This window comes from Myxococcota bacterium (assembly GCA_041389495.1).
Lineage (GTDB): Bacteria > Myxococcota_A > UBA9160 > UBA9160 > UBA4427 > JAWKRT01.
Genome location: JAWKRT010000001.1, coordinates 284,870 through 1,197,904, shown reverse-complemented (window position 1 = coordinate 1,197,904; position 913,035 = coordinate 284,870). Strand labels below are relative to the sequence as shown.

802 protein-coding genes, 8 tRNA genes and 8 pseudogenes (2 of these 818 only partly in view) are annotated in these 913,035 nt (G+C 74.2%); 351 read left to right on the top strand and 467 right to left on the bottom strand.

The window, feature by feature from the left end:
- Positions 1 to 1,248: the 5' portion of an amidohydrolase family protein gene (locus R3E88_05315; protein ID MEZ4215877.1), read on the bottom strand. Its footprint begins 72 nt before the window's first position; only the first 1,248 of its 1,320 coding nucleotides appear in the window; it begins with the start codon at positions 1,246 to 1,248; its stop codon lies off the left edge, out of view.
- 152 nt (positions 1,249 to 1,400) lie between these two features.
- Here R3E88_05315 and R3E88_05310 point away from each other — a divergent pair, with 152 nt between their 5' ends.
- A complete protein-coding gene (locus R3E88_05310) occupies positions 1,401 to 2,363 on the top strand; it encodes an LLM class flavin-dependent oxidoreductase (GenBank protein ID MEZ4215876.1) in 963 nt (320 codons plus the stop codon).
- Here the strand turns inward: R3E88_05310 and R3E88_05305 are convergent.
- Positions 2,360 to 3,139: a hypothetical protein gene (locus R3E88_05305; protein ID MEZ4215875.1), complete on the bottom strand. Its 780-nt coding sequence runs from the start codon at positions 3,137 to 3,139 to the stop codon at positions 2,360 to 2,362. The two genes, R3E88_05310 and R3E88_05305, sit on opposite strands and share 4 nt — an antisense overlap.
- Before the next feature lie 227 nt (positions 3,140 to 3,366).
- Between R3E88_05305 and R3E88_05300 the strand changes: the two genes are divergently transcribed.
- Positions 3,367 to 4,161: a hypothetical protein gene (locus tag R3E88_05300; protein ID MEZ4215874.1), complete on the top strand. Its 795-nt coding sequence runs from the start codon at positions 3,367 to 3,369 to the stop codon at positions 4,159 to 4,161.
- On the opposite strand, the gene R3E88_05295 is transcribed toward R3E88_05300, so the two are convergent.
- The 5 genes from R3E88_05295 to R3E88_05275 all read right to left on the bottom strand — a co-directional run bounded on the left by R3E88_05295 (position 4,158) and on the right by R3E88_05275 (position 9,212).
- The gene (locus tag R3E88_05295; GenBank protein MEZ4215873.1) at positions 4,158 to 4,826 is read right to left on the bottom strand and encodes a hypothetical protein; all 669 of its coding nucleotides are present in this window, start codon (positions 4,824 to 4,826) and stop codon (positions 4,158 to 4,160) included. The two genes, R3E88_05300 and R3E88_05295, sit on opposite strands and share 4 nt — an antisense overlap.
- Positions 4,827 to 4,933: 107 nt before the next feature.
- Positions 4,934 to 5,701 (bottom strand): TIGR03435 family protein, encoded by a 768-nt coding sequence (locus R3E88_05290; GenBank protein MEZ4215872.1) that lies wholly within the window; start codon positions 5,699 to 5,701, stop codon positions 4,934 to 4,936.
- Between the two features lie 135 nt (positions 5,702 to 5,836).
- Entirely contained in the window at positions 5,837 to 8,095 is a 2,259-nt protein-coding gene (locus tag R3E88_05285; protein ID MEZ4215871.1) for a sulfatase-like hydrolase/transferase, read from the bottom strand.
- A gap of 134 nt (positions 8,096 to 8,229) precedes the next feature.
- Positions 8,230 to 8,886 carry a hypothetical protein gene (locus R3E88_05280; protein MEZ4215870.1) on the bottom strand — a complete coding sequence of 219 codons (657 nt, stop codon included), beginning with the start codon at positions 8,884 to 8,886 and terminating at the stop codon, positions 8,230 to 8,232.
- A gap of 62 nt (positions 8,887 to 8,948) precedes the next feature.
- Positions 8,949 to 9,212, bottom strand: a complete 264-nt coding sequence (locus R3E88_05275) for a glutathione S-transferase N-terminal domain-containing protein (GenBank protein ID MEZ4215869.1) — start codon at positions 9,210 to 9,212, stop codon at positions 8,949 to 8,951.
- Between the two features lie 278 nt (positions 9,213 to 9,490).
- Between R3E88_05275 and R3E88_05270 the strand changes: the two genes are divergently transcribed.
- Both R3E88_05270 and R3E88_05265 read left to right on the top strand, forming a co-directional pair.
- On the top strand, positions 9,491 to 9,718 hold the full coding sequence (locus R3E88_05270) for a hypothetical protein (GenBank protein ID MEZ4215868.1): 228 nt from the start codon (positions 9,491 to 9,493) through the stop codon (positions 9,716 to 9,718).
- Positions 9,719 to 9,838: 120 nt separating this feature from the next.
- Complete coding sequence (locus R3E88_05265) at positions 9,839 to 12,538, top strand: CehA/McbA family metallohydrolase (protein ID MEZ4215867.1); 2,700 nt, start codon at positions 9,839 to 9,841, stop codon at positions 12,536 to 12,538.
- 18 nt (positions 12,539 to 12,556) lie between these two features.
- On the opposite strand, the gene R3E88_05260 is transcribed toward R3E88_05265, so the two are convergent.
- Positions 12,557 to 13,702: an acyl-CoA dehydrogenase family protein gene (locus R3E88_05260; GenBank protein ID MEZ4215866.1), complete on the bottom strand. Its 1,146-nt coding sequence runs from the start codon at positions 13,700 to 13,702 to the stop codon at positions 12,557 to 12,559.
- Between the two features lie 171 nt (positions 13,703 to 13,873).
- On the opposite strand from R3E88_05260, the gene R3E88_05255 reads away from it, so the two are divergent.
- A complete protein-coding gene (locus R3E88_05255) occupies positions 13,874 to 14,956 on the top strand; it encodes a phospholipase D-like domain-containing protein (GenBank protein MEZ4215865.1) in 1,083 nt (360 codons plus the stop codon).
- Here the strand turns inward: R3E88_05255 and neuC are convergent.
- The 3 genes from neuC to R3E88_05240 all read right to left on the bottom strand — a co-directional run bounded on the left by neuC (position 14,950) and on the right by R3E88_05240 (position 18,033).
- Positions 14,950 to 16,107 carry a UDP-N-acetylglucosamine 2-epimerase gene (gene neuC / locus R3E88_05250; GenBank protein ID MEZ4215864.1) on the bottom strand — a complete coding sequence of 386 codons (1,158 nt, stop codon included), beginning with the start codon at positions 16,105 to 16,107 and terminating at the stop codon, positions 14,950 to 14,952. The two genes, R3E88_05255 and neuC, sit on opposite strands and share 7 nt — an antisense overlap.
- A 5-nt stretch (positions 16,108 to 16,112) precedes the next feature.
- Entirely contained in the window at positions 16,113 to 17,198 is a 1,086-nt protein-coding gene (locus R3E88_05245; GenBank protein ID MEZ4215863.1) for an N-acetylneuraminate synthase family protein, read from the bottom strand.
- 100 nt (positions 17,199 to 17,298) lie between these two features.
- Positions 17,299 to 18,033: a hypothetical protein gene (locus tag R3E88_05240; GenBank protein MEZ4215862.1), complete on the bottom strand. Its 735-nt coding sequence runs from the start codon at positions 18,031 to 18,033 to the stop codon at positions 17,299 to 17,301.
- 190 nt (positions 18,034 to 18,223) lie between these two features.
- Between R3E88_05240 and kdsA the strand changes: the two genes are divergently transcribed.
- On the top strand, positions 18,224 to 19,042 hold the full coding sequence (gene kdsA / locus R3E88_05235) for a 3-deoxy-8-phosphooctulonate synthase (protein ID MEZ4215861.1): 819 nt from the start codon (positions 18,224 to 18,226) through the stop codon (positions 19,040 to 19,042).
- On the opposite strand, the gene R3E88_05230 is transcribed toward kdsA, so the two are convergent.
- Positions 19,039 to 20,250, bottom strand: coding sequence for a membrane dipeptidase (locus R3E88_05230; GenBank protein MEZ4215860.1), 1,212 nt, complete (start codon positions 20,248 to 20,250; stop codon positions 19,039 to 19,041). The genes kdsA and R3E88_05230 overlap by 4 nt on opposite strands.
- Before the next feature lie 39 nt (positions 20,251 to 20,289).
- Positions 20,290 to 22,557: an LptF/LptG family permease gene (locus R3E88_05225; protein ID MEZ4215859.1), complete on the bottom strand. Its 2,268-nt coding sequence runs from the start codon at positions 22,555 to 22,557 to the stop codon at positions 20,290 to 20,292.
- A 272-nt stretch (positions 22,558 to 22,829) separates the two neighbouring features.
- Between R3E88_05225 and R3E88_05220 the strand changes: the two genes are divergently transcribed.
- Entirely contained in the window at positions 22,830 to 23,618 is a 789-nt protein-coding gene (locus tag R3E88_05220) for a phosphocholine cytidylyltransferase family protein (protein ID MEZ4215858.1), read from the top strand.
- Here the strand turns inward: R3E88_05220 and R3E88_05215 are convergent.
- Positions 23,615 to 24,895 carry a CDP-alcohol phosphatidyltransferase family protein gene (locus R3E88_05215; GenBank protein ID MEZ4215857.1) on the bottom strand — a complete coding sequence of 427 codons (1,281 nt, stop codon included), beginning with the start codon at positions 24,893 to 24,895 and terminating at the stop codon, positions 23,615 to 23,617. The two genes, R3E88_05220 and R3E88_05215, sit on opposite strands and share 4 nt — an antisense overlap.
- 125 nt (positions 24,896 to 25,020) lie before the next feature.
- On the opposite strand from R3E88_05215, the gene R3E88_05210 reads away from it, so the two are divergent.
- A complete protein-coding gene (locus R3E88_05210) occupies positions 25,021 to 25,857 on the top strand; it encodes an NTP transferase domain-containing protein (protein ID MEZ4215856.1) in 837 nt (278 codons plus the stop codon).
- Here the strand turns inward: R3E88_05210 and R3E88_05205 are convergent.
- Positions 25,854 to 26,798, bottom strand: a complete 945-nt coding sequence (locus R3E88_05205; GenBank protein MEZ4215855.1) for a metallophosphoesterase — start codon at positions 26,796 to 26,798, stop codon at positions 25,854 to 25,856. The two genes, R3E88_05210 and R3E88_05205, sit on opposite strands and share 4 nt — an antisense overlap.
- 85 nt (positions 26,799 to 26,883) lie before the next feature.
- On the opposite strand from R3E88_05205, the gene R3E88_05200 reads away from it, so the two are divergent.
- From R3E88_05200 to R3E88_05185, 4 genes are all read left to right on the top strand, one after another.
- Positions 26,884 to 28,116: a CDP-alcohol phosphatidyltransferase family protein gene (locus R3E88_05200; GenBank protein MEZ4215854.1), complete on the top strand. Its 1,233-nt coding sequence runs from the start codon at positions 26,884 to 26,886 to the stop codon at positions 28,114 to 28,116.
- Between the two features lie 32 nt (positions 28,117 to 28,148).
- Positions 28,149 to 29,252, top strand: a complete 1,104-nt coding sequence (locus R3E88_05195) for a hypothetical protein (GenBank protein MEZ4215853.1) — start codon at positions 28,149 to 28,151, stop codon at positions 29,250 to 29,252.
- Positions 29,253 to 29,353: 101 nt separating this feature from the next.
- Positions 29,354 to 30,307, top strand: a complete 954-nt coding sequence (locus R3E88_05190) for a diacylglycerol kinase family protein (GenBank protein MEZ4215852.1) — start codon at positions 29,354 to 29,356, stop codon at positions 30,305 to 30,307.
- A gap of 13 nt (positions 30,308 to 30,320) precedes the next feature.
- On the top strand, positions 30,321 to 31,319 hold the full coding sequence (locus R3E88_05185) for a hypothetical protein (GenBank protein MEZ4215851.1): 999 nt from the start codon (positions 30,321 to 30,323) through the stop codon (positions 31,317 to 31,319).
- Between the two features lie 14 nt (positions 31,320 to 31,333).
- On the opposite strand, the gene R3E88_05180 is transcribed toward R3E88_05185, so the two are convergent.
- Both R3E88_05180 and R3E88_05175 read right to left on the bottom strand, forming a co-directional pair.
- Entirely contained in the window at positions 31,334 to 32,383 is a 1,050-nt protein-coding gene (locus R3E88_05180; protein ID MEZ4215850.1) for a fatty acid desaturase, read from the bottom strand.
- A 180-nt stretch (positions 32,384 to 32,563) separates the two neighbouring features.
- Positions 32,564 to 33,685, bottom strand: a complete 1,122-nt coding sequence (locus R3E88_05175) for a DUF2332 family protein (GenBank protein ID MEZ4215849.1) — start codon at positions 33,683 to 33,685, stop codon at positions 32,564 to 32,566.
- Positions 33,686 to 33,744: 59 nt separating this feature from the next.
- Between R3E88_05175 and R3E88_05170 the strand changes: the two genes are divergently transcribed.
- Positions 33,745 to 34,554: an SDR family oxidoreductase gene (locus tag R3E88_05170; GenBank protein MEZ4215848.1), complete on the top strand. Its 810-nt coding sequence runs from the start codon at positions 33,745 to 33,747 to the stop codon at positions 34,552 to 34,554.
- 21 nt (positions 34,555 to 34,575) lie between these two features.
- Positions 34,576 to 35,355 carry a methyltransferase domain-containing protein gene (locus R3E88_05165; protein ID MEZ4215847.1) on the top strand — a complete coding sequence of 260 codons (780 nt, stop codon included), beginning with the start codon at positions 34,576 to 34,578 and terminating at the stop codon, positions 35,353 to 35,355.
- A 34-nt stretch (positions 35,356 to 35,389) separates the two neighbouring features.
- Here R3E88_05165 and R3E88_05160 read toward each other — a convergent pair whose 3' ends face one another.
- Positions 35,390 to 36,499, bottom strand: coding sequence for a hypothetical protein (locus R3E88_05160; protein MEZ4215846.1), 1,110 nt, complete (start codon positions 36,497 to 36,499; stop codon positions 35,390 to 35,392).
- A gap of 113 nt (positions 36,500 to 36,612) precedes the next feature.
- Here R3E88_05160 and R3E88_05155 point away from each other — a divergent pair, with 113 nt between their 5' ends.
- The 4 genes from R3E88_05155 (at position 36,613) to R3E88_05140 (ending at position 40,187) form a co-directional block, all read left to right on the top strand.
- Positions 36,613 to 37,599: an alpha/beta fold hydrolase gene (locus R3E88_05155; protein ID MEZ4215845.1), complete on the top strand. Its 987-nt coding sequence runs from the start codon at positions 36,613 to 36,615 to the stop codon at positions 37,597 to 37,599.
- 74 nt (positions 37,600 to 37,673) lie between these two features.
- Entirely contained in the window at positions 37,674 to 38,126 is a 453-nt protein-coding gene (locus tag R3E88_05150; GenBank protein ID MEZ4215844.1) for a hypothetical protein, read from the top strand.
- Position 38,127: 1 nt separating this feature from the next.
- Positions 38,128 to 38,778 carry a DJ-1/PfpI family protein gene (locus tag R3E88_05145; GenBank protein MEZ4215843.1) on the top strand — a complete coding sequence of 217 codons (651 nt, stop codon included), beginning with the start codon at positions 38,128 to 38,130 and terminating at the stop codon, positions 38,776 to 38,778.
- Complete coding sequence (locus R3E88_05140; GenBank protein MEZ4215842.1) at positions 38,775 to 40,187, top strand: MFS transporter; 1,413 nt, start codon at positions 38,775 to 38,777, stop codon at positions 40,185 to 40,187. Before R3E88_05145 ends, R3E88_05140 begins: the two co-directional genes overlap by 4 nt.
- Here R3E88_05140 and R3E88_05135 read toward each other — a convergent pair.
- Positions 40,184 to 41,779: a hypothetical protein gene (locus R3E88_05135; protein ID MEZ4215841.1), complete on the bottom strand. Its 1,596-nt coding sequence runs from the start codon at positions 41,777 to 41,779 to the stop codon at positions 40,184 to 40,186. The genes R3E88_05140 and R3E88_05135 overlap by 4 nt on opposite strands.
- Before the next feature lie 227 nt (positions 41,780 to 42,006).
- Here R3E88_05135 and R3E88_05130 point away from each other — a divergent pair, with 227 nt between their 5' ends.
- A complete protein-coding gene (locus R3E88_05130) occupies positions 42,007 to 44,400 on the top strand; it encodes a glycerol-3-phosphate 1-O-acyltransferase (protein ID MEZ4215840.1) in 2,394 nt (797 codons plus the stop codon).
- Between the two features lie 18 nt (positions 44,401 to 44,418).
- On the opposite strand, the gene R3E88_05125 is transcribed toward R3E88_05130, so the two are convergent.
- Entirely contained in the window at positions 44,419 to 45,756 is a 1,338-nt protein-coding gene (locus R3E88_05125) for a sodium-dependent transporter (GenBank protein ID MEZ4215839.1), read from the bottom strand.
- 120 nt (positions 45,757 to 45,876) lie between these two features.
- On the bottom strand, positions 45,877 to 46,503 hold the full coding sequence (locus R3E88_05120; GenBank protein ID MEZ4215838.1) for a hypothetical protein: 627 nt from the start codon (positions 46,501 to 46,503) through the stop codon (positions 45,877 to 45,879).
- A 281-nt stretch (positions 46,504 to 46,784) separates the two neighbouring features.
- Here R3E88_05120 and R3E88_05115 point away from each other — a divergent pair, with 281 nt between their 5' ends.
- The 3 genes from R3E88_05115 to R3E88_05105 all read left to right on the top strand — a co-directional run bounded on the left by R3E88_05115 (position 46,785) and on the right by R3E88_05105 (position 51,420).
- Positions 46,785 to 47,063 carry a hypothetical protein gene (locus tag R3E88_05115; protein MEZ4215837.1) on the top strand — a complete coding sequence of 93 codons (279 nt, stop codon included), beginning with the start codon at positions 46,785 to 46,787 and terminating at the stop codon, positions 47,061 to 47,063.
- Between the two features lie 38 nt (positions 47,064 to 47,101).
- On the top strand, positions 47,102 to 50,101 hold the full coding sequence (locus R3E88_05110; protein ID MEZ4215836.1) for a M1 family aminopeptidase: 3,000 nt from the start codon (positions 47,102 to 47,104) through the stop codon (positions 50,099 to 50,101).
- A 92-nt stretch (positions 50,102 to 50,193) separates the two neighbouring features.
- A complete protein-coding gene (locus tag R3E88_05105) occupies positions 50,194 to 51,420 on the top strand; it encodes a PA0069 family radical SAM protein (GenBank protein ID MEZ4215835.1) in 1,227 nt (408 codons plus the stop codon).
- 7 nt (positions 51,421 to 51,427) lie between these two features.
- On the opposite strand, the gene R3E88_05100 is transcribed toward R3E88_05105, so the two are convergent.
- The 3 genes from R3E88_05100 to R3E88_05090 form a co-directional block, all read right to left on the bottom strand.
- Positions 51,428 to 52,510, bottom strand: coding sequence for an acyl-CoA dehydrogenase family protein (locus R3E88_05100; protein MEZ4215834.1), 1,083 nt, complete (start codon positions 52,508 to 52,510; stop codon positions 51,428 to 51,430).
- A complete protein-coding gene (locus tag R3E88_05095; GenBank protein ID MEZ4215833.1) occupies positions 52,507 to 53,718 on the bottom strand; it encodes an acyl-CoA dehydrogenase family protein in 1,212 nt (403 codons plus the stop codon). The genes R3E88_05100 and R3E88_05095 overlap by 4 nt, the downstream gene beginning before the upstream one ends.
- A gap of 61 nt (positions 53,719 to 53,779) precedes the next feature.
- On the bottom strand, positions 53,780 to 55,303 hold the full coding sequence (locus tag R3E88_05090) for an AMP-binding protein (protein ID MEZ4215832.1): 1,524 nt from the start codon (positions 55,301 to 55,303) through the stop codon (positions 53,780 to 53,782).
- Between the two features lie 217 nt (positions 55,304 to 55,520).
- On the opposite strand from R3E88_05090, the gene R3E88_05085 reads away from it, so the two are divergent.
- Complete coding sequence (locus tag R3E88_05085; protein MEZ4215831.1) at positions 55,521 to 56,843, top strand: Glu/Leu/Phe/Val dehydrogenase dimerization domain-containing protein; 1,323 nt, start codon at positions 55,521 to 55,523, stop codon at positions 56,841 to 56,843.
- Here the strand turns inward: R3E88_05085 and R3E88_05080 are convergent, their stop codons facing one another.
- A complete protein-coding gene (locus R3E88_05080; GenBank protein MEZ4215830.1) occupies positions 56,844 to 59,708 on the bottom strand; it encodes a 2-oxoglutarate dehydrogenase E1 component in 2,865 nt (954 codons plus the stop codon).
- Positions 59,709 to 59,848: 140 nt separating this feature from the next.
- On the opposite strand from R3E88_05080, the gene R3E88_05075 reads away from it, so the two are divergent.
- A complete protein-coding gene (locus R3E88_05075; GenBank protein MEZ4215829.1) occupies positions 59,849 to 60,496 on the top strand; it encodes a DNA-3-methyladenine glycosylase in 648 nt (215 codons plus the stop codon).
- Here R3E88_05075 and R3E88_05070 read toward each other — a convergent pair.
- Both R3E88_05070 and R3E88_05065 read right to left on the bottom strand, forming a co-directional pair.
- Complete coding sequence (locus tag R3E88_05070; GenBank protein ID MEZ4215828.1) at positions 60,493 to 60,834, bottom strand: cupin domain-containing protein; 342 nt, start codon at positions 60,832 to 60,834, stop codon at positions 60,493 to 60,495. The two genes, R3E88_05075 and R3E88_05070, sit on opposite strands and share 4 nt — an antisense overlap.
- Before the next feature lie 59 nt (positions 60,835 to 60,893).
- Positions 60,894 to 61,793: an alpha/beta hydrolase gene (locus R3E88_05065; GenBank protein ID MEZ4215827.1), complete on the bottom strand. Its 900-nt coding sequence runs from the start codon at positions 61,791 to 61,793 to the stop codon at positions 60,894 to 60,896.
- Positions 61,794 to 61,861: 68 nt separating this feature from the next.
- Between R3E88_05065 and R3E88_05060 the strand changes: the two genes are divergently transcribed.
- From R3E88_05060 to R3E88_05050, 3 genes are read left to right on the top strand one after another with little or no spacing between them, the layout of a single operon-like run.
- Positions 61,862 to 62,515, top strand: coding sequence for a CoA pyrophosphatase (locus R3E88_05060; GenBank protein MEZ4215826.1), 654 nt, complete (start codon positions 61,862 to 61,864; stop codon positions 62,513 to 62,515).
- A gap of 22 nt (positions 62,516 to 62,537) precedes the next feature.
- Positions 62,538 to 63,554 (top strand): DNA-formamidopyrimidine glycosylase family protein, encoded by a 1,017-nt coding sequence (locus tag R3E88_05055; GenBank protein ID MEZ4215825.1) that lies wholly within the window; start codon positions 62,538 to 62,540, stop codon positions 63,552 to 63,554.
- Positions 63,551 to 64,999: an MATE family efflux transporter gene (locus R3E88_05050; GenBank protein MEZ4215824.1), complete on the top strand. Its 1,449-nt coding sequence runs from the start codon at positions 63,551 to 63,553 to the stop codon at positions 64,997 to 64,999. Before R3E88_05055 ends, R3E88_05050 begins: the two co-directional genes overlap by 4 nt.
- On the opposite strand, the gene R3E88_05045 is transcribed toward R3E88_05050, so the two are convergent.
- Positions 64,996 to 65,580 (bottom strand): MOSC domain-containing protein, encoded by a 585-nt coding sequence (locus tag R3E88_05045; protein ID MEZ4215823.1) that lies wholly within the window; start codon positions 65,578 to 65,580, stop codon positions 64,996 to 64,998. The genes R3E88_05050 and R3E88_05045 overlap by 4 nt on opposite strands.
- A 24-nt stretch (positions 65,581 to 65,604) precedes the next feature.
- Positions 65,605 to 66,480 (bottom strand): prohibitin family protein, encoded by an 876-nt coding sequence (locus R3E88_05040; protein MEZ4215822.1) that lies wholly within the window; start codon positions 66,478 to 66,480, stop codon positions 65,605 to 65,607.
- A gap of 194 nt (positions 66,481 to 66,674) precedes the next feature.
- On the opposite strand from R3E88_05040, the gene R3E88_05035 reads away from it, so the two are divergent.
- The gene (locus tag R3E88_05035) at positions 66,675 to 67,499 is read left to right on the top strand and encodes an HAD family hydrolase (protein MEZ4215821.1); all 825 of its coding nucleotides are present in this window, start codon (positions 66,675 to 66,677) and stop codon (positions 67,497 to 67,499) included.
- Here R3E88_05035 and R3E88_05030 read toward each other — a convergent pair.
- Positions 67,496 to 68,650 (bottom strand): CaiB/BaiF CoA-transferase family protein, encoded by a 1,155-nt coding sequence (locus R3E88_05030; protein MEZ4215820.1) that lies wholly within the window; start codon positions 68,648 to 68,650, stop codon positions 67,496 to 67,498. The genes R3E88_05035 and R3E88_05030 overlap by 4 nt on opposite strands.
- Positions 68,651 to 68,771: 121 nt before the next feature.
- Between R3E88_05030 and R3E88_05025 the strand changes: the two genes are divergently transcribed.
- Positions 68,772 to 69,743, top strand: a complete 972-nt coding sequence (locus tag R3E88_05025; GenBank protein MEZ4215819.1) for a 2-dehydropantoate 2-reductase — start codon at positions 68,772 to 68,774, stop codon at positions 69,741 to 69,743.
- A 36-nt stretch (positions 69,744 to 69,779) separates the two neighbouring features.
- Here the strand turns inward: R3E88_05025 and R3E88_05020 are convergent, their stop codons facing one another.
- On the bottom strand, positions 69,780 to 70,562 hold the full coding sequence (locus tag R3E88_05020; protein MEZ4215818.1) for an enoyl-CoA hydratase: 783 nt from the start codon (positions 70,560 to 70,562) through the stop codon (positions 69,780 to 69,782).
- A gap of 75 nt (positions 70,563 to 70,637) precedes the next feature.
- On the opposite strand from R3E88_05020, the gene R3E88_05015 reads away from it, so the two are divergent.
- Entirely contained in the window at positions 70,638 to 71,846 is a 1,209-nt protein-coding gene (locus R3E88_05015; GenBank protein MEZ4215817.1) for a hypothetical protein, read from the top strand.
- Positions 71,847 to 71,901: 55 nt separating this feature from the next.
- Here R3E88_05015 and pabB read toward each other — a convergent pair whose 3' ends face one another.
- The gene (gene pabB / locus R3E88_05010) at positions 71,902 to 73,419 is read right to left on the bottom strand and encodes an aminodeoxychorismate synthase component I (protein ID MEZ4215816.1); all 1,518 of its coding nucleotides are present in this window, start codon (positions 73,417 to 73,419) and stop codon (positions 71,902 to 71,904) included.
- 91 nt (positions 73,420 to 73,510) lie between these two features.
- Between pabB and R3E88_05005 the strand changes: the two genes are divergently transcribed.
- On the top strand, positions 73,511 to 74,371 hold the full coding sequence (locus tag R3E88_05005) for a hypothetical protein (protein MEZ4215815.1): 861 nt from the start codon (positions 73,511 to 73,513) through the stop codon (positions 74,369 to 74,371).
- Here the strand turns inward: R3E88_05005 and R3E88_05000 are convergent.
- From R3E88_05000 to R3E88_04980, 5 genes are all read right to left on the bottom strand, one after another.
- A complete protein-coding gene (locus R3E88_05000) occupies positions 74,331 to 74,681 on the bottom strand; it encodes a BolA family protein (GenBank protein MEZ4215814.1) in 351 nt (116 codons plus the stop codon). The two genes, R3E88_05005 and R3E88_05000, sit on opposite strands and share 41 nt — an antisense overlap.
- An 8-nt stretch (positions 74,682 to 74,689) precedes the next feature.
- The gene (locus R3E88_04995; protein MEZ4215813.1) at positions 74,690 to 75,841 is read right to left on the bottom strand and encodes an acyl-CoA dehydrogenase family protein; all 1,152 of its coding nucleotides are present in this window, start codon (positions 75,839 to 75,841) and stop codon (positions 74,690 to 74,692) included.
- 57 nt (positions 75,842 to 75,898) lie between these two features.
- Positions 75,899 to 77,035: an acyl-CoA dehydrogenase family protein gene (locus R3E88_04990; protein ID MEZ4215812.1), complete on the bottom strand. Its 1,137-nt coding sequence runs from the start codon at positions 77,033 to 77,035 to the stop codon at positions 75,899 to 75,901.
- 227 nt (positions 77,036 to 77,262) lie between these two features.
- Positions 77,263 to 77,703: an Hsp20/alpha crystallin family protein gene (locus R3E88_04985; GenBank protein ID MEZ4215811.1), complete on the bottom strand. Its 441-nt coding sequence runs from the start codon at positions 77,701 to 77,703 to the stop codon at positions 77,263 to 77,265.
- Between the two features lie 160 nt (positions 77,704 to 77,863).
- On the bottom strand, positions 77,864 to 79,072 hold the full coding sequence (locus R3E88_04980) for a cytochrome P450 (protein MEZ4215810.1): 1,209 nt from the start codon (positions 79,070 to 79,072) through the stop codon (positions 77,864 to 77,866).
- 62 nt (positions 79,073 to 79,134) lie between these two features.
- Here R3E88_04980 and R3E88_04975 point away from each other — a divergent pair, with 62 nt between their 5' ends.
- Both R3E88_04975 and R3E88_04970 read left to right on the top strand, forming a co-directional pair.
- Positions 79,135 to 80,703 (top strand): acyl-CoA synthetase, encoded by a 1,569-nt coding sequence (locus R3E88_04975; protein ID MEZ4215809.1) that lies wholly within the window; start codon positions 79,135 to 79,137, stop codon positions 80,701 to 80,703.
- Positions 80,700 to 81,038 (top strand): hypothetical protein, encoded by a 339-nt coding sequence (locus R3E88_04970; protein MEZ4215808.1) that lies wholly within the window; start codon positions 80,700 to 80,702, stop codon positions 81,036 to 81,038. The genes R3E88_04975 and R3E88_04970 overlap by 4 nt, the downstream gene beginning before the upstream one ends.
- Positions 81,039 to 81,057: 19 nt before the next feature.
- Here the strand turns inward: R3E88_04970 and R3E88_04965 are convergent, their stop codons facing one another.
- The 8 genes from R3E88_04965 to R3E88_04930 all read right to left on the bottom strand — a co-directional run bounded on the left by R3E88_04965 (position 81,058) and on the right by R3E88_04930 (position 90,540).
- Positions 81,058 to 82,227 carry a CoA transferase gene (locus R3E88_04965; protein ID MEZ4215807.1) on the bottom strand — a complete coding sequence of 390 codons (1,170 nt, stop codon included), beginning with the start codon at positions 82,225 to 82,227 and terminating at the stop codon, positions 81,058 to 81,060.
- Between the two features lie 20 nt (positions 82,228 to 82,247).
- Positions 82,248 to 82,610, bottom strand: coding sequence for a fumarate reductase subunit FrdD (gene frdD, locus R3E88_04960; protein MEZ4215806.1), 363 nt, complete (start codon positions 82,608 to 82,610; stop codon positions 82,248 to 82,250).
- Complete coding sequence (locus tag R3E88_04955; protein ID MEZ4215805.1) at positions 82,610 to 83,056, bottom strand: hypothetical protein; 447 nt, start codon at positions 83,054 to 83,056, stop codon at positions 82,610 to 82,612. Before R3E88_04955 ends, frdD begins: the two co-directional genes overlap by 1 nt.
- Complete coding sequence (gene sdhB / locus R3E88_04950; GenBank protein MEZ4215804.1) at positions 83,056 to 83,835, bottom strand: succinate dehydrogenase iron-sulfur subunit; 780 nt, start codon at positions 83,833 to 83,835, stop codon at positions 83,056 to 83,058. Before sdhB ends, R3E88_04955 begins: the two co-directional genes overlap by 1 nt.
- Positions 83,835 to 85,553 carry an FAD-binding protein gene (locus tag R3E88_04945; GenBank protein ID MEZ4215803.1) on the bottom strand — a complete coding sequence of 573 codons (1,719 nt, stop codon included), beginning with the start codon at positions 85,551 to 85,553 and terminating at the stop codon, positions 83,835 to 83,837. Before R3E88_04945 ends, sdhB begins: the two co-directional genes overlap by 1 nt.
- A 226-nt stretch (positions 85,554 to 85,779) precedes the next feature.
- Entirely contained in the window at positions 85,780 to 88,326 is a 2,547-nt protein-coding gene (locus R3E88_04940; GenBank protein MEZ4215802.1) for a hypothetical protein, read from the bottom strand.
- A gap of 218 nt (positions 88,327 to 88,544) precedes the next feature.
- Complete coding sequence (locus R3E88_04935; GenBank protein MEZ4215801.1) at positions 88,545 to 89,630, bottom strand: agmatine deiminase family protein; 1,086 nt, start codon at positions 89,628 to 89,630, stop codon at positions 88,545 to 88,547.
- A complete protein-coding gene (locus tag R3E88_04930; protein ID MEZ4215800.1) occupies positions 89,620 to 90,540 on the bottom strand; it encodes a carbon-nitrogen hydrolase in 921 nt (306 codons plus the stop codon). The genes R3E88_04935 and R3E88_04930 overlap by 11 nt, the downstream gene beginning before the upstream one ends.
- Before the next feature lie 128 nt (positions 90,541 to 90,668).
- Here R3E88_04930 and R3E88_04925 point away from each other — a divergent pair, with 128 nt between their 5' ends.
- The 4 genes from R3E88_04925 to leuS all read left to right on the top strand — a co-directional run bounded on the left by R3E88_04925 (position 90,669) and on the right by leuS (position 98,376).
- Positions 90,669 to 91,406 (top strand): NYN domain-containing protein, encoded by a 738-nt coding sequence (locus R3E88_04925; protein ID MEZ4215799.1) that lies wholly within the window; start codon positions 90,669 to 90,671, stop codon positions 91,404 to 91,406.
- 257 nt (positions 91,407 to 91,663) lie between these two features.
- Positions 91,664 to 94,732 carry an MMPL family transporter gene (locus R3E88_04920; protein MEZ4215798.1) on the top strand — a complete coding sequence of 1,023 codons (3,069 nt, stop codon included), beginning with the start codon at positions 91,664 to 91,666 and terminating at the stop codon, positions 94,730 to 94,732.
- A gap of 32 nt (positions 94,733 to 94,764) precedes the next feature.
- Positions 94,765 to 95,610 carry a pyruvate, water dikinase regulatory protein gene (locus R3E88_04915; GenBank protein ID MEZ4215797.1) on the top strand — a complete coding sequence of 282 codons (846 nt, stop codon included), beginning with the start codon at positions 94,765 to 94,767 and terminating at the stop codon, positions 95,608 to 95,610.
- Between the two features lie 108 nt (positions 95,611 to 95,718).
- Complete coding sequence (leuS, locus tag R3E88_04910) at positions 95,719 to 98,376, top strand: leucine--tRNA ligase (GenBank protein MEZ4215796.1); 2,658 nt, start codon at positions 95,719 to 95,721, stop codon at positions 98,374 to 98,376.
- Positions 98,377 to 98,397: 21 nt separating this feature from the next.
- Here the strand turns inward: leuS and can are convergent, their stop codons facing one another.
- The 10 genes from can to R3E88_04860 form a co-directional block, all read right to left on the bottom strand.
- Positions 98,398 to 99,036 (bottom strand): carbonate dehydratase, encoded by a 639-nt coding sequence (gene can, locus R3E88_04905; protein MEZ4215795.1) that lies wholly within the window; start codon positions 99,034 to 99,036, stop codon positions 98,398 to 98,400.
- A 7-nt stretch (positions 99,037 to 99,043) separates the two neighbouring features.
- Positions 99,044 to 99,316: a hypothetical protein gene (locus R3E88_04900; GenBank protein ID MEZ4215794.1), complete on the bottom strand. Its 273-nt coding sequence runs from the start codon at positions 99,314 to 99,316 to the stop codon at positions 99,044 to 99,046.
- A gap of 32 nt (positions 99,317 to 99,348) precedes the next feature.
- The gene (locus R3E88_04895; GenBank protein ID MEZ4215793.1) at positions 99,349 to 99,918 is read right to left on the bottom strand and encodes a cytochrome c oxidase subunit 3; all 570 of its coding nucleotides are present in this window, start codon (positions 99,916 to 99,918) and stop codon (positions 99,349 to 99,351) included.
- Between the two features lie 45 nt (positions 99,919 to 99,963).
- Positions 99,964 to 100,362, bottom strand: coding sequence for a cytochrome C oxidase subunit IV family protein (locus R3E88_04890; GenBank protein MEZ4215792.1), 399 nt, complete (start codon positions 100,360 to 100,362; stop codon positions 99,964 to 99,966).
- 10 nt (positions 100,363 to 100,372) lie between these two features.
- The gene (locus R3E88_04885; protein MEZ4215791.1) at positions 100,373 to 100,948 is read right to left on the bottom strand and encodes a cytochrome c oxidase subunit 3; all 576 of its coding nucleotides are present in this window, start codon (positions 100,946 to 100,948) and stop codon (positions 100,373 to 100,375) included.
- Between the two features lie 21 nt (positions 100,949 to 100,969).
- Positions 100,970 to 102,694: a cbb3-type cytochrome c oxidase subunit I gene (locus R3E88_04880; GenBank protein MEZ4215790.1), complete on the bottom strand. Its 1,725-nt coding sequence runs from the start codon at positions 102,692 to 102,694 to the stop codon at positions 100,970 to 100,972.
- Between the two features lie 28 nt (positions 102,695 to 102,722).
- A complete protein-coding gene (locus R3E88_04875; protein MEZ4215789.1) occupies positions 102,723 to 103,415 on the bottom strand; it encodes a cytochrome C oxidase subunit II in 693 nt (230 codons plus the stop codon).
- Positions 103,416 to 103,582: 167 nt separating this feature from the next.
- Positions 103,583 to 104,236, bottom strand: coding sequence for a c-type cytochrome (locus R3E88_04870; GenBank protein MEZ4215788.1), 654 nt, complete (start codon positions 104,234 to 104,236; stop codon positions 103,583 to 103,585).
- 442 nt (positions 104,237 to 104,678) lie between these two features.
- Positions 104,679 to 105,119: a DUF420 domain-containing protein gene (locus R3E88_04865; GenBank protein ID MEZ4215787.1), complete on the bottom strand. Its 441-nt coding sequence runs from the start codon at positions 105,117 to 105,119 to the stop codon at positions 104,679 to 104,681.
- A gap of 13 nt (positions 105,120 to 105,132) precedes the next feature.
- Positions 105,133 to 106,026 (bottom strand): heme o synthase, encoded by an 894-nt coding sequence (locus tag R3E88_04860; GenBank protein ID MEZ4215786.1) that lies wholly within the window; start codon positions 106,024 to 106,026, stop codon positions 105,133 to 105,135.
- 519 nt (positions 106,027 to 106,545) lie between these two features.
- Between R3E88_04860 and R3E88_04855 the strand changes: the two genes are divergently transcribed.
- The 6 genes from R3E88_04855 (at position 106,546) to R3E88_04830 (ending at position 112,360) form a co-directional block, all read left to right on the top strand.
- Entirely contained in the window at positions 106,546 to 107,277 is a 732-nt protein-coding gene (locus tag R3E88_04855; GenBank protein ID MEZ4215785.1) for a hypothetical protein, read from the top strand.
- Between the two features lie 406 nt (positions 107,278 to 107,683).
- Positions 107,684 to 108,415, top strand: a complete 732-nt coding sequence (locus tag R3E88_04850; GenBank protein MEZ4215784.1) for a hypothetical protein — start codon at positions 107,684 to 107,686, stop codon at positions 108,413 to 108,415.
- A gap of 424 nt (positions 108,416 to 108,839) precedes the next feature.
- Positions 108,840 to 109,571, top strand: coding sequence for a hypothetical protein (locus R3E88_04845; GenBank protein ID MEZ4215783.1), 732 nt, complete (start codon positions 108,840 to 108,842; stop codon positions 109,569 to 109,571).
- A gap of 177 nt (positions 109,572 to 109,748) precedes the next feature.
- Positions 109,749 to 110,642, top strand: coding sequence for an EamA family transporter (locus tag R3E88_04840; protein ID MEZ4215782.1), 894 nt, complete (start codon positions 109,749 to 109,751; stop codon positions 110,640 to 110,642).
- Complete coding sequence (locus R3E88_04835) at positions 110,639 to 111,298, top strand: DUF374 domain-containing protein (protein ID MEZ4215781.1); 660 nt, start codon at positions 110,639 to 110,641, stop codon at positions 111,296 to 111,298. Before R3E88_04840 ends, R3E88_04835 begins: the two co-directional genes overlap by 4 nt.
- Before the next feature lie 339 nt (positions 111,299 to 111,637).
- Positions 111,638 to 112,360, top strand: a complete 723-nt coding sequence (locus R3E88_04830) for a hypothetical protein (GenBank protein ID MEZ4215780.1) — start codon at positions 111,638 to 111,640, stop codon at positions 112,358 to 112,360.
- Between the two features lie 150 nt (positions 112,361 to 112,510).
- On the opposite strand, the gene R3E88_04825 is transcribed toward R3E88_04830, so the two are convergent.
- The 3 genes from R3E88_04825 to R3E88_04815 form a co-directional block, all read right to left on the bottom strand.
- Positions 112,511 to 115,966 carry a HEAT repeat domain-containing protein gene (locus R3E88_04825; protein ID MEZ4215779.1) on the bottom strand — a complete coding sequence of 1,152 codons (3,456 nt, stop codon included), beginning with the start codon at positions 115,964 to 115,966 and terminating at the stop codon, positions 112,511 to 112,513.
- Between the two features lie 62 nt (positions 115,967 to 116,028).
- Positions 116,029 to 118,398 carry a phosphoenolpyruvate--protein phosphotransferase gene (gene ptsP, locus R3E88_04820; GenBank protein MEZ4215778.1) on the bottom strand — a complete coding sequence of 790 codons (2,370 nt, stop codon included), beginning with the start codon at positions 118,396 to 118,398 and terminating at the stop codon, positions 116,029 to 116,031.
- Positions 118,399 to 118,689: 291 nt separating this feature from the next.
- A complete protein-coding gene (locus R3E88_04815; protein MEZ4215777.1) occupies positions 118,690 to 118,974 on the bottom strand; it encodes a helix-turn-helix domain-containing protein in 285 nt (94 codons plus the stop codon).
- A 363-nt stretch (positions 118,975 to 119,337) separates the two neighbouring features.
- On the opposite strand from R3E88_04815, the gene R3E88_04810 reads away from it, so the two are divergent.
- Positions 119,338 to 122,112, top strand: a complete 2,775-nt coding sequence (locus R3E88_04810) for an AsmA-like C-terminal region-containing protein (protein ID MEZ4215776.1) — start codon at positions 119,338 to 119,340, stop codon at positions 122,110 to 122,112.
- Complete coding sequence (gene rfaE2 / locus R3E88_04805) at positions 122,109 to 122,618, top strand: D-glycero-beta-D-manno-heptose 1-phosphate adenylyltransferase (protein MEZ4215775.1); 510 nt, start codon at positions 122,109 to 122,111, stop codon at positions 122,616 to 122,618. Before R3E88_04810 ends, rfaE2 begins: the two co-directional genes overlap by 4 nt.
- 67 nt (positions 122,619 to 122,685) lie before the next feature.
- On the opposite strand, the gene R3E88_04800 is transcribed toward rfaE2, so the two are convergent.
- Both R3E88_04800 and R3E88_04795 read right to left on the bottom strand, forming a co-directional pair.
- A complete protein-coding gene (locus R3E88_04800; GenBank protein ID MEZ4215774.1) occupies positions 122,686 to 123,339 on the bottom strand; it encodes a molybdenum cofactor guanylyltransferase in 654 nt (217 codons plus the stop codon).
- On the bottom strand, positions 123,336 to 124,592 hold the full coding sequence (locus tag R3E88_04795; GenBank protein MEZ4215773.1) for a molybdopterin molybdotransferase MoeA: 1,257 nt from the start codon (positions 124,590 to 124,592) through the stop codon (positions 123,336 to 123,338). Before R3E88_04795 ends, R3E88_04800 begins: the two co-directional genes overlap by 4 nt.
- Positions 124,593 to 124,719: 127 nt before the next feature.
- Between R3E88_04795 and R3E88_04790 the strand changes: the two genes are divergently transcribed.
- Genes R3E88_04790 through R3E88_04770 form a run of 5 tightly spaced genes read left to right on the top strand, consistent with a single transcriptional unit; the run spans position 124,720 to position 131,253 of the window.
- Positions 124,720 to 125,889, top strand: coding sequence for an ATP-binding protein (locus R3E88_04790; protein ID MEZ4215772.1), 1,170 nt, complete (start codon positions 124,720 to 124,722; stop codon positions 125,887 to 125,889).
- Positions 125,889 to 127,328 carry a sigma-54 dependent transcriptional regulator gene (locus tag R3E88_04785; protein ID MEZ4215771.1) on the top strand — a complete coding sequence of 480 codons (1,440 nt, stop codon included), beginning with the start codon at positions 125,889 to 125,891 and terminating at the stop codon, positions 127,326 to 127,328. The genes R3E88_04790 and R3E88_04785 overlap by 1 nt, the downstream gene beginning before the upstream one ends.
- Before the next feature lie 9 nt (positions 127,329 to 127,337).
- Positions 127,338 to 128,045 (top strand): thiamine phosphate synthase, encoded by a 708-nt coding sequence (gene thiE / locus R3E88_04780; GenBank protein MEZ4215770.1) that lies wholly within the window; start codon positions 127,338 to 127,340, stop codon positions 128,043 to 128,045.
- Positions 128,042 to 129,274 carry a nucleoside transporter C-terminal domain-containing protein gene (locus R3E88_04775; GenBank protein MEZ4215769.1) on the top strand — a complete coding sequence of 411 codons (1,233 nt, stop codon included), beginning with the start codon at positions 128,042 to 128,044 and terminating at the stop codon, positions 129,272 to 129,274. Before thiE ends, R3E88_04775 begins: the two co-directional genes overlap by 4 nt.
- A gap of 20 nt (positions 129,275 to 129,294) precedes the next feature.
- A complete protein-coding gene (locus R3E88_04770; protein MEZ4215768.1) occupies positions 129,295 to 131,253 on the top strand; it encodes an acetoacetate--CoA ligase in 1,959 nt (652 codons plus the stop codon).
- Here R3E88_04770 and lspA read toward each other — a convergent pair.
- Positions 131,250 to 131,825, bottom strand: coding sequence for a signal peptidase II (gene lspA / locus R3E88_04765; protein MEZ4215767.1), 576 nt, complete (start codon positions 131,823 to 131,825; stop codon positions 131,250 to 131,252). The two genes, R3E88_04770 and lspA, sit on opposite strands and share 4 nt — an antisense overlap.
- A gap of 102 nt (positions 131,826 to 131,927) precedes the next feature.
- Here lspA and R3E88_04760 point away from each other — a divergent pair, with 102 nt between their 5' ends.
- Positions 131,928 to 132,896, top strand: coding sequence for a hypothetical protein (locus R3E88_04760; GenBank protein ID MEZ4215766.1), 969 nt, complete (start codon positions 131,928 to 131,930; stop codon positions 132,894 to 132,896).
- Complete coding sequence (locus R3E88_04755) at positions 132,893 to 133,924, top strand: fatty acid desaturase family protein (protein MEZ4215765.1); 1,032 nt, start codon at positions 132,893 to 132,895, stop codon at positions 133,922 to 133,924. Before R3E88_04760 ends, R3E88_04755 begins: the two co-directional genes overlap by 4 nt.
- On the opposite strand, the gene R3E88_04750 is transcribed toward R3E88_04755, so the two are convergent.
- Both R3E88_04750 and R3E88_04745 read right to left on the bottom strand, forming a co-directional pair.
- Positions 133,870 to 134,202 carry a lipid-A-disaccharide synthase N-terminal domain-containing protein gene (locus tag R3E88_04750; protein MEZ4215764.1) on the bottom strand — a complete coding sequence of 111 codons (333 nt, stop codon included), beginning with the start codon at positions 134,200 to 134,202 and terminating at the stop codon, positions 133,870 to 133,872. The two genes, R3E88_04755 and R3E88_04750, sit on opposite strands and share 55 nt — an antisense overlap.
- Positions 134,203 to 134,252: 50 nt before the next feature.
- Positions 134,253 to 135,287, bottom strand: coding sequence for a hypothetical protein (locus R3E88_04745; GenBank protein MEZ4215763.1), 1,035 nt, complete (start codon positions 135,285 to 135,287; stop codon positions 134,253 to 134,255).
- Positions 135,288 to 135,445: 158 nt separating this feature from the next.
- Here R3E88_04745 and R3E88_04740 point away from each other — a divergent pair, with 158 nt between their 5' ends.
- Positions 135,446 to 136,564, top strand: coding sequence for an Mrp/NBP35 family ATP-binding protein (locus R3E88_04740; GenBank protein ID MEZ4215762.1), 1,119 nt, complete (start codon positions 135,446 to 135,448; stop codon positions 136,562 to 136,564).
- A gap of 27 nt (positions 136,565 to 136,591) precedes the next feature.
- On the opposite strand, the gene R3E88_04735 is transcribed toward R3E88_04740, so the two are convergent.
- Positions 136,592 to 137,410 (bottom strand): hypothetical protein, encoded by an 819-nt coding sequence (locus R3E88_04735; protein MEZ4215761.1) that lies wholly within the window; start codon positions 137,408 to 137,410, stop codon positions 136,592 to 136,594.
- Positions 137,411 to 137,506: 96 nt separating this feature from the next.
- Between R3E88_04735 and thiD the strand changes: the two genes are divergently transcribed.
- Together thiD and R3E88_04725 are read left to right on the top strand one after the other, a co-directional pair.
- Positions 137,507 to 138,316, top strand: a complete 810-nt coding sequence (gene thiD, locus R3E88_04730; GenBank protein ID MEZ4215760.1) for a bifunctional hydroxymethylpyrimidine kinase/phosphomethylpyrimidine kinase — start codon at positions 137,507 to 137,509, stop codon at positions 138,314 to 138,316.
- A gap of 861 nt (positions 138,317 to 139,177) precedes the next feature.
- Positions 139,178 to 140,194: a hypothetical protein gene (locus R3E88_04725; GenBank protein ID MEZ4215759.1), complete on the top strand. Its 1,017-nt coding sequence runs from the start codon at positions 139,178 to 139,180 to the stop codon at positions 140,192 to 140,194.
- 22 nt (positions 140,195 to 140,216) lie between these two features.
- Here the strand turns inward: R3E88_04725 and R3E88_04720 are convergent, their stop codons facing one another.
- The gene (locus tag R3E88_04720; GenBank protein ID MEZ4215758.1) at positions 140,217 to 141,113 is read right to left on the bottom strand and encodes a cytochrome c; all 897 of its coding nucleotides are present in this window, start codon (positions 141,111 to 141,113) and stop codon (positions 140,217 to 140,219) included.
- Between the two features lie 200 nt (positions 141,114 to 141,313).
- Between R3E88_04720 and R3E88_04715 the strand changes: the two genes are divergently transcribed.
- A complete protein-coding gene (locus tag R3E88_04715; protein MEZ4215757.1) occupies positions 141,314 to 142,087 on the top strand; it encodes a GDSL-type esterase/lipase family protein in 774 nt (257 codons plus the stop codon).
- Here R3E88_04715 and R3E88_04710 read toward each other — a convergent pair.
- Positions 142,084 to 142,800 (bottom strand): hypothetical protein, encoded by a 717-nt coding sequence (locus tag R3E88_04710; GenBank protein ID MEZ4215756.1) that lies wholly within the window; start codon positions 142,798 to 142,800, stop codon positions 142,084 to 142,086. The genes R3E88_04715 and R3E88_04710 overlap by 4 nt on opposite strands.
- A 220-nt stretch (positions 142,801 to 143,020) precedes the next feature.
- On the opposite strand from R3E88_04710, the gene R3E88_04705 reads away from it, so the two are divergent.
- A complete protein-coding gene (locus R3E88_04705) occupies positions 143,021 to 143,422 on the top strand; it encodes a nuclear transport factor 2 family protein (GenBank protein MEZ4215755.1) in 402 nt (133 codons plus the stop codon).
- A 25-nt stretch (positions 143,423 to 143,447) separates the two neighbouring features.
- Here R3E88_04705 and R3E88_04700 read toward each other — a convergent pair whose 3' ends face one another.
- The 19 genes and pseudogenes from R3E88_04700 to R3E88_04610 all read right to left on the bottom strand — a co-directional run bounded on the left by R3E88_04700 (position 143,448) and on the right by R3E88_04610 (position 160,002).
- The gene (locus R3E88_04700) at positions 143,448 to 145,019 is read right to left on the bottom strand and encodes a Mur ligase family protein (protein MEZ4215754.1); all 1,572 of its coding nucleotides are present in this window, start codon (positions 145,017 to 145,019) and stop codon (positions 143,448 to 143,450) included.
- Positions 145,009 to 146,172, bottom strand: a complete 1,164-nt coding sequence (locus tag R3E88_04695) for a serine hydrolase domain-containing protein (GenBank protein MEZ4215753.1) — start codon at positions 146,170 to 146,172, stop codon at positions 145,009 to 145,011. Before R3E88_04695 ends, R3E88_04700 begins: the two co-directional genes overlap by 11 nt.
- Positions 146,173 to 146,203: 31 nt before the next feature.
- Positions 146,204 to 147,121 (bottom strand): LD-carboxypeptidase, encoded by a 918-nt coding sequence (locus tag R3E88_04690; protein ID MEZ4215752.1) that lies wholly within the window; start codon positions 147,119 to 147,121, stop codon positions 146,204 to 146,206.
- 26 nt (positions 147,122 to 147,147) lie between these two features.
- Complete coding sequence (dnaB, locus tag R3E88_04685) at positions 147,148 to 148,662, bottom strand: replicative DNA helicase (protein MEZ4215751.1); 1,515 nt, start codon at positions 148,660 to 148,662, stop codon at positions 147,148 to 147,150.
- Positions 148,663 to 148,991: 329 nt separating this feature from the next.
- Positions 148,992 to 149,525 carry a 50S ribosomal protein L9 gene (gene rplI / locus R3E88_04680; protein MEZ4215750.1) on the bottom strand — a complete coding sequence of 178 codons (534 nt, stop codon included), beginning with the start codon at positions 149,523 to 149,525 and terminating at the stop codon, positions 148,992 to 148,994.
- A gap of 11 nt (positions 149,526 to 149,536) precedes the next feature.
- Positions 149,537 to 149,974 (bottom strand): annotated as a pseudogene (rpsR, locus tag R3E88_04675) (30S ribosomal protein S18).
- A gap of 194 nt (positions 149,975 to 150,168) precedes the next feature.
- Positions 150,169 to 150,651, bottom strand: a complete 483-nt coding sequence (gene rpsF / locus R3E88_04670; protein ID MEZ4215749.1) for a 30S ribosomal protein S6 — start codon at positions 150,649 to 150,651, stop codon at positions 150,169 to 150,171.
- 258 nt (positions 150,652 to 150,909) lie between these two features.
- Positions 150,910 to 151,479, bottom strand: coding sequence for a pyridoxal 5'-phosphate synthase glutaminase subunit PdxT (gene pdxT / locus R3E88_04665; protein ID MEZ4215748.1), 570 nt, complete (start codon positions 151,477 to 151,479; stop codon positions 150,910 to 150,912).
- Between the two features lie 45 nt (positions 151,480 to 151,524).
- Positions 151,525 to 152,439 (bottom strand): pyridoxal 5'-phosphate synthase lyase subunit PdxS, encoded by a 915-nt coding sequence (gene pdxS, locus R3E88_04660; protein MEZ4215747.1) that lies wholly within the window; start codon positions 152,437 to 152,439, stop codon positions 151,525 to 151,527.
- A gap of 28 nt (positions 152,440 to 152,467) precedes the next feature.
- Positions 152,468 to 154,048 (bottom strand): PLP-dependent aminotransferase family protein, encoded by a 1,581-nt coding sequence (locus R3E88_04655; protein MEZ4215746.1) that lies wholly within the window; start codon positions 154,046 to 154,048, stop codon positions 152,468 to 152,470.
- Between the two features lie 79 nt (positions 154,049 to 154,127).
- On the bottom strand, positions 154,128 to 155,387 hold the full coding sequence (locus R3E88_04650) for a Na+/H+ antiporter NhaA (protein MEZ4215745.1): 1,260 nt from the start codon (positions 155,385 to 155,387) through the stop codon (positions 154,128 to 154,130).
- Between the two features lie 16 nt (positions 155,388 to 155,403).
- On the bottom strand, positions 155,404 to 156,051 hold the full coding sequence (gene pth / locus R3E88_04645; protein ID MEZ4215744.1) for an aminoacyl-tRNA hydrolase: 648 nt from the start codon (positions 156,049 to 156,051) through the stop codon (positions 155,404 to 155,406).
- 47 nt (positions 156,052 to 156,098) lie between these two features.
- On the bottom strand, positions 156,099 to 156,716 hold the full coding sequence (locus R3E88_04640; GenBank protein ID MEZ4215743.1) for a 50S ribosomal protein L25: 618 nt from the start codon (positions 156,714 to 156,716) through the stop codon (positions 156,099 to 156,101).
- Between the two features lie 31 nt (positions 156,717 to 156,747).
- A complete protein-coding gene (locus tag R3E88_04635; protein MEZ4215742.1) occupies positions 156,748 to 157,683 on the bottom strand; it encodes a ribose-phosphate pyrophosphokinase in 936 nt (311 codons plus the stop codon).
- 93 nt (positions 157,684 to 157,776) lie between these two features.
- A tRNA-Gln gene (locus R3E88_04630) sits at positions 157,777 to 157,851 on the bottom strand.
- Between the two features lie 23 nt (positions 157,852 to 157,874).
- Entirely contained in the window at positions 157,875 to 158,837 is a 963-nt protein-coding gene (locus R3E88_04625; protein ID MEZ4215741.1) for a 4-(cytidine 5'-diphospho)-2-C-methyl-D-erythritol kinase, read from the bottom strand.
- A gap of 5 nt (positions 158,838 to 158,842) precedes the next feature.
- A complete protein-coding gene (locus tag R3E88_04620; protein MEZ4215740.1) occupies positions 158,843 to 159,145 on the bottom strand; it encodes a DUF1844 domain-containing protein in 303 nt (100 codons plus the stop codon).
- A gap of 9 nt (positions 159,146 to 159,154) precedes the next feature.
- Entirely contained in the window at positions 159,155 to 159,823 is a 669-nt protein-coding gene (locus R3E88_04615; GenBank protein MEZ4215739.1) for a CDP-alcohol phosphatidyltransferase family protein, read from the bottom strand.
- The gene (locus R3E88_04610) at positions 159,820 to 160,002 is read right to left on the bottom strand and encodes a hypothetical protein (protein ID MEZ4215738.1); all 183 of its coding nucleotides are present in this window, start codon (positions 160,000 to 160,002) and stop codon (positions 159,820 to 159,822) included. The genes R3E88_04615 and R3E88_04610 overlap by 4 nt, the downstream gene beginning before the upstream one ends.
- Positions 160,003 to 160,209: 207 nt before the next feature.
- Between R3E88_04610 and R3E88_04605 the strand changes: the two genes are divergently transcribed.
- The 4 genes from R3E88_04605 (at position 160,210) to R3E88_04590 (ending at position 162,789) form a co-directional block, all read left to right on the top strand.
- Positions 160,210 to 161,016 (top strand): outer membrane protein assembly factor BamD, encoded by an 807-nt coding sequence (locus R3E88_04605; protein ID MEZ4215737.1) that lies wholly within the window; start codon positions 160,210 to 160,212, stop codon positions 161,014 to 161,016.
- A gap of 61 nt (positions 161,017 to 161,077) precedes the next feature.
- Positions 161,078 to 161,821, top strand: a complete 744-nt coding sequence (locus R3E88_04600; protein ID MEZ4215736.1) for a tetratricopeptide repeat protein — start codon at positions 161,078 to 161,080, stop codon at positions 161,819 to 161,821.
- Positions 161,822 to 161,854: 33 nt separating this feature from the next.
- The gene (locus tag R3E88_04595) at positions 161,855 to 162,385 is read left to right on the top strand and encodes a CvpA family protein (GenBank protein ID MEZ4215735.1); all 531 of its coding nucleotides are present in this window, start codon (positions 161,855 to 161,857) and stop codon (positions 162,383 to 162,385) included.
- 59 nt (positions 162,386 to 162,444) lie between these two features.
- Positions 162,445 to 162,789, top strand: coding sequence for a hypothetical protein (locus R3E88_04590; protein MEZ4215734.1), 345 nt, complete (start codon positions 162,445 to 162,447; stop codon positions 162,787 to 162,789).
- A gap of 19 nt (positions 162,790 to 162,808) precedes the next feature.
- Here R3E88_04590 and R3E88_04585 read toward each other — a convergent pair whose 3' ends face one another.
- The 4 genes and pseudogenes from R3E88_04585 to R3E88_04570 form a co-directional block, all read right to left on the bottom strand.
- Positions 162,809 to 163,582, bottom strand: coding sequence for a flavodoxin-dependent (E)-4-hydroxy-3-methylbut-2-enyl-diphosphate synthase (locus tag R3E88_04585; protein MEZ4215733.1), 774 nt, complete (start codon positions 163,580 to 163,582; stop codon positions 162,809 to 162,811).
- A gap of 389 nt (positions 163,583 to 163,971) precedes the next feature.
- A pseudogene (gene ispG, locus R3E88_04580) lies at positions 163,972 to 164,793 on the bottom strand ((E)-4-hydroxy-3-methylbut-2-enyl-diphosphate synthase).
- A 49-nt stretch (positions 164,794 to 164,842) separates the two neighbouring features.
- Complete coding sequence (alaS, locus tag R3E88_04575) at positions 164,843 to 167,482, bottom strand: alanine--tRNA ligase (GenBank protein ID MEZ4215732.1); 2,640 nt, start codon at positions 167,480 to 167,482, stop codon at positions 164,843 to 164,845.
- Positions 167,483 to 167,742: 260 nt separating this feature from the next.
- Positions 167,743 to 168,945 carry a type IV pilus twitching motility protein PilT gene (locus R3E88_04570; protein MEZ4215731.1) on the bottom strand — a complete coding sequence of 401 codons (1,203 nt, stop codon included), beginning with the start codon at positions 168,943 to 168,945 and terminating at the stop codon, positions 167,743 to 167,745.
- A gap of 335 nt (positions 168,946 to 169,280) precedes the next feature.
- Here R3E88_04570 and R3E88_04565 point away from each other — a divergent pair, with 335 nt between their 5' ends.
- Both R3E88_04565 and R3E88_04560 read left to right on the top strand, forming a co-directional pair.
- Positions 169,281 to 169,499, top strand: coding sequence for a hypothetical protein (locus R3E88_04565; protein MEZ4215730.1), 219 nt, complete (start codon positions 169,281 to 169,283; stop codon positions 169,497 to 169,499).
- A 35-nt stretch (positions 169,500 to 169,534) separates the two neighbouring features.
- Positions 169,535 to 170,119: a hypothetical protein gene (locus R3E88_04560; GenBank protein ID MEZ4215729.1), complete on the top strand. Its 585-nt coding sequence runs from the start codon at positions 169,535 to 169,537 to the stop codon at positions 170,117 to 170,119.
- A gap of 6 nt (positions 170,120 to 170,125) precedes the next feature.
- Here the strand turns inward: R3E88_04560 and R3E88_04555 are convergent, their stop codons facing one another.
- The 6 genes from R3E88_04555 to R3E88_04530 all read right to left on the bottom strand — a co-directional run bounded on the left by R3E88_04555 (position 170,126) and on the right by R3E88_04530 (position 175,410).
- On the bottom strand, positions 170,126 to 170,608 hold the full coding sequence (locus R3E88_04555; GenBank protein MEZ4215728.1) for an SRPBCC family protein: 483 nt from the start codon (positions 170,606 to 170,608) through the stop codon (positions 170,126 to 170,128).
- Positions 170,609 to 170,722: 114 nt separating this feature from the next.
- A complete protein-coding gene (locus tag R3E88_04550) occupies positions 170,723 to 171,601 on the bottom strand; it encodes an LLM class F420-dependent oxidoreductase (GenBank protein MEZ4215727.1) in 879 nt (292 codons plus the stop codon).
- A gap of 113 nt (positions 171,602 to 171,714) precedes the next feature.
- On the bottom strand, positions 171,715 to 172,812 hold the full coding sequence (recA, locus tag R3E88_04545) for a recombinase RecA (protein MEZ4215726.1): 1,098 nt from the start codon (positions 172,810 to 172,812) through the stop codon (positions 171,715 to 171,717).
- A gap of 99 nt (positions 172,813 to 172,911) precedes the next feature.
- Positions 172,912 to 173,514 (bottom strand): RNA 2',3'-cyclic phosphodiesterase, encoded by a 603-nt coding sequence (gene thpR, locus R3E88_04540; protein MEZ4215725.1) that lies wholly within the window; start codon positions 173,512 to 173,514, stop codon positions 172,912 to 172,914.
- Positions 173,507 to 174,841, bottom strand: a complete 1,335-nt coding sequence (locus R3E88_04535) for a competence/damage-inducible protein A (protein MEZ4215724.1) — start codon at positions 174,839 to 174,841, stop codon at positions 173,507 to 173,509. Before R3E88_04535 ends, thpR begins: the two co-directional genes overlap by 8 nt.
- On the bottom strand, positions 174,838 to 175,410 hold the full coding sequence (locus tag R3E88_04530) for a phosphatidylglycerophosphatase A (protein ID MEZ4215723.1): 573 nt from the start codon (positions 175,408 to 175,410) through the stop codon (positions 174,838 to 174,840). Before R3E88_04530 ends, R3E88_04535 begins: the two co-directional genes overlap by 4 nt.
- Positions 175,411 to 175,967: 557 nt before the next feature.
- Between R3E88_04530 and R3E88_04525 the strand changes: the two genes are divergently transcribed.
- From R3E88_04525 to R3E88_04510, 4 genes are all read left to right on the top strand, one after another.
- A complete protein-coding gene (locus R3E88_04525) occupies positions 175,968 to 177,581 on the top strand; it encodes a HEAT repeat domain-containing protein (protein ID MEZ4215722.1) in 1,614 nt (537 codons plus the stop codon).
- A gap of 117 nt (positions 177,582 to 177,698) precedes the next feature.
- Positions 177,699 to 178,148, top strand: a complete 450-nt coding sequence (gene ruvX, locus R3E88_04520; GenBank protein MEZ4215721.1) for a Holliday junction resolvase RuvX — start codon at positions 177,699 to 177,701, stop codon at positions 178,146 to 178,148.
- Between the two features lie 29 nt (positions 178,149 to 178,177).
- On the top strand, positions 178,178 to 179,170 hold the full coding sequence (gene mltG / locus R3E88_04515) for an endolytic transglycosylase MltG (GenBank protein ID MEZ4215720.1): 993 nt from the start codon (positions 178,178 to 178,180) through the stop codon (positions 179,168 to 179,170).
- Positions 179,167 to 179,772, top strand: coding sequence for an SCP2 sterol-binding domain-containing protein (locus R3E88_04510; protein MEZ4215719.1), 606 nt, complete (start codon positions 179,167 to 179,169; stop codon positions 179,770 to 179,772). Before mltG ends, R3E88_04510 begins: the two co-directional genes overlap by 4 nt.
- A gap of 22 nt (positions 179,773 to 179,794) precedes the next feature.
- Here the strand turns inward: R3E88_04510 and R3E88_04505 are convergent, their stop codons facing one another.
- Positions 179,795 to 183,262, bottom strand: coding sequence for a pyruvate carboxylase (locus R3E88_04505; protein ID MEZ4215718.1), 3,468 nt, complete (start codon positions 183,260 to 183,262; stop codon positions 179,795 to 179,797).
- Positions 183,263 to 183,564: 302 nt separating this feature from the next.
- On the opposite strand from R3E88_04505, the gene R3E88_04500 reads away from it, so the two are divergent.
- On the top strand, positions 183,565 to 184,512 hold the full coding sequence (locus R3E88_04500; GenBank protein MEZ4215717.1) for a Rieske 2Fe-2S domain-containing protein: 948 nt from the start codon (positions 183,565 to 183,567) through the stop codon (positions 184,510 to 184,512).
- A gap of 47 nt (positions 184,513 to 184,559) precedes the next feature.
- On the opposite strand, the gene R3E88_04495 is transcribed toward R3E88_04500, so the two are convergent.
- The 11 genes from R3E88_04495 to R3E88_04445 all read right to left on the bottom strand — a co-directional run bounded on the left by R3E88_04495 (position 184,560) and on the right by R3E88_04445 (position 198,349).
- Positions 184,560 to 185,597, bottom strand: a complete 1,038-nt coding sequence (locus tag R3E88_04495) for a rod shape-determining protein (protein ID MEZ4215716.1) — start codon at positions 185,595 to 185,597, stop codon at positions 184,560 to 184,562.
- Between the two features lie 174 nt (positions 185,598 to 185,771).
- The gene (locus R3E88_04490; GenBank protein ID MEZ4215715.1) at positions 185,772 to 186,242 is read right to left on the bottom strand and encodes a hypothetical protein; all 471 of its coding nucleotides are present in this window, start codon (positions 186,240 to 186,242) and stop codon (positions 185,772 to 185,774) included.
- 76 nt (positions 186,243 to 186,318) lie between these two features.
- On the bottom strand, positions 186,319 to 187,509 hold the full coding sequence (locus tag R3E88_04485) for a hypothetical protein (protein MEZ4215714.1): 1,191 nt from the start codon (positions 187,507 to 187,509) through the stop codon (positions 186,319 to 186,321).
- A 156-nt stretch (positions 187,510 to 187,665) separates the two neighbouring features.
- On the bottom strand, positions 187,666 to 189,072 hold the full coding sequence (locus tag R3E88_04480; GenBank protein ID MEZ4215713.1) for a proteasome accessory factor PafA2 family protein: 1,407 nt from the start codon (positions 189,070 to 189,072) through the stop codon (positions 187,666 to 187,668).
- Positions 189,073 to 189,119: 47 nt separating this feature from the next.
- Positions 189,120 to 189,818 (bottom strand): proteasome subunit alpha, encoded by a 699-nt coding sequence (prcA, locus tag R3E88_04475; GenBank protein MEZ4215712.1) that lies wholly within the window; start codon positions 189,816 to 189,818, stop codon positions 189,120 to 189,122.
- Positions 189,818 to 190,603 carry a proteasome subunit beta gene (prcB, locus tag R3E88_04470; protein MEZ4215711.1) on the bottom strand — a complete coding sequence of 262 codons (786 nt, stop codon included), beginning with the start codon at positions 190,601 to 190,603 and terminating at the stop codon, positions 189,818 to 189,820. Before prcB ends, prcA begins: the two co-directional genes overlap by 1 nt.
- 113 nt (positions 190,604 to 190,716) lie before the next feature.
- Entirely contained in the window at positions 190,717 to 190,932 is a 216-nt protein-coding gene (locus R3E88_04465) for a ubiquitin-like protein Pup (protein MEZ4215710.1), read from the bottom strand.
- Between the two features lie 95 nt (positions 190,933 to 191,027).
- The gene (dop, locus tag R3E88_04460; protein ID MEZ4215709.1) at positions 191,028 to 192,512 is read right to left on the bottom strand and encodes a depupylase/deamidase Dop; all 1,485 of its coding nucleotides are present in this window, start codon (positions 192,510 to 192,512) and stop codon (positions 191,028 to 191,030) included.
- Positions 192,513 to 192,629: 117 nt separating this feature from the next.
- Positions 192,630 to 194,471: a proteasome ATPase gene (gene arc, locus R3E88_04455; GenBank protein ID MEZ4215708.1), complete on the bottom strand. Its 1,842-nt coding sequence runs from the start codon at positions 194,469 to 194,471 to the stop codon at positions 192,630 to 192,632.
- Between the two features lie 616 nt (positions 194,472 to 195,087).
- Positions 195,088 to 195,657, bottom strand: coding sequence for an outer membrane lipoprotein carrier protein LolA (locus R3E88_04450; GenBank protein ID MEZ4215707.1), 570 nt, complete (start codon positions 195,655 to 195,657; stop codon positions 195,088 to 195,090).
- A gap of 196 nt (positions 195,658 to 195,853) precedes the next feature.
- Positions 195,854 to 198,349, bottom strand: a complete 2,496-nt coding sequence (locus R3E88_04445; protein MEZ4215706.1) for a DNA translocase FtsK 4TM domain-containing protein — start codon at positions 198,347 to 198,349, stop codon at positions 195,854 to 195,856.
- 254 nt (positions 198,350 to 198,603) lie between these two features.
- Here R3E88_04445 and R3E88_04440 point away from each other — a divergent pair, with 254 nt between their 5' ends.
- A complete protein-coding gene (locus tag R3E88_04440; GenBank protein ID MEZ4215705.1) occupies positions 198,604 to 199,026 on the top strand; it encodes a single-stranded DNA-binding protein in 423 nt (140 codons plus the stop codon).
- A 69-nt stretch (positions 199,027 to 199,095) separates the two neighbouring features.
- Here the strand turns inward: R3E88_04440 and R3E88_04435 are convergent, their stop codons facing one another.
- The 8 genes from R3E88_04435 to R3E88_04400 all read right to left on the bottom strand — a co-directional run bounded on the left by R3E88_04435 (position 199,096) and on the right by R3E88_04400 (position 205,706).
- Positions 199,096 to 199,467 (bottom strand): TIGR02266 family protein, encoded by a 372-nt coding sequence (locus R3E88_04435; GenBank protein ID MEZ4215704.1) that lies wholly within the window; start codon positions 199,465 to 199,467, stop codon positions 199,096 to 199,098.
- Between the two features lie 116 nt (positions 199,468 to 199,583).
- Positions 199,584 to 200,261, bottom strand: coding sequence for a DNA repair protein RadC (gene radC / locus R3E88_04430; protein ID MEZ4215703.1), 678 nt, complete (start codon positions 200,259 to 200,261; stop codon positions 199,584 to 199,586).
- A gap of 253 nt (positions 200,262 to 200,514) precedes the next feature.
- Positions 200,515 to 201,789 (bottom strand): hypothetical protein, encoded by a 1,275-nt coding sequence (locus tag R3E88_04425; GenBank protein ID MEZ4215702.1) that lies wholly within the window; start codon positions 201,787 to 201,789, stop codon positions 200,515 to 200,517.
- A 66-nt stretch (positions 201,790 to 201,855) separates the two neighbouring features.
- Positions 201,856 to 202,461: a hypothetical protein gene (locus tag R3E88_04420; GenBank protein MEZ4215701.1), complete on the bottom strand. Its 606-nt coding sequence runs from the start codon at positions 202,459 to 202,461 to the stop codon at positions 201,856 to 201,858.
- A 299-nt stretch (positions 202,462 to 202,760) separates the two neighbouring features.
- Entirely contained in the window at positions 202,761 to 203,390 is a 630-nt protein-coding gene (locus R3E88_04415) for a sigma-70 family RNA polymerase sigma factor (protein MEZ4215700.1), read from the bottom strand.
- A 295-nt stretch (positions 203,391 to 203,685) separates the two neighbouring features.
- Positions 203,686 to 204,183, bottom strand: coding sequence for a cyclic pyranopterin monophosphate synthase MoaC (gene moaC / locus R3E88_04410; protein ID MEZ4215699.1), 498 nt, complete (start codon positions 204,181 to 204,183; stop codon positions 203,686 to 203,688).
- Positions 204,180 to 205,064: an alpha/beta hydrolase gene (locus tag R3E88_04405; protein MEZ4215698.1), complete on the bottom strand. Its 885-nt coding sequence runs from the start codon at positions 205,062 to 205,064 to the stop codon at positions 204,180 to 204,182. Before R3E88_04405 ends, moaC begins: the two co-directional genes overlap by 4 nt.
- Positions 205,065 to 205,082: 18 nt before the next feature.
- Positions 205,083 to 205,706: a transglycosylase SLT domain-containing protein gene (locus R3E88_04400; protein MEZ4215697.1), complete on the bottom strand. Its 624-nt coding sequence runs from the start codon at positions 205,704 to 205,706 to the stop codon at positions 205,083 to 205,085.
- A gap of 640 nt (positions 205,707 to 206,346) precedes the next feature.
- On the opposite strand from R3E88_04400, the gene R3E88_04395 reads away from it, so the two are divergent.
- Both R3E88_04395 and R3E88_04390 read left to right on the top strand, forming a co-directional pair.
- Complete coding sequence (locus R3E88_04395) at positions 206,347 to 207,810, top strand: ATP-binding protein (protein ID MEZ4215696.1); 1,464 nt, start codon at positions 206,347 to 206,349, stop codon at positions 207,808 to 207,810.
- Positions 207,811 to 207,862: 52 nt separating this feature from the next.
- Positions 207,863 to 208,618, top strand: a complete 756-nt coding sequence (locus R3E88_04390) for a prolipoprotein diacylglyceryl transferase (protein MEZ4215695.1) — start codon at positions 207,863 to 207,865, stop codon at positions 208,616 to 208,618.
- Here R3E88_04390 and R3E88_04385 read toward each other — a convergent pair.
- Both R3E88_04385 and R3E88_04380 read right to left on the bottom strand, forming a co-directional pair.
- Positions 208,615 to 209,589 carry a hypothetical protein gene (locus R3E88_04385; protein ID MEZ4215694.1) on the bottom strand — a complete coding sequence of 325 codons (975 nt, stop codon included), beginning with the start codon at positions 209,587 to 209,589 and terminating at the stop codon, positions 208,615 to 208,617. The two genes, R3E88_04390 and R3E88_04385, sit on opposite strands and share 4 nt — an antisense overlap.
- A 59-nt stretch (positions 209,590 to 209,648) precedes the next feature.
- Positions 209,649 to 209,945 carry a YfhL family 4Fe-4S dicluster ferredoxin gene (locus R3E88_04380; GenBank protein ID MEZ4215693.1) on the bottom strand — a complete coding sequence of 99 codons (297 nt, stop codon included), beginning with the start codon at positions 209,943 to 209,945 and terminating at the stop codon, positions 209,649 to 209,651.
- 284 nt (positions 209,946 to 210,229) lie between these two features.
- Here R3E88_04380 and R3E88_04375 point away from each other — a divergent pair, with 284 nt between their 5' ends.
- The 3 genes from R3E88_04375 to R3E88_04365 all read left to right on the top strand — a co-directional run bounded on the left by R3E88_04375 (position 210,230) and on the right by R3E88_04365 (position 215,329).
- The gene (locus R3E88_04375; GenBank protein ID MEZ4215692.1) at positions 210,230 to 211,930 is read left to right on the top strand and encodes an electron transfer flavoprotein-ubiquinone oxidoreductase; all 1,701 of its coding nucleotides are present in this window, start codon (positions 210,230 to 210,232) and stop codon (positions 211,928 to 211,930) included.
- A 113-nt stretch (positions 211,931 to 212,043) separates the two neighbouring features.
- Entirely contained in the window at positions 212,044 to 213,018 is a 975-nt protein-coding gene (locus R3E88_04370; GenBank protein MEZ4215691.1) for an aldo/keto reductase, read from the top strand.
- Between the two features lie 64 nt (positions 213,019 to 213,082).
- Positions 213,083 to 215,329, top strand: coding sequence for a DUF3604 domain-containing protein (locus R3E88_04365; GenBank protein ID MEZ4215690.1), 2,247 nt, complete (start codon positions 213,083 to 213,085; stop codon positions 215,327 to 215,329).
- A 16-nt stretch (positions 215,330 to 215,345) separates the two neighbouring features.
- Here the strand turns inward: R3E88_04365 and R3E88_04360 are convergent, their stop codons facing one another.
- The 4 genes from R3E88_04360 to npdG form a co-directional block, all read right to left on the bottom strand.
- Positions 215,346 to 216,191: an inositol monophosphatase family protein gene (locus tag R3E88_04360; GenBank protein MEZ4215689.1), complete on the bottom strand. Its 846-nt coding sequence runs from the start codon at positions 216,189 to 216,191 to the stop codon at positions 215,346 to 215,348.
- Positions 216,170 to 217,159 (bottom strand): signal peptide peptidase SppA, encoded by a 990-nt coding sequence (gene sppA / locus R3E88_04355; GenBank protein MEZ4215688.1) that lies wholly within the window; start codon positions 217,157 to 217,159, stop codon positions 216,170 to 216,172. The genes R3E88_04360 and sppA overlap by 22 nt, the downstream gene beginning before the upstream one ends.
- 131 nt (positions 217,160 to 217,290) lie before the next feature.
- A complete protein-coding gene (locus R3E88_04350) occupies positions 217,291 to 220,119 on the bottom strand; it encodes a vitamin B12-dependent ribonucleotide reductase (GenBank protein MEZ4215687.1) in 2,829 nt (942 codons plus the stop codon).
- A 651-nt stretch (positions 220,120 to 220,770) separates the two neighbouring features.
- A complete protein-coding gene (gene npdG / locus R3E88_04345; protein MEZ4215686.1) occupies positions 220,771 to 221,448 on the bottom strand; it encodes an NADPH-dependent F420 reductase in 678 nt (225 codons plus the stop codon).
- A 91-nt stretch (positions 221,449 to 221,539) separates the two neighbouring features.
- Between npdG and R3E88_04340 the strand changes: the two genes are divergently transcribed.
- The gene (locus R3E88_04340; GenBank protein MEZ4215685.1) at positions 221,540 to 221,869 is read left to right on the top strand and encodes a DUF971 domain-containing protein; all 330 of its coding nucleotides are present in this window, start codon (positions 221,540 to 221,542) and stop codon (positions 221,867 to 221,869) included.
- Positions 221,870 to 221,895: 26 nt separating this feature from the next.
- Here R3E88_04340 and R3E88_04335 read toward each other — a convergent pair whose 3' ends face one another.
- Together R3E88_04335 and R3E88_04330 are read right to left on the bottom strand one after the other, a co-directional pair.
- A complete protein-coding gene (locus R3E88_04335) occupies positions 221,896 to 222,693 on the bottom strand; it encodes an alpha/beta fold hydrolase (GenBank protein MEZ4215684.1) in 798 nt (265 codons plus the stop codon).
- Positions 222,694 to 222,721: 28 nt separating this feature from the next.
- The gene (locus R3E88_04330) at positions 222,722 to 223,594 is read right to left on the bottom strand and encodes a hypothetical protein (protein ID MEZ4215683.1); all 873 of its coding nucleotides are present in this window, start codon (positions 223,592 to 223,594) and stop codon (positions 222,722 to 222,724) included.
- Between the two features lie 250 nt (positions 223,595 to 223,844).
- Here R3E88_04330 and R3E88_04325 point away from each other — a divergent pair, with 250 nt between their 5' ends.
- The 6 genes from R3E88_04325 (at position 223,845) to R3E88_04300 (ending at position 232,092) form a co-directional block, all read left to right on the top strand.
- Positions 223,845 to 224,612 (top strand): inositol monophosphatase family protein, encoded by a 768-nt coding sequence (locus tag R3E88_04325; protein MEZ4215682.1) that lies wholly within the window; start codon positions 223,845 to 223,847, stop codon positions 224,610 to 224,612.
- A gap of 56 nt (positions 224,613 to 224,668) precedes the next feature.
- Positions 224,669 to 227,158: a DUF87 domain-containing protein gene (locus R3E88_04320; GenBank protein ID MEZ4215681.1), complete on the top strand. Its 2,490-nt coding sequence runs from the start codon at positions 224,669 to 224,671 to the stop codon at positions 227,156 to 227,158.
- Positions 227,155 to 227,688: a DUF3465 domain-containing protein gene (locus R3E88_04315; GenBank protein MEZ4215680.1), complete on the top strand. Its 534-nt coding sequence runs from the start codon at positions 227,155 to 227,157 to the stop codon at positions 227,686 to 227,688. The genes R3E88_04320 and R3E88_04315 overlap by 4 nt, the downstream gene beginning before the upstream one ends.
- A gap of 160 nt (positions 227,689 to 227,848) precedes the next feature.
- Entirely contained in the window at positions 227,849 to 228,259 is a 411-nt protein-coding gene (locus R3E88_04310) for a DUF4332 domain-containing protein (protein MEZ4215679.1), read from the top strand.
- A gap of 230 nt (positions 228,260 to 228,489) precedes the next feature.
- Positions 228,490 to 230,136 (top strand): acyl-CoA dehydrogenase family protein, encoded by a 1,647-nt coding sequence (locus R3E88_04305; protein ID MEZ4215678.1) that lies wholly within the window; start codon positions 228,490 to 228,492, stop codon positions 230,134 to 230,136.
- Between the two features lie 84 nt (positions 230,137 to 230,220).
- On the top strand, positions 230,221 to 232,092 hold the full coding sequence (locus tag R3E88_04300) for an ATP-binding protein (GenBank protein ID MEZ4215677.1): 1,872 nt from the start codon (positions 230,221 to 230,223) through the stop codon (positions 232,090 to 232,092).
- Here R3E88_04300 and R3E88_04295 read toward each other — a convergent pair.
- The 3 genes from R3E88_04295 to R3E88_04285 form a co-directional block, all read right to left on the bottom strand.
- Positions 232,089 to 232,946, bottom strand: coding sequence for a hypothetical protein (locus tag R3E88_04295; GenBank protein MEZ4215676.1), 858 nt, complete (start codon positions 232,944 to 232,946; stop codon positions 232,089 to 232,091). The genes R3E88_04300 and R3E88_04295 overlap by 4 nt on opposite strands.
- 4 nt (positions 232,947 to 232,950) lie before the next feature.
- A complete protein-coding gene (locus R3E88_04290) occupies positions 232,951 to 233,400 on the bottom strand; it encodes a BON domain-containing protein (protein MEZ4215675.1) in 450 nt (149 codons plus the stop codon).
- 115 nt (positions 233,401 to 233,515) lie between these two features.
- Positions 233,516 to 233,962 carry a hypothetical protein gene (locus tag R3E88_04285; protein MEZ4215674.1) on the bottom strand — a complete coding sequence of 149 codons (447 nt, stop codon included), beginning with the start codon at positions 233,960 to 233,962 and terminating at the stop codon, positions 233,516 to 233,518.
- A gap of 335 nt (positions 233,963 to 234,297) precedes the next feature.
- Here R3E88_04285 and R3E88_04280 point away from each other — a divergent pair, with 335 nt between their 5' ends.
- Positions 234,298 to 235,125, top strand: a complete 828-nt coding sequence (locus tag R3E88_04280) for a mechanosensitive ion channel (GenBank protein MEZ4215673.1) — start codon at positions 234,298 to 234,300, stop codon at positions 235,123 to 235,125.
- A gap of 40 nt (positions 235,126 to 235,165) precedes the next feature.
- Here R3E88_04280 and mscL read toward each other — a convergent pair whose 3' ends face one another.
- Positions 235,166 to 235,567, bottom strand: coding sequence for a large-conductance mechanosensitive channel protein MscL (gene mscL / locus R3E88_04275; protein MEZ4215672.1), 402 nt, complete (start codon positions 235,565 to 235,567; stop codon positions 235,166 to 235,168).
- A gap of 180 nt (positions 235,568 to 235,747) precedes the next feature.
- Here mscL and R3E88_04270 point away from each other — a divergent pair, with 180 nt between their 5' ends.
- Positions 235,748 to 236,200 (top strand): hypothetical protein, encoded by a 453-nt coding sequence (locus R3E88_04270; protein MEZ4215671.1) that lies wholly within the window; start codon positions 235,748 to 235,750, stop codon positions 236,198 to 236,200.
- On the opposite strand, the gene R3E88_04265 is transcribed toward R3E88_04270, so the two are convergent.
- Entirely contained in the window at positions 236,149 to 237,483 is a 1,335-nt protein-coding gene (locus R3E88_04265; protein ID MEZ4215670.1) for a M18 family aminopeptidase, read from the bottom strand. The two genes, R3E88_04270 and R3E88_04265, sit on opposite strands and share 52 nt — an antisense overlap.
- Positions 237,484 to 237,514: 31 nt before the next feature.
- Here R3E88_04265 and surE (R3E88_04260) point away from each other — a divergent pair, with 31 nt between their 5' ends.
- Complete coding sequence (surE, locus tag R3E88_04260; protein MEZ4215669.1) at positions 237,515 to 238,339, top strand: 5'/3'-nucleotidase SurE; 825 nt, start codon at positions 237,515 to 237,517, stop codon at positions 238,337 to 238,339.
- Here surE (R3E88_04260) and R3E88_04255 read toward each other — a convergent pair.
- Both R3E88_04255 and R3E88_04250 read right to left on the bottom strand, forming a co-directional pair.
- Positions 238,336 to 239,079 carry a PEP-CTERM sorting domain-containing protein gene (locus tag R3E88_04255; protein MEZ4215668.1) on the bottom strand — a complete coding sequence of 248 codons (744 nt, stop codon included), beginning with the start codon at positions 239,077 to 239,079 and terminating at the stop codon, positions 238,336 to 238,338. The two genes, surE (R3E88_04260) and R3E88_04255, sit on opposite strands and share 4 nt — an antisense overlap.
- Before the next feature lie 180 nt (positions 239,080 to 239,259).
- Positions 239,260 to 239,571 (bottom strand): hypothetical protein, encoded by a 312-nt coding sequence (locus tag R3E88_04250; GenBank protein ID MEZ4215667.1) that lies wholly within the window; start codon positions 239,569 to 239,571, stop codon positions 239,260 to 239,262.
- A gap of 323 nt (positions 239,572 to 239,894) precedes the next feature.
- Between R3E88_04250 and R3E88_04245 the strand changes: the two genes are divergently transcribed.
- Positions 239,895 to 240,263, top strand: a complete 369-nt coding sequence (locus tag R3E88_04245; GenBank protein MEZ4215666.1) for a hypothetical protein — start codon at positions 239,895 to 239,897, stop codon at positions 240,261 to 240,263.
- Here the strand turns inward: R3E88_04245 and R3E88_04240 are convergent.
- Complete coding sequence (locus R3E88_04240; protein ID MEZ4215665.1) at positions 240,250 to 240,858, bottom strand: NUDIX hydrolase; 609 nt, start codon at positions 240,856 to 240,858, stop codon at positions 240,250 to 240,252. The genes R3E88_04245 and R3E88_04240 overlap by 14 nt on opposite strands.
- Before the next feature lie 59 nt (positions 240,859 to 240,917).
- Between R3E88_04240 and R3E88_04235 the strand changes: the two genes are divergently transcribed.
- Positions 240,918 to 243,899 carry a hypothetical protein gene (locus R3E88_04235; GenBank protein ID MEZ4215664.1) on the top strand — a complete coding sequence of 994 codons (2,982 nt, stop codon included), beginning with the start codon at positions 240,918 to 240,920 and terminating at the stop codon, positions 243,897 to 243,899.
- Positions 243,900 to 243,930: 31 nt separating this feature from the next.
- On the opposite strand, the gene R3E88_04230 is transcribed toward R3E88_04235, so the two are convergent.
- Together R3E88_04230 and gor are read right to left on the bottom strand one after the other, a co-directional pair.
- Positions 243,931 to 245,385, bottom strand: coding sequence for a BamA/TamA family outer membrane protein (locus R3E88_04230; protein MEZ4215663.1), 1,455 nt, complete (start codon positions 245,383 to 245,385; stop codon positions 243,931 to 243,933).
- Between the two features lie 58 nt (positions 245,386 to 245,443).
- Complete coding sequence (gene gor / locus R3E88_04225) at positions 245,444 to 246,805, bottom strand: glutathione-disulfide reductase (GenBank protein ID MEZ4215662.1); 1,362 nt, start codon at positions 246,803 to 246,805, stop codon at positions 245,444 to 245,446.
- A gap of 35 nt (positions 246,806 to 246,840) precedes the next feature.
- Between gor and R3E88_04220 the strand changes: the two genes are divergently transcribed.
- Positions 246,841 to 247,740, top strand: coding sequence for a GTP-binding protein (locus R3E88_04220; GenBank protein MEZ4215661.1), 900 nt, complete (start codon positions 246,841 to 246,843; stop codon positions 247,738 to 247,740).
- Positions 247,741 to 247,777: 37 nt separating this feature from the next.
- Here the strand turns inward: R3E88_04220 and R3E88_04215 are convergent, their stop codons facing one another.
- Positions 247,778 to 248,422 (bottom strand): HAD family phosphatase, encoded by a 645-nt coding sequence (locus tag R3E88_04215; protein MEZ4215660.1) that lies wholly within the window; start codon positions 248,420 to 248,422, stop codon positions 247,778 to 247,780.
- Between the two features lie 3 nt (positions 248,423 to 248,425).
- Positions 248,426 to 249,106, bottom strand: a complete 681-nt coding sequence (gene nth, locus R3E88_04210; GenBank protein ID MEZ4215659.1) for an endonuclease III — start codon at positions 249,104 to 249,106, stop codon at positions 248,426 to 248,428.
- A gap of 45 nt (positions 249,107 to 249,151) precedes the next feature.
- Here nth and R3E88_04205 point away from each other — a divergent pair, with 45 nt between their 5' ends.
- From R3E88_04205 to tesB, 4 genes are all read left to right on the top strand, one after another.
- Positions 249,152 to 251,800, top strand: coding sequence for a DUF3516 domain-containing protein (locus tag R3E88_04205; GenBank protein ID MEZ4215658.1), 2,649 nt, complete (start codon positions 249,152 to 249,154; stop codon positions 251,798 to 251,800).
- 64 nt (positions 251,801 to 251,864) lie between these two features.
- Positions 251,865 to 252,008 (top strand): hypothetical protein, encoded by a 144-nt coding sequence (locus R3E88_04200; GenBank protein ID MEZ4215657.1) that lies wholly within the window; start codon positions 251,865 to 251,867, stop codon positions 252,006 to 252,008.
- Between the two features lie 99 nt (positions 252,009 to 252,107).
- A complete protein-coding gene (locus R3E88_04195) occupies positions 252,108 to 253,154 on the top strand; it encodes an aspartate-semialdehyde dehydrogenase (GenBank protein ID MEZ4215656.1) in 1,047 nt (348 codons plus the stop codon).
- A gap of 60 nt (positions 253,155 to 253,214) precedes the next feature.
- Positions 253,215 to 254,102, top strand: coding sequence for an acyl-CoA thioesterase II (gene tesB / locus R3E88_04190; GenBank protein MEZ4215655.1), 888 nt, complete (start codon positions 253,215 to 253,217; stop codon positions 254,100 to 254,102).
- Positions 254,103 to 254,117: 15 nt separating this feature from the next.
- Here the strand turns inward: tesB and R3E88_04185 are convergent, their stop codons facing one another.
- Entirely contained in the window at positions 254,118 to 255,098 is a 981-nt protein-coding gene (locus R3E88_04185) for a glycosyltransferase (protein ID MEZ4215654.1), read from the bottom strand.
- A 152-nt stretch (positions 255,099 to 255,250) separates the two neighbouring features.
- Between R3E88_04185 and R3E88_04180 the strand changes: the two genes are divergently transcribed.
- The 11 genes from R3E88_04180 to R3E88_04130 all read left to right on the top strand — a co-directional run bounded on the left by R3E88_04180 (position 255,251) and on the right by R3E88_04130 (position 271,001).
- Positions 255,251 to 256,909: an exosortase/archaeosortase family protein gene (locus tag R3E88_04180; GenBank protein MEZ4215653.1), complete on the top strand. Its 1,659-nt coding sequence runs from the start codon at positions 255,251 to 255,253 to the stop codon at positions 256,907 to 256,909.
- 41 nt (positions 256,910 to 256,950) lie between these two features.
- A complete protein-coding gene (locus R3E88_04175) occupies positions 256,951 to 257,745 on the top strand; it encodes an ABC transporter permease (GenBank protein ID MEZ4215652.1) in 795 nt (264 codons plus the stop codon).
- A gap of 6 nt (positions 257,746 to 257,751) precedes the next feature.
- Entirely contained in the window at positions 257,752 to 259,113 is a 1,362-nt protein-coding gene (locus R3E88_04170; GenBank protein ID MEZ4215651.1) for an ABC transporter ATP-binding protein, read from the top strand.
- Complete coding sequence (locus tag R3E88_04165) at positions 259,110 to 261,041, top strand: methyltransferase domain-containing protein (protein ID MEZ4215650.1); 1,932 nt, start codon at positions 259,110 to 259,112, stop codon at positions 261,039 to 261,041. Before R3E88_04170 ends, R3E88_04165 begins: the two co-directional genes overlap by 4 nt.
- Positions 261,042 to 261,131: 90 nt before the next feature.
- On the top strand, positions 261,132 to 262,931 hold the full coding sequence (locus R3E88_04160) for a glycosyltransferase (protein MEZ4215649.1): 1,800 nt from the start codon (positions 261,132 to 261,134) through the stop codon (positions 262,929 to 262,931).
- Positions 262,918 to 263,856 carry a glycosyltransferase gene (locus R3E88_04155; GenBank protein MEZ4215648.1) on the top strand — a complete coding sequence of 313 codons (939 nt, stop codon included), beginning with the start codon at positions 262,918 to 262,920 and terminating at the stop codon, positions 263,854 to 263,856. The genes R3E88_04160 and R3E88_04155 overlap by 14 nt, the downstream gene beginning before the upstream one ends.
- Entirely contained in the window at positions 263,853 to 265,199 is a 1,347-nt protein-coding gene (locus R3E88_04150; GenBank protein ID MEZ4215647.1) for a glycosyltransferase, read from the top strand. The genes R3E88_04155 and R3E88_04150 overlap by 4 nt, the downstream gene beginning before the upstream one ends.
- Positions 265,189 to 267,087 carry a sulfatase gene (locus R3E88_04145; protein MEZ4215646.1) on the top strand — a complete coding sequence of 633 codons (1,899 nt, stop codon included), beginning with the start codon at positions 265,189 to 265,191 and terminating at the stop codon, positions 267,085 to 267,087. The genes R3E88_04150 and R3E88_04145 overlap by 11 nt, the downstream gene beginning before the upstream one ends.
- Before the next feature lie 198 nt (positions 267,088 to 267,285).
- Positions 267,286 to 268,131 carry a hypothetical protein gene (locus tag R3E88_04140; GenBank protein ID MEZ4215645.1) on the top strand — a complete coding sequence of 282 codons (846 nt, stop codon included), beginning with the start codon at positions 267,286 to 267,288 and terminating at the stop codon, positions 268,129 to 268,131.
- A gap of 120 nt (positions 268,132 to 268,251) precedes the next feature.
- Entirely contained in the window at positions 268,252 to 269,565 is a 1,314-nt protein-coding gene (locus R3E88_04135) for a hypothetical protein (protein MEZ4215644.1), read from the top strand.
- The gene (locus R3E88_04130) at positions 269,562 to 271,001 is read left to right on the top strand and encodes a sulfatase (GenBank protein ID MEZ4215643.1); all 1,440 of its coding nucleotides are present in this window, start codon (positions 269,562 to 269,564) and stop codon (positions 270,999 to 271,001) included. Before R3E88_04135 ends, R3E88_04130 begins: the two co-directional genes overlap by 4 nt.
- On the opposite strand, the gene R3E88_04125 is transcribed toward R3E88_04130, so the two are convergent.
- The gene (locus R3E88_04125) at positions 270,989 to 272,593 is read right to left on the bottom strand and encodes a hypothetical protein (GenBank protein ID MEZ4215642.1); all 1,605 of its coding nucleotides are present in this window, start codon (positions 272,591 to 272,593) and stop codon (positions 270,989 to 270,991) included. The genes R3E88_04130 and R3E88_04125 overlap by 13 nt on opposite strands.
- Before the next feature lie 162 nt (positions 272,594 to 272,755).
- Here R3E88_04125 and R3E88_04120 point away from each other — a divergent pair, with 162 nt between their 5' ends.
- The 3 genes from R3E88_04120 to R3E88_04110 all read left to right on the top strand — a co-directional run bounded on the left by R3E88_04120 (position 272,756) and on the right by R3E88_04110 (position 275,913).
- Entirely contained in the window at positions 272,756 to 273,877 is a 1,122-nt protein-coding gene (locus R3E88_04120) for a methyltransferase domain-containing protein (protein ID MEZ4215641.1), read from the top strand.
- Positions 273,878 to 274,266: 389 nt separating this feature from the next.
- A complete protein-coding gene (locus tag R3E88_04115; protein MEZ4215640.1) occupies positions 274,267 to 275,532 on the top strand; it encodes an ammonium transporter in 1,266 nt (421 codons plus the stop codon).
- A 33-nt stretch (positions 275,533 to 275,565) separates the two neighbouring features.
- Entirely contained in the window at positions 275,566 to 275,913 is a 348-nt protein-coding gene (locus R3E88_04110; protein MEZ4215639.1) for a P-II family nitrogen regulator, read from the top strand.
- A gap of 139 nt (positions 275,914 to 276,052) precedes the next feature.
- On the opposite strand, the gene R3E88_04105 is transcribed toward R3E88_04110, so the two are convergent.
- Entirely contained in the window at positions 276,053 to 277,063 is a 1,011-nt protein-coding gene (locus R3E88_04105) for an NADPH:quinone oxidoreductase family protein (protein ID MEZ4215638.1), read from the bottom strand.
- 77 nt (positions 277,064 to 277,140) lie between these two features.
- Between R3E88_04105 and R3E88_04100 the strand changes: the two genes are divergently transcribed.
- From R3E88_04100 to R3E88_04090, 3 genes are all read left to right on the top strand, one after another.
- The gene (locus tag R3E88_04100) at positions 277,141 to 278,337 is read left to right on the top strand and encodes a M20 family metallopeptidase (protein ID MEZ4215637.1); all 1,197 of its coding nucleotides are present in this window, start codon (positions 277,141 to 277,143) and stop codon (positions 278,335 to 278,337) included.
- Between the two features lie 21 nt (positions 278,338 to 278,358).
- Complete coding sequence (locus R3E88_04095) at positions 278,359 to 279,387, top strand: 2-dehydropantoate 2-reductase N-terminal domain-containing protein (protein ID MEZ4215636.1); 1,029 nt, start codon at positions 278,359 to 278,361, stop codon at positions 279,385 to 279,387.
- Between the two features lie 152 nt (positions 279,388 to 279,539).
- A complete protein-coding gene (locus R3E88_04090) occupies positions 279,540 to 280,418 on the top strand; it encodes a response regulator (GenBank protein MEZ4215635.1) in 879 nt (292 codons plus the stop codon).
- On the opposite strand, the gene R3E88_04085 is transcribed toward R3E88_04090, so the two are convergent.
- Genes R3E88_04085 through R3E88_04075 form a run of 3 tightly spaced genes read right to left on the bottom strand, consistent with a single transcriptional unit; the run spans position 280,415 to position 282,666 of the window.
- Entirely contained in the window at positions 280,415 to 281,083 is a 669-nt protein-coding gene (locus tag R3E88_04085; protein MEZ4215634.1) for a helix-turn-helix domain-containing protein, read from the bottom strand. The genes R3E88_04090 and R3E88_04085 overlap by 4 nt on opposite strands.
- Complete coding sequence (locus R3E88_04080; GenBank protein ID MEZ4215633.1) at positions 281,080 to 281,886, bottom strand: hypothetical protein; 807 nt, start codon at positions 281,884 to 281,886, stop codon at positions 281,080 to 281,082. Before R3E88_04080 ends, R3E88_04085 begins: the two co-directional genes overlap by 4 nt.
- 60 nt (positions 281,887 to 281,946) lie before the next feature.
- Positions 281,947 to 282,666, bottom strand: coding sequence for a GNAT family N-acetyltransferase (locus tag R3E88_04075; protein ID MEZ4215632.1), 720 nt, complete (start codon positions 282,664 to 282,666; stop codon positions 281,947 to 281,949).
- 77 nt (positions 282,667 to 282,743) lie between these two features.
- Between R3E88_04075 and R3E88_04070 the strand changes: the two genes are divergently transcribed.
- From R3E88_04070 to R3E88_04060, 3 genes are all read left to right on the top strand, one after another.
- On the top strand, positions 282,744 to 284,267 hold the full coding sequence (locus R3E88_04070; protein ID MEZ4215631.1) for a cyclic nucleotide-binding domain-containing protein: 1,524 nt from the start codon (positions 282,744 to 282,746) through the stop codon (positions 284,265 to 284,267).
- 23 nt (positions 284,268 to 284,290) lie between these two features.
- On the top strand, positions 284,291 to 285,940 hold the full coding sequence (locus R3E88_04065; GenBank protein ID MEZ4215630.1) for an adenylate/guanylate cyclase domain-containing protein: 1,650 nt from the start codon (positions 284,291 to 284,293) through the stop codon (positions 285,938 to 285,940).
- Positions 285,941 to 286,020: 80 nt separating this feature from the next.
- The gene (locus tag R3E88_04060) at positions 286,021 to 287,214 is read left to right on the top strand and encodes an aspartate aminotransferase family protein (GenBank protein ID MEZ4215629.1); all 1,194 of its coding nucleotides are present in this window, start codon (positions 286,021 to 286,023) and stop codon (positions 287,212 to 287,214) included.
- Positions 287,215 to 287,314: 100 nt separating this feature from the next.
- Here the strand turns inward: R3E88_04060 and R3E88_04055 are convergent, their stop codons facing one another.
- The 3 genes from R3E88_04055 to R3E88_04045 form a co-directional block, all read right to left on the bottom strand.
- Positions 287,315 to 288,091 (bottom strand): enoyl-CoA hydratase-related protein, encoded by a 777-nt coding sequence (locus R3E88_04055; GenBank protein MEZ4215628.1) that lies wholly within the window; start codon positions 288,089 to 288,091, stop codon positions 287,315 to 287,317.
- 28 nt (positions 288,092 to 288,119) lie between these two features.
- A complete protein-coding gene (locus R3E88_04050) occupies positions 288,120 to 289,181 on the bottom strand; it encodes a 3-deoxy-7-phosphoheptulonate synthase (GenBank protein ID MEZ4215627.1) in 1,062 nt (353 codons plus the stop codon).
- A gap of 136 nt (positions 289,182 to 289,317) precedes the next feature.
- Entirely contained in the window at positions 289,318 to 289,560 is a 243-nt protein-coding gene (locus R3E88_04045; protein MEZ4215626.1) for a hypothetical protein, read from the bottom strand.
- A 203-nt stretch (positions 289,561 to 289,763) separates the two neighbouring features.
- Between R3E88_04045 and R3E88_04040 the strand changes: the two genes are divergently transcribed.
- On the top strand, positions 289,764 to 290,636 hold the full coding sequence (locus R3E88_04040) for a transglutaminase-like domain-containing protein (GenBank protein MEZ4215625.1): 873 nt from the start codon (positions 289,764 to 289,766) through the stop codon (positions 290,634 to 290,636).
- A gap of 241 nt (positions 290,637 to 290,877) precedes the next feature.
- Here R3E88_04040 and R3E88_04035 read toward each other — a convergent pair whose 3' ends face one another.
- Together R3E88_04035 and R3E88_04030 are read right to left on the bottom strand one after the other, a co-directional pair.
- On the bottom strand, positions 290,878 to 292,842 hold the full coding sequence (locus tag R3E88_04035; GenBank protein MEZ4215624.1) for a hypothetical protein: 1,965 nt from the start codon (positions 292,840 to 292,842) through the stop codon (positions 290,878 to 290,880).
- A 70-nt stretch (positions 292,843 to 292,912) separates the two neighbouring features.
- A tRNA-Arg gene (locus R3E88_04030) sits at positions 292,913 to 292,989 on the bottom strand.
- A gap of 121 nt (positions 292,990 to 293,110) precedes the next feature.
- Here R3E88_04030 and R3E88_04025 point away from each other — a divergent pair.
- Both R3E88_04025 and R3E88_04020 read left to right on the top strand, forming a co-directional pair.
- A tRNA-His gene (locus tag R3E88_04025) sits at positions 293,111 to 293,187 on the top strand.
- A 250-nt stretch (positions 293,188 to 293,437) separates the two neighbouring features.
- Entirely contained in the window at positions 293,438 to 293,686 is a 249-nt protein-coding gene (locus R3E88_04020; protein MEZ4215623.1) for a helix-turn-helix transcriptional regulator, read from the top strand.
- Here the strand turns inward: R3E88_04020 and R3E88_04015 are convergent.
- Genes R3E88_04015 through R3E88_04000 form a run of 4 tightly spaced genes read right to left on the bottom strand, consistent with a single transcriptional unit; the run spans position 293,683 to position 297,762 of the window.
- Positions 293,683 to 295,014: a C69 family dipeptidase gene (locus tag R3E88_04015; protein MEZ4215622.1), complete on the bottom strand. Its 1,332-nt coding sequence runs from the start codon at positions 295,012 to 295,014 to the stop codon at positions 293,683 to 293,685. The two genes, R3E88_04020 and R3E88_04015, sit on opposite strands and share 4 nt — an antisense overlap.
- Entirely contained in the window at positions 295,014 to 295,457 is a 444-nt protein-coding gene (locus tag R3E88_04010; protein MEZ4215621.1) for a VOC family protein, read from the bottom strand. Before R3E88_04010 ends, R3E88_04015 begins: the two co-directional genes overlap by 1 nt.
- A 54-nt stretch (positions 295,458 to 295,511) precedes the next feature.
- Positions 295,512 to 296,378 carry an LLM class F420-dependent oxidoreductase gene (locus tag R3E88_04005; GenBank protein MEZ4215620.1) on the bottom strand — a complete coding sequence of 289 codons (867 nt, stop codon included), beginning with the start codon at positions 296,376 to 296,378 and terminating at the stop codon, positions 295,512 to 295,514.
- A 34-nt stretch (positions 296,379 to 296,412) separates the two neighbouring features.
- Entirely contained in the window at positions 296,413 to 297,762 is a 1,350-nt protein-coding gene (locus tag R3E88_04000) for a hypothetical protein (protein MEZ4215619.1), read from the bottom strand.
- Between the two features lie 102 nt (positions 297,763 to 297,864).
- On the opposite strand from R3E88_04000, the gene R3E88_03995 reads away from it, so the two are divergent.
- From R3E88_03995 to R3E88_03985, 3 genes are all read left to right on the top strand, one after another.
- Positions 297,865 to 299,082 (top strand): cytochrome P450, encoded by a 1,218-nt coding sequence (locus R3E88_03995; protein ID MEZ4215618.1) that lies wholly within the window; start codon positions 297,865 to 297,867, stop codon positions 299,080 to 299,082.
- A 56-nt stretch (positions 299,083 to 299,138) separates the two neighbouring features.
- Positions 299,139 to 299,215, top strand: a tRNA-Arg gene (locus R3E88_03990).
- Positions 299,216 to 299,559: 344 nt separating this feature from the next.
- A complete protein-coding gene (locus R3E88_03985; protein ID MEZ4215617.1) occupies positions 299,560 to 299,898 on the top strand; it encodes a hypothetical protein in 339 nt (112 codons plus the stop codon).
- Here the strand turns inward: R3E88_03985 and R3E88_03980 are convergent.
- Positions 299,859 to 300,527 (bottom strand): TetR/AcrR family transcriptional regulator, encoded by a 669-nt coding sequence (locus R3E88_03980; GenBank protein MEZ4215616.1) that lies wholly within the window; start codon positions 300,525 to 300,527, stop codon positions 299,859 to 299,861. The two genes, R3E88_03985 and R3E88_03980, sit on opposite strands and share 40 nt — an antisense overlap.
- Before the next feature lie 134 nt (positions 300,528 to 300,661).
- A complete protein-coding gene (locus R3E88_03975) occupies positions 300,662 to 301,441 on the bottom strand; it encodes an SDR family oxidoreductase (GenBank protein MEZ4215615.1) in 780 nt (259 codons plus the stop codon).
- A gap of 349 nt (positions 301,442 to 301,790) precedes the next feature.
- Between R3E88_03975 and R3E88_03970 the strand changes: the two genes are divergently transcribed.
- Positions 301,791 to 303,050 (top strand): sulfotransferase, encoded by a 1,260-nt coding sequence (locus R3E88_03970; protein ID MEZ4215614.1) that lies wholly within the window; start codon positions 301,791 to 301,793, stop codon positions 303,048 to 303,050.
- Between the two features lie 25 nt (positions 303,051 to 303,075).
- Here R3E88_03970 and R3E88_03965 read toward each other — a convergent pair whose 3' ends face one another.
- The 7 genes from R3E88_03965 to R3E88_03935 all read right to left on the bottom strand — a co-directional run bounded on the left by R3E88_03965 (position 303,076) and on the right by R3E88_03935 (position 314,732).
- Positions 303,076 to 304,305: a DUF1295 domain-containing protein gene (locus tag R3E88_03965; GenBank protein MEZ4215613.1), complete on the bottom strand. Its 1,230-nt coding sequence runs from the start codon at positions 304,303 to 304,305 to the stop codon at positions 303,076 to 303,078.
- Between the two features lie 30 nt (positions 304,306 to 304,335).
- Positions 304,336 to 306,561, bottom strand: a complete 2,226-nt coding sequence (locus tag R3E88_03960; protein ID MEZ4215612.1) for a molybdopterin-dependent oxidoreductase — start codon at positions 306,559 to 306,561, stop codon at positions 304,336 to 304,338.
- 208 nt (positions 306,562 to 306,769) lie between these two features.
- Positions 306,770 to 309,919 (bottom strand): efflux RND transporter permease subunit, encoded by a 3,150-nt coding sequence (locus tag R3E88_03955; GenBank protein MEZ4215611.1) that lies wholly within the window; start codon positions 309,917 to 309,919, stop codon positions 306,770 to 306,772.
- Positions 309,920 to 309,938: 19 nt separating this feature from the next.
- Positions 309,939 to 310,823: a hypothetical protein gene (locus tag R3E88_03950; GenBank protein MEZ4215610.1), complete on the bottom strand. Its 885-nt coding sequence runs from the start codon at positions 310,821 to 310,823 to the stop codon at positions 309,939 to 309,941.
- 122 nt (positions 310,824 to 310,945) lie between these two features.
- Complete coding sequence (locus R3E88_03945; protein MEZ4215609.1) at positions 310,946 to 312,259, bottom strand: TolC family protein; 1,314 nt, start codon at positions 312,257 to 312,259, stop codon at positions 310,946 to 310,948.
- Between the two features lie 320 nt (positions 312,260 to 312,579).
- Positions 312,580 to 312,792 (bottom strand): hypothetical protein, encoded by a 213-nt coding sequence (locus R3E88_03940; GenBank protein MEZ4215608.1) that lies wholly within the window; start codon positions 312,790 to 312,792, stop codon positions 312,580 to 312,582.
- Between the two features lie 293 nt (positions 312,793 to 313,085).
- Positions 313,086 to 314,732 (bottom strand): NAD(P)/FAD-dependent oxidoreductase, encoded by a 1,647-nt coding sequence (locus R3E88_03935; protein MEZ4215607.1) that lies wholly within the window; start codon positions 314,730 to 314,732, stop codon positions 313,086 to 313,088.
- A 257-nt stretch (positions 314,733 to 314,989) separates the two neighbouring features.
- On the opposite strand from R3E88_03935, the gene R3E88_03930 reads away from it, so the two are divergent.
- A complete protein-coding gene (locus R3E88_03930) occupies positions 314,990 to 316,081 on the top strand; it encodes a hypothetical protein (GenBank protein MEZ4215606.1) in 1,092 nt (363 codons plus the stop codon).
- Between the two features lie 21 nt (positions 316,082 to 316,102).
- Here R3E88_03930 and R3E88_03925 read toward each other — a convergent pair whose 3' ends face one another.
- From R3E88_03925 to R3E88_03915, 3 genes are read right to left on the bottom strand one after another with little or no spacing between them, the layout of a single operon-like run.
- On the bottom strand, positions 316,103 to 316,564 hold the full coding sequence (locus tag R3E88_03925) for a nuclear transport factor 2 family protein (GenBank protein MEZ4215605.1): 462 nt from the start codon (positions 316,562 to 316,564) through the stop codon (positions 316,103 to 316,105).
- Positions 316,565 to 316,587: 23 nt separating this feature from the next.
- Positions 316,588 to 317,616 carry a zinc-binding dehydrogenase gene (locus R3E88_03920; protein MEZ4215604.1) on the bottom strand — a complete coding sequence of 343 codons (1,029 nt, stop codon included), beginning with the start codon at positions 317,614 to 317,616 and terminating at the stop codon, positions 316,588 to 316,590.
- 37 nt (positions 317,617 to 317,653) lie between these two features.
- The gene (locus R3E88_03915) at positions 317,654 to 318,649 is read right to left on the bottom strand and encodes a Rieske 2Fe-2S domain-containing protein (GenBank protein MEZ4215603.1); all 996 of its coding nucleotides are present in this window, start codon (positions 318,647 to 318,649) and stop codon (positions 317,654 to 317,656) included.
- 106 nt (positions 318,650 to 318,755) lie between these two features.
- On the opposite strand from R3E88_03915, the gene R3E88_03910 reads away from it, so the two are divergent.
- Both R3E88_03910 and R3E88_03905 read left to right on the top strand, forming a co-directional pair.
- Positions 318,756 to 320,177, top strand: a complete 1,422-nt coding sequence (locus R3E88_03910) for a phosphotransferase (GenBank protein MEZ4215602.1) — start codon at positions 318,756 to 318,758, stop codon at positions 320,175 to 320,177.
- Between the two features lie 25 nt (positions 320,178 to 320,202).
- The gene (locus R3E88_03905) at positions 320,203 to 322,146 is read left to right on the top strand and encodes an NAD(P)-binding domain-containing protein (protein MEZ4215601.1); all 1,944 of its coding nucleotides are present in this window, start codon (positions 320,203 to 320,205) and stop codon (positions 322,144 to 322,146) included.
- Between the two features lie 34 nt (positions 322,147 to 322,180).
- Here R3E88_03905 and R3E88_03900 read toward each other — a convergent pair whose 3' ends face one another.
- Positions 322,181 to 322,777 (bottom strand): hypothetical protein, encoded by a 597-nt coding sequence (locus tag R3E88_03900; GenBank protein ID MEZ4215600.1) that lies wholly within the window; start codon positions 322,775 to 322,777, stop codon positions 322,181 to 322,183.
- A gap of 267 nt (positions 322,778 to 323,044) precedes the next feature.
- On the opposite strand from R3E88_03900, the gene R3E88_03895 reads away from it, so the two are divergent.
- Genes R3E88_03895 through R3E88_03880 form a run of 4 tightly spaced genes read left to right on the top strand, consistent with a single transcriptional unit; the run spans position 323,045 to position 325,098 of the window.
- On the top strand, positions 323,045 to 323,419 hold the full coding sequence (locus R3E88_03895; GenBank protein MEZ4215599.1) for a hypothetical protein: 375 nt from the start codon (positions 323,045 to 323,047) through the stop codon (positions 323,417 to 323,419).
- 37 nt (positions 323,420 to 323,456) lie between these two features.
- Positions 323,457 to 324,065, top strand: coding sequence for a hypothetical protein (locus R3E88_03890; protein MEZ4215598.1), 609 nt, complete (start codon positions 323,457 to 323,459; stop codon positions 324,063 to 324,065).
- Between the two features lie 8 nt (positions 324,066 to 324,073).
- Positions 324,074 to 324,529 (top strand): hypothetical protein, encoded by a 456-nt coding sequence (locus R3E88_03885; protein ID MEZ4215597.1) that lies wholly within the window; start codon positions 324,074 to 324,076, stop codon positions 324,527 to 324,529.
- Between the two features lie 14 nt (positions 324,530 to 324,543).
- Positions 324,544 to 325,098, top strand: a complete 555-nt coding sequence (locus R3E88_03880; protein ID MEZ4215596.1) for a hypothetical protein — start codon at positions 324,544 to 324,546, stop codon at positions 325,096 to 325,098.
- Positions 325,099 to 325,108: 10 nt separating this feature from the next.
- Here the strand turns inward: R3E88_03880 and R3E88_03875 are convergent, their stop codons facing one another.
- Positions 325,109 to 325,957, bottom strand: coding sequence for an NAD(P)-dependent oxidoreductase (locus R3E88_03875; protein MEZ4215595.1), 849 nt, complete (start codon positions 325,955 to 325,957; stop codon positions 325,109 to 325,111).
- Between the two features lie 368 nt (positions 325,958 to 326,325).
- On the opposite strand from R3E88_03875, the gene R3E88_03870 reads away from it, so the two are divergent.
- The 10 genes from R3E88_03870 (at position 326,326) to R3E88_03825 (ending at position 336,417) form a co-directional block, all read left to right on the top strand.
- Complete coding sequence (locus R3E88_03870; GenBank protein MEZ4215594.1) at positions 326,326 to 327,219, top strand: SMP-30/gluconolactonase/LRE family protein; 894 nt, start codon at positions 326,326 to 326,328, stop codon at positions 327,217 to 327,219.
- Positions 327,220 to 327,253: 34 nt separating this feature from the next.
- Entirely contained in the window at positions 327,254 to 328,069 is an 816-nt protein-coding gene (locus tag R3E88_03865; GenBank protein ID MEZ4215593.1) for a coniferyl-alcohol dehydrogenase, read from the top strand.
- Between the two features lie 31 nt (positions 328,070 to 328,100).
- On the top strand, positions 328,101 to 329,036 hold the full coding sequence (locus tag R3E88_03860) for an NAD(P)-dependent oxidoreductase (protein ID MEZ4215592.1): 936 nt from the start codon (positions 328,101 to 328,103) through the stop codon (positions 329,034 to 329,036).
- Between the two features lie 180 nt (positions 329,037 to 329,216).
- On the top strand, positions 329,217 to 330,263 hold the full coding sequence (locus R3E88_03855; protein MEZ4215591.1) for a phosphotransferase: 1,047 nt from the start codon (positions 329,217 to 329,219) through the stop codon (positions 330,261 to 330,263).
- 56 nt (positions 330,264 to 330,319) lie between these two features.
- Entirely contained in the window at positions 330,320 to 330,739 is a 420-nt protein-coding gene (locus R3E88_03850) for a nuclear transport factor 2 family protein (protein ID MEZ4215590.1), read from the top strand.
- Between the two features lie 9 nt (positions 330,740 to 330,748).
- A complete protein-coding gene (locus R3E88_03845) occupies positions 330,749 to 331,636 on the top strand; it encodes a TauD/TfdA family dioxygenase (GenBank protein ID MEZ4215589.1) in 888 nt (295 codons plus the stop codon).
- Entirely contained in the window at positions 331,633 to 332,676 is a 1,044-nt protein-coding gene (locus R3E88_03840; protein MEZ4215588.1) for a dihydrodipicolinate reductase, read from the top strand. Before R3E88_03845 ends, R3E88_03840 begins: the two co-directional genes overlap by 4 nt.
- A 96-nt stretch (positions 332,677 to 332,772) precedes the next feature.
- Positions 332,773 to 333,582 (top strand): hypothetical protein, encoded by an 810-nt coding sequence (locus R3E88_03835; GenBank protein ID MEZ4215587.1) that lies wholly within the window; start codon positions 332,773 to 332,775, stop codon positions 333,580 to 333,582.
- Positions 333,583 to 333,625: 43 nt separating this feature from the next.
- Positions 333,626 to 334,987 (top strand): hypothetical protein, encoded by a 1,362-nt coding sequence (locus R3E88_03830; protein ID MEZ4215586.1) that lies wholly within the window; start codon positions 333,626 to 333,628, stop codon positions 334,985 to 334,987.
- A complete protein-coding gene (locus R3E88_03825; GenBank protein MEZ4215585.1) occupies positions 334,984 to 336,417 on the top strand; it encodes a carotenoid oxygenase family protein in 1,434 nt (477 codons plus the stop codon). The genes R3E88_03830 and R3E88_03825 overlap by 4 nt, the downstream gene beginning before the upstream one ends.
- A 27-nt stretch (positions 336,418 to 336,444) precedes the next feature.
- Here R3E88_03825 and R3E88_03820 read toward each other — a convergent pair whose 3' ends face one another.
- On the bottom strand, positions 336,445 to 338,172 hold the full coding sequence (locus R3E88_03820) for a hypothetical protein (protein MEZ4215584.1): 1,728 nt from the start codon (positions 338,170 to 338,172) through the stop codon (positions 336,445 to 336,447).
- Positions 338,162 to 338,926 (bottom strand): hypothetical protein, encoded by a 765-nt coding sequence (locus R3E88_03815; GenBank protein ID MEZ4215583.1) that lies wholly within the window; start codon positions 338,924 to 338,926, stop codon positions 338,162 to 338,164. Before R3E88_03815 ends, R3E88_03820 begins: the two co-directional genes overlap by 11 nt.
- Before the next feature lie 171 nt (positions 338,927 to 339,097).
- Between R3E88_03815 and R3E88_03810 the strand changes: the two genes are divergently transcribed.
- On the top strand, positions 339,098 to 340,558 hold the full coding sequence (locus R3E88_03810) for an NAD(P)/FAD-dependent oxidoreductase (protein MEZ4215582.1): 1,461 nt from the start codon (positions 339,098 to 339,100) through the stop codon (positions 340,556 to 340,558).
- Between the two features lie 15 nt (positions 340,559 to 340,573).
- On the opposite strand, the gene R3E88_03805 is transcribed toward R3E88_03810, so the two are convergent.
- Positions 340,574 to 341,212: a hypothetical protein gene (locus tag R3E88_03805; GenBank protein MEZ4215581.1), complete on the bottom strand. Its 639-nt coding sequence runs from the start codon at positions 341,210 to 341,212 to the stop codon at positions 340,574 to 340,576.
- Between the two features lie 125 nt (positions 341,213 to 341,337).
- Here R3E88_03805 and R3E88_03800 point away from each other — a divergent pair, with 125 nt between their 5' ends.
- The 6 genes and pseudogenes from R3E88_03800 (at position 341,338) to R3E88_03775 (ending at position 348,723) form a co-directional block, all read left to right on the top strand.
- Complete coding sequence (locus tag R3E88_03800; protein MEZ4215580.1) at positions 341,338 to 342,477, top strand: exonuclease SbcCD subunit D; 1,140 nt, start codon at positions 341,338 to 341,340, stop codon at positions 342,475 to 342,477.
- Between the two features lie 3 nt (positions 342,478 to 342,480).
- A pseudogene (locus R3E88_03795) lies at positions 342,481 to 343,185 on the top strand (SMC family ATPase).
- Between the two features lie 317 nt (positions 343,186 to 343,502).
- The gene (locus tag R3E88_03790) at positions 343,503 to 345,563 is read left to right on the top strand and encodes an SbcC/MukB-like Walker B domain-containing protein (GenBank protein MEZ4215579.1); all 2,061 of its coding nucleotides are present in this window, start codon (positions 343,503 to 343,505) and stop codon (positions 345,561 to 345,563) included.
- Positions 345,564 to 345,833: 270 nt separating this feature from the next.
- Entirely contained in the window at positions 345,834 to 347,015 is a 1,182-nt protein-coding gene (locus tag R3E88_03785; protein MEZ4215578.1) for a cytochrome P450, read from the top strand.
- Positions 347,012 to 347,449, top strand: coding sequence for a globin (locus R3E88_03780; protein MEZ4215577.1), 438 nt, complete (start codon positions 347,012 to 347,014; stop codon positions 347,447 to 347,449). The genes R3E88_03785 and R3E88_03780 overlap by 4 nt, the downstream gene beginning before the upstream one ends.
- A gap of 248 nt (positions 347,450 to 347,697) precedes the next feature.
- Positions 347,698 to 348,723 carry a right-handed parallel beta-helix repeat-containing protein gene (locus tag R3E88_03775; GenBank protein ID MEZ4215576.1) on the top strand — a complete coding sequence of 342 codons (1,026 nt, stop codon included), beginning with the start codon at positions 347,698 to 347,700 and terminating at the stop codon, positions 348,721 to 348,723.
- Between the two features lie 23 nt (positions 348,724 to 348,746).
- Here the strand turns inward: R3E88_03775 and R3E88_03770 are convergent, their stop codons facing one another.
- The gene (locus tag R3E88_03770) at positions 348,747 to 349,154 is read right to left on the bottom strand and encodes a type II toxin-antitoxin system VapC family toxin (protein ID MEZ4215575.1); all 408 of its coding nucleotides are present in this window, start codon (positions 349,152 to 349,154) and stop codon (positions 348,747 to 348,749) included.
- 11 nt (positions 349,155 to 349,165) lie between these two features.
- The gene (locus tag R3E88_03765) at positions 349,166 to 349,447 is read right to left on the bottom strand and encodes a type II toxin-antitoxin system Phd/YefM family antitoxin (protein MEZ4215574.1); all 282 of its coding nucleotides are present in this window, start codon (positions 349,445 to 349,447) and stop codon (positions 349,166 to 349,168) included.
- 881 nt (positions 349,448 to 350,328) lie between these two features.
- On the opposite strand from R3E88_03765, the gene R3E88_03760 reads away from it, so the two are divergent.
- From R3E88_03760 to R3E88_03745, 4 genes are read left to right on the top strand one after another with little or no spacing between them, the layout of a single operon-like run.
- On the top strand, positions 350,329 to 351,573 hold the full coding sequence (locus R3E88_03760) for a response regulator (GenBank protein MEZ4215573.1): 1,245 nt from the start codon (positions 350,329 to 350,331) through the stop codon (positions 351,571 to 351,573).
- 5 nt (positions 351,574 to 351,578) lie between these two features.
- Entirely contained in the window at positions 351,579 to 353,861 is a 2,283-nt protein-coding gene (locus R3E88_03755; protein ID MEZ4215572.1) for an efflux RND transporter permease subunit, read from the top strand.
- Positions 353,848 to 356,208 (top strand): ATP-binding protein, encoded by a 2,361-nt coding sequence (locus R3E88_03750; protein MEZ4215571.1) that lies wholly within the window; start codon positions 353,848 to 353,850, stop codon positions 356,206 to 356,208. Before R3E88_03755 ends, R3E88_03750 begins: the two co-directional genes overlap by 14 nt.
- Positions 356,209 to 356,228: 20 nt before the next feature.
- Positions 356,229 to 357,098 carry an outer membrane lipoprotein-sorting protein gene (locus R3E88_03745; GenBank protein ID MEZ4215570.1) on the top strand — a complete coding sequence of 290 codons (870 nt, stop codon included), beginning with the start codon at positions 356,229 to 356,231 and terminating at the stop codon, positions 357,096 to 357,098.
- Positions 357,099 to 357,102: 4 nt separating this feature from the next.
- Here the strand turns inward: R3E88_03745 and R3E88_03740 are convergent, their stop codons facing one another.
- The 7 genes from R3E88_03740 to R3E88_03710 all read right to left on the bottom strand — a co-directional run bounded on the left by R3E88_03740 (position 357,103) and on the right by R3E88_03710 (position 363,436).
- Complete coding sequence (locus R3E88_03740) at positions 357,103 to 357,489, bottom strand: hypothetical protein (GenBank protein MEZ4215569.1); 387 nt, start codon at positions 357,487 to 357,489, stop codon at positions 357,103 to 357,105.
- Between the two features lie 125 nt (positions 357,490 to 357,614).
- Positions 357,615 to 358,400, bottom strand: a complete 786-nt coding sequence (bioD, locus tag R3E88_03735; protein ID MEZ4215568.1) for a dethiobiotin synthase — start codon at positions 358,398 to 358,400, stop codon at positions 357,615 to 357,617.
- Positions 358,401 to 358,410: 10 nt separating this feature from the next.
- Complete coding sequence (gene bioA / locus R3E88_03730) at positions 358,411 to 359,805, bottom strand: adenosylmethionine--8-amino-7-oxononanoate transaminase (protein ID MEZ4215567.1); 1,395 nt, start codon at positions 359,803 to 359,805, stop codon at positions 358,411 to 358,413.
- Positions 359,802 to 361,013 (bottom strand): 8-amino-7-oxononanoate synthase, encoded by a 1,212-nt coding sequence (gene bioF, locus R3E88_03725; protein ID MEZ4215566.1) that lies wholly within the window; start codon positions 361,011 to 361,013, stop codon positions 359,802 to 359,804. The genes bioA and bioF overlap by 4 nt, the downstream gene beginning before the upstream one ends.
- A 72-nt stretch (positions 361,014 to 361,085) precedes the next feature.
- Positions 361,086 to 361,808: an EthD domain-containing protein gene (locus R3E88_03720; GenBank protein ID MEZ4215565.1), complete on the bottom strand. Its 723-nt coding sequence runs from the start codon at positions 361,806 to 361,808 to the stop codon at positions 361,086 to 361,088.
- 14 nt (positions 361,809 to 361,822) lie between these two features.
- Entirely contained in the window at positions 361,823 to 362,620 is a 798-nt protein-coding gene (locus R3E88_03715; protein MEZ4215564.1) for a crotonase/enoyl-CoA hydratase family protein, read from the bottom strand.
- Between the two features lie 18 nt (positions 362,621 to 362,638).
- Positions 362,639 to 363,436 (bottom strand): SDR family oxidoreductase, encoded by a 798-nt coding sequence (locus R3E88_03710; GenBank protein ID MEZ4215563.1) that lies wholly within the window; start codon positions 363,434 to 363,436, stop codon positions 362,639 to 362,641.
- A gap of 154 nt (positions 363,437 to 363,590) precedes the next feature.
- Between R3E88_03710 and R3E88_03705 the strand changes: the two genes are divergently transcribed.
- On the top strand, positions 363,591 to 364,673 hold the full coding sequence (locus R3E88_03705) for a phosphotransferase family protein (GenBank protein ID MEZ4215562.1): 1,083 nt from the start codon (positions 363,591 to 363,593) through the stop codon (positions 364,671 to 364,673).
- Positions 364,674 to 364,691: 18 nt separating this feature from the next.
- On the opposite strand, the gene R3E88_03700 is transcribed toward R3E88_03705, so the two are convergent.
- Genes R3E88_03700 through R3E88_03685 form a run of 4 tightly spaced genes read right to left on the bottom strand, consistent with a single transcriptional unit; the run spans position 364,692 to position 367,535 of the window.
- Positions 364,692 to 365,768, bottom strand: a complete 1,077-nt coding sequence (locus R3E88_03700; protein ID MEZ4215561.1) for a TauD/TfdA family dioxygenase — start codon at positions 365,766 to 365,768, stop codon at positions 364,692 to 364,694.
- Positions 365,769 to 365,819: 51 nt separating this feature from the next.
- Positions 365,820 to 366,296 (bottom strand): hypothetical protein, encoded by a 477-nt coding sequence (locus R3E88_03695; GenBank protein MEZ4215560.1) that lies wholly within the window; start codon positions 366,294 to 366,296, stop codon positions 365,820 to 365,822.
- Between the two features lie 43 nt (positions 366,297 to 366,339).
- Positions 366,340 to 366,702 carry a response regulator gene (locus R3E88_03690; protein ID MEZ4215559.1) on the bottom strand — a complete coding sequence of 121 codons (363 nt, stop codon included), beginning with the start codon at positions 366,700 to 366,702 and terminating at the stop codon, positions 366,340 to 366,342.
- A complete protein-coding gene (locus R3E88_03685) occupies positions 366,699 to 367,535 on the bottom strand; it encodes a chemotaxis protein CheW (GenBank protein ID MEZ4215558.1) in 837 nt (278 codons plus the stop codon). Before R3E88_03685 ends, R3E88_03690 begins: the two co-directional genes overlap by 4 nt.
- Before the next feature lie 271 nt (positions 367,536 to 367,806).
- Between R3E88_03685 and R3E88_03680 the strand changes: the two genes are divergently transcribed.
- The 10 genes from R3E88_03680 to R3E88_03635 are packed head-to-tail and all read left to right on the top strand — an operon-like array spanning position 367,807 to position 377,715.
- Positions 367,807 to 369,999 (top strand): chemotaxis protein CheA, encoded by a 2,193-nt coding sequence (locus tag R3E88_03680; protein MEZ4215557.1) that lies wholly within the window; start codon positions 367,807 to 367,809, stop codon positions 369,997 to 369,999.
- 25 nt (positions 370,000 to 370,024) lie between these two features.
- The gene (locus tag R3E88_03675; GenBank protein ID MEZ4215556.1) at positions 370,025 to 370,558 is read left to right on the top strand and encodes a chemotaxis protein CheW; all 534 of its coding nucleotides are present in this window, start codon (positions 370,025 to 370,027) and stop codon (positions 370,556 to 370,558) included.
- Positions 370,555 to 372,189 (top strand): methyl-accepting chemotaxis protein, encoded by a 1,635-nt coding sequence (locus R3E88_03670; protein ID MEZ4215555.1) that lies wholly within the window; start codon positions 370,555 to 370,557, stop codon positions 372,187 to 372,189. The genes R3E88_03675 and R3E88_03670 overlap by 4 nt, the downstream gene beginning before the upstream one ends.
- 45 nt (positions 372,190 to 372,234) lie before the next feature.
- Positions 372,235 to 373,557: a methyl-accepting chemotaxis protein gene (locus tag R3E88_03665; GenBank protein MEZ4215554.1), complete on the top strand. Its 1,323-nt coding sequence runs from the start codon at positions 372,235 to 372,237 to the stop codon at positions 373,555 to 373,557.
- Positions 373,538 to 374,437: a CheR family methyltransferase gene (locus R3E88_03660; protein ID MEZ4215553.1), complete on the top strand. Its 900-nt coding sequence runs from the start codon at positions 373,538 to 373,540 to the stop codon at positions 374,435 to 374,437. Before R3E88_03665 ends, R3E88_03660 begins: the two co-directional genes overlap by 20 nt.
- A 12-nt stretch (positions 374,438 to 374,449) precedes the next feature.
- Complete coding sequence (locus tag R3E88_03655) at positions 374,450 to 375,496, top strand: chemotaxis response regulator protein-glutamate methylesterase (protein MEZ4215552.1); 1,047 nt, start codon at positions 374,450 to 374,452, stop codon at positions 375,494 to 375,496.
- Positions 375,493 to 375,981: a chemotaxis protein CheD gene (locus R3E88_03650; GenBank protein MEZ4215551.1), complete on the top strand. Its 489-nt coding sequence runs from the start codon at positions 375,493 to 375,495 to the stop codon at positions 375,979 to 375,981. Before R3E88_03655 ends, R3E88_03650 begins: the two co-directional genes overlap by 4 nt.
- Positions 375,969 to 376,388, top strand: coding sequence for a response regulator (locus tag R3E88_03645; protein ID MEZ4215550.1), 420 nt, complete (start codon positions 375,969 to 375,971; stop codon positions 376,386 to 376,388). The genes R3E88_03650 and R3E88_03645 overlap by 13 nt, the downstream gene beginning before the upstream one ends.
- Positions 376,385 to 376,855 (top strand): chemotaxis protein CheX, encoded by a 471-nt coding sequence (locus R3E88_03640; GenBank protein ID MEZ4215549.1) that lies wholly within the window; start codon positions 376,385 to 376,387, stop codon positions 376,853 to 376,855. The genes R3E88_03645 and R3E88_03640 overlap by 4 nt, the downstream gene beginning before the upstream one ends.
- Positions 376,852 to 377,715, top strand: coding sequence for an HDOD domain-containing protein (locus R3E88_03635; GenBank protein ID MEZ4215548.1), 864 nt, complete (start codon positions 376,852 to 376,854; stop codon positions 377,713 to 377,715). The genes R3E88_03640 and R3E88_03635 overlap by 4 nt, the downstream gene beginning before the upstream one ends.
- A gap of 16 nt (positions 377,716 to 377,731) precedes the next feature.
- On the opposite strand, the gene R3E88_03630 is transcribed toward R3E88_03635, so the two are convergent.
- The gene (locus R3E88_03630; protein ID MEZ4215547.1) at positions 377,732 to 379,285 is read right to left on the bottom strand and encodes an acyl-CoA synthetase; all 1,554 of its coding nucleotides are present in this window, start codon (positions 379,283 to 379,285) and stop codon (positions 377,732 to 377,734) included.
- 152 nt (positions 379,286 to 379,437) lie between these two features.
- Here R3E88_03630 and R3E88_03625 point away from each other — a divergent pair, with 152 nt between their 5' ends.
- The 4 genes from R3E88_03625 to R3E88_03610 all read left to right on the top strand — a co-directional run bounded on the left by R3E88_03625 (position 379,438) and on the right by R3E88_03610 (position 384,931).
- Positions 379,438 to 381,036 carry a glycosyltransferase family 39 protein gene (locus tag R3E88_03625; GenBank protein MEZ4215546.1) on the top strand — a complete coding sequence of 533 codons (1,599 nt, stop codon included), beginning with the start codon at positions 379,438 to 379,440 and terminating at the stop codon, positions 381,034 to 381,036.
- A 250-nt stretch (positions 381,037 to 381,286) separates the two neighbouring features.
- The gene (locus R3E88_03620) at positions 381,287 to 382,936 is read left to right on the top strand and encodes a GspE/PulE family protein (GenBank protein MEZ4215545.1); all 1,650 of its coding nucleotides are present in this window, start codon (positions 381,287 to 381,289) and stop codon (positions 382,934 to 382,936) included.
- Positions 382,936 to 384,132 carry a type II secretion system F family protein gene (locus tag R3E88_03615; protein ID MEZ4215544.1) on the top strand — a complete coding sequence of 399 codons (1,197 nt, stop codon included), beginning with the start codon at positions 382,936 to 382,938 and terminating at the stop codon, positions 384,130 to 384,132. Before R3E88_03620 ends, R3E88_03615 begins: the two co-directional genes overlap by 1 nt.
- Positions 384,125 to 384,931, top strand: a complete 807-nt coding sequence (locus R3E88_03610; protein MEZ4215543.1) for a prepilin-type N-terminal cleavage/methylation domain-containing protein — start codon at positions 384,125 to 384,127, stop codon at positions 384,929 to 384,931. The genes R3E88_03615 and R3E88_03610 overlap by 8 nt, the downstream gene beginning before the upstream one ends.
- 716 nt (positions 384,932 to 385,647) lie before the next feature.
- On the opposite strand, the gene R3E88_03605 is transcribed toward R3E88_03610, so the two are convergent.
- Positions 385,648 to 386,034, bottom strand: a complete 387-nt coding sequence (locus R3E88_03605; protein MEZ4215542.1) for a hypothetical protein — start codon at positions 386,032 to 386,034, stop codon at positions 385,648 to 385,650.
- Here R3E88_03605 and R3E88_03600 point away from each other — a divergent pair.
- From R3E88_03600 to R3E88_03575, 6 genes are read left to right on the top strand one after another with little or no spacing between them, the layout of a single operon-like run.
- Positions 386,033 to 386,701 (top strand): hypothetical protein, encoded by a 669-nt coding sequence (locus tag R3E88_03600; protein ID MEZ4215541.1) that lies wholly within the window; start codon positions 386,033 to 386,035, stop codon positions 386,699 to 386,701. The two genes, R3E88_03605 and R3E88_03600, sit on opposite strands and share 2 nt — an antisense overlap.
- Entirely contained in the window at positions 386,694 to 387,350 is a 657-nt protein-coding gene (locus tag R3E88_03595; protein MEZ4215540.1) for a hypothetical protein, read from the top strand. Before R3E88_03600 ends, R3E88_03595 begins: the two co-directional genes overlap by 8 nt.
- Complete coding sequence (locus R3E88_03590) at positions 387,350 to 387,940, top strand: hypothetical protein (protein MEZ4215539.1); 591 nt, start codon at positions 387,350 to 387,352, stop codon at positions 387,938 to 387,940. The genes R3E88_03595 and R3E88_03590 overlap by 1 nt, the downstream gene beginning before the upstream one ends.
- Positions 387,937 to 389,700, top strand: coding sequence for a secretin and TonB N-terminal domain-containing protein (locus R3E88_03585; protein ID MEZ4215538.1), 1,764 nt, complete (start codon positions 387,937 to 387,939; stop codon positions 389,698 to 389,700). The genes R3E88_03590 and R3E88_03585 overlap by 4 nt, the downstream gene beginning before the upstream one ends.
- Positions 389,697 to 390,572: a tetratricopeptide repeat protein gene (locus R3E88_03580; GenBank protein ID MEZ4215537.1), complete on the top strand. Its 876-nt coding sequence runs from the start codon at positions 389,697 to 389,699 to the stop codon at positions 390,570 to 390,572. The genes R3E88_03585 and R3E88_03580 overlap by 4 nt, the downstream gene beginning before the upstream one ends.
- Positions 390,569 to 391,276: a type II secretion system protein GspG gene (locus R3E88_03575; protein MEZ4215536.1), complete on the top strand. Its 708-nt coding sequence runs from the start codon at positions 390,569 to 390,571 to the stop codon at positions 391,274 to 391,276. The genes R3E88_03580 and R3E88_03575 overlap by 4 nt, the downstream gene beginning before the upstream one ends.
- Before the next feature lie 123 nt (positions 391,277 to 391,399).
- On the opposite strand, the gene R3E88_03570 is transcribed toward R3E88_03575, so the two are convergent.
- The 3 genes from R3E88_03570 to R3E88_03560 all read right to left on the bottom strand — a co-directional run bounded on the left by R3E88_03570 (position 391,400) and on the right by R3E88_03560 (position 393,433).
- Entirely contained in the window at positions 391,400 to 392,095 is a 696-nt protein-coding gene (locus R3E88_03570; GenBank protein ID MEZ4215535.1) for a PaaI family thioesterase, read from the bottom strand.
- The gene (locus R3E88_03565; GenBank protein MEZ4215534.1) at positions 392,092 to 393,150 is read right to left on the bottom strand and encodes an alcohol dehydrogenase catalytic domain-containing protein; all 1,059 of its coding nucleotides are present in this window, start codon (positions 393,148 to 393,150) and stop codon (positions 392,092 to 392,094) included. Before R3E88_03565 ends, R3E88_03570 begins: the two co-directional genes overlap by 4 nt.
- Positions 393,151 to 393,223: 73 nt before the next feature.
- Positions 393,224 to 393,433, bottom strand: a complete 210-nt coding sequence (locus R3E88_03560; protein ID MEZ4215533.1) for a cold-shock protein — start codon at positions 393,431 to 393,433, stop codon at positions 393,224 to 393,226.
- Positions 393,434 to 393,691: 258 nt separating this feature from the next.
- Between R3E88_03560 and R3E88_03555 the strand changes: the two genes are divergently transcribed.
- Positions 393,692 to 394,471, top strand: a complete 780-nt coding sequence (locus R3E88_03555; protein ID MEZ4215532.1) for a hypothetical protein — start codon at positions 393,692 to 393,694, stop codon at positions 394,469 to 394,471.
- Here R3E88_03555 and R3E88_03550 read toward each other — a convergent pair.
- Together R3E88_03550 and R3E88_03545 are read right to left on the bottom strand one after the other, a co-directional pair.
- Positions 394,441 to 397,731, bottom strand: coding sequence for a creatininase family protein (locus tag R3E88_03550; protein MEZ4215531.1), 3,291 nt, complete (start codon positions 397,729 to 397,731; stop codon positions 394,441 to 394,443). The genes R3E88_03555 and R3E88_03550 overlap by 31 nt on opposite strands.
- A 7-nt stretch (positions 397,732 to 397,738) precedes the next feature.
- Positions 397,739 to 398,503 (bottom strand): NYN domain-containing protein, encoded by a 765-nt coding sequence (locus R3E88_03545; protein ID MEZ4215530.1) that lies wholly within the window; start codon positions 398,501 to 398,503, stop codon positions 397,739 to 397,741.
- A 254-nt stretch (positions 398,504 to 398,757) separates the two neighbouring features.
- Here R3E88_03545 and R3E88_03540 point away from each other — a divergent pair, with 254 nt between their 5' ends.
- Complete coding sequence (locus R3E88_03540) at positions 398,758 to 400,083, top strand: ammonium transporter (protein ID MEZ4215529.1); 1,326 nt, start codon at positions 398,758 to 398,760, stop codon at positions 400,081 to 400,083.
- A 23-nt stretch (positions 400,084 to 400,106) separates the two neighbouring features.
- Here R3E88_03540 and R3E88_03535 read toward each other — a convergent pair whose 3' ends face one another.
- Positions 400,107 to 400,562 carry a GatB/YqeY domain-containing protein gene (locus tag R3E88_03535; protein MEZ4215528.1) on the bottom strand — a complete coding sequence of 152 codons (456 nt, stop codon included), beginning with the start codon at positions 400,560 to 400,562 and terminating at the stop codon, positions 400,107 to 400,109.
- A gap of 91 nt (positions 400,563 to 400,653) precedes the next feature.
- Between R3E88_03535 and R3E88_03530 the strand changes: the two genes are divergently transcribed.
- On the top strand, positions 400,654 to 401,349 hold the full coding sequence (locus R3E88_03530) for a spermidine synthase (protein ID MEZ4215527.1): 696 nt from the start codon (positions 400,654 to 400,656) through the stop codon (positions 401,347 to 401,349).
- 68 nt (positions 401,350 to 401,417) lie between these two features.
- Here R3E88_03530 and R3E88_03525 read toward each other — a convergent pair whose 3' ends face one another.
- Both R3E88_03525 and R3E88_03520 read right to left on the bottom strand, forming a co-directional pair.
- Positions 401,418 to 401,702, bottom strand: coding sequence for a hypothetical protein (locus R3E88_03525; protein ID MEZ4215526.1), 285 nt, complete (start codon positions 401,700 to 401,702; stop codon positions 401,418 to 401,420).
- 311 nt (positions 401,703 to 402,013) lie between these two features.
- Entirely contained in the window at positions 402,014 to 402,781 is a 768-nt protein-coding gene (locus tag R3E88_03520; GenBank protein ID MEZ4215525.1) for an SDR family oxidoreductase, read from the bottom strand.
- A 201-nt stretch (positions 402,782 to 402,982) separates the two neighbouring features.
- On the opposite strand from R3E88_03520, the gene R3E88_03515 reads away from it, so the two are divergent.
- Positions 402,983 to 404,131, top strand: coding sequence for an aldo/keto reductase (locus R3E88_03515; protein ID MEZ4215524.1), 1,149 nt, complete (start codon positions 402,983 to 402,985; stop codon positions 404,129 to 404,131).
- Positions 404,132 to 404,211: 80 nt separating this feature from the next.
- Positions 404,212 to 405,279 carry an L-histidine N(alpha)-methyltransferase gene (egtD, locus tag R3E88_03510; GenBank protein ID MEZ4215523.1) on the top strand — a complete coding sequence of 356 codons (1,068 nt, stop codon included), beginning with the start codon at positions 404,212 to 404,214 and terminating at the stop codon, positions 405,277 to 405,279.
- A gap of 229 nt (positions 405,280 to 405,508) precedes the next feature.
- On the opposite strand, the gene R3E88_03505 is transcribed toward egtD, so the two are convergent.
- The 4 genes from R3E88_03505 to polA all read right to left on the bottom strand — a co-directional run bounded on the left by R3E88_03505 (position 405,509) and on the right by polA (position 410,199).
- The gene (locus R3E88_03505) at positions 405,509 to 406,021 is read right to left on the bottom strand and encodes a hypothetical protein (protein MEZ4215522.1); all 513 of its coding nucleotides are present in this window, start codon (positions 406,019 to 406,021) and stop codon (positions 405,509 to 405,511) included.
- Positions 406,022 to 406,047: 26 nt separating this feature from the next.
- A complete protein-coding gene (locus R3E88_03500) occupies positions 406,048 to 406,602 on the bottom strand; it encodes a hypothetical protein (protein ID MEZ4215521.1) in 555 nt (184 codons plus the stop codon).
- Positions 406,599 to 407,297, bottom strand: coding sequence for a sigma-70 family RNA polymerase sigma factor (locus R3E88_03495; GenBank protein ID MEZ4215520.1), 699 nt, complete (start codon positions 407,295 to 407,297; stop codon positions 406,599 to 406,601). Before R3E88_03495 ends, R3E88_03500 begins: the two co-directional genes overlap by 4 nt.
- Before the next feature lie 178 nt (positions 407,298 to 407,475).
- Positions 407,476 to 410,199 (bottom strand): DNA polymerase I, encoded by a 2,724-nt coding sequence (polA, locus tag R3E88_03490; protein MEZ4215519.1) that lies wholly within the window; start codon positions 410,197 to 410,199, stop codon positions 407,476 to 407,478.
- Between the two features lie 204 nt (positions 410,200 to 410,403).
- Here polA and R3E88_03485 point away from each other — a divergent pair, with 204 nt between their 5' ends.
- Entirely contained in the window at positions 410,404 to 410,730 is a 327-nt protein-coding gene (locus tag R3E88_03485; GenBank protein MEZ4215518.1) for a hypothetical protein, read from the top strand.
- On the opposite strand, the gene acpP is transcribed toward R3E88_03485, so the two are convergent.
- The 9 genes from acpP to R3E88_03440 all read right to left on the bottom strand — a co-directional run bounded on the left by acpP (position 410,727) and on the right by R3E88_03440 (position 417,602).
- Positions 410,727 to 410,978, bottom strand: coding sequence for an acyl carrier protein (gene acpP, locus R3E88_03480; GenBank protein ID MEZ4215517.1), 252 nt, complete (start codon positions 410,976 to 410,978; stop codon positions 410,727 to 410,729). The genes R3E88_03485 and acpP overlap by 4 nt on opposite strands.
- A gap of 92 nt (positions 410,979 to 411,070) precedes the next feature.
- Positions 411,071 to 411,730: a TetR/AcrR family transcriptional regulator gene (locus R3E88_03475; GenBank protein MEZ4215516.1), complete on the bottom strand. Its 660-nt coding sequence runs from the start codon at positions 411,728 to 411,730 to the stop codon at positions 411,071 to 411,073.
- On the bottom strand, positions 411,727 to 412,293 hold the full coding sequence (locus R3E88_03470) for a gamma carbonic anhydrase family protein (GenBank protein MEZ4215515.1): 567 nt from the start codon (positions 412,291 to 412,293) through the stop codon (positions 411,727 to 411,729). Before R3E88_03470 ends, R3E88_03475 begins: the two co-directional genes overlap by 4 nt.
- A gap of 6 nt (positions 412,294 to 412,299) precedes the next feature.
- Positions 412,300 to 413,253: a cysteine synthase A gene (gene cysK / locus R3E88_03465; GenBank protein ID MEZ4215514.1), complete on the bottom strand. Its 954-nt coding sequence runs from the start codon at positions 413,251 to 413,253 to the stop codon at positions 412,300 to 412,302.
- 79 nt (positions 413,254 to 413,332) lie between these two features.
- The gene (locus R3E88_03460) at positions 413,333 to 414,361 is read right to left on the bottom strand and encodes a tRNA pseudouridine(13) synthase TruD (GenBank protein ID MEZ4215513.1); all 1,029 of its coding nucleotides are present in this window, start codon (positions 414,359 to 414,361) and stop codon (positions 413,333 to 413,335) included.
- A complete protein-coding gene (locus R3E88_03455; protein MEZ4215512.1) occupies positions 414,358 to 415,161 on the bottom strand; it encodes a ribonuclease HII in 804 nt (267 codons plus the stop codon). Before R3E88_03455 ends, R3E88_03460 begins: the two co-directional genes overlap by 4 nt.
- The gene (gene lpxD / locus R3E88_03450; GenBank protein MEZ4215511.1) at positions 415,158 to 416,270 is read right to left on the bottom strand and encodes a UDP-3-O-(3-hydroxymyristoyl)glucosamine N-acyltransferase; all 1,113 of its coding nucleotides are present in this window, start codon (positions 416,268 to 416,270) and stop codon (positions 415,158 to 415,160) included. The genes R3E88_03455 and lpxD overlap by 4 nt, the downstream gene beginning before the upstream one ends.
- Positions 416,271 to 416,272: 2 nt before the next feature.
- Positions 416,273 to 417,094 carry a universal stress protein gene (locus tag R3E88_03445; protein MEZ4215510.1) on the bottom strand — a complete coding sequence of 274 codons (822 nt, stop codon included), beginning with the start codon at positions 417,092 to 417,094 and terminating at the stop codon, positions 416,273 to 416,275.
- Positions 417,095 to 417,176: 82 nt separating this feature from the next.
- Positions 417,177 to 417,602 carry a CBS domain-containing protein gene (locus tag R3E88_03440; protein ID MEZ4215509.1) on the bottom strand — a complete coding sequence of 142 codons (426 nt, stop codon included), beginning with the start codon at positions 417,600 to 417,602 and terminating at the stop codon, positions 417,177 to 417,179.
- Positions 417,603 to 417,632: 30 nt separating this feature from the next.
- Here R3E88_03440 and R3E88_03435 point away from each other — a divergent pair, with 30 nt between their 5' ends.
- Together R3E88_03435 and R3E88_03430 are read left to right on the top strand one after the other, a co-directional pair.
- Positions 417,633 to 418,070: a hypothetical protein gene (locus tag R3E88_03435; protein ID MEZ4215508.1), complete on the top strand. Its 438-nt coding sequence runs from the start codon at positions 417,633 to 417,635 to the stop codon at positions 418,068 to 418,070.
- Positions 418,067 to 419,074 (top strand): LLM class flavin-dependent oxidoreductase, encoded by a 1,008-nt coding sequence (locus tag R3E88_03430; GenBank protein MEZ4215507.1) that lies wholly within the window; start codon positions 418,067 to 418,069, stop codon positions 419,072 to 419,074. The genes R3E88_03435 and R3E88_03430 overlap by 4 nt, the downstream gene beginning before the upstream one ends.
- Before the next feature lie 32 nt (positions 419,075 to 419,106).
- On the opposite strand, the gene R3E88_03425 is transcribed toward R3E88_03430, so the two are convergent.
- The 5 genes from R3E88_03425 to R3E88_03405 are packed head-to-tail and all read right to left on the bottom strand — an operon-like array spanning position 419,107 to position 423,045.
- The gene (locus R3E88_03425; protein MEZ4215506.1) at positions 419,107 to 419,574 is read right to left on the bottom strand and encodes a RidA family protein; all 468 of its coding nucleotides are present in this window, start codon (positions 419,572 to 419,574) and stop codon (positions 419,107 to 419,109) included.
- Positions 419,568 to 420,326 carry an SDR family oxidoreductase gene (locus R3E88_03420; GenBank protein MEZ4215505.1) on the bottom strand — a complete coding sequence of 253 codons (759 nt, stop codon included), beginning with the start codon at positions 420,324 to 420,326 and terminating at the stop codon, positions 419,568 to 419,570. The genes R3E88_03425 and R3E88_03420 overlap by 7 nt, the downstream gene beginning before the upstream one ends.
- A gap of 48 nt (positions 420,327 to 420,374) precedes the next feature.
- Positions 420,375 to 421,655 (bottom strand): MaoC family dehydratase N-terminal domain-containing protein, encoded by a 1,281-nt coding sequence (locus R3E88_03415; GenBank protein ID MEZ4215504.1) that lies wholly within the window; start codon positions 421,653 to 421,655, stop codon positions 420,375 to 420,377.
- A 39-nt stretch (positions 421,656 to 421,694) separates the two neighbouring features.
- A complete protein-coding gene (locus R3E88_03410) occupies positions 421,695 to 422,243 on the bottom strand; it encodes a hypothetical protein (GenBank protein ID MEZ4215503.1) in 549 nt (182 codons plus the stop codon).
- A gap of 10 nt (positions 422,244 to 422,253) precedes the next feature.
- Positions 422,254 to 423,045, bottom strand: coding sequence for a glucose 1-dehydrogenase (locus R3E88_03405; protein MEZ4215502.1), 792 nt, complete (start codon positions 423,043 to 423,045; stop codon positions 422,254 to 422,256).
- Positions 423,046 to 423,941: 896 nt separating this feature from the next.
- Here R3E88_03405 and R3E88_03400 point away from each other — a divergent pair.
- Together R3E88_03400 and R3E88_03395 are read left to right on the top strand one after the other, a co-directional pair.
- Positions 423,942 to 424,244, top strand: coding sequence for a hypothetical protein (locus tag R3E88_03400; GenBank protein ID MEZ4215501.1), 303 nt, complete (start codon positions 423,942 to 423,944; stop codon positions 424,242 to 424,244).
- Between the two features lie 33 nt (positions 424,245 to 424,277).
- Complete coding sequence (locus R3E88_03395) at positions 424,278 to 424,700, top strand: hypothetical protein (protein MEZ4215500.1); 423 nt, start codon at positions 424,278 to 424,280, stop codon at positions 424,698 to 424,700.
- A gap of 481 nt (positions 424,701 to 425,181) precedes the next feature.
- Here the strand turns inward: R3E88_03395 and R3E88_03390 are convergent, their stop codons facing one another.
- The 14 genes from R3E88_03390 to R3E88_03325 form a co-directional block, all read right to left on the bottom strand.
- Positions 425,182 to 425,724, bottom strand: a complete 543-nt coding sequence (locus R3E88_03390) for a SelL-related redox protein (protein ID MEZ4215499.1) — start codon at positions 425,722 to 425,724, stop codon at positions 425,182 to 425,184.
- A complete protein-coding gene (locus R3E88_03385) occupies positions 425,721 to 427,109 on the bottom strand; it encodes an SDR family NAD(P)-dependent oxidoreductase (GenBank protein ID MEZ4215498.1) in 1,389 nt (462 codons plus the stop codon). Before R3E88_03385 ends, R3E88_03390 begins: the two co-directional genes overlap by 4 nt.
- A gap of 27 nt (positions 427,110 to 427,136) precedes the next feature.
- Entirely contained in the window at positions 427,137 to 427,259 is a 123-nt protein-coding gene (locus R3E88_03380; protein MEZ4215497.1) for a hypothetical protein, read from the bottom strand.
- On the bottom strand, positions 427,259 to 427,810 hold the full coding sequence (locus R3E88_03375; protein MEZ4215496.1) for an SRPBCC family protein: 552 nt from the start codon (positions 427,808 to 427,810) through the stop codon (positions 427,259 to 427,261). The genes R3E88_03380 and R3E88_03375 overlap by 1 nt, the downstream gene beginning before the upstream one ends.
- 125 nt (positions 427,811 to 427,935) lie before the next feature.
- Entirely contained in the window at positions 427,936 to 429,249 is a 1,314-nt protein-coding gene (locus tag R3E88_03370) for an AarF/ABC1/UbiB kinase family protein (protein ID MEZ4215495.1), read from the bottom strand.
- Between the two features lie 117 nt (positions 429,250 to 429,366).
- On the bottom strand, positions 429,367 to 429,891 hold the full coding sequence (locus tag R3E88_03365) for a peroxiredoxin (GenBank protein MEZ4215494.1): 525 nt from the start codon (positions 429,889 to 429,891) through the stop codon (positions 429,367 to 429,369).
- Positions 429,892 to 429,966: 75 nt separating this feature from the next.
- Complete coding sequence (locus R3E88_03360) at positions 429,967 to 430,161, bottom strand: DUF4177 domain-containing protein (protein ID MEZ4215493.1); 195 nt, start codon at positions 430,159 to 430,161, stop codon at positions 429,967 to 429,969.
- Positions 430,162 to 430,177: 16 nt separating this feature from the next.
- Positions 430,178 to 431,149 (bottom strand): porphobilinogen synthase, encoded by a 972-nt coding sequence (hemB, locus tag R3E88_03355; protein MEZ4215492.1) that lies wholly within the window; start codon positions 431,147 to 431,149, stop codon positions 430,178 to 430,180.
- A complete protein-coding gene (gene cobA / locus R3E88_03350) occupies positions 431,146 to 432,810 on the bottom strand; it encodes a uroporphyrinogen-III C-methyltransferase (GenBank protein MEZ4215491.1) in 1,665 nt (554 codons plus the stop codon). Before cobA ends, hemB begins: the two co-directional genes overlap by 4 nt.
- Positions 432,807 to 433,760: a hydroxymethylbilane synthase gene (gene hemC / locus R3E88_03345; protein MEZ4215490.1), complete on the bottom strand. Its 954-nt coding sequence runs from the start codon at positions 433,758 to 433,760 to the stop codon at positions 432,807 to 432,809. The genes cobA and hemC overlap by 4 nt, the downstream gene beginning before the upstream one ends.
- Entirely contained in the window at positions 433,757 to 435,145 is a 1,389-nt protein-coding gene (gene hemA / locus R3E88_03340) for a glutamyl-tRNA reductase (protein ID MEZ4215489.1), read from the bottom strand. The genes hemC and hemA overlap by 4 nt, the downstream gene beginning before the upstream one ends.
- Positions 435,142 to 435,933 carry a cytochrome c biogenesis protein CcsA gene (ccsA, locus tag R3E88_03335; GenBank protein MEZ4215488.1) on the bottom strand — a complete coding sequence of 264 codons (792 nt, stop codon included), beginning with the start codon at positions 435,931 to 435,933 and terminating at the stop codon, positions 435,142 to 435,144. Before ccsA ends, hemA begins: the two co-directional genes overlap by 4 nt.
- Positions 435,934 to 436,016: 83 nt before the next feature.
- Entirely contained in the window at positions 436,017 to 436,574 is a 558-nt protein-coding gene (locus R3E88_03330) for a macro domain-containing protein (GenBank protein MEZ4215487.1), read from the bottom strand.
- Positions 436,575 to 436,587: 13 nt separating this feature from the next.
- On the bottom strand, positions 436,588 to 437,604 hold the full coding sequence (locus R3E88_03325) for a hypothetical protein (GenBank protein MEZ4215486.1): 1,017 nt from the start codon (positions 437,602 to 437,604) through the stop codon (positions 436,588 to 436,590).
- Between the two features lie 197 nt (positions 437,605 to 437,801).
- On the opposite strand from R3E88_03325, the gene trxA reads away from it, so the two are divergent.
- Positions 437,802 to 438,125 (top strand): thioredoxin, encoded by a 324-nt coding sequence (gene trxA / locus R3E88_03320; GenBank protein MEZ4215485.1) that lies wholly within the window; start codon positions 437,802 to 437,804, stop codon positions 438,123 to 438,125.
- A gap of 9 nt (positions 438,126 to 438,134) precedes the next feature.
- Here the strand turns inward: trxA and thiO are convergent, their stop codons facing one another.
- The 8 genes from thiO to R3E88_03280 form a co-directional block, all read right to left on the bottom strand.
- Positions 438,135 to 439,373 carry a glycine oxidase ThiO gene (gene thiO / locus R3E88_03315; GenBank protein ID MEZ4215484.1) on the bottom strand — a complete coding sequence of 413 codons (1,239 nt, stop codon included), beginning with the start codon at positions 439,371 to 439,373 and terminating at the stop codon, positions 438,135 to 438,137.
- The gene (locus R3E88_03310) at positions 439,363 to 440,298 is read right to left on the bottom strand and encodes an SCO family protein (GenBank protein MEZ4215483.1); all 936 of its coding nucleotides are present in this window, start codon (positions 440,296 to 440,298) and stop codon (positions 439,363 to 439,365) included. Before R3E88_03310 ends, thiO begins: the two co-directional genes overlap by 11 nt.
- Entirely contained in the window at positions 440,295 to 441,431 is a 1,137-nt protein-coding gene (locus R3E88_03305; protein MEZ4215482.1) for a hypothetical protein, read from the bottom strand. The genes R3E88_03310 and R3E88_03305 overlap by 4 nt, the downstream gene beginning before the upstream one ends.
- A gap of 43 nt (positions 441,432 to 441,474) precedes the next feature.
- On the bottom strand, positions 441,475 to 442,314 hold the full coding sequence (locus R3E88_03300) for a hypothetical protein (protein ID MEZ4215481.1): 840 nt from the start codon (positions 442,312 to 442,314) through the stop codon (positions 441,475 to 441,477).
- A 31-nt stretch (positions 442,315 to 442,345) separates the two neighbouring features.
- Positions 442,346 to 443,362 (bottom strand): aldo/keto reductase, encoded by a 1,017-nt coding sequence (locus R3E88_03295; protein MEZ4215480.1) that lies wholly within the window; start codon positions 443,360 to 443,362, stop codon positions 442,346 to 442,348.
- 122 nt (positions 443,363 to 443,484) lie between these two features.
- A complete protein-coding gene (locus tag R3E88_03290; GenBank protein MEZ4215479.1) occupies positions 443,485 to 443,880 on the bottom strand; it encodes a hypothetical protein in 396 nt (131 codons plus the stop codon).
- A gap of 203 nt (positions 443,881 to 444,083) precedes the next feature.
- Positions 444,084 to 445,640: a GMC family oxidoreductase gene (locus tag R3E88_03285; protein ID MEZ4215478.1), complete on the bottom strand. Its 1,557-nt coding sequence runs from the start codon at positions 445,638 to 445,640 to the stop codon at positions 444,084 to 444,086.
- Positions 445,637 to 446,287 carry a hypothetical protein gene (locus R3E88_03280; GenBank protein MEZ4215477.1) on the bottom strand — a complete coding sequence of 217 codons (651 nt, stop codon included), beginning with the start codon at positions 446,285 to 446,287 and terminating at the stop codon, positions 445,637 to 445,639. Before R3E88_03280 ends, R3E88_03285 begins: the two co-directional genes overlap by 4 nt.
- A 124-nt stretch (positions 446,288 to 446,411) precedes the next feature.
- Here R3E88_03280 and R3E88_03275 point away from each other — a divergent pair, with 124 nt between their 5' ends.
- On the top strand, positions 446,412 to 447,182 hold the full coding sequence (locus R3E88_03275) for an SDR family NAD(P)-dependent oxidoreductase (GenBank protein ID MEZ4215476.1): 771 nt from the start codon (positions 446,412 to 446,414) through the stop codon (positions 447,180 to 447,182).
- Between the two features lie 32 nt (positions 447,183 to 447,214).
- A complete protein-coding gene (locus R3E88_03270; protein MEZ4215475.1) occupies positions 447,215 to 447,922 on the top strand; it encodes a 16S rRNA (uracil(1498)-N(3))-methyltransferase in 708 nt (235 codons plus the stop codon).
- A gap of 25 nt (positions 447,923 to 447,947) precedes the next feature.
- On the opposite strand, the gene R3E88_03265 is transcribed toward R3E88_03270, so the two are convergent.
- On the bottom strand, positions 447,948 to 450,440 hold the full coding sequence (locus R3E88_03265; protein ID MEZ4215474.1) for a rhomboid family intramembrane serine protease: 2,493 nt from the start codon (positions 450,438 to 450,440) through the stop codon (positions 447,948 to 447,950).
- 216 nt (positions 450,441 to 450,656) lie between these two features.
- Between R3E88_03265 and R3E88_03260 the strand changes: the two genes are divergently transcribed.
- The gene (locus tag R3E88_03260) at positions 450,657 to 452,816 is read left to right on the top strand and encodes a CehA/McbA family metallohydrolase (protein MEZ4215473.1); all 2,160 of its coding nucleotides are present in this window, start codon (positions 450,657 to 450,659) and stop codon (positions 452,814 to 452,816) included.
- Between the two features lie 106 nt (positions 452,817 to 452,922).
- Positions 452,923 to 454,050, top strand: a complete 1,128-nt coding sequence (locus R3E88_03255; protein MEZ4215472.1) for a DUF1214 domain-containing protein — start codon at positions 452,923 to 452,925, stop codon at positions 454,048 to 454,050.
- Between the two features lie 34 nt (positions 454,051 to 454,084).
- Here the strand turns inward: R3E88_03255 and R3E88_03250 are convergent, their stop codons facing one another.
- The 3 genes from R3E88_03250 to R3E88_03240 form a co-directional block, all read right to left on the bottom strand.
- Positions 454,085 to 454,573: a hypothetical protein gene (locus R3E88_03250; GenBank protein MEZ4215471.1), complete on the bottom strand. Its 489-nt coding sequence runs from the start codon at positions 454,571 to 454,573 to the stop codon at positions 454,085 to 454,087.
- A gap of 7 nt (positions 454,574 to 454,580) precedes the next feature.
- Positions 454,581 to 455,006, bottom strand: a complete 426-nt coding sequence (locus R3E88_03245; protein MEZ4215470.1) for a nuclear transport factor 2 family protein — start codon at positions 455,004 to 455,006, stop codon at positions 454,581 to 454,583.
- Between the two features lie 151 nt (positions 455,007 to 455,157).
- Entirely contained in the window at positions 455,158 to 456,372 is a 1,215-nt protein-coding gene (locus tag R3E88_03240; GenBank protein MEZ4215469.1) for an LLM class flavin-dependent oxidoreductase, read from the bottom strand.
- A gap of 44 nt (positions 456,373 to 456,416) precedes the next feature.
- Between R3E88_03240 and R3E88_03235 the strand changes: the two genes are divergently transcribed.
- Complete coding sequence (locus R3E88_03235; protein MEZ4215468.1) at positions 456,417 to 457,463, top strand: glycosyltransferase; 1,047 nt, start codon at positions 456,417 to 456,419, stop codon at positions 457,461 to 457,463.
- 79 nt (positions 457,464 to 457,542) lie between these two features.
- A complete protein-coding gene (locus tag R3E88_03230) occupies positions 457,543 to 457,986 on the top strand; it encodes a nuclear transport factor 2 family protein (GenBank protein ID MEZ4215467.1) in 444 nt (147 codons plus the stop codon).
- A 30-nt stretch (positions 457,987 to 458,016) separates the two neighbouring features.
- Here the strand turns inward: R3E88_03230 and asnS are convergent, their stop codons facing one another.
- From asnS to R3E88_03205, 5 genes are all read right to left on the bottom strand, one after another.
- Positions 458,017 to 459,426 carry an asparagine--tRNA ligase gene (gene asnS / locus R3E88_03225; GenBank protein MEZ4215466.1) on the bottom strand — a complete coding sequence of 470 codons (1,410 nt, stop codon included), beginning with the start codon at positions 459,424 to 459,426 and terminating at the stop codon, positions 458,017 to 458,019.
- Between the two features lie 128 nt (positions 459,427 to 459,554).
- Entirely contained in the window at positions 459,555 to 461,234 is a 1,680-nt protein-coding gene (locus tag R3E88_03220; protein MEZ4215465.1) for a DUF4215 domain-containing protein, read from the bottom strand.
- Positions 461,231 to 461,845, bottom strand: a complete 615-nt coding sequence (locus tag R3E88_03215) for a hypothetical protein (GenBank protein MEZ4215464.1) — start codon at positions 461,843 to 461,845, stop codon at positions 461,231 to 461,233. Before R3E88_03215 ends, R3E88_03220 begins: the two co-directional genes overlap by 4 nt.
- 339 nt (positions 461,846 to 462,184) lie before the next feature.
- Positions 462,185 to 465,976, bottom strand: a complete 3,792-nt coding sequence (locus R3E88_03210) for a UvrD-helicase domain-containing protein (protein ID MEZ4215463.1) — start codon at positions 465,974 to 465,976, stop codon at positions 462,185 to 462,187.
- The gene (locus R3E88_03205; GenBank protein MEZ4215462.1) at positions 465,973 to 469,425 is read right to left on the bottom strand and encodes a PD-(D/E)XK nuclease family protein; all 3,453 of its coding nucleotides are present in this window, start codon (positions 469,423 to 469,425) and stop codon (positions 465,973 to 465,975) included. Before R3E88_03205 ends, R3E88_03210 begins: the two co-directional genes overlap by 4 nt.
- A 288-nt stretch (positions 469,426 to 469,713) precedes the next feature.
- Between R3E88_03205 and R3E88_03200 the strand changes: the two genes are divergently transcribed.
- Together R3E88_03200 and bfr are read left to right on the top strand one after the other, a co-directional pair.
- Entirely contained in the window at positions 469,714 to 469,935 is a 222-nt protein-coding gene (locus R3E88_03200) for a (2Fe-2S)-binding protein (protein MEZ4215461.1), read from the top strand.
- Between the two features lie 133 nt (positions 469,936 to 470,068).
- Entirely contained in the window at positions 470,069 to 470,539 is a 471-nt protein-coding gene (gene bfr, locus R3E88_03195; protein ID MEZ4215460.1) for a bacterioferritin, read from the top strand.
- Between the two features lie 9 nt (positions 470,540 to 470,548).
- Here the strand turns inward: bfr and R3E88_03190 are convergent, their stop codons facing one another.
- From R3E88_03190 to R3E88_03180, 3 genes are read right to left on the bottom strand one after another with little or no spacing between them, the layout of a single operon-like run.
- Entirely contained in the window at positions 470,549 to 471,325 is a 777-nt protein-coding gene (locus tag R3E88_03190; GenBank protein MEZ4215459.1) for an SDR family NAD(P)-dependent oxidoreductase, read from the bottom strand.
- Positions 471,322 to 471,891 (bottom strand): nuclear transport factor 2 family protein, encoded by a 570-nt coding sequence (locus R3E88_03185; protein MEZ4215458.1) that lies wholly within the window; start codon positions 471,889 to 471,891, stop codon positions 471,322 to 471,324. The genes R3E88_03190 and R3E88_03185 overlap by 4 nt, the downstream gene beginning before the upstream one ends.
- The gene (locus tag R3E88_03180; protein MEZ4215457.1) at positions 471,888 to 472,823 is read right to left on the bottom strand and encodes a dihydrodipicolinate synthase family protein; all 936 of its coding nucleotides are present in this window, start codon (positions 472,821 to 472,823) and stop codon (positions 471,888 to 471,890) included. The genes R3E88_03185 and R3E88_03180 overlap by 4 nt, the downstream gene beginning before the upstream one ends.
- Positions 472,824 to 472,967: 144 nt before the next feature.
- Here R3E88_03180 and R3E88_03175 point away from each other — a divergent pair, with 144 nt between their 5' ends.
- The 5 genes from R3E88_03175 (at position 472,968) to R3E88_03155 (ending at position 482,497) form a co-directional block, all read left to right on the top strand.
- Positions 472,968 to 474,629 (top strand): AMP-binding protein, encoded by a 1,662-nt coding sequence (locus R3E88_03175; GenBank protein MEZ4215456.1) that lies wholly within the window; start codon positions 472,968 to 472,970, stop codon positions 474,627 to 474,629.
- A complete protein-coding gene (locus R3E88_03170; protein ID MEZ4215455.1) occupies positions 474,626 to 475,444 on the top strand; it encodes an enoyl-CoA hydratase/isomerase family protein in 819 nt (272 codons plus the stop codon). The genes R3E88_03175 and R3E88_03170 overlap by 4 nt, the downstream gene beginning before the upstream one ends.
- A 31-nt stretch (positions 475,445 to 475,475) precedes the next feature.
- A complete protein-coding gene (locus R3E88_03165) occupies positions 475,476 to 475,943 on the top strand; it encodes an OB-fold domain-containing protein (protein ID MEZ4215454.1) in 468 nt (155 codons plus the stop codon).
- The gene (locus tag R3E88_03160; protein MEZ4215453.1) at positions 475,936 to 477,102 is read left to right on the top strand and encodes a hypothetical protein; all 1,167 of its coding nucleotides are present in this window, start codon (positions 475,936 to 475,938) and stop codon (positions 477,100 to 477,102) included. The genes R3E88_03165 and R3E88_03160 overlap by 8 nt, the downstream gene beginning before the upstream one ends.
- A gap of 145 nt (positions 477,103 to 477,247) precedes the next feature.
- A complete protein-coding gene (locus tag R3E88_03155; protein ID MEZ4215452.1) occupies positions 477,248 to 482,497 on the top strand; it encodes a hypothetical protein in 5,250 nt (1,749 codons plus the stop codon).
- Positions 482,498 to 482,514: 17 nt separating this feature from the next.
- On the opposite strand, the gene R3E88_03150 is transcribed toward R3E88_03155, so the two are convergent.
- Positions 482,515 to 483,327 (bottom strand): SDR family oxidoreductase, encoded by an 813-nt coding sequence (locus R3E88_03150; GenBank protein ID MEZ4215451.1) that lies wholly within the window; start codon positions 483,325 to 483,327, stop codon positions 482,515 to 482,517.
- Positions 483,328 to 483,466: 139 nt separating this feature from the next.
- Here R3E88_03150 and R3E88_03145 point away from each other — a divergent pair, with 139 nt between their 5' ends.
- Positions 483,467 to 485,467, top strand: a complete 2,001-nt coding sequence (locus tag R3E88_03145) for a DUF3604 domain-containing protein (GenBank protein ID MEZ4215450.1) — start codon at positions 483,467 to 483,469, stop codon at positions 485,465 to 485,467.
- 13 nt (positions 485,468 to 485,480) lie between these two features.
- On the opposite strand, the gene R3E88_03140 is transcribed toward R3E88_03145, so the two are convergent.
- Complete coding sequence (locus tag R3E88_03140) at positions 485,481 to 486,707, bottom strand: cytochrome P450 (protein MEZ4215449.1); 1,227 nt, start codon at positions 486,705 to 486,707, stop codon at positions 485,481 to 485,483.
- Positions 486,708 to 486,789: 82 nt separating this feature from the next.
- Here R3E88_03140 and R3E88_03135 point away from each other — a divergent pair, with 82 nt between their 5' ends.
- Positions 486,790 to 487,245: a gamma-glutamylcyclotransferase family protein gene (locus tag R3E88_03135; GenBank protein ID MEZ4215448.1), complete on the top strand. Its 456-nt coding sequence runs from the start codon at positions 486,790 to 486,792 to the stop codon at positions 487,243 to 487,245.
- Here R3E88_03135 and R3E88_03130 read toward each other — a convergent pair.
- From R3E88_03130 to R3E88_03120, 3 genes are all read right to left on the bottom strand, one after another.
- A complete protein-coding gene (locus R3E88_03130) occupies positions 487,242 to 488,399 on the bottom strand; it encodes a pyridoxal phosphate-dependent aminotransferase (GenBank protein ID MEZ4215447.1) in 1,158 nt (385 codons plus the stop codon). The genes R3E88_03135 and R3E88_03130 overlap by 4 nt on opposite strands.
- 4 nt (positions 488,400 to 488,403) lie before the next feature.
- On the bottom strand, positions 488,404 to 489,255 hold the full coding sequence (locus R3E88_03125; protein ID MEZ4215446.1) for an NAD-dependent epimerase/dehydratase family protein: 852 nt from the start codon (positions 489,253 to 489,255) through the stop codon (positions 488,404 to 488,406).
- A gap of 154 nt (positions 489,256 to 489,409) precedes the next feature.
- A complete protein-coding gene (locus R3E88_03120; GenBank protein ID MEZ4215445.1) occupies positions 489,410 to 490,318 on the bottom strand; it encodes a GGDEF domain-containing protein in 909 nt (302 codons plus the stop codon).
- Positions 490,319 to 490,452: 134 nt separating this feature from the next.
- On the opposite strand from R3E88_03120, the gene R3E88_03115 reads away from it, so the two are divergent.
- Positions 490,453 to 491,208 (top strand): gamma-glutamyl-gamma-aminobutyrate hydrolase family protein, encoded by a 756-nt coding sequence (locus R3E88_03115; protein MEZ4215444.1) that lies wholly within the window; start codon positions 490,453 to 490,455, stop codon positions 491,206 to 491,208.
- Positions 491,209 to 491,217: 9 nt separating this feature from the next.
- Positions 491,218 to 492,009: a lysophospholipid acyltransferase family protein gene (locus R3E88_03110; protein ID MEZ4215443.1), complete on the top strand. Its 792-nt coding sequence runs from the start codon at positions 491,218 to 491,220 to the stop codon at positions 492,007 to 492,009.
- Here R3E88_03110 and menE read toward each other — a convergent pair.
- The 10 genes from menE to R3E88_03060 are packed head-to-tail and all read right to left on the bottom strand — an operon-like array spanning position 492,006 to position 503,374.
- Positions 492,006 to 493,583 (bottom strand): o-succinylbenzoate--CoA ligase, encoded by a 1,578-nt coding sequence (gene menE, locus R3E88_03105; protein ID MEZ4215442.1) that lies wholly within the window; start codon positions 493,581 to 493,583, stop codon positions 492,006 to 492,008. The genes R3E88_03110 and menE overlap by 4 nt on opposite strands.
- On the bottom strand, positions 493,580 to 494,806 hold the full coding sequence (locus R3E88_03100) for a mandelate racemase/muconate lactonizing enzyme family protein (GenBank protein MEZ4215441.1): 1,227 nt from the start codon (positions 494,804 to 494,806) through the stop codon (positions 493,580 to 493,582). Before R3E88_03100 ends, menE begins: the two co-directional genes overlap by 4 nt.
- Complete coding sequence (locus tag R3E88_03095; protein ID MEZ4215440.1) at positions 494,803 to 495,714, bottom strand: 1,4-dihydroxy-2-naphthoate polyprenyltransferase; 912 nt, start codon at positions 495,712 to 495,714, stop codon at positions 494,803 to 494,805. The genes R3E88_03100 and R3E88_03095 overlap by 4 nt, the downstream gene beginning before the upstream one ends.
- A complete protein-coding gene (menH, locus tag R3E88_03090) occupies positions 495,711 to 496,631 on the bottom strand; it encodes a 2-succinyl-6-hydroxy-2,4-cyclohexadiene-1-carboxylate synthase (GenBank protein ID MEZ4215439.1) in 921 nt (306 codons plus the stop codon). The genes R3E88_03095 and menH overlap by 4 nt, the downstream gene beginning before the upstream one ends.
- Positions 496,628 to 498,526: a 2-succinyl-5-enolpyruvyl-6-hydroxy-3-cyclohexene-1-carboxylic-acid synthase gene (menD, locus tag R3E88_03085; protein ID MEZ4215438.1), complete on the bottom strand. Its 1,899-nt coding sequence runs from the start codon at positions 498,524 to 498,526 to the stop codon at positions 496,628 to 496,630. The genes menH and menD overlap by 4 nt, the downstream gene beginning before the upstream one ends.
- A gap of 2 nt (positions 498,527 to 498,528) precedes the next feature.
- Positions 498,529 to 500,091, bottom strand: a complete 1,563-nt coding sequence (locus R3E88_03080) for an isochorismate synthase (GenBank protein ID MEZ4215437.1) — start codon at positions 500,089 to 500,091, stop codon at positions 498,529 to 498,531.
- Positions 500,088 to 500,834, bottom strand: coding sequence for a ubiquinone/menaquinone biosynthesis methyltransferase (locus R3E88_03075; protein MEZ4215436.1), 747 nt, complete (start codon positions 500,832 to 500,834; stop codon positions 500,088 to 500,090). The genes R3E88_03080 and R3E88_03075 overlap by 4 nt, the downstream gene beginning before the upstream one ends.
- Complete coding sequence (locus R3E88_03070) at positions 500,822 to 501,661, bottom strand: MerR family transcriptional regulator (protein MEZ4215435.1); 840 nt, start codon at positions 501,659 to 501,661, stop codon at positions 500,822 to 500,824. Before R3E88_03070 ends, R3E88_03075 begins: the two co-directional genes overlap by 13 nt.
- 49 nt (positions 501,662 to 501,710) lie before the next feature.
- Entirely contained in the window at positions 501,711 to 502,448 is a 738-nt protein-coding gene (locus tag R3E88_03065) for a glutamine amidotransferase (protein MEZ4215434.1), read from the bottom strand.
- Positions 502,445 to 503,374, bottom strand: a complete 930-nt coding sequence (locus tag R3E88_03060) for an RNA methyltransferase (protein ID MEZ4215433.1) — start codon at positions 503,372 to 503,374, stop codon at positions 502,445 to 502,447. The genes R3E88_03065 and R3E88_03060 overlap by 4 nt, the downstream gene beginning before the upstream one ends.
- Before the next feature lie 17 nt (positions 503,375 to 503,391).
- Between R3E88_03060 and R3E88_03055 the strand changes: the two genes are divergently transcribed.
- A complete protein-coding gene (locus R3E88_03055) occupies positions 503,392 to 504,525 on the top strand; it encodes an FAD-dependent oxidoreductase (protein MEZ4215432.1) in 1,134 nt (377 codons plus the stop codon).
- Between the two features lie 20 nt (positions 504,526 to 504,545).
- On the opposite strand, the gene R3E88_03050 is transcribed toward R3E88_03055, so the two are convergent.
- Positions 504,546 to 506,165, bottom strand: a complete 1,620-nt coding sequence (locus R3E88_03050; GenBank protein MEZ4215431.1) for a fumarate hydratase — start codon at positions 506,163 to 506,165, stop codon at positions 504,546 to 504,548.
- A 79-nt stretch (positions 506,166 to 506,244) separates the two neighbouring features.
- Positions 506,245 to 507,255, bottom strand: a complete 1,011-nt coding sequence (fbp, locus tag R3E88_03045) for a class 1 fructose-bisphosphatase (protein ID MEZ4215430.1) — start codon at positions 507,253 to 507,255, stop codon at positions 506,245 to 506,247.
- Positions 507,256 to 507,639: 384 nt separating this feature from the next.
- On the opposite strand from fbp, the gene R3E88_03040 reads away from it, so the two are divergent.
- Positions 507,640 to 509,775, top strand: a complete 2,136-nt coding sequence (locus tag R3E88_03040; protein ID MEZ4215429.1) for a S41 family peptidase — start codon at positions 507,640 to 507,642, stop codon at positions 509,773 to 509,775.
- 3 nt (positions 509,776 to 509,778) lie between these two features.
- The gene (locus R3E88_03035) at positions 509,779 to 510,039 is read left to right on the top strand and encodes a hypothetical protein (protein MEZ4215428.1); all 261 of its coding nucleotides are present in this window, start codon (positions 509,779 to 509,781) and stop codon (positions 510,037 to 510,039) included.
- A gap of 28 nt (positions 510,040 to 510,067) precedes the next feature.
- Here R3E88_03035 and R3E88_03030 read toward each other — a convergent pair whose 3' ends face one another.
- The 3 genes from R3E88_03030 to R3E88_03020 all read right to left on the bottom strand — a co-directional run bounded on the left by R3E88_03030 (position 510,068) and on the right by R3E88_03020 (position 515,446).
- Positions 510,068 to 511,516, bottom strand: coding sequence for a hypothetical protein (locus tag R3E88_03030; protein ID MEZ4215427.1), 1,449 nt, complete (start codon positions 511,514 to 511,516; stop codon positions 510,068 to 510,070).
- 172 nt (positions 511,517 to 511,688) lie between these two features.
- The gene (locus R3E88_03025) at positions 511,689 to 514,958 is read right to left on the bottom strand and encodes a DUF2791 family P-loop domain-containing protein (GenBank protein MEZ4215426.1); all 3,270 of its coding nucleotides are present in this window, start codon (positions 514,956 to 514,958) and stop codon (positions 511,689 to 511,691) included.
- A 77-nt stretch (positions 514,959 to 515,035) separates the two neighbouring features.
- The gene (locus tag R3E88_03020; protein ID MEZ4215425.1) at positions 515,036 to 515,446 is read right to left on the bottom strand and encodes a hypothetical protein; all 411 of its coding nucleotides are present in this window, start codon (positions 515,444 to 515,446) and stop codon (positions 515,036 to 515,038) included.
- A gap of 137 nt (positions 515,447 to 515,583) precedes the next feature.
- Here R3E88_03020 and R3E88_03015 point away from each other — a divergent pair, with 137 nt between their 5' ends.
- The 5 genes from R3E88_03015 (at position 515,584) to R3E88_02995 (ending at position 519,635) form a co-directional block, all read left to right on the top strand.
- On the top strand, positions 515,584 to 516,516 hold the full coding sequence (locus R3E88_03015; protein ID MEZ4215424.1) for an HDOD domain-containing protein: 933 nt from the start codon (positions 515,584 to 515,586) through the stop codon (positions 516,514 to 516,516).
- A 108-nt stretch (positions 516,517 to 516,624) separates the two neighbouring features.
- Entirely contained in the window at positions 516,625 to 517,554 is a 930-nt protein-coding gene (gene grxD, locus R3E88_03010; GenBank protein MEZ4215423.1) for a Grx4 family monothiol glutaredoxin, read from the top strand.
- 10 nt (positions 517,555 to 517,564) lie between these two features.
- On the top strand, positions 517,565 to 517,834 hold the full coding sequence (locus tag R3E88_03005; GenBank protein MEZ4215422.1) for a BolA family protein: 270 nt from the start codon (positions 517,565 to 517,567) through the stop codon (positions 517,832 to 517,834).
- Positions 517,831 to 518,247 (top strand): rhodanese-like domain-containing protein, encoded by a 417-nt coding sequence (locus R3E88_03000; protein MEZ4215421.1) that lies wholly within the window; start codon positions 517,831 to 517,833, stop codon positions 518,245 to 518,247. Before R3E88_03005 ends, R3E88_03000 begins: the two co-directional genes overlap by 4 nt.
- Positions 518,248 to 518,285: 38 nt before the next feature.
- Positions 518,286 to 519,635, top strand: coding sequence for an aldo/keto reductase (locus tag R3E88_02995; GenBank protein MEZ4215420.1), 1,350 nt, complete (start codon positions 518,286 to 518,288; stop codon positions 519,633 to 519,635).
- Here the strand turns inward: R3E88_02995 and R3E88_02990 are convergent.
- The 6 genes from R3E88_02990 to R3E88_02965 all read right to left on the bottom strand — a co-directional run bounded on the left by R3E88_02990 (position 519,632) and on the right by R3E88_02965 (position 527,265).
- Entirely contained in the window at positions 519,632 to 521,200 is a 1,569-nt protein-coding gene (locus R3E88_02990) for a GMC oxidoreductase (GenBank protein ID MEZ4215419.1), read from the bottom strand. The two genes, R3E88_02995 and R3E88_02990, sit on opposite strands and share 4 nt — an antisense overlap.
- A gap of 10 nt (positions 521,201 to 521,210) precedes the next feature.
- Complete coding sequence (locus R3E88_02985) at positions 521,211 to 521,624, bottom strand: hypothetical protein (protein MEZ4215418.1); 414 nt, start codon at positions 521,622 to 521,624, stop codon at positions 521,211 to 521,213.
- A 104-nt stretch (positions 521,625 to 521,728) separates the two neighbouring features.
- Positions 521,729 to 523,768: a DNA topoisomerase IV subunit A gene (locus R3E88_02980; GenBank protein MEZ4215417.1), complete on the bottom strand. Its 2,040-nt coding sequence runs from the start codon at positions 523,766 to 523,768 to the stop codon at positions 521,729 to 521,731.
- Positions 523,769 to 523,777: 9 nt separating this feature from the next.
- On the bottom strand, positions 523,778 to 525,601 hold the full coding sequence (locus R3E88_02975; GenBank protein MEZ4215416.1) for an ATP-binding protein: 1,824 nt from the start codon (positions 525,599 to 525,601) through the stop codon (positions 523,778 to 523,780).
- A 48-nt stretch (positions 525,602 to 525,649) separates the two neighbouring features.
- Positions 525,650 to 526,501: a PfkB family carbohydrate kinase gene (locus R3E88_02970; protein MEZ4215415.1), complete on the bottom strand. Its 852-nt coding sequence runs from the start codon at positions 526,499 to 526,501 to the stop codon at positions 525,650 to 525,652.
- Between the two features lie 74 nt (positions 526,502 to 526,575).
- The gene (locus R3E88_02965) at positions 526,576 to 527,265 is read right to left on the bottom strand and encodes a hypothetical protein (protein ID MEZ4215414.1); all 690 of its coding nucleotides are present in this window, start codon (positions 527,263 to 527,265) and stop codon (positions 526,576 to 526,578) included.
- 81 nt (positions 527,266 to 527,346) lie between these two features.
- Here R3E88_02965 and dusB point away from each other — a divergent pair, with 81 nt between their 5' ends.
- Positions 527,347 to 528,528, top strand: a complete 1,182-nt coding sequence (gene dusB / locus R3E88_02960) for a tRNA dihydrouridine synthase DusB (protein MEZ4215413.1) — start codon at positions 527,347 to 527,349, stop codon at positions 528,526 to 528,528.
- A 24-nt stretch (positions 528,529 to 528,552) separates the two neighbouring features.
- On the opposite strand, the gene R3E88_02955 is transcribed toward dusB, so the two are convergent.
- Both R3E88_02955 and R3E88_02950 read right to left on the bottom strand, forming a co-directional pair.
- Positions 528,553 to 530,277, bottom strand: a complete 1,725-nt coding sequence (locus tag R3E88_02955; GenBank protein ID MEZ4215412.1) for an acyl-CoA dehydrogenase family protein — start codon at positions 530,275 to 530,277, stop codon at positions 528,553 to 528,555.
- 137 nt (positions 530,278 to 530,414) lie between these two features.
- Positions 530,415 to 531,296, bottom strand: a complete 882-nt coding sequence (locus R3E88_02950; GenBank protein ID MEZ4215411.1) for an AEC family transporter — start codon at positions 531,294 to 531,296, stop codon at positions 530,415 to 530,417.
- Positions 531,297 to 531,371: 75 nt separating this feature from the next.
- Here R3E88_02950 and R3E88_02945 point away from each other — a divergent pair, with 75 nt between their 5' ends.
- Both R3E88_02945 and R3E88_02940 read left to right on the top strand, forming a co-directional pair.
- Positions 531,372 to 533,066 (top strand): gamma-glutamyltransferase family protein, encoded by a 1,695-nt coding sequence (locus R3E88_02945; protein MEZ4215410.1) that lies wholly within the window; start codon positions 531,372 to 531,374, stop codon positions 533,064 to 533,066.
- Between the two features lie 76 nt (positions 533,067 to 533,142).
- Positions 533,143 to 533,925, top strand: a complete 783-nt coding sequence (locus tag R3E88_02940; GenBank protein ID MEZ4215409.1) for an alpha/beta fold hydrolase — start codon at positions 533,143 to 533,145, stop codon at positions 533,923 to 533,925.
- Positions 533,926 to 533,950: 25 nt separating this feature from the next.
- Here R3E88_02940 and R3E88_02935 read toward each other — a convergent pair whose 3' ends face one another.
- Genes R3E88_02935 through R3E88_02915 form a run of 5 tightly spaced genes read right to left on the bottom strand, consistent with a single transcriptional unit; the run spans position 533,951 to position 537,442 of the window.
- A complete protein-coding gene (locus tag R3E88_02935; GenBank protein ID MEZ4215408.1) occupies positions 533,951 to 534,556 on the bottom strand; it encodes an ABC transporter substrate-binding protein in 606 nt (201 codons plus the stop codon).
- A gap of 3 nt (positions 534,557 to 534,559) precedes the next feature.
- A complete protein-coding gene (locus tag R3E88_02930) occupies positions 534,560 to 535,351 on the bottom strand; it encodes a VacJ family lipoprotein (GenBank protein ID MEZ4215407.1) in 792 nt (263 codons plus the stop codon).
- Positions 535,348 to 535,806: an outer membrane lipid asymmetry maintenance protein MlaD gene (gene mlaD / locus R3E88_02925; GenBank protein ID MEZ4215406.1), complete on the bottom strand. Its 459-nt coding sequence runs from the start codon at positions 535,804 to 535,806 to the stop codon at positions 535,348 to 535,350. Before mlaD ends, R3E88_02930 begins: the two co-directional genes overlap by 4 nt.
- Positions 535,807 to 535,857: 51 nt before the next feature.
- Complete coding sequence (locus tag R3E88_02920; GenBank protein ID MEZ4215405.1) at positions 535,858 to 536,640, bottom strand: MlaE family lipid ABC transporter permease subunit; 783 nt, start codon at positions 536,638 to 536,640, stop codon at positions 535,858 to 535,860.
- A gap of 1 nt (position 536,641) precedes the next feature.
- Positions 536,642 to 537,442 carry an ATP-binding cassette domain-containing protein gene (locus R3E88_02915; GenBank protein MEZ4215404.1) on the bottom strand — a complete coding sequence of 267 codons (801 nt, stop codon included), beginning with the start codon at positions 537,440 to 537,442 and terminating at the stop codon, positions 536,642 to 536,644.
- A 284-nt stretch (positions 537,443 to 537,726) separates the two neighbouring features.
- Between R3E88_02915 and metH the strand changes: the two genes are divergently transcribed.
- Both metH and R3E88_02905 read left to right on the top strand, forming a co-directional pair.
- Positions 537,727 to 541,407 (top strand): methionine synthase, encoded by a 3,681-nt coding sequence (gene metH / locus R3E88_02910; GenBank protein MEZ4215403.1) that lies wholly within the window; start codon positions 537,727 to 537,729, stop codon positions 541,405 to 541,407.
- Between the two features lie 167 nt (positions 541,408 to 541,574).
- Positions 541,575 to 542,744, top strand: a complete 1,170-nt coding sequence (locus R3E88_02905; protein MEZ4215402.1) for a hypothetical protein — start codon at positions 541,575 to 541,577, stop codon at positions 542,742 to 542,744.
- On the opposite strand, the gene R3E88_02900 is transcribed toward R3E88_02905, so the two are convergent.
- The 3 genes from R3E88_02900 to R3E88_02890 all read right to left on the bottom strand — a co-directional run bounded on the left by R3E88_02900 (position 542,713) and on the right by R3E88_02890 (position 545,055).
- Positions 542,713 to 543,366 carry a histidine phosphatase family protein gene (locus R3E88_02900; GenBank protein ID MEZ4215401.1) on the bottom strand — a complete coding sequence of 218 codons (654 nt, stop codon included), beginning with the start codon at positions 543,364 to 543,366 and terminating at the stop codon, positions 542,713 to 542,715. The two genes, R3E88_02905 and R3E88_02900, sit on opposite strands and share 32 nt — an antisense overlap.
- A gap of 10 nt (positions 543,367 to 543,376) precedes the next feature.
- Entirely contained in the window at positions 543,377 to 544,063 is a 687-nt protein-coding gene (locus R3E88_02895) for a hypothetical protein (GenBank protein MEZ4215400.1), read from the bottom strand.
- Between the two features lie 341 nt (positions 544,064 to 544,404).
- Positions 544,405 to 545,055, bottom strand: a complete 651-nt coding sequence (locus R3E88_02890; GenBank protein ID MEZ4215399.1) for a hypothetical protein — start codon at positions 545,053 to 545,055, stop codon at positions 544,405 to 544,407.
- A gap of 158 nt (positions 545,056 to 545,213) precedes the next feature.
- On the opposite strand from R3E88_02890, the gene surE (R3E88_02885) reads away from it, so the two are divergent.
- The 11 genes from surE (R3E88_02885) (at position 545,214) to R3E88_02835 (ending at position 557,254) form a co-directional block, all read left to right on the top strand.
- Complete coding sequence (gene surE / locus R3E88_02885) at positions 545,214 to 545,924, top strand: 5'/3'-nucleotidase SurE (protein MEZ4215398.1); 711 nt, start codon at positions 545,214 to 545,216, stop codon at positions 545,922 to 545,924.
- A 95-nt stretch (positions 545,925 to 546,019) separates the two neighbouring features.
- Positions 546,020 to 546,190 carry a hypothetical protein gene (locus tag R3E88_02880; GenBank protein MEZ4215397.1) on the top strand — a complete coding sequence of 57 codons (171 nt, stop codon included), beginning with the start codon at positions 546,020 to 546,022 and terminating at the stop codon, positions 546,188 to 546,190.
- Positions 546,191 to 546,320: 130 nt separating this feature from the next.
- The gene (locus R3E88_02875; GenBank protein ID MEZ4215396.1) at positions 546,321 to 546,689 is read left to right on the top strand and encodes a hypothetical protein; all 369 of its coding nucleotides are present in this window, start codon (positions 546,321 to 546,323) and stop codon (positions 546,687 to 546,689) included.
- Positions 546,690 to 546,787: 98 nt separating this feature from the next.
- Complete coding sequence (locus R3E88_02870) at positions 546,788 to 547,735, top strand: class I SAM-dependent methyltransferase (GenBank protein ID MEZ4215395.1); 948 nt, start codon at positions 546,788 to 546,790, stop codon at positions 547,733 to 547,735.
- 129 nt (positions 547,736 to 547,864) lie between these two features.
- Entirely contained in the window at positions 547,865 to 548,971 is a 1,107-nt protein-coding gene (locus R3E88_02865; GenBank protein MEZ4215394.1) for an acyl-CoA dehydrogenase family protein, read from the top strand.
- Between the two features lie 76 nt (positions 548,972 to 549,047).
- Positions 549,048 to 550,286 carry an acyl-CoA dehydrogenase family protein gene (locus tag R3E88_02860; protein MEZ4215393.1) on the top strand — a complete coding sequence of 413 codons (1,239 nt, stop codon included), beginning with the start codon at positions 549,048 to 549,050 and terminating at the stop codon, positions 550,284 to 550,286.
- A gap of 181 nt (positions 550,287 to 550,467) precedes the next feature.
- A complete protein-coding gene (locus tag R3E88_02855) occupies positions 550,468 to 551,196 on the top strand; it encodes a PilZ domain-containing protein (GenBank protein MEZ4215392.1) in 729 nt (242 codons plus the stop codon).
- A 134-nt stretch (positions 551,197 to 551,330) separates the two neighbouring features.
- Complete coding sequence (locus R3E88_02850) at positions 551,331 to 553,175, top strand: carboxylesterase family protein (protein MEZ4215391.1); 1,845 nt, start codon at positions 551,331 to 551,333, stop codon at positions 553,173 to 553,175.
- A gap of 125 nt (positions 553,176 to 553,300) precedes the next feature.
- Positions 553,301 to 555,028 (top strand): glycerol-3-phosphate dehydrogenase/oxidase, encoded by a 1,728-nt coding sequence (locus tag R3E88_02845; GenBank protein ID MEZ4215390.1) that lies wholly within the window; start codon positions 553,301 to 553,303, stop codon positions 555,026 to 555,028.
- 104 nt (positions 555,029 to 555,132) lie between these two features.
- Positions 555,133 to 556,920 (top strand): hypothetical protein, encoded by a 1,788-nt coding sequence (locus R3E88_02840; GenBank protein ID MEZ4215389.1) that lies wholly within the window; start codon positions 555,133 to 555,135, stop codon positions 556,918 to 556,920.
- Positions 556,921 to 556,972: 52 nt separating this feature from the next.
- Positions 556,973 to 557,254 (top strand): YciI family protein, encoded by a 282-nt coding sequence (locus tag R3E88_02835; protein ID MEZ4215388.1) that lies wholly within the window; start codon positions 556,973 to 556,975, stop codon positions 557,252 to 557,254.
- 28 nt (positions 557,255 to 557,282) lie between these two features.
- Here R3E88_02835 and R3E88_02830 read toward each other — a convergent pair whose 3' ends face one another.
- Genes R3E88_02830 through R3E88_02820 form a run of 3 tightly spaced genes read right to left on the bottom strand, consistent with a single transcriptional unit; the run spans position 557,283 to position 560,537 of the window.
- Positions 557,283 to 558,269: a nitronate monooxygenase gene (locus tag R3E88_02830; protein MEZ4215387.1), complete on the bottom strand. Its 987-nt coding sequence runs from the start codon at positions 558,267 to 558,269 to the stop codon at positions 557,283 to 557,285.
- Positions 558,270 to 558,294: 25 nt separating this feature from the next.
- Positions 558,295 to 560,046: a metallophosphoesterase gene (locus tag R3E88_02825; GenBank protein MEZ4215386.1), complete on the bottom strand. Its 1,752-nt coding sequence runs from the start codon at positions 560,044 to 560,046 to the stop codon at positions 558,295 to 558,297.
- Positions 560,043 to 560,537 (bottom strand): hypothetical protein, encoded by a 495-nt coding sequence (locus R3E88_02820; GenBank protein MEZ4215385.1) that lies wholly within the window; start codon positions 560,535 to 560,537, stop codon positions 560,043 to 560,045. Before R3E88_02820 ends, R3E88_02825 begins: the two co-directional genes overlap by 4 nt.
- A gap of 138 nt (positions 560,538 to 560,675) precedes the next feature.
- On the opposite strand from R3E88_02820, the gene R3E88_02815 reads away from it, so the two are divergent.
- Positions 560,676 to 563,051 carry a DNA polymerase II gene (locus tag R3E88_02815; GenBank protein MEZ4215384.1) on the top strand — a complete coding sequence of 792 codons (2,376 nt, stop codon included), beginning with the start codon at positions 560,676 to 560,678 and terminating at the stop codon, positions 563,049 to 563,051.
- Between the two features lie 25 nt (positions 563,052 to 563,076).
- On the opposite strand, the gene R3E88_02810 is transcribed toward R3E88_02815, so the two are convergent.
- Positions 563,077 to 564,090: an acyl-CoA dehydrogenase gene (locus tag R3E88_02810; GenBank protein MEZ4215383.1), complete on the bottom strand. Its 1,014-nt coding sequence runs from the start codon at positions 564,088 to 564,090 to the stop codon at positions 563,077 to 563,079.
- 4 nt (positions 564,091 to 564,094) lie between these two features.
- Positions 564,095 to 565,252, bottom strand: coding sequence for an acyl-CoA dehydrogenase family protein (locus R3E88_02805; GenBank protein ID MEZ4215382.1), 1,158 nt, complete (start codon positions 565,250 to 565,252; stop codon positions 564,095 to 564,097).
- Between the two features lie 460 nt (positions 565,253 to 565,712).
- Between R3E88_02805 and R3E88_02800 the strand changes: the two genes are divergently transcribed.
- Positions 565,713 to 567,038, top strand: coding sequence for a dihydrolipoamide acetyltransferase family protein (locus R3E88_02800; protein MEZ4215381.1), 1,326 nt, complete (start codon positions 565,713 to 565,715; stop codon positions 567,036 to 567,038).
- Positions 567,039 to 567,053: 15 nt separating this feature from the next.
- On the opposite strand, the gene R3E88_02795 is transcribed toward R3E88_02800, so the two are convergent.
- From R3E88_02795 to R3E88_02780, 4 genes are read right to left on the bottom strand one after another with little or no spacing between them, the layout of a single operon-like run.
- Positions 567,054 to 568,157 (bottom strand): FAD:protein FMN transferase, encoded by a 1,104-nt coding sequence (locus R3E88_02795; GenBank protein ID MEZ4215380.1) that lies wholly within the window; start codon positions 568,155 to 568,157, stop codon positions 567,054 to 567,056.
- Complete coding sequence (locus R3E88_02790) at positions 568,154 to 568,717, bottom strand: hypothetical protein (GenBank protein MEZ4215379.1); 564 nt, start codon at positions 568,715 to 568,717, stop codon at positions 568,154 to 568,156. Before R3E88_02790 ends, R3E88_02795 begins: the two co-directional genes overlap by 4 nt.
- 3 nt (positions 568,718 to 568,720) lie before the next feature.
- Positions 568,721 to 569,350, bottom strand: a complete 630-nt coding sequence (locus tag R3E88_02785) for an FMN-binding protein (protein MEZ4215378.1) — start codon at positions 569,348 to 569,350, stop codon at positions 568,721 to 568,723.
- A gap of 7 nt (positions 569,351 to 569,357) precedes the next feature.
- Positions 569,358 to 570,731: a hypothetical protein gene (locus tag R3E88_02780; GenBank protein ID MEZ4215377.1), complete on the bottom strand. Its 1,374-nt coding sequence runs from the start codon at positions 570,729 to 570,731 to the stop codon at positions 569,358 to 569,360.
- 248 nt (positions 570,732 to 570,979) lie between these two features.
- Here R3E88_02780 and R3E88_02775 point away from each other — a divergent pair, with 248 nt between their 5' ends.
- Together R3E88_02775 and R3E88_02770 are read left to right on the top strand one after the other, a co-directional pair.
- Entirely contained in the window at positions 570,980 to 571,642 is a 663-nt protein-coding gene (locus R3E88_02775; GenBank protein ID MEZ4215376.1) for a hypothetical protein, read from the top strand.
- Positions 571,639 to 573,321, top strand: a complete 1,683-nt coding sequence (locus tag R3E88_02770; GenBank protein MEZ4215375.1) for a hypothetical protein — start codon at positions 571,639 to 571,641, stop codon at positions 573,319 to 573,321. The genes R3E88_02775 and R3E88_02770 overlap by 4 nt, the downstream gene beginning before the upstream one ends.
- 78 nt (positions 573,322 to 573,399) lie before the next feature.
- Here R3E88_02770 and selD read toward each other — a convergent pair whose 3' ends face one another.
- Positions 573,400 to 574,446, bottom strand: a complete 1,047-nt coding sequence (selD, locus tag R3E88_02765; GenBank protein MEZ4215374.1) for a selenide, water dikinase SelD — start codon at positions 574,444 to 574,446, stop codon at positions 573,400 to 573,402.
- A gap of 118 nt (positions 574,447 to 574,564) precedes the next feature.
- Between selD and R3E88_02760 the strand changes: the two genes are divergently transcribed.
- Positions 574,565 to 575,452, top strand: a complete 888-nt coding sequence (locus tag R3E88_02760) for a tetratricopeptide repeat protein (protein ID MEZ4215373.1) — start codon at positions 574,565 to 574,567, stop codon at positions 575,450 to 575,452.
- A 386-nt stretch (positions 575,453 to 575,838) separates the two neighbouring features.
- A complete protein-coding gene (locus tag R3E88_02755; protein MEZ4215372.1) occupies positions 575,839 to 577,173 on the top strand; it encodes a HupE/UreJ family protein in 1,335 nt (444 codons plus the stop codon).
- On the opposite strand, the gene R3E88_02750 is transcribed toward R3E88_02755, so the two are convergent.
- Positions 577,170 to 578,576 (bottom strand): Nramp family divalent metal transporter, encoded by a 1,407-nt coding sequence (locus R3E88_02750; GenBank protein ID MEZ4215371.1) that lies wholly within the window; start codon positions 578,574 to 578,576, stop codon positions 577,170 to 577,172. The genes R3E88_02755 and R3E88_02750 overlap by 4 nt on opposite strands.
- 122 nt (positions 578,577 to 578,698) lie before the next feature.
- Between R3E88_02750 and R3E88_02745 the strand changes: the two genes are divergently transcribed.
- On the top strand, positions 578,699 to 579,667 hold the full coding sequence (locus R3E88_02745) for an alpha/beta hydrolase (protein MEZ4215370.1): 969 nt from the start codon (positions 578,699 to 578,701) through the stop codon (positions 579,665 to 579,667).
- Positions 579,668 to 579,689: 22 nt separating this feature from the next.
- Here R3E88_02745 and R3E88_02740 read toward each other — a convergent pair whose 3' ends face one another.
- Positions 579,690 to 580,820, bottom strand: coding sequence for a M14 family metallopeptidase (locus tag R3E88_02740; GenBank protein ID MEZ4215369.1), 1,131 nt, complete (start codon positions 580,818 to 580,820; stop codon positions 579,690 to 579,692).
- A 165-nt stretch (positions 580,821 to 580,985) separates the two neighbouring features.
- Between R3E88_02740 and arfB the strand changes: the two genes are divergently transcribed.
- Entirely contained in the window at positions 580,986 to 581,447 is a 462-nt protein-coding gene (arfB, locus tag R3E88_02735; GenBank protein MEZ4215368.1) for an alternative ribosome rescue aminoacyl-tRNA hydrolase ArfB, read from the top strand.
- A gap of 30 nt (positions 581,448 to 581,477) precedes the next feature.
- Here the strand turns inward: arfB and R3E88_02730 are convergent, their stop codons facing one another.
- Entirely contained in the window at positions 581,478 to 581,885 is a 408-nt protein-coding gene (locus tag R3E88_02730) for an OsmC family protein (GenBank protein ID MEZ4215367.1), read from the bottom strand.
- Positions 581,886 to 581,906: 21 nt separating this feature from the next.
- Positions 581,907 to 582,551 (bottom strand): DUF1415 domain-containing protein, encoded by a 645-nt coding sequence (locus R3E88_02725; GenBank protein ID MEZ4215366.1) that lies wholly within the window; start codon positions 582,549 to 582,551, stop codon positions 581,907 to 581,909.
- Between the two features lie 152 nt (positions 582,552 to 582,703).
- Here R3E88_02725 and R3E88_02720 point away from each other — a divergent pair, with 152 nt between their 5' ends.
- The 3 genes from R3E88_02720 (at position 582,704) to R3E88_02710 (ending at position 586,905) form a co-directional block, all read left to right on the top strand.
- On the top strand, positions 582,704 to 584,131 hold the full coding sequence (locus tag R3E88_02720) for an amidase (GenBank protein MEZ4215365.1): 1,428 nt from the start codon (positions 582,704 to 582,706) through the stop codon (positions 584,129 to 584,131).
- A complete protein-coding gene (locus R3E88_02715) occupies positions 584,125 to 585,525 on the top strand; it encodes a fumarylacetoacetate hydrolase family protein (protein MEZ4215364.1) in 1,401 nt (466 codons plus the stop codon). The genes R3E88_02720 and R3E88_02715 overlap by 7 nt, the downstream gene beginning before the upstream one ends.
- A gap of 183 nt (positions 585,526 to 585,708) precedes the next feature.
- Positions 585,709 to 586,905 carry a thiolase family protein gene (locus tag R3E88_02710; GenBank protein ID MEZ4215363.1) on the top strand — a complete coding sequence of 399 codons (1,197 nt, stop codon included), beginning with the start codon at positions 585,709 to 585,711 and terminating at the stop codon, positions 586,903 to 586,905.
- Between the two features lie 105 nt (positions 586,906 to 587,010).
- Here the strand turns inward: R3E88_02710 and apaG are convergent, their stop codons facing one another.
- The 4 genes from apaG to R3E88_02690 form a co-directional block, all read right to left on the bottom strand.
- Positions 587,011 to 587,400: a Co2+/Mg2+ efflux protein ApaG gene (gene apaG / locus R3E88_02705; GenBank protein ID MEZ4215362.1), complete on the bottom strand. Its 390-nt coding sequence runs from the start codon at positions 587,398 to 587,400 to the stop codon at positions 587,011 to 587,013.
- Between the two features lie 60 nt (positions 587,401 to 587,460).
- Positions 587,461 to 588,288, bottom strand: a complete 828-nt coding sequence (locus tag R3E88_02700; GenBank protein ID MEZ4215361.1) for a thioesterase family protein — start codon at positions 588,286 to 588,288, stop codon at positions 587,461 to 587,463.
- 26 nt (positions 588,289 to 588,314) lie between these two features.
- Positions 588,315 to 588,800: a glutathione peroxidase gene (locus tag R3E88_02695; GenBank protein ID MEZ4215360.1), complete on the bottom strand. Its 486-nt coding sequence runs from the start codon at positions 588,798 to 588,800 to the stop codon at positions 588,315 to 588,317.
- Between the two features lie 87 nt (positions 588,801 to 588,887).
- Positions 588,888 to 589,595: a fatty acid desaturase CarF family protein gene (locus R3E88_02690; GenBank protein MEZ4215359.1), complete on the bottom strand. Its 708-nt coding sequence runs from the start codon at positions 589,593 to 589,595 to the stop codon at positions 588,888 to 588,890.
- 128 nt (positions 589,596 to 589,723) lie between these two features.
- Between R3E88_02690 and R3E88_02685 the strand changes: the two genes are divergently transcribed.
- The 5 genes from R3E88_02685 (at position 589,724) to R3E88_02665 (ending at position 595,028) form a co-directional block, all read left to right on the top strand.
- A complete protein-coding gene (locus R3E88_02685; protein ID MEZ4215358.1) occupies positions 589,724 to 591,229 on the top strand; it encodes a sulfatase-like hydrolase/transferase in 1,506 nt (501 codons plus the stop codon).
- 200 nt (positions 591,230 to 591,429) lie between these two features.
- Entirely contained in the window at positions 591,430 to 592,614 is a 1,185-nt protein-coding gene (locus tag R3E88_02680; GenBank protein ID MEZ4215357.1) for an acyl-CoA dehydrogenase family protein, read from the top strand.
- A 14-nt stretch (positions 592,615 to 592,628) separates the two neighbouring features.
- The gene (locus R3E88_02675; protein ID MEZ4215356.1) at positions 592,629 to 593,792 is read left to right on the top strand and encodes an acyl-CoA dehydrogenase; all 1,164 of its coding nucleotides are present in this window, start codon (positions 592,629 to 592,631) and stop codon (positions 593,790 to 593,792) included.
- 35 nt (positions 593,793 to 593,827) lie between these two features.
- On the top strand, positions 593,828 to 594,307 hold the full coding sequence (locus R3E88_02670) for a MaoC family dehydratase (GenBank protein MEZ4215355.1): 480 nt from the start codon (positions 593,828 to 593,830) through the stop codon (positions 594,305 to 594,307).
- Positions 594,308 to 594,341: 34 nt separating this feature from the next.
- Entirely contained in the window at positions 594,342 to 595,028 is a 687-nt protein-coding gene (locus R3E88_02665; protein MEZ4215354.1) for a crotonase/enoyl-CoA hydratase family protein, read from the top strand.
- A gap of 19 nt (positions 595,029 to 595,047) precedes the next feature.
- Here R3E88_02665 and R3E88_02660 read toward each other — a convergent pair whose 3' ends face one another.
- Entirely contained in the window at positions 595,048 to 595,935 is an 888-nt protein-coding gene (locus R3E88_02660; GenBank protein ID MEZ4215353.1) for an SDR family NAD(P)-dependent oxidoreductase, read from the bottom strand.
- 157 nt (positions 595,936 to 596,092) lie between these two features.
- Positions 596,093 to 597,382 carry an MFS transporter gene (locus tag R3E88_02655; GenBank protein ID MEZ4215352.1) on the bottom strand — a complete coding sequence of 430 codons (1,290 nt, stop codon included), beginning with the start codon at positions 597,380 to 597,382 and terminating at the stop codon, positions 596,093 to 596,095.
- A gap of 184 nt (positions 597,383 to 597,566) precedes the next feature.
- Here R3E88_02655 and R3E88_02650 point away from each other — a divergent pair, with 184 nt between their 5' ends.
- A complete protein-coding gene (locus R3E88_02650) occupies positions 597,567 to 598,655 on the top strand; it encodes an MBL fold metallo-hydrolase (protein ID MEZ4215351.1) in 1,089 nt (362 codons plus the stop codon).
- Between the two features lie 23 nt (positions 598,656 to 598,678).
- On the opposite strand, the gene R3E88_02645 is transcribed toward R3E88_02650, so the two are convergent.
- Genes R3E88_02645 through R3E88_02630 form a run of 4 tightly spaced genes read right to left on the bottom strand, consistent with a single transcriptional unit; the run spans position 598,679 to position 603,965 of the window.
- Positions 598,679 to 599,098 (bottom strand): nitroreductase/quinone reductase family protein, encoded by a 420-nt coding sequence (locus R3E88_02645; protein ID MEZ4215350.1) that lies wholly within the window; start codon positions 599,096 to 599,098, stop codon positions 598,679 to 598,681.
- Positions 599,086 to 600,480, bottom strand: a complete 1,395-nt coding sequence (locus R3E88_02640) for a DUF1302 family protein (protein MEZ4215349.1) — start codon at positions 600,478 to 600,480, stop codon at positions 599,086 to 599,088. The genes R3E88_02645 and R3E88_02640 overlap by 13 nt, the downstream gene beginning before the upstream one ends.
- A 7-nt stretch (positions 600,481 to 600,487) precedes the next feature.
- The gene (locus R3E88_02635; GenBank protein ID MEZ4215348.1) at positions 600,488 to 601,321 is read right to left on the bottom strand and encodes an outer membrane lipoprotein-sorting protein; all 834 of its coding nucleotides are present in this window, start codon (positions 601,319 to 601,321) and stop codon (positions 600,488 to 600,490) included.
- 46 nt (positions 601,322 to 601,367) lie between these two features.
- Positions 601,368 to 603,965 (bottom strand): MMPL family transporter, encoded by a 2,598-nt coding sequence (locus tag R3E88_02630; GenBank protein MEZ4215347.1) that lies wholly within the window; start codon positions 603,963 to 603,965, stop codon positions 601,368 to 601,370.
- 212 nt (positions 603,966 to 604,177) lie between these two features.
- On the opposite strand from R3E88_02630, the gene R3E88_02625 reads away from it, so the two are divergent.
- Positions 604,178 to 605,392 (top strand): amidohydrolase family protein, encoded by a 1,215-nt coding sequence (locus R3E88_02625; protein ID MEZ4215346.1) that lies wholly within the window; start codon positions 604,178 to 604,180, stop codon positions 605,390 to 605,392.
- On the opposite strand, the gene R3E88_02620 is transcribed toward R3E88_02625, so the two are convergent.
- The gene (locus R3E88_02620) at positions 605,389 to 605,931 is read right to left on the bottom strand and encodes a 6-carboxytetrahydropterin synthase (GenBank protein ID MEZ4215345.1); all 543 of its coding nucleotides are present in this window, start codon (positions 605,929 to 605,931) and stop codon (positions 605,389 to 605,391) included. The genes R3E88_02625 and R3E88_02620 overlap by 4 nt on opposite strands.
- Before the next feature lie 133 nt (positions 605,932 to 606,064).
- On the opposite strand from R3E88_02620, the gene R3E88_02615 reads away from it, so the two are divergent.
- The 3 genes from R3E88_02615 to R3E88_02605 all read left to right on the top strand — a co-directional run bounded on the left by R3E88_02615 (position 606,065) and on the right by R3E88_02605 (position 608,860).
- Entirely contained in the window at positions 606,065 to 606,928 is an 864-nt protein-coding gene (locus R3E88_02615) for a dihydropteroate synthase (GenBank protein MEZ4215344.1), read from the top strand.
- The gene (locus tag R3E88_02610; GenBank protein MEZ4215343.1) at positions 606,925 to 607,659 is read left to right on the top strand and encodes an SDR family oxidoreductase; all 735 of its coding nucleotides are present in this window, start codon (positions 606,925 to 606,927) and stop codon (positions 607,657 to 607,659) included. The genes R3E88_02615 and R3E88_02610 overlap by 4 nt, the downstream gene beginning before the upstream one ends.
- 64 nt (positions 607,660 to 607,723) lie before the next feature.
- The gene (locus R3E88_02605; GenBank protein MEZ4215342.1) at positions 607,724 to 608,860 is read left to right on the top strand and encodes an alpha/beta fold hydrolase; all 1,137 of its coding nucleotides are present in this window, start codon (positions 607,724 to 607,726) and stop codon (positions 608,858 to 608,860) included.
- Positions 608,861 to 608,890: 30 nt separating this feature from the next.
- Here the strand turns inward: R3E88_02605 and R3E88_02600 are convergent, their stop codons facing one another.
- The gene (locus R3E88_02600; GenBank protein MEZ4215341.1) at positions 608,891 to 609,541 is read right to left on the bottom strand and encodes a hypothetical protein; all 651 of its coding nucleotides are present in this window, start codon (positions 609,539 to 609,541) and stop codon (positions 608,891 to 608,893) included.
- A 109-nt stretch (positions 609,542 to 609,650) separates the two neighbouring features.
- A complete protein-coding gene (locus R3E88_02595) occupies positions 609,651 to 611,060 on the bottom strand; it encodes a lysophospholipid acyltransferase family protein (GenBank protein ID MEZ4215340.1) in 1,410 nt (469 codons plus the stop codon).
- Between the two features lie 106 nt (positions 611,061 to 611,166).
- Between R3E88_02595 and R3E88_02590 the strand changes: the two genes are divergently transcribed.
- Positions 611,167 to 611,628 (top strand): VOC family protein, encoded by a 462-nt coding sequence (locus R3E88_02590; protein MEZ4215339.1) that lies wholly within the window; start codon positions 611,167 to 611,169, stop codon positions 611,626 to 611,628.
- 212 nt (positions 611,629 to 611,840) lie between these two features.
- Positions 611,841 to 612,368 (top strand): CBS domain-containing protein, encoded by a 528-nt coding sequence (locus R3E88_02585; GenBank protein ID MEZ4215338.1) that lies wholly within the window; start codon positions 611,841 to 611,843, stop codon positions 612,366 to 612,368.
- Positions 612,369 to 612,438: 70 nt separating this feature from the next.
- On the opposite strand, the gene R3E88_02580 is transcribed toward R3E88_02585, so the two are convergent.
- The 11 genes from R3E88_02580 to R3E88_02530 form a co-directional block, all read right to left on the bottom strand.
- Positions 612,439 to 612,618, bottom strand: coding sequence for a DUF539 domain-containing protein (locus tag R3E88_02580; GenBank protein MEZ4215337.1), 180 nt, complete (start codon positions 612,616 to 612,618; stop codon positions 612,439 to 612,441).
- Positions 612,615 to 613,787, bottom strand: a complete 1,173-nt coding sequence (locus tag R3E88_02575; GenBank protein MEZ4215336.1) for an FAD:protein FMN transferase — start codon at positions 613,785 to 613,787, stop codon at positions 612,615 to 612,617. Before R3E88_02575 ends, R3E88_02580 begins: the two co-directional genes overlap by 4 nt.
- A 16-nt stretch (positions 613,788 to 613,803) precedes the next feature.
- Positions 613,804 to 615,027 carry an NADH:ubiquinone reductase (Na(+)-transporting) subunit F gene (gene nqrF / locus R3E88_02570; GenBank protein MEZ4215335.1) on the bottom strand — a complete coding sequence of 408 codons (1,224 nt, stop codon included), beginning with the start codon at positions 615,025 to 615,027 and terminating at the stop codon, positions 613,804 to 613,806.
- Complete coding sequence (gene nqrE / locus R3E88_02565; protein ID MEZ4215334.1) at positions 615,027 to 615,638, bottom strand: NADH:ubiquinone reductase (Na(+)-transporting) subunit E; 612 nt, start codon at positions 615,636 to 615,638, stop codon at positions 615,027 to 615,029. The genes nqrF and nqrE overlap by 1 nt, the downstream gene beginning before the upstream one ends.
- Complete coding sequence (locus R3E88_02560; protein ID MEZ4215333.1) at positions 615,592 to 616,266, bottom strand: NADH:ubiquinone reductase (Na(+)-transporting) subunit D; 675 nt, start codon at positions 616,264 to 616,266, stop codon at positions 615,592 to 615,594. The genes nqrE and R3E88_02560 overlap by 47 nt, the downstream gene beginning before the upstream one ends.
- Entirely contained in the window at positions 616,266 to 617,057 is a 792-nt protein-coding gene (locus R3E88_02555; GenBank protein MEZ4215332.1) for a Na(+)-translocating NADH-quinone reductase subunit C, read from the bottom strand. The genes R3E88_02560 and R3E88_02555 overlap by 1 nt, the downstream gene beginning before the upstream one ends.
- The gene (locus tag R3E88_02550; GenBank protein MEZ4215331.1) at positions 617,047 to 618,264 is read right to left on the bottom strand and encodes an NADH:ubiquinone reductase (Na(+)-transporting) subunit B; all 1,218 of its coding nucleotides are present in this window, start codon (positions 618,262 to 618,264) and stop codon (positions 617,047 to 617,049) included. The genes R3E88_02555 and R3E88_02550 overlap by 11 nt, the downstream gene beginning before the upstream one ends.
- Positions 618,265 to 618,271: 7 nt before the next feature.
- The gene (locus R3E88_02545) at positions 618,272 to 619,645 is read right to left on the bottom strand and encodes a Na(+)-translocating NADH-quinone reductase subunit A (GenBank protein MEZ4215330.1); all 1,374 of its coding nucleotides are present in this window, start codon (positions 619,643 to 619,645) and stop codon (positions 618,272 to 618,274) included.
- A gap of 349 nt (positions 619,646 to 619,994) precedes the next feature.
- Positions 619,995 to 622,262 carry a molybdopterin-dependent oxidoreductase gene (locus tag R3E88_02540; GenBank protein MEZ4215329.1) on the bottom strand — a complete coding sequence of 756 codons (2,268 nt, stop codon included), beginning with the start codon at positions 622,260 to 622,262 and terminating at the stop codon, positions 619,995 to 619,997.
- A gap of 32 nt (positions 622,263 to 622,294) precedes the next feature.
- Positions 622,295 to 622,951: a sulfotransferase gene (locus tag R3E88_02535; GenBank protein MEZ4215328.1), complete on the bottom strand. Its 657-nt coding sequence runs from the start codon at positions 622,949 to 622,951 to the stop codon at positions 622,295 to 622,297.
- Positions 622,948 to 623,808 (bottom strand): SAM-dependent methyltransferase, encoded by an 861-nt coding sequence (locus tag R3E88_02530; GenBank protein ID MEZ4215327.1) that lies wholly within the window; start codon positions 623,806 to 623,808, stop codon positions 622,948 to 622,950. The genes R3E88_02535 and R3E88_02530 overlap by 4 nt, the downstream gene beginning before the upstream one ends.
- Positions 623,809 to 623,854: 46 nt before the next feature.
- On the opposite strand from R3E88_02530, the gene R3E88_02525 reads away from it, so the two are divergent.
- Entirely contained in the window at positions 623,855 to 625,522 is a 1,668-nt protein-coding gene (locus R3E88_02525; GenBank protein ID MEZ4215326.1) for a hypothetical protein, read from the top strand.
- A gap of 22 nt (positions 625,523 to 625,544) precedes the next feature.
- On the opposite strand, the gene R3E88_02520 is transcribed toward R3E88_02525, so the two are convergent.
- Both R3E88_02520 and R3E88_02515 read right to left on the bottom strand, forming a co-directional pair.
- Positions 625,545 to 627,704, bottom strand: coding sequence for a molybdopterin-dependent oxidoreductase (locus R3E88_02520; GenBank protein ID MEZ4215325.1), 2,160 nt, complete (start codon positions 627,702 to 627,704; stop codon positions 625,545 to 625,547).
- A 1-nt stretch (position 627,705) separates the two neighbouring features.
- Positions 627,706 to 628,329 (bottom strand): peroxiredoxin, encoded by a 624-nt coding sequence (locus R3E88_02515; protein ID MEZ4215324.1) that lies wholly within the window; start codon positions 628,327 to 628,329, stop codon positions 627,706 to 627,708.
- 80 nt (positions 628,330 to 628,409) lie between these two features.
- Here R3E88_02515 and R3E88_02510 point away from each other — a divergent pair, with 80 nt between their 5' ends.
- From R3E88_02510 to R3E88_02495, 4 genes are read left to right on the top strand one after another with little or no spacing between them, the layout of a single operon-like run.
- On the top strand, positions 628,410 to 630,344 hold the full coding sequence (locus tag R3E88_02510) for a DUF3604 domain-containing protein (protein MEZ4215323.1): 1,935 nt from the start codon (positions 628,410 to 628,412) through the stop codon (positions 630,342 to 630,344).
- Positions 630,341 to 631,813 carry an NAD(P)/FAD-dependent oxidoreductase gene (locus R3E88_02505; GenBank protein ID MEZ4215322.1) on the top strand — a complete coding sequence of 491 codons (1,473 nt, stop codon included), beginning with the start codon at positions 630,341 to 630,343 and terminating at the stop codon, positions 631,811 to 631,813. Before R3E88_02510 ends, R3E88_02505 begins: the two co-directional genes overlap by 4 nt.
- 12 nt (positions 631,814 to 631,825) lie before the next feature.
- Positions 631,826 to 632,863, top strand: a complete 1,038-nt coding sequence (locus R3E88_02500) for an NAD(P)H-dependent glycerol-3-phosphate dehydrogenase (GenBank protein MEZ4215321.1) — start codon at positions 631,826 to 631,828, stop codon at positions 632,861 to 632,863.
- Positions 632,864 to 632,865: 2 nt separating this feature from the next.
- Positions 632,866 to 633,516 (top strand): DUF6629 family protein, encoded by a 651-nt coding sequence (locus tag R3E88_02495; protein ID MEZ4215320.1) that lies wholly within the window; start codon positions 632,866 to 632,868, stop codon positions 633,514 to 633,516.
- On the opposite strand, the gene R3E88_02490 is transcribed toward R3E88_02495, so the two are convergent.
- The 3 genes from R3E88_02490 to R3E88_02480 form a co-directional block, all read right to left on the bottom strand.
- Positions 633,517 to 635,556 (bottom strand): FAD-dependent oxidoreductase, encoded by a 2,040-nt coding sequence (locus R3E88_02490; protein MEZ4215319.1) that lies wholly within the window; start codon positions 635,554 to 635,556, stop codon positions 633,517 to 633,519.
- Positions 635,553 to 635,990, bottom strand: coding sequence for a nuclear transport factor 2 family protein (locus R3E88_02485; protein MEZ4215318.1), 438 nt, complete (start codon positions 635,988 to 635,990; stop codon positions 635,553 to 635,555). Before R3E88_02485 ends, R3E88_02490 begins: the two co-directional genes overlap by 4 nt.
- Positions 635,991 to 636,059: 69 nt before the next feature.
- Positions 636,060 to 636,791: a hypothetical protein gene (locus R3E88_02480; GenBank protein ID MEZ4215317.1), complete on the bottom strand. Its 732-nt coding sequence runs from the start codon at positions 636,789 to 636,791 to the stop codon at positions 636,060 to 636,062.
- Positions 636,792 to 637,053: 262 nt separating this feature from the next.
- On the opposite strand from R3E88_02480, the gene R3E88_02475 reads away from it, so the two are divergent.
- Both R3E88_02475 and R3E88_02470 read left to right on the top strand, forming a co-directional pair.
- The gene (locus R3E88_02475) at positions 637,054 to 638,541 is read left to right on the top strand and encodes an aldo/keto reductase (protein ID MEZ4215316.1); all 1,488 of its coding nucleotides are present in this window, start codon (positions 637,054 to 637,056) and stop codon (positions 638,539 to 638,541) included.
- A 25-nt stretch (positions 638,542 to 638,566) separates the two neighbouring features.
- Complete coding sequence (locus R3E88_02470) at positions 638,567 to 640,180, top strand: GMC family oxidoreductase (GenBank protein MEZ4215315.1); 1,614 nt, start codon at positions 638,567 to 638,569, stop codon at positions 640,178 to 640,180.
- On the opposite strand, the gene R3E88_02465 is transcribed toward R3E88_02470, so the two are convergent.
- The 7 genes from R3E88_02465 to R3E88_02435 form a co-directional block, all read right to left on the bottom strand.
- Positions 640,177 to 641,436: an MFS transporter gene (locus R3E88_02465; protein MEZ4215314.1), complete on the bottom strand. Its 1,260-nt coding sequence runs from the start codon at positions 641,434 to 641,436 to the stop codon at positions 640,177 to 640,179. The genes R3E88_02470 and R3E88_02465 overlap by 4 nt on opposite strands.
- Before the next feature lie 33 nt (positions 641,437 to 641,469).
- Positions 641,470 to 642,837, bottom strand: coding sequence for an MBL fold metallo-hydrolase (locus tag R3E88_02460; GenBank protein ID MEZ4215313.1), 1,368 nt, complete (start codon positions 642,835 to 642,837; stop codon positions 641,470 to 641,472).
- On the bottom strand, positions 642,837 to 643,586 hold the full coding sequence (locus R3E88_02455; protein MEZ4215312.1) for an SDR family oxidoreductase: 750 nt from the start codon (positions 643,584 to 643,586) through the stop codon (positions 642,837 to 642,839). Before R3E88_02455 ends, R3E88_02460 begins: the two co-directional genes overlap by 1 nt.
- 5 nt (positions 643,587 to 643,591) lie before the next feature.
- Positions 643,592 to 644,851 (bottom strand): sulfotransferase, encoded by a 1,260-nt coding sequence (locus tag R3E88_02450; protein ID MEZ4215311.1) that lies wholly within the window; start codon positions 644,849 to 644,851, stop codon positions 643,592 to 643,594.
- A 15-nt stretch (positions 644,852 to 644,866) separates the two neighbouring features.
- Positions 644,867 to 645,367, bottom strand: a complete 501-nt coding sequence (locus tag R3E88_02445) for a VOC family protein (GenBank protein MEZ4215310.1) — start codon at positions 645,365 to 645,367, stop codon at positions 644,867 to 644,869.
- Between the two features lie 42 nt (positions 645,368 to 645,409).
- Positions 645,410 to 646,705 (bottom strand): alkyl sulfatase dimerization domain-containing protein, encoded by a 1,296-nt coding sequence (locus R3E88_02440; GenBank protein ID MEZ4215309.1) that lies wholly within the window; start codon positions 646,703 to 646,705, stop codon positions 645,410 to 645,412.
- Positions 646,706 to 646,833: 128 nt separating this feature from the next.
- On the bottom strand, positions 646,834 to 648,519 hold the full coding sequence (locus tag R3E88_02435; GenBank protein ID MEZ4215308.1) for an AMP-binding protein: 1,686 nt from the start codon (positions 648,517 to 648,519) through the stop codon (positions 646,834 to 646,836).
- A 111-nt stretch (positions 648,520 to 648,630) separates the two neighbouring features.
- Between R3E88_02435 and R3E88_02430 the strand changes: the two genes are divergently transcribed.
- The gene (locus R3E88_02430) at positions 648,631 to 649,566 is read left to right on the top strand and encodes an aldo/keto reductase (GenBank protein MEZ4215307.1); all 936 of its coding nucleotides are present in this window, start codon (positions 648,631 to 648,633) and stop codon (positions 649,564 to 649,566) included.
- Positions 649,567 to 649,608: 42 nt separating this feature from the next.
- Here R3E88_02430 and R3E88_02425 read toward each other — a convergent pair whose 3' ends face one another.
- The 5 genes from R3E88_02425 to R3E88_02405 are packed head-to-tail and all read right to left on the bottom strand — an operon-like array spanning position 649,609 to position 655,867.
- The gene (locus R3E88_02425; protein ID MEZ4215306.1) at positions 649,609 to 650,688 is read right to left on the bottom strand and encodes a phosphotransferase family protein; all 1,080 of its coding nucleotides are present in this window, start codon (positions 650,686 to 650,688) and stop codon (positions 649,609 to 649,611) included.
- Between the two features lie 35 nt (positions 650,689 to 650,723).
- The gene (locus R3E88_02420) at positions 650,724 to 651,407 is read right to left on the bottom strand and encodes an EthD domain-containing protein (GenBank protein ID MEZ4215305.1); all 684 of its coding nucleotides are present in this window, start codon (positions 651,405 to 651,407) and stop codon (positions 650,724 to 650,726) included.
- 2 nt (positions 651,408 to 651,409) lie between these two features.
- Positions 651,410 to 652,678 (bottom strand): DUF1214 domain-containing protein, encoded by a 1,269-nt coding sequence (locus R3E88_02415; protein MEZ4215304.1) that lies wholly within the window; start codon positions 652,676 to 652,678, stop codon positions 651,410 to 651,412.
- Positions 652,679 to 652,731: 53 nt separating this feature from the next.
- The gene (locus R3E88_02410) at positions 652,732 to 654,069 is read right to left on the bottom strand and encodes an MFS transporter (GenBank protein MEZ4215303.1); all 1,338 of its coding nucleotides are present in this window, start codon (positions 654,067 to 654,069) and stop codon (positions 652,732 to 652,734) included.
- Positions 654,062 to 655,867 (bottom strand): tetratricopeptide repeat protein, encoded by a 1,806-nt coding sequence (locus R3E88_02405; protein ID MEZ4215302.1) that lies wholly within the window; start codon positions 655,865 to 655,867, stop codon positions 654,062 to 654,064. Before R3E88_02405 ends, R3E88_02410 begins: the two co-directional genes overlap by 8 nt.
- A 207-nt stretch (positions 655,868 to 656,074) precedes the next feature.
- Between R3E88_02405 and R3E88_02400 the strand changes: the two genes are divergently transcribed.
- From R3E88_02400 to R3E88_02385, 4 genes are read left to right on the top strand one after another with little or no spacing between them, the layout of a single operon-like run.
- The gene (locus R3E88_02400; protein ID MEZ4215301.1) at positions 656,075 to 657,478 is read left to right on the top strand and encodes an MFS transporter; all 1,404 of its coding nucleotides are present in this window, start codon (positions 656,075 to 656,077) and stop codon (positions 657,476 to 657,478) included.
- A 50-nt stretch (positions 657,479 to 657,528) separates the two neighbouring features.
- Positions 657,529 to 658,260: a hypothetical protein gene (locus R3E88_02395; GenBank protein MEZ4215300.1), complete on the top strand. Its 732-nt coding sequence runs from the start codon at positions 657,529 to 657,531 to the stop codon at positions 658,258 to 658,260.
- 18 nt (positions 658,261 to 658,278) lie between these two features.
- Positions 658,279 to 659,577, top strand: coding sequence for an MFS transporter (locus R3E88_02390; GenBank protein ID MEZ4215299.1), 1,299 nt, complete (start codon positions 658,279 to 658,281; stop codon positions 659,575 to 659,577).
- Positions 659,578 to 659,634: 57 nt separating this feature from the next.
- Complete coding sequence (locus tag R3E88_02385) at positions 659,635 to 660,786, top strand: homoserine O-acetyltransferase (GenBank protein MEZ4215298.1); 1,152 nt, start codon at positions 659,635 to 659,637, stop codon at positions 660,784 to 660,786.
- 23 nt (positions 660,787 to 660,809) lie between these two features.
- On the opposite strand, the gene R3E88_02380 is transcribed toward R3E88_02385, so the two are convergent.
- Together R3E88_02380 and R3E88_02375 are read right to left on the bottom strand one after the other, a co-directional pair.
- Positions 660,810 to 661,499 carry a potassium channel family protein gene (locus R3E88_02380; protein MEZ4215297.1) on the bottom strand — a complete coding sequence of 230 codons (690 nt, stop codon included), beginning with the start codon at positions 661,497 to 661,499 and terminating at the stop codon, positions 660,810 to 660,812.
- 7 nt (positions 661,500 to 661,506) lie between these two features.
- Positions 661,507 to 662,754 carry a cytochrome P450 gene (locus R3E88_02375; protein MEZ4215296.1) on the bottom strand — a complete coding sequence of 416 codons (1,248 nt, stop codon included), beginning with the start codon at positions 662,752 to 662,754 and terminating at the stop codon, positions 661,507 to 661,509.
- A gap of 34 nt (positions 662,755 to 662,788) precedes the next feature.
- On the opposite strand from R3E88_02375, the gene R3E88_02370 reads away from it, so the two are divergent.
- The gene (locus R3E88_02370) at positions 662,789 to 665,263 is read left to right on the top strand and encodes a multiheme c-type cytochrome (GenBank protein ID MEZ4215295.1); all 2,475 of its coding nucleotides are present in this window, start codon (positions 662,789 to 662,791) and stop codon (positions 665,261 to 665,263) included.
- A gap of 94 nt (positions 665,264 to 665,357) precedes the next feature.
- On the opposite strand, the gene R3E88_02365 is transcribed toward R3E88_02370, so the two are convergent.
- The 18 genes from R3E88_02365 to R3E88_02280 all read right to left on the bottom strand — a co-directional run bounded on the left by R3E88_02365 (position 665,358) and on the right by R3E88_02280 (position 687,487).
- On the bottom strand, positions 665,358 to 666,584 hold the full coding sequence (locus R3E88_02365; GenBank protein MEZ4215294.1) for a CoA transferase: 1,227 nt from the start codon (positions 666,582 to 666,584) through the stop codon (positions 665,358 to 665,360).
- Positions 666,585 to 666,673: 89 nt separating this feature from the next.
- Positions 666,674 to 668,716 carry a methyl-accepting chemotaxis protein gene (locus R3E88_02360; GenBank protein ID MEZ4215293.1) on the bottom strand — a complete coding sequence of 681 codons (2,043 nt, stop codon included), beginning with the start codon at positions 668,714 to 668,716 and terminating at the stop codon, positions 666,674 to 666,676.
- Positions 668,717 to 668,730: 14 nt separating this feature from the next.
- Entirely contained in the window at positions 668,731 to 669,240 is a 510-nt protein-coding gene (locus R3E88_02355; GenBank protein ID MEZ4215292.1) for a YfiR family protein, read from the bottom strand.
- Positions 669,241 to 669,509: 269 nt separating this feature from the next.
- The gene (locus R3E88_02350) at positions 669,510 to 670,673 is read right to left on the bottom strand and encodes a glycosyltransferase family 1 protein (GenBank protein ID MEZ4215291.1); all 1,164 of its coding nucleotides are present in this window, start codon (positions 670,671 to 670,673) and stop codon (positions 669,510 to 669,512) included.
- A gap of 163 nt (positions 670,674 to 670,836) precedes the next feature.
- Positions 670,837 to 672,285, bottom strand: a complete 1,449-nt coding sequence (locus tag R3E88_02345; protein ID MEZ4215290.1) for a histidine phosphatase family protein — start codon at positions 672,283 to 672,285, stop codon at positions 670,837 to 670,839.
- 100 nt (positions 672,286 to 672,385) lie between these two features.
- Complete coding sequence (gene ppk1, locus R3E88_02340) at positions 672,386 to 674,491, bottom strand: polyphosphate kinase 1 (GenBank protein ID MEZ4215289.1); 2,106 nt, start codon at positions 674,489 to 674,491, stop codon at positions 672,386 to 672,388.
- Positions 674,492 to 674,707: 216 nt separating this feature from the next.
- Positions 674,708 to 675,259, bottom strand: a complete 552-nt coding sequence (locus R3E88_02335; protein ID MEZ4215288.1) for a histidine phosphatase family protein — start codon at positions 675,257 to 675,259, stop codon at positions 674,708 to 674,710.
- Positions 675,260 to 675,268: 9 nt separating this feature from the next.
- Positions 675,269 to 676,807: a parallel beta-helix domain-containing protein gene (locus R3E88_02330; GenBank protein MEZ4215287.1), complete on the bottom strand. Its 1,539-nt coding sequence runs from the start codon at positions 676,805 to 676,807 to the stop codon at positions 675,269 to 675,271.
- Positions 676,804 to 677,982: a cytochrome c peroxidase gene (locus R3E88_02325; protein MEZ4215286.1), complete on the bottom strand. Its 1,179-nt coding sequence runs from the start codon at positions 677,980 to 677,982 to the stop codon at positions 676,804 to 676,806. The genes R3E88_02330 and R3E88_02325 overlap by 4 nt, the downstream gene beginning before the upstream one ends.
- A 48-nt stretch (positions 677,983 to 678,030) precedes the next feature.
- The gene (gene asnB, locus R3E88_02320) at positions 678,031 to 680,040 is read right to left on the bottom strand and encodes an asparagine synthase (glutamine-hydrolyzing) (protein ID MEZ4215285.1); all 2,010 of its coding nucleotides are present in this window, start codon (positions 680,038 to 680,040) and stop codon (positions 678,031 to 678,033) included.
- Between the two features lie 10 nt (positions 680,041 to 680,050).
- A complete protein-coding gene (locus R3E88_02315; GenBank protein ID MEZ4215284.1) occupies positions 680,051 to 681,070 on the bottom strand; it encodes an aspartate carbamoyltransferase in 1,020 nt (339 codons plus the stop codon).
- A gap of 32 nt (positions 681,071 to 681,102) precedes the next feature.
- A complete protein-coding gene (locus R3E88_02310) occupies positions 681,103 to 681,225 on the bottom strand; it encodes a hypothetical protein (GenBank protein ID MEZ4215283.1) in 123 nt (40 codons plus the stop codon).
- Positions 681,222 to 682,664, bottom strand: coding sequence for a sodium:solute symporter family protein (locus tag R3E88_02305; GenBank protein ID MEZ4215282.1), 1,443 nt, complete (start codon positions 682,662 to 682,664; stop codon positions 681,222 to 681,224). The genes R3E88_02310 and R3E88_02305 overlap by 4 nt, the downstream gene beginning before the upstream one ends.
- Positions 682,657 to 683,436 carry an isochorismatase family cysteine hydrolase gene (locus R3E88_02300; GenBank protein MEZ4215281.1) on the bottom strand — a complete coding sequence of 260 codons (780 nt, stop codon included), beginning with the start codon at positions 683,434 to 683,436 and terminating at the stop codon, positions 682,657 to 682,659. Before R3E88_02300 ends, R3E88_02305 begins: the two co-directional genes overlap by 8 nt.
- Positions 683,433 to 684,671, bottom strand: a complete 1,239-nt coding sequence (locus tag R3E88_02295) for a Zn-dependent hydrolase (GenBank protein ID MEZ4215280.1) — start codon at positions 684,669 to 684,671, stop codon at positions 683,433 to 683,435. The genes R3E88_02300 and R3E88_02295 overlap by 4 nt, the downstream gene beginning before the upstream one ends.
- Positions 684,664 to 685,062, bottom strand: coding sequence for a hypothetical protein (locus tag R3E88_02290; GenBank protein MEZ4215279.1), 399 nt, complete (start codon positions 685,060 to 685,062; stop codon positions 684,664 to 684,666). The genes R3E88_02295 and R3E88_02290 overlap by 8 nt, the downstream gene beginning before the upstream one ends.
- A gap of 204 nt (positions 685,063 to 685,266) precedes the next feature.
- Positions 685,267 to 686,196: a hypothetical protein gene (locus R3E88_02285; GenBank protein MEZ4215278.1), complete on the bottom strand. Its 930-nt coding sequence runs from the start codon at positions 686,194 to 686,196 to the stop codon at positions 685,267 to 685,269.
- A gap of 109 nt (positions 686,197 to 686,305) precedes the next feature.
- The gene (locus tag R3E88_02280; GenBank protein ID MEZ4215277.1) at positions 686,306 to 687,487 is read right to left on the bottom strand and encodes an amidohydrolase family protein; all 1,182 of its coding nucleotides are present in this window, start codon (positions 687,485 to 687,487) and stop codon (positions 686,306 to 686,308) included.
- Between the two features lie 214 nt (positions 687,488 to 687,701).
- On the opposite strand from R3E88_02280, the gene R3E88_02275 reads away from it, so the two are divergent.
- Positions 687,702 to 688,307 carry a TetR/AcrR family transcriptional regulator gene (locus R3E88_02275; GenBank protein ID MEZ4215276.1) on the top strand — a complete coding sequence of 202 codons (606 nt, stop codon included), beginning with the start codon at positions 687,702 to 687,704 and terminating at the stop codon, positions 688,305 to 688,307.
- Entirely contained in the window at positions 688,304 to 688,972 is a 669-nt protein-coding gene (locus tag R3E88_02270) for an inorganic diphosphatase (protein ID MEZ4215275.1), read from the top strand. The genes R3E88_02275 and R3E88_02270 overlap by 4 nt, the downstream gene beginning before the upstream one ends.
- Before the next feature lie 42 nt (positions 688,973 to 689,014).
- Here R3E88_02270 and R3E88_02265 read toward each other — a convergent pair whose 3' ends face one another.
- From R3E88_02265 to R3E88_02255, 3 genes are all read right to left on the bottom strand, one after another.
- Positions 689,015 to 690,706, bottom strand: a complete 1,692-nt coding sequence (locus R3E88_02265; GenBank protein ID MEZ4215274.1) for a class I adenylate-forming enzyme family protein — start codon at positions 690,704 to 690,706, stop codon at positions 689,015 to 689,017.
- Between the two features lie 135 nt (positions 690,707 to 690,841).
- A complete protein-coding gene (locus R3E88_02260; GenBank protein MEZ4215273.1) occupies positions 690,842 to 691,606 on the bottom strand; it encodes an SDR family oxidoreductase in 765 nt (254 codons plus the stop codon).
- Positions 691,607 to 691,649: 43 nt separating this feature from the next.
- Positions 691,650 to 692,117: a nuclear transport factor 2 family protein gene (locus tag R3E88_02255; GenBank protein ID MEZ4215272.1), complete on the bottom strand. Its 468-nt coding sequence runs from the start codon at positions 692,115 to 692,117 to the stop codon at positions 691,650 to 691,652.
- Positions 692,118 to 692,321: 204 nt separating this feature from the next.
- Here R3E88_02255 and R3E88_02250 point away from each other — a divergent pair, with 204 nt between their 5' ends.
- Complete coding sequence (locus R3E88_02250) at positions 692,322 to 693,293, top strand: oxidoreductase (protein ID MEZ4215271.1); 972 nt, start codon at positions 692,322 to 692,324, stop codon at positions 693,291 to 693,293.
- A gap of 54 nt (positions 693,294 to 693,347) precedes the next feature.
- Here R3E88_02250 and R3E88_02245 read toward each other — a convergent pair whose 3' ends face one another.
- Genes R3E88_02245 through R3E88_02235 form a run of 3 tightly spaced genes read right to left on the bottom strand, consistent with a single transcriptional unit; the run spans position 693,348 to position 697,643 of the window.
- Positions 693,348 to 694,835, bottom strand: a complete 1,488-nt coding sequence (locus tag R3E88_02245) for a sulfatase (protein ID MEZ4215270.1) — start codon at positions 694,833 to 694,835, stop codon at positions 693,348 to 693,350.
- Positions 694,836 to 694,894: 59 nt separating this feature from the next.
- On the bottom strand, positions 694,895 to 696,559 hold the full coding sequence (locus R3E88_02240) for a hypothetical protein (protein MEZ4215269.1): 1,665 nt from the start codon (positions 696,557 to 696,559) through the stop codon (positions 694,895 to 694,897).
- 40 nt (positions 696,560 to 696,599) lie between these two features.
- Entirely contained in the window at positions 696,600 to 697,643 is a 1,044-nt protein-coding gene (locus tag R3E88_02235; protein ID MEZ4215268.1) for an NAD(P)-dependent oxidoreductase, read from the bottom strand.
- Positions 697,644 to 697,989: 346 nt separating this feature from the next.
- Between R3E88_02235 and R3E88_02230 the strand changes: the two genes are divergently transcribed.
- Genes R3E88_02230 through R3E88_02210 form a run of 5 tightly spaced genes read left to right on the top strand, consistent with a single transcriptional unit; the run spans position 697,990 to position 704,641 of the window.
- Positions 697,990 to 699,381: a sulfatase gene (locus R3E88_02230; GenBank protein MEZ4215267.1), complete on the top strand. Its 1,392-nt coding sequence runs from the start codon at positions 697,990 to 697,992 to the stop codon at positions 699,379 to 699,381.
- A 5-nt stretch (positions 699,382 to 699,386) separates the two neighbouring features.
- Positions 699,387 to 701,723 carry a hypothetical protein gene (locus R3E88_02225; GenBank protein ID MEZ4215266.1) on the top strand — a complete coding sequence of 779 codons (2,337 nt, stop codon included), beginning with the start codon at positions 699,387 to 699,389 and terminating at the stop codon, positions 701,721 to 701,723.
- Between the two features lie 41 nt (positions 701,724 to 701,764).
- A complete protein-coding gene (locus tag R3E88_02220; GenBank protein MEZ4215265.1) occupies positions 701,765 to 702,607 on the top strand; it encodes a class I SAM-dependent methyltransferase in 843 nt (280 codons plus the stop codon).
- 1 nt (position 702,608) lies between these two features.
- Complete coding sequence (locus R3E88_02215) at positions 702,609 to 703,631, top strand: thiamine pyrophosphate-dependent dehydrogenase E1 component subunit alpha (GenBank protein ID MEZ4215264.1); 1,023 nt, start codon at positions 702,609 to 702,611, stop codon at positions 703,629 to 703,631.
- Positions 703,628 to 704,641 (top strand): transketolase C-terminal domain-containing protein, encoded by a 1,014-nt coding sequence (locus tag R3E88_02210; GenBank protein MEZ4215263.1) that lies wholly within the window; start codon positions 703,628 to 703,630, stop codon positions 704,639 to 704,641. The genes R3E88_02215 and R3E88_02210 overlap by 4 nt, the downstream gene beginning before the upstream one ends.
- Here the strand turns inward: R3E88_02210 and R3E88_02205 are convergent.
- Together R3E88_02205 and R3E88_02200 are read right to left on the bottom strand one after the other, a co-directional pair.
- Entirely contained in the window at positions 704,638 to 705,063 is a 426-nt protein-coding gene (locus R3E88_02205) for a hypothetical protein (GenBank protein MEZ4215262.1), read from the bottom strand. The genes R3E88_02210 and R3E88_02205 overlap by 4 nt on opposite strands.
- Positions 705,064 to 705,131: 68 nt before the next feature.
- Positions 705,132 to 705,776, bottom strand: a complete 645-nt coding sequence (locus R3E88_02200) for a hypothetical protein (protein MEZ4215261.1) — start codon at positions 705,774 to 705,776, stop codon at positions 705,132 to 705,134.
- Positions 705,777 to 705,858: 82 nt separating this feature from the next.
- Here R3E88_02200 and R3E88_02195 point away from each other — a divergent pair, with 82 nt between their 5' ends.
- Positions 705,859 to 706,722 (top strand): class I SAM-dependent methyltransferase, encoded by an 864-nt coding sequence (locus R3E88_02195; GenBank protein ID MEZ4215260.1) that lies wholly within the window; start codon positions 705,859 to 705,861, stop codon positions 706,720 to 706,722.
- On the opposite strand, the gene R3E88_02190 is transcribed toward R3E88_02195, so the two are convergent.
- The 3 genes from R3E88_02190 to R3E88_02180 form a co-directional block, all read right to left on the bottom strand.
- Positions 706,688 to 707,740 (bottom strand): radical SAM protein, encoded by a 1,053-nt coding sequence (locus tag R3E88_02190; protein ID MEZ4215259.1) that lies wholly within the window; start codon positions 707,738 to 707,740, stop codon positions 706,688 to 706,690. The genes R3E88_02195 and R3E88_02190 overlap by 35 nt on opposite strands.
- Positions 707,737 to 709,017, bottom strand: a complete 1,281-nt coding sequence (locus tag R3E88_02185; GenBank protein MEZ4215258.1) for a glycosyltransferase family 9 protein — start codon at positions 709,015 to 709,017, stop codon at positions 707,737 to 707,739. Before R3E88_02185 ends, R3E88_02190 begins: the two co-directional genes overlap by 4 nt.
- Before the next feature lie 359 nt (positions 709,018 to 709,376).
- A complete protein-coding gene (locus tag R3E88_02180) occupies positions 709,377 to 711,809 on the bottom strand; it encodes a hypothetical protein (GenBank protein MEZ4215257.1) in 2,433 nt (810 codons plus the stop codon).
- A 113-nt stretch (positions 711,810 to 711,922) separates the two neighbouring features.
- On the opposite strand from R3E88_02180, the gene R3E88_02175 reads away from it, so the two are divergent.
- A complete protein-coding gene (locus tag R3E88_02175; GenBank protein MEZ4215256.1) occupies positions 711,923 to 713,959 on the top strand; it encodes a metallophosphoesterase in 2,037 nt (678 codons plus the stop codon).
- Between the two features lie 34 nt (positions 713,960 to 713,993).
- Here R3E88_02175 and R3E88_02170 read toward each other — a convergent pair whose 3' ends face one another.
- Genes R3E88_02170 through R3E88_02155 form a run of 4 tightly spaced genes read right to left on the bottom strand, consistent with a single transcriptional unit; the run spans position 713,994 to position 718,544 of the window.
- The gene (locus R3E88_02170) at positions 713,994 to 714,419 is read right to left on the bottom strand and encodes an OB-fold domain-containing protein (GenBank protein ID MEZ4215255.1); all 426 of its coding nucleotides are present in this window, start codon (positions 714,417 to 714,419) and stop codon (positions 713,994 to 713,996) included.
- A complete protein-coding gene (locus R3E88_02165; protein MEZ4215254.1) occupies positions 714,419 to 715,621 on the bottom strand; it encodes a thiolase family protein in 1,203 nt (400 codons plus the stop codon). Before R3E88_02165 ends, R3E88_02170 begins: the two co-directional genes overlap by 1 nt.
- A 42-nt stretch (positions 715,622 to 715,663) precedes the next feature.
- Complete coding sequence (locus tag R3E88_02160) at positions 715,664 to 716,482, bottom strand: SDR family oxidoreductase (GenBank protein ID MEZ4215253.1); 819 nt, start codon at positions 716,480 to 716,482, stop codon at positions 715,664 to 715,666.
- 28 nt (positions 716,483 to 716,510) lie between these two features.
- Positions 716,511 to 718,544 (bottom strand): DUF3604 domain-containing protein, encoded by a 2,034-nt coding sequence (locus R3E88_02155; GenBank protein ID MEZ4215252.1) that lies wholly within the window; start codon positions 718,542 to 718,544, stop codon positions 716,511 to 716,513.
- Between the two features lie 158 nt (positions 718,545 to 718,702).
- Here R3E88_02155 and R3E88_02150 point away from each other — a divergent pair, with 158 nt between their 5' ends.
- The gene (locus R3E88_02150) at positions 718,703 to 719,521 is read left to right on the top strand and encodes a tyrosine-protein phosphatase (protein MEZ4215251.1); all 819 of its coding nucleotides are present in this window, start codon (positions 718,703 to 718,705) and stop codon (positions 719,519 to 719,521) included.
- 30 nt (positions 719,522 to 719,551) lie between these two features.
- Here the strand turns inward: R3E88_02150 and R3E88_02145 are convergent, their stop codons facing one another.
- Positions 719,552 to 720,433, bottom strand: a complete 882-nt coding sequence (locus R3E88_02145) for a TIGR03619 family F420-dependent LLM class oxidoreductase (GenBank protein MEZ4215250.1) — start codon at positions 720,431 to 720,433, stop codon at positions 719,552 to 719,554.
- 50 nt (positions 720,434 to 720,483) lie between these two features.
- Entirely contained in the window at positions 720,484 to 720,888 is a 405-nt protein-coding gene (locus R3E88_02140; GenBank protein ID MEZ4215249.1) for a VOC family protein, read from the bottom strand.
- A gap of 66 nt (positions 720,889 to 720,954) precedes the next feature.
- On the opposite strand from R3E88_02140, the gene R3E88_02135 reads away from it, so the two are divergent.
- A complete protein-coding gene (locus R3E88_02135; GenBank protein ID MEZ4215248.1) occupies positions 720,955 to 721,746 on the top strand; it encodes an enoyl-CoA hydratase/isomerase family protein in 792 nt (263 codons plus the stop codon).
- Here the strand turns inward: R3E88_02135 and R3E88_02130 are convergent.
- A complete protein-coding gene (locus tag R3E88_02130; GenBank protein MEZ4215247.1) occupies positions 721,743 to 722,963 on the bottom strand; it encodes an acyl-CoA dehydrogenase family protein in 1,221 nt (406 codons plus the stop codon). The two genes, R3E88_02135 and R3E88_02130, sit on opposite strands and share 4 nt — an antisense overlap.
- 141 nt (positions 722,964 to 723,104) lie before the next feature.
- On the opposite strand from R3E88_02130, the gene R3E88_02125 reads away from it, so the two are divergent.
- The 3 genes from R3E88_02125 to R3E88_02115 are packed head-to-tail and all read left to right on the top strand — an operon-like array spanning position 723,105 to position 728,144.
- On the top strand, positions 723,105 to 723,761 hold the full coding sequence (locus R3E88_02125) for a TetR/AcrR family transcriptional regulator (protein ID MEZ4215246.1): 657 nt from the start codon (positions 723,105 to 723,107) through the stop codon (positions 723,759 to 723,761).
- Positions 723,758 to 724,972, top strand: coding sequence for an efflux RND transporter periplasmic adaptor subunit (locus R3E88_02120; protein ID MEZ4215245.1), 1,215 nt, complete (start codon positions 723,758 to 723,760; stop codon positions 724,970 to 724,972). The genes R3E88_02125 and R3E88_02120 overlap by 4 nt, the downstream gene beginning before the upstream one ends.
- A 10-nt stretch (positions 724,973 to 724,982) precedes the next feature.
- Complete coding sequence (locus tag R3E88_02115) at positions 724,983 to 728,144, top strand: efflux RND transporter permease subunit (GenBank protein MEZ4215244.1); 3,162 nt, start codon at positions 724,983 to 724,985, stop codon at positions 728,142 to 728,144.
- Here R3E88_02115 and R3E88_02110 read toward each other — a convergent pair.
- Together R3E88_02110 and R3E88_02105 are read right to left on the bottom strand one after the other, a co-directional pair.
- The gene (locus R3E88_02110) at positions 728,141 to 729,166 is read right to left on the bottom strand and encodes an NADP-dependent oxidoreductase (GenBank protein MEZ4215243.1); all 1,026 of its coding nucleotides are present in this window, start codon (positions 729,164 to 729,166) and stop codon (positions 728,141 to 728,143) included. The genes R3E88_02115 and R3E88_02110 overlap by 4 nt on opposite strands.
- On the bottom strand, positions 729,163 to 730,182 hold the full coding sequence (locus R3E88_02105) for a TIGR03617 family F420-dependent LLM class oxidoreductase (protein ID MEZ4215242.1): 1,020 nt from the start codon (positions 730,180 to 730,182) through the stop codon (positions 729,163 to 729,165). The genes R3E88_02110 and R3E88_02105 overlap by 4 nt, the downstream gene beginning before the upstream one ends.
- A 408-nt stretch (positions 730,183 to 730,590) precedes the next feature.
- Between R3E88_02105 and R3E88_02100 the strand changes: the two genes are divergently transcribed.
- From R3E88_02100 to R3E88_02085, 4 genes are read left to right on the top strand one after another with little or no spacing between them, the layout of a single operon-like run.
- Entirely contained in the window at positions 730,591 to 732,054 is a 1,464-nt protein-coding gene (locus R3E88_02100) for an FAD-dependent oxidoreductase (protein MEZ4215241.1), read from the top strand.
- A gap of 12 nt (positions 732,055 to 732,066) precedes the next feature.
- Entirely contained in the window at positions 732,067 to 733,245 is a 1,179-nt protein-coding gene (locus R3E88_02095) for a cytochrome P450 (GenBank protein MEZ4215240.1), read from the top strand.
- Between the two features lie 17 nt (positions 733,246 to 733,262).
- A complete protein-coding gene (locus R3E88_02090; GenBank protein ID MEZ4215239.1) occupies positions 733,263 to 734,396 on the top strand; it encodes a VanZ family protein in 1,134 nt (377 codons plus the stop codon).
- Between the two features lie 39 nt (positions 734,397 to 734,435).
- On the top strand, positions 734,436 to 735,638 hold the full coding sequence (locus R3E88_02085; protein MEZ4215238.1) for a cytochrome P450: 1,203 nt from the start codon (positions 734,436 to 734,438) through the stop codon (positions 735,636 to 735,638).
- Here the strand turns inward: R3E88_02085 and R3E88_02080 are convergent.
- Positions 735,599 to 736,714, bottom strand: coding sequence for an inositol monophosphatase (locus R3E88_02080; protein MEZ4215237.1), 1,116 nt, complete (start codon positions 736,712 to 736,714; stop codon positions 735,599 to 735,601). The two genes, R3E88_02085 and R3E88_02080, sit on opposite strands and share 40 nt — an antisense overlap.
- Before the next feature lie 224 nt (positions 736,715 to 736,938).
- Between R3E88_02080 and R3E88_02075 the strand changes: the two genes are divergently transcribed.
- The 4 genes from R3E88_02075 (at position 736,939) to R3E88_02060 (ending at position 743,399) form a co-directional block, all read left to right on the top strand.
- Positions 736,939 to 739,692: a tetratricopeptide repeat protein gene (locus tag R3E88_02075; GenBank protein MEZ4215236.1), complete on the top strand. Its 2,754-nt coding sequence runs from the start codon at positions 736,939 to 736,941 to the stop codon at positions 739,690 to 739,692.
- 150 nt (positions 739,693 to 739,842) lie between these two features.
- The gene (locus R3E88_02070) at positions 739,843 to 740,298 is read left to right on the top strand and encodes a MaoC family dehydratase (protein ID MEZ4215235.1); all 456 of its coding nucleotides are present in this window, start codon (positions 739,843 to 739,845) and stop codon (positions 740,296 to 740,298) included.
- Positions 740,299 to 740,310: 12 nt separating this feature from the next.
- Positions 740,311 to 741,219 carry a lysophospholipid acyltransferase family protein gene (locus R3E88_02065; protein MEZ4215234.1) on the top strand — a complete coding sequence of 303 codons (909 nt, stop codon included), beginning with the start codon at positions 740,311 to 740,313 and terminating at the stop codon, positions 741,217 to 741,219.
- A complete protein-coding gene (locus R3E88_02060) occupies positions 741,216 to 743,399 on the top strand; it encodes an STT3 domain-containing protein (protein ID MEZ4215233.1) in 2,184 nt (727 codons plus the stop codon). The genes R3E88_02065 and R3E88_02060 overlap by 4 nt, the downstream gene beginning before the upstream one ends.
- Positions 743,400 to 743,458: 59 nt before the next feature.
- Here the strand turns inward: R3E88_02060 and R3E88_02055 are convergent, their stop codons facing one another.
- Positions 743,459 to 744,115 (bottom strand): helix-turn-helix domain-containing protein, encoded by a 657-nt coding sequence (locus R3E88_02055; GenBank protein ID MEZ4215232.1) that lies wholly within the window; start codon positions 744,113 to 744,115, stop codon positions 743,459 to 743,461.
- Between the two features lie 153 nt (positions 744,116 to 744,268).
- On the opposite strand from R3E88_02055, the gene R3E88_02050 reads away from it, so the two are divergent.
- Complete coding sequence (locus R3E88_02050) at positions 744,269 to 745,096, top strand: acyl-CoA thioesterase II (GenBank protein ID MEZ4215231.1); 828 nt, start codon at positions 744,269 to 744,271, stop codon at positions 745,094 to 745,096.
- An 85-nt stretch (positions 745,097 to 745,181) separates the two neighbouring features.
- On the opposite strand, the gene valS is transcribed toward R3E88_02050, so the two are convergent.
- Positions 745,182 to 747,845, bottom strand: a complete 2,664-nt coding sequence (valS, locus tag R3E88_02045) for a valine--tRNA ligase (protein ID MEZ4215230.1) — start codon at positions 747,843 to 747,845, stop codon at positions 745,182 to 745,184.
- Between the two features lie 301 nt (positions 747,846 to 748,146).
- On the opposite strand from valS, the gene rpsN reads away from it, so the two are divergent.
- Positions 748,147 to 748,452, top strand: coding sequence for a 30S ribosomal protein S14 (gene rpsN, locus R3E88_02040; protein ID MEZ4215229.1), 306 nt, complete (start codon positions 748,147 to 748,149; stop codon positions 748,450 to 748,452).
- 4 nt (positions 748,453 to 748,456) lie between these two features.
- The gene (locus tag R3E88_02035; GenBank protein ID MEZ4215228.1) at positions 748,457 to 748,705 is read left to right on the top strand and encodes a type B 50S ribosomal protein L31; all 249 of its coding nucleotides are present in this window, start codon (positions 748,457 to 748,459) and stop codon (positions 748,703 to 748,705) included.
- 89 nt (positions 748,706 to 748,794) lie between these two features.
- On the opposite strand, the gene rpmB is transcribed toward R3E88_02035, so the two are convergent.
- On the bottom strand, positions 748,795 to 749,112 hold the full coding sequence (gene rpmB / locus R3E88_02030) for a 50S ribosomal protein L28 (GenBank protein MEZ4215227.1): 318 nt from the start codon (positions 749,110 to 749,112) through the stop codon (positions 748,795 to 748,797).
- 294 nt (positions 749,113 to 749,406) lie between these two features.
- Between rpmB and R3E88_02025 the strand changes: the two genes are divergently transcribed.
- From R3E88_02025 to R3E88_02010, 4 genes are all read left to right on the top strand, one after another.
- The gene (locus R3E88_02025) at positions 749,407 to 750,762 is read left to right on the top strand and encodes a DUF2157 domain-containing protein (protein ID MEZ4215226.1); all 1,356 of its coding nucleotides are present in this window, start codon (positions 749,407 to 749,409) and stop codon (positions 750,760 to 750,762) included.
- Positions 750,759 to 751,304, top strand: a complete 546-nt coding sequence (locus R3E88_02020; protein ID MEZ4215225.1) for a GDYXXLXY domain-containing protein — start codon at positions 750,759 to 750,761, stop codon at positions 751,302 to 751,304. The genes R3E88_02025 and R3E88_02020 overlap by 4 nt, the downstream gene beginning before the upstream one ends.
- 90 nt (positions 751,305 to 751,394) lie before the next feature.
- On the top strand, positions 751,395 to 752,615 hold the full coding sequence (locus tag R3E88_02015) for a radical SAM protein (protein MEZ4215224.1): 1,221 nt from the start codon (positions 751,395 to 751,397) through the stop codon (positions 752,613 to 752,615).
- A complete protein-coding gene (locus tag R3E88_02010; protein ID MEZ4215223.1) occupies positions 752,612 to 753,580 on the top strand; it encodes a glycosyltransferase in 969 nt (322 codons plus the stop codon). Before R3E88_02015 ends, R3E88_02010 begins: the two co-directional genes overlap by 4 nt.
- Here the strand turns inward: R3E88_02010 and R3E88_02005 are convergent.
- The 9 genes from R3E88_02005 to R3E88_01965 all read right to left on the bottom strand — a co-directional run bounded on the left by R3E88_02005 (position 753,577) and on the right by R3E88_01965 (position 763,295).
- Complete coding sequence (locus tag R3E88_02005; GenBank protein ID MEZ4215222.1) at positions 753,577 to 755,724, bottom strand: radical SAM protein; 2,148 nt, start codon at positions 755,722 to 755,724, stop codon at positions 753,577 to 753,579. The two genes, R3E88_02010 and R3E88_02005, sit on opposite strands and share 4 nt — an antisense overlap.
- On the bottom strand, positions 755,622 to 756,674 hold the full coding sequence (locus R3E88_02000) for a hypothetical protein (GenBank protein ID MEZ4215221.1): 1,053 nt from the start codon (positions 756,672 to 756,674) through the stop codon (positions 755,622 to 755,624). Before R3E88_02000 ends, R3E88_02005 begins: the two co-directional genes overlap by 103 nt.
- A complete protein-coding gene (locus R3E88_01995) occupies positions 756,671 to 757,519 on the bottom strand; it encodes a class I SAM-dependent methyltransferase (protein ID MEZ4215220.1) in 849 nt (282 codons plus the stop codon). Before R3E88_01995 ends, R3E88_02000 begins: the two co-directional genes overlap by 4 nt.
- A gap of 123 nt (positions 757,520 to 757,642) precedes the next feature.
- Positions 757,643 to 758,029 (bottom strand): hypothetical protein, encoded by a 387-nt coding sequence (locus tag R3E88_01990; GenBank protein MEZ4215219.1) that lies wholly within the window; start codon positions 758,027 to 758,029, stop codon positions 757,643 to 757,645.
- The gene (locus tag R3E88_01985; protein MEZ4215218.1) at positions 758,026 to 758,688 is read right to left on the bottom strand and encodes a histidine phosphatase family protein; all 663 of its coding nucleotides are present in this window, start codon (positions 758,686 to 758,688) and stop codon (positions 758,026 to 758,028) included. The genes R3E88_01990 and R3E88_01985 overlap by 4 nt, the downstream gene beginning before the upstream one ends.
- A gap of 138 nt (positions 758,689 to 758,826) precedes the next feature.
- Complete coding sequence (locus R3E88_01980) at positions 758,827 to 759,579, bottom strand: PspA/IM30 family protein (protein ID MEZ4215217.1); 753 nt, start codon at positions 759,577 to 759,579, stop codon at positions 758,827 to 758,829.
- A gap of 22 nt (positions 759,580 to 759,601) precedes the next feature.
- Positions 759,602 to 761,014, bottom strand: coding sequence for a sigma-54 dependent transcriptional regulator (locus R3E88_01975; GenBank protein ID MEZ4215216.1), 1,413 nt, complete (start codon positions 761,012 to 761,014; stop codon positions 759,602 to 759,604).
- A complete protein-coding gene (locus tag R3E88_01970) occupies positions 761,011 to 762,195 on the bottom strand; it encodes a HAMP domain-containing sensor histidine kinase (GenBank protein ID MEZ4215215.1) in 1,185 nt (394 codons plus the stop codon). Before R3E88_01970 ends, R3E88_01975 begins: the two co-directional genes overlap by 4 nt.
- A complete protein-coding gene (locus R3E88_01965; protein ID MEZ4215214.1) occupies positions 762,195 to 763,295 on the bottom strand; it encodes a HAMP domain-containing sensor histidine kinase in 1,101 nt (366 codons plus the stop codon). Before R3E88_01965 ends, R3E88_01970 begins: the two co-directional genes overlap by 1 nt.
- A 445-nt stretch (positions 763,296 to 763,740) precedes the next feature.
- Here R3E88_01965 and R3E88_01960 point away from each other — a divergent pair, with 445 nt between their 5' ends.
- Together R3E88_01960 and R3E88_01955 are read left to right on the top strand one after the other, a co-directional pair.
- Positions 763,741 to 764,958: an FAD-dependent oxidoreductase gene (locus R3E88_01960; GenBank protein ID MEZ4215213.1), complete on the top strand. Its 1,218-nt coding sequence runs from the start codon at positions 763,741 to 763,743 to the stop codon at positions 764,956 to 764,958.
- A 13-nt stretch (positions 764,959 to 764,971) separates the two neighbouring features.
- On the top strand, positions 764,972 to 765,262 hold the full coding sequence (locus tag R3E88_01955) for an antibiotic biosynthesis monooxygenase (GenBank protein ID MEZ4215212.1): 291 nt from the start codon (positions 764,972 to 764,974) through the stop codon (positions 765,260 to 765,262).
- A 52-nt stretch (positions 765,263 to 765,314) separates the two neighbouring features.
- Here the strand turns inward: R3E88_01955 and R3E88_01950 are convergent, their stop codons facing one another.
- Together R3E88_01950 and R3E88_01945 are read right to left on the bottom strand one after the other, a co-directional pair.
- Positions 765,315 to 766,169 carry an MOSC N-terminal beta barrel domain-containing protein gene (locus R3E88_01950; protein ID MEZ4215211.1) on the bottom strand — a complete coding sequence of 285 codons (855 nt, stop codon included), beginning with the start codon at positions 766,167 to 766,169 and terminating at the stop codon, positions 765,315 to 765,317.
- Between the two features lie 94 nt (positions 766,170 to 766,263).
- The gene (locus R3E88_01945; protein MEZ4215210.1) at positions 766,264 to 766,953 is read right to left on the bottom strand and encodes an OmpA family protein; all 690 of its coding nucleotides are present in this window, start codon (positions 766,951 to 766,953) and stop codon (positions 766,264 to 766,266) included.
- A gap of 285 nt (positions 766,954 to 767,238) precedes the next feature.
- Here R3E88_01945 and R3E88_01940 point away from each other — a divergent pair, with 285 nt between their 5' ends.
- Positions 767,239 to 767,889 carry a DUF4126 domain-containing protein gene (locus tag R3E88_01940; GenBank protein ID MEZ4215209.1) on the top strand — a complete coding sequence of 217 codons (651 nt, stop codon included), beginning with the start codon at positions 767,239 to 767,241 and terminating at the stop codon, positions 767,887 to 767,889.
- On the opposite strand, the gene R3E88_01935 is transcribed toward R3E88_01940, so the two are convergent.
- From R3E88_01935 to R3E88_01925, 3 genes are read right to left on the bottom strand one after another with little or no spacing between them, the layout of a single operon-like run.
- A complete protein-coding gene (locus tag R3E88_01935) occupies positions 767,886 to 769,532 on the bottom strand; it encodes a hypothetical protein (GenBank protein MEZ4215208.1) in 1,647 nt (548 codons plus the stop codon). The genes R3E88_01940 and R3E88_01935 overlap by 4 nt on opposite strands.
- Positions 769,529 to 772,069 (bottom strand): hypothetical protein, encoded by a 2,541-nt coding sequence (locus R3E88_01930; protein ID MEZ4215207.1) that lies wholly within the window; start codon positions 772,067 to 772,069, stop codon positions 769,529 to 769,531. Before R3E88_01930 ends, R3E88_01935 begins: the two co-directional genes overlap by 4 nt.
- On the bottom strand, positions 772,066 to 773,583 hold the full coding sequence (locus tag R3E88_01925; protein MEZ4215206.1) for a tetratricopeptide repeat protein: 1,518 nt from the start codon (positions 773,581 to 773,583) through the stop codon (positions 772,066 to 772,068). Before R3E88_01925 ends, R3E88_01930 begins: the two co-directional genes overlap by 4 nt.
- A 139-nt stretch (positions 773,584 to 773,722) precedes the next feature.
- Between R3E88_01925 and R3E88_01920 the strand changes: the two genes are divergently transcribed.
- Entirely contained in the window at positions 773,723 to 774,433 is a 711-nt protein-coding gene (locus R3E88_01920) for a hypothetical protein (protein MEZ4215205.1), read from the top strand.
- A gap of 328 nt (positions 774,434 to 774,761) precedes the next feature.
- Positions 774,762 to 775,793, top strand: coding sequence for a hypothetical protein (locus R3E88_01915; protein ID MEZ4215204.1), 1,032 nt, complete (start codon positions 774,762 to 774,764; stop codon positions 775,791 to 775,793).
- A gap of 103 nt (positions 775,794 to 775,896) precedes the next feature.
- Here the strand turns inward: R3E88_01915 and R3E88_01910 are convergent, their stop codons facing one another.
- Positions 775,897 to 776,508, bottom strand: a complete 612-nt coding sequence (locus R3E88_01910) for a TetR/AcrR family transcriptional regulator (GenBank protein MEZ4215203.1) — start codon at positions 776,506 to 776,508, stop codon at positions 775,897 to 775,899.
- 91 nt (positions 776,509 to 776,599) lie between these two features.
- Between R3E88_01910 and R3E88_01905 the strand changes: the two genes are divergently transcribed.
- From R3E88_01905 to R3E88_01890, 4 genes are all read left to right on the top strand, one after another.
- Complete coding sequence (locus tag R3E88_01905) at positions 776,600 to 777,394, top strand: SDR family NAD(P)-dependent oxidoreductase (GenBank protein MEZ4215202.1); 795 nt, start codon at positions 776,600 to 776,602, stop codon at positions 777,392 to 777,394.
- 19 nt (positions 777,395 to 777,413) lie between these two features.
- The gene (locus R3E88_01900; GenBank protein MEZ4215201.1) at positions 777,414 to 778,448 is read left to right on the top strand and encodes a zinc-binding dehydrogenase; all 1,035 of its coding nucleotides are present in this window, start codon (positions 777,414 to 777,416) and stop codon (positions 778,446 to 778,448) included.
- A 34-nt stretch (positions 778,449 to 778,482) separates the two neighbouring features.
- A complete protein-coding gene (locus R3E88_01895; GenBank protein MEZ4215200.1) occupies positions 778,483 to 779,124 on the top strand; it encodes a hypothetical protein in 642 nt (213 codons plus the stop codon).
- A gap of 355 nt (positions 779,125 to 779,479) precedes the next feature.
- The gene (locus tag R3E88_01890; protein MEZ4215199.1) at positions 779,480 to 780,685 is read left to right on the top strand and encodes a beta-propeller fold lactonase family protein; all 1,206 of its coding nucleotides are present in this window, start codon (positions 779,480 to 779,482) and stop codon (positions 780,683 to 780,685) included.
- A gap of 93 nt (positions 780,686 to 780,778) precedes the next feature.
- Here the strand turns inward: R3E88_01890 and R3E88_01885 are convergent.
- From R3E88_01885 to R3E88_01875, 3 genes and pseudogenes are all read right to left on the bottom strand, one after another.
- Positions 780,779 to 780,855: transfer RNA gene (locus R3E88_01885), tRNA-Arg, on the bottom strand.
- A 145-nt stretch (positions 780,856 to 781,000) separates the two neighbouring features.
- A complete protein-coding gene (locus R3E88_01880; protein ID MEZ4215198.1) occupies positions 781,001 to 782,053 on the bottom strand; it encodes a TIGR03857 family LLM class F420-dependent oxidoreductase in 1,053 nt (350 codons plus the stop codon).
- Between the two features lie 101 nt (positions 782,054 to 782,154).
- A pseudogene (locus R3E88_01875) lies at positions 782,155 to 783,427 on the bottom strand (citrate synthase).
- 241 nt (positions 783,428 to 783,668) lie between these two features.
- Here R3E88_01875 and R3E88_01870 point away from each other — a divergent pair.
- Together R3E88_01870 and R3E88_01865 are read left to right on the top strand one after the other, a co-directional pair.
- A pseudogene (locus R3E88_01870) lies at positions 783,669 to 784,049 on the top strand (citrate/2-methylcitrate synthase).
- A 100-nt stretch (positions 784,050 to 784,149) separates the two neighbouring features.
- The gene (locus tag R3E88_01865; protein ID MEZ4215197.1) at positions 784,150 to 784,806 is read left to right on the top strand and encodes a citrate/2-methylcitrate synthase; all 657 of its coding nucleotides are present in this window, start codon (positions 784,150 to 784,152) and stop codon (positions 784,804 to 784,806) included.
- Positions 784,807 to 784,912: 106 nt separating this feature from the next.
- Here the strand turns inward: R3E88_01865 and R3E88_01860 are convergent, their stop codons facing one another.
- Complete coding sequence (locus tag R3E88_01860; GenBank protein MEZ4215196.1) at positions 784,913 to 785,653, bottom strand: hypothetical protein; 741 nt, start codon at positions 785,651 to 785,653, stop codon at positions 784,913 to 784,915.
- 457 nt (positions 785,654 to 786,110) lie between these two features.
- On the opposite strand from R3E88_01860, the gene R3E88_01855 reads away from it, so the two are divergent.
- The 5 genes from R3E88_01855 to R3E88_01835 all read left to right on the top strand — a co-directional run bounded on the left by R3E88_01855 (position 786,111) and on the right by R3E88_01835 (position 791,332).
- Positions 786,111 to 786,623, top strand: a complete 513-nt coding sequence (locus R3E88_01855; GenBank protein ID MEZ4215195.1) for a TetR/AcrR family transcriptional regulator — start codon at positions 786,111 to 786,113, stop codon at positions 786,621 to 786,623.
- Positions 786,624 to 786,687: 64 nt separating this feature from the next.
- Positions 786,688 to 787,569, top strand: coding sequence for a DUF3604 domain-containing protein (locus R3E88_01850; GenBank protein MEZ4215194.1), 882 nt, complete (start codon positions 786,688 to 786,690; stop codon positions 787,567 to 787,569).
- On the top strand, positions 787,569 to 788,438 hold the full coding sequence (locus tag R3E88_01845) for a DUF3604 domain-containing protein (protein MEZ4215193.1): 870 nt from the start codon (positions 787,569 to 787,571) through the stop codon (positions 788,436 to 788,438). The genes R3E88_01850 and R3E88_01845 overlap by 1 nt, the downstream gene beginning before the upstream one ends.
- A gap of 163 nt (positions 788,439 to 788,601) precedes the next feature.
- Entirely contained in the window at positions 788,602 to 789,660 is a 1,059-nt protein-coding gene (locus R3E88_01840) for a hypothetical protein (protein MEZ4215192.1), read from the top strand.
- A gap of 43 nt (positions 789,661 to 789,703) precedes the next feature.
- A complete protein-coding gene (locus tag R3E88_01835) occupies positions 789,704 to 791,332 on the top strand; it encodes a histidine kinase N-terminal 7TM domain-containing protein (GenBank protein MEZ4215191.1) in 1,629 nt (542 codons plus the stop codon).
- Positions 791,333 to 791,357: 25 nt separating this feature from the next.
- Here R3E88_01835 and R3E88_01830 read toward each other — a convergent pair whose 3' ends face one another.
- The 3 genes and pseudogenes from R3E88_01830 to R3E88_01820 form a co-directional block, all read right to left on the bottom strand.
- On the bottom strand, positions 791,358 to 792,065 hold the full coding sequence (locus tag R3E88_01830) for an SIMPL domain-containing protein (protein MEZ4215190.1): 708 nt from the start codon (positions 792,063 to 792,065) through the stop codon (positions 791,358 to 791,360).
- Positions 792,066 to 792,178: 113 nt separating this feature from the next.
- Positions 792,179 to 792,423: pseudogene (locus tag R3E88_01825) on the bottom strand (hypothetical protein).
- Positions 792,424 to 792,526: 103 nt separating this feature from the next.
- Complete coding sequence (locus tag R3E88_01820; protein ID MEZ4215189.1) at positions 792,527 to 792,973, bottom strand: SRPBCC family protein; 447 nt, start codon at positions 792,971 to 792,973, stop codon at positions 792,527 to 792,529.
- A 229-nt stretch (positions 792,974 to 793,202) separates the two neighbouring features.
- Between R3E88_01820 and R3E88_01815 the strand changes: the two genes are divergently transcribed.
- Positions 793,203 to 794,654, top strand: a complete 1,452-nt coding sequence (locus tag R3E88_01815) for an FAD-dependent oxidoreductase (GenBank protein ID MEZ4215188.1) — start codon at positions 793,203 to 793,205, stop codon at positions 794,652 to 794,654.
- Positions 794,655 to 794,675: 21 nt separating this feature from the next.
- Here the strand turns inward: R3E88_01815 and R3E88_01810 are convergent, their stop codons facing one another.
- Genes R3E88_01810 through R3E88_01795 form a run of 4 tightly spaced genes read right to left on the bottom strand, consistent with a single transcriptional unit; the run spans position 794,676 to position 799,023 of the window.
- The gene (locus R3E88_01810) at positions 794,676 to 795,821 is read right to left on the bottom strand and encodes a cytochrome P450 (protein MEZ4215187.1); all 1,146 of its coding nucleotides are present in this window, start codon (positions 795,819 to 795,821) and stop codon (positions 794,676 to 794,678) included.
- A 36-nt stretch (positions 795,822 to 795,857) separates the two neighbouring features.
- Positions 795,858 to 797,018, bottom strand: coding sequence for a thiolase domain-containing protein (locus R3E88_01805; protein MEZ4215186.1), 1,161 nt, complete (start codon positions 797,016 to 797,018; stop codon positions 795,858 to 795,860).
- Positions 797,015 to 798,040, bottom strand: coding sequence for a lipid-transfer protein (locus R3E88_01800; protein ID MEZ4215185.1), 1,026 nt, complete (start codon positions 798,038 to 798,040; stop codon positions 797,015 to 797,017). The genes R3E88_01805 and R3E88_01800 overlap by 4 nt, the downstream gene beginning before the upstream one ends.
- Positions 798,040 to 799,023 carry an OB-fold domain-containing protein gene (locus tag R3E88_01795; protein MEZ4215184.1) on the bottom strand — a complete coding sequence of 328 codons (984 nt, stop codon included), beginning with the start codon at positions 799,021 to 799,023 and terminating at the stop codon, positions 798,040 to 798,042. The genes R3E88_01800 and R3E88_01795 overlap by 1 nt, the downstream gene beginning before the upstream one ends.
- Positions 799,024 to 799,184: 161 nt before the next feature.
- Between R3E88_01795 and R3E88_01790 the strand changes: the two genes are divergently transcribed.
- On the top strand, positions 799,185 to 800,375 hold the full coding sequence (locus R3E88_01790; GenBank protein ID MEZ4215183.1) for a CoA transferase: 1,191 nt from the start codon (positions 799,185 to 799,187) through the stop codon (positions 800,373 to 800,375).
- Between the two features lie 37 nt (positions 800,376 to 800,412).
- Here R3E88_01790 and R3E88_01785 read toward each other — a convergent pair whose 3' ends face one another.
- Positions 800,413 to 800,787, bottom strand: a complete 375-nt coding sequence (locus tag R3E88_01785) for a hypothetical protein (GenBank protein ID MEZ4215182.1) — start codon at positions 800,785 to 800,787, stop codon at positions 800,413 to 800,415.
- A 334-nt stretch (positions 800,788 to 801,121) separates the two neighbouring features.
- On the opposite strand from R3E88_01785, the gene R3E88_01780 reads away from it, so the two are divergent.
- The 3 genes from R3E88_01780 to R3E88_01770 all read left to right on the top strand — a co-directional run bounded on the left by R3E88_01780 (position 801,122) and on the right by R3E88_01770 (position 803,361).
- Positions 801,122 to 801,853: a M48 family metalloprotease gene (locus tag R3E88_01780; GenBank protein MEZ4215181.1), complete on the top strand. Its 732-nt coding sequence runs from the start codon at positions 801,122 to 801,124 to the stop codon at positions 801,851 to 801,853.
- The gene (locus R3E88_01775) at positions 801,850 to 802,761 is read left to right on the top strand and encodes a haloalkane dehalogenase (GenBank protein ID MEZ4215180.1); all 912 of its coding nucleotides are present in this window, start codon (positions 801,850 to 801,852) and stop codon (positions 802,759 to 802,761) included. Before R3E88_01780 ends, R3E88_01775 begins: the two co-directional genes overlap by 4 nt.
- A 174-nt stretch (positions 802,762 to 802,935) precedes the next feature.
- Positions 802,936 to 803,361, top strand: coding sequence for a hypothetical protein (locus tag R3E88_01770; GenBank protein ID MEZ4215179.1), 426 nt, complete (start codon positions 802,936 to 802,938; stop codon positions 803,359 to 803,361).
- A 4-nt stretch (positions 803,362 to 803,365) separates the two neighbouring features.
- On the opposite strand, the gene R3E88_01765 is transcribed toward R3E88_01770, so the two are convergent.
- Together R3E88_01765 and R3E88_01760 are read right to left on the bottom strand one after the other, a co-directional pair.
- The gene (locus R3E88_01765) at positions 803,366 to 804,805 is read right to left on the bottom strand and encodes a serine hydrolase (GenBank protein MEZ4215178.1); all 1,440 of its coding nucleotides are present in this window, start codon (positions 804,803 to 804,805) and stop codon (positions 803,366 to 803,368) included.
- A 217-nt stretch (positions 804,806 to 805,022) separates the two neighbouring features.
- A complete protein-coding gene (locus tag R3E88_01760) occupies positions 805,023 to 806,339 on the bottom strand; it encodes a serine hydrolase domain-containing protein (GenBank protein ID MEZ4215177.1) in 1,317 nt (438 codons plus the stop codon).
- A gap of 489 nt (positions 806,340 to 806,828) precedes the next feature.
- Here R3E88_01760 and R3E88_01755 point away from each other — a divergent pair, with 489 nt between their 5' ends.
- Together R3E88_01755 and R3E88_01750 are read left to right on the top strand one after the other, a co-directional pair.
- Positions 806,829 to 807,038 carry an AbrB/MazE/SpoVT family DNA-binding domain-containing protein gene (locus R3E88_01755; protein ID MEZ4215176.1) on the top strand — a complete coding sequence of 70 codons (210 nt, stop codon included), beginning with the start codon at positions 806,829 to 806,831 and terminating at the stop codon, positions 807,036 to 807,038.
- A complete protein-coding gene (locus tag R3E88_01750) occupies positions 807,035 to 807,403 on the top strand; it encodes a type II toxin-antitoxin system VapC family toxin (GenBank protein MEZ4215175.1) in 369 nt (122 codons plus the stop codon). The genes R3E88_01755 and R3E88_01750 overlap by 4 nt, the downstream gene beginning before the upstream one ends.
- Before the next feature lie 317 nt (positions 807,404 to 807,720).
- On the opposite strand, the gene R3E88_01745 is transcribed toward R3E88_01750, so the two are convergent.
- The 3 genes from R3E88_01745 to R3E88_01735 all read right to left on the bottom strand — a co-directional run bounded on the left by R3E88_01745 (position 807,721) and on the right by R3E88_01735 (position 808,519).
- Positions 807,721 to 807,810 (bottom strand) — tRNA-Ser (locus R3E88_01745).
- A 97-nt stretch (positions 807,811 to 807,907) separates the two neighbouring features.
- Positions 807,908 to 807,999: transfer RNA gene (locus R3E88_01740), tRNA-Ser, on the bottom strand.
- 430 nt (positions 808,000 to 808,429) lie between these two features.
- Positions 808,430 to 808,519 (bottom strand) — tRNA-Ser (locus R3E88_01735).
- Between the two features lie 208 nt (positions 808,520 to 808,727).
- On the opposite strand from R3E88_01735, the gene katG reads away from it, so the two are divergent.
- Positions 808,728 to 810,956, top strand: a complete 2,229-nt coding sequence (katG, locus tag R3E88_01730) for a catalase/peroxidase HPI (GenBank protein MEZ4215174.1) — start codon at positions 808,728 to 808,730, stop codon at positions 810,954 to 810,956.
- A 21-nt stretch (positions 810,957 to 810,977) separates the two neighbouring features.
- On the opposite strand, the gene R3E88_01725 is transcribed toward katG, so the two are convergent.
- From R3E88_01725 to R3E88_01700, 6 genes are all read right to left on the bottom strand, one after another.
- Entirely contained in the window at positions 810,978 to 812,099 is a 1,122-nt protein-coding gene (locus R3E88_01725) for a hypothetical protein (protein ID MEZ4215173.1), read from the bottom strand.
- Between the two features lie 36 nt (positions 812,100 to 812,135).
- The gene (locus tag R3E88_01720; protein ID MEZ4215172.1) at positions 812,136 to 813,158 is read right to left on the bottom strand and encodes a hypothetical protein; all 1,023 of its coding nucleotides are present in this window, start codon (positions 813,156 to 813,158) and stop codon (positions 812,136 to 812,138) included.
- Between the two features lie 95 nt (positions 813,159 to 813,253).
- Entirely contained in the window at positions 813,254 to 815,011 is a 1,758-nt protein-coding gene (locus R3E88_01715) for a VWA domain-containing protein (protein MEZ4215171.1), read from the bottom strand.
- Positions 815,012 to 815,151: 140 nt separating this feature from the next.
- Positions 815,152 to 815,973 carry a CbbQ/NirQ/NorQ/GpvN family protein gene (locus tag R3E88_01710; GenBank protein ID MEZ4215170.1) on the bottom strand — a complete coding sequence of 274 codons (822 nt, stop codon included), beginning with the start codon at positions 815,971 to 815,973 and terminating at the stop codon, positions 815,152 to 815,154.
- Positions 815,948 to 817,282, bottom strand: a complete 1,335-nt coding sequence (locus R3E88_01705; protein ID MEZ4215169.1) for a cbb3-type cytochrome c oxidase subunit I — start codon at positions 817,280 to 817,282, stop codon at positions 815,948 to 815,950. Before R3E88_01705 ends, R3E88_01710 begins: the two co-directional genes overlap by 26 nt.
- 9 nt (positions 817,283 to 817,291) lie before the next feature.
- Positions 817,292 to 817,981 (bottom strand): c-type cytochrome, encoded by a 690-nt coding sequence (locus R3E88_01700; GenBank protein MEZ4215168.1) that lies wholly within the window; start codon positions 817,979 to 817,981, stop codon positions 817,292 to 817,294.
- A 135-nt stretch (positions 817,982 to 818,116) separates the two neighbouring features.
- Between R3E88_01700 and R3E88_01695 the strand changes: the two genes are divergently transcribed.
- The 6 genes from R3E88_01695 to R3E88_01670 all read left to right on the top strand — a co-directional run bounded on the left by R3E88_01695 (position 818,117) and on the right by R3E88_01670 (position 823,558).
- On the top strand, positions 818,117 to 818,599 hold the full coding sequence (locus tag R3E88_01695) for an Rrf2 family transcriptional regulator (protein ID MEZ4215167.1): 483 nt from the start codon (positions 818,117 to 818,119) through the stop codon (positions 818,597 to 818,599).
- Between the two features lie 76 nt (positions 818,600 to 818,675).
- On the top strand, positions 818,676 to 819,452 hold the full coding sequence (gene modA, locus R3E88_01690; GenBank protein ID MEZ4215166.1) for a molybdate ABC transporter substrate-binding protein: 777 nt from the start codon (positions 818,676 to 818,678) through the stop codon (positions 819,450 to 819,452).
- Positions 819,452 to 820,132 (top strand): molybdate ABC transporter permease subunit, encoded by a 681-nt coding sequence (modB, locus tag R3E88_01685; protein ID MEZ4215165.1) that lies wholly within the window; start codon positions 819,452 to 819,454, stop codon positions 820,130 to 820,132. The genes modA and modB overlap by 1 nt, the downstream gene beginning before the upstream one ends.
- Positions 820,132 to 821,229: an ATP-binding cassette domain-containing protein gene (locus R3E88_01680; GenBank protein MEZ4215164.1), complete on the top strand. Its 1,098-nt coding sequence runs from the start codon at positions 820,132 to 820,134 to the stop codon at positions 821,227 to 821,229. The genes modB and R3E88_01680 overlap by 1 nt, the downstream gene beginning before the upstream one ends.
- A 64-nt stretch (positions 821,230 to 821,293) precedes the next feature.
- Positions 821,294 to 822,418 carry a nitronate monooxygenase family protein gene (locus tag R3E88_01675; GenBank protein ID MEZ4215163.1) on the top strand — a complete coding sequence of 375 codons (1,125 nt, stop codon included), beginning with the start codon at positions 821,294 to 821,296 and terminating at the stop codon, positions 822,416 to 822,418.
- Between the two features lie 213 nt (positions 822,419 to 822,631).
- Positions 822,632 to 823,558, top strand: coding sequence for a class I SAM-dependent methyltransferase (locus R3E88_01670; GenBank protein ID MEZ4215162.1), 927 nt, complete (start codon positions 822,632 to 822,634; stop codon positions 823,556 to 823,558).
- Between the two features lie 39 nt (positions 823,559 to 823,597).
- On the opposite strand, the gene R3E88_01665 is transcribed toward R3E88_01670, so the two are convergent.
- On the bottom strand, positions 823,598 to 824,038 hold the full coding sequence (locus R3E88_01665) for an ester cyclase (GenBank protein ID MEZ4215161.1): 441 nt from the start codon (positions 824,036 to 824,038) through the stop codon (positions 823,598 to 823,600).
- Positions 824,039 to 824,150: 112 nt separating this feature from the next.
- On the opposite strand from R3E88_01665, the gene R3E88_01660 reads away from it, so the two are divergent.
- The gene (locus R3E88_01660) at positions 824,151 to 826,301 is read left to right on the top strand and encodes an FAD-dependent oxidoreductase (protein MEZ4215160.1); all 2,151 of its coding nucleotides are present in this window, start codon (positions 824,151 to 824,153) and stop codon (positions 826,299 to 826,301) included.
- A 14-nt stretch (positions 826,302 to 826,315) separates the two neighbouring features.
- Positions 826,316 to 827,143 carry an alpha/beta hydrolase gene (locus R3E88_01655; protein ID MEZ4215159.1) on the top strand — a complete coding sequence of 276 codons (828 nt, stop codon included), beginning with the start codon at positions 826,316 to 826,318 and terminating at the stop codon, positions 827,141 to 827,143.
- Positions 827,144 to 827,189: 46 nt separating this feature from the next.
- Here R3E88_01655 and R3E88_01650 read toward each other — a convergent pair whose 3' ends face one another.
- Genes R3E88_01650 through R3E88_01640 form a run of 3 tightly spaced genes read right to left on the bottom strand, consistent with a single transcriptional unit; the run spans position 827,190 to position 828,283 of the window.
- Complete coding sequence (locus R3E88_01650; GenBank protein MEZ4215158.1) at positions 827,190 to 827,531, bottom strand: hypothetical protein; 342 nt, start codon at positions 827,529 to 827,531, stop codon at positions 827,190 to 827,192.
- Positions 827,532 to 827,567: 36 nt separating this feature from the next.
- Positions 827,568 to 827,825 (bottom strand): hypothetical protein, encoded by a 258-nt coding sequence (locus tag R3E88_01645; protein ID MEZ4215157.1) that lies wholly within the window; start codon positions 827,823 to 827,825, stop codon positions 827,568 to 827,570.
- A 2-nt stretch (positions 827,826 to 827,827) separates the two neighbouring features.
- On the bottom strand, positions 827,828 to 828,283 hold the full coding sequence (locus R3E88_01640) for a hypothetical protein (protein ID MEZ4215156.1): 456 nt from the start codon (positions 828,281 to 828,283) through the stop codon (positions 827,828 to 827,830).
- A 127-nt stretch (positions 828,284 to 828,410) separates the two neighbouring features.
- On the opposite strand from R3E88_01640, the gene R3E88_01635 reads away from it, so the two are divergent.
- Together R3E88_01635 and R3E88_01630 are read left to right on the top strand one after the other, a co-directional pair.
- Positions 828,411 to 830,201, top strand: coding sequence for a long-chain-acyl-CoA synthetase (locus R3E88_01635; protein MEZ4215155.1), 1,791 nt, complete (start codon positions 828,411 to 828,413; stop codon positions 830,199 to 830,201).
- Between the two features lie 16 nt (positions 830,202 to 830,217).
- Positions 830,218 to 831,225 carry a glutathione S-transferase family protein gene (locus R3E88_01630; GenBank protein MEZ4215154.1) on the top strand — a complete coding sequence of 336 codons (1,008 nt, stop codon included), beginning with the start codon at positions 830,218 to 830,220 and terminating at the stop codon, positions 831,223 to 831,225.
- Positions 831,226 to 831,271: 46 nt separating this feature from the next.
- Here R3E88_01630 and R3E88_01625 read toward each other — a convergent pair.
- The 3 genes and pseudogenes from R3E88_01625 to R3E88_01615 form a co-directional block, all read right to left on the bottom strand.
- Positions 831,272 to 831,616: pseudogene (locus R3E88_01625) on the bottom strand (redoxin domain-containing protein).
- Between the two features lie 12 nt (positions 831,617 to 831,628).
- A complete protein-coding gene (locus R3E88_01620; protein MEZ4215153.1) occupies positions 831,629 to 832,030 on the bottom strand; it encodes a hypothetical protein in 402 nt (133 codons plus the stop codon).
- Between the two features lie 59 nt (positions 832,031 to 832,089).
- A complete protein-coding gene (locus R3E88_01615) occupies positions 832,090 to 833,421 on the bottom strand; it encodes a DsbA family protein (protein ID MEZ4215152.1) in 1,332 nt (443 codons plus the stop codon).
- Positions 833,422 to 833,523: 102 nt separating this feature from the next.
- Between R3E88_01615 and R3E88_01610 the strand changes: the two genes are divergently transcribed.
- Both R3E88_01610 and R3E88_01605 read left to right on the top strand, forming a co-directional pair.
- On the top strand, positions 833,524 to 835,197 hold the full coding sequence (locus tag R3E88_01610; GenBank protein ID MEZ4215151.1) for a thiamine pyrophosphate-binding protein: 1,674 nt from the start codon (positions 833,524 to 833,526) through the stop codon (positions 835,195 to 835,197).
- A gap of 38 nt (positions 835,198 to 835,235) precedes the next feature.
- Positions 835,236 to 836,441, top strand: a complete 1,206-nt coding sequence (locus R3E88_01605) for a CoA transferase (GenBank protein ID MEZ4215150.1) — start codon at positions 835,236 to 835,238, stop codon at positions 836,439 to 836,441.
- 26 nt (positions 836,442 to 836,467) lie between these two features.
- Here R3E88_01605 and R3E88_01600 read toward each other — a convergent pair whose 3' ends face one another.
- The 3 genes from R3E88_01600 to R3E88_01590 are packed head-to-tail and all read right to left on the bottom strand — an operon-like array spanning position 836,468 to position 840,754.
- Positions 836,468 to 837,754: a metallophosphoesterase gene (locus R3E88_01600; GenBank protein ID MEZ4215149.1), complete on the bottom strand. Its 1,287-nt coding sequence runs from the start codon at positions 837,752 to 837,754 to the stop codon at positions 836,468 to 836,470.
- Between the two features lie 37 nt (positions 837,755 to 837,791).
- Positions 837,792 to 839,372 carry a VCBS repeat-containing protein gene (locus R3E88_01595; GenBank protein ID MEZ4215148.1) on the bottom strand — a complete coding sequence of 527 codons (1,581 nt, stop codon included), beginning with the start codon at positions 839,370 to 839,372 and terminating at the stop codon, positions 837,792 to 837,794.
- A 20-nt stretch (positions 839,373 to 839,392) separates the two neighbouring features.
- Complete coding sequence (locus tag R3E88_01590; GenBank protein MEZ4215147.1) at positions 839,393 to 840,754, bottom strand: transmembrane 220 family protein; 1,362 nt, start codon at positions 840,752 to 840,754, stop codon at positions 839,393 to 839,395.
- 197 nt (positions 840,755 to 840,951) lie between these two features.
- On the opposite strand from R3E88_01590, the gene R3E88_01585 reads away from it, so the two are divergent.
- Entirely contained in the window at positions 840,952 to 841,506 is a 555-nt protein-coding gene (locus R3E88_01585; protein ID MEZ4215146.1) for a MarR family transcriptional regulator, read from the top strand.
- Between the two features lie 24 nt (positions 841,507 to 841,530).
- On the opposite strand, the gene R3E88_01580 is transcribed toward R3E88_01585, so the two are convergent.
- From R3E88_01580 to R3E88_01550, 7 genes are all read right to left on the bottom strand, one after another.
- Positions 841,531 to 842,385 (bottom strand): MaoC/PaaZ C-terminal domain-containing protein, encoded by an 855-nt coding sequence (locus R3E88_01580; GenBank protein MEZ4215145.1) that lies wholly within the window; start codon positions 842,383 to 842,385, stop codon positions 841,531 to 841,533.
- A gap of 98 nt (positions 842,386 to 842,483) precedes the next feature.
- Entirely contained in the window at positions 842,484 to 842,903 is a 420-nt protein-coding gene (locus R3E88_01575) for an HIT family protein (protein ID MEZ4215144.1), read from the bottom strand.
- Positions 842,904 to 842,967: 64 nt separating this feature from the next.
- Entirely contained in the window at positions 842,968 to 843,807 is an 840-nt protein-coding gene (locus R3E88_01570) for a TIGR03619 family F420-dependent LLM class oxidoreductase (protein ID MEZ4215143.1), read from the bottom strand.
- Positions 843,804 to 844,271, bottom strand: a complete 468-nt coding sequence (locus R3E88_01565) for a PaaI family thioesterase (GenBank protein ID MEZ4215142.1) — start codon at positions 844,269 to 844,271, stop codon at positions 843,804 to 843,806. The genes R3E88_01570 and R3E88_01565 overlap by 4 nt, the downstream gene beginning before the upstream one ends.
- A complete protein-coding gene (locus tag R3E88_01560) occupies positions 844,268 to 844,912 on the bottom strand; it encodes an HAD family phosphatase (protein MEZ4215141.1) in 645 nt (214 codons plus the stop codon). The genes R3E88_01565 and R3E88_01560 overlap by 4 nt, the downstream gene beginning before the upstream one ends.
- 65 nt (positions 844,913 to 844,977) lie before the next feature.
- Positions 844,978 to 848,124 carry an efflux RND transporter permease subunit gene (locus R3E88_01555; GenBank protein MEZ4215140.1) on the bottom strand — a complete coding sequence of 1,049 codons (3,147 nt, stop codon included), beginning with the start codon at positions 848,122 to 848,124 and terminating at the stop codon, positions 844,978 to 844,980.
- A complete protein-coding gene (locus R3E88_01550; GenBank protein MEZ4215139.1) occupies positions 848,121 to 849,275 on the bottom strand; it encodes an efflux RND transporter periplasmic adaptor subunit in 1,155 nt (384 codons plus the stop codon). The genes R3E88_01555 and R3E88_01550 overlap by 4 nt, the downstream gene beginning before the upstream one ends.
- Positions 849,276 to 849,569: 294 nt before the next feature.
- Here R3E88_01550 and R3E88_01545 point away from each other — a divergent pair, with 294 nt between their 5' ends.
- Positions 849,570 to 850,250, top strand: coding sequence for a TetR/AcrR family transcriptional regulator (locus tag R3E88_01545; GenBank protein MEZ4215138.1), 681 nt, complete (start codon positions 849,570 to 849,572; stop codon positions 850,248 to 850,250).
- On the opposite strand, the gene R3E88_01540 is transcribed toward R3E88_01545, so the two are convergent.
- Positions 850,251 to 851,093: an SDR family NAD(P)-dependent oxidoreductase gene (locus R3E88_01540; protein MEZ4215137.1), complete on the bottom strand. Its 843-nt coding sequence runs from the start codon at positions 851,091 to 851,093 to the stop codon at positions 850,251 to 850,253.
- Positions 851,094 to 851,144: 51 nt separating this feature from the next.
- Positions 851,145 to 851,951, bottom strand: a complete 807-nt coding sequence (locus tag R3E88_01535) for an enoyl-CoA hydratase-related protein (GenBank protein MEZ4215136.1) — start codon at positions 851,949 to 851,951, stop codon at positions 851,145 to 851,147.
- Between the two features lie 74 nt (positions 851,952 to 852,025).
- On the opposite strand from R3E88_01535, the gene R3E88_01530 reads away from it, so the two are divergent.
- The 5 genes from R3E88_01530 to R3E88_01510 all read left to right on the top strand — a co-directional run bounded on the left by R3E88_01530 (position 852,026) and on the right by R3E88_01510 (position 857,850).
- A complete protein-coding gene (locus tag R3E88_01530; GenBank protein MEZ4215135.1) occupies positions 852,026 to 853,516 on the top strand; it encodes an AMP-binding protein in 1,491 nt (496 codons plus the stop codon).
- Positions 853,517 to 853,588: 72 nt separating this feature from the next.
- A complete protein-coding gene (locus tag R3E88_01525) occupies positions 853,589 to 854,245 on the top strand; it encodes a nitroreductase family protein (protein ID MEZ4215134.1) in 657 nt (218 codons plus the stop codon).
- Positions 854,246 to 854,314: 69 nt separating this feature from the next.
- Positions 854,315 to 855,622 carry an MFS transporter gene (locus R3E88_01520; protein ID MEZ4215133.1) on the top strand — a complete coding sequence of 436 codons (1,308 nt, stop codon included), beginning with the start codon at positions 854,315 to 854,317 and terminating at the stop codon, positions 855,620 to 855,622.
- Between the two features lie 139 nt (positions 855,623 to 855,761).
- Entirely contained in the window at positions 855,762 to 857,144 is a 1,383-nt protein-coding gene (locus tag R3E88_01515; GenBank protein MEZ4215132.1) for a potassium transporter TrkG, read from the top strand.
- Between the two features lie 28 nt (positions 857,145 to 857,172).
- Positions 857,173 to 857,850: a TrkA family potassium uptake protein gene (locus R3E88_01510; GenBank protein MEZ4215131.1), complete on the top strand. Its 678-nt coding sequence runs from the start codon at positions 857,173 to 857,175 to the stop codon at positions 857,848 to 857,850.
- A gap of 37 nt (positions 857,851 to 857,887) precedes the next feature.
- On the opposite strand, the gene R3E88_01505 is transcribed toward R3E88_01510, so the two are convergent.
- Genes R3E88_01505 through R3E88_01490 form a run of 4 tightly spaced genes read right to left on the bottom strand, consistent with a single transcriptional unit; the run spans position 857,888 to position 860,504 of the window.
- Entirely contained in the window at positions 857,888 to 858,505 is a 618-nt protein-coding gene (locus R3E88_01505) for a glutathione S-transferase family protein (protein MEZ4215130.1), read from the bottom strand.
- A gap of 11 nt (positions 858,506 to 858,516) precedes the next feature.
- Positions 858,517 to 859,374, bottom strand: a complete 858-nt coding sequence (locus R3E88_01500; GenBank protein MEZ4215129.1) for an LLM class F420-dependent oxidoreductase — start codon at positions 859,372 to 859,374, stop codon at positions 858,517 to 858,519.
- A complete protein-coding gene (locus tag R3E88_01495; GenBank protein MEZ4215128.1) occupies positions 859,371 to 860,057 on the bottom strand; it encodes an enoyl-CoA hydratase/isomerase family protein in 687 nt (228 codons plus the stop codon). Before R3E88_01495 ends, R3E88_01500 begins: the two co-directional genes overlap by 4 nt.
- Before the next feature lie 3 nt (positions 860,058 to 860,060).
- Complete coding sequence (locus R3E88_01490) at positions 860,061 to 860,504, bottom strand: nuclear transport factor 2 family protein (GenBank protein MEZ4215127.1); 444 nt, start codon at positions 860,502 to 860,504, stop codon at positions 860,061 to 860,063.
- Between the two features lie 90 nt (positions 860,505 to 860,594).
- Between R3E88_01490 and R3E88_01485 the strand changes: the two genes are divergently transcribed.
- Positions 860,595 to 861,716, top strand: a complete 1,122-nt coding sequence (locus tag R3E88_01485) for an alcohol dehydrogenase catalytic domain-containing protein (GenBank protein MEZ4215126.1) — start codon at positions 860,595 to 860,597, stop codon at positions 861,714 to 861,716.
- A 77-nt stretch (positions 861,717 to 861,793) separates the two neighbouring features.
- Positions 861,794 to 862,621, top strand: coding sequence for an enoyl-CoA hydratase/isomerase family protein (locus R3E88_01480; protein ID MEZ4215125.1), 828 nt, complete (start codon positions 861,794 to 861,796; stop codon positions 862,619 to 862,621).
- On the opposite strand, the gene R3E88_01475 is transcribed toward R3E88_01480, so the two are convergent.
- A complete protein-coding gene (locus R3E88_01475; protein MEZ4215124.1) occupies positions 862,618 to 863,145 on the bottom strand; it encodes a nuclear transport factor 2 family protein in 528 nt (175 codons plus the stop codon). The genes R3E88_01480 and R3E88_01475 overlap by 4 nt on opposite strands.
- A 60-nt stretch (positions 863,146 to 863,205) precedes the next feature.
- Here R3E88_01475 and R3E88_01470 point away from each other — a divergent pair, with 60 nt between their 5' ends.
- The 3 genes from R3E88_01470 to selB all read left to right on the top strand — a co-directional run bounded on the left by R3E88_01470 (position 863,206) and on the right by selB (position 866,848).
- A complete protein-coding gene (locus R3E88_01470; GenBank protein ID MEZ4215123.1) occupies positions 863,206 to 863,559 on the top strand; it encodes a hypothetical protein in 354 nt (117 codons plus the stop codon).
- 69 nt (positions 863,560 to 863,628) lie between these two features.
- Entirely contained in the window at positions 863,629 to 864,906 is a 1,278-nt protein-coding gene (serS, locus tag R3E88_01465; GenBank protein MEZ4215122.1) for a serine--tRNA ligase, read from the top strand.
- Positions 864,887 to 866,848, top strand: coding sequence for a selenocysteine-specific translation elongation factor (selB, locus tag R3E88_01460; protein MEZ4215121.1), 1,962 nt, complete (start codon positions 864,887 to 864,889; stop codon positions 866,846 to 866,848). The genes serS and selB overlap by 20 nt, the downstream gene beginning before the upstream one ends.
- 24 nt (positions 866,849 to 866,872) lie before the next feature.
- On the opposite strand, the gene R3E88_01455 is transcribed toward selB, so the two are convergent.
- From R3E88_01455 to R3E88_01410, 10 genes are read right to left on the bottom strand one after another with little or no spacing between them, the layout of a single operon-like run.
- Entirely contained in the window at positions 866,873 to 868,396 is a 1,524-nt protein-coding gene (locus tag R3E88_01455) for an NADH-quinone oxidoreductase subunit N (protein MEZ4215120.1), read from the bottom strand.
- 2 nt (positions 868,397 to 868,398) lie between these two features.
- A complete protein-coding gene (locus tag R3E88_01450) occupies positions 868,399 to 870,018 on the bottom strand; it encodes an NADH-quinone oxidoreductase subunit M (GenBank protein ID MEZ4215119.1) in 1,620 nt (539 codons plus the stop codon).
- A 15-nt stretch (positions 870,019 to 870,033) separates the two neighbouring features.
- Positions 870,034 to 872,073: an NADH-quinone oxidoreductase subunit L gene (nuoL, locus tag R3E88_01445; GenBank protein ID MEZ4215118.1), complete on the bottom strand. Its 2,040-nt coding sequence runs from the start codon at positions 872,071 to 872,073 to the stop codon at positions 870,034 to 870,036.
- The gene (gene nuoK, locus R3E88_01440; GenBank protein ID MEZ4215117.1) at positions 872,070 to 872,390 is read right to left on the bottom strand and encodes an NADH-quinone oxidoreductase subunit NuoK; all 321 of its coding nucleotides are present in this window, start codon (positions 872,388 to 872,390) and stop codon (positions 872,070 to 872,072) included. The genes nuoL and nuoK overlap by 4 nt, the downstream gene beginning before the upstream one ends.
- A gap of 2 nt (positions 872,391 to 872,392) precedes the next feature.
- Positions 872,393 to 872,920: an NADH-quinone oxidoreductase subunit J gene (locus tag R3E88_01435; GenBank protein ID MEZ4215116.1), complete on the bottom strand. Its 528-nt coding sequence runs from the start codon at positions 872,918 to 872,920 to the stop codon at positions 872,393 to 872,395.
- Positions 872,921 to 872,923: 3 nt separating this feature from the next.
- On the bottom strand, positions 872,924 to 874,033 hold the full coding sequence (nuoH, locus tag R3E88_01430; GenBank protein MEZ4215115.1) for an NADH-quinone oxidoreductase subunit NuoH: 1,110 nt from the start codon (positions 874,031 to 874,033) through the stop codon (positions 872,924 to 872,926).
- Complete coding sequence (locus R3E88_01425; GenBank protein ID MEZ4215114.1) at positions 874,030 to 875,637, bottom strand: 2Fe-2S iron-sulfur cluster-binding protein; 1,608 nt, start codon at positions 875,635 to 875,637, stop codon at positions 874,030 to 874,032. Before R3E88_01425 ends, nuoH begins: the two co-directional genes overlap by 4 nt.
- The gene (nuoF, locus tag R3E88_01420; protein ID MEZ4215113.1) at positions 875,634 to 876,929 is read right to left on the bottom strand and encodes an NADH-quinone oxidoreductase subunit NuoF; all 1,296 of its coding nucleotides are present in this window, start codon (positions 876,927 to 876,929) and stop codon (positions 875,634 to 875,636) included. The genes R3E88_01425 and nuoF overlap by 4 nt, the downstream gene beginning before the upstream one ends.
- 5 nt (positions 876,930 to 876,934) lie before the next feature.
- A complete protein-coding gene (locus R3E88_01415) occupies positions 876,935 to 877,402 on the bottom strand; it encodes an NAD(P)H-dependent oxidoreductase subunit E (protein MEZ4215112.1) in 468 nt (155 codons plus the stop codon).
- Complete coding sequence (locus R3E88_01410) at positions 877,396 to 877,749, bottom strand: NADH-quinone oxidoreductase subunit A (GenBank protein ID MEZ4215111.1); 354 nt, start codon at positions 877,747 to 877,749, stop codon at positions 877,396 to 877,398. The genes R3E88_01415 and R3E88_01410 overlap by 7 nt, the downstream gene beginning before the upstream one ends.
- Positions 877,750 to 878,005: 256 nt before the next feature.
- Between R3E88_01410 and R3E88_01405 the strand changes: the two genes are divergently transcribed.
- The 6 genes from R3E88_01405 (at position 878,006) to R3E88_01380 (ending at position 886,267) form a co-directional block, all read left to right on the top strand.
- A complete protein-coding gene (locus R3E88_01405) occupies positions 878,006 to 879,067 on the top strand; it encodes an NAD(P)H-dependent glycerol-3-phosphate dehydrogenase (protein MEZ4215110.1) in 1,062 nt (353 codons plus the stop codon).
- A 90-nt stretch (positions 879,068 to 879,157) separates the two neighbouring features.
- Complete coding sequence (locus R3E88_01400) at positions 879,158 to 879,466, top strand: FeoA family protein (protein MEZ4215109.1); 309 nt, start codon at positions 879,158 to 879,160, stop codon at positions 879,464 to 879,466.
- Positions 879,463 to 881,379 carry a ferrous iron transporter B gene (locus tag R3E88_01395; GenBank protein MEZ4215108.1) on the top strand — a complete coding sequence of 639 codons (1,917 nt, stop codon included), beginning with the start codon at positions 879,463 to 879,465 and terminating at the stop codon, positions 881,377 to 881,379. Before R3E88_01400 ends, R3E88_01395 begins: the two co-directional genes overlap by 4 nt.
- A gap of 21 nt (positions 881,380 to 881,400) precedes the next feature.
- Positions 881,401 to 882,258: a hypothetical protein gene (locus tag R3E88_01390; protein MEZ4215107.1), complete on the top strand. Its 858-nt coding sequence runs from the start codon at positions 881,401 to 881,403 to the stop codon at positions 882,256 to 882,258.
- A 215-nt stretch (positions 882,259 to 882,473) separates the two neighbouring features.
- Entirely contained in the window at positions 882,474 to 885,596 is a 3,123-nt protein-coding gene (locus R3E88_01385) for a sulfatase-like hydrolase/transferase (GenBank protein MEZ4215106.1), read from the top strand.
- 38 nt (positions 885,597 to 885,634) lie between these two features.
- Entirely contained in the window at positions 885,635 to 886,267 is a 633-nt protein-coding gene (locus R3E88_01380) for an isochorismatase family protein (protein ID MEZ4215105.1), read from the top strand.
- A 15-nt stretch (positions 886,268 to 886,282) separates the two neighbouring features.
- Here the strand turns inward: R3E88_01380 and R3E88_01375 are convergent, their stop codons facing one another.
- The 4 genes and pseudogenes from R3E88_01375 to R3E88_01360 all read right to left on the bottom strand — a co-directional run bounded on the left by R3E88_01375 (position 886,283) and on the right by R3E88_01360 (position 888,166).
- Entirely contained in the window at positions 886,283 to 886,639 is a 357-nt protein-coding gene (locus R3E88_01375) for a DUF4345 family protein (protein ID MEZ4215104.1), read from the bottom strand.
- A 6-nt stretch (positions 886,640 to 886,645) separates the two neighbouring features.
- Positions 886,646 to 887,050, bottom strand: coding sequence for a peptide-methionine (R)-S-oxide reductase MsrB (gene msrB / locus R3E88_01370; GenBank protein ID MEZ4215103.1), 405 nt, complete (start codon positions 887,048 to 887,050; stop codon positions 886,646 to 886,648).
- A 123-nt stretch (positions 887,051 to 887,173) separates the two neighbouring features.
- A pseudogene (locus R3E88_01365) lies at positions 887,174 to 887,755 on the bottom strand (HAD family phosphatase).
- Positions 887,756 to 887,758: 3 nt separating this feature from the next.
- Positions 887,759 to 888,166 (bottom strand): hypothetical protein, encoded by a 408-nt coding sequence (locus R3E88_01360; GenBank protein MEZ4215102.1) that lies wholly within the window; start codon positions 888,164 to 888,166, stop codon positions 887,759 to 887,761.
- Between the two features lie 96 nt (positions 888,167 to 888,262).
- Between R3E88_01360 and R3E88_01355 the strand changes: the two genes are divergently transcribed.
- Together R3E88_01355 and R3E88_01350 are read left to right on the top strand one after the other, a co-directional pair.
- Complete coding sequence (locus R3E88_01355; GenBank protein MEZ4215101.1) at positions 888,263 to 888,634, top strand: hypothetical protein; 372 nt, start codon at positions 888,263 to 888,265, stop codon at positions 888,632 to 888,634.
- Positions 888,631 to 889,137, top strand: coding sequence for an N-acetyltransferase family protein (locus tag R3E88_01350; protein MEZ4215100.1), 507 nt, complete (start codon positions 888,631 to 888,633; stop codon positions 889,135 to 889,137). Before R3E88_01355 ends, R3E88_01350 begins: the two co-directional genes overlap by 4 nt.
- Here R3E88_01350 and R3E88_01345 read toward each other — a convergent pair.
- The 5 genes from R3E88_01345 to R3E88_01325 all read right to left on the bottom strand — a co-directional run bounded on the left by R3E88_01345 (position 889,134) and on the right by R3E88_01325 (position 892,913).
- Positions 889,134 to 889,685 carry a GNAT family N-acetyltransferase gene (locus R3E88_01345; GenBank protein MEZ4215099.1) on the bottom strand — a complete coding sequence of 184 codons (552 nt, stop codon included), beginning with the start codon at positions 889,683 to 889,685 and terminating at the stop codon, positions 889,134 to 889,136. The two genes, R3E88_01350 and R3E88_01345, sit on opposite strands and share 4 nt — an antisense overlap.
- A 20-nt stretch (positions 889,686 to 889,705) precedes the next feature.
- Positions 889,706 to 890,509 carry an SDR family oxidoreductase gene (locus R3E88_01340; protein ID MEZ4215098.1) on the bottom strand — a complete coding sequence of 268 codons (804 nt, stop codon included), beginning with the start codon at positions 890,507 to 890,509 and terminating at the stop codon, positions 889,706 to 889,708.
- A gap of 49 nt (positions 890,510 to 890,558) precedes the next feature.
- Positions 890,559 to 891,533 (bottom strand): quinone oxidoreductase, encoded by a 975-nt coding sequence (locus tag R3E88_01335; protein MEZ4215097.1) that lies wholly within the window; start codon positions 891,531 to 891,533, stop codon positions 890,559 to 890,561.
- Positions 891,534 to 891,609: 76 nt separating this feature from the next.
- Positions 891,610 to 892,284, bottom strand: a complete 675-nt coding sequence (gene aat, locus R3E88_01330) for a leucyl/phenylalanyl-tRNA--protein transferase (protein MEZ4215096.1) — start codon at positions 892,282 to 892,284, stop codon at positions 891,610 to 891,612.
- Positions 892,285 to 892,325: 41 nt separating this feature from the next.
- Positions 892,326 to 892,913: a TIGR00730 family Rossman fold protein gene (locus tag R3E88_01325; protein MEZ4215095.1), complete on the bottom strand. Its 588-nt coding sequence runs from the start codon at positions 892,911 to 892,913 to the stop codon at positions 892,326 to 892,328.
- A 291-nt stretch (positions 892,914 to 893,204) separates the two neighbouring features.
- Here R3E88_01325 and R3E88_01320 point away from each other — a divergent pair, with 291 nt between their 5' ends.
- The 3 genes from R3E88_01320 (at position 893,205) to R3E88_01310 (ending at position 897,263) form a co-directional block, all read left to right on the top strand.
- A complete protein-coding gene (locus R3E88_01320; GenBank protein MEZ4215094.1) occupies positions 893,205 to 894,416 on the top strand; it encodes an aminotransferase class I/II-fold pyridoxal phosphate-dependent enzyme in 1,212 nt (403 codons plus the stop codon).
- Positions 894,417 to 894,429: 13 nt separating this feature from the next.
- A complete protein-coding gene (locus tag R3E88_01315) occupies positions 894,430 to 896,736 on the top strand; it encodes an ATP-dependent RecD-like DNA helicase (protein MEZ4215093.1) in 2,307 nt (768 codons plus the stop codon).
- A gap of 62 nt (positions 896,737 to 896,798) precedes the next feature.
- Positions 896,799 to 897,263, top strand: coding sequence for a DUF411 domain-containing protein (locus tag R3E88_01310; GenBank protein ID MEZ4215092.1), 465 nt, complete (start codon positions 896,799 to 896,801; stop codon positions 897,261 to 897,263).
- A gap of 22 nt (positions 897,264 to 897,285) precedes the next feature.
- Here R3E88_01310 and R3E88_01305 read toward each other — a convergent pair whose 3' ends face one another.
- The 5 genes from R3E88_01305 to gshB all read right to left on the bottom strand — a co-directional run bounded on the left by R3E88_01305 (position 897,286) and on the right by gshB (position 901,726).
- Entirely contained in the window at positions 897,286 to 897,708 is a 423-nt protein-coding gene (locus tag R3E88_01305) for a hypothetical protein (protein ID MEZ4215091.1), read from the bottom strand.
- Positions 897,709 to 897,788: 80 nt separating this feature from the next.
- On the bottom strand, positions 897,789 to 898,322 hold the full coding sequence (locus tag R3E88_01300) for a methylated-DNA--[protein]-cysteine S-methyltransferase (GenBank protein MEZ4215090.1): 534 nt from the start codon (positions 898,320 to 898,322) through the stop codon (positions 897,789 to 897,791).
- Positions 898,323 to 898,333: 11 nt separating this feature from the next.
- Positions 898,334 to 899,836, bottom strand: coding sequence for a sigma-54 dependent transcriptional regulator (locus R3E88_01295; GenBank protein ID MEZ4215089.1), 1,503 nt, complete (start codon positions 899,834 to 899,836; stop codon positions 898,334 to 898,336).
- A 163-nt stretch (positions 899,837 to 899,999) separates the two neighbouring features.
- Positions 900,000 to 900,350: a hypothetical protein gene (locus R3E88_01290; protein MEZ4215088.1), complete on the bottom strand. Its 351-nt coding sequence runs from the start codon at positions 900,348 to 900,350 to the stop codon at positions 900,000 to 900,002.
- Between the two features lie 404 nt (positions 900,351 to 900,754).
- Positions 900,755 to 901,726 carry a glutathione synthase gene (gene gshB, locus R3E88_01285; protein ID MEZ4215087.1) on the bottom strand — a complete coding sequence of 324 codons (972 nt, stop codon included), beginning with the start codon at positions 901,724 to 901,726 and terminating at the stop codon, positions 900,755 to 900,757.
- Positions 901,727 to 901,904: 178 nt separating this feature from the next.
- Here gshB and R3E88_01280 point away from each other — a divergent pair, with 178 nt between their 5' ends.
- Together R3E88_01280 and R3E88_01275 are read left to right on the top strand one after the other, a co-directional pair.
- A complete protein-coding gene (locus R3E88_01280; protein ID MEZ4215086.1) occupies positions 901,905 to 904,475 on the top strand; it encodes a PBP1A family penicillin-binding protein in 2,571 nt (856 codons plus the stop codon).
- Between the two features lie 118 nt (positions 904,476 to 904,593).
- Positions 904,594 to 905,061 carry a hypothetical protein gene (locus R3E88_01275; GenBank protein ID MEZ4215085.1) on the top strand — a complete coding sequence of 156 codons (468 nt, stop codon included), beginning with the start codon at positions 904,594 to 904,596 and terminating at the stop codon, positions 905,059 to 905,061.
- A gap of 15 nt (positions 905,062 to 905,076) precedes the next feature.
- On the opposite strand, the gene R3E88_01270 is transcribed toward R3E88_01275, so the two are convergent.
- Positions 905,077 to 905,706 carry an alpha/beta fold hydrolase gene (locus tag R3E88_01270; protein ID MEZ4215084.1) on the bottom strand — a complete coding sequence of 210 codons (630 nt, stop codon included), beginning with the start codon at positions 905,704 to 905,706 and terminating at the stop codon, positions 905,077 to 905,079.
- A gap of 42 nt (positions 905,707 to 905,748) precedes the next feature.
- Between R3E88_01270 and R3E88_01265 the strand changes: the two genes are divergently transcribed.
- The 5 genes from R3E88_01265 (at position 905,749) to R3E88_01245 (ending at position 910,478) form a co-directional block, all read left to right on the top strand.
- Positions 905,749 to 906,423 (top strand): class I SAM-dependent methyltransferase, encoded by a 675-nt coding sequence (locus tag R3E88_01265; GenBank protein ID MEZ4215083.1) that lies wholly within the window; start codon positions 905,749 to 905,751, stop codon positions 906,421 to 906,423.
- Between the two features lie 11 nt (positions 906,424 to 906,434).
- Positions 906,435 to 906,968 (top strand): NUDIX hydrolase, encoded by a 534-nt coding sequence (locus R3E88_01260; GenBank protein ID MEZ4215082.1) that lies wholly within the window; start codon positions 906,435 to 906,437, stop codon positions 906,966 to 906,968.
- A gap of 273 nt (positions 906,969 to 907,241) precedes the next feature.
- Positions 907,242 to 908,021: a rhomboid family intramembrane serine protease gene (locus tag R3E88_01255; GenBank protein MEZ4215081.1), complete on the top strand. Its 780-nt coding sequence runs from the start codon at positions 907,242 to 907,244 to the stop codon at positions 908,019 to 908,021.
- A 30-nt stretch (positions 908,022 to 908,051) separates the two neighbouring features.
- Positions 908,052 to 908,927 carry a DUF4097 family beta strand repeat-containing protein gene (locus R3E88_01250; GenBank protein ID MEZ4215080.1) on the top strand — a complete coding sequence of 292 codons (876 nt, stop codon included), beginning with the start codon at positions 908,052 to 908,054 and terminating at the stop codon, positions 908,925 to 908,927.
- A gap of 81 nt (positions 908,928 to 909,008) precedes the next feature.
- On the top strand, positions 909,009 to 910,478 hold the full coding sequence (locus R3E88_01245; GenBank protein ID MEZ4215079.1) for a hypothetical protein: 1,470 nt from the start codon (positions 909,009 to 909,011) through the stop codon (positions 910,476 to 910,478).
- Here R3E88_01245 and R3E88_01240 read toward each other — a convergent pair.
- The 3 genes from R3E88_01240 to R3E88_01230 all read right to left on the bottom strand — a co-directional run.
- Complete coding sequence (locus R3E88_01240) at positions 910,450 to 911,262, bottom strand: SDR family oxidoreductase (GenBank protein MEZ4215078.1); 813 nt, start codon at positions 911,260 to 911,262, stop codon at positions 910,450 to 910,452. The two genes, R3E88_01245 and R3E88_01240, sit on opposite strands and share 29 nt — an antisense overlap.
- Before the next feature lie 59 nt (positions 911,263 to 911,321).
- A complete protein-coding gene (locus tag R3E88_01235; protein ID MEZ4215077.1) occupies positions 911,322 to 911,723 on the bottom strand; it encodes a hypothetical protein in 402 nt (133 codons plus the stop codon).
- Between the two features lie 563 nt (positions 911,724 to 912,286).
- A protein-coding gene (locus R3E88_01230; GenBank protein ID MEZ4215076.1) for an AAA family ATPase crosses the window boundary here: on the bottom strand, positions 912,287 to 913,035 show its 3' portion. 427 nt of this gene lie beyond the right edge of the window; the window shows 749 of its 1,176 coding nt (coding positions 428-1,176); its start codon lies beyond the right edge, outside the window; the stop codon is at positions 912,287 to 912,289.

Below are 913,035 nucleotides of genomic sequence, written 5' to 3'. Positions count from 1 at the left end.
CCGCGACTCGAGGCACTGGATGTCGGCGACGGGGTCGCCGTCGACGACGACGAGGTCGGCGAGCCGCCCGACCTCGATCGTTCCGAGCTCGTCCGCGCGGCCCATCGCCTCGGCGCCCGCACGCGTCGCCCAGCGCAGCGCGTCGAGCGGCGCGATGCCGCACTCCTTCACGTAGTAGGTCAGCTCGACGCCGTACTCGCCGTGGAAGAGATAGCCGGTTCCGTAGTCGTCGCCCGTCACGATGCGGACGCCCGCCGCGTTCGCGGGCGCGAGCATGGCCGAGATGTTCGCGACGTCCTCGCGCATCTGGTCCATCACCTCGAGGAAGATCGGGGGGACCGGATCGGGCAGGAAGGGCGCCATCATCCCCGCGTCGAAGACCTGCAGCGTCCGCACGCAGTACATCAGGCTCGGGACGATCGTCAGGTCGCGCTCGGCGATGGCGTCGATGCACTCGGTGTCGAGCTGGTCGACGTGGTCGAGCAGGTCGACGCCGGCGCGCACGCAGGCGAGGATGCCCGCCTTCGACACGGTGTGCGCGCGCACGCGCTTGCCGCGCGCGTGCGCGGCGCGGACGATCGCGTCGAGCTCGTCCTCGTCGAGCGACAGCTCGTCGTCGCACACGGACGCGGCGTGGCCCTTCGTGACCGACACCTTGACGACGTCGGCGCCCTTGCGGATCTCGTCGCGCACGAGGCCCTGGAAGCCGACCGGGCCGTCGGCGGTGCGGATGACGCCGAGGTTCCCGAGGTCCATGTGCCAGTTCACCATCGAGCCGGTCGGCACGTCGCCCGTCGCGCACAGCTCGCTGCTGCCGGCGAGCATGCGCGGGCCGGGCTGCAGCCCGTCCTCGATCGCCTGCTTGAGCGACGCGTCGATCGAGTAGGCCGTGCTCGACCCGATCACGGAGGTGACGCCGCACTCGAGGGCCGTGCGCGCGTTCTTGCCGGCGACGAGGGCGAGGTAGGCGGGCGGGAGGTGGAGCCCGGTCGCGGGCGCCGCGATGGGCGTCACGCCCTCGAACACCGAGTGGAAGTGGCAGGAGAACATCCCGGGCATGAGCGTCCGGCCGGCGAGGTCGACGACGCGGTCGCCCGGCCGCGCGCGCACGCCGGCGTCGGGCTCGACGGCGGCGATGCGCTCGCCCTCGACGACGACGGCCATCGCGTCGCGCGGAGCGGCGAGCCCGTCGAGGAGCCGCGCATTGCGGAGCACGAGGCGTTGCGGGGAGCGCGGGAGCTCGGACATCGACGGCGACTCCGGGAGTGGGGTGCGCGGTGCGCGGCGTGTGAGCGGGCGGCGAGTCTACCGCATCGCCTCGCGCGCTCCTGCTAGGCTGCGCGCCCGCGCACGAGCGCGCGCCGCTGCGGCGCGCCGCTCCCGAGCGCCTCGGAGGTGTCGTGAAGCTCTCCTGCGGACTGGCTCCGAACGTCGACGTCGTCGCCCACGCGAAGCTCGCCGAATCGCTCGGCTACGAACGCGTGTGGGTCTTCGATTCGCCCGCCCTGTACGGCGACCTGTGGATCGCGCTCGCGCGCGTCGCCGAGCACACCCGGCGCATCGGGCTCGGCACGGGCGTGCTCGTGCCGCACACGCGGCATCCGCTCGTCACGGCGAGCGCGATCGCGACGATCGAGGCGCTCTCGCCGGGCCGCCTCGCGCTCGCCGTCGGCACGGGCTTCACGGCGCGCATGACGATGGGCCAGCGCCCGCTCGCGTGGAGCTACGTCGAGCGCTACGTGCGCGCGCTCCGCGCGCTGCTGCGCGGAGAGACCGCCGAGTGGGACGGCGAGCTCGTGCAGATGCTGCACGCCGCCGGGCAGGCGCCGCCCCGCCCGATCGACGTTCCGATCCTCATCGGTGCGAACGGCCCGAAGGGCCTCGCGATCGCGCGCGAGATCGGCGACGGCGTGATGGCGGCGGGCGCGCCGCAGCCGGGCTTCGCATGGAGCGCGCTGCTGCAGATGGGCACCGTGCTCGAGGCGGGCGAGACGCTGCACTCCGCGCGCGTCGTCGACGCGATCGGGCCCGCCATCGCCGCCATGTACCACGGCGCATACGAAGCGGGCGGCGCGGGCGTCGACCAGCTTCCGGGCGGCAAGGGCTGGCGCGAGGAGATCGAGGCGTTCCCCGAGGCCGAGCGCCACCTGCGCATCCACGAGGGGCACGTCACCGACCTCACCGAGCGCGACCGGCGACACCTCTCGCCCGACCTCGGCGCGGCCTTCCTCGTCGGCGAGGCGCGCCAGGTGCGCGAGCGTCTCGACGGGCTCGCGGCCGCGGGCGCGACCGAGCTCATGTACGTGCCGATCGGCGACGTCGAGCGCGAGCTGCGCGCGATGGCGGGCGCGGCCGCCGCCTAACGAGGCTCGGGCGCGTCGGCGTCGGGCGCGTCGGCCGCCTCGTCCTCCGCCGCGCGGATCGCGTCGCGCAGCGCGAGTGCGGGCGGCGCGGAGTCGCCCGCCTCGATCGCCCACGCGATCGCGTCCGCGGCCGCCGCGCGCTCGCCCGCGACGAGGTGGAGGCCGGCCTCGAGGAAGTGCACCTCGGCCTCGTCGACGGGCTCGCCGGCGTCCGTCGGGTGCACGCGCCGGGCGAGATCCGAGAGCCGCGCGCGCAGCGCGCCGTCGACGGGCGCGCGAGAGAAGACGCTCGCATCGGCGAGCGCGGCGTGCCGCATCGCCCACACGGCGCGTGCGAGGTCTCCGAGCGCGGCCGACGCGACCGCATAGCCGAGCTGGGCCTGCGCATCGTCGGCGTCCCGCCGCGCCTGCTTCGCGAACACCGCGAGCGCGCGCTTCGCGTCGCCCGCGGCGAGGAGCGCCCAACCGCGCTCGGTCGCCGACGGTCGCTCGCTCGCCCCCCACCACGGTGCGGGCCGACGCGCGGGAGGGCCGTCGTACCAGTACGGGTCGTACCAGAACGGGTCGTACCAGAACGGGTCGTACCAGGGGCCATAGGGATAGGGCGAGCGATACGGGCCCCAATAGGGATAGGGCGCCGGACGGGGATGCGGGCGCGGCCTCGGGCGCTCGACGCGCGGTCGTTCGACGCGCGCGCGGTCGCGCGCCGACGCGGCCGACGGAACGAGTGCCGCGATCGAGAGCGCGGCGACGAGCCACGCGAGCGCCCTCTGCACGCGGGCTCCCGCTCGCGCGCCCGGTCGTCGAGAGAGCGTGCGCATCGGACGCCTCCTGCCCTCCCCCACCCGGACTTCGAGTGTAGGGCGTGGGCGCAGCGCGAGAAGCTCGGCGAATATCCAATGGGAGGTGGCGTCGCAGCGCGCCACGCGAGCCGGTCGGTGTGGATGCGCCGCCCGGCTCGTTCGTGCGAGGAGCCCTCGCACGCCCTAGGAGGAGGCCCGTCATGCAACGCCGATCGCCCTCGAACGTTCCGCCTTCCGCGCGCGCGCCGCGCCCCACCACCTCGCTCCAGTCCGTCGCCACCGCCCTCACCGCCCTCGCCGTCGTCCTCGCCCCGCTCGCGGCGAGCGCGCACGATCCGAGCCCGCGCGAAGACCGCCGCGCGCCGCGCGAGCGCGACTACCGCGTTCCCGGCGACGAGCGCTATCGAGGATGGGAGGATCCGTACGCGCACGAGCGCGAGTGGTCGACACACCTCGGCCTCGGCGGCGGCTTCTTCGCTCCGTGGCAGGGCGACGCGAAGCACCAGGAGCAGCTCGAGGTGATGGCGGTGTCGCCGAGCGGGCACTTCCGCATCGGGGGCGAGTTCGTCTTCCGCGAGTTCGAGACGCGCATGTTCGACGTCGACGACGTGGACGTCGACGCCTACCAGCTCAACCTCGTGATGCACTGGGTGTTCATCCCGGGCCACTTCACGCCCTACGTCGGCGGCGGCCTCGGTCTGCACGCGAACGACGTCAGCAAGGTCGACATCGAGCGCGGCAACCCGGCGCTCGACGTGCGCGACGACCTCGGCCTCGGCTACGGCATCTTCGGCGTGCTCGGCCTCGAGCTCCCGATCGACGAGCACCTCGCGATCTTCGCGGAGGGCCGACTCGCCCTCTCCTACCAGGTGACGGGCATCGACGAAGACGACTCCGACACGTACACCGACTACTACAACGACGGTGTCGACGACGTGGACGCGGAGGACACGGGCGGCGCGAGCGCCGTGTTCGGGCTGCGCTTCACGTTCTAGGGAGCGGCGCGGCCGGCGAGCCGGCGGCGCTCGTCGCGCTCGACCAGCGCGCGCAGCTGGTCGGGCTCGAGCCACATGCTCGTCGCGAACGGCCCTTCCGGGTGGTCGAGCAGCCAGACGTGCAGCATCTCGGGGCTGCGATTCCGCGGCTCGCCGCGCGCGCAGCCGCCATCGGCCTCCGCGGTCGCGACCGAGAGCATCCCGCGCAGCAGGCAGTTCGGCGTCGACCACACGTGGTAGTGCCAGACGGTGAGCGGCCCCGCGAACTGCGCGCCGCGTCCGTCGGGATGCGCGACGTAGAACATCATGCCCGCGAGCTTCTGTCCGCTCGGGGTCCCGTAGTACATCAGGAACTCCGGCCGGTCGGGGTCGAGCACGGCATCGTCGAACACGTTCTGCTCGTTGTAGTAGTGGCGGCGGTCGCCGTGCATGAGGTGGAACCCGTCGGCGAGACCGCGCTCGAACTCGTACCAGCCGTGTCGCTCGGCGGCCTCCGCCGCGCGCGCGACGAACTCGGCGGCCGCGGCGCGCTGCGCGTCCGTCGGCGGACGCCCCGCGAACGCGCTCAGCTCCCAGATCACCATGTGCGGATGGTGCTGCGGCTCGCTCGGCACCTCGGCCTCCGGGATCCAGCGCGAGCCGACCGGCAGGAAGCTGCGCGCCATCCGCGGCGGCGCGTCGGACGGCGGCGCGCTCGCGTCGCACGCGGCCGCCGCGATCGCGCCGCACGCGAGCGCGACGGAAGCCAGACGGGCGTGCGCACGCGCGCGCGTCACCGCGCCGCCCGCGCCGTCCAGCGCGGAAGCGTGCGCCGCGCGCGCACGAGCTCGAAGCCCGCGTCCGCGAGCGCGGCGCGCAGCCCGCGCGCGCCCGTCGACGGATCCCACTCGAGGTCGAGGTCGTAGCGCGCGTCGAGCCCGGTCTCGTCGACCACCGGCAGCGGCGACATCGGCGCGAGGAAGGCGACGAGCTCGGAGATCGGCGCGGCGCGCACGCGGAACGCGCCCGCGCGCGCGACGCGATCGCTCGCCGCCGCGGCGTCGCGCGCCTCGACGGGCGTCGGCACGAGGCCGCGCGCGCGCAGCCGGAGCGCGAGCACCGGACCCGTCCGCTTCCCGTGCCGCACCTCGACGCCGAGCCGCCGCTCGAGCGCCGCGCGGATCATCGCCTCCGCGGTCGCCGTCCTCGCGTCGTCCGGGCGCGCGCACACGTCGAACACGCCCGGCTCGAGCGCGGCAGCGACGTCGAGCTCGTCGGAAGCGAGGCCCCAGGCGATGGCGAGATGCTCGTCGAGCGTCAGGCCGAGCCGCGCGAGCGTGCCGGTGCGCGCTTCCGCGCGGACGAGCCCGCGCGCCGCCGACGTCGCCGACGTCGAGCCGCCGATGCGTTCGATCCGCACCTCGCCCCGGGCGAGCGCGGCCGCCGCGTCGCGAGCGCAGACGCCCCCTTCCCGGGCGTCCGAGGACCCGCAGGCAGCGGCGGCGAAGAAGCTCGCGAAGGCGAGGGCGCGGACGCCCACGAGCGATCTCCGCTCCGCCATGACGGCTGCGGAGTCTACGCCCGGGCCGCGGGCTCCGAGAAGCGGGAAGGCGCGACGTTCGCGCGCGGTGCTAGGCGGGACGCGCCGAGCGCGGGTCTCGCGCCGCTTCCACGAGTGCGCCCGGGGGGCGGACGGTCACGCTCCGCCGCCCGCCCGCACCTTCTCGTGCCGCTCGAAGGCCGCCCGGTGGGCGCGGTAGGGCGCGACCATCGCGTCGGGCGAGTCGCGCTGCGAGAGCAGCTCGAGCGCGCGATCGACGTGCTTGATCGCGCGCTGGAAGTTCCCGACTTCGGCGAACGCGCACGCGAGCGTGTCGAGGAAGTCGGGCCGCTCGAACTCCGCGTCGCGCACGACGGCGCGCGCGACGTCGAGCGCGCGCGTGCCGTCGCGCACCGCGTCGTCCGGCGCGGTCGCGAGCAGGTACGCGAGGTCGTTGCGCAGGTTGATCTCGCCGTCGCACGCCTCGACGCCGCGCTCGAGCAGCTCGAGCTGCTCGCGGTAGCGCGCGCGCGCGTTCAGGTGGTTCGCGAGCACCACGCGCGCCGGTGCGTGGCACGGGTCGAGCTCGAGCGCGGTCCGCAGCGCACGCTCGCCCTCCTCCTCGCGACCGAGCTCGATCAACGCCTCCCCGCGCGACACGTGGAAGCCCGGGTTCTGGTCGTCGATCGCGATCGCGCGGTCGAGGATCGGCAGCGAGCGCTCGGCCTTGTCGTCGCCTTCGATCGACGACAGCACCGCGCGCACGATCGGCAGGCTCTGCGGATTGCGATCGAGCAGCTTCATTCCCGCCGCGAACGCCTTGTCGTACTGCTTCGACTTGATGTCGCCCCACACGAGCGAGTAGGTGAGCATGTCGTCGATGCGCGCCGCCGGGTCGGGATCGTGCAGCTGGAGCAGGTCGGCCATCTCCTCGAACGTGCGCGGCGCGCCCTCCCCCACGTACCCGAGCGCGTTCAGCTGCGCGAGCGTCTCGTCGTCGAGCGTCACGCGGTTGTCGTCGCGCGCGACGTGCTCCCGCTCGACGAAGGCCTCGAGGCTCGCGCGCATCTCCGCGACGCGGCCTTCGTCCTCGGACGCGAGGTTCACCGTCTCGCCGGGGTCGGCCTCGACGTCGAAGAGCTCGGGCTCGAGCTTGTGGACGTACTTCCACCTCCCCTGTCGCAGGAAGCGCAGCGCGTTCGACCCGAACATCGAGAGCGGCTCGAACGACTCGCCGTACACGTCGAGCACGCGCGCCGCGCTCTCGCCGCGCAGCAGCGGCGCGAGCGAGACGCCCTGCGCGCCCGCGAGCGGCGGCAGCCCTGCGAGATCGAGCACGGTCGGCGCGATGTCGGCGGTGCGCACCGGCGACGCGATGCGCACGCCGGCGGGCACGCGCCCGGGCGCGACCACGAGGAGCGGCACGTGCATCGTCGCGTCGTAGACGAAGTACGAGTGCGTGAGCTCGCGGTGCTCGCCGAGCGACTCGCCGTGATCGGCCGTGATGACGACGAGCGTGCGTTCGAGCAGCCCGAGCTGGCGCAGCTCGGTGAGCACGCGGCCGACCTGGTAGTCGGTGTAGTGCACCTCGGAGTAGTACGGCGCATCCGAGAACCGCTCGTTGAACGGCGCAGGCGGCGCGTAGAACGCGTGCGGATCGAAGTAGTGGAGCCAGAGGAAGAACGGCTCCTCCGTGTGGCGCCGCAGGAATTCGAGCCCGCGACGCGTGATGTCGCTGCCCTCGCGCTCGACGAGCTCGTAGCCGCGCGGGTCGCCGCCGCCCTCCGCCACGTACACGCGCTTGCGCCGCGAGTCGAACGAGTCGAGGTCGCGGAAGTGCGCGAAGCCCTGGTCGATCTTCGTGCGCCGCCCGATCACGGGCGCCGCGATCTCGGCCGCCGTGACGTAGCCGTGCCGCGCGAACACCTCCGCCAGCGTCTCGTTGTCCTCGGACAGCACGTAGCCCGCATTGGCGCGCGCGCCGTGCGCGAACGGGAGCCGCCCGGTCAGGATCGTCGAGTGCGACGGCAGCGTGCTCGGCTGCGAGGCATAGGCGCGATCGAAGATCGCGCCGCGCTCCGCGAAGCGGTCGAGGTTGGGCGTCGTCGGCCGCTCCTGCCCGTAGAGCCCGAGCGCGTCGGCGCGCGTCGTGTCCATCGTGATCAGGAGGACGTCGAGCGGCTTGTCGGCGGCGGACGGCGCGGAGGCCTGCGAAGCCGCGGGCGCGACGGACGGCGCGACGGCCTCGTCGGGCGCGCCGCAGGCGATCGCGACCAGGCCCGCGCACACGGCCGCGAGCGCGACGCGCGCCGGCGCGGGAGCGCGCCGGCTGCGATGCGCGTCCGTGCGCGCGCGCGTGCACGCGCCCCGCGCGCGGTCGCCGCGCACCGCCTCGATCGATCCCGCCCCCGGCACCGCTGCTCCCGCGACCCTCGCCGCTCGTGCGCGCGCGAGACGACGGCGCGCGACCCGGCGCGCGAGTGTATCAGCCGCGCGGCGGTGCGCGGCCGCGCCGCGCCCCGTGCGCGTGCTCCTCGAGGCCCGCGGCGTCACGGCGCGCGCAGCGGGCGCGCGATGCCGAGCAGCGGGCAGAGCCCGTCGCTCGCGACGAGCGCGAGCACGTCCGGCCCCTCGTGGCGGTACTCGAGCGACGCGACGCCCTGCGCGAGCACGCGGTCGCAGCGCTCGCTGCGCGCGAACGCGGCCACGGTGTCCGCACCGCCGACCCAGCCGAGCTCGCCGGCGAGCCCGAAGCGGCCGCGCGCGAGCGACACGTCGTCGTCGCGATACACGACGCGGAACGTCGCGCGCGAGCGCGGCACGGGCTCGCGGCTCCCGCGCGGACGGCGGTCGCGCCACGTCTCGAGCGAGAGCACGCCGACGATCTCACAGCGCGCATCGCCGGCGTCGAGCCGCCCGAGCAGACCGTCGTGCACGTACCGCACGTCCGCCCCCGGCTCGAGCACCGCCGCACACGCGTCGGCGCCCGCCGGCGGCGCGCCCAGCGGCGGCGCCCCCACCGGCAGGAAGAAGCGCAGCGACGCCCCGCCCGTCTCGACCGCGACGTCGCGGTAGTCGCCGCGCACGCCGAGCAGCTCGACGCGCGCGGGCGTCGACGTCGACGGGAGACGCGCCTCGAGGATCGCCTCGTCCGCCGCGCACGCGGAAGCGAGCACGGCTGCGAGGGCGAACGCGGTCGTGCACATCGACCTGCGCGCCCGCGCGACGCGGCGCGCGCGGGCCCGAGCGGTCGCGCGCGCTCGCGCCGTCACGCGGCGAACCGTTCCTTCAGATAGGCGACGATGTCGCGGGACTCGTGCATCCAGCGCACGCCGCCGTCCGGCAGCGCGATGCGCAGGCACGGCACCGTCTGCCGACCGGTCGCCTCGACGAGCTCGCGCATGCGCTCGGGCTCGCCGAGCACGTCGCGCAGCTCGAGCTCGAGGTCGAGCTCGCGCGCCGCACTGCGCACGAAGCGGCAGTACGGGCACGAGTCGAAGTGATAGAGCGAGAGGTCTGCGGGCTTCGTCATCGAGCGCTCGTCTCCGCCTTGGTCGCCGCGCCGGCGCGGCAGGATCGCGCACCGCCACGGGGTGGTCGAGCGCCCGGCCCGCGCACCGCGGCGCCGCCGGACCGGCGCGGGCGCGACGGCCGGAGCGACGAGCGTCGGCGAGCCGACGCGCCGCGACGGCGCACCGACGCATTCGCGCCTGCGCGGAGCGCGACGCCGCGCCTCGCAGCCGCCGGCCCGTGGCACGCGGCGTGCACTCGTCCCGGGGCGCGCGGCGCACTCGCCGCGGGGAGGTGCCGGTGGCCGCTGCGACCCCGATCGAGATCGATCCGCTCGAGTCCGTCGAGACGACGCTCGTCGAGCTCGTGCTCGCCGCCTGCGAGTGGAGCGAGGACCAGGGCGAGATCGCCGACCTCGTCGACTGGCTGGTCGCGGAACGCGCGGTACGGCTCGTCCCCGAGCGCAGCGGCGCGAACGACGCGTTCCGCGGGCGCGAGCCGGAGATCGTCGTCGCCGTCCGCGGCTAGCCCTCGCGCGGCGCGCTCGCGGCGCGCCCTCGCGCGGCGCCGTCGCGGCTCGGCGCGCGCCGCCCGATTCCGGCGCGCGTCGCGCCCTTCGCCGCCGCGTTCGCAGGTATGCTGCGCGCGATGATCCCGCGCCCCTCCGCCCTGCTCCCGATCGCCATCGCCGCCGCCCTCGCCTCGTCCGCCGCATCCGCCGGCGCGGCGGACGCGCCCGTCGCCTTCGCGGAGCGCATCGGCGACGCGACGCCCGCGGCGCGCATCGCGCGCGGCCCCGACGCGGTCGGCGGCCTCGACGACTGGGCGCTCGGCAACGGCACGCTGTGCGCCGTCGTCGCCGACCCGGGCCACGAGGGCTACCTGCTCGCGACCGGCGGCTCGCTCGTCGACCTCGGCTTCTGCGGACGCGCCGACGACCAGTGGGCCAACTTCGAGCAGCTCGCGAACCTCTCGCGGACGGGGACGCTGCGCTTCGGCACCGTGCGCGCGGAGGCCGACGGCGCGAGCGCGCGCGTGGTCGTCGAGGGCGAGCGCGACGGCGTCGCGGTCGAGACGACGTACGAGGTCGACGTCGCGCGGCCGCGCGTGCTGCGCGTGCGCACGCGCGCCGAGCGGCGCGGCGACGGCGCGCGCCTGTTCGCGCTCGGCGACGTGACGGTGCACAACGACGGCACGCTGCGGCCGTTCACGCTCGCGCGGCGCGGCCCGTCCGAGGGCTTCGCGCACGCGGGCATCGGCAAGGCGAGCATCGGCGAGCTGATCGACGCCGTGACGCCGATCGAGAGCGTGACGCTCGTCGGGCCGAGCGCCGACGACGCGAGCGGCGCCGCGATCGCGCCCATCAGCTACACGCTGCGCGTGACGGGCGCGAAGCTCGTCGCCGCCGACGGGAGCGAGCGCGAGCTCCCGACGATCGGCCTGTCGACCGAGACCGTGACCATGCTCGCGACGTTCGCGCGGCCCTACTGGGTCGGGCGCCGCGACGCCGTCGGGCTGATCCAGCTCGCGCAGTCGCTGTTCATGGACGTCGAGGCCGGCGAGGCGGTCGTGTTCGAGCGCGAGATCGAGATCGAGCCGCGCATCGACGGACGCGCCGCGACCGACGCGCTCTACGCCGAGGGCGTGCTCGTCGAGGGACGCGTCGACACGCCCGCCGCGCGCGTGCACGCGTTCGACGCCGACGGGTCGGCGCTCGCCTTCGCGGCGCCCGACGCGAACGGCCGCTTCGCGCTGCGCCTCCCGCGCGCGCCCGCGCGGCTGCGCGTGCTCGCCCCGGGCGGTCGCGCGGCGGAGCGCGAGGTCGACCTCTCGCAGGGCGAGCGCGTCGAGCTCGGCGACGTCTCGCCGCCGCCGGCGGCGTGGGTGGCACTCCCGGCCGACGTCGCCCCCGCGCGGCTCGTCTTCCTCGGCGTCGGCGACACCCCCGACCCCGTCTTCGGCGACGACCTCACCGGCTTCCGCATCGGCGGCGCGCCGTTCCCTTCCTTCCTCGGCTCGAACGACGTGGTGCTCGGCGGCTTCGGCACCGACCCCGCGCGCGTCGCCGTCCGGCCCGGTCGCTATGCCGTGCTCGCGACGCGCGGCCCCGAGTTCTCCGTCGCGACGGCGTCGCTCGAGGCCGTCGCGGGCGAGACGGTGACGCTCGCGATCGAGGCGCCGCAGCGCGCGGTCGCGTCGCCCGGCTGGATCGCGGCCGACCTCCACGTCCACGCCGCGCCGAGCGACGACTCGACCGTGCCGATGGCGACGCGGCTCGCGACGTTCGTCGCCGAGGGCGGCGAGGTGATCGTCTCGACCGACCACGACCACGTGAGCGACTACGCGCCGCTCGTCGCGCGCTTCGGGCTGCGCGACCGCGTGCGCAGCATCGTGGGTCTCGAGGTGACGGGCGTCGTGCGCACCGAGGTGGTGCCGGCGAGCGTCGGCCACCACAACGTGTTCCCGCTGCCGCTGCGCCCGGCGCTCCACCGCGCCGGCGCACTGCGGAGCGAGGACCAGCGCCTGCGCGACATCGTCGCGCAGGCGCGCGCGCTGCCGGGCGAGCGGCTCGTGCAGGTCAACCACCCGCGCTCGCTCGTCGACGTCGACGCGGCCTCGGACGGCGGCGCCTTCCTCGAGCACCTGTCGGTCGGGCGCGCCTTCGACCCGCAGCAGCCGATCGACGCCGCGCAGAACGCCTCGCTGGTCGAGCGCGACGCGACGACCGGGCTGCGCGACGTCGACTTCGACGCGATCGAGCTGCTCAACGGGCCGTCGATGGACCGCTACCGCGCGATCCGCGCGGACTGGCACTCGCTGCTGCGCCAGGGCTTCCGCCGCACCGCGACCGCGAACAGCGACACCCACTCGCGCCACGTCGTCGCGGCCGTCCCGCGCACGTACGTGCGCATGGCGGACGACGACCCGGCCCGGTTCGACGAGGGCGCGTTCATCGCGAGCGCGCGCGGCGGCGCGGCCTTCGGCTCGACGGGCCCGCTGCTCGACGTCCGCATCGGCGACGCGGGTCCGGGCGACACGGCGACGCTCGCCGCGGGCGGAGACGCGACGCTTCGGATCGCGGTGCGCGCCGCCGAGTGGGTGCCCGTGTCGCAGCTGCGCGTCTACGTGGACGGCGCCCTCGCGACGGCGCGCCCGATCGAGGGGCCGCTCGAGACGGACGTCGTGCTCCCGATCGCGCGGGACGCCTTCGTGACGGTCGAGGTCGAGGGCGCCGCGGACGCGACCTACGCGGCGCTCCTGCCCGGCTTCACGCCGTTCGCCTTCACGAACCCGATCTTCGTCGACGCGGACGGCGACGGCGTCTGGACGCCGCCCGGGCTCGACTAGCGAGCGCGCGGGGCGCGCTCACCCGAGCCCGAGACCGCGCGCGATGATCACCTTCATGATCTCGTTCGTGCCCGCGTAGATGGACTGCACCGCGGCGTCCGCGTAGTCGCCCGAGATCGGGTACTCGCGCATGAAGCCATAGCCCCCGAAGAGCTGCAGGCACTCGGCGGCGACGCGCTTCTGCAGGTCGCTCGCCCACCACTTCGCCATGCTCGCCTCGGCGACGAGCGACTCGCCGCGCGCGTGCGCGGCGACCACGCGATCGACGAACGCCTGGCCGACCTCGATCTGCGTCGCGAGGTCGGCGAGCGTGAACTGCGTGTTCTGGAAGCTCCCGATCGGCTTCCCGAACGCGGTGCGCTCCTTCACGTAGGCGAGCGTGTCGTCGAACGACCGGCGGCACGACGCGATCGACGAGACGGCGATCGTGAGCCGCTCCTGCTGCAGCTTGTTCATCAGCATGCCGAAGCCCGCGCCCTCGGCGCCGAGCCGCTGGCGCTCGTGCACGCGACAGCCCTCGAAGAAGAGCTCGCTCGTGTCCTGGCCGGGAAGGCCGAGCTTGTCGAGCTTCTGGCCGCGCCGGAACCCCTCCGTCGCCGCCTCGACGAGGAAGAGCGAGAGCCCCTTGTGCCCGGGCACGCCCTCGTCCGTCTTCGCGACCACGACGAACAGGTCCGCGATCTGGCCGTTCGAGATGAACGTCTTCGAGCCGTCGATCACGTAGTGGTCGCCGTCGCGGCGCGCGCGCGTCTTCACGTTCTGGAGGTCGGAGCCCGTGCCGGGCTCGGTCATGCAGATGCCGAGCAGGACGTCGCCCGAGATCGCGCCCGGCAGGTAGCGCTCCTTCTGCTCGTCGCTGCCGTACTCGGTGATGTAGGGCATGCACACGTCGGCGTGGAGCGAGACCATGATCGCGTGCGCGCGCAGGTAGGCGAGCTCCTCCATCACGATCGCCGAGTAGAGGAAGTCCGCCCCCGCGCCGCCGTACTGCTCGGGCGCGTTCGGGCCGAGGAAGCCCTCCTCGCCGAGGCGCTTCCAGGTCGCGCGGTCGCTGCGCCCCGCGGCGTTCCAGCCGGCGATCTTCGGCTCGATCTCGTCGCGCGCGAAGCGGCGGAACTGCTCGCGGAAGAGCTCGTGCTCCTCGCCGAAGAGGTCGCGGTGCATGGGGCCTCCGGGTGCGGGGCCGCCGCGAGCGGTGCGCGGCGGACGCGTGTGCGGGTGCGGCGCCGGGCGGACCGGCGCGCCGAGTGTGTCCCGGGCGGCGCGGAGCGTAAAGGCCGCGCGTCGCCGCGCGCGCCGTTCGGCGGAGGCCGCCGATCGGCTACACCACGGGCGATGGCGAACGAGGCGCGCGACGAGCCGAGCCCGACCGCGAGCCGCGTGCACTTCGGCGGGCCGGGCTCCGCCGACTTCGCGCTGCGCGACCTGCTCGCCGCGCGCATCGCCGACGCCCCGCCCGGCAGCGCGATCGACGTCGTGACCTACTACCTCCGCGACCGCAGGCTCGCGCGCGACCTCGCGGCCGCGCGCGCGCGCGGCGTCGACGTGCGCGTCACGCTCGAGGCGCGACCTCGCCGCGCGGACGCGAACGCGGCCGTCGCCGCGCTGCTCGCGGCGCCCGAAGGCGACGGCGGCATCGGCGCGCGGTTCCGCGCGCTCGCGCACGCGCCGCTCGTCCCGGGCACGCGATTGCGCGCGCGCCTGCACGCGAAGCTCTACGTGTTCTCGCGGCCCGACGCGGCCTTCCTCGGCTCGTTCAACCCGTCGGGCGACGCGCCGGAGCTCGCGCCCGACGTGGTCGCCGAGATCGGCGACCACGACCGCGGCTACAACGCGCTCGTCGAGCTGCGCGACCCGGCACTCGTCGCCGCGCTGCGCGACCACGCGCGCGGGGTCGCGGCCGGCGCGCACGGGCGGCTCGAGCGGTGCGCGCGCGCGCAGCGCGCGCGCGTCGCGTCGGGCGACACCGAGCTCGCGTTCTGGCCGCGCGCCGCGCGCCACCCGCTGCTCGCGCTGCTGCGCGCGCTCGGGCGAGGCGACGCGGCGCGCGTCGTCGCCTCGCACGTGAGCGGGCGCCACGGGCCGGGCGCGCTCGCGCGCGCGGCCCGGCGCGGCGCGCGCGTCGAGCTGCTCTCGCACGCGAACGAGCGGCGCTTCCCGCGCGCCACGGAGGCCGCGCTGCGCGCGGCCGGCGTCGCCGTCGCGCGCGTCGGCAGCGAGGTCGCCCGGCCGATGCACGACAAGTTCGCGCTCGTCGATCGCGCGGGCGAGCGCTGCGTCGCGTTCGGGAGCTTCAACCTGAACGCGCAGTCGATCTGGCTCAACCACGAGGTCGGCGCGGTGTCGCGCGAGCGCGGGCTCGTGCTCGCGTTCGAGGGCCGCTGGCGCGCGCTGCGCGCCGCGGCGGGCCTTCAGTAGGCGAGCCGCTTCTCGACGGAGAGCGGCACGTCGACGAGCAGGTCGGCGATGCGCCGCCCCGCGTCGCCGTCGCCGTAGAGCGCGTCCTTCGGCGCCGGGCCGCGCGCGAGCTGCGCGGCGATGGCGTCGCCGATCTCCTTGCGGTCGTAGCCGACGTCGATCACGTTGGCGCCGCGCTCGCGCCCCTGCTGCCGGCTCCCGACGTTGACGGCGGGCACGCCGAGATAGGCGCACTCGCGGATCGCGACGCTCGAGTTGCCGACGATGCAGCGGCTCTGCGCGAGCAGCTGCAGGAACTCCTCGGGCGGCAGGTTCTTGAAGAAGTGGATGGGCAGCTCGGGCCGCTTCTCGCGGAAGTTGCGGATGCCCTTCGAGGTGCCGTCCGACCCTGCGTCGACGTTCGGCCAGAACCACAGCGCGGGCACGCCCGCCTCCGCCACCGCGTGCAGCGTCTCGAGGATGTGCGACTTCGCCTCGCGGTACTCCGTCGTCACCGGGTGCTGGAGCACGACGACGAAGCCGTCCGCGAGGTCGAGCTGCGGCCCCACGCCGCCGTAGTCGGTGAACAGCTTCGCGAGATCGAGCGGGCCGTCCGCGACGGCGCGCTTCGCGACGTCGATCGACGGACAGCCCGTCACGTACACGCGCTCGGGCCGCTCGCCCATGCGGATGACGCGCTCGGCCGCCTTCTCGGTGGCGACGAAGTGGACGTCGGCGAGCTTCGTGACCGCGTGGCGCACCTTCTCGTCGATCGAGCCCGTGATCTCGCCGCCCTGCACGTGCACGAGCGGGATGTTCATGTAGGCGGCGGCGACGGCGGTCGCCATCGTCTCGAAGCGGTCCGCGACGCTGATGACGAGGTCGGGCGCGAGGTTGTCGAAGACCGTCGCGAGCTCGGCGAGCCCGAGGCCCGTCGACTTCGCGGACGTCACGAGGTTCTCGCCCTCGAGGATCATGTAGACCTGACGCGCGACCTCGAAGCCTTCCTTCTTGATCACGGAGATCGCGTTGCCGTAGCGGTCGAGCAGCGCGGAGGCGGCGACGACGAGCTGCAGCTCGAGCCCGGGGTGGGCGCGCACGGCCTCGAGCACGGAGCGGATGCGCGAGTAGCTCGGTCGCGCGGTCACGACGACGCACACCTTGCGCGGCATTCGGCTCATCCCTCCAGGTCGTCCCACGCGATCAGCGCGTCGCGCGCGACGTCGCGGCGCACCCGGCGCCCGACCAGCTTCGGCAGCTCGTTCGCGGGAATGCCGCTCCCGGGCTTCTTCGACCCGAGGTGCTCCGCCGCGAGCACCGTACCGGCCGCGAGGTCGCGGGCGGCGACGACGCTCTTCATGAAGATGCCGCGCAGCGACGTCACCGACTCGGGGAGCCGGGCCTTGTCGAGCGGGTGGCGACGCATCGCCTCGACGAAGCGGATGCCCTCGACCAGCTGCCGCAGCTCGGCGGTGGTCACCGAGGCGACGACGTCGGGCCCGAACATCTCGCGCGACAGCGTGACGTGCACCTCGACGAGCTCGCAGCCGACCTGCGCGGCGGCGATGCTCGGATAGATCGTCGCCGAGTGGTCGGAGAGCCCGACCGCGCATCCGTAGCGCGCGCGGAACTCGGGGAGCAGGTTCAGGCCGACGAGCTCGGGCGGGCACGGGTAGATCGACGTGCACTGCATCACCGCGAGCGGCACGCCCGCGGCCTGCACGCGCGCGACGGCCGCGTCGATCTCCTCGGGCGGGCTCATTCCGGTCGACAGCACGACGGGCTGCCCCGTCGCCGTCATCGCGTCGAGCAGCGCGAAGTTGTTGATCTCGCCGGACGCCACCTTCCAGCCGGCGACGCCGACGCGGACGAGCAGCTCGAGCGCCTCCATCGAGAAGGGCGAGCTCAGGAACAGGAGGCCTCGCTCGTCGGCGTGCGCGCGCAGCTCGCGCCACACGCTCTCGCTCCACTCCATGCGCCGCCAGTAGTCGAGCCGCGTCGCGTCCTGGCTGCTGAACGCCTTGCGCCACGGCTCGGCGGGCGTGCTCTCGGCGCTCGCGATGTGCGTCTGGAACTTGATCGCGTCGGCGCCCGCGTTCGCGGCCGCGTCGACGAAGGCGTGCGCCATGCCCGCGCTGCCGTCGTGCGTCTGGCTCACTTCGGCGATCACGGTGCACGCGCGCTCGCCCGGCCGCGGCGACGCGACCGGCGCGTGCAGCCACGTGGGCACGGGCGCTTCGGACGTGGACGGGACGGCGCTCATCGACCGCGGGACTCCGTCGCGAGGCGCGCGCTCCGCCGTGCGCGTGCGGGCCTCGCCCCGATCGGAAGGGATCGCGCGAACGTAGCGAAGCGGCCGGCGCTCACGAGGCGCCGCCCTCGCCGGCGCGCCGCGCGCGCTCCCAGAGGAGGTTGCAGAGCTCGAGATCGAACGGCTCGTCGATGCTCACGACCGTCCCCGCCACCGGGACGCCCGCCGCGCGCAGCGCGACGGTCTGCCCGAGCTCGACGACCGTCTCGCGCGTGGCCGCATAACAGACGCCGTTCCGGTACCAGGTCGCCGGGATCTCCTGGCGGTTCGCGATGCCGCGGCCGGCGGGCAGGTAGAAGCCGAGCTCGCCGTCCGGCCCGAGCGTCATCGCGCGCTCGGGGCGCAGGTGCGCGGGGATCTCGCTGACGCTCGCCGCGCTCCCGAAGCCGCCCTCGACCATCGCCGCGAGCGTGCGCTCGACGTCGCGCGGGTCGCGCAGGGGCGTCGTCGGCTGGAGCCAGAGGCCGACGTCGAAGGTGCGACCGAAGTGCGCCTCGCTCGCGAGCCACGCGTGGCGCCAGGCGTCGGCCGCCGACGCCGTGTCGCTCGCGAGCTCGGGCGGGCGCCGGAACGGGGCGGCGAGCCCGCCGCGCTCGCCCTCGGCCGCCATCGCGTCGTCGTCCGTGCTGATCGCGCTCGCGTCGATCCACGGCAGCGCGGCGATCGTCGCCGCCGCGTGCGCGATGAGCGAGCGGTCGCCGACGACCGCGAGGTTCTTGCGCGGGATGCCCTTGCTGCCGCCGCGCGCGGGCACGATCGCGAGCACCGACCTTCCGCGATACGCCACGCGCTCCTCCTCCCCGCGCCCCGGACGCGGGCGGCGGCGGAGCGTACCAGCGCCGACGCCCGGCGCTCGATCGACGCGGCCCCATGGGGCCGACGCGCGGCGGCGCGCGCGATCGCGGCGCGGGCCGTAGTCAGCACGCGGGCCTCGCGCTACTCACTGTCCGGCGCATCGGCACGGGGGGAGGTCGCGCTTGCTCCACATCGGCCCGGTTCGGATCGGCGGCGGCGCGCCGCTCGCCCTGATCGCGGGGCTCAACGTGCTGGAGTCGAGTCGCGACGCGATCGAGTTCGCGCTCGCGCTGCAGGCGCTGGCCGAGCGCCGCGCCATCCCGCTCGTCTTCAAGGCGTCCTGGGACAAGGCGAACCGCACGAGCCACGCCTCCTACCGCGGGCCGGGGCTCGACGAGGGCATCGAGATCCTGCGCGACGTGAAGCGCGCGACCGACCTCCCGCTCCTCACCGACGTCCACGAGCCGCACCAGGCCAAGCCGCTCGCCGCGGTCGTCGACTGCCTCCAGATCCCGGCCTTCCTCTGCCGCCAGACCGACCTGATCAAGGCGTGCGCGGCGACCGACCTGCCCCTCAACGTGAAGAAGGGGCAGTTCCTCGGGCCGCGCGACGTGCCCTACATCGTCGAGAAGATCCGGGCGTGGGGCCGCGGCGGCGTGATGCTGACCGAGCGAGGCACCTCGTTCGGGTACGACGACCTCGTCGTCGACATGCGCGCGCTCGCGCAGATGCGCGAGCACGCCCCGGTGTGCTTCGACGCGACGCACGCCGCGCAGCTCCCGAACGCGGGAACGGGCGTGTCGGGCGGCGACCGGCGCTTCGTGCCGCCGCTCGCGCGCGCGGCCGTCGCGGCGGGCGTCGACGCGGTCTTCCTCGAGGCGCATCCCGACCCGACGGCCGCGCCGTGCGACGGCCCGTGCCAGCTCGACCTGTCGGCGCTCGACGTGCTGCTCGGCCAGCTGCTCGCGATCGACGCGGCGCTGCGCGAGGGCCGCGCCTAGCTTCGCCCGGGCTCGCCGGCGGGCGCGCCCGGAGTCGCCTGCGGCAGCGCCGCGCGCAGCACGCGCTGCGCGTTGCGACCCATGACGCCGCGCACCTCCGCCTCCGAGAACCCCGCGCGCAGGAGCGCGTCCGTCACGTACACGAGCTCGCCCGGGCCGACGACGACGCTCGTCGCGCCGTCCCAGTCCGACCCGAGCGCCACGTGCTCGACGCCGACGACGTCGGCCGCGTGCCGGATCGCACGTGCGATGCCGTCGGGCGACGGGTCGCACACCGCGCCCTCGAAGAAGCCGATGCCGACGAGCCCGCCCGTCGCGGCGATCGCGCGCAGGTGCGCGTCCGACAGGTTGCGCGGCCCCGCGCACGTCGCCTGCACGCCCGTGTGCGACACGATCACGGGCGACTTCGCGCGCGCGAGCACGTCGTCGATGGTGGCCGGCGACGCGTGCGCGAGATCGATCACGAAGCCGATCTCCTGCATGCGGTCGACGACGCGCACGCCGAACGGCGTGAGCCCGCCCTTCTCCTCGCCGTGCGCGGAGCCCGCGACCTCGTTGTCGAAGAAGTGCGTGGGCGCGAGCATGCGATAGCCGTGGTCCCACAGCTCCTCGAGCGTCTCGAGCCGGCCCTCGAGCATGTGCAGGCCCTCGGCCGAGAGCATCACGCCCATCCCGCGCGCGCCCTTGCGGCGCGCGTAGAAGGCGGCGTCGACGTCCATGCCCGTGCGCACGGGCGTGACCGCGCCGACGCTGCGGGGCCCGAGGGCCTGGAAGCGCCTTCCGATGTAGAGCGCGCGCTCGCGCAGGCTCCACCACGTCGCGGGCGGCCAGCGCTGCACGATCGCGAGAGCGGTGATCATGTCGAACGCGTCCGCCGAGTTGCTCTCGAAGTTGAGGCCGCTCGGCGTCTTCGTGACGGCGCCGAGCACCTGCAGCGCGACGCGCGCATCGACGAGGCGCGGCACGTCGGTGTGGCCGCGGCTCGAGCGCACGAGCGGGTCGCGCCCCCACAGCAGCAGGTCGTCGTGGAGGTCGGCGATCCACAGCCGCTCGTGCAGCGCGCGCGCGGCCTCGGACGGCTCGGGCAGGTCGACCTCGAGCTTCTGGTTGAGGCCCGCCTCGATGCGCTCGGGGGCCACGACGAGGACGGTGGCGACGACGCCGGCGAGGACGACGACCAGCGCGGTGAGGGGAGCGAAGCGACGCATGCGGACCTCCGCGGCGGGCGCGCGGTGCGCCGCGCGCGTTCAGAACGACTGGCCGAAGCCGCGCAGCCGCAGCCCGAGCGCGAGCAGCAGCCCGCCGAGAGCCGCCGTCGCGAGCCATCCCGCGGCGGCGGGCGGCAGCGCGCCACCGTATCCCAGGCTCGTGCCGACGCCCGTGAGCAGCATGTAGGCGACGAAGGCCGCGACGCTGGCGACGAGCGTCGTCGTCGAGCTCGGGAACGGCGGGCCGGCGACGGCGAAGAGCAGCGCGAGCGCCGGCAGCAGGATGCACGCGAGCGGCGCGGCGAGCTTCGCGTGCAGGTCGGTGCGCAGCGCGCTCGCGTCGCGCCCGCCCTGCTCGAGCTCCGCGATGCGGCGGCGCAGCTCGCCGACGGGGTAGTGCATGGTGTCGACGTCCGAGCCGGCGTCCTCGCCGAGCTGCACGAAGGGCGTGGCGCCGCGGCGCTCGAGGCCGCCGTCGGTCACCTCGACGCGCGTCGCGTTCACGAGCCGCCAGACGCCGCCGCCGATGTGCTCCGCCTCGTCCGCGTCGATGCGCGCGCGCGGCGCGAAGCCGTCGCCGACCTCGTAGATCACGACGTCGCTCGCGTGCCCGATGTCGGCGTCGAGCTCGCCGAGCTCGTAGATCGCGGTGCCGACGCGGTACCAGACGGCGCTGCGCACGCCGCCGAGGTCCTTGATCTCGGTGGTCTTCAGGTAGTCGGCGAGCGCGTTCGTGCGGGGCACGACCTCGTTGTTGAGCACGAAGAAGAGCGGCGCGACGAGCACGCACAGCACGAGCACGGGACGCAGCGCGCGCGGCGCGGGGATGCCGCACGCGCGCATGCCCATGAGCTCGCCCTGCGCGGCGACGAGGCTCACGGTGAGCGCGGTCGCGACGAGCAGCGCCATCGGGACGACGCGCGACGCGAGCAGCGGCACGCGGGCGAGGTAGAAGCGCGCGATCTCGCCCGCGGTCGCGCCGTACCGGAAGAGCCACTGCAGGCGGTCGAGCACGTCGACGAGCAGGTAGGCGACGAGCAGCACGCCGAAGCACATCGCCGCCACCTGCACGAAGCGCGACGCGACGTAGCGCGCGAGCGCGAACCGCTTCGTGCGCAGCTCGCCGCGCGCCTCCGCACGCCGCACGCTGCGCTTCACGCGCTGCGTCGGACGGTCGGCGTCGCGCCCGAACGCGCTCTTGCCCGCGAGCCGCGCGAACATCGCGAGGCCGAGGGCGGCCATCACGAGGTTCGGGAGCCACGCTCCGAGCGCGATGCCGACGAGCCCGCGCTGGATCAGGCCGTCGCCGAGCTGCACGAGGCCGTAGTAGACGACCGTCGCGACGAGGCCGACGACGCCGCCGCCCGAGCGCGAGAACTGCGCGCGGCTCATGAAGAGCGGCATCACGAGGAAGCCGAACACGAGCGTCGCGAGCGGCAGCGCGAAGCGGCGGTGGATCTGGATCGCCGCCTGCTGCGCCATGTACGCGTCGTCGTGGCCCTCCATCGCGGCCATCGAGCCGAGCTCGCGCAGCGTGAGGCTCGCGAGCCGGTCCTCGCGGTCGCGCTGCAGCGGGAGGTCGGTCTCGGGCAGGAGCGTCGTCATCGTCTCGAACTCGAGCTTGCGCGGGGACGTGCGCGGATCGAGCAGGACGGTCGCGTTCTCGAGCGTGATGCGGACGCCGCCGCCCGGCTCGGGGTCGAGCGCGGCGCGCTGCGCGAAGACCGTCTCGCCGACGTCGGGCATCCAGAGCAGCACGCTCTCGAGCCGGTCGCCGCGCGGGTTCGCGACCTGCGCCTCGAGCTTCCAGTCGCCGAAGCGGTTCACGACGCCCGCCCGCACCTCGGCGCCCGGGTTCTCGAGCGAGATGCGCTCGAGCGACGCGTCGAGCGAGCGGCTCGCCCACGGCCCGAGCGCGAGCGACACGACGAGCCCGGCGCCCGTGAGCGCGGCCGCGAAGAGCGTCACCGGGAGCACGAGCGAGCGCGCCGAGACACCGCACGCCTCGAGCACGAGCAGCTCGAGGTCGGCACCGAGCCGCCCGAGAGCGACGAGCGCGCCCACCATCGTCGCGAACGGCAGCGTCGTCCCGATCAGCGGAACGGTCTGATAGAACGCCATCATCGCGACGACGCCGGCGCCGAAGCCGCGGTTGACGACCAGCTCCGTGTACCCGAGCAGGTCCTTCGTCAGGATCACGAGCGTGAGGCCGAGCAGCGCGAACAGCGTCGGGACCGCCATCTCGCGCAGCAGGTACCGGTAGAGCGTTCCCCGAGGGCGGCGGGGAGTCGTCTCGGTCACGCGCATCGACCGGGGCTTCCTCGGCGGGCCGCGACGGCCCGGGGCGTGGTGCAGAAATCACCCGAAGGGAGGGCGGATTGCTTGTCGGCCCGGGGCCATGGAGTACAGTCCGGCCCGCCTCCCCCCGTACCGTTCCGAATCGAGCATCCTAGGCTCGCACGCGCGGCCTCGGCAACGCCAAGGCCGGATGCGACGCGGGCGACGACGAACGGCGCGGAAGCGAGCGGGCCGGCGAGCACCACCCCGGGTGGCGCCCCGGGCGGCGGAATCGGAGTTCCATGAAGGCGATCATCCTGAGCGCGGGCCAGGGCCGGCGGCTGCTTCCCCTGACGGAGAGCCGCCCGAAGTGCCTGCTGCCCGTGCGCGGCTCCCAGCCGGTCCTCGAGGTCCAGCTGCGGGCCCTCGCGGCATGCGGCGTCGAGGAGGCGGTCGTGATGGTCGGCTTCGGCGCCGACCAGGTCGAGGCGTTCCTCGCCGGGACCCCGATCCCCGGCATCCGCGTCCGCACCTTCTACAACCCGTTCTTCGCGCAGAGCGACAACCTGGTCACCGTCTGGCTCGCGCGCCCCGAGATGGCCGACGAGTTCCTGATCCTGAACGGCGACACGCTGTTCGAGCCGGCCGTGCTCGAGAAGCTGCTCGCGTCGCCGCCCGCGCCGCTCACCGTCACGATCAACGAGAAGGCGCGCTACGACGACGACGACATGAAGGTGAAGCTCGCGGGCGGGCGGCGCCTGCAGGCGGTCGGCAAGAAGCTCACCGGCCCGATCGACGGCGAGTCGATCGGGCTCATGCGCTTCCAGGGCGAGGGCGGCGAGCGCTTCCGCGAAGCCCTCGACGCGGCCGTGCGCCGCAGCGCCGGCATGTCGGCCTGGTACCTGTCGGTCGTCGACGCGCTCGCGCCGTCGATGCGCATCGAGACCGCCTCGATCACGGGCTCGTGGTGGGGCGAGGTCGACTCGCCCGAGGATCTCACCGTCGTGCGCGAGGGGCTCGAGCGGCTCGACAAGCAGCGCCCCGCGCGCGCGCACGCGTCGCCGCGCGAGGAGCGCATCGGCCGCGCCTAACGCGCGCCGCCCCGGCTCCAGAACCGCACCAGTCTGTCGACGTGGAACGCGAGGCAGGCCGCCTGCCACGCGACGATCGCGTAGAAGCACGCACGCGCGGCCGCGAACGTCGCGTCGCCTCGCACGGCGTCGGCGGCGAGCGCGAGCGTGAAGAACGGCAGGTTCACGTTGCGTCGCGAGATGAACGTGCGCATGCGCTCGTCGAAGGGCGTGTAGCCGTGGATCGACTTGCCGTGCCGCGCCTTGAACACGCCGGCGACGATGCGATCGACGACGTAGAGCCCGAGCATCCACAGCGAGGCGCGCCACGCGAGCGGCGCCTGGCTCGCCTGCGCGAGCGCGTGGCCCCAGGCGAGGTACCAGATCGGCGGGTGCACGATGTCGAGCCCGTGGTCCATCACCTCGCCGAGCTTCGACGACGTGAACGTGACGCGCGCGAGCTTCCCGTCGACCGAGTCGAGCACGCTCATCAGGTACGCGAGCGCGAGGCCCGCGACCCACTCGCCGCGCGCGAAGTACGGAACGGCCGCGAACGTGGCCAGGATGTCGACCAGCGTGACCCAGTTCGGGTGCACGCGGAGCCGCGCGAGCGGCCGCACGAGCAGCCACACGAACGGCGGGTACACGTAGCGGGTCATGAAGTCGGTCGAGCCCTTGTAGTTCGACCAGAAGAGGAAGCGCTCGACGCGGCGGCGCTCGCCCTCGTCGCGCACCGGAACGACGTAGGGGGCGAGGTCGCGGCGCAGCATCGCGATGTAGCCGCGGAACTCGTCCTCGCGGAGCACGGCGGCGTCGCCGCTCGCGACGAGCGCGTCGAGCGCCGCGTCGATGCTCTCCCCGCGCAGCCCCACGCCCGGCTGGAGCAGCGCGAGCCGGCGGCGATCGGCGCCTTCGCCGGCGGCGAACACGCGCGAGCCGGAACCCTCCGCGAGCTGCGCGAGGATGCGCGCGTCGGCGACGGCGTCGCCGGGGGCGACGAGCACGGGCGCGCCCGTCCCGTCGGCGAGCAGCGCGGCGAGCTGCGCGACGGCCGCGGCGCTCGCGTCCTCGCTCTCGCCGGGAGTCGCGATCGAGATGCGGACGCGCGCGCGGAGGCTCGCCGGCAGCGCGAGGCCGGCGTCGTCGTGCGCGACCGCGACGACGACGGTGTCGACGTCGAGGCCCGCCTCGAGGGCGCCGAGTGCGTGGCGCTCCGCGAGCGGCATCCCGAAGACGCGTACGGCGCCCGCGCCCGCCGCGCGCGAGGACGCACCCGTCGCATCGATGAACAGCCGCACGCGCCCCCCCGCCCCGGCCGACGCGCGAGCGGCCGCCGGCGTCGACGCGGGCGGGCGAGCATAGGCGAGATCGCAGACGGTCGCGTCGTGCGCGCGCGGCGGGCGACTGCGGTACCACTCGGCGCGTGACACCCGCCGCCGATCCGCAGCCGTACGACGCCATCGTGCTCGCCGGCCGCCGCGCGGGCGAGGATCCGTTCGCCGAGAGTCACGGCGCCGCGCACCGCGCACTCGTGCCCGTCGCGGGCGAGCCGATGCTCGAGCGCGTGCTGCGCACGCTGCGCGCGCACCCGCGCATCGGCGCGATCCGCGTCAGCATCGACCGGCCCGAGCTCGTCGCCGCGGGCGACGCCGCGATCCTGCGCGCCGCGTCGTCGCCGAGCGAGAGCGTGCTGCAGGCGCTCGATGCGCGCGCGCGCGCGACGGCGCCGCGGCCCGTCCTGCTGACGACCGCGGACCACGCGCTGCTCGACGCCGACATCCTCGACGCGTTCCTCGCCGGGGCGGACGCGGCGGGCGCGGACGTGGCGGTCGGCGTCGTCCGCGAGGCGACGATCCGCGCGCGCTTCCCCGACACGCGGCGCACGTACCTGCGCTTCCGCGACGGCGGCGTCTCGGGCGCGAACCTCTTCGCGTTGCGCACGCCCGCGGCGCGGCGTGCCGTCGAGTTCTGGCGCCGCGTCGAGCGCGACCGCAAGCAGCCGTGGAAGCTCGCGCGCGCCTTCGGGCTCGGAACGCTCGCGCTGTTCGCGCTGCGCGTGCTCTCGCTCGAGGCCGCCTTCGCGCGCGCGTCGCGCGCGATCGGCGCCGAGGCCGCGCCCGTCGTGCTGCCGTTCGCCGACGCGGCGGTCGACGTCGACACGCCGGCCGACCTCGCGCTCGTCGAGCGCGTGATCGGCGAGCGCGGGCGCGCGGGCGCGCGCGTCGACGCCGCCGCGCCGCCCTCGCGCGCGCCTCGTTAGGCGCGGAGAGGCACGGGTACCGGCGCGGGGACGGACGCGAACGCGTGCTCGCGCTCGGGTGCCATGCAGCGGCGCGCGCGATCCCAGCCGCGGACCTCGACGCGAATCCGCACCTGCGCGCCGTCGCGCTCGATCCGGTAGAGGTGGTACTGCGCGCGCGCGGCGTCCTTCACGCCGACGTCGGACGCGGAGCGGGTGCCGCCGACGGCGATGGGCGCCCCGCGTCCCGGGATCTCGCCCAGCCACGTGCGATGGCGGTGACCGTGCACGACGAGCTCGGCACCCGCGCGCGCGAGCACGTGCTGGAGCGCGCGCCAGTCGCGCAGGCGTCGACGCCACGACACGCCCTCGTCGGTCGGCGGATGGTGCAATGCGACGACGCGCACGAGCCCGCGCTCGCCGAGCGCGCGCAGGCGCGCCTCGAGCCGCGCGAGCTGGCCCGCGCCGACTTCGCCGCTCGCGAGGAGCCACGCCGTCGGCCGCGCCGTGCACACGCCCACGATCGCGACGCCGTCGCGCACGCGCAGCGTCGGATACTCGCTCGCGCGCGGCGCGCGCGCGTCCGCCGCCGCCCCGTCCCCGCACAGATACGGCGCCCACGCGTCGACACCGACGTCGGAGGGAACGCGCACGTACGCGTCGTGGTTGCCGGGCACGACCGTGACCCACGTGGGGTCGCCGAGCTCGCGCAGCTGCGCGGCGGCCTCCGCGAACTCCTGGGGAAGACCGACGTTCGTGAGGTCGCCGGTGACGACGACGTGGTCGGGCGCGCACGCGCGCACGTCGTCGAACACGGCGCGGAGCACCTCGGGGCGGTGACGCTTGCGCCGCTTGCGAAGCCACGACTGCCACCCGAAGAAGCGCTTGTTCGCGAGTGCCGCGAGCGGTGCGCCCTCGAGCGTCGTCGCGTGCCAGTCGGAGATGTGCGCCAGGGTGAACACGTCGCGTCGTTCGCTCGCGCGCGAGCCTATCTCAGCCCCAGCGCGTGTGATAGGTTCCGCGCCGCCCTCCCCCGCACGAGCTCCGATGACACCCGACGAGTCCCACGCGCGGCCCCGACCGCGAGAGACGTCGCCCGCGAGCGGCGGGAGCGCGAGCGGTCTGCTCGCCGTGCTCGTCGACGCCGACGCCGCGCGCGCGCGCGCGTTCGGCCTCACGGCGAGCGAGCGGCTCGAGCGCGGACTCGCTCGCGCCGGCGTCGTGCACGTCGCGCGCGATCGCGACGGCGTCGTCCCCTCGCCTAGCGACGACCGCGTGCTGCTCGTCCGCGCGGACACGTTCTACGACGAGCGGCTCCTGCACGCGCTCGCCGCGGCGCCGGCCGGCACGCTGCTCGCGGGCGACGACGGGCGCCCGCTCGCCGTCGTCGCCGGGCCCGACCGCGCCGCCGCCGCGCGCGACGCGCTCGCCGGTGGCGCGCGCGCGGGCTTCGCGACGCTCGCCCCGGGCGATCTCGTTCCCGCCTACGACGAACGACTCCGCAAGCACCAGCCGCCCTTCGCGCTGCCCGCCGTCGACTCGAACGTGCGCGGCGTCGAGAACGAGATCTTCGCGGCGTCCTACAAGGGCGTCACCGATCTCGTCACGAAGTGGGTCTGGCCCGTGCCCGCGCGCGCCGCGGTGCGGGCATGCGTGCGACGCGGCATCACCCCCAACACCGTGACGGCGGTGAGCTACGCGCTCGCCATCGCCGTGATCGCGCTGTGGGCGGGCGGCGGACGCGGCTTCGCGCCCGGCCTCGCGCTCGCGTGGATCATGACGTTCCTCGACACCGTCGACGGCAAGCTCGCGCGCTGCACGCTCACGTCGTCGCGCTTCGGGCACGTGCTCGATCACGGGCTCGACCTCGTCCACCCCCCGCTGTGGTGGGCCGCGTGGGCGTGGGGGCTCGCGCAGGGCGAGCCCGGCTTCGGAGCGCAGCTCGCGACCGTGTGGATCGTCGTCGGTGGCTACGTCGTCGGCCGTCTCCTCGAAGGCGTCTTCCTGCTGCTCTTCGAGATGGAGATGTTCACGTGGCGGCCGTTCGACGGGTGGTTCCGGCAGGTGATCGCACGGCGCAACCCGAACCTGCTGCTGCTCTCCGCCGGGCTCGCTTTCGCGTCACCGCAAGCGGGCCTCCGCGCGATCGCGCTGTGGACGCTCGGGAGCATCGCCATCCAGCTCGTCCGCATCGCGCAGGCGCTCGCGCTGCGCGCGCGGGGCACGCGGATCCGTCCGTGGTACGAAGAGGGCGCGAGCGTCGCGACGGCGGCGCGCTGAATCGGGTGCGCGTGCGCCCGTCGGAGGCCGCCATGCCCGCGCCCCGCGAGACCACAGGCCGGCGATCGCGCCGGCGCGCCGCCGCGCCCACCCGCCTGCTCGCACTGCTCCTGACCGCACTCCCCGCGTTCGCGAACGGCGACCCGAGCGGCGCCGACGCGCTTCCGCAGCCCGACCCCGCCGTGCGCCGCGGCGGCGACCAGGCGAGCGACGAGTACCAGCTCATCGCGAGCTTCGACGACGGCGGCCTGCTGCTCGCGCGCATCCTCGTGACGAACGCGGGCCCGGGCGAGCGCAACGCCGTCGCGTCCGGGCTCTGGGTCGACCGCGACGAGCGCGTGCACGCGTTCGACAACGTGCGCAGGAGCGACGAGTGGGAGCTCTCCGCCGATCGCCGCCGGCTCGACATCGGGACGACGCATCTCGACCTCTCGCGCGACTACGCGCGCTATCGCATCGACAAGAGCCGCATCCGCGTCGATCTGCAGCTCCCGCTCGAGGCGCGCGCCGCACTGCCGGCCGACTTCGAGCCGCCCGGCGCGCAGAGCGAGCTGCTCGCGACGCTGGTTCCGATCGTGGGGACGATCCAGCTGCGCGAGTGGGCGACGCCGCGCACGGTCGCGGGAACGGCGAGCCTGCTCCACGCGTGGTCGCCGGACGCGGCGTTCGGCGGCGCGCGGCGCGTGTCGGCCGTCGGCGTCGACCGCGACGGCCGCGCTTCCGCGCTCGTGCTCCAGTGGCAGCGCCCCGGCGGGGAAGGCCGCGCCTGGATGGCCATCGCGCGCGAGGACGACGCCCCCACTGCGTACGCGAACCTCGAAGCGACGGCGGAGGGCGCGCTCTCGGGCGCCTCCACGCGCGGCTATCCCGTCCCCGCCGTGCTCGCGCTGCGCGGGCCCGACGTCGAAGGCTCGGTGAAGGCGTCTTCACCGCTCTTCGAGCAGGACTTCCTGAAGGCTTTTCCCCAACCCCTCCGCACCGTCATGTCGATGGCGCTCGACGTCCGCCCCTACCGGGTGTGGGCGAGATCGGTGATCGACGTTACGCTGCGCGCCAGCTCTGGAGGGGGCCCCCACCGGTTCCAGGGTGAGGGATCCACGGCTACCTCGTTCTCCGACACCTTTTCCGGCCGCTGACCCGGGAACCAACGCCGCGCACCACGCCTTCGGCGTCCGCGCATCGCGCTCGTTTCCGCATCCGTCCGCGCCGCTGGTCACAGCAGGGTCGAGCTTTGGCTTTGCGTATCGGCTTGCTCAACAACCTCCGCGCGGGTCGCAGCGACAAGCAGGTCTGGCGCCTCCTCCAGCTGATCCGCAACTACCCGGAGGTCGTGCACGTCGAGACCGACCACGCGAGCGCCGTGCCCGAGGCCCTCTCCGACCTCTCGCGCCAGGAAGTCGACCTGCTCGTCGTCAACGGCGGCGACGGCACCCTCGCCCACGCGCTGACCGAGATCCTCGAGCACGGCGTCTTCGACGGCCGCGTCCCGATGATCGCCGTGCTGCGCGGCGGCCGGACCAACACCACGGCGCTCGACATCGGCGCCCACCGCGACCCGGTCCGCAGCCTCGAGACGGTGATCCAGGCCGCCCGCCAGGGTCGGCTCGAGGAGCGCATCCGGCGCCGCGACGTCCTGCGCGTCGAGTCCGACGGCGAGGTGCGCTGCGGAATGTTCTTCGGCGGCGGCGTCATCTACCGCGGGATCGAGCTCGTGCACTCGTCGTTCCCGCAGGGCCGGGCGCGCGGCGTCTTCGGCTCGACGACGGTGATCGGCGCGCTCGTCGGCAAGCTCCTGCTCGGCGGCACGGACGGCATGGTCGCGCCCGACAAGGCGCAGGTGCACCTCGACGGCGAGCTGATCGCCCCGGGCGAGTTCACGCTCTTCATGGCGTCGACGCTGCCGCAGCTCTTCGCGCGGCTGCGCCCCTTCTGGGGCGAGGGCCCGGGCGGCGTGCGCTTCACGGGCCTCGCGAGCGATGCCCGCCACCGCGCGCGCACGGTGCCCGGACTGCTCTTCGGGCACCCGAACGTCCACGCGACCGAGGACAACGGCTATCTGAGCCGCAACTGCAAGCGCGCCGAGCTGCGCTTCGACTGCGGCTTCACGATCGACGGCGAGCAGTGCGCTCCGCGTGTCGGCCGCACGCTCTCGATCACCGCCGAGAACAACGTCCGCTTCGTCCGGGCCTAGGAACGCGCGCTCCGTGGCCGGCGCGCGCGACGCGCTCGTCGAGCTCGTCCGCCCGGAGCTCGCGCGGCCCGCGCCTCCCGCGGCCGCGGCGCTCGCACGCGCGATCGTCGAGCGTCACGGCGCGTGCGTCGCCGCCGTCCTCTTCTACGGCTCGTGCCTCCGCAAGGCGACGCACGAGGGCGTCCTCGACTTCTACGTCGTCGTCGACGACTACCGCTCGACCTACGGCGCGGGCTGGCTCGCGTTCGCGAACGCGTGCCTGCCGCCGAACGTGTTCTACCTCGAGACGCGCGCCGCCCTCGCGCCCGGCGAGGAGCCCGTCGACGTGCGCTGCAAGTACGCGGTCCTCTCGGCGGCGGCATTCGAGCGGCTCGCGGGCGAGCGAGCGCTCCATCCCTACATCTGGGCGCGCTTCGCGCAGCCGGCGCTGATCGCCTGGGCGCGCGACGCGCGCGCGCGCGAGCGCGCGACGGCGGCCGTCGCCGAAGCGGTGCGGACGTTCGCGCTGCGTATGGCGCCGCTCATGCCGGCGGCCGCGGGCAGCCCGCGCCTGCAGCGCTTCTCGCTCGCCGCGTTCTGGCAGCAGGCCTTCGCGCGCACGTACTCGACCGAGTTCCGCAGCGAGTCGCCCGAGACGATCCGCTCGCACTGGGAGGCCGCGCCGGAGCGCTACGAGCGCGCCGCGCACGCCGCGCTCGCGTCGCTCGCCGAGGACGGGCGCATCGCGCGCTTCACGGCGTTCGCGGGGGCGGTCGAGGTGGAGAGCCGGCCCGCGGCGCGCCGCGCGGCGCGGCTCCGCTGGCAGGCGATGCGCCCCGTCTGCAAAGCGCTCGCCGCGCTGCGACTGCTGAAGACGGCGACGACGTTCGGGGACTGGCTGCCCTACGCGCTCTGGAAGGTGGAGCGCCACTCGGGCGTGCGCACCGAGCTCACGGAGCGCCAGCGGCGCCACCCGCTGCTGTTCGGATGGCCCGTGATCTTCCGGCTGCTCGGACGCCGCGCGCTGCGCTGAGGGCGCGGCGCTCGCTAGGCCGGCGCCTTCGACCAGAGGTGCTTCACGGCCGCGAGCACGCCCTCGGCCTCGGTCCGGTGGTAGGGCGCCTCCTGCGGCAGCTCGCGAACGAGCTTTCGGTGGAGCGTGCCGAGCGCGTGGTAGGGAACCGCGGGCAGGAAGTGGTGCAGCGCGTGGTAGCGGAGCCCGACGGGCGCGACGAGCGCCGTCAGGATCGGGAGCCCGCGCAGATTGATCGAGTCGAGCACCTGATCGACCGTCCCGCACTGGCTGCCGTCGCGCTCGTAGCGATGCGCGGCGAGCGTGCGGACCTGGTTGATGAGCAGGATGCCGCCCGTCATGCACACCCACGTCGCCCAGAACGGAAGACCGATCCAGCCCATCGCCCACGCGCCGACGGCGAGCCAGAACACGACGCCGAGCGCCGTCTCCTGGCGCACCCAGCGCCGCGCGGCCGAGCCCTTCGGCATCGGGCGGCGGTACTGCGGGTTGATGCCGAGCGTCGACAGCCGCTCGACGACGAGCCGGCGGAGCGGCGGGAACAGGTAGGAGAGCGGCGCGAGCACGCCCCAGCGCAGCGGCAGGACGAGCGGCACGAACGCGACGCTCACGACGAAGCGCACGATGCGCCAGCGGCTGTAGCTCGCGATGAACGCGTACTCGGGGTCGTCGACGGTTCCGAACGCCGTTCGCTTGTGGTGGTCGTTGTGCGAGCCCACGTACATCAGGCTCGGCACCTGGAGCGGCGCACCGACGAGCGCGTGCCACGCGACCTCGAAGCCCGGGAGCGCATCGGGAGCGAGGTGTGTGAGCTCGTGGATGAACAGGACGGAGCGCAGATGCGCGAAGATCGCGATGCCGAGGCAGAGGCCCCAGGCCGCCGAGCCGAGCGGCTGGGCGAGCGCCTCCGCGAAGGCCGCCCACCCGACCGCCGCCGAGGCGAGCATGTCGGTCCAGTAGATCCAGGGTCGGGGACGGAACGCGTTCCCGTAGCGCCGACGGATGTCGGCCGCATCGAAACCCTGCGTCGACGAATGCGCCGACGTCTCGACGACGCCCTGCATCAGGTTCCAAGCCCTCTCTTCACGAGACCGTCGCTGTCGGATTGGCCGCCGGGCTCCACCATCATCCGCTCCGGCGGCCGCGAACCATAACGGACGGCCGCACCATCGACTACTGGCGGAAAAACCTTTTGGGGGCGATCGCCTACGCTCCGGATTGCTGCATCCCGGCGGGCGCGCGCCTCAGCCCTCGTCCTCGACCTCGCCGATCATCGGCCGCAGCCCGCGCGCCTTCCAGTCGACCCAGCGCCCGTGCGGGTGGGCCTCGGCGAGCAGCTCGTCGCGCCGCCCGGCGGCATCCCAGCTGCGCAGCCGCAGGCGGAACACGAGCTCCTCCTGCTCGAGCCGCAGCCACGCGAGCGGCATGGCCATGCGCGCCTCGCGTCCCGCGGCGTCGAGCATCGCCTCGAGCTCGGCGCGATCCGCGGCGGACAGGTACTGCTGGAACACGGAGTGGAACACGACGGTCGCGCGGCCGGGCCGCCGGTCCGCGAGCCGGTCGGCGAGCCAGTCGAGCGCATCGTCGCGGTCGATCGCGACCGGGTGTGCGCGCGCAACGTCGATGGCCGCGCGCAGACGATCGAAGCGATCGCGATCGTCCGGCCACACGTACGAGCACAGGCGCACGGCCTGCTCCGGGTCTGCGACGTCGATGGGCGCGAGGTCGCAACCCGCGCGCTCGGCGATCTCGAAGTCCCGCGCGGCGGGTGTCAGGAAGTCGCCCACCCAGCGCGGGTGCACGAAGACGGGCGAGCGCGCGTCGCCCCACTCGAAGATCCCGAGCCGGTAGCGATAGCGGTCGAAGCGCAGGTTGAGGCCGGCGCTCGCCCCGAGCTCGAGCAGCTGCAGCGGGAGGTTCGCGCGCTTCCAGACCGTCAGGAAGCCGCCGAACAGCGCGCCCGACCGCGCCACCTCGTTGGTCTGCGGATCGACCGCGAGCTGGGGGCGAAGCCGCGCCGACTTCTCCGCGACGAGCGCGAGCATGCAGTCGCCCGCGGCGTCCGCATCGCGCGAGCCGGGTGCGGCGTCGAAGCGGCCCCCGACGCTCGCACAGTAGGCCGCGAGGTCGTGCGCCTCGTCGGTCAGGACGAGCCGGTGCAGCCCCGCGAGCAGCCGCAGCGGCAGTGCGGCGCGCAGCGGATCGTCGACGACGTCGCCCAGGAGCGCGGCGACCGGGCCGCCGTCGCGGATGTCCTCGCGCGCGCGATCGAGCAGCGCGGCGGCGAGCGGCGCGCCGAGGCCGCGGCACGCCTGCGCCTGGAAGTGGAAGGCTTCGAGGAGGGCTCCGGTGCGTGCCGCGGCCACGGCGTCGGTGTAGCGCGCGCGCGTGGTAGCGTCGCGCGCGAGCCGCGCGCGGAGGGGACATGCAGGCAGCGGAGAACGTCCTCGTCACGGGGGCCTCGTCGGGCATCGGCGCGGAGACGGCGCGCTTCCTCGCGCGGCGCGGCCTCCGCGTCTTCGGCACGAGCCGCCGCGAGCGCGCGCCGTCGCCCGACGCCGACGGCGTCGAGTGGCTCGCGCTCGACGTGACGGACGACGCGTCGGTTTCCCGCGCCGTCGCCGCGATGCGCGCCGCGACGGGCGCGATCGACGCGGTCGTCTGCAACGCCGGCATGAGCATCTTCGGGAGCGTCGAGGAGACCGACGTCGACGCCGCGCGCCGCCAGCTCGACACGAACTACTTCGGCGTGCTGCGCGTCCTGCGCGCCGTCCTGCCCGCGATGCGCGAGCGCGGCCGCGGGCGCGTCGTGCTCGTCGGCTCGCTCGCCGGGCGCGCGCCGATCCCGTTCCAGTCGCACTACTCGTCGAGCAAGGCCGCGATCGACGCGCTCGCGCTCGCGCTGCGCAACGAGGTCGGGCCGCTCGGCATCGGCGTCACGCTCGTCGAGCCGGGCGACATCGCGACGCCCTTCAACGACGCGATGGACTGGGGCGACCCATCCTCCTCCGTGTACGGCGCGCGCATCCGCGCCTGCGAGGAGCACATCCGCACGAGCCTGCCGAAGGCGCCGCCGCCGATCGTCGTCGCGCGCGCGATCCACCGCGCGCTCGTCGCGCGGCGCCCGCGCGTCCGCCACGCGGTCGGCGACGCGTCGTGGCTCGTGCCGATCGGACGACGGCTGCTCCCCGACGGCATCAGCGTCGAGCTCATCCGGCGCACGTTCGGCGTCTAGGTCGGCGGTCCGGGAGGCGGCATGCGCTCGAGCTTCTGGGACGCCATGCACGAGGACTTCGAGGACGAGGTCTTCGACCCGGTCGGCAGCGACGTGCGCGGCGCATTCCGGCGCGCGCTCCGCGCCCATGCGGGACGCGCGCGCCTCGCGTGCGACTACGGCTGCGGCACGGGGCGCCAGCTGCCGCGGCTCGCGCGGCGCTTCGAGCGCGTCGTCGGGCTCGACTTCGCGCCGAAGCTGCTCGCCGTCGCGCGCGAGCGCGCGAAGCGCCTGCCGAACGTCGAGCTGCGGCGCGCCGACCTGCGGCGGCCCGTCGCCGGGCTGCGCGGCGTCGAGCTCGGCATCTGCGTGAACGCGTGGATCATGCCCTCGCACGAGGATCGCGCGCGCATGCTCCGCCACGTGCGCGCGACGCTCGCGCCGCGCGCGCCGCTCCTGCTCGTCGTCCCGTCGCTCGAAGCGGCGCTGTGGGTGAACGAGCGGCTCGTCGCCTGGAACCGCCGCTCCGGGCTGCGCGGCGCCGCCCTGCTGCGGGAGGGCATCGCGCCGACGGCCGCCGCCGCGCGCGACCTGCTGCACGGCGTGATCGACCTCGACGGCTCCCGCACGAAGCACTTCCTGCGCGGCGAGGCGCTCGGCGCGCTCGACGACGCGGGCTTCGACGTCGTCGAGGAGGCGCGCGTCGAGTATCCGTGGAGCGCGTACTTCGAGCTGCCGGGCGGGCGGGCGCCGCGCCTGCTGCGCGACCCCCTCCCCTGGGACTGGCTGTTCGTCGCGCGCCGCCGCGCGCGGCGACGCTAGGCGAGCCCGCGCGCGGCGCGCGGCGCCGACGCCCTCACTTCGCGACGCTGTCGGGGCGGTCGAAGCCGTACGGGCGGTAGATTCCCGCGATCAGGTTCTCGTGCATGCCGTAGCCGACGTCGCCGTCGCTCGCGTCGAAGCGCGAGAGCGTCTCGTTCAGGCCGAACGTCCGGGCGCGCGCCTGCGGCGTCGACGCGTCGTACTCGAAGCCCTGGACGACGAGCGGGCCCTGGTACATCCCGTGCGCCCAGTCGGGCTGCGGCATGTAGCCGCTTCCCATGCCGAGGTTCACGGTGCGCAGCGGCGTCGTCTTCACGGTGAGCGGCGAGTGCGCGAAGCCGATGGTCGCGCCGGCGACCTCGCGCGTGCCTGGGTGATAGGTCATGCGGTGCGTCGGCGAGCCGAGCAGCTCGTGCGGCGCGTCGATGCCGAAGTTCGGGACCTTCACGGCCTCCTCGAGCGTGCGCTCTCCGTCCGGTCCCTCCTCGATGTAGACCTTGAGCAGGTAGTCGTCGAACTGCATGGGCAGCCAGTTGTGGAAGAAGCCCGCCGCGCGGGGCTCGTTCGCGCGGATGCCGGGCGCCTCGGGCTCGCCGACCGGACGCACGCCCCACGAGCGATCGCGCGCGCCCTTCCAGCGGTCGGGCTGCACGTCGTAGGTGCGGCCCGCCACCGTGAGCGTCCCGCCGTAGCCGCCCACCTGTGCGAAGCGCGTCGTCTCGTACGTCGTGCGCACGAACGACTTCTTCACGGTCTTCGGCTCGAGCAGCGCTTCGTGCACGCCGTCGAAGACGACGTCGAACGCGACGCCCCACTCGTTCTCCTCGCAGACGAGCCGCAGCCGGCGCAGCCCCTCGAGCACCTCGAACCGGAACGGCCCGACCGAGGTGTCCATGCGATCGCTGCCGAGCTCGCGCGACGCGCGCACCGTGTACTGCCGGTCGCCGTGCGAGACGCACACGAAGGCGTCGGTGACCCCGAGGTTCGGGTACTGCCCGAGCCCGGTCACGAGGAACAGCTCGTCGCTCGACGCGTGGAGGTTGAAGTAGTAGCGGTCGTAGAAGTTGCGATCGCTCGTGAAGACGTGATCGACGGGGTCGGTGGTCTGGTGCACGAGGTAGTCGTCGAGCGGTCCGAGCGGCATCGTTCCTCCTGGGCTCGCGCGGCGGCGCGGCCGCGTGCAGCGGGCGATCCTACGCGCGCGGGCGCGGCGACGGGAGCCTTTACCCGCCTGCGCGCCGCGGGCATGATCGCGCGATGCGCCGCATCTCCGTCGCGCTCGCCGTGCTCGCCGTGCTCGCGGCCGCCGGCGTCGTCGCCGTCCTCTGGGCCGCCGAGCACGCGCTCTACCCCGAGTGGTACGTGCACAGCACGCCCGAGGAGGGCCTCGTCGACGCGAGCGACCGCGCGGAGTGGTGGGGCACGGGCCTGCACGACCCGCGCATCGACTACGGCATCCCGTTCGAGGACGTCGAGTTCGCCGGGCCGGGCGGCTCGACGCTGCGCGGGTGGTGGGTGCCGGGGAGGCCGCTCGCGCGCATCGGCGTCGTCACCGTCCACGGCGCGGGCGGCGACCGCCGCGACTTCCTCCGCCACCTTCCCCTCCTGCGCGGCGCCGGCTATCCGGTCCTGATGTTCGACTGCCGCGAGCACGGCACGAGCGACGGCGCCGCGCGCGGCGTGTCGTTCGGCGTGCGCGAGCACGAGGACGTGTCGGCCGCCGTTCGCCACGCGAAGGAGGTGCGCGGCCTCGAGCGCGTGGTCGTGATCGGGACGTCGCAGGGCGCGGCGAGCGCGCTGCTCGCGGCGGCGAGCGACCCGGCGATCGACGGCGTCGTCGCGATCAACGCGTTCACCGACATCCCGGCGATGGTCGAGTCGGGCGGTCGCACCTACGGCATGACGGGGCCGCTCGGCCGCGCGTTCCTGCGCGCCGTCGGGCACGCCGTCGTCTGGCGGCTCGGCGCGAGCGCGCTGCCGACACCGCTCGAGGCGGTGCAGCGGATCGCGCCGCGCCCGCTGCTGCTCGCGCACGGCACCGACGACGCGCTGATCGACGTCGCGCACACGCGCGCGCTCGCCGCCGCCGCCCCCGGCGCCGAGCTCTGGATCCTCGACGGCGCGACGCACTCCGCGCTCGTCGACCGCGACCCCGCGGAGTGGTCGCGCCGCGTGCTCGGCTTCATCGCGCGCAACGTCGGGCGGCCGCTCGTCGAGAGCGAGGCGCTCTCGGACGCGGGCTGACCGGCGGGCGCCCGGCCCTTCTCAGCGCGGCGCCCCGTGTGACAGACTCCGCGCGCGCTCGAGGGAGGACGCCGATGCTTCGCTTCAACCACATGGAGCTGACCGTGCCGAAGGGCGCGCTCGACGCCTCGCGCGACGAGATCAAGCGCTTCTACGGCGAGGTGTTCGGGTTCGAGTCGCTCGACGTCCCGATCCTCAAGCAGACGGGCCTGCTGCTGCGCACCGACCCCGACACGAGCCAGTTCCTCCTCGTGACCGAGCAGCGCCAGCACCTGCAATGCCCGGGCTTCGACCACCTGGGCTTCCTCTACGAGACGCGCGCCGAGGTCGACGCGCTGCTCGAGGAGTGCAGGAAGCGCCGCGAGCGCGACCCGCGCGTCGAGATCAAGGAGTACGACGACCTCGTCACCGGCGGGACGACCGTGCGCGCCTTCTACGTGCGCTTCCTGCTCCCCATCTGGTTCGACGTGCAGTGCATCGAGCACGACGCCGGGAGCGAGCCCGCGCGGCGCTGGCGGCTCGCCTAGCGTGGCCACCGACCCGCTCGATCCGACGATCGGGATCGTCGTGTTCCCGAACGCCGAGGAGCTCGACTTCGTCGGGCCCTGGGAGGCGTTCTCCATGGCGAAGCGCGCCCACCGCGGCGGCGCCGAGAGCCCGGACCCCGCCGCGCCCGCTCCCGACCTCGGCGTCCACCTCGTCGCGCAGACGCGCGACGTCGTGCGCTGCGCGAAGGGCCTCCGCGTGGTGCCGGACTGCGCGTTCGAGGACGCGCCGCCGCTCGACGTCGTGCTCGTGCCGGGCGGCATCGGCACGCGCCGCGAGGTCGGGAACGAGGCGCTGCTCGCGTGGCTGCGCGAGGTCGCACCGCGCTGCACGTGGGTGACGAGCGTCTGCACGGGCTCGCTCGTGCTCGCGGGCGCGGGCCTCGCGCGCGGACGCCGCGTCACGACGCACTGGGCGTTCGTGCCGACGCTGCGCGAACGCTATCCGGACACGACGGTGCTCGACGGCGTGCGCTACGTGCGCGACGGCAACCTGGTGACGGCGGCCGGCGTCTCGGCCGGCATCGACATGGCGCTCTGGGTGGTCGGGCAGATCTGGGGCGTCGCGCACGCGCGCCTCGCGCAGCGCATGATGGAGTACGACCCGGCGCCGCCCTACACGGCCGACGTGTGAGCGAGGCCGCCTCCGAGATCGCGCCGACCGGGGCGCCGCCCGCGCCGGCGCCCCACCTCGGCCCGCTGCGCAAGCTCGTGTTCGGCCTGGGCGACCACACCGTCAACCTGTCGCTGTCCGCGCTCTCGCTCCTGTTCTTCTACTTCCTCACCGACGTCGCCGGGCTGCGGCCGGCGCTCGCGTCCGCGGTCGTCTGGGGCGCGCGCATCGTCGATGCGATCACCGACCCGCTGGTCGGACGCTATTCGGACTCGCGGACGTGGCGCAGCGGCCGGCGGCGGCCCTTCTTCCTGATCGGGATGCTGCCGTTCGCCGTCTGCTTCGCCCTCGTCTGGCGCACGCCCTTCGCGTCGCAGGGCGCGATGTTCGCGTACTACCTCGCCGTCTACGTCGCGCTCTCGCTCGCGACGACGATCCTCTCGGTGCCCTACCTCGCGCTGCTGCCCGAGATGGCGCGCGACTACGACGAGCGCACGTCGCTGAACGCGTTCCGCGCGGGCTGCGCGGTGGTGGGGACGATCTTCGCGATGGGCATGCGCGTGCTCGCCGACGCCTGGGGCAGCGACGCGGACGCCTACGCCGCGGCGGGCGCCCTCTTCGGCGTCTGGCTGCTCCTGCCCTGGCTCGCCGTCCACCGCGTGAGCTTCGAGAGGCCGGGCGCGCCGCGCCGCGTGTCGCCGCCGCTGCGCGAGGGGCTCCGCCAGCTGCGCTCGCACCGCAACTTCGTGCGGCTGTGCGCATTGTTCATCGCGGCGCGGATCGCGGTCGACCTCGCCGGCGCGTCGCTCGCCTACTACACGGCGTCGTGGCTGCGCGAGGAGCAGATGACGTTCGCGTTCTACATCCTGACGCTGCTCGTCTCGTCGATCGCGGCGCTCCCGCTGTGGCTTCGCTTCGCGACGCGCTTCGACAAGCACCGGCTGTTCGCGTTCGGCGCGGGCTGGTGGGCGCTGCTGCTCGTCCCGATGTTCCTGTTCGTCGGGCCCGGGACGCCGCGCGCGGCGGTCTACGCGCTGATCGCGCTGATCGGCATCGGCTACTGCGCGGCCGACCTCATGCCGTGGGCGATGATCGGCGAGGTCATCGACGAGGACGAGCTCGCGACCGGGCAGCGCCGCGAGGGCGTGTACAACGGCGTGTTCACGTTCCTGCGCAAGATCGGCGGCGCGACCGGCGTGCTGCTGATGGGCCTCGCCTTCGAGCTGACGGGCTACGTCGCGCGGCAGCCCGAGCAGCCCGAGAGCGCGCTGCTCGCGATCCGCGTCGCGGCGACGCTCGCTCCCGCGTTCTTCCTCGCCGTCGCGATCGCGATCGCGTCGCGCTACGCGCTCTCGCGCGAGGCGCACGCGCAGGTGCGCGCGGCGCTCGACGGCGCCGCGCGGAGCGCGTCGCCCGACGCCGGACGCTAGGCGTCCGCGACCCGCCGCGGCGCCGCAGCCCCCGCGCCGCTCGCCGCGGGGGCGAGCCGCGCGGCGAGCACGCCGCGCACGAGCCGCTCGACCTCCGGATCGAGCCGGAACGTGACGTGCCCGCCCTGGTACCAGCATCGCGCGGGCGGGTCCCAGTGCGCGATCAGGTCGCGCTGGTGCTCGGGCGGAACGATGCGATCGCCCGTCCCCGCGAAGACGGCGCGCCCCTCGCGCGGCACCCTGGGATCGAGCGCGAGCGGCGCGACCGGGGCGAGCAGCGACGCGATCTCCTCGCGCGGCAGGCCGGCCTTCTCGTACGCGCGCATGAGCCACGGCGGCCCGTGCGTCCACAGGATGCGCGAGAAGTCGGCGACCGGGATGCCCGCGATCGCGCACGCGAGCCCCTCCTCGACGGAGGCGAGCAGCGCGCAGTTGTAGCCGCCGAGCGAGAGGCCGAGCACGCCGATCCGCTCGCCGCCCTGCGCGCGGATCCACGACACGATGCGGCGGAGGTCCCAGATCGCCTGGCACTCGGCGTGGAAGAACGCGACCGGGTCGCCGTCGAGGTAGCCGTCGCCCGAGAAGCGCCCGATGCGCCGCGGCCCGTGCAGGGGCAGCACGGGGATCGCGAGGTTGAGCCCCATGCGGTCGACGTAGAGGCGCGGGTCGAACAGGCGCAGGTCGATCGGCGCGAGCCCCATGCGATAGCCGTTGATCGCGACGAGCCACGGCGCGGACGGGTCGCTGCGCACGACGTAGGCGTGTGCGGTGCGGTTCGCCGTGTGCGACAGCCAGCGCTCGCGCCCGGGCTCGCCGACCTGCGGCTCCCACTCGCTCTCGAACGCGAGGTGCTCGAAGTCGCGCCCGGCCGCGCGCGCGGGTGCGAGCCGAGGCGCGTCGAGCGGCGGCGGCGTCCGGTGCACGGCGAGCGGGTTCTCGCGCGAGCCGAGCGCCGCGTGCCGCTCGCGCAGCGCGAGCGTCTCGCGGACGATCTGCTCGAGGCGCGCGCCGGTCGGGAAGTCGAGCCGCAGGTGGAAGCTCGCGAGCAGCGCCTCGTCCATCGCCACCTTCGAGGCGAGCCGAAGCGAATCCTCGCGCTCGGGAACACCCGGCGTCGGCGACGTCCAGGCGAGCGACGCACGCCCCGACGCGAGCCAGCCCACCACGGCGAGCGCGACGAGACCGAGCGACGTCGCGAAGCCGAACGCGACGGCGCCGAGCGCGGCGACCGCGAGGCCGGCCAGCGACGCGAGCGCGCCGAACGAGACGATGCGCAGGTCGCCCGGGTAGAGCAGCACGCCGATCCCGGCGCCGAGCGTGACGCAGCCGACGCCGCCCGCCGCGAGCCCGCGCACGACGCCGCCGTCGCTCGCGAACGCGAGCCACGCGAGGCCCGCCGCGACCAGCGCCCAGCCCTCGACCGACGCCAGCCCGACGCCGCGGAGCCCGCGCGGGTGCAGCGGGGCGACGTCCGCGGCGCGCTTCGCACCGGGGGCCCGGGTGGCCGCTCGCGCGCCGTTCGCGCCCTCCGCCTCACCGGCCCGCCGCGCGACGCGCGCCCCGTCCGCGGCCCCAGCGCTCCTCGCGTCCATCGCGTCTCCCACGCGCACCTCCGTCGCTAGGCGACCGGCGTCGCAGGGTCGGCGCCGCTTCGGTAGACGACGACGAACAGGTCGGCGGTGGCCGTGTCCGCGACGAGCTCCTTCGCGCCGGTGAGCACCGTCGCGTCGCCGTCGCGCGCGCCCGTAGCGCGGGCGGCCGCGGCGGCGCGCGCCGCGCCGGTCGCCTGCGCGCGCGCGCGGAGGAGTAGGATGGGAGCATGGCCCGCGCCGACGCGCCGCTCTACCTCCTCGACGCGTCGAGTCGCTTCGAGCAGCGCCTGCTCGAGCGCTTCGTGCGCGAGCACGAGGACGCGGCCGCGCGCGACGACGAGCTCGTCCCGATCCCCCCGTCGCGGCGGCGCCGGCGGCGCGTCGCGCTCGGCGCGCTCGAGGTGGCGATCGCCGCGGACGGCGACCCGGAGCTCGTGCCGCTGCGCGTCGTGTGGAAGGCGCCGCTGCGCGACGGCGAGCGGAGTGCACGCCTCTCCGACCTGCTCCGGCTCGGCGACCCGCGCGACCCCGGCGCGCTGCGCCAGCGCGCCATCGCGCGGCGCGCGCCGGACCGCTGCCACGTCGTGCGCGCGGAGCCCGCGCGCCTCTCCGCGCTGCGCGCGCGCTGGAGCGCGGCCGGCGGCATCGAGACGGCGGGGCTCGCGGAGTACGTCGCGCGACAGGCGATGCTCGCGCTCGAGCGCGCCGAACGGCGCGTGCGCGGCACGCGCTACAAGGTGCCGCGCTTCGTGCGCGACGAGATCCTCCGGCGGCCCGCGTTCCGCGCGACCGTCGCGCGCCTCGCCGGCGACGTCGGACGCGCGCCCGCGCGCGCGCAGCGCGATGCCGCGCGCATGCTGCGCGAGATCGCCGCCTCGCACAGCCCGTTCGTGATCGACCTCGTCGCGCACGCGATCCGCGGGCTCTACACGCGCGGCTACGGGAAGCTGCGATACGACCGCGAGCAGATGGCGGGCATCGCGCGCATCGCCGCCCAGCACCCGGTCGTGTTCCTGCCTTCGCACAAGTCGAACCTCGACCACCTCGTGCTGCAGTCCGCGCTCCACGAGAACGGGCTCCCGCCGAACCACACGGCCGGCGGCATCAACATGAACTTCTTCCCGGTCGGGCCGCTCGTGCGCCGCAGCGGCGTGTTCTTCATCCGCCGCACGTTCAAGGACGACGCGCTCTACAAGCAGGTGCTGCGGAGCTACGTCGAGTACCTGGTCGAGAAGCGCTTCCCGCTCGAGTGGTACATCGAGGGCGGCCGCTCGCGGTCGGGCAAGCTGCTGCCGCCGCGCCTCGGGATGCTCGCCTACGTCGTCGACGCGTGGCGGCGCGGCTGCGCGGACGACGTCGTGCTCGTGCCGGTCTCGATCGCCTACGACCAGATCGTCGACGTCGGCGCGTACAGCCACGAGCAGCGCGGCGGGGCGAAGCGCGCCGAGGGCTTCGGCTGGTTCGTCGGCGTGCTGCGCTCGCTCGGCGGCGCGTACGGCGACATCCACATCCGCTTCGGCGAAGCCGTGTCGCTGCGCGATTCGCTCGGCCGCCGCCCGGAGACTGCGGGCACGCCGGCCTCCGCCGACGCCGCGCACGACGCGCGCGGGCCCGACCTCGAGCTCGACGACGAGCACGACCCCGGGCTCGCGCTGCACAAGCTCGCATTCGAGGTGTCGGTCGCGATCAACCGGGCGACGCCCTTCACCCCGACGTCGCTCGTGTCGCTCGCCCTGCTCGGCGTCGGCGACCGCGCGCTCGGCGTCGCCGAGACGCGCGAGGCCGTGCGGAACGTCGTCGGCTACGTGCGCGAGCGGAAGCTCCCCGTCGCGTTCGACCTCGACGCCTTCGACACCGACGAGGGCGTGTGCGCGGCGCTCGACGCGCTCGTCGGAACGGGCGTGCTGACGCGCTTCGACGCGGGCGACGAGCCCGTCTACTCGATCGGCGAGGACCAGGAGCTCACCGCCGCCTACTATCGCAACTCGGTGGTGCACTACTTCACGACGGGCGCGATCGCCGAGCTCGCCGTGCTCGCGGCCGCCGAGGCCGACCCCGACCGCGCGCTCGACGCCTTCTGGAGCGAGGCCATGCGCCTGCGCGACCTGCTCAAGTTCGAGTTCTTCTTCCCGGACAAGGCGCGCTTCCGCGCCGAGCTGCGCGCCGAGCTCGATCACCAGGAGCCCGCCTGGGAAGCGCGCATCGCCGCCGGCGGCGAGAGCGCGCAGCGGCTCGTGCAGTCGTTCCGGCCGTTCATGGCGCACCGCGCGCTGCGGCCCTTCCTCGAGAGCTACCAGGTGGTCGCCGACCGCCTGGCACGCCAGGAGCCCACGGCTCCCGTCGACGCGGCGAAGCTCGTCGACGAGTGCCTCGGCCTCGGACGGCAGTACCGCCTGCAGCGGCGCATCCACAGCGCCGACTCGATCTCGAAGGTGTTGTTCCAGAGCGCGCTCGAGCTCGCGCGCAACCGCGGGCTCGTCGCGCCGGCGCCCGATGCGACCGGCGCGGACGCGCTCGCCGAGCGACGGCGCGAGCTCGCGGCCGAGATCCGGCGCGCGCTGCGGCGGGTGGAGACGATCGCCGCGCTCGGCGCGGCGCGCCGCGCGGGCTGGCTGCGCTAGGCGCGGCGCGCGCGGGCGCTAGAAGAGCGCGACGACCTTCGCGACCGTGTCGTCGATCGACACCGCGAGCACGGTCAGCAGCACGACCGGCACGACGAAGCGCAGGAGCGGCATCCACGCCCACGTCCAGCGCCCGCCCCGCGAGCCCGAGAGCGCCTCGGCGCGCGCGTCGCGCATCGCGTAGCCGCAGAAGAGCGACAGGCCGAGGCCGCCCCCGACGAGGAACAGGTTGTTCGCGACCGTGTCCATCGCGTCGAGCACGTCGATGCGCCACGCGGCGAGGCCGCCGAGAGCGGTGATCAGCGCGCCCGCGACGACGGCCGCGCGGGGGCGCGAAGCGCCGAGCCCGTCCATCGCCGCCGCGACGACGACCTCGAGCAGCGAGATCGCCGACGTCAGCGCGCCGACGATCAGCGCGACGAAGAACGCGAAGCCGACGACGCGGCCGGCCGCGCCCATCTCGGCGAACGCCTTCGGCAGCGCGATGAAGAGCGCGCCCACCGTGCCGGTGTCCTGCCCCATCACGTCGCCCTGCAGCCCGAGCGCGAAGATCAGCGGGAAGACCATGAAGCCCGCGAGGAAGGCGACACCGAAGTCCGCGGACGCGATCATGAGCGACTCGCTCGGCAGGTCGTGGTCGCGCCCGAGGTAGCTCGCGAAGGTGAGCATCGCGCCCATTCCGAGGCTCAGGCTGAAGAACGCCTGCCCCGCCGCCGCGGCGACGACGTCCCAGTCGAGCACGTTCGCGAAGTCGACGTTCAGGTAGTAGGCGTAGCCGGCCGAGGCGCCGTCGAGCGTGGCGGCGTAGATCGCGATGCCGGCGACGATCGCGAAGAGCGCGGGCATCATCACCTCGGCCGCGCGCTCGATGCCCGCCTTCACGCCTCCGCTCACGACGAGCGTCGTCGCGGCCATGAAGGCGACGTGGAACCCGAAGGCGGGCCAGCCCTGGCTGATGCGCTCGAAGTAGGCGCCCGGCGCGTCGGGGAGCGCGCCGACGAGCGCGAGGCCCGCATAGCGGACCGTCCAGCCGGCGATCACGCCGTAGTAGGCGAGGATGACGAAGCCCGACGCGACGAACAGCGCGCCGAGCGGACGCCACGCCGGGCCGCCGTAGTGCGCGAGCGCCGCGATCGGGCTCCGCTGCGAGCCGCGCCCGATGGCGAGCTCGGCGAGCATCACGGGGACGCCGACGGCGGCGGTGAAGAGCAGGTACAGCACCACGAAGGCCGCCCCGCCCTTCTCCGCGGTGAGGTACGAGAACCGCCACATGTTGCCGAGGCCGACGGCCGAGCCGATCGCCGCGAGCACGAAGCCCGTGCGACTCGTCCACTGCTCCCGCGGTGCGTTGGCCATCGATTCCCCCCAGCCGATCGATGATCGAGCACGTGCGCGCGTTCGAGGCGCGAATGCGGCGGCGGAAGGTATCGCGCTCGCCGCGGCCGCGCGCGATCGCGAAGGCGGAAGCGGACGCGCCTAGCGCGAGAGGGCGCGCGCGAGCTCGGGCCCGAGCTCCTTCGCGCGCGCCTCGCGACGCGCGCGCTCGTCCGCGTCGGGCCCGAGCGCGAGCTCGGCGGCGCGCGCCGCGCGCCAGCGGTCGAGCACGGCGATGGCCTCGTCGGCCGCGCGCGCGGGCAGCGAGTCGAGCAGCGCGAGCACGATGTGACCGCGCACGAGCTCGTCGGAGGAGCTCGGGTTGGCGGCGTAGTGACTGGCGAAGAAGGCGGCGGCCGCGGCGTTCGGAACGAAGCGCCCGTCGGGCGCGACGCGCAGCGTCGACGCCGCGAGCGGCGGCGGCACGTCCGCCGGCGCCGAGACCGCGCGCGAAGGCGCGTCGATCGCGGGCGCCCCGGAAATCGCGCGCGCATCGGCGAGCGCGGCCTCGACCTCGGGCGTCGCGCCACCGGCCGGAGGCGTCGCGGGCGCCGCGAGCCCGGGGCGCGCGTCGCTCGATCCACCGCTCTCGGACGCCGGCACGCCGACCTCCTCGAGCGGGAGCACCTCCCACTCGGCGGGCGCCTCGACCAGCTCGCTCGCCGCGAGCACGGCGCCGATCGCGACGGCGACGCCGATTCCCCACCACATCTTCGCTCGCTCGCTCATCCCGTCGCTCCGGTCCGGCGTCGATCGCGCGCCCGTCGCGCGCTCCCCGCGCGCGCAGCTCGCGCCGCGACACCATCCTACGCGCTCGCTCGCGCCGCCGGACCGCCGCGACGCGCGAAATCGCACGCGCGCGCAGCGCGCGTCCCTTGCTCGCGGCGCGCACCCGGGCCACGCTCGCGCGCGCGGCGCGCGTGGGCCGATCGCCGGCCGCGTGTGAATGCCTGCGGAGGGCGCGCGCGGCGAGCGTCCTCGCGCGCCGGCGCGGACGGGAGAGGAGGCGCGTGTCGGTCCGAGGCGAGTTCCAGCGCGTGCTCGGCGACTGCCTCGCGCTGCTCGACGCGGCGCCCTCCTCGGGCACGTGGCGCGCGGCGCTCGCGCGCGCGGGAGAGCGGGTCGCCGAGGGCGCGTCGCCGCGCTCGCTCGTGGCCGCGGCCGAGGAGGTGCTCGCGCTCGGCGACGCCGCACCGCCGCACGCGTTCGCGACGGAGGCCGACTCGCGCGCCTTCGCCGAGCGGCTCGAGCACCTGCGCGCGATCTGCCGGGTGGTCGTCGGACGCTAGTCGCACCGCGATGGCGGCGCGAGCGAGGAGGAAGGGCCGTGACCGCGAAGCGAACCAAGGATGGACGGCGCCGCCCCACGGCGCCCGCCGGCGCGCGCCGGCGCGCCGGTGCGACGCGACGTGCGAACGGCGCGGGCGCGGCGAAGGAGCGCAGCGCGCGCGCGGACGGCGACGCCGGGCCGCGGCGCGGCGCGAGCGCATCGCGCAAGAAGGCGCCCAAGCGAAAGGCCGCGGGCAAGGCCGGCGCGAAGTCGCGATCGAAGCGCGCCGCGCGCGCGACGACGGGCGCATCGCGCAAGAAGGCGCCCAAGCGAAAGGCCGCGGGCGGCGCGCGCACGAGCCGCGCGAGCCGCGCGAAGCGCGCGGCGACGCCCGGTGGCGGCGGCGGCAGCAAGGGGGCTCGCCGGCCCGCGCGCGCGACGCGCCCGCGCAGCGGCGGCGCGGCGACGCGCACGAAGCCGTTCCGGCTCTCGCCCGACGTCGTTCCCGTCGAAGTCGACCTCCATCTCGAGCTCGACCCCTCGCGCAGCGATCGCTACCGCGGCGAGGTCGCGATCGAGGTCGACGTCGCGCGCGCACGCCGCCGCATCGAGCTCCACGCCGTCGACCTCCGCGTCGCGCGCGCGCGCGTCGTCGCGGGAGAGCGCGCGCTGCGCGCGCGCGTCGTCGCGCATCCCGAGCGGCAGGCGATCGCACTCGAGCTCCCGGCGACGCTGCCGCGCGGCCGCGCCCGCATCGAGCTCGCGTTCCAGGGACGCCTGCGACGCGACCTCTCGGGGCTCTACGGGGCGACCGCGGGCGAGCGCCGCTATGCGTTCACGCAGCTCGAGCCGGCGGACGCGCGCAAGCTCGCACCGTGCTTCGACGAGCCGGCGATGAAGGCGCGCTGGCAGATCGCGGTGTCCACGGGCGTCGGCAACGCCGTCGTCTCGAACGCGCCCGTCGAGCACGTCGAGCTCCCGGGCGACGGCACGAAGACGGTGCGCTTCGCGCGCACGCCGAGGCTCTCGTCGTACCTCGTCGCGCTCGCGGTCGGCGAGCTCGCGTGCTCGCGCGCGGAGCGCGCCGGCGACACCGAGATCCGCGTCTGGCACCTGCCCGGCAAGGAGGCGCTCGTCGACTTCGGGCTCGAGGCCGCGCGCGAGACGCTCGTGCGACTCGAGCGCTACTTCGACCTCCCCTATCCCTACGCGAAGCTCGACCTCGTCGCCGTGCCGGACTTCGAGTTCGGCGCGATGGAGAACGCGGGCGCGGTGTTCTTCCGCGAGACGCTGCTGCTGCTCGATCCGAAGACCGCGACGCTCGCCGAGAAGAAGCGCGCGGCGGAGGTCATCTGCCACGAGCTCGCGCACATGTGGTACGGCGATCTCGTCACGATGGCGTGGTGGGACGACCTGTGGCTGAACGAGGCGTTCGCGACCTGGATGGCGTTCCAGATCGTCGACGAGTGGCAGCCCGCGTGGCGCATGTGGCACGACTTCTTCCACCACCGCGCGGGCGCGCTCGACCTCGACGCCCTCGCGAACACGCACCCGATCTACGCGCCCGTCCGGACGCCGGAAGAGGCGAACGAGAACTTCGACCTCATCACCTACGAGAAGGGCGCGTCGGTCGTGCGCATGCTCGAGCGCTACCTCGGCCCGGCGACGTTCCGCGAAGGCGTGCGCACCTACATCCGGCGCCACGCCGAGGGCAACGCGGTCGCGGCCGATCTGTGGCGCGCGCTCGGCGAGGCCGCGGGCGAGCCCGTCGAGCCGATCGCGCGCGCGTGGATCGAGCAGAGCGGCTACCCGGTCGTGCGCGTGCGCCGCGCGCCGCGCCGCGAGGAGACGGCGCTCGAGCTGCGCCAGGAGCGCTTCTTCGAGGCCCGCCCGCGCGGCGCGCGCGCCGGCGCCGAGACGCGCGCGGTGCGCTGGCCCGTGCCGTGGGTGGGACGCGTCGGGACGGACGCGGGCGCCGTCGAGGTGCGCCACCTGCTCGCGAAGCGCAGCGACGTCGTGGCGCTCCCGGCCGGCGCGACGGGCTTCGTGTACGGCAACGCCGACGAGGGCGGCTTCTTCCGCCCGCTGCACGGCGAGGGCGAGCTCGACGCGCTCGTCGACGCCCTTCCCGCGCTGTCGCCCGCGGAGCGCATGGGGCTCGTCGACCACCAGTGGGCGCTCACGCGCGCGGGCGAGGCCCGCATCGACTCGCTGCTCGACATCGTCAACGCGCTCGGCGCCGAGACGGACCCCGACGTGCTGACGGCGGCGAAGCGACCGCTCGCGTCGCTCGCGACGCGGCTCGCTCCGGACGTGTCGCGCGAGTGCGAGCGGCGGCTGCGCGCGTGGGTCGAGGTCGCGTTCGGCGCGCAGGTCGACGAGCTCGGCTTCGACGCCGGCGCCGACGAGGACGACGCGACGCGCGTGCGCCGCGGCGCGATCGTCGAGCTCGTCGGGCAGATCGGCCAGGCCACGCGCGTCGTCGACGAGGCGTCCGAGCGCTGCCGGCGCTACCTCGCCGATCGCGCCTCCCTCGAGCCGAACCTCGCCGACCCGGTCGTCTCGATCGCGGCCGCGCACGGCGACGCCTGGCTCTACGACGCGCTCGAACGCGCGATGCGCGAGGCGCGCACGCCGCAGGAGCAGCGGCGCTTCCTGTTCGCGCTGTGCGACTTCGAGAGCGCGGAGCTCGTCGAGCGCACGCTCGCACTCGCGCTGACCGACGCCGTGCCCTCGCAGGACGTCGCGTTCGTGATCGTGCGCCTGCTCGGGAACCGCGCCGCGCGCGAGCGCACGTGGGACTTCGCGCGCGCGCGCTGGTCGCGACTGCGCGAGCGGATGGGCGCGCTGCTCGCGTCGCGCGTGCTGCAGGCGACGCCGCTGCTCGGGACGCGCGCGCACCGCCTCGAGGTGGCGCGCTTCTTCCGCGCGAACCCCGTGCCGTCGGGCGCGCGCACGCTCCGGCAGGCGCTCGAGCGCTTCGAGTCGTACGAGGCGCTGCTCGCGCGCGAGGGCCCGCGGCTCGAGGGCTACCTGCGCGACCCGGCGGAGGCCTGAGGGCGCGGCACTCCGCCCGGGCGAGGCCTGGCGCCCGCGCATATTCGCCCTACTTTCGCCCTCGCGCGTCCCGCGCGCGAGGGCCCGTCGCCATGCCGCCTCCCCCTTCCGCACCGCCCGCCGCGCCCCCGGCGGCGTCGCCGTCGCCGGACGGCGCGGCGCGCGTCCGCGCCGGAAGCCCGGCCGCCGCTCCGGGGCTCGCCCCGCGCGGCGCCGAGGCGGCCGCGCCGCGCGGCCGCGGCGCCGCCTCGAACCCGGCCGGCCGCTTCGAGCGCCTCGCCTACGAGGCCGACCCGGACGCCCTCGACGACGCGCTGCGCGCGGCCGAGGCGGACGGCGAGGCGGCGCCTCCCGCGCCGCGCACCCTCTACCTGCGCGACCCGTCGCGCACGATCGTCGCCACGAACCAGAGTCCGGACGTCGGCTTCGACGCGAGCGTGAACCCCTACCGCGGCTGCGAGCACGGCTGCGCCTATTGCTATGCGCGGCCGACGCACGAGTACCTGGGCTTCTCGGCGGGGCTCGACTTCGAGACGCGCATCCTCGTGAAGGAGGAGGCGCCCGCGCTGCTGCGCCGCGAGCTCGAGCGCAAGGCGTGGCGCCCGCGCGTCGTCGCGATGAGCGGCGTGACGGACGCCTACCAGCCGATCGAGCGGCGGCTGCGCCTCACGCGCCGCTGCCTCGAGGTGCTCGCCGAGTTCCGCAACCCCGTCGGCATCGTCACGAAGAGCGCGCTCGTCGCGCGCGACGCCGACGTGCTCGGCGCGCTCGCGCGCGTCGGGGCCGCGCGCGTCGACGTGTCCATCACGACGCTCGACGCCGCGCTCGCGCGCTCGCTCGAGCCGCGCGCCTCGCACCCCGCCCGGCGGCTCGGCGCGATCGAGGCGCTCGCGCGCGCGGGCGTCCCCGTCGGCGTGATGGTCGCGCCCGTGATCCCCGGGCTCAACGACGCGGAGATCCCGCGCATCCTGCGGGCGGCGAAGGACGCGGGTGCGAGCAGCGCGGGGTCGATCGTGCTGCGGCTCCCGCACGGCGTGAAGGAGCTCTTCGCCGAGTGGCTCGAGCGCTGCGTGCCCGAGCGGCGCGCGCGCGTGCTCGCGCGCATCCGCGACGTGCGCGGCGGCGCGCTCTCGGACCCGCGCTTCGGCACGCGCATGCGCGGCGAGGGCCTGTACGCCGAGCAGATCCGCGCGCTCTTCGAGCTCCACCGGCGCCGCGCCGGGCTCGACGCGCCGCCGCCCGCGCTCTCGGCCGCGCACTTCCGCCGGCCGGCCGACCGCCAGCTCTCGCTCGGCCTCGGGCCGGGCGGCGGTCGTTAGGCGGCGCTCAGCCCTCGCCGCTCCAGCCCGCGAGCGCCGCCGCGCGGGCGCGGTGCACCTCGGGCGTGCCGAGGAACGCGCGGTCGAACATCGCGCGCTTGAACCAGACCTGGACCTCGCACTCCCACGTGAAGCCGTAGCCGCCGTGCACCTCGACGGCCTCGCGCGCGACGTGCTGGAAGCGGTCGGTGACGTGCGCCTTCGCGAGCGCGGCGGCGCGCGGCGCCTGGTCGGGAATGCGGTCGAGCGCGTGCGCGGCGTACCAGTAGAGCGCGCGCGACGGCTCGACCTCGAGCGCCATGTCCGCGAGCTGGTGCTTCACGGCCTGGAAGTGCCCGATCGGCACGCCGAACTGCTCGCGCGTCTTCGCGTACGCGACCGACGCCTCGACGAGCCGCGTGGCGCCGCCGAACGCGTCGGCGGCGAGCAGCACGAGGCCGAGGTCGCGCACGGCGGGTGCGGCGGCCGCGCCGCCGGGGAGCGGCTCGCAGGCGGCACCGTCGAGCTCGAGCGCGTCGAGGAGCCGTGTGCGGTCGACGGTCGCCTCGGGCGTCGCGCGCAGGCCGCCGCCCGGCGTGGCGAGCGCGAGGCCGCCGCCGGCCGTGCCGACGACCACGACGTCGGCGCTCGCCGCGTAGGGCACGTGGAGCTTGCGCCCGTGCAGCGCCGCGCCGGGCGCGAGCGCCCAGTCCTCGGGCTGCCAGCCCGCGGGCTCGGCGAGCGCGACCGTGCCGAGCGCATCGCCGCTCGCGAGGCGCGGCAGCCACGCGCGCCGCTGCGCGTCGCTGCCCGCGAGCTCGATCGCGCGCGCCGCGAGGGCGTGGCCGAGGAACGGCCCGGGAGCCGCGCCGTGGCCGAGCACCTCGGCGACGACGGCGAGGTCGAGCGCGCCGAGGCCCGCGCCGCCGTGCTCCTCGCCGACGTGGAGGCCCGCCAGGCCGAGCTCGACCATCCCCTTCCACAGCGCGGGGTCGAAGGGCGCGTCCGCGTCGTAGATCGCGCGCAGCCGCGCGACCGGGCACTCGGCCTCGAGGAAGCCGCGCACCGACTCCTGCACCAGCTCCTGCTCGTCGCTGAGCTCGAACCTCATCGCGCCCCTCCCGCGCGCGCGGCGCTGCGATCGGCCGCGGCGTCGCGCGGCAGGCCGAGCCCGCGCTCGGCGATGACGTTGCGCTGGATGTTCGCGGCGCCGCCCGCGATCGCGATCCCGAGCGAGTACATGTACTGCGCGATCCACGCGCCGCGGTCGGCGGGCGGGCGCTGGCCGACGCGCTCACCGGCGACGAGCAGCCCGTCGTCGCCGAGCAGGTCGAGCGCCGCGCGCGCGAGCATGTCGCCGATGTTCGTCGAGTGGAGCTTGTTCATCATCTGCACGATGCCCGCGCTGCGGCCGTGCGCGTCGGCGGAGAGCTGGCGGTAGCCCGTCCACTGGTGCGCGAGCACGTAGCCCTCGATCTCGGCGAGCCGCTGCTGCACGGTCGGGTCGCCGAGGCGCCCGACGTCGCGCGCGAGCCGCACGAGCGCGTCGAACTGCATGCGCGTCAGCGCCGCGTTCCCGATCGAGTTGCGCTCGTGCTTGAGGGTCGTGCGCGACACCGTCCAGCCCTCGCCGCGCCGACCGACGATCCAGTGTGCGGGCGTGCGCGCGCCGTCGAGGAACACCTCGTTGAAGTCGGCCGCGCCCGTCATCATGCGCAGCGGCCGCACCTCGATGCCCGGCTGCCGCATGTCGAGGAGCAGGTAGGAGATGCCGGCGTGCTTGCCGGCGTCCGGCTCGGTGCGCACGAGCGCGAACATGTAGTCGGCGAGGTGCGCGCCGCTCGTCCAGATCTTCTGACCGTGGATCACCCACTCGTCGCCGACGAGCTCGCCGCGCGTCTCGAGCGACGCGAGGTCGCTCCCGGCGTTCGGCTCGCTGTAGCCCTGGCACCAGAGCACCTCGCCGACGAGCGTCGCCTCGACCCACTTCTCCTTCATCCACTCCTCGCCGCGCTCGAGCAGCGTGGGCACGAGCATCATCGTGCCGATGCCCGCCTGCTCCATCGGCGCGTGCGCGCGCGTGAACTCCTCGCGGATCACCTGTGCGGCGAGCGGGTCGAACGGCTGCTCGGAGCCGCCGTAGGCGCGCGGGATGTTGCGCGCGAGGAAGCCCTGCGCGATCGCCTCGCGCCGGAACGCGATGGCCTGCGCCTTCGCGTCGCCCCCCGCCGCGTCCGGCGGAGGCGGCCAGCTCGCGGCGAGGAACTCGCGCACGCGCTCGCGCAGCGCTTCGTACTCGGGTCCGAACTCGAGGTCCATCGGCAGCTCCCGGTGCGGGCGTCGCCTTCGCGCGGCGACGCCGGTGGAAGGGGACGTCGCGCTAGCGCGCGCGCGCCGCGCGCACCTCGTCGCGCACGACGCGGCGGTAGATCTTGCCGTTCTCGAGGCGCGGCAGCGCCGCGCGGAAGACGATCTCGCGCGGGCACTTGAACGCGGCGAGCTCGGCGCGGCAGAGCGCGGCGAGCTCGTCCGCGAGCGCCGCGCTCGCGACGTGGCCGTCCGCGAGCTCGACGACGCCGACGACGCGCTCGCCGCCCGCGTCGTCGGGCACGCCGACGGTCGCGGCGTCGCGCACGGCCGGGTGCGTGACGAGCACGGCGTCGACCTCGGCCGGATACACGTTCATGCCGCCCGCCTCGACGACGTCGGCGCTGCGCTCGCGCACGTAGAGGTAGCCGCCGGCGTCGAGCACGCCGACGTCGCCGAGCGTGAAGAGATCGCCCGCGTAGGCGGCGCGCGTCATCGGCTCGTCGCCGTGGTAGGCGAAGCGGCCGCCCTCGGGCGCGCGCAGGAAGATCACGCCCTCCTGCCCGGGCGGCAGCGACTTGCCCTCGCCGTCGCGGATCTCGACGTCGCCGGGCGCGGGGCGGCCGACCGTGCCCGGCCGCGCGAGCCACTCCTCGCTCGTCGCCAGGCAGCCGAAGCCCTCGGCCGCGGCGTAGTACTCGCACAGCACGGGGCCCAGCCACTCGATCATGCGCCGCTTGATGCTCGGCGGGCACGGCGCCGCGCCGTGCAGCACGACGCGCAGCGACGACACGTCGCGGCACGCGCGCTCCTCGTCGGGCAGCTCGAGCAGGCGCCGGAACATCACCGGCACCATGTGCGTGTGCGTGACGCGATAGGCGTCGACGAGCCGCAGCGCGCGCTCGGCGTCGAAGCCGTCCATCAGCACGACGGGCACGCCGCAGCCGAGCGGCATGGCGAGCGAGAACACGAGCGGCGCGGTGTGGTGGAGCGGGCCGGTGCAGAGGTGGACGTCGCCGCGCGCGCCGTAGCCGAAGCGGCGCATCGCATCGGCGAGCGCGGGCTGCCGCAGCGCGCCGGCCGGAGGGCGGAAGACGCCCTTCGGCCGGCCCGTCGTGCCCGACGTGTACGGCATCTGCGAGCCGAGCACGGGATCGTCGAGGTCGTCGCCGCTCTCGGCATCGACGGCGTCGTCGAACGCCTCGAAGCCGTGCACGGGGTCGCCGATGCCGATGCGCACGTCGATGCGCGCGAGGCCGCGCGCGGCGCCGGCGGCCGCGTCGGCGAAGCGCCCGTCCGCGAGCAGCGCCCTCGCGCCGCAGTCCTCGACGACGTAGCGGATCTCGCCGGTGCGAAGGCCGGTGTGGATGGGCACGAGCCGCATGCCCGCGCGCAGCGTCGCGAGGAACGCGACGACGAACTCCGGGCGGTTCGCGCAGAGGAGCGCGACGCCGTCGCCCTCGCCGAGCCCGCGCGCGCGGAGCGCGCGGGCGAGCTGGTTCGCGCGCGCGTTCAGCAGGTCGAAGCTGCGGTCGCCGTGCGACGACGCGAGCGCGAGCCGGTCGGGATGCTCGCGCGCCGACACGGCGAGGCCCATGCCGCACAACGCGGCCTGCGCCGCCGAGAGGGCGGTCCGCCTGCGTGCGGGCGCCGCGCCGCGCCCCGTGACCGGAGAAGCCGAGCGCACCGCCGCATTGTACGCCCGCGCGCGATCGCCATGGGGCGCGGCTCGCGAGGTTCAGCGCTGCGGTGTTTCGGCCGAGGACCGCGCCGCGCGGCGCGCGTCTGCCGGCCGCGCGGAGCCCGAGGACGCGATGCCCCGCCTTCGCCTCGACGACCGGCCCGACGCCGTCGCGCGCGCGCTCCGCGCGCGCGGCGTCGAGCGCGCGTGGATCGCGTGGGACGGGGAGTCGCGCTCCGCCCGCGCGTCGCTCCCGGAGCTCGACGGCGCCGCCGGCGCGCTCGCGCGCCGCGAGCGCGACTACCGTCGCCACGAGGCGATCTTCCTCGCTCCGGCCGCCACGAGCGACGCGCTCTTCGGCGCCTTCGTGCACTCGTGCGCGCGCGGGCAGGCGCAGGGCGGCCTGCGCCACCTCGCCTACGCGAGCTTCGGATGCTTCCTGCGCGACGGGCTCCGGCTCTCGCTCGGCATGGCGCGCAAGTGCGCGCTGGCCGGCTTGTGGTGGGGCGGCGGCAAGGGCGTGATCGCGCGCGCGCCCGATGCACCCGAACCCGGGCGCGACGAGCGCCGCGCGCTCTACCGCGAGTACGCGCGCTTCGTGACCGGGCTTCGCGGCTGCTACGTGACGGCCGAGGACGCCGGCACGACGCCGCTCGACATGGCCGAGGTCGCGCGGCACACGCGCTTCGCCACGTGCATCCCGCCCGAGGTCGGCGGCTCGGGCAATCCGTCGGCGATGACCGCGCTCGGCGTCGTCGAGGCGATCGAGGCCGCGCTCGACGCGACGGGCGACGCGACGGGCGACGCGCCGCTGCGCGGCCGCGCGATCGCGATGCAGGGCGCGGGCCAGGTCGGCGCCGCGATGCTCGAGCGCCTGTTCGAGAAGGACGTGGCGCGGGTGGTGGTCGCCGAGACGTCGGCCGAGCGCTGCTGCGCGCTGCGCGACTTCTTCGCGGGCCGCCCGCTCGAGGTGCGCTGCGTGCCGCCGGGCGACGAGGCGATCCTCGCCGAGCCGTGCGACGTGCTCGTGCCGAACGCGCTCGGTGGCGTGCTGCACGCCAAGACGATCCCGCAGGTGCGCGCGCGCATCGTGTGCGGCGCGGCCAACAACCCGCTCGAGGACGACGTCGCGGACGCCGAGGCGCTGCACGCGCGCGGCATCGTGTGGGTGCCGGACTTCGTGGCGAACCGGATGGGGATCGTCGCGTGCTGCGACGAGCAGGCGGGCTCGCTCCCGCGCGACCCGGCCGTGCTCGCGCACCTCGACCGCGGCAACGCGGACTCGATCTACCGCACCGTGCGGCGCATCCTCGAGCGCGCCGCGCGCGCGGACGTGTCGCCCGTCCACGCCGCGCACGCGCTCGCCGACGAGCGCATCCTCGAGCCGCACCCGATCCACGGGGATCGCGCGCGCCGCATCGTCGCCTCGCTGCTCGCCGAGCGCGGCCCGCGCTAGCTACTCGATCGCGGCGAACGCGTCCTCGAGCAGGCGAGCCTGCTCCTGCTTGTGGATGCGCATCGAGCCCGTGGCCGGGCTCGCGGCCTCGTCGCGGCCCGCATACGCGAACGCGCGCCCCTCGCAGGCCTCGCGCAGCCGCGGCCGCACGAACGTCCACGGCCCCATGTTGCGCGGCTCCTCCTGCACCCACATCACGCGCTCGGCGTTCTTGAAGGTGCGGAGCATCTCGGCGACGCGACCCGACGGCCACGGGTACAGCTGCTCGACGCGGCAGATCGCGACGCGGTGCGCGTTCTCGCCGAGGCGTCGCTCGCGCTCGGCGATCAGGTCGTAGTAGACCTTGCCGCTGCAGAAGATCAGGCGTTCGACCTCGGCCGCGTGCCGCGCCGCCATCGCGTCGCCGATCAGCGGCTGGAAGCTGCCGTGCGTGAGCGCCTCGACGGGCGACGTCGCGTGCGGCGCGCGCAGCAGGCTCTTGGGCGTGAAGACGACGAGCGGCGCGCGGTAGCTTCGCTTCATCTGGCGCCGCAGCAGGTGGAAGTACTGCGCGGGCGTCGTGCAGTTCGCCACCTGCATGCAGTCCTCGGCGCAGATCTGCAGGAAGCGCTCGATGCGCGCACTCGAGTGCTCGGGCCCCTGGCCCTCGTAGCCGTGCGGGAGCAGCATCACGAGCCCGCTCATGCGCTGCCACTTCACGTGCGCCGACGAGATGAACTGGTCGATGATCACCTGCGCGCCGTTCACGAAGTCGCCGAACTGCGCCTCCCACAGCACGAGCGTGTACGGGTCCGCGAGGCTGTAGCCGTACTCGAAGCCGAGGACGGCCGCCTCGGAGAGGTGCGAGTCGTAGACCTCGAAGCGGGCCTGGTAGTCGGCGAGGTTCGCGAGCGCGCAGAACTCCTCGTCGGTGTTCTGGTCGACCACGACGGCGTGGCGGTGCGAGAAGGTGCCGCGCGCGCTGTCCTGGCCGGAGAGGCGCACGGGCGTGCCCTCGAGCACGAGCGTTCCGTAGGCGAGCAGCTCGCCCATCGCCCAGTCGAGCGGCTGGTTGTCGGAGACCGACTTGCGGCGCTTCTCGAGCAGCGTGCGCAGCTTCGGGTGCACCTCGAAGCCCTGCGGCACGCTGCCGAGCCCCTCGGCGACCTGCGAGAGCAGCTCGAGCGACGCGGACGTGTCGGGGTGCTCCTGCGGTCGGACGCGATCGAAGCCCGTCCAGGGCCCGCGCGGCTCGTACGGCTCGTCGGGCCCGGGCGGCCGCGACTGGATCACCTGCAGCGCCTCCTGCAGCTGCTCGCCGAGCACGTCCTCGATGCCCTGCGCCTCCTCCGCCGTGATCACGCCCGCCTCGACGAGCGCGTCGGAGTAGAGCTTGCGCACGGACGCGCGCGCGCGGATGCGCTTGTAGAGCCCGGGGCTCGTGAAGCTCGGCTCGTCGCCCTCGTTGTGGCCGTGGCGGCGGTAGCAGATGACGTCGATCACGACGTCCTGCCGGAAGCGCTGGCGGTAGGCGAGCGCGAGCTTCACGCAGTAGACGACCGACTCGGGCTCGTCGCCGTTCACGTGGAAGACGGGCACCTGGATCATCTTCGCGACGTCGCTGCAGTAGAGCGTCGAGCGCGCCTCGGCGGGCGTCGTCGTGAAGCCGATCTGGTTGTTCACGATCACGTGGATCGTGCCGCCCGTCGAGTAGCCGCGCAGGTTCGCGAGGTTGAGCGTCTCGGCGACGATGCCCTGGCCCGCGAAGGCCGCGTCGCCGTGGATCACGACCGGGATGATGCTCTCGCCGGTGAGGTCGCCCGTGCGCACCTGCTTCGCGCGGCAGCGTCCCTCGACGACCGGGTCGACGACCTCGAGGTGCGACGGGTTCGAGGTGAGCGTCAGGTGCACGTTGTCGCCCGAGCGCGTCGTGCGGTCGTTCGAGAAGCCCTTGTGGTACTTCACGTCGCCGGACCCGAAGGGCGAGTCGAGCAGCGGGCTGTCCTCGAACTCGCCGAAGATCGCGGCGTACGACTTGCCGAGGATGTTCGCGAGCACGTTGAGGCGCCCGCGGTGCGCCATGCCGAACACGATCTCGCCGATGCCGTGCGACGGCGCGTCCTCGACGATGGTGTCGAGCAGCGGGATCAGCGACTCCGCGCCCTCGAGCGAGAAGCGCTTCTGCCCCAGGAACTTCGTGTGGAGGAAGCGCTCGAAGAGCTCGGCGGCCGACAGCCGCTCGAGCACGTGCTTGCGCTCCTCGGGCGAGAGCGACGGCCGGTTCTGGCACGCCTCCATCCGCTCGCGCAGCCACTGCCGCGGGCCCGGGTCCTGGACGTGCGTGAACTCGACGGCGACCGGCCCGCAGTACGTCGCCTTCAAGCGCTCGATGATCTCGGCGAGCGTCTGGATCGGCGGCCCGGGCACCTCGTCCGCGACCTCGTACGGGTGCGCGAGGTCCTCGGTGCCGAACCCGTAGTGCGCGGGATCGAGCTCCGGGAAGTACTCGTCGACGTCCTCGACCGGGTTGTTCTGCGCGATGCGGTGGCCGCGCGCTCGATAGGCGTGGATCAGGCGGAGCACGCGCGCGTGCTTGCCGCCGAGCTTCGTCGGCGCGTCGGCGGAGGGAGCGGCGGCGGGCGCCGCAGCCGCGGCCGGCCTCGCCGCCGACGGCGCGGCGGGCGCCGCGCCCCGTGCGGCCGGCACCGCGCCCCGCGCGGCGGGCGGCGCGCCGTCGCCGAAGACGCGCGCCCAGGCCGGATCGACCGAGCGCGGGTCGACCTGGTAGCGCTCGAAGATCTCGTCGAGATAGGCGGCGTTGAGACCGAAGTCCGCGTAGCGAGACGCGCCTTCGCCGTCGGCGTCCTTCGCGGGCGGCTCGGGCAAGGCTTTCGCATCGCGAGTCATGCGCGCTGCTCCTCGGATCCTGCGACGATGTGAGTCCGCGGTGAGGCGGGACGATACCGCGTCATCGGATCGCACCCAGCACCACTCAACCGCGGCGGCGCACTGCTAGCGTCGCCCCCGTGAAGACCGGAGGTCGGCTCGATCGCGCCTTCTTCGCGCGGCCCTGCCTCGAGGTGGCCCGCGATCTCCCAGGGAAGCTCCTCCTCCACAGGCTGCCAGACGGCACGGTGGTCGGCGGCCGTCTCGTCGAGGTCGAGGCGTATCTCGGCGACGGGAGCGACCCTGCGGCGCACTCGCACCCGGGCCCCACGGCGCGCAACCGCACGATGTTCGGCCCGCCCGGGCGGCTCTACGCCTACCGCAGCTACGGCATCCACGTCTGCGTGAACGTCGTGTGCGAGCCCGCGGGCCGCGGCGCGGCCGTGCTGCTGCGCGCGCTCGAGCCGCTCGCCGGCCTCGACGCGATGCGCGCACTGCGCGGCCTGCCGCGCGATGCCGGCGCGCGCGCGCTCGCGCGCGGGCCGGGGCGGCTCGCACAGGCGCTCGGCCTCGAGCTCGCGCACGACGGCGCGAGCCTGCTGCGCGGCGCGCTCGGCCTCTACCGCGACGCGCGCGAAGCGAGCGGAGCGACGGTCCGCGTCGCCGCGGGGCCGCGCGTCGGCATCACGAAGGCCGCCGCGCTGCCGTACCGCTTCTGGGACGACGGCAGCCCGTGGGTGAGCGCGTTCCGGCCGGGGCGCTCGCGCCGCCGCGGCGAAGCGCGCTAGGCGGGCCCCGGCGCGAGGATGGCGAGGACGACGAGCCGCCCCGCCCCCGTGTTCCGGATGCCGTGCGGCACGCCGGCCGGCGCGACCAGCAGGGTGCCGGCGTCCATCGCGACCTCGCGCGACTCGAGCAGGAAGAGGCCCCTCCCCTCGAGCACCTGGTAGACCTTGTCCATCCCCTCGTGGGCGTGGAGCGCGTGCTCCTGGCCGGGCTCGAAGGCGTTCAGCCCGACGAGGAGACGCGGCGACGCGAAGAGCGTCGCCTTCCCCATCTTGTCGGGCGCGAAGACCGCGTGCGCCTCGGGCCGCACGGGAACGGGGTGCGCGAGATCGCTCGCCATCGTCGGACCTCCTTCCGCCGCCGCGCCGCGCACCGTCGGTGTCGCGAACGCGCGCGCGGCTAGCCGGGCGGTGCGCCGGCGAACGCGAGGATCGCGTCCGCCACGCGCTCGGGCTGCTCCATCGGAACCAGGTGCCCGCCCTCGATGTCGCCGAGCTCGCCGCGCGGCAGCGTCGCGACGAGCTCCTCGTACGCGGCGCGCGTGAAGTCGCCGCGCGTCGCGCGCAGCACGCGCAGCGGCAGGTCGGCGCGCGCCGCGACGGCGAGCGGGTCGAAGTCGACGCTCCCCGCGAAGATCGCGCCCTCGACGCGCCCCTCGCACTTGAGCCGCACCTCGCCCGACGCGTCGGCGCGCAGGGCCTGCTCGACGTAGAGCCGCAGCGCGCGCGGCGTGAAGTCGGCGAAGAGCGGCTTGTCGGCGAAGAAGCCGAGCGCCTCGTCGGCGCTCGGCCAGGCGTGGCGGCGCTTGCGCGCGCGCTCCGCCATCGGGTTCTCGGCGGCCGCCGCGCGCTGCGCGCGCGTGAGGCGCGGAAGGATCACCGGGTCGATCAGGATCGCCCGCGCGTAGAGACCGGCCTCCGCAGACGCCGCCGTCATCGTGAGCGTGCCGCCGAACGAGTGACCGACGCCGAGCGCGATGCGCGGCGCGCCGGCGAGGTCGCGGACGGCGCGCGCCACGGCGCCGAGATCGCGCGCCATCGCCGCCCACGCGTACGCGCCCTCGCGCGCGGGCGCGCTCGAGTCGCCGTGCCCGCGCGCGTCGACCGCGAACACGCGGAAGTGGCGCGCGAGCCGTTCGGCCACGGGCGCCCACATCGCCGCACAGAAGCCGTTCGCGTGGTGGAGGAGCGCCGGCGGCCCGTCGCCCGGCCACTCGATCGCCGCGATCTCGACGTCGGGCTCGGCGCCGCGGAAGCGGTGGCGGCGGATCGAGGCTTCGTCGAGCGCGGGCGGCGTCATGCGGCCGCATGCGTAGCGCATCCGGCTTCGCGCGGGCGACGGCCCGGCGCGCCGACTATCGTCGCCCGATGCTCGACACCGCATCGCCGCCCGGCGCGCCGGCGCGGCTCGACGACGCGCTCCGCGCCGCGCTCGCGCGCAACCTCGCGCGCTTCGAGCCGCGCGCCGCCGCGCGCCCGCGGCGGCTGCGGAGCGCCGCCGTCTCCGTCGTCGTCACCGACGACGACGCGGGGCGGCCGTGCTTCCTGATCACGCGGCGGCCGACGAAGCTCCGCCGCCACGCGGGCCAGTGGGCGCTGCCGGGCGGGCGCCTCGACGACGGCGAGAGCATCGTCGAGGCGGCGCTGCGCGAGCTCGAGGAGGAGCTCGGCCTCGCGCTCGCGCCCGACCGCGTGCTCGGCGCGCTCGACGTCTACGAGACGCGCTCGGGCTTCGCGATCACGCCGCTCGTCGTGTGGGGAGGGCCGGGCTGCCGCCTCACGCCCGACCCGCAGGAGGTGGCGGAGGTGCACCGCGTCGCGCTCGCCGAGCTCGAGAAGCCCGAGGTGCCGCGGCTCGAGCGCATTCCGGAGAGCGAGCGCCCGGTGATCGTGCTGCCGATCTTCGGGCGCGAGATCAACGCGCCCACCGCCGCCGTGCTCTACCAGTTCGTCGAGGTCGCCGTGCGCGGCAAGTCGACGCGCGTCGCGCACTACGAGCAGCCCGTCTTCGCGTGGAAGTGACGCGCGCGGAGGAGCGCGCACGATGCCCGAGCTCCCCGACCTCACCGTGTATCTCGAGGCGCTCGAGCGCGTCGCGGGCGGCGCCGTGCTCGAGCGAGCCGAGCTCACGAGCGCGTCGCTGCTGCGCACGGTCGACCCGCCGCTCGCCGCCGCCGAAGGGCGCCGCGTCGTCGACCTGCGGCGCGTCGGGAAGCGCATCGCGATCGGGCTGCGCGGCGACGGCGCCGCGGCCGACGCGCCGGGCGACGACGACCTCTACCTCGTCTTCCACCTGATGGTCGCGGGGCGCCTGCGCTGGCGGCCCGACGGCGCGCGCGCGCCGCGCGGGCGCGCGCCGCGCTCCGTGCACGCGCGGCTGCGCTTCGGGCCGGCGCCGTCGGGCGCGAGCGCGGGCGGCACGCTCGTCCTGACCGAGGCCGGCACGCGCAAGCGCGCGACGCTCCACGTCGTGCGCGGGCGCGCGGCGCTCGCCGCGCACGACCCGGGCGGGCTCGAGCCGCTCGCCACCCCGCTCGACGCGTTCGCCGCGCGCCTGCGCTCGGAGAGCCACACGCTCAAGCGCGCGCTCACCGACCCGCACCTGTTCGCCGGCATCGGCAACGCGTACTCCGACGAGATCCTCCACCGCGCGCAGCTCTCGCCCGTCGCGCTCACGGGCTCGCTCGACGACGACGCCGTCGCGCGCCTGCACGCGGCCGTCGGCGCGACGCTCGTCGCCTGGACGGAGCGGCTGCGCGCGCGCGCGGGCGATGCCTTCCCCGAGGAGGTCACGGCCTTCCGCGCGGAGATGGCCGCGCACGGGCGCTACGGCCAGCCCTGTCCGCGCTGCGGCGCGCCCATCCAGCGCATCGTGCACGCGAGCAACGAGACGAACTACTGCGCGCCGTGCCAGACGGGCGGCAGGCTGCTCGCCGATCGGGCACTCTCCCGGCTCCTCAAGCGCGACTGGCCCCGCAGCCTCGAAGAGCTCGAGCGACGCCGCGCCGACCAGGCAGCACCGGCGCCCGCGCCGCGCCGCCGCCGCGGGAGCGACGCGTGAGCGAGCCCGACCCGTCCGAAGCGCCCGGTCCGCCGATCGCCGCGAGCGCGGCCGCGGCGGCGGGCGCACCCGGCCTGCGCGCGCAGTTCCGCCACCGCGACCACACGCGCGGAAGCCTCTGGACGTCGCTCTTCGTGCTCGCCGTGCCGCTGCTCGCGACGAGCCTGTCGACGGTCGTGTACCAGCTCGTCGACCTGAAGTTCATCGCGTCGATCGGCGAGCAGGCCGTCAGCGCCGTCGTCGTGACGAACCAGTCGTTCCGGCAGATCGTGATGATCCTGCTGATGGGCGCGAGCTTCGGCGCGCAGGGGATGATCTCGCGCCTCGTCGGCGAGGGCCGCATCGCGGACGCCGAGCACGTGGCCGGCCAGGTCGCGACCGCCGGCGCCGCCATCGCGCTGCTCGTCGCGCTCGCCGGGCTCGCCTTCGGCCGCGAGATGCTGTCGGTGATGAACGTGTCCCCGGCGGTCGCCGAGCTCGCCCTCCCCTACCTGCGGATCACCTTCACGCTCGGCTTCGGCTGGATCTTCGTCACGCTCCTCGGCGCGGTGCTGAACGGCGCGGGCGACGCGACGACGCCCATGATCGTGATGATCGTGCAGACGAGCGTGTCGCTCGTGACCGAGTACCTGCTCGTGTACGGGATGCTGTGGCTGCCCGCGCTGCGCATCGAGAGCATCGCGATCGGCCAGGCCATCGGGCAGGGGCTCGGCGTCGCGATCTCGTTCGCCGTGCTCTTCCGCGGCGCGAGCCGCGTGCACGTGCGCCTGCGCCATCTCGCCCCCGACCCGGTGGTGATGCGCGCGTTCTTCGCGCAGGCCTGGGCGCCCGCGCTCCAGATGTTCGGGACGTTCGCGGTGAACTTCTACTTCCTGCGGCTCGCCGGGAGCTTCGGCGACAAGGCGCAGACCGCGTACTCGATCGGGCTGCGCATCGCGATGGCCGGGCCCATGCTCGCGTTCCCGCTGGCCGGCGCGTGCGCGACGCTCGTCGGCCAGAACCTCGGCGCCGGCAGCGTGCGGCGCGCGTGGAAGTCGCTCTGGGTCGGGCTCGCCGCGCACGCGACGCTGCTCGTCTCGGTCGGCGTCGCGCTGCTGGTGTTCCGCGTGCCGTTCGTCTCCCTCTTCACGGACGACCCCGAGGTGCTCGCGCTCGGGAGCGAGCTGCTCGTCTACCAGGGCTTCGCCTTCGTGGGCTGGGCCTTCTACTTCGTCTTCTTCCGCGCGCTCCAGGGCGCGGGCGACGTCGTCGTCCCGATGGTGATGGCGACGGGCAACGCGCTCTTCGTCACGCTGCCGGTCGGGTGGTATCTCGCGACGCAGGCCGGCTGGGGCCCGAGCGGGCTCTTCGCGGCGACGCTCGCGGGCGCCGTCACCGTCACCGCCGCGACGAGCGTCTACGTGCTGTCCGGCCGCTGGACGCGGCCGTTCCGCACGGCTCGTTAGGCCGGCCGCTCGACGACCACGACCGGCGCGCCCACCTCGACCGCGCCCTCCTCGACGACGCGCCAGTACACGCCGCGCAGGTTGCGCGGGCGCGTGGGCCCCGCCTGCACGAAGCGCAGCGCGTCCGCGCCGAAGCGCTGGCGGAACTTCGCGCACCCGTCGTGCGGCTTCGGCGTCATCTCGACGAGCGCGTCGCCGACGCGCAGCCGCGTGCCGAAGGGCAGGTTCTCGGCCGAGAGGTCGAGATCGACGTAGAGGTTGTCGCCGAAGTGCGGGAGCGGCTGGCCGTTCGCGACGAGCGCGGCGACGCCGTGGTGGATGACGGCGAGCTGCGCCTGCGGGTCGCGCGGCGGACGACGCGCCCAGCCGTCGCCGGGCACTCCCTCGCCCGGCGTGAGGCGCGTGCGGGCGGGCGTCTCGCGCACGCCGTCGGGGCGGCGGAACGCGACGAGGCGCAGCACGCCCGCGTCGCGCGGCGACGCGGGCAGCGCCGCGAGGCCGGACTCGAGCGCGTCGAGCGGGAGGTGACGCGCCGGGTCGCCCTCCGGCCCGAACGCCTCCTTGCGCAGCTCGGTCGTCATCGCACCCGGCCTCCGCGGTGCCGCCTAGCGAGCATCGCCCATGTGCATGAGCGGGAGCGGGTTCGCGCTCTTGCCGTCCATCCAGTAGATCTTCGCCGCCGGGTCCTTCGACATCTCCTTCAGCGCCTCGAGCGCCTGGAGCTGCACGTAGGCCGGGTTGGCCGCCGAGGCCTTGTTGATCTCGCGGATCTCGTAGGCGCGCGCGTCCGCCAGGATGCGCCGCTTCGCGGCCTCCTCCTCCGCGGCGCGCCGCTCGGCCTCGGCGAGCGCGACCTTCTGCATCTGCTCGGTGCGGAAGCGCTCGAGCTCGGCCTTCTGGCGCTCGACGGCCTGCTCGCGCTCCTTCTTCTGCTCGATCGCCTGCGCGAGCACGGCCGGCAGCGCGATGTCGCGCACGAGCACGTCCTGGATCTCGAAGCCCTTCGGCGCGAGGCGCTCGCGCAGCGCCGCGAGCAGGCCCGTCTCGATCTTCTCGCGCGTGACGTCGAGGAAGAAGTCCTCGGCCTTCGTGATCGTCGCGCCCTGCTCGCGCACCATCGACCGCAGCGTCGGGATGAGGTGCACGTTCAGCATCTGCGTCTCGCTGCCCGTCGTGCGCACGATGTCGGGCGCCATCGCGCCGACGAAGCGGTACTGCACGCTCACGTCGATCTTGGTCTGCAGCTGGTCGCGCGTCGGGACGAGCGCCTCCTCCTTGTGCGTGCGCTGCCGGACGTCGAAGACGTGCCAGCGGAAGAGCGGGTTCACGACGTGGAAGCCCTCCTGGTAGGCCTCGTCCTGCACCTTGCCGAACAGCTCCGCGACGCCGACGTGGCCCGGCGGGATGAGCCGGAAGAAGCGGCCGCCGAAGACGAGCAGGGCCAGGCCGATCGCGAGCGGGATGCCCCAGCGCGGGTTCATCGGAATCCTCCTCGGTCCGGACGGTGCACGCGCCGCGGCGACGGCGGGCTCGCGTACCGGAGTTCGCACGCGGGCTCGCGCGCAGGTTCGCACGCGCGCGCTCGCGCGCGTTCGCGGCAGGGTGCGCGAGCCGCGCGCGCGCTGCCACCTCGCCGCGGGCAGCCGGCCGCGCGCTGTGACATCGTTCGCCGCCCATGGCCATCCGGCTCGTCGCCCTCGACCTCGACGGCACCGCGCTCGACTCGCGCGCCGAGCTGCGCCCGTCGGTCGTCGCCGCCGTCGCGCGCGCGCACGAGCGCGGCGTGCGCGTCGTCGCGTGCACGGGGCGCCGCTACCGCACGGCGCTCCCCGCCATCCGCGCGCTCGGGCTCGAGGGGCCGGCCGTCGTGCAGAACGGCGTCGTCGTCCGCGACGCCGCGACGGGCGCGACGCTCGCGCGCCAGGCGCTCCCGCACGCGCTCTACGACCGCGTGCTCGTCGCCTATCGCCGCGTCGGCTCGCCGCTCGTCTACGTGGACGACCCCGCGACCGACTTCTACTACGAGCCGATCGAGCGCGCGCACGCGTTCCAGGCCGACTACCTGCGCGACCACGGCGCCGCGGGCCGCGTGGTCGACGACCTCGCACAGCGGCCGGACGTGCCGGTCGTGATGATGAGCTGCATGGCCGACGGCGAAGCGCTCGGGCGCGTCCACGCCGAGCTGCGCAGCGAGTTCGGCGGCGCGGCGCGCACGCACCAGATCCGCAACAAGAACTACCGCGGTGACATCCTCGAGGTCGTCTCGCCCGACGCGGGCAAGTGGGCGGGCGTGCGCTGGGTGTGCGCGCACTGGGGCGTCGACCCGTCCGAGGTGCTCGCGATCGGCGACGACGCGAACGACGCCGAGATGATCGAGCACGCCGGGATCGGCGTCGCGATGGCGAACGCCGTCGACGCCGCGAAGCGCGTCGCGGACTTCGTCGTCGAGGACAACGACGCCGACGGCGCGGCGATCGCGATCGACCGCTTCGCTCGCTAGGCGATCGCCTTCGCCGCGCGCAGCTTCGCGATCTCGTCGGCGCCGAAGCCCCAGTCGGCGAGCGCCCGGTCGGTGTGCTGGCCCGGGTGCGCGGGCGGCGCAGGCACGGCGGGCCGCGTGCGATCGAAGCGCGGCGCGGGCGCCGGCTGCAGGAAGCCGGCCACCTCCACGAACGTCGAGCGCTCGCGGTTGTGCGGGTGGCGCGGCGCCTCGTCCATCGACAGCACGGGCGCGAAGCACACGTCCGACCCCTCCATGAGCGCGCACCACTCGTCGCGCGTCCGCGTGCGGAAGATCGCGGCGAGCCGCTCCTTCATCGCCGGCCACTCGTCGCGCGCCATCTGGCGCGGCAGCTCCCGTCCGGCGAGGCCGACCTTGTCGAGCAGCTCGGCGTAGAACTGCGGCTCGATCGAGCCGATCGACACGTACTTCCCGTCGCTCGTCTCGTAGACGTCGTAGAAGTGCGCGCCCGTGTCGAGCATGTTGGTGCCGCGCTCGTCCTTCCACACGCCCATCGCGCGCATGCCGTGGAAGAAGCCCATGAGCAGCGCGGCGCCGTCGACCATGGCCGCGTCGACGACCTGCCCGCGCCCGGACGTCCTCGCCTCGAGCAGCGCGCACACGACGCCGTAGGCGAGCAGCATGCCACCGCCGCCGAAGTCGCCGACGAGGTTGAGCGGCGGCACGGGCGGCCCGCCCGCGCGGCCGATCGGGTCGAGCGCGCCCGCGAGCGCGATGTAGTTGATGTCGTGGCCCGCGGCGTGCGCCATCGGACCGTCCTGGCCCCAGCCCGTCATGCGCCCGTAGACGAGGCGCGGGTTGCGCGCGAGACACGCGTCGGGCCCGACGCCGAGCCGCTCCATCACGCCCGGCCGGAAGCCCTCGATCAGCGCGTCCGCGCCCTCGACGAGCCGCAGCAGCGCGGCGACGCCGTCGGGGTGCTTGAGGTCGAGCGCGACGCTGCGGCGCCCGCGCGCGAGCACGTCCTTCGACGCGCCGGCCGGCGGAGCGGCGGGAACGGCCTGCGCGCGATCGACGCGCAGCACCTCGGCGCCCATGTCGGAGAGCATCATCGCCGCGAACGGGCCGGGCCCGATGCCCGCGATCTCGAGGATTCGGATTCCGGAGAGCGGTCCACGGGGCTCGGCCACGGCGGCGGTTCCTTTCGCTTCTCTGCGCGCGCGTTTCTGCGCTACGGACGGGGGCGGCGACGGCGGCGGGGCGCGCATCATACCCGAGCGCGCGCAGCGCGCAGACGCAGGAAGGAGGAGCGTGCGCATCGCGATCGTCGGCGCCGGCGCCGTGGGCCTCGGAATCGGGAGCGGCCTGCTCGCCGCGGGCCACACCGTGCGCTTCGCGACGCGCACGCCCGAGGCCGCCGACGCGCTGCTCCGCGACGGCGTCGAGCGCAGCGGGCTGTTCGGCGACGTGCGCATCGCGCCTTCGCGCCTCGAAGCCGGCGTCGGCGCCGACGCGCTGCGCGGCCGCGCGTTCGAATGGATGCTCGTCGCGACGAAGACGCCCGACGCACCCGCCTGCGCCGAGGCGCTCGCGCGCGCGTGGCACGACATCGGCGGCGCGAAGCGCGTCGTGCTCGCCTACAACGGCTGGGGTGCGGCCGAGCCGTTCGAGCGCGCACTCGGCGCGCGCGGCGCCGCGCTCTACGCCGCGCGGGTGATCACGGGGTTCCAGCGCCGCTCGGCGACGCGCGTCGAGGTGACGGCGCACGCGGCGCCCGTGCTCGTCGGCCCGCTCGGCGACGCGCCGCCCGCGCCCGCCGCCGACTTCTGCGAGGCCGTCGCGAGCGGCGGCATCCCGTGCGAGCCGTGCGACGACGTCGAGCGCGAGCTGTGGGCGAAGCTCCTGTACAACTGCGCGCTGAATCCGCTCGGCGCGCTGATCGGCGTGCCCTACGGCGCGCTGGGCGCGGACGCGCGCACGCGCGCCATCCTCGAGGCCGTCGTCGCCGAGATCTTCGCGCTGCTCGACGCGCGCGGCACGCGGCTCGCGTGGCCCGGCGCGCGCGCCTACCTCGAGCACTTCTTCCGCGATCTCCTCCCGCCGACGGCCGCGCACGAGTCGTCGATGCTGCAGGACCTCCGCGCGGGCCGGCGCACCGAGATCGACGCGCTGTGCGGCGCGGTGGTGCGACTCGCCGGCGAGCTCGGCCTCGACGCGCCCGTGAACCGCGCGCTCTGGCAGCTCGTCCGCGCGCGCGAGGAGCGCCGTGCGCGCATGCACTGACGCGAGACGGAGCGCGCGGGAAGCGGACGCGGGCGCCTAGCGTCCCTCGAAGCGCGGCGGGCGCTTCGCGAGGAAGGCGCGCACGCCCTCGGCGTAGTCGGCGCTCGCGAAGCAGCGCGCGATCGCAGCGTCGACGGCCGCGAGGTCGCGCTCGGCGGGCGGTCGGGCGATCTCGACGAATGCGGTCTTCGCAGCGCGCAGCGTGAGCGGTGCGTTGCGCGCGATCGCCTCGGCGGTCTCGCGCACGCGCGTCTCGAGCTCGGCCTTCGGGAGCACCGCGTTCACGAGGCCGATGCGCAGCGCCTCCCGGGCGTCGTAGCGGCGCGCCGTGAAGAAGAGCTCGCGCGCCGCCGCGGTGCCGACCGTGCGCACGAGCGTCTCGAGCCCGCTCGTCGCATAGCCGAGGCCGAGCCGGCCGGCGGGAATCGCGAAGCGCGCGTCGTCGGCCGCGTACCGCACGTCGGCGGTGAGCGCGAGCGCGCAGCCGCCGCCGATGCAGAAGCCGTGCACCATCGCGAGCACGGGCTTGCGGATGCGCGACAGCGCCTCGAAGGCGGCGCCGTTCTGGCGGTCGTACTCCGCGGCGCGCGCGCCGGTGCGGCGCTCGTCGAACTCCGAGATGTCCGCGCCCGACACGAACGCGTCCTCGCCCGCGCCGCGCATGACGACGACGCGCACGCCGTCGTCCGCGTCGAGCTCGCGGGCGAGCGCGGGGATCGCGCGCCACATCCCGGCGGTGATCGCGTTGCGCCGCGCGACGTGGTCGAAGACCAGCCACGCGAGCTCGCCCTCCCGCTCGATGACGACGCGTCCGGACATGGGCGCGCCAACGTAGCGCGCGATGCGCGCTCCGCCGTGGACGGCGCGCGATGCCCACCCCTATGCTCCCGCGCCATGCCCCGCCCGAAGCCCCGTGTCCGCGATGCGCGCGCGCTCGCGCCCTGCGCCGTCGCCCTCGTGCTGGTGCTCGCCCAGGCCGCCGCGGCGTCGGCCGCCGACCCGCCCGTCGCGCCGACGACCGACGACGTGCCGGCGGAGGCCGTGCTCGCCGACCTGCCGATGCTCGCGACGCCGGGCTCGCCGCGCATCCACTTCGACCTCGCCGCGCCCGGCGACCGCCCGCTGCCCGTGCTGCTCGACACCGGGCTCGTCGCGACGATCGCGCCCGACGCCGTGCTCGCGAAGGTCGGCGCGAAGCCGCTCCCCGACCCCGGCCGCGCCTTCGAGCGGCCGACGGCGCTCGGCCGGCCGCTCGCGATCTTCCGACTGTTCCAGCGCGACCGCGCGCTCGAGCGCTCCCAATGGGTGCGCTTCGGCGGGATGTTCCTGCGCGATGCGATCCTCGAGCTCGACTTCCAGCGTCGCCGCGTGCGCTTCCTCGACCCCGCGAAGTTCGCGATCCCCGAACGCGACGGCGGGCCCGGGCGCGCCGTGCTCCCGATCTTCGACCTCGCGGCGCGGCCGCGCGTCGAGATCCAGGTGAACGGCCACCCGGTCTGGGTCGCGATCGACACCACGGTGACGGTGCCGCTGTGGCTCGGTACGCGCGACACCGCGAAGGCGGCGGTCGATCCGCGCGCGCTCCCCGTGATCGCGGGCGGCGAGGGCCGCGGCTCGCGCCTGCGCTTCTACCCGACGGACACCGTGAAGCTCGGGCCGTTCGACCTCGGCCTCGTTCCCGCGATCGTCGGCGGCGCGGGACAGGTGGACGAGCACGGCGCGAGCGGCCCCGCACTCGGGCTCGACGTGCTGTCGCAGTTCAAGGTGCGGCTCGACCTGAGCGGGCACCGCCTGTGGCTCGAGCGCGTGCGCACCGAGCCCGTGGGGCTCGGCGGCCTCCCGTTCGCGCACACGCAGGCGGCGGGAGCGCTGCTCGGCCCGGTCGACGACACGTGGCGCGTGCTCGGCGTGTGGGCCGACTCGCCGGCCGCGCGCTCGGGCTTCGAGGTCGGCGACGTGATCGACCCGGGCGTCGTCGGCATGACCGACGCGGCGCGCATCCTCGACGCGATCCGCACGCGCCAGCCGATCGAGGTCCGGCGCACGACCGACGCGGGCGAAGAGCTCGTGCGCGTTCCCGCGACGCCGCCCGCCGACGACTAGCGTCCGCGCTCGCGCGGACGGCGCGACGCCTCCCCGCGCGCTAGCCCTCCGCGCGCTAGCCCTCCGCGCTCGCGAGCGCGTCGAGCAGGGCGCTCGCCTTGTCGAGGCTCTCCGCGTACTCGCCCTCGGCGCTCGAGTCCGCGACCACGCCTCCGCCGACGTGCAGGTGCGCGCGCCCGTCGCGGAGGAGGATCGTGCGGATCACGACGCTCGTGTCGATGCCGCCGCGGGCGTCGAAGTAGCCGAGCGCACCGGCGTAGAAGGTGCGGCGCACGGGCTCGACGCGGTCGATCCAGCGCATCGCGGCGATCTTCGGCGCGCCGGTCATCGAGCCCGGCGGGAAGCTCGCGCGCACGAGGTCGATCGCGTCGCAGCCGTCGCGCAGCTCGCCCTCCACCGTCGACACCATCTGCCAGACGCTCGCGTAGCCCTCGATCGCCATCAGCGACGGAACGCGCACGCTCCCGGTGCGGCACGCGCGCCCGAGATCGTTGCGGACGAGGTCGACGATCATGAGGTTCTCGGCGCGGTCCTTCGCGGAGTGCGCGAGCGCGTGGGCGAGGCCGGCGTCGGCGCGCGCCGCGTCGCCGCGCGGCCGCGTTCCCTTGATGGGCCGGCTCTGCACGCGGCCGTGCGCGTCGACGCGCAGGAACCGCTCGGGCGAGCTCGAGAGCACGGCGACCTCCGGCAGCTCGATGCAGGCGGCGAACGGCGCCGGGTTGCGCCGGCGCAGCGCGCGGTAGAGCTGGAAGGGGTCGCCGTCGAACGGGACGTCGATGCGCTGTGTGAGGTTCGCCTGGTAGACGTTGCCGGCGTCGATCTGCTCGAGCAGCAGCTCGACCGCCTTCGCATAGCTCGCGGGCTCGGTGCGCAGGACGGCGCGCTCGGGCACGGCCGTGCGGCCGCGCGACCGCGCGCGCTCCTCCGACATCTGCGCCTCGTAGCGCAGGCCGCGCACGCGCGCGGCGAGCGCCTCGGTCGCGCGCTCCGCCGCGCGCCGCGCGGTCTCGCGCGACGGCCCGACCCCGAGCCCGACGGCGAACGCGCGCTGGCTCTCGTGGTCGAAGACGACGACGCGGTCGACGCGCAGGGCGACGAGGTCGTCGAGCCCGAGCTCGTCGCGCGCGGCGAGCGCGACGGGCTCGGTGAACGAGCCGAGCTCGTAGCCGAGGCACGCGACGGCGCCGCCGACGAACGGGACGTGCTCGACGAGCGCAGGCACCTCGACCGGAGGCGGCGGGAGGATCGCGCGGAGCGCGTCGAGCGGATCGGCCACGCGCGTCGCGCGCGAAGGCGACGCGGCGCCGCCCGCGCGGGGCCGCTCGATGCGCGCGACGCCGTCGCGCACGCGCAGCACGAGCTCGGGCGACGCGCCGACGAACGAGAAGCGGCCGACGTCGGCGCGCGCGAGCGCGCTCTCGAGCAGCCAGGGGAAGGGATCGCCGCGGAAGCGCTCGTACGCGGCGCACGGGCTGCACGGCTCGTCGAGCTCGCGCGCCGCGACGACGGCGACGTTCGTCGCGCCGATGGGCGCGCCGAAGCGAGCGGGGAGTGCGGAGAGGGGGGGAGTCATCGGGCTCGTTCTCGCGTCGCACGCGCGGGCGCTGTGCGCGCGCGCGACGGTAGCACCGCGCGCGCGAGGGCGACGCGGTACTCTCGCGCGCGTGAAACGCATCTGCTTCTTCCACGCGGGCTGTCCGGACGGCTTCGGCGCGGCCTGGGCCGTGCGGCGCTTCTGGGGCGACGACGCCGAGTACCGCCCGCGCTCGCACGACGACGCGTTCACGCGCGCCGATCTCGACGCCGTCGACGGCGCGCGGATCGCCTTCGTCGACATCGCGCCGCGCCCGCGCGACGTGCTCGCGCTCGCCGAGGTGGCCGCCGAGCTCGTCGTCCTCGACCACCACGTGAGCTCGCGCGACCGCTTCGAGGCCGACCTCTCGCTGCGCAACGCCGTCGAGGCCCACGGGCACACGATCCTCTTCGATCTCGACCACTCGGGCGCCGCGCTCGCGTGGATGCACTTCGCGGACGGCGAGCCCCTGCCCGAGCTGCTCGGCTACGTCGAGGACCAGGACCTCTGGGCGTGGAAGCTCCCGCGCTCCGAGGAGGTGAACGCGGCGATCGACTCCTACCCGCTGCGTTTCGACGTCTGGGACGAGCTCGCGCGCCGCGACCCGTTCGAGCTCGCGCGCGAGGGCGAGCCCCTCGTGCGCGCGAAGCGCACGGAGGTCGCGCGCGCCGTGCGCGCGACGACGACGCTCGTGATCGAGGGACGGCGCGTCGAGGCCGTGAACGCGAGCGTCCACCGCAGCGCGATCGGGCACGAGCTCGCGAAGCGCGCGGCCTTCGGCGAGCCGTGGGGCTGCGTCTACCGCGTGAACGGCGACCGCGTCACGGCGACGCTGTACTCGATCGGCGACGTCGACGTCGCACGCGTCGCGGCCGCGCTCGGCGGCGGCGGCCACCGCAACGCCGCCGGGTTCACGACGACGCTGACGGCGTGGAGCGCGATGCTGCTGTAGGCGCTCGCTCCGCTCCGCCTTCGCTCTCGCGCCAGGCTTCCGGTGTCAGCGTGCGCATCGCGAGCGCGTGGATCGCGCCGCCCATCTCGTCCGCCAGCGCCTCGTAGACGAGCTGCTGCGCGCGCACGCGCGTGAGGCCGGCGAATCGCCCGGACACGATCGTCGCGCGGAAGTGGCCGCCGCCCGACGCGGCGCCGGCGTGGCCCGCGTGCAGGTGGCTCTCGTCGAGCACCTCGACGTGCGTCGCCGCGAGGCGCTCGCGCAGCTTCGCCTCGATGCGCGCGCGCCGCTCCTCACCGGCGACGCCCATCGCGCGCGTCAGTCCTTCGGGAGGCCGAGCAGGCGCTCGGCGATGATGTTGCGCTGGATGTTGGGCGTGCCGCCGCCGATCACGACCTCGGGCCACGAGAGCGCCATCGTCTGCCAGCGCCCGCGCTCGGGCGCCGCCGCGCCGGCGAGCGCGCCCGCGCCGCCCTCGATCTCGAGCGCGAGCTCGCCGAGCTCGACTTCGAGGCTCGCGCGGTGGAGCTTGTTGATCGACGTCTCGGCGCCGAGCGGCTCGCCGCGCAGCTGCTTCGTGAGCGCGCGCATGCCGTTCAGGCGCATCGCCTCGATGCGCACCTCCGCGCGCACGAGGCGGCGGCGGATCGCCGCGTCCTCGATCGCCGGGCGGCCGTTGCGCAGGCACTCGCGCGCGAGGCCGCGCAGCCGCTCGAGGTCGTGCATCAGGCCGTGGAACTCGGCGATGCCCGAGCGCTCGTTCGCGAGCGCGGTCACCGTCACCTGCCAGCCCTGGCCCTCGTCGCCGAGCCGGTTCGCGACGGGCACGCGGACGCCGTCGAAGAAGACCTCCGCGAACATCTCGCCGCCGGCCATGTTCCGGATCGGACGCACCTCGATGCCGGGCGTGTCCATCTCGACGAGCAGGCACGTGATGCCCTCGTGCTTGTGCGCCGCCGGGTCGGTGCGGACGAGCAGGATCATCCACTTCGCCCACATCGCGATGGACGTCCAGATCTTCTGGCCGTCGACGACGTACTCGTCGCCGTCGCGCACGCACCGGCACTGCAGCGAAGCGAGGTCGCTGCCCGAGCCGGGCTCGGAGTAGCCCGTGCACCACTGGTACCGGCTGTCGAGGATGTCGGGGACGAAGCGCGCCTTCTGCTCGGGCGTGCCGTAGGCGATGATCGACGGCCCGACCCACGCGAGGCCCATGAAGCACGAGCCGAGCGACGGCGCGCGGCGCTTCGCCATCTCGTCCTTCAGGATCACCTGCTGCATCAGCGAGCCGCCGCCGCCGCCGACCTCCTTCGGCCACGAGAAGCCGACCCAGCCCTTCGCGCGCACCTTCGCGTCCCACTCCTGCTTGAACGCCGGCCCGCGCTCGCTCGCGGGCGGAAGGTTCGCGTCGAGGAACGCGCACACCTCCTGGCGGAAGGCCTCGTCCTCGGGGCTCAGATCGAAGTCCATGGGGTCTCCTGCGGCGGAGCGCGCGTCGACGCGCGAGCGGGGACGCGCGCTCGCCGCTCAGGCGCCGGGCGCGAGCGAGCGGGCGGCGAGGCGCTCGTAGTGGTGGTCGGCGTCGCCGAACGCCGGGCGCGCCCACTTCGAGCGCTTGAGATAGAGCTGGATGTCGTACTCCCACGTGAAGCCGACGGCGCCGTGGAGCTGCACGCCGTCGATGCCGATGCGCGGGAAGGCCTCGCTCGCGTAGGCCTTCGCGCGCGAGACGGCGGCGGACGCGTCGTCGGTGCCGCGATCGAGCGCCCACGCCGCGTAGTAGACGAGCGACTTGATCGACTCGGTGTCGACGTGCGCGTCGGCGAGCGGGTGCTTCACGGCCTGGAAGCGGCCGATCGGCGAGCCGAACTGCACGCGCTCGCGCGCGAAGCGCGTCGTGATCGCGACCGCCCCCTCGGCGGCGCCGACGATCTCGGCGCTCGTGAGCAGCGCGCCGACGTCGAGCAGCTCCTGGAAGAGCGCGCCGCCCTCGCCCTCCGCGCCGAGGCGCGCGTCGGCCTCGATGCGCACGCCGTCGAGCACGAGGCGCCCGATGCGCTTCGTCGCGTCGATCGTCGGGAGGTCCTCGACCGCGAGGCCGCGCGTGCCTCGCTCGACGACCGCGAGCGAGAGCGCGTCGGGTGCGGCGCCGCTTCGGTAGACGACGACGAACAGGTCGGCGGTGGCCGTGTCCGCGACGAGCTCCTTCGCGCCGGAGAGCACCGTCGCTTCGCCGTCGCGCGCGCCCGCGAGTGCGACGCCGTCGGGCGCGTGGCGGTCGCCCGCCTCGAGGTACGCGAGCGTCCCGATCGTCGTGCCGGCGGCGAGGCCCGGGAGCCAGCGCGCCTTCTGGGCCTCGCTGCCCGCGCGCGCGATCGCGCGCGCGGCGACGACGGTCGAGACGATCGGCGACGGGAAGAGCGTCCGCCCCGTCTCCTCGAGGAGCACGATCAAGGTCAGGAGATCGAGACCCATGCCGCCGTGGGCCTCGGGCATCGTGAGGCCGACCCAGCCGAGCTCGGCCATGCGACCCCAGAGCGCGGGATCGAGCGCGCGCGGCGTCTCGGCGAGCGTGCGGACGTGCTCGAGCGGGGCGTTCTGGTCGAGGAACTTGCGCACCTCGGCGCGGAGCAGCTCCTGCTCGTCGCTGAACCCGAAATCCATGGAGGCCTCGGCCCGGTGGTGTCGTGGCGGGCGGCCGAGCAGCATAGGCGAAACGGCCCGGGCTGGGGAGCGCGAGGCGACGCTAGGCGCGCAGCGCCGCGCGCGACGATGCGGCGGGCTCGCCCACCCCTGGCCGAGCCCGCCGGTCGCGCGCCCCGCAGGAGCGGGAGCGCATTCCAGGCCTCTCTCTCGCGCGCGCTGCGCGCGCCCTGCTCGTTCGCCGCGCGCTACGCGCGCTCGATGGGGATCGTCCGCACCGCGGGACGCGGCTCCTCGAGCTTGGGGATCACGATCGTGAGGACGCCGTTCTTCGCGCTCGCGCGCACGTTCGACTCGTCGATCGGGACGCCGAAGCGCAGCCTGCGCTCGAAGCGGCCCCAGGACGTCTCGACGCGCCGGTAGCGCGCGCCGTCGGTCTCGGGCGCCTCGAAGTGGCTCTTCTTCTCGCCGCGCAGCGTCAGGACGCCGTCCTCGACCTCGACCGCGACGTCCTCCTCGGCGACGCCGGGGAGCTCGGCCGTCACGCGGAACGCGCCCTCTTCCTCGACGGCGTCGATCCGCGGCACGAACGCGCTCGCAGCCACGTCGCTCGCCGGCGGGAAGGCGCGCTCGAGGAGCGGGCCGAAGCCGGTGAACGGGTCGCGCAGGATCAGGTTTCCGAGTGCCATGTCGTCTTCCTCCGCTCGCTGTGCCGCGCTCGTGCGCGGCGTGCGGCGGGCCGCGCCCGCCGGAGTCGGGAGGCTCCTCCCGACGGGCGCGATCTCTGGACACGGCGTCGGGCGCCGTCAACCGCCGGCGCCGACAAAAAATCGCGGCGCGCCCGGGCGGCTAGCCGCGCTCGGGCGTGAACTCGATCGGCACGGCGCCGAAGCCGCGCGTGAAGACGCTCGGCACGTAGGCCGGCGCGGCGCCTTGGGCGAGCTCGAAATCGGGGATGCGCCGCAGCAGCTCCTCGAACATCACGCGGATCTCGAGCCGCGCGACGCTCGCCCCGAGGCAGAAGTGCGTCCCGAACCCGAAGGCGAGGTGCTGGTTCGGGCGGCGCTCGACGTCGAAGACGTCCGGGTCGGAGAAGTGGCGCGGGTCGCGGTTCGCGGCGCCGTAGAGGAGCAGGAGCTCGGCGCCCGCTTCGAGCGACTGGCCGTGCAGCTCGTGCGCCTCGGCGACCGTGCGCCGCATGTTGTTGACGGGGGTGACGAAGCGGATGAACTCCTCGACGGCGACCGCCATGCCGGACGGATCCGCGACGAGCTTCGCGCGCTGCTCGGGATGGCGCGCGAGGTTCACGACGGTCGCGCCGATGACGGCGCGCGTCGTCTCGGCGCCGCCGTTCAGCACGAGCAGCGCCTCGGAGACGATGTCGGCGTCGGTCATGCGCTTGCCGCCCACCTCGGCGTGCGCCCACGCGGAGATCAGGTCGTCGCGCGGATCGGCGCGGCGCTTCGGCACGAGCTCGAGCACCGCGGCCGTGAACTCCTCGAGTGCCTGCTGCGCGCCCTCGACGCCGAAGAAGTCCATCTCGCCCGTCTCGGGGTCGTGCTGGCCGCCGGCGAGCATCGTCACCTCGGCCCAGCGCTTCGAGCTCGACCAGTTCGCGTCGGGGAAGCCGAGCCAGTCGTTGATCACCATCGCCGGCAGCGGCGCCGCGAGGTCGGCGACGACCTCGGCGCGGCCCTCGCGCGCGACGCGATCGATCAGGCCCGTCACCCGCTTGCGCACCGCGCCCTCGTGGCGCCGCACCGCGCGCGGCGTGAAGCGGCTCGACACGACGCGCCGCATGTCGTTGTGCTGCGGATCGTCGCGGTTGATCATCGAGTAGTCGCCCGGGATGCGCGGGCGCGAGCCCTGGGCCGAGCTGTAGCGCGCGGGGTCCTTCTCGATCGCGATCACGTCCTCGAAGCGCGAGACGCCGAAGACGCGGCCCTTCTCGTCCCAGTGGACGGGGGAGTGGTCGCGCAGCCATGCGTAGGCCGGGAACGGATCGCCGCCGTAGAAGGCGGGGGACAGGAGACGGATCGTCGAGGGATCGAACGGCATCGCCGCATTGTACGATGGCGCGCCGCGCCGCGGGGGCGCGCGAGCGACGGAGGAGCCCAGGCATGAGCGACGCACCGAGCCTCTACCCGGGAGCGTGGGCGGCGCGCACGCCCGACAAGCCCGCGATCGTGATGGCCGAGACGGGCGCGACGCTCACGTACGGCGAGCTCGACGACGCGGCGAATCGCCTCTCGAGCCTGCTCGCCGACGCCGGCCTCGCGCCCGGCGACCACGCGGCGCTCTGCATGGAGAACCGCCTCGAGTACCTCGCCGTCGTCTGGGGCATGCACTACGCGGGCCTCGACTACACGGCCATCAGCTCGCGGCTCACCGCGGAAGAGCTCGCATACATCCTCGAGGACAGCGGCAGCCGCGCGTTCGTCGCGAGCCCGTACAAGGCGGACGCCGTCGCGCGCGCCGGCGACGCGGTCGCGCGCATGGCGCTGCGCCTGTCGGTCGGCGGCGGGCTGCCCGGCTTCGAACGCTACGAGGCCGCGATCGCGGCGGCGCCCGCATCGCCGCTGCCCGAACGCGTCGAAGGGCAACCCATGCTCTACTCGTCGGGCACGACGGGGCGGCCCAAGGGCGTGAAGCTCCGCGCCGGCGGCAAGCCGCTCGGCACGGGCGAGGCGCTCACCGCGCTCATCGCGGGCCTGTTCGGCGCGAACGCCGACTCCGTCTACCTCTCGCCCGCTCCGCTCTACCACTCCGCCCCGCTGCGCTACTGCACGCAGTTCCTGCGGCTCGGCGCGACCGTCGTCGTGATGGAGCGCTTCGACGCCGAGGGCGCGCTCGCCGCGATCGAGCGCTTCCGCGTCACGCACAGCCAGTGGGTGCCGACGATGTTCGTCCGCATGCTGAAGCTGCCCGAGGAGACGCGCGCGCGGTACGACGTCTCGAGCCTGCGCTTCGCCGTGCACGCGTCCGCGCCCTGCCCCGTCGCCGTGAAGCGCCAGATGATGGAGTGGTGGGGGCCCGTGATCCACGAGTACTACGCCGGCACGGAGGGCAACGGCTTCGTCTACTGCTCGCCGTCGGACTGGCTCGCGCACGAGGGCAGCGTCGGCAAGGCGCTCACCGCGCCCGTGCACATCGTCGACGACGACGGCCACGAGGTGCCGGTCGGCGAGGAGGGAACCGTGTACTTCGAAGGGCCCGCCGACGGCCGCGGCTTCGAGTACCACAACGACCCGGAGAAGACGGCGTCGAGCTTCCTGCCCAACGGCTGGAGCACGCTCGGCGACGTCGGCCGCCTCGACGCCGACGGCTTCCTGTACCTCACCGACCGCAAGGCCAACATGATCATCAGCGGCGGCGTGAACATCTACCCGCAGGAGACGGAGAACGTGCTCACGCTGCACCCCAAGGTGCACGACGTCGCCGTCTTCGGCGTCCCGAACGAGGACTTCGGCGAGGAGGTGAAGGCCGTCGTCCAGCCCATCGACATGCGCGACGCCGGGCCCGCGCTCGAGCGCGAGCTCATCGCCTACTGTCGCGAGCACCTCGCCGACGTGAAGTGCCCGCGCAGCGTCGACTTCCGCGACGAGCTCCCGCGCCACCCGACCGGCAAGCTCTACAAGCGCCTGCTCAAGGACGAGTACTGGAAGGGCCACGCGACGCGGATCCTGTGACGGAGTCCGCTCGCAACGCGAGCCTGAGCAAGGAAGAGGTCGCGTCGCACATCGATCGGGTCGAGGCCGACATCATGCGCCTGTCGCCTTTCGCACGCCTTCTCGACCAGGAAGCGGGCGAGTTCACGCTAGGCGACGTGAAGAAATGGGGATACCACGCGCGCTTCGAGCTGCCTTCGTTCCGCGGGGTCGACGAGCCGATCGAATCGCACCTGTATCTCTTCCCGGTCGGCCAGTGGTTCGTGAAGTTCCGCGTCTCGTTCCCGGCGCGCGATGCGGAGCTCGCACGCCCGGAGCTCGGCCCGCTGCTCGCGACGTCGTGGTGGCGTCACTGACTCGCGGCCGCGCTGACGCTCAGACGACCCCGCGCTCGCGCAGGCCGCGGAGCGCTTCCGCATCGAGGCCGAGCTCGGCGTAGACGTCGTCGCCGTCGCAGCCGAGCTCCGGCGCGAGCGCGCGCGCTCGCGGCGCGGCATCGGTGAAGCGCAGCGGGCTCGCGGTGAACAGGATCTCGCCGAGCGTCGGGTGCGGGTGGCGCTCGATCATGCCGCGCGCGACGAGCTGCGGGTCGCGCACGAGCTCCTCGGGGCGCTCGACGCGCGCGACGGGCACGTCGGCGCCGTCCGGCCCGAGCGCCTGCAGCACCTCGTCGACCGTGCGCTCCGCCACCCACGCGCGGAAGACCGCGTGCAGCTCCTCGCGGTGGCGTGCGCGCGCGTCGTGGCGGCGGAAGCGCTCGTCGCTCGCGAGCTCGGGGCGGCCGATGCCCGCGCACAGCGCGCGGAACAGGCGGTTGCTCGCGGTCGCGATCACGATCCAGCCGTCGCGCGCCTCGAACGCGCCGTACGGCGTCGCGAACGGGTGGTCGTTGCCGAGGCGCTCGGTCGCGGCGCCGATGCCGGCGGCGAGCGTCGGCATCGAGTCGGTGAGCGCGAAGATCGCGTCCTGGTTCGAGAGGTCGAGCACGCGCGCGCGTCCGGTGCGCTCGCGGTCGACGAGCGCCGCCGCGATGCCGAGCGCGAGGAAGAGCGCGCCGACGTAGTCGCCGAGCGCGCCGCCGCCGCGCGTCGGCGGCCCGTCCGGCCAGCCCGTCATCGCCATGAGCCCGCCCGTCGCCTGCGCGACGACGTCGTAGGACGCGCGGCCGGCGTACGGCCCCGTCTGCCCGAAGCCCGAGAGCGAGGCGACGATGCAGCGCGGGCTGCGCGCCTGGATCGCGGCGGGGCCGAGGCCGCGGCGCTCCATCCAGCCGGCGCGGAAGTTCTCGACCACGACGTCCGCGCGCTCGGCGAGCCGCAGGAAGAGCTCGCGCCCCTCCTCCGTCCGCACGTCGAGCGTGATGGAGCGCTTGCCGCGGTTCGTGTTCTGGAACGAGAGCGACGTCTCGCCGGGCGGCGCGGGGCCGGCGCGGTAGTCGTCGCCCGTGCGCGGGTGCTCGACCTTCACGACGTCGGCGCCGAGGTCGGCGAGCAGCGCCGTCGCGTACGGCCCCGCGACGACGCGCGTCAGGTCGAGGACGCGGATGCCGTCGAGCAGGCGCGCGGCTACAGCCGCACCACCGCGAGCACGGCCGCCACCGAGCCCGCCGTCGCGACGAGGTAGGCGAGCGAGCCGATCAGCCCGTCCTGCTCCGCGTGCCCGCGATCGATGAAGAAGTGGCGCACGTGGTGGGCGCCCTTCCAGAGCGGGAGCGCGAGGATGCCGACGAGCACGATGCGTCCGACGGGATGCGACGCCATCGCGTGCGCGTGCTCCCAGCCGAGCGGCGCGACCACGCCGAGCGGCGCGAGGATGCCGACGACCAGCAGCCAGCCCGTCAGCAGCATCGACCCGATCATGATGCCCTGGCCGAACAGGAACCAGATCAGCGGCTCGAGCTTGAGGAGCGGGTGATTCGAGTGGCTCATCAGAAGACCTTTCCCGCCAGGACGGCCGAGAGCACGACCGTGATTCCGATCCACGCCGCGTAGAGCCCGGCGTGCAGCACCGCGCGCGGCGGCGGCTTCGCCGGCCCGATCCGCGCGGGCTGCGCCTTCGGGAACAGCGCGAAGAAGCGAACGAGCACGTAGACGACCGACACGAGGCAGACGACGTGCAGCGCGATCATCGCGGGGTGCGCGAGCAGCGCCTGCATGTCGGCCCACGCCTGCGGCCCCGAGCCGAGCGCCCACACCACCTCGATCGCGACGGCGCTCGCGACGAGGTAGACCCAGCCCGTCATGCCGAAGCGCGCGTAGGCCTTCATGCGCGGGCTCGTCGGCCACGAGGACGGCGTCATCGGCGGCGCCGTCCGCGTCTTGCCCGGCCGCTTCGGCGACATCGCGCCCGCGTGCGACGGATTCGTCGACGGCATCACTTCGCCCCCCCGCGCGGCACGACGAAGCCCGTCGCCCAGTCGATCACGGCGTTGAACTTGGCCTGGTTGACGGCGGCCGCCGGGTCGACGCCCTTCGGGCACACCTCGCTGCACTCGTTCGCGTACGAGCACGAGAACACGGTGCCCGGCCCGCGGAACACCTCGTTGCGCTCGTGCTGCCCGCCGTCGCGCGTGTCCATGTTGTAGCGGTGGCCGAGCGCGATGGCGGCCGGCCCGAGGAAGTCGGGCTCGTTCGCGACCACCGGGCACGCCGCATAACACAGCATGCAGTTGATGCACATGCTGAACTGCTTGAACGCCATGAGCTCCTCGGTGCTCTGGCGGTACGTGCCTTCCTTCATCGTGGACGCGGCCTTCATGGCGGCCTCGTCCTTCGCCGCGACGATCCACGGCTTCACGGCCTTGAACTTGTCCATGAAGCCTTCGAGCTCGACGACGAGATCCTTCACGATGGGGAAGTTCGCGAGCGGCTCGATCTCGACGGTGTCGCCGTAGTGGTCGAGCGACGTCTTGCACGTGAGCTTGGGCTCGCCGTTCACCATCATCCCGCAGCTGCCGCACACGGCCATGCGACACGACCAGCGGTGCGAGATCGACGGGTCGACCTCGTCCTTGATGAAGTTGATGGCGTCGAGGACCTTCCAGTCCGACTGGCAGGGGATCTCGTACTCCTGCGTCTTCGGCACCTGGTCGACGTCCGGGTCGAAGCGCGTGATGACGAACTTCCGCTTCCGTGTCTGCGCACCGTCGGCCATCAGTACTTCCGCTCCTCGGGCTCCCACTTGCCCAGCGTGACGGCCTTCCTGTCGAGGCGCGGCCCGGCCGGATCGAAGTAGCAGAGCGTGTGGTAGAGGTAGTTCACGTCGTCGCGCGTCGGGAAGTCGCTGCACGTGTGCGCGCCGCGCGACTCCTTGCGGTGCGCGGCCGAGACGGCCACCGCCTCGGCGACGTCGACCATGTTGACGAGCTCGAGCGCCGCGATCAGCTCGGTGTTGAACACGCGCGACGTGTCCTCGAGCTTGAGGTCGGAGACGCGACCGCGCAGCTGCGCGACGGCGCGCACCGTGGCCTGCATCGACTCCTGGTTGCGGTAGACGCCGCAGCCCTCCTCCATCGCCTTGTTGAGCTCGCGGCGCACCTGCGAGATGCGCTCGCCGCCCTTCTGCCGGCCGCGCAGGTTGGCGATGCGGTTCGCCTCCTCGTCGCCCTGCGCGCGCAGGCTCGCCTCGTTCGCCGCCGGCGCGCCGCGCAGGTAGCGGACGGCCTCGACGCCGGCGCGCGCGCCGAACACGAGGCACTCCGTCAGCGAGTTCGACCCGAGCCGGTTCGCGCCGTTGAGCGAGCCGCACGCCGCCTCGCCCGCCGCGTACAGACCCGGCATCGACGTGCCCGCCGTGATGTCGGTGTCGATGCCGCCCATCATGTAGTGGACGACGGGGCGGATCGGGATCGGCTGCTTCACCGGGTCGACGCCGACGTACGTGCGCGAGAGCTCGAGCACGAACGGCAGGCGCGTCGACAGCTTCTCCTCGCCGAGGTGCGTGAGGTCGAGGTTCACGTACTGGCCGTACGGGCCGTCGAGGCCGCGCCCGGCCTGGATCTCCTGCACGATCGCGCGCGAGATCATGTCGCGCGGGCCGAGCTCGGCCTTGGTGCCGACGCCGTAGTCGTACTCGACGAGGAAGCGCTCGCCCTTGCTGTTCTTGAGGTGCCCGCCCTCGCCGCGCGTGGCCTCCGTGATGAGGATGCCCGTGCCCGGCAGGCCCGTCGGGTGGTACTGGACGAACTCCATGTCCTTGAGCGCGACGCCGGCGCGATAGGCGAGCGCCATGCCGTCGCCCGTCTTGATCATGCCGTTCGTCGTGAACGGGAAGATCTTCCCGCCGCCGCCGGTCGTCACGATCACCGCGCGCCCGAGGATGACCTTCACGTCGCCCGTGCGGATGTCGAGCGCCACGACGCCCTGCGCGGCGCCGTTCTCGACCAGGAGCTTCGTGACGAAGTGCTCGTCGTAGCGGACGACCGAGTCGTACTTCATCGAGGTCTGGAACAGCGTGTGCAGCATGTGGAAGCCGATCTTGTCGGCCGCATACCACGTGCGCTTCGTCGTCATGCCGCCGAAGGCGCGCGTGGCGACGGTTCCGTCCTCGTTGCGGCTGAACGGGCAGCCCCACCGCTCGAGCTGCGAGAGCTCCTTCGGCGCCTGCTCGACGAAATACTGGATGACGTCCTGATCACCGAGGAAGTCCGACCCCTTCACGGTGTCGTAGCCGTGCATCTCGAGGCTGTCGTCGTCGCGGGCCACCGCCGCGCTGCCGCCCTCGGCCGAGACCGTGTGGCTGCGCATCGGATAGACCTTGGAGACGACGGCGCACGAGAGGCTCGGGTCGGCCTCTGCAACGGCAATGGCGGCGCGAAGTCCCGCGCCGCCACCGCCGACGATGATCACGTCGTGCCGAAACACCTCGACCACGGCGTTCTCGCACCTCCTGGGGATTCGGGAAAGCTACCGGGGGATTCGCGGCGGACAGGTTATAACGCTTCCGCGTGCGCGATCCCAGATCCGGACGGCGCGGAACGTACTCCGCGCGCACCCGGACGCCGCTCCGCGCGGCGCAACGATGCGTTGCGCGCCCCGGGCATCGGCCCGGTCGCCAACCGGTGTTCGCCCGACCCGTGCGCGGCGCCGCGTCGCGCCGCTACGGCGCGAGCGGATCGCACGGCGCCGCGAGCCCGCCGGGCAGCTCGAGCGGCTCGGCCGCGTCGCACGCGCCGTTGCAGAAGTTCTCGATCCGCCCGTTCGGCTCGAGGAAGGCGAGCACCTGCTCGAGCGAGGCGGGGATCGTGAAGCGCGTGCCGTGCGGGTCGCAGCGGTTGTCGTCGACGGGCGCCGGGCGGTTCACGACCGGCGGGACGAACACCTCGGTCGGCGTGCCGAGCGCGTACGCGCCGGTGTCGTAGAGCACGTGGCCCGAGAGCGCGGGCCCGCCCACGCGGTCGGGCACGAGCGGCAGCCCGCTCGCGTCGCTGCCGGCGAGGTTCTCGAGCCCGATCGTCGCGGCCGCGATCTGCGCGCCGAGCGGCGTCACCTGCTGGTCGTACTTCGCGACCGACATCAGCACGTTCTTCGGGCCCGAGCCCGGGAAGCGCGGCAGCGTCTTCCCGCTCAGGTGGTGCAGGTACCCGGCGGACTCGCCCTTCACCCACAGCTCGTGCAGCAGCCCGAGCCCGGCGAGCTGCCGCATCGGGTCGGGCTCGATCACCTCGAGCACGGTCTGGAACGCCTTGAACGGCTTCGCGCGCTGGAGCAGCAGCGAGAAGTTCGCGCCCGGCACGTCGACGATCGAGCGCTCGATGTCCGGATACAGCGACGTGAACATGAGGCCCATGATCCCGCCGAGGCTCGCGCCGAGATAGTTGACCTCGCCGGCCGCGAGCAGCCCCTGCCCGGCCGGCACCGCGCCACCGGCCGGCGCCTGGAAGGCCGGGTGCGCGTTCAGCGCGCCGTTCTCGAGCAGCCGCGCGAGGACGATCGTCGCCGTCTGGCCCTGGCGCAGACGGTCGGGCAGCGCCTCGAAGCGATCGAAGTCGACGAAGATCTGCCCGATGAAGCTGCGCGAGAACGCGATCAGCGCGGCGAGATCGGACGGCGAGAGGTTCGAGAAGTCGATGCCGGACGGGATCGGCGCGATGTCGAGGCTCGACAGCCCGCTCCAGTGCGTGCCCGCCGCCGCGATGTCGAAGCGCCGCCCGGGCGACACGAGCCCGCGCTGCTGGAGATCGGCGACGTAGGGCGCGAGGTCGAACACGAGCGACGACGCGTCGCTCGGCCCGTCGCCGAAGAGCCCGTGCCCGAAGACGAGCGGGCGCACCGGGCCCGTGAGGATCGCGTCGCACGGGATGGACATCCCGAAGCGCGCCTCGTAGGCGCCCGTCTGCAGCACGTTCCCCGCCGCGTCGTGCGCGAGCACGCCCACCGTGTTGCGCGCGCCGACCGGGTCGGCCGGCGGCGGCACGGGCGCGCTCGGGTCCGTCGTCAGGAAGTTCGGAACGAGGATGCGGCCGAGCACGGCGCGCCACGGAACGCCGGGCGCGCACTGCGCGGGCGGCGTGAGATCGAACGGCGTCGCCTGCGTGACGATCGCGGACGGCGGCTGCGCGTCGGCCCACGCGATCGCCGCGTCGCGCATCGCGAGCATCTCGCCCGTCAGCCCCTCGTCGCTCTGCGTGACGAAGTCGAACGCGAGCACGAGCTCGTCCGGATCGACGCCGTGGTCCTCGAGCCGGTGCAGCACGTTCTGGATCTGCGCGCGGCGCGCCTCGACGGCCGGGATCTGCGTCGGCCGCCCGTCGCGCAGCGCGGCGAACACGGGCTCGGCCTCGATCGGCTGGCCGCTCGCGTCGACCGCGTGGCGCACGCCGACGAGGTAGCGGCGCCCGGGCAGCAGGCTCGTCGCGGGGCGCAGGATGGTCGCCGTGCGGCCGGGCGTGCCGCGGTCGTCGTTCTCGACGAAGTGCGCGATGCGCTCGCCGGTCTCGGCGTCGACGATCACCGTCGGGTGGCCGGGCGCGAGCGAGCCGAGGTCGAACGTGCGCGTCGCGGGGTCGAGCACGGCGGCGCCCGAGGCCGCGGGATCGAAGCCGGCCGGGAAGTGCACGAGGATCTGCACCATCGGGCTGAAGCCGTCGTTGCGCAGATAGGGCGTCGGGTCGAGCGGCGCGCGCGCGCCCGTCGTGAAGCCGAAGATGTCGCCGACGACGAGGTCGGGCATCGCCTCGGCGGGCAGGTCGACGCGCCAGTCGGTCGGGCTCGTCGGGTCGAAGCGCAGGAAGCGGCTCGACGGGAACGGGTAGAGGCACTCCGCGTCGTTCAGCACCTCGCAGTGGTCGGGGTCGTGGAGCGCGAGGCCCTCGAAGTGCGCGGCGAGCGACGGCGCGCCCGGGTCGGGCGCGAGCGCGACGACGAGCGTGCGCGGGCCGCCGAGCGCGCCGGTGAGCTGCCCCGTCACGACGTCGCCCGTGCGCGCGAGGCCGGACGGCGCGACGGGCACGCCGTCGAGCGCGAAGCGCAGCTCGCTCGTCGCGACGTCGCCCGGCACGCGCACGCGCACGTCGACGACGTCGGCGCGCGTGAGCGCCCCATCCCTGGGCTCGAGGATCTGGAAGGCCGCGCCGCCGCACGGGCCGGAGCCGCCGAGCAGGGCGAGGGAGAGCAGGACGAGCGCGAGCGTGCGTGCAGCAGCCATGGCGGGCTCCGATCTGCGGGCCCGGACGGGCCCGGCGGGCGAGACGACGCGGCGACCCTAACACCGGTGTGCGCGCGCGAGCACACGGATCTGCGGCGCGCCGACCGGGGCCGCGGCTGGGGCCGCTCGCGCGGCTCCTGCTTGCGGGGCGGACCGCTAGCGCGGCTCCTGCCTTCGGGGCGGACCGCTAGCGCGGCTCCTGCCTTCGGGGCGGACCGCTAGCGCGGCTCCTGTTGCGAGAGGCAGTGCACGGCGCCGAGGCCGACGACGAGGTCGTTCGCCGGGATGCCGACGACGTCGCGGCCCGGCAGGCACTCGCGGAGGACCGCGAGCGCGCGCGCGTCGCTCGCGCCGCCGAAGACGGGCACGAGCGCCACGCCGTTCGCGAGCAGGAAGTTCGCGTGGCTCGCCGGCAGCCGCTCGCCGTCGAGCCGGAGCGGCGCGGGCATCGGCAGCTCGACGACGTCGATCGGCTTGTCGTCGGCGGTGCGCATCGACGCGAGGCGGCGCAGGTTCTCCGCGAGCGGCGCGTGGTTCGGGTCGGAGACATCCGGCTCGACGGTGGCGACGACGGTGTGCGGGCCGACGAAGCGCGCGATGTCGTCGACGTGCCCGTCCGTGTCGTCGCCGACGATGCCGTCGCCGAGCCAGAGCACGCGCTCGGCACCCAGGCAGTCGCCGAGCAGGGCCTCGACGCTCTCGCGCGTGCGCGGCCCGCCGCGCACCGGCCCGCGGTTCGCGTGCAGCAGGCAGGCCTCGGTCGTCAGCACGGTGCCGGCGCCGTTGCCGTCGACGGAGCCGCCCTCGAGCACGGCGTCGATCGTCGCGCACTCGACGCCCGCGGCGCGCGCGACGCGACGCGCGAGCGCGTCGTCGCGATCGAAGGGCGGATACTTGCCGCCCCATGCGTTGAAGCCGAAGTCGAGCGCGAGTCGCGCCGGGCGCCCCCCCGCCGACGCGGCGTCGCGCGCGCACAGGAAGATGGGGCCGCAGTCGCGGATCCAGCTGTCGTCGGTCGGCGCCGCGACGAACTCGATGCCGCGGTCGGCGTCGACGCCCGCGGCGCGCAGCGCGCCACGCGCGCGCTCCTCGCGCGCGGCGCCGTCGACGACGATGCGCACGCGCTCGCGTCCCGAGAGCGCCTCGACCATCGCGACATAGGCGCGCTCGACGCGCTCGAGCCGCCCTTCGCCGGGCCAGGTGGTGCGCGCGTGCGGCCACGTGAGCCACGTGGCGACGTGCTCCTCCCATTCTGCGGGCCAGCGGTATCCGCTTCGCGCGGGCCGCGCTTCGTCAGTCGTCACGGAAGCGCTTCGCGAGATCGGCGTAGACGTCGATGCGGCGGTCGCGCAGGAAGGGCCAGTCGCGGCGCGTCCGCTCGACGAGCGCGAGGTCGCACTCGACGACGAGCACGGCCTCCTCGTCGGCCGGCGCCTTCGCGATCACGCGGCCGAACGGATCGGCGACGAACGACTGCCCCCAGAAGCGGATGCCGGCGTCGCTGCCGGGCAGGCGCTCCTCGCCAGTGCGGTTCACCGCGACGACGAACACGCCGTTCGCGATCGCGTGCGAGCGCTGCATGGTCTCCCACGCCGCGTGCTGCGCCGTGTCGACCTCGCCGCCGACGTCGTGCTGCCAGCCGATCGCCGTCGGGTAGAAGAGGATCTGCGCGCCGCCGAGCGCCGCGAGCCGCGCGCCTTCCGGGTACCACTGGTCCCAGCACACGAGCGTCGCGACCGGCGCGCCCGCGAGCCGCTCGACGGGAATGCCGAGGTCGCCGGGCGCGAAGTAGAACTTCTCGTAGTAGAGCGGGTCGTCGGGGATGTGGAGCTTGCGGTAGCGCGCGCGCACCGCGCCCGTCTCGTCGAGCAGCGCGGCCGTGTTGTGGTAGAGGCCGGGCGCGCGCCGCTCGAAGAGCGACGCCACGATGGCGACGCCGTGCTCGGCGGCCGCCTTGCCGAGCGCCTCGGTGCTCGGGCCCGGGACGGGCTCGGCCCAGTCGAAGCGGTCGGGGTCCTCGTCCTGACAGGGATAGGGATTGCGGAAGAGCTCCTGCAGGCAGACGAGCTTCGCGCCGCGGCGCGCGGCGTCGGCGATGCCGTCGAGCGCCTTCGCGAGGTTCGCGTCCGCGTCGTCGACGCAGCGCATCTGGACGAGACCGACGCGGACGACCGGGGAGCGCGGGGTCGCGCGCTGCGCAGTGGGGGACGCCATGCGGCCCTCTGTAGGTCACGCCACGGGGCGGGGCAACGGCGCCGGCGCGGCGCGCGAGACGTGTGACCGGACCTGTCACGCGGCATCGCCATGCTGCCGCCCGTCGTCGCACGAGCAGGAGACTCCCCATGCAGCGCCTCTCCCCGGCACCCCACCGGCCCCGCGTCCTCGTCTCCGCGCTGGTCGAGCTCGGCGAGGCGGCGGGCGTCGTGCTCGCCGTCGTCGCGTTCGGGCTCGGCCTCGCTCTGTGGCTCGGGCCGGCCCGCCTCTCGGGCGCTGCGTATCCTGCTCCTGCGATGACGCCTTCCGACTCCTCGTCCGGCTCCCTGCCCCCGTCCCTGTCCGCCGGCGCTCCGTCCCCCGCGGAGCCGGCCGTCGAAGAGTGGCTCGTCGACGGCTTCAACCTGCTCCACGCCGTGCTCCTGGGCGGCGAGGAGCGGTCGAGCTGGTGGACGGCCGCGGCGCGCGAGCGCGTGCTCGTCGCCGTGGAGGAGGCGACCCGGGCCGAGCCGTGCGCCGCCGCCGACGTCACCCCCGGCGGCGCGCGGGCGCCCGACGGCGCCGTCCGCGAGGGCGGCGCGTCGGACGGGCCGCCCTCGGCGGCCTCGGTCTGGGTCGTGTTCGACGGCAGTCGGTCGCCGGCGGCGGCGCCTTCTACACCCGGTACGGAGAGCGTCGCGGCCGGCGGCCGGCTGCAGAGCGTGTTCGCGCCGTCGGCCGACGACTGGCTCGTGCGGCGCGTGAAGCAGGCGCGCGACCCGGCGCGCGTCGTCGTCGTCACCGCCGATCGCAAGCTGGCGAACCGCGCGCGCCATCACGGCGCGCGCGTGCTCTCGCCGCGCGAGTTCCTCGCGCGGAAGGCCTAGTCCGCGCAGGGACTGGGCGTCAGGGCTCGCAAAAAGCGCTGCAAAGTCGGGCGATTCCAGCGGCTTTCCGCTTGACCGTGCTTCGCGCTTCCCACTAGGGTGCCGCTCTCGGCCGGCGCCCGTTGTCTGGCCCACAGGACCGACTCTCACTCCCCGACCTCCCGAGCGCGACGCGAGCAATGTCGGCTCGCTCGCGGCCCGGCCGGTCGGGTCGTCGCGTCGCCCCGTCGCCGGGAGCGACGCCGAACGAGGAAGCGATGGCCGAAGCCCCTCTCACGCACGCGCGCGACTCCTGGACGCTCCGAATGGCGCGCGTGATCGTGCGCCACCGCGGGATCGTCGCGACGCTGCTGCTGCTCTCCACCGGCTTCTTCGCATACCCGATCGCGAACGCGATCCTGGCGGCGATGGGCTCACCGCTGCCGGGCCCGCAGATCCGCATCGACACCGAAGCGCGCGCGCAGTGGCCCGACCACCCGTACATCCACGCGCAGGACAAGTTCTCGGGAATCTTCGGCGGCAGCTCGGCGGTGTTCATCGCGCTCACGGTCGACGAGGGCACGATCTTCACGCCGGAGACGATCGCGAAGATCAAGCGCATCACCGATCGGCTCGACGGCGAGGGCTACGACAGCAAGAGCGACGAGCGCGACGAGCTGCGCGAGCAGCTCGAGGAGGCGAACCCGGACATCGAGCCGAAGGAGCTGCTCAAGGAGCTCGATCGCCGCTTCCCGCAGTACCCCGTCAACCACTACCAGGTGCAGTCGCTCACGCACCACACGACGCGCGTCGTCCAGATCGAGGCCGACGGCGACATCAAGAGCGAGACGCTGATCCAGAAGCTCCCCGAGACCCAGGAGGAGGCGGACGAGATCGGCGAGGTGGTGCGGCAGAACCCGCCGTTCATCTACGGGCGCCTCGTCTCGCACGACGAGAAGGGCGCGCTGATGATGGCCGGCTTCGTCACCGACCGGCTCAACACGCGCGAGACGTTCTCGGCCGTCTTCGATCACGTGCAGAAGATCAAGGCGGACGAGGAGGACGCGAACCACCACGTCTACGTCAGCGGCGTCCCCATCCTGACGGGGTGGATCTTCATCCACGCCTACGAGATCGGGCTCTTCGTCGTCCTGACGATCTCGGCGATCTTCCTCCTGCTCTGGCTCTACTTCCGCCGCTGGCACGGCGTGCTGATCCCGGCCGTCGCGGCCCTCGCCACCGTGATCTGGGGGCTCGGCTTCACGGGCTGGGTCGGCATCACGTTCGACCCGCTGATCCTCGTGATCCCGACGATCATCACGGCGCGCGCGATCTCGCACACGGTGCAGATGGCCGAGCGCTTCTTCGAAGACTACGAGACGATGCTGCCGCAGATCGGCGACCCGGATCGCGCGAAGGTCGAGGTCGCGACGGTCGCGATGGGCGAGCTGATCGTGCCGGGCACGCTCGGCATCATCACCGACGTCGCCGGCCTGCTGATGATCCTCGTGACGTCGATTCCGCAGATGCGCGACCTGGGCATCTTCGGCGCATTCTGGGTGGCCTCGATCATCATCACGGTCGAGGTCCTGCACCCGGTCCTGATCTGCTTCCTGCCGGCGCCGACCGAGCACGAGCACTTCCTGCCCGGCTTCATGGTCCGCTTCACGCGGTTCGTCGGCTACATCACGACGCACCCGACGTACAAGTGGGTGATCGCGGGCATCACCGTCTTCCTGTTCGTGTCGTCGACCTACATCGCGCTCTTCTACTCGAAGATCGGCGAGGCGAGCCCGGGCACGCCGCTGCTCTTCCCCGACCACGAGTGGAACCGCGCGACGGCCGAGATCGCGGACCGCTTCGGCGGCATCGACACGATCGTCGTGTACGCGGACGGCGACAAGAAGGACGCGAGCGGCGACGCGCAGCCGATCCTGCGCATGGAGCAGTTCGAGCGCTGGATGCGCCGCTACACGGACGTCGGCGGCACGCTCTCGCTCGTGCCCATCCTCCAGTCGCTCTGGCAGCAGAACCACTACGGCGACCCGAAGTGGGCCTTCGTGCCGAACGACCAGGCCACCGTGCGCCAGCAGATCTTCCAGCTGCGCCAGAACAGCGCGCCCGGCTTCCTGCGGCCCTACCTCACCGACGACAGCCGGCACTCGAACATCGCCTTCTTCTACGAGGACCACAAAGGCGACACGATCGTGAAGGCGACGCGCGCGGCGGAGGAGTTCATCCGCCGCAATCCGATCGGCGAGGTGATCGTGCGCCTCGACAAGGACAAGGCCGCGAAGGACGCGTCGTTCACCGACTACGACAAGATGGCCGACTGGCTCTACTACATGCTCGGCCCCGTCCTCCCCTCGCCGCGCAACCACACGCTGAACGTGCGCATCCGCAACGACGACGGCACCTACGCCGACCAGCAGATCCACTCGGTCACGAAGGAGGAGGACCTCCCCGACTGGATCGAGGACTTCCAGGTCGCCGCGCAGGAGGACTTCGTCGACACGCGCGACTCGCTCGAGGAGGACGAGGTCTTCACGTGGCCCGAGAGCCTCGAGGACTGGGAGCTCGGCGACGTCGACGCGTGGTGGGAGAGCGAGGAGCACGGCATCCGCGCCGTCGCGCTGAACGTCGACCAGCTGATCGTGCACGACACGAAGGCGGTCGACAGCGTGCCCCGCTACCAGCCCACGAACTCGTGGACGCGCGGCGTCCAGTTCGTGATGGCAGGCGGCATCATGGGCATCCTGGCGGCGATCAACGACGAGGTGGAGCGCTCGCACGTCGCGAACATCGCGCTGATCCTGCTCGTGATCTTCGTGCTGCACTCCGTCACGTACCAGTCCGTGTCGAGCGGCTCGATCATCCTGCTGCAGATCTCGACCGCGACGATGCTCTCGCTCGCCTACATGGCGGTCGCGGGGCTCGGCCTCAACATCAACACGCTGCCCGTGCAGTCCGTCGGCGTCGGCATCGGCGTCGACTACGCGATCTACATCGTCGACCGCATACGCCAGGAGGTCGTCGACACGGAGGACATCGACGAAGCCGTCCGTCGCGCCGTGCGCACGACGGGCATGGCCGTGTCGTTCACCGCCACGACGATCGTGGGCGGGATCGTGCTCTGGACGTTCTCGCACCTGCGCTTCCAGGCCGACATGGCGTGGCTGCTCACCATCCTGATGGTGATCAACATGCTGGGCGCCATCACGGTCGTGCCGGCGTTCTACTCGATCCTGCGGCCGAAGGTCGCGACGGCGCTGCTGACCGACGAGCAGCGCGCGGCGCTGGCGCTCCAGCGCGAGGCCGAGCGCCGCAAGGGCCTGCTCGACGACTGACGCGGAGCGCGCGGGAGCGAGGACGCGAGGCGATGGCCGCGCAGCACGAGGGCAAGCCGGGCGTGCCGATGGGCGAGATCTTCGTCGTGTCGGACGGCACCGGCGAGACGGGCGCCGCGGCCGTGCGCGCCGTCATGCTGCAGTTCACGAACCCGTGGCGGCTGCGCATCTTCGGCGGCGTGCGGCACCCTTCCGAGGTGCGCCGCGTGATGGCGCAGGCGGCCGAGCTCGACGCGCTCGTCGTCTTCAGCCTCGTCGAGAAGCGCGAGGCCGCCGAGCTGCTTCGGGAGGCCGAGCGCCACGGGCTCGCGACGGTCGACCTGCTCGGCCCGTTGATCGCGCGCGCCGCCGCGCACCTGAAGGCCGAGCCGCGCCACGAGCCGGGCCTCCTGCACGGCTTCAGCGACGACTACTTCCAGCGCATCGAGGCCGTCGAGTTCGCCGTCCGCCACGACGACGGCGCCAACCTGAAGACGCTGTACGAGGCCGACATCGTGCTGGTCGGCGTCTCGCGCACGTCGAAGACGCCGCTCACGATGTACCTGGCGCAGCGCGGCTACCGGACGGGGAACGTGCCGATCGTCGCCGGCCTCGACCTGCCGCGCGAGCTCGAGGAGCTCGACCGCCGCAAGGTCTTCGCGCTCGACATCGACGCGTCGACGCTGCTGCAGGTGCGGCAGGCGCGGCTCAAGTCGCTGCGCACGTCGCCGCACTCGCGCTACACGGACACCGCCGCCGTGACGCAGGAGATCGACCGCGCGCGGCGGCTCTTCCGCCAGCACGGCTGGACCGTGATCGACGTGAGCGGACGCGCCGTCGAGGAGAACGCGGCGAAGATCATCGAGCTGCTGCAGGTCGACGACGCGCGCGGCGCCTAGCGCCGCCCGCGCCGAGCGGCGATCCCCCGCCCTGCCCCGCGCGCGACCGCGCGCACGCGCCGTCCGTCGTGTTGACGCTCCCGCACGCCCCCGCCACTCTCCCGCGCCATGGCGTACGACCCGAAGCGCATCGAGCCCCGCTGGCAGGCGTACTGGCTCGAGAACGAGACCTTCCGCGCCGAGCTCGACCCGGCGCGGCCCAAGTTCTACGTGCTCGACATGTTCCCGTATCCGTCGGGCGACGGGCTGCACGTCGGCCATCCCGAGGGCTACACGGCGACCGACATCGTCGCCCGCTACAAGCGCATGCGCGGCTTCAACGTGCTGCACCCGATGGGCTGGGACGCGTTCGGCCTGCCGGCCGAGCAGTACGCCATCCAGACGGGCACGCACCCGCGCGAGACGACGCGGCGCAACGTCGACAACTTCCGGCGGCAGATCCGCTCGCTCGGCTTCAGCTACGACTGGTCGCGCGAGCTCGACACGACCGACCCCGCCTACTATCGCTGGACGCAGTGGATCTTCCAGCGCCTCTACGAGCGCGGCCTCGCCTACGAGGCCGAGGTGCCCGTGAACTGGTGCCCGGCGCTCGGCACGGTGCTCGCGAACGAGGAGGTGATCGACGGCAAGAGCGAGCGCGGCGGCCACCCCGTCGAGCGCGTCCCGATGCGCCAGTGGATGCTGCGCATCACCGCCTACGCCGACCGCCTGCTCGAGGACCTCGAGGAGCTCGACTGGCCCGAGCCCATCAAGAAGATGCAGCGCGACTGGATCGGCCGCAGCGAGGGCGCGCACGTGCGCTTCGCCGTCGACGGCCACGCATCGCTCGCGATCGAGGTCTTCACGACGCGGCCCGACACGCTCCACGGCGCCACCTACATGGTGCTCGCTCCGGAGCACCCGCTCGTCGACACGATCACCGCCGACGCGCAGCGCGCGGCGGTGCGCGCCTACGTCGAGGCGGCCGGGCGCAAGAGCGAGCGCGTGCGCATGGCGGACGCGAAGGAGAAGACGGGCGTCGCGACCGGCGCGTTCGCGACCAACCCGGTGAACGGCGAGCGCATCCCGATCTGGGTCGCCGACTACGTGCTCGCGAGCTACGGGACGGGCGCCATCATGGCGGTGCCCGCGCACGACGAGCGCGACTTCGCGTTCGCGCGCGCGTTCGGGCTCCCGGTTCGCAAGGTCGTCGACGCGGTCTCGAAGAGCGGCGCGGCCCGCGGCGACGTCGAGCTGCCGTTCACCGGCGAGGGCGTCGCCGTCGACTCGGGATCGATCTCGGGGCTGCCGACCGCCGAGGCGAAGACGCGCATCGTGGCCGAGCTCGAGCGCGCGGGCGCGGGCCGCGGCGCCGTCACGTACAAGCTGCGCGACTGGCTCTTCAGCCGGCAGCGCTACTGGGGCGAGCCGTTCCCGCTCGTGCACCGCGCCGACGGCACGGTCGAGCTCGTGCCCGAGCACGAGCTGCCGCTCGAGCTCCCCGACCTCGACGACTTCCGCCCGAGCGGGCGCAACGACACGCCGCTCGAGCGCGCGCACGACTGGATCGAGCTCACGGACCCGAGGACGGGCGAGACGATCCGGCGCGATCGCAACACGATGCCGCAGTGGGCGGGGAGCTGCTGGTACTACCTGCGCTTCTGCGACCCGCACAACGCGAGCGCGCCGATCTCGGCGGAGGCCGAGCGCTACTGGATGCCCGTAGACCTCTACGTCGGCGGCGCCGAGCACGCCGTGCTGCACCTCCTCTACGCGCGCTTCTGGCACAAGGTGCTGTTCGACCTCGGCGTCGTGCACACGCGCGAGCCGTTCCAGAAGCTCGTCAACCAGGGGATGATCCTCGGCTACAGCTACCGCTACTTCGACGACGACGTGGCCGACGAGGGCCGGCGCGACGCGCGCGTCTACGCGCACGGGCAGGTGCGCGCGGACGGCGAGGGCTTCGTCGCCGTCGACGACGGCCGCCCGGTGAAGGCGCGCTGGGTGCCGCTGCGCGACGTGCGGCGCCTGCCCGACGGCACGCCCGTCCACCCGACGATCGAGGGCCTCGTGCTCGAGGAGGTCGTCGAGAAGATGTCGAAGAGCCGCGGCAACGTCGTCAATCCGGACGACGTGATCGCGCAGTACGGCGCCGACGCGATGCGCCTCTACGAGATGTTCATCGGCCCGCTCGACAAGGACGCCCCGTGGTCGACCGACGGCATCCAGGGCGTGCGCCGCTTCCTCGACCGCGCGTGGAAGCTCGTGCTCGACGACGACGACCGCGCGCGTCCGCTCGCCGACGGCCCGGGCACCGAAGCCCAGCAGCGGCTCGTCGCGCAGACGGTCCACGGCGTCACCGAGGACCTCGAGGCGATGCGCTTCAACACCGCGATCTCGAAGCTCATGGTGCTCGTGCGCGACGTCGCGAAGGAGGGCGACGACGCGCCGCTCCCGCACGCGGCCGCCGAGACGCTCGCGCTCCTGCTCTCGCCGCTCGCGCCGCACGTCGCCGAGGAGATGTGGCGCGCGCTCGGCCACGCCGAGTCGATCGCCTACGCGCCGTGGCCCGCCGCGGAGGCGCGCTGGCTCGCGGCCGACACGGTGCGCATCGTCGTGCAGGTGAACGGGAAGAAGCGCGCCGACCTCGACGTCGCGGCCGACGCCGACGAGGCCGCGGTGCGCGAGGCCGCGCTCGCACTCGACGCGGTGCGCAAGCACCTCGGCGACCGCGCGCCGAAGAAGGTCGTGGTGGTGCCGGGCCGGCTCGTGAACGTGGTCGGATAGCGCGCGGGGCGAGCCGGGCGCTCAGCCCATCCTGTAGATCGCGGCCAGCTGCTCGAGCCCGCTCACGCTCGCGCCGAGGTCCTTGAGCAGCCCGTTCTCGAGGCCGTACACGCAGCCGTGCACCGTGAGCGCCTGCCCGCGCGCCCACGCGTCCTGCACGATCGTCGTCGCACACACGTTCTCGACCTGCGCGCGCACGTTCAGCTCGCACATGCGGCGCTCGCGCGCGTCGGCGTCGAGCCCCGCCGCCTCGAGCTCGTCGCGGTGGCGCTCGTACACGTCCTTGATGTTGCGCAGCCAGTTGTCGATCAGGCCGAGCGGACGCGTGCCGAGCGCCGCGCGCACGCCGCCGCAGCCGTAGTGGCCGCAGACGATCACGTCGGAGACGCGCAGCACCTCGACCGCGAACTGCAGGACGGCCAGGCAGTTGAAGTCGGTGTGGACGACGAGGTTCGCGACGTTGCGGTGCACGAACATCTCGCCCGGGTCGAGGCCGCAGATCTCCGTCGCGGGAACGCGGCTGTCCGCGCACCCGATCCACAGGAAGCGCGGGCTCTGCTGGTGCGAGAGGCGGTCGAAGAAGCCGGGGTCGGCTTCGCTCTTCGCGCGCGCCCACTGGCGGTTGTTGTCGAAGAGCGCGCGGAGTCGTTCGTCGGGCACGCGCGACCTAGCCCGCGACCGGCGACGAGCGCGGCGCGACGGCGGGCACCTGCTGGGCGGCGCCGCTCGGCGGCGGGTTCGCGAGCGCGAGATAGCGGCGGCGCAGGTACCAGAAGATCCCGCCCATCAGGCCGAGCGGCAGGAACGTGAGGAAGGCCGTCGTCGCGATGAACTCGAAGCGGTTGTCGGTGGTGCCCCCGCTGCAGACGGCGCACGCGGCGGCCGCGCGCGGCAGCGCGGCCGCGAGGACGGGAGCGAGCCAGGTGATGCCGATGCGCATGGAGGCCTCCGCGATCCTTCGCTCCAGCGACCCTAGAGGTAGACGAGCCCGTACAGCACGGGCCACACGCCGACCACGAAGTACCAGAAGATCTGGACCGGGGCGAGCTGCGTCCACGCGAGAGTGCCCTGGAGCAGGCGCGAGAACGCCCAGCCGAGGCCCGCGATCGCGCCGAGCGCGTGCAGCGCGTGCGCGCCGACGATCAGGTAGAAGAAGCTCCCGTGCGGGCTCGACGTGAGCGTGAGCCCCTGCGCGATCAGCTCGACCCACTCGAAGCCCTGGAAGATCACGAAGAAGGCGCCGAGGCCGAGCGCCGTCGCCATCGGGACGCGCGCCCGCTCGGGCGACTCGCGGAAGCTGCGCCCTGCGAGGTAGAGCGCGAGCCCGCTCGCGAGCAGCGCGGCCGTGTTGAACGCGGTCTCCTCGATGGGAAGACGCGGCTGGCCGGGCGGCGGCCACGCCTTCGCGGCGCCCTTCACGATCGCGAAGGCGCTGATCATCCCCGCGAAGACCATCGCCTCGGTCACGACGAAGATGAGCATGCCCATCACGCCGTGCGGGACGAGCTGATAGCGGACCGGGAGCGGCTGGACCTTGGCCACCGGACGACCTCGCGGGGGGCGCGACGAGGCGAGAGAGCGCCGCGACTAGTGGTGCGCGGGCGCGGCCTCTTCGCCGTGCCCGCCGGCCGCCTCGTGGTGCGAGACGGGCTCGGGCGTGTGGTAGTCGACCTTCGTCCAGTTGCGACCCTCGAACTTCATGACGTCGGGCGACGAGCCCGCGAAGAACAGCAGCATGAACACGACGCAGGTCGTGAGCATGTAGGCCATGATCCGCTTCTCGACGTTCAGGTGCATGAAGTTCTTGATCACGAGCCAGGCCTTGATGATCGCGATGCCGAAGGCCGTGAAGAGCGTGATCGCCCGGATGCCCGTCAGGTAGCCGATCTCGGGGCCGGCGACGCTGACGAGCAGGAGGACGACGAGGATCGCCCAGATCTTGACGTAGTTGGTCTCGTGCGCGGCGTGCTCGCCGTGGTCCGACATGGGGCCTCCGTCACTTCGCGATGTAGATGAGCGGGAAGAGGAAGATCCAGACGATGTCGACGAAGTGCCAGTAGATCCCGATCAGCTCGACGCGATGGAGATCCTGGCCCTTCCGCGCACTCGCCGCGACGAACAGCATGATGATGCAGCCCGCGATCACGTGGAGCGCGTGCAGCCCGCACGCCGTGTAGTAGAAGCTCCAGAAGGTGTTCGTGAGCAGCGTGAACCCGTGCGAGATCTCCGTCGTCCACTCGAAGGCCTTGATGCCCGCGAACGTCGCGCCGCCGAGGCACGTGAAGAGCAGCATGTTGGCCGCCTTCGGCCCGTTGCCCTCCTCGGCCGCCTTGTGGCCGAGCACCGCCGTGAGGCTCGACGTGAGCAGCACGAAGGTGTTGATCGCGCCGATCGTCGTGTTCGTGTTCGCCGAGTGCGCCGCCCACTCGTCGTTGGCGAGCCGGTGCATCAGGTAGGAGAGGATCAGCCCCCCGAAGATCACGATCTCGGAGCCGATCACCCACCAGACGGCCAGGCGCCCGGTGGGAATGCCAGTGACGCTGCGCGTCGTCGCGATGGGTCGAACGGACATGGTCGTCGGGTTCCCGTCTCGTTAGTTCGGAACGTTCTGCGGCCAGTAGTCCTCGCCCGTCGCCTTCAGGCGATCGGGGTGCGAGTACTCGTACGGCCCGCGGTACACGGTGGGCATCTCGGCGAAGTTGCCGTGCGGCGGCGGCGACGGAGCCACCCACTCGAGCGTGTTCGCCTTCCACGGGTTGTTGCCCGCCTTCTTCCCGTTCCGGAGGCTCGAGAAGAAGTTGTAGATGAAGATGAACTGGGACACGAGCATCACCCAGAGCGCCACCGTCGCGATCACGCGCAGCATCTGGAGCTCGTCCGTCGCGAGCTCGGGGAAGTGCTCGTAGTTGTAGATGCGGCGGTGCTGGCCGGCGAGGCCGAGCACGAAGAGCGGCAGGAAGATCAGGTTGAACGGGATGATCGTCAGCCAGAAGTGCAGCTTGCCGAGCGTGTCGTTCAGCATCCTGCCGAACATCTTCGGGTACCAGTAGGTGACGCCCGAGTACACGCCGATGATCGCGATCGGGAAGAACGTGTAGTGGAAGTGGGCGAGCACGAAGTAGGTGTCGTGGAAGTAGATGTCCGAGCCCGAGGCGCCGAGGAAGATGCCCGTCACGCCGCCGATCAGGAACTCGCCGATGAAGGAGAGCGCCCAGAGCATCGGCGTGGTGAGCGTGATCGACCCCTTGTAGAGCGTCGCGATGTAGACGAAGCACATCTCCGCGATCGGCACCGAGATGAGCAGCGTCGTGATCGTGAAGACGTTGGCCATGCGCGGGTCGATGCCGGCCACGAACTGGTGGTGGGCCCAGACCGCGAACGACAGCACGCCCGTGCCGAACGCCGTGTAGAGGACGGTGCGGTACGCGAACAGCTTCTTGCGCGAGAACACCGTGATGATCTCGGCCGCGATGCCGATCGCGGGCAGCAGCACGACGTACACCTCGGGGTGCCCGAAGAACCAGAAGAGGTGCTGCCAGAGGATCGGGTCGCCGCCGCGGGTCGGGTCGAAGAAGGCGGTGCCGAGCGTCTGGTCGAACGCGAGCATCACGGCGCCGGCGATCAGCGGGCCGACGGACGCCATGAACAGGATGCTCGCGACGACGATGAACCACACGACGATCGGGATGTCGTAGAGCCGCATGCCCGGCGCCCGCGAGTTCATCGCGGTGGTCACGAAGTTGATGCCGCCGAGCAGGAAGGCGACGAACTCGAGGCCGACGGCGACGACCCAGAGCGTCGAGCCCATCGGCGTGAGGTTGTACTGGTAGGTGGACGAGAGCGGCGGGTAGGCCGTCCACGCACCGCCGAAGCCGCCGCCCTCCACGAAGAACGACGCCAGCAGCACGATCGCCGACAGGAGGAAGATCTGGTAGCTGAGGCGATTCAGCTTCGGGAACACCATGTCGTCGCAGCCGCACATCAGCGGGATCAGGAAGTTCCCGAACGCCGCGATCAGCACCGGCATGGCGACCCAGAAGATCATGATCGTGCCGTGGTTCGTGACGAGGGCGTTGTACTCGCCGGGCGACACGAGCCCCCAGAAGAGCACTTCCTGCCCGGGGAACGCGAGCTGCGTGCGGAACACGTAGGCGAAGTACCCGCCGATCATCGCCATGAACATGCCCGTGAACATGTACTGCATGCCGATCATCTTGTGGTCGAGCGGGAAGACGTACTTCTCCCAGAACGACATCTCGTGGTGATGGTCGCCGTGGGCGTCGTGTCCGTGCGCCGGCGTGTGGATCGTCTCGGCCATGGGGCTCCTCCTCGGTACCGCGCTTCGCCTAACGCAGGTCCGCGGCCGCGAGGCTGGTGGTGGTGTTCTGCTGCATCCAGGCGGCGTGCTGCTCGGGCGTCTCGAGGAACACCTTCGCGCCCATGATGCCGTGACCGATGCCGCAGATCTCGGCGCACTGGATGTCGTGCTCGCCGGTGATGATCGGCTTGAACCAGCCCGTGATCGTGCGCCCCGGCACCGCGTCCTGCTTCAGGCGGAACACCGGCACCGAGAAGCTGTGCAGCACGTCGCGCGACTCGAGCTGGTAGTGGTAGAGGACGTCCTTCTGCAGGTGCAGCTCGTCGACCGTCGTGATGTCGTCGTCCGTGTCGAGCTGGCCGTCCGGGCCGGGGTGCTGGAAGGTCCACGCCCACTGCTGGCCGATCACGCGGACCGTCTGCTCCGCCGGCGGGAGATCCTGCTTCACGCGGTACCAGGCCTGCACCGCGAAGACGAGGATGAGCACGTCGCACGCGAGCACGCCCCAGTGCGCCCAGCCGATGTACTTCTTCGGGAACTCCTCCTCGCCCGTCACGTAGCCGGCGTGCACGCCCGGCTTCGCTCGCTGCGTGAAGATCAGCCAGAAGAAGACCACCTGCGCGACCGTGAACCAGAAGCCGACGAGCAGCGTGACCAGGTTGATCACGCCGTCGATCTGGCCCGCGTAGGTGGAGCCCTGCGGAAGGAACATCTCGACCATGTGCGCCTCAGAGGATGAAGATGAAGACGACGGCGACGAACGAGAGCACGCCGCCCATGGTGATCAGGAAGGCTCGGTAGGCGAGATCGTCCGGGTCCCTCTCGGGTCCTGCCACGGTGGTCTCCTCGTTCGATGGCGGACGCGCTCGGGCGCCCGCGGCTGGAATGCTAGTTCGCGCCGAGCGTGCGGATGTACGCGACGACGTCCTTGACCTTCTTCGCGTCCGTGAGCGTCATCGCCATCGGCCGCATCAGCGCGCCGGTCGGATCCTTCGCGGCGTTGCCGCCGCGGATGCCGGCCTGGAACTTCTCGATCGACTGCACCAGGTACCAGTCGTTCAGCCCGACGAGGGGCGGCGCGTTCAGCGCCGGGTTGCCCCCGCCCGCCGGCCCGTGGCACGCGATGCACGGCGTGTAGAGCGACTTGCCGACCTCGGCGTCGCCGTCGACGGTGTGCGCGGGCGACGCCTTCGGCAGGCTCGCGACGTACGCGGCGACATCCTGCACGCGGCTCTTCACGACACCGTCGCGGTTCATCAGCGATCGCGACATCGGCCGCATGCGCAGGCCCTCGTGGTCGTCGGGATGCGCGCCGCGCCCGCCGCTCTGGAACTTGCCGAGCTGCCCCTCGACGTACCACTGCGGCAGGCCGGCGATCGCCGGGCCCTTCCCGACCGCGCGTCCCTGCCCGTCCGCTCCGTGGCACGGCACGCACGTGGCGAAGATCTCCGCTCCGTTCGCGGCGTCGCCGCCTTCGGCGACCGCGTGCGGCGCCGCGGCGAACGCGACGGCGACGATGGCGATGAGAGTGAGGTGCTTCATGATGCTTGGCGGCTTCCCGTCAGGTGGACCGTCGGATCGAGACGGGCCGATTGGCGATAGCGAGACCGACCGCAGGTCGGGGTGAATCCGTCGTGTACGAGCCGTCGTTCGAGAGCCGTCGCGCACGCGTGCGCGCGGGCGGCGCGTCCCTCTGCTCCGCGCCCGACCGCTGCCCGCGCATCCCCCCGCGCGCGGAGCGGGAGCATCGCGCTTCGAGCGCGCCCGGAAAAGCGAAAAGTGAACCGCGACCGGAGCGTCGCGCCTGCAGTTGCCGCGACGACTCGCCGCGGTGTGCCGAGCGCGCGGTGGGTTAGCCCACGGGTATGGGGCGGGCAAGGCCACATTGCGTTGCAGCGCGTCTCCCGCGCGCCGTCCGACGCGCGCGCGGCGCGCGCTCGGGCGTTCGCCCGAGCCGCCCGCGCGACCTCCGCCGCGCGCGCGCTCACTGCGGGTTCAGGTGGTAGAGCAGCACGTAGATCGCGACGCCCGTGATCGAGACGTAGAGCCACACGGGCCACGCGATGCGCGCGAGCCGGCGATGTCGCTCGCGCTCGTCGCGGAGGCCGAGCCGGATCAGCGCGATCGCGAACACGGGCACGCTCGTCGCGAGCGCGACGTGGCTCGCGAGCAGCGCCAGGTAGGCCGTCTTCGCGAGGCCGGTCGCGTGGAAGGTCGTGTTCTCGAAGTCGCGCGACCACTTGTGCGCGACGTAGAGCGCCAGGAAGACGCTCGAGACCGCGAACGCGGCGATCATCACGCGGCGGTGCGCGCGCTCGCGGCCCGCCCGCGCGAGCGCGCGTCCGTACACGAGCAGCCCGCACGCGATCGCGTTGAGCGACGCGTTGACGGCGGGAAGGGCGGCGAGCGCGTCGGGCGGGCTCACGGGCGCGGCTCGGCTAGCGCAGCGCGGGAGAGAGGCCGGCCGCGAGCTCCGCGATCATCGCCGCGAAGAGCGCGAACAGATAGCCGAGCGACGCGAAGAAGAGCCCGCGCGCGGCCTCGGGCGTGCGCTCCCGCAGCACGCGCACCGCGTGCGCGACGAACCACGCGTTCGCGGCCACGGCGACGGCGAGATAGAGCCCGCCCGAAAGGCCGAGCACAACCGGCGCGAGCGTCACGGGGACGAGCGCGAGCGTGTACCAGAAGATCCGCCAGCGCGTCGCTTCGTCGCCGATCACGTTCGGAAGCACGGGGAAGCCCGCGCTCGCGTACTCCTCCTTGCGGAAGAGCGCGATCGCCCACACGTGCGGCGGCTGCCAGAAGAACACGATCGCGAACAGCACGAGGCCGGGAGCGCCCACGGTCCCGTGCACCGCGGCGTCGGCGATCAGAGGTGCGGCCGCGCCGGCGGCGCCGCCGATCACCGCGTTCCACGCCGAGCGCGGCTTGAGCCAGATCGTGTAGACGAAGACGTAGAAGAGGATCGTGGCGACGCCGAGCCCGGCCGCCATCGGGCCGCCCTGCGCGTAGAGGACGGCGGTGGACAGCACCGTCAGCGCGAGCCCGAAGGCGAGCGCGGCGCGAGGCGCGAGCCGACCGGACGGGAGCGGCCGATCCTTCGTGCGCTCCATGTGCTTGTCGAGATCGCGCTCGATGTAGGCGTTGAACGTGTTCGCGGCTGCGGCCGCCATCGCGATGCCGCCGAGCACGACGAGCATCGTCGAGAACGACGGCCACTCGCCCGCCGCCATCGCGAGCGCCGGGATGCCGGTGACCAGCACGAGCGGGAGGAGCCGCGGCTTCGTCAGCTCCGCATAGGTGCGAACGGTCCGACCGATCGCGGTCGCCATGGCGAGCCCCCGGCGCCCTGGGATCGTGGGGAGCGCCGACCGTCGAGTGGATGGGAATCGGGAGAGCGTGGCGCGCCCCGCCCCGTGCGCCCCGCCCCGTGCGCGGCGCCCGTGCGCGGCGGCGCTCGTGCACGACGACGACGCGGCGCGGCGCTGGAGTACCACACGGCCGGCGCGGCGACCACCGCGCCGCCCGCCGCGAACGGTTGCGCGCGGTCGCACGAGCACCGGCAACGCGCCGGCAGCGCTCGGCTCACCTCGCACCATCGGGTGGAGCGGAACGCACCACCCGGGACGCCGACGCACTGCGGCATCGCGCTCAGCGGCCCCGCGCAGAGGCATGGGCTTTGCACCACTTTGGGGAGCAGCGCCAGAGCCGAAGCCGCCGGGTCACCCGCTCGAACGAGGCCGAGGCGCTGCCCCGCGACGCGAACACCCGGCCTCACCGTGGGGCCGGAGCGCGCGCGGAGGCAACCGAGAGACTCGAACCAGTCCAGAGCAAGACCAGGAGAGAACGGAATGCGCTTCTCGCACGCCATCCTCGCGCTCGCGGCCGCCGCGATCGCCGCGCCGGCCTCGGCCGTCGTGAAGACCTACGACTCGACCCCGCCGCACGGCGTCGCGGGCGACGAGCTCCAGTACTCGACGACGCTCTGCCCGCCCATCCAGTCGAGCGCGGGCCTCATGCAGGGCGACTACCAGCTCAACGACAACGGCGGCGGCACGGTGACCATCACCGACTTCAACATGCGCCGCATCGTGAACACCAACTTCGGCCCCGACGCGATCACCGTCGTCTTCGGGCCCGGCGCCTACGTGTTCGTCACCTCCGACGCCACGCGCCGCCCGACGCTCGGCACCACGCACCCCGGCAGCACGGCGCCCGGCGGCTCGGTCGACTGGGGCGTGCTCGCAGGCTGGAGCAACAGCGGCCAGGCCTTCTGCATCTCGAGCCCGCAGACGATCTGCACCGCGGGCGCGCAGACGCCGCACGGCATCACGACGCCGTCGCCCGACGTGAACTCGCCGACGTACGACCTCGGCACCTGGGCGTTCGACGCGGAGGGCGACTTCCAGGCCGCCTCGCCGTACATCAACCAGACGAACAACGGCGGCACGTCGAACCGCCAGTTCCTCATCCGCGGCACGTTCGTCGGCGGTGGCGTCCCCGCCCTGCCGCTGATCGGCGCGGGCGCGCTCGCGATCGGCCTGCTCGTCGCGGGCTCGCGCACGGTGCTCCGCAAGAAGTAGCCGCGCGCGAAGAGCGCGAGACGCGCGGCGCCCGCGAGGGTGCACGCGGCTCGCGCGGCCTCTCCGAAGGGCCGCTGGCAACCGCCAGCGGCCCTTCTTCCTTCACACCCCTGGAGCGCGGAAGGGGCCGCGGCGATGCGCAGCCGCCGGGCGCGCCGCCCGACGACGTCGACCGCGTCGCCGCTCCGTCCCGCGCCACTCGACCGGCGCGAATCGCGCCAGCGCGTCCGCGCACGCGGGCTCGTGCACGTCCACGCGCGTCGTACGCGAGGGCATGCGCCTTGCTTTGCCCCGGCTTCGTCCATCCCACGACCGCTGGGTCCCGCAGGGATGGCCGAGGAACCCGGCACGCACCGCCGCCGATCGCGCGGGGGCAGCGGCCGAACGGCACAAGGAGCTGCTCGAAATGCGAATCTCGAAGTGGATTCTCGCGCTCGCGGCCGCCGCGATCGCCGCGCCGGCCTCCGCCGTGGTGAAGACCTACGACGCCACGCCGCCGCACGGAACGCCCGGCGACGAGCTCCAGTACTCGACGACGCTCTGCCCGCCCATCCAGTCGAGCGCGGGCCTCATGCAGGGCGACTACCAGCTCAACGACAACGGCGGCGGCACGGTGACCATCACCGACTTCAACATGCGCCGCATCGTGAACACCAACTTCGGCCCCGACGCGATCACCGTCGTCTTCGGGCCCGGCGCCTACGTGTTCGTCACCTCCGACGCCACGCGCCGCCCGACGCTCGGCACCACCCACCCCGGCAGCACGGCGCCCGGCGGCTCGATCGACTGGGGCATCCTGTCGGGCTGGAGCAACAGCGGTCAGGCCTTCTGCATCTCGAGCCCGCTCACGATCTGCACCGCGGGATCGCAGGTGCCGCACGGCATGACGACACCCTCGCCCGACGTGAACTCGCCGACGTACGACCTCGGCACCTGGGCGTTCGACGCGGAGGGCGACTTCCAGGCCGCCTCGCCGTACATCAACCAGACGAACAACGGCGGCACGTCGAACCGCCAGTTCCTCATCCGCGGCGCGTTCGTCGGCGGTGGCGTCCCCGCCCTGCCGCTGATCGGCGCGGGCGCGCTCGCGATCGGCCTGCTCGTCGCGGGCTCGCGCACGGTGCTCCGCAAGAAGTAGCCGCGCGCGAAGAGCGCGAGACGCGCGGCGCCCGCGAGGGTGCACGCGGCTCGCGCGGCCTCTCCGAAGGGCCGCTGGCATCCGCCAGCGGCCCTTCCTGCTTTCGGGCCACTCGGCGACCGGGACATGCCGTCTCTTGGCCCATATTGCGCCAAGTTCGTGGCGCGAAACGCGCCGGAGTGGGCGGCGACGCGCCGCGGCGTGGGCCTACGCGCTGCGTCATCACGGCATGTGAGTTGCAGTCGGCGCGCGCCGCCGCGGCGTAGCGCGCACGACCAGCACGCTGGTCACCGCCGCGGAGTCGCGCTCACGTGTCGGGCTGCCCCGCACCGCGGAAGTCTCCTGCGACGCGGGCAGCCGGATCATCGACCAGACCGCTCGGCGTGCAGGACGCACGACCGGGCCCAGGAGGGAGACCCCCGAAATGCGTTCCTCGATTGCTGTTCTCGCGCTCGCCATCGCGGCGATCGCCGCGCCGGCCTCGGCCGTCGTGAAGACCTACAACTCGACCCCGCCGAACGGCACCGCCGGTGACGAGCTCCAGTACTCCGTCGCGCTGTGCCCGCCGATCCAGTCGAGTGCCGGGCTCATCCAGGGCGACTACAAGATCGACGACAACGGCGGCGGCACCGTCACGCTGAACGACTTCAACCTGCGCCGCATCGTGAACACGAACTTCGGACCGGTCGCCCTCGTCCCGATCTTCGGGCCCGGCTCCTACGTGTTCACGACCTCGGACTCCACGCGTCACGTCACCCTCGGCACCACCCATACGGGCAGCACGGCGCCCGGCGGCTCGGTCGACTGGGGCATCCTGGCGGGCTGGACCGTCAGCGGTCAGGCCTTCTGCATCTCGAGCCCGCAGACGATCTGCACGCAGGGAACGCAGGTGCCGCACGGTCAGACGCAGCCGTCGCCCGACGTGAACTCGCCGACGTACGACCTCGGCACCTGGGCGTTCGACGCGGAGGGCGACTTCCAGGCCGCCTCGCCGTACATCAACCAGACGAACAACGGCGGCACGTCGAACCGCCAGTTCCTCCTGCGCGGCGCGTTCGTCGGCGGCGGTGTTCCCGCCCTTCCGCTCCTCGGCGCGGGCGCGCTCGCGATCGGACTGCTCGTCGCGGGCTCGCGCACGGTGCTCCGCAAGAAGTAGCCGCGCGCGCAGAGCGCGAGACGCGCGGCGCACGAGTGCGCACGCGGCTCGCGCGGCCTCTCCGAAGGGCCGCTGGCAGGAGCCAGCGGCCCTTCTTCGTCGCGGGCTCCCACCGCGCGGCAGGGGTCGGCGGCGCCGCGCCGCGTGTCGCGCGCGAGGGCGGGGTACCGTCGGGCCGTGACGCCGACCGAGCTCGCGCTCGTCCTCGCCTCCGCCGCCCTGCACGCCTTCTGGAGCGCGTGGATCAAGGGGAGCCGCGACCCCGTCCTGTTCAACTTCCTGCAGGCCGCGCCGGGCGCGTTGCTCGCGATCGCGCTGCTCGCCGCATCGCCGCAGCTGCGCACCGCCGACGCGACGTTCTGGGCGTGGGTCGGCGCGGCGAGCGTCTGCCACGCCGCGTACCTCTACTGGATGGCGCGCGCGCTCGCGGTCGCCGACCTCTCGCTCGTCTACCCGATCGCGCGCTCGACGCCGGCCTTCCTGCCGTTCGCGGCGGGCCCGCTGCTCGGCGAGCGGCTGAGCGCGGCCGGCGCCGTCGGCATCGCGGTCGTCGTCGCCGGCATGTGGTGCGTGCAGACGCGCGGCCGCGTCGATCCGCGCGCGTGGATCGCGCCGGGCGCCGGACTCGCGCTGCTCACCCTCGCCGCCACGGTCGGCTACGGCGTGACGGACAAGGCCGCGATGGCGCGGCTCGATGGCGTCGCGTGGACGTCGCCCGTGCCGCGCTCGGTCGCGTACTTCGCGCTGACGTCGCTCGGCGGTGCGCTCGGTCTCGTGCCCGCCGTCGCGCGCGCGCCGCGCGCGGCCGCGCTGCGCGCGGCGCTGTCGCCCTCGTCGCCCGAGCTGCGCAACGCGCTCCGCGCGTTCGCGTTCTCGCTCGTCGGCTACTCGCTCGTGCTCGAGGCGCTGCGCAGCGCGCCGGCGAGCTACGTCGTCGCCGTGCGCCAGTCGAGCGTGCTGTTCGCGGTCGCGCTCGGCGTCGCGTGGCTGCGCGAGCGCCCGGGCAGCGCGCGCATCGCGGGCGCGGTGATCATCTGCGCGGGCGTCGCGCTCGTGGCGATCGCGGGATGAGCGACGAAGCGGCGCGCGCAGACCGCCGCCGTCGGCCGCTCGTCGAACGCGCCGCCGCGCGCATCGTCGCCGCACTGCTGCGCGCGCTCGGCGCGACGTGGCGCGTCGCGGTCCGGAGCGACGTCCCCATCGACGCGATCGGACGCGGCGCGGGCGCGCTCGTCGGCGCGCTGTGGCACGAGAGCTGGCCGATCGCCGCGCACCACTTCCGCGACCGCGGCATCGCGATGGCGGTGAGCCGCAGCCGCGACGGCGACCGCGTCGCGCTCGTCCTCGCCCGCCTCGGCTACGGCGAGCCCGTGCGCGGCTCGAGCTCGCGCGGAGCCGCGGTGATGCTCCGCGAGCTCGTCGCGCGGGTGCGCGCGGGGGCGGCCGTCGCCGTGCTGGCGGACGGGCCGCGCGGCCCCGCTCGCAGCGCGCGTCCGGGCGCGGCCCGTGCCGCGGCACTCGCGCGCGCGCCGTTCGTCGTCGTCGGCTGCGCGGCGCGGCCGGCACTTCGCCTTCCAACGTGGGACGCGCTGTGCCTTCCCCTGCCGTTCGCGCGAATCGCGATCGACGTCGCCGCCGCACACCCGGGCGACGAGCGCGAGCTCGGCGACGCCCTCGAGGCCGCGCGCGCGCGCGCGGAGGAAGTCGTTAGGCGGCGACGACGCTAGGCCGGCTGCCGATCCCACCCCCTGCAGGTGCATGACGCAGCGCGTCGGTCGCGCACAGGCTCGAGGAGCCGGCGGGTACACCGCACGCTCGCTAGGCGGCCGGGTTCGTTCGCGGTGGCGCAGCTTGCGCCAGCGAGGCGGCGCACGCCGCTCCGCCGCCCGCTCGCGCGCGGCGAGACGCGCCCCCCGCCGCCACCCGCGAGGCCCTGGCGGCCGCCTCGCGATCGGGGCGTGCGGGCACACCGGTTGCATTGCGTGCGGCGAGGCCGTCGCGTCCGCCAGGCCGCCGCGCAGGGCGGCGCGTGCATCGGGGACGGCCCCATCACCGAGGAGAAGATCATGAAGCTTGGCCACTGGCTCGTTGCCGCTGCTGCCGCGGCCCTCGCTCTCCCCGCTTCGGCCGTCGTGAAGGTGTACGACTCCACGCCTCCGCACGGCACGCCGGGCGACGAGTTCCAGTTCTCGACCACGCTGTGCCCGCCCATCAGCGTGACGCCCGGCGCGCAGCAGGGCAGCTATCGCCTGAACGACACCGGCGGCGGCACGGTGACGGTCGTCGAGATCGACATGCAGCGGGTGACGCGGGTCGACTTCGACGCGACGGCCACGTTCGGGCCCGGCGCCTACGTCTTCGTCGACGCGGTGAGCTTCATCTCGGCGTCGCCCGGACAGACGGCGCCCGGTAGCACCGCGCCCACCGGAACGGTCGACTGGGGCATCCTCGGCGGCTGGGCCAACACGGGCGTCGGCTTCTGCGTCGCGAGCCCGCAGACGATCTGCACGGCCGGCGCGCAGCTCCCGCACGGTGCGACGACGCGGCTCTCGCCGATCACGTCGCCGACCTTCGACCTCGGCACCTGGACCTTCGACGCGGGCGGCGACTTCCAGGCCGCCTCGAACTACGTCTGGGGCACGTTCAACGGCGGCCTGAGCAACCGGCAGTCGCTGCTGCGCGGCGCCTTCGTCGGCGGCTCGGTGCCGGCGCTCCCGCTCGTCGGCGTGGGTGCACTCGCGCTCGGTCTGCTCGCCGCCGGCGCGCGCGCGGGCCTGCGCAAGAAGTAGTCGCGCCCGGTCGTCGCACGCGGCGGGTGCGCACCACCCGCCTTCGCGCGACGCGATCTTCGAGGGCCGCTCGGCGCGAGCCGGGCGGCCCTCTCTCGTTGGATGCGTCGCGCGCGCGGAGAGCGCCGACGCCGCGCTCCGCGCGAAGCCTCACAGGCCCGCGACGTACTCGATCACGTCCCGCAGGTCGGAGAGCGAGAGGCCGAGGCCCATCGGCGGCATGCCGCTCGCGGTCGCGCCCATCGATGCGATCTCGGCGCGCGGAATCGTGCGCGCGTCGCCACCGCGCTCGACGACGATCGCGTCGGCCTCCTCGCGCACGAGCGTCGCGGCGAACGACTCGCCGTTCTCGAGCACGAGCGCGACCGTTCCGTAGCCGGGCACGACTTCGGCCGCGGGCGCGACGAGCGACTCGAGGACGTAGGCGCGCCCGCGCCGTCGCACGACGCCGGCGAGCGGCGGACCGGCGCGGCCTCCGTGGCCGCCGCCGCGCGGGCCGTGGCAGCGCATGCAGTCGCCCGCGCCCTCGAAGACGCGCTGGCCGCGCACGGCGTCGCCGCCCTCGAGCGCGAGCGCGCGCGCCGCCACGGGATCGTCGCTCGCGAGCGCGCGCTCGGCGGCCGCGACCTCGGCTTCGAGCGCGGCGCCGCGCGCGCGGCCGGCAGTGAGCGCGTCGAGTCCGAGCGCGGGCTCGAGCGCTCCCGCCGCGAGCCGCGCGAGCGCGTCGCGCAGGAGCGCATCGGCGCGCGGGCTGCCGACGGCGGCGAGCGTCGCGTATCCGCGCTGGCGCTCCGCGCGCGTCGCGCGCTCGCCGAGCGCCGCGACCGCGTCGACCGCCGCATCCGGATCGATGCGCGCGAGCGCCTCCAGCGCGTCCGCGCGCAGCATCGCGTGCCGCGAGCGGCGTGCGGACGCGATCGCGTCGGCGAGCAGCGGCGATTCGCGGTCGGCCAGCACGCGAAGGCTCGCGCGCTTCACGTCCTCCGACTCGAACCAGCCGCGCACGCGCGCGAGCAGGTCGTCGTCGGGAAGCGGCACGCGGCCCGCCGCGAGCGCGACCTCGAACGCGCGCGCCTCGAGATCCGTGCCGACGAGCGCGGGCACCGCGAGGTCGAGCGCGGCGTACACGCTCTCGGGCGGACGCGCGCCGAGCTCGCGGTAGAGCCCGAGGACGGGGTCGCGCGGTCCGGGACTCGTGAACTCCCCGAGCAGGTCGAGAGCGAGCGCACGCATCGCGCGCGGGTGCGCGGCGTCGGCCGCGAACTTCGCGAGCGCGAGCGCGTCCTCGGCGCGGCCGAGCGCGAGGTTGGCGGCGAGCACGCGCCGCTGCAGGGCGTACGTCGACGGGCCGTCGCCGTCCTCGTCGAGCGCGAAAGGCCGCGTCGCGAGCGCGGCGAGCGCCGGCATCGCCGCAGCGACGCGCAGGTCGTAGATCGCGCGCGCGGCCTCGACGACGACGAGCGGCTCGGCGTCGTCGAGGAAGCGAGCGAGGCGCGCGTCCTCGGCGCGGCGGAGCACGAGCAGCACGGCCATGCGCACCGCCGCCGAGGCGTCCGTCGCGTGGCGGGCGACCGCGTCGACGTCGCCGATGCGCGCGAGCGCGTGGACGGCGGCGTGGCGCAGGACGACGTCGCGATCGTCGTTGCGGCGGACGAGCTCGACGAGCGGCTCGACGGCGCGCGCGAGGCCGAGCCGGCCGAGCGAATCCGCCGCGAAGCGCTGCGCGCGCGGGTGGCCGTCGTCCGCAAGGGCCGCGACGAGCTCGTCGCCGAGCCCGATGGCGCCGGCGTCGCCCGCGACGCGCAGCGCCTGCGCGCGCACTTCGGCCGGTGCGTCGCGCGTCCACGCGAGGTCGTCGAGCGCGCCCAATGACGCGGAGGCGGCGGCGCCGGGCGCCGCGTCCGCGGAGGTGCCGGGCGCTGCGTCCGCCGCGGCGCCGAGCGCCGCGGGCGCAGCGGTCGCGCGAGCGTCGCGCGCGCGGCGTGCGCCGATCTCGCCGAGCCCCCAGAGCGCGTGGACGCGCGCGAGCAGCGGCGCCGTCGCGTCGCGCGCGACGGCGCCGAGCCGCTCCACCGCGCCACGCGCGGCGAGCGCGCGCTGCGCGCCGCTGCGAGCGCGCCGGTCGGCGTGCCCGAGCAGCGCGACGAGCTCGTCGTCGCCGCGGTGCGCGAAGCCCGCGCGCAGGAGCGCCGCGAGCTCCGCGACGCGCGGGTCGGCGACGTGCTCGGGGCGCGCATAACGAAGCAGACGGCTCGTCCCGCCCCCGAGCTGGTCGAACTCGGTCGCATAGATCCATCCATCGGGGCCGAAGACGATGTCGGTCGCGAGCACCGAGGGAATCGCCGTCGCCGACGACGCCAGCCGGAAGCCCGCGCCGTCGGGCTCGACCTCGTACGCGCGCACGCCGCTGCGCGGCGCGGCGTACTGGTAGTCGCAGATCAGGACGTGGCCGCGGAGTCGATCCGGGAGGCCGCCGAGCCCCGGGTCGATCGCGACGCCCGACGGGCCGCGCCCGACGTAGCCGATCGGCGGCAGGATCCACGCCGGCTGTCCGGCGTGCCGCGTCTCCCAGAGGCGCTCGGCCTCCCACGGACCGTGGAAGTAGTCGCCCGCCATCGTCTGCACGGGCATCGACCAGCCGGAGTCACCGCCCTCGACGACGTGCACGAGCCGCGCCTCGTCGACGCCGTCGCCGTTGTTGTCGCCGGTGAAGAGCTCGCCGAGGTCGTCGAACACGAGGTCCTGCGGGTTGCGCAGGCCGGTCGCGAACACCTCGAGGTCGCTGCCGTCGGGGAGGATGCGGAACACGGCGCCGCGGCTCACGACGATCGGAGGTCGCAGGTGGCGCCCTTCGCGCGTCGCGACGTCGTAGCCGCGGTCGCCGACGCTGAAGTAGATGCGCCCGTCGGGGCCCCACGCGAGCCCGTGCAGGTCGTGCCCCGCGAGCGACGTCGTCACGCCGAAGCCGTGCGCGACGACCTCGCTCTCCTCGAGCTCGCCGTCGCCGTCGGCGTCGACGAGGCGGAAGAGATCGGGAATCGCCGTGTACCAGAGCGCATCGCCGTCGACGAGCACCGACGAGCCGATGCCCGACACGACGTCGCGCACGGCGAAGACCTCGCGCTGCTCGTCGAGGCTGCCGTCGCCGTCCGTGTCGCGCAGGCGCACGACCGCGTCGGCATCGGACGTGTACCAGGAGAGCGGATCGCCGCCCTGGCTCGCCCACTTCTCGATGTAGGCGCGGCGATCGTCGACGGTGCGCGCCGCAAGATCGTCGAGGAGCCAGTAGGGCTTCGAGCGGTTGTCGCTCACGCCGCGCGCCTCGGGGCCGCCGAGCCGGTTCGAGACCGCGACGAAGACGTCGCCGTCCGGCGCGACGTCGAGGCCCACGGCCGTCGTCGTCCCGAGCTCGCGCAGGACCTCGACCTCGAAGCCCTCCGGCGCGCCGGGCGCATTCGGGAGCAGCTTCGCCTGCACGACCATCGCCGCGATGTAGACCTCGGCGAGCACGCGATCGCCGGGGGACATCGCCATGCCGCGCGTCAGGCATCCCGACGCGCACGCGAGCAGGACGAACGCGACGAGCTGGAGGACGAGACGACGCATGCGGGGCTCCCGGTGTCGGTGGGAGCGCGCACGCTACCCGAGCCCGCGCGCCGAGGGGCGCGCTATCGCGTGCGATCGACCGCCGCGCGCAGCCACTCGCCGATGTCGGGGTGCTCGAGCAAGCCCGCCTCGCGGAGCCGGGCGGCCGCGATGGCGTGGACGTCCTCGGCCCGCTCGGCGTGCAGGGCGCGGCGGGCGTCGGCGTCGACGGCGCCCGCGTCGAGCGCGCGCGCGATCTCCTTCACGAGCGGGACCGCGCTCGGCGTGCCCGAGAGCTCCGAGATGCCGAGGCCGATGAGGAGCGGCACCGCGAGCGGGTTCGTCGCCATCTCGCCGCAGACCGAGACGGGGATGCCCGCGCGCGTGGCCTCGCGCAGGCTCGCGTCGATCAGCGACAGCACGGCCGGATGGAGCGGGTCGTAGAGGTGCGCGACGCGCTCGTTGCCGCGGTCGACCGCGAGCGTGTACTGCGTCAGGTCGTTCGTCCCGATGCTGAAGAAGTCGCACTCCTTTGCGAGGACGTTCGCGATCAGCGCGGCGGCGGGCACCTCGATCATCACGCCGACGGGCAGGCGTTCGTCGAACGGCTCGCCCGCACGCCGCAGCTCGGCCTTCGCCTCGTCGAGGAGCGCGCGCGCCTCGCGGAGCTCTTCGATGCCGCTGATCATGGGGAGCAGGAGCTTCACGTTGCCCGACACGCTCGCGCGCAGCACGGCGCGCAGCTGCTCGCGGAAGACGTCCGGCTTGCGCAGCGTGAGCCGGATCGAGCGACAGCCGAGCTGCGGGTTCTCCTCGCCCTCGAGCCCGATGTTCGGGAGCCCCTTGTCGCCGCCGAGGTCGAGCGTGCGGATCGTGACGGGCCGCGGCGCGAGCGCGCTGCAGACGCGCGAGTAGAGCTGCTGCTGCTCCTCCTCGCTCGGGAAGCCGCGGTGCGCGAGCGCGAGCAGCTCGGTGCGGAAGAGCCCGATGCCCTCGGCGCCGTGCTGCTCGATCAGCCGCAGGTCGTTCAGCAGCCCGAGGTTCGCGGTCAACCGGATGCGGCGCCCGTCGAGCGTCTCGGCCGGACGCTCGCGCAGCGCGTCGAGGTGCTCGACGGCGACGGCATAACGTCGCTGCGCGGTCCGGTACTCGGCGAGCAGCCCGGACTCCGGGCTGAGGAAGAGGCGGCCCGAACCGCCGTCCACGATCGCCGTCTCGCCCTCGACCGCCGACACGAGCACGCCCGAGACGCCCGTGACCGCCGGGATCTCGAGCGTGCGCGCGAAGATCGCCCCGTGCGACGTCGCACCGCCGTGCTCGGAGACGAGCGCGCCGATCTTGTCGACCTCGAGCCGCGCGAAGAGGCCCGGCAGCACCTGCGACACGACGACGATCGCGCCCGGCTGGAGCACCGGCGTCTCGTGCCGCACGCCGAGCAGCGCGGCCATCACGCGCTGGCCCACTTCCGCGACGTCCGCGCCGCGCTCGCGGAAGTACGGATCCTCGATGCGCTCGAACGTCTTCCGATAGGCGTCGAGAACACCGCGGAGCGCCTCGAGCGCGCTGCCGTACTGCTCGACGCCCTGCTCGAGCGCGCGCACGAAGCCCGCGTCCTCGAGGATCTGGATCTGCGTGTTGAAGACCGCGGCGAACTCGGGGCCGAACCGCTCGCCCGTGAGCTCGCGCGCGTCGTCGAGCTCGCGCCGCGCCTCGGCGTGCGCGCGCATCAGATCGGCGCGCTCCTCGATCGCGTCGGGCTTCGGGTGGTAGTCGAAGTGCGCGAGGTCGATGTCGTCGAGCCGGTGGATCGCGCCGATCGCGACGCCGCGCGCCGTCGGGATGCCCTCGAGTGCGTGGAAGCGGCCGGGAACGCGCCGGCGCCTGCCCTCGCTGATGGGGACACCGGACTGCGCGATCTCCGCGACGATGCGCGCGCGCTCCTCCTCGCTGCTCGCGACCATCGAGAGGAGCTGCGCATTGATGACGACGGGGCCGAGCAGCTGCGCGCACGTCTGCAGGAGGGAGATGTCCTCGGGCGGGAACGCGCGCGGCTCGACCGTCTGGATCGCGAGCACGCCGATCGTCGTGTCGCGCACGCGCAGCGGCGTCGCGAGCAGCGACTCGTAGCGGTCCTCGCGCGTCTCGGGGAAGTACCGGAAGCCCGGGTCCTCGCGCGCGTGCTCGACCGCGATCGCCTCTCCCGACTTCGCGGCGGCACCGACCAGCCCCTCGCCGAAGCGGAGCTTCACCGTGCCGACCGCACTCGGGTCGAGCCCGATCGTGGCGCGCAGCGTGAGCGTCTTCAGGTCGGAGTCGGTGAGGTAGACGGAGCAGACGTCCGCGTCGAGCCGCTTCGCCACGAGGTCGGTGACGTTGCGCAGCGTCTCCTGGAGGTCGTGCGAGCGGGCGACGACCTCGGCGACGTCGGAGAGGAGCGAGACGCGGTCGAGAATGGGACGCCCTCCCCGCTTGCGTGCAGCCCGCGGCGTGCAGCCCGCCGCGTGCGGGCTGCGCCGAGACCGGCGGCGGCTGGCCCGCGCGCGACCTCGTCAGCCGGAGCGGCGGGGACGGGAGCGCCCGTGCGGAGCGCGGAGCGAGGCAGGTGTGGAGGAGTGCGCTCCCTCGGACGTTCCGCGCGCTGCGGCGCCGGGGAGCGCGTCGGGCCTCACCCGACCTGCACGAGCAATCGCCCTTCCGTTCGGCTGGCGGCTGATCGTAGCAGGAGGGGTGGGGGGCCCTAGTGGCTAGTGGCTGAAGGGGCGATCCAGCTCCGCGTGCATCGGCAAGGGACGATTGCTCGGGAACACGAGCTCCTTGTCCTCGAAGCGGAGGCCGAGAGCGAGAAGGATCTTCCGCTTGGTGTCCATGCGGCAGTTCATTCCCTTCTCGACGCTGTGGATCGTTCGCAGTGCCACCTTCGCCTTGCGAGCGAGCTGGGCCTGGGTCATGAGCTTGTTCTCGCGAAACTCGCGCACGCGGTTCTTCACGAAGCGAGGCTCGCTGCTGGCCTGGTTGCTCATCGAGTCCATTCGGTCCTACTCCCCGGCTGCGAAGATGCTCCGGGAATCGCTCCCGGAGGCCGTTCCATACACGCGGGGGGACTTCGGGCCACCCATGGGCTTTCTTGAGAAAAAATGGGCTGTTGCAGGCTTTTGCGGAGTGCCGTTTGCGCTTCCTCCTCGGGTGCGGTGCGCGCTCGCGACGCGTGCGAGCGACGCGCCCGTGCCGCTGCGAAGGCGAGCTTGGGTTCGCGGAAGTGGAACTAGGGTTCGCGCGCCGGCAACTCCGCTCGTGCCGGAACGACGCGGGCGCGCGGCGCGCAGGAGGCGAGCGCGCGGTTGCTAGCCTCGCCGGGCCGAAGCGGGCCGGCCCGGAAGGCGCGGGGGGATCGAATGCGACTGCGGCGATCGGCGCTGCGCGCGGCCGTCACCCTCGGCCTGTTCCTGCTCGCACTCGCCGCCGGGTTCGTGGTCTCGAGCCAGGTCGGGCAGCGCTGGATGCGCGAGGAGGCCGAGCTCGAGCTGTCGAAGCTCCTGGCCGGCGACGTCTCGATCGACCGCATCGCGCTCCGAATCCGCCGCGGCATCGAGATCCACGCGGCCGGCGTCCGCGTCGACTACCCCGCGCCGGGTACCGACGCGCTCCTCGCGACCCGCGTCGAGATCCGCCTCGACACCCCGAGCCTCCTGCTCGGCCGCTTCCGCTGCGCCGCGCTCGACGTCGACGGCCTCGTCCTCGCGCTCCGACGCAGCCGCGAGGGCGCCTGGTCGCCGCCCTACTTCCCGCCGCAGGCCGAGCTCGACGCCGAGCGCGCGGCCGACCCCGATGGCCTCGAGCACGAGATCGGATGGATGCGCGTGCTCGTCGAAGCGACGCACTTCCTGCTGCGCGAGCAGCAGATCGCCGACCGCATCGCGCTCCGCAACGCGACGGTCACCTTCCTCGACGAGCGGCCTCGCGCGGGCGTGCGAACGCGCGTGGCGCATCGCATGGAGCACCTCCGCGGCACGCTCGACCGGACGTGGCTCGGGCGCTCCGTCGACGTGCAGCTCACCGGCCGGTACGTGGGCGGCGAGGGCCGTCCGGCCGCCGTCGAGGTGAGCGCGCGCGCACGCGACGACGAGGAGCTCCGCCTCTCGCTGGCGGTGACCGGACTCGACCTCGCGCACGTCGCGCCCTACCTCGTCGCGCCGGGCGACGGGGCCGCGCTCGCGGGCCGGATCACGGGCGTGCTCGCCATCGCGACGCCCGAGCTCGATCGGGCGCACTTCGAGCTCGACGCCTCGATCGACGACGTCGACGGTCGCCTCCCGCTCGGCGACACGAGCCTGCGCCTCGCGTCGCCGACCGCGGTGCTCCAGGCGCAGCTCGACCTCGAGCCCGGCCGCCTTCGCATCGCGCAGCTCGAGATCTCGGACCCGGCCATCGAGTTCGCCGCGCAGGCGACCTTCGCGCGCCCGCTTCGCACCGGCTCGCGAACCACCGTGCGCGCGACGATCGGCGGCATCGCACTCGACCAGCTGCAGCGCGTCGCGGCCGGGCTGCCGGACGAGGACGCCGTCACGTTCCGGCGCCTCGTCGATCGCATCGAGCACGGGCGCATCGGCACCGTCGGCCTGCGCGGCGGCGAGACGCTCGCGACGTGGCTCGAGCTGGCGGCGGGGGAACGCGGATCGCTCCCCGACGGCGTCCGTCTGACCGCGTCGATCGAGGACGTGACGATCGGGACGAGCCCGACCGACCGCCTGAGCGAAGTCTCGGCCGACCTCTCGTGGAACGGCGAGCTGCTCGAGATGCGCGGCCTGCGCGGCCGCTACAACGGCGAGGCCATGCCGCGCATCGACCTCGCCGTCGACGGCATCGGCGCGCTGCTCGCCGCCGCGCCCGCCGACGAGCAGCTCACGCGGCGCGCGCGTCCTCTGCCCGGCCTCGGCACGCTGTGGGACGTCGTGCGCGGCGACGAGCCGCCCGACCCCGAGCGCCCGCCCTCTCCCATCCGCGTCACTCTCGCCGAGCTGCAGCACCCCGCGCTGCGCTGGCCGCTGCGCGACGCCGTGATCGAGATCGATCCCGGGCCGCGCGACCTGCACGTCGCCATCACGCGCGGCAGCTGGGCGGGAACGCCCGTGCGCGGCGAGGCCATCCTCGCGCGCGACCCCGAGCCCGAGCTGCGCATCGAGCTCGTGGTGCGCGACGACGGCGGGGACGCGCGGGCCGCGCCGCGAGCGAGCCCCGCTGCGATCGCGCGCGACGCCGACGACACGACGTGGGCATCGGGCACCTTCGCGACGACCGCCGTGCACACCGGGCCGCTCGTCTTCGACACGCTCGAGGGCCGCTTCGCGCTCCGCGGCCAGGACCTCGCACTCGACGGCGTCGCTGCCGCCCTGGCCGGCGGCGGCGAGCTGCGCGGACACGGCCTCTTCTCGCTCGCGGACGCAGATGCGGTCGACGCGCAGGCGCGCGTCGAGGCCACGGGCGCCGAGGCCGACCGCGTCGCGCAGACCTTCGGCATCCGGTCGGGCTTCGCGACGGGAACGGCCGACGTCACCGCCGATCTCGCCGGCGTCCTCCGTCGCGACGCGCCGCTGCTCGACGACCTCGTCGGTACGGTCGACATCCACGCGCGCGACGGCTCGGTCCACCAGAGCGTCCCGCTGCTCGCGTCGCTCGCGCACGCCATCGAAGGATGGAGTCCGTTCAAGGCGAACGAAGCGCTCCGCTACGAGCGCATCGCCGCGACGATCGATCTCGATCGCGGTCTCGTCTCGACCGACCGCTTCGCGCTCGAGGGCCCGCTGCGCGTGCTCGCGTCCGGCGCGATCGACGCGCGCGCGGAGGACTCGCCCATCGACGCGACGGTCGGCATCTTCCTGCTGCGCCAGGCGGACCGGCTGCTCGGCGACATCCCGCTCGTCAACCTGCTGGTGCCCGGGTCGGATCGCGGCCTGATCGGCGCCTACTTCGAGGTCAGCGGCCCGGTGGGAGAGCCGAACGTGCGCGCGATGCCGATCAAGTCGCTGGCCGACGGGATGCCGCTCCCCGAGGTGCTCCGCCAGCCGTTCGATGCGCTGCGCGGCCTCTTCACCGGCGGCGCGCGCGCGGCCGATCGCGCCCGCGAGGCGGTGCGCTCGCCGAAGCGCGCCGCCGAAGGGGACGCGTCGTGAGTCGCGCATCGGGACGCGACGCGCGCGCGCGTCGGAAGGTCCTGCCCCTCGCCGCGGCGCAGCGCGCCGTGCGGGCCGCGCAGCGCCGCGGCGAGCGCGTCGTCTTCACGAACGGCTGCTTCGACTGGCTCCACGTCGGACACGTGCGCAGCCTCGAGCAGGCGCGCTCGCTCGGCGACCGGCTCGTCGTCGCCGTGAACTCCGATGCGAGCGTGCGGCGGCTCAAGGGCCCGACGCGCCCGCGCGTTCCGGCGCGCCAGCGCGCCGAGGTGCTCGCCGCGCTCGCGTGCGTCGACTGGGTGGTCGTGTTCGGCGCGGACACGCCCCTGCGCACGATTCGCGCGCTGCGCCCCGACGTGCTCGCGAAGGGCGGCGACTGGACGCTCGACGCGATCGTCGGGCGCGAGGACGTCGAGGGCTGGGGAGGACGCGTCGTGCGACTGCGCGAGGTGAAGGGCGTGCGGACGACCACGCTGCTCGGCGAGCGCCCGCCGGCGCGACGTTAGTTCGCGCGATCTCCTGGGGCGGCCGCGACCACCGCGGTTCGCACTCCCGCGTCGGGTATCGCGAGCCTCACCCGTCGCTGCGGCGCGGCGCGACGCCGCGCGCCTCGAGCGCGGCGAGATCTCCGGCGGTGTTGACGTTCGCGAGCGCGACGCCGTCCGGGTCGACGGCGGCGAGGTCCGCGCCCTCGAGATAGTGCGCGTCGATCGCGCCGAGCAGCGCGGTGAGCCGGTACTCGCCGCGCGCGAGCAGCTCGCGGGCGGCGGGGAGTACCGCGTCCCGCGCCCACGCGCCGCACAGCGGCTCGGGCCGCCCGAGCGCGTCGCGCACGACGACGGCATCGCACGGCGGCCAGGCCGCGAGCGCGAGCACGAGCTCGACGCGCATGCGCGGGAGGTCGGTCGCGAGCACGACGACGCGCTCGGCGCGAGCGGCCTCGAGCGCGCCGACGATCCCGCGCAGCGCCGAGCGCGCGTCGCCCGGCGCCTCCGGGTCGGGGACGCGACGGCCGGGGGCGTCGTCGGGCGGGTCGCCTCCGACCAGCACGACCTCCTCGAACAGGTCGTCGAGCAGGCGCGCGAGGCGCGTCGCCATCGCGATGCCGCCCACCTCGGCCCGCGCCTTGTCGCGCCCGAAGCGGCGCGACGCACCGCCGACGAGCACCGCGCCCGCGACGTTCGCGATGCGACCGTCCCCGCGCGCGCCGGATGCGTCGCCCGTCACAGCCCCGACGTCTCGCTCGCGAGCAGCGCGTCGTCGAGCAGCTGCACGTCGGCGTGGTCGCCCGCGCGGAGCGAGCTCGCATCGGCCGGGAACACGAGCAGGCCCTGCGCGCGCGCGAGCGCGCTCAGCACGCCCGAGCTCTGGCTGCCGCTGCTCGTCGCGACCCACTCGTCGCCGTCGCGCCCGACGCGCACGCGCACGAAGTGCAGGCGACCCGGCTTCTTCTCGAGGTCGTGGTCGAGCCGCGCGCGAATCGTCGCTCGGAAGAGCGCGCGGTGGCCCGTCATGCGGCGCAGCGCCGGCCGCACGAACTGCTCGAACGTGACGCTCGCGGAGACGGGGTTGCCGGGGAGCCCGAAGACGAGCGGGCCCCGTTCGCCGGCGAAGCTGCCGAACGCGAGCGGAAAGCCGGGCTTCATCCGCACGCCCCAGAAGTGGAGCGTGCAGCCGAGCCGCTCGAGCACGGGCCGCACGTAGTCGTGGTCGCCGACCGAGACGCCGGCCGACGTCACGATCACGTCCGCGCGCAGGCCGGCGCGCAGCAGGCGCTCGAGCGCCTCGGGCGTGTCGGGGGCGATGCCCAGATAGACGGGGTCCGCACCGGCCTCGAGGCAGTGCGCGGCGAGCGTGTAGGAGTTGGAGGAGACGATGCGTCCGCCCGACGGGTCCTCGTCGGGCTCGACCAGCTCGTCGCCGCCGGACAGGATCGCGACGCGCGGGCGCTGGTGGACGGCGACGATCGTGCGGCCGAGCGACGCGAGCAGGCCGAGCTCGGCGGCGCGCACGACGTGACCGGCCTCGAGCACGACGTCGCCCGCGCGCACGTCCTCCCCCGCGTCGCGCACGTGGTCGCGCGCCTCCGCGGCGATCCGCACGCGAACGCGCCCGCCCGCGGCCTCCGTGTCCTCCTGGCGGACGACGGTGTCCGCGCCGGGCGGGAGCGGCGCGCCCGTGAAGATCCGGGCCGCCTCGCCCGGCGCGATCGCGCGCGGTGCACCGTGTCCGGCCGCGACCTCGAACGCGACGGGGAGCGCGACGGGTCGCTCGGCCGACGCCCCCGCGACGTCCGCCGCGCGCAGCGCGTAGCCGTCCATGGCCGAGCAGTCCGCCGGCGGCAGCGTGCGGGTGGAGACGACCGGCTCCGCGAGGACGCGGCCCAGGGCGTCGCGCGCGGCGACGCGCTCGGCATCGAGAACGGGCGTTCGGCGCAGGATCTCGAGCTGGGCGTCGGGAACGAGGAGGCTCTCGCGCATCGCGGCGTACGGTACCCGACGACCCGAGCCCCGCCGCCGCGCCTGCGCGACGGAATCGAACCGGTGCGGACGGCGGCGGCCGGCGGTAGCGTGCTCAAAAAACAGGCAAGGAAGCCACGCCGCCGAGATGGATCCCCGCGACCTCCACAACGTGCTCGACGCCGTCCTCGACGGGCTGATCGTGGTCGACGCCGGCGGGCGGATCGCGCACGTCAACTCCGAGGCGTGCCGCATCCTCGAGTCGTCGCCCGAGAAGATCCGCGGCACGCCGCTCGCCGATCACTTCGGCCCCGCCCATCCCGTGCTCGGCCTCGAACGTCGCGTGCGCGAGGAGCGGCGCGGCCGCGTGCTCGACGACGTCCGCATCGAGCGCCGCTTCGATCGCGCGCTCGAGGTCGACGTCGCGATCTCGCCGATCGAGCTCGGCGTGCGCGACGCGCGGGCGACGCGCCCGGCCGACCCGTACGAGGACGAGGAGGAGATCGACGAGCCCGGCGACGGCGTCGTGATCGAGCTGCGCGACCACACGCTGCGCAGCTCGTTGCGCGAGAAGGAGAAGCAGCGCGACGAGCTCCAGCGCTACGGGCACATCGCCGCCGGCATCGCGCACGAGGTCAAGAACCCGCTCGGCGGAATCCGCGGTGCGGCCGAGCTGCTCGGCATGTGGAGCGAGAGCCCGCGCGCGAAGGACACCTCCGCGCTGATCGTGCGCGAAGTCGACCGCATCACCGCGCTCGTCGACGAGCTGATGGTGTTCGCGCGCGGCGACGCGCTCGAGCTCTCGCGCATCAACATCCACCGCATCCTCGACGCCGTGATCGAGCTCGAGGCGATGGACGCGCTCGCGAGCGGCATCTCGTTCGAGCGCGAGTACGACCCGTCCATTCCCGACGTGCTCGCCGACCCGTCGCGGCTCACGCAGGTGTTCCTCAACCTCGTGCGCAACGCGGTGCAGGCGCTCGAGGGGCGCAGCGACGGCCGCGTCGTGGTCGCCACGCGCATCGCGCTCGACGATCGCCTCACGAACCGCGCCGGCCGCCAGGTGCCGACGGTCGTGATCGAGGTGCGCGACGACGGGCCGGGCATCGACGAGGACACGCTCGCGCGGCTGACGACGCCGTTCTTCACCACGCGCACGAAGGGCACGGGCCTCGGCCTCCCGATGGCGCGCCACTGGGTCGCCCGCCACGACGGCGACCTCCGCGTCACGAGCGAGGTGGGAAGGGGCACGCGCGCGCGCGTGGCGCTCCCGCTCGGCGGGCCGCAGCGAAACGTCGAAGCGAAGGGGAGAGGCTGATGGACCGACAGCGCGCGCGAATCCTGGTCGCGGACGACGAGGAATCGATCCGCTTCGTGCTGCGCGAAGCGCTCGAGTCGCAGGGGCATCGGGTGAGCGAGGTCGCCGACGGCGCCGCCGCGCTGCGCGCCCTCGACGAGGGCGACTTCGACCTCGCCTTCCTCGACATCCGCATGCCCGAGGCGACGGGCCTCGAAGTGCTCGAACGCGCGAAGACGGCGTCGAGCGAGACGGCGGTCGTCATCATCACCGCGCAGTCGACGTTCGAGAACGCGGTCGAGGCGATGAAGCTCGGCGCGCTCGACTACCTGACGAAGCCGTTCAGTCTGGCGGAGGTGCAGGCGCTCACCGACAAGGCGCTGCGCACGCGCGCGCTCGAGCTCGAGGTGCGCGCGCTGCGGCGCGAGGTCGGGCGCGCGGTGTCGCCGGGCGGCGACCGGCTCGTCGGCCGCAGCCCTGCCCTGCTCGAGGCGTTCAAGACGGTGGGCCGCGTCGCCGCCCGCAACGTGCCCGTGCTGATCACCGGCGAGAGCGGGACCGGCAAGGAGCTGATCGCGCGCGCCATCCACGTCGCGAGCCCGCGCGCGCAGGAGCCGTTCGTCGCGGTGAACGCGGCGGCCATCCCGAAGGAGCTGCTCGAGAGCGAGCTGTTCGGGCACGAGCGCGGCGCGTTCACCGGTGCGGTGCAGGCGCGCCCCGGCCGCTTCCGCGAGGCCGCGGGCGGCACGCTCTTCCTCGACGAGATCGGCGACATGACGCTCGACCTGCAGGCGAAGCTGCTGCGCGTCCTGCAGAACGGCGAGGTCACCGCCGTCGGCGGGCAGAAGAGCGAGATCGTCGACGTGCGCATCATCGCGGCGACGAACCGCCAGCTCGACGTCGCCGTGCGCGAGGGGCGGTTCCGCGAGGATCTGCTCTATCGCCTGCGCGTCGTGCCGATCGAGCTGCCTCCGCTGCGCGAGCGGCGCGAGGACGTGCGCGCGCTCGCCGAGCACTTCGTCGCCCGCTACGCGCAGGACCTCGCCGGCGGCGCGCGCGGCCTCGCCGACGGCGCGATCGAGGCGCTCGAACGCTATTCGTGGCCCGGCAACGTGCGCGAGCTCGAGAACGCGATCCGCCGGGCACTCGTGCTCGCACCCGGCAGCGTACTGACGGGCGAGGACTTCGCGTTCCTCGTCGAGGACCCCGCGCAGACGTCGCCCGAGGCGAGCCTCGCAGCGCTCGTGGCGCGCGAGACGCGCGCCGCGCTGTCGGAGCGGGCCGACGAGATCTACCGCACCGTGATCGAGCGCGTCGAACGCCCCATGATCGAAGCCGTGCTCGAGCACACCGGCGGCAACCAGCTGCAGGCGGCGAGCCTGCTCGGCATCAACCGCAACACGCTGCGCAAGAAGATCTCCGAGCTCGACGTCGCGATCCCGCGGCGCGACCGGGCCTGAGCGCATCGCGTGCGCGATGCCGCCGCGTTCGCCGGCCTCCACGTGCTCGCCGACGACGACGCGCGCTGGCCGCTCGACCCCGTGGCACAGGCGCGCGCCGCGTGCGCGGGCGGCGCGCGCGTCGTGCAGCTGCGCGCGAAGCGCGCGACGGACGCGACGGCGCTCGCGTGGGCGCGCGAGATCCGCGCCCTCGCGCGCGCGCGCGGTGTCGCGTTCGTCGTGAACGACCGCGTCGATCTCGCGCTCCTCGCGGACGCCGACGGCGTGCACCTCGGCCAGGACGACGTCCCGCCCGGCGCGCTGCCCGGCGACGTGCGCGCGCGCCTCGCGATCGGGCGCTCGACGCACTCGCCCGCGCAGGCGCGCGCGGCGCGGGCCGAGGGCGTCGACTACGTCGCATTCGGCCCGCTGTTCGACACTTCGACCAAGGACACGGGCTACGCCGCGCGCGGTCTCGACGCGCTGCGCGAGATCGCGCGGCTCGCCGCGCCGCTCCCGGTCGTCGCGATCGGCGGCATCGGCGCCGGCAACGCGGCGAGCTCGCGCGCCGCCGGCGCCGCGGGCATCGCCGTCCTGTCGGCCGTCGCCGCGGCGCGCGACGCGGAGGCCGGCGCGCGCGCGGCCGGCGCGCTCGTGCGCGCGTTCGAGAGCGATGCGACCGCCGGAGCGAGCCCCGACGCGCGCTCCGCGCCGGCGCGCGGAAGGGAGACTCCGTGAGCGAACTCGGGCTGCGCGCCGTCTCGGGCGCGGGGTTCTTCGCGATGATCGGCATCGCGTGGCTGCTCTCGAGCGACCGGCGCCGGTTTCCGTGGCGCACCGTCGCGAGCGGCGTCGCGCTGCAGGGCGCACTCGGCGCGCTGCTGCTGCTCACGCCGTGGGGCTCGGCGATGTTCGTCGGCATCAACGCGGGCGTCGCTCGCTTCCTCGCCTACACGAACGCCGGCGTCGCGATGGTCTTCGGCCCGCTCGCGGAGGTCGGCTTCTCCTTCCTCGCGAACGTCCTCCCCATCCTCATCTTCATGGGCGCGGTGTTCTCCGTGCTCTACCACCTCGGCATCGTGCAGCGCGTCGTCGACGCGCTCGCGGCGGTGCTCTCGCGCACGATGGATCTGTCGGGCGCGGAGAGCCTCTCGGCCGTCGCCAACGTGTTCATCGGGATGGCCGAGTCGGCGCTCGTCGTTCGTCCGTACCTCGACGCGATGACGCGCTCCGAGCTCTTCTCGCTGATGACGGTCGGGATGGGGACGATCGCGGGATCGGTGCTGCTCGCCTACGTCGGCATCCTCGGCGGCGGCGACTTCGCCGGGCATCTCGTCACCGCGAGCCTGCTGAGCGCGCCCGCCGGGCTCGTGATCGCGAAGGTGATGGAGCCCGAGACCGGAACGCCCGCGACGTCGGCCGGCGCGCACAGCACCGTCGAGCGCGAAGCGGTGAACACGATCGACGCGGCGGCGACGGGCGCGATCAACGGCATGCGCCTCGCCGCGTACGTCGGCGCCATGCTGATCGCCTTTCGCGCGGGCATCGAGCTCGCGAACGACCTGCTCGGCACCGCGGGCGGCTGGGTCGGCGTCGAGGGGCTCCGCCTCGAGCTCCTGCTCGGCTTCGCGATGGCGCCCTTCGCGCTCCTGATGGGCGTCGAGCCGGGCGACGCGATCGCCGTCGGCGGCCTGCTCGGCGTGAAGACGGTGCTCAACGAGTTCCTCGCCTATCAAGGCCTCGGCGAGGCGATCGCCGCGGGCTCGCTGTCGCCGCGCTCGATCCGCATCGCGAGCTACGCGCTCTGCGGCTTCGCGAACTTCGGCTCGCTCGCGATCCTGCTCGGCGGCATCGGCGGGATGGCGCCGCAGCGGCGCGGCGACGTCGCGGCGCTCGGCATGCGCTCGATCGTCGGCGGCTCGCTGACGACGTTCATGACGGCCTGCGTGGCGGGGGCGCTCACGTGAGCGGCGCGGGAGGCGCGCCGATGTGGGCGCCTTCGCGCGACGCCGTCGCGCGCGCGCAGCTCGAGGCCTTCCGCGCCCGCGCCGAGCGCGCGAGCGGCGAGCGCCTCCCCGACTACGCCGCGCTGCACGCGTGGTCGGTGCGCGACCGCGGTGCCTTCTGGGAGCTCGTCTGGGAGCTCGCCGACGTCGTCGGCGAGCGCGGCGACGGGCCCGCCCTCGTCGACGACGGCGCGATGCGCGACGCGCGCTTCTTCCCCGCCGCGCGGCTCAACTTCGCCGAGAACCTGCTGCGCGGCGACGGCGACGCGACTGCGCTCCGCTTCCGCGGCGAGGACGGCGGCGCGCGCGCGATCTCGCGCGGCGCGCTGCGGCGCGAGGTGGCCGCGCTCGCGGGCGCGATGCGCGCGGCCGGCATCGGGGCGGGCGATCGCGTCGCGGCGCTCCTGCCGAACGTGCCCGAGACGGTCACCGCGATGCTCGCGACCGCGAGCCTCGGCGCCGTGTTCAGCTCGTGCTCGCCCGACTTCGGCGACGCGGGCGTGCTCGACCGCTTCGGCCAGGTCGCGCCGCGCTGGCTCTTCTGCGCGGACGGCTACCGCTATGCGGGCAAGACGTTCGACGGGCTCGCACGCCTGCCCGCGCTCCTGCGCGCACTGCCGTCCGTCGAGCGCACGATCGTCGTTCCCTGCCTCGGCGACCCGTCGGACGCCGCGCTGCGCGCGATCCCCGGTGCGCAGCGCTTTGCGGACGCGCTGGCGAGCGGCGCGGCCGAGGCCGGCGACGCGCCGCGGTACGAACGACTCCCGTTCGATCACCCGCTCTACGTGATGTTCTCGTCGGGCACGACGGGCGAGCCCAAGTGCATCGTCCACCGCGCCGGCGGCGCGCTGCTGCAGCACGTGAAGGAGCACCGCCTCCACTGCGACCTGCGCCCGGGCGAGCGCATCTTCTACTTCACGACGTGCGGCTGGATGATGTGGAACTGGCTGGTCGGCGCGCTCGCGTCCGGCGCGGAGGTCGCGCTGTACGACGGGTCGCCGATGCACCCCGGCCCCGAGGTGCTGTTCGAGCTCGCCGAGCGCGAGCGCATCGACGTGCTCGGCCTCTCCGCGAAGTTCGTCGACGCGTGCGCGAAGTGGAAGCTCGCCGCATCCGAGCGCTTCGACCTCTCGCACGTGCGCATGCTGCTGACGACGGGCTCGCCGCTCGCGCCGGAGGGGTTCGACTACCTGCACGCGCACGTCGCCCCGCACGCACACGTCGCGCCGATCTCCGGCGGGACGGACCTGCTCGGCTGCTTCCTCGCGGGCGACCCCACGGCGCCCGTCCACCGCGGCGAGATGCAGGTCGCCGCGCTCGGCATGGCCGTCGACGTGCTGCGCGCCGACGGGAGCGCGGCCCCGGTCGGAGAGCCCGGCGAGCTCGTGTGCACGCGCGCATTCCCGTCGCAGCCGCTCGGCTTCCTCGGCGACGACGACGGCGCGCGCTACGCGGCGGCCTACTTCGAGCGGTTCCCCGGCATCTGGCACCACGGCGACTTCACCGAGCGCACGCCGAACGGCGGCTTCGTGATCCACGGGCGCTCCGACGCCGTGCTGAACCCCGGCGGCGTGCGGATCGGGACGGCCGAGATCTACCGGCCGGTCGAGCGGCTCGACGAGGTCGTCGAGGCCGTGGCGATCGGCCAGCCGTGGCGCGGCGACGTGCGCGTCGTGCTGTTCGTGGTGCTGCGGCCGGGGCTCGCGCTCGACGACGCGCTGCGCGCGCGCATCCGCGCCGAGATCCGCGCGTCGGCGAGCCCGCGCCACGTGCCCGCCGTCGTCCTGCAGGTGCGCGACATCCCGCGCACGCGCAGCGGGAAGATCAGCGAGCTCGCCGTGCGCGACGTGGTCGCGGGCCGCGGCGTCGCGAACCGCGAGGCGCTCGCGAACCCCGAGGCGCTCGACCAGTTCGCCGACCGCCCCGAGCTGGCTCGTTAGTCGACCGCGTCGCTCGCGCCCTCGTCGCCGCGCGCGCGGCCCTCGAGGAACGTCTCGAGCAGCAACAGCACGACGCCCACGACGATCGCGGAGTCGGCGACGTTGAACGTCGGCCACGTGTAGTCGGCCGTCAGGTGCACGTCGATGAAGTCGACGACCTCTCCGTGGCGGAGCCGATCGAGCAGGTTGCCGAGGGCGCCGCCGAGGACGCTGCCGAGCGCGAGCGCCGAGAAGCGCGCCTCGGCGGGCAGCCGCGCGAAGAAGCCGAGCAGCAGCGCGATCGCGAGGCCCGCCATCCCGACGAAGAAGAGCGGGCGCACCCATTCGAGGTCGGGCGGGAGCTGGGCGAGGAAGCTGAACGCGCCGCCCGGGTTGCGGACGTGCGTGAGGTCGAGGAGGCCGTCGACCAGGCGCAGCCGCTCGCCGTAGGCGAAGCGCTCGATCACGGCCTGCTTGGTCGCCTGGTCCGCGGCGAGCACGACGGCGAAGGCCGCGAGGAAGACCTTCCACTTCGGGGCCACGAGGGCGGCCGGCGCGGCGCCGGCCGGAGCGGGGGTCGAGGCGTCGGACATCGGCGGCAGCCTACCACGCGAACGCGGGCCGCCCCACGGGGCACGGCCGCGGACATTACCCACCCACGGCGAATCTCGCATCGGCATGTAATATCCGGCCCGATGACCGACGCCGTCGCACCGCCGCGCGTGCCCACGCCCCGCAGCCTCGTGCTCGACCTGCTGTCGACGCTGCGGCGCGGCTCGATGCCGGTGCGCGCGCTCGTCGACGCCGCCGCGCTCTTCGGCATCGCCGAGAACAGCCTGCGCGTGAGCCTCGCGCGCCTGCATCGCGCGGGGCTGGTCGTGCGCGACGGCCGAGGTCGCTATGCACTCGGGCCCGCCGCGAGCGACGTGAACCGCCAGGTGACGAGCTGGCGGCGGCGGCCCGCGCGGCGGCGCGCGTGGGCGCGCGCGGCGAACGGCGCGCCGCGCTGGGTCGGCGTCTTCGGCGCCGCGGCCGACGCGACGGCAACGCCCCGCGCGGCGCGCAGCGAGCGCGCGCTCGAGCTGCTCGGCTTCCGCAGCCTCGCGCCCGGCCTCGCCGTGCGCCCCGACAACCTCGCGGGCAGCGTCGCCGCGCTCCGCGACGAGCTCGCCGCGCTCGGCCTCGCGCCGGGCGCGATCGTCGCGACGCTCGGCGAGCTCGACGCGGCGACCGCCGCGCGCGCGTGCGCGCTCTGGAGCGCCGAGGCACTCGCCGCGAGCGCGGACGCGCTGTGCGCCGACCTCGCCGCGAGCCGCGCGCGGCTCGCCCGGCTCGCGCCGCGCGACGCGATGGTCGAGAGCTTCGCGCTCGGCGGCCGCGCGATCCGCCGCATCGTGCTCGACCCGCTGCTCCCCGCCGAGCTGGTCGACGAGCGACCGCTCAGCGCGCTCGTCGATGCCGCGCGCGACTACGACGCGGCGGGACGCGCGTGCTGGGCGGCCTTCCTCGCCGAGCACGGCGTCGCGCACCGGGCCGCCCCCGCCGACGTGCGCGTCGGCGACGCGGCCGCGGCGCTCGCGCGGAACACACCCTCGCACGCGGTCCGCGCGGGCCGCGCCGCCGCGAACGCCGAGCCTTCGACCGCAGGAGGAGCCCCGTCATGAACGCCGCCGACACCGCGTCGCCCGCCCCCGCCCCGCTCGCGAACGGGCCCGCCGCCGCGCACTCCGCGCCGTCCGGGCCCGCGCCCGCGGCGCGCCACCGCTGGCACGACGCGCTCGCGCGCGACGAGATCCGCGCACTCGTCGAGATGGACGACGCGCGCAGCTGGCGCACGCTCGCGGTGAACTGGGGCCTCGTGTTCGGCGCGATGGCGGTCGTCGCCGCGTGGCCGAACCCGCTTACGGTGGTCGCCGCGCTGTGCGTGATCGGGACGCGCCAGCTCGGGCTCGCCGTCGTGATGCACGAGGCCGCGCACCGCTCCTTCCTCTCGGACAAGCGCTGGAACGACGCCGTCGCGAGCTGGCTCGCCTGCTACCCGGTGTGGAGCGACCTCCACGCCTACCGCCGCTACCACATGCGCCACCACGCGCGGAACTGGACGGAGGACGACCCCGACATCGGGCTCGCGACGCCCTTCCCGATCACGCGCGCGAGCTTCCGGCGCAAGGTCGTGCGCGACCTGACGGGCCGCACCGGCGCGAAGTTCGTGCGCTTCGCCGCGCGGCGCGATCTCGGCACCGAGGGAGGCCTCGCGGCGCGCCTGCGCCGCGGGCTCGGCAACGAGCGCTTCCGCGGCATGCTGATCGCGAACGCGACGCTCCTCGGCCTGCTCGCGCTCGCCGGGCACGCGTGGCTCTACCTGCTGTGGGTGGGCGCCTATCTGACGACGAACACGCTCGTGACGCGCATCCGCGCGATCGCCGAGCACGCGATGCCGATCGACCCGGCGAACCCGCTGCAGAACACGCGCACCACGATCGCGCGCTGGTGGGAGCGGCTGCTGATCGCGCCGAACTTCGTGAACTACCACCTCGAGCACCATCTGCTCATGACCGTGCCGCACTACAACCTGCCGCGCATGCACGCGCTGCTCGCGTCGCGAGGCGTGCTCGACGACGCGCTGGTCGCGCGCGGCTACCTCTCGGTGCTGCGGGAGGCGACGTCGCGCGCGCCGGGCGCGGCCGCCTGACGCCGGGCGCGCCGCCGCAGGGCCACGTTGCGCAGGTACACGAACGAGTTCGGCAGGTAGGCGAGCGTGAAGACGGGGTCGCGCAGGTGCGCCGCGTAGACGAGCAGCACCAGCGAGCCCGCGATGCTCAGGTACCAGAACGCCATCGGCACGACGCTCTCGCCCGCGCGCTCCGAGGCGATCCACTGCACGAGGAAGCGCGCGCCGAAGGCCGCGTTGCCGACCAGGCCGAGCGCGAGCCACGCGCCCGACGGGTTGCCGTCCAGCCACTCCGCCACGTCCGCCCTCCCCTCCTCGCCGTGCCGCGCGAGCGCGGTCGCGCGGCGCTTCAGCCCTGCAGGTGCGCCGCGGCGTCGGCGGCGGCGAGCCGCAGCTCGCGCGCCGGCGCGATCGCGTCCTCGCGCAGGCACGCCTCGGCGAGCTTGATCGCGTGCTCGCCGAGCGAGCACGCCGCGCGATAGCGGATCTCGTCCACGTCGTCCGCCATCGCGACGGCCTCGGCCGACGGCGGCGGCCCGCCCTCGGCGCGCGCGGCGCTCACGGCGTGGAGCGCCATCGCGGCTTGATAGGCGAAGGTGCCGAGCGCGCGCCGCGTCGCGGCGTCGACCCACGGCGCGACGAGCCTCACCGCGCTCGGCGCGGTGACCGCGTGCGCGTAGGCGATGCGGGCCTCGGGGTTCGCGAGATAGAGGCGCGCCCCCGCGCGACAGAGCGCGGACAGGAAGGCGTCGCTCCCGGCATCGCGCAGGTCGGCGCTCGCGAGCGCGCGCGCGAAGGGCGCGTGCGCGTCGAGCGCGCGGACGGCATCGGTGAAGGCGCCGCCCGCGCGCGCGGCGGGCGGCACGGGCTCGAGGGTGAGCAGCGCGTCGATCGGGTCGCGCTCGGGGCGCGCCCCCGGCTCGCCGGGCAGCGTCTGGTAGCTCCCCGCCCAGTAGCCGAGCCCGAACGCGACCTCGCGCACGCGCACCGACGTCTCCCCGCGGCCGATCGCGCGCGCCGCGTGCGCGACGCGCAGCAGTCCGTGCGCGGCCCCCGCGAACAGGCCGGGCGCGAGCGCGGCGACCTCGCGCGCGAGCACCGCGCGCACGCCGTCGCGCGCGATCTCCGCCTCGTACGTCGCCACCCAGTCCGCGAAGCGGCTCGCGTCGCCGCGCGCGGCCGCGCGCTCGGCGGGCGCGATCGCGCGCCCCGGCGAGAACGGCGGAAGGCGCGGCGCGTAGAGGTCGACCCAGCCGGTGAGGAGCGCGGGATGGCCGAGCGCGACGAGCGCCTCCGCCGCCATCGGCCCGTGGTTCGCGAAGCCGCCGCCGTACTCGAGGCCGCCCATCTGGAAGCGCTCGAGCACCTCGTCGAGATCCGTCATCGCTCGCGTCTCCGTGGTCCAGGCTTCGCGGGGGCGCGTCGCCCGCGCCGCGCGCGCGAGCGTAGCCACTGCCCGCGCGCGCGGCGTCGCGGTGCCGTCGCCGAGAGCGCGCGAGCGCGGCTGCTAGACTGCCGCCCCCGCGCTTCCCAGGAGACCCCATGTCCGTCACCGAGAGCCAGGTGCTCGACGCGCTCCGCCCCATCGTCGACCCCGACTTCCAGCGCAGCATCGTCGACCTCGGGTTCGTGAAGGACGTCCGCATCGAGGCGGGCGCGGGCGGCGCGCGCGTCGCGTTCGCGATCGAGCTCACGACGCCCGCGTGCCCCGTGAAGGCCGAGTTCGAGCGCGCGGCGAAGGAGCGCGTCGAGGCGCTGCCGGGCGTCGCCGAGGCCGCCGTGACGATGACGGCGCAGACGCGGCGCGCCGCGCCCGCGAGCCCCACTGCCGAGGCGCTCCCGGGCGTGCGCAACACGATCGCCGTCGCGTCGGGCAAGGGCGGCGTCGGCAAGAGCACGACCGCGATCAACCTCGCCATCGCGCTGCGCGAGACGGGCGCGACGGTCGGCGTGCTCGACGCGGACGTGTACGGCCCCTCGCTCCCGCTGCTCACCGGCGCGCGCGGCCGGCCGACGGCCGTCGACAAGCGCATCTACCCGCTCGAGGCGCACGGCCTGAAGCTCATGTCGATGGGCTTCTTCCTGACGGACGACTCGCCCGTCATCTGGCGCGGCCCGATGGTGCACGGACTCGTGCGCCAGTTCCTCACCGACGTCGAGTGGGGCGAGCTCGACTACCTCGTCGTCGACTGCCCGCCCGGCACGGGCGACGCCGCGCTCACGCTGACGCAGCAGGCGCCGCTCTCGGGCGCCGTGATCGTGACGACCGCGAACGACCTGTCGCTGATCGACGCGCGCAAGGGCCTCGCGATGTTCCAGAAGGTGAACGTGCCGGTGCTCGGCATCGTCGAGAACATGTCGTACTTCACGCCGCCCGAGCCCGAGCTCGCGGATCGCAGGTACTACATCTTCGGCCAGGGCGGCGGCGCGCGGATCGCGCGGGAGCTCGGCGTCGACTTCCTCGGCGAGGTGCCGATCGACCCGCGCGTCGTCGAGACGGGCGACCGCGGCCGGCCGATCGTGCTCGACGCGCCCGACTCGCCCGCCGCGCAGGCGTTCCGCGAGCTCGCCGGCACGGTCGCGCGCAAGCTCGCGGTGCTGGCGGAGACGACGCCCGCGCTCGCCGACCCGAACATCGTCTGGGTGACGAACCAGAGCTGATCCGCGCGCGGGCGCGCGCAGTGCGCCTCAGTCCGAGCCGCCCGCGTCGCCCTCGGGCTCGCCGTGGAGCAGGTAGCCGTAGAACGGCGGCGCCGGTCCGAGCGGCTTCGTCGCCGACGTGCGCACGTAGTCCTCGTAGCCGATGCGCTCGACGTCGATGCCCGAGGGCGGCTCGAAGAAGCGGTCGTCGATCGGCACGCCGCGCAGCCAGTTCACGTAGTCCTTCTGGTCCGTCGAGGCCGTCGCGTGGCGGAAGCGCGCGACGCGCACGGGAAGCTTGCGGTCCGGCGTCACCCACACCTCGACGCGCCCCGACTCGTTGGTGAGCCGGTAGCGCTCGACGGGCTGGCCGCCGAGCGCCTCGGTGCCGACGAGCTCGCCGCCGGCGCGCACGAGCGCGTGGAAGTCGTCGGCGAACGGGCGGTCGCGACGCGCGTCGCCGGCGCGCGCGAGCGCGCTGCGCTCGATCGCGAGCCCGACGCCGCGCGTCGGGTCGAGCGTGTAGTAGGTGGCGCCGTTCACGATCGTGACGATGCGACGCCCGGCGAGCACGGTCTCCGCGCGCAGCTTGTCGCCCTTCGACCAGTAGTGCGTGACGAGGAAGGCGTGATCGCCGCGCGCGACCTCCTGCGCATACCACGTCTCGTCGGCGGGCGCCGAGGCCGCCGACTCCGCGAATGCCGCGCGCGCTCCGGGCAGCGCGCCCGCCGTCGCGCTCGCGAGCGCGGCGAGCACCGCCGCCGCGAGCCGCCGCACGCGCGCGCGCGCACGCCCGGGCGGTCGCGCGCACGCCGCACATGCCGCACATGCCTCGGGAAGCCAGCTCGCCGCGCCCTCGGGTTCCACCTGGCCTCCTCGGCTGCGCGCGCGTCGAGCCCGTCGCCCCATCGGGCCCGTCGGATCGGATGCACGGAGCGGGGGCCGATCTTACCATCGGCGCCGATGTCCGATCCGGCCGTCACGTCTCCCACCGCGCTCTCGATCGCGGGCTCGGACCCGACCGGCGGCGCGGGACTGCAGGCCGATCTCCAGGTCTTCCGCGCGCACGGCGTGCACGGCGCGGGCGTCGTCACCGCGATCACGATCCAGGACACGCAGCGCGTGCACCGCTCGCTGCCCGCGTTCCCGAACGTCGTGCTCGAGCAGCTGCGCGTGCTGCTGCGCGACGTCGCCCCGGCCGCGGTGAAGATCGGAATGCTCGCGACCGACGACGTCGCGCGCAGCGTGCTGCTCGGACTCGACGCGCTCGCGCCCGGCACCCCCATCGTGCTCGACCCGGTGCTCGCGGCGAGCGACGGCACGGCGCTGCTCGAGCGCCGCGCATGGGCGACCTTGTGCGAGATCGCGCAGCGCGCGGCGCTCGTCACGCCGAACGTCGCGGAGGCCGGCGCGCTCACGGGGCGCGACGCGTCGACGCGCGCGGGCGCCGAGGAGGCGGCGCGCGTCTTCGCGCTCGAGCTCGGGGCGCGCGCGGTGCTCGTGAAGGGAGGCCATCGCGACGGCGCGCCCGACGACCTGCTCGCGGTCCGCGGCGACGACGGCACGGTCGCACTCGAGTGGCTCCCCGGCGAGCGCATCGACGCGGGCCCCGTCCACGGAACGGGCTGCGCGCTGTCGTCGGCCGTCGCCGCGCGCCTCGCGCGCGGCGAGCCGCTGCGCGACGCGGTCGCGGGAGCGCGCGCGTTCGTCGCGCGCGCGATCGCGGCCGCACGCCCGATCGGACGCGGCGCGCGCGTGCTGGGCCTCGGGTGACCGGAACGCGCGAGGCCGGGCCCGCGTCGCAGCCCGGCGCCGGCGGCCGCAGCGACGGCGACGCGGACGCGTCGAGCGCGCCCCGCGCCGAGTACGCGGCGCGCCTCGGCGCGCGGACGCGCAGCGCCGAGGCACTCGCGCGCCGCTGCCGCTGGCTCTCGCACGCGCGGCTCGCGACGTTCGGTGCCGGCGCGCTCGGCGCGTGGCTCGCGTTCGGGCCGCGCACGCTCGCGCCCGCGGTCGCACTCGCGCCGCTCGTCGCATTCGCCGCGCTCGTCGTCGCGCACGACCGCGCGCTGCGCGCGCGCGACGCGGCGAGCCGCGCGGCCGCGCACTATGCGCGCGGACTCGCGCGCATCGACGACCGCTGGGCGGGCACGGGGAGCGCGGGCGACGCCGTCCGCCCGCGCGACTCGCTCTTCGCCGACGACCTCGACCTGTTCGGCGAGGGCTCGCTCTTCGAGCTCCTGTGCGCGGCGCGCACTCCGCTCGGCGAGGCGACGCTCGCGCGCTGGCTGTGCGCGCCCGCGCGACCGGACGAGGTCGTCGCGCGACAGGGCGCCGTCGCGGCGCTCCGCGACGCCGTCGACCTGCGCGAGCGGCTCGCGCGCGTAGGCGACGAAGTGGGGCCGCGGCTCGACGCGGGCGGCCTCGTCGCGTGGGCCGAGCGCGCGGCGCCCGTGCCCGTCCCCGCCCTGCGCGCCGCGCTCGCCGGGCTCGCGGCGCTCGGCGTCGCCGCGCTCGTCGCCTGGCCGCTCGGCGCGGGCCCGCTGCCGCTCGTCGGCGTCGCCGCGCTCGAGGCCGCGGCCGCGCTCGTCGCGCGCGCGCGCGCGGCGCGCCGTCGCCGGGCTCGACGGCGCCGTGCGCTCGCTCGACCTGCTCGAGCGCGTCGTCGCACTGCTCGAACGCGAGCCCGCGTTCGCGGCGAGCCCGGACGCGCGGCTGCGCGCGCTCCACCGCGCGCTCGCGAGCGACGCGCACTCGGCCGCGCGCGAGATCGCGCGGCTGCGCCGCTGGGTCGCGCTGCGCGACGCGATGCGCAACCAGCTCTTCGCGCCGATCGGCGCGCTCCTGCTGTGGGGGCCGCAGATCGCGCTCGCGATCGCGGCGTGGCGCGCGCGCTGCGGCGGACGCGTGCGCGCGTGGCTCGACGCGACGGGCGAGCTCGAGGCGCTGCTCTCGCTCGCGACCTACGCCTACGAGCACCCGCGCGACCCGTTCCCGCGCTTCGCGTCCGAGAGCGAAGCGCCGCTCTTCGACGCGCGCGACCTCGGCCACCCGCTGCTCGCCGCCGCGCACTGCGTCCGCAACGACGTGCGGCTCTCGCGCGACGAGCCGATCGCCGTCGTGAGCGGCTCGAACATGTCCGGCAAGAGCACGCTGCTGCGCGCCGTCGGCGTCGCGGCGGCGATGGCGCAGGCGGGCGCGCCGGTGCGCGCCGGCGCGCTCGCGCTCACGCCGCTCTCGCTCGCCGCCTCGCTGCGGGTGGTCGACTCGCTGCAGTCCGGGACGTCGCACTTCTACGCGGAGCTCGAACGCCTGCGCCGGATCGTCGACGTCGCGCGAAGCCCCGACGCCGCCCCCGCGCTGTTCCTGATCGACGAGGCCCTGCACGGCACCAACTCGCACGACCGCGCGATCGGCGCGCGCGCGATCGTCGCGACGCTGCTCGAGAGCGGCGCGATCGGGTTCGTGACGACGCACGACCTCGCGCTCGCCGCGATCGCGGACGAGCTCGCGCCGCGCGTGCGCAACGTCCACTTCGAGGACCGGCTCGAGGACGGGCGGCTCGTGTTCGACTACCGGCTGCGGCCGGGCGTCGTCGCGCGCAGCAACGCGCTCGACCTCATGCGCGCCGTCGGTCTCGAGGTTCGCTAGGCGCGCACGCGCGCGACGCGGCTCACTCGCCGCCCGCGTCCGGAGCGGCGCGCCCCGCGCCGCCCGGGTCGTGCTTGCGCGCGCTCATCGCCCGGAAGTACGCGACGAGCGCGTCGAGGTCCGCGTCCGTGAGCCCCGGGTGCGCGGGCATCGCCGAGTAGCGGAACGTGCGCGGATCGCGGATGAAGGCGCGGATCTGCGCGACGGGCCGGTACTCGACGATGCTCCGCGGCACGTTGAGGTCGGGGCCGACCGCGCCGCCCTCGCCGTTGATCGCGTGGCAGGCGATGCACTGGCTGCGGAAGAGGGAGAAGCCGCGCTGCGCGGGCGAGCCCGGCGGCTCGCCCGTCGGCACGGTGTGCGGATGGCGGCGCGCGAACGGCACCTCGTCGATCGTGACGAGCTGGAACGGCCATGGATGGCGGTGCGGGTCGTTCTGCTCGGCGCCGGTCCACACGAGGTAGAAGGGCGCCGGGTCGAGCTCGCGCCGCGTGATGGGCGCGAAGCGCAGCGCGGGCGGGTCGGCGTCGAGCGCGGCGCGCGGCGTGAGCGACGCGTCCGCGAACGCGAGCCACGCGCCCGGCTCGGCGAGCTGCGCGCCCGCGACGGGGCGGGCGTAGCCGTCGAGGGCGCGCAGCGAGAAGTCCTCGCGCGCGGACGACGCGAGCGGGGCGCCGAAGCCCGCCTCGAAGACGCACGGGAACGGGAGCGCGAAGAACGACATCGCGCGGTGGTAGTAGGGGTCGTCGACGTCGACGCGCTCGGTCGGGCACGCGGCGCGCAGTGCGGCGAGCGGAAGCGCCCGCACGAGCGCACCGTCGCGCTCGAAGCGCAGGACGGCGGACGGCGACGACGGATCTGCCCCCGCCGCGTGTAGGATGCGCGGCGACGCGATCGCGAGGAGCGCGAGCGCGAGCACTGGAGTCGCCCGCCGGCGCCGGTGCGGGGGCGGCGGACGGGACGCGCGAGCGGAGTCGCGGGGAATCACGGCGCGCCAGCGTAGCAACGCGCGCCGCCGCCGCGGCGACCTCGCGCGCGCCCGCGCGCGTCGCGGCGGCGGCGGCGGCGGCGGCGGGCGCGACCGCGACGACGCGAAGACGCGAAGACGGGAGGCCACGGATGGCGACGAGCTCCGGAGTGCACGCGCGCCGCTGGCCGCGGCGGCTCGCGATCGCGGCCGGCGTCGCGATCGCGCTCGCCGCGGCCGGTGCCGTCGCCGTGCGCGTCTTCTTCGCGCGCGCGGCCGAGGCGTCGTTCTGGGAGGACGAGATCGAGGCCTTCGAGGCGGCCGACCGCGCGTCGATGCCCGCGCCCGGGGCCGTGCTCTTCGTCGGCAGCTCGAGCATCCGCATGTGGGACACGCTCGAGCGCGACATGGCGCCCGTGCGCGTGCTCAACCGCGGCTTCGGCGGCGCGCACATGGACCACGTCGTCGCGTTCGCGCCGCGCATCGTCGCGCCCTATGCCCCCTCCGCGATCGTCGTGTACGCCGGCGACAACGACATCGGCGCGGGCGCCTCGGCGGACCGCGTGGTCGCCGACTTCGAGCGCCTCGTCGCCTTCGTGCGCGACGGCGGGAGCCGCGCGCCGATCGCGTTCGTCGCGATCAAGCCGTCGCGCCTGCGCTGGGAGCTGTGGCCGCGGATGCGCGCCGCGAACGAGCGCATCGCGGCGCTCGCGGCGGCCGACCCCTCGCTCTCCTACGTCGACATCGCGACGCCGATGCTCGCGCTGCGCGCGCCGGGCGAGGAGGACGGCCCGCCGCCGGGGACGCTCTTCCGGTTCGACGGCCTCCACCTCTCGGCGGCGGGCTATGCGGTGTGGACGCGCGTCGTCCGCGACGCGCTCGACGCGATGCTCGGCGACGCGCTTCCGAAGGTCGAGGCTCGTTAGTCCCAGGCGTGCTCGTCGCCGAAGGCGACGAAGCGCGCGCGCAGGGCGAGCGCGCGCGCGGCGCGGTCGTCCGCCCCCGCGCGCAGGAGCGGTACGCCGCCCGCGGCGAGCACGGCGCGCGCCCAGCCCGCGAGGACGGCTGCGCCGAGCCCGCGCCCGCGGAACGGCTCGGCAGTCGCGACGCGCGCCTGCGCGGGCTCGCGCGCGCTCCGCGACGCACAGCGGCACACCGCGACGAGCGCGCCGTCGACGAAGGCGCCGACGGGCGCGCGCTCCGGCGCGCAGTGCGCCGCCTCGTCGCCGAGGCCACCGTGTGCGCGCGCCGCGTCGCCGGGCGCGAGCGGCCGGACGTCCGCCGCGACGGACGGCGCGCCTAGCATCGAGGCGTCGGCACCCGCGAAGGCGATTCCCGCGGCGCGGACGGCGACCGGTGCCGCGTCGGCGAGCGCGCGCCGCAGGAACTCGGCGCGCTCGAGCGGCGCGTCCGCGCGCCAGGGGCCCTCGCGACCCGCGAGCGCGGAGAGACGACGCACGAGCGCCGGCGGGAGGTCGCAGCGCATGCGCCAGACGGTGCCGAGCGCGGTGCGCACGACGTGGAGGCGCGGGGCGGCGCCCTCTGCCGGCGGGGCGAGGGCCGCGATGCGCCCGCGCGCGTCGAGCTCGTAGAGCGAGGCGAAGTGGAGCGCGGCGAGCGCGAGCGGGCTCCGATCCATCGCGCTCCTCCGCTCGCGCCGCGCGCTCCGCCCCGCGCCGCGCGCTCCGCCCGTCGTCGAGCCGCGCTCCGGCGACGCCGGCGCGCGTCCGCCATCCGGAGCGCGGCGCGCGGCGTCGCACCCGCGCCCGGCCGCGCCTCCCTAGCATCCTTTTCGCTCCCCGGCCTCGCACGGGTTCGGGCATGATGCGCGCGGCCGCGGCAGGGGAGCGACGGGAGCCATGTCCGAGACGACGAACGCCAACGAGGAGCTCGCGCGCCGCGCCTGGAGCGCGGTGTCGCGCGGCGACACCGAGACGCTCGCGCAGATCCTCGCCCCCGACGTGGTGTGGCACGCGACGGGCGCCAACCCGTGGCGCGGCGACCACGAGGGCGTCGACGAGGTGGTCGGCTACCTCGTCCGCATCGGCGAGATGACGGCGAGCTTCGACGCGACGCTCGTCGACGTGCTCGCGAGCGGCGAACGCGTCGCGATCGTGTTCCGCGCGAAGCTCGAGCGCGGCTCGCGCCGCATCGACGTCGGGTACCTGCTGCTCGCGCGCGTCGCGAACGGTCGCGCGGCCGAGGTGTGGACGGTGCCGCTCGACCCGGCCGCGCTCGTCGACTTCTGGATGGACGCGTGAGCGCGGGGCCGCCCGCGCGCCGCGCTCACTCGCCGAAGTCGCGCCGCCGCGCGTAGGCCTCGCTCGAGATCGCGTTCAGGCGCGCGAGCGCGCGCTCCTCGCGCAGCATGAGCTCGCGATAGCCGCCCGGGTCGGGGCCGCCGAGCGCGGCGAACAGCTTGTCGAAGATGCCGTCGAAGCTGCCGTTGCTCATCACCAGCACGACGTCGCCGGCCTGCGCCTCGCGCGCCAGGAACTCGACGATCTCCTCCACCGTCGAGAACGCGATCGCCTCCCGACCCTTCGAGTGGATGCGCTGGACGAGGATGTCGGCCGAGAAGAACTCCTCGACGCGGCCGGTCGCGCTGTAGATCGGGTCGCCCGTGTCGACGCGCTTCACGACGGTGCAGTCGGCGGGGCCGAACGCCTGGCCGTAGGCGTCCTGGAAGAGCGCGCGGCGGCTCGTGTTCGTGCGCGGCTCGAAGACGGCGAAGAGCTTGCGCGCGCGGAAGCGCTCGCGCGCGGCCGCGACCGACACCGTCACCGCCGTCGGGTGGTGCGCGAAGTCGTCGACCACGACGACGCCGCGCGCGACGCCGCGCACCTCCATGCGCCGCTTCACGCCCTGGTACTTCGCCATCGCGGCCGACGCCTCGAGCATCGGGAGCCCGAGCACGTCGGCGATCGCGAGCGCGGCGACGGCGTTCTCGGCGTTGAAGTGGCCCGCCGCGCGGATGCCGACGCCGAAGGCGTGGAGGCCGTCCTCGCGCGGGAGCGTCAGCTGGAAGCCCGTGCCGTGCGGCCCGACCGTCACCGACGTGCCGCGGTACTCGGCCTGCGACGGCGCGCCGTCGCGATCGACGCCGTACGAGACGACGCGGCACGGCGCGTCGCGCACGACGTCGGCGACGCCCTCCTGGTCGGTCGCGGCGAAGACGATGCCGTCGGCCGGCATGCGCGCGACGAGCGTGCGGAACGCCTCCTTCACGTGGTCGAGGTCGCGGTAGATGTCGGCGTGGTCGAACTCGACGGACGTGATCACGAGCAGGTCGGGCTCGTAGTGGAGGAACTTCGGCGTCTTGTCGAAGAACGCGGTGTCGTACTCGTCGCCCTCGACGACGAAGTCCTCGCCCCCGCCGTCGCGGAAGCTGTCGCCGAACTCGACCGGGATTCCGCCGATCAGGAACGACGGGTCGCGCCCGAGATGATGGAGCATCGACGCGATCATCGTCGTCGTCGTCGTCTTGCCGTGGGTCCCGGCGACGACGATGCGCCGCTTGTCGCGCATCGCGAGCGCGAAGAGCGCATCGGGGAAGGACATGTAGGGGAGGCCGGCGCGGATCGTCGCCTTCGCCTCCGGGTTGTCCTTGCGCACGGCGTTGCCGATCACGACGAGGTCCGGGTCGCGGCTCGTGACGTGACGGGCCGCGAAGCCCTCGTCGACCTCGATGCCCCACTCCTCGAGCTTCGTGCTCATGGGCGGATAGAGCTTCTTGTCCGAGCCCGTGACCGCGAGGCCGCGCCGCTTGCACAGACCGGCGAGCGCGCCCATCCCGGTGCCGCCGATCGCGACGAAGTGGATGCGCTGCGGGCCGCGCGCGCTCGGGCTATCCGGCAAGGAAGGCTTCCATCACCGCGTCGTGGATCTCGGCGCGGAGCGTGAACTTGCTGCGCTTCTCGACGAGGTGGTGGCGGTTCGTGAGCAGGACGACGATCGCCTCCTGCTCGAGGTCGATCCACAGCGACGTGCCGGTGAAGCCGAGGTGGCCGATCGAGCGCGGGCCGAAGTGCGCGCCCGACGACGACGCGCCGGCGGTCGGCGTGTCCCAGCCGAGCGCCCAGTCCGAGCCCTCCGGAATGCCCTGCCGCTCGGAGAACGCGAGCACCTGCTCGCGCGGGAGCACCTCGCTGCGGCCGTGCCACACGTCGAGCCACGCCTGTGCGAAGGTCATCAGGTCGTCGGCGGTCGAGAAGAGCCCGGCGTGGCCGGCCACGCCTCCCATCGCCGAGGCGTTCGGGTCGTGCACCTCGCCCCACAGGATGCGGTCGCGCCACGGGCAGTTCTCGGTCGCCGCATGGCGTCGGCGCTCGGCGTCGGGCACCTCGATCGGCGCGCCGTCCTCGGGGAGCGGCACGAAGAACGTGTTCGCGAGCCCGAGCGGGCCGAAGATGCGCTCGCGGCAGAACGCGTCGAGGCGCTGCCCGCTCGCCGCCTCGACCGCTGCGCCGAGCACGATGAAGTCGAGGTCGCCGTACACGGCGGCCTCGCCGGTCGCGTGCACGAGGTTCGAGCGCAGCACGCGGTCGACGATCCACTCGCGGCCGGCCGGCGTCTGCACGAGCCGATCGAAGCTCTTCTTCTCGCGCGCGCGGAGCTCCTCGTGGAAGGGGCGCCAGGGGCGCAGGCCGGCCGAGTGCGTGAGCAGGTGGCGGAACGTCACCGCCTCCTTGTCCGCCTGCGCGAACACCGGCAGCACGCTCGCGACCGGATCGTCGATGCCGAGCTTCCCGTCGTGCGCGAGCAGCGCGATGGCCGTCGCCGTCGCGACGGGCTTCGTCAGCGACGCGACGTCGAAGACCGTCTCGCGCCGCATCGCGATGCGCTCCGGCCGCACGACCGCGAAGCCGCGCTCCGAGACGTGCTCGAGCAGCTCGCCGTCGCGGTGCATGCGCGCGTAGACCACCGCGCCGGGCATCTCCGCCGCATCGATCGCCTTGTCGAGCAGGCGGTCGACCTTGGCGAGCTTGCGCTTGATGACGCTCCACTTCATCGCGGCGCGTCCGTCGTGCCGATCGAGCTCGTCATGATCTCCGGCTCACCCCCGATTCGAGCTGCGCGAGTGTGCCGCGCTCGGGGTCGAGCGCGGCGCGCGCGCCGAGCGTCCACGCGCGGTTGTCCTCGACGTGACCGAACGGAAGCCCGGTGACGAGCGGCAGGCCGAGCGCCTCGGCGCACTCGGCGACGATGCGTTCGACCGTCCAGTCGGGATGGCGCGCGTCGTCGCAGCCTACCATCGCGCCCAGCGCGATGCCCTCGCACGCCGCGAGCTTCCCGGCGACGCGCAGCGACTGCAGCATGCGGTCGATGCGGAACGGCGCCTCGTTCACGTCCTCGAGCAGCAGGATGGCGCCGCGCGTGTCGACCTCCCACGGCGTCCCGAGGCTCGCCGCGACGAGCGTGAGCGAGCCGCCGGTGAGGCGCCCCTCGACGCGCGCGCCGCGCACGCCGCGGCCCTGCATCGGCGCGGGCACCTCGCCCTCGAGCAGCGCGAACGCGCGCGCGAGCGCGTCGCGCTGGGCGTCGCCCGCGCGCTCGAGCATGGGCCCGTGCACGCCCGTGAGGCCCGCCGCGCGACGCTGCCAGAGCAGCAGCGTCGTGACGTCGCTGTAGCCGACGAGCGGCTTGCGCGCGGCGCGCACGAGCGCCGCGTCGAGGCGATCCGCGTAGCGGTGGCAGCCGTAGCCGCCGCGCGCGCACAGCACGGCCGCGATGCCCGGGTCGCTCCACAGGTCGGCGAGCTCGCGCGCGCGGCGCGCGTCGTCGCCCGCGAAGTAGCCGCAGGCGGCGGTCGGGTCGCCGCGCCGCACGGGCTCGTAGCCGAGCTCGCGCACGAGCTGCTCACCGGCCTCGAGCGCGTCGCGGTCGACGCGCGCCGCCGGCGCGGCGATGCCGATGCGCGCGCCGCGCGCGACGGCGCGCGCTCGGACGAGCCTCGGCACCTAGCGATGCGCTCCCGTCGCGCGCACTAGAACGGCTCGTCCGCGTCGCCGGCGCCGCCGTAGCCCGCGTCCATGCCGCCGAACGTGCTGTGGCCGTAGGGCTCGTCGAAGTCGTCCTGCTCCCAGTCGGTGAAGCGCGCGAAACGCCCCTCGAACTTGAGCGGCACGGTGCCGACGGGGCCGTTGCGCTGCTTGGCGATGATGAGCTCCGCCTTGTCGGGATACTCCGTCGCCTTGTTGTAGACGACGTCGCGATAGATGAAGCCGATCACGTCGGCGTCCTGCTCGATCGCGCCCGACTCGCGCAGGTCCGACAGCATCGGGCGCTTGTCCTCCGCGCCGCGCGACTCGGGGCCGCGGTTGAGCTGCGAGAGCGCGATGACCGGGATGTTCAGCTCCTTCGCGAGCCCCTTCAGGCCGCGGCTGATCTGGCTGATCTCCTGCTCGCGGCTGTCGATGCGCCCGTCGCCGTGCGCGAGCTGCAGGTAGTCGACGATCACGAGGTCGAGCCCCTGCTGTGCGTGCAGCCGACGGCACTTCGCGCGCATCTCGAGCACGGTCGGCCCGGCCGTCTCGTCGATCCACAGCCCCGCGCGCGACAGGTTGCCCGCCGCCTCCACGAGCCGCTTGTGCGCGTCGACCGAGATCATGCCCTTGTGGAAGAGCGAGAAGTCGATCTGGGCCTCGGACGAGAGCAGCCGCATGACGAGCGAGCGCGTCGTCATCTCGAGCGAGAAGACGGCGACGTGCTTGTCGTGCAGGAGCGCCGCGTTGCGCGCGATGTTGAGCGTGAGCGCCGTCTTGCCCATCGAGGGGCGCGCCGCGACGATCACGAGGTCGCCGGGCTGCAGGCCGCCCGTCATCTTGTCGAGCTCGCGGAAGCCGGTGGGGCAGCCGGTCAGGTCGCCGCCCCGCGTCATCAGCATCTCGATGTGGTTGAACGCGTCGTCGAGCTTCTCGTCGAGCGGCGCGAGCGAGCTCTTCGCGTGCGTCTGCGACAGCTCGAAGATGCGGCTCTCCGCGACGTCGAGCAGCTGGCTCGAAGGCTCCGTCGCGTCGAAGCCCGCCGCGACGATCTCGCTCGCCACGTGGATGAGGCGCCGCTTGACCGCGCAGTCGCGCACGATCGCCGCGTAGTGCCCGGCGTTCGCCGGCGTCGCCTCGAAGTCGCTGATCTCGGCGAGGACGGCGGCGCCGCCCACCGCCTCGAGCTGCGCCTCGGCGCGCAGGTGGTCGGCGAGCACGACGATGTCGACCGGCTGGCTGCGATCGCGCAGCGTGATCATCGCGCGGTACAGCACCTGGTGGGCCGGGTGGTAGAAGTCGTCGGGCGAGAGCTGGTCGAAGACCTGATGGAAGACGTCCGGATCGATCATGATCGCGGACAGCACGGCCTTCTCGGCCTCGACGTCGCTCGGCGGGACGCGACCCGCGACGTCGCCCGCCGCGCCCGCGCGCTCGCCGCGCCGGCGTCGGTCCCCGGCGCCGTCGCGCGCGAAGGGCGCACCGCCGCGGCCGATCACGTCGCCGGTGAGCGACATCCCCCTCCCCTCCTGCAGCGCTCCGGCGGGGCCCACGTCGAGCTCCGGCGGGCTCGCGCCGCGCTCCGGACTCCGAGCCGACGCCGCCCCGAGCGACGCCGCCCCTCGCGCAGCGCGACCGCGCGGCGAGGAGGCTCGCGAAGCATCAGAGCCGCGATGGCGACGCGACGACCGACGACGAACGCAGCCGCGCGAGTATACCCGCGAAGCGACGCGGAGCGTCGGTGCGATCGCGTCGACGGCGCGCGCGATGCGCGAAGCAGCGAGGCCCGGGTGTCGCGTGCGACGCCCGGGCCCCTTCGATCCGGAAAACGGCGTTCGCGCGCCGGCTAGTACTCGTCCATCGAGCCGAAGCCGATCGGCTCGGGCTCCTCGGCGAGCAGTGCGTCCGCGTCGGCGTCCGCGTCGGGCGCGGCCGCCGCCGTGACCTGGATCTTCACGTCGACGACGAGCTCCTTCTGCAGCCGGATCTTGATCGCGTGCTCGCCGACGGACTTGATCGGCTCGCTCTGGATCTTGCGCCGGTCGAGCTCGATGCCCTGCTCGGCGATGCGCGCCGCGATCATCGCCGGCGTGATCGACCCGAAGAGCTTGCCGGCGTCGCCCGCGTGCGCCTCGAACGAGAGGTCCATCGCGCGGATCTTCGTGGCCGCCGCCTTCAGGTCCTTCAGCAGCGCGGCCTGGCGCTCGGCGATGATGCGCCGGTGGTGCTCGATCTCGTTCACGCGCGCCGCCGTCGCCGGCAGCGCGATGCCCTGCGGAATGAGGTAGTTGCGCGCGTAGCCGGGCTTCACCTCGACGACGTCGCCCGCGTCGCCGAGCTTCGGCATGTCCTCGCGCAGGATCACCTTCACCTTGCCCACGGCACGCCCTCCTAGATGTGGCTCGTCGAGTAGGGGAGCAGCGCGACGTGCCGTGCGCGCTTGACCGCGAGCGACAGCGGACGCTGGTGCTTCGCGCAGTTGCCCGAGATGCGCCGCGGGATGAGCTTGCCCGTCTCCGTGAGGAAGAGGCGCAGCGTCTTCGGCTCCTTGTAGTCGATGGCCAGCTTCTTGTCCGCGCAGAAGCGGCAGACCTTCCGGCGCTGGAACATCTTCTTCTTCTGCTTGCGCGCCTTCTTGCGGGCCTTCGCGCGCAGGCGCGCCTTCACGGTCTGCGGGGGGCGCGGCCGGTCGTCGCGGCGGCCGCGGAAGCCGCCGCCGTCGCGGTCGCCGCCGCGGAAGCCACCGCCGCCACCGCCGAAGCCGCCCTCGCGGTCGCCGCCGCGGAATCCGCCACCGCCGCCGCCGAAGCCGCCCTCGCGATCGCCGCCGCGGTAGCCGCCCCCACCACCGCCGAAGCCGCCTTCGCGGTCGCCGCCGCGGTCACCGCCGCGGTAGCCGCCGCCGTCGCGGTCGCCGCGCGGCGGACCGTCGCCGCCGGGGCGCGGCTTGCGGAGGTCACCCGTCGGAGGGATGCCGGGAACCGTGGTCTTCGGCCCGTCGCCCGAGTTCGATTCGCTCATGCTCACTCCTCCTCGTCGCCGCGCGCGTCGTCGTCGTCGTCCGCGTCGCCCGAGTCGTCGTCGTCCTCGCGCGCGCGGTCCTGCTCGGCGCGCTTGCGCGCCTCCTCCGCCTCGCGCTCCGCGCGCTCGGCCGCGCGCTTCTCCTGCTCCTGCTCCTCGATCGCGGCGCGCGCCTTCCGCGCCTCGATGTCGGTGACCTCCTCCTCCACGAGCACCGTGAGGAAGCGCAGCACCGACTCTTCGAAACGCAGCGCGCGCTCGAGCGGCGGGATCACCTGGCCGTCGTCGAGGAAGCGCAGGATGCGGTAGTGGCCCTTGTGGAAGTTCTCGATCTCGTAGGCGAGCTTGCGCTTGCCCCAGTCCTCGCAGAGCAGGCGCACGGAGCCCGCCTTCTCGAGCTCGGCGTCGAGCCGGGCGAGGATGGCCGCCGATCCCTCGTCGGAGATCTCCGGCTGCACGACGAACATGGTCTCGTATTCCCGCACAATGCCTCCTCGTGGACGGACCCTCGGGTCCGAGCCCTCGCCGTCCGGCCCGATGTGGGCCCCCCTGCCGCGGCGGGTGCGAGCGGCAGGCGCGCGAGGACTGAGTGAGCGTCGATGGAGCCCGCGGCCCCGGGCGCGCGCGGGCGGCTGTGAGGGCGGGGGTGTAGCGCGGGGGCGGCGACGCGCGCAAGCGGGCCCGTCGTCGTCGGCCCCGCCGCGCGGCCGGGCCGACGACGACGGGCCCGCGCGGCGTCGCGCCTAGGCCCCCGCCGCCTCCACGACGAGCGCGTGCACGCGCGCGTCGTCGGTGAGCTCGGGGTGGAAGGTCGCGGCGAGGATGCCGCCTTCGCGCACGAGGACGGGCGCGCCGTCGACGCGGACGAGCGTCTCGACGGCCGGGCCGAGCTGCTCGAGGCGCGGGGCGCGGATGAACACGCAGCGCAGCCCGGGGAGCGCGCCGCCGGGGTCGGCGGGCGCGGCGAACGAGTCGACCTGGGTGCCGTAGGCGTTGCGCACGGCGGTGGCGTCGAGGAGGCCGAGCGTCGGCACGGGGTGGTTGCGCACCCCGCGCGCGAGCAGGATCGCGCCCGCGCACGTGCCGAGCACGGGACGGCCGCTGCGCGCGAAGGCGCGCAGCGGCTCGGCGAGCGCGAGGCGCGCGATGCCCTTCGAGATCGTCGTCGACTCGCCGCCCGGCAGCACGAGGCCGTCGAGCGCGTCGAGCTCGCGCGCGTGGAGCACGCGCACGGGCTCGGCGCCGCAGCGCGCGAGCGCGGCCGCGTGCGCCTCGACGTCGCCCTGGATCGCGAGGATGCCGACGCGCTTCACGTCCCGCCCTGCCCGCTCGACCCCGTTCCGCTCCCGCCCCGCGCGCTACCAGCCGCGGTTCGCGAGGCGCTCGTGCTCGGCGAGCGTCTCCATCTCGATGCCTTCCATCGCGCGACCGAGCCCGCGGCTCGCCTCGAGCACCTCGCGCGGGTCGTCCCAGTGCGTGCACGCGTGCACGATCGCCTTCGCGCGCGCGGCGGGGTCGGCGCTCTTGAAGATGCCCGAGCCGACGAACACGGCCTCGGCACCGAGCACGCGGCAGAGCGCGGCGTCGGCGGGCGTCGCGACGCCGCCGGCGGCGAAGTTCGGCACCGGCAGCCGGCCGTGCGCGTGCACGTAGCGCACGAGGTCGTACGGCGCGCCGAGCTCCTTCGCCTTCGTCATCAGCTCCTCGGGCCGCAGCGCCTGCACGGCGCGCATGTCGCCGTTGACCGTGCGCAGGTGGCGCACGGCCTCGACGATGTTGCCGCTCCCGGCCTCGCCCTTCGTGCGCATCATCGCGGCGCCCTCGCCGATGCGGCGCAGCGCTTCGCCGAGGTTGCGGCAGCCGCACACGAACGGGCTCTTGAAGGCGTGCTTGTCGATGTGGTGCTGGTCGTCGGCCGGCGTCAGCACCTCGCTCTCGTCGATGAAGTCGACGCCGAGCGCCTCGAGCAGCTGCGCCTCGACGATGTGCCCGATGCGCACCTTCGCCATCACCGGGATCGACACCGTCTTCTGGATCTCGGCGATCATCTCGACCGCGCTCATGCGCGCGACGCCGCCGTCGCGCCGGATGTCGGCCGGCACGCGCTCGAGCGCCATCACCGCGCACGCGCCCGCCTCCTCGGCGATCTTCGCCTGGTCGGCGGTCGTCACGTCCATGATCACGCCGTTCTTGAGCATCTCGGCCAGGCCGACCTTGAGCTCGAAGGCCTCGGCCCCGGTGCGTCCGGCGCCGTTCGCGCTTCCGTTCGTCATCTCGCTTCCTCCGTGGGGATGGGGTTCGTCACAGCTGTACGGCCGCCGACTGGCGGGCCGCGCGATCCTCGCCCTGGTGCGCGCGCACGACGCGCGCGAGCGCCGCGATGCCGCGTTCGATCGCCGCGGGGCCGGCCTGCGCGACGGTGAGGCGCAGCCCGCCCGACGGCGGGCGCCCGGGCGCGAACTCGGAGCCCGGCGCGAACAGCACGCCCTCGCGCGCCGCGTCGGCGAGCAGGTCGCGCGCGTCGATCGCGTGCGGCTCGCGCGGCAGGTCGACCCAGAGCTGGTAGCCGCCGGACGGTCGCGTCCACGTCGTGCCCTCGGGCATGTGGCGCTCGAGGGCGGCGAGCATCGCGTCGCGCCGCGCGCGCAGCTCGCGGCGCAGCTTCGCGAGGTGGCGATCGTAGGCGCCGCTCTCGAGCAGGCGCGCGAGCGCGGCCTGGAGCGGCAGCGAGTCCGACAGGTCGGTCGCGTGCTTGAGCGCGACGAGCGCGTCGACGACGCGCCCGCGCGCGGCGATCGCGCCGGCGCGCACGCCCGGGAAGAGCGACTTCGAGAACGACAGGAGCTGCACGACGAGCCCCGCGTCGTCGACCGCGGCGAGCGACGGCACGGGCCCGCCTTCGTAGCGGAGGTCCATCTCGAACGCGTCCTCGATGACGGGCTTGCCGTGGCGCGCGGCGATCCCGACGAGCGCGCGGCGGTGCGCGAGATCCGTCGACGTGCCGAGCGGGTTGTGGAACGTGGGGATCGTGTAGAACGCGCGCACGTCGGGCCGGGCGAGCGCGCGGTCGAGCGCGTCGAGGTCGGGCGCGGCACCCGTCCCCTCGCGCTGCATGGGCACGGGCTCCGCGCGCACGCCGAGCGCGACCAGCGTCGCGAGCACGTTCGCGTACGTGGGCACTTCGACCGCGACCGCATCGCCCGCACTCGCGAACACGCGCAGCGCGAGCGCGATGCCCTGCGACGCGCCGTGGCAGAGCACGACGTCGTCGGCACGCGCGTCGGGTGCGCCGGCGGCGGCGAGCCTGCGCGCGATGGCCTCGCGCAGCCCGACGTGTCCCTGTGCGCCGCCGTAGAGCAGCAGCTCCGGCCCCGTCTCGCCGAGCACCTCGTGGAGCGCGCGCCGGAAGGCGGCCGCCGGGTAGAGCGCGGGGTCGGGAACGAGCTTGTGGAGCGCGACGATCTCGCGCGGCGCAGTGCCGCTCTCGACGCGGCGCGACGGCTCCGCATCCGGCGCGCCGCCGAGCGCGACGCTCGGGAAGCGCGGGCGGCCGGCGTCGAACGCGAGCAGCTCCTCGGTGGTCGGCGCGAACGCGAGCGACGCGGCGGGCGCCGTCGGCGCCGCGCGCACGCCGAGCGAGGGCGCGACGAACGTGCCGCGCCCGACGCCGCTCTCGACGAGCCCCTGGGCGCGCAGCGTCTCGTAGGCCTGCGAGACCGTGTCGCGGTGGACGCCGAGCTCGTCCGCGAGTGCGCGGATCGGCGCGAGACGGTCGCCCGGTGCGAGCTCGCCCGCCTCGATGCGCGCGCGGATCGAGGCCGCGATCCGCCGGTAGGCGGGCGGCACGGCGCGTCCGGATCTTTCGGCGGAGGGCTCGGCCATCGCCGGACGGTATGTCCGGCTCGGTCACCGGTCAATGCGCGAATTGTCCGGTTCGTTCACATCAATGAAGACCGGACGATCAGGAGTCGGGCGTGCGCCCTCCCATGCCGAGCGCGCGGCCGAGCGCGACCGCGACGAGCCCGACCACGCCCGAGAAGAGCGCGCCCATCTTCGCCTGGCCCTGGAGCACCGGGTCGCGGAAGGCCGCGGTGGCCACGAAGAGCGCGACGGTCAGGCCGAGCGCCGCGATGAAGCCCGCCATGTAGAGGTCGCGGCGCGCCATCCCGGTCGGGAGCGGGAAGCCGAGCCACGCCGCGATCGAGCCGAACAGCGAGATGCCGACCAGCTTGCCCACCACGAGCGCACCGAGCACGAGCCACGTCATCGGCCCGATGTCGGCGAACGCGACGCCCGCGTTCGCGAAGGCGAAGAAGAAGAGGCCGAGGTCGACGGGCAGCTTGAACGCGTGCTCGAACTCCTCGAGCGTCGAGCGCCGCATGCGGAGGTCGGTCGCGAGCGGCTCGCCCATGCGCGCGATCTCGTCGTCGGCGCGGAAGAGCCCCGTGTCGCGCCGCGGCGCCGGCATGAACGGCACGACGAAGCAGAGCGCGAGTGCGGGATGGAGGTGCGCGAGCAGGAGCCCGCTCCACGCGATCGGCCCCGCGAGCGCGACGTAGGGCAGCCACGCGCGCACGCCCGCGCGCCGCAGGCCGAACGCGACGGCCATCGCCGCGAGCACGAGCCCGAGGAACGCGGGGTTCGTCGGCTCCGCGGGGTTCCCGTAGAAGACGGCGATGATCACGAGCCCGATCGCGTCGTCCGCGATCGCGAGCAGCAGCAGGAAGTCGATCGCCGGGTGGCCGCGACCGAACACGAACCGCGCGCACAGCCACGCGAGCGCGATGTCGGTGGCGGTCGGGATGCCCCAGCCGCGCGAGAGCAGCGGCCAGTCGGGGCTCGGGCCGAAGACGTCGAGGGCGTGACACGCCGAGAGGCCGGCGAAGAACACGGCGATCGGCCCGAGCACGCCGCCGAGCGTCGAGAACAGCGGGTTCATGGCCTTGCGCGGCGGGTTCAGGCTGCCGCCGGGAAGCACCGACTCCGTGATCTCCTTCGCGGCGATGCCGAAGAAGAACACCATGAAGATCTCGTTCGCGACGAAGTGCAGGTCGAGCGCGTGGCCGAAGACCGCGAGCGGCCCCCACGGCGCGTGGAGCAGGTGCTCGTAGGTCTCGTGCGCGAGGTTGGCCGCCGCGAGCGCGACGACGACGCCGGCGAGCAGCGGGATCGAGAACTCGAGCAGGAACGTGACGAACGCGCCGCGGGACGACTCACTCACGTACCGAACCGTCCTTTCAGCCCTCGCGCTCGCCGCCGCGCGCGTCCGCCGACGCCCGCGCGTCGCCGCGTCCGTCGGGCGCCGGCTCGGCCGTCGGCGCGCGATTGACGCGCTCCATCGCGCGCTCGATGCCGTCGCTCCATACCGCGTGCACCGCGTCGGCCGCGCGCTCGACCGCCGACCCGAACGCGGCGCGCTCGGCGTCGTCGAAGCGCGACAACACCCATTCGACCACATCTCCGCCGGCTCGTGGGCGGCCAATTCCGAAGCGCAGCCGCGGGAACGCCGTCGTGCCGAGCGCGTCGGCGATGCTCTCCATTCCGCGGTGGCCGCCGCAGCCGCCGGCGGCGCGAAGCCGCAGACGACCGAGCCCGAGGTCGAGGTCGTCGAACACGACGAGCAGGTCGCGCGCGGGGTCGAGACGCAACGCCTCGACCGCGGCGCGGACGCTCTCGCCCGAACGGTTCATGAAGGTCTGGGGAAGCAGCAGGAGGGCTTCGTCGTCGCCGACGCGGAGCGCCGCCGACCGTGCACGGAGCGGCCCATCGTCGCGCCACGCGGCACCCGCGCGCGCCGCGACGGCGCGCACGACCTCGAAGCCCGCGTTGTGGCGCGTTCCCTCGTAGCGCGGGCCGGGGTTGCCGAGTCCGACCAGGAGCTGCATGGCGGTGCGCGTCGCGTCGGCGGGCGGCGAGCGCCCGCGCCCCGTCGTTAGTCGCCGGCCGGCTTCGCCGCCTCTTCGGTCGGGGCGGCCTCGACCGCGGGCGCGGCCTCCTCGGCCTTCGCCGCGATCACGGAGACGACCGCGAGCTCGCCGTGCGTCATGAGCTCGACGCCCTCGGGCAGCGCGATGTCGGAGACGTGCAGCGCGTCGCCGAGCTGCATGTTCGCGATGTCGACGTCGATGCGCTCCGGGATCGCGCGCGGGAGGCACTCGATCTCGATCTCGCGCAGCGAGTGGTCGACGATTCCGCCGTCCATGCTGACGCCCACCGGCGTGCCGACGAGGTGCAGCGCGACGGACACCACGATCGTCTCGTTCGCGTCGATCTCGAACAGGTCGGCGTGAAGGAGGTCGCCGCGCACGGGGTCGCGCTGCAGCTCCTTCACCAGCACCGTGCGCTTGCCGACGCCGGGGCCCGCGAGGTCGAAGAGCGCGTTGTGGCCCTCGCTCGCGAGCAGCTTCTCGAGCGCGCGGGGCTCGAGCGCGAGCGCCAGGGGCTGCTTGCCCTGGCCGTACATCACGGCGGGAATGCGGCCCTGCGCGCGCAGCTTGCGGGCGACGCCCTTGCCCCGGCTCTCGCGGACCTCGACGCTCAACTGACTCACGACCTTCTCCTCGCCCGCGCGACGCGCGGACCTAGACGAACAGCGAGCTCACGCTCTCTTCGTTGTTGATGCGGCGAATCGCTTCGCCGAGCTGACGCGCGACCGTGACGACGTGGATCTTCGAGGACTCGACGTCGGGGCGCAGCGGAATCGTGTCGGTCGTGATCAGCAGCTCGAGCGGCGACTCGTTGATGCGCTTGATCGCGGGGCCCGAGAGGACGGGGTGCGTGATCGCCGCGGAGACCGAGGCAGCGCCCTCCTCCTTCAGGCAGCGCGCCGCCTCCGTGAGCGTGCCCGCGGTGTCGACCATGTCGTCGACGATCACGCACGTGCGGCCCGCGACGTCGCCGATGATGTGCATCACCTCGGACACGTTCGCGCGCTCGCGCCGCTTGTCGATGATCGCGAGCGTCGCGTCGAGGCGCTTCGCGAAGGCGCGCGCGCGCTCGACGCCGCCGGCGTCGGGCGAGATGATCGTGAGGTCGCCGCGCACCTTCTCGCGGATGGCCTGCAGCAGCACGGGCGTCGCGTAGAGGTTGTCGACGGGGATGTCGAAGAAGCCCTGGATCTGACCCGCGTGCAGGTCGAGGCAGAGTGCGCGGTCGCAGCCGGACGTCGTGATCAGGTTGGCGACGAGCTTCGCGGTGATCGGCGCGCGCGGGCGCGCCTTGCGATCCTGGCGCGCGTACCCGTAGTACGGGATGACGGCCGTGATGCGGCGCGCCGAGGCGCGGCGCAGCGCGTCCGTCATCACGAGCAGCTCCATGAGGTGGGTGTTCGCGGGCGCGCACGTCGGCTGGATCACGAACACGTCGCGCCCGCGCACGTTCTCGAGGACGTCGACCGAGCACTCGCCGTCGCTGAACGTCCCGACCTCGGCCTTGCCGAGCTGGATGCCGAGATAGGCGGCGATGTCCTGCGCGAGCTTCGGGTTCGCGTTGCCGGTGAACAGCGTGATGTTCTGCATTCGCTCGCCTCGCGTGCTTGTCTCGCTCGTCCTGCGCTCGTCGCCCCGCGCCCGCCGCGCGCCGCGTCGGTGTCACGCGTTCGCGGATCGAGGTGGTTGGGGCGGCAGGACTCGAACCTGCAAGTGGCGGCTCCAAAGGCCGCTGCCTTACCATTTGGCGACGCCCCATCTCCGACCTTCTCGAGGACGGGCTACGCCGACGCAAGCGTGATCACCGCGCGCGCCCACACCGGCGGCGGGAACGTGCCGCGAGCGACGGCAGCCTCGGCGCGGCCGCGACTCTCGAACACACCGAACACGGTCGCACCGCTCCCCGACATCCCGACGGCGAGCGCCCCGAGCGACTCGAGCTGCTCGAGCAGGCGCGCGATGGAGGGACAGAGCGAGGCGGCCGGAGCGAGGAGATCGTTGACGAGCACGGCCCGCACGCGGGCCCGGTCGTCGTCGCTTCCGACGAACTCGCCCCCGACGAACAGCCGCGAGAGCGTCTCGGCTGCGATCTCCGGCCCGTGAGCCGGCGGCATCGTAGGCCGGGGGCCCGGGGGCGTCAACGCGGCCGCGCGCTCGTCCCATGCCGCGTAGACGTCCGCAGTAGAAAGGGAAATCCCGGGATTCGCGAGCGCGAGCGGAAGCCCGCCGAGCCCGCGCGCCGGGTCGATCCGCTCGCCGATGCCGCGCACGCGCGCGGGCTGCGGGCGGAGGAAGAACGGGACGTCGGCGCCGAGCGAGAGGGCGATGTCGGGCAGCGCCGCGGGCGCGACGGCCCCGGGCACGAGCCGGTCGAGCGCGCGCAGCACGGCGGCCGCGTCGCTCGACCCACCGCCGAGGCCCGCGCCCGAAGGAACGCGCTTCTCGAGGTCGATCGCGAGCTCGGCCCGCATGCCCGCCGCGCGCAGGAAGGCGTGCGCGGCGCGCGCGGCGAGGTTGCTCGCATCGGCGGGCAGCGCGTCGGCGCCGAGGCCGCGCACCGCCAGCGCGATGCGCGAGCCGCTCGCGTCGCCGGGCGCGCAGGTGCCGAGCTCGACGCGCACGCGATCGCCGAGGTCGAGCGGCGCGAACAGCGAGTCGAGCGTGTGGTAGCCGTCCGGGCGGCGGCCGGTGATGCGCAGGCCCAGGTTCACCTTGGCGGGCGCGACGAGCTCGAGCACGGGCACGGGCGTCAGCCGTCGGTCGGGCCCGGCCCGGTGCCGCCGCGCGCCCCTTCGACCTCCACGACGCGCAGACGCAGCTCGTAGAGCAGGCTGTCGATCAGCTTCGACTCGTCGGCGTCGAGGTTGCCGCGCGTCTTCGCGCGCAGCATCTCGAGCGTGTCGATCGTGTGGCGGGCAAGCAGGACGTTGGGCTCGGCCGCCTCGCCCGATTCGGGGTCGGGCACGATGCCGAGCTGCACCATGGCGGTCGCCGCGAGGGAGAGCGCGAAGTTCGAGAAGTCGACGTCGGGGAGCTTCGTCCGGTCGGTCACGCGCTGCCCTCACGACCTCGCCGGCGCCGACGCGCCGCCCGACCGGGCTTCGCGCTGCGGGCCGTCCGGAGAGGCACCGCGCCGCGTCGCGTCGAGGTCACCGAGCGCACGGTAGGCCACCGCGAATCGCTGGGCGACGGTGACGACGCCGCCCGCGGCGAGCAGCCAGAGCACGGGCGCGAGCACGTCGAAGAGCGCGCCCGCCGCGAGCAGCCCGATGCGCTCGCCGCGCTCGAGCAGCCCGCCCTCGAGCACCGGGATGCGCGTCTCGGCGCGCGCCTTCGCGTACGAGGTGAGCACCGCCGTCGCGAGCGCGACGGCCGCCACCGCGGCCGTCGCGCGGTCGCCCTCGCCCGCGTACCACGCGAGCACGCCGCACAGCAGCACGACGTCGACCAGCCGGTCGAGCGTCGCGTCGAGGAACGAGCCGAACTCCGTCGACACGCCGTAGTGGCGCGCGACCACGCCGTCGACGAGGTCGAAGAAGCCGCTCGCGAGGATCAGCGCGCCGCCGAGCCGGAGCTGCCCGGCTGCGAGCATCAGCGCCGCCGCGACCGCGACGACCGCACCGGTGCACGTGAGGAGGTTGGGATCGATCGGGCGCGAGCGTCGGAAGAGGAACGGGAAGAGCCGGTGGATCCAGGCGTCGAGCCGCGCACCGAAGCTCGCCTTGATCACGCGTCGCCGCGCTCCTCGCCCTGCGCGCCCGGCGGCGCGACGTCCGCGACGACCTCGAGCTTCTCCGCCGTGTCGGGCAGCGCGGCGAGGTACGCGTCGCGCTCCTCGTCGCTCACCCAGCCGCGCCGGCGCGCCATGCGGGAGTCGAACTTGAGGTTGGAGATCGAGTCGTTGTCCATGGAGCCACTCCTGCTCGCGCCGCGACGGCGCGTTCGACCTCGCGAGCTCGCGGGCCGCACCCGACCGCCGCCCGCCCCGCGCGGGCGCGTCGTCGCGCTCGGTCTCGTCGATGGATCCGCCCGGCTCGGGCGGTCGGACGAAACCCTAGCAAATCGACATGGTTGCAAGAGAGGGCTAGGTTCCGCGCACCCCCGAGGTATCCCGACTTGCGAACTCGCCGAGCCCGTCGCCGCGCCGAGGCCGTCCGGATCGTCGCGCTCGTGGCCCTCCTCGTCACCCTCGCCGCGTGCCAGACGACGAGCGAGCCCGACTTCGACGACCTCCCGTCGGCCGAGGAGCTGTACGAGCGCGGCACCGAGAAGCTCGCGGGCACGCGCATCCTCTGGCTGATCCCGCGCGTCGACACGACCGGCGCGATCGAGGACTTCCAGTCGATCATCGACAACTATCCGTACAGCGAGTACGCGGTGCGCGCGGAGCTCAAGATCGCGGACGCGTACTTCGAGGACGACCGCTTCGAAGAGGCGCTCTCCTACTACCGCGACTTCGCCGACCTCCACCCGCAGCACCCGAAGGTTCCGTACACGATCCTGCGCGCCGCGCAGTGCCACTACGAGCAGCGCGCGACGATCGACCGGGACCAGACGGCGGCGCGCGAGGCGATGACCTATCTCGAGCGCCTCATGCGCGACTACCCCTACGCGCCCGAGACGCGCGAGGGCGAGATCGTCCTGCTCGATCTGCGGGGCCGCCTCGCGCGCAGCGTGCTCGCGACCGGCGACTTCTACATGCAGCGCGGCGAGCACCAGGCCGCCGCGGAGCGCTACCGCAGCCTGCTCGACGAGTATCCGGGGCTCGGCCACGACGCCGAGGCGCTCTACAAGCTCGCCGTCTGCTACGACCGCATGAAGCTGCACGACGAGGCGCTCCGGCTCTATCACGTCATCGTCGAGAACTACCGCGACAGCGCACTCGCGCGCGCCGCCCAGGAGCGGATCTCGGCGTCGAACTGACCGGGCGCGCCGCGAGCGCGTCCGCAGCGAAGAACGGTGGCTCCGACCGGGGGGGGGGAACATGAGCCAGTACCACGTTCGCATGACGTCGGAGGAGCGCGCGGCCTACGCGCTCGGCCGGCAGAGCTTCGAGAACGGCGACGACGAGACGGCGCTGCGCGCGTTCGAGACGCTGCTCCTCACGCGCGAAGGCTTCGCGGACGTGCACTACATGATGGGGCTGCTGCACGACCGTCGCGGCGACCTCGAGGCCGCGGCCGACGACCTGCGCGCCGCCGTGCGCATCAACCCCTCCTACGCCGAGGCGCTGCTCGCCCTCGCCACGGTGCACGAGCGGCGCGGCAACTACGACCAGGCGCGCGAGTACGCGGAGCGCGCAGCCCTCGTCGCGCGCGGTGCGGGCGGGAGCCTCGACGCGACGACGCGCGGCAAGCTCGCCAACCTCCAGGCCGCCGTCGGCGACGCCTACGCCGAGGTCGGCGAGCACCGCGAGGCGATCGACGCCTACCGCAAGGCGCTCGACCGCTGCCCCGATTTCCACGACATCCGCTTCCGGCTCGCGATCGCGCTGCGCGAGGCCGGGCTGCCGAGCAAGGCGGTGCTCGAGCTGCAGCGCGTGCTGCGCGGCAACGACCGCTATCTCGAAGCCTACGTCCAGCTCGGCCTCACGTACTACACGCTCGGCCGGCCGCAGGAGGCCGTCGAGCAGTGGGCGTACGTGCTGCAGGAGGATCCGGGCCACGAGGAGGCGCGCATGTACGTGCGCCTCGTGCAGAAGAACTCGCGCGCTCGCCAGTCGGCCTGACGCGCGCCGCGACATCGCATCACGGGGGGTGCCATGAAGGTTCCGATGCTCGACCTGGTCGTGGGCGCCGTGATGGCGCTCGCGATCGTGCGCGGCTTCTTCGTCGGGATGATCCGCGAGGGGTTCTCGGTGGCGGCGATCGGCGCCGTCGTGCTCGGCATGCTGTACGGCGCGCAGCCCGCGGGCCTGTGGCTCGAGCAGGCGACGGCCGGCGAGGTCGGCGGCCAGCCCGCGAAGTGGATCGGCGGTCTCGCGTGCGGCATCGCCGCCGGCATCGCGATCGGCGCGCTCGGCCGCTACCTGCGGCGCGGCGCGCGCATCGTCGGCCTCGGGATGGCGGACCGCGTCGGAGGCAGCGCGATCGGCGCCGCCGAGGGCGCGCTCATCGGCACGCTGCTGATCGTCGGCGCGACGCGCGCGTTCGGCCCCCAGCATCCGCAGGTCGCGAACGCCTACAGCGTCGCCGTGATGGACGAGCTGCAGTTCGCGATCGAGACCGGAACGATGCCGCAGCTGCCCGGCCTGCCGAACGTCGCGAGCGCGCCGGCCGAGCCTCGTCGTTAGGCGACGATCGGAGCGCGCGCGCCCGCGGGCGGCGCGCGGCTCCGGGGATGGAGCGCACGATGACCTTCGTCCTCAACGTCGCCGTCTCGGCCACCGTGATCGCGTTCGCCGCGTGGCTCGCGGGCCGCGCGCCCACGCTCGCCGGCTTCATCGTCGCGCTCCCGCTGTCGACGATGATCGTCGTCCCGATGTCCTACCTGCAGCACGGCGACGCGGCCGCGAGCGCGACGCTCGCGCGCAGCATCTTCGCGGCGATCCCGGTGAGCCTGTGCTTCTTCGTGCCGTTCCTCGTCTCGGAGCGGCTCGGCCTCGGCTTCTGGACGACCTACGCGCTCGGCGCCGCGGCGATCGCGGGCGGATTCTTCGCGCACCGCGCGCTCGTGCAGTGGTGGCTCGGCGCCTGAGCGGCGCGCGGTGCGCGCGTCAGCGCGCGCCGCTGCCGAGGCGCTCGTCGATCACGGCGAGCAGCCGGTCGGGCGCCTCGTCCTGCGGGACGTTGCGCACGACGAGCTCCTGACCGACGTAGAGGTTCACGCGGCCGGGGCCCGAGCCGACGTAGCCGAAGTCGGCGTCCGCCATCTCGCCCGGCCCGTTCACGATGCACCCCATCACCGCGATCTTCACGCCGCGCAGGTGCGACGTCTTCGCCTTCACGCGCGCCGTCGTCTCCTCGAGGTCGAAGAGCGTGCGTCCGCACGACGGGCACGAGATGTACTCGGTGCGCGTCGTCCGCAGCCGCGCGCCCTGGAGGATGCGATAGGCGGCGTCGACCGCGCGCGCGACGTCGCGCACGTCGACCATCGCGACGACGTCGCCGATGCCGTCGCACAGCGGCGCGCCCAGGTCGATCGCGGCGCGCAGCGCGGCGGCATCGCCGCCCTGCGGCGGTGCGTGCGAGGCGCGCAGCGCGATGGGCACCTGCGCGGCGCCGCGCTCGGCGAGCCGCGCGGCCACGACGCGCGCGGCGTGCGTCGCCGCGTCGCTCCGCGCGCCGAAGACGACGTCCGCGACGCCGGCCTCGCGCGAGGCCTCGAGGGCCGCGTCGACGAGCGCGGGGAGCGCGTCCGGCTCCCGTCGAGCTGCCAGTGGAGGACGGCGCCGAGGCGGGCCGCCGCCGCCGCCGCCGCGGGCATCGCGTCGCGCGCGCTCGCGTCGAAGACGATGCGCGAGGGTCGCTCGCCGAGGCCGTCGAGCCACGCGGCGTCGCCGACGCGGAGCGCGACCGGCAGCTCGGCGCCGAGCTCGGCGAGCGACGCGCGCAGCGCCGGGAGCGCTTCGGCCTGCTCGCGCGAAGAGGCCCGCGCGACGAGCCCCTCGAGCGCGAGGTCGCCGAGCGCCGCGCGCGCGGTCGCGACGATCGCGGCCGCCTCGCGCGGGCGCGCGAGCGCGCCGTCGAGCTCGACCTCGACGCGCACGGGCTCCTCGCCGCCGATGCGCAGACCGCCCGCGTCGAGCGCCTTCGTCGCGCGCCGCTCGTGCGCGTACGGGTCGCGGCAGTAGTCGCCCGAGACCGCGACCGAGCGCGGTGCGCGGGCGGCCGCCCGCTCCCAGCGCTCCATCGCGTCGCGCGCGCGCGCGCGCGCGACGGGGATCTCCTTCACGGGGTGCTCGGTCAGCGACACGCGCAGCGTGTCGCCGATGCCGTCCTCGAGCAGCGCGCCGATGCCGATCGCGCTCTTCGTGCGCCCGTCCTCGCCGTCGCCGGCCTCGGTGACGCCGACGTGGAACGGGTAGCTCGGCCCGCCCTCCGCGCGCTCGGCGAGCCGCGCCGCGAGCAGGCGGTAGGCCTGGATCGCGACCTGCGCGTTGCTCGCCTTCATGCTGAAGACGACGTCGCGGTACGCCTCCTCCTCGCACACGTCGAGGAACTCGAGCGCGCTCTCGACCATGCCGCGCGGCGTGTCGCCGTAGCGGTTCAGGATGCGATCGGAGAGCGAGCCGTGGTTGGTGCCGATCCGCATCGCGACTCCGCGCTCGCGACAGAGGCGCACGAGCGGGCGGAAGCGCTCGGCCACGCGCGCGAGCTCGTCCTCGTACTGCGCATCGCTGTACTCGCGCACCTCGAAGCGCTTGCGATCGGCGTAGTTGCCCGGATTGATCCGGACCTTCTCGACGATCTCGGCGGCGACGAGCGCCGCGTTCGGCGTGAAGTGGATGTCCGCGACGAGCGGCACGTCGCAGCCGCGCTCGCGCAGCGCCGCCTTGATGGGAGCGAGACACTCGGCGTCGGTGATGCTCGGCGCGGTGATGCGGACGATCTCGCACCCGGCGGCGGCGAGCGCCTGCGTCTGCGCGACGGTGGCCTCGACGTCCTTCGTGTCGGTCGTCGTCATCGACTGGATGCGGAGGGGCTCGTCGCCGCCGATGCCGACGGCGCCCACGCGCACCACGCGCGTCGGCCGGCGCACGACCGAGAACCGGTTCGCGACGTAGTCGGAGCGCGCGCTCACGCGGGCCTCAACGGGCGCCGACGCGCTCGCGGATCGCGTCGAGCGCGGCCTCGATCTTCGACGGATCCTTGCCGCCGGCCTGCGCGAAGTCGGGCCGGCCGCCGCCGCCGCCGCCCACGATCTTCGCGGCCTCGCGCACGAGGTCGCCGGCCTTGTGGCGGCTCGTCCAGTCCTTCGTCACGCCGACCGCGACGAGCGCCTTGCCGCCCGACTCGGACGCGATGCACACGACGCCGCTCCCGATGCGCGCGCGCAGGTCGTCGATCATCTCCGAGAGCGCCTTGCCCTCGAGGCCGTCGACGCGCGCGGCCACGAGCCTTCCGCCGTCGAGCTCGACCGCGCCCGCGAGCAGCTCGACCGCCGCCTCGCCGCGCTGCGCGCCCGCGAGCTGGTCGAGCTTGCGCTGCGCCTCCTTGCGGTCGTCGAGCATGCGCTCGATGCGCTCGGGCAGCTCGCCGGGCGCGATCTTGAGCAGCGCGGCGGCGCGCTCGAGCGTGGCCTCGCGCTCGCGGATCCATGCGAGCGCGCCCATGCCGGTGACGGCCTCGATGCGGCGCACGCCGGCCGCGATGCCACTCTCGCTCGTGATCCGCAGCAGCCCGATCTCTCCCGTCGCGTTCGCGTGCGTGCCGCCGCAGAGCTCGGTCGACACGTCGCCGAAGCCCACGACGCGCACCTCGTCGCCGTACTTCTCGTCGAAGATCGCGATCGCGCCCGCGGCCACGGCGTCCGCGTACGGCATCTCGCGCGTCGTGCGCACCTGGTTGCGCTCGACCCATTCGTTCACGTGGTCCTCGATCGCGACGAGCTCGTCGCGCGTGAGCGGCGCGTCGTGCGTGAAGTCGAAGCGCAGCCGCTCGGACGACACGAGCGAGCCCTTCTGCATGGCCTGCGGGCCGAGCACCTTGCGCAGCGCGGCGTGCAGCAGGTGCGTGCCGCTGTGGTTGCGCACCGTCGCCTGACGCGTCGCCGCATCGACGCGCAACGAGACGGCCTCGCCCTCGCGCAGCTCGCCCGCCGCGACGCGCCCCGCGTGCACGAAGAGCCCGTCGACGGGCTTCTGCACGTCGTCGACCTCGACGCGCGCGCCGCTCGCAGTCTCGATCGTGCCGCGGTCGCCGACCTGGCCGCCGCTCTCCGCATAGAAGGGCGTGACGGGGACGACGACCTCGACGCGGTCGCCCTCGCGCACGGCGTCGACGACCGATCCGTCGCGCAGCAGCGCGGCGACGCTCGATTCGGCGGCGAGGCCGTCGTAGCCCACGAACTCGGTCTGCACGTCGGCCGCGATGCGCGAGTAGACCTCCTCGACCGCCGCGTCGCCGCTGCCCTTCCAGGCCGCGCGCGCGCGCGTGCGCTGCTCGTGCATGGCGGCGTCGTAGCCCGCCTGGTCGACGGTCATGCCGTGGCCGACGAGGATGTCCTGCGTGAGGTCGGTCGGGAACCCGAACGTGTCGTAGAGCTTGAACACGACGTCGCCGGGGAGCACGCGCGCCCCCTTCGCCGCGAGGTTGGCGACCTCGTCCTCGAGCAGCGCGAGCCCCTTCGAGAGCGTCTCGAGGAAGCGCTCCTCGTCGCGGCGGATGCGATCGCGGATGTAGGCGCGGCGCTCGGCGAGCTCGGGGTACGCGACCGACATCTCGTCGATCACCGCGTCGGCGACGTCGTGCACGATCGGGCGCTCGACACCGAGCAGCTTCGCGTGGCGCGCGGCGCGGCGCAGGATGCGCCGCAGCACGTAGCCGCGGCCCTCGTTGCTCGGCAGCACGCCGTCGCCGATCAGGAAGGTCAGCGCTCGCGCATGGTCGGCGATGACCCGCAGCGAGACGTCGTGCTCGGGGTCGGTCCCGAGCGCCACGCCCGACGCGTCCTGCGCGCGCGCGAGGATGCCCGTGAAGAGATCCGTGTCGTAGTTCGTGGGAACGCGCTGCAGCACCTGGGCGAGGCGCTCGAGCCCGGCGCCCGTGTCGATCGACGGCTTCGGGAGTGGCTTCTGCTCGCCGCTCGCGCTGCGGTCGAACTGCATGAACACGAGGTTCCAGATCTCGAGGAAGCGGCCCGAGTCGTCGGACGGGTCGCCCGCGAGCGGCTCGCCGCGCACGGCGCCGAAGTCGAAGTGGATCTCGGAGCACGGGCCGCACGGCCCGGTGTCGCCCATCGACCAGAAGTTCTCGTCCTCGCCGAGCCGGAAGATGCGCGGCTCGGGGACGCCGATTCGGTCGCGCCAGATCGCGAACGCGTCGTCGTCCTCGCGGAACACGGAGACGACCATGTGCTCCGCCGGAATGCCGATGCGCTGCGTCAGCAGCTCCCACGCGAACTCGATCGCCTGCTCCTTGAAGTAGTCGCCGAAGGAGAAGTTCCCGAGCATCTCGAAGAACGTGTGGTGGCGCGGCGTGCGACCGACGTTCTCGAGGTCGTTGTGCTTGCCGGACACGCGCATGCACTTCTGCGACGACGTCGCGCGCGTATAGGGCCGCGTCTCCTCGCCGAGGAAGAGCCGCTTGAACGGCACCATCCCGGCGTTGACGAACATGAGCGTCGGGTCGGAGTCGGGAACGAGCGAGGCGCTCGGCACGCGCCGGTGGCCCTTGCTCTCGAAGTAGGAGAGGAACTCCTCGCGGATCTCGCGCGCCGCGAGCGGCATGACCGACCTCCTGCTCTCGAAACTTCCGTTCGTCCGGCTCGCGGGCTCGCTCCCGGCTCGGCCGTCCCGCGCTCGCCGCGCGCGTCGACGCGGGCGCCCGGCGCGCCCGTTCCGGCGTGCGCGCGCAGGCGTGCGCGTGCGTCCGGGAGACCGGCGGTGGCGCGAGTCGGCGGAACATAGCGGAGGGCCGCGCACGCGCGCGGTGCGGGGAGCGGGCGGGTGGGGACGGGAGGGGAGCGCGGCGCCCGCGCCGCGCGCGATCAGAAGCGGTCGATGCTGAAGTCGTCCTCGGCGCCGCCGGACGGCGCGTCGGCGGCGGCCGGCTCGGGCTTGTCCTCCTGCCCGCCGCGGCCCTGCGAGTCGCCGAAGTCGTCCCACTGCGAGTCGGACGTCGACGCGATGCCGCGGAAGCGCAGGGCGAAGTCGTCCGGGTTCGAGACGTGCTTCAGCGCCTCCTCGTACGTGATCAGCCCGCTCTTCACGTGCGACATCAGCGACTGGTCGAACGTCTGCATGCCGTAGTTCGTGAAGCCCTTGGCGATCGCCTCCGGGATCTCCTTGGTGCGGTCCTTGTCGCCGATGCACTCGCGGATGCGCGCGTTCACGCGCATCACCTCGAGCGCCGGCACGCGCCCCTTGCCGTCGGAGCGCGGCACGAGGCGCTGCGAGATGACGGCGCGCAGCACCGAGGCGAGCTGCAGGCGCACCTGCTTGTGCTGGTAGGGCGGGAACGCGGAGACGATGCGGTTGATCGTCTCCGTCGCGTCGAGCGTGTGCAGCGTGCTGAGCACCAGGTGGCCGGTCTCGGCCGCCGTGAGCGCCGTCTCGATCGTCTCGAAGTCGCGCATCTCGCCCACCAGGATGACGTCCGGGTCCTGGCGCAGTGCTGCGCGCAGCGCGTTCGCGAACGTGTGCGTGTCGACGCCGATCTCGCGCTGGTTCACGATCGAACGACGGTCGCGGATGAGGAACTCGATCGGGTCCTCGACCGTCATGATGTGCGCGGTGCGCTGCGAGTTGATGTACTCGAGCATCGCCGCGAGCGTCGTCGACTTGCCGGAGCCCGTGGTGCCGGTGACGAGGATGAGGCCGCGGTGCTCCTCGGCGATCGTCTCGACGACCTTCGGGAGGTGGAGCTGCTCGATCGTCTTGACGCCGAAGGGAATGACGCGGAACACGATGCCGATCGTGCCGCGCTGCTGGAAGACGTTGACGCGGAAGCGCCCGAGGCCGGGGATGCCGTGCGCGAGGTCGACCTCGCGGTACTCGTCGAAGCGCTGCTTCTGGACCGGGTTCATGATCGAGAACGCCATCTGGGCGATCTGATCGGGCATCAGGCGCTCGCCGTTCTTGAGCGGGACGAGCGCGCCGTCGACCCGGAACATCGGCGGCAGGCCGGACTTGATGTGGATGTCCGAGGCCCCGCCCTTCAGCGCGATCTTCAGAATCTCGTTGAGTTCCATCGGCATGGCGAGCGCGGTCTCCCGGCGAGCGGCCCGAAGCGGGCCCGCGGGCCCCGCGCACGCGCGGAGCCCGCACCGCTTCGGCCGCCTGGGGGAGAGCCTTGAGGGAGGCGACCGCTCGCGCGCGTCCGGAACCGCGACCTGCCGACTCCCGAGTCCGCGGCGGTCGACCCCGCGCGGGTCGATCCGGCCGCCGCGCGGCCGGTCGAGTCGGCCGTCCGCGGGCGCGGCGACCCGCGCCGGCCGCCGAACGCACCGCGAATTTCGAGGGTTCGCCCGGTCGCGCGCCGGCCCGCCGAGGCCGATGGAAGCCCGCCATCGAGCGGAGGGATCCCATGTCCGACGCAATCGCGCCCGCCGGCGCCCGGTGCCCGTTCATCGCGCGGTGCCCGATGTTCCCGCTCTTCGAGAGCCAGCACGTCCTGCGCATCTACCAGATCCAGTTCTGTGAATCGAAGTTCGAGCGCTGCATGCGCCATCAGAAGGCGTCTCGCGGCGTGATGCCTCCGGCAAACCTCCTTCCGGACGGCCAGACGCTCACGTCGCGCGACTGAAGCCCGGCCGGAGCCGACGAGGGATCGTCTCGACCATGCAACCGGCGACGCACACTCCCGCTCTGAAGGGCCTCGCCGTCCGCCCGGCGTTCGACCGCGTCTGCGAGATGCGCAAGCGCGGGGCGATCGACGACGGCGAGCTCGCGTCGCGCCTGGGCCCGAGGCACGTGGGACTCGTGGACAGCGGCGTCGAAGCCGGGCTCTGGTACCCGATCGAGCTGCAGGACCGCCTCCTCCGCATCGTCAGCGAGGTGGACGGGGGCGGCGACGACCACTACCTCGTCGCGTTCGGGCGCGAGACGGCGCGCGCCGTCACGCACTCGGCCGCGATGCAGTGGCTCATCGAGGGCGCGCGCGCGCTCGGACCGCGCGCCGGACGCGCGCTCGTCCGCATGGCTCGCGTCGGCTTCAACTTCGGCACCTACACCTTCGAGGGCGACACGATGGACCAGTTCGTCGTGCGCTGTACCGAGGTCGATCCGATGCCGACGTCGATCGGCCTCAACATCCAGGGCTTCATCGAGCAGGTGGCCTCGGACTGGCGGAGGCGCAACCTCGCCTGCGTCTTCGAGCGGCCGCATCGCGGCGAGATCCTGTTCCGAGTGAAGCCGCGCCTGTAGCCCCGCTCACGACGACGTCGAGCGCGGCGGCTGTGCCTTCGCGAGGCGGTCGGCGACCCGCCCGTCGATCGCGTCGAGCATGTCGACGAAGCCGCGCACGAGCGCGCGGCGAAGCAGGGGCGCGACGAGCCGCCCGACGACCGGCACCGCGAGCTCCGAGGCCCACGTCGCGAGCGTCCCGCCATCGGCCGCCGGCTCGAGGCGGATCTCGCCGAAGCGGTGCCGCAGCGGCAGGGAGCACTCGCGGACGAGATAGCCGAGCCGCTTCGGCGGCTCGAAGGCGACGATCTCCTCCACGAAGCGCAGGCCGTGCACGCGCAGCTCGCGCAGCGCGCCCACACCGTTGCGCTCGGGCGACCCCGGACGCACGAGCCGCGCGGACGATACGCCGGGCAGGCCCGCCAGCCCCTCGTGGTCGGTCAGCCCGGCGAACACGTCCTCGGGGCGCGCTCGGACGGAGTGCGCGGCAGTCGCGAGCATCCAGTTCATCCGTTCCTCCTCGCGCTCCGATCCACCCCGCGCTCCGAGGCCGCGGACTCGCGCGCGGCGGCAGGCCGGGACGCGCGTGCAGGCGCGCTTCGGGCGGCCGCGGCGCGCCCGCGCCTAGCGAAGCAGCTCGGTCGCGCCGTCCTCGAGGAACGCGATCGCCGCGTCCTCCTGCGCCGAGCCCGGTGCCGGCGCGGCGATCATGTCCTCGAAGCCGCGGAGCAGCACGATGCGGGCGACGCCCAGATCCTCGTAGCGCCGCCACGCGTCGCGACTCGGCACACCGGGCGGTGGCGTCACGGTGATCTCGAGCGGCCCGAGCCCGCGCGGCCGCTCCACCTCCTTCGCCGCGTCGGCGAGGCCGCGGAGCGCGGCCTCCGTCGCCTCGACGCTCTGGTAGAAGCCGTACCAGCCGTTCGCATGCGCGACGGCGCGCCGGTAGGCGGCCTGCGACATCCCGCCGACGAGGATCGGCGGATGCGGGCGCTGCACGGGCTGCGGATGCGACTGGATCCCGCGGAAGCGCGTGAACGCGCCGTCGAACTCCGGACGCGGCTGCGTCCACAGCGCGCGGATGGCCTCGATGTGCTCGCTCGTCCGCGGCCCGCGCTCGGCGAAGGGAACGCCGATGGCCTCGAACTCGCGCTCGACGTAGCCGACGCCCACGCCGAACAGCAGCCGCCCGCCCGACAGCACGTCGAGCGTGGCCAGCTCCTTCGCGAGGATCACGGGATTGCGCTGCGGCAGGATCACGATGCCCGTGCCGAGCCGAAGCCGCGTCGTGTGCGCTGCCGCCCACGTCAGCGCGATGGCCTGGTCGAGACAGCGCGCCGCGGGAGGGAGCGGGGAAGGCGGCGCCTGCGGATCCATCAGGACCACGTGCTCGCCCGTGAAGACGGACTCGTAGCCCGCTTCCTCCGCCGCGCGCGCGACCCGTGCGACCGCCTCGGGGCTCGAATGGAGCCCCTGGTTCACGCCGAAGTAGCCGAGGTGCATCGGGCTCCCTCTCCCGTCGGCGCGCGGGGCGCGCGAACGGCGACGCGAAGAAGCGCCCCGGTGCGCGCGCTTCGGCGGCGCGCGCACCGGGAGCCGTCTCCGGAAGGCCGATCCTACTCCTCGGCGTCCACCACCGCGCTCGCCGCGGAATCGTCGGCGAGCACGGCCGGCGCGGGCCGCTTCAGGCCCTTCGCCGCGAACACCTGGTCGGCGATCGCCTCGAGCGCATCCGGGTTGTCCTTGATGAAGCGGCGCGCGTTCTCGCGCCCCTGCCCGATCCGTTCGTTCGCGTAGGAGTACCAGGCTCCGCTCTTCTCGACGATGCCCTCCTCGACCGCGAGATCGAGCAGGTCGCCCTCCATCGAGATGCCCTCGTTGTAGAGGATGTCGAACTCGGCCTGCCGGAACGGCGGCGCCACCTTGTTCTTCACGACCTTCACGCGCGTGCGGTTGCCGATGACGTTGTCGCCGTCCTTGATCGCGGCGATGCGGCGCACGTCGATGCGCACGGACGAGTAGAACTTGAGCGCGTTGCCGCCCGTGGTCGTCTCGGGGTTGCCGAACATCACGCCGATCTTCATGCGGATCTGGTTGATGAAGATGATCGTCGAGCCCGTCTTCGAGACCGTTCCGGTGAGCTTGCGCAGCGCCTGGCTCATGAGCCGCGCGTGCAGGCCGACGTGCGAGTCGCCCATCTCGCCCTCGATCTCCGCGCGCGGCACGAGCGCCGCGACCGAGTCGACGACCACGAGGTCGATCGCGCCGGAGCGCAGCAGCACGTCGGCGATCTCGAGGGCCTGCTCGCCGGTGTCGGGCTGCGACACGAGCAGCTCGTCGACGTTCACGCCGAGCCGCCGCGCGTAGTTGACGTCGAGCGCGTGCTCGGCGTCGATGAACGCGGCCACTCCGCCGCGCCGCTGCACCTGCGCCACCGCGTGCAGCGTCAGCGTCGTCTTGCCGCTCGACTCGGGCCCGTAGATCTCGATCACGCGGCCGCGCGGATAGCCGCCGATGCCGAGCGCGATGTCGAGGCTCGGCGACCCCGACGAGAACGACTTCACGTCCCGGTCCACCGAATCGTCGCCCATCGCGACGATCGCGCCCTTCCCGAACTGCTTCTCGATCGTCGAGACCGCGAGCTCGACCGCCTTCTTGCGATCGGTCTCCTTGCCGCGGCTGTCGAGCTTCTCGGTCGTCTTCGGCTTGGCCATGCTCGTCTCCATCCTTTCTGTTCGCCGTCCTTCGGACGGGCTGCCGTCGCGCGGACGGCGTCCTGCGAGCGCCCCCCGCCCGATGGGCGGGAGCGCGCTTCAGGGGTGACCTCCTTCGCCGAGCGCGACGCGCTCGAGCGGCGTGTAACGGGCGCCGTCGGGGCGCAGATCGCTCTCGAAGAGCACGACGTCGCGCACCCACTGGCGCGCGCGACCGGCCGCGGCGACGCCCTCGGCGTCGCGCTCGCGGAAGCCCGCACCTCGGCTGCGCGCGAGCGTCACGTGCGCGCGGAACGGGCGCGCCTCGCCCGCGAGCCCGCCCTCGACCGCCGCGCGATCGAGCGCCATCGCCATCGTCTCGAGGGGCTCGTGCGGCGCGACGTCGAGCGCGAGGACGCGCGGGCGGCGCGGCGGAAACGTGATGGCTCGACCGAGGCGGATTTCGAACGGAGCGATCGCCGCGACGGCCTCGCGCGCGCGCGCCGCGAGCTCGCCGACCTGCGGCAGAGCCAGGTCGCCGAGGAAGCGCAGCGTGACGTGCCACCCTTCCTCGTTCGCGAATCGCGCCTCGACCGCGCGCGGCGTGTGCCGCCGCGCGGCGCGGACGCGCTCGCGCAGCCGCTCCGCGACCTCGCGCGCCTCCGCGCGCAGCGGCTCTTCGAGGCCCACGGCGAAGAAGGCGCGCACGCTCGCCTCAGCCATCGCGCCGCTCCTTTGCGGCGGCCGACGGCGCGCTCGCCCCGCCCGCGCGGCGCATCAGCGTCGGACCGACGAGGTCGGCCCCGAGCAGCGAGCGCCGCACCCAGTCGAGTGCGGTGTGCGTCGTGAGCTGGCGGTGGCGCGCGCGGTCGAGCGGGAAGACGAACCGGTCGCAGTGCGTGCCGCGCTCGCTCGCGAGCGCGATGTAGACGAGGCCGACGGGCTTCTCCTCCGTCCCGCCGTCGGGCCCCGAGATGCCCGTCGTGGCCAGTGCGAGATCGGCGCCGAAGCGCGCGCGCGCGCCCTCCGCCATTGCGCGCGCGACCGGCTCGGACACGGCACCGTGCTCCGCGAGCACGCCCGCATCGACGCCGAGCAACGCCACCTTCGCGTCGTTCGCGTAGGCGACGACGCCGCCGCGGAAGCAGGCCGAGCTGCCCGGGACGTCGGTCAGCTTCGCGGCGATCGAGCCCCCCGTGCAGCTCTCGGCCGTCGCGAGTGTCAGCCCGCGCTCGCGCAGCGCGCGGACGACGACGACCTCGAGCGTGTCGTCGCCCTCTCCGTAGACGACCGCACCGAGCCGCTCGCGGACCGCCGCGCACAGATGCGCGAGCTTCTCCTCGGCCTCGGCGACCGTCGCGGCGCGCGCGAGGGGCCGCAGATAGTTGTCCGGGAACGCCGTGCGGAAGCCGAGCGCGACGTCGCTCTCGTTCGCGATGTCCGCGAGCTCGGCGTCGAGGGACGACTCGCCGATGCCGAACGTGCGAAGCAGCGCCGCCCGCACGACGATCGACGGCCCGCCCGCGACGGCGCTGCGGCGCGCCGCGATCCGCGGCAGCACCTGCTCGTCCATCATGCGGTGGAGCTCGCGCGGAACGCCCGGCATGCAGAAGACGAGCGCGCCCTCGGCCGCGACCATGAAGCCCGGCGCGGTGCCGATCGGGTTCGCCAGCACGTCGGCGCCGCGCGGGAACCAGGCCTGCTTCTCGTTGTTGCGCGCCATCTCGCGGCCGACGTTCGCGAAGAAGGCGCGGATCGCCTCGAGCGACGCGTCGTCGCGCACGAGATCGAGGCCGAGCGTCTCCGCGAGCACCTCGGTGGTGAGATCGTCCCGCGTCGGCCCGAGGCCGCCCGACACGAGCACGACGTCCGCCCGCCCGATCGCGCGCCGGAACGCGTCGCGCATGTCGTCGCGGTCGTCGCGAACCGAGCTGTGGAAGTGCGTCTGGATGTCGAGCGCGAGCAGGCGATCCGACAGGAACGACTTGTTCGAGTCGACGATCTCGCCGCGCAGGAGCTCGTCGCCGATCGTGAGCACCTCGGCCTTCACTGCAGCCCCCCGCCCGCGACCACACCCCCCGCCGGCACGGCGAACACGAGCTCGAGTGCGAGCCCCGTCGCCGCCACGGCGAGTGCTGCGAGCGCGCCGGCCACGATGTCGTCCGCCATCACCCCGAGACCTCCCGCGAAGCGCCGCTCGGCCCAGCGCACGGGGCCGGGCTTGGCGATATCGAACACCCGGAACGCGACGAATGCGGTCACGAGCCCGACCGGCCAACGCCCATCCACCCACGCGAGCGGTGCCAGGACGAGCGGCGTCAGGGCCACGAGCTGTCCGGCGACCTCGTCGACGACGATGCGACCGTCGTCCGCGCGGCCGAAGGCGCGCTCGCTCGCGCCCGCCGCCCAGACGCCGGCGATGCCGATCGCCGCGCTCAGCGCGAGGTGGGCGGTGAGCCCGAGCCGGGCCGTCGCGGCGAAGAGGACGACGGCGACGGCCGAGCCGGCCGTGCCGGGCGCGAGCGGCGCGAAGCCGACGCCCGCAACCGTCGCGATCCACACGGCGGGCGACGTCGCGAGCGCGGACCCGCCCCGCCCTTCCGCGACCTCCGTTCCCATCTCGGCTTCGAGGATGGGCCGATCCTGCCCCAAGCGGACACTTCCGGCGCGCGCCGCCTGCGTCTCGGGATCGTCGTGACCGGTTTCCGTGCGAATCGACTGGGCTCCCCGGAGACGTCCACGCGGCTACCCGCGAAGGGCCGCGCCGGCGGCAACGGCATGCGCGGCGATGCCGGGCCGCACACGCGAAGCACCCCAGCCCTGAAGTGCGCTGGGGAGGTGCGAACTGCGCGCTGGAGGAATGCGCTCTCTGCTGCGGGGACCCACGCCGTCGGGGGAGGCGACGCGATGCGCGGAGGCTATGGCACGCCTCACGGGGCGGCAATGCGCAGGCGAAGAAAAAACGAAGAAAACGCGCGCCGGCGTTCGGGTCGCCCTCGCTCTCGGAGCTCGCGCCCCGAGACCGGCGCCCGGCCGCATCGATGCGCGGCTCGCGCGCAAGTACCCGTCAAGAGTGCGCAGCTGGCGGTCGAAGAGCCGGGCGCACGCGGCTTCGCGCGCCCGGGGCACACGGCCCCCGGCGCGCTCCTCACACGCACCTCGCGCGGGGAATCCAGATGGGATCGAGCGACTCCCCCGCGCACGCAGCGGGCCTGACGAGCTGCCTGCTCGAGCTCGGGCGACTCGTGCGCGCCGTCGGCTTCTACGCGCCGGACGATCCGGCGCGCACGCAGCTGCTCGAGCGCACGCACGCGGCGTGGGCCGGCGAGCTCGCGAGGACGGGCGCGCTCGGCATCTGCGTCGAGCCCGACGGCTTCCGCGTCGACGGCATCGAGGGCGTGCTCGACGCGCCGCCCGTCGCGAAGCTCGCCGACGCGATGCGCCGGCACGGCATCGCCGGCCTCTTCCTCAACCCCGAGCTCGCGATCGACGCCGTCGAAGGCCTCGCGGTCGTGCTCGCGCGCGAGGTCTCGAACACGTCGGACGCCGTCGGGCTCGACGCCGCGCACGCGTTCGAGGCGTGGAACGGCATGGGCATCACGGTGCTGCCGGACCTCGGCCAGGAAGCGACGGCGCCGATGCTGGACCTCGCCGCGGCACACCCGCCTCACGGCCCCACCGCCGAGGCGGCGCCCGCGCGCGCGGCCGAGCCGCCGAAGCGCATCGACGACGACCCGATCAACGCCCCCGGCGATCCGGCGGCGGACGCGCTCGTCGCGGTGCTGCGCCTGCTCGCCCGCGCCGCCGACCTCGACGCCTACTCCGATCACGCCGCCAACGCGATCCGACTCGCGAGCGAGCTGTGCGCGGCGTCGCGCGAGCTCGAGGCGTACCGCGCGGCGCTCGTGCTCGCTCGCCACGCGACGGGCGGCGCACAGGCCGACGGCGAGGAGATCCGCGCGACGGCGCAGTCCGCGCTGCGCGAGCTCTGCGACGGCCCGCTCCTCGGCTTCATCATCGAGCGCTCCTGCAGCGACGCGCCCGCGATCGGCGTGCGCGCCGCGCAGGTGCTGCTGCAGGTCGGCGAGGCCGCCGTGCCGCCGATCCTCCAGCGCCTGCGCAACGCGCGCGACCCGAACCGCCTCGCGCAGCTCTCCGCGGTCGTGATCGCGCTCGGCGAGCGCTCCGTGTCGCCCCTCGTCGACGAGATCGCGCGCGCGCGCGGCGCCGCCGCGCGCATCGCCGTGCAGCTCGCCGGCGAGCTCCAGAACCCGAAGCTCGTGCCGAGCCTCGTCGTGTGCCTGCACGAGGGCGACCCGGCGCTCCGCAAGGACGCCGCGAAGGCGCTCGTCACGATCGGGAGCGCATCGCACCAGGCCTTCGTCGACGCGATGACGAGCCGCGACGCCGAGGTCGCGCGGCTCTCCGCGCACTGCCTCGGGCTGCTCGGACACCGCCGTGCCGTGCGACCGCTCGTCGATGCGCTCGAGCGGTGGGTGAAGCGCAAGGAGGACTCGCTCGCGCGCGAGGCGATCCGCGCGCTCGCCGACATCGCCGACCCCCGCGCGGTGCCGGCGCTCGCGGCCGTCGCCACGCCCGGCCCCTGGCACAAGCGCGGGCCGCGCATCGAGACCAAGCTCGCCGCGGTGAGCGCGCTCGAGTCGATCGAAGGCGCGGCTGCGGAGCGTGCGCTGCGCGAGCTTCGCGCCGCGCGCGATCCCAAGGTCGCGGAGCGCGCGGGCCAGGTGCTCGCCCGCCGCAGCCCCGTCGACTCGGCGTCCCCGAGCTAGCCGCCGAAGGCGTCGCGCCGCCGTGCCCGCGCTCGCCGATGCGGCGCATCCCGCCGCCGCGCCCCTCGCCGCGGCCGCGTGCTCGACCGCGTCGCCCGGCCGCTACCCTGCCCCGCCATGCGCGTCCTCGGCATCGACCTCGGCATCCGCCGCATCGGGCTCGCGCTCTCCGACCCCGACGCCACGTTCGCCCAGCCCCACGGTGTGCTCGAGCGCCGCGGCGACGCTCGTGACCTGGCCGCCATCGGCGAGCTCGTGCGCGAGCACGGCGTCGCGCACATCGTCGTCGGGCTCCCGATCCACATGACCGGCCGCCGCGGCCCCGAGGCCAAGGAGGCAGAGCGGTTCGCGGCGGCGCTCGCGAGCGCGACGGCGCTGCCCGTCGACCTCGTCGACGAGCGCTGGACGACGGTCGAGGCCGAGCGCTCGCTCCGCGAGATGGGCCAGGTCGGCAAGAAGGGTCGGCGGCGACGCCAACACGTCGACGCCGTCGCGGCTTCACTGCTGCTGCGCACCTTCCTGGACCGCCTGCGGATCGAGGCCGAGCGCGGGGGCGCGACCCGATGAGCGAGGGTGCGATGCGCCGGCGATGGCCGATGGCGATCGGTGCGGTCGCCGCGCTCGCCGCGGCCGCGGCGCTCGCGGCGGCGATCGCCGCGGCGCGCCGGCTCGAGCCCGTCGATCCGAGCGGCGAGCCGCGCGCCTTCGAGGTCGCGACCGGCGCGACGCTGTCGCAGATCGCAGCCGCGCTCGAGCGCGAGGGCCTCGTGCGCGACGCGCGCGCGTTCGTCGCGCTCGCGCAGTGGCGGGAGCTCGACGGACGGCTCCGCGCCGGCGAGTTCGACGTCTCGCCCGCGTGGAGCGCAGGCGAGGTGCTGGCGCAGCTCACGAGCGGCCGCGTCCGCACCCATCCCGTGTCGATTCCGGAGGGGCTGCGCATCGCCGACGTCGCCGCGCGCGTCGAGGGGGCGGGCCTCGCGAGCGCAGCGGACTTCGAGCGCGCCGCGCGCGACCCGGCGCTCGCGCGCGAGCTCGGCATCGAGGCGGACGACCTCGAGGGCTACCTGTTCCCCGAGACGTACCGCTTCCCGCGCGGCGTCGCGGCCGCGGACGTCGCGCGCGCCCTCGTCGCGCAGTTCTTCCGCGTCTGGGCCGAGATCGCGCCGCGCGCACAGGGGCTCGCCCTGTCGCGCCACGAAATCGTGACGCTCGCCTCGATCGTCGAGAAGGAGACGGGCGCGGCCGACGAGCGACCGCTGATCGCATCGGTCTTCCTGAACCGGCTGAAGCGGGGCATGCGACTCGAGACGGACCCGACCGTGATCTTCGGCATCCCCGACTTCGACGGGAACCTCCGGCGCGTGCACCTCGAGGACGCGGGCAACCCGTACAACACGTACCGGATCTCCGGGCTGCCGCCGGGGCCGATCGCGAGCCCGGGGCGCGCCGCGCTCGAAGCGGTCGTCGCGCCGGCCGATTCGCGTTTCCTCTACTTCGTCGCGCGCGGCGACGGAACGCACGAGTTCTCCGCTCGTTATGCGGACCACGCGCGGGCCGTCGACCGGTATCAGCGGAGGCGGAGGCGGTGAGCGGCGACGCGCGCGCCTTCTACACGGAGCGGCTCCCCGCGCAGGTCGATCGCGCGCTCGACGACGCGCGCGCGCACGGCGACGCGCCGGGGTCGCTGTGGGCGCGTCTGCGCGAGGTCGACGCGGCGATCGAGGCGCGCGTCGGCGACGAGCGGTACTTCCTCGCGATCGAGGCGGGGCGCATGCGCGCGACCGCCGCGCCCGCGGCGCCGCCCTTCCTCACGATCGTGCACGAGGGGAACAGCTTCGGCGCCCTCGAGCGCGCGGCGGGCGATTCGGCGCTCGGCTTCCTGGGCGCGGTCGCGGGGCTCGGCCGGGAGCTGCGGCTCACGAAGCGTCGCGTCGACGAGCTGCGGCGGGTCGAGGGCTGCGTCGGGCTCACGGTGCGCGGCGAGGGCGGGTTCGCGCTGCGCACCCACTTCGGGAGCGGTGCGCCGCCGGACGAAGCGCACTGCCGCATCGCACTCGACGCCGACGTCTTCGCCGCCCTGCGCGCCGGCGAGACGGATGCCGAGAGCGCCTTCCTCGCCGGGCGCGTCGACATCGAGGGCGACGTCCAGAAGGCGATGCAGCTCGCGGTCGCGATCCTCGCGGACGACTGACGCGCTCGAACGCGGGCGCGTCTCAGCTCTTCGCCGCGCCCGCTTCCGTCGCGTCGCCCGCCGGCTCGAGCAGCGCGAGCAGGTCGCCCGCCTCGACGCGCTCACCGGCCGGCACGACGATCTCGGCGAGCTTCGCGTCGATGGTTCCGAAGACGTTCGTCTCCATCTTCATCGCCTCGATCACGCACAGGCGCTCGCCGGCCGCGACGCGGTCACCGACCTCGTGCGAGTAGGAAGCGACGAGACCCGTGAGCGGCGCCGCGACGTGACGCGGGTCGTCGGGGTCGGCCTTGCGGTGCTCCTGCACGGTGCTCGCGAGGCTCGCGCTGCGGACGCTGACGCGCTGCGGCTGACCATCGAGCTCGAAGAAGAGCGGGATGCGCCCTTCCTCGTTGGGCTCGCCGATCCCGATCAGGCGGATCACGCTCACCTTGCCCGGCTCGAGCTGGACGTGCACCTCCTCGCCCGCCTCGAGGCCGAAGAAGAAGGCGCGCGTCGGCAGCGCCGACACGTCGCCCTCGTTCGATCGCGCCTTCGCGAAGTCGCGGAAGACGCGCGGGTAGAGCACGTACGAGAGCACGTCGGAAGCGGACGGGTCGCGCCCGAGCAGCTCGCCCGCCTCGCGCGCCGCGACGTCCCAGTCGATGTCGGGGAGGTCGGCGCCCGGCCGACCCGTGATCGGAGCGCGCCCCTTGAGCACGAGCTGCTGCAGGCGCTCCGGGAATCCGTACGCGGGCTGGCCGATGCGGCCCTCGAAGAACCCGATCACGCTCTCGGGGAACGAGATGTCGCTCCCGCGCTCGAGCACCGCCTCGGGCTCGAGATCGTTCGACAGCATGTACAGCGCGAGATCGCCGACGACCTTCGACGACGGCGTCACCTTCACGATGTCGCCGAACATGTCGTTGACGCGCGCGTACATGCGCGTCACCTCGCGCCAGCGGTCGCCGAGACCGAGCGCGACCGCCTGCGCGCGCAGGTTCGTGTACTGGCCGCCGGGGATCTCGTGCTCGTACACCTCGGCGCTGCCCGTGCGCGGCGCGCGATCGAACGCGGCGTAGAGCTCGCGCGTCGCCTCCCAGTACGCGTCGAACGCGAGCAGATCGTGGAGCGGGAGGCCGGTGCGACGCTCGTCGTTCGCCTCCATCATCGCCACGACGCTCTGCAGGTTGGGCTGCGACGTCGAGCCCGAGAGCGGACCGAACGCGCAGTCGACCGCATCGACGCCCGCCTCGGCGGCCTGCAGATAGGCCGCCGCCTGCACGCCCGCCGTGTCGTGCGAGTGGAGATGGATGGGGACGCCGACCTCGTCCTTCAGCGCCCGCACGAGCCGCCCTGCCGCGTAGGGCTTGAGCAGCCCCGCCATGTCCTTGATCGCGATCACGTGCGCGCCGCGGTCGACGAGATCCTTCGCGAGCTTCACGTAGTAGTCGAGCGCATAGCGCTCGCGCGAAGGGTCGAGGATGTCGCCCGTGTAGCAGATCGCCGCCTCGGCGATCTTCCCGCTCTCGCGCACGGCGTCGATCGCGACCTGCATCTGCTCGGTCCAGTTGAGGGAGTCGAAGATCCGGAAGAGGTCGATGCCGCGCGCCGCCGCCTCGCGGACGAACCGGCGGACCACGGCGTCGGGATAGGTCGTGTAGCCGACCGCGTTCGCGCCGCGCAGCAGCATCTGGAACAGGATGTTGGGGATGGCCTCGCGCAGCCGGTCGAGCCGTTCCCACGGATCCTCGTCGAGGAAGCGCATCGCGACGTCGAACGTGGCGCCACCCCACATCTCGAGCGAGAAGAGCCCGGAGGCCGAGCGCGCGAGCGCCGGCGCCACGGCGAGCATGTCGTGCGTGCGCATGCGCGTCGCGAGGAGCGACTGGTGCGCATCGCGGAACGTGGTGTCCGTGACGAGCAGCCGCCGTTCGGCCGCCATCCACGCGACGAAGCCCTCCGCGCCGCGCTCTTCGAGGATCTGGCGCGTTCCCGGAGGCGGCGGGACGCTCGCGTCCCAGCCGGGCACGAACGGCTCGTGCGAGCGCGACGGGCGGGCTCGCCGATCGACGCCGGGGCGCCCGTTCACGGTGACGTCGGCGAGGTAGCGGACGAGCTCGTCGCCGCCGTCGCCGCGCTCGCGGGTCGCGAGCAGCTCGGGCGTCTCGTCGATGAAGTGCGTCGTGCACTCGCCTGCCAGGAAGCTCGGGTGGCGCAGCAGGTTCTCGAGGAACTGGACGTTCGTCTCGACGCCGCGCACGCGGAACTCCGAGAGCGCGCGCCGCGCGCGGCGCGCCACGTCCTCGAGGTTGCGACCGCGCGTCGTCAGCTTGACGAGCAGCGAGTCGTAGTACGGGGTGATCAGCGCGCCGGTGAACGCGGATCCCGCGTCGAGACGAACGCCGGGGCCGCCGGGCGAGCGATAGCCGGAGATGCGGCCGAAGTCGGGCGTGAAGCGGTTCTGCGGGTTCTCGGTCGTGATCCGGCACTGGATCGCGACGCCGCGCGTCGCGATCTCGTCCTGGCGGATGCCGAGCTCCTCGAGCGTCGCGCCCTCCGCGATGCGGATCTGCGACGCGACGAGATCGATGCCCGTCACCTCCTCGGTGACGGTGTGCTCGACCTGGATGCGCGGGTTCATCTCGATGAAGAAGAACTCGTCGCCCTCGAGCAGGAACTCGACGGTGCCGGCGTTGCGGTAGCCGACGCTGCGCGCGAAGGCGACCGCGCTCTCGCACAGCGCGCGACGGACGTCCGGGTCGAGATGGGGCGCGGGAGCGAGCTCGAGCACCTTCTGGTGGCGGCGCTGGATCGAGCAGTCGCGCTCCCAGAGATGGACGACGTCGCCGTGCTCGTCCGCGAGGATCTGCACCTCGATGTGCTTCGGGCGCTCGAGCAGGCGCTCGAGGAAGACGGCGTCGTTTCCGAAGGCGCTCCCCGCTTCGCTGCGCGCCGACCCGAAGGCCACCTCGAGGTCGCGCGGGGTGCGCGCGATGCGCAGGCCGCGGCCGCCGCCGCCGCCCGCGGCCTTGACCATCAGCGGGTAGCCGATCGCCTCGGCCTGCGCGCGCGCCTCCTCGAGCGTCGCGACCGGCGGGCTTCCCGGGATCAGCGGCAGCCCTGCGCGCTCGGCCGCCTCGCGCGCGCGCACCTTGTCGCCCAGCTGCTCGAGCAGCTCGGGCGTCGGGCCGACGAACCGCAGCCCGGCGCGCCGCACGGCGGCCGCGAAGGTCGCGTTCTCGGACAGGAAGCCGTACCCGGGGTGGACGGCGTCGGCGCGCGCCTCGCGCGCCACGCCCAGGATGCGCCCGACGTCGAGGTACGCGCGCACGGGCTCGCCCGCGTCGCCGAGCGGGTAGGCCTCGTCGGCCTTGAAGCGGTGCAGCGAGTAGCGGTCCTCGTGGGAGTGGATGGCGATCGAGCGGATGCCGAGATCGGCACACGCGCGATGGATGCGGATCGCGATCTCTCCGCGGTTGGCGATCAGCAACCGTTCGATCGGGGCCAAGGTACGGACTCCCAGGTTGTACGTGCGCCGGGACGTAGCACGTCGACGGGGGCGGCGTCGAGCCGGGGCATGCAGGGGCGCGCCGCCCGTACCGCCGGACGCGCCGTACGCTCGCGCCTCGCCATCCGGCGCCACCTCCGAGATGTTAGGTGCGAATGCCTCCGCCGCGACGCGACGCGACGTTGACCGCGGGCGTCGCGCGCTCCTAGCATCTCGCGCGAACCTCGTCCCACTGCGAGACGGGGCGTCCCGACGTCGCGCGCGTCTCGCCGCGCGCGGCCCATCCACCCGGAGGCCACACCATGACCGCGTCCGCGTCGACGCACTCCTCGCGATTCCCCTACCCGATTCCGTTCGGCTGGTTCGGCATCGCGCGCATCGACGAGCTGCCCTCGGAGCCGGTCACGCGGCTCGCGTACTTCGGGCGGGAGCTCGTGCTGTGGCGCGACGGCGACGACGTCCGGCTCGTCGACGCGCGCTGTCCACATCTCGGCGCGCACCTCGGCGTGGGAGGAACCGTGCGCGACGGCCAGCTCGTGTGTCCGTTCCACGGCTGGTCGTTCGGGCCCGACGGCGCGAACACCTGCGTTCCCTACGCAGACCGGCCCCACCCGAACGCGAGGCTGCGCGTCTACCCGACGGTCGTGCGCAATCGGCTGCTGCTCGCCTGGTATCACCCCGACCCGGCGGTCGCGCCGACGTTCGACGTGCCGGATGCACTCGGAGACGACGCCGTCGAATGCGGCAGGCTCGACTTCACGGTCGCGACCGCGTGGCAGGAGATCGCGGAGAACTCGGTCGACATGGCGCACTTCAAGTTCGTGCACGGACTCGAGCGCATCGGGCAGGTCGGCGAGCTCACGCTCGACGGCCCGTTCCGGAAGGTGGCGAGCCGCCAGCAGTACAACTCGGCGCGCGGGCCGATCGACGGAGCACTCGAGTCGAACAGCTTCGGGCCCGGCGTCGGAATCACGCACTTCGATCTCGTGAGCCGCGTGACCCAGGTGTCGGCGATGACGGCGATCGACGCGGACCACGTCCACGCGCGCTTCACGTTCTACCACGCAGGGGACGAGCTCTCCGCCAAGGTCGGGAAGAGCTTCGCCGAGGAGGTGCGGCGCCAGTTCCAGCAGGACATCCCGATCTGGGAGTCGAAGTTCGCGATGCCGCGCCCGGCGCTCGCGCCGAGCGAGCAGCCGATCGCGACGTTCCGCAAGTGGGCGTCGCAGTTCTACGTCGCGGAGAGCTGAGCGTTCGGCGGGCGGCGGGAGGTCGAGCGGCCGCGACCGGATCGCAGCTACTGGATCGCGACCTCGCGGAGCAGCGTGAGGTCGTCGAGCGCCTGCCCGGCGCCGTGGACGACGGCGGTGTACGGATCCTCGCTGCGGAGGATCGGGAGCTTCGTCTCCTGGCGCAGCACGTGGTCGAGGTCGCGGAGCAGCGAGCCGCCTCCGACGAGCATGATCCCGCGGTCGACGATGTCGGCCGCGAGCTCGGGCGGCGTGCGCTCGAGCGTCAGGTGCACGGTCTCGACGATGGCGTGGATCGGCTCGACGAGCGCCTCGCGGATCTCGTCGCTGGTCGTCACGACGACCTTCGGGATCCCTGCGACGAGGTCGCGGCCCTTGAGCTCCATCGTCGCGGTCTTCGTGTGCGCGGCCGCGGTGCCGATCGTCATCTTGACCTCTTCCGCGGTGCGCTCGCCGATCAGCATGTTGTACTTGCGCTTGACGTAGTTGATGATCGCCTCGTCCATCTTGTCGCCGCCGGTCCGGATGGAGCGCGACGTCACGATGCCCGAGAGCGAGATGACGGCGACGTCCGTCGTACCGCCGCCGATGTCCACGACCATGTTGCCCGTCGGCGCGGTCACGTCGAGTCCGGCGCCGATCGCCGCCGCCATCGGCTCCTCGATGAGGAACACTTCGCGCGCGCCCGCGGACAGTGCGCTCTCGCGCACGGCGCGCTTCTCGACGCTCGTGATGCACGGCGGGACGCAGATCACGATCCGGGGACGGACGAGCTTCGCGCGGTTGTGCGCGCGCTGGATGAAGTAGCGGAGCATCGCCTCGGTGATCTCGAAGTCCGCGATCACGCCGTCCTTGATCGGGCGGATCGCCTGGATCGAGCCCGGCGTGCGACCGAGCATCTCCTTCGCGGCGTGGCCGACCGCGAGGACCTTCTGACCGCGACCGTTCCGGTCCTCGGTCACCGCCACCACCGAAGGCTCCGAGCAGATGAGACCCTGACCCTTGCCGTACACGAGCGTGTTCGCGGTACCGAGGTCGATGGCCAGGTCGTGCGAGAACCAGCCGGCGATGGCGTCGAGCAGCATCGATGTATGTCCCCTGCAGTGGAGCCCGCCGCGCACGCGGTCGCGCGCGCCCTCCGCGGGACGGGCCTTGGGCCCGTATCGGAAGCTGCCTGCAGGGGTTGAGCGCAATGTCGCGCGCGCGAAGGGGATGTCCGCATCCCGAGGCGCGATGCGGACGGGCGGCGCGCGGAGGCGCTAGTCGGCGTCGGGCGGCGCGTCGGTGGCGACTTCCGGGGCGCTCGGCGCGCCCCGGGAGCCCGACCCGGAATCGGTGCTCGTGTCGGCGGCATCGGCGAGCGGAGCCGGCGCCGCGTCCAGCAGGGCCTCGAGCGCCGCGAGCGTGCTCGCGACCTGGCGGACGCCGCCGCGAACGCGAGCGTCGTGCGCCTCCCAGGCCCCGATGTGCTCCTGCGCGGCCGCGAGCTCGCGGTCGCGAGCGGCGAGCGTCGCCTCGAGCGCGTTCGAGCGCTCGAGCTGCGTCAGCCAGAGCCATGCGAAGACGAGCGCCGCAGCGAGCGCGAGCCAGGCGAGACGCGACGACCGGGGCCGCTCGCGCTCTCCCTCGGAGGGGGTCGGCGCCCGTGCCGCCGGTTCGGCGTTCGCACCGACCAGGCGGAGGTCGGCGCGCGCGGCGGTCGCGTCGGGCGGAGTCGTCGTCGGGGGCATGGGACACCTCGTTCGGCGAGCGTGCCGCCGCGCCGCACGTGGCGCCGCGACCGGGCTCGATGCGTGGGCGAAGCGGCTACTCGGTCGCAGCGCGCGCCGTCGTTCGCGCGAGCTCGCGCCGGTAGTCGGCCTCCTCCTTCTCGACCTTCGCGATCAGCGCCCAGACGGCATCGACGCGGGTCTCGTCGACCGGGTCGTCGGCGTCGCGCAGCTCCTTGGCCGCCGCAGGCTCGACGTCCTCCTTCTCGCCGTCGTCCAGGATGCGCACGCGCTTCTCCGTGATCGTGTCGACGAGCACGCCCGTCGACAGCGCGTAGTTCACGAGGTGGTGCGGAGTGCGCGCCTGCTGGGTCGCTGCGCGCGTCGCGATGAAGGTCTTCATCGCGAGCTCGAAGTCCTTGCGAGCCTTCTTGCGCTTCGCGACGACCTCTTCCTCGCTCCCCTCGTCCGAGACCTTCGGCTCGGCGGGAACGGGCGGGTCGGGCAGGTACACGGCCACGAGCGCCGAGAGCCCCATCGTCGGTGTCGACGCGATGCGCTCATCGCCGTCGGGCAGGTTCAGATCGCTCGCGGCATCGAACCGCCCGAGCTGTCGGAGGTCGCCGCCCAGCTGCTGGTGGCAGGTGTTCGGGAAGAGCTCGAGGCACGAGCGGAGCTCCTGCTCGATGGCCTGCGCCCGGGCGATGACCGCACCGAAGGCGACGGACGACTCGACGCCCACCCGCGCGTCCTCGTCGAGCACGCCGACGACCTCGCCGTCGCGCTCCTCGAATCGCACACCGTGGTAGGCGAGGGCACGGCGCGCCGCGCGGATCTCCTCGAGTGCCGCCCGAGCCGCGGCGGTGCGAGCCCCCGCGTCGGTCGTCGCGCGAACGGCCGCGTGGAGCCGTGCGACCGCGTCGTTCGCCGCTTCGAGTCGTCCCCGCACGACCTCGGGCGTCGCCGCGAAGTCCGCGTCGGAGAAGAGAGGCCGGGGCGGCTCGGGGCCCTCGACGAGGGGCGGGATCTCGACCGCGATCTCCTCCTCCTCGGTCGCCTCTGCAGCGCTCTCGCCGCCCGCGGCCGCGGTGTCGATCACCGCCGTTGCAGCGTCCGCGGCAGGCGTCTCGTTGGACGACGCCCCGTCCGGCGCCGAGTCGGCGTCGGCGGCGGCCGCGGTGGCCTCCGACGCCCGACCAGCATCGACGTCGGTCTGGGCGCCGCCGTGGAGTGCGGCGGCGAGCGCAACGGTGAGAGCGGAGCCGAGAACGAGCGAGCGCGTTCGCATGAGGGGGCCTCGAGCCGGGTGGTTCCGGAGCGCGCACACCCTACCCGAAGTCGGCGGACCGCGTGAATGGGGTCGTCGCCAGGCACTGGCTCGCGTCAGCGACGCGATTGCAGCGCAGACGAACCGACGCCGCGGTTCGCCGGCGCGCGGTTCGCCCTACGACTGGATGACGAGCTTGCTGAGCGACGTCTTGCGCAGGTTCGTCTTCTGGATCGTGCGCACGAGCTCGGCGACCTTCTCGGTATCCGTCTCGAACGGGTTGTTGCAGATCACGCGGACGTTCAGGAGGTTGCCGAGCCGGATGTTCGACCAGTCGAGGTCGTACTGGATCGAGTTCTGGCGCGCGAGCTTGATGAACTCGCCGCGCATCTTCGCGCGCGTGTCCGGCGGCGGCTCGGTCTTCGCCTTGATGATCTCGTCGTCGCTGAAGCAGCGATCGACCGCGCCGCGGCGCTCGAGGAGATAGTAGAGCCCGCGGTTGAGCCGGATGTCGTGGTACTGCAGGTCGAGCATGAACACGCGCGGGTCGCTCCACGACGCGCCGTGCTTGTCGATCCAGTTCTGGATCAGCTTGCGCTTGATCACCCAGTCGATCTTGCGGTCGAGCTTGTCGGGATCGCTGTCGAGCCCGTCGAGCGTCTCCTGCCACATCGCGACTGCGAGCTTGTGCTCGTCGCTGGTCGGATACTGCTCGACGTACTTCTGCGCGAGCTCGCAGTACTCGCGCTGGATCTCGATCGGCGAGTATTCGCGGCCGTTGTCGAGCCGCAGGCGACGCTTGCACGTGACGTCGTACGTGATGTCCTTGATGGCCTTCACCGGGTTGCGGAGGGTGAAGTCCTTGTTGATGTAGTTGTCCTCGATCATCTGCAGCACGACCGAGCACGCTCCCACCTTCAGGAAGTTCGTGTACTCGCTCATGTTGCTGTCGCCGACGATCACGTGCAGGCGGCGGTAGCGCTCGCGGTCCGCGTGGGGCTCGTCGCGCGTGTTGATGATCGAGCGATCGTTCGTCGTGGTGCCCGAGATCTTCTGGTAGATGTGCTGCGCGCGCTGGCTCACGCAGTAGTGCACGCCGTCCTGCGTCTGGAAGACCTTGCCGGCGCCGGTGTAGATCTGCCGCGTGACGAGGAACGGAATCAGCTGCTCGGCGAGGTAGTAGAAGTCGACGTCGCGGTCGACGAGGTAGTTCTCGTGGCAGCCGTAGCTGTTCCCGACGAAGTCCGTGTTGTTCTTGAAGATCGAGAGCTTCCCGGGGATGCGCTCCTCGCGGATCTTCTCGTCGGCGTAGGCCTGGAGATCCTCGAGGATCCGCTCGCCGGCCTTGTCGTAGATGATGAGCTGGCGCGGCGAGATGCACTCGGGCGTGGCGTACTCGGGGTGGCAACCCGTGTCCTGGTAGAAGCGCGCGCCGTTCTCGAGGAAGACGTTGAGGAAGTGCTCGGTGGTGATCAGCTTCTCGAACAGGAACCGGATCGCCTTCTCGACGGGGAGCGTCTTGCGCCCTTCCGGCGTGAAGATGATTCCGTACTCGGTCTCGAGGCCGTAGATCCGTTTCTGCACCGGCTCACTCGTGTTCGAACCGCGAGGCGCTGCGTCCCCCGCCCCGGCTAGGCTTCCAACATACCTCGGACTTCATCGGTGGACAGGCGACGGAACTTGCGGTTCGGCAGCCCCGTGTCCAACACGCAGACCTCGAGCTTCGACTCCGACAGCCCAGCGGTTCCGGCCGACCCGCGTTCGAGCGACTTGCGACCGAGCTGCACGGCGCCCCCAAGGGAGAGCCCGGGCCGGTAGTCGGTCCGGAGCACGCTCTCGACGTCCTCGACGTTGCCTCCGATGACGCACCACCCCGTGTGGTCACTGATGAAGCCGTCGTACATCACCTTGTAGATCGAGCTCTCCTCGTGACCCGCGAGGCGAGGGTCCCCGACCTCCGCGATGATGATCTCGACCTCGAGCGGCTTGAGGTCGCGCGTGAAGGCTTCGCCCATCACCTGCGAGTAGGCATTCGCGAGCCCGCGCCCGCGCACGTCGTCGCGCGAGTAGGCGTAGCCCTTCGTATCCGCGAAGCGGACGCCGACCTTCCGGAGCTGATCGAATTCGCTGAACTTGCCGACGCCGGCGAAAGCGATGCGGTCGTAGATCTCGCCGATCTTGTTGAGCCCCGTCGCGTTCTCGGCGATCAGGAGCAGGCCGCCGTCGTACTCGACCGCCACGATGGACTTGCCGCGCGCGATTCCCTTGCGAGCGTACTCGGCCTTGTCGGCCATGACCTGCTCGGGAGAGACGTAGAACGGCATCGACATCAGCGCGCACCTCCGGACCGCGCCGCGAGGAGCTCGCGGAACACGCGGTCGAGCTCGGCCTCGGGAACGGTCTCGATCCCCGCCCGGGTTGCGATCTTGACGATCGAGTAGATCCCGCGCTGGAGGTCGATGCCGCCCGTGGCGCGATCCTCGTCGGCGGCGTCCGAGAGCGCTGTCACCGCGACGCGGACCGCGTCGTCGCGCCCGAGCGACGGTGTCCAGTTGTGCTTGAGTGAGTCGCGCGCGAAGAGACCGCCGGACCCCGTGGCCTCGAAGTCCATCTCCTCGTAGCGGCCTCCCGTGATGTCGAACTTCCACAGACGTCCCGTGCGCCGCCGCACGTCGTAGCCCGCGAAGAGCGGCACGACGACGAGCCCCTGCATGGCCGCGGGCAGGTTCTGCCGGATCATGGTCGAGAGGCGGTTCGCCTTGCCGTCGAGCTCGAGCGCCTCGCCCTCGATCTTCTCGTAGTGCTCGAGCTCGACGCCGAGCAGGCGCGCCATCTCGATGCACGGCCCCGCAGCGCCCGAAATCGCGACGAGCGAGTGCTGGTCGGTCTCGAAGACCTTCTGCACGTCGCGCGACGCGACGCGGTGCCCCTCGGTCGCGAGCCGGTCGCCGGCCACGAGCACGCCGTCGGCGAACTTGAACGCCAGCACCGTCGTGCCGTGCGGCACTTCGATCCGGCCCTCGCCCGGCGCGGAGAACCTCGGCAGCAGCTGCGGATGGTCGATCTGCAGGAGCTCCGCGAAGCTCGAGCCCTGATAGTTGCCCTTGAAGAGCACCCTTCCCCCCCGGTGTGGACGCCCCGCGCATGGTTCCGCGCGGCGCCCGGTGCCCGGCCCGCCATGCGGGCCGTGATCTCGCGCTCGTCGAAGTGCGGCGTCCGTTCCGCTCGCTACTGGCCGCCGCGCTGGACGTAGTTCTTCACGAACTCCTCCGCGTTCTCCTCGAGCACGTTGTCGATCTCGTCGAGGAGCTCGTCCATCTCTTCCTTGAGCTCTTCGCCCTTCTTGGCGAGCTTCTTCGCGCCTTCCCCGCTCTTGGCGTCGGACGAACCCTCACCACCCCCACCGGACTTCTGCTTCTGCGTCGAGTCGGCCGCGCCGTAGATCGGCAGACCCGCAGCCGCATCACGGCCGCCCTGCTCTCGGATGATCCGCATGTCGTTCCTCCTTCGGGCCGGGTCCGTCGCCGAGCGTTCCCGGCTCAGGCCCGCAGGTTCCGGACGAGCTCGCCCGCGTTGGCCGAGCCGTCGAGAAGATCCTCCACGAGCCGCCGCGTTCCCTTGAGCGGCTCGGCCATCATGACGCGCTTGATCGGCTCGTCGTCGACGCCGAACGAGATCGAGTCCCAGTTCACGCCGAAGACCTCGCCCGGGTAGCGGCGCAGGCACTCGCCGCGGAAGTAGGCGCGGGTGTCCTCGGGCGGCTTCCGGATCGCTTCGGTGATCTCCTCGTCGGTGCAGATGCGCTCGACGCGCCCCTGTCGCTCGAGCATCGCGTACAGCCCCTTGTCCGGACGGGTGTCGTGATACTGGAGGTCGAGCATGCGCACCTGGGGATCCTCCCAGTCGTAGCCCTTGCGCGACATGTAGCTCTCGATCAGCTGCTTCTTGACGACCCAGTCGATCTGCGAGGAGAGCTCCATCGGGTCGCGGGCCAGTGCGTCGACGACGCGCTGCCACTTCTCGAGCACGTCCTGCGTGACCTCGTCGACGTCGTGGGTCGCCGCGTAGGCGAGCGCCATCTCGACGTACTCGGCCTGGATCTGCACGGCGGTCAGCCTTCGTCCGCTCTCGAGCGGAACCGCGAGCCGGCAGGTCGCGTCGTGCGAGATCTCCTTGATGGCACGAACGGGGTCGCGCAGCGCGAGGCTCTTCGTGAGCGCACCGTCCTCGATCATCGACAGGATCAGCGCCGTGACGCCGTTGCGCAGGTAGATCGTGTACTCGCTCATGTTCGAGTCGCCCACGATCACGTGCAGCCGCCGGTACTTCTCGCGGTCGGCGTGGGGCTCGTCGCGCGTGTTGATGATGGGTCGCTTCACCATCGTGTCGAGCGCGACCTCGGTCTCGAAGAAGTCCGCGCGCTGACTGAGCTGGTAGTCGCACGGCTGCCCGCGGTTCTCGCTGCCCACCTTGCCGGCGCCCGTGAAGACCTGACGCGTCACGAAGAACGGCATCAGGTGCTCGACGATCTGCTTGAAGGACGTGCGACGGTCCATCAGGTAGTTCTCGTGCGAACCGTACGAGTTGCCCTTGCGATCGCTGTTGTTCTTGTGGAGGAGCATCGTCGCGCCGGCCGGAAGCATCGAGGTCGCCTCGCGGCGCGAGATCTCGACGATGCGCTCGCCCGCCTTCTCGTGGACGACGAGGTCGCGGGCGTTGGTCACCTCGGGGCACGAGTACTCGGGATGCGCGTGGTCGACGTAGTAGCGCGCGCCGTTGATCAGCGTCTTGTTGCGCGCGATGTTCTCCTGCTGGTTGGGCGTGTACTTCTCGCCGTCGACCTGGAAACCGCGCGCGTCGGCGAGCGGGTTCTCCTGGTCGTAGTCCCACAGGATCTCGCCGGCCGGGTCCTCGCGGTACGCGTTCACGAGCAGGACGCAGCTCGAGATGGGGTCGAAGTCGGGATCGTTCTTGACGATGATCCCGTACTCGATCTCCGTTCCCATCACCTTCGGAATGGCCATGAGGCCTCCCCGTGAGCTGCGGCCACCGGCTGGACGGCCCGAACGGCGCGCGGCGCGCGAGCGTAGCGCGCCGCCGCGGCCCCCTTCGTCGAGGAGGCTGCGACGGCGCGCTCGCGGCTAGAGGTACTGCCCCTGTCCGGGGACGTCCTCGATCGTCTGCTCGCGTCGGCTGATGCCCGTCATCAGCGTGCGCACGTTGATGATGCGCTCGCCCTTGCGACCGGAGATCCGCGCCCAGTCGTCGGGGTTCGTGGTGTTCGGGAGATCCTCGTTCTCCTTGAACTCCTCGCGGACGGACTCGATCAGGTCCTCGGCGCGGATCCCGCGCTCCTGCGTGTCGATCTGGCGCTTCACGGCCTTGCGCTTCGCGCGCGCGACGATGTTCTCGATCATCGCGCCGCTCGCGAAGTCCTTGAAGTAGAAGATCTCGCGTTCGCCCTTCGCGTAGGTGACCTCGAGGAACTTGTTCTCGTCTCCGGTCGAGTACATGTTCTCGATCACGTCGGCGATGATCGCCTCGCACGCCTTCTCGGCGCTGCCGTACTTCTCGATCACGTTCGTATGGAGGGGCAGGTTCGCGGTCAGGTACTTCGAGAAGATCTCGCCCGCCGCCTTCGCGTCCGGGCGGTGCACCTTCACCTTGAGGTCGAGGCGGCCCGGCCGCAGCACGGCGGGGTCGATGAGATCCTGGCGGTTCGACGCACCGACCACGATCACGTTCTCGAGGGCCTCGACGCCGTCGATCTCCGACAGGAACTGCGCGACGACCGTGGCCTCCATGTCCGAGCTGATGCCCGAGCCGCGCATGCGGAAGAGCGAATCCATCTCGTCGAAGAAGATCACGACGGGGACGTCCTCGCTCGCCTTCTCGCGCGCCTTCTTGAAGACCTCGCGGATCTTGTGCTCCGTCTCTCCGACGTACTTGTTCAGGAGCTCCGGCCCCTTCACGTTGAGGAAGTAGGCGGGCGTCGCCTTGCCCGTCTTCTCCTCGATCCGCTTGCTGAGCGCGTTCGCGACGGCCTTGGCGATGAGCGTCTTGCCGCAGCCGGGCGGGCCGTAGAGCAGGATGCCCTTCGGCGGCTTGAGCTCGTGCTCGGCGAAGACCTCCGAGTACAGGTACGGCAGCTCGACCGAGTCGCGCAGGATCTGGATCTGCTCGCCGAGGCCGCCGATCTGCTCGTAGGTCACATTCGGGACCTCCTCGAGCACGACCTCCTCGACCGCGGACTTCGGCATCCGCTCGAACGCGTACTGGGTGCGGGGGTCGACGAGCAGGTTGTCGCCGACCTTGATGCGCTCGCGCCGGAGCGGCTCCGCCAGCGTCACGACGCGCTCGTCGTCCGTGTGCCCCAGCACGACGACGCGGTTCTCCGACACGACGTCGACGACCGCACAGATCTCGCCGCGCTGCGTGTAGCCGGCGGGCTCGATGACGTTGAACGCCTCGTTCAGGACGACGAGCTGCCCTTCCTCGAGGACGAACGGGTCGATGTTCGGGTGCACGTTGACGCGCATCGCGCGGCCCTCCGAGAGGATCTCCGCCGTGCCGTCCTTGTTCGCGCGCGTGAAGACGCCGTACGTGTTCGGCGGCGCGCAGAGCTTGTCGACCTCCTCCTTGAGGAGCTCGATCTGCTGCTTCGCCTCCTGCAGCATCGCGACGAGCTTCTCGTTCTGCCGCTCGGCGTGCTCGTGCCGCTCGCGCACCGTGTCGTAGCGGCGGCGGAGGGTCTCGAAGTCGGCGAGGAGTCGATCGAGGCGGTGGCGGAACTCGGTCGAATCGCTGCCGAAGAAGCGGATCGCGTCCTGGAGCTGCTCGACGTCGTCGGTCGGCGCTGCGCTCGGGGATTCGGGTTCGATCTCGGGATCGCCGGGACGCGGGGCCGACGGCGAGATCCGTCGGATCACGTCCCGGAACACGTTTCCACCGCGGCCCGAACCCGACTCGTTGTCCCTGCTCATCGTGCCTCTCCCCCCAACAAGCATTCCGGAATCATCACCGGAGTGCTCTGCGCGCCGCTGAGCTGCAAAGCTCGTGCCTTGTTCGACCAAGCGATGCCGAGCTGCGTTCCCGGCCAGCGTCCGCGGGGGTGAAATCGCTTTCGCGGCAGGGGGTTCGCAGAGCCGTGGGGGCGCGGTCGGAGAGCGATGGAGAGCCACACGCCCCCTCGCGCGGCTCGAAGCGCCGGAGACGTCGCAGTCGCGAGCGAGAGGAAGCCGAGACGAGCGATCGAAAGCCTCCAACGCCTTGGAATTCAAGCAGTTTGGTGGCAGCGGAGCGTAGCTGGCGAAGGGGGCCTGTCAACCGAGCCGCGACGGCGGGCACCTCGATAAATCGTTGTTTTGTCAGAGGATTCCGCGAGCGAGGCGCGAGCCGCGCCGCCGTGGTCGCCGCCCTGACGCCACGAGTCAGGGCTACGACGCTCGACTCCGCCCGCCCGGAAGCCCACGTCGCCGTCCCGGGCCACCGCGAAGCGGCAGCCGCGACCGCAATTTGGCACTTCGACACGCGATCTGAGATGCCGCCGCGCGAGCCGCCGCACGCGTCATCGCGAGCCGCATCGCAGCCGCCTCGGGCTCAGCTCCCGGTGAGATCGAACACCTTCGCGTCCTCGGGCGGGGAGAAGTCGAAGGTGGAGGCCGGCGGTGACGCGTTGATGCGGACGTCGCGGAACCGGACCGTCGTGACGTTCCCGAAGAGGTCGACCACGCGCGTCTCGCGAACCTCTCCCGTCGAGCGCGCGACCACGAGGCCGAGACGCTCGTAGCCCGCATCCGTGCGCGGGTGGAGGTCGAGCTCGGCGAGCTCCGCCGTACACCGCAGGGCATCGACGCGGAATTCGTCGTCGAGGCTCCCCTCTCCGAGCAGGAACGAGAGCGCGGCGCCGGTGAGGTACCCCGAGGCGACCGCGAAGTGCTGTGCCTCGCGCGTCTGCGGATCGTAGATCCACAGCGTCGACCCGTCGCTGACGACGAGGTTCGGACGCGGTGACTCGTACTCCCAGCGCATCCTCCCCGGCTTCGCGACGACGACGCGCCCGGTCGACGTGCTCTCGCCTGCTGCGGCCCCGGTACCGAGCGCCACCGACTGCGTCGACTGCGCGAAGCGCGCGTCGATGTCGCGGACGGATTCGTAGAACGACTGCACGCGCGCCGCGGTCTGGCGCGCGCACTCCTCGAGCGGCTGCGGCGCCGGCGGGCGGGCTTCGTCTCCGTTCGCGTGCGACGCGGTCGCGAACGCCGCCGCGAACGCGAGGCTCGCGATCGAGGCGACGCGTCGAGAGCGGGTGGCACTGTCTCGGGGTCCGGCGGACACGGCGCGCAGCGACGGCGCCCCGCGGAGGCTATTCATAGTCGCCGTCGTCGGGCTTCCGCACGAACACCTCGCGGGGCTTCGTGCCGACCTGCGGGCCGATCATGCCCTGCGCCTCCATCTCCTCGACGATGCGCGCCGCGCGGTTGTAGCCGATCTTGAGCCGCCGCTGGACGTAGGAGATCGACGCGTTCCGCGTCTCCGCCACGATCGCGACGGCCTGGTCGAACATCTCGTCGACCTCGTCGCCGTCGCGCGCCTCGGCGGCCGCCGCTTCTTCCCCGGCCTGGACCAGCGAATCGTCGAACTCGGGCCGCCCCTGGTCGCGCAGGAACGCGACGAGCTCGCCGACCTCCTTCTCGTCCACGAAGGGGCCGTGCAGGCGCTGCACGCGCGACGAGTTCGGAGCGAGGTACAGCATGTCGCCCATGCCGAGCAGGTTCTCGGCGCCGTTCTGGTCGAGGATCGTGCGCGAATCGATGCGCGACGAGACCTGGAACGAGACACGCGACGGGAAGTTCGCCTTGATCACACCCGTGAGGACGTCGACGCTCGGACGCTGCGTCGCGAGCACGAGGTGGATGCCGGAAGCGCGCGCCATCTGCGCCAGGCGCTGGAGCGACTCCTCGACCTCCTTCGCCGCGAGCACCATGAGGTCGGCGAGCTCGTCGATGACGACGACGATGTAGGGGAGCAACTGCCACTCGACGAGCTCCCCCTCCGTCTCCTCCGCCTTCGCCTTCAGCCGGAAGTGCGTCTCGCCCTCGGCGAGCGCGTCGCGCGCGCGCTCGTTGAACTGGGCGATGTTGCGCACCTGCACGGCGCTCATCATCTGGTAGCGCTCCTCCATCTTCCGGACGACGCCGCGGAGCGCGGCCGCAGCGCGCTTCGGATTCGTCACGACGTCGGCGATGAGGTGCGGAATGCCTTCGTAGACCGAGAGCTCGAGCAGCTTCGGGTCGATCAGCAGCAGCTTGAGCTCGTCGGGACGCGCGCGACAGAGCAGCGAGCACAGGAACGAGTTGAGGAAGACGCTCTTGCCCGTGCCGGTCGCACCCGCGACGAGCAGGTGGGGCATCTTCGCGAGATCGGCGGATACGCACGTCCCGAAGATGTCCTTGCCCATGGCCACTTCGAGCCGGGACGGGCTCTTCCGGAACCCGTCCGCCTCGAGCAGCGTGCGCAGGTAGACCGTCTCGCGCTCCGGGTTCGGCACCTCGATGCCCACCACGCTCTTCCCCGGAAGCGGCGCGATGATCCGGATCGACAGCGCGCGCAGCGCCATCGCGAGGTCGTCGGTGAGGTTGACGATCCGGTTGACCTTGATGCCCGACGCGGGCTCGTACTCGTACATCGTGATCACGGGGCCGGGATGCACGCGCACCACGCGCCCCTGCACGCCGAAGTCGGCGAGCTTCTTCTCGAGGATGCGCGAGTTCATGAGCAACGAGTCGCGATCGAACCCGTTCGTGCCCTCGGGCGGCGCCTGGAAGATCGCGGTGTCGGGGAGCTGGAACGGTCCGGCTGGTCCCCCGTCGTCGAAGTCGAACGCCTCCTGCGACGGCTGGCGCTTGCGGGCGCTCTCCGCCAGGTGGTCGACGATGTCGGGCTCGCTTCCCGCTCTGCGCCGCGACGGCCGCTCCTGCTCCACGCCCGCGGCGGCGTCCGGAGCCTCGAGGGTCGCGGCCGGCGGCAGCTCCGCCGCGGGCTTCGCGCCCGCTTCCTCGGAGGCACGAGCGGCGTCCTCCGCCTCCGCGCGGCGGCGGGCCGCCGCTGCGCGACGCTGGCGCGCGCGCTGCTCGCGCCACACCTGGAACGCGGCCACGCCCTCGCGCAGGCCCGCGCGCGCACGCGCGACGAGCTCGACCGCGGCGGCGGCGAGCGCACGAACGCCGTCGGCGAGCCGCTCGACGAGCGCAGATGCGACGCCCGCGACCGCCGCAACGGCGACGCCGATCGCCCGGAGCGCCGCCGCACTCGACACCCCCGTCGCGCAGAGGAGCCCGACGGAGAGCAGCGCGACGTTGACGAGCGCCGCACCCCAGATGCTCAGGAGGAGCGACTGGAGCCGGAAGAGGCGATCGCCGAGCAGGCCGCCGACGACGGCCGCCGGCGCCTCCCACGTCGGGAAGAGCGCGGTCAGCGTCGGGCCCGCGCACGCCATTCCCACGGCGAGTGCGCCGGCTCCGAGCCAGAAGCGGGAGGCGACGCCGGGGACGCCCATCCCGAGAATGAGCCGCGCCCCGAGCACGGCGATCGCACCGACCGCCGCAACCGAGCCGAGGCCGATCCCGCGAATCAGGACACCCGCGAGCGTCGCTCCGACGGCGCCCGCGCGATTTGCGACGCGCACGAGTTCGAGGACGGGGTCGGCGGGCGAGTACGTCGCGAGCGCGAGCGCACCGATCGCGGCGACGAGCAGCAGCACGAGCCCGGCGACTTCGCTTCCGAGGCGAGATACGAACGTCGGTTGATCGCTCGACCGCGACGCGCGGGAGCGCTTCGAGCGCGCAGCGGCCTTAGCCATGCGCGGCCTGCCTGCGGTCGCAGGGTGCGAGAGCTCGCTGGTTCATGAGTCCCTCACCCCCCGGAAAGGAACCGCGCGAGAGTACCGGCGGCGTCGAGGGCGGGCAAACGCGGCCGGTGCGAGCGGCGTCGGACATCGGTGCGCATGGCGATCGGCGGCGCCGCCGGGTTCGCACCGGTATGCTGGCGCGCACCCTCCGGGCCGCGCTCTCACGCACGCCCCGACCACCCCACCTCCGACGGAGATCCCCCACCATGGCAGGCGTCAACAAGGTCATCCTGATCGGCAATCTCGGTCGCGACCCCGAGCTGCGGTACACGCAGAGCGGTCAGGCGGTCGCGAACTTCTCGATCGCGACGAGCGAGAACTGGAACGACAAGAGCTCGGGCGAGCGCGTCGAGCGCACCGAGTGGCATCGGATCGTCGCGTGGGGTCGCACCGCGGAGCTCGCGGCGCAGTACCTGTCGAAGGGTCGGACGGTCTACGTCGAGGGGCGCCTGCAGACGCGCGAGTACGAGGACCGCGACGGCGTGAAGCGACGCGTCACCGAGGTGGTCGCGAGCAACATCACGTTCCTCGGTGGTCGCGGTGGCGAAGGCGCGGCAGGCGGCGGAGGCGGCAGTGCGCCGGAGTCGGGTGGCGGCAGCGGCCCGCCCGACGACGACATCCCGTTCTAACCGGTTCGTGTCGGCTCGGGTCGGCGCGCGAGTCGGTCGCGCCCGCGCTTCGGTGCGGGCGCGCGTTCGCTAGCGGGTCTGCCTGAGGGCGCGGATCATCTCGTTGATCTGCGCGCGTGCGTTCGGCGGCAGCTCCTCGAACTCGACGGCCATGCCCATCGGCTCGCCGGTCGCACCGTCGTTGCTGCGGACGACGATCCCCGACGTCTTCACCGGATCGGCGGCGCCGGGGAGGTGGAACTGGAGCGTCACGGCGGTGCCGAGCGGCTGCGGATCATCGGTCTCGATGAAGACGCCGCCCTCGTTGATGTCGCGCGTGAACTCGGAGAAGAGATCGTCGACCGTCGAATACTCGACGCGCACGACGAGATCGGTGCGATCCCACCGACGACGCTCTTCGGAGAAGGTCTGTCCCGCAGTCTCGACGCTCACTCGGGCCATGGGCGGCCTCCGATCGTTCCCGGCCTCCGGACGCGACCGCCCCTATCGGCGGTCGCTCGCCCTCCCCTTTAGCCGGAATCCGCAGCGCGCGTGCACACAGCGAGCAGGTCCCGCCGTCAGACGTCGCCGCCGAGCTCCCCGGCCTGCTGGAAGCTGAAGTAGCCGCGCTCGGCGACCACGACGTGGTCGACGACGCGCACACCGAGAAGCTCGCCCGCTTCGGCGAGACGGCTCGTGACGCGGCGGTCCTCGGCGGAGGGCGTCGGATCGCCGCTCGGGTGGTTGTGCACGAGCACGACGGCCGCCGCCGCGCGCGCGAGCGCGGGACGGAACACCTCGCGAGGATGGACGAGGCTCGCGGTCAGCGTCCCGACCGAGACGGTCGCGTCGCCGAGCACGCGGTGGCGCCCGTCGAGGAGCAGCACGAGGAAGCGCTCGCGCGCCGCATCGCGCAGCCGCGGCGCGAAGTGCAGGTGCACGTCCTCCGGCCCTCGCAGCACGTGGCCGGCCTGGACGGGACGCGAGGCGACCCGACGGCCGAGCTCGATCGCCGCGGACAGCGAGCCCGCCGTCGCGGGGCCGAGCCCATCGAGGCGCGCGAGCGCGGCCGCGCTCGCGCGCGCGAGGCCGTCCACCCCGTCCACCGCGCGCAGTACCTCCTGCGCGATCGAGAGCGCATCCCGCCCACGCGCGCCGCTGCGGAGCACGAGCGCGACGAGCTCCGCATTCGACAGCGAGCGCGCGCCGAGCGAGTGCATCCGCTCGCGCGGGCGGTCCGGCTCGCTCGGTGCCACCGGCGGTCGCGTTCGTCGGCTGTCGATGGTTCGAAGAGCGCGCTCTGCGCTGAGTTCGCGCAGCGCAGCGAGGCGGGCCGCGTGGTCGTCGGACACGAGGATCTCGGAGGACCGGGGGCGCGCATCGTAGCGACCGCATCGCGCGGGCGCGATCGCCATCGACGCCGCGCGCGCATGCACGGCCGGGATCCACACGCGATGCGCGCCGGCGCGTGCTCCGCGGCCGTTCCGGGACGTCCGCCGTGTCGAAGTCTCAGCGCGTCGCTGCGCAGGTCCGCTCGTCCGCCTCGGCGCGCGCGAGGCGCGCCTCGAAATCGTCGCGAGCGAGCTCGGGCGCGACGAGCCCGTGGAGCGCCGCATGCGCGTGCTCGCCGTCGACGAGCACCGCGAACGTGCGCAGCAGTGCGAGGAGCCCGCGCGCACGGCTCGCTTGGCTCAGCGCCACGTCGAGCTCGAGATCGATGGCCGGGCGATAGGTCGTGCCGTCGACGAACTCGACCACGCCGTCGGGCGACAGCTCGCCGAGCCGCCGCATCGCACCCCGCACGTAGCGATCGGTGAAGTCGCCGTGCGGAGCGAGGGAACGCGCGAGCGAGGCCTCGTCGAGCGCATCGCGGAGTGCAGCGTCGAACACGAGCGCACAGCCCGCGACATCGCCCTGCGCAGCCCGCTCGAGGGCGCCGATCGCAGCGCGCACGGAGGCGGCGCCGCGATCCGCCGGGACGAGATCGATCGAGTACGTGTGCCGTTCGCGCACCGGGTCGAACGCGCTGCGCGAGCGCAGCTCGACGCGCTCGGCGACGCCGTCGCGCAGTGCGACCCGCACCGCGAGGTCCTCGCCGACCTGCCGCGCGACGATCCCGGCGACGAGGCCGTCCTCGACGCCCTCGAGCGCCGCGCCTACGCCGTCGCTCATCGCCGTCTCCGCGAGGAAGAGCGTGAACCCCTCGTCCTCGCGCTGCACGCGCACCGACGCGAGCTCCGTCGTCACGAGCTCGAGCGACGCCCGACCCGCGAGGTAGCGATGCGCGATGGCATCGAGCCGGTTCGGCAGCGGCTCGAACGAGAGGAGGAGACCCTTCTCCCCAGTGTGGATCGGCAGGGTCGTCTCGACCTGCCGGAATCCGGGAAGGAAGGCGCGCACCCGGAGCGCGTCGCGATCGAGCGAGGCGATGCGGGAGGGCAGCACGAGCGTCACGGGTGTCTCCGCGCGCTCGTAGCGACGCTGGAAGTTGGCCCGGATGTAGAAGAGCTCGAGCCGCGCGCCCGGGGGCGAGGACTCGATCACGAAGTCGCGGGTGTCGTACCAGTATCCGAGCCCGCCGACGAACGGGGCGAGCAGCGGTGCGAACACATTGCGGAGCGTGAACCTCGCCGGCTCCTCGAGCTGGAAGTCGAGTCGGTCGGGTTCGAACTCGTCGGCGTCCGCGAGCGCCCGTCCCGCCATGGCGCCGAGCGACAGGACGAGCGCGACGACGACGCGCGAAGCCTCGGGAAGCGAGCGGGTCGTCGACGGACGTCGCGGCACGGCTCCGAGGTTATCGACCGGGCGCAGCGGGCCAAGCCCCGCTCGCGAGCCCGCGCCGACTCGTCGTCAACGGGAGGTCGCGATCTGCTCCGCCACCACCTGCGCCTCCGCGGCCAACGAGCGGGCGAACGCCACGGATGCCGACGTGCCGCCGTTGCGGAGTGCGCGAACCACTTCCTCGGCCGTTCCCTGCTCGACGGCGCGCTGCGCCAGCGCGCGCACCCAGTGTTCGCGCTCCGCGAGCGAGAGCGAAGCCTGACGACTCGCGAACTCCGCCGGCTTCTGCCGGACGACGACGAGCCACTCGTCGACGGTGCGGGGCGCTCCCGCGAACGAATCGCTGAGCGCATGCCCCGGCCGCGGACGAGCGACGACGCGCACGCGCGGCGCCCCGGCGGACGCGCCATCCGTCGACACCGTGGTCACCTCGAAGACCGCGGGCGGCCGGGTCTCGGTCAGCGGAGAGCTGCTGCCGCGGAAGGCGCTGGGCTCGCGCCCGCGCGCCGCCTGGCCTCCGAATGCCTCCGTCGCCAGCACCTGCGCCTCGCGCGGGATCACCGGAAGCTGCGCGGCCGCAGTGCGCTCGGCCGCTGGCGCGACGCCCGCCACGGAGAACGGAGTCGACGCCTGGAACTTGCCGGTCGACAGCGCCATGGCGAACGCGATCACCATGGCACCGGCGGGAATCGCGACGCCCGGCGCGAAGAGCTCCGACGCGAACTCCCGGAAGCGCTCTACGAGGCTCGGCGTCGCCTCGCCGAGACGGATGCGCCGCATCACGTCCGCGACGAGCTGCGGCGGCGGCTCGACATCGGGGAGCGACCGCAGGAGATGGATCGTCGTCCGCAGCTCGTCGAGCTCCGCGGTGCAGGAATCGCACCCGTCGAGGTGCGCGTCGACGAGCGCACGCCGATCGAGCGAGAGATCGCCCTCGAGGTATTCCGGAAGCCTGGATCGAACATCGGCGTGATTCACGAATCGGCTCCTCGCGAAGTTCCCGGAAGCAGCCCACTCAGGCGCTCGCGCAGCGCCTGCCGGGCACGATGGATGCGCGACTTCACGGTGCCTTCCGCGATGTCGAGGATCTCGGCGATCTCGCCGTAGGCGAGGCCCTCGATGTCGTAGAGGACGACCGGAAGTCGCAGGGAAGGAGAGAGCTCGTCGAGCGCGTCGCGGACGTGCTGCGTGAGCTCGTTGCCGAGCGCGCTGTCCTCGGGATCGCGCGGGGAGCTCGGAAGATCGTCGCCCGCAGCCTGCCGCGTCGCGAGCTTGTCGATACGCGCGCGCGCGCGGCCGAGCGTCCGACGCCGGTTCAGCGCCGCGTTCGCGGCGACGCGGTAGACGAAGGTCGAGAAGCGGGCCTCGCTGCGGAAGCGCTTGCCGTGGCGATAGAGGCTGAGGAAGCAGTCCTGTGCGACGTCCTCGGCCTCCTCGCGGCTGCCCATCATTCGATAGAGGAGGCGATACACGCGGGCCTGGTGGCGGCGGACGAGCTGCTCGAACGCCCCCTCGTCGCCCGCCTTCCACGCCTCGACGAGCTCGAGGTCCGGATCCTCGATCTCGTCCGGCGCGCGCGTGCGAGAGAAGACCCGATCCGTCACGAGCGGGCCTTGCTCCACCATCTCGTAGCCCATGGAAGTCCGCCTTCGGGGCAACGGACCCCGGGCGGTGACGGGCGGTTCCGCCGGCTCCGTCTTTTCGTTCGAGTCCGGGTCCGACACCGCGAGCTGCTCCCTATCGCCGTGCGCAGCGGCCTTGCGCGGCGTCGTCTCCACCTTTCCCGATGCCGGGGAAGGTGGCTCGGCGCTCACGCGCGCGCTGCGGAGCGATCACAAACAGTATGGGGACCGCGACGCGTCGTGCGAAGCGCGAACGAAAGACGGCGACACGCGACGGCTACGCCTCCTCGGATTCGCCGACGCGCACCCAGTCGCCGCTCTTGCCGCCCGTCTTGCGCACCAGCCGCACGCGCCCGACCTCCATCCCGCGATCGACGGCCTTGCACATGTCGTACACCGTGAGCGCCGCGGCCGACACCGCGACGAGCGCCTCCATCTCGATCCCCGTCCGCCAGGTGGCACTCGCGCGGGCCTCGATCCGCAGTCGCCCGCCGGCCGAGTCGGGGGTGAGCACGACCTCGACGGCATCGAGCGGGAGGGGGTGGGCCAGCGGGATCCACTCGTGCGTGCGCTTCGCCGCCTGGATGCCCGCGATCCGCGCGGTCGCCAGCACGTCGCCCTTCGCGATCGCCCCTTCGGCGATGCGTTCGAGCGTCGCGCGTTCCATGCGCACCTCGCCGCGGGCCACGCACTCGCGGCGCGTCATCGGCTTGTCGCCGATGTCGACCATGCGAGCGCGCCCCTGCGCGTCGAGGTGCGTCAAGCGATCGCTCACGCCCGCCCCTCCTCGCCGTCGCCCGCCGCGAACGCGACCACGTCCTCCCAGACCGCGACCCGCTCGGGCTCGTTGAAGATCTCGTGGCGCAGACCAGCGTACGCCTCGAAGGCGCTGCGCGGTGTCGCGACGTCGCGGAGGAAGCGCTCGGTCCCTCGCGCGGGGCAGATCGGATCGTCGGCACCGTGGAGGCCGAGCAGCGGGACGCGGACCCGCGACCCCTCGCACGCGGTCTCGATCTGCGCTCGGAGCATGGCGGCGGCGAGGCCCGCCGTCATCCGGGTGCACACGAGCGGGTCGGCCTCGTAGCGCCGGACGACCTCGGGGTCGCGCGACAGGCCGGCCACGGGGAGCCCCGATTCCATCGCGAGCCGCGGTGCGACGACCGCGAGCGCGCGGGCGAGCCACTGCTTCGTGCGGGAGAAGCCGGGGGACACCGCGAGGGCGGCACCCGAGATCACGGCGCAGGCGACGTCCGGACCGCGCCGCGCGAGTGCGCGCGCCACCACGAGCCCACCCATGCTATGTCCGACGAGGATGCGTGCAGCCTCCTCGCGTTCGCCGGCGAGCAGGGCGAGGAACGTCATGAGGTCGTCGACGTAGGCATCGAAGCCGCGTGCGCGTGGCACGAAGTTGCGATGCCCCTCGGACAGGCCGTGGCCGCGGTGGTCGTAGGCGTCGACGGCGAAGCCGCGATCGACGAGCCATGCGGCCATCTCGTCGTACCGACCGCTGTGCTCGCCGAAGCCGTGCACGAGCACGACGCGTCCGCGAGCAGCTCGCTCGCCGGCGGCGCGCCACGACCGGCTCACGAGACGAAGGCCGTCGGAGGCGCGGAACGAGGATTCGCGGCGAACGACCTCGGTGGACAGAGGGGTCATGCGCGCGCGACCTCGCCGTCAGGACGGGCGCGCGCGAAGGAAGGATTCCCGGGCCTCTCGCACCTTCTCGAGATAGGCGAGGTTCCGGATGTTCGAGCCCCAGAAGTAGGCCGAGATGCCGCGCTCCTCACCGAGCCGCTCGATGTTGTCCGAGAGGATCCAGCACCCCGCCTCGATGTTGCTCTCGATCGTCGTCGGGTTCCCGGCGAGACCGAGCGGGTCCATCATGTGCGGCATCACCTGCATGAGACCGATCGCGCCCTTGGGGCTGTGCGCCCAGGGGCGAACGCTGCTCTCGACCACGACGACGGCGGTCACGAGCGCCGGGTCGAGCGAGTACTGGCGGCTGTAGCGGTCGATCGCGCGCGCGATGCGCGCGCGCGTCGTCTCGTCGAGCGACGGGTTCCAGCGGTCGAGGACCTCGCGAATTCCCGTCGCGTCGAGGCCCTTCGGCGGTGCGGGGGTGGCGGCGAGGTCGACGACGGCCGCGCGCTCGGAAGCGCCGACCTCGGCGGCGCGGAAGTCGGCGCCGTCGAGGACGAGGAAGGCACACAGTCCGGAGAGCAGGAGGGTCCGCGCGCGTCGCACGGGACGCGCGCCGGGGGAGGCAGAACGAGCGGGCATCGCATCGGCTCCGCGCATGTCGTCCGCTCCTTTCCGCCTTCGGCTCGCGAGTCGACGTCCGGGGCGACCATCGAGCCCCGCTTCGCTTTCCGGACTCCGAGCCCCGTTGCCGAGCCCGCGTTCGCTCCAACTGGCGCCGAACCTCGACGCCCGCGCGGATCGCGCCCGACTCTCCCGGCCGACGGATGGCTCGCGCGCTCGATCGCGCGTGTGGAGTGCGGGTCGGCGGCGGACAGCACGCGCACGGCTCGACGCCGTGCGATCGCCACCATCGACGTTGGGGGGCTAGCAGCCTCGAGCCGATCTCACCCCCTAGGGACGCACTCCGAGGCCTGCCGTCTGGCGGCGCACTATAGGCGACCCACTGGCCGGCTTCCATCGAGAGCGGTCGACCGCCCTCTCGGTGACCTGGATCACTCCGCGCGTGCGCCGCTCTTCTGCAGTGTGCGCGCAGCGGCGACGCTCGCGTGTGCATTCGTCGACGTGACTCCGCTCGCGCGCACGCGCCTGTCGTTCGCGAGGAGGATGCAGGCGGGCTGCGAGTGGAACTGCGTTTGACCCGAATTCCGGCCCGCTGATAGATTGGACCCGCTCGCTCGAGGTCCTGACTCTGCATCCGGAGTTCCACCTAGCTGCCGAGGCCGTTCGTTCCGACCCCATGACCGCGACTCCCGTCAGCCCCTCGTCTCCGACCGACACCGGCGCCCTCGTCGGGCCGCCTCGAGTCCGCGAGATCGTCGAGAGCCTGTCCCGCCTCCACGACCTGGTGGTCGTGTGCGACGGCGAGGATCGGATCGCATGGTGGAGCGATCGGCTCGGCGTCGTCGCGAGCGACGCCGCGGATCTCGTCGGAGCGCGCTTCGCCGACGTCGTGCGCGGCGCCGCCGACCTGACCGACCTCCGGACACAGGTCGCGTCGCCGCTCGGAGTCGGTGCCGGCCGGATCGAGCTCGAGGGCTCGGACGGCGACGCGCTCGAGGTGAGCGCGTTCCGTCTCGCGACCGACCGCGACCTCACCGTGCTCGTCGGGCGGACGACCGAGGAGGCCCGGCGCGCCGCCGCCTGCCTTCGCGGCAATGCCGCCTACCTGGCGGCCGTGCTCGACTGCGCACCCGACGCGGTGATCGCGACCGATCGCGGCGGCTTCGTGAGCTATGCGAACCCCGCCGCAGCCGCGCTCTTCCACACGCGCGCCGACGCGCTCGAAGGACACCCGCTCGCGAGCTGCCTGCCGTGCACCGCCGGGCTCGCCGCAGTGCTCGACGGCGTGCGCGGCGAGGCGGTGACCGGGCAGGATCTCGAGATCGTCGACGCGTCGGGCCGGCGCTACGTCTCCGTCTCGACGAGCGAGCTGCGGCTGCCGTCGGGAGAAGTCGCCGGCAACGTCGTGTTCGTTCGCGACGTGAGCAAGCGACGCCTCGCCGAGATCCGCCTCGCGGAAAAGGCCGAGGAGCTCGAGCAGTACGTGTCGCACGTCTCGCACGACCTGCGGTCGCCCCTCTCCTCCCTGCTCGGCTTCGCGAGCCTGCTTCGGCGCGAGCCGCTCGGTGCGCGCGGCGAGTCGTTCCTCGACCGCATCGAGCAGAGCGGGCGGACGATGGAGACGCTGATCACCGATCTCCTCGAGCTCTCGCGCATCGGAAGCTCGAACGAGCCCGCGGAGTGGGTGGCCCCGCTGCCGATCCTCGAGCAGATCGCGGCCGAGTGGAAGTCGCGCTTCGAGGAGCGCGGGATCGAGCTCGACCTGCCCGGCGACGCGCCGCTCGTCTTCTGCCATCGCACGCGCCTCTATCAGCTGTTCTCGAACCTGCTGGGCAACGCGATCGCGCACATGGGCACGCGCGACGGCGCGCGCGTCTGCGTCGCGATCGACGAGGAGCCGCACGCACATCACCTTCGCGTCGTCGACAACGGGCGCGGCATCGCGCGCGAGCACCACGAGCGCATCTTCGACGTCTTCGCGACGCTAGGCCGACGCGCGGACGGCGCGAAGTCGACGGGCATCGGGCTCGCGATCGTGCGAAGGATCGCCATCGCGCATGGGGGCCGCGCGTGGGTGGAGAGCGAGCCCGGGTGCGGGAGCGCATTCCACGTGACGATCGCGCGACCTGCTCGAAGCTAGGGCACGTCGCCCCTCGGGCCGGCTGCTACGCTGCCGCGCCGGGGGGCTCCGGATGTACCCGATCCTGTTCCACGTGCCGTACTTCGGCATCCCGATCACCACCTTCGGCGTGATGATGGTGCTCGGCTTCCTCGCCGCGTACTGGCTCACCGCGCGGCGCATGAGCGAGCTCGGTCTCGACACGGAGCTCGCCTCGAGCCTGCTCCTGTGGTGCATGGTCGGCGGCGTCGTCGGATCGAAGCTCTACTACGCGGTCGACACGGTGATCCGCGGCGAGAACGCGAGCGTGCTCGCGGCGTTCTTCTCGCGCGGCGGCATGACGTGGTACGGCGGCTTCTTCGGCGGCCTCGCCTGCGGCATCGTCGGCTGTCGCGTGAACGGACTGCGCGTCCTCACCTTCGCGAACGCCGTCGCGCCGGGGCTCGCCGTGGGGCAGGCGCTCGGACGCGTCGGCTGCTTCCTCGTCGGCGACGACTACGGACGCCCGACCGACGTCGCGTGGGGGCTCGCCTTCCCGGAAGGCTCGCCCCCCGTCGACGTGCCCGTACATCCGACGATGCTCTACGAGGTCGCCTGGCTCGTGCCGATCGCCTGGCTGCTCTGGCGTCGACGCGATGCCAGCCCGCTGCTGATCGGCGAGTACCTGATGGCGAACGGCGCGGGCCGCGCGGTGATCGAGCACTGGCGCGTGAACGAGCGCGTCGCCCTCGGCCTGTCCGAAGCACAGTGGATCGGCGTCGCACTCGTCGTCGTCGGGGCCGCGGGATGGGCGCTCGCACGCGCCGGGAAGGTGAGCGAAGCGGCCTAGGCGACGCGCGGCATTCCGCCGGCCGCGGTCTGCGGCAGCAGCGGAGCGACCCGCTCGGCGAGCGCGACGGCGCGCGCGACGACCGTGTCGTCTCCATCCTTCACCAGGTTCCCGATGCGCGAGAGCGCCGAGTGGGCCAGCAGCGCATAGCCCGCTTCGCTGGGCTCGGGCGCGGCGTCCACCCATTCGCCGAGCCGGTCGACGGTGCACGCGTAGTCCCCGACGAGGAAGGCCCGCATCCCGTCGGCGTAGTGTGCGAGGCGGTCGAGGACCTCGCTCGCGCCCGACTTCGCACGCGCCGCCTCGATCGCGCGGAGCGCGTGTCGGAAGTGCGCGCTCTCGATGTAGGAGACGGCCGCGGCGATCCACCCGTCGCGCGCGGCGCCGAACATCGACGTGAGCAGCGCGTCGACGCCGCCCGCGAAGATGGCGTCGACGCGCGGGGCCTGCTCGATCAGGTAGCGGGCGACGAGCCCGTCGCGGCGCCCGCGCAGGAGCACGACGAGCTGCTCGCCGGCGAGCGCGAGCAGCGCCTCGGTCTCGTGCAGCGCCTCGCCCATTCTCTCTTCTGCGGCGTGCTGGATCTTCTCGAACTCGCGGAAGAGCTCGCGGTCCTCGTCGGCGCCATCCGCGCCTGCCTCGCGCAGTGCGCGGACCTTCGGCGCGTAGACGACCTGCTGGTAGAAGTTCTCGCGGAACTTCATCGCCTCGTGGAACAGCGAGCCGACCGCGAGGTCGAAGAGCGCCTCGCGCCGGACGGGCGCGTCGGTCGGGTCGATGTCGCGGAAGAGCGCGTGGCAGCGCTCCTTGAGCCGGAAGAGCGGGCTGTCGGGGCCGTCGTCGCAGAGCTCGCGGACGGAGTCGAAGTCGAGATCGCCGGCGCGAAAGCGGGCGAACAACACCGTCAGTCGCTCGTGCACCTCGAGGTACTCGCGAAGCGTATCGACGAGGACGGACCGGGCCACGTGCATGGCGGTGGGCTCCCCTGTGTGCGCGACCTCTCGCGCGATGGCCGACGCCCGCGGCCGGCTCAGCGGCGGAAGCGGGAGGTCGCCGGCGAGAGCACGAGCTCGTGCGCCCGCGCCGGGTGGAGCTTGCGCGCGCGCTCGAGCAACACCGCCTCCGATTCCTCGCGCTCGCCGTCGGGGATGCAGCAGTCGACGGGACACACCGCCGCGCACTGCTCGACGGCGTGGAAGCCCACGCACTCCGTGCAGCGCGCCGGGTCGATGGCGTGCCCGAGCGACGCCTCGGAGATCGCTCCGTTCGGGCACTCGGGCAGGCAGAGCCCGCAATCGATGCACTGCTCGGTGATCCGCGTCGCCACTGCTCGCCACTCCCCGCGCATCCGCTCCGACGCGGGGTCGGGGCGACCGGCGAGCCACCGACGGCCGCGCAGCGTAGCGCGACGCGACCGAGCGCTCGCCCGGAATCGCCCGACCGCTTCGGCAGCGGACGACGCGGCCTGAGCCGCGGGACCCACCCCCGGGGCCGAAACGAGCCGGGCTCGAATTCGTTGTTCCCGCGGAACCCTTCTCTTACCCTCGGGCGCGCCGTGACCCCCGCCCGGCTCCTCGCGCGCGGGCACGGACCCAAGTCGAGGAGATTCCGATGAGCGAAGTCGAACGCGAGAGCATGGAGGTCGACGTCCTGTACGTCGGCGCCGGCCCGGCCAACCTGGCCTCCGCCTACCACCTGATGAAGCAGGTCGAGGCGTACAACGAGGCGGCCGCGGCAGCGGGCAAGGACCCGATCGAGCCCCCCACCGTGCTCGTGATCGAGAAGGCCGCGACGGTCGGCGACCACCAGCTCTCGGGCGCCGTCATCAACCCGCGCGCCATCCGCGAGCTGATCCCGGACTTCGAGGAGCAGGGCTTCCCGACCGAGTACGTCTGCACGCACGACTACTTCTACATGTTCACGCGGAGCTTCACGGTGAAGGCGCCGAGCTTCGCGACGCCGCCGATGTTCAAGAAGAAGGGCTACCACATCGCGTCGCTCAGCAACGTCGTGAAGTGGATGGCCGAGAAGTGCGAGGCCGCGGGCGTCGAGATCTACCCCGGCTTCGCGGCCGCCGAGCTGCTCACCGAGGGCAACCGCGTGCTCGGCATCCGCACCGGTGACATGGGCGTCGATGCCGACGGCAAGCCGAAGCCGACGTACCAGCCCGGCATGGACATCTTCGCCAAGGTGACCGTGCTCGGAGAGGGCGTGCGCGGGAGCCTCACGAAGAAGCTGATCGACGACTTCGAGCTGCAGGGCCTCAACCCGCAGACGTACGAGACGGGCATCAAGGAGATCTGGCGCGTCAAGCCGGAGAAGCACCAGCCCGGCCGCGTCATCCACGGCTCGCTCTTCCCCGACTTCTTCGGGCAGATCAACGGCATGTGGCTCTACGACATGAAGGACGACCTCGTGTCGTTCGGGTTCGTGACGCCGCTCGACGCCGAGGACCCGCACAACGACCCGCACCGCAAGGCGCAGGAGTTCAAGCAGACGCCCTTCATGCGCGACCTGCTCGAGGGCGCCGAGCTCGTGCGCTACGGCGCGAAGACGATCCCGACGGGCGCGCTCTACGCACAGCCCAAGCTCTACGTCGACGGCGCGATGCTCGTCGGCGACGGGGCTTCGATGTGCAACATCATGAAGCTCGCCGGCGTCCACATGGCGATGAAGTCGGGCATGCTGGCCGCGGAGACGATCGTCGACGCGCTCGCGGCGGACGACTTCTCCGCGAACACGCTCGGCGGCTACACCGAGCGCTACCGCGCGAGCTGGGCCTACGAGGAGCACCTGCAGGGCCGCAACTTCACGGGCAGCAACGAGATCCACCCGCTGTTCGGCATGTTCGTGAACATCCCGCTCATGATCGTGACCGGCGGCCGCGGTCTCATCGACCCGATCCGGACGCACGCGAGCCACAAGAAGATGAAGAAGCTCTCGGAGCTGGCGCCCAGCCAGCGAAACCCGAAGCCCTTCGTCCCGGACGGCGTGCTGACGTTCAGCAAGGAGCACCTCGTCGGCTTCAGCGGAACGGCGCACGAGGCCGACCAGCCGTCGCACCTCGTCGTGCCCGACCGCGAGCTCTGCGCGACGAAGTGCGCGGAGGAGTACGGCAACCCCTGTCAGAACTTCTGCCCCGCCGCCGTCTACGAGATGGTCGACGACACGGCGAACCCGGGCCGCAAGAAGCTCTTCATCCACCACGAGAACTGCGTCCACTGCAAGACGTGCGACATCGCCGACCCGTACGAGGCGATCACGTGGACGACGCCGCAGGGCGGCGAGGGGCCGGACTACACGCTGATGTAGCCGGCGCGCCGCACGCCGGCCGGCGAGATCGTGCAGGAACGGGGGAGCGCGAAGGCGCTCCCCCGTTCCGTCTGGCCCGCCGCCGCGGGCCGCGGGGAGGCAGGAGGCGACCAATGCAACGGCGACGACTTGGCGCGAGCGGCCCCGAGGTCTCGGCGATCGGCTACGGCGCGATGAGCCTGTCGGGCACCTACGGCGCATCGGACGACGCCGAGTCGCTCGACGCCCTGCACGCGGTCGTCGACTCCGGAATCGACCTGATCGACACCGCCGAGGCCTACGGCGGCGGCCACAACGAGCGCCTCGTCGGGCGGTTCCTCGCGGAGACGAGCGCGCGCGTCTTCGTCTCGACGAAGTTCGGCATCTACTTCGACGGCGGCGCGCCGCGCGTCGACTGCAGCCCGACGAATGCGCGGCGCGCGGTCGAGGGCAGTCTCGAGCGGCTCGGCGTCGAGTGCATCGACCTCTACTACGCGCACCGCGTCGACGCGAACGTCCCGATCGAGGAGACGGTCGGTGCGCTCGCGGAGCTCGTGCACGCGGGCAAGATCGCGCACGTCGGCCTCTCCGCGTGCAAGCCCGACACGCTACGGCGCGCGGCCGCCGTGCACCCGATCACCGCCGTCCAGTCCGAGTACTCGCTCTGGACGCGCGATCCCGAGCGCGGCGTGCTCGCCGCGTGCGACGAGGTCGGCGCCGGCTTCGTGCCCTACAGCCCGCTCGGCCGCGGCTTCCTCGCCGACCAGACGCCCGACGCCGACGCGCTCGACGGCTTCCGCCGCCACGTCCCGCGGCTCGCCGGCGCGAACCTCGACCACAACATGGCCATCGCGCGCGAGATCCAGAAGATCGCGACGGAGCTCGGCCTCACGACGAGCCAGCTCGCGCTCGCGTGGTGCACGGCGCGCGGCGAGCACGTCGTGCCCATCTTCGGGACGCGGCGGCGTGCGCGCGTGATCGAGAATGCGCTCGCCGGCGACGTCGTGCTCGACGCGGCGACGCTCGAACGGCTCGACGCAGTGAGCCCTCCCGGAGCGACCCGGGGGAGCGCCCTGCCCGAGTTCATGGCGTCGCTGGCGGAACGCTAGTCGGCGAACGAACGCCGATGCGACGCGCGGTGCGACCGCGGCGCATCGAGTCTGGAGGGATCCCATGCGAGGCAAGCTCGTCCTCATCCTGCTCGTCGCGATCGTCGCGTTCGCGGCGTGGATCTACGCGCTCGGCTCCGGTCGCTTCGCCGACGTCCCGCACGCCGGCTCGCCGGCCGCGCGACCGATCGACGCGGACGTCGTGCGCGCGCGTTCGGCCGCGGTCCGCGAAGCGGCGGGCGAGCTCGGCATCGCGCGCCCGAAGCAGATCCTCTTCGGCGACCTGCACGTGCACAGCACGTTCTCGTTCGACGCGTTCCAGCTCTCGCTCCCCATGGTCGGCGGCGACGGCGCGCACCCGGTCTCCGACGCGTGCGACTTCGCGCGGCACTGCTCGGCACTCGACTTCTGGTCGATCAACGACCACGCCGTCGCGATCGGCCCGCGCCGCTGGAAGGAGACCGTCGACACGATCCGCGAGTGCAACGCGAAGACGGACGCGGGCAACCCGGACACGGTCGCCTACCTGGGCTGGGAGTGGACGCAGGTCGGCTGGACGCCCGAGAACCACTACGGCCACAAGAACGTCGTGCTGCGCGATCTCGACGACGCGCACATCACGCCGCGCCCGATCAGCGCCGGCGTCCCGATCGGCACGCCGGACCTCGAGACGCTCGCGCCGTCGCCGTTCCTCACCGGCCTCTACGCGCTCTCCGAGTGGAGCCGCGGCGGCCCGGAGCTCGCCACCTACCTGCAGGAGACCGCCTCGCTGCACGACTGCCCGAAGGACGTCCCCTCGCGCGATCTCCCGGACGACTGCCGCGAGGTCGCGCAGACGCCGGCCGTGCTGTTCGACAAGCTCGACGAGTGGAGCGACGACGTCGCGTCGATGGTGATCCCGCACGGAACGACGTGGGGCTTCTACACGCCGCTCGGCTCCGCGTGGGACAAGCAGCTCGCGCCCGGCATGCACGATCCCCGACGCCAGCGCGTGATCGAGGTGATGTCGGGGCACGGCAACTCGGAGGAGTACCGGCCCTTCGTCGAGGTCGTCGAGCACGGCGACGGAACGCGCTCGTGCCCGGCGCCGAACCACGGCTTCCTTCCCTCGTGCTGGCGTGCGGGCGAGATCATCCGCGATCGCTGCCTCGAGGACGGCGAGGACGCGTCGGAGTGCGACGACCGCGCCGAGGTCGCACGCCAGAACTTCGTCGACGCGCAGCGCAACGGCGGCGCGGCGACGGTTCCCGGCAGCACGGTCGAGGAGTGGCGCGACGCGGGGCAGTGTCGCGACTGCTTCCAGCCGGCCTTCAACTACCGACCGAAGAGCTCCGCACAGTACATCCTCGCGCTCAGCCGCCCCGACGCCGCCGAGCCCGGCGCCGACCGCTTCCGGTTCGGCTTCATCGCGTCGAGCGACAACCACTCGGCGCGGCCCGGCACCGGCTACAAGGAGGTGGCGCGCAAGGAGTTCACGGAGGCGCGCTTCGGCGAGTTCGTGAAGACGCCGTTCGCCTCGCCGTTCGACCCGAAGCGGCGCTCGCACAGCGTGCGGATGAACGACGAGTTCTCGACGTCGGTCTTCGCGACGTTCGAGACCGAGCGCGGCGCGTCGTTCTTCCTGAACGGCGGGCTCGCCGCCGTGCACAGCGAGGGGCGCACGCGCGAGGAGATCTGGGACGCGCTGCAGCGACGCGAGGTGTACGGCACGAGCGGCCCGCGCATCCTGCTGTGGTTCGATCTGCTGAACGCGCCCGACACGCGCGGGAAGCCCGCACCGATGGGGAGCCGCGTGGCGCTCGCCGACCCGCCGATCTTCCAGGTGCGCGCGGTCGGATCGTTCGAGCAGAAGCCCGGCTGCCCGGACGACGCGTCGCAGGCGCTCGGTCCGGACGCGCTCGCGCGGCTGTGCCAGGGCGAGTGCTACAACCCGAGCGACGCGCGCCGGCCGATCACGCGCATCGAGGTCGTCCGCATCCGCCCGCAGCTCGCCGCGAGCGAGCCGATCGAGAAGCTGATCGACGACCCGTGGAAGACGATCGAGTGTCCGGGCGACTCCGCGGGCTGCGTGGTCGCCTTCACCGACCCCGAGTTCGCAGCCGGCGGACGCGACGCCCTCTACTACGTGCGCGCGATCGAGGCGCCGAGCCTCGCCGTCGGCGCCGACCCGCTCGGATGCACCTACGACGACGCCGGCAACTGCGTCGAGCAGCGCCACTGCTCGGCGCGGTCGCTCGACGACGACTGCCTCGCGCCCACGGAGGAGCGCGCCTGGTCGTCGCCGATCTTCGTCGACTACGCCGGAAGCTAGGCGGGCGCGGGCCCGACTACGGGCGCGCGAGCGCCAGCGCGGCGTCGAGCACGTCGAGGTCGGCCTCGTCGCGTGCGACGACGAGGCCCGGCTCGAAGGTCGAGACGTCGTCGGGGAAGTCGCGGAGGCCGAGCGCGCGCACGTGCAGCCCGGCCTCGCGCGCGATCAGCAGGCCGATGCGCCCGCGGATGCTGATGCCCTCGGGCGCGCTTCCCCAGCGCAGCCCGGCGCGCACGCCCTTCACGAGCGGCGCGACCGCCACCGCGCCGCCGCAGGCGGGCAGCGGGTCGAACCCGGCCGCGCGCACGGCCTCGAAGACGGCCTCCGGCATCCCGTGCGACACGAGCACGCGCGTGCCGAGCTCGTAGAAGCGCGCGGCGCCCGGCTCGCCGCCCGCGCGACACGCGCGTGCGCCGCGACCGCGAACGGCGTCGTAGAACAGGCCCTCGCGCGGCAGCGCCACGAGCGCGGCGTCGTAGCGACCGCGCCGCTCGAGCCCGACGAGCACGCCGTAGGGGCCCTCGCCGCGGAGGTACGAGTGCAGCGTGCCGTCGATCGGGTCGCACACCACGCGCACGGGCCCCTCGCGCGGGAACATCCGCGCGGTCTCCGTGTCCTCCTCGGCCTCGAGCGCGACGTGCGGGAAGTGCTCGGCGAGCGGCACGAGCAGCGCCTCCTGCGTGGCGGTGTCCGCCACGGTGAGGGCCTGCTTCACGGCCGTCGGCTCGCCTTCCTTGGGTGTGTTCTGGACGCGTCCCTCGAGCGCGCGCGCGATCGAGGCCGCCTGGCGCATCGCCGGCGCAACGAGCTCGACGAACTCGGCCGGATCGACGTCGGGCGTCAGTTCGTCCGCGGGAGCCACAGGTAGTGGAAGCCCGGCGAGGGGCCGAGCAGCGGGCGCAGATCGAGCTGGAGCACCGGGCCGGGCGCCGCGCGGGTGTAGAGGTTGTCGCGGTACTCGTTGGGCCGGTGATAGCTCACGACGCGCGAGCTCGAGACTCCCGCGAGCGCCTCGACCCGCGCGACGGCCTCCTCGATCGTCCCGATGCGGTCGATCAACCCGTTCTCGAGCGCCTGCTGCGCGACGTACACGCGACCGTCGGCGAGCTCGGACACGCGCTCGGGCGTGAGCCCGGGCCGGCCGGCCGCGACGACCTCCTTGAAGCGCGCGTGCAGGGCGTCGGTGATCGCCTGGATGTAGGCGCGCTCCTCGGCGCGCATGTCGCGCAGCGGCGAGCCCGCGTCCTTGAAGGCGCCGCCGGTGAACGTCTGGTTCTCGATGCCGAGCTTCTCCATCAGCCCGGCGAAGTTGAGCCCCGCCATGATGACGCCGATCGAGCCCGTCACGGTCGTGGGATAGGCCTGGATCTCGTCGGCGGCCATCGCGACGTAGTAGCCGCCCGAGGCCGCGGTTCCCATCATCTGCGCGACGACGGGGACGCGCGTGCGCGCTTTGAACGCGAGCAGGTTGCGGTAGATCATCTCGCTCGCGGATGCGCTGCCACCGGGCGAGTCGATGCGCAGGAGGACTCCGCGCACCCCGGACCTCTCGGCGCGCGCGAGCTGCTCGCGCACGCGCGCCACGGTGCTCTCCGGACCGGTCCCGAGGAACCCGGGCTCGTCGGCGTCGATGATCGCGCCGCGGATGTCGAGCAGCAGGACGGGAGGGCCGCTCGTCCCGAAGACGACCGTCTCCTCGAGCGGGCGCCGCCCGCCGGCGAGCCCGCCGAGATCGATGCACCCGGTGGCGAGGAGGAGAGCCGCGGCGAACGCGATCTGCAGCGACGGCGCGGGAGCACGAGGCACCATGGACGCCCCCCAACGAACCATGATTCCTCGTGCTCCCTGGGCTCTCTCACCCCCCGATGATCAAGCCCTCAGCCGTGCCGCGAGCGCCTCCACTCGACCGCGGGCGCTCGCACTCGATGCTAGTTCGCGCCGCATGGTGACGCGGCTCGCGCCTAGCTGCAACCGCTCGTGCTGCCGCAGTTCGGGCACTTGTAGCAGGCGCCGTTGCGCAACATGATCGATCCGCAGTCCATGCACGACGGCGCGTCCGCCTGGTTCACGAACGAGGACGGCCGCTCTCCGGCGCCCGCCCCCGCCTCGAGCTTGCGCCCGGAGCCGCCGGCGATCGCCGTCTTCGAGGACGCGTCGCCGACCAGGCTGATCGTGCCCGCCGCGTCGTCCGCTCCGCCGTCGAAGTCCGCGACCTCGGCCTCGCTCTGCAGGAAGCGGTTGCCGAGGAACCGGAAGACGTAGTCCATCACGGACTTCGCGATCGGGATCTCGCGATTGTTCGTGAAGCCGGACGGCTCGAAGCGCGTGTGGCTGAACTTGTCGACGAGCGCGCGCAGCGGGACGCCGTACTGGAGGGCGATCGACGTCATCGTCGCGATCGTGTCCATCAGGCCCGAGACCGTGCTGCCCTCCTTCGCCATGCGCAGGAAGATCTCGCCGGGCTGACCGTCGCTGTAGAGGCCGATGGTCAGGTAGCCCTCGTGGCCCGCGATCGAGAACTTGTGCGTGAGCGCCTGCCGCTCGTCGTCGAGCTTGCGCCGCTGCGGGCGCAGGTCGGCGATCTTGACGCCCTTGTCGCTCGACTTGCCCGCGTTGAGCGGCTGCGTGCGCTTGCTGCCGTCGCGGTAGATGGCGAGCGCCTTGAGGCCGAGCCGCCAGCCCTCCATGTAGGCCTCGGCGACGTCGTCGACCGAGGCGTCCTCGGGCAGGTTGACCGTCTTGCTGATCGCGCCCGAGAGGAAGGGCTGCACGGCGCCCATCATCCGCACGTGTCCCATCCAGTGGATGGAGCGCGTTCCGTTGCGCGCGCGGAAGGCGCAGTCGAACACCGGCAGATGCTCCTCGCGGAGCTCCGGAGCGCCCTCGATCGTCTCGTGCTCGTCGATGTACTCGACGATCTTCCCGATCTGCCGCTCGTCGTAGCCGAGCTTCTCGAGCGCCATCGGCACCGTGTTGTTCACGATCTTGAGGAAGCCGCCGCCGACGAGCTTCTTGTACTTGACGAGCGCGATGTCGGGCTCCACGCCCGTCGTGTCGCAGTCCATCATGAACGCGATCGTCCCGGTCGGCGCCAGCACCGTCACCTGCGCGTTCTTGTAGCCGTGCTGCGCACCGAGCTCGAGCGCGCCCGCCCATGCGTCGCGCGACGCCTGCCACAGGTCGTCCGGAACGCCCTCGTGCGCGACCGCCTCGGCCGCCGCCTTGTGCATCCCGATCACTTCGAGGAACGGCTTGCGGTTGGGCCGGTAGCGCGGGAACGGCCCCATCGCGCTCGCCACCTCGGCGCTCGTCCGATACGCCTCGCCGCACATCAGCGACGTGAGCGCCGCCGACAGGTTGCGGCCCTCGTCGCTGTCGTACGGGAGGCCGAACGACATCAGCAGCGCGCCGAGGTTCGCGTAGCCGAGGCCGAGCGGGCGGTACAGGTGGCTGTTGTGGTCGATCGCGGGCGTCGGGTAGTCGGCCGGGTCGACGACGATCTCCTGCGCGAGGATCGTGATCGCGACCGCGCGCCGGAAGTCCTCGACCTGGAACGCGCCCGCGTCGTCGACGAAGGTCATGAGGTTCAGGCTGGCGAGGTTGCACGCCGTGTCGTCGAGGAACATGTACTCCGAGCACGGGTTGCTCGAGTGGATGCGCCCCGACGCCTTGACCGGGTTCCAGCGGTTGATCGTGGTGTCGTACTGGATGCCCGGGTCGCCGCACAGGTGCGCTGCGTCCGCCATCTCGCGCAGCAGGTCGCGCGCGCGGAACGTGTCCACGACCTGCCCGCTCGTCACCGCCTTCGTGTTCCAGTTCGCGTCCGCCTCGACGGCGTGCATGAACGCATCCGTCACGCGCACCGAGTGGTTGGCGTTCTGGAAGGCGATCGAGTCGTAGGCGCCGCCCGGGACGTTGAAGCCGCCGTCGTAGCCGGCGTCGATCAGCGTCCAGGCCTTCTTCTCCTCGTCGGCCTTGCACGAGATGAACTCGCGCACGTCCGGGTGATCGATGTTGAGGATCACCATCTTCGCGGCGCGCCGCGTCTTGCCGCCGCTCTTGATCACGCCCGCGAAGGCGTCGAAGCCGCGCATGAAGGAGACCGGGCCGGAGGCCTCGCCCCCGCCCTGGAGCGGCTCGCGCGAGGAGCGGATGGTCGAGAGGTTCGAGCCGGTGCCCGAGCCGCCCTTGAACAGCATGGCCTCGGTCTTCGCGAGGTCCATGATCGACTCCATCGTGTCCGAGACGGAGTTGATGAAGCACGCGCTCGCCTGCTGCGGCGTGTCGGCGACGCCGAGGTTGAACCAGACGGGGCTGTTGAAGGCCATCTTCTGGTGGACGAGCAGGTAGGTGAGCTCGTCCGCGAAGGACTGCGCGTCGGCCGGCGTGCGGAAGTAGCCGCCTTCCTCGCCCCAGCTCGCGATGCGCTGCACGACGCGGCCGATCAGCTGCTTGACGCTGCGCTCGCGCTCCGGCGTGCCGACGTGCCCGCGGAAGTACTTCGAGACGACGACGTTCGTGGCGAGCAGCGACCAGTCCTTCGGCACCTCGACGTCCGTCTGCTCGAAGACGATCTCGCCCTTCTCGTTCGTGATCTTGGCGGAGCGCAGCTCCCACTCGACGCCGTCGAAGGGATGCGAGCCGGGCTGCGTGAAGTAGCGCGGGATCTCGAGGCCGCGGCCGTGGCCGTCCTTCGAGGCACCGCCCTTGCCCGCGCGTCGACCCGCGCCGACCGCCTGGAGGTGGCGCTTGCCGCCGCGCTTGCCCTTCGCCTCGGTCGTCGTGCCCATGTGCCCCCCCAGTGTGGTCGCTCGATTGGTTCGATGGTTGCCGCTTCGCACTGCCGCATCGCCGCGCCGGGGCCGAGCCGTGGTTCGCGTCGCCCTACTGCGCAGCGTCGCCCGTTCCGCGTCGGGTGCGGCCCGACGCCATGGCTGTTCCACTGCTGCTCGTCCCCGATGCCCGAGGCCCGATGCTTGCGAGGTGCCGGCGAAGACCGTGCCGCCGGCGCGTAGAGCTCACCCGTCCCACGACGCCGCAATGCCACGAGATCCGGAGACGAGAGAGGCGCCGGGTTTCCCCGGCGCCCCCGAGCAAGAGTCGGGTCCTCCGTCCCTTCTCAGGCTCGCGTCCCTCCCCGCAACCGCCTTAGTTGCGAACCCCCCCAGGCCACGGGAGGGACATCACATCCCCGTAGCGGACGTTTGTACTTGGGCGCTCCACGAGCGTCAAGAAGAATTCCCGGGGAGTACACAAAATCTCGTGGCTCCCCCGCGCGTGAGGCACAAGTCCTTGCGTTTCGAGCAGTTGCGCGGGACGCGCGCGCGGGCACGGGGTGGGGCGGCCGCCGGCCGCGCCGCACCGCGGCGCGACCGATGCGCACGAGAGCTGCGCAAGTCCCTGGAATTGCAGGAGAGATGCCCGATCGGGCGGCGCGCAGGCTACTCCGGGAGGCCGGTGAACCGGATGCCCATCCCCTCCGGCAGCTTGTACCGGATGTTGAGCCCGATCAGGAGCGCCGTCATCTCCTCGACGATGCGCGCGTTGGCGAGCGGCCCGCCGTCGACGGCGCGCAGGCCGGGGATCAGCGGACAGAGCGCCATCACGGCCTCGCGCGGCCCCTTCGCCCCCGAGACCACGACGTCGCACTCGACCTCGTGGTCGAGCTCGCGGAGCCGGTGCGCCGAGACGTTCTGGAAGGCCGAGACCACCTCGACGCCGGGCGGCACGAGCGACGCGACGAGCTCCGCGCACGACCCCTGCCAGATGCCGATCGTCCGCATCGCCCCGTCGCCGATCGCAGCGGCGAGCGGGACGCCCATCGACACGACGATCTGCCCGGCCTCGAGGTCGCCCTTGATGCCCTTGGTGGTCCCCGCCATGTGCTCGAACGGAACGGAGAGGATGACGATCCGCGCCCGCTTGCAGGCCACCTCGTTCGCGAAGCCCGTGACGTCGGCGCCCGGCACCGCCTGGCGCACCTCGTCGGCCGCCTGCACGGCGCGCTCTTCCTTGCGCGAGCCGATCACGACCGGGCGTCCGGCCTTCGCGAAGCGGAGCGCCAGGCCGAGGCCCTGGTCTCCCGTTCCACCGAGGATTGCGATTGCGTCGGAGTTCATGGCGGGCCGCAGCCTAGCAGCCGCGCCGCGCCCGTCGAACGACGCGCGCGGCGCGCGAACGCGCGCGGCGGCCCGGTATGCTCGCGGCGCGATGCCGCCTCCGCCCGACGACCCGCGCACGACGCCGCGCGCGATCCGCCAGCACGACGCCGCGACGCTCGCCGTCGACTGGGCCGACGGCGTGCGCTCCCTCCTCGACGTCCGCGAGCTGCGTCTCGCGTGCGGCTGCGCGCACTGCGTCGACGAGTGGACGGGCGAGCTGCGCCTCGACCCCGAGAGCGTCCCGCAGGACGTCCACCCGCTCCGCATCGAGGCGGTCGGACGCTATGCGATCCAGATCGCGTGGAGCGACGGCCACGACGCGGGCATCTATCCCTATGCGCGCCTGCGCGCGCTCGCGGACGGGACGGCCGGCCTCTGACGCCCGGTGCGCGCGACCGCGCGCGCCTAACGATCGATGCGATCGAGGAACGCGAGCAGCGCGGCGTCGAACGCCGCGGGTGCCGCGAGGTTCACCACGTGACCGGCGCCCGGCACCTCGACGAGCGTCGCGTCGGGCAGCAGGCGCGCGAGCTCGCGGCAGGGTTCGAGCGAGCCCGCGTCGCGCGTGCCCACGACGACGAGCGCGGGGACGCGCAGCGCCGCGAGCTCGCCTGCGAGCTCGGACGGCGACGGCAGGACGGCGATCGCCTGGCGGAGGATCGCGGCGAGCGAGGCGGCCGGATGCTCGAGGAAGCCGCGTCGGACGAGCGCTGCCGCCTGCGGGTCGAGGCCGCTGTCGGGGCCCCACACGAAGCGCGCGCCCGCTTTCTCGAGCCCCTCGCGCTCGAGCGCGACCGCGAAGGCCTCGGCGCGCGCGGCGAAGCCGCCCTGCCCCGCGCGACCGGCCGGATGCGCGGCGAGCACGAGCCCGCGCACGCGCGACACGTCGCGCAGCGCGAAGCGAAGGGCGACGGCGGCGCCGAGCGAGAGGCCGCCCGCGACGAAGCGCGCAGCGGCACCGCCGTGCGCGTCGGCGACGTCGCCCAGGTCGCGTGCGAAATCGTCGAGCCCGAAGCGCGCGGTCTCGAGGCGCGCCGCGCTGCGCGCGTGCCCGCGCGCGTCGTACGCGACGACGCGCGCCCGCGCGCGGAGCGCGCGCATCTGCGGGCGCCAGTTGCGCGCGCTGCCCGCGAAGCCGTGGTGGAGGACGACGAGCGGCGCGCCCTCCGGCCCCGCGACGTCGGTGTGGAGCGCGGCGGTCACGCCGTGCCGCGGCGCGCGCCGCGCGCCTTCAGTCGGCCGCGCGAGCCGGGCCGCGCGCCCCGGCCCCCTCGCGGCGCCACTCCGCGAGCGACGTCTCCGACTCCATCGACGCGACGAGCTCGACGCCGCCCTCGCCGACGAGCGTCTCGCGCAGCCGCTCCTGCGACAGCACGAGCCCGATGCCCCTCGCGTGCCATTCCGTGACCACGACCTCGCCGTCGGTGACCTGCATGCGGCCCGCGCCCGGGATCTCGATCTCGCCCGTGACGGTTCCGGTGTAGCGAACGACCAGGCACTTCTCGAAGCGGCCCGCCGGCGTGCGCGCGTCCTGCAGGCCGACGACCTCGCCCCACGTCTCGCCCGCGAGGCCGCCCACGCTCTCGCTGCTCACGTGCCAGCGCTTCCCGACCGCGGCCTTCTCGTCGAGCACGACGGCGGGCCTCGGATAGCGAAGCCGGTACTGCTCGCCGTCCGCGACCGCGTCCCAGCCGTGCACGACGTAGGCGCTCGACGTGGGCGACACGAACACGCGCTTCGTCTCGCGCGACACCTGCGACTCGTCGCCGCGGAGCTCCGTCGAGATGCGGATCTCGGCCGCGGCGTCGCCCGCGTCGGCGCCGGCCGCGACCACGCGCTCCTCGCGCGTTCCGACCATGCGATCGACGCCGAGCGACATGCCGCCGGTCGTGTAGTCGCGGTCCTGTCGGTGGACGAAGCGCTTGTAGAGGCCGACGTCGACGGGCATCCAGGCCTCGCCGCCCGACGCCGCGAGCGGGGTCTCGGCGCCCGCCGGCCCGCCGACGGCGAGCGCGATCGCGACGGCGAGCGCGAGGGAGGCCGCGCCGGACGCGGCGGCCGGGGAGGTGGCCGCGCGCGCGGCGGAGGAAGCGGAGGCGTTCATGCTCGGGGCTCCGGCCGCGCCGGCGGCTCGCGCGGGCGGATCGGTGCGACGGCGCCACGGCTGAACGCGCGCGCCGCCCGAACCGCGGGCGGCGCGCCATCGACGCGCGCTCGACGCGATCGGCGCGCGATCCGCGCGCGATCGGAGCGCGATCGGAGCGGCGATGCGCACCGCGGCGCGCGCGCCGCCGCACCGCGGCGATGCGCAGGACGCGCGCAGCGCGCGCGCGGCGTCGCGTATGCTCCGCGCCGTGGCCCCCCTCGACCTCGAACGCGCCGCGGCCGTCGCGGCCCACGCCGCCGACCTCGCGCGGCGCGAGACGCTCCCGCGCTTCCGCGACGTCGCGGTGGAGACGAAGCGCGACGGCTCTCCGGTGACCGAGGCCGACCGCGCCGCCGAGCGCGCGATCCGCGCCGCGATCGCCGACGCCTTTCCCGACCACGCGATCCTCGGCGAGGAGTACGGCGGCGAGCGCGACGACGCGCGCCCGACCTGGGTCGTCGACCCGATCGACGGGACGATCGCCTACGCACGCGGCATCCCGCTCTTCTCGACGCTCGTCGCACTCGTCGTCGACGGCGAGCCGCTCGTCGGGCTGATCGACCTCCCCGCGCTCGACGAGCGCTACGTCGGCTGGAAGGGCGGAGGCTGCCGACGCAACGGCGCACCCGTGCGGGTCTCGCAGCGGAGCGACCTCGCGAGCGCGATCGTCTCGCACGGCGATCCGTTCTGCTTCGACGCGGCCGGCATGCGACCGGCGTTCGAGCGCATGGCCGCGCGCCTGCGCATGCTGCGCGGCTACACCGACGCGTTCGGCCACGCGCTCGTGCTCGGCGGCGGCGTCGACGCGATGGTCGACGTCGACCTGAACCCGTGGGACGTCGCGGCGACGCAGGTGCTCGTGCCCGAGGCCGGCGGCGTCTGCCACGCGCGCACGCTCCCGAGCGGCAAGCTCGGCCTCGTGCTCGGCAGCCCCGCCCTCTGCGACGCGCTGCTCGCGCTCGTCGACGGCGACTGACGCGGCGCGAGCGCTCCCCGATCCACCCCGACCCCGACCCGACCGGAGGCACGACCGTGGACTACGAGAAGCTCGGCGCGTTCTACCTCGGCCGCGTGCACGACCTCGCGACCGGCGAGACGACGAGCGAGACGCTCCTCTACGACGCGAAGGACCTGACGACGCACGCCGTGATCATCGGGATGACCGGCAGCGGCAAGACGGGCCTCGGCATCGACCTGCTCGAGGAGGCGCTGATCGACGGCATCCCCGTGATCGCGATCGACCCGAAGGGCGACCTCGGCAACATGCTGCTCGCGTTCCCCGACCTCGCGCCGGGCGACTTCCGGCCGTGGATCGACGAGGCCGAGGCCGCGCGCAAGGGCCGCACGGCCGACGAGCACGCGAAGGCGACCGCCGAGCTGTGGCGCGACGGGCTCGCGCGCTGGGACCAGCCGCCCGAGCGGATCCGACGTTATGTCGACGCGTGCGAGCGCGCGATCTACACGCCGGGGAGCACCGCGGGCCGGCCGATCGCCGTGCTGCGCTCGCTCGCCGCGCCCGGCCCGGCCGTGATGGACGACGCCGACGCGCTGCGGGAGCGCATCGGCGCCGCCGCTGCGAGCCTGCTGGGCCTGCTCGGCGTCGACGCCGACCCGCTCCGCAGCCGCGAGCACATCCTGCTCTCGACGCTGCTGCAGCACGCGTGGACGGCGGGGCGCGACCTCGACCTGCCGACGCTCATCGCGCAGATCCAGAGCCCGCCCGTGCAGCGCGTCGGCGTGCTCGAGCTCGACTCCTTCTACCCGCCCGCCGACCGCTTCGAGCTCGCGATGACGCTCAACAACCTGCTCGCGTCGCCGGGCTTCGACGCCTGGACGCAGGGCGAGCCGCTCGACGTCGCGCGCCTGCTCTACGGCGAAGGCGGCAGGCCGCGCCTCTCGGTGCTGTCGCTCTCCCACCTCTCCGAGAGCGAGCGCATGTTCTTCGTGACGCTGCTGCTCACCGAGGTCGTCGCGTGGATGCGCGCGCAGCCCGGAAGCTCCTCGCTGCGCGCCATCCTCTACATGGACGAGGTGTTCGGCTACTTCCCGCCGACCGCGAACCCGCCCTCGAAGACGCCGATGCTCACGCTGCTCAAGCAGGCGCGCGCCTACGGCCTCGGGTGCGTGCTCTCCACGCAGAATCCCGTCGACCTCGACTACAAGGGGCTCGGCAACACGGGCACGTGGTTCCTCGGGCGGCTGCAGGCCGAGCGCGACAAGCAGCGCGTGCTCGAGGGGCTCGAGGGCGCGGCGGCGACCGCGAGCGGCGGCTTCGACCGCGCGCGCATGGAGCGGACGCTCGCCGGCCTCGGCAGCCGGGTGTTCGTGATGAACAACGTGCACGACGACGGGCCGGTCGTGTTCGAGACGCGCTGGGCGATGTCGTACCTCGCCGGCCCGCTCGCGCGCGACCAGATCAAGCGGCTCGCGGGCGACGGCGGCGGCGCGGACCGGTCCGGCGAGACCCGGCCCGCGCGCGCACCCGCGGCGGCCGAGGCCTCCGTCGCATCGGCGGCGCGCGCGCCGGCCGCCTCGCAGCAGGCCGAAGCGCGCCCCGTGCTCCCGCCCGAAGTGCGCGAGGCCTTCCTTCCGGTGACGCGTCCGCCGGCCGCGCACGAGCGGCTCGTCTACCGGCCCGCACTCGCCGCGCGCGCGGCGCTCCGCCACGCGAACGCGAGCGCGGGCATCGACCTCTGGCGCGAGCTCGCACTGCTCGCGCCGCTCGACGACGACACGTCGGTCGCGCCGTGGGCCGAGGCGGCGCCGCTCGGACGCGCGCTGCCCGAGCTCGCGGCCGCGCCCGTCGACGGCGCGGCGTTCGCCCCGCTCCCCCCCGACGCCGCGCGCGCGCGAAGCTATGCGAGCTGGGGCAAGCAGCTCGCGACGCAGCTCTACCGCGAGCACCCGCTCGTGCTGTGGAAGTGCGCGAAGCCCCGGGCCGTCTCGGAGCCGGGCGAGACCCTCGACGACTTCCGCGGCCGCCTCCGCGGCCTCGTGCGCGAGCAGCGCGACCTCGAGGTCGAGAAGCTGCGCGCGCGCTTCGCGCCGAAGCTCGCGCGCGTGCAGGACCGCATCGCTCGCGCCGAGCAGCGCGTCGAGGTCGAGAAGGAGCAGTACGAGGACAGCAAGCGCTCGACGTGGATCACCGCCGGCACGACGCTCGTCGGTGCGCTCTTCGGTCGCAAGCTCGGGAGCGCGACGAACGTCGGGCGCGCGGCGTCGGTCGCGCGCGGCGCGAGCCGCGCGGCGCGCGACAGGGGAGACATCGCGCGCGCCGAGGACCGCGCGGACGCGCTGCGCGACGAGCTGCGCGACCTCGAGACCGAGTTCCAGGAAGCGGTGGCGGCGCTCGAGGAGCCGATCGCCGCGGACGACCTCGACGTCGAGGAGCTGCGCATCGCGCCGCGCAAGTCCGACGTCGCGATCGAGGAGCTCCTGCTCGTCTGGACGCCGTGGCGCGTCGACGCGACGGGCATCGCCACGCCGGCGTTCGAGACTCCGGCCGCGCCGGCACGCGCGTGAGCGCGCGGCCGCGACGTCGGGGCGCGAAGCGGACGACGATCGCGGGCGCGGCGCTCGCGCTGCTCGCCGCGCTCGCGTTCGAGCTCGCACCGGACGACGCCCGCGAGGAGCCCGCGACCGCGCCGCTCCCGCGCTCGGCGTCGCCGGCCCCGGCTGCGCCGACGGCGCGGGACGGCAGCGCGCCGGAGCGCGCCGGGCGGGACGATGCGCGCATCGAGGAGGCGTTCCGCGAACGGCGCTCGGGCTTGATGGTGGCCGTCGACGCACGCGTCGCGAAGACGCTGCGCGACGACGAGGACGGCTCGCGTCACCAGCGCTTCCTGATCGAGCTCGCGGGCGGGCGGACGCTGCTCGTGGCGCACAACATCGACCTCGCGCCGCGCGTGCCGCTCGCGCCGGGCGACCGCGTGCGCGTGCGCGGCCAGTACGAGTGGAACGAGCGCGGCGGCGTGCTGCACTGGACGCATCGCGACCCCGCCGGCTCGCACGACGAAGGCTACGTGGAGCACGCCGGAGTTCGCTACGAGTAGGCGGGCGCGCCCGGCCGCGTGACTCCGACGCGCGAAGCGGCGTTGCACTCCATGGCCCGCGGCGCCGGCCGCACGGCGGCGGCCGGGCGACCGATCGACACGAGCCCGTCGAGCCCGCCCGCGCGGCGGGCTCCACATCCGTGCAGGAAGGAGACCCCCGATGGCGAACAAGAAGATCGAAGAGGTGGAGGGCATCGGCCCGGCATTCGGCGAGAAGCTGCGCGCGTGCGGCTGCAAGGACACCGACTCGCTGCTCGCGCGCGGCGCGACGAAGCCCGGTCGCGAGGCGCTCGCGGCCGACACCGGCATCCCCGAGAAGCGCATCCTCGGCTTCGTCAACATGGTCGACCTGTTCCGGATCGACGGCGTCGGCGGCGAGTTCGCGGAGCTCCTCGAGGCGGCCGGCGTCGACAGCGTGCCGGAGCTCGCACAGCGCAACGCCGCGAACCTCGCCGTGAAGTGCGCCGAGGTGAACGCGGAGAAGAAGCTCACGCGGCGCGTGCCGACCGCGGAGCAGCTCGCAGGGTGGATCGCGCAGGCGAAGGACCTTCCGCGCGTGGTCGAGCACTGACCGCGGCGCCCGCGCGGCGCCCGCACGCAGCCCGCTCGACGCCCCGCGCAGGCCCGCCTGCGCGGGGCGTCTCGCTCCGGGCCGGCACCGGCGCTGCGCTACCGTCCGGCGCCCGCGAGGCGCGCGCCTCGCCGGGCCCGTACCCAGCCCCGCGCTCCCGGTGCCGCACGGCCCCCGCCGCTCGAAGACCCGGTGCGCGAGCGATCGCGAACGACGAAAGGCCTGTCCCGATGAGCTCGCTCCCCACGCTCGACGTCGCCCACACGCTCGATGCCGCCGCGCGCGCGCTGCTCGACCGCGCGGTCGAGCGCGCCCGCGCGATCACGAAGGACGGCGCCGCGATCGACGACCACCAGGTGCTGACCGAGCGCGTCGCCTACGCCGCGACCGAGGCGGTCGCGATGCGCGAGACGCTCGCGGCCGTCGAGGCCGCGCGCGCCGAGGGCCGGAGCTCCGACGCCTTCGAGCTGACCGCGGTCGCGGCCGTGGGCGAGCTCGCGCACGCGCTGCGCGACCGCCTCTCCCTCGCCGCCGACGACCTCGGGCTCGGCGACGCGGCCGTCGAGCAGGCCTTCCCCGTCGACGTGCGCGCACAGCTGCGCGCGGCCGTGTCCGAGCGCGTGATGCGCGAGATCGGAGCGAACGTCTGCGACACGCTCGGCCGCAACGACTGGCCGCACGACGAGACGCACGAGCAGGTGCGCGACCAGGTGCGCGAGTTCGCGCGCGCCGAGGTGATGCCGCACGCCGAGCACATCCACCGCCGCGACGAGGACGTGCCGGAGGAGTTCATCGAGAAGATGGCCGAGCTCGGCTTCTTCGGGCTCTCGGTGCCCGAGGAGTACGGCGGCGTCGAGATGGGCAACCTCGCGATGATCCTCACGACCGAGGAGCTCTCGCGCGCGTCGCTCGCCGCGGCGGGCTCGCTGATCACGCGCCCCGAGATCCTCACGAAGGCGCTGATCGCGGGCGGCACGGAGGCGCAGAAGCAGGCCTGGCTGCCGCGCATCGCGAGCGGCGAGCTGATGGTCGGCATCTCGGTGACCGAGCCCGACGTCGGGAGCGACGTCGCGAGCGTGAAGTGCCGCGCCGAGCGCGCGCACGTCGGAGGCGAGGACGGCTGGATCCTCGACGGGCCGAAGGCGTGGTGCACGTTCGCCGGCCGCGCGGACGTGCTCGCACTGCTCGCGCGCACCGACGCGAAGACGCCGGGTGCGAAGGGCCTCTCGCTCTTCATCGTGCCGAAGACGTCGTTCCGCGGGCACGAGTTCGTGTCGGAGCAGCCGACGGGCGGGCGCATCGTGGGCAAGGCCGACGCGACGCCCGGCTACCGCGGCATGCACTCGTTCACGCTCAACCTCGAGCGCTACTTCGTGCCGGCCGCGAACCTGGTCGGCGAAGAGGGCGGGCTCGGGCGCGGCTTCTACCTCCAGATGGGCGGCTTCGCGGCCGGACGCCTGCAGACGGGCGGACGCGGCTGCGGGCTCGCACAGGCCGCGCTCGAGGAGACGGCGAAGTACGTCACGGGCCGCACGCAGTTCGACCGCGCGATCTCCGAGTTCCAGCTCACGCGCTACACGCTGGGCCGCATGGCCGCGAAGCTCGCCGGCGCGCGCGCGATCACGTACGCGGCGGCCCGCGCGATGGACGAGGACGAGCGCGCGGCGGCACCGCTCGCCGCGCAGGCGAAGCTCCTCGCGTGCGACGTCGCGGTCGAGACCACGCAGCAGGGGCAGCTCATGCACGGCGGCTGGGGCTATGCAGAGGAATACCCGATCAGCCGCTACGTGGTCGATGCGACGGTGCTTCCGATCTTCGAGGGAGTGAAGCCCGTGCTCGAGCTCAAGGTCGTCGGCCGCGCCGTGCTCGCCGGCTGATCGCGCACGGTCCGGCGCGCGCGCGCTCAGCCGCGCGCGCGCATCTCCCGATAGCGCACCCCGATGCCGCGATGAACCGCGGTGGTGTCGGGGGACGCGACGATCGCCGACCTGGGATCCAGACTCGCACTCGCGTTCGTGATGGGCGTCGTCGCCTACATCGGCGCGCTCCACCTGTGGCTCTGGCGCGGAGGCCGCGGCGCGCCGTCGCACGCGTGGGTCGCCGGGTGGTGCCTCGCGTCGGTCGCGTTCCAGGCCGCGCGCATCGTGCAGGTCTCGACCGCCGATCCACAGGCCGCCGTGCTCGCGGCGCGCTTCCAGGTCTCGACCAGCATCGTCCTCGCCTACTGTCTCGCCGGCGTGTCGTCGACGCTGGGCGGGCGTCGATGGACCCCGCGGCGCGCGGCGACGTGGGGCGCCGCCGCGCTCGCGGCGTTCGCGGCCGGCGTCGCGACGCCGCTCTTCGTCGACGGCGCGACGACCGACTTCCGCCTCGACTGGGACGGGCACGGCTTCCTCGGCGTGCCGGTGCGCGCGTCGGCGGGATGGATCGCCGTGCTCGTCGTCGTCGTGGCCGCGCACGTCGCGCGCGGCCTGCGCGACGTCGGACTCGAGCCGAGGGAGCGCGGCGCAATGCTCGCGGGGCTCGCGGTCTACGCGCTGCTCGCGCTGACCTCGATCGCGAGCGCGATCCGCGTCCTCGACCTCCCGCTGCTGCTTCCGTACGCGCCGCTCGCGATCGCCCTTTCGCTCAACTTCCTGCTCGTCCATCGCCATCGACGCCTGACGACCGAGCTCGAGCGCATGGTCGAGGACCGGACGCGCGCGCTGCGCGAGAGCGAGGAGCGCTCCCGCCGGCTCGTGGACGACGCGCCCGTCGGCGTCGTGGCGTTCGACCTCGACGGCGCGGTCACCGCGCTCAACAAGTCGCTGCTGCGCATCCTCGGCGCCCCGGACGCCTCACCGGGCGCGACGAGCAACGTGTTCACGTCGCCCGTCCTCGCGCGCGCGGGCGTCTCCGACGCGGTCCGGCGCTGCCTCGAGACGGGCCAGCCCTCGTCCGGCGAGTTCGCCTACGCGTCGCGCTGGGGCCGCGAGCTGCGGCTCCGCGCGCACCTCGTTCCGCTGCGCGACCACGAGGGGCGGACGACGGGCGCACAGGCCGTCGTCGAGGACGTGTCCGAGCGCGTCGCGCTCGAGCAGCGTCTGCGCCAGTCCCGGAAGATGGAGGCGGTCGGCGCGCTCGCGGCCGGCATCGCGCACGAGATCAACAACCCGATGGCCTACGTCCTCACCAATCTCCGCCTCCTCCGCGACGAGCTCGGATCGATCGAGAGCGAGGCGCGCAAGCTCGACGCGTCCGACGACCTGCTCGACCGCGTCGCCGAGGGGAGCGAGCTGCTCGACGACGCGCTCGAGGGCGTGTCGCGTGCAGTCCGCCTCGTGCGCGAGGTCAAGGAGTTCTCGCACGGCAGGGTCGCCGAGCAGAGCCGCGTCGCGCTCGGCGACCTGCTCGACGACGCGCTCCGGTACGCCTCGCCGCAGCGAAGGCCCGGCGTGCGCATCGAGCGCGACTTCGCGCCGGTCGCTCCGGTGCTCGCCTCGCCCGAGCAGCTGCGGCAGGTCTTCCTCAACCTGATCGTGAACGCGCTCCAGGCCGTCGGCGACGACGGCCGCGTCCGCATCGCGCTGCGCGAGGAGGACGGCGTCGCGACCGTGACGGTGAAGGACGACGGCTGCGGCATCGCGCCCGACCTGCGCGACCGCATCTTCGAGCCCTTCTTCACGACGAAGAGCGCGGGCGAGGGGACCGGCCTCGGGCTCTACTTCTCCTACGAGATCGTGCGCATGCACGGCGGCGAGCTGCGCGTCGAGTCGCGGCCCGGTGGGGGCACGACCTTCGAGGTCCGGCTCCCTCGCGACGAGTCGCGACCCGACGGAGTCCGGCGCGCCTAACGAGGCGTGCTCTCCTCGTCGGCCGGCGCCTCGCCGCCGCCGAGGATCGAGCGCAACGCGCCCGTCGCACGGCGGACGCCCTCGTCGACCGCGCCCCCGAGCACGTCCCGCGCGACGCGCTCGCCTTCGTCGGCCACACCGCCGATCGCGCGGGCGACCGCGCCCGTGACCTCGACGCCGACGTCGAGCGGGAGGGTCGCCGTGCGCCGGACGAGCGAGATCGGCAGCGCCACGCCCTTCTCGACCATGGCGCGCACGATCGCGGCGACGACGACGGACGAGAGCTCGGACGCCAGCACGCCGCCGTCGGAATGGGAGCCGACGTCGCGCAGCGCGATCTCGGGAATCCGGACCACGAGGTCACCCGCGCCGGTGTCGAGCACCTCGCGGTCGACGTGGGCGACCACGTCGCGGAGCACGAGCTCGCGCACGATCACGCCGCGGCCCGCGTCGTCGCCCGAGCCGGCCGCGCGCGTCCGCCCGAGCGACTCGTAGTTCGCGCGCCCACCGCGCGACTCGAGCCGCAGCGCGAGATCGCGCAGCTCGATGCGGTCGATGCGCACGACGTCGGCGCCGAGCGTCGACATCGCGACGTCGACGCGCCCGTCGCCGACCGCGAGGAACGGCGCGTCGCCGAAGCCCTCGGGGTTCGCGATGCGCACGTCGGCGAGACCGACGGTGCCTCCGAAGGGCTCGACGCGCACCGAGCCGACCGTCGTCGCCACGCCGAGCGCGCGCTCGCCGCCGCGCTCGAGGGCGAGCTCGACGGCGCGGTCGAGGTAGATCCACACCCCGACTGCCGCGACCGCGACGAGCGCGACCAGCGCGAGACCGAGGCGGGTGGCGATGCGCACGCGCCTAGCCTTCGCTCGGCGGAGCGGTGCTCCGGAGCTCGTTGACGACCTCGACGACGCCCGGAGACGAGCGCGCGATCTCGGCGGCGCGCGCGCGGGCCTCCTCGTCGGGCACGACGCCGCGCAGGGTCGCGACACGCCCGGCGACGTCGACGCGCACGGCGGCGTCCGCGAGCTCCCCGTCCTCGAGCAGCCGGCGCTGCACCACCCGGAAGAGGACGTCGTCGGTGGCGAGCGCCGCGACGCGCTGCTCCGCCTCGGCCACGTGCGCGGCGGCTTCGCGGGCGACGCGCTCGGCGTCGCCGAGCTCGTCCTCGAGCTCGCGCATGCGCTCGCGCGTGCGCTCGACCTCGGCGTCGGCCGCCGCGCGGTGCTCGATGGCCGTCGCGAGCTCGGCCGCCGCGTCGTCGAGCGCATCCTCGGGGTCGGGCGCGCCGCACGCGGCGATCGCCAACGCGAGCAACGTCGCGATCGCCGCAGCGGGCGCGCGGCGCGCGGGCGAGCGACGCGCGGACGCGCGAGCCGGGAGCGCGGACACACCGCGCTCCCGGCGAGGACCGCAGCCGGTGCTACGGACGAACACCCTGCTCCGCCGCATCGAGCGCATCCGCGGCGCGGTTGCGCGCGTCGTCCGCGGCGTCGTCGACCGCCTTCGCGGCCGCATCCGCCTTCGCGGCCGCATCCGTCTTGGCCGCGTCGACGGCGGCTCCCGCGCTGTCCGCGGCGTCGCTCGCCGCCTGCTGGGCCGAATCCATCGCCTCGCCCGCAGCCTGCTGCGCCGACGCGGCGGCGTCGTTCGCGGCCGTGCCGGCGGCGTCGAGCGCGTCGCCGGCGGCCTGCGTCGCCGAGTCGACGGCGTCGGACGCGGACTGCGCCGCGTCGCTCGCGGCCTGTCGGGCCGAGTCCATCATCCCCTTCGCGGCGTCGCTCCCCGACGACGTCGAGTCCTCGGATCCACAGGCGACCGCGATCGCGAGACCGAGCAGTGCGATCCAGACCGGTGTCCTTCGAAGCATCGGTGCTCTCCTCCTTCGGAGTTGGCTCCGCGCGCGCGGCGCGATCGGAGCCGGGTGATGCGTCGACGCGCGCCACTGCGCGCGCGAACGCGAACGGAAGCGGAGCGCGTCGCCGCGGCGCGGCCGACCGCGAGACGGCAGCCGCGCTGCGATGGCGCGCAGTGTAGGGCCAGCTCGCGCGACGGCGCGACGACTGGCCGAAACCCTACGAGAACGAGCGGAGCGCGCGTTCGCGCTGCGACCGGGCCTCGCGGGCGGAAATGCCGGGAGGTGCCGCTACCGTCACCCGGCCCGCGTCGCAGTCCCGCGACGAGGCCCGCGCGGAGGACGACGACGTGGACGAACGCATGACGGCCCTCACGATGAACGCTCTCGAGCTCGTGACCACCTACGGACTCCAGGTCGTCGGTGCGATCGCCGTGCTCGTCGTGGGGCGCATCGCGGCCGGCGCGGTGCGGCGCGGCGTCCACCGCTCGCTCGAGCGCGCCGGCACCGACGCGACGCTCGTCCCGTTCCTCTCGAACGGCGTCTACTACCTGCTGCTCGCCGCGGTGATCATCGCGGTGCTGAACCTGTTCGGCGTGCAGACGACGTCGCTCGTGGCCGTCATGGGCGCCGCGGGCCTCGCCGTCGGCATGGCGCTGCAGGGGACGCTCGCCAACTTCGCGGCCGGCGTGATGCTGCTCGTCTTCCGCCCGATCCGGACCGGCGACTACGTCGAGGTCGCCGGCGTCGCCGGCACCGTCGGCGAGATCAGCGTCTTCACGACGGCGCTCGACACGCCGGACAACGTCCACATCACCGTTCCGAACGGGTCGATCTTCGGAACGACGATCAAGAACTACTCCCGGAACGCGCAGCGCCGGAACGACATCGTCGTCGGCATCTCGTACGACGACGACATCGGGAAGGCGATCGAGACGATCCAGGGCGTGCTGCGCGAGGACGCGCGCGTGCTCGCCGATCCGGCGCCGGTGGTGGCCGTGATCGAGATGGCCGACTCGTCCGTGAACATCACGGTGCGGCCGTGGTGCGCGAAGGAGGACTACTGGGCGCTGCGCTTCGACCTGATGCGCGCGCTGAAGGAGCGCCTCGAGGCGGCGGGCTGCTCGATCCCGTACCCGCAGCGCGACCTGCACGTCATCCCGCCCGCGGCGCGCTAGCGCCGCCGCGGGCGGGAGCCCGGAGCCGTGCGGGCGCGGCCTAGCGAGAGCGCAGCGCGTCGCGGATCTCCGTCAGGAGCACCTCTTCCTTCGACGGGGCGGGCGGTGCGGGCGGCGCCGCCTCCTCCTTGCGCTTGGCGGAGTTCATGGCCTTGACGACCATGAAGATCGCGAACGCGATGATCAGGAAGTCGATGACCGTGTTGACGAACGTGCCGTAGTTGAGGGTCACGGCGGCCGTCTCGCCCACCGCTTCCTTGAGCACGAGCGCCTTGTCGGAGAAGTCGATGCCGCCCGTCAACATGCCGATCGGCGGCATCAGCACGTCGTTCGTGAACGAGCTGACGATCTTCCCGAACGCGCCGCCCATCACGACGCCGACGGCCATGTCGACGACGTTGCCGCGCATCGCGAAGTCCCGGAACTCGCTGATGAGGCTCAAAACGGATCTCCTCGTTCGCGCGACGGCGCAGAGCGCGCCTCGCATCGGGCGAAACCCTGACACGCTCCGCGCGGCTCCGTCAACGGCACGAAGGGTCGAACGGCCGCGAAGTCGCCTCGGGAGGTGGGATTCCCCCCGCACGCGGGCACTCGCGAGGACGCGCACGGGAGGCCGGCCGCGATGAGGTTAGGCGAGGCCGTGCTCGCGATCGCCGGCGGCGCCGGCGGCTGGCTGGTGACGATCGCGCTCGCGCTGACGCTCGCGGTGGTGCCGAGCGCCGACTGTGCGCCGGGCGACGACGCGCTGTGGAGCGGCACCGCGGTGTTCGGCGTGGTCGGCGCGCTCGGCGCCTGGCTCGCGGGGGTCGGCGTGCGGCAACGCGCTTCGCTGCGCTGGCTCGCGCTCGCGGCGCTGCCGCTCGTCGCGTTCGACCTCGCGTGGATCGCCCCGGCGATCGCGTCGACGAGCCTCGGCGACGCGTCGCTCTGCGCGCGCTCCGAGCTCGCTCCGAGCGCGTGGGAGCGCGCGTGGCCGCCCATCCAGACGCTCGCACTCCTCGCCGCGCTCGCGCAGGCGTGGCGCTACTGGCGCCCGCGCGAGGCCGGGTCGACGAGCGCGACGTCCGCCGAGTAGAACGCGCCGAGCACCGCGATCATCGGCGCGACGTCCGCCGCGCCCGCCATCTCGCGACACGAGTGCATCGACAGCATGGGATTGCCGACGTCGACCGTGCGCACGCCGAGCCGCGCCGCCGTGATCGGGCCGATCGTCGAGCCGCAGCCGAGATCGCTGCGCACGACGAAGTGCTGCGGGCGCACGCCGACTTCGTCGCACAGCGCCGCGAACATCCCGGCCGTCGCGGCATCGGTCGCGTACGCCTGGTTGGCGTTCGCCTTGATCACCGGCCCGCCGCCGATCACGGGCCGGTGGCCGGGCTCGTGGCGATCCGCGTAGTTCGGGTGGACGGCGTGCGCCATGTCGGCCGACACGAGCACGGAGCGCGCGAGCGCGCGCGGCAGGCCCTGCGGCTCGCCGCCCTTGAAGCCCGCCACGATGCGATCGAGCGCGTACTCGAGCACGGGGCCCGCGGCGCCCTGCGCGCTGCGGCTCCCGACCTCCTCGTGGTCGTAGAGCGCGAGCACGCGCGTGAACGCGGGCGGGCCCGACGCGCGGGCGCCGAGCAGCGCCGACAGCCCGGCATGACAGGACGCGAGATTGTCGAGCCGCGAGGCGTGCACGAACTCGCCGCGCGGCCCCGACACACCCGACGACTGCGTGTCGTACGCCATCAGGTCGAAGCCGAGGATGCGGGGCGCACTCGCGATCCCCTGCGCGCGGAGCTCGTTCGCGACCAGCTCGACGAGGCTCTGCCCCTGCCCGACGCCGATCACCGGGAGCAGGTGCTGCTGCGCGTTGAGCTCGAGCCCCTTCGTCGCGAGGTCGCGGTTCAGGTGGATGGCGAGGCTCGGGACGCGCATGAGCGGCCGCGCGAAGTCGAGCAGCACCGTTTCGACGCCCGCCTCGCCGCGCAGCGTGACGCGCCCCGCGATCGAGAGATCGCGGTCGAGCCACGTGTGCAGCAGGACGCCGCCGTACGGCTCGACGGCGACCTGCTGGTAGCCGTGCGCGGACACGTCGGGCAGCGGCTTGAGGCGCAGGTTCGGCGAATCGGTGTGTGCACCGACGATGCGGAAGCCGGCGCGCGAGGGTGCCTGCACGCCGACCTCGAACGCGACGAGCGTCCCCTCGTTGCGCTCGAGGTACCGCCGATCGCCGGGGCCGAGGTCCCAGACTTCGTTCTCCGACAGCCGCTCGTAGCCCTCGGCACGGAGGCGCGCGGCCGTCTCGGCGACGGCGTGGTAGGGGGTCGGGGAGCGGTCGATGAACGCAATGAGATCGGCGATCGGATCCGGCATCGGCGCGAGGATAGCGATACCGTGCGGCGCCATGAAGCGGCTGCTCGTGAGCAACGACGACGGCATCGACTCGCCCGCGCTGCCGCCGCTGCTCCGCGCGCTCGCGGCGCTAGGCGAGGTGCGCTGCGTCGTCCCGGACGGACAGCGCAGCTGGATCGGCGCCAGCGTCTCGCGGTTCGCGACGGTGCGCGTGTCTCCCGTGGAGCTCGACGGCCGGCTCGTGCACGCGTGCAGCGGCACGCCGGCCGACTGCGTCAACCTCGGCATCCACTCCCTCTACGACGACGCGCCCGACCTCGTCGTCTCGGGCATCAACCTCGGCCTGAACCACGGCGACGCGTTCATCACCTCGAGCGGGACGATCGGCGCGGCGGCCGAGGCCGTCGCTTCGGGCCTCCCCGCCGTCGCCGCCTCGCTCGGGCTCGCGCGGCCGGTCGAGAGCGCGACCGGGCCGCTCGGCGAGGTCGTGCGCGGCGCGCGCTGGGACGACGCGGCGGCGATCGTCGCGGACGTCGTGCGCGCGGTGCTCGACCACGGACTGCCGGACGACGTCGACCTCGTGAGCGTGAACGTGCCCGAGGGCGCGACGTGCGACACGCCGCGGTGCCTCACGACGGTCGCGCGCACCGCCTACGACCGGCTGTTCCACCCCGTGCCGGGCGCGCCCTCGAGCTTCCGGGCGGAGTTCGGGGGGCTGCGCGAGCGCGCGCCCTCGGACGCGCAGCCGCACCCGAGCGACCACGCGGTGCTGAAGGAGGGGATCGTGTCGATCACGCCGCTGCGGCTCGCGCAGGGCGTCGCGCTCGCGCCGGCGTGGGAAGCCTTCGGCGCGGCGCTCGAGCAGCGGCGGCGTTAGGCGGGCCGCCGGGCGACGCGGCGACGCCGCGTCGCGAGGACGACGAGACCGATCGAGACGAGCACGCCCGTGCCCGGCTCCGGCGCCTGGATCCACAGCACGTTGTCGAGCAGGAGGCGCGTGTCGATCTGCGTGTCGAGCACGTCGACGACACCGAACCCGATCGTATAGGTGCCGCCGGCCGTGAAGGTGTAGGAGGCCGTCTGCCAGTCCGTCTGGCTCCAGCCGCCGTTCGACGTCGGCTGGCGTGTCATCGAGAAGACGTCCGCCAGGACGACCTCGCCCTGCGCGCCCGACCGGATCGAGGAGAAGGCGAAGTCGCGGTAGTTCGGCGCGAACCCCGTCGTTTCGTTCGTCAGGAAGTTGAAGTCGAACTGGATCTGGTCGCCGGCGGCGACCGTCAGCACGAGTCGCGCGCCCGACCCCTCGGTGACGTTCTGGCCGTTCGGCGAGAGCGCGTCGATCGTGCCGGCCGAGAACCCGAAGAACGCCTCGAGCGCGGTATCGGAGGAGACGCCGCCGTTCGTCCGCAGCTCGAGGAAGCGGTTGTTGAGCGTGGGATCGACGCCGAACGTCTGGGTTCGCGTCGACGTGCTGCCACTCGTCGTCCAGCCCGCGTCGAGCGAGCCCTCGAAGTCGCCGATCGTCACGGTCGCCGCGCGCGACGCGGATGCGTCCATCCCGAGTGCGGCGAGCGCGAGCGCTCCGGCCGCCATCCACGTCGTCGTGCGTCGCGCCATGGCCGTGCATTCCTCCGACCGGGGTCGGGCCCCGTGCCGGGCGGCACATCGGACGATCTCCGGAGCGGCTTGACGAACGGATCGGTTCGATCGCGGCGCTGCGCGCGTTCCGCGCGCGCGTTGCCAGGAGTGCGGTGCGCGAGCCCGCGCGACGACCGACCGCGCATCCGCGCGGCGCGATCAGAAGCGGATCTCGACGTGGAGGAACTTCTTCTGCTTCGCCTGGAGACGGATCACGAGGTCGCTGCGCTCGCCGAGCTTCGCGTCGAGCTGGAGGATCGTGCTGTCCTTGTAACGCCGGCCCTTGTACTCGCCCGGCCCGAAGAGCTGCGGCAGCACGACCGTGTGGACTTCCGTCTTCGAATCGCGCTTGAGGGAGCGCCCGTGGAGCACGTTGTCGGGCTCCGGATCGGCGTGGGCCGTCGCGGCGAGGAGACACGAGGTCGCGGTCGCAGCGACGATCGCACGCAGGCAGCGGGTGCTCTGCGGCATGCGCATGGTCGCGTTCCTTCGCACGCCGCAGTGCAAGGCACGTGCCCTTGCCTACGCCCTTCACACTCGTGCAAGACACTGCAATCATTGAGGTTTCCAGACGTCTCGCCGGAGCCGCGCGCGCTCGCGCGGGCGCGGTGCCGGCCCGGCCGCGCCGCGGCGTTCCGCGCGCGGAACGCGCGTTCCCTCAGCTGCGCATCGCCTGCGTCGCGCGCGGCGACGCGGTGCGGGTCGTCGCCGCGCGCCGGCGCGGCGCGCGCACGAGTTGACCCGCATCGCCTCGCACCCGACCATCGCGCGCAGCTCGAACGCAGGAGGCCGGCATGTCGACGTCCCGCTCGCCGCGACCGCAGTGCTCCTCGCATGCGCGCATCGCCGCGCGTCGCGCGCTCGCCGCGTGCGCCGCGTGCGCATGGCTCGCGGCCGCTTCGCCGGCGCGCGCCGAGCGGGATCCGACGACGGTCGGCGACGTCTCGCTCGGCTTCGCCTCCGGCCTCTGCACGCTCGTCTACACCCCGCTCAAGATCGTCTACGCGACCGGCGGCGTCGTGGTCGCCGGGCTCGTCTTCGTCTTCAGCGCGGGCAACACGGACACGACGGCCCAGGTGCTGCGCGTGACCGCGGGCGGAGACTACGTCGTGGCTCCCGAGCACCTGCGCGGGACGCGCGTCCTGCGCGTCACCGGAGTCTGAGGCCGGGTTCGACCGACGCGGCGCCCGCCCGACCGGCGGCGGCGAGCCGCACGCGCGCCTTGCGCGCGAGCCGGAGCAGGCTCTCGTCGCCGCGCGCGAGCCCGGCGAGCTCGTTCCACCCGAACCAGCGCACGTCGATCGACTCCGCGCTCGCGCGCGGCGCGCGGCCGTCGCGCGCGACGAGCACGACGCGCACGTCGTGGTGCTCGTGCGCGGGCTCGCCGCCGAACGCCGGGATGTCGTGCACGTCGACGTCGACGAGCGCATCGCCCCCCGCGCCCGCCACGAGCTCGAACTCCTCCATGCCCGACTCCTCGCGCGCCTCGCGCAGCGCGCTCGCGACGACGTCGGGATCGCCGTCGGTGTGGCCGCCGAGCTGGAGCCAGCGGTCGAGCTTGCGGTGGTGCGTCAGGAGGAAGCGCGCGCCGTCCTCGCTCGCGATCCACGCGGACGACGTGACGTGGCCGGGCAGGCAGCTCCGCTCGAAGCAGGTCGCCGTGCGCTCGACGAGCGCGAGCGCGCGGCGCACTCCTTCCTCGTCGGGATGGAGCGTGGCGTAGCGGCGCAGCATCGCGAGCAGCGGTCGGCGGTGCACGTCGGCGCACCGTAGCAGCGCGCGGTCGGACGCGACGTCCGCGCTGCTAGGCTGCGCGCGTGACGTCGCCCGACGCGCCCGACGCCTCCCTCCTCGCTCTCGATCCGGATGCGCCGCCGTGGCGCCGCGCGCTCGCCGCGCGCCTGCGCGCGGGCGCCGACGCCGCGGGCGCGGCGACCCGCGCGGCGAACCTGCTCGAGCGCGTCGGCGAATCCGAGTGGCGCCCCGTCGCCGACGAACGACCCGACGCGTTCGCTCGCGTGGTCGCGACGGTGTGCGCGACGGCGCCCTTCCTCGCCACCCACGTCGCGCGCCACGCGGGCTGGCTGGCCGCGCTCGCGCGCGAGGACGCGAGCCGCGCGCTCACGGCCGTCGAGGTGCGCGCGCGCGTCGACGCGCGCATCGACGCGGACTCCGAGCTCCCCGTGTCCGCGCGCCTCCGCCGCGCGAAGTACTACGAGCTCGCGCGCATCACGGCGCGCGACGCGTTCGACGACGTGCTCCCGCTCGCCCGGAGCGGCGAGACGCTCGACGAGATCTCGGCGCTCGCGGACGCGCTGCTCGCGCGCGCGGAGCGCGCCGCGAGCGAGGAGGTCGCGACGCGCCTCGGTCCGCCCGTGTGGCGCGACGGGCGCGGCGACGCGCACGGGCTCGGCTTCTGCGTGCTCGGGCTCGGCAAGCTCGGCTCCGCCGAGCTCAACTACTCGAGCGATGTCGATCTCGTGTACGTGCACGCGGCGACACCCGACGACGTCGCGGAGGACGGCCCGTCCGGCCGCAGCCCGCTCGAGTACTTCACGCGCGTCGCGCAGGCGTTCGGGCGCCTCGTCACCGAAGCCACGGTCGACGGCTTCCTCTACCGCGTCGACCTCGACCTGCGTCCCGAGGGTGCGCAGGGCGTGCTCGTCGTCTCGAGCACCGCGCTCGCGAGCTACTACGAGGCCTGGGCGGACACCTGGGAGAAGGCCGCGTTCATGAAGGCGCGTCCCGTCGCGGGCGACCTCGCGCTCGGGTGGCGCGCCATCCGGACGGTGGCGCCGTCGATCTACCGCTCGACGATGGACTACGAAGGCGTGCGCGCGATCCGTTCGCTCAAGGACCGCGTCGAGGCCGCGCACGCGAACGAGCGCGACGGCTTCGACGTGAAGCTCGGCGCGGGCGGCATCCGCGACGTCGAGTTCGTCGCACAGTCGATGCAGCTCCTGCACGGCGGTCGCATGCCGCAGCTGCGCGAGCGCTCGACGCGCCGCACGCTCGAGCAGCTCGCGAGCCTCGGCCTGCTCGACGCCGCGTCGCAGGCCGCGCTCGCGCGCGCGTACCTCTTCCTGCGGCGCGTCGAGAACCGGCTGCAGATGGTGGCCGAGCAGCAGACGCATCGCGTGCCGATGCGCGACGAGGCGCGGCTGCGCATCGCGCGCGCGCTCCGCGCGCGCGACGAGAGCGACGCCGATGCGCTCGCCGCCTTCGACGCCGACCTCGCGGCCGAGCGCGAGCGCACGCGCGCGATCTTCCGCGACGTGCTGCCCGAGGGCTCGCGCGAGCGCGTGCTCGAGCTGTTCGAGCGCGCCGCTCCCGGCCTGCTGGCCTTCCCCACGACGCGCCGCATGCTCGAGGAGCTCGCCGCGCACCTCGGCGGCGAGCTCGACGCGAGCGCGAGCCCCGAGCGCGCGCTCGGCAACTGCGACCGTTTCTTCCGCAGCGTCGGGGCGAACCGGTTCTACTACGACCTGCTCCTCGACCGGCCCGAGCTCGTCGACCGCCTCGTCGCGCTCTTCGCGGCCTCCAACTACCTGTCGGGTCTGTTCGCCGCGCATCCCAGGCTCGTCGAGCCCGTGTTCGACGACCCGAACGTGCTGCTGCTCGACCGCGAGCGGCTCGAGGCGGACCACGCGGCCCTGCACGCCGAGTTCACGCGCGGCGACGACGACGTCGAGGGAGCACTCGACGCGCTGCGGCGCTTCCAGGCGCGACAGGTCATCAACGTCGGGCTGCTCGACGTGTCCGGCGCGATCGACGGCGCGGCGGTGGAGCACGCGCTCACCGACGTCGCCGAGGTCTGCGCGCAGCGCGCGCTCGAGATCGCGAACGCGCAGCTGGCGGCGCGACGCGCGCGGCTCGCGGCCGGCGCGTCGCTGCGCTTCCTCGTCGTCGGGATGGGCAAGCTCGGCACGCGCGAGCTCTCGTACGGCAGCGACCTCGACGTGATCTTCCTCTACGACGCCGAGGGCGCGAGCGAAGCCGATCGGCTCGAGGCCGGCGACCACTGCGCGCGGCTCGCGCAGAAGTGGATGGGCACGCTGCAGACGCGCACGGCCGAGGGCAGCTGCTACGAGATCGACGCGCGGCTGCGGCCGTCGGGCAACCAGGGCGTGCTCGTCACGTCGATGGACGGGTTCGCGGCCTATCACGAGGGCGGCGAGCGAGGCGCCGCCGGCTGGGAGCGGCAGGCGCTGCTTCGCGCGCGCCCGATCGCGGGCGACGCGGGCCTCGCCGAGCGCTTCGAGCGCGTGCGCACGAGCGTGCTCACGCGGCCGCTTCCCGCGACGCCGCCCGGCGACCTCGCCGAGCTGCGCGGCGAGATCCACCGCATCCGCATGCGCATGGAGCAGGAGCTCGCGCGCGAGACGACGCGTCGACGCGATTTCAAGACGGGGCGCGGGGGCGTGCTCGACGTGGAGTCCGTCGTGCAGTACCGGCAGCTCGCGGCGGCGGCGCGCCACCCCGCGCTGTGCGAGCCCGTGCCGCTCGCCCTGCAGCTCGAGCGCCTCGAAGCGCTGGGCGAGATCTCCGCCTCGGATGCGGAGACGCTCCGCGAGGGATGGCGCTTCCTGAAGGATCTGTCGCGCGCGCTGCGCATCGTCGAGAACCGGTCGATCTCCGATCTCGACGAGGAGCAGGGCGACCTCGAAGGGCTCGCGCTGCGGCTCGGCTACGCGTCCGTGCAGCGCGAGGGCGGCGCGCGGCGCGCGCTGCTCGCCGACTACCGCCGCCACACCGACGCGATCCGCCGCGTCTACACGGCGACGTTCGGCGACGGCTGAGCGAGCGCCGCGGCCGCGCGGCGGAGACGGCTCAGAACGGCAGGCCGAAGCGCGCGATCACGATCGTGTCCTCGTCCGAGAACCCGACGTCGACGCGGAACGGCGCCTGGCGCTCGAGCGTGATGCGCAGGCCGATGCCGTAGCTGTGGTGGACGCGGTTGTTCGCGAGATCGCGGAGCCCGCCGCCGACCGAGCCCACCTCGTAGAACGGAGCGAGCCCGACGCGCTCGACGCGCAGCGCGCGCGTGAACGGGATGGCGAAGCCGCGCGGCAGCACCCAGAAGCGGTACTCCGCGCCCGCCCACCACGCCGCGTCGTCGCGGAAGCGGCCGTCGATGAAGCCGCGCAGGCGGTTGCGGCCGCCGAGCGCCGGCCGCTCGAAGAACGGCAGGTCGCCGCTCGAGAGGCGCAGGTCGGCGCCGAACGCGACCGTGTCGGTCGGCGGGTGCTCCTCGTCGCCGACGGCTCCGTGGTGGAAGAGGCCGGGCATCGGGAACACGATCGAACCGCCGAGCGAATAGCGAGCGCCGACGTCGCCGCCGCTCTGCAGCGGCGCGAAGTCGATCGAAGCACCGAGCGTCCAGCCGCGATACGGGTTCGCCTGGCTGTCGCGCGTGTCGTAGCGGATCTCGGAGTAGAGCCAGCCGAGGTTCGCGTGCTCGGCTTCCGCGAAGACCGACGGGAAGCAGTTGCCGCCCGGGTTCGTCGGCGTCGTCGGATCCGCGCGCACCGGGCCGCAGTTGGTCTGCGGCACGTCGCTGATCGCGCCGCCCGCGAGCTCGTGGAACGACGCGCGCACGCCCCCGCCGAGGATCAGGTCGTCGCCCGGCTCGGGCCACGCGATCTGGAGGCCGACGTCGACCTCGAACTCCTCGTCCTCGTAGCTCGTCTCCTGCCGCTCCCTCGTGGCGGGGCCGAACCCGAAGAAGCGCTTCGTCAGCGTCTTCTCGTAGCCCGCCGACACGCGCACGCGGCTGCGCTCCTCCTGGAACACGCCGCCGCCCGCGCGCTCGACGTGGTGCAGCCAGCGCTGCCAGACGATCGAGTAGTCCTGCTCGCCCTCGGTCGAGTAGGAGAGGAAGATGCCCGCGAACTCCCGCCTTCGGCGCTGGCGGAAGTCGATGTCGGTGATCGCCACGCCGAAGCCGGTGCCGACGTCCTCGTCCTGCGTGAAGAACGGCGCGAAGAACGAGCTCACGAGGAAGCGCTCGAGCATGTTCCCGGGCTTGATGCGGCCTTCCGGGATGTAGCGCCAGCGCTCGGGGTTCGGGAGGTCGGAGGGCCGCGCGACGCCCGGGATGCGCCCGTCCTGGTCGATGCCGGCGAACGGGTCGTAGGCCTCGACCGCGGCGTCGGCCTCGCGGCCGTCGACGTCGCCCGTCTCGCCGACGCGCGCGGCGGGCGCGCTGCCGGCGAGTGCGACGGGAGCGAGGGCGATCGCGCACGCGAAGGCGACGACGCCCCCCAGTCCCCTCGCTGCGCGCATCCACCGGCCTCCTCGTCGCGGAGTGCGCAGCATAGCTCCGGCTTCGGCCGCGTCGCGCTCAGCTCCGCGTCGGCTCGCGCATCGTGACGAGCTCCTCGGCCGCGGTCGGATGGATGCCGATCGTCGCGTCGAACTGCGCCTTCGTCGCGTTGCACTTGAGCGCCACGCCGAAGCCCTGGACGATCTCGCCCGCGTCGGGGCCGACGACGTGCACGCCGAGCACGCGGTCGCTCTCGCGATCGACGACGAGCTTCATGTGCGTGCGCTCGCTGCGCCCGGTGAGCGTGTCCTTGAGCGCCCGGAAGCTCGACGTGTAGACGTGGATCGGCCGCCCGAGCGCGCGCGCCTCCTCCTCCGTGAGCCCGACCGTCCCGATCGGCGGCTGGCTGAAGACGGCGGACGGCACGTCGCGGTGGTCGGGCGACGTCGGCGTCCCCCCGAAGACCGTGCGCGCGAAGCACATCGCCTCGTGGATGGCGACGGGCGTGAGCTGGATGCGGTCGGTCACGTCGCCGATCGCGTAGACGCTCGGCACGTTGGTGCGCGAGTGCGCGTCGACGGGGATCTCGCCGTTCGGTCCGGTGGCGACGCCCGCGCGTTCGAGCCCGAGCCCGCGCGTGTTCGGCACGCGCCCGGTCGCGAAGAACACCTCGTCGACGTCGAGCGCCGTGCCGTCGGTGAGGGCGGCGCGCTTGCGTCCGTCGCGCGCCTCGATGCCGGCGACGTTCACCTCGAAGCGCAGGTCGATGCCCTTCGCGCGCAGCTCGTCGGCCAGCCAGCCGCGCACCTCGTCGTCGAAGCCGCGCAGGAAGAGCGGCCCGCGGTAGAGCAGCGTCACGCGCGACCCGAGGCCGTGGAAGATGCCCGCGAACTCGACGGCGATGTAGCCGCCGCCCACGATCGCGACGTGCTCGGGGAGGCGCGGGAGCGCGAACGCCTCGTTCGACGTGATGGCGAGCTCGCGCCCGGGGACATCCGGCACCTGCGGCCAGCCGCCCGTCGCGACGAGGATCGTCCGCGCCGTCACGACGCGGTCGCCGACGCGCACCGCGTGCGGCCCCTCGAGCACGGCGCGCGCCTCGATCAGGTCGACCCCCGCCTTCTCGAGCAGGCCGCGGTAGATGCCGTTCAGCCGCGCGATCTCGCGATCCTTGTTGGCGACGAGCGTCGGCCAGTCGAACGACGTCGGCCCGACGCTCCAGCCGTAGCCGGCCGTCGCCACCTCCATCTCCTCGCGGAAGTGCGAGGCGTAGACGAGCAGCTTCTTCGGGATGCAGCCCACGTTGACGCACGTGCCGCCGAGGAAGCGCTCCTCGGCGCACGCGACGCGCGCGCCCATCGAGGCGCTGATGCGGCTGGCGCGGACGCCGCCCGAGCCCGCGCCGATCACGAACAGGTCGTAGTCGAAGGATTCCGGCATGGCGCGGATTCTAGCGGGCGCTATTCCAGCGCTCCGTGTCGACCGCATCGCCTCGCATCCCCGCGCTCGTCGTGTCGGGCTTCCTCGGCTCCGGCAAGACGACGCTCGTGCGCCACCTGCTCGCGTGCGCGCAGGCGAGCGGGACGCGCGTCGCCATCGTCTCGAACGAGATCGGCGAGCTCGGCGTCGACCGCGCGCTGCTCGGCGGCGGGGGCGAGGCCTTCGTCGAGCTCGAGGGCGGCTGCGTGTGCTGCGAGCTCTCGGACGACCTCGTGACGACGCTGCAGGAGCTCTACGAGCGCGTGCGACCCGACCGGATCGTCGTCGAGACGTCCGGCGCCGCGCTCCCGTTCGACACGCAGCTCAACTTCTGGCGCGAGCCCGTGTCGGCGTGGATGGGCGACGACGCGGCCGTCGTCGTCGTGAACGCCGAGCAGCTCCTCGAGGGCCGCGACCTCGAGGGCGCGTTCGAGGACCAGGTGCACTCGGCGGACCTGCTCGTGCTGAACAAGGTCGACCTCGTGCCCGGCGGCGAGCCCGCGCTCGCCGCGCTCGAGGCGAAGCTCGCCGCGATCGAGCCCGAGGCGCCGATCGTGCGCGCGGTGCAGGGGCGCGTCGATCCCGACGTGCTCTTCCCGCCCGACGCCGGGCGCGTCGACCGCGCGGGCCCGGCGCCCGCGCACGAGGCGCACGCGCACCACCACGACGCGTTCGCGACGCGCGTCTGGCGCGTGCCGGCGGCGCTCGCGCGCGACGCGCTCGAGCGCGAGCTCGCGGCCGTCCCCGGGCTCGTGCGCGCGAAGGGCTTCGTCGCGCTCGACGGCGCGCTCCACGTCGTGCAGGTGGTGGGCCGACGCGTCGAGATCGAGCCTTCGGACGCGGCGCCGCCCGCGGCCTCGATCGGCGCGCTCGTGCTGATCACGCGCGCGGCCTGACCGCGCGCGGCGCACCCGACGAGCGACGGAGCGGCGGCTACGGCCGCGCGCGCACGGCCTCCGGCACGTCGCGGATCGAGTCGACGACGCGCCACGCGAGCCCGAAGTCCTGCGGTGCGGTGAACGCGTTGCGCACGACGAGGCACGCGATGCCCGCCGCGTGCGCCGCCGCGAGCCCGCGCGACGAGTCCTCGACGACGAGCGCCTCCTCGGGCCGCGCGCCGAAGCGCGCGAGCCCGGCGAGGTACGGCTCGGGGTGCGGCTTCGCGCGCGCGACGTCCTCGACCGTGATCACGAACTCGAAGTGGTCGACGAGCCCGCGCCCGCGCTGCACGAGCTCGAAGTCGGTGCGGCGCGAGGTCGTGACGATGCCCATGCGGTGGCGCGCGGCGAGCTCGGCCAGCACCTCGCCGACGCCCTCGATCTCGACCGCCTCGCGCGCGAGCAGGTCGCGGTAGAGGTCGTTGCGCGCCTCGCGCGCGGCGGCGACCTCGGCCTCCGAGGCGCCGCGCTCGAGCGCGAGGCCCCAGCACGGACGTCCGTCGGCCATCCATTCGAGGTAGGTCGCCTCCGACAGCGCGACGCCGAGGCCGGCGAGCGCCGTGCGCGTGGCCTCGAAGTACCAGCGCTCGGTGTCGACGAGCACGCCGTCGTGGTCGAAGAGCAGGTAGCGCGGCGGCACGGCCTAACGTCGACCCGTTCGCCGCTTCGGCGCGCGCGCGGCGGCCTCGTCGGCGATGCGCTTGCGCGTCGCCGCCCAGCCGCAGATCGGGCACGTCGCCAGGTCGTGGCCGCGCGCCGGGCAGTGCGTCCGCCCGAAGTGGATGATCTGCAGGTGCACGCGCCCCCAGCGCTCGGGCGCGAACAGCTTCTTCAGGTCGCGCTCCGTCTGCTCGACCGAGCGACCGCTCGAGAGCCCCCAGCGCGCCGCGAGCCGGTGGATGTGCGTGTCGACGGGGAACGCGGGCTTCCCGAAGGCCTGCGTCATCACGACGCTCGCCGTCTTGTGCCCGACGCCCGGGAGCGCCTCGAGCTCGTCGAACGTCTCGGGGACGCGGCCCTCGTGCCGCTCGACGAGCAGCCGCGACAGCTCGCGGATCGCCTTCGCCTTCTGCGGCGAGAGCCCGCACGGGCGGATGATCCCGCGGATCTCCTCCTCGTCGAGCTTCGCCATCGCGAACGGGTCGCTCGCGCGCGCGAACAGGCGCGGCGTCACCTGGTTCACCCGCTCGTCCGTGCACTGCGCCGACAGCAGCACGGCGACGAGCAGCGTGTAGGCGTCGTCGTGCGCGAGCGGGATCGGCGGCTGCGGGTGGAGCTCGTCGAGGATGCGCGCGATGCGCTGCGCCTTCTCGGCCCGGGTCATGGCGCGCGACGATAGCCCGCCGCCGCGCGCGGTACGCTCGGCCGCATGGCGCCCGACGAAGCCCCGACCCGAACCGAGGACGACGCGACGCGGCCGGCCGCGCGCCCGCGCCGGCCGCTGCGCGACTGGATTCCCGACGGCGCGCTCGTCGACCCCGACGCGATCCTCGACCGCTTCCTGTCCTGGGTCGACGCGAGCGGCCTCGCCCCGTACCCCGCGCAGGAGGAGGCGCTCCTCGCGCTCATGACGGGCGACCACGTCGTGCTCTCGACGCCGACCGGCTCGGGCAAGTCGCTCGTCGCGCTCGGCCTGCACTTCAAGGCGCTCTGCGAGGGGAAGCGCTCGTTCTACACGGCGCCGATCAAGGCGCTCGCGAGCGAGAAGTTCTTCGCGCTCTGCGACGAGCTCGGCGCCGAGAACGTCGGGATGCTCACGGGCGACGCGAGCATCAACTGGGGCGCGCCGGTCGTCTGCTGCACCGCCGAGGTGCTCGCGAACATGGCGCTCCGCCAGGGCGAGCGCGCCGACGCGCCCTACGTCGTGATGGACGAGTTCCACTACTACGGCGACCCCGAGCGCGGCGTCGCGTGGCAGGTCCCGCTGCTCGCACTCCCGCGCACGCGCTTCCTGCTGATGTCGGCCACGCTCGGCAACACGGCGCCGATCGAGGAGGCGATCGAGCGACGCACCGGGCGGCGCGTCGCGCACGTCCACAGCGACGAACGCCCCGTCCCGCTCGACTACGAGTACGCGGAGACGCCGCTCCACGAGACGATCGAGCGCCTGCTCGGCGAGGGGAAGGCGCCGATCTACGCCGTCGCGTTCACGCAGCGCGCGGCGGCCGAGCAGGCGCAGGCGCTGACGTCCGCGAACGTCTCGACGCGCGAGCGCCGCGCCGAGATCGCCGCCGCGATCGGCGGCTTCCGCTTCGACTCGCCCTACGGCAAGGACGTCCGCCGCATCCTCCACCACGGCATCGGGCTGCACCACGCGGGGCTGCTTCCGAAGTACCGGCTGCTCGTCGAGCAGCTCGCACAGAAGGGGCTGCTCCAGGTGATCTGCGGGACGGACACGCTCGGCGTCGGCGTGAACGTCCCGATCCGCACCGTCCTCTTCACGGCGCTCTCGAAGTACGACGGCGAGAAGCAGGCGCTGCTCCGCGTGCGCGACTTCAAGCAGATCGCGGGACGCGCCGGTCGGCGCGGCTTCGACGTGCGCGGCAGCGTCGTCGCGCAGGCGCCCGAGCACGTGATCGAGAACGCGCGCGCGCGCGCGAAGGCCGAGGCCGCGGGCGGCGCGAAGAAGCGCAAGCTCGTCGCGAAGTCGCCGCCGAAGGGCTTCGTGTCGTGGACGCGCGACACTTTCGATCAGCTCGTCGCGAAGCCGACCGAGCCGCTCGTGTCGCGCTTCGCCGTCTCGCACGGGATGCTCGTCGCGTGCCTGCAGCGCGGCATCGACGAAGGCGCGCGCGCGAGCGGCTACGCGCACCTGCTCGCGCTCGTCGACGCCTGCCACGACGACGAGGCGCGCAAGCGCCGCCACCGGCGCGACGCCGCCGCGCGCTTCCGCTCGCTGCGCGCCGCCGAGATCGTGCGCCTCGAGCGCGGCCGGCCCGCGCGCGTGCGCATCGACGCCGACCTGCAGCGCGACTTCTCGCTGCACCACACGCTCTCGCTCTTCGCGGTCGAGGCGATCGGCGCGCTCGACCCCTCGAGCGCCGACTACGCGCTCGACGTGCTGAGCGTCGTCGAGGCGATCCTCGAGGACCCGCGCGCGATCCTCTACCAGCTGGAGCGGCGCGCGAAGGACGAGCTGATGGCGCGCCTTCGCGCGGAGGGCGCCGAGTACGAGGAGCGCATGGCCGCGCTCGAGAAGGTGAGCTGGCCGAAGCCGAACGCCGAGTTCCTGCGCGCGGCCTTCGAGCACTTCGCGCTGCACCATCCGTGGGTGCGCGCCGAGCAGGTGCGCCCGAAGGGCATCGCGCGCGAGATGGTCGAACGCTACGCGAGCTTCGCCGACACCGTGCGCGCGAACCAGCTCGCGCGCATGGAGGGCGTGCTGCTCCGCTACCTGAGCCAGGTGTGGAACGCGCTCGCGCACAACGTCCCGGCGGCGGCCGTCACCGAGGAGCTGCGCGACGTGCGCGAGTACCTGCGCGCGACCGTCACGCAGGTGGACTCGAGCCTGGTGAAGGAATGGGAGAGCCTCGTCGCGCCGGGCGACGCGCCGCAGGGCGACGCCGCGCCGATGCGCGCGCGCGAGCCCGACGTCCTGCGGGACGAGCGCGCGCTGCGCGCGCGCGTGCGCGCCGAGTGCCACCGTCTCGTGCGCGCGCTCGCCCACCGCGACTTCGAGGAGGCCGCGCGCTGCGTCCGAGGCGGCGAGGACGCCGCGAGCGAACCGGGCGGGGCCGGCGGGGCCGACGCCGCCGACGCCGGAGGCTGGACGGCGGAGCGCATCGCGGACGCCCTCGCGCCGTTCTTCGCCGAGTACGCCTCCCTCTCGTTCGAGCCGCGCGCGCGCACGGCGGACAAGACGCTCCTGCGCGAGCGCGCGCCGCGGCTCTGGGACGTGCACCAGACGCTCGTCGACGACCGCGGCGACGAGCACTGGAGCTGCGAGCTCGAGGTCGACCTGCGCGACGGCGTGCCCGCCGAGGGGCCGTTGATCGCGCTGCGCGGAATCGCTGCTTAGGCGGGCCGCCCGCGCCGGGCGCGGCTTGACAGCCCCGGCTCCTCCGGGATACTCCGCCGCCGTCATGTCGACCCCGCGCCTCCTCGACCCCTGCTCCGTCGACGCCGCGCGCGCCCTTCGCGCCGCGCACGGGCACTCCGAGGCGGGCGGTGTCCGGCCGACGATCGCGACGACGACGCCGACGACGGAGACGACGACGTCCGGCTAGGCCGAGGACGCGGACCTGGATCCACGCCCTTCCGGCCTCGCGTCGGAAGGGCGTTTTTCGTTGGGGCGGCCGGCGCCGCCCCCACGCGGAGAGCTCGAGATGAGTCGAAGACCCGAACGCGACCTGAACGTGGGCGTCGTCGGCGCGACCGGCGCCGTCGGCGAGGTGCTGCTGCGCGTGCTCGAGGAGCGCGCCTTCCCCGTCGGCGAGCTGCGCGCGCTCGCGAGCGAGCGCTCGGCGGGCACGACGGTCGCGTTCCGCGGCGAGCGCGTCCCGGTCGCCGAGGCCGCGGCCGACTCGTTCGGCGGCCTCGACGTCGTCTTCTTCGCCGCGACCGGCTCGCTGTCGAAGTCGCTCGCACCCGAGGTCGCGAAGGCCGGCGCCGTCGCGATCGACAAGTCGAGCACCTGGCGCATGGATCCGACCGTGCCGCTCGTCGTTCCCGAGGTGAACCCGCAGGCCGTCGACGCGCACCGGGGCATCATCGCGTGCCCGAACTGCACGACGATCGGCGCGGTGATGGCGCTCGCGCCGATCCACCGCGCGGCCGGTCTCGAGAGCGTCGTCGTCACGACGCTGCAGGCCGTGTCCGGCGCGGGCAAGCCCGGCATCGACGAGCTCGAGGAGCAGCAGCGCGCGCTCGCATCGGGCGTCGCGATCGCGCCGAAGGTCTTCGACGCGCAGATCGCGAACAACGTCGTGCCGAAGTGCGACGCGTTCGGCGAGGGCGCGTTCACCGGCGAGGAGGCGAAGCTGCTGCACGAGACGCGCAAGATCCTGGGGCTCCCGGAGCTCGCGGTGAGCGTGACGTGCGTGCGCGTTCCCGTGCCGGTCGGCCACTCGGCCTCGATGCTGCTCGGCACGCAGCGCCCGATCGGGCCCGACGAGGCGCGGCGCGCGCTCGCGGCGTTCCCGGGCGTCGAGGTCGTCGACGACGTCGCGACGGGCCGCTTCCCGACGCCCAACGACGTCGCCGGCCGCGACGCGGTGCTCGTCGGCCGCGTGCGCACCGACGCCGTGAGCGACCGCCTCTGGCTCTGGCAGACGTCCGACAACCTGCGCAAGGGCGCGGCGACGAACGCCGTGCAGATCGCCGAGCTGCTGATCGAGCGCGGCCTCCTGCCGCGACGCGAGGCCCGAAGCTAGGCGCGACGTCGCTCGCCGCACGGGAGCGCCCGCGCGCGGGCGCCCGCCCGAGGAGACCGCATGGCCACGCTCGCCACCGTGCTCGAGCTGCTCGACCTCGAGCCGCTCGAGGAGAACCTCTTCCGCGGCGAGAGTCCGCAGGAGGAGCAGCAGCGCGTCTTCGGCGGGCAGGTCGCGGGCCAGGCGCTCGTCGCCGCGGGGCGCACGGTCGACCCGCACGAGCGCACGACGCACTCGCTCCACGCCTACTTCCTCCGGACGGGCGACCCGCGCGTGCCCATCCTGTTCCAGGTCGACCGCACGCGCGACGGGCGCAGCTTCTCGACGCGGCGCGTGACGGCCATCCAGCACGGGAAGCCGATCTTCGCGCTGAGCGCGTCCTTCATGCGCCCCGAGAAGGGCATCGAGCGCTCGCACCCGATGCCCGACGTGCCGGGCCCGGACGCGCTGCCCTCGCTCGCCGAGCGCATCGAGCGCTTCGGGAGCTCGCTTCCCGACGAGGAGATCGCCTGGATGCGGCGCGAGCGCGCGATCGAGATGCGCCACGTCGACCTGCGCGAGTACCTCGACTACGAGGACAAGTCGCCGCGCAATCCGATCTGGATCCGCACCTCCGGCCCGATCGGCTCCGACGACCCGCTGCTCCACCAGTGCCTGGTCGCCTACGCCTCCGACATGACGCTGATCGACACGGCGATGCGCCCGCACCTGCGCGCGCTCGCCGCGTCGAAGCACACGCAGGTCGCGAGCCTCGACCACGCGATGTGGTTCCACCGGCCGTTCCGCGCCGACGAGTGGCTGCTCTACGACCAGGAGAGCCCGGCCTTCGGCGGCGCGCGCGGCTTCACGACCGCGCGGCTCTACCGGCAGACGGGCGAGCTCGTCGTCTCGGTCGCGCAGGAGGGGCTCATGCGGCTCGACCCGGGCGACGCCGCGCCCGCCTCCTGACGCGCCGCGCCGCGCCTACCGTCGCGCCGCGCGCCGGGCCCGGACGGCGCGCGCGAGGGCGCGCCGCTTCGCGAGCGCGCGCGGCGCGAGCCGCAGCGCCTGTCCGTAGGCCGGCAGCACGTCCGGGTCGCGCAGGCACGCGTACCCGAGCCGCAGCACCTCCCAGCCGAGGAACACCGGGAGCCCGAGCACGAGCGTCGCGAGCGGCTCGTTCTTGATCCACTGCAGGTAGTGGTTCTTGAACGAGTGCCGGCGGAGCGCGACCGGCACGTCGAAGCGACCGCTCCGCTTCCAGCCGCGCTCGTGGCGCGCGCGCGCGTCCGGCACGTACAGCACGCCGAGGCCGAGGCGGCGCGCGCGCCACGCGAGGTCGGTGTCCTCGTGATACATGAAGAAGTCCTCGTCGAAGACCTCGCCCTCGAGCGCGAGCGCGTCGAGGGCCGACGCGCGCAGCCAGAGCGCGGCGCCGCTCGCGCCGAAGACGCGCTCGCAGCGGTCCCACTGGCCGCGGTCGGGCTCCTCGCTGCCGCGGTCGCGCGGGCGGCGATGGAGCGGTAGCCGGATGCCCGCGCTGTCGATCGTCGCGCCGTCGGCGCGCAGCAGCTTGCCCGTCGCGATCGCGACGTCGGGCCGGGCCTCGACCGCGCGCGCGAGCTCCGCGGCGAACGCGGGCTCGAGCGCGACGTCCGCCGTCAGCAGCAGCACGTGATCGACGCGCGCGCCGCGCGCGGCGACGGCGGCGAGCGCGCGGTTCGCGGCGCCCGCGTAGCCGCGGTTCGGCATCGCGACGACGAACGCGTCGGCGCCCGCAGCGAGCGGCGCGCCGTCGAGCGGCCCGCCCGCTCCCGGGAGCGGATCGATGTCGACGACGCACACGAGCGCGGGCGCCGCGCTCTGCGCCGCGACGCTCGCGAGGCAGCGCGCGAGCGCATCGCGCGCGCGGTAGTGGAGCACGGCGACCGCGTAGCGGGGCGCGACGGGGGTGTCGGAGGTCATGCGCTCGCCGCTCCCGCTCCCGCCGTCGGGCGCGACACCGGCCGCGCGCGCCCCATCTTAAGTAACATCGCCCGCCGCCACGCCGTCGATGCGCACGGGACGCCGACGGCCGCCCCACCCGGCCGAGGAACGCAGGCGATGCGAGCGCGCGCATGACGAGTCCGCCGGCCGGGAGCCGGGACGCGCCGCGTCCGTCGGGCCGGGGCGAGCGCGCGCTGCGCGTCGGCGCCGGCGCGGCGACGGCGCTCCTCGCCGCCTTCGCGTTCCGCGCGCTCGCGGGCTTCGACCCCACCCAGATCTCGCGCTTCGACGCGCCGCCGAGCGAGGCCGCGTTCTTCTCGCCGACCGGCAACGCGCCGTTCTTCGTGTACGCGGTCGCGCTGTGGCTCCTCTACGAGCGTCGGGCGCGCTTCTTCGCGTCGCTCGGCGGGCCGGCGAGCCGCGCGATCTCGCTGTGCGCGCTCGTCGGCGCCGTCGCCGCGGCCGCGCTCGCCGCGCACGCCGACGCGCCCGACCTGCTCCTTCCCGCGGCCTCGCTCGCCGCGATCGCGCTCGCCGCCGCACTCGGCGGACGCCCGGCCGTGCGCGCGGCGTGGATCCCCGCGGCCGCACTGGTCGCGCTCGTACCCGTGCCGGCCGCGCTCGTGAACCACGTCGTGCTGCCGCTGCAGCTCGCGACGGCCGACGCCACCGCGGCGCTCCTGCGGGCGATCGGCATGGAGGCCGTCGCCGTCGCCGACCGCATCGTGGTCGGCGGCGAGCAGGTGTTCCAGGTGATCGAGTCGTGCAGCGGGCTGCGCGCGACGCAGACGATCGCGCTCTCCGCCCTGCTCTACGGCGCGATCTTCGAGCGGCCGCGCGCGCACTGGGCGCTGCTCGTCGCGCTCGCACCGCCGCTCGGTCTCGTCGTGAACGAGCTGCGCGTGCTCTCGCTCGTGTTCAACCCCTACTCGTCGTTCGCCAGCGTGCACGAGGCGCAGGGGCTCGCGATGCTGGTCGTCGGCGTGCTCGCGATCGCGGCGGTCGACGCGCTGCTCGTGCGCGCGCTCCCGACCGGCGCACACGCGAGCCGCGCGGCCCGCGCGACGGCGCGTCGCGCGCGCGCACACTCACCGCGAGCACCGATCGGCGCCGCGCGCGCCTTCGCCTGCGCGGGCGGCGCCGCAGCGCTCGCACTCGCATCGCTGGTTCCGCCGTCCGCGAACGCGGACGCGGCGCTCGCGTGGGATCCCTCCGACGTCCCGATCCGGCTCGCCGGCTTCCGCTCGCAGCCGCGCCGGCTCGACCGCGTCTACATGGGGAGCACGCGCTTCCGGGCCGACACGAACCGCGTGTTCGCACGCGACGGCGACGAGGTGGCGGTGTATCTCGGCGTGCTGCCGCGCAGCGCGCGCACCGCGAGCGTGCTCTCGCCGAAGATCGCGCCACTCGGCACCGCGCGCCGCAGCGAGCCCGACCCGTCCTTCGTCGACCCCGACGCCGCGCGCGGAGCGCGCGCCTTCCTCGTCGCGACCGCCGACGGCGTCGAGCGCGTGCTCGTCTGGACGCGCGGCACGTGCTCGCTCGGCTGCGAGGCCGCGCGCAGCGCCCTCGCGCTCGACCGCAGCGCGCTCGCGCGCGACGACATGCCGTACGTCGCGCGCCTCGCGACGCTCGTCGGGCCCCGCGCGGTCGACGTGGCGCGTGCCGACGCGCGGCTCGTCGCGTTCGCGGACTCGCTCGAGGGCTCGCTGGCGCGCGTCGAGGAACGCGCGGCCGCGCGCGCGGCCGCGCGCGCGCGGCGAGATGCGGCGCGCAGGGCCCGCCGGTAGAGTCCGCCGACCGCGGCCCCTCGCCGTCGCGGAGGCCTTTCATGCCGAGCCTGCCGAGCGCGCGCCGAACCCTCGACATCGCCGCGATGCTGACGCGCCGCGAGATCGCGGGCCGGCACCGCGGCCACGTCCTCGGTGCCGCGTCCGCACTCGTCGTCCCGAGCGCGTTCCTCGTCGTCTACGGCCTCGTGTTCACGCGCGTCGTTCCCGTGCACCTCGCCGCGGGTGCCGCGCCCGCCGACTACGTGTTCTTCCTGTTCGCGGGCCTCGTCGGCTGGAACCTCGTCGCCGAGACGCTCGGCCGCGCACCCGCGCTGTTCGAGGCGAACGCCGCGCTGCTGCGCAAGGCGGGCTTTCCGGGAGCGGCGCTCGCGTTCGCGAGCGCCGCCACCGCGTGGATCTACGCGCTCGTGTGGCTCGGCGTGTTCGCGCTCGCGGCGGCGGCGACCGGGCGCGGCGCGCCCGCGACGCTGTGGCTCGCACCGCTGTGTCTGGCGATCGTCGCGGCGTTCGCGGCGGGCGCCGCACTCGCGCTCGCGACGCTCGGCAGCTTCGCGCGCGACCTCGCCGAGTGGACGCCGCCCGCGCTCGCGCTCTGGCTCTTCCTGTCGCCCGTCCTCTACCCCGCCGATCGCATCGAGCGCCTCGCGCCGTGGCTCGTCGACGCCAACCCGATGACGCCCATGCTGCGCGCGCTGCGCGCGCTGCTGATCGACGGCACCGTGCCCGCGGCCGGCGATGCGACGGCCGCGCTCGCGTGGGCGGCGGCGGCGTGCGCGCTCGGCACCGGACTGCACCGGCGCGCGCGCACGGCGCTCGCCGACGTCGTGGCCTGACGCGACGTGGCGGGAGCCGTTCGCGCCGAGCGCCTGTGCAAGGTCTACGCGGAGACGCACGGGCTGCGCGACGTGGCGCGCGCGCTGCTCGGGCTGCGGCCCGCGCCCGGGCCCGCGCGCGCGGCGGTGGACGGCGTCGACATCGACCTCGGGCGCGGCGAGTCGCTCGGCGTCGTCGGCCGCAACGGCTCGGGCAAGACCACGCTGCTGCGGCTGCTCACGGGCGCGCTCCCGCCGACCTCGGGCCACGTGCACGTCCAGGGCCGCGTCGCCGCGCTGATCGACCTCGCCGCCGGCATCGACCCGCGCTTCTCGGGGCGCGAGAACGCGCTGCTGCTCATGATGCTCGCGGGACGCGGCCGCGCGGAGGCGCGCGCGGCGCTTCCCGAAGTGCGCGCGTTCAGCGGCCTCGGCGACGCGTTCGAGGCGCCGGTGCAACGCTATTCGACGGGCATGACGCTGCGCCTCGCGTTCAGCGCGATCATGGCGAGCGACCCCGACGTGCTGCTCGTCGACGAGGTGCTCGCCGTCGGCGACGCCTTCTTCCAGCAGCGCTGCCTGCTGCGCGTGCGCCAGCTGCAGGATCGCGGAACGACCGTCGTGCTCGTCTCGCACGACCCGTCCGCGATCCTCGGCTTCTGCGACCGCGCGATGTGGCTCGAGCACGGACGCGTCGCGTGCAGCGGCGAGCCCGCGAAGGTGGTGCGCGAGTACACCGCGGCCCACTACCGCGACCCGGGCTCGCTCGAGGCGACGCTCGAGGACGGGCTGCCGACGCTCGTCCCCGGCGCCGACGGCGCGCCCGAACCCGCGTCCCGCCTGCCGAACGTCGACGCGCGCCACGGCGACGCGCGCGCGCGCATCACGGGCATCGCGCTGCGCGACGACCGCGGGCGCGCGCTCGCCGCGCCGACGCCGGGCGCGCCCGTGCGCGTCGCGATCACGCTCCTCGCGCGCGGCCGCGTGGGCTCGCCGGTCGTCGGCTTCAGCCTCCGCAACCGCATCGGCGACATCGTCGCCGCCACGAACACCGCGCACGAGGGACACGCGCTCCCGCCGCTCGAGGCGGGACAGCGCCTGCACGTCGAGTTCCGGCTGCCGTGGCCGGCCTTCGCCTCGGGCGCGTTCTCGCTCTCGCCCGCCGTCGCCGACGGCACGCTCGACGCGCACGTGATGAACGACTGGGTCGACAACGCGCTCGTCACCGAGGTGCACAACCCCGACGCGCGCTACGGATGGATCGCGCTCGCCGGGGCGAGCGTGCGCTGCGCGATCGACGACGCGCCGGACGCCGCGGACGAGGGCCCGGGCGACGACGCGAACGGCGCGCCGACCGCGCGCGCGCCGGGCGGGGAGACGCGGCGATGAGCGGAGACGGCGCGGGCGGCGGCCATCGCGAGCGCTTCGCGCTCGGCGAACGCGGCGCGCTCATCCACTACGAGCACGCGCACCGCTACGTGCTCGCGGTCGAGCTCGCGCGCGCGCTCGCCCCCGACCGGCCGCTGCGCGTGCTCGACCTCGCGTGCGGGTCGGGCTACGGCACGCGGCTCCTGCGCGCGGCGGGCCTCGACGCGACGGCGCTCGACCTCGACGCGGCGTGCGCGCGCGAAGCCGCGCCGGGCGTGCGCGCGCGCGGCGAGCGCCTCCCGTTCCGCGACGCGAGCTTCGACCTCGTGACGTGCTTCGAGGCGATCGAGCACGTCGAGGACCCGGAGGCGATCGTCGCCGAGATCGCGCGCGTCGTGCGCGTCGACGGTGCCGCGCTCGTCTCGACGCCGAACCGCACGCTCTACTCGGAGCGCGCGCGGCGCGCGAACCCGTTCCACCTGCGCGAGCTCGACCGCGACGAGCTCGACGCGATGCTCGCGCGCCACTTCGCGGACGCCGCCGTGCTCGGGCAGAGCGTCTGGGCCGGCTCGTGGATCGCCGCTCCGCACGCGCGCGGCCGCTTCCGCGCCGTCGAGCTGCCCGCGGAGCTCGCGCCGCCCGACGCGAGCCCCGCGCCCTGGAGCGACGACGAGGGCGACGCGCTTCCCGCTCCGCTCTACTTCGTCGCGCTGTGCGCGCGCGACGAGGCGCGCGCCGCCGATCTGCACCGCTTCGCGCAGGACGCGCACCTGCTCCACGACCGCGCGCAGCGCCTCTTCGGCGAGCTGCTGGGTGCGCAGCGCGCCGCGACCGACCGCCACGCCGAGGTCGAGAGCCAGGGGCGACACGCGCGCCAGATCGAGCGCGACCTCGCGCTCGCGCGCGAACGCGTCGCGAGCCTCGAGGCGAACGACGCGAACCTGCGCGACGACCTCGGGCACGAGCGCACCGAGCACGCGAGCCTGCGCGCGCACGTCGCGAACCTCGAGCGCGACGTCGCCGTGGCGCACGAGCGCGCGGCCGAGCTCGAGCGCCACGCGGCGAACCTCGAGGCCGCGGCGGCGGAGGCGGACGCGCGCCGCGCCGAGCTCGAGGCGCACGTGGCGAACGTCGAGGAGGCGCTCGCGCGCGAGCGCGAGCGCGCGAGCGGCGTCGATGCGCACGCCGCGAACCTCGGCGGCCTGCTCGACGAAGCGCGTGCGCGCGTGCAGGCGCTCGACGTCCACGCCGCGAACCTCGAGTCGCAGCGCGACGAGGCGCGCGCACGCACGCAGGAGCTCGAGGCCCACGCCGAGGGGCTCGAGCAGCTGCGCCGCTCCGCGGCGGCGCGCAGCCGCGAGCTCGCCGCGCACGCGAGCGCACTCGAGAGCGAGCACGACGACCGCGCGCAGCGCGTGCGCGAGCTCGAGGCGCACGCCGACAACCTCGAGATCGAGAGCGAGCGCCTGCGCCAGCGCATCGACGCGCTCGAGGCGCACGCGGCCAACCTCGAGAGCGAGCTCGGCGAGCGCCGCGCGCGCATCGCGTCGCTCGACGCGCACGTCGAGAACCTCGCCCGCATCGACGAGGAGCGGCTGGCGCGCATCGCCGGGCTCGAGCGCCACGCCGGGAACCTCGAGCAGCTGCGCGCCGAGCGCGACGAGCGCGTGCAAGGCCTCGAGGCCCACGCCGCGAACCTGGAGGCGGCGCTCGGGGGCGCCACGACGCGCGCCGAGGAGGCGGAGGTGCTCGCCTCCGAGCTCGCCGCTGCGCGCGAGAGCGCGCTCCAGCGGCTGCGGCTCGCCGAGACCGAGCGCAATCGCATGCAGGAGGCGCGCGACGCCGCCGGGCGTCAGCGCGACGCCGCGCACGCCGAGCTCGAGCGCCTGCGCGCCGCGTTCTTCGTGCGCGTGCTGCGGCGCCTCGGGCTCGTCCGCGACCGCGGTTAGGCGCCGGCGCGCGCGAGCGCCCGGGGGCGCACCTACGGCGAGCGCCCGGGCGCGCCCACAGGATGGGGCCTAGACTCGCCCGCCGTCGTCATGCGCGTCCTCCACATCGTCCACGACTTCCTGCCGCGCCACGTCGCGGGCGTCGAGGTGTACACCGAGAACCTCACGCAGCGCCTCGCGGCCGAGCACGAGGTCGCGATCGCGTACAGCGAGGTGGTGCCCGACGCGCCGAACTACGCGCTGCGCCGCGGCCGGCGCGGCAAGGTGTTCACGTACGAGATCGTCAACAACCACCGGCTGCGCGGGTTCGAGGAGACGTACCGCAACCCCGCGGTCGACCGGCGCATGACCGAGGTGCTCGACGAGTTCCGGCCCGACGTCGTGCACGTGCAGCACCTGATCAACCTGTCGATCGACGTGGTGCGCGACGCGAAGCGCCGCGGCATCCCGGTCGTGATGACGCTGCACGACCACTGGCTCGAGTGCGCGAACGGCGGCCAGCGCTTCCACCCGCGGCTCGGCCTGTGCACGACGCTCGACGCGCAGCGCTGCGCGGGCTGCACGGCGCACATGACGGGCACGGGGCTCGGCGCGCGCGGCTGGCTGCGCCGGCGGCACGCGCGCGCGGGCGCGAGCGAGGAGGGCCTCGACCTCACGACGCTCGCGCCGCACGTCGAGACGCCCGACGCGGCGTTCGTGTACCGCGACGCCTACGCGCTCGACGGCGCCGCGCATCCGACCTTCGTCGCGCACCCGCCGGCGCGCCTGCGCTTCGACGTCGAGACCGGGCGCGGCGGGCGCTTCCTCGCGGCGGCCGCGATGCACCCCGACACCTTCGAGCGGCCGGGCGGCGCGGTGCGCTTCCGCGTGCGCGTCGACGGCGACGTGCGCGCCGAGGAGACGCTCGACCCGAAGCGCCGCGCGGAGGACCGCCGTCCGCTGCGCATCGACGTCACGCTTCCGGCGGGCCGCTGCGCGATCGAGCTCGAGACGGAGGCCGTGCCGGCCGGTCGCGCCGACTACTGCACGGCCGGCTGGATCGCTCCGCGCATCGTCGCCGAGCAGGGCGACGCGCGCGCGGCGGCGAGCCCGTGGCTGCGCCCGATGCGCGCGGCGGCGCGGCTCGCGGCGCGCGTGCCGCGCTCGCAGCAGCGCCTGCGCATCCAGCGGCGCTGGGCGTCGATGCGCGAGCTCGGCGAGCTCGTCGACGCGTTCGTGAGCCCGTCGCGCTACCTGCGCGACGAGCTCGCGCGCTTCGGGCTCGACGCGGGGAAGATCGTCCACTGCGACTACGGCTTCGCGACCGAGGGCTTCCGCAGGCGCACCGACCTTCCCGAGCGCGCGCGACGCTATGCGTTCATCGGGTCGCTCGTGCCGCACAAGGGCGTCCACGTGCTGATCGACGCATTCGACGCGATGCCCCGCGACGCCGAGCTCGAGATCTGCGGCTCGCACGACTACGACCCGCCGTACACGGACGCGCTGCTGCGACGCGCCGCGCACCCGGGCATCCGCTTCGTCGGCGGGATCCCGCCCGAGCGCGTCGCCGAGCACCAGCAGCGCATCGACTGCCAGGTCGTGCCGTCGATCTGGCGCGAGAACTCGCCGCTCACGATCCACGAGGCGTTCCTGTCGGGCGTGCCGGTCGTCGCGTCGCGCATGGGCGGCAGCGCCGAGCTGCTCGAGCACGGCGGCGGGCTGCTCTACGACGCCGGCGACGCCGATGCGCTCGCCGCGCAGCTGCGGCGTCTGTACGACGAGCCCGGGCTCGCGCGCCGGCTCGCGGCGAGCGCGCCGCGCGTGAAGCCGATGGGCGAGCACGCGCGCGAGCTCGTCGGCCTCTACGAGGAGCTCCGCAGCGCGCGAGCCCGTGCCCATGACGCGCGCTGAGGGCGCCGGGCCCGTCCGCTGCATCTCGGTGGTCGTGCCCGTGAAGGACGGCGCCGACACGCTCCCGCTCGTCGCCGACGCGCTCTCGAAGCAGCGCGGCGACTTCGACCTCGAGCTGCGCGCCGTCGACTCGGGCTCGCGCGACGGGAGCGTCGCGCTGCTGCGCCGCGCGGGCTTCGACGTCGACGAGATCGCCCCGCGCGAGTTCGACCACGGCGCGACCCGCAACCGCGGCATCGCCGCGACGCGCGGCGAGGTCGTCGTGCTGCTCACGCAGGACGCGGTTCCGCAGGGCGAGGACTTCCTGCGCGCGATCGCCGCGCCGTTCGCCGACCCCGAGGTGGCGGGCGTGTACGGCCGACAGATCCCGCGCGCCGACTGCGACGTCGTCACGCGTCGGCAGCTCGAGGGCTGGCTCACGGGCCGCGCCGCGCCCGCGCGCGCGAAGCTCGACGCGCCTTCGCTCGAGGCGCTCGCGCCCGGCGAGCGCCACGCGCTCTGCGTCTTCGACAACGTGTGCTCGGCGGTGCGCCGCACGGCCTGGGAGCGGCTGCCGTTCCCGGCCACGCCCTTCGGCGAGGACATCGCGTGGGGGAAGGCCGCGATCGAGGCCGGGCACGCGATCGCGTACGCGCCCGACGCGGCGGTCGAGCACTCGCACCGCCGCTCCGTCCTGTACGAGTACGCGCGCACGCGCATCTGCCACAGGACGCTCCACGAGCTGTTCGGGCTGGCGACGCTGCCGCGGCGCCGCGACGTCGCGCGCGCGGTGCTCGCGAACTGGCGCCACGACCTCCCCTACGTCTGGCGCCATGCGCCGGGCGGGCTCGAGCGCGCGCGCCAGCTCGCGCGCATCGCGGCGCTCGCCGTCGCGAGCCCGCTCGCACAGCACCGCGGCATCCGCGACGCGAGGCGCGCGCGGTGAAGATCGCGCACGCGCTGCACGCCTTCCCGCCCGACTCGCGCGCGGGCTCCGAGAACTACGTCGAGGCGCTCGCGCGCGCGCAGGCGGAGCGCCACGACGTCGTCGTCTTCCACCGCACGGCGGACTCCGCGCGCCCCGAGTACGCCGTCGACGACGGCGTGCACGAGGGGCTCCGCGTCGCGCGCCTGAACCGCACCTTCCGCGACCTCGCGTCGTTCGCCGAGACGTACGAGAGCGCGCCGGCCGCGCGCGCGTTCGGCGCCTTCCTCGACCGCGAGCGGCCCGACGTCGTGCACTTCCACCACGTCACGTGCCTGTCGACGACGTGCGTCGACGAGGCGAAGCGGCGCGGCATCCGCGTCGTGTTCACGCTGCACGACTTCTGGCTCGCGTGTCCGCGCGGCCAGCGCCTGCGCGACGACCTCGCGCCCTGCCCTTCGCACGCGCGCGCGGACTGCGTGCGCTGCGTGGCGATGCAGCTGCGCGTGCGCGGCGGCCACGCGCGCGCGCGCGCCCTCCTCGAGCGCGCGCGCTGGCTGGCCGACCTGCGGCTGCCGCGCGCGCTCTACCGCCGCATCGCCGCCCGTCCCTTCGCGCGCGAAGACGACGCCGTCGCGCAGATCGCGGCGCGCGAGCGCGCCGTGCGCGCGATGTGCGAGCAGGTCGACCTCTTCGTCTCGCCGTCGCACTTCCTCCGCGGAGTCTTCGTCGGCGAGGGCCTCGTCGACCCGGCGCGCATCGTCGTCTCCGACAACGGCTTCGACCTCGCACCGTGGAAGGGGTTCGCGCGCGCGCCGCGCACGGCCGGCGCCCCGCTGCGCGCCGCCTATCTCGGCACGTGGATCCCGTCGAAGGGCGTCCACCTGCTGCTCGAGGCGTTCCGCGGCATCGACCCCGCGCGCGCCACGCTCGACGTGCACGGCCACGCCGTCCCCTTCGACGGCTTCGACGACTACGAGGGCGCGCTGCGCCGCCTCGCCGCGGGCGCGCCGCACATCCGCCTCGGCGCGCGCTATGCGCCGGCCGACGTGCCGCGCCTGCTCGCCGCGGCCGACGTCCTCGTCGTCCCCTCGCTCTGGTACGAGAACTCGCCGCTCACGATCCACGAGGCCTTCCTCGCCGGCCTCCCCGTCGTCGCCGCCGACCACGGCGGCCAGCGCGAGTTCGTCGGCGACACCGGCGCCGGCCTCGTCTTCGCACCGGCCGACGCGCGCGCCCTGCGCGCCGCGATCGAGCGCCTCGCCGCCGACCCCGCCCTGCTCGACCGCCTCCGCGCCCGCGTCCCCGCGGTCAAGGACGTGCGCGACCACGCGCGCGAGCTCGAGGCGATGTATGCGGCGTGAGTGGTGCGCGCGGGAGGTGCGCGCGCTGCTCGTGGCGGGCCTCGGTCTCGCGGTGGCGTGTGCGCGCACCGAAGAGCGCGCCGCCGACTATCAGGCGATCGGCGCGAGCAGCGCGGAGCTCGCCGTCCTCACTGGCCACGCCCCCTCCGACGTCGTGTGGACGATGGGCGAGGACCGGCGACTCGCGCTGTTCCAGCACCCGCCGAGCCGCCTGGCGGTGCGGCTGCGACACGCCCCCGCCGGCTGCGAGCTGCGCTTCGCGCTCGGACTCAAGGAGGAGGCGTGGGCGCGCAGCGACGGGGCGACCTTCCGCGTCGCCCTCCGGCGCGGCGACGACGAGCGCACGGTCTTCGAAGAAGATCTCGCGCCGGCGGCACTCGGAGCGCCGGCGTGGCTCGACCGCGTCGTCGCGCTCCCCGACGACGCGCGCTTCGCAGGAGGAGACGGCGTCGAGCTCGTTCTCGAGACGACGACCGGCCGCAACGGCTCGGCGGACTCGGACTGGGTCGCGTGGGCCGCGCCGCACGTCGTGTGCTCCACACCCGCGGCTCGACCCCGACGCGACGGACCGCCCGACGTCGTCCTCGTCTCGCTCGACACGCTGCGCGCGGATCGCCTCGGCGTCTACGGCGCCGACCCGTCGCCGAGCCCGACCCTCGACGCCCTCGCGCGAGAGAGCCTCGTGTTCGACGAGGCCTTCGCGGTCGCGCCGTACACGCTCGCGACGCATGCGTCGATGTTCACGGGCCTCTATCCGAGCGAGCACCGCGCCGGCCACGACGCCCCGCTGTTCCCGATGTCCGACGCGCCGCCGACGCTCGCATCGCGCCTTCGCGACGCCGGCTACCGGACGCTCGCCTTCACCGCGGGTGGAATCGTGCACCGCGGACACGGGATCGCGCGCGGCTTCGAGACGTGGGTCGAGCACACCCGCGTCGGACTCCCGAGCATGCTCCCGACGATCTTCGACGCGCTCGGCGCCGCGCCGAGGCGGCCGACGTTCCTGTTCGTCCACACGTACGACATCCACGGCCCGTATCCGGGCGTTCGTCGCGCGGATGCGGGCGACGACGCCGCCGGGTCCAGTGGCGCGTGGCGCGCGCTGCGCGCGATTCCCGCGCTGCGCTACCTGGCGCTCGACCGGTACCCGTCGCGCGAGGCGATGGTCCGCGGCTACGACGAGGGGGTCCGATCGACGGATCGCACGCTCGGCGCGCTCTTCGACCGGCTGCGCGAGATCGGAGTCTGGGACGGCGCGCTCGTCATCGTGACCTCCGACCACGGCGAAACGCTGTTCGAGCGCGGCGACTTCGTCGGCCACACGTTCTCGCTCCACGACGAGGTGATCCGCGTGCCGCTCGTCGTGAAGCTCCCACACGCGGTCGCCACGGGACGCTCCGACGAGCTCGTCGAGCAGGTCGATCTGCTTCCGACCGTCCTGGCGGCGGTCGGTCTGCCCGCCGAGCCCGGCGTGTCGGGGTCGGACGTGCTCGCGCGCGTGCGCGGCGAGCAGCCCGCCAAGGAGAGGGTCCGCGGCGAGGCCGTGCACACGGGTGCGCGCTACGTGCGCGACCGGCGGTGGAAGGTGATCGCCGCGGGCTATCCCGCCGGCGATGCCCGGTCGCGCGTTCCGGCCGAGCTCCGGGACCGCGTGTCGACGGCGCCCCAGGCGTACGACCTGCGCGCGGACGCAGGCGAGCTCCACGACCTCGCGACCGGCGATCCCCTCCGAGCGCGCCCCTCCGCCGCATGGTCGGCCCCGCTGTCCCGCGCCGAATCCCTGCCGCTCCCCGGGACGCTTCCTGGCGAGTACGGCCGCGCCGAGGCGGAGCCGCCGAGCGGCGGGGTGCCGATCGAGCAGCTCCGGGCGCTCGGCTACGGAGAGTGATCGCGCGCGTCGTCCGCTTCGCCGACGCGCGTCGACGACTCCACCGACATCGATTCGACGCGCCGCGGCACGGGGTTCGGGGTGTATTCTGCGACGGGAACCGGGTATTCTGGCGCGCGTTGCGATGCTCGTGATGTCCGACCTTCGCGCGGACGCGTGCCCAGTGCCGGCGTCCGGACGTTGAACAGGAGTCGTTCGATGAAGCTTCGACAGTTCTGCACGGCTTCGGCTGTGGCCGCGCTCTGCTCCATCCTCTCGTTCGATGCATCGCTCGCGGGGCCCGGCGGCGGGCCGAGCGGCGACTCGGTCGGCGTCGTGAACACGACGCTCAGCCGCTTCTTCCTCCGCAACACGCTGAGCGGCGGCGCGCCCGAGATCACGGCGTTCAACTACACCGTCGGCCAGGCCGGAGAGATCACGCTGATGGGCGACTGGGACGGCGACGGAACGGACACGCCCGGCGTCTACGTCCCGTCGAACCAGCGCTTCTTCCTCCGGAACAGCAACAGCGCGGGCGCGCCCGACGTTCCGGCGTTCAAGTTCAGCGTCGGCCAGGCGGGTGAGATCCCGGTCGTCGGCGACTGGGACGGCGACGGCGACGACACGATCGGCGTCTACGTCCCCAGCCTCGGCCGGTTCTTCCTGCGCAACACGAACGCGAGCGGCGCGCCGGATGCGCTCTTCACGTACACCGTCGGTCAGGCGAACGAAGTGCCGGTGACGGGCGACTGGGACGGCGACGGCGACGACACCGTCGGGCTCCACGTCGCGGCGATCAACAAGTTCTTCCTGCGCAACTCGAACTCGACGGGCTCGCCGGACGCGGGCAACTTCGTCTACTCCGTCGGGCAGCCCGTGCAGGCGCCGCTGATCGGCGACTGGGACGGCGACGGCGACGACACCGTCGGGCTCTACGTCGCGGCGCTCAAGAAGTTCTTCCTGCGCAACGCGAACACGAGCGGCGCGCCCGACGCCGGCAACTTCCCGTACACGGTCGGCGCCGCCAGCGAGGCGCCGGTCACGGGCAACTTCGACGGGATCTAGGACCGTCGCAGCCCGGCTCTCCTGCCGACACCCCCGCTTCCGCTCGACGGAGGCGGGGGTGTCGTGCGTTCGGACGACCGCACCGCGAGCGCTCGCGACGGCGATCCACGACTGACGCGAATGGCGCCGCAGCTGCTCCGCAACTCGATCTGGCTCGCATCGACCCTCGGCCTCGCGTTCGTCGCGAGCGAGGTCGCCGTGCGAGTGCTCGATCTCGGTGCGGACGTCCGCCGCCCCCCGCACGCCGGCGCGAGCGCGGGGCTCGCCGACGACGAGGAAGCGCGACGCAACGATCTCGGGCGCCAGATCCATCCCTACCTCGGGTGGAGTCGGCGACCGCGCCCGAGCGACGGAGGCGAGGCGGACGGCGCGAGCGCGCCTGCTGCGCTTGCTCGACGTCACACGCGTGTGAACGCGCTCGGGTTCGAATCGAGGATCGAGGACTACCGAGCCCTCTCCGAGCGCGACTACGTCGTCGGCGTGTTCGGCGGCTCGGTCGCATCGCAGCTCGCGACGATCGCGGGCGACGAGCTCGCAGCGGCACTCGAAGGGCGCTTTCCGTCCCTCGCCGGACGCGTCGCGATCGCGAACCTCGCGAGCGCCGGCTACAAGCAGCCGCAGCAAGCCATTGCCCTCGTCGAAGCGATCGAGCTCGGCATCCCCCTCGACCTCGTCCTCAACGTGGACGGGTTCAACGAGGTGCACCTCGGTGCGCGCGACGCACGAGCGGGGCACCACCCCTTCTTCCCGTCGCGAAGCCACTACTCGGCAGCGGTCGCACTCGGCGGCGTCGCGCCGTCCCAGGACGAGCTCCTGCACGCCGGCCGCGCGATCGACGCGCGGCGTCGCGCAGATGCGGTGCGCCACTTCGTCGCGACGAGCGCGTGGGCGCGCAGCGCACTCGTCCGCTGGATCGCGGGCCTGCGGCAGCGCGCGCTCCTCGAGCGCGCGGTCGCCGAAGAGATGCGGGTCGAGGCGCTCGCCGCGAAGGGAGCGGGCGGCGCGCGCGTCGCGCAGCTTCCGATCGACTGCGGAGCCGACGATCCGCGCTGCGGCGACGTCCTCGTGGACCTGTGGGTCCGGGGGTCGCGCATGATGGCGGCCCTGAGCCGGGCGGCGGGCGCGGACTACGTCCACGTACTCCAGCCCAACCAGTACGTCCCCGGCTCGAAGCCCCTCGACGCCCAGGAGCGCGCGAACGCGTACCGCGAGGGCGGACTGCAGCAGAACGTCGCGTGGGGATACCCGCTGCTCTTCGACGCGATTCCGCGCATCGAGGCGGGCGGGATCGAGTTCCACGACCTGACGCGCATCTTCGTCGACCGGCAGGAGCCGATCTACGTCGACGTGTGCTGCCACTACAACCGCGCGGGCAACGTCGTGCTGGCGCGCTCGATCGTCGAGCAGCTGCGCATCGACCCGGGTGGGCGGTGAACCGGCGGGACGCCCGCGCGGTGCTCGCGGCGGTGCTCGGCACGCTCGTCGCGTGCGATCGCGCGCCGGCCTCCGACGCGAACACACGGGAGAGCATCCTCCTCGTCTCGATCGACACGCTCCGCGCCGACTCCGTCGGCACGTACGGGAGCGCGCGGCCGACGCCCGTGCTCGACGCGCTCGCGCGCGAGTCGATCGTGTTCCGCAACGCCTACGCACCGGCGCCGTGGACCATCCCGTCGCACGCGAGCCTGTTCACGGGCCTCGCGCCGCGCGCGCTCGGCGTGAACGGGCGAACGGCGATTCCCGACGCGGCCCCGATGCTCGCCGAGGCGCTCGCCGGCGCGGGCTACGCGACGGGCGCGCGCGTCAACACGACGTACGTGGGCTCGAAGTACGGATTCGATCGCGGCATGGACGAGTTCTCCCTCCACCCCGACCGCAAGGACGTCGCGCAGGGCGTCGACGCCGCACTCGAGTTCGCGCGACGCATGCGCGGTCGCCCCTCGTTCTTCTTCCTCCACGTGTTCGACGTGCACGGTCCGTACACGGCGCCGGCGCCGTGGACCGACCGCTACGTGAGCGACGCGCTCCCGCCCGACGACGCGCTCCCCTTCCTGCGTCGGCTCGCCTATCAACGGCACCTGCGCGAGCTGCCGCAGGCGACCGGCGTGGCGTGGGTGCGCGCGCGCTACGACGCGGGCGTCGCGCGCGTCGACGCCGAGCTCGAGCGGCTCTTCGAGGGGCTGCGCGCCGCGGGAGCGTGGGACGACACGTGGGTCTTCGTCACGTCCGACCACGGAGAAGCCTTCTACGAGCACCGCGTCTGGATCGGGCACGGGCTCTTCCTCTACGAGCCCGAGCTCCGCGTTCCCCTGATCGTGAAGCCGCCCGCGCGCGTCGCGGGCGGGCGGGCGATCGACGTTCCCGTCTCGCTGATCGATCTCGGGCCGACGATGCGCGCGATCGCCGGCCTCGAGCCGGATCCCGCCGCACAGGGTCGGTCGCTGCGGCCCGTTCTCGAGGGGGAGGCGTCGCTGCCCGCGGACCACGCCGTGTTCGGCGACTCGCCGCACCTCGGCGACGCGGGCTTCGTCCGCGTCGGCCGCTGGAAGTACGTCGAGGACGCGCGGGCCAGCGTCGAGCCGGTGCTCCGCAACCACCTGAAGCCGGAGCCCGACGTCCGCGACGAGCTCCGCGCGCGTCTCGACCTCGGGCCGAAGCTGTTCGACCTCGAGACGGATCCAGCGGAGACGTCGAATCGGATCGACGACCACCCCGACGTCGCCGCGCGCCTCGCCGCGCGTCTCGCGGCGCGCCAGGCCGAATCCGACGCGATTCGCGCACGCCTGCGCGCCCGCACCGCGCGGCCGCCGCCCGTCGACCTCACCCCCGACGAGAAGCGGCAGCTGCGCGAGCTCGGCTACGGGGAGTGAGCGTCGGGCTCGCCGTCGCGCGGGGCGCGGCAGGCGGGGTAGCCGTCCGTGCCCGCGACGTCGCCTTCGATGCGGGCCGCCGTGCGCGCGTCGACGGCCTTGAAGTCGGTGGCGCGGAGGTCGGCGTCGCGCGCGAGTCCGTCGCGCGGGGCGTCGAGGTAGGCGATGCGCGCGCGCGCGACCTCGCTCGCGGGGCGCGCGTAGACGGCGTAGCCGACGGACCGCGGGCCGCAGCGGAAGAAGGCGACGAGCTCGGCGCCGAGGGCCTCGCGCGAGGGCGCGCCGCTCGGGAACTCGCCGAGGTAGTACATCGCGGCGTGGAAGCGCGCCTCGTCGGGGCGCGAGTTGAGGAAGGTGCCGTCGTAGACGGGCCCGCCGTACTCGTAGGCGGGGAGGCCCCACGGCGAGGCGAGGAGCTCGGTCGCGCTCGTGTGCTTGCGCAGCCAGGCGCCGGCGGCCTGGCGCGCGAGGTCGCTCTCGGCGTAGGGCGCGAGATGGGTGCGCGGCGTCGACGGCGCGAGCTGGTACTCGGCGAGCGGTCGCACCCAGACGACGGCGGCGAGCACCACGAGCGTCGCGCGCGCGAGCTCCGCGGCGCGCGCGCCGAGCGACGCGGCCGCCGCGGCGAGCGCGACGCCGTCGAGCAGTGCGATCGCGGCGAGCGGCGCGAGCAGCGCGGTCGGCGCGAGCAGGTACCACGGGTACGGCGCCCCGAGGTCGACGAGCGAGAAGACGGCGACGTGGAGCACGAGCCAGACCGAGGCGAAGACGCCGGCGCGCGAGCGCGCGCGCGGGTGGAGCTGCAGGAGCACGGCGAGCGCCGCGGGCACGACCTGCCACGCGCCGTGGTCGAGCAGGCCGTCGACGACCCAGCCGCGGTCGAAGGCGGCGTTCGCGTGCTCGGCGAGCTTCGTCGCGGCCGAGTTCGGGAGCACGGAGCCGAACGCGGCGAGCTGGAGCGCCGCGACCGGGAGGTAGGCCGCGAGCGCCCACGCGGCTTCGCGCAGCGCGAGCCGGCGCTCGCAGACCGCCACGCTCGCGGCGAGCGCGAGCGCCGCGGCCGCGCCGTCGAGCTTGTTCGCGACGAGGGCGCCGACGGCGAGCCCGCGGAAGGCCGCGCTCGACGTGCCGCACGCGGCGACGGCGAGGCACGCGAGCGCGAGCGTGAGCGGCGACTCGAGGCCGCTGAAGAGGAGCCCGGTGCGGAACGGGCTCACGACCAGCGCGAGCCACGCGAGCGCGGCGGCGGCGAGCGAGCCGCGCCGCGCGAAGGCGAAGACGAGCGCGCCCGCCGCGACCGCGACCGACGCGACGCCGATCGCGACGACGGCGCTCGCGGGCGCGACGCCCGCGCGCAGCGCGGCCGCGAGGAGGAGCGTGTAGAGCGGGTTGCTCGAGCCGTTGACGCGCTCGCCGTCGTTGTATCCGAAGCCGCGGCCCTCGGCGATGCGCTCGGCGTAGCGGAGGGTGATGCCGCCGTCGTCGCCGACGAACGACGGAACGTCGGCCGCGGCCGCGAAGGCGGCCGCGAGCAGCGCGCCGAGGAGCGCGCTCGCGAGGGCGTTGCGCGGGGAGATCGGAGGCGTTCGCATGCGACGGCGACCGGGGCTCGGCTCCTGCGGGCGCGGCGCGCGCCCGGGCCCTCGACCGGGCACCCCGCCGCGACGGGGCTGTGTAGGCCATCGCTCCGAACGGCGCCGCACCGCGCGCTAGACTGCCGCGCTCCCCGCCGCTGCCCCTGCGCGAGTGCCCCGATGAGCGACGACCGCGACGACAAGCCCTGGCGCGCCCGGATCGAGCCGCTCGAGAGCGAGCCGCGCGACCTCGCCGCCGCGCTCGCCGAGATCGACGTGCTGCTCGAGATCCGCGCGCACCGCGAGTGGGTCGTCGAGGGGCTGCGCGCGCACGTCGCGAACGTCGAGGGGCTGCTCGGCGAGGCGCGCGAGCGCGTCGACGGGCTCGAGGGGCACACCGCGAACCTCGAGGACCGGCTCGCGCAGCTCGAGCGCCACGCCGCGAACCTCGAGGGCGACCGCGCGGGGCTCGAGGCCGACCGCACCGAGCTGCGCGCCGCGCTCGCCGAATCCGAGCGGCACGTCGAGAGCCTGCGCCTCGCGCTCGAGGAGACGCGGCGGCACGCGGCCGTCGTGGCGAAGCGGCTCGCACAGGCCGAGGCGCAGCGGGCACAGGGCGCGGCGGGCGCGGCCGGCGAGCCGGCCCGCCTCGTGCCCGACGAGGACGTGATCCGGCGGCAGATCGACGAGTGCCGCGAGGCGCACGACGAGGTCGGCTACTACGGCGCGGCCGAGCCGGGCATCGACGGCCAGTGGCGCGACCTGATCTGGCCGGCGATCGAGCGCGCGGATTTCCGGAGCGTGCTCGAGCTCGCGCCCGGCCACGGGCGCAACACGGCGAAGCTCCTCGAGCACGCGCGCGAGATCCACCTCGTCGACGTCAACAAGTCGTGCATCAAGGCGTGCCGCAAGCGCTTCGGCGACGGGACGCCGAGCTGCCGGCTCCACTATCACGTGAACGACGGCCGCTCGCTCGCCGGCATCGCCGACGCGAGCATCACGTTCGTCTACAGCTGGGACGCGATGGTGCACTTCGACAAGCGCGTCGTGCGCGAGTACGTGCGCGAGTTCGCGCGCGTGCTGGCGCCGGGCGGCACGGGCTTCGTGCACCACTCGAACTTCGGCACGGTGTCGAGCAGCGAGCGCTGGCTCGAGAACCCCTCGTGGCGCAGCAACATGACGCGCGAGCTCTTCGCGGACTACTGCGAAGAGGCCGGCCTCGAGGTCGTCGAGCAGCGCCTGCTCGACTGGTTCCTCGAGGACCTCGACTGCATCTCGACCTTCCGCAAGCCCGCGCGCTGAGCGCGCGCCCCCTGCCCGCACTGCCCGTTCGCGCGTCAGCGCTGCCCGCCTGGTGAGCAGCCGTCGGCCCGCTTTCGGCGTCGATCGGGCACGAACGCGCCCAGTCGAGCTTCTCGCGTAGCGCTCCGGCGCCGACCGGCCCGGCCGAGCGCGTTGGCACGCGCGTTGCTCCTGCGAAGGCCCGAACGAGCCCCCTGGCTCGACGAGCGCGTGCAGCGTGAAGGGTGCGTCACGCGCGCGACGACCCCACCGACCCTGGAGAACCCACACCGATGCTTCGAAGAACCGCTCTTGGAGCAGCCGCGCTGCTGGCGGGCCTCGCCCTGCCGGCGGTGGCGCTCGCAGAAGACACCGTCTCGCCCGGAACGTTCGTCGCCAACAACGTCTGGATGATGCTCTCGGCCGGCCTGGTGTTCATCATGCACCTCGGCTTCGCGACGCTCGAGTCCGGCCTCACGCGCTCGAAGAACACGGTCAACGTGCTCTTCAAGAACGTGTTCATCGTCTGCATCGGCATCCTCACGTACTACGTGATCGGCTTCAACCTGATGTATCCGGGCGACTTCAACGGGTACCTCGGGTTCGCCGGGTTCGGTCTCACTCCGCCCGAGAACGGCATGACGCCCGACTACGCGAGCGGCGGCTACACCTACTGGACCGACTTCCTGTTCCAGGCGATGTTCGCCGCGACCTGCGCGACGATCGTCTCGGGCGCCGTCGCCGAGCGCATCAAGCTGACGTCGTTCATGGTCTTCTCCACGATCTTCGTCGCGCTCGTCTACACGATCGCGGGCTCGTGGAAGTGGGGCGGCGGCTGGCTCGACGCGATGGGCTTCTACGACTTCGCCGGCTCGACGCTCGTGCACTCGGTCGGTGGCTGGGGCGCGCTCGTCGGCGCCGCCGTGCTCGGGCCGCGCCTCGGCAAGTACGCGAAGGACGGCCGCATGACGCCGATCCCGGGCAGCAACATGCCCTCGGCGGTGATCGGCGTGATGCTGCTCTGGCTCGGCTGGTTCGGGTTCAACGGCGGCTCGGTGCTGTCGGCCGACCCGGAGCTCACCTCGCTCGTGCTCGTGACGACGTCGCTCGCGGCGGCCGCGGGCGGGATCGGCGCGATGATCGCCTACTCCTTCGTGAGCTCGAAGCCCGACCTCTCGATGGCGCTGAACGGCATCCTCGCCGGGCTCGTGGGCATCACCGCGGGCGCGGACGTGATGACGCCGCTCTCCGCGGTCGTGATCGGCCTCGTCGCGGGCGGCATCGTCGTGGGCTCGGTGATCGCGATCGACAAGATCAAGATCGACGACCCGGTCGGCGCGGTCTCGGTGCACCTCGTGTGCGGCATCTGGGGCACGCTCGCGGTCGGCATCTTCTCGACCAACCCCGACCACTCGTTCGTGACGCAGCTGATCGGCGTCGGCGCCTACGGTGCCTTCACGCTGGTCTGCGCCTCGGCGCTCTTCCTGGGCATCAAGGCGACGATGGGCCTGCGCGTGAGCCCCGAGGAGGAGCTCGACGGTCTCGATCACGGCGAGCACGGCATGCACGCCTACGACGTCGCTCCCGTCGGCGCCGGCCTCCCCGGCGCGGCGCCCGGGTCGGCGGCCGCGGGTCACAGCTTCGCGCGCACCGCGATCGCCGCGGAGGGTCGCTAGCCCTCGCGGGCCGGCGACGGAGGTACGCAAGCCATGAAGAAGATCGAAGCCATCATCAAGCCCTTCAAGCTCGACGACGCGAAGGAAGCTCTCGCCAACGTGGGCATCCAGGGGCTCACGGTGAGCGAGGTGAAGGGGTTCGGCAGGCAGAAGGGACACAGCGAGCTCTACCGCGGAGCCGAGTACGTGGTCGACTTCCTGCCGAAGCTCAAGCTCGAGGTGGTCGTGTCGGACGACATGGTGGAGAAGGTCACGGACGCGCTGTGCGAGGCGTGCCACACGGGACGCATCGGCGACGGCAAGATCTTCGTCCTCGATGTCGCGGACGCGATCCGCATCCGCACCGGCGAGCGCGACGAGGCGGCCCTGACGGCAGCCTAGGCGGACGTCGCGATCGCACCGGGCGGGCCGGTGGAGCACACGCTCCACCGGCCCGTTCCATTTCGGGGAGGCGCGGGGGAGGCGGGCGCCCGCGCGAGCGCAGCCGGTGCGCGTCGGCGCGCGGATCGAGGCGCGCGCATCAGCGCGCCGACACCTCGCCCGCCGTGTGGCGCGCGACCTCGACGACGAGCTTCCCCTGCGTGCGCCGCTCGGCGAGAGCGGCGAGCGCCTCGGGGATCGCCTCGAGGCCGCGGTGGAGCGCGACCGCGGGCCGCAGCGCGCCCCGCGCCGCGAGCGCGAACAGGTCGTCGAGCAGTGCGCGCGCGCGCTCGGGCGCGCGCGCCTCGAAGCCCGGCCAGTTCACGCCGACGACGTCGACGCCGGCCCGCTGCACGCAGTCGAGCGCCAGCGCCGGGATGTCGCCGCTCGCGAAGCCGACGACGAGCAGCCTCCCCTTCCACGCGAGGCAGTCGAGCGAGCGGAGCGCCGTGTCGCCGCCGACCGGGTCGAAGACGACATCGACGCCGCGCCCGTCGGTCCACGCGCGCACGCGCTCGACGAAGTCGCCCTCGGCCGTGTCGACGGCGCGTTCGGCGCCGTGCGCGAGCGCGAGCGCGCACTTCTCCGCGCCCCCCGCGGTCGCGAAGACGCGCGCGCCGCGCGCCGCCGCGATCTGCACGGCGGCGAGGCCCGTCCCGCCCGCGGCCGCGTGCACGAGCACCGTCTCGCCGCGTCGCAGCGCGGCGCGGTCGACGAGCGCGGCGTGGCTCGTTCCATAGGTGATGGGAAGCGCCGCGGCGCGCGCGAAGTCGAGCGCGTCGGGCACGCGGATGCAGCGCGCGGCAGCGACGGCCGCGCGCTCGGCGAAGGCACCGACCGTGCCGGACGCCGCGACGCGGTCGCCGGGCGCGAGGCCCGCGACGCCCTCGCCGACGGCCGCGACCTCGCCCGCGAGCTCGCGCCCGAGCACGAAGGGCAGCGGCGGACGCTCCTGGTAGCGGCCGCGCGCGAGCAGCACGTCGGAGAAGTTGAGCGCGGCGGCGCGCACGGCGACCACCACCTCGCCGGGCGCGGCCGCGGGCTCGTCGACGTCGTCGCGCACGCGCAGCGCGCGCGGCTCGCAGGGCTCCTCGACGACGACGGCGCGCACGCGGCCTCCGTGGCGCGCGTCGCACTCGCCGCACGCGCGGGCCGCAGTCTATCCCACGCGCGCGATACACTGCGGCCATGCCGCACCCCGACGTCGACGCCCTCAAGCGCGCGGTCTCGCATAGCATCGATCGGCTCGAGCCCGAGCTCCTGCGCGTCTCGCACGCGATCCACGCGCGGCCCGAGCTCGCGTTCGAGGAGCGCGAGGCGCAGGCCCTGCTCGTCGGTGCGCTTCGCGCCGCGGGCCTCGCCGTCGACCCGGGCGCCTACGGCCTGCCGACCGCGTTCGCCGCCGACTTCGGCGCGGCCGACGGGCCGCGCGTCGCCGTGCTCGCCGAGTACGACGCGCTGCCCGACATCGGGCACGCCTGCGGCCACAACCTGATCGCGACGTCCGCGCTCGGCGCCGCGCTCGCGCTCGCCGAGCTCGGCGACGCCCTTCCCGGCCGCGTGCGCCTGCTCGGGACGCCGGCCGAGGAGCGCGGCGGCGGCAAGGAGCGGATGGCGCGCGAGGGCGCGCTCGAGGGCGTCGACGCGGCGCTCATGATGCACCCGTCGAGCGTCGACCTCGTGACGATGCCGTGCACGGCGCTCGCCGAGGTCGACGTGATCTACCGGGGGACGGCGGCGCACGCCGCCGCCATGCCGGAGCGCGGTGTCAACGCGCTCGATGCGCTCGTCACCGCCTACCAGTCGATCGCACAGCTGCGCCAGCACATCCGCCCGCGCGAGCGCATCCACGGCGTGATCACGGAAGGCGGCGGCGCGCCCAACATCGTCCCCGACCGCGCCGTCGGCCGCTTCTACGTGCGCGCCGCGAACCAGCGCGAGCTCGACGCGTTGAAGAAGCGGGTGGCCGCGTGCTTCGAGGCCGGTGCCCTCGCCACGGGCGCGACCGTCGAGGTGCAGTGGAGCGACGTCGACTACCTCGACATCCGGCGCAACGAGCCGCTCGAGGAGGCGTTCCGCTCGAACGCCGAGCGCCTCGGCCGCAGCTTCTTCCCGATCGACAAGCTGCCCGCGAGCCTGGCCGGCAGCACGGACATGGGCAACGTCAGCCACCGCGTGCCCTCCATCCACCCGATGCTCGCCGCGGCGCCCGTCCACTGCACGATCCACAACGCCGAGTTCGCCCTGCACGCGCGCGCGGAGATCGGCGACCGCGCGGCGATCGACGGCGCGAAGGCGCTCGCGATGACGGCGCTCGACGTGCTCGCCGACGCCGACCTGCGCGCGCGCGCGCGCGCGATCTTCGAGAGCCGCGCCGATGGCTGAGCCCACGCGGCGCGCGCGCGCGTGACCCCCGTCGGCGGCCCGGCGCTCCCGAAGCTCGCGCTCGTCGGCGCGGGTGCCGTCGGGCTCGCGCTCGGCGCGCGCCTCGCGGCCGCCGGTGTCGACGTCGCGGTGCTCGCGCGCACGGCGGCGGCCGCGCGCCGCAGCGCGCGCGACGGCATTGCGGGGCGCGACCCGGCGACCGACGAGGAGATCGAGGCGCGCGTCTCCACGGCCGCAACCTCGCCGGCGGAGATCGAGGACCTCGCCTCGCGCACCGCGCTGCTCTGCGTGCGCGCTCCCGACACGGCGACCGTCGTCGCGGAGCTCGCGCGCACGGCGCCCGCGATCGCCGTCGCGTGCGCGCAGAACGACGTGGACAACGAGGACGTGGCGGCGGCGGTCTTCGACCGCGTCGTGGGCGTCGTCGTGCGGCAGACGTGCACGCGCACGTCGCCCCGCTCGGCACTCGCGCTCGGACGCGGGCGCATCGTCGTCGGCCCCGCCAGCGCGGCGGCCTCGGGAGACGCGCGCGCGCTCGCGGCCGCGTTCCGCGCGGCCGGCTTCGACGTCGGCGAGTCGCCGGACGTCCGCGCCGACAAGTGGCTCAAGCTCTGCATCAACCTGATGAGCGTCCCGAACGCACTCGTGCGCCGCGGCGAGCACGCGAGCGAGGCGTTCGTCGAGATCAAGGCGCGGCTGCTCGAGGAGGCGCGCGACGCGCTCGCGGCCGCGGGTGTCGCCGCGCGCTCGTGCGACGGGCGCGACCGATCGCTCGACGAGGAGATCGTCTTCCAGCGCGCGTCCGCCGCTGCGGGGACGAGCGCCCGCGACCTCCCGCTCTACAACGCGGTGTGGGCGGCGCTCCGCTACGGCGCGCCGCTCGAGGCCGACCTGTACCACGAGCGGATCGTCGCCCTCGCGCGGGCGCACGGCGTCGCCGCGCCGATGAACGCGCGCGCACTCGACCTCGCGCTGCGCGCGCGGCGCGAGGGGCGCGGCCCCGAGAGCGCGCGCTGCGCGGACTTCCTCGACGGAATCCACGCGGCCTGACCGGGCGAACGCCCGAGCGCGCCTTCGCGCCTCAAGCGCGATTCCGGCCTCGTCGAAGGAGTGCAGCGGTGCTGCAACGCGTGCCGGAGGCCGGCGCGTGACAGGCCTTTGCGACCCGGCCGGCGGCGCCGGCGAGGAACGGTGGGAGCGGCGTGACCGGCGACGAAGCACGAGCCCCGCGTCCGCCCGTCGGCCGCCCGCGCATCCTCGTCGTCGACGACGACAAGGTCGCGCGCGAGATGACGCGCGACGCGCTCTCCTCCCGGTACGAAGTCCTCACCGCCGTCGACGGCTTCGACGCGACGGCGAGCATCTTCAGCGACCACCCCGACCTGATCGTCCTCGACCTCGAGATGCCGCGCGTGAACGGCCTCGACGTGCTGCGCGCGATGCGCCGCGCGGGCTCGACCCTTCCCGTGCTCGTCGTCTCGGGCCGCCTCGCCCGCGCGACCGACCGGCTGCGCGTGCTCGCGCTCGGTGCGACGGACGTGCTCGCGAAGCCCGTCCACCGCTTCGAGCTGCTGCAGAAGATCGACATGCTGCTGCGCCTGCCGACGTCGGTGCTCGCGAACCCCGTCTCCGGCGACGTCGAGCGCATGCTCGCCGACACGGCGGGAATGGACGTGCTCGACGACGCCGCGTTCGAGCGCCGCATCGAGCTCGCCTCGCGCTTCCAGGTCGAGTTCGGGCTCGACTCGACGATCGTCGCGGTCGAGAGCGACGACGTCGCGATGCTCGACGCACTCCTCGAGCTCGCGTGCAGCCGGCTGCGCGCCGAGGACTCGGCGCTGCGGCTCTCCGACCGGCGCGCGCTCCTCCTGCTGTGCGCGAGCGCGCCGCCGATCGCGCCGGTCGTGCTGCGACGGCTCGCGCGGCAGCTCGCCGAGGAGGGCGGGAGCGCGGCGTGCATGCGCTGCGCGCGTCACGAGGTGGAGCCGTTCTTCGACGGCGTGAAGTGGGACGACCTGTTCGTCGAGCTCGCGCCCTGGCCGCCGCCCGAGCCCGCGCCGGAGCCGCGCCCGCGAAGCTAGGCCTGCGCCGGGCGCTGCGCGCCGATGCCGCGCACGAGCAGCTCGACGTCGCGGCGGATCGCGTCGAGGCAGGCGTCGTCGTCGACGAGCCCGTTGACCCACGGGATCCGCGCCCCCTGCGTGATGTGGAAGAGCGTCCGGGCCGCCTCGAGCACGTCGAGGTCGCGCGCGAGGTCGCCGCGCATGCGCCCGATCTGGAGGATCTCCGCGAGCAGGCCGATCGTGCGATCGTGCAGCGCGAGCACCTGGCGCGCGACGCGCGCCTGCGGTCGCGTCGTCGCGCGCAGCGCGATCAGCGTGAAGTCGCGATCGGCGGCGAGCAGCTCGTGCTGGAGGCGGAGGAAGCGCTCGACGCGCGCGGCCGTCGGCGCGCGCCGGTCGTCGCTCGCGCGGAAGCGCTTCCACGCCTCCTCCTGCAGCACGGCGAGCTCGCTCACGAGCAGCTCCTCCTTCGAGCGCACGTGCCGGTAGATCGAGCTCGCCCCCATGCCCGCGCGCTCGGCGATGGCGCGCAGGGTCGCGCCGTCGAAGCCCCGCTCGCGGAAGAGCTCGCGCGCCGCGCGCAGGATGCGCGCGCGGCTGCGGCGGCCGCGCACGAGCCGCCCGTCGTCGGAGCGCAGCCTCCGCGGCGCGCCTCCCTGCGCATCGGAGACGCTCGACGTCACACGAGCCGCTCCGGGTTCTCGAGCGCGGTCTTGATCATCTCCATCGAGATGCCGCCGTAGAGCCCGTCCGCCATGCGCTCGTCGTACGAGAACTTGATCTCGAAGAAGCGCGAGCCGTCGATGCGCGTCTTCACGCGGCCCATCATCGCGAAGATCGAGCACGTGCCGTACTCCCACAGGTGGTGGTAGCCGGCCTCCATGTCGACCGAGCCGAGGTTCGCGGCGAAGAGCGTCGCGAAGAGCGGGTCGTCGTCGACCATCTTCTTGGGCAGCAGGCCCAGGGCGTTCGCCTTGCCGAGCGCCCAGACGGCGAAGCGCGTGACGAATGGCGGGAAGCGCAGCCCGAGGCCCATCTCGCGATCGCTCTGCGTCTTCTCGCCGCCGCGTCGCCGCACGAGGCGGGACGCGATGCCCTCGACCATCTCCTCGACGCTCTTGTCGAGGTCGAAGCGGCGCTTCACGGTGACGAGCGGCGCACCGTCCTCGAGCGTCATCTTCGCGCTGAACGTGATCCACACCTCGTCGCGCTGCCAGAGCCGCCCGCCCGCGACGAAGCGATTCACGTGAGGGCGCTGGCGGATCGTCTCGGCGATGGCCCGCAGCATCAGCAGGAAGAGCGAGAGCTTGCGATCCGGCGGCGCGGTCGCGTTGTACGTCTCGACGAAGCGCAGCGCGGGATCGGGATCGACCTCGAGCGTGTACAGCACGAGCGAGTCGTTGCGGCGCGGCGAGATGAAGGGCATGAACGCGCGCATCGGGGACAGCCCCCGCACGAGCGTCGCGTCGGAACGTCGGCCGAACATCGAATTCCTCCTGCCGTGCGGCGGCGGATGCGAGGGGGCGGCGGCGCACGCCCACGCTCGCTAGGCCCCGCCCGGCCTCCGCCACAGGCGGAACACCGGGACCCCGAGCACGCGTTCCTCGCCGACGACGCGATACGCCGCGCGCGCGTAGAGAGCGAGATTCTCGCGTCGGTCCGTCTCGAGGTAGCTCGGCGCCCCGTCCGCGTCGACACGCGCGAGGAACGCGTCGAGCAGGGCCCGTCCGACGCCGCGGCGCTGCGCGTCCGGCTCGACGCCGACCATGTCGAGGTACCAGTGCGGCTCGCGCGGGTGCGCGCGCTCGAGCTCGAAGTGGACGCGCGCCCAGCGGCGCGCGGTGCGGAGCCCCTGCGCGGCGAGCACGCGCAGCTGGGTCGCGACGCCCGGGAGCGGGAGCGGGTGGACGCCGGGCGGCTGCGCGACCAGCACGCCGACGAGCGCGCCCGCGCGCCGGGCGCCGAGCACGAGCGCGAGACCGCGCGCGCTCTCGAGCGCGGCGCGCGTCCCGGCCCGGTTGGCGCGCAGCCGGCGGCGCGCACGGCCGCCGACGACCGCGGTGTTGAGCGGGTTGTCGCGGAACGCGCGAGCGAGCAGCTGCACCGCCGCGTCGCGCTCTGGTTCGTCGAGCGGCCCGACGTCGAGCGGCCCGACGTCGAGCAGCCGCGCGTGCCCACCGCCGTGCCCGCCGGCGGGCGCGCGCCCCGCCGCGACCGCGACCGCACCGGAACGCCCTGCGCCGAAGCCGTCGTCGACGTGCGCCATCGGGCGGCGAGCCTAGCCGCTCCGGGGCCGGCGCTCGCGCGTCAAGCGCCCCGACGGCACCCCCGAAGAGGGGAGCCATGGCGGGCGAAGACCTCCAGGGATGGCTGGCGAGCGCGGACGCGGCCGAGCGCCGCGGCGACGGCGCGGCGCTCGTCGACGCGCTCGAACGCGCGGCCGCCCTGGCTCCCGGCGAGCCCAAGCTCTGGAAGCGCCTCGCGCGCAGCTACCAGGACGTCGGCCGCTACCAGGAGACGCTCGCCGCCCTCGTCCGGGCGGCCGAGCTCTACACGAGGGCCGGCGCGGGGATCCAGGCGATCGCCGTCTGCAACTGGATCCTCGACGTCGACCCCATGCACACCGCGACGCTCGACCGGCTGGCCGCGCTGCGCGACGGCGTCGGGCCGGCCGCCGCGCGACCCGCGCGCGCGCGGCCCGCGGCGCGCCCTGCCGCGCGCGGCGCCGCGCCGATCGAGGAGCTCCTGCTGGTCGAGGAGGCGGCGGACGGGTCGCTCGACGGCGGCGCCGACGAGGTCGACGTGACGGAGGTGCTCGAGCTCGACGACGAGGTCGTCGGCGAGGACGTCGTCGCGCCCGCGCTCGGGGACGAGGGAGGGGAGAAGGCGCCGCGCGCGGGCGCGCCGCCGGCACCCGCGCTGGAGCGCGCGCCCGCCGCGGAACGCGCGCCCGCCGCCGAGCTCCCGTGCGAGCCCGACCCGCCGGCGGCCGACCCCGAGGCGCGCGCGGCCGCGCGCTCGCTCGTCGCGACGCCGATCTTCGGCCGCCTCGGCGTGCGCGCGCTCCGCAAGCTCGTCGCGGCGGCGCGCCGCGTCGCGGTGGCCGAGGGAGACGTGGTGTTCCGCGAGGGCGACGCGCCGGACGCGCTCTACGTCGTGGTCGAGGGCGCGGTCGTACCGATCGCCGAGGCGACCGACGCGAGCCCGCGCCGCCGGCTCGGCGTGATCGAGGCGGGCGGCTACTTCGGCGAGATCGCGCTCGTCACGAACGAGCCGCGCAACGCGACGATCGAGGCGCTCGTCGACACCGAGCTGCTCGCCATCGACCGCGCCGTCGTCGCCGAGCTGCTCGACGAGGAGCCCGAGATGCTGGCGGTGCTGCTGCGGCTGCTGCGCGAGCGGCTCGTCGCGCGCCTCGTCCGGACGAGCGCGGTGTTCGCCGGCCTCGCGGCCGCGGAGCGGCGCGCACTCGCGCGCCGGTTCCGGCTGCTCGAGGTGCGCGCGGGTGCGACGCTGATCGAGCAGGGCCAGGCCGCGAGCGCGCTCTACCTGGTGCTCGCCGGCGCACTCCGCGCGTCGGCCCGCGAGGACGCGTGCGGCGAGAAGGAGATCGCCACGTTAGGCCCGGGCGCGCCGTGCGGGGAGATGTCGCTGCTGCGAGGCGTGCCGGCGAGCGCCACGGTGCGCGCCGCCCGCAAGTCGTGGGTGCTGATGCTGCCGCGGGCCGAGTTCGAGCGCGCGGCGGAGGAGGCGCGCGGCCTGCGCGAGCGGCTCGCCGCGATCGCCGATGCGCGCCGCGCCGAAGGGCTCGCCGCCTTCGACCCCGAGGACTCCTTCGACGACGCCGACGTGGTGGAGCTCGTGTGAGCCGCGCCGGTACACTGCCCGACATGGAACCCGCCGCGCCGTCGACCACGCTCGAGCTCCGCTTCGAGCACGACGGCGAGGAGCGCTCGGTCGTCGCAGGCGAGGGCGACTTCCTGATCGGGCGCGCGCCGAGCTGCTCGCTCGTGCTCGTCGACGACAGCGTCTCGCGCCGGCATGCGCGCATCACCTGCGACGGGTCGACCTGGACGATCACCGACCTCGGCTCGAAGAACGGCGTCAAGGTCAACACCTACCGCACGACGCAGCAGCGGCTCCACGACGGCGACCGCATCGATCTCGGCGCCGTGCGGCTCTACGTGCGGATCGCGCGCGCGCGCCCCGCCGCGCCCGCCAACGTGGTCTTCGAGGCGAAGTCCGAGAAGGGGCGCCGCACGGAGATCCTCGACGTCGCCCGCCTCGACACGCTGCTCGCGTCGCGCGAGGGCAGCACGCAGAGCAGCGTGTCGCCGCTCGCGGCGCCCGACGAGAGCGAACGCGCGCCCGAGATGGCGCGGCTCGCGCCCGGCGTGCGCCTGTTCGGCGACGCGGTCGAGGCGCTGATCTCCTGCGAGTCGCTCGACGAGACGCTCGAGCGCATCCTCGAGCTCGTGTTCCGCAGCATCCCGGCCGAGCGCGGCGTCATCTGCCTGCACGACGAAGCGACCGGGACGACGACGCCCAAGGTGATGCGCACGCTCGAGGGCGCGGCGGACGAGCCGATCCGCATCAGCACGCACATCGCGAACGACGTGCTCGAGCGGCGCCAGTCGCTGATCGTGAACGACCCGCTGCACGACGAGCGTTTCGGTGGCGCGGAGAGCGTGATCCTCATGCACATCCGCTCGGCGATGTGCGCGCCGCTCTACCGCGACGGCCACGTCGTCGGCTTCGTCTACGTCGACCGCCAGAGCGTCGACGACCCGTTCACGAGCGAGCACCTCCAGGCGCTCTCCGCGCTGGGCATCCTGTCGGCGGTCGCCGTCGAGCGCACGGGGCTGCGCGAGCGGCTCCGCCACGAGCAGGAGATCCGCGGGCGGCTCGCGCGCTACAGCTCGCCCGCGGTCGTCGACCGCATCGTCGGCACACCGCACGAGCCCGGGCGGATGGTCGCCGAGGAGGCGGACGTCAGCGTCGTCTTCGCCGACCTGTGCGGCTTCACGGCGATGGCCGAGACGCTCGAGCCCGCCGAGACGGTGCGGATGCTGAACCAGGTGTTCGAGCGGCTCACCGAGGCGATCTTCGAGCTCGAGGGGACGCTCGACAAGTTCCGCGGCGACGGGCTGATGGCGTTCTTCGGTGCGCCGCTCCCGATGCCCGACCACGCGGAACGCGCCGTGCGCGCGGCGCTGCGCATGCAGGAGCTGCTCGCCGAGCTCAACTCGTACTCGAAGCGGCGCAGCCTCGAGATGCGCATCGGGATCAACTCGGGCGCGGTGGTCGTCGGCGACATCGGCTCGCCCGAGCGCAAGGACTACACGGTGATCGGCGACGTCGTGAACATCGCGAGCCGGCTCGAGGCCTCCGTCGCGCTGCCGGGCGAGGTCGTCGTCGGCGAGGAGACGTGGCGGCGCGTGTCGTCGCTCTTCGAGGGCGAGCCGCTCGAGCCGGCGCGCCTCAAGGGCAAGCGCCAGGTCGTCCGCCCCGTCCGCGTGCTCGGCCCGCGCGCCGACTGAGCGCGCACACCCGCCCGCGAGCCGGCGCGCGCGCGGCCTCGCCCTGTTATGCTCGGCGCCCGCGTCCGAGGAGCGCGCCGATGACCGATCCCAACCAGGACATCGCCCAGCGCGGCAGCAACGTGCTCGTCGCGAACTACGCCCGCCAGCCGATCGCCATCGTGCGCGGCGAGGGCTGCCACCTGTGGGACGCGGACGGGCGTCGCTACCTCGACCTGATGGGCGGCATCGCGACCGTCGCGCTCGGCCACGCGCACCCGCGCGTCGTCGGCGCGCTCGAGTCGCAGGCCCACAAGCTCTGGCACGCCTCGAACCTGTTCACCACCGAGCCGCAGGTGCGCGCGGCCGAGCGCATCGTCGCGCACTCGTTCGCCGAGCGCGTCTACTTCTGCAACTCGGGCGCCGAGGCGAACGAGGCCGCGCTCAAGCTCGCGCGGCGCTGGCACCGCGACCGCGGCGACGACCGCTTCGAGATCGTCGCCTTCCACGGGAGCTTCCACGGCCGCACGCTGTTCACGGTGAGCACGACCGGGACGCCCGCCTACTGGAAGGGCTTCGAGCCGCTCGTGCCCGGCGTCGGCTTCGCCACGTTCGGCGACATCGCGAGCGTCGAGGCGCTCGTCGGCGAGCGCACGGCCGCGATCATCGTCGAGCCCGTGCAGGGCGAGAGCGGCGTGCGCCCCGCCCCGCCCGGCTTCCTGCGCGACCTGCGCGCGCTCGCGGACGAGTGCGGCGCGATCCTGATCTTCGACGAGGTGCAGGCGGGCATGGGCCGCACGGGGACGCTGTTCGCGTACGAGCAGCACGACGCCGTGCCCGACGTGATGACGCTCGCCAAGGCGCTCGGCAACGGCATGCCGATCGGCGCGATGTGCACGACGGAGCGCTACGCGAAGGCGCTCGTACCGGGCTCGCACGCGTCGACGTTCGGCGGCAACCCGCTCGCGACGGCCTGCGCCGACGCCGTCCTCGCCGAGCTCACCGAGGGCGGCGTGCTCGAGCACGCGCGCCACGTCGCGAAGTGGCTCGACGAGCGCCTCGCGCGCATGGCGCGCGAGCTCGGCGACCGCGTCGTCGAGGTGCGCGGCGTCGGGCACCTGCGCGGCATCGAGCTCCCGGCTCCCGTCGGCGACGTCGTCGCGCGCTGCCGCGACGAAGGCGTGCTCGTCATCCAGGCGGGCCCGAACACGGTGCGGCTGGCACCGGCGCTCGTGATCACGCAGGCCGAGCTCGAGCACGGTCTCGCCGTCCTCGAAGCCGCGATCCGCGCCTAGCGACGCCTCCGCACGCCCTGCCCGCGTCTCGTTCGCGCTCGGCCGCGGGGACGGCCTCGCCGCGTCCGGCCCGGGTGGACGCGCCAGGGAGCGGGAGCGCCTAACGACCCTTCCAGACCGGGTCGCGCTTCTCGGCGAAGGCGCGCGGGCCTTCGCGGAAGTCGTCGCTGCGCAGGAGCGTCGCGACGGCGTCGTAGCGCGCGTTGCACGCCTCCTCGAGCGAGGCGTGGTCGAGGCTCCGCATCGCCACCTGCTTGGACGCGCGCACCGAGAGCGGCGCGCAGGCGAGGATCTGGTCGGCCCAGCGCCGCGCCGGGGGCAAGAGCTCCTCGTGCGGCACCACCTCGTTCACGAAGCCGAGCTCGCGCCCCTCCTGCGCCGACACGTGGCGGCCCGTGAGCAGCATGCCCATCGCGTGCTTGAGGCCGATCTGGCGCGGGAGCCGCTGCATGCCGCCCGCGAGCGCGGCGAGCCCGACGCGCGGCTCGGGCAGCGCGAAGCGCGCGTTCTCCGACGCGACGATCAGGTCGCACGCGAGGGCGATCTCGAAGCCCCCGCCCATCGCGACGCCGTTCACGGCCGCGATCACCGGCTTCACGAGGTCGTAGCGGCCCGTGAGCCCGCCGAAGCCCATCGGCCCGACCGCGAGCTCGCCGGTTCCCTCGGCCGTGTACTTGAGGTCGTTGCCGGCGCAGAAGGCGCGGTCGCCCTCGCCGGTGAGGATCGCGACCCAGGCCTCGTCGTCGGCCGCGAACGCGTCGAAGACCTCGCCGAGCTCGACGTTCGCGGGCGGGTGCAGCGCGTTCATGCGCTCGGGGCGCGACATCGTGACGGTCCACAGCCGTCCGTCGCGCTCGACCCTGCAGAACTCGGGCATGCCTCGGCCTCCCCTGTGCGCGGACGCGCTAGCCGCGGCGCTTGCGCACGGAATCGGCGAGGTCGCGCAGCAGCGCCTCGGTGCGCTCCCAGTCGAGGCACTTGTCCGTGATGCTCTTGCCGTAGACGAGCTCGGCCGTCTTCGTGTGATCCTGGTTGCCGTCGACGAGGAAGCTCTCGACCATCACACCGACGATCGCGCGCTCGCCGCCCGCGACCTGGCGCCCGACCTCGGCCGCGACGCGCGGCTGGTTCTCGTGGTTCTTCTCGCTGTTCGCGTGGCTGCAGTCGACCATGATGCGCGGCGGGAGCCCGGCCTTCTCGAGCTTCGCGGCGACGGCGGCGATCGACGCCGCGTCGTAGTTCGGCCCGTTGGCGCCGCCGCGCAGGATGACGTGGCACTCGGGATTGCCGCGCGTCGACACGATGGCCGCGACGCCCTGCTTGGTGACCGACAGGAAATGGTGCGGGTGCGCGGCCGACAGGATGCCGTCGATCGCGAGCTGCACGCCGCCGTCCGTCCCGTTCTTGAAGCCGACGGGCATCGACAGGCCGCTCGCGAGCTCGCGGTGCACCTGGCTCTCGGACGTGCGCGCGCCGATCGCGCCCCACGCGACGAGGTCGGCGTAGAACTGCGGCGAGATCGGGTCGAGGAACTCGCTCGCCGACGGGAGCCCGAGCGCGATCACGTCGAGCAGGAAGCGCCGCGCGAGCCGCAGCCCCTCGTTGATCGCGAAGCTCCCGTCGAGGTGCGGGTCGTTGATGAGCCCCTTCCACCCGATGATGGTGCGCGGCTTCTCGAAGTAGACGCGCATCACGACGAGCAGGTCGTCGCGCAGCGCTTCGGCGAGCCCGGCGAGACGCTCCGCGTACTCGAGGGCGGCCTTCGTGTCGTGGATCGAGCACGGGCCGACGACGGCGATCAGCCGGTCGTCGTCCCCGGCGAGGATGCGCGCCACCTGCTCGCGGTGCCCCGCGACGCGCGAGCACACGTCCTCGGTGGCGGGGAGCTCCTCCATCAGGATCGCCGGCGGGATCAGCGGCCGGAGCTCGTCGATGCGGACGTCGTCGGTCTGGTACGTGGGGGGCATTGCCGCGGGCCTCTCGCCCGCGCTCGGGGCGACGGCGCGGGGCCGCCCATGATGCGGCGTCGCGCCGCGCGTCGCCAACCGGCCGAGCCCGGACGCGCGCGCCGCCGTCGGCCGCGGCGCGCGCCCCGCGCGCCGGCTAGTAGCCGCGCCACTCCTTCGCGCTCTGGTAGGCCGACCAGATGCAGACGGCGTGGACGAAGAAGCCCGGCACGAGCACCGCCCAGTAGGCGAGCCCGGTGCCCAGGAACCAGAGCGCGCCCGCGAGCAGGCGGCCGCAGTAGAGCTGTCCGAGCCCGGGCACGAAGAAGCTCAGCACGGCGGCGATGCCGGGGCTCGGTGCGCGCGCCGGCAGCGCTCCGCGGTCGTCGAGGTCGGTCATCGGCTCCTCCCTGTGTGTCGCGTCGGCGCGGCGCGCCCGCGACGACCCGGCGAAAGAGCAAGCCCCGTGCCGGGGCGGCGCGCGCCCGCGAACGGAGTCCAGGGGCGCGAGACGCCGCGTCGGGTGCCGCGACGAGCCGACACTGCAGCGCGCGGCACGCGGCGCTTGCGCGCCCCGCGCGCGTTCGCGACACAGGGTGCCGCATGCTGCCGGATGAGCCGCCGAGCGCACGCCCCTACGACCCGCGCGGCGAGGCGCGGCGCCAGTTCGCCGCCGCCGTCGCGCTGCCCGAGCCCGAGATCGACGTCGCGCGCGCCGCGCTCTGGCTCGCGGCCGAGGCCGACCCGCGCGCCGAGGTCGACCGCCACCTCGAGCGGCTCGACGCGCTCGGCGAAGCCGCGCGCGCGGGCGTCGAGGCGGCCGCCGACGCCGCGGAGGCGGTCGCCCACCTGAACCACGTGCTCTTCGAGCGCGAGCGCTTCCGCGGCAACGAGCACGACTACTACGACCCGCGCAACAGCTTCCTCGGCGACGTGCTCGACCGCCGCCGCGGCATCCCGATCACGCTCTCGATCGTGTACGTCGAGGTCGCGCGGCGCGCGGGGCTCGAGGCGCACGGCGTCGGCTTCCCCGGCCACTTCCTCGCGAAGGTCGTCGACCGCGACGGCGGCGCGATCGTCGTCGACGCCTTCCACGGCCGTGTGCTGACGCGCGATGCCTGCGCCGAGCGGCTGCGCGGCGCGCTCGGTCCGCAGGCCGTGCTCGCCGACGAGCACCTCGCCGCGGCGAGCGCACACCAGACGCTGCGCCGCATGCTCACGAACCTGAAGCAGATCCACCTGCAGCGACGCCAGCTCGACGCGGCGCTCGCGTGCGTCGACCGCATCCTGCTGCTCGCGCCGGACGACGCGCTCGAGCTGCGCGACCGCGGCCTGCTCTACCAGGCGCTCGAGTGCTTCGCGCCGGCGATCGACGACCTCGAGCGCTTCCTCGCGCTCGCGCCCGGCGACGCGAGCGCGCCGCGCGTCGAGCGCGTGCTCGCACAGCTTCGCGAGCGCGCCCCGAAGCTGCACTGAGCGCGCGCGCCGCTCCGGCGCCGCCACCCGGCCGCCGCGCGTGACCGCCAAAGGAAAGAGCCCGGCGCCACCGTGGCGCCGGGCTCTGACCGGGGAAGGAGGGCGGCCCGGTGTGCCGGTACCGGGCCGCCGTGTCGTGCAAGGTGCCTTCGTCGCGGGCGATGCCCTCCCTCGACGCGCTTCCCTTGCCAACCAGGCGGTGGATGAGGCCGCCACGAGAGAAGCTGAGGAGTATCTGGGCCTATCGTCCCCGCCCGCCCTGCGGCGGTTCCATCGGCTCCCGAGAAAGCAGCGCCCGGCCGAGGGCTGCGGCGCGTTCGGCCGACGGGGCGTCGCCCGAGCGTCGGGCCGCCGCCTCGGCGCGCGCCGCGAGCGCGCGGGCGCGGTCGAGCCCGTCGGGGTCGGGAGCCGCACCGGAGGGCCCGGACGAGCGCGCGGCCTCGAGCGCGAGGACGCGCGCCAGCTCGAGCAGGCTCACCGGGTCGCGGGGGTCGAGCTCGACGGCGCGCTCCCAGTGGGCGCGCGCGCGCGCGAGGTCGCCCTCGAGCTGCGCGATGCCCGCGAGCGCGCGGTGGGCGCGCTGCCGCTCGATCGGGCGCGGCGGCGGCTCGCCGTCGAGCGAGCGCTCGAGGTGACGGCGCGCGCGGGCCCAGAGCGCGGGCGGCCCGCCCTGCTCGGCCGCCGTCTGTGCGAGCGCAAGCCCGAGGTCGAGGTTCGCGCCCGCGTGGAGCGGCGCGCGCGCAGCCGCTTCCTCGAGCAGCGCCATTCCTTCGGAGCGGTCGCCGCGCAGCACGAGCAGGAGCCCGAGGTTCACGGCGGCCGACGTGCCCTTCGGGTCGACCGCGAGTGCCGCACGGTAGTGGCGCTCGGCGCGCGCACCCGCGTCCGGCACGTGCGCGCCGTACTGCTGCAGCCAGTTCGCGTAGTTGTAGTGGGCGAGCGCGTTGCGCGGGCTCGCCGCCAGCACGTGCTCGAAGAGCGTCGGCGTGTCGCGCCAGAGCGCGACCTGGCGATGGCCCGCGACGCCGAGCGCGACGGTCGCTGCGAGCGCCGCGCCGAGGGCGGGCGCGCGCCACGCGGGCCGTCGCGCGCGCAGCCACTCGCTCGCGCCGAAGACGGCCGCGACGACGAGCCCCGACTGCGACAGGTACGTGTAGCGATCCGCGTGCGAGGCGAGGCCGACCTGCACGATCCCGATCATCGGGACGAGCGTGCCGAGGAAGTAGAGCCAGCCGACCGGCACGCACGCATGGCCGCGGCGCCCCGCGAGCACCGCGATGCCCGAGAGCGCCGCGAGCAGCGCCGCGGCGCCGCCGATCTGCCAGGCCGCGAGCGGCGGTGCCGCGACCGTCCCGGGATACGGGTAGAAGAGCGAGAGATCGGTCGGCCAGAGCGTGCCGACGACGTAGCGCGCGTAGGCGACGAGCGCGTTCGCGAGGCGGTCGACGAGGGCGATGTGCGCGCCGTCCTCCATCGCGCCCGAGCCGCTCTGCGCCCACAGCGTGGCCGCCGACACGGCGATCGCGAGCGCGAGCACGGGGAGCTTCTCGGCGACGAGCCGCGCGGCGCGCACGCGCCGCGCGCGCGCGAGCGGCCAGACGTCGAAGAGCGCGAGCACGAACGGGAGCGTCACGGCCGACGGCTTCGAGAGCAGCGCGAACGCGGCTCCCGCGAGGCATCCCGCGTAGGCGAGCGCCGCGCGTCCGCGCTCGCCGCGCGCGCTTCGGTGCGCGTGGACCGCATAGCATCCGATCGACGCCCACCATCCGCAGCCGGCGAGCACGTCCTTGCGGCTCGCCACCCAGGCCACCGACTCGACGTGCAGCGGGTGCACGGCGAAGACGAGCGCGACGAGCCCGCTCTCGACGTCGCGCCCGGTCAGCGCGACGAGCGCCCAGAAGGCGAGCAGCGTCGCCGCGCCGTGCAGGAGCGCGTTGACGACGTGGTAGCGGCGCGCGTCCGCGCGGCCGACGGCGGCCGCGTCGAGGCGCAGCGTCCACATCGTGACCGGGTGCCAGTTCGAGACGCGGATCTCGGGCGCGAACGCCCAGGCGAGCCCCTCCCAGCCGAGCGGCCCGTCGAGGTCGGGGTTCTCGTAGACGTAGATGTCGTCGTCGAGGGCGACGAAGTCGAAGCGCGCCGTCTGCGCGTAGAGCGCCGCGGTGGCGAGGGCGAGGCCGAGCGCGATCGGGAGCCGGCGGGTCATCGTGACGGGGCCTGCGCGCGGCGGGCGGCGCGAGGCCGCGTCGGGCCCGCGCGGCGCGCGCGGGCCGGGTTGGCGCCCCGAGGAGGAATCGAACCTCCGACCCGTCGCTTAGAAGGCGACTGCTCTATCCGACTGAGCTATCGGGGCGAGCGATCGCGGCGAGCCGTGGAGCCCGGCCGGAACGCCGGCACCGCCGCCGAGCCGGCCGTCGGCGGCCCCGGCGCGTTGACACCGCGAGCCCCCGTTCACTAGCTTGCCGCCCCTTCTGGTGGGTATAGCTCAGTTGGTTAGAGCGCCAGATTGTGATTCTGGAAGTCGGGGGTTCGAATCCCCTTACCCACCCCACCCGGCCTTCCGCGCTCCGCCCCGCCCGCCGCCCGCGACATCCTCGGGCGCGGAGCGCGCCGCGCGGCCCCGACCGCACCGGGCCGGCGCTCCCCGCGCGATCTGCGCTGCTCCCGACCCGTCTCGACGCGCGGAGGGGAATCGCGCGCGGGGCCCGACATCGGCCTCGCCGGGGCCGTTTCGAGCCTTCCATCGAAGGGGCGTCCGGCGGTAGACTCCCGCCCTCGAACCGCCGACCCCAGGACCCCTCATGAACCGGATTCGCGCAGCCCGACAGGCCCTCGGATGGACGCAGACGGAGCTGGCCGACAAGGCCAACGTCTCGCCGCGCACGATCCACGCCGTCGAGAAGGGGCGCACGTGCCGCCAGGCGACGAAGCGCCGCATCCTGCAGGCGCTCGGCGTTCCGTGGGAGCTGCGGTTCGACTACTTCGGCGGCGCGCGCGCCGCGCGGCCGGTGCGCCACGTCGCCGCGCGCGACGCCGCGAAGAGCGCCTAGCCCGCCGCCGTCGCGGCGGCGACGTCCTCGCCGCTCTCGATCGCATCCACGAGCTCCGCCGCGCGCGCGATCGCGCGCTCGGCACAACGCTGCGCGAACGCCGAGAGCGCGTCGCGCGCGGCGTCGCCGTCGCCCGCGCGCGCGAGCTCGAGCGCGCGCGCCTCGGCCTCGACGCGCTCGCGCTCGATGTCGCGCTCGAGCGGCGCCCACGCGGCGCGAAGGCGCGGGTTGAGCGCCGCGAAGTCGCGCTGTGCGGCCGCGCGCAGCCGTGCGAACGCCCACCACGCGGAGTCGTCGCTCGGCGTCTCGCCGCCGCGCGCGTAGGCGGCGGGCACGACGCCGTCGACGTAGACGGGCAGGAAGACGCCCGTGCACGGCGTCGCGAACGAGATCCACACGGGCCACGGGCGCCAGCCCGCGTCGTCGCGCTCGTCCCGTGCGGGAAGCTCGGCGACGAGGCTCGCCGTCGTCGTTCCGACGGGCTCCGCGTGCATGCAGAGCGTGAAGTGCGCCTCCTCCTCGGTGCTCGTGTGCGCGGGCGGCGCGAGCCCGCCGTCGCCGTGATCGCGCAGCAGCGCCTCGAGGCCGGCGACGTCGTGCGCGGCGCGCGCGGCGAGCAGCGCGCACGAACGTCGCAGCCGCCCCTCCGAGATGCGACCGGGCACGTGCTCGTTGCGATAGGCGCGCGCGACGTCGACGCGTGCGCGCTCCGTCCACCAGCCCTCCGTGCGCGCGAAGCTCTCGAGGTCGCGCGACGCGATCTCCCAGCCCGTGTCGAGCGTGAAGTGGTTCGTGAGCGCGCCGGCCTCGACGCGGCGCGCCGCCCAGCGCCGGCCGCTCGTCTCCATCAGCCAGACCTCGCGCGCATCGGCGATGGTGAAGCTGTTGTGGTAGCCGCCGCCGCCCGGCTTGAACGCGGGGCCGCCCTGCCCGTGCGTCTCGACGAGCGTCGCCACGACCTCGACCGCCTCGCGCGCCGTGCGCGCGCGCTCGAGACCGAGACGCACGAGATCCATGCCGATCAGGCCCGGCTGCTCCTCGACGGGCTCGCGCGAGAACACGGTGTGGTTGCCGATCGCGACCGCGTGCTCGTTCACGCCGTGCTCGAAGCCGAAGACCCAGAAGGGCGAGTGGCCCATCACCGCGAAGGTCTCCGCGACCTGGGCGATCTCGACGTGCGTGCAGCGCACGCGCGCGCCGCGCGGATGGTGGGCGGCCGGGTACTGCACGAACGGCTGGCACTCGCCCTCCGGACGGTCGCTGTTCTTCGCGAAGAGCGTCCGCCCGGTGGCCGAGCGCGCGGGCGCGACGCCGACCGAGTCGCACATCAGTGCTTCGCTCCGGCGAGCGCCTCGAGGAACTCGATGCGCCGGCCGTCCGGGTCGACGACGAAGAAGAGCTTCACCGTGTCGCCGAACTGCTGGACGGGCTGCTGCGGCGCGATGCCGGCCGCCGTGAGCTTCGCGTGCGCGGCGTCGGCGTCGGCGACGCGCAGCGAGAAGATCAGGCTGTCGAGCGTGCCCGGGTCGTCGTTGACCTTCCGCACGCCCTGAATGAGCTCGATCATCGCGTCGCCGCCCGGCACGCGCAGGCCGACCATCCGCCCCGACGCGCCGCCGCGCTTCATCACCGCGTCGAGGTTCGCGCCGGCGATCGCCTCCTCGAAGATCACCTGCATGCCGAGCGCGTCGCGGTAGAACCGCAGCGACGCCTCCATGTCGCGGACGTGGAGCGAGACGTGATCGAAGCGCGTGATGTCGACGACGGGCACGGTGGCCTCCTGGCGTGCGCGCGCTCCGCGCGCGGCGTCTCCCTGCGCGCGGGCTCAGACCATCTTCGCGACGACGTCGTCCGCGAAGCGGCGCAGGCCGTCGAGCTTGCGCTGCGGGTCGTCGGTGAGGCCGCCGTAGAAGACCCAGGGCATCGTGAGGATGTGCGTCACGCCCTGGTCCTCGAGCTTGCGGAAGCCATCGACGGTGAACGCGTCGCTCGGGCTCGCCATGACGTCGAGCGGCAGGTGCGCGCGGCCCATCTCGGCGCGGTAGGCGCGCACGCGCTCGATGCAGCGCGCGATGTCGGCGCTCGTCTGGAGATCGGAGAGCCAGCCGTCGTTGCGCGCCGCGCGGCGGAGCGCCGGCTCCGAGAAGCCGCCCACCCAGATGGGGATCGGGTGCTCGGGCGCCGGCGGCATCTTCGTGCGCGGGAAGTCGTAGAACTCGCCGCGGTGCTCGACCCAGTCGCCGCTCCACAGCTTGCGCATCACCTCGACCATCTCGTCCGTGCGCCGGCCGCGCGCGCGGAACTCCTGCCCCGCCATCTCGAACTCGACCTTCGACCAGCCGACGCCGATCGTCAGCGTGACGCGCCCCTTCGAGAGCAGCGACGCCGTGCCGATCGTCTTCGCCGCGATGAACGGGTTGCGCATCGCGAGCACGAACACGTTGTTCGTGAAGCGCAGGCGCTTCGTCACCGCCGCGAGCGCGCCGATCGCGACCCACGGGTCGGGGAACGGCGACGTCTCGTCGTAGCGGCGCGAGCCGTCCTCCGTATAGGGATAGGGCGTGTCGATCACCTCGGGATAGGCGACGTGGTCGGAGAAGGCCATCGCCTCGTAGCCGTGCGCGTCGGCGGCCTGGGCGATCGGGGCCAGCTCGTCGAGCGGCTGGAAGGCGGCGGAGAGGACGAACTTCATGCGGCGTGCGGGCTCCTGCGGAGTGGGCCCGGCATTATGCGCCAGATCGCGGGCCCCCGGCGTGCTCGTCGACGCGCACGTCGAAGAGCGGCTCGCCGCGCGCGGCGACGCGCACGCCCGCGAAGCGCCCGAGCGCGGCGGCGAGCCGATCGACGCGCGCCTGCAGCTCCGCCGCGGCGACGGGCGGGAAGCGGTGCGCGTGGTGGGCCGCGCTGCGGCGGTGCCCGGGCCGATCGCGGTCGCGCTCCTTCAGCCAGCGCCGCCCGACCGCGTTGATCGCGCCCTTCGCCGCGAGCAGCGCGTGGCGCGCGCGCCGCGGCCCTTCCCGGTAGCCGGCCTCGACGAGCACGTCGACGATGCGGTCGCACGCGAGCGGGCCCCGCAGCGAGGCGATGTGGCGCTCGACGTCGACCGGCGCGCACGGCGCGGCGCGCGCGGCCGCGCGCGCGACCGCCGCGACGACCTCCTCCTCCGTCGACGCGCGCTCCGACACCGCGTCGGGAAGCGCCGCGTCGAGCCCTTCGCGCGCGACCGGCTGATAGGCGACGACGCGTGCGCCGGCGAGCGCGGCCTCGAGCCCGGCCGTCGAGCCGTTGTGGACGACGGCGCGCGCCGCGAGCGCGGCAGCGAGCGCGCTCCCCGACTCGTCGACGACGACGCCGTGCGCGGCGCGCGCGAGCGCATCCCAGCGCGCGCGGCTCTCGGCCGGGTGCGGGCGCACGACGATGCGCACGCCCGGCAGCGCCTTCGCGAGCGCTGGCGCGAGGGCCTCGAAGCGCGCGAGCAGCTCCGCGCGGTGGCGCGCGCGCGCCTCCCAGTAGGCGCCCGTCGGCACGTCGCCCAGCGGGTCGACGCGCTGCTGCACCGCGGCGAAGCTCGACGCGACGAGCACGAAGTCGCCGTGGCGCGCGCGCAGCGCGCGCACGTCGGGCTCGAGGTAGGCGCGCAGCTCCGGGCGCAGCAGGTCGGCGCGCGCGTTGCCCGTGACGTGCAGCGGGATGCCGCGCGCGGGCGCGTAGCGGCGGAGCACGTCGGCGTCGTCCTCGCCCCAGCAGAGCAGGTGCGACACGCGCCGCACGGCGCGCGCGTCGAGCCGCCGCGCGACGTACTCGGGCTCGGGTGGGCGGACGAGTGCCTCCTCGTCGAACGCGACGACGTCGTGCCCGAGCTCGCGCGCGATGCGGAACACGACGCGCGACGGCTTGCGCACGCTCTTCGCGAGCATCACGCCGCGCGGGATGCGGTGGAGCGCGTAGTGCAGGTGCGGCCGCGACCCGAGCACGACGGGAAAGCCGCGCTCCGCGGCGACGGCCGCGAGCAGGAGCTTCGCGTCGAGCTCGCGCGCCGCGTTCTCGACCGGAATCATCAGCGTGCAGGCGGTCACGCGACGTCGTGCTCCTCGCCTCGGTGGCAGCGCGGCGCGAACTGCGCCGATCGCGCGGCGCGAGGCTAGCTCCCGGTTCGCGGAGGGTGATACAAGGCGCGCATGCCCGACGCGCCCGTGATCCCGCTCGCCGACGCCGCGTTCTGGCAGGACCCGTACCCCGTGCTCGCGCGCCTGCGCGAGGAGCACCGCACGGCCGCGACCGACGCCGGCACGAAGGCCGTCCTCCGGTTCGCCGACTGCGAGGCGCTGCTCAAGAGCGGCGACTTCGAGAACGAGGGGCTCGAGTTCATCGCCGCGCGCGGCTTCGCGCCGGGCGACCCGCTCTGGGAGTGGCGCAGGAGTTCGCTCGGCGCGCTGAACGGCGCGCCGCACGCGCGCCTGCGCGCGCTCGTCTCGCGGGCGCTCACCCACCGCAGCGTCGACGCGCTGCGGCCGCGCATCCGCGCCCACGCCCGCGCGCTGCTCGACGCGCACCGCGACGCCGGCCAGCTCGACGTCGTCGCCGACTTCGCGCGCCGGCTCCCGTTCCTCGCCATCACCGACTTCCTCGGCATCGAGCTCGGCGAGGCGCTCGAGGTCGCGAAGCGCATGGGCAGCGGCGCCGTCGACGCCTTCGGTCCGAACGTCACGCCCGAGGTGCGCGCCACCGCGAACGCCACGTTCGCCGCCATGATGGAGTTCGTCGGCGAGCTCTACGAGCGCCGCCGCGCCGAGCCGCGCGACGACCTGCTCGGCCACCTGATCGCGGCCGAGGACGGCGGCGACGCGCTCTCGCACCACGAGCTCGTCGTGCTCTTCTCGAACCTGTTCGGCGGCGCGATCGAGACCACGGCGAGCGTCATCGCGAGCGGCGCGCTCGAACTAACGAGGCACCCCGAGGCCGCCGACGCCCTCCGCCGCGACCCCGAGCGCTGGAAGCGCTCGACCGCCGAAGAGGTGCTGCGCATGCGGCCCGGCTTCTTCGCGATCGGCAAGAAGGCCGTCCGCGCCCACCGCGCCTTCGGCCTCGACTTCGCCGCCGGCGAGCCCGTCGCGATCCCGATCGGCGCGCCCAACCGCGACCCGCGCCGCTACCCCGACCCCGACCGCTTCGACCCCGCGCGCGACCCGCGCCAGTGGTCGCTCACCTTCTCCCTCGGCGACCACTTCTGCCTCGGCCAGGCCCTCGCCCGCTGCGAGCTCCAGGAAGCCCTCGCCACCCTCGTCGCCACCTGCGACGACCTCGAGCTCCTCGCCGAGCCCCGCTGGACCCCGCGCGTCACCGTCCACAGGATGGAAGCCCTGCCCCTGCGCTTCGCCCCGCGCACGCCCGCGTGACGCGCACCGCCGCGTGACGCGCAGGCCCGCGCCGCTATCCTCCGCGCCACCTCCGCGCGCCGGTAGCTCAGCTGGATAGAGCATCAGGCTTCGAACCTGAGGGTCGGGGGTTCGAATCCCTCCCGGCGCACCAATGAATCCGAAGAGCCGTGCGTTTCGCGGCTGTCGCTGCGGGCGCCGACTGCAGCCATTGGCTGCCTGGTGCAGCACTCGGGCACGTGGGAACGCGTGCTTGACCTGGGGTACCGAGAGCACCGCGGCTGCGGGCTCGCCGCGAAGCGCCGCAACGTCGCAGAGCGCAAGGCCCGGCAGCCCGCTCGTTTGCCGCGCCCAGGCCCTCCGCAGTTCGGCGCGGAGCCGGGCCGGCGGGACCCCGACGGCGCGGCGCGCGGACGAGAGACGGGCTGCGCGACGTTGGCAGCGAACGGTTTCCGCGGCGGCTCGGCGTGGCCAGTCGAGTGCGCGGCTCGTCTCGGCGTGCTCGCGCAGCTCGTCGACGGCGATCTCGACCCACCGAAGAAGGACTTCGTCGGGCAGGCCGCGCGCCTGCGACGGATGCACCCACTCGGTCACCAGCGAGTCGGCACGTCCGCCCCGTGCGCCGTCACCGCGATCGAGCGGCAGGCTTCGCGTGGCCTCGAGGTGCTCGTCGGGCAGTCGGTGCCGAACTCTATCGGCTGCATTCGCGCGCCAGTCGTCCTCTTCGTTCGGCTCCTGCGGCAGGCGATCGTGACGTCGTGCCGGTTCGCCGCGTGGCCGCGCCGCCCGAGGCGGCGTCAGGAGCGCGCCGCGAGCTCGGGGCGGAAGCCGAGGTAGCCGAGCATCGCGCGCACGAGGCCTTCGCAGATCTCGCTCTCGGCGATGTCGGGCAGGCGTTCCTCGGCGGTCGCGCGCGCGAAGCCGTCCGCCAGCAGCACGAGCATGTGGGCCGCCACCTCGGGATCGGAGACGCCGGTCGCGTGCCGGTTGTCGGCCACGAGATCGACGAGCCACGCGACGGTGATCTCCTCGTACGTGCGTCCATCGGGCGAGCGACGGGAGGGGAGCTCGAACCGCGTGCCGAAGTCGCGAACGAACTCCCGGTGGATGTTCGCGAAGCGCCGCCGGTGTCGGAACACCATCGCGACGTACTCGGAGAGCGCGCGCGGGAGCGGTAGATCGCTCAGCTCGACGCCGTGCGCGAGGTCGTCGATGTCGCGCTGGAGCGCCTGCACCTCCTCCTCGAAGATGTCGGCGACGATCGATTCCTTGTTCGCGTAGTAGTGGTAGAGGGAGCCGATCGAGACGCCGGCGCGATCCGCGACGCGGTTCGTCGTCAATGCGTCGGGGCCTTCGGCCGCGAGGATCTCGCGCGCCGCCTGGCGGATCGCCGTGATGAGCACGCGCGCGCGGCCTTGCGTCGGCTGGCGGCGCGGGGTGAGGTTGTCGCCACGCTCGTTCGCCACGGGACCCCCGGCGCGCGCGGATGGCACGGCTCGGGAGGGGCGCGCATCCCGGTCCGGCTCCCCGATCCGGCCGGGCGATTCTGCATGCACCTCGCGGGCGGAACAAGCGGGATCCACCCCGCCCTCCGCGCCGCTCACGCCATCCACTCCCCCGAGTTCACGAACAGCGCCTGTCCCGTGATCGCGCTGGCCCGGTCCGAGAGCAGGAAGGCGATGGCCTCCGCCGTCTCGGCACCCGTCGGCATGCGACCGAGCGGCATGTCGGCCGAGAACCTCGCCTTCACGTCGTCGAGCGAGCAGCCCTGCTCCTTCGCCATGTGGCTCGCGAAGCCTTCGAGCGTCGGCGTCCACATGGTGCTCGGCACGACGCGGTTCACGCGAACGCCGGCGGGGCCGAGCTGGCCCGCCATGTAGATCACGGCCGCGTGCATCGCGGCCTTGCTCGCTCCGTAGGCGATGAACGTCGGCGCGGGCTTCGGCTGCACCTCGGACTGCGAGCCGACGATCACCACCGCGCCGCCGCGTTGCTTGAGCGCGGGAATCGCGGCCTGGAGCATCTGCACCGTGCCGATGACGTTGGTCTCGATCACCGCGCGCCAGCCGTCGATCGCCGTCGTCTCGATCGAGCCGTGGACGTCGATGCGCGCGGCGACGCAGGCGAGCCCGTCGACGCGGCCGAAGCGCTCGAGCGCGGCCGCCACGAGCCCCTCGCAGTCCGGTGCGCTCTCGATGTCGCAGCGAAGGGCGAGCGTGCGCGCGCCCTCCGGGTCGAGCGACCGCGCGATCGCGCGGACGCGCTCCTCGTCGCGCGCTCCGAGGACGGCGTTGCCGCCCTCGCGGAGCACGATGCGCGCGACCTCCTCGCCGAGGCCCGGCCCCGCGCCCGCCACCACCACCGTTCTTCCGTGGAACATGGCTGCTTCCTACCACCGAACGCCTGCGCAGGCCGACTCGCTTGCCGGCGCGCCGCCGCGGGCGACCGGTGCGCCGCAGGTGCGCGAACCTGGTGCGGAATCTCGCGACGCGGCGCCGCGTCGGCGACGCCGACCGGGACGGGCTCGATTTCCGGCCCGGTGCGCGCGCGCACCGTCCGAAAGTCGAGCAGGCCCCGGCGACGCGCCGACGGAGCGCCATTTCCCCTGCAACCGCGGGCGACTCGTTCACCGCGGGCGACGCCGGGAAGCGAGTGGAGGCGCGCCGACGCGGCGTGCTGCACTGCGCGTCCGCAGCCGCCGGGATCGGCGCGCACGCGGAGGACTTCGCATGACCCGCACGACGCGACTCGACGACCTCGCGGAGCCCCGGCACGCGCCCGCGGTGCGCGAGCAGCTCGAGGCCGCGAAGTCGATCGCGCCGACGCTCTCCTTCGAGATCGATGCCCTGTGCGCGCAGGCGGTCGCCGAGACGGGCCTGTCCGACTTCGGGAGCGATTCGTTCCGACCGGGCCTCGAGGCGTTGCTCGAGTCGCTGCGCAGCGAACGGCCGTTCTCCGCCTTCGGACGGGTGTCGAAGCACGCCGAGATCCTGCGCTTCCTCAGGAACCGTCTGTGCGTGGAGGACCTGTTCGCGCGACATCCCGAAGCCGAGGACGTCGAGATCGCCCGGCCGATCGTCATCACGGGCTTCCCGCGCACGGGCACGACGCATCTGCACAACGCGATGGCCGCCGACCCGGCCCTGCGCACGCTCCCCTACTGGGAGGCCCTCGAGCCGGTCCTGCCCGGCGAGGAGCCGGCGCCCTTCCGCGAGACCGATCCGCGGATCGCGCGCTGTCGCGCCGCGCTCGAGTGGGTGAACGGCGCGATGCCGCACTTCCCCAAGATGCACGACATGACGTGGGACCACGCGCACGAGGAGATCGACCTGCTCGCGCTCGACTTCTCGACGATGTACCTCGAGGCGCCCGGCCCGCTGCGCGCGTACAGCGAGTGGTACGAGGAGAGCGACAAGACCGCGAGCTACCGCTACATGAAGCGCGCGCTGCAGGCGATCACGTTCCTGCGCGGCGGCGACCGCTGGGCGCTCAAGACGCCCCAGCACCTCGAGCTGCTGCCGGTGCTCGCGGAGGTGTTCCCGGACGCGACGCTCGTGATCAACCATCGCGACCCGCTGCCCATCGTCGCGTCGTACCTGACGATGATGACGTACACCGCGCGGCTCGCGCAGGATCACCCGGACCCGCACGGGCTCGGCGCCTTCCTGGTGGATCGCGTCGGGGACATGCTCGACGCCTGCGTCCGCGACCGCGACGTGTGGCCGGCGACGCAGTCGATCGACATCGCGTTCCACGAGCTCGTCGCGGACGGCGACGCGATGGTGGCGCGCGCGTACGCGAAGGCGGGCCAGCCGCTCGACGACGTCTCGAAGCGGGCGATCGCCGACTACGCACGCACCCATCCACAGGGACGGCACGGACGCATCGACTACGACCTCGCCGACTTCGGCCTCGACGCGGGCCACCTGCGCGAGCGGTTCCGGAAGTACACGGACCGGTTCGCGGTCCGCCTCGAGATGGAGGCCTGAGACGACTCCCGCCGCGGGCGCCGCCTCAGTAGACGCCCGGAACGATCCGCCACGGAACCCGCTGCTTGTAGCGTTCCCAGTCGTCGCCGTACTTCGCGGCGCACCAGCGATCGTCGCGCCGCTCGCGCGTGACGAGCAGGACGGCGAACCACGTCGGGTAGAAGTACGGGATCCACGATCCGAAGCCGGCCGTCAGCCCGAACGACAGCGCGATCAGCCAGTCGCCGAGATAGTTGACGTGCCGCGCCATGCCCCAGTAGCCGGACAAGAGCAGGCGCGTCCCGCGCTGCGTCGGCATCGACTCCGCCGGCCTGCCCCAGATGCGGCAGCCGTCGGGATCGCGGCGGAAGCGCGCCTTCTGCAGGTTCGAGTCGATGAAGATCGCGAAGCCCGCGACGCCGACGAAGAGCGCCATGGGCGCGTGCCACGCGGGCGGTGCGAGGAAGTGGTCGACGAGCCAGTAGGCCGAGAGGCTGTACGTCATGGGCACGAGCACGAGATCGCCGAACACGAGCATCCACCCGAAGCGCTCGCTCTGGATGTCGATCGTCGTCAGCAGCCACGCCTCGTTGCGGAAGTTGTTGAGCACGTAGGCCGCCTGGAGGACGACGATCGCGACCATCGGCGCGGTCACGAAGCCGTGGCGTTCGTACTGCGACGCCGCCATGGCCAGATCGATGACGATCCAGCCGATCAGGCCCGGCCGGCACTCGCAGAAGAACTTCCAGTCGAAGCCCGTGCGGGCGGGCGTGCGCGGGTTCAACGCGACGCCGTAGAAGTAGTCGCGCGCGAAGGCCCCCGACTCCTTGCTCGGCCCGCCCGGGCTCCTCCTCCCGATCCGCCACATCCACCACGCGAGTGCGAACGAGAACAGCGTCGTCACGCTGATCAGCGAGCCGAACTCGCGATGGATCCACGGCAGGTCGAGCACGCCGGCCGCGTACCCGGCGCCCACGCACGCGAGCGTGACGAGCATCGCGGCGAGCCCGTTGATGCGGTAGTCGAGGCGCGAGCCGTCGGGAAGGGGCGTCCCCTGGACGATGCGCGCCGGGAGCGCGCGCTCGAGCACGACCTGGAAGGCGAACCAGGCGACGTAGACGGCGGCGGCGCCGAGCGTCGGAACGATCGCCGCGAAGAATCCGCGCCAGTCCGACCCGGAGCCCGGAATCAGCCCCCCGCCGTTGAACTCGATCCCGAAGTAGAGGTAGTAGACGATCGCCGTCATCACGACGACGTTGATCTGTGCCACCGGCATCCGACGCGCGCTCATCGCATCCCCTGTCTGCTAGTGCGGCCCGGAGAGGGCGGCCGGTGCGTTCACCCCCTGCGCGTCGGGCGCCGAGGCCGGGCGCACCGACACCGGGATGCCGGACAACACCGCCATCCCCGAGAGCGGGCACGTCGCGTCGCGTCCATCGGGCGCGAGGCGGTTCACGTTCACGCCGGGCCGCGTGCGCGCGAGCGAGAGGCCGTCCGCCGTCTCGTGGCCCCAGCCGAACGGGAGCGCGACCGTGCCCGGCATCAGCTCGTCGGTGATCCGCACCGGCGCGACGACCGTGTCCACCGCGGACTGCACGCTCGCCCAGCCGCCGTCCTCGAGGCCGAGACGTCCCGCGTCGACGGGGTGTACGTGGAGATGGTTCGTCGCCGGCGCACCGAGCTCGGGGTTGTTGTGCATCCACGAGTTGAGCGACTTGAGCTCGCGCTTCGAGATGAGCTTCAGCGAGTCGGTGCTGGCGCGCTCGCGCGCGTAGCTCGCATCGAGGTCCGCGGCCGCTTCGACGAGCTCGCGCGGCGCGAGCTCGATGCGTCCGTCGCCGGTCAGCACGCGGTCGGTGCCGAGGAACGTGCCCGGCCGGTTCGGCTCGAGGAGCACGCCGTGCGGGTGCTCGCGCATCAGCCGGCTCGCGGAGCGAAGCCCCGCGCCGCGCAGCATGCCCGAGATGAGCGTCTTCGGACGCAACGCCAGCCGGCCGAGCACGGGCGTGGCGAATGCGCGCGCGTTCCACTGCAGCAGGCGGTGGAGCCAGGGACGATCGAACAGCGTGAGTCCCGCGGCGTCCGCGAGCCGCAGCCAGATCCACCACTCGGGCCGCACGCCCGGCGGCGCCTCCAGCACGGGATCGGTGTAGGTCACGTACGGGACCGGCATGTTGCCGGCCATGCTCTGGATCGCGTACGGGATGTCCTCGCGCTCGAGGAACGTCGTCGCCGGCAGGATGTAGTCGGCGAGGTTCGCGGTCTCGTTGCGGAACAGATCGATCGAGACCACGAGGTCGAGCGCGCGGATCGCCTCGGTCAGGCGGCCGCCCGGGTTCGGCGCCACGATCAGCGGGTTCGAGGCCTCGATGAACAGCGCGCGCGGAGGCGTGGGGCCCTCGAGGACGTCGGCGGCGAACATCGCGCTCGGGTAGGACTCGACGATCGACGGAAGCCCGTCGTGCCGGTGCGTGCGTCGGACGAGCTGCCCGTTCTTCCTTCCCTCGGCGGCGAAGTCGACGAGCCCCGACGACCCCATCAGGCTGCCGCCGCGTCGATCGAGATTGCCGGACACGGCGTTGATCGCTTCCTGCAGCCAGAAGCACAGCGTGCCGTGGCGGCCCTGGTTCACGCCCGTCGACATGTAGAGCGCGGCGCCGTCCGCCCGGCGGTGCGCCTCGACGAGCTCGCGCAGCGTATCGGCCGGCACGCCCGTCACGCGCTCCTGCCGCTCGGGCGTCCACGGCGCGACGACGCGCTCGAGTCGATCGAGCCCCTTCATGTGGCGCGCGACGTGCGCCGCATCGAACGCGCGCGCGCGAAGGATCTCGCCGAGGAACGCCGCGAGGAAGAACACGTCGGTGTCCGGACGGATGAAGAGGTGCTCGCCCGCGATCGACGTCTCCGTCCGCCGCGGGTTCACGAAGACGACCCGCCCGCCCTGCTTGACGATCTGGCGGAGCCGCCGCACGGCGTGCGGGAGATGGAAGAGGGACGTGCCGGACACGGCGGGGTTCGCGCCGAGGAACATCAGGAAGCCGCTGTGGTCGACGTCCGGGAACGGGAGCCGGAACGGCGAGCCGTACATGTCCTCGCACACGCGGAACTTGTTGGCGCAGTCGAGCGACGAGTTGCCGTACATCGCGTGCGAGCCGGCGGCCTCGAAGAACGCGCGGCGCACGAGCGGCGTGACGACGTTCACGCCCGCCGCGGCGCCGACCCAGTGCGCGATCGCCTCGCCACCGTGCTCCGCGCGGATCGCGCGCAGACGCTCCCCGATCTCGCGCAGCGCCTGCGTCCACGAGATCGCCTGCCAGGTCGATCCGCTGCGCTTCATCGGCTCGACGATGCGATCGGGGCTGTGCTGCGTGCCGGCGAAGGACGTGCCCTTCACGCAGACATAGCCTTCACTGGCGACGTGCTCGCGATCGGGCCGGATCGCCTCGATCCGGTTGTCGCGGACGTCGACCTCGATGCCGCACATGCACTCGCAGATCCGACAGAAGCTGTGGTGGGTCCGGGTCGCCGGCACGGTGGGGCCCCCTCGGTCGTCTCGAGCGACGCACTTCGCGCGACGCGCTCGTTCTACCGGACGCCCCCGCTCCCGCACTACTCGCTTTGCGACCGACGCGTCGGACGCCCGCGAACCGCTCCGCGGGCCACTCAGCGCGGCGACATCGCCGCCCGCGCCGGTGCGCGCGCGACGCGCGGCGGGCGTGCTCGATTTCCGAGGGCGACCCTCAGCGATCCACTCCCGGACCTGGCTGCTCCATCGCGGCCCCCGGCTCGGCGCGTCGGAAGCGCGCGGTGCGGGCCGCGAGGGACGGCAGCACGAGCAGATTGAGCGCGGTCGAGCTCGCGAGTCCACCGAGGATGACGATCGCCATCGGCCCTTCGATCTCACGCCCCGCGGTTCCGGTGCCGAGCGCGAGCGGCAGGAGGCCGAGGCCCGTGACGAGCGCCGTCATCAGGATGGGGACGACGCGATCGGTCGCGCCTCGAACGACCGTCGCAAGGTCCCAGGACGCGCCCTCGACCTCGACGAGGTGCCGATAGTGCGAGATCAGCATGATCGAGTTGCGCATCGTGATCCCGAGCAGGGTGATGAACCCGACGAGCGCTCCCATGGTGAGTCCGGCGCTGTCGGGCGCGACGAGCCCGACGAACAGCACGGCCGCGACTCCGCCGACGAGTCCGAACGGAACGTTCGCGAGCACGAGCGCGACCAGACGTGTGCTTCGGAACGCCAGCCACAGGAGGAGCGCGACCGCGATCGCGGCGACTCCGCACTCCGCGAGGAGCTCGTTGCGCGCCTCCGTCTGGGCCTGCGCCGTGCCGCCGACCTCGACGTACGTGCCGGGTGGGAGTGAGACTCGTTCGCGGATCGCGCGCTCCACGTCTGCCGAGAACGACACGACGTCGCGATCGCGCGGAACGCACGTGACGCTCTGCCTGCGACGCGCGCCCTTGTGCAGGATCGAGGCCCGGCCGCTCTCGGGTCGGATGTCGGCGAGCGCCCCGAGCGGAAACGACGCGCCGTCGATCGTTCGCACGAGCAGCGCACCGACGGCCGTCGGGTCGCCGCGCACGTCCGCAGGCAACGTCACGACCACGTCCTCGGTGCGGTTTCCCGCGTGCGTCTCGGCCACGACCCTCCCTTGATAGGCGAGCGCAACGGTCTCGAGCACGTCGACCGGCAACGCACCGAGCTCTGCGAGCGCGTCGCGTCGCAGCTCGATGGCGAGCATCGGCGACCCCGCCGGTGACTTCACCTGCACCTCGGAAGCGCCGGGGATGCGTTCGATGACTGCCGCGATCTCCGCGGCCTTCGCGTCGAGTGCGTCGAGGTCGGGTCCGACGACGTCGACGACGACCGGTGCGGTCTCCCCCGTCAACGTCTCGCTGATGCGGTCGCCGAGGAACGTGAGCACCTCGAACGAGATACCCGGCTGGTGGGCGAGAAGGTCGCCGACCGCGTCCGCGATCTCGCTCCCCCGCCCGGCAAAGTCGGACCTGAGCTCGACGTGGAACTCGCTCCGATTGGGCCCCCAGGTGTCTTCGCCCTGCTCGGCTCGCCCGATCTGCTGCTCGACCGTCGCGACGTCCGGCAGGGCGAGGATCTCGCGCGAGACGTCGACACCGACACGCCGCATCTCCGCGATCGACGCACCGGGGACCTCCGAGACCTGCAGCACGAGGTGGCCTTCCTGGAAGTCGGGGAGGAATCCGCCTCCGAGGAAGGGGAGAACGAGCAGTGCGGCGACGGAGGCCGCCAGCGCGGTGCCGCGCAGCGCTCGGGGGTGCGCGAGCAAACGCGAGAGGAGCCGCTGGTAGCGGCGCTTGACCCACGTCTGCAGGCGGGGCTCCCCGTCGTCCATCGAGGCATCGTTGCCCATTACGACGAGACACAGAGCCGGGGTGAGCGTGAGCGCGACGACGAGCGAGACCAGAACGGCAGCGAGATAGGCCAGGCCGAGCGGCGCGAAGAACCGGCCCGCAAGCCCCGACAGCGTGAGCAGCGGGAGGAGCACGACGGCGATCACGAACGTCGCGTAGACGACCGCGCCGCGGACCTCGAGCGACGCCGATGACACGACGTCGCGAGCCGGATGCGGGTGTGCGAGTCGTCGGTTCTCGCGCAGACGGCGGACGATGTTCTCGACGTCGATGATCGCGTCGTCGACGACCTCGCCGATCGCGATGGCGAGGCCGCCCAGCGTCATCGTGTTCAGGGTCAGGCCGCATCGCTCGAGGACGATCACGGCGCCGAGCAGGGAGATCGGGATCGCGGTGATGGAGATCAGCGTGGTACGCAGGCGGCCGAGGAATGGGAACAGCACCGCGACGACCAGCACCGCGCCGGCCACGAGCGAGAAGCGCAGGTTCGCCAGCGCCCGCTCGATGAAGGTCGCCGGGCGGTGCAGCCGCGAGAACAGCTCCACCCCGCTCGCCTCGAGGAGCGGTGCGAGCTCGTCGAGGGCGCGCTCGAGCGCATGCGTGACCTCGAGCGTGTTCGCGCCGTACTGACTCGAGATCGTCAGCAGGACGCCCGGGCGACCCTGCACGAGCGCATCGCCGTACGGCGGCGCGACTCCCTCCACGACGCGCGCGACATCGCGCAACCGCACCGTCGACGTCGATGTCCGTGCGACCGTCGCAGCGCCGAGCTCCTCCGCGGTGAGCGCCTGCCCCTCCGCGCGCAGGACGATCCGCTGGTTCGGCGTGTCCACGAAACCCGCGCCGAGCACACCGGTCGCGCGCTGCGCGGCCGTCACCACCTCCGCCATCGTCAGGCCGTAGGCGATGAGGTCTTCCGGGCGGACCTCGATCCTCAGCTGCCGGACGTCTCCGCCGAAGACGTTGACGCGCGCGACACCCGGTACCGCCAGGAGCTTCGGCTGCATCGTCCATGCCGCGAGATCGCGAAGCTCGGCCGGCGACAGCCGCTCCGACACGATGCCGATCTTCAGGACGTCCATCGTCGAAGACGTCAGCGGCTCCATCTTCGGAAGCCCGACGCCCTGTGGCAGACGCCCAGCGACGGTTCCGAGCCGCTCGGCGAGCGCCTGGCGCAGGGCCAGCACCGAAGTGTCGTCGGCGAACGTCGCGGTGACGACCGAGAGCCCTTGAATCGACTCGGAGCGGAGTGACGCGAGCCCGCCGACACCGCCGATCGCCGACTCGACGGGGATCGTCACGAGCTGCTCGACTTGCTCCGGCGCGAAGCCGGGTGCCTCCGTCTGGATCACGACCTGCGGCGGGACGAAGTCGGGGAAGACGTCGAGCTTCGCCCGCATCGCGGCGCGGCCGCCGAGCAGGAGTGCAGCGCACGCGAGCGCGATCACGACGCCACGGTGACGGAGCGAGAGCGCGACGAGCCAGCCGAGCACGAGTGCGTTCGCGCCTCCCTCAGTCGCCGTCGGAAGCCGCGTCCGCTCGAGTCGCAAGGCTCTCCGCGGACAGGAGCTGCTGCGCGCCCGCCACGACGACGCGTTCCCCGGTCTCGAGCCCGGCGCCGACGAACCACTCGGTTGCGCTGCGGGGTTCGGCGGAGACGCGGCGGAGATCGAACGCATAGGGTTCGCGCTCGACGAAGACCAAGAGCTCGCCGCCACGCCGGACGACCGCGGCCGCGGGCACGTCGACTCCATCGCGCGCCGCGCCCGCACCGCGCAGGAGCGCGCGCACGGGTGCACCGACCGGAAGCGCATCCGACTCGACGACGAACAGATAGGACGTGCCCGGCAGCGACGGGTCGACGTCGGGCGCGGTGCCGGCGAAGCGCGTTGCGCGCATCGTGTCGCGCTCCGGAAGGGCGAGAAGCTGCGCGCCGTCCTCCGCTTCGACCGGCGGTGACCCCGGCGGCACCGCGACGCGCACGAGCACCGCCTCGCGCCGTGCGAGGCGACGAGACAGGGCGTCGAGCCCGGCGTCGTGCGCGAGAACCGTGCCGAGCGCTCCGACCACACGCGCCTCGGCGCCGGCGAGGTCGGCCTGTGCGCGCGCGGCCGCCACTCGCGCCGCCTCGACGTCGCGCAGCGACGCGTTCTGCCTGTCGAGCGAGAGCGCCTCGACGCGAGCCCGCTCGCGCGCCGCTGCCTCCGCCTCGACGCGCGCGGCCGAGCGTCTCGCCACGGCCTCCACCGCAGCGGTCGGATCGAGCACGCGTCCGTACGCTTCGACGCGCTTCTCGAGGTGGCTCGCCGTGGCGGGGGCGACCTCGATGCCGGCATGCGCGACTCCGACCTCGTCGAGCACGACCGAAGGCGCGACGTGCCCGGCGTTCGTGGGCACTCCGTCGGGACCGTCGCCGTCGATGCGGTCCGGCGCGTTGCAGCCCGCAGCGAGTGCAGTCGCCAGCGACAGCATTGCGAGCGCGAGGATGGCCGCGCTCCTCGCCGGACGCCCGTTCCGTGTCATCGCCGCTCCGTGAAGAGCCGAGCCGGCTCGACCGCCCGCTCGAGCTCCGCCGCGGCCAGGTGGAGATGCTCGCGCGCGTCGACGCCGAGCGCCCGCGCGCGTTCGACCTCGAGCTCTGCGTCGAGGAATGCGACGCGATCGGAGGCGCCGAGCTCCACGGCCTCCGCGGCCGCACGCTCGCGCCGGCGTGCCTCGGCGAGCAGGAGCTCCGCGGCGAGGGATTCCTCGGTCGCTCCGTCGATCCGCGCCGAGGCGAGGTCGAGCTCCGAGATCACGCGCGCCTGGAGCGCCTCGAATCGAGCGGCGATCTCCGCACGCCGTGCGAGTGCCTCGTCGATCGCACCCTCATTCCGGCTCAGCACTGGAAGCTCGAGCGCAAGCAGGAGCCCCCACTTGTTGCTTCCTTGGTCGAACTCGTAGCTCGGCCCGATGTGCAGGTCGGGGACCTGCCGGGCGAGCTCGAGTGCGAGATCGCTCTCTGCCGCCGCATACGCCTCGAGCATCGCGCGCACGTCGGCGCGGCCGGTCAGCGCAGCGCGACGCGCCGCCCCCGACGAGAGCCGAGCGATGTCGACGGGAGGATCGTCGATCCGGAATGCGACGACGACGCCATCGAGGGTTGCGCGAGGAACGCCGATGGCAACCGCGAGCCGTGTCCGGGCCTCGAGCAGCTGGCGCTCGGCCGACATCGCGTCGGCCCGCGCTCGAAGCAGCGCGACGTGGTGCTGGGATGCGTCGCTCTCCGCGAGGGCGCCCGCCGTGATCCGTTTCGCGAGCAGCTCTCCGAGCTCTTCCTCGAGATCGCGCACCCGCCGGCGCGACGCGAGCCGATCCTCGGCCGCACTGAACGACACGACCGCGCTGTGGACGGCGGCGCGCACGCGCCACACCGCGTCGGGGATCGCGAGCGCGGCGGCGCGGCTGCGTGCGCTCTCGGCGTCGCGTCGATGCGCTCGCTTGCCGGCCGTCTCGAACGTCCAATCGAGCTGGAAGACGGCGAGCCAGGGCGACACGCCCGCCGTCGGCGTCGCGACACGCTGCGGTGCGAACGAGAGCACGGGGTTCGGGAGCTGTGTCGCCGCGGCGACGTGCGCGCGCGCCGCCGCCGCGGCGGCTTCGGCGACGCGCACGTCGGGCTGGTAGAAGAGGCCGACGGCGGTGAGATCGTCGAGCGTCCACGCGGACCGGGGCCACTTCGAGACGTCGAGTGCGACGTCGTTCGCGAGAAAATCGCGCAGGGCGGGATCGTCGAGCGAGCGCGCCTCGAGGTGCGCGGCGGCGGTGTCAGGCGCGAGCGGCTCGGGTGCCACGTGGCGACAGCCCGCCGCGACCGCGATGGAGACGAGAACCGGCGTCGTGCGCGCGAGGATGCCCAGTGCGCGTCTCGCACACGCGGCCAATGAAGGGCTCGCACCCAGCGGAGGCCGCGATCCAGTCGAAGGGAGCGGAGCACACGTCGCCCGGAACGAGTGCAGGTGCACCGCGTACGCGGCGCTTCTGCGGGAGATGGATCTCGTCATGTCGAGCATGTGTCTCCTTTAGAGGGTGCCTCAGAACGGAGAAGTTCTGCGAAAGTCGCCGCTCCCGCGACGAGGCCCCGGTGCATGCGCACGGGGAACGCTGGCCGCCGTCAGCGAGCGACGTCCTCGATCGAGTCGACGCGCTCGTACCTCCAGCCGCCGACGTGGAGCGCCGCACCCAGCACGAGAAGCGTGGCCATCCGTACGAGCGGGTCCGCCCAGGCACCCGCGATCATCGCGCCGCCCGACAGCGGGAGCTCCACGCGACGCGGTGCCGGGAGCTCGACGAAGCGCACGCTCGCGCGCTGGCCAGCGCGATCCACGGTACGCGTGCCGGCAGCTGGCCGTCGAGCAGCTCGTAGTGCGGGGCGTGGAAGGTCCGGAGCTGCGGAAGATGCGCGATCGCGTCGCACCGATCGATCGGCCGGGTACGGAGGATCGAGTCGCCGGCCGCGCCACCGAGGCAGATCTCGAACTACCAGGCCTGGAAGAGCAGCGCGCGCTGCCACGCGGCGGGCGCGATGTGGCGCCACGGGACGTCGAACGCGCGCCGTGCGAGATGAGGTCGATCACCTCGCCGTAGAGCGCCCGCATCGCCGGCCTGCGGCGCCTGCGCCTACTCCCCGCTCCGCGCCGGCTCGAACGCGAAGCCCGCGTACTCCTTCGCGGCGACGTCGGCGAGGCGCTGGTAGTAGATCGCGCCGCCGAGATAGGCCGTGAAGTAGCGCGGCTTGCCGGGGATGTTGGCGCCCGTCCACCAGGAGTCGGTGCGCGGGAAGAGCGTCGCGTTGGCGATGCCGCTGACTTCGGCGCCCCAGGCGTCCTCGCTGTCGCGCGTGGGCTCGACCGCGCCGAGGTCGTGGTCGCGCAGGTGCCGCACGAGGTCGGCGATCCAGTTCAGCTGGCGCTCGGCGCCGAGCGGCATGTTGTAGAAGACGCCGGGCGAGCCGGGGCCGTGGATCATGAAGAGGTTGGGGAAGCCGGCGATCGCCATACCCAGGTAGTTGTGGAAGCGGTCGCTCCAGCGCTCGCGCAGGCTCTCGCCGCCGCGGCCGACCGGGTCGAGCCGGAGCATCGAGCCGCTGATGGCGTCGAAGCCGGTCGCGAGCACGAGCATGTCGATCGGGTGCTCGCCCGAGCGCGTGACGACGCTCGTCGGCGTGAAGCGCTCGATCGGGTCCTCGCGCAGGTCGACGAGCGTCACGTTGTCGCGGTTGTAGGCCGCGAAGTAGCCGTCCTCGAGGATCGGCCGCTTCGTCATCACGAAGTGGTCGGGCATCAGCTTGTCGGCGACGGCGGGGTCGCGCACGATCGCGCGGATCTTCTTGCGCACGAAGTCGGAGAGCGACTCGTTCGCCTCCTCGCTCACCGCGATGTCGTTGTAGCTGTCGAGGAAGAACTTGAAGCTGCCGCGCTGCCAGAGCTTCTCGTAGAGCGCCTCGCGCTCCTCGGGCGTCGCCTCGAGCGCCGAGCGCGAGTGGCCGGCGTGCGGGAAGCCGCCGCCGTTCGCGAGCATCATCGCCTTCGTGGCTTCCCAGTTGGCGCGCGCCTCCGCCATCTCCTCCGGCGTGATGGGCCGGTTGCCGGCGGGGAACGCGAACTGCGCGGTGCGCTGCAGCACGAGCACGTGGTCGGCCTGCTTCGCGATCTCGGGAATCGCCTGGATGCCCGACGAGCCCGTGCCGATCACGGCGACGCGCTTGCCCGCGAACGAGACGGGCTCGTGCGGCCACTGGCCCGTGTGGTACGTCTCGCCCGCGAAGTCGTGGATGCCCGGGATGTCGGGCATGTTGGTCGTCGAGAGCGCGCCGACGGCGCAGACGAGGTACTGGCAGGAGGCGCGCTCGCCCGCGCTCGTCTCGACCGTCCAGCGCTGCGTCGCCTCGTCGTAGCGCGCCCCCTGCACCCAGGTCTCGAAACGGATGTCGCGGCGCAGGTCGAAGCGGTCGGCGACGTGCTCGAGATAGGCGAGCACGGCGGACTGCTCGGACTGGGTCTCCGCCCAGTCCCATTCCTTCATCAGCTCGTCGGAGAACGTGTAGCAGTAGTAGGGGCTGCCGGGACCGTCGACGCGCGCGCCCGGATAGCGGTTGTACCACCATGTGCCGCCGACATCGCTCGCGCCGTCGTACACGCGCACCGAGTAGCCGAGCTCGCGGAAGTGGTGCAGCGCGTACATGCCGCTCACGCCCGCGCCGATCACCACGACGTCGAAGTGCTCGATCTCCCCGCTCGTCCGCGGGGCCTGCTTGCCGGTCGCCATCCGAACCTCCTGCGCGCTCTCCGGGATGGGGCCGCCGGGCGACGGCCCCGACGACGATGGACGCGACGCACGCGTCCGCGGTGTCCCCGACGTCGCCGCACATACTAGAGCGGAAGGCGCGGCAGCTGTATCCGGAAGCGCGAGACGTGCCCGGGGCCCGTCCGCGGCGCGCCGCCTCGGTGCGCGCCGCATCGGTTGACGCTCCCGCGCCGCGCTGCGAGCCTGCGCGCCCCCTGTCTCGCACCGGGAGCACGCCCATGCCCGCCTCGCGCCGCGCCTTCCGCGACCTGATCGAGCTGCTCCGGGCCATCGACGACGGGTACATCGGCGACGTCGGCGAGACGAAGTCCGCGCTCGACGTCGCGGACGGCCACCGGCTGCTGCTGCACGGGCTGCGGCGCGCGCTCGGCGCGCAGCTCGAGGGCGACGTCCATCGCCCGGCCTTCCAGCGCGCGGTCACGCCGACGATGAAGTTCGGCGGCGACAGCCCCGACGCGATCTACCACGAGTGCAACGTCAGCGACGCGGTCGCCTATCGCGTGCGCGGCCACATGGCCGGCGCCGTCTACGTGTCGCTGTCCGTGCAGGCGGGCGGCGGCGAGGGCGAAGGAGTCGGCTCGAGCATCCACAGCGACCAGTTCGCGGTCGGGCCCGATGGCTCCTTCGAGGTCGAGCTCTCGCGCGCGGCGCCCGCGGACGGGTGCGACTGGGTGCGCATGCCGGACGGCGCGCTCAACGTGATCGTGCGCCACTACTTCGAGGACGCGGACGGCCCGATGGCCGTCGCCCGCCGACCCCTCGCACTCGAGATCCGCGCGCTCGATCCGCCGCCCGCGAGCGGCGAGCCCACGGCCGAGGACGTCGCCGCCGGCATCGATCGCGTCACGCGCTGGCTGCGGAGCCGCACGCTCGACGAAGCGAAGGGCCGCGGCCGCCTGCCCGCGTGGGTCTCGGTGGTGCCGAACCAGTTCAACGACGCCGAGAAGCCCGGTGCCGACCTCGCCTACGCCGCACTCGACATCGCGTACGCGATGGCGCCCTTCCACGTGCCGCCCGGCAAGGCGCTCGTCGTCCACGGGCGCTTCCCCGCCTGTCGTTATGCGGGGCTCGTGCTGTGGAGCCGCTTCCGGCAGAGCCTCGACTACCGCGCGCGGCGCGTCGCGCTGAATCGCGCGCAGACCGTGACCGACGATGCCGGCCACTACCGCATCGTCATCGCCGACCGCGACCCCGGCGTCCCGAACTGGCTCGACACCGGCGGGCGGCAGAGCGGCATGATGTACTGGCGCTTCCTGCTCCCCGAGGAGCCGGTGCCGACCCCGCGCTGCGAGCTCGTCGACCTCGACTGATTCCCGCCGCGCGCGGGCCGCTCACTTCGCCTGGGGCGGCACGTGCAGCAGGTGCGCGCGCACGTCGCCGGCCATGTGCCCGAAGCCTCGCCGGTGCGCATAGCGCCAGCGCCCGTCCCGGCGCACGAAGCGGTCCTCGTACCGGTTCGCCCAGACGGGCTGCAGCGGGAAGTCGTCGGTCCGCTGGAAGACGGTGACGTAGTAGCGGACGACGGCCGTGCCGTTCGCCTCGTCGATCTCGACGATCGGGTTGTGGATGCAGTGGCGCGTCTTCGGCGTGCCGTCGTCCGGGTAGCGGCGCGTCCAACGCTCGAAGCTCTCCTGCACCTCCCGGCTCCCGGTGAGCTTGCCCCCGCCCTCGGTCTCGAACACCGCGTCCTCGAAGAGCGCGCCGACGCCCGCGAAGTCGCCCGCGTCGATGCGCTCGGGATACGCGTAGACGAGGTTCATGATCTCGATGTAGCTCTCGGTGATCGCGGTCATCGCTCCGCTCCCGCCCGCCTCGCCTAACGTCCGAGGTCCGTGATCACCGCCCGGCCGAGGTAGCGGGCGGCTTCGAGGTCGTCGAAGACGGCGCCGAGCTCCGAGAGCGCGGCGGTGCGGCCGACGTGGCTCTTCACCTTGCCCGCGGCGGCGAGGTCGACGAGCTCGCGCATGTCCTGCACGGTGCCGACGGCCGAGTAGACGAGCGTCGCGCCCTTGAAGAAGAACTCGAACGGGTTGATCTGGATGGGGCCCTCGCTCGTCGCCGGGAGGCCGACGCCGACGAACAGGCCGCCGCGGCGCAGGAGCTGCAGGCCGAGCTGGAAGCCGGCGATGCGCGCGGTGAAGACGAGGCTCGCGGCGACGCCGCCGAAGCGCTCCTGCACGAGGCCCGGCGCGTCGTCGGGATGCACGGCCACGTCGGCACCCATCCGCTCGACGAACTTGAGGCGCTCCTCGCCGACGTCGATGCCGACGACCGTGTACCCGAAGGCCTTCGCGATCTGCACGGCGTAGTGGCCGAGCCCGCCGGCCGCGCCGAGGATCGCGACGGCGCTGCCCGGCCGCACGCGGTGGTCGAACAGCTTCTTCACCGCGCCGTAGGCGGTGAGGCCGCCGCACGCGAGGGGCGCTTCCTCGTCGCCGACCGTGTCGGGGAGCTTCACGAGCGACTTCGCGTAGACGCAGAACTCCTCGGCGAACGTGCCCATGATGCCCTGCGCCTGCGCGCAGTGGCGCGGCTCGCCGCCGAGGCAGTACTCGCACGCGCCGCACCAGTAGCCTCCGCCCGTTCCGCCGAGGCCGAGGATGACGCGGTCGCCGACGGCGATGTAGCGCTCGGCACCGGGCCCGAGCGCCTCGACCGTGCCGATCGCCTCGTGCCCGACCGGCATCGTGTCGGGCACGCCCGCCCAGTCGCCGCGCACGATGTGGAGATCGGAGTGGCAGACGCCCGCGCTGTGGATGCGCACGCGCGCCTGCTCGAGGCCGGGCTCGGGGGTCGGGAGGTCGAGGACGCGCAGCGCGCCCTCCTGCAGCATGGCGGCCTTCATCGCGTCTCCTCTCTCGACGTCGCCCGCGGCGACGATGCTAGGCGTAGAACTGCGCGTACCAGCGGCGGAAGGTGGCGATCGCCGACTCGGCGTCGTTGAGCGCGGGCGCGGCGCGGTGGACCTTGTGCTCCCAGATCGGGACGTCGTACTCCCACTGCTGGAACACGGCCTCCGCGAGCGAAGTCGCGTAGGCGCGCGTCGCCGCGTCGCTCTCGAGCCGCCCGACGTTCACGACGCCGCGCAGCTCGACGTGCTCGTCGTCGACGGGCGTGACGTAGAGGCGCTGCATGGCGACGAGCCCCGAGCCCTTCGGAACGATGTCGGCCGCCGTGAGACCGGGCCCGAAGCAGTAGCCCGTGCCGGCCGTCGGCGCGTCGTCGACGCGGAGCTCCGGGACGACGCCCTCCGGATCGGACTCGAAGGGCAGCGCGAAGAACGGCCCGTCGAGCTTCGGCTCGCTCGTCGCCTTCATGACGTGCGTGCGGTGGACGAAGCGGAAGTGGCCGGTGTCGGCCGAGTTCTCGCACACCTCCTGCGCGTGGCCGCGGATCGTCCAGGTGCGCGAGACGGCGGGCGTCCAGCGCGCGTCGTCGAACACCGGCATCGCCCAGGTCGGCTCGGCCGCGAGCGCGCCGGCCGCGTCCGGGGCGTCCGCCTCGTTCGGCCCGCCGTACCACGCGAGCACGACCTCGTTCTGCTCGACCACCGGAAAGGCGCGCGCGCGCGCGGCCGCCGGGATGCGCGACCCGTACGGCATCGCGCTGCAGCGCCCGTCCGCGCCGAAGCGGAAGCCGTGGAACGGACACACGAGGTCGTCGCCCGCGACGCGCCCACCGTGCCCGAGGTGCGCGCCGAGGTGCGGGCAGTGCGCGTCGAAGAGCCGCGCCTCGCCGCCCTCGCTGCGGAACAGCACGAGCTCGCGGCCGAAGTAGCGCACGGGGCGGACGTCGCCGGGCGCGAGGTCGGCCGAGCTCGCGACCGCGAACCAGCCGGTCGGATACGGCGGCAGGTCGATGCGTCGGGGACGGGACATCGCCTTCCATCCTACTACCGGCGCGGGTGCGCGTGGGCTGGCGCGGGCGCGCGTGGGCCGGCGAGGGGCGCCACATCCTCCCCGTTTCCGGCGATAATCGCGCCATATGCCCATGCACGACGAAGCGCACGCGACGAAGGACCAGGACGACCTCGAGGCCGCCCGGAGGAAGGGAATCGCCGACTGGGTCGCGGCGCACCTCGGCGGCGAGGTGCGCGAGATCGAGCGCATCGAGCGCTGGCGCCCGTGCTGGAAGGTCGCCTACGCGAAGGACGGCCGGGTCGACACCGTGTTCGTGCGCGGCAACCGGCCGAACGCGGGAGCGAACGCGCTGCGCTTCGAGATGGAGGTGATGAAGACGCTCGAGGCGAACGGCATCCGCGTGCCGCACGTCCACGGCTGGATGGATTCGCCGAAGGCCTTCGTGATGGACTGGATCGACACCGAGGATCGCGCTCCCGGCATGCTGCACTTCGCGATCGCGAACCCGACGCGGATGAGCGACGAGCGCTGGCAGGCGATGCACGACTACATGGGCCACCTCGCCGCGATGCACGCGCTCCCGATCGAGGAGTTCACGCACATCCGCGGCATGTTCGTCCCGAAGACGCCGGCCGAGATCGCACTGCACGCGACCGAGCGCATGTACCAGTACGGCGTGCACACGGGGAACATCGATGCGCCGCTCGAGTTCCTGCAGTCGTGGCTGCGCCGCAACGTGCCCCGGCACCGGACGCAGCCGAGCTTCATCACCGGCGACGCCGGGCAGTTCATGGCGGCCGGGCCGAAGGTCGCCGCACTCCTCGACTTCGAGATCGCCGCGATCGGCGACACGCACTGGGACCTCGCGTGCTTCCGGGGTCGCCATCCGTACGAGGACATGGGCGACATCCCCGCCCTCTACCGGAGCTATGCGAAGGCGAGCGGCACCGAGGTCGACCTGCGCGTCGTCGGCTACCACACGGTCGCCTTCATGCAGCTCTCGTCGATCGCCGCGCTGACGTTCCAGGATCCCGACACGCTCGGCGCCAACTGGATCGAGGGCATCCTCGAGTACTGCAGCATCACGCGCCGCGCGCTCGAGGCGATCGCCGAGCTGCAGGGGCAGGAGCTCGACCGCGACCTCCACCTCCCCGAGCCCGAGATCCGCCGCTTCGAGGACACGGGGCTGCGCAAGCTCGTCGTCGACATCGGGCGGCTCCCGACGTCGAGCGCGTTCGCGCCGTGGGAGCGCGACCTGCTCGGCGACATCCCGCGCTTCCTGCTGAACCACGCGCGCTACCGCGGCTGGTTCGAGGCCGAGACGGTCGCCGACGTCGCGCGCATGACCGGCGGCACCTACGCAGGCATGGCGTCCGCCGACGCGGCGCTGCTCGACATCGTCGCGGCCGGCGACCCCGGGCGCGACGAGGAGCTCGTGCGCATCCTGCACCGCCGCCTGCTGCGCCTCTCGATGATCACCGCGGGCACCGACCCGACCGACGACAACCTGCTCTTCTACCGGCTCGATCCGATCCTCGATCGCTGAGCGCCGGACGACGCCGAGCGACACCGTGACCGAAGCTCCCCGCAGCCCGCACGCGGGCACTCCGTTCCGCGACACCGACGCCGACATCGCGCGTGCGCTCGAGGACGCGAGCGTTCCCGCGCTCCTCTGCTCGCTCGTCCACATGACGGGCGACCCGTCGTGGATCCGCGGGCCGCGGCGGCCGCGCATGGCGGGGCCGACGTCGCTCGACGGCGGGATGCCGGAGGACGAGCAGGCGGCCGTGCGCGCGGACGCCCTGCCGGTGATCGCCGCCTATCGCGACGCCGGCTGCCGCCCGCACGACCTCCCGCGCGACGTGCTCGTCGAGATGATGGAGCGGCTCGCGTGCCGCGCGATCCCGGAGCGCCAGCGCGACCTCTTCTTCTTCGACCTCGAGCTCGACACGGGCGACGGCGGCGCCATCGGGTGGGGCGACGAGATCGACGACGCCGTGAAGCGCGACGCGCACGTCGTCGTGATCGGCGCGGGCATGGCGGGCATCCACGCCGGCATCCGCCTCTCGCAGGCGGGCCTCCCGTTCACGATCGTCGAGAAGAACGCCGGCCCCGGCGGCACCTGGTGGGAGAACCGCTACCCCGGCGCGCGCGTCGACGTCGCGAGCCACCAGTATTGCTATGCGTTCGAGCCGGCGGACCACTGGAGCGAGTACTACTGCCAGCACCCCGAGCTGCGCGCCTACTTCACGCGCGTCTTCGACGAGCGCGGCCTGCGCCCGCACTGCCGCTTCGAGACGGCGGTGACGGGTGCCGCGTGGGACGAAGCGACGGCGCGCTGGCGCGTCTCCGTGCGCGACGCGAACGGGCGCGAGGAGGTGCTCGACGCCCGCTTCGTCATCTCGGCCGTCGGCTCGCTCAACATCCCGCGCATGCCCGACATCGAGGGCATCGACACGTTCGCGGGCCCGTCGTTCCACTCGACGCGCTGGCCCGACGGCTTCGACCACCGCGGCCTGCGCTTCGCGCTGCTCGGCGCGGGCGCGAGCGGCTTCCAGATCGCCCCCGCGATCGCCGACGAGGTCGAGCACCTCTCGATCTTCCAGCGCACCGCGCAGTGGGTGATGCCGAACCCGATCTACCACGCGCGCGTCCCCGAAGGCGAGACGTGGGCGATGCGCCACCTGCCCTTCTACGGGCGCTGGCTGCGCTTCCTGATGACGCAGTCGGGCATCGGCAACGGCGCGTCGTCGTTCCGCATCGACCCGGACCACCACGACCCCGACAACCGTTCGGTCAACCCCATCAACGCGAAGATCCGCGACGTGCTCCTCGACTTCATGCACCGCCACCTGGCCGACCGGCCCGACCTCGTCGAGAAGGTGCTTCCCGACTATCCCGCGATGGGGAAGCGCATCCTGCAGGACGACGGCAGCTGGTTCCGCTGCCTCGCGAAGCCGAACGTCGAGCTCGTGCGCACGGCGATCGAGCGCATCGAGCCCGAGGGCATCCGCACCGTCGACGGCGTGCTGCACCGCGCCGACGCCATCTGCTACGCGACCGGCTTCCGGCACAACGACTTCCTCGCGTTCGACGTCGTCGGCCGCGGCGGCGCGTCGCTGCACGCGCAGTGGGGCGACGAGCCGACGGCCCACCTCGGCATCACCGTCCCGCGCTTCCCGAACTTCTTCCTCTGCTACGGGCCGGGAACCAACCTCGCGCACAGCGCCGGGCTCTTCTTCCACTCCGAGTTCCAGACGATGCACGCGATGGACGCGATCCACCGCGTGCTCGCGAGCGGCGCGCGCGCGATCGAGGTGCGCGAGGACGTGCACGACCGCTACGTCGACGCGCTCACGCGCGAGATCGCGACGCTCGTGTGGGCGCACCCGACCATCCGGCACAGCCACTACAAGAACCCGGACGGCCGGATCTACACGCTGTCGCCGTGGACGATCGACCAGTACTGGGAGATGACGCGCGAGGTCGACCCGGCCGACTACCGGATCGCCTGAGCGCCGCGCCGCGCACGCGCGGCGGGAGCCGGCCTCACATCCCGTAGCCGACGGGGCCGACGCCGGGCACGGAGACGTAGCCCGCGGAGTTGTCGGCGTTCGAGTTGCCGGCCGAGAAGCGCGACGTCCAGAGGTTGTCGCCGCCCCCGGCGCCGTCGACGTAGCCGCCCGCCTGCATCCGCGCCGCGACGACCCGCAGCAGGTTGCCGGTCGGGAACGGCGAGCCCTCGACGCCGTAGCTCGCGTCGCCGTCGAGCCAGTAGCGCCCCGGCGCGATCCCGCTGCCGAATAGCATCGACCAGCTCGCCCACTCGGCGGGCGGCAGCTCGCGCCCGTTCACGAAGACGCCCGTCCCGCCGCCCGACGCGTCGGGCGCGAGCGGCCCGAAGTCGTGCCCGGGGAGGAGGAAGCCCGCGGCCGCGCCGCCCTGCGGCCCCCACAGCCCGCTCGCCGCGTCGTACCAGTAGGCGCCCTCGGCGGGGCGCACCCCGTAGGCCGCCTCCATCTCGTCCTTCTGCGGCTCGCCGAGCTCGGCGCCGTTGATGACGACGGTACCCGTGTCGCCGCTGCCGCACGCGGCGAGCCAGAGAGCGAGCGCGAAGGACGCGCCGACGAGCGGACGGAAGTGCATGGCGATCTCCTCGGATGGGGCGTCGCAGCGCTGCGACGCGAGCGCGAGCTGGACGCGGGTGCGAGCTGGACGCGGGTGCGCGCGCGCCGCATTCTGCCACGACGGCGCCGGGCGACGGAGGTCGCACGCGATTGCGCGGGTATACTGCGCCGCCAGGCCGTCGCGGTCGCGGGAACGGCGGGCGACGAGAGAAGAGCGAGCGAGATCGAGAGATCGACAGATCGACAGATCGAGAGAGGGGTTCGAACGATGATGCGAGCGACTCTGGTGACCCTGTCCCTGGCTTCCCTGCTCTCCGCGGCCTGCGCGAGCGGCCCGCCGCCCGAGCCGGCCGATCGCCTCACCGTCGGCAAGGTGCAGGGCGAGATCAAGGTCGGGATGTCGGCCGCCGAGGTCGCCTCGATCCTCGGCTCGCCCAACATCGTCACGACCGACGACCAGCGGCGCGAGGTGTGGATCTACGACAAGGTGTCGTCCGACAGCGTCGACACTGCGAGCGGCATCTCGGGCAGCATCATCATCCTCTCGGGCGGCCGGAGCAGCCGCTCGAGCTCGAGCACGCAGCGGACGCTCACCATCATCATCAAGTACGACGAGAACAAGCTCGTCCGCGACTTCGCCTACAACTACTCGCAGTTCTGAGCGGCGCGGCGCGATGCGCGAGGCAGGCAGGCGCGGAGTGGCCCACCGAGGGTCGCGCAGGCTCGCGATGGCGGTCGCGGCCGCCGCGGTGGCCGCGACCGCATCGGGCTGCATCGCGCGCACGCCGGCCGGCACGTTCTTCCAGCTCACCGAGGAGAGCGCCGCGCAGCGCGCCATGCAGACGCGCGAGGTCGAGGCGCCGAACGCCGACGAGCTGCTCTCGGCTTCGGCCGCCGTGCTCCAGGACCTCGGCTTCCAGGTCACCGAGAGCGAGCGAGCGCTCGGCTTCCTCAAGGCCGCCAAGGAGCGCAGCGCGCGCGAGTACTGGCAGGAGTTCGTGCGCGGCTTCCTGCTCGTCGTGTCCGCGCTCGGGAGCAACAACCAGAACAACGTCCAGATCATCCCGGTCGACCTGCACCAGCAGATCAACGCGTCGCTCGTGGCGCTCCCGGTCGACGACGGCGGGCGCCGCCACCGCGTGCGCATCGTCTTCTACCGCCTCGTCTGGCAGAGCGAGGGCCAGAACGGCAACACGAACATCCCGCCGGGCCGGCAGAAGATGGAGATGATCCACGACGCCGGGATCTACCAGCAGTTCTTCGCGAGGCTCGCCAAGTCGGTGTTCCTCGAAGAACAGAAGATCTGAGGTCCGGGATGGAACGACGCCGCGCCACGAGGTCCCGCCGGAGGGCCGCCGCCCTGCTCGCGCTGATCGCGCTGATCGCGGTCGGCTGCGCGTCGCCGCCCGCCGAGCCCGAGCAGCTGCTGAGCCCCGAGGAGCAGCAGATGCGGCTCCGCAACATGCAGACGCGCACCGTCGACGTCGCCGACCGCGCGACCGCGATGCGCGCCGTGATCGCCGCGCTGCAGGATCTCGGCTTCATCCTCGAGCGCGCGAACGAGCCGCTCGGCGTCGTCACCGCGTCGCGCTTCGCCGAGAAGCAGTGGTTCGACGTGATGGGCGTGACGGTGACGGTGCGGATGCGCGGCGAGGCGAGCGCCGAGGTGCGCATCAACGCCGTCTACAACAACCAGCCCGTCACCGACGCCGAGGTCTACCGCAACTTCTTCACGACCCTCGAGCGCTCGCTCTTCGTCGAGCGGAGCTGAGCGCGGTGCGGTCGATGCGCGCGCGGGCCGGGCTCGTCGCCGTCGCGCTGTGCGCGCTCGCCGGCTGCGTGGCCGAGCGCTCCGTCACGATCCAGCGCGACTCGCTGCAGCAGGTGTACGCCGCCGAGGCGAGCCAGGTGAAGCTGCGCAACGCGCAGAGCCGCGTCTTCGACACGACGGATTCGGCGCGGCTGATCGAGGCCATCGTCTCCACGTTCCAGGACCTCGGCGTGCAGGTCGAGGTCGTCGACGACGTGCTCGGCATCGTCTCGGGCAAGCTCTACCTCGACCGCAACCGCCCCGGCTCCCGCGAGCTGCCGAGCTACGTCCTCTACGAGGAGGACGCGCTCGTGCTGCTGAGCGGCACGCGCGGGTTCCGGACGTGGGGCCCGTTCCGCAAGCGCGCCGACCTCGTGCGCGTGACCGCGACCGTGCGCCGCCGCAACGCGAGCCAGCTGCTCGTCCGCACCTCGGCGCAGTTCCACCTCCGCCCGGTCGAGTCGCCCGAGGCGTACCAGCGCTTCTACGCGGCGCTCGAGAAGACGCTCGCCGTCGAGCGCGCTCGCTAGGCGACGCGCGCTAGGCGACGCGCCCGAGTGCGCCGGCCACGATCTCCGCGATCGGGAGCGGAGCGCCGAGCTCGGACGCGCGCGCGCGGATCGCCGCGAGGTCCTTGCGCATGACGTCGTCGACGTAGCGGGCGAGCTCGGGAGCCGGCGGCGGCGCGCCCGGGTCCATCGCGGCCGCCTCGCCGCCCGCGGCGAGCGAGCCGCGCGTGTTCGCGCTCAGCACCATGGTGTGATCGAGCACGCGCGTGATCGTGTCGATGCCGATGCCCATCGCGCGCGCGAGCGCGAACACCTCGCGCATCGCGCCGACCATCGAGTACGAGGCGAGGTTGCGCAGCAGCTTCGTGTCGAGGCCGCTGCCGAGCGGCCCGACGTGCAGCACCAGGCCCGCGAACGCATCGAGCGCCGGGCGCGCGCGCGCGAGATCGCTCGCCTCGCCGCCGACCATCACGCACAGGTCGCCCGCCTCCTGCTGCTCGGCCGTCCCGCCGCTCACGGGTGCGTCGAGCAGCGGGAAGCCGCGCGCCGCGGCGAGCTCCGCCGCGCGGCGCAGCGCGGGCATCGTCACCGTCGAGTGGACGAGCAGCACGGGCGGCTCGCCCCCGGCCGCGAGGAGTCCGCGCTCGCCCTCGAGCACGTCGAGCACCTGCGCGTCGTCGAAGACGACGATGCCGACGACGTCGGCGCCCTCGGCGACCTCGCGCGGGCTCGACGCGACGCGCACGCCGGGGTCGGCGGCCCAGGCCGCCGTCGCGTCGCGGCTCGCGTCGTGGACGACCGCCTCGAAGCCGCGGCGGCGCAGGCACCGCAGCATCACGCCGCCCATCCGCCCGACGCCCACCAGGCCCGCTCGCTGCATCGCCGCGTCTCCCCGCGCGCGAGGCGCGTCGCGCGTGCGCGCGTCGAGTATACGCGCGCGCCTTCGCCGCTCGCGCTCCGGACGGCGCGCAGCGGGCGGTGCACGGCGGGCGAGCACGGCAGGCGAGCACGGCGAGGCACTTCGTACGCGATGCGCCGCGCGCCCGGACACGCGCGGCGTGCGCGCGTGCGCGCGTGCGCGCGACTAACAGCCACCGCGCGCGGCGCGCCCACCGCAGGAGCGACGCGCGCGCACGCACGGCCGCCCGCGGGTCGATCGACGATGGACAACGCGCGCGCGCTGCCTCTACGATCGCCCCGGCGCGCGGGTCGCGCGGGTCGCGCGGGTCGCGCCGAAGCGGAGGTCGCATGCGAGTCGAAGTCGTCGCCACCGACGTCCCGCTCGGCGAAGGCCCCGTCTGGTGCGAGGACGGCCGGCTCGTCATCACGCGCCTCTCGCCCGGCGGGCTCCAGCGCATCGATCCCGCATCGGGCCGCAGCGAATGGGTCGCGCGCTTCGCCGGCGGCGCCAACAGCGCGCAGCGCGCGTCCGACGGCGGCTTCGTCGTCGCGAACAACGGCGGCATCGACTTCACGCGCTTCGCCGACGCGCTCGGCATCGACGCGTCGCTCGTTCCGTACACGCCCGGGCCGCCCGGGCTGCAGCGCCTCCACCCCGACGGCCGGCTCGAGACGCTCGCGAGCGAAGGCCTGCAGGCGCCGAACGACCTCGTCGTCGCGGCCGACGGCACGATCTACTTCACGGACCCGCCGCCGCACGGCGGGACGGAGAGCGCGGGCGGCGAGGGTCGGCTCTGGGCCTACTCGCGCGACGGCGCGCTCCGCCGCATCGCCGACGGCTTCGACTACGACAACGGCGTCGCGCTCTCGCCCGACGGGCGGCTGCTCGTCGTCGAGGCGCGCGGGCTGCTGTGGATCGATCCGGCGAGCGGCGAGCGGGACTGGCTCGTCGAGCAGCTCCCGGGCGAGTCGCCGGGCGACGGCTTCGCGTTCGACGAAGACGGCCGCATCTACTGCGCGTGCCCGATGGACCACTGCATCCGCATCCTCGGCCCGGGCGGCGAGCCGCTCGACGCGATCGACCTCGGGCCCGGCGCCTATCCCACGAACTGCTGCTTCGGCGGCGAGGACGCGCGCACGCTGTTCACGACCGAGCTCGCGCCCGGGCGCGTGTGCGCGATCGAAGGCCTTCCCACGCCGGGGCTCGCGCTCGCGCCCTGGCCGGCGGGCCCTGTGCGATGACGGCGCGCGACACGGCGCGCGCGAGGAGACACCGATGAACGACGTACTGGGATACGCGGGGAAGCGCGTGGTCGTGACGGGCGCCGCGAGCGGCATGGGCGCGGCGGCCGCCGAGCTGCTCGTCGACCTGGGTGCCGAGGTGCACGCGCTCGACATCGCGGACGTGAAGGCGCCGGTGCACCGCTTCGTGCGCACCGACATGGCGAGCCGCGAGTCGATCGACGCGGCGCTCGCCGCGCTGCCGGCGGAGATCGACGCGCTGTTCAACTGCGCGGGCGTGCCGCACCCGCCGTTCCCGGCGGTCGACACGGTGATGATCAACTTCGTCGGTCTGCGCCACCTGACCGACGCGGTGATCCCGCGCCTGCGCGCCGGCGGCTCGATCACGTCGATCGCGTCGACCGCCGGCATGGCGTGGAAGGGCAACCTCGATCGCGTCCGCCGCTTCCTCGCGCTCGAGACGTTCGACGCGGCCGCCGCCTGGCTCGCGGACGCGCCCGACCTCGGGCCCGTCGACCCGTACGGCTTCTCGAAGCAGTGCATCATCGTCTACACGCAGGAGCGCGCGGGCTCGCTCGCGAAGCGCGGCGTCCGCATCAACTGCATCAGCCCGTCGCCGACCGACACGAACTTCATGACGCAGCTGACGAAGGACTTCCCGCGCGACGCGATCGCGCCCTTCTGCCCCTCGAACGGGCGCTTCGCCGAGCCCGCCGAGATGGGGCGCGTCGTCGTGCTGCTCGGCAGCGACCTCGCGGGCTTCGTCTCGGGGCTCAACATCCCGGTCGACTTCGGCTACTGCGCCGAGGTCGCGATGGGACAGCGCGAGAACCTGCTGCGCATCGAGTGACCGCGCGGGATCGAAGCGGAGGCGTGCGGCGATGATCGAGGGCCGGAAGATCCTGGTGACGGGCGCGACGGGCCAGGTCGCGCGCCCGATCGCAGAGAGCCTCGTCGGCGCGAACGAGGTCTGGTGCACGGCGCGCTTCACCGCGCCGGCGCTCCGCGCGGAGCTCGAGGCGCTCGGCGTGCGGACCTTCGCGTGGGCGCTCGGCTCGGACGAGCTCGACGGCCTCCCGCGCGACTTCGACTACGTCGTCCACGCGGCCTGCCACATCTTCCCGGTCGCCGACGACTACGACGGCACCGTCGCGACGAACGCGGAGGGCACGGGCCTCCTGATGACGCACTGCCGCGACGCGGAGGCGATGCTCTACGTGTCGTCGCTGGCCGTCTACACCGTGCCCGACGATCCGCGCCACCCGTGCCGGGAGCGCGAAGCCGCGCTCGGCAGCCACCCGCCGTACGCGCACAGCTACGGGGCGGGCAAGGTCGCGACCGAGGGCGTCGTGCGCGCGCTCGCGCGCACGCTCTCGCTGCCCGTGACGATCGCGCGGCTCGGCATGGCCTACGGAACGGCGGGCCACGGCGGCGTGCCCGCGCTGCTCTTCGAGCAGCTGCGCGCCGGCGTCGAGATGGACCGCCCGTCCCCGACCGCATGCTATTCGCTCATCTCCGAGCGCGACATCGTCGCGCACGTCGAGCCGCTGCTCGGCGCCGCCGCCGTGCCGGCGACGATCGTGAACTGGGTGAGCGACGAGGTCGCGACCGAGCGCGAGATCCACGAGCTCGTGATCGCCGCGTCGGGGCTCGCGCCGAACTACCGGCGGGGCGAGGCGGCCGCCTATCAGGCCGCGCTCGGCGACCCCACGCTGCGGCGCGCGATCACGGGGCCCACGCGCACGCCCTGGCGGCAGGGCGTGCTCGCGGCGCTGCGCGCGAAGTACCCCGACCACGCGTTCGCGGACGTCGCCTGACGGCGCGCGCGCGTCCGGTGGCCCGACGGCGCGCCGTCGCGCCATCCGGCGCGCCGTCCGCGCGAACGCGCATCCAGGCCCCCCGGACCGTTCCGATGGACGCCGCCGCACCGCGCGGAGTACGGTGGCGCGCTCCGTACCGCGACGACGCGCGAGCCCGGTGCGCACGAGGAGCCGTTCATGACGCCGTTGCCCGCAAAGCCGTCCGAGCTCACCCCCGAATGGCTGAGCGATGCGCTCGGCGCGCGCGTCGCTTCGGTCGAGGTGCTCGACCACGCGTTCGCGACGAACCAGCGCGCGCGCATCGCACTCCGCTACGAGGAGCCGGGCGCGGGGCCCGCGTCGCTCTTCGTGAAGCTCGCACCGCTCGACGAGGGACACCGACAGATGGTCGGCGCCATCGGGATGGGCGAGCGCGAGGCGCAGTTCTACCGCGACGTCGCGGGGACGCTCGACCTGCTCGTGCCGCACTGCCCGTATGCCGCCGCCGAAGGCGACCTGTTCGTGCTGCTGCTCGAGGACCTCGCGTCGCGCGGGTGCCGATTCTCGGACGGGTCGTGGGGCGTCGGCGCCGACGCGGCGGCGCGCGCGCTCGAGGACCTCGCGCACTTCCACGCGCGCTTCGAGGGCCAGGCGGCACGCGACGCGGTCGCGCCGTGGCTGCGCGCTCCCGAGCGCGGGCCGGGCAGCGCCGCGACCTCGGGGCTCATGCGCTTCGTGCTCGACCAGAACGCCGACGCGCTCTCGCCCGCGTACCGCGCGGTCGGCGAGCTCTACGTCGAGCACCACGCGTGGTTCCACGAGCTGTGGGACACGGGCCCGCGGACCTACGTCCACGGCGACCTCCACATCGGCAACGTGTTCCTCGACGCCGATCGCGTGGGCTTCCTCGACTGGGGGCTCTCGCGCACGAGCACGCACCTGCGCGACGTCGGCTACTTCCTCACGATGAGCGTCGACATCGAGGCGCGCCGCGCGAACGAGCGGGAGCTCCTCCGCACCTACCTCGACGCGCTGCGGAGCGCGGGCGGCGCGGACATCGCCTTCGACGACGCGTGGCGCGCGCACCGCCTGCAGGCCTCGTACACCGTCGTCGCGACGTTCCTCGCGTACATGCCGACCTACGCGTCCGGCGACGGCGTGAAGCTCGGCGACGCGCTGCTCGCGCGCGCCGACGCGGCCCTCGCCGACCTCGACGTGGTCGACGCGCTCCGCGCCGCGCTCTGATCGCGCGCCCGGCGCGCACGGCCGGTGATAGAGTCGACGCGCACCGGGAGGACGACATGGGCGACGACGACGGCGCGCGGCGCGCGCGGAACCAGGCGCTGTACGAGCGGATGACGGCGGCCCAGAACGCGAAGGATGCGGCGGGCTTCCTCGCGTGCTTCACGGACGACGTCGTGTTCGAGGCGCCGGCCTACACGAAGCACGGCGAGCCGATCGCGGTCGGGCGCGACGCGATGGGCGCGATGTTCGAGGTGCTGAAGCAGAAGTTCGACACGATGGACTACCGCGTGAAGCGCTTCATCCCGGCCGTCGACCCCGACCTCGTGATCGTCGAGGTCACGGGCGACAACGCGGTCGCCGGCACCGACAAGCGCTATCGCAACCAGTACCTCTTCCTCGTCGGCTGTCGCGACGGGAGGATCGCGTCGATCTACGAGTACTCGAACCCGCAGGTCTACGCCGACGCGGTCGACTAGGCGGCCCCGATGCAGCTCGCGAAGCTCTCCCCGGCCCTCGGCGTCCGCGTCGACGACTTCGACCCGAACACCGCGACCGACGAAGAATGGGCGACGCTGCGCAGCGAGCTCTTCGAGCGCGCGCACCTGCTGCTCTTCCGCGGCCGCCGCTACAGCGACGAGGAGCACGTCGCGCTCGCGCGGCAGTTCGGGCCGCTCGCGGCGGAGGGCGCGGGCGGGCCGCTCCCGCTCGGCTGGGTCTCGAACGTCCTGCCGGGCGGCGCGCTCGGCTCGATCGCCGCGAGCTGGCACATCGACTTCGGATTCTTCCCGCACCCCTACGAGGCGATCGCGCTCTACGGCAGCGAGATCCCCGCGTCGGGCACCGAGACGTGGTTCGCGAACGCCGTCGCGGCCGCCGCCGACCTGCCCGCCGACGTGAGCGCGCGCCTCGCCGGGCTGTCCGCACGCCAGGTCGCGGACGTGCTGTCGCCGGCCGCCGAAGCCGGCGTGCGCGTGCGCCTCGGCCGGCTCGACGAGACCTTTCCGCACTTCGTGCGCCCCGTGCTGTGGCCGCACTGGAAGACGGGCGAGCCCATCCTCGGCGTCTGGGAGCAGCAGACGGACGCGATCCTGCCGCTCGACGCGGATGCCAGCACGGCGCTCATCGAGGAGCTCTTCGCGCACCTCTACCGCGACGAGCACGTCCACGTGCACCGGTGGGAGCCCGACGACCTCGTCGTGTGGGACAACCACGCACTGCAGCACGGCCGCCCCGCAGTCGGCGTCGACCACGCGCGCACGCTGCGCCGCGTGTCGATCGGCCAAACCCAGGACGTGTCGATCTTCGCCGAGTACGTCGCGCTCCAGGCCGAGCGCGAGACGGCCGCGCGCTCCGGTGCGGGCGGGCCGGCGTGACGCGCGTCCATCGCGTCGTCCAGTGGACGACGGGGAAGACGGGCGCCGCTGCCGTGCGCGGGATGGTCGGTCGCCCCGACATCGAGCTCGTCGGATGCTATGCGTGGTCGGCCGACAAGGTCGGGCGCGACGCGGGCACGCTGTGCGGCATCGCGCCGATCGGCGTCGTCGCGACCGACGACGTCGACGCGCTCCTCGCGCTGCGGCCCGACTGCGTCGCCTACATGCCCTACCGCCCCGACTTCGACCACGTCGAGCGGATCCTGCGCGCGGGCGCGAACGTCGTGACGACGATGTACATGCTCGCCGGCGAGGGCTACGGCGAGGACGTCGCGCGCCGCATCCGCGAGGCCGCGCTCGCGGGGGGCGCCTCGCTCTACGCCGGCGGGATCTACCCCGGCCACGCGCCGAACGTCGCGCTCGCGGTGAGCGCGATGTGCTCGCGCATCGACCGCCTCACCGTCCGCGAATCCGTGCAGATGGCCGGCTATGCGAACGAGAGGATGTTCCGCGCCATGGGGATCGACCTGCTCCCCGACGACCCGGCCGCGCGCGCGACGGCCGAGGCGTCGTGCGGCTCGTTCAAGGACCAGGTCCGCGTGCTCGCGCGCGCGCTCGGCGTCGCGCTCGACGGCATCGGCTTCGACGTGCACTTCGCGACCGCGAACGCGGACATCGAGCTCGGCTTCATGACCGTTCGCAAGGGGCGCGTCGCGGCCTTCCAGGGCGTCGTCTCGGGCGTCGTCCGCGGTGAGCCGCGCATCGAGCTCGAGTTCGTGTGGAAGCTCGGCCAGGGCATGACGCCGGAGTGGCCCGTCGAGGACGGCTATCGCATCGAGCTCCACGGCGAGCCCGGCGTGCGCTGCCGGCTCGAGCCGCTCGGCCCCGCGCATCTCGACGGCGCGGTCACGACCGCGATGCCGCTCGTCCACGCGATCCCGCGCGTGTGCGCGGCGCCGCCCGGCATCGTGAACGCGATGGATCTGCCGTTCGTGGTCGGAGCGCACGCGGTCGGAAGGCCGGCGCCCGCGCGCGCCTGACGCGGCCGCGCGCGGCGCGGCGCGACCTGCCGCCGCCGTCGCGCCGGTGGTACCGTCGGCGCGCCCCGCATCCCGCCCTTCCGAAAGGATCACCCGATGCTCCGCTCGCGCCCCGCTCTCGCCCGGATCGCGTTCGTCTCGATCGCCTTCTTCGCATCGCTCCCGCTCGTCGCCTCGGCCCAGGACGCGAACCCCGATCGCTGCCGCGCCAAGAAGGTCGCGCTCGCGGCGAAGCACTTCGCCGCCGTCCACAAGTGCCTCGTGAAGGCCGAGAGCAAGCAGGAGGATCCGACGCCCTGCCTCGACAAGGCCGAGGCCCGGCTCACGAGCCAGATCGAGAAGCTCGACACGGCGCGCAAGGCGTGCGCGTCGACGATCGACGCCGCGGCGCTCGTGGCACTCGTCGACGCGCAGGTCGGCGAGCTGCTCGACGTCTTCGCGAGGCGCGTGTTCCGCACGAGCACGATCGGAGGCGCGACCTTCGGCGGGCTCGCGGGCGCCGACGCGCAGTGCCAGTCGCTCGCCGACGCCGCGGGCCTCGGCGGCCGCTTCATCGCGATGCTGTCCGACTCGACGACCGACATGCGCGACCGCATCGGGCCGGCCCCCGGCGGCTTCGTGCGCATCGACGACGTCGAGGTCGCCACGGGGCGGCTCGACCTCTTCGACGGCACCCTCCTCGCCGCGATCCAGGTCGACGAGAACGGCGCGACCACGTCGGCGACGGAAGTCTGGACGGGCACGTCCCCGAGCGGAACGAGCGGCGCCGGCACCTGCTCCGACTGGACGAGCACGAGCGGCACGACGCAGGTCGGGGTCGACAACCAGACGGGATTCGGCTGGTCCTCGATCTACCTCCAGTTCTGCGACCGCACGAACGTCGCCCTCTACTGCGTGGAGCAGTAGGCGCGGGGCGAGGAGCGAAGAGGAAGGGAGAGGCGAAGTGTCGATGCTCGCGAGAGCGCGACGCGCCGCGGTCGGCATCGCGGCCCTCACGTGCGCACTCACCGCGCCGCTCGCGGCGTCCGCGGCGCCGCGCGCCGTGGCGCTCGTCGGCGACCCCGCGCCGGGCACGGGCGGCGGCACCTACTCCTTCTTTCCCGAGACGCCCGTCTCGATCAACTCCGCGGGCGAGGTCGCGTTCGCGGCCTCGATCGCCGGCGGCACCACCACCTCGGGGCTCTTCGTCGCATCGTCGGCGACGAGCGCGGCGGTCGCCGTCGCGGGACAGGTCGCGCCCGGAACCGGCGGCGGCACCTACGCGATCCTCGAGCACGCGGACATCAACGACGCCGGCCAGGTCGCGTTCACGTCGACGATCTCCGGCGGCACGACCACCGCGGGTGTCTTCCTCGACGATGGCGGCCTCCACACGGCGGTCGCGGTCGCGGGCGACACGGCACCCGGCGCCGGCGGAGGCACGTTCGTCGCCTTCACGGGGCCGGTCGTGAACGAGTCGGGCGAGGTCGCGTTCTTCGCGACCGTCACCGGCGGGACGAAGTCGAGCGGGATCTTCCTGGCGACGACGGGCGGCCTCGTTCCGATCGTCTTCGTCGGCGACACCGCGCCCGTCGTCGGCGGCACCGTCTCGCTGCTCGGGAGGCCGGCGGTGAACGACGGCGGCAGCGTCGCCTATCAAGCCGTCCTGTTCGACGGCATGGCGAACTCGACCGCGATGTTCGTCGGCTCCGGCGGCACGCCCTCGCTCGTCGCGGCGCCGGGCGACGTGCCGAGCGGCGCGGGCGGACTGGCCTACTTCGCGTTCGCGTCGACGCGGCCGTCGATCGATGCGTCGGGCGACGTCGCATTCATGGCGACGCTCGGCGCGACGGGCTCGATCGACGCGATCGTCGTCGACGCCGCCGGCGCGACGGGCACCGCCATCGCGCTCGAGGGCGATCCGCATCCGTCGCCCGGCGGCGGCACCTTCTTCTCGCTGAACTCGAAGCCCGTGCTCGCCGCATCCGGAGACGTCGCCTTCGGCGCGACGTCGACGAGCGGCAACCCGTTCTCGGGCCTCTTCCTCGCCGACGGCACCGGCGTCGCCGCGGTCGCGCTGCGAGGAGACCCGGCCCCCGACACGGGCGGCGGCACGTTCGGCAGCTTCGACAACTCGCCGGCGCTGAGCGACGCGGGCGACGTCGCGTTCGCGTCGAGCATCGCGAGCGGAACGGCGAGCTTCGGCGTGTTCGCGCTTCCCGAGCCGGGAGCCGCGGGCGCGGGCGCGGCGCTCGCGACGCTCGCCGCGCTCGCGCGCGGCAGACGGGCGCGCGCCGCGCGGCGCTCCGCTCGCAACGGGAGGACGTCATGACGACCGCCAGCCGGATCGAGCGCGAGATCGCAGCGGAAGAGCTCGCCTGGCGCGAGGCGTGGAAGCCCGCGCCCGACGAGCGCAGCTACGCGGTCGCGAAGATCGAGGGCGAGATTCCGCGCGAGCTGCACGGAACGCTCTACCGCAACGGCCCGTCGCAGGCCGTGCTCCCGACGGCGGGCTACGCCGCGCTGCATCTCTTCGACGGCGACGCGCTCGTCCACGCGTTCCGCTTCGACGACGGGTCGCTCCACTACACGGGCCGCTACGTGCGCGACGCGGGCTTCGTGCACCGCGCTGCGCACGGCGCCGCGTCGACGGGCTTCTGCAACTTCCCGGCGGCGGAGCCCGACCCCGATGCGCCCCTTCCCTATCCGCCGAACACGAACGTCGTGTGGCACGCGGGGCGGCTCATGGCGATGGTCGAAGCGGCGTATCCGATCGCGCTCGATCCGCGCACGCTCGCCACCGGCGAGACGATCCGCTTCGCCGACCCGATGCTCGGCATCAGCACGTCCGCGCACCCGAAGGTCGACGGACGCACGGGGCAGATGTGGGTCCACGGCTACCAGCCGATCGAGCCCTACGCCGCGCTCTACTGCGTCGAGCCCGACGGCCGCTGCAGCCTGGCCGAGCCGCTCGACCTCCCCTACCCCGTCATGATGCACGACCTCGCGATCACCGAGCACCACGTCGTCGTGCTGCTCGCGCCGGTGACGTTCGATCTCTCGCGCGGCGCGTGCCTGCGCGACTGGTTCCGCTGGGAGCCCGAGAAGGGCCTGCGCTTCGGCGTCCGCCGCCGCGAGCCGGGCGCCGCGCTGCAGTGGTTCGACGCGCCGTCACCCGGCTTCGTGTTCCACCCGGGCAACGCGTTCGAGCACGACGGGAAGATCGTGATGGACGCCTGCACGTACCCCGACGGCGGCGCGCTGCTCGAGCAGCTCGCCGTGTACCGCAGCGGCCAGCGCATCCCGGGTGCCGGCGCGCACCCGTTCCTGTACGAGCTCGACCTCGCGCGCGGCACGTGCAGCGAGCGCCAGCTCGACGACCGCGTCGCCGAGTTCCCGCGGCTCGACGACCGCCGCGTCGGCCACCGCAACCGCTTCGGCTACGCGGTGATCGGCAGCGACGGCCTGGTCGGCCCGGGCACGAGCACGCTCGTCAAGTACGACCGCACCGGCGGGCCGAACGCGCTGCACGACTTCGGCGCGCTCTGCTACCCGGGCGAGCCCGTGTTCGTCCCGCGCGCGCCGGACGCCGAAGAGGACGACGGCTTCGTGCTCAGCGTGGTCTACGACGGCGGCTCGGGCCGCAGCCGGCTCGTCGTGCTCGATGCGCGACGCTTCGACGGGCCGCCGCTCGCGACGGCCCACCTCGAGCACCGCGTGCCGCTCGGCTTCCACGGGAACTTCGCACCCGGCGTCGTCTAGGGCGACGTCCGCGAGCCCGGGCTCCGCCTAACGAGATCGCTTCCGCCGGCGCAGCGCGAGCGCGCCGAGCGCCGCGAGCGCGCCTCCCGCACCGACGGGCGCGGCGGCGCCCCAGACGCCCGGGACGCCCCAGACGGGAATCGACTGCGCGGGGACGGGGAACGCGGCGAGGCCGCCCGCCGTGTAGGCGTCGAGCCCGCGCACCTCGACGCGCGTGCCTGCGACGGGGTCGACGACGTCGTACAGCGTGCGGTCGCCGAGCGGAGCGACGCCCGACTGCGCGCCGACGACGTAGAGCATGCCGGTGTCGGGCGAGTAGGTGAGGCTCGAGCCGAAGCGCGGGATGCCGAGCCCGGCGATCGCGTTCAGCCCGCAGAAGAACGGGCACGTCGAGAGATCGACCGCGTAGATGCCATCGGTGAACGGGCTCGAGACGTAGAGCTGGTCGTGCGCGTCGTCGTAGGCCATGCCGAGGAAGCCGTTCGCGGCGCCGAACGCGAGCCCGCCGACGAACGTGAGCGTCGCGGGCGACGACGGGTCGATCGTGTGGAGGTCGTCGAACGTGCCGTCGGATTCGAGCACCCAGAGCGTGTCGTCGGTCGGCGCGCTCGTCGGGCCGGGGTCGTAGGCGAGCGCGGTGAAGTGGTCGCTGCCGTTGGCGTAGCTCTGCACGACCGAGGTGATGGCGCCCGTCGCGCGGTCGATCGTGACGAGGTCGTCGTCGCCGGCCGGGTTGCCGACGACGCCGTACAGCGTCGACGAATCGCGCGCATAGGCGAGGCCGGTCACGATCTCGCCGCCCGTGCCGAGCGCACCGAGCACGTCCCAGCCGCCGGTCGCCCCCGAGAGCGCGAGCGCGTCGTCGGCCGCGGCGCCGCTCCCGCCCTCGGGCCCGCCGCTCGCGAGCAGCGCGACGCCGGCGTCGCTCATCGGGTCACCGCAGATCGCGCCCGAGCACACGCCGCCCGCGACGCCGCTGCACGTGGCGCCGTCGGCCGCCGGCGGGCTCGCATCGTCGTGGCACGTGCACGTGCCGCCCGTCGTCGTGCGACCGGCCTGGAAGTTCGCGCACTCGCCCGCCGACAGGCACGCGCCGCCCGCCGCCGGCCGCATGATCTGGCACTCGTCCACGTTCACGTGCACGAGGCACGCGTTGTGGCCGCGCTCGTGCGCGACGACGCCGCCGAGCAGCCCGGAGTCGGACGCGTCCATCGTCACGACGAGCCACAGGTTCGGGTCGTCGTTCGCGTTGCCGTCGCACGCGGGCGTCTGCGCACAGCCGATCGACGAGGGCGAAGGGCCGCCGCAGTAGGTGATGCTGTCGACGAGGAAGCCGCGCGACCCGGGCAGGCCGATCGCCGCGAGCGCCGAGAGGTCGGCCGCCGAGTCGATCACGTCGAGGCCGTCGCCCGTGGTGCCGAACGTCGCGACGCTCACCGCGCGCTCGATGCGCGTGCAGCACGGCGTGTCGAACGGCCCGTGGTCGCCCTCGAGCTGGTCGCTCGCGCTCGCCTCCGCGGCGTCGAGGAGCGACTGGTAGAACGCGAGGTCGCGGCCCGCGCCGGCGTCGATCAGGTCGACGTGCACGTACCAGGCGAGCGCGTGGACGTCGGCGGTGGGCGGCGCGGCGAGTGCGGGCGCCGCGAGGAAGGCGCAGGCGGCGAGGAGCGCGGCCGCGAGCGCGGCGGGCGCGCGGCGGGCGAGCGCGCGCGACGGGCGAGCGAGTCGCGACGGGCGAGCGCGCTCATCGCGCACCTCCCGCTGCGCTCGCGCGCTGCGCGTGCAGGGCGCGCGCTTCGGCGATCGCGTCGCGCAGCGCGGCGTCGGCGGACGGCGCCGCGCGCTCGACCTCGTCGAGCACCGCGCTCGCCGCGGGGCGTCCGCTCAGCGCGAGGCCGTGCACGGCCGCGCGCTGCTGCATCCGTTCGAGCCGCGCCGCGTCGAAGCGACCGAACGCGAAGGCGGGGCGCTCGCCGAGCGCCTTCGCGCGCAGCAGCGCGAGCGCGCGCGGGTCGCGCGCGGCGAGCTCGCCGAGCGCGTACGGGAGCACCTGCCAGGCGCGGAACGCCGCGCGATCGAGCTCGCCCGTGCGCGGCGCGGCCGCCCAGTCGCGGATCGCGACGAAGGCGACGGCGTCGTCGGACGCGGCGAGCGCGAGCAGCGCGTTGGCGTGGACGGCGGCCTCGTTCGGGTCGCCGAGGAGCGATGCGAGGTGCGCGGCGGCCTCGGGCCCGATGCGCGCGAGCGCGTCGGCGGGCAGCCCCTCGTAGTACACGGCGCGCACGAGCGCGTCGGCCTCCGCGGCCGTCATCGGCGCCGCGCCCGCGCCCTGCGCGCCCGCGCCCTGCGCGCTCGCGCGCGGCGCCGCGAGCATCGCGAACGCCGCGAACGCCGCGAACGCCGCGAGGAGCAGCGACCGCACGCGCCGCATCGCGCTCCACCGACTCACGGGGCGCCGGCTCCCCGGGCCGCTCGCGAGCGGGGAATCGAAGCGGAGGGGCGCCTGCACTCGGAGTTCTCCTCGCATCGCATCCATCCTATTCGACGCGGGCGCCGAGGGGAACCCGCTGCCGCGCGCACGCGCGCCGGTTGCGACGGCGCGCCGAGATGGTGTTGGATGCGCCGCCGCTGCGCTGCGCGCGCGCCGTGAAGGCGCGGCGAGCGCGCGAGGAGGATCCCGTTGCCGAGCCCCACGACCACGCGATTCGCGATCATCGGCGCCGGCGCCGGCGGCCTCTGCGCGGGCATCCGGCTGCGCGAGTCGGGCCGCGACGACTTCCTGATCTTCGATCGCGAGCCGCGCGTCGGCGGCACGTGGCAGCGCAACACGTACCCGGGCGCGGCGTGCGACATCGCCTCCCATCTCTATTGCTACTCGTTCGCGCCCAATCCGGACTGGACGCGCCCGTACGCGCCGCAGCGCGAGATCCTCGCCTACTTCGAGCGCGTGGCGCGCGAGTACGGGCTCGAGCCGCACCTGCGCCTCGGGACGGGCGTCTCCTCCGCACGCTGGGACGAAGGGAGCGCGCGCTGGCGGCTCGAGCTCGCGTCGGGCGAGACGGTGGAGGCGCAGTTCGTGATCGGCGCGGTCGGCATGTTCGGCGAGCCAGCGCGTCCCGACATCCCGGGCCTCGACGCGTTCCGCGGCGCGATGTTCCACTCCGCCGAGTGGGACCACGCGCACGATCTCGCCGGCGAGCGCGTCGCCGTGATCGGCAGCGCGGCGAGCGCCGTGCAGCTCGTGCCCGAGGTGGCGAAGGTCGCGAGCGAGCTCTTCGTCTTCCAGCGCACGCCGAACTGGGTGCTGCCGAAGGACGACGTCCCCTACACGCGCGAGCAGATGGACGCCTTCCGAAGCCGCCCCGAGCTCATGGCCGAGCGGCGCCAACAGCTCTTCGACGTGGTCGAGGTGAGCCTCGCCTACGACCGTCCCGACTTTGGGAAGCTGCCCGAGGAGTTCGGGCGCAAGGCGCTCGAGGTCGTGCGCGACCCGCGGACGCGCGCGCGGCTCACGCCCGACCACCCGTTCGGCTGCAAGCGCCCGCTGCTCTCGAACGACTACCTGCAGGCGTTCAACCGCGACGACGTCGAGCTCGTCGTCGACCCGATCGAGCGCGTCACGGCGGACGCCGTCGTGACGACGGACGGGAAGGAGCGCACGGTCGACGCGATCGTGCTCGCGACGGGCTTCGCGACCACGCGCTACCTGAGCGCGATCGAGGTGCGCGGGCGCGACGGCGTGCGGCTCGACGAGGCCTGGAGCGACGCGCCCGAGGCCTACCTCGGCCTCACGACGAGCGGCTTCCCGAACCTCTTCCTGCTCTACGGTCCGAACACGAACGGCGGCAACTCGATCATCCTGATGCTCGAGTACCAGGTCGAGTACATGATGCGCCTGCTCGACGAGGCCGAGGAGACGGGCGTCGACTGGCTCGACGTGCGGCGCGACGTGATGGATGCGTTCAACGCGACGCTGCAGGAGCAGCTCGCCGGCATTCCCGTCCTGCAGGCGAGCTGCAACGGCTACTACCGGAGCCCGTCGGGCCGCATCGTCACGCAGTGGCCGTTCAACTTCGCGGCCTACCGCGAGCGCGTCGACCGCGACGGCCTCGCCTCCTTCGAGACGGGGCGCGTCGCCTAGCGAGTCACGTCGCCGTCAGAGCGAGCGTGTCATCCGGAACTCGATGCGGTCGCCGGTGCGCGCGTGGCGCCACAGGCTGCGCATGCCGTGGCTCGCGGCCATGGCGTCGACGAAGCCCTCGGTCGCCCACGCGAGCGCGTCGGGGTAGGCATCCGCGCCGGCGACGACGACGCGGTAGCGGTCCGCGTGCTCGGGGTCGACGACGATCGACCACTCCGTGAAGTTGAGCAGGCTCTTGCTGAGCGTCACGAACAGGCGGAGGTCGCTTCCGTAGGCGCGGAAGCGCTCCTCGGGCGACATCGCCTGTCCCACCTGGGGCCGCTTCGCGTACTCCATCTGCTGGTAGAGACCGGCTTCGATCAGCGCGCGCCCGCGGTCGAAGCCGCGCTGCACGAGATAGCCGTCGTCGCCGTCGCCGAGCGCGTCGCGCAGCAGCTCGGCACAGCGCGCGTAGAAGCGCACGTCGTACCAGCCCGAGACGGCGATCTGCGAGTCGAGGAGCGCGAGGTCGTCGCGCGTCAGGCGGCGCTCGAGCTCGGCGCGCGACAACGTCTGGTCGTCCACGAGCTTGCGGATGTCGCCGACCATGTCGGCGATCAGGCTTCCCTTCATCGAAGGCGTGCTCGAAGGCGTGTTCGCGGACGCGTCGGTCATGGTGGGCTCCTCGGCGGGATCGCGCCGAGCGATCGGTTCGCGGCGCGGGCCGCTTGAGGGGCGCCGGGGAGAACGGCGGCGCTGCTAGGATCGCCGCGCCCGGCCGCGCGGCGCACGGAGCCTCGATGCGCATCCTCCACACGTCCGACTGGCACCTCGGCCGCCAGCTCCACCACGCGTCGCTGCTCGAGGACCAGCGCCACGTGCTGGCGCAGATCGTCGCGACGGTGGAGGCCCGCGCGGTCGACGTCGTGCTCGTCGCGGGCGACGTGTACGACCGCTCGGTTCCCTCCGCCGAGGCCGTCGCGCTGCTCGACGAGACGCTCGACGCCATCACGCAGCGCCTCGGCGTGCCGGTCGTCGTCGTCGCGGGCAACCACGACGGCGCCGAGCGGCTCGCCGCCTTCGCGCGCCCGCTCGCGCGCGCGGGCATCCACCTGCGCGGCCCGCTCGCGGACGCGCTCGCGCCCGTCGTGCTGCGCGACGCGCACGGCGAGGTCGCGTTCTACGGCCTCCCCTACGCCGAGCCCGTCGCGGTGCGGCACGCGTTCGGTGCCGAGGTGCGCTCGCACGAGGACGCGATCGCCTTCCTGACGCAACGCATCGCGGAGCGCGAGGCGAGCGGGCGGCGCTGCGTCGTGCTCGGGCACTGCTTCCTCGCCGGGAGCGAGGAGTCGGCGTCCGAGCGGCCGCTCTCGGTCGGCGGCGTCGCCGCCGTCGCGCCGCGGCACTTCGAGCGCTTCTGTTATGCGGCGCTCGGCCACCTGCACGCGCCGCAGCACCGCGGCGCGCGGCACGTCCGCTACTCGGGCTCGATCCTCAAGTACTCGTTCTCGGAGGCGCAGCAGGCGAAGTCGGCGACGCTCGTCGAGCTCGACGGCGACGGGCGGGCGACGATCGAACCCGTTCCGCTCGCGCCGCTGCGCGACGTGCGCGTCGTCGAGGGCGAGCTCGACGCCGTGCTCGCGCAGGGGCGCCGCGACCCGCGGCGCGACGACTACCTGCTCGTCCGGCTGCTCGACCGCCACGCGATCCTCGACGCGATGGGGCGGCTCCGCGAGGTCTACCCGAACGTGATGCAGCTCGAGCGCCCGGCCCTCGCGCAGGGCGGCGAGCGGCGCGCGCCGAGCCGCGAGAGCATCGAGCGCGGCCACCTCGCGATGTTCCGCGACTTCTACGCGCAGACGAAGGGCGAGCCGCTCGACGACGCGCGCGCGAGCGTCGTCGCCGACCTGCTCGGCCGACTCCTGCGCGAGGACGCCTGACGCATGCGGCCCCGGCGCCTGCGGATGAGTGCGTTCGGCCCGTTCGCGGGCACCGAGGTCGTGCGCTTCGACGACCTCGGCGACGACCCGCTCTTCCTCATCCACGGCCCGACGGGCGCGGGCAAGACGAGCATCCTCGACGCCATCGCGTTCGCGCTCTACGGCGTCACGACGGGGGGCGAGCGCGCCGCGCGCGAGATGCGCTCGAGCCACGCGGACCCGGCGACACTCACCGAGGTGGTGCTCGACTTCGCGCTCGGCGACCGGCTCTACCGCATCCGCCGCGTCCCCGAGCAGTCGCGCCCGAAGGCGCGCGGCGAAGGCACGACCGAGCAGAAGCCCGAGGCGCAGCTCTTCGAGCTCGCGCCGGGCACGCCGCTCGAGGACGAGCTCGCGCCCGAGGCCGCGCGCCCGCTCGTCGAGCGCAAGGTCGGCGACGCGACGGCGAAGGTGCAGGAGCTGACCGGCCTCACCGCCGACCAGTTCCGCCAGGTGCTCGTGCTTCCGCAGGGCCGCTTCCGCGACCTCCTGCTCGCGGACTCGAACGACCGCGAGGCGATCTTCGGCGACCTCTTCCGCACCGGCATCTACCGCCGCCTCGAGGAGGTGCTGCGCGACGAGGCGCGCGCCATCGAGGCGCGCGGCCGCAGCCTCGGCGAGCGACGCGCCGCGTGGCTCGAGAGCGCGAACGTCGCCGACGCCTCGGCGCTCGCCGCGCGCATCGAGGAGGTGGCGGCGCAGAAGCGCGAGGCCCTGGCCGCGATGGCGGCGGCCGAGCAGGCCGCGCGCGAGCGGGCGCAGGCGCTCGCGGACGCGGAGCGCCTCGCGCGCGCCTTCGCCGAGCTGCGCGCGGCGCGCGAGACGCTCGCGCGCCTCGACGCGAGCGCGCGCGCGATCGACGCGAGCCGCGCGACGCTCGCCGACGCGCGCCGCCGAGGCGATGCGCGCGCTCGACGACGCGCGCCGCACGGGCGAGCGCGAGCTCGCGGACGCGGAGGCCGAGGCCGAGCGAGCGCGGCTTCGATGTGCCGAGCTCGAGGCGCGCGCGCGGAGCGCGCGAGGCCGCGCCGCGCGCGCTCGACGCGCTCGGCATCGAGCTCGACGCCGCGAAGCGCGACGTCGACCGCCTGGTCGAGCACCGGCGTCACGCGGAGGCGCTCGCGCAGGCCGAGGCCGAGGCGCGGCGCGCGCAGCAGGCGCTCGATGAAGCGACCGGGCAGGACGGCGAGCGCCGCGCCGCGCTCGAGCGGGCGCGCGCGGAGATCGCGGCGGCCGACGCCGCGCTCGAGCGCGCGCGCACCGCGGCCGCCGCGCTCGGCGAGAAGGAGCGCGACCACGCCGCGGTCGCGGCGACGATCGCGCGCGTCGACGAGCTCGCCGAGGGCCGCGCGCGACACGCGCGGACGGCGCAGCAGCTCGAGCGCGCGGCGGCCGAGCGGGCCGAGGCCGAGAGCGTCGCGCGCGCCGCGCGGCGCGTGCACGAAGCGGTGGCCGACGCGTGGCGGCGCGGCCAGGCCGCGATCCTCGCCGCGACGCTCGCCGACGGCGAGCCGTGCCCCGTGTGCGGGAGCGCCGCGCACCCGCATCGGGCGCACGCGGAAGAGGAGCTCCCCACGCAGGCCGACGTCGACTGCACGCGCGCCGACGCCGAGGCAACCCGCGAGCGCCTCGCGGAGCGCGAGCGCACGCACGCCGCCCTCGAGGCCGAGGCGCGCACGCACGCAGGCGCCGTCGCCGCACTCGCGGCCGCGCTCGGCGATGCGGCCTCCGCGGATGCCGCCGCGCTCCGCGCGCGCGAGGCCGCACTCCGCGAGGAGCTCGCCGCGCTGCGCGACGCGCGCGGCGGCCTCGACGCCGAGCGCGCGCGCATCGACGCGCTGCGCAGCCGAGCGGAGCGCGACGAGCGCGCGCTCGAGGACGCGCGCGCCGCGCTCGAGGCACTGCGCAGCGCGGCGGTCGAGAAGGAAGCGCACCGCCAGCACGCGCTCGCGCGCCTCCCCGAGCCGTATCGCGCGGCGAGTGCGCGCGAGGAGGCGATCGCGCGCGCCGAGAAGACGCGCGACACCCTGGCCGCGCGCATCGAGGCGATCCGCACCGAGGAGCGCGCCGCGGCCGAGGCCTCCGCCAAGGCGGAAGCCGCTGCCCAGGCGGCCGCGCGCGTGCGCGAGCAGCGGGCGAGCGCGCTCGAGCGCGCGCGCGCGCGCTGGCGCGACGCGCTCGCCGCGAGCCGCTTCGCGGACGACGCGGCCTTCGCCGCCGCGCGCGAGCACGCGGGCCGCATCGAGGTGCTCGCCGCGGAGATCCAGCGACACGACGACGAGCGCGTCGCGGCGCAGGCCCTGCTGCGCGACCGGGAGGCCGCGATCGGCGGATGCGCCGAGCCCGAGCTCGCGCCGCTGCGCGCCGCCGCCGCTGCCGCCGACGAGGCGAGGAGCGCCTCGACGAGCGCCTATCACCGCTGCGCCTCGACACTCGAAGCGCTCGAAGCGGTGCGCGCGAAGCTCGACGCCTCGGCGCGCGAGCAGCGCGAGATCGACGAGGCGTATGCCGCGGTCGGCACGCTCGCCGACGTCGCGAGCGGCCGGAACGCCCACAACCTGAGCCTGCAGCGCTTCGTGCTCTCGGTGCTGCTCGACGACGTGCTGATCGAGGCCGACCACCGGCTCGCGCTGATGAGCCGCAGCCGCTACCGGCTGCGGCGCGCCGAGGGCGTCGCGGACGGGCGGCGCAAGGCCGGGCTCGACCTCGAGGTCGAGGACGCGTGGACGGGAGCGACGCGCCCGGTCTCCACGCTGTCGGGGGGCGAGAGCTTCATGGCGGCGCTCGCGCTCGCGCTCGGCCTGTCCGACGTCGTGCAGGCCTACGCCGGCGGCATCCGGCTCGACACGCTGTTCATCGACGAGGGCTTCGGCAGCCTCGATCCGGAGTCGCTCGAGCTCGCCATCCAGGCGCTGCTCGACCTGCGCGCGTCGGGCCGGATGGTCGGGGTCATCTCGCACGTCGCCGAGCTGCGCGAGCGCATCGACGTGCGGCTCGAGGTGCTCGCCTCGGAGCGCGGCAGCCGGACGCGGCTCGTCGTCCCCTGAGCCCGAGGGCGCCCGCGCCGCCGCCCGCTCCCGGACAGAACGGCACAGGCCTCGCGGGACCGCTGGGACAGCCTGTCGCCGGCGCGGACGCGAGGCGCCGCTCTCTTCGCTCCCGCCGGTGGCATGCGTCGTGCACTTGCGCGCCGGCACGCCGTCGCGGCGGGGCCTCGCCCTCCGCGCGGCCCGTGCCCGTCGCGAGACGGGCGCCACCACGAGCCAGTGCCACCGACGCCGTCCCCGCGACCGCGCCGGCGGGCGGGGAGAAGAAGGTTGGTCCAGTACAGCCCGCTGATGCCGGAGATCCTCGAGAACCCGTTCCCCATCTACAAGCGGCTGCGCGACGAGGCGCCCGCCTACTACTGCGAGGAGTTCGACTGCTGGGCACTGTCGCGCTTCCAGGACATCTGGGAGCAGTCGTCGGACAACGAGTCGTACTCGGCGGCGGCGCGGGGCACGACGCCGCTGCACCTCATCACGAAGCAGCTCTCCGTCTTCCCGAGCGTCAACATGATGGACCCGCCCGAGCACGTGCGGAACCGCGCGCTGATCAGCGGCGCGTTCAAGCCGAAGCGCGTGCAGGAGCTGGCGCCGGTCGTCGAGGAGATCGTCGAGCGGCGCGCGAAGGTGCTCGACACGGACGCCGAGGTCGACCTCGTCGGCGACTACATCGCGAAGGTGGCGATCGAGGTGTCGTGCGTGCTGCTCGGCCTGCCCGTCGAGGACGGCGACACGCTCTACGGCTACGTGAACCGCTTCTTCGACCGCGAGCCCGGCAAGCCCGGCATCACCGAGGACGGCATCGCGGCGATGGCCGACCTCGGCTCGCACCTCGCCGACCTCGTCCGCTACCACCGCAAGCACCCGCTCGACGCCGACGTGCTGATGAACGCGTACCTGAACGCGCGCTTCGACGGCGAGCCGCTCTCGGACGCCGACATCGCCTCGCAGATGTCGACGCTCGTGATCGGGAGCACGGACAGCTTCCCGAAGATCTTCGCGTCGTTCGTGCTCGAGCTGTTCCGCCACCCCGCGCAGCGCGCCGAGCTCGTCGCCGACGGGTCGCTCGTGCCGAACGCGTTCCGCGAGGGGCTGCGCTACGGCATGCCGACGCAGTTCCTCGGCCGCACGGTGACGAAGGAGGTGCACCTGCACGGGCAGACGTTCACGCCCGGGCAGGCGGTGATCTTCCTCTACCCGTCCGCCAACCGCGACGAGCGCGAGTTCGAGGACCCGGACCGCTTCGACATCCACCGGCGCTCGAAGCGCATCCTCACGTTCGGGCACGGCAACCACGCCTGTCTGGGCACGCACATCGCCGCGCTCGAGGGCGAGACGTCGATCCGCGCGCTGCTCCGCCACATGCCCGAGTACGTCGTCGACGAGAGCCGCATCGCACGCCTGCGGAGCGAGTTCGTCGCGGGCATCACCGGCATGCCGGTGCGGCGCGCATGAGCGGCGTCGCGCTCGCAGCGGCCGACGCGGCGACGGCCGAGACGCTCGGCGAGGTGCTCGCCGCCATCGGCGAGCAGGAGGAGGCGTTCGCCGAGCGCTTCTACGAGATCTTCCTCGCCGCGTGCCCGGACGCTTCGAAGCTCTTCGGCGCCTTCGCGTTCGCCGAGCAGGAGGCGATGTTCCGCGAGGTGCTGCGCTCGCTGCTCGCGTGGGTCGAGGGCGAGGACTGGCTCGCCGGCAACCTCGAAGCGCTCGGGCGGAGCCACCTCGAGTACGGCGTCGAGCCCGCGATGTTCGACGCCTTCGTCGACGCGGCCGTCGCGTGCGCGCGCGAGCGCCTGCCCGAGCTCCTCGACGACGCCCACGCCGCGGCGCTCGAGGCCGGCGCGCGCGCCATCACGGCGCCGATGCGCGAGGCGGTGGCGGCGGGCTAGGCCGAGCGCGAACGCTGCGAAGCACGGCGTCGGCCGCGCGCGGACGCCGTCGGCGCTTGCGGCGCGCGCGGCACTCCGCGCAGAATCCCCTCGCCGCCCCACCGGGTGCGCGCGAGGAGACGAGCCCGATGCACCGCCCGAGCCTTTCCGTTCGCCTTTCCGTGGCCTCCGGCTCTCGGCTTCGTTCGACCCGCGGCTCCGTCAGCGGCAGCGGGCGCGCGCGGAGCGCGGCGCCGGTCGTCGCCGCGGTGCTCGCCGTCGCCGCGCTCGCGTCGCCGGCGTCCGCGCAGATCGCCTGCGGCGACACGCTCGGGCCGGGCGGGAGCTTCGTGCTCGGCGGCAGCCTCATGTGCGCGACCGCCAGTGCGCTCACGCTCGTCGGCCCCGTGAAGGTCGACCTCGGCAACCACACCCTCACGTGCACGTCCGGCGGGCTCACCGGCCTCGACCTCGCGGGCAAGGGCGTGAGCGTGCGCAACGGCGCGATCGAGGGGTGCGACACCGGCGTCGCCGCCCTCGGCCAGGGGCGCCACAAGATCGCCGAGCTCTCGATCGCGGATGCCGACGTCGCCGGTGTCCTCGTGTCGAGCCCGGGCAACCGGATCTCGGGCGTCGACGTCGTCGACTCGGCGGGCGAGGGCTTCAGCGTCGTCGCGGGGCTCGAAGCGGCCGACAAGCAGCAGCTCGATCGATGCACCGCGACCAACGTCGGCATCGGCGTCAACCTCGACGCGAGCACCGCGGGCCACCGGCTGCGCGACATCGCCATCCACACGACGTCGGACTCGGGGCTCGTCGTCGCCTCGAACGCGACGCGCCTCGAACGCGTGAACGTGAGCGGCACGACGCTGCGCGGCATCGACATCCCGGCCGACGACGTCCGGATGAAGGGCGCCGCCGTCGCCGAGACGGGAAGCCACGGCATCGCGGTCGACGGCGCGCGCGCCCAGATCCAGGCCGCGCACGTCGCCGCGGCCGCGGGCCGCGGGTTCGAGCTGGGCGGCGCCGACGCGAAGCTCAAGGACGTCTCCGCGCGCACGAGTGGCTCGCAGGGCTTCCTCGTCTTCGGCGCGCGCGCGAACCTCGCGAAGGCCCGCGCGATCTCCAACACCGGCGCGGGCATCGCGCTCAGCGGCGCGACCGACGCGAGCATCCAGCAGAGCACGGCGCGCGCGAACGGCGGCTTCGACGCCTCCGACGGCGCACCCGGCTGCGGCACGAACGTCTGGAAGAAGAACTCGTTCGGGGCGACGAACGACGCGTGCATCCAGTAGCAGGCGCGGGTCGCACTTCGAGATCAGACGTACCAGTCTTCTACGCGCAGGCCCTTGAAGCGGCGGAAGTCCGAGACGTTGCGCGTGACGACGACGAGCTCGTTCACGACGGCGATCGCGGCGATCTGGCCGTCGGCCGCAGCCGGCGGACGACCGCGCCGCCCGAGGCGAGCCCGCTCGATCGCGTGCCAGGTCGCCGCCTGTTCGTCGTACGGGAGGAGTGGAAGGGAACCGCGCACGGCTTCGTCGAGGTAGGCCTCGATCGCGCGGCGCTTGCGCGAGGTCGAGGGAAGACGCGCTGCCCCGTACCACAGCTCGTGCCATACGACGGCGCACGTCGCGAGCTCGCCATCGTGCGCACCGAGTGCCTCCAGCACGCGCTCGTTCGGCTCCGACTCGATCGGCTCCGAGAGAACATCGGTATCGAGCAGATACCGGATGCTCAGAACGACACCTCACGCCCGGCCGAGCGGTCGCGAAGCTGCTCGAAGTCCTCGTCTCCAATGGCGAGCTCGCCCACGCGATGCTGAGCACGCAGCCGCTCGATGGTCGCGACGAAGGACGGCCTCTCGCCTCGGAGCGCGAGGTATTCGCTCGCCGAGAGCAGCACCGCGACCGGCTCGCCGCGGCGGGTGACCACGATGGCCCGGCCGCGCTGCGCCCGCTCGATGAGGCGCGCGAAGTTCTGCCGAGCCTCTGCGACGGAAACCTTCGTGTCGGCCATGCTCGACCTCCTCACGTGCACGAGACGATGGACAGGATGGTGCTCGCCAGCGATCCCGCCACCGGAACCCGCCCCGTCTCGTCGTCGGGTGGCCGCTCCCCGCTACAACCTCGCGTCACGGACGCCGGCACCACACTCGTTCCCTGAGGTGGCCATCGCGCGGTCTCTGTCGACATCGCGATCGACCCACCGACCGGACGACACCCGACATTCTCGGACGCAGACAGCAAAGAGGGGCTCATCGCATGCGGCGACGCACCGAGGCAGCATGATCGGCCGAGTCGACAGGCCCGCGGTCGCCGGCGGGGCGGACCGTCGCGGGCCGCGGCTGTACGTACCGCGCGAGCACGCGGGCCGCACACGAACGAAGGGGCAGGCCATGACATCCCGGCTCTGCGGCGCGCTCGCGAGCCTCGCCGTCGCCATCGGCGCGGGGGTCTGCACGACCTACACCAACGTGACGGCAGCCGCGCTCGCGGCGCCCTAGCGAGCGCACCTTCGGCGTCGCAGCGCGCAACACCTCCGGCGCTGCCGCGCCACCCCGAGCCACGACGACGCGCACCGGGCCACGACCGGACGCCTAACGACAGGCCCGCACCGAGCCACGCGCGCGACGCTCGCGGCCTGCCCCTTCGCCGCCGAGCGCCGTGCGCTCGCTCGCCCGGAGGCCGTCGTGGCCCGCCCGCCCTGACCTGCACGTGCCGCGCGCGCCCGGCTCGGGCCGCACGCCCACGCCGCCCACGCCCCTGCCCCACCCCGCCCGGAGACCGGACGACACCGGACACTTTCGGACGCGAACGGGGCAGAAAGCCCTCTAGAATCGAACCCTTCCGCGGAGCCCGCCTTGATAGGTTGGGGCCGCTCAGCCTGGAGAGCCCGACGTGCCCACCGCCACCCGCGTGCTCGTGGTCGACGACCTCGACCGCGCCCGCCGCGCCCTCGCCCACGAGCTCGCCGACGCGGGCTTCGACGTCCTCGAGGCCGCCGACGGCCTGCAGGCCTGGGAGCAGTTCCGCACCCACCGGCCCGACGCCGTCGTCACCGACATGGTGATGCCGCACTGCGACGGCATCGAGCTGCTCGCGAAGATCCGCTCGCAATCCGACGTGCCCGTCATCGTGTTCACCGCGCGCGGCTCCATCCAGCGCGCGGCACAGGCGTTCAAGGAAGGCGCGGACGACTTCGTCGCCTCGGACGAGGTGGGCGTCGACGCGCTCGTCGCGACGATCGAGCGCGCCGTGCACGGCGCGAGCTCGAACACTCCGAACGACGCGCTGCGCGACCGAATCGCGGGCGACAGCCCCGCGATGCAACGGCTGCGGGAACGCATCGCCGGGCTCGCGCCGCTCCGCCACCCCGTTCTCGTCCGCGGCGAACCCGGAACGGGACGCGATGCCGTCGTCGACGCGATGCACGCCGTCGGCTCGAGCAGCCACGGCACGCTCGTGCGCGTGAGCGCGACGGAATCGGACGCGAAGCTCACCGTCCCGAACTGCTCTGCCATCTACCTCGACGGCGTCGATCGCTTCGGCGGCCGCGCCCAGTCGTTCTGGCTCAAGTACGTCGAGGACTGCGCGGCGCGCGCGTTCCAGGGAAGCCCGCGCATCCTCGCCTCCACCGACGAGCTCGTCGGAGATCTCGGCGACGACCACGCCGACCTGCGGCTGCGCAACGGCATGCTGCGCTACGTCATCGAGCTGCCCGCGCTGCGTCACGTTCCATCCGACATCGGTGTCATCGCCGAGCGCCTCGTCGAACGCCTCGGCGAGCGTGTCGGACGGCGCGTGCGGCTGTCGCCCGCGGCGCGGGACTTCCTTTCCGCCCAGGCGTGGCCCGGCAACACGCAACAGCTCGAACAGCTGCTGGAGCGCAGCATCGCATTCACGCGCGGACGTCAGATCCGCCGCGACACCGTCCACGACGTGCTCGCCGATCTCGAGGAAAGCCTCGACCGCATCCGCCGCCAGCACGCCCATCTCGAGCGCGAGCGCCTCTTCCGCGCGATCCGGGAGACCGGCGGAAACGTCAGCAGGACGGCGGAGCTACTCGGCAAGAGCCGAGGCGCGATCTACCGCTTGATCGAGAAGCACGACATCCCGCTCCGGAGCCGCAACGACTCGCAATGAACCCGATGTATCGCCTGACGAAGCTCACGCTCGACCATCGCGGGCCCGCCGCCGCGATCCTGGCGACCGTGACCATCGTCCTGGCCCTCGGTCTCCCCAAGGTCCGAACCGTTCACGGCTTCCGGATCCTGATCGGCGAGGATCATCCGGTCGTCCGGACCCTCGACGAGATGACCGAGCGGTTTGGCGGGAGTCGCCCGCTCGAAATCGGGTGGTCTTGTGGAGACGGCGCGCCCTGTCGACACGCACTCGACCGTTCGTCACTCGAAGTAGCGCGCGACCTCACCTCTGCGCTGGAAGATCTGCCGCAGGTGCGGCGCGTCCTATCACCAGCAAACGCTGCACTCCTAGTCCCGTCCTCAGAGGGATTCGTCGCGCGGAGACTCGTGGAGCACGGGCAGATCATTGATGATCTGGAGTCGCTCCTCCCCGTCGCGAGACATGACACGCTCTGGAAAGAGCGCCTGATTTCGCCCGATTTGGCTTCCGCGATAGTAATCGTCGCCCCGGCGGATGCGACCATTGAAACCGAGGACGCGCTCTTCGACGAATTGAACGCGATTCTCGCTAAGTACGAACAGCGCGGGTTCTCGTTCAATCTGAATGGAGCACTCGTTCGAACAATCGAGTCCGGACGCGCCCTCCAGCAAAGCACGGCGCGAATTCTTCCCTCCCTCGTACTCGTCATCGCTATCGTTCTGCTTGCAGCGTCCGGCTCTCCGAGAAGCGTCGCGCTCGCGCTCGCGACGATGGGCGTCGCAGTTCTCTGGACGATCGGACTCATGGGCTGGCTCGACTGGCCACAGGACGGCATTCACCAGGTACTCGCCCCATTAATACTGATCGTCGGCTTGTGCGATGCAGTCCACCTTCTCACACGAGCGAGCGAACTCCGGGGCACATCGAGAGACCGCCTACTCAGCGCAACTCGTTTCGTTGGAGCTCCGTGCATTCTGACTACGGCAACTACCGCGGTTGCACTTGCTTCGTTCACCACCAGTGATCTTGAGGCCTTCGTTCGCTTCGGAGCGATCTCGGCCGCTGGTGTGATCTTCTGCCTGGCCCTGACGTTCTCCCTGCTTCCATTGGTCGCGACAGTAGTGCCAGTCGAACATCGTGATGGTCACAGTCGCAGTGGCTCGTCGTGGGCCGACTCCCTGCTGCGATTCTCCCGATATGCTGAGCGTCGACCCATTCGGATCCTGTGCGCATGTGGGTTGCTCGTTGGATATGGAATCCTCGGCATCACGACCCACCTGCGTGTCGACACCGACTGGCGCCAAGCATTTGGCGAAACCGGCAATCTCTCTCGGTGGGCGATGTTCTTCGAGGGCATCCGGGGGTCGAGCGACACGCTTGAGGTCGAGCTGGAGGCCGCCGGCGAACACGGAGTCCTCTCCAATGACGCTCTGACCACGTTGTCGACTCTGAGCTCGAACTTGACGGAGCTCGATGGCTTGGGTGCGAGCTTCGGTCTGCTCGACCTGCTCGCGCGAGTCGACGCCGCGCTCGCTGGAGATGCGTATCGGGATCCCGCAATGCTGACCGACGCTCGGCGGGCGGCCGAGCTCGTTGAACTCGTATCCTTCGACGATCCTGAGTCGCTCGAACCGTGGCTTACCCTCGACCGTTCCGCGACTCGTATTTCGTTCGAGGCGAGCTGGCTTGCGCAGAGCGAGATTCACCTCCTCATGGAGCAGGTCAGGAGCGTCATCGATGCCACCGTCCCGCGAGACTGGTCGATTCGTCTAGGTGGGATCATGGCATTGGATGATGTCTGGGTACGAGACGTCCAAACTACCCAGCTCCGAAGCTTCCCCACTGCCTTCCTGTTCGTATTCGCGCTCTCGTCGCTCTTCCTTCGCTCGTTCCGGCTCGGCTTGATCGCGATGCTCCCTTCTCTGATCGCGATCGTCGTGACGCTCGGCACGATGGGCTGGCTGGGGATGGGATTGGACATCGGGCGCGCGATGATCGGGGCAGTCGTGATCGGGATCGGAGTCGACGATGCGATCCACTTTCTCGACGCGCATCGACGCCATCTCACTCGCGGCGCCAATCGTCACGAGGCCGTGGATCTCGCGCTCGCCGATACCGGGCGCGCCATCATCACGACGTCGATCGCACTCGCACTCGGATTCCTCACGCTGATGGCATCCGCGTGGCAGACCATCTCGAGCTTCGGATTCTTCGTGTCGATCACGATCGTCGCGGCACTGGTCGCGACGCTCTTCCTGCTGCCCGCGTTGCTGGCGGGTTTCGGAGAGCAGGCAGGTGCCGAGCGGTAGGCTCGCCGAGATCTGGCGATCGCGGTGGATCGCGATCGCGTGCGTGCTTCCCGCGCTCGTCGCGCTGGGCGTGGCCATGGTCGAGGTCGTCGCGGACGACGAGCCGGGCGAGCTCGAGTGCTGGATCCTCCCGAACGACTTCGTCCTGCGACCCCCGGGCACGCGCCACTGTCGTCTGAGGACCAACGACCGCGTGGTTGCCGCCGAGCCGAATCCATTCGTGCGTCCCTACCGGACGCTCCCGCCGGGAGCTCCGCGATTCGACGAGACGCGATCGGCGCTCGAGATCACGATCGATCGCACGGGCGAGGAGCACGACGCGCTGCTCCGCGCGCACGCGCCCGCGCCGATCATCTACGCGGGCCGGGTGGGCGCCGCAGCCGTGCTCGTCGGCGTGCTGATGGCGATTCCGCTGATTCTCGGATACCGGAAACAGGATTCGCCCGCCGTTCCCGCGATGGCGATCCTGTACGGCGCGATCGCGTTCGCGACGGCCGTTGGAACGACGACTCCGCGCTCCGGTGCTCTCACGATCGCTGGATTGCTCGCACTCGCGATCGCACCGGCCGCGCTCCTGCACCTCGCCATCACCTTCCCCCGCGTCCGCCCTCTCGTGGCGCTCGCGCCCGAGATCGTCTGGCTTCCCTACGGGTCGCTCGTGCTGCTCCTTCCGATGGGAATCTTCGCGCTCCTCCGCACACCGATCGTCTGGCCGGCCTACCTCGGGCTGTTGACGTTCCTGCTGGGTATCGCGTGGGCGATCCTCCTGATGTCCTGCCACGCCGCATGGGTGGACTCGGAATCCTCGCTCGAGCGCGCGCGCGCGCGACTGCTGCTCGTGAGTGCATGCGCGATTCCCGCTCCGATCGCGGTGGCGCTCGCTCCTCCTTCCCCGACGCTGCTCGAGCTCGCCGCCACGCTGCTCTGGACCAGCGCGATCGTGCTCCCCGTCGCGATCGCACTCGCCGTGAGTCGCTACGACCTTCTCGACGGCCCCCGAGCCTCGCGTTCCTGGCTCGGAACCATCGCGCACGTCTCCGCAGGCTCGATCGCCATCGGTCTGCTGCTCGGAGTCGCGGCCGAGGTCGCCCTGCCTTCGGTCCATCGGCCCGATGTCTCGCTCGTCTTCCTGCTCGCGTTCGCGTGCTCGACTGGCGCGGAGGTCGTGCGCTCTCGCACGGCAAAGCTCTCGGAGATGCTCACGACACCCGGAGTGACGAAGCTGAACGACCTGCATGCCCGTTTCCAGGCGGAGGTCGCGGGCTTCGCGACGGTCGAGTCGCTTCTCGACGCACTCGCGAGCCTCGTCAGCAGGACCCTCGGATGTCGCGGCGTCTCGATCCTCCTCGTCGATGCGCACGGGTACGCGGAGGCGCAGCGAACCGGAGAGGCGTTCACGATCGAGCCGACGCTGCCGGAGCAGGCCGTCGCCGCTCTGCGCGGGCTTCCCGTGGCGCACACGGAGCTGATGGAGGACCAGCCCGGCGCACCGTCGGTCGAACGGCTGCAGAAGGGCGGCGTACGTGTCATCGCCGAGCTCCGTCACCGCTCGCAGCCGGTGGGCCTCGTGCTCCTGAGCGCGCGGCGGGATGGGGCGGCGTACACCGGAACCGACCTCGAGTTCGTCGCGCGCACGTGCGAGACAGCGGCGGGTGCGCTGCACGCGCTGCAGGTCGCGTCGCGCCTCGCGGGCGCGCGAGGCGGCGCACTCCAGACCATCGCGGAGGCGGTGTCGCACGACCTCGGCAAGGAGGTCGACTGGGTGACGCGGCTCGTGCGCAGGCTTCCCGAAGCGGCGGCCGACCGCGATCGCCTGCGTCGCGACATCGAGCTCGTGCTCGACATCACCTCGAATCTCACGCGGAGCCTGAACGATCTGCTCGGACGCGCCGCCATCGACGGCGGCGAGAGCATCCCGGTGGACGTCGCGACGCTGCTCGAATCCGCGATCCGCCACGCCGACGTGCTACACGGCCCGGGGCGCGTCGAGCCCGTCCTGGGCGACATCGAGTCGCGCGCGTTCGTCGACCGCAGCCTCGAGCGCGTGGTGTCGAACCTGGTCGACAACGCCCTGCACGCCTCGAGCTGCGACGCGCCGGTGCGTGTCTTCGCGAGCGTGCGCGACCGCTTCCTCCGCATCGACGTCGAGGATCGCGGGTGCGGCATCGCGGACGATGCGATCTACCGGCTCTTCGAGGCGGGCTTCACGACGCGGCGCGAGCGGGGTGGCCAGGGCATCGGGCTCGCCACCTGCCGCGACATCGTCGCGGAGCTGGAAGGCGCGATGGAGATCGGACGCGCGAGCAGCGGCGGGACGCGAGCCACGGTGCTCGTCCCCATCCACTAGCGATGCGCGTCGGAGGCTGCATGCACGAACGCAGGAAATGGCCGCGGTACGTGAAGCGCGCTGCCGCGCTCACGGGGCTCGTCGCAGCGCTCTCCGTGGCCGCGAGCCCCACACGCGCGGAGCCGAGCGGCGAGGAGATCCTCGATCGCGCGTTCCGCCAGCGCTACGACGTCGACATGACGGCCGACATCGAGCTCGCCATGCGCGACCGCGCGGGCCGCGAACACCGGCGGAAGTTCGCGGCGGCCTCGAAGCAGATCGACGGGCGGCTCCACTCGGTGGGTAAGATCGACTGGCCCGAGTACCTGCGCGACATGGCGATCCTCACGATCGAGGCCGAGGGGCGCGGGCACGACGCGTTCGTCTACATGCCGTCGCTCGGGCGCGTGCGGCGCATCTCGTCGGCGCAGAAGGGCGACGCGTTCTTCGGAACGGACGTGACGTACGAAGACCTCGAGCGCCGCCGCGCGAGCGACTTCCGGGTCGAGGAGGTGGGCGGCGCGGAGATCGCGGGCGAGGCCGCGTGGCGGCTGCGCGCGGTGCCGGCGAGCGCGCTCTCGTACGCGCGCGCGGAGTTCTTCGTCGCGAAGGCCGACTTCGCGCTGCTCGAGATGCGCTACTTCCGCGAGAGCGAGGCCGAGCCCTACCGCGTCGTGACGGCGGAGCGCGAGCACATGCTGGTCGAGGGCGGCCACATCGTGCCGACGCACTTCGTGGTCGAGAACCGGCGACGCCACACGCGCACCGAGGCCACGTTCCGCAACGTCGCCGTGAACCCCGAGATCGACGATCGGCTCTTCTCGGTGAGCGTGCTCGAGCGCAACCCGAATCTGCGGAGCCGGAGGTCGGTGGCGGAGGCGGCGGAGGCGGCCGCCGCGGGCGCTCGTTAGGCGCTCACTCGGCCTCGCCGCGCAGGAAGGCCTCGGCTTCGTGCGCGCAGTGGAAGACGCGCATCGTGTAGGGCGTGTGGGCGCGCAGCGCGATGTAGCGCTCGGCGATGGTCGAGACGTGGCTGTGCGGCGTGGTGAGCAGGGCGATGCGCACGAGCTTCAGCGACGTCTGCATCGCCTTCGCGTGCGCGGCGAGCGTGTGGAGGTCGCGCTCGGAGGCGGTGAGGCGCTCGACGTCGCGGACGTCGGCGAGCAGCGAGTAGCCGGGGCCGAAGTCGGGGTGCGAGAACATCTCGCGCATGGCGTCCCAGCCGTGCCCGTCGCCCACGGTGTCGGCCATGCGCAGGCGGGCCACGCGCTGGCCGGGATCGAGCTCGAACGAGAACGACACGCCGCAGGCCCCTCCCACCCGTCCGGCCTAGCTTCGCGAACGAGGGGAAGCTCGCAACGGCTCTCGGTGGGAATCTCGATCCGAGGGAGCAGATCGTTGCAAAGCGCGACAGTCGGAGAGCGAAGCTAGGCGGCGCGCTCGGCACCCGCGAGCGCGCGCTCGACGTCGGTGACGCAGAGTGAGCGCTCGGCGAGCGCGGCGAGGTGACCCAGGTCACTGCACGCGTGCGCGGGCACGGCGGGCAGCGCGCCGAGGTCGGGCGCGTGCGCGAAGCGCGCGAGCGTGGCGCGGTTCGTGGCGAGGGCGTGCGGCGCGCTCTCGGGCGCGGCGGTGCCCGCGCCGGCGGCGGGCGGCAGCTCGTTCACGACGTAACCAAGAATGGGGAGCCCGCGGTGCGCGAGCTCGGCGAGCGTGAGGAGCGCGTGGTTCAGGCAGCCGAGCCGCGAGCCCACGACGACGAGCACGGGCAGGCGGAGCCGCGCGGCGAGGTCGGCGTAGGTGAAGCCTTCGGCGATGGGCACGAGGAGCCCGCCCGCGCCTTCGACCCACACGGCGGGGAAGCGCGCGGCGAGGCGCTCGAAGCCGGCGACGAGCGCGTCGGGGTCGACGGCGGTGCCCGCGGCCTCGGCCGAGACGAGCGGCGCGGCGGGCACGGGGAAGAGCGCGGCGCTCGCGCTCGCTTCGCTCTGCCCGGTGTCGGCCGCGGCGAGCAGGCGCCGCACGTCCTCGCCGTAGAGGCGGCCCGCGGCGTCGCGCGGGCAGCCCGTCTCGGCGGGCTTGTAGACGCCGGTGCGGTGGCCGCGCGCGCGCAGCGCGGCGAGCAGCGCGCACGAGACGAGCGTCTTGCCGACGCCGGTGTCGGTGCCGGTGACGAGCACGCCGCGCGGCGCGGCGGAGGCGGGCGCGCTCACGCCGCGGCGCTCACGCCGTCGCGCGCGCGACGGCGCGCGCGGTGGCCTCGACGAGCCGCTCGCCCTGGTCGAGCGGCAGCGCGAGCGGCGGCATCAGGATCATCGTGTCGCCGAGGCCGCGCACGATGACGCCCTCGTCGCGCGCGGCGAGCGCGGCGCGGTGCGCGCGGCGCTCGTGCGAGGGGTAGCGCTCGCCCGTCTGCGGGTCGCGCAGCAGGTCGAAGCCCACCATGGTGCCGATGCGGCGCACGGGGCCCGCGTGGTCGAGCTTGGCGACGTGCGCATCGAGCGCGCCCGCGAGCGTCGCGGCGAGCGCGCGCGCGTGCGCGAGCGTCCCTTCGCGCTCGAAGACGTCGAGGTTCGCGATGGCGGCCGCGCAGCCGAGCGGGTTGCCGCCGTACGTGTGGCCGTGGAAGAGCGCGCGGTAGTCGGCGTAGGCGCCGCGGAAGGCGTCGAAGACGCGCTCGGTGGCGAGCGTGGCGGCGACGGGCAGGTAGCCGCCCGTCAGCCCCTTCGCCACGCACATCACGTCGGGCACGATGCCGGCCTGCTCCACCGCGAACATCCGGCCCGTGCGCCCGAAGCCCGTCGCCACCTCGTCGCACACGAGCAGCACGTCGTGCGCGTCGCACAGCGCGCGCACGCGGCGCAGGAACGACGGCGGCTGCGGCCACATGCCGGCGGCGCCCTGCATCAGCGGCTCGAGGAAGACGGCGGCGAGCTCGTGCGCGTGGGCGTCGAGCAGGCGCTCGAGCGCGGCGAGGCTCGCGACGGCGGCGGCCTCGAGCGCCGCGGCGTCGCCGCAGTCGCCCCGGCCGTCGAGCGGCGCGCACAGGAAGGGCGGCGGGAACGAGAGCGAGCGGAACGTGATGGGCTCGTAGCCGGTGTGGAAGGGCTCGGAGAACCCGAGGCTCACGGCGCCGAGCGTGTCGCCGTGATAGGCGTCGACGAGCGTCGCGAAGCGCTGCTTCTCGGGGCGGCCCACCTGGCGCCAGTACTGGAACGCCATGCGCAACGCGACCTCGACGGCCGTCGAGCCGGCGTCGCTGAAGAACACGCGCGTGAGCCCCTCCGGCGCGATCGCGACGAGCCGCTCGCCGAGCTCGATCGCGGGCACGTGCGAGAGGCCGAGCATCGTCGAGTGCTGCAGGCGGTCGAGCTGCGCGTGCATCGCCTCGAGGATGGCGGGGTGCCCGTGGCCGTGGACGTTGCACCAGATGGACGAGACGCCGTCGAGGTAGCGGCGGCCGTCGGCCGCGACGAGCTCGAAGCCCTCGGCGCGCTCGACGACGATGGGCTCGTAGCCGAGCCACTCGTCGTGCTGCGTGAACGGATGCCAGAGCACGCGGCGGTCGCGCTCGACCCAGCCGGGCGCGTCGGGCGCAGCGGTCGACTTCGTCGTCATGCGGCCTCCACGGCTTCGGCGAGCGCGCGCGCGAGCGTCGCGAGCTGCGCGTCGGTGTGCGTCGCCATCACGGAGAGGCGAAGGCGCGACGTGCCGCGCGGCACGGTCGGCGGGCGGATGCCGGCGACGTAGATGCCGCGCTCGAGCAGCGCGGCCATCGCGCGCATCGTGCGCGCGGCGTCGTCGCGCCCCGGGCCCTCGCCGGCGGCGATGCGCACGGGGAGGATCTGGCTCTGCGCCTCGGGCACGTCGAGGCCTGCGGCGCGCAGCGCGTCGGAGAGCGCGCGCACGCGTCGGCGCAGGCCGGCCGCGCGCTCGGGCTCGCGCTCGCAGATGGCGATCGCCGCGCGCGCGGCCGCGACGGCCGACGGCGGGAGCCCCGTCGTGAAGATGAACGAGCGCGCGCGGTTCACGAGCAGGTCGACGAGCCGGCGCGAGCCTGCGACGTAGGCGCCGAAGCTCCCGAGCGCCTTGCCGAGCGTGCCGACGTGGACGTCGATCTCGGCCGTGAGCCCGAGCTCGTCGGCGAGCCCGGCCCCGGCCTTTCCGAAGACGCCCGCGCCGTGCGCCTCGTCGACGAGCGTCCACGCGCCGAAGCGCTTCGCGAGCGCGACGATCTCGGCGAGCGGCGCGGTGTCGCCGTCCATCGAGAACACGGACTCGGTCGCGACGAGCACGCGGCGCGCGTCGGCCGTCTCGCGCAGCCGCTCCTCGAGGTGGCCCGCGTCGTTGTGGCGGAAGACGGCGATGCGCGCGCGGGAGAGGCGCGCCGCGTCGATGATGCTCGCGTGGTTGAGCTCGTCGGAGACGATCGCGTCGCCCGGGCCGAGCAGCGCGCTGATCGCGCCGACGTTCGCCTGGTAGCCGGTCGAGAACGCGAGCGCCGCTTCGACGCCCTTCCACGCGGCGACGTGTTCCTCGAACTCGCGGTGCGCGCGCATGTGGCCGGAGATGAGGCGCGACGAGGCCGCGCTCGCGCCGTAGCGCGCGGTGGCCTCGCGCGCGGCCTCGACCACCTCGGGATGGTTCGCGAGGCCGAGATAGTTGTTCGAGCAGAAGAGCAGGACGTCGCGCCCGCGCAGCACGACGGACGGCTCCTGCGCGCTCTCGATCTCGCGCAGCTCGCGCCACAGGCCGGCGGCCTCGACCTGCTCGAGCTCGGCCCCGAGCGCGTGCTCGAGCGGCGGACGAGGCGGCGGGGCGTGCATGGCGCGACAGGGTCGAGGCTCGCGGCGGCGCCGTCAACCGCCCGCGCACGACGAGTTGACGACCCTGTGGAATCAGCCGCTTAGCGGGTGATCTGCCGACACCGACCGGTACTGGCTCATGGGGTGGGACGAGACGCGCGCGAGGTCGAGGAAGCGCTCGCACGTCTCGAGCATGCGCTTCGCGTTCGCGCGCAGGCGCGCCGGGTCGCCCTCGGCGTCGTAGAAGACGGCGGGGTCGTCGAGCGCCTCGATCGGGAAGCCCTCCTCGACGATCGCGGTGAACGGCGGCGCGCCCGGCGTCACCGCGCGCACGATCTCGTTGCGGACGTAGGAGAAGGTGCTCTGCGTCTCGATCGCGCACGCGCGGTGCACGCCGTACCAGACGTCGAGGAACTCCGCGTGCGAGAGGCCCTCGCGCTTCGCGACGCACGTGCAGAGCGAGAAGCCGGGCGTGCGCGCGCCGGGCGCAGCGGCGACGACCTCGCTCACGAGCGGGCGCGACTCGACGACGAGCCAGCCCGCGCGCTCGGCCGCGTGCGCGGCGAGGAGCGCATCGCACGGCGCGACGTCCTGGCTCTGCTCGAGCCAGAACGTGACGAGCGCGTCCTTCGGCGCGAGCCCGCCGTCGATGCGCAGCTTCGCGCCGGCGGCGACGGCCGAGTCCGCGACCGAGACCTTGGTCGCGACGGCGCCCGCGCGGGCGAGCGCGGGAACGAGCTCGTGCAGGAGGGCGTCGCGGTACGCGTCCGGCCCCGCGCCCGTCGGCTTCCACAGCGCGTAGACGAGCTTCTCCACGCGAAGCCGCTCGCCTAACGTCCCTTGAAGTCGGGCTTGCGCTTCTGCGCGAAGGCGAGCGGCCCCTCCTTCGCGTCCTGGCTCGCGAACACGGCCTGGCCGTACGACCACTCGTGGCGGAGCGCCTGGTCGAGCTCCATGCCGTCGCACTCGTGCAGCGTGCGCGTGATGGCCGCGACGGCGAGCGGGCCGTTCTCGGCGATCACGGCGGCGATCTCCTTCGCCTTCGCGAGCGCCTGGCCGTCGGGCACGACGTGGCCGACGAGCCCGATCGAGAGCGCCTCCTTCGCCGTGATGTGCTTGCCGGTGAGCAGGATCTCCGCCGCGTGCGTGTACGGGATCTGCTTCGGGAGGCGCACCGCCGAGCCGCCCATCGGGTAGAGCGACCAGCGCGCCTCCGAGACGCCGAAGCGCGCGCTCTCGCCCGCGACGCGGATCTCCATCGCCTGCAGGATCTCGGTGCCGCCCGCGATCGCGACGCCCTCGACCGCCGCGATGATCGGCTTCGTCGGGCGGTAGTGGCGGAAGAGCGCCTTGTAGACGATGTCCGGGTCGCCCTTCATGCGCGCCTGCACGTCGATCTCGTCGCCGTCGGCCGCGTCGCCCGACATCGCCTTCAGGTCGGCGCCGGAGCAGAAGTTGCCGCCGGCCCCCGTCACGATGATGCAGCGCACGTCGGGGTCGTTCGACGCCTCTTGATAGGCGTCGTACATGCGGATCAGCATCGCGCCCGAGAGCGCGTTGTAGCGCTTCGGACGGTTCATCGTGATGGTCATGACGTGGCCGTCGCGTTCGACGATGGCATCGGGCACGGTCGTTCTCCTGCGGGTTCAGTTGCTGCGCATGCCGCCGGCGATCGCGAAATCCTCGCCGGTGACGAACGCGGAAGCATCGCTCGCCAGGTACAGGCAGAGCGGCACGATCTCCTCGGGCTCGGCGATGCGCTTCATCAGCGTCGCCTCGGCGGTGCGGTCGATGAAGCGCTCGTCGAACTTGGCCGTGCCCTTCATCATCTCCGTCATGAAGGGCCCCGGCGCGAGCGCGTTCACGCGCACGTTCATGCCGACCCACTCCTGGGCCATCACCTTCGTGATGTTCGTGAGCGCGGCCTTGCCGCACGTGTACGTGCCGACGCCCGGCCCGCCCGCATAGGCGCCGACCGTCGTGACGTTGATGATCGAGCCCCCGCCCGCGGCGCCCATGCGCGGCGCGACGAGCGCGGCGAGCCGGATCGGGCCCTTCAGGTTCACGGAGATGAGCTTGTCGAAGTACTCGCTCGTGATCGCGGTGACGGGCGTCGGTGTCGGGTTGATGCCGGCGTTGTTCACGAGCACGTCGAGGCGGCCGAAGGCGTCGTAGACGCGGTCGACGAGCGCGGGCAGCGCGTCCCAGTCACCGACGTGACACGCGACGGCGAGCGCGCGCCGGCCGGTCGCCTTCTCGATCTCGCGCGCGACCTCGTCGCACAGCTCCTGCTTGCGGCTCACGACGACGACGTCGCTGCCCGCCTCGGCGAGGCCCTGCACCATCGCGCGGCCGATGCCCTTCGTCGCGCCCGTCACGAGCGACACGCGGCCCGTGAGATCGAACGCCTGCAGCGCCCGGCTCGCCCCTCTGCTCGTTCCCACCGAAGCTCTCCTCCGCCGCGCGCGCGCGCGCGAGCCCCTGGGTGTAGGCGCTGCGCCACCCGCCGCGCAAGCGAAATCGACGCGCGGCGTGCCGCACCCGCCGGCGCGGGGCGTGCGACAATGCGCGCCGACCGCCTCACCGACGGAGACCCCGATGCCCCTTCCCTCGAAGCGCGACCGCGACGCGCTGCGCACGCGGCTCGCCGAGTGGCTCGCCACGCAGCTCCCGCCCGACGCGAAGCCGGACGTGTCGCCGCTCGCGATTCCGGAGGGCAACGGGCTCTCGAGCGAGACGCTGCTGTTCGATGCGACGTGGACCGAGGACGGCGAGCGGCGCGCGCACGCGCTCGTCGCGCGGATGAGCCCGGACATGACGGACTGGCCGACGTTCCCGGAGTACGACCTCGCGCTCCAGGTCGACTGCCTGCGCATCGTGCGCGCGCGCAGCGACGTGCCGGTGCCGGAGGTCGCGTTCTTCGAGCGCTCCGCCGACGTGCTCGGCGCGCCGTTCTTCGTCATGCATCGCGTCGACGGGGTCGCCCCGACCGACATGCCGCCCTACCCGTTCGACGGCTGGCTCCTCGCCGCATCGGCCGAGGAGCGCGCGCGGGTCGAGCGGAGCTCGATCGGCATCCTCGCCGACCTGCACGCGATCGAGGTCGACGACGAGCTCCGCCGGGTGCTCGACCGCCCGCGCCACGGCGCGACCGCGCTCGACCAGCACCTCGCCTATCAACGCGCCTACTACGAGTGGGCGCGGGAGGGCACGCGCTTCCCGACGATCGAGCGCACGTTCGCGTGGCTCGAGGCGCACCGGCCCTCGGACCCCGGCGAAGCCGTCCTCAACTGGGGCGACGCGCGCATCGGCAACGTGCTGTACCGCGACTTCGCGCCGGTGGCCGTGCTCGACTGGGAGATGGCCGCGCTCGGGCCGCGCGAGGTCGACCTCGCGTGGATGGTCCAGATGAACCACTTCTTCCAGAGCCTCGCCGAGGCGGTCGGCGTTCCCGGCCTTCCGGACTTCCTCACGAAGGAGCGCGCGATCGCGATCTACGAGGAGCGCACCGGGCACCGCGTGCGCGACTTCGACTGGTACTTCGTGTTCGGCGCGCTGCGCTTCATGATCATCTCGACGCGCACGTCGGCGCGCGCCGTGGCCTACGGGCAGATGGAGGCGCCGGCCTCGCCGGACGACCTCCTCATCAACCGCAAGCAGGTCGAACCCTACGTCGGGTGACCGCGCGCGGGCCGCTCGCTAGGCCCAGCAGACCACGACCTGGCGCGGCCCCTCGTACGGAAGCCGGCCGTGCGACACGACCGCGTTGTCGATCGCGACCACGTCGCCGCGCTTCCAGGGCGTGACGACCATGTGCCGCCACACCGCGTCGCGCACGGCCTCCATGTCGGCGTCCGGGATCTCGCTCCCGTCGGCGTAGGTCGTGTGCATGGCGCGCTCGTCGGACGCGCGCGAGCGCGCGCGCTCGTCGAGCTTCTCGGCGAACGCGGCGAGGTTGCGGTTCCGCTCGGTGGGCCGCAGGGCGACGATGCGCCGATACTCGGCGAAGGCCGTTCCCACGTGGAAGGTCGTCGCGTGGTTGTGCCACGCGCGCTCGCCCGTCGTCGGATGGTCGCGGTACACGGGCTGCGTCGAGACGAGACGGAGCCCTCCGCCCTCGGTCCACGACGGCTCGAAGCCCTCCTCGCGTGCGCGCCGCTCGACGGCCTCGCGATCGGTCGTCTGGAACATCTCGTCCCAGCCCTTGAGCTGCATCGGATCGTTCGCGTCGCTGCCGGGCGGCGCGTAGTTGCGGACGTGCCGGATGCCCCCGGCGACGAAGCGCTCGCGCACGCCGGGGTCGAGGTCGCGCCACACGGCGCGGAAGTCGCACAGCGGCGTCTCTCCGCTCCCCGCGGCCGGCTCGACGAGGCACGAGAAGAACACGTGGCGCGGCGGCGTCGCGCAGAAGCTCATCTCGCAGTGCTGGGGGATCGGATAGTAGTCGGGCAGCTCGCTCGCGCTGAACACGAAGCTCGAGCCGGCGACGGCGTCGCGCGGCGACGTGCCGAGATACTCGTTCTTCAGCTCGTCGTCGATCGCGCGCGCGAGCTGCTCGAAATCGTCGGCGCCGGCGACGTCGAAGCCGCGGAAGAGCATCGCGCCGTGGCGCGCGAGCGCGTCGCCCACCCAGGCTTCGTGCTCCTTCAGCGCCTGGTGGAGACGCGCGACGGATCGGCTCGCCGCATCGTCGCCGCGCGGCTCGACGACGAGCGGGAGGTCACCGCGAACGGAGTACGGGAACGAATCGGGAGCCGAGGAGGAGGCGAGCGTCATGGCCCCAGCATACTCGCCGGGGCCTCGGGCGTGAACCGGAACGCCGCCGGCTCAGCCCAGCAGGAACGCGAGCTTCCCGCCTCCGAAGCCGTCGATCGCGACCTGGTAGTCGACGCGCTTCGCGGGGCTCTTCGCGACCTTCTGGGCGGCGGCCCCCGCGGCCTCCTGGCTCGGGAATGCGTCGAGGAGCCGCACGTGCGGCGAGCCGTTCGCACACAGCATCGCGGCGCAGATGTTCATCACCTCGCGGAAGTTGAGCTGCAGCCCCTCCGGAAGCGCGCCCGCGGCGACGGCGTCCTTCGCGGCGCCGACCGGCATCATGCCGAGCGCCGCGCCGAGGTGCGCGGCGAGCTCGAGCTCGCACACGCAGAGCGCGCGCACCGCGTCGTCGTCGCCCACGTACACCGACGTCGGGCTCGCGGCCCGGGCGTCGACCTTCGGGCACTTCTCGACGACGACCTCCTTGTCGACCAGCTGCCCCAGCAGCTCTCCGACCGCCTGCGCCTCCGGGAGCGGGATCCCCGCCATGTCGCGTCCTCCGCCTCTCCCGAAGCCCGGGAGCGCGTCCCTGTCAGTGGATGAGCGTTCCGAGAGCCGCGGCGATCGAGTCCGCGGTGAAGGGCTTCGTCACGAATGCCGTCGCGCCCGCATCGTGCGCCTGCTGCTTCATCTGGTCCGTCGCCTCGGAGGTGATGAACGCGAACGGGATCTTCTTCCCGTCCCCGTTCAGCGTCTCGAGCAGCTCGATGCCCGTCATCTCCGGCATGTTCCAGTCCGAGAGGATCAGGTCCGGCTGTGCCGACGCGATCTTCTGCAGTGCGTCCGATCCGTTCTCGGCCTCGCTGAAGTCGTGGCCGCCGAAGCCGGCCTGGCGCAGCGTGCGCAGCACGATCTTCCGCATCACGCTGCTGTCGTCGACGATCAGGATCTTCATTCCTCGCTCCCCTCGTACGGCTCGAAGAGGCGCTCGACGTCGAGCACCTGGATCAACCGCCCGTCGTCGAGCGGCTTGACGACAGCGGCCGTCAGGCCCCGACCGTCGATCATCATCTCCTCCTCGAGCGGGGTCGCCTCGACCTGCGAGGTCTCGTACCCCACCACGGATTCGACGCGGTCGACGGCGATGCACGCGGCGCGCTTCTGCGTGCGCAGCACGATCGCCATGCGCCGCTGCCCTTCCTCGACGTGCGTCTCGACGTCGTCGAACCGGTCGAGCAGGGCGGAGAACTCCGTGCGGCGGAGCGATTCGAGGCGCGCACGCGCGCCGTCCCAGTCGCCGCACGTCGTGCGGTCGACGGCTTCGCGCACGGCCTCGTGGAGCCGCTGGTGCGGCGCCTCGAGCTTCTCGAGGAGGTGCATGAGCTTCACGTCGCTCGACTCGAACTCGAGCTGGAAGCGCGCGAACTTGCACGACCGCGCTCCCACCGGGACGTCGACGGCGCGCCGGTCCTGGCACGAGGCCTGGAGCGAGCGCAGCCATGCCGCGTGCTCGTCGCGGCTCTCGCGGACGACGGCGACGATCGATGCGCCCTCCTCCACGAGGCTCGGCATCCCGAGGCGGACGCGCAGGTCGAGCACGGGCACGACGCTCTCGCGGAGCCGCATCATCCCGAGGATCCAGCGCGGCGCGTTCGGAATCGGGTCGACCTGACCGAGCGGCGCCATCTCGAGCACCACGTCGATGGGAACGCCGAACCGGCGCAGCCCGACACCGAACGCGACCAGCTGGGAAGAGCCGTTCGACTGCGGCTCGGATTCGCCTGCCATGCACCACCTCCCGGTCCCGACGTCGACGCCGAGCGCGCGCTCCTATCGGCGCATGCGCGCGTGAATTCAACTCGTCTGCAGACATCGTGCGACGCTTCGAGCAAGGCCCAATACGTTCGTTAGTCCCTACCGCGCACCGTCGGTAGGGAGAACGCCGGAGCGTCGAGTTCTTCGCGCTCCATGCTCCCTGTTTCGCGTCAACTCGCGCACTTCTCGCACCGATGACCGGCGCGTTCTCGGCAGCACGCCGGCGACGACGGCGGAGGGGCGGATGAGCTCGGACCTGGACGACAATCAGGACCTCTGCATCGAGTTCGTCACCGAGAGTCGCGAGATGCTCGCGCAGGTCGAGCCGCTCCTCGTGGAGCTCGAGTCGACGTGCGCCTCCTCCGGCGAGCTCGACGTCTCGCAGATCGACACGATCTTCCGCGCCTTCCACTCGATGAAGGGCAGCGGCGGCTTCCTCAACCTCGACAATCTCGTCTCGGTGACGCACACGGCGGAGTCGCTGCTCGATCAGTTCCGCAAGGGACAGGCGACGCTCCGGCCCGAGCACATCACCGAGCTCTGCCAGGCGATGGACTTCGTCAACGAGCTGCTCGAGCACATCGAGACGCGGTTCGACGACGCCGGCTACGAGAGCGAAGCGGCTGCGATCTCCGCGCGGCTCGCGGCACTGATGGGCGCGAGCGAGCAGGCTCCGCCCGCGACGACCGCCGCGCCTGCCGGGCCCGCCGCCCCTGCCGCGCCCGCGAGCGAGCCCGACGCGGCGGACGCGAGCGACGGAGACCCGACGCTCATCACGCCCGAGATGCTCGAGGCGTTCGTCGCGGAAGCGTCGGACCGCATCGAGGCGGCCGAGCGCGCGCTGCTGTCGCTCGAGGCCGACCCGAGCGACGTCGAACACCGCGACATCGCCTTTCGCGAGCTGCACAGCCTGAAGGGCAACTGCGGCTTCTTCGGCTACCGCGACATGGAGACGCTCACGCACGCCGCCGAGAACGCGCTCGACGAGCTGCGCGAGAGCCGCCTGCAGCCCGACGCGAAGGTGACGGGTGCGCTGCTGCACGCGATCGACGTGCTGCGCACCGCGGTCGCGGAGCTTCCCGACGGCGGCGGTGCGATTCCCGAGCACGAGCGCGGCCTCGTCTTCGACCGCTCGGAGCCCGCGTCCGGCGCCGCGCCGACGCCGCCCGTGCCGTCCGCGCGCCCGGCCGCGCCGGTCGCCGACGCGCGCGCGAAGCAGCGACCGGAGCCGGCCGAGAAGGCCGACCGGGCGGAGGGCTCCGACCGGAAGTCGCGCGGCAGCATCCGCGTCGACCTCGAGAAGCTCGACGCGCTGATGGACCTCGTCGGCGAGCTGATCCTCGCGGAGACGATGGTCACCCACTGTCCCGACCTCGAAGGGCACAGCTTCGAACGCTTCCAGAAGGCGGCGCTCCACCTCAATCGCATCACGCGCAGCCTGCAGGACGTCGCGATGGCCGCGCGGATGATCCCGATCGGCCCGACCTTCCGGAAGATGCTCCGGCTCGTTCGCGACCTCGGGCAGAAGCAGCACAAGCAGGTCGACCTCGTCCTCGCGGGCGAGGACACCGAGATCGACAAGACGGTCGTCGAGGCGATCGCCGACCCGCTCGTCCACCTCATCCGCAACTCGGTCGACCACGGCATCGAGTCGCCGGACGTGCGCAGGGCCGCGGGCAAGACCGCGGGCGGAACGATCCGACTCGAAGCGCGCCACCAGGGCGGAGAGATCTGGATCGTCATCGAGGACGACGGCAAGGGGCTCGACCGCGACGCGATCCTCGAGAAGGCGATCGCGCGCGGCCTCACCGAGCCCGGCCGCGAGCTCCGCGACTCGGAGATCTTCCGGTTCATCTTCGAGGCGGGCTTCTCGACGGCGAAGCAGGTCACGGACGTCTCGGGCCGCGGCGTCGGCATGGACGTCGTCCGCCGCAACATCGAGGCGCTGAACGGACGCGTCGACATCGCGAGCGAGATCGGCAAGGGGACGGCGATCACGATCCGCCTCCCGCTCACGCTCGCGATCATCGAAGGCATGCTCGTTCGCGTCGGCGAGTCGATCTACACCTTCCCGCTGCTCGCGATCCGCGAGTCGATCCCGATCACGCAGGACGACGTCTCGGTGCTCACGGACGGCCAGGAGATGGTGCACGTCCGGGGTCGACTGCTCCCGATGGTGCGGCTCCACCGCTATCACGGGATCGAGTGCGAGGCCGAGCGGCTCGAGGACGGCATCGTCATCGTGGTCGAGGGCGACCAGACCTTCTGCGTCTGGGTCGACGAGATCATCGGGCAGCGCCAGACGGTGATCAAAGCCCTGCCCACGTATCTCGGGCACATCCGCGGCGTGTCCGGGTGCTCGATCCTCAGCAACGGCGACATCAGCTTCATCCTCGACGTCCAGTCCGTGCAGTCCCAGTGGGCACCGCACGCATGACGACGTCGCGCCATCCGGAGACCGCATGACTGCCATCGAGCCGAGCGTGGGAGGCGCATACGGACGCGTCGATCCGCCCGACGACGTCGCGCTGCGCGAGCAGTTCCTCACCTTCGAGATCGCCGGCGAGACCTACGGCGTCGCGCTCTCGAGCGTCGACGAGATCATCGGCTTCCAGCGCATGACCGTCGTGCCGGACGCGGCCGGCGCCGTCGTCGGCGTCATCAACCTGCGCGGCACCGTGGTGCCGGTCGTCGACGTCCGCCGGCGCTTCGGCATGGAGGCGCGCGAAGTCGACGAGCGCACCTGCATCATCGTCGTCCACGTCCGCGACGAGAGCATCGGACTCCTCGTCGACACCGTCTCCGAGGTCGTCGACGCGCCGGCCGCCGCGATCGAGAAGGCGCCGCGCAGCGCCGCCGACCCGTCGGCGACGTCGATGATCCGCGGCCTCGTGCGGGTGGAGGACGACGTGAAGATCCTGCTCGACGTCGAGCGCCTGCTCTTCGACGACGTCGACGGAGAGGCACCCGGCGAGCACGAGGAGAAGCGAGCATGAGCCCGTTCGGAAAGTGGCTGGAGTCGACCGGAGCGACGACCGGACTCCCGGCTTCGTGGGTCGAGACGATGATCGAGGACGCCCCGGTGAACATGATGTTCGCCGACCGCGACCTCGTGCTCCGCTACATGAATCGCGCCTCGCGCGAGACGCTGCGCACGGTCGAGCACCTGCTTCCCTGCACCGTCGACGAGCTGATCGGGATCTCGATCGACCAGTTCCACCGCGACCCGGAGCGCCAGCGGGGCCTGCTCGCCGATCCCGCGAACCTCCCGCACGAGGCCACGATCTCGCTCGCCAGCGAGCGCCTCCGCCTGCGCATCCACGCCGTCCACGACGCGAAGGGACAGCACGTCGGTGCGATGGCGACCTGGGAGGTGGTGACGCAGGAGGAGAAGACGCGCGCGCAGGCCGACCACCTCGCCGACCAGCTCCAGGCGCTCGCGCGGGGTGAGCTGCTGGCCTCGATCGACGTCGATCCCGTGCCGAGCCTCGCCGCGATGAAGCAGAGCCTCGACACGCTGATCCAGTCGACGCACGACGTCGCGGGCGTCGCGCGGGCGATCGCGAGCGGCGACCTCACGGTCTCGATCTCGCCGCGCTCCGAGCGCGACGAGCTGCTGACCGCGCTGAAGGAGATGGTCGCGGGCCTCGACCACGTCGTGGTCGACCTCAAGGACAACGCCGATCAGGTGACGCGCGACAGCGCGAGCGTCGCGCAGGCGAGCGAGAGCCTGTCGCAGAACGCCGCCGAGTCCGCCGCCTCGCTCGAGGAGATCAGCTCGACCATGGAGGTCATGGCGGGCATGACGACCCAGAACGCGGAGAACGCGAAGGCCGCGGTCGGGCTCGCCAGCGAGGCGCGCTCGACGGCCGAGGCCGGCGACGAGCAGATGCAGGCGATGGTCGCCGCGATGCGCGAGATCGACGAGGCGAGCCGCAGCATCTCGAAGATCATCAAGGTGATCGACGAGATCGCCTTCCAGACGAACCTGCTGGCGCTCAACGCCGCGGTCGAGGCCGCGCGCGCGGGCGTGCACGGCAAGGGGTTCGCGGTCGTCGCCGAGGAGGTGCGCAACCTCGCCGAGCGCAGCGCGCGCGCGGCGAAGGAGACGACCGACCTGATCGAGGGCTCGGGCCGCAAGGTCACACAGGGTCGCTCGATCGCGGAGAAGACGGCGGCTTCGCTCTCCGAGATCGTCGAGGCGATCGGCAAGGTGACCGACCTCGTCTCCGAGATCGCGACGGCGAGCCGCGAGCAGGCCGAGGGCATCGGGCAGATCAACAGCGGCCTCGCGCAGGTCGACTCGGTCACGCAGCAGAACACGGCCGCCTCGGAAGAGATGGCCGGAACGGCGCGCACGCTCGAGCAGCGCACGTCCGACGTCCGCAACAGCCTCTCGCGCTTCACGACCACGGCTCGCCCTCGGCACCGCGAGGCCAAGGCGCACGTCGAGCCGCCGCACCGGGCCGCGCCGCAGGCGACGCCCCGGGCTCCCGCCGCAGCGCGCGCCGCGACGCCGTCGCGCGGAGGGTGGGACGAGCTCGGCGACGCGTCGCCGAAGCGAGGTGCGACGGCGTCCTCCGGGATCGTGATCGCGCTCGATGACGAAGAGTTCGGTCGGTACTGAAACGGGCGACGGCCGCCCCGCGGCCGTCCGGATCGAGGAACCCGCATGACTCCGCACACGGATGACCGACGGCTCGAGCGCGAAGCCGTCCTCTTCGCGGCGCTGGCCGTCGCCGCGATCGCCGCGGCGACGGCGTTCGTCGCCGCGAAGGCAGGGCCGCTCGCGGCGGCCGGCCTGCTCGCCGCGCTGACGGCCGCGGCCGCGGCGGGCTCGCGAGTCTGGCTGCGCGCCGCGTTCACGCGCCCGCTCGCCGGCCTCGCCGCGCGCGTCGAGAACTCGGGGCAGAGCGCGCTCGACGCGGCGGAGGCGACGCAGGGCCGCGGCGTCGTCGGTCGGCTGGGGCGCGAGCTCACCGGGTTCGTCGACCGGTTCGTCCGGATGCAGCGGACCGTCGCGGACGCCTCGGCGCGCGTGTCGAGCGGGAGCGAGCGGGTGACGCGACTCAGCCGCGAGCTCTCCGCGAACTCGAACCGGTCGGCTGCGTCGCTCGAGCAGATGAGCGCGACGATGGAGGAGATCGCGAACCAGACGCGCCGCAATGCCGACGATGCCGAGCGCGCCCACGCGCTCGCGCACGACGCGAGCGCGCGCGCGCATCAGGGCAGCGCGCACATGAAGCGGATGGCCGAGGCGATGGCCGAGATCGACGCGGCGAGCGCGAGCATCTCGAAGATCATCAAGGTCATCGACGAGATCGCGTTCCAGACGAACCTCCTCGCGCTCAACGCCGCGGTCGAGGCCGCGCGCGCCGGCGAGCACGGGAAGGGATTCGCAGTCGTCGCGGAGGAGGTGCGCGCGCTCGCCGAACGCAGCGCCAGTGCGGCGCGCGAGACCACGGCGCTCATCGAGGGCAGCGTCCACAAGGTCCATCAGGGGCGCGACACGACGCACGACCTCGCGGAGGCGATCGAGGAGATCGTGCGCTCGATCGCGAGCGCGAGCGAGCTCGTGTCGGGTATCAAGGAATCGAGCCGCGAGCAGGCGAACGCGATCGCGCAGATGAACACGGGCCTCTCGCAGGTCGACGCCGTCACTCAGCAGAACGCAGCGAGCGCCGAGGCGATGGCGAGTGCGGCCGAGCAGCTCGAAGCCGAAGCGGCCGCGGTCCGCAACGCGGTCGGAGGCCCGTCCGGCGCGGCGCGCGCGACGAGCGGAGCGTCGCGAGCGGCGTCGCGCCGCGATGCGTCGGCGCCGCGCGACGCCGCGACGGCGAGAGCGAGTCAGCCGACGATTCCGGAGCCTGCCGCGCCGTCCGCCGGCTCGGCCTGGGGCGAGCTCGAAGCGCCCGCGCGGCCGGGCCCCGAACGCGATGCGAGCCGCGATGCGATCGTGATCCGCCTGGACGACGATGACTTCGACCGCTACTAGCGACGGCGCCGAGCCGAAGCGACCGGAGCTGTCGGACGGGGAGTTCGACCGGCTGCGCGCGCTCATCGAGGGCGAGTTCGGCATCGCCCTCGGCGCCGACAAGAAGCCGCTCGTGCTCGCGCGGCTCGGCAAGATCATCGCGACCGAAGGCTACGCGAGCTTCGACGACTACTATCGAGAGCTCGTCGCGAACCGGACGCACGCGATGCTGTCGGATCTCGTCGATCGCATCTCGACGAACCACACGCACTTCCACCGCGAAGCGGCCCACTTCGACTTCCTCGTGAAGACGGCGCTCCCGGACGTGATCGAGCCGCATCGCGCCCGCAACCAGCGCGACCTGCGCGTGTGGTGCGCGGCGAGCTCGACCGGCGAGGAGCCGTACACGCTGGCGATGCTGGTGCGCGACTTCCTCGGCACCGAGTACGCCTCCTGGCGCGCCGGCGTGCTCGCGACCGACATCTCGAGCCGCGCGCTCGACACGGCGCGAACGGGCGTCTATGCGGCCGACAACGTGGCACGGCTGCCCGAGCCGCTGCGCCGCCGCTACTTCGCGCCCGTCGCGAAGGGACTCCTCCAGGTCGACGCACAGCTCCGTCGCGACGTCGTGTTCCGCCGCTTCAACCTGATGAACGAGAAGCTCCCCTTCAAGCGCGGGTTCGACGTGATCTTCTGCCGCAACGTGATGATCTACTTCCGACCGGAGACGACGCGCGCGCTCGTGCAGCGCCTGTACGACGCCACGCTGCCCGGCGGATACCTGTTCGTCGGGCACTCGGAAGCGCTCGACCGTTCGTGGTCCCCGTTCGAGTTCGTCGCGCCCGGCGTCCACCGGAAGAGCAGCGCCGTCGCGGCGGCTCCCGCGGCGAGAAAGGGCTGAACGGGCCCCGCCATGGGAGAGCGCATCCGCGTCCTGGTCGTCGACGACTCGGCCCTCGTCCGCCAGATCCTCCAGAAGGGCCTCGCCGGCGATCCGGAGATCGAGGTCGTCGGCACCGCGGCCGACCCCTACATCGCGCGCGACCGCATCGTCGAGCTCGACCCCGACGTGATCACGCTCGACGTCGAGATGCCGCGCATGAACGGCGTCGAGTTCCTGCGTCGGCTGATGCCCCAGCACCCGAAGCCGGTCGTCATGGTGAGCTCGCTGACTCGCAGGGGAGCGCAAGTCACGCTCGACGCGCTCGCGGCCGGCGCCGTCGACTTCGTCGCGAAGCCTTCGAGCGACGTCGGGCGCGGCCTGCCGACGATGATGCAGGAGCTGTGCGAGAAGGTGAAGGCGGCCGCGCGCGCGGACGTGTCCACCTATCGTCGACGTGCGCCGGCCGCGACGCACCTCGTCGAGATTCCGGAAGCCGCCGCGAACCGCCTCGTGGCGATCGGCTCGTCGACCGGCGGCACCGAGGCGCTCCGTGTCGTCCTCTCGCGCTTCCCGCGCACCGCGCCCGGGATGGTCGTCGTCCAGCACATGCCGGCGGGCTTCACCGCGCGCTTCGCCGAGCAGCTCGACCAGCACTGCCCGATGGACGTGAAGGAGGCCGAGTCGGGCGACGTCGTCGAGCCCGGACGCGTGCTGCTCGCCCCCGGAGACCAGCACATGGTCGTGCGCCGGGCGCGCGGCGTGCTCAGCGTCGAGCTCGAAGCGAGCGACCGCGTGAGCGGACACCGTCCTTCGGTCGACGTGCTCTTCGCATCCGTCGCCAAGACCGTCGGTGATCGCGCAGTCGGGGTGATCCTGACGGGCATGGGGCACGACGGCGCGGACGGCCTCCTCGCGATGCGGCGCGCCGGGGCGCGCACGATCGGGCAGGACGAGGCGTCGTGCGTCGTCTACGGGATGCCGCGGTCGGCGTTCGAGCGAGGAGCCGTGGAGAGACAGGTCGGAGTCGACGACGTCGCGAAGGCGATCGCCGACGTGCTGGGCAGAGGATCGAAGTGAACGCAACCATCCTGGGCGTCGGAGAGCTCGGCGCGACGGCGACGGCGGGAACGTCGATCCGGACGTACGCACTCGGGTCGTGCGTCGGCGTGGTCGTCCTGCATCCCGGAAAGCGAGCGGTCGGCATGGCACACATCGCGCTCGCGGATTCGTCGACGAACGCGGCGAAGGCGAAGACCGCACCGGGCTACTTCGCGGACACGGGCGTCGAGGCCCTCCTCGACGCGATGACCGCACTCGGGTGTCCGCCTCGCGGAAAGGGCCTCGTGGTGAAGCTGGCCGGCGGCGCGAAGATCCTCGACCTCGCCGACTCGTTCGACATCGGGAAGAAGAACCTTCTCGCGGTCAAGAAGGCACTCTGGAAGTTCGGCCTGGCGCCGCGCTCCGAGGACGTCGGCGGAACGATCAGCCGAACGCTCGAAGTGTGCGTCGATTCGGGCCGCGTCACGGTGACGTCCGCGACGCGAGAGACGTGGGAGATCTGACGATGGGCACCGACACTCCGCCGCTGCGGCGAATCCTCGTGGTCGACGACTCCTCCGTCGCGCGCAAGATCGTCGTTCGCTGTCTCCGAGGGCTCGGCTACGACGAGGTCGAGTTCGACGAGGCCGAGCACGGCCAGGCCGCGCTCGACCTCCTGCGCGAGCGCGAGCCCGACCTGATCGTGACCGACCTCAACATGCCGGTCATGGACGGCGTCTCGATGCTGCGCCGCATCAAGGCGAGCCCGCGTCTCCAGCACATCCCCGTGATCGTCGTCAGCAGCGTGCTCAACGAGGCGCGCAAGCGGGAGCTCGTCGAACGCGGCGTCGACCTGCTGGTGGAGAAGCCCGTGTCGCCGCCCGATCTCGCCGCGGCGATCGAGCGCATCGAGAAGTGGGAGACGCGATGACCTTCGACGGACGACTACCGGAGGATCTCGAAGGCGCGCTGCGCGAGGCGTTCGAGGGCATGGCGTTCGCCGACCTCGCTCCCTCGCCGGACGGCGACTTCGACTGGGAGGCCCGCGGCCTGCTCTGGGCGCAGATCGTGGCGCTCGAGCCGCCGCTCGGCGAGATCGTGCTCGTGCTGCCGCCCGGCCTCGCAGCCGAGGTCGCCGAGGCGACGCTCGGCGAGCCCGCCGAGACCGAACGCGAGGTGCTCGACCTGCTCGGCGAGCTCTCCAATACGCTCGCGGGAACGTGGCTCGGCCGCGTCCAGCCCGAGGGCGCGCCGCTGCACCTCACGATCCCGAAGACCGGTCGCGGCGACTGCCCCCTCGGCAGTCGGCCGGCCCGCATCGGCGTGTTCGAGATGTCGGATGCCCGCTTCGCCGTCGCTCTCGTCGAGCCGAACGGCACCTCCGGAGGTCCGCGATGAGTCTCACGAAGCGCGAGCTCGAGACGCGGGTCGCGCGCATCCACCCCATGTCGGAGACCGCGCAGTCGATCCTGCGCGTGCTCGAGGACCCGAAGCGATCGGTGTCGCAGCTGATCCGCATCGTCGAGTGCGACGCGCCGCTCACGCTCCGCGTGCTGCGGCTCGCCAACTCCGCCGCCTTCGCGCTCGCGAGCGAGGTCGAGTCGGTGGCGCACGCGATCTCGTACCTGGGCGAGCGCGCCGTCGTCGCGGCCGCGCTCTCACAGGGGGCGAGCGAGATCTTCGAGACGCCGCTCGACGGCTACGCGTCGGAAGGAACCGGGCTGTGGTCGAGCAGCCTGCGCACGGCCGTCGCCTCCCGGCTCGTCGCCCAGCAGGCGGACATCGGCGTCTCGCCGACGCTCGCCTACACCGGCGGCCTGCTGCGCGACATCGGGAAGCTCGTGGTGTCGAAGGAGCTCGAGGGAAGCACGGCCGAAGCCGTCGCGCAGGTCGACGCCGGCGAGGCGCGCGACTTCTGCGCGGCCGAGCGCGACATCGTCGGGTTCGATCACACCGAGGTCGGATCGATGATCGCCGGCCGGTTCCGCCTCTCGCCCGCACTGGCGGAGGTGATCCGTCACCACCACGCGCCGTCGGAGGCGAGCGCCGAGCACGCGGGGCTCGTGTGCGCCGTGCACGTCGGCGACGCCCTCTCGATGATGCTCGGAGGCGAACCGTCGGCCGACAACATGGCCTACCGGCTCGAGTCGCAGGCCATCGACCGGCTCAAGCTCACGGGCCAGGGCATGCAGTCGCTCGCGGCCGCGACGCTCGACGAGTTCTCGCGCACGCAGGAGGCGTTCGGCTCCCGCTCCTAGCGCGCGTGCGCTCGTCTCAGACGATGCGCCCCTCGTGCCCCTCCCAGTAGGGATCCTTGAGCTTGCGCTTGTAGAGCTTGCCGTTCGGGTCGCGCGGCATCGGCGCGAAGTCGATCGAGCGCGGCCACTTCTGCTTCGCCATCTGGTCCTTCACGAAGGCCATGATGTCCGCGCGCGTCGCATCGTCCTCGGGCACGCCGTCCTCCACCTCGACGACGGCCTTGATCTCCTCGCCCGTGTCGGGGTTCGGGACGCCGAAGACCGCGACGTCGCGGATCTTCGGGTGCTGGTGCAGCACGCCCTCGATCTCCTGCGGATAGATGTTCACGCCGCCGACGATGATCATGTCGTTCGCGCGGTCGTTGAGGAACAGGTAGCCGTCGTCGTTGAAGTAGCCGACGTCGCCGACGGTGAAGAAGCCCTTGAGGCGCGCCTTCTTCGTCTTCGCGTCGTCCTTGTAGTACTCGAACTCGTTGTTCCCCATGCGCATGTAGATCGTGCCGCTCTGGCCGGGCGGCAGCTCGTTGCCGTCCTCGTCGAACACCCGGACCTCGGAGTTCGGCCAGGGCCGGCCGACCGTGCCCGGGTACTTGCGCCATTCCTGCGGGCTCACGACCGTGCCGCCGCCCTCGGTCGCCGCGTAGTACTCCCAGATCACGTCGCCCCACCAGTCGAGCATCTTCCACTTCGTCGCGACCGGGCACGGCGCGGCCGCGTGGATCATGCAGCGCAGCGACGACACGTCGTACTGCTTCCGCTCCTCCTCGGACAGCGCGAGCAGGCGGTGGAACATCGTCGGCACCATGTGGCTCTGCGTGACGCGGTACTTCTGGATGCGTTCGAGCGCGCCTTCGGGCGTCCAGCGATCCATCAGCGTGACGCCGTGACCCCAGTGGAGCGACGTCGTCGTCCAGTTGTTGACGGCCGTGTGATAGAGCGGCGCCTGCGTGATGTGCACGTGTCCGTCGTGCGGCTGCATCCCGAACAACAGGAAGAGCCCGCCCGACATCTTCGCGATGTCGTCGGGGTGCGCGTCGGGCAACGCGCGCCGCACGCCCTTCGGCCGCCCCGTCGTCCCGCTCGTGTAGAACATGAACGAGCCCGCGGAGAGCTCCTTCGGGCGGCCGCCGTCCTGCCCGGCGACGAGCTCGTCGAACGCGCGGAAGCCCGCGACGTCCCCGATCGCGAAGCGCGCGCTCTCGGGCAGCCCGGCCTCCTCGACCGCGCGCTGCGACTCGTGCGCGAAGCGCTCGTGCGTGACGTAGACCTTCGTCTCGGCGTCGCCGAGGATGTACGCGATCTCCGGCCCGACGAGGTGCCAGTTGACGGTCGTGATGTAGTAGCCGCTCTGGAAGGCGGCGAGGCACAGCGCGACCTGCTCGATGCCGTTCGGGAGCGTGGTGGCGATGTGGTCGCCGCGCCGGAGCCCGAGCGCGGCGAGCCCCTTCGACAGGCGGTTCGTCAGCTCGAAGAGCTCGCCGTACGAGACCTCGCGGTAGGCGGGGTCGGCGATCGCCATGCGATCGGGCGTCTCCGCCGCGATCGCCCAGAAGCCCGTCGTCGTCGTCATCGCTCGTGCACGCTCCTCATCGGCAGAGTGGCCGGGGTCGTGGCCGGCGCCGCGTCCGACCGAAGGCGCCCATTCAAGCACGTTCGAGGCGCGCGGCGCGTGGGGCGCCGCGCGCGGCGCCGCGCACGCGCGGCACGGGTATGCTCGCCGCCGTGACGCCCGCGGCCGACGACGACGCGAACGCACCCGACGCCGCCGCGCCGCCGACGCGGGCGCGCGACGGCGGCGCGCGCGCGGGCGACGCCATCGGGCCCGCCGCGCTCGCCCTCGCCTTCTTCGCGCTCGGTGTGCTCGCGAGCCCGGACGTCGGGGCGACGGCGGACGAGCTCGAGACGCTGCGCGCCGGGCAGCGGAACCTCGAGATCGTCGCGGCCTGGGTCGCGGGGCGGCCCGCGCCCGCGTGGAGCTTCCACGAGCTCACCGGCTACTACTTCGCGCTCGACACACTGCGCGCGCTCGCGATCCGCGCGCTCGCCGCCGCCGGGCTCGACGACGCTCTGCGCGCGCTTCACCTCGCACAGCTCGCGCTCGCCTCGGCGACGGTCTTCGCGCTGGCGCGCCTCGCGCGCGCGGCCGGTGCGAGCGCGCGCGGCGCGCTCTTCACCGCGCTCGCCCTCGCGACGCTCCCGCCCTTCGTCGCGCACGCGCAGAACAACCCGAAGGACCTGCCCGCCACGTTCGCGCTCGTGCTGGCCGCGCTGGCGCTGCTGCGCGCGGCGCGCGGCGCGCGCCCGCGCGACGCGGTGATCGCCGGCCTCGCGATCGGCCTCGCGCTGACCACGCGCGTCCACGCCGTCTTCGGGCTCGCGGCCGCGTGGCTCTACGCGATCGCGGCGACCGAGCGGCCGACGCGCCGGCACGTCGCCGCCCACGTCGTCGCGCTCGCCGTCGGGCTCGGCGCCGCGCTCGCATTCTGGCCGTGGCTCTGGCCGGCACCGCTCGAGCGGCTCACCGGCGCGCTGCACGACGTCGGCACCAAGGTGTTCACGATCCCCGTGCTCTACCTCGGGCGCGTGCTGCCCGCGAACGAGGTGCCGTGGCACTACCGGTTCGTGCTGCTGCTCGCGTCGACGCCGCTGTCGGTGCTCGCTCTCGTCGCGGCGGGAATCGCGGCGGTGCGCGCGCGCGGTGCGCCCGAAGGCGCGCGGCGCGCCGCCGTGCTCGGCTCGCTCTGGTGCGCGTGCTACGCGCTCGCGGAAGCGGTCGTGTGGTCGCGCTACGACGGCGTGCGCCACTTCCTGGTCGCGCTGCCCGGCGTCGCGTTGCTCGCGGGCGCAGGAGCAGATTGGGCCTGGGAGCGCGGTCGCGTCGGCCGCGTCGCGGCGCTCGCGCCCTTCGCGCTGGCGGTAGCGGGTGTCGTCGCCGTCCACCCGTACGCGAACGCCTTCCTGAACCCCGTCGCGCGCCTGCTCGCCCGCGGCCCGACCGACGCGACGTTCGAGATCGAGTACTGGGGCCAGAGCTACCTCGAGGCCGCGCGCTGGCTGGCGAAGCACGCGGAGCCGACGGCCGAGGTCGTCGTTCCGCAGTTCGCGGCGCTCGCAGAACACGAACTCGACCTTCCCGTCCGCGAGGCCGGCGTGCGCGAGTGGCGCGCGACCGACCGGCCCCGCTACCTCGTGGTGATGTCGCGGCGCGCCTACTGGAGCCCGCCGCTCGCCGACGTCGCGCGCACCGAGGCACCCGTCTTCGAGATCCGCCGCTCGGGCGGGCAGCTCCTCGCCATCTACCGCAACGCCGCGCCTCGTTAGTTTTCCCCAGACCCGCGTGCGGTCTCCTGCGTAGTCCATTGCGCAGAGGGGGCGCACGTCGCCGGCCCGCCCACCGACGGCGCGGACGGCGATTCGCTCCGCGCGCCCGCGACTTGCCTCGCCGCGCGCCGGTCGACGCGCACGCACGTCGACCCCCACGAAACCCTTTAGATCCCGGCGCGCAGGCCGATTGAAGCCCGGACGGAAGGGGTGCGCCGACGGCGGAATCGCGCCGTCGCGCGGGTGATGCATGAAGATCGGCGAGATCCTGATCGACGCCGGCGTCGTCACGGCGAAGCAGCTCGACATCGCGCTCGCCGAGCAGGCGAAGACCGGTGCGAAGCTCGGCGTGATCCTCGCCGACCTCGGCTTCACGACCGAGGACGCGGTGAGCCGCGCGCTCGCCGAGCAGTCGGGCGTCGAGCACGTCGACGTCGACGCGGTCGCGATCGAGCCGGAGGCGACGGCGCTCGTGCCCGAGGAGGTGGCGCGCCGCCTCCACTGCCTCGCGCTCGGCATCGAGGGCCCGACGCTGACGGTCGCGATGTCGAACCCGACCGACATCGTCGCGATCGACGAGCTCCAGCGCGGCACCGACCTGTTCGTGCGCGTCGTGTCGACCGGCCACCGCCAGCTCCTGCGCGGACTCGACCGCGCCTACGGCGGGAGCGGCGACAGTGCGCTCGAGCTCGCGATCCGCCGCGCCACCGAGGAGGTGGCGGGCGAAGGCGACGGCGAGCAGCGCGGCGGCATCGTCCCGCTCGTCGACGAGCTGCTCACGATGGCGGTGCGCCGCGGCGCGACCGACCTCCACCTCCAGCCCGACAAGCGCGTCGTGCGCGTGCGGCTGCGACTCGACGGCGACCTGCAGCCCGGCGCGACGCTGCCGGCGTCGCTCCTCGCGCCGGTGGTGGCACGCGTCAAGGTGCTCGCCGCGCTCGACCTGTCGGAGACGCGCGCGCCCCAGGACGGGAAGATCCAGTTCGCCTTCGAGAAGGGACGCATCGACCTGCGCGTGTCGACGTTCCCCTCCGTGCACGGCGAGAGCGTCGTCGTGCGCATCCTCGACCAGAACCGCCAGAGCTTCGCGCTCGATGCGCTCGGGCTCTCCGCGGGCGACGAGCACGCGCTGCGCCGTCTCGCGCAGCGGCCGACGGGCCTCGTCCTCGCCGCGGGCCCGACCGGCTCGGGCAAGTCGACGACGCTGTTCGCGCTGCTGCGCACGATCGACGCGGCGCGCCGCAAGGTGATCACGCTCGAGGATCCGGTCGAGTACGAGCTCCCGATGATCACGCAGTGCCAGGTGAACGAGAAGGCCGGGCTCACGTTCGCCGCGGGGCTGCGCTCGATCCTCCGGCACGACCCCGACGTCGTGCTCGTCGGCGAGATGCGCGACCCGGAGACGGCGTCGCTCGCGCTGCGCGCCGCGCTCACGGGCCACCTCGTCTTCTCGACGCTCCACACGAACGGGGCGATCGCGACGATCGGGCGCCTCGTCGACATGGAGCTCGACCGCTACCTGATCGCGAGCTGCCTGTGCGCGGTCGCTGCACAGCGCCTCGTGCGCAAGGTGTGCGCGCACTGCGCGGAGGAGTACGCACCCGAGCCGCACGAGCTCGAGAACGTCGGCCTGCCGGCGGACACGGTCGCCAAGTTCCAGCGCGGGATCGGCTGCGACCGCTGCAACGAGAGCGGCGTCGCCGGACGCGAGGCGGTGTTCGAGCTGCTCGAGCTCACGCCCGAGGTCGCGCGCCTCGTCTCGCGCGGCGCGCACGAGGACGAGATCGAGTCCGCCGCCGTCGCGCAGGGCTTCACCCCGTTCCGCACGAGCGCGCAGCGACAGGCGATGGAAGGCCGCATCCCTCTCGAAGAGGTCGCGCGGATCACGGCGGACTTCTGATGGCGGTGTTCACCTTCGAGGCGCGCGACCCGGCGGGACGGGTGATCCGCGGCATCGAGGCCGCGCTCGACCTGCGCGAGCTCGACCACGTCCTCGACGCGCGCGGTCTCGTGCTCGTGCGGGCACGCGAAGGACGCGCGCGGCAGTCGCTCGGCGGCCGCGGCCGCCGCACGCGCCTGCTCATCGACTTCGCCTATCACCTCGCGACCGCGCTCGACGCCGGCGTCCCGCTCGTCACCGCGCTCCGCGACCTGCAGGAGGACGGGCACAGCCCCATCGCCGACCTGCTCGACGACGTGACGCGCAAGGTCGAGTCGGGCACGCCGCTCTCCGCCGCGATGGAGTCGTACCCGGCGCTGTTCGGTCCGCTCGTCGTGTCGCTCGTCGCGGCGGGCGAGGAGACGGGCCACCTGCCCGCGATCCTGCGCGACCTCGTCCGCTACCTCGAGTGGACGGACGACCTGCGCCGCAAGCTCGCCGCGGCGCTCACCTATCCCGCGATCGTGCTGACGGGGCTCGTCGGCCTGTGCGTCCTGCTCACGACGGTCGTGCTCCCGAACTTCCTCGAGATCTTCGTCGAGCTCGACGTCGAGCTCCCGCTCGTGACGCGCGGCCTGCTCGCGTTCCAGGCGTTCATGGAGCAGTGGGGCCTCGCGCTCGCGGCGGCCGCCATCGCCGCGGCAGCCGTAGGCGTCCTCGCCACGCGCACCGAGTCGGGACGTCATCGCTGGCACGGGCTCGTGCTGCGCACACCGCTCGTCGGCCGCGTCGTCTCGATGATCGAGATGTCCCGCTTCTCGCACAACCTCGCGCTGCTCTACGCGTCCGGCATCCCGATCGTCCGCGCGCTCGACATGGTCGCGACGATCGTCCAGAACCGCGTCGTGCGCGACGTCGTGCTCCAGGCCGGCGACGCCGTGCGCCGCGGCAGGACGCTCGTCGACGCGCTGCGCAGCGACGGCCTCGTGCCGCCCATGGTCATGCGCATGATCGCCCTCGGCGAGACGTCGGGCGCACTCGACCGCTCGCTCGAACACGTCGCCACCTACTACGACCGCGAGGTGCCGGGGATCATCGATCGCTCGCTCGCGCTGTTCAACGCGGGCATCGTCGTCCTGCTCGGCGTCGTCCTCGGCGCCGTCGCGCTCGGCATCTTCGTCCCGCTCTACGAGATGATGGGGAATCTCAATGGGTAGCCGGCGCAGCCACGCTCCGCGGCGACGCGAAGCGCGTCGCGCCACGGCGCGCGCGCGCGGCGGCTTCACGCTCGTCGAGGTGCTCGTCGCCGTCGCGCTCGTCGCGCTGCTCGCCGGCGCGCTGGCGCCGCTCGCCGTGCGCCAGGTGCGCGCCGGGCGGATCGAGGCGACGCGCGAGCGCATGGACCGGCTCGTCGCGGCGATGGTCGGCGACGAGGCGAGCGGCGACCACGGCTACCTCGGCGAGATGGGCGCGATGCCGCCGTCGCTCGACGACCTCAACGACCCCGCCGGCAAGCCGGGGTGGGCGGTCGATCCCGCGGACGGGGTCGGCTACGGCTTCAACGGTCCCTACGCGCCGCGCGTCGCACCGGCGGGCGGCGCGATCGTCGACGCGTGGAACATCGCGTTCCAGTACGACGGCGCGACGCCGCAGCTCACGAGCGCGGGCCCCGACCGCACGTTCGGAACCGCCGACGACCTCGTGCGCCCCTTCCACCCGCTCGCGACGACGGGCGACCTCGTCGTCACCGTGCTCGGCCTGCCCAACACGGGCGGGCCGGCCGAGCAGCTCGATGCGACGCGCGTCGACGTGTGGGTCGCGACGTCGTCGGGCGGTTTCCGCACGGAGATCGCGGCCTCGGGCGGCGGCCCGTTCCAGGCGACCGGCCTGCACCTCGGCCTGCACGGCATCCGCGCCGAGGGAACCGGCACGTACACGGGCGCACCGTTCGTGCGCGACGTGGTGACGATCAAGCGCGGAACGACGAGCGCGACGCTCGTGCTGGAGCAGCCATGAGCGCGCCGCCCGCGCCGAAGCGCTTCGCGATCGCGCGCGCACCGCACCTGTGCCTCGAGGTCCGCGACGAGGCCGTCTACTGGGCGCTCGCGAAGGCGACGCGCGCCGGCATGCGACCGGTGGACTGGGGACGCATCGATCTCGACGAGGCGGCGCGCGGCGACCGCGACGCGTTCCTCGCCGCGCTCGCCGCGAGCGGCGCCGGCGGCTACGCCGACGTCGAGATCGCACTCCGCTCGCCGCGCCTCGCGACCGAGCGCCTCGACCTCCCGCCGCTCTCGCGCGCGGAGGCGCGCGCCGTCGCCGCGCGCCGACTCGGCGAGCTCGCGGCGCGCATCGACGCCGATGCCGCGTCGGCGTTCTCGGTCGCGAGCGGGCGCGACGGAGCCCTGCACGCCTGGCTCACCGCGGTGCCGCGCATCGAGAGCGCGGCCTGCCACGCCACGTGGCAGGACCGCGGCTTCCCGCTGACGCGCATCCAGAGCCGCCACCTCGCACTCGGGCAGCTCGTGCACCACCTCGATCACGAGTTCGCAGAGGGCGAGCTCGTCGCGATCTTCGACCTCGAGGCGAAGTCGGGAACGTGCGTCGTCGCGGATCGCGCGGGCTGGGTGTTCAGCCGCGAGGTGCCGCTGCGCTTCATGGGGCGCTCGGTGCACGCGCGCACCGAGCCCGAAGTCGAGGGTCGCCCGCACGCCGTCGAGCCGAGCTCCGAGCTACGGCTCGCACCGCTCGACGGCGACGACGACGCGCCGTCCGGCCTCGAGCTGGCGACGCCGCTCGGCGCGTCGAGCGCGCACACGGGCGACGGCGGCGACGAGCGCGACGGCGCCCTCGCCGAGGTCGCGATGCAGACGGAGCGGCTCGCCACCGAGCTGCGCCGCACCTTCCGCTACGTGCAGGGCCAGCTCGACGCGCGGCCCGTCGCGCGCGTCTTCCTCTCGGGCGAGATCACCGAGCTCGTCGACCTCGCGCCCGGACTCGCCTCGCACCTCGACATGCCGGTCGAGGTCGTCGCACCGCGCGCGCGAACGCGCGCCCGGGCGCGCGTTCGCGACGGGCGCCGCGCGCCCCGTCGGCGGCGCGGCGGTCGCGCTCGGCATGGCGCTCGCCGCCGACGCGCGCGGCGGCAATCTCCTCCCGCACGACGTGCTCGACCAGATCGCGGCGCGGCGCGCGCGCCGCGCGCTGCGCCGCGGCCTCGCCGCGGCCGCGACGGTGCTCGCACTGCTCGGCGGCGCGCTCGGCGCGCGTGCGACGTGGCTCGCGCGCGAGGTCGACCGCCTCGACGCGAGCTGGAACGACGCGCAGGCCGAGCGCGCGACGCTCGCGGTGATGCGCGAAGCGCGCCGGCGCGCAGCCGGGCTCGCGAGCGCGCGCGCCGCGATCGATCGACCGGCGCCGAGCGTCGCGAGCCTCCTCCACGTCCTCGCGCACACCGTTCCCGACGACGCGGCCGTCCACACGCTCGCGGTCGAGCGCGAGGAGGACGCGTGGCGCGTCGAGCTCGCGGTCGAGGCCGGCGGCGCTTCGGTGTCCTCCGCCGCACAGTCGATCGCGGATCTCGCGCGCGCGATCGGCGAGGCGCCCTTCGCGCGCGTCGACGAGGTCGCGCGAGAAACGGCCCCGCGCGCGTCGCAGGCCGACGCGCAGCACGTGCGCTTCCGCGTCGAGGGGGCGCTCGCGCCCGTCGAGCCGGGCGCGATCTCCGCCGCGCGCGCAGCCGCCGCCGACGGCGCAGCCCGCGAGCCGGGAGTCGACGATGCCTGACTCGACCCTCGCGCGCGCACTCGGGCGCGGCCCGAACCTCGGCCTGCTCGCGCTGCTCGTCGTGCTCGTCGCGGGCGGCGGCTTCGCCCTCGCCGTGCCGGGCCGCGACGCGACCGCGCGCATCGAGGAGCGACTCGCGACCGCCGCCGCACGCGTCGACGCGTGGGCGCGCGAGCGCGTCGCATCGCGGCCCGCGTCCTCCGCCGAGCGCGCGGCGTGGGCGAGCGAGTGGGCGGCGCTCGCGCGGCGCATTCCCGCCATCACCGACGACCCGTCGCTCGTCGCGCGCGTCGCGGCCGACCTCGACGCGCCGTCCGTGCGACAGCTCGAGGTCGCGCAGCGCACGCCGGCCGCGCGCGTCGCCGACGGCGAGGACGACGATGCCGGAGCCCCCGCGCTGCGCGTCGAGGAGCCGTTCGGCGGGGGTGCGCTCGAGATCGTCGAAGCGCCGCTGCGCGTGAGCTTCCGCGCGGGCTACGACGACGCCGTCCGCATCCTCGAACGCCTCGAGTCCGGCGAGCTGCCCGCGCGCGTCGAGGCGATCGCGCTCAAGCGCGACCGGCCCGGCGTGCACGTGCGCGTCGACCTCACCTACTTCACGCGGCGCCCGGGCCGCACCGCACGCGCGCCCGCGCGGGAGGCGTCGTGATGCAGCGCCGCTTCGTCGCTCCGCTGCTCGTCGTCGCTGCGATCGCGGTCGCGGTCGAGAACGTCGTCTACTTCTCGTCCGGCGACGCGCCGGTCGCGTCCTCGGACGACGCCCGCGACGACGACGCGCTCGCCGACGATGGCGAGAGTGCGGCGGCGGACGATGCGGGCACTGCCTCGCTGCCGCCGGTCGCGGCCGCAGCCGTCGTCGCGCACGCGAGTGGACTCCCGAGCCCCGAGCTCGCGCGCAACCCGTTCCTCACGCGCGACGAGGCCGACGCCGTCTCGGCGGTCAGCGGCGTTCGCGTGCACCGCGGGCCGCCGTCGCTCGACGGCACGCTCGTCGGCCGCTCCCGCCGCGTCGCGTGGCTCGACGGCATCGCGATGTCGGAGGGCGACGTCCTGCGCGGCTACCAGCTGCTGCGCATCGAGGCCGACTCCGTCGTGCTGCGCACGGCCGCGCGCGAGCTGCGCCTCGCACTCGGCGCGTCCGCCGACGGCGACGGCGCGCTCGCGGCGCCCGCGCCCGACGCCTTCGACGACCCCGCACCGACGACCGGCGCTCCGCACGCCGAGGAGGACCGACCGTGAGACCGTCCCGCCCCTTCGCCGCGCTCGCGTGTGCGGCGTCGCTGTCGTGCAGCCTGCTCGGACAGCCCACCGCGCCGACGCCGCACGACGCGGCCGACGCCGAGGCGCCGCGCGCGGCGGTCGTCGCGCCGCCTCCGCCGACGACGCTCGCCCCGCGTCTCGCACGCGTCGCCGAGGCGTCGCCGCGGCCGCCGGCGCTGCGCCTGCTCGAAGCGACGTCCTTCACGCTGCTCGTGCAGGACGCGGAGCTGCGCGGCGTGCTGCTCGGGCTCGGGCGCGAGAGCCCGCTCAACATCGTCGTCGACCCCGACGTCCGCGGCCTCGTGAGCGCCGACCTCGCGAACGTGTCGCTGCTCGAGATCCTCGACGAGCTCGTGACGGGACGCGGCTACCACTACGCGGTGCGCGGCAACGTGCTGCGCATCTTCCGCCACGATCGCGAGACGCGGACCTATCGCGTCGACTACCCGACCTACACGCGAAAGGGCGAGAGCCGCGTCTCGCTCGCGGGCTTCATCGGCGCGGACACCGAGCTCGGCGGCGACGTGCAGGGCTCGACGTCGACGGGCGACTCGAGCGTGTCCGAGATCGAGACGTCGACCGAGCAGGACCTGTGGGGCGAGATCGAGGGCGCCGTCCGCACCATCGTGTTCGGCGCGGCCGACGCGACGGCGGCGAGCGACGACGACGCCGAGGACGGCGACGGCGCGGCGGCTCCCGCCGCCAGCGCCCTGCCCGACCGCCGCGTGATCGTCTCGAAGCAGGCGGGCCTCATCTCGGTGACGGCGGAGACGCGCGTGCTCGACGAGGTCGAGCACTACCTCCAGGCGGTCGCCGAGAGCCAGCGGCGCCAGGTGCTGATCGACGCGCAGATCGTCGAGGTGACGCTCGGCGACGACTTCGACCTCGGCTTCGACATCGAGTCCGCGCCGAAGCTCCCGGGCAACAACGTGAACGGCATCTTCGAGCGGCTGATCACGCCGGGCCTGCGCGAGGCGACGATCGCGCAGAGCCTCGCGCCGGTGCTCACCGAGGGCGGCATCTCGGTCGGCTTCGCGAAGGACAACTTCGGCCTGCTGCTGCGCGCGCTCGCGAAGCAGACGGACGTGCGCGTCGTGTCGACGCCGCGCGTGAGCACGCTCAACAACCACAAGGCGATGATCAAGGTCGTCCGCAACCGCGTCTTCTTCGTCGCGCAGACCGAGACGATCACGCCGACGCAGGGCGTCGTGCAGACGTTCACCGAGTTCATCCCGACCGTGATCCCGGTCGGCGTCAACCTCGACGTCACGCCGCAGGTGTCCGAGGAGGGCGAGATCACGCTCCACATCCGGCCGAGCGTCTCGGAGGTGGCGTCGGTCGAGCTCCAGCCCAAGACGAACGCGTCGCAGCCGCAGAACGGGAGCCTCCCCGTCGTCGACATCCGCGAGACGGACACGGTGCTCCGCGTTCCGGACGGCGCGACGATCGTGCTCGGCGGGCTCGTGCAGAGCCGCGAGTTCGAGCAGGAGCGCAAGGTCCCGTTCTTCGGCGACATCCCGCTGCTCGGCGAGGTGCTGACCGGGACGTCGACCGAGGAGCAGCGCACCGAGCTGCTCATCTTCCTCACCCCGACCGTCCTCGACACGCCGCGCATCGCGCGCGTGACCGAGCGACTGCAGAGCGAGTTCGAGGAGACGCACGCGCTCTGGCAGCGGCGGTCCCTCGAGCTGCCGTGGTGGCGCAAGCCGCTCGGCCAGTCGTACGGAGCCTACCGATGATCGACCGAACCCACGTGCACGGAGCGCATCCGACGCCCCGCGCGACCGGTCGCGCGCGCGCGCTGCGAACGGCCGCGCTCGCGGCGCTCGCGCTGCTCGTCGCCGCGCGCGCTCTCGCGACCGACGCCGACGACGAGGTGCGCAAGCTCGCGGCCTTCCGCGAGAGCGCGAGCCTGTTCGACTCGGCGGCCGCCGCGGCGCGACGCGGCGACGCCGACGCCGCGCACCGCGCCTTCGCGCGCGCGATCGAGCTCGACCCGACGTTCGTCGAGGCGATGGTGGGCCTCGCCCGTCTCGCCCTCGAGGACGGCGACGCCGCGGGCCTCGACGAGGCCCGCGCGTGGCTCGAGCGCGCCGCGCGCGCGCGTCCCGACTATCCGAAGGTGCCGGCCACCCAGGCGCTGCTCGCCGCGCGCGAGGGGGACACCGCGCGCGCGCTCGACGCGATCGAGCGCGCCCACAGGCTCGCGCCCGACGACGGCGAGATCGCCACGAACCACGGCGCGCTGCTGATCGAACGCGGCCGGCTCGCCGACGCGCGCAAGGTGCTCGAAGGCGCGCTGCGCCGCGCGCCCGACGACGCGCTCGCGACCTACAACCTCGCGCTCGTCGACGACCTCGAAGGCCGCGTGGACCGCGCGGCCTGGGGCTACGGGCGCTTCCTCACGCTCTCGAGCCAGGCCGATCCCGCGCGCGCCGAGGTGCGCGCTCGCATGCAGCTGCTGCTCGGCGAAGTCGCCGCGGACGCGGCGCCCGCCGTCTCGTCGGCCGCGCCGCCCTCTGCCGACGACGTCGCGCAGACCCCCGATTCCGAGAACGGCTCCCGCGCGGGAGCTCCGTCACCCGAGTCCGAAGGAGGAACCCGACGATGAAGAACCGAACGACGACCCGAACGAGAATCCGCGAGCGCGGCTTCACGCTGATCGAGATCCTGGTCGGCGTGGCGATCCTCGCCATCCTGTCGGCGGCGCTGACGCCGCTCGTCATCAAGTACATCAACGACGGACGTCGCGCGCGCGCGCTGTCGGATTCGCAGACGATCGGCCAGGCGATCATCGCGTTCAATCTGGACACGGGAACGTGGCCGGTGAACAACGACGCGAACCCGAACGACGCGGGCGAGCTGTCGCGCCTCGTCGGGCTGCCGGCCGCCGACATCAACGCGGCCAACATCCCGGACGGCACGGGCGCGACGGGCGCCGGCAACTGGGACGGCGGCGGCAACGGAGGCACGGCCGGCGCGCTCGAGGATCACCTGATCCGCAACCAGACGGCCGCGCTCTCGCCGATCTACGCGGCGAGCCAGTCGCCGCCCGAGCCGCCGGGCTGGAACGGGCCCTACCTGAAGCAGGTGCCGCTCGATCCGTGGGGCCGGCCGTACGTGTGCAACGTCCGCTACCTCGACAACGCGAACGTCGCGGGCGTGACCGACGCGGAGGAGGACGACCACGCGGTCTTCTGCCTCTCGGCCGGCGGCAACGGCGTGTTCGAGACGAGCTTCGACGACGGCACCGAGCTGCAGGGGCCGGGCGGCGACGACGTCGGCTGGCCGATCCAGGGCGACCAGACGCCGTAGGCGCGCGGCGCTCCACGCGGTGCGCGACGCGCGCCCCGCGACCCGGGTCGGAGTCTCGCTGCGAAGAGGGGCAGCCCGCACGGCGCGGGCTGCCCCTCGATCGTCCGGCCCGGCGCGCGACGCCTAGCTTCGCAGCGCCATCACGCGCGCGCGATCGATGCGCGCGAACACGCCCACCGCGCGAACGCACACGGTGTCGCCGTGGCGCAGCACGCCGCGCGTCGTGATGCGACGCTCGCCGATCTCCTCGATGCGCGCCTCGAACACGACGTCGGCGCCGAGCGGCGTCGGTCGCTCGTAGGCGAGGTCGAGCCGCACGGTCGGCCCGGCCGCGCCGCCGAGGATGTTCGCGACGTTGAACACCTGGTCGAACGCGCCGGCGATGATCGCGCCGTGCACGCAGCCCGGCGGCCCTTCGTACGGCGTCGTGAAGCGCGCGCGACCGACGGCGAGGCCGTCCGCGTACTCCATCTCGACGGGCAGCGCGAGCGGGCTGTAGATGCCGAGCACGGGGTCGTAGGGGAACACGTCGTGCGGCTCGAGCACACCGTCCGGCGGCTCGCCGCCGTAGCGCGGGGGCGGCGCGGCCGCGCAGCGCGCCTCGAGCCGGTCGGCGAGCGCGTGCGCGTCGTCGGCGAAGCGCGCGGTCTCGGCGGCGTCCGCTCCGTTCGCGACCGTCGCCGCCACGAGCCGGCGAACGCCGTCGGCGAGGCGCCGCAGCTCGCGCTCGCGACCCCGGATGGCGGGGTGCCCGCTCGCGCGCTCGCGACCGCCCGGCTGGTTGAGGTGCGGGCGCGCGTCCGACCGCGCGCGCGTCACGGGGTGAGCACGACCTTGAGTGCATCCTCGTCGTGCGCGGCGAAGATCTCGTAGCCGCGCGCGCCGTCCGCGAGCGGAAGGCGGTGCGTGATGATCTCGGTCGGGTCGAGCCGGCCCTGCTCGATCAGCGGCAGCAGCTTCGGCACGTAGTTCTGCGGTTCGACGAGCGCGGAGCGCAGCGTCAGGTTCCTGCCCATCACGCCGGTCGTCCACGGCAGCGCGACGTCGCCGGCCGGCATCACGCCGATCACGGCGACGCGACCGCCGAAGCGCACGACGTCGATCGCCTGCGCGACGAGCGACGGCAGGCCGATCGCCTCGATCGCGCAGTCGGCGCCGCGGCCGCGCGTCGCCTCGCGCACCGTCTCCTTCACGTCCTGCGTGCGCGGATTCACGGGCGTGCAGCCGCGCGCGCGGGCGCGCGCGAGACGCGCGTCGTCGAGGTCGACGGCGAACACCTGCGACGCGCCGCGCAGCTGTGCGCCGCGCTGCGCGAAGGTGCCGACCGGCCCGCAGCCGAAGACGACGACGACGTCGCCCGGCCCCACCTCCGCCAGCTCCGCACCCATGTAGCCGGTGGGCAGCACGTCCGTCAGGAAGAGGCCGCGCTCGTAGTCCATGCCGTCGGGAACGCGGAAGAGGTTCGCGTCCGCGAACGGGACGCGCGCGGCCTCGGCCTGCCCGCCCTGTCGGAGCGGATTGCCGAAGACGTTCGAGTAGGGGATGCCGCCCGTCAGCGTCGAGCAGCCGCCGTACCGGTGGTCGCGGCACTCGTCGCAGCGACCGCAGCCGACCGTGCACGACACGAGCACGCGATCGCCCTTGCGGAAGCGCTCGACCGCGCTCCCCGCGTCCTCGACGACACCCGCGAACTCGTGCCCGAGCAGGAAGGGCGGCAGGCCCGCGATCGCCTCGCCGTGCCAGAAGTGGAGATCGGAGCCGCAGATCGCGGTCTTCTCGATGCGCACGACGACATCGTGCGCGTCCTCGATCTTCGGGTCGGGCGCCGACTCGAAGCGCACGTCCTCGTGCCCGTGGTAGACGAGTCCCTTCATCGCGCGCGCGTGCTCCCCGACGAAGACGGGCCCCGGCGCACGCCGGGGCCCGTCGCTCTCGATCGACCGCCGTTCAGCCCGCGGCGATCTTCACGTTGCGGGCCTCGGGTCCCTTGCGACCGTCGCCGGTCTCGAACTGGACGGCCTGCCCTTCGTGCAGCGTCCGGAAGCCGTCGCCCTCGATCGCGGAGTAGTGGACGAAGATGTCCTTGGTCCCGTCCTCCGGCTCGATGAACCCGTATCCCTTCTGATCGCTGAACCACTTCACCGTGCCTCGCGCCACGCCGTTCCTCCTCGCACTGGCTCGCTCGTCACCGGCGCGCGCCCGAGCGGCTGGCGACCCCACGCGGCCGCCGCGCCGCGGCGGCTCCATCCGTGCCGCCGGCGAGCGCGCGCCCGGCATCGTCCGCTGCCGAGCGAGCGGCGCGCATTCTACGCCCGGCGCCGCGCGTTCCTCGCGGAATCTCGCGCGCCCGCGCCGGTGAGTCGCGCGATCGGATGCGAAGTGGCGCGAATCCGCCCTGTTAGACTCGCAAGCGACATGTCGACGTGGCACGCGTTCTACGCCGGTGACCTGCAGTCGCTCTGGGCGTTGTTGGTCGCGCCCTTCGCGTTCCTCGCCTATCGCGGCGTGCGCGCGTGCGCACCGTCGCCGCGATCCGTCGCGAGCGACGGCGGTGCGGACGTCGCCCGCGCGCGCGCCGCGCGCTTCCTCTCCGTCTACACCGTCGCATGGGCGGTCGAGACGATGCTCGATCCCATCGTCGGCGGGCCCATCGTCCGCGCGCTCGGGTGGAGCGACGGCTTCGGCGCGACGGCCGTGATGTTCGCGTTCGTGCTGCTCGGCGATCTCCGCGTGCTCGTGCTCGTGCTCGGTCTCGGCGCGTCGATGCGCGGCGAGCCCGCCTCCGCGTGGGGGCCGCGCGCGCTCGGCCTCGTGCTCGTCGTCCCGATCGCGACCGGCGCGATCTGGGGCGCCGCGCGCGCACTCGACCCGAGCCTGCCGGGCCAGGGCATGTGGCTCGTCTACGAGCTCGGCTTCGTCGCGCTGGCGAGCGTGCTCGCGCGCCGCGAGGTGCCGCGCGCGGCGGGCGGCGATGCGCGCCTCGCGGACTTCCTGCGAAGCTGCCTCGGCTACGTCGCCGCCTACTATGCACTGTGGGCGGCGTGCGACGTCGTCGTCCTCGCCGGCGTCGACGAGGGCTGGGCGCTCCGCATCGCACCCAACCAGCTGTACTACGCGCTCTGGATCCCGTTCGTCCACGCGCGGAGCCGGCCGCTGCGGTCGTCCTACGCGTCGTCCGCCGCGCACGCCTCGTAGAACGCCACGAGCTCGTCGATCCACGCGTCGAGGTAGGCGCGTCCGCGCGCCGCGTCGAAGCGCCGCGGGTCGCCGACCGTGCCATCCGGCGCGTGCGCGCGAAGGCTCGGGTAGAAGAGCGCCTGCGCGTCGCCCGGCCCGCCGTCGACGCCCGCCGCGAGCGCGTGCGTCGCGACGCCGTGCCCGTCGATCGCCCGGAGGATCGACGTCTCGACCTCGCCCGCGTGGTGCCCCTGCTCGCGCGGGGCGATCCCGCTCTCGGCGCCCACGCGCGCGAGCCTGGCCGCGACGCCGGCGGGGTCGTCGCACACGACGAGCGCGCACGGCGCGGCGGCTGCGCGAAGCGCGTCGCGCGCGGCGCGCAGCGCGCCGAGGTTGCCGCCGTGCGCGCTGAACACGAACGCCCGCGCGAAGCCGTGAGGAGCGAGCGAGCGCAGCAGGTCGGCGACGACCGCCGTGAAGGTCGCCGGCGAGAGCGAGAGCGTGCCGGGAAACGCGGCGTGCTCGCTCGCCGCACCGAGCTCGAGTGCGGGAAGCGCGATCGCGCCCGCGATGCGCGCGGCGACGCCGGCCGCGAGCCAGCGCGCGATCGCGATGTCGGTGTCGAGCGGAAGGTGCGGGCCGTGCTGCTCGACCGATCCGAGCGCGAGCACCGCGACGCGGTGCGCGCCGCCCGGCGCGGCGTCGACCTCCGGCCAGCGCAGCCGGCCGAGCGCCGGCGCGGGTGCGAGCGGCGCACGCGGGCGCGCATTCGCGTTCGGCACCGACGCGCGCAGCACTCGCGCGGGTGCGCCCGCCAGGCGCGGGCGCGCGTCGTCGTTCGACGCCGACCCTGCGCGCGCGAGTGCGGGCGAGCGCGCGTAGAGCGCGCCGTCGCGGTCGCGCCCCGGCCAGTCGGCGGGGTCGAGCGCCGAGCCGCGCAGCCAGCGCACGAGCAGCGCGTTCGCGAGCGCCTCGTGCTCGAACGCGGCCGAAGGGCCCGACGCCTCGGCCGCGAGCGCGACGCTGCGCACGCCCGAGCCGGCGAGCGCAGTGGCGAGCGCGCGCCCGAGCGTCGCGTCCTCGTCGACCCGGCGCGCACCTCCGCGCGCGCCTCCGCGCGCGAGATGGATCGCGAACGGCGGCGGCGCGCCGGCCCGCGGCCGCGCCGCCGCGGCGAAGAGCAGCTGGAGGCCGCCATGTGCGAGCTCGAAGCCATCCCACACGGGAGGCGGCGTGCGCTGCGCCAGCTCGAGCCACTTCGTCGGCAGGTGCGCGACGCACTCGCCGTAGCCCTCGCTCGCGACGAAGGCGACTTCGCCGTCGACGAGCGCGCGCGCGCTCGCGGGATCGGCCGGGTCGAGCCCCGCGCTCGCGAGCGCCGCGTCGAGCGCCAAGTCCGCGCGCTCGACGCGGCGCGCCACTTCGTCGCCGTCGAAAGCGAGCGCGGGCCGTGCCGATGCGCTGCCTCCGATCGCGCGCCCGAGGCTGCGCGCGATGCGCAGCGCGGCGACGAGCCCGAGCATCGGCCCGACGACGCGCGCGAGCGTCCCGTACTCGTCGGGCGCGTCGACGTCGACGATCGCGGCGCCCGAGGCGACGAGCGCGCCGAGCCACTCCGCGCGCTCGCCTCCGCGCGCCGATGCCCCCTGCGCCGTCGCGACGACCACCGCACCGAAGGCGCGTGCGTGCGCGAACGCGAAGCGCGCGTTCGGCGAGAGCCCCTGCGAGAAGACGACGAGCGCGTCGCGGAGGGACCCGGGCGGCGGCGTGCGCGCGAGCGCGCCGGTCGGCTCGAAGCGCGCGGGGAGGCCGAGCTCGCGCGCGAGCACGTGCGCGAGGAAGCGCGCGTGCGCGGCCGAGCTGCCGACGCCGGTCGTGACGATCGCGCGCGCGCGGTGCGGGTCGAACGGCGGCGCGAGCTCGGCGAGCGCACCCGCGGCGCGCAGTGCGGCCGGAATCGACGCGATGCGCGCCTCGATTCGCGCGAGCCCCCCGGCGTCGCGCGAGCGCCGAGCGCGCTCGTCCCCGCCGCCTGCGGTCACGGGCGTCGCGCGGCGCGCGGGGAGCGCGCCATCGCCGGCGCGGTCGGGGATGCGGACGCGACCCCGGAATCGAGCCCGGGCGTCGACGCGGGTCGAGCGCGGGCGCGGCCACCGCGTCGAGCCCGGCGGCGCGCAGCCCATCGACGGGATCGGGCTCGCCCGCGACCGCGTCGGCGACGACGCGCCCGCGCCGGCCCGCGCGCGAGCGCGGCCAGCAGACGCAGCTCGCGTTCGGCCGCATCGGCGCCGGCGGACGCCGCGCGCATCGCGCGGCGAGAGCACGGCGAGCCACGCGGCCTCCCGCTCGCCGGCGAGGGCGAGCCGCCGCCACGCGGCGCGCGCCGGCGCGGGCTCGAGCGCGAACCGCTCGAGCACGGGCTCGGGCTGCCGCCGGACGCGCAGCGCGCCGCCCGCCGCCGCGCCGCCGCGCAGCGCGATGCGCTCGGCGCGCGACGCGAGGTCGACGAAGGCGTCGAGCTCCACCCAGACGGGCGCGTCGATCGACCCGCCCACCGGCAGCAGATAGGTCGCGACGTGCAGGACGTCGGGAAGGCCGTGGAGCGGGCGCGGCGTCGTGCACGCGACCGCGCGCGGAAGCTCCGCCGCGTCGGCGCGCGCGGTGCCGAGGACGTGCCCCGACGCGCGCTTCGCCTCGAGATAGTGCGCGTTGAACGGCGAAGCATCGCGCGCGAGCGGCCGCATCTCCGCGACGCGCAGCTTCTCGCGCTCGAGCGCGCTCACCTTGCCGGGATTGTTCGAGAGGACGACGAGCGGGGCCTCGACACCGAGCAGCGCACACGCGTCGGCGACCTCGCCGTAGCGGCGCGCATCGGGATGCAGGCCCATGCGCTCGTAGGCCTCGAAGGTCGTCGTCCGGTGACGGCTCGCCTGCACGATCATGCGATCGCGCGCCTTCGCGACGATGCCCGCGCCCCGCCCTTCCTGCGCCAGGTAGAAGAGGACGCCGCGCCCCTCGCCGTCGATGGCCGCGAGCGCGGCCTCGAGCTGGCCCGCGCAGTCGCAGTCGCACGCACCGAGGAACTCGCTCGTCACGCAGGACGAGTGCACGCGGCAGAGCACGGGCTCGTCGCCGCGGACGTCGCCGCGCACGAGCGCGAACGCGCTGCGGTGCGTGGCGACGTTGCGGAACTCGGCGACGTCGAAGGGCCCGTGCGCGGTCGCCCGACGCGTCGCGCCGAGCGCGAGGAGCGATCCGCGGAGCGCCGGTGCGGCCACCGCGCGCCTAGCTCCGCGCCGGAGCCAGGCGCACCTTGTAGTTGCCGCGCGCTTCGTCGTACTCGATCTGCAGGTCGCCGCGGTCGTCCGCGGCCTCGAGCAGCTCGGAGAACAGCTTGAAGCCGTGCTGCGACTCGTTGAAGTCGGGCGCCACGCGCCGCATCGTCTGCTTCACGATCGATCCCCAGAGCGGGTCGTAGTCGGACTGCAGCGAGCGCACGATCTCGGTGAGCTGGTCGAAGATGGCGTCCTTGCCGGTCGGCTTCTGGCCGCGCTTCGCGCTCGCGCGGGGCCGCGCCGCGGCCGTCGCGAGGTCGTCGTAGAAGATGAACTCGTCGCAGTTGGAGAGCAGCAGGTCGGAGGTCGAGTTGCGCACGCCGCAGCCGATCACGCGCTTGTCGTTCTCCTTGAGCTTCGAGACGAGCGGGGAGAAGTCGCTGTCGCCGGTGATGAGCGCGAAGATGTCGATGTGCGTCTTCGCATAACAGAGATCCATGGCATCGACGACCATGTGGATGTCGGCGCTGTTCTTGCCGCTCTGCTTGGTGTGCGGGATGTCGACGAGCTCGATCCCGTGCGTGTGGAAGGTCCGCTTGTCGTCGCGGTACTTCGTCCAGTCGCAGTAGGCGCGCTTGAAGACGATGCGCCCCTTCTCGAGCAGGCGCTTCAGGATGAGGTCCACGTCGAAGTGGTTCGCCCCCTTCGCCTGCCTCACGCCGAGCGCGAGGTTCTCGAAGTCGACGAACACGGCGATCCGGGGCTCCTGGTCCATTGCACCTCCGGCGCGCGAGCGTAGGCGGGCGCGCGGGGGCCGGCCCGCTCATTTTTCGAGCAGCCGGCGCGGGTCGCGCCCAATTCGCGCGCAGATGCTCGTTTCGCGAGCAATTCCCATCGGTTCGGATCGACCCGGGCGAGCCGGAAGCCGCCCGATCGCGCCTAGAATCGCGCGCCGTTTCCGCCACCGCGCGGGGCCCTCGGCGCGGAGGCCGAGCGGCTCCGCACGGCCCGCCCACCGAGGATTCCACGATGTCGCATCGCCCGTCGTCGGCCGCGCGCACGGTCGCGCGCGCCCGGCTCGTCCTGCTCGCTCCGATCGCCCTCGCCGCTTCGCTGATCCCGTCCGCCGCGCGGGCCGAGGATGCGCTCGACTCCGGCGACACGGCGTGGGTCCTCACGTCCACCGCGCTCGTGCTGTTCATGAACATCCCCGCGCTCGCGCTCTTCTACGGCGGGCTCGTGCGCACGAAGAACGTGCTGTCGCTGCTCATGCAGTGTCTCGCGCTCACGGCGATCGTGAGCCTCCTCTGGCTGTGCGGCGCGTACAGCCTGTCGTTCGCCGAGGGCAACGCGCTCGTGGGCGACCTCTCGAAGGCGTTCCTCGTCGGCATCGACGGCGCGACGCTCGCCGGAACGATCCCCGAGCCCCTCTTCTTCGCCTTCCAGATGACGTTCGCGGTGATCACGCCCGCGCTCGTGATCGGCGCGTTCGCCGAGCGCATGCGCTTCTCGGCGATGCTCGTGTTCTCCTCGCTGTGGGTGGTCGTCGTCTACGCCCCGATCTGCCACATGACGTGGGGCGGCGGCCTGTTCTCGCAGTGGGGCGTGCTCGACTTCGCGGGCGGCATCGTCGTGCACATCACGGCGGGCGTCGCGGCACTCGTGACGTGCCTCGTGGTCGGCCCGCGCGACGGCTACGGGCGCACGGCGATGCCGCCGCACAACCTCACGATGACGTTCATGGGCACCGCGATGCTGTGGGTCGGCTGGTTCGGCTTCAACGCGGGCAGCGCGCTCGGCGCGAACGGCACGGCCGCCATGGCGCTGGTCGTCACACACGTCTCGGCGTGCGCGGCCACGCTCGCGTGGATGGCGATCGAGTGGGTGAAGTTCGGCAAGCCGAGCGTGCTCGGCGCGGCGACGGGCTCGATCGCCGGGCTCGCCGCGGTGACGCCCGCCTCGGGCTACATCGGGCCGGTGGGCGCGCTCGCGATCGGCCTCGCGTCGGGCAGCATCTGCTGGTACGCGGCGGCGGTGCTGAAGAACCGGCTCGGCTACGACGACTCGCTCGACGTCTTCGGCGTCCACGGCGTCGGCGGGTTCGTGGGAACGCTGCTCGCCGCGGTCTTCGCATCGAGCGCGTTCGGCGGCGGCGGGCTCGCCGACGGCGCGACCGTCGCGAGCCAGCTCGGCGCGCAGGCGGCCGCGGCCGCGATCACGATCGTGTACACGGGCATCGCGAGCTACGCGCTGCTGAAGCTCACCGGGCTCGCCGTCGCGCTGCGCGTCGACGACGCCGACGAGCGGATGGGGCTCGACCTCTCGCTGCACGGCGAGACCGGCTACAACCTCTAGCCCGCGTCCGCGGCCACGCGTCGCTAGGCGCCGCTCGCGAGGAGCTCCTGGGCGATGGCCCGGGCGAGGTTGCCGTCGACCTCGCCCTTGTGCGCCTTCATGAGCGCCCCCATCACCTTGCCCGCGTCGCTCGGCGCGGCCGCGCCCGAGGCGGCGATCGCGTCGGCGACCCACGCGCGCGTCGTCGCCTCGTCGGCGAGGCTCGGCAGGAAGGACTGCACGACCGCGAGCTCCTCGCGTTCGGTCGCGACGCGGTCCGCGCGTCCCGCCGCCTCGAAGGCCTCGATGCTCTCCTTGCGCTGCTTCTCGAGGCGGCGGAGGAGCGCGGTGCACGTCTCGTCGTCGAGGCGCTCGGAGTTGTCCTTCTTGAGCTCGTTCAGGAACGCGGCGCGGATCGATCGCAGCGCGGCGAGCCGCGTCGCCTGCTTCGCGCGAAGCGCGTCCTTCATCTGCGTGCTCACGTCGTCGAAGATCGCCATCGGGCGGGGCTTCCTCCTGCGGTTCGCGGCGCCGAAGGTAGTCGCGTGGCGGCGGGCTGACAGCTGCCCGCGCGGCCCGCACACTGCGCGCATGACGCGAGCCTGGGAGACGGTCGACGGCGTCGCGACGGCGCGCGGCCGGCTCGAGCTGCGGCGGCGCGCCGACGGCGACTTCCTGATCGCGCTCGCGGGCCGCGTGCTCATGAACAGCCGGCAGAGCCGTTCGGAGGAGGCGCTCGGCCGGCTCGCGGCGGAGCTCGCGTGCGAGAGAGCACCCGTGCCGCGCGTCCTGATCGGGGGGCTCGGGATGGGCTGCACGCTCCGCGCTGCGCTCGACGCGCTGCCGGCAGGCGCGCGGGTGGCGGTGGCCGAGCTGACCGAGCGCATCGTCGACTGGTGCCGCGGGCCGCTCGCCCCCGTGTCGTCCGGCGCCGTCCTCGACCCGCGCGTCGCGATCGAGATCGTCGACGTCGCCGCGCGCATCGCGCGCGCGGCCGCGAGCCCGGACGAGCGCTTCGACGCGATCGCGCTCGACCTCGACGAAGGTCCGCATCACGGGCGCGGCGCGCGCCAGCACCCCGTGTACGGAGAGCGCGCGCTGCGAACGACGGCGCGCGCCCTGACGCCGGGGGGAGCCTTCGTCCTCTGGAGCGAGCACCGCGACGCGGGCTTCGAGGCGAGGCTTCGCGGCGCGGGAATGACCTTCGAGATCCGCCGCCCCGGGCGCGGCGGACTGCGCCACGCGGTGTACGTCGCGCGCGCGCGATCGGGCGGGGGCCGGCGCTAGGCGCGCGCTTTGCCGGCGCGCTGCGGCGCGAAGGGGCAGCGCGAGCGGGCGGCGCGAGCGGGCGGCGCTCAGTGCCGGTCGACGCCGCCTTCGCCGTCCGCCGGGACCGCCGCGTCCGCCGTGGTGCACGCGTCCGCTTCGGCTCGCTCGCCGGCTTCGCCGCGCACGCGCGGCGCTTCCCCGGCCTCGGCGTCCGCGCATGCGCCGGCCCGCGCGGGCAGCGTGCCGCGCTCGCGCAAGAGCGCGCGAAGGTGGTCGCGGAGCTGCCGCCGGAAGGCGGGATGCGCGGGGCTCGGGAGCAGATCCGCCTCGAGGAACTCGAGCAGCTCGAGCTCGTCGACGTCGACCGGCACCGCCTCGTCGGCTTCGGCGCCGACTCGCCGACCGATCGATCCGGAACCCGTCGACGCCGGCGGAGACGCCGCGCTGCGGACCGGACGATGGAGCTCGTGCAGCGCGTTGCGTGCCATGGGCGTCCCGCGTGGAGGGTGGACTTCCGCAGGGAACGAGAGCCGCGTCGGAGCGAGCGCGCGGAACATAACGTCCGAGCCGCGCGCGCCACAGCGCGGAAACCCCCACGAAGCGCGAGCCGCTCTCGCGCGCGAGGAACGCTAGAGCGCCGCCTCGCGCGTGCCATCCGGGGCGCGGCGACGTCGCGCACTCCTCACTTCGTCGTGACGATCCCGCCGTCGACGGGAATCACGTCGCCGGTGATCCACGCGCCCGCGCGCGATGCGAGGAAGATCGCAACGCCCGCCATGTCCTCGGGCTCGCCGATGCGGCGGAGGGGAACCGAGCGCGCGATCGCGTCGCCCGCCGCGTCGAGCGTCGCGCGCATCATGCGGCTCTGGAAGGGGCCCGGCGCGATCGCGTTGACCGTGATCTCGGGCGCGAGCTTGCGCGCGAGCACGCGCGTCAGCTGGTGGACGGCCGCCTTGCTCGCCGAGTACGCGTACGTCTCGAGCGCGGGAACCTGGATGCCGTCGACCGAGCCCACGTTGATGACGCGCGCGGGGTCGCCCGGACGCGTCGCCGCGCGCAGGAGGGGCGCACACGCGCGCGTGAGCGCGAAGACGGCCTTGACGTTGAGGGCCCACAGCTTGTCCCACGCTGCGTCGGGGTACTCCTCGAGGGGCGCTCCCCAGGTCGCGCCCGCGTTGTTGACGAGCACGTGCAGGGCGTCCTCGCGATCGGCGAGGTCGGCGGCGAGGGCGCGGCACGCGTCCTCGCTCGCGAGGTCGGCGACGATCGGCGTGCACGAGCCCGAACGCGAGAGCCGCGCGGCCACGCGATCGAGCGCGTCGGCCTTGCGCGACGCGACGTACACGCGCGCGCCGGCCTCGACGAAGCCGGTCGCGATCATCTCGCCGATCCCGCTCGCACCGCCCGTCACGAGCGCGACCTTCCCCTCGATCGAGAACAGCTCCTTCATCGTCCCTCCCCGCACGACGCGCGCGCGAGGGCGAGTGTCGAGGACGCCGCGCGCCGAGCGCAAGCCGCGCGAGCGCGTCCGCGTGGCGTACACTCGCGCGCCCGGACGACGCACTCGCAACCTCGCCACGGCGCACTGCGGCCGCCCGCGCACGCCCGAACGCCGCTTCCCGACCACCGACTGCCGACCCGACGACGCGCAATGAGCCTCCACTCGAACTCCGGCCCGATCCCCGGGCGCGCGACGCCCGAAGGCACGCGCCGCTATGCGGCGCGCGCTCCCGCCTGCGCCGGGCACTTCCGCGCGCCGGATCGCCTCCTCGTGTCGTCGCTGGCACTCGGAACGCGACAGGGCGCGCCCGGCGGCGTCGACGACCTGCTCTACCGCTCGGCGCTCGAGACCCTGCTCGAGGCAGGCTGCAACGTCGTCGACACCGCGCTGTCGGACCGCATGCAGACGAGCGAGCGCGCCGTCGGCGCCGCGCTCGCCCGCGCGATCGCGAGCGGCCTCGTCGCGCGCGACGAAGTGGTGGTCGTGACGAAGGGCGGCGCGCTCACCGCCGACGCGCGCTTCGCGCAGACGCGCGCCGAGGTGCACCGGAATCTCGTCGCCACGTATCTCGAGAGCGGGCTCGTCGATCCCGACCGGCTCGTCGGCGGCCACTGCATGCAGCCTCGCTTCCTGCGCGACCAGATCGCGCGGAGCCGCGCCAACCTCGGGCTCGAGACGATCGACTTCTATCTCGTGCAGGAGCCCGAGCTGCACCTGCGCGAGCTCGGGCCCGACGGCTTCCGCGACGCCCTCGTCGAGACGTTCGCGGCGCTCGAGGACGAGGTCGCACACGGTCACATCGCGGCCTACGGCGTGTGCACGTGGAACGGCTTCCTCGTCCCGCACACCGAGCGCGAGCACCTCTCGGTGTTCGACGTCTTCGAGGCCGCGCTCGAGGCGGGGAGCGGCGACCACCATCTTCGCGCCGTGCAGATGCCGTACGGGCTCGCGGTCGGCGAAGGCGCGGCACTCGCGTCGCAGCTCTCGGGCGGCGCGACCGCGAGCGTCGTCGAGCTGCTCGTCGACACGGGCACGCTCGTGCTCGCGAGCGCGCCGCTCTTCGGCGGACGCATCGTCGGCCACGTGCCCGCGTTCGTGCGCGCGGCCTACCCCGAAACGCGGGGCGACGCGCAGTGCGCCCTGCAGTTCGCGCGCAGCACGCACGGCGTATCGACCGTCGTCGTCGGCCTGCGCGAGCCCGCACACGTCGACGCCGCGGTCGCGCTCGCGCGCACGCCGCCCGCCGAGCCCGCGATCGCGGCGGGCCTCTTCCGCGCGGCCGCAGCGCGAGCGCGCTGATCGCGCGGCGGCGCCCGCTCGACGCGCACGGCTGGTAGAGTGGGCGCCGCGCGCACGTCGAGCCCTCGCAGGGGAGGCCCATGCACCGCGTCGACCGACGGAAGAGCGAGCAGACGAAGACGGGACGCCGCCCGAGCGCGGACGACACCGCTCGCGGCGACGACCCACCGCGGCTGCACCTCGAGCCCGTCTCCCATGCGGCGGGCGAGCGCGACGACTTCGCGGCCGCCGTGCGCGCGGGCCTGACGGCCGCCGCGAAGTCGATCCCGTGCCGCTTCCTCTACGATGCGCGCGGCTCGCTGCTCTTCGAGCGGATCACGGAGCTGCCCGAGTACTACCCGACGCGCGCGGAGCGCAGCATCCTGCGCGCGCACGCGGCCGACATCGCGCGCTGCGTGAAGCCGCCCGTCGAGCTCGTCGAGCTCGGGAGCGGGAGCGCGTCGAAGACGCGCGCGCTGATCGAGACGCTGATCGAGGCCAACGGCTCGCTCGTGTTCCGCCCGATCGACATCTCGCCCACGATCCTCGAAGCGAGCTCGCGCGAGCTGCTCGACGCGCACCCGACGCTCGTGATCGAAGGGCTCGTCGGCGAGTACGACGCCGCGCTGCGGTCGCTCGCAGAGCGGCACGAGGGCCGCTCGCGGCTCGTCCTGTGGCTCGGTTCCTCGATCGGCAACCTGTCGCGCGAGGCCGCTGCTCGCTTCCTGGCGCGGGTGCGCGGCGCGCTCGGCCGCGCCGACCGCCTGCTCGTCGGCGTCGACCTGCGCAAGGACGCGCGCGTGCTCGAGCGCGCCTACGACGACGCGGACGGCGTCACGGCCGCGTTCGACCTCAACCTGCTCGCACGCATCAACCGCGAGCTCGGCGGCCACTTCGATCTCGCGCGCTTCCGGCACGAGGCCTCGTACGACGTCGAGGCGGGCCGTGTCGAGATGCACCTCGTGAGCCTCGGCGCGCAGCGCGTGCCGATCGACCGCCTCGGCATCGAGGTCGGGCTCGCCGACGGCGAGGCCATCCACACGGAGAGCTCGTACAAGTACTCGCTCGCGGAGATCGACGCGCTCGCGAGCGCGGCCGGGCTCGCCGTCGAGCAACGGTGGCTCGACCGCGACGGGCTCTTCAGCTCGAACCTGCTGCGACCGGCGTGAGACGGGAGAGCCGTCGGCCCGCGCGCTCCGGACCCGCGCGGGAGCAGGGCCCAGAAGCTAGTGACCCCGCGCGTCTTGCGACGCGCGGGGCCTCCCTGGGAAGGGGATATTCAGCTGTCTGCACAGTAAGTGGCGCCGGACGGGCCGAGGTGTCAGGGCGGGGACGCACTTTTTCGATTTTTTTCGCAGCCGCTCGCGGCCCTCGAAAATCCATCGCTAGAACGGGTACTTACCGGCCCTTCCCGGCGCCTCCGAAGCGCGGCTCGATCGACACCACGAGCCGGCCCCCCTCGAAGCGGCCGGCGCTGAAGACGAGCAGGTGGCCGCTCCTCGCCCGCGCGTCGACCTTGACGGCGCCCTCGATGTCGACGGCGAGCAGGGCGCCGCGCTCGTCGATCGCCATCGGCCGCACGCGCGCGCGCTTGCCGTTCGGGAGCGCGATCGTCGCGACCTGGTCGAGGCCCACGCGCTCGGTGCGCGCCTCGAGCACCCGCAGGCTCTGGTAGCGGATCTCCCGGCGGAGGCGCGCGTCGATCTTGCGGGCGCGCGCGTCGATCGCCCCCGGCTCGTCCGAGGCGAGGCTCACCATGAGCTCGACGTCGAGGGTGGGCTCGGCGGCCGCCGTCCGCGGCGCGATCGCCGCGACCGCGACGATCGCGACGAGCAGCGCGCACGCGCCGCGCGCGGGCGCGCGCAGCACCGACCCGCCCCGTCCGTTCCTCGCATTTTCCGTTCGCGTCACGTCGCCTCCCCTCGCGCTCGCTCGCGCTAGGCCGCGTCGAAAGTCCAGATGATGGTGACGTCGTCGTCCGGGTCCTCGATGACCATCACCGGCCGCCCGCCGCTGTCGAGGTACCGGACGACGCCGGTCGCCGGCGCGCCGAGCGCCGCCGTCGCCGGGCCACCGTCGCCGGGCGCGGTGCCGCCGCGAACGACGAGCACGATGGCGACGAGCGCGGCGGCGGCGAGGGCGCCGCTCCCGAGCGCCCACCGCGGGATGCCGAGATCGAAGGCCGGGCGGCGCGGCGCTCGCGCGCGCTCCGCATCGGCGGCCGCGAGCGCGGGGGCGAGCCCGGCCCAGACGTCGAGCGGGCGCTCCGGCGCGGGCGACGCGACGCGCTCGTCAGCCGCGACCGCTGCGACCGCGCGCGACACGGCGCGCAGCGCATCGAGCTCGGCGCGCAGCGCGGGCGATCGGCGGAGCGCGCGCTCGAAGCGCCAGCGGGCGAGCGCGCCGAGCTCGCCGTCGTGATAGGCGTGCAGGCGCGCGATGTCGCGTTCGAGCTGGATCGGCTCCAGCGCGTCGGGAAGGGGCTCGCTCATGTCTCGTCCTCGTCGCCGTCCGTGTCGTCGGTGTCGTCCGCGACGTCCCCTCCGCCGTCGTCCGCCTCGTCGTCGGTCCCGTCGTCCGCGGCGCGCGCGCCGCGCGCGCGCTTCGTGCTCGCGGGCGGCGTCACGCCCGCCTCGATCAGCATCGCCTGCACCTTCTTGCGCGCGTAGAAGAGCCGGCTCATCACCGTGCCCTTCGGAATCGAGAGCCGCTCGGCGATCTCGGCGTACGAGAGGCCGTCGAGCTCGCGCAGCAGCAGCGTCTCGCGCGCGTCGTCGGGGAGCTGGTCGATCGCAGTGGCCATCAGCTCGCGCAGCTCCGCGCGCTCGACGACCGCGCCCGGACTCGGAAAGGCGCCCGAGGCGATCGCGCCGGGCGTGCCCTCCTCGCGGATGCGATCGGGCCCGAGCCGCTCGTCCTGCCACTCGACGTGGCGGAGCGACTTGTCCTTGCGCTTGAGATCGAGGCAGTGGTTGAAGACCAGGCGGTAGAGCCAGGTGTAGAAGCTCGAGCGCCCCTCGAAGCCGGGGAGCGCCGTGTAGGCCTTGAGGAAGGCGTCCTGGATCGCATCGCGCGCGTGCTCCTCGCTGCGGAGCATGCGCCGGGCGAGCGCGAAGGCTCGTCCCTGGTACCGCTCCACCAGGATCCGGAAGGCGTCGTGATCGCCCTGCTGGGCTCTCGCGACCACCTCCTCGTCCGGCGGGCCTTCGGCGGAGTCGTGCGCTCGTTCGATCGGGATCGAGACGCTCCTCGGTGCAGCCCCCGGACGACGGCGCGCTGCGACGGGACGGGCCGGCGGGTATTCGGCGAGCGGGCCCGTGTCGGCGATCGACCGTAGCCCCGCGGCCGGCCGGCCGCCGGCCGGCCTAGTGCGCCTCGCGCCAGCTGCGCCCCGTGCCGACGTCGACCTCGAGCGGGACGCGCAGCCGGTGGACGTCGCGCATCCGCGCGCGGGCGAGCTCCGTCATGGCCTCGACCTCGGCCGCCGGCACCTCGAAGACGAGCTCGTCGTGCACCTGCAGGATCATCCGGCTCGCGAGCCCGTCGGCCTCGATCGCGCGCGCGAGCTCGACCATCGCGCGCTTGATCAGGTCCGCCTCGCTGCCCTGGATGACCGTGTTGACCGCCATCCGCTCGGCCGCCTGGCGGAGCACGCGGTTCTTCGACGCCAGGTCCGGGAGGTAGCGACGGCGTCCCAGGATGGTCGTGACGAAGCCGCGCTCGGTCGCCGCGGCGACCGTCTCGTCGAGGAAGCGGCGCACGCCCTGGTAGCGCGCGAAGTAGGCGTCGATCGTCGCCTGCGCCTCGCCCGTCGCGATGCCGAGCTGGTTCGCGAGGCCGAAGGCCGACGAGCCGTAGATGATCCCGAAGTTGACGGCCTTCGCGCGCGCGCGCTGCTCGTCGGTGACGTCCGCAGGGTCGATGCCCGCGACCTCGGCGGCCGTGCGGCGGTGGATGTCCTCGCCGCGCTCGAAGGCCGCGATCAGCGACGCATCGCCCGAGTAGTGCGCGAGGATGCGCAGCTCGACCTGCGAGTAGTCGGCGGAGAGCAGCACGCGGCCCTCCGCGGGCACGAACGCCTCGCGGATGCGCACGCCCTCCTCGGTGCGGATCGGGATGTTCTGCACGTTGGGGTGCGTCGACGCGAGCCGCCCCGTCGCCGCGCCCGTCTGCAGGAACGTCGGGTGGATGCGCCCGGTGCGCGGCGACACGAGCGGCGGCAGCGCGTCGAGATACGTGCTCTTCAGCTTCGCGAGCCGCCGCCACGCGAGCACCTGGGCCGGCAGCTCGTGCTCGAACGCGAGCTGCTCGAGCACGCTCTCGTCGGTCGAGAAGCCCGTCTTCGTCTTCTTGATCGCCGGCAGCGCGAGCTTCTCGAACAGGATGTGCTGCAGCTGCTTGGGCGAGTTCACGCTGAAGGTCTCGCCCGCGAGGTCGTAGATGCGCGCCTCGATCGTCGCGAGCTTCCCCTCGTACTCCTCGGAGAGCGCGGCGAGCTTCGCCTCGTCGATGCGCACGCCGTTGCGCTCGACGCGCCCGAGCACGGAGGTGAGCGGCATCTCGACCTCGTCGAAGAGCGGGCGGAGGCCGTCGCGGTCGAGCTGCTCGCACATCGGGGCGCGCAGGTCGCGCACCGCCGCCGCCTGCGCGGCCGCCCAGCGCGCGAGCGCTCCGACGTCGAGCGCGTCGACGGGCGTCGCCTTGGCTCCGCGCCCCGCGAGCTCCTCGAAGCTCTGGACGCGCGCGCCGAGCCGCTGCTGCGCGAGCGTCGGGAGGTCGCGCGCACCCGCGGCGTCGAGCAGGAAGGCCGCGATCTCGGTGTCGAAGACGGCGCACGGGAGCGCGGCGTCGCGCTCGCCGAGGCAGGCGTGCAGCCGCTTCGTCTCGTGCCCGATCCACGCGGGCGCGCGCGCGCCGTCCGCGAAGAGCGCGGCGAGCGGCGCGAGCACGTCGGCGGCCGCGAGGCGCGCGGGGCGCGCCTCCATCGGGAGGCCTTCCTGCGCGTCGGCCGCCTCCGCGATCGGCGCGAACCACACGGGCTCGTCGGGCACCCCCGCGACCGCGAGCCCGACGAGGCGCGCGTCGACGACGCTCGCATCCGTGAGCACGCCGAAGAGCGCGAGCTCGCCGCCGCGCGCGAGTGCGGCGAGCTTCGCGGCGACGCCGTCCGCGTCGGTCGCGATCTCGACCTCGACGTCGGCACGCGGCGCCTCCGCCGCGCCGCCGAGCGACTCGAGCAGCCGCGTGAAGCCGAGCCGCTCGTAGAGCGCGCGCAGCGCGGCCGCGTCGGGCGCGCGCGCAGCGAGCGCGTCGAGGCCGCCCTCGAGCGGCACGTCGCGGCGCAGCGTCGCGAGCTCCTTCGAGAGCCGCGCCGCGTCCGCCTGCTCGACGAGCGCCTCGCGCGCGCGCTTCGCCTTCACCTCGCCGGCGTGGTCGAGCAGCGCCTCGAGCGTGCCCCATTCCTGGATGAGCTTCGCGGCGCCCTTGTCGCCGATGCCCTTCACGCCCGGGATGTTGTCGCTCGGGTCGCCGACGAGGGCGCGCAGGTCGAGCATGCGCTCGGGCGGCACGCCGAAGCGCGCCTCGACGTCGGCGGGCTCGTAGCGGCGGTCCTTGATGCCGTCGAGCAGCGTGACGCGGTCGCTCACGAGCTGCATCAGGTCCTTGTCCGACGACACGATCAGCAGCTCGACGTCGTCGGGCAGCTCGGTGGCGAGCGTCGCGATCACGTCGTCCGCCTCGAAGCCCTCGACCTCGAGCACGGGAATCCGGTGCGCGTCGACGAGCTCGCGCACGAGCGGGATCTGCGCGGTCAGGTCCTCGGGCTGCGCGTCGCGCGTCGCCTTGTAGCCGTCGAAGAGCTGCTTGCGGAAGCTGCCGCCGCGCGGGTCCCACGCGATCGCGACGTAGTCGGGCGTCTCCTCGCGCAGCAGCTTCGCGAGCGTGTTGACGAAGCCGTACGCCGCGTTCGTGGGCGTGCCGTCGGGCGCGCGCAGGCTCGGGATCGCGAAGAACGCGCGGTAGAGCGTGTTCGCACCGTCGACGACGAGCAGGCGCCGCGGGTGCGCGCGCCGGGCTTCGGCTGCCATGCTCGGAAACCTCGGAGCCGGAAGGGGTCGGCGACGGGGACGCGGAAGGCCCGGGCGACGCGGCCCCGCGCGCCCGGCCGGCGGGAGCGCGCGAGCCTACGAACGGCCTCTCGGGGGGTCAAGCGCGCCCGCCCTCTCGGCGGACGTCGCGTGCGCCGGAGCGCGCGAGCGCGTGCGCACGGCCGCGGCCGCTACGATGGCCGCGTGACGACGCCCGCTCCGCCGACGCGCCCGCCTCGCCGACGCGCGCCGTTCCGTCCGAGCTTCACGCTGATGCTGCTGTGGGTCGCGGTGCTGTCGGTCGCCTATGCACTCGCGCTGATCCTGCCCGAGATGCTCGGCGCGCTCGAGCAGCTCCCGCCCGACGCCGATCCCGCGCAGGCGGGCCGCGCCGTCGCGCGCGCGGTCGCCGGGCCGCGCCTCACCGCCGCGATCGCGCTCGCGACGCTGACCGTCGCGCTCGGCGCCTACTGGAAGGTGCTGCCGGGGCTGCGCGGGAGCGACCGCGGCGCGCGCGGTCGGCCGCGCTAGGCGCTCGCCTGCTGCGCGACGTACGACTCGATGTCGCCGATCGTGCGCATGCCCTCGATCGCCTCGTCGGGGATCTCGATGTCGAAGCTCTCCTCGATCGACATCACGAGCTCGACCACGTCGAGCGAGTCGGCGCCGAGGTCGTCGAGGATGCTCGCCTGTGCCGTGACCTTGCCGAGATCGACGCCGAGCTGCCGTGCGACGAGGTCGCGAATCCGCGCCGCGAGGTCGAGAGCCGAGTCCGCCATCGTGGATCCCCCCGGCGCAGCCGCTCGCGGCGCGCCATGACCGCCGGTCACGATCCTGCAGGCCCGGGAGCGTGTCAACGCCCGGAATGGGGTCAGGCGGGGGTCGGCGCGCGCAGTCCGCGCAGGACGGTCTCGATCGCCTCGTCGTAGACCGCGTCGAGGGGCCGCCGGCGCAGGCTGCGGCGCGCGAGCGTGCCCTCGGACTGGATCACCGCGTTCGCGAGCGTCCACAGGATGTTCGCCGTGAGCCACGTGTCGCAGTCGGCGAGCTCGCCCGCCTTCACGGCGTCGCGCAGCACCGCGTCGAGGATCTCGAGGCTCTGCTCCCAGAGGCGCGTCACCTCGTCGACGACCGCGCCGGGCAGGTCGCCGATCACCGACTGGTTGTCGATCGCCCAGAAGATCTGGAAGTACTCGGGGTTCTCCGTCCAGTGGGAGAAGTAGAAGCGCGCGATCGCCCGCAGCCGGTCGAGCGCCGAGCCCCCGCCCTCGCGCCCGCTCGCGACGGCGAGCTCCATCTTGTCGGTGAAGACCTTCCCGTTCTCGGCGAGCACCGCGACGTACAGGTCGGCCTTGCTCTCGAAGTACCGGTAGAGCGTGCCCTTCGCGACGCCCGCCTTGTCCGCGACCTCGTCGAGGTTCGCGTTCATGAAGCCGTCGCGAAAGAAGATCTCGCGCGCGGCGTCGAGGATCTTCCGGCGCGACTCCGCCTTCTTCTGCTCGCGCGCCGCAGCGCTCTCGGTGTTGGTCATGCAGAGGCCCTTCCCGGCGGTCGGTGCGCCCGCACGCAGGCCCCGGATGCCGCGTGCACGCGCGCCGTCTCCACGTAGCTCAGCGTGCGCTCGCGCTGCTCGCGCCGCTCGTCGTCGCCGAGCGCGCGAACGGAGCGCGCGGGAGCGCCGAGCGCGACCGTGTGCGGCTCGATCACGCTCCCCGGCGTGACGAGCGCGCCGGCGCCGACGAGCGCGCCCTCGCCGACGCGCGCCCCGTCGAGCACGACCGCGCCGATGCCGATCAGCGCGCCGTCCTCCACCGTGCAGCCGTGCACGACGGCGCGGTGGCCGACCGTCACCTCGTCCCCGATGTGCGCCGCGAAGCGATCCCGCGTCACGTGCACGACGGCGCCGTCCTGCACGTTCGAGCGCGCGCCGATGCGCACGCGCTCGACGTCGCCGCGCACGACCGCCGCGTACCACACGCTCGAGTCCGCGCCGATCTCGACGTCGCCCACGACGACCGCACCCGGAGCGACCCAGACGCTCGGGTCGATGCGCGGGGCGAGATCACCGAAGCGGCGGACGAGCGGCTCGGACATCGGGCGTCAGACCTCGTCGCTCCCCTCGTAGCGGTAGTCGTCGAAGAGCGCGGTCTGGATGTAGCGCTCGCCGAAGTCGCAGACGGTCGTCGCGACGAGCTTGCCGCGGTTCTCGGGCTTGAGCGCGTATTTGATCGCGCCCAGCACGTTGGCGCCCGACGAGATGCCGCACAGGATGCCCTCTTCGCGCGCGAGGCGGCGCGCCATGTCGAGCGCATCGACGCTCGGGACGGTGACGACGCCGTCGAGCAGGTTCGTGTCGAGCACGGGAGGCACGAAGCCCGCGCCGATGCCCTGGATCTTGTGCGGCCCCGGCGCGCAGCCCGACAGGATGGCGCTCTCCTCGGGCTCGACCGCGATCACCTGGAAGCCCGGCTTCCTGGGCTTGATCACCTGGGCCACGCCCGTGATCGTGCCGCCCGTGCCGACGCCCGTGACGAAGGCATCGATCGCCCCGTCCGTGTCTTCCCAGAGCTCGACCGCCGTCGTGTTGCGGTGCACCTCCGGGTTGGCCGGGTTCTCGAACTGCATCGGGACGAAGGAGTCGGGCGTGCGCTTCGCGATCTCGTTCACCTTCTCGACCGCCGCCTTCATGCCCTGCGCGCCGGGCGTGAGCACGAGCTTCGCGCCGAACGCGCGCAGCGTGGCGCGGCGCTCCGGGCTCATCGTGTCCGGCATGACGAGGATGCAGGCGTAGCCGCGCACGGCGGCGACGAAGGCGAGCGCGATGCCGGTGTTGCCGCTCGTCGGCTCGACGATCGTCGTCCTGCCGGGCGTGATGCGCCCCTCGCGCTCGGCGGCGTCGATCATCGCGACGCCGATGCGGTCCTTGACGCTCGCGGCCGGATTGCGGCTCTCGAGCTTGACGACGATGGTGGCGTCGACGCCGTCCGTCACGCGGTTGAGGCGGACGAGCGGCGTGCGACCGACGAGCTCGCACACGTTGCTGGCGATGCGCATGGGCTCTCCTCCGCGGGCGCGACGGACCGTCGCCGAGGGTCGGATGCCGACGGACGGGCGACGACCGTCGGCCGGCGGCTCAGCATACCGCCGGCGCCCGATCCTCGCAGAAGCCTCCGAAGAGCTCCTCGACGAGGACGGTGACATAGCCACCGGGCGGCAGCGCCGCGCGCAGCCGCGCGACGCCGGGCTCGACCGGCTCGAGCGACGCGTCGCCGACGCGGGCGCGCAGCGCGCGTCGCGTCCCGTCGAGCCGGATGCCGCGCGGCGGCGCGAGGCCGGGCCCGGGCGGCACCCCCCAGCGCTCGAGCAGTGCGAGCTCGCGCGCGCGCACCTCGCCGCCCGCCGGCATCATGCGCGCGCCGAACATCGGCCCGGTCGCGCTGATCTCGAAGCGGGCCGCGCGCTCGCGCTCGCGCTCGACGTCCTCGACCTCGAACATCCCGCCCGACGCGTGCAGCACCGCGACGTCGCCGCGCTCGAGCTCGCCCGGCCCGAGCCCGCGCGCGCAGCGCTCCTCGAGGAACTCGTTGAACACGGCCGACTGGAGGGCCGACAGCAGGAAGCGCTGCTCGCGCCGGTCGCCCCGCGCCCGCGCCGCGCCGCCGCGGAGCAGCGCGAGCGCGCGCTGCGCGTTGTCGCCGTCGCGCCCGAAGCGCTGGCCGCCGAAGCGATTCGACATCCCCTCGCGCGCGATCCGCTCGAGCTCCCGCTCCGCGCGCGCGAGCGCCTCGGCATCGACGTCGCGCACGAGCAGGTCGAAGCGGTTCCCGCGCAGGTGCCCGGTGCGCAGCTTGTTGCGATGGCGCACCGCCTCGAGCACGCGTGCGCCGCGCAGCTCGAGCGCGCGCGCGGCGTCGGGCTCGAGCGCGCGCACCGACATCCACTGTCGCGTCACGGCGACGCGATCCTTGCGCCCCGCATAGCCGACGTCGCGCGGCGGGACGCCCGCCGCCCGCGCGAGCTCGCGCGCGACCTCCTCCGTCGTCCGCAGGCGCTTCTCGATCCACACGTAGGTGTGCTCGCCCTCGCCGCACGGGGCGTAGAGCGGCACCTCCTCGACCCGGAAGTCCTCCGGCGCGGCGCGCAGGCGCGGGAGCGACGTCATGCGCGCCGCGCCGCCGCGACCGGCGCGAAGGAGCGACGGTGGATGGGCGAGGGGCCGAGCGCGCGCAGCGCGGCGAGGTGCTGCGCCGTGCCGTAGCCCATGTGGCGCGCGAACCCGTAGCCCGGGTGGCGCTCGTCGAACGCGCGCATGAGCGCGTCGCGGTGCACCTTCGCGACGATCGACGCCGCGGCGATCGACGCGTCACGCGCGTCGCCCTTGACGATCGACGTCTGCGCGACTCGCACGCCCGGCACGACGCGCGCGTCGACGAGCAGGTGGTCGACGGGGAGCGCCTCGCGCAGCGCCACCACCGCGCGGCGCATCGCCTCGAGCGACGCGCGGTAGATGTCGAGCCGATCGATCTCGTCGGGCTCGACGCATCCGATGCCGACGGCGGCGCCGCTCTCGCGAATCGCGGCGTCGAGCTGCTCGCGCACGGCCGCCGACAGCCGCTTCGAGTCGTCGAGGCCGGCGAGGCGCGCCGGATCGACGCGCGCGGGCAGCACGACCGCCGCCGCGACGACCGGGCCCGCGAGCGGCCCGACGCCGACCTCGTCGACGCCGGCGACGCAGCGGAAGCCGCGCGCGCGAAGCGCCTCGCGGAGCGCGAGGAGACGTTCGAGCCGGGCGCGCTCCGCGGCGCGCGCTGCGAGCCTCCGGTCGAGCCGGCGCGCGAGCGCGCGGGCGCCCGCGCGCGCGTCGCGCGCGAGCGCGTCGCACAGCGCCGCGAGGTCGTCGTCGCTCGCGCGCGACGCGGCGTCGCGGAGCGCGTCGAGCCGCGTCGCGCGCACGTCGATCACGCGTCGTCTCCGGACGGAGCGCCGGGCCCCTCGCGCGGGCCGCCGCGCGGGGGGTCGTCGACCCCGCGCAGGCCGAGCCGCCGCTCGAGCCGGCGCAGCCGTCGCAGCGCGGCGGGCAGGAGCCGCAGCGCGCCGATCTCGCGGTGCCACGCGCGCCCTTCGACCGCGGGGCTCCCGAACACGCGCGCCCCCGCCGCGACGTCGCCGTGCAGGCCCGCGCGCGCGCCGACGAACGCGCCCTCGCCCACCTCGAGCTGGCCCGCCGCTCCCACGCGCGCCATCAGGATGGCGCGCGCGCCGATGCGCGTGCTCCCGCCGAGCCCGCTCTGCGCGACGACGATCGCGCCCTCTCCGATGTCGCAGTTGTGCCCGACCATGACGAGGTCGTCGATCTTCGCGCCGCGTCGGATGCGCGTCTCGCCGAGCGTCGCGCGGTCGATCGCGACGCCGGCGCCGATGTCGACGTCGTCCTCGATCGCGACGCGCCCGAGCTGCGGCACGCGCTCGGGCAGCCCGTTCTCGGTCGGCAGGAAGCCGAAGCCATCGCCGCCGACGAGCGCACCGGGCTGGATGCGCACGCGATCGCCGATGCGCGTCCCCTCGCGCACGACGACGCCCGCGTGCAGCTCGCAGTCGGCGCCGACCTCGACGTCGGGGTAGAGCGTGACGTTGGCGTGCAGCACCGTGCGCGCGCCGACGCGCGCGCGGGCGCCGACCACGGCGTTCGCGCCGACCGAGGCCGTCGGGTCGACGCGCGCGTCGGGGTCGACGACGGCGCGCGCGTGCACGCCCGCCGGCGGGCGCGCCGCCTGCGCGAGCAGCGCGGCAGCGCGCGCGAAGTCGCGCGTCGGGTCGGTGGAGCGGAGCGCCGGCCGCGCGCCCGGGTCGAGGTCGGGCGCGACGATCACGGCGCCCGCGCGCGTCGCGGCGAGCGCGTCCGCGAAGCGCCGCGAGCGGGCGAAGGCGAGGTCGAGGGGCCCGGCATCCGCGAGCGACGCGACGCCGCACACCCGCGCGTCGCCATCGCCCACGAGCTCGCAGTCGAGCGCCTCGGCCAGCTCGGCCAGCCGGAGCGACGGAGCGTCGGGCGTCGCGGCGCGCGCGCTCACGACTAACGAACGAGGAGGACGGCCACCGGCGATGTGCGCGCCACCGCGGCCGCGTTGCTGCCGATGAAGCACTCCGTGATGCGGTTGCGACCGTAGGCGCCCATCACGATCAGCCCCGCCGCGGCCTCGGTCGCCGTGTCGACGATCTTCACGTCGGGGCGGCCGAGCGTGGAGGAGGCCTCGCGAACGGGCACCGACAGGCCGCCGACGAGCTCGCGCACCTCGTCGAAGCGCGCGACGGCGCGCCCCTTGTCCTTCGAGTCGACGAACACGTGGACCGCTTCGCCGAGCCCGTTCGCGAGGTCGACGGCGACCTGCGCGGCGAGCCGCGAGCCCGGCGAGCCGTCGAAGCCGAGCACGATCGCGCCGCGCGTCGGCGCGCCGGGCGGGACGACGACGACGCTGCGCGACGTCGTGCGAAGGACGGCGTCGACGGTCGAGCCGAGGAGGGCCGCGCCCGCGTAGTCGCCCTTCCCGCGCCGGCCGAGCGCGCAGAGCGACGCCGAGCGGGCGCGCGCGACGAGCGCGTCGGCGGCGACGCCCTGCTGCATCTCGCAGCCGCCCTGCACGCCGCCCTCGCGCGCGCGCTCGCCGAAGCGACGCGCCGTCGCCTCGGCGCGCGCGCGGTAGTAGGTGGCGAGGGCCGCATCGGGGAAGCCGGGGGTTCCGAGGCCGCCGTCGTCCGGCGCGCGCACGTCGCGATCCTCGACGACCGTGCACGCGGCGATCCGCGCGCGGAGCCGGGCCGCGAGCGAGATCGCGAAGCGCTCGGCGCTCGCGGCGGCTTCGGACCCGTCCGTGCCGACCAGGATCGACTCGATCATCTCGCTCCTCGCGCCGGTCGGACCCGACCGAGAACCCCCGAGGGCAGCAACGTACACGGCCCCCGAGGGAGCTGCAATCGCGTCACCCCGCCGTGGGCGACAGGCCCGCGAAGTGGCGCAGCACGTCGGTCTCGGTCACGAGCCCGACGAAGCGACCGCCGTCGTCGAGGACGGGAAGGCAGCCGATCTTTCGCTCCGCCATCACGCGCGCGGCTTCGCGCACGGGCTCGCTCTCGCGGATCGTGATGGGCGGCGACGACATCACGCGCTCGATCTCGATCGCGTGCAGGAACGCGCGGCGATGGTCCGCGCCGAACTCGCTCAACGTCGACAGCGACGTGCGCAGCAGATCGCGCTCGGTCACGACGCCGACGAGCTCGCCGCCGCGGACGACCGGGATGTGCCGGACGCCACCCAGCGTCATGATATCTTGCACCGTCGAGAGCCGTTCGCTCACGCTGATCGTCACGATCTTGCGCGTCATGATGTCGCGAACCGCGAACGACATGCGCCGAGTCTACTAGAGCGGAGTGTGCGGATGGCGAAGGAACGCGAGCGGGCGGGCGGAACGAGCGGGCTGGGCGGCCTCGGCGCCCGGAGCTCCGAGGCCGTCACCGACATGGTCCGCCGCATGATGGCCGTCGGCCTCTCCGGCTTCTTCACGACCGAGGAGGCGCTGCGCAAGGCGCTCGGCGACACCCTCCCGAAGGACTGGATCGACTTCGCCGCGCAGCAGAGCGAGCGCACGCGCCGCGACATGACCGAGGTGATCGCGCGCGAGCTCGGCCGCGTCCTCGACCGCGTCGACCTCGCCGAGGTGCTGGCGCAGATCCTCGAAGGCCACGCCGTCGAGGTGACGGCGCGCATCCGGCTGATGCCCCGCGACGACGGCGAGCCCGCGCGGAGCGCGTCGCCGACGCGCGCGAGCGCTGCGCGCACTGGCGACGACGACGGCGAACGCGACGGCGGCGGATGAGCGAGCCGCAGCCCTGCGCGGCCGGCGATCGCGCGCCGACCCAGCGCGACGCCTGGGGGCTCGAGCGCTTCGCGCTCGGCATCGCGCTCGGCGGCGCGCGCACCCCGGCCGACTGGCAGGCCCAGCTTCGCATCGTCGAGCGCGCCGACGCGCTCGGCTTCCACTCCGTCTGGCTTCCCGAGATGCACTTCGCGCCGGGCGTGACCGCGTCGCCCCTGCTCGCACACGCGGCGTTCGCGGCCCGCACGACGCGCATCCGACTCGCCACGACGTCCGTGCTGCTGCCGATCCACGAGCCGCTCGCGCTCGCCGACGAAGTCGCCGCGCTCGATCGCGCGTCGCGCGGACGCGTCGTGCTCGGCCTCGGGCGCGGCTTCCGCGAGCCGCTCTTCCGCGCGTTCGGCGTCGACCCGAAGTCGAAGCGCGCGCGCTTCGACGCCTGCCTCGACGCGATGCTCGACGCGTGGGCCGGCGGCGCGGACGGCTCCGTGCGCGCCCCCTGGCAGCATCCCCACCCGCCGCTCGCGGTCGCGGCCTTCGGGCCGCTCGGCCTCGCGCAGGCGGCGCGGCGCGCGCTGCCGTACCTGCCGTCGCCCATCGAGAGCACGCGCCAGCTCGAAGCGAACCTCGCCGCGCACCGCGCCGGCCTCCCGCCCGACGTCGATCCGGCGACGCTCGTGCGCCCCGCGATGCGCACCGTGCACGTCGCCGCGAGCGACGCCGACGCCGACCGCGTGCTCGACCTGCTCAGGCGCGAGGTCCGCGGCCTGCGCGGCGCGGGCGCGCGCGCGCCGCGGGCGATCGCGCGCGCGGTGGACGAGGACGTCGAGGAGCGCGCCATCGTCGGCACCGCGCAGCGCGTCGTCGACGCGCTCGGCGCGCTGCGCGAGCGACTCGCGATCGATCTCGTCGTCGCGGCCGCCCCGTTCTCGGGGCTCGCGCCGTCCGAGCGCGAGGACGCGCTCGAACGCCTCGCCGCGAGCGTGCTGCCCGCGCTCGCGTGAGGCCCGACCCGACGGCGCGAGGCGGCGTCCGCCTAGCGACCGCGCAGCGCGATGCACTCGAGCTCGACGAGCGCTCCGACCGCGAGCCCCGACGCGCCGAGCGCGCTCCGCGCGGGGCGCGCGGCCGCGTCGGGGAACGCCTCGCGGTAGACCTCGTTGAAGGCCGGCCAGTCCCCCATGTCCGCGAGGAACACCGTGCACTTCACGACGCGGTCCATGCCCGAGCCGCTCTGCGCGAGGATCGCGCGCACGTTCGCGAGCGCCTGCGCCGCCTGCGCGCGGATCCCGCCGTCGACGAGCGCGAGCGAGCCCGGGGCGTTCCCGATCTGCCCCGACACGAAGACGAAGTCTCCGGCCTCGACCGCATCGGAGAACGGGAGGTCGAGTGCGCGCGTCGCCGGCGACGCGTGGAAGACGGGCGCCGCGGGCGCGCAGGCGGCGGCGGCGAGCAGCGCGGCCGCGAGGCGCGCCGCCGCCGGCGCACGGCTCGGGCCTAGCAACGCGTCGATCCGCCGCCGCCGTCGACGAAGATCGTGTTCGACGTCACGTAGGCGGCGGCGTCGCTGGCGAGGAACGCGACCGTGCGGCCGATGTCGTCCTCGCAGTGGCCGAGCCGGCCCATCGGATTGTTGGCGAGCATGAACGCGAGCATCTTCGCGTCGACGTTGCCGCGCACGCCCTCGGAGTCCGCGAAGGGGCAGACGGTGTTGACGGTGACGCCGTCGGCCGCGAACTCGCGCGCGGCGACGCGCGTCATCGCGCGCACCGACTCCTTCGCCGCCGCGTAGTCGAACTGGAACGGGTTGCCGAGCGTTCCGGTGCCGGTCGCGAAGTTCACGATGCGTCCGGCCGGACTCTTGCGAAGGTGGGGCGAGGCCGCGCGCATGAGCCGGAACGTCGCCAGCGCCGAGACGGCGTAGGTGCGCATGAACTCGTCGTCCGTGAACTGCTCGAACGGCTTCATCCCGGCCGTCACGGCGGCGTTGTTCACCAGGATGTCGAGCCGGCCGAGCTCGGCGACCGTGCGGCGCACGACCTCCTCGCACGTCTCGAGCAGCGCGATGTCGCCCGGGAGCGCGAGTGCGCGCCGCCCGAGCGCGCGCACCTCGTCCGCGACGGCCGCGGCCGTCGCCGGGTCGAGCTCGGCGATCGCGACGTCGGCGCCCTCCTTCGCGAGCGCCAGCGCGACGCCGCGCCCGATGCCGCGACCGGCGCCGGTGACGATCGCCACGCGTCCATCCAGGTTTCCCATGGCTCCCTCTCCGTCTCCTGTCGCGGGCGTGGCGCTCGTCCAGCCCGCTCAGCCGAGCGCCGGGCCTTCCGCGTCGGGCAGCGCGAGCTCGATCGTGCCGGTCACGTGGTCGCCCAGGCGGTTCGCGCCGCGCAGCGCGATCGTCGCGATGCCGCGGCCGCCGCGCCTCTCCTTTGCCGCGACCTCGCCGTACATCGTCATGCAGTCGCCCGGGTAGTTCGGCGCGCCGAGCCGGATGTGCATCGCGAGGAAGCGCGCCTCGGGGCCGGCCCAGTCGCTCACATAGCGTCCGCACAGCCCGCCCGACGTGAGGATGTTCATGAAGATGTCGGGCGAGCCGCGCCGGCGCGCGAGCACCGGGTCGTGGTGCACGTCCTGGTAGTCGCGCGAGGCGATCGCGGTGGCGACGATGCGCGTCGTCGTGATCGGGATCGGGCACGGCGCGAGCCGCTCGCCGACCTCGATCGCGTCGAAGCCGCGCGTCGACGCGCGGCGCGGCGCGCGCGCGATGCGGAACACCGGCACCGGCGAGTCCGGGTCGCTCTCGTCGATGGCGAGCTCGAGTGCGACGCCGGGCACGACGAGCTCGCGCGCGAGGTCGACGACGTCCGCCTCGACGCGCCCGCCCTCCGCGAGCTCGATCTCGGCGGCGACGCGCTCGGGCCCGAACGCCGACGCGGCGGCGCCCGCGGCGTCGAGCACGCGCACGAGCGTCGCGCGGCCGCTCGCGCCGTCGGGAATCGACGGCGCGAGCCGTCGCGTCGGCGCGGCCGCCGACGCGCCGCCCGCGCCGCCCGGGGCGACGCGCCCGGTCCCCGGCGCGAACTTCAGGATGCGGAATCGCATCGCGCCGACGCGCTCGCCGCGAAGGTCGCGGTACTCGGTCTGCGTCGTCACGAAGTGGCCGACGCCGAGCGCGGTCTTCTTCTCGGGCGAGACCTCGACGAGCTCGATGGTCGACGAGAGGTGGTCGCCCAGCACGAGCGGCCGGTCGTACTCGTGGTCGCAGTTCGTCGCGACGACGGACGTGAAGCCGGCGGCGTCGAGGACGCGCAGCGCGCGGCTCTGCGGGTCGTCGCCCGTGCTCCCCGCCGGCCGGCGCGTGAGGCCGAGCATCGACCACGTGTTGAGCATCGTCGCCGGCGCGACCACCTCGCCGAACACCGAGCGCGCGGCGATCGCCGGGTCGGTGTAGACGGGGTTGTCGTCCTCCATCGCGTCGCACCAGTGCCGGATCATCGGCTGGTTCACCGGGTCGCGCGCGAGGATCGCCTCGCCGCGCGTCCCGAGCAGTGCACACAGCCGCTCGTACGTTCCCGCGTCCGCCATTCCCACTCCCGTCGTCGTTCCCGCCGCGCGGCGCGATCGCTAGGCGAAGCTGCGCGCGAAGAGCTCCTCGATCGCGCGCTTGCCGTTCGCCTCGATGAAGCGCGTGCCCGTTCCCGCGAAGTGCGGATGGCCGACGGCGGGCGGGTCGACGGCCTCCCAGCGGTCGCTCTTCCAGCGCAGCCACGCGTCCTTCGCCTGGTCGAAGACGAACAGCGGCTTGTTGCAGAGCTTCGCGAACTCGGCGCCCCAGCCGGTGCCGCCCTTCACCGTGCCGTCGTCGAGCACCCAGCCGACGACGAAGATCTCCTGCCCGCTGTTGACCTGGTGCCAGATGCTCTGCAGCACCTTCTTGAACAGCGGCGTGTCGCGGTACTTGCGGTGCATGAGCCGGCTCACGTAGGCGAGGCTCACGTCGCCGTGCCGGAGCTCCTCGGGCGTCAGCACGCGCAGGCCGCGCGTGCGCGCGTCGTTGTGCCCCTCGAACGTGAAGTTGACCTCCGCGATCCCGTAGCGCTCGGCCGTCGCCCCGAACGTCGCCTCCGCGCCGCTCGCGGCGCCGCTGAAGAGCACGCAGTCGCCCTTGTCCATCGCTCGCCTCCTACGGATACGTGGTCGCCTTCACCGAGACGCCGCCCTCGACGTTGATGCACTGGCCCGTGATGAAGCCCGCGCCCTCGGAGCACAGGAACGCGACGGTCGCCGCGACCTCCTCGGGCCGGCCCATGCGCGCGAGCGCGTGCGCGTCGATGCCGCGCTGCATGAAGTCGGGGAGCAGCTTCGCGACCTCCTCGTTGCCGGGCGTCGCGATCATGCCGGGGTTCACGACGTTCACGCGCACGCCCATCGGCGCGAACTCGGCGGCCGCGCTCTTGCTGAGCGCGATCACGCCGCCCTTCGCCGCCGCGTAGGCGCTCATCAACGGCTGGCCGTTCAGTCCCACCATCGAGCCGATGTTCACGATCGCGCCGCCGCCGCGCTCGATCATCGCCGGGATCTCGTGCTTCATGCACAGCCACACGCCGACGAGCGCCACCTCGACGAAGCCGTCCCAGTCCTTTCGCGTGAGCTGCGTCATCGGCGCGAGCGTCTCGCCCGTCGCGGCGTTGTTGCAGGCCCAGTCGAGCCGGCCGAAGCGGTCGACGGTCGCGCGGACCATCGCCTCGACGCGCGCCTCGTCGCGCACGTCGGTGGCGACGGCGAAGGCCTCGCCGCCCGCCTCCGCGACGAGCCGCACCGTCTCCTCGCCGGACGCCGCGTCGATGTCGGCGATCGCGACGCGCGCGCCCTCGGCGGCCATCGCGAGCGCGGTCGCGCGGCCGATGCCCGAGCCCGCGCCCGTCACGATGCCGGCCGTGCCGCGCAAGCTCGATCCGGTGCCCGCCGTGCCCATGCGCCCTCCTCGCGGTGCGGCCCGGCTCCGCGGCGCGGGGCGCGCGGCTCGTCGGGCGCGCGCAGCCTACGGGGAAGCGAGCGCGGCGGCCAGCGCGATGAGCGACGCGCGCGCGGCGGCGACCTCGCGTCGCGCGCGCGCCCGCGCGTCGTCGCTCGCACGGCCCGCGACCGCGCCGAGCGCGGCGTCGAGCGCGCGCCGCGCCGCGCCCGCTTCGCGCGCGGCGAGCGCGAGCGTCGGCGCATCGAGCTCTCCCGCGACGGCCGCGTCGGCGAGCGCGCGGTCGAGCCCCGCGAGCTGCGCGCGCGCCGCGTCGACGGCGTCGCTCCACGCGCGCGCGCCGGCCTCGCCCGCCGCCGCGCGCGAGCTTCGCGCGCAGCGCGTCGACGGCGTCGCGCGCGTAGGCCGCGGGCGACACCGGCGCGAGCGCGACCAGCCCGGCGACGGGCGGCCCGGGCGCGCGCAGCGCCTCGGGCAGCGCAGGGTTCACGCCGTAGAAGCTCATCGACGTCGACACCGCCGCGAGCGACACGTAGACGCGACCGTCGACGTCGGGAACGACGAACGCGCTCGAGCTTCCGGCGATCTCCGTCGCACCGAGGATCGCGCCGTCCGACGGCGACACCGCGACGACGACGAACCGGTGCGGCTGCGGCATGCCGCGCACGGCGGCCGCGCCGCCTCCCGCGCCGCCGTCCACGTGCGCGGCCGCGTCCGCCGCTGGGTCGGCCGCGCCGGGAGCCGCCGCGCCGCCGGCGGGCGCCTCGCCGCCGATCCGGTAACCGAGGTCGAGCACGGCCCACACGGCGCCGTCCGTGACCGTGAGGATCGAGTTCACGGATGCGACGCGCGGGCCTCGCTCCGGCGATTCGGCGAGCACGCGCTCGGCGAGCGGCGTGAAGTCGACCGCGAAGCGGCGCGCGCCGGTGCGACCGTCGATCGCGACGAGCCCCTGCCCGCGCGTCGTCGAGTACACGACTCCGTCGCCGCCGACCGAGGGCGATGCCGCCGCGGCGGTGTCCTCGGCGCGCCAGACGAGCGCGCCCGTCGCGGCGTCGACCGCGACCATCACGCCGTCGTCGCCCGCCGCGTACACGAGCGCGCCGTCGGGCGAGATCGCCGGGCTCGTGCCGCTGCCCTGCGCCATCGGGTGCGCGAACGCGACGACGGGCCCTTCGGGCGTCGTGTCGATGCCGTAGAGCGCGCCCTCCGACGGCGACGCACCGCCCGCCGTGATGAAGATGCGTCCCGTCTCCGGGTGCACGGAGGGCGTGTTCGCGACCTCGATCTCGCGACCGAAGATCAGGTTCCACATCGGCTGCACGAACTCGCGCGCGTGCAGGCCGCCCTCGAGGAGCCCGGGCGGTGCCGGCGTCGCGGGCGGGCCGCCGACGCCGGGCAGGTCGAACGCCGGCCACACGAGCGCGCCGTCCGCGCGCGCGAAGAAGAGCACCTTCCCGTCCGTGGTGATGCCGCCGACGTGGCCTTCCTTCGAGAAGATGGGCGTGACGAAGTGGCCCTGCGCGCCCGCGTCGCGCAGGCTCGCCACCCAGCGCACGGCGCCGTTCGCGTCGAACGCCCAGAGCTGGTCGACGTCGGCCTGGTACACGTCGCCGTCGTCGGCGACGAGCGGCGCGTTGATCACCGCGCCGTAGTCGAGGTCGGCGAGCGACCGCATCGGCGCGCTCTCCCACAGGAGGTTCCCGTCGCGGTCGAAGGCGTGCAGGTGCGACGTGCCCTCGCCGCGACCGCTCGTCGCGTAGACGTGGCCCTCGGGGCCGAGCGACGGCCCGACCCACATCGCGGCGCCTTCGAGCGCGGCCCACGCGACGCGCAGCGCGGGCGTCGCGAAGAGCGGCGCGAAGTCCGAGTTGCGCGAGTCGCGGTGCAGCGTCGCCCAGGCGCTCGCCGCATAGCCGGGCGACTGCCCCGCGCGCACGGGAGGCGGCGGTGTGGCACAGCCGACGGCGAGCGCCGCGAGCGCGAGCCCGGCGGCCGCGCGACGCGCGCGCGGGCCGACGGAGATGGACGTGGACATCGATCCCTCCTGAGTGGGCGTTCCGAGCGCCGGACGCGCGCGCGGGCGGACCCGTGCGCGGAGGCGCGGCCTCCGGAGGCGCCGCGCGGAGCGCGGTTCTAGCGCGTCGCCCGGGCGATGGCTGCGATCGCCGCGTAATCGGGTGCGTCGCCGGCGCTGCGGTACGCGTGCGTCCACGCGACCTCGGACCCGCGGCAGAGGAACATGCCGGGCATCCGCCAGATGTCGCCCGACCGCTCCGCGTTGCGGTGGCCCTTCGCGCGCGCGCGCACGCTCGCGGGCCACACCGGCGGCCCGAGCATCTGCGCCCACGAGCCGCGCTCGACGCCGAACGCGTCGTACAGCTCGAGCGCGGGGTCCGCGATCGCGGGGACGTCCGGCCAGTAGCGCCGCAGCAGCGCGCGCCCCTCGGTGAGCGTGCCCTGGAAGAAGAGCAGCACGCGCGGGAAGCGCGCGTCGGCCTGCGACGCGCCGCGCAGGTCGGCCAGCGTCTCGCGGCAGAACATGCAGCCGAAGTGGCGCAGGAAGACGAGGAGCGTCGGCGCGTCGCCGAGCTGGTCGCGCAGCGTGCCCGGCGCGACGTGCAGCCCGACCACCGCGCGGTCGAGCACGGCGTCGGGAATGCGCTCACCGACCTTCACGTCGCCTCCCGCTCCGCGTCGCGGGCGATGCGCTCGCAGCGCTCCCAGAGCGCGCGCCGGTCGGCCGCGCTCTCGCGCGTGAACGGCAGGACGTGCCGGCGGCGCGGCGCGCGATCGAACCACAGCTCGCCCGACGCCTCGCGCGCGCGCTCGCTCGCCGCGAGCCACACGATCGTGTCCGCTCCCTCGTCGGGCGTGCGGAGGATCGAGCGCGCGAGCCGGTGGAAGCGCGGAAGCGACGTGGTGACGCCCGGCGTGTCGGCCCAGCCCGGGTGCACCGCGCTCACGGCGACGCCGTACGGACGCAGCTCCTGCGCCCAGAGCCCGGCGAGCACCACCTGCGCGCGCTTCGTCTCGGCGTAGGCGACGACGCCGTCGTACGCGCGGCGCGTCCACTGCGCGTCGTCGAGCTCGAGGCGTCGCGTGTACATGCCGCCCGACGTCACGAACACGACGCGCGCATCCTCCGCCGCCTCGAGCCGCGGTCGGAGCAGCCGCGTCAGCAGGTGCGGCCCCGCGACGTGCGTCGCGAACGTGAGCTCGAGCCCGTCGCGGGTCTCGGTGCGCGCGTCCGGCAGCACGCCCGCGTTGTGCACGAGCACGTCGACGGGCGCCTCGGCGAGCCGCGCCGCGGCGGCGCGCACCGAGGCGAGATCCGACACGTCGACGAGGCAGGTCGCGACGCGCGCGCTGCCGGTCGCGGCGCGGATGCGCTCGGCCGCGTCCTCCGCGCGCGCGGCGTCGCGGCACAGCATCACGACCTCGGCGCCGAGGTCGGCGAGCGCGAGCGCCGTCGCGTAGCCGAGTCCGGCGTTGGCGCCGGTGACGAGACAGCGCCGGCCCGCGAGATCGACGTCGAGGTCGCCGGGATCGAACGCGAGCGCGTGGATGGCGAAGCCCGTGCGGTCGAACGAGGGCACGACGAGCGGGTCGACGACGCGCGAGAGCGCGCGGCCGAGCGCCGCCTGCGCGCGGGGTGCGCGAGCGGGCTCGTGCGGCGGCGGCGCGGTGCCGTCGAGCGCCGCGAGGATCTCCTCGAACGGCGCGTGGTCGCCCGCCTCGCGGCTCGCGTGGCGGTAGAGGAGCGCGCCGCCGCGCTCGAGCACGAAGACGCCGCCGAGCTGCCACGGGTCGCCCTGTACGCCGCGCTGACGCTCGCCCGAGCGGAGCGCGCGCAGCGCGTGCAGCGGCATGCGCGGCGACAGCAGCTCGACGCGCCCGCGCCGCAGCCCCGCCGCGCGGTAGGCGCGCAGCTCGGGGTCGACGAGCAGCGGGACGTCGAGCCGCATGTCCTCGCGAAAGGCGGCGGCGAAGCGCGCGTCGCCGCAGCCGACGACGACGAGCTCGGCCCCGCGCTCGCGGAGCTCCGGGAGCCGGTCGCGCAACTGCGCGACGTGCTCGCGGCAGAACAGTCAGCCGAAGTGGCGCACGAAGACGAGCACGACGCGACCGTCGCGCCAGAAGCTCCCGAGCGCGCGCCGCTCGCCCCGATCGTCCTCGAGCTCGATGCCGCCGAGCTTCGCCGCGAGCCGCATCACGCGCCTCCCGCGCGGCGCGCTCGCGGCGCGTTCGCCGGCGTCGTCGTGCGCGGACGCGCGCAGCGCGCACCGCGCGAGGAGGCCGCGCCGCGATCGCCCGACGCGCGCGGCGCGTCGCCGCGCGCGAAGCGCTCGCGCAGCCCGCGCACGGCGAGCCGCCCGGTGATCTGGAAGAGCGCGCCGACGAGCGGGTCGGCGAGCCGGCGCAGCCCCGCGAGCTCGATCGCGGCCTCGTAGGTCACGCGCGTCCCGCCCGGCCGCGCGACGAACGTGATCTCGTCGCGCGAGCTCACCGCGTCGCTCTCACCGACGAGGACGAGCCGCGACGGTCGCTCGTACGCCTCGATCGCGTACTCGAACGGGAGCGTCTGACCGAGGAACGACACGGTCACGCCGAACCGGCTGCCCGCGCCGATGGGGCCGTCGGTGAGCCTGCGCGCGTCGACCACGCCGGGGTCCCACTCGACCGTGCGGCTGAAGTCGGCGAGGAAGTCGAAGGCCGTCTCGACGGGAATGGGGAGATCGATCGCGTCGACGTAGCGGGCCATGTCCTCTCCCGGTGCGCATCCGCGCGGGGGCGCGTCCGGGCGGAAGTCGCGGGCCCGAGCATGAATCGCGCGCCGCGGCGCGCAAACGGCGCCAGGGCGCGGCCACCCAGGACGCGCGCGCAAGGCTAGGCGGTCGTCGCGATCTCGAACTCGTCGAGCACCCGCTCGACGAGCGCGCGCGCGTCGACCTTCGCGCGCAGCTTCACGCACAGCAGGAACGTGCCGCCGAGCTTGCGCTGCAGGAAGAGCGTCGCCGGCGGCGGAGGCCGCCAGAAGCCGTGCTCGAACACGATCTCGGCCGACTTCGCACGCGCGCGCGACGGCAGGTCGCTCGCGCCGAAGTCGTAGGGGCCGGAGCGCCGGAAGGGCTCGGTCGCGAGCCAGACGAGGTCGAGTACGGCCTCGGCGTCGCGCGCGGCGTCGTCCGGCGCCACGAAGCCGATCTCCGTCGCCACCGCGCGCACGGCCTCGCGGTCGGCGGCGGCGGACGCGCGGAAGAGCTTCGCGTACGCGCGACAGAGCGCCGGGTCGGCGTCGTAGCCCGCGCCGAGGTCGAGCAGGCCGATGCGCCGGTCGGGCAGCAGCAGGTAGTTCGCGAAGTTCGGATCCGACTGCACGAAGTGGAACTCGAAGAACTCGCGCAGCACGATGCGCAGCAGGAGCTCCGCCGCGTCGTTGCGCGCGGCGTCGTCGTACTCGGGGCTGCAGAGCTCCTCGAGCGGCATGCCGTAGAGCCGGTCCATCGCGAGGATCGTCCCGGTCGTCAGGTCGTCGTGCACCGCGGGCACGACGACGCGCGACTCGTCGGCGAGCAGCGCGCGATAGCGCGCCAGGAAGGAAGCCTCCTTGGCGTAGTCGGCCTCGTCGCGCAGCTGGCGCTTCGCCTCCTCGAGCAGCGGCGCGAAGTCCACGTTGCCGGGCAGGATGCGCGCGAGCCGGAGCGCCGCCGCGAGGTTGTCGACGTCGCTGTCGATGCTGCGCGCGACACCCGGGTACTGGATCTTGAGCGCGAGGTCGCGGCCGTCCGTCGCGCGCGCGGCGTGCACCTGGCCGATCGACGCGGCCGCGATCGGCTCGGGGTCGAACTCCGCGAAGCGATCGCGCCAGCGCGCGCCGTAGGCGTCGCGCAGCACGCGCTCGAGCTGCGCCTGCGGCATCGCGTGGCCGGCGTCGCGGAGCGCGGCGAGCGCGTCGGCGACCTCGGGCGCGAGCAGGTCCTCGGCCTCGAGCGAGAGCAGCTGCCCGAGCTTCATCGCGGCGCCGCGCATCGAGGAGAGCGAAGCGACGAGGCGGCGCGCGTTCGCGCCCGAGAGCAGGACGTGGCCGGCGTCGGCGCTCGCGCCCGCGAGCCGGCGCACGCCCTCGGCGGCGCCGCCGAGCGCGAGCTTGCCCGCGAGCACGCCGAGGCTCGCGAGCCGCTCCGCCCTTCCGGACGGCACGCGCGAGCGGTCGAGTTCGCGCCGATCGCGCGCCATCCGCTGGGTCGCTCCCGTGCTCGTGCGCGTCGCGCGGACGTCGCCGGGCAGGCGCGCGCGCCGCGCGCCCGCCGCCGGCGATCAGCCGACGAAGGCGTCGCCCGTCTTCCAGTCCGCCGCGCACAGGCCGCCGCTGCGCAGCGCCTGCACGGTGCGGAGCACCTCGGCCGGGCTGCGCCCGACGCTCAGGTCGTTCACGCAGAACGAGCGGACCACGCCCTCGTCGTCCACCACGACGGTGGCGCGGTACGCGATGCCCTCGTCCTCCTTCAGGACGCCGAAGGCGCGGCTCATCGCGTGGTTCGTGTCGGCCACGACCGGGTGCGTGATCGGCTGCGCGAAGGTCTTGCGGTCGGCGAACCACTGGGCGTGGCTGTAGTACGAGTCCGTGCTCGCGCCGACGACCTCGACGCCCTCCTTGCGGAAGTCGTCGAGCAGGGCCTCGAAGCCGCGGATCTCCGTCGGGCAGACGAAGGTGAAGTCGAGGGGGTACCAGTAGAGGACGTGCCAGCGGCCCGCGTACTGGTCGCTGCTGATGCGCTGCTGCTCGCCGTTCACGTACGCGTTCACGCACCACGCCGGCGCGCGCTGTCCCACCGAAGCCATCGGATTCCTCCCGGAGGTAGAAGGGTGACGCGAGGCGCCCGAGCCTAGGTCCGCGATCCGCGCTGTAAAGCCGCTCTAGTCGTCGGCGCTCGCGTCCGCGACGTCGCGCACGAACGTCAGGAAGGCCATCGCCGGCCGCTTCGACGAGTCGCGCATCGCGAACTGCATGCCGTCGAAGCGCCAGCCCTGGGCCGTCACCTCGTTGAGCGCCTTCTCGATCGTCTCGTCGGTCACGGTCGCGAGCTCGACGACCTTGTACTGCGTGGCCATGCCGTCCCGCGCCCCGCTAGCGAAGCCGCGCGGCCACGTCGGCCGCCGCGTAGGTGAGGATCCAGTCCGCGCCGGCCCGCTTGATCGCGACGAGCGCCTCGTCCATCGCGCGATCTCCGTCGATCCAGCCGCGCTCCGCGGCCGCGCGGATCATCGCGTACTCGCCGGAGACGTGATACGCGGCGAGCGGCAGGTCGAAGCGCTCGCGCGCGGCGGCGAGCACGTCCAGATAGGGGAGCGCCGGCTTCACCATCAGCACGTCCGCGCCCTCCTCGACGTCGAGCTCCATCTCGGCGAGCGCCTCGCGCTTGTTGGGCGGGTCCATCTGGTAGGCGCGGCGGTCGCCGAAGGCGGGCGTGCTCTCGGCGGCCTCGCGGAACGGCCCGTAGTAGGCGCTCGCGTACTTCGCCGCGTACGACAGGATGACCGTCTCCTCGAAGCCGTGGCCGTCGAGCGCGTCGCGGATCGCGCCGACCCGGCCGTCCATCATGTCGGAGGGCGCGACCACGTCGGCACCCGCACGCGCGTGCGAGAGCGCCGTCATCGCGAGCCGCTCGACCGACGCGTCGTTCACGACGTGGTCGCCCTCGAGCACGCCGCAGTGGCCGTGGTCGGTGTACTCGCACATGCAGACGTCGGTGATGACGCAGAGCGCGTCGCGCTCGCGCTTGATCGCGGCGACCGCGCGCTGCACGATGCCGTCGGGCGCGTCGGCGCCCGAACCGCGCGCGTCCTTCGCGGAGGGGATGCCGAACAGGATCACCGCCGGGACGCCGAGGTCGTGGACGCGCTTGCACTCGTCGACGAGCTGGTCGACGGAGAAGCGGAGCACGCCCGGCATCGAGCCGACCGGCTCGCGCACGCCGTGCCCCTCGACGACGAAGAGCGGGAGCACGAGGTCGTCGCGCGAGAGCCGTGTCTCGCGGCGCATGCGCCGGAGCGTCTCCGTGCGGCGCAGGCGCCGCATCCGCTGCGTGGGATAGGTCATCGCTCTCCTCGGTTCGCATCGCCGCTCGCCGCGTCCGCCGCCGCCACCGCGGCGATGCGCGCGAGCGCCTCGTCCTGTCGCGCGCGCAGCGCGTCGCGGCGCGCGGGATGCGCGCGCAGATGGTCGACGAGCGCGTCGACGAGGGCCAGCCCTCCGGGCCGCGCCGGCACGACCTCGGGCGCGAGCCCCTCGGCGCGCAGCGCGTCGGCCGTCGTCGGCCCGACCGCGGCCACCAGGCCCGCGCCGAGCGCCGCGCGCCCTTCCGCGTCGACCCGCGCGAGCAGGTGCCGCACGGTCGACGGGCTCGTGAACGTGACGACCGCGAGCGCACCAGCGCCGATCTGCGCGGCGAGCCCGCCGTCGATCGCGCCGGGCTCGGGCTCGAGCGTGCGATAGGCGACGACGGCGTCGACCGCCGCACCCGCCGCGCGCAGCCCGTCGCGCAGCACGTCGCGCCCGATCTGCGAGCGCGGCAGCAGGAAGCGACGGCCGCGCGGCGCGAGCTCGCGCTCGATCGCCGCGAGCAGCGCGTCGGCGTCGCCCGCGCCGGCGTCGGCCGGCGGCACGAGGTGCACGGGCAGCCCGGCCTCGAGCGCGGCGCGCGCGGTCACGGGCCCGCCGCACACGACGCGCGCGGCGAGGCCGCCGAGCGCGATGCCGCGCGCGCGCGCGCGGAGCGCCGTGAAGCGCACGGCGTTCGCGCTCGTGAACACGACGGCGTCGTAGGTGCCGCCCGCGGCGAGCGCACCGAGTGCCGCGTCGAGCGCGCGCGCGTCCTCGGGCGGCTCGACGCGGATCATCGGCGCCACGACGGGCTCGGCGCCCGCGGCGCGCAGCGCGTGCAGCACGTCGCCCGCCTGCGCGCGCGCGCGCGTGACGAGCACGCGCAGGCCGAAGAGCGGCGCGCGCTCCCACCACGCGAGCTCGTCGCGGAGCCGCACCACGTCGCCGACGACGACCGCGGAGGGCGCGCGCAGCCCCGCGCGCTCGACCGCGGCCGGCAGCTCGCCGAGCGGCGCCACGACCGTGCGCTGCAGTCCGAGCGTCCCGTGCATCACCGCGGCCGCGGGCGTCGACGCCGCGCGACCGCCGGCGACGAGCTTCGCGACGATCTGCGCGAGATTGCGCATCCCCATCAGGATCACGAGCGTGTCGACGGCGCGCCCGAGCTCGGCCCAGCGCGTCTCCTCCGAGACGCGCGTCGGGTCCTTGTGTCCGGTGACGACGGCGAACGACGCCGCGTGGCGCCGGTCGGTGACGGGAATGCCCGCGTAGGCGAGCGCCGCCGTCGCCGACGGGACGCCCGGAACGACCTCGAACGGCACGCCCGCGGCGACGCACGCGCTCGCCTCCTCGCCGCCGCGCCCGAACACGAACGGGTCGCCGCCCTTGAGCCGCACGACGCGACGCCCGGCGCGCGCGTGCTCGACGAGCAGCGCATCGATGTCGCCCTGCGAGCGCGTCGGCGCGTCGTGCCCGCGCTTGCCGACGTTGACGAGCAGCGCGGTCGGCGGCGCGAGCGCGAGCAGGTCGTCGCAGGCGAGCTCGTCGTAGAGGACGACGTCCGCCTCGCGCAGCGCGTTGGCACCGCGGACCGTGATGAGCTCGGGGTCGCCCGGCCCGGCGCCGACGAGCGCGACGCGCCCGCGCGCGTCGCTCACGGCGCGGCCCCGGCGCGCGCGCGGAGCTGCTCGAGCAGCGCGCGCCCGCCGCCGTCGAGCACGCGCTCGGCCGCGCGCGCGCCGAGCCCCTCGGCGTCGCGCGCGTCCGCCTCGCCTTCGTCGCGCAGGATCACCGAGCCGTCCTCGTTCGCGAGCAGCGCGCGCAGGCGAAGCCGCCCCGGCGCACCGTCGACCGGCGTCGCGTGCGCCGCGAGCGGAACCGTGCAGTCGCCGCCGAGCCGCACGAGGAAGGCGCGTTCGGCGCGCGCGCCGGGCGCGACGCGCGCGTCCTCGAGCCGCGCGATGTCGGCGCGCAGCGCGTCGTCGGCGCGCGTCTCGAGCGCGAGCGTCCCCTGGCAGACGGCGGGCAGCATGCGCGCCGTGTCGATGCGCTCGCGCACGTGCGCGGCGAGGCCGAGGCGGTCGAGGCCCGCGCACGCGAGCACGACGGCGTCGAGCGACTCGCTCTCGAGCTTCGCGATGCGCGTCGGCACGTTGCCGCGCAGCGGCACGACGACGAGGTCGGGACGGGCCGCGAGCAGCTGCGCGATGCGGCGCGTGCTCCCGGTGCCGACGCGCGCGCCGCGCGGCAGCGCGCCCAGCGTCGCCCCGCCCGCGCGCGCGACGAGCGCGTCGCGCGCGTCGACGCGCTCGGGAAAGGCCGCGAGCGCGCAGCCGTCGGCGAGGCGGGCGGGCAGGTCCTTCGCGCTGTGGACGGCGACGTCGGCGCGCTCCTCGAGCAGCGCCTGCTCGATCTCCTTCACGAACAGTCCCTTGCCGCCGATCTTCGCGAGCGGTCGATCCTGGATGCGGTCGCCGCTCGTCGTGACGACGACGAGCTCCGTCGCGCGGCCGAGCTCGCGCTCGATGCGCGCGGCGACGTGGCGGGCCTGCGCGAGCGCGAGGTCGCTCCCTCGCGTCGCGATGCGGACGGCGCGCGCGTCGCTCATCCCGCGGCGGCTCCGCCGTCGCCCTCGTCGGGATCGCGCGCGCCGTCGCCGACCGGCGCGTCGGACGCGTCGCCGTCGCCCGCGAGCGGGCGGACTCCCGCGCGCCCGATCGGCTCGTCGAGCCCGAACAGCGCGCGCGCGGCCTCGAGCATCGCGATGCCCTCCTCGCGGTCGGTCTCGGCGCGCAGCTTCGCGAGCGGCGGGTGCAGCAGCTTGTTCACGATCGCGCGCGTCGCGCGCTCGACCACCTCGCGCTCCTCGGCGCCGAGCGCGCGCGGGCTGCGCGCGAGCGCGCGCTCGAGCTCGCTCGTGCGGATCGCCTCCGCGCGCTCGCGCAGGTGGCGGATCGTGGGCACGGCCTCGAGCGCCACGAGCCAGCCGTCGAAGCGCTGCTCCTCCTCGCGGACGATGCCCTCCGCGCGCAGCGCCTCGCGCTGGCGCTCCTCCGCGTTGCGCTCGGACACCTGCTGCAGGTCGTCGACGTCGTAGAGATAGGCGTTCTCGAGCCCGTCGACGTCCGGGTGCACGTTGCGCGGCACGCCGATGTCGATGAAGAAGAGCGGGCGCCGGCGCCGCGCGGCGAGCGCCGCGCGCGCGCGCTCGGCCGTGACGATCGGCTCGTCCGCGCCGATCGACGTGAGCACGACGTCCGCGTCGGCGAGCAGCGCGTCGAGCTCGTCGAGCCCGTGGGCGGTGGCGCCGAAGCGCGCGGCCAGCTCCTCGGCGTGGCTCCGCGTGCGGTTCGCGACGTGCACGTGGCGGAGGCCCTCGCGCACGAGCGCCTCGAGCGCGAGCTCGGTCATGTCGCCGGCGCCGACGAGCAGCGCGCGCTTGTCGTCGAAGCGCTCGAAGATCTGGCGCGCGAGATCGACGGCGACGCGCGCCACCGAGACCGGCCGCTGCGCGATGCCCGTCTCGTTCTTCACGCGCTTCGCGGTCGCGAACGCGCGCTGGAAGAGGCGCGACAGCACCGGGCCGCACGCGCCGGCCTCGACCGCCGCGCGGTACGCGTCCTTCACCTGTCCGAGGATCTGCGGCTCGCCGACGACCATCGAATCGATCGACGCCGCGACGCGCAGGACGTGGGCGGCCGCGGCCCGGCCGCTGTGGACGTAGACGGCGTGGTCGAGCGCGGGGGCGGGGGCGCCTCCGCCGTGCGCGAGCTCGCGCTCGAAGAAGCGCAGCAGCGTGTGCGTGGCGGACTCGACGTGGTGCGTCGTCACGCACAGCTCGACGCGGTTGCACGTCGAGAGGATGACGGCCTCGTCGACGTCCTCGCACGCGACGAGCTTGCCGAGGAGCGGCTCCGGGTCGCCCACCGCATAGCGTTCGCGCACCTCGACCGGCGCGCTCTCGTGGTTCATGCCGACGAGCAGGATCTTCACGGGAGCAGCCCGATGCCGACGACGGCGAAGAGCAGGAAGGCGAAGCCCGCCACCGCGCTCGCCGCGGCCTGGCGCGCGCCCTGGCCGCCGAGGAAGCGCGAGGCGACGAGGCCGGCGTAGAGCACCCACGCGAGCACGGTCCACGTCTCGTGGCTGCCGACCGCGAACGCGCGCCCGAGCTCGGCCCGCTGCCAGGCGACGCCCGTCAGCACGCCGAGCGTGAGCAGCGGGAAGCCGAGCGCGAGGGCGACCGCGTTCACGCGGTCGAGCGCCTCGAGGCTCGGGAGCTGGAGCCGGCGCGGCGGCATGCGCTTCGACTTGAGCCGGCGGTGCTCGACCAGGTAGATCGCGCCCGCGAGGCCCGCGAGCCCGAGCAGCGCGAGCCCGGCCGCCGCGAGCAGCACGTGCGCGTGCGGCCACGCGCCCTGCGCCGCCGACGCGCTCGCCGGCTCGTGCGGCAGCAGCAGCGCCGCGACGAACACCGCGAGGAACGCGACCGGCCCGATGGCGGCGGCGAGGCCGGGGAGGCGCACGCGCCACATGAAGAGCAGCAGGAAGACGACGGCCATCCACGCCGAGAGCGAGATCACGACCGCGACGTCCGTGAGCGGCGGCGGGGGGTCGAGGCGGTGGAGCGTCGCGAAGGCCGCCGCGTGCACGAGCGCGGCGAGACCGAGCCCCCACGCGCCGCCGCGGCTCATGCGCTCCGCGGGCAGCACGACGCCGAGCAGCGAGCCGATGCCGGCGGCGAGGTAGAGCGCGGCGGCGATCTGGTGGAGCTCGATCAACGGAGCCCTCCGCTCGAGGGGCGGCGAGTATAGGGCGGGCATCGGCCGGCGCGGCCGCGGCCCGGAGCCCTTCGTACGCGGCCTCAGCGACCGTCGCGGCGCCGGAGGCGCTCCATCTGGGCGGCGACCTTCGCGGCGTCGTCCACCATCTCGAAGACGCGATAGGCGGGCTCGCCGAAGAGCACGAAGCGCACGAGCTCGAGCGAGGTGTCGCCCCTCGCGTGCGCGCGCGCCTCCTCGAGCGAGACCTCGGCGCACCGCTGCAGCGGGAAGCCGCCCACGCCCGCGCCGATCGCGGGGAACGCGATGCTGCGAAGGCCGCGCTCGCGCGCGAGCTCGAGGCTGCGGCGGACGGCGCTGCGCACGCTCTCCTCGCTCGCACCGCCGCCCGGCGGCATGCCCGCCGCATGGATGACGTAGCGCGCGCGCAGGTCGCCGGCGCCCGTGATCGCCGCGTCGCCGACCTCGACGGGGCCGTGCGCGTCGCACTCGCGCTGGATGCTAGGCCCGCCCTTCTCGCGGATCGCGCCCGCCACGCCGCTCCCGAGCACGAGCGCGCTGTTCGCGGCGTTCACGATCGCGTCGACGTCCTGCTCGGTGAGGTCGCCCTCGACGAGCTCGATGCGCAGCGGCGCGGCCATGGCGTGACGCCCCTCACCGCGCGCGAGGCCGCGCCGGCCGCTTCGGCTTCGCCGCGCGCGAGGACGCGCGCCTGCGCGGGCCGGCCTCGACGACCGCGGCGGCGAGCAGCGGAACGAGGATCTCGTGCTGACCGACGAGCGAGATGCCGCGGCCGCCCTTGCGCGTCGGGCGCTCGACGACGTTCACGGTGGGGCGGTAGTGGCGGATGAAGTCGAGATTCACGGTCGTGAAGCGATCGACGCGGTGGCCGAGGTTGCGCGCGAGCGCGAGCGCCTTGAGGAACACCTCCGGAAGGATCACGGCCGAGCCCACGTTCAGGTACACGCCGCCCTCGAGCCGCGCGACGACGCCGGTGAGCGTCTCGAAGTCGCGGTGGCTCGTCGCGCCGAGCGCCGCGCCGTTCGCGCTCGGGTGCATGTGGTGGATGTCGGTCCCGATCGCGACGTGCACGGTGGCCGGGATGCCGAGGCGCGCCGCGGCCGCGAGCACGCTGCGATCGGCGTGGGGCCACGCCGAGGCGCGGATGGCCTCGCCGACCGCCGCTCCCATTCCCGCGCCGCGCTCGAAGCCGCGCTCGATCGCGCCGTTCAGCGCTTCGGCCGTCTCGCGCGCCATGCCGAACGTGCCGTCGTCGAGCGCCTCGGCCACGTCCTCGCTCGTGCGGCCCATCATCGCGAGCTCGAGGTCGTGGACGCAGCCGGCGCCGTTCATGGCGATCGCCGAGACGGCGCCGCGCTCCATCAGGTCGACGACGACCGGCGCGAGCCCGACCTTGATCAGGTGCGCGCCGAAGCCGAGCACGACCGGGCGCCCCGCCTTCCATGCGCGCACCCACGCGTCGACCGCCGCGCGCAGGTCGTCGCCGCCGAGGACGTGCGGGAGCGAGTCGAGGAACGCCGCGAACGAGGCTCCGGGCACGTGGGGCACGGCCTCGTCGCGCACGCGCACCTTGCTCGGGCGCCGTCGCGCGCGCGTCGTGCGGACCTTCGCGCGATCGATCGCGACGATTTCGACCGGAGGGCGCGGCATCGCGCCGAGAGTAGCCGCGGCCCTGCTATGCTGCCCCGCCGTTTCCCGTCCGCGAGCATCCCGTGCGTGACGCCGGCGCGACGACCGGCATCCGAGCGGCCCGCGTCGCCGCCGCCGCGCGCCCGAGCGACGACGCGCGCGGCCGGCCGCGAGGCCGGACGACCCGAGGAACGACGCGAACCACAGGAGAGAAGACGATGGCAGAGATCACCGACGTGACCGATCAGAGCTTCCAGGCCGACGTGCTCGACTCCGACCTGCCCGTGGTCGTCGACTTCTGGGCCGAGTGGTGCGCGCCGTGCCGCCAGATCGCGCCGATCGTGAAGGAGCTCGCGGCCTCGTACGCGGGCCGGGTCAAGATCGTCAAGATGAACATCGACGAGAACCCGGCCGCGCCCGGGCGCTACGGCGTGCGCGCGATCCCGACGCTGCTCGCCTTCCAGGGCGGCCAGGTGGTCGAGCAGATGCAGGGCGCGCGCCCGAAGGCCGCGCTCGAGGAGATGGTCCGCAAGCTCTGCTGAGCGCGCGCGCTAGCGGCGCTGCGGCGCCGGCGGGCGCGCGAAGCGGGCGGGATCGAAGGGCGCGGCCTCGGCCGCGCCCGCCTTGCCGAGCACGAGGTCGCGGACGAGCTCCCCGGTCGTCGGCGCGAGCAGCACGCCGTTGCGGTGGTGCCCGTACGCGACGACGAGCCCTTCCACGCCGCGGAGCGCGCCGATCGACGGCAGCCCGTCCGGTGACGCGGGCCGCAGCCCCGCCCAGCAGCGCAGCACCTCGGCCTCGCCGAGCGCGGGCACGAGACGCCGCGCGCCCTCGAGCAGCGCGGCGACACCCGCGGCCGTGACGCGCGCGTCGAAGCCGACGCGCTCCTCGGTCGCGCCCACGACGAGGCTCCCGTCGCGCTTCGGCACGAGGTAGAGGCCGCCCTCGCCCCACACGATGGCGCGCGAGCGCGGGAGCGGAGCGCCGAGCGCGAGGATCTGCCCGCGCACCGGCTCGACCGGCGGCGGCGCGGCGCGCGCCGCTCCGTCCGCGCCCCGCACCTCGGGAAGAGCCGCCTCCATCCATCCTTCGAGCGCGCGGCTCCACGCGCCGGCGCACACGACGACCGCGCCCGCCGCGACGTCGCCCGCGATCGCGCCCTCCGCGCGCACGCCGCAGATGCGCCCGCCCTCCGCGAGGAGACCGCGCACGTCGACGCCGAGCGCGATGCGGGCGCCGCGGCGCTCCGCGCCGCGCGCGAACGCGCGCGCGAGCAGCGGCGGACGCACGTGCGCGTCGCCACCCGACCAGATCGCCCCCTCGACGTGCGGCGCGAGCGCGGGCTCGAGCGCGCGCGCGGCGGCGGCGTCGAGCCACTCGACCGCGACGCCGGCGGCGCGCAGCGCATCGGCGCGCGCGGCGAGCGCGCGCGCCGCGTCCGGCGACTCGGCCGCGCGCAGCAGGCCGGACCGCTCGAGCTCCGGGTCGACGCCCGACGCGGCGCGCAGCTCGTCGCAGAGCGCGGGGAAGCGCGCGAGCGCGGCGAGCCCGAGCGCGAGCAGCGGGCTCCCCGGTACGCCCTCCGCTACGGGCGCGAGCATGCCGGCCGCGGCGCCCGACGCCGCGCTCGCCAGTGCGTCGCGCTCGAGCAGCAGGACGTCGAGGCCCTCGTTCGCGAGGAACCACGCCGCCGCACAGCCCGCGATGCCGCCGCCGACGATCGCGACGTCCGCCGTCGCCGCGCGGCGCGCGCGCGGGGCGGCGGCGCGCGCCGGCGCGCTAGGGCGCATCGCCGGCCGCGGCCTCTCCGGGGTCGTGCGCGGGGTCGTCCGCGTGCTCGTGTGCGTGCTCGTGCGCGGAGCCTCGTTCCGCGCTCGCGAGCGGCGTGCGCGCGAGCGCGACGAGGTCGGCGGCGATCTCTTCCGCGCCGTGCTCCATCCCGAGATAGCGACGCACGATCTTCCCATCGCCGTTCACGAGCAGGGAGACGACGAGGTGCTCGATCACGCCCTCGGCGTCGCGCGTCTTGCCGACCGCGTAGCTGCGGACGACGGCGTCGACCTCGCCGGGATCCCCGCCGAGGAACGACCAGTTCCGCGTGTCGGCGCCGTGCTTGCGGGCGTAGGCGCGAAACGCCTCGGGCGTGTCGTTCGCCGGGTCGAGCGAGATCGAGACGAAGTGCACGCGATCGCGCACGTCGTCCGGGAGCGCGCGCTGCACGGCCACGGCGCGCGCCGTCTGCAGTGGACACGGTCCGGGACACTGCGTGAAGACGAAGTCGACGAGGAGCGCCCGGCCGGCGAGATCGTCGAGCGTGAGCACCCGCCCGTCCTGGTCGCGCAGCGAGAACGGCGGCGCCACGGTCGTGCGCACGAGCTGCTCGCCGAGGCGCGCCCACTCGTCGCCCACCTCGACGGTGCCGAGCACGGTGGCGTCGACGATCTGGTACGCGCTGCCGGTGAACACGAGCGTGAACGAGATGCGTTGGCCGGGCTCGAGCCTCGCGAGCAGGTCCGCATCCGGCACGTCGAACGTCATCGTCATCGGTCCCATCAGCCCGCGCACGGCCCCGTGGTCGACGACGACGACGGCGTCCTCGCGGCGCACGTCCTCGACGATGCCGCGCGCGCCGTAGCGCCGGACGTCGTCGCAGCCGAGCGCGAGCAGCGCGCACGCCCCGGCGAGAACGGCGACGGCGCGCCGCCGCGCGCTCACGGGTACGACCAGCGCCAGCCGACGCGCACGCTCCAGTCGAACGAGGGCGCCGGGCCGTCGAGCGACTCGAGCAGCGGGAAGCCCGCTTCGAGCGCGAGCGCCTGCCGCGGCGCGAACGGGAGCCGCACCTCGGCGCCGGCGAGCAGGTCGACGCGCTCGCCGCGCTGGCGCATCGGGTCGTTGGCCGTCGACTCGGCGATCGGCATGCGCGTGTCGCGCCCGCTCGTGTTGCCCCAGCGGTGCCAGCGCAGCCGCAGCGACGTGCTGAGCGCGTCGCACCACTCGCGCGCGAGCCAACCCGTCACCGCATAGCGATTGCCCGGCGTGTAGTGCGCGTCGCCGACGTCCGCGTCGCCGAGCTGGAAGAGCGTCGCGATCTGGCCGCCCCAGGTGTACTTCCAGAGCGTGCCCTCGTAGGTGAGCCCCGTCTCGACGTGCCACACGCCCGAGCCGGGCTGCATGGCGTAGGGCAGGACGCGCTGCCCGCTCGGCGTGTCGTCGCGCTGCGAGATCGAGCCCGTCGGCATGCCGAGCTCGGTCGAGAAGAAGAGCCGCTCGCTCCCGTGCCGCATGAAGAGGAAGACGCCGCTCAGTGCGATGTCGCCGAGCCCGCCCGACTCGGTCGTGTACGAGCCCGACGCCGTCTCGTTGCGCATCTCGGCGCGCACGAACGGCACCTCGAGCAGCAGCGACAGCCGGTCCGTCGTCGCGACGAGCAGCGCGAACTCGTGTCGCTCGACGCGCAGGCGGCTCGGCGCGCTCGCGAAGAAGGGAGTGCGCGACAGATAGCCCGTCGCCGTCACGTCGTTCGTGCGCTCGCGCAGCTGGTCGTAGGAAGCGACGTCGTAGCTGTAGCCGACGGCGATGCCGCCGCGCGCGAGCGTGTGCCCGCCGGAGACGCCGATCGGCGGGTGGAGCGCATGCGCGCCGTGCGCGTCGGCCGCGGCGTCGGCGCCCGCAGCCCCGTCCTCGGCCGCGGCAGGCGACGCGGCAGCGACGGAGGCGACGGCGAACGCGCAGGCCAGGGCGGCCGCGTGCGCGCGCCGCGCGCGCGGCGACGTCCGCGCCGGGGCCGACGTCCGCACGGGCTGCGCGCGAACGGTGGGCGGGCGCGGAACGACGAGACGCTGCATCGCGCGCGGCAGGCTAGCAGCCCGCGCCGCGCGAGTCCGTTGCTCAGCGACGCGCGTAGCGCTCGCGGAAGCGTTCCTCGAGGCGCGCGAGGTCGGCGCGGAACGAGCGGCGCGCCGCGCGGTCGAGGTCGCCCGTCCGCAGCGCACCCTCGACCCACTCGCGCAGCTTGCGATCGCCGTACGTCGTCGCGAGGAAGTCGACGAACGCGCGCGACTCGAGGTAGGCGAGCGCGGCCTGCTGCGGGCCGAACGCGCCGAACGACGGGGCCGAGAGCTGCGCGAGCGCGTAGAGCGAGCCCGCCGCCGCGCGGCTCGCGAGGAAGGCCTGCTCGGGGCCCGTGAGCGTCGCGTAGCCCGCCGCGCGCGCCTCGACCCACTCCGCGACGCCCTCGTTCATCCAGGCGGGGAGCACGAGCGAGGGCGCCTCGTAGTGGAAGGCCGCGTGCACGAGCTCGTGGTGGAGCACGCGGACGAGCCGCGCGTCGACGACCGTCGCGCCGCGGATGTGGATCGCGTCGCCGTAGAAGCCCGCGGCCGGGAACCGGAAGAGCCCGGCGAAGCGCGCGTCGAAGTCGCGCGCGTCGTAGACGGTGACCTGGATGCGGCGCGGGAGGCGGATGCCGAGCAGCGCGTCGATCGTGCGGTACGCGGACTCGAGCGTCTCGAGGACGTCGTCCTCGAAGCGGCGCGAGCCGCGGATGCCGGACGTCTCGTCGATGTCGACGTCCTGGAAGAGCACGAAGTGCGAGGACTCGCGCTTCTCGAAGCGCCCGTCCGCGCCGCGGTCGAACGCGCGCGCGGGGCTGGTCGCGGCGAGCGGGAGCGCGAGCGCGGCGAGCGCGAGGGCGCGCGCCGCGCGACGGGGCCAGTCGATCCGTGCCATCCGCTCGCTCCTCGGGCCCGGCGCGCGCCGCTCAGCCCATCGGGTACGGGATCTCGCGCGAGACCGCGTCGCACGCGGCGAGCACGTCGGCGCCGAGCTTCGCATCGGCGGCCGCGAGCAGCTCGGGCATCTGCGCGAGCGACGTCGCGCCGACGAGCGACGACCCCACGAAGTCCTTCGCGAGCGTCCACGCGACGCCGAGCGTCACGACCGACATGCCCGCGTCCTTCGCGATCGCCGCGAAGCGCTCCTGGGCGGCGAGCGTGCGCGCGTTCACGAAGCGGTCGGTCATGATGCGCGTGCGCGGCTCGCCGGCGCGGTACTGGCTGAAGCGCGCGCCGTCGGGCCACTGCCCGCCCGCGTACTTGCCCGAGAGCACGCCGCCCGCGATCGGGCTGTAGGCGAGCAGGCTCACCTGCTCCGCGCGGCAGACGGCCGCGAGCTCGTCCTCGAAGCGGCGGTTCAGGAGCGAGAAGTTGTTCTGGATCGTCTCGTAGCGAACGAGGCCGTGGGCGTCCGACATCCACAGGCTCTTCGTGAGGCCGTACGCGCTCTGGTTGCTGCAGCCGACGTAGCGGACCTTGCCGCTCTCGACCGCGCGGTCGAGCGCCTCGAGCGTCTGCTCGATCGGCACGTTCGGGTCGGGCCAGTGCGTCTGGTAGAGGTCGATGTAGTCGGTGCCGAGGCGCCGCAGGCTGCCCTCGATGGCGCGCTCGACGTGGTGGCGGTCGAGCGCCGTCGCACCGCTGCGCACCGCGGGGACGAACCATCCCTGCCCGGGGCCCGCGATCTTCGTCGCGACGACGATCTGGTCGCGCGAGCGCCCGGCGAGCCACTTGCCGCAGATCTCCTCGCTGCGCCCGGCGTACTCCGCGCGCGGCGGCACGGGGTAGACCTCGGCGACGTCGAGGAGCTGGACGCCGGCGTCGAACGCGGCGTCGAGGATGCGCACGCTCTCGCGCTCGTCGGCCATCGTGCCGAACGTCATCGTTCCCATTCCGATCTCGCTCACGACGAGACCGGTGCGGCCGAGGCGGCGGAGCTGCATGCGGGGGGCCCTCCGGAGGCGGGCGCGGCGCGTCGGCGCCACGGCGCGCGCAGCCTACCCGATCGGGTCGAGGGCCGGTGGAGCGGGGGTCGGCGAGGGGAGGAAGCGCGCGGCGCGCCGGGCTAGAAGGCGCCGAACGTCAGGTATCGCAGCGCGCCCTGCGCGCCGATCTTCATCACCTGGTACACGTCGGACCAGAACTGCGCGTTCGCGGCCGCGAGCGTGCGGCGATCGTACTCGGGACACAGCTGAGAGCGTCGATTGGTGAGCCGCTCGATGTGCGCCTCGGTCGACGCCTCCCAGAGATCGTCGTCGCGGTCGCGCGCCATGTCGGCGACGCCTTCGAAGTGCGCGATCTGCTTGGTGAGCGTGCGGCAGTGCGCGGCGTAGCTGCTCTGCTGGGAAGGAGTGGAGGCGGTCTGTGCGGAGGAAGGGAGCGGGGCCAGGAGGCCGAGCGCGGCGACGAGCGAGCCGACGGCGCCGAGCCCGAGCCGGAGCGAGTTCGCGTGCATGTCCATCCCCCGCACTTCGCGGCGCCGCGCGTCCACCGCCGACCGAGGACTTGCCGGACGGCTGCGGGCGGTCGCCACTGCGGAGCCCTATCGGCAGCTGGCGCGGGACGTTGAACCGCTCGTTGCGATCGGCCGAGGCCGGAGCCGCGCGGCACCCCGTGGGGCCGCCCTCCTCGCCCCGCCGTGCCGCCGCCCCGACGCCCCGCGCGCTACGCGAGCCGCCCGTGGATGGCGTGCGCCTGGCGGCGCGCGAGCGCCATGGCCGTGAACATCGGGTTCACGGACGGGCAGCGCGGGAAGATCCCGGTGTCGGCGATGTAGAGGTTGTCGAGGTCGTGGCAGCGGCCGAGCTCGTCCACCACGCCCTGCGCCGGGTCGCCGTGCATGCGCGTCGTGCAGAAGACGTGGTTGCCGCCCATCACGAGGTCGCGCCCGTTCACCGCGTCGCTGCGCAGGACCTCGAGCCCGTCGGCGCTGCGGATCGTGTCGGGGATGCGCGCCACGCCCGGAACGACGTGCGTGGCGCCGGCCGCGAAGAAGAGCCGGCCGAGCGTGTAGAGCGCCTCGCGCAGGACGGGCAGGTCGTTCGGGTGGAGGTGCCAGCGCAGCACCGGGTCGAGGCTGCGGCCGCGCCGCGCCCGCACCGTTCCGAGCGACTCGTGGGTCGAGCAGATGGCGTCCCAGACGGCGGTGCGCGGCACCTCGGCGAGGCGCTCCATCAGCTCGGCGCCGAAGCCGGGCGCGCGCACCGCGACGACCGCCGGCGGCGCCCACAGCGACTCCATCTTGAAGCCGCGCTCGAGCATCGCGAGCGACTGGTAGCCCTGGGTCGCGCCGAACTGCGGATCGATCGGCTCGGGGAACGTGCCCGCGATCGCGACGCCCGGGTGGAACTGGAGATTGCGGCCGACCTGGCCCGAGCGGTTGGCGAGGTCGCCGCTCTTCTGCAGCAGGACGGGCGTCGCCATGCAGCCCGCCGCGAGCACGACGACGTCGGCGTCGATGCGCACGCGGTGCGACGTGCGCCCGGTGAAGGGCTCGACGACCTGCCCCGTCACGCCGCGCACGCGCGCTCCCTCCGCGACCACCTGCTGCACCTGCACCGACGTCAGGACGCGCGCGCCGCGGCGCATCGCGGCCGGCACGTAGCTCACGTCCATGCTCTGCTTGGCGCGGTTGCGACAGCCCGTGAAGCACTCGCCGCTCCCGCGGCACCCGCGCACGTTGCGCGCGATCGGCTCGCTCGAGATGCCGAGCGCGTCGCAGCCGTCGCGGAAGAGCGTGTTGCGCTTGCCGAGCACGTCCTCGGGCGTCGGCGCGATGCCGAGGAAGTCGGCGACCGCGTCGTAGTGCGGCTCGAGCTCGGCGCGCGTCGTGCGCTCGAGCGCGAAGCGCTCGCTCCACGCCTCGAAGACGAACGGCGGCGGGCGCACGCAGATGGCCGAGTTCACGAGCGAGCCGCCGCCGACGCAGATCGCCTGCATCGTCGGGATCACCGTGCCGAGCGTCGTGCGCAGGCCGCCCTCGCGCATCGTGCGCGCCATCGAAGGCCCGGCCTCGAGGCGGTACTCGCCCGGCGTGAAGGGCGGCCCCTCCTCGACGAGCACGACGTCGCGGCCCGCCGCGGCGAGCTCGTAGGCGACGACCGCCCCGGCCGGGCCCGAGCCGACGACGACGACGTCCGCCCGCTCGTGCAGGTCGCGGTCGTAGCCCGCGAACACGCGCAGTCGCTCGCGCATCGCCTCGACGCCCGACGGCACGCTCACAGCGGGCGCTCCAGGTAGTCGGGGTGGACGGGCGTGTCGAGCGCGAGCGGCGTGCCGTCGCTCGGCGCGGTGAGGTCCTCTGGCCCGTGGGCGACTTCGTCGAGCCCCTTCCCGATGGGCGGGTAGACGAGATCGACGTCGAGCACGGGCGTCGGGAAGTCGTAGGGCGCGACGCGCAGGAAGCGCAGCGTCGCGGGGTGGTCGAGGTAGGCGAGACCGAGCACCGAGCGCAGCGCCGTGAAGACGAGCCGGCGGGCGAACACGCGGCTCGCGTACCACCCGTGCAGCACCTCGATCCGCTGCGCGAGCGAGAGCGCCGAGAACCGCCGCCAGCCGCGCGGCCCGGGCGCCCAGAAGATGAGCGTCGCGTGCTCGAAGAAGGCGAAGAGCAGGCGGATCTGGAAGCGCTTCCCGGCGTGGAGCACCTCGAACCAGCGGTCCACATAACGAGGCGCATCCACCTCCGAGCCCGCCACCGGGATCGCCCCGCGCGACGGGAACGCGGCGTCGACCGCGGCGCGCAGGAAGGCCGCCTCGCGCGGCGCGATGCGCGCGTAGTCGGGCGGGAGCGGCGGATAGCCGAAGTGCGCCCGCCGGACGGCGAGCGCGACGAGCGCGGCTAGCATGGCGAGCGCGAGAAGCTCCACGGCCGCCCAGCATAGGTCGATCGACGCGCGGCTTCAGGGCCGATCGCGCGCGATCGGCCCGAGCGCCGAGTGCGGTCGGCGCGACGCGCATCCGGGACGAGTGGGAGGAGTGGGAGGAGTGGGAGTGGGGGCGGAAGTGGAGATGGCGCCTGCGGGCCGGCGCGTGCTGATCGTCGGCGCCACGTCCGCCATCGCGAGCGAGGCCGCGCGCGAGTACGCGCGACGCGGCGCACGCCTCTTCCTCGTCGCGCGCGACGCGCGCGCGCTCGCTGCGCTCGCCGACGAGCTCGCGCCGCACGTCGCCGGCGCGCGCAGCGGCGACTTCCTCGACCACGCCGCCGCCGGCGCGCACGTCGCCGCGGCGATCGACGCGCTCGGCGCACTCGACGTCGCGCTCGTCGCCCACGGCTGGCTGCCCGACCAGCCGGCGACCGAGCGCGACCCCGCGCTCGCGATGCGCGCGATCGACGTGAACTTCCTGTCCGCGGTCGCGTTCCTGATCCCGGTCGCGAACCACATGGAGGCGCGCGGCGCGGGACGCATCGCCGTGATGACGTCCGTCGCGGGCGAGCGCGGGCGGCCCCGCAACTACACGTACGGCGCCGCGAAGCGCGCGACCTCGACGTACCTCGAGGGGCTGCGCAGCCGGCTGTGGCGCGCGGGCGTCCGCGTCACCGACCTCCGCCTCGGCCCCGTCGACACGCCGATGACGGCCGATCACCCGAAGAACGCGCTGTTCGGCGCCCCCGGCCCCGTCGGGCGCGCGTGCGTCGCGGCGATCGAGCGCGGGCGGCGCGTCGCGTACCTGCCGCGCGTCTGGCGCGCCATCATGCCGGCCGTGCGCTGGCTGCCCGAGCCGCTCTTCCAGCGTTTCGCGTTCCTGTCGGGACGCTGACGCGGCCGGCGCCGCGCGAGCCCATCGACGACGTGAACCTGCTGCTCCTCGACGACGACGACTTCGTGGACGCGCGAACCGCGCGCGTGACCGGCCGCCGCTGCCGGCACGTGCGCCGCATCCTGCGCAAGCAGCCGGGCGACGTGCTCGCCGCCGGTCGCATCGGCGGGGCGCTCGGGACCGCGACCATCCTCGCGCTCGATCGCGAGGCACTCGTCGTCGAGGTCGCTCTCGACACCGCGCCGCCGCCGCCGCTCGCCGCGACCCTCGTGCTCGCCCTGCCGCGCCCGCCCGTCATGCAGCGCGTGCTCGCGGCCGCGACGAGCCTCGGCGTCGCGCGCATCGTGCTGCTGCACACGCGGCGCGTCGAGCGCACGTACTGGGAGGCGAGCGCGATGGCGGAGGAGAACCTGCGCGAGCAGCTCCTCCTCGGGCTCGAGCAGGCGCGCGACACGCGCCTCCCCGAGCTCTGGCTGCGACCGCGCTTCCGCGACTTCGTGGACGGCGAGCTCGGCGCGCTCGTCGCGGGCGGCGGCGGCGTGCTCGCGCATCCGCAGGGCGCCGCGCCCTGCCCCGCGCGGCTCGCGACCCCGTGCGTCGTCGCGGTCGGTCCGGAGGGCGGCTTCCTCGACGACGAGGTCGAGCGGCTCGCTCGCGCCGGGCTGTCCGCCGTCTCGCTCGGGCCGCGCGCGCTGCGCGTCGAGACCGCGGTCGCCGTCCTGCTGTCGCGCCTGCTCTAGCCGCGCCGGTGCGGCGCGGCGCGCATCAGCCCGCGTCGCCCTCGCAGCCGAGCACGTCGCGGTGATAGGCGTCGAGCGAATCGAACGTCGCGAACGGCTCGCCGCGCACGCTCGCCGCGCTCGGCAGCGCCTCGCCTCCCGAGCCTTCGGCGATGGCGGCGACGAAGCCGCGCAGCGCGGCGAGTCCGCTCTCCGTGCCGTCGACGAAGGCGCGCGGATCGAAGCGATCGCTGCGCAGCCGCACGACGCGCAGCGCCTCGCGCGGGTCGCCGCGCCAGCCGAGCACGAGGTCGATCACGACGACGGGCTTCGGGCCGAGGCCGCGCACGGCCGCGACCGCGACGGCGTCGACGCGGTCGTACGGGAGGCGCGTCTTGCCCTTGCCCTCGGCGTCGACCTTGATCGCGGTCGGCTCGAGCGCGAGCGGGACGGCCGCGATCTGGCGGAGCGCGCGACGCGGCGGCGGGGGCGCGGCGTCCTCGAAGGCGAGCTCGTCCTCTGCGCCGGCGAGCGGCGACGGCGCGTCGAAGATCGGCCGCGTCGGTCGGTCGGGTGCGGGCGGCGCGCTCGGCGCGGCGGCCTGCGCCGGGAGCGACGACGGCTCGTCCGCCGCGACCACGGCCTCGCCGATCGCCATCGGCGGCGTCGCGGCCAGCTGCTCCTCGAGCGGTGCGGCGAGCGGCTCGTCGTCGACGGAGCCGAAGAGCGCGGCGCGCTCGGCGGGCGTCGCGATGGCGGCGTCGCCGTCGCCGTCCGCGAGCCCCGCGAGCATGCCCGGCGAGTTCCAGCTCTCGACGTCCTCGCCCGCGCCGTCGCTCGCCGCCGGCGCCGTCGCATCGTCGAGCCCTTCGAGATCGAGCGCGCCCGGGTCGAGGTTCGCGAAGGCGTCGACCTCGGGGCCGGCGCTCGCTGCGGGCGCCGGCGCGGCCGGCGCCGCGCCGCTCGGCGCCTTCGCGACGAGGCCCTTGAAGCCCGGGAGCGGCCGCGTGACGACGACGAGCGGCTCGCCGCCGGGCGTCCGCCGCTCGGGCTCGTGCGCGTCGGCATCGCCCGGCCCGAACGCGCCCGCGTCGCCGTCGCCCGCCCGGGGCGCCGCCGACGCGGCGCCCGCGTGCGCGTAGGCCGCGAGCTTCTCGCGGTCGCGCGGCGAGCAGTCGGGCTGCTCGCTCGCGCGCGCGGCGATGCGCGCCGCGAGGCCCGCGTCGCGCTCGGCCGCGAAGCCGGCGGCGCGGAGCGCGAGCGCGGCCGGCAGCGGGCGCGGCGCGCGCAGCGCGCGCTCGAGCGCGTCGAGCGCGCCGGCGTCGCGCCCGTCGCGCGCGAGCAGGTCGGCCATGCGCAGGAAGAGCGGCGGCTCGGCGTCGACGACGTCGACCATCTCGACGAGCTCGCCCCAGTAGCGGATCGCGCTCTCGGTCTCGGCGCGCCGCACCGCGTCGCGCACCAGCCAGAGCGCCGCGCCCGCGCCGTCGCCCGGGCGGCCGAGCTCCTTCGACACGTCCCAGAGCCCGAGCGCGACGTCCTCGGTCGCCTTGCGGCCGAACGCGCCGAGCAGGATCTCCATCGCCTCGTCGCGCTTCCCGGCCGTGCGCAGGTCCATCGCCTTCTCGTAGGTCGGGTTGCGGACGGGATCCTTCGCGTCGTCCCAGCGGTCGGTGAGCTTCTCCTCGAAGCCCGCCTTGCGGATCACGAAGGCGAGCGCGAGGCCGCCCGCGAGCAGCGCGCCGTGCGCGACGGCGGGCGCGGCGCCGAGCGAGTGCGGGCCGAGCTGGCGCACCCACACGTACTCCGCCGCGAGCCACGCCGGCGCGAGCAGCAGCGGCTGCAGCGGGAACGCGCCGAGCAGGCGCGGGCTGCCGCTGCGCATCCAGCGCGTCAGGCTCGCGCCGAGGAGCGCGGCGACGAGCCCGCTCGTGCCGAGCCACGGCGCGGGCAGTGCGGAGTGGAACGTCGCGAAGAGCAGCGCGCCCGCCGGAACGGCGAGCGCGCAGAAGGTCGCGAAGACGAGCGAGCCCCAGGCGTCCTCGAGGGCGATCCCGAGCAGCAGCAGGCCCGCGAGGCCGAGCGCGAACGACGGCAGCGTGGCGTGGTAGAGCGCGTGCTCGAACAGGCGCGCGACGCCGGCGTCGAGGCCGCGCACGCCGAAGGCGTTCGCCGGCAGGTCGTCGAGCCGCGCGAACGCGACGGCGACGAGCGCATCGAAGCGCCCCTGGATCCGCTTCACGACGCGCTCGGGAAGCGGCGACATCCCGAGCCGGTCGCGCTCCTCGTCCTCCGCCTCGCGCAGCGCGCGCGCGTGGTCGGCGGCGATGAAGGGCTGCATCGCGTCGGGCAGCACGACGTGCGGATGCTCTTCGAAGTAGGCGACGGCTTCGGCCATCGCGGCGTCGGCCTCGGTCTGGGCCGCGGCCATGTCGTCGCGCATGCGCGCGAACGTCGCGACCACGGCCGCGACGAGCAGGAAGGTGACGAACGGGAAGCGTCGTGCGGACCCATCGGACTGGGTCACGAGCGAGATCATGCGCGTGCTTCTCCCCGGTGGACGACGCCGCCCGCCCGCGCCCGACGCGCGCCGGTGCGCGCACGTCGGGATGGAAGGCGAAGGCCGGCTGCTCAACGGACGGCTCCCATGTGCGCTGAAGCGGGAATCCCGCGCTCGCGCCGATGCGCGCGGCGCCCGCTGCGCGACGGCTGCCGGCGCACTGCGCGGCCCGACCGCGCGCGCTACCTCCTGCGCGTGCGCGCAGGAGGGCGACGAACGGGCGGCGGCGCGCGGCGGGCCGCCGCGCGCGCGGTCGCGGCCGCGCTCGCGTGCGCCGTCGCGCAGCTCGCGGCGTGCGGCGACGCGCCGGGCGACGGCGCCCCGGAACGCGCGGACGGCGCCGAGGCGGCGTCCGGCGCGCGCGATGCCGCACCGTCCGGCCGCGCGCCCGCCGACTCCGACCTCTCGCCGACCGCCCGCCCCGAGACCGAGGCCGAGCTCCGCGCAGACCTCGAAGCGGCGCGCCACCCGGGCGACGGCGGCGGCCGCGCCTGGCTCGTCTCGCTCGAGCGCATCCCCGCGCCCGCACCGGGCGTGCCCGGCGCGGACGGCCCCGCTCCCGCCGCGCCGATCCGCGCCGCCTCGATCCCCGCGTCGGGACGCGCGCGCATCCGCATCGCCTACGAGGTCGGGCCGCACGGCATCGCCCCGGGCGGCGCGCTCTACGTGCAGTCGTCGCCGTTCTGGGATTGGGAGCCCGCGCAGGCCGACGTCCCGGCGCTCGGCGGCTACGCGACCGCCGAGACCGCCGCCGACGGCGTCGCGCTCGAGCCGCACACGTACGGCGGCGGGCTCGTCGCGTTCGTCGTGCGCGGGCGCGCGCTCGCGGCCGGCGCGCGCGTCGACGTCGCGCTCGGCGCGGGCCCGAGCGGCATCGCCGTCGATCGCTATGCGGAGCGCGAATCGCGCGTGTGGCTGCAGGTCGACGCCGACGGCGACGGCACGCGCGGCGTCGTGGCGAGCTCGCCCGCGATCGCCGTGCACGCGGGCCCGCCCGCCATCCTCGTCGTGCGCGCGCCGACGACGGCGCACCCGGGCGACGAGGTCGACGTCCACGTCGCGCTGCTCGACGCGCAAGGCAATGCCGCGCCGGTGTTCGAGGGGAGCGCGGAGATCGCGTTCGAGCCGCAGACGGTGCTCGCGCTGCCCGAGCGCGCGGCGATCGCGCCCGACGCGGGCGGCGCGGTGCGGCTCGCGGCGCGCACCGTCGGCGCGGGCGTCGCGCGGCTGCGCGCGCGGGCGCGGCTCGCCGACGGGCGCGAGCTCGAGAGCGCGGCCGAGCCGCTCGTCGTGGTGCCGGGCGCGCCGCGCGTGCTGTGGGCCGACCTGCACGGCCACTCCGCGTTCTCCGACGGAACCGGAACGCCCGAGGACTACTTCCGCTATGCGCGCGACGTCGCCGCGCTCGACGTCGCCGCGCTCACCGACCACGACCACTGGGGCATGCGCTTCCTCGACGCGAGCCCCGACCTCTGGCAGCGCATCCGCGCCGCGGTCGCGGACGCGAACGAGCCCGGGCGCTTCGTCGCGCTGCTCGGCTACGAGTGGACGAGCTGGCTCTACGGCCATCGCCACGTGCTGCACTTCGCCGACGACGGCCCGCTGCTCTCGAGCCTCGATGCCGAGCGGCGCACCGAGACGCCCGAGCAGCTGTGGAGCGCGCTGCGCGGTCTGCCGGCGCTCACGTTCGCGCACCACTCGGCGGGCGGGCCGATCGCGACCGCGTGGAGCCACGCGCCCGACCCCGTGCTCGAGCCCGTCACCGAGATCGTCTCCGTGCACGGGAGCAGCGAGGCGCCCGACTCGCCGCGCCCGATCTACGCGCCGGCCGACGGCAACTGGGTGCGCGACGCGCTCGCGCGCGGCTACGCGCTCGGCTTCGTCGGGAGCGGCGACAGCCACGACGGGCACCCCGGCCTCGCACAGATCGCGTCGCCCGGCCGCACGAACGGCGTGGCCGCGATCTTCGCGGAGGAGCGCACGCGCGAAGCGGTGCTCGCCGCGCTGCGCGCGCGGCGCACCTACGCGACGAACGGGCCGCGCCTCTTCCTGCGCGCGACGCTCGACGGGGTGTACGAGATGGGCGAGCGCGTCGCCGCGAGCGACGCGCCGACGCACGCTCTCGCGATCCGCGTCGCCGCGCAGGCGCCCATCGCCTTCGTCGACGTCGTGCGCAACGGCGAGATCGCGATGCGCCTCGACGGCGAGGGCGCGCTCGACTGGTCGCGCGCGGGCGACGTGCCGCGGCTGCGACCCGGCGAGACGCTCTACGTGCGCGTCGTCCAGGAGAACGACGGCGCCGCCTGGTCGAGCCCGTTCTTCGGGCCGCTCGACGCGCCCGACGCCGACGAGTGAGGCCGGCGCGCGCCGCGCGCGGTTGACGCCCGCGCGAGCCGCGCGGTAGACAGCCGGCCCGACGTTCCCGAACCGACGAGCGCACGCCCGGTGCGCGGAGGATGCGATGGGCGACCGGCCTCGCGACGACGTCGACGCGTACGCGCTGCTCGCCTCGGGCGAGGCGTGGGACGCGTTCTGCGACGCGCTCAAGGAGCGCGGCAAGGACCTCCTCCGCCCGACGGCGCCGAAGTCGCCGGTCGACCTCGCCGAGGGGCATCGCTACCTCGCGCAGATGGTGCGCTCGGCGTTCGAGCTCGTCCTCGAGGCCGGCGACCCGGCGCGCCCGTGGCTCTTCACGTCCTTGCACGAGACGATGAAGATCGGCTGGGACAACCCGGACAACATCCACACGAACGCGCGGCTCTCGCCCGAGTACACGTACCGGCTGTCGGGAACGCGCGGCGAGGCCGCCATCCTGTCGATCGCGATCTACGGCGGGTCGTACGCCGGCGGCGGCGGGAGCACCGAGGGCTTCGTCTACGCCGACGATCTCGAGATCGCGCCGGACGGGAGCTTCGAGGTCGTGCTGTCGGCGAAGCCGCACGACGGCAACTGGATCCGCCTCACGCCGCGCGCGAAGACGATGATGATCCGCCAGACGTTCACCGACCGACGGCGCCAGGCGCCCGCGCGGCTTCGCATCGAGCGCATCGACGAGGGCGCGCCGCCGCCCGGGCCGCTCACGCCCGAGCACGTCGTCGGCGCGCTGCGGCGCTCGGCCGCCTACATCCGCGGCACGAACCAGATCTTCTTCGACTGGTCCGACCTGTGGAAGACGAAGCCCAACACGTTCTGGGAGAGCGACGCCGAGGCCGCGGCCGCGCAGCAGGGCATCCCCGGGCAGTTCTACGCGAGCGGCTACTGGAGCATCGCCGACGACGAGGCGATCGTGTTCGACGTCGAGCCGCCGGCGTGTCGCTACTGGGCGATCGTGCTGAGCAACTACTGGGGCCAGTCGTTCGACTACCGCTATCACCCCGTCGACGTGAACATGGAGCGCGCGGTGTACCGCGCGGACGGGAGCGCGCGCTTCGTCGTCGCGCACGAGGACCCGCGGCTCCCGGGCGTGAACTGGCTCTCGACGGAGGGGCACGGCGAGGGCGTCTGGACGCTCCGCTACCTGCATGCCGACCGGCACCCGCTCCCGACGCCGCGCGTCGTGAAGCACGCCGATCTCGCCCGTCACGCCTGAAGCCGCGCGCGTTCCCGCGCCCGCGCGGGCTCGCCTAGCGCGCGGGCGTGCGCGGCTCGACGCGGAACAGCCAGATGTCGTCGGGCAGCTCGCCCGACTCGAGCGCGGAGGCCATCTGCGCGTACTTGCGCGCGGCCGAGTCGACGTAGGGCTCGAGATCGGTCGGCTCGATGCGCACGAGGCGCGCCGGGTACACGGTGTCGCCGACCTTGATGCGCACGTTCGGGTTCGCGAGCGCGTCCTGCGTCCAGCGCTTCCCCGAGCCGTTCATGGCGGGGATGTGCAGCTTGCCCTCGTGCAGGAACGCGAACGTCGTGACGGAGTGCGGGTCCGCGGGGTTCGTCTCGACCGCGATCGTGTAGGCCGCGTCGGAGAAGCGCCAGTCGTCGGGATAGGGCGCCTCGGGGCCGGTGAGCGCACGGCCCGCGATGGGGCCGATGGGGTCGGTGCGCACGAGCCACGCGCCGAGCGCGCCCACACCCACGACGGCGACCACCACGGCGGCGACGCGCGCGACCTTCATCCGCGCCTCACCGCTTCTGTGCCGCCGACCATTCCTTGATGACCGCGATGCACGCCTTCATGTTGTAGACGTCCTCGTGGTACGAGAAGCGACCGTCGCCGGCGTACACCTTGCACGACGTCCCCATGAACTCGTACCAGCTGCCGTCGGCGCGACGACCGGGAAGGCGGTTGTACCAGCCGTAGGAGATGCGGTTGCCCTCGATCGAGCGCCAGCGCTCGGGATACGTCCAGCCCTTGCACGGCTCCATCGCGGGCAGCAGCCACTCGAGGATCGCGTCGCGGCCGACCATGCGGCCGAACTCGCACTCCTCGTAGACCGCGTCGCGCGTGAACGTCTCGGCGAACGTCGCCCAGTCCTCGCGCGCCTGCAGCGTGAGGGTGTGCTCGAAGGCGCGCTCGACCTCGTCGCGCGAGAAGGCTCCGTCGCTCATCGCTCTCCACTCCGCGTCCTGCGCTCCGCACGCGCTCGGCGCGCGCGCACCCTATCAAGCGCGCCGATCGCACAGCAAGCGCGATGCGCGCGCGGCGACGCGACCGCGGCCGTCGCTGACGGGGAAGGAACCCGCACGGGATCGCACCGCGCTACGCCCCGCCGCCGCCCACCCATGCGGTGCCCGCGCCGCCGCGTTCGGCGCGCTCCTTCTCGTGCTGCTCGATCGCGCCCTGGATGCCACCTAGCATCGCGGGGATGAAGGTGCCCGCGTTCGCGTGCGCCCAGTCGAGGCTCGCCGCGCGGTTGCGGTTGGACCCGTTCACGGCCGGCATCACGTAGCGCGCGATCAGCTCGTAGCTGCGGAGCGTCGCGGCCGGGTCGGCGCAGTTGTGGCCGAGCAGCAGCAGCGTGCCGAAGCCGCCCGACTTCTCCTGCAGCGCGCGCACGACCGCGACGGCGTCGTCGGGCGTCCCGAGCACGAGCCGGCCGAAGACGACGAGCCCGCGCTGGGTCCACTCGTCGAGCATCGCGTCCGTCGACGACAGGTACGGCGGCGGCGCGCCGCCGAGCCGCTCCATGTAGCGGCCGAGGCGCAGCGTGCCGTGCTCCATGTCGGCGCGCGCCTGCTCGCGCGTCGGCGCGATGTGCATGGGCACGACGACGCGCCAGCCCGCGCGGTCGACCGTCCGCCCGTGCTCGCGCGCCTTCTCCTCGCACACCTGCCAGTGCTTCGGCAGCTGCTCGAAGCCCTCCGGCCCGCTCGCCGCGAGCGAGAGCAGGCCCGTCCCGTGGGTGCCGGCCGCGCGCGCGCCCGACGGCGAGATCGCCGACGCGACCGCCATCTCGACGCGCGGGTGCTGGAAGGGCGGCAGCTGGAGCTGCGCGTCGCGCACCTCGAACCAGTCCGTCTTGCGCGTCACGCGCTCGCCGCGCAGCAGCGGCTCGATCACCTCGAGCGCCTCGAGCATGCGCCGCCGCTGCGTCGCCACGTCGATGCCGAGCATGAACGCGTCGGTCGGGAGCTGCCCGGGCCCGCAGCCGAGCATCACGCGGCCGCGCGTCTGGTGGTCGAGCTGCGAGATGCGATCCGCCACCATGAAGGGATGGTGGTAGGGGAGCGAGACGACACCGGTGCCGAGCCGGATGCGCTGCGTGATCGCGGCCGCGTGCGCGATGAAGAGCTCGGGCGAGCCGATGATCTCGAAGCCCGCCGAGTGGTGCTCGCCGATCCACGCCTCGTCGTAGCCGAGCCGTTCGAGCTCGGCGACGAGCGCGAGGTCGCGGTGGATCTGCTCGGTCGGGTTCTCGTCGTCGGGATGGAAGGGCGCCAGGAAGACGCCGAATCGGACGGGGGCCTCGTGCATCGCGCGCGCTCCTCGAGGGCCGCGGAAGGCGCGGCCGGCCGCGCATGCTAGACCGGCGCGCGCGGCCGCGGGTCTCCGTTCTGCTCCCGGTGCGCGACGCCGCCGCGACGCTCGGCGCGTGCCTGCGCAGCGTCGCGCGCCAGACCGAGCCCGACCTCGAGTGCATCGTCGTCGACGACGCCTCGCGCGACGCGAGCCGCGACGTCGCGCACCGCGCGGCGCGCGCCGACGCGCGCTTCCGGGTCGTCGACGGCCCCGGGCGCGGCATCGCGGCCGCGCTCGAAGCGGGCCTCGCCCACTGCCGCGCCGACGTCGTGGCGCGCATGGACGCCGACGACTGGATGCACCGCGACCGCCTGCGCGCGCAGTGCGACGCGCTCGACGCCGACGCCTCGCTCGACGGCGTCGGCTGCCACGTGCGCATCTTCCCGCGCGGCGCGCTCGCCGACGGGCGCCTCCGCTACGAGCGCTGGCTCGCCTCGCTGCGCACGCCCGACGACGTCGCGCGCGACGCGTTCGTCGAGTGTCCGCTCGCGCACCCGACGTGGGCGCTGCGGCGCGCGACCTTCGAGCGCTTCCCCTACCGCGACGTCCCCTTCCCCGAGGACTACGACCTGCTGCTGCGCGCGCTCGGCGCGGGCGCGCGGCTCGGCGTCGTGCCGCGACGGCTCGTCGGCTGGCGCGACGGGCCGGCGCGCCTCTCGCGCACGGACGCTCGTTATGCGATCGCGGCGTTCACCGAGTGCAAGGCCTGGCACCTCGCGCGCGGCTTCCTCGCCGGCGGCGACGACTACGTGCTGTGGGGCCATGGCGCGACCGGACGCGCACTCGCGCGCGCGCTCGCGCGGCACGGCAAGCATCCGAGCGCCATCGTCGAGCTCCACCCGCGCCGCATCGGGCGCGAGATCGCGGGCGCCCCCGTCGTGCCGCCCGAGGCACTCGGGCCCGGCGGCGCGCTCGAGGCGCGCGCGCGCGCCGGCGCGCTGCGGCTCGTCGCCTCCGTCGCGGGCGCGCGCCCGCGCGCCGAGATCCGCGCCGCGCTCGCGCGGCTCGGCCTGCGCGACGGCGCGGACTTCGTCTGCGCGGCCTGAGCGCCCCTGGCACGCCGCGCCGTTCGCACCCGCGCGCGCGTTCGTGGCAGGATGCGCGGGCGCGCCGAGGAGGACCGCCATGCCGCCGCTCGACCGCTTCGCCGCCTACGCCGCCGCCTTCGAGCGCTTCGTCGCGAGCCGCGACGGCGCCGTGCTCGAGCCGTTCTTCACCGAGGGCGCGGTCTACGAGACGATCGGCGGCCCGCCGTTCGAGGGCGTCGCCGAGGGGCGCGACGCCGTGATCGCCGCGCTCGCAGGCTCGCTCGACGGCTTCGATCGCCGCTTCGCGACGCGCGAGCTCGCGACGCTCGACGGTCCGCGCGCCGACGGCGACCGCGTCTGGTTCCGCTGGCGCGCGACGTACTCGAAGCCCGGCCTGCCCGACCTCGCGATCGAGGGCGAGGAGACGGCGACCTTCGAGGGCGAGCGCATCGCCCGTCTCGAGGACCGCTTCACGGACGCGTCGGTGAAGGAGGCGACCGCCTACCTCGGCGCGCACGCCGCCGCGCTCTTCGGCGACTGACGTCGCGCGGCCCGTCGCCGGGCGCGCGCGTCAGAACTTCGCGGAGCCCGGCACGCGCGGGAACGGGTGGACGTCGCGGATGTTCGCCATGCCGGTCGCGTACTGCACGAGCCGCTCGAAGCCGAGGCCGAAGCCCGCGTGCGGCGCGCTGCCGAAGCGGCGCAGCTCGAGGTACCAGTCGTACTCCTCGCGCGAGAGGCCGAGCTCGTCCATGCGGCGCGCGAGCCGCTCGAAGCGGTGCTCGCGCTGCGAGCCCCCGATGATCTCGCCGACGCCCGGGACGAGCACGTCCATCGCCGCCACCGTCCGGTCGTCGTCGTTCTGGAACATGTAGAAGGCCTTGATGTCCTTCGGATAGTCGGTGACGACCACGGGCGCGCCGAAGTGCTCCTCGGCCAGGTAGCGCTCGTGCTCGCTCTGCAGGTCGATCCCCCAGCGCACGGGGAACTCGAAGTCGCGCTTCGCCGCGAGCAAGAGCTCGACCGCGTCGCCGTACGAGACGCGCGCGAACGGGCTCGCGACGACGTGCTGCAGCATCGCGACCACGCCCTTCTGGATGCGCTCGTCGAAGAAGTCGAAGTCGTCGGCGCAGCGCTCGAGCGTGCGCGCGAGCACGTGCTTGAGGAAGGCCTCCGCGAGGTCCGCGAGCGCGGGCAGCTCGCAGAACGCGACCTCCGGCTCGACCATCCAGAACTCCGCCAGGTGGCGCGTCGTGTTCGAGTTCTCGCTGCGGAACGTCGGGCCGAACGTGTAGACACGCGACATCGCGAGCGCGCCGATCTCGGCCTCGAGCTGCCCCGACACGGTGAGGAACGCCTTCGCGCCGAAGAAGTCCTGCGCGTAGTCGACGCGGCCCGCGGCGTCGCGCGGCGGCGCCGCGTCGTCGAGCGTCGTCACGCGGAACAGCTCGCCCGCGCCCTCGGCGTCCGAGAGCGTGATGATCGGCGAGTGCAACCACAGGAAGCCGCGCTCCTGGAAGAACTCGTGGATCGCCGCCGCCGCCGCGTTGCGCACGCGCAGCACGGCGCCGATCGTGTTCGTGCGCGGGCGCAGGTGCGCGATCGTCCGCAGGAACTCGAACCCGTGGCGCTTCTTCTGCAGCGGGTAGTCGTCGTCGACGCCGCCGACGAGCACGACGCGCGTCGCGTGCAGCTCGACGCTCTGCTTCGCCCCGGGCGAGGCGACGACGCGCCCTTCGACCTCGACCGCGCAGCCCGTCGAGAGTGCGCGCACGCAGCTCTCGTACTCCTCGAGGTCGGGCGACGCGACCGCCTGCAGCCCGGCCATGCACGACCCGTCCGACAGCTCGAGGAACGAGACGTTCTTCGCGTGGCGCGCCGTGCGCAGCCAGCCGCGCACGAGCACCCGATCGCCCGCGCGCTCGCCTTCGAGGATGGATCGAACGGAGCTCGCACGCTCCGCCGCGCCCTCGCCCGCCATGCTTCCCCCCTCCTCGTGTGCGCGCGCGGTGCGCGGCCGCCCGCGCGGCCCGACGCGAGCGCGCGCGACCCGACGCGAGCGCGCGCGCAGGTTCACCCGCCGGAGGACGCGCGCGCAAGGGCGCGAGGCTAGGCGGTGCGGCGGCGGCCGCGGACGGCGAGCGCGACGAAGCCGAGCGCGCCGAGCGCGAGCGCGAGCAGTGCGCGCTGCGGTGCCCCGAGCGCGGGCACCTGCGGCGCCGTGCACGTCGACGGCGGACCGCTGCAGCGGTATCCCGGCTCGATCTGGCAGGTCGCGTCGCAGCCGTCGCCCGGCGTCGACCCGCCGTCGTCGCACGCCTCGAGGCCCGCGACCCAGCCGTCGCCGCACTCGGCCGCGCCGCAGCTCGACGGCGCTCCGCCGCACACCCAGCCGGGCTCGAGCTGGCAGGTCGCATCGCAGCCGTCGCCCGGCGACGCGCCGCCGTCGTCGCACGCCTCGACGCCCGCGACGAGGCCGTCGCCGCACGCCGCAGCGCCGCAGATCGACGGCTCGCCGCCGCACGTCCAGCCCGGCTCCACCTGGCAGAGCGCGTCGCAGCCGTCGCCCGCAGCCGTCCCGCCGTCGTCGCACGCTTCCGTCGGGCCCTGCACGTCGCCGTTGCCGCACACGGGCGCACAGACCGAGGGCGCGCCCGCGCACGCGTAGCCCGTCTCGACGCGACACCGCTGGTCGCAGCCGTCGCCGTGCATCGTGTTGCCGTCGTCGCACGTCTCGGCGCCCTCGAGCGCGCCGTTCCCGCACGACTCCGCGTTGAAGTACCAGGCGACGCTCGTCGGGTGGAAGTACACGTCGGCGTTCGTGATGCGGTAGTGCTGGCTCGCGAGGTTGCCGATCCGCTGCGTCGTCACGCCGCACACGGCGAAGTCGGTCTTCGAGGCGTCGAAGTCGAGCACGATGTCGCAGCCCGTCCCGAAGCCGCCGTACACGAGCTGCAGGTCGTAGTCGTCGGACGTGCCCTCGGCCTCGTCGAGGCCGCTCATCGCATAGCGGAGCGCGGAGACGTCGTCGGCCGTCAGCAGCCGCTGCTCCTCGTCGTAGTAGGTGCCCTGGTTCATCACGGCCTCGGTGCTGCCGACCGCGAACGACGCGCCGTTGAAGCGCGTCGCCGTCGCCGCGAACGTGCTGCCGACGGGGAGGTCGGCCGCCTGGCGCGAGTAGGTCGTCGCGTCGACGACCGCCGCCGACAGGCGGAACGGATCGTTCGTCGCCTTGTCGAAGTAGAGGAGGCCGACGTCGTCGCCGCGCACGTCGTCGCGCGACGCGATGCGCCCGTCCGCGCCCGGCGCGAGGTCCCACACGTCGTTCGCGCCGTCGCCCGCCTTCGCGTAGTCCGAATCGGGATCGGAGGGGTCCGGGAAGCCGCCCTCGCTCGCGAGGTTCGCGTGCGCGAGCCCGAGGCAGTGGCCGACCTCGTGGAGCGCGACCGATTCGAAGTCGATCGTCCCGCCCGGCACGCCGTTGTTGAAGTTGAGGAAGACCGTCCCGAACGGCATCACGCGCTCGTTGTACGTCTTCACGAGGTTCTGCACGGGCACGACCATCTGCGCCGCGTTCGCGCTCGTCGGGTCGATGCACACGTCGACGGTGAGCACGCCACCCGAGCCCGTGTAGCCGCTCGGATGCGTGATGCGATCGGGGAACTGCTCCGTCGCGTCGATGAAGGCGCCCGCGCGCGCGACGCGCGGCGCGGCCGCGGCGGCCAGCGCCGCGCAGCCGGCGACGAGCGCGGCGCGCGCGACGCGATGCGCGACCCCGGCGCCGCTCACGGCGCACCGCCCGCAGCGGTCGGCGCCGCGGCGTTCGCGACGGATTCCAGGGCGTCGCGGAGCGCGCCCATCCTCTGGACGCGCGCGTCGCCGGGGTGCTCGCGCAGGTCGGCGCGCAGCCCGACCCAGCGCACGACGTGCCGCACGTCGCGGCGCTCGGCCCGGCCGGGCGCTCGCACCCGCGCCGCGTGCAGCTCGACCTCGACGACGTCCTCGTCGAGCACGTGGTGATGCACGCCGTCGTCCGCCGCGGCGCGCGCCGCGCGCAGGCTGCGCTGCACCGCGCGCGCATCGAGATCGGCCGCACCGGCGTCGAGCGCCTGCGCGACGAGCGCGCGCGCCTCGGCGGCGCCGACCCGGAAGCGCTCGGTGTGCACGCGCCGCACCGTGCCGCCCGGGCCCGGCTGGAACGTCGCGCGATCGCGCTCGCAACGGCCGTCGGCGAACACGCGGATCTCGCGGCGCACCGCGGGCCCGAGCTCGGCCGGCCACGTGCGCAGCACGAGCGCGGGCTCGCCGGGATCGGCCGGCGGATCGAAGTCGACGGCCGTCTGCGCGGACGCCGCCCCCGCGACGCACGCGGCGAGGAGCGCGGCGCGCGACGTCCGCATCCACTGCCCCATCCGCCCTCGCACCCGCATCCGTACCCGCATTCGTACCCGCACCCGCATTCGTACCCGCGCCCGCATTCGCACCCGCATTCGTACCCGCGCCCGCACCCGAGTTCCTGCGCGCGGCCGCATCCGCGATCGCGTCCGCACGCTCGTTCGCGCCCGTGCGGTCCATCGCTCGCACGCCGCGCGGGCCTGACCGTCACACGCACGGCAGGGCCCGGCGAGGCGAGCACTCGGGAAGAGGGAGCCGAGCCTACACGCCCGGGAGCGGACGCGGTGGCGCACACGGCCGTGCAGCGGCCGCCGGGCCGCGCGGGCCGCCGGGCGCGGGCCGCCTCAGGGCTCGGCGAGCGGCCGCACGACGGCTCCCGTGCGCAGGAACCACAGCTCGAAGGCGGGGCTCCGCTCGAGGCCGAGCGCGTCGCGGAGCGCGCGCGCGTAGGCGCGGCCCTGCCCGGCGTAGTGCGCGCCGCGCTCGCGCAGCGCCGCGTCGTCGCGGACGTCGTCCGTCTTGTAGTCGACCACCACCCAGTCGCCGTCGGGCGTGCGCAGCACGAGGTCGATCGCGCCGACGAGCCCGTCGATCGCGCCGACGCCATCCGCGCCCGCCGCCGACGGACCGGTTGCGGCCGGCGCGGGCGGCACGAGGACGGGGAGCTCGCGCGCGACGACCTCGCCGCCGAGCTGCGCGAAGCGCTCGAACAGCGCCGTCGCGGCGAACGCGTCGAGCACCTCGCGCGCGGCGGCCGCCTCGGCGGCGACGGCCGCCTCGCCCTCGGCGCCGAGCGACGCGACGACCGCGGGGAGCCGCGCGCGCTGGTGCGCGAGCTCGCGCTCCGGGTCGGCGCCGAAGTCCCATCCTTCGAGGAGCGCGTGCACGGCGGTGCCGACGCGCGCGGCGGACCCGCGCGCCCCGGCGCCGCGCTCCGAACGCGCCTCCCCCTCGACCGCGGTCGCGCGCTCGCTCTCGTCGCGCGCGGCGACGGGCTCGCCCTGCTCGTCGACGAGCGGCTCGAGCGCGCGGGCCGCGCGCTCGAGCGCGTCCGCGCGCGCCTCGCTCGAGACGGCGGCGGTTCGCGGGCGCGCCATCCGCGCGCTCGCGGCGGCGCGCGCCGACGCGGCGCGCTCGGCCGCGCGCGCGACGTCCTCCGCCGACGGCCAGCGCTCGCTCCGCGCCGACCCCGTCTCATCGGCCGGCGGGTCGGGGTCGAGCGCGGGGAAGCGCCACAGCGCGTCGCCCGCGACGAAGCGCGCGCACCCTTCGCCGAAGGGTGCGTCGAGGTCGGGCGCGTCGTCGCGCAGCGCGAGCAGCTCGGCATACGAGAGCGAGCGCACCGCCGTCGCATCGACGAGCTTCGCGCGCTTCTCGTCGCCCGGGCGCGCGCCCATCACGACGAGACGCTGCTTCGCGCGCGTGAGCGCCACGTAGAGCGCGCGCACCGACTCGGCGCTCTCGCGCCGCGCCCGCGCGGCCTTCGCCCGCGCGAAGCCGAGCGTCTGTGTTCCGAGGAGCCGCATCTCGGGGCCGTCGATGCCGCGCTCCACCTCGGTCGCGCGCGCGCGGCCGCCCGACGCCGCCTTGTGCACCTGGGCCAGGTACACGTGGTCGAACCCGAGCCCCTTCGCACCGTGGATGGTCATCACCTGCACGGCGCCCGCCACGACCGCCACGGGCTCGCCGGCGCCGCGCCCGCGCGCGCCGCCCGTGCGCAGCCGGCGGAGCAGGACCTGCTCGTCGCAGCCCGCGGCGAGATCCTCCGCGAGCTCGCGGTGGAAGCGTGCGAGGTTCGCGACGCGCAGCGCGCCGGGGAAGCGCGCCGCCTCCGCGAGGTCGAGCGCGAGCTCCGCGCGCAGGCGCTCGACGAACACGTCGGGCGCGTCCCGCTCGAAGCTCGCGCGCAGCCGCGCCACCGCGCGGGCGGCCGCGACGAGGCTCTCCTCCCAGCCCGCGACCGCCGCGAGCTCGGGCACGACCTCGGCGTCGAGCGATGCAGCGACCTCGCGCGCGAGCGCCTCGACCGCCGCGAGCGCGGCCGCGCCCTCGCCGCCCGGCTCGCCGTCGAGCTCGGCGAACCGCTGCGGAAGGCGACCGACCCACAGCGGCAGCAGCGCCGCATCGGGAACGCCGACGCACGCACTCCGCAGGAGGGCGACGAGCGCGATCTGATCGTTGGGGTCGAGCACGCAGCGCAGCACGGCCGCGGCGTCGACCGCCTCGCGGCGGCTCGCGAGCTCGGGCCCCGCGTGCGCCGAGTACGGAACGCCCTCCTCGCGGAGCGCGCGCAGGTAGACGTCGACATCGCCGCGCTGCCGCACGAGCAGCGCGACGCGCTCGAGCGCGACGCCGTGCTCGTCGCGCAGGCGGCGGACGTCGCGCGCGAACGCGCGCGCCTCGACGCGCGTGGCCGCCGCCGTGCGCGTCTCCGGGCCCGATCGCTTCTCGCCCCCCTCGACGTCCCACGAGACCCAGTGCTCGACGGGCGCCCAGCGCGGCGCATCGCCCTCGACGCCGCCGCCGGCCCCGCCGTCTTGCGCGAAGCCCGGCGCGGACGCGTTGCGCTCGCTCGCGAAGAGCGGCTCGAAGGCCGCCTGCACGCCCGGCTCCGCCTGCATCGCGTGGGCGAGCGAGCGCTCGACCTCGGCGAGCACGGCCGGCACCGAGCGGAAGTTCACCGCGAGCTCGAGCGCGCGGCCGCCCGCGCGCACGACGTCCCCGACGAACGCCTCGTACGCGCCGAGGTCCGCGTCGCGCCAGCCGTAGATGGATTGCTTCGGGTCGCCGACGAGGAAGAGCCCGGGGCGCGGCCCGTCGTCGTCCGCGGCGCGCGGCAGCGCGAGCGCGCGCACGAGGTCGCACTGGAGCGCGTCCGTGTCCTGGAACTCGTCGACGAGGAGCTGCTCGATCTCCCCGCGCAGCTGCGCGGCGACGGCGGGCCGCGACACGAGCAGGTCGCGCGCCCCGCGGAGCAGGTCGTCGAAGCCGAGCACGCCGCGATCGGCGAGCTCGCGCTCGACCGCGCCGAGCACGCCGCCGAGCGCGGCGAACGACGCGCGGAGCACGCGCGGATCGACACTGCGCACCGTCTCGAGCGGCTCGCGCAGCGCGGCCGCCGCCTCGACGACGTCCTCGACCCGCTCGAAGTGCTTCGCGATCTTCGTGAGCGTCTCGCCGCGCGACCACTGGCCTACCTTCGCGACGCGCTCGCTCCACATCGCGCCGATGTCGACCCAGACGGTGGCGACGAGCTCGTCGTCTTCGACGTCGAGTGCGCGCAGCGCGTCGGCGGTGTCCGCCGCGCGGTCGAAGACCTCGTGCGCCGCGTTCGTGTCGCGGTTCGACGGCATCGCCGCCGGACGCAGCGCGGCGAGGCGCTGCGCGGCGTCGCGGAGCGCGCCGACGAGGTGCTCGACCGCCGCGCGCGGACACGGATCGGCCGCGAGATCGCCCGCGCGCACGCCGGCGCCCGCGAGCGCGAGCGCCGTCTCGAGCACGCGCGCGGGGCCGACGCCCGCGCGCGCCAGCTCGAGCAGCGGCCCGCCGCTCGCGTAGTCGTCGCGCAGCGCGCGTTCGAGCGCGTGCTGCGTGGCCTCGAGCCGCGCGCGGCCGGACGCGTCGACCTCGAAGTCGGGTCGCAGACGCGCCGCGAGCGGGAAGCGCGCGAGCAGGCTCCGACACCACGCGTGGATCGTCTTCACGGCGAGGTGGTCGAGCGCCTCGCGGAGCGCGCGCGCGCGCGGCTGCCGCTCCTCGAGCGACGGGAGCGCGGCCTCGTCGACCCAGTCGGGTCGCCCGCCGCGCTCGATCGCGCCGAGCGCCTCCTCGATGCGCTCGGCCATCTCCGCCGACGCCGCCTCGGTGAAGGTGATGGCGACGACGCGAGCGAGCACGTCGCGCGCGAGCTCGTCGTGCCGCTCGGCGATCGCGTCGGCACCGGAGGCGGGCGGGCCCGCGCGCGCCTCTGCGCGCCTCCAGCCCTCGCCGAGCGTCCAGGCGACGACCCGCGCGGTGAGCGCGGCCGTCTTGCCCGTCCCGGCGCCCGCGCGCACGACGAGCGGCCGCGCGAACTCGCGCTGCGCCTCGGCCCTCGCCTGCGCGTCGCGCGCGCGCGCCTGCGCCTCGGGGCTCACGAGCGCTCCTTTCGCGCGCTGCCGGTGGCGCCGTCGATCTGCGAAGGCGGGCGCGCGTCCGCCGGCGCCTCCGCGCGCGCGAGCGCGTCGAGCGCGAGGTGGAGCGACTCCGCGCGGGAGAGCGCCTCGCCCGCCTCGGCGCGCGCGGCCGCCGCGGCCAGCCAGTCGAGCTGGCGCTCGCGCAGGAGCGGGTCGCCGCGCACGCACGCCTCGCTGACGTCGCAGTGGCCGCAGGCGCGGTTCGGCGCGCCCGCGTCCGAGAGCCGCGGCGCGAAGACGCCTTCGCGCCAGCAGCGCTCGAGCGTCGCCGCCGTCCCGGCGAACGCGCGCGCGAGCGGCGCCTCGCGATCGGCCTCGAAGTCGACGACGGGCTGCGCGTCCCTGGCCGCCCCCGTCGCGAGGTGCACGTAGCGACCGACCGCGCCCGCCTCGCCCGCGCCGAGCGCATACGCCAGCGCCTGGAGCTTCGCGCCCTGCGCGACCGCCTTGCCGCGCCGGCCCGCCGCGGTGGCCGCCTGCACGCCCGAGACGAACGAGGGCCCCGTCTTGAAGTCCGTGAGGCGGAGCGCGCCCGAGGCGCGCTCGACGAGATCCGCGCGGAAGGCGATGTCGAACGCATCGCCCTCGTGCTCGACGCGCACGAGGCCCTCGACCTCGGCGCCCAGCACGTCGAGTGCGGCGCCGTCGAGCAGGTCGCGCTCGATGGCGAGGTGCGTGCACGCGCGCTCGGCGAGCGCGCGCGCGAGGCCCTCGTACGGGGCGCCCTCGCTCGCGAGATGCGCGCGCGCGCAGTCGAGCGCGATCGCCGCGAGCGCGTCGTCGGGCGGCCACGCCACGCGGCGCGGCTCCTGCGCGGCGAGCTCCGCGAGCGGCGTCTCGCAGCGGCCGCCGAACACGACCTCGAGCGCGCCGTGCACGACGCTTCCGACGGCGAGCGCGTCGATCTCCGGGAAGCGGTCGATCGGATCGGGCAGCACCTCGAGCCGCAGCAAGCGCTCGAGGAAGGCGCGCCAGCCGCAGCTCGCGGTGCGCTCGAGCGCCGTCACGTAGCGCCGGGCCGCGCGCGGATCGCCGGCCGCGCGCACGGGACCGACGGCGCCGAAGTACGCGCCCGGCCCGCCCGCCCCGCCGCGCGCGCCCCGCGAGAGCTCGGCCGCGACGCTCGCGCGCGCGGCGCCGAGCGCGGCGAGCGCCGCGGGTGCGAGCTCCGCCGCGACCGTCCCCTCGGCGAGTGCGGCGGGGAGGAGGCGCGCCCACGCAGCGAGGGCTGCGCCGCTCCCGTCGACGCCCGCCGCGAGCGCCCACTCGCGCGGCGTCCGCGCGACCGCGTCCGCGGCATCGGAGCCCTCGTGCGCGGCGGCGACGGAGCGGCGCGCGAGCCCGCCCGGCGCGCCGGTCAGCCGGTCGACGAAGGCCGAGCGCACGCGGCGCTTGCCGTCGTCGCTCGTCCGCGGCCATCCGAGCACGACGTGCGGACTCGCGGCGGCGAGCTGCGCGAACAGGTACCGCTCCTCGTCGTGGCCCGTCGCCTTGACCGGCAGCTCGGGCAGCACGCTGCGGAGCGCGCGCCGCACGGCGTCCGGGAGCAGCGCGTCCTCGCGCACGACGCGCGGGAAGACGTCGCGCTCGAGGCCGAGCACGTAGAGCCGGTCGAACGTCCTCGCGCGCGCCTCCATCGCGCCGAGCACGGCGACGCCGCCGCCCGCGCCGCCGAGCGGCTCGGAGCGGGTGGCCCGGGTGAGCGCGTCGACCGCGAGCGCGAGCGCTTCGGCGCGCGCGAGCTCGAGGTCGGACGGGAGCGCGCTCGCGAGGCCCGCGAGCGCGCGTGCCCCGACGTCGTCCTCGCCCCACCGGAGCTCGTCGCGCGCGAGCGCGCGGAGGCGTCGCACGTGCTCGGCCGCGGGCGCGCTCGCCGGCCATGCGCGAAGGCTCTCGACGATCCGCCGCGCGCTCTCGACCCAGGCGCGCACGCGCACTGCGGCGACGCTGCGACGCTGTCGATCCCCGCCCTCGCGCGACGCCGCGTCGCTGGCGCCGTCCTCCGCCTCGGAGCCGGCGCGCTCGTCCCCGTCGCTCGCTCCCGCATCGTCCGCGGCGTCGACGTCGCTGCGCGCGCCGAGCCCGTGCCGGACCGGCAGCACGACGTCGCTCTGCGGCAGCGAGAGCGCGGCGACGTCGCCGAGGCGCGCGGCGCCGAGCACGCGGAGCGCGAGCCGCGCGTCGGCGCGCGCTCCGCGCGTCTCGGCGGGGAGGCTCGCGAACGCGTCGAGCCAGCGGTCGGCCGGGCTCGCATCTCCCTGCTCGAGGACGGCCGCGAAGGCCGCCGCGCGCCGCGCCGGGCCGCCGCCCGCGACCATCGCGCCGACGCCCGAGAACGGGACGCCGAGCCGTGTGAAGTGCGCGCGCACGTGGTGCGCGTACGGCCCGAGCTGCCGCGCGACGACGCCGATGCGCTCGGGCGCGAGCGACGGGTCGGCGTCGAGCTGCTCGCGGATGCGGCCCGCGACGGCGCGCACCTCGGCCTCGCGGCCCGGCGCATCGACGAGCTCGCCCGGTGCGCGCGGCTCGAGCCCGGGCGGCGTCGGCAGCGCGAACGGGGGCGCGACGGCGAGCGGCGCGAGGGCATCGCGAAGGCGGTGCGCGAAGCGCGCGCCCGGGTCGGTGCGCGCAGGGCGCCCGGGCTCGGGCGGGAGGTCGAGCAGCACCGTGGTCGGGCGCGCGGCGGCGAGCGCGCCGAGGAGGTCGGTCGCGACACCGGTCGCCTCCGCGAAGCCGTGCACGACGACCTCGCCCGCCGCGAGGCGCGCGGGCTCGCGCCGCAGCGCGTCGGCCGCGCGCGCGAGCACGTCGGCGCGATGCGAGAAGCCGCGGGCGGCGAGCGCGCGCCGCACCGCGATCGCGAGCGCGACGATCTCGGCCGCGCGCTCGACGACGTCGGGCGACGTGTGGGAGGCCGCCTCGCCGAGCGCCTCGACGACCGCGCTCGCATGCTCGTCGCGGAACCCGGCGTCGAGCAGGTCGTCGACCGCGGCCGCGACCGCGCGCGCTCCGCCGCGCACGCCGTCGAGCGCGCGCGCGAGCGCCGGGTGCGCGGGAAGCCGCCGCTCGACCTCGAGCGCGACGAGCGCGGCCGAGACGCGCGGCGGGCGCCCGAGCACCTCGAGCGCGAGCGCGAAGAGCGACTGCACGACCACGCCCGCGAGCGGGCGGCCGCGCGCGCGCAGTGCGGCGGCGACGACGTGCTCGCGCAGGCTCTGCGAGGGAACGACGACGCGCAGCGGCGCCGCGAGCCGCGCGGGATCGCGCGCGACCCGCTCGCCCCATTCCTCGAGGTGGTCGAGGAGCGCGGCCTCGACGACGCGGGGGCCGGCGCCGACCCAGAGTGCGGGTGCGCCCGCGCGCGCCTGCGGGCGCGCCTGGCCGGCCTCCGATGCGTCGCGCTTCACCACGGGAGCCAGGCTCTCCCATCCTCGTGACGGCCGCGGTCACAGGCGCGGGAGCGGCGGCCGCGCCGCCCCGCCCCCCGGCCCTGCGAGCGCGGCCCCGGACGCAGGCGCCGCCGCTCGCGGGCCGGATCCCGAGGGGACCCACGACGCGGCGCCCACGTCACTGGCCTACCCATTGAAATCGACATTGATTTTCAATTTCAGCCCCGTACAATGCGCGCCGCTGAGAGGCGGTGTTCGCGCGGAGCCCACCCATCCGGGGCGCACGCGCACGGGAGCTTCGAGAACGACATGCTCGTCTGCCACTGCAACGGCGTCTCCGATCGCGCGATCCGCAAGGCCATCCGCAAGGGCGCGCGCAGCGCGACCGAGATCGGCATGCGGACCGGTGCCGGCACCTGCTGCGGCGGCTGCCTCGGCACCGTGAACGAGCTCCTCCGAAGCGAGGCGAGCAGCGCGCGCGATCGCGCGACGCCGCCCGAGATCGTCGCCCTCCCCGTCGTCCGCGCCTAGCCCGCTCCTCCGACACACGCCCCGACCCGCACCGCGTCGCTCCGAGCGGCGCATCGCGCTGCACGTCGCGCGCGCGACGGGATAGCCTCCCCCTCGACGCGCCATGCGGGCGCGGAGCGCGAGGGAGGCGAGCATGAAGGGCGACACCGGGATCATCGAGGCGTTGAACGACGTCCTGACCGCCGAGCTCACGGCGATCAACCAGTACTTCATCCACCACAAGATGTGCGCGAACTGGGGCTATCGACGGCTCTCCGCCAAGAAGCGCGAGGAGTCGATCGAGGAGATGAAGCACGCCGACGAGATGATCGAGCGCATCCTCTACCTCGACGGCGTGCCGAACATGCAGCGCCTGTCGCCCGTGCGCGTCGGCGAGGACGCGGTCGAGCAGCACGAGCTCGACCTCGCGCTCGAGCTCGAGGCCGTGAAGCGCCTGAACGACGCGATCGCGCTCTGCCGCGACAAGGGCGACAACGGCTCGCGCGAGCTGCTCGAGCGCGTGCTCGTCGAGGAAGAGGAATCGGTCGACTGGCTCGAGACGCAGCTGCACCTCGTGCGCGAGGTCGGCCGCGAGCGCTACCTCGCCGAGATGATCCACGAGTGAGCGACGCGCTCAGACGAGCGTCGCGAAGCCACCGTCGACCTGGAGCGTCTCGCCGTTGACGTAGGACGCGGCGTCGCTCGCGAGGAAGGCGATCGCCGCGGCCAGCTCCTCGGGATGTCCGAGCCTCCCGCTCATGCTCTGGCGCGCGATCACCTCGCGCTCCTCCGGCGTGCGATTGCGCTCCATGAGCGGCGTGAGCACGGGCCCCGGCGACACGCAGTTCACGCGGATGCCGTCGGCCGCATGGTCCATCGCGAGCGCGCGCGTGAGCGCGACGACGCCGCCCTTGGCCGCGACGTAGGCCGGGTTGCGGCGCATCCCGCGAATGCCGGCGCCCGAGGCGACGTTCACGATCGCGCCGCCGCGCGCGCGCGCCATGTGCGGGATCACCGCGCGTGCGAGCAGGAACGTCGAGGTCAGGTTCGCGTCGACGACCGCGCGCCAGTCGTCGAGCGCGAGCGCATCGGCGGTGACGCCGGGACGGCTCCCGCCCGCGACGTTCGCGAGCACGTCGATGCGCCCGAAGCGCGCGATCGCCGCGCGCGTGGCGGCCGCCGCGCCCTCCTCTCGCGCGACGTCGCAGACGACCGTCTCGAGTGCGCTCGGCGACGACCAGCCCGACGCGAGCGCGACGAGCGCATCCGCATCGACGTCCGCCGCGACGACGTTCGCGCCCGAATCGGCGAAGCGGCCGACGACGGCGCGGCCGATGCCGCCACACGCACCCGCGACGATCGCCGTGCGCCCCGCGAAGTCGAAGCGCGCGCCGCCGTGTGCGCCCGTCATCGCGCGCCCGCGCGGAACATGGGGTTGCGCGCGTTGTCGCTGAAGATCGTCTGCGCGCAGAAGCGCCAGCGCCCGTCGCGGCCGCGGCGGAAGCGGAAGACGTAGGAGCCCTCGTGCGCGCCGCGCGACGGCTCGACGCCGTCGTCGCGCGTCGCGACGAGCGTGTACTGCACGACGGCCGTCGCCTCGTCGGCGCTCGTGCGGCGCACGACCTCGCTCGCCATCAGGTGGCGGAACGAGAGCGCGAGCAGGCGGTCGGGGGGCGGCGCGGCCGCGTCGTCCGCGCGGCGCCGCTCGAGCGTCGGTGCGACGAGCTTCTCGCGCAGCGCGGCCTTCCCCTTCACGTGCTCGCGCAGCGTCCCGCCGAGCGTGCGCTCGATGTCGTCGGTGTAGAGCGCGAGCAGATCGTCCCAGCGCCGCGCGTCGCACAGGTAGCCGTAGAGGCGGACGAGCTCGCGGATCTCGCGCTCGTCCTCGAGCGCGCGCAGCCGCTCCTCGGCGCTCGCGCACGGCGCTTCGGGAAGCGCGAGCGCGGCGAGCAGCTCCTGCTCTTCGTCGGTCGTCATCGCGTTCCCTCCTCGGTCGCGTCGCGCGCCCCCGCCGCCTCGATGCGCGCGACGTCGCGCTCGAGCCAGTGCGCGAGCTCGCCGTCGAGCGCGCGATAGGGCGCGCGCAGCGCCGTGCCCGGCTCGCCGCGCGCGGCGAGCACGGCCTTCACGGAGCGCGGCGTCATCGCGCGGCCGAGCGCCAGGTTCCAGTCCATCAGCCGCGCGAAGCGCGCGCGGAACGCCGCGAGATCGCCCGCGTCGAAGGCGCGCGCGACGTCGGCGCACAGAGCGGGGACGACGTTGGCCTCGAAGCTCACGAGGCCCTCGGCCCCGAGCACGAGCGCGAGCGGGAGCTGCGCCGTGAGTCCGACGCGCACCGGCACCGCGCGCTCCGCGTCCGCGAGGCCGCGCACGACGCGCGCGAGCGACGACGGGTCGGGGTCCGTCCAGTTGATGCCGACCACCTGGCCGTGCGACGCCGCGAGCGCGCACATGCGCTCGGGCGCGAGCCCGTAGCCGACCATCAGGACCTCGTTGCTCAGCACGAGCGGGAAGTCGAGCGCGGCGAGCACGGCGTCGTAGTAGGCGTCGATCTCGTTCTCGCGCGGCGCGATCGTCGCCGGGCCCGCGAGCGGTGGGTGGATCTGCACCGCGTCGACGCCGAGCGCGCGCGCCTCGCGCGCGCGCTCGACCACGTCGTCGGTCGCGCCGAGCCCGAGCGCGGCCGCGACGACGGGCACGCGGCCGTCGCTCGCCTCGACACCGACGGCATAGAGCCGCCGCACCTCGTCGCCGCGCAGCAGCTTGCCCTCGCCCGTCCCGTAGCTCCCCAGGAACACGCCGATGCCGGCGTCCGCGAGGCGGCGCACGTGGGCGCGGAGCGCCGCCTCGTCGAGCGCGCCGCGCGCGTCGAAGGGCGTGATGCTCATGACGTGCATGCGGGGCGTCACGGATCGCGCTCCCTTCCGTCTTCGAGCCGTGGGGAACGGCGCGCGGCGTGCCGTGCGACGCGGGCGTTCCGATCGCCGGCGCGGGCGCGTAGACTCGCGCGGCCCGCGCATCGTGCGCGATGCGCCGCCGCGGAGGCAAGGACGATGGACGCCCCGAACGCGCCGGCCGCGCGGCATCGCGCGCGCGCGGAGCGCGCCGAGGCCTGGCGGCGCGCAGGCCTCTGGGATGCATCGACGCTGTGGAGCCGCGCCGCGGCGCACGCGGCGGAGCGGCCCGACGCGCTCGCCGTCGTCGACCGCGACGGCGCGCGCGCCCACACCTACGCCGCCGTCGTCGACGCGGCGCGCGCGCTCGCCGCGCACCTGCGCGCGCGCGGCGTCGAGGCGGGCCACGTCGTCTCCGTGCAGCTCCCCAATCAGGTGGAAGCCGTCGTCGCCGCGCTCGCCGTGCAGGCGCTCGGCGCCGTGCTGAACCCGCTGCTCCCGGGCTACCGGCGCCACGAGCTCGAGCACGTGTTCCGCGTCGCGCGGCCGCGCGCGATCGTCACGCCCGTCACCTACCGCGGCTTCGCCTACGCACCGCTCGTCGACGAGGTGCGCGCGGCGACCGGCGTCGCGGCCTGGCACGTCGCGGCGGCCGGCCTCGACGGCGACGACGCCACCGTCGAGGCCGGCGACGCGAGCTTCGCGCGCGCGTGCGCGGGAGCGCCCGCGGACGCGGCGTCGCTCGGCGGGCGCGCCGACGCGCTCTCCGAGGTCATCTTCACGTCCGGCACCGAGGCCGCGCCGAAGGCCGTGCTGCACACCGAGGAGACGACCAACTTCTCGGTGCGCGCGGCGTGGAGCGACATGGGCCTGCGCGACGACGACGTCGTGTGGATGCCGTCGCCGGTCGGGCACTCGACCGGCTTCAACTACGGGCTGCGCATGGCGCTCTACCACGGCCTCCCGCTCGTGCTGCAGGACCGCTGGAGCGCGGACGTCGCGCTCGCGCTCGTCGAGCGCTTCCGCTGCTCGTACACGCTCGCGGCGACGACGTTCCTGCAGGATCTGGTGGAGGCCGCGCGCGCGCTCGTTCCCGCGCGGCCGCTCGCGTCGCTGCGCTGCTTCGGCTGCGGCGGCGCGCCCGTGCCGCCCGACCTCGTCACCGCGGCGCGCGAGGTCGGCATCGACGTGCGGCGGCTCTACGGCTCGACCGAGGTGCTCGTCGCGACGTGGAACCGTGCCGACACCTCGCTCGCGCGCAAGCGCGACACCGACGGCGCGCCACTCGCCCACGTCGAGGTCGAGCTGCGCGACGAGGACGGCAAGCGCTGCGCGCCGGGCGAGCCCGGCGAGATCTTCACGCGCGGCCCGAACACGTGCGTGGGCTTCCTCGACGACCCCGAGCGCGAGGCGCGCACGATCTCGGACGACGGCTGGGTGCGCTCGGGCGACCTCGCGACGGCGGACGCGCAGGGCTTCGTCTCGATCGTCGGGCGGCGCAAGGACATCGTGATCCGCGGCGGCCTCAACATCGCGCCGCGCGAGGTGGAGGACCTGATGCTCGCGTTCGACGAGGTCGAGCGCGTCGCGATCGTCGGCGTGCCCGACGCGCGGCTCGGCGAGCGCTGCTGCGCGTGCGTCGTGCTGCGCGCCGGCGCCGAGCTCGACCTCGCGACCGCAGTCGAGCGCCTGCGCGGCGTCGGGCTCGCGACGCACAAGCTGCCCGAGCGGCTCGAGCGCTTCGACGCGCTGCCGACGACCGCGTCGGGCAAGATCCAGAAGTTCCGCATCCAGGAGCTCCTGGCGGAGCGCGCGCGATGACGGCCCTGCTCCGCGTCGAGCATCTGCCGCTGGTCGAGGCCGGGCGCGGCGACGACGTCGCGGCGCTCCTGACGCTCGACCGGCCCGACAAGCTGAACGCGATCGATCTCGCGATGGTCGAGGCCCTCGACGCCGCGCTCGACGAGGCCGACGCGGACGCGCGCGTGCGCTGCGTGCTCGTGCGCGGCGAGGGACGCGCCTTCAGCGCGGGCGGCGACCTCGAGAAGTACGTCGCACTGCAGCGCGACCCGGTCGCATTCCCGCACTTCGTGGCCGAGCTGCACCGCGTCTTCGGGCGGCTCCGGCGGCTGCGCGTGCCGGCCGTCGCGCTCGTCAACGGCGTCACCGCCGCCGGGGGGCTCGAGCTCCTGATCGCGTGCGACCTCGCCATCGCCGCGCGCTCGGCGCGCATCGGCGACGCGCACCAGAACTTCGGGCAGATGGGCGGCGGCGGCGTGCTGAGCCTGCTTCCGCGCATGATCGGCTGGCAGCGCGCGGCCGAGCTCGTGTTCTCGGGGCGCTTCCTGCCCGCCGAGGAGGCGAAGGACTGGGGGCTCGTCGCCTCCGTCGTCGACGACGAGGCGCTGCTCGAGGCGGGCCTCGCGTTCGCGCGCGAGGTCGCGCGCAAGAGCCCGCTCGCGATCGCGAAGGCGAAGCAGACGATGGCCGCGCTGTGGGAGGACCGCGTCCCGCTCGAAGCGAGCCTGCGCCTCGAGCGCGAGACCAACAACGTCTACTGCCTCACGTCCGAGGACGCGCGCGAGGGGCTCGACGCGTTCGCGAGCAAGCGCGACCCGCGCTTCCGCGGATGCTAGGCGCCGCGCTCGGGCAGAGGGGAGGAACGCGATGACATCCGGACGTCCCGCCGCGGCCGGCGCGGCGGCCGCGAGACCGGCGCCGCGGATCGACGCCGACGCCGCGCCGTTCTGGGACGCGCTCTCGCGCCGCGAGCTCGTGCTCGAGCGCTGCTCGGCGTGCGACCGCCGCCGCTTCCCGCCGCTCGTCGCGTGCCCGTACTGCGGCGCGACCGAGTCGCGCCGCGAGCGCGCGAGCGGCCGGGGCGCGCTCTACTCGTGGATCGTCGTGCACCGCGCCTTCTCCGACGCGTTCGCGGCCGACGCGCCGTACACCGTCGGCACGGTCGAGCTCGACGAGGGCTGCCGCGTGCTCGCGCGCATCGAGGGCGCGGACGGACGGCTCGCCGCCGGTCTGCGCCTGCGCGCCGCGTTCCGCGACCACCCGCACGCGGATGCCACGCCCGCGTGGACGGAGCTCTACTTCACGCCGCAAGCCGAGGCCGCGCCCCATGCCTAGCAACGGCACCGGCCTGCGCGCCGCGATCACGGGCGTCGGCTACACGGAGTTCTCGAACGCCTCGGGGCGCAGCGTGCTCGCACTCGCGCGCGAGGCGTGCGCCGCCGCGATCGCCGACGCCGGCCTCGCGCCCGCCGACGTCGACGGCATCGCGAGCTTCATGCTGAACGACGACTCGGTGCCGTGCCTCGCCGTCGCGACGTCGCTCGCGCTCGGTCCGCAGCGGCTCGTCGTCGACCTCTCGCTCGGCGGGCAGGCGCCCTGCCACCTCGTCGGCCTCGCCGCGCAGGCCGTCACGACCGGCCAGGCGCGCCACGTCGTCGTGTTCCGCGCGATGAACGGGCGCTCGGGCGCGCGCGTCGGCGCGATGCACTTCCCCGGCCTCGGCGGCCCGTACCGCTACCCGATCGGCTACGAGGCGTACCTCATGTACATCGCCATGTGGGCGCGGCGCTTCCTCGTCGAGACGGGCCAGGACGAGGAGGACCTCGCCGCCGTCGTCGTCGCGCAGCGCGCCTACGCGATGGCGAACGAGCGCGCGATCCGACGCAAGCCGATCACGCGCGAGGAACACCTCGCGAGCGCGTACGTCGTCGAGCCCTTCCGCGCGAACGACTGCACGCGCGAGGTCGACGGCGCGTGCGCGGTCGTCGTGAGCGCGCTCGACCGCGCGCGCGACCTGCGCCACCCGCCGGCGGTCGTGCGGGGCGCCACCTATCGCGCGGGTCCGCGCGCCGGCCTCGACATCGGCGACCACCTCGCGTGGGACGACTACACGCGCAACTACACCTCCTGGCTGCGCGACGACCTCTACGCGCAGGCGGGCATCGCCGCCTCCGACGTCGAGCTCGCCGAGATCTACGACTGCTTCAGCAGCACCGTGCTGATGGGCCTCGAAGGCCTCGGCCTGTGCGCGCGCGGCGAATCGGGCGCCTTCGTGCGCTCCGGCGCGACGTCGCTCGCCGGGCGTCTGCCGATCAACACGCACGGCGGCCTCCTCTCCGAGGGCTACCTGCACGGCATGAACACCGTCGCCGAGGCCGTGCTCCAGGTGCAGCGCCGCGGCGGCGCCCGCCAGGCGCCGCGCTCGGAGGTCGCGGTCGTCACCTCCGGCGCGCTGATGGACGGGTCGGCGCTCGTGCTGGCGGCCGATCGTTAGTCGAAGCCCACACGCGCTCCGGAGAACGCCCGAGCGCGCCGGGCGATGACACCCCACGCGCGCGAATCGCCTGCCACAAGCCCGCATCGCCCACCACTCGCCCCTGCCGCGCCCTCGCGCACGGGGCGCGTCTCGGGGGGAACCGATGCGCACACGAACCGCGCGCGCGCTCGCACGAGCGCTCGCCTGCCTTCCCGTCGCCGCGATGCAGGGCGTCGCGATCCCGGACGTCCGAAACGCCTGCGGCGCGCCGACGATGGCGACCTCCTCCTACGAGACCGTCGACCTCGTCGCGACGGGTGCGTCGGGCGCGCCGGGTGCGCGCGGCGCCGACGGCGGACGCGGCGGGGACGCGACCGCGATCTGCGACGACCTCGGTGCCGGGCCGCTCGCGCTCGTGCTCACGCAGTCCGCGACCGGGGGCGATGGCGGCGCCACCGACAACGCGCGAGGCCCCGCGCGCAGCACGGCGGGCGACGGAGGCGCCGCGACGATCGTCGTCGACGCGGCGCGCGACAGCGTCGTGTCGCTCGCGGCGACCGCTCGCGGCGGCCGGGGCGGCGCGACGAACGGCTGGGGCGACGGCGGCGACGGCGGCGGCGCGACGCTGAGCCTCCGGGCCGAATCGACGACCCACGAGTTCGTGAGCCTGCTCGGCGAGGCGCGCGGAGGCAGCGGTGGCAGCGGCGTGGTCGGCGGCCGCGGCGCGGACGTGCACCTCGACGACGCGGTGACGGGCTCGACGAGCGGGGCCCTCCGGCTCATCCAGCGCGCGTACGCAGGGAACGGGGGGAGCGGCGACTCGATCCCCGGCGCGGCCGGCAGCGTCCACGTCGTCGGCACCGCGGCATCCGGCGGCTCCGCGTCGAGCCACCTGACGCAGCATGTCGATGGCCCGAGCGTCGAGCTCTTCGCGCAGGCGGTCGGCGGCACGGGCGGCGACGCGCGACGCTCACCGGCGGGCGCCGCCGGCGGGCGTGCGGACGCCTCGGCCACGGCATCGAACCTCACCGGCCGTGCACGCGCCCAGGCGGACGCGGTCGGAGGGCGAGGCGGAGCGGGCTCGGTCGCCGTCCCGATCGGCACGTCCCCTCTCGGAGCGCCGGGCGGCGACGCCGTGGCGCTCGCGTTCGCCGAGACCTTCGAGGACCTCGCCGACGCTACGGCGTCGGCCTCCGCCACCGCGGGCCCCAGCGTCGGGTACACCCCGGGCTACACGGCCGGACCGAGCGGCGAGGGCGCTGCGCGGGCGATCGCCGTCGCGCACGGCGACGCCACGGCCGAGGCGGAAGCCACCGCGTCGTCGCGCTGCGTGCTCCCCGGCTGCGGGGCGGCCTCCGACGCGGCATCGAGCGACGCGTACGCCGAGGCGCGCAACGCCGGCGTGTCGCAGATCCGCGCGAGCGCCCAGTCGCACGACGGCGCGGCACGCGCCCGCGCCGTCTCGACCGGAGGAGCCTACGCGTACGCCTCCGCGCGCGAGGTGTTCACGAACGACTGGACGTCGACCGCGAGCGGCTACGACCTCGTCGGCGGTGCGACCGCGGGAGAACTCGTCCTCTCGCAGTGGGTGCAGGCGGAGTACGGCGCGGCGACGACGGGGCTGCGCGCCGAGAACGAGGGCGGCGGCGCGCTCCGCGCGACGCTCCGCGCCGCGGGCGGCCGCGGCGACGGCACGTCGAACGACGCGCACGTCGACTACTTCGAGCTGTCGTCGGCGACCGGTGCCGACCTGGTCGGAGCCATCTGGATCGAGGCCGGCCGCTACGGCACCCCGTCGCCGAGCGGCCCCCTCGCGCCCGGCGCGAAGGGAGCGGACGCCGTGCTCGACTCCGCGACGACCTCGATCGCACTCGACACGACGGGCGCCGCCTCGCTCGACGTGCGCGCAACCGGAGGCGGCCCCGGGGACGTCGGGGCCGCGAGCGGGGGCAACGCGCGCATCGCGCTGCGCGACATCGCGACCGCCGCGCGCTCGCTCGACGTGACGCTGCTCGCGACCGGCGGGAGCAACTCCAACGCCGCGCCCTTCACGGGCAGCGGCGGCAGCGCGACGATCGACGTCGACCTCGCCGCGACCACCGCGCGCCGACTCGTCGTCTCGGGCGACGCGCGCGGCGGCGCGGGAGGACGCACCGGTACCGACGCATCGAGCTCGAATGCGACCTCGCTCGTCCGCGCGACGGGGCTCGCCGCGAAGTCGAGCACGCGCGACCGGGGCGACGAGCGCGTCGAGGCGCGCGCGACCGCGACCGGCGGCACGGCGAACTCGAGGCCCTACAGCGCGGCCCCGCACGGCGGCGACGCCGTCGCGCGCGCCGAGGCCGAGGGCTTCGGCGACGCCGAGACCCACGCGTCGGCGAGCGCGCGCGGAGGCTCCGGTGGATCGGTGAACGGCGAGTTCGCCGCGGGCGGTCGTGGCGGCGACGCGACGGCGAGCGCCGTCGCGATCGGGCACGGCGCCGGCAGCGTGACCGCGGACGTCTTCATCGAGGGCGGACTCGGCGGCTCGGCATCGGGCTCGTCGCGCAAGCGCCCGGTCGCGGGCGACGGAGGAACGGCGACGCTCGGCCGCGTGTTCGGGAGCTCCGACGGCGGCGGCGACGTGTCGGTGAGCGCCACCGTCCTCGGCGGCATCGGTGGCCTCGCGATGCCGGCTCCGCACGGGAAGGGCGAAGCCGTCCACCTGTACAACGCGGTCGACGGTGAGACGTCGGGACGGCTCTCGCTCTCGCAGACGGCGCGGTCGGGCGGAAGCCGCGCGCGCAGTCTCGACAGCTCGAGCGTGCTCGAGCGCACGAGCGACACGGCCGGCCTCTCGCTGACGGCGAGCGCGTCGACGTACGACGCCGTCTACATCGCGGGCGACGCGATCGCGCGGTCGACGGCGACGAACGCGACGGGCGACGCGGCGGCGCACGCCATCGCGCGCGGCGGAAGCTCGACGGGCCCGGGCGGCGGGCGGGGCGGAAGCGCGAGCGCGAGCGCGTTCGGCGAGAGCCTCGGACGCGGGAGCGTCGACGTATCGGCCGAGGCGATCGGCGGCGATGCGACGTCGGGAACGGCGGGCGACGCGACGCTCGGCGAAGTGCGCGGGGTGTCGCACGGCGGCGGCGACGTGCACGTGACGGGCGTGCTGCGCGCCGGCTACGGCGTCGAGGAAGGCCGGGGACGCGATGCGCACCTGCGCAACGCGGTCTCCGGCTCGACCACCGGGAGCCTCACCCATCGTCAGGTCGCGCAGGGCGGCGGCGCCCGGTTCTACGGCGCACCCAGCTCCACCGTCGGCGGCGACGCATCGAGCTGGCTCGACTACACGGCGCGGGAGCGGCTCGCCTCGATCTCGCTCGTCGCCGAGGCCTACGGCGGCACGGACCCCTTCCGAAGAGGGGCCGGCGGCGATGCCGACGCGGATGCGCACGCGGTCAACGCGACGGGCGACGCACACGCGAAGGCGATCGCGATCGGAGGCGGGCCGGGAACCGCCAGCCGCGGCAGCGCGCATGCGAGCGCGACGGCGCTCGCGCGCGGCGACGCGAGCGCCCGCGCCGAGGTGGGCGCGCACGCGACGTTCGAGGCGTCTGCGGATGCACCGCGCGCGCCGAGCGCGACGCTCGGCCGCGTGTTCGCGGCGAGCCTCCGCGGCGGCGACGTCGACGCGACTGCGATCGTGCGCGACGCGAGCGGCGTGGTCACGGGACGCCGCGCACTCGAGAACGCGGTCGACGGCGAGACGACGGGAGCACTCGCGCTCTCGCAGCAGCTGTTCACGGCCGGTCGGCCGGTCGCTCCGGGCGATCGCGCCGAGATCGCATCGACCCTCGCGCGGGACGAGCACCGCGCGCGTTCGCTCGACCTGCACGCCGTGGCCGTCGCCGTCGACCCGACGCGCGAGTTTGCGCTCGGGAGCACGCCGGAGGCCGGCATCGCGTGGAATCCGTTGGGCTCCGTGGACGCGGCCGGAACGCACGCATCGGCGCGGATCCACGCGACGACGACCTCGGGATCGGCCGCGGCTCGCGCGCTCGCGCGCGGGAGTCGCGCGTTCCAGGCGCCCGGGACCGCCGCGACCGACGAGGCATCGAGCGGCGACGCCTCCGTCGAGATCGAGCTCGACGCGAGCGCGCGGCGCAGCGGCTCGGTCGAGATCGGCGCGCGCGTCGGCGAGGCCGACACGGCCGCGCTGCGTGCGGCGGCGCTCGACGGCCTCGGCGTCGGCGCCTTCGGCGCCGACGCGTTCGGACGACTCCGCGCGGGGAACGCGACGAGCTCCTCGATCGGCACCGCGGGCGCGGGCGGCCGCGCCGCGGTGTCCGACCTCGCGGTCGCGGGCGACGGCGACGTGTGGAGCGCGAGCGACGCAGGGCCCGGCGGCGATGCGAGCTCCCGGGCCATCGCCCGGACGAGTGGGCGGCGGCAGTCCACGAGCGCGGCGCGGGCGATCGCGGGCGACGCCTTTCACGGCTGGGAGTTCTACGGCGCCGAGTACCGCGGCCTCGGCGGCCACGCGTTCGCCGACGCGCTCGCCGAAGGCCGCGGCCGCGTCGATGCCTCCGCGTGGGCGACCGCGGGGGCAGGCCTCGAATCCGGTGCGTCGGCCGTCGCGCGCGCCGCGGGCGCGCGCGGCACGGTGTTCGCGCGCGCCGACGGTTCGGCCGTGCTCGTCGAACGCCTCGCATTCGAGGTCGCGAGCGACGTCGCGGGAAACGCATCGGTCGCCGCCCGGCTCGGAGCGCTCGACGCGCCGGCTGCGAGCGCGACGCCGCACGAAGCGGCGATGTCGGGTGTGCTGCGCCCGAGCGGAACGGAGCGCGCGGCACTCGACCTTCGCCACCCCGGGCTCGCGGCGGCCCTCGCCGACCGCGGGCTCGACACGGTGCTCGCGGCGGTCGACCTCACGGTCGCGCCCGGCGACGGTGCGGGCCGCCACCTCACGACCGCGATCGAGCTCGCGTTCGAACAGGACGACTTCCGCGCGCTCGGCGAGCTCCATCTCTTCCTGCTCGACGGCGACGCGGAGGGCCGCGAGGCGGCCTTCGACCGCGTCGTGCTGCGCGTCCTGCGCGCGGAGTCGCCGCTCGTCGAGCGCACGCTGCGCACGCTCGGCGCTCTCGAGGAGGCGTTCGACGGCGAAGGGATCGCGCTCGGCGGAGGCTTCGACCGACCCTACGACCCGCTCGCGCCCTACGACCCGCACAGCCCGTACTTCCCGTTCACCGCGCCGCCCGGCGACCCGCTGCGCGTCGAGCTCGCGTGGTCGAGCCGCAGCGCGGGCTGGAGCTTCACGGGCACGGTCGTGATCGCGACGACCGCCCTTCCCGAGCCCGGCACGGGCGCGCTGCTCGCGATGGGCTTCCTCTTCGTGGCGACCGCTCCGCGACGGCGCACTCGTTAGGCGCTGCGCCGCGGCACCTACCAGGCCGTCCAGCCGCCGTCGACCGGCACGAGCGCACCGGTCACGAAGCTCGATGCCGGCGACGCGAGGAACAACAACGCCGTGTCGATCTCCTCGACGGCGCCGACGCGGCCCATCGGCGTGAACGTCTCCATGCGCGCGCGCTGGTCGGGCGCGATGTCGCCGTGCGCGGGGTCGATCGTCATCTCGGTCGCGAAGTAGCCGGGCAGGATCGAGTTGACGCGGATGCCGTGGGGCGCCCACTCGACGGCGAGCTGGCGCCCGAGGTTCGCGAGGCCGGCCTTCGAGGCCGAGTAGCCGACGGTCTTGTGGGTCGCGCTCGCGCCCAACGAGAGGATCGAGCCGACCAGGACGATCGCGCCGCGCGTTCCGCGCTCGATCCAGCGCGCACCGACGGCTTGCGACGCGTCGAACGCACCCGTCAGGTTCACGGCGAGCGCCTGATCCCACTTCGCGCGCGCGTGGCGCTCGGCGCGGCCGAGCGGCGAGATGCCGGCGACGTAGACGAGCAGCGACAGTTCGCCGAGCGCGGCTTCGGCCTCGGCGACCGCGCGCTCCATCTCGCCTGCGCGCGCGGCGTCGGCCTCGACGACCGCGCAGGATGCGCCGCCCGCTCGGATGTGCGCGGCTTCCTCGTCGAGCCGGTCGCGGCGGCGCGCGGCGAGCGCGACGCCGGCGCCCGCGCTCGCGAGCACGCGCGCCATGCGCGCGCCGAGCCCGCTCGATGCGCCGACCACGAGCGCGTTCGCGCCGCGCAGATCGAAGAGTTCGGAAGGGCTCGGTGCGCGCACTGCGTCGTCGCTCGCCATCGGGTCGGATCTCCCTCGCGCCGCCCCGAGTGGAGCCCGCGGCCGCACTGTGTACCCGACCGCGCGCCACTGCGCGCGCGTGATAGGCTGCGCGCCCCGTTCGCATCCGCTCCACGGCTCCGCCATTCCGGAGGGCTCCATGCCGCTCGCGCCCCGCGTCCGCTTCCTCTCGCCCGCGCTCCTCGCGGCGACGTTCGCCGCGCTCGTCTCCGCTCCGGGAGCCGCGTCGGCCGACGCCGTCGAGCGCCCCTACGCCGTCACGGAGCAGCGCGAGGCGTGCGCCGACTACCAGCCGCTGCGCAAGCCGCTCTTCGGCGACACCCACGTGCACACCGCGTTCTCGTTCGACGCGTCGACCCAGGACACGCGCAACACGCCGCGCGACGCGTACCGCTTCGCGAAGGGCGAGCGCGTCGGGCTCCAGCCGTACGACGCGAAGGGCCAGGCGCTGCGCAGCGCGCAGCTCGAGCGCCCGCTCGACTTCACGGTCGTCACGGACCACGCCGAGATGCTGGGCGAGGTGCGCACGTGCAACGACCCGAGCGCGCCCGGCTACGACAGCGACCTGTGCTGGCTCTACCAGAACATGCGCCCCGTGCTCACGGCGCCGCTCGCGGTGCGCGGCATGGTGCTCAAGCAGCGCTGGAACTTCTGCCCCGCGGCGACCGCGGACGCCGAGCTCTGCCACGGCAACACGCGCAGCGCGTGGAACGACATCCGCGCCGCCGCCGAGGAGGCGTACGACCGCAGCGCCGAGTGCCGCTTCACGAGCTTCGTCGGCTACGAGTGGACGGCCACGGCGACGTCGCAGAACCTGCACCGCAACGTCGTCTTCCGGAACGACCGCGTGACGGACCTGCCGTCGAACTGGATCGAGGACGCTTCCGCCTGGCAGCACTGGCAGGATCTGCGGCGCGAGTGCCTCGACGCCGGCACCGGCTGCGACGCGCTCACCATCCCGCACAACTCGAACCTCGGCGGCGACGGCCTCATGTTCATGACGGCGAAGCTCACGTCGCTCGCCGACGCGAACGGCGAGGTGACGCGCGAGGAGGCCGTGCTGCGCCAGCGCATGGAGCCCGTCATCGAGATCATGCAGCACAAGGGCGACTCGGAGTGCCTGCTCGCGGGCGACACGGTCGACGAGGCGTGCGGCTTCGAGAAGCTCCCCTACGACAGCTTCGCGGGCGCGCAGATCTCGCGCGCGCCGGTCATGACGAACACCGGGCTGCTGAGCGACATCGGCAAGCCGAAGCGCAGCGCGATGGTGCGCGAGGCGCTCAAGAAAGGGCTCGCGCTCGAGAAGGAGCTCGGCGTGAACCCGCTCAAGTACGGGATCATCGCGAGCACGGACACGCACCTCGGCACGCCCGGACTCGTCGACGAGCGCAACGCGAAGGGCCACGGCGGCGCCGGCCTCGCGGCCGGTGCGGGCCTCGCGCCCGGCCTGCCCGACAACCTCGAGAACAACCCGGGCGGGCTCGCCGTCGTGTGGGCCGAGGAGAACGCGCGCGACTCGATCTTCGCGGCACTCACGCGACGCGAGACGTACGGCACGAGCGGCCCGCGCCACGTCGTGCGCTTCTTCGGCGGCTGGGACTACCCCGACGACCTGTGCGCGGCGCCCGACTTCGCGGCGCGAGGCTATGCGGGCGGCGTGCCGATGGGCGGCGACCTCCCGGAGCCCGGCGCGGCGGGCGGCGCGCCCGTGTTCGCGGTGTCCGCGCTCGCCGACCCGGGCACGCCCGCCTCGCCCGGCACGCCGCTCCAGCGCGTGCAGATCGTGAAGGGCTGGGTCGACGCGAAGGGCGCGACGCACGAGAAGGTCTACGACGTCGCCGGAGGCGACAACGGCGCGAGCGTCGACACCTCGACGTGCGCGACGAGCGGTGACGGCGCCGCGAACCTGTGCGCCGTGTGGCGCGACCCCGCCTTCGACGCGAAGCAGGGCGCCTTCTACTACGCGCGCGTGCTCGAGAACCCGACGTGCCGCTGGAGCCAGCAGCGCTGCGTCGCGGGCGGCGTCGACTGCAGCCGGCCCGAGACGATCACGCGCGGCTTCGAGCCGTGCTGCGCGGCCGACCACCGCAAGACCGTGCAGGAGCGCGCCTGGACGTCGCCGATCTGGTACGCGCCGTAGCGGGGCTGCGCGCCTAGCCCGCGAGCTCGCGCTTCTCGAACTCGATCGGCATCGCGAGATAGCCGTCGACGAACTCGCTGTGCGCGCGCACGACGCTTGCCTCGGGCACGTCGTACTCGGGCACGGCGGCGAGCAGCTCCTCGTACATGACGCGCGCCTCGAGGCGCGCCGCGTGCTGGCCGAGGCAGACGTGGCCGCCGTGGCCGAAGGAGAGGATGCGCGGCGGGCGGCGCGCGACGTCGAAGCGGTCGGGCTCGGCGAACTCGTTCTCGTCGCGGTTCGCCGAGCGGTAGAGGAGCAGCACGCCCTGCCCCTCGCGCAGGCGCTGGCCGCGCAGCTCGACGTCCCTGCGGACCTTGCGCGTGAGGAGCTGGGTCGGCATCTCGTAGCGGAGGATCTCGGTGAACGCGTCCCGGATCTCGTCGGGGCGCGCGACGAGATGCGCGCGCTGCGCGGGGTGGCGCGCGAGCTGCAGCACGCCGCCCGCGAAGACCTTCGGCAGCGTCTCCGTGCCGCCGACGACGAGCGTCATCAGGTGGCCGGCCATCTCGTCGTCGTCGTACGGCTGGCCGTCGAAGGCCTGCGCGAGGTAGACGTCGAGGATGTCGTCGCGCGCGCCGACGCCCTCGCGACGCCGCAGCGCGACCGTGCGCTTCAGGTACTCGTTCAGCTCGACGGCCGCGGCCATCGCCGCGGGCGACATGCCCTCGACGCCCGGCTCGCGCGAGAAGAAGCGCGCGACGAGGCCCGAGAGCATCGCGCCGTCCTCGGCCGGGAGGCCGATCAGCCGGCACGCGACGGCGACCGAGACCTGCCCCGCGAGGTCGGCGATGGCGTCCATGCGCCCCGTCGGCAGCACCTTCGCCAGGCACGCGCGCACCTGCGCGCGCACGTCGCCTTCGAGCTCCGCGACGGCGCGCGGCGAGAAGTAGCGGGTCAGCGCCTTGCGCAGCGCCGTGTGGTGCGGCGGGTTCATCATGAAGATGGTGCGCCGGCCCGGGTCGTCGCCCTGGAAGATCGGCGGCTCCTCGTCGCCGATGTTCTGGAACGAGGGGCCGGGCTGGTCGAAGTGCTCGCCGTCCTGGCCCGCGCTCCACACGTCCTCGAAGCGCGACAGCGCCCACGCGTCGAGCCGCTCGACGTAGTGCACAGGGCTCTCGGCGCGCAGCCGCGCGTAGACCGGGAACGGGTCGTGGCGCATGATCTCGGCGAACGGGTCGTACTCGAGCGTCTCGGCCATCGGCTTCCTTCGCGAGCGTTCGTCGACGGGCGCTTTCGTCGACGGGCGATCCGGGGGCGGCAGCATACGACAGCACGCGCGCATGCAGGATCTCTACTTCGCCTACGGATCGAACATGAGCACCGCGCGGCTGCGCGCGCGCATCGCGAGCGCGCGCCACGTCGGCGCGGCGCGCCTCGCGGGCCACGCGCTCGTCTGCAACAAACGCGGGAAGGACGGCAGCGGCAAGGCCAACCTCGTCCCGCACGCCGCGCGCGACGCGTGGGGCGTCGTGTTCGAGCTCGCACGCGCCGACTGGCCCGCGCTCGACCGCTTCGAATGGGGCTACGCGCGGAGCGCGTGCGTCGTGCACGCGCGCGACGGCACCGCGCTCGAAGCGCACGTCTATCTCGCGCTCGCGCCCGGCCCGGGCCCGCTCGCGCCCTTCGACTGGTACCGCGACCACTGCCTCGCCGGCGCGCTCGAGCACGCGCTCCCGCAGGAGGTGGTGGGCGAGATCCGCGGCTGGCGCGTGGTCGCCGGGGACGGCCCGGCCTAACGAAGCCGCGCCGCGAGGCGCTCGATGGCCCAGGCCACGCGATCGGGCGGCGCGGCCGTGTAGCAGAGGCGGACCCAGCTCGCGTAGTCGGAGCCCGCCGAGGCGCCCGGCGCGACGAGGACGCCGTCCTCGAAGCAGCGCTCGAGGAAGCCCGGCATGCCGCGCTCGTCGAGCGCGCGTGCGACGTCCACGAACAGGAAGGTCGAGCCCTCGGGCGCGGGCAGCCCGAGCGCGGCGGCCGCGCGCCGGCCGGCGTCGCGGTAGAGCGCGCGCGCGTTCGCCACCCACTCCGCGCCGCCCTCGAGCGCGCGCAGCGCGGCGACCTGCCCGGCGACGGGCGCGTGATAGGCGGTGTGCGTCCCGATCTTGAGCGCCTGCTCGACGAGCGGCGGCGGCCCGACCGCGTAGCCCACGCGGTTGCCCGCCATCCCGTACGTCTTCGAGAACGAGAACACCGACACCGTGCGCTCGGGCGCGACGGCGCCGACCGAGAAGTGCGCGCCCTCGTAGACGAGCTCCTCGTACACCTCGTCGGAGACGAGCCAGAGGTCGTGCTCGCGCGCGAGCCCGGCGAGCGCCTCGAGCCACGCGCGCGGCAGCACGCGGCCCGTCGGGTTCGACGGGCTCGACACGTAGAGCGCGACCGTGCGCGGCCCGATGCGCGCGCGCACCGTGGCGACCGCCTCGTCGACGTCGCGCACGCGGTCGTAGAAGGGAACCTCGACCGGCGTCGCGCGGAAGGCCTGCACGATGCCGCGCGCGAGCGGCCAGAACGGCGCGAGGATCGCGACCTCGTCGCCCGGCGATGCGATCGCGCCGATCACGTTCGCGAGGACCGAGGTCGCGCCCGCACCGACGAGCACGCCCGCGCGCTCGCACGCGAGGCCGTTGCGCGCGCGCACCTTCTCGACGAGCGCGTCGACGAGCGCGGGCAGCCCCTGCGTCGGGCCGTAGCGGTGCAGGCCCGGGTAGTCGGCCGTGCGCAGCGCCTCCATGCGCGCGCCCTCGAAGGGCTCCATCCACGTGTCGCCGACGTGGAGCGCGACGACGTCGCGCCCCTCGGCCCGCGCGCGCTCGGCGAAGGGCGAGTAGACGGCGCCCGGCATGGCGAGCGCGGCCGGCGCGAAGCCGCGGCCCGCGTGGAAGCGCGGCACGCGCCTAGCGCGCCGCCCGCGCGGCGCGGAGCATGTCCGCATAGCCTTCGCGGAAGGTCGGGAAGCGCAGCGCGAGCCCCTCGGCCTTGAGGCGATCGTTGCGACAGCGCTTGCTGCCCGCGCGCCGCGGCGCGCGCCGGCCGTCGTCGACCGGCGGCGGCGCGGGGACGCCGAGCAGCTCGGCGAGGTAGGTGAGCACGTCGCTCTCGTCGGCCGGCTCGTCGTCGACGCCGAGGTAGCAGCGGTGCGCGGGGGCGTCGGCGAGCGCGAGCAGCGCGAGCGCGCGGGCCGCGTCGTCGCGGTGGATGCGGTTCGTGAAGTGCTCGCCCTTGCGCAGCCGCGCCTCGCCGCGCCGCACCTGGTCGACGAGGCGCGTGCGCCCCGGCCCGTAGATGCCGCCGAAGCGCACGGCGATCGCCTCCGGCAGGCGCGCGGCGAGCAGGCGCTCGGCGGCGAGCAGCGTCTCGCCGTTCCAGCGCCGCGGCTCGGTCGGCGACGTCTCGTCGACCCACTCGCCGCGATCCTGGCCGTAGACGGCCGTGCTCGACGCGAACACGAAGCGCGGCGGCCGCTCGCCGCGCTCGGCGATCGCGCGCAGCAGGTTGTCGACGCCGTCGAGGTAGATGCTGCGGTACGCGGCCTCGTCCGACGTGCCCGGAGCCGCCGTGTAGACCACCGCGTCGATGCGCGGCGGCAGCGAGCCCAGCGTCTCGATGCGCGCGAGGTCGGCGACGACGGGCTCGACGCCGACGGGGAGCGGGCCGCGGCCGCGCCGCAGCGCGAAGACGGAAGCGCCCTCGCGCGCGAGCCGGCTCGCGAGCCGCACGCCGACGTAGCCGCAGCCCGCGATCAGCACGCGGCGACCGGCCCCGCCGCGCGCGCGCGAGCGCGCCGGGCTCGACCCGCCTTCGTCGGTGGTGTCGTCGGAGGAGCTGGAGCGACGGCGGGCCGGCATCGGCGCGCAGGATGCCTCGCCGATCCCCACCGGGCCAGCGGCGCGCGGGCCTCGCCTAGCTGCAGACGCGGTTGCGACCGCCGCGCTTGGCCTCGTAGAGGCGCGCATCGGCGGCGCCGACGAGATCGCGCGGATGGTCCATGTCGGGCGTCAGCGCCGCGACGCCGATCGACACCGTCACGGGGATCGACGCCCCGTCGAAGCGCAGGTCGCAGGCCTCGACGCACCCGCGGAGCTTCTCCGCGAACACGACGGCCTGCGCGAGCGACGTCTCGGGGCTCGCGATCGCGATCTCCTCGCCGCCGTAGCGCGCGCAGCAGTCCTCGCGGCGCACGCTCTCGCGGATCCGCTTCGCGAGCGCGACGAGCACGTGGTCGCCCGCGAGGTGGCCGTGGCGGTCGTTGATCTCCTTGAAGTGGTCGACGTCGAGGAGCAGCAGCGCGAGCGGCCGCGCGTGGCGGTGCGCGCGCGCCATCTCGCGGTCGAGGTGCTCGTCGAAGTAGCGGCGGTTGTAGATCTGCGTGAGCCCGTCGACCACCGACGACAGGTAGATCTCCTCGTGGTAGAGCGCCTCGAGGTCGTTCCCGAACAGGAACTTGAAGATCACCGCGCCGAGCTGGACGAGGTCGCCGGTGCGGAGCTCGGCGCGCGCGCCCGGCGCGAGGCGGTGGTCGTTCACGAACGTGCCGTTGGTCGAGCCGAGATCCTCGATCTCGGTGCGGTCGCCGGCGGTGCGGATCGCGCAGTGGCGGCGCGAGATCGAGTCGAGCGGGATGACGACGTCGTTCTCGCCGTCGCGGCCGACGACCGCTCGGCCGGGCTCGAGCGCGACCTTGCGTCCGAGTCCCTCGCCGAAGATCTGGACGAGGCAGCCCGCGCCCTCCGATTCGGAGGTGGGGCGCGAGAAGCCGACGACGACGGTCGTCCGCTCGTCCGCCCCGCGCTCTTCGGCTCCGTCCGCCACTCGCGCCGTGCCCCCGCCAAGGTGCCCGCCGCGCGCGGGCGCTCGACCGGACGCGCGCCGCGCGCCCGGGCCCGGGCCTCATCGGCGGTGGCGCGAGCGCCCTGAACCTCGCCGCGCCCGTATACTCGCGCGCCGTGCGCCCCGTCGTCGGCATCCCGGTCTCGCTCGACGCCCGAGGACGCCTGCGCGGCGGCCGCGCGACGCTCTTCAGCGACCGCGCCTACGCACGCGCCGTCGCCGCGTGCGGCGGCGCGCCCGTGCTGCTCCCCACCGACGCACCCGAGCGCGCGGCCGACGTCATCGCGCACGTCGACGCGCTGCTGCTCCCGGGCGGCGACGACTTCCCGCCCGCCCGCGCGCGCGCCGACTACCCCGACGGCGTCTTCGAGCTCGCCGACCCGGAGCAGGTCGCGTTCGACGCGGCGCTGCTGCGCGCCTCGCTCGCCGCCGCGATGCCGACGCTCGGCATCTGCTACGGCATGCAGCTCATGGCGCTCGAAGCGGGCGGCGCGCTCCACGCGCACCTGCCCGTCGACGCGCCGAGCGAGGTCGCGCACGGCGGCGGCGGCGCACCGCCGGCCGTGCACGCGATCGCGATCGAAGCGGCGAGCCGGCTCGCGCGCGCCGCGCGCGCGGACGCCGCGCGCGTCGAGAGCCGGCACCACCAGGGCGTCGCCGACCCCGGGCGATGGCGCGTCGCGGCGCACGCACCGGACGGGCTGATCGAGGCGATCGAGGCACCCGACGCGCCGTTCGCGATCGGCGTGCAGTGGCATCCCGAAGGCCTCGCGGGCGAGGCCGACGGCGCCCTCCTGCGCGCCTTCGTGGCCGCCGCGGCGGAGCGGGCCGCGAGCGCGCGCGGCGCCCGCCCGCGCGGGGCCGCGAGGTAGACTGCGCGCATGCTGAGGCGCCTCGGCTCCGCCGTCTTCTGGGCCTTCCTGGTCGCGAGCTCGTTCGCGCTCTTCCCCGTCGCGGTGCTGGTCTGGCTCGTGACGGCGCCGTTCGATCGGCGCCTCGTCGCGCTCCACCGCTTCACGTGCTTCTGGGGCTCGCTCTACACGTGGCTCAACCCGGCGTGGCCCGTCACGCTCTCGGGGCTCGACCGCATCGACGACGCGCGCCCGTCCGTCCTCGTCGCCAACCACCTCTCGCTGCTCGACATCCTCGTGCTCTTCCGGCTCTTCAAGCACTTCAAGTGGGTGTCGAAGGTCGAGAACTTCCGCGTGCCGCTGATCGGCTGGAACATGCGCCTCAACCGCTACATCCCGCTGCGCCGCGGCGAGCGGTCGAGCGTCGTGCAGATGTTCAAGGCGTGCGAGGAGGCGCTGCGCGGCGGCTCGTCCGTGATGATCTTCCCGGAAGGCACGCGGTCGCCGGACGGCCGGATGCGCCGCTTCAAGACCGGCGCCTTCGAGCTCGCGCTGCGCACGAAGTCGCCGATCGTGCCGATCGCGCTCCACGGCACGGCCGACGCGCTCCCGAAGCGCGGCTTCGTGCTGCAGGGTCGCCACCCGATCGACGTGACGGTGCTCGAGCCGATCCCCTACGAGACCTTCGCCTCGCTCACGACCGAGGAGCTCGCCGAGCGCGTGCGCGACCGCATCGCCGTCGCGCTCGAGGAGCGCGCGAAGCGGCGGAGCGGCGGGCGCGAAGCCTCCGCGGCCGCGACGGCCGCGCCCACCCCCGACTAACGCGCCTCGGCGCGGGCGAGCTCGGCGCGCAGCTCGCCGCGCCGCAGCTTGCCGGACGCCGTGCGCGGCAGCGCGTCGCGCTCCGCGAAGCCGACCGGCACCTCGTAGCCCGCGAGCCGCTCGCGACAGAAGGCGCGCAGCGCGTCGGCGTCGAGCTCCGCGCCCGCGCGCCGCACGACGAACGCGAACGGCCGCGCGCCGAACTCCGCGTCCGCGCGCGCGACGACGGCCGCGTCCTCGACGGCCGGGTGCGCGCACAGCACCGCCTCGACGCGCGCGGGCGCCACGTTCTCGCCGCCCGAGACGATCAGGTCGTCGCGGCGGTCGAGCACGGCGAGGCGACCGCGCGCGTCGAGCGCGCCGACGTCGCCGGTGTGGAGCCAGCCGTCCCGCAGCGCGCGCGCCGTCGCCGCGGCGTCGTCGAGATAGCCCGTCATGAGCGTCGGCCCGCGCACGAGGATCTCGCCGTCCGCGGCGATGCGCAGCTCGGTTCCGTCGAGCGGTGCGAGGTGCGCGCCGAGCGGGCGCTCCGCATCGCCGGGCGCGCGCGTCGCGACCTGCGAGCACGCCTCGGTGAGCCCGTAGGTGGGCGCGACGGGATAGCCGAGCGCCGCCGCGCGCTCGAGCAGCGGCTCGGGGCACGGGCCGCCGCCGAGCAGCACGCTGCGCAGGCGCGCCGGCGCGCGCCGCGCGCCGCGCTCGTCGAGCACGCGCGCGAGCATCGTCGCGACGAACGACGCCTGCGTGATCGCGTCGTCGTCGAGCTCGCGCGCGACGGCCCGCGCGTCGAAGCCCGCGTGCACGAGCGCGCTCGTGCCGTCGAAGACGCTGCGGAAGAGGATCGACAGGCCGCCCACGTGGAAGAGCGGCATGCACGCGAGCCAGCGGTCGCCGGGCGCGCTCCCGAGCCGCGCCGACGACGCGCGCGCGCTCGCCGCGAACGCGCGGAATGCGAGGCGCACGCCGCGCGGCGCGCTCGTCGTGCCCGACGTGAAGAGCACGACGGCCGTGGCCTCGGGGTCGATGCGCCGGGCGAGCGGCGCGTCGCACGGCGCGAGGCGCGCGGGCGCCGGGCCGGGCCCGGAGGCGGCGCTGGCGTCGGCGCCGCCCGCGACGTCGGAAGCGAGCCACTCGATGCGCGCGCCGGCGTCGTCGCCCGGCTCGACGGCCGCCGGCGGGCACGCGGCGACGAGCGCGGGCCGCGCGGAGGCGTCGGCGCGCGTCGTCAGCACGAGCCGCGCGCGCGCGCGCCGCGCCTGGCGCGCGAGCTCGGCGTCGGGGAGCCGCGCGTTGAGCGCGAGCACCGCCGCGCCGCACGCGTGCACGGCGTGGACGAGCGGCGCGACGACGGGCGCGCTCGGGACGAGCATCGCGACGACGTCGCCGGGCGCGACGCCGAGCGCGCGCAACCGTCGCGCGAGCGCGTCGGCGCGCTCGGCGAGCGATGCGTAGTCGAGCGCGCGGAGCGCGCCCGATGCGGGGTCGCGCCACGCGAGCGCCTCGGCGCGCGGGCTCGCCTGCGCGCGCTGCGCGAGCCACGGCCGCGCGACGTCGATCCCGCTGGCGCGCGTCACCCCGCGCGCTCCGCGGCGATCGGGGCGCCGAGCGCGCCGGCGCGGAGCGGCGCGCCGAGGCCGGGCTCGTCGCCGTCGACGACGAGCGCGCCGTTCTCGACGCGAAGCGGCGCGCACGAGTCCGCCGCGAGCCGATCGGACGTCGCGAGCCCGCAGGCCGAGAGCGCGCCGTCCTCCGCGCACGCGAGCGCCGCGTGCGCGGCGGCGCGGACGCCGAGCGAGCCGTCGAGGAACGACGTGACGCAGACGGCCATGCCGCGCGCGCGCGCCGCGCGCGCGAGTGCGAGCGCGCGCAGCGGGCCGCCGAGCGGCGGCAGCTTGAGCACGACCGCGTCGACCGCCGCGCACTCGACGACCCGCGCCGCTTCGCGCGCGTCGACGAGCGACTCGTCCGCCGCGATCGCGACGGGCGACGCCGCGCGCACGCGCGCGAGCGCGTCGACGTCGCCGGGCGGGATCGGCTGCTCGACCCACTCGATGGCGAACGGCGCGAGCGCGGCGAGCGCGGCGCCCGCCCCGCGCTCGTCCCATGCGCCGTTCGCGTCGAGCCGCACCGCGACGGCCGACCCGACCGCGTCGCGCACCGCGCGCACCCGCTCGACGTCGCGCGCGAGCGGCGCCGCGCCGACCTTGCACTTCACGGCGCGGAAGCCCGCGTCGACGGCCGCGCGCGCGGCGCGCGCGGCCTCCTCCGGTGCGCCGTCGCCGACGAGCGCGTTCACGGGAATGCGAGCCGGGAGACGCGGGGCGACGGCGCCGAGCCGCGCCGCGAGCGGCGCGCCCGCGCGCCGCGCGGCGAGATCGAGGAGCGCCGTCTCGCACGCCGCGCGCGCGACCGGCGCATCCGCGAGCGCTCGCTCGAGCGCAGCGTCGAGCGGAGACGAGACGGGCGCGGTGCCGAGCGGAGGAGCGACGCGCGCGCCGTCGGCCGCGCGCCGCGCGACGCCGTCGGCTCCGCGCGCGGGACGCATCGCATCCGCTGGGTGCGCGGCGCGCGCGGCGAGCCCCGCGAGCGCGGCTCCGAGCGCGGCGCGACACGCCGCGAGCGACTCGCCGCCGAAGGCCGGCAGCGGGAGCGCCTCGGCCGCGCCGCACACGCCGTCGTCGCCGCGCAGCGCGAGGGCGAAGCCGCGCCGCTCGGCGATCGCGCCGTGCGCCGTCGCGAGCGGAGCGAGAAGCGGCAGGCGGAGCTCGAAGAGCTCGGCCGTCGCGCCGCCACTCACAGCGCGTAGCCGAGCGCGAACGCGAGCGAGAACGCGAGGCCGAGCCGCGCCGTCGCGCCGAGCACCGGGTTCAGCGCCGCGCCGACCGCGCCTCCGAGGACGCCGCGCACGAGCGGCCACGCGAGCGGCAGCGTCACCACCGGGAGCAGCACCGCGAGGCTCTCGCCGAACGCGACCGCATAGCAAGGCAGGAGCGCGTACGGCGCCAGCACGAGTGCCGCGTACTCGCCCCGCGCCGCGCGCGCGCCGAGCCGCACGGCGAGCGTGCGCTTGCCCGCGACGCGGTCGGTCTCGACGTCGCGCAGGTTGTTGACGACGAGCACCGCGGTCGCGAGGAGGCCGACCGGCACGGCGGCCGCGAGCGCCTCCGCCGAGAGCCGCAGCGACTGCACGTACTCCGTTCCCGCGACCGCGACGAGCCCGAAGAAGACGAACACGGCGACGTCGCCGAGCCCGTGATAGCCGAGCGGATACGGCCCGCCCGTGTAGGCCCAGGCCGTCGCGATCGACGCGACGCCGATCGCGACGACGGGCCAGCCCGCGATCGCGACCAGGTAGAGCCCGACGGCGGCGGCGAGCGCGAAGACGACCGCCATGCCGCGCTTCATCTCGGCCGGCGACAGCAGCCCGAGCTGCACGGCGCGCGGCGGGCCGAGCCGGTGCTCGGTGTCGGCGCCCTTCTCGCTGTCGTACACGTCGTTCGCGAAGTTGCTGCCGACCTGGAGGAGCAGCGCGCCGGCGAGCGCGGCCAGCGCGGCGTCGACGCGGAGCGCGCCGCCCGCGTGCGCGACCGCGGTGCCGACGGCGACCGGTCCGACCGCCACCGCGAGCGTGCGGGGCCGCACCGCGAGCCACCACGCGCGCGCGCGCGACGGCGCCATCGCCAGCGGCGGATGCGGATCGCTCATGCTCCCTCCCCGGCGTCCGGCGACGCGGCGAGGAAGCGCCCGACGACCGCCGCGAAGTGCGACGGGTTCTCGAGGTGCGCGGCGTGCCCCGCCTCGGGAACGACCTCGATGCGCGAGCGCGACGCGCTCCCGAGCCGCGCGAGGAGAGCCTCGGCGATCGCCCGGAACTTCGCGTCCTCCTCGCCGACCACGAGACACACCGGGCACGCGATGCGCACGAGCGCGTCGTGCACGGGCCGCTGCGCGCCGGCTCCCATCCCGCGCAGGCTGTTCGCGAGGCCGTGCGCGACGTTGCACAGGCGCTCGCGACGCGCCTGCGCGAGCGCGGCCCGGCCGAGCCGCGCCTGGCTCGCGAAGAGCGGGAGCGCCATCCACTCGTCGACGAAGGCCTCGACGCCGCGCTCCTCGATGCGCGCGGCGAGCGCTTCGTCGCTCGCGACGCGCTCGGCGCGCGCCGCCGGGTCGGCGATGCCCGCCGTCGCGCCGACGAGCACGAGCTTCCCGACGAGCGCGGGCCGCGCGACGGCGACCTGGAGCGCGGTGCGCCCGCCCATCGAGTAGCCGACCCACGCCGCGCGCTCGACGCCGAGCGCGCCGCACGCGCGCGCGAGCTGCGCGACGCAGTCGTCCATCGCATAGCGAGCGACGCCGCGCGGCGCGTCGCTCGCGCCGTGACCGACGAGGTCGACCGCGAGCACGCGATGCGTCGCGGCGAGCGCGTCGCAGACGCCGCGCATGCTGCCGGCCGCGCCCGTGAATCCGTGCAGCACGACGACGGGCGGGCCCGCGCCGCGTTCGTGCACGGCGAGCGCGAGGCCGTCGCCGACGTCGACGCGGTGCAGCACGGATGCACCGGCCGCGCCGCCCGGCGCGGACGAGGCCGCGCCCGGCGCCGCACGACCTCCCGCGCCGCTCACGCGCCCGCCCCAGCGCCGAGCGCGAAGCGCTCGGCCGCGAGCGCGCGCAGCGCGGCGGCCTCGATCGCGCGGTGCTGCGCGAGGTTCGCGGCGGCGTCGACCGCCACCTCGACGACCGAGACGCCGCGCTCGCCGAAGCTCGCGGCGAGGCGCTCGCGCAGCGCGGCGGCGGAGTCGACGCGCGCGTGACGCGCGCCCGCGAGCGCGCACGCGTGCGCGAGATCGCGGCCGTGGCGCGTGCGGAACCAGCGGTCGAAGTCGACGTGCTCTGCGTGCGCGGCGATCGGCAGGTACGAGAAGATCGCGCCGCCGTCGTCGTTCACGACGACGATCGTCGCGTCGAGCGCGAGGTCGGCCGCCGCGACGAGCCCGCCGACGTCGTGCAGGAACGCGAGGTCGCCGGTGAGCAGGCAGACGCGCCGCCCGCTCGCGGCCGCCGCGCCGAGCGCCGCCGACGTCACGCCGTCGATGCCGCTCGCACCGCGGCACGCGAGCACGCGGCGCGGCGCGCGTTCGAGCGGCCAGTAGGCGTCCACGTCGCGCACGGCCATGCTGTTCGACGCGAAGAGCCACGCGTCGTCGGGGAGCGCATCGGCGATCGCGCGCACGACCCCCGGCGATCCGAGCTGCGGCGCGCTCGCGAGGACGTCGTCGATCGCGCGCGCGCACGCGGCGTCGGCGCGCGCGAAGTCCGCGGCAAAGCCGTCCGCTGCGCGCGGCGGAAGGGCGTCGCGCGCGAGCCGCGCGGCGGCGGCGGCGCAGAGCGCGCCCGGCTCGTCGTCGAGCCAGTGCGTCGCGAGTGCGCTCGCGTCGTTCCACGCGCGGTCGGGGTCGACCAGCACGAGTGCGCGCGGCGGCGCCGCCTCGAGCCAGCGGCGCTGCGGCTTGCTCGTCGGCGATCGCCCGATGCGCACGACGACGTCGGGCGCGTGTGCGCGCGCGAAGCCCGCGTCGCGCAGGAAGAGGTCGGCGTGCGCGACGGAGGTGCCGCCCTCGACGCGCGCGCGCGCGCCCGACGTCGGCTCCGCGAGCAGCGGCCAGCCGCTCGCCGCCGCGAGCGCGGCCGCCTCGCGCGCGACGTCGTCGTCCGACGGGCCGAGCGCGAGGACGCCGCGCGCGCACTCGGCGGCGAGCCGCGCGAGCAGCTCGATGGACGCCGGCGCCGCTGCGGACGCGCGCGCCGAGAGCGCGACGGCGGCGCGCGTCGCCGCGATGTCCCCGCGCGGCCCGCCATCGGATTCCGCCTGCGCCCCGCGGCCCGTGCGCGGCCCCGCGCCACTCGCCCCGGCGGCGAGGAGCTCGCGCGCGTCGAGGGGCGAGCGCTCGGGCTCGAGCGGCTCGCGCAGCGGCCAGTTCACGTGCACGGGCCCGCGCGGGCGGCGCGTCGCCTCGGCGACCGCGCGCGCCGCGAGCGTGCGCGCGTGCCGCGGCGGCGGCCCTCCCGGCCCGGGCACGGCGACCTCGTGGAACCAGCGCACGTGCGAGCCGTACAGGCCGACCTGGTCGATCGTCTGGCCCGCGCCGCGGTCGCGCAGCTCGGGCGGCCGATCGGCCGTCAGCACGACGAGCGGCACGCCCGCGTGGTGCGCCTCGACGACCGCGGGCAGGTAGTTCGCGGCCGCCGTTCCCGACGTGCACACGAGCGCGACCGGTCGCCCGGTGGCCTTCGCCGCGCCGAGCGCGAAGAAGCCCGCCGACCGCTCGTCGAGGTGCACGCTCGCGCGCAGCGCGCCCGCGCTCGCGCGCTCGATCGCGCCGACGGCGAGACACAGCGGCGTCGAGCGCGAGCCGGGCGAGACGCAGACGCGCTCGACGCCGTGCGCGGCGAGCGCGTCGACGAACGCGAGTGCGTAGGCATACGTCGCGCGGCGGTGCTCGCGCTCGGCCGCGTCCACGTTCAGATCTCCGTCAGCTGGGACAGCATCGCGCGCAGCTTGAGCCGCGTCTCGGCGAGCTCGTTCTCGGGCACCGAGCCGGCGACGATGCCCGCGCCCGCGAACAGACGCGCGTGCGCGCCGCGCACGAGACCGGAGCGGAGCGCGACGCGCAGCTCGCCGCCGCCCGTGGCCGTCGCGAAGCCGACCCCGCCCGCATACCAGCCGCGCGCGAGCCGCTCGTGCGCGCGGATCCACGCGCGCGCGGCGGCGCGCGGCGCGCCGCCGACGGCCGGCGTCGGGTGCAGGCGCGCGGCGATCTCGAACAGGTGCGGGCGGCCGCCGTCCGCGCGCGCGACGAGGCGCCCGCCGATCGGCGTGTGGAGGTGCTGGATGCCGTCGAGCGCGAGCAGGTCCGGAGCCTCGTCGCGCTCGACGCGCTCGACGAACGGCGCGATCACCGCCTCGATGTCGCGCGCGACGAACGCGTGCTCCTCCTGGTCCTTCTCGCTCTCGCGCAGCGCGCGCGCGAGCCGGTCGTCCTCGTCGGGGCTGCGGCCGCGAGGCGCCGTGCCGGCCAGTGCCGCGGTCGCGAGCCGGTCGCCGTCGATGCGCAGCAGCCGCTCGGGCGTCGCGCCGGCGAACACGCCGTCGCCGCGCGCGACCGCGAACACGGTCGAGGTCGCGTGCACGCGCCGCAGCGACGCGAGCAGCGCGACGGCGTCGTACGGCACGTCCGTCTCGACCGCGAGCGAGCGCGCGACGACGACCTTCTCGAGCGCGCCGACGCCGATCGCGTCGCGCGCCGCGTCGACCGCGGCGAGGTAGTCGGCGTGCGGGCGATCGGGGCGCGCCGTGTACGCGCTCGCGGTCGCGGGCGGTCGGCGCAGTGCGTCGTCGACGCGCGCGTCGCCGAGCGCGGCCGCGAGCGGCGCGAGGGCGGCCTCGATGCGCGCGGCGAGCGACGCCGGCGACTCGCCCGGCCCGGGCGCCGCCGCGGCGAACGCATGGGCGCGGTTGCCGTCGCGCGCCCAGCCGAGCGCGGGAAGCGCGAACGAGAGCGGCGCGAAGCCCGCCCAGTCGCCGCGCGCGCCGTCCTCGGGCTCGAAGGCGAAGCCTCCCACGAGCGCGGGGGCGAGCTCGGTCGGCGCGCCGTCCGCGGCGAGCGCGATGCGGGCGAAGAGCGCGCGGGCGCGCGCGGCCGCGACGTCGAGCCGCTCGGCGCCGGACGCCTCGACGGACGCGACCGCGCCGAGCGCGGCGAGCGCGCGCCGCTCCGACGGCTGATCCCAGTAGAAGCGCTCGCCGCTCCCGACCGCGAGGTCGGCGGCGCGCGCGCGGTCGACGGCCGCGCGCACGGCGCGCGACCCGCCAGCCTCGTCGCGCGACGTCGCGCCCGCATCGCGCGCGCCCGCGTCGCACGCGACGGCGTCGCACGCGACGGCCGCGAAGAGCGCGAGCCCCGCGCCGTCGCGCGCCGCCACCTCGACGCGCGCCACCGCGATGCCGCCGCGCTCGACGGCCTCGCGCGCGCGCGCCGCGAGCGCCGCGCGGAGCGGGCCGGCGAGGAGCGATGCGGCCGTCACTCGCCCGCCTCCGCGGCGCGGACCGCCGTCAGGATCTGCGCGGCGCCGAGCAGCAGCCGGTGCTTCGCGACGTCGCGGAAGCCCGCGCCCTCGAGCATCGCGAGCAGCGCCGGTGGCTCGGGCAGGTAGACCGTCGACTGCGGCAGGTAGCGGTAGGCGTCCGCGTCCGAGAGCAGGCCGCCGAGCCGCGGCACGATCCGATCGAAGTAGAGCGAGTGGCCGGCGCGCACGAGCCGACTGCGCGGGCGGTCGACGTCGATCAGCGCGATGCGACCGCCCGGCGCGAGGACGCGCGCGAGCTCGCGGAAGACGTCGGCGAGCGACACGAAGTTGCGCAGCGCGAACCCGCACGTGACGACCGTGACGCTCGCGTCGGCGAACGGGAGCGCCGCCGCGTCGCCCTGCACGAGTGCGGGCGTCGCGCCGCGCGCCTGCGCGCCCCGCAGCATCTCGCGCGCGAAGTCGGCTCCGACGACGCGCGCACCGAGCGCCGCGGCGAGCTCGCAGAGGTCGCCCGTCCCGCAGGCGAGGTCGAGCACGCGATCGCCCGGGCCCACGCGCGCGAGCGCGAGCGCGCGCCGTCGCCAGCCCTGGTCGAGACCGCCGCTCATGAGGCGGTTCATCAGGTCGTAGCGGGGCGCGATGCGGTCGAACATCGACTGCACCTGCGCGCGCTTGTGCTCGGCCGGCGGAAGCGCGTCGGCGCGCGGCGACCCGGCGGCGCCCCGACCTAACGTCGCCACGACACCTCCAGGCGCGCGGAGCGCGTCTCGGCGAGCGCCTTCTCGAGCGCCTCGCGCTCGCCGCGCGCGCGGAGCCGCTCGAGCGCGCGCCGGACGAGCGTGCGCTCGAAGTGGAGCGCGACGAGCCGCGCCGCCTCGGGCAGCAGCGCGCGGAACGCGTCCGCCACCGCGTCGTCGGACGCGGCGGCCGCGCTCGCGTCGCCCGCGGCCGCGCGCGCGCGCGCCGGCTCGAGCACGTGCGCGTCGAAGAGCCCGATCGCCGCGTCGGCCGTCGTCTCGACGCGCCGCGCGTGCGCGACCGCGACGTCGAGGAGCTCGGCCAGCGGGAAGCCGCGACCGAGGACGGCGAGCCCGGCGCGCGCGAGCTCGGCATCGGCGCGCGCGAACCGCTCCTCGCCGTCGACCTCGATCGGCGCGATCAACCCGGCCGACTGCGCGGCGGCGATCAACGCCTCGGGCACCTTCGACTCCGCGGCGAGCTCGCTGCGCGACAGGGCGCGCTCGCCGACCGACTCGGCGACGAGCGCGGCGAGCAGCGCGGCGGTCGCGTCCGCCTCGCCTCCGGCGCGCGGCGCGCCCTCGCCGCTCGCGTCCGCCGCGTGCTCGCCCGCGAAGAGCTTCGCGATCTGCGCGAGCGTGAAGCCTTCGGCGAGCAGCGCGCGCGTGCGGCGCAGGCGCTCGAGATGGACGGGGCCGTACCACGCGACGCGCCCTTCGCGGCGCGGCGGCGGGAGCAGGCGCTTGCCCTGGTAGAAGCGGACGGTGTCGACGGTGACGCCGGCGGCGCTCGCCAGCTCCTCGACGCGGTACTCGGCCTGGGACTGCACGACCGGCGATTCTAGGAGTGATCGCTCGAATCGTCCAACCGTCTGAAAATCAACGGGAATCCGAGCCCTCGGCGATCCGGCCGAAGCGCGCGAGCAGCTGCGGACCGGCGGGCGTCGGCGCCACGCGCTCGAGCGCGGCCCGCGCGTCGAGGCCCTCGGCCTCGAGCGCCTCGCGGCGCGCCTCGAGGTAGCCGCGCATCACGTGCTCGTCGAACTCGGGGTGGAACTGCACGCCCCACGCCACGGCGCCGCGCGCGTCGTCGATGCGGAACGCGTGATGCGGGTCGAGTGCGGTGCGCGCGAGCCGCCGCGCCGCGCGCGGGAGCGCGAGCACGGCCTCGACGTGCGTCGCGTGGAAGCGCTCGCGCGCGGGCGCGTCGCCGAGCAGCGCGTCGCCGGCGGCGTCCGGCAGCAGGTCGACGTCGACCGTGCCGATCTCGCGCCCGTGCGGGTTGGGGCCGACGCGGCCGCCGAGCGCGTGCGCGAGCAGCTGGTGCCCGTAGCAGATGCCGAGCACGGGCACGCGCGCGGCGACGGCGCGCGCGAGCCACGCGGCCGCGCGCTCGCTCCACGGCTCGCGCTCGCTCACCATTGCGCTCGAGCCCGTGACGACGATGCCCGTGACGTCGCGCGGCGCGGGGAGCGCGTCGCCCTCGAAGACGGCGACGACCTCGACGCGCGCGCGCTCGAGGGCGAGGCCGCGCTCGATCCACGCCTCGAAGTCGCCGCGCGCGGCGCGCACCTCGGGCAGCGTCGTGCCCGTCTTGACGACGAGCAGCGGCTTCACGCGCCGGCCGGCCGCGACGCGCTCGGCCCGAGCGCGTACATCGCGATCGCGGCCGCGGTCGCGACGTTCAGCGAGTCGACGCCCGCCGCCATCGGGATGCGCACGCGCGCATCCGCATAGCATCGGAGCGCGTCGGAGAGGCCCTCGCCCTCGCTGCCGAGCACGAGCACGCGACCGGCCGGGCGGCCGACCGCCCCGCGACCGCCGGGCGAGGCGAGCGCCGCGAGATCGCCCGCGTCGGGCGCCGGGTCGAGCGCGACGATCTCGAAGCCCGCGTCGCGAAAGGGGTCGAGGCCCTCGGGCCAGCGCTCGGCGCGCGCGTACGGCAGGCGCAGCACGGCTCCCATCGAGACGCGCACGGCCTTGCGGTAGAGCGGATCGCAGCAGCGCGGGGAGAGCACGATCGCGCTCGCGCCGAGCGCGAGCGCGTTGCGGAACGCGCTCCCGACGTTGTCGATGTCGGTCAGGTCCTCGAGCGCGACGACGAGCCGCGGCGCCGCCGCGGCCTGCGCGCGCAGCGGCGACAGGACGTCGTCGATCGCGAGGGCGTCGCGGCGGTGCGCGACCGCGAGGCAGCCGCGGTGGATGCGGAACCCGACGACGGCATCGAGCAGCGCGGGCGGGGCGACGTGGATCTCGGCGCCCGGCGCGAGCCGCGACCAGACATGGGCGAGCGCATCGAACGCGGCCGGCGAGACGAGCACCGCCTTCACGTCGAAGCGCCCGTGCACGACCAGCGCCTCGACGTTCTTGCGGCCCTCGATCACGAAGAGCCCGCGCTCGCGGCGAAGCTCGGGGTCGCGCACGTTGCGGAAGTCGTCGAGCCGCGCGTCGTCGAGCGCGTCCACCCAGGTCGCGGTGCGACCGCTCCCGAAGGCGAACGCGCGATCAGGAGCGGCGGCGGAGCGGTGCGTCGGCGCGGACACTGCGGGAAGCTATCACCATGGACGCCCGCTCGAACGGCGATGGCCGCGTGCTCGTGCTCGTGGGCGGCGGACACGCGCACGTCGAGGTGCTCCGCCGGCTCGCCGAGTCACGCGAGCCCGGGCTCGCGATCGTCGTCGTCTGCGACCGCGCGCGCTCTCTCTACTCGGGGATGGTGCCGGGCTTCGTCGCCGGCCAGTACGCGGCGGGCGAGCTCGAGATCGACGTGCCCGCGCTCGCCGCGCGGGCGGGCGCGCGCTGGATCGGCACGGCCGCGGTCGGCATCGACGCGGCGCGACGGCGCGTCGCGCTCGCCGACGGGAGCGAGGTCGCATACGACCTCGCGTCGCTCGACGTCGGCTCGACGGTCGCCGGGCTCGCGACGCCGGGCGTTCGCGAGCACGCCCTGTCGACGCGACCGATCGCGGAGTTCGTGGCGCGCATTCCCGAGGTGGTGGCGCGCTGCGAGCGCGAGCGCTCGCCGCACGTCGTGGTCGTCGGCGGCGGTGCGGCGGGCGTCGAGCTCGCGTTCTGCACGCGCGCGCGCATCGCGCGCGAGACGGGCGGGCGCGCGCGCGTGACGATCGTCGAGGGCGGGCCGGAGCTCCTGCCGGGCGCGACGCGCGCGCTGCGCGGCTGCGCGATGCGCGCGGCGGCGCGCGCCGCGATCGCCGTGCGCACGGGGCGACGCGTCGTCGAGGTGGCGGCGGGCGGCGTCGAGCTCGACTCCGACGAGGCGCTGGCGGCCGATCTCGTCGTGTGGGCGACGGGGGCGGCCGCGCACCCGTTCGTCGCGGAGAGCGCGCTCCCGGCCGCGGCGCTCGACGAGCGCGGCTTCGCGCGCGTCGGGGCGACGCTCGAGGTCGCGGGGTGCGACGGACTGTTCGCCGTCGGCGACTGCGCGAGCCTGCCGGGCACGGCGAAGGCGGGCGTCTACGCGGTGCGGCAGGGTCCGGTGCTCGCGGACAACCTGCGCGCCGCGCACCGCGGCGAGCCGCTCGCGCGCTACGCGCCGCAGCGCGACTTCCTGCGCCTGCTCAACCTCGGCGACGGCACGGCGATCGCCGCGAAGTGGGGGCTCGCCGCGCACGGCGCGCTCGCGATGCGGCTCAAGGACCGCATCGATCGCGGCTTCATGCGCCGCTATCGCTAGGCGAGGCCCCGCCGCGCGCCTCAGAGCTGCTGGAAGAAGTCGTTGCCCTTGTCGTCGACGACGATGAAGGCGGGGAAGTCCTCGACCTCGATCTTCCAGACGGCCTCCATGCCGAGCTCCTCGAACTCGAGCACGTCGACCTTCTTGATCGAGTCCTTCGCGAGCACGGCCGCGGGCCCGCCGATCGAACCCAGGTAGAAGCCGCCGTGCTCCTTGCACGCGTCGGTGACCTGCTTGCTGCGGTTGCCCTTGGCGAGCGTGACGTAGCTCCCGCCGTGGCGCATGAAGAGGTCGACGTACGAGTCCATGCGGCCGGCCGTCGTCGGCCCGAAGCTGCCGGACGCGAGGCCCTGCGGCGTCTTCGCCGGGCCGGCGTAGTAGACCATGTGGTCCTTCATGTACTGCGGCAGCTCGCCGCCCGCGTCGAGGCGCTCCTTCAGCTTCGCGTGCGCGATGTCGCGCGCGACGACGAGCGTGCCGGTGAGCGAGAGCCGCGTCTTCACCGGGTACTGCGAGAGCTCGCGGCGGATCTCGCTCATCGGGCGCCGCAGATCGACCTTCACGACCTCGCCCTTCGCGAGGTCGGCCGGCGCGACCTCGGGGAGGAACTGCGCGGGGTTCGTCTCGAGCTGCTCGAGGAAGACGCCGTCGCGCGTGATCTTGCCGAGGATCTGGCGGTCGGCGCTGCACGAGACGCCGATGCCGACCGGGCACGACGCGCCGTGTCGCGGCAGCCGGACGACGCGCACGTCGTGGCAGAAGTACTTCCCGCCGAACTGCGCGCCGATGCCGACCTGCTGCGTGAGGCGGTGGATCTCCGCCTCGAGCACCGGGTCGCGGAAGGCGCGGCCGCGCGCGTTGCCGGTCGTCGGCAGCCCGTCGAGGTAGCGCGCGCTCGCGAGCTTCACGGTCTTGAGCGTCGCCTCGGCGCTCGTGCCGCCGATCACGACGGCGAGGTGGTAGGGCGGGCAGGCCGCGGTGCCGAGCAGCTTGATCTTCTCGGCCATCCACTTCATCAGCGAATCGGGGTTCAGGAGCGCGCGCGTCTCCTGGAAGAGCAGGCTCTTGTTGGCGGACCCGCCGCCCTTCGTGACGAACAGGAAGTGGTACTCGTCGCCCTCGGTCGCGTAGAGCTCGAGCTGCGCGGGCAGGTTCGTCCCGGTGTTCTTCTCCTCGTACATCGAGAGCGGCGCCATCTGCGAGTAGCGCAGGTTCGTCTCGGTGTACGTGCGGTGGATGCCGCGCGAGAGCGACTCCTCGTCGTCGCCCGTCGTGAAGACGCGCTGTCCCTTCTTGCCGATGACGATCGCGGTGCCCGTGTCCTGGCACGAGGGCAGGATCATGCCGGCCGAGATGCACGCGTTCTTCAGCATCTCGCGCGCGACGAAGCGGTCGTTGTCGCTCGCCTCGGGGTCGTCGAGGATCTTCGCGAGCTGGCGCAGGTGGCCGGTGCGGAAGAGGTGGGAGACGTCGTGGATGGCGGCCGCCGCGAGCGCGGAGAGCGCGCCGCCGTCCACCTTCAGGACCGGCGCGCCCTCGAACTCGCCGAGCGAGACGCCGCCGACGTCGAGCCGGCGGTAGACGGTGTCGTCGTGGTCGAGCTCGAAGATCGGCTGATGGACGAATTCGGGCACGGGCATCGCGGCCTCCTGCGCGGGCTCTGGATCCGACCGGGTCGGTGCGGTGGACTGGAGGCCGCGCAGGATAGCGGAGACGCGCTCAGAGGAACTCGAGCACCTTCTCCACTTCGGCCGACGAGCCGAGCACGACGGGCGTCCGCTCGTGCAGCTCGCCCGGCGCGACGTCGAGGATGCGACGCCCGTCGCCCGTCGACGCGAGCCCGCCCGCCTGCTCGACGAGCAGGCTCATCGGGTTCGCCTCGTACATGAGCCGCAGCTTGCCCTTCGGCGCCTTCTTCGTCGGCGGGTACAGGAACACGCCGCCCTTGAGCAGCGTCCGATGCACGTCGGCCACCATCGAGCCGATGTAGCGGCTCGCGTAGCCGTGGTTCTCGGTGTGCACGAGGTAGCTCTGGTAGCCCTCGGAGAAGTCGAACCGGTAGGCGCCGTTCACCGACCGGATCTTCTTCTCGCGCGGGATCTGGAGGCCCTCCTGCACGAGCACGAACTCGCCGAGGTCGGGGTCGAGCACGAACATGTCGACGCCGTGACCGAGCGTGAGGACCATGAGCACGGACGAGCCGTAGAGCACGTAGCCCGACGCGACCTGCGCCTTGCCCGGCTGGAGGGCCGCGGTGTCCGTCGCTTCGTCGTCGCGGTCGTTCGCGAGGATGCTGAAGATGGTGCCGACGCCGGCCGCGACGTCGATGTTGGAGCTGCCGTCGAGCGGGTCGAACAGGACGACGTAGTCGCCGCCCGCGCTCTTCGGCCGGACGACGACGACCTCGTCCTCCTCCTCCGAGCCGAGCACGCCGACGTGCGGGCACCGGCGCAGGCAGTGGATCAGGAGGTCGTTCGCGATGACGTCGAGCTTCTGCTGCTCCTCGCCCTGGACGTTCGTGGTGCCGACCGCGCCGATCACGTCGCCCGCGAGGCGCGCGCGGCGGACCTTGTTCGCGATCGACTTGCTCGCGAGCGCGATCGCCGCGATCACGTCGGGGAGGTTGCGGCTGCCGTTGCGCTCCTTCGCGGCGCGCAGGTACTCCGTCAGGGTGTCGAGCTCGTCGCCTCGCGCCGGACCCGCTTCGCTTCCCGTCATCGTGCGTCCCATCTTCGGTGTCGTCCTCGCCCGTGGCCCCGTCCCGCGCGCGGCGCGAGCCCGCGATGGGCGGGGCCGGCGCGAGGCCAGTGCGTATAGCGCAGCGTCGTGGCCGCGAAGCGACGGCCCGGTGCAATCGCCGTTCCAGACGCAGGCGGGGCGCAGGAGCCCGCCCAGCGCCCCGACGCGCAATGCCGGCCGCGCCGACCGGGGCATCGCGCGCGCCCCGGCGGCGCGAGGCGCCCCACGCCCGCGTCGTTCCCTTTCGCGGCCGCGCGGCACCTACCGAGGGACCGTTCGACGGCCGCTTCCGGGTCGCGCCGAGGCTGCGGCGCGCCCGCTTCACCGAGCCCGCCCGAGGTGGTGCTCGCTGCAGGACTGTTATTCTTGAAGCCCATGAATTCCAAGCAGAATCCCGCGAAGCGGCGCCCGCGCGCCCCCCTGCTCCACGGCGCGCTCGCCCTCGCCGCCGCGGCGGTGCTCGCGTCGCTCCCCGGCCCGGCGGCCGCGACCGAGCTCTCCTGCGACCGCATCCCGGACCTGATGCGCCAGTTCCTCCAGAAGCACTACCAGTTCAACACGCCCAACGACGAGCTGCGCGCGCGCGTGGTCGACACCTTCCTGCGCCGGCTCGACCCGGGGAAGACGCTCTACCTGCGCGACGAGGCGACCGCGCTCGAGAAGCGCCTCCAGGGTGTGCTGCTCGACGTCAGCGAGGGCAACTGCGCCGTGCTGCGCGAGCTGCACGAGGACGTGCCCAGGCGCTACGCGGCGATGGAGCGGTACATCGAGCGCGCCGTCTCGCGCGACGACTACGCGATCGACCCGAACGTCACGCTCGTGATCGACCCCGAGAAGCGCGCGCGCCCCGCGACGGTCGAGGAGCGCAACGCGCTGTACGACCGGCTCATCGACTTCCAGATGGCGAACTACGCCGTCGCGCTCGCCGCCGAGAGCGGCGCGCTCGCCGACGGCGCGAAGGCCGACGGAGCCAAGGCCGACGGCGCGAAGGACGAGGCCGCGGACGCGAGCCACGCGACGATCGAGGTCACGCCCGAGCTGCTCGAGAAGGCGCGACAGCGCCTGCTCAAGCGCCAGGCCCTGCAGACGAAGCGCGCGAAGGAGACGAAGCTCGAGGACATGTACGCGAGCTTCCTCGACTCGTTCGCGCGCGCGCTCGACCCGCACTCGAACTACCTGTCGCAGGACGTGTTCGACGACTTCACGATCCAGATGCAGCTCTCGCTCGAGGGCATCGGCGTGTCGCTCACCTACAAGGACGGCTACTCGGTCGTCGACCGCGTGATCCCGGGCGGCGCGACCGCGAAGCAGAAGGCGCTCGAGCCCGGTGACAAGATCATCGCCGTCGCGCAGGAGGACGGCGAGTTCGTCGACGTCGTGGACATGGATCTGCGCGACGTCGTCCGCCTCATCCGCGGCCCGCGCGACACGACCGTCCGGCTCGGCGTGCTGCGCGACGAGAACGCGCGGCTGAACGTCGCGATCGTGCGCGAGCGCATCGACCTCGAGGAGTCCGCCGCCAGCCTGCGCGTCGAGGAGATCGAGCGCGGCGACAAGAAGCTGCGGCTCGGCTTCGTCGACCTCCCCTCGTTCTACGGCGACCACAACCCCGCGAAGCGCCAGAGCTCGCGCGACATGCGCAAGCTCCTGAAGGAGGCGAAGCAGGAGAACCTCGACGGCCTCGTGCTCGACCTGTCGCGCAACGGCGGCGGGCTGCTCGAGAACGCGGTCGAGATCGCCGGCCTGTTCGTCGCGGACGGCGGCGTCGTCGCGGTGAAGGACACGTACGGGAAGCTGCAGGTGATGCACGACCCCGACGACGCCATCGCGTGGGACGGCCCGCTCGTCGTGCTGACCTCGCGCTTCAGCGCCTCGGCGTCCGAGATCGTCGCGGGAGCGATGAAGGACTACCACCGCGCGCTGCTCGTCGGCGACGACCACACGTTCGGCAAGGGGACGGTGCAGAGCATGGTGCGGCAGCCGCCCGGGCTCGGCGCGATCAAGGTGACGACCGCGCTCTTCTTCCGGCCGGGCGGCGTGTCGACGCAGCACGAGGGCGTCGCGAGCGACCTCACCCTGCCCGCCGAGTACGACGTCGACGAGTTCGGCGAGAAGCACCAGCCGTACTCGCTGGCCACGCAGCAGGTGGCGCCCTTCGTCGAGGCGCACAGCGCGGGCGGCGAGAGCGCGCCGTGGCCGCCGCTCACGACCGACCTCGTCGGCGAGCTCGCGCAGCGGTCGGCCGAACGCGTGAAGGCGACGGCCGAGTTCCAGGAGTACGAGCGCGAGGTGGCGGAGGCGCGCGCGCGCGGCGGCATCGTCGCCGTCCGCGACATCCTCTCGCGCTCGATGCCGACCGAGGACGCGACGCCCGAGGAGCCCGAAGACGGCGAGGAGCACGAGCTCACGGCGCACCAGCACGAGGCGCTCGAGATCCTCGCGGACTACGTGACGCTCGGCGGGCACGCCCTCGCCGACAACCGCCTGTCCAGCGCGAACGCGCCGAACTGACGCGTGCGCGGCGGGCTCGGCGCACTGTTCGCGATCGCCTTCCTCGGCGCGCTCGTCTGGTTCAGCACCACGCAGAGCCAGGTCGAGTGCGAGGCGTGCATGCGCTTCGAGGGACGCGAGGCGTGCAACACGAGCGCGGCCGCGACCCGCGAAGAGGCCGAGGCCCAGGCGCGGAGCAGTGCGTGCGCGCGCGTGAGCGCGGGCGTCACGGCCGGGATCCAGTGCAGCCAGCAGCCGCCCGCGAGGCTCGTCTGCTCGGAGTGACGCGGCCTGCCGCCGCGCGCGCCGCGGCTCAGCGCCGTCCGCGCAGCTTCGACCGCCCGGCCGCCGCGACGAGCGCAGCCGCGACGAGCGCGAAGCCACCCGGCAGCGCCGGCACCGCTGCGACCGCGGCGTCGACCGCCCACAGCGCCACTCCGCTCCCGTCCGTGGCGGGGAAGAAGACGCGCCCGCCCGCGGCCGCGAAGCCCGGGTCGAACGAGACCGAGCCGCCCGCACCCGGGTTGAGATCGCCGAGCGCGAACGTGCCCGCGGCGCTCCCGTCGCTGACCCACGGCTCGTCGCCGCTCGCGCCGTCGTTCGCCTGGAAGTAGACGCTCCCCGCCTCGCAGCCGAGCGACTGGAACTCGACGCCGCCGCCCGTCGACGAGATCGGCACCTCGGTGTCCGGCGTCCCGTCCGTCGCCCACAGCTCCATGCCGGTGCCGTCGTCGGCCGCGAACACGACGAGCCCGTTCACGAAGCACATCGTCTGCGCGAACACGCCGATGCCGGCACCGGGCGCGACGTCCGTCACGCGTTCGACCGCGACGCCGTCGGTGCGCCACACCTCCTGCCCGGTGGCCGGCTCGAAGGCCAGGAAGTAGGCGTGGCTGGGCGTGACGAGGAAGCTGCTCGGCGCCGACGACGAGGCGCCCGGGTTGATGTCCGCGACGAGCGACGTCGTCGTGCCGTCGGTCGCGAACAGCTCCGTGCCCGTGGTGCCGTCGTTGCCGACGAAGAGCACGAGGCTTCCGAACGCGACGGGGAACGTGCCGCCGCCCGACGCGGCGCCGGGGTTGAGATCGGCGACGAGCTGCGTGCCCGTCGCCGTCCCGTCGCTGCGCCAGAGCTCGAAGCCCGACGTCCCGTCGTCGGCCTGGAAGTACGCGAAGCCGCCGAGGACGGCGAAGCCGTTGCCCGCCGGATTCGAGCTCGCCGCGCCGGGCCGGATGTCCTTGACGAGCTGCGTTCCCGCCGTCGTGCCGTCCGTGCTCCACAGCTCGGTGCCCGTGCCGCCCGCCGCGTCGTCGGCGCGGAACAGGACGAGCCCGCCGAGGTCGGCGCCGAACAGCGCGTTCGATCCCGAGGCCCCGGCGTCGATGTCCTTCACGGGCACCGTTCCCGCCGGCGTGCCGTCCGTCTTCCACAGCTCGTCGCCGAGCACGCCGTCGTTGGCGCGGAACAGCACGACGCCGAGGCTCGGCGCGGCGAAGAAACGATCCGCGTTCGAGCCGGCGGTCGGGTGGACGTCGGCCAGCTCGAACGTGCCCGCGAGCGTGCCGTCCGAGATCCACGGCTCGCGTCCGTTCGTCGGGTCGATGCCGCCGAACACGAGCCGGCCTCCGAGATCGACGCCGACCGGGAAGAAGACCGTGCTCGTCGCGCCGACCGGGTGCACCTCGTACGGCACCTGCGCGCGCGAGGCGGACGCGAGCGTCGCGAGAGCGACGGCGGCGAGCAGCGGGACGATGCGAGCCATGGCGGGATCCTCCTGTCGACGGGCCGAGCCGCCCCGTTCCAGCGCGCCGGCGCCGGCGCGACGACGCCGTGCGCGGGGCCGCCGCGCGCGGGGCCGCACCGGGAGGGCGTGAGAAACGGTGGAACGATGTTCGAGGGTCGCGGCCCGCGTCGCGCGGGCCGCCGCACGGGCCTCAGAGCCGCCAGTCGACGCGATCGCGGCTCGCGGGCTCGTAGCTCGCGAAGGTTCCCGTCCGGATGCTCCGCCGCAGGTGCTCGGCGAGCGCGGGATCGCACGGGGCGATCTTGTCGATCGCGTACTTGATCGCGCGCGTGACGGAGACGCGCGCGCGCTCCTGCGCCGAGCCCGCGCGGCGCGCGCGGCCGCCGAGCCCGACCGCGCGCGCGACCTCCGCCTCGAGCATCTCGACCTCGAAGCGGAGCGTTTCGGCCCGACCCAGGTCGTGGCAGCGCTCGGCCTCCGCGAGCGCCTCGCGCGCCTCGCGACGGCGGCGCTCGTACTGCGCGCGCGCGGCGGCGTCGAGGTGTTCGCCCGCATCGCCCGCCGCTTGCGCCTCGCCGCGCGGGCCGACGCGCGCGGCCGAGGCGACGAGCGCAGCGGCGTGGACCGCGCGCCCGGGCGCGGCGAGGAGCGCGGCGATGTAGGAGAGGCCGACCATCGGGCGCAGGTGGGAGGTGCGCGATTCGAACGCGAGCGTCCACATCTCGCCTTCCTCGCGGAAGACGCCGACGCGCGCGCGCGCGGTGCGCTCGTCGGTCCCGGCGGGCCCGAGCTGCGCGCGGTCGACGGCGAGCGCCGACCGCGCTTCCGCGACCCAGCGCACGAGCAGCCGCATGCCGTGCGCGCGGCCGAGCGACTCCGCCTCGTCGAGCGCGGCCGCCGCGGCCGCGCGATCGCCCTCGTGCCCTCGCCGGCCGAGCACCACCCCGCGGTGGAGCAGCACCTCCCCCTGCCAGAGCGGCGCGCGCATCTCGAGCGCGCGCTTCGCCGCCCGGTCGAGATGCGCCTCGGCCTCGCTCCACCACTCGAGCGTCTCGGCGAGCTTCGCGAGGCTCAGCTCGACCGGCTCGACGAGGACGACGAGCGGGCGGCTGATCGCGATGCGATCGCGGTACGGCAGCAGCAGCTCGTAGAGCGGCTCGGCGTGCGGGCGCGCGTCGATGCGCGCGCACACGCCGGCGAGCATCGACATGCTCATGAGCCAGGCGCCTTCGCGCGGGATCGCATCGAAGCCCGACGCGGCGATCGCGTCGAGCTCGCGGCGCGCCTCGGCGACGCGCCCCGTCACGCTGCAGAAGTCCGCGACCGCACACCGCCACGCGGGGTTCAGCGGCGCCTCGCCGAAGCCCGCGGCGAGCGCGGGAGCGAGCTCCTCGAGCCGGTCCTGCCAGCCGCGCAGCAGGAACATCTGCTGCGCGTACTCGAGGCCCGGCGAGCGGCGGAGCACGCGGCCGCCGAGCTCGAGCGCGCGCGCGGCGAGCGACTCGGCGTCGTCGAGCCGGCCGTCGAGCAGCGCGATCGCGGTGTCGAAGCGCGCGGCCGCCCACGCGAAGTACGGCATGCCGAGCGCGGCCGACGCGCGCGCGAACACGGCGATCGCCGCGTCGAGGCCGGCGCGATCGCCGGCTTCCGCGAGATCGCCGATGCGCGTGAGCCAGGCGTCGAGCTCGGCCGACGGAGTCGGGTCGAGGCGCAGGATCTCGTCGATGGTCGCGCGCCGCTCGTCGGCGTCGTCGGGGCCGAGGAGGCCGCGCAGCCGCGGCGTCAGCACGAACTCGAGCGCGCGCGGGTTGCCGAGCGCGCGCGCGACGTCGGCGGCCTCGTCGGACAGGCGCCGCGCGCGCGCGCGCGCGCCGGGCACGATCTGCAGGCCCCACGCGAGCCGCGCGAGCAGGAAGGCGCGCAGGGGCGTCGCATCGGGCGGAAGCCCGGCGAGCGCCTCCTCGAGCAGCGCCGTGATCTCGCCGTCCTGCACCAGCGTCTCGGCCGCCGATGCGGCGACGCGCAGCACGGCCGATGCGAACGCCGTCGGCCCCGCCGCGCGCGCCGCGTCGACCGCGCGCGCGAACATCGCGCGCGCCCGCTCCTGGTGGCCCGTCACGTGGAGCGCCTGGCCGAGCCCCGCGAAGAGCGCCCAGCCCTTGCCCGCCCCCGCGTGCGGCTGCGCGGCGAGCGCCCGCTCGAAGTGCGAGATGGCGTCGTCGAACGCGAGCCGCGCGAGCGCGTGCTCGCCCGCCGCCGTGCAGTGGCGGAGCGCGACGCCCGCATCGCCGCCGCGCGCCGCCTCGAACGCGTGGTGCGCGAGCGTCGCGAGCCGCTCGTCTGCGGCCGCTCCCTGCGCTTCGAGCGCGCGAACGACGGCGGCGTGGAGCGCGATGCGCCGCGCCGCCGGCAGCTGCTCGTAGAGCGTCTCGCGCAGCAGGGCGTGCGCGAACGCGTGGCGGTAGAGGACCCCGTCGACCTCGGTCACGAAGCCGCGCCGGCCCGCGCTCGCGAGCGAGGCGCGCACGGACGCCTCGGGCTCGTCGAGCAGCATCGCCAGCACGTCGAGGTCGAACTCGACGCCGACGACGGCCGCGGCCTCGAGCGTCCTCCGTTCGCGCTCGGGCAGGCCGTCGAGGCGCTGCTGCAGGAGGGCGCGCGCGCCGGGCGGGACGCCGCCGAGGGCGAGGCGCTCGCCCGACGGCGACAGCAGGTTCGCGACCTCGAGCACGAGGAACGGATTGCCACCGGTCGTCGACCGCACCTCGTCGACGACGTCCGCCTCGGGCGCCGCGTCGAGGCGACGCGCGAGGAGCGCGGCCACGTCGTCGCGCGGCAGTCCGCCGAGCGCGACCGTGCGCGACGCCGCCATCAAGGACGCGAGGATGCGCGCGCGCTCGTCGCCGGCGACGAGCGCGCCGTCGCGCAGCGTCGCCACGACGAGCACCGGCGCGTGCAGCAGCTCGCGCGCGGCGAACTCGAGCAGCTGCAGCGAGCCGACGTCCGCCCAGTGGAGGTCGTCGAGGACCAGCAGCGCGGGTCGCGCGCGCGCCGCGTCCGCGATCGCGCGGACGACTCGGTCGTAGAGCGCGAATCGCGCGGCCTCGATGGCGCCGTCGCCCGCGCCGCGCCCGACGTCGGCGCGCAGCGCCTGCCGCGCGTGCTCGAGCGCGTCGCGCTCCGGCGCGTCGCACGCCTCCGCGAGCGCGCCGAGCACCCGCGTCCACGGCCAGTAGAGCGGCGCGGCGCCTCCCTCGTGCGCGCGCCCCCACGCGACGGCGGTCCCCTCGCGCGCGGCGCGCGCGGCCAGCGCGAGGATCGTGTGCGTCTTCCCGATGCCCGGCTCGCCGACGACGAACGCGAGGCGCGCGCTGCCGCGGCCGGCCTCGGCGAGCTCGCTGCGCAGGACGCGCAGCTCGCGCTCGCGCCCCACGAGGGTGATCGTGTCGGAAACGTCCATCGCAGCTCCGCGGGCCCGGATCGGCGCGGAGCATGATAGGTCCGCCGGCGGCCGGACCGGCGCGCGAAGACGAGGGGCTAGATGCCCCGCTCGCTCGCGAAGGCGGCGAGCGCCTCGAGCAGCTCCACCATGTCCATCTGACCGGACATCACGAGCAGCGCGGCCTGGTCGAGGCAGCGGTGCAGGCGCTGGAGCGCGAGCAGGCGCTCGATGTCGACGTCGGTGCAGTAGCCGAGCGCGCGGACGATCTCGCCGAGGAGCTGGCCGTCGGAGGCCTGGAGGTCGACGGCCTGCTCGACCTGGTCGAGGGTGAGGACGCCGAGCCGCAGCGCGAGGGCGCCGATCGTGTTGCCGCTGCCGGCCCAGCGACTCGGGGCGGGAAGGCTCGCGGGATCGATCTCGAGGCGCTCGGCCAGGAAGTCCGACAGCGCCTTCGCGTCCTCGCGAGCGAGTCCGAGCGCGCCCGAGTGCTTCGATTCGCGAGCCATGGGCGCCCACATCGGTCGCGGGCCGCGCCGACTCGAGCCCCGCGCGTTCGCGTGCTCATGTAAGCGTCCGCTCCCGCCGAAGCGGAGCCGCGCGCGCACCCGGCGGGACGCGCGCGAGCGGGGGGACGGCGCGCGAGATGAGCGGGCCCGGCGGCAGCGGCGCAGGCGAGGCGCAGGAGCGGAAGCGGGATCGGGAGCGCGGGCGCGACGACGAGTGCGAGAGCGCGCTCGACGCCTACGTCGCCGCGGCCTCGACCGCGCTGCCGGCCATCCCGCGCATCGCGGCGGAGATCGCGCGGCTCGCCGGGGAGCCGACGGCGCCCCTCGACGAGCTCCGCCGCCTGGTCGAGCGCGACCCGGCGCTCACCGCCCGCATCCTCAAGACCTCGAACTCTCCCGTCTACGACTTCCCCGAGGAGGTGCGGAGCCTGTCGCTCGCCTTCTCGCTGCTCGGCCGCGAGGCGGTGTGCAACTCGGTGCTCGCCGTCTCGATGGAGCGCTCGTACGAGCGGCTCGGGCTCATGGAGCGGCTGCTCTGGCAGCACGCGACGCTCGCCGGCCCGGTCGCGGCGCGGCTCGCCGAGCACCCGGCGATCAAGCTCGACGCGAAGCAGGCCTACACCGCGGGCACGCTCCACGACGTCGGGAAGATCGCGCTCGCGAACTCGCACCCGGACGAGTACGAGCGCGTCGTGTCGCGCGTCTACAACGAGGCCACGTCGTTCGTCGCGGTCGAGCGCGAGCACTTCGGGTTCGACCACGCACAGCTCGGCGCGCGCGTCGCGACGGCGTGGTCGCTCCCGGCCGGGCTCGTCGCCGTGATCGAGCACCACCACGATCCGGCGGCGCTCGCGTGCCTGCCCGACGAGACCGCGAACATGACCGCGCTCGTGTCGCTCGCGACGGCGTGCCTGACGCGCCTCGGCGTCGGGCGACGCGAGCCCGTCCCCGACCTCGACCTCACGGCGCATCCCGCGTGGCGCTACCTCGGCCTCGAGCGCGGCGAGCTCGACCGCGTGCTCGGCGTCTGCCGCCACGCGATCGCGAAGAACCGCCGCCTCGTCCGCTGACGGGCGTCTCGCGCGCCCGGAGCGCCGTCGACGGGCTGCTAGACTGCCGCCCCTGGCCGCGCCGCACGCCCCCGCGCGCGCGCGATCGCGGCCGCCGGGAGACACACCATGAGCCTCGACGACGCCCTGCGCGAGCAGCTTTCCGACCTCATCGCCGCGCATCCGGTCACGCTGTTCATGAAGGGCACGCGCCAGCAGCCGCAGTGCGGCTTCTCGAACACCGTCGTGCGCATCCTCGACACGCTCGTCCCCGACTACCAGACGGTCGACGTCCTCTCGAACCCCGACATCCGCGAAGGCATCAAGCTCTTCTCGTCGTGGCCCACGATCCCGCAGCTGTACGTGCGCGGCGAGTTCGTGGGCGGGTGCGACATCGTCCAGGAGATGTTCGAGTCGGGCGAGCTCGCGACCGCGCTCGGCGTGTCCCTGCCGGACGGCGCGGCGCCGGCGATCGAGATCAGCGACGAGGCCGCCGAGCAGCTGCGCGCGGCGGTCGCGCAGCAGTCGGGCCCCGGGCGCGGCCTGCACCTCGCGGTCGACGCGCGCTTCCAGGCGAACCTGTTCATCGGTCCGGTCGGCGGCAACGAGGTCGCCGTCGAGTCGAACGGCGTCCGCCTCCTGCTCGACCCGGTGAGCGCCGCGCGCGCGGACGGCATCCGCATGGACGTCGTGAGCACGCCGCAGGGCCCGGGCTTCAAGATCCACAACCCGAACGCGCCGCAGGTGAAGCCGATGAGCGTGAAGGAGCTCGCGGCGCTCCTCGACGCGGGCGAGCGCTTCGAGCTGCTCGACGTCCGCACCGAGGAGGAGCGCGAGCGCGCGCGCATCCCGGGCGCGACGCTGATGACCGACGCGCAGGCCGAGCGCCTCGAAGCCCTCCCGAAGTCGACGAAGATCGTCTTCCACTGCCACCACGGCGGCCGCAGCCAGCGCGCGGCCGAGCACTTCGCGGCACTCGGGTTCACCGACGTCCACAACGTCGAGGGCGGCATCGACGCGTGGTCGCGCGAGGTCGACCCGAGCGTTCCGCGGTACTGAGGGCTCGCCGATGGCGCTGCAGATCCTGAACGCCGGTCCCGACCCCGAGAAGGTCGCGTCCGATCTCCGCCGCCGGATCGAGGACGCGCTCGACGACGCGCAGGTGAACGTCTCGTCCGCCGGCCCCGGGCACTTCGAGATCCGCGTGGTGTCGCGCGCCTTCGAGGGGCTCGGGCGCGTGAAGCAGCAGCAGCTCGTCTACGCCGCGATCACCGATCTCATGTCCGGGCCGAACGCGCCCGTGCACGCGATCGACCGGATGGAGTGCCTGACGCCGTGACGCGCACGCCGCACCGCACGTCGCCCGCTCGCACGTTCGCGCTGCTCGCCACCGCCCTGCTCGTGCTGTCGCCGCTCGGCGCGGCGTGCGCGGCCGACGAAGCCCCGATCCTCGTCCCGAGCGAGCTCGCGCAGCGCCTGGCCTCCGACGCGCCGCCCGTCGTGCTCGACGTGCGCACCGACGCGGAGTGGAACGAGGGCCACATCGCCGGCGCGATCCACGTCCCGGTCGACGAGATCGAAGCGCGCATGGCCGAGGTGCCGCGCGACCGCGACGTCGTCGTGCACTGCGCCGTCGGCCCGCGCGCGCGGCGCGCCGAGGCCGCGCTCGCGGGCGCGGGCTACGACCGGCTGCTCCACCTCGAGGGCGGCTTCAGGGCCTGGAGCGCGGCCGGCCTCCCGTTCGAGAAGTAGGCGCCGCGGCCGCGCGGTCGCGGGAACGGGAGCGAGCGATGCGCGACGACGACGAGAGCGAAGCGCGCGGCCGCGGCGAGCGCGCCCAGCGCGACGCGGGCATCGACCGGCGCGCCTTCCTCCGCGGGTCGGCGCGCGTCGGCCTCGGCTCGATCGCGCTGCTCTCGGGATGCGACGGCGCGGGCGCGGAGGACGCCGCGACCGGCGGGCGCACGCCCGCGCAGACGCCCGAGATCCGGCGGCGCTCCGTGCTCGGCCGCACGGGCATCGAGATCCCCGACATCGGCTTCGGCGGCTGGGGCCTCGACGGCCAGGACGACGTCGTCCGTCACGCGCTCGACCGCGGCGTCACGCACTTCGACTCCGCACCCGACTACGCCGACGGCCGCTCCGAGGAGACGATCGGCCGCGCGCTCGCCGGCGATCGCGCGCGCGTGACGCTCTCGACGAAGTGCATGGCGCGCGCCGACGCGACGCGCGACGAGATCATGCGCTCGCTCGAGGGGAGCCTGCGGCGGCTGCGCACCGACCGGGTCGACGTCTTCTTCAACCACGCCGTGAACCGCGTCGAGCGCATCCGCAACCCCGAGTGGAGCGAGTTCGTCGCGCGCGCGAAGCAGCAGGGGAAGATCCGCGCGAGCGGCATGTCGGGCCACGGCGGACGGCTCGCCGAGTGCGTCGACGCGGCGATCGACGACGACCTGGCCGACGTGTTCCTGCTCGCGCACAACTACGCGAACCTGCCCTCGTTCTGGACGCAGGCGCAGCGCTTCAAGGACGTGTTCACGGGCGGCTTCGACTTCGTCGCCTATCAGTCGGAGCTGCCGCGCCTGCTCGAGCGCGCGCACGCGAGCGGCCACGGCGTGATGGTGATGAAGACGCGCCGCGGCGCGCAGTACAACGACCTGTCGCGCTTCCGGCGCGACGGCGCGAGCCCGACGCAGGCCGCCCTGCGCTGGGTGCTCGCCGGCCCGCACGTCCACGGCCTGATCGTGACCATGCTGAGCCGCGAGGAGGTCGACCACGACCTCGTCGCGTCGGGCGCGAGCGAGCCGACGCTCGCCGACACCGAGGCGCTGCTGCGCCACGAGGCGCGCAACGCGGGCGCGCTCTGCCAGCTCGGCTGCGGCGACTGCGCGAGCGCGTGCCCGGCGGGCGTCGACGTCGCGGGAGCGCTGCGCGCGCGCATGTACGCCGAGCGCTACGCGCGGCCCGACGTCGCCGCGCGCGAGTACGCGGCGCTCGCCGCGCCCGCGGCGGCGTGCGCGACCTGCGCGTCTCCCGTCTGCCGCAGCGCCTGCCCGGGCGACCTCGACATCCGCGCGCTCGCGAGCGGCGCGCACCGCGCGCTCGCACCGGCGCCGCACTCGCGCCTCCCGCGCGCCTAGCCTTCGGCCCCGAGGCTTCGCCGCAGCTCGCGCGCGAGCCGCACCGCGAGCGCCACGATCGTGAGCGTCGGGTTCGCGAAGCCGCACGTCGGGAACACCGAGCTCCCCGCGACGTAGAGGTTGTCGATGCCGTGCACGCGCGCGTTGCGGTCGACGACGCCGCGCGCGGGGTCGTCGCTCATGCGCGTCGTCCCGAAGTGGTGGTGCCCGCCGTGCAGGTAGCCCGCGCCGCGCGCGCTCGGGTCGTAGCCGGCGGGCCAGTCGCGCACGCGGCCGAGCCCGAGGCGCCCGAGCTCCTTCGCCACGAGCGCGCGCCCGCGCGCGAGCGTGTGCAGGTCGAGCTCGCCGAGCCTCCAGTCCATCACCACGCGTCGCATGCCGAGCGCGTCGCGCTCCTCGCCGAGCGTGATGCGGCTGTCGGGGTTCGGCACCTGCTCGGGCCGCTCGGCGAGCGTCGCGACGAAGCCCTCGCGCGCGCCGCGCGCGTCGTGCTCGACGCCGGCGACGAAGGCGGCGACGTCGCGCTCGAGCCGCTCGCCGCCCGCCGGGTCGTAGATGGCGCGCAGCTGCTCGACCGCCTCGCGCACCGGCCCGAGGATGCCCTTGCGGTGCGGCGAGCCCCCGCCGAGCACGAGCACGTGGTAGCCCGCCATCCGCTCGGCGCGCGCGGCCGCGGGCGTCACCGCCGTCGCGACGATCGCGTGCGGCGACGCGCTGCCGCGCCCGACCATCGCCTCCATTCCCGGGTCCGTCGCCCAGCGCGCCTCGACCACCTGCGGGTGCTGCAGGAAGAAGCGCCCCACGAGGTCGCGCCCGTTGCCGAGCCCCTCGCGCTGCACGGACGTCGACGCGAGCAGCAGGCGCGCGTTCTCGACCGCGCCGGTCGCGACCACGTAGCGGCGCGCGTGCACGCGGAGCGCGCGGCCGGCGAGCGTCGACGCGCGCACGCCGGTCGCCGTGCGGGCCTCGCCGTCGACCTCGATCTCGAGCGCGTTCGCGTGCAGGACGACGCGCACGTCGCGCGCGTCGCGCAGCGCGTCGCGGTAGGCGGTACCGAGGCGGATCGGCGGGCGGCTGCGGTGGATCACGAAGTTGCGCAGCGTCGGCGTGTCGAGGCCGACGTCGTCGCGCGCCTCCTCGTCCGTGCGCCAGCGGCGGAAGTCGTAGTCGAACGCGTCGAAGCCGAGGATGCGGTGCGCGGTGGCGTAGTCGTCGTCGAGCGCCGCGCGCGCGAACGGCCAGCCGCTGTGCGGGATCCAGGGCCGTTCCTCGAAGTCGCTCTCGTCGAGCGGGAAGCACCAGCCGCCCCAGTGGCCGGTCGTCCCGCCGAGCACGCGCAAGCGGTTCACGTCGAGCGGATCGGTCTGGATGCCGACCTGCGCCGACGCGTAGAGCGCCTGCGCATCCGGCTCGAGCTCGAGGCCGCCGCCCTCGAGCACGACGACCTCGAGGCCGCGGTCGCGCAGCTCGAGCGCGAGCGCGATGCCGGCGGCGCCGGCGCCGACGACGCACACGTCGGCGCGGACGATCGCGCCGTCCTCGAGCTCGACCGCGTCGACGATCACGCGCGCGCTCCTACGCCTGTCGGACGGCGAGCCACGCGCAGAAGCGGACCTCGGTCTGCGAGAGCCACCAGCCGTCGAGCTCGACCACGCCGCCGTCCGCGAAGTCGTCCCGCTGGCGCGCGCGCAGCCAGGCGCGCACGCGTTCGTCGCGCAGGTCGAGGCCGCCGCGGCGCGCGGCCTCGGGGAGGTCGCCGAGCAGGCGCTCGAGCACGGCGCGGTCGGCTTCGGCGGGGTGCGCGCGCAGCCACGCGCGGCCGACGCGGAGCGCGTGGACGCCGGTCGGGTCGGCGAGCGCGGCGGGAAGCTCGAGCAGCCCGGGGCCGCCGGCGCGCCGCGCCGCGAGCTCGAGCGCCGCGAGGCCGGCGGCGCTCGCCGCGCCCGCGGCGACGCCGAGCCCGAGCAGCTGTCGACGCGTGATCGGCACGCGCCGAGCATCGGCGGCGCGCGCGCGCCGCGCAACCGCCGCGGCCCCGACGCGCACCGCGTTGCATCCGCCGCCCGCGCGCTCGGGCCCGAGGCGGCCGGAGATCAGAAGAGCTCGCCCTGCCCCGGCCTTCCCGTGCCCGGCGCGCCGCCGCGCGTCTTCGACGCCGCCGCGCGGCCCGCGCGCGAGCGCGGCGCCGTCGAGATCCCGCCGCCGAGCTTGCGCGGCGGCGGCTCCTTGCGCGGCGCGTGCGACACCTTCGCGACGGGCTTCGGCGCGAGGCGCGTGCCGCGCGCCGTCGTGCCCGTCGGCACGAGCTCGCCGAGGTCGAACTTCGCGCTCTTCAGCCGCTGGCGCTTCGCGGGCACGAACTCGAGCGTGACGACGCCCGCCTCGGGCGGCCGCAAGAGGAGATCGATGCGGCCCGCCTTGTCGCGCACGAGCTGGTACTCGCGGTTGCGCACGAACTTGTCGATCGAGATCTGCTTCGCGAACGCGAAGCGCTTCGCGTCGCGGTACACGACCGTGAAGTCCTCGGGCTTCTCGGGGTCGAACGGCGCGCAGTACAGGAGCTTCGAGGAGAAGAGCTGCTTCTCGGGCGCCTGCATGATCCGGTACGTGCCGTCCTGCGCGATCGCGAGCACGTGGTCGAACTCGCTGACGGTGAGCTTGAAGCGCTCGCCCTTCACGGCCGAGCCGAAGAAGCCGGTGTCGGGGTCGTACGAGAGCTTGACGTTCTGGAGCGCGACCGCCTTCTTGTCGACGGCCTCGATCTGCGTGACCGACGTGCGGCGCGGGAACTGGTCGCCGTAGCGCTCGAGCAGGCCCTTCACGTAGTCGATCGTCGTCTTCTTCATGTGGGCGAGCTTGCGGTCGCACGCCTTGATGCCGTCGTCGACGTCCTTCAGGTCCTTCTTGTTCTTCTCGATGTCGAAGAGCGAGATGCGCCGGATGCGGAGGTCGAGCAGGCGCTTCACGTCCTCCTCGACCATCGGCCGCACGAAGAGCCGCTCGTGCTCGTGCATGCCCTCCCACACCTCGTCGCGGACGGCCTCGCCGGTGCGCGCCTTCTCGATGCGCTTGTACACGCGCTTCTCGACGAAGATGCGCTCGAGCGTCAGCCAGTGCTTGCGGTCGACGAGGCGTGCGCGCTCGAACTCGAGCTCGGCCTCGAGCTGCTCGCGGAGCTGCTGCGTGAGCCAGGTGAGCACTTCGCTCACGCTGAGCTGCTCGGGCTTGCGATCGCGCACGACGATCAGGTTCGACGACACCGAGACGCTGCAGTCGGTGTAGGCGTAGAGCTGCGGGATGACCTCGTCCGCCGTGACGCCGCGCGGGAGCGCGAGCTCGATCTCGACGCGGTCCGTCGTGAAGTCGTTGATCGAGGCGACCTTGATGCGACCGCGCTGGGCGGCCGCCTCGATCGACGCGATCAGGCTCTCGGTCGTCGTGCCGTAGGGGATCTCGCGGACGACGACGTGCTTCTCGTCGCGCGCCTCGATCTTCGCGCGCACCTCGACCTTGCCGCGGCCGTCGTCGTAGGCCGACGCGTCCATCAGGCCGCCCTGCTGGAAGTCCGGCAGGAGCGTCACCGGCTTCCCCTGGATCAGGTCGATCTGCGCGCGCCAGAGCTCGGCGAGGTTGTGCGGCAGGATCTTCGTCGACATGCCGACCGCGATGCCCTCGGTGCCGAGCATCAGCACGACCGGCAGCTTCGCGGGCAGGCAGACGGGCTCCTTGTTGCGCCCGTCGTAGCTCGACACGTACGGCGTCAGGTCCGGGTCGAAGAGCGTCTCGAGCGCGAGCGGCGTGAGCCGCGCCTCGATGTAGCGCGGCGCGGCGGCGGGCTGGCCCGTCAGCGGGTCGCCGAAGTTGCCCTGGCGATCGATGAAGAAGTCCTTGTTGGCGAGCACGACGAGCGCGTCGCCGATCGCGGCGTCGCCGTGCGGGTGCAGCTTCATCGTCTCGCCGACGATGCTCGCCACCTTGTGGTAGCGCCCGTCGTGCATCGAGAAGAGCGTGTGCAGGATGCGCCGCTGCACGGGCTTCAGGCCGTCGCGGATGTCGGGAATGGCGCGATCGAGGATGAAGTAGCTCGCGTAGTCGACGAAGTGCTCGCGCATCAGCGCTTCGAGCTGCGCCATCCGGGAGCCCTAGGCCTGCACGACGTCGGCGTGCAGGTTGTTCACGATGAAGTCGCGCCGCTCGGGCGTGTTCTTCCCCATGAAGAAGTCGAGGTGCTTCGAGACCTCGCCGATGCTCTGCACCGACACCGGCACGAGCCGCATCTCGTCGCCGATGAACTGCTTGAACTCGCGCGGGCCGATCTCGCCGAGGCCCTTGAAGCGCGTCACCTCGGGCCCGTCGAGCGCGCGCATCGCCGCGTCGCGCTCGTCCTCGGAGTAGCAGTAGCGGGTGTCGCGCTTGTTGCGGACGCGGAAGAGCGGCGTCTCGAGGATGTAGAGGTGGCCCTTGACCACGAGCTCCTCGAAGAAGCGCAGGAAGAACGTCAGCAGCAGGTTGCGGATGTGCATGCCGTCGACGTCGGCGTCGGTGGCGAGCACGACGCGGTTGTAGCGGAGCCCCTCGACGCCGTCCTCGATGCCGAGCGCGCGCATGAGGTTGTAGAGCTCCTCGTTCTTGTAGATCGCGTCGCGCTTGAGGCCGTGGCAGTTGAGCGGCTTGCCGCGCAGCGTGAACACCGCCTGCGTGAAGACGTCGCGCGACGGGATCATCACGCCGCCCGCGGAGTCGCCCTCGCCGATGAAGATCGTCGTCTCCTCGCGCCGCTTCCCCTTCGGATCGTCGAAGTGGACCTTGCAGTCGGTGAGCTTCGGGATGCGGATGGCGACGCGCTTCGCGCGCTCGCGCGCCTCCTTCTTGATCGCCGTGAGCTCCTTCCGCACGCGCTCGTTGGCGACCACCTTCGCGACGAGCTGCTGCGCCTGCTCCGGGTTCTGGTGCAGCCAGCGGACGACGTTGTCCTTCACCTGCGACACGATCGTGCCGCGCACCTCGGTCGAGCCGAGCTTGTTCTTCGTCTGGCTCTCGAAGACCGGGTCCTGCAGCTTGATCGCGACCGCGCCGACGATGCCGTCCCGGACGTCCTCGCCGGCGAAGTTCTTCTTCGCGAACTCGTTGACGCCCTTGAGCACGCCCTCGCGGAACGCGCTCTGGTGGGTGCCGCCGTCGTTCGTGTACTGGCCGTTCACGAAGGAGAAGTACGTCTCGCCGTACGCGTGCGTGTGCGTGAACGCGAACTCGAGCCGCTCGCCCTTGAAGTAGACGACGTCGTAGAGCGGCGGCTCGTCGCCCATCTCGTGCTGCAGCAGGTCGGCGAGGCCGCGCGCGCTCCGGTACTTCTCGCCGGCGTACTCGATCGTGAGGCCCGCGTTGAGGAACGCGTAGTACCGCAGGCGCTGCGCGACGAACTCCTCGTTCCAGTCGTAGCGCTTGAAGATCTCGAGGTCGGGCGTGAAGCGGACGTGGGTGCCGGTCGGCGTCTCTTCGTCCTTGCCCTTCGCGTCGCGCACGAGGCGGCCGCGCGCGAACTCGGCGCGCCGGAAGCGGCCCTCGCGCCAGCTCGTGACCTCGAACTCCGAGGACAGCGCGTTCACCGCCTTCGTGCCGACCCCGTTCAGGCCGACCGAGAACTGGAACACGTCGTCGTTGTACTTGCCGCCGGTGTTGATCTGGCTGACGCACTCGACGAGCTTGCCGAGCGGGATGCCGCGTCCGAAGTCGCGCACGCTCATGGACGGGCCGTCGCGCTCGATCACGATGCGCCGCCCCTCGCCCATGATGAACTCGTCGATCGCGTTGTCGACGACCTCCTTCAGCATCACGTAGATGCCGTCGAGCGGATGCGTGCCGTTGCCGAGCCGGCCGATGTACATGCCGGTGCGCAGCCGGATGTGCTCGAGCGCGTCCAGCGTCTGGATCGACTTCTCGTCGTAGCTCGCCTTGGCCCGGGCCATTCCCCTCCCACCCTCGGGCGCGGAGGTTCGGCGATCCGCCCGGCCCCTTCAAGCGCCGAGCGCGCCGCGGGGGAGGTCGCGCTCGCCGAGCAGCCGCGCCGTCGCGCCGAGCGCGGTGCACGCGACCGCCCCGGCGCGACTCGCGACCGCGAGGCTCTCGAGCACGGGGAGCCCGCGCGCGACGCCGGCGGCGAACGCGCCGTGGAAGGCGTCGCCCGCGCCCGTCGTGTCGACGGCGCGGACGCGGTGCGGCGCGATGCGACGGAACCGGCCGCCGACGAGCGCGAGCGCGCCGCGCGCGCCGAGCGTGACCACGGGCGTCCCGCCCGAGCGCGCGCGCAGGGCGCGCAGCGTCTCGCGGACGTCGCCCGCGGCGAAGCGCTCCGCGAACTCGAGCGGCACGATCGGGAAGTCGGTGAGCGCGACGAGCCCGAGGACGGCGCGACCGGGTCGCGTGTAGTCGCCGACGGTCGCGGCGCCGACGGCGCGCGCCTTCGCGAGCGCCTCGCGCGCGCGCCCGGCGAAGTGGCCGTCGCAGACGACGACCGCGCCGCGTCGTACGGGCGCGAGGTCGAAGCGCGGTGCGCCGCGTTCGAGCGCGCGCCGGTCGCGCACGACGAAGCGCCGCTCGCCCGTCCGCCGGTCGACCAGCACGAGCGCGACCGGCGTCGCGGCCGCCGGGCTGCGAGCGACGCGGCGGGTCGCGACGCCGCGCGCGCGCAGCGCGCGCAGGAGCGCGCGCCCCTCCGCGTCGTCGCCGACCGCCGAGAGCAGCTCCGCGCGGCACCCGAGCGCGGCCGCCTGCACGAGCGCGTTCGCCGCCATGCCGCCCGGCGCGACGACCCGCTCGCGGTAGCGCGTGCGCGCACCCGCGAGCGCGAGGTCGTCGACGCGATACACGTGGTCGACGACGCACAGGCCGACGCCGACGACGCGGCCCGAGCGGGCCGCCGCGGCTCCCGGCGCGCCGGCCCTCAGTCGAGCGTGCGGAGCTCTTCGGTCCACGTGCCGTCGCCGGCGCTGAAGACGAGCACGCGCTGCGAGGTGGTGACCTCGGCCAGCGTCGCGACGGCGCGCGCCTGCTCGACGTCCTCGTGGACGCGCAGCGGGATCGACACGAAGCCGCCCGACGCCGGCGAGAGCCCCATCGCGCGGCGGTTCGTGACGACGAGCGCCGTGCTCGACGCGAGGCTCGAGCGCTGCACGGCCTCCTGCGGCGAGAGGACCTCCTCGCGCCAGTGGCCGTCGAAGCCGATCGCGCGCTGCGAGGTGAGGAAGAGCGCGAGTCGCGCGTCGACGTCCGCGCGCGACGGCGTCGACTCGGCGATGCGCAGTCGCCGCTCCGTCCAGCCCGACTTCGCGGAGAAGCCGAGCAGGCGGCGGTTGGTCACGACGATGCCGATGCGCCCGCGCGCCTCGTGCGAGAGCAGCCGCTCGCCCGGGTCGAGCCGCAGCGAGCTCGAGCCGCGCGCGACCGCGTCGACGCCCACGACCTCGCGGTCGAGCACGCGCACGATCACCGTGTCCTCGATCGCGGACTCGACGTCGCTCGTCGCGCGCGCGTCGGGCGCGGGGGGCGCGAGCGCGAGGAGGGCGCCGCAGACGGCGGCGGCGACCGAGGGCGATCGGCGTCTCGGCGCGCGTCCGGGGCCGGCGTTGCGCAAGCTCGTTCCTCCCGCCACGCTGGTCGGCTCGCGCGGCGCCGGCCGAGTGTAGGCGCTCGCGGGGAACGGGAGCACCACGGCGTGGACGATCGCTACAAGAGCGCGGAGAACCGCGACGTCGCGCCCGCCGCGCCGGGCGAGTTCGCGCCCGTCGCGATCGGCCCGCTGCGCGTGTGGCCGCCGGTGGTGCTCGCGCCGATGGCGGGCATCACGAACCCGCCCTACCGGCGCATCTGCCGCGGCTTCGGCGCGGGCCTGTACGTGTCGGAGATGATCACCGCGCGCGCGCTCGTCGAGGGCAACGAGAAGACGCTGCGCCTCGCCGGGTTCGACCCGGACGAGCGCCCGCGCAGCCTCCAGCTCTACGGCGTCGACCCGCTCTGGGTGGGGCGCGCGGTCGAGTGGCTGTGCGGCGAGGGCCGCGTCGACCACCTCGACATGAACTTCGGCTGCCCGGTGCGCAAGGTGACGAGCCGCGGCGGCGGCGCGGCGCTCCCCGCGAAGCCGCGCCTGCTCGCGCGCATCGTGCGCGCGGCCGTGCGCGCGGCCGGCGACGTTCCCGTCACGATCAAGTTCCGCATGGGCATCGAGGACGACTGGCTCACCTTCCGCGACGCGGGCCGCATCGGCGAGGACGAGGGCTGTGCGGCCGTCGCCATGCACGCGCGCACGGCCGCGCAGCACTACGACGGCGACGCGTGCTGGGACGCGATCGGCGAGCTGAAGCAGCTCGTCCGCACGATCCCCGTGCTCGGGAACGGCGACGTCTGGGAGGCGGGCGATGCGCTGCGCATGATGCGCGCGACCGGCTGCGACGGCGTCGTCGTCGGCCGCGGCTGCCTCGGGCGCCCCTGGCTGTTCCGCGACCTCGCGTGCGTGTTCGACGGACGCGAACCGCCCGACCCGCCGCGCTTCGGCGAGATCGCGCGCGTGATGGTCGAGCACGCGCGACTGCTCGCGGAGTGGATGGGAGAGCGCCAGGGCGCGCGCAACTTCCGCAAGCACGCCACCTGGTACACGAAGGGCTTCCCGCAGAGCGCGCGCCTGCGCGACCGGCTGATCGCGATCGATTCGGTCGCGGAGCTCGAGGCGATCCTCGCGGAGGTCGACCCGGAGATGTGGTTCCCGCCGTCGGCGATGCGCGCGCGTCGCGGCAAGCGCGGCGGGCGGCAGCGCGTCGCGCTGCCCGAGGGCTACCGGGAGCAGGTCGACGACGACACGCCGCCGGGCGCCGAGGCCGAGTCGATCGCGTCGGGAGGCTAGGCGCGGCGCCGCGCCGCGGCGGCGCTACTCCGCGAGCCCGAGGATCTTCTCGCAGCGATCGATGCGCGCGCTGCCGCCGTCCTGGATGCGGCGCGTCTTCGCGTCGACGTCGAGCATCTTCTGGTTGATCCACGACGCGGCGAGGTCGAAGCGCGCCGGGCTCGCCTGGGCCTGCTTGAGCAGCTCGGCCGCGACCACGACGTCGATCACGACGTCGGCGAGCAGCTGCGCCGAGAGCAGCGCGTAGCCGAAGTCCGCGAGCAGCGCGGCCGACGACTCGAGGATGCGCTGCATGCCCGCGCGCACCTTCGCGGCGAACTCGCGCAGGCGCGGGTCGTCGACGTGGTCGAGCTCCCGTCCGAGCTCCTCGAAGACGACGCCGAGCGCGCCCTTGCCGATCTCCTTCAGCGCGAACGAGACCTGGATCTCGGACGTGCCTTCGTAGATGGTCGTGATGATCGCGTCGTGGTGGAGCTTGCCGACCTCGCTCTCCGCCATGAAGCCGATGCCGCCGTGCACCTGGATCGCCTTGCGGCTCACCTCGTCGCACGTCTCGGTCGCCAGGTACTTCGCGAGCGGCGTGAGCAGACGGATGCGGGTCGCGTTGCGCTCGCGCTCGGCCTGCAGCTCCTTCGCGCGCCCGACGTCGCCCTCGCCGCGCGCGAGGAACGCGTCGATCGCCTTGTTGCGGTCGACGAGGATGCACGCGCGATAGAGCAGCGCGCGGCTCCCCTCGAGCGAGAGCGCCATCTTCGCGAGCATGTTCTTCATGAGCGGCTGGCTCGCGATCGGCTGGCCGAACTGCTTGCGCTCCTTCGCGTAGGCGAGCGCGGCGTGGAGCGCCGCCTCCGAGATGCCGACGCCCTGCGCGGCGACGCCGAGCCGCGCGTTGTTCATCAGCGTCAGCATCGCCTTGAAGCCCTGGCCCTTCTCGCCGACGCGCCACGCGCGCGCTTCGTCGAACTCGATCGCGGCCGTCGGCGAGCCGTGGATGCCGAGCTTGTGCTCGAGGCGCTGCACGCGCACGGCGTTCACCGCGCCGTCGGGCAGCGTGCGCGGGCAGAGGAAGAGCGAGAGGCCGCGCGTCGTGCCCTTCGACGCCTCGTACGTGTCGGCGTCGCGCGCGAGCACGAGGTGCACCTCGCAGCCGCCGTTCGTGATGAAGATCTTCTGGCCCGAGAGGAAGAAGTCGCCGTCCTTCTCGTCGGCGCGCGTGGTGATCGCGCCGAGGTCGGAGCCGGCGTTCGGCTCGGTCAGGTCCATCGCGCCCATCACTTCGCCCGAGGCGAAGCGCGGCAGGTAGGCCTGCTTGAGCTCGTCGTCCGCGTAGAGCTGGATGTCCTCGGCGACGCCGGCCTGCAGCCCGACGATCGTCATCAGGCCCGCGTCCGCGCGCGAGACCATCTGCAGGATCAGGTTCGAGACGAAGGCCGGGAGCCCGAAGCCGCCGTACTGCTCGTCGACGCCGAACGAGATGAGCCCGGCCTCGGCGAGCTTCGCGTAGCCGCGCTCGACGTGCGGCGGATACACGACCTCGCCGTCGACGAGCCGCGACGCGTTCTCCCATCCCGCGCGCGCCTCGGGCTCGATCTCCTCGCAGATCGCGGCCGCCGTCTCGAGCACCTCCACCAGCGCGGCCTTCTCGGCGGCGACGTCGACGTCGTCGCCCTTGCGCAGCCGCAGCATCGACTCCCAGTCGATCATGTGATCCATGTAGGTGCGGACGATGTCGTTCAGATAGCTGCCCATGAGCCTGCTCCTCACCGCGCGGCCGCGCGCCGCGGCCCTCATCGGCCGAACGCGCGCGCAGCGTAGGCGAGAAGCCTCCGACCTCCAGTCAGGGATCGACCCCATCGGAGGCACCGGGACGGCCGCATCGGGCGCCGTCAGCCGCCTGCGAGCAGCCAGCCGATCACGAGCGGGAGCGTCCCGAACGCGAGCAGCGTCGAGAGCACGACCACGCTCGCCACCTCGGCCGGCTCGCGGTCGTAGCGCGCCGCCATCATGTAGTTGAAGACCGCGGCGGGCATCGCGCAGTCGAGCACGAGCACGCCGCGCGCGACGCCCTCGAGGGCGAACGCGTGCGCGAGCGCGACGCCCACGCCGAAGCCCATGCCGAGCCGCAGCAGCGAGAGCGCGAGCGTCCGCGGCACGTGGGCGAGGCGCAGCTGCGCGAGCGAGACGCCGAGCGACAGCTGCATGAGCGGGATCGCGAGACCACCGAGCGTCGCGGTCGTGCGGTCGACCCACGCGGGCACGCGCGCGCCCGTCGCGAGCACGACCACCGCGGCGACGGCGGCCCAGCTGAGCGGCGTGTTCACCTCGCGCAGCGAGACGCGCCCGCTCCAGACCCACTGTCCGACCGTGTAGTGCGCGATCGACGCGACGGCGAAGAAGCACGCGCCGAAGGCGAGCCCCTCGTCGCCGAACGCGAAGTAGCAGAGCGGGAGGCCCATGTTGCCGGTGTTGCCGAAGACGAGCGTCCCGAGGAAGGTGGGCAGCGAGAGCCCCGCCGCTCGCAGCGCGACGGCGCCGATCGCGAACGAGCAGGCGAGCGCGGCGGCGGTGGCGAGCGCCATCTCGACGAGCGCGCCGCCGTCCATGTGGAGGCGGGAGAGGCTCGAGAACACGAGACAGGGCGCGCCGACCGTCATCACGAGGTCGGTCGCGAACGCGCCGTCGAAGTGGCGCCGCGAGCGCGCCCACGCCCACCCGAGGCCCGCGATCGCGTAGACCGGCGCGACGATGGACGCGAGCTCGACGATCACGCGACCCTCCGGCCCGCGCGGCCGCGCGGCGCGGTCGGGCAGCCTAGCAGCGCACCGTGGGAGTAGACTCGACGCGTGCCCGCCGCCACCGACCCCGCTGCTCCGCTCGCCGACGCCGCGCGCAACGGCGCGCCGCGCCCGAAGGCACCGAACGATCGGCTCGCGTTCCGCTCGTCGCGCTCGCCCGTGCTCGGCACGCGCGGTCTCGTCGCGTCGAGCCAGCCGCTCGCGACCGCCGCCGGCCTGCGCATGCTGCGCGAGGGCGGCAACGCCACCGACGCCGCGGTCGCGGCGGCGGCCGCGCTCGCGGTCACGGAGCCGGTGATGACCGGGCTCGGAGGCGACTGCTTCGCGCTCGTGCACGACGCCTCGACGCGGCGCGTGCACGCGCTGAACGGCTCGGGCCGCGCGCCCGCCGCGCTCGACCTCGCGCGGCTCGAGCGCGATGGCGTCCGCGGAGAGATGCCGCGCTTCCACGCGCACACGGTGACGGTGCCGGGCGCGTTCGCGGGGTGGTGCGACGCGCTCGAGCGGCACGGCTCGCTGCCGCTCGACTCCGTGCTGGCGCCGGCGATCGAGCTCGCCGAGGAGGGCTTCCCGGTCGCGCCGATCACCGCCGAGCTGTGGAAGCTCGCGCGCTTCCAGCTCGACGCGTCGCCCGGCGGGCGCGCGCTCCAGATCGACGGTCGCGCGCCCGCGCCCGGCGAGCGCTTCCGCAACGCCGACCTCGCGCGCACGCTGCGCGCGCTCGCGGAGGGCGGGCGCGCCGCGTTCTACGAAGGCGACGTCGCGCGGGCGATCGAGCGCGTCGTCCGCGACCACGGCGGCGCGCTCGCGGCCGCCGACCTCGCCGAGCACGCATCGACCTTCGAGGATCCGATCTCGCTCGAGTACCGCGGGCTGCGCGTCTGGGAGTGCGCGCCGAACGGCCAGGGCCTCGCGGCGCTGATCGCGCTCGGGCTCGTGCGCGGGCTCGACCTGGCGTCGCTCGACCCGCTCGGGCCCGAGCGCTTCCACGCGATGATCGAGGCGATGCGGCTCGCGTTCGCCGACGCGCGCGCGTTCGTCGCCGACCCGGCGCACGCGCGCGTGCCCGTCGACGAGCTGCTGTCCGAGACCTACCTCGCGCGGCGCCGCGACGCGATCGACCCGTCGCGCGCGAACCCCGGCGCGCTCGCGGGACGCCCGCTCGCGGGCAGCGACACGGTCTACCTGTGCGCCGTCGACGCGGCCGGCAACGCGTGCTCGTTCATCAACAGCAACTACCAGTTCTTCGGCACCGGACTCGTGCCCGAAGGCTGCGGCTTCGCGCTCCAGAACCGCGGCGCGGGGTTCTCGCTCGATCCGCGCCACCCGAACGTCGTCGCGCCGCGCAAGCGTCCGTACCACACGATCATCCCGGGCATGCTCACGCACGCCGACGACGGAGCGCTGTTCGGACCGTTCGGCGTGATGGGCGGCTTCATGCAGCCGCAGGGACACCTGCAGGTCGTCGTCGCGCTCGCCGACGACGGCGAGGATCCGCAGTCCGCGCTCGACCGGCCTCGCTTCCAGCTCCCGGGCGGCGAGGCGGGCGACGCCGTGCAGCTCGAGGAAGGGCTTCCCGCCGACACGCTGCGCGCGCTCGCCGCGCGAGGACACGAGACGCAGGTGCTCGGCGGCCTCGGGCGCGCGAGCTTCGGGCGCGGGCAGATCGTGCAGCGCACGCGCGACGGCGTGCTCTGGGGCGGGAGCGATCCGCGCGCCGACGGCTGCGCCATGCCCCTGTGAGAACGCGTCGCGGAGTCGGCGCGCGCTGCGCGAGCTGCGCGCACTGCGCGCGCGAAGGAAGCGAAGGAGACGAGCCATGCCGTACGCGAAGGGCGAGGCCGCGGAGATCTGGTACGAGACGTACGGCGACGGCCCGCCGCTCGTGCTCGCGCACGGCGCGGGCGGCAACACGCTCGTCTGGTGGCAGCAGATCCCCGCGTTCGCGCGCCGCCACCGCGTGGTCGTGTTCGATCACCGCTGCTTCGGGCGCTCGCGCTGCGCGAAGGAGGACTTCGCGGCGCGGCACTTCCCGCGCGACCTGCTCGCCGTGCTCGACGCGGCCGGCGTCGATCGCGCGGTCGTCGTCGGGATGTCGATGGGGGGCTGGAGCGCCCTGCCCCTCGCCGTCCGCCATCCCGAGCGCGTCGCGAAGCTCGTGCTCGCCGGAACGCCGGGAGGGCTCGTGACGGACGGCGTGCTCGCGGCGATGGCCGAGATCGGGCGCGGCGCCGCGGAAGGCGGAGAGGAGAGCCTGCGCGGCGCGATCACCTTCTCGCGCCGCTTCGCGCGCGAGCGACCCGAGATGGTCCATCTCTACGACCGCATCAGCGCGCTCAACACCGGCTTCGAGCCGCGCATGCTCGGCGCCGTCGCGGCCCCCGACGCGCGCGTCGCGCCGTCCGAGCTCGCGGGCTACGCCGTCCCCACCCTGATGATCGCCGCCGAGGAGGACGCGCTCTTCCCGCCGCGCGCGCTGCGCGAGGTGGCGGCGCTCGTGCCCGGGTGCGAATGGGCGGAGGTGCCGGGCGCCGGGCACTCGATGTACTTCGAGGATCCGGCGGCGTTCGAGCGCCTCGTGCTCGACTTCGCCGCGCGCTAGTCGCGGACGCTCGCGCGCGGCGGCGCTACTCGGTCGAGACCTCGGGCGCCGCGTTCTTCTCCTGGAGCTTCGCGATCAGCGCGGCGGGGCCGTCCTTCGAGACGATGTCCTTGAACTGCGAGCGGAAGTTCGAGACGAGCGAGACGCCCTCGATCACGACGTCGATCACGCGCCAGTCGCCGCCGCGGCTGCGCATCCGGTAGTCGATCGCGATGCCGTCGAACTGGCCGCCGCGGATCGCGGTCTGCACGGTGACGTCGCCGCGCTGCTCCTCGCGCTCGCCGAGGATGTCGACCTCCTCCTGCTCGTAGCGCTCGATCCGCGTCCCGTAGCTGCGCGAGAGGTGGCGCTTGAACTCGCCGATGAAGGCGTCGCGCTGCGCGGGATCGAACTTCTTCCAGTTCTGCGCGAGCACGAGCTTGCCCATCGTCTCGAAGTCGAAGCGGGCGTAGGCGATGCCCTCGATCTCGGTGCGGCGCTGCTCGACGTCGAGCGACTCGTTCCGCAGGACGCCGAGCACGGCGGACACCGTCTCCTCGACGGCGGCGCGCGCCGTCGTCCCGGCGCGCGCGTCCTTTAGCGCGAGCCCGAGCGAGAGCGTACCCACGAGAGCGGCGGCGACGGCGCGCATGACTCAGTCCTCCACGTCCTCTTCGTCGTCGAAGTAGTACAGGTCTTCCTCGGTCTCTTCCGCGGGCTCGACCTCGTCGGCCACGCCGCGGTCGCGGCTCTGCACGTAGGCGTTGCGCTGGAAGACGTAGTAGTCGAGCGCGGTCTCGTGGAAGTCCTCGATCTCCTCGAGGTAGATCGCGCGCAGGTTCACGAACTCGAACACGCCGACCGGCACCGTCACGTAGATCTTCACGAAGTACGTCCACGGCTCGCTCGCGCGGTCGACGAGCAGGCCGAACGTGTCGCGCGGGTTCGACGGGCCGAAGATCGGGAGCACGAGGTACGGCCCCTTCGGCACGCCCCAGTAGCCGAGCGTCTGGCCGAAGTCCTCGTCGTTCTCGGGGATCCCGACCTTCGTGGCGACGTCGAAGATGCCGGCGACGCCGACGGTGGTGTTCACGACCACGCGCGCGACGTCCTCGGCGGCGTGGACGGGCTTGAGCTGCAGCAGGTCGTTCAGCAGCACGACGCTCATGCCCGAGTTGCGGAAGACGTTGTCGATGCCGGTCTGCACCGGCTCGGGCGCGACGAAGTCCCAGCCCTTGGCGACGGGGACCAGCAGGTTGCGGTCGAGCCACTCGTTGAACGCGAAGATCGAGCGGTTGAACCCCTCCCACGGGTCGTGCTCCTGCGACGCGTCGTCGGCCGACGCCGCGCCGGCGGCGACGAGTGCGCCCGCGAACGCGAGCGCCGTGGCGGAGCTTCGGAGGGCCCTGGACACGGCGCGCAGCGACGCCGACGCCCGCGCGCTCATTCACCGTCTCCGATGCCGCCGTGCACGACGGCGCCGATCAGCTTGTCGAGGTTGATCGCGCTCTCCGTGAACGAGAGCACGTCGCCGCTCTCGAGCGTCGCGTCCTCGGCGCCGGGCTCGAGCGCGATGAACTGGTCGCCGAGCAGGCCCTGGGTGCGGATGCCCGCCGCCGTGTCGATCGGCAGCGGGATCGAGGCGTCGACGTCGATCTGCACGCGGGCGCGCAGGTCGTCGTCGAGGTCGATGCCGGTCACCTGCCCGACCTTCACGCCGGCGATCGTCACGGGCGCGCGCACCGAGAGCCCGCCGATCTCGTCGAAGCTGCCGGTGAGCAGCAGCCCGCCCGGGCCCTTGTAGGAGAGCCCGCCGAGCTGGATCGAGAGGTAGGCGATGGCGGCGAGCCCGGCGAGCACGAACAGCCCGACCGCGAAGTCGCGTCCCGGTGAAGCCTGCATGTCCCTTCCTTCCCCTCGCGTCCGCGCGCGCACCGGCGGTGCGCCGCGCGCCTAGAAGCCCCAGAGCGCCGTGATCACGTAGTCGAAGAGCAGGATGCAGACCGACGTGGTCACGACGGTCGACGTCGTCGCGCGGCTCACGCCCGCCGAGTTCGGCTCGCAGGTGAAGCCGCGATAGGTGGCGATCAGCCCGACGAGCATTCCGAAGATCCACGACTTGAGCAGGCTGCCCACGACGTCGTCCTGGTACGTCACGCCGTTCTCGAGACTCGACAGGTAGGCGCCGCCGTCGAGGCCGAGCAGCTGGACTCCGACGAGATAGCCGCCGAAGATCGAGAGCGCGATGAAGAGCGCCGACAGCAGCGGCATCACGAGCGTCAGCGCGATCGCCTTCGGCATGACGACGTAGTGGATCGGATCGACGGACATCATGCGCAGCCCGTCCATCTGCTCCGTCGCGACCATGGCGCCGATCTCCGCGGTGGCGGCCGAGCCGGCGCGCCCCGCGACGAGCAGCCCCGTCAGGACGGGCCCGAGCTCGCGGATCAGCGTGAGACCGACGACGACGCCGAGCGAGCTCTCCGCGCCGAACCGCACGAGCACGTTGTAGCCCTGCAGCCCGAGCACCATTCCGACCGCGAGCCCCGAGGTGCACACGATCGCGAGCGAGAGCACGCCGACGTCGTAGACCTCGTCGACGAGCTTGCGGATGCGGACGGGCGGGCGCAGGCACGCGCCGACGATGAGCGTCGCGAAGCGCGTCATCGCCCCGACGCTCGTCACGCGCGCGGTGCTCCCCGCTCCGAGCTGCTGGATCGACGCTCCGAGCGCCACGTCAGCCGAGCTCCACGAGCGGCCCCTCGCCGCCGGCCTCGCCGCGCACGCCGAGGAAGGGCGCGACGCGCTCGTCGCTCGAGGCGGCGAGCTCGCGCGGCGACCCGGTGACGGCCGAGTCGGGGAAGAGCACCGTGATCTGGTCCGCCATGCGGCGCGACGACGGCACGTGGTGCGACGTCATGATCACGGTCAGGCCGAGATCGTCGGAGAGCCGCGTGAGCAGCGCCTCGATGCGCAGCACGTTCACCGGGTCGAGGCCCGAGAACGGCTCGTCGCAGAGCAGGATCTCGGGGTCGAGCACGATCGCGCGCGCGAGCGCGGCGCGCTTCAGCATCCCGCCCGAGAGCTCGCGCGGCAGCAGGTCGTCCACCTCGTCGAGACCGACCGCGGTGAGGTGCTCGTGCACGAGGTCGCGGATCTCGGCCTCGCTCCGTCGCGTGCGCTCGCGCAGCGGCAGCGCGACGTTGTCGAAGACGCTGAGCGAGTCGAGGAGCGCCCCGTTCTGGAACAACATGCCGAGGCGCGTGCGGACCGAAGCGAGCTCGCGCTCGCGCAGGCCGACGATCTCGTCGCCGGCGACGCGCACCGAGCCCGACTGAGGCGTGAGCAGCCCCGCCACGACGCGCAGGAGCGTGCTCTTCCCGGTGCCGCTCCCGCCCATGAGCACGGAGACGCGGCCGCGCGGAAAGCTGCAGGAGAGGCCCTGGATGACGGCGCGGGAGCCGAACGAGACCCGGACGTCGCGGAGCTCGACGTGGGCCTCGCGTGCCGCGCTCTCGGGTGCCGCTGCGCCGGTCATCGACCCCAACTTCTCGATGGCTCGAGGCTCGGTGGACGGGCGGCGGCGCGCGGGGGCGCGACGCCGGAAGGCCGCTCGGGGGTGGGGGCCGGCCGAGCTTAGCCTCGCGCCCGGGGCGTTACGAGCCATTTCGAGGCACGAAGAGCGGCCGGTCGGGGCGGCTCGCCACTCCGGGAGCCCCGACGGCCGGCCGATCGGGGCCCGGGCCTGGGCCCCATCTCTATATCTGGATATTGAGATAAGGTGATGCTCGGCTACGTTGCCGCCCTCTTCCGGAGACCGCCATGCCCCAAGCGCCTTCCCGCCCGGCCCTGCCCGACCTGCTCCGCGAGCGGATCCTCGTGCTCGACGGGGCGATGGGCACGATGATCCAGGGCTTCGGCCTCGGCGAGGCCGACTTCCGCGGCGACCGCCTCCGCGACCACGCGAGCGACCTGAAGGGCAACAACGAGCTGCTCTCGCTCACCCGCCCCGACGTGATCGGCGAGATCCACGAGCGCTTCCTCGCCGCCGGCGCGGACATCCTCGAGACCAACACCTTCGGCGCGAACGCGATCGCGCAGGCGGACTATGGAACGCAGGCGCTCGTGCGCGAGCTCAACGTGGCGTCCGCGCGCGTCGCGCGCGAGGCGGCGGAGCGCTGGACGGCGCGCACGCCCGACAAGCCGCGCTTCGTCGCCGGCGCGATCGGGCCGACGCCGAAGACGCTCTCGCTCTCGCCGGACGTCAACGACCCCGCCTTCCGCACGCTCACGTTCGCCGAGCTCCGCGACGCCTACGCCGAGCAGGTGCACGGGCTGCTCGACGGCGGCGTGGACGTGCTCCTCGTCGAGACCATCTTCGACACGCTCAACGCGAAGGCCGCGCTGGTCGCGATCGACGAGGTGAGCGAGGCGCGCGGCGTGCGCCTGCCGATCATGATCTCGGTCGCGATCACCGACGCGAGCGGCCGCACGCTCTCGGGCCAGACCGTCGACGCGTTCTACCGCTCGGTCGCGCACGCGCGCCCGCTCTCGGTGGGCGTCAACTGCTCGCTCGGCGCGACGGAGATGCGGCCGCACGTCGCCGAGCTCGCCGAGATCGCGACGTGCCTCGTCACGAGCTACCCGAACGCCGGGCTTCCGAACGCGTTCGGCGAGTACGACGAGGCGCCGCGCCGGACGGGCGAGCTCGTCGGGGAGTTCGCGCGCAGCGGCCTCGTCAACATGGTCGGCGGCTGCTGCGGGACGACGCCGGAGCACATCGCGGAGATCGCGCGCGCGGTCGAGGGCATCGCGCCGCGCGTCCCGCCGGAGCCCGACCACCTCACGCGCTTCTCGGGCCTCGAGACGCTCACGATCCGCCCCGACTCGAACTTCCAGATGATCGGCGAGCGCACCAACGTCACCGGCTCCGCGCGCTTCCGGAAGCTCGTGAAGGCGGGCGACCTCGACGCCGCGCTCGAGGTGGCGCTCGACCAGGTGCGCGGCGGCGCCAACCTGCTCGACGTCAACATGGACGAGGGCCTGCTCGACTCGGTCGCGTACATGCGCACGTACCTCAACCTGATCGCGTCCGAGCCCGAGATCGCGCGCATCCCGATCGTCGTCGACTCCTCGAAGTGGGAGGTGCTCGAGGCCGGCCTCCAGTGCGTCCAGGGCAAGGGGATCGTGAACTCGATCTCGCTGAAGGAGGGCGAGGAGGACTTCCTCGACAAGGCGCGCGCAGTCCGGCGCTACGGCGCGGGCGTCGTCGTGATGGCCTTCGACGAGGTCGGCCAGGCCGACACGACGGAGCGCAAGATCGAGATCTGCGAGCGCGCCTACCGGCTCCTCACCGAGCGCGCCGGGTTCCCGCCCGAGGACATCGTCTTCGACCCCAACATCCTCGCGATCGGCACCGGCATCGAGGAGCACGCGGGCTACGCGAAGGCGTTCATCGAGGCGACGCGCGAGATCAAGGCGCGCTGCCCGGGCGTGCACGTCTCGGGCGGCGTCTCGAACCTGTCGTTCGCGTTCCGCGGCAACGACCTCGTGCGCGAGGCGATCCACTCGGCCTTCCTGTACCACGCGACGCGCGCCGGCATGGACATGGGCATCGTCAACGCCGGCCAGCTCGGTCTGTACGAGGACATCCCCAAGGAGCTGCTCGAGCACGTCGAGGACCTGCTCTTCGACCGCCGCCCCGACGCGACCGAGCGCATGGTCGAGCTCGCCGAGACGGTGAAGGGCGCCGGGAAGAAGCGGGAGATCGACCTGTCGTGGCGCGAAGCCGACGTCGCCGCGCGCCTCTCGCACGCGCTCGTCCACGGCATCGTCGACTTCATCGAGCAGGACGCCGAGGAGGCGCGCCAGCAGCTCGCCCGGCCGCTCGACGTGATCGAGGGGCCGCTGATGGACGGCATGAAGGTCGTCGGCGACCTGTTCGGCGCCGGGAAGATGTTCCTGCCGCAGGTCGTGAAGAGCGCGCGCGCGATGAAGAAGGCCGTCGCCTACCTCGAGCCGTACATGGAGGCCGAGAAGGAGGCGGGCCAGACCGCGGGCCGGATCGTCATGGCGACCGTCAAGGGCGACGTCCACGACATCGGCAAGAACATCGTCGGCGTCGTGCTCGGCTGCAACAACTACGAGGTGATCGACCTCGGCGTGATGGTGCCGGCCGAGAAGATCCTGCAGACGGCCGTCGACGAGCGCGCACACGCGATCGGCCTCTCCGGGCTCATCACGCCGTCGCTCGACGAGATGGTGCACGTGGCGCGCGAGATGAAGCGACGCGGCTTCGACGTCCCGCTGCTGATCGGCGGCGCGACGACGAGCCGCCAGCACACCGCCGTCCGGATCGCACCCGAGTACGACGAGCCCGTCGTGCACGTGCTCGACGCGTCGCGCGCGGTCGGCGTCGTGTCGGACCTGCTCGACGCGCGCCGTCGCGTCGCGCTCGACGAGCGCAACCGCGACGAGCAGGCGAAGCTGCGCGCCGCCCACGCCGGCAAGAGCGAGAAGCGGCTCCTGTCGCTCGCCGAGGCGCGCCGAAACGCGGCGAAGCTCGCGTTCGACGACGCGACCTCGCCGCGGCCCGCCTACCTCGGCCGCCGCGAGTGGCGCGAGATCGATCTCGCCGCGCTGCGCGACTACATCGACTGGACCTTCTTCTTCTCCGCCTGGGAGCTCCCCGGACGCTTCCCCAAGGTGCTCGACCACGAGAAGTACGGCGCCGCCGCGCGCGAGCTCTACGCGCACGGCACCGAGCTGCTCGACGAGATCGTGCGCGAGAAGGCGCTCGTCGCGAACGCGGTCACGGGCTTCTGGCCGGCGAACTCGGACGGCGACGACATCGTGCTGTGGACCGACGAGTCGCGGACGACCGAGCGGCTCCGCTTCCCGATGCTCCGCCAGCAGGCTCCGCAGCCGAGCGGCAAGCCCAACCGCTCGCTCGCCGACTTCGTCGCGCCGGTCGGGTCGGGAGCGGCGGACTGGATCGGAGCCTTCGCCGTCACGGCGGGCCTCGGCGCCGACGCGCTCGTCGCGCGCTACGAGGCCGACCACGACGACTACCGCGCCATCATGGTGAAGGCGCTCGCCGACCGGCTCGCCGAGGCACTCGCCGAGAAGATGCACGAGCAGGCGCGCCGCGACTGGCGCTACGGCGAGGCGGAGTCGCTCACGAACGAGCAGCGGATCGCGGAGGAGTACCGCGGCATCCGGCCCGCATTCGGCTATCCGGCGTGCCCCGACCACGCGCCGAAGCGCCGGCTCTTCGAGCTGCTCGATGCGGGCGCGCTCGGCATGGAGCTGACCGAGACGTGCGCGATGACGCCGGCCGCGAGCGTGAGCGGGCTGTACTTCGCGCACCCCGAGGCGCGCTACTTCACCGTCGGCCGACTCGGCCGAGACCAGGTGGAGGACTACGCGCGCCGCAGCGGCCTCGCGACCGGCGAAGCCGAGCGTTGGCTGCGCTCGAACCTCGGCTACGACGACCGCGCGTAGCGCTCGACGAACGCTTCCCTCGACATCCGCTGCCGCGATGCCTCGCACATCGCGCGGATCGCGCGCATCGTTCGCGCGCGATCGGCGCGGCCGATGCACGCGACGCGTGCTATCCAACGCGCGGCGTTGCACGCGCGAGTCCGCAACGTCTCTTCGGGGGGAACGCGTTGAGCTCGAACGCCGCCGTCGCGAACGGTCGCGACGCCATCCGGATCGTGCGCTCGCAGGCCGCACTCGACGCGCTGCTCGACCGCATCGAAGCGGGCCTGCCGCGGCCCGACTGGATCCACCTCCAGGGCGACGCGCACCTCGAGGCGCGACCGCTCGCGCACTGGCCCGCCCTGCTCGGCCGCCTCCATCGCGCGACGCGGCGCGGCTTCCGCTGCGCGCCGCTCTCGACGGCGAAGCGCGCGCGCTTCCTCGAGCGCTGGCGATGCATCGCGGCGCACGGCTTCCACGACTTCGGCGAGCACGGCCATCGCAAGTGCTACGACTCGCCGTTCGTCGAGAGCTACGACTATTTGGGCCCGTACGTCGACGGCGGGCTCGACGCGCTCGACCCCTACGCCGTCTACGGCGCCGTGCTCGGCAGCCACGACTTCGGCGTCGAGGAGTTCCTGCGGACCGAGGCGCTCGCGGACGTGCGCACGGTCGTCGAGCCGATGGCCGGAACCGCGGAGTTCGCGTACCAGGGCCACTTCCGCTTCCCCGAGTTCCGCTACCTGATGATCGACCTCGACCCGGCCGCCGCCTCGCGCGTGCTCGCGCGCCGGTGGCTGCCCGAGACCGAGCGCCACTACTTCGTCGCGAACGCGCTCGACGAGGAGGTCTGGAAGCAGGTCAAGGCGACGAGCAGCGGGCCGTCGTTCGCGTTCATCGGCAAGCAGAGCCACCAGCTCTTCGACGTCCGCCAGCTCGTCGGGCTCCTCGAGCTCGGCACGCTCTACGCGGACGCGATCGTCCTCGAGACGCCACCGATGACGCTCGTGACGGATCTCGCGGCCGAGGAGGACCTGACGCGCCCGGAGATGGAGGCGGCCGGGCTCGAGGTGAAGCTCGTCGACCTGCCCGGGCGCGCCCCGAACCCCTTCACGAACCGCACGGGGTTCCGCCTCGAAGCGAGCGACGCGACCGGAACCCGGACGCTCTTCGACTACGCGGGCTGGACGGTGTGGGCGCAGCCGACGCTCGTGGCACTCGCCGAGCTATCGGGCCTCGAGACGCTCTACTACCACTCGGAGCTCGAGGAGTTCGTTCCCGCCGACCACGACGCGACGGGCAGCGACTGCGTCGACAACGTGAGCTTCATGCTCTTCCGCCGGGGCGGCTCGCGCTGAGCGCCGGCCCGGCGGCGCCGGGCGCGCCGGCCGCATCCTCGAGGTGCGCGGCACAGGCGATCCGCAGCGCGCGCCACGGCCGCTCGATCGCCACCTCCGTCACGCACGTGTTCGCGAAGGCGTGGCGCGCGAGCGCGTCGCCCGCGACGCCGAGCACGCGCTCGACCCAGGCCCGGCACACGAGCCCGTGCGTCACGACGACGACGTCGCCCGACGCGCCCTCCGCGCCGCGCGCGACGGCCTCCCAGGCGGCGTCGGCGCGCGCGTGGAAGACGTCGACGCCCTCGCCGCCGGGCGGGACGAAGCCGGGTGCGAACGGGTCGACCGCGAGATCGGCGTAGGCCGTCCCGCGCAGTTCGCCGAAGTCGCGCTCGCGCAGGAGCGGGTCGAGCGAGAGCGGTGCGCCCGTCGCCGCGCGGATCGCCTCGGCCGTCTCGACGGCGCGCGCGAGATCGCTCGCGACGACGCGCGCGATCGGGTGCGCGCGCAGCCGCTCGGCGACGCGACGCGCCTGCGCGCGGCCGCGCTCCGACAGCGGCACCTCGGGCGTCTGCAGGACGCGCGCGGCGTTGAAGGCGGTCTCGCCGTGCCGCACGACGAAGATGCGCCGCACGCCGCTCACGGGCGCGCGGTCACGGCGTCGCGGGAGCGCCGGCTTCGGCGGGCGCCTCGGCCGCGCCCGCGGCCTCGGCCTGCCCGGCGCGGTGCCGCGCGTGCTCCGCCATGATCTCGGCGCGCTTCTTCGCGCGGTCTTCCTCCGCGCGCTGCTCCTCGAGCATGCGCGAGGTCTTGCGCGGGCGGTTCTTCATCGCCTGCTGCAGATCCCAGTCTTCGGGCTCGGAGCCGTCCTTCCAGCGCGCATCGCCCGGGCCCTGGTAGCTCCCGCGCAGCGGCAGCTCGGCGTTGCAGGCCTCGCCGAGCTCGCCGCGCTTGCGGTTGAGGCAGCCCTTCACCGTCTTCGGCGGCTCGCTCGCGTACTCCGCGCACAGGCGCGCGACGTCGTCCTTGCAGGCGTCCTGCCAGCGCTTCTGCGCGGCGATCGCCCGCTCGAGCTTCTCCTTCCGGACCTGCTCCGTGTAGGCGAGGCACTCCTCGCTCCCGACGCCGCGCTTCGCGAACACGCGCACGCACTCGAACGCGCCGCGCACGCCGGTGTTCTTCGCGCAGTGCTCGTTGTAGTCCTTCTCGCACGGCGTGCCGTCGAAGCCCGTATAGCGCTCCGCCGAGGGCGCGGGCGGCGTCGCCGGCTCCGCGGACGCGGCCGCCGCCGCGAGCGACGTCGCGATCGCGACGACCGCGAGCAGCGCGAGCGATCGCACGGAGTACGGGGACGGCGAACCGGTCGGCGGGCGAGAAAACGGGAGCACGGAGACGGGAGACGGTCGGACTTCTCGGCGGGGCGACATCGGCGGACTCCGTCAGCGAGGACCAGCGCGGGTGGGGACTCGGGATTCGGTGCGGACAGCCGCCGACGCGAGGCGGACCCGATCGGCGGTGGCTGCGACGCTCCGCAGCGTAGCCCGGTTCCGCGGACCGCCCTCGCGGCGGCGCGGGTGTGCGCGGGCCGCGTGAGCGAGTGGGGCGCCGCGGGTCGCGCGCGCACGCGCGTGGATGCGGCGCGCGCCTGCGCACCGGCTGCGGGTCGGCTCGCAGCCGCGCTTCAGCGCGGGCCCGGGACGGCGAGCTTCGCGTCGACGAGGCAGTGGAGGTGCGCGCGCCACTCGCCGAGCTGCTCCACGCGGTCGGCCACGGCGAGGGCGAGCTCGACCGAGGCGAGCGGCGTGTCCGACGGGGCGTGGGTGCGCAGGAGGATGGCGATCGCCGCGTCCTCCTCGAGCGTCGCGAGGCACGGCGCGTCGGGCGGCGAGGCCCCGAGCGCCTCCGCCACCGCGCGGCCGAACGCCGCGCCGAGCGCGACGTACGCCTCGAGCGGAGCCGAAGCGTCGACCGGCGCGACGCACAGCAGCGCGAAGGCATCCTCGGGCTCCATCGCGAAGAGCGCCGAGCACCCGGGCGAGCCCGCGCGCGGCGTGAGCACGCCGGCGACGCACTCGCCCCTCCCACAGAGCTCCTCGACGGGAGTCGCGCCGAGCGGCGCGATGCCCACGGCCACGACGCGCGCGCGGATCGCGAACGGCGCGCACGCGCGATCGACGGCCTGCGCGATGCGCTCGCGCAGCGGAGCGGACGGGTGGGGGGCGGGGATCGACAGGGTGGGCTCCCGGGAGGTCGCCCCGCCGCGTCGACGCCGCGCGGTGCGCGCGGTCGCCGCGGGCGAGGCGGGGTCTCCATCGGCCGCATCGCGCGCCATCCATAGGGGGGAATGCCGCGATGCGCGCCCCGCGACGCGCGCGATCGACCGCCGCCGGGCCACCGCTCGCAGCCGCGCCGCAGCCCGCCCGCAGTGCGCCGACTATGCTGCGCGCCGTTCGCGCGCCGCGACGGTCGCGCGCCCGCCGGAGCCCGCGCATGGCGCGTCGCCGCATCGTGCTCACCAACGACGACGGAATCGACGAGCCCGGACTCGCCGCGCTCGCGCGCGCCTGCGCCGCGCTCGGCGAGGTGGTCGTCGTCGCGCCCGTCGACGCGCACAGCGGCGTGTCGCACCGCGTGACCGAGGCCGAGCTCGCGGTCGAGGAGCGCGGCGGAGGGTGGTACGCGGTCGCCGGCACGCCGGCCGACTGCACGCGCGTCGCACTCCACGCCATCTGTCCCGACGCAGACTGGGTGGTCGCGGGCATCAACGCCGGCGCGAACGTCGGCGTCGACGTGTACGTCTCGGGAACCGTCGCCGCGGCGCGCGAGGCGGCGATCCACGGCCGGCCCTCGCTCGCCATCTCGCAGTACGTGCGGCGCTACGGCGCCATCGATTGGCGGCGCACGGAGCGCGCCGCGGCGCCCGTGCTGCGCCGCGCCCTCGAGCTCGGCGCGGCCCCGGGCGAGTACTGGAACGCGAACCTCCCCGACCCCACCGGCCCCGAGGGCACCGCGGCGGCGATCCGCGCCGGCGAGATCGTCGAGTGCCCGGTGGACACGAGCCCGAGCCCGGTCGGCTTCGAGCGCACGAGCCGGGGGGTCGCGTGGCGCGCCGACTACCACGCGCGGCCGCGCCGCGCGCACCACGACATCGACGTGTGCTTCGGCGGCCGCATCGCGCTCACCCGGCTCCGCATCGCCTAGCGTCGCGTCGGAGATTCTTCACCGAACGCCCACTTCGGGGTATCGACGCGCGCGGCCTCGGCCGATACCCTGCCGCCCGCATTCGAGGAGTTCCCATGTCCGCCTGTCCGACCCACGCGAGCGCGGCCGTCGCCGCCAGCAGCCCGATCCGCGCGATCGGGCAGCGCGCGTTCACGCCGGTCGGCGCGGCCGCGACGAAGCGCGCGCTTCGCTGGATGGTCGACGCGCACACGGACATGGGCGCCGAGGGGATGCGCCGGAGATGAGGACCTAGCACCCAGTCACCGGCAGACGCAGCAAGAGCGAAAGCCCCTCCCGCCACCGGCCGGAGGGGCTTTCGCTTTCACGAGACCTCTGGCGACCGGTGACGGGAGGCGGCTCACGGGAGGAGCCGCCATGGCTCGGAACGAGACACGACCGGAACCGAACGAGGCCCTGCACGAGCGCGTGCTGTTCACGGCGATCGCCATCGCGTGGATCGGCGCGATGCTGCTCGCCCTGATCGCGCTCGCGACGTGGGGCGAGGCGGGCGACGGCGTCGAGGCGGCGCCGCCCTCGGACGCGATCGCGGCCGAGCTGCTCGTTCCGACGGCGCCTCTCGGCGGGCGCGGAAGCGTGCGCGAGCGCGCCGTGCGGCACCCGGTCGTCGCCGCGGCCGGCTCGCCCGATCGGCGCGGCGTCGTGCGCTGCGCGGCGCCCGCGATCGCGCGCGCGAGCGTCGCGTTCGTCGAGCTCGATGGAAGCCCGTGCGTGCCGGGACCGTGAAGGCGCGGTGCGGGCGAGGCCGCAGCCCACGCGCCGGCGGCCCTCGCGGCGCGAGCCTCGCGCGCGCGACCCGCCGGCGACGTCGGGGGGGCGCGAGCGTGGCGAGGTCGACGACGGGCGCGAGCCCGGGCAAGGGCTCGAAGGCGGGATCGAAGAGCGCGCGCGCGAACCGCGCGCGCGCGAAGCACGCGGGCGCGAAGGCGCGCGATGCGGCGAAGCGCGGCGCGCTTGGCAAGCGCAGGGCGCGGACGCCGCGCGCGCGCACGGCCGACAAGTACGCGCTCTACCAGCAGGCCGTGCAGGACCCGCCGGAGGATGCGCGCTTCCTCCAGCGCGTGTTCACGAAGCAGGTCGGCCGTCCCGCGCGCCTGCTGCGCGAGGACTTCTGCGCAGCCGCCGCGCTCTCGTGCGCGTGGGTCCGCGCGCACGCGGACAACCGCGCGATCGGCGTCGACATCGACCCCGAGCCGCTCGACTGGGGCCGCGCCCACAACGTCGCTTCGCTCCGGCCCGGACAGGCGGAGCGCCTCCAGCTCGTGCAGGGCGACGTCCTCGACGACGACGCGCTCGAGCCCGTCGACATCGTCTGCGCCTTCAACTTCTCGTACTTCTGCTTCCACGAGCGCGAGGTGCTCGGCCGCTACTTCGCGAAGTCGCTCGCTCGCCTGCGACCGGGCGGCCTGCTGTTCCTCGACCTCTACGGCGGCGCCGACGCGCAGCGCACCATGACGGAGACGCGCGAGGAAGAAGGCTTCGACTACGTCTGGGACCAGGACGTCTTCGACCCGATCCACCACCGCGTCGTGAACTACATCCACTTCGAGTTCTCCGACCGCAGCCGGCTCGAGCGCGCGTTCCGGTACGACTGGCGACTGTGGACGATCCCCGAGCTGCGCGACCTGCTGCGCGAGGTCGGCTTCGGGAACGTGACCGTGTTCTGGGAGGGCACGGACGCGAAGACGGGCGAGGGAAACGGGATCTACCGCCCCGCGAAGCGCGCGGCCGACGACCCGGCCTTCGTCACCTATCTCGTCGCGGGCAAGTAGGCGGGAGCCGCGCGCGCGACGGCCCGCGCGACCCGCGCCCCGCATCGATCCGCTTCGTTGACAGGCGCGGCGGTCCCGTGCACCAATGCGTGCCCCGGGAACCGCCCCCGTCGACGGAGATCCGCAGCCATGAACTTCGACTTCTCGGAGGACCAGAAGCTCCTCCAGCAGACCGCGCGCGACTACCTCGAGGCGAACGCGCCGCTGTCCGTGTGCCGCCGCGTGCTCGAGGGCGGCGAGCCCTATGCGAAGGAGCTGTGGAACGGCGCGGCCGAGCTCGGGTGGCTCGGCACCGCGATCCCCGAGGAGTACGGCGGCGCGGGCTTCGGCCCGCTCGAGCTCGCGCTGATCGCCGAGGAGCTCGGGCGCGCGCTCGCTCCCATTCCCTTCGGCCCGACCGTCTACGTCGCGGCGGAGGCGATCCGGCTCGCGGGCAGCGAGGCGCAGAAGGCGAAGTACCTGACGCGCATCGCGGCCGGCGACGCGATCGGCACGTACGCGTTCACCGAGGACGCGGGACAGAACGACGTCGAATCGGTCGCCGCGACGCTCGAGGGCGGCGCGGTGCGCGGCGTGAAGCAGCCCGTGCCCGACGGCGCCGCGGCGGACTTCGCCATCGTCGCCGCGCGCTCGGGCAAGGGCCTCTCGCTCGCGATCGTCGACCTCGCGGGCCCGGGCGTCGCGCGCGAGCCGCTCGCGTCGATCGACCCCGCGCGCCCGCTCGCGAAGCTCGTGCTCGACGGCGCGCCCGCGGAGCTGCTCGGCGCCGAGGGCGAAGGCGAGGCGCTCGCCGCCCGGGTGCTCGACCGCGCCGCCGCGCTGATGGCGTTCGAGCAGCTCGGCGCCGCGAGCGCCGCATTCGAGAACACGCGCGCGTTCACGCTCGGTCGCTATGCGTTCGGGCGCCCGATCGCGTCGTTCCAGGCGATCAAGCACCGCCTCGCCGACCTGTGGTGCGAGCTCGAGCTCGCGCGCAGCAACTGCTACTGGGCCGCGTGGGCGCTCGCGAACGACGACGCGGAGCTCGCGCTCGCCGCGTGCTCCGCGCGCATCCAGGCGACGCGCGCGCTCGACCTCGCGACGGTCGAGCAGATCCAGATGCACGGCGGCGTCGGATACACGTGGGAGTACGACTGCCACCTGTTCTACCGGCGCGCGCGCTGGCTCGCCGCCGCACTCGGCGGGACGCACGCGTGGAGCGACCGGCTCGTCGGCCGCCTCGACTCCGCGGCCTGACGCGCGGCGCGCCCGGCACCGGTCGAGCCCGACGAACCCAACGAACCGAACGCCCGAAGCACAGGACACCGCGACCATGGACTTCAACGACACGCCCGAAGAAGCCGCCTTCCGCGCCGAGGCGCGCACCTGGCTCTCCGCCCACGCGAAGCTCCTCGCACCCGGCGTCGCGAAGCGCAACGCGCTCTCCGAGACGCTGCTCACGCCCGAGCTGATCGCCGCGTCGAAGGCGTGGCAGAAGAAGAAGGCCGACGCGGGCTGGGCGTGCATCACGTGGCCGAAGGAGTACGGCGGCCGGGGTGCGACCCCGATGCAGAACGTCATCTGGGGCCAGGAGGAGGCGCGCTTCGACACGCCGCCCAACATCTTCACGATCGGCATCGGCATGTGCGGCCCGACGATCCTCGCGCACGGCACGCCCGAGCAGAAGCAGAAGTGGATTCCGAAGCTGCTGTCGGGCGAGGAGGTCTGGTGCCAGCTCTTCAGCGAGCCGTCGGCGGGCAGCGACCTCGGCGGCCTTCGGACGAGCGCGGTGCGCGACGGCGACGAGTGGGTCGTCAACGGCCAGAAGATCTGGACGTCGGGAGCGCACATCTGCGACTGGGGAATCCTCGTCGCGCGCCACGACGCGGGGGCGGCGAAGCACGCGGGCCTCACCTACTTCGTGCTCGACATGCACGCGCCCGGCGTCGAGATCCGGCCCATCACGCAGATCAACGGCGGCCAGGGCTTCTGCGAGGTCTTCTTCAACGACGTGCGCATTCCCGACGCGCACCGCATCGACCAGGTCGGCAACGGCTGGCGCGTGGCGATCACGACGCTCATGAACGAGCGCGCGTCGATCGGCGCGGCCGGCGGCGAGAAGCTGATCGACGAGTTCGTGGCGCTCGCGCGATCGACGAAGGTGCGCGGACGGCGCGCCATCGACGACGCGGGCGTGCGCGATCGCATCGCCTACTTCTATGCGCGCAGCAAGGGCGTGCAGTACACGGGCTACCGCACGCTCACCGCGCTCTCGCGCGGCGGCATGCCGGGCCCGGAGGCGAGCCTCGGCAAGCTCGTCGGCGGCGCCATGACGCAGGAGATGTCGCTCTTCGCGATGGACGTGCTCGGCCAGGCGGGCGCCACGATGGGCGCGGGCGACGGCAAGTTCCAGGGGAACTACCTCGGCATCCCCGGGCTGCGCATCGCGGGCGGCACCGACGAGGTGCTGCGCAACATCATCGCCGAGCGCGTGCTGGGGCTCCCGCCGGAGACGCGGCTCGACAAGGACGTCGCCTTCAAGGACATCCCCACCGGACCGCCGAGCAAGTAGGCGCCCGCACGCGGCCCGCGCGAGTGCGGGGCACCGCGCGCCACGTGCGCGGCGCGTGCGGTGACCCGCGGCACTCAAGCGACGCGCGCGGGAGTCCGAGGTGCTGCCCGCATCCGTGTCTCGAGCTCGCGGCCGCATCGGCGCGGCCCCGGCTCGCGGCGCCATCGTCGCGGGACCGCCCATGACCCCGTCCTCGAGCGTCCTCGCCCTCGGCGACCCGGAAGGTCGCTTCGCGGAGCTCACGCAGCGCATCCGCGCGCTCGGCTTCGCGACCGTACGGGCGAAGGCGCCGCGCGACGCGCTCGCCGCCGCGGAGGAGCGCGGCCACCGCCACCGCGTCGCGCTGATCGAGTCCGACGTTCCCGCCCTCGACCTCCGCGCCGCGCTCGACGCCCTCCGCCGCCATCCCAGCGCCGACCACCTCCGCATCCTGGCCGTCGGGCCGAAGCCCGCACACGACGAGCTCGCGCGGCTCCGCGACGCGGGCGTCGAGCGCGCCCTCTGGGAGCCGATCGGCGACCACGCGCTCCGCTTCGAGCTCAACCGATGCTATGCGAGCCCCTTCCAGCCCGCGGACCGCGACGAGCTCCGCGCCGCGGCGAGCTGGAACGCGCGCATCTTCGTCGCCGGGCGCCAGAAGCCCGGCACCGTCTACTCGTTCTCGCCGAAGGGCGCGTTCGTCGCGACGCCGCGGCCGCAGATGCGCGGCGCGAAGGTCGTGCTCGAGCTGCCGCTCGAGGGCGGCGTCGTCTCGGTCGGCGGCACGGTCGTGTACGCCAACGTGCCGGGCAACCTGCGCAAGGCGAACCTGCCGTCCGGCATGGCCGTCTGCTTCGAGGACGTCCGCGACGAAGAGCGCGCGCGCCTGCGCGAGGCGGTCGCGGCCTGCGACGGCGCCCACCGCGTCTGAACGCGCGCGGCCCGCCGCGTCGGGCCGAGCACGCCTCCCCACCCTCACCCATTCTCTCCCCCTCTCTTCCATTGGCCTCCGCGCGCGGCCTGCGTCATCGTCGGCGCTCCGCCCCGCCGCACCCGGAGACCACGATGCCCGCTTCGCCTCACCACGTACGTCCGCGCGGCGCCGCCGCGCTCCCGACCCTGTTCGCGCTCGTCGTCGCGTGCAGCGGCGACGCCCCGCCGCCCGCGCCCGATGCGTCGTCGACGCGCGCGCTGTCGCAGGGGGAGGTCGTCGGCTTCGCGCACCCCGACTTCGCCGCGCACGCCTGGAAGGGGCTCCCCTTCGCCGCGCCGCCGACCGGCGAGCTGCGCTGGCGCGCACCGCGTCCGCCGGCATCCTGGACCGGAGTGCGCGAGGCGGTCGCGTCCGCGAGCGAGTGCGTGCAGTACGACCCGGCCGACCCGGACGACGTCATCGGCAGCGAGGACTGCCTCTACCTCGACGTCTACGCCCCGCGCCTCGCACGCGACGCCGTGCCCACGGGCGACGCGCGCCTCCCGGTGATGGTCTGGATCCACGGCGGCGGCAACTCGATCGGCGGTGCCGCGATGTACGACGCCGCGCGGCTCGCGGCCGAGGGAGACGTCGTCGTCGTCGCCATCCAGTACCGGCTCGGCGTCCTCGGCTGGCTCTCGCACCCCGCGCTGCGCGCCGGCGCGGCGACGCCCGACGACGCGTCGGGCAACTACGGGACGCTCGACGCGATCCGCGCGCTCGAGTGGGTGCGCGACGAGATCGCGTCCTTCGGCGGCGACCCTGGCAACGTCACGATCTTCGGCGAATCGGCGGGCGGGATCGACGTGTTCGCCCTGCTGCTCTCGCCGCGCGCGAAGGGCCTCTTCCACCGCGCGATCGCGCAGAGCGGCGTCGTCGTCAGCACGCCGCGCGCGGAGGCCGAAGGCTATGCCGACGCGAACCCGCGCCAGGTCGGCTCGAACGAGATGCTGCTGCGGTGGCTGCTCGAGGACGGCCTCGCGACGAGCCGCGACGACGCGAAGGCCCGCATCGCCGCGATGTCGCCGGCGGAGATCGAGTCCTACCTGCGCGCGAAGAGCGCGCCCGAGCTGCTCTCGATCTTCCGGGACGGCATCGGCGGCGGCATGTACTACGTCCCGCAGATCATCCGCGACGGGCACGTCGTCCCCGACGTCGAGCCGCTCGAGGCGTTCGCGCGCCCGGACGGCCACAACGCCGTCCCGACGATCGCGGGCACGAACCGCGAGGAGACGAAGCTCTTCGCGATGATGGGCTCGCCGAACGTGCGCCGCGTGTTCGGCATGCCGGTCGGCGTGCGCGACACGGAGGCCTTCGACCTCGAGGGCGAGTACGGAGGCCTCCTCTGGAAGGCGCAGGGCGCCGACCAGCCGCTCACGGCGATGCGGTCGGCCGGGCGCGACGACGTGTACGGCTACCGCTTCGACTGGGACGAGGAAGGGACGCTGCTCTGGGTCGACCTCGGCGAGCTGCTCGGCGCCTCGCACGCCGTCGAGATGCTCTTCGTCTTCGGCTTCACCGACCTCGGCCGGTACACGGACAACGTCTTCGCCGATCTCCCCTCGGCCGAGCGGCTGTCGCGGCAGATGCGCTCGTACTGGACGCACTTCGCGCGCACGGGCGCGCCGGGTCGCGGCGCGGACGGCGACCTGCCGCCGTGGAAGCCGTGGGGCGCCGACGCCGACGCGGAGAAGTACCTCGTCTTCGACAGCGCGGCGGGGGGCGGGCTCCGGATGGAGGGAGACGCGGTCGACGTCGACGACGTCGTCGCGCGGCTCGCGGCCGACCCGCGCGTCACCGGCGCGGAGCAGCGCTGCGCGCTGTTCCGCGGGCTCGTCGAGTGGAGCGGCGCGTTCGAGCCCGAGGACTACGCGGCCTTCGAGGACGGCGCGTGCCGGACCTGGCCGCTCGAGCTGCCCGCACTTCCCGGCCTCTGACGCGCGCGGCGCGCAAGCACGGCTCGCGGTGCGCCGATCCGAGCGCACCCGAGCGCGGCGCGCGGCCGGGCCCGCGGTCGGGCTCGACTGCGAGTCGCGCGACGCTCTGCGAGACTCCGCCGCGCATGGACGCCCCCGCCCTCGGCCCCGCCTACCGCAACCGCGCGCTCGCGCGCGCGCGCGACGAGCAGTTCGACGTCGTGATCGTCGGCGGCGGCGTCACGGGCTGCGGCGCGGCGCTCGACGCCGCGACGCGCGGGCTTCGCGTCGCGCTGATCGAGCAGCGCGACTGGGCCGCCGGCACGTCGAGCCGCAGCAGCAAGCTCATCCACGGCGGCCTCCGCTACCTCGAGCAGCTCGACTTCGGGCTCGTGCGCGAGGCGCTCACCGAGCAGACCGCGATGCTCACGCACCTGTGCCCGCACCTCGTGCGGCCGGTGCCGTTCCTCTTCCCGCTGACGCACCGCGTCTGGGAGCGCGCCTACGTCGGCACGGGCACGCTGCTCTACGACACGCTGGCCGGGAAGCGCGCGCTGCCGCGCCATCGCCACCACACGCGGACGAGCGCGCTGCGCCGCTTCCCGGGCCTGCGGCGCGACGCGCTCGTCGGCGCGATCGAGTACTACGACGCGCAGTTCGACGACGCCCGCCACACCGTCACGCTCGCGCGCACGGCGGCGCAGTTCGGCGCCGTCGCGCTCACGAGCACACGCGTCGTCGACTTCACCGAAGCGGGCGGCTACGTGACGGGCGCGAACGTCCGCTGTCTCGAGACGGGCGCCGACTTCGTCGTGCGCGGCCAGCGCGTCATCAATGCGAGCGGCGTGTGGACCGACCGCGTGCAGCACCTCGCGGACCGCGGCCGCATCCGCGTGCGCGCGTCGAAGGGCATCCATCTCGTGGTGCCGCGCGACCGCATCCACGGCGACTGCGGGCTCATCCTCCGCACGGTGAAGAGCGTGCTCTTCGTGATTCCCTGGGACCAGCACTGGATCATCGGGACCACGGACACCGACTGGAACCTCGACCTCGACCACCCGGCCGCGAGCCGGCGCGACATCGACTACCTGCTCGACCTCGTCAACCGCGTGCTCGTCCGCCCGCTCGAGCGCGGCGACATCGAGGGCGTGTACGCGGGGCTGCGCCCGCTGCTCTACGGCGAGACGGACGACACGAGCGCGCTCTCGCGCGAGCACGCCGTCTCCGAGTCCGCGTCGGGCCTCATCAGCGTGGCGGGCGGCAAGTACACGACGTACCGCGTGATGGCGAAGGACGCGATCGACGTCGCGGCGGCGAAGCTCCCGCAGCGCGTGCCCGAGTCCGTCACGCATCGCACTCCGCTCGTCGGCGCCGATGGGTATCCCGGCGTGTGGAACCAGCGCGAACGCATCGCGCGCGACCACGACCTCCCCGTCCAGCGCGTCGAGCACCTGCTGCGCCGCTACGGCGTGCTCGCGCGCGACGTGCTCGACGCGATGCTCGAGCAGCCCGACCTGCGCGAGCCGATCGACGGCGCCGACGGCTACCTGCGCGCCGAGGCGCGCTATGCGGCGTCGCACGAGGGCGCGCTGCACCTCGAGGACGTGCTGACGCGCCGCACGCGCATCTCGATCGAGACGTTCGATCGCGGCCTGCGCGCCGCGCGCGACGTGGTCGACCTGATGGGCGAGGTGCTCGGCTGGGACGACGCGGCGCGGCGCCGCGAGCTCGAGCACTACGACGCGCGCGTCGCGGCCGAGCGCGAATCGCAGGAGCAGCCCGACGACCAGACCGCCGACGCCGCGCGCCACGGCGCGCCCGACGTGCGCACGCAGGGGCGCCCCGAAGGCGCCGAGCTCGTCCGCGTGAAGTAGCCGCTCGCGGCGCACCGCGGCGCGCGGCCGCGGCGCGTGTCCCGACGCGCACGTCTGTGCGAGGATGCGCCCGACGCCGCGTCTCGGCGCGGCGAGGAGCGGCGATGTCGCGATCCCGTCCGGTGCCCTTCCGAGCCGCGCGCCGCCCGCACCCCCGGCTCTCCGCCGTCGCCGCGCGCGCGCTCGCCGCCACGTCGACCGCCGCGTTCCCCGTCGCGTCGACCGCCGCGTTCGCGACCTTTGTCGCCGTCGCGTTCGCGGCCTTCGCCGCCGCCGCACCCGCTCCCGCGCGCGCACAGATCGACGAGGCCGCCGTCGACGAGGCCACCGTCGACGAGGCCGCGGCGGGCATCGCGCCCGCGCGCCGCGGCCTGCCGCCCGAGGTCGTCGGCTTCTTCGTGCTGGGCTTCAACCGCTGGGGCGAGCTGCAGGCGCCGGGGGAGCGCGAGCAGCTGATCGCGCACCTGCGCGAGAACCCGCAGATCGAGCGCCTCATCCTCATCAGCTACGGGTGGGCGAACGACGGCGAGTCGTCCTACGGCACGTACATCGAGCTGCTGCGCGACCTGCTCGCCTCGGCGCCCGAACGCGGGCCGCAGATCCCGACGACGGTGATCGCGATCGGCTGGGACTCGAGCCAGACGGGCTTCCGCAAGCTCGCGAACGATCTCATCCCGTTTCCCGTCCTCGCGGACTGGCTCGCCTACCTGCCGGACCACCTGCTCTTCCCGATCTCGTTCTGGTCGAAGGCCGCGATGGCGGATCGCATCGGCTACGGCGGGCTGCGCACCGAGCTCAACACGATCTTCGCGAACGCCTATCCGGAGAACGGCGCGATCGCGCGGCCCGAGATCGTCCTGATCGGCCACAGCTTCGGAACGCGCATCGTCTCGGGTCTCATGCAGAACCACCTCGCGCTCGCGCGCGTGCGCTCCGAGCCCTTCGCGTCGGCCGACCGCGTGCGCGGAGCGGTGCTGATCCAACCCGCGCTCGTGCTGCCCAACCTCCACCGCGACGCCGACTATCCCGTGATCGTCACGCAGAGCCGCCACGACCACGCGAACGGCTTCCTGTTCCCGACCGCCAACCTCGTGGTGAACGCGTACAGCTTCACGTCGTTCGAGGCGATCTTCCGGCAGCGCGTCTTCGGCGTGATGACGGAGCAGGCCGAGCGCGGCACGAAGCGCGCGGCCGAGGCCGTGCAGCTCGTGATGCCCGGCTTCGGGAGAGGCGAGCAGAACGAGCGCGAGGACGTCGAGCCGCGCATGCTCGACGGCCTCGCGATCCCGCTGCCTCCGCTCGCCGATCGTCCGTTCGACCTCTTCCAGCGCGGGCTCGCCGAGGTCGTGAGCGTGCCGATCGCGCTCCTCTACTCGGCCATCACGACGCCGGTGAACTACGCGACGACGCAGGCGCGCGGGCTCGCGCGCGGGCCGCACCACCACGTCATGGACACGCTCGCGCAGCTGCCCGTGCTCGAGGTCCTGACCGACGTGTCGAGCGACGCGCTCGGCATCTCGCCGCGCTGGGGCGAGCGGCACAAGGGCTTCTTCGATCTCGGCCTGCTCAACGAGTCGGCCGGGCGCCTCACGGTCGCGCCCTACGAGCCCCCTCGCGACTTCCCGACCATCGCGCTCGACGCGCTGCACGACACGCCGCGAGGTGCGAACGGCTGCGGGCTGCCCGCGTGCCGCGGCCTCGTGTTCGTCGACGTCTCGCCCGTCGTCGACCACGGCGTCTTCGGATTGAGCCTCGAACGCCGCTGGGTCGACTACACGCTCGGCTGGCTCGACCCGATCGGCGCGCACGCGGACTACCGCAAGCCCGAGATCGTCGAGCTCATGGGCCGCATCACGAGCCGCGCGGACGGCGACGCGCCGGATGCGCGCTGACGGCCGACCCGCGCACGCACGCACGCACGCACGCACGAGGAGAGAACGCACGATGCCGCTCTACTGCTACGTGGGACACGACGGCGCGGACGGCGCCGCGCGCCGCCCGGAGGCGCGCCCGCGTCACGTCGACCACCTCGCGCACCTCGACGTGCGGTTCGCCGGGCCGCTGCTCGACGACGAGGGGCGGCCGCGCGGCAGCCTGATCGTGTTCGAGGCGGCGGGCTTCGACGAGGCGCGACGCATCGCGCACGCCGACCCGTACCTCGCGCTCGGCGTGTTCGACCGCGTCGACGTCTACGCGACGCAGCAGGTGCTGCCGGCGCCCGCCTAGCGTCGATGCGGACGCGCGGCCGCCCGCGTCACGCGCGCGCGAGCGCCTCGACCGCCGCGGCGCGCTCGCGAAGCTCGCGCACGCAGCCGTGCACGATGTCGCGCACGCTGGCGACGCCGTCGATGCGCCCCGCCACCTGACCCGCGAGCGCGATGGCCGCCTCCATGTCGCCGCCGAAGTAGACGTCGCGCACCCGTCCGAGCACGCCGAGGTCGACCGACTCGCGGCGCTCGAGCTCCTCGCTCATGCGCGTGCGCAATGCGCGCAGGCCCGGCCGGCCGAAGCGGTTGACGAACACCGTGTCGGTCTCGGCCGCGGTCGCGATCGCGTTCTTGTAGTTGTCGTGCACGGGCGACTCGGCGGCCGCCACCATGCGCGTCCCCATCTGCACGCCTTCGGCGCCGAGCGCGAAGGCCGCCGCCATCGTGCGGCCGTCGAGCATGCCGCCGGCCGCGATCACCGGGACGTCGACGCGCGAGCAGACGAGCGGGAGCAGCACCATCGAGGCCACGTCGCGCGGGTTCTTGAAGCCGCCGCCCTCCCCGCCCTCGACGACGAGGCCGTCGACGCCCGCGGCCACGGCCTTCAGTGCGGCGCGCAGCGTCGGGACCACGTGGAAGACGACGAGCCCGGCCTTCTTGAGCTTCTCGGTGTAGCGGGTCGGGTCGCCCGCCGACGTCGTCACGAAGCGCACGCCGTTGTCGACGACGAAATCGACGATGTCCGGATCGCGCACGAAGAGCTGCGCGATGTTGACGCCGAACGGCTTCTCGGTGAGCGCGCGCATCTTGCGGATCTCGTCGCGGACGGCGTCGAGCTCACCCGACGAGGTCTCGATGATGCCGAGCCCGCCCGCGTTCGAGACCGCCGAAGCGAGCCGGGCGCGCGCGATCCAGCCCATCGGCGCCTGCACGATCGGGTAGTCGACGCCGAGCAGCTCGCTCACGCGCGTTCGCAAGGGCGGGGGCGGCGGGAGCGCGCCGGACGCGGAAGGCGGCGGCGCGGGCTTCGGCATCGCGGGTGTGGTCACGCGCGCGACTCTACCGCGCGGGAGCGAGCTCGCGCGCGACGACCTCGCCGTTCGCGCGCCGCGCGACGACGCGCAGGCCGGCTCCGCTCCCGTCGCCGCCGCGCGTCGCCTCCGCGGCGCCCGTCGCGCCCGTCGCGCCCGTCGCCGGGTCGCGCGCGGCGAAGAAGTACGGGCTCCAGGCCTCGAGCGCGACGCGCTCCTCGCCGCGCCACAGCTCGACCGCGGCGAAGGGGCCGGCGCGGTCGGCCGCGACGACGACGATCGCAGCAGGGTCGGCAGCCGGCGGCCGCGTCGCGAAGGCCGCGCGATCGGGCGGCGACACGAAGGCGACGAGCGGCTCTCCGGTGCGTTTCCAGGCGGAGTAGAGCTCGCGGCCGCGCATCTGCACGAGGCGGTAGCCGCGCGGCGCCGCGTCGGCCGGGAACACCCAGCGCGCGCCCGAGAGCGCGCCCGTCGAGACGTGCTGCGTCGCGCGCACGGAGCCGTGCTCGTGCGCGTCGACGGACGAGCCGCTCGCGTGCAGGTGGCCGGTGAGCGTGTACGCGACACCCGCGCGCCCGATCCAGTCGGCGTCCTCCACGGTCGGAGCGAGGCGCAGTGCGAGCGGCCACGACGGATCGCTCGCGAAGGGCTCGTGGTTCAGGACGACGATCGCGCTCCCCGCGTGCGCGGCGAGGTCGGCCGACAGCCACGCGCGCACGCGCGGCTCCATCGCCGTGAAGCTCCAGTCGTCGCCGCTCGCGCTCCGCGCGCGATGCGTGTCGAGCGCGACGAAGTGGAGCTCGCCGCGATCGAAGGCGTAGGCCGTCGGGCCGAAGCGCGCGCGGAACGCCGCCTTGCCGAACCCGGGCGCGGCCGGGTCGACCGGGTCGAGGCCGATGCCCACGATCTCGTTGTTGCCGATCGTCTCGTGGAAGGCGAGCCCGGTCGCGCGCGTCTCGCGCAGGTAGAAGTCGAGCCAGCGCCCGGCCGTCTCGCCGTCGACCTCGTTGCTCTCGAGCACGAGGTCGCCCGTGCTCACCACGAAGTCGGGAGCGAGCCGCGCGATCTCGCGGAGCGAGGCGCGGAAGTCGCGCACGGGGTCGATGCCGGGCGGCGCGCCCTCGCCCTCGGCGTCGCCGCTCGCGCCGTCGCCGAGCGCGGCGAGCCGATGCACCCAGCTGCCGACGGTCGTCGCGGCCGACGCGCTCCGCCGCGCGCCGTCGCCGTACTCCGCGCGCACCAGGGCATCGGCGATGGCGCCGCTCGTGACGCCCGCGCCGTGCTGCCCGCGCAGGAGCAGCAGCATCGCCTGTCCCGCGAGCCAGCGCGGCATCGCGGCGATCGGCGCCGGCACCGCGAGCCGCGCGAGATCGCTCGCGCGGTCCGTGACGTGCGCGTCGGAGAGGTGCACGAACACGCCGCTCGCGCGCGCCGCGTCGCGCGCGACGAGCGCGAAGTCGCCGCCGCCCTCCCGGTACCAGCGCGCGCAGTCGAACCCCGACGGCCGCGTCACGAAGACGGGCCCGTCGTCGGCCGCGGCCGCGGGTAGCGCATAGCGCCCGTCGTCGTCGGTGAAGGCGAGCACCGCTCCGCGCTGGACGACGACGCGCGCCGCGCCCGGCTCGCCGTCGTCGCGCGCGCCGTCGCGATCGACGTCGACGAAGACGACGCCGCGCGCGGGCGGCAGAGGCCCGCCGAGGGCCGGGGCGGCGACCGCGAGCACCGCGACGGCGCACGACGCCGCGCGCGCCGCGCGCCGCGCGCTTCCCCCCCGCGTCACCCGCCTTCCCGCGACGCACGCCGCGCGATGCGCGCGGCGATCCACATCCCGAGCGTCCCGAGCACGGCGATGCCGAGGTAGTCGTACGCGAGATCCTCGAGCGAGAAGCTGCGCACCGGCACGAGCTTCTGCGTGAACTCCTCCGCCGTCACCACGAGCGCGACCAGCGCGCTCCCCTTCGGCACGACGAGCGGCGACGGCAGCGCGCCCAGCTTCCAGCGCGCGCCGCGCCACGCGAGATTGAGCAGCAGCGACATCGTCCCCATGAGCGCGAAGTGGACCGTCTTGTCGCGGCCCGGGATCTTCGCGGCGAGCGCGAGCAGCTGGCGCGTCGCGACTCCGCTGTTCGCGAGCGCGACGAGCCCGAGCAGGAACAGCGCGAACGCGATGGTGAGGAGGGTGATGGCGCGCGCACCGCGGCGCGCGTGCGGCACCGCGGAGCCCGGCGTCGGCTCCGCTCGCTCGGCCTCGCGCTCGACGCGTCGCTGCACCGGCCCTCCGACGCCCCCGGGCGCACCGCAGCGCCGGCGCGGGCGTCCCGCGAAGGCCTCGCGACGACGCCGCAGCACGGCCGTCGCGAGGCGAGCGAAGGGCGCGAGCATACCGCGGCACGGGCGTACAATCGCCCGATGCCGCGAGGCCTCGTGCTGCAGCCGACGTATCGCGTCCGGCGCGGCGTTCCCGTCGTGCAGCTCTACGGCCGCCTCGAGGACGGCCCTCCGTTCCTCGTGGAGGAGGACCGCTACCGCCCGGCGTTCTTCGTGCTCGACGATCATCGCGAGCTGCTCGACGACGAGCCCGACGCGACGTGCGAGCGCACCGCGCTCCGCGATCTGCGCGGACGTCGCGTGGCGCGCGTCACGCTGCCGATCCCGGCGCGCGTGCCCGTCGTGCGCGATCGGCTGCGTGCGCGCGGCGCGGCCACGTTCGAGGCCGACGTCCGCTTCCCGTACCGCTTCCTGACCGAGCTCGGCGTGCGCGCCGGCGTCGAGGTGCGCGGCGACGCGCAGGTCACGCCGGCCGGGCTGCGACTCTTCCGCAATCCCGAGCTGCGGGCCGCCGACGACGTGCGCGTCGAGCCGACCGCGCTCTCGATCGATCTCGAGACGACGCCCGACGCGAGCCGCGTGCTGTCCGCCGCGCTCGTGACCGATCGCGGCGACGCGCGCGCGCTCCTCGCTCGCGAGCCCGGCGCGCGCGACGCGCGCGACGTCGGCGCGCGCGTGTTCGCGAGCGAGCGCGCGCTCCTCGAGGCGCTCGTCGCGACGGTGCGCGAGCTCGACCCCGACGTCGTCGTCGGCTGGAACGTCGTCGGCTTCGACCTGCGCGTGCTCGCGGAGCGCTGCGAGGCGAACGGCGTCGCGTGCGAGCTCGGACGCGCGCCCGGCGCGATCGCGTTCCGGTCCGACGCGAGCTTCGGGCGCGACGCGCGCGCCGAGATCCCGGGGCGCATGGTCCTCGACGGCATCCCGCTCGTGCGCGACGCCATCGCGCTCGACGACTACCGCCTCGAGACGGTCGCGCGCCACGTCCTCGGGCGCGGCAAGCGCATCGCCCACGCCGGCGAGGGCCGCGTCGAGGAGATCCAGCGCCTCCACCGCGAGGACCCGGCCGCGCTCGTCGCCTACAACGTCGAGGACGCGCGCCTCGTGCTCGACATCCTCGCGGCCGAGGGCCTGCTCGCGCTCGCCGTCGAGCGCAGCCAGCTGTCGGGCATGCAGCTCGACCGGGTCGGCGCGTCGATCGCGTCGTTCGACCTGCTCTACCTGCCCGCGCTGCGCGCGGCGGGGCGCGTCGCGCCGACCGTCGAGCGCGATCGCGAGCCCGCGGACGTGCGCGGCGGCGCCGTGCTCGACGGCGTGCCCGGTCTGTTCCGGAACGTCGCGCTGCTCGACTTCAAGAGCCTGTACCCGAGCCTGATGCGCACGTTCCAGCTCGATCCGCTCGCGCACGCGCTGGCCGGCGAGGCGCGCGCGGGCCCCCGCGCGCGCGGCGACGACGCGATCGTCGCGCCGAACGGAGCGCGCTTCGCGCGGAGCGGAGCCATCCTGCCCGGGCTGCTCGCTTCGCTCGCCGAACGGCGCGAGCGCGCGAAGGCGCGCGGCGACCGCCACGCCGACCAGGCCATCAAGCTCATGATGAACTCGATGTTCGGCGTGCTCGGGTCGACGGGCTGCCGCTTCTTCGATCCCGACGTCGCGAACGCGATCACGGGCTTCGGCCAGCAGACGCTCGCGTGGACGCGCGAGGCGATCGAGGCGCGCGGGCTGCGCGTCCTCTACGGCGACACGGACTCCGTGTTCGTCGCGCTCGGCGACGCGGTCGGCGACGCCGCTTCTGCGCAGCGCGCGGCCGAGCGCCTGCGCGCCGACGTGTCGGCCGCGATCGACGCGCGCATCCGCGCGGACTACGGCGTCGACTCGGCGCTCGTGCTCGAGCTCGAGTGCGTCTACGCGCGCTTCCTGCTGCCGCACGTGCGCGGCGGCGCGGGCGGGAGCAAGAAGCGGTACGCGGGCTGGCTCGACGGCGAGCTCGACCTCGTCGGGCTCGAGTCCGTGCGGCGCGACTGGCCGCCCGTCGCGCGGCGCCTGCAGCGCGGGCTGCTCGAACGCGTGTTCCGCGACGAGGATCCGCTCCCGTTCGCGCGCGAGGTCGCGGAGGCGATGCAGGCGGGGCGGCTCGACGCGGAGCTCGTCTACGCGAAGCGCGTCCGCAAGGCGTCGCTCGACGCGTACACGGCGTCGGCGCCGCCGCACGTCCAGGCGGCCCGCAAGGCCGCGGAGCGCGGCGCGCGGCCGGGCGGCTCCATCCGGTACGTCGTCACGCGCGACGGGCCCGAGCCCGTCGACCCCGACGCGCCGCTCCCCGACGCGCTCCGCGCCGCGATCGACCGCGCGCACTATCTCGACAAGGTGCTGCGGCCGATCGCGGACGGCGTGCTGCGCGAGGTGGGGGCGTCGTTCGGCGACGCGCTCGGCGAGGCGAAGCAGCTCGACCTGCTGTGACCGCGCCGCGCGGGTGCCGCGCGCGTCAGCCGAGCAGCGCGGCCGCCGCGCGCGTGCGGTGCCACGCCGCGTCGCCGTACTGCCGCTCGAGCACGAGGACCCGCTTCATCCACATGTGCGCGTGGTACTCGTACGTGTAGGCGATCGCGCCGTGGCACTGCAGCGCCGTGCGGAAGCACAGGTGCGCGGCGTCGCCGGCGAGCGCCTTCGCGGTCGACGCCTGGAGCGGCGCGTCGTCCGCGCCCTCCTGCAGCGACCAGGCCGAGTAGTAGACGGGCGGACGCGCGAACTCGAGCTTCGTGTGCGCGTTCGCGAGATGGTGCTTCACGGCCTGGAAGGCGCCGATCGGCTGGTCGAACTGCACGCGACCCTTCGCGTACTCGACGGTGAGGTCGACGAGCTCGCGGCCGAGGCCGAGCAGCTCGGCCGCGCTCCCGACCGCGCCGCGGTCGAAGGCGCGCGCCGCGAGCGCGCGCCCCGCGGCGCCGCCCGCGATGCGCGTCGCGGCGGAGGGCTCCCACTCGACGCGGTAGGCACGGCGCGCGCCGTCGACGCTCGCCTGGAGCGCGAGCTTCGCGTCCTTCGGCGCGACGGCGTGCAGCTCGTCGCCGCGCTGCAGCAGGAGCAGGTCGGCCGCGGCGGCGTTGGCGACGAACGGGTTGCCCTCGAGCCCGACGGCGACGCGCGCGGCGCCCGCCGCGATGCGCGGGAGCCACTCGTCGGCGAGGGCGCCGCCGAGCTCCGCGAGCAGCGGCGCGGCGACGGCGACCGTGTCGGTCACCGGCTCGGGGCACGCGACGCGCCCGCACTCTTCGAGCAGCAGCACGAGGTCGACGAGCCCGAGGCCGAGCCCGCCGTGCGCCTCCGGCGTCGTGAGGCCGAGCACGCCGAGCTCGCCGAGCTTCTCCCACAGGCCCGCGACGCTTCCCGCTTCGGTGCTCCACGCCGCGGCGAGCGCTTCGTGGCCGCACTCGTTGGCGAGCAGGTCGCGCACGGTCTCCTGGAACAGTCGCTGATCTTCGCTGAACTCGAAGTACACGGCGCTACTTCCTCGGCAGGCCGAGGAGACGCTCGGCGACGATGTTGCGCTGGATCTCGCTCGTGCCGCCCCAGATCGGGTTCGCGAGACCGAACAGGTAGTCCTTCATCCAGCGGCCGCCGTCGACGCCCGCATCCGAGCCGCGCATGCACTCGCCCGCCGTGCCGAGCACGTCGAGCGCCGTCTCGTGGATGTCGATGTCGAGGTGCGACCAGTGGAGCTTCATCACGCTCGACTCGGCGCCCGGGTCGATGCCCATGCCGATGCGCGTCGCCGTCCACATGCCGTACTGACGATAGGCCTCGGCCTCCATCCAGCGCGCGGCGACGCGCTCGCGCAGCGCGGGGCCGACGGCGTCGCCGCCGCGCTTCGCGAGGTCGACGAGACGCGCGGCCTGCGCCATGAAGCGCCCCGGGCTGCGCAGCGTGAGCCCGCGCTCGGGGCCCGTCGTCGCCATCGCGACGTACCAGCCCTTGTCGACCTCGCCGAGGATGTCGCGGTCGGGAACGAACGCGCCGTCGAGGAAGATCTCCGCGAAGCCCTCGTCGCCGTCGAGCTTGTTGATCGGGCGCACGCTCACGCCCTCGGCGCGGAGGTCGACCAGGAAGTAGGTGAGACCCTTGTGGCGCGACGAGCCCGGGTCGGTGCGGAAGAGACCGAACGTCTTGTCGCTGAACGTGCCGCGCGTCGACCACGTCTTCGCGCCGTAGAGCTTGAAGCCGCCGTCGACGCGCTCGGCGCGCGACGTGAGTGCGGCGAGGTCGCTGCCGGCGCCCGGCTCCGACCAGCCCTGGCACCACAGCTCCTCGGCGCTCGCGATCTTCGGCAGCAGGCGCTGCTTCTGCTCGTCGGTCCCGAAGTGCAGGATGGCCGGGCCGAGCAGGAAGATCCCGTTCTGCGTCGCGCGCTGCGGGCCGCCGACGCGGTAGTACTCCTCCTCGAAGATCAGCCACTCGACGAGCGAGCAGTCGCGACCGCCGTACTCCTCCGGCCAGTCGACCACCGCCCATCGATGCGCGAAGAGCTTCTTCTCCCACTCGACGTGCAGCGGGAAGCCCTCCGGCGAGTCGAGCGGCGGGAGATCCTGCGGGCAGTGCTCTTCGAGGAACGCGCGCGCCTCGGCGCGGAACGCATCCTGCTCGGGGGTCGTGCGGGGGTCCACTCGGGTCGACTCCAGGGCTCGCGCGCGCGGGCGCCGACACCGCTGCTGGCGAGGTGTGCGAGCGCGCGCAGGTTCGGGTTCGGGCGGCGCCGCGCGGGCGCCGCGGCCGTCGCGGCGGCGGCGCATCATACCCGAGCCGTCGCGCGCGCGGTGGGGGCGCACCCCGATGCTGCGCCCCGTGTTCACCGGACGCCGGGAGCCGCCGCCGCGCGCCCGGACGTTGGCTCGCCGCGCGCGAGTCGGACTACCCTGCGCGCGTGCCGACGAGCGACGCGCCGCCGATCGCGGAGCTCCGCAGCCGGCGCGGCGCCGTGGCCGAGGGCGGCGGCCTCGCGCCGATCGTCCTCGTCCTCGCACTCGCGGGCGCCCGGCCGCTCGCCGATGGAGCGGACGCCCGCGCGCGGCGGGCCGCGCCGTTTCGTTAGGCCGCGCGCACGCGACGAGGAGGCACTCCCTTCCGATGACGACGCCGACGACGACCGAGATCCGCCTGCCCGAGCTCGGCTCGGACCTCACGGAGGCCGACCTCGTCGCGTGGCTCGTGAAGCCCGGCGACCGCATCGAGCCCGGCGACCTGATCGCCGAGATCGAGACCGACAAGTCGACGATCGAGTTCGAGTCGCCGGTCGCGGGCGTCGTGCGCGAGCTGCGCGTCGCGGCGCCGGCGAGCGGCGTGAAGGTCGGCGACGTGATCGCACTCGTGGAGGCCGACGCGCAGGCGGAGCCCGCGCGCGAGCCGGCACGCGCCCCGGAGCCGGCTCCCGCGCGCGCGCCACAGGCGGAGCCCGCGCCGTCCGCGGAGGCACGCGCGGGCGATGCCGTCGCCGGCGCGCGGCGCGGCGCCACCGCCCTCGCGCGGCGCATCGCCGAGCAGCGCGGCGTCGACCTGGAGGCGGTCGACGGAACGGGCGCCGGCGGCCGCATCACGAAGGCGGACGTCGAAGCCGCCGGGCGCGGGAGCGCGCCGGCAGACGCGGCCGCGGCCGCGCCGCACGCCGGCGCGGCCGCTCGCGAAGGCGCGGCCGCTCGCGAAGGCGCGGCCCCACGCGAATCCGCGGCATCGAGCGCGGCCGCGGCGCCGTCCGCGCGCCGCGCGGACTCGCGCGCCGACGGCGCGGCGGTCCCGCTCTCGCGCATGCGCCGCACGATCGCCGCGCGGCTCGGCGAGGCGAAGCGCGAGATCCCGCACTTCTACCTCGAGGCGACGTGCGACCCGAGCGCGCTGCTCGCGACCCGGCGCGAGCTGAACGACGGGCCCGACGCGCCCTCGCTCTCGGTCAACGACTTCTGCGTCGCGGCGGCGGCGCGCGCGCTGCGCGACGTGCCCGAGGCGAACGTCGCGTGGCGCGGCGACGCGATCGAGCACTTCGAGTCGGTGGACGTCGCCGTCGCCGTCGCGCTCCCCGACGGCCTGATCACGCCGGTCGTGCGCGGCGCGGATGCGCTCGGCCTCGTCGATCTCTCCGCGCGGCTGCGCGCGCTCGTCGCCCGCGCGCGCGAGGGGAAGCTCGAGCCGCGCGAGTACCAGGGCGGCCTCAATCTCTCGAATCTCGGGATGTACGGCATCACGGCGGTGTGGCCCATCGTGAACCCGCCGCACGCGTGCATCCTCGGCATCGGCGCGGTCGAGGACGTGCCCGTCGTGCGCGACGGCGCCGTCGTGCCGGGGCGGCGCATGACGGCGACGCTCGCGGCCGACCACCGCGCGGTCGACGGGGCCGTCGGCGCGCGGCTGCTCGCCGCGTTCCGCCGCTACGTCGAGCAGCCGCTCGACATGATGCTCTAGCGCGCCGCGGCCGGCCTAACGAGCGCCGTCGGGCGCCGCCGTGCGCAGCCCCGGACTCAGGCTGCGGAAGCCGACGCCGAGCTCCACGTAGCCCGTCGCCTCGCGCCACCCCGACGTCATCGCGATGCGCCCGTCCTCGTCCACGAGCAGCGCCTCGACGCCCTCGAGGCGCTCGGCGAGCGCGAGCCCCTCCTCGTAGTCGAGCACGAGCAGCGACGTGCTGAGCGCATCGGCCGTCGTGGCGTCGTCGCTCGCGACGGCGGCCAGCGTGCGGCGCGTGACGATCCAGCCCGAGCGCGGGTCGACGACGCCCGACGGCGCGCCGAGCGCATCCGCCTCCGCACCGCTCCCTCCGGCGGCGGCGTCGGAAGGCGGGAAGCTCGACGACACGGAGAGCGCGCGATCGCGCAGCGTGACGCGCGCGGCGAAGCCGTCGGCCGGCGAGCGGACCACGAGCGTCCAGCCGCGCGGGTCGTCCGGCGGCGCGCCGCGCGCGAGGATGCTGCTCTGCCCGAAGCTCAGCAGTGCGGGGCCCGCGCGCTCGGCGTCGAGCCGCTCCTGCACCCGGTCGAGCGCCCAGCCCTTCGCGATGCCGCCGAAGTCGAGCTTCACGCCCGCGCGAGCGAGCTCGACGCGCCCGTCGGCGAGCAGGCGCAGCCCGTCGATGCCCGCCGGCGCGCGCGCCGCCGCCACGTCCTCGTAGACGACCGACTCGGCGTCCTTCCCGCGCCACACGTCGACCAGCCGTCCGACGGTGACGTCGAAGGCGCCCGACGTCAGCGTCGCGAAGCGGAGCGATTCGCCGACGAGCTCCGCGACGCGCGGGTCGACCGCGCGCGGGCCGCCGCCCGACGCCGCGGAGAGTCGAGAGACCTCGCTCGCCGGGTCGTAGTGCGAGACGAGCGCATCGAGCTCGTGCACCTGTGCGAAGACGGCGTCGAGCTCGGCGCGCCCCGTGCTCGAGGCGGGCACCACGAGCTGCACGTCGAGCACCGTGCCCATCGCGAGCTGGCCGTCGCTCGCGATGTGACGCGCCGGCGACGAGGACGCGCAGCTCGCGGCCGCGATCGCGACGACCAGCACGACGGCGCGCGCGAGCCGCGCGCGGCCCGTCGTCACGACGCCGCTCCGCCGCGCGGATCGTCGTCCTCGTCCTCGTCTTCGTCGTCCTCGTCGTCGACGAATCCGGTGTAGTTCTCGGCCTGGCTGCGCGTGAAGACGCTCCACAGCGATGCGCCGATCAGCGCCGCGAGGCTCGTCTGGAGCAGCGCGAAGCCCGCCACCTTGACCACCGCGAAGTGCGGGCTGCCGAAGCGGACGAGCCAGCTCCCGCCCTCGTCCATCGCCGCGGCGACGAACGGGAGCGCGATCAGCCACGCCTTCACGGAGCTGCGGATCGGCACGAACAGCATCAGGTGCGTCAGCACCATGAGCAGCATGCCCATCGCGAAGAGGTGGAAGTGCGTGACCTCGAGCAGGCCCTGGTACGTCTTCGCCGGCTGGTACGTCGCCTCGTCGCCGAGGTAGTAGGCGACCACCGACGACGGTGCGAGGGTCATCTTCGAGAAGTAGAGCAGTGCGTTCGTCACCCACAGGCCGCCGACGTACGCGACGTACAGCACCACGATGACCTGCAGCAGGCGATTGCGCGACCACTCGCCCGTGACGACGAAGCGCATCGGTCAGTCGTCGCCCGCGCCGGGGCCTTCGGCCGCGTCGCTCGCGGGCGCGTCGGGCCGGTCGCCGCGCACGACGTAGCGGTGCAGCGCGAGCACGCGGCGCACGCTCTGCGTGACGGCGCGCGACGAGAGCGTCGCGCCGACGACGCCGTGCACGTCGCCGCCGAGGCGGAGCGGATCCTCGAGGCCCTTGCCGTCGAACTGCTCGTACCAGTGCTTCGTCGGCATGTAGTCGAGCGGCTCGTGGAAGGCGAGCACGCGCAGCGTGCGCACGCGGCCCTCGGGCGTCAGCACGACGAGGAAGGCCTCGGGCAGCGTGCGCACCGTGTGGACGTCGATGAACGCGTAGCCGAGGCGCTCGCCGTCCTTCCAGCCGACGTAGAACTTCGCGATCCGCGTCTCGAGCTTCGAGCGCGCCGCGGCCTCGACGGCGGCGACCTGCGCCTCGGAGAGCAGCGTCGTGTCCGACTCGATGCGGTCGGCGTCGGGGAAGGCGAGCGCCAGCGCCTCTTCCTGCGAGTGGAAGACCTTCGCCGAGACGGGAGCGGCGGCGAGGAGCGCGAGCGCTCCCGCCGCCGTCGTCGTCGCCGCGAGCCGCCGGGCCGCCGCGACGCGCGCGGCGGCCCGGCGCACGGATGCGTCAGAACACGAAGCCAATGCCCGCCTGGACCTCGTCCGCGGCGCCGCCGACCTCGGCGCTCACGCTTCGATAGTCGACCTTCAGGACGACCTGGGGATGCGGCTTGAACGAGACGCCGACGACGTGCAGCGCGCGATCGCGATTGCCGTCGCGCGTCGCCGCACCGGCCGCGGCGAGGGCGTTCGCCGTGACGTGGTGCTGCGTGTCGAGGCGCTCGTATCGGTAGAAGGGCTCGAGGGTCATCTCGGTCTCGCCGCGGAGGAACGGCATGACATCATACGCGACCTCGACGTAGCCGCCCTGCATCGTGCGCGCGATCGTCGTGCCCGTCGCGGCCGAGAGCGCCGCGGAATCGCCGAGGATCGTCTGCGTGAACAGGCCGCGCACCTGCGCGCGGCGGTGACGGACCTGGCCGTGCACCTCCCACAGCGTGAGCGGCGCGTCGGGCACGAGGAAGGTCGTCGGCACCATCGCGACGTCGCGCGTGATCGTGTCGTTCTGTCCGGACTTCCCGTGGTAGATCGAGCCGCCGACGTCGACGCCCGGTGCCAGCTCGGCGTCGACGCGCGCGACGATCGCGAAGTGGTCGGCGAGCGCCTCGCTGCCGTTCTGGCGCCCGCCGCGGATACCGGCCTCGCTGAAGCCCGCGGCCCGGAAGCCGTTCATCGCGTAGATGCGGTAGTCGATGCGCTCGGCGATCGTGCCGTAGATGCCGAGTCCGTTCTCGCGCCACGTGCTCGGGATGAGCCGCCGCTCGACCTCGGGTCGGTTGGCCCCGAAGAAGAACACCGGCTCGTGGATCTCGTTGGTGAACCCGACCGGCGCGAGCAGGAGGCCGGCGCGCGCGTTGAGCGCCTCGCACAGCAGGAAGTCGAGCGTGAGGAACTCGACGCCCACTTCCTCGCCGCCGTGCTCGAACTCGATCTCGCTGTTGAAGACGATCCAGTCGTTGAACTTGTAGCCGAGGTAGAGGACGCCGCGGAGCGCGTCGAGCTCGTTCTGCGAGCCGTCCTCGTCGCCGACCTGCGCCGCGAACACGACCTCGCCGTAGCCGCCGATCGAGAGGCCGCGGTCGCGCTGGAAGACCTTCGAGGCCGCCGGGCCGAGGCCCGAGTAGCTGACGAGCCCGCCCTCCTCCGGCACCGCGAAGATCTTGCGCAGTGAGTCGATCTCCTCGAGCACGACCTCGACGCGCTGCTCGAGGTCGTCGACGCGATCGTCGGTCGACTTCCCGCTCGCCTCCTCCCTCGCCCCGGCACTGGCATCGTCGTTCGCGGTCGCCGCGCCCGCCGCGAGCAGCGCGACGAGCGCCCCCGCGACCGCGGTCGCCGCGCCGATGCGCCCGCGACCGACACCCCGTCCGTTCCCCTGCATCCCGAGCTCCTCCATCCCGTCGTCCGGCGGACACTGCGCGCGCGCAGGCCGGGCCGACGGATTTATTTTGAAAACGACTTTCAATTTCACCGATCCGCGGCGGCGTTCTATCGAAATCGGATTTCAATTTCAACAGGGTGCTGCGAGCCCGTCGCCCGCCCGGGCCGCGGCCGTGCCCCGCCGCACGCGCCCGCCCCGCTCGGAAGTCGAAGCAGGGCCGATAGAATCCCGCGCCGGGGGGACATCGTATGGAGCGCGCCGCGCGCGCCGCCCTGCTCGCGCTCGCGCTCTCGACGCTCGCCGCCGCGAGTGCGCGCGCGGCCGCCGCCACCGACGACGTCGCCGCCGCGGAGGCGCTCGTCTCGCAGGTCTGGTTCGAGGGCCTGCCCGTCGACCGCGCCGAGACGCTCGGCGACGCCGCCGGCGACTTCCTCGCCGCCCTCCTGCTCGATCCGACCCGGAGCGACCGGCACGCGAACGCCGTGCTCGCGCTCGGCGCGTGCGCGTGCGGGCCCGCCTTCACCGCGCTCGCGGACTACGACGCCGCGGCGGCCGCGGCGACGGGCGAGCTCGAGACGGCGCGCTACCGCGCCTGGCAGCAGATCCCCGCGGCGATGGGGCTGCTCGCGCGCGGCGACGACCGCGCGCTCGCGTGGCTCGAGACGCGCGCGGGCCGCGTTGCCGCGCCGACACGCGCGCGCCACCGCCACCACGACGGCGCGCGCATCGCGCGACTCCGGCGCGAGGCGGCGGTGCGCGGCCTCGGCGCCTCGGGCCGCGCCCGCGCGGAGAGCGCACTCGCGCGGATCGAGGCGGAGGCCGACGCGGCCGGCGACGCGCGACTGCGCGACGAGGCGGCGACGGCGCGCGACGCGTGTCGGCACGCGGCCGCACGCGGAGGCGCGCGATGACGCGCCGGCGCGCAGTCGCGCCCGCGCGTGCGTTCGCCCGCGCACTGCTCGGGCTGCTCGGTCTGCTCGCTCCGCTCGTCGCCGCGCGCGACGCGCGCGCGCAGATGCCGTCGAAGGCACTCCACGAGCTCGCCTTCTACGTGCACCAGGAGCTCGTCGACGCCAACGGCCTCCCGTTCTACCAGGCCGCCATCGATCGCGCGCTCGAGGACGCGCGGCTGCTGCTGCAGAGCGAGAACGGCCCGGCCGACGCGCCGTGCTGCACCGAGATCACCGCGACGATCGCCGCGACGCCGTTCGGCACGACCGGCGACGGGCTCGACACGCTCGACTTCGACGCGAAGGCCGGCATGCTCGCGACGATCGCGGGCGGCCAGCCCGCCGTGTTCGTCGTCGACAGCATCTCGAAGTGCGGAGGCGGAGCGGGCGCGATCGGCTGCGCGACGACGCCGAGCTGCGCCGCGGCGACCGCGCTCGTCTCGGCGGTCGCGAGCGCGGCGATCGACTTCGACGTGCTCGCCCAGACGATCGCGCACGAGCGCGGCCACAACGCGTGTCTCGTGCACGTCGCGGGCTCGAGCTGTCGGCTGATGCAGGCGAGCGCGGGCGGCGCGTGCCTGACGACGAGCGAGTGCGCGTCGTACCGCGCCGGCGCAACGGGCGTGGGAGAGACGTGCGCGTGCCACGCGAGCACGACCGCGTCGCTGGCCGACGGCGAGGCGTGCAGCGACTCGCTCGCGACGGGGCTCTGCGCGGGCGGGCTGTGCGGCGAGGTCGGGAGCGGCGCGTCGACGCGGCTCGTCGCGGCCGCCGACGCGAGCGACTCGCTCTTCGGCGCGGCCGTGGCGTCGGCCGTCGCGAACGATCTGGTCGCGGCGGACGGGCTCGCCGCGAACTGGAGCACGGCCGCCGTCTTCGGCGCCGGAAACGTGCGGCCGACCGGGCTCGAGTACGCCCCCGAACGCGGCGTGCTCTACGCCGTCTGGCCGGCGAGCACGTCGAACGCCGAGCTGCTCGAGGTCGATCCCGCGACGGGCGCGGTGCTCTCGACGACCGTGCTCACCGGGCGCGCGGGGCTGATCTCGCTCGCGTGGAATCCGGGCGGGCCGGGCGCGAGCGACGACGTCCTCCTCGGGGTCGAGCGGCTGGTCGGCGGCGTCGAGCGCCTCGTCTCGATCGACCCCGACACGGGCGCCGTCACCGACGAATGCACGCTCGTCACGAACTCGGACCAGACGGACAACGGGTTCTTCCAGGGCCTCGCCTACGACGCGCAGCACGGGCAGCTGCTCGGTGCGGGCATCGGCGGCCTCATCGAGGTGACGCCGCAGAGCGGAGGCTTCTGCCCGATCTCCGTCCTGCCGCATCCGTCCGCGAGCAACACGTGGGCGCGCGACGCCGCGTCGCTCGCGTGGTCGAGCGCGAGCGGGCTCTTCTACATGGTCGGCAACCAGACGGCGTCGCGGACGCTGCTCGACGTCGTCGCGGGCGGCGCATCGCCGGCGCCGATCGGGGCCGCGATCGGCCTCGACGAGATGACGACGAGCGGCCTGGCGGCGCTGCCGGTGCCGGAGCCGCGCGCGGCGGCGAGCGGCCTCGCGGTGCTCGCCGCGCTCCGCGCCCTCGCCGCGATCCGCGCGGGAGCACGGGAGCGGCGCCGGCGCGCCGACGAGCACTAGCGCGAGCAGCGAATCGCGGGAGCGCCCGCGCGCGCGCGGACCGGGAGCCCGGCATCGCCCCCGCCCTCCGCGCGATGGTCAGACGACCTCGATCCTCCCGGCGCCGCCGACCTCCGGCGCGACGACGCGGCCGATCACCGCCGCCGCGAGCGCGCCGCGCGCGGCGAGCTCGCGGACGAGATCGCCCTCGCGCTCCGGAGCGATCGCGAGCAGCAGCCCCCCCGACGTCTGCGCGTCGCACAGCAGGAGGCGCGCGGCGTCGTCGACGCCTGCCGCGAAGCGCACGTGGGGCTCGACCCAGCGCGCGTTGCGCCGCGTTCCGCCGGGAACCGCGCCGGCCTCCGCGAGCCCGCGCGCGAAGGGGAAGAGCGGAACGGCGGCCGCCTCGATGCGCGCGGCCGCACCCGAACCGACGAGCAGGTTGTGCAGGTGGCCGAGCAGGCCGAAGCCCGTCACGTCCGTGGCCGCGCGCGCGCCGGCCGCGCGCGCGGCGAGCGCGGCGTCCTCGTTGAGCCGAAGCATGGCCGCGACCACGGTGTCGCGATCGGCCGGCGCCAGCCGATCCTGCTTGATCGCCTGCGCCGCGACGCCCGACCCGATCGGCTTCGTGAGCACGAGCGCGTCGCCCGGCCGCGCGCCCGTCTGCGCGAGAGGCGGCCCTTCGACGTCGCCGATCACGCACAGGCCGTACTTGAGCTCGGGGTCGAGGATCGTGTGGCCGCCGGCGATCGCACATCCGGCCTCGGCCGCCTTGTCGCGACCGCCTTCGAAGATGCGCGCGAGCACCGCGTTCGGGACGCGGTCGTCGGGAAAGCCGCAGACCGCGAGTGCGACGCGCGGGCGGCCGCCCATCGCGTACACGTCCGACATCGCGTTGGCCGCGGCGATCGCGCCGTACGTCCACGGGTCGTCGACGATGGGCGTGATGAAGTCGACCGTGAAGGCGAGCGGGGCGGCGGACGGCGGGCGCACGAGCGCCGCGTCCTCCATCGGCCCGACGCGCGGGTCGACCCACGGCGTCGGGAACGGAGCGACCGTCCTCAGGACCTGGACCAGGTCCTCGGCTCCCAGCTTGCGGGCTCAGCCGCCAGCCGGAACGAGCTGCGTCAGCCGCACGTCGTCCACGGTGCCCCCTTCGCCCTCCGGACGCTTCGTTATGCGAGCGCACTTCCCGAGTGCCCCGCCGAGGATAGACTCGCGCGGCGCGCGGCGCGCGGACCGGAGCAGGCGAGGAGGGCGAGCGATGGACAGCGGAGGCGGAGCGGGGCCGACGGTCGTCGACGTCGGCGACGACGCGTTCGAGCGGGTCGTCGTCGAGGGGTCCCGGGAGCGCCCGGTGGTCGTCGACTTCTGGGCGGAGTGGTGCGGCCCCTGCCGCGCGCTCGGGCCCGTGCTCGAGCGCGTCGCCGAGGAGCACGCCGGCGCGTTCCTGCTCGCGAAGGTCGACACCGATCGGGCGCCCGAGGCCGCGACGCGCTTCCGCGTCCGGAGCATTCCGTTCGTCGTGGCGTTCCGCGGCGGCGAGCCGGTCGCGAGCTTCACCGGCGCGCAGCCCGAGGCCGTCGTCCGGCGCTTCGTCGCGAGCGTCCTCCCGAGCGAGGCGGACGAGCTCGTCGCGGAGGCCGAGGAGTTCGCCGCCGCGGGGCACGACAACGCCGCCGAGGATCGGTTCGTCCGCGCGACGGAGCTCGACCGCCGCCACGCGCGGGCCTGGCTCGGCCTCGCGCGGCTCCGCGCGGCGCGCGGCGACGCGAGCGCGGCGCTGGACGCGCTCGAGACGATCGGCCCCGACCAGCCCGAGCACGCCGACGCGCAGCGGATGGCCGCGCAGCTTCGCGTCGCGGCCGATGCGCCGGGCGCGCCGGTCGCCGACGAGGTCGCGCGGCTCGAGGCCGTGCTCGTCGGGAACCCGGACGACCTCGACGCGCGCCTCGCGCTCGGGAATGCGCTCGCGAGCGCGGGCCGCCACGCCGCGGCACTCGACGTGCTGCTGCAGTGCGTCGCACGCGACGCGCAGCACGCGGGCGGCGCGGCCCGCCAGCGGATGCTCGACCTGTTCGAGGTGCTCGGTCCGGACCACGAGCTGACGACGTCGTTCCGGAAGCGACTGGCCGCGGCGCTCTTCCGCTGATCGGCGGAGCGCAGCGCGGGCCCGGCGCGCGCGAAGGAATCGCGAAGATCCCCGGAACGACGAAGCCCGCCGGAGGCGGCGGGCTTGGATGGCGGTGCGAATCGCGATGTGTCGGGCGAGAAACTAGCACAGATCCGATCCTGCGCAAGCCCTCCGCGCGGAAGTCCGGCGACGAGGGGCGAATCGCGGCCGATCGAGGCGTGAACCGGGCCGATCGGGCCCGGATCTGTCGCGGGAACGCTCGGTCCACGACGCGCGATCCCGGGCGTGCGATCGGAATCGGACCGCCGAGTCGACGAGGTGCCCTTCTCTCCATCATGCGAACTCGTTCGCCGGAACGGCGTTCTGAAATTGGGCCGCACAGCGCGCGCTAGCGTCCGCCGGCCGTGACCCCGCCCTTCCCGCCGCAGCCCACCCTCGCGCCCCGCACCCCGCCCGGACGCGGCGACGCGGCCGTCGCGCGCGCCGCACTCGCCCTCTCCATCGCGCTCGCGTTCGGCGCCGTGGTGCTGCCGTCGAGCGACGCGCGCGCGCACACGCGCAGCGTCTCCTACTCGAGCTGGAAGCTCGACGACGGCGGTGCGCGCGTGAAGGTGCGCATCCCGCGGCTCGAGCTGACGCGCATCGCGCTCGACGCGCCGCCCGACGACCCGACGCTCGCGGCGCGCGCCGCCGCCTACCTGGCCGAGCGGCTCGTCGCGCGCTCGGGCGGTGTCGACGGGCCGCTCTGCGAGGCGCAGGGCCCGCCCGAGCAGCGGAGCGCGGACGAGGGCTGGGCGGCGTTCGCGTGGCGCGTCGTCTGCCCGGGCGGCCCGCCCGCGGCGATCGAGACGAACGTGCTGCTCGACGTCGCGCCTTCCCATCTCCACTTCGCCCGCGTCGCGCGGACCGACGGGCGCGTGAGCGAACGCGTGCTGACCGAGGCGGAGCCCGCGTGGGCCCTGCCCGCGGCGGAGGCCGGACCACCGGGCGCGTCGCCCGCCCGCGCCGAAGAGCCCGCGCTCCGCTCGCTCGCACGTTATGTCGGGCTCGGCGTCGAGCACATCCTGTCGGGCTGGGACCACCTCGCGTTCGTGCTCGCGCTCGTCCTGCTCGCCCCGGCGCTCGGCGAGGTCGCACGCGTCGTCACCGGCTTCACGATCGCGCACAGCGTGACGCTCGCTCTGGCCGTGCTCGGCTACGTGCACCCGCAGGCCGCGGCGGTGGAAGCGATGATCGGGTTCTCGGTCGCGCTCGTCGCGGCGGAGAACACGTGGTCGCACGCGGGGCGCGGGCGCAGCGTGCCCGTCCTCGCGGTCGTCGCGCTCGCTCTGTGCGCGGCCGTCGCACTCGGCGGCCGGAGCGCCGTCGGCGCCGTTCCGCTCGTCGGGCTCGCCGTCTTCACCGCCTGCCACTTCGCCCTGCTCGCGCGCACGCGCCGCCCCGCGCGCGTGCGCGCGATGCTCGCGTTCGCGTTCGGGCTCGTGCACGGGTTCGGGTTCGCCGGCGTCCTCGCGGAGATGGCGCTCCCGGCGGAGCGCCTCGCGCCCGCGCTCTTCGGCTTCAACGTCGGCGTCGAGATCGGACAGATCGCGGTCGTCGCCGCCGCCTGGCCGCTGCTGCGGATGCTCCGGCGCATCGGCGACGGGAGCGCGCACCGGTGGGTGGTCGACGCCGCTTCCGCCGGCATCTGCGGGCTCGGCATCTTCTGGTTCGTCACGCGCGCCTTCGGCGGCGCCTAACGAACGAGCTTCGGCGCCTCTTCGACGAGCGTGACCACACTGAAGTAGCCGAAGAACGCGAACGCGCCGAGCAGCGCGACGACGCGCAGCGGGCCGGGGCGCAGCGGCGGCGAGAAGCTCGTCCAGTTGACCCAGAGCAGGAGCCCCGAGTACAGGAACATCACCACCGCGTTGAGCGCCGCCGACAGCACGAGGAGCTGGAGCGGGCGCTGCATCCCGAGCGCGATCACGAGCACGCCGAACGCGACGAACATCCACAGCACGGCGAAGTACACGCGCGTCATCGTCCAGTCCTCGCGATCGCGGAGCGCGACGACCTTGACGAGGTCGGCCACGACGCGCGTCACGGCGTCGAGCACGGCGAGCTCGGTCGAGAACAGCACCGCGAAGCCGGCCGCGAAGAAGGCGTGCTCCGCCCACGCGCCGAAGCGCGCGGCGAGCGCGTCGCCCTGCGCCGCGATGAAGTCGAAGTCGCCGCCGCCGATGCGGCCCGACCCGATCAGCGCGTGCGTGAGCAGGCAGAAGAGCGCGAGCGAGAGGACGCACAGCACGTAGAACGAGAAGAAGTGCTCGACGTTGGCGCGCCGCCACCACGTCGCCCAGCGCGCGCGCGCGGAAGCGTCGTCCTCGAACGCGTAGCCGACCGTGCTCTCGGCCTCCTCGCGTCCCGTCAGCGGGCTCGTGATGCGGCCGATGTAGCAGCCCATCCCGTAGCCCTTGTCCTTGATGTAGTTCGACTGCGCGAGGTTGACGGTGCCGCCGGCTCCCGCGAACGCGAGCGCGCCGAGGAGCGCGGGCAGGTGGATGCCGTCGGGCACCCAGCCGAAGCGCAACGCGCCGTCGAAGAGCGCCGCGAGCGAATCGCCGCGCACGACGAGCGCGGCGAGCAGCAGCACGAGCGCGAAGATCGTCACGACCAGGACGGTCTGCACGACCTCGACGAAGCGGTAGACGACCGGCGAGAGCGTGAGCGCGACGCCGCAGCCGACGAGCCCGACCACCGCGTACAGCACCGGCGGGCCGCCGATCTCCCAGGAGAGGAGCACGCCCGCGCCCGTCGCCCACCCCGGCCAGATCCAGGGCACGATGCCGCACGCGAGGAAGACGGGGCCCCAGGCGCGCGACGCGCGCACGAACCCGACGACGGCGCTCTCGCCCGTCGCGAGCGTGTAGCGCTCGACCTCCATGTCGATGAAGAACTGCATCGTGGCGCCGAGCCAGCACGCCCAGAAGAGGCCGAAGCCCCATTCTGCCGTGAGCTTCGGCCAAAGGACGAACTCGCCGCTCCCGATGGAGAGCCCGAGCAGGATGATGCTCGGGCCCAGCATCCGACGCAGCGGCGGCGCCTCGGGAAGCGACGCGCGGCGCGGTGCCGGCAGCACCCGCTCGGACAGATGGATCACCGACGACGCCCCATGCTAGGCACTCTAGCAGCGGGGCCGTGGGCATCGGCGCGCGAGAGGCGTCCGGCCGTCGGGCGTGCGGTACCGTCCGCGCCGTCGCGCCGACGACGGGAGGAACGCGCATGAGCGTACGACGCTTCGTGCTCTGGGTCGTGATCGCGGTCGCGCTCGTGCTGGCGGGCCTGCCCACCGCGCTCGACCTCCTCGGCCTCGGCCCCGATCCGTCCGCGATGCCGCCGCGCGGGCGCACCCAGCCTCTCGCGAACGGCCGCGCCATCCACTTCCGGGAGTTCGGCGCCGACGCGCTCCGCCCGCCCGTCGTGCTCGTGCACGGGTTGCCCTCCTTCGCGAGCGACTGGTACGAGACGCCCGACGCGCTCGCGCGGCGCGGCCGCCGCGCCATCGCCTACGACCGCGTCGGCTACGGGTTCTCGAGCCGCGCGAATCCCGCGGAAGCCGGCACGTACACGCTGGCCTCGAACGCGGACGACCTCGCCGCGCTGCTCGACGTGCTCGGGATCGAGCGCGCCTCGCTCGTCGGCTGGTCGTACGGCGGCGGCGTGGTGCAGACGTTCGCGCTCGCGCACCCCGAGCGCGTGCACCGGCTCGTGCTCGTCGGCTCGATCGGCCCGGCGACCCCGAGCGAGCGCGACAACCCCCTCGGCGTCGCCGGCGCGCTGCTCGGGAGCCCGCTCGGCGAGCCGCTCCTGCACTGGATCGCGCGCGTTCCGCCGCTCGGGCGCGCGGTCGCGAACGGCGGGCTCGCCGTCGCGTTCTCGCGCGCCGAGGCGATTCCGCGCGGCTGGGCCGACTACACGATCGCGATGCTCGCGCGCCCCGGAACGCTCGCCGCCTACCGCGCCGAGATGACGCGCATGGACACGAGCGGCCTCGACGTCGAGCGCATCGAGGTCCCGACGCTCGTGCTGCACGGCAACGACGATCGCCTCGTCCCGTACTCGGTGGCCGAGGACCTCGCCGCGCGCATTCCGTCGGCGAAGCTCGTCCCCGTCTTCGAAGGCAGCCACATGCTGCCGGTGACGCACCCCGAGCAGCTCGCCGACGAGATCGACCGCTTCCTCGGCATCTGAGCGCGCGCGGCGCGCACCGCGATCACGCGCCGAGATCCGCCTCGATCGCGGCCGCGAGGCGCGGCTGCCGCGGCGACGACGGAGCGCCGCCGGTCGCGTCGAGCATCGCGCGCAGCGCGTGCAGCGCGGCCGGGACGTCGTTGCGCGCCCACCGCTCGGGATCCACCGGGTTCCACAGCCAGAACGGGTTCGCGAAGCGCGCCGGGTGCAGCAGCGCGAGGCCCGGCCGCCCGACCTCGACGGTCGCGCTCGGGATCCCGAACGCGCCGACGAGGTACGCGTCGAGCTGGCCGGCGATCGCGGCCGGGCGCTCGGGCACGTAGCGATAGCGCCGCTCGCGCTGTCGCGACTGGAAGGCGCCTTCGAAGACGGCCAGCCCGCGCGCGATGCCGTCGCCGCGCGCGCCCGCGAAGCCGTCGACCAGCGCGGGCGCGTAGACGACCGCGCCGAAGCTGTGGAAGTGGAGCGCGGCGCAGAACCGCTCGCGCGCGCAGAGCGCGACGAGCGCGCGGCACTCGACCTCGGAGAGCGGCCCCGGCCCGCGGTAGTAGACGGTTCCCGGCCGGCTGCGCGCCGAGTTCCACGCGCGCTCGCGCCGGTGCGCGGGCCCGTCGCGCCGCCCGCCCTCGCGCCAGCCTTCGAACGGGAAGTTGCGGTTCGGATCGACGCCGCCCTGCGTGTGCCGCATCCCCGACAGGCGCGTCCACCCGCCGCGCTCCCACACGCGCACGGCGCCGTCGGGGTTGAGGAGCGGCGCCACGAGCACCTGCGCGCGCGCGCGGAGCGCGCGCGCATCGTCGTCGTCGCCCTCGGCGATGGCGCGCGCGACCGCGCGCGCGACGTGCCCGCCGACGAACTCGCCGGCGTGGATGTGGCCGGTGACGAGCAGACGAGCGGGCGCCTCGCGCGCACCGACGCGCACGAGGCGCAGCGCGCGACCGCCCTGCGAGCGCCCGTACGCCTCGACGCGCGCGAGCGTCGGGTGGCGCTCCGCGAGCGCGTCGAGCTCGGCATCCGCCGCGTCGGGCGCGCGATAGGCCGAGCGCGCGAGCCCGCGCGCCGGCAGCGCGCGCGCGGCGACGCCGGCGCGGAGGACCGCACCGGCGTAGAGCGCGCTGGCGACGAGGGCGAGCTCGGCGATCACGAAGGTCATCCCGGAGGTGGGCGCGCGCGCGGAGGACGGTTCGCCGATCGCGCGGCGACGCACGACGAACGCCGCGGAGCGGGCGGGCAAGGTAGCGACGCGACGCGGCGCCAGTAGCCTTGCGCGGCGCGTGCGGCCGCCGCACCCGCAACGAAGGCTCCGGGGGCGCGAACCGTGTCCGAGCTCCGCGACCTCGAGATCGTCTGGGACGCCGCGGGCCGGCCGCGCAGCGCGCGGATCCCGGCGCGCCTGCTGCGCGTGCGCCACGCGCGCGCGAGCGGGCCCGGCGGGCAGAACGTGAACAAGGTCGCCACGAAGGTCGACCTCCGGCTCGACCTCGACGGCGCGCGCGAAGTCCTCGGCGCCGCCGCGATCGCGCGCGTGCGCGCGCGTCTCGCCGCCCGGCTCGACGCGAGCGGCGCGCTGTGCGCGACGAGCGGCGAGCACCGCACGCAGCGGCGCAATCTCGAAGCCGCGACCCGCCGCCTGGAGGAATGGCTCGGCGAGGCGCTCTCGACGGCGCGCCCCCGACGCGCGACGAAGCCGACGAAGGGCAGCACCGAGCGCCGCGTCGCGGCCAAGCGCGGGCGCTCCGCCGTCAAGAGGCTCCGCGGGCGCCCGCGCGGCGACGACTGACGCGCGCGCCCCGCACCGTGCGGCGGCGCGTCAGGCCCAGTCGAACGCGATGTCGAGCTCGACGTCGGGGTGCAGGCTGCGGTGGACGGGGCACGTGTTCGCCGTGCGCACCAGCACCGCGCGCGCCTCCTCGGGGATGCCGGCGGGCATCGCGATGCGCGCGACGATGCGCCCGATGCGGCGCACCGGGTCGGTCGTCATGTGCTTCTCGACGTCGACGCGCGCGCCCTCGATGCGCCATTCGCGGCGTCGCGCGACGATGCCCATCGTCGTGAGGATGCAGCTCGCGAGCGCCGCGCAGACGAGATCGGTCGGCGAGAAGCGCTCGGCGAGCCCCTCGTTGTCGGCGGGCGCGTCCGTCTCGATGCGCGACCCGGACGGCTCGTGCACGGCCTCGCTGCGCAGCTTCCCCTGGTAGTCGACGTGCATGCGGACCATGTGGACCTCCCGCCCTGCACCCTAGCTCCGTCGCGGCGGGGGCGCGGAATCGTGCAGACACGCTGCGACGAGCGCGCGGAGCGCATCCGCGCCCATCGCGCGCATGCGCGCGACGTTGCGCGCCGGGATCGCGGCCGGGTCGGGATGCGAGGCGACGGCGCGCGCGACGCTCTCCTCGCGCAGCAGGTGCAGCATGGGATGCGGCGAGCGGTTCGTAAAGCTCGCGGGGTCGTCGGGCGCCTCGCCGGCGAAGCGGTACTCCGGATGGAAGCTCGCGATCTGCACGACGCCCTCGCAGCCGCGCCGGCGCACGAGCTCCTCGGCGACGTCGAGGAACGCGTTGAACGCGTCGAAGTCGCGCAGCGCGTTCGCGAGCACGAGCAGCGTCGTCTCGAGCTCCCGGACCTCCGTGCGCAGCAGACGCGCGAGCTCGGCGTCGAGGGCGGCGAGCACGCCCTCGGGCGACGCCGCGTCGCACACCGCGATGCGGAGCCGATCGCCGCGCAGCACGTCGCCGGCGAACGGACAGAGGTCGAGGCCCACGACCACGCGCTCGACCCACCGCCGCGCGGCGGTGCGCGCATCCGCGATCGCGGCCGCATCCCCGGCCGCGCCCGGCGCACGCGCGCCCGGCCCGCTCCCCGCTCGCGCGCGCCGCTGCTCCATCCCCTCCCCGCCTCACCTGCCGCGCCCGTCGCGGCGCCGCGCCCCGCGCGCCACCCGCCCGCCGAGCGTAGGCCAGCGCGATCGGCCGCCAGGCCGCGCCCCTGCGCCGACGCGGCCGCTGCTAGGCTGCGCGCCCGCACGGAGGACCCGCGATGAGCATCGCCGACTACGAGGATCGCGACGCACTCGGCCTGGCCGAGCTGGTGCGCACGGGCGCAGCGAAGCCCGAGGAGCTCCTCGACTGCGCGCTCGCGCGCCTCGCCGAGCGCGATCCGAAGATCAACGCCGTGCCGATCCGGATGATCGACGAGGCGCGCGCCGCGATCGCGCGCGGCCTGCCCGACGGCCCGCTGCGCGGCGTGCCCTTCCTCCTGAAGGATCTCCATCTCCTGTGGAAGGGCGTGCGCACGACCAACGGCTGCCGGCTGTTCGCCGACCACGTCCCCGACCACGACAGCGAGATGGTGCGGCGGTACAAGGCGGCCGGGCTCGTCGTGTTCGGCAAGAGCGCCTCGCCGGAGTTCGGGCTGACGACGACGACCGAATCGAAGCTCTTCGGCGTCACGAAGAACCCGTGGAAGGACGGCGCGACGGCGGGCGGCTCGTCGGGCGGTGCGGCCGCGGCGGTCGCCGCCGGCATCCTGCCCGCGGCGAACGCGAGCGACGGAGGCGGCTCGATCCGCGTCCCGGCGAGCTGCTGCGGCCTGTTCGGGCTCAAGCCCTCGCGCGGGCGCGTGCCGTTCGGGCCGGACGCGGGCGAGGGCTGGAACGGCATGAGCACGATCCACGCCGTGACGCGCTCCGTGCGCGACAGCGCGGCGCTGCTCGATGCGGTCTGCGCGCCGGAGCGCGGCGCGCCCTACGCCGCACCGCCGCAGGCGAGGCCCTACCTCGACGAGGTCGGCGCCGCGCCGGGACGGCTCCGCATCGCGCTCCAGACGGACGCGTTCAACGGCGCGCCCGTGCACGCCGACTGCGTCGACGCCGCGCGCGCGACCGCGAAGCTCCTCGGCGAGCTCGGACACGACGTGCGCGAGGCGAAGCTCGACCTCGACTTCGCGCCGCTCGGCGACGCGACGCGCATCGTGATCGCCGCGCACCTTCGCGCGACGCTCGAGGCGCGCGGAGAAGCGCTCGGTCGCGCGGTCGTGCAGGACGACGTCGAGAACCTGTCGTGGTTCATGTTCCAGACGGTCGGGAGCGTCGGCGCGGCCGAGTACGCGAAGGCCGTGAAGCTCATCCACCAGAGCACGCGCGCCGTCGAGGGCTTCCTGGCCGACTTCGACCTGCTCGTGACGCCGACGATGGCCGGCCCGCCCTCGCCGCTCGGCCGCCTCTCGCTCAGCAACCCCGACGTGCCCGCGTTCCTGGCCGGGCTGCAGGAGTCGACCGCGTTCTCGCAGCTCCTGAACGCGTCGGGCAACCCGGCCGTCTCGGTGCCGCTCGCGTGGAACGCCGACGGCCTGCCCATCGGCAGCCAGCTCGTCGCGCGCTTCGGCGACGAGGCGACGCTGTTCCGCGTCGGCGCGCAGCTCGAGGACGCGCGCCCGTGGTTCGATCGGCGAGCGCCGCTGTGGTAGGCGCTCGCGCCGGCCGCCGCGCGCGCGCGATCCCCGCGCACGCCTCGCTCGCGATCGCGCTCGTCGCGGCCGCGGCCTGCAACGCGCCCGTCACGGATCCGCGCCGCCCGCCGCTCTGCGACGCGACGCCGCCGCCCGCGCGTCTCGTCCGCTACCTGTCCGCACAGGTCGACGACGCGCTCTCGCCCTCGTACGGCCTCGTGCTCGAGGACGTCGACGGCGTGCCGACGCGCGTCCTCAACGTGACGGCGTGGCTGCGCGACGCGGGCAACGCCGTCGCGACGCCCGCCGAGCCGCGGCGCGCGGCCTTCGCGCGCGAGCTCGAGGCCGCGCGCGCGCGCTGGGACGCGTGGCGCGTGCAGGCCGCGACGCGCGCACCGGGCGGCTTGGACCCGCGCTTCGCGCGCTACGTCGACGAGATCCTCCGCGAGGACGCGGACGAGCGCATCTGCGCGCCCATCGCGACCTCGCAGGCCGCGATCGAGAGCGGCGACGCGATCTCGATCGGCATCGGCCTCAACTACGCCGAGCACGCGCGCGAGGCCGGCGCCGAGGACGACTTCTTCGCGTTCGCGAAGGCCGTCGCGCCGACCGGCCCGTACCGCGACGTGCCGCGCGCCGACGGCGTCGCGCTGCTCGACTACGAGGTCGAGCTCGCGTTCGTCGTGCTCGAGGACCTCGATCTCGAGCAGCTACCGCCGCGCGGCGAGCTCGACGCGCACCTCGCCTATCTCCAGGTCGACGACGTGACGGACCGCGAGCCGATCGTGCTCGGCTCGCGCGCGCACTTCACGGAGGCGAAGTCGCGCCCCGGCTTCCTGCCGGCGGGGCCATGGCTCGTGCACGGCGCCGACCTGCGCCCCTTCCCGGGCGACTGCGCGCGACCGCTCGCGCTGACGCTCGAGGTCGAGGAGGCGAACGGTCCGCGCTCGCTGCGGCAGCGCTCGGACACGTCGCTCATGCGGCGCGACCCGCACGCGCTGCTCGAGTGGCTGGGCGCGCTCGCGCGCGAGCGCCTCGCGAGCGAGGACGCGCCCGTGATCGACGGCGTGCTGCGCGGCGAGCGGTGGCGGTTCCCGATCGCGAAGCGCGTCGGCGACCGCCTCGTGCTGCCGGCCGGGAGCCTGGTCGCGACGGGCACGCCGGCGGGCATCGCGATGCAGGCGCCGTCGCCGCTCGGCGCGGTCGCGCGCGGCCTCGCGCGCGCGCGCGGGCCGTTCGCGAACTTCGCCGCCGAGCAGCGCGCCCGGCTCGACGCCGAGGGCTATCTCGAGGACGGCGACGAGGTGGTCGCGCGGGTCGACGCGCTCGGCGCGCAGCGCTTCCGCATCGCGCCCGCGCGGCCGGCCGCGGAAGGCGCGCCCGCTCCCTTCGACCCCTGCGCGGCCCGCTAGCCCGGCCGCGGCGCGCGGCGCGGCGAGCCCGGTGCGCCCGGCGCCGCGCGCACGTTCGGACTCCGAGTCCCGCGCGAGCCGGGTATGCTCCGACCCCCGCCGCATCTCGGCCTCGCCGCTCGCGAGGTGGGGAGCGCCCATCTCGCGTCGCCGCGCGGGCGACGACGCCACCGGAGGAATCGCATGGCTCGCGAAGCCGTGATCGTCGACTGCAAGCGCACGGGGCTCACGAAGGCCCACCGCGGATCGTTCAACATCACGTCGCCCGTCGACTACGTCGCGCACTGCATGCGCGAGGTCGCCGCGTCGGCCCCGAACCTCGACCCGGAGGAGATCGAGGACGTCGTGCTCGGCTGCGGCTTCCCGGAAGGCGTGCAGGGCATGAACATGGGGCGCATCGCGGCGATGGCCGCCGGGCTTCCCGTGTCCGTCGCCGCCACCACCGTGAACCGCTTCTGCTCGTCGGGCTCGCAGGCCGTCGCGATGGCCGCGCACATGATCGTGAACGAGGGCGTCGAGGCGGCGATCGGCGCCGGCGTCGAGACGATCACGATGATGCAGGACGGCACGCAGAACACGACGCGCATGGTCAACGAGACGGCGCGCAAGCGCTTCCCGGGCCTCTACTTCCCGATGGGGCTCACCGCCGAGATCGTCGCCGAGCGGTACAAGGTCTCGCGCGAGGACCAGGACGCGTACGCGCTGCGGAGCCAGCAGCGCACCGCCCACTTCCAGGACAAGGGCTGGATGGCGGAGGAGATCGCGCCCATGACGGTCACGATGAAGAACATCGTGAAGGACGGCGACGACTACGAATCCGAGGTCGTCGTCGACCGCGACGAGTGCAACCGCGCGAGCACGACGCTCGAGGGGCTGACCAAGCTGCAGCCCGTGTTCAAGAAGGCGGAGGAAGGCGGCACGGTCACGGCCGGCAACGCCTCGCAGCTCTCGGACGGCGCGGCCGCGTGCCTGCTGCTCTCGTCCGACCGCGCGAAGCAGCTCGGCGTCGAGCCGCTCGGTATCTACCGCGGCTCCGCGATCGCCGGCTGCCAGCCCGACGAGATGGGCATCGGGCCGATCTACGCGGTGCCGAAGCTGCTCAAGCGCCACGGCCTCACGATGGCGGACATCGACCTCGTCGAGCTGAACGAGGCGTTCGCGTCGCAGGTGCTGCAGGTGCAGCGCGTGCTCGACATCCCGACGGAGAAGCTCAACGTGAACGGCGGCTCGATCTCGATCGGCCACCCGTTCGGCATGACGGGCGCGCGCCTGACGGGCACGCTCCTGCGCGAGCTCAAGCGCCGCAAGAAGCGCTACGGCATCGTGACGATGTGCGTGGGCGGCGGCCAGGGCTTCGCGTCGCTGTTCGAGTCCGCCTAGCATCGAGGCGGCGGCGGTTCGCGCGGGGGCGGTGGCCGGAGGCCACCGCCCCCTTCGCGTTCGGGCGGACGCGTGCGCGGCCGGCCCCCGCGCGCGGCGCGCGCCTCAGTGGATGGCGCGCCGCTCGCGCAGCTCGAAGCGCGCGATCGCGACGTCGAACTCGCGATCGTCCGCGGTCGTCATGCGGTAGCTGCCCTGCATCGCGCCGAACGGCGTCGCGAGCGGGCAACCCGACGTGTACTGGTAGCGGTCGCCCGGCTCGAGCACGGGCTGCTCGCCGACGACGCCCGGCCCGCGCACCTCCTGATGCCGCCCGGTCGCGTCGACGATCATCCAGTGACGCGACAGGAGCTGCACGGTGCGATCGCTCTCGTTCTCGATCGTCACCGTGTACAGGAAGAACCACTCGCTCTGCTCGGGCGCCGAGTGTGCGGGCGAGTACTCCGCCTCGACCGACACACGGATGCCGTCGGTGATCGCCGTGGACGTCGACAAGCGCCCTCCTCGCGCGAGGCCTCGACGCGCGGACGCTAGCAGCGCGCGCGCGCGCGCACGTCAGCCGGCCGGCGCGGGAGCGGGCGCGCACAGCATGTGCGAGCCCCCCGTCGCGAGCAGCCGGCCGTCGTCCGCGTAGACGGCACCCTGCGCACCCATGAGGCCGCCCCTCGCGAGCGGCGCCCGCACGTGCGCGAGCAGCCACTCCGCCCGCGGCGCCGCGTCGTGGAACCAGACGGTGACGTCGAGGCTCGGCGCGATGAACGCGCCGTCGGGGTGCGGGCCGCACGCGGCGGGCCACCCGAGCGTGTCGAGCAGCAGCAGCGAGCGCCCCGCGTCGACCCACGGGTCGTCGAACGTCGCGCGCGGTCGGAAGCGATACCACTCGATCCACTCGGGCTCGCGCGCCGTCCGCTCGGCCGCGACGCGCTCCGGGTCGGGGAACCGCTGCTCGAGGTTCTGCCAGAACGCGTGGCGCGGGGTGTCCGCCGGCAGCAGCGCGTCGACGCTCGGCAACGCACTCCAGTGCGGCGCGGGCGGCATCGTCGGCCGCACGTGCTCGAGCCCCGGCCCCTCGCGCGCCGTGCGCAGCAGCGCCTCGACGAGCACGCGTTCGCCCTGGACGATGCGCGCGCGCAGCAGCTCCGAACGGCGGCCCGCGCGCACGACCTCGACCTCCGCGACGGCCTCGTCGAACGCACCGACCGCGAGGAAGTGGCACGTGAAGCTCGACGGCCGGAGACGGGCCTCCGCACCGGCCGCGCGCAGCGCGATGGCGGCCACGTAGCCGCCGTTCGGGCCCCAGATCTCCCAGTCCGGGTCGAGGTGCGCGCGGTAGCGGCCGCCGCCGAGCGGCGCGACGCGGGTGTCGACCTCGAAGTCTCCCACCTGGCGGGCCTCCCGGCGCGCCGCTCCTACAGGAGCGACTCGATCTTCTCGACGAGCTCCTTCGCCTGCGGCTCGGTGCGCGGCTCGAAGCGCGCGACGGGCGCGCCGTCGCGTCCGATCAGGAACTTGCCGAAGTTCCACTTCACGTCGCCGCGGCCCTCGGGCGCGACGTCGAGCGACGTGAGCCACTGGTACAGCGGGTGCGCGCCCGGCCCGTTGACCTCGACCTTCGCGAACATCGGGAAGGTGACGCCGTACGTGGTCCGACAGAACGAGGCGATCTCGCTCTCGCTCCCCGGCTCCTGGCCGGCGAACTGGTTGCACGGCACACCGAGCACCGCGAGGCCGCGCTTGCCATGGGCTTCGTAGAGGCGCTCGAGCCCGTCGTACTGCGGCGTGAGCCCGCACTTCGAGGCGACGTTGACGAGCAGGACGACCTTGCCCTCGAAGTCGCGAAGGGAGCGGTCCTCCCCGTCGATGGTCGTGAGTCGGAAGTCGTGGAGCGTCGGCATGGATCCCTCTCTGCGCGATCGGCGATCGGCGGGCGGCGGGCGGCGCGCCGGGCGTCGGCGCGTTCGCACCCGTGCGCGCGCGGCATCCTACCTAGATCGCCCGCGATCGACGCGCAAGCGCCGCGCGCGGCGCAGGCGGCCCGCGCCGCGCACCGCTGCGCGCGCGGCGCGCTCGAGCCCGTCGAAGAAGCGCAGCCGATCGAGCGGCCCGTTCAGCCAGCCCGTGGTCACGCAGTAGCCGCGCCGGTGCGCGCCCGCGTGGTGCTCGGCGTGTCGCGCGGGCGCGAGCACGAGCCCGATGCGCTGCAGCGCGGCGACCGTCCGCGGCGCGCGCTCGGCGTGCGCCCAGCGGTGGAACAGGTTCGTGAGCGCGATGGCGAGCGTGAACAGGAGCGCGCCGACGATCGCCGCGCGCGCGGGCGGCGACGACGGCGCGAACGCGAACGCGGGCGCGATCAGCAGCACGCACGCGAAGCAGTTCTGGCCGCTCACCTCGACGAGGCCGCGGCGCGCGATCGCGCCCGGGTCGCGGTGGTGGTCGCGGAAGGCGCGGATCAACGTGGGGCCGAGCAGCGGCGTCGCGCGGTCGAAGAACGTGTCGGCGAACCAGTGCAGGAGGCCGGCGGCGAAGTCGGCGGCGACGAGCGCCGGGAGGACGAGGACCGCCGCCGTGGTCGCGAGCTCGGCCGGCGACGCCGCGCGCGCGCAGCGGAGCGCGAGCCACGACCAGGCGAGCGCGAACGCGATCACGCAGCCGCCGTCGAACGCGCGCTCGAGCGCGCTGCGCGCATGCACACGGACGCCGCCGCGCGCGTCGAGCCGCGCGCATGCACCCGCCGCAGCGCCGCGCGCCGCCGGCGGGACGACTTCGATGGGAGCCCGCTCGCGCATCTTCGCCCCACCCCGACGGCGCGCAGCGTACCATGCGCGAAGTGCCCGTCTTCGGTCGCGCTCGCATCGCCCGCCGCCTCGCCTCGGTGTCGCTCCTCGCGATCGCGCAGGCGGCGTGCGCGCCGGCCGATCCGCCACACGAGGAAGGCGGCGACGCGGCGCTCGGCGCGCTCGTCGTCAGCATCGACGCGCTCGGCGCGCGCCACGTCGGCGCCTACGACGCCGCGCACGCGACGACGCCGCGCTTCGACCGGCTCGCCGCGCGCGGCGCGCTCTTCGAGCGCGTCTACGCGCAGCAGACGTGGACGCTCACGTCCCACGTCTCGATGCTCTCCGGGCTCTACGTCGCGACGCACGGCGCCTCCTCGCACACGCCCGCGCGCGCGGGAACGCCGATGCTCGCGTCGATCCTGCGCGAGGAGGGCTTCGCGACCGCCGCGTTCGTGAGCGCAGGCGGCTACATGAAGCCCGACTTCGGGCTCGGGCGCGGCTTCGACGCCTACGTCGTGAACGACGACGGCGCAGCGACGCTCGATGCCGCGCGCGCCTGGCTCGCCCTGCAGGCCGCCGCGCGCGCGCGCGACCCCGAGCACCGGTTCCTCGCGTTCGTCCATTTCTACGACGTGCACTCCGACGTCGGCACGGAGTGGCCGTACCGCGCGCCCGACGACTTCGTCGCGCGCGTCTTCCCGGACGGCGTCGACTGGGACCGGCGCGGGGACACGCAGCTGCTCGTCGAGATGCGCCGCCGCGGCGACGCGACGCCGCGCGACCTCGAGGTGCTGCACGGCCTCTACGACGCCGAGGTGCTGCACGCCGACGAGCGACGGCTCGGGGCGCTGCTCGACGCGCTGCGCGAGCTCGCGCTCGACGCGAGCACGCTCGTCGTCGCGACCTCCGACCACGGCGAGGAGCTCTTCGAGCACGGACGCGGCTCGCACCAGAGCGCCTACGACGAGGTCGCGCGCGTCCCGCTCGCGATCGCCGGGCCGGGCGTCCCGCGCGGCGCGCGCGCCGCGGCGTGGAGCGAGCTCGTCGACGTCGCACCGACGGTGCTCGACGCGCTCGGGCTCGACGTCCCGGCCTCGATGCAGGGCGAATCCCTGCTCCCGCTGCTCGACGGACGCGCGGCGCAGTCGGCCGTCGCGCACGTCGACGGTCGCATGCCCGGGCTCTACGGCGACTACTCGAGCGCGATCGCGCGCGACGTCGAGGGCGTCCCGTGGACGCTCGTCGGCTTCGTCGATCTCGACCTAACGAGGACGACCGAGGACGAGCGCGCCTTCGCGCTGCGCGGACCGGGCGAGCTGTACCGCCTCGACGACGACCCGCTGCAGCGGCACGACCTGGCCGCGGCCGAGCCCGCCCTCGCGCGCCGGCTCGCCCGCGAGCTGCTCGCGTGGTACGACGCGAACGAGCGCGCCGCGGCGGCATTCGCCGCCCCGCCCGACGGCGGCGCCGACGCCGTGGCCCCCGGGCGCGCGCTGCTCTCGGACGCCGAGCGCGAGCGGCTGCGCGCGATCGGATACGCCGAGTGAGCCCCGACGCGCGCTGACTTCGAGTCCGCTCCGGCGCCCGTCCTTCGACGCCGCTCGCGACGCGCGCCGTCGCGCGCGAAGTGCGCCGCGGCGGTCCCGCGCGCGCGTCCGCGCGGTTATGCTGCGGCCTTCCCGCACTCGACATCGCGCCCCACCGCGGCGCTTCGCCGCGCGCGCGCGGAACCCTGGAGACCGCTTCGATGGACATGGACCTCTCCCCCGAGCACGTGCAGTTCCGCGAGGAGGTGCGCGCGTTCCTGGCGACCGAGATGCCGCCCGAGATGCGGCGCAAGGCGAAGGACGGCCACTACTTCTCGCACGAGGAGCAGATGGAGTGGCATCGCATCCTGTACCGGAAGGGATGGATCGCGCCGAACTGGCCGGCCGAGCACGGCGGCACGGGCTGGGACGTGACGCGCCGCTTCGTCTTCTCCGAGGAGCTCGCGCGCGCGAACGCGCCCGAGCTCTCGCCGTTCGGGCTCGTGATGGTCGGGCCGCTGATCATCGAGTTCGGGACGCCCGAGCAGAAGGCGCGCTTCCTGCCGAAGATCCTCTCGGGCGAGGAGGTGTGGTGCCAGGGCTATTCGGAGCCGAACGCGGGCTCCGACCTCGCGAGCCTGCAGCTGCGCGCGGAGAAGGACGGCGACGACTACGTCCTGAACGGCCAGAAGACGTGGACGACGAACGCGCAGTACGCCGACTGGATCTTCGTGCTCGCGCGCACGAGCCAGGCGGGCAAGCCGCAGGAGGGCATCTCCTTCCTGCTCGCCGACATCCACGCGACGCCGGGCATCGAGGTGAAGCCCTTCCTCACGACCGGCGGCACGATGGCCTTCTCGGAGACGTGGTTCAAGGACGCGCGCGTGCCGCAGACGAACCGCGTCGGCCCGGAGAACGGCGGCTGGTCGATGGCGAAGGCGCTGCTCGGCCACGAGCGCACCGCGATCGGCGGCGTGTCCGAGTCGCAGGGCTGGCTCGTGCACGTGAAGCGCATCGCGGCGAAGACGCCGCTCGGCAAGGGCACGCTGCTCGACGACCCGGCCTTCCGCCGCCGCATCGCGGCGCTCGAGATGCGCCTGCGCGCCGTCACGATGACGCAGAACCGCACGCTCGCCGCCGCGCAGCTCGGCCGCGCGCCCGGGCCCGAGAGCTCGATCCTGAAGCTCGTGGGCACGGAGACGTACCAGGAGGTCACGGAGCTCGCGATGGACGCGATGGGGCACGACGCGATGGGCTGGAAGGACGCGCCCGCCGAGGTGCTGCCCGAGTTCGAGAAGTGGATCGCGTCGCGCTTCAACTACCTGCGCGCGTGCACCATCTACGGCGGCAGCAACGAGATCCAGCGCAACGTCGTCGCGAAGCAGATCCTGCGGCTCCCGAGCTAGGCGAGGAGGACCCCGTGAACTTCGATCTCTCCGACGAGCAGCAGATGCTCGTCGACACCGTGGCCAAGTTCGTCGAGAACGACTCGCCGGTCGCGCGCTTCCGCAAGCTGCGCACGACGGAGCGGACGTGGGAGCCCGCCGTCTGGCGGAGCATGGGCGAGTTCGGCTGGCTCGGCATCGAGCTGCCCGAGGACCAGGGCGGCTTCGGCGGCGGCTTCGTCGACGTCGCGCTCGTGCTCGAGCAGCTCGGCCGCGGCCTCGTGCCCGAGCCGTTCCTCCCGTCGGTCGTGCTCGCGGGCGGGCTCCTCTCGCGCCTCGGCACCGACGCGCAGCGCGAGCGCTTCCTCGCGCCGATGGTCGAGGGCGAGGCGTCGCTCGCGCTCGCCTACGCGGAGCGCCAGAGCCGCTACGCGACGACCGACTGCCTGACCACGGCGAAGCCGAGCGGCGCGGGCTACCGCATCGACGGCGCGAAGACGTGGGTGCTGAACGGCCACGCGGCCGACCACGTCGTCGTCGCCGCGCGCACGTCCGGCGACCAGCTCGACGCCGACGGCATCACGCTCTTCGTCGTCGACGGCGACGCGAAGGGGCTCACGCGCACGAACGCGAAGGGCATGGACGGGCACACGACGGCGCTCCTGCGCTTCGACGGCGTCGAGGTCGACGCCGATCGCGTGCTCGGGCCGGTCGGCGGCGCGGCTCCGCACCTCGAGTGGACGATGGACCGCGGCGCCGCCGCCGCGTGCGCGGAGGGGCTCGGCTGCGTGACGGAGCTGTTCGAGCGCACCGTCGCCTACCTCAAGCAGCGCGTGCAGTTCGGCGTGCCGATCGGGAGCTTCCAGGCGCTGCAGCACCGCGCGGTCGACATGTTCGCCGAGGCGGAGCTCTGCAAGTCCGCGATGATCCTGGCCGCGATCCAGGTCGATGCCGACGACGCCGAGGAGCGCATGGCCGAGGTCTCCGCGGCGAAGTGGCAGCTCACGCGCGGCGGCTGGTACGTGCAGGAGAACGCCATCCAGCTGTTCGGCGGCATCGGCGTCACCGACGAGCAGGACGAAGGCCTCTACTTCAAGCGGCTGCGCGTGCTGCAGGGCCTGTTCGGCGACGCCGACCACCACACCGCGCGCTTCCAGTCGCTCGCGCGCTTCGACGCGGCCCTCCGCGCCGAGGCCTGAACGCCGGCGCGTCGCGCCGCGAGGAGGATCGAGGAATGGGGACCCACGCCGAGAACGCGCTCGCCGTGTTCCAGAAGTCCGCGGGCATCGAGGTCGGGCCGGGCGAGTGGCTCGAGATCGACCAGTCGCAGGTCGACGCGTTCGCCGACTGCACGCACGACCACCAGTTCATCCACGTCGACCCCGAGCGCGCCGCGAAGACGCCCTTCGGCGGCACGATCGCCCACGGCTTCCTGACGCTGTCGCTGCTGCCGAAGCTGCAGGCCGGCCTGCCGACCGAGGCCGGCGCCTATCAAGGCCTCGCGATGGCCGTGAACTACGGGCTCGACAAGGTGCGCTTCCCGAGCCCCGTGCGCGTCGGCAAGCGCGTGCGCGCGCGGCGCGAGCTCGTCTCGGCGGAGCTCGTCGCGGGCGGCAGCGCCGTGCAGGTGAAGCAGAAGGTGACGATCGAGATCGAGGGCGAGGACAAGCCCGCCTGCGTGGCCGAGGCGCTGACGCGCTTCGTCTACGCCTAGCCGGACGCGCGACGCGCGCGGGGGACGGAAGCCGATGGAGCGCGTGACGACGGAGCTGCGCGACGACGTCGCGCTGCTCGTGTGGGACGACGGCAAGGCCAACACCTTCTCGCGCGCATCGATCGCCGAGGCGAATGCCGCGCTCGACCGCGCCGCCGACGCCGGCGCGAAGGCGATCGTGCTGACGGGGCGGCCCGGCACCTTCTCCGCCGGCTTCGACCTGAAGGAGCTCGGGCGCGGCGGCCCCGAGGCGAACGATCTGCTGCGAGCGGGAGCGGGCCTGCTCCTCCGCGTCTACGGCTCGCCGATTCCCGTCGTCGCGGCCTGCACCGGCCACGCGCTCGGCATGGGCGCGCTGCTGCTCCTGTCGTCGGACGTGCGCATCGGCGCGGACACGCCGTGCAAGATCGCGCTCAACGAGAGCCGCATCTCGATGCACCTGCCGACGTTCGCCGTCGAGCTCGCCGAGGCGCGCCTCTCGAAGCGCCACCTCACGCGCTCCGCGATCCTCGCGCAGATCCACGCCCCGGCGAGCGCCGCCGAGGCCGGCTTCCTCGACCGCACCGCGCCCGCCGAGCGCCTGCTCGACGACGCCCTCGCCGAGGCCCGCGACATCGCCTCGTTCGCGGGCAAGCACGTCGCGCGCACGAAGCAGGCGTTCCGCCGCGCGCTGATCGAGCGCGTCGCGGCGTCGATCGAGGCGGAGTTCCCGGTTCGCTAGGCGGCCGGCCCGCCCCGCCTCACTTCTTGGCCACCACGCCGTCGTAGTAGGCGTACGGTGCCTTCGCGAGTCCGAACGGCTCGAGCTTGCGGCCGAAGTGCGCCTTGAAGTGTTCGCGCACGCCGGCGACGTCCCAGCCGTCCTCGCGCAGGAGCGTGTCGCCGTAGGCGGGCTGCTTCATGACGCCGAGGCGTTGCATGCCGGTCGCGATCACCTGGCCGGTGACCCAGCTGCCTTCGTCGCTGATCAGATAGGCGACGGCCGGACCGTTGAGCGCCGGGTCCCAGTAGGGCATCTCGATGTCGTTGCCGTCGGCGTCCTTCGCGGTCTGCGTCATGCGCGTCGAGCCGCTCGGCGCGATGCAGTTCACGCGGATGCCGTAGCGCGCGAGCTCGCCCGCCCACGTGTACGTCATCGAGGCGATCGCGCCCTTCGCCGCCGCGTAGTTCGTCTGGCCGAAGTTGCCCATGTGCGCGCCCGACGTCGTGTTGACGATCGAGCCGCCGGTGCCCTGCTCGCGCATGCGGTTGGCCGCGGCCTGGCTGCACCAGAACGTGCTCTTCGCGTGGATGCGGAAGACGTCGTCGAACTCGGCGTCGGTCATCTTGAGGAAGGAGCGGTCGCGCACGATGCCGGCGTTGTTCACGGCGCCGTCGATGCGCCCGAACGCCGCAACGCACTGCGCGACGAGCGCCTCGCAGCCGGCGCGCGTGCCGATGTCGTCGCCGTTCGCGACGGCGCGCCCGCCCGCCTTCTCGATCTCGGCGACCGCGGCTTCGGCCTCTGCGAGGTCGACGTCGTTCACGACGACGTTCGCGCCCTCGGCGGCGAGCACGGTGGCGTGGCCCTTCCCGATGCCGCGGCCCGCGCCCGTGATGACGACGCACTTCCCTTCGACGATGCCCATGACGCTCTCGCTCCTCCGCGTTCGACGTGCCGGATGGCCGCGACGGCGCCGCGGCGGCCGCCCATTGGACCACGACGACGCGCGCGGCGCCACGGGCGCGCGGAGGCGTACGCTGCCGGCGCGCGTCCACGCGCGCGCGTGCGGCGGAAGGCGGGCGCTAGACCGCGCGCTCGGCCGAAGGCGCCGCTTCGACCGGCGCGGCCGATGCGGCGGCCCGACCGGAGAGCGCGACGAGCGCGGCGGAGGCGGCGAGCGCCGCCGCGCACACGACGAGCATCCACGCGTAGTCGCCCGTCCGGTCGTGGATCGCGCCGCCTAGCACCGGCATCGCGATGCCGAACGGCAGGAGGCACAGGTTCGAGAGACCGAGCACGGTGCCCACCGCCGTCGCGCCGAAGCGCTGGGTGAGCAGCAGCGAGTAGACGGGCATCGCGCCGCCCGAGGTCGCGCCGAACGCGATGGCGACCGCGACGGCCACGCCGACGCCCGGCAGCGCGAGGTAGGCCGCGAGGCACGCGGCGAGCGCGCCGAGCACCGCGACGAGCACGGCGCCCGGCCCGCGTCGCTCCGCGAGCGTGCCCCCCGCGATCGCGCCGCCGATCGCGAGGAGCTGCGCCACCCCGACGACGGTCGCCGAGGCCGTCGTCGACGCGCCGCGATCCTGCAGGAACGGTGCGAGGTGCACGCTCCAGCCGCTCACGGTGCCGAAGCCGATGCCCATGCCGAGCGCGACCATCCAGAAGTGGCTCGCGCGCACGAGTGCACGCGGCGTCCACACCGCCGCGGCCGCGAGCTCGTCGGGCGGCGGGACCGCGGGCGCGGGAGCGCCGACTCCGGATCGCTCGGGAGCGCCCTGCGCCGCGATGCGCGCCGGCCGGGCGCCGAGCGCGGCGGGAATTCCGGCGAGCACGGCGGGCACCGCGATCGCCGCGGCGAGCCCGGCGAACGCGACGAGCGTCGTGCGCCATCCGTAGGCTTCGATCGCCGGGCCGGCGACGCTCGCGAACACGAGGCCGCCCACGTTGACGCCCGTGTTCGCGATGCCGAGGGCGCGTCCGCGGCCTTCGTCGAACGCCTTGCCGATCACGGCGGCGGTCGTGAGCGGGCCGAGCATCGGGACGCCCGCGCCCGTGAGCACGCACGCCGCCGCGAGGCCCGCGAGCGACTGCGCGCGCGACGCGACGAGGAGCCCCGTCGCGAGGATGGCGGCGCCCGTGAGCATGACGCGCCGCGCGGGCGCGCGGTCGAGCCACAGGCCGACGCCGATGCCCGACACGCCGAGCATCATCACGAGCAGCGCCGCGCCCGACGACACGGCGCTCGTCGCGGCGTCGAACTCGGTGGCGACGGGGCGCACGAACAACGTGAACGAGCCGACCGTCGCGCCGATCGCGACGGCCTGTCCGAGGAACGTCGCGACGACGATGCCCAGCTCGCGGCGGCTCATGGGGCGCGGATCGTACACGAGCGCCCCGCCGGCTCCGCGCAATTCGTCGCGCTTCGGAGCCCGGCGCGGCGCGCTCGCGCCGCCTCGGCGCGCGCCCGGTCGCGCCATCGCGCGCGAGAATTCCCGCGCGCCCGCGCGCCGCGTTCCGTAGGCTTCGCGACCGACCACGCCGAGGAGGAACCCCGTGTCCGCGCACCGAACCCGACTCGCCGCCTTCGCCGTCGCCGCCGCCGCGCTCGCGGCGACCACCTCGGCCTGCGCGCTGCGCGACGCGATCGCGGCGCGCCTCGTGCGCCGCGCCGTCGAAGCGAACCTGCGCACGAGCCTGCTCGACGACCTGCCCGACGGCCTCCACGTCGGCCTGTGCGGCGCGGGCTCGCCGCTCCCCGACCCCGAGCGCGGCGGGCCGTGCGCGGTCGTCGTCGCCGGGCGCCGGGTGTTCGTCGTCGACGCGGGCGCGAACGCGTCGCGCACGCTCGCGCGCATGCGCGTGCCGCAGGGCGCGATCGAGGCCGTGTTCCTCACGCACTTCCACTCCGATCACATCGACGGCCTGGGCGAGCTCATGCTGCAGCGCTGGGTGAACGGCAACGCGGCTGCGCCGTTGCCCGTGCACGGGCCGACCGGCGTCGAGCGCGTGGTCGCGGGGCTGCGCGAGGCGTATGCGCTCGACGCGGGCTATCGCGTCGCGCACCACGGCGAGGCGGTGGTGCCGCGCGCCGGAGCCGGCGGCGAGGCGCGCGCGTTCGCCGAGCCGCCCGACGGAGAGAGCGCCGTGCTCCTCGACGATGGCGGCGTGCGCGTCGTCGCGTTCCGCGTCGACCACGCGCCCGTGTCGCCGGCGGTCGGCTACCGCTTCGAGTACGGCGGGCGCGCCGTCGCGATCAGCGGCGACACGAAGCGCTCCGCGAACGTCGAACGGTTCGCACGCGGGGTCGACGTGCTCGTGCACGAGGCGCTCGCGCCGCGGATCGTCGCGTGGATGACCGAGGCCGCCGAGGCGGCCGAGCGACCCGCGGTCGCGAAGATCACGCGCGACATCCTCGACTACCACACGACGCCGGTCGAGGCCGCGCAGAGCGCGAGCGCGGCCGGTGCGCGCCACCTGCTCCTGACGCACGTCGTGCCGCCGCTCCCGATCTCGCTGCTCGAGGGCGTCTTCCTCGAAGGCGTCGCCGACGCCTTCGACGGCGGCGTCACGCTCGGCCGCGACGGCGTGCTGGCGAGCTGCGCGACCGGGGGCGACGAGGTCGAGATCCGGGATCTGCTGTAGACCGCGCGCGCCCGGCGGGCGGGCTACGGGTCGAGTCGCACGGGCACGGACTGCGACGCGTCGACGAGCATGCCGACCCAGGCGTCGCGCCAGCCGTAGCGCGCGCGCAGGGCTGCGCGCAGCCGCGCGCGCTCGCGGTCGTCGTCGACGACGACGGCGCGCGCCTCGCGTCGCTCCCCGTCGACGACGATCGCGACGCGCGGCTCGCGCAGCGCGTCGACGAACCACGGGTTGTCGCGCGCCCCGGCCTCGACCCAGAGGGCGCCGTCGCGCACCGCGTACCAGACGTGCGTCGAGCGGAGGTGGCCGTCCTCCGCGCGGGTCTCGATGCGCGCGACGTCGCTCCACTCGAGGGCGACCCACGTCGCGACGGCGAAGGCGACCGCGAGCGCGAGCGCTCCCGCGGCCACGCCGCGCACCGCGCGCACGCTCAGAAGCTCCACTTCGCCGAGAAGAGCAGCCGGTCGTTGCGGCCGTAGCCGTCGAGGAAGCCGTCGGGAGAATCCTGGAAGAGCAGGATGCCGAGGCCGACGGTCAGCGCGTCGCGCACGTCGTAGGACACGTCGAGCCTCACCACGGAGCCGTCGCTCGGATCGACGTCGAGCGCGTAGCCGAGCAGCGTGACGTGGAGCGTGTCGTGCCAGAAGTTGCGCGTGATGCGGAGCGCGAGCTCCTGCTGGTCCTCGCGCGCGAAGTCGGGGGCGGCGCGCATCGCGGGCTCGTGCCCGAACAGGTGCCGGTTCGCGATCTCGAACACGATCGTCGTGTCCGTGAACCCGTAGTACTCGACGCCGACGAGCGCGTCGATGCGCTGCTTCTCGTCGTCGGCGGCCGCGAAGCCGAGACCGTCCAGGAAGGCGAGCTCGTACTTGAGCAGCCAGCTCCCGACGGTGTAGTTGCCGCCGCTCCCCACCATCCACAGGCGGTCGTGCACGAGCTGCCCGGTCGCGGCGTCGACGCGCGCGAGATCGTTCCAGAACCACGCCGCGTGGAGCGAGACGTCCCAGCCGGGGAAGATGCCGAGCAGGCGCGCGGCGAGCTCGCCGTCCTCGAAGTCCTCGGGCTTCACTTCGCGCAGCTCGACCGTGCCGGGATAGAAGTCGCTCCCCACGACCGGCGAGCGGTCGAAGCGGATCTCGGGAATCGCGATGGCGGTGAGCGACCAGTCCCCGGCGTAGCCGTCGACCTTCAACATGCCGAGCGGGCGGCGGAGATCCTCGATGTCGACGCGCCCCGGCTCGCGGTTGTCGAGCGGGTTCAACACGTCGAGGACGCGCAGCGTCTCGCTGCGTCCCCAGATGACGACCTGCCGACCGAGCTTCACGTCGATGCGGTCGTGGACCTTCGCCTGGATCCAGGCTTCGCCCACCTCGCCGTCGAGCTCGTAGAGGTCGAGCACCCGCTCGGTGTAGTCGCTGCGGCCGTTGATCGCGTAGGCGGGGTCGTAGAAGCCAAAGCCCTCGACGCGGACCTTGCCGTCGCGGAGCCACGGCGCCTCGGGGACGTCGACCTCGAGCGCGAGGTTGCCGCGCAGGCGCAGGCGCTGGAGGCCTCCGTAGTCCGTGCCCGTGTCGGAGCGGTGGCGGCGGTAGTTCACCGAGCCGCTCAGCTCCACGCTTCCGGAGACGTCCCACCAGCGCGCGGTCTCGTCGTCGAGCGCGGCTTCGTCGACGGCGAACGCGTCGTCGTCGCCGTCCTCGAAGCCGCCGAGGACGTCGTCCATGTCGTCGGCGCGCGCGCCGCTCGCGAGTGCAACGAGCACCGCGGCGCCCGCGACGAGGGCGCGCGCGCGCGCGGCCGCGCATCCGGAGGCGCGCGACGGCATCGACGCGCTAGAGCCCCTTCTCGAGGCGGCGCACCGTGAACAGGTCCTCGGGGAGATCCTGGCCGAAGCGCACGTCGCTCGAGCGCAGCACGGTGCGGTGCAGGGTCTGCTTGCCCTTCTTCGTGGTCATCGTCATCTCGGTCGCGACCCAGATGCCGTCGATGCGGTCGAGCTTCTCGACCTCGAAGTACTTGAGCCGCTTCCCCTTCTTCACGAAGGCGACGCTGCGCACGACGACGTAGTTGTCCTTGCGCACGAACTGGACGAGCTTCTCGTACCCCGTCTCGTCCTTCTCGCGCTCGGTCGTCGGCACGGACTCGATCTGCCACACGGGATGTCCGTCGACCTCGCCCTCGCCGACGAGCGTGTACGCGTACTCGTCGACGGGGCGGTCCGTCATGTCCGCATAGCTGAAGTCGGAGCCCATGAACGCGCCGCTCTTGTCGGAGGACGCGATGCGCTTCGTGCGCGAGAGCGCGGGCAGGTAGAGCCACTGGTCGTCGTCGCGTTCCGGGTCGTCGTAGTCGTAGGTGAGGAAGCCCGTGTCCTCGACGTCGGCCGGCGACAGGAAGAAGAGGATCGACTGCTCGTCCTCGCCGACGTCGCGGCCGAACGTGCGCAGCCGCCGCACGCGCTGGCTGCCGCCCTTGTCGATCAGGATCATCTCCATCTCCATCGTGGAGCGGTCGCCGTCGTCGCGCGCGTCGACGCGCTCCATGATCTCGCGCGCGGTCGGCGCCGCGTCGTCGGCGACGGCGGCGCGCGCCGGCGCGAGCGCGGCGAGAGCGGCGAGCGCCGCGAACGCGAGAGCGGCGGCAGGCGGGCGAAGCGCGGGGTCCACGGCGTCCTCCGGGTGCGAGGCGGCTGCGAGCGGGGCGGCGCGGAGTCTACGCGGCCTCGCGCAGGTCGGCAGGCGCTTCGTCCGCGCCGCGCGCGCGCGCGCCCTCGGGCCCGAAGGGCTCGAAGGTGAGCACGAGCGCGGGCATGAGCAGGAAGTCGGCGACGAGCGCGGCCGAGATCGTCGTCGCGAGCAGGATGCCGTACATCGCCTGACTCGCGAGCACCGAGAACGTGAGCACGAGGAATCCGGCGACGAGCGCGACCGACGTCAGCACGAGCGCGCGACCGACGTCCTGGAGCGCGTCCTCGAGCGCGCGCGCATAGCTTCCCGACGCGAGGAACTCGTGCCGGTAGCGCAGCAGCAGGTGGATCGTGTCGTCGACGGCGATGCCGATCGCGACGGCGGCGATCATCACCTTGCTGTAGTCGAGCGGGATGCCGGCGAAGCCCATGACGCCCAGCGTGAAGAGGACGGGCGCCACGTTCGGCACCATCGAGATCACGCCGAGCCGCAGCGAGCGGAAGATCAGCACCATCATCGCCGCGATCACGACGAACGCCGTGCCGAAGCCCTGCACCTGGCTCGAGACGATGTAGTCGAGGAGCTTGAGCCAGAGGGCGCCGATGCCCGTGAGCTCGACCGTCGTCTCCTCGAGCGGGTTCGCGGCGAGCTCGCCGTCGAGCTGCGCGACGAGGGCGGCCGTCTCGCTCACCGGCGCGAGCGCGAGGCGGAACTCGACGCTCGCGCGGCGGTAGTCCGAGGAGACGTACTCCTCGGCCTCCTCGCCGCCCGACATCTCGTAGAGCAGCAGGTACTGCGCGACGAGCTCGCGCGACTCGGGGAGGCGGTACCAGGCCGGGTCGCCACCGTGGAAGGCCTGGTTCAGATCCTTGAGGATGTCGACGAGCGAGTACGACTTGCGAACGAGCGCGCCGCGCTCCTCGCCGATCGCCTGCAGGCGCTCCATCTCGCGCAGGACGGCCGGCTCCTTGATGCCGTCGGCGCGCCCCGAATCGAAGAGGTAGATGATGTTGGTCGTGCCGCCCATGACGCGGTCGACGCGCTCGGTGATGGCCTTGAGCTCGACCCGGTCGGAGAAGTCGTCGAGCCAGTTCGTGTCGACGACGAGGCGCGACATGCCGACGAGCGAGACGACGGCGACCGCCGCGAAGCCCACGAGGATGGCGCGGCGGTGGCGCACGTCGAAGGCCGCGATCGCGGCGAGCGCGCGCTGCGCGCGCACGCCGCCCTTCGCGGCCGCGGCGCCCGGCGCGCGGCGCTCGAAGAGCGCGAGCACGAGCCCGGCCGCGACGCCGCCCGCCGCGAGCGCGCCCCCCGCCGCGAGCGCCGTGCCCTGCCCCTCGAGCGCGCCGAAGCCCGCGAGCGCCGCGAGCGCGCCCGCGATGCCCGCGAGCTCGCGCCGCCCCATCGAGAGCAGCGCCATCAGCAGCGTGAGCGACAGCGCGAACGCCACGAGCACGCCGAACGCGTTGTAGACGCCCGAGTGCGAGATGCTCTTGATCGGCGCCGAGCTCATCGCGAGGAAGCCGACCGAGGTCGTGAGGCTCGTCAGCAGACACGGCGTGCCGAGCAGGTAGAGCGTGCGCACGAGCGCCTCGCGCCGGTCGCCGAGGCGGCGGTGCCGGGCGCGGAACTCGGACAGGATGTGGACCGAGTGCGCGACGCCGATCGCCGTGAGCAGCGTCGGCGTCGACCCGAAGCTCATGTCGAGCTTCCAGCCGATCGCGGCGATCAGCGCGACGCACGCGATCACGCTCGCCTGCAGCACGACGAGCGGCGCGAGCGCGCCGAGGAACGAGCGGAACGTGAGGAGCAGGATGAGCCCGATCACGAGCGAGGTGAACAGGTCGAGCGTGCCGCTCTCCTCGTCGATGATGCGGTTGTAGATCGCGTTCAGCGGCACGTCGCCCGAGTGGTAGAACTCGATGCCCTCGTACTCGGGCCGCGCGAGGATGGCCTCGATCGCGTCGTCGGTCGCCTGTGGGTAGAGGTTGTCGAGCGCGTCCCCCTTCTCGGGGTCGACGCGGATCTCGTCGAGCGGGTCGGTGCTCGAGCGATCCATCTCGACGATGATCGCGCCGTACTGCGCGTCGGCGCTCACGATGCCGCCGACGAGCATCGGCTTCGCGAGGAACGCGTCGCGCAGCGCGAGCAGCTCCTCCTGCGTCTCCGGGAAGTCGTCGACGATCTTCGCGATCTCGATGCCGTCGGCGGTGCCGCGCACGAGCTCGGCGTTCGCGGGTGTCGTCACCTCGTAGACGAAGGGGACCTCGTCGGCGATCGCCTCGGTGACCTCCGCGATCCGGCGCATCACCTCGAGGTTCCACGGGCCGTGCTCGAAGCCCGGGGCGCGGTAGAGGATGTACGACACCTCGTCCGAGCCGAAGTCCTCGCGGAAGCGCTCGTACGCGAGATAGGTCGGATCCTGCGGGTCGAAGTAGGCCTCGTAGCTGTTGTCGATGCGCGCGCTCGAGGCGAGCCACATGCAGCCACCGACGACGACCACCGCGAGCGCGAGCACCCCCCAGCGGAAGTCGAAGCACGCACCCGCGAGACGCGCGAAGAGCTCGTTCAGGCGTACGACGAGGTCCGGGCTACGCGGGGCGTCGGGACCGATCGGCATGTCGTCCTCTCTCGCGCGCTCGCGCGCGATCGTTCGGGCGCCCTTCGCGACGGCACGCCGCGGCGGCGCGCCGCGTCTTCCGTACGGCGCGCGCGCATCGTACCTCCGGCGCGCACGCATCGTGCAACCAAGGATTGCGGGACGCTTCGCGGCGTGGTCGGGCGGCGCGCCGGCCGGTAGCCTTGCGAGCCCGAGCCGAGAGGAGACGCGCGATGCCGAGCACGCCCCGCACCGTCCAGAACGAGGTTCCCCGCCTGATCAGCGTCGACGACCACGTCGTCGAGCCCGCGCACGTCTGGGAGTCGCGCCTCCCGGCGAAGTACCGCGAGGTCGGGCCGCACGTCGTGATCGCGCCGCGCGGAGAGTTCAAGCTCCACGACGGCGTGTACCGCGAGGAGCCGGGCGACGGGAAGGACATGGCGGTCTGGTGGCACTACGAGGACCACCGCTTCCAGCTCAAGCAGATCATCGCGTGCCCCGGCCTCCCGCCGGAGCAGGTGCGCGCGATCGGCGTCACGTTCGACGACATCGCGAAGGGCTGCTGGGACCCGAAGGCGCGCATCGCCGACATGGACCTCAACCACGTCGAGGCGTCGCTGTGCTTCCCGAACTATCCGCGCTTCTGCGGCCAGCTCTTCGCCGAGCGCAAGGACAAGACGCTCTCGAAGCTGTGCGTCGAGGCCTACAACGACTGGATGGTGGAGGAGTGGTGCGGCGACAGCGCCGGCCGGCTCATCCCGCTGTGCGTCGTCCCGCTGTGGGACGCGAAGCTCGCCGCCGCCGAGATCCGCCGCAACGCCGCGCGCGGCGTGCGCGCCGTCGCGTTCTCCGAGATCCCGGCCTGGCTCGGCCTGCCGTCGATCCACACGTCGTACTGGGACCCCTTCCTCGAGGCGTGCCAGGAGACGGGCACCGTCATCTGCATGCACATCGGCTCCGGCACGAAGACCGTGAACACCGGCCCCGACGCGCCGACGGTCGTCGGCGCCAACCTGATCGCGTGCAACAGCGTGTCGTCGATGATCGACTGGCTCTTCTCCGGAAAGTTCGTGAAGTACCCCGACCTCAAGGTGCTGTACGCGGAGTGTCAGATCGGCTGGATCCCGTACTTCGTCGAGCGCGCCGACGACACCTGGCAGACGCACCAGTGGGCGCAGGGCGAGTCGCGCATCCCCGAGCCGCCGTCGCACTACTACCGCCGCAACGTCCACAGCTGCTTCTTCAAAGACTCGGTCGGCATCGAGATGATCGACAAGATCGGCATCGACCAGGTGATGTTCGAGACCGACTACCCGCACCAGGACGGCACGTTCCCGCACTCGAAGAAGGTCGCGGAGGAGCTCTTCGGCCACCTCGACGCCGACGGCGTGCGCAAGATCGCGCGCACGAACGCGATCGACCTGTTCGGGCTCGACCTGGCTCGCTAGGCCTGGGTCGCGAAGTAGACGCCGCGCTGCCCCGGCGTCTCCGACACGGCGACGCGCAGCCTTCGCACCTGCGTCGCGCCGAAGCGCTCGGTGAGGCGCCGCACGAGCTCGCGCCCGATCCACGACGCGAAGTTCTCGGCCGACGTGTTGTTGAAGGGCAGGATCACGACCTCGTCGCTCGGCGCGAGGTAGCGCGCGGCGCGGTAGACGACCTCGGTGTGGCCGTCGTCGCGCCGCTCCACGCGCAGCTCCGGGTGCTCGCCGGGCACGACCCAATGCTCGTCGAGCTCGTCGCACAGCTCGCGGATCACGGGCTTCACCTCGATGAAGTCGATCACGAGGCCGCGGTCGGTGAGGTCGCCCTGGATCTCGACCTCGACGTGGTAGTTGTGGCCGTGCAGGCGTTCCTTCGACCCGTCCGGAAAGATCAGGAAGTGGGCGCAGGAGAACTTGAAGTACTCCTTGTCCATGTCGATCGCCCAGCTCTCGCGCAGGCCCGCGGGCGCGCGGCGCGCCGGGTCGTCGGTGCGGTCGGACATCGGGGCGGCTCTCCTCGACGCGTCTTCTGCGCAGGCGCGCGCACGCGAGCGCGGCGCGCGCCGCGAGAGTAGCCGCGCGGCCGCCCGAGGCGAAGCGGGCGAGCGCGGCGCCGCGCACTACCCTGCGCGGCGGATGTCCGCCCAGCCCCCGCCCGACGCCTACGCGCCGACGCTGCTCGGCGTCGTCAACGTCTCGCCCGAGTCGATGGTGACGGGCTCGATCGCGCGCTCGCGCGACGAGGTGGTCGCGCGGGCGCGCCGGCTGCGCGACGCGGGCGTCGCCGTCGTCGACCTCGGCGGGCGCTCCATCACGCCCGATGCGCCGCTCGTCGACGACGACGAGGAGCAGCGGCGGCTGTGGCCCGCGCTCGAGGCGCTCGTCGGCGAAGGCTTCCGCGTCTCCGTCGACACGTGGTCGTCCGCGACCGGGTGCGCGGCCATCGAGCGCGGCGCTTCGATGGTCAACTTCACCGGCGGCGAGGCGAGCGCCGCGCTGCTCGCGGCCGCACGGCGCGCCGGCGCCGCGCTCGCGCTCACGTACATGCCCTACGGTGATGCGTACCGCATGCGCAGCGCGGCGCGCGTTCCGTACCGCATCGACGCGATCGTCGCGCACCTCGGCCCGCGCGTCGCGCGCGCGCGCGACGCGGGCGTCGAGCGCGTGATCGTCGACCCGAACCTCGGCATCCTCCACCCCGATACCGAGGACGAGACCAAGATCCATCTGCAGCTCGACGTCGTCTGGAACACGGAGCGGCTGCGCGGGCTCGGCTGCCCGCTGCTCTACTATGCGGCGCGCAAGCCCGAGCGGCTGGCGCGCATCATGATGGCCTCCGCGGTGCTGCACGCGCGGCCCGAGTACGTGCGCACGCACGAGCCCGAGACGATCCGCAAGCTGCTCGCCGCGGCGCGCGAGTCCGAGCTCGGCCGGGGAGGCCCGGCGGCGCCGCGCACGGACGGGACGACGACGGGGCTCGCGACGGAGGACGGCCCGTGACCGAGCTTCCCCTCGAAGGGCGCACGGCCCTCGTGACGGGCGCCGCGCGCCGGACCGGTCGCGCCCTCGCGCTCGCGCTCGCGCGCGCGGGCGCCGACGTCGCCGTCCACTTCCACACGAGCGAGCGCGAGGCCGCCGAGGTGGTCGCCGAGATCCGCGGGCTCGGCCGCGCGAGCGTGCCCGTGCGCGCCGACCTGACCGACGCCGCCGACGCCGCGCGCGCCGTCGACCTCGCCGCGAAGGACCTCGGCCGTCTCGACGTGCTCGTCAACAACGTCGGCGTCATCGTCTGGAAGCGGATCGACGAGATCGAGGTCGACGAGTGGCGCGCGTCGCTCGCCGGCACGCTCGATGCGACGTGGCACACCTGCCGCGCCGCGCTCCCGCACATGCGCGGGCAGGGCTACGGCCGCATCGTCAACGTGCTCGACGCCGACGCCGACCGCCTGCGCGCGACGCCGCTCGCGACGCCCTACAAGATCGGGAAGACCGGCTCGCTCGTGCTGACGCAGACGCTCGCGCAGACGGAGGCGCCGCACGGCATCACCGTCAACGCCGTGTCGCCCGGAACGCTCGAGAACTCGCAGGTGAAGCCTCCGCTCGAGCGCATCCCGGCCGGCCGCTACGGCACCACCGACGACCTCGCCGCCGCCGTCCTCTTCCTCGCGAGCGAGGCCGCGGCCTACGTGACGGGGACCAACGTCAAGGTCTCGGGCGGCTACTTGATCTAGCGCGCGCGCGGGCCCTAGGATCGCCGCGCTCGAATGGCCGAGCGCGCCCCGGGAGCCCCATCGCATGCCGACCCCGAAGCCCTTCCGCATCCACGCCTCCGACGAGGCGCTCGACGACCTCCGCCGGCGTCTGCGCGCGACGCGCTGGCCCGAGAAGGAGTGCGTCGACGACTGGTCGCAGGGCATCCCGCTCGCCTACCTCCGCGAGGTGTGCGCGTACTGGGCCGACGGGTACGACTGGCGCGCGCGCGAGGCGCGACTCAACGCGTTCGATCAGTTCCGCGTTCCCGTGCAGGGGCTCGACATCCACTTCGTGCACGCGCGCTCGCCCGAGCCGAACGCGCTGCCGCTCGTCGTGACGCACGGCTGGCCCGGCTCGATCGTCGAGTTCCAGAAGGTGATCGAGCCGCTGCGCAACCCGCGCGCGCACGGCGGCGACCCGGACGACGCGTTCCACGTCGTCTGTCCGTCGCTCCCGGGCTACGGCTTCTCCGACAAGCCCTCGGCCACGGGCTGGGGCGTGCAGAAGATCGCCGACGCCTGGGGCGAGCTGATGCGAGGGCTCGGCTACGAGCGCTACGTCGCGCAGGGCGGCGACTGGGGCGCGATGGTGACGACCTGCATCGGCGCCCAGGATCCCGAGCACTGCGCGGGCATCCACCTCAACATGCCGATCGCGCCGCCCGACCCCGAGACGATGGGCGACCTGACGCCGCAGGAGCAGTCCGCGATCGCCGGCATGTCCGAGTACATGGAGTGGGACTCGGGCTACTCGAAGCAGCAGAGCACGCGCCCGCAGACCGTCGGCTACGGGCTCGTCGACTCGCCGGCCGCGCAGGCGGGCTGGATCCTCGAGAAGTTCTGGAGCTGGACGGACTGCGACGGCCACCCGGAGAACGTGCTCACGCGCGACGAGCTCCTCGACAACGTGATGCTCTACTGGCTGCCGGCGACGGGCGCGTCGTCGGCGCGCCTCTACTGGGAGAGCTTCCGACAGCCGCCGATGGACACGGTCCGCGTGCCGGTCTCGTGCAGCATCTTCCCGAAGGAGATCTTCCGCACCTCGCGCCGCTGGGCGGAGAAGCGCTTCGAGAAGCTCGCCTACTTCAACGAGCTCGCGAAGGGCGGCCACTTCGCGGCCTTCGAGCAGCCGGCCACGTTCGTCGACGAGGTGCGCAAGGCCTTCCGGCACGCTCGCTAGGCGAGCAGCGCGCGGACGCGGCGCGGGCGTCTACAGGAACAGCGAGAGGACGAGCCCCGCGCCCGCGCCCGCGAGCGCCTTGCGTCCGAGACTCGTCTTGAGATCCGGCACGGCGATCCGCGCGAGCGACTCGAGCGGCTTCATGCCGTCCGCCACGCGGCGGATCACCGGGAACTCGACCTGGCTCGCGAACACGGCGAACCCGAACGACGCCGCGACGATCGCGACCTGCCCGGGCGTGGCGAGCGGGAGCGCCGCGAAGAGCAGCGCGAACACGAGCCAGTGCGCGAGGTTGCCGCCGACGCTCATCGCCTGGAACTGGCTCGGCTCGTTCTTCTCCATGTCGAACACGAAGAGCGGGAGCGACGAGGGCTTGCCGAGCGGCGCGATCGCGCCCGCCCAGCGCGCGCCCGCGTAGTGGCCCCACTCGTGGATCAGCGCCGTCACGAGCGCGCCGACGAGCACGCCGTCGACGACGGAGACGACGGCCGCGAGCCGCAGTCCCGTGAGGCCGTACCACGCGTCCGCGGCGGCGAAGAGCGAGAGCGCGGCGGCGACGACGGCGGTGTCGCGCAGCGCGGGGATCCACAGCGCGGGCGGCGCGGGCGCCTCGCTCGCGGGGGTCGGGCCCGCCGGAGCCTCGGCCCCGGGAGCGCCGTACGGCGTGCTCGCTTCGGTCATGGCGTCCTCCTGTCGTCGCGCTCGTCGCGCTCGGCGCGCGCGGATCGCTCGTTCCGCACGCGCCGCAGCGTACCACCGAAGCGCGCGCCCGCGCGGGCGGTGCGGCGCGTCAGGCTCGGCCGGCCTCCTCGGTCGCCGCGGGCGCCCCCGCGCCGGCTCCGCCCGCCGCGCCCGCGAGCCCGGCCTCGTGGTCGAGCACGCCGAGCTGCGCGATGTCGCGCTCGATCCCGGCCCGCATCGCGCGCAGCCGTCGCGCCTCGTCGGCGCGCACGCGCAGCATCAGGAACGCGCGCACCTCGCGCCCGAGGCTCTCCGTGCGCTCGTGGAAGAGCAGCGCGGCCCAGCCGGTCGCGGGCGCGAGCGCGAAGGCGTAGAGCGCGGCGGCCGCGCCGAAGCGCGACGCCCACCACGCGAGCGCGCCCCACGCGACCGGGAACAGGAAGAAGCCGCCGAGCAGCTTGAAGGTCGCCGGCTGGTCGGGCGTGTCGCGCACGAGGTTCGCGACGAGGCCGGCCGCGCGGTAGGGCACGTAGTTGAGCACGAGGCCGATCCCGGCGACGGGCAGCCACAGCGGTAGCCACGGCACGCGCCCGCGCAGGTAGCGGAGCACCTCGCGGCGCGGGTAGCGCGCCATCAGCTGGTCGTCGCGCACGCCGAGCCGCTCGAGCCGCGCGAGATAGCGCTCGACCTCCGCGCGCACGGCGTCGACGCGCGCGGGCTCGCGGGCGCGCAGCCGCTCGTAGGCCGCGCCGAAGCGCTGCCGCAGCGAGAAGCGCTCGCCGAGCCCGCCGCGCCCCGGCATCGCGGCCGCGTCGCTCGTGCGCGCGAAGACGTCGACCGCCGCGTCGACGAGCCGCGCGTCGTCCCACGAGGCGTACTCGAGCACGACGCCGGCGAGGGCCTCGCGAATCGCGTCCGTGAGCGCGCGGACGGCGTCGCGCTCGTCGGCGTCCGCGCGCGCGACGAAGGGCGCGAGGTCGATCGGCGGCCCGACGCGCACGAGCACGCGCGAGCGGAAGCGCGGCTTGTCCTCGAAGGTGAGCCCGACGGGGACGACGGCGACCGCGCGCGAGCGCGGCCGGCGCGCGGCGCCGAGCGCGATGCGCGCGGCGCCCGTCTTGAGCGGCTGGAGCGCCGGCTCGTCGTGGCTGATGCCCTCCGGAAAGAGCGCGATCGCGCCGCCCTGCTCGAGCACCTCGAAGCAGCGCGCGAAGGTCGCCTCGTTGCGGCTCGTGTCCGTGCCGTCCTGCGCGCGGTAGACGGGGATCGAGCCCGCGAGCGCGAGCAGCGGCCGGACGGCGGGGTTGCGCCAGAGCGTCGACTTGGCGAGGAAGCGCGGCACGCGCGGCAGGAAGGCGATCGCCGCGAACGGATCGACGAGCGCGTTGCCGTGGTTGCCGACGAAGACGACCGGCCCGCGCGGCGGCACGTGCTCGCCGCCCACGACCTCGACGCGACGGAAGAAGACGCGGAGCACCGCGTGTGCGAGCGCGCCGACGACCCGGTCGCGCAGGCTCATGCGGCGCGGGGCGTCGCGCGCGTCACGCGCGCGCTCCGCGCGGCGCGCCCTGTGTCACGATGCGGCACGCGCCGAGCATAGCCGCGCGCGACGGAGGAGCCTTCCCGTGCGATCCAACTTCTGCTTCGACTTCGTGATCCTCGTCGCCGATCACGACGCCAACGTCCGCAAGTACCGCGAGCTGCTCGGCATCGAGCCGATCGAGCTCGCGCCCGAGAGCCTTCCTTCGGCCGACACGCGCTGCACGGTGTTCCCGCTCTGGAACGAGGGCGACCGCGGCATGGTGCTGAGCCTCGTGACGCCGGGCGACCCGGACAGCGCCCAGGGGCGGCAGCTCGCGCGGCGGGGCGAGGGGCTCGCGCTCTTCGGCATCGACGTGGACGACGTCGACGCGCTCGTCGCGCAGGGGCGCCGCGCCGGCGTCGAGTTCGCGAGCGACGAGCCCCTCCCCTACGACTACGGACGCATGGTCTTCGCGCGGCCCGCGACGACGAACGGCATCCCGTTCTTCTTCTCCACGCACCGCGAGGGCTGGTGGCGCAAGACGCTGGACGGCGGCCGCGGCTGACCGCCGCTCGCCTCGCGCGGCGGCGCCGCGTGCGCAGCTCCGGCGCCAGACACGCGATCTCGCGCCGCGCGCGCCGCCCCGCGGGCACCTAACGAAGCGACCTATCATCGGCTCGCGATCCGTAGTAGGTTGCCGGAGTCGCCGACTGCGCGCGGGCCCGTCCCGGCGCCTCTGCCGGGCCCGACCCTCGCGGTCGCCGACGGAGGAACGCCATGAGCGCAACCCACGCGACCCACGTCCCGCACGCGCACCCGAGCCACGCCCCGCGCGTGCCCACGGCGGCCGACATCATGCGCCGCACGCTCGTCACGCTGACGCCGGAGATGCCGATCTTCGACGCCGTCCGGACGCTCCTCAAGCACGAGATCTCGGGCGCGCCCGTCGTCGACGCCGACGGCCGCATCGTCGGCATCTGCTCGGAGCTCGACTGCCTGCGCATCCTCGCGTCGGGCGAGTTCTATGCGGACGACCATCGCGAGGAGGGCGTCGTCGCCGACTACATGAGCACGCGTTTCACGTCGGTCGGGCCGCAGGAGGACATCTACTCGCTCGCCCACGTCTTCCTGACGCGCTCGCTGCGCCGCCTGCCCGTGATGGAAGACGACCGTCTGCTCGGGCAGCTGAGCCGACGCGACGTGCTGCGCGCGATGGAGGAGCTCGGAGCGCGGCGCGCGCGGCGGCGGCGCTACCCCGACTATCGCGAGCCGGCGGGCGACGTCGGGCCGCGGCGCGCGCCCTAGCGCCGGGGTCGACGCGCGCGGCACGCCGCGCGGTGCGGCCGCATCGAGAGGCCCGGCTTGCCGAGGCCTGCTAGGCCGCGTCGCGCGCGCGCTCGGCGCAGGCGCGCTTCTCGGCCTCGGAGCACGGGCAGGCGCCATCGGGGCGGCCGCCGCACGAGCCCTTCAGGTGGCGGCCGCCCACCATCGCGCCGAGCGACATCGCGAGCACGACGATTCCGAACACGGCGGCGGTGGCGACGACGACGGTCATGGTCGGCTCCCGATCCCGGCCGGCGCGGGCGCCGGCGCGTCCTGCGCGAGGTAGGGCTCGAACTCGCGCGTCATGCGCACAGTGAAGCTCGCCTCGCCCGACGCGCCCGTCCCGCCGCTCGGCGCGCCGTCCATGGACGGCAGGGCGGCGTCTCGCACGAGGAAGTACGCGGGGAGGCCCTTCGACGCGGCGAGAGAGTACCCCTCCTCGGGGCCGAGCACGTCGAGCGCGGTCGCCCACGCGTCCGCCCACGCGGCCTCGGGGTGGATCACGGAGACCGACGCGAGGCGGTGCTCGATCGGGTGGCCCGTGCGCGGGTCGATCGTGTGCGAGAGGCGCCGGCCGTCGCGCTCGTAGTAGTTGCGGTAGTCGCCCGACGTCGCCATCGAGACGTCGCGCAGCTCGACGACGCGGTGGACGCGCCGCGCGTCCGCCGGCGCGTCGGGCGCCTCGATCGCGACGCGCCAGGCGCCGCCACCCGGGCGCTCCCCGCTCGCGCGCAGCTCGCCGCCGACCTCGACCAGGAAGCGCTCGCGCCCGGCGGCCTCGAGCCCGCGCGCGACGAGGTCGACCGCATAGCCCTTCGCGACGGCCGAGAGGTCGACGCGCACGTCGGGGCGGCTCTTGCGCACGGTGCGCCCGAGCGGCCCGAGCGCGAGCTTGCGCCAGCCGGTGCGCTCGCGGAGCGCGCGCAGCACGGGGCCGGCGGGCGGCTCGCGCCGGCCCTCGCTCCCGAAGCCCCAGGCGTCGACGAGCGGGCCGACCGTGACGTCGAAGGCGCCTCCCGACTCCTCCGCGACGCGCTGCGCGATCTCGAGCACCGCGTACGTCTCGGGCGAGAGCGCGAACGAGTCCGTGCCTTCGTGCGCGTTGAAGCGCGACAGCTCGGAGTCGGGCTTCCACGTCGACATGAGGCGATCGACGCGCTCGAGCCGCTCGGCGATCGCGTCCGCGGCCGCGCGCTGCGCGGCGGCGTCGAGGCCCGGGTCGGCGAGCTTGACCGACCACGTCGTGCCCATCGCCGCGCCCTGGAGCTCGACCTGCTCGCGCTCGGCGCGCCCGCCGTAGAGCCACAGGCTCGCGCCGCCGAGTGCGAAGAAGAGCAGGCCGAGCACGAGCCGCGCGCGCGGCGAGAGCTCCTTGCGCGGCGGAATGGGCGCGGAGGTCAACGGACCGGGCTTCGGTCTAGCCGAAGTCGTCGAACAGGATGTTCTCGGGCTCGACGCCGAGATCCTCGAGCATCTTCTGCACGGCCTGGTTCATCATCGGCGGCCCGCACATGTAGTACTCGCAGTCCTCGGGCGCGGGGTGGTCCTTCAGGTAGTTGTCGTAGAGCACCTGGTGGATGAAGCCCTTCTTGCCCGTCCAGTTGTCCTCCGGCAGCGGCTCGGAGAGCGCGAGGTGCCACTGGAAGTTCGGGTTCTCGGCGGCGATCGAGTCGAAGTGGTCGACGTAGAACGCCTCGCGCAGGCTGCGCGCGCCGTACCAGAAGCTCACCTTCCGCTTCGTGTGGAGGCGCTTGAACTGGTCGAAGATGTGCGAGCGCATCGGCGCCATGCCGGCGCCGCCGCCGACGAAGATCATCTCCTTGTCCGTGTCCTTGGCGAAGAACTCGCCGAACGGGCCGGAGATGGTGACCTCGTCGCCGGGCTTCAGGCTGAAGATGTACGAGGACATGACGCCCGGCGGCACGTCGGGCTGGCGCGGCGGCGGCGAGGCGACGCGCACGTTCAGCATGATGATCCCGAGCTCCTCGGGATAGTTCGCCATCGAGTACGCGCGCTCCTGCGGCTCGGTGACCTTCGACTCGTACTGCCAGAGATTGAACTTGTCCCAGTCCTCGCGGAACTTCTGCGCGACCTCGAAATCCTTGTAGCGGACGAGGTGCGGCGGGCACTCGATCTGGATGTAGCCGCCCGCGCGGAACGGAACGACCTCGCCCTCGGGCAGCTCGAGCACGAGCTCCTTGATGAACGTCGCGACGTTGTCGTTCGAGCGGACGCGGCACTTCCACTTCTTGACCGAGAGCACCTCCGGCGGCACCTCGATCCGCATGTCCTGCTTGACCTTCACCTGGCAGGAGAGCCGCAGCCCCTCGCGCGCCTCGCCGCGCGAGATGTGCGACTCCTCGGTCGGCAGGATCGAGCCCCCGCCGTCGAGCACGGTCAGCTTGCAGACGCCGCAGCTCCCCTTCCCGCCGCACGCGGACGGCACGAAGATGCGGTTCGCCGCCAGCGTCCCGAGCAGCGTCGAGCCGCTCTTCGTCGTGATCGACTGGTCGGGGTCGTCGTTGATCGTGATCGTGACGTCGCCGCTCGCGACGAGCTTCGCCTTCGCGGCCATCAGCACGAGCACGAGCGCCAGGATGATCAGGATGAAGCCGACGACGCCGGCGATGACCGTTTCCATCAGAGCTGGATCCCCGAGAACGCCATGAAGCCGACCGACATCAGGCCGACCACGATGAAGGTGACGCCGAGGCCGCGCAGCGGCTCGGGCACGTTGCTGTACTTGAGCTTCTCGCGGACGGCGGCGAGCGCGATGATCGCGAGCGCCCAGCCGATGCCCGAGCCGAGCCCGAAGACCGTCGCATCGGCGAGCGTGTAGTCGCGCTCGACCATGAACAGCGAGGCGCCGAGGATCGCGCAGTTCACCGCGATCAGCGGCAGGAAGACGCCGAGCGCGTTGTAGAGCGCGGGCACGTAGCGGTCGAGCGTCATCTCCACGATCTGCACGGCCGCCGCGATCGTCCCGATCAGCGTCAGGAACTGCAGGAACGAGAGATCGAGGTCGGGGAAGCCGAGCCACGACAACGAGCCGGGCTTCAGCACCGCGTCGACGAGCGCCTGGTTCAGCGGCGTCGTCACCGCGAGGACGAACGTGACCGCCGCCCCGAGACCGATCGCCGTCTCCACCTTCTTCGACACGGCCAGGAACGAGCACATGCCGAGGAAGAAGGCGAGCGCCATGTTCTCAACGAATATGGCCTTCGTGGCCAGACTCAAGTAGTGCTCCAACATGGAACGCCTCCTCGACTTGTTCGGGCTTGTAGCTGCGCACGATCCAGATGAAGCTGCCGATCAGGAAGAACGCCGCCGGGGCGAGCACCATGAGGCCGTTCGGGACGTACCAGCCGCCCTCCGTCACCGGCTTCAGGATCGTGATGCCCCAGAGCTTCCCCGAGCCGAACAGCTCGCGGAGCACCGCGACGACGACCAGGATGAGCCCGTAGCCGAGCCCGTTCCCGACGCCGTCGAGGAACGAGACCGCGGGCTTGTTCTGCATCGCGAAGGCCTCGGCGCGCCCCATCACGATGCAGTTCGTGATGATGAGGCCGACGAAGACCGAGAGCTGCTTGCTGATCGTGAACAGATAGGCCTTGAGGATCTGGTCCGTCACGATCACGAGCGACGCGATGATCACGAGCTGGACGATGATGCGGATGCTCGAAGGGATGTAGTTGCGGATCGCGCTCACCGCGAGGTTCGAGAACGCCGTCACCGCCGTCACCGCGATCGCCATCACGACCGCCGTCTGCAGCTTCGTCGTCACCGCGAGCGCCGAGCAGATGCCGAGCACCTGCAGCGCGATCGGGTTGTTGTTCACGAGCGGGTCGAGCAGGACCTCGCGCGTCGTCGCCGTCGCCATCAGTTGCCTCCCGTTCCCATTTCGGCCCGGAACTTCTCCAGATAGGGGCCGAAGCCTTCGTCGGAGAGCCAGAACGCGAGCGTGTTCGTCACGCCGCGGCTCGTGAGCGTCGCCCCGGAGAGCCCGTCCACGTGGTAGGGGTCGTCCTGCGGCGAGCCGGCCTGCCCCTTCTTCACCTGGATCGCGACGTCGCCCTTCGGCCCGAAGGCGCGGCGCCCCTCCCAGAGCGACTTCCAGCGCGAGTTGTCGACCTCGCCGCCGAGGCCCGGCGTCTCGCCGTGCTTGTAGAACGTGATGCCCGCGATCGAGTCGGCGTCGCGCCGGAGTGCGAGGAAGCCGTACAGCGTCGACCACAGCCCCTTGCCGTGGATCGGCAGGATCAGCTCCTCGACGTGCCCGGCCTCGTCCTTCACGTGGTAGACGACGCCGACGTTCGGCACGCGCCGGACCTGGGCCTTGTTCGCAGGCGCCTCCCGGCTCTTCTCCGGATCGGAGACCTCGAGCTTCGGGTCGATCGTCGCGGCGTCGACGCCCTCGACGTAGTCGCCCGTCGCGAGGTCGACGGCGCGCGCCTCGATGCGCGAGCCGTAGAGCTCCTGGATCCGCTCGCGCGTCGCGCCCGAGCCTTCCTCGAGGAGCCCCGCGAGCACGAGCACCTTCTCCTGCACGTCGAGCTGCGCGTTGAGCTCCTGTCGCTCCTTGAGCGACACCGCCGCGGCCGCGACGAAGATCGAGCACACGCCGCAGACCGCCGCCGCGAACAGCACGATGTATCGCGAACTATGCTCCACTGCGGGCGAGCCTCCGCTGGATGTTGGCCTGCACGACGAAGTGATCGAGCAGCGGCGCGAACATGTTCATGAACAGGATCGCGAGCATCATGCCTTCCGGGTACGCCGGGTTCACGACGCGGATGAGCACGACGAGCGCTCCGATGCCGAAGCCGTACTGGAAGCGCCCGCGGTCCGTGAACGCGGACGAGACCGGGTCGGTCGCCATGAACGTCATGCCGAACGCCCAGCCGCCGAGCACCATGTGCCAGTAGAACGGCACCGCGAACATCGGGTTCGTGGTCGACCCGACGGCGTTCAGCAGGAGCGACAGGACGGTCGTCCCGACGAAGACGCCCGACACGGTCGCGAACGAGCCGACGCGCGTCGTCAGCAGGACGGCGAGCCCGAGCAGCGCGGCGAGCGCCGACGTCTCGCCCATCGAGCCGGCCTCCCAGCCGGCGAAGCAGTCCCACCAGCTCGCGTTCGCGAGCGCGCCCGCCGACGCCGCCGCCTGGCCGAGCCACGTCGCGCCGCTGAACGAGTCGACGTGCGCGAGGTTCGCGGCGATCCACGGCGTGTCGCCGCTCATGAACGCCGGGTACGCGAAGAACAGGAACGCGCGCGCCGTGAGCGCGGGGTTCAGGAAGTTCATGCCGGTGCCGCCGAACACCTCCTTCCCGAACACGAGGCCGAAGGCCATGCCCAGCATCACCATCCAGAGCGGGATGGTCGGCGGCAGCGTGAGCGGGAGCAGGAAGCCCGTGACGAGGAAGCCCTCGTTCACCTCGTGGCCGCGGATGATGGCGCCGCCCACCTCGACGAGCGCGCCCACCGCGAAGCCCGCCGCGAGCACGGGCACGAAGTAGAGCCCGCCGAACAGGAAGCAGAGCAGCGGGTTGCCCGGGTCGAAGCCGAGCCCGAGCGCCGTCCACAGCGCCGTCTGCCAGGTGTCGAGCGGCGCGGCGCCCTTGCTGATCGCGTGCAGCGCCTGGAAGCCCGTGTTGTAGTGCGCCATCAGCACGCACGGCTGCAGCGCGACGACGACCGTGATCATCATGCGCTTCAGGTCCATGCCGTCGCGCACGTGCGGCGCCGTGCGCGTGACCTGGCCCGGCGTGAACATCGCCGTGTCGTGCGCTTCCCAGAGCGGATAGAGCTTCTCGAGCGGCCCGCCCTTCTGGAAGAGCGGGTCGACCTTGTCGTGGAGGTCGCGCAGGAACTTCATCCGGAGCTCAGCCTTCCTTCTCGATCATCTCGAGGTTCTTTCGCAGGAGCGGCCCGTAGTTCGTCTTGCCCGGGCAGACGAACGAGCAGAGCGCCAGGTCTTCCTCGTCGAGCTCGAGCGCGCCGAGCTTCTCGGCCTGCTCGATGTCGCCGACCGCGAGCGAGCGCAGCAGGAACGTCGGCAGGATGTCCATCGGCATCACGCGCTCGTACATGCCGATCGGCACCATCGCGCGCGGCGACCCGTTGGTCGTCGTCGAGAACGGGAACTTCTTGTTCGAGAGCAGGCGCGACAGGTAGATGGGCGCGCTCGAGAACGCGTCGAGGCCGGGCGTGAGCCAGCCCATGAACACGCGCTCGCGTCCCTCGCGCAGCACCGTCACCTGGTGGTGGTGGCGCCCGAGGTAGCCGAACACGTCGTCGTTCGCCGTGCGCCCGCCGAGCACGGAGCCCGCGACGAGGCGCTTCTCGACGCCCGCGCCCTCGTCGCCCGCGAGGTCGAGCGTGCTCGCGCCGAGCCGCGACGCGACGAGCTGCGGCTCCGCGACGACGGGCCCCGCGATCGAGACGACGCGCGCGACGTCGAGCACGCCGGTCGCGAGCAGCGAGCCGATCGCGATCACGTCCTGATAGCCGATCGTCCACACCGTCTTCGCGCGACCGACCGGGTCGACGAGGTGGATGTGCAGCCCGGCGAGGCCGGCCGGATGCGGCCCCGCGAACTGCTGCACCTCGACCTTCGCCGTCACGTGCTGCGGGATCTCGGACGTCGCCGCGACGCACAGGTGCGTCGCACCGCTCGTGAGCTTCGCGATCGCGGCGAGGCCGCGGTCGAAGTCCTCGCGGCGCCGCTCGACGACGACGTCGGGCAGCGGCGCGAGCGGGTTCGTGTCGATCGCCGTGACGAAGATCGAGTGCGGCTCCGTGTCCGGCGCGGGCACCTTGCTGTACGGGCGCGTGCGGAACGCCGTCCACTGGCCCGACTCGACGAGCAGCGCGTGCACCTGCTCGCGCGTGAGCGACGCGGGGTCGCCGCCCTTCCACGACGGGAACGTCTCGAGCTCGTGCGCGGCGGGCGCGCCCGCGCGCTCCCCATCGGAGAGATGGATCACGATCGATTGCAGCGCGCGCTTCGCGCCGCGGTTCACCGCGACCACCTTCCCCGCGCCCGGCGCCGTGTGCAGCACGCCCGGCGTCTTGCGGTCCTCGAAGAGCACCTGTCCGCGCTTCACCGTGTCGCCCTCGGCGACGCGCATGGCGGGACGCATGCCCGGGAAGTCGTCGGCCATCACGGCGACGCGCGACGTGCCGCGCGCACCGCGCAGCACCTGCAGCGGCGCTCCCTCGATCGGGAGATCGAGCCCCTTGCGAATCGTGTGCAGTGCCATTGCGTTCGCTCGACGACCTCTCGCTGCGCTCGCGCGCGACGTCGCGCGAGCTCGATCGAGACACGGAAGGCCGCGACGCCATCGGCCGCCGCGGCCCGGAAGTGCTGTCCCTCGCAACCGCGCGAGCGATCGCGCCGGCGACCGCGAGGTGCGATGCCCGGCGCGCGCGAAGCCCCTGCCTGCGCGCGTGCGGGGTGGAGGGCGGCGGGAGTCTATCGGCCAACCCGCGCGCTAGCAGCCGCCCGCGCGCGATTTGCCCGCCCGCGCGGGGACGCCGTCCGAGCGGCGACGCGACGCGACGAGCGGACGCGGCGCGGCCCGCGTACGAGCGGCGTCGCGCGCGTCAGCGCACCGCGGGAGCGACGCGCTCGATCGAAACCGGGATCGCGCTCATCCGCGGAATCCCCGTGTACGGGTCGAAGTCGCGGTCGCTCGCGACGAGCCGGCCCGTGCTGCTGCCCGACGCGTCGAGCCGCGCACAGGCGGCCGCGAGGTCGGCCTCCTCGCCCGCGTCGTCCCCGTCGCTCGCGGGGAGGTCGCCGAAGCCGTGCGCCATCGAGACGACGCCGCGCCGCAGCTCGGGCGCGGGCTCGACGCGCCCGAGGATGGCCGCGCGGTCGGACGCGATCCGCACGACGTCGCCCGCCGCGAGCCCGAGCGCCGCGAGATCGTCGGGGTGCAGGAAGGCCGGATTGCTGCGCCGCCCGCGCGCGAGGGCCTCGATGTCGCGACCCGAGGAGTTGTAGACGTTCGGAAGCCGGCGCGAGACGAGGCGGAACGGGCGCGCGGCGTCGCGCACCGGCACGCCGTCGGCCCCGAGCGGCTCGGCGCGCACCTCGGCGAGCTCGGCCAGCATCGCGGCGTTGCCGACGTCGAGGCGCGCGTCCGCGCCCGGGTCGGCCGGCGCGACCCGCCCCGCGCGCTCGCCCTCGGCCGCCGGGAAGAGCGCGCCGTGCGGGTGGCGGCGCACCTCGTCGAGCGGGACGCGCGAGCCCGCGAGCAGGGCGTCGAGCACCTCGTCGGTGGAGGGCTTCCGCGCCATGTCGACCTTCACCGCCTCGCGCGGCGCGCGCAGGACGCCGGCCTCGGGCCGCGTCGGGTAGAGCTGGAGGGCGAGCCCGAGCCGCTGCGCGAGCCCGTAGAAGAGCTCCCATTCTTCGATGACGTCGGCGCCCTCGGGCGGGCGGGCGACGACCGGCGTGTACTGCGCGTAGGGCTCCGAGTAGCCCATGGCGACGTAGGTCTGCTCGATCGCCTCCATCGACACCGAGGCGCCGGGCACCTCGAGGGACAGCCGCGGTGCCACGACGTAGTGCGCGAGCTGCGAGGTCGCCGAGAGGCGCGGGTCGATCGTGACGAGCAGGTCGAGCGCGCGCATCGCGCGCACCGTCGCGCGCTGGTCGGGCCAGGCCGCGACCGGGTTGCTTCCCACACAGATGAGCGCGCGCACGCGCCCCTCGCCGGGCGTGAGGATCTCGTCCGCGAGCGCCGAGGTGGGCAGGCCGGCGGCCGTGCTCGTGAAGCCGCGCACGCGCAGCCGCTCGCCGAAGCCCCAGGCGCGCCGCGGCGGCTCGGCCTGCGCCCTGGCCTCGGCCGGCGTCAGCAGCGCGCCCGGGTTCGGCACCGGGTCGCCGGCGCGGTTCCAGCGACCGCAGACCGTGTTGAGCGCGAGCAGCAGGTACTCGGTCAGGTTGCCGCGCGGCGCCATGTTCGGGCCCGTGCCGGCGACGCCGCAGCCGCGCCGCGCGCGTGCGAAGACGTGCGCGGCGCGCTCGATGTCGCCCGCGTCCACGCCCGCGCGCGCCGCGGCGTAGGCGGGCGTGAACGGCTCGACCGCGCGCGCGAGCTCGGCCATGCCCGCGACGTGGTCGCGCACGAAGGCGCGATCGGCGAGGTCGTCGCGCAGCACGACGTGCAGCATCGCGGCGAGCAGCGTCGCGTCCTCGCCCGGGCGCGGCTGCAGGTAGACGTCGGCGAAGCGCGCGACCTCCGTGCGGCGCGGGTCGACGACGACGAGCTTCGTGCCGCGCGCCTTCGCCTCGCGCAGGCGCCGGCCGGGGTTCGCCGCCGGGATGCCGCCCGACATCGAGATCAGCGGGTTGTTGCCGACGAGCATCCAGACGTCGGAGTGCGCGAGCACGTTGGAGCCGCCGAGCCAGCGGCCGTGCAGCGCGTTCGCGATGCTCTTGCCCGGCTGGTCGATCGTGCTCGCGGTGAACACCATGCGCGAGCCGAGGGCGACGAGGAAGCCGACCGAGAACGGGATCGCCGCCGGATGCGTCCCCGAGTAGGTGCCGACGTACAGCGCCACCGCGCGCGGGCCGTGCTCGTCGACGATCGCGCGGATGCGCGCCGCGATCTCGTCCATCGCGCGCTCGCTCGCGACCGGCGCGAAGGTGCCGTCGTCGCCGCGGCGCAGCGAGGAGAGCAGCCGCTCGCGGTGCGCGTGCTGCTCGGGGAGCCTTCGCCCCTTCGCGCACGTGAAGCCGTGATAGGCGGGGTTGTCGCGGTCGCCGGTGACGCGCAGCGGCCGGCCGGTCGCGTCGTCGACCTCGACGAGGATGCCGCAGTTCGCGTGGCAGAAGCGGCAGATCGACGCGTGCGTCGCCATGCGTCCTCCTCGGGTCGGCGTCGGCCGCGCGCCTAGCGTCCGGGCTCGGGCGCGCGCGTCGCCGCGAGCCGCGCCCGGAAGTCCTCGGTCGTGTTCGTGTGCGGGAACGGCTCGTCGGGAACGGCGACGCCGAGCGCGCGCGCGAGCGGCTCCCAGCCGTCGCCCGGCTGCCACTCGAGCAGCCGCTCGCGCGGAACGGCCGCGCGCACGCGCGCCACGTGCCGCTCGTAGGCCTCGATGCACGCGCCCTCGTCGTCGATCGCCGTCGTGAAGTGGCGCGCGAACACCGCCTCGATCATCGAGCGCCACTCGGGCGTGCCGCCCGCGATCGACGGGAAGATCGTCGCGCTCGCGCTGCGCCACCACGCCTGCGGGTCGCGCGTCGAGAGCAGCACGAGCGCGTCGGGGAAGGCGTGCGCGAGCTCGGGCCAGAACGCGCAGGCCGGCCAGTCGACGGCCGCCGCGTAGCCGTCGAGGAGCGCGCGCCAGGCGGCGCGGTCGCCGAGGGGCGAGCGCGCGGGCGCGGCGACCGGCGCGCGCGCCGCGGCCTCCCAGAGCGCGACGTGGTCGGCGTGCTGGAAAACCTCGAGCATGTGGTAGCAGGGCGCGCCGAGGAGCCGCTCGAGCGCGGCCTTGAGCGACATCGTCCCCGTGCGGCCGAGCCCGGCGCCGACCACGCGCAGCGTCATTCGCGCGCGTCCGCGGCGCTCGCCGGCTCGGCTTCGCCCGCGTCCGAGCCGCCGGCCGCGTCCGAGCCGCCGGCCGCATCCGCATCCGCGCTCCGGCGGAAGACGAACACGAAGCGGTCGGTGTGGCCGCGCACGGCGTCGTCGAAGACGCTCTTCGCGCGGTCGTCGCCGCTGCGGGCGAGCACGTCGCTCTGCGCCGCGAGCGCGAAGCCGGCGCGCTCGACGTCGCGCCGCACCTCGGACTCGTCGATGCGGTGGAGCGTCTTCGCGTCGCGCGCACCGCTGCCGGCCTCGGCGCGGTGGTCGATCACGACGAAGACGCCGCCGGGCGCGAGCGCGTCGCGGATCGCCGCGTTCATCGCGGCGCGGTCCGTCCCCTGCCAGTAGAGGTCGTGGTAGAAGAGCCCGAGGAAGACGGCGTCGTAGGCGCCGCGCTCGAGCGGGAGCCCGTCGAGCGGCGCGACGAGCGCGCGCGCGTTCGCCATGTGCGGCTTCGCGAGCAGCGCGGGAACGCCCATGTCGCCGAAGCGCTCGAGCACGTAGGGCGGGTTGTGCAGCACGACCGACCCGCTCTCGCCGACCGCGCCGGCGAGGATCTCGGCCCAGTAGCCGCGCCCGCTCGCGAGGTCGGCGACGCGCATGCCGGGCCGGATGCCCGCGAGCGCGAGGATCTCGGCCGGCCGGCGCTCCGCGTCGCGCTCGCGCGACTCGGGCGCGCGCGCGGCGTTCGCGACCGCGGATGCGATGTGGGGCGCGTCGGCGGCGACCACGGTTGGCGTGCCGGCCGGAGCGGCGGACGCGACCGCATCCGCCACCGACGCCGCGCAGATCGCCGTGCAGAGCAAGCGGACGAACATCGCGGCGAGTCTACCCCCGCGGCCCTCGGCGCGGCAGGATTCCCGCATGGTGCCCCGCCCGTCGGACGCGTCGCGGCCCGGCCGCGCGCCGCTCGCCGTCCGCGCCGGGCTCGCGCTCGTCGTCGCCGCCGCGTGCGCCGCGGGATGGCGGCTCCGCTGGGTCCTCGACGACGCCTTCATCAGCTTCCGCTACGCGCACAACGCGGTGCTCGGCCACGGGCTCGTGTTCAACCCCGGCGAGTCGCCGCCCGTCGAGGGCTACACGAACTTCCTGTGGACGGCGATCGCGACGCTGCCGATCGCGCTCGGGCGCGATCCCGTTCTGCCGATGCTCGCGCTCGGCGTCGCGCTCTGCGCCGCGACGCTGCTCGCGACGTTCGCGCTCGCGCGCCGCTGCGCCGAGCGGCCCGCGCACGCGCTGCTCGCGACCGCGCTCGTCGCGTCGAGCTACACGTTCCTGTGCTTCGCGACGAGCGGCCTCGAGACGATGCTGCAGTGCGCGCTCGTGACGGGGGCCTTCGCGCTCGCCGCCGGGCTCGACGCGCGCGCGCCCGCGGCCTGGCGGCTCGTCGCCGTCTCGCTGTGCGGCGCGGGCGCGCTGCTCACGCGCCTCGACTCGGCCGTCCCCGGGGCCGTGCTCGCGGCATGGCTCGCGTGGCGGCTGCGCGGCGCGGACGCGCGCGGGCTCGCCGCGGCGCGCCTCCTCGCGCCCGCCGCCGCGCTCGTCGGCGCGTGGCTCGCCTGGACGCTCGCGTTCTACGGCGAGCTGCTGCCGAACACGTGGTATGCGCGCGAGGCCGGGCTCGCGCTCGCGACGCGCGCGGCGCGCGGGCTCCGCTATCTCGGCGGCTTCGCGCTCGACTACGGCGTCGCGCCCGCGCTCGTGCTCGTCGCGTGGGTGCCGCGCGCGGCGCGCACGCCGCGGCAGGCGCTGCTCGTCGCGACGGTGCTCGCCTGGGCCGCCTACGTCGTGCACGCGGGCGGCGACTACATGGAGTACCGCTTCGCCGTCCCCGTCCTCCCGCTGCTCACGACGGCGCTCGTCGTCGCGGCCGCCGCGCTCGGCCGCGCGGCGAACGTCGCGCTCGCCGCGCTCGCCGTCGCGCTCGTCGCGGGCTCGGTGACGCACGGCCTGCGCAACGACGGCTCGCCGATCGGCGAAGGGCGGCTCGCGCCGGCCGACCCGCGCGCGCCCGCCGAGCCGTTCCGCACGCACTGGGAGGCGGTGCGGCGCACCGTCGAGCGCTATGCGGGAAGCGAGCGGTGGCGTTGGACACTGCCCGCGCTCGGCGCCGCGGGCTACTACACGCGCTTCCATCTCGTCGACCTGCACGGCCTCACCGACCGCGCGATCGCGCGCGAGGGGCGCGTCGCCGACATCGGGCCCGCGCACGACAAGTACGCCTCGCTCGCGACGCTGCGCGCGCGCGGCGTCACGTTCGCGAACAGCTTCGGCGACCCGTGCCACTACCGGCAGTTCTTCGGCGCCGAGCTCGACGGCGCCGCGCTCCACCAGGTGGCGTTCGACCTCGGCGAAGGGCGCCGGACCGCGATGCTGCTGCTCTACCTGACGCCCGACCCCGCCGCCGACCGCCTGCTCGCCGAGCGCGGCCGGCGCGTCGCGCTGCCGTCGGCCGCACAGTGCGCGGCCGAGCGGCGCGCGCGCGGCGAGCACTGGATCGCACCCGGCGAGCCCGCGCGCGAGGCCGACTAGCCTCGGGCCCCGGCGCGCGCGACTACGACGCGCGGCGCACGTCGACCAGGATGCCCGAGAGGTGCGACATGCTCGAGAGCCGCTCGATGTGCGCGGGGCCGTCGCCCGCGAGCACGTTCACGTTCACGCCCGGGTGCTGCTGCGCGTGGCGCAGGCCGTCCGCCTTCGCGTGGCCCCAGCACTGCGGGATCGCGATCGTGAGCGGCATCATCTCGTCCGTCACGCGCACCGGGATCTCGATCGCGCCGTGCTCGTTCGAGACGACGGCCCGGTCGCCGCTCGCGAGCCCGAGCCGCTCGGCGTCCTGCGGGCTCACGTAGGCGTAGTTCGTCGCCTCCGTCACGAGCCGCGGCGAGTTCGACGACGCCGTGTTCATGCGGCGCATCTCGCGCTTGCCGACGAGCTTGAAGCGCTGCGCGTTCGCGACCTCCTCGGCGTGGAGCGCCTCGGCGGTCGCGCCGAAGGCGGCGACGATCTCGCCGGGAGCGAGGTCGACCCGGCCGTCCTTCGTGAGCACGCGGTCGGTGCCGAGGAAGTCGCCGCCGCGCGGCGCGGCGAGGAGCATCCCGTGCGGATGCTCGCGCGTCATCTTCCGACGGCTCGGGAGGCCGGCCTGCTTGAACATGCCGTCGAAGAGCATCTCGGGCCCCGGGAGCACGCGGCCGAGCGGCCCGTAGGCCGTGCGCGCGGCGAGCTTCGCGGCCGCGTTCGCGAGCGCGTCGTCGAACAGCGCGACGCCGAGCGCCATCGCGAGGCGCGTGTAGATCCACCACTCGTGGCGCACGTCGGGCGGCGGCTCGACGACGCGATCGGCCCAGATGATGTACGGCGTCGGCGTGCAGCCGGCGAAGCTCTGCAGCGCATACGGCACCTCGCCGCGCTCGAGCCACGTCGTCGCGGGCAGCACCCAGTGCGCGAGGTTGCCGACCTCGTTGCGGAAGAGGTCGATCGAGACGAGCAGGTCGAGGCGCTCGAGCGCGCGCTCGAGACGGCCGCCCGGGCTCGAGCACGCGAGGATGGGGTTGCTCGCCTCGACGATCAGCGCGCGCACGTCGCCGTTCTCGATGTCGTCGGCGAGCATGCCCGACGGCTGCTGGCCGCTCACGGTCGGGAAGTCGTCGCGGCGGTCGTACGACACCATCATCTGCGGGTCTTCGGCGACCTGCTTCGCCATGTCGAAGAGGCCGTGCCCCATCAGCGTGCCGCCGAGCCGGTCGAGGTTGCCCGAGATCGCGTTGATCGCCTCGAGCAGCCAGAAGCAGGGCGTTCCGCTGCGGCCCTGGTTCACGCCCGTCGCCATGTAGAGCGCGGCGCCGTTCGCGCGGGCGTGGCTCGCGACGAGGTCGCGCAGCGCGGCGGCCGGAACGCCCGTCACCTCGGCCTGCCGCTCCGGCGTCCACGGCGCGACGGCGCGCTCGAGCACGTCGAAGTTCGCCATGTGGCGCTCGACGCGCTCGCGGTCGACGTGCCCGCCGCGCACGAGCTCGTTGCAGAAGGCGGCGAGGAAGAAGAGATCCGTGTCGGGGCGGATGAAGAGGTGCTCGCCCGCCGCCGCCGTCTCGACGCGGCGCGGGTTCACGAAGACGACGCGCCCGCCGCGCTTCACCACCTCGGCGAAGCGCTCCTTCGCGCGCGGCAGGTGATAGAGCGTGTTGCCCGAGACGGCCGGATTCGCGCCGAGGATCATCAGGAACTCGCTGCGATCGACGTCGGGGTGCGCGAGGCGCATCGGCGAGCCGTACATGTCCTGGTTCACGCGGAACTTGTTCATCGTGTCGCAGGTGCCGGTGCCGTACATGCGCTTCGAGCCGATCGCCTTGAAGAGCGCGCCGCGGAAGATCGGCGCGAGCACGTTCGCGCCGCCGGCCGAGCCGACGAAGTGGCCGACCGCCTGCGGGCCGTGCGCGTCGACGACCGCGGCGATGCGCGCCGCGATGTCCGCGATGGCCTCGTTCCACGACGCGCGCTCGAAGGCGCTCCCGACGCGCTTCACGGGGTGCAGGAGGCGATCGGGGCTGTACTGCACGGACGTCCAGCGCGTGCCCTTCACGCACGCATAGCCCTGGCTCACGACGTGGTCGGGGTCGGGCGCGAGCTTCGTGACGCGCCCGTTCTCCACCTCGGCGCGCAGGCCGCACGTCGCCTCGCAGACCCGACAGAACGTGTACTTCGTCTCGGCCACGTCACTCGCCTCCGCCGCCGTCGGGCGTTCCCTTCGCGCCTTCGTCGCGCCGCGGGAAGCCGAGCTCGGCGAGCCGCCGCGCGATGCCGCCGGCCGCGTCCGCGACGTCGACGTTCGTGTCGACGGCGCGCAGCACGCCGTCGCGATCGATGTAGAACGTCCAGCGCTTCGCGTGGGCGCTGCCCGGGCCCGCGACGCCGTAGGCGCTCGCGGTGAGGCCCGTCGCATCGGAGAGCAGCACGACGTCGGCGCCGAGCGAGGCCGCGAAGGCGCGGTTCTGCTCGGGCGCGTCGAGGCTCACCATGAACACGTCGGCCTCGAACGGCGCGAGCAGTGCGGCGCCGTCGCGCAGTGCCTCGAGCTCCCTCGTGCAGCCGGGCGTGAACGCCTTCGGGAACCAGGCGAGCACGACGCCGCGCCGTCCCGCGAAGTCGGCGAGCGAGTAGGTGCGGCCGTCGCTGCCGACGAGCGCGAAGTCGGGCGCCGGGGCGCCGACGGGCGGAGCGCCGGTCTGCGCGTCGGCGCGCGCGGGCCGCGGTGCGAGCACGTGCGGCGCGAGCCCGGCGATCGCGACGAGCGCGATGGACACACGGAGCGACGAGCGCGCGGCGATGCGTCGTGTCATGTCGCGGCAGTCTATCCCGCGCGCGCCCGCGCGTGTGTAGAGTGCGCGGGCCCGGGGCCCACGCCCCGCCGAGGTCGCCGATGCCGATCGCCGCGCGCGCCACCGCCGCGCTCGTTCCCGCCCTGCTCCCGTCCCTCGTCGCGCTCGCGGGTCCCGTGCTCGCCGCGCCCGGTGCCGCGCGCGCCGCCGAGCCGACGTGCCGCTCCTACACCGCCGAGCGACAGGCCCTGTTCGGCGAGCTCCACGTCCACACGGCCGCCTCGATGGACGCCTACATGTTCGGGACGCGGCTGCGCCCCGACGACGCCTACCGCTTCGCGCGCGGCGAAGCCGTGACGCTGCCTCCGCTCGGAGCGGGCGGCGGCGCGCGCGCCGTCGCGCTCGAGCGCCCGCTCGACTTCGCCGCCGTCACCGACCACGCGTCGGGCTTCGGCGCGACGCGCCTGTGCTCGACGCCGGGAACCGCGGGCTACGACTCGCCCGACTGCCGGGCCTTCCGCGCTCCGCTCGCGACCGCGAACACGGCGAGCATCCGCTCGGTGGTCGCGCAGCTGCGCGAGCGCATGGGCGACGGCCTCGGCACGCCGGCCTTCTGCGGCCCGGGCGGAGCGCTCTGCCGCAGCGCCGCGTCCGACGTCTGGCGCGAGATGCAGGAGGCCGCGAAGCGCTGGGACGACCCGACGGACGCCTGCGCGTTCACGACCTTCGTCGCCTACGAGTACACCGCGACGCCCGAGGCCACGAAGATCCACCGCAACGTGATCTTCCGCGGCGACACCGTGCCCGCGCTCCCGATCAGCTACTCGGACGAGCCGGACGTGATCGCGATGTGGCGCAAGCTGCGCGCGCAGTGCAACGACGCCGGCACGGGCTGCGACGCGCTCGCCATCCCGCACAACCCGAACCTCTCGAACGGCCACATGTTCACGGTCGACTACGGCGATGCCGCGTCGGTCGCCGAGGAGCGCGAGGTCGCCGCGCTGCGCGCGTCGATGGAGCCCGTCGTCGAGATCATGCAGATGAAGGGCGACTCCGAGTGCCGCAACGGCATGTGGAACGTCGTGGGCGGCGCCGACGAGCTGTGCGGGTTCCACAAGATCCGCCCGGAGGATACGCCGGACTGCGAGGACGGAACCGGCAAGGGCGCGCTCGCGGGCGAAGGCTGCGTCTCGCGGCTCGACTACGCTCGTTATGCGCTCGTCGAGGGGCTGCGCGAGGAGGCGCGGATCGGCGTCAACCCGTACGCGTTCGGCGTGATCGCGGCGACCGACGGCCACGACGCGACGCCCGGCGCGGTCGAGGAGTGGCGGCAGGATCTCGCGATCGGCCGCGCGACGACCGCGCCCGGCTACAACCTCGGCGGCCTCGCCGGCGTGTGGGCCGAGGAGAACTCGCGCGAGGCGATCTTCGACGCGCTGCGCCGCCGCGAGACGTTCGGCACGAGCGGGCCGCGCATGCGCGTGCGCTTCTTCGGCGGCTGGGACGTCCCGGCCGAGCGCTGCGACGACGCCGCGATGGTCGCGAAGAGCTACGCGGACGCGGTGCCGATGGGCGGACGGCTCGCGGCGCCGACCGACGCGCAGCGCGCGCGCGGCCCCGCCTTCGTCGTCGCCGGCATGCGCGACCCGGGAACGGCCGCGCACCCGGGCACGAAGCTCGAGCGCCTGCAGATCATCAAGGGCTGGGCCGACGACGAGGGACGCATCCACCAGCGCGTCTTCGACGTCGCGGGCGGCGTCGATGCGCGCGCGGGCGTCGACGCGGCGACGTGCACGCCGTCGGGCCACGGCGCAGACGCGCTGTGCGCGGTGTGGCGCGACCCGGAGTTCGACGCGGCGCGCCGCGCCGTCTACTACGCGCGCGTCGTCGAGAGCCCGAGCTGCTCGACCGCGGGCTTCGCGTGCGCGCTCGCGCCGGACGGCGCGAAGCCCGCGTCGTGCGCGGGCGCCGGCGCCGCGCTCACGACGCGCGAGCGCGCGTGGTCGTCGCCCATCTGGTACGGACCCGCGTCGTGACGACGCCGCGCGTCGCGATCCTCGGGGCCGGATTCTCGGGCCTGTGCATGGGCATCCGCCTGCGCGAGGCCGGCATCGCGTCGTTCGCGATCTACGAGAAGGCCGACCGGGTCGGCGGCACGTGGCGCGACAACGTGTACCCGGGCATCTGCTGCGACGTGCCCTCGCATCTCTACTCCTTCTCCTTCGCGCCGAACCCGGACTGGAGCCGGCTCTACGCGCCGGGGGAGGAGATCCAGGCGTACTGCGAGCGCGTCGCGCGCGACTTCGGTCTCGCGCCGCACCTGCGCTTCGGCGCCGAGGTCGTGCGCGTCGACTGGACGGGCGACGAGTGGCGCATCGCCTTCGCCGACGGGAGCGAGGAGCGCGCGGACTTCGTCGTGAGCGGGCTCGGCGCGCTGCACCGCCCGAGCACGCCGGCGATCCCGGGCCTCGAGCGATTCCGCGGCGCGTCGTTCCACTCGGCGCGCTGGGACACCGCGCACGACGTCGCGGGCGAGCGCGTCGCCGTCGTCGGCAGCGCGGCGAGCGCGATCCAGATCGTGCCCGAGATCGCCGGGCGCGCATCGCACGTCACCGTCTTCCAGCGCACGCCGAACTGGATCCTGCCGCGGCGCGACCGCGCCTACCCCGCGTGGTGCAAGCGCCTGTTCCGCCTCGTGCCGCTCGCGCAGCGTCTGCACCGGCTGTGGATCTACCTGAACATGGAGTGGCGCGTGTTCGCGTTCGAGCAGGAGGGCTTCCTCTCCGCGCCGCTCGAGCGCATGTGCCGCGCGCACATCGCGAAGCAGGTCGCCGACCCGGAGCTCCGCGCGACGAGCACGCCCGACTACCGTCCGGGCTGCAAGCGCATCCTGGTCTCGGACGACTGGTTCGACGCCGTCCAGCGCGACGACGTCGCGATCGAGACGAGCGCGATCGAGCGCGTCGAGGAGCGCGGCATCGTCACCGCCGACGGCGCGCTCCACGAGGTCGACACGATCGTCTGGGCGACGGGCTTCGAGCCGTTCAGCCTGCTCGCGCCGCTCGTCGTCACGGGCCGCGACGGACGCCGGCTCGACGAGACGTGGGCCGAGGGCATCGAGGCGCACCGCACCGTCGCGGTCGCGGGCTACCCGAACTTCTTCATGCTGCTCGGCCCGAACAGCGGCCTCGGCCACAACTCGATCATCCTGATCATCGAGGCGCAGGCGCGCTACGTGCTGCAGCTGATCCGGGCCGCCATGCGCCCCGACGGCAGCATCGCGCGCATCGAGCCCCGCCCCGACGCGACCGCCGCCTTCAACCGCGACATCCAGGAGCGCCTCGCGACGACCATCTGGAAGAGCGGCTGCCGGAGCTGGTACATGGACGAGCGCGGCCGGGTCTACACGCTCTGGCCGGGCTCGACGCTCCGCTACCTGTGGACGATGCGGCGGCCGCGGCTCGCCGAGTACGAACGCCGCGCCGCGCAGGGCGCCGTCGCGTAGAGGAGACGCCGGATGACGCCCGCTCCCCGATCGCGACCGCAGCGCCCGCTCGACATGCGCGTCGCCGTGCTCGGCGCGGGCTCGTGGGGCACGACCGTCGCGCGGCTCACGAGCGTGAACGCGCCGACCGTGCTCTGGGCGCGCAGCGCCGACGTCGCGCGCTCGATCGCCGAGCGGCACCGCAACGAGCGCTACCTGCCCGACTTCCCGCTTCCGAGGGAGCTGCGCGCGACGGCCGACCTCGAGGAGGCCGTGCGCGACGCGGACGTCCTCGTGATGGGCGTTCCCGTGAAGGGCTTCCGCGCGACGCTCGAGGAGGTGGCGCGGCACGCGCGGCCGTGGGTGCCGATCGTGAGCCTCTCGAAGGGCCTCGAGCCCGGCACGATGCTGCGCATGAGCCAGGTCGCCGAGCAGGTGATGCCGGGCCACCCGGTCGGCGTGCTCACCGGCCCGAACCTCGCGCGCGAGATCATGGACGGGCAGGCCGCGGCGAGCGTGATCGGCATGAGCGACCTCGTCGTCGCCGAGGCGCTCCAGCCCGTCTTCGCGAGCGGCCTCTTCCGCGTGTACACGAACCACGACGTCGTCGGCTGCGAGATCGGCGGCGCGCTCAAGAACGTCGTCGCGATCGCGACCGGCATGGCCGAGTCGCTCTCGGTGGGCGACAACACGCGCGCCATGGTCGTGACGCGCGGGCTCGCGGAGATCACGCGGCTCGGCGTCGCGATGGGCGGCGAGCCCGCGACGTTCGCCGGGCTCGCGGGCCTCGGCGACCTGCTCGCGACGTGCATGAGCAAGCAGAGCCGCAACCGGCACGTCGGCGAGCAGCTCGGGCGCGGACGCACGATCGACGAGATCACCGCCGAGATGAACATGGTCGCCGAGGGCGTCAGCACCGCGAAGGTCGTGCTCGAGCTCGCGGCGAAGCACGGCATCGAGATGCCGATCGCCGCCGAGATCCACGGCGTCCTCTACGAGGGCCGCACGCCGATGGAGGCCTACCGCGGCCTCGTGCGTCGCCGCGCCGGCCACGAGAGCGAGAGCGGCTGACCGTGTGCTTCTCCGCCGAGGCGAGCTTCGCGGCGAGCGCCGTGCTCGGCGCGGGCGGCATCTGGACGCTGAGCCTCGCTCCGTCGCCCGCCGAGCGTCCGCTCGCGCGCATCCCCCTGCTCTTCTCGGTGCAGCAGTTCGCCGAGGGCGTCGTGTGGGTCGGCGTCGCGAACGACGAGCGCGCGCTCGCGCTCGTGTTCAGCTACGCGTTCGCGTTCTTCGCGCTCTTCCTGTGGCCGGTCTACATCCCGCTCGCGTCGCTGCGCGCCGAGCCGAGTGCGGGCCGCCGTCGCATCCAGGAGGCGCTCTGCGTCGTCGGGCTGTGTGCGGCCGTCTTCATCTCGGGCTCGCTCGCGCGCCATCCGCTCGAGGTGAGCATCGAGGGCGGCCACCTCTTCTACCGCATGAGCCTGCCGCTCCTGTACGAGTCGCTCGCGCTCTACTTCGTCGCGGTGAGCGCGCCGTGCTTCTCGAGCTTCGGCTACCTGCGGGCGTTCGGCGGGCTGCTGCTCGCGTCGCTCGCGGCGACGCTGTGGTCGCACGCCGAGCAGTTCATCTCGCTGTGGTGCTTCTTCGCGGCCGCGCTGAGCGCGCTCATCCTGCTGCACTTCCGGCGGCAGCGGCGCCTGCTCGTCGTGGCGGTGTCGCGCTAGTCAGAGCGCGGCGGCGACGCGCGCGGCGTCCTCCATCGCGCCGCGCAGGAAGCCGAGCCCGCCGCAGTCGCCGATCGCGTGCACCTCGGCGCCGCCCGCGCGCAGCGCGTCGGCGAGCGACGCATCGGCGTGGACGTTCGACGCGACGAGCACGGCATCGGCCGGTGCGACGCCGCGCGCGCCGTCGGCGTCCGTGTAGACGACGCCCTCGCGCTCGATCGCGACGACGGTCGCGTTCGCGACGAGCGCGACGCCCTGCTCGCGCAGCTCGTGCACGATGCGCCAGCGCCCCGGGAGCCCCATCTGCGTGACGAAGCAGCCGCTCGGCTCGAGCACGGTGACGGCGTGGCCGCGGCGCGCACACACGTCGGCGAGGCCCGCGCCCGCGCGCCCGCCCCCGAGCACGACGATGCGCTCGCCGAGGCGCTCGCCGCCGTCGAGGAAGGCGCGCAGCGAATCGACGGTGCGCACGCGGGCGTCGTCGCCGCCCGGCACGTCGGGCGCGCGCCAGCGCCCTCCCGTCGCGACGACGACGGCGTCGGCCGCGGCGACCTCGCGCGCGCCCGCGTCGACGCGCGCGCCGAGCCGCACCTCGACGCCGTGCCTGCGCACCTGCCCCTCGAGCCACGCGAGCAGGCGCGCGTTCGGCTCGTAGGTGCGCGCCGCGAGCGCGAGCCGCCCGCCGAGCGCGTCGCCCGCCTCGCACAGCACGACCTCGTGCCCGCGCAGCGCGGCGATGCGCGCGGCCTCCATGCCCGCCGGCCCGCCGCCGACGACGAGCACCCGGCGCGCGCGCGCGGCCGGTGCGAGCTCGTGCTCGCGCTCGCGCCCCGTCGCCGGGTTGACCCAGCAGCGCACGGGCTCGCGCAGGAAGATCTGCCCGATGCAGTTGTAGTGGTAGAGGCAGGGGCGCACGTCCTCGGGCCGCGCGGCGCGGAGCTTGTTCGGGAGCTCGGGGTCGGCGAGCAGCTTGCGCCCCATCGCGACGACGTCGGCGCGCCCGTCGGCGATGGCCTCGTTCGCCACCTCGGGCTCGATCCGTCCGACCGCGATCACCGGGATGCGCACCGCCTTCTTGATGGTCGCCGCGTACTCGAGCAGGCCGGCGGGCGCGTGCGTCGTGTGCCCCTGCGTGTAGGTGAGCGCGAGCCCGCCCTTGCCGTTCGCGCTCGCGTGCACGGCGTGCGCGCCCGCCGCCTCGATGACGCGCGCGTGCTCGACCGCGAGCTCGGGCGTGATGCCGCCCTCCTCCCAGAACTCGATCGAGTCGATGCGGCACCACACGGCGAAGCCCGGCCCCGTGCGCGCGCGCACCGCCTCGATCACCTCGACGAGCAGGCGCGTGCGGTTCTCGAGCGACCCGCCGTAGGCGTCCGTGCGCCGGTTCTTCGCCGGCGACAGGAAGCTCGAGATCAGGTAGCCGTGGCCGGCGTGGAGCTCGACGCCGTCGAGCCCCGCGCGCTGCGCGCGCTCCGCCGCGGCCGCGAAGGCCTCGACGACGGCGCGGATCTCGTCGGTCGTCATCTCGTGGAGGCCGACGCGCGCGGTCTCGGCGCGCATCGGGCGCGACTGCAGCGCCGCCTCCTCGGGCGTCACCATCGCCATCATCGGGTCGGGCTTCGACGGCGTGGGGAAGGACGGGACCCACATGTCGCGCCCGTCGCGCATGTCGTTCACGGCGGTGAGGCCGCCGTGCGAGAGCTGCGCCGCGATCTTCGCCCCGTGCGCGTGCACGCGCCGCGCGAGCTCGGCGAACGCGGGCACGTGGCGCTCGTCCGCGAGCGCGCCCTGGTTCGGGTTGTAGCTGCCCTCGGGCAGCGTGATCGCGACCGAGCCGACGATCAGCAGGCCCGCGCCGCCGCGCGCGCGCGCCTCGAAGTAGGCGAGCGACGCGTCGCTCGGCCGCCCGTCCGCGTGCGCGAGGTTGTCGCCCATCGGGCACATCGCGATGCGGTTGCGCAGCTCCATCGGGCCGATGCGGAAGGGCGAGAGCAGGTGCCGGTACGGGTGGCCGGCGTCGAGCGGGGCTCCTTCGCTCACGTGCGTCCCCCTAGCGTCGCGAGCACGGCGGCGACGACGGTCGGATCGATGTACTCGCGCCAGTATGCGACGAGTCCGTCGCGGAAGGCGAAGAGGCCGAGGTACTGGTTGCGGTACGGCGCGCCCGTCGCGAGCAGCCGCGAGTTCGAGCGGTACTCGGCGACGAGCTGCTGCGGGTCGAGGAGATCGAGCACGCGGGTGATCTCGTAGCGGTACGGCTCGAAGGCGCTCATGCCGCCGCGGAAGAACGCCTCCATCGTCGAGCGGCCGCGCAGCTCGCGCGGCGTCGACGGCGTCGGGAGGTAGGGCCAGTCGCAGACGACGTCCTCGGTGAGCAGCGCGCACGCGCCGGCGAAGTCCTGCGTGCCGAGCCGGCGCAGGAGCTCCGTCATCGTCGCGCGGTTGGCCTCGCGCAGCGCCGCCTCGTCGCTCATGCCGCCCTTTCTTCTACCACCCGACGGCGCGGGGCGCGGCGCGCTCTCGCGCGCCGCGCCGTCCACGCACTACTTGCGGCGCAGCACCGTCCGCGTGCCGAGGCCGAGCAGGCCGAGCGCCACCGCGCCCACGCCCACGAGCGGCAGCGCCGGGATCGACCCGCCGACGTACGAGCCCCGCAGCAGCGCCTGCCGGTTCGACGTCCCGCCGTTGAACGTCCCCACGATGTAGTTCGACGCCGCCTGGAAGTCGCCCTCCGCGTCGTACGACCACGTCCCGAGGTCGTACGTCGGCGACGGCGCACCGCTGATCGGCGTCGTGATCCCGTGCGGAACCTGCGTCCCGCCCGTGCAGATCGTCTGCGGGCTCGAGATGCAGAACGCCTCGCCGACGCGCGTGAACCCGCCGAGCACGCCCCAGTCCACCGAGCCTCCCGGCGCCGTGTTCCCCGGCGCCGTCGCCGGAAGCGTCGGCGAGAACGTCGTCAGCGACGTCGTGAACACGTACGAGCCCGGACCGAAGATCGGAACCAGCGCCAACGGACCGAAGTTCACCGACTGCACCAGCTCCTGCACGTACTCCGTCGCCGTCACCGTCCCCGAGCCCGTGTCACTGATCGTGTAGTGACCCTGCCAGTAGTTCGGCGAGATCTGGATGGGCGGGCACAGGTCCGTGCTGTACTGGAACTCGTCGCCACCCGCGCCGTGCGGCGGCGTCGCGTCGTACACCTTCACCACCGCCGACGCCGGCAGCGCAAACGCCGCGAGCGTCGCGGCGAGGATCCAAGTCCGAAGCATCATCGCTCTCCTCTTGCTTCACATCCCGACGCCGGGCGTCCCCGTCGTCCGTCGGGGCCACCGGCATCGTCTCGTCCTGCGCCGCGGTCGCGGCGCGGCTCTCGTCGCGTGCGCATCAAGCAATCGGCGTGCCGGTGCCACGCCTAGGCTCAGCGCGCGTAGGGGCGCAGCGCTGGAGCGAATCGCGGCAGCCTTGCGAGCGATGGCGCAGAATGCGCCTCCGGCTGTGCCCGGCCCGCTGGGCCGGGCGCGAGCGGAGGAGACGGTGAGGCCGAGCGCGCTGCACGTCGCCATCGCCTGGACGCTCGCCGCGGCACTCGGCCATGCGGGGCTCGGCCAGCGCATCGCGGACGCGATCAACGGGCTCGACCCGCGCGCGCTCCCCGTCGCGCCCTCGCTCGCCTTCGCCGCCGCCGTGATCGCGGCGGCGGTGCTCACGACCGCGTGGGCCGCGCGGCTCGACGACGGCCGCGCACCCGCCGAGCGCTCGGCGCGCCGCCGCGTGCTCGTCTACCTCGGCGCGCTGCTCGCGGGCCTCGGCGCGGCGTCCGCGGGCGTCGCCGCACGGATCGCGGGCTGGATGCGCGTGCGCGCGCTCGTCACCGCCGGGCCCGGCGTGCCGACGACCTACCCGTCGCGCCCGCCCGCGTGGCAGGGCGCGCGCGTGCGCGCCTATCGACGGCTCGGCCGCACGGGCTTCGCCGTCTCGGACGTGTCCTTCGGCACGGGCTCGCTGCCCGGCGACGCGCGCGGCGAGGCGATCGCGCGCGAGGCGATCGAGCGCGGCGTGAACTACTTCGACACGGCGCCCGACTACGCGGGCAGCGGCACCGAGCAGGCGCTCGGCCGCGCGATGCGCGGCCACCGCGACCGGCTCTTCGTGGCGACGAAGTTCTGCACCGCGCGCGGCCACCTGCCCGCCGGCTCGCCCGTCGACGCCTACGTGCGCGCGATCGAGGGAAGCCTCGCGCGCCTCGGCACCGACCGCGTCGACCTCGCGCACGTGCACGCGTGCGACTCCGTCGACCGCCTGCTCGACCCGAACCTGCACGAGGCGTTCGACCGGCTGCGCGACGCGGGCAAGGTGCGCTTCCTCGGCGTCTCGAGCCACACGCCGAACCTCCCCGCCGTCGCCGACGCGGCGATCGCGAGCGGGCGCTTCGACGTCGTGATGCTCGCCTATCACCACGGCGCGTGGCCGTCGCTCGGCGCGGTCGTCGAGCGCGCGGCGGCGGCCGACCTCGGCGTCGTCGCGATGAAGACGCTCAAGGGCGCGAAGCAGCACAACGTCGACGCGCTGCGCGGCGAGGAGGAGGCCTACTCGCAGGCCGCGTTCAAGTGGGTGCTCGCGAACCCGAACGTCGGCTGCCTCGTGATCTCGTTCCAGAAGCACCGCCACGTCGACGAGTACCTGCACGCGTCGGGCGGCGCGCTCGCGCCGGCCGACCTCGCGCTGCTCGCGCGCTACGACCGCGCCACCGCCGGCACGCACTGCCGGCCGCACTGCGGCGCGTGCCTCGCGCGCTGTCCCGAGCAGCTGCCGATCGACGACGTGCTCCGATATCGCATGTACTTCGAGGACTACGGCGACGAGGCCCGCGGGTTGGCCGCCTACGCGGCGCTGCCCGCGCGCGCCGACGCGTGCGCCGCGTGCAGTGCGCCGTGCGCGGGCGCGTGCCCGGACGGCGTGGCGATTCGCGAGCGGATGCTCGGCGCGCACGCGCTGCTCGCGCCGCGCGCGCCGCGCGCGTGACCGGGCGCGTGACCGGGCGCGCGGCGTGATCGAGCGGCTCGACGCCCTCGCGCCCGACGCGCGCCTCGACGCCGACGTGTGCATCGTCGGCGGCGGGCCCGCTGGCATCGCGATCGCACTCGCGCTCGAGGGAAGCGGGCTGCGCGTCGCGCTGCTCGAGAGCGGCGGCCTCGAGCCCGACGACGCGACGCAGGACCTGTGCGACGGGGTGACCGAGCGCGGGCTGCCCCCCCTCGGCCTGCGCGAATCGCGCCTGCGCTACCTCGGCGGCGCATCGAACCACTGGGGCGGCGCGTGCGGGCCGCTCGACGAGATCGACTTCGAGGCGCGCGCGTGGATGCCGCGCAGCGGCTGGCCCTTCCCGCGCGCCGCGCTCGCCGACCACTACGCGCGCGCGGCCGCGTGGATCGGCATCGACCCCGCGTTCGCGAGCGTCGCCGAGGGCGCGGCGCTCCCGGTCTTCGGGCCGGGAGCGCCGCTCCCGGTCAAAGCGCCGGGAGCGCCGCTCCCGGCGTACGAACGGGGAGCCCCGCTCGCGACCGACGGGCTCTTCGATCTCGCCGGCACGAGGCTCGAGCACCGCGTGCGCGTGGCGCGCGGCGTCGCGTTCGGTCGGCAGTACCTCCCGGCGCTCGAGGCGTCGCGCTCCGTGCGCGTCGTGCTCGGCGCGAACGCGGTCGGCTTCGACTTCGCCGACGAGCTCGCGGCCGTGCGCGCCGTGCGCGTGCGCTCGCTCGCGGGGCGCGAGGCGCGCGTCGCGGCGCGCGCCGTCGTCGTCGCGTGCGGCGGCGTCGAGAACGCGCGCGTGCTCCTCGCGGCGGGCCTCGGGCGCAAGCTCGACGCGATCGGCCGCCACTTCCTCTGGCACCCGCGTCTCGAGAGCGCGTCGATCGTGCTCGCGCGCCCGTTCCCGACGGCCGCGCACCCGTACGACTGGCGCGACGACGCGGGCCGCCGCGTCGCGTGGTCGCTCGCGCTGTCGCGCGACGCGCAGGACTTCGAGGAGCTCCCGAACCACGGGATCTTCCTGCTCCCGAAGCAGGCGCCGACGGGACGCGCGGTCGACGCGCTCGGCGCGCGCGCGCGCGGCGAGCCCGTCGAGAGCGACCTCGCCGACGATCTCCGCGCGGTGCTCGCCGACCCGTCGGGCGCGCTCGAGTACGCGCGCAGCGGAGGGCTCCTGCAGATGGAGACCTGGATCGACCAGGTCCCGAACCCCGACAGCCGCGTCGTGCTCGACCGCGAGGTCGATGCGCTCGGCGTGCCGCGCGCCCGCGTCTCGTGGACGTTCTACGACTACGAGCGCACGTGGATCGCGGAGCTCGCGCGGCACGTCGCGATCGAGCTCGGCCGCGCGGGCATCGGGCGCCTGCGCCTCGAGCAGGGCTTCCTCGAGCCGGGCGGCTTCGAGGAGGCGCTGCGCGCGGGCCAGGGCGGCGGCCACCAGATGGGAACGACGCGGATGAGCGCGACTCCCGCCGACGGGGTCGTCGACGCGAACGGACGCGTGCACGGCGTGGCCGGCCTCTACTGCGCGGGGAGCTCGGTGTTCCCGACGGGCGGCTGGACGAACCCGACGCTCACGCTCGTGGCGCTCGCGCTCCGCCTCGCCGACCACCTGCGCGACACGCTTCGCTAGGTGGCCGACGCCTCGGCGCGCGGCCGGCCGAGAGCCGTCGCGATCGCGACACCGGCGAGCGCGAGCACGACGGCCGCGCTGGCGAGCGCGATCGCGTAGCTGCCCGTGCGGTCGAACGCGAGCCCGGCGAGCGGCGGGACGACGAACGTGAACGGGAGGCCGACGAGCGCGCCCGCACCCATCACGCGGCCGAACGCCGCTGCGCCGAAGTGGCGCGTGATGAGCGACGCGTAGAGCGGCATCGTGCCGCCGCTCGCGAAGCCGAAGACGCAGGTCGCGACGACGAGCAGGTCCTGGCGGCCGGTCGCGGCGAGCGCGCCGCACGCCGCCGCCTGAAGCGCGATCGCCGCGGCGAACAGCCGGTGCGGCGCGACGCGGTCCGACAGGAACCCGAAGCCCGCGTTGCCGGCGATCGCGGCCGCCGCGTTCAGGCTGACGAGCGCCGTCGCGGCCGCGAGCGTCGCCCCGCGCTCGAGCGCGACGCCGACGAGGTGGAACGAGAGCGCGATGCCGGTGCTCGCGACGAGCGCGACCGGCACGACGAGGCTCCAGAAGGCGGGAGCGCGCAGGTAGGCCGGTGCGCCGTCGCTCGGCGCGGGCGCGCTTCGCTGCGCGTCCGGCGCGGCGTCCGGTGCGGCGTCCAGCGGCGCGCCCGGTGGCGCGGAGGGCGGCGCGTCCGCCGCGCGCTCCTCGGCCTCGATGCCGAGCGCGACCGCGAGCACACCGACGACGAGCGTCGCGACGCCGAACGCGACGAACGCCGGTCGCCACCCGTGCGTCGCGACGATCCAGCCCGCGATCGGCGCCGCGACGACCGGGCCCGCCGGCGCGCCCATGTTCGCCAGGCCGAGCGCGCGGCCCGCGTTCTCGGGCACGCGACGCGCGATCAGCGTCGACGACGCGAGCGGGCCGAGCAGCGCCGTGCCGATCGCCGTGCCGACGCCGAAGAGCAGCTCCACCTGCCACAGCGCGGGCGCCGCGGCGATCGCGAGCAGGCTCGCGCCGCTCGCGGCGGCGCCGGCGAGCATGAGGGCGCGCGGCGAGCCGCGATCGAGCGCGCGACCGACGAGCGGGTAGGCGAGCCCCATCACGACGTTCCAGATCGCGACCATCCACGAGAGCGCGGCGCGGCTCGCGCCGAACTCGGCCTCCATGGGCGGCATGAACACGGCGACGCCGCCGAGCGTGCCGCCGATCGCGACGGCCTGCGTCGCGAACGACGCGGCGACGAGCCGCCACTGCCGGGAGGCATCCATCTCCGTCTCCGACGCGCGCGGCGACCGCGCTCGTTAGTCGGCGAGCGCGGACCGCGCCTCGCGCAGCTCGGCGTCGATCAGGCCCACCTCGCTGTAGTTGTTCGCGCCGGCGACGGCGCGCGCGCGCAGCTGCTCGAGGACGTCGATGCGCACGCGCACGACCGGAGCCTCGGGAGCGCGCGCGCCGTCGCCCGCCGCGACGTCGAGCAGGCGCAGCGCCTCGACGAGCCGGCCCGCGTCGGCGTGCGCGCGCGCCCGCGCGACGATCGCGTCCGGCCCGCCCGCGAGCTCGACGAGGTCCGCGTACACCGCGTCGGGCGGCGTCGCGTAGAGGTTCGCGACGCTGTCGTCGTGGTACCAGCCGGTGAGCAGCTCCCAGATCGCACGCACCGACCACGAGACCTTCCCGTGGCCCTGGCTGAGGCGCAGCTCGGGCGGCAGCTCGATCTCGTCCATCGCCTGCCACACGGTCTTCCCGTCGTTCATCGCCGCGACGGTCGCATCCCAGACGTACTGCACGGCGTCGCGCATCTTCGCGACGCTCGCCTGGACATAGGCCTCGCCCTCGACGACGTCGAAGTGCCCGGGCACGAGCACCTCGGGCCGCAGCGCGAGCACGCGGTCGCAGGCGTCGATGTAGTCGAGCGGGTCGCGCACCTTCTCGCCGCGCACGGTGTAGAGGTTGGGGAACATCGGGTAGAGCGTGCCGAAGAGGTCGCCGACGAAGAGCACGCGCTGGTCGGGCAGCCAGAGCGCGACGCCGTCCTCGCCCTCGCCCGTGTTCTCGAACGCGATCACCTCGAAGCGCACGCCGCCGAGCTCGAACGCGTAGTCCTGCCCCGGCCAGACGGCGCGGTCGGGCACGACCTCCCAGTACGAGCGGTCGACGTTCGGGTCGGTGTTCACGAGCCGCGGATAGAGCCGCTTGTAGCGGCGCTTGAAGTAGGCGACGGGCTCGAGCTGGTGGCGGCTCATGTAGCGGTACCGCTCGTGCGCGACGACCCGCGCGCCCGCGGCGCGCTCCTTCGCGTAGTGGCGGAGCCCGCCCGAGTGGTCCTGGTGCGAGTGCGTGAGCACGATGGTGCGGATGGGGCCCGTGCGGATGGCGTCGACCACCTGCTTCTGGCGCGCGGACGACGCGTTGTCGAAGCCCGTGTCGACGAGCACGGCGCCCTCGGGCGTGTTCACGAGGAAGATCGCGCCCTGCCCCTCGATCTTGAAGATGCCCGGCCGGATCTCGCGCGCCTCGACGGGCAGGCGCTCGAGGTCGTCGACGCGCACGGCGACCTCGGAGGGGACGACGGGCGCGCGCGCCGCCGCGGGGAGCGGCGGCGCGGCCGTCGCCGCGCAGGCGAGTGCCAGACCGGACGCGAGCGCGGCGCTCGCGCGCGCGGCGCGCATCACAGCACCGAGTAGCCACCGTCGACGCAGAGCGTCTGCCCGGTGACGAAGCGCGCCGCGGGGCTCGCGAGGAAGAGGAACGCGGGCGCCACCTCGTCGGGGTCGCCCCACCGGCCCATCGGCACGCGCGCGAGCTCGGCCTTCTCGACCTCCGCCATCTCGGGGCGCTTCATCACGGCCGTCATCGGCGTCGCGATGAGCCCGGGTGCGACGGCGTTCACGCGCACGTTGTCGCGCGCCCACGTCGCTCCGGCGTTGAGCGTCATCTGCACGAGGCCGGCCTTCGCGGCGCCGTAGCCGGGCACGAACGACGACGAGCGGAAGGCCGACATCGAGGCACAGCTGATCACGCTACCGCCGCCCTCGATCGCGCTCTTCGCGAGCAGCGGCTTGCAGCCGACCGCGAGCTGGAAGCCGCTGCCGAGGTGCAGCTGCAGCGCCTCGCGGAACACCTCGGGCTTCCATTCGTTCTTCGCCATCAGGCTCGTGCCGGCGTTGTTCACGAGCACGTCGAGCCGGTCGAGCGAGTCGACGAGCGCGGCGAGCGAAGCCGGGTCGGTCATCTCGGCCTGGCGGTACGCGAAGGCCGAGAGGTCCGCGTCGTAGTCCGCCGCGCTCGCGCGCCGCCCCGTCACGGTGACGCGCGCGCCCGCGCGCGCGAAGTGCCGCGCGACGGCGTGGCCGATGCCCGAGGTTCCACCCGTCACGAGCACGTCGCAGCCCGAGAAGTCGAAGGTCACGCCCGCCATCGCCGCTACTTCACCTCTTCGCGCACGGCGAAGCGGTCGAGGTAGAAGCCGAACGGCGCGCGCACGTCCTTCGGCTCGACGCCGAAGTCCGCGCGCACGTCGTAGACCACCTGCCCTTCCCTGCCGCGCGGGTGCGCGTCCATGTACGCGCGGATCTGCCGCCGCGCCGCGTCCGTCATCGGGAGCCCCGCGACCTCGTAGATGCGCTCGACCGTCGCGACGTCGTCGGCCATGAACTCGTGGAACAGCACGTCGACGGTGCGGCCCTCCGGGAGCATGGAACGGTCGCGCACCGAGGCCTCGAGCAGGCGCCGCACGCGATCGCTCCAGTACTCGAGGTACCACTCGGGACGCGGGCTGCGGTAGTTCATGCGCGCGCCGTAGGCGAGCATCGTCGCGGCCGACTGGATCACGGACACGGGGTCGCGGTGCGTCACCACGATCGTCGCGTCGGGGAACGTCGCCATCAGCGGGCCGAGCTGCTCGAGGTGCTGCGGGCACTTGAGCACCCAGCGCTCGCGCGGGCGGTACCACTGCAGGATCTTGAGCGCCCGCAGCATGTACGCGTAGTGCGGCGTCTGGTCGTGGGCGAGGTAGTAGTCGCGCCACTTCGGCGCGCGCAGGATCCACTCCTGGTTGTAGCTCGTGAAGTCCGGGAGCATGAGCTCGAGCTCTTCGTGGATGTGGTCCGGGTTCATCGGGTGCATCGCCGCGATGAGCGGCGAGCTCGCGCGGAACGCCTGCCACATCGCATCGCAGCGCATGAAGCGCGGGTCGACGCCGTCGAGCCCCGGCCCCTCGCCGCGCATCGGCACCGGCGCCTGCCCCTCCCACAGAGGCATCGAGCGCAGACGCTCGTCGGCCGCGATCAGGTTCACGAGGTGCGTCGTGCCCGAGCGCGGCAGGCCGACGACGATGATCGGCCGCTCGATGCGCAGGTCGTCGATCTCGGGGTGGCGGCGCAGGAGGTCGCGGATCAGGAGCCGGTTCGACGCCGCGCGCACGCAGTCGTTCCACAGGCTCGTGCGCGCGAGGTTCGTGATCTCCGGGTCCTCGTCGGCCTCCGACAGCCACAGCGCGAGCCGCTCGCGGAAGTCGTCGGGGCCGAAGTCGTCGAGGCCCGTGCGCGCGACCGCCGCGTCGAGCACCGCGGCGACCGAGAGATCGACGCGCAGGCGATCGGTGTGGGCGAGCGCCGCCTTCTGGAAGTCGCTGAGGACGGGCGCGCGCAGGTCGTCGATGCGGATCTTGGCGGGGGCGGTCATGCGTGGGTCGTTCGCCTAACGCGCTTTCGCGCCGGTGCCCGGCCCGCCGGGCGGCATCTGCAGCAGCTCGATCAGGAGCGGGTCGCCCTCGCGCTCGAGATAGGCGAAGACCGTGTCCGCGCTGTACTGCTTGTACCAGATCGGGCGGTAGCCGATCGCCGCGACGCGCTCGATCCACGCGTCGGCGTCGTCGACGCGGTAGCGCAGGTGGTGCATGCCCTCGCGCCCCGCCTCGATGAACTCGCGGTGGGGGCTCTCGCCGCCCTGCCACTCGATGAACTCGATCTCGAGGTCGCCCGTGCGGCCGAAGGCGAGCGCGAGCTTCGCGTCGGCGACCCGGCCGCGGTACTCGGCCGCCCGGACCGAGCCGTCGAGGTCGCTGAACGGGCCGAAGAGCGGCCCGTAGCGCTCCTTCGCCTCGGCGATCGAGCGCACGACGAAGCCGATCTGGTCGATCGGCGGGAGGCCGAGCGCCGCGAGCTCGCTCGCCGCCGCGGGAGTCTTCGTCGTCGCCATGTCCGCATTCCCTCCCGAACGCGCGGTGCCGTCGCGCCGCGCCTAACGACCGTCCGACTCGACCGCGCGCCGCCACCGCTCGGCTTCGTGCCGCAGCCAGCCGCTCTCCCAGAAGCTCTCGTCGCCGCCGTTCGCGAGCAGGTGCTCGTGCGCGCCGAGCATCACGCGCGCGGCGCGCGCATTCCCCTCCGAGGTCGCGAGCGCGGCCTCGGCGAGCCGGATCGCGCCCGGCGCGTCGCCGCGCGCGAGCAGCGCCTCGGCCTCGGCGACGACCGCGTCCGCGCCGGCGAGGCGCGCGAGCAAGGCCTCCGTGTCGGCGGGGTCGCAGCCGTAGAGCTCGGCCGTCGAGCGGCGGCGGAACCAGCCCGTGTACTCCTCGAAGAACGTGCGCGCGGCCCACGCCACCTTCCCGTAGCCCTGCCCGACGCGCAGCTCCGCCGGGAGCGACGCCTCGCGCATGATCTCGTAGGCGTCCTTGCCCTCGTTCATCGCGGCGAGCGTGCGCTCGTGCACGTGCTCGACCGCGCCGCGCATGCGCGCGAGGCACGCGTCGACGAGCTCCTCGCCCTCGATCGGAAGGTGGCGCCCGGTGATCAGCGTCGCCGGCGCGAGCGCGCGCATGCGGTCGACGTTCGCCATGTAGGGCACGGGGAAGCGGTACTTGTCGCCGCGCAGCGTGTTGAAGTTCGGGAAGTGCGGGAAGAGCGGACCGAACAGGTTGCTCACGATCGCCGTGCGCCGCTGCGGGAGCCAGACGATCAGGCTGTCGATCGTCTCGCCGCCCGGCGCGTGCAGGAGCTCGATGTCGAGGTCGCCGGCGCGCAGCCGCATGCGGTCGTCGAACATCACGTCGGGGGTGGGCTCGTCCTGGAAGGGCTTCGCGTCGGGGTAGCGCTTCGCGAACGCGGCGATGCGCGCGGGCAGGTGCGGGAACCAGCGCATCGCCGTGCGCGCGCGGAACCGGACGAGCCGCTTGTCGTCGGCCTGGCACGCGGGGTTGTTGGCGTGCGCGACGTAGCGCGTCTCGGGGCCGCGCAGCTGGCCGACACCGCCGACGTGATCGACGTGGCCCTGCGTCGTGACGATGTACGGCGTCGGGCCGGGACAGACGGCGTCGAAGAGATGCTTGTGGTGCGGCGTCTCCCAGCCCATCCCCGTGTTCACGATGACGCGGCCGGCGCTCGTCACGAGCATGTAGCTGGCCGTCGTTCCCGCCGAGCGGAAGATGCCGGGCGCGACCTCGACCGCCTTCTCGTCGTACACGGGGTCGAGGAGCTCGCGGCCGGGACGCTCGTCGATCAGGCGGTCGACCTCGGCCTCGATCGCGCGGCTCGCCATCTCGTTCGCCTCCTCGTCCGCCGCCTTCGCGCGGCGGGGGGCGCGCAGTCTGCCATACGGCGCGTCGCCGTGGCGCGTCGCCGTGGCGCGTCGCCGTGGCGCGTCGCCGTGGCGCGTCGCCGTGGCGATCAGCGGCGCGACGGCTCGATCGCGGGGAGCTCGATCGCGGGGAGCTCGCGCCGCACGATCTTGCCCATCGCGTTGCGCGGCATCGCATCCACGAACAGGATGCGCTCCGGAACCTTGTACTTCGCGAGGCGCGCGCGGCAGTGCGCGACGAGCTCGTCCTCGCTCGCGTGCGCGCCCGGCGCGAGCTGCACGAAGGCCGCGACCCGCTCTCCGAGCCGCTCGTCCGGCGCGCCGACGACGGCGCACGCCTCGACGCGCGCGTCCTCGTGCAGCGCGCGTTCCACTTCGGCCGGGTACACGTTCGCGCCGCCGCGCACGATCAGGAGGTTCTTGCGATCGACGACGACGACGGCGCCGCCCGCGTCGAGGCGCGCGACGTCGCCCGTGTGGAGGCGCCCGCCGCGCAGCGCCTCGGCCGTCGCCTCGGGCCTCCGCCAGTAGCCGAGCATCGGCGTGTACACGCCGGCCCACGGGCCCGCGCTCGCGGGCTCGACGCACAGCTCGCCCGCCTCGCCGGGCGCGACCTCGGCGTCGTCCGCGTCGCGCAGCGTGACGCGCACGTGCGGAAGGGGTCGGCCGCTCGCGCCGGGGACGCGCTCGCCGCGCGACTCCTGCGCCACGACCGTCGGCATCTCGGTGAGCCCGTACGTGCCGCGCACGGGCACCCCGAACTTCGCCTCGAACGCCTCGATCACGGGCGTCGGGCACGCGCCGCCGCCGAAGAAGACGCGCTCGAGCGTCGCGAGCGCGCGCGGCGCGATGCGGTCGTCGTGCGCGAGGCTGTAGATCAGGGCCGTCGGCGCGGTGAAGAGCGTGACGCGCTCGCGCTCGATCCACTCCGCGACGCCCTCGGCATCGATGCGATCCATGAACACGCCCGTCGCGCCGACCTGCGCGAGCAGCAGCGTCGTCAGCACCTGCATGTTCAGGATCGTGAGCGGGAAGCAGTCGCCGCGGCGCGAATCGGGTCGGTAGTCGCCGAGCGTCGCGAGCACGGCGCCGGGCACGAGCAGGTTGTGGTGCGTGTGCACGACGCCCTTCGGATGGCCGGTCGTGCCGCTCGTGTAGGCGATGCCGGCCGGCGCGTGCGGGTCGAGCGCGACGGCCGGGGGCGGCGCCGTCGCGGCGTCGAGCGCCGCACTCCACGCGCACGACGCGCGCGCGTCGCGGTCGCACACGACGACCTCGCGCAGGCGCGGCAGTCCGGCGCGCTCGGCCTCGATCTGCGTTGCCATCTCCGGGTCGGCGAGCACGAGCGAGACTCCCGCGTCGTCGAGCAGGAAGCGCTTCTCCGGCGGTGCGAGGTTGCGGTTGATGCCGAGCCAGACGGCGCCGAGCCGCAGCGCGCCGTGGAAGAAGACGGCGATGTCGACGTCGGTCGGCAGGCTCGCCGCGACGCGATCGCCCGCACGCACGCCGAGCGCCGCGAGGGCCGAGGCTGCGCGCGCCGCGAGCGCGTCGAACTCCGCGTACGTGACGCGCCGGCCGCGGCCGACGAGGAACTCCTTGTCGGGGTGCGCGGCCAGCGCGCGCGCGAGCACGTCGCCCACCGTGCGAGGGCCGCGCCCGCCGTCGGGCGCGGGAACCGGACGCGCTTCGCGCCGCCGCGCGCGGAACGGATCGCGCGCGACGAGCTCTTCGATCGGCTCGCGCGTCGCGCCGGACGTGGGCTCGGACTTCGACATCGCGGGGTCGTTCGCTCCGTCGCCGCGCGCGGGCGACCCCGCTGCGGGTCGCGCAGCGTATCATGCGCGTCCGCCCGGAGTTCGCGCCGGGCAGGACGGAGGGAGCGCGCAATGGAGCGACGACGGCTCGGTCACTCGAAGCTCGAGGTCGGCGTCGTCGGCCTCGGCTGCAACAACTTCGGCATGCGCATCGACGAGCCGTCGAGCGCGGCCGTCGTGGACGCGGCGATCGACGCCGGCATCACGCTCTTCGACACGGCCGACATGTACGGCGACGGACGCTCCGAGGAGTTCCTCGGGCGCGCGCTCGGCGCGCGGCGCGCCGACGTCGTCGTCGCGACGAAGTTCGGCGGGCTCGGGGCGATGAAGAAGGAGACGGGCTTCGGCGCGCCCGCCGCCGTCCGCGCCTGCCTCGACGCGAGCCTCGCGCGCCTCGGCACCGACTGGATCGACCTCTACCAGATGCACTACCCCGACCCGGCGACGCCCATCGCCGAGACGCTCGGCGCGCTCGACGACTGCGTGCGCGCGGGCAAGGTGCGCGCGATCGGCTCGTCGAACTTCGACGCGGCGGGCGTGCGCGCGGCGGCCGACACGGCGGCGGTCTCCGGCGGCGCGGCGTTCGCCGCGGCGCAGAACGAGTGGAGCGTGCTCGCGCGCGCGGCCGAGCGGGCGCTCGTCCCCGCGTGCGTCGCCGCGAACGTGTCGCTGATCCCGTACTTCCCGCTCGCGAGCGGCCTGCTGACGGGCAAGTACGCGCGCGGCGAGGCCTTCGCCGAGGGAACGCGGCTCGCCGCGATGCCGTACTTCGCGAGCGTCGCGACCGACGCGAACTTCGCGAAGGTCGAGGCGCTCACTGCGATCGCGCGCGAAGCCGGCCGCACGCTCGTCGAGCTGGCGATGTCGTGGCTCGCCTGCCAGCCGAGCGTCGGCTCCATCATCGCCGGCGCGACGAAGCCTTCGCAGGTGGCCGCGAACGCGGCGGCCGCCGGCTGGAGGATGTCGGCCGACGAGCTCCGCGCGGTCGAGGACGCGGTCGCCGACTAGCCTGCGCCGCACGCGGGTCGCGGCGGGCACGCGGCCCCGAAGCTAGGCGCCCACCTCGTCGAGCATCTGCTCGAGGCACGTCGAGGCCGGGTTCTGCAGCCAGAGCGTCTGGTCCGCCGGCAGGAGGCCGCGCTCGACGAGCCGGTTCGACACGCGCACGACGATGGCGGCGTAGCGGAAGGCGCCGATCAGCTCGTAGTAGAACGTGTCGCCCATCGAGCGGCCGGCCGCGCGTTCGTAGATCGCGACCTGCTCGGCGCGCGTGGGCTCGCCCTCGAGGCGCGGCTGGCCGTAGGCCTCGTGCGACCAGCGGTCGAACATGAGCCACCAGCCGAGATCGAACTCGGGCGGCGCGACCGCGACGTTCTCGAAGTCCGTGAGCGCGAGCGGGCGGAAGTCGCGCCAGATGACGTTGCCCGGCCGGCAGTCGCCCCAGCTGAGCGTCGGCGGGTGCGGCGGCGCCGGGCGGTTCGCACGCATCCACGCGAGCGCGCGGTCGATCAGCGGGTGCGCGCGCCCGTCGAGCTCGCGCCGCGCATAGCGTTCCCAGATGTCCACCTGGCGCTCGACCGTCGGCTCCTCGCCGTCGGGAACGAGCCACCCGAAGCCGGCCGCGCGCCAGTCGAGCGAGTGCAGCGCGGCGAGCGCGCAGAGCCCCTCCTCGACGAGCCGCGCGCGCTCTGCGGGCGTCGCGTCGACGAAGAAGCCCTCGGCCGTGTAGATCGGATTCTCGATCGGCACCTCGCCCTCGACGAAGCCCATCGCGAAGAACGGCGCGCCGAGCACGCTCGCGTCGCCCTCGAAGCCGATGAGCGGTGCGAGCGGGACGACGCCCGTCGCCGCGACCGCCGCCATTGCGCGGAACTGGATCTCGACCTCGCAGTCGAGGCCCGGCGCCTGCTGCGGGTAGACCGCGGGCTCCGGGCTCTCGATGCGCAGCACCACCTTCTCCGAGAACGGCACCCCCGCGCGTTCGCCCTCGACGGGGAGGATCAGCGTCTGCGCGGAGAAGCCCGACTTCGGGCTCTGCACCGCGCCGACGCGCAGACTCGCGACGTCGGGCCAGCGCTGCGACAGCCACTTCGCGAACGGCGCGCGGACGGATTCGGGGTCGATCGACACGGGAGCGGGCTCCTGCTCGTGGCTCGGGCGGGGCGTCAGCCGAGCACGTACTCCGACATGTGCGTGCACTCCATCGGCGCGAAGTCGAGGAAGCGCTCGCAGCTCTTCATCATGCGGTCGAGGTTCGCGCGGAACTTCGCCTCGTCGCCGACCGCGTCGTAGAAGACGTGCGGGTCGGTGAGCGCCTCGATCGGGAACGTCTCCTCGACGATCGCGTCGAAGGGCTTCGCGTCGGGCGTGAGCCGGAACGCGACGACGTTGCGCACGTAGCCCGTGGTCGACTGCGTCTCGACGGCGACCGCGCGGTGGTCGCCGTGCCAGATCCGGAAGAACTCCTCGTCCGCGAGCCCGGGCCTGCGCGCGATGCACGTGACCTGGTTCATGCCCGCCGTGCGGCCGCCCGGGTTCGTCGCGTGCACGAGCGGCCGCGCCTCGCTCACGACGTAGCCGTCGATGCGAGCGGCCGCGGCGCGGAGCGCGGCCTCGCACGGCGCGCGGTCGTCGGCCGTCTGCATCCAGAAGGTCACCATCGCGCGGACGGGCGGCCCTTCCTTGCGGATGGGCGTGCCCGCGGCCGTGTGCTCGTCCTGCACGTTCACGACGACGTCGCGCGCGCCCGCGGCGCGCAGCGCGGGCGCCGCCCCTTCGAGGAGCGCGCGCCGCAGCTCGGCCCCCGGCCGCTCGGCGTCGTCGCGCAGCAGGTAGAGGAGCTTCTCCATCGTCAGGCCTTCGCGACGTCCGCGAGCTTCACGACCTTCGCCTCGAGCGGCGCGATGTCCTCCTCGGCGAGCTGGAAGCGCCAGAACATCGTGCCCTCGCGGCGGCCCTCCATGTCGAGCCAGTTCGGGACGCCCGGGTCGCGGTGCGCGACGACCACCTCGAAGCTGCCGTCGGGCTCGTAGCGGACCTGCTTGCGGTTGAGCGAGCAGCGCCGGTGCGCGTAGTCGAGCGTCTGCAGGTAGCGGTTCCACAGCACGACGTTCGCGAAGCGACACTTCGGGAAGCGCCCGCGCACGACGAGCGCCTCGTCGGGCGCGAGCCGCACGGTCGTCTGCGCATACGTGTTGTCGACGGCCGCGAAGCCGATCTCCTGGTTGCCCGCGTCGCGCACGACCGGGTTGAAGCGGTTCGGCACGGTCGACACGAAGGAGGGCTTCGGCCGGTCGTTGATCGGCGGGAGCGAGTTGTGCCGCAGGAAGTTCGCGACCCGCCGGATGCCGCGCGCGACGCTCGCGTCGCTCGGCGGCGGCGGCGGGCCGGGGTCGTCGACGCGCTCGATCACGAGCGGGATGTGGTGCAGGCGATCGGCCGCGATCGAGACCTCGCGCTCGTAGTAGTGGCGCGTGCTGATGCTGCCGGCACCCGGCACGAGCCGCAGCCAGTTGCGCTCGCCCGACGCGGGCCGCGTCGCGCTCACGCGGAGCTCGAAGTCGCCGTTCGGCGCCGCATCGAACTGCGTGTCGTTGAGCGCGCCGCCGATCTTGCGCGACATGCCGCCGTCGCCCGTTCCGACCTCGACCGTGAACGACGTGTAGGTCGCGCCCGCGAGGTTCCCGCGGATGCGGTACTCGCGCGCGGGGTCGACGAGCGCGTTGAAGTACCAGGCGTCGGGGTTGTCGCCGAGGAGCTTCTTCTCGGGCGTGACGAAGCGCTTGAAGACGGGGCGCTCCGGGTCGCCCTCGAGCCACACCTCGAGCGCGTGCTGCAGCGTGTGGAGCACGAAGCGGCGCGCCTCGGCCTCGTCGTCGGCGTCGGCCACCTGCCACCACTGCCCGTGGAACGCGGCCTCGAGCTCGCGCGTCACCGCGCGCAGCTCCTCGAGCGCGGCCGCGCTCTCGGTGCCGCCGGCGGGCGCGTCGCCCGCCTGCGCGGCGTCGCCAGCGCCCTCGTGGTGGGCGGCGCGCGCCGCGCCCGCGCCGCCGCCGAGCAGGAGCCCCCACGCCGAGCCCAGCGCCGTCGTCTTCAGGAAGTCGCGTCGATCGATCGTCATGTCGCCTCCCCCGTCCGTGCGGCGCGCACCCTACCGCGCCGCGCTCCCCGCCGTCACGCGCTTCCCGAGCCCGCAGCGCCGCCGCCCGGCGGCGGGACGAGCGGCTCGAGCGCGCCGGGGGCGGGCTCCCCGAGCTGCGCGAGCACGCGCCACTGCGTGACTAACAAGGTCGTCAGGACGACCGTCGGGATCGCACCGAAGATGCCGAGCGCGACGCGGTCGCCGAGCCGGTCGGCGAGCGCGCCGACGATCGGCTGCCCGAGGAAGCCGAGCTGGGCGACCATGAACGCCATGCTCAGCACGCGCCCGCGCAGGTGCGGCGGCGCGGCGAGCTGCAGCCCCGCCATCACCGTCACGTTCCACACCTGGCCGCTCACGCCGAGCAGCAGCTCGCAGCCGAGCACGTACGGGTACGAGAACGCGAATGCGTAGGCGAACACCGCGATCGCGTAGCCGAGCAGGCCGCCCACGATCCACAGGCCGAGATACCGGAAGCGCGGGAGGAGCGAGAGCGCGACGGCGGTGACGACGGTGCCCGTCCCGGCGGCGCTGGCCATTCCACTGAGGCCCGCCTCGCCCGTCTCGAGCACGAAGCGCGCGAACACGGGCCGCATCGCGACGATCGCGCCGTTGAAGAACGCCATCGTCGACGCGAGCAGCGCGATGCGCACGCCGCGCTCGCTCCACGCCCACGCGAAGCCCTCGCGCACCTCGGCGAAGGGGTGCTTGCGCTCGCCCGTCGCCGCCGCGCGGCCCGAGACGGGAACGGCGAGGATCAGCCCCGCGGCGAGCAGCATGCCGGCGCCGGCGAGGTAGAACGCGTTCGCCGTGCCGACGAGCACGAGCACGGCGCCGCCGGCCGCGGGCCCGAGCACCTGGCCGACGCCGTTCGCCGTCGCGCCGAGCGAGATCGCATTCTCGATGCGGTCGCGGCCGACGAGGTCGAACACGAACGTCTGCGCCGCGGGCTGCATCAGCGCCATCGCCGTGCCCGCGACGACCGACGCCACCCACAGGTGCCCGATGCGCGCGACGTCCGTCGCGACGAGCGTCCCCATCGTGACGACGACGCCCACCATCGCGAGGCGACAGCCGACGAGCAGCCACTTCTTCGCGACGCGGTCGGCGACGACGCCGGCGAGCGGCGACAGCGTGAAGATCGTCACGCCCTGCATGAACCACACGAGCGTGATCAGCAGGCGCGACTCCGTGAGCTCCGTCATCAGCCACGAGAGCGCCATCATCGCGACCTGCGCGAACAGGAAGTGCGCGAAGTTCGACGCGAAGAACGGCGCGAAGTGCGGGACGGCGAGCGTCGCGCGGGCGCGCGCGAGCCCGCTCGTCGCGACCGGCGACGGCGGCGGCAGCGAGGAGGGCGCGCCGCTATCCACCGAGGCGTTCGGCCCGCTCGCGCTTCGCCCGTTCGCGCTCGACGGCGACGCCGGCGCGCAGCTCGGCCGCGAGCGCCTCGGCCGCGCGCCGCTGGCCGTCCGCGATCCGCCCGCGCGCCGCGGTGAGCTCCTTCGCGACCGCCTCGGCGCCCCCGTCGGCGGCCACCATCAGCCACGCGGTCGCGCGCACGACGTCGAGGAACCCGGCGTCCTCGTCGCGATACAGCTGGTAGAGCGCGAGCTGCGACGCGAGGAACCCGCGGCGCGCGGCGCGCTCGAAGTACTCGACCGCGCACGCGGCGCTCTGCTCGGCGCCGACGCCCTGCGCGTACGCGAGCCCTGCGCTGTGGAGGCCCTCGAGGTTGCCCGCCTCCGCGGCGCGCTCGGAGAGGCGCAGGGCCTCGACCGGATCGGCCGCGACGCCGCGACCGCGGCGCAGCATGTCGGCGTAGAGCGCGAGCGCCGGCGGGAAGTCCTGCGCGACGGCCTTCTCGAGCCAGCGGCGCGCGATGGCCTGGCTGCGGAACACGCCCGTTCCCCTCGTGTAGAGCAGCGCGAGGTCGTACTGCGCGCGCGCCGACCCCGCATCGGCCGCGCGCTCGTACCAGCGCGCGGCCTCCTTCGCGTCGCGCTCGGCGCCGCGGCCCGCATGATAGGCGGCGCCGACGACGGCCTGCGCGCGCACGTCGCCCTGCTCGCCCGCGGCCCGCACGAGCGCGAGCCCGCGCGCGGCGTCGCCCTCGGCCGTGCTCTCGAGGAGCGCGAAGCCGTACCGCAGCTGCGCCTCCGCATCGCCGGCCTCGGCGGCGGCCGCGAGCCAGCGGTGCGCCTGCGCCTCGTCGGCGTCGACGCCGTCGCCGCGCAGGTACGCGAGCCCGAGCTCGCGCTGTGCGGCCGCGCTCCCCGCGTCCGCTCCCGCGCGCAGCCAGCGCAGCACCGCGGCGTCGTCGCGCGGCTCGCGCTCGCGCAGCGCGAGGGCGAGCGCGGTCATCGATTCCGCATCGCCGGCGGCCGCGCCCTTCTCGAGCCACCGCACCGCCTCGTCGCGGTCGACGTCGACGCCGAGCCCCTCCGCGTGGATGCGCGCGACGAGCGCGTACGCGCCAGGCTCGCCGGCCTCCGCGGCGCGCGTCGCGAAGCGCAGCGCGGCCGCCGCGTCGCGGTGGCGCGGGTCGTCGCGCAGGTGGAGCCGCGCCGCGGTCACCATCGCGCGTGCGTCGCCGGCCTCGGCGGCCGCGCGCGACCAGCGGAGCGCCGTGTCGATCTCCGCATCGCCCCAGTCGCCCGACGCGAGCAGCGCGCCGAGCTCGCGCTGTGCGCGCGTGCTCCCGAGCTCGGCCGCCTGCGCGTAGTAGGCGACGGCGCGCGACGCGCTCCGCTCCACGCCGCGCCCGCTCGCGTAGGCGGCGCCGAGCACGGCGAGCGCCTGCGGCTCGCGCGCGTCGGCGGCGCGCTCGAGCCACGGCAGCGCGGCGGCGACGTCGGCCTCGACGCCGCGGCCCTCGAAGAGCGCGGCTCCCCACGCGGCCTGCGCGGCCGCATCGCCCTGCTCGGCCGCGGCGCGAAGGAGCGTCGCCGCGCGCGCGTCGTCGCGCGGCACGCCGCGCCCGTCGTACAGCCGGCGCGCCAGCTCGACGCGCGCGGCCGCGTCGCCGCCCGCGGCCGCGCGCTCGAGTGTGGCGAGCGGGAGGTCGGCCGGCGCAGGCGTCGTCGCGCACGAGAACGCGAGCGCGCCGACCGCCAGGGCGAGCGCCGTCCGGCCGACGCCCGCGTGGCGGCGCCGCTGTCGTCGCTGCATGAGGTGATCTCCCGCGTTGGCCCGGCGAGCCGCGCATCCTACCGCGGGGCGTCGTTCGCGCGCAGCCGTCCGCCGTCGGGCTCCGCCATCCGCCGTCGCGCTCCGCCGATCGCGCGCAACGCGCGCGCGGCGAGCCGGTATGCTGCGCCGTCCGTCCGTCCGTCCGTCCGCCCGCGCCTCTCGCGACGCGCGACGCGAGGAGCCCGCGTGAGCGAACCGGATCCCGACCGCGAGGCCTCCGAGCGAGACACGGCCGTCGAGGGCGAGCGCGCCCCTCGCGCGGAGCGCGCCGCGGGCGCCGCCGGCGCAGGCTGGGACGGCCCGTTCCCGCTGCCGTACACGCTCTGGGTGCTCGGGCTCGCGCTGCTCGTGTCGGCCTTCAACACGCTCGATCGCACGATCGTCTCGATCCTCGTCGAGCGCATCAAGGCCGACTTCGCGCTCTCGGACACGCAGCTCGGCCTGCTCATGGGGCCGGCGTTCGCCGTCGTCTACCTGTTCCTCGTGCTGCCGCTCGCGCGTCTCGCGGACGTGTGGGTGCGGCGCACGGTGATCGCGGCGAGCCTCTTCGTCTGGAGCCTGTTCACGGCGGCCGCGTCGTTCACGTCGACGTTCGCGCAGCTGTTCGCGGCGCGGATGGGCGTCGGCGTCGGCGAAGCCGGCGGCACGGCGCCGACCGCGTCGCTGCTCGTCGACTACCTGCCGCCGCGCCACCGGGCGCGCGGCATCTCGGTCGTGTCGATCGGCGCGACGCTCGGGCTCGGCGCGGGCATGATCCTCGGCGGCGTGGTCGCCGAGCGCTGGGACTGGCGCGCCGCGTTCCTCGCCGCGGGCGTGCCGGGCATGCTGCTCGCGTTCCTCTTCCACGCGACCGTGCGCGAGCCCGCGCGCGGCGCGAGCCAGCGCGACGGCGACGCGACGCAGCCCGCGCTCGGCGACGCGCTCCGCTACCTCGCCACGAGCCCGACCTTCGTCGTCATCCTGGTCGCCAACGCGGCCTCCGTGTTCGCGGCGCTCGGCCGCAACATGTGGGAGCCCGGCTTCCTGATCCGCATCTACGAGATGGGCGAGGTCGAGGCCGCCACGTGGTACTTCGTCACGAGCCCGCTGCCGTCGGCGTTCGGCATCTGGCTCGGCGGGCGGCTCGCGGACGGCCTCGGCGCGCGGGACGCGCGCTGGTACCTGTGGATCCCGGCGATCGGACAGGCCATCGGCGTGCCGATGCTGGTCGCCTTCCTGCTGTGGCCGCGCGAGCACGAGCTGCTCGGCGTCCCGGTCGCGCTCTGGTGGAGCGCGGGCGGCTCGATCGTCGGCTCGTTCTTCACGGCGCCCTTCATCGCCACCATCCAGAACGTCGCGAAGCTGCGCATGCGCGCGCTCGCGTCGGGCGTGTCGACGCTCGTGTCGACGCTCGTCGGGCTCGGCGCCGGGCCGCTGCTCGTCGGCATGACGTCGGACTGGATCGCGCCCCGCTACGGCAGCGAGGCCATCCGTTACTCGCTGCTCGTTCCGACGATCGCGCCGCTCGCGAGCGCGCTCGTGTGCGTCGCCGGCGCGTCGCGCGTCGCGCGCGACCTCGAGCGCGCGCGGCGCGCGACGACTTCAGGTTAGGCGGGCGCGCCGCGACCCGCGCGCCGTCGCCACGAGGGGAGGATCGCTCGATGGAGTATCTCGACGTCGCCACCGCGCGCGCGCGCGGCGGCCTGCGCCTCGTGCTGACGGCCGGCGTGCCGGGGCCGTGGGGCGAGGCCGCGAAGGGCGTCTTCCGCGTGAAGGGGCTCGACTTCGCGCCCGTGCGCCAGACGGCCGCGCAGGTCGACCCGGAGCTGCTCGCCTGGACGCGCGCGACGAACGCGCCCGTCGCGATGTACGAGGACGAGCGTCCGCGCAGCGGCTGGGCCGAGATCCTGTTCCTCGCCGAACGGCTCGCGCCCGAGCCGGCGCTGGTGCCGGCCGACCCGCGCGAGCGCGCGTGGATGCTCGGCCTCTGTCACGAGATCTGCGGCGAGCACGGGCTCGGATGGACGCGGCGGCTGCAGCTCATCGCGGGGCTCCCCGCCGACGCGCCCGAATCGCTGCCGTGGAAGTACGGCGCGGAGGATCGCGCCGCCGCGGCGCGCGCCGACGCGCGCGTGCGCGACATCCTCGGGCTGCTCGCGTCGCAGCTCGCGGCGAGCGGCGGCCCCTATCTGATGGGGAGCGCGCTGCGCGCGGTCGACGTCCACTGGGCCTGCTTCTCGAACCTGATCGCGCCGCTCCCGCCCGCGCTGTCGCCGATGCCGGACTACGTGCGCGGGCCGTACTCGAGCTGGAAGGGCGGCTGCGACGCGTCGCTGCTCGCGCTGCGCGATCGCGTGTTCACCGAGCACCTGGGCCTTCCGCAGGAGTTCTGACGCCCGAGCGAGGCCGCGATGGCGACGAACGACCCCGCGTCGTCCGAGCTCCGGTTCGACGCGGCGATCGCGCAGCTGCGCGACGCGGACTTCCGCAGGCTCTTCGCCGCGCGGCTCGTCTCGCCGTTCGGCAGCCAGCTCACGCTCGTCGCGATGGCGTTCGGCGTGCTCGGGCTCACCGGCGAGGAGGGCGACGTCGGCGTCGTGCTCTTCGCGTTCACGGCGAGCTATGCGGTCACGACCGTCCTCGGCGGCGCGCTCGCCGACCGCTGGGACCGGCGGCGCCTCATCGTCGCCGCCGAGGCGTTCGCGGGCGTCGTGCAGACGGCGTCGGCCGCGCTGCTGCTCACCGGACGCGCGCACGTCTGGCAGCTCGCGCTGCTGATGGCGGCGAACGGCGCGGCGTTCGGGATCGTCGCGCCCGCCGTCGTCGGGCTGATCCCGCTCGTCGTCGAGCGACGGCGCCTGCAGTCCGCGAACGCGCTGCTGTCGGTCGCGCACAGCTCGGCGCTGCTCGCGGGCGGCGCCGCGGCGGGCTGGATCGTCGCGTTCGCGGGCGGCGGCTCGAACGTCACGGGCGCGGGCGCGGCGATCGCGCTCGACGCGGCGAGCTTCTTTGCGACGGCCGCGCTCGTCGCGCGCATCCGCCCGCGCGTCGCGCAGCGCCCGGTCGGCGCTCCCGACGCGCGCGACGGGAGCATGCTGCGCGACCTGCGCGAGGGCTTCGGCGAGTTCGTCGCGCACCGCTGGCTGTGGACGATCGTCGCGCAGTGGACGCTCGTGCTGACGGGCTACCTCGCGGGCATGCACGTCGTCGGGCCGATCGTCGCCGAGCGGCGGTGGGGCGGGCCGCTCGCGTGGGGCGGCGTCGCGGCGGCGCTCGGCGCGGGGCTCCTCGTCGGCGGGCTCGTCGCGATGCGCGTCGCGGTGCGGCGACCGATGCTGGTCGGCACGTGCTTCGTGTTCGCGTTCGCCGCGCCGCTCGCCGCCATGGCGCTCGACGCTCCGGTCGCGGTCGTCGCCGCCGCGGCGTTCGCGGCCGGCCTCGGCAACGAGCTCTTCGCCGTGCTCTGGTACACGGCGCTCCACACGCACGTCGCCCCCGACAAGCTCTCGCGCGTGAGCGCCTGGGACTCGCTCGGCTCGGTGGGGCTCGCGCCGCTCGGCCAGCTCGGCGCCGGCTTCCTCGTGGGCGCCGTCGGCCTCGGGCCGACGCTCGGGCTCGCGGTCGCGCTCGTCGTCGTCCCGACGGCGCTCGTGCTGCTCGTCCCCGAGGTCCGCCGGCTCGAGAGCGCGCCGCCCCGCGAAGCCGGGTAACGCCGGCCGGGCCGCCGGCGTAGACTGCGGGCCCCCCGAGCCGCGAGGCGCTTCCCGATGACTCCCCCGCCGACGAACGAGCGAGGCCACCGCGGCCCCGAGCCCGAGTACGAGAAGGTCGTCTCGGGCTACGAGACCTTCCACTCGCCGCACGCCTTCGCGTGCGAGTACGGCGGCGCCCTGCCCGAGCTCGCGATCGCCTACGAGACGTGGGGCGCGCTCGACGCGAGCCGGAGCAACGCGATCCTGCTGCACACGGGGCTCTCGGCGTCGTCGCACGCGCGCAGCCACGCGCGCAACCCGCACCGCGGCTGGTGGGAGGAGTTCATCGGGCCGGGCCGCGCGCTCGACACCGACCGGTTCTTCGTCGTCTGCACGAACCTGCTCGGCGGCTGCTACGGCAGCACGGGGCCGTCCTCGACCGATCCGCGCACGGGCCGCCCGTACGCGGCGGCGTTCCCCGTCATCTCGGTGAACGACATGCTGCGCGCGCAGCTCCTGCTGCTCGACGCGCTCGGCATCGACCGCCTCCACGCGTCGGTCGGCGGCTCGCTCGGCGGCATGCAGTCCGTCGGGCTCGCCGCGCTCGCGCCCGAGCGCGTGGGCCGCGTCGTCAGCATCTCGGCCGCGGCCTGCTCGCACCCGCACGCGATCGCCATGCGCTATGCGCAGCGTCGCGCGATCATGTGCGACCCCGACTGGCGCGGCGGCGACTACTACGGAACGAGCTTCCCGCACCGCGGCCAGAGCGTCGCGCGCGCGATCGGCACCGTGACGTACCGCTCGGGCCCCGAGTGGGAGGAGCGCTTCGGCCGCGCGCGCCGCACGGACGGCCCGCCGACCCTCGGCGAGGACTTCGAGATCGAGGCCTACCTCGCGCACCAGGCCGAGAAGTTCTGCCTGCAGTACGACGCGAACTCCTATCTCTACATCTCGAAGGCGATGGACCTGTTCGACCTCGCGACCCCGGCCGAGCCGGGCGCGAAGGCTCCGATCGCCTCGGTCGCGTGCCCGGCGCTCGTCGTCGGCGTCACGACCGACATGCTCTTCCCCGTCTGGCAGCAGCGCGAGCTGCGCGACCTGCTCGCCAAGGCCGCGCGCGCCGAGCGCGTCGAGTACGACGAGATCGACGCGCCCTACGGACACGACACGTTCCTGATCGAGCACCGGCGCCTCGGAGCGAGGATGCACCGGTTCCTGGCTCGCTAGGCGCGAGCGCGCCGCGGCCCGACCTACGGCGCCCGGCGGTGCCCCATCGAGATGTGCAGCCCGACGAGCCGCGCGACGAGGACGGTCAGGTAGACCTGCCCGGACACCGCCTCGCCGGCTGCGAGCATGCGCGCCGTCTCCGAGACGGGCACGATGTCGCCGTAGCCGAGCGTCGTCAGCGTCACGAAGCTGAAGTAGAGCGTCTCGGCGACGCGCACTTCGCTCGTCCACTCGCCGGCGTGCGGCGGGAAGCTCAGCGCCGTCGGGTCCCACTCGAGGAGCGCGCCGTAGGTGAACGCGAAGGCGAGGCCGATCAGGATGTACACGCACACGCCGCCGAGCAGCGTGTCCGTCGATACCTCCTCCTCGCGCAGCACGGCGAGCAGCACGAAGCCCGAGGCGAAGGCGACGAAGGCGGCGCCGGTCAGGTGCGAGACGAGCCACGCGCTCGGCACGTCGGCGAACAGGCCGAGCCACGCGAACACGACCGGCGGCGCCGCGAGCGCGATCGCGGCGAGCAGGGCGCGGCGGTCGTTGCTCACCGCGTAGATGCCCGCGATCAGGATCACGGTGAAGAAGACGCGGAAGCGGACGGGCGCGAGCGCCGAATCCGCGAGCAGCGCGCTCGACACGAGGAAGAAGAGCAGCGCGACGAGCAGGAAGCCGAAGCGCCCGAACGGGTGCTCGCGGATCTCGATCTCGAGGTCGCTCATGCGCGGGCTAGGCCGGCTTCAGCTTGTAGTGGATGGGGAGGCGCTTGATGCCGCCGACGAGGTTCGACTGCAGCCGGTCGACCGGCCCCGCGATCTCGAGCTCCTCGATGCGCGGCAGCAGGTGGCGGTACGCGACCTCGAGCTCGAGGCGAGCGAGGTGCGCGCCCGCGCAGAAGTGCTCGCCGACGCCGAACCCGATGTGGCGGTTCGGCCGGCGGTCGATGCGGAACACGTCCGGGTCCTCGAACACGTCCTCGTCGCGGTTCGCCGAGGGGTAGAACAGCGCGAGCAGGTCTCCCTTCGCGAGCTTGCGGCCGTGCAGCTCCGTGTCGGCCGCGACCGTGCGCGCGAAGTGGATGATCGGGCTGTTCCAGCGCACGACCTCCTCGATGGCCGAGTCGAGCAGTGCCGGGTTCGCCTGCAGCTTGCGCAGCTCGCCCATGTTCTGCGCGAAGGAGAGGATGCCGCCGCTCGTCGCGTTGCGCGTCGTCTCGTTGCCCGCGACGACGATGATCTGGCACCAGGCCAGCACGTCGATCGGGTCGAGCGGCTTCCCGTCGATCTCGGCGTGCGCGAAGAGCGTGATGAGGTCGTCCTTCGGGTCGCGCTTGCGCTCCTCGACGAGCTTCGCGAAGTAGGTGAACAGCTCGACCGTCGCGCGCTGGCCCTCCGCATTCTTGTCGCCGGAGGGCGGGTTGTACTCGGGGTCGTCCACCCCGATCATGCGGTTCGTCCAGTCGAAGATGAGCCGCCAGTCGCTCTCCGGCACCCCGAGCAGCCACGCGATGACCGCGATCGGGAGCGGGGCCGACACCTTTTCCACGAAATCGACCGTTCCCTCGTCGCCTTCGGCCAGCAGATCGTCGACGATCTGCTGCGCGATGCGCTGGACGGGAGCGTGGATCTTCTTCAGGGCGCGCGGCGTGAAGCGGTCGCTGATGAGCTTGCGCGACTTGCGATGGAGCGGGTTGTCCTGCTCGATCAGCGTCTTCGGGCGCGGCCCGCGGTTCTCGTCGTAGTTCGCGCGGACGATGAGCTGCGGACCGTTGAGGAAGAGGTCGGGCTGGCGGCCGACCGTCGTGATGTCCGCGTGCTTCGTGACCGCCCAGTAGGGCTGCTCGGCGTCGGCGAAGAAGTGCACGGGCGACTCGCGCCGCAGACGCCGCCACGCCTCGTGCGGATAGCCGTCCGCCGCGTAGCCTGCGGGAGAGATGATGTCGAGCTCGTCGATCGAACCGCTCGCCGCTGCCGCCACGTCGCGCCCTCCCTCGTGCGATGCGCCGCGCATCGTGGCAACCGCCGGGGCGGGTTGCAAGCGGCGCACGGCGGATCGCGCGCGGCGCGCAGCGCGCGCACTCGCGCGCTGCATCGCGGCCGCCGCGCTGCTCGCGGGCTCGGGCTGCAACCCGACGGCGGACACCTCGACGACGTCGACGCCCGCGGAGGCGGTCGGCGGCGCCGCTCCCGCGGCACCCGCCCGCGAGGAGGCGCGCTGGCTCGGCTCGGAGCGCTGCGGCGCGTGTCACGAGCGCGAGGCGCGCGCGTGGCGCGGCTCGCACCACGAGCGCGCGATGCAGCCCGCGAACGCCGCCAGCGTCGTCGGCGCCTTCGACGGGCGCGCGCGCACGCTCGACGGCGAGCGCTGGGTGCCCGAGCAGCCCGAGCCCGGGCGCTTCCGCTTCCTCGTCGGGGAGGGCGAAGACGCGCGCGAGGCGCTCGACGTCGCGTTCGCGTTCGGCGTCTTCCCGCTGCAGCAGTACCTCGTCGCCGCGCAGGGCGGGCGCCTGCAGGCGCTGCCGGTCGCGTGGGACGCGCGCCCGGCGCGCGCGGGCGGCGCGCGCTGGATCCACCTCTACGAGGGCGAAGGCGTGCGGCCGGGCGACGAGCTCCACTGGCGCGCGCGCGCGCAGACGTGGAACGCGCAGTGCGCGCCGTGCCACGCGACGAACCTCGCGCGCGGGTACGACGCCGAGACCGACACCTACGCGACGACCTGGTCCGAGACGGGGGTCGGCTGCGAGGCGTGCCACGGCCCGGGCGCGGCGCACGTCGCGTGGGCCGGGTCGGGAGCCGGCGCGGGCGCGGCCCCCGACCCCTACGCGGCGCGCCCGCTCCGCGGCCGCGGCCCGTGGACGCTGCGCGCGGGCCGCGCGATCGCCGAGCGCGCGCCGGGCGCGCCGGCCTCGAACGAGCTCGACGCGTGCGCACCCTGCCACTCGCGGCGCATGCAGCTCGCGCCGCACCCCGACGCACGCGCGCCCTACCTCGACGGCTGGCTCCCCGCGCTGCTCGACGACGGCCTCTACTTCGCCGACGGGCAGATGCGCGACGAGGTGTACGTCTACGGCTCGTTCGTGCAGAGCCGCATGCACGCGGCGGGCGTGAGCTGCTCGGACTGCCACGATCCGCACTCGCTCGCGATCGCCGCGCCGGGCGCGAAGCCCGCGGCGCGCGACGCCGGGGCCGCGCCGAACGCGGGCGCGCGCGCCGCATCGCCCGACGCCGCCTGCGCGCGCTGCCACGCGCCCGCGACGTTCGCGACGCGCGCGCACCACGGCCACGCCGCGGGCTCGCCCGGTGCGAGCTGCGTCGCCTGTCACATGCCGACGCGCACCTACATGCAGGTCGACGTCCGGCGCGACCACGCGATGCGCGTGCCGCGGCCCGACGTCGCGCACGCGATCGGCGCGCCCGACGCCTGCTCGGCCTGCCACGGCGGGCAGTCGGCCGCATGGGCGGCCGAGGTGCTCGCGGAGCGCGGCGCGAAAGCGGGCCCGCACTTCGCGCTCGCGATCGCGCGCGCGCGCGCCGCCGCGCTCGACCGCACCGAGCACGCGGCGCTCGTCGAGGTCGCGCGCGACGAGGCGCTCGCGCCGATCGCGCGCGCGACCGCGCTCTCCCTCGTCGAGCCCTTCCGCGACAACGCGAGCCTGCGCGCGGTCGAGGCCGCGCTCGCGAGCGACGACGCGCTCGTCCGCATCGGCGCCCTGCGCGCGCTCGAGCACGTGCCGCCGGACGCGCGCGTCGGCCTCGCGCGGCGGCTGCTGCGCGACGGCGTGCGCGCCGTGCGCATCGAGGCCGCGCGTGTGCTCGCCGAGGCGCCGCCGCGCGCGTTCCCGCCCGGCGAGCGCGCGACGCTCGTCGCTCCGCTCGCCGAGCTGCGCGCCGCCTACGCCGCGAACGCCGACCGCGCCGAGGCGCAGCTCGGCCTCGCCGCGCTCGAGAGCGCGCTCGGCGACGGCGACGCCGCGCTCGCCCACGCGCGGCGCGCGCGCGAGCTGGCTCCGCGGCTCGCGGCCGCGGTGGTGAACCTGGCCGACCTGCTGCGCGCGCGCGGCCGCGACACCGAGGCACTCGCGCTGCTCGAGCGGGCCGTGGGAGAGCAGCCCGACGACGCGTCGCTCCAGTACGCGCTCGGGCTCGCGCTCGTGCGCGCGGACGGCGACGGTCGCCCCGACGGCGCGCTCGCCGCACTCGCGCGCGCGAGCGCGCTCGCGCCCGAGAGCGGGCGCTTCGCGTTCGCGCACGCGCTCGCGCTCGACGCCGCCGGGAGGCGCGACGAGGCCGTCGCCGCGCTCACCGCGCTCGCCGCGCGCGAGCCCGGCAACGCCGACGCGCTCGCCGCGCTCGCGACCTTCGAGCGCGACCGCGGCCGTCTCGCCGAAGCCCTCGCCTTCGCGCAGCGCCTCGCGGACGCGCGGCCGGACGACGCGCGCGGGCGCGCGCTCGTGGAGGAGCTCGGGGCCGCGACGCGCGCGAACTAGCGTCGAGCCCGCCGCTCGGCGGCCGGCGGACGCGCGGGGCGCGCCGCCGTCGCGCGCACCGCCGCGCTCGCGCGCCGACGCGCGCGAGCCGCGCTCACGCGATCGCGCCGCTCCGCTTCAGCGCCTCGATGCGCTCCCAGGGCAGGCCGAGCTCGAGCAGGAACGCCTCGGTGTCCTGCGCGTGCTCGGGCGCGCGGCGGATGGCGGGCGGCGTCTCGTCGAACTGCACGGGGCTCGCGACGATCGGGAACGTCGAGCCGTCGCCCTTGTCGACGTCGACGAGGTAGCCGTTCGCGCGCACCTGCGGGTCGTCGCCGATCTCGACCGTGTTCTGGACGGGCGCCCACTGCCCCTCGAGCGTCGCGAACGTCTCGGACCACTCGGCGAGCGTGCGCGTGCGAAGGACGGCCTCGACGAGCGCGCGCGCCTCGGCGGCGTTGCCCATGAGCTTCTCGACCGTGTCGAAGCGCGGGTCGCCGACCCATTCGGGGTGCCCGACGTGCGCGCAGAAATCGGGCCAGTAGCGGAAGGGCTGGAGCATCACGAGCGAGACGAAGCGGCCGTCCTTCGTCGCGTAGACGCCGACGAGCGGGTTGCTCGCGGCGCCGGCCGAGCCCTGCTTGTTCGAGTGCCAGGGCTCGTGCGTCTGGAGCGAGAGGTCGATCGCGAGGCCCATCGTCCACATGCCGGTCGAGAGGAGCGACACGTCGACGACCGAGGGCTCGCCGGTGCGCTCGCGTGCGAACAGCGCGGCCGCGATGCCGCCCGCGATGGTCATGCCGCCGATCGAGTCGCCGTAGCCGGGCGCGGGCTGGCCGAGGATGCCGGGCAGCATCGGCGGCGTGACGCCCGATGCGCTTCCCGAGCGGCACCAGAAGCCCGTCATGTCGTAGCCGCCCTTGTCGGCTTCGGCGCCGCGCACGCCGTAGGCCGAGCCGCGCACGTAGATGACGTCGGGGTTCTGCGCGCGGATGTGCTCGAGGTCGATGCCGAGCTTGCGGCGCGCGGGCGGCAGGAAGTTGGTGACGAAGACGTCGGCCGTCTTCGCGATCTCGTAGAGCACGGCGAGGCCGTCGGGCGTCGCCATGTCGAGACCGATGCTGCGCTTGCCGCGGTTCGGGTGCTCCATGAACGGGTTCACGTCCGTGGTGCTCATCGCGACCGTGCCGGTCTGCACGATGCCGCGCTGCGCGTCGCCGCGAACGGGGTGCTCGATCTTCACGACGTCGGCGCCCCAGTCGGCGAGCACGGCGCCGGCGGCCGGCACGTACGTCCACTGCGCGACCTCGAGGACGCGCACGCCCTTCATCGGTAGGTGCATCGGGGCCTCCTGCGAGGCGCGCATCCTACCCCGGGCCTGCGCGGGCCCGGCGGGAAAGGCGATGGATCCGGCGCGAGGCGGCTGCCGCGCTAGACGCTGAAGCGCCCCACGCCCTCGCCGAGCTGCCGCGCGCGCGCGAGCAGCGACTCGACGCAGCGCCGCAGCGCGTCGGCGCGGCGGCGGCTCTCGGCCGTGTTGTCGCGGAACACGGCCAGCGCCTCGGCGATCTTCTCGATCTCGCGGTGCTGGTTCTCGGCGGCGTCGAGGATGCCGTGCACGCCGTGCGCGACCTCCTCGACGGCCTGCGCCATGTGCCCGCTCTGCCGCGACTGCTCGGACGTCGCGTTCTTCACCTCGCGCGCGAGCTGCCGCATCTGCTCGACGCCGCCCAGCATCTCGGTCGCCACCTTGTCCTGCTCGTGCGTGCCGACGACGATCTGCTCGACGCCGCCCGCGAGCGCGCGCATCGCCTGCTCGACCTTCGCGATGTCGGCGGCCTGCACCTCGGCCGAGCGGACGATCTCGCCCACCATCTCGCCCGACTGCTCGGCGTTGCGGCGGATCTGGTCGAGCGCGCCGCCCGCGACCTCGGAGAGGCCGACGCCGCGCCGCACGTCCTGCGCGCCGTCTCCCACCGCGCGCACCGCGTCCTCGATGCCCGAGCGCACGGCCTCCATCGCGCCGGCGATCTCGCGCGTCGAGCCCGCCGTGCGATCGGCGAGGCTCTTGATCTGCTGCGCGACGACGGCGAAGGCGCGCCCGTGCTCTCCGGCCTGCGAGCTGATGATCGAGGCGTTGAGCGCGAGCAGGTTCGTCTCGGCGACGACCGCCTGGATCACCTGCACGACCTCGTCGATCATGTCGGAGCGCTCGGACAGGTCGTTCACGATCTTCTCGAGGCCCTGGAAGCGCGCGTCGATCTGCTCCATCCCGCGCACGACCTCGCCGACGACGGAGCTGCCGTGCTCGGCACTCTCGCTCGTCTTGGCCGCGAGCTGCTCGCACGTCTGCGCGTTCGTCTCGACGCCGCGCACCGACTCGCGCAGCACCTCGACCGACGACGTCGCCGAGCGCGCCGTGCCGCCGAGCGCGTCGGCGTTGCCGGCGATCTGGCGGACGGCCGCGCTCAGCTGCGAGATCGAGGAGGCCGAGGCGTCGACCGTCTCGAGCAGCGTGTCCATGTGCTCGTCGATGCGGCGCGCCGTGGCGTCGAGCTCGGTGACGCTGCTCGACGTCTCGGTCGCCGTCGACGCGATCGAATCCACGTTGTCGCGCACGGCGCGCGCCGACGCGCCGACGCGGTCGATCGCCTCGCGCGTGTCGGAGACCGCCGCCTGCTGGAGGGCCGCCTGCTCCGAGAGGCCCTCGCTCTCCTCGGCGAGCGAGTTCGCGTCGCCCGTGATCGCGAGTGCGTGCTCGCGGACGGTCGCGACGAGCAGGCCGAGCGACGCGCGCGTGCGATCGAAGGAGCGCGCGAGCACGCCGAGCTCGTCGCTGCGCCGCACGTCGGGCGCGAGCGTGAGGTCGCCGTTCGCCATCGCCTCGGCGCTGCGCCCGATCTCCTCGAGCGGCGCGGCGATCTGCGCGCGCAGGCGCGAAGCCGCGAGGCTCGCGAGCGCGAGGGCGAGCACCATCGCGCCCGTGATCGTCCAGGCGGACTGGCGGAGCACGGCGCCGCGGCCGGCCAGGCTCTTGACGAGCGTCACGTGTCCCGCCGCGACGGCGCCGTCGCCGACGGGCGCGACGAAGTGCAGCGCGCCGTCCACGTCGCGCAGCCCGTCGGGCCCGACCACCGAGGGCGCCTCGATCGCCGCCCCGCCGCGCACGTAGCGCGCGAAGACGGCGCCGCTCGCGTCGAAGATCGTCGCGGCGAGCACGCTCGGCTCGCGGTGGAGGGCGGCCAGCACCTCGTCGCCGGCCGTCCGGTCGTCGAACTCGAGCGCGGGCTGGGCGTAGATGGCGAGCACGCCGGCGAGGCTCTCGATGCTCGCCTCGGTCGACGTGCGGAAGCGCCAGATCTCGAGCGCGACCGAGGCGACGGCCGAGATCAGGAGCGCGACGCAGGTCGTGATGAGGATGGAACGCGCGAGCGCGCGTCGGATCGACGCGCGCCCTTCGCGATGGTCGTGCATGGCGCCCTCCCCGGTCATCGCACCGCGCTCGCGAGGCGCAGGAGCTTCGAGCTCACCTTCAGTCCGCTGCGATCGGCCTCGGAGCGGCTCACCTCGAAGCTCACCTTCCCGCGATCGATCTCGATCCCGATCATTCCCCCGACGCGGGCGAAGCGGTCGTACTCGGCGATGCTCAGCACGGGCTCCCCGCGCAGGTCGTGCGCGATCGAGCGCGCGAGCGTGCGCTGGTCGCGCGAGCCGAAGACGACGTGGCAGCCGCGCGCCTCGTCGACCGACGCGACGGTCCGCACCTCGATCGCGCGACTCTCGATGCGCTTGTCCGAGAGGGCGACGGCGAACGCCTCCGCGAGCGCCGCGTCCTCGATCACGCCGATCACGAGCGGCGCGTCGGCGCTCGCGAAGCTCGCCGCCGGCCACTCGACGTACTTGGCGACGTTGAAGAGAAAGGCCGAGCGCACGACGTCGTCGTCGTCCGCCCGCGCGGGAAGGGAGGGCGCGGCCGCTCCCGCGAACACCGCGACCACGGCCACGATCGCGCAGGCAGGGCTGTGGAAGCCGCGAATGCGGCGAGCGCGTACTCGAGCGTGCACCAATCCCCCCTCGCGACTTCGACGTGCCCGTACGGCGGGTTTCGGGACCGGGCTGCGCCCGACGTTCCGGGCAGCTGCCACGCGGGTGCCCATCGGCGAGGGACGCCCCCCGCTTGACGCCCAGAACGGGTAGGTCTCGGGAGATCACCGGACGCGGCGCGTTCGCGGGGCCCGGTCCGCCGCCCGCGCGTGCCGCGCGGCGCTCAGCCGCCCACGAACGCGCGGTGGAGGCGGCGCAGCGGGCCGCCGCTCGTCGCGCCGCAGATCGCGCGGCGGTAGGTCTCGACCAGCCTCCGCGTCTCCGACGGCCAGTCCTGCTCGAGCGCGCGCTTGCGCGCGAGCAGGGCGAACTGGCGGCGTCGCCCGTCCTCTCGAAGCAGCTCGGCCACGCAGCGCGCGCCGTCGAGCGGCCGGTCGGGCTCGTAGAGCCACCCTGTCTCGCCGTGCGCGACGAGGTCGGGTACGCCGCCGGCGTTCGCGGCCACGACCGGCACGCCCGACGCCATCGCCTCGAGCACGACGAAGCCGAGCGTCTCGGTCGCCGACGGCATGAAGAACACGTCCGCACTCGCGAACGCGGCCGCGAGCGCCTCGCCGCGCAGGAAGCCCGTGAACACGACGTCGAGCCCGCCGAGCGACGCCTCCAGATCCGCGCGCGACGGGCCGTCCCCGACGAGCACGCCCTGCGCTCCGGGACACGCCTCGAGCACGTTCCGGAAGGCGTCGAGCCCCTTCTCCGGCGAGAGCCGTCCCGCGTACAGCACGACCGGACGCTCCGGACGCCCGCCCGTCCACTGCATGCGGAGCGCGAGCGAACGACGACCGGGCGCGAAGCGCTCGACGTCCACGCCGCCGCGCCACAGGCCGACGTCGCGCACGCCGTGCTCGGCCAGCTCGCGCTGAGTGAAGCGCGACGGACAGAGGTTCAGATCGGCCGTGTTGTGGACCGCGCGGATCGCGGGCCACAGCGCCGGCTCGACCCAGCCGAGCCCGTGGAGCGGCGCATAACGAACCAGATCGGTGTGGTACGAGGCGACCGTCGGCAGCGCGAGCGCGCGCGCGGCCACGAGCCCGAAGACGCCGAGGAAGGCGGGTCCCACTGCGTGCACGACGTGCGGCGCGAAGCGCCGCAGGTGCCAGGCGCTACGCGGGTCCGGGAGACCGAGCCGCAGACCGGGATACGGAGGAAATCCGATCGCCGGGAGGCTCTCGATGCGCGCGCCCGCGTACTCGCGCATCGGGCAGTCCGGCGCGAAGACGAGCACCTCGTGGCCCTCGTCGCGCAGGCACCGGATGGTGTGCCGAAGGCGATTCGTGATGCCGTCGATCTTCGGAAGGAACACCTCGGTGAACAGCGCGATCCGCATTCGCGACACCTCGTCCGGGGGCCCGGGAACGCTAGGTGCCGCATCGGTCGCGCAGGGGGCCGCGCAGTGAAGAGACCGCGACATCGCCGTTCCGGGCGCGCGACGCGCGCGTGTCGGTGCGATGGCACTGCGAGCGCGCAGGGGCGCGGCACGGGAGCCGCGATCACTCGGGTCCGTCGGGGAGCGCGCCGCGACCGAGCACGCCCTCGAGCAGCACGCCCTCGCGCAGGCCCCAGTCGCAGACGCGGTAGGCGTCGAGCTCGAGCTCGCGGGCGACGGCCTCGAGCACGATCGCGCCGACCACGACGAGATCGGCGCGGTGGCGGCGGCTGCCGCGCATCTGCAGGCGCTCGGCGTGCGTCGAGCGCACGAGCGTGCGGCGGAGCTCCGCGAGGTCGGCGAGGGCGACGCGCGGCGTCTTCGGCCGCGGGCCGCGCAGCGCCGTCTTCTCGCCGAGCAGCCGCGCGAGCGCGCGCACGGTGCCGCCGGTCGCGACGCCGACGCGCGACGTCCCGCTCGCGAGGTCGCGATGGTCGGCGAGCGCGCTCCGCACGCGCTCGCGGATCGCCCGCACTTCCGGCTTCGTGATCGGGTCGTTCGCGACGAGCTCGCGCTGCAGGCGCACGACGCCGAGCGGCGTCGTCACCTCGCGATCGATCGCGCGCCGCGAGCCGACCGCGAGCTCGAGGCTGCCCCCGCCGAGGTCGAGCCCGAGCGTCGCGTCGTTGCCGAGATCGACGCGGTGCTGGAAGGCGCGGAAGATCGTGCGCGCCTCCTCCTCGCCGCTCAGGATGCGGATCGGATGGCCGAGCGCGGCGCCGATGCGCCGCGCCGTGTCGGCGCCGTTCGAGGCCGCGCGGATCGCCGCGGTCGCGACGGGGAAGAAGCGCTCGACCTTCTCGCGCCGCGCGACCTCGGCGAGCTCGCGCGCCACGTCGCACGCGCGCTCGACGACCTCGTCGGGAATCGCGCCGCCGTTGGCGATCATGGCGCCGAGCCGCAGCATCACCTTGTCGCGCACGACCGGCGCGATGCGCCCGCTCGGCGGGACGTCGGCGATCAGCAGGTTGAAGGACGTGCTCCCGAGGTCGAGCACCGCGGCGCGCACGACGCCGGCCGCCGGGTCCCAGCCGCCGCCGGTCTCGCGACGCCGCCGCGTCGCGGCGGGCTCGACGTAGGTCGCCTGCGTCGGCGTGTAGCCCTGCCCTTCGAGCACCCAGAGCGCGCCCTTGCGGCACTCGGGACGGTCGGCGTCGACGAGCTCGAGCACGCGGAGCACGCGCCCGATCACGTCGCCGTAGGTGCAGAGCAGGAGCGGCCCCTCGTCGAACGTCGGCAGGAGCTCGAGCGCGCGCGCGACGTCCTCGCCGCTCGCGAGGCGATCCTCGATCTCGACCTCGACGCCCGTGGCGGACGAGAGCGCCTGCACGGTCTGCTGGCAGCGCACGGAGGTCGCGGAGAGGATGCGCGTCGGCGGATCGGCGGCGAGCTGCGCGGCGAGCGCCTCGGCCTGCTCGCGGCCGACCTCGTTGAGCGGGCGCAGCTCGTCGTCGTCGCCGAGCCAGTCCTCGCGGGCGACGGAGCGCGCATGTCGCACGAGATAGATCTTCACGCGACCCCGCCCCCCGCCGGGTTCGATCGCCAGAACGGGTTCGATCGCCAGAACGGGTTCGATCCCGGGCTCGAGCCGATCCCGTTCGTCGCGCAGCCTATCACTCCGCTCCTCCCTCGGGTGCGCGCGTGCGCGCGCGCGCACGCGCCTGCAGCTCCTCCTGTGCGGCGACGCCGCGCTCGGTCGGCACGCGGTGCCACGTCGCGTCGACGAGCTCCCACGCGAGGCGATCGTCCGCCCACAGGAGCTGCAGCACCTCCTCGACGCGCTCGCACAGCGCGGGCGACTCGACCGGAACGACGAGCTCGACGCGGCGGTCGAGGTTGCGCGGCATGACGTCGGCCGAGCCGATCGAGTAGCGATAGCCGCGCCGCGCGCTCCCGAACCGGTAGAGGCGCGAGTGCTCGAGGTAGCGCCCGAGCACGGAGCGCACGCGCACGTTGTCCGAGAGGCCCGGCACGCCCGGGCGCAGGCAGCAGATGCCGCGCACCACGAGGTCGACGCGCGCACCCGCGCGCGACGCCTCGTACAAGGCGTCGATGATCGCCGGGTCGGAGAGCGAGTTCACCTTGAGCACGACGTGGCCGTCGCCGGCCTCCGCCTCCTCGCGGATCCAGTCGACGAGCGCCGGGCGCAGGTCGGTCGGCGCGACGACGACCTTGCGGTACGTGTCGGGCCGGCTGAAGCCCGTGAGGTGGTTGAAGAGCTTGCCGATGTCCTCGCCGAGCGCGGGGTCGGACGAGAAGAGGCCCACGTCCTCGTAGAGCCGCGCCGTCACCGGGTTGTAGTTGCCGGTGCCCACGTGGCAGTAGCGACGCAGCCCGTCGCCCTCGCGGCGCACGACGAGGATGAGCTTCGCGTGCGTCTTGAGTCCCGCCAGGCCGTACACCACGTGCACGCCCGACTGCTCGAGCGCGTGCGCCCACTCGATGTTGGTCGCCTCGTCGAAGCGCGCCTTCAGCTCGACGAGCGTGACGACCTGCTTGCCCGCGCGCGCCGCCTTCGTCACGGTGCGACCGATCGGATTCTCGGGGCCCGAGCTGCGGTAGAGCGTGTGCTTGATGGCGACGACGTCGGGGTCGTTCGCCGCCTGCTCGAGGAACGCCAGCACCGACTGGTCGAACGACTCGTACGGGTGGTGCACGAGCACGTCGCGCTCGCGCAGCACGGCGAACAGGTCGACCGGCTCGTCGGGGCCCGCGGGCGCGAACGCGCGCGGGCGGCGCGGCATCCACGGCAGGTCCTTCAGCTCGGGGCGGTCGAGCGCGGAGTAGATCTCGAAGAGCGCGCCGAGGTCGAGCATCCCGTTTCGCACGTAGACGTCGGCGTCCGAGAGCTCGAGCTCGTCGCGCAGGAGGGCGCGCGGCTCGTCCGCCATCGACGCGTGCACCTCGAGCCGCACGGCGTCCGACAGCCGCTGGCGGCGCTGCAGTCCCTCTTCCACCGCGAGCAGCAGGTCGTCGGCGTCGTCCTCGGCGAGGTCGAGGTCGGCGTCGCGCGTGACGCGGAACGAGCAGTGCGACTGCACCTCCATCCCGGGGAACACGCGGTCGAGGTGCGCGCCGATCACGGTCTCGATCGGCACGAAGGTCGACGCGTCGCGCAGGCGCAGGAAGCGCGGCAGCAGACGCGGCACCTTGATGCGCGCGAAGCGGCGCGTCGCCGCGATCGGGTCCGCGACCATCACCGCGAGGTTGAACGAGAGGTTCGAGACGTACGGAAACGGGTGCGTCGGGTCGACGGCGAGCGGCGTCAGCGCCGGGAAGATGTGCTCGTCGAAGGTGCGCGCGAGCTCGCGCCGCGCGGCGGCGTCGAGCTCGTCGAACGGCGCGACGACGATGCCGGCGTCGCGCAGCTCGCCCGAGAGCCGATCGGCCCAGATCGACTCCTCGCGCCGCTCGAGCGCGACGACGCGCTCGCGCAGCACCGCGAGCTGCTCGAGCGCCGTGCGCCCGTCGACGCCCACGACGTCGACGTCCGACTGCAGCTCCGCGTGCAGCAGCGCGACGCGCACCTGGAAGAACTCGTCGAGGTTGCGGCTCGCGATCGCGAGGAACTTGAGGCGCTCGAGCAGCGGGAGCGACGCGTCCTCGGCGAGGGCGAGCACGCGCTCGTCGAAGTCGAGCCACGACAGCTCGCGGTTGAGGAAGCGCGTCTCGCCCACTTCGCGGATCCGGCCCGTCGTGCTCGTCGGTTCGTGCGGCATGGGCTCCGTGCGGCGGCGGCGCCACGCGCGCGGAGCGCCGCCCAGTCTAGGGGCGCCCACCCGCGCGCACGGGGCCCGCGAATGACGACCCGGTGACGATTCCGCGAAGGCGAGACCGCGGCGGGCGCCGCCCGCCGCGCAGACGATCGACCGGACGCCCGCGCCGCACAACCGCGGGGTGCGCGGCCACGGCGAGGAGGTGCGGAGCCGGGGCGCCTAGAGCGGGAGGCCGCGCTCGTCGGCGAGCGCGCGCGGCGTCGCGAAGGCCGCGAGCCGCGCGCAGCCCGGGCGGAGCGCGCGCGGCGCCGCGTCGCACTCGAGCCACGCGAGCGCGCCCGTCGGCATGCCCGCGCGCAGCCGCTCGTAGGCGTCGCGGTCGCCCTCGCCCGCGAGCGCGACCGCGAGCTCGTGGATGCCGGGGTTGTGCGCGACGACGAGCACCGCTCCAGGGTCGCCGTCCGCCGGCTCCGGCAGCCGCCGCAGCCGCTCGAGCAGCGACGCCGCCGTCGCGAGGTAGAGGCCCTCCTCCACATCGAGCCGCGCGCGGTCGAGCGCCCCCGCGATCGCGAGCTCGGCGAGCGTCTCGCGCGTGCGCAGCGACGTCGAGCAGAGCACGTGGAGCTCGCCGCCCGTCGCGCGCGCGGCGAGCCACTCCCCGACGAGGCGCGCACCGACGCGCCCCTTCGGCGCGAGCGGCCGGTCGCGATCGGCGAGCCCGTCGCCGCGCTCGGCCTTCGCGTGGCGCAGAAGCAGCAGGCGCAGCGGCACGGCGCGCGCCTAGTCCGCGTCGGCGCGCGCGTCGCCGCCCGCGCCCGTCACGACGACGTGCGCGCCGCGCATCGGCGCCTGGTCGAGGTGCGGGAGGCAGAGGTACTCGTAGTCGCCCTCGCGCTCGAACGTGTGACGATAGGTGGCGCCGCGCGCGAGGAAGGGCGACGCGAGCGGCGCGTTCGTCGGCACCGTCCCGACGCCGCTCGTCACCGTGTGCGTCACCGCGTCCTCGTTGATCCACGTGACGGTCGCGCCGCGCGTCACCTCGAGCGTGCGCGGCTCGAAGCGCATGCCGCGGATGCGCACGACCGGGCCGTCGATCGGTGCGGCGGTCGCGGGCGCGGCGGTCGTCGGCGCGCTCGCGCGCGGCGCGGCCTCCGGCGCCGCCTCGGTGCGCGCCTGCGCGCCCTGCGGCGCGTCGACGCAGCGCGCGAGCGGCGCGCCGCCGCGCGTCGCGGCGTCGGCGAGATCCTCGCAGTTGCCGCTCCCCGTTCCGTCCCACATCACGTCGGCGCCGCCGCCGTAGGCGCGGGCGATCGTCGGGTGCGGGGCCACCCCGTTGCCCGAGACGTAGTTGAAGCCGATGCGCGTGCGATCGGAGAGCGGCTCGAGCGCCGGATCCTTCGCGGCCTGGTCCTCGGCGAGGCGCACGACGGCGATGCCGGCCGAGCGGTTCTCCTTCACGACGTTGTCGACGAGCTCCGTGTCGTCGGCCCCCATCACCATGAGACCGATGCCGAAGGGGAGCTTGCCGACGATCGACTCGGGGTCGCCGAAGTTGTCGCGGTCGTTGCGGAGCGAGAAGTTGCGGACGACGCGCGTGCGGAGGCCCTCCTTCTGCACCTTGCCCGGGAGCACGAAGACGAGGATGCCGGCCGTGTTGTCGTACACGAGGTTGTCGCGGACGAGGGCGTCGTTCGTGTTCTCGATCTCGATGCCGGCGACGTTGCGGTGGACCTCGTTGTGCGCGACCAGCGCGCCGTTCGACTCGCCGACGTAGATGCCCGCGTCGCGGATGCGCGTGACCGTGCAGTGCGTGATCTCGATGTTGCGCGACTGCACGGGATACACGCCGTAGAGGCCCGTGTCGTCGATGACGAGGTCCGAGAGCAGCACGCCGTCCACCCCCTGCGTCGTGACGCCGTTGCCGCGGTAGTGACGCACCTCGAAGCCGCTCATCGCGAAGGGCGAGCCCGACGCGATGACGCCGTCGCCGAGCTCGCCGCGGCCGTCGAGCACGGGGCGCGCGTCGCCGCGCACGAGGCCGCGCAGCACGATGCCCGGCCGGTCGACGGTGAGCGCCTCGTGGTACACGCCGGGCTCGACCTCGACGACGCTGCCCGCCGGCGCGGCGTCGATCGCCTCCTGGATGGAGCCGCTCGGCGCGACGCGCACGACGTGGCGATCGGACGCGGCCGCGAGCGGCGCCGCCGCGGCGACGAGCACGGCGACGAGCGCGGCGACGCGCACGACAGCGGCGGGGAGGCGCGCTGCGACGGTGCGGCCTCGCGCGCGCGTGCGAGAGCGGGCTTCGGTGCGGGTCACGATCCGTCCTCCTGCGGGTGGGCGTCGTCGCCGAGGCGCGGCACGGGAAGGCCCGACGGTACCGCGTCGGGCGTCGCGGGACGCCGCGACTCGTCGCCGAGCGCGCGCAGGAAGGCGACGAGGTCGGCGGCCTCGGCATCGGTCATCTCGATCGGGCGCACCTGCGCATCGACGCGGTCGTCGGGCACGCCGAGCGCGCGACCACCGCCGTGCCGGTAGAAGTCGACCACCTCCTCGAGCGTCGCGATCGACCCGTCGTGCATGTAGGGCGCGGTGCGGCCGACGTTGCGCAGCGTCGGGACGCCGAAGTGGCCGCGGCGCGCGGGCTCGCCCGTCGCGCCGCCGACGCCCGGGTCGTCGCTCGGCACGCCGATCGCGAGGGCGAGCGGCGCGTCGAACGTCGGCAGCCGGTGGCACTCGAAGCAGCGCGTCGCGAGCGAGCGGAACGCGCGCAGGCCGCGGCGCTCCTGCGCCGTGAGCGCCGTCGCGTCGCCGCGCGCGTGGCGATCGAAGCGCGAATCGCGCGAGACGAGCGTGCGCTCGAACGCCGCGAGCGCGCGCGCGAGGCGCTCGAGATCGACGGCGCCCGCGCGCGCGCCGCTCGCGGCACCGTCGCCCGCCCCCGGGCCGAACGCGCGCTCGAAGCGCTCGACGTACTCGGGGACCGCGCGCAGCCGCGCGAGCAGCGGGCCCGGGCGCGCGGCCATCTCTTCGGGCGAGAAGAGCGGCCCGAAGACCTGCACCTCGAGCGACGGCGCGCGGCGATCCCAGAAGAGGCGCTGCTTGAAGCCGGCGTTGTAGAGCGTGGGCGCGTTGCGCGCGAGCGGGCCGCGCGGCCCGACGGGCGTGCGCCGCCCGTCCGCGAACGCGCGCTCGGGCGCGTGGCAGCTCGCGCACGCGAGCGAGCCGTCCCGCGAGAGGACGGGGTCGAAGAAGAGCAGCCGGCCGAGCTCGACCTGCTCGGCGCTCCCGGGCGGCGCGGTCGGCGCGGGGAACGGGACGTCGAGACCCGTCGCGCGCGCGAGCCCGTCGTCGTCCGCCGGCGCCGCGAGCGGCCGCGCGGCGGGCGGCGGGCGCGCGGCGCCGGGCGGCCGCACCGCGGGCGGCGCGCACGCGAACGCACCCGCGAGCGCGAGCGCGGCGAGGAGCGCGGCGGGAGCGGACGGCGTCGACACGGCGCCTCGGGTAGCACACGGCCGGGCGCGCGCGGTCTGCGCCCTCGCCTAACGCGCGGCGCTCCAGCCGAGCTCGTCCGCCCGAGCGCGCGCGATCGCGGGCACGTCCGCGGCGACGAGCCGCTCGTGCAGCACCTGCACGCCGATCAGGTGGTTGAACACGGCGTCGAGCGTGTTGCGCGTCGCAGCGGTCGTGGCCGGGTCGTCGTGGAGCGCGAACAGCGCCGCGACGCCGTCGCGCGACAGGAGCCCCGCCTCGTCGATCGCCTCGGCCGACAGGTGACGGCGCGCGAGCCCCTGCATCGCCTGCCACTTCTTCGGGTCCGTGTGCGCGGGCGGCGCCATGAACGCGAACTTCTGGCGCTCGTAGAGCACGCGCGGGAGCAGCCCCTTCATCGCCTCGCGCAGCACCCACTTCTCGGTGCGGCCGCGGATGCGCACCGACGGAGGCAGCGTCGCCGCGAGCTCGGCGAGGTGGTGGTCGAGGAAGGCCGGCCGCGCCTCCATCGAGTTCGCCATGTCCACGCGGTCGCCGCCCCACGTCAGGATCTGTCCCTCGAGCATCGTCTTGATCCAGACGTACTGCGCGCGGTCGAGCGGATGGCGGCCCTCGAGCGCGCTCGCGTCGAGCGCCTCGGCGATCGCGCGGCCGGGCTCGTAGCCGGCGAGCGACGCGCGGCGCTCGGGCTCGATGAGCGCGGGCACGTGCGCGGCGCACGCGAGCCACGGCTGCAGGCACGCGGGCGTGAAGCCGACGCGCGCGGTGAGCGCGGGGTCGTCGATCTCGCGCTCGGCGAGCATCGCGCCGCGGACGAGCGCGTTCGCGTCGCGCAGGTCGCGCCGCCAGCGCGCGCGCTCGTCGGGCGGGAGCTCGTCGAGGCCATGCAGGAAGAGATCGTTGCGGAAGGCGGGATAGCCGGCGAAGAGCTCGTCCGACCCCTCGCCCGTCACCACGACCTTGTAGCGCGCCTCGTTCACGTGGCGGCTCATCAGGAGCTTCGCGACCGCGAGCGTGTTGTAGACGGTGCGCTCCGTATGCCAGAGCGTCTCCTCGAAGTGGTCGTAGAGGTGCGTCGCGTCGAGGCGCAGCACGTCCTGCTCGGCGCCGACGGCGAGCGCCATCTCGCGCGCGATCGGCGTCTCGTCGTACTCGTCGCTGTCGAAGCCGATCGTGAACGCCTTGACGGGCGACTGCTGGACGGCCGACGCGAGGCCGAGGATCGAGCAGGAGTCGATGCCGCCCGAGAGGTAGCAGCCGACGGGCACGTCGGCCTCGAGCCGCAGCTGCACGGCCTCGAGCAGCTTCTCTCGCACGGCCTCGATCGCCTCGTCGTCGGACATCCGCGCGTGCGCGCCGCCTTCCGGGAACGGCATGTCCCAGTAGCGCCGCTCGCGGATCTCGAGCCGTCCGTCGCGGCGCCGCACCGTGAGCACGCTGCCCGGCGCGACCTGCCGAACGCCGGCGAAGGCCGTCGTCCCGGGCACCATCGTCTGCATCAGCTGGTGGAAGAGGCCGGCGGAGTCGAAGCGGCGCGGCACGTCCGGGTGCGCGAAGAGCACCTTCAGCTCGGAGCCGAAGACGAGCGTCTCGCCCACGCGCGTCCAGTAGAGCGGCTTGATGCCGAAGCGGTCGCGCACGAGCGAGAGCGTCTGCGCGTCGCCGTCCCACAGCGCGAACGCGAACTCGCCGCGCAGCTCGGGGAGCGCGGCGTCGAGGCCGCCGCGCTCGCACAGGTGCAGCACGATCTCCGAGTCGCTCTTCGTGCGGAAGCGCGCGCCCTGCGCGACGAGGTCGGCGCGGATGCGCTTGTAGTCGTAGAGCTCGCCGTTCTGCGCGAGCAGGAAGCGGCCGTCCGCGCTGCGGAACGGCTGGCGCCCGCGCTGCTCGTCGAGGTCGATGATCGAGAGTCGCGCGTGGCTCATGCCGACGCCGTCCTGCGCCTCGACGCCGAACCCGTCGGGCCCGCGGTGGTGCTGGATGGCCGCCATCGCGACGAGCGTCGCGGGCGCGACGGGGCGCGACGGGTCGGCGTGCAGCACGCCGGCGATTCCGCACATGCAGGGCCTCCTAGACGTACGTCTTGAGCAGCGCGGAGAGGAGCGCCATCCGCACGAACACCGCGCCGCGCGCCTGCGCGAAGTACCAGTTGTGCGGCGTCGCATCGACGCTCGGGTCGAGCTCCTCGCCGCGCGCGAGCGGGTGCAGCACGACGGCGCCGGGCTTGAACGGCGACTCGGCCGTGAGCCGGAAGCGCGCGCCGATCGACTCGTAGCTCGTGCCCTTCCACGCGATCGCGTTGATGTAGACGACGTCGAGCGAGGGCAGCGTCGCGTCGAGGTCGGCGGAGACGTCGATGCGCAGGCCGGCCTGCTCGAGCTCCTCGCGCTGGCCCTTCGAGAAGGGCGCTTCCTCGTCGGTCACGATCACGACGCGGTCGATCACGTCCGCGAAGCGCGAGAGCAGCACGAGCAGGCTGCGCACGGTGCGCATGCGCCCCGGCACGCCGATCACGCCGATGCGCACGGGCTCGCACGGCTCTCCCGAGGCGATCGCCGGCCGCCACTTGAGCAGCGCGTACACGTCGGCGAGCGCCTGCGTCGGGTGCTCGTCGAGCCCGTTGCCGCCGTTCACGATCGGGATGCGCAGCGTCTCGAGCATCTCGTAGACGGCGCGTTCGTCGGAGTCGCGCAGCACGACGAGGTCGCCGTACTGGTTCAGCATCTCGCCGATGTCGCGCAGCGACTCGCCCTTCGCGAGCCCGGTCGACGTCGGGTCGGTGATCGACATGACGTCGCCGCCGAGCCGGTGCCACGCGCTCTCGAACGAGAGGCGCGTGCGCGTGCTCGGCTCGTAGAAGGCGCTGATCAGGATCTTGCCGGTGAGCGGACGGTTGATCCGCTGCGGCTGCGTCTCGTAGCGCGCCGCGACGCGGCAGAGCTGCACGACCTGCTCGCGGTCGAACTGGTGCGCCGAGATGATCGGCCGGTTCGCGATGTCGAGCAGCGGGCCGAGATCCTCGGACACGCGCTCCATGAATTCGCGCGGGCGCTCGAACCCCTGGACGTCGAGCGGACGCTCGTCCGCCAGTGCGGCGCCGAGCCGCGCGCGGAAGTCCTCGGTCACCACAGCCTCCCGCTCCGCGCGTCGCGCACGAACAGCACGACCAGGACGACGGGCGCGATCGAGCTCAGGATCGTGGCGCCGGTGACGAGCCACGTGAGGAAGTCGGCGGAGGCGGTCACGATCGGCCCTCCCCGTCGGCCGCGGCGAGCCGCGACCAGTCGAAGTCGCCGGGCGCGATGCGCGCGGCCAGCCAGACGGCGAGCATGGACACCGCCGCCGACGCGAGCGCCGCGACGTAGAAGCCGATCGCGAAGTAGGCGACGAGCCCGGCCGCCGTGCCGCCGACCATGCCCGCGACCGCGCCGGCGGCGTTCGCGCGGCGCCACACGAGGCCCGCCGCGATCGGCCAGATCGTGCTCGCGACGAAGGCGCCGGTGAAGTGCAGCAGCTCGGCGAGCGTGGCGAGCCGCGGCAGACAGAGCGCCCACGTGAGCAGGCCGAGCCCGAGCACCACGTAGCGCGCGGCGCGCGCGAGCTCGTCGGGCGTCGCCGAGGGCCGCACGTGGCCCTTGTAGAGGTCCGTCAGCACGAGGTCCGACGTCGCCGCGAGCAGCGAGTCGAGGCTCGATGCGAGCGCGGCGAACACGACGATGAAGACGATGACGGCGCCGCCCTCGCCGAGCAGGTTCGCGGCGACCATCGGGCCCACCATGTCGGCGGCCGGGACGTTGAGCCCGAGCGCGGGAACCGCGAGCGCGATCATGCCCGCGACGATCGGGATCGGCAGCCACAGGAGGCCCGCGATCAGGTACGCCGGGAGGCCGACGCCCTCGCGGAACGCGAACGCGCGGCTCCACCACACGTTCGAGTGGAAGATCTCGCCCACGCCGAACAGCAGGTTGTTGAACAGGAACATGATCGCGGCCGGGAAGAGGAGGTTCAGCAGCTCGGGCCGTTCGCGCGCGAGCGACGCGTGCATGACGTCGAAGCCGACGCGATCGATCGCGAGCCACGCGAGCGCGACGACGCCGACGAGGATGATGAGCGTCTGCAGGAAGTCCGTGCCGATCACCGCGCGCAGGCCGCCGAGCAGCGTGTACAGCACGCAGATCGCGACGATCACGCTCATGCCGACGCGGTACTCGATGCCCGTGAGCGCGTGGATCAGCACGCCGCCCGCCATGCCCATCGAGATGAGCCACCCGAGCGCGTAGAAGAGCGACACGCCGAGGAAGACGCGCCACGCGAGCTTCCCGTAGCGCAGGCGCACGAAGTCGCCGCTCGTGAATCCGCCCGGCATGAGCGTGCGGATGCGACGCGCGAGCGGCGCGAAGAGCAGCAGGCCGACCGCGCCGAGCGAGTAGCCGACCATGCCCCACACGCCGAGCTGCAGCGCGAGCTGCGGCGCGGCCATCGTGGTGTTGCTCGTGACCCAGGTGGCCATCGTCGTCGCGACGCCGAGCGCGAGCCCGACGCGGCGGCCCGCGAGCATGAAGCCCTCGAGGTCGCCGGCGTCGCGGCCGAGCCACCATCCGAGCGCCACCCACAGCACGCTGAACGCCGCGAGGATCGCCCAGCCGATCGCCGGGTCGAGCACGCCCGCCGCGACCTCACCCATCGGCCGCGACCCTCGCCGCCTCGCGGCTCGCGAGCTCCTCGACCTCGGCGATCGCGGCCGCCGTGGTCAGCACGCGCGCATAGCGATCCTTGAGCGTCGTGATCGCGGCGTGCTGGAGATCGGGCGTCACCGTCGCGCACCCGTCGGAGACGAGCGTCGTGTAGTAGCCGAGGTCGCAGGCGTCGCGGATCGCGGTCGACACGCACTCGTTCGTGTAGACGCCGACGACGAAGAGCGCCGTGACCCCCATGTTGCGCAGCACGTAGGACAGGTTCGTCGCGTTGAAGACGCCCGACGCCGTCTTGTCGATCACGATCTCGTCGCCGTGCGGCGCGACGATCTCGAGGAACTCCGCCTCCTTCGAGCCGGGAGGCGCGTGCAGGCCGAGCCGCTTGTGGCCCGCGCTGCGGTCGCGCCCGTCGCGGGTGAGCGAGCGGATGCGCGTGTGCACGACCTCGAGCCCCGCGGCGCGGAACGCCTCCTGCAGCCGGTGCACGTTCGGGAGCACGATCCGCTCGAGGCGGTCGAAGTAGTAGTCCTGCGCCTCGAGCGGCACGCCCGCGGCCTCGGCGTCCGCGAACACGCCGTGACCGCGCGCGGCGTCGAGGTACTGCATGTCGATGCACAGGAGCGCCGTGTGCGCGGTCGCGAGCGAGCGCCGCAGCGCCGGCGCCTCGACGAACGCCTCCCGGTAGCTGTCGCGCAGCGGGTCGACGTTCAGGAAGGCGGGCGCGCCGCCGCCCTCCGCGCCGCGTCCGCGGTCGGCGCTCATCGCGCGAGCTCGACGAGCGCGTGCAGCAGGACGTTCGCGCCGAGCTCGATGTCGGCGGGCGACGTCCACTCCGCGGGCGAGTGGCTGCGGCCGGCGCGGCTCGGGACGAAGATCATCCCGGCAGGCGCGATGCGCGCGATCATCTGCGCATCGTGCGCGGCGCCGCTCGGCATCGCGAGCGGCTCGGTCCCGAGCGCCGCGCAGGCGGCGCGCGCGGCGTCGACGACGCGCGCGTCGCACGCGACCGGCGCGAGCTCGCTCACGACCTCGTACTCGAAGCGCAGGTCGCGTCGGCGCGCGACCGCCGAGAAGGCGCGCCGGAACGCGGTCGAGAGCTCGGACAGCGAATGTGCGTCGGTGTCGCGCACCTCGAGCGCGAAGCGCGCCTCGCCGGGAATCACGTTCGCGGCGCCGGGCACGAGGTCGACGCGCCCGACGGTCGCGCGGCTGCGCGGCCCGCCGTTCTCCTCGAGCACGCGGTCGATCTGCGCCGCGACCTCGGCGAGCCCCTGGAACGCGTCGCGGCGCATGTCCATCGGCGTCGTGCCGGCGTGGTTGGTCTCGCCGAGCAGCCTCACGTCCCAGCGGAAGAGCCCGGTGATCGCGTCGACGACGCCGATCGCGTGCCCCGTGCGCTCGAGCACCGGCCCCTGCTCGATGTGGAGCTCGACGTAGGCGTGGATGCTGCCGGCTTCGCGCTCGGCGCCGAGCGCGTCGTGCGCGCGGTGCCCGGCCGCGGCCATCGCGTCGACGAGCGTCGTGCCGTCGAGGTCGCGCGCGCGCTCGATCGCGTCGGGCGTGAGCTGCCCGCTCATCGCCTGCGAGCCGAGCATCCCGCCGAAGCGGCCCTCCTCGTCGCTGAACGCGACGAGCTCGACCGTGCGCGCGAGCCCGGGCCCGCGCTCGGCGAGCGTGCGCAGCGCCTCGAGCCCGCACAGCACGCCGAGCGCGCCGTCGAGCTGTCCGGCGCCCGGCACGGTGTCGATGTGCGAGCCCGTCATCACGCACGGGAGGTCGGTCGAGCCCGGAAGGCAGGTGCCGAGGTTCGCCGCGCCGTCGACGTGCACGGCGAAGCCCGCGTCGCGGATGCGCTGCGCGAGCCACGCGCGCCCCGCGCGATCGCCGTCGCCGAAGGCGCGCCGGTCGAGCCCGCCGCCCTCGACGCGCCCGATGCGCGACAGCGCGTCGAGGTCCGCGGCGAGGCGCCGCGCGTCGATGCGCAGCGCTTCAGCCATCGGCGCCCGCCCCGCCCTCGGGCTTCGACAGCACGAGCACGGTCGTCGCGCCGAACACGAACGCACCCACCGCGAACGTCAGGAGCGCGCGCGCGAGGTCGTGGTGCGCGACCTCGACCGCGACCGCGTCGCTCACTGCGTCGCCGCGGCGTGTCAGCCGGTAGTGATAGGTGCCGTCGGGACGACCGCTGACGAGGCGCGCGCGATCCGGGCCTTCGTACAGCGTGCGGGCGTCGGCGAAACCTGGCTCGCTCGCTTCCTCGAGCGCCGCGTCCTCGCTCGCCGACCAGCGCAGCTGGTAGACGCCGTCGGTCGAGTGCGCGGTGGACGCGGAGAGCTCGGCGGCGCCGGCCGAGAGGGGCGCCACGAGCGGGGAGAGCAGGAGCCCCACGAGACGGATCCGGCGTCCGCGACGCGGCGGACGCCGACGAGCTGGCAGGTCGAAGAAGATGACGCGCGCCCCTCTGGAGAGGCGCCGAGAATGGACGGAATCGCCCGGCGGTGCAACCGCGTGCCGTTCTCGGCGCACTCAGGGGCGCGACGCGTTCCGATCGGTGTCGCGGCGCGTCGCCGCGGCGACACCGGAGCGTGTCGACTAACGTTCGCCGCGCGCGAAGCGGCGGAACCCCGACGCGCTCCAGTTGTCGTGATCCTCGCCGAAGCCGCGCCGCCCGCCGTTCCACTCCCAGTCGGTGAGGCAGTTCCACGTCCAGAGGTTCGGGTTCAGGTGCACGCCGATGACGTTCAGGCAGGTGCCCGTCGCGTCGAGCGTGCGGCCGAGCTCGTCGGTCGCGGTGAGTCGCACGCGCGTCGGATGGAGATCCTTGCGCTCGAGGACCTCGCGGCGTCCGGAGACGAGCTTCGACCACACGCCGTCCTCGAGCAGGAAGCCGTGGAACGCGACGCAACCGTCGCCGAAGTCGCCCGTGATCGCGTGGAAGGCGTCGCGCTCCGAGGCCGTTCCGTAGGTGTAGCCGCCGTGGACGTTCGTCGAGTTCGGGTGCAGCGACGCGCCGATCTGCGAGCGCAGCCCCCACGAGCGGTCGCGCATGCCGAAGGCGTCGACGTCGATCACCTCGTCGCGGATGCGGATCGTGCCCGTGTACCGGCACGGCTGGTCGAGGTGGCCGTGCGCGAGGTAGTTCGGCGCGCAGATCCCTTCGGCGACGAGGTGCACCTCGACCTCCTGTGCGTCCGGGTCGAGGTAGTGGAGCTCGTACTTCCGGAGCGGCTCGAGGCAGCGGTAGTGGATGCCGTTCGCGAGCCGGATGTCCGTCAGGTCCTGGCCCTCCGGAATCGGCAGGTGCCACAGGTTCTTCGCGTAGAGGCAGTTCCAGATCTGGCTGCCGCTCTCGTCCCAGAAGAACGCGCCGCCCGACGTGACGCCCTGGTTCGGGCGGAAGAAGGGGTACAGCTGCCCGGAGAGCCTCCGCTCGGGCACCGCGAACGTGAACCAGCACGTCTCGGTCCAGAACGGGTCGTCGGAGGTCGGCGGGTGGAAGCGGTCGTCGGGGTGCATCTCCATGCCCGCATTCCAGCAGGCCGCACCCCCGAAAGTAAAGAGCGGCCGGCCCCGTCCTCGGGGCCGGCCGCTCCGCGGCCGTTCGCAGTGCGCGCCGCGCGGCGCGATTGCGCTAGGCGGGGCGCAGCTCGGCGAGCGCCGTCGCGTTGTCGCGCATGATCAGCTGGACCTCGTCCTTCGAGAAGCCGCCGAGGTCGTTCACGAAGGACACCGGGTCCGCGAGCCCCTCGGCGTGCGGGTAGTCCGAGCCGAACAGGATGTGGTCGGAGCCGATCGCGTCGCGCAGCCCGTGCAGGTCGTCTTCGTAGTACGGCGACACCCAGACGTGCTTCGCGAAGGTCTCGAGCGGGTCGCGCTTGAACGCGTACGGCATCTGGCCGTACGCCTTCTCGAGCTTCTTGAGCAGCGGGAAGACCCAGCCGCTGCCCTGCTCGATCGTCGCCATGCGCAGGTTCGGGAAGCGGTCGAAGAGGCCGTCGCAGATGACGGTCGCGAAGTAGTCCGCCGGCGCGCTGGCCGACAGGCACAGGCGCTTCGGGTTGAAGTCGAACGCGCGGAACTCCTCGCCGCCGCCCCACATCTCCGAGAAGCGCAGGTAGCCCGCGTCGCCCGAGTGGAACATCACGCTGATGCCGGCGTCGTTCACCCTCTGCCAGTAGCGGTCGTAGACCGGGTCGGCGGGCGAACGCCAGCCCTGCGGCGTGTGCACGGGCGCCGTGCGCATGTTGATCACGCGCGCGTCGTGCTCGAGCGCGAACTCGAGCTCCTCGATCGCCGCGTCGACGTCGATCAGCGAGACGTAGGGCGTCGAGTAGATGCGCTCCTGGTAGGCGAAGCCCCAGTCTTCCTCGAGCCAGCGGTTGAACGCCCTGAAGGCCGCGACCGCCGCCTGCGGGTCGTTCGAGAGCGCCTCCTCCATGCCGACCGCGAGCGTCGGGAACATGAAGCAGCCGTCGAGCTCCTGGGTATCGAGCAACGCGATGCGCGCGTCGCGGTTGCGGTAGGCGGGGTTGATCGGCTCGAGCTCGCCGAACAGGTCGCGCGTGCTCTTGCCCTCCTGGTTGCGCCCGCGGAAGTACTCGTCGAGGCAGCCCGGCTTCGCCACGGGGTCGAACGTCGGGTTCGGGATGAAGCGGTTGATCTTGCCGCCGACGAGCAGGCAGCGGCGGCCGCCGACGTCGGCCCACTGCATGGCGCGCTTCGCCATGCGCGGGTCCATGTGGCGGACGAACGCGTCCTCGGGCTCGTAGTAGTGGTGATCCGCGTCGAAGGCCTTGAAGCCGAGATCGGTCATGGTCTCCTGTCCTTTCGATGCTCGCGCCGCTGCGCGCTCGCGCGACGGCGTGGGATGGGCCCCGGCCAGGGCGGTGGCCGGTGTGGCCACGACGAGCCAGATAATGAATAATCCGGCGACGATTTTCAATGAACTCGCCGAAAAAAATCTTCACCGGGCGGACGCAATCCGCCGTAAGATCCCGGGCGAGCAAGGGTTTCGGGGGGCGAACCGAGTGGGAACGCGCCAGGAGCGGAGCGAGGAGCGCCGGCAGCGGATCATCGCCGCGGCGCGCGACTGCTTCGGCCAGCACGGCTTCGCCGGCGCCACGGTCGAGGCGATCGCGTCGGCGGCCGGCGTCTCGAACGGCCTCCTCTACAAGCACTTCCGCGGCAAGGAGCACCTGTTCGAGGTCGTCGTCGCCGAGATCGTGCGCGACTGGGTGCGCGCGCTCGTGCCCTCGGACGCGGAGGCCCTGACGCCGACGCAGAAGCTCGAAGCGATGTTCCGCCGCTCGGTCGGCTTCTGCCGCACGCATCCGCTCCTGCCCGGCGTCCTGAGCGGCGACGCGCGCTTCGAGCTCGCGCGCATCGGCAACCCGAACCGCGGCCGCATCCACGCCCATCGCCAGCTGATCGCCGACGTGCTCGCCGACGGCATGGCGAAGGGCGAGTTCCGCGCCGACCTCGACGTCGACGCCGTCGCCGACGTCATCCAGCACGTCCACGCCGAGTACTCCTCGCGCGCCTACCGCCTCGACCCCGAGTTCCCCTACGACGACGAGCTGATCGACGCGGCCGTGCGCTTCGTGCACGACGCCGTGTGCGCGCGCGACGCATGACGACGCCGCGCAGGGCGCCGTCGCTCGCGAGCGCGCTCGCTGCGCTCGTCGCGATGCTCGCGTGCGGGTGCGCGCGCGCACCCGCCGCGTCGCCCGCGATCGTCTCGATGCGCGTGCCCGCCGTCGCGACGACGCCGCCGCGCAACGCCGACGGCACGCTCAACGCGCTGGTCGAGATCCCGGCCGGCACGAACGAGAAGTGGGAGGCGTCGGAGTCCGACCCGACGCTCCTCGAGTGGGAGCGCCTCGACGGCGGCGCGCGCCGCGTCGTCCGCTACCTCGCCTATCCCGCCAACTACGGCATGGTGCCCGGCACGCTGCAGCGCGCCGAGGACGGCGGCGACGGCGACCCGCTCGACGTCGTCGTGCTCGGGCCGGCGCTGCCGCGCGGCGCGCTCGTCGCGGTGCGGCCGATCGCCGTCCTCGCGCTGCTCGACGACGGCGAGGTCGACGACAAGATCGTGGCCGTGCCCGCGAGCGGGCCGTTCTCGGAGGTCGACGACCTGGCCGCGCTGCGCGCGCGCTTCCCGGGCGTCGACGCCATCCTCGAAGCCTGGTTCACGCACTACAAGGGCGCGGGGCGCACCGAGTCGCGCGGCTGGCGCGACCGCGCGGCCGCGGAGGAGATCGTCGAGCGCGCCGTGCGCGCCGCGCTCCCGCGGTGACGTCCCGACCTCGGCGCGCGCTCCGGATGCGGAGCGCGCCGCTCAGCCGGCCGCGGCGAGCGCCGTCTGCTCGTCGCGCAGCTGGCGCTTGAGGATCTTGCCCGTCGCGCCGCGCGGCAGCGGCTCGCTGCGGAAGTCGATCACGGTCGGGATCTTGAACGGCGCGATGTGGCGGCCGAGGAACTCGCGCAGCTCGACCGCGCCGAGCGACGCACCCGCCTTCAGGAGGATGGACGCCGCGACCTCCTCGCCGAGCCGCTCGTGCGGCACGCCGAAGACCGCCGCCTCGTAGACGGCGGGGTGCTCGTAGATCGCGGCCTCGACCTCGGCGCAGTACACGTTCTCGCCGCCGCGCAGCACCATGTCCTTCGCGCGGTCCTGCACGTAGACGAAGCCCTCTTCGTCGATGCGCCCGAGGTCGCCGCTGCGCAGCCATCCGTCGACGATCGTCTCCGCCGTCGCCTCCGGCCGGTTCCAGTAGCCGCGGATCAGCATCGGGCCGCGGAAGCGGATCTCGCCCACCTCGTTCGGGCCGAGCGGGCGGCCGTCGTCGTCGGTGATGCGGACCTCGAGCGTCGGCGCCGCGCGGCCCGTGCTCGTCGGCTTGCGCACGTAGTCGTCGCCCGAGTTCTGCGGCCCGTAGGCGTTCGTCTCGGTCATGCCGTAGCCGATGCCCGGCCGTCCCTTCGCGAAGCCCTGGTCGATGCGGCGCACGAGCTCGGGCGGCGCGGGCGCGCCGCCGCCGCCGACGTTCGTGAGGCTCGACGTGTCGCGGCGCGCGAAGTCGGGCGACTCGAGCAGGTCCCACGACTGCGTCGGCACGCCGACGAAGCGCGTCACCTTCTCGCGCTCGATCAGCTCGAGCGCGCGCTCGGCGCTCCACTTGTACATCATCACGAGCTTGTAGCCGGCGGCGAAGCAGCTGAGCATGACGGGCACGCATCCCGTCACGTGGAAGAGCGGGACGACGAGGATGAACGACGTCGGGTTCGCGGCCGCGGCCTGCGCCTCCTTCGGATGGCGCAGCGCGTTGACGAGCGCCGAGAACGCGAACGCGGCGAGCGCGCTCGTGACCGCGCGGTGCGTCGACACGGCGCCCTTCGGGTGGCCCGTCGTTCCCGACGTGTAGAGCAGCGTGGCGTCCCAGTCGGGGTCGACGTCGACCTCGGGGAGCTGCGCGCCGAGCGGCAGCACGTCCGCATAGCGTTCAGCGCCCTCGGGCAGCGGGTCGCCGTCCGCGCGCACGACGACGAGCCGCCCGCCGCGCGCCGCGATGGCCTTCGCGCAGCGCGCGGCGCGCTCCGCGTCCGCGATCACGACCGAGGCGCCCGAGTCGTCGATCGCGTAGGCCATCTCCTCCTCGGTCCACCACGCGTTCAGCGAGACCGAGATGCAGCCGACCGACGTGATCGCCGCGAACGAGACGACCCACTCGGGGTAGTTGCGCATCGCGATCGCGACGCGGTCGCCGCGCCGCAGGCCGTACGTGTCGACGAGCAGCGAGCCGAGCGCGTCGACGTGCCGCATCACCTCGCCGAACGTCCAGCGCTCGTCCTCGTAGACGAGGAAGTCCGCGTCGCTGCGCGCGCGCGCGCCGGCGAAGACGTCGCGCAGCGAGCGCGGCGTGCTCGCGAACGCGCGGACCGGACGGCCGTCGACCTCGATCTCGCGAATCTCGAAGGGCGCGCCGGCCCCCGTGAGCGCCGCCACGGCGGCTTCGTAGGTCATCGTCATGGGTGGGGTCGCTCCGTCGTCGGCCGTGGGAACGCGCGCCGCGCGCGGCCGCGCACTATATCGCGCGCGCTGCGCCGCGCGGCGGCCCGCCCGCGCGGGACTCGCAGTCACGACCGGCCGTCGCGGCCCGTGCACTCAGAACGCGACGTGCTGCCCGCCGTCGACGAGGATCGCCTCGCCGGTGATCCACGCGGCGAGGTCGGAGGCGAGGAAGACGGCGAGGCCCGCGACGTCGCCCGGCTCGCCGATGCGCCGCGTCGGGTTGCGGCGCGCGACCATCTCGCCGCCCTCGCCCTCCCACAGCGCGCGCGCGAACTGCGTCCGCACGAGCCCGGGACAGATGGCGTTGACGCGCACCTTCGGACCGAGCTCGGCGGCGAGCTGCTTGGTGAGGTGGATGAGCGCGGCCTTCGTCGTGTCGTAGGCGCCGAGGATCGGGTTCGTGTGGTAGCCGCCGACCGAGGAGATGTTGACGACGGAGGCGCCGCCCGGGCCGTCCTTCATCGCGCGGTGCCACGCGGCCTGCGTGAAGAGCAGCGGCCCCGTCAGGTTCACCTGCCACGTCTTCTCCCAGCGCGGGAGGTCGATGTCGATCGTCGGCCCCGCGTAGGGGTTCGTGGCCGCGTTGTTGACGAGCACGTCGAGGCGACCGAACGCCTCGAGCGTCGCGTCGACGGCCGCCTCGGCGTCCTCCGCGCGCCCCGCGTTGCCCGCGCACCAGCGCGCGCCGCTCCCGACCTCCGCGGCCGCGCGCTCGAGCTCGTCCGCCTTGCGCGAGAAGAGCATCACGTCCGCGCCCGCGCTCGCGAGCGCCTGCGCGATCGCCTTGCCGATGCCGCGCGAGCCGCCGGTCACGAGCGCCGCCTTGCCGCGGAGCGAGAGCGGGCCGGAGGGGTCCATCGTCGTCACGCCGATCTCCTCGCGCGCGGCTCTCGCCGCGCGACTACCAGGTCTTGAGCCGCTCGCCCTCGGGCCAGAGGTACTTGCGGATCTCGCGGTTGCTCGACTCGACGCGCAGCCGCGTGAGCCGGGAGCTCGCGATGCGCCAGCGACCGTCGTCGCAGCGACGATAGGTCTCGTGGTAGTGCCCCCAGCCCTTCATGTCGTACCCCGGCGCCTCGAGGTAATCGAACATCGCCCACACGCCGCGCGCCTCGTCGGCGGACGCGAACTCGATCTCGGGCATGTGGCCGTGGTGCGTCGTGATCATGTGGTCGATCGCCTTGCGCACGAAGGCCACGATGTTCTCGCGCCCGACGGTCGGCGGGTCGCCGGGGGCGGAGTTCGCCATCGAGCAGTCCTCGGTGAACACGTCGCCCCACGCGTCCCATTCCTTGCAGTCCATGAGGCGGAAGTAGCGGGCCTTGAGGCGCTTGATCTCCTCGAGGTCGGCGAGTCGAGCGGGGTCCACGGCGTGCTCCTCCGGGCTCGCGCACGCAGCGGCGCGCGGGCCGCGCGATTGTGTCGCGGGCGCGGCGCGCGGGGCAAGCGCGCTTGTCGCGCGCGGTCGCTTCCTTCAGGATGCGCGGCGACGCCGCATCGGCGTTCCCGCACCCGCACCCGCACGGCCCGCTCGCGACGCGCACGCCTCGCGACGAGCCCGGAAGGAGCCCGCATGACCCCGCCCCCCTCGCCTCCGGCCTCGAAGTTCGGGTTCGACTCGACCACGGACGAGGTGCTCGCGGGCGTCGACCTCGGCGGCGCGCTCGCCGTCGTCACCGGCGCTTCGGGCGGGCTCGGCGAGGAGACGGCGCGCGCGCTCGCCGCGCACGGCGCGAGCGTCGTGATGACGGCGCGCGACATGGCGAAGGGCGAGGCCGCCGCGGACGCCATCCGCAAGTCGACGGGCAACGCGAACGTCTCGGTCGCCGAGCTCGAGCTCGGCTCGCTCGCGAGCGTGCGCGCGTTCGCCGAACGCTTCCTTCGCGAGCACGACGCGCTCCAGCTGCTGATCAACAACGCGGGTGTGATGGCCTGCCCGTACGCGAAGACGCACGACGGCTTCGAGCTGCAGCTCGGCACGAACCACCTCGGGCACTTCGTGCTCACGAACCTGCTGGCGCCCGCGCTCGTGCGCGGCGCGCCGGGGCGCGTCGTCAACCTGACGTCGGGCGGCCACCGCTTCTCGAACGTGAACTTCGACGACCCGAACTACGAGCGCACCGAGTACACGAAGTGGGGCGGCTACGGGCAGAGCAAGACGGCGAACGTGCTGTTCACGGTCGAGCTCGACCGGCGCCTGCGCGACCGCGGCGTGCGCGCCTACGCCGTGCACCCGGGCGCGATCCTGACGGACCTCGGGCGCCACCTCGTGCCCGAGGACGTCGAGGCGCTGCGCTCGGCGCGGCCCGGCGGCGCGAAGATGCGGTACAAGCCGGTGCCCGCCGGTGCGGCGACGACGTGTTATGCGGCGACCTCGCCCGACCTCGAGGGCCTCGGCGGCGTCTACCTCGAGGATTGCCACGTCGCGGCGGTGAACGACGAGCCCGCGCCGGACGGCGTGCGCAGCTACGCGCTCGACCCCGAGGGCGCGGCGCGCCTGTGGGCGCTGTCGGAGCAGCTCGTCGGCCAGCGCTTCGACCCCTGAGCGCGTCGCGCGCGGCCCCGTCGGGCGCGGTCCCGTCGGGCGCGCGCTTCGATGCTAGTCGACGTAGCCGAGCGCGCGGAGCTGCTCGAGCTGCCCGCGCAGCAGGTCGGCCCGCGCGTTGGGCGCGCCGTCCTCGAGGCCGCCGCGGCGCTCCTTCGGGATGCCGGCGGGGTCGGGGTCGCGCAGGGCGAGCTCGCGCAGCCGGCGCGCGGGCGCGGCCGTCTCGTCCCAGGGCGCGGGCGCGAGCTCGCCCGGGTCGGCCGCGAGGTCGAAGCGGAAGCCGGCCACGGGCTCGGCGCTCTTCACGTCGACCTGCATCAGCCACTTCTCGTCGCCCGACCACGCCGCGCGCCAGTGGCTGTCGACGTAGGTCGTCTCGGCGAGCACCGTGCGCTCGGGGTCGGCGCCGCGCTGCCGCAGGTCGACGCCGTCGAGGCCGTGCGGCGGCTCGACGAGCGCGAAGCCGAGCACCGTCGGCAGCACGTCGACGAGCGAGACGAGCCGGTCGTTCGCGCCCGGCGCGACGCCCGGCGCGCGCACGAGCATCGGGATGCGCACCATCTCGTCGTACACCTGGTAGCCGTGCGTGAAGTAGATCTGGTGCTCGAGCATGCTCTCGCCGTGGTCGGCCGTGAGGATCGCGAGCGCCGTGTCCGCGTCGGCGGCGCGGTCGAAGGCCGCGAGCAGCCGCCCGATGTGGTGGTCGGTGTAGGCGATCTCCTCGTCGTAGGCGTCGACGGACACGAGCGCGTCGACCTGCGCCGCATCGCCCGCCGTCTCCTTCTGCACGTTGTTCTGCGCGAGCCGCTCGACGTCGACCATCTGCGGCGCGTCGTGCGCATAGCCTCGCGCGCGCCAGTCGTCGGGCGGGATGTAGGGCGAGTGCGGGTCCATGTAGTGGACCCACAGGAAGAACGGCCGCGCCGGGTCGCGCTCGCCTTCGAGCCACGCGATCGCTTCGTCGGTGAGCGGGCCCGCGCTGCGCTCGACGTTCTGCGTGAAGAGCGCCGGACGATCGACGCGATCCTCGTAGCGGTCGAAGCGCGGCGCGAGCCCCATCGCCTCGTTCGAGAGCACGGCGTTCCCGACGAAGGCGGCCGCCTGCCAGGCGTCGGGCAACAGGTCGGGGATCGCGGGGACGCGCCGGTCGAGCTTCTGGTAGAAGAGCCGCACGCGGTGCTGCTGCGGGTGTCGCCCCGTCAGCAGGCTGGCCACGCTCGGCGGCGTGCGCGAGCCGGTCGAGTAGGCGCGATCGAAGCGCACGCCGTTCGCGAAGTAGGCGTCGATGTGCGGCGACGTGTCGCGCGCGTAGCCGTAGATGCCGAGGTGGTCGGGCCGGAGCGTGTCGATCGACACGACGAGCACCGCGGGCACCGGCGGCGCGGAGCGCGCGCAGCCGCCCGCGACCGCCGCGGCGAGCAGCGCGAGCAGCGCGCGCGCGAGCGGGCCGCGACGCGGAGAGCGAGGACGCGCCGCGGCTGCGCCGCGCGCGCTCCGCACGGCGTCCCGCGAGCCCTCTCCCATCGACGGCGACGACGACACGCTCCCGCTTCCGCTCCTGCGACGTCGCCGCCGGCGACGGCCGGCGCGAGCGCGCGAGTCTACGGCGTGGCGCGCGAAAGCTCGACCGCGCCGCGTCCGGCACCCTCGCTCCCGGCGGCCGCGCGCGCTCCGGCGTCCTCGTCACCCGCGAGCTCCGGGCGGGCGAACGCGGGCAGCGCGATCTCGACCTCGCGCTCGAGGTCCGAGAGCACGACGCGCGGCGGCGACGCCCAGCTCGGGTCGTCGGGCAGCGCGCCCGGCGCGAGCGCCGCGGGCACGAGCGCGTCGAGCGGGACGAGGCGGCGGTCGTAGAGCGCCGGGTGCCCGGGCTTGCGCACCGCGAAGAAGGTCGCGAACGCGTCGCGCAGGTCGTCGGCGGTGAGCGCCTCCGCCTCGCGCGGCGACGGCCGGCGCGACGCGATGCGCGAGCCGTGGTCGCCGAGCGCGATCACCCACGCGCCGCGCGCCGCGGGGTTCGCGTCGAGCGCATCGAGCACGCGCGCGACGCGCGCCTGCGTGCACGCGAGCTGCGCGAGGTAGGGCGGGTAGCGCCGCGCGCGCGACGCCTCGGAGAAGTGCGCGAACCCGCCGTCCGAGGCCGCGCCGTGCTCCCAGCGCGCCGGGTCGCCGACCAGCTCGCAGCGCGCGTTCCACGCATAGGGGAAGTGCGGGAGCATCACGTGCGCGACGAGCGCGACGCCGGGCTCGAGCCGCGTCACCTCGCGCTCGAGCGCATCGAGCTCGTCCATGCCGGTGAGCGCGCCGACGCGCGCCGTCTCGGGCGCGGGAAGGCGCGACGAGAGCCGCGCGAAGAGGCCCGCCAGCAGGCGCGCGCGCGCCGCGAGCGGGAGCGACGCGCCGTCGAGCGCCGCGGGCGACTCGAGCGCGAACGTCCGGCACGACTCGAGCGCGAAGCCGCGGCCTTCGACGCAGAGGTCGAGGTAGTCGGTCTGGATCACGCGCAGCGCATAGCCGCGCCGCGCGAGCTCGACGAAGCGCGCGTTGCGCCCGAGGAAGACGCGCCGCTGCGTGCCGGCCACGCGCGTCGGGTCGCCGTCGTTGAACATCGCCGAGAACGAGTCGCGGCTCAGGAAGTAGCGGCTGTACGCGCGGCCGAAGACGCGGAACCCGCGCGCGAGCCACGCGTCGCGCAGCTCGCGCGCTCTGTGCGCGCCCGGGTCGAACTCGGCGGGGATGGCCTCGACGCCCGCGTGCTCGTCGAGCACGAGCACGAGGACCGGCGGGAGCGACGCGTCGCGCGCGTGCGCCGCCCCCGCGTCGCGGACGCGCTCGACGCCCGCGCGCGCACCCTCTGCTCCCCGCCCTTCGGCGCCCACGCGCGGCGCTCCGCCGCCCACGGGCAGCAGTGCGCTCGCGGCGAGGAAGGCCGCAGCGACCGCGCCCGCCGCGCTCCACTGGCGCCGCAGCGCGAACGCGGCCGCGCCGCCCGCGAGCCCGGCCGCCGCCACCGCCGCGACGGGCAGCGCCGACTGCGACTGCCACTCGGCGAAGAGCGCGGCGAGCGCGCCGAAGACGACCGCGCGCGACGCCGCGCCGCGCGCCTCGGCCGCGAGCGCGGCCACGGCGGCCGCCGCGAGCAGTGCGCCCGCGAGCGCGAGCGCGTGACCGGAGACGAGCGAGGCGCCGTGGAAGCGCAGGAACACGAGGAGCGGCGAGACGAGCAGCGCCGCCGCGACGAGGAAGCTCGATCCGAGGCGCGCCACGGCGGGCCCTCCGTCGGCGGCCGGCGCCGCGCGGGGCCGCCTAGCGTCCGAAGCTCGGCATCGCGGCGTTCAGCATGCGCAGCACGACGTGCTGCGGCGGCCGCTTCGCATCGCCCAGCGAAACGTACCAGTCGTAGGCCTCGGCCAGCATGCGCGCGTTGTCGTACTTCGGCGCCCAGCCGAGCGCGTCCTTCGCGGCGCGGATGTCGAGCACGAAGTCGGAGTCGGCGAGGAGGTAGTGCTCGGGCACGATCGGCGAGACGCCGAACACGTCGAGCGCGCGCGCCGCGTTGCGCAGCAGCGCGGCCGGGATGCAGACGACGGGCGAGCCCGTCCCCGCGTGCGCGATCAGGCTCTCGGTCCACTCGCGCACGGTCGGCACGCCGCCCGGCTCGGCGCCGACGTTCACCATCGCGCCCTTCGAGCGCGGCGAGAGCGCCGCGGCGATCGCGGCGTCCGCGACGTCCCACGCGCTCACGCCCTGCACGCGGTTGTGGCCCGAGCCGAGCAGGAAGACGGGCTTCGCGCGCCGCACCCACTCGAAGAGGATCGTGAAGACGCCCGTCATGCGCGGGCCGAAGAGCGTCATCGGGCGCAGCGCCGTCACGTCGAGACCGCGCGCGACGGCCTCGGCGCACAACCGCTCGGCCTCGATCTTGGATTCGCCGTAGCGTCCGAGCGGCGCCTGCACGTGGTCTTCGCCGACGGGGACGGTGCGCGGAACGCCGTAGATCCCCGAGCTCGACAGGTGCACGACCTTCGGCACGCCCGCGCGCTCGGCGGCGCCGAGCACGTTGCGCACCGACTCGAGGTTCGAGCGGAAGATGCGCTCCTCGCTCCACTGGAACTGCGGCTTCATGCGCTGCGCGGCGGCGAGGTGGTAGACGACGTCGCAGCCGCGCGCGAGCGCGTCGAGCGCGCCGGGCTCGGCGGTGTCGCACAGCACGAGCTCGTGGTCGCCGCGGTGGCCCGGGCCCTCGGGCGGGACGATGTCGACGAGGCGCAGCTCGTCGCCGCGGTCCTCGAGCCGCTCGACGAGGCAGTGGCCGAGCAGGCCCGAGCTTCCCGTCACGAGACACTTCATGCGAGCCACCTGCCGCCTTCCCCGTTCGCCGAGCGCTCCGCGCTCGGCCGGTACTCGCCGCGCGGCGCGCGGCGCGCGCGGCGCCGCGCCCTTCGGAGGGTGGCCCGCGCGCGGGCGCGGTGACGCACGCGAGCGCGCGAGGGTACACGCGCCGGCAGCGCGCGCGCAGGAACGCGCGCCGAAGGGGCGCGGCCACCCGGAGGCGCGCCGCGGACGCGCGCGCGATGCGCCGCGCGCGATAGACTCCGCCGCCGCCGCACCGCTCCGGGCCCGCCCGCACGACGAGGGCGCCGCGCGGGCACCGCGTCGGCGTCCGCTCCGCACCGACGAGGAGAGCCGCGAGCCCTTGCCCCCGCGCGCCCGCACGCCCGCCCCGCATCGCACGCCGCGCACCCGGCTCGCCCTCGCGGCGGTCGCCGCGCTCGCGCTCGGCGGCGCCATCGCCGTCGCGTGCACCGATGCGCGGCCGCGGCGCGACGTCGTCGTGATCGTCACCGACACGACGCGCGCCGATCGGCTGAGCGTCTACGGCCACGCGCGCCCGACCTCGCCGAACCTCGAGGCGCTCGCGCGCGACGGCGTCGTCTTCGAGCGCGCCTGGAGCACCGCGTCGTGGACGCTGCCCGCGCACGCGTCGCTCCTGACGAGCCAGTTCCCGACGGCACACGGCGCGCACATGACGCCCGACACCGACGCCGACTCGAACGGCAGCAACCCCGCGCACCTGCGCGAGGAGGCCGTGACGCTCGCGGAGCTCCTGCGCGAGCGCGGCTGGCGCACGGCGGCCTTCGCGGGCGCGGGCTGGCTCTCGCCCGAGTTCGGCCTGCTGCAGGGCTACGAGGTGCGCGACGCGGAGAACAACCGCGCGATCCCGGCCGCCGCGATCACGAGCCGCGCGCTGCGCTGGATGGCGACGCTCGAGCGCGACGAGCCGCTCCACCTGCTCGTCAACTACTTCGACCCGCACTGGCCGTACGAGCCGCAGCCGCCGTTCGATCGCTATGCGAAGAGTGGCCCGGACGTCGCGATCCCGTCGCTCGGCGAGCTGCTCGCGGGTGCCGAGACGACGCCCGCGCAGCAGCGCCGGATGCTCGACCTCTACGACGGCGAGATCGAGTACATGGACCGCCACATCGGCCGCCTGCTCGACGGCCTGCGCGCGGCCGGGCGCTACGAGGACGCGATGATCGTCGTGATCGCCGACCACGGCGAGCTCTTCGGCGAGCACGGCGACATCGGGCACGGCGCGTGGCTGTGGGAGGAGCTCGTGCACGTCCCGCTGATCGTGAAGTACCCGGGCCACCGCCGGGCGGGCGAGCGCGAGAGCGCCGTCGTGTCGACGGTGGACCCGATGCGCTGGATCGCCGACGAGCTCGGCATCGCGCTCCCCGCCGACACGAGCGGCGTTCCCGTCGGTGCGCGCGACCTCGCGCTCGCCGAGGAGTTCCCGAGCCAGCTCTTCGTGAAGCTCGGCGGCGAGCGGATGCAGCGCGACCTCGTCGCGGGCGTGCGCTGGCCGTGGAAGCTGATCGCGTCGAGCGAGGGCGCGCGCTCGCTCTTCCGCATCGAGGACGACCCGCGCGAGGCGTCGCCGCTCGACGACGCCCCCGAGACCGCCGCGCTCGACGAGCGCATCCGCGCGCTGCGCTCGACGCTCGTCGCTCCCGAGGTCGATCGCTCGCGCCGCATGAGCCCCGAGGCGGAGCAGCGCCTGCGCGAGCTCGGCTACGTCGAGTAGCGCGCGTGCCCGGGCGTGCAGGCATCCGTCGCGCGGGGCCGTGGCTCGGAGGGCTCGCGCTCGCCGTGCTCTTCGTCCTGCGCCACGCCTCGATCCTCGCGCACCTCGACGCGCACTTCGTCGACTTCGCGCCGCTGCACGGCGGGCAGCTGCTGAACGAGGTCGCGGACACGCGCCTCAACTCGTGGATCCTCGCGTGGGTGCGGCACGCGGTGGCCGAGCGGCCCGCATCGCTCGTCGACGGCTCGATCTTCGACGCCAACATCCACCATCCCGCTCGCGACACGCTCGCGGGCTCCGAGCACCTGTTCGGCGTCGTCGCGCAGCTCGCGCCCGTGCTGCCGTTCACCGACTCGGCCGTCGCCCTCCACCAGGCTGCACTCGCGCTCTCGACCGCGCTGCTCATGGCGACGACCGCGTTCGCCGTGCGCTGGATGACGGGCTCGACGTGGGCCGCGCTCGTCGCGGCCGCGTTCGCGCTCGGCATGCCGTGGCGCGTGACGGAGCTGTCGCACCTCCAGCTCTCGAGCGTGCAGCTCCTGCCCTTCGTGTGGACGGGCGTCGTGCGCGGCCTGCTCGGCGAGGCGCGCGCGCGCCACCACGCGCTGCTCGGCCTGGCCGTCGCGCTGCAGCTGCTCTCGTCGTTCTACCTCGCCTACTTCCTGTCGCTCAGCTGCGCGGTGCTCGTCGCGCTCGTCGCGTGCGTGCACCGGCCGCGGCTGCGCGACGTCGCCGCGCTCGCCGCGGCGGTCGCTCCCGGCTACCTGCTGCTCGTCCTGTCCGCGCTCCCGTATCTCGCGCGCCAGGCGAGCGCCGACCTCGCGTCGCAGTACGACCCGTCCTTCTCGCTCGGCATCGGGGGCGCCTTCTCGATCGTCGCGCCGCGCTGGCCGCACTGGCCCGCGCACTGGCGGCTCGCGAACGAGCCCGCGAGCTACTGGACGCCGTGGGGCGTCGCGCTGCTCGCCGTCGTCGGCGCCGTCTCGGCGCTCCGCGCGCGCGCGCACGCACCGCGCCTGTTCGCGACCGCGCTCGCGCTCGTCGGCATCGTCGCGACGTCGTTCGTGATGATGATCGGCGGCTCGCTCGAGGTCGCCGGCGTGCGCGTCCCGCTGCCGTCGATGCTGCTCGGCGAGGTGATCCCCGGCTTCTCGCTGCTCCGCGGCCCGCCGCGCTGGGGCATCCTCGCGTGCGTCGCATTGCCGATGCTCGCCGGCGCGGGCGTCGCCGCGATCGACGCGCGCGTCGCGCGCGCGCTCGCGCCGATGCGCACGGGCGCGAGCGCGGCCGCGCGCATCGGCGCGCGCGCCGCCGTCGCGCTCGCGAGCGCGGCGACGTTCGCGTGGTTCGCGATCCCGACGGTGCCCGCGTGGGGCGACCCCGCGCTCGTCGCCGCCCGCTACGGCCCGGTGCGTGCGCTCCCCGCCCTCCCCTCGCTCGCCGAGGGCGGAGCGCTGCTCGAGATCCCGTGGCCCGTCGGGCACGCGAACATCGAGTACGGCTCGCGCGCGGTGCTGATGAGCACGCTGCACTGGCGCCCCGTGCTGAACGGCTACACGGGGCACCGGCCGCCGACCTACCGCTTCCTGCAGCGCATCGGCGCGCGCCTGCCCGACCGCGGCGCGCTCGACGCGCTCGCCGACCTGACGCGCCTGCGCTGGGTGCTCGTCGACCTCGACCGCGCGAGCCCGCTCGAGCGCCGCGCGTGGCTCGCGGCCGAGCGCAAGCGCGACGTGCGCGCGCTCCACCGCGACGCGCACACGGTGCTCTACGAGGTCGACGGCTGGCAGACGGGCGGAGGCGCGATGGAGGCGCTGCTCGCGACGGAGCCGCGGCCGACGACGCTCGCGGGGCTCCCGCGCACGCCGCTCGCGCTCCCCGCGCCGGCGGGCGCGATCGACGGGCGCATCGCGCCGCGGCAGGCGGCGAGCGGGCTCTACGACACGTGGCTGCGCGTGCGCAACGACAGCGACGTCGCGTGGCCGGGCTTCGACCTCGACCCGCGCGGGCTCGTGCAGGCCCGGTACACGTTCGCGCCGACGGGCGCGGGCGACGCGCCCGCCGTCACGAAGCTCGCGCCGATCGACCAGGACGTGGCCGCGCACGCCGAGCAGGCGCTGCTCGTGTTCCTCGAGGCGCCGCGGCGCGCCGGCGAGTACGCGCTCTGCATCGACCTCGTGCAGCGGCGCGACGACGGCATCGCCCCTCTCCCCGTCGCGCCGCTCCGCCGCGCGGTCGCCGTCGAGCGCGCGGGCGAGGAGACGGAGATCGGCCGGCTGATCGAGAAGGCGATGCTGCGCGCGGCGCCGATCGCGCCGTGCGGCGCGGAAGCGCGCGAATGAGCGCGTCTCCCGCGAGCGGCGCTGTGCTACCTCCTCGCGCCATGGCGTGCATGCTGTGCGGCGCGACGGCGCCGCGCGCGCTCTTCGCGAAGGAAGGCCGCGACGTCGTCCGCTGCCGCTCGTGCGGCCTCGAGTGGGTCGACCCGATGCCCACCGCCGAAGAGCTCACCGCCTACTACGAGCGCTCGTACGCCGACGGCTCCTACTCGTTCTTCGCCGAGGCGCAGCGCGAGCGCGCCGCGATCGCGCGCCATCGCCTCGGCGTGATCGCGCCGTTCGCGCGCGAGGGGCGCTGGCTCGACGTCGGCGCCTCGTCGGGCGACTTCGTCGAGGCCGCGAGCGCCGCGCACGACGTCGAGGGGCTCGAGCTCTCGGAGACCGCCGTGCGCGAGGCGCGCTCGCGCGGGCTGCGCATGCACTGCGGCTCGGTCGAGAGCTTCGCCCCGAGCGCCCCCTACGCGACGATCACCGCCTTCGACGTGCTCGAGCACCTGCGCGAGCCGCGTGTCTTCCTCGAACGGCTGCGCGGCTGGCTCGCGCCGGGCGGACGCCTCGTGCTGACGCTGCCCGACGTGTCGAGCCTCTACGCGCGCTGGCTGATGCGCCGCCACTGGTTCTACTACCTGCCGCGCGAGCACCTCTTCTACTACTCGCCGGCGACGGCCTCACGCCTGCTCGCCGACGAGGGCTTCCGCGTCGTCGCCGCGCAGCGCGCGTACAAGACGCTGACGCCCGCGTACGCGGCCGCGAACCTGCGGTACTTCAACGCGGGCCTCGGCGTCGTCGCGCGCGCGCTGCTCCGGCTCGTTCCGCGCGCGCTCGCCGAGCGCCCCGTGCGCATGTACCTCGGCGAGATGATGCTCGTCGCCGAGCGCGAGGCCTGACGTGGAGGACGCGCGCGGCGCGCGGCCGCCCCTCGCCGAGCTCTACCGGCGCATGCGGCGCATCCGGCGCTTCGACGAGGAGGCGCTGCGGCTCCAGCGCGAGGAACACCTCGTCGCGGGGCCGCTCCACCCGAGCCTCGGGCAGGAGGCGGCGGTCGTCGGCGCGTGCGCGGCGCTGCGCGCGGACGACACGATGACGGGCAACCACCGCTCGCACGGCCATCCGATCGCGAAGGGCGCCGCGCTCGGCCCGCTGCTCGCCGAGCTGCTCGGCCGCCGCGACGGCGTCTGCGGCGGGCGCGGCGGCTCGATGCACCTCGCCGACTTCGCGGTCGGGAGCCTCGGCGAGTCGGGCATCGTCGGCGCCGGCATCCCGGTCGCCGTCGGCGCGGCGCTCTCCGCGCGCGTGCGCGGCGACGACGCGGTGTGCATCGCCTTCTTCGGCGACGGCGCGAGCAACCAGGGCGCGTTCCACGAGGCGCTGAACCTCGGCGCCATCTGGAAGCTCGGCGTCGTCTTCTTCTGCGAGAACAACGGCTATGCCGCGACGACGCCGCTCTCCGCGGGGACGTCGGTCGCGGACATCGCCGTGCGCGCGGCGGGCTACGGCATGCCGGGCGAGATCGTCGACGGGCAGGACGTCGAGGCCGTGCTCGCGACGACCGCGCGCGCGGTGGCGCGCGCGCGCGCCGGCGAAGGCCCGTCGCTCGTCGAGGCGAAGACCTACCGCTACTGCGAGCACGCCGAGGGCCAGGGCATCCCCGGCACGTACCGGACGGCCGACGAGATCGCGCGCTGGCGCGAGCGCGACCCGCTCGCGATCGCGCGCGCGCGCCTCGTCGCGGACGCGGCGGTCGGCGAGGCCGGCGCGCGCGCGATCGAGGACGATGTCGAGCGCGAGCTCGCCGAGGCCGTGCGCTTCGCGCGCGCGAGCGCGTTCCCGGACGCGGACGAGGCGCTCCGCTCGCCGTTCGCGGACGACGCGCGCGCGCATGCGGCGGGCGGCGCGGAGCGCGCGCGATGAGCGCCGCGGGCACGAACGCCGCGCCGCGCGAGCTCGGCTATCTCGAGGCGATCCACGAGGCGCAGCTCCTCGAGATGCAGCGCGACCCGCGCGTCGTGCTCGTCGCCGAGGACATCGGGCTCATGCAGAAGGAAGGCCCGTACGCCGCGCTCGGCCCGAACCGCCTGTGGAGCGCGCCGATCTCCGAGAACGGGTTCGTGGGCATGGCGGTCGGCGCCGCCATGACGGGGCTGCGGCCGATCGTCGACCTCATGATCTCGAGCCTCGTGTACGTCGCGATGGACGCGCTCGTGAGCCAGGCTGCGAAGAGCGCGGGCCTCTTCGGCTGGCAGACGCGCGTGCCGCTCGTGGTGCGCGCGGCCATGTGGTACGGGCAGAGCTACGCCGCGCACCACTCCGACCGTCCCTATCCCATGTTCGCGAACGTGCCCGGCCTCAAGATCGCGCTGCCCGCGACGCCCGCCGACGCGAAGGGCCTGCTGCTCGCGGCGATCCGCGACGACGACCCGGTGCTCGTGTTCGAGGACCGCAACCTGTGGGGCGCGCGCGGGCCGGTGCCGGAGGGCGATGCGCCGGTTCCGCTCGGGCGCGCCGCGATCCGCCGCGAGGGCGGCGACGTCACGATCGTCGCGCTCGCGGGCTGCGTGCCGCTCGCGCTCGAGGCGGCCGACGCGCTCGCGGCCGAGGGCATCGCGGCCGAAGTGCTCGACCCGCGCACGCTCGTGCCCTTCGATCGCGATGCGCTCGTGCGCTCGGTCGCGAAGACGGGCCGGCTCGTCGTCGCCGACCCCGCGCACCGCACCGGGAGCGCGGCCGCGGAGATCGCCGCGATCGCGGCCGAGGAGGCGTTCGCACACCTGCGCGCGCCCGTGCGCCGCGTGTGCACGCCCGACGTGCAGGTGCCGTTCAGCCCGCCGCTCGAGGCGCAGCTCTACCCGACGGCGGAGAGGATCGCAGGGGCGGCGCGCGAGGTCGTCGGCGCGCCGGCTCCGGGCGCGCAGCGACGTTAGTCGGCGGCGGCCGGCGCCTCGACGGGGTCGAGCCGCACGGGCATCGCTCGCTCGTCGTCGCGTCCGATCGTCCGCACCCATGCGTCGGCGAGGCCGTACTTCGCGCGCAGGAGCTCGTGGATCGCGGGGTGCGGCCCGGGCACGGGCACCGCGCGGTAGCGGCGCGCGACGCCGCCGCGCTCGACGACGACCTCGGGCCGCGCGCGCAGGTTCCGCATCCACTGCGAGTCCGCGCCGTGCAGCCACGCGACGCCCTGCGCGTCGTCGACGATCCAGAGCCTTCGGACGAGCTCGCTGCCGTCGTCGCCGACCGTGCGGACGACGGCGACCTCGCCGGCCGACTCGATCCAGGCCATGTGCGCGAGCGCGAGCACGCCGAGGAGCAGCGCGACACCGACGAGCGCGAGTGCGACACGACGCATGGCGAACCCTCCGTTCCGCCGGCCGGAGCCGGCGGCGTCGGCCCGCCGCGCGCGCGGGCGCGACGGGGCTAGAGCGCGGCGAGCGCGCGCCCGATCGTGTGCGCGCCCGGCGACACCGCCTCGAGCGCGCTGCCGACGACCGCGAGCGCGACCCCCAGCGCGAGCGCGGGCGCGGCCGTGCGGCGCGCCGCGCCCACCATCCAGTGGGCCGGCTCGATGCGCGTCGCGCGCCGGAACGCGCCGGCTGCGATCGCGACGTCGAGCGCGACCTCCCCGAGCAGCACGGGCGCGATCGAGAGCACGTAGCCCGCCGCGCAGATCGCGCCGACGACGAGCGCGGCGGGGAGCACGAGGATCCACGCTTCGTCGAGCCCGCCGGCCGCGTCCGCAGGCTCGAGGCCCGTCGCGACGTCCGCGGCATCGACGTTCACGCGCGGCGGACTCGGAGCGGAAGCGACGAGGTCCGCGTGTGCGGGATACTCCCAGCGCACGACCCAGGCGCGCAGCACGAGGAGGAACACGGCGTAGGCGAGTGCGAAAGAGAGCGCGTAGCGCACGCCCATGTGCAGGACGCCGACCGAGAGCAGGAGGATCGAGGCGAGCAGGCCGAGCACGCCGCTCGTCGCGAGCGCGAAGGCGACGACCGCGCGCGGCGACGCGCGCCGGTGGAGCGCGCGAGCGACCTTCCGGACGAGGCGTTCGCGATCGTCCACGAGACCTCCTCGCGCGGAGCGCAACGGACGCGCGCGCGCGCAACCTAACCGCGGCTCGCACCGGCGGCTACCCTGCGCCGCGATGTCGCACCCGCCCTCGCCGCCCTCGCCGCCTCACTCGCCGCGCGCGCCGAGTGCGCCGCACGCGCCGCACGCGCGCCGCGCGAGCGAGCGCTTCCGCGAGGCGCAGCGCGCACACTTCACCGAGGCCGACGAGGCCCAGTTCCGCTGGACGACGACGGCGCCGGGCATCGCCGAGGCCGAGGACGAGCTGCTCGCGCCCGTCGCCGGGCTGCTGCGCGGGCCGTGCCTCGAGATGGGCTGCGGCGAGGGCAACAACCTCGTGCGCCTCGCGCGCGGCGCGCTCGCCGCGGGCGGCGGGCTCGTCGGCGTCGACCTCTTCCCGCGCAAGCTCGCGTTCGCGCGGCGCGCGCTGCCGGCGGTGCGCTTCGCGGCCGCGGACGCGACGCGGCTCCCGTTCGCCGACGCGAGCTTCGCGAGCGTCTTCGTGCGCGACCTGCTGCACCACGTGCCCGAGCCCGAGCGCGCGGTCGCCGAGGCGGTGCGCGTGCTCGCGCCCGGCGGGCGCCTGTGCGTGCTCGAGCCGAACGGGCGCAACCCGCTCATCCGCCTGCAGACGCACCTCGTCGCGGCGGAGGTCGGCGCGCGCGAGTCGGGCTTCGCGGCGCTGCGCGCGATGCTCGAGCGCGAGCCGCTCGACGGGCTCGCGATCGAGGCCGCGCAGCCGCTCGCGCTGCGGCGCCTGCTCTTCCACTACCGGCTGGGCGCGCCCGCGCTCGCGCGCGTCGGCGCCATCGCCGCGGCGGGCGCGGCGCTCGAGCGCGCGCTCGGCGCGCTGCTCCCGCGCTCGCGCTGGACCTACGTCGTGGCGACCGCGACGCGGCGCGCGCTCACTCCTTCACCGGCCACAGGAAGTTGCCCATGATCGTCTGGTACGCCTCGCACGGCGTCCAGCACTGCGGGCACTCGTAGCGCCAGATCTCCTCCTGCAGCGCCTTCGCCTCGGGCGAGTTCCAGATCGTCGCGAGGTCGTAGTCGACGTCGCGCAGGCTCCCGACCTTCTTGTCGTAGATGGTGCAGGGGTGCACGTGGCCCCACGAGTCGACGAAGCACGACGAGCGCATCGCGTGGCAGCGCATCGGCGTGCGGCCCGTCTCGAGGAAGCGGCGCACGCGCTTGAGGTACTCGCGCTCGAGCACGTTCACCGGGTGGATGCCGTTGCCGCGCAGCTTCGCGTACGCCTCGCTCGCGTCGGCGAGCCGCTTCGGGTCGACGTGCTCGCGCAGCTCGAGATCGGTGTTGTGGAGGTAGGCGCCCTCGTGGACGATGTTCACGTGGAAGTCGTGCGACGTGAGGTCCGGCACCTCGCGCTGTGCGGCCGCGAAGGCCTGCGGGAAGTGGTCGACGTTCGACGCCGACAGCGTCATGCCGAGCACGACCTGCACGCCGGGGATCTCGCGCAGGCGCCGGAACGACTCGAGCTGCCGCCGCCAGCCGCCGTCGACGCCGCGGATCCGGTCGTTCATCGCCTCGTCGCCGTCGCAGCTGATCGTGATCATCAGCCGCTCGGGCTGCATCTTCGCCACTTCGCGCGTGTTCGCGACGAGCTGGTCGGTCAGGTAGCCGTTCGACGGGTAGTGGAGGAGCAGCAGGTCCTTGCAGTTGCGCGTGATCGCGTCGCAGATGTCGACGAAGTCCTTGCGCAGCGTCACCTCGCCGCCCGTCACGTCGATCCAGCTGAAGCGGTTCGAGCGCTCGAAGAAGCGCTGGATCTCGTCGAGCCGCAGCTCGTCGCGCGGCTTCATCTTCCAGATGTTGCAGGTCTGGCAGCGGTAGTTGCACCAGTAGGTGATGCAGAACGTGAGCTTCATCGGGAAGGCGAGCCGCCCGACGTTCGCCTTCGTCGCGCGCGCCGCGAGCTTCGCGTAGGGGACGATCTTCACGACGCCGCGCCCCGCTCGAAGCTCCCGATCGCCTCGAGCTGCTGCGCGATGCGCGCGAGCGTCTCCTCGACGCCGATCGACCGGATGCACACGGGGTTCGTGCAGTAGGAGATCTTGAGGTTGTAGTTCGTGAGGCACGGACTGCAGAAGAGATCCTTGTACATCACGACGTCGTGCGGGTTGCGCGGGCCGTACTGCATCGGATCGGTGGCGCCGAAGAAGGCCGTCACGGGCGTGCCGACGAGGGTCGCGAGGTGCATCACGGACGTGTCGTTCGCGACGGTGAGGTCGGCGCGCCGCAGCATGCCGAGCAGCTCGCCGATCGAGAGGCGGTCGCACGCGTCGAGCGAGTCGTGCTTCATGCGGGCGCGCGCGATGCGCACGAGCTCGCGCTCCTCCTCGCCCTTGCCCGTGAACACGACGCGCGCGCCGAACCGCTCGACGAGCCGGTCGGCGAGGTCGCCGAAGTGCTCGGGCGGCCAGCGCTTGAGCGCGAGCTTGTAGAAGTTGGGGCCGGAGCCCACGTGGATGGCGACGACCGGGCCGCGCCCCGGGAGCCCGCTCCCGGCGAGCAGCCGCTCGGCGGCCGCGACCTCCTCGTCGCGGATGCGGATGTCGAGCGGCTCGGGCGACAGCTCGACGCCGAGCGGCCGCAGCAGGCGCAGGAAGACCTGCGACATGTGGTCGCCGTCGCGGTAGACGACGCGCGTCGTGTACAGGCTGCCGCGCCCCTGGCCGTCGGTGTTGAAGCCGATGCGGCGCGGCGCGCCCGTCAGGAACGCCAGCACCGTCGACAGCTTGATGAACTGCTCGAAGTCGAGCACGAGGTCGTAGCGGCGCCGGCGGAAGCCCGCGAGCGCGCGCACGAGATCCCACGCGAGCCGCGCATAGCTCCGCCCCGAGATCGCGACGACGCGATCGACGAGCCCGCTCCGCTCGAGCAGCTCGCGATTCTCGTCGAGCGAGACGAAGTCGATCTCGGCGTCCGGGTAGGTGCGGCGGAACGCGGCGAGCACGGGCAGCAGCATCGCGATGTTGCCGAGCCCGTAGAGCTTCATCGCGAGCACGCGCCGCGGCGCGTCGCCGGGCGACTCGGGCGACTCGGGCGACTCGGGCGACTCGGGCGCGCCGCCGGGCGGCGGCGTCGTCGCGAGCCGCGCGGGCTGCGGCGGCCCGCCGAGCTTCGCGCGCGCGCTCGAGAACGCGAACAGGACGCCCAACAAGATGGGGCTCACCCACTTGTCGACCTTGCGTCCGATGTTCATGTCGAGCGCCATGCGACTCCGATCCGGCTCCGTTCTGCGCCCGCGCGGGCTCTCGTCTTCGCTGCGGCGCGCTCGCGCCCGCGGCGACGCGAAGGCGCGGGAGGTCCGCGCGTCGCCGGCGCGCGGTGCACGGGCGCGCGGCGCGAGCCGGGCGGCCGAGCATACCACCGCGGCGCTTCGCCCCTCCGTGGGTGCGGCGGGCCCCCGCGCGCGTGACGCGCGCGAGCGCGAGCGAGCCCGCAGCGCCGCGAGCTGCGCACGCCGTGCGCCGCGGCTGCCGGTGCGCGTCGGCGCCGTCGCGCGAGGACGCCGCTGCGCGAGGACGCCGCTGTGCGAGGAGGCCGCTGTGCGAGGAGGCCGTCGCGCCGGGCTCAGCGCCGCCGCGCGTCCGTGCCCGCGCCCGCGTCCGTGCCCGCGCCCGCGTCCGCGGCCGCGGCGCCAGGGGCGCCTTCCGCGTCCCGCGGCGCCTCGGCCGCGCGCGGCGACTCCACTAGTAGATAGGGAGCGCCGCGCTCGAACCCGCGCCGGCGCGCCTCGACCTGCGCGCGCGTCCCGTCCGAGCGCGCGAGCGCGAGCGCGCGGTCGGCCGCCGCCACCGCTTCTTCGAAGCGCCCGTTCGCGGCGAGCGCGACGGCGAGCAGGTCGTGCGACGCCGCGATCCTCCACTTCGCGCGCTCGCCGTTCGCGCGTGCGAGCGCGAGCGCGCGCGCGGGGTCGCGGTCGGCGTCGACGGGCGTCGCCGCGAGGAGCCAGGCGAGCTTGTACTGCATCTCGAAGTCGTCCGGGTCGAGCGCCGCGCTGCGGCTCCACTGGGCGAGGGCGTCGCGATGGCGCGCGTGGTCGTAGTCCCAGTCGCCGAGCACGCGGTGCAGGCGGAAGAGCGCGTCGCGCACCGGGCCGCCGGGCGCGAGCGCGGCGAGCTCCGCGGGCGCGAGCCACGCGTCCGCGGGCGCGAGCGGTGCGAACCCGTCGAGGAGCGCGCGGCCCTCGAACACGAGCACGCCGAGGCGGCGCCGCGCCGTGACCTCGCTCGCGAGCCAGAACGCGGCGCGGTGCCCGGGCGCTCTTCGCAGCACGCCGAGCGCCGTCGCGACCGCGCAGTCGTACTCGAGCAGCTCGTTGCACGCGTTCGCGAGCGCGAGCTCGGCGCGCGGGTCGGCCGGCGGCTCGTGCAGCACGGCGTCGTGCGAGGCCGCGCGGAGCACGTGGCGCGCGAGGGCGGTGCGCGCGGGCGCGTCGCGCCGCGAGGCCCGGCGAAGCGCCGGCGCGAGCTCGCCGTCGCCGACGTCGAACACGCGCCACGTGATGCCGACGCGCGCGTCGGGCGCGCGGTCGCGAAGCCATGCGTAGGCGAGCGGGCCGGGGCCGAGGATGCCGCGCAACGCGGTCGCGCCGACGGCGATGCGACCCGTGCGCGGCGCGAGCGGGTCGGGGTCGATCTCGATCGGGCCCGGGTGTGCGCGCAGCCACTCGCGCAACGCGCCGTCGTGCTGGCCCCAGTCGTAGTTCGAGTCGAGGAGCCACGCGTCGCCGCCGCGCGCGCCGCCCGCGATCGCGTTGAAGTAGGCGAGCCCGTGCGGCGCCGCGAAGAGCGATGCCCCGAGCTGCGCGACGGCGAGCGCGGCCGCCGCCGCGCGCGAGCGCGCCGCGACCGTCGCGAGCCCGAAGCCCGCCATCGCGAACCAGTAGGGATGGAAGGGCAGCAGGTGGCGGATGCCGATGTTGACGCTCGACGCGACGGCGGCGCCCGCGAAGACGGCCATCGGGAGGCCGAGCCAGACGAGGAGCGCGGGGCGGCGCGCGAGCGCGACGAGCCCGAGCGCCGCGCACGCGAGCTCGGACAGCGGCGACTTCACGAGCATCGCGATCGGGAAGTAGCTCCACCAGCCACCGGTCGACGTCTCGCCCATCAGGTAGGCGACGTGGCCGCTCGCGCCGTGCGCGAGCTTCGTCGTCGTCGCGTCGAGGAAGGCTCCGGGAATCCACTCGCCGCGCGCGAGCGGCGCGAAGCCGTAGGCCGCGTGCACGACGAGCAGCGCGACGGCCAGCGCCGCGAGCGCGCGCGGGAGGCCGTGCGCATCGAGCCCGACGGCGGCCGCGGCGTCGCGCCCGAGGCGCGCGCGCGCGAACGCGAGCTGCGCGGCGGCGAGCGGGATCGACGCGAGCCCCTGCACCTTCGTCGCGCACGCGACGCCGAGCGCGAGCCCGAGCGCGAGCCAGCGCGCGAGCGTCGCGCGCTCGGCGACGCGGTGCGCGGCGAGCGTCGACGCGAGCACGGCGGCCGCGACCGGCACGTCGAGCGTGGCGACGGACGCGTGGCCCTGGAACGTGGGCGACGTCGCGAGGAAGAAGAGCGCGCCGAGCGGCGCGACGGCGGCGAGCGCGCCGCGATCGGCGAGCGCGGACGCCGCGTCGCTGCGCGGAGCGCCGGCCGGCTCCTCGCGCGCGAGCCGCCGCACGAGCGCGAGCAGCGCCGCGCACGCGAGCGCGCCGGTCACCACCACCACGAGGCGCGGCGCGAAGAGGCCCTGCGCGCCGAACGGCGCATAGCCTCCCGCGCCGAGCCAGGCGGGGAGCGCGACCGCGAGCTCGCCGAGCGGCGGGTTGCCGAGGCCGCCCGCGAAGCGGCCCGTCTCGAGGAAGAGGAAGCCCGCCGGCACGTGCACGGCCGTCTCGTCGGGAACGCCCGAGTGCACGCGCGCGGACGCGACGGCGACGGCGACGAAGAGGGCGACGAGCGCGAGGGCCGCGAGCGCCTCTGCGCGCGTCGCGCGCGCCGGACGGTGCGAGGCGGCGGGCGGCATCGGCCGGCGAAGGTAGCGGCCGCGCCGCGCGATCGTCGCACCGCGGTGCGGGCGTTCGGGTAGGCTGCGCGGCCCGGCGCGCCCGCGCGCGCTTCTGCGAGGAGCCCGCCCGCATGTCGATCGCCCTCTCCGCACTCCGCCCCGCCGCCCTCGTCCCCGCGCTCTGCGCGCTCGCGCTCGCCGCGTGCGCGGGCTGCGCATCGCACGGCGGCGCGCACCACGGCATGCGCGCGACCGGCGCCGACGGCGTCGCGATCGACCTGCCCGGCCCGTCGCGCACGGAGGTCGGCACCGAAGGCGGCGAGATCCCGGTCCCGTACGGCGCGCCCGCCGGCACCGCGGACGGCGGCGACATCCCCGTCCCCTACACGTCGCTCGACGTCGACGACGAGGACGGCGACTTCGCGTTCGTCGTCGTCACCGATCGCACGGGCGAGCACCGCGACCACGTGTTCCGCGACGCGATGCCGAAGGTGAACCTGCTGCGGCCGGCCTTCGTGATCAGCGTCGGCGACCTGATCGAGGGCTACACGGAGGATCGCGGCGAGCTCGGCGCCGAGTGGGACGAGTTCGAGGGCTTCACGTCGACGCTGCGCATGCCCTTCTTCTACGTGCCGGGCAACCACGACATGAGCAACGACGTGATGGCGCACGTCTGGCGCGAGCGCTTCGGGCCGAGCTTCTACCACTTCCGCTACAAGGGCGCGCTCTTCCTCGCGCTCAACAGCGAGCTCTTCAGCATGGTGAGCAAGCCCGGCCATTCCGTGGGCGGGCCCGACACGCAGGCCGCGCAGATGGCCTACGTCGAGCGCGTGCTGGCCGAGAACCGCGACGCGCGGTGGACGTTCGTGTTCGTGCACCAGCCGTTCTGGGACTCGCCGCGCATCCACCCCGACTGGCTGCGCGTCGAGGAGCTGCTCGGCGACCGCGACTACACCGTCTTCGCCGGGCACATCCACGCCTACACGCTGCACCGCCGCCACGACCGCAACTACGTCACGCTCGCGACGACGGGCGGCGGCAGCCCGATGCGCGGGCTCCTGCACGGCGAGTTCGACCACGTCGTGCAGGTGTCGGTGCGCGGCGACGGCCCGTCGATCGCGAACCTCGACGTCGAGGGCATCCAGCCCGTCGACGTGCGCGACGACGCGCTGCGCGCCGCCGTGCAGCGCGTCGAGGGCGCCGTGCGCGCGCAGCCGATGCGCTTCGCGGGCGAGCGCTTCCGCGGCGGGGAGGTCGAGTTCCAGCTCCACAACGACGGCGACGCGCCGCTCGCCTACGAAGGCGTGTTCGAGGAGAGCCGCGACCTCGCCGCGAGCACGCCGCGCGTCGCGGGCACGGTGCCGCCCAACTCGGTCGTGCCCGTGCGCGTGCCGCTCGTCGCGAAGCGGCCCGTCGCCTACGAGTCGCTCGCGCCCGCGCGCATGCGCTGGGAGATCTCGACCGCCGGCCCGCGCGGCGAGGACGTGCGCGTCGACGTGCGCTCGTCGATCGCGCCCGAGCGCGAGTTCGCGTGCGGCGGCGGCGCACAGATCGACGTCGACGGCGACCTCGGCGAGTGGGCCTCGCTCCCGTTCTCGAACTGGACGCCCGCCGTCGTCGAGCGCCCGCGCTTCTTCGGCGGCCCGAAGGACGCCGCCGTGCGCTTCGGCGTGCGCTGCGACGCCGACTACGTGTACCTCGGCTTCGACGTCGCCGACGACTCGATCGTCGCGAGCCCCGACCGCGTCGCGCGCGAGCAGGACGGCCTCAGCATCTCGATCGACGCCCGCCCCGACCCCGCGCGCTCCTCCGGCGGCCAGGGCTTCTTCGCCGCCCTCGCCGACGGCTCGCTCTCGAAGGTCATCATGCTAGGCGCCGGCCCCGAGCCCAGCCCGACCCCCGACCCCATCTTCTCGGTCTTCCTGCCGAAGCCGCCCGAAGGCGTGCGCACCGCCACGCGGCGCACCGACACCGGCTACGCGGCCGAGCTCGCGATCCCGACGAGCGCGCTCGACGCCATGGGCGGCGGCCACTTCGACGCCTTCCGCCTCGACGTCTCCCTCAACGACTTCGACGAAGGCGAGCCCGGCCACGCGACGCTGTGGTGGAAGCCGTCGCGGTTCGGCGAGCAGGCGATCCCGGGCTCGGGGACGTTCGAGCGGAAGTGAGGGTGGCAGGGCGCGGCGGTGGCCCGCGCGACGCCTACCCCCGCGGCCGGAAGTTCACCAGCGTGTGCCCATCCACGTCCTCGAAGCAGACTTCGAGCGGCATGTCGATCGCGAGGTCTTCGAGCGCGCAGTCGACGATGTTGGCCGTCATGCGCGGGCCTTCTTCGAGCTCGACGATGCCGATGGCGAAGGGGGCCTTGTGGGCGAGCGCGGGGTCGTGGCCGATGCGGTCGACCGTGAAGGAGTGGAGCGTGCCGAAGCCGCTCGCGCGCTCCCAGCTCCAGTCGTCGCCCAGGCAGTGCGGGCAGCGCGTGCGCGGGTAGAAGAAGAAGCCGTCGCGCGGGCAGCGGGGCAGGACGAGGCGGCGGTCGCGCGCGGCGTCGAAGTAGGGCTGCGTGGTCGGGTTCGGGATGGGGAGCGGGCGGCCGTCGTCGCTCGCGTAGCGGATGCTCGAGATCATCACTCGCCCTCCAGGATGAGCGCGACCTGCTCCGCGAGCATGCCGCCGGTTCCGTTGGCGTAGGCGAGGTCGCAGCGGGGGAGCTGGCGCTCGCCGGCGCGGCCCTGGATCTGGCGCACGGCCTCGGTGATGTGCGAGAGGCCGCCGGCCGAGCCGCCCTGCCCCATGCCGAGCTGGCCGCCGTGCGTGTTGAGCGGCCAGTCGCCGCCGTCGAAGCGCAGGTCGCGCTCCTCGACGAAGGCGCCGCCCTCGCCCTTCTTGCAGAAGCCCGCGTCCTCGATCGTGAGCAGCACGGTGATCGTGTAGCAGTCGTAGATGCCCGCGTAGTCGACGGCGCCGCGCTTCGCGCCGGCCATGTCGAAGGCGCGCTCGGCGGCGACGCGGATCGGCGTGTCGAGCAGGTCGGGCGCGTACGTGATGCTCTTGTGCGTGAGGTGCTCGGCGTAGCCGGTGACGAGCGCCGGGCGGTGCGGCGTCTTCTTCGCGCGCTTCTTCGTCGTGACGACGACGCCGCCGCCGCCGAAGCAGGGCATCACGATCTCGAGCAGCTTGATCGGGTCGGCGACGCGGCGCGACTCCATCACGTCCTGCACGTCGATCGGCTTGCCGCGGAACATCGCGAGCGGGTTCGCCTGCGCGTTGTGCCGCTCGTGCACGGCGATCTTCGCGAGCGTCTCCTCGCGGAGCCCGTACTTCGCCATGTAGCGCTGCGCGGCCATCGCGAAGCTCGGCGTCGCGGCGACGAGGCCGGCCGGGATCTCGAACTGGCCCTGCGGCGAGCCCCAGGCGTCGCCGCCGAGATAGGCGGGCATCACCATCTTGCTGCCCATGCCGCCGCCGGCGGGCGGCGGGGGCGGCGGCACCGACGGCACGAGCACGAGCACGACGTCGCACAGGCCGAGCTGCACGGCGGCGGCGGCGCGCCAGATCATGCCGGCCGCGGTCGCGCCGCCGAGGTCGACCACCTCGTTGAAGTGCGAGCGCACGCCGAGATACTCGGCGACGGCGGACGGCGCGAACATCGGCGAATCCATCGCGCCGCCGATCACGAGGCCGTCGACCTCGCCCTTCTCGATGCCCGTGTCGTCGAGCAGCTCGCGCGCGAGCTCTGCCATCGCCTCCATCGTGAACATCGGGCGCGTCCACACGCGCTCGGGCTTCCACTCCGTGAGACCCGCGATCGCGGCCTTGCGCAGCGACATCGGCTTCCGCTCCTTTCCTTCTTCCTTCGGGCGCGCGAACGACTACGGCATGAGCTCGCCCGCGTTCACGAGCAGCGACTGCCCCGTGATCATGCGGGCGCGATCCGAGCAGAAGAAGACGACGGCCTCGGCCACGTCGTCGTCGGCCGGCATCTCGCCGAGCGGCATCTTCGCGACGATCTCGGCGAGCACCTCGTCCTCGGTGACGCCGCGCTGCTTCGCGGCGCCGCGGACGTAGGCCTGCACGGGCGGGCCCCACATCCACGTCGGGATCACGGTGTTGACGCGGATGCCGAGCGGGCCGAGCTCGTTCGCCATGAACTTCATCGCCGTCATGAGCGCGCCCTTCGACGACGCGTAGGCGACCTGCGAGGGGCCCGGCAGCTCGGACGACTGCGACCCGATCAGCACGATCGAGCGGCCGCCCTTCACGCCCGGGTCCTTCATGTGCTCGGCCGCCGAGCGCACGAGCGTCGCGAGCCCGAAGACGTTGACCTCGAACGTCTTGCGCCAGGCGTCGACCGGCGTGTCGAAGATGCCGCCGAAGACGGTGTCGAGCGCCGCGACGTTGACGAGCGCGTCGATGCGCCCGAAGCGGTCGATCGCCGCGTCGAAGAGCGAGTCGCACGCGTCGCCGTCGGTGACGTCGGCCGTCTTCCACGCGATGCGCTCGCCGGTGGGCGCGACCTCGTCGGCCACGGCCTCGAGGTTCTTCTGCGTGCGCGCCGCCAGCATGACGTTCGCGCCGTCGCGGTGCGCGCAGCGCACGATCTCGCTGCCGAGCCCGCTTCCGACACCCGTCACGACGACGGTCTTGCCTTCGAGGATCAACGCTCTCCCTCCTTCTCGCTCGCGCCGCATGCGCGGCGCGCGGTCTCTCGCGCGGCGCTCAGCCGCGCGGCGCGGGCTCGTACCAGATGGGCGACGTCCACGCGCGCTCCTGGATCGTCTTCGGGACGGCCGGGTCGCCGCACGACGGCGGGCGCCGCTCGGCCGGGAGCGCGTTGCACTCGTACGTGCTGTAGCGACACGTCGGGTTCTCGACCACGCGCGCGTAGTAGACGGCGCCCTGGGCCGGGTCGAACGCGTCGTCGCGCCAGGTGCCGCAGAGCGCGTCGTGCCCGGGGCCCGACGTCGCGCACGACGCCGTGTCGACGGCGGCGTCGTTCGGCCCGCCCGCGACGTCGACGACGCGCTGGTGCAGCACGCCGCCCTCGCCGGGCCACGCCTTCACGATCTGGATGCGCTGGAGCTTCGCGCCGGGCTTCGCGGGCGTGCCCGGGTCGCGCGCGGCCTGCACGAGGAAGACGGGCGCCGCGCCGTCGCCCGGCCGCGGCGCGAGGTCGCGCCCCATCGGCACGCCCTTCGCGTAGCCCGTCGCCGCCGGCCGCGCGGACTCGCACGCACCCGCGCCGAAGCCGCCGCCGCCCTCCGCGGTCGCCCACGCGCCGAAGAAGCGCGGCGCGATGCGCGTGCCGCTCGTGCCGAACGTCTCGCGCCGCTCGAGCGCCGCGAAGATCGACTCGCGCGAGTTCTCCTCGGCCCACACGCCGACGAGGCCGCCCGGGTTCGACGCCACCTGCGAGATCGCGAGCTCCATCTTCACACCCGCGAGCCGGCCCTCGGGCGTCGCGTCGCGCATGCCGGCCGCGCCGGGGAACGAGCTCTCCTCGACGTCGCCCGGGTTGCCGTTGTGCGTGTCGGTGCTCGCGATGATGCCGAGCTTGAACGGGTTCACGCCGAGCCGCGCCTGCTCGGCGACGCCCTGCGCGAGCGCATAACGGACGAAGTCGTTGCGCGAGCGGCAGCCGCGGCCGGCGAGCGCGCCCTCGCCCGTGCCGTCCTCGCAATCGGGCGGGTCGCCGACGCGGAACTTCTCGAAGTCGCACAGCTCGTCCGCGCCACCGGCGACCTTCCACATGCCGTTGCGGCACTCCGAGTCGCCCTTGATCTGCATGATCTCGACCAGCCGCTCGACGCGCGCGCGCAGCGCCGCCTGCTTCGCCTGCTCGGGCACGGTCGACGCGCCGGGATAGTCGAGCGCGAACATGTGGCCGTTCGAGAGGTTCGAGTTGTGCGGAATGGCGACGACGCGACAGCCCGTGCCCGCATCCAGGCACTCGTTCGCGAGGCGCTCGCGCATGCGGTGCGGCTCGGGCTCGTCGGCCGCCGAGATCGGCGTCGGCGGCACGACGTCGTTCGCGAACACGATGTTGCGGTGGATCTTCGTGAGCCGCGGCGTGAGCGAGTACTCGTAGGCCTTGAACGTCGTGAAGCGGCACGCGTCCGTCGTGTCGTTCCAGCGGTCGGCCGCGGCCTGCGTCTCCTGCCAGACGGTGCGCGCGGCGTCGGCGCAGCGCGCGCCGTCCTCGCCGCAGATCGTGTCCGGGTGGCCCTGGCCCTTGTCCATCCTCATGTGGTCGGCGACGGTGCGCCCGTAGAGCGCGGCCGAGCGCGACATGATGCCGTCGAGCGGCTCGCCGTTCGCGCCGATGCCGCGGAAGCCGCGGCAGTACACCGAGTCGTACACCTCGCTGCCCGGACGCGTGCACACCGCGACCTCGCCGAAGAACTCGGAGTGGTCGGTCACCGCGGCGAAGTCGAGCGGGCGGTCGATGCGGATCTCGCGCGTCATCTCGCCCTTCGCGTCGAGCGGCGGGATGCGGATCGCGCCGCCGCTCGCGAAGCGGTACGCGTCGTCGGGCGTCGTGCGCTGGTCCATCGTGTAGGCGTCCATGGACCAGCCGGTGTGGACGTGGAAGTCGCCGTAGAGCGGGCGGCGCAGCTCGTCGTGCGCAGCGCACCGGCCCGCGGCGGCGGCGGGCGGCGCGGGCTCGGCGCGCGCGACGCCGGCGAGCGCGATCGCGACACCGGCCGCGAGGAGCGCGGCGGCGGGGGTCGGCGTGTCGACGCGTCGGTGCATGGCGGCTCCTCCCGTGTCCGCCGCTCGCGACCGCGCGGCGACGCGCGCGCATTGTAAGCTGCGCGCGGCGGCGAGCGGGGAACGAAGCCCGCGCGCCCGCGCCGCGGAGCGGAGGGCCCCGCGGCGCTTCGCGCACCCGGCACCTCGAGGACACTTCCATGGGCACGCCTCCCGGCTCTTCCGGCTCCTTCGCCGCGGCTCCGCTGCCCGCGCTCGAGCGCGTCGCGAACTTCCGCGAGCTCGGCGGCCTCGCGACGCGCGACGGCCGGCGCGTGCGGCGCGCGCGCGTCTTCCGCAGCGGCCACTGGGGGCGCGCGAGCGCGGCCGACGTCGCGGCGCTCGACGCGCTCGGCGTCGCCGTCGTCGTCGACTTCCGCTCCGAGAAGGACGTGGCCCACGAGGGCGCAGACCGGCTGCCCGACGGCTGCGCGCACCTCCACCTGCCGACGGCCGACCCCGCCGCACACCTCGACACGCGCGACATCATCCTCTCGGGCGACGCCGCGCTCGTGCGCGCGCACTTCGGCGACGGACGCGCGGAGCGGTCGATGCGCGCGAGCGCCGAGAAGCTCGCGGTCGAGCGCACGGACGTCTTCGGCGCATTCCTCGCGAAGCTCGCCGAGCCGGGGTGCCCGCCCGCACTCTTCCACTGCTCGGCCGGCAAGGACCGCGCGGGCTGGGCGGCGTCGTGCCTGCTGCTCGCACTCGGCGTGGGCGAAGACGACGTCGTCGAGCACTACCTCGTCTCGAACCGCACCTACGACGCCGCGATGCAGCACGGCGCGCTGCCGGCGCTCCCCGACGAGGTGCTCGCGCTCGTGCGGCCGCTGCTCCAGGTGCGCGCCGAGTACGCGCACGCCGCGATCGGCGCCGCGCGCGCGCGCTTCGGCACGCTCGACGCCTACTTCCGCGAGGGGCTCGGGCTCGCGGACGAGCAGCGCGAGCAGCTGCGCGCGAACTGGCTCGAGCCCGCCTAGCGAGAGCCGCTCGGAACGCCCCGCGCGACGCTAGGCGCCCTCCTCCCGGAGCTTCTCGATCACGTCGTCGGTGAAGCGGCGCACGACGTCGATGCGGTGGCCGAGGTCGTTCGCGTTCCCGCCGTAGAAGTGCCAGGGCCAGACGACGGCGTCCGTGATGCCCATGTCGCGCAGGCGGCGGAAGCCGTCGAGGTCGTGCACGTCGATCGCGAGCCCCTTCACCTCGAAGGGCGCACCCTTCGGGCCGAGCTCGGCGCGCAGCGCGCGCACGCGCTCGACGAGCGGCGCGAGCTCCTTGCTCGTGACGTTGGCCGAGATCCAGCCGTCGGCGATGCGCGCCGCGCGGCGCAGGGCGCCTTCGGCGTGGCCGCCCACGTAGATCGGGATCGGCTGCTTCGGCACCGGCGCGATCTGCAGCTTCGGAAAGCGGTAGAACTCGCCCTCGTGCTCGACGAGCGCGCCGCTCGCGACCTCGCGGATGATCTCGATCATCTCGGCGCTGCGCGGCCCGCGGCGCTCCCAGCGCTCGCCGCACACCTCGTAGTCCTCGGGCCAGGGCGAGAGCCCGACGCCGAGGCCGACGCGCCCGCCCGACAGCACGGCCGCCGTCGTGATCGACTTCGCGAGCAGCAGCGGATGGCGCACCGGGAACTTCATCACGTTCGTGTAGAAGTGGATGCGCTGCGTGACCGCGGCCATCGCCGGGATCACGGCCCACGGGTCGAGGAAGGGCATCTCGGGGCCCCACCAACGCTCGCCGTCCTTCGTGTACGGGTACTTCTCGCGGATCTCGTCGAACCAGAAGAGCCCGTCGGCGACGCAGATCGCGTCGAAGCCGCTCGCGTCGGCGGCCTGCGCGAGCGGCAGGTAGAAGCCCGGGTCGCAGAACGAGACGGTGAGCGTGAACTTCACGGGGTTCTCCGTGCGCGCGATGGCGCGCGCCGTGGTGCGACGTCGGCGCGTCAGCCGTCCGTCGACAGGAGCTCGAGCAGGTTGCCGTCCGGGTCGGTGAAGTAGACCGACTGGCCCATCGCGCCGTCGGCCGCCGGGCGCGGCACGGGGCCGAGCACGACGTCGACGCCCGCGCCCTCGAGCATCGCCTTCGCGTCCGCGATCGGGCCGTCGAAGCGGAAGCAGACGTCGGCCGAGCCGGCCGTCGGCACGCGCGCGTGCGGCGCGGCGGGCTTCGCGGCCGGGTGCACGGAGAGCCGGCTCCCGCCCACCTGCAGCATCGCGACCGGAATGCGGCCCTCGCGGAACATCTCCTCGTAGAGCGACTCGGCGCCGAGCACGCGCTCGTAGAAGCGCAGCGTGCGGTCGACGTCGGCGACCGTGATGGCGAGGTGATCGAGCGCGCGCACGGGCACGGAGCGACTCCGGTCGGGGGGAGCGCAGCGTATCATCGCCGCCCGCCGGCGAGGGAGGAGACGCGCGTGGACTTCGAGACGATCCGGTACGAGAAGCCCGAGCCCGGCATCGCCGTCGCGACGCTCGCGCGCCCCGACAGGCTCAACACGCTGACCGCGACGCTGCTGCGCGAGCTCGATGCCGCCGTCGACCTCGCCGAGCGCGACGACGACGTGCGCGTGCTCGCCCTCGCGGGCGCGCCGCGGCCCGACGGGCGGCCGTGCTTCAGCGCGGGCGTCGACGTGCGCGCGTTCGAGGCGGGCGACGGCGTCACCGAGGAGGCGGGCTTCGCGCTCACCAACCGCATCGACGACCTGCTGAAGCCCGTCGTCGCCGTCGTCGACGGCGTGTGCAGCACGGGCGGCGCCGAGCTCGCGCTCGCGTGCGACCTGCGCATCGTCGGCGAGGCGGCCGAGATCAGCGACTGGCACCTGAAGAAGCTCGGCACGGGGCTCGGCGCGTGGGGCGGCGCCACGCGCTGGGCGCGCCTGCTCGGCGTGCAGCGCGCGAAGGAGGTGATCCTGACGGGCAAGGTCGTGACGGGTGCCGAGGCCTACCGCATCGGGTTCGCGAGCGAGCTCCACCCGTCGGCCGCGCTGTGGGAGCGCGCGATGGAGACGCTGCGCGCGATCGCCGCGATGGATCCGCGCGGCCTGCGCCTCACGCTCGCGCACCTCGACCGCGCGCAGGACATGAGCCGCGACCAGGCGCTCCGCTGGGCGCAGCTCGCGCCCGACTGGCTCGGCGTGCGCGTGCGCGCGGACGAGCTCCGGGGGAAGGTGCTCGGCGGGCGGCGCGAGCCGGACGGCGACGCCTAACGAGCGCCGCCGCCGAGCTGCCGCTTCATCTCGAGGCGCGCGACCGTGCGCCGGTGCACCTCGTCGGGGCCGTCGGCGAGCCGCAGCGTGCGCGTCTGCGCCCACGCGTTCGCGACCCAGAAGTCGCTCGACACGCCGCCGCCGCCGTGCGCCTGGATCGCCTGGTCGAGGATGGCGAGCGCCGTGTTCGGCGCCTTCACCTTGATCATCGCGATCTCGGCGCGCGCGACCTTGTTCCCCACCGTGTCCATCATGTGCGCGGCCTTGAGCGTCAGCAGCCGCGCGCACTCGATGTCGATGCGCGCGTCGGCGATCCGCTCCTCCCACACCGAGTGCTGGTAGATGGGCTTCCCGAACGCCGTCCGCTGCGCGAGCCGCGCGCACGTCATCTCGAGCGCACGCTCGGCGACGCCGATCGCGCGCATGCAGTGGTGGATGCGGCCCGGCCCGAGACGCCCCTGCGCGATCTCGAACCCGCGCCCCTCGCCGAGCAGGATGTGCGAGGCGGGCACGCGCACGTTCTCGAAGAGCACCTCGGCGTGGCCGTGCGGCGCGTCGTCGTAGCCGAAGACGCTGAGCGGGCGCAGCACGGTGACGCCGGGCGTGTCCACCGGCACGAGGATCATGCTCTGCTGTGCGTGCAGCGGGCCGTCGAAGCTCGTCTTGCCCATGACGATCAGGATCCGGCAGCGAGGGTCGTTCGCGCCGGACGTCCACCACTTGCGGCCGTCGACGACGTAGTGGTCGCCGTCGCGGCGGATCGCGGTCTCGATGTTGGTCGCGTCGGACGACGCGACCGCGGGCTCGGTCATCGCGAAGGCGGAGCGGATCTTCCCGTCGAGGAGCGGCTCGAGCCACTCCTTCTTCTGGGCCTCGCTGCCGTAGCGCTCGATCGTCTCCATGTTGCCCGTGTCGGGCGCCGAGCAGTTGAAGACCTCGGGCGCGAAGCCGACGCGTCCCATCTGCTCGCACAGCGGCGCGTACTGGACGTTGGTGAGGCCGGCGCCGTACTTGCTATGCGGGAGGAAGAGGTTCCACAGGCCGGCCTCGCGCGCCTTCGCCTTGAGCTCCTCCATCAGCGGCGGCGTCTGCCAGCGGTCGGCCTGCGCGGCGTGCTGCTCGTGGTAGGCGCGCTCGTTCGGGTAGACGTGCTCGTCCATGAACCGCCGGAGCCGCTCGAGCGCCTGCTTCGTCACGTCGTCGTAGTCGAAGTCCACCGTCCGCTCCTCGTCGGGGCGCCGCGCGCCGGAACGGGCGGCGGGCGTCGGCATGGTCGCGCATTCCCTCGCAGATTCGAAGGGTTGTGCCCGTTCGCCCCGGTCGTTTGCGGCGTAAATTTACGATGTAAGATACGAGCCGTGCCGCGCGCGCTCCGCGACGACGAGGTCCAGGCGTTCCGCGCCTCGCTGTGCGAGGTCGCGGAGCGGCTCTTCGCCGAGCAGGGCTACGAGGGCGTGACGCTGCGCGCGCTCGCCACCGAGCTCGGCTGCAGCCCGATGACGCCCTACCGCTACTTCGCCAACAAGGAGGCGATCTTCGCCGCCGTGCGCACGGCCGCGTTCGCGCGCTTCGGCGCGGCGATCGAGCGCGCCGCCGCCGCGCCGGCGACGCCGCTCGAGCGGCTGCGCCACCTCGGTCGCGCGTACGTCGCCTTCGCGATGCGCGAGCAGAGCGCCTACCGGATCATGTTCGAGGTCGCGCGGCCGGCCGGCCTCGACGCCGACGCGCTCGCCGATGCGGACCAGCGAGCCACCCTGCTGCGCGGCTGGCTCCCGCTCGTCGAGACGATCGAGGCGCTCGCGAAGCAGGGCGCCGTCGACGGCGAGCCGCTCCTGCTCGCGCACGTCGCGTTCAGCGCGCTGCACGGGCTCGTGATGCTCGAGCTGTCGGACAAGTACCTGCTCGGCGTGTCGTTCGAGGAGCTCGTCGAGCCCGCGATCGACCGGCTGATCCGCGGACTGCTGCGAGGCCCGGATGCGCTCTCCGAGGCCCCGCCCTCCGGAGGCTCCCCGTGACCTCGACGCATCGCTTCGCCGCCGCCGCGGCGCTCGCCGCGTGCGCGGCGCTCGCGCTCGGGCGCACGGGCCGCGCCGGCGACGACGACCCGCCCGCGACGGACGCCCTCCCCGTCGCGACCGTGCGCGTCGCGCTGCGCGCGGGCTTCGAGGTGCGCGAGCGCCTCGCGGGCCGCGTCGTGAGCCCGCGCCGGAGCGAGCTCGGCTTCGAGCGCGGCGGACGCGTCGCGGAGGTCGCCGTCGACGACGGCGAGCGCGTCGCCGCGGGCGACGTGCTCGCGCGCCTCGACACGCGCGAGCTCGCCGCGCAGCGGCGCGAGCTCGAGGCCCGCGTCGCGGCGACGGACGCGCGCCTCGAGCTCGCGCGCGCGACGAGCGAGCGGCAGCGCGAGCTGCGGCGCGCCGACTTCGCGTCGCAGCAGCGGCTCGACGAGGCCGTCGCGGGCGAGAAGGCGCTCGCCGCGCAGATCGCGGCCGACCGCGCCTCGCTCGAGCGCGTGCGCGTCGCGCTCGAGCTCTCGCTCCTGCGCGCGCCGTACGACGCCCTCGTCGCCGCGCGCCACCTCGACGAGGGAACGGTGGCGCAGCCCGGCCAGGCCGTGCTCTCGATCCTCGAGCGCGACGCGCGCGAGGTGCGCGTCGGCGTGCCGCCCGACGTCGCGACGCGGCTCGAGCCGGGCCGACGTTATGCGGTGGAGATCGACGGCCAGGGCGACGTGATCGAGGCCGGAGCCACGCTCCGGCGCGTCGTCGCGGCGATCGACGTCGCGACGCGCACGCAGACCGCCGTGCTCGCGCTCGACGCCGACGCGCCGCCCGTGCCCGACGGGGCGCTCGCGCGCGTGCTGTTCGAGCGCGAGGTCGCGGCGCCGGGCGCGTGGGTGCCGATCGGCGCGCTCGCGGAAGCGCAGCGGGGGACGTGGACGGCCTACGCCGTCGTGCGCGACGCCGACGGCGCGCAGCGCGCCGAGCGGCGCCAGGTGGAGGTGCTGCACGGCGAGAGCGACCGCGCGTACGTGCGCGGCACGCTGCGCGACGGCGACGAGCTCGTCGCCGACGGCCTGCACCGCCTCGCGCCCGGCCTGCGCGTGCGCGTGGCGTCGACGTCGACGTTCCCGGCCGCCTCGTCCGACGCCGCGCGCGCGCCGGGGGCGCCGCCGCCGACCGCGCGCCCCGAACCGCCCGAACCGCCCGAAGCGCCCCGCTCCTGAGGTCCGCCGCGTGTTCGCCCACTACTTCTACCGCGAGGTGCGCGCGACGGCGCTCGTCGTCGGGCTCGTCGCCGTCGCCGGCATCGCCTCGTTCCGCACCATCCCGCGCCAGGAGGATCCCGCGCTCGCGCGCCGCTTCGGCGACATCGTCGTCGCCTACCCGGGCGCCACGGCCGACCGCGTCGAGGCGCTCGTCACCGAGAAGATCGAGAACGCCGTGCAGCAGCTGCACGAGATCGACGAGGTCGAGTCGATCTCGCGCACCGGGCAGTCGGTCGTGTTCGTCGCGCTCGAGGACGCGTACGGCGAGGAGGACGTCGACGAGATCTGGTCGCGGCTGCGCGACGAGCTCGCCGACGCGGCGCGCGAGCTGCCGCCCGGCGCGAGCGAGCCCGAGTTCACCGACCGCACGTCGACGGCCATCACGCTGCTCGTCGGCTTCACGTGGGAGCTCGACGGGCCGCCGCAGCTCGCGCTCATGACGCGGCTCGCGGAAGAGCTCGAGAACCGGCTGCGCGTGCTGCCCGGAACGAAGGAGACGGAGCTCTACGGCGAGGCGGCCGAGGAGCTGCGCGTCACGATCGACCCGCTGCGGCTCTCGGAGATCGGCATCGACGCGGCGAGCGTCGCGCGCGCGATCGGCGCGGCCGACACGCGGCGGCCCGCCGGGCAGCTGCGCGAGGCGGACGCCGCGATGCCGCTCGAGGTCGGCGGCTCGCTCACGGGGGTCGAGCGCGTGCGGCGCATTCCGCTCGCGGCCGACGCGGCCGGGCGCGTGCTGCGCGTCGGCGACGTCGCGCGCGTCGAGAAGACGCGCGTCGAGCCGCCGGCCACGGTCGCGGTGCTCGACGGTGCGCGCGGCGTCGCCGTCTCCGCGACGATGCTGCCGAGCAGCGGGCGCGTCGACGTGTGGGCGGCGCGCGCGCGCGACGTCGTCGACGCGTTCCGCGCCGAGGTCCCGCCCGGCGTCGGCTACGAGATCCTCTTCGACCAGAGCCGCTACACGACCGAGCGGCTCGCCACGCTCGGCGGCAACCTGCTGATCGGCGCGGGCATCGTCGTCGCCGTGCTCGTCGTGATGATGGGCGTGCGCAGCGCGCTCGTGGTCGCGACGGCGCTCCCGCTCACGCTCGCCGCCGTCGTCGCCGAGCTGCACTGGTCGGGCATCCCGCTGCACCAGACGTCGGTGACGGGGCTGATCCTCGCGCTCGGCCTGCTGATCGACAACGCGATCGTCGTCGTCGACGAGTACGAGCTGCGGCTGCGCCGCGGCGCGGAAGCACCCGACGCCATCCGCAGCGTCGTGCGCGACCTCGCCGGCCCGCTCGCCGCGTCGACGCTCACGACCGTGCTCGCCTTCCTGCCGATCGCGCTCATGCCCGGACCGGGCGGCGAGTTCGTCGGTCCGATCGCGATCGGCGTCGCGCTCTCGGTCACGACGAGCTTCGCGGTCTCGCTGACGGTGATCCTCGCGTTCGCGGGCTGGGTCGTCCCGACGCGCGAGAGCGCGATCGAGCAGGGCGAGGGGCGCTTCGGTTGGCTGCGCCACGGCTGGTCGAGCGAGCGCCTGCACGACGCCTTCCGGCGCGCGCTCGTCGCCGCGATCCGCCGGCCCGCGCTCGGCGTCGGCGTGTCGGTCGCGCTGCCCGCGCTCGGCTTCCTGGTGGCGCCGAGCCTGCCGTCGCAGTTCTTCCCGGCGAACGACCGCGACCAGTTCCAGGTGCAGCTCGACCTGCCGCCGCACGCGCCGCTCGCCGCGACGCTCGAGGCGATCGAGCGCGCGCGCGCGGTCGTCGAGGCGCACGAGGGCGTCGTCGCGACGCACTGGTTCGCGGGCGAGGTCGCGGCGCGCGTCTTCTACAACATGTTCGGGAACTACAGCGTCCCCAACTTCGCGGGCGGCTTCGTCGTGACGGAGTCGCCCGCGGCGACCGAGCGGTTGCTGCCGCCGATCCAGGAGGAGCTTCGGCGCGCGCTCCCCGACGCGCTCGCGATCGCGCTGCCGTTCGAGCAGGGGCCGCCGTTCGACGCGCCGATCGAGGTGCGCATCGTCGGCCCCGACCTCGACGTGCTGCGCGACGCGGGCGACCGCGTGCGCGCCGTGCTCGCCGAGACCGAGGCCGTCACCTACACGCGCGCGAAGCTCCTCGGCGGACGACCGAAGCTCGTGCTGACGGCCGACGAGGACGCGGCGGAGCTCGCCGGGCTGCGGCTCGGCGAGATGGCCGACCAGCTCGAGGCGACGCTCGAAGGCGCCGCCGCGGGACGCGTGCTCGACGGCACGCAGGACATCCCGATCCGCGTGCGCGTCGCGGCCGACGACCGCGCGTCGCTCGCGCGCATCGGCGCGACGCGGCTGCTCGCCGCGCCGGGCGCGGCGGCGGGACGCGGCGGTGGCGATGCGCAGGCTCCCGCGCCGGCGCGCGGCGCGCTCGCGGGCGTGCCCGTCGAGGCGGTGGCCGGCTTCGAGCTGCGCCCCGAGCTCGCCGGCATCGCGCGCCGCAACGGGTCGCGCATCAACACCGTGCAGGCCTTCCTCGTCCCGTACCACCTCATCCAGGATTCGCTCGACGACTTCCTGCGCCGCCTCGACGAGGCGGAGATCGAGCTCCCGGACGGCTACCGGCTCGAGATCGGCGGCGACTTCGAGCAGAAGCAGGAGACGCAGGGGAACCTCGCGGCGATGGCGCTGCCGCTGTTCGTGATCATGGCCGGCGCGATCGTGCTGACGTTCGACTCGTTCCGGCTCGCCTCGATCATCTTCGCGGTCGCGTTCCTGAGCATCGGGCTCGCGCTGCTCTCGGTGTGGGCGTCCGGGTACCCGTTCGGGTTCGTCGCGATCGTCGGCACGATGGGGCTCGCGGGGCTCGCGATCAACGACGCGATCGTCGTGCTGACGGGACTGCGGATCGACCCGCGCGCCGCGCGCGGCGACCCGGCACAGACGGCCGACGTCGTGCTCGACGCGACGCGCCACGTGCTCGCGACGACCTTCACGACCGTCGGCGGCTTCCTGCCGCTGATCGCGTTCGGCGGGCGGTTCTGGCCGCCGATGGCGGTCGCGATCGCGGGCGGCGTGCTCGGCGCGACGGTGGTCGCGCTCTTCTTCGTGCCGTCGCTGTTCGCGCTCGTGCGCCGCCGCGCCGCGGGGGCGGCGGACGCGGCAGGCTAGGCCGCGGGCTCGTCCGCGATGCGGCAGAGCTGCTTGCCCTGGTTCGCCCCCGTGAACAGGCGCAGGAACGTGCGCGGCACGTTCTCCATGCCCTCCTGCACGTCGACGCGATACGCGATGTCGCCCGCCGCGACGTGCTTCGCGAGGCCGGCCATCGCCTCGCCCGCGCGCGCGAGGAAGTCGAGCACGATGAAGCCCTCCATCCGCACGCGCCGCTTGATCATGTTGCCGACGAAGCGCAGCTGCGGGCGCGGCTCGGCGTCGTTGTACGCGGAGATCGCGCCGCACAGCACGATGCGGCCGCGCTCGGCGACGTGGTAGAGGATGGCGTCGAGCTGCTCGCCGCCGACGTTGTCGAACGCGACGTCGATGCCGTCGGGGCAGAGCTCGCCGAGGCGCGCGAGCACGTCCTCGCTCTTGTAGTCGACGACGCCGTCGAGCTTCGCCTCGTCGCGCAGCCACGCGCACTTCTCGGCGCCGCCCGCGACGCCGACGACGCGACAGCCGTGCAGGCGCGCGAGCTGCGCGGCGACGCTGCCGGTGGCGCCGGCCGCGCCCGTCACGACGACGGTCTCGCCGGGCTGCGGGCGGCCGACGTCGAAGAGCCCGAACCAGGCCGTCACGCTCGTCATGCCGAGGCGCGAGAGCGGGTCGGTGAGCGCCACGCCCTTCGGCACGGGCGTCGGCGTCTGCAGGCCGCCGGGACGCACGCACGCGTAGTCCTGCCAGCCGAAGAGGCCCGAGACGCGGTCGCCGACGGCGTAGCCCGGTGCCTTCGAGGCGACGACGACGCCGGCCGCGCTCGCGCGCATCACCTCGCCGATCGCGACCGGGGGCAGGTAGCTCTTCACGTCCTCGATCCAGCCGCGCATGGCCGGCTCGAACGCGAGGTAGACGTTGCGCACGACGACCTCGCCTTCGCCGGGCTCGGGGACGGGCGCGGTCGCGAGCTCGAAGCAGTCCTCGCTCACCATCCCGTCGGGGCGCTTCGCGAGGCGCCACTGCCGGTTCACGTCGCTCATCGCACTCCTCCTCCCGCGCGCAGCTTCGCGAGCTGCTCGGTGCGCTGGCCGGGCTCCCAGCTCTGGTCGTTCCAGACGAGGCGGTCGACCATGTCCCCGAAGCGGCGCAGCACCTCGTCCGCATAGCGTTCGGGGCGCGCGACGACGGCGAAGGCCTCGACGACGTCGTCGCCGACGAGCTCGCCCATCTCGGCCCACTTCCCCGCCTTCGACATCCGGTTGAGCTCGGTCTGCAGGTCGCCCCAGCCGTGCAGGTCGAGCACCGGTCGATAGGCGGGCGTCGAGCCGTAGAACGAGATCTGCCGCTTCGTCGCGGCGAGGCGCCCTTCGACGGCCTCGTCGTTCGCGCCGACGACGGAGAACACCGGGCAGACGATCTCGAAGTCGCTCCGCGAGCGCCCGGCCTTCGCGAGCCCGCGCTCGAGCGCGGGGAGCGTCACCTCGCGCATGTAGCGGTCGGTCGTGAAGCCGTGCGCGATGAGCCCGTCCGCCACCTCGCCGGCGACCTCGGTCATCACGGGGCCGACGGCGGCCAGGAAGACGCGCGGCCGCCCGTGCTGCGTGTTCGCGGGGCAGAAGTTCGGCGTCATCAGCGTGTGCTGGTAGAACTCGCCGCGGAAGTCGAGCTTCGCGCCGTCGTACCAGCAGTCCCAGATGGCGTGCAGCGCGCGGATGAACTCGCGCATGCGCGACGCGGGCTTCGACCACGGCATCGCGAAGCGCTTCTCGATGTGCGGGCGGATCTGCGAGCCGAGCCCGAGCACGAAGCGGCCCTGCGAGTACGCGTTCAGGTCGTGCGCCACCTGCGCGACCGTCATCGGCGTGCGCGCGAACGCGACGGCGATCGACGTCATCACGTCGATGCGGCGGGTGTGCTCGGCGGCGAGCGCCATCGGCAGGAACGGGTTCGTGGAGACCTCCGTCGAGACCGCCGCGTCGAAGCCCTCGGCCTCGATGCGCCGCGCCTGCTCGGGCACGGACGCGAGCTCGCCCCACATCCCGTGATCGACCTTCATCGCTCGCGTCTCCTCGTGCCTCGTCGGAAGCGCCCGCCCGCGGCGGGCGCGACGCGCACCTTCTACCACGGCGGACGGGCCGCTCGCGTCCGCCCGGCCCGCGCGTGCGCGCGGTGCTGGAAGTCGCCGGCGCGCCCCCATAGAATCCGGCGCCGTTCGGAGCGGAGCGTCTCGCCCGAGCCCGCACGGCGCGTTCGCGAGCGCGGTGCCTCGCGCGAAGTGCCGCCGCGCGCGGGCGCCTCCACCGCGTTCCGCGCTCCATCGGGCACGTCCACGCAGGCGACGACCGGCCCCGCGCGCGCCGAGGTGCGCGGGCCGGCCGCGCGCTGCGCGCTCCGCGAGCGGGCGCGGCGGGCGGGCGCGCTCCGACGGCGACCGAGGAGGACACGCGATGAGCAGGGCCGATCGATGAGCAGGGAAGACGCGGCCGGCGCCGCGCGACCGCGGCGCGCGCGCGACGTCGCGCGCTGGGACGACGAGGCCGACGTCGTGATCGTCGGCGTGGGCGCCGCGGGCGCGTGCGCGGCGATCGAGGCGCGCCGCGCCGGCGCGAGCGTGCTCGCGCTCGAGCGCTTCGGCGGGCCGGGCGGCACGACGGCCGCCTCCGACGGGATGATGTACTTCGGCGGCGGCACGGCGCTGCAGAAGGCGTGCGGCTTCGAGGACACGCCCGACGACATGTTCGCCTACCTCATGGCGGCGTGCGGCCCGCAGCCGCTCGAGGAGCGCATCCGCGTCTACTGCGACGAGAGCCCCGCGCACTTCGACTGGCTCGTCGAGCAGGGCGTGCCGTTCAAGGCCGAGTTCTACGACCAGCGCATGCTCGCTCCCGAGGAGCAGGGCCTCACCTACTCGGGCAACGAGCTGGTCCATCCCTTCCGCACGCTCGCGCGGCCCGCGCCGCGCGCGCACATGGCGGCGAAGGAGGGCATGACCGGCGCCTTCCTGATGCAGAAGCTCGTCGCCCGCGCGGAGGCGCTCGGCGCGCGCATCGCCGCGAACACGCGCGTCGACCGGCTCGTGCAGGACGACGACGGGCGCGTCGTCGGCGTCGTGGCGACGACGGCGGGCGAGGAGCGCGCGATCCGCGCCGGCAAGGCCGTGATCCTGTGCGCGGGCGGCTTCGCGAAGAACAAGGCGATGATCGACCGCTACGCACCCGAGCTCCGCAAGGCGCGCATCAAGGCCGCGACCGACGGCGACGACGGGCTCGGCATCCGCCTCGGTGCGGGCGCCGGAGGCAACCCGATCCGCATGCACATGGCGTCGGTGACGCTGCCCTTCTACCCGCCGAAGTCGCTCATGAAGGGCATCTTCGTGAACGAGGCCGGGCAGCGCTTCATGCCCGAGGACGTCTACCAGGGCCGTGCGGGCGAGCTCTGCTTCTACCACCAGAACGGGCGCGTCTGGCTCGTGCTCGACGACGCGACGTTCGAGCGCCCCGTGTTCGCGGGCGGCGAGGTGCACGCGGCCGAGACGCTCGCCGAGCTCGAGCAGGAGGTCGGCTTCGCACCGGGAACGCTGCAGGCGACGGTCGACCTCTACAACCGCTTCGCGAGCGACGAGGGCGCGGACGAGAAGGACCCCGTCTTCCACAAGGCGAACGACTACGTGCAGCCGCTCGCGACGCCGCCCTTCGGCGCGATCGACCTCTCGTGGGACAAGGCGATCTACGCGGCGTTCACGCTCGGCGGCCTCGACACGGACGTCCACGGGCGCGTGCGCGACGTCGACGGGAACCCGATCCCCGGCCTGTTCGCGGCCGGGCGCACGGCGGCGTCGATCTCGTCGCCCGGCTACTCGAGCGGCACGTCGATCGGCGAGGCCACCTTCTTCGGGCGGCGCGCCGGACGCTGCGCGGCCGAGAGCTGAGGAGAGCGACGCATGGTCGAGTACGACCCCTACTCCGACGAGATCATGGAGGACCCGTACCGCATCTACGAGCGGCTGCGGAACGAGTCCCCCGTGCACTTCATCGAGGAGTACGACTGCTGGTTCGTCTCGCGCTTCGAGACGGTGTGGAACGCGGCGAACGACGCGTCGCACCTGCACACGATGAAGGGCACGACGCCCGGGCACCTGCTCACGCACGACACGCCGCCGTCGATGTCGTTCAACGCCTACGACCCGCCCGAGCACACGCCGATGCGCGCGCAGATCAAGAAGCTGTTCGTGCCGGTCGCCGTGCGCGGGATGCGCCCGCAGATCGAGGCCTACGCGAACGAGCTGCTCGACGAGCTCGTCGAGCGCGGCGAGGGCGACCTCGTCGAGGAGTTCGGCGCGCGCATCGCCGTGACGGGCGCGTGCATCGCGGGCGGCATGCCGCTCTCGATCCGCGAGCAGGCGGTCGAGTGGGTGAACGGCGTGATGCACCGCGTCCCGGGCCACAAGGGCGCGACGGAGGTCGGCGCGCGCTGCGGCAAGGAGATGTTCTTCTGGTGCCTCGAGCTCGCGAAGGACATGCGCAAGCACCCCGAGCGCGCCACCGGCGCGCTGCGCACGATGCTGACGGAGCCGGTCGCCGGAAAGCTGCTCGACGACTTCGTCGTCGCCTCGACGCTGTCGCTCGTGATGATCGGCGGCAGCGACACGTTCCCGAAGGCGCTCGGCGCCACGATCCACCGCCTGTGGCAGCACCCCGACCAGCGCGCGCGCGTCGCGGCCGACCCGGGCCTCGCGCGCGACGCCTTCCTCGAAGCGCTGCGGATCGACACGCCGACACAGATGCTCGGCCGCACGTGCGTCGCAGCGACGGAGATCGAGGGGCAGCGCATCGAGCCCGGCCAGGGCGTGATGTTCATGTGGGCCGCCGCGAACCGCGACGAGCGCGAGTTCGCGCGCCCCGACGCCTACGACCTCGACCGCCGCCCGCCGCGCATGCTCGCCTTCGGCCAGGGCGCGCACATGTGCGTCGGCCATCACATCGCGAAGATGGAGGCCGAGGTCGCACTGCGCGCGCTGCTCGCGCGCGCGCCCGAGTACGACATCGACCTCGATCGCGCGCAGCGCAACCGCACCGAGTTCGTGCAGGGCTGGATGCACCTGCCGACGCGGCTGCGCTGAGGCGCGGCGCGCGGCGGATGCGACGCGGCGCGCGCGCGCGGCTCGCGTGGGCGCTCGCGCTCGCCGCCGTGCTCGCGGCGATGGCCGCCGCGGCCTTCGCGCCGTTCGAGCGCTTCCCCGCGAACGGTGCCGCGCGCGCGCCCGACGCGAGCGCGCTGCGCTTCGACGGCGCGGGCATCGCGTGGCTGCGCGCGCCGCTGCCGGAGCCGGACGCGGCGCCGGACGCGCCGCGCGAGCTCACCATCGCGCTGCGGATCCGCGCGGACGACGCGCCGAACGACCGGCCCGGCACCGTGTTCGCGATCGACGATGCGACGCTCCCGTGGCGGCTGCGCCTCGCGCAGCGCGGCGACGCGGCACTCCTCGACTGGCGCGAGCCGCGCGGCGCGGGCGGTGTGCGCGCCCCGGCCGGTGCGCTCGCGGCGGGCGGCGGCGAGCGCATCCGCCACCTCGGCGCGAGCGGGCTGCTCGCGCCGGGCCGCGCGCACGACGTCGCGGTGGTGACGGGCGCGCGCGGCACGCGCGTCGCCGTCGACGGCGTCGTCGTCCCCGACCTCGACTCGCGCTCGCCCGCGCTGCACACGCGCGCAGCGGGCGATGCGCACGCGGCGCGCGTCGCGCTCGGCAACGATCCGAGCGCGCGCTCGGGCTGGCGCGGCGAAGTCCTCGGCTGGGCCGCCTTTCCGCGCGCGCTCGCACCCGACGAGCTCGCCCGCGTCGCGGCCGCGCTCCGCGGCGATGGCGGCGCCGCCGACGCGCTCGCCGACGCGTGGAGCGCGGGGCGGTTCGCGCGCGGCGCGCCCGCGCCGCGCGGCGTCTCGCTTCCCGCGACGATCGCCGGCGCCCACCGGCCCGCGCTCGCGGCCGGCCGCGCGCCGCCGCGGCGCGACGCCCTCCTCAACTTCGCCGGGTTCGCGCCGCTCGGCGCGCTGCTCGCCGCCGCTCCGTTCGGACGCCGCCGCGCGCTCGCGCGCTTCGCCCTCGCGCTCGCGGCGTGCTGCGCGCTCTCGCTCGCGATCGAGCTCGCGCAGGTCGACTTCCCGGCGCGATTCTCGTCCCTGTATGATTGGTGGCTCAACACGGCGGGCGGCGGCCTCGGCGCGCTCGTCGGAGCCGCGCTCGCCGCGCGCCGAAGCCCTGCAACCGCCTAACGAAGCCCGCGTCGCCCCGCGCGACGGACGCGAGGACCCGTGAGCCCGACCGAGCCGCTCCACTACGACCCGTTCGACGCCACCATCCGGCACGACCCGCACCCCGTCTACCGGCGCCTGCGCGACGAGGCGCCCGTCTACTTCATCGAGAAGTACGAGGTGTGGGCGCTCTCGCGCTTCGACGACATCTGGCGCGTCGCCAACGACACCGAGCACCTCACGAACACCAAGGGCGCGGCGTCGGCGCAGCTGCTCACGAAGGACCAGCCGGCCGCGCCGACGATCAACACGATCGACCCGCCCGAGCACACGGAGCTGCGCAGCCAGATCCGCCGCGCCTTCCTCCCGCGCAACGTGAAGGCGCTCGAGGTGCACGCGCGCGCGCTCGCCGAGCGCATCCGCGACGAGGCGCTCGAGCGCGGCCACCTCGACATCGTGCGCGACTTCGGCTCGCGCCTCTCCGTCACCGTCGTGTGTCACGCGCTCGGCCTGCCCGTCGAGGACGGCCCGCTGCTCACGGAGTACGTGCAGGGATTCTTCTCGCACGACCCGGACACGGGCGGCATGACTCCCGAGGGCCTCGCGTCGCTCGGCGAGCTCAACGCCTACTGTGTCGAGGCGCTGCGCGAGAGGCGACGGCGCGGCGCGGACGGCGACGACGCGCTCTCGATCCTCGCGCGCTTCGAGCACGCGGGGCGCCGCTACGGCGACGAGGAAGCCGGGAGCCACCTCGGCATGCTCGTGATCGGGGGCTCGGAGACGTTCCCGAAGGTGCTGGCGAGCGCGATGCTCCGGCTCGCCGAGCACCCGCACTTCCGCGCCGAGCTGCGCGGCGACCTCTCGCTCGTGCCCGACGCGTTCGACGAGGTGCTGCGCTTCGACATGCCGACGCAGTACCTCGGCCGCACCGTCGCGAAGCCGTTCGAGGTGCACGGCCGCCGGCTCGAGCCCGGCCAGGGCGTGGTCTTCCTCTACCCGTCGGGCAACCGCGACGAGCGCGAGTTCCGCGACCCGGACGTGTTCGACATCCACCGCCGCCCGCCGCGCATCCTGAGCTTCGGCACCGGCCCGCACCAGTGCCTGGGCCGCCACATCGCGCGGATGGAGGGGCGCGTCTCGCTCGAGACGCTGCTGCCCGCGCTCGGCGACTACGAGGTCGATCTCGCGAACGCGGTGCGCCTGCACACCGAGTTCGTGCAGGGCTACGGCTCGCTGCCGATCACGTTCGCCGCGCGCGCCTGAGCGGCGCGCGGGAAGAAGCGCGCGAGGCACGCGTCGAGCGCGGGCCGCACGTGCGCCTCGATCGCCGCGTTCGCGAAGCCCACCCAGGCGACGGGCGACGTCGTGTCGAGCGGGAAGTCGAGCGGCCCGCCGAACGGCGCGGTGACGCGACAGCCCGCCTCCTCGAGCACGAGCGCCGTGCACGCATCGTACGGATGGCAGGTGATCGGCTTCGCGAGGCCGAGCTCGGCGAACGCGAGCGGGCGCAGGTCGCCGAGCATGCGGTCGCGTCCCGCCAGCAGCTCGTAGAGCTGGCCGCCCGTGCAGATGTACTGGTCGTCGAAGACGAGCGGCGCGCCGTTCTCGTCCGCGCCGTAGAGCTGCGCCCAGAGCGACTCCTCGAACGCGGCCACGAGCGCGCGCCCTTCCGGGAAGAAGCGCGCGAACGACGCGAAGCCGTGGCGGCAGTCCGTCGCCGTCGACGGACGCAGCTCGAAGGGACGGCGCGCGCCGCTTCCGACGTCGACGCGCACCGCGCGAAGGCCCGCGCGCCCGGCGCCGCGCACGGCCGACACCTGGTCGGCGAGCGTCTGCTTCGTCGGCGGGAGCTCGGTCATCGCGGCGACGACCGTGTCGCGCAGGCGCGGCGGCGCGACGCCGCGCGACGCGCCGGCGACGGGCGCGACCGCGGCGAGCGTCCACGCCGAGCGCTTGTCGTGCATCAGGCTGCGCGTGCCGTCGACGGGATCGACGATGCAGACGAAGCGCACGTCCTCGTCGCGCGCATCGCGCGGCACGCGCGGCGGCGGCGCGTCCGGGTCGTCGCCCTCCATCACGAGCTCGACCGCCCAGTCGCGCGGCCAGCTCGCCTCGAGCCAGGCGACGATCGCGTCCTCGCCGACGCGGTCGATGCGGTAGATCGTGTCGGCCGCGGTGACGGCGTCGACCGCGGCGAGCTCGTCGCTCGAGCGCGAAGCGCGGGCCGCTACGACGCGCGAGCGGATGGCGTCCTGCATGGCGCACAGGAGCTCGCGAAGGCGTTCGAGATCGCGCGGCGCGAGCCCGGGCGCGGGCGATGCTCGGCGGGAACTGGACACCGCGACGGCTCCCCTTCCACCGCTCGCGCGGGTCGTGCATTGTAACGAGCCGCGGACGCGCCGTGCGCGCGCGCGCGTCCGCGGCTGGGCGCGCGGCGGCCGATGCGCGGCTGCAGATGCGCGGCGGCCGATGCGCGGCTGCGGATGCGCGGCTGCAGATGCGCGGCGGGCGCGGGAGCGGCAGCCGAGCGCGACACCGGGCGGCGCGGGAGCGTGCGAGCGCGATGACGAACGACGCACGAGAGCGCGCCGCAGCGCGAAGCGACGACGCGCGGAGCCGCGCGAGCGGACGCGGCGGTCGCGGCGGAAGCGGCGACGCGCGGAGCCGCGCGAGCGGTCGCGGCGGCGGCGACGCGCTCGCTGCGGCGGCCGTCGCGGCGGCGGCGCTCGCGCTCGTCGCGCTGCTCGCGCCGCTGCGCGGCGGCATCGCGTCGACGCTGCTCGTCTCGTTCGCGCTGCTGCTCGCACCCGGTCTCGCCGCGCTCGCCGCGCTCGGGCTCGCGCCCGCATTCCGCAGCGTCGCCGCCGCGCTCGCGACGGCCGCCGCGCTCGGCGGCGGCATCGCGTTCCCCGCCGCCGGGATCGCGCGCGCCTCCGGCGTGCCGCTCGGCGACGGTGCGCGCGCGCTCGCCGCACTCGACCTCCTCGCCGTCGCGGCGCTCGCCGTCGCCTGGCGGCGCGGCGCACTGCGCGGCTTCGACGGGCTGCGCGCGGCGACGCGCGGCGACCGCGCGACCGATGTCGCCGTCGCGATCGCGGGCGCGGCCCTCGCCCTCGCCTTCGTCGTCTGGATCGAGCCGACGATGCGCTCGGGCGACCTGTGGACCTATCTCTCGTACATCGACTGGATGGTGCACGAGCCGGGCCGCGCCTACGTCGCGCACACGCCCGACCCCGAGGAGTGGAACGCGCGCCTGATCGCGAGCCCGTTCCTCGCGTGGCAGGCGATGGTGACGTCGCTCGTGCTGCGCGACGGGAGCTCGCTCGCGGTGTTCTGGAGCTGGCTCCCCGTCGCGTGCATCCCGCTCGCGATGGCCGCGCCGCAGGCGCTCGCGTCGGCGCTGCGGTGCGGCGCCGGAACGCGCGCCGCGCTGCTCGCCGCGCACGTCGGGCTCGTGCTCGCGACGCTCCCGTACGTGCACGAGCCCGGCTCGGCGGGGCTGCGCTGGCCGGGCACCGTGCTCTTCTTCCGCATCACGCAGGACAAGGTCTTCCTCGCCTACGTGCTCGTCCCGGTGGCGGGCGCGCTCGGCGCCGAGTGGATGCGCCGCCGCGAGCTCCGCTGGCTCGCCGCGCTCGCGCTCGTCGGCGTGGGCGCCGTGCTCGCGCACCCGCTCGGACTCCCCTTCGTCGCGATCGCGACGCTCCCCTACGCCGCGGCGACGGCCCTCGCCGCGCCGGCAGGCGCGGTCGCGAAGACGCTCGCCGCGGGTGCGCGCGAGCCCGCGGCGCGGCGTCTGCTCGCGGCCTTCGCGATCGCGCTCGCGATCGCGCCGCTCGCGCTCTGGCCGCTCTCGCAGCGCGCGGACGAGGGCGCGCCGACGACGCTCGCCGACGAGGCGGGCTTCGAGCGGCGCGCGCACCTCGTCGTCGACAGTCTGTCGATCGCGTCGCGCGAGGAGAACCGCTTCACGGCGAGCCCGATGCTGCTCGCCCACCCGCTGCTCGGCGCGGGCGCCGCCCTCGCGCTCGCGCTCGGGCTCGCGCTGCGCACGCGCGACGACGCGCGCTACGTGTTCGCGCTCGCCGCCGCCATCCTCGCGATGCTCTACGTGCCGGGCCTGCCGCCGCTCGCCGGTCGCATCGTCACGCCCTACCTGTTGTGGCGCTTCACGTGGCTGCTCCCGACGGCGCTCGCGTTCGCCGTCGCCGGCGCGGTGATCGTCGGGCTCGCGCGCGCGCAGGCCGGCGGGCGGCGCCTCGCCGCACCGGCGGCGGGAGCCGCGTTCGCCGTCGCGCTCGCGCTCGCGACCTCGCTCCCGCAGGACCTCGCGCGCCTCCCCGCGACGCTCGACGCGATGCTCCCCGCGCCGTTCGACGCCGCGACGGCGCGCGCGCTCGTCGACGGGATCCGCGAGCGCGTGCCGCCGGGCGAGCCCGTCCTGCTCGACCCGTCCGTGCACCCGCTCGCGCTCTCGCTCGCGCCGGGCCTGCAGACGGTGTACTGGCGCTGGGGCTCCGACCCGGCGCTCTACGATCGCGTCACCGACTTCTTCACCGCGCGCATGCTCGCGCCGCAGCACGTCGCGTTGCTGCGCGAGCGCGGGGTGCGCTGGATCGGCGCGCGACGCAGGCTCCCCGTCGGAGACGCGCTGCGCGCGCGCCCCGACGCCTTCGAGCCCGCCGGCGCCTCGCTCTCGGTCGACCTCTTCCGCGTGCTCGACCTCGACGCCGCGGCCGCGCCGGGCGACGCCGTCGCGCACTGGCGCGCGCGGCTCGAGCGAGAGCCCGGCTCGCGCGAGGCGCTGTCGTCCCTCGCGCTCGCCCTGCTCGTCGAGGGACGTTATGCGGAGGCGCGGCCGCTGCTCGAGCGCGCCGTCGCACTCGCGCCGGGCGACGCCGTCGCGCGCGAGCGCCTCGGCACGGCCCTGCTCGTGCTCGGCGACACGCCGGGCGCCGTCGAGCAGCTCGCGCGCTGCCACGAGCTCGACCCCGGCCGCGTCGCGGCCGCGAACAACCTGGTGTGGCTGCTCGCGACCTCGCCCGACGCGCGCATCCGCGACCCCGAGCGCGCGCTCCGCGTCGCGCGCGCCTCGTTCGTCGCCGGCGAGATCGACGCCGGCATGTACGACACGCTCGCGGCCGCGCAGGCGGCGGCCGGCGACTTCGCGAGCGCGGTGCGCAGCGCCGCGCTCGCCGTCGAGCTGTACGTGAGCGGCGGCGCGAGCACCGAGGCGCTCGCGCCCGTGCGCGCGCGCCTCGCGCGCTACCGCCGCGGCGAGGCGTTCGTCGACGCGCCCGCCCCGGACGCGCCGTGAGCGGGGCGAGCCGGGACGCCGGAGGCCGCGAGCCCGTGCTCGGATGACGAAGCGCGGCGACTGGGCGAACCTCGGCCGGCGTCCCGCCCGCGCGCCGGGCGCGAGCCACCCCCACCGCGTCGCGCGGCGACTCACGAGGACGGGAGCCCGATGATCTTCCACACCCCGCACGAGCTGAAGGACCACGTCGGCGAGCGCATCGGCGAGAGCGGCTGGCTCGAGATCACGCAGGAGCGCATCGACACGTTCGCCGACGCGACCGGCGACCATCAGTGGATCCACGTCGACCCCGAGAAGGCGAAGGACGGCCCGTACGGCACGACGATCGCGCACGGCTACCTGACGATGTCGCTCGTGAACCTCTTCCTTCCCGAGATCGCCGAGGTGCGCGGGTTCAAGATGGGCGTGAACTACGGCGCCGACCGACTGCGCTTCCCGGCGCCCGTCCCGGTCGGGTCGCGCATCCGCGGCGTCGGCGAGCTCGTGGCCGCCGAGGACACGAAGGACGGCGCCGTGCAGGCGACGATCCGCGTCACGGTCGAGGTCGAGGGCGGCGGCCGCCCGGCCTGCGTCGTCGACACGATCAGCCGCTACTACCCCGAATAGCAAGGACGCAGCGTGGCCTCCGCGAAGCCTCGACGTCGCCGCACCGAGCCGCCCGCGCGGCGGCCGACGCCGCCGCCGTGGTGGCTGCCGACGAGCCTGTGGGAGCTGTGGACGGAGCTCGACGAGCGCGCGGCGCGGCTCCCGGTCGCGTGCAACGAGTACGGCTACGACCCGTTCGGCTACGACCCGCGCTGGACGACGCGGCTCGCGCTGCCGCTCGCGCTCCTCTATCGCCACTGGCTGCGCGTCGAGACGACGGGCATCGAGAACGTGCCCGACGGGCGCGTGCTGCTGATCGCGAACCACGCGGGCAACACGTTCGCCTACGACGCCGCGATGCTGTCGACGGCGCTCCTCCTCGAGCGCGAGCCGCCGCGCATCGCGCGCGGCATGGGCGAGTACTACCTGCCGACGGTCCCGTTCTTCAACGTGCTGATGCAGCGCATGGGCTCGGTCGTCGGCACGCCCGAGAACTGCATCGCGCTGCTCGAGCACGAGGAGGCCGTCATGGTCTTCCCGGAAGGGCAGCGCGGCTTCATCAAGCCCTACGCCGAGGCGTACGAGCTGAAGGAGTTCGGGCTCGGCTTCCTGCGGATGGCCCTGCAGACCGGCACGCCCATCGTCCCGGTCGGCATCGTGGGCTCCGAGGAGCAGTCGCCCGGGCTCGCGCGCGTCGAGTCGCTCGGGCGCGCGATCGGCGCGCCCGCGCTCCCGATCACGCTGACGTTCCCGCTGCTCGGGCCGCTCGCGGTGATCCCGCTCCCCGTCAAGTTCCGCATCGCGTTCGGCGAGCCGCTGCACTTCGCCGGCGATCCCAACGACGAGGACGCGCACGTGCGCGAGCACGTGCGCGTCGTCGAGGACCGCATTCGCGCGCTCGTCCGCCAGGGCCTCGACGCGCGCGACGGCTGGTTCCGTTGACCGACGGACCGGAGCCTCCCCGCTCCGGTTCCGCGCTCGCAGCGACGGCGCTCTTCCTCGCTGCGCTCGCCGTGCGCGCGCTCCCGTGGCGCCACGTCTTCGACGCCGACCGCGTCGTCTTCGCGGGCAACGATGCGTGGTATCACGTGCGGCGCGCGATGTTCGCGCTCGCGCACTTCCCCGCACACGTCGACGTCGACCCGTTCCTCGCGTGGCCGGACGGGTCGCGCGCGATCTGGCCGCCGGCGTTCGACGCGCTCGTCGCTGCGGCCGCGGCGCCGGCGTGGGCGCTCGCCGGGTTGCGCGGCGCGGAGACGGCGGCCGCCTGGGTGCCGCCCGTCCTCGGCGCGCTCGGCGTCGTCGCGCTCCACGCCGCGGTGCGCGCGCTCGACGGCGCGCGCGCCGCGCTCGTCGCGGGCGCGCTCGCCTGCGTGCTCGGCGGCCTCACGTGGTACGCACAGGTGGGATTCGTCGATCACCACGTCGCCGTCTCTGCGCTCGCGGCTGCGATGCTGGGCGCCGCCGTGCGCGTCGCGCTCGACGACTCGCTCGCACACGTCGCCGCGCTCTCCGCCCTCGAGGCGCTCGCCCTCGTCACGTGGCCGGGCGCGCTGCTGCACGTCGCGCTCGTCGAGCTCGGCCTGCTCGCCGGCCGGCTCGTCGGCCCGCGCGACGCGCAGCCCGTCGAGAGCGCGCGCTGGCTGCGCCGGCGCGCGCTCGGACACGCGCTCGCGGCCGCGCTCGTGGCGCCCTTCTGCACGGCCGCGCCGCCCGAGCCGTGGAGCGCGTGGTCGGCGACGGTGCTCTCGCACTTCCAGCCGTGGGCGTTCGCGGCGGCGGCCGCGCACGCCGCGCTCGCGAGCGCCGTCTTCGCGCGCACGGCGGAGGGCGCGCGCGGGGCGCGCACGGCGGCGGCCGCGGGCATCGCGCTCGCCGTCGCGGGCGCGAGCGCCGTGGTGTTCCCCGAGCTGCTGCGCGCGGGCGGCGAGGCGTGGCAGTGGCTCGCGCGCGCCGAGGACTTCCAGCACGTCGTCGCGGAGTCCGAGCCGCTCTTCGAGCGGCGCGGCGCACTCGCGCTCGCACCGGCGCTCGCGCGACTGTCGGCGCTCGGACTGCTGCTGCCGGCGCTCGTCGCCGCCTACGCGCGCGACGCGCGCGCGCGGCGCGACGCGCCGGCGCGCGCCGTCGTGCTCGTGTTCGCCGTCGGCGCCGCGCTCGCGGCCGTCGCGCAGAAGCGCTTCGCGGGCGAGGCCGCGCTCGCCGTCGCGTGGCTCGCGGGATGGGCGGCGGTGCGCGCCGCCGACGCGCTCGCTCCCGCGCTCGGCCGCGGCCGCGCGCGCGCTGCGGTCGGCGCCGCGCTGCTCGCGCTCGCCGCGCCGGCGCTCGCACCGCACGCGCGCGCCGCGCGCGAGGCCTTCGATGCGGCGGCGCCGCTTCCCGCGCCGCAGCAGAGCCGGCGCAACCTGCTCGCTGCGGCAGACTGGCTGCGCGCCGAGGCCGGCATCGCGCCCGACGCGCCGCCGTCGCTCGACGCGCCCGGGTTCGGCGTCCTCGCGCCGTGGGAGCACGGACACGCGCTGCTCTACGCCGCCGCGCTCCCGGTCGTCGCGAGCAACTTCGGCGACGACGTCGGGCCGCGCGGCTTCGCGCTCCACCGCGAGTACTTCCGCTCCGCCGAGCCGCGCGCCGTGCGGCTGCTCGACCGTCTGCGCGCGCGCTTCGTGGTGGTCGAGAGCCTGACGAGCGACGACCGCGAACGGCTCGGTCCGCGGACGATGCTGCGGCGGCTCGCCGAGCCCGCGCTCGTCGGCCTCGCGCACCACCGGCTGCGCTTCGCGACGCCCGCACGGGCGGCCCGAGCCGGCGTCGCTTCCTATCGGGTCTTCGAGCGCGTCGCCGGCGCGACCATCGAGGGAAGCGCGCCGCCGGGCGAGAGCGTCGAGGCGACGCTCGTCGCGACGCCGGGAGCGACGCGCGTCGTCGCGCGGGCGCGCGCGGACGCGAGCGGGAGGTTCGCGATCGCGGTCGCACAGGCGAGCGACGATGCGGGGGGCGCGGCGTGGCAGCTGCGCGCCGGAGCGCTCGAGGGGCGCGTCGTCGTCGCCGCGCGCGCGGTGCGCGAAGGCGGGCGCGTCGAGGCGCCGCCGCTCGCGGTCGCTCGTCGCGACGCGCAGCCGTAGAGCCGGGTACGCGCGCGGACGGCGCGGGCGCCGCTCGCGCGGCGCGAGCGCGGAGCGTGCTAGTCGCGCGCGTGGGCGGCGGGGGATGCGAGGGCGCCGATCCGCACGCGCTCGTGGCGCCGGCTCGCACCGTCCAGCACGAGGTCGGCGGCGGCGAGCGCGCGCGCGGGGACGTCGGTCGCCGCGCCGACCGGCTCGGCGGCCCGCGCCGCATCGTCCGATGCCGCGAGGGCGTGCGCGATCGCGCAGGCGACGGCGGCCGCCAGCACGAGCGCGAGCTCGCGCGCATCGATGTCGCGTCGCAGCTCTCCGCGCTCGGCGGCGCGCGCGAGCGCCGAGGCGAGCGCGCTGCGCTCGGCCGCCGCGCCCGCCGCCCGCTGCGCGCGCGCGCCTCGCCACGCCTCGGCGCCGAGCCCGCTCGCGCGGCGCGCGCGCTCGGCGAGCCCGCGCACCGCGGCGCGGAGCGGCGCGCGGCCCGGCGCGGTCGAGGCCACGACCCCAGCGAACGCGTTCGCGAGCTCGTCCTCGAGCCACGCGTCGAGGACGTGGGCCTTGGTCGGGAAGTGGTTGAAGAAGGTGGCCTCGCTGATCTCGAGGCGGCGGGCGAGGTCGCGGACGCGGATCGCGCCGAACGGCCGCGCGGCCGCGAGCTCGGCAGCCACCCGCACGACGTCGGCGCGCAGCCGCTCGCGCTTGCGCTCGCGAAGCCCGGCCATCCGCCTCCCCTCCCCGTGCCGACTCATGTAGTCGATCTCTCGAATTGTAGAAACCCCAAATTCATGGATACCTGATCGAACGTCGACGGTGCGGCGGCGATCGACCGCCCCGCCCGGGTTCGCTAGAGACGGGCGCCCGCCAAGGAGGGATCCGTGTCCGACGAGTCGCCCATCGCCCGCGTCCTCCGCGGCCTGTCGCTCGAGGCCCTCGACGACGACCTCTTCCTCGGCGACCCGGGCGAGGGCACGGGCCGGCTCTTCGGCGGCATGGTCGCGGCGCAGTCGGCGATGGCCGCGCAGCGCACCGTCGACGAGGGCGCGCTCCACTCGCTGCACGCGTACTTCCTGCGCGGCGGCGACTACGGCAAGCCGATCCGCTTCGTCGTGCACCGCATCCGGGACGGGCGCACGTACTCGACGCGCCGGGTCGTCGCCTACCAGGGCGGCGAGGCGATCTTCAACCTCGCGGCGAGCTTCACGCGCCCCGAGCCGGGCGGCGAGCACCAGGAGCCGATGCCCGACGTGCCGGGGCCCGAGGGCCTGCCGCTCTGGGAGGAGGTGCGGAAGGGCTGGAACCTGCCGCCCTTCTGGGCCGCGCACGTCGAGGCCTTCGAGGTGCGGCTCCCGCCCGAGGAGCTGGCCGACGGAACGCGCTTCGTCTGGATGCGCCCGCGCGGCGACGTGCCCGAGGACGCGCGCCTGCACGCGGCGCTCGCCGTCTACGCGAGCGATCGCACGCTCGCGGGCGCGGCCGTGGGCCCGATGGGCTACGAGCGCCGCGACATCATGGTGACGAGCCTCGACCACGCGATGTGGCTGCACCGCGCGCCGCGCTTCGACGATTGGATCCTGTACGTGAGCGAGAGCCCGGTGAGCCACGCCGCGCGCGGCCTGGCCTTCGGCGCGATGTACGCGCGCGACGGCGTGCGCTTCGCGTCGGTCGCGCAGGAAGGGCTCGTGCGGCTGGCGCGGCGACGTTAGGCAGCGGCGCGCGGACGTCCCGGCGCGCGACGCGCGACGCGCGACGATCGGGCGGCCCGGCGCGCGGCCCTTCGCGCCGCGCGCGTCAGTCGCGCTCGACGAAGGTCGCGCCGCGCACCTCGAACGCACCGTCCTCGAGCGCGTCGTCGACCACGCACTCGCAGGCGTGCACGCGGCCCGCGGCGAGCACGTCCTCGCGCACCCGCTCGAGCACCGCGTGCGTCGCGCCGTTCGCCGCGAGCGCGAGCCGCTCGGCCTCGCGTCCCATCGACACCGCGGCGTCGGCCTTCGCCTTGTTGATCGCGGCGAGCGCCGCGACGGCGACGTCGAAGCTCCGCTCGTCGTCGGGCGGCGCGACGTCGGCGAGCTCGTCCTCGGAGGGCCACGGCGCCGCGTGGATGCTCGCGTGCCCGGTCTCACCGGCGAACGTCCAGGACCAGATCTCCTCGGTGATGAACGGCATCGGCGGCGCGAGCAGACGCAGGATCACCGAGAGGCCGCTCCGCAGCGCGGCGACGGCCGAGCCGCTCTGCGCGCCGCGCTCGCCCGCCGTCTCGCCGTCGGCGTACCAGCGCGCGCGCGGCTTCGCGAGCTCGAGGTACGTGTCGGTGAAGTGCGTCCAGAAGAAGCTCTCCGACTCCTGGAGCGCCTGTGCGTAGTTGAAGTCGTCGAACGCGCGCGTCGCGCGCGCGGCGAGGGCGCGGAGCTTCGCGACGAAGGCGCGGTCGAGCTCGCACGACACGGGATGCACGTCGCCCGGCTGCGAGAGCACGAACTTGCCCGCGTTGTAGAGCTTCGTCGCGAGCCGCTTGCCGACCTTGTAGACCTGCTCGTCGAGCGCGGTGTCGACGCCGAGCCGCGCGCTCGCGGCCCAGTAGCGGACGCTGTCGGCGCCGTACTTCTCGATCGGCTCGGTCGGCGTCACGACGTTGCCCTGACTCTTCGACATCTTCTTGCGATCGGGGTCGAGGATCCAGCCCGAGATCAGGATGTGCCGCCACGGGATCGCGTCCTCGTGCAGCATCGCCTTCGCGATCGTGTAGAAGGCCCACGTGCGGATGATCTCGTGCGCCTGCGGGCGCACGTCGGCGGGGAAGAGCTTCGCGTGGCGCGCGGGGTCGACCTGCCAGTGCGAGCCGATCTGCGGCGTCATCGAGCTCGTGAACCAGGTGTCGAAGATGTCGGCCTCGCCGACGAAGCCGCCGGGCTCGCCGCGCTGCGACTCGTCGAACCCCTTCGGCGTGTGCATCATCGGGTCGACGGGGAGCTGGTCGACGTCGGCGCAGATCGGGTGCGCGTAGTCCGGAGCGCCGTTCGCGTCGAGCGGATACCAGACGGGGATCGGCACGCCGAAGTAGCGCTGGCGCGACAGGCACCAGTCGATCGTGAGCCCCTCGGTCCAGTCGCGGAAGCGCTGACGCATGAAGGCCGGGTGCCACTGCACCTCCTCGCCCTTGCGCAGCAGCGCCTCCTTCTTGTCGAGCAGGCGGCAGAACCACTGCCGCGTCGGCACGTACTCGAGCGGGCGCTCGCCGCGCTCGTAGTAGCGGACGGCGTGCGTCATCGGCTCGGGCTCGCCCTGGAGCGGCGCGCCGCGCCCGGTGGCGCTGCCCGCCGCATCGCGAAGCAGCTCGACGATCGCCGCGCGCGCCTGCTTCGTGCCCTTGCCCGCGAGCCCCGCATAGCATGCGTTCGCGGCCTCGGGCCGCGCGCTCGGGAAGGCCTCGGTGCCGAACTCGACCTCGGCGAGCCGGCCGTTCCGCTGCACGAGCTGGCGGAGCGCGAGGCCCTGCTCGCGCCACCAGTGCACGTCCGTCGCGTCGCCGAACGTGCAGACCATGAGGATGCCGGTTCCCTTCTCGGGGTCGGCGAGCTCGCTCGCGAAGACGGGCACCGGCGCGAAGAAGAGCGGCGTCACCGCGTTGCGCCCGAACAGGTGCGCATAGCGTTCGTCGTCGGGGTGTGCGCACACGCCGACGCACGCGGGCAGCAGCTCGGGCCGCGTCGTCGCGATCACGAAGCCCTCGTCGCTCCCCTCGACGCCGAACTCGATCCGGTGATAGGCGCCCGCCTCCTGCTTGTCCTCGACCTCCGCCTGTGCGACGGCCGTCTGGAAGTCGACGTCCCACATCGTCGGCGCGTGCGTGGTGTAGACGTGGCCCTTGTCGAAGAGGTCGCGGAACGACCGCTGCGCGGTGGAGCGGCAGTGGTCGTCGATCGTCGCGTACTCGAGCTTCCAGTCGATCGACAGGCCGAGCGACTGGAAGAGGCCCTTGAACGCCTGCTCGTCGATGGCCGTGAGCCCGGCGCAGATCTCGATGAAGTTCTGCCGCGAGACGAGCCGCGCGGGCTGCTTGCGCGCCTTGGCCGTCGCGGGCTCGACGCGCAGCCCGGGCTCGTAGGGCGTGTGCGGGTCGCAGCGGATGTGGAAGTAGTTCTGGACGCGCCGCTCGGTCGGCAGCCCGTTGTCGTCCCAGCCCATCGGGTAGAAGACGTTCTTGCCGCGCATGCGCTGATGGCGCGCGATCACGTCGGTCTGCGTGTACGAGAAGACGTGCCCGACGTGGAGCGACCCCGACGCGGTGGGCGGCGGCGTGTCGACGACGAACGTCTCGGCGCGCGATCGCGTCGGATCCCATTCGTAGACGCCGAGCCGTTGCCAGTGCTCGTGCCAGCGGCGCTGCGCGGCGTCGGCGTCGAAGTGCTTCTCGATCGCCTGCGGGTCGATCGTGCGGACGGGCTCGCTCATCGTGGTCGCTCTCGATCGGGGTGGCGCCGGGGCGCGTCCGGCGCGCGCCGAGCGGGAGCGCCCCGCCCGCGCGCGGGGCCGGGCCCGCCCGTACGGCGTCGGGTCCCTGCGTTCCTACCAGTTCCTGCCAGTCTGGAGGCGGCGGAACATAGGCCAGCGGGCGCGCGCGGCGACCGGCGCGGCGCGCGGCCCCGCGGGACCGAGCGGCGCTCGCGACCTGCCCGTCGTCGCGCGCCGCTTGCCGCGCTCGGGACGGCTCTCTACAGTCCCGCGTCCGCCAACCCAGGACCGGAGCCGCCGCATGGCCAAGACGAGCCAGATCAATCGAGACGACAAGCGCCGCAAGCTGATCGCGAAGCACGCCGCGAAGCGCGCCGAGCTGCGCAAGCGGCTGAACGACCCCGAGGTCTCGGTCGACGACAAGATCGAGATCCAGGCGCAGTTCGCGAAGCTCCCGCGCAACTCGTGCCCGACGCGCCTCAACCGTCGCTGCAACGTCTCCGGCCGCTCGCACGCCTACTACAAGAAGTTCGGCATCTCGCGCATCGCACTGCGCGAGCTCGCCCTGCGCGGCCAGCTGCCCGGCGTGCGGAAGTCGAGCTGGTAGCGCCATGAAGCCCGACATCCATCCCGACTATCACAAGGTCCTGTTCGTGGATTCGGCGACCGGCTCCGAGTGGGTCTCCCGCTCGACGATGACGTCGCAGGAGACGCGCGAGATCGACGGCGAGCCGCTGCCCGTCATCAAGCTCGAGATCTCGTCCGTGAGCCATCCGTTCTGGACGGGCCAGCTGCGCGAGCTCGACTCGGACGGCAAGATCGACCGCTTCCGCAAGCGCTGGGGCTCGAAGAAGAAGTAGGCCGCGACGCGCGGAGGCCCGGAACGAAGAGCGCCCGGAAGCCAGTGGCTTCCGGGCGCTCTTCGTTCCGGCTCGCGTCGCCGTCGGGGCTAGCCTGCGACGGCCGCCGTCGCCGCCTTGCGACGCCCGCCGAGCGAGCGCTTCACGCGGCTCTTCAGCTTGAGCGCGTCCTCGGGAAGCTTCCGGTCGTCCGTCTGCAGCAGGAACTGGTCGAGCCCGCCCTTCTTCGCCACGGTGCGCAGCGCGCGCGTCGACACCTTGAGCGTGACGGTGCGACCGAGCGCCTCCGACGGGAGCGTGACCCGCTGGAGGTTCGGCAGGAAGCGCCGCTTCGTCTTGCGATTGGAGTGCGAGACGTTGTGGCCGGACTGCGGCTTCTTGCCGGTGAGCTGGCACATGCGCGACATGGGCGGACCTCGGGTACGGGGAGGCGGGTAGATAGCGAACCGGCGAAGGCGCGGTCAACCGAGCCGGGCGCGCGGGCCGGGGCGGAGGCCGGCCGCCACTTCCTGCACGGGAGCGTGCATCGAGCGCACGATCCAGGACACTGCCTGCCCGCGGCCGCCCGCCGCGTGTGCGGGGCGGCGCACGAGGGCGCGTCGCGACCGCGGCACGGCACTTGCTCCCCGGGGCCTCGCCGAGCGCACCCGACCCGTCCGCTGCCATTCGGCTCGTCCGCGCTCGCGAACCCGGAGGCCTCGATGGAACCCCGCCACCGCCTCGTCCCGCCGACCGCGAGCCCGCGTCTGCGTCGGCTCGCCCGCGAGCTCGCCGACTTCGTCGATGCGGGGCTGCTCGACGCGAGCACGGCCGAGCGGCTGCTCGCGCACGCGGCCGCTCGCCGCTCGGGCGCGCGCGCGACCACGCTGCTCGCCGTCGCGGGCAGCGCGCTCGTCGGGCTCGGCGCCCTCCTGCTCGTCGCCCACAACTGGAGCGAGCTGCCGCGCCTCGCGCGCGCGGGCCTCGCAGTCGCGATCGCCGTCGTCGCGCACGGCGCGGCGGCCTTCGCGGTCGCGCGCCGCGCCGGGTCCGCGGCGTGGTGCGAGGGCACGGCGATCGCCGCCGTGCTGTCGATCGGCGCGTCGACGGCGCTCGTCGCGCAGACCTACCAGCTGCAGGTCGAGCTCTCGTCGCTGCTCGCCGCCTGGACGCTGCTCGCCGTCCCACTCGTGTACGCGCTCGACGCGCGCGCGGCGAGCGCGCTCCACGCGCTCGGCTGCGGCGCCTTCCTGGCCGCGACGCTCGACCGCGACGCGGCGCACCCGGCCTTCTGGGCGCTGCTCGCACCCGGAGTCCCGTTCGCGTGGCGGCTGCACGCGAAGCGCGATCGCGCGCTGCGGAGCGCGGTCGTCGCGTGGGCGGGCATCCCGGTCGTCGCGTTCGGCGCGGCCGCGTCGCTCGACGGACGCGAGGGGCCGTTGCTCGCGGGAGCCGTGCTCCTCGCCGGCGGGCTCTACGGCTTCGGCTCGCGCGTCGACCGCAGCGGCGCGCCGAGCTTCGCCGCGCTTCCCGCCCGCGCGTTCGGGAAGCTCGCGATCGCGGCGACGGCCCTCGCACTCTCCGGCGCCGACGATGCGTGGAGCGCACTCGCGCGCGGCTGGACGACGCTCGACGCGGCAGCCGTCCCGGCGCTCGCGATCGGCGCGGGCTGCGCCGTCGTCGTCGCGCGCGAGCTCTTCGCCGAAGCGGCCGGACGCGCGCTCGGAACGGGCATCGACGCGACGCGCGCGACGGCGCTCGCACTCCCGGTCGCGCTGGCCGTCGCGTTCGCGGCCGGTGCCGCGACGGGCGATGCGCGCGCGGCGACGCTCGTCGCGAGCCTCTACGCGCTCGGCCTCGGCCTCGTGGCGACGCTCGACGGCGCGCGCGCGGGCGCCCTCGCGCGCGCGAACGGGGGCATGCTGGTCGCCGCCCTCGCCGTGTTCGCGCGCTTCGTCGACGACGACCTGAGCTTCGTCGCGCGCGGCGTCGCGTTCATCGCGACGGGCGCGGCGTTCCTCGCGCTCAACCGCCGCGTGGCGCGCGCGCAGCGCGTCGCGCAGGAGGTCGCCCGATGACGCGCTCGCTCCGGCTCCTGTGCGTGGCGCTCTCGTGCGCGGGGACGCTCGGCCTCGCGCTCTCGGTCGTGACGACCTCCGAGCGACGGCTCGAGAGCGGCGTGCGTCTGCACTTCCGGACGGCGGCGCTCGACCCCGTCGACCCGCTCCGCGGTCGCTACGTCGCGCTGCGCTTCGAGGACGAGTGGCTGCCGCGGGCCGGGGTGGAGGCGCGCGTCGGCGGGCGCGTGCGGGCGATCGTCGCCGAAGGACCCGACGGCCTCGCGCACCTCGTGGCGCTCGCGTCGCCGACCGCCGACCGCGCCGCTCCGTCGAGCGTCGACGTCGAGGTCGCGGGCGTCGACCCGGGCGGCGAGCGCGTCGCCGTCCGTCTCCCGCTCGAGCGCTACTACATGAACGAGCACGAGGCCCCCGCGCTCGAGGCGGCCCTCGGCCGCACGGGCGAACGCGCGATCGTGACGGCGCGCCTCGAGGGCGGTCGCCTCGCGATCGAGTCGGTCGTTCCCGAGAGCGCGTTCCGCCGCGCGACCTCGCCGCACTGAGCCGCGGCGATCGGCGGGTTTCTCCAGCCACTGCGGAACGGTTCAAGGGATTCTGCACGTTCGCCGATGCGCCCCGACGGAGGGCCTTCGATGTCGTCGCATCCGCAGCAGGCGTGCCGTTCCCCGCACGAGGTCGGCCAGCTCAGCCCGACGGGCGTGCTCGACGTCGGGCTCCGCTGCCCGCACTCGTGCGTGTTCTGTTACTACAGCCACTTCGACGGTCACGAGGACCAGTTCCACGCGCTGCGCACGCTGCCCTTCCGGCCGCTCGCGGAGTGCACGGCGCTCGCGGACGACTTCCGCCGCTGGGGCCTCACGCACTGCGACGTGACCGGCGGCGAGCCCACCCTCCACCCGCAGATCCTCGAGCTCGTCGAGCACGTCGAGCGCGTCGCCGACGTGCGCGCGCGCATGATCACGCTCGGCCAGTTCACGATGCGGCGGCACAAGGCATCCGGGCGCCCGCGGCTCGTCGACGCGCTGCTCGACGCCGGCCTCACCGACTTCCTCTTCTCGTTCCACGCGGCGAGCGAGGGCGTGTTCAAGCAGCTGACGAAGGCCTCGCTCCGCCAGGTGAAGGACACGATGGAGTACCTGGACGCCATCGGGTTCACCTACACGTCGAACACCGTCGTCCAGGAGTACAACGTCCACGAGCTCGTCGAGATCGCGCGCTACCTCGCGCAGCGCAACGTCCGCTTCCACAACTTCATCGTGATGAAGCTCGAGTGGGGCTGGCGCAAGGGACCGGGGCACGGCGTCGAGCACAAGGCACGCTACGCCGACATCGCCCCTGCGCTCACCGAGGCGGTGCGCATCCTCGAGGACGCCGGCAAGGGCGTGAACGTCCGCTATGCGCCGTACTGCACGCTGCCCGGGCTCGAGAAGAACGTCGTCGGCTACAAGCAGGTGCAGCTCGACCCGTACGAGTGGCGCAACGGGACGCGCGGAGGCGCGATCGAGGGCACGCCGTACGGCGGCAAGCCCTTCCTCTTCTACCGCGAGCTCGACGACTATCTCGCGACGCACCCGACCGACGTCGAGACGAAGCCCGGATACAACATGGCGCAGGGGCCGCCGTGCTCGTCGTGCGCGCTGCGCGGCATCTGCGACGGCGTCGACCGCGACTACGCGGCGCGCCACGGGTGGGACGAGTTCGTGCCCTACGCGGGCGAGCCGGTCCGCGAGCTCACGCACTTCCGCCACGCGAACCCGCGTCCGTTCGAGATGCTGCAGCGGAGCGGCTGGCCGGCGCCGCGCGACGAGGTCGCGGAGACGGAGACGGCGACGGCGATGGAGGCGACGGCGTGAAGATCTCGGTCGTGGTTCCGACCTTCGAGCGGCAGGCGCAGCTCGCGGCGTGTCTCGACAGCCTCGCCCGCCAGGACGCCGCCGCCTGCGCGGAGGTCGTCGTCGTCGACGACGGCTCGCGCGACGGCACGCGCGAGTGGCTCGACGCCCAGCGCAACGCGGCGTGGCCGTTCCCGCTGCGCGTCGTCCACGAGCGCCACCGCGGGCCGGCCGCCGCGCGCAACGCGGGCGTACTCGCCGCGTCGGGCGACGTCGTGCTGTTCACCGGCGACGACTGCGTCGCCGCGCCCGGCCTGCTCGCCGCGCACCTGCGCGCGCACGCCTCCGTCCACAACGGCTCGGTGCTCGGGCACACGACCTGGCTCCCGTCGCTCACCGTCACGCCGTTCATGCACTACCAGGAGAACGGGGGCAGCCAGTTCGCCTATGCGCGCATCGCCGACCGCGGCGACGCGGGCTGGCGCTTCTACTACACGACGAACGTGTCGAGCCCGCGCGACCTGCTGCTCGCGATGCCCTTCGACGAGCGCTTCCCGGCGGCGCGCTACGAGGATCTCGAGCTCGGCTGGCGCCTCGCGCGCACGGGCCACCGCATCGCCTACGTGCCGGAGGCGCTCGCCTGGCACGACCACCCGATCGCGTTCGAGACGTTCCGCGCGCGCTCGTTCGAGTACGGCGCGTACGCCGCGATGTTCCACGAGCTCCATCCGGAGTCCGAGGAGCTCGCGGTCGCGCTCGGAATCCGCGACGCCGAGCAGGCCGACCGCGTCCTCGGCGCGGCGCTCGCGGGCGCCGAGGACGTCGTTCGCGCGCTCGAGCCCGCCGTCGCGCAGGCGCCCGCGGACGCCTTCGCCGTCCGCGGCGCGCGCGCCCTCCTGCACGACGCCTATCGCCTGCTCGTGCACCACGCGCTCGTGCGGGGCATCCGCAAGGCGCTCTCGCTGCCGGAGCCCGCGGTCGTCTAGCGGTCGACGACCTTGCGCTGGCCGCGGATGAAGTGCGTGATGTCCGAGACCGACTCGCCCGCGTAGGGCGTCGCCTCGGCCGTGCCGAAGCGCTCGGCGTACTGCTTCGTGAAGCCGTCGCAGACGCTGCGGACGGCGCAGGTCGAGCAGGACGTGCACGCGGCGTACGAGTCCTCGCGCGTGCGGCGCGCCTGGAACTCGTGGAGCGCGTGCTCGTCGCATTCGAGGCCCGGCAGCCAGGCCGGGTACTTCGCCGACGGGTTGTTCACGCGGTCCGAGTACCAGCTGTTGTAGTCCCACTCGTGGTGGTCGTACGAGAGCTGCCCGTAGTTGTAGGCCTTGTCCTCGTGCCCCTTCATCATGCAGAGGGGGAAGTAGCGGACGTTCGCCTCGAGCCCGACCTCGTCGCAGTAGTCGAGCGCCTCGACCAGGTGCGGGGCGACCTCCGTGTGGCGGGCCTGGAAGTCGATGTCCATCTTGGTCTGCCACTCGTAGAACGGGTTGTAGTTGATGAAGTTGATCGCGCGGCTCCCGTTCAGGAACGCGAACTCGGCGATCTTCCGCAGCTGCCGCATGTTGCGCAGCGTCAGAGTGCAGTTCGTGCGCCACGGCATGCCGAGCCGGTTGATGTTCGTGAGCCCCCGCGTCAGCTTCTCCCAGCCGTTGCGCGTCTGCGCGATGAAGTCGTAGGCCCGCCCGAGCGCGTGCACCGAGCACAGGAAGTCGTAGGCGCCCGCGTCCTTGAGCTTCTGCGCGTGCTCGAGCTTCGCGAGCATGCGCATGTTCGTGATCAGCGTCGGCCGCAGGCCGATCGTCGCGCAGTGCTCGACGAGGGCGGCGATGTGCGGGTACGCCGTGGGCTCGCCGCCCGTGATGTCGACCGCGTCGTTGCCGTAGTGGTGGCGGTAGAGGTCCGCGTCGGCGATGCACTGCTCGAGCGGGTTCCACTTCGCGCCGTCCATCACGTACGTGTAGTAACAGAAGATGCAGCGGATGTTGCAGGGGAAGCCCGTGTAGAGCACCGCCCGCTTCGTGATCGTGCGCTCGGTCGTCGTGTCCGGACGCGACTCGGGGACCATCGACGGGTCGAGCCGCGCGGGCTGGAACGCGTCGCCCTCGGCGATCGCCTCGGCCTCCTCGGCGCTCGTGAACCGCACGCGCGTCGCCTCGTCGGCCGGCGCGTGCGCGCCCGCCTGCGCGCCGTCGAGCGACAGGATGCGGACGTCGCGCGCGCGGTCGCCGAGCAGGTCGAGCAGCGTCGTCGTCACCTCGGGCTCGCGCCCCAGCGCCGTGATCAGCACGGCCTCGATCTCGTCGACGCGATCCACCACCGCCTCGGGCGCCAGCACGTCGACGCCGTGGAACGGCTTCTTGTGGAGCTCGGTGTTGCGATCGAGCGCGAACGCGACGCGGTCGCCGAGCAGCGGGACGATCTCCTCGGCGATCTGGCCCGCGCCGTAGACGGCGATGCGCCCGCCGCCCGCGAGCGTGCGGAGCACGCGCACGGCGACGCGCAGCGGCGTCGCGATCTCCGAGAGCGATGCGACGTCGCGCGTCCCCGTCTGCATGCTGGGGAAGAAGTGCACGTCGAGCGGAAGGCGCGCGGGCTGGAGCGGCGAGCGATCGGGATCGGCGAGCGTCGAGGCCGCATCGTCGCGATCGACCTTGAAGCCCAGGCCCGCGAGCCGCGCGAGGAAGGCGGCGTCGGGCCGCTCTTCGTCGAGCGCGCCGAACGCGTCGTCCGCCGGCCCCGCGTCGAGCAACGCGCGCACGCAGTGGCTGCGGACGATCGCGAGGTCGAACCCGCGCCCTCCCGCGCCCCCGCCCGACGCCACCGCGTCGACGCCGTCGGCGTCCGCGCGCTCGACGAGCGCGGCGATGCGGCGGAGCGAGATCGTCTCCTCGTCCGTCGACAGCACCCACCAGTCCCAGTGCGTGCGGAAGCTCTCGAAGGCCGCCGCGCGCAGCAGCGCGCGCAGCGCGAGCACGGGGCTCGCGTCGCGCTTCCAGCCGCAGGACGTGGCGCCGTGGAAGACCTGGCTCAGGTCGAAGGCGAGCGTGCCCAGCCGCTCGAGGGCGGCGGGCTCGAGGTCGCGCCGAGGGGCGATTCCGACCGTGAGCTTGAGGGTCTTGAGGTCGCGCACTGGGTGTCCTCCCGTCGGTGGAGTTCGAGGAGCTCGCGCGCCTTGCGGTGCGCGGGCTCGCGTTCGAGGCAGGCTTCGAGACAGACGGGATCTCCGTCGATCTCGTAGAGATGGAAGTAGGCGCCGGCCGCGCGCTCGGGCGTCGGGCACTCGCGCGCGATGCGCCAGAACGCGCGGCGCGCCGCGTCCGGATCGGAGCGCTGCACGCTCGACGCGTGGTTGTACAGGACGAGCCAGTTCGTGCCGCGCGCCGACGCGGCGAAGCCCGCGAGCTCGGGCCGCTCGTAGAGGCCGCCGGCCGCGAACGCGGCCCACTTGTCGCGGAATGCGAATGCGTCGGGCCAGAAGCGGTTGAAGACCTCGGGGCGCGACATCGCGTAGCCGCCCATCACGTGGACGACCTCGAGCTCGTCGCAGCACGCGACGCGACGGCCCTGTCGCCACGCCTGCATCCCGAGGTCGAGATCGTGCTGGTACTTCGCGAACCGCAGATCGAACGCGACGCGCGAGGGCTCGGGCAGGAGCACGACCGCGCTGCTCACGGCCGGCACGAAGGGGCCCGGGCCCGCCGCGGCCGGGCGCTCGCACAGGATCTCCGTCGAGCCGTCCTCGAACACGAGCGCGCCGACGTGGTTCGGCTCGCCGCCCGGCGAGCGGTGGCGGCAGCCGACGACGAGCGCGTCGGTCGCGTCGCGCGTCGCGAACAGGCGCGCGAGCCAGTCGGGTGTGTCGATCTCGACGTCGTCGTCGAGGAACACGACCGGGCGGTCGCCCGCGAGCACGCGGATCTGCTCCATCGTCGCCGCGTGGTGGAACGCCGGGTCGAACGCGTTGTCGACGACGAGCAGCTCGGCGCGCCCGAGGTCCGTCGCGCGCACCGACTCGATGCAGCGGCGCGCCGACTCGCGGCGCAGGTCCGGCGTGCAGACGACGACGAGGACGTCCTTCACGCGACGCTCCAGCTCGCGGCGGGAACGCGCAGGCGGCGCGTGGCCTCGGGGCCGAAGTGACGCGGCACGAAGACGCGCCCGGGCGCGAGCGCGACGTCGCGCACGCCTTCCGCGGTGCGCTCGACCGCCCAGTAGCCGTCCCAGGCCGAGACGCGTCCGAGCACCTCGTCGACGGCGCGCGTGACGCCCGGGTGGTACCAGCGCTCGCGCGGCAGGAGCTTCGTGTCGGTGCCGTCGTCGCGCACGACCTCGTCGAGCGACACGCCCTCGATTCCGCGCGCGGCGTCGTCGTCTCCGATCTGCCGCTCGAGGTCGTCGCCGCAGACGATGCCGCCGGCGCGCGTGACGCGGAGCGCCTCGCGCAGGTCGACGAGCACGTCCTCGTAGTAGTGCGAGCCGTCGACGTACACGACGTCGAACCAGCCGTCGCGCAGGTAGCGGAGCACGTCGCGGCTGCGGCCGCGCAGGTGGTCGATCGGGACGCCGCGCGGCGCACAGCGGACGTTGTGGAGGAAGACCTCGTAGGGGATGTCGGCGCGCAGCGCGGCATCCATGCGGAGCGGGAAGTCGAGCGTGCGCGCGTCCTCGTCCGTGTGATAGGGCGCCCAGGGGTCGACGCAGAGCACGCTGCCCCCGTGCGCGCGGCGGGCGAGCGCCTCGGCCCAGGTCAGGGCCGAGAAGCCGAGCCAGCTCCCCACTTCGAGGACGCGCAGCGGACGGTCGAGCGCGTCGAAGCGCTCGACGGTCAGCTGCATGTAGACATGGCGCTCGACCGGGTCCCCGGCGCTCAGCGCCTCGGGAAAGCACGGACGCCCCGGAGACATGAAGGCGAGCAGGTGCCGCACGATGCGAATCCCTCCTGCGGGCCGCCATCGGGAGCGGAAGCTGCCGGCTTGAGTCTCAACGGAAGAATCCAGTGTTATGCGAGCAACTCTCGGGGGAACGACCGAGGGCGGACGCGCCCGGCCTCAGAGCCAGACGTCCTCGACCCCTTCGCCGATCGTGCCGTGCGTGCCGCCGCGGGCTTCGAGGAACCACGTGCGCACTGCGCGGCGATAGGCCTCCCGCTCGTCGAGCGAGGGGTTGCGACGGATCTCGGCCTCGAGCCGCCGGAACACCTCGCCCTCGTCGCCCGCGCAGCGCGCGAGCAGGAAGGCGTGATCGGCGTCGATCGTCGGGGCGACGTCGGAGGCACCGTCGCCGACGCCGTCGCGCGCGCGGGAGCTCGCGGGCTCGTCGGCGCGAGCCGCGCGCGCGAAGGCGCCCGGACGTTTCCCGCGGAGCACGGCGCGGGCGGCGAAGGCCGTCGCCAGCGCCCCGACGAGCGCGACGGCGACCGCTGCGTCCGCGCTCATCGCGCGGCCGTCGCGCCACCGCGCGCGGCCGCGTCGACGCCATCGGAGACGTCGGGGACGTCGTCGAAGAGGTCGGCCCGCAGGTGCGCGGTCTCGTTGAGGCTCGCGACCGACCGCTCGCCGCTCGACGCCGCGAGGAAGCGGCTCACGCTCGTGTAGCGCGCGTCGAGGAAGAGCAGGTCGTCGATGCCGAGCACGTGCGCGGCCCACGCGTTGATCACGCCGCCGTGGCAGAAGACGGCGACGCGGCCTCCGGGGTGCGATGCGATCACGCCTTCGAGCGCGTCGACGACGTCGCGCTGGAACGCGCGCGGATCGCCGCCGCCGAAGATGCCGCCGCGGATCGCGGCCTCCCAGGCCGCGCGATCGTCGCGCTTGAGCTCCTCGAGCGGGACGTAGGACGACGCGTCGGCATCCGCCTCGCGGATGCGGGGCTCGACCGCGACGTCGAGGCCGAGCGCCTCCGCGAGCGGCGCGGCCGTCTCCTTCGCACGGCGGAGCGGGCTCGCCACGACGGCGGCGATGCGCTCGCGAGCGAGGAAACGCGCGACGCGCCGGGCCTGCCACACGCCCTCGGGCGCGAGCGACGGGTCCGCGGGGCGGCCGTCCGCGCGCTCGACGCGCAGCGGCAGGCCATGGCGGACGAGCAGCAGCTCCACGGTCGACCTCCGCCGCGCGTCCGGCGGCGGGGCAACATAGCATCGGCGCCGCGCCTCTCGCGGCGCCGGACGGCGAAGGGCCGCACCGCGCTCCGGCGGTGCGGCCCTCGCATGGCCCGTTCGGGCTCGAGGCTGCGCTCAGCCGGCTGCGGCGACGCCGGCCGCCGCGACGCGCGCCGTCGCGGGCAGCACGTTGCGGCCGAGCTCCGCCTTCACCTGCGCGAGCTCGGCGCGCGCGGACTCGTACCGCGCCTCGTCGCGGAAGGCGCGAAGCTTGCGGCGCAGCGAGCCGTCGTCGCCGAGCTCGTGGTCGATGCGCCCTTCCGTCGCCATGCGCCCGATGTGCTCGCGCACGCTCTCGAGCGCCGCCATCTCCGCGTCGACCGACATGCCCTCGAGTGCGAACTGGAGCCGGCGGCGCGCCTGCGCGTTCGCGAGCGTCGCCAGCATGCGCCCCTTCTCGCGCACGAGCGACCGGATCTCCTCGCGGAAGCGCACGAGGTTGTTCTTCGCCTCGGCCGCCTCGCCGCGCACGCTCTCGAGGTCGGCCTCGGCGCGCTCGAGATCCTCGAACAGCGACTGCTTCTGCGCGATCAGCGTGACCGCGATCTCCTCCTTCCCGCCGCGCACGGCGCGCCGGATGTCGTCGTGGAGGCGCGCGATCTCCGCGCGCCGCTCGCCGATCTCGCCCTCGAGCTTGGTGCGCATGTAGAGGATCCCGGCGACCGCCTGCTTGAGCTCGCGGTACTGCCGCACGCGCCCCTCGATCGCCTGCTCGTAGACGAGCTCGGGGCTCCGGTTCTCGCGCCGCCGCACCCAGCCCGCGAACAGGCCGTGCGCGAGACTCCGGAAGCGGGACCACATCCCCGGTCGTTCGTCGCTCTTCGTCATCGTCGGTACCTCCATCGGCGGCTCACCGCCCCTCGTCGCGACCCCAGTCTTCGTCGCGAAGATCGAGCTCGCGGATCTTCTGCTGCAGGCTCTGTCGCACCATGCCGATCGCCTGCGCCGTGCGCGACACGTTGCCTTCGTTCTCGCGCAGCGCGCGCAGCAGGTAGGCGCGCTCGAAGTGCTCGACCTGCGAGCGCTTCGCCTCGCCGAACGGCACCGAGGTGTCGACACCCGGCGCCGCGCCGGAGACCGACGCGGGCCGCACCGCATCGTCGAGCTTCAGGTCGTCCGCCTCGATCGTGTCGCCCTGCGAGAGCACGGCGGCCTGCTCGATGACGTTGCGCAGCTCGCGCACGTTGCCCGGCCACGCGTGTCGCGCGAGGCGCGCGAGCGCGGCGTCGGCGAGCCGCTTCCGCGGCCGCCCGAGGCGCTCCGCGACCACGTCGAGGAAGCGCTCGGCGAGCGCGCCGACGTCCTCGCGGCGCGCGCGCAGCGGCGGCAGCTCGATCTCCACGACCTTGAGCCGGTAGTACAGGTCCTCGCGGAAGGTGCCCGCGCGCACCGCCTGCTCGAGGTTGCGGTGCGTCGCGGCGACGACGCGCACGTCGACCTCGACCGTGCGCGTCCCGCCGACGCGCTCGAACGTGCGCTCCTGGAGGACGCGCAGCACCTTGGCCTGCGTCTCCGGCGCCATGTCGCCGATCTCGTCGAGGAAGATCGTGCCGCCGTTCGCGGCCTCGAAGCGGCCCTCGCGGCGCTGGTCGGCCCCGGTGAACGCGCCCTTCTCGTGGCCGAAGAGCTCGCTCTCGACGAGCTCGCGGTTGATGGCCGCGCAGTTGACCGCGACGAACGGCTTGTGCCGGCGCGTGCTCGCGTCGTGCAGCGCCTGCGCGACGAGCTCCTTGCCCGTCCCGCTCTCGCCGCGGACGAGCACGGTGAGGTCGGTCTCGGCGACCTTCTGGACGGTCTCGAAGACGGCGCGCATCGCGGCGCCCGACCCGATCAGCTTCCCGAACCCGAACTCGCGCTCGATGCGCTCGAGGAGCAGCCGGTTCTCGCGCTCGAGCCGGTGCCGCTCGAGCGCGCGGCGCACGACGACGCGGATCTCGTCGTTGTCGAAGGGCTTCGGCACATAGTCGTCCGCGCCGGCCTTCATGGCCTCGACGGCGATCTTCTCCGAGCCGTGCGCCGTGATCATGACGACGGCCGTCGACGCGCGTTCGGCCTTCGCGGCGCGGAGCACCGCCATGCCGTCGGGGCCTCGGCCGAGCGCGAGGTCCGTCAGCACGAGATCGAAGTCGCCCTCGGAGAGCGCCGCGATCGCGCGCTCGCCGTCCTCGGCGAGCGAGACGTCGTAGCCCTCGCGCCCGAGCAGGCCCTTCAGCGCGACGCGGATCGCCTGCTCGTCCTCCACCACGAGAACGCGCGCCGTCATCGCGCGTCCGCCTGCGCGCGCTTCGGGAGCGTCACGAGGAGCTCGGTGCCGCGCCCCGGCTCGCTCGCCACCTCGATCGCTCCGCCGTGCGCCTCGACGAGCTTCCTCGTGATGGGGAGCCCGAGGCCGGTTCCCGAGGTCTTCGCCGTGAAGAACGGGTCGAAGACGCGCGCCGCGACGTCGGGCTCCATGCCCGGGCCGTTGTCGCGCACGCGCATCCAGACGTGCGTGCCGGCGAGGTTCTCGCCGAGGGCGACCTCGACGCGGGGCGACGGGGTGCGCGCCTCGCACAGCGCGTCGATGGCGTTGCCCACGAGGTTGATCGCGATGCGGCGCAGCTGCTCGGGGTCGCCCGTCACCGCGCCGTCGCAGTCGTAGCTGCGCTCGATCGCGACGCCCTCGCGCTCGGCGCGCTCGCGGAACGTCTCGAGCGCCGAGGCGAGCACGTCGCCGAGCAGCACGGGCTGCTCGCGCCGCTCCTCCTCGCGTGCGAAGCGCAGCAGGTGCGACACCGAGCGCTCGACGCGCTCGAGCTCGCCGAGCGCGATGCGCGCGTACTCGACGTTGTCCGAGGAGCCCGGCTCCTCGCCCATCTGCTGCACGAGGCTCTTCGCGGCCGTGATCGGGTTGCGGATCTCGTGCGCGATCGAGGCGGAGAGCTTCTCGAGCGAACGCGCGTGCTCCGTCTCGATCGCGCGCCGCTGCGCCTGCACGCGCTGGTCGAGCCGTTTCGAGACCTCGCCGTCGACGAAGCGGTCGCGCAGCTCGGGCTCGACGAACACGCGGTACGCGCGCCGGCCGTGCCGCCAGGCGTTGTAGAGCAGCGCGACCACGCCGACCGGCCAGACGAGCACGAGCAGGATCGTCGTGATCAGCGCGGGCTTCGCGAGGTCGCGCATGAGCGCGACCTTCTCCTCCGCGCTGCGGTGCGCCTCGAGATAGGCGCGCTCGTCGTCGGAGAGCAGCGCGGGGTCGACGTCGGCGAGCTCGCGCATGCGCAGGCCGCGCAGCTCGCGCTCGTGCGCGCGGTCGAGCTCGGCCTGCGCGCGCGCCTCGCGTCGCCGCTTCGCGCGCCCGTGCCGCCGGTGTCGGCGCGGCGCCTCGTCCTCGGGCGGGCTCGACATCGCCTCCACCTCCTCGTCCCAGTGCACGGACGCCAGCGGCGCCGCGGCGCGATCCATCATCGCCTTCCTCCCGTCGTCGTGCGCGCGTGGTCGCTCGGGTCGGGGTCGCGCGGCAGGACGAGCACGAACTCGCTGCCGACGCCCGGCTCCGACACCGCCTCGAGGCTCCCGCCGTGCGCCTCGACGAGCTTGCGGGCGAGCGCGAGCCCGAGCCCGGTTCCGGAATCCTTGGTCGTGAAGAACGGGTCGAACACGCGCTCGAGCGTCGAGCCGCTCATGCCCGGCCCGCTGTCGCGCACGCGCACCCACGCCTCGGTGCCGGCCAGGTTCTCGCCCGCCGACACGGACAGGACGGGAGAGCGGGCGCCGTCGTCGTCGCCCATCGCGTCGAGCGCGTTCGCCACGAGGTTGATGACGGCGCGTCGGAGCTTGTCGGCATCGCCGCGCACGAAGCCCGCCGCGTCGACGTCGACGTCGACGCGAACGCCGTCGCGCGCGATGCGGTCGCGGAACGTCTCGAGCGCCGACCGCACGAGGCCGGCGACGTCGACGACCTCGACGCGCAGCTCCTCGTCGCGCGCGTACCGGAGCAGGTGCGAGATCGAGCGCTCGACGCGGTCGAGCTCGCCGAGCGCGACGCGCGCGTACTCGACGTTCTCGCCCGACGTCGGGTCCTCGCCCATCTGCGCGACGAGGCTCTTCGCGGCGGTGATGGGATTCCGGATCTCGTGCGCGATCGACGCCGAGAGCTCTTCGAGCGATCGCACCTTCTCCTGCTCCACGCGGCGCCGCTGCGCGTCGACGCGCGACGGCGCGCTGCGCTGCAGCTCGTCGTCGATCCAGCGCTGCCGGAGGCGCGGCGCGAGGATGGCGCCGAAGTAGTGGAGCGCGACGCCGATGCCCCAGCCGGCGGCGACGATCGCGACGACGCGCGCGCTCCGCGTCGCGACGACCAGCAGCGCGAGCGTCGTCGCGAACGCGATGAAGTGCGTGTAGAAGCCGGCCCGGCGACCGGCGCGGCGGCGCGCGTCGCGCAGGCGCCGCTCGTCCGGCGACAGCGGCTCGCGCCGCTTGCGTCCGCGACGCGCGTCCCGCGCCTCGCGGCGCTCCTCGCGCCGTTCGTCGCGCGCGAGGCGGCGCGCGTCGCGGTGGTCCATCGCGACCTCTCCGGTCCCTTCGCGCTCCGCACGCGCGCGCGCCGTGTGCGCGCGCGCCGCCGCCCGGGGCGCTCCGGGCACCCGGGACGAGCAGGCCGACGCGGCCTCGAAGGGGCCTCGATCCCGGTCCGCCGCATGGTGCCAGCCGCGCATGGCGGCCGCTCATCGCAAGCCCCGTGCCCGGATGGAGGCTCGTGAAATCAGGGACTTACGGCATCCGTGCCGCCCCGGAGCTGCAGCGTCGGCACTTCAGTGCAGCCGCATCGCTGCAGTCGGGAGGCGGCGCCTTCGGGCCGTTCGGGCCGGCGCGGCTCGCTGGTATGCTGCCGCGCGCCCGGCCGCGCGCGCCGCCGCGCCGGCCGGCCCCGTGTCCCGCACGCGTGCAGCGAGTGCCCGCGGCGATCCGCGCCGCGCGGCACGGCTCCGCGCCGAGGAGGAGTTCGCGTTGGGAAAGCTCGAACGGGTCGCCGTCATCGGCGCATCGCTCGCCGGGCTGCGCGCCGCCGAGGCGCTCCGCCAGCTCGGCTACGACGGCGCGCTCGCGCTCGTCGGCGACGAGAGCGCGATGCCGTACGACCGCCCGCCTCTCTCGAAGGAGGTGCTGAAGGGCGACTGGGAGCCGGAGAAGACGGCGCTCGTGCGCGACGCCGATCGCTTCGCCGCGCTCGGCCTCGACCTGCGGCTCGGCCGCCGCGCCGTCGCCCTCGACGCGAGTGCGCGACGCGTCGAGCTCGACGGCGGCGAGTCGCTCGCGTTCGACGGCCTCGTGATCGCGACGGGCGCCGCGCCGCGGCGGCTCCCGAACCAGGACGCCGTCCCGGGTGTGTACACGCTGCGGACGCTCGAGGACGCCGTCGCGCTCCGGCGCGAGCTCGAGCGCGGGCCGCGCGTCGCCGTCGTCGGTGCGGGCTTCATCGGCGCCGAGGTCGCCGCGAGCTGCCGCGCACGCGGCCTCGACGTCGCGATGATCGAGGCGCTCCCCGTGCCGATCGAGCGCGCCGTCGGGCGCGACGTCGGCGAGACGGTCGCCGCGCTCCATCGCGACCACGGCGTCGACGTGCGGCTCGGCGTCGGCGTGGACGCGCTCGAGGGCGGCGCGCGCGTCGAGCGCGTGCGGCTCGGCGACGGCAGCGCCGTCGACGCCGACGTCGTCGTCGTCGGGATCGGCGTCGCGCCGTGCACGCAGTGGCTCGACGGGTCGGGCCTCGCGCTCGGCAACGGCGTCGTGTGCGACTCGCGCTGCGCGACGAACGTCCCCGGCATCGTCGCCGCGGGCGACGTCGCGCAGTGGCACAACCCGCTGTTCGGCGAGGACATGCGCATCGAGCACTGGAGCAACGCGACCGAGATGGCGCGCGCGGCCGTCGAGACGCTGCTCGCGGGAGGCGGCGACGCGCCCGAGTTCGCGTCCGTGCCGTTCTTCTGGTCCGACCAGTACGACGTGAAGATCCAGTCGGCCGGGCGCCTCGGCGGTGCCGACGAGAGCGCGATCGTGAGCGGCTCGCTCGCCGAGCGGAAGTTCCTCAAGCTGTACGGCCGCAAGGGGCGCCTCGTCGGCGCGCTCTCCTTCAACGAGCCGCGCAAGCTCATCGCCTATCGACGCACGCTGCGCGAGTCGACGTCGTTCGCGGACGCCGTCGCGGCCGCGACGGCGAAGGCCTGACACGGAGGACCGGATGGTCACCATCGGAATGAACTACCACGTGCTGCCCGGCAAGGAATCCGTCTTCGAGGCGGCCGTGGCGAAGGTCGTCGACACGATGAAGGGCATCGACGGGCACGAGGAGTCGCACCTCTACAAGGAGGTCGGCGACGCCGAGCCCGCGTACCTGATCGTGTCGCGCTGGGCGAGCGAGGACGCGTTCCGCGCGTTCACGGCGTCGGACGCGTTCAAGAAGGTCACGAGCTGGGGGAAGGAGAACATCCTCTCCCGGCGCCCGGCGCACACGACGTACCGCGAAGGCTAGTCGGCGCGGCGGCCCCGCGCGGACGCCGGCGCGGCGAGCGCCCGCACGCGTCTCACGCGAGCACCTCGACGCGCGCGCCGACGCGAAGGCGTCCCGGCCCCGCGTGCACGTAGTTCGCGCCGAAGAAGACGCCGCGCTCGACCTGTCCGTCGCCGTGGTCGAGCTCGCGCGTGCGGTAGCGCGCGAGCGCGGCGAGCGGCTCGCCCGCGCGATCGCGCACGCCCGTGCTCGGGTCCACGGTCGGCACGGCGCAGCGCGAGCAGAGCTTCGCGAAGCCGAGCTCGATGCCTTCGTGCTCGTCGCCGACGCGGATGCGGCGCCACTCGTCCTCGGCGTGCGCGGGGGCGCCGGCGACGACGACGTTCGGGCGGAAGCGCCGCATCTCGAGCGGGCGGCCGAGCCGCTCGACGAGCGCGGAGAGCGACCCCTCGCCCACGACGAGCAGCGGGAACGCATCCGTGAAGCGCGTGTGTGCGCGCCACGGCGCGAAGCGCGGCGGCGCTTCGCGCCGCGCTTCACGCGCCTTCCGTACGAGGCGGAGCGGCCGCTCGAGCCGCGCCGTGAGCCAGCGCGCGACGGCATCGCCCTGGTCGACGGCGTCGAGCACGTCGAGCCACACGCGCGACGGACGATGGGGCGCGCCGCGCTCTTCCGCGTCGAGCGGGACGTCGATCGCGTCCGCTCCCGCGAAGTCGAGACGCAGCCGTCCCGCGTCCTCGTCGAGTGCGACGCCGACGCGCGCGAGGGCCGGCGTGTCGCGCTGGGTGACGAAGACGCCCTGCTCGTCGACGACCATCCACTCGCGGTCGAAGCGCGGGCCCTCGTCGTCGAGCGCGAGCTCGTCGACCTCGATTCCCGCGCAGCCCTTCACCGGGTAGTACGCGAGCGAACGGACGACCGGCTGCACGCGGCTCTCCTCCCGAAGCAGGACGGGCCGACCCCCGTGCGAGGCCGGCCCGTCATTCGTTCACATCCGCCGGAGCGCGCGCTCCGCGGCGGACTCAGCCCTCGGTCACGGGCGAGAGCGTGATCTCGACGCGCCGGTTCTGCTGGCGGCCCGCCTCGGTGTCGTTCGGGGCGATCGGGCGCGACTCGCCGAACGCGAGCGTGAGCAGGCGCATGTCGGCGACGCCCTGGCTGCGGAGATAGGTCGCCACCGCGCTCGCCCGCCGACCGGAGAGGTCGAGGTTGTACTGGTCGGAGCCCGTGCTGTCCGTGTGACCCGAGACCTCGACGACCGTCTTGTCGTACTCGACGAGCACGATCGCGACGGAGTTGAGCACCTCGTAGAAGTCGGGGCGGATCGAGTCGCGGTCGACGTCGAAGGTGACGTTGCCGGGCATCACGAGGATGAGGTCGTTGCCGACGCGCTGGATGCCGACGCCGCTCGCCTGCAGGCGCTTGCGGAGCTTCGCCTCCTGCACGTCCATGTAGGCACCGACGCTGCCGCCGGCGACCGCGCCGACGCCGGCGCCGATCAGCGCGCGCTTCTTGCGCTGGCGACCGTTGTCGCCCGTCGCGGCGCCGATCGCCGCGCCCACGCCCGCACCGAGCACGGCGCCGATCGCCGTCTTGCTCACCTTCTGCTCGCCGGTGTACGGATCGGTCGTGCAGCCGAACGCAGCGGCGAGGAACACCGCGGCCAGCGCGGCGCACGCCGCGCGCATCGGAATCGAGCTTCGCATCGTCATCGGTTCTCCCATCTTGTTGTCGTCTTCGTGCCGGCCGTCGCCGTGCCGGTGGCCCGTCGCGCCGTGCGCGTGCCCGCTCGTCGTCCCGGACGCGCCGTCGTGCGAGGCGTCTCCGTCGCGGGAGAATGCCTCGCGCTCGGGCTCCGGCACTCCCGGACGGAGCGGCGCGCTCCGACGCCGTCGACCCGCGCCGATTCGCGCGGAGCGATCCCGCCGCGCGAATTTCCGATAGCCTGCCCGGGTCGCAGGCCGCCGCCGCGCTCGAGCACCACACGGGAGGTCGGCATGGGAATCGTCGAGACGATAGCGCTGACGATGGGCGTCGGTTGGGCGAGCGGCATCAACCTCTACGCCGCCGTCTTCATGCTGGGCGTGCTCTCGGTCACCGACAACATCGTGCTGCCCGAGCAGCTCGCGATCCTGTCCGACCCGCTCGTGATCGCGGCCGCCGGGTTCATGTACGTCGTCGAGTTCGTCGCCGACAAGACGCCCGGCGTCGACACGGGATGGGACGCCATCCACACCTTCATCCGCATCCCCGCCGGCGCGGTGCTCGCCGCCGGCGCCGTCGGCGATCTCGGGCCGGGCGCCGAGGTCGCGGCCGCGCTCGTCGGCGGCACGCTCGCAGCGGGAAGCCACGCCACCAAGGCGGGCACGCGCGCGCTGATCAACACGTCGCCCGAGCCGTTCACGAACTGGACGGCGAGCGTCGCCGAGGACGTGATGGTGCTCGGCGGCGTGTGGGCCGCGCTGCACCACCCCGTCGCGTTCCTCGTCTTCCTCGCCGGCTTCGTCGCGCTCGCGGTGTGGCTGCTGCCGAAGATCTGGCGCGGCCTGCGCGGCATCGTCGCGTGGGTGCGCCGGCGGCTCGGCGGCGCGCCCGAGCCGACCGCCGCGGAAATGCCGCGCGACCCGCGGATCGAAGAGCTCCTCTAGCTCGCCGGCGCGTGCGACGGCGGCGCGGCGCCCGCCTCGCGGCCACCGCGCTCGAGCGCGCGCAGCTGCCGGACGAGCGACGCCGTCATCGGGCCTCCGAGCGCGACGGCGCGCTCGAGCGTGCGACGCGCCTGCTCCACGTCGCCGAGCGCGCGCTGTGCGAAGGCGAGGTTCGCGAGCGCGAGCTGGCTCGGCCGCTGCGCGGCGAAGTGCGCGACGCGCTCGCGCGCGACGTCGCGCACGATGGCGTCGAAGCACGGCGTCCCGCGCAGCGCGCGCAGCCCCGGGTCCGCGAAGAGCTGGGCGAGCCCCGTGAAGCCGCGCGCGCGCGCGCGATCGAGGCTCGTGCACGCGGCCTCGCCGTCGCCCCGGCGCGCGGCCGCGCGCGCCGCCCCCATGTGCGCCTTCAACCCGTTCGGATAGCGCGCGGCGGAGTCCGCGAAGACCCGCTCGGGCGATGCCCAGACGCCGGCCCGCGCGTGCGCGAGCACGCCGAACACGAGCGCGAGAGCGACCCCCGCGACCGCGACGCGGCGCTCGTCGATCGACCGCGCGCGGAGCGCACACAGCGCGATGCCGAGCACGGGCGGCAGCAGGTAGTACACGTAGCGATCTCCGACGGGGTGCAGGAACGGGAGCACCTGGGAGATGGGCGCGTAGGCCGCTGCGCCGAACGCCCACCACGCGAGCTCCGGGCTCCGCGACCGGAACGCGACGAGCGCGCGCGCCGCCGCGAGCGCGAGCCCGATCGCCGTTCCCCACACCCAGGGGCTCGCGAGCGATTCGATCGCGTCCGGCTGGTGGAACGTGGCGAGCCCGGTTCCCGTCGCGATCATCACCGCATAACGTCCCGCCACGGCGACGAGGTTCGCGACGAGCAGCACCGGGTCGTCGTGGAGCGGCGCGATCGACTCGCTCGCCGCCCGGAAGATCGAGAGCTCGACGGCGACGTACCCGACGCCGACGACGGCCCAGGCGGCGACCCAGCGCGGCGCATACGCGATCGGCGGCACCGAGCCGGACGCGGCGGCGGCTCCGGTGCGCTCGGAGCCGCCGCGCGCGGCGAGCCACGACATCGCGGCCGCGAAGGGGAGCGCGGCGAGCGCCTGCGCCTTCGCGAGCAGCGCGAGCGCGAAGACCGCGGTCGCGAACGCCGGCCGCCGCTCGAGGGCGAGCAGGGCGACGAAGGCGAGCGCGAGCGACGACGTGGTCTTGAGCTGCGACACCCACGCCACGGCCTCGACGTTCGCGGGGTGGAGCGCGAACACGAGCGCCGCCGCGAACGCGGCGCGCGCGTCCGCGCCCGTGCGGACGAGCAGCCGCGCGAGCAGGAGTGCCGCGGCGACGTGCACGAGGACGTTCACGACGTGATAGCCGAGCGGATCGCGTCCGAAGACGGCGACCTCGAGCGCGTGCAGCAGCAGGTGGACGGGCGCCCAGTTGAGGATCGAGAGCGCGCTGCTCCCGAACGGATCGAGGATGTCGACGATGCCGCGCCAGCTCGGGCTCGCGACGCTCGGGCTGCTCCAGAGGTAGTAGAAGTCGTCGCTCACGAACGCGCCGCGCAGCGCGGGCGCGTAGGCCGCGAACGCGGCGACGAGCACGAGCACCCCCTCGCCGAGCCGGCGCTGCGCGCGCGTCACGGAGACTCGCCGTCCCCGCGCGCGCTCTCCCGCTCCGGCGCGCGCTCGCTCACCCGCTCCCGCTCCGGCGCGCGCTCGCTCACCCGCTCCCGCTCCGGCGCGCGCTCGCTCACCCGCTCCCGCTCCGGCGCGCGCTCGCTCACCCGCTCGCGCTGCGGCGCGCGCGCGCTCGCTCGGTCGCGCGTCCCGCCCGCGTCGCCCGCGTCGGCCGCGTCGGCCGCGTCGCGCGCCGCGTCGAGCGCGACGAGCGCCGCGTGCGCGCGCGGCTGGCCCGGGTCGACGCGGAGCCACTCGCGCGCCGCGCCGCGCGCGAGCGCCTCGTCGCCGGTCGCCCGCGCGAGGGCGAGCCACTCCGCGGGCGCGCGCGCGTCGTCGGGCGCGGCGGTGCGCAGGCGCTGCAGGAGCGCCGCCGCGCGAGCGGCGTCGCCCTCCCGGCGCGCGATGCGCGCAGAGTGGAAGAGCGCGTCGGCGTCGCCGGGCTCGCGCGCGAGCGCCTCCGCGCACGACGGAGCCGCCTCCGCATCGCGGCCGAGCTGCGCGAGTGCGCGACAGCGGCCGACGAGCGGCCAGGCGCGCTCGGTCGCGACGCCCGCGTGCTCCGCGCGCTCGAATGCCGCGAGGGCCGCCTCGGGGCTTCGCGCCGCGAGCGCGCGCTCGCCGCGCGTGCGCAGTGCGATCGACGAGCCCGCCGGCGACCAGAACGACGCCACGGACACGAGCGCCCACGTCGCCACGACGCCGATGAAGACGGCGCGCGCCGGCGCGAGCACGCCGCGCAACCGGTCGAGCACGACGTCGATCCCGCATGCGAACGCGGCGACGAGCGCGATCATCGCCGGCGCCCAGTACGACGCTTTCGCCTGCGCGAACGACGGCACGCGCAGCGTCATCGCGACGAAGGCGGCCGCCATCGCGACGCCGACACCGGCGAACGCGACGCGCACCCACGACGGCTCGCGCCACGCGAGCCGCGCGCCGCGCGCGAGGCCGATGGCAATCACCGCCGCGGGCACGAGCGCGAGCGCGAGCGCTGCGGGAGCGAGACCGTCGTTCCACGGCGGCCCGAGCCAGCGCGTCGGCTCGCCGCTCAGGAGGGAGTCGGCGAAGAGCGTCGCGTAGAACCCGTCGGGAACCGACGCGAATCCGGCGAGCCAGGGCTCGCTCCACCAGCGCCCGAAGCGCAGCCAGTCACCGAGCGTGCGAGTGCCCGGATCCTGCCACCACGCGAAGCCGACGGCGTCGCTCCAGTTTCCGACGAAGGGCGTGCCGTAGTGCGACGCGATCCACGCGTAGTAGGGAGCGCACACGAGGGCCGCGGCGCCGAGCGCGCTCGCGGCGACGCGCGGGCGTCCGGCGTGGCGCAGCGCGACGGCGCCGAGCGCGGGCACGGCGAGGACGAGCGCGGAGAGCTTCGCCATCGCCGCGGCGCCGAGCAGCGCGCCGAGCGCACCCGCAGCGCGCGGCCTCGTCGCGTCGTCGCGCAGCACGCGAACGAGCGCGACGGCGGCCCAGCTCGCGAGCGCGGCGACGAGCATCTCGTTCCCGACCGCATGCGCACCGGCCACGTGCACGGGCAGGCAGCCTGCGAACACGAGCGCCGCCACGTGCGCCGCCCGTCGGCCCGCGAACAGCTCGCGCGTCGCCGTCGCGAGCCCGGCGACGGCGACACCGCCGAGCGCGAAGGCGAGCGCGCGGAGCACGAGGGGTGCGGCCGGCGACGCGGTGTCGAGCCCGAGCGCGGCGAGCGCGAATGCGGCCGCGAGGTAGTAGAGCGGCGGTTGATAGGTCTGCACGCCGTCGGTCGGGAGCGGCAGCGCGCCGCGCTCGAGCAGCAGGCGCACGTAGTGCACGTGGTGCTCGGCGTCGAAGCCCATGAAGCCCGGCGCGACGACGCTCGAGTGCGCGAGCAGCGCGAGCCAGGCGACCGCGATCGCCGCGCCGACGACGCGCGGCGTCGCGAGCGCGCGGATGCGCGCGGACGACGCGAGCGCGGAGCACGCGGCCGCGACGAGCGCGACGGCGAGCCACGGCACGGGCGCGGGCGGAGCGCCCACGTCCGGACGCGGCGTCGCCGCGACGGGACGCGCGGGCCGCTCGGTCGCGCCGTCGAGCGTCGCGCGCCAGCGCGCGTCCGTGCGCAGCACGACGCGTCCTCCCTCGCGCACGACCGCGGCGACCGCGGGAGGCCCGTCGTCGCGCGACGCCTCGATGCGCACCTCGCGCGCGCCGCGCGCCGGCAGCGCAGCGCGACACGCGCCCGCGCAGCGCACGTCGACGCGCTCGTCGCCGGTCGCGTCGGCGGGAAGGTCGGCGGTGAACACGGCCGTCAGCGGGCGCGCGACGTGCGACGTCGCGCGCACGACGTGCGGATACTCGATCCACTCGCCCGCGTCGCCCGCGTCGCCCGCGTCGCCCGCGAGGGCCGGCGCTGCGAACCCGGTCGAGCGCACGGCCGAAAGGCCGACGAGCGCGACCGCGGCGACCGCGCCCGCGACGAGGCCGGCGCGCCCGACAGCCCGCGACGGGCTCGCGCTCACGGGCCGGTCTCGCCGAGCGCCGCGAGCCCTTCGCGCGCCCGCCGGTTGCCGGGACGCGCGACGAGCACGCTTCGATACAGCGCGATCGATTCCGCGCGATCGTCCGCGCGGCCGCGCTCGCGCAGCAGCTCGGCGAGGTTCAGCTGCGCGGGCGAGCTCGCAGGATGGATGGCGAGCGCCCGCCGATACAGGCGCTCCGCCTCGTCGACGTCGCCGCGCGCGAGCTCCGCATTGCCGAGGTTGAACAGCATGGCGACGTCGCGCGGGCTCACGTCGACGGCGCGTCGGTAGAGCGCGAGCGAGCTTCGCCAGTGCGACGCCTGCACGTGGGCCGCGACGCCGAACGCCGCGACGACGCAGACCCCGAGCGCAGCGGCTGCGGGTCGCGGCACGCGCAGCGCGCGAAGCAGCGCGTCGCCGCCCCACGCGGCGGCGACGAAGAGCCCGACGAGCGGGACGTACGCATAGCGATCGGCCACGCCCTGCGTCCCCACCTGCACGAGGCCGAGCACGGGCAGGAGGGCGACCACGAGCCAGGCCCAGCCGAACCCGAGCCACGGAGCGCGCCGGCGCGCGGCCCACGCGACGCCGCTCGCGCCGACGACGACCGCGAGCGCGAGCACGAGCGCGAGCGCCGATGGCGGCACGCCGCCGGCGCTCGGCAGATAGGGATGGGGATAGTGCGCGGCGAGCCCGACCGGCCAGACCGCCTTCCCGACGTACCACGCGAGGCCGAGCACGGCGTTCGGGAGGCTCGCGCGCAGGAACGCGTCGAGGCCGAGCGGCGCCATCGCGTCCATCGAGCGCTGCGCGAACAGCGTCGCCGCCGCGACCGCCGCCACGGGCACGACGAACACGAGCTTCTCGAGCGCGCAGCGCGCGAGCGAGGCCGCGTCGCGCACGCGTCCGAGCGGCCAGGCGTCGAGCAAGAGCGCGAGCAGCGGCACGCTCACGAGCATCGGCTTCGCCAGCAGACCGACGCCGAGCGACGCGACCGATGCAGCGAGCCACGTCCTGCGCCGCGTGTGCGTCCACGCGACCCAGGCCCACAGCGCGGCGAACCCGAACACCGCGCAGAGCAGCGTCTTGCGCTGCGACACCCACGCGACCACCTCCGCGTGCAGCGGATGCACGGCGAAGAGCGCCGCCGCGAACGCGCTGCGCCAGCGCGCTCCGGTCGCGGACCGCAGGAGGCCGAACAGCAGCGCGGTCGCGAGCGCGTGCAGCGCGACGTTCACCGCGTGGTGGCCCACCGGCACGAGTCCGAACAGCTCGACGTCGAGCGCGTGCGAGTAGAACGTGAGCGGGTGCCAGTTCGCGATCTGCACCGAGAACGCGTAGCGCGCGAGGTCGGGCGTGAGCCCGCGGCCGACGACCGGGTTGTGGCGCACGTAGGCGTCGTCGTCGAAGCCGACGAAGTCGAAGCCGAGCGTCGAGGCGTAGACCGCGACGGCGAGGAGGGCGAGGCCCGCGGCCAGGAGGGCGTCGGTTCGGGAGCTCGCGGGGCGCGCCATCGGACGCGGGAGCGTACCGCACGCGGGTCGCCGCGGGGCGGCGAGCACACGCGGCGGGCCGCCGCACGGCGGCGACGGGGCCTTCCACTTGAGTCGAGCCTCCGCATCGGCCTAGCATGCGCGCCGGGGAGGTACCGCGATGCGACCCGTCCATCCCACCCGGCTCGCGTGCGCCCGGCTCGCATGCGCCCGGCTCGCGTGCATCGGGCTCGCGTGCGCCGTGCTCGCCGGCTGCCGTTCCTACGTCGAAGCGCCCGTCGACGTGGGCTCGATGCTCGCGCACACGTCGGGCGAGCGCGCGCTCTCGCAGAGGCTCGGCAAGTCTCCCCACACGTGCGTCGACGCCGACGTCGCGCACCGCGTCTGCAGCTGGGAGCTCGGCGCGCGCGATGCGGCCTGGCCCGAGATCTCGGGCGCCATGGGCATCGAGCAGAAGGTGGGCGTCGTGTGCGTGGTTCCCGTGGACGACGGCGGCGGCGAGCTCAACCGCTGCACCACGACCGTGCGCGCACGCCACTCGCTCGCGGCCTCGCTCGCGCGCGCGCGCGGCACGCTCGGCGATCGCGCGCCGACCCTGCTGCCGGACGACGCGCACGCCGCGCGCGCCGCGATCGACGCCGCGCGCACCGTCGGCGAGCTGAGCTTCGTGCTCGGCGAGGCACCGCGGCAGTGCCTGCGCAAGCGCGCCGACGAGATCGAGTGCCACTGGTGGATCACGAGCCGCTCCGCCGGCTACCGGATCGCCGCGACCGCCGCCGACAGCTCGAGCAAGCTCGCCGTCGTGTGCACGTTCCCGTTCGACGGCTCGCCGAGGCCGGCGTCGAACGTCTGCCGCATCCGCGAAAGCTAGGCGGACGGTCGATCGGCAACACGCCGGCAGCATGCGCCGCGCGCGTTCCGCCCCGCGGCACGCCGCGCCGACCTCGCGCGCCCTCGACGCCGTCCGTTCGGAATCGCTTTGGGCGTCCCGGGTGTAGGATCCCGGCGCCCGTGTCGGATCGCGCGGCGCGCGTGCCCCGCGCGTTCCCGACCCGGTGCCTTCGCGCCGGGCGTCGTCGTTGCGCCGCGGTCGCAATCAGGAGCCGTCCATGTCTCGCGGGTCGCTTCGGTCGGTGTCGATCGGAGGGGGTCGTCGTGCAGCCTCCTTCCTTCGCGGGATCGCGCTCGTCTCGACGTTATTGGGTTTCGGTGGAGCGCCTGGAATCGCCGGCGCGGCGCCCCTGATCGAGACGCTCGTCCTGGCCGAGGGCGGCGACTCGATCGGCACGGGGTGCACGCTGTTCGCGCCCCCGGCTCCCGTGCACGCGTTCTTCGGATCGGTGGGCGTCCTCGTCCCGGTGCCGGGGTCGACCGCGTGCGGCGTCGACGGCGACTACGACTGGCTCACGTCCGCGGGGCCCGCGCTCTCCGACGAGCGGTCCCTCACGACGGCCTGGGGCTCGAACTCGTACAGCGGTGACGCGCAGGCACAGGCGCGCTTCGGCGCGCTCGGCGCGAGCGCGCAGTCGAGCTACGCGGGCGGCTCGAGCGGAATCAACGTGAGCGGCAGCGAGGGCCTCGCACTCGCGCGCGACGAGCTCACGATCTCGAGCCCCGGCATCGCGCCCGGCACGCCCGGCACGCTCGTCGCGCGCATCACGATCTCGGGCGCGCTCTCGACCGACGGCGTCGGCGGCGCCGGTGTCTACGTCCGCAACTGGGACCCCGCAGGCGGCATCACGCGCAACGTGCTCCTGTCGCAGGCGACGGGCCCGGGCTCGCTGCCGACCCTCTTCTCGAGCGACGGAACCGGTCTCGGGGGCTTCTCGCTCGCGAACGGCAGCATGAGCGGCAGCGGCGAGGTGCCGACGCTCCCGATCGCGTTCACGTTCGGCACGCCCCTCGCGTTCGAGATCGGGCTCTTCGCCTACGCGGACCCGACGCTCACGTCGCACCCCGCGTCGAGCTTCACGGCCACGCTGACCGGGCTCGCCGTGACGGGGCCCGGCGGTCCCGTCGCGACGTTCGACGTCGTCGCCGCCTCCGGCGCGACCTACGACGCGAGCGGCATCGGACGCCCCGTGCCCGCCCTGCCCGCCCCGGCGCTCGCGCTCGGCCTCGCGGGCGTCGCGGGCGTCGGGGCGGCGGCACTGCGCGGGAGGCGCGCGATGCGGCGAGCGACGCGACGGTGGAGTGCCATGACGAGAGCCCGATCGCCCCGCACCCGATGACGAGCGCGTCGGGCGACCGTCGGTTCCCGGCACGGGATCGTCGAGGTTGCGGACCTCGATGGATCGGCGTCGCAGCACCGCCACACGCAGGTGCCATCGCTCGCTAGGTAGCGGCTCTGGTTGCGGAGCCATCGCACGGGCGGAGCAGCCGGAGCACCAGCTCGACGAGCCGCTTGGCCGGCCGCTCGCGCCGCGCGACGGTCGGCACGAGCACGCGCGCGAGCATGGCCCCCAGCAACACGTCGAAGACGTCGTCGGGGTCGACCGCCGCGTCGAGGGTTCCCGGCTGCGCGGCCGCGAGGATGGCGACGAAGCCCGGCCGCGCCGAGACACCGAGCCATGCGCCGTTCGGCGCCTCGCGCCCGCCTTGATACAGCGCGAGCAGGTGCGGCATGGCAGCGCGCACCGCCGGCTCGCCGAGCGCCGCGAGATAGCTGCGTACGAATCGCCGAAGGTCGCGCGGGAGGTTGCCGGTCGGCCGCACGTCGGCCGCCGACAGGCCGGGGAAGACCGCCTGCTCGATGATCTCGATGCGCGAGGGCCAGCGGCGATAGATCGCGGACGTGTGTACGCGCGCGCGCGACGCGATCGCCTGCACGGTCGCGCCATCGAAGCCGCGGGCGGCGAGCACCGCGCGCGTCGCCTGGAGCACCCGGTCGTCGATGCGCGCGTCGCGGGGGCGGCCCGGGGCGGAGATCGTCGCATCCAGCGTCATGCGCCCATGGTACGCTCCGCTTCCATTACAGGAAATAGCGTCCTGTATATGAGCGCGATCCCGTGCAGGCGTGCGCAGGAGGGCCGATTCCGTGAACGACTTCCAGAAGCGCTACGGGCCGTGGGCCGTCGTCGCGGGCGCCTCCGACGGGACGGGCGCCGCGTTCGCGGAGCAGCTGGCTGCGCGCGGCGTGAACGTCGTCCTGGTCGCGCGCCGGCGCGCACTGCTCGAAGACCTCGCCGCTCGTTTGCCCACCGAAGCGCGCGTGGTCGTGCTCGACCTCGCCACGCCCGATGCGGGAGCAGTGCTCGCCGCCGCGACCGAAGACCTCGACGTCGGGCTCGTCGTCTACAACGCCGGCGCGGACCCGCACAGCCTTCCCTTTCTCGAGCAGCCGCTCACCGACCTCCGCTCGCTCGTCGCGCGCAACTGCGCGACGGTGGTCGACACGTGCCACCACTTCGGGAAGCGGCTCGTCGCGCGCGGACGCGGCGGCGTCGTGCTCGTGTCGTCCGCCGCGGCGTGGGTCGGAGCCGGCTACATCGCGGCGTACGGCGCCACGAAGTCGTTCGATCTGATCCTCGCCGAAGCGCTGTGGGCGGAGTGGCGGCCGCACGGCGTCGACGTGCTCGCGCTCGTGCTGGGTGCGACGGACACGCCTTCGCTGCGCGCGATGCTGGCGAAGCGCGGCGGCACCTTCCCCGACATCGCGAAGGCCGAAGACGTGGTGCGCGAAGGGCTCGACCACCTCGCCGACGGGCCGACCTGGAGCATCGGCATGCCCGATCCGCGGGGGCCGTCGCCGCTCGCGACACTGCCGCGCCGCCAGGCCTCCGAGCTCCTCACGGAGCACGCGAGCGCGGCGCATCGCGCGGCGCAGAGCTGAGCGAGCGACGAGGTACGCAATGAGAGCCGCGATCCTCGAGAACGGCCGCATCGCGGTCGGCGAGCTCTCCGACCCGACGCCCGCCGAACACCAGGTGCTCGTGCGCACGCATCGCTGCGCGCTGTGCGCCTCGGACGCGCACTTCCTGATCTCGGGGCCGACCATCGTCGAGCGCTCGCGCAGGAACGGCGGCGCGTACGGCGGCATCGACCTCGCTCGGCCGATCGTGATGGGCCACGAGTACGTCGGCGAGATCCTCGACTACGGTCCGGGAAGCAGTCGCCCGCTTCCCGTCGGCGCGCTCGTCACGGCGATCCCCGGCATCCGCACGAAGGGCGGCTTCGGCATCGTCGGCTACTACCCCGACTGCCCGGGCGGCTACGGCGAGTACATGCTGCTCGACGAGAGCTTCCTGCTCGAGCTGCCGCGCGACGTCGACCTCGATCTCGCTTCGCTCGTCGAGCCGCTCGCGGTCGGCATCGAGCACGCGCGCGCGGGCGAAGCGCGCGAGGGCGACGTGCCGCTCGTCGTCGGCTGCGGCGCGATCGGCCTCGGCGTGATCGCGGGGCTGCGCCTGCAGGGCATCGCGCCGATCGTCGCGAGCGACTTCGACCCGCGCCGCCGCGAGCTCGCGCTCGCGATGGGCGCCGACGTCGCGCTCGACCCGCGCGACGAGTCGCCGTACGCGCGCCGCAAGGATCTCGGCGAGCGCGCCCCTAACATCGTGTACGAGTGTGTCGGGAAGCCCGGCATCCTCGGCGCGATCGTCGACGCGATCGCCCCGGGCGGGCGCATCGTGATGGGCGGGTACTGCCTCGAGCCGGAGGAGGTCTACGTGCCGACGGCGCAGGAGAAGCGACTGCGCGTGCACTTCGCGGGCGGCGAGACGCCGGCCGACATGATCGCCGCGCGCGATGCGATCGTCTCCGGCGCGGTCGACCTGCGGCCCTGGCTGGGCGAGGGCATCGGGCTCTCCGGCGTCGCGGACGCGCTCGCGCGGATGTCCGACCCGGCGTCGCCGATCCGCACCGTCGTCGACCCGTCGCGCCCGTGAGCGCGCGCGACTCGACCCACAGGAGGGCGCCCACGTGCTGAAGCTCGTCTACCTCGCGAAGCGCAAGCCCGGCTTTGCATTCGACGACTTCGTCCGGCGCTGGCGCATGCACGGTGCGCGCGGCATGGAGGGCTCGTTCTGGCGCCATGCGCTCGCCTACGTCCAGGCCGAGCCGCTCCGCCCGACGCCCGTCGCCGGCACGTCCGAGGCGTTCGACGCGATCGCGATCTTCGCGGTGCGCGACGACGCGTTCGCCGCGATGACACCCGACGACATCGCGGGCGCGAAGACGATGGCGCAGGACGAGCTCGAGACGTTCTCGGCGCCGATCCCGACGACCGCGCTGTGGGTGGACGAGGAGCGCCTGCTCGACGGCGAGTTCGGCGGCATCGCCGCGTATCTGTTCTTCGCGGACGAGGTGAGCGCGCGCGCGGCCGCAGCGCTCGCCCTCGCGTCCGGCGCGCTCCACCGCATCGTCGTGAATCGCCGCCGCGACGCCGGCCCGTTCGGGCCGCAGGCGGACACGCTGCCGTACGGCGCCATCGTCGAGCTCGCCGCATCGAGCGTCGACGCGCTGACGAGCGCGCTCGGCGCGGGGAACGCGGGGCTCGTCGCCGCCGCCGACGTCGCCGTGATCACGCGCGAGGTCGTCTTCTGGGATCGGCGCGCGACCTAGCCCGGCGCGCCGCGACGGGCGCCGGGGCCGTGCCCCCGGCACCTCCTCGGCGAGCGACTCGCGACGAGGTCTGCTCCGAGCGTCACTTCGCACAGCGTCGAGGCCGCGAGCGGGCGCATCGCTCGGAGCCGCGTTCCGCTCGCAGCGCGGCCGACCGGCACCCTCCGGTCACGACCCGGTCACGCACGTCCTGGTATCGCGTGGTGACAGCGCGGTGGCACTGCTGCGTTCGTGGGAGATCGCGATGGAACTGTCCGTGCTGCGGGCGGAGCGGCGCCCAGGCATCACTCGTTCGCGTCCCGATGCCGAACGCGCCGCGCGTGTGCGCTGCGGGCGGCGCTGCATCGCGGTGTTGGTGGCGGCGGTCGCGCTCGCGTCCCGCGCGGCCCATGCGCAGGTCCTGCAGACCGTCACCGACGGCGTCGGCGGCGTCGATGGCCTCGCCGGCGTGAAGCACATCGCCATCAGTCCCGACGGCGCACACCTCTACGCGGCGGCGGACACGGACTCCGCCGTCTCGGTCTTCGCCATCGGCCCCACGGGCCTGCTCACGTTCGTGCAGGCGTTGAAGGACGACTGGGTGGGAGGCCCGTCCGACGGCCTGCGGAACGCGCGCTATCTCCAGGTGAGCCCCGACGGCGCCAACGTCTACGTCGCCGCGTACAACGAGTTCGCGACCGCGTCGTTCAGCCGCAACCCGGCGACCGGCGCACTCGCGCTGGTCAACGAGGTGCCGAACCCGCCGTGCTGCAGCGCCTTCACCTCCATCAACGAGGTGGTGGTGAGCCCCGACGGCGAGCACGTCTACACCGTCTCGAACGGCTACGCCGTCGCACTCGCGCGCGGCTTCGGTGGCTCCATCTCGTTGATCGACCAGTACGACCTGATCGACGACACCTTCGGCCGCGGCTTCGCGGTGGCGGTGAGCCCGGACGGCGCGCATCTCTACATCGCGCACGACATCTACCTCGAGGCCGTGACGCGGCAATCGGGCGGCGCGCTCGCATTCGCCGCGCAGTACGAGGACGGGATCGGCGGCATCGACGGACTGAACGGAGTGGAGTCGATCGCGATCAGCCCGGATGGCTTCGACGTCTACGCCGGCAGCGTGAACGACCACGCGGTCACCCATTTCACGCGCAGCCCGGCGACCGGACAGCTGAGCTTCCAGACCGCCTACGTCGACCTGAGCCAGTGCGCCCACGTGAACGAGCTGCTGATGCTCGCCGATGGCTCCGGGCTCGTGGCCTCGTGCCTCGAGCACGTCGCGTTCTACGAGCGCGACCCCGCGACCGGCGCACTCTTTCTGTCCGCCTCGATTCCACAGGAGAGCATCGGCGCCTCGCAGATCTACAGTGCCGCCGTCTCCGGCGGCGTCCTCTATCTCGCGAGCAACCAGACGAACAGCATCGTCGTGCTTCCGGCGCCGGCCGCGGCACCGGCCGTGCCCGACCTCACCGCAGCCGCCTGGCTCATCGGCTTCGCCGGCATCGCAGGCGTCGCCATCTGGAATCTCGGCGCGCGCTCGCGCCGACGCCCGGGAAGCCGCGCGACCGCCTAGCAAGCGGCGAGCGACGGCTCGACGGGCCGGCACGTCGAAGCTCGGCTTCGCGCGGACGACGTGCGTTCGAGACTCGGACCAGCAGGAGATGCGTGGCGCGCCCGGCACGACTCGAACGTGCGACCCTCAGCTCCGCAAGCTGATGCTCTATCCATCTGAGCTACGGGCGCCCATGCCCTGGAGGCCCGTGGGCGGGCCTCGGTGGAGGTTCCGGGCGTCGGGCGACGCCGGGCCTCCGCGGGGCGCGCAGTCTAGCGCACGGCGACGGGCGTCAAGTGCGCCGGGATGCACAAAGAATGGGGTGTGGCGCGGGGCTCAGCCGGCGTCGCGGAGCTTCGCGTAGGCGTCGAGCGCGGGGGCGAACTCGCGGGCGGTCGAGCCGTGGATGCAGACGGAGTCGGCGCCGTGCTCGAGCTCGGCGCGCCAGTAGCGGGCGCAGTCCTCGGGTGAGCCGGTGGCGGCGGGGAGCCACTCGGACGGGATGAGCGGTGCGATGGCCTCGAGCTGCTCGAGCGTCGCGACGCTGTCGATGCCGCCGGGCACGGCGCGCACGGCGTCGGAGGCGCGGAAGGCGGCGAGCACCTCCGGATCCCAGCCGTTGAGCGCGACGAGGTGCTCGGCATAGCCGGGCGCCTGCATGTAGGTGGCCATGCGCGCGACGAACTTGCGCAGGAAGGCCTCGCGACTCGGGTCGACGGCGGTGGCGCAGACGGTCGTGATCTTCACGGCGTCGGGGTCGCGGCCCGCGGCCTCCGCGCCCTCCTGGACGAGTGCCCTCGCGCGGCGCAGGCCCGCGTGCGTGATGAACGTGTGGAGGTGGACGCCATCGAAGTGCGCGCCCGCCATGCGCAGGCTGCGCGGGCCGAACCCGACGAAGTGGACGGGGATCGAGGCGTCCATCCAGTCGCCCATCGACAGATAGGGAAGCCGGCCGAGCGCGCCGTCGTAGCCGGCGACCTTCTCGCCCTTCCAGAGCGCGCGAAGGATGCGCACGCCGTCGGCGAGCTTCGCGTTCGAGACGTGCTCGAGGCCCATCATCTGGTCGCGCACACCGACGCCGCGCGCGAGCCCGAGCTCGAAGCGGCCGCCCGACAGGTGGTGCAGCGTGCTGCCGAGCGTCGCGAGCAGGAGCGGGTGACGCGTGTGGAGGTTGGTCGCGGCGGTCGCGACGCGGATGCGCTCGGTGACGGCGAGCGCTGCGCCGCAGACGGCGCCGGCCTCCTTCACGTCGAAGCGTTCGGAGAGCCACACGCGCCCGAGCCCCGCGGCCTCGGCGGCGCGCGCCTCGGCGATCGCGTCGGCCGGCGTCTGCGTGTGGCCGGGCAGGATGTAGCAGTCGAGCTCGGGGAAGGCGGTGTCGCGCGGCATGCGGGCTCCGTCGGAGTGCGAGAGTGGTCTTCGTGCGCGCAGTCTGCACCGGCGCGGCCGCGTGTGCGCGCGCTTTCACGCGCTCGCGTCGCGCGTCTCGCTCACGGCCGGCCCCACGACGAAGCCCGTGCCCTCCGGCGCCTCGCCGACGTAGCGCGCGCGCGGCGCAGCAGCCGGTCGGTCGCGTACTGCTCGAGCACGTGCGCCGTCCAGCCCGCGCTGCGCGCGACCGCGAAGACACCGGCCGCGGCGCCGACGGGGAGCCCGAGCGCGGCGCGCAGCGCGACCATCGTCGCGTCGAGGTTCGGCTTCGGGAGGCCCGCCTCGTCCATCGCGTCGACGAGCGCGCGCACGCAGCGCACCTCGTTCGCGCGCGGCGCGAGGGCGATGGCGTCCGCGAGCAGCACGAGCGCGCGCGGGTCGGCCGCGGCGCCGTAGTAGCCGTGCCCGAAGCCGGGGATGCGCTCGTCGCGCCGCGTGCGCTCGCGCACGACGCGCGCGGCCTCGGACGGGCGCGCCATCTCGCGACGACGGCCTCGACGCCGTCGGACGCCGAGCCGTGCCACGCGCCCGAGAACGCCGCGAGCCCGGCGAGCACCGACGCGTACGGATCGGCGCGCGTCGACGCCGCGACGCGCGCCGCGAAGGTCGACGCGTTGAGCTCGTGGTCGGCGGCGAGCACGAGCCAGCGATCCACGGCCGCGACCGTGCGCGCCGTCGGGCGCCGGCCGCACGCGACGAGCACGGCGCGGGCGATGCCGCGCGCCGCCCACGCGGCGCGGGCGCGATCCGGTGCGCGGGCAGCGCGAGCGCGCACGCGAGCAGCCGCGCGAGGCGGCGTGCGCGCGCGAGCACGGCGTCGCCGCGCCGGTCGTGGCGGTGGCGATCGCTCGCGGCGGCGAGCGCGACGACGGCGATCGCGGCGCTCGTGCGGCTCGCGTCGCGCGGGAGGAGGCGCGCGAGCGCGCGGAAGTCGGGCGCGTCGTCCGGCACGGCCCAGCGCACCGGGCCCGCGGGCAACGCGCCCGTCCACAGCAGCTCGCTCGCGGCCTCGAACGCGACGCCGCGCGCGGCGAGGTCGACGGCGACGTGGCCTCGATAGGCGGGCCCGCGCGGCGTCATCGCCGTGATCGCCGAGTCGAGCACGGGCTCGCCCCACGCGAGCGCGCGCGCCGCGGACGCGCCCCGCTGACGCGCGCGCAGGCCCTCGACGTCGCTGCGCAGGTAGCGCCGCTCGCGGTGCGCGCCGTCGTGCGCGACGGAGCGCAGCAGGCCGCGGCTCACGTACGCGTAGAGCGTCGCGACCTTCACCCCGAGCAGCTTCGCGGCCTGCGCCGCCGTGAGCTCGTCCCGCGCGCTGGATCGCGCCGCCATTCCGCCTCCTCCGCGCCGCGTCCGGGCGCGCCGCGCCTCCGCCGGGGCGCGCGCCGCGCGCTTCGCCGGGGCGCGCGCCGCGCGCTTCCGCCGGGGCGCGCGCTGCGCGCGCAGGGCGCGCCTGCGCCGGAGCCGACGCTCACATTGATTACTTGATCAAGATTTACGAACGCTCCGATTCGACCGAATCTCCGGCGCGCGCGCAAGCCGCGGCGACCCGACGCCGCCGAGGAGACGACCGATGACCGACTTCGCCCCGACCGCCCGCTCCGCCCCTGCCCCCGTCCGCCCCGGCCTCGACGGCGTCGTCGTCGCCGAGACGCGGCTCTCGCTCGTCGACGGCGAGCGCGGGCGCCTCGTCGTGCGCGGCCACGACGTCGAGGCGCTCGCGGGCGCGCTCTCGTTCGAGGACGCGGCGGCGCTGCTGTGGACGGGCGCGCTGCCCGACGCCGCGGCCCGCGAGGCGCTCTGCCGCGAGCTCGGCGCGGCGCGCGCGCGCGCGTTCGCGCGACTCCCGGAGGTCGAGCGCGCGCTCGCGACCGACGACGCGATGGAGGCGCTGCGCGGCGCCACCGCCTGGCTGCGCGCGGAGCGCGGCGAGAGCGACGCGTCGCTGCGCGTCGCGATCACGGCCGCGGTCGGCGTCTTCGCGGCCGCGTGGGTGCGCCTGCGCGCGCGGCGCGCCCGTCGCACCCGACCCGTCGCTCGGCCACGCGGCCGACCTGCTCCGCTGCGCGCACGGCCGCGCGCCGAGCGCGGCGAGCGCCGCCGCGCTCGACGCCTATCTCGTGACGGTCGCCGAGCACGGCATGAACGCGTCGACGTTCGCCGCGCGCGTCGTCGCATCGACGGGCTCGGACGCCGTGTCGGCGGTCGTCGCCGCGCTCGGCGCGCTCAAGGGCCCGCTGCACGGCGGCGCGCCGGGGCCCGTGCTCGACATGCTGGACGCCATCGGCGAGCCCGGCGCCGCGGAGGCGTGGCTGCGCGCGGAGCTCGACGCGGGGCGGCGCATCATGGGGCTCGGCCATCGCGTGTACCGCGTGCGCGACCCGCGCGCGGCGGTGCTCGAGCGCGCGATCGCCGCGCTCGAGGCGAGCGAGGGCGGCGGCCGCTACCTCGCGCTCGCGCGCGCCGTCGAGCGCGTCGCCGTGCGCGTGCTGCGCGAGCGCTACCCGGCGCGCGGGCTCGACGCGAACGTCGAGTTCTACACGGCCGTGCTGCTCGACGCGCTCGGCTTCCCGCGCGACGCGTTCACGGCGGTCTTCGCCGCGGCGCGCGTCGCGGGCTGGCTCGCGCACGTCGACGAGGAGCGCGAGCGCGGCCGCCTGATCCGCCCGGACGTGCGCTACGTCGGGAGCGTGCCCGCCGAGGCGGCCTGACGAGCGCGCGCGCGCCGCGCGCAGGCGACGTCGGGAGCGCGAACGAGAAGGGGCCGCTCGGCCTTCGCCGAGCGGCCCCGGGTGCGGTGCCCGATTCGCTCGCGCGTTACTTCCTGCGCAGCGCGGAGCGCGCGCCAGTGACCGCGAGCCCGACGGCGAGGGCGCCGACACCGAAGAGGGGAATCGCGGGAACGCCGCCGCCCACGAACGAGCCGCGCAGCAGCGACTGGGTGTTCGAGACGCCGCCGTTGAACGTGCCCCAGATGTAGGCCGATGCGGCCTGGAAGTTCCCGTTCGAGTCGAACGTCCAGGTGCCGAGGTCGTACGTCGGCGAGTTGATCGGCGGCACGGGAACGGTCTGGCCGTGCGGGATCTGCGCGCCCGACGTGCAGATCGTCTGCGGGCTCGCGATGCAGAACGCGAGGCCGGTGCTCGTCCAGCCGCCGAGCACGCCCCAGTCGACGCTCCCGCCGGCCGCCGTGCTGCCGGACGCCGTCTGGCCGAGTGTCGTCTTGAGCGTGTTCTTGGAGTCGACGAACACGAACGAGCCGGGGCCGAACACGGGCGTGAGCTGCGCAGTCGAGATGTTGGTCAGCACGACGCGCTGCTGGTTCCAGTCCGCGATCGTGACGGTTCCACCGCCGTTGTCGTTCAGCGTGAAGCTGCCCTGCTGCTGGCCCGGGTTCACGCGGATGGTCGGGCACAGCGTCACCGCGTAGGCGAGCTCGTCGCCCGGCGTGCCGTGCGGCGGAGTCGCGTCGTAGACCTTGATGACGGCGGAGGCGGGAAGGGCGAGAGCGGCAGCGGCGACGAACGCGATCGTGAGCGTGAGATGTCGAAGCCCCATGACGGAGGTCTCCTTTCGAGGTGGAGCGATGCGATGCGTACGGTGCCCGACTTCGTTGCCTCGGAGGTGGGCCGCCGGGCGGGCGCAGGCCGCCGGAGGACACCTTCCGCGAGCGCGCGCGAGCCGGGCACGGTGGCCTCGCGAGCGGGTCGTGCCCACCACCCTCTCCGAGTGCATGATATCTGTCAATGAGTTTTGTCATGACCAGTTCCGGGCATGGGCCGCGGCGTCGGCTCGGGGAGACTCGGGACGGCGGGCCGAGCGCGCCGGGGAGAGGGCGCGCGGGCACAGCTTGCGATCGCGTTCGCAGGAAGCGGCCCGCACCGCACGCCGACCGCGATTGGCGTCACTGATAATTATCACCTAGCCTGCGCCGGCCCATGCTCACGGCCCCCTCGAGAAGCCCGCGACGCCGCGGGAGCGCCGCCGGCTGCGGACGCGCGAGCGCCTCTACGAGGTGGCGCTCGACGAGTTCGTCCGGGTGGGCGTCGGGCCCGCGCAGGTCGGCGACATCACGCGCGTGGCCGGCGTGGCCTACGGAACGTTCTACACGCACTTCGAGAACAAGCAGGCCGTGCTGCTCGAGGCGTCGCGGCGGCTGGCCGAGCGCGTGCGCCGGCGCCTCGCGGACCTCCCGACCGAGTCGATCGCGACCGCCCGCGACTTCTTCCGGGCCCTGATCGAGGCCCACTACCTCGAGCCGAGCGACGCGCCCGAGCTGCGCCAGGAGATCTGGCAGGTCGCGGCCGCGCAGCCGCCGATGCCCGACGGGCACCCGCACATCGAGGGCATCGCGCGGCTCGTCGCCGCCGCGCAGGAGCGGGGCGTGATCCGCCGCGACGTCGGCGCCAAGAGCGTGGCGTCGGTCTTCCTCTCGAGCCTGCTCGGCTTCCTGAGCCGCGAGCGGGCGCTCGACGACCCGGAGCTCCTGCTGCTCGCCGAGATCTACGGCGCCGGCACCGCGCCGTGACGCGCGCGCTGCGCGCGGATCGCACTCGCATCCCCGAGATCCGAGATCCCTGGAGGACCCTCCGATGACCTCGCACCGCACGCGCGTGCTCGCGCGGCTCGCCGCCGTCGCGTCCGCACTCGCCCTCGCCGGGCCGGCCGCGGCCGGCGACGGCGATCTCAACGTCTACTACGGCGATCTCCACCTCCACACGTCCTACTCGACGGACGCCGTCTTCCTGAGCGGCGCGCGCACCGGGCTCGACGACGCCTACCGCTTCGCGCGCGGCGAGGCCGTCGAGTACGCCGGGCAGATGCTCCGGCGCGACGAGCCGCTCGACTTCATCGCCGTCACCGACCACGCCGAGCAGATGGGCGTCGGCCGCGCGCTGTACGACGACGAGGGGCCGCTCGCCGCGACCGAGATGAGCCGCACGCTCCGCGCCGGCAAGCACGCGCCGATCTCGCAGGTCGAGCGCCTCTTCAAGTCGAGCGATCCGATCCCGGGCGTCGACGTGAAGCCCATCATCGCGGGTGCGTGGAAGGCGGAGAAGCAGGCGGTCGACCGCTACTACCAGCCCGGCGTGTTCACGACCTTCCTCGCCTACGAGTGGAGCGCGACGCCCGACGGCCAGAACCTCCACCGCAACGTGATCTTCCGCGGCAACGAGGCGCCCCTGCCCTTCAGCTCGATCGACTCGCTGCGCCCCGAGGACCTCTGGACGTGGCTCGAGGAGAACCGCGCGCGCGGCATCGAGGCGCTCGCCATCCCGCACAACGCCGACGTCAGCAACGGCCTCATGTACGCGCCCCGCGACTCGGACGGCAAGCCGATCGACGCTCGTTATGCGAGGCGCCGCGCGGCGAACGAGCCGATCGGCGAGATCTACCAGAGCAAGGGCCAGTCCGAGACGCACCCTCCTCTCCGCCCGACGAGCTCGCGAGCTTCGAGATCTTCGAGTCGCTGATGGGCGCGACGGGCGGCATGCGGCGGGGCGAGCCGAGCGGAAGCTATTTCCGCGAGGCGTGGGGCCGCGGGCTCGCGATCGCGAAGGCGACCGGCGAGAACCCGTTCGCGTTCGGCGTCGTCGGCGCGACCGACCTGCACACGGGCCTCGCCGACACGCGCGAGTCGACGTACCGCGGGCCGGGGATGATGGGCGAGCTGCCCGTCGAGGCGGTGAAGGTGCTGCTCGCGCAGACGGAGGACCCGAACCCCGTCATCCCGCTGATCGCGACGGGAAGCGGCGGGCTCGCCGGCATCTGGGCTCCCGAGAACACGCGCGAAGCGCTCTACGACGCGCTCCGCCGCAAGGAGACGTTCGCCACCTCGGGCACGCGCATCGCGCTGCGCGTCTTCGGCGGCTGGGACTATCCCGCCGATCTCGTGCAGAAGCCGGGCTGGCGCGAGGCGGCGCAGGCGGGCGGCGTGCCGATGGGCGCCACGCTGCCCGCGCGGAGCGCGGAGGACGGCGCCGCTCCGCGCATCGCCGTGCTCGCGCTGCAGGACCCGCGCGGCGCGAAGCTCGAGCGCGTCCAGGTCGTGAAGGTGTGGCTCGGCGAGGACGGTCCGGCCGAGCAGGTCTACGACGCGAAGGTCGCGAAGGACGGCGCGCCGAGCCTCGAGGTCGTGTGGCAGGACCCGGGCTTCGACGCCGCCCGGCCCGCGCTCTACTACGTGCGCGTCGTCGAGCTCCCGACGCCGCGCTGGTCGACGCTGCTCGCGAAGGAAGCGGGCCTCCCGCCGACGAAGGGCTACCCCGAGACGATCCAGGAGCGCGCCTGGTCGTCGCCCATCTGGTACTCGCCGCCGGGAGCGAAGACCGCGTCGAACTAACGACGGCTCGCGCTCGGGCGCGGCGCGCGATCGACGTCGCCCTCTCCTCCCGCGAGTCGGTGGCGCGAGACGAACTCCCAGATCGCGTCGGCCGCGTCGAGCTCGCCGTCGGTCGGGCCGATCCGCGCCGCGAGCGCGGGATGGGCGCGGCGCCCGGGAGCGTGTGACCGCCGTCGGCGACGTCGTACAGCACGACGCTCGCGCCGTCGCGGCAGCCCGGGTACTCGACGCGCTCGACGTGCGGGGAAACGCGGGTGCGGCGCGGCGCGTCGACGGCGCAGCCGTCGAGCGCGGCCCAGCGGCGCATCGCCTCCGGCACGCCGTAGGTCCACGACGAGCCGGCGACGAGCCGCTCGTCGTCGTCCGCGAAGACGTTGACCGGGTCGAGCCGGCCGTGGATCGCGACGACCGGCACGGCGCGCGACGGGCGGCACTCGACCGACTCCGGCGGCGCGTCGCTCGCGCGCGGAGCGCGCACGCCCATCACCGGCGCGATCGCGGCGATGCGGTCGGCGAGGTCGCAGCCGAGCTGCGACGCCATGCGCCCGCCCCCCGACGCGCCCGCGGCGTAGATGCGCGCCTCGTCGATGCAGACGGTCTCCGCAATCGCGTCGATCGCGAGCGCGACGAACGCGACGTCGTCGAGCGCATCGGGCGGCGGGTGGACGGCGGTGCCGACGAGCGGAACGCCCGGGACGTTCCACGCGAAGCCCGCGATGCCCGGAGCCGGCGCGAAGGGCACGGCGCCGGTCGGCGTGGCGACGGCATAGCCGTGCTCGTCGGCGTCGGCGGGGAACATCGGACGCCCGTCCGCGCCGGGGGTCGCCATCGCCTGCTCGCCGGACGTCCCCGAGCCGTGGAGCCAGAAGAGCAGCGGCACGGCCGCGCCGTCGTAGCCGGCCGGCACCCAGAGCTGGAACGACCGGTCGACGCCGCCCTGCGCGACGTCGATCGTGTGCAGGCCGGGGACGCGAGCGCCGCGCAGCCGGCCGTCGTTCGCGAAGCGTCCGCGGACGCGCGCACCTCGCCGCCGTCGCGGTCGAGCTGCGCGCATCCGGAAGTCGCCGCGACGGCGAGCGCCGCCAGGCCGAGCTGCACGCGTCGTGCGCGCATCGTTCCGTACCTCGGTTCGAGGGAGCGCGTCCGCGCACACCTCCGCGCGCGGCGCACTCGCCCCCGGCTCGATCCCATCTGCATCCTAGACCGCCGGCGCAGCCGTTGATAGTTTGCCCCGCGCCGCGCGCACGGCTCGATGGAGGCACGCCTTGGCCTGGGATCTCGGGCTCCTGCTCGCGACGAGCGTGTGCGTCGGCATCGCGATCGAGACCGTCGCTCGTCGCCTCTGGCGCGACCTCGCCTCGGTTCCCGTGCTCGCCGTGAGCGCCGCGCTCTGGAGCGGCGGCGAGCTGCTGCTGCACCAGGCCGGCTCTCCGGGCGAGGCGCTCGCGGCGCGCCGCATCCTGTTCGCGGGCGTGTGCGCGCTCGGCCCCGTGCTGCTCTGGACGGCGGCGCGCCTGCACGGCCCGAGCGCGCGACGCGCGGGCGCGGCGGCCGCGCTCGCCGCCGGCGGCGTCGAGCTCGTGCTGTACGCATCGCTCTACGGCCCGCACCCCGAGTCGTTCATCGCCGGCGATCCGGCCGGCCCGACGCGCGGACCGCTCTTCTTCGTCCACGGCGCCGTGCAGTGGACGACGCTCGCCGTCGGCCTCCTGCTGTTCGCGACCGCGGCCGCGCGCGTCCGCGCGCAGCGACGCGCCACCGGGTGGATCGTGTTCGCGGCGATCGCGTTCCCGCTCGTCGTCAACTGGCTGTACGTCGGCCTCGACGTGCCGCCGCGCGACCCGACGCCGCTCGCGATGGCCGTCACGGCGGTCGTGCTGCGGTGGGGCGTGCTCGACCTCGTCGGCGCGCCCTTCCTCGCCGGGCTCGCGCGCTCCGAGCTGATGGACCAGCTCGACGCCGCCGTGCTCGTCGCCGACCACCGCGGCCGCGTGCTCGAGGTCAACCGCACCGGTCGCGCGCTGCTCGGCCTCGACGGCGCGCGCACCGAGCGCGACCTCGGCGAGCTGCTCGCGCCCTTCGCGCTCGATCCCGGCTTCGACGTGCGCCGCTTCCCGCTCGAGCGGCGCGGCCTCGTCGTCGGACAGGGCGTCGTCGTGACGGACCGCCGCACGGCCTACGAAGCCGAGCGGCGCGCCGACGTCGCGACGCGCGTCGAGGCGCTCGGGCTGCTCGCGCAGGGCCTGTCGCACGAGATCAACAACCCGATCACGTCGATCGGCATCGCCGCCGAGTTCCTCGGCGACCGCGCGCGCATGCTCGGCCTGCGCGACCCGGCCGAAGCCGCCGAGCTCGACGCGCTGATCGAGGTCGTCGCGACCGAGAGCGAGCGCGTCGCGGAGATCGTGCGGCGGATGAACAAGCTCGCGGCCGTGCCGCGCGAGGAAGGCGACGCGGCGCGCACGCACGTGCAGGCGATCGCGCGGCGCGCCATCGACCTGCTCGGCCTCGGCAAGGATCCGCAGCGCATCCGCGCCGACGTGCCGACGTCGCCCGTCCACGCGGCCGTGCGCATGGAGGACCTGCTGCAGATCCTGCTGCACCTGGTCTCGAACGCGCTCGAGGCGGACGTCGAGGGGCGCCCCGTCGACGTGCGCGTCGCGGCCGATCGCGACAGCGTCGTGATCGACGTCGAGGATCGCGGCGCGGGCCTCGGCGACGTCGACCCGGCGCGCCTCTTCGACCCGTTCTACACGACGAAGTCGCCGGGCCGCGGCGTCGGGCTCGGCCTCTCGCTCTGCTGGCAGCTCGCGCGCCAGAACGGCGGCCACATCGAGGCCGCCCCGCGCGAGGGCGGCGGCACGCGTCTGCGCCTCTCGCTCCCGCGCGCCTAGCATCGGCGCCCGCGGCGCGCCGGCGTCAGTCGGCCAGGTAGTACTCGAGCGTCGAGACGACGCGCACGCGCTTCACGTGCGGGTTGTTGCTGTCGCGGTCCTCGATCGAGAACTGGCCCTGCGAGGCCGACTTGATCTTGCCGAGCCGGCTCTCGGAATCGGCCGCGAACTTCTCCGCGACCGTGCGCGCGTTGCGCGTCGCCTCCTCGATCATCTCCGGCTTGATCGCGTTGAGCCCCTGGAACAGGAACTGCGTGCGCAGGTCGTAGCTCTCCTGCGAGAAGACGATCCCGGCCTCGCCGAGCTCGAGAAGGTCGCGCTTCGCCGCGCGCACCGCGTCGATCTTCGGGGTGTAGACGGTGAGGACCTGCTGCGCGAGATAGCGGAAGCGGGCGTCGTCGTTCCCGTAGCTCTGCGCCTGCTTGTCCGTGATCGCGGGCGCCCCGACCGTGATCTCGCCGTCGTCGAAGCCGCGCGCCTCGAGGAACGCGACCACGGTGTCGCGCTGGCGCGCGACCGTCGCGACGAGCGCGGCGAGGTCGTTGTCCGCGACCGAGAGCTGGAGCGGCCAGATCGCGACGTCCGCCGGGACGTCGCGCTCCGACAGCCCCTTCACGGAGACCGTGCGCTCGAGCGCGCGCGCGTCGGTGAAGCCCTTGCCGACGAAGTAGCCGCCGGCGGTCGTGCCGCCGGCGATGGCGAGGGCGAGGAGGAGGGCGGGAAGGACGTTCATGCGATCTCCGGTGTGGCAGGGGAGGGAGCGGGCGGGGCCGTGGGACGGACGGGCGACGGGTTGGTCGCCGCGCGCGCCGCGTCGGTTCGCCGCACGGCCAAGGACCGCGATCGCTAGGCGGTCGGTCCGCCGCTTCCGTAGGGGCGCGTGTGCACCTCGAGCAGGTGGCCGTCGGGGTCGTCGAGGCGCGCCTTCACGCGGTCGAAGTCCGCCTCGTCCACGAGGAACGCGTAGTGCCGGGGCTGGAAGTCGAGTCGCCCGCGTCGAGGAGGTCGAGCGAGGCGCCGTGCGCGAGCGCGACGACGGCAACGACGACGGCGAAGTGGCCGAAGGCCGCGGGCTCCGGGAGCCCGCGCATCTCCGAGAGGAAGCGAGCCCATGCCCGCTCGTCGCGGCTGTGCACGAGGATGTGGCCGATTCGGATCGACGCGCTCACCGGCTCCCCCGCTCGAAGCTGGACGCTAGGCCTCGATCTCGGGCTCGACGAGCCGCGCGAGGTTGAGCAGCGACTCCTGCCAGCCCAGGTAGCAGCCGTGCAGCGGGATCACGTCGGGGATGCCCTCCTGCACGATCGCCACCTCGGTGCCGACGGAGACCGGCGCGAGCGTCACGGTGACGCGCATCTCGCCCGGGAGGCCGGGGTCGTCGAAGGCGTCGGTGTAGACGATCCGCTCGTTCGGAACGAGCTCGCGATAGGTGCCGCCGAACGCCTCCTCCTTGCCGGTCGTGAAGTTCGTGAACGACATCCGGTAGCTGCCGCCGACCTTCGCCTCGTGCGAGTGGACGCGGCACGTGAAGCCGTTCGGTGGCAGCCAGCGGGCGAGCGCGTCGGGCTCGAGGAACGCGCGGTAGACCTTCTCGGGCTTCGTCGTGAGCACGCGGTGCAGGCGCACGGTCTGGCCGGACATGTCTCTCCTCCTGTGGGAAGTCGCGCGGGCTGCGCGCGCGGCGTCGGAAGCGCGCGCATCGAGCGTGGGGACGGCGCGCAGAGCATACGCCCGCGGCGGCGGCGCGGGCGCAGGACGCGCCGACGCGCGCGGGCGCGGGTCGACGTCGTGGCCCCGGATGCGGTAGTCAGCGGCGGCGGGCCGGACGACGCGGACGAGCGCGCGCGGAACCGCGGGGAGGGAATCGAGCGTGAGCGAGCCGGAGCTTCTGCGCGTCGACGAGCGCGACGTGCGCCAGTGGGACGCGACCGTCGACGTCCTCGTCGTGGGCTTCGGCTGCGCGGGCGCGTGCGCGGCGATCGAGGCGGCGGAGGCGGGGGCGGACGTGCTCGTCGTCGACCGCGCGGGCGGCCCGGGCGGCACGTCCGCGCAGTCGGGCGGCTTCCTCTACCTCGGCGGCGGCACGGCGCTGCAGCGCGCGCTCGGCTACGAGGACTCGGCCGAGAACATGTTCCGCTACATGATGGCCGCCTGCGGCCCCGACCCGGACGAGGCGCTCGTCGCGCCCTACTGCGAGGGCAGCGCCGCGCACTTCGACTGGATCGCGGCGCGCGGCGTCCCGTTTCGCGAGAGCTTCTTCGCGGGCGCGCACGAGCCGTTCACATCGGACGAGGGGCTCGTCTACTCGGGCTCCGAGCACGTGCATCCATTCTGCGAGATCGCGCGGCCCGCGCCGCGCGGGCACGCGCCGCGCGCGGTGCGCGGCAAGGGCGCGCTGCTGATGCGCAAGCTCGTCGAGGCGGCGGGCGCGGCCGGCGCGCGCGCCGCCTGTCAACGCCGCTGCGACGCGCTCGTGCTGGCGCGCGACGGCGCCGTCGTCGGCGCCGTCGTCCGCTCGCTCGAGGGCACGGAGACGATCCGCGCGCGGCGCGGCGTCGTGCTCGCCGCGGGCGGCTTCATCTTCGACGACGCGATGCTCGCGCGCCACGCGCCGTTGCTCCGCCGCTGCAGGCAGAAGACGGGCACCGAGACGGACGACGGGCTCGGCATCCGGCTCGGGCTCGCGGCCGGCGGAGAGGCGATCCGCATGGAAGCCGGCGACGTCTCGCTCGTCGTGTTCCCGCCGAACTCGCTGCGCCACGGCATCTTCGTCAACCGCCACGGCCAGCGCTTCCTGAACGAGGACGTCTACTTCGGGCGCGCGGGCGAGACCGTGCTCTTCCACCAGGAAGGCCGCGCCTGGCTCGTCGTCGACGACGCGCACTTCGAGCGGCCGGCGTTCTTCCCGATCGAGATCGCCGCCGTCGCCGAGACGATCGCCGAGCTCGAGGGCGAGCTCGGCCTGCCCGACGGCGTGCTCCAGCAGACGGTCGCCTACTACAACGAGCACGCCGCGCGCGGCGAGGACCCGCTCTTCCGCAAGGGCAACGGCTACGTGACGCCGATCGTCGAGCCGCCCTTCGCGGCGATCGACCTCTCGGTGGACACCGAGATCTACGCGGCCTTCACGCTAGGCGGGCTCCGCATCGACGCGAACGCGCGCGTGCTGCGCGCGTCGGGCGAGCCGATCCCGGGGCTCTACGCCGCCGGGCGCACGACGAGCGGCGTCGCCAAGCAGGGCTACAGCAGCGGCATGTCGCTCGGCGACGGCACGTTCTTCGGCCGCGCCGCGGGCCGGCACGCCGCCGCGCGTCGCGGCTGACGCGCGGCGCGCTCGCCGTCCTCAGAACCGGATCGGCACCGCCGCGTACGCGCGCGCCCACGGGCTCGCCTGCCAGCGCGGCTCGTCGGCGAGCGCGTAGTGCGGCATGCGCGCGAGCAGCTCCTCGAGCGCGACGCGCCCTTCGAGGCGCGCGAGGTGCGCGCCCATGCAGAAGTGGATGCCGTGGCCGAGCGCGAGATGGCGCTTGTCGGCGCGGTGGACGTCGAAGCGATCGGGGTCGGGGAAGCGGCGCTCGTCGTGGTTGGCCGAGCCCCAGAGGAGCGACACCTCCTCGCCCGCGCGAATGCGCGTGCCGTGCAGCTCGACGTCGCGCGTCGCGAGGCGCGGCAGCGCCTGCGTCGGCGCCTCGCAGCGGAGCGCCTCCTCGACCGCCTCGGGAATCAGCGACGGGTCGGCGACGAGCTCGGCGCGCTGCTCGGGGTGGCGCGCGAGCAGCACGGCCGCGTTCGCGATCAGGTTCGTGGTCGTGTCGTTGCCGCCGACGACGAGCAGGAAGCAGAAGCCGAGCAGCTCCTCCTGCGAGAGCTGCTCGCCCTCGACCTCGATGTCGATCAGCGCGCTCATCAGGTCGTCGCGCCGCTCGCTGCGCCGCAGCTCGAGGAGCTTCGCGAACTCCTGGTAGATCTCCTGGAACGGATTCGTGTCCCAGCTCTTGCCGGGGTTCGCGGTGATGAGCGCCTCGGTCCAGCCGAGGAACGCGCGACGTCGCTCGGGGGGAATGCCGATCAGCTCGCCGATCACGAGGCTCGGGAGCTGCGACGCGAACTCGTGCAGCAGGTCGCACCGGCCGTCGCGCGCGAAGCCGTCGACGAGCCCGCGCGCGAGCTCGCGCACGCGCGGCTCGAGCGCCGCGACGCGGTTCGGCGTGAACGCCCTCCAGAGCAGGTTGCGCAGCTCGTCGTGGCGCGGCGGGTCCATCTGCTGGATCTGCGGCAGGAGCCCGAGGCTGATCGACGTGCGTTCGGACGAGAACGTCTCGTGGTCGGCGGCCAGCGCGCGCACGTCGTCGTAGCGCGAGACGACCCACGACTTGCGGTAGGGCGACCAGTGGAGCGGCTCGCGGTCGCGCAGCGCGCGGTAGACGTCGAGCGCGCGGTCGGCGAACGCCTCGCTCGCAGGGTCGTAGACGATCTCGGATGCCGTCATGCCGCGGTTCTCCCCGAGCCGAGCGCCGTCGTCGGCTCAACCGAACGGGCGCTGTCGGCTCCCGACGACCCACATGCTGAAGTACTGCGAGTTCGCGCCGTAGGCCATGCCGAGCGCCGTGCGCGCGCCGTCGACCTGGTGCTCGCCGGCCATGCCGCGCACCTGCAGCGCCGCCTCGGCGAAGCGCAGCAGGCCCGACGCGCCGATCGGGTTCGACGACAGCACGCCGCCCGAGCAGTTGACCGGGAACGAGCCGCCGATCTCGGTCGAGCCGTCGTCGATCATCTTCCAGCCCGCGCCCTCTTCCGCGATGTGATGCGCCTCGAGCCACATCGCCTCGTGCCACGAGAACGGCACGTAGAGCTCGGCCATGTCGAGCTGCTCGCGCGGCTTCGTGATGCCGGCCTGCGCGTACACGTCCTTCGCACAGGTGAGGCACGCCTGCGGGCGCACGGGGTCGCGGCCCGGGAACGCGGGCGGCTCCGAGCGCGACGACGTGCCGAGGATCCACGCCGGCGCGCGGCCGTCTCCCGCCGCGGCCTTCGCGCCCTTCTCGTCGGTGATGACGACCGCGCACGCGCCATCGGACGACGGGCACGACTCGAGGAAGCGGATCGGCTCCCACATCATCTGGCTGTTCTTCACCTTCTCGATCGAGATGTCCGCGATCTTCAGGTGCGCATACGGGTTGAGGAGCGCGTTCTGGCGATCCTTCACCGCGACCTTCCATCCGATGTGCTCGGGCGCTCCCGAGCGGTGGATGTAGGAGCGGATGAACGGCGCGAACGCGCCGCCCGCGCCGAGCGACGCGCCCTTGCCCGAGCCGAGCGCGAACTGCGCATTGCCCTCGGACTGCTTCTCGAACGCGACGGCGAGCACCGTGCGGTGCTTGCCCGCCTGCACGTGGCTCGCGGCGACGATGCCCGTCGTCCCGCCGACCGAGCCCGCCGTGTGCACGCGGAACATCGGCTTGCCGACCGCGCCGAGCGCGTCCGACAGGTAGAGCTCGGGCTTCATCACGCCCTCGAAGAGGTCGGGCGCCTTGCCGAGGACGACGGCGTCGATGTCGGCCATCGTCATGTGCGCGTCCTCGAGCGCGCGGAAGACGGCTTCGCGCACGAGGCCGCCGAACGAGACGTCGTGACGGCGCGTCTTGTGGTGCGTCTGGCCGACGCCGACGACGGCTGCGGGGATCACGAGCGGCCCTCCAGGATGCAGACGAGGTTCTGCTGCAGGCACGGGCCGCTCGTCGCGTGCGCGAGCGCGCGCCGGCCGCCGGCGAAGACGTGGTCGGCCGCATGGCCGATGCGGCACAGGCCCGTCGCCATGATGGGGTTCTCGCGCAGCGCGCCGCCCGAGGCGTTCACCTTCACGCCGTCGCCGAGCCCGAGCACCCGGCGCAGCAGCAGCTCCTCGTGCGTGAATGCGGCCTGCAGCTCGGCGACCTCGACCGGCCCGTCGCCGAGCCCCGCGGCCGCGGCGGCGATGCGCGTCGACGGCGAGTCGTCGAGGCGGCGGAACGACGGGTTGTGGCACTCGGTGCGGTGGTCGAAGCCCGTGACGTACGCGGGCCGCGGCACGAGCTCGCGCGCGCGGTCGCCGCGCGCGAGCACCATCGCGGCCGCGCCGTCGGTGATGGGCGGCAGGTCGTGGCGGCGCAGCGGCGCGCGCACGTAGTCGCGCGCGAGCAGCTCGTCGACGTCGCCCTTGCCGCGCGCGCGCACGGCGACCTCCGCCATCGCGCGCTCGTCGGCGATGCCCGCCGCGATCACGGCGCGCGCCTGCAGCGCGGCGAAGGTGAGCGGGTCGGCGCCGAGCGGCGCGAGGAAGAACGGGTCCATCTCCATCGGGTAGATGAGCGCCGGGTCGCCGGTCGACGAGCGCCCCGAGCCCGTCACGACGGCGATGTCGATGTCGCCCTCCTGCAGGCGCAGCCACGCCTCGTAGAGCGCCCACGCGCCGTCCATCTCGACGTGCGAGTCGCGCTTCGGCGGCCAGGCGCCGATCGCGTCGAGGTTGCTCACGAACGAGAAGGCCTGCCCCGTGATGTAGTCGCACGAGCCGAGGCACGTGAAGTCGACGTCGCCGCGCGCGAGGCCGAGCGGCTCGAGCGCGTCGGTGATGACGCGCAGCAGGAGCTGCGTCTCGCTGAGCTCGGTCTGGCGGACCATGTCGGTCCGCGCCCATCCCACCACCGCGATGTCGTTCGAGGTCGTCATCAGAAGATCCTGTTCACGAGGTCGGGGCTCTCGACGCGCGGCTCGCCGCTCGGCCGCCAGCCGACGAGCGCGCCGTAGCTGCCGCCCATCGAGTCCGCGCCCGCGGCGTCGGCCGCGTCCGACCACGCCGCCTCGACGCGCACGCCGACGGCGAGGTCGGCGACGGGGAGATCGACGACGGGCTGGTAGCCGACGACGACGTCCGTGTCGTCGAGCAGCACGAAGACGCGCGCGAACGGCTCGGTCTCGGTCTGGCCCGGATAGGGAATGGGCGTGACGACGACGAAGTTCGTGATCGTGCCCGTCTGCGGCAGGTCGACCAGGTGCTCGGCGCCGAGCTCGAGCGCGTCGATCGGGCAGATGGCGCGGCCGCCCGCGTACGTCTTGCCGCACGCCGGGCAGCGGAAGCCCGCGATGCGTCGCTCGCGCGAGGCGGCGACCACCAGGTCGCCGGCCGGCGGGACGGGATTGCGATAGGTGATCGACGCGAGGTAGTTCATCAACGCGACCGGCGCGCGCGCCGGGCCGCGATCCTGGCCGTCGACGTCGGGCGACTCCCCCGGAACGAAGCACGCGATGTCGGTGATGTGTCCGACGCGCTCGCCCTTCCAGCGCGGCGCGACGCGCATGCCTTCGGACATCGCATCGGGCGAGCCCGCGTCGACCGCGTGCAGGAGCGGCGTCGACGCGCCGTCGAGCCGGATGAACGCGAACGCGAACGGCGTGCGCAGCGGGTGCTGGCCGCTCGGCTCCGGCACCCACGTCCACGACTCCACCGTGCCCGCCGGGCCGACCTCGACGAGATCGTTTCCGAGATCGGCGCCGGTCGCGGGATCCCATTCCATGGGCGGACACAGCACGGCGTCGCCGTTGCGGATCCCGAGGATCCGCTTCTCGGTGAGCGCCGTCATGAACGCGCCGTTCACCGGCCCGAGCGAGCGGACGTACGGGAACGTGATCGTGCTCTCGACGAAGCGTGTCAACGACGAGCTCCCCGGCGGCGCTGCGACCGCCGCCGTTGCAGGCGGGGTCGCACGCGCCGCGCGCAGCTCCCCGCGATTCCGGCGCGCACTATACGCTCGCGCCGGGCGAAAATGGGTGCCCGCGCAGCGGCGACGTCACGCGCGCGAAGGAGGAACGAGTCGTGGCCCACGGACCGCTCGAAGGCGTGCGCGTGCTCGACCTGTCGATCGCGCTCACCGGCCCGTACGCCGCGGCGCTGATGGCCGACCAGGGCGCCGAGGTCGTCAAGGTCGAGCGCCCGGGCATCGGCGACCTCGCGCGCTGGGTCGGCGTGTCGGTGAACCGGATGAGCGCGTTCTTCCTCGCGTGCAACCGCGGCAAGCGGTCGATCGCCGTCGACCTCGCGAAGGAGGACGGACGCGCCGTCGTGCTCGAGCTCGCCGCGCGCGCGGACGTCGTGATCCAGAACTTCCGCCCCGGCGTGATGGACCGTCTCGGCCTCGGCTACGACGCCGTTCGCGCGCGCAACCCCGACGTCGTCTACCTCTCGCTCTCGGGCTACGGCTCGACCGGGCCCTATCGCGACCGCAGCGCGTACGACACGGCGATCCAGGCCTACGCCGGGATGGCCGCGAACCAGGCCGACCCGAACGTCGGCACGCCCACCTTCCTGCGGCAGACGGCGGCCGACAAGGTGACGGCGCTCTATGCGAGCCAGGCCGTGGCGGCGGCGCTCTTCGCGCGCGCGCGCGGCCGCGGCGGGCAGCACATCGAGCTCTCGATGACCGACGCCGTCGTCTCGTTCCTGTGGGCCGACTCGGCCGGCAACGAGGTGCTGCTCGAATCCGATGGCAGCCAGCACTCGAGCTTCGTCGCCGGCTTCCAGCCGTTCGCGTTCGCCGACGGCTGGGGCATCGCGAACCCCACCTCGGCCGCCGACTTCCACGCCATGTGCCGCGCGCTCGGCGTGGAGGGATGGGACGACCCGCGCCTCGCGACGATGGAGGCGCGCAACGCGAACCGCGACTACACCGAGCAGATCATGGACCTCTGCTATGCGGCCGCCGCGAACATGACGATGGCCGAGGCGAGCGAGCGGTTCGAACGCGAGCGCGCGCCGTTCGGCATGGTGCGCTCCGCCGACGAGCTCACGCGCGACCCGCACGCCATCGCGATCGGCCTCTTCGAGGAGTTCGACCACCCGGTCGTCGGGCGCGCCCGCCTGCCGCGGCATCCGATCCTCTTCGGGGAGACGCCCGCCCGGCTCGGCGCCGGCGCACCGGCGCTCGGCCAGCACACCGACGAGATCCTCGCGGAGATCGGGATGGCGGAGCGCATCGCCGCGCTGCGCGCGGCGGCGGTGGTGTCGTGAACGAGGACGGGCGGGACGGAGTCGCGCCGCCGCGCGCTCAGCGCTCGATGCCGATCCAGCGCTCGGCTTCGACCATCTCGTCGAAGACGACGCGGAGCTCGTCCGGCTTCTCGTCGGCGAGGGCCTGGAACATCCGCGCCAGGCCGAACGTGACCCGGCTCGCGACGAGCACCACGCGGCGCGACCCCGCGCCGAACGGGCTGTGCTGCGCGAGCTCGCGGATGCCTGCGCTCGTCACCTTCTCGACCTCGGTGACGTCGCGGAGGTCGTAGAGCTGATTCATGGCCGGCGAGAAGCGGGGATCGACTGCGAGCCGTCGCTGGTGCGTGAGCAGGTCGGCGTCGCTGACCGAGCCCCAGCCGCGGCTGAGCACGATTCCACGCTCGGAGTCGATGTCGTAGTCACACGGCATCGCGGTACGCCCCGGTGACTGGCGCGTCGATCCTAACATCCGCTCCGCGCAATGCGAGGAGCTCCCGCCGTCGGGGCCTTCGGGTCGACCGCGAGTGGGGCGACCCGCGAGCCGCGGGTCGGCGCCCGGCCGCTCGGTTGCTCGGTTGCCGCGGCTCGCTGGACGTCGTCCGCGCGGAGGCCTCGTTCGTTCTCGCGCGTGTCAGAATGGGCCGTCCGCGCGAGGTGCCTCGATTCGGAGCGGGTCGCCGAGCCGCCACGAGCGACGCGTCCGACGCATCGGCGTCGCAGCGGGCCCGAGGAAGCAGATCGCAGAAGGGCCGGGGGACGGCGAGATGGAGAACGAGACCGCGGCGAATGCGATCCGCGTCGATCGCGGGCCGAGCGAACGCGCGCTCGGGATGCTCGTGTGGATGGTGGCGATCGGAGCCTGGATCTTCCTGGCCCTCTCGCCGATCGGGATCGCATCCGCGATCGCTCTCGGCCTCGTCTTCTTCCTCGCGCACCTCGCCTTCGTCGCGCATCTGCGCGGGAGCGCGGTTCGCTCGTCGGGTGGTGCGCTCGACGCGTTGGCGACGCAGTTCCCGGGCACGAACATGATCGTGCTCTACTCCGACCTGCTCGAGGCATGTGGCGACGACGAGCCCGCGCGCGACTTCGGCATCGCCCACGAGCTCGGCCACCTCCACGCCGGGCACCTCCGCTGGCACTGGTTCCTGACGCCCGGGCTCGCGATTCCGCTCCTGGGACACGCCTCCTCGCGGGCGCGCGAGTCCACGTGCGATCGATACGGGATCGCCGCGAGCACCGACCGCGAGCGCGCGCTCGACGGGCTTGGCGTGCGCGCGGCGGGTGGCATGCACGCGAAGCTCGTGCAGCGTCGAGCGCGGGTCGCGCAGCGCTCCTACCTCGAGTCCGTCCCCATGAAGCTCGGGCGCTGGCTGTTCACGCACCCTTCGATCGCGCACCACCTCGCGGCGCCTCGCCAACGGGTCGGGCACGGACGATGCTGCCGGCGCACCCGGGGCGGCGCGGCGCGCCCCGCGAGCCAGGAGGTTCGAGCATGACGATCGAGGCGCTGCGCACACCCGAGGAGCGATTCCGGCTCCTGCCTCGCTTCCCGTACGCGCCACGACATGCGGACGACCTGCCCGGCTACGAAGGGCTTCGCATGGCGTGGGTCGACGAGGGGCCGCGCGACGCTCGCCGCGTGTTCCTCTGTCTCCACGGCGAGCCGACCTGGGGCTACCTCTACCGCAAGATGCTGCCCGTCTTCGTCGCGGCGGGGCATCGCGTGATCGCGCCGGATCTCTTCGGCTTCGGCCGGTCGGACAAGCCCGTCGACGAGTCCGTCTACACGATCGACTTCCACCGCGGGAGCCTGCTCGCGTGGATCGACCGGCTCGACCTTCGCGGCATCGCGCTCGTGTGTCAGGACTGGGGCGGCATCCTCGGACTCACATTGCCGATGGATCGCCCGGACCGCTTCACGCACGCGCTCGTGATGAACACGGGGCTGCCGATCGGCGAGCCCGTGAGCCGGGGCTTCGCGGCGTGGAAGGCGTTCGCGGCGGCGGCGCCCGAGATCCCGGTGGCCGGCCTCGTCGCGAGCGATGCGCAGGGCGACTTCGACCTCCTCGACGCCGTCGCCTACGACGCGCCCTTCCCCGACGATCGCTACAAGGCGGGCGTGCGCCGCTTCCCGCAGCTCGTGCCGGTCGAGCCCGGGATGGAGGGCATCGAGCTCATGCGCCGCGCGCGCGCGTTCTGGGCGAACGACTGGACGGGCGAGAGCTTCATGGCGATCGGCTTGCGCGACGCCGTGCTCGGCCGGGACGTGATGCACGCGCTGCGCGGCACGATCCGCGGCTGCCCCGAGCCGATGGAGGTGCCCGAAGCGGGCCACTTCGTCCAGGAACGGGGCGAGCCCATCGCGCGCGCGGCGCTCGCGCACTGGGGCCTCGGCCCCGCCTGAATCGAGCGCACGCCGCGCACCGCCGCCCCGCGCGGTGACTCGCAGTTGCACTCTTCGGTGTCACCCCGCGCCGCGCATCGGCATTGGAGGGGGTGCCGGGAGACCATCGCTCCCAGGCGCGTCGCGCCCGACGCCTTCCGCTTCCACAGGCGAATTCGACCAGGAGATGGCGCCATGCCCATCGAGAAGTCCTTCTGTCGCCGCGACGAGATCGCACTCACGCGCTGCTTCGGCGTCCTCACCGCCGAGGATCTGTTCGCGGCCGGTGAGCTCCAGCCCGAGTCGAAGGACATGGAGCACGTCGAGGTGATCGATCTGCGCGAGGTCACGGACATGCCGCTCGCGCAGCACGAGCTGCGCCGCTTCATCGCGCGCATGCAGACGCGGAGCGCGAACCCGATCCGCGTCGCCCTCGTGGCGAGCCGCGTGCTCGCCTTCGGAATGGCGCGCATGTTCGAGGCGCTGCTCGAGCTCGCGAGCTGCCCGATCGAGGTGCGCGTCTTCGACGGCGCGACCGGCGTCGCCGAGTGGCTCCTGCGCGGCAAGAGCGCCGACCACGTCGAGTGGCTCTGCGAGCGGCTCGCGAGCGACGAACGCTAGGCGCTCAGAGCGCCTCCATCAGATCCGAGAAGAAGCGGTCCTGTCGCCAGAGGACGCCGCCCTCCTCGGGGTCGAGCGCCGTGCGCACGACGACGAGCCGGCTCGCGGGAACCACGGTGACGTACTGCCCGCGATGTCCGATGCCGCTGAACGCCTCGTGCGCGACGAGGCCGGGCACGCGGGGATACAGCCAGATCTGCGCTCCGTAGCCGAGCAGCCCGCGAACGCCGTAGCTCGCGAGCCCGAGGAGGCCTCGTCTGCGAGCGGGTGCCGGGCGCGTCGAGTACGCGACCCAGCCCTCGGGCAGCACGCGCTCGCCGTTCCAGACGCCGTCGTCGAGGAACAGCATTCCGAGCCGTGCGAGGTCGCGCGGCGTCGTGAAGACCTGGCTGCTCAGCACGTAGCTCCCGTGCGGGTCGGTCTCGAGCACCGTGTCGTGCATCCCGATCCGGTCGAGCAGGCCCTCGACGGGGAAGCGCCAGTACGCGTCGTCGCCGAGCGCCGCTCGCATCGCGCGCACGAGCAGCAGCGTGTCGCGGTTCGCATAGCTCCATCGGCTTCCGGGAGGAGCCTCGAGCCGCGCGCCGGTCGTCGAGGCGACGAGATCGGCGCCATCCTGATAGACGTCGTAGGTGCCGGCTCCCCTCTGCGCGAGGCCGCTGCTCATGTGGAGCAGCTGCGCGACGGTGATCTCCGCGCGCGGGTCGTCGCCCGCGCTCCACTCCGGGATGGGCGGCGGCGCATCGACGTCCAGCACGCCCCGGCCGACGAGGATGCCGACGAGGGCGTTCGTCAGCATCTTGGCCGCGGACCACGCGCGATAGGGCGTGTGCGGGCCGAAGCCCGATCGATACTGCTCGGCGACGAGCCGCCCCTCGTGCACGACCGCGACACCGATCGTCTTCGTGCCGTCGCCGTACGTGCGTCCATCGAAGGCCGCGTCGACGATCGCCGCGACGCGCGCGTCCGAAGCCGCGACCGTCTCTTGCGGCCACCGCGCGAGCTCCTCCGGCGCGACCGATCGCTCGATGGCCGGATTCGGTATGCGAGCGACGGCCTCCGGCCGCGCGCCCGGCGGCAGGATGGTGCAGCCGCGGCCCTCGCGATGGACCGCGACGCGCGGCGGCTCCGTCGACCCGTAGCTCACCGAGACGAATCGCGCGTCGCGGTCGACGACCGGATCACCCGCTCCCGCCGCCGCCGCCGGCAGACCCGCGAGCTCGTCCGCCACGACGTCGTCGAGCGCGCGATGCGCGACGAAGACGGCCGAGCACGCCATCCCCGCCTTCAGGCCCGCGAAGCTCGAGGCGGGGAGTCGCGCGTACTCCTCCTCCTGCTCCGAGCCACCGCAGCCGGCGCACGCGAGCCCTGCGGCGAACACGAGCGCGGCGAGCGCGCGCGCACCCGCGTGCCGCGGCGAAGAAGGCGCGCGCGCGCGATCCACCGTACTCCGAAGTCGGATCGCGGACGAAGGGCTCGAGGTGAGCGCCACGGCTCCGGCCTCCGCCGCCAGCGGCTCTGCCGAGGCGAGCGACATGGGCGCGACGGCGGAGCCTATCACGGCGAGTCGAGCCCCCGTGCGCGCCGCGATCGTCGGCCCGGCCGCGGACGGCGCAGCGATCGGGATGTCGAGCGCGGCACGGATCGAAGCGAGGGAGATGCTAGGCGCGGCCTCCCGCTCCGCGTGGCTGCGGAGGAGGCGGTCCCGCAGGCCGCGCCCTGCGGCGCCACTGCGCAGCGAGGATCGCGACGACCACGATCACCGCCGCGCCGGTGGCGGCTCGCCCGAGCACGCGCTCGACGCCGGCGCCGGCGCCGAACGCGAAGACGTCGACGTTCCCCGTCTCCCAGAACACCCACTCGCCCGCGATCGTCGTGGCGAGCCGCGGGGCGCCCGTCGCGAGCGCGACGATGGCGTCGCCGGTGTCCGGGTCGAGCCGCACGGCCGTGTTGATCGCCGGTAGGTTCGTGCCGTCGTGCCCGACGACGAAACGCCCCGCTGCGTTGCGCGCATGGAGGATGACGCCCAGGCCCCAGATGTCGCGGCCGAGGAGCGACGCCTCGGGCACCCACATCTGCTCGACCGTGCGCGGCGCGAGGACGCCCCGCCCGACCGGCTCGCCGGCGCGGCCCGGCACGTGCGCCGCGAGGAAGCGAGCGAGATCGGACGCCGTCGTGTAGAGCGATGCCGCGGCCACGGCGGTGTAGTGGCGCTGCGGTGCGCGCGTCGCGTCGACGTCGTAGGAATCAGCGAGCCTCGCGCGCTCGGCGCGCGTCCAGTCGAAGGTCGAGTCGCGCATGCCGAGCGGCCCGAGCACGACCCGCCGCATGTAGGACTCGAAGGCTTCGCCGGTCACGTCCTCGACGAGCAGCTGCAGCAGCGCATAGCCACCGCCCGAGTACTCCCAGCGACTCCCCGGCTCGCGACCGACGACGACGGCGCCACTCGCGTGCGGCATGCGATCGGCCGCCATCGTCAGCGACTCCTCGATCGTCTGCACGCGCTCGCCCGGCCCGAAGCCGCCGTAGCCGAGGCCGTCCGTCAGGCCCGCCGTGTGACTCAACAGCCGCCGCACCGTGACCCCTGCGTCGTCGAACTCGCCGTCGGGAAGGTGCCACCGTACGAGATAGGTAGAGACTGGAGCGTCGAGCGCGACCCGTCCCGAGTCGACGAGCGCCATCACCCCCCACGCGCTGATCCACTTGCTGAGCGACGCCACCTGGAAGACGCTGTCGCGATCCACCGGCTCGCCCACCGAGCACGCATACTCGTCGCGGACGACGCCGTCCTCGATCAGCAGCACGACCGCGTTGCCGCGACATTCCGCACCGACGTGCGCGTGCGCAGCCTCGGCGAACGCCGCGAAGTCGCCCCGAGGCGCCAGCGGCGCGCGGCACCCGCCCTCGAGCGACCCGATGACGACGGCGGCGATCCACGCGATCGCGAGCCCGGACGTCCCCAGCACCCACTTCGTCATCGCCGTCCTTCCGATCTGATTCCCAACCTAGGTCGTCTCGAAGTGCGAGTTCGCTCGGTATTGGGTTCTCCCTCTAGCTCTTCCGTTCTTGGGCTCGCGGCCCCGCAACCCGCGACGTCCCCTCGCGACAAGAGCCCGGAAGAGTCGGACTACCTCCATCGCGAATCTCTCGCGAATCGGAACCGCGACGCCCGGCGGCAGAGAACCGGGCCGCCTTCGCAGACGATCGGCGGCGAGCAAGCGCGTCTCCGTGCCGGCTTCCGCGGGCCGCGACGACGCGACCCGCGAGCTCGCGGGTGCTTCTCGGCAGGCTCGTTCGAAGGAGCGCCCTGCTCCCGAATCGCGGGACTAGCTGGCAGACCGAGTCGAACTCGAACTCTCAGTACCAGTCTCTCGGCTCCAGTTGGGCCAGCGACCCGCCCAGCGCGCCGCCACAGCCCTCGCACCTCTCGACCTACGCCAGTCGCATCGATCTGCTATCTGTAAGTCATGCAGACCGTCACCGTCTCCACCAAGTACCAGCTCGTCATTCCCCGCGAGGTCCGGCAGCGGCTCGAGCTCGAGCCGGGCGCGCGACTCACGGTGCTCGAGAAGGGCGGGATCCTCTACCTCGTTCCCGAGCATCCGATCGAGGCGATGCGCGGCATCGCGAAGGGCACGAAGCGCAAGGGACTTCGCGAGAAGAAGGATCGGCTTTGATCCTGATCGATTCGAGCGGGTGGATCGAGTACCTCGCCGCACGGCCGAAGGCCGACCTCTTCGCACCCTACATCGAAGGCCCTGAGCCGCGTCTGTCGAGCGCGATCCAGGTGTACGAGATCTACAAGGTCGTCAGGCGAGACCTGAGCGAGGAACGTGCGATCGCGGCAGTGTCGGCGCTTCGCACGACGACGATCGAGCCGCTGTCGGAGGGCCTCGCGCTCGAGGCCGCCGACATCGCGCTCGAGTACGGGCTCGCGATGGCCGACTCGATCATCTTCGCGACGGCATCGCGGCACGGTGCGGAGATCGTCACGAGCGATGCCGACTTCGAAGGCCTGCCGCGGGTCACGCTGATCCGCTGATTCCTTCCGCAGGCAAAGGCGAGTCCGACCGCGGGAGCGCGCCGGCTTCACGCCTACCCACGCAGTTCACACCGCTGCGCTTCGTTCGCGACGCAACGCTGCACGCGCGGCGCCGCTACCACCGCGAATCTCTGGCGAATCGGAACGGCCGCGCTCGGCGGCAGAGAACGTCGCAGCGGTTGCGCGCAATTCGCAGGGAGAGCACGCGTCTCTGTTCGCGCTTGCGCTAGTTGGGCGCGGCCAAGCACGCGAACTCGCGGAGAGTTCTCGTTTCGCTACTTCCCAGCAGCGTCGCGCTCCCGAATCGCAGGACTGATTGGCGGAGAGAGTGGGATTCGAACCCACGGTACCAGTGACGGTACACACGCTTTCCAAGCGTGCGCCTTAAACCACTCGGCCATCTCTCCGGGGAGCCTGGGGCTCGGCGATCGTTCGCGCTCCGCGATGCGCGGCGCAGCGACGGCGCGTCGGGTGTGCGGCGGCCGTGGTGCGCGCGGGCTGGGTTGGCGGAGAGGGAGGGATTCGAACCCTCGATGGGTGATTAGCCCATACTCCCTTAGCAGGGGAGCGCCTTCGACCTACTCGGCCACCTCTCCGCGAGGGCGGCGGAGTCTATCAAAGGATGGGACGGCGGCGAGGACGCGGGGCGCGGCTGGGCGCTCTCGAGCGGCGCGGCCCGCCGACGGCGCGAGCGGCCGGGGCGAGCGACCCGAGCGGTGCGGATGCGCATTGCACGCCGGCTCGCGGGTCCGCCGCTCCGGCGCGCGGTGCGCGGCGCTCTGCGCGCTACGCGCCGCGCGCGTCGCTGCGGACACGCGGCGCGCCGGGCCGGGACACGCGCCGCGCCAGGACGGAAGCGCGAGGCGCCAGGCCGCCGGCCTTGCTCGCCCCGCGGCCGCCCGCGCGCGCAACGCTCGGCCGCCCGCTCCGCGCGCCACAGCGGCGGCGCCACCGCGGCGGCGCCACATCGGCGGCGCCATCGGGCCCGGCCACGCGGCGTCCCCGCCCATCTTTGTTAGGCGAGACTGGCGGAGAGGGTGGGATTCGAACCCACGAGGGGCGCGAACCCCTGGCGGTTTTCAAGACCGCTGCCTTCGACCACTCGGCCACCTCTCCGCGCTCGGACGGCCGAGAGTAGCGTGCGGCCGCCGCGCGCCGGCGCGAGACGGGGCGGCTTCGCACGCCTCGCCGCGCCATCACCTCGAGCTATCACGGCGATCGGAACAATCCATTGGTCTTGTCGGACGTGCACTCCTAGCCTCGCTCCATCGGGTCGATCGCGGCGATCGCACGGTCGCCCACGCCCGACGGAGGAGACGACGCCATGCCGAGCGACCCCAGAGAATCGAGCGAACCCACCGCGTCCAGCGAGTCCACCGCGCCGAAGTGCCCGTTCCACGACGTCGCGGGCGGCGGCACGAGCAACCGGGACTGGTGGCCGGGACAGCTGCGTCTCGACGTGCTGCACCAGCACTCGTCGAAGTCCGACCCGATGGGCGCGGGCTTCGACTACGCGGCGGAGTTCGCGAAGCTCGACCTCGCGGCGGTGAAGGCGGACCTGCACGCGCGGATGACCGACTCGCAGAGCTGGTGGCCCGCGGACTTCGGCCACTACGGGCCGCTCTTCGTGCGCATGGCGTGGCACAGCGCGGGCACGTACCGCGTGGCCGACGGGCGCGGCGGCGGCGGGCGCGGCCAGCAGCGCTTCGCGCCGCTCGACAGCTGGCCCGACAACGTGAGCCTCGACAAGGCGCGGCGGCTCCTGTGGCCCGTGAAGCAGAAGTACGGCCGGCGCATCTCGTGGGCCGACCTGATGATCCTGGCCGGCAACGTCGCGCTCGAGTCGATGGGCTTCGAGACGTTCGGCTTCGCGGGCGGACGCGAGGACGTCTGGGAGCCGGACCAGGACGTGAACTGGGGCGGCGAGCGCGCGTGGCTCGGCGGCGAGGCACGCCATGCGGGCGATCGCGAGCTCGCGAACCCGCTCGCGGCCGTGCAGATGGGCCTGATCTACGTGAACCCGGAGGGCCCGGACGGCCACCCCGACCCGCTCGCGGCGGCGAAGGACATCCGCGAGACGTTCGCGCGCATGGCGATGGACGACGTCGAGACGGTCGCGCTCATCGCGGGCGGCCACACGTTCGGCAAGACGCACGGCGCGGCTCCGGCCTCGCACGTGGGCCCCGAGCCGGAGGCCGCCGAGCTCGAAGCGCAGGGCTTCGGCTGGAAGAGCGGCTTCGGCACCGGCGTCGGAGCGGATGCGATCACGAGCGGCCTCGAGGTCACGTGGACGTCGACGCCCACGCGCTGGAGCCACGGCTTCTTCGAGAACCTCTTCGGCTACGACTGGGAGCTCACGCGCAGCCCGGCGGGCGCGCACCAGTGGCGGCCGAAGGACGGCGCGGGCGACGGCACGGTTCCGCACGCGCACGACGCATCGCAGCGCATCGCGCCCGCCATGCTCACGACCGACCTCGCGCTCCGCTTCGACCCGGCCTACGAGAAGATCTCGCGGCGCTTCCTCGCGCACCCCGACGAGTTCGCGGACGCGTTCGCGCGCGCGTGGTTCAAGCTCACGCACCGCGACATGGGCCCGCGCTCCCGCTACCTCGGGCCCGAGGTGCCGGCCGAGGAGCTGATCTGGCAGGACCCGCTCCCCGCCGTCGACCACCCGCTCGTCGACGCCGACGCCGTCGCCGAGCTGAAGCGCCGCGTGCTCGCATCGGGCCTCTCGGTATCGGAGCTCGTGTCGACCGCGTGGGCGTCGGCCTCGACCTTCCGCGGCTCCGACAAGCGCGGCGGCGCGAACGGCGCGCGCATCCGCCTGGCACCGCAGAACGGCTGGGCGGTGAACGAGCCCGCGAAGCTCGCGAAGGTGCTCGCGACGCTCGACGCGGTGCGCGGCGAGTTCGCGGCGTCGCGCACCGACGGCGTGCGCATCTCGCTCGCCGACCTGATCGTGCTCGCGGGCGGCGCGGGCGTCGAGCAGGCGGCGCGCGCCGCCGGGCACGACGTCGTCGTGCCCTTCCGGCCGGGGCGCACGGACGCGTCGCAGGAGCAGACGGACATCGCGTCGTTCGCGGTGCTCGAGCCCGTCGCGGACGGCTTCCGCAACCACCTCGGAGGCCGCAGCACCGCGCCGGCGGAGGCGCGCCTCGTCGATCGCGCGCAGCTGCTCACGCTGACGGCGCCCGAGACGACGGTGCTCGTCGGCGGCCTGCGCGTGCTCGGCGCGAACGCGAACGGCGCGGAGGAAGGCGTCCTCACCCACCGCCCCGGCGCGCTCACGAACGACTTCTTCGTGAACCTGCTCGACATGGCCACGGAGTGGACGCCGACGTCCGAGGCGCGGGAGCGCTTCGAGGGCCGCGACCGCGCGACCGGCGAGCTGCGCTGGACGGCGACGCGCGTCGACCTCGTCTTCGGCTCGAGCTCGCAGCTGCGCGCGCTCGCCGAGGTCTACGCGAGCGCCGACGCCGGCCGCAAGCTCGTCGACGACTTCGTCGCCGCGTGGGTCAAGGTGATGGAGCTCGACCGCTTCGACCTGCGCTGAGCCGCGCAGCGAGCGCACCGGTCACGGCGAGGAGATGTCCCAGAACGTGCTGTTCCACTGGGGAATCGGCGCGTAGTCGTCGAACGGGTTCGCGACCCACTCGGCGTACTCGGGAGGCACCGTGCCGCCGCATGCCCCGACGGCGAGCCACGCGTTGCGCGTCGCCTCGGCCGCGAGCCGGCCCGTCTCGTTCGCGATGTCGGTCGTGCGCGCCGTCTGCGCGGCGCGTCGGTTCGTCATCGCCTGCTGCACGCCGTCGAGGTAGCCGAACACGCCCGTCATGTCGCGGTAGACGGTGTTCGCGTCCCGCGACGCGTCGAGCAGGTCGCGGAGCAGCCCGTCGAGCGCGTCGCGGTCCGAGCCGTCCATCGCGCCGATCGTCGTGCTGCGGTCGCTCGGGAGCGAGACCTCGTCCTGCGTGAAGCCGATCCAGCGATCGTTCAGCGCGGTCGCGTCCGCGACGAGCGCATCGAGCGTCGCGGCGATGTCGACGTTCGGGTCGCCGGCGGTCGCGAGCGCGCTGCCCTCGGTCGTCTGCAGCGCGAAGCGCAGGTCTTCCGCGGCGGCCTGCAGGTCGCGCGAGACGTCGCGCAGCCGATCGAACAGCACATCCATCGCGCTCCACACCTCGCCGACGGTCGCCGTGCTCCTCGCCTGTCCGAACTCCGCGCTCGTGCGCCCCTGCGCATCGAAGCGCGTGGTGGTCGAGAGCGCGTCGAGCGCGTCGCGCGCCGCGACGAACTCGGCCCAGGCGCGGTCGCGCTGGCTCGAGGCCTGCGCGACGACGCGGCCGGCGAGATCCTGCTGCGCCATCTCCATCTGGAAGTCGGCGCGGATGCCCGCGCTCTCCTCGGCGAGCGCCGCGACGGGCGCGGCGGCCTGCGCGGCCGCCGCCCGGTACGGCGCAGCGGCCGCGCACGTCTGCTGGTCTGCGTGCGCGAGCGCGTTGGTCGCCTTCTGCGCGTTGCCCTGCGTGACGTCGTCGTTCTGCCCGGCGCCGAACATCATCCGGGCGATCTCCATCGAGCCCTCCCAGGACCCGGCGTCGGAGGACGCGCAGCCTCCGAGGACGACTGCGGCGATCGCGATCGCGAGCCCGAGTGCGCCCGCCCGCTCCGTCCAGTTCGATCGTCGCGCATCCATCCCGCTGCCTTCCTCGCTCGTCGTGCGTGCCATGGCTCAGAACCGGAACGTGACGCCGCCACCGACCTGGTCGCGGTCGGAGCGGAAGCTCGCGCTGCCCGCGTCGATGTCCTGGCGCTGGTAGAAGACGTCCGCCGACAGGTGGCGACCGAAGACCCAGATGAGCCCCGCACCGTAGTCGTACACGCGCTGTCGGTTGCGGCGATCGGGGATGAACGCGAAGCCCGGGCCGTCGTAGTCGGCGAAGCGCGCCGAGAAGCGCAGCTCGCCCCAGAGGCTCCCCACGAGCTGGGACGATGCCTTCGCCGAGAGCTGGTGCGCGTCGTAGTCGAAGTTGTCGCCGTCGGCGTCGTTGCGCGCGAACCCGTAGCCGATGGTGATGGACCTCCGGTTGCGATCGAAGCGGTAGCGCGCCGTCAGGTCGACGCGGTCGAGCTCGGCGTCGCGCCCGTTCAGCCCCTCGTTCGGGAAGCGCACGTCGAAGGCGTTCCACTCGTGCGCCCAGGCGAGCGTCACGGCGAGCCCGCGGCACACGTCGGCGCTCGCGGAGAGGCCGAGCGTGTGCGCCTCGAGCCCCATCGCGTGCACGTCGCCGTCCTCGAACCGGAACGCATAGCTCGCGCCGAAGCGCACGGGCGTTCCCGCGACGACGTCGCGGTAGCCCACCGTCGCCGTCGGGTGGACGGCGAGCAGGTCGTAGTCGTCGTGGTCGTCGTTGACGCCGGGAACCTGCATCTGCTGCTCGTCCGCGTACCAGACGTTCTGCAGCGAGGCGGCGGCGGCGAGCGTCCAGTGCTCGTCCTCGAAGACGCGATAGCTCCCGTCGATCGCGAGGCCGCCGAGGAAGCTCGACGTATCGCCGACGAAGAGCGTCATGTCGGGAACGAGCTGGACGTTGTCGTCGTAGCCGATGAACGGGCGGATCGACAGATCCCACGGCCGCGCCGCTTCGCGCGGCTTCGTCGAAGGAGGGGGACTCGAGCTCTCGAACTCCGCAGCTGCCACGAGGGGGAGCGCCGCGACGATCGCCATCGCGCGCACCAGCACCGATCTCGACACCGATCTCCTCCCGACTCCGAACGGGCACCGAAGCCGGGCATCCCTCCCCGAACGGCGGCCGCGACCGCGCGCATCCTACCGCACGCCGCAGCCGGTCAGGTCGCCGTGAGTCGTCCGTACACGCTCGTGAGCGCCTCGATGAGCCCGTCGGGGTGCGGAAGGATGTGGAACCCGCCGGCCCCGAACAGCGAGGGCAACGCCTCGCGCGCCACCCGATCGACGGCGAGCGCATGCGCGTGGATGCCGCGCGAGCGGGCCTCGTGGATCGCGCGCCTCACGTCGGCGACGCCGTAGCGCCCTTCGTAGCGATCGTAGTCCGTGGGCTTGGCGTCGCTCACGAGCAGCAGCAGCCGCTTCTCGGCCGGCACCGACGCGAGCATCCGCGTCGCGTGCCGGATCGCCGGCCCGACGCGCGTGTATCCCGTCGGCTCGAGTGCCGCGAGCCGCCGCTTGCCCGTGCTCCATTCCTCGCCGTCCCCCAGCACCCTCCACACGTGGCAGCGATTGCGCGTCTCCGAGGCGAACGCGTGGATCTGGAGCCGGTCCCCCAGCTGCGTGGCGACCTCGCCGAGCACGAGCGCGGCCTCGCGACCGACGTCGAGGATCCTGCGCCCGCCGACCCAGGAATCCGTCGACATCGAGACGTCGAGGAGGACGAGCGTCGCGATGTCGCGCCTTCGCCGCTGCTGTCGGACGTAGACGCGCAGGCTCCCGCCGCGACCTGCGCGGCGCTCGACGTGCTCGTCGATCGCTGCCTCGAGGTCGACGTCCTCGCCGTCGAGCTGGCGGCGCGCCGCGCGCAAGCCGGCGCGCTGCGCCTCGAGCCTGCGACGCAGATCGCGCACGAGGCGGCGATGCGTACACAGCGACGCGCGCGCCCAGATCGCATCGCCGACGCGTGCGTCGGCGGGATGGACCGTGCACCACGCCTTGCGGTATCGCCCCGTGCGCACGTCCCACTCGTCGTAGGCGATGCCTCGCCGACGGCCGTCGGTGTCGCCTGCGTCCGCGACGTCGACGCCGACGTCGAGATCCATCGCGAGTACCGAGGCCGCCGACGCTCCGCCCCGGAACAGATCGCCGAGCTCGACCTGCTCGAGGGCCTCGAGGTGCGCGTCGAGCTCGTCCGCTCCGTCGAGGTCGCGGTGCCCGCCGCGGTACGCGTCGAGCGTCTCGACGCGCTCGAACGGCGCGCTCGGCGGTGCGTCGCGCACGTCGACGTCGCGCTCGAGCGCGTCGGCCCGGCGGAGCTCCCCGACGGCGGGTGCCTCGCGCTCGGTCGAAGGCGGCGGCCCTTCGCGCGCCGACGCGCCATCGACGTCCCTCGAAGGGTGCGCGTCGATCGATGCGATCCACTCGCCCCACACCGCGACCGGAGCGCTGCGGTTCCTTCCCCTGCGCGCGCCGACGAGACGTTCGCGGACTCCTGCGTCGAGCCAGGGGCGCCCACCCGCGATCGCGGCGCGGCGCGCGTCCTCGAGCGCCGCCTCGAGCCCCGCGGCTCGCGTCCCTGCGGCGATGCGCGCCGCGAGCACGCGCGCCATCACGCGATCGTGGAGCGCGCGAAAGCCGGGCAGGTCGACCGACGCCATGTCGACGGCGGCGCGCGCGAGCCTCAATGCATCGAGTGCGGCTTCGTACGTCGCCTCCGTCGGCGCGCGTGCCGGCGCGAGCCGCAGGAGCCCGGCGAGGACGACGACCTGGACGCGAAGCGCGTCGAGGTTGAGCGCGGCGTCGGCCGCGATGCACGTGCGCTCGGGGATCAGCATCTCGCCGCCGCGGATCCCGCCGACCCCGCGCGCCGCGCGCAGCCGCACCGGCGCGCCGGTCAGCGCCCGTGCGAGCACCGCCATGCGCGTACGCACGTCGGCGAATGCGATGGCGTGCGCGTCGGTCGCCGTGTCGCGCGACCGGGGGCGAAGCCTTCGCCACCTGGCGTGGAGCGCGCGGAAGACCCCTTCCTCCCAGTCGAGGATGCCGCGCCAATCCATCCTCAGAACGCCAGCGCGACGAGGTCGCGCAGGCCGGCCGCGATCTCCTCGTCGTCGGTCAACGCCTCGACGATCGCGTGGCTGCATGCGGCGCGCGGCGCGACGCCCGCCTGCAGCAGCCGGGCGGCGTTCACGAGCAGGCGGGTCGACGGCCGCTCTGCGAGTCCGAGCTCCTCCATCGCCCGCAGCCTTCCCGCGAGCGCCACGAGCCTGCGCGCGCGGCCTGCATCGAGGCCCGTCTCTCCCTCGAGGATCTCGCACTCGACGTCGGGCTTCGGATGGTCGAACGAGAGCGCGACGAATCGCTGTCGCGTCGACGGCTTGAGCTCCTTCAGCCCTCGCTGGTAGCCGGGATTGAAGCTCGCCACGAGCATGAACTCGTCGGGAGCGACGAGCGTCTCGTCCCGCCGGTCGACGTGCAGCGTTCGTCGATGGTCGGCCAGCGGATGGATCACCACGACGACGTCGCTGCGCGCTTCCGCGAGCTCGTCGAGGTAGAGGATCGCTCCGCTGCGCACGGCGCGCGTCACCGGCCCGTCCTTCCAGACGGTCTCGCCTCCCTCGAGCAGATAGCGCCCCGTCAGGTCGACCGCGGACGTCTCGTCGTGGCACGCGACCGTGACCAGCGGGCGTCCGAGCCGCGCGGCCATGTGCTCCACGAGCCGCGACTTGCCGCATCCCGTCGGCCCCTTGAGGAGCAGCGGCGTCCGCAGCGCGAACGCGCGCTCGAACACGTCGCACTCGTCGGCGACGGGCCGGTACCAGGGAGCCTCCGTTCGCTCCGCCGCGACCGCGGCCTCAGGACCGCTGGATCGCTTCGTCATTGGGCAGGCCGAAGCGTACGAACTGCACGATGAACAGGGCGATGCCGAACGTCAGGAGCAGGCCCGCGAGCACGACGCCGCCGAAGTGCACCTCGACGGCCTCCTGCACGGCGAGGAAGTCCATGCCGAGCTTTCGCTCGAGGTACACCTGCGCGATGCCCGCCACCGCGAAGGCGCCCGTCATGCCGACCATGCCGACGTTCGACGCCCAGAAGGCCCACTCCGGGAGCGCCCCGACGAAGAGCTTGCGACCCGTCAGGTTCGGCATCGCATAGCTGATCATCGCGAGCACGAGCATCGCGTACGCACCCCAGAACGCCATGTGGCCGTGCATCGCGGTGATGATGGTGCCGTGCGTCCACAGGTTCACCTGCGGGAGCGTGTGTGCGAAGCCGAGGAACCCGGCGCCGACGAACGACATCACGCCGCATCCGACCGTCCAGAAGAGCGCGATGCGATTCGGGTGCGTCATCCCTCCGCGCCGCGCCATCGTGACCGCGTACATCGCCATGCCGAGGAACGCGAGCGGCTCGAGTGCCGAGAACACGCCGCCGACGAGCAGCCAGTACTCGGGCGTCCCGATGTAGTAGTAGTGGTGGCCCGTCCCGAGGATGCCGGAGAGGAACGTGAAGCCGACGATCACGTACAACCACTTCTCGATCAGCTCCCGATCCACGCCCGTCAGCTTGATCAACAGGAACGACAGCACGCCGCCCATGATCAGCTCCCAGACACCTTCGACCCACAGGTGGACGACCCACCAGCGGAAGTAGGAGTCGAGCACCTGGCTCTCGAACGTGATCATGCCGGGCAGGTAGAGCAGCGCCGCCGCGACGAGCCCGACGAGCAGCACGCTCCCCGTCGTGGTGAATCGCGGCGCCCCGAGCGCGGTGCGCCCCACGACGTACAGGAAGAGCAGCACGTCGGCGACGACGAGGTAGTCGAGCGGGCGCGGAATCTCGAGGAACTTGCGTCCCTCCCACCATCCGAACTGGAAGCCGACGAGCGCAGTCACGCCGACGATCACGAGTCCCGCCCACTGCACGACGGCGAGCCGCTCGCTCACGAGCTCGCGGTCGGCCTCCTCGGGAACGATGTAGTAGGCGGAGCCCATGAATCCGGACAGCAGCCACATCACGAGCAGGTTGATGTGCGACGTGCGCGCAGCGTTGAACGGGAGCACGTCGTGCAGGACGTCGTAGCCCATGTGCGCGAAGCCCATGACGAAGCCGAAGACGAGCTGGAGGGCGAACAGCAGCATCGACGTCGCGAAGAAGAGATAGGAGACGCGCTGGGATCGGAACTTCATGGTCGGCTCCTACTCGAGGCCGCTGAGCCAGGCGACCAGCTCGCGGCGAACATCGTCGGGAAGTCGCAGATCCGGCATCGCCGTGCCCGGCTTCACGGCCTGCGGATTCGCGAGCCAGCGGTCGAGCGTTGCCGGGTCCATCCGCGACGCGACGCCGTCGAGTGCGGGCCCGACCACACCGCCCTGCCCCCCGAGCGAGTGACAGGCGATGCACACGCGATCGAAGTAGGCTGGGCGCGCCGAGGCGGGCGCGTCGCTGCGGGCCGCGAGTGCGGTCGCGGGTCGCAGGTCGGGCTCCGGCGGAAAGCCGTTCGTGTCGATCTCGCCGATCCAGCCGAGGAAGGCGATCACGTCCGTGATCTCCTCCTCGCCGAACCCGTACCGCGCCATCCGACGCCGTCCGGGATACATCGCCTCCGGATCGCGAAGGAAGAGTCGGATCCACTCCTCACCGCGGCGTTCGACGACGCGCGTGAGCTCGGGAGCGTAGTAGGCGCCCTCGCCCAGGATGGTGTGGCACCCCATGCAGTTGTTCGCTTCCCAGATCGTCTTGCCGCGCACGACGGAAGCCGTCATCCGATCGGAGTTCTGTCTTGCGGGAATCTTGCGGAGCGTGTCGACGGTGAGCAGCACGAAGATCGCGGAGAAGAAGATGGTGCCGCCTGCGAAGAAGGCTCGAGCCTGGGACTTCGTGAGCATCGGGGCGTGCTCCTCGTGTCGGAGAGTGCGGGGAGGACGCTCTCGCCCCCCTCGTCCATCGAAGCGTGTTTATCATGAACATATGATCTTTTGCAACGTGCGCCGGCGGGAAGGTCGCCGGGGGGGCGTCGCCTGATGTTCTCCCTCACGACCCGCTATGCGCTCCGCGCCGCCGTGCTGCTCGCCGAGCTCGGACCGGAGGACCGACCCGCGACGGTCGGCGAGATGGCGGAGGCCCTCGGCATTCCCCGCAACTACCTCTCGAAGACGCTCCACTCCCTCGCCAAGCGGGGCGTTCTCACGTCGGGACGCGGCCCGAGCGGCGGCTTCCGGCTGGCGCTCCCGCCCGAGGAGCTCGCACTCTCGCGCATCGTCGACGCCGTCGAGCCCGGCCTCTGCGACCAGGCCTGCCTGCTCGGCCGCCCCGTCTGCAGCGATGCCGACCCGTGCTCGGCGCACGTCCACTGGAGGCGGCTCACGGGCGAGCTCGATCGGTTCCTCGACGAGACGACGGTCGCCGACCTGGTCCGGCGGGAGTCGGCGAAGCCGCGCCCCTCGAAGACGGCGAAGACCGGTGGCAAGACGGCGGGGGGACACGCGCGACGCGCACGACGCTGAGCGCGAAGGCAGCGGGAACGCGCCCGCGCGCGCGATCGGATTCCGGGAAGCGCCGCGGCGCGACTAGGATCGCACCATGCCGACGGCGCTCTCGCTCTCCGCGCTCTCGTTCGTCGCCGTCCTGGCCGCGCTTCCCGCGCACGGCGCGCGCGCCGACGAGCGCGCGCCGCTGCGCGTGCTCGCGGCGGCGAGCCTCGCCGACGCGGTCGCGGACGCCGCGCGCGACTGGAATGGCGCGCGCGTCGAGGCGAGCTTCGGCGCGTCGAGCGCGCTCGCGCGGCAGGTGCGCGACGGCGCACCGGGCGACGTCTTCCTCTCGGCGAGCCGTGCGTGGATGGACTTCCTGCGCGACGCGGGCGCTCTCGCGGGCGAGCCCGTCGTCGTCGCGCGCAACCGGCTCGTGTGCATCGCGCCGCGGGGCCGCGGCGAGGCGCTCGCCGGCGCGGGCGTCACGGGGCCGCGCGCGCTCGCGGGCGCGCTCGACGACGATGCGCGCATCGCGATCGCCGACGAAGGCGTGCCCGCCGGCGAGTACGCGCGCGCGGCGCTCGCGAGCAGCGGGGCCGACGAAGCGCTGCGCGGACGCCTCGTCGGCCAGCGCGACGTGCGCGCGGTGCTGTACGCGGTCGAGGCGGGGGAAGTCGACGCGGGCTTCGTGTACGCGACGGACGCGCGCGTCGCGGACGTCGACGTCGTGTTCGCGTTCGATCCGGCGACGCACCCTCCGATCGAGTACCTGGCCGCCGCGCTGCGCGGCGCGCGCGCTCCCGCGGAGGCGCGCCGCTTCCTCGACCACCTTCGCAGCGCAGCGGTGCGCGCGCGCCTCGCCGCCGCGGGCTTCGCGCTCCCGTGATCGCGTTCGGCGAGGCGGAGCGCGAGGTCGTCGCGCTGTCGATCCGCGTGGCGGTGCTCGCGGTCGCGGCGAGCCTCGTCCCCGGCGTCCTCACGGGCTGGCTGCTCGCGCGCTGGCGCCACCCGCTGCGCCCGCTCGTGCAGGGCGTCGTGATGCTGCCACTCGTGCTGCCGCCGGTCGTGACGGGCTACCTGCTGCTCTTCGCGCTCGGGCGCAGCCGCCCGCTCGGGCGCGCGTGGCACGCGCTCACGGGCGAGCACGTCGCCTACACGACGGGCGCCTGCGTCGTCGCGGCGGCGGTCGTCGGCTTTCCGCTCCTCGTCGAGGCGATCCGGCTCGCGATCGCGGGCGTCGACGCGCGCCTCGAGCAGGCGTCGCGCACGCTCGGCCGCGGCCGCATCGACACCTTCGCGCGCGTGACGCTGCCGCTCGCGCTTCCGGGCGTCGCGTCCGGCGCCGTGCTCGCGTTCGCGCGCGCACTCGGCGAGTTCGGCGCCACGATCGTGCTCGCGGGCAACGTCGCGGGCGAGACGCGCACGATTCCGGTCGCCGTCTACACGCTGCTCAACGTGCGCGACGGCGAGCCGGCCGCGCTCGCGCTCGTCGCGGCGAGCGTCGCGCTCTCGCTCGTCGCGCTGCTCGGCTCGTTCTGGCTCTCGGCGCGGGCGCATCGCCCGTGATGCTCGAGCTCGCGCTCCGCCACCGCTTCCGCGGCTTCGCGCTCGACGTCGAGATCGCGACGCGCGGCCCGGTGCTCGGCGTGTTCGGCGCGTCGGGCAGCGGCAAGACGACGCTCCTCCACGCGATCGCGGGGCTCCTGCGTCCGGACGCCGCGCGCATCGCGGTGCGCGGACGCGAGGTCGCGCGCGTTCCCGGCGGCGCGTGGACGCCGCCCGAGCGGCGGCGCTTCGCGCTCGTCGACCAGGACGCGCTCCTCTTCCCGCACCTCGGCGTGCGCGCGAACCTCGCCTTCGCACCCGGCGCGCGCGCGCGGCTCGCGAGCGAGGAGGGCCAGCGCACGCTCGACGTGCTGCGCATCGCGCCGCTCCTCGACCGCGGCGTCGCGAGCCTCTCGGGCGGCGAGCGCCAGCGCGTCGCGCTCGCGCGCGCGCTGCTCGCCGCGCCCGAGCTGCTGCTGCTCGACGAGCCGACGAGTGCGCTCGACGCCGAGCTCGCGCGCGACGTGCTCGGGCTGCTGCTGCAGCTGAAGCGGCAGCTCGGCACGGCGATGGTCTTCGTCACGCACCGCGCGCCCGAGCTGCTCGCCCTCGCCGACGACTGCGTCGTGCTCGCCGGCGGGCGCGTCGCCGCGCACGGCACGCCCGTCGACGTGCTGCGCCGCCCGCGCGCGCTCGGCGTCGCGAGCCTCGCGGGCGTCGACAACCTGCTGCGGCTCACCGCGCTGCGCAGCGATGCGCGCGCCGGCACGACGCTGCTCGACCTCGGCCACGGGATGGCGCTCGCGGCGCCCCTCTGCGACGCGCTCCCCGGTGCGCCCGTCGACGTCGGCTTCTACGCGGAAGACGTGCTGCTGTGCCTCGAGGCGCCGCGCGGCACGTCGGGGCGCAACGCGCTCGCGTGCGAGGCGGAGACGGTGGAGCCGCTCGGGCGCGACGTGCTCGTCGCGCTGCGCGTCGGGGCGACGCGCGTGCTCGCGCGCGTGACTCCCGGCGCGGCGGAAGAGCTCGGGCTCGCGCCCGGGCTCGCGCTCGTCGCGGTCGTCAAGACGTCGGCCGTGCACCTGCTCGGCGAGGCCGCAGGCCGAAGCGGCACCTGATCGCCCCTTCGTGCGATGATGCGCGCCCGCGCCGCGAACCGCGCCGCGCGACGGAGGCCCCGCGATGCGCACGCCCATCTGCGACCAGCTCGGCATCGAGTTCCCGATCTTCGCGTTCTCCCACTGCCGCGACGTCGTCGCCGCCGTCGCGAACGCGGGCGGCTTCGGCGTGCTCGGCGCGCTCGCCTTCGAGCCCGAGCAGCTCGAGATCGAGCTCGCGTGGATCGACGACCACGTCGACGGCCGCCCCTACGGCGTCGACTTCGCGATGCCCGCGAGCTACGTCGGCAAGGGCGGCGGCGAGCAGGCGAGCGCCGCGAGCCTGCGCGCGATGATCCCGGAAGAGCACTGGCAGTTCGCGAACGCGGTGCTCGCCGAGCACGGCGTGCCGCCGCTCCCGGAGGGCAGCGGCGCGCGCAAGACGAAGGCGGCCGGTCTCGGCGTCGACGAAGAGGGGCCCGGCCAGGTCGACGTCTCGCTCGCGCACCCGAACGTGAAGCTGCTCGTCAACGCGCTCGGTCCGCCGCCCGCCTACGTCGTCGAGCGTGCGCACGCGAAGGGCGTCCTCGTGGGCGCGCTCGCGGGCAGCGTCGAGCACGCGCGCAAGCAGGTCGAGCAGGGTGTCGACGTGATCGTCGCGCAGGGCACGGAGGCCGGCGGGCACACCGGCGAGGTCGCGACCATGGTGCTCGTGCCCGACGTCGTCGACGCGGTCGGAGGCCGCGTCCCCGTGCTCGCGGCGGGCGGCATCGGGAGCGGCCGCCAGATGGCAGCCGCGCTCGCGCTCGGCGCGCAGGGCGTGTGGACGGGATCGATCTGGCTCACGGTCGCCGAGTCGGCCGTCGAGCCGCACGTCGTCGAGAAGCTCCTCGTCGCCGGCTCGCGCGACGCGGTGCGCTCGCGCTCGATGACGGGCAAGCCCGCGCGCCAGCTGCGCACCGCGTGGACCGAGGCGTGGGAGCGACCGGGCGCGCCGAAGACGCTGCCGATGCCGCTGCAGGGCATCCTCTACTCCGAGATGGCGCACCGCTTCGTGCGCGCGCGCGACCCCGAGCTGTCGGGCAGCCCGGTCGGGCAGATCGTGTCGCGCATGAACGAGGTGCGCTCGAGCCGCGACGTCGTGCGCGAGATGGTGGAGGAGTGCGTCGAGACGCTCGATCGCGTGAACGCGCTCTTCGGGCGCGACTAGCGTTCCGCGCGCGCCGCTCCGCCTCCGGCGAGCACCCCGGCAGCACTCCTGCGTTCCACCGGGAAGCGCGCTCGCGAACGCCCGGCATCGCGCGCGCCAAGTGCGCGCCGCTCAAGCGATCGCGCACGGCTCCGATGCAGCCCTGGCAGGCGGCGACCGCCCGTTCCGGAATCGCCCGGACGTGCGCTCGCCCCTTCCGCCGGAGGCTCCACCGTGATCCAGCAGCTGCTCTTCCGCATCGCGAACGAGAAGCCCTTCTTCCATCCCGTCGTCCGCGGCTTCCCGGGCGTGCCCGCGCGCACCGCCTTCCTCCCCTCGCTCGTCGCGCTCGCGGCGCGCGCGCGCGAGGAGGCGCGGCCGCTGCGCATCCTCGAGGTCGGGAGCTGGGTCGGGTCGTCGGCGCTCGCGTGGGTCGAGGGCCTGCGCGACGCGTGCGCGGGCGAGGGCACCGTCTACTGCGTCGACCTCTGGCACACGGACTCGTCGGCCTTCGTGTTCGAGCCGGGGGCGATGGCGCTCGCGAACGAGTGGCACCAGATCGGCTACGAGGTCTTCCGCTACAACGTGCAGGTCGCGGGAGCGCAGCCGTGGGTCGTCCCGATGCTGGGCGACAGCCGCAAGGTCCTCCCGGCGCTCGCACCGGCGAGCTTCGACATCGTGTACGTCGACGGCTATCACGGCTACGAGATCGCGACGGAGGACATCGCGCACGCGAAGCGGCTCGTGCGCGACGGCGGCATCGTGTGCGGCGACGATCTCGAGCTGCAGGTGCACGAGTGCGACGCGGCCGCGCTCGCGCGCGACCGCCACCTCGACGACGGCGTCGAGCCGACGAGCGGTCGGCCGTACCACCCGGGCGTCACGGCCGCGGTCGACGAGCACTTCGGGCGCGTGCGACCGCACATCGGGCTGTGGGCGATGCGCCGCCTGGGCGCGGAGCATCCGCGCTGGGAGCCCGTCGTTCTCGAGACGCTCCCCGTCTCGATTCCGCGCTACTTCCCGACCGGGACGGCGACCGAGGCGCTGCGCACGCTCTACGAGAACGGCTGGGAGCGCGCGGACGACGGCACGCATCGCCACCGGTCGGCACGGGCGCACGGATCGAAGACGCGATGCGCGTCCGCGTCGCCGCCTTGCTAGTCGGCGCCCACTCCGCGGCGGCCGCGCGCGAGCGACGGCCTAGCCGGGCGCGACGTCCTGCCCGATCTGCCGCAGCAGGCTCGCGCCGTCGAAGTAGACCCTCTCGTTCGTGATGCGATCTCCGTCGAACGAGAACACCGCGATCATCGGGACGCGGAAGGCCTTGCCGGTGGGCGGGCGCCCGTAGAAGGGCCCGCGGTTCGTGCCGAGCAGATCGAACTCGACGATCACCGCCTCCTCGGCGAGGTGCATGCGCAGGCTCTCGTGCCGCTGGTCGGGGAACGCCGTGCGCGTCGCCCGGTAGTAGCCCATCACCGCGTCGGCCCCGTCGTACACCTGCCCGGTCGGCACGATCTCGTAGCGGGGGTGGTCGAAGGTCGCGAGCGTGCGCTCGAACTCCTGGTCGACCTCGGACTGGAAGTGCTCGAGCACGACGGCGCGTCGCCGCGCGTCCAGGGCATCCCTCTCCGATCCATCCACGGGCGTCCTCCTCGTCGACGGCGAGTCGGGGAAGCAGGTACCAGAGCGCCGCGACGCGCGCACCCGTCCCGACGCGCGCTCGGCTAGGCTCCGCGCCCGGAGGACGCCGCCCGTGTACGAGCACCTGCTCTCGCCCGTTCGCATCGGAACCCTGGAGCTTCGCAACCGCATCGCGATGTCGCCGATGGGTGTCGAGATCATCGACGGCGACGGGCACGTGCGCGAGCCCGTGATCGCCTACTACGAGGAGCGCGCGCGCGGGGGCGCCGGGCTGCTCATCACCGAGGTCGCGGCCGTCGCCTACCCGATCGGTGCGAACTCCGTGCACCAGATCGCGATGTCGGACGACGAGTACCTGCCCGGCCTGCGCGCGCTGACCGATCGCGTGCACGCGCACGGCGCGAAGATCGCCGTCCAGCTCGTGCACCACGGCAAGGCCGGACGCCTCGACGTGAAGCAGGGCCGCGAGGTGTGGATGCCGTCCGTCCCCGAGTGGCACGGCGCGATGACGATGGCGAAGGATCTCACGCGCGAAGAGATCGGCATGATGATGGGAGCGACGGGCGGCGGCCAGCCCAAGTACCGCTCGATCACGAAGCAGGACATCGCGACGCTCGTCGACTGGTTCGCGTGCGCCACCGAGCGCGCGCGACGCGCGGGCTTCGACGCCGTCGAGCTCCACGGCGCGCACGGCTACATCCTCTCCGAGTTCCTGTCGCCGCAGTGGAACCGCCGCGACGACGAGTACGGCGGCAGCGTCGAGAACCGCTCGCGCCTGCTGTGCGAGGTGATCCGCGCGTGCAAGGAGCGGGCGGGTCGCGACTTCCCCGTGTGGTGCCGCCTCGACGCGAAGGAGTTCCGCACGCCGAACGGCATCGTGTTCGAGGATGCGAAGGTGACGGCGCGGCTCGCGGCCGAGGCCGGAGCCGACGCGATCCACCTCTCGGCGTACTCGGACTCGACGTCGGGCGTCGCGTTCACCGACGCGCCGCTCGTCCACGCGGAGGCGGCGTTCGTCGAGCAGGCGGCCGAGGTGAAGGCGCTCGTCGACGTGCCCGTGATCGCCGTCGGGCGCATCGAGCCCGAGCTCGGCGACCGCCTCGTGCGCGACGGCAAGGCGGACGTGATCGCGATGGGGCGCAAGCTGCTCGCCGACCCGTCGCTCCCGAACAAGCTCGCCGCGGGCCGCCGCGAGGACGTGCGCCCCTGCATCTACTGCTACACGTGCGTCGCGCAGGCGTTCTTCGACAAGAGCGTGCGCTGCGCGGTGAACCCGGTGACGGCCAACGAGGTCGCGCGCGGCGACGTCGAGCGCGCGAAGGCGCCTGCGCGCAAGCGCGTCGTCGTCGTGGGCGGAGGGCCGGCGGGCATGGAGGCGGCGCGCGTCGCCGCGCTGCGCGGCCACGAGGTGACGCTGCTCGAGAAGAGTGCGCAGCTCGGCGGCACGCTGCGCTTCGCATCGCTCGTCTACGAGCCGAACGAGCGGCTCCTCCGGTGGCTCACGCGCCAGATGACGGAGCTCGGCGTCGCCGTCCGTCTCGAGACCGAGGCGACGCCCGCAGCCGTGCGCGCACTCGCGCCCGACGCGCTCCTCGTCGCCGTCGGCCCGAGCCGCCGCGCGCCGGAGATCCCCGGCATCGACGCCGACCACGTCTTCGACGGCGACGACCTGCGCGCGCTGCTCACGGGCGAGGGCGGCGGCGACGCGTCGCGCAAGCTCTCGCTCGTCGGCCGCCTCGCGGTGCGCGCGGGGCGCGCCGTCGGCGTGACGAGCGACCCCTCGAAGCTGCGCGAGGCGTCGCGCGCCTACATGCCCGTCGGCCGGCGCGTCGCGATCCTCGGCGGCGGGCTCGTCGGCTGCGAGCTCGCCGAGTTCATGCACGACCGCGGCCGCGAGGTGATCGTGCTCGAGGAGGGGCGCGACTTCGGCGCACAGATGGCGCACCCCCGCCGGTGGCGCGTGCTCCACGACCTGCGCGAGGGCGGCGTCGAGCTCGTCGCGAACGCGCGCGTGCTCGAGATCCGCGCGGACGCGGTGCGCTTCGAGGTGACGCCGCAGAGCCGCACGGGCGACGCCGCGCCGCAGGTGCGCGAGTTCGCCGCCGACACCGTCGTCGTCGCGACCGGGCTCGAGGGCAGCCCCGAGCTCGTCGCGCGCTTCGACGGGCTCGCGCCGCACGTCGAGGCGATCGGCGACTGCACGGGCGTCGGCTATCTCGAGGGCGCGATCGGCGACGGCTTCCGCGCCGCGAGCGCGATCTAGGCGGGAGGCGCGCCGTGCCCTTCGCGCGCGTACGCGAGCTCGACGTCTACTACGAGCGCACCGGCGCGCGCGACGGCGCGCCGCTCCTGTTCATCAACGGGACGGGCGGCGACCTGCGACACCGGCCGGGCCTCACCGGCGCCCTGCCGCCCGAGCGCTTCGACGTCGTCGCCTACGACCAGCGCGGGCTCGGCCAGACGAGCATTCCCGAAGGCCCGTACTCGATGGAGCAGTACGGCGACGACGCCGCGGGGCTGCTCGACGCGCTCGGCATCGAGAGCGCACACGTGATCGGCGTGTCGTTCGGCGGCATGGTCGCGCAGCACCTGGCGATCCGGCATCCGCACCGCGTCCGACGCCTCGTGCTCGCCTGCACGTCGAGCGGCGGCGCGGGCGGCGCGTCGTACCCGCTGCACGAGCTCGAGGGCGAGAGCGACGCGCGCTACCGCGGCGAGCGGTTCCTCGAGATCTGCGACACGCGGTGGGACGCCGCGTGGCGCGCCCGCGAGCCCGATGCGTTCGACCGGCTCGTCGGCATGATGGCGGCGCGCGCGCCGATCGCCGCCGACGCCGACGCGGCGCGCGAGGCGGCGCGCGGCGCGGCCCTGCAGCTCGAGGCGCGCCGCTTCCACGACGTGTACGACCGGCTCGGCGAGATCGCGGCGCCGACGCTCGTGTGCGGCGGGCGCTACGACGGGATCGCGCCCGAGGCGAACCAGCGCGCGCTCGCCGGGCGCATCCCGCACGCCGAGCTCGCGCTGTTCGAGGGCGGCCATCTCTTCCTGCTGCAGGACGGCGCCGCCTTCCCGCACATCGTCGCCTTCCTCGAAGCGACGGGCTGAGGCGCGAGCGGCTCCGGCGCGCGCCCGCCGGGCCGGCCCGACGATGCTAGTCGCCCGCCGCGCTCCCGCCGCGGCGCTCGATCTCCGCGAGCCGCTCGCGCAGGTGCGCGGCGTCGATCCAGACGTGGTAGTCGCGCCGCACGTCGGCGAAGCGCACGACACCGTCGGCGTCGAGCAGGTACGTCGTCGGGTGCGGCACGCCCTCCTCGATCGGCTCCGGCGTCGCGAGCCGCAGCCCGAGCGCGTCGATCGCGCGGCTCCCCGGGTCGACCGCGAACTCGATCCGGTCGCGCAGCCCCATGCCGTCGATGAAGCGCAGCGCCTTGTCGTCGACCTGCTCGCGCGCCATCACCCACACGATGCGCAGGTCGTCGACCTCGGCGAACACCCTCCGCAGCTCGACGAGCCGCGCCTTCGTGAAGGGTCACCAGTCGACGCTGCGTTCGAACGTGACGAGCGTCGGGTGACCGCGGAAGTCGGCGGCCGCGAGCGGCCTGCCGTCGAGCGTCTCGAGGCCCGCGAGCACGTCCTCCGGGAGCGGCGCGCCGAGCGTCGCGAACGCGCCTTCGACGTCGCGCTTCGCGACGGCGTCGTGTCCTCGGCGCCCGAGCGACGTGTGCGGCAGCGCGACGTCGAGCGCGAGCAGCGCGAGGACGATCGCGGTCGCGAGCCAGCGGCCCACGCTCACGCCTCCGCGCGCGCCGCGCGCGGGCGCAGCCACACGAACGCGAGCGCGACCGCGAGGAAGACGGCGGCCTCGATGCGCGGCACCTCGGGCGGCACGGGCGCGTCGCCCACCGTCCACACGGCCATCCGGTAGACGGCCATCAGCACGAGGCCGACGGCGGTCCACGTCCCGAGCGCGCGCGAAGGCTCGCGCGCGGCCGACGCGAGCGCGCCTCCCCAGGCGACGAGCGCGCAGCCCGTGAACGCGACGAAGTAGAGCGCGGGCGGGCCGAGCGGCAGGCCGCCGAAGGGCGGCGCGCCGGGGCCGAGCCCGCGGAACGCGCCGAGCAGGAAGACCGCGCCCGCGAGCGCGAGCAGCGCGCCCGTCGCGGCGCAGAGCGCGCGGTAGGCCGCCGAGAAGCGCGGCGCGGCCACCGTGCGGACGGCGCCGGCCGAAGGAGCGGTGCTCGCCATGCGCCACGCATATCACACGCGCGAGGCGACGGGGAAGCGCGGCGATGCGGCGACGCGAAGCGCGCCGCGCGTCGGCGCGCGCGTGCCATACTCGCCCACCGCGCGCGATGCGCGCGGAGGAGGCGACATGGCGCCCTCGCACCCCTCCCCGACGAGCTTCGCGGCGCGCCGCGCGCAGCTCGCGGGCCTCGCGCGGCTCGCCGCCTGCATCCCGCTCTTCCGGCCCGGCGCGACGTGGACGACGGCGCGGCTCCTCGCCCGCAACGCGCGCCGCGATCCGGACGGCCTCGCGCTCGCGTTCGAGGAGCGTCGCTATGCGTGGTCCGAGATGGACCGCGAGGTCGATCGCTACGCCGCCGCCTTCGAACGGCTCGGCGTCGGGCCCGGCGACGCCGTCGCGCTGCTCGTCGACAACCGGCCCGAGTACGTCTTCGCGATGACCGCGCTCGCGCGCCTGCGCGCGACGTCCGCGCTCGTCAACACGGGCATCTCGGGCGCGGGGCTCGCGCACGCCGTCCGCGTCGGCCGTCCGCGCAAGGTCGTCGTCGGCGTCGAGCACGAGGCGAAGCTGCTCGACGCGCTCGGCGACGTCGACGGGCTCGCGCGCGACGACGTGCTCTCGCTCGCCGACCCCGGCCACGACGCGCGCTCCGCGCTCGCGTCCTTCGACGCGCTCGTCGCGGCCGGCGGGAGCGAACGGCCGCGCGCGACGCCCGACGGCGACGTGTCCCAGCACTTCACGTACATCTACACGTCGGGAACCACGGGCCTCCCGAAGGCGGCCATCATCACGCACGCGCGCATGCTCACCGCCTCGTCGCTCTTCGGGCGCGCGATCTTCGAGGCCGGCCCGGGCGACGTGATCTACTGCGCGCTCCCGCTCTACCACTCGAGCGCGATGTTCGCCGGGCTCGGCGCCTCGCTCGTGACGGGTGCGGGGCTCGCGCTGCGAAGGAAGTTCTCGGCCTCTCGCTTCTGGGACGACGTGCGCGCGTTCGGCGCGACGCGTTTCGTGTACATCGGGGAGCTCTGTCGCTACCTGCTCAACCAGCCCGCGCATCCGGGCGAGCGCGACCACCGCCTGCGCATCGCGACGGGCAACGGCCTGCGGCCCGACATCTGGGAGCGCTTCCAGGAGCGCTTCGCCATCCCGCTCGTGCGCGAGTTCTACGGCGCGACGGAGGGCGTGGCGCCGACCGTCAACTTCGCGGGCATTCCCGGCATGGTCGGGCGGCTGATGCCCGGACAGGTGGTGCTGCGCTGCGACCCCGAGACGGGCGAGGTCGCGCGCGACGGCGCGGGCCGCTGCGCGCGCGCGCGGCCCGGCGAGACGGGGCTCCTCGCGATGCGCATCGGAGGCATCGCGAAGTTCGACGGCTACCTCGACGAGAAGGCGTCGCGCAAGAAGGTGCTCGCCGACGTGCTCGCGCCGGGAGACCGCTACTTCGACAGCGGCGATCTCGTCGCGCTCCACGGCGGCGGGTGGATCTCGTTCGCCGACCGCATCGGCGACACGTTCCGCTGGAAGGGCGAGAACGTCTCGACGAACGAGGTCGCCGAGGCGCTCAACCGCGCGAAGGGCGTGCTCGAGGCGAACGTGTACGGCGTCGAGGTGCCGGGTGCGGAGGGGCGCGCCGGCATGGCGAGCCTGCACGTCGACGAGGCGTTCTCGATCCAGGGCTTCGCCGACCACGTCGTGCACGCCCTCCCCGTCTACCAGCGCCCGTACTTCGTCCGCCTCCAGCGCGACATGCGCATCACGGGGACGTTCAAGCACCAGAAGGTCGACTACCGTCGCGAGGGCTACGACCCGTCGCGGACGAGCGACCCGCTCTACTTCCTCGACGCCGACGCGTACGTCCCGCTCGACGCGCGGCTCTTCGACTCGATCAAGCGCGGCGAGACGACGTTGCGCTAGCCGCGAAGGAGGTTCCGTGCCCTACCGCATCTACGGCGCCGAGGAGTCGCCCTACTCGGTGAAGGTCCGCTCGTACTTCCGCTACAAGGGCATCGAGCACGAGTGGATCGTGCGCAGCCAGGCGCGGATCGCGGAGTTCCAGGAGCTCGCCAAGCTGCCGCTCATTCCGCTCGTCGCGACGCCGCAGGGCGACGCGCTGCAGGACTCGACGCCGATCCTCGAGCGCATCGAGGCGGCGCACCCCGAGCCGTCCATCCACCCGAGCGACCCCGCGCTCGCCTTCCTGTCGGCGCTCGTCGAGGAGCTCGGCGACGAGTGGGGCAACAAGTGGATGTTCCACCTGCGCTGGAAGGCGCCGGCCGACCAGCGCTCGGCGAGCCACCGCATCGCGCGCACGCTGCAGCCCGACGCCGACGACGACGCGATCGAAGCGACGGCCGCGGGCATCGCGAAGCGCATGACCGGGCGCGTGTGGTTCGTCGGGTCGAGCCCGCAGACCGCGCCCGCGATCGAGGCCTCGTTCGAGGAGGCGGTCGCGCAGCTCGAGGCGCACCTCGGCGCGCGCGACTACCTGTTCGGCGCGCGCCCGTCGTTCGGCGACTTCGGGCTGTGGGGCCAGATGTACGAGCTGTGGACCGACCCGACGCCCGGCGCCCTGCTGCGCGAGCGCGCGCCCCGCACGTGCGCGTGGATCGAGCGGATGCTCGACCCGTCGGCGGCGCCGCGCGACGGCGCGCACGGCTGGGAGGAGGCGAGCGCGCTGCTGCCGACGCTCGAGCCGTTCCTCGCGCGCCAGGCGGGTGCGCGCTTCCTGCCGTGGTCGGATGCGAACGCGCGCGCGATCGCGTCGGCGGCCGAGGAGTTCACGGTCGAGCTCGACGGGAGCTCGTGGACGCAGAAGCCGCAGAAGTACCACGCGCGCTCGCTCGCGGCGCTGCGCGAACGTCATGCGAAGGCGCGCGGGGACGCCGCGCTCGACGCCGTCCTCGAACGGACGGGCTGCCTGCGCTGGCTCGCCGTCTGACCTGCGCGCGCACGCGCGCGCGCGAAGACCGAGGCGGCCGCGCGCGTCAGCCGTCGAGGTGCGCGCGCAGCGCTTCGAGCACGCGCTCGGGCGCGCTGCGCACCATGTAGTCCTCGGCCTGGTCGATCCAGCGCACGACGCCGCGCGCGTCGACGAGGAACGTCGTCGGGATCGTGATCGGGACGAAGCCGCTCGGCGTCGCGCTGCGGCGATTCAGGATCCCGAAGGCCTTCGTGAGCGCGAGGTCGGCGTCGGAGAGCATCGCGCCGCGCAGGCCGTGCTTGCCGCGCCCGGCGCGGATCGCGTCGGGCGCGTCCGGGCAGATCGCCACGAGCGCGACGCCGCGCGCGTCGAGCTCGGGCCGCAGCTCCTCCCATCGCCGCAACTCGGCGACACAGTACGGTCACCAGTGCCCGCGAAAGAATTTGAGCAGGTAGGGACGGCCGGCGAGCACGACGCTGTCGAACGCGCGTCCCTCGTCGTCGACCGCGACGAACGCGCGCATCGCCTCGCCGACGCGCACGGTCGGCCGCGCGGCGAGCTGGCGCGACCCGAGGCGCAGGAGCGGCATCACGGCGCCCGCGACGACGGCGACGAGCGCGACGGCTCCGCCGAGCCAGCCCGGATGCGACGCGAGCGCCGCGACGCCGAGGAGCGCGCCGAAGCCGAACGCCGAGAGGAAGCCCGCGCGCCGCTTCGGCACCGCGACGCGGCGGATGCGCTGCATCCACAGCGCGCCGGTCGCGAGGACGACGGCGAGCGCGGCGAACGCCAGCAGCGTTCCGTGCGAGGCGAGGAGGTCCACGGCGCCCATGCCTTAGCATTCGGCCCGGCGCCGCGCAGCGGGGCGGCGCCCCTCGCGCGTCACTGCGCGAGGCGCTCGCGGATGCGCTCCTCGACGAGCCAGAGCCGGTCCTGCCCCCAGGTGCAGAAGGGCTCGGCGCCCTCCGGCCCGGAGAGCCGGAAGCTCGGCACGCCCCAGAGCCCCATCGCCAGCAGCTCCTTGCGATTCGCCTCGAGCTCGGGGCGCCAGCTCTCGTCGCCGAGGTGGGGGCGCGCCTCTTCCCAGCGCAGCCCCGCGCGCTCGCACGCCTGCGCGAGCCCCTTCTCGGTGCCCATGTCGACGCCCTGCGAGAAGGCGAGGTGCGCGAACGCGTGCAGGTACTCGCGCGCGCGGCCCTTCTCGCGGGCGAACGGATAGAGCGAGAAGCCGAGCTCGACGGGCCGGCCGATCGGGTCGGCCGCGACGCCGAACGGCACGCCGAGCCGCTCCGCCTCGCGCTTCGTGTCGAGCATGATGTAGATGCGCTTCGCGCGCGGCACGGGGAGGCCGCGCATCACCATCGGCAGCACGGGCCGCAGGACGAGGCGCACGCCGGTGCGATCGACGAGGTCGTAGACGGGCCCGAACGAGATGGCCGTGTACGGGCTGCGCAGCGACGCGAAGAACTCGAGGGTGAGCTCGCCGCCGGGCCGCGCGGGCGGCGCCGGCGCGGGGAGCCGGCGCGCGACGACGCGCTCGCCCGGCCGCGCGCCCGCGCGCAACGCGCCGAGCTCTTCGAGCCGCTCCTCGAGATAGGCGAGCCGCTCGATGCCCCAGTACCACTCGCCTTCGTAGTGGAAGGTCGCGCCGAGGTAGTGGCCGAGCCGCTCGCGGCGCGCGTCGCCCGCCTCGCACGCGCGGCGCACCGTGTCCGGATCGACCGCGCCGTACTCCTGCGCGATCGCGGTGAGCGCGCCCGCGTCGCCGGCCCACATCGACTCGCCGACGGCGGCCGCCATCGCGGCGAAGCGATCGGCGCCGAGGTTCGCGACGAGGATCGCGTTGGCGAGCGCGACGAGCTCGCGCGGCGGCTGCGCGCCCGGGTCGCGGAACGCGACGCCGTAGTACGGCGCGACGTCCGCGGCGTCGCGGCGGGAGTAGGCGACGAGGCGCTCGCGCTCGGGCGCCGACGCGTCGTCGGGCGGGCCGACCAGCACGGGCACGAGCTCGACGTCGTAGCGCAGTGCGAAGCGCTCGAGCAGCGGAGCGACGAGCTGCGCGTACGGGTCGTCGACCTGATGGAAGTACTCGACGCGGTGCACGCCGCCGCGCACGCGGCGCCGCAGCTCGCGCGCGCGGCGCGCGAGGCGCCGCCGCGCGGGGCTCGTGAGGACGCCCGTGACGACGGGCGAGAGCTTGCGCTGGAGCGACATCCGCGCGGAGGGTAGCCGCGGCCGGTTGACCCGCCCGCGCCGGGCAGTGGAGAATCGCGCGCCGCCGCGCGCGTCCGCGCCCCTCCCGCGAAGGAGCCCGCCATGCCGCCCGCCACCGCCTCGTCGCGCGACGACTCCTGGAACGGCGGCGAGCTCGTCGTCCGCCAGCTCGAGCTCGCGGGCATCGACACGTTCTTCGGCGTCGTCGCCGGCCCGATGATCGAGATCTTCACGGCCGGCCTCGAGCGGCGCATGCAGGTCGTCGGCTGCCGGCACGAGGAGAACGCCGCGTTCATGGCGTCGGCGTGGGGCTATGCGAAGCGCAAGGCGGGCGTGATCGTGGCGGGCTCGGGCCCGGGCATGACGAACACGGTGACGCCCATGCACGTCGCGACCGAGAGCGCGATGCCGCTCGTCGTGCTCGGCGGCTCGGTGCCCGGCGTGATGCGCGGCGTCGGCGGCTTCCAGGAGTGCGACCAGCTCGCCTTCGCGCGTCCGGGCTGCAAGTGGGTGCAGCAGGTCGACAGCGTCGAACGCATCCCCGAGTACGTGCACCTCGCGCTCGGCAAGGCGGTGAGCGGCCGGCCGGGCGCGGTGTACCTCGACTTCCCCGGACACCTGCTCTCGCAGAAGGTGCCGGCGTCGCAGGCGCGGCTCCGCGAGCGCGCGCCCGAGGTCGCGGCGCCGCACGCCGACCCGCAGGCGATCGAGCGCGTGGCCGACCTGCTCGCGCGCGCCGAGCGGCCGCTCGTGATCGTCGGCAAGGGCGCGGCGTGGGCGGATGCGAGCGACGCGCTCGCCGCGCTCGTCGACCGCGGCATCCCCTACGTCACGTCGCCGATGGCGCGCGGCACGCTGCCCGACGACCACCCGGCCTTCGTGAACTCCGCGCGCTCGGCCGCGCTCAAGGGCGCGGACGCGATCGTGATGATCGGCGCGCGCTTCAACTGGATCTTCTCGTACGGGAGCCCGACGAAGTTCGCGCCGGGCGTGCGCATCGCGCAGATCGACGTCGAGCCCGAGGAGCTCTACAGCGGCGCGGACGTCGAGATCGGCATCGTCGCGGACGCGGCGGCCGCGACGCGACAGCTCGTCGCCGCGCTCGAGGGGCGCGCGCTCGCGCCCGCGAGCGCGAAGTGGCTCGCGCACCTGCAGGCGGCGCGCGACGCGAACGAGGAGGGGCTGCGCGCGCGGCTCGCATCCGACGCCGTGCCGATCGACCCGCACCGCGTCATGAAGGAGCTGCGCGAGACGCTCCCGCGCAACGCGTCGATCGCCGTCGACGGCGAGACGACGATGGGGCTCGCGCGCCAGCTCGTGCCGAGCTTCGGCCCGCGCAAGCGCTTCAACGCCGGCACGACGGGCTGCATGGGCACCGGCGTGCCGTACGCGATCGGCGCGAAGCTCGCGCGCCCGGACGAGCCCGCGGTCGCCATCCTCGGCGACTACGCGTTCGGCTCGGCGATGATGGACGTCGAGACCGCCGCGCGCGTCGGCGCGAACGTCGTGTTCGTCGTGTGCAACAACGAGGGCATCGCGGGCCACATGATCCAGGACGGGATGTTCCCGGCCGACGCGCCGAAGGTCGCCGCGCTGCTGCCCGCGTCGTACGAGAAGCTCGCCGAGATGGTCGGCGCGCACGCCGAGCGCGTGGAGGCGCCGGGCGACATCCGCCCGGCGCTCGAGCGCGCGCTCGCCGCGAATGCGCCCGCGATCGTGCACGTGCGCATGGACCCGAAGGCCACGCGCATGTCGGGCGGCATCTACCTGCGCTAGCCGGCGCGCGCATCCGCGAGAGAGAAGGGGGACGAGACATGCCGCGACCGCTCGAGGGCATCCGCGTCGTCGACTGGACGATCTGGCAGCAGGGGCCCGTCGCGTCCGCGATGCTGGCCGACCTCGGCGCCGAGGTGATCAAGGTCGAATCGCGCGACGGCGGCGACCCGGGCCGCGGGCTCGTCGCGATCCAGGGAACGGCCGTGCGCGCGAACTTCTACTTCGAGGGGCTGAACCGCGGGAAGCAGAGCCTCGCGCTCGACCTCAAGAAGCCCGAGGCGCGCGAGATCCTCTACCGGCTCGTCGCGAAGAGCGACGTGTTCGTGCAGAACTTCCGCAAGGGCGTCGCCGAGCGGCTCGGGCTCGGCTACGACGACCTGCGCCGACACAACGAGCGCATCATCTACGCGAGCGCGACCGGCTACGGGCCGGAGGGCCCCGACAGCGGCGAGCCCTCGTTCGACCACCTCGGCCTCGCGCGCAGCGGCATCATGTTCGCGACGGGCGAGCCCGACATGGGGCCGATGGCCGTGGGCGGCGGCGTCGCCGACCAGATGGGCGCCGTGATGCTCGCCTACGGCGTGCTCGCCGCGCTCTACGCGCGCGAGAAGCTCGGCGTCGGCCAGAAGGTCGACACGAGCCACCTCGGCAGCATGGCCTGGCTGCAGGGGCTCTCGATGAGCTCGCGGCTCATCAACGGCGCGGCCTTCCCGCGCGTCGCGCGCAAGCGCGCGTCGAACCCGCTCTGGAACCACTACGAGTGCCAGGACGGGAAGTGGATCGCGCTCGCGATGCTGCAGAGCGACCGCTACTGGGCCGACTTCGCGAAGGCGATCGGCCGGCCCGCCCTCGCGAACGACGAGCGCTACCGCGACCTCACCGCGCGCGCCGTGAACGCCGAGGCCTGCGTCGCCGAGCTCGACGCGGCGTTCGCCTCGAAGCCGCGCGACGAGTGGATGCGCATCCTCAAGGCCGGCGGCGACTTCATCTACACGATCGTGAACTCGCTCGACGATCTCCCGACCGACCCGCAGATGGTCGCCAACCACTACGTCACCGAGCTCGACCACCCGAGCGTCGGCAAGGTGCAGTACCTCGACTGCCCGGTGACGTTCTCGGCGACGCCGGGCGGCGTGCGCGAGGTCGCGCCCGAGCTCGGGCAGCACACGGAGCTGCTGATGACGGAGCTGCTGGGCTACTCGTGGGACGACGTCGGCGCGCTGCGCGACAAGGGCGTCATCTAGCCGCGCGCCCCGCGCGCCCCGCGCGCTCAGTCGCGCCCGGGCGCGCGATCGACGCGCGCGGTGTAGAGCGCGCCGTCGCGCCACGGGTCGACGTAGTCGACGACGAGCTCGCTCCCGTCCGGCGTCACGACCGCGAAGCCGTAGCCCGAGAGGTCGGGCGCGTCGATCTCGCCGCCGAGCCCGAACTCCATCTCGTGGCGCGGCGCGGGGAGCACGTCGCGCAGCCCGAGCAGACGCCCGAGCCGGTTGAGCCACAGGAAGTCGAGCCCGTAGCGCTGCACGGGCGAGCGGTTCGCCCCCGCGCCCGAGACGATCTGCGTGCCCACGCCCGGGTGATCGATCGTCAGGTGCTGCAGGTCGTGGTCGTGGCCGCTGACGAACGCGTCGATCGGCTGCTGCGCGAAGAGCGCGTAGAGCTCGCGGCGATAGTCGCGGTAGCGCAGCTCGTACGGGTCCTGCGCGCCGAGCCACGCCTCGAGCGGCAGGAAGAGCGGCGCGAGCACCGTCTTGCGCAGCCAGTAGATGTCCTTCAGCGCGCCCGTCACCCCGGTCGCGCCGTTGTGCGAGCCCTGCGTCTCGAGCGGGTGGTGCGTCGCGACGAGCCGCCACGCGTGGGGCTTCTCGGTGCGCACGCGGAAGATCTCGGCGCGCAGTGCCTCGATCGTGCGCCGCCGGAACTTCGCGTCGCGGATCATCGGCTCGGAGTCGACGGCGAAGACGACGACGTCGCCGAGGTCGATCGTCGCGACCGGGTTCGCGTCCGTCAGCTCGCAGCCCTTCGCGTAGTAGCGCCAGCCGCGGCCGGCCGTCGGGATCAGCCGGCACTGGTTGCGCACGGCCGGCTCGCCGCCGTAGTAGTCGTGGTTGCCGCCGATCGCGATCACCGGGTTGTCGCCGAGCGCGGCGCGGTACGGCCCGAGCACGCCCTCGAGCTGGTCCTCGGGCGGCCCGGCCTCGTCCTGGCACCCGAACATCGAGACACCCGGCGTGCTCGGGCACGTGCCCTGGAGGCCGGCGATGTAGAAGACGTCGCCGAGCACGACGACCGGCGCTCCCGGCGCGTTCGCGAGCGCGCCGGCGACGCGCTGCGCGAGCCGCTCGGTCGCCTCGCCGCGCGGCACGCCGATGTCGCCGATCAGCACGAGCGACGGCACGGCGCCCTCGGGCGCGCGCGCCGCGCCCGGGCCGGCCGCGTACATGCCGTCGACGTTGGGCGCGAACGTCGCGCAGCCGGCGAGCGCGGCGAACGCGAGCGCGGCGACGACCGTCGGCGCGGTGAGCGGGGAACGACGGGCGCGATCCGATCCGGACATGACCTCTCCTCGAACGAGCGCCGCGCGCCGCGCGGGCTCAGGGACGGCGATCGAGCACGAGCACCGCGGGCGCGCGCGCGAGCCGCTCGCGGTAGTGCTCCCACTGGCGCGGGCGCGACGGGTGCAGGCCGCCGCCCGGGACGTTGCCGGCGCCGAGGAACAGCTCGACGCGACCGTCGCCGTCGAGGTCGCCCGCCGCGACGCGCATCCAGCGGTTCCACGCCTCGCCGCGCAGCGAGCGCGGCGCGAGGAGATAGCGCTCCGCGCCTCCCTCCGCCCCGGCCGCGCGCCCGCGGTTCTCGACGATCTGGAACGTCTCGGGCTCGGCCGCGCGCCAGTCCGGATAGAAGCCCGTCGCCGCGATGTCGAGGTCGCCGTCGCCGTCGAGGTCGCGCACGACCGAGGTGAGCGCGCCGTAGAGCGGGTGGAAGAGCGCCTCCTCGAAGCCGAGCGCGCCGTCGCCGCGGAACACGCGCACGCCGTGGTAGGGGCGCAGCGGCGGGTCGGGCATCTCCATGTTGTTGCCGTTCGTCGTGACGACGTCGAGCCGGCCGTCGCCGTCGAAGTCGAGCACGTGCATCTCGTTGAAGCCGAACGAGACGTCGCGCTGCAGCAGCACGCGGCGCTCGAACGTGCGGTGGCCGCGGTTGAGGTGCGCGACGAGCTCGTTGCTCCCCTGCGTCGCGAGCACGAGCACGTCGAGCGCGCCGTCGCCGTCGATGTCGACGATCGCGGCGCCGAGACCGCCCGCGCGGTCGAGCAGCACCTGCTCCTCGCGCTCGCTCCAGTAGATGGAGACCTTTCCGTAGCCGCTGCCGACGCCGTCGCCGAAGCCGACGACGACGAGGTCGTCCTCGCCGTCGCCGTCGACGTCGCGCGTGTGCGTCTCGATCGTGCGGTGGAGCCCCTCGAGCACGACGCGGTGCGCGACCGTGCCCGCGCGTTCGTCGAGCGCGACGTCGACCACCTTCCCCTGGCGCGCGTCGCGCACGAAGTCGCCGGCGAGGGCGACGCGCACGCCGCGCGGGCGCGGCTCGATGTGGATCGGGTCGCCGCCCATCTCGAGCGCGACGAGGAGCTTCCGGTCACGGTCGAAGACGCGCAGCATGTCGTCGTTCGCCGAGCCGACCCACAGCCGCCCGTTCGCCTCGTCGACCCACAGCAGCGTGACGACCGCGCCGCGCTCGCCCGCATCGGCGAGCTCGCTCGCGGTCCATCCCTCGAGCGGCGGCGCGGGCGCGCGCGGCGGCGTGAGCGCGGCGGCCGGCAGCGCGCCCTCGATGAAGTAGCGGCCGAGCCGCGTCATCTCGGCGGTGCTGACGAGCGGCGCGTCCGGGATCAGCCGCTTCGCGACGAGCCGCTCGAACGGGCCGCCGAGCTTCGGATAGCCGAGATAGTTCCCCATCCAGTCGATCGCGAAGGGCCACGTCTCGCGCGGGAGCTGCCCGGGAACGGGGAGCAGGTGGCAGCTCTGGCAGTAGCGCTCCGCGACCTGCTCGCCCGTGAGGCCGCCGTCGGGCGGGCCGATGCGCCGCTCGGGCGGATGGTCAGCGAGCGGATACACGAGCACCGCGGCGACGAGCAGTGCGAGCGAGAGCAGCGTCCAGGCGGTGCGCACGTTCGTGGAACCGCCGCGCCTCAGTCCGCCGCCGGCGCGAGCACGTCGTCGCACGGCGCGCCCGGCCCCGCGGCGGCCCACGCGATCGCGCCCTCGAGCAGCGCGAGGTGCTCGGGCACGGCGTAGGCCTCGGCCTGGTGACCGAGCGCGGAGAGCAGCGCGCGGCCGCGCCCGGGGCAGTGGCTCCACACGACGGGATGGTCGGCGCCCATGCGGAGGTCGCCGCCCCAGCCCTCGGGCGCGTAGGTCGCCTCGTCGACGCGCAGCAGCACGCGCGCGCCGCGCGCGCGCGGGCTCGCGTCGAACGAGTACCACTCCTCGACGTGGTCGAACGCGGCGGGCAGCGCGCGCGTCGCCGGGTGCGCGCGATCGTCGACCAGGACGCGCGCGCGCTGGAACTGCGGCGACATGGTGTGGCCGACGAACTGCGCGCCGACGAGGTCGCGCACGTACCAGCGCCAGTCGTAGTGCCGCTCGCCGACGGCGTTGTGGATGCCGACGAAGCCTCCGCCGTCCTCGATCCATCGGCGGAGCGCGTCCCGCTGCGGCTCCGACAGCACGTCGCCGCTCGTCTGGAACCACACGACCGCGTCGAAGCGCGCGAGCAGCGCGGGCGCGTGCACGGCGCCGTTCTCGGTGTGGAACACGGACCACCCGCGCCGCGCGGCGACCCGCTCGATCGCGGGCACGCCCGCCTCGATCGCCTCGTGGTGACGGAAGCCGTTCGTCTTCGTGAACAGCAGGACGGCCGGGCGCGGGAGCTCGGGCAGCACCGGCGCGACGGACTCGTGCGCGTGCGACGGGAAGAAGACGCGCCACGTGTTGCAGCCGGCACCGAGCGCGAGCGCGACGACCGACGCCGCAGCGATGCCGCGCCCCGCGCGCGACGCGCGGCCGCGCGCGGTGCGCGCCCGCAGCGCGCGGCGCGCGAGCAGCGCGAGCGCGAAGGCGAGCGCGATCGCGGCGCCGCCGAGCTCGCGCACGAGCTCGTCGTCGGGGCTCTGCATGTGGAACGACGTGAACGCCTCGCGGCGCGCCGTCGCTGCGGCGGGCGCGAGCGCGAGGACGACGCCGAGCGAGACGAGCGCGGTCGCGAGCTCGAGCGCGAGGCGCGGACGCGCGAGCGCACCCGCCGCGGCCGTCGCGCACGCGAGGCCGTAGAACGCCATCCAGCGCACGGGGTCCGGGTCGTTCGCCTGCACGGCGACCGACAGCGCGAAGAGCGCCGCCATCACCGCGCACGCCATGCGGAACACGCCGCTCCCGTTCGGCGAGTCTTCGACCGCGCTCTTGCGCGGCGAGTCTGCGACCGCGCTCCTGCGCGGCGAGTCTGCGACCGCGCTCTTGCGCGGCGGGTGGCGGTGCGGCGCGTCGGCGTCCACGGGCGCTCGCGATGCCTCCTCGATGGCGCGCGCGATGCGGCCGGCCGCACGCGCGGTGCGCGCGCCGCGGGAGGCTACGCCGGTCGCGCGCGCCGCGTCAAACGCGGCGCGCTTCCTGCGACGCGCCCGGATGTGACAGGATCGCGCGCCCGGTCCGGACGCGGCCCTCGGACGTCGCACACGCAGGAAGCCCATCGATGCGCCCGAAGCTCGAAGCTCCTCGATGCACACGCGCGGAACGCGAGGAGAGCATCCGCACGCAGCTTCGCAGCCATCGCCTCCCGCGCGAGTGGGAGAGCGAGCTCGGCTCCGTCGACGGCGACACCGTGCTCCTGATGTTCTGGCTCGACACGCTCGCGCGCCGCGTGCGCCATGCGCACCTCAAGGAGGTCGCGCGCGAGGGCATGTCGTACTCCGAGGCGAAGGTGCTCTACTCGCTGCTGCTCTCCGGCCCGCCCTATCGCGCGTCCCCGACGCGCATCAACGCCGACCTCGACCTCACGTCGGGCGGCGTCACCAAGACGGTCGATCGGCTCGAGCGCGAAGGGCTCGTCGAGCGGCGGCGCGACGACGTCGACGGCCGCAGCATCCAGGTCGGCCTCACGCGCGAGGGCGTCGGCGTCGCGCAGCGCATCGCGCGCGCCTTCGCGAGCCGCTACGAGAAGCTCGTCGGCTCGCTCGACGCCGCGCAGCGCCGCGTCGCGGTGCGCGTCGTGCGCGAGCTCCTCGACACGCTCGACGGCCCGCTCTAGCGCCCGCCCCTCGCGCGGCGCCGACTAGCTTCGCAGGGTGATCGCGGCGTTCGAGATGATCTTCGCGCCGTCGCGGTCCTTCGAGTGGGCGGCGACGAGGATCTTGCCGCCCTCCTTCCAGTACGACACGAGGTACGTCTCGCCCGGGAACGCGACGCCCGCGAAGCGCGCGGCGTAGCCCGCCACCTTCGCGACGTCGCCGCCGAGCACGTGGTCGACGATGGCCTTGCACACGATGCCGTACGAGCAGAGGCCGTGGATGATCGGCTTGTCGAAGCCCGCCATCTTCGCGAACTCGGGGTCGGCGTGGAGCGGGTTCTTGTCGCCGGACAGGCGGTAGAGCAGCGCCTGCTGCGGCAGCGTCGCGACCTCGATCACGCCGTCGGGCGCGCGGTCGGGCGCCTCGTTGCCGACCTTCGGCGCGTTCGGCCCGCCGAAGCCGCCCTCGCCGCGCAAGAAGAGCGAGATCAGGCTCGTGAACAGCGCATCGCCGCTCTCGTCCTTCGCGTTCGTCTCCATGATGAGCAGCGCGGCGTTGCCCTTGTCGTAGAGCTCCTTCACGCGCATCTCGCTCGTGATCTTCGCCTCGGGCGGGAGCGGCTTGTGGAGCACGATCTCCTGCTCGCCGTGCAGCATCATGCGCCGGTCGAAGTCGAGCCCGTCCATTCCCATGAAGCTGCCGCTGCCGGTGTTCGCGACGACGGCGAACGTGGGCAGCACCTTCAGGTTCTTCTCGTAGGTGTACTCGAGCTCGTTCGCGGCGGTCGGCGGATCGCCCGCGCCGAGACCGAGGTGGTAGAGGATGACGTCGTCCTTGCCGTAGCTCCCCTGGCCCGCGCGCGGCGGGTTGGCGAGCGCCTTCTCACGATCGACCGGCATGTGTCCTGGCTCCTGGCTCCGGACCGGATCGGATGGGCGCGACCCGGCGTGGCTTCGTGGGGTTCGAGGCGCGGCAGCATATCACGCGCGCGCGCCGCCTAGCGCTCCTTCGCGAGCGACGCGCGCATGCGCTCGAGCAGGCGCTCGGCCGTCGCGGCCTCGAGGGCGCGCGGCTTCCAGCCGACGCCGAGGCCCTCGCCGTCGAGCTTCGGGATCACGTGGAAGTGCACGTGGTAGACGGCCTGGTGCGCGGGCGCGCCGTTGTTCTGCAGCACGTTGTAGTTCTCGGCGCCCGTCGCGGCCATGACGGCGCGCGCGATGCGCGGCAGCGCGCGGCCGATCGCCGCGCCCGCCTCGTCCGAGAGCTCGTGCAGGAAGGCCCTGCGCTCGCGCGGGATCACGAGCGTGTGGCCGAGCGAGATGGGGTTGATGTCGAGGAACGCGTAGACGTGCTCGTCGGCGTACACCTCGTGGGACGGCAGCTCGCCGTCGAGGATCCTGTCGAAGACGGTCGCCACGATCGCTCCTCCCTCGTCTCGCCTCGCCCCGGCCGCGCCGCGCGGCCTCCGGCCCGGACCGACGCTAGGTGTTCACGAAGCGCCGTGCGAACGCCCGCGCCGTCTCCGCCGCGTCGCGCGAGCGACCCCCGAGCTCGGGGATCACACGGTGCACGCCGGCCTCGGCGTACGCCTCGACGTCGGCGTCGCTCGCGATGCGCGCCGGGACGGTGACGCAGGTCGAGCCCTCGGGCACGCCCGCCTCGCGCTCGAGCGCGCGCAGGCGCGCGACCTGCGCGCGCACGTGGTCGAGGCCCGCCTGCATGCCGATCCAGCCGCCGAGCCGCACCGCGCGGCGCAGCGCCACCGGCGCCTCGCCGCCGACCGAGATCGGCGGGTGCGGTCGCTGCACGGGCTTCGGCTCGAACATCACGGGCTCGAAGGCGTGGAACTCGCCGCGGTGCGCGATCTCGCGCTCGGTCCACAGGCGGATGCAGACGTCCGCGCACTCGTCGAGCCGCCGCCCGCGCGTCGCCGGGTCGATGCCCGCGGCCTCGAACTCGCTCGTGCACCAGCCCGCGCCGATGCCGACTTCGGCGCGCCCGTCCGACACGACGTCGAGCGTCGCGAACGCGCGCGCGGCGACGAAGGGATGGCGGATGCCGAGCAGGTAGACGTTCGTGCCGAGCCGGATCCGCCGCGTGCGCGCGGCGAGGTAGCAGAGATAGGCGGGCGCGTCGTAGAGCGGCGTCGACGGCGGAACGGGCGCGTGCGCCTCGCCGCGGCGCAGGCGGCCGCGCTGCTCGACGGGGAAGACGAGGTGCTCGGGGAGCCAGAGCGACTCGAACCCGCACTCGTCGGCGGCGCTCGCGAGCTCCGGCCAGACGCTCGGGTGGAGCAGGCCGAGGTTCACGCCGAACTTCACGGCGCGCCTCCTTCCTCCCCGCGCGCGAGGCGCTCGCGGCGCGCGCCGGGCAGCTCGTCGAGCACCTGGAAGCGCACCTGCCCGCGCGCGACGAGCACGCCGTCGCTCGCGCGCTCGATGCGCACCTCCCAGAGCTGCTGGCGGCGCCCCGCGTGCAGCGGCCGCGCCGTCACCTCGAGCCGGCCGGTCGAGTGCGAGCGCAGGAAGTCCGTCTGGTTCGACACGCCGAGCACGCCCGCGCCGTCGCGCCGCAGCGCGAGCATGCCCGCGCCCGTGCTCGCCACCTCCTCGACGATCGAGCACCACGCGCCGCCGTGGACGACGCCGTACGGCTGGTGGTGGCGCGGCCCGGCCTCGACGTGCGCGCGCACGAGATCGTCGCGCACCTCGTCGATCACGACGCCGATCGCCTCGTTCCAGCGGTTCGCGCCCACGTGGGGCCGCGCGCCCTCCGCGTCCGTCACGCCCGCGCGCGTCCGCGCCCGAGCAGCGCGTCGAGCTCGGCGACGGCGTGCGCGGGCTCGGGGCCCACGAGCACGCCGCGGATCCCGAGCCCCTGCGCGGCCGCGATGTTGCCAGGGTGGTCGTCGAGGAAGGCCGCGCGCGACGGCGCGACGCCGCCGAGCCGCTCGAGCGCGCGCTCGAAGATGCGCGGGTCGGGCTTGCGCACGCCCTCCTCGCTCGAGTCGACGACGACGTCGAAGAGCTCGTCGAGCGGGAGGCTCCGGCGCCAGTGCTCGCGGAACTCCGCCGCGTTGTTCGTGACGAGCGCCGTGCGGAAGCCCTCGGCGCGCAGCTCGCGCGCGCAGGCGACGACGACCTCGTGGATGCCGCCGCCGCCCATCGCGCGGAAGAACTCGAGCGGGTCCGCCTCGAAGCCGCGCGCGCGGCCGAGCGCGACGATCTCCTCGATCGCGGGCCCGAGCGCGACCTCGCCGCGCTCGAGGCGGTGCCAGGGGTGGTCGGTGTCGTGCTCGTACGAGCCGAAGACGGTCTCGATGATCGCCTGCGGCGCGACGCCGAGCTTCGCTCCGTAGGCGCCCACCGCGTGGAAGGGCGACGTCGTGAAGACGCCGCCGTAGTCGAAGAGCACTGCGTCGAGCACGGACGCGGACCTCCAGGCCTGCCGCGCGCCGCGCGCGCGGACGTCGGGCGCACCGGGCGCCGATGCTAGGCGCGCGCGCCGCGCGCGCCCTCCTCGACCGCGGCCTCGCGCGCGGCGCCGCGGCGCCGCGCGAGCACGCGCACGCGCTCCGAGAAGCGTTCGAGCGAGACGTAGAAGACGGGCACGACGAGCAGCGTGAGCATCATCGACGAGAACATCCCCGCCGCCGTCGCCACCGCCATCGGCGCGCGCGTCTCCGAGCCCGGCCCGATGCCGAGCGCCGCGGGCAGCACGCCGAAGATCATCGAGAACGCCGTCATCAGGACGGGTCGCATGCGGATGGGCGCCGCGATGCGCATCGCCTCGAGGGGCGACTTGCCCTCTTCGCGGTGGAGCTGGTTGGCGTAGTCGACGAGCAGGATCGAGTTCTTCGTGACGAGCCCGGCCAGCAGGATCATGCCGATCAGGCTGAACATGTTGAAGGTCATGCCGCTCATGCCGAACAGGCTCGCGAGCCACAGGCCGCCGAGCGCGCCGACCATCGCGAACGGGAGCGCGAGCATCACCGAGAGCGGGAGCAGGAAGCTCTCGAACTGCGACGCGAGCACCATGTAGATCGCGAGGATGGCGAGCACGAGCATCAGCCCGAACTGCGCGAAGCTCTCGCGCATGAACTCGGCCTCGCCGGATTCCGCGAGCTGCACGCCCTCCGGGAGCACGCGCTTCGCGACGTCCTCCGCGGCGCGCACCGCCTCCGCCAGCGTGATGCCGTCGAGGTTCGACGTGATCGTGACGCTGCGCTGCCGGTCCGTCCGCGAGATCTGCGAGGCCGCGGCGCCGGGAACGAGCCGCACGAGGTTGCGCAGCTCGACCACCTCGCCCGAGCGCCCGCGCACGTAGAGGTCGTCGATCGCGCTCGGGCTGCGGCGCTCGGCGTCGTCGATCTTCATGCGGATGTCGTAGCGCCGGCCCTCCTCCTTGAAGACGCCGACGTCGAGCCCGCCGATCGTGAGCTGGATGACCTGCGCGAGCGTCGCCGCGTCGATGCCGAGCGCAGCGGCCTTCTCGCGGTCGGGCACGACGCGCAGCTCGGGCAGGCCGAGGTCGAGGTTCGAGTCGACGTCGACGAAGCCGCCGCGCTGCTCGAGCTCGCGCACCATCTTCGACGCGAGGTCGTCGAGCTGCTCGAGCGAGAGGCTCCCGAGGATCTGCGTCTCGAACATCGCGTTCGAAGAGCTCATCGAGCCGAACGGGTCGACGACGCTGACCTTCTGCCCGGGGATCTCCTTGAGCTTCGCGCGGATGATCGGCATGAGCTCGTGCGTCGAGCGCTCGCGACCGCGCGGCGAGCCCATGTTGATGTTGACCGCGCCGGCGCTCGGCATGCCGACGCCGCGCGAGCCCCCGTAGCCCACCTCGGAGAAGACGCCGCGCGTCTCCGGGAGCGCGAGCGCGACCGCCTCGTTCGTCTTGAGCAGCTCGACCGTGTGCTCGAGGCTCGAGCCGACCGGCGCCTCGAACTGCACGAAGACGAGGCCGCCATCGCTCGGCGGGAAGAACTCGGCGCCGAGCATGCGGCCGAAGACGACCGCGAGCCCGAGCGACGCGATCGCGACCGCGAAGGTCGCGGCGCGGTGCGCGAGCGAGAGATCCAGCACGCGCCGGTATCCCGTCTCGAGGCCCGTGAACATCGCCTCGAGCCGGTCGTAGACGCCGCCCGGCCGCCGCGGTGCGGGCGGCGGCATGCGCGCCGCGAGCATCGGCGTCAGCGTCAGCGCCACGAGCAGCGAGAGGATCACCGAGCCGGCGACGGTGAAGCCGAACTCGGAGAGGAAGGCGCCGACGAAGCCGTCGGCGAACACGACGGGGATGAACACCGCCGCGACCGAGAACGTCGCGGCCGCGGCCGCGAACGTGATCTCGCGCGTGCCGTCGCGCGCCGCCTCGCGCGCCGACTTCCCCGACTCGCGGTGCCGCTCGATGTTCTCGAGCACGATGATCGCGTCGTCGATCACGACGCCGATCGCGAGCGTGAGGCCGAGCAGCGTCATCGTGTTGAGCGTGTTGCCGGCGACCCAGACGAGGCCGAACGTGCCGATCACCGACAGCGGGATCGCCGCGGCGATGATGAACGTCGGCCGGGAGCGGCGCAGGAAGACGAACACGACGAACACGGCGAGCACGGCGCCGAACGCGAGCGCGAACTGCGTCTCGGCCACGGCCTCGACGATGCTCTTCGAGAAGTCGAGGATCGCGTCGCGATCGGCCATGCGGACGTCGGGCGGCAGGATCCTGCGGATCTCCTCGAGCCGCGCGAAGCACAGGCGCGCGACGTCGACCGCGTTCGCATCGGACTGCTTGACGATCCCGATCGCGACGGTCTCGGTGCCGTTGAAGCGGATGATCGAGCGGTAGTCCTCCTCGCCGTCCTCGACGCGCGCGACGTCGCGCAGGTAGACGGGGGCGTCGTCCTCGAAGCGGACGACCATGCGCTCGAGCTCCTCGACCGACCGGAACTCGGCGTCCGTCTTCACGGCCCACTCGATGCCCGGGCCTTCGAGATAGCCGGCCGGACGGTCGACGTGCTCGCGCTGCAGCGCCGCGAGCACGTCGTTCGCCGCGAGGCCGCGCGCGCGCATCGCGTCGCCGTCGAGCCAGATGCGGATGTTGCGCTCGCGGTCGCCGAGCACCATCGCGGCCGCCACGCCCGGGATCGACTCGATCTTCGGCTGGATGACGCGGTCGACGAACTCGGAGATCTCGACCACCGAGCGCTCCGAGAAGATGGGCACGTACATGAGCGGCATGCCGCCCGTGCGCCGGCGGTTCACCGTCGGCATCTCCATGCCCTTCGGGAGGAAGTGCATGGCCTGCGCGACCTGGTCGCGCACGTCCTGGACGGCGACGTCGAGATCGGTGCCGAGCACGAACTCGACCTCGAGCATCGCCGCGCCCTGGAGCGAGGTGGACCGGAGCGTCTTCACGCCCGAGATCGAGAAGAGCTGCTCCTCGAGGACGTCGGTGACGTCCTCCTCGATGCCCTCCGGCGTCGCGCCGTCGAGCGACGCGAGGACGGAGATGGTCGGCATCTCCATCTCGGGATACTGGTCGACGCCCGTGCGCTGGTAGCCGAGCACGCCGAACGTCGCGAGCGCGATCACGATCATCCACGTGAGGACCGGGCGCTCGATCGAGACGTCGGAGAGCGTCACGGGACCGGAACCTCGTCGGGCTCCCCGTCGCGCGCGAGCGAGGGCGTGCCGTCGGCGGTCTTCGAGTCGACCGAGAAGCGCACGAGCTGGCCGTCGACGAGGCCCGACTGGCCGCGCACGACGACGAGCTCGCCGGCGCCGATGCCGGACGCGACCTCGATGCGGCCCTCGCGGAAGCCGCCCACCTCGATGAGCCGGCGGTGCGCGCGCATGTCGGCCGGCGTCACCGTGAAGACGACCGAGCCGTCCGTGCGCTGGAGGACGGCCTGGTCGGACACGACCGCGACGCCGCGGCGATCGGCGATGCCGAGGTCGGCGCGCGCGAAGAGGCCCGGGCGCAGGCGACCGTCCGGGTTCTCGAGCCGCGCCTTCACGCGCAGCGTGCGCGTCGCCGGGTCGATCGTCGGCGACACGACGTCGACGGTGGCCGCGAACGTCTCGTCGGGGAACGGCGCCACCTCGACGCGCACCATCTGGCCCTTCGCGACGCGCGCCGAGTCGACCTCCGCGACGTTGAACACGACCTCGATCGGGTCGAGCGCGACGAGCTCGACGAGCGGCGTCCCCAGCTGCACGTACTCGCCGAGGCTCACCTTGCGCATCACGACCATGCCGCCGAAGGGCGCGCGCACCGTCGCCTCCGCGAGCGCGCGCTCGGCGACGCCGAGCTCGGCCTGCGCGCCGGCGAGCCGCGACTCGGCGAGGCGCAGCGCCGTCTCGGCGCGGTCGAGCGCGGACGTCGAGGCGATGTCGTTGCGGCGGAGCTCGCGCAGGCGCGCCACCTCGCGGCGCTGGTTCTCCTCGTTGGCGCGCTCCTCGGCCACGCGCGCGCGCGCCGCCGCGAGGTCGAGCTTGCGCCGCGCGGGGTCGAGCTCGAGCAGCGCGGCGCCCTCGGCGACGGCCGCGCCCTCCTCGGCGAGGAGCTCCGTGACGCGCCCGTCGACCTCGGCGGCGATGTCGGCGTGGTTCGTGGCCCGCAGCTCGCCCGTCGCGGTGATGCGCTCGGTGAAGTCGATGGCGACGACGGGCTCGACGGCGACGAGCTCGCCCTCGGCCGCGGTGTCCGCGGCCTCGTCGGCGGAGCAGGCGGCGAGCAGGCTCGCGGTGGCCGCCAGCGCGAGGGCGGCGGCGATGGATCGGGGGGTCCGCATGGGCTGGGCCTGTCCGTCCTGTCTCTGGTTGGCCCGTCGCGGGGCGCGTCGGGGCACCCTCGGACGGCACCCCACAGGTGGGTGATGAAACGACGTTGCGGGCTCGATTACCGTGCGCCCGCCCCGGGACTCGCCCTCGACCGAAGCGCCGCGTTCCGCGCCGCAGCATCGAGGAACGACGTGCCTGGGCGCAAGACTCGAGGGTCGAGTCGCCCGGCGCCGATGCCCGTTCGGCGTTCGGCGATGTGTAGTAGAGCGATTGACGTCCGTCAACGACGGCGGTAGAGAGATCTCATGACGAACGCGCCCATTCCGAGCACGAGCTCGCTCGCGAGCTCGCCCGCTCCCCGTCTCGTGCCCCTGCCTTCTCCGTCCGAACGCCCCGCCGGCCGCCGCGCGCAGCAACGCGCCGACACGCGCGAGCGGCTCTTCCACGCCTCGCTCGCGGAGTTCCAGCGGGTGGGCGTCGCGGCCGCCCAGATCGACCGCATCGCGAAGGCCGCGCGCGTCGTGCGCGGCACGTTCTACTTCCACTTCCCGACGAAGGACCACGTGCTGCTCGAGCTGCAGTCGCGCGTCGAGCACCTCGCGCTCGCGCGCGTCGCGTCGCTCGCCACCGAGGGCGCGACGCTCGAGGACGCGTTCCGCCGCGTGTGCGACGGCATCGTCGCGGCCGTCGCGCTGACGGGCGGAGGCGAGGTGCTGCGCGAGATGCTCTCGCTGTACGTGCGCAAGCCGCAGGCGCCGAGCGACGCGAGCGAGGAGAGCGCGCAGCTGATCGACGCCATCACGCGTCACGCCGCGGCCGCCCAGGCCCGCGGCGAGGTGCGCGCCGACCTCTCGCCCGAGCAGATCGCGACCATGTTCCTCACGAGCACCTTCGGCTTCATCGCGAACCACGAGCAGGACGAGCTCGCCGACGTGCTCAACACGCTCGTCGACGTCGTCATGCAGGGGATCCGTTCGCGACGCTAGTCAGCCGCGCTCCGGCGGGCCGTAGCGCCCGGCGAACGGGTCCGGGCTCTCGCGCACCTGGCGCGCGATCGCCGCGTCGACGTCGGCGCGGCGATCGCGCAGCACGGCCTCGTCCTCGGGGTGCGTGAGCAGCAGGAAGCGCTCGGCCTCGATGCCGTCGCACAGCACCGCCGCCGCCTCCTCGGGCGCGATCGCGCGGCGCATGTGCTCGGGAAAGTGCAGGAACGACGCCGGGTCGGGAACGCCGACGATGCGCGCGTTCTCCGCCAGATTCGTCTGCACGAGCCCCGGGCACAGGAGCGAGACGCCGACGCCGCGCGGGCGCGCGTAGACGGCGAGCCCCTCGGTGAAGCCCGCGCACCCGAACTTCGACGTCACGTAGGGCACCGCGTCGTAGCTGTAGGCGTAGAGCCCGGCGATCGAGGCGACGTTCGCGATCCAGCCGCTGCCGCGCGCGAGCATGTGCGGGAGGAAGGTGCGGCAGGTGCGCACGAACCCGACGAGGTTCACGTCGAGCACCCACTGCCAGTCCTCGATCGGGATCTCCTCGACGGCGCCGAGGAGCGACACGCCGGGGCTGTTCACGAGCAGGTCGACGCGGCCGAGTGCGCCGAGCGCCGCGTCGCGCAGCGCGTCGACGTCGGCGTCGCTGCGCACGTCGGTCCGCAGCGCGAACGCGCGGCGCCCGAGCGCCTCGACCTCGCGCACGACCTCGGCCGCGCGCGCCTCGTGGAGATCGGCGACGAACACGTCGGCGCCGCGGCGCGCGAGCTCGAGCGCCGTGGCGCGGCCGATGCCCGACGCCCCGCCGACGACGACGGCGGCCTTGCCGTTGGGGTCCACGCGAGTCCTCCTGCCGGTGGGCGCGCCCGGCGCGAGGCGGGCGCGGAGTGCCTAACGTCCTTCGAAACGCGGCGCGCGCTTCTCGAAGAAGGCGCGCATCGCCTCGCCGAAGTCGCGGGTCGCGGCGAGCTCGGTCTGCGCGCTCGCCTCGCGCTCGAGCGACTCGGCGAACGAGAGCGACGCGGAGTCGGCGAGATTGCGCTTGATCGCGGCGAGCGCGAGCGGCGGCAGCGCGGCGAGGCGCGCCGCGCGCTCGTCGACGCGCTCGCCGAGCTCGTCGGCGCCGAACACCTCGGCGACGATCCCCATGCGCTTCGCGTCCTGCGCGTCGAGCCAATCGGCGAAGAGCGCGATCTCCTTGGCGCGGTGCAGGCCGACGAGGCGCGGCAGCAGCCACGAGCCGCCGCAGTCGAGCGCGAGCGAGCGCCGCGCGAAGATCTCGCAGAAGCGCGCGCCCTCGGCCGCGTAGACGACGTCGCAGCCGAGCGCGAGGTTGACGCCCGCGCCCGCCGCGACGCCCTCGACCGCCGCGAGCACGGGCTTCGGGAAGGCGTGGAGGGCCAGGACGGCCGGGTTGTAGACGTCGCGCATGACGTCGGCCGCGCTCGCCGGGGCACCGCCCGCGTCGGGGGCGGCGTCGCCGTCGCCCTGCAGGTCGCCGCCCGAGCAGAACGTGCCGCCCGCGCCGCGCAGCACGACGACCCGCACCGCGGCGTCGCGCGCGAGCGCGTCGAGGACGGCGCGCAGCTCGTGCGCCATGCGCGGGCTGAACGCGTTGCGCCGCTCGGGCCGGTGCAGCTCGAGGTGGGCGATGCCGGCGTCGTCGGCCGCGGAGAGTCGGAGCGTCGCGAGTTCCATCGTCTTCCGTGTTCGCGCCCCGGGACGGGCGCGCGCGTTGACAGCGCGGGCGCGCGCATTGTACGGGAGGGCGCATGACCGAGGTGGTCCGAAACGCCGACGTCCTCGCCGGAGCGTGGCGCTTCGCGCGCGCGCTCGACCGCGCGGGCGTGCCGCGCCGCGGCGCCGTCGCGACGCTCGTCCCGAACGGCGCGCCCGCGCTCTTCGCGTACCGCGGCGCGACGTGGTCGGGCCGGCGCTACACGCCGATGAGCTGGCGCTGGACGCCCGAGGACGCCGCGTACGTCGCGCACAACTGCGAGGCGGACGCGCTCGTCGCGCACGCGCGCTTCGCGGAGGCCGCGCGCGCGGCGGCCGCGCACGTCGCGCCCGAGCGGCGCTTCGCCGTCGGCGGCGCGATCGAGGGCTTCCGCTCGTTCGAGGAGGCGCTCGCGGGCGAGCGCGCGGACGCCTACGAGCACCCGCTCGCCGGCGAGAACATGCTCTACACGTCGGGGACGACGGGCCGGCCGAAGGGCGTGATGCGCGAGCCTCCGCCCGACGCACCACCGCCCACCGTCACGTGCGCGGCGGGCATGGCGATGATCTCGGCGTTCCTTCCCGAGACCGAGCGCAGCGGCGTGCACCTCGTCGCCGGGCCGCTCTACCACTCGGGGCCCAACACGTACTGCGACGGCGCGCTCGCGCTCGGCAGCGACGTCGTGCTGATGGACCGCTTCGACCCCGAGGAGCTGCTGCGCCTCGTCGAGCGCCACCGCGTCGCGTCGACCTTCCTCGTGCCGACGCACTTCGTGCGCCTGCTGCGCCTGCCCGCCGACGTGCGCGCGCGCTACGACACCTCGTCGCTGCGCCTCGTGTGCCACGGCGCGGCGCCCGTCGCGCCGGACGTGAAGCGGCGCATGATCGAGTGGTGGGGCCCCGTGCTGTTCGAGTTCTACGGCGCGACCGAGGGCGGCGGCACGATGATCGGCGCGACGGAGTGGCTCGAGCGCCCGGGCTCGGTCGGGCGCCCGCGCCCGGGCGTCGCGATGAAGATCGTCGACGACGACGGACGCGAGGTCGGCGCGCGCGTGGAGGGCACCGTCTGCTTCGCGCTCGACGACGGCAACCCGTTCGTCTACAAGGACGACCCCGCGAAGACGCGCGAAGGACGGCGCGGCGACGGCTGGTTCACGACGGGCGACATCGGCTACGTCGACGACGACGGCTACCTCTTCCTGTGCGATCGCAGCGCGGACGTCGTCATCACGGGCGGCGTCAACGTCTACCCGGCGCAGATCGAGGCCGCGCTCCTCGAGCTCGAGCTCGTCGCCGACTGCTGCGTCGTCGGCGCGCCGAACGACGAGTGGGGCGAGGAGGTGCGCGCCGTCGTGCAGCTCGCGCCCGGCGCCGACCCGGACGCCGCGCGCGAGGCGATCCTCGCGCACTGCCGCGCGCGCCTTTCGGGCTACCAGGTGCCGCGCGCGGTCGACTTCGACCCCGCGCTCCCGCGCACCGAGGCGGGCAAGCTCGCGCGCCGCGGCATCCGCGCGCGCTACTGGCAGGGGCGCGAACGCAGGATCTGAGCGCGCCGCGCGCGCGAGCTGGTATCGTGCGCCGCGCGCGCACCGCCCGGCGCCGCGCGAGGAGCCGCCCCCATGGACGTTCGCGAAGCCCTGTACACGACGCGCGCGATGCGCCGCGTGAAGCCCGACCCGATCCCCGCCGACGTGCAGATGCGCATCCTCGACGCGGCGATCCGCGCGCCGTCGGGCGGCAACTCGCAGAACTGGCACTTCCTGCTGGTCGACGACCCGGCCGTGCGCGGCAAGCTCGGCCCGATCTATCGCGACTGCATGTCGATGCTGTGGAAGACGATCTACAAGCAGCGCCTCGACGCGATGGAGGCGACGCCGAACGACCCCGAGAGCATCCAGTTCCGCAAGGTGTACAACTCGGCGAACTGGCTCGCGGAGAACTTCGAGACCTACCCGCTCCTGCTCATGGGCTTCGCGCAGAGCGACCCGAGCGGCGGCTCCATCTACCCGGCGCTGTGGAACGCCATGCTCGCGGCGCGCGCCGAGGGCGTGGGCTCCGCGCTCACGAGCGTGATCCTGTTCAAGTGGCCCGAGGTGAAGGCGATCCTCGGCGTGCCCGACGACACGTGGAACTTCGCGGGCTGCGTGACGATGGGCTACCCGACGGGGCGCTGGGGCGTCGCACCGCGGCGTCCCGTGCACGAGGTCTCCTCGCGCAACTCGTGGACGGGCGCGCTCGGGTTCGAGATCCCCGAGCCGCTCTGGCCCCCGAAATAACGACCTCCTGCTGAGGCGCGAGTGCGAGCCGCGGAGCGAGCCTCGCTCGCGCCGCGGAGACGCACGCGCGTGGGCAAGACGCACGCCGAAGAGAGCCTCGGGGCGAACCCCGCCGACGCCGCCATCAACCCGGCCGACTCGGTCGCGATGGGCGTGCCGTCGTCGCGGCTGCCGCGCTTCCTGGCGAGCGAGCGCGGCCGCGGCTTCCGCGCGCTCGCGCACCGCGAGTACCGGCTCCTGTTCTCGGCGTTCGTGATCAACCAGACGGGCTTCTGGATCTCGCACATCTCGCTCCAGAAGCTGATGATCGAGCTCTCGGACAACGACCCGAGCATGGTCGGCTGGCTGTTCTTCTTCCTGTTCGTGCCGGCCTTCCTGTTCGCGCCGATCGCGGGCGTCGCCGCCGACCGCTTCGACCGCAAGCGCATCCTGCTCGGCTGCTACTCGGTCGTGATCGGCATCGCGGGCGTGCTCGCGTGGACGACGTCGACGGGCGCGATCACGCCGCGGCTCCTGCTGCTCCTCTCGCTCGTGATGGGCACCGCGTACGCCTTCTCCGGGCCGCCCAACTTCGCGATCGCCGCGAACTCGGTGCCCGACGACGACCTGCCGAGCGCCGTCTCGCTCCAGAGCGCGGCCAACAACCTGACGCGCGTGGTCGGGCCGCTGCTCTCGGCGAGCCTCGTCGCGATGGGCTCGCTCGCGTCGCGCTTCGTCGTCTACATGGTCGCCGCCGCGATCGCCGCGACGCTGATCGCGCTGATCCGGCTCACGCCGTTCACGCCCGAGGACGACGACGACGGCATGCTCGCGCGCATGGCGAGCGGCTTCCGGCACGCGCGTGAGCGCGAGCCCGCCGTGCCCGCGCTCGCCACCGTCGCGGTGCTCACGCTGTTCGGCGTCTCGCACATGACGCTCGTGTCGGTGTTCACCGCCGAAGTGCTCGGCGACCGCGACCTCTTCGAGTGGATCGTCGCCTCGACCGGCGCCGGCGCGCTCGTCGGCGCGCTCGTGAGCGGCTACCGGCAGACCTCGCTGCGCGCCGCGGGCGGAATGTTCTTCGCCTACGCGGTCGCGCTCACCGCCTTCGCGTCCACGCGCGACTGGCACATCGCGATGCTGATGCAGCTCCTGATCGGCTTCTTCTACTTCACCGTCATGACGAGCCTGCAGACGATCGTGCAGCAGGTCGTCGACGACGCGAAGCGCGGTCGCGTGATGTCGCTCTTCCAGATCTGCTGGGCCGGCCTCGTGCCGTTCGGCGGCATCGGCATGGGCAAGGCGGCCGCCGCCTTCGGCGTCGTCCCGACGCTCCTCGCCGCGGCGGGCGTGTGCGCGTCCTACGGCATCCTGCTGATCGTCTGGCAGCGCGACTAGCCGCGCGGCGCGACGGGCGGGCCGCGGCCGCACCACCTTCCCCCGTCCGCGCGCTACGGTCCGCGCGCACCGGACCGCCCGCGGCCGTACCGACCCTCCGCGCTCCGACGTGCGGGCATGCGGGGAGGTGGAGCGCGTGATGGATCCCGCATCGCCGTCGCGAACCGCGCGCGCACCGCGGCCCGGCATCTCGGGGCCGCAGCTCGCGTCCCTGTCGTTCGTCGCGCTCATCGCGATCGGCACCGCGGGCTTCCTCGTCCTGCCCGGCCTCTATGCCGGGGAGCCGCTCGGCTGGGTCGACGCGCTCTTCATGGCGACGAGCGCCGTCTGCGTCACGGGCCTGTCGGTCGTCGACGTCTCGAGCGCGTTCACCGTGTGGGGCGAGGCGTGGCTGCTGTTCCTCATCCAGGCGGGCGGGCTCGGCATCCTCACGCTCGCGGGCGTGCTCGTGTCGCTGACGGGCGCGCGCGTCGGTCTCGGGGTCGAGGAGGCGGCGGGCGGCGCGCCGTCCGTGCTGCCGCCGCGCGCGGCCGCGCGCGTGCTGCGCACGGCGGTCGGCTTCACGCTCGTGCTCGAGGCCATCGGTGCGGCCGCGCTATGGCTCGGGTGGCGCGGCAGCGTCGGCGACCGCAGCGCCGCCTGGCTCGCGGTCTTCCACTCCGTCTCGGCGTTCTGCAATGCGGGCTTCTCGCTCTTCGCCGATTCGCTGACGGCCTACCGCGACCGCCCGGCGCTCGTGCTCGCGATCGCCGTGCTCGTCGTGCTCGGCGGGCTCGGCTTCCCGGTGATCCAGGATCTGCGCTTCCGCCTGCGAGGACGCCACCGCCACCTGACGCTGCACTCGCGCGTCGTGCTCGCGTCGACGGGCATCCTGCTCGCGCTGTCGACGGCGCTCTACCTCGCGTTCGAGTGGCGCCACGAGCTCGTCGGGCTCTCGCCGCTCGACCGCACCGTCAACGCGTTCTTCATGGCGGTGACGGCGCGGACCGCGGGCTTCAACACCGTCGACTACGACGGGGTCTCGAATCCTTCCTTCTTCCTGACGCTCGCGCTCATGTGGATCGGCGGCGGGCCTTCGTCGGTCGCGGGCGGGGTCAAGGTCACGACGGCGGCGCTGCTCGTGCTGCTCCTGTGGTCGCGCCTGCGCGGCGACGAGGACGTGTCGCTCGCCGGTCGCACGATCCCGCGCGAGACGATCCAGCGCGCGACCGGGCTCGCGGCGGGCGCCGTGCTCCTGCTCGGCGCGCTGCTCTTCCTGCTGCTCGTCACCGAATCGGGCGACGAGGGCTGGGCCGATCGCCGCGAGCTCGTGCGCCTCGTGTTCGAGACGCAGAGCGCGTTCAGCACGGTGGGTCTCTCGATGGGCCAGACGCCCGAGCTCACGGTCGCCGGGCGGCTCGTGCTCGTGCCGGCGATGGTGCTCGGGCGCATCGGGCCGCTGATCGCGCTCGCGGCGATGGCCGCGCAGCGGCGGCGGCGCGTGCGGTTCCGGTACGCCCACGAAGACGTCCTCGTCGGTTGACGCGGACACAGGCGGAGGCGACGACGAGATGCGAGTCCTGGTGATCGGCCTCGGGACCTTCGGCTTCTGGTTCGCGCGCACGATGCGCGAGATGGGACACGAGATCATCGCGATCGAGCGCGACGGCGCGCTCGTCGACCGGCACGTCGAGTGGGTGACGCGCGCCGTGGTCGGCGACGCGACCGACCCGTCGCTGCTCGAGCGCGCGGGCGCACGCGCCGTCGACGCCGCCGTCATCGCGACCGGCGCCGACCTCTCGACCACCGTCCTCGCGATGATGGCGCTGCGCGACCTCGGCATCCGCGAGGTGTACGCGAAGGCGCGCTCGCTCGACGCCGCGCGCGCGCTCGACCGTCTCGACGTCACCGAAGCGGTGTTCCCGGAGCGCGACGCGGGCCTGCGCCTCGCACACCGCCTCGTCTCGCGCGCCGCGCTCGACTACACGCCGATCGGCGACGGCTTCTCGATGCAGGAGATCGCGGTGCCCGAGTCCTGGGTCGGGCGCTCGCTGCGCGACCTCGAACCGCGCGGTCGGCTGCACGTGCAGGTCGTCGGCGTGCGCGACCAGCTCACCGGCGCGCTCGCGCTCCCGCCCGACCCGGGCGCGGTCCTCAAGCCCTCGGACTCGCTGCTCGTCGCCGGCCGCGACGACCGCGTCGACGCGCTCGACGACCGCGGAGGCGCGCGCCGACCGCGCAGGGCGTGAGCGCGCGGGGCTCCGGGGCGCGCGCGGCGCGGGCCGCTCAGTCGGCGTTCGCGCGCGTGAACGCCTCGCGGCCGGCGAGCCGCTCGTAGTAGGCGAGCAGGCTCGGGAACTCGGGCCCGAGCAGCGCGACCTGCTTGCAGAGCAGGAGCGTCAGCCCGAGCATGACGTCGGCCGCCGTGAAGTCGCGCGCCGCGAGGAAGTCCTGCCGCTCGAGCTGGCGCGCGACGGCCTCGAAGACCTGCACGAGCCGCTTCTTCGCCTCGTCGGCGGCGGCCCCGATGCGCCGCTCCTCGGGCAGCATGACGGCGTGGCGCAGGTAGATGCCGAGCGGCGGCGAGGCCGACCCCTCGGCCCAGTGCATCCACGAGCGCACGTTCGCGCGCGCGGGGTTCGCGCGCGGGAGGAGCCGCCCTTCCGGGTCGTGCTTCTCGAGCACGTGCTCGAAGATGGCGCCGCTCTCGAAGAGCACGCTGTCGCCGTCCTCGAGCGTCGGCACCAGGCCGAGCGGGTTCTTGGCGAGGTATTCCGGCGTCTTGAGGTGCCCGCGCGCGAACGTCACGCGCTCGAGCTGGTAGGGCACGCCGAGCTCCTCGAGCAGCCAGCGCACGCGCAGCGAACGGCTTCCGGGGATGTAGGTCAGCTTCACGTCGGCCACCTCGACCTCGCCTAGCGTTCGACGCGCTCGACGAGCGCCTGGATCTCGTCGAGGGCCGCGAGCGTCGTCGGCTCGTCGGCCGCGTCGACCACGAAGATCGCGCGCGCGAGGCCGTGCTCCCTGCAGCGCGCGAGCAGCGCCTCGTCCTTCGGGCAGTAGTAGAGGCTCACCTCGAACCGCTCGGGGTCGCGCCCGCTCTCGGCGACGCGGCGGCGCAGCTCGGGCAGGTGGTCGAAGACGCTCGCGTCGGGGCCGCCCGCTCCGATCATCGGGAACCAGCCGTCGCCGTCGCGCACGACGCGCGCGAGCCCCTTCGGCGCGTTCGCGGCGACGTGGATCCGCGGGAAGGGCTTCTGCGCCGGCTTCGGCCACGCGTAGCTCGGCGAGAAGTCGACGTACTTCCCGTGGTACTCGGCGACGTCGTCCGTCCACAGTCGCTTCATCGCCTCGATGCGCTCCCGCATGACGGCGAGCCGGTCGCCGAAGCCGACGCCGTGGTGGCCGATCTCGAGCGCGTTCCAGCCGCCGCCGACACCGAACTCGAACCGGCCCCCCGAGAGCGCGTCGAGGCTCGCGACCTGCTTGGCGAGCTGGATCGGGTCGCGCTGCACGACGAGGCAGATGCTCGTGCCGAGCCGCAGGCGCGTCGTCGCCTGTGCCGCCATCGCGAGCGCGACGAACGGGTCGACGACCTCGTAGTAGAAGGCGGGGAGGCCCGGCTGGTCGCGCCCCGGCGTCATCGGCGAGACGGGGAAGTGCGAGTGCTCGGGCACCCAGAAGCTCTCGAAGCCCCGCTCCTCGAGCGCGGCGGCGAGCCGACCGGGGCCGATCGAGTAGTCGGTCGGGAACATCGAGATGCCGTACTTCACTTCGTCTCCTCGAGGGATGCGAGCGGGAGCGCGAGGGCGGCGAGCGCGCGCTCGTACATCCCCTTCTTGAGCACGCCCATCGCGGGCTTCGCCTTCGCCGCGAGCGGCTCCGCGATCGCGATCGCGCGCGACACCACCTCGCCCTCCGGCGCGACGGCGTCGACGATGCGCGCGGCGAGCGCCTCCTCCGCCGGGTAGCGGTGCCCTTCCGAGATCACGCGGTGCGCCGTCTGGTGCGGGAGGCGCGCCTGCAGGAGCGCCGTCATGCCCGGGTGGAGCGGCGCGCCCATGTCGACCTCGGGCATGCAGAAGAAGCCGCGGTCGGCGCGCATCACGCGGTAGTCGTGCGCCACGGCGATCTGCCCGCCGGCGCCGAACGCGTGCCCGTTCATCGCGCACACGGTGATCGCCGGGAACGCGAGCACGCGCGCCATCACCGCGAGCACGGACGGGATGTAGGCCGCGCGCTCGGCGGGCGCGGCCTCGCCGAGCATCCAGTCGAGGTCGAGCCCGTTCGAGTAGAACTTGCCCGTGCCCGTCGTGACGAGCGCCTTCGGCCCCTCCGTGCGCTCGACCTCGTCGAGCGCCTCGTTCCAGCGCGCGACGCGCTCGGGGCGGAAGCGGTTCTCGCCGTCGTCCATGGTGAGCACGAACACGGCGCCCTCGCGGCGCAGGTCGATCATCGCCTAACGACCAGCGGACGCAGCGGCACCGACGATCTTCTCGAGCCAGCCCGGGGGCTGCTGGTCGAAGAGCGTCTTCACGTCCCAGTAGTCGCGCCAGAGCGTGATCTTCCCGTCCGAGGCGCGGAACTCGAAGACGGCCATCACGGGGAGCGTCGCGCGCTCGCCCGTCGGGTGGTGCCAGACCTCGGTGCGCTCGACGAGCACGGTGTCGCCGTCGCGCGCGAGGCGGTGGATCGTCGTCGGGATGCGCTCGAGCATGCCGAGCCCGTTGCGCAGCTTCTCGGCGATCGCCTTCGGACCGACGGCCGTCGCCGCGGGGCCGACGGGCACGTCCTCGTAGGCGCAGTCGTCGCTGCAGTAGGCGCCGACGGCGTCGAAGTCGAGCCGGTCGAGGTCGGCGAAGAAGCGGCGGAGCGTGTCGGCGGGGTCGTACGCGGCGGGCATCGGGGCTCCTCGGGCGTGCGGGCGGCGCGGGGCGACAGGTATCCCACACCGCGGCGTCGACGCGCAAGCGCGCGCGTATACTGCGCGGCCATGCGCGGCATCGTGTACGACGGAGCGAAGGCGTTCGTGAGCGACGCGCTCGCGCTGCGCGCGCCCGAGGCGGGCGAGGTGATCGTGCGCATCCGCGCGGCCGGCCTCTGCCACAGCGACCTCTCCGTCCTCGACGGCACGATCGAATGGCCCGTGCCCGTCGTGCTCGGGCACGAGGGCGCGGGCGTCGTCGAGGAGGTGGGCGCGGGCGTGCGCGGCCTCGCGCCGGGCGACCCGGTGGTGCTGCACACGCTCGCGGCGTGCGGGCGCTGCCGCCACTGCGCGGCCGGCCGGCCGACCTGGTGCCGGAGCACGTTCGGCAACCGCGCCACGCCGTTCACGCTCGCGGGCCGGCCGTGCCACGACTTCGCGGCGACGTCGGTGTTCGTCGAGCGCACGGTCGTGGGCGCCGGGCAGGCCGTGAAGATCCCGCACGACGTGCCCTTCGCGTCGGCCGCGCTCGTCGGCTGCGGCGTGATCACGGGCGTCGGCGCGGTCCTGAATCGCGCGCGCGTGCGCGCGGGCGAGACGGCCGCCGTCTTCGGCGTCGGCGGCGTCGGGCTCAACGCGATCCAGGGGCTCCGCATCGCGGGCGCGTCGCGCATCGTGGCGGTCGACGCGCAGCCCGGGAAGGAGGCCGCGGCGCGCGCGTTCGGTGCCACCGACTTCGTGCTCGCGCGCGACGGCGAGGACGTGGCCGCGGCCGTGCGCGCGCGGCTCGCGGCGCCGGCGGGCGCGGCCGCGCCCACCGCGGGAGGCGTCGACCCGACCTCGGGCGTCGACTGGGCGTTCGAGTGCGTGGGCGCGCCGCGCGTCGTGCGCGCCGCGCTCGAGAGCCTCGCGTGGGGCGGCAACGTCGTGGTCGTCGGCGTGCCGCCGGTCGGCGCGACGGTCGACGTCCCCGTCACGCACCTCACGCACGTCGACCGCGGCATCCTCGGCTGTCGCTACGGCTCGGCGCAGCCGCACCGCGACGTCGCCGAGATCGTCGACCACTACCGCGCCGGGAGGCTCCTGCTCGACGAGCTCGTGTCGCAGACGTATCCGCTCGACGACTTCGAGCGCGCCGTCGAGGACCTGCACGCGGGGCGGCTCGCGCGCGGCGTGCTCACGCTCGACTGACGCGCGCACGCCGCGAGGCCGCGCGCACGCCACCTGGCCGCGCGCGCGGCGCGCGGACCGCGCTCCACGGAGGCCCCATGCCCGAGCCCGTCTCGCTCGCCGTCGCCGACGGCATCGCCGTCGCGACGATCGACGTCCCGCCGATGAACCTGCTCGGCATGGCGCTGCTGCCCGCGCTCGCCGACGTCTTCGAGCGCGTCGCCACCGACGACGACGCGAAGGTGCTCGTGCTGCGCAGCGCGAACCCGCGCTTCTTCATCGCGCACGGCGACGTCGAGGGCATCGTCGCGATGCCCGAGGCCGCGGGCGCGCCCGCGCTCGCGCCCGGGCTCTCGTGGGTGCACGCGACGCTCGACCGCCTGCGCACGATGCCGAAGGTCACGATCGCGCAGATCGAGGGCTACGCGCGCGGCGGCGGCAGCGAGGTCGCGCTCGCGTGCGACATGCGCTTCGCGGCGATCGGCCGCGCCGTGCTCGGCCAGCCCGAGATCGGCCTCGGCATCCTGCCCGGCGCGGGCGGCACCGTGCGGCTCACGCGCCTGCTCGGCCGCGCGCGCGCGGCCGAGGTGATCTTCGGCGGCGACGACGTGAGCGCCGAGGAGGCCGCGCGCCTCGGCTGGGTGAACCGCGCGCTCCCGCCCGACGAGCTCGGCCCCTACGTCGACGCGCTCGCGCGCCGCATCGCGCGCTTCCCGCTCGCGTCGATCGCCGAGATCAAGGGCGTGATGGCCGAGGTCGACCGCGCGCTCCCCGACGAGCTTCGCCGCGAGCAGCTCGGCTTCGACCGGTGCATGACGCGCCCCGAGCCGCGCGCGCTCATGCGGCGCTTCCTCGAGCGAGGCCTGCAGACGCCGGAGGGCGAGCCCTCGATCGGCGCCGAGCTCGACCGCCTCGCCGACGACTAACGCCGCCCGTCCGGGAGCGGGTGCGCGGGCTCCATCGGGAAGTGGTGGAAGAGCACGTTCCACGCGTGCCACGTGTTCCAGTGCTCCGTCAGGTACGCGATGCGGCCCTCGTCGTCGAAGCGGAACACGAAGGCGTAGACGTTGACGTAGCTCTGCCCGCCGTGCGTGCGGGCGCGCATCGTGTGCTGGCGCAGCACGAGGTCGCCGTCGGCCATCACGACGACGTCCTCGTAGCGCGTCGTCCCGAGGTCGTAGGCGTCGACGCCGCGGCCCGACTGGTCGGCCCCCGCGCCCCACAGGATCCCGCGGATCGCCTCGATGCCCGCGTGCTCCGTCGCGCCCTCGCGACCCGCGATGTACGGGAGCCCGTTCCACCACGTCGCGTCGTCGCGGAACAGCGTCGACGGGTCGAAGCCCGCGGGCGGGGAGAAGAGGAGGTCGACGGCGGCGACGTTGCGCCGCTCGCGCTCGGTCCAGCGCTCCGACGCAGGCGTCGGCGCGGTCGAAGGAGGTCGATTCGCCATGGCCGACGAGCCTATCATGCGCGCGCGCCGCGACGGGCGCGACACCGAGGAGGAACGCCGATGTCCGCTGCCGAGACGCGCCGCGCGATGGAGCGCTGGTACGACGACATGTGGTCGAAGAAGGCCTTCGAGCTCGTGCCCGAGATCGCCGGCCCCGTCTACACGCGCCACGAGCCGAACGGCACGCGCGCGATCACGGCGGAGGAGTACCGCGACCAGCTCCTCCAGTTCGGTCCGAACCTCGACGTCCAGGAGCTCACCTATCGCCTCGTCGTCGAGGACGACATGGTCACCGCGATCGGACGCTGGAAGCTGAACGGCGCGGTGCAGCACTGGGTCCAGGCGTTCCGCGTCCAGAACGGGAAGCTCGTCGAGACCTGGCTCTCCGGCATCGCGTCCGACTGCGAGTGGTAGGCGCAGGCGGCTGCACCGCGCCGTCCCATCCTTGAGTGGCCTCGGGCGCTGTGCTTCCCTCCCCGCGCCATGCTCGACCCCCGAAGCCTCGAGGCGCGCCGCAACGAGATCGCGGAGTGCATCCGCAAGCGCGGCGTCACCGCGGACGTCGACATCGCGATCGACGCGCAGCGCCGCGTGGCCGCGCTCACCACCGAGGTGAACGACGCGAACCGCGAGCGCAACGAGCACCAGAAGGCGGGGCAGCGCAAGCTCGCGCCCGACGAGCGCGAGGCGCACAACGCGCTCGGCCGGCGCATCAAGGAGCGCATCGCGGAGCTCGAAGCGCAGCTGCGCGAGGCGCAGGGGCTGCTCGACGAGGCCGCGCGCACGCTGCCGAACCTCCTGCACCCCGACGTGCCGGAGGGCGGCGAGGACGACTTCGTCGTGCTCGCGACCTGGGGCGAGCCCACGAAGTTCGACTTCCCGCCGCTCGACCACCTCGAGCTCGGCGCGCGCCACGACCTCTTCGACTTCGACGGCGCCGCGAAGGTGACGGGCGCGAAGTTCTACTACCTGAAGAACGCGGCCGTGCTGCTCGACCTCGCGCTCCAACGCTTCGCGCTCGATCGCGCGATCGCGGCCGGCTTCGCGCCCGTCGCGACGCCGGACCTCGCGCGGCCCGCCATCCTCGAGGGCATCGGCTTCAATCCGCGCGGCGAGGAGACGCAGGTCTACTCGGTCGCCGGCCACGACCTGTGCCTCGTCGGCACCGCCGAGATCACGCTCGGCGGCCTGCAGGCCGACCGCGTGATCGACGAGGAGGAGCTGCCCATCAAGCACGCGGGCATCTCGCACTGCTTCCGCACCGAGGCGGGCGCGGCGGGCCGCGAGAGCAAGGGCCTCTATCGCGTCCACCAGTTCACGAAGGTCGAGCTCTTCGTCACCTGCCGCCCCGAGGACTCGGACGCGCTGCACGACGAGATGCGCGCGATCGAGGAGGGGATCTTCCGCGACCTCGAGATCCCGTACCGCGTGATCGACGTGGCGAGTGGCGACCTCGGCGCGCCCGCCTACCGCAAGTTCGACATCGAGGCGTGGATGCCCGGACGCGGCGAGGGCGGCGGCTACGGCGAGGTGACGAGCACCTCGAACTGCACCGACTACCAGGCGCGCCGCCTGAAGGCGCGCTTCAAGCGCAAGGGCGGCAAGAAGACCGAGCTCGTGCACACGCTGAACGGCACCGCCGTCGCGATCGCGCGCACGCTCATCCCGCTGCTCGAGAACCACCAGCAGGCGGACGGCTCGATCCGCATCCCGGCAGCGCTGCGCCCGTACGTCGGACGCGATGTCCTCTCGCCCCGCTAGCGGCGGCGCACACCGAACGAGCCCGCGCGGCGCACTCGTCCTCGGCACCGCCGGCCACATCGACCACGGCAAGACGGCGCTCGTGCGCGCGCTCACGGGCGTCGACTGCGACCGCCTCCCCGAGGAGAAGCGCCGCGGCATCACGATCGAGCTCGGCTTCGCGCCGCTCGACCTCGGCGAGGACGTCGGGCGCCTCTCGGTCGTCGACGTCCCGGGCCACGAGCGGTTCGTGCGCACGATGGTCGCGGGAGCGGCGGGCATCGACTTCGTGCTGCTCGTCGTCGCGGCGGACGAGGGCGTGATGCCGCAGACGCGCGAGCACGCGGCGATCTGCCGGCTGCTCGGCGTCGAGCACGGCGTCGTCGCGCTCTCGAAGTGCGATCTCGCCGACGCCGAGATGCGCGCGCTCGCGCGCGACGACGTGCGCGAGCTGCTCGCGCCGACGGCGCTCGCCGGCGCGCCCGTGGTCGCGTGCTCGGCGACGACCGGCGAGGGGCTCGACGCGCTGCGCGCCGCGCTCGCCGGCTGCGCGCGCGAGGCGCGCGCGCGCACGCCGCGCACCGGGCCGCCGCGCCTCGCCATCGACCGCGCGTTCGCGGCGAAGGGCTTCGGCGCGGTCGCGACGGGCACGCTCGTCGGGAGCGCGCTCGAGGCGGGAACGCAGGTCGAGATCCACCCGCGCGGCCTGCGCGCGCGCGTGCGGGGGCTGCAGACGCACGGCCGCGACCTCGCCCGCGCGGAGCCGGGCGCGCGCACGGCGGTGAACCTGCAGGGCGTCGACGCGAGCGCGCTCGCGCGCGGCGACGTCGTCTCGCTGCCGGGCGCGCTGGCGCCGACGCGCGCGCTCGACGTGCGCATCGACTGGCTCGGCCCCGCGCCCGCGCGCGGCGACGCGGCGTCGGTCGAGCTGCTGCTCGGCACGGCCGAGCGGCGCGCGCGCATCGCGCCGATCGGCGCGCCCGCGCTCGCGCCCGGCTACGCGGGCTTCGCGCGCATCCACGTCGAGGGCGATCCCGTCGTCGCGCTCCCGGGCGACCGCTTCGTCGTGCGCGGCTTCGCGCGCACGCGCGAGCACGGCGCGACGCTCGGCGGCGGGCGCGTCGTCGACGTCGCACCGCACCTGCTCCGCCGCAGCGATCCCGCGCTCGCGCGCGAGCTCGCGGAGCTCGACGCGGGCGACGCCGCGCGCGCGCTCCGCACGCGCGCGAGCCGCGCCGGCGCGCGCGGCCTCGCGCTCGCCGAGTTCGCGCGCGAGTCCGGGCTCGCGGCCGAGGAGGTCGAGGCCTCCGTCCGCGCGCTCGTCGCCGAGGGCGCGATCGCGCCCGCGGTCGAGGGCGTGGTCGTCGACGCCGCCGCGCTCGAGGCGCTCGCGCGCGCGCTCGCGCGCGAAGTCGACGCCCACCACCGGCGCGAGCCGCTCCGCCCCGGCCTCGCGCTCGGCACGCTCCGCTCGCGCGCGCCCGGCGGCGCGTCCGAGGCCGCCGTCGACGCCGCGCTCCGCGCGCTCGTCGAGCGCGGCGAGCTCGTCGTCGAGGCCGACCTCGCGCGCACGCCGTCGCACGCGCCGACGCTCGACGCGGCGACGCGCGCGCTCGTCGAGCGCATGCGCGCGGATGCCGCGGGCGCCGGCCTCGAGGCGAGCGCCCCGCGCGAATGGGCCGCGACGCTCGGCGTGCCGATCGAGCGCTTCCGCGACCTCGCCGCGCACCTCGAGCGCGAGGGCGCGCTCGTGCGCGCCCCGGGCGACCTGTGGTTCGCGCGCGCGGCCGTCGACGCGCTCGTCGCGCGCGTGCGCGCCCACCTCGGCGCGCACGGCGAGGTCGACACCGCGGCGTACAAGCGGCTCACGGGAACGACGCGGCGCACGACGGTGCCGCTGATGGAGCTGCTCGACGCGCTCGGCGTGACGCGGCGCGACGGCGACCGCCGCGTCGCTCGCTAGGCGCGTGCGGCCGGGCCGGGCGGCCTAGCGTCCGATCGCCTCCGCCGCCGCGCGCGCGATCGCGCTCGGGTCGAGGACGCCGAAGAGCGGGTCGGCGGTGGGGAAGAGGCCGAGCCAGAGCGTCGCGATCGCGCACACGGCGAGCGCGAGCGTCGGCATGAAGTCGATCTCGCCCGGGTCGCCGTCGACCGGATCGCGCATGTACATCGCGACCATCGGCCGCAGGTAGAACCACAGCGACGCCGCCGTCGTGAGGACGCCCGCCAGCGCGAGCACGAGGTGCCCGTCGCCGACGGCCGCAGCCAGCACGTAGAGCTTGGCCCAGAAGCCGGCGGTGCCCGGGATGCCCGCGAGCGAGAGCAGGAACAGCGCGAGCACGGCGGCGAGGCCGGGGCGCGCGTGCGCGAGGCCGGCGAGGTCGTCGATGCGGTCGCGCTCGCGCCCGCCGTGCGCGAGCGAGGCGACGACGCCGAGCGCGCCCGCGCTCGCGAGCGCGTAGGCGACGAGGTAGAAGAGCACGGCCGCGTCGGCGGTCGCGCCGCCGACCGCGAGCCCGACGAGCGCGAAGCCCACGTGTCCGACGCTCGAGTACGCGAGCATGCGCTTCAGGTTCGTCTGCAGGAGCGCCATCGCGTTGCCGACGACGAGCGTCGCGACGGCGAGCACCGCGAAGACGCGCCGCACGTCGTCGCCGAGCCCGGGGACCTCTCCCGGGCCGGGGATCACCGTACCCGCGAAGCGGAGCAGCGCGACGACGCCCGCGATCTTGACCGCCGTCGCCATGAACGCGGTCACCGGCGTCGGCGCGCCCTCGTAGACGTCGGGCGCCCACTGGTGGAACGGCACGGCCGCGATCTTGAACGCGAAGCCCGCGAGCACGAGCGCGAGCCCGCCGAGCGCGAGCGCGTTCGTCCCCGCGAAGCCCGCGCGCACGCCCTCGAACGACGTCGCGCCGGTGGCGCCGTACAGCAGCGCCATGCCGTAGAGCAGCACGGCGGAGGCGAACGACCCGACGAGGAAGTACTTGAGGCCCGACTCGTTCGACGCGAGGCGCCGGCGGTCGAAGCCCGCGAGCGCGTACGCGGGGAGGCTCATGAGCTCGATGCCCATGAAGAGCGCGACGAGGTCGACGGCCTGCACCGTGACGAACGCGCCGGCGACCGAGAGCAGGAGCAACGCGTAGAGCTCGCCCTCGTCGATGTCGAGCGCCGCGAGGTAGTTGCGCGTGAGCCAGATGGCGACGATCGAGGCCACGGCGATCGCCGCGCACGCGAAGCTCGCGAGCGCGTCGACGCGGAGCATCGGGCGCGCGGGAGCGACGAGCGCGTCCACGCCGCTCGCGAACGACGACGCCGCCGTGAGCGCGGCGAGCGCGAGCGCGACGACGGCGACGAACGCGAGCGTCGGCCCCGCCGTCGGGCGGCGGCCGCCGCGCGCGAGCCACACCTCGCCGAGCAGCACGAAGAGCGCGCCGGCCGCCGCGAATCCGACCGGCGCCAGCAGGCTCGGGTCGAAGCCGAAGCTCGCGAGTGCCCCCGCGTCGCCCACGCCTAGCCTTCCCCCCGCGCGCCGCCGCGGCGCGCCGCGACACCCTCGCTCGGCGCCGCGGCCGGCTCCTCGGGCGCGGGGCGCTCCTGGCGGCGCGACTCGATGCGGTGGAGCGTGGCGACGACGGCCGGCTCGATGCGCCGCAGCAGCGGGTCGGGGTGCACGCCGATCGCGACGATCGGGACGACGAGCGCGCCGACGGCCAGCCGCTCGCGCCAGCCGAGGTCGATGAGCCCGCGATTCTCGGGCCGCTCGACCGGCCCGAACATCACGCGGCGATACATCGCCGTCATCACCCAGGCCCCGAGCACGATGCCCGGCACGGCCGCGACCGCGAACGCCGGGCGCGCGCCGAACGCGCCGACGAGGATCAGGAGCTCGCCGACGAAGCCGTTGAGGCCCGGCACGCCGATGCTCGCGAGCATCACGAGCCCGAAGAGCGCCGCGAACACGGGCATCGGACGCGCGACGCCGCCGAACTCGGCGATGTGGCGCGTGTGCCGCCGCTCGTAGAGGAAGCCGACGAGCACGAACAGCGCGCCGGTCGAGAGGCCGTGGTTCACCATCTGGAGCACGGCGCCCGACATGCCCTGCGAGTTGCCCGCGAACGCGCCGAGCACGACGAAGCCGAGGTGCGCGACGGACGTGTAGGCGACGAGCTTCTTGACGTCCTCCTGCACGAGCGCGACGAGCGAGCCGTACAGGATGCCGACGACGGCGAGCGTCATGAAGAGCGGCGCGGCCTGCGCGGCGGCGTCGGGCGCCAGCGGCAACGCGAAGCGCAGGAAGCCGTAGGCGCCGAGCTTGAGCAGCACGCCCGCGAGCACGACGGAGCCGCCGGTCGGCGCCTCGACGTGCGCGTCGGGCAGCCACGTGTGCAGCGGCACGACGGGCACCTTGATCGCGAACGCGAGCGCGAACGCCCCGAACAGGAACGGCTGCGTCTGCCACCACGGCGCGCGGCCCGCGAGCGGCACCGTCGTGTCGACGAGCGCGAGCGCCGTGCTCCCGGCCGCGGGCAGCCAGTCGAAGTTGAGCGCGCCGCCCTGCTCGCGGTTGAGCGCGACGAGCGACAGCATGCCGACGAGCATCACGAGCGATCCCGTCATGGTGAACACGAAGAACTTGAGCGCCGCGTGCACGCGGCGCGGCCCGCCCCAGATGCCGATCAGGAAGTACATGGGGACGAGCATGACTTCGAAGAACAGGTAGAAGAGGAACAGGTTGAGCGAGACGAAGGCGCCGAGCACGCCCGTCTCGAGCGCGAGCAGGAAGAACACCCAGCTGCGCACCGAGCGCTCGATCTCGTTCCACGAGGCGACGAGCACGACCGGGACGAGCAGCGCGGTCAGGCCGACGAGCATGAGGCTGATGCCGTCGACACCGACGAAGTAGTGGATGCCGAGCTCGGGCAGCCACGCGGCGCGCTCGACGAGCTGCACGCCGCCGTCGACGACGTCGTAGGCCGACCACATCCGCGCGAAGCCCGCGAGGCTCGCGAGCGACGCCGCGAGCCCCGCCGCGCGCCAGGCGAGCGGCGGCAGGAGGCGGCCCGTGAGCGCGAGCGCGCACGCCACCGCGAACGGCGCGAACACGACGAAGCTGGAGAGCCCGACCTGCATGCCCCTCCCCCGCCGCTACCCGACGAGGAAGAGCGCGATGGCCACGCTCCCCGCGACGAGGAAGAAGAGATAGGTCTGCACGAGGCCGGACTGCGCGTGCCGCAGCACGCCCGAGGCGATGCCGCGCACCGCGCGCGCGACGCCTTCGACCGCGACGCGGTCGATCAGCAGCGCGTCGACCGCGCGGAAGAGCACGCGGTCGGCGACGACGCGAAGCGGCGCGACGAGGGCGCGCGCGTAGAGCGCGTCGACGCCGAACCCGCCGCGCGCGAACGCCTGCAGCGAGAGGGTGCGCGCCTGGAACGCGACGATCCACGACGGCGCGCGCACGTACACGAGCCAGGCGGCGACGAGCCCGCCCGCGAAGGCCGCGGTCGCGACGACGACGAGCGCCCACGACTGCGCGCGCGGGATGTCGTGCTGCGCGCGCACGACGACGCTCGCGAGGAAGTTCCCGAGGCTGTCCGAGTGCACCTCGGGCGGCAGCATCATGTCGCCCCAGAACTGCGGCAGGCCGACGTAGCCGCCGAGGATCGACAGCGCCGCGAGCGCGTAGAGCGGGAACATCACGCTGTCGCCCGGCTCGTGCATGGTCGAGCGGATGCGCGACTCGACCCGGCTCTCGCCGCGGAAGACGAGGAAGTACATCCGGAAGGCGTAGAAGCTCGTGACGAAGGCCGTGCCGAGCGCCATGCCGAGCAGGTAGCGCCGGCCCGGAAGGTGGCTCGCGTAGACGGCGGCGACGATCTCGTCCTTGCTGAAGAAGCCCGAGAAGCCCGGCATGCCGGCGAGCGCGAGCACGCCGATCAGCATCGCGAGCCGCGTCTTCGGGAGCCGCTTCCCGAGGCCGCCGAGCTTCGTCATGTCCTGCTGGTGGTGGACCGCGAGCAGGACGGAGCCCGCGCCGAGGAAGAGCAGCGCCTTGAAGAACGCGTGCGTGACGACGTGGAACATCGCGGCCGTGAACGCGCCCGCGCCGGCCGCGAGGAACATGTACCCGAGCTGCGAGAGCGTCGAGTACGCGAGCACCTTCTTGAGGTCGGTCTGCGCCACGGCCGCGAGCGCCGCGTAGACGGCGGTCGACGCGCCGACCCACGCGATCACCGTCGACGCGAGCTCGGCCTCCGCGTAGAGGAACGACATGCGCGCGACGAGGTAGACGCCGGCCGTCACCATCGTCGCCGCGTGGATCAGCGCCGACACCGGCGTCGGGCCGGCCATCGCGTCGGGCAGCCAGACGTGGAGCGGCAGCTGCGCGCTCTTGCCGCACGCGCCGACGAAGAAGCACAGGCCGACGACGTCGAGGAACGGCAGCTCGAGCCCGCCGAGCGCGGCGGGCAGCGCGACGACGCGCGCGGCGAGCGACGGGAGCGCCGCCTCGAGCCCCGCCCACGTCGTCGACGGTGCGCCGCCCTCGGCGAGCGCCCAGAACACGAGCAGCACGCCGACGAGGAAGCCCGCGTCGCCGATGCGGTTCACGACGAGGGCCTTCTGGGCGGCGCGCGCGTTGTCGGCGCCGGCGTACCAGAAGCCGATCAACAGATAGGAGCAGACGCCGACGCCCTCCCAGCCGAGGAAGGCGAGCACCGGGCCGTCCGCGAGCACGAGCACGAGCATCGAGGCGACGAACAGGTTCAGGTAGGCGAAGTAGCGCTGGAAGCCGCGGTCCTCCCGCTCGTCCTCGCCCATGTAGCCGACCGAGTAGACGTGGATCGCGAAGCCGACGACGGTCACGAGGAGGCACATCACGGCCGAGAGCGGGTCGAAGCGCAGCGCGACGTCGACGCTGAAGGCGCGCTCGCCGAGGCCGGCGCCGATCCACGTGTAGACGACGTCGACGAGGGCGGCGTCGGCGCGCCCCTGCTGGACCCAGGTCGCGAACGCGATCGCGCTCGCGACGAACGACGCGAGGACGGTGCCGCACGAGAGCGCGACGGTGGCGGCGCGCGGCAGCGCGCGGCGCACGAAGCCGATGGAGACGCCGTGCACGACCGCGGACAGCAGCGGCAGCAGCGGAATCCACCGCAGCAGCGGGTCGTCGAGCGTCGCCGTCACCACTTGAGCAGGCTCGCGTCCTCGACGTTCATCGAGTCGCGGTTGCGCACGAGTGCGATCAGCATGCCGAGCCCCACGGCCACCTCGGCCGCGGCGACGGTCATGACGAGCAGCGCGAAGACCTGCCCGTCGAGCGCGCTCGCGCCGCCGGCGCCCGCGCTCCAGACGCGGTTGAAGCCGACGAGCGCGAGGTTCGCGGCGTTGAACATGAGCTCGAGCGACATCAGCATCGCGATCAGGCTGCGCCGGACGAGCGCGCCGATCGCGCCGATCGCGAAGAGCAGGGCCGACAGCGCGACGACGTGCTCGATCGGGATGCTCACCGGCCGCCTCCCGCGCCGCGCGGGCGCTCCTTCGCGAGGATCACGGCCGCGACGATCGCCGCGAGCAGCAGCAGGCCCGCCACCTCGAGCGGGACGACGTAGGTCGTGAAGAGCGCGAGGCCGAGGTCGCGGAAGCCGCCGAAGCCCTCGGGCGGCGCGCCCGCGGCCGGGAGCGCACCCGCGACGCGCCGCGCGACGAGCGCGCAGAGCGCGACCGCGAGCCCCGACGCGACGAGCTTCACGGCGCGCTGGCCCGGCCGCGACGGGCCGAAGTCGTCGCGGCGAAGGTCGAGCAGCATCACGACGAACAGGAACAGCACGACGATCGCGCCGGCGTAGACCATCACCTGCAGCGCGGCGACGAAGTGCGCGCCGAGCAGCACGTAGATGCCGGCGAGCGACACCATCGTCAGCACGAGGCTCATCGCGCCCGCGACGACGTGGCGGACGAAGCCCACCATCGCCACCGCGCCGAGCACGGCGAGCGCGGCGAAGGCGTAGAAGAGCGCGAGCTCGAACGACATGGCTCAGCCCGCCTTCCCGAGGTGGACGAGCACGGCCGCCGTCACGAGCACGTTCAGGAGCGACAGCGGGAGCACGACCTTCCAGCACAGGTCCATCACCTGGTCGTAGCGGAAGCGCGGGAGCGACCAGCGGATGAGCATCTGCAGCCAGATCATCGCCACCATCTTCGCGACGAACGTCGCGACGTGGAGCACCGCGCACAGGATCGTCGCGAGCCCGGGCCCGAGCGGCCCCGCGATCGCGCCGACGATCGCGTCGGTCGTCAGGAAGGGAATGGCCCAGCCGCCCAGGAAGAGCGCCGTCACGAGCCCCGCGATCACGACCACCTGGATGAACTCGGCCATGTAGAACAGGCCGAAGCGCATGCCCGAATACTCGGTGAAGTAGCCGGCGACGAGCTCGCTCTCGGCCTCGGGGAGGTCGAACGGCGGGCGCTTGTTCTCCGCGAGCATGCAGGTGAGGAACAGCACGAAGCCGAGCGGCTGCACGAAGATGCCCCAGTTCGGGATGCCGATCGGCCCCCAGAGCCGCCACGCGAGCCCGTCCTGCGCGACGCCGATGTCGACGAGCGAGAGCGAGCCGAACACCATGAAGACGCCGACGGCCGAGAGCCCGAGCGTCACCTCGTAGGAGATCATCTGCGCCGCGGCGCGCACGCCGCCGAGCACGGCCCAGTTGCTGTTGCTCGACCAGCCCGCGAGCACGGGGCCGTACGCGCCGATCGACCCGAGCGCGAAGATCCAGAGCACGCCCCAGTCGAGGTTCGCCGCCACGAGCTCGATGCGTTGGCCGCCGAGCTCGTAGACGCCGCCGTACGGGATCACCGCGAACGCCGCGATCGCGGGCACCGCGGACATCACCGGCGCGAGCGCGTGGAGGAAGCGGTTCGCGCCCGCCGGCACGACGTCCTCCTTCCACATCAGCTTGATCACGTCCGAGAGCGGGTGCAGCAGGCCGAGCACCGTGATGCCCGCGACGCCGGCGCGGTTGGCGCCGATGCGATCCTGCATCACGGCGCTCTGCTTGCGCTCGGTCCACGTCATGAGCGGCGCGAACACGCCGACGACGAGCACGAAGACGAACAACACCTTCGCGACGAGGAAGGGCGTCATCCGTCCCCCAGCACGCGGCCGCCCGCGCCGACGACGTCGACGTGGATGCCGGCGAACGCGGGCTCGGCGTCGGCGAGCGCGCGCGACGCCGCGGCGACGCCGTCGTCGTCCGCGCGGCGGCGCCCGTCGACGCGCGCGAAGCCCTCCGCGGCGAGTGCGGCGCCGAGCGCGCGCGCGAACGCGCCGGCGTCGCGCGCGTCGCCCGGCGGCGCGACCGCGGGAGCGAGCGCCTGCACGCGGCGCGCGTGGTTCGTCAGCGTGCCGCGCGACTCGGCCGCGTGGCACACCGGGAGCACGACGTGCGCCGCGCGCTCGATGTCGCTGCGGTGCGTGGCGAGCGCCACCACGGTGTCGATGCGCGCGAGCTCGGCGAAGCCGCCGAGATAGGCGTCGGCCAGGAGCTCGTCGCCGAGGACGACGAGCCCGTCGACGCCGCCGCCGCGCAGCCGCGGGAGCAGGCGCTCCGCGTCCTCGAGCCCGAGCGCGCGCGCACCCTCCGCGTTCGGCGCCTTCTCGGGCAGGACGAGCAGCTCGTCGCCCTCGCCGCGCCGGCACGCGAAGTACACGTGCTCGGCGCCGAGCGCGCGCGCGAGCTCGCGGAACGCGAAGAGCGCCTCGTTCGTCGCGTGCGCCGACAGGACGAAGGCGAGCACGCCCGCGCCGCGCGCCGCGACGAGCGCGCGCAGGCGCTCGGCCGCCGTCTCGACGGCGTCGTCGACGCCCGCGCGCACGAGCGCACCGGTGGCGTCGCGCACGAGCGCGTGGTCGAGCCGGTCGGGCGCGTGGACGAGGTGGTACGACAGGCGTCCCGCGTCGCACAGCCAGGTGTCGTTCACGTCGTCGTTGCGGCGCGGCGTCATGCGCTGCACGCGCCCCTTCGCGACACCGAGCCACGCGTTGCAGCCGCGGCTGCAGCCGGTGCACACGCTCGGCACGTCCTCGAGGAACCACACGCGCACCTTGAAGCGGAAGTCCTTCGTCGTGAGCGCGCCGACGGGGCAGATGTCGGCCACGTTCATCGAGTACGCGTTGTCGAGCCGGTCGCCCGGGAAGACGTCGAGCACCGAGCGGTCGCCGCGCCCGAAGACGGAGAGCTCGCCCGTCTTCGGCACCTCGCGGCAGAAGCGCACGCAGCGGCGGCAGAGGATGCAGCGCTCCTGGTCGAGCACGATCGTCGGGCCGAGGTCGACGTTCTTCTTCGCGACGCGCCGCGGCTCCTTCGTGCGGCTCGCCGCGACGCCGTAGTCGACGGCGTAGTCCTGGAGCCGGCACTCGCCCGCCTGGTCGCAGATGGGGCAGTCGAGCGGGTGGTTGACGAGCAGCAGCTCCATCACGCCGCGGCGCGCGGCCGCGACGCGCTCCGTCTTCGTGCGCACGACCATGCCGTCCGCGACGGGCGTGTTGCACGCGATCTGGAGCTTCGGCTGGCCCTCGACCTCGACCTGGCACATGCGGCACGAGCCGTCGATCGAGAGCTTCGGATGCCAGCAGTAGTGCGGCACGTCGACGCCGTTCATCAGCACGCCCGCGGCGTCGAGCGCCTGGAGGATCGTCTGCCCCTCGCGCGCCTCGATCCACGCGTCGTCGACGCGAAAACGGATCACAGCGCGAAGCTCCCGTCGAACGGACAGCGGCCGAGGCGCACGTGGGCCTCGAAGTCGTCGAAGAAGTGCCGCAGCAGCGCCTGCACCGGCCAGGCGGCGGCGTCGGCGAAGGCGCAGATCGTCTGGCCCTCCATGCTCGCCGCGACGTCGGAGAGGATCGCGAGGTCGCCCTTCCCGCCCTCGCCGCGCTCGATGCGCCTCGCGATCTCGTGCATCCACGCCGTGCCCTCGCGGCACTGCGTGCACTGCCCGCACGACTCGTCGCGGTAGAACTCGGCGATCACGCACGCCGCGCGCACCATGCACGTGGTGTCGTCCATGACGACGATGCCGCCCGTGCCGAGCATGGTCCGGCGCTCTCGCAGGAACTCGTTCGCCATGCGCACGTCGAGCTGGCCGGCGGGGAGCGCGGGCATCGAGAGCCCGCCCGGGATCACGGCCTTCACCTTGCGGCCGTCGGGCACGCCGCCCGCGTGCTCGAAGACGATCTCGGCGAGCGGCGTGCCGAGCGGCAGCTCGAAGAGCCCCGGCCGCACGACGTGCCCGGAGACGCCGAAGAGCGTCGTGCCCGGGCTGTGCTCGGTGCCGAACGCGCGGAAGCCTTCGGCGCCGAGCGCCAGCACGTGCGGCACATGGCAGAACGTCTCGACGTTGTTCACGGTGGTGGGCATGCCGAACGCGCCCGCCTGCGCGGGGAAGGGCGGCTTCTTGCGCGGCTGTCCCTTGCGACCCTCGAGCGACTCGAGGAGGCCCGTCTCCTCGCCGCAGATGTACGCGCCCGCGCCGCGCGCGACGACGACGTCGTGCGCGAGCTTCGCGCCGAGGCAACGCCGGCCGAGCACGCCCTCGGCGTAGGCCTCCTCGACGGCGCGCTCGAGCACGTCGGCCGCGTGCGCGTACTCGCCGCGCACGTACACGAAGGTGGTGCTCGCACCGGTCGCCTTCGCGCCGATCAGGATGCCCTCGATCAGCTTGTGCGGTGCGCGCTCGAGCAGGAGCCGATCCTTGAACGAGCCGGGCTCGGACTCGTCGGCGTTGCACACGAGGTAGCTCGGCCGCTCCCCGTCCTTCGGCATGAAGCTCCACTTGCGGCCGGTCGGGAAGCCGGCACCGCCTCGCCCCTGCAGCCCCGACGCGGTGACGAGCTCGACGATCTCGTCGCGCTCCATCGAGCGCAGCGCGCGCCGCGCCTGCGCGTAGCCGCCGCGCGCGCAGTACCCGTCGTACGTCGCGTACGCGTCGTCGCCGCAGTGCTCCGTGAGGTACGACGTCGTGTGCGGGACGGTCTGCACGGCGACTACTCCAGCCCGTCCACGACGGCCCGGGCGCTCGCCTCGTCGAGCGCCTCGTGATACGCGTCGTCGACGCGCATCATCGGCGCCCACGCGCACGCGCCGAGGCACTCCTCGTGGCCGAGCGTGACGCGACCGTCGGGCGTCGTCTCGCCCGCGCGCACGCCGAGGTGCGCCTCGAGCGCGCGCAGCAGGCCGCGCGCGCCGCGCAGCGAGCACGGCAGGTTCGTGCAGACGTTCACGCGGTGGCGCCCGCGCGGCGCATCGTCGAGCAGGTTGTAGAACGAGACGAGCTCGCGCACCTCGTTCGGGCGCACGGCGAACAGCTCGGCGAGCTCGCGCATCGCTTCCGGCGACACGTGGCCCGCCGCGCGCTGGACGAGCCGCAGCGCCGGCAGGAGCCCGCCGCGCCGCGTCGGATAGCGCGCCGTCACCGCCTCGATGCGCTCGCGCAGCGCGGCGTCGATCACCACTCGAGCGCGCCCTTCGCCCACTCGTAGGCGAGCCCCGCGACGAGCGGCACCGCGAAGAGCGCCATCGCGACGACGCCCTGCATCCCGAGCTCCCGGAACACGGCGCCCCACGGATAGAAGTAGGTCGCCTCGACGTCGAACACGACGAACAGGATGGCGACCAGGTAGAACTTCACGGCGAAGCGGCGCCGCGGCGAGCCGGCGGGACGCTCGCCGCACTCGAACGGCTCGAGCTTCTCGGGAAAGCTGCGCTTCGGGCCTAGCATCGCGTGCGCGACGAGGACGCCGACGGCGAGGACGATCGCGATCGCGAGCAGCAGCAGCGCGCCCAGGTATTCCGCGAGCATCGCACCCCCGTGCGCGCGTTGCGCCGCGCACGTCTCGCGCTTCCGGCGGTGGGAGGGGCGCGCCGTTCCGGCCCTCCGCGGCCGTCGTGGGGGTGGGAGCCGTACGCGACGCGTGGGGGTCGGTTCCGCGATCGAGGCGCCGAAAGGCGCGGCGCAACGTAGCCAGCGCCCCTCGCAGCGTCAACGCGACGCGCCCGCGCGCTGCGCGCGCGCAGCGCGCCGGTGCACGCGCATGCGCGCGGTAGACTCGCGCGCCGTGTCCCTTCCCATCGCCGTGATCGGCGGCGGCAGCTTCGGTACGTGCCTCGCGATGCTGTGCGCGCGCGAGGACGACGCGTTCTTCGGCGACGGCGCGAACGCGCCGCGCGCGCCGGCCGACGTCGTCGTCTGGGCGCGCGACGCCGACGTCGTCGACGCCATGAACCGCACACGCCGCAACCCGCGCTACCTGCGCGACGCCGTGCTGCCGCCGAGCGTGCGCGCGACGACGGACCTCGCCGACGCGCTCCGCCACCGCGAGCTCGTGATCCTCGCGGTGCCGAGCCACGCCCTGCGCGACGTGATGCGCGCCGCGAGCCCGCACCTCGCCGACGGCGCGGTGCTCGTGTCCACCGTGAAGGGCATCGAGGGCGAGTCGGGCCTCACGATGCACGGCGTGCTCGAGGACGTGCTCGACCCCGTCCACCACCCGCGCATCGTGAGCCTCTCGGGCCCGTCGTTCGCGAGCGAGATCGCGCGGCGCAAGCCGACGGTCGTGACGCTCGCGTGCCGCGAGGAGACGTACGCCATCTCCGTGCAGGCGACGCTCTCGTGCCCGTGGTTCCGCTGCTACACGAACACGGACGTGACGGGCGTCGAGCTCGGCGGCGCGCTCAAGAACGTGATCGCGATCGCGACGGGCATCGCCGACGGGATGGAGGGCGGCCACAACGCGCGCGCCGCGCTCATGACGCGCGGCCTGGCGGAGATCACGAAGCTCGGCCTCCACATGGGCGCCGAGCCGACGACCTTCCTCGGCCTCTCGGGCATGGGCGACCTGATCCTGACGTGCACGGGCGACCTCTCGCGCAACCGGCGCGTCGGCCTCGGGCTCGGCCGCGGCCGGGCGCTGGCGGAGGTCCTCGAGGAGATGGGCGAGGTGGCCGAGGGCGTGTCGACGACGCGCGCCGCCTGCCGGCTCGCCGCGCGCGCCGGCATCGAGATGCCCATCTGCGAGACGGTCCGGGCGGTGCTCGACGGCGAAATGACGCCGCTCGAGGCCGGCCGCAGCCTGATGACGCGCCAGCTCCGCAGCGAGCGGGACGACTTCGCACGCTGAAAGACAGGGCGGGAACGGACGCGGCCGGACGGGGCCGGGCCGGGGCTGACGCCCACCCGGGCGGCGGCTAGCCTCCGGCCGGCCGTCGCCATGAAATCGAATTTCAATTTCACCCCCGCAGAGGAGCCCCGCGCCGCCGGGCCGAGGCTCGCGCTCTCGGCGCTCGCTCCCGGAGAGACGGGGCGCGTGGTCGGCGTCGACACGTCGGAGCCCGCCGGCGTGCGCCTGCTCGACCTCGGCTTCCTGCCCGGGACGGCCGTGCGCGTCGTGCGGCGCGCCCCGCTGCGCGACCCCGTCGTGTACGAGCTCCGCGGCTACCGCGTGTGCCTGCGCCGCGTGGACGCGGCGCGCGTCGAGGTGGAGCGCGCCGCGCCGGGCGACGGCGCGAGCGCGCGATGAGCGCGGCGGCCGCCGCAGCGCCGGTCGGCGCGGAAGTGCCGCTCCGCTTCGGTCTCGTCGGCAGCCCGAACGCCGGCAAGACGACGCTGTTCAACGCGCTCACCGGCCTGCGCGCGCGCGTCGGCAACTACCCGGGCGTCACGGTCGAGCGGCGCGAGGGCGCGCTCGACCTCGACGGGCGCCGCGCGATCGCGATCGACCTGCCGGGCACGTACAGCCTCGACGCGATCAGCCCCGACGAGGCGATCGTCACGCGCGTGCTCGACGGCGAGGTCGCGGAGGTGCCGGCGCCCGACGCGCTCGTGCTCGTCGCGGACGCGTGCTCGCTCGAGCGCTCGCTGCTGCTCGTCGGCGACGTGCTGCGGCGCGACGTCCCGGCCTGCCTCGTCGTCACGATGATCGACGAGCTCGCGGCGCGCGGCGGCACGCTCGACCTCGCGCGGCTCGAGGCCGCGCTCGGCGTGCCCGTCGTCGGCGTGGTCGGGCACCGCGGGCTCGGGCTCGACCGCCTGCGCGCGCTGCTCGCCGCACCGCACGCGTGGAGCCGCCCGCCCGTCCCTCCCCCGCGCGACCGTCTCGAGCGCGCGGGCTGGGCGGCGTCCGTCCTCGACACGGCGCTCGCGCGCCGGGCCGGCACGCACCGCGTCACCGAGCGCATCGACCGCGTCGTCCTGCACCCCGTGCTCGGGACGCTGCTCTTCGCGGCGGTGATGGTCGCCTTCTTCCAGCTCATCTTCGCGTGGGCGCAGCCGGCGATGGACGCGATCGACGCGGGCGTCGCGGCGCTCTCGGCGCTGCTGCGCGCGACGCTCGGCACGGGGCTCGCGACCGACTTCCTCGTCGACGGCGTCGTCGCGGGCGTCGGATCGGTGGTGATCTTCCTGCCGCAGATCGTGCTCCTCTTCGCGCTGCTCTATCTGCTCGAGGACGTGGGCTACATGGCGCGCGCCGCGTTCGTCGTCGATCGCGCGATGGGCCGCATCGGCCTCGAGGGGCGCTCGTTCGTCGCGCTCCTGTCTTCCTACGCGTGCGCGGTCCCGGGCATCATGGCGACGCGCACGATCCCGTCGCCGCGCGACCGGCTCGTCACGATCCTCGTCGCTCCGCTCATGACGTGCTCGGCGCGCCTGCCCGTGTACGCGCTCCTGATCGGCGCGTTCGTGCCGGCGCGCACGGTGTGGGGGCCGCTCGGGCTGCAGGGGCTCGTGCTGCTCGCGCTCTACTTCGCGGGCGGTCTCACGGCACTCGTCGTCGCCGCGCTCTTCAAGCGCACGCTGCTCCCGGGCGAGGGGCTGCCGTTCACGATGGAGCTGCCGAGCTACCGCTGGCCCACGTTCCTGCTCTGGGCGACGCAGCTGTGGACGAGCGTGTGGGCGTTCCTGCGGCGCGCGGGCACGATCATCCTCGCGGCGTCGATGGTGCTGTGGGTGCTGCTCACGTTCCCGCGCGTCGAGGCGCCCGCTTCGCTCGCGCCCGCGGAGGCCGCGAGCTTCCGGCTCGAGCACAGCGCGGCCGGGCACCTCGGCCACGCGCTCGAGCCGCTGATCGCGCCGCTCGGGTTCGACTGGAAGATCGGCGTCGGGCTCGTCGCGAGCACCGCCGCGCGCGAGGTGATCGTCGCGACGCTCGCGCAGATCTACGCCGTGTCGGACGAGGGCGCGTCGCTGCGCGACGCCGTGCGGCGCGACGTCGACCCGCGCACCGGCGAGCGCGTCTTCACGCTCGCCACGGTGGCGTCGCTGCTCGCGTTCTTCGTGTTCGCGCTGCAGTGCATGTCGACGCTCGCGATCATGCGGCGCGAGACGAACTCGTGGCGCTGGCCGGCGTTCGCGTTCACCTACCTGCTCGGGCTCGCCTGGGTGGCGAGCTTCGTCACCTATCGCGTGGTCGCGGCGCTCGGCGGCGGCGCCTGACGCCGGCGCTACGTTCCGGCCATGCGCGCACGCCCCCGTCGCCGCCGCGGCCCGTCCCTTCCGCCCGCCGTCCTCGCCTCCCTCCTCGCGATCGCCGCGCTCGCCTCCGCGGGCTGCACGCGCATCGTGAAGACGGAGGTCTCCGACCGCGACGGCGTCGTCTGCGAGCTGCGCCACCGGCTCCAGAACGGGCGCGTCGTCGCGCGCGGCTACCAGCACCCCGCCGCCATCGCGCCGCAGCGTCTGCAGTACATCCTCGGCGCGATCGACGTCGAGGTCACCGAGGACGGGAGGCGCACGCAGCACGCCGCGATCCACCCCGAGCTCCTGCAGCCCATCGCGCGTGCGCTCGTCGACGCGTTCGAGCGCGCCGACCCGAACCAGGAAGTCGCGGTGATGGCCGTCCGCAAGCAGCAGCGGCTCGGCGTGTTCCACCGCAAGTACCTCACGTCGCTCGTCGCCTACTTCGAGGACGACCGCCTCTACGTCCTGCTCTCCCGCATCGAGTGGGAGATCCCGAAGGATCGCGAGGGCGACAAGCTGCCCGAGCCGCAGCCGGGCGAGCGGCAGATGGCGTTCCGCACCATCCCGACCCGCAAGATGACGCCGGCGGGCACGCAGGGCGTCGCCGTGCGCTGGCGGGACGCGCTCTTCACGGCACCGGTGCGCGCCGACCACGGCGACGTGGAGCGGCGCGTCATCCTGATGGAGAGCCCGCTTCCGGAGGGCGAGGCGACCGACGGCGTCGACACGCTCGACCTCGACGCCGAGACGCTCCGCGCGCTCGCCGACCTCAAGGAAGCGCGCAAGAACGGCACGATCACCGAGAGCGAGTACCGCGAGCGCCTCGAGAACCTGCTCGGCACCGACGGGTACTAGACGCGGGCGGCGCGCGGGCGCGCTGCCGCCCCGCTGCCGACGCGCCGCGCCCGGCCGAGCGGTCGCGGACGCGCGGCGTCACGCCGGCCGCGGCCCCGCGCACTCACTGGCGGATCGAAGCGGATCCCATAGGTTTCGAGCGCCTCGCCGCCAGCGAGCGGAGCGGCGCTCGCACTCCCTCTCGCCCGAGAGGGCCACGCCGGAGAGGCCCCGGAATGCTGCAGAACATCGCCGTCATCCTCGCGATCGCGATCGCGTGGCTCCTGTCGAATCGCTTCGCGAAGGATCCGTGGCGCGGGCGGCTCTCGACGGTGTGCAAGGCGGCGATCACCGCGGGCGCGTTCTACATCCTGCTCTCGCACCCGGTGAAGATGGAGGACGGCTCGCGGGTCGTCGCCGGAAGGCTCGTGCTCGACACGCTCGCGAGCGTCGACCACTTCACGTTCTGGACGTTCTGCCTCGCGTCGGCGGGCGTCAAGTTCGTCGGCATCCTGGCGTCGATGTACCGCTGGGTCGTGCTGCTGCGCGGCCAGGGCATCGAGCTCCCGTTCCGCCACGTGTTCGGATCGTTCCTGATCGGCCGCTTCATCGGGACGTTCCTGCCGAGCACGGCCGGCCTGGACGGCTACACGCTGTACGACGCCGCGCGCTTCTCGGGTCGGACGGTCGAGGTGACGGCCGCGAAGGCGCTCGAGAAGGTGATCGGCATCTCCGGCATCTTCCTCACGTTCCTCGTCGCGCTGCCCGCCGGCGTCGCGATGTTCCACTCGGTGTTCGGCAACGAGCGCGGCGACCGGATCGCGGTGGTCGCGACCGTGGTGTGCGCGGCCGTCGTCGGCGCGCTGCTCTTCGTGCTGTTCGTGCCGCAGGTCGTCCAGTGGATCATCGAGCGCCTCCCGCTGCCGGGGAAGAAGCAGCTCGAAGCGCTCATCATGCGCATCTCGCACTCGGCGGCGGCGTACCGCGACAAGAAGGGTCTCGTCGCGCTCGCCTTCGCGCTCTCCTTCGTCGTCCACTTCACGACGGCCGCGATGTACTTCTTCACGACGCTCGCGATCGGTGCGGGCGGCGCGCACTTCTGGCCGATCGTGCTCGCGTCGTCCATCCAGATCCTCGCGACCGTGCTGTCGCCGTTCACGATCGCGGGCGAGGGCATCCGCGAGCTCATCCAGCTCGTGCTGCTGCAGAACATGATCGGCGCGGGGCCGGCGATCGTGTCGGCCGCGCTCGGCTTCTGGGCGGCCGAGGCGCTCACCCTGTTCGGCGGCGTCTTCTGGTGGATCCGCCCGGCCTCGTACACGCCCGCGTGGTGCCGCGTCGACGGCGTGCAGGTGGACTGGGCGGAGGCGGCGCGCGCGGCGGCCGACCTGCAGATCGGCAAGCACGAGGACGGCACGGCGATCGAGGACGCTCCGCCCGTGCCGCCGCTCCTCGCGCGCATCGCGCACAACGCGGGGCTCGGCTTCGGCGGCGGCGTCGTCGCCGGCCTGCTGATCGGCGTCGTCGAGACGCTCGTGATCGCGCACGGCGGCTTCGGCGAGGACGCGCAGGTGCTCTGGTACGGGCCCTTCGCCTACGCCGCGGCGCTCGGCGCGCTCGGCGCCGCCGGCGGCGCGGTGCTCGGGCTCCTGCCGATGAGCCGCGACGAGGCGCAGGGCTGGACGCCCTCGCTCGCGATGATCGCGACGCTCGTCCCGGTCGGCCTCGCGATCACCGTGTTCCGCCTGCGCCGCGACGTCTACCTCGAGCAGATGCCGCCGCTCCCCGTGCTCGCCGGGGTGCTCGTCGCGTTCGGCGCGATCGCGCTCGCGCTCTTCCTCGGCGGACGCCGCATCTTCGCGGGGCCGCTCGGACGGCTCGTGCGCCCGGGCGGCGCGGCCGCGGCGATGGCGGTCGTCGTCGGCCTCGGCTTCGCGTCCGAAGCCGTGTTCGGCCCGCACGCCGCGGCGAAGCCCGGCGGCGCCGGCGTCCCCGCGCACCTCGCCGAGCGCCCCAACCTCGTCCTCGTCATGGTCGACACGCTGCGCGCCGACCACCTCGACTGCTACGGCGCGAGCGACGTCGCGACGCCGCATCTGTGCGCCGTCGCGCGGGACGGAGGCACGATCTTCAACGCGTTCTCGCACGCGTCGTGGACGAAGCCGTCGACGGCCTCGCTCGTGACGTCGCTCCTCCCGTCGACGCACAACGGCATGTCGAAGCCCTCGCGCCTCTCGGACGACATCGTGTTCGTCTCCGAGGTGCTGCAGGAGCACGGCTACGCGACGGGCGGCATCGTCAGCAACATCAACCTCGCGCCGAGCTTCGGCTTCGACCAGGGCTTCGACGAGTACCGCTACCTCGCGCCCGACTACCTGATCGGGGCGAAGGAGTCGTCGTCGAAGACGATCCTCTACCAGATCGCGCGCAAGGTGATCCTCAAGCTGCGCGCGGGAACGCTGCGCTTCAACGACTTCTACCAGGACTCGCAGGTGGTGAACGCGGTCGCGTTCGACTGGCTCGAACGGCACGCGAAGGACCGCTTCTACCTCTTCCTCCACTACATGGACCCGCACGACCCGTACTTCGCGCACCCGTACGACGGCACGGGCATCGCGCGCGTCGCGGGCGACCCGCCGGCCGGCGAGGCCGCGCGCATGCGCGAGCTGTACAAGGGCGAGATCGAGTATCTCGACGCGAGCTTCGGCCGGCTGCTCGACCGCTTGAAGGAGCTCGGCGTGTACGACGACACGCTGATCGTGCTCACCGCGGACCACGGCGAGGAGTTCCACGAGCACGGCGGGTTCTGGCACGGCCTCACGCTGTACGACGAGCAGATCCGCGTGCCGCTGCTCGTGAAGTGGCCGAAGGGCCGGGCGGCGCTGCCGTACGACGAGACGGCGGGGCTCGCGCGCTCGATCGACGTCGCGCCGACGCTGATCGCGAGCGCGGGCGCCGCGGTGCCCGACGCGATGCAGGGCATCGATCTCGCGGTCCGCTTCGACGCGCGCAACGAGAAGGATCGCGAGGTGTTCTCGGAGGAGGACCACGAGGGCAACGTGCTGTGGTCGCTCCGGACGCGCGACATGAAGCTCATCCACGCGAACGAGGGCAACCCGCGCGGCGTGCCGCCGCGCGAGCTCTTCGACGTCGCGAACGACCCGCACGAGACGGTGAACCTCGTCGAGCGCGGACACGCGGACGTCGAGGCGCGCCTCGCGCAGAACGCGGAGCTGCAGCGTCAGGCCGCGCAGGGCAAGGCGTTCCAGCCGGGCGAGACGAAGGCGATGACGCGCGCGGAGTGCGAGCAGCTGCGCGTGCTCGGCTACGTCGACGACTGCGACCACATCCCCAACTAGTCCGCCGGCGCGGTGGGCGCGCGCGTATACTGCGCGCCATGCCGTACGACCTGACGCCGCACCTCGACCCGCGCCACTGCGCCCTCGTCGTCTTCGAGTGCCTCGAGGGCGTCGTCGGCCCGAAGAGCCAGATTCCGGGGCTCGCGCGGGCCGTGCGCGAGGGCAAGGTGCTCGAGCACATCGCGTCGCTCGCCGACGCCGCGCGCGAGGCGGGCGTGCGCGTCTTCTACTGCGAGGTCGAGAAGCGCGCCGACGGCGTCGGCAACCCGTTCAACACGCCGCTCGAGCGGCGCCTGCGCGACGCGAGCCCGCAGAGCGGCGGCCCGCCGGCGATGGGCCCGACCGTCGCCGAGGTCGCGCCGGAGCCGGGCGACGTCGTCGTCGCGCGCGAGCACGGGCTCACGGGCTTTCACGAGAGCGGACTCGACGCCTACCTTCGCAACACGGGGACGCGCACGGTCGTGCTCGTCGGCGTCTCGGTCAACGTCGGCATCATGGGGACGTCGATCGAGGCCGTGAACCGCGGGTACACGGTCGTCGTGGCCACCGACTGCGTCGCGAGCGACCCGCCCGAGTACGCCGAGCTCGCGCTCCGCTACTCGATCCGCAACGTCGCCTTCCTCTCCACGAGCGACGAGATCGCGGCGGCCTGGCGCGCCCACGGACGCTAGGCGCGGGCGCTCGCCTCACATCCAGAGCGGGGCGAGCAGCGCGGCGCCGATCGCCGCCTCGAACGCGATGCCGCCGACGTTCTTCGCCTCGCGGCTGCCGTCCACCAGGAACGAGGTCGCGCGCCCGAGCGCCGCGCCGACCCACGCGGCGCCCGCCGCAGTGAACGCCGTCGTCGCCTGGAGAGCGAGACAGGCGAGACCGAGCGCGAGGAAGAGCCCGCCGTAGGTCGCGCGCGTCTCGGACACGCCGAGGATCCCGACCGGCGCCATGCTCGTGAACGCGTTCGCGCGCGCCGGCGCGACGAGGCCGAGCACGCCGAGCGCCGCGGTCGCGATCGCGCCCGCGCTCGCGACGACGCTCGCCGGGTCCATCGCTCGCTAGTCGCCGTCGCGCTCGAGGTCGAGCGCGGCCGAGTTGATGCAGTAGCGGAGCCCCGTCGGCCCGGGGCCGTCCGGGAAGACGTGGCCGAGGTGCGCGTCGCAGCGGCTGCACACGACCTCGGTGCGGACCATGCCGTGCGAGGCGTCGCCGCGCTCGGCCACCGCGCCGCCGCTCGTCGGAGTCGTGAAGCTCGGCCAGCCCGTGCCCGAGTCGAACTTCGCGTCGGAGCGGAAGAGATCCTGGCCGCAGCACACGCAGCGGTAGGTGCCGTCGTCCTTGCAGTCCCAGTACTTCCCGGTGAACGGCCGCTCGGTCGCCGAGCAGCGCGTGACCTGGTACTGCGCCTCGTCGAGCTGCTCCCTCCACTCGGCTTCGCTCTTCGCGACCTTCTCGTCCGCCATCGCCCGGCCCTCCCTGCGCGTGCGGCCGAGGCTAGCACCGGGCCGCGCCTCGCCGAGCAGCCGCGCGGGCAGCTCGGCCATCGCGGTGAACGGCTCGGCGCCGACGGCGCGCAGCGCGGCCGCGGACACGTCGCGCGCGAACCCGAGCGTGCGCATCGCCGCCGCGACGCCCGCGCGCGCGCCGCGCGGGCTGTCCTCGACGACGACGCACGCGCGCGGCGGTGCGGCGAACGCGGCCGCCGCGTGCAGGAAGACGTCGGGGTGCGGCTTGCCGCGCGCGACGTCCTCGGCCGCGCTGAAGATGCGCCCCGCGAAGCGATCGAGCAGGCCCGCGACGCGCAGCGAGGCCTCGGTGACGCGGCGCGCGTTGCTCGATGCGACGCACGTCGCGACGCCGCGCGCGGCGAGTGCGTCGAGCGCGACCTCGACACCCGGGACGGGCGCGAGCCCGCGCGCGAGCGCCTCGGTGCGCTCCGCGAGGTAGTCGTCCATGAAGCGCGGCGGCAGCGCGCGGCCGAGCCGCTCCTCGATCAGCGCCGCGCAGCCCGCGAGCGTGCTCCCCATGTACAGCCGCATCGACTCCTCGCGCGTCGTCGGGAGCCCGATGTCCGAGAGCCTGCGCGCGAGCACGTCGTTCGCGATGCGCTCGCTGTCGACGAGCACGCCGTCGCAGTCGAAGAGGACGAGTGCGGGTGCGTCGCGCACGGCCTAACGAGGCGCCCGCGCGATCGCCGCGCGCACGCCCGCCCCCTCGCGGCGCAGCGACGCGAAGCGCGGCGCGTCGGCGTCGTCGCGCAGCTGCAGGCGCAGCACGGCGCCCCCCTCCTCGCTCCACGCGCCGGCGAGCGGAGCGCCGAGCACGCGCCACCACGGCTCCTCCTCCGCCGCGGATCGCGCGTCGGCGGGGACGTCGTCGTCGCTCTCGAGCGGGAATGCGCAGAGGTCGCGCGCGCCCGGATCGGACGGAGCCACGAGCACGCGCCCGGCGTCGAAGACCAGCACGAAGGCGGCCCCCCGCTCCTCCGCGTCGGCGCCCGACGACGGCGGCACCCGCAGCACCGTGAGCAGGACGGCGCGCGCGTCGCGCGCGCGTTCGAGCAGCTCGAATCCCCTCATCCCGCGTTCCGCCTCCCGCGCGCCGCGCAGTCTACGACGCGCCCTGCGAATCCTCGACCGCCGCGCGCCCGCCGGCCGTACACTCCGCACTCCGCGATGTACGACGACGATGCCGAAGTCCGACCCGACGGGCTCACCGTCCGCAGGCTGCGCCACGAGCGCGGCTGGTCGCCGCGCGACCTCTGCTCGCACATCGAAGCCCGGCGCTTCGCGGCGACCGGCCTGCGATCGACGGTGAGCCCGAACCTGCTCGCCGGGATCGAGGAGCGCGACGAACGCGTCCCGTACGCCGTGCTCTGCCTCGTCTCGGACGCCTTCGACTGCGACCCGATCGACCTCGTGAACGTCGACCAGCGCGACCCCGCCGACGACGGGGACGAAGCAGGGGGCGACGGCGAGAGCGGCGCCGGCGAGGCGCGCGACCGGGCCCGCGCGCCGCGCGCGCGCGGGGCGACGCGCCCGTCGTGAGCGACGGCGTCGCGATCCGCGCGGGCCGCGACGGCGACCTCGCTCCGCTCGCGCGGCTCTACGACCACTACGTCGAGCACACGGCGATCACCTTCGACCTCGAGCCGTTCGGCGTCGAGGGCCGGCGCCCGTGGCTCGCGCAGTTCGCGGAGACGGGCCGCCACCGTCTGTTCGTCGCGGACGTCGACGGCGAGGCGGTGGGATTCGCATCGAGCCACGGGTTCCGCCCGAAGGGCGCCTACGCGACCTCGGTCGAGACGAGCATCTACCTGGCGCCCGGCTCCACCGGACGCGGAATCGGCGCGCGCCTCTACGATGCGCTCTTCGACGCGCTCGCGCGCGAGGACGTCCACCGCGCCTACGCCGGCATCACGCTCCCGAACGCGGCCTCGACGACGCTGCACGAGCGGCACGGCTTCGCGCGCGTCGCGGTGTTCGACGAGGTCGGCTTCAAGCACGGGCGCTACTGGAGCGTCGCGTGGTACGAGAAGCGGCTTCGCTAGTCGAGATGCGCGGCGGCCCGCGCGCGCGCGAAGGCGGATGCGTCGACCGCGCCGTAGTCCGCGGGCAGCCCACCGACCTCGATCCGCTCGAAGCGCGCGAAGCCGAGCCGGTCGAGCACGCGGCGCGAGCGCACGTTCGGCGGGTCGGTGCCGGCGTACACGGCGTCGAGGCCGAGCGCGTCGAACGCGTAGCCGAGCACGCCGACCGCGGCCTCGAACGCGTAGCCGCGACCCCAGCGCGCGGGGTCGAGCCCGTAGAGCAGCTCGGGGCGGGGCGCGCCTCCCGCGCGCGGGTCGGCGAAGTCGCGCAGGCCGCAGAACCCGACGAGCGCGCCGTCGTCGCTCGCGTGCGCGAGGCACAGGCCGTAGCCGCGCTCGGCCACGAGCGCCTCGCTCGCGGCGACGGCGCCCTCGACCGTCGCGCGGTCGACGACGACGTCGTCCCACAGGAACCGGCGCACGTCGGGGAGGACGAACAGCGCGTGGAGCGCGTCGACGTCGCCCGCCGCGAACGGGCGCAGCGCGAGCCTCTCGGTGCGGATGCGCACGCGACGCTAGGCGAGGGCCGTCATCGCGGCGGCTTCTCCTCCGGGAGCGCGGGGCGCCACGACACGCCGTTGATGTGCCCGCCGCCGTCGACGAAGAGCGTGTTGCCGGTGACGTAGCGCGCGTCGTCGCTCGCGAGGAAGAGCGCGGCGCCGCCGATGTCCTCCTCGGGGTCGCCCATGCGTCCGAGCGGGTTCTCCTTGAGCATCTCGGCGGCGGTCTCCGGGTTCGCGCTCGCGAAGGCCTTGTACGACTCGGTCGCCGCGGCCGGGCAGATCACGTTGCAGCGAACGTTGTACGGCCCCCACTCGACGGCCGCCGTGCGCGTGAGCGCGCGCAGCGCCTCCTTCGCCGTGTTGTAGTGCATGGTGAACATGTGCGCGTTCACGCCGTTCAGCGAGCAGAGGTTGATGATCGACCCGGCGCCCTGCGCCTTCATGTACGGGAACGCCTGCTTCATCGCGCGGTGGCAGCCGAGGAAGCCGATGCGCCAGGCGCGATCGAGCTCGGGCCGTTCGAACCACTCGACGCGCTGCGGCGGCCCGCCGGACCAGGCGTTGTTGACGAGCACGTCGATGCGGCCGAAGCGCTCGGCCGCCGCTTCGATCATCGCGTCGATCTGGGCCATCTCGCCGACGTCGGTGTGCGTGAAGAGCGCCTCGCTCCCGAGCGCCTCCACCTCCTCGACCGTGCGGCGGCCCGCCGCCTCCGCGTACTCGGCCACGACGATCTTCGCGCCCTCGCGCGCGAATCGCCGCGCGAGACCGCGGCCGATGCCCATGCCCGCACCCGTGATGATCGCGACGCGATCCCGAAGCCGTCCCATGCCTGCGTCCTCCCGCGCGCGCAGTCTACGCGTCGCGCCCGCGCGGAGGCTAGGTCGGAATCAGCAGCAGCTTGCCGGTGCTCGCGCGGCCCTCGAGCGCGCGGTGCGCCTCGTCCGCGCGCTCGAGCGGGAAGCGCGCGCCGATGCGGACGTCGAGCCGCGCGTCGGCCACGGCGTCGAGCACGTCGTTCGCGCGCATCTCGAGCTCTTCTCGCGTCGCCATGTAGTGCGCGAGCGTCGGCCGCGTCACGAACAGCGAGCCCATCGCGTTGAGACGTCGCAGCTCGAAAGGCGGCACCGGCCCGCTCGACTGCCCGAACGAGCACAGCAGCCCGCGCGGCCGCAGCGATGCGAGGCTGCCCTCGAACGTCGCCTGCCCGACCGAGTCGTACACGACGTCGACGCCGCGCCCGGCGGTGATGCGCTTCACGGCCTCGGGGACGTCGGCTTCCGTGTACCGGACGATGCGATCGCAGCCGGCGGCCTGCGCGACGCGCTCCTTCTCGTCGGTCGAGCACGTCCCGATCACGTAGGCACCCGCCGCCTTCAGCATCTGCACGAGCAGGAGGCCCGTTCCGCCCGCGGCCGCGTGCACGAGCGCGGTGTCGCCCGGCCGCGTCGCGCGCACGCCGTGCGTGAGGTAGTGCGCCGTCATGCCCTGCAGCATCGCGGCCGCCGCCGTCTCCTCGCCGACCGGGTCGGGGATGGCGACCGCCGCGCTCTCGGGGAGCACGATCTCGTCGGCGTACGAGCCCGGCGCGAACGGCCACGCGACGCGGTCGCCCTCGCGGAAGCCGCGCACCGCGCCGCCCACCTCCTCGACGACGCCCGCGCCCTCGTAGCCCGCCGCGAACGGGAGCGCGCTCGGGTAGAGCCCCGTGCGGTGGTAGACATCGATGAAGTTGACGCCGGCCGCGCGCACGCGCACGCGCAGCTCGTGCGGGCCGGGCGCGCGCGCCGGCACGTCCTCGCACGCCAGCACCTCGGGGCCGCCGGTCCGGTGGAATCGCACGCTTCGGGGCATGGCCGCGCAGCCTAGCACCCGCCCCGCGCGCGCCACCGCCGCGGCGCGGCCGACGGCCGGGCGCTGGGGCGCGCGTTCAGCGCTCCGTCCAGGGCCCCACGCGCGTCGGCGCGTCGAGCGCGCGCTCGAGCGCCTCGAGGAACGCGTCGCGCGGCCACTCGCGCGCGCCGAAGCGCGCGAGGTGCGCGGTGTGCATCTGACAGTCGACGAGCGCGCACCCGGAGCGCTCGAGGTGCTGCACGAGGGTCGCGAACGCGACCTTCGACGCGTCGCTTCGCCGCGCGAACATCGACTCGCCGAAGAAGGCCGCGCCGAGCGACACGCCGTAGCACCCGCCGACGAGCCGCTCGTCCTCCCACGCCTCGGCGCTGTGCGCGAGGCCGAGCTCGTGGAGGCGCACGTAGGCGTCGATCATCTCGGGCGTGATCCACGTGCCGTCCTGCCCGGGGCGCGGCGCCGATGCGCAGGCGCGCATCACGCCCTCGAAGTCCGTGTCGAAGCGCACCGCATAACGTCCGCGCTCGAGCGCCCGCCGCAGCGTGCGCCCGACGTGCAGCTCGCCGGGCACGAGCACCATGCGCGGGTCGGGCGAGAACCACAGGATGGGCGGCTCGTCGTACCAGGGGAACACGCCGCTCGCGTAGGCCGACACGAGCCGCTCGGGCGAGAGGTCGCCGCCGTAGGCGAGGAGGCCGCGCGGCGAGGCGTCGCGCACGTCCGGGAAGGGGAAGCGCTCGCGACAGTCGCGCACGAGCGCGTCGAGGCGCGCGCGCCGCACCGCGGGCGCGGCGCTCACGAGACGGCGAAGCCGCGCGCCGCTTCGCTCCAGGCCGGCGCGCGCTCGATCGCGGGCAGCACGTCCTCGGGCTCGTCGACCACGCACCACATCGCGCGGTGGGCGTCGCTCATGAAGCGCTCCGCGACGCAGCGCTCGAGCAGCTCGACGCACGGCGCGAAGAACCCGCGCGTGTTCACGAGCACGATCGGGCCCGTGTAGAGCCCGAGCCGCTTGAACGTGATCGCCTCGAACAGCTCCTCGAGCGTCCCGCAGCCGCCGGGCAGTGCGACGACGGCGTCGGCCGCGTCGAGCATGCGGCGCTTGCGCTCGCGCATGTCGGACACGAGCTCGAGGCGCGCGAGCCCCTCGTGGCCCCACTCGAGGTCCTTCATGAAATGGGGCAGCACGCCGTGCACGTGCCCGCCGTGCTCGATCGCGCCGCCCGCGAGCGCGCCCATCGAGCCGTGCGCGCCGCCGCCGTACACGATGCCGACGCCCGCACGCGCGAGCGCGCGCCCGAGCCGCGAGGCAGCCTCGTGATAGGCCGGGTCGCAGCTGCGGCTCGATGCGCAGAAGACGAGCACACGGCCGAGCCGCGCCATCGGAACCTCCCGCCGACCGACTCGCCGTGCGACGCGTCGCGGACGTCGGGCGAGGCTAGCTCGCTTGGCCGCGGCGGAGCCGCGGGCTACGCTGCCGCGCCAGGTTCGAACGACACAGGGACGATTTCAGGCGCTTGCAGGCCCTCGGACCCCCGCCTTCCGGCCGCGCCGCCCGGCTCCCGCGAGCCGCGCACGCGAGGCCGGGTTCCGGACCCGCGGAACCGACGTGCTAAGCGCCACGCGAAGCGGCGGCGGCGTGCCCGCGCGCCCTCCGGAGAGCGAGACGATCCGATGAGCGAACGACCCGTGAAGCCGGGGTCGCGCGGCGGCGCCACCTCGGGGCCGTCGACGCGCGCCGTGCACGGCGGCGAGCGACGCCACCGCGACTCCCACGCGGTGACGACGCCGATCCACCAGACGTCGACGTTCTGGTTCGAGAGCTCCCAGGCCGTCATCGACTACAACGAAGGCCGCAATCCGCGCGACGAGTACGGTCGCTACGGCAACCCGACGTGGCGCGCCGTCGAGCGCAAGCTGTGCGAGCTCGAGGGCGGCGAGGCGAGCGTGCTGTTCGCGTCGGGAATGTGCGCCGCGACGACGACCTTCCTCGCGCTGCTCCCGCCCGACAGCCACCTCGTCGTGACGAGCGACTGCTACCGGCGCACGCGCCAGTTCATCCGCCAGTACCTCGGGCGCATGGGCGTCGAGACGACCGTGATCGAGCCGAGCGACACGCAGAAGCTCGCGGCCGCGCTGCGCGACGACACCGCGCTCTTCTTCACCGAGTCGCCGACGAACCCGTACCTGCGCGTGATCGACGTCGAGGAGGCGTGCCGGGTCGCGCACGCGCGCGGCGTGAAGGTGGTGATCGACACGACGTTCGCGTCGCCCGTGAACCACCGCCCGCTCGAGCAGGGCGCCGACCTCGTGCTGCACAGCGCGACGAAGTACATGGGCGGCCACAACGATCTGCTGGCCGGCGTCGTGACGGGCTCGAGCGAGGTCGTCGAGCCGATCCGCGCCGCGGTCGGCGTGCTCGGCGGCGTCGTCGACAGCCACGCGGCGTGGCTCCTGCTGCGCGGGCTCAAGACGCTGTCGCTGCGCATGGAGCGCCACAACGCGAACGGCCAGGCGGTGGCCGAGTGGCTCGAGGCGCATCCGAAGGTGCGGCGCGTCTTCTACCCGGGCCTCGCGAGCCACCCCGACCACGCGGCGGCGAAGCGCCAGATGGGCGGCTTCTCGGGCGTCGTCACGTTCGAGCTCGAAGCCGACCTCGCGGGCGCGATCCGCTTCGTCGACGCGCTCGAGATCCCGTACCAGGCGCCGAGCCTCGGCGGCGTCGAGTCGCTCGTCGAGCTGCCGCTCACGATGTCCTACTGGGACGTGCCGCGCGAGGACCGCCTCGCCATGGGCATCACCGACTCGCTCGTCCGCTATTCGTGCGGCATCGAGGACGCGGACGACCTGCTGCGCGACCTCGCGCAGGCGCTCGCGCGCGTGTAGCGCGCCCCGGCGCGTGGCGAAGCCGCCCGACGAACCGCGCGCCACTCCGCCCCGCCGCGGCGCGCCCGCGCAGCTCTCGCTCGCGCAGGCGGCGCGACCCGAGGGCGCGGACGTCGAGGTCGCGGGCACGATCGAGCGCGTGACCTATCACGAGCCCGAGAGCGGCTTCGGCGTGCTGCGCGTGCGCGTTCCCGGCGAGCGCGAGCTCGTCACCGTCGTCGGCACCGTCCCCGACGCGGCCGCGGGTGAGGGCATCCGCGCCGAGGGACGCTTCGAGACCGACCCGAAGTGGGGCCTGCAGCTGCGCGCGAGAGAGATCGCGCTCGCGCCACCGGTGACGCGCGACGGCATCGAGCGCTGGCTCGCGTCGGGCGCCGTGCACGGCATCGGCCCCGAGCTCGCGAAGCGCCTCGTAGCGGCGTTCGGCGAGCGCGTCTTCGACGTCGTCGAGCGCGCGCCCGCGCGCCTGCGCGAGGTCGAGGGCGTCGGCGCCGTGCGCGCCGAGAGCATCGCGCGCTCGATCCGCGCGCAGCGCGAGGTGCGCGAGCTGATGCTGTTCCTCCACTCGCACGGCGTCGGCGCGGCGCGCGCGGTGCGCATCCACCGCCGCTACGGCCGGGACGCGATCGCGCGCATCCGCAGCGACCCGTACTGCCTGGCGCGCGACGTGCGCGGCATCGGCTTCGCGACGGCCGACGCGCTCGCGCGCCGGCTCGGCGTCGAGCCCGGCGCGCGCGTGCGCATGCGCGCCGGCCTGCAGCACGTGCTCGACCGGGCGAGCGCCGCCGGGCACTGCGCGCTTCCCGAGGCGGAGCTGCTCGCACAGGCGGGCGAGCTGCTCGCGGCCGCACCCGAGCGGCTGCGCGACGCGCTCGACGCCGAGGTCGCGTCGGAGGCGCTCGTGCGCGACGCGATCGGCGGCGAGCCGGCCGTGTTCCTGCCGCGCCTGCACCGCGCCGAGCGCGAGGCGGCCGCGCGCCTCCGCCGTCTCCGCGCGAGCGCGCCGCCGTGGCCGCGCATCGACGTCGCGCGCGCGATCGAGCGCGCGCAGGAGCAGCTCGGCGTCGCGCTCTCGGCGAGCCAGCGCGAGGCCGCGGGCGCGCTCGTCGGCGCGAAGCTCGGCGTGCTCACGGGCGGGCCCGGGGTCGGCAAGACGACGCTCGTGCGCACGCTGCTCGCGATCCTGCGCGAGAAGGACGTGCGCATCGAGCTCGCCGCGCCGACGGGGCGCGCGGCGCGCCGGCTCGCCGAGGCGACGGGCCAGCCCGCGCGCACCCTGCACCGGCTGCTCGAGGTCGACCCTGCGCGGCGCGAGAGCGGCGGGTTCAAGCGCGGCGTCGACGCGCCGCTCGAGTGCGACCTCGTCGTCGTCGACGAGGCGTCGATGCTCGACGTCCCGCTCTTCGCCGCGCTCCTGCGCGCGCTCCCCCCGCACGCCGCGCTCCTGCTCGTCGGCGACGCCGACCAGCTGCCGTCGGTCGGCCCGGGCCGCGTGCTCGGCGACGTCGTCGCATCGGGCGTCGCCGTGTGCGTCGAGCTGCGCGAGATCTTCCGTCAGGCCGCGGAGAGCGGGATCGTGCGCGCCGCCCACGCGATCCACGAGGGCCGCGTGCCGGCCGCGCGCGCGCGGGAGGGCGACGCGCGCACACCCGGCGCGACGGGCGCGACGGGCGACGACTTCTATCTCGTCGAGGCGAACGAGCCGGAGCGCGCGGCGGAGCTCGTGCTCGCGCTCGTGCGCGAGCGCATTCCGGCGCGCTTCGGACTCGACCCGCGGCGCGACGTACAGGTGCTCGTGCCCATGCACCGCGGCCCGCTCGGCACGCAGAGCCTGAACCGCGCGCTGCAGGCGGCGCTCAACCCCGAGGCGGGAGGCGCGCGCCGCCTCGAGCACGGCGAGGTCGCGTTCGCGCCCGGCGACCGCGTGATGCAGACGGAGAACGACTACGAGAAGGACGTCTTCAACGGCGATCTCGGCGTGGTCGAGGACGTCGACCTCGAGGAGCGCGCGCTCTCGGTCCGGTTCGACGGGCACGCCGAGCCCGTGCACTTCGCGCGCAGCGAGCTCGACGCGCTCGCGCTCGCCTACGCGATCACCGTCCACAAGTCGCAGGGGTCGGAGTATCCGGCGGTCGTGATCGCGCTCACGACGCAGCACTTCAAGATGCTCGATCGTCGGCTCGTGTACACGGCGGTGACGCGCGGGCGGAAGCTCGTCGTCGTCGTCGGGCAGCGGCGCGCGCTCGAGCTCGCGATCGAGCGCGGCGGCGCGGAGCCGCGGCACACGAAGCTCGGCGAGTGGCTCGCGGCAGCGCCGTGACGGGCGCGCGCTAGGCTGCCTCGCGCCGCCCACCGGGTCTCGCACCGCCCGAGGAGGACGCCATGCGCCATCGACTCTCGACCGGTCTCGCCGTCGCCCTCGCCGCGCTCGCCGCACTGCTGTCGCCGCTCGCCGCGGCGGGCGGCGACGACGCGACGAGCGTGCGCGTCTACAAGTCGCCGACGTGCGGGTGCTGCACGAAGTGGATCGAGCACCTCGAGGCGAACGGCTTCGCCGTCACGGCGACCAACGTCCCGGACGTCGACCCCGTGAAGCAGATGAACGGCGTGCCCGCGCACCTCGCGTCGTGCCACACCGCGCTCGTCGATGGATACGTGATCGAGGGACACGTGCCGGCGGCGGACATCCGCCGGCTGCTCGCGACGAAGCCGAAGGTCGCGGGCCTCGCCGTGCCGGGCATGCCGATGGGCTCGCCCGGCATGGAGGGCCCGCGCTCCGACCGCTACGACGTCGTCGCCTTCGGCGCCGAGGGCGGCACCGAGACGTTCGCCACCCACGGGCCGTAGGCGACGACGTCGCGCGTCGGCGTCACTTCATCTCGTTGGGGTTGTAGATGACGCGGATGACCTTCAGGCGACCGCTGTAGGCGTTGCGCGAGAACACGACGCGACCCTTCCCCTTGTAGATGAAGTCGGAGCGGGAGGTGTCGGGGCTGTAGTTCCACGGAAGGAACGCCTTGGCGGTGACGTAGGCGTTCTGGTGATCGGGCTGACCGAGGATCGCGACCACCTGGTCGTCGGACATGCCCTTCTCGACCTTCGCGAGCGGGTGGCCGGCCGGGATCGGCGTGTCCGAAGCGGCCTGCTTCGCTGCCGCCGGCTTCGCGTCCGCCGTCGCGGCACTCGCGTCGCCGCCCCCACCACCGCCCGCGTTCGCGCACGCGAAGCTCGCGAGCGCGAACGCCGCGATCGCGACGAGCCGCCACTGCGCCCGCATCCGTTCCATCGACATCGAACTCCCTCCTCGTCCTCGTTGCTGTGTTGCGTTCCCGGTCGTCGCGCGCACCGCAGCCGCGGCGCGCGTTCCATCCTCTAGAGGAGCCAGCCCTCGGGCGGCGCGGCGCGCTCGGCGCTCTCGAGTGCGAGCAGCCGCGCCTTCAGCTCGAGCCCGCCCGCATAGCCGTGCAGCCGCCCGCTGCTCGCGATGATGCGGTGGCACGGGACGACGAGCGGGATCGGGTTGGCGCCGTTCGCGGCGCCGACGGCGCGCACGGCCTTCGGCCGACCGATGCGCGCGGCGATCTCCGCGTACGTCGCCGTCTCGCCGAACCCGACGCGCGCGACCTCGTCGTAGACGGCGAGCTGGAAGGGCGTCGCGCGCAGGTCGAGCGAGAGATCGAAGCGCTGGCGCTTGCCCTCGAGGTAGTCGACGAGCTGGACGGCGGCGGCGCGGTTCGGCGCATAGCCTTCGAGGAGCCTCCCGCCCGGCGCGTTCTGCTTCATCCAGCCCGCGAGCCCGCGACCGCTCGCGTTCGGCAGCTCCACGTACACGAGCCCGCGCCCCGAGGACACGACGCGCAGCGATCCGACGGGAGTCTCGACGTCGGCGTAGTGGAGCACTTCCATCGGGCGGGATTCTACTTGGCGCCGCGGCCGGCGGGCGCGGCATCGGCGGGCTCGGCGTCGGCGTCCGCGAGCTGCAGGCGCTTCATCATCTTCTGGAGCGACTGGCGCGGGATGCCGAGGCGCTCGGCCGCGCGCGTCTTCGAGCCCGTCTCGCGCAGGGCGCCGAGGATCAGGCGGGCCTTGAGGCGATCCACCGCGTCGTTGAGGTTCCAGTCGGTGATGGGCGCGTCGGCGGCGGCGGCGACCGCCGCCGCGCCCGGCCCGCGCAGCTCGGCCGACAGCATGTCGTCGCTGATCGTCGTCGCCTCGGGCGGCGCCAGCGCGATCGCGCGCTCGATCTCGTTCTCGAGCTGACGCACGTTGCCCGGCCAGCGCGCGGCGACGAGCAGGTCCATCGCGGCGTTCGTGAAGCCGCGCACCTCGCGCTGCATGCGCGCGGCGGCGCGGTCGAGGAAGTGGTGCGCGAGCGGCGGGATGTCGTCGCGGCGCTCGCGCAGCGGCGGCACGGCGATCTCGACGACGCGCAGCCGGTAGAAGAGATCCTCGCGGAAGCGCCCGGCCTCGACCTCCTTGCGGAGGTCGCGGTTCGTCGCGGCGATGACGCGCACGTCGACGTGCTTCGTCTCGGACGAGCCGATCGGGCGGATCTCGCCGTCCTGGAGCACGCGCAGCAGACGCACCTGCATGCCCGGCTCGGTCTCCCCGATCTCGTCGAGGAAGATGGTGCCGCCGTCGGCGAGCTCGAAGAGGCCCTTCTTGTCCTCGAGCGCGCCGGTGAACGCGCCGCGCTTGTGCCCGAAGAGCTCGCTCTCGAGCAGCGTGTCGGGAAGCGCGCCGCAGTTCTGCGCGACGAAGCGGCGCGACTTGCGCGGGCCCGCGTAGTGGATGGCCCGGGCGAGCACGTCCTTGCCCGTGCCGGTCTCGCCGGTGAGCAGCACGGTCGCCGTCGTCGCGGCGACCTTCTCGGTGACGTCGAAGACGCGCTGCATCGCCTGGCTGTCGCCGATGATGCCGTCGAAGCTGTACCGGTTCGCGACCTCGCGCCGCAGGAAGACGTTCTCGGCCCGCAGCTTCTCCATCGCCTCGGCGAGCTGCGCGGCGAGCTTCTCGTTCGCGAAGCCGAGCTCGTAGGCCTCGATCGCGCGGCGCACGTTGAGGCGAAGCTCGTCGGGCTCCCACGGCTTCGGCAGGTAGCGGTAGATGTTGCTCTCGTTGATCGCGCGCACGAGCGACGGGAGGTCGGCGTAGCCCGTGAGCATCATGCGGATGGCCTTGGGACGCCGCTCGCCCGCGCGCTCGAGGAACTCGACGCCGCTCATGCCGGGCATCACCTGGTCGGCGATGATGCACGCGACGTCCTCGCGATCGAGGATCTCGAGCCCCTCGTCGCCGCTCGCGGCCGTGAACGTCGTGTACTCGGAGCCGAGCGTGAGCTCGAGCGACTCGCGGATGCCGGGCTCGTCGTCGACGATCAGGACGGCGCGCGGCGCGCGCTGCGGCTCCTCGCTGCTCATGCGGCGAGCATAGTCGCGAATCGCGCGGCGCGGATCGCGGCGGAGACCGGCGCGCGCGGCGACCGGACGCATCGCGAGCGCGCACGACAAAGGGGCGGCGGGCCCGGCCCGCCGCCCCCTGCTCGTTCGTCGCGCGCCGCGCGGCGCGCGAGCGGCTGCGCGCCTAGCGCCGCGCGCGGCGCTTCGCGCCCTTGCTCGCGCTCTTGCGCGCGGTGCCGCGCCGCGCCGTCGCCCGCCGCGCCGCGGTGCGCGCCTTGGGCTTGGCCTTGCCCGCGCGCCGCTTGCCGCCGGGGCGCGCCATCTTGACGCGCGCGACGTCGCCGTCCTTGTCGATGAAGTAGAGATATCCCTCTTCCCGCTCGACGCCGGCCTTCGCGATGCGCTCGCGCTTGCCCCGCTTCTGCCGGCCTCCGCCCCGCTGCGCGGCGACGCGACTCACGTCGCCGTTCTTGTCGAGGTAGTAGAGCCAGCCGTACTCGCGCTCGATTCCCGTTCTCGCAACCTTGATCGCCATCCTCACTCCCCCCTTCATGGTCCGCGCACAGCGGACGACTCCGAGCTCGCGCCCGCACGCCGGAAGGGCGCGCGCGACGCGTCCGAAGACGGATGCGCACTCGACGCGGACGCCGGTGCGCGCGATCGCGGAGGAGAGCGACGCGAAGCGAGACGACTCGGTGCCCGGCGCGCTCGCGCCGAGGACCGGCTCGCGCTGGAACGGCGGTACGGGGAGCCGCCGTCCCTCCGCGCTGCTCGGGCCCGATGATGGCGTGCTCCGCTGCGGTGTCAACGCACCGACGGCCGCCGGCAGCGAGCATCGTCGGACAGATAGGGAGGAGAGTTGCGAGCCGGCGCCGCGGCCCGTCTACCTGCCGCGCCGCTCCGCGGCCCGCCTACCTGCCGCGCCGCTCCGCGGCCCGCCTACTCGCCGCGCCGCTCCGCGGCGCGGAGCTCCACCCGCTCGATCACCTGCGTCTCGAGGCAGACGCCGTCGATGGCGTCGATCTCCTGGATGCAGGTCGGGCTCGTGACGTTGATCTCGGTGAGGCGGCCGCCGATCACGTCGATCCCGACGAAGAAGAGGCCCTCGCGGCGGAGCTCCGGAGCGAGCCGCTCCACGATCCGGCGGTCGGCGTCGTCGAGCACGCCCCGGGCGCCCGCGCCGCCGACGTGGAGGTTGGCGCGGAACTCGCCCTTCGCGGGCACGCGCAGGAGCGCACCGAGCGGCTCGCCCTCGAGCAGCAGGATGCGCTTGTCGCCCTCGCGCACGGCCGGCAGGAACTGCTGCCCCATCGCGCGGCGGCGGCCGAAGTCGGTCGCCTGCTCGAGGATCGAGCCGAGGTTGCGGTCGCTCGCCGAGACGACGAAGACGCCCTCGCCCCCGCGCCCGCCGAGCGGCTTCACGACCAGTTCTCCCCCGATTTCCGCCATGAATCCGCGCAGTTCTGCGATGTCGCGGGTCACGATGGTCGGCGGCATGAGGTCGGCGAAGTGGAGCGCGAAGAGCTTCTCGTTGAACGCGAGGATGCTCGACGGGCGATTCAGCACGAGCGTGCGCCGGCACACACCGAGCACCTGCGTCGCTGCGATATACGCCGCGTCGACCGGCGGATCCTTGCGCTGGAATGCGACGTCCACCTGGGCGTCGAGGTCGAGGCGCTCGCGCGGCCCGACGTCGACGTGGCGGCCGGGCTCGCGGCGAAGGACGACCGGCGCCGCGAGCGCGACGACGCGCCCGCGATCGACGCCGAGATCGTCGGGGTCGGCGTAGTAGACGCGATGGCCGCGCCGCTGCGCCTCGAGCATGAGGGCGAAGGTCGTGTCCTCGCGGATGTTCACCGTCTGGATCGGATCCATGACGAACAGAAGGGTGAGAGCATTTCCCGTGGGCATGGGCTCGCGCTTCGCTCCTCCGCCGGACGACGGCGCAACCTAGCAGCGCGCGGGGCGCGGGCGGCCGGTGCAGGACGATGCCGCGGCCGCCGATGAGGGTGCGGCGCCGGCCCGTCCGGCGCCTTCGTGGCGCGCGCGGCGAGCGCTCGGCTACGGTCCGCGAACTCTTGGAGATTCAATGGGTTTCGTCCGGCGAAGGGGGGTCCGGATCCTGATCGCCCTGGGCGTGCTCGGCACGCTCGGCGCGGCGGGGGGAGCGGTCGCGTTCTACGTGGCCTTCCTGCGCGACCTGCCCGATCTCGAGACCATCGAGGACTACCGTCCTCCGACGGTCACCGAGCTCTTCGATCGCGAGGGGCGGCTCGTCGCCGAGTTCGCGCTCGAGCGGCGGCGGATCGTCCCGCTCGCCGAGATCCCCGTGCTCACGCGGCAGGCCTTCGTGTCGGCCGAGGACGGCTCCTTCTACGAGCACCGCGGCATCGACTACGCCGGCATCGCGCGCGCGGCCTTCGCCAACCTGCGGGCCGGCGGCGAGATCCAGCAGGGCGCGAGCACGATCACGCAGCAGATGGTGAAGAGCCTGCTGCTCACGCCCGAGCGCACCTATCGTCGCAAGATCCGCGAGGTGATCCTCGCGCTCCTGATCGAGCGCAACTTCAGCAAGGACGACATCCTCTATCTCTATCTGAACCAGATCTACTTCGGCAGCGGCGCGTGGGGCATCGGCGAGGCGGCGCGCACGTACTTCGACAAGCCGGTGCACGAGCTCAGCGTGTCCGAGAGCGCGATGCTCGCCGGACTCCCGCAGCGGCCGAGCTCCTACTCGCCGTGGGTGAGCTTCGAGGCGGCCGACCGCCGCCGCCGCTACGTGCTCGGGCGCATGCTCGCCGACGGCGCGATCGACCAGGCCGCGCACGACGCCGCGCTCGCCGAGATTCCCGTCCTGAAGCGCCCCGACGAGCACGACGACTTCGAGGCCGCCGCCTACTTCAGCGAGCTCGTGCGCCGCTACCTCTACGACCGCTTCGGCGGCGACCGCGTGAACCGCGGCGGCCTGCGCGTCGAGACGTCGCTCGACCTCGACCTGCAGCGCGTCGCCGTCGCGTCCGTGCGCGCCGGGCTCGAGGCGCTCGATCACCGGCAGGGCTATCGCGGCCCGATGCGCCGCGTCGCCGCGCGCGAGCTCGACACCGCGGTCGCCGAGGTCGGCGAGCACAACGCGCTCGGCGCGCCGGACGGGCCGGACGCGCCGGACGCGGAGCTCGCGCTCGGCCGCGGCGGCGACGAGGACGCGCCGCTCGAAGGCGACGCGGTCGAGGTGCCGTTCCAGAAGCGGCTGCAGGGAGTCGTGCTCTCCGTCGATCGCGGCGCGCAGACGGCGCTCGTCGCACTCGCGCCCGGCGTCGAGGGGCTCGTGTCCGTCGCCGACGTGCGCTGGGCCCGCGAGCCCAACCCGAAGACGCGCGGCGCGCCCGTGAACGACATCGCGCACGTGCTCGCGGTGGGCGACGTCGCGGCGTTCGTGCGGCTCGAGGACGAGCCCGGTGCCGCCGCGCTCGCCGAGCAGGAGGGCGCGGCGCGGCGCCTCCCGCGGCTCGGGCTCGGGCAGCCGCCGGCCGTCCAGGGCGCGCTGCTCTCGATCGAGAACCGCACGGGCGACGTGCTCGCGCTCGTCGGCGGCTACGACTTCGAGGCGAGCTCGTTCGACCGCGTGACGCAGGCGCATCGCCAGCCGGGGTCGTCGTTCAAGCCGTTCATCTACGGCGCGGCGATCTCGCGCCACCGCACGCCGGCGACGCTGCTCATCGATCGCCCGATCGTGCAGACCGACCCCGTCTCGGGCTGGCAGTACAAGCCCAAGAACTACGGGCGCAAGTTCTACGGCCCGATCTCGATGCGGCGCGCGCTCGCGCTCTCGGTCAACAACGCGACGGTCCACCTCTTCCGCGACATCGGCGTCGACTACGTGATCGACTACGCGCGGCGCTTCGGCATCGAGTCGCCGCTCGACCGCGACCTCTCACTCGCGCTCGGCTCGAGCACGGTGACGCTCCTCGAGCTGACGCGCGCCTACGCGATCTTCCCGGCCGGCGGGCGCCGCGTCGTGCCGCGCTACATCACGAAGGTGACCGACCGCGACGGCGAGGTGCTGCTCGAGGACGTGCCGCTCGGCGATCCGCCCGCGCCCGTGCTCAAGCGGCTCGACGACCCCGACGTCGAGAGCGACGGGCTCGAGCCGTATCCCGACGGCGAGATCGTCCCGACCGACCGCGTGATCAGCGAGGCCGAGGCCTACCTGATGTGCGACATGCTGCGCGCCGTCGTGCTCGAGGGCACGGGGCGCCGGCTCGCGTCGCTCGGCGGCTACCTCGCGGGCAAGACCGGAACGACGAACGACCAGAACGACGCCTGGTTCATGGGGTTCTCGCCCGCGGTGACGACGGGCGTGTGGGTCGGGCACGACCAGCTCCAGCCGCTCGGCGTCGGCGAGACCGGCGCCGGCGCGGCGCTCCCGATCTGGCGCGACTACATGCGCGAGGCGCTCGAGCACTATCCGGTGCGCGACTATCCCGTGCCGTCGGGGATCGTCGCGGTGCGCATCGATCCCGAGACGGGCCTGCTCGCGAGCCCGGGAACGCCCGGCGCCTACTTCCAGCCCTTCGTCGAGGGCACCGAGCCCACGCAGGCCTCCGCCGCGCACTCGCTCGACCTCGACGCCGAGCGCGCGCTCCGCACCGACGCGTTCTGAGCCGCGCGCCGCGCGGCGCGGCGCGCATTCGCCGCCGCGCGTCAGCGACGCAGCGCGCGACGGATCGCAAGGCCGCGGCCGCGGGGTGGTATGCTGCGCCGTCCCGCGGAGGATCCGAATGCGACGTCTCGCCCGATTCCGCGCGCGCGCCGCCGCGTGCGCGCTGCTCGCCTCGCTGCTCGCGCTTCCCGCTTCGCTCGCGCTCCCGCGCGCTGCGAGCGCCGAGGGCGAGGCCGCCGACGACGGAGCCGCCACGAGCGGCGGTCTCGACGAGGACCTCGCCGAGCTCGGCGACGAGGACGTCGAGGCGCTCGATCACGAGCACCTGAGCTCGCTGCGCCAGTACGGCTGGTCGCCGCTCGCGATCGATCGCTTCCCGGACCTCGTGCTCGCCCGCCCGCTCGGCCTCGGGCTCGCCGTGCTCGGCACCCTCACCTACGGCATCGCCGCTCCCGTCAACGCGATCACGCATCCGGGAACGAACCGCGAGCTCACCGATGCGCTGCTGATCGGCCCCTACCGGTGGGTGTTCACGCGGCCGATCGGAGCGGCCGTCGACTCGCTCGAGCCCGACGACGAGCAGTAGGCGCGCCGGGCTCGCCTAGCGAAGCCAGGCCTCGAACGCGCGGCCGAGCGCCGCGGCTCCCGCACCGAAGAAGTGGTCCGTGTCGTCGAGCAGGACGAGCTCGGCGCCCGCCCGCTCCGCGATGCGGGAGAGCGCGAACGGGTCCGCGAGCTCGTCGTTCTCCCCGACCGCGATCCAGACCTCGCCCGGAAACGCCTCGAGCGCGTCGGCGTCGAGCATCGACGCCGGCGGTGCCACGAGCACGAGCTTCCGCACGCGCGCCGACTCCGCGGCCGCGCGCTGCGCGGCGACGGCGCCCCACGAGTAGCCGCACGCGACGATCGCACCGCCGACGCAGTCCTCGAAGAAGCGCAGCGCGGCCCGGTAGTCCGCCAGCGCGTCGAGCGCCTCGCCGCTCGCCTGCCCCGCGCTCGCGCCGACGCCCCGCCAGTTGAAGCGCAGCGACGTCATGCCGAGCGACTGCGCGCGCAGCGCGATCTCCGTGACGACCGGGTTCAGCGCGCTCCCGCCGTAGAGCGGGTGCGGCGGCGCGACGAGCACGCCCGGCTCGTCGTCGCTCCCCGGCACGTAGAGCCCTTCGAGCGCGAGCCCGCGCTCGCCCTCCTGCCCGAGGAACGGAATCGTCGACGGCTGCTCCATGCGCATGGCGGCCGAGCATAGCGGCGGCACGGCTATGCTCGGCGGCCCGTGAAGCGATCGCAGGCCCGGCTCGAGGCGGAGATGACGGACGAGGAGCTCGCGCTCCTCGAAGCGATCCTCCGGCGCGAAGCGTTCGCGGGCGCGCACCTCGAGCTCGGGACGGCGGCGGGCGGGACGCTGTGTCGGATGCTCGCGTGCCTTCCATGCGAGCGCGGCTTCGTCGTCGTCGATCGCATGCGGTACTTCGACGGACAGCGCGAGAGCTTCGAGCGCAACCTCGCGCGGCACGGCGTCGACCGCGCGCGCGTCGAGCTGCGCGTGGCGTCGTCGGCGCGCGCGTTCCGCGCGGCGGCGGTGCGGGGCGAGCGCTTCGACTTCGTGCTGATCGACGCCGGCCACACGCTGGTCGACGCGACGCGCGACCTGCGCTGGGCGCGGCTCCTCGCGCCCGGCGGCATCGTCTGCCTGCACGACGTCGACGACCGCTGGTCGCACCGCGGCGTGCGCGTCGCGCTCGCGCGCTTCGAGCGGCGGCGCCCCGAGTACGAGCGCGTCGCGCGCGCGGGCACGCTCGTCGCGCTGCGAAAGACGCGCGCGCCGCGGCGGCGCGAGACGGACGCGCTCGACGTCGCGCACGCGACGGCGCTGTGGCTTCCGCTGCGGCTCGCGCGCACGGCGGGGAAGCTCGCGAAGCGCTGGCGGCGGCGCCGCGCGCGCGGCTAGCGTCCACCGCCGTGGCCGGCCCTCCCGACATCCTCGAGACGTGGCGCGGCGCGTGGCTGCGCGTCGACAAGGAGCGCGTCGCGCTGCCGAACGGCCGCACGGTCGTGCTCGACATCGTCAAGCACCCGGGCGCCGCGTGCGTCGTGCCGTTCACGAGCGACGACGAGATCCTGCTGATCCGCCAGTACCGGCACGCCGCGGGCGGCGAGATCCTCGAGGTGCCGGCCGGCAAGCTCGACCCGGGCGAGGACCCGGCGCGCTGCGCGGTGCGCGAGCTCGAGGAGGAGGCGGGCGTGCGCGCGGGGCGCGTCGAGCACCTCTCGTCGATCTGGCCGTCGCCGGGCTTCACGGACGAGGTCATCCACCTCTTCGCGGCCTTCGACCTCGCCCCGGCCCGCCAGGACCTCCAGGAGGACGAGGTGATCGAGCTGCTCCCGACGCCGCTCGGGCGGGCGCTCGAGCTGGTCTTCGCCGGCGAGCTCGCCGACGCGAAGAGCGCGCTCGCCATCCTGCTCGCGGCGCGGCGCCTCGGACGGCTCGGCTAGGGCCGGCTCAGGGGCACTCCGCCCCCCGCATGCCCCATTGCGTTGACGCTCCCATCAAGGACTCGTAGCTTCCGCGCGAAGAGGACCCGTGCGGGGCTCGCGCCCGTCCCGCGACACGAGACCGGGTCCGCCGCCCACCCCCGAGCCCCGCCGCACCACTCCGCCGCCGATCCTCCCGAGCGCCTCCGGGCGCGGACGACGAGCGAAGGCGACGCGCGCCCGGCGATCAGGGGGAACGGCGTCGGGCATCGGGCCAGCGAGGAGCGTCGCGAGTTGTACGGACGCGGTGGCAGCCAGCTGGGCTTCGGCCCGCCCATCACCCCGCCGGTGATCAAGAACATCGTGATCGCGAACGTCGTGGTCTTCGTGGCGCAGAAGCTCACGCAGCCCGCCTACGGCTTCGACCCGGTCACGAAGTTCGGCGCGGTCGTTCCGCGAGCGGTGTGGGAGGGCGGCCGTTTCTGGCAGCCCTTCACCTACATGTGGCTGCACGCCGACCCGCTCCACATCCTCTTCAACATGTTCTCGCTGTGGATGTTCGGCTCGGTGCTCGCGCTGCACTGGGGCGAGCAGCGCTTCCTCCGCTACTACCTGACGTGCGGCTTCGGCGCGGGCTTCCTGATCGCGACGATGCCGTACGCGGCCTACTTCCTCGGCTTCGCGCCGGGCAGCGTCGGCCTCCCGACGCTCGGCGCCTCCGGCGCGATCTTCGGCGTGCTGCTCGCGTTCTCCTTCACGTGGCCCGACCGGACCATCATGCTGCTGTTCCCGCCGATCCCGCTCAAGGCGATCTGGCTGATCCCGCTGCTGCTGTTCATGGAGTACGCGGCGGGCCCGCGCAACGTGAGCCACATCGGTCATCTGGGCGGCGCCATCGTCGGCTGGATCTACCTGCTGAACGAGGGGCGCACGCCCGGTGCCCCGACGCTGCAGTCGCTCGCCCATCGCTGGAAGCGCCATCGCATGCGCCAGAAGCTGCGCGCGGTGAAGCTCGAGGAAGAGCGCGACCGCGAGCGATGGCGCAACCCGAACGGAGGCGGCCGCTTCCACTAGCGGCCCCGACGCCGACAGGAGTCACGCTCGTTGAGTCACTCGCGCACCCACGATCGCGCCGGCCAGGGCATCGGCTCGTTCCTGCGAGGCCTGCTCGGCGGCATCCCGTGGAGCGAGTGCGCCGAGTGCGTCGAGGAGCGCACCTTCCCCGCGCCCGCCGACGGGCGCATCCGCATCGAGAACCGCAACGGCCGCACGCGCGTCGTCGGCGAGGATCGCGAGGACGTGCTCGTGCGCATCGCCAAGCGCGCGCGCGCGGAGTCGGCCGAGGCCGCGCACGAGGTCGTGGGCGAGATCCGCGTCGTCGGCCGCGAGACGGGGGGCGCCCTCGCGCTCGAGGTCGAGACGCCGCGCAAGTGGAACCGCCACGCGCACGCACACGTCGAGGTGCACGTGCCGCGCGGCTCGAGCATCGACGTCCAGTCCAACAACGGGAAGGTGTGCATCGAGGGCGTGCGCGCCGCGGTCTGCGCGCGCTCGACCAACGGCGCCGTGCGCGTCGCCGACGTGGTCGGCGACGTCGACATCGAGACGTCGAACGCGAAGGTCTGCTGCACGTGCACGTGCGGCCGGCTCACCGCGCGCTCGAGCAACGGCAAGATCGAGCTCGAGGACCACCGCGGCTCGATCGACGCGTCGACGTCGAACGGCCTGATCCGCGCCTCGATCGACGAGATGGGAAGCGACGGCGTCGTGCTCGCGACGAGCAACGGGCGCATCGTGCTCGAGCTCCCCGCGGAGGTCGACGCCGAGGTCGACATCCGCGTCGACAACGGCGTGATCCGCACGCTGCGCGACCTCTCGTCGCGCACCAACGAGTCCGCCGGGCGCGTGCGCGGCCGGCTCGGGCGCGGCGGCACGCCGATCAAGCTGCGCACGTCGAACGGCACGGTCTCGCTGCGGTAGCGCGCCGGTGGGCTGCCGCCGGCGGCGTTCCGGTAGGCTGCGCCCGGCGGCCTTCCCCGCGCCGACGGAGCCCGCGCCCGCATGAGCGACGAACCGAGCTCGCGCGAACCCGCCGCCGCCCGCGGGCCGGACGCCGTCGCGATCGTCTGCGGCGCGGCGCTCGCCGCGCTGCTCGCACTCCACTTCCTCGAGCCGCGCCTCGCGATGACCTGGAGCTACGCGCACCTCGGGCGCGACGCCTGGCGCGTCGCGCTCGCGGCGCTGCTCGTCGCCGGACTGCCGGCCGCCGGCGCCGCGGCCGCGACGCGCGCGGCCGGGCTGCGCGCGCCGCTCGCGCCGTGGTCGCGAGCGCGCGTCGCAGGGGCCTGCGCGGCGCTCGTCGCGGCGGCCTGCGCGCTCGCGGCGATCGCGCCCGCGCCGTACAGCAACTACGACGCCGTCGTGTTCCTGCGCACCGTCGAGGCCGGCGAGGGCGGGCCCGGCCGCTGGCTGCTCGGCGCCTGGGGGCTGCAGCGCCTCGCCGCGGCGCTCGCACCGCTCGCCGACGCGCGCGCCGTCGTCGGCGCCGCGAACACGGTGCTCGCCGCGCTCGGCCTCGCCGCGCTGCTCGCGACCGCGCGCCTCGTGCTGCGCACGCGCGGCGAGTGGCTCGCCGTCGCCGCGCTCGTCGCGAGCGCGTTCGGCACGCTGCAGATCCTGCTCGCCTACGTCGACATCTACCCGCTCTCGCTGTTCGCGATCGGCGGCTACGTGTGGCTCGCCGCGCGCTCGATCGAACGCGGCGCGCACCCGGCCGCGCCGGCCGCGGCCGCCGCGCTCGCGCCCTTCCTGTACATCGGGCTCGTGCTCGTCGTGCCCTCGTTCGCCGTCGTCGCCTGGGCAGAGTGGCGGCGCGCGCGGAGCGCGCGGCGCATCGCGTGGGCGTGCGCGACCGCGCTCGCGGTCGCGGGCCTCGCGACCGTCCCGGTGCTCGGCCGCCCGTTCGCGTGGCTCGCCTATCTCGAGGCCGTGCGCGCGTCGAGCGCGGCGCAGGCCGGGCTCGCGGCGGGGAGCTCGCTGCTCCCGCCCGAGTACCTGTTCACGTGGACACACGCGAGCGAGGTGCTGCACGACGTCGTGCTGATCGACGCGGCGGGCTGGCTCTTCCTGCTCGTGGCGGGCGGCGCGCTCGCGCTGCGCCGCGGCGCGCGCGCGCTGCCTGCGACGGCGGCGCTCGCGATCGCGATCGCCGTTCCGTACACGCTCTACGCGCTCGTCATGGACCCGGTCTACGGCGCGTTCTACGACTGGGACCTGTGGAGCCCGGGCGCGGGCGTCGTCACGCTGCTCGGCGGCTGGGCGCTCGTCGCGTGGGGGCGCGACCGGGCGCGCTTGCTAGGCGTGCTCGTCGGGCTCGCTCTCGCGTACGACGCGACCCACCTGCTCGCGCGCCTGAACGCCGTGCAGGTCGACTCGAAGCGCCACCTGCGCGAGTCGCCCTACCACTTCAACCTGCCGCCGGGCGAGCGCACGCCCGAGGAGCTCAAGCGCCGGGCATATCGCCGCGCTTGACGAACGACGTCATCCCCGCGTCGACGAGGAAGTCGGCGCCCGTGCAGGACGCGCTCTCGTCGGACGCGAGGAAGAGCGCCATGTACGCGACGTCGCGCACGCGGTCGGCGTGACGCTCGCGGCCCTTCGGCGGCCGCAGGTAGCTCCCGAACATCTTCTCGACGACGCGCGAGAGGTCGACCTTCGCCACCATCTCGGGCGGCAGGAACGGCCGGCTCATGTCCGCGTTGCCGGCCTCCGGGCAGACGGCGTTGACGCGGATGCCCTGGCTCCCGAGCTCGGCCGCCGCGACGCGCGTGAGCCCGCGCAGGCCCCACTTGCTCGAGGCGTAGGCGGCGAGCGCGTTCTGCGCGCGCACACCGTCGGTCGACGAGATGTTCACGATCGACCCGCCGCCCGCCTCCGCGATCGCGGGCGCGCACGCCTGGATGCCCAGGAAGGGACCGAGCAGGTTGACGCCGACGACGCTCGTGAAATCGTCGACGCTCGTGTCCGCGATCGATCGCATGAGCAGCACGGCCGCGTTGTTCACGAGCACGCTCGGCGCGCCGAACGCGGCGCGCGTCTCCGCGAGCGCCGCCTGCCACGACGCGGGATCGGTGACGTCGAGATGCGCGAAGAGCGCCGCGTCGCCGAGCTCCTTCGCCACCTGTCGACCGAGCTCGTCGCGCACGTCGCCGAGCACGACGCGCGCGCCCTCCTCCGCGAAGAGCCGCGCGATCTCCGCGCCCGTCCCGCGCGCGGCCCCCGTGACGATCGCGACCTTGCCGTCGAGCCGACCCATGCTCCGCCTCCGCCGCCGCGCCGCCGCGCGCGCTGTTCGGGATGACGCGCCGCGCGCGCTCAGCGCGCGCCGACGCGGACGCGCACCGTATCACCGCCGAGTGCGAAGACGACGGACGACGGCGTGATCTCGACGACCTCGTAGCCCTCGACCTCGTCGCCCTCGCGCACCTCGCGCGCGGCGCCGGCCGGCGACTCGAGGCGCGCCGAGCGCCGCTCGGCGCTCGGGTGCCAGGTCGTGCGCACCGGGCGCAGGAGCGGCGGCTCGAGCGGCGCGGGCGGCGCGACGACCGCGACGACCGCGACGCGGGGCTCGTCGTCGCGCGCGCGAGGCGAGGGCGCGGCGTCCGGAGCCGCCGGAACGCGCGGCGCGGAGTCCGGCGCGACCGGCGCCGCGGACGCGACGCGAGCCCCCGTCGGCGTCGGAGCGGCGATGGGCTCGGCCGCCGGAGGTGCCGGCACGGGCGCGCTCCGCGCGATCGTCGCCGGCGCGCGAGCCGCGCGTTCGGGCGCGGCGGCGATGCGCGGCGCAGGCGCCGACGCAACCGAGGCGGGCGCCGAGGGAACGGAGGCGGACTGCGCGGGAGCGGAGGCGGACCGCGGCGCGGGCGCCGGTGCGGCTTCGGGCGGAGCGAGCGTCACGACCGCGGGCGACGGCGCTGCGGTGGGTGCGGGCGACGGCGCTGTGGCGGGTGCGGGCGCCGGCGCACGGGTGGCTGCCGGGCGAGGCACGCTCGGCGCGGCCGCTGCCACTTCGGCGCGCACGGCGGCCGCCGCGCGAGGCACGCTCGGCGCGGCCGCGGCCACTGCGGCGGGCGCCGGTGCACCGCCTCGGGTCGACAGCAGCGCGAACGCGATCAGGCCCGTGCCGGCGGCGCCGAGGGCGAAGCCGATCCAGGTTGCGGCCGCGCCGTCGCGGCGGCGGCGACGCGCGGCCGGCGCAGCCGCGAGCGGATCGTTCGCGCCGCCCGCCTGCGAGGGCGGCCGCTCGCGTTCGAGCTGTCGCAGCGCCTTCAGGATCGCGCTCATGCGCCCTCCTCTCGCGCTCCGGCCGGGGCCTCCGCGCTCGCGCCTCCACTCGGCGACACGCCCGCACCGTCGGCGGCCGGAGGCTCCGCGACGGCGGTCGACGGCGCCACCTCGTCGGCCGGTAGCACCGCATCCCCGGCGGCCGGCGAGACATCGGCGGCCGGTGCCGGGTCGACGACCGGCAGCGGCGCTTTCGCGGCGGGCGCCGCTTCCGCGGCGGGCGGCGGCGACGCGACGGCGGGCGTGTCGGCGCCCGCGAGGGCACCGCCGTACTCGCGCCACCCGACGACGCCGAGCGCGATCGCGCCGGCGACCGCGGCGCCGATCGCCGCCCACAGGAGCCCGCGCCGCAGCCCGCCGCGCTCGCGCGCGTCCGGGATCTCGCGGGCCGCGCGCCGCACGGTCGACGCGTCCACTTCCTGCGCACCTTCCGCATAGCCGAGCAGCAGCGCGCGATCGCACAGGATGTTGATGAGTCGCGGCGTGCCGCCGGTTCGCCGGTGCACCTCGCGCAGCGCCGACGCCGTGAACACCTCGCGTCGTCCGCCGGCGGCGACCTGCATGCGATGGCGCACATAACGTTGCGTGTCGCGCGCGCCGAGCGGCGACAGGCTCCAGCGAACGCTGATGCGCTGGCGGAGCTGTCGCAGGCGCGGCGAGTCGAGCTTCGCGTCGAGCTCGGGCTGACCGAGCAGGAGGATCTGGATCAGCTTCTCCGACGACGTCTCGAGGTTCGACAGCAGGC

Excerpts from the sequence above, each read along its gene's own strand:
- R3E88_03595 (MEZ4215540.1), top strand. The coding sequence starts at position 386,694 with ATGCCTGACTCGACCCTCGCGCGCGCACTCGGGCGCGGCCCGAACCTC.
- R3E88_03705 (MEZ4215562.1), top strand. The coding sequence starts at position 363,591 with ATGCCCCTTCCCTCGAAGCGCGACCGCGACGCGCTGCGCACGCGGCTC.
- R3E88_04870 (MEZ4215788.1), bottom strand. The coding sequence starts at position 104,236 with ATGAAGCACCTCACTCTCATCGCCATCGTCGCCGTCGCGTTCGCCGCG.
- R3E88_02955 (MEZ4215412.1), bottom strand. The coding sequence starts at position 530,277 with ATGGGCAGCTATCTGAACGACATCGTCCGCACCTACATGGATCACATG.
- R3E88_04880 (MEZ4215790.1), bottom strand. The coding sequence starts at position 102,694 with ATGGCCGAGACGATCCACACGCCGGCGCACGGACACGACGCCCACGGC.
- R3E88_02110 (MEZ4215243.1), bottom strand. The coding sequence starts at position 729,166 with ATGAGCGACGTGAACCGGCAGTGGCGCCTCGCGAAGCGCCCCGACGGG.
- R3E88_03900 (MEZ4215600.1), bottom strand. The coding sequence starts at position 322,777 with ATGCACTTCCGTCCGCTCGTCGGCGCGTCCTTCGCGCTCGCTCTCTGG.
- R3E88_04395 (MEZ4215696.1), top strand. The coding sequence starts at position 206,347 with ATGACCGCGACTCCCGTCAGCCCCTCGTCTCCGACCGACACCGGCGCC.
- R3E88_01360 (MEZ4215102.1), bottom strand. The coding sequence starts at position 888,166 with ATGAGGGGATTCGAGCTGCTCGAACGCGCGCGCGACGCGCGCGCCGTC.
- R3E88_04115 (MEZ4215640.1), top strand. The coding sequence starts at position 274,267 with ATGATGCTCTCGGCCGGCCTGGTGTTCATCATGCACCTCGGCTTCGCG.
- R3E88_04185 (MEZ4215654.1), bottom strand. The coding sequence starts at position 255,098 with ATGACCTCCGACACCCCCGTCGCGCCCCGCTACGCGGTCGCCGTGCTC.
- R3E88_04305 (MEZ4215678.1), top strand. The coding sequence starts at position 228,490 with ATGAGCTCGCTCCCCACGCTCGACGTCGCCCACACGCTCGATGCCGCC.
- surE (MEZ4215398.1), top strand. The coding sequence starts at position 545,214 with ATGGCGCGTCGCCGCATCGTGCTCACCAACGACGACGGAATCGACGAG.
- R3E88_04655 (MEZ4215746.1), bottom strand. The coding sequence starts at position 154,048 with ATGGCCGAGCCCTCCGCCGAAAGATCCGGACGCGCCGTGCCGCCCGCC.
- R3E88_04070 (MEZ4215631.1), top strand. The coding sequence starts at position 282,744 with ATGGCGGGCGAAGACCTCCAGGGATGGCTGGCGAGCGCGGACGCGGCC.
- lspA (MEZ4215767.1), bottom strand. The coding sequence starts at position 131,825 with ATGTCCGACGCCTCGACCCCCGCTCCGGCCGGCGCCGCGCCGGCCGCC.
- R3E88_03245 (MEZ4215470.1), bottom strand. The coding sequence starts at position 455,006 with ATGAGCGACGGAGCCTTCTCGCGCGACGAGGTCGAGCGCGCCTTCGAG.
- R3E88_01980 (MEZ4215217.1), bottom strand. The coding sequence starts at position 759,579 with ATGACGAAGAGCGACGAACGACCGGGGATGTGGTCCCGCTTCCGGAGT.
- R3E88_04930 (MEZ4215800.1), bottom strand. The coding sequence starts at position 90,540 with ATGGCGTCCCCCACTGCGCAGCGCGCGACCCCGCGCTCCCCGGTCGTC.
- R3E88_05220 (MEZ4215858.1), top strand. The coding sequence starts at position 22,830 with ATGAAGGCGATCATCCTGAGCGCGGGCCAGGGCCGGCGGCTGCTTCCC.
- R3E88_05155 (MEZ4215845.1), top strand. The coding sequence starts at position 36,613 with ATGCGCCGCATCTCCGTCGCGCTCGCCGTGCTCGCCGTGCTCGCGGCC.
- R3E88_04940 (MEZ4215802.1), bottom strand. The coding sequence starts at position 88,326 with ATGGCTGCTGCACGCACGCTCGCGCTCGTCCTGCTCTCCCTCGCCCTG.
- R3E88_03440 (MEZ4215509.1), bottom strand. The coding sequence starts at position 417,602 with ATGTCGTTCGCGGTTCGCGACATCATGACGCGCAAGATCGTGACGATC.
- R3E88_03375 (MEZ4215496.1), bottom strand. The coding sequence starts at position 427,810 with ATGGCCCGCTACGTCGACGCGATCGATCTCCCCATTCCCGTCGAGACG.
- R3E88_02760 (MEZ4215373.1), top strand. The coding sequence starts at position 574,565 with ATGGACAGCGGAGGCGGAGCGGGGCCGACGGTCGTCGACGTCGGCGAC.
- serS (MEZ4215122.1), top strand. The coding sequence starts at position 863,629 with ATGCTCGACCCCCGAAGCCTCGAGGCGCGCCGCAACGAGATCGCGGAG.
- R3E88_04020 (MEZ4215623.1), top strand. The coding sequence starts at position 293,438 with ATGAACCGGATTCGCGCAGCCCGACAGGCCCTCGGATGGACGCAGACG.
- R3E88_05070 (MEZ4215828.1), bottom strand. The coding sequence starts at position 60,834 with ATGGCGAGCGATCTCGCGCACCCCGTTCCCGTGCGGCCCGAGGCGCAC.
- R3E88_04265 (MEZ4215670.1), bottom strand. The coding sequence starts at position 237,483 with ATGCCGGATCCGATCGCCGATCTCATTGCGTTCATCGACCGCTCCCCG.
- R3E88_02455 (MEZ4215312.1), bottom strand. The coding sequence starts at position 643,586 with ATGGCGGGCGTGACCTTCGACTTCTCGGGCTGCGACGTGCTCGTGACG.
- R3E88_05040 (MEZ4215822.1), bottom strand. The coding sequence starts at position 66,480 with ATGAACCCGCGCTGGGGCATCCCGCTCGCGATCGGCCTGGCCCTGCTC.
- R3E88_05275 (MEZ4215869.1), bottom strand. The coding sequence starts at position 9,212 with ATGACGAAGCCCGCAGACCTCTCGCTCTATCACTTCGACTCGTGCCCG.
- R3E88_02615 (MEZ4215344.1), top strand. The coding sequence starts at position 606,065 with ATGTCCGCCCAGCCCCCGCCCGACGCCTACGCGCCGACGCTGCTCGGC.
- R3E88_05180 (MEZ4215850.1), bottom strand. The coding sequence starts at position 32,383 with ATGCAGGGCGTCGTCGAGACGTCGGCGCATTCGTCGACGCAGGGTTTC.
- R3E88_01910 (MEZ4215203.1), bottom strand. The coding sequence starts at position 776,508 with ATGACGCTGGATGCGACGATCTCCGCCCCGGGCCGCCCCCGCGACGCG.
- R3E88_01300 (MEZ4215090.1), bottom strand. The coding sequence starts at position 898,322 with ATGGAAGTGCTCCACTACGCCGACGTCGAGACTCCCGTCGGATCGCTG.
- R3E88_05095 (MEZ4215833.1), bottom strand. The coding sequence starts at position 53,718 with ATGGACCTCGAGTTCGGACCCGAGTACGAAGCGCTGCGCGAGCGCGTG.
- R3E88_02875 (MEZ4215396.1), top strand. The coding sequence starts at position 546,321 with ATGGCTCGGAACGAGACACGACCGGAACCGAACGAGGCCCTGCACGAG.
- R3E88_05035 (MEZ4215821.1), top strand. The coding sequence starts at position 66,675 with ATGGCCATCCGGCTCGTCGCCCTCGACCTCGACGGCACCGCGCTCGAC.
- R3E88_04110 (MEZ4215639.1), top strand. The coding sequence starts at position 275,566 with ATGAAGAAGATCGAAGCCATCATCAAGCCCTTCAAGCTCGACGACGCG.
- R3E88_03250 (MEZ4215471.1), bottom strand. The coding sequence starts at position 454,573 with ATGAAGGTCGCGCGCGTCGCCGCCGTGGTGGTCGCCGTCGTGGGTGTG.
- R3E88_02450 (MEZ4215311.1), bottom strand. The coding sequence starts at position 644,851 with ATGACCGCCCCCGCCAAGATCCGCATCGACGACCTGCGCGCGCCCGTC.
- R3E88_02640 (MEZ4215349.1), bottom strand. The coding sequence starts at position 600,480 with ATGCCGTCGCGCGCCTCCGGATGCGCGGCCGCGCGCGCGCGCGCCCTC.
- R3E88_03855 (MEZ4215591.1), top strand. The coding sequence starts at position 329,217 with ATGACGCCGTTGCCCGCAAAGCCGTCCGAGCTCACCCCCGAATGGCTG.
- R3E88_04125 (MEZ4215642.1), bottom strand. The coding sequence starts at position 272,593 with ATGCGAACGCCTCCGATCTCCCCGCGCAACGCCCTCGCGAGCGCGCTC.
- R3E88_03430 (MEZ4215507.1), top strand. The coding sequence starts at position 418,067 with ATGAGCGAGCCGCAGCCCTGCGCGGCCGGCGATCGCGCGCCGACCCAG.
- R3E88_04270 (MEZ4215671.1), top strand. The coding sequence starts at position 235,748 with ATGAGGTTAGGCGAGGCCGTGCTCGCGATCGCCGGCGGCGCCGGCGGC.
- R3E88_02265 (MEZ4215274.1), bottom strand. The coding sequence starts at position 690,706 with ATGACGATGACCTACGAAGCCGCCGTGGCGGCGCTCACGGGGGCCGGC.
- R3E88_04740 (MEZ4215762.1), top strand. The coding sequence starts at position 135,446 with ATGTCCGTCACCGAGAGCCAGGTGCTCGACGCGCTCCGCCCCATCGTC.
- R3E88_02235 (MEZ4215268.1), bottom strand. The coding sequence starts at position 697,643 with ATGAAGTGTCTCGTGACGGGAAGCTCGGGCCTGCTCGGCCACTGCCTC.
- npdG (MEZ4215686.1), bottom strand. The coding sequence starts at position 221,448 with ATGAACTCCGACGCAATCGCAATCCTCGGTGGAACGGGAGACCAGGGC.
- R3E88_04560 (MEZ4215729.1), top strand. The coding sequence starts at position 169,535 with ATGCAACCGGCGACGCACACTCCCGCTCTGAAGGGCCTCGCCGTCCGC.
- prcA (MEZ4215712.1), bottom strand. The coding sequence starts at position 189,818 with ATGTCGATGCCGTTCTACGTCTCTCCCGAGCAGGTCATGGCCGACAAG.
- R3E88_02220 (MEZ4215265.1), top strand. The coding sequence starts at position 701,765 with ATGGCGTGCATGCTGTGCGGCGCGACGGCGCCGCGCGCGCTCTTCGCG.
- R3E88_01290 (MEZ4215088.1), bottom strand. The coding sequence starts at position 900,350 with ATGGCGATCAAGGTTGCGAGAACGGGAATCGAGCGCGAGTACGGCTGG.
- R3E88_03680 (MEZ4215557.1), top strand. The coding sequence starts at position 367,807 with ATGAGCTCGGACCTGGACGACAATCAGGACCTCTGCATCGAGTTCGTC.
- pdxS (MEZ4215747.1), bottom strand. The coding sequence starts at position 152,439 with ATGACGAACGGAAGCGCGAACGGCGCCGGACGCACCGGGGCCGAGGCC.
- R3E88_02880 (MEZ4215397.1), top strand. The coding sequence starts at position 546,020 with ATGTCCGCCTGTCCGACCCACGCGAGCGCGGCCGTCGCCGCCAGCAGC.
- R3E88_02360 (MEZ4215293.1), bottom strand. The coding sequence starts at position 668,716 with ATGCACGACCATCGCGAAGGGCGCGCGTCGATCCGACGCGCGCTCGCG.
- R3E88_02185 (MEZ4215258.1), bottom strand. The coding sequence starts at position 709,017 with ATGGCGCTCGACATGAACATCGGACGCAAGGTCGACAAGTGGGTGAGC.
- R3E88_03920 (MEZ4215604.1), bottom strand. The coding sequence starts at position 317,616 with ATGAAGGCCGCCATGCTGCAGGAGGGCGCGCTGCGCGTCCTCGACCTC.
- R3E88_01700 (MEZ4215168.1), bottom strand. The coding sequence starts at position 817,981 with ATGCTCACGAAGTCCCAGGCTCGAGCCTTCTTCGCAGGCGGCACCATC.
- R3E88_03420 (MEZ4215505.1), bottom strand. The coding sequence starts at position 420,326 with ATGGGAAACCTGGATGGACGCGTGGCGATCGTCACCGGCGCCGGTCGC.
- R3E88_03765 (MEZ4215574.1), bottom strand. The coding sequence starts at position 349,447 with ATGGCCGACACGAAGGTTTCCGTCGCAGAGGCTCGGCAGAACTTCGCG.
- R3E88_01635 (MEZ4215155.1), top strand. The coding sequence starts at position 828,411 with ATGGCGCCCTCGCACCCCTCCCCGACGAGCTTCGCGGCGCGCCGCGCG.
- R3E88_04050 (MEZ4215627.1), bottom strand. The coding sequence starts at position 289,181 with ATGCCCCCCACGTACCAGACCGACGACGTCCGCATCGACGAGCTCCGG.
- R3E88_01435 (MEZ4215116.1), bottom strand. The coding sequence starts at position 872,920 with ATGTCGTTCGAGCTCGCGCTCTTCTACGCCTTCGCCGCGCTCGCCGTG.
- R3E88_03635 (MEZ4215548.1), top strand. The coding sequence starts at position 376,852 with ATGAGTCTCACGAAGCGCGAGCTCGAGACGCGGGTCGCGCGCATCCAC.
- R3E88_02510 (MEZ4215323.1), top strand. The coding sequence starts at position 628,410 with ATGCCGATCGCCGCGCGCGCCACCGCCGCGCTCGTTCCCGCCCTGCTC.
- R3E88_01760 (MEZ4215177.1), bottom strand. The coding sequence starts at position 806,339 with ATGACGAAGTGGGTGCTGGGGACGTCCGGGCTCGCGATCGCGTGGATC.
- R3E88_02205 (MEZ4215262.1), bottom strand. The coding sequence starts at position 705,063 with ATGCGTCGTGTCGCACTCGCGCTCGTCGGTGTCGCGCTGCTCCTCGGC.
- R3E88_01800 (MEZ4215185.1), bottom strand. The coding sequence starts at position 798,040 with ATGACGACCTCGAACGACATCGCGGTGGTGGGATGGGCGCGGACCGAC.
- R3E88_01770 (MEZ4215179.1), top strand. The coding sequence starts at position 802,936 with ATGCCCATCGAGAAGTCCTTCTGTCGCCGCGACGAGATCGCACTCACG.
- R3E88_04595 (MEZ4215735.1), top strand. The coding sequence starts at position 161,855 with ATGAAGGTTCCGATGCTCGACCTGGTCGTGGGCGCCGTGATGGCGCTC.
- R3E88_04005 (MEZ4215620.1), bottom strand. The coding sequence starts at position 296,378 with ATGAAGTTCGTCCTCTCCGCCGCCTTCCAGCCGCTCGACGAGCTGGCC.
- R3E88_02550 (MEZ4215331.1), bottom strand. The coding sequence starts at position 618,264 with ATGAAGTTCCTGCGCGACCTCCACGACAAGGTCGACCCGCTCTTCCAG.
- R3E88_02465 (MEZ4215314.1), bottom strand. The coding sequence starts at position 641,436 with ATGGATGCCTCCCGGCAGTGGCGGCTCGTCGCCGCGTCGTTCGCGACG.
- R3E88_01320 (MEZ4215094.1), top strand. The coding sequence starts at position 893,205 with ATGAGCGAACGACCCGTGAAGCCGGGGTCGCGCGGCGGCGCCACCTCG.
- R3E88_03575 (MEZ4215536.1), top strand. The coding sequence starts at position 390,569 with ATGAAGAACCGAACGACGACCCGAACGAGAATCCGCGAGCGCGGCTTC.
- R3E88_01780 (MEZ4215181.1), top strand. The coding sequence starts at position 801,122 with ATGGAGAACGAGACCGCGGCGAATGCGATCCGCGTCGATCGCGGGCCG.
- R3E88_01830 (MEZ4215190.1), bottom strand. The coding sequence starts at position 792,065 with ATGAACGTCCTTCCCGCCCTCCTCCTCGCCCTCGCCATCGCCGGCGGC.
- R3E88_02015 (MEZ4215224.1), top strand. The coding sequence starts at position 751,395 with ATGTCGTCGCATCCGCAGCAGGCGTGCCGTTCCCCGCACGAGGTCGGC.
- R3E88_01410 (MEZ4215111.1), bottom strand. The coding sequence starts at position 877,749 with ATGCTCGCGGAATACCTGGGCGCGCTGCTGCTGCTCGCGATCGCGATC.
- R3E88_01245 (MEZ4215079.1), top strand. The coding sequence starts at position 909,009 with ATGAGCGACGAACCGAGCTCGCGCGAACCCGCCGCCGCCCGCGGGCCG.
- R3E88_04330 (MEZ4215683.1), bottom strand. The coding sequence starts at position 223,594 with ATGAACGCCTCCGCTTCCTCCGCCGCGCGCGCGGCCACCTCCCCGGCC.
- R3E88_03610 (MEZ4215543.1), top strand. The coding sequence starts at position 384,125 with ATGGGTAGCCGGCGCAGCCACGCTCCGCGGCGACGCGAAGCGCGTCGC.
- R3E88_03530 (MEZ4215527.1), top strand. The coding sequence starts at position 400,654 with ATGACGCGAGCCTGGGAGACGGTCGACGGCGTCGCGACGGCGCGCGGC.
- R3E88_04485 (MEZ4215714.1), bottom strand. The coding sequence starts at position 187,509 with ATGCGAACGCGCTCGCTCGTTCTCGGCTCCGCTCTCACCGTTGCGCTC.
- frdD (MEZ4215806.1), bottom strand. The coding sequence starts at position 82,610 with ATGAGCCACTCGAATCACCCGCTCCTCAAGCTCGAGCCGCTGATCTGG.
- R3E88_03970 (MEZ4215614.1), top strand. The coding sequence starts at position 301,791 with ATGACCCGCACGACGCGACTCGACGACCTCGCGGAGCCCCGGCACGCG.
- R3E88_05300 (MEZ4215874.1), top strand. The coding sequence starts at position 3,367 with ATGCAACGCCGATCGCCCTCGAACGTTCCGCCTTCCGCGCGCGCGCCG.
- R3E88_03150 (MEZ4215451.1), bottom strand. The coding sequence starts at position 483,327 with ATGGCGAGCGACGACGCAGTGCGCGCACCGAGCCCTTCCGAACTCTTC.
- R3E88_03540 (MEZ4215529.1), top strand. The coding sequence starts at position 398,758 with ATGTCGCATCGCCCGTCGTCGGCCGCGCGCACGGTCGCGCGCGCCCGG.
- R3E88_02930 (MEZ4215407.1), bottom strand. The coding sequence starts at position 535,351 with ATGAGCGCGCGGGCGTCGGCGTCGCTGCGCGCCGTGTCCAGGGCCCTC.
- R3E88_05290 (MEZ4215872.1), bottom strand. The coding sequence starts at position 5,701 with ATGGCGGAGCGGAGATCGCTCGTGGGCGTCCGCGCCCTCGCCTTCGCG.
- R3E88_05150 (MEZ4215844.1), top strand. The coding sequence starts at position 37,674 with ATGCTTCGCTTCAACCACATGGAGCTGACCGTGCCGAAGGGCGCGCTC.
- R3E88_05245 (MEZ4215863.1), bottom strand. The coding sequence starts at position 17,198 with ATGAGCGCCGTCCCGTCCACGTCCGAAGCGCCCGTGCCCACGTGGCTG.
- R3E88_01240 (MEZ4215078.1), bottom strand. The coding sequence starts at position 911,262 with ATGGGTCGGCTCGACGGCAAGGTCGCGATCGTCACGGGGGCCGCGCGC.
- R3E88_03020 (MEZ4215425.1), bottom strand. The coding sequence starts at position 515,446 with ATGGCTCGCGAATCGAAGCACTCGGGCGCGCTCGGACTCGCTCGCGAG.
- R3E88_03930 (MEZ4215606.1), top strand. The coding sequence starts at position 314,990 with ATGCCCGCCTCGCGCCGCGCCTTCCGCGACCTGATCGAGCTGCTCCGG.
- R3E88_01610 (MEZ4215151.1), top strand. The coding sequence starts at position 833,524 with ATGCCGCCCGCCACCGCCTCGTCGCGCGACGACTCCTGGAACGGCGGC.
- R3E88_04145 (MEZ4215646.1), top strand. The coding sequence starts at position 265,189 with ATGCGGCGTGAGTGGTGCGCGCGGGAGGTGCGCGCGCTGCTCGTGGCG.
- R3E88_04550 (MEZ4215727.1), bottom strand. The coding sequence starts at position 171,601 with ATGCACCTCGGCTACTTCGGCGTGAACCAGGGGCTCCATTCGAGCCCC.
- R3E88_04885 (MEZ4215791.1), bottom strand. The coding sequence starts at position 100,948 with ATGTCCGTTCGACCCATCGCGACGACGCGCAGCGTCACTGGCATTCCC.
- R3E88_04175 (MEZ4215652.1), top strand. The coding sequence starts at position 256,951 with ATGCCGAGCCTGCCGAGCGCGCGCCGAACCCTCGACATCGCCGCGATG.
- R3E88_02395 (MEZ4215300.1), top strand. The coding sequence starts at position 657,529 with ATGGAGTATCTCGACGTCGCCACCGCGCGCGCGCGCGGCGGCCTGCGC.
- R3E88_04995 (MEZ4215813.1), bottom strand. The coding sequence starts at position 75,841 with ATGGACTTCGATCTGAGCCCCGAGGACGAGGCCTTCCGCCAGGAGGTG.
- R3E88_02500 (MEZ4215321.1), top strand. The coding sequence starts at position 631,826 with ATGACGCCCGCTCCCCGATCGCGACCGCAGCGCCCGCTCGACATGCGC.
- R3E88_01880 (MEZ4215198.1), bottom strand. The coding sequence starts at position 782,053 with ATGCCGCGCGACACCGCCTTCCCCGAGCTCGACTGCTACATCCTGCCC.
- R3E88_02305 (MEZ4215282.1), bottom strand. The coding sequence starts at position 682,664 with ATGGGTGAGGTCGCGGCGGGCGTGCTCGACCCGGCGATCGGCTGGGCG.
- R3E88_03140 (MEZ4215449.1), bottom strand. The coding sequence starts at position 486,707 with ATGGCCGAGACGCTCGAGTACGACCCGTTCGCCGAGATCATGCGCCAC.
- R3E88_01380 (MEZ4215105.1), top strand. The coding sequence starts at position 885,635 with ATGCCGTACGACCTGACGCCGCACCTCGACCCGCGCCACTGCGCCCTC.
- R3E88_04715 (MEZ4215757.1), top strand. The coding sequence starts at position 141,314 with ATGGCGACGAGCTCCGGAGTGCACGCGCGCCGCTGGCCGCGGCGGCTC.
- R3E88_01530 (MEZ4215135.1), top strand. The coding sequence starts at position 852,026 with ATGACCGAGGTGGTCCGAAACGCCGACGTCCTCGCCGGAGCGTGGCGC.
- R3E88_02695 (MEZ4215360.1), bottom strand. The coding sequence starts at position 588,800 with ATGCCGACGCTCCACGACTTCCGACTCACGACCATCGACGGGGAGGAC.
- R3E88_02655 (MEZ4215352.1), bottom strand. The coding sequence starts at position 597,382 with ATGAGCCGCCGCGAGCTGGGCATCGTCGTCGCGACGTTCCTCGGACAG.
- R3E88_02770 (MEZ4215375.1), top strand. The coding sequence starts at position 571,639 with ATGACGCGCCGGCGCGCAGTCGCGCCCGCGCGTGCGTTCGCCCGCGCA.
- R3E88_04890 (MEZ4215792.1), bottom strand. The coding sequence starts at position 100,362 with ATGTCGGACCACGGCGAGCACGCCGCGCACGAGACCAACTACGTCAAG.
- R3E88_02405 (MEZ4215302.1), bottom strand. The coding sequence starts at position 655,867 with ATGCAGCGACGACAGCGGCGCCGCCACGCGGGCGTCGGCCGGACGGCG.
- R3E88_03160 (MEZ4215453.1), top strand. The coding sequence starts at position 475,936 with ATGCCTAGCAACGGCACCGGCCTGCGCGCCGCGATCACGGGCGTCGGC.
- R3E88_03240 (MEZ4215469.1), bottom strand. The coding sequence starts at position 456,372 with ATGCACGAGGCCCCCGTCCGATTCGGCGTCTTCCTGGCGCCCTTCCAT.
- R3E88_03800 (MEZ4215580.1), top strand. The coding sequence starts at position 341,338 with ATGCGCATCCTCCACACGTCCGACTGGCACCTCGGCCGCCAGCTCCAC.
- R3E88_04845 (MEZ4215783.1), top strand. The coding sequence starts at position 108,840 with ATGCGTTCCTCGATTGCTGTTCTCGCGCTCGCCATCGCGGCGATCGCC.
- R3E88_01525 (MEZ4215134.1), top strand. The coding sequence starts at position 853,589 with ATGGACGTTCGCGAAGCCCTGTACACGACGCGCGCGATGCGCCGCGTG.
- R3E88_02350 (MEZ4215291.1), bottom strand. The coding sequence starts at position 670,673 with ATGCGGATCGCGCTGTTCACCGAGGTGTTCCTTCCGAAGATCGACGGC.
- bioA (MEZ4215567.1), bottom strand. The coding sequence starts at position 359,805 with ATGACGACGAAGTCGACCGCTGCGCCCGACGCGCCCGGCTGGGTCGAG.
- katG (MEZ4215174.1), top strand. The coding sequence starts at position 808,728 with ATGCCGAGCGACCCCAGAGAATCGAGCGAACCCACCGCGTCCAGCGAG.
- gor (MEZ4215662.1), bottom strand. The coding sequence starts at position 246,805 with ATGCCGGAATCCTTCGACTACGACCTGTTCGTGATCGGCGCGGGCTCG.
- R3E88_04795 (MEZ4215773.1), bottom strand. The coding sequence starts at position 124,592 with ATGCGCGAGAGCCTCCTCGTTCCCGACGCCCAGCTCGAGATCCTGCGC.
- R3E88_04340 (MEZ4215685.1), top strand. The coding sequence starts at position 221,540 with ATGCCGCCTCCGCCCGACGACCCGCGCACGACGCCGCGCGCGATCCGC.
- R3E88_04015 (MEZ4215622.1), bottom strand. The coding sequence starts at position 295,014 with ATGTGCGACTCGGTCGGCGTCGCGCCCGCGCGCTCGGCCACCGGGCGG.
- R3E88_02535 (MEZ4215328.1), bottom strand. The coding sequence starts at position 622,951 with ATGACGCTGCGCGTGGTCGGCGCCGGGCTCGGCCGCACGGGGACGATG.
- msrB (MEZ4215103.1), bottom strand. The coding sequence starts at position 887,050 with ATGGCGGACGAGAAGGTCGCGAAGAGCGAAGCCGAGTGGAGGGAGCAG.
- R3E88_03825 (MEZ4215585.1), top strand. The coding sequence starts at position 334,984 with ATGACGACCGCCAGCCGGATCGAGCGCGAGATCGCAGCGGAAGAGCTC.
- R3E88_04710 (MEZ4215756.1), bottom strand. The coding sequence starts at position 142,800 with ATGGATCGGAGCCCGCTCGCGCTCGCCGCGCTCCACTTCGCCTCGCTC.
- R3E88_02585 (MEZ4215338.1), top strand. The coding sequence starts at position 611,841 with ATGAGCGCAACCCACGCGACCCACGTCCCGCACGCGCACCCGAGCCAC.
- R3E88_02105 (MEZ4215242.1), bottom strand. The coding sequence starts at position 730,182 with ATGAAGGTCGATCACGGGATGTGGGGCGAGCTCGCGTCCGTGCCCGAG.
- R3E88_04500 (MEZ4215717.1), top strand. The coding sequence starts at position 183,565 with ATGACCGCGTCCGCGTCGACGCACTCCTCGCGATTCCCCTACCCGATT.
- R3E88_03470 (MEZ4215515.1), bottom strand. The coding sequence starts at position 412,293 with ATGTCCGAGCCGCTCGTCCGCCGCTTCGGTGATCTCGCCCCGCGCATC.
- R3E88_01510 (MEZ4215131.1), top strand. The coding sequence starts at position 857,173 with ATGCGAGTCCTGGTGATCGGCCTCGGGACCTTCGGCTTCTGGTTCGCG.
- R3E88_02745 (MEZ4215370.1), top strand. The coding sequence starts at position 578,699 with ATGAGCGTACGACGCTTCGTGCTCTGGGTCGTGATCGCGGTCGCGCTC.
- R3E88_02935 (MEZ4215408.1), bottom strand. The coding sequence starts at position 534,556 with ATGCGCGCCGTCGCCGCCGCTCTCGTGGGTACGCTCTCGCTCGGGCTC.
- R3E88_01450 (MEZ4215119.1), bottom strand. The coding sequence starts at position 870,018 with ATGCAGGTCGGGCTCTCCAGCTTCGTCGTGTTCGCGCCGTTCGCGGTG.
- R3E88_03230 (MEZ4215467.1), top strand. The coding sequence starts at position 457,543 with ATGCCGCCGCTCGACCGCTTCGCCGCCTACGCCGCCGCCTTCGAGCGC.
- R3E88_02195 (MEZ4215260.1), top strand. The coding sequence starts at position 705,859 with ATGTCGCACCCGCCCTCGCCGCCCTCGCCGCCTCACTCGCCGCGCGCG.
- R3E88_01920 (MEZ4215205.1), top strand. The coding sequence starts at position 773,723 with ATGCGACCCGTCCATCCCACCCGGCTCGCGTGCGCCCGGCTCGCATGC.
- R3E88_01515 (MEZ4215132.1), top strand. The coding sequence starts at position 855,762 with ATGGATCCCGCATCGCCGTCGCGAACCGCGCGCGCACCGCGGCCCGGC.
- R3E88_03685 (MEZ4215558.1), bottom strand. The coding sequence starts at position 367,535 with ATGGCAGGCGAATCCGAGCCGCAGTCGAACGGCTCTTCCCAGCTGGTC.
- R3E88_05195 (MEZ4215853.1), top strand. The coding sequence starts at position 28,149 with ATGCCCGCGCCCCGCGAGACCACAGGCCGGCGATCGCGCCGGCGCGCC.
- R3E88_01990 (MEZ4215219.1), bottom strand. The coding sequence starts at position 758,029 with ATGAGCGCGGACGCAGCGGTCGCCGTCGCGCTCGTCGGGGCGCTGGCG.
- R3E88_05130 (MEZ4215840.1), top strand. The coding sequence starts at position 42,007 with ATGGCCCGCGCCGACGCGCCGCTCTACCTCCTCGACGCGTCGAGTCGC.
- R3E88_02170 (MEZ4215255.1), bottom strand. The coding sequence starts at position 714,419 with ATGATCTCGAGCATCCGCTACGCGAGCGACGACGGCCGCCCGCTCCCC.
- R3E88_03030 (MEZ4215427.1), bottom strand. The coding sequence starts at position 511,516 with ATGGCTCGCATCGTCCCGCTGCTCGCCGCCGTCGCTCTCGCGACGCTC.
- neuC (MEZ4215864.1), bottom strand. The coding sequence starts at position 16,107 with ATGCCGCGCAAGGTGTGCGTCGTCGTGACCGCGCGACCGAGCTACTCG.
- R3E88_03605 (MEZ4215542.1), bottom strand. The coding sequence starts at position 386,034 with ATGCCGAGCGCGACCGCCGCGCCGCCGACGGGGCGCGCGGCGCCCGTC.
- R3E88_02155 (MEZ4215252.1), bottom strand. The coding sequence starts at position 718,544 with ATGCACCGACGCGTCGACACGCCGACCCCCGCCGCCGCGCTCCTCGCG.
- R3E88_03475 (MEZ4215516.1), bottom strand. The coding sequence starts at position 411,730 with ATGACCAACACCGAGAGCGCTGCGGCGCGCGAGCAGAAGAAGGCGGAG.
- R3E88_04810 (MEZ4215776.1), top strand. The coding sequence starts at position 119,338 with ATGCGACTGCGGCGATCGGCGCTGCGCGCGGCCGTCACCCTCGGCCTG.
- R3E88_02035 (MEZ4215228.1), top strand. The coding sequence starts at position 748,457 with ATGAAGCCCGACATCCATCCCGACTATCACAAGGTCCTGTTCGTGGAT.
- R3E88_05260 (MEZ4215866.1), bottom strand. The coding sequence starts at position 13,702 with ATGCACCGCGACCTCTTCGGCGAGGAGCACGAGCTCTTCCGCGAGCAG.
- R3E88_02160 (MEZ4215253.1), bottom strand. The coding sequence starts at position 716,482 with ATGCGGCGCGAGCGAGAAGGAGGGAGAGCGTTGATCCTCGAAGGCAAG.
- dnaB (MEZ4215751.1), bottom strand. The coding sequence starts at position 148,662 with ATGTCGCTCACCGGCGACGTGATCGGCCGCGGCGGTGCGCCCTTCGCG.
- R3E88_01280 (MEZ4215086.1), top strand. The coding sequence starts at position 901,905 with ATGGGTTTCGTCCGGCGAAGGGGGGTCCGGATCCTGATCGCCCTGGGC.
- trxA (MEZ4215485.1), top strand. The coding sequence starts at position 437,802 with ATGGCAGAGATCACCGACGTGACCGATCAGAGCTTCCAGGCCGACGTG.
- R3E88_03870 (MEZ4215594.1), top strand. The coding sequence starts at position 326,326 with ATGCGAGTCGAAGTCGTCGCCACCGACGTCCCGCTCGGCGAAGGCCCC.
- selB (MEZ4215121.1), top strand. The coding sequence starts at position 864,887 with ATGTCCTCTCGCCCCGCTAGCGGCGGCGCACACCGAACGAGCCCGCGC.
- modA (MEZ4215166.1), top strand. The coding sequence starts at position 818,676 with ATGCCGACGGCGCTCTCGCTCTCCGCGCTCTCGTTCGTCGCCGTCCTG.
- R3E88_02670 (MEZ4215355.1), top strand. The coding sequence starts at position 593,828 with ATGGGGACCCACGCCGAGAACGCGCTCGCCGTGTTCCAGAAGTCCGCG.
- R3E88_04065 (MEZ4215630.1), top strand. The coding sequence starts at position 284,291 with ATGGAACCCGCCGCGCCGTCGACCACGCTCGAGCTCCGCTTCGAGCAC.
- R3E88_02430 (MEZ4215307.1), top strand. The coding sequence starts at position 648,631 with ATGGAGCGACGACGGCTCGGTCACTCGAAGCTCGAGGTCGGCGTCGTC.
- R3E88_02525 (MEZ4215326.1), top strand. The coding sequence starts at position 623,855 with ATGGTGCCCCGCCCGTCGGACGCGTCGCGGCCCGGCCGCGCGCCGCTC.
- R3E88_04080 (MEZ4215633.1), bottom strand. The coding sequence starts at position 281,886 with ATGTTCGGCCGACGTTCCGACGCGACGCTCGTGCGGGGGCTGTCCCCG.
- nth (MEZ4215659.1), bottom strand. The coding sequence starts at position 249,106 with ATGACCCGGGCCGAGAAGGCGCAGCGCATCGCGCGCATCCTCGACGAG.
- R3E88_05265 (MEZ4215867.1), top strand. The coding sequence starts at position 9,839 with ATGATCCCGCGCCCCTCCGCCCTGCTCCCGATCGCCATCGCCGCCGCC.
- R3E88_01725 (MEZ4215173.1), bottom strand. The coding sequence starts at position 812,099 with ATGGATGCGCGACGATCGAACTGGACGGAGCGGGCGGGCGCACTCGGG.
- R3E88_01705 (MEZ4215169.1), bottom strand. The coding sequence starts at position 817,282 with ATGAAGTTCCGATCCCAGCGCGTCTCCTATCTCTTCTTCGCGACGTCG.
- R3E88_05200 (MEZ4215854.1), top strand. The coding sequence starts at position 26,884 with ATGACACCCGACGAGTCCCACGCGCGGCCCCGACCGCGAGAGACGTCG.
- R3E88_01395 (MEZ4215108.1), top strand. The coding sequence starts at position 879,463 with ATGAGCGCGGCGGCCGCCGCAGCGCCGGTCGGCGCGGAAGTGCCGCTC.
- R3E88_04825 (MEZ4215779.1), bottom strand. The coding sequence starts at position 115,966 with ATGCGTCGTCTCGTCCTCCAGCTCGTCGCGTTCGTCCTGCTCGCGTGC.
- R3E88_03185 (MEZ4215458.1), bottom strand. The coding sequence starts at position 471,891 with ATGACGACCGACGAAGAGCAGGAGCTGCTCGCCGCGCTCGCGCTTCCC.
- R3E88_04405 (MEZ4215698.1), bottom strand. The coding sequence starts at position 205,064 with ATGACCCCTCTGTCCACCGAGGTCGTTCGCCGCGAATCCTCGTTCCGC.
- R3E88_03535 (MEZ4215528.1), bottom strand. The coding sequence starts at position 400,562 with ATGGCGATCTTCGACGACGTGAGCACGCAGATGAAGGACGCGCTTCGC.
- R3E88_04310 (MEZ4215679.1), top strand. The coding sequence starts at position 227,849 with ATGGCGAACAAGAAGATCGAAGAGGTGGAGGGCATCGGCCCGGCATTC.
- asnS (MEZ4215466.1), bottom strand. The coding sequence starts at position 459,426 with ATGGCGGGCGAGGGCGCGGCGGAGCGTGCGAGCTCCGTTCGATCCATC.
- R3E88_03615 (MEZ4215544.1), top strand. The coding sequence starts at position 382,936 with ATGGCGGTGTTCACCTTCGAGGCGCGCGACCCGGCGGGACGGGTGATC.
- R3E88_01340 (MEZ4215098.1), bottom strand. The coding sequence starts at position 890,509 with ATGGGACGGCTTCGGGATCGCGTCGCGATCATCACGGGTGCGGGCATG.
- R3E88_02270 (MEZ4215275.1), top strand. The coding sequence starts at position 688,304 with ATGACGACGCCGCGCAGGGCGCCGTCGCTCGCGAGCGCGCTCGCTGCG.
- R3E88_04435 (MEZ4215704.1), bottom strand. The coding sequence starts at position 199,467 with ATGGCCCGAGTGAGCGTCGAGACTGCGGGACAGACCTTCTCCGAAGAG.
- nqrE (MEZ4215334.1), bottom strand. The coding sequence starts at position 615,638 with ATGTTGGAGCACTACTTGAGTCTGGCCACGAAGGCCATATTCGTTGAG.
- R3E88_03700 (MEZ4215561.1), bottom strand. The coding sequence starts at position 365,768 with ATGACGCTCGCCTCCTCCTCGGCTCCCGATTCGTTCCCGTACTCCGTT.
- R3E88_03325 (MEZ4215486.1), bottom strand. The coding sequence starts at position 437,604 with ATGCCGCGCCCTCCGGTCGAAATCGTCGCGATCGATCGCGCGAAGGTC.
- R3E88_01640 (MEZ4215156.1), bottom strand. The coding sequence starts at position 828,283 with ATGGCGAGCACCGCTCCTTCGGCCGGCGCCGTCCGCACGGTGGCCGCG.
- R3E88_05280 (MEZ4215870.1), bottom strand. The coding sequence starts at position 8,886 with ATGTGCACGACCGCGTTCGCCCTCGCAGCCGTGCTCGCTTCCGCGTGC.
- R3E88_03520 (MEZ4215525.1), bottom strand. The coding sequence starts at position 402,781 with ATGAAGGAGCTGTTCTCGATCGAGGGGAAGGTCGCGCTCGTGACGGGC.
- R3E88_02480 (MEZ4215317.1), bottom strand. The coding sequence starts at position 636,791 with ATGATGCTTCGGACTTGGATCCTCGCCGCGACGCTCGCGGCGTTTGCG.
- R3E88_03410 (MEZ4215503.1), bottom strand. The coding sequence starts at position 422,243 with ATGGACAAGGGCGACTGCGTGCTCTTCAGCGGCGCCGCGAGCGGCGCG.
- R3E88_03910 (MEZ4215602.1), top strand. The coding sequence starts at position 318,756 with ATGCCCATGCACGACGAAGCGCACGCGACGAAGGACCAGGACGACCTC.
- alaS (MEZ4215732.1), bottom strand. The coding sequence starts at position 167,482 with ATGCCGCTCGCGGCGCGCGAGATCCGCGAGGAGTTCCTCTCCTACTTC.
- R3E88_05125 (MEZ4215839.1), bottom strand. The coding sequence starts at position 45,756 with ATGGCCAACGCACCGCGGGAGCAGTGGACGAGTCGCACGGGCTTCGTG.
- R3E88_04370 (MEZ4215691.1), top strand. The coding sequence starts at position 212,044 with ATGCAACGGCGACGACTTGGCGCGAGCGGCCCCGAGGTCTCGGCGATC.
- R3E88_03580 (MEZ4215537.1), top strand. The coding sequence starts at position 389,697 with ATGATCGACCGAACCCACGTGCACGGAGCGCATCCGACGCCCCGCGCG.
- R3E88_01295 (MEZ4215089.1), bottom strand. The coding sequence starts at position 899,836 with ATGAGCAGCGAGGAGCCGCAGCGCGCGCCGCGCGCCGTCCTGATCGTC.
- R3E88_02025 (MEZ4215226.1), top strand. The coding sequence starts at position 749,407 with ATGGAACCCCGCCACCGCCTCGTCCCGCCGACCGCGAGCCCGCGTCTG.
- R3E88_03200 (MEZ4215461.1), top strand. The coding sequence starts at position 469,714 with ATGCTCGTCTGCCACTGCAACGGCGTCTCCGATCGCGCGATCCGCAAG.
- R3E88_02915 (MEZ4215404.1), bottom strand. The coding sequence starts at position 537,442 with ATGACCGGCGCAGCGGCACCCGAGAGCGCGGCACGCGAGGCCCACGTC.
- R3E88_01485 (MEZ4215126.1), top strand. The coding sequence starts at position 860,595 with ATGCGCGGCATCGTGTACGACGGAGCGAAGGCGTTCGTGAGCGACGCG.
- R3E88_03640 (MEZ4215549.1), top strand. The coding sequence starts at position 376,385 with ATGACCTTCGACGGACGACTACCGGAGGATCTCGAAGGCGCGCTGCGC.
- R3E88_01605 (MEZ4215150.1), top strand. The coding sequence starts at position 835,236 with ATGCCGCGACCGCTCGAGGGCATCCGCGTCGTCGACTGGACGATCTGG.
- ppk1 (MEZ4215289.1), bottom strand. The coding sequence starts at position 674,491 with ATGCCGCACGAACCGACGAGCACGACGGGCCGGATCCGCGAAGTGGGC.
- R3E88_01970 (MEZ4215215.1), bottom strand. The coding sequence starts at position 762,195 with ATGGATCGCGCCGCGGCGCCGCTGGCGTCCGTGCACTGGGACGAGGAG.
- R3E88_01965 (MEZ4215214.1), bottom strand. The coding sequence starts at position 763,295 with ATGGACCACCGCGACGCGCGCCGCCTCGCGCGCGACGAACGGCGCGAG.
- R3E88_04785 (MEZ4215771.1), top strand. The coding sequence starts at position 125,889 with ATGGACCGACAGCGCGCGCGAATCCTGGTCGCGGACGACGAGGAATCG.
- R3E88_03295 (MEZ4215480.1), bottom strand. The coding sequence starts at position 443,362 with ATGCAGCTCCGCCGCCTCGGCCGCACCGGTCTCGTCGTGAGCGAGATC.
- bfr (MEZ4215460.1), top strand. The coding sequence starts at position 470,069 with ATGAAGGGCGACACCGGGATCATCGAGGCGTTGAACGACGTCCTGACC.
- R3E88_03665 (MEZ4215554.1), top strand. The coding sequence starts at position 372,235 with ATGACTCCGCACACGGATGACCGACGGCTCGAGCGCGAAGCCGTCCTC.
- R3E88_03040 (MEZ4215429.1), top strand. The coding sequence starts at position 507,640 with ATGAATTCCAAGCAGAATCCCGCGAAGCGGCGCCCGCGCGCCCCCCTG.
- R3E88_03590 (MEZ4215539.1), top strand. The coding sequence starts at position 387,350 with ATGCAGCGCCGCTTCGTCGCTCCGCTGCTCGTCGTCGCTGCGATCGCG.
- R3E88_03380 (MEZ4215497.1), bottom strand. The coding sequence starts at position 427,259 with ATGCGGCTCGCGGCGAAGCTCGGCGGCATCGAGCTCGAGGACGATCGG.
- R3E88_02150 (MEZ4215251.1), top strand. The coding sequence starts at position 718,703 with ATGGGCACGCCTCCCGGCTCTTCCGGCTCCTTCGCCGCGGCTCCGCTG.
- R3E88_02300 (MEZ4215281.1), bottom strand. The coding sequence starts at position 683,436 with ATGAGCGCCGACCGCGGACGCGGCGCGGAGGGCGGCGGCGCGCCCGCC.
- R3E88_02780 (MEZ4215377.1), bottom strand. The coding sequence starts at position 570,731 with ATGCAGGGGAACGGACGGGGTGTCGGTCGCGGGCGCATCGGCGCGGCG.
- R3E88_04160 (MEZ4215649.1), top strand. The coding sequence starts at position 261,132 with ATGCGCGTCCTCCACATCGTCCACGACTTCCTGCCGCGCCACGTCGCG.
- R3E88_05120 (MEZ4215838.1), bottom strand. The coding sequence starts at position 46,503 with ATGAGCGAGCGAGCGAAGATGTGGTGGGGAATCGGCGTCGCCGTCGCG.
- R3E88_03255 (MEZ4215472.1), top strand. The coding sequence starts at position 452,923 with ATGGGCGACCGGCCTCGCGACGACGTCGACGCGTACGCGCTGCTCGCC.
- R3E88_04195 (MEZ4215656.1), top strand. The coding sequence starts at position 252,108 with ATGAGTCGAAGACCCGAACGCGACCTGAACGTGGGCGTCGTCGGCGCG.
- R3E88_03365 (MEZ4215494.1), bottom strand. The coding sequence starts at position 429,891 with ATGGCTTCGGTGGGACAGCGCGCGCCGGCGTGGTGCGTGAACGCGTAC.
- R3E88_02605 (MEZ4215342.1), top strand. The coding sequence starts at position 607,724 with ATGCCGACCCCGAAGCCCTTCCGCATCCACGCCTCCGACGAGGCGCTC.
- R3E88_04835 (MEZ4215781.1), top strand. The coding sequence starts at position 110,639 with ATGAGCGACGAAGCGGCGCGCGCAGACCGCCGCCGTCGGCCGCTCGTC.
- R3E88_03690 (MEZ4215559.1), bottom strand. The coding sequence starts at position 366,702 with ATGAAGATCCTGATCGTCGACGACAGCAGCGTGATGCGGAAGATCGTG.
- R3E88_04495 (MEZ4215716.1), bottom strand. The coding sequence starts at position 185,597 with ATGCTGCTCGACGCCATCGCCGGCTGGTTCTCGCACGACCTGGCCATC.
- R3E88_04245 (MEZ4215666.1), top strand. The coding sequence starts at position 239,895 with ATGTCGACGTCCCGCTCGCCGCGACCGCAGTGCTCCTCGCATGCGCGC.
- pabB (MEZ4215816.1), bottom strand. The coding sequence starts at position 73,419 with ATGACTCCCCCCCTCTCCGCACTCCCCGCTCGCTTCGGCGCGCCCATC.
- R3E88_02020 (MEZ4215225.1), top strand. The coding sequence starts at position 750,759 with ATGACGCGCTCGCTCCGGCTCCTGTGCGTGGCGCTCTCGTGCGCGGGG.
- recA (MEZ4215726.1), bottom strand. The coding sequence starts at position 172,812 with ATGGCCAAGCCGAAGACGACCGAGAAGCTCGACAGCCGCGGCAAGGAG.
- thiO (MEZ4215484.1), bottom strand. The coding sequence starts at position 439,373 with ATGCGCCCTAGCGCGCCGGCGCGCGCCGCCGCCCCGCGCGCGCGCCGC.
- R3E88_04205 (MEZ4215658.1), top strand. The coding sequence starts at position 249,152 with ATGGCGCCCGACGAAGCCCCGACCCGAACCGAGGACGACGCGACGCGG.
- R3E88_01785 (MEZ4215182.1), bottom strand. The coding sequence starts at position 800,787 with ATGCCGTGTGACTACGACATCGACTCCGAGCGTGGAATCGTGCTCAGC.
- R3E88_03405 (MEZ4215502.1), bottom strand. The coding sequence starts at position 423,045 with ATGGGCACGGCGGGCACCGGATCGAGCTTGCGCGGCACGGCCGGCATC.
- R3E88_04790 (MEZ4215772.1), top strand. The coding sequence starts at position 124,720 with ATGGATCCCCGCGACCTCCACAACGTGCTCGACGCCGTCCTCGACGGG.
- R3E88_04350 (MEZ4215687.1), bottom strand. The coding sequence starts at position 220,119 with ATGGGCACGACGACCGAGGCGAAGGGCAAGCGCGGCGGCAAGCGCCAC.
- R3E88_03875 (MEZ4215595.1), bottom strand. The coding sequence starts at position 325,957 with ATGCAGCGAGCGGGCCTGGTGGGCGTCGGGCGGATGGGCGGCGTGATG.
- R3E88_05055 (MEZ4215825.1), top strand. The coding sequence starts at position 62,538 with ATGCCCGAGCTCCCCGACCTCACCGTGTATCTCGAGGCGCTCGAGCGC.
- R3E88_01545 (MEZ4215138.1), top strand. The coding sequence starts at position 849,570 with ATGACGAACGCGCCCATTCCGAGCACGAGCTCGCTCGCGAGCTCGCCC.
- R3E88_04565 (MEZ4215730.1), top strand. The coding sequence starts at position 169,281 with ATGTCCGACGCAATCGCGCCCGCCGGCGCCCGGTGCCCGTTCATCGCG.
- R3E88_02685 (MEZ4215358.1), top strand. The coding sequence starts at position 589,724 with ATGCGCGAAGTGCCCGTCTTCGGTCGCGCTCGCATCGCCCGCCGCCTC.
- R3E88_01475 (MEZ4215124.1), bottom strand. The coding sequence starts at position 863,145 with ATGGCGAATCGACCTCCTTCGACCGCGCCGACGCCTGCGTCGGAGCGC.
- R3E88_04600 (MEZ4215736.1), top strand. The coding sequence starts at position 161,078 with ATGAGCCAGTACCACGTTCGCATGACGTCGGAGGAGCGCGCGGCCTAC.
- sdhB (MEZ4215804.1), bottom strand. The coding sequence starts at position 83,835 with ATGGCCGACGGTGCGCAGACACGGAAGCGGAAGTTCGTCATCACGCGC.
- R3E88_04955 (MEZ4215805.1), bottom strand. The coding sequence starts at position 83,056 with ATGCCGTCGACGAATCCGTCGCACGCGGGCGCGATGTCGCCGAAGCGG.
- R3E88_04055 (MEZ4215628.1), bottom strand. The coding sequence starts at position 288,091 with ATGCCCGAGTTCTGCAGGGTCGAGCGCGACGGACGGCTGTGGACCGTC.
- ruvX (MEZ4215721.1), top strand. The coding sequence starts at position 177,699 with ATGCGCGTCCTCGGCATCGACCTCGGCATCCGCCGCATCGGGCTCGCG.
- R3E88_01390 (MEZ4215107.1), top strand. The coding sequence starts at position 881,401 with ATGCGCGCACGCCCCCGTCGCCGCCGCGGCCCGTCCCTTCCGCCCGCC.
- R3E88_04200 (MEZ4215657.1), top strand. The coding sequence starts at position 251,865 with ATGTCGACCCCGCGCCTCCTCGACCCCTGCTCCGTCGACGCCGCGCGC.
- nuoH (MEZ4215115.1), bottom strand. The coding sequence starts at position 874,033 with ATGACGCCCTTCCTCGTCGCGAAGGTGTTGTTCGTCTTCGTGCTCGTC.
- R3E88_03965 (MEZ4215613.1), bottom strand. The coding sequence starts at position 304,305 with ATGCCGGTGGCACAGATCAACGTCGTCGTGATGACGGCGATCGTCTAC.
- R3E88_02860 (MEZ4215393.1), top strand. The coding sequence starts at position 549,048 with ATGGACTTCAACGACACGCCCGAAGAAGCCGCCTTCCGCGCCGAGGCG.
- R3E88_03995 (MEZ4215618.1), top strand. The coding sequence starts at position 297,865 with ATGCCCGACGCGCCCGTGATCCCGCTCGCCGACGCCGCGTTCTGGCAG.
- R3E88_04760 (MEZ4215766.1), top strand. The coding sequence starts at position 131,928 with ATGACCGACGCCGTCGCACCGCCGCGCGTGCCCACGCCCCGCAGCCTC.
- R3E88_04570 (MEZ4215731.1), bottom strand. The coding sequence starts at position 168,945 with ATGGAACTCAACGAGATTCTGAAGATCGCGCTGAAGGGCGGGGCCTCG.
- sppA (MEZ4215688.1), bottom strand. The coding sequence starts at position 217,159 with ATGGTTCGTTGGGGGGCGTCCATGGTGCCTCGTGCTCCCGCGCCGTCG.
- gshB (MEZ4215087.1), bottom strand. The coding sequence starts at position 901,726 with ATGCCCACGGGAAATGCTCTCACCCTTCTGTTCGTCATGGATCCGATC.
- R3E88_04980 (MEZ4215810.1), bottom strand. The coding sequence starts at position 79,072 with ATGCCGTTCGATCCCTCGACGATCCGTCTCCTGTCCCCCGCCTTCTAC.
- R3E88_05225 (MEZ4215859.1), bottom strand. The coding sequence starts at position 22,557 with ATGCGCGTGACCGAGACGACTCCCCGCCGCCCTCGGGGAACGCTCTAC.
- R3E88_01375 (MEZ4215104.1), bottom strand. The coding sequence starts at position 886,639 with ATGGACCCGGCGAGCGTCGTCGCGAGCGCGGGCGCGATCGCGACCGCG.
- R3E88_03190 (MEZ4215459.1), bottom strand. The coding sequence starts at position 471,325 with ATGACGGGCGCACACGGCGGCGCGCGCTTCGACTTCGCGGGGCGCACG.
- R3E88_01470 (MEZ4215123.1), top strand. The coding sequence starts at position 863,206 with ATGTCCGCTGCCGAGACGCGCCGCGCGATGGAGCGCTGGTACGACGAC.
- acpP (MEZ4215517.1), bottom strand. The coding sequence starts at position 410,978 with ATGGCGGACTCGGCTCTCGACCTCGCGGCGCGGATTCGCGACCTCGTC.
- R3E88_03925 (MEZ4215605.1), bottom strand. The coding sequence starts at position 316,564 with ATGACCGCGATCACCGAGAGCTACATCGAGATCATGAACCTCGTCTAC.
- R3E88_03655 (MEZ4215552.1), top strand. The coding sequence starts at position 374,450 with ATGGGAGAGCGCATCCGCGTCCTGGTCGTCGACGACTCGGCCCTCGTC.
- R3E88_03660 (MEZ4215553.1), top strand. The coding sequence starts at position 373,538 with ATGACTTCGACCGCTACTAGCGACGGCGCCGAGCCGAAGCGACCGGAG.
- R3E88_03005 (MEZ4215422.1), top strand. The coding sequence starts at position 517,565 with ATGGCGCTGCAGATCCTGAACGCCGGTCCCGACCCCGAGAAGGTCGCG.
- R3E88_04230 (MEZ4215663.1), bottom strand. The coding sequence starts at position 245,385 with ATGCGCGCAGCGAGGGGACTGGGGGGCGTCGTCGCCTTCGCGTGCGCG.
- R3E88_04445 (MEZ4215706.1), bottom strand. The coding sequence starts at position 198,349 with ATGGCTAAGGCCGCTGCGCGCTCGAAGCGCTCCCGCGCGTCGCGGTCG.
- R3E88_03305 (MEZ4215482.1), bottom strand. The coding sequence starts at position 441,431 with ATGCAGCGTCTCGTCGTTCCGCGCCCGCCCACCGTTCGCGCGCAGCCC.
- R3E88_04915 (MEZ4215797.1), top strand. The coding sequence starts at position 94,765 with ATGGCCGCGCAGCACGAGGGCAAGCCGGGCGTGCCGATGGGCGAGATC.
- R3E88_04375 (MEZ4215692.1), top strand. The coding sequence starts at position 210,230 with ATGAGCGAAGTCGAACGCGAGAGCATGGAGGTCGACGTCCTGTACGTC.
- R3E88_04530 (MEZ4215723.1), bottom strand. The coding sequence starts at position 175,410 with ATGGGAACGGAGGTCGCGGAAGGGCGGGGCGGGTCCGCGCTCGCGACG.
- R3E88_02530 (MEZ4215327.1), bottom strand. The coding sequence starts at position 623,808 with ATGTTCGTCCGCTTGCTCTGCACGGCGATCTGCGCGGCGTCGGTGGCG.
- R3E88_01335 (MEZ4215097.1), bottom strand. The coding sequence starts at position 891,533 with ATGCCCCGAAGCGTGCGATTCCACCGGACCGGCGGCCCCGAGGTGCTG.
- R3E88_02660 (MEZ4215353.1), bottom strand. The coding sequence starts at position 595,935 with ATGGGCATCGTCGAAGGGAAGTGCGTCGTCATCACGGGCGCGGGCCGC.
- R3E88_03050 (MEZ4215431.1), bottom strand. The coding sequence starts at position 506,165 with ATGCCCGTGCCCGAATTCGTCCATCAGCCGATCTTCGAGCTCGACCAC.
- R3E88_04120 (MEZ4215641.1), top strand. The coding sequence starts at position 272,756 with ATGAGCGACGACCGCGACGACAAGCCCTGGCGCGCCCGGATCGAGCCG.
- R3E88_03850 (MEZ4215590.1), top strand. The coding sequence starts at position 330,320 with ATGGGCGACGACGACGGCGCGCGGCGCGCGCGGAACCAGGCGCTGTAC.
- R3E88_03500 (MEZ4215521.1), bottom strand. The coding sequence starts at position 406,602 with ATGAGCGAGCCCCTTCCCGACGCGCTGGAGCCGATCCAGCTCGAACGC.
- R3E88_01810 (MEZ4215187.1), bottom strand. The coding sequence starts at position 795,821 with ATGACGGCATCCGAGATCGTCTACGACCCTGCGAGCGAGGCGTTCGCC.
- R3E88_03880 (MEZ4215596.1), top strand. The coding sequence starts at position 324,544 with ATGCGCGCGCGGGCCGGGCTCGTCGCCGTCGCGCTGTGCGCGCTCGCC.
- R3E88_02250 (MEZ4215271.1), top strand. The coding sequence starts at position 692,322 with ATGACCCCGCCCCCCTCGCCTCCGGCCTCGAAGTTCGGGTTCGACTCG.
- R3E88_03780 (MEZ4215577.1), top strand. The coding sequence starts at position 347,012 with ATGAGCGGCGTCGCGCTCGCAGCGGCCGACGCGGCGACGGCCGAGACG.
- R3E88_02460 (MEZ4215313.1), bottom strand. The coding sequence starts at position 642,837 with ATGCGCGCCGCGCGCGCGAGCGCCGCGCTCGCGTCCGGTCTGGCACTC.
- R3E88_02725 (MEZ4215366.1), bottom strand. The coding sequence starts at position 582,551 with ATGGAGCAGCGGCGCGCGCGAGCGGGGAGCGGGCCGGGCGCGCGTGCG.
- R3E88_04365 (MEZ4215690.1), top strand. The coding sequence starts at position 213,083 with ATGCGAGGCAAGCTCGTCCTCATCCTGCTCGTCGCGATCGTCGCGTTC.
- R3E88_01480 (MEZ4215125.1), top strand. The coding sequence starts at position 861,794 with ATGCCCGAGCCCGTCTCGCTCGCCGTCGCCGACGGCATCGCCGTCGCG.
- R3E88_02280 (MEZ4215277.1), bottom strand. The coding sequence starts at position 687,487 with ATGACCGATCTCGGCTTCAAGGCCTTCGACGCGGATCACCACTACTAC.
- R3E88_04990 (MEZ4215812.1), bottom strand. The coding sequence starts at position 77,035 with ATGGATTTCGGGTTCAGCGACGAGCAGGAGCTGCTCCGCGCCGAGGTG.
- R3E88_01675 (MEZ4215163.1), top strand. The coding sequence starts at position 821,294 with ATGCGCACGCCCATCTGCGACCAGCTCGGCATCGAGTTCCCGATCTTC.
- R3E88_02055 (MEZ4215232.1), bottom strand. The coding sequence starts at position 744,115 with ATGGCCGGGCTTCGCGAGCGCAAGCGCGAGCGGCTGCGCGCCGACGTC.
- R3E88_04100 (MEZ4215637.1), top strand. The coding sequence starts at position 277,141 with ATGCCGCACCCCGACGTCGACGCCCTCAAGCGCGCGGTCTCGCATAGC.
- R3E88_04440 (MEZ4215705.1), top strand. The coding sequence starts at position 198,604 with ATGGCAGGCGTCAACAAGGTCATCCTGATCGGCAATCTCGGTCGCGAC.
- R3E88_02385 (MEZ4215298.1), top strand. The coding sequence starts at position 659,635 with ATGACTCCCCCGCCGACGAACGAGCGAGGCCACCGCGGCCCCGAGCCC.
- R3E88_01355 (MEZ4215101.1), top strand. The coding sequence starts at position 888,263 with ATGTACGACGACGATGCCGAAGTCCGACCCGACGGGCTCACCGTCCGC.
- hemC (MEZ4215490.1), bottom strand. The coding sequence starts at position 433,760 with ATGAGCGACGCGCGCGCCGTCCGCATCGCGACGCGAGGGAGCGACCTC.
- R3E88_04035 (MEZ4215624.1), bottom strand. The coding sequence starts at position 292,842 with ATGACCCGCCGGCTCCCGATCGCGCTCGGCCTCGCCCTCGCCACCGCG.
- R3E88_02440 (MEZ4215309.1), bottom strand. The coding sequence starts at position 646,705 with ATGGCGAGCCGCGCGATCGAGGCCGAGGTCGACCGCCTGATCGACGAG.
- R3E88_04140 (MEZ4215645.1), top strand. The coding sequence starts at position 267,286 with ATGAAGCTTCGACAGTTCTGCACGGCTTCGGCTGTGGCCGCGCTCTGC.
- R3E88_03630 (MEZ4215547.1), bottom strand. The coding sequence starts at position 379,285 with ATGACGACGACGACGGGCTTCTGGGCGATCGCGGCGGAGACGCCCGAT.
- R3E88_03935 (MEZ4215607.1), bottom strand. The coding sequence starts at position 314,732 with ATGGCGACCGGCAAGCAGGCCCCGCGGACGAGCGGGGAGATCGAGCAC.
- R3E88_01270 (MEZ4215084.1), bottom strand. The coding sequence starts at position 905,706 with ATGCGCATGGAGCAGCCGTCGACGATTCCGTTCCTCGGGCAGGAGGGC.
- R3E88_02380 (MEZ4215297.1), bottom strand. The coding sequence starts at position 661,499 with ATGAGCGACCTCGAGATCGAGATCCGCGAGCACCCGTTCGGGCGCTTC.
- R3E88_02295 (MEZ4215280.1), bottom strand. The coding sequence starts at position 684,671 with ATGGCTGAAGCGCTGCGCATCGACGCGCGGCGCCTCGCCGCGGACCTC.
- R3E88_02285 (MEZ4215278.1), bottom strand. The coding sequence starts at position 686,196 with ATGGAGATGCACCCCGACGACCGCTTCCACCCGCCGACCTCCGACGAC.
- R3E88_05135 (MEZ4215841.1), bottom strand. The coding sequence starts at position 41,779 with ATGGACGCGAGGAGCGCTGGGGCCGCGGACGGGGCGCGCGTCGCGCGG.
- R3E88_04635 (MEZ4215742.1), bottom strand. The coding sequence starts at position 157,683 with ATGCAGAACATCACGCTGTTCACCGGCAACGCGAACCCGAAGCTCGCG.
- R3E88_04525 (MEZ4215722.1), top strand. The coding sequence starts at position 175,968 with ATGGGATCGAGCGACTCCCCCGCGCACGCAGCGGGCCTGACGAGCTGC.
- R3E88_01310 (MEZ4215092.1), top strand. The coding sequence starts at position 896,799 with ATGCGCCATCGACTCTCGACCGGTCTCGCCGTCGCCCTCGCCGCGCTC.
- R3E88_03055 (MEZ4215432.1), top strand. The coding sequence starts at position 503,392 with ATGGACGCCCGCTCGAACGGCGATGGCCGCGTGCTCGTGCTCGTGGGC.
- R3E88_04900 (MEZ4215794.1), bottom strand. The coding sequence starts at position 99,316 with ATGCGCATCGGCATCACCTGGCTCGCTCCCGTCCTCGCGGCCGCGCTG.
- R3E88_04075 (MEZ4215632.1), bottom strand. The coding sequence starts at position 282,666 with ATGGCGCACGTCGACGACGGCTTCGGCGCAGGGCGTTCCGGTGCGGTC.
- R3E88_02625 (MEZ4215346.1), top strand. The coding sequence starts at position 604,178 with ATGCCGAGCACGCCCCGCACCGTCCAGAACGAGGTTCCCCGCCTGATC.
- R3E88_01400 (MEZ4215109.1), top strand. The coding sequence starts at position 879,158 with ATGAAATCGAATTTCAATTTCACCCCCGCAGAGGAGCCCCGCGCCGCC.
- R3E88_01715 (MEZ4215171.1), bottom strand. The coding sequence starts at position 815,011 with ATGGCGGTGCTCGCACGGGCGCTGACCGGCGCGCCGGTGCGGCTGCGC.
- R3E88_02090 (MEZ4215239.1), top strand. The coding sequence starts at position 733,263 with ATGCGACGCGGCGCGCGCGCGCGGCTCGCGTGGGCGCTCGCGCTCGCC.
- R3E88_02740 (MEZ4215369.1), bottom strand. The coding sequence starts at position 580,820 with ATGACCTTCGTGATCGCCGAGCTCGCCCTCGTCGCCAGCGCGCTCTAC.
- R3E88_03360 (MEZ4215493.1), bottom strand. The coding sequence starts at position 430,161 with ATGGCCACGCAGTACAAGGTCGTCGAGCTCGCGACCGTGACCGACGAG.
- R3E88_02165 (MEZ4215254.1), bottom strand. The coding sequence starts at position 715,621 with ATGTCGCTGCGCAAGGCCGCGATCGCGGGTCTCACGGAGTGGAAGCCC.
- R3E88_01495 (MEZ4215128.1), bottom strand. The coding sequence starts at position 860,057 with ATGATCGACCTGCGCCGCGAGGGCGCCGTGTTCGTGCTCACCATGGAC.
- R3E88_04135 (MEZ4215644.1), top strand. The coding sequence starts at position 268,252 with ATGGCGCCGCAGCTGCTCCGCAACTCGATCTGGCTCGCATCGACCCTC.
- R3E88_03415 (MEZ4215504.1), bottom strand. The coding sequence starts at position 421,655 with ATGGCGGACGCGGGAACGTACGAGCGGCTGTGTGCACTGCTCGGGACG.
- asnB (MEZ4215285.1), bottom strand. The coding sequence starts at position 680,040 with ATGTGCGGAATCGCCGGCGTGCTGCACGCCGACCCGTCGCGCCCCGTC.
- R3E88_05090 (MEZ4215832.1), bottom strand. The coding sequence starts at position 55,303 with ATGGGCCTCGCCGTGTCGGCGCGCGAGCATCCCGACCGGCTCGCGCTC.
- metH (MEZ4215403.1), top strand. The coding sequence starts at position 537,727 with ATGCCCCAAGCGCCTTCCCGCCCGGCCCTGCCCGACCTGCTCCGCGAG.
- R3E88_05170 (MEZ4215848.1), top strand. The coding sequence starts at position 33,745 with ATGCAGGCAGCGGAGAACGTCCTCGTCACGGGGGCCTCGTCGGGCATC.
- R3E88_03885 (MEZ4215597.1), top strand. The coding sequence starts at position 324,074 with ATGGAACGACGCCGCGCCACGAGGTCCCGCCGGAGGGCCGCCGCCCTG.
- R3E88_03435 (MEZ4215508.1), top strand. The coding sequence starts at position 417,633 with ATGGCGAAGGAACGCGAGCGGGCGGGCGGAACGAGCGGGCTGGGCGGC.
- R3E88_03675 (MEZ4215556.1), top strand. The coding sequence starts at position 370,025 with ATGACTGCCATCGAGCCGAGCGTGGGAGGCGCATACGGACGCGTCGAT.
- R3E88_03330 (MEZ4215487.1), bottom strand. The coding sequence starts at position 436,574 with ATGGCCGCGCCGCTGCGCATCGAGCTCGTCGAGGGCGACCTCACCGAG.
- R3E88_05085 (MEZ4215831.1), top strand. The coding sequence starts at position 55,521 with ATGCCCCGCCTTCGCCTCGACGACCGGCCCGACGCCGTCGCGCGCGCG.
- R3E88_02485 (MEZ4215318.1), bottom strand. The coding sequence starts at position 635,990 with ATGAGCGACGAGGCGGCGCTGCGCGAGGCCAACCGCGCGACGATGACG.
- R3E88_04920 (MEZ4215798.1), top strand. The coding sequence starts at position 91,664 with ATGGCCGAAGCCCCTCTCACGCACGCGCGCGACTCCTGGACGCTCCGA.
- R3E88_04855 (MEZ4215785.1), top strand. The coding sequence starts at position 106,546 with ATGCGCTTCTCGCACGCCATCCTCGCGCTCGCGGCCGCCGCGATCGCC.
- R3E88_03565 (MEZ4215534.1), bottom strand. The coding sequence starts at position 393,150 with ATGAAGGGACTCGTCTACCACGGGCACGAGGACGTGCGCTTCGAGTCG.
- R3E88_04755 (MEZ4215765.1), top strand. The coding sequence starts at position 132,893 with ATGAACGCCGCCGACACCGCGTCGCCCGCCCCCGCCCCGCTCGCGAAC.
- egtD (MEZ4215523.1), top strand. The coding sequence starts at position 404,212 with ATGCACCGCGTCGACCGACGGAAGAGCGAGCAGACGAAGACGGGACGC.
- R3E88_02845 (MEZ4215390.1), top strand. The coding sequence starts at position 553,301 with ATGGACGCCCCCGCCCTCGGCCCCGCCTACCGCAACCGCGCGCTCGCG.
- R3E88_04815 (MEZ4215777.1), bottom strand. The coding sequence starts at position 118,974 with ATGGACTCGATGAGCAACCAGGCCAGCAGCGAGCCTCGCTTCGTGAAG.
- R3E88_04045 (MEZ4215626.1), bottom strand. The coding sequence starts at position 289,560 with ATGACCGACCTCGACGACCGCGGAGCGCTGCCGGCGCGCGCACCGAGC.
- R3E88_01275 (MEZ4215085.1), top strand. The coding sequence starts at position 904,594 with ATGCGACGTCTCGCCCGATTCCGCGCGCGCGCCGCCGCGTGCGCGCTG.
- R3E88_04705 (MEZ4215755.1), top strand. The coding sequence starts at position 143,021 with ATGTCCGAGACGACGAACGCCAACGAGGAGCTCGCGCGCCGCGCCTGG.
- R3E88_04695 (MEZ4215753.1), bottom strand. The coding sequence starts at position 146,172 with ATGAAGTGGAGCGTCATCAAGCGCAAGCTCGCCAAGGTCGACCGCCTG.
- R3E88_03835 (MEZ4215587.1), top strand. The coding sequence starts at position 332,773 with ATGCTCCGCTCGCGCCCCGCTCTCGCCCGGATCGCGTTCGTCTCGATC.
- R3E88_04590 (MEZ4215734.1), top strand. The coding sequence starts at position 162,445 with ATGACCTTCGTCCTCAACGTCGCCGTCTCGGCCACCGTGATCGCGTTC.
- mlaD (MEZ4215406.1), bottom strand. The coding sequence starts at position 535,806 with ATGCAGGCTTCACCGGGACGCGACTTCGCGGTCGGGCTGTTCGTGCTC.
- R3E88_02210 (MEZ4215263.1), top strand. The coding sequence starts at position 703,628 with ATGAGCGCCGCGGGCACGAACGCCGCGCCGCGCGAGCTCGGCTATCTC.
- R3E88_02180 (MEZ4215257.1), bottom strand. The coding sequence starts at position 711,809 with ATGCCGCCCGCCGCCTCGCACCGTCCGGCGCGCGCGACGCGCGCAGAG.
- R3E88_01945 (MEZ4215210.1), bottom strand. The coding sequence starts at position 766,953 with ATGACGATGCGAAGCTCGATTCCGATGCGCGCGGCGTGCGCCGCGCTG.
- R3E88_04255 (MEZ4215668.1), bottom strand. The coding sequence starts at position 239,079 with ATGGCGCGACGCACGACGACGTGGATGGCGGCCGGAGCGCTCGCGCTC.
- R3E88_02720 (MEZ4215365.1), top strand. The coding sequence starts at position 582,704 with ATGAGCATCGCCGACTACGAGGATCGCGACGCACTCGGCCTGGCCGAG.
- R3E88_03620 (MEZ4215545.1), top strand. The coding sequence starts at position 381,287 with ATGAAGATCGGCGAGATCCTGATCGACGCCGGCGTCGTCACGGCGAAG.
- R3E88_01955 (MEZ4215212.1), top strand. The coding sequence starts at position 764,972 with ATGGTCACCATCGGAATGAACTACCACGTGCTGCCCGGCAAGGAATCC.
- R3E88_02390 (MEZ4215299.1), top strand. The coding sequence starts at position 658,279 with ATGGCGACGAACGACCCCGCGTCGTCCGAGCTCCGGTTCGACGCGGCG.
- R3E88_02995 (MEZ4215420.1), top strand. The coding sequence starts at position 518,286 with ATGCGCGACGACGACGAGAGCGAAGCGCGCGGCCGCGGCGAGCGCGCC.
- R3E88_02890 (MEZ4215399.1), bottom strand. The coding sequence starts at position 545,055 with ATGGCGCGCGATGCGGCCGATGGAGACCCCGCCTCGCCCGCGGCGACC.
- R3E88_03805 (MEZ4215581.1), bottom strand. The coding sequence starts at position 341,212 with ATGACCGACGCGTCCGCGAACACGCCTTCGAGCACGCCTTCGATGAAG.
- R3E88_03300 (MEZ4215481.1), bottom strand. The coding sequence starts at position 442,314 with ATGGCACGGATCGACTGGCCCCGTCGCGCGGCGCGCGCCCTCGCGCTC.
- fbp (MEZ4215430.1), bottom strand. The coding sequence starts at position 507,255 with ATGGGACGCACGATGACGGGAAGCGAAGCGGGTCCGGCGCGAGGCGAC.
- R3E88_02865 (MEZ4215394.1), top strand. The coding sequence starts at position 547,865 with ATGAACTTCGACTTCTCGGAGGACCAGAAGCTCCTCCAGCAGACCGCG.
- R3E88_01600 (MEZ4215149.1), bottom strand. The coding sequence starts at position 837,754 with ATGTCCGGATCGGATCGCGCCCGTCGTTCCCCGCTCACCGCGCCGACG.
- R3E88_04390 (MEZ4215695.1), top strand. The coding sequence starts at position 207,863 with ATGTACCCGATCCTGTTCCACGTGCCGTACTTCGGCATCCCGATCACC.
- R3E88_03095 (MEZ4215440.1), bottom strand. The coding sequence starts at position 495,714 with ATGAGCGATCCGCATCCGCCGCTGGCGATGGCGCCGTCGCGCGCGCGC.
- R3E88_02515 (MEZ4215324.1), bottom strand. The coding sequence starts at position 628,329 with ATGACACGACGCATCGCCGCGCGCTCGTCGCTCCGTGTGTCCATCGCG.
- surE (MEZ4215669.1), top strand. The coding sequence starts at position 237,515 with ATGAAGCGGCTGCTCGTGAGCAACGACGACGGCATCGACTCGCCCGCG.
- R3E88_03015 (MEZ4215424.1), top strand. The coding sequence starts at position 515,584 with ATGAGCGGGCCCGGCGGCAGCGGCGCAGGCGAGGCGCAGGAGCGGAAG.
- R3E88_02815 (MEZ4215384.1), top strand. The coding sequence starts at position 560,676 with ATGCCGCGAGGCCTCGTGCTGCAGCCGACGTATCGCGTCCGGCGCGGC.
- R3E88_02730 (MEZ4215367.1), bottom strand. The coding sequence starts at position 581,885 with ATGGTCCGCATGCACGTCGACTACCAGGGGAAGCTGCGCAGCGAGGCC.
- R3E88_04875 (MEZ4215789.1), bottom strand. The coding sequence starts at position 103,415 with ATGGTCGAGATGTTCCTTCCGCAGGGCTCCACCTACGCGGGCCAGATC.
- R3E88_04155 (MEZ4215648.1), top strand. The coding sequence starts at position 262,918 with ATGACGCGCGCTGAGGGCGCCGGGCCCGTCCGCTGCATCTCGGTGGTC.
- R3E88_04250 (MEZ4215667.1), bottom strand. The coding sequence starts at position 239,571 with ATGCCGCAGAGCACCCGCTGCCTGCGTGCGATCGTCGCTGCGACCGCG.
- R3E88_02580 (MEZ4215337.1), bottom strand. The coding sequence starts at position 612,618 with ATGACCGTCGTCGTCGCCACCGCCGCCGTGTTCGGAATCGTCGTGCTC.
- rpmB (MEZ4215227.1), bottom strand. The coding sequence starts at position 749,112 with ATGTCGCGCATGTGCCAGCTCACCGGCAAGAAGCCGCAGTCCGGCCAC.
- R3E88_04925 (MEZ4215799.1), top strand. The coding sequence starts at position 90,669 with ATGCAGCGCCTCTCCCCGGCACCCCACCGGCCCCGCGTCCTCGTCTCC.
- arc (MEZ4215708.1), bottom strand. The coding sequence starts at position 194,471 with ATGAGCAGGGACAACGAGTCGGGTTCGGGCCGCGGTGGAAACGTGTTC.
- R3E88_03695 (MEZ4215560.1), bottom strand. The coding sequence starts at position 366,296 with ATGGCGGGGATCCCGCTCCCGGAGGCGCAGGCGGTCGGAGAGCTGCTG.
- R3E88_02415 (MEZ4215304.1), bottom strand. The coding sequence starts at position 652,678 with ATGACGATCGATCGACGCGACTTCCTGAAGACGACGGCGCTGGGCTCG.
- pth (MEZ4215744.1), bottom strand. The coding sequence starts at position 156,051 with ATGCAGCTCCTGGTCGGACTCGGCAACCCCGGCCCGCGCTACGAGGGA.
- R3E88_02790 (MEZ4215379.1), bottom strand. The coding sequence starts at position 568,717 with ATGCGCTTCGTCGTCACGGGCGAGTGGTCGCGCAATCGCCTGCTGCAG.
- R3E88_01860 (MEZ4215196.1), bottom strand. The coding sequence starts at position 785,653 with ATGGGGCTTCGACATCTCACGCTCACGATCGCGTTCGTCGCCGCTGCC.
- R3E88_01680 (MEZ4215164.1), top strand. The coding sequence starts at position 820,132 with ATGCTCGAGCTCGCGCTCCGCCACCGCTTCCGCGGCTTCGCGCTCGAC.
- R3E88_01975 (MEZ4215216.1), bottom strand. The coding sequence starts at position 761,014 with ATGACGGCGCGCGTTCTCGTGGTGGAGGACGAGCAGGCGATCCGCGTC.
- thiD (MEZ4215760.1), top strand. The coding sequence starts at position 137,507 with ATGTCCGATCCGGCCGTCACGTCTCCCACCGCGCTCTCGATCGCGGGC.
- R3E88_02595 (MEZ4215340.1), bottom strand. The coding sequence starts at position 611,060 with ATGAGCCTGCGCGACCGGGTCGTCGGCGCGCTCGCACACGCGGTGCTC.
- R3E88_02680 (MEZ4215357.1), top strand. The coding sequence starts at position 591,430 with ATGGACATGGACCTCTCCCCCGAGCACGTGCAGTTCCGCGAGGAGGTG.
- R3E88_03165 (MEZ4215454.1), top strand. The coding sequence starts at position 475,476 with ATGACATCCGGACGTCCCGCCGCGGCCGGCGCGGCGGCCGCGAGACCG.
- rpsN (MEZ4215229.1), top strand. The coding sequence starts at position 748,147 with ATGGCCAAGACGAGCCAGATCAATCGAGACGACAAGCGCCGCAAGCTG.
- R3E88_03145 (MEZ4215450.1), top strand. The coding sequence starts at position 483,467 with ATGCCGCTCGCGCCCCGCGTCCGCTTCCTCTCGCCCGCGCTCCTCGCG.
- R3E88_05165 (MEZ4215847.1), top strand. The coding sequence starts at position 34,576 with ATGCGCTCGAGCTTCTGGGACGCCATGCACGAGGACTTCGAGGACGAG.
- R3E88_02980 (MEZ4215417.1), bottom strand. The coding sequence starts at position 523,768 with ATGGCGCAGCTCGAAGCGCTGATGCGCGAGCACTTCGTCGACTACGCG.
- R3E88_02665 (MEZ4215354.1), top strand. The coding sequence starts at position 594,342 with ATGGAGCGCGTGACGACGGAGCTGCGCGACGACGTCGCGCTGCTCGTG.
- R3E88_03265 (MEZ4215474.1), bottom strand. The coding sequence starts at position 450,440 with ATGATCTCGCTCGTGACCCAGTCCGATGGGTCCGCACGACGCTTCCCG.
- R3E88_04400 (MEZ4215697.1), bottom strand. The coding sequence starts at position 205,706 with ATGCGCGGAGCCGATGCGATGCCCGCTCGTTCTGCCTCCCCCGGCGCG.
- R3E88_01580 (MEZ4215145.1), bottom strand. The coding sequence starts at position 842,385 with ATGCCGGTCGATCGTGAGAAGGCGCTCGCCAACCCGCCGCGCGCGGGC.
- R3E88_03600 (MEZ4215541.1), top strand. The coding sequence starts at position 386,033 with ATGGCGCTCGCCGCCGACGCGCGCGGCGGCAATCTCCTCCCGCACGAC.
- R3E88_02840 (MEZ4215389.1), top strand. The coding sequence starts at position 555,133 with ATGTCGCGATCCCGTCCGGTGCCCTTCCGAGCCGCGCGCCGCCCGCAC.
- nqrF (MEZ4215335.1), bottom strand. The coding sequence starts at position 615,027 with ATGGAAACGGTCATCGCCGGCGTCGTCGGCTTCATCCTGATCATCCTG.
- R3E88_04975 (MEZ4215809.1), top strand. The coding sequence starts at position 79,135 with ATGAGCGACGCACCGAGCCTCTACCCGGGAGCGTGGGCGGCGCGCACG.
- R3E88_03170 (MEZ4215455.1), top strand. The coding sequence starts at position 474,626 with ATGACGGCCCTGCTCCGCGTCGAGCATCTGCCGCTGGTCGAGGCCGGG.
- R3E88_03215 (MEZ4215464.1), bottom strand. The coding sequence starts at position 461,845 with ATGCGGACGTCGCGCGCCGCGCTCCTCGCCGCGTGCGTCGCGGGGGCG.
- R3E88_05160 (MEZ4215846.1), bottom strand. The coding sequence starts at position 36,499 with ATGCCGCTCGGACCGCTCGACGACTACCTCGTGCACCAGACCACCGAC.
- R3E88_02620 (MEZ4215345.1), bottom strand. The coding sequence starts at position 605,931 with ATGTCCGACCGCACCGACGACCCGGCGCGCCGCGCGCCCGCGGGCCTG.
- polA (MEZ4215519.1), bottom strand. The coding sequence starts at position 410,199 with ATGGCAGCCGAAGCCCGGCGCGCGCACCCGCGGCGCCTGCTCGTCGTC.
- R3E88_02975 (MEZ4215416.1), bottom strand. The coding sequence starts at position 525,601 with ATGGCCCGGGCCAAGGCGAGCTACGACGAGAAGTCGATCCAGACGCTG.
- R3E88_04555 (MEZ4215728.1), bottom strand. The coding sequence starts at position 170,608 with ATGAACTGGATGCTCGCGACTGCCGCGCACTCCGTCCGAGCGCGCCCC.
- R3E88_03460 (MEZ4215513.1), bottom strand. The coding sequence starts at position 414,361 with ATGACGTCGCTCCCGCGCCTGCGCGCCGCGCCGGAGGACTTCCGGGTC.
- R3E88_02365 (MEZ4215294.1), bottom strand. The coding sequence starts at position 666,584 with ATGCACCTACCGATGAAGGGCGTGCGCGTCCTCGAGGTCGCGCAGTGG.
- R3E88_05100 (MEZ4215834.1), bottom strand. The coding sequence starts at position 52,510 with ATGAGGTTCGAGCTCAGCGACGAGCAGGAGCTGGTGCAGGAGTCGGTG.
- R3E88_03135 (MEZ4215448.1), top strand. The coding sequence starts at position 486,790 with ATGCAGGATCTCTACTTCGCCTACGGATCGAACATGAGCACCGCGCGG.
- R3E88_01940 (MEZ4215209.1), top strand. The coding sequence starts at position 767,239 with ATGGGAATCGTCGAGACGATAGCGCTGACGATGGGCGTCGGTTGGGCG.
- R3E88_04285 (MEZ4215674.1), bottom strand. The coding sequence starts at position 233,962 with ATGCTTCGAAGGACACCGGTCTGGATCGCACTGCTCGGTCTCGCGATC.
- R3E88_03175 (MEZ4215456.1), top strand. The coding sequence starts at position 472,968 with ATGGACGCCCCGAACGCGCCGGCCGCGCGGCATCGCGCGCGCGCGGAG.
- R3E88_02540 (MEZ4215329.1), bottom strand. The coding sequence starts at position 622,262 with ATGGCGACGCACGCGTCGATCTGCCGCTTCTGCCACGCGAACTGCGGC.
- R3E88_05065 (MEZ4215827.1), bottom strand. The coding sequence starts at position 61,793 with ATGACGCCGCCCGCGCTCGACGAAGCCTCGATCCGCCGCCACCGCTTC.
- dop (MEZ4215709.1), bottom strand. The coding sequence starts at position 192,512 with ATGGCCATTCCGAAGGTGATGGGAACGGAGATCGAGTACGGGATCATC.
- bioF (MEZ4215566.1), bottom strand. The coding sequence starts at position 361,013 with ATGCACGCCCCGCCGCCTCGTCCGCCGCTCGAGCACGCGCTCGGGGCC.
- R3E88_02835 (MEZ4215388.1), top strand. The coding sequence starts at position 556,973 with ATGCCGCTCTACTGCTACGTGGGACACGACGGCGCGGACGGCGCCGCG.
- R3E88_02075 (MEZ4215236.1), top strand. The coding sequence starts at position 736,939 with ATGACGAACGACGCACGAGAGCGCGCCGCAGCGCGAAGCGACGACGCG.
- R3E88_01775 (MEZ4215180.1), top strand. The coding sequence starts at position 801,850 with ATGACGATCGAGGCGCTGCGCACACCCGAGGAGCGATTCCGGCTCCTG.
- R3E88_03745 (MEZ4215570.1), top strand. The coding sequence starts at position 356,229 with ATGCACGAACGCAGGAAATGGCCGCGGTACGTGAAGCGCGCTGCCGCG.
- R3E88_02560 (MEZ4215333.1), bottom strand. The coding sequence starts at position 616,266 with ATGGCGACGGCGACGACGCGCGAGGTCCTGCTCGACCCGCTCGTGAAC.
- R3E88_03025 (MEZ4215426.1), bottom strand. The coding sequence starts at position 514,958 with ATGGACGTTTCCGACACGATCACCCTCGTGGGGCGCGAGCGCGAGCTG.
- R3E88_02095 (MEZ4215240.1), top strand. The coding sequence starts at position 732,067 with ATGGTCGAGTACGACCCCTACTCCGACGAGATCATGGAGGACCCGTAC.
- R3E88_02445 (MEZ4215310.1), bottom strand. The coding sequence starts at position 645,367 with ATGGCGACGACGAAGACTCCCGCGGCGGCGAGCGAGCTCGCGGCGCTC.
- R3E88_04490 (MEZ4215715.1), bottom strand. The coding sequence starts at position 186,242 with ATGCCCCCGACGACGACTCCGCCCGACGCGACCGCCGCGCGCGCCGAC.
- R3E88_05295 (MEZ4215873.1), bottom strand. The coding sequence starts at position 4,826 with ATGGCGCGCAGCTTCCTGCCGGTCGGCTCGCGCTGGATCCCGGAGGCC.
- R3E88_02175 (MEZ4215256.1), top strand. The coding sequence starts at position 711,923 with ATGTCGATCGCCCTCTCCGCACTCCGCCCCGCCGCCCTCGTCCCCGCG.
- R3E88_02850 (MEZ4215391.1), top strand. The coding sequence starts at position 551,331 with ATGCCCGCTTCGCCTCACCACGTACGTCCGCGCGGCGCCGCCGCGCTC.
- R3E88_04165 (MEZ4215650.1), top strand. The coding sequence starts at position 259,110 with ATGAGCGGAGACGGCGCGGGCGGCGGCCATCGCGAGCGCTTCGCGCTC.
- R3E88_01820 (MEZ4215189.1), bottom strand. The coding sequence starts at position 792,973 with ATGTCCGGCCAGACCGTGCGCCTGCACCGCGTGCTCACGACGAAGCCC.
- R3E88_03860 (MEZ4215592.1), top strand. The coding sequence starts at position 328,101 with ATGATCGAGGGCCGGAAGATCCTGGTGACGGGCGCGACGGGCCAGGTC.
- R3E88_03110 (MEZ4215443.1), top strand. The coding sequence starts at position 491,218 with ATGCTGAGGCGCCTCGGCTCCGCCGTCTTCTGGGCCTTCCTGGTCGCG.
- hemB (MEZ4215492.1), bottom strand. The coding sequence starts at position 431,149 with ATGACCTATCCCACGCAGCGGATGCGGCGCCTGCGCCGCACGGAGACG.
- R3E88_04060 (MEZ4215629.1), top strand. The coding sequence starts at position 286,021 with ATGACCGATCCCAACCAGGACATCGCCCAGCGCGGCAGCAACGTGCTC.
- R3E88_02600 (MEZ4215341.1), bottom strand. The coding sequence starts at position 609,541 with ATGACCGAAGCGAGCACGCCGTACGGCGCTCCCGGGGCCGAGGCTCCG.
- R3E88_02830 (MEZ4215387.1), bottom strand. The coding sequence starts at position 558,269 with ATGCCGAAGCCCGCGCCGCCGCCTTCCGCGTCCGGCGCGCTCCCGCCG.
- R3E88_01850 (MEZ4215194.1), top strand. The coding sequence starts at position 786,688 with ATGACCTCGCACCGCACGCGCGTGCTCGCGCGGCTCGCCGCCGTCGCG.
- R3E88_01845 (MEZ4215193.1), top strand. The coding sequence starts at position 787,569 with ATGGGCGCGACGGGCGGCATGCGGCGGGGCGAGCCGAGCGGAAGCTAT.
- R3E88_05020 (MEZ4215818.1), bottom strand. The coding sequence starts at position 70,562 with ATGTCCGGACGCGTCGTCATCGAGCGGGAGGGCGAGCTCGCGTGGCTG.
- R3E88_01535 (MEZ4215136.1), bottom strand. The coding sequence starts at position 851,951 with ATGGAACTCGCGACGCTCCGACTCTCCGCGGCCGACGACGCCGGCATC.
- R3E88_03155 (MEZ4215452.1), top strand. The coding sequence starts at position 477,248 with ATGCGCACACGAACCGCGCGCGCGCTCGCACGAGCGCTCGCCTGCCTT.
- R3E88_03845 (MEZ4215589.1), top strand. The coding sequence starts at position 330,749 with ATGCAGCTCGCGAAGCTCTCCCCGGCCCTCGGCGTCCGCGTCGACGAC.
- R3E88_02420 (MEZ4215305.1), bottom strand. The coding sequence starts at position 651,407 with ATGGAGAAGCTCCTCTACCTGCTGCGCGACGACGCCGAGCGGCCGGGG.
- R3E88_04040 (MEZ4215625.1), top strand. The coding sequence starts at position 289,764 with ATGCTGCCGGATGAGCCGCCGAGCGCACGCCCCTACGACCCGCGCGGC.
- R3E88_03830 (MEZ4215586.1), top strand. The coding sequence starts at position 333,626 with ATGCTCGCGAGAGCGCGACGCGCCGCGGTCGGCATCGCGGCCCTCACG.
- R3E88_05230 (MEZ4215860.1), bottom strand. The coding sequence starts at position 20,250 with ATGCGTCGCTTCGCTCCCCTCACCGCGCTGGTCGTCGTCCTCGCCGGC.
- R3E88_03555 (MEZ4215532.1), top strand. The coding sequence starts at position 393,692 with ATGTCGACGTGGCACGCGTTCTACGCCGGTGACCTGCAGTCGCTCTGG.
- R3E88_01550 (MEZ4215139.1), bottom strand. The coding sequence starts at position 849,275 with ATGCGGACCCCCCGATCCATCGCCGCCGCCCTCGCGCTGGCGGCCACC.
- R3E88_01385 (MEZ4215106.1), top strand. The coding sequence starts at position 882,474 with ATGCTGCAGAACATCGCCGTCATCCTCGCGATCGCGATCGCGTGGCTC.
- R3E88_04745 (MEZ4215763.1), bottom strand. The coding sequence starts at position 135,287 with ATGACGGATCTCGACGAGGTGCTCGAGCGCTTCCAGATGGGCGGCCTC.
- R3E88_04610 (MEZ4215738.1), bottom strand. The coding sequence starts at position 160,002 with ATGGACAACGACTCGATCTCCAACCTCAAGTTCGACTCCCGCATGGCG.
- R3E88_05255 (MEZ4215865.1), top strand. The coding sequence starts at position 13,874 with ATGGCGAACGAGGCGCGCGACGAGCCGAGCCCGACCGCGAGCCGCGTG.
- R3E88_03915 (MEZ4215603.1), bottom strand. The coding sequence starts at position 318,649 with ATGTCCCGTCCCCGACGCATCGACCTGCCGCCGTATCCGACCGGCTGG.
- mltG (MEZ4215720.1), top strand. The coding sequence starts at position 178,178 with ATGGCGATCGGTGCGGTCGCCGCGCTCGCCGCGGCCGCGGCGCTCGCG.
- R3E88_03235 (MEZ4215468.1), top strand. The coding sequence starts at position 456,417 with ATGCTAGACCGGCGCGCGCGGCCGCGGGTCTCCGTTCTGCTCCCGGTG.
- leuS (MEZ4215796.1), top strand. The coding sequence starts at position 95,719 with ATGGCGTACGACCCGAAGCGCATCGAGCCCCGCTGGCAGGCGTACTGG.
- R3E88_03445 (MEZ4215510.1), bottom strand. The coding sequence starts at position 417,094 with ATGATCGAGTCGATCCTGGTCGGCACGGACGGGTCCGAAGCCGCCGCG.
- R3E88_04830 (MEZ4215780.1), top strand. The coding sequence starts at position 111,638 with ATGAAGCTTGGCCACTGGCTCGTTGCCGCTGCTGCCGCGGCCCTCGCT.
- R3E88_01900 (MEZ4215201.1), top strand. The coding sequence starts at position 777,414 with ATGAGAGCCGCGATCCTCGAGAACGGCCGCATCGCGGTCGGCGAGCTC.
- R3E88_02710 (MEZ4215363.1), top strand. The coding sequence starts at position 585,709 with ATGGCTCGCGAAGCCGTGATCGTCGACTGCAAGCGCACGGGGCTCACG.
- R3E88_02855 (MEZ4215392.1), top strand. The coding sequence starts at position 550,468 with ATGACCCCGTCCTCGAGCGTCCTCGCCCTCGGCGACCCGGAAGGTCGC.
- R3E88_04860 (MEZ4215786.1), bottom strand. The coding sequence starts at position 106,026 with ATGGCGACCGCGATCGGTCGGACCGTTCGCACCTATGCGGAGCTGACG.
- R3E88_01925 (MEZ4215206.1), bottom strand. The coding sequence starts at position 773,583 with ATGGCGCGCCCCGCGAGCTCCCGAACCGACGCCCTCCTGGCCGCGGGC.
- R3E88_03670 (MEZ4215555.1), top strand. The coding sequence starts at position 370,555 with ATGAGCCCGTTCGGAAAGTGGCTGGAGTCGACCGGAGCGACGACCGGA.
- R3E88_01305 (MEZ4215091.1), bottom strand. The coding sequence starts at position 897,708 with ATGTCGATGGAACGGATGCGGGCGCAGTGGCGGCTCGTCGCGATCGCG.
- tesB (MEZ4215655.1), top strand. The coding sequence starts at position 253,215 with ATGGCCACGCTCGCCACCGTGCTCGAGCTGCTCGACCTCGAGCCGCTC.
- R3E88_02800 (MEZ4215381.1), top strand. The coding sequence starts at position 565,713 with ATGACGACGCCGACGACGACCGAGATCCGCCTGCCCGAGCTCGGCTCG.
- R3E88_04385 (MEZ4215694.1), bottom strand. The coding sequence starts at position 209,589 with ATGCACGTGGCCCGGTCCGTCCTCGTCGATACGCTTCGCGAGTACCTC.
- R3E88_04420 (MEZ4215701.1), bottom strand. The coding sequence starts at position 202,461 with ATGGTGATCGCGTTCGCCATGGCGCTGTCGACCGGCAAGTTCCAGGCG.
- R3E88_05060 (MEZ4215826.1), top strand. The coding sequence starts at position 61,862 with ATGCTCGACACCGCATCGCCGCCCGGCGCGCCGGCGCGGCTCGACGAC.
- thpR (MEZ4215725.1), bottom strand. The coding sequence starts at position 173,514 with ATGGCTGAGGCGAGCGTGCGCGCCTTCTTCGCCGTGGGCCTCGAAGAG.
- R3E88_04180 (MEZ4215653.1), top strand. The coding sequence starts at position 255,251 with ATGACGAGTCCGCCGGCCGGGAGCCGGGACGCGCCGCGTCCGTCGGGC.
- grxD (MEZ4215423.1), top strand. The coding sequence starts at position 516,625 with ATGAGCCTCGACGACGCCCTGCGCGAGCAGCTTTCCGACCTCATCGCC.
- R3E88_01490 (MEZ4215127.1), bottom strand. The coding sequence starts at position 860,504 with ATGCCCGCCGCGTACGACCCCGCCGACACGCTCCGCCGCTTCTTCGCC.
- valS (MEZ4215230.1), bottom strand. The coding sequence starts at position 747,845 with ATGAGCGAGCCCGTCCGCACGATCGACCCGCAGGCGATCGAGAAGCAC.
- R3E88_02940 (MEZ4215409.1), top strand. The coding sequence starts at position 533,143 with ATGCCGTACGCGAAGGGCGAGGCCGCGGAGATCTGGTACGAGACGTAC.
- R3E88_03545 (MEZ4215530.1), bottom strand. The coding sequence starts at position 398,503 with ATGGACCAGGAGCCCCGGATCGCCGTGTTCGTCGACTTCGAGAACCTC.
- R3E88_01615 (MEZ4215152.1), bottom strand. The coding sequence starts at position 833,421 with ATGTCGCTCCAGCGCAAGCTCTCGCCCGTCGTCACGGGCGTCCTCACG.
- R3E88_04850 (MEZ4215784.1), top strand. The coding sequence starts at position 107,684 with ATGCGAATCTCGAAGTGGATTCTCGCGCTCGCGGCCGCCGCGATCGCC.
- R3E88_03755 (MEZ4215572.1), top strand. The coding sequence starts at position 351,579 with ATGTATCGCCTGACGAAGCTCACGCTCGACCATCGCGGGCCCGCCGCC.
- R3E88_03290 (MEZ4215479.1), bottom strand. The coding sequence starts at position 443,880 with ATGGACATGCACGCGAACTCGCTCCGGCTCGGGCTCGGCGCCGTCGGC.
- R3E88_03515 (MEZ4215524.1), top strand. The coding sequence starts at position 402,983 with ATGAGCCTCCACTCGAACTCCGGCCCGATCCCCGGGCGCGCGACGCCC.
- R3E88_02435 (MEZ4215308.1), bottom strand. The coding sequence starts at position 648,519 with ATGTCGAAGTCCGAGCCCACGTCCGGCGCGACGCGCGAGCCGATCGAA.
- R3E88_01755 (MEZ4215176.1), top strand. The coding sequence starts at position 806,829 with ATGCAGACCGTCACCGTCTCCACCAAGTACCAGCTCGTCATTCCCCGC.
- R3E88_01695 (MEZ4215167.1), top strand. The coding sequence starts at position 818,117 with ATGTTCTCCCTCACGACCCGCTATGCGCTCCGCGCCGCCGTGCTGCTC.
- R3E88_05015 (MEZ4215817.1), top strand. The coding sequence starts at position 70,638 with ATGCCCCGCCCGAAGCCCCGTGTCCGCGATGCGCGCGCGCTCGCGCCC.
- R3E88_02630 (MEZ4215347.1), bottom strand. The coding sequence starts at position 603,965 with ATGCCGATCGGTCCCGACGCCCCGCGTAGCCCGGACCTCGTCGTACGC.
- R3E88_05045 (MEZ4215823.1), bottom strand. The coding sequence starts at position 65,580 with ATGACGACCGAGCTGCGCAAGGAGGCGTTCGGGCCGGAGGGCGACCCG.
- R3E88_02775 (MEZ4215376.1), top strand. The coding sequence starts at position 570,980 with ATGGAGCGCGCCGCGCGCGCCGCCCTGCTCGCGCTCGCGCTCTCGACG.
- R3E88_02100 (MEZ4215241.1), top strand. The coding sequence starts at position 730,591 with ATGAGCAGGGAAGACGCGGCCGGCGCCGCGCGACCGCGGCGCGCGCGC.
- R3E88_03865 (MEZ4215593.1), top strand. The coding sequence starts at position 327,254 with ATGAACGACGTACTGGGATACGCGGGGAAGCGCGTGGTCGTGACGGGC.
- R3E88_03975 (MEZ4215615.1), bottom strand. The coding sequence starts at position 301,441 with ATGTTCCACGGAAGAACGGTGGTGGTGGCGGGCGCGGGGCCGGGCCTC.
- R3E88_04770 (MEZ4215768.1), top strand. The coding sequence starts at position 129,295 with ATGTGGGCGCCTTCGCGCGACGCCGTCGCGCGCGCGCAGCTCGAGGCC.
- R3E88_04985 (MEZ4215811.1), bottom strand. The coding sequence starts at position 77,703 with ATGGCACTCGGAAACCTGATCCTGCGCGACCCGTTCACCGGCTTCGGC.
- R3E88_01585 (MEZ4215146.1), top strand. The coding sequence starts at position 840,952 with ATGCGCCCGAAGCTCGAAGCTCCTCGATGCACACGCGCGGAACGCGAG.
- R3E88_05105 (MEZ4215835.1), top strand. The coding sequence starts at position 50,194 with ATGCCGCCTCCCCCTTCCGCACCGCCCGCCGCGCCCCCGGCGGCGTCG.
- R3E88_05000 (MEZ4215814.1), bottom strand. The coding sequence starts at position 74,681 with ATGGGCGTCGCCGGTGAGGAGCGGCGCGCGCGCATCGAGGCGAAGCTG.
- R3E88_01325 (MEZ4215095.1), bottom strand. The coding sequence starts at position 892,913 with ATGGCGCGGCTCGGCCGTGTGCTCGTCTTCTGCGCATCGAGCCGCAGC.
- cysK (MEZ4215514.1), bottom strand. The coding sequence starts at position 413,253 with ATGCGCATCGCCAGCAACGTGTGCGAGCTCGTCGGTCGCACGCCGCTC.
- R3E88_02070 (MEZ4215235.1), top strand. The coding sequence starts at position 739,843 with ATGATCTTCCACACCCCGCACGAGCTGAAGGACCACGTCGGCGAGCGC.
- R3E88_02260 (MEZ4215273.1), bottom strand. The coding sequence starts at position 691,606 with ATGGACCCCTCCGGCCCGCTCTCGCTCCGCGGCAAGGCGGCGCTCGTG.
- R3E88_01710 (MEZ4215170.1), bottom strand. The coding sequence starts at position 815,973 with ATGACGAAGCGATCCAGCGGTCCTGAGGCCGCGGTCGCGGCGGAGCGA.